Annotated in this window: 629 protein-coding genes, 2 tRNA genes, 1 other RNA gene, 19 pseudogenes, 4 riboswitches and 1 other annotated feature; of the genes and pseudogenes, 490 read left to right on the top strand and 161 right to left on the bottom strand. The window is 39.7% G+C overall.

The window, feature by feature from the left end; translation table 11 throughout:
* The 13 genes and pseudogenes from QS39_RS10500 to QS39_RS10450 all read left to right on the top strand — a co-directional run.
* Nucleotides 1-449 (top strand): LPXTG cell wall anchor domain-containing protein (locus tag QS39_RS10500; protein ID WP_142761271.1); only part of this gene is annotated, 449 nt, incomplete at its 5' end.
* Between the two features lie 155 nt (nucleotides 450-604).
* Nucleotides 605-2,689 carry a glycosyltransferase gene (locus QS39_RS10495; protein ID WP_077805492.1) on the top strand — a complete coding sequence of 695 codons (2,085 nt, stop codon included), beginning with the start codon at nucleotides 605-607 and terminating at the stop codon, nucleotides 2,687-2,689.
* Entirely contained in the window at nucleotides 2,686-3,564 is an 879-nt protein-coding gene (locus QS39_RS10490) for an acyltransferase (RefSeq protein WP_077805491.1), read from the top strand. Before QS39_RS10495 ends, QS39_RS10490 begins: the two co-directional genes overlap by 4 nt.
* Before the next feature lie 9 nt (nucleotides 3,565-3,573).
* The gene (locus QS39_RS10485) at nucleotides 3,574-4,497 is read left to right on the top strand and encodes a glycosyltransferase family 8 protein (RefSeq protein ID WP_257617748.1); all 924 of its coding nucleotides are present in this window, start codon (nucleotides 3,574-3,576) and stop codon (nucleotides 4,495-4,497) included.
* A complete protein-coding gene (locus QS39_RS11470) occupies nucleotides 4,433-4,783 on the top strand; it encodes a glycosyltransferase family protein (RefSeq protein WP_257617757.1) in 351 nt (116 codons plus the stop codon). The genes QS39_RS10485 and QS39_RS11470 overlap by 65 nt, the downstream gene beginning before the upstream one ends.
* A gap of 11 nt (nucleotides 4,784-4,794) precedes the next feature.
* Nucleotides 4,795-5,016 (top strand): annotated as a pseudogene (locus tag QS39_RS10480) (glycosyltransferase family 2 protein); the annotation flags it as partial.
* A gap of 172 nt (nucleotides 5,017-5,188) precedes the next feature.
* Nucleotides 5,189-6,184: pseudogene (locus QS39_RS11465) on the top strand (sugar transferase); the annotation flags it as partial.
* 132 nt (nucleotides 6,185-6,316) lie between these two features.
* Nucleotides 6,317-7,426 (top strand): SP_1767 family glycosyltransferase, encoded by a 1,110-nt coding sequence (locus tag QS39_RS11460; RefSeq protein WP_307877696.1) that lies wholly within the window; start codon nucleotides 6,317-6,319, stop codon nucleotides 7,424-7,426.
* A gap of 27 nt (nucleotides 7,427-7,453) precedes the next feature.
* Nucleotides 7,454-9,511: an SP_1767 family glycosyltransferase gene (locus QS39_RS10470; RefSeq protein WP_077805488.1), complete on the top strand. Its 2,058-nt coding sequence runs from the start codon at nucleotides 7,454-7,456 to the stop codon at nucleotides 9,509-9,511.
* 14 nt (nucleotides 9,512-9,525) lie between these two features.
* Nucleotides 9,526-10,434: a glycosyltransferase family 2 protein gene (locus QS39_RS10465; RefSeq protein WP_180375038.1), complete on the top strand. Its 909-nt coding sequence runs from the start codon at nucleotides 9,526-9,528 to the stop codon at nucleotides 10,432-10,434.
* Nucleotides 10,435-10,437: 3 nt separating this feature from the next.
* Entirely contained in the window at nucleotides 10,438-11,319 is an 882-nt protein-coding gene (locus QS39_RS10460; protein ID WP_077805486.1) for a glycosyltransferase family 2 protein, read from the top strand.
* 18 nt (nucleotides 11,320-11,337) lie between these two features.
* Nucleotides 11,338-13,131 (top strand): glycosyltransferase family 2 protein, encoded by a 1,794-nt coding sequence (locus QS39_RS10455; RefSeq protein ID WP_077805485.1) that lies wholly within the window; start codon nucleotides 11,338-11,340, stop codon nucleotides 13,129-13,131.
* A 46-nt stretch (nucleotides 13,132-13,177) separates the two neighbouring features.
* The gene (locus tag QS39_RS10450; protein WP_077805565.1) at nucleotides 13,178-14,068 is read left to right on the top strand and encodes a glycosyltransferase family 2 protein; all 891 of its coding nucleotides are present in this window, start codon (nucleotides 13,178-13,180) and stop codon (nucleotides 14,066-14,068) included.
* A gap of 1,187 nt (nucleotides 14,069-15,255) precedes the next feature.
* On the opposite strand, the pseudogene QS39_RS10445 reads toward QS39_RS10450, so the two are convergent.
* Nucleotides 15,256-15,831: pseudogene (locus QS39_RS10445) on the bottom strand (winged helix-turn-helix domain-containing protein); the annotation flags it as partial.
* A 265-nt stretch (nucleotides 15,832-16,096) separates the two neighbouring features.
* On the opposite strand from QS39_RS10445, the gene secY2 reads away from it, so the two are divergent.
* The 9 genes from secY2 to asp5 are packed head-to-tail and all read left to right on the top strand — an operon-like array spanning nucleotide 16,097 to nucleotide 26,489.
* Nucleotides 16,097-17,314: an accessory Sec system protein translocase subunit SecY2 gene (gene secY2 / locus QS39_RS10440; protein ID WP_077805484.1), complete on the top strand. Its 1,218-nt coding sequence runs from the start codon at nucleotides 16,097-16,099 to the stop codon at nucleotides 17,312-17,314.
* 9 nt (nucleotides 17,315-17,323) lie between these two features.
* Entirely contained in the window at nucleotides 17,324-18,904 is a 1,581-nt protein-coding gene (asp1, locus tag QS39_RS10435) for an accessory Sec system protein Asp1 (RefSeq protein ID WP_077805483.1), read from the top strand.
* The gene (asp2, locus tag QS39_RS10430; protein WP_077805482.1) at nucleotides 18,888-20,423 is read left to right on the top strand and encodes an accessory Sec system protein Asp2; all 1,536 of its coding nucleotides are present in this window, start codon (nucleotides 18,888-18,890) and stop codon (nucleotides 20,421-20,423) included. Before asp1 ends, asp2 begins: the two co-directional genes overlap by 17 nt.
* Nucleotides 20,420-20,860 carry an accessory Sec system protein Asp3 gene (asp3, locus tag QS39_RS10425; RefSeq protein ID WP_077805481.1) on the top strand — a complete coding sequence of 147 codons (441 nt, stop codon included), beginning with the start codon at nucleotides 20,420-20,422 and terminating at the stop codon, nucleotides 20,858-20,860. Before asp2 ends, asp3 begins: the two co-directional genes overlap by 4 nt.
* Nucleotides 20,853-23,225 carry an accessory Sec system translocase SecA2 gene (gene secA2 / locus QS39_RS10420; protein ID WP_077805480.1) on the top strand — a complete coding sequence of 791 codons (2,373 nt, stop codon included), beginning with the start codon at nucleotides 20,853-20,855 and terminating at the stop codon, nucleotides 23,223-23,225. Before asp3 ends, secA2 begins: the two co-directional genes overlap by 8 nt.
* A gap of 12 nt (nucleotides 23,226-23,237) precedes the next feature.
* Complete coding sequence (gene gtfA, locus QS39_RS10415; protein ID WP_077805479.1) at nucleotides 23,238-24,749, top strand: accessory Sec system glycosyltransferase GtfA; 1,512 nt, start codon at nucleotides 23,238-23,240, stop codon at nucleotides 24,747-24,749.
* On the top strand, nucleotides 24,742-26,079 hold the full coding sequence (gene gtfB, locus QS39_RS10410) for an accessory Sec system glycosylation chaperone GtfB (RefSeq protein ID WP_077805478.1): 1,338 nt from the start codon (nucleotides 24,742-24,744) through the stop codon (nucleotides 26,077-26,079). Before gtfA ends, gtfB begins: the two co-directional genes overlap by 8 nt.
* 1 nt (nucleotide 26,080) lies before the next feature.
* Complete coding sequence (asp4, locus tag QS39_RS10405; protein ID WP_001287962.1) at nucleotides 26,081-26,260, top strand: accessory Sec system protein Asp4; 180 nt, start codon at nucleotides 26,081-26,083, stop codon at nucleotides 26,258-26,260.
* A 4-nt stretch (nucleotides 26,261-26,264) separates the two neighbouring features.
* Nucleotides 26,265-26,489 carry an accessory Sec system protein Asp5 gene (gene asp5, locus QS39_RS10400; protein WP_077805477.1) on the top strand — a complete coding sequence of 75 codons (225 nt, stop codon included), beginning with the start codon at nucleotides 26,265-26,267 and terminating at the stop codon, nucleotides 26,487-26,489.
* Nucleotides 26,490-26,738: 249 nt separating this feature from the next.
* Here the strand turns inward: asp5 and QS39_RS10390 are convergent, their stop codons facing one another.
* Both QS39_RS10390 and sstT read right to left on the bottom strand, forming a co-directional pair.
* The gene (locus QS39_RS10390; protein WP_077805476.1) at nucleotides 26,739-27,689 is read right to left on the bottom strand and encodes an aromatic acid exporter family protein; all 951 of its coding nucleotides are present in this window, start codon (nucleotides 27,687-27,689) and stop codon (nucleotides 26,739-26,741) included.
* Between the two features lie 67 nt (nucleotides 27,690-27,756).
* Nucleotides 27,757-28,962, bottom strand: coding sequence for a serine/threonine transporter SstT (gene sstT / locus QS39_RS10385; RefSeq protein WP_033678026.1), 1,206 nt, complete (start codon nucleotides 28,960-28,962; stop codon nucleotides 27,757-27,759).
* Between the two features lie 151 nt (nucleotides 28,963-29,113).
* Here sstT and QS39_RS10380 point away from each other — a divergent pair, with 151 nt between their 5' ends.
* The 25 genes from QS39_RS10380 to QS39_RS10260 all read left to right on the top strand — a co-directional run bounded on the left by QS39_RS10380 (nucleotide 29,114) and on the right by QS39_RS10260 (nucleotide 54,506).
* Complete coding sequence (locus tag QS39_RS10380; RefSeq protein WP_077805475.1) at nucleotides 29,114-29,680, top strand: mechanosensitive ion channel family protein; 567 nt, start codon at nucleotides 29,114-29,116, stop codon at nucleotides 29,678-29,680.
* Between the two features lie 51 nt (nucleotides 29,681-29,731).
* Complete coding sequence (locus tag QS39_RS10375) at nucleotides 29,732-30,640, top strand: magnesium transporter CorA family protein (protein ID WP_033678022.1); 909 nt, start codon at nucleotides 29,732-29,734, stop codon at nucleotides 30,638-30,640.
* 14 nt (nucleotides 30,641-30,654) lie between these two features.
* Nucleotides 30,655-31,182: a YqeG family HAD IIIA-type phosphatase gene (locus tag QS39_RS10370; protein WP_077805474.1), complete on the top strand. Its 528-nt coding sequence runs from the start codon at nucleotides 30,655-30,657 to the stop codon at nucleotides 31,180-31,182.
* Between the two features lie 2 nt (nucleotides 31,183-31,184).
* Nucleotides 31,185-32,291, top strand: a complete 1,107-nt coding sequence (yqeH, locus tag QS39_RS10365; protein ID WP_077805473.1) for a ribosome biogenesis GTPase YqeH — start codon at nucleotides 31,185-31,187, stop codon at nucleotides 32,289-32,291.
* 211 nt (nucleotides 32,292-32,502) lie between these two features.
* Nucleotides 32,503-32,814: a ribosome assembly RNA-binding protein YhbY gene (yhbY, locus tag QS39_RS10360; protein ID WP_000060169.1), complete on the top strand. Its 312-nt coding sequence runs from the start codon at nucleotides 32,503-32,505 to the stop codon at nucleotides 32,812-32,814.
* Nucleotides 32,815-32,865: 51 nt separating this feature from the next.
* Nucleotides 32,866-33,495 (top strand): nicotinate-nucleotide adenylyltransferase, encoded by a 630-nt coding sequence (locus QS39_RS10355; RefSeq protein WP_077805472.1) that lies wholly within the window; start codon nucleotides 32,866-32,868, stop codon nucleotides 33,493-33,495.
* Complete coding sequence (gene yqeK, locus QS39_RS10350) at nucleotides 33,495-34,088, top strand: bis(5'-nucleosyl)-tetraphosphatase (symmetrical) YqeK (protein ID WP_077805471.1); 594 nt, start codon at nucleotides 33,495-33,497, stop codon at nucleotides 34,086-34,088. The genes QS39_RS10355 and yqeK overlap by 1 nt, the downstream gene beginning before the upstream one ends.
* Entirely contained in the window at nucleotides 34,089-34,439 is a 351-nt protein-coding gene (gene rsfS / locus QS39_RS10345; protein WP_077805470.1) for a ribosome silencing factor, read from the top strand.
* A gap of 216 nt (nucleotides 34,440-34,655) precedes the next feature.
* Nucleotides 34,656-35,396 carry a class I SAM-dependent DNA methyltransferase gene (locus tag QS39_RS10340; RefSeq protein ID WP_077805469.1) on the top strand — a complete coding sequence of 247 codons (741 nt, stop codon included), beginning with the start codon at nucleotides 34,656-34,658 and terminating at the stop codon, nucleotides 35,394-35,396.
* 9 nt (nucleotides 35,397-35,405) lie between these two features.
* Nucleotides 35,406-36,503 carry a nucleotidyltransferase gene (locus QS39_RS10335; RefSeq protein WP_077805468.1) on the top strand — a complete coding sequence of 366 codons (1,098 nt, stop codon included), beginning with the start codon at nucleotides 35,406-35,408 and terminating at the stop codon, nucleotides 36,501-36,503.
* Between the two features lie 131 nt (nucleotides 36,504-36,634).
* Nucleotides 36,635-36,889: a type II toxin-antitoxin system Phd/YefM family antitoxin gene (locus QS39_RS10330; protein ID WP_180375037.1), complete on the top strand. Its 255-nt coding sequence runs from the start codon at nucleotides 36,635-36,637 to the stop codon at nucleotides 36,887-36,889.
* 3 nt (nucleotides 36,890-36,892) lie between these two features.
* On the top strand, nucleotides 36,893-37,147 hold the full coding sequence (locus QS39_RS10325; protein WP_077805466.1) for a Txe/YoeB family addiction module toxin: 255 nt from the start codon (nucleotides 36,893-36,895) through the stop codon (nucleotides 37,145-37,147).
* 342 nt (nucleotides 37,148-37,489) lie between these two features.
* Nucleotides 37,490-40,237 (top strand): SIR2 family protein, encoded by a 2,748-nt coding sequence (locus QS39_RS10320; protein WP_033678006.1) that lies wholly within the window; start codon nucleotides 37,490-37,492, stop codon nucleotides 40,235-40,237.
* A gap of 333 nt (nucleotides 40,238-40,570) precedes the next feature.
* The gene (locus tag QS39_RS10315; RefSeq protein ID WP_033678004.1) at nucleotides 40,571-42,184 is read left to right on the top strand and encodes a ribonuclease Y; all 1,614 of its coding nucleotides are present in this window, start codon (nucleotides 40,571-40,573) and stop codon (nucleotides 42,182-42,184) included.
* A 129-nt stretch (nucleotides 42,185-42,313) separates the two neighbouring features.
* Entirely contained in the window at nucleotides 42,314-42,940 is a 627-nt protein-coding gene (gene gmk, locus QS39_RS10310) for a guanylate kinase (protein WP_077805465.1), read from the top strand.
* A gap of 24 nt (nucleotides 42,941-42,964) precedes the next feature.
* Nucleotides 42,965-43,279, top strand: coding sequence for a DNA-directed RNA polymerase subunit omega (gene rpoZ / locus QS39_RS10305; protein ID WP_000979235.1), 315 nt, complete (start codon nucleotides 42,965-42,967; stop codon nucleotides 43,277-43,279).
* Nucleotides 43,280-43,344: 65 nt separating this feature from the next.
* A complete protein-coding gene (locus tag QS39_RS10300; RefSeq protein ID WP_077805464.1) occupies nucleotides 43,345-45,741 on the top strand; it encodes a primosomal protein N' in 2,397 nt (798 codons plus the stop codon).
* A gap of 12 nt (nucleotides 45,742-45,753) precedes the next feature.
* On the top strand, nucleotides 45,754-46,689 hold the full coding sequence (gene fmt, locus QS39_RS10295; RefSeq protein ID WP_077805463.1) for a methionyl-tRNA formyltransferase: 936 nt from the start codon (nucleotides 45,754-45,756) through the stop codon (nucleotides 46,687-46,689).
* Nucleotides 46,682-47,995 (top strand): 16S rRNA (cytosine(967)-C(5))-methyltransferase RsmB, encoded by a 1,314-nt coding sequence (rsmB, locus tag QS39_RS10290; protein WP_180375036.1) that lies wholly within the window; start codon nucleotides 46,682-46,684, stop codon nucleotides 47,993-47,995. Before fmt ends, rsmB begins: the two co-directional genes overlap by 8 nt.
* 14 nt (nucleotides 47,996-48,009) lie before the next feature.
* Nucleotides 48,010-48,750 (top strand): Stp1/IreP family PP2C-type Ser/Thr phosphatase, encoded by a 741-nt coding sequence (locus tag QS39_RS10285; protein WP_000406242.1) that lies wholly within the window; start codon nucleotides 48,010-48,012, stop codon nucleotides 48,748-48,750.
* Nucleotides 48,747-50,648, top strand: a complete 1,902-nt coding sequence (gene pknB / locus QS39_RS10280; protein WP_077805461.1) for a Stk1 family PASTA domain-containing Ser/Thr kinase — start codon at nucleotides 48,747-48,749, stop codon at nucleotides 50,646-50,648. Before QS39_RS10285 ends, pknB begins: the two co-directional genes overlap by 4 nt.
* An 88-nt stretch (nucleotides 50,649-50,736) precedes the next feature.
* The gene (locus QS39_RS10275) at nucleotides 50,737-51,495 is read left to right on the top strand and encodes a threonine/serine exporter family protein (protein WP_077805460.1); all 759 of its coding nucleotides are present in this window, start codon (nucleotides 50,737-50,739) and stop codon (nucleotides 51,493-51,495) included.
* 1 nt (nucleotide 51,496) lies between these two features.
* On the top strand, nucleotides 51,497-51,946 hold the full coding sequence (locus tag QS39_RS10270; protein ID WP_033686494.1) for a threonine/serine exporter family protein: 450 nt from the start codon (nucleotides 51,497-51,499) through the stop codon (nucleotides 51,944-51,946).
* A 113-nt stretch (nucleotides 51,947-52,059) separates the two neighbouring features.
* Nucleotides 52,060-53,232, top strand: a complete 1,173-nt coding sequence (locus QS39_RS10265) for a hydroxymethylglutaryl-CoA synthase (protein WP_180375054.1) — start codon at nucleotides 52,060-52,062, stop codon at nucleotides 53,230-53,232.
* The gene (locus tag QS39_RS10260) at nucleotides 53,232-54,506 is read left to right on the top strand and encodes a hydroxymethylglutaryl-CoA reductase, degradative (RefSeq protein ID WP_077805458.1); all 1,275 of its coding nucleotides are present in this window, start codon (nucleotides 53,232-53,234) and stop codon (nucleotides 54,504-54,506) included. Before QS39_RS10265 ends, QS39_RS10260 begins: the two co-directional genes overlap by 1 nt.
* A gap of 36 nt (nucleotides 54,507-54,542) precedes the next feature.
* Here QS39_RS10260 and QS39_RS10255 read toward each other — a convergent pair whose 3' ends face one another.
* Nucleotides 54,543-55,508, bottom strand: coding sequence for a LacI family DNA-binding transcriptional regulator (locus QS39_RS10255; RefSeq protein ID WP_000226009.1), 966 nt, complete (start codon nucleotides 55,506-55,508; stop codon nucleotides 54,543-54,545).
* Nucleotides 55,489-56,943 (bottom strand): sucrose-6-phosphate hydrolase, encoded by a 1,455-nt coding sequence (locus tag QS39_RS10250; protein ID WP_077805457.1) that lies wholly within the window; start codon nucleotides 56,941-56,943, stop codon nucleotides 55,489-55,491. The genes QS39_RS10255 and QS39_RS10250 overlap by 20 nt, the downstream gene beginning before the upstream one ends.
* 375 nt (nucleotides 56,944-57,318) lie before the next feature.
* Between QS39_RS10250 and QS39_RS10240 the strand changes: the two genes are divergently transcribed.
* Both QS39_RS10240 and scrK read left to right on the top strand, forming a co-directional pair.
* Nucleotides 57,319-59,205 carry a sucrose-specific PTS transporter subunit IIBC gene (locus QS39_RS10240; protein ID WP_077805456.1) on the top strand — a complete coding sequence of 629 codons (1,887 nt, stop codon included), beginning with the start codon at nucleotides 57,319-57,321 and terminating at the stop codon, nucleotides 59,203-59,205.
* Between the two features lie 149 nt (nucleotides 59,206-59,354).
* Complete coding sequence (gene scrK / locus QS39_RS10235; protein ID WP_000164310.1) at nucleotides 59,355-60,242, top strand: fructokinase ScrK; 888 nt, start codon at nucleotides 59,355-59,357, stop codon at nucleotides 60,240-60,242.
* A 42-nt stretch (nucleotides 60,243-60,284) separates the two neighbouring features.
* On the opposite strand, the gene QS39_RS10230 is transcribed toward scrK, so the two are convergent.
* Nucleotides 60,285-60,902, bottom strand: a complete 618-nt coding sequence (locus QS39_RS10230) for a TVP38/TMEM64 family protein (protein ID WP_000076168.1) — start codon at nucleotides 60,900-60,902, stop codon at nucleotides 60,285-60,287.
* 148 nt (nucleotides 60,903-61,050) lie between these two features.
* Here QS39_RS10230 and QS39_RS10225 point away from each other — a divergent pair, with 148 nt between their 5' ends.
* From QS39_RS10225 to QS39_RS10125, 19 genes are all read left to right on the top strand, one after another.
* Nucleotides 61,051-64,041 carry a type I restriction endonuclease subunit R gene (locus tag QS39_RS10225; RefSeq protein WP_077805455.1) on the top strand — a complete coding sequence of 997 codons (2,991 nt, stop codon included), beginning with the start codon at nucleotides 61,051-61,053 and terminating at the stop codon, nucleotides 64,039-64,041.
* 385 nt (nucleotides 64,042-64,426) lie between these two features.
* Nucleotides 64,427-64,642, top strand: a complete 216-nt coding sequence (locus tag QS39_RS10220) for a hypothetical protein (protein ID WP_077805454.1) — start codon at nucleotides 64,427-64,429, stop codon at nucleotides 64,640-64,642.
* Nucleotides 64,643-64,667: 25 nt separating this feature from the next.
* Nucleotides 64,668-65,429, top strand: coding sequence for a DUF6261 family protein (locus tag QS39_RS11105; RefSeq protein WP_180375035.1), 762 nt, complete (start codon nucleotides 64,668-64,670; stop codon nucleotides 65,427-65,429).
* 762 nt (nucleotides 65,430-66,191) lie between these two features.
* On the top strand, nucleotides 66,192-67,139 hold the full coding sequence (locus QS39_RS10205; RefSeq protein WP_077805453.1) for a reverse transcriptase family protein: 948 nt from the start codon (nucleotides 66,192-66,194) through the stop codon (nucleotides 67,137-67,139).
* Entirely contained in the window at nucleotides 67,120-68,268 is a 1,149-nt protein-coding gene (locus QS39_RS10200; RefSeq protein ID WP_077805452.1) for a restriction endonuclease subunit S, read from the top strand. The genes QS39_RS10205 and QS39_RS10200 overlap by 20 nt, the downstream gene beginning before the upstream one ends.
* Nucleotides 68,269-68,278: 10 nt before the next feature.
* Nucleotides 68,279-68,857 (top strand): hypothetical protein, encoded by a 579-nt coding sequence (locus QS39_RS10195; RefSeq protein WP_077805451.1) that lies wholly within the window; start codon nucleotides 68,279-68,281, stop codon nucleotides 68,855-68,857.
* Between the two features lie 47 nt (nucleotides 68,858-68,904).
* Nucleotides 68,905-70,506 carry a type I restriction-modification system subunit M gene (locus tag QS39_RS10190; RefSeq protein WP_077805450.1) on the top strand — a complete coding sequence of 534 codons (1,602 nt, stop codon included), beginning with the start codon at nucleotides 68,905-68,907 and terminating at the stop codon, nucleotides 70,504-70,506.
* A 130-nt stretch (nucleotides 70,507-70,636) separates the two neighbouring features.
* Nucleotides 70,637-70,975, top strand: coding sequence for a type II toxin-antitoxin system RelE/ParE family toxin (locus QS39_RS10185; RefSeq protein ID WP_077805449.1), 339 nt, complete (start codon nucleotides 70,637-70,639; stop codon nucleotides 70,973-70,975).
* A complete protein-coding gene (locus QS39_RS10180; RefSeq protein ID WP_077805448.1) occupies nucleotides 70,968-72,053 on the top strand; it encodes a HigA family addiction module antitoxin in 1,086 nt (361 codons plus the stop codon). The genes QS39_RS10185 and QS39_RS10180 overlap by 8 nt, the downstream gene beginning before the upstream one ends.
* 125 nt (nucleotides 72,054-72,178) lie before the next feature.
* Entirely contained in the window at nucleotides 72,179-72,472 is a 294-nt protein-coding gene (locus QS39_RS10175; RefSeq protein ID WP_142761258.1) for a helix-turn-helix domain-containing protein, read from the top strand.
* A gap of 260 nt (nucleotides 72,473-72,732) precedes the next feature.
* Nucleotides 72,733-74,982 (top strand): 5-methyltetrahydropteroyltriglutamate--homocysteine S-methyltransferase, encoded by a 2,250-nt coding sequence (gene metE / locus QS39_RS10170; protein ID WP_077805447.1) that lies wholly within the window; start codon nucleotides 72,733-72,735, stop codon nucleotides 74,980-74,982.
* Between the two features lie 100 nt (nucleotides 74,983-75,082).
* Entirely contained in the window at nucleotides 75,083-75,949 is an 867-nt protein-coding gene (gene metF / locus QS39_RS10165) for a methylenetetrahydrofolate reductase [NAD(P)H] (RefSeq protein ID WP_000089967.1), read from the top strand.
* A 449-nt stretch (nucleotides 75,950-76,398) separates the two neighbouring features.
* Nucleotides 76,399-78,612, top strand: coding sequence for a polyribonucleotide nucleotidyltransferase (pnp, locus tag QS39_RS10160; RefSeq protein ID WP_077805446.1), 2,214 nt, complete (start codon nucleotides 76,399-76,401; stop codon nucleotides 78,610-78,612).
* Between the two features lie 15 nt (nucleotides 78,613-78,627).
* Nucleotides 78,628-79,245, top strand: coding sequence for a serine O-acetyltransferase (cysE, locus tag QS39_RS10155; protein ID WP_000539979.1), 618 nt, complete (start codon nucleotides 78,628-78,630; stop codon nucleotides 79,243-79,245).
* Nucleotides 79,246-79,256: 11 nt separating this feature from the next.
* Nucleotides 79,257-80,141 (top strand): GNAT family N-acetyltransferase, encoded by an 885-nt coding sequence (locus tag QS39_RS10150; protein ID WP_077805445.1) that lies wholly within the window; start codon nucleotides 79,257-79,259, stop codon nucleotides 80,139-80,141.
* A gap of 82 nt (nucleotides 80,142-80,223) precedes the next feature.
* Nucleotides 80,224-81,567 carry a cysteine--tRNA ligase gene (gene cysS, locus QS39_RS10140; protein ID WP_077805444.1) on the top strand — a complete coding sequence of 448 codons (1,344 nt, stop codon included), beginning with the start codon at nucleotides 80,224-80,226 and terminating at the stop codon, nucleotides 81,565-81,567.
* Nucleotides 81,560-81,946, top strand: a complete 387-nt coding sequence (locus QS39_RS10135; protein ID WP_077805443.1) for a Mini-ribonuclease 3 — start codon at nucleotides 81,560-81,562, stop codon at nucleotides 81,944-81,946. Before cysS ends, QS39_RS10135 begins: the two co-directional genes overlap by 8 nt.
* Before the next feature lie 3 nt (nucleotides 81,947-81,949).
* The gene (locus tag QS39_RS10130; protein WP_077805442.1) at nucleotides 81,950-82,819 is read left to right on the top strand and encodes a helix-turn-helix domain-containing protein; all 870 of its coding nucleotides are present in this window, start codon (nucleotides 81,950-81,952) and stop codon (nucleotides 82,817-82,819) included.
* 112 nt (nucleotides 82,820-82,931) lie between these two features.
* Complete coding sequence (locus QS39_RS10125; RefSeq protein ID WP_000229949.1) at nucleotides 82,932-84,062, top strand: ABC transporter ATP-binding protein; 1,131 nt, start codon at nucleotides 82,932-82,934, stop codon at nucleotides 84,060-84,062.
* A 95-nt stretch (nucleotides 84,063-84,157) separates the two neighbouring features.
* Here QS39_RS10125 and QS39_RS10120 read toward each other — a convergent pair whose 3' ends face one another.
* The 4 genes from QS39_RS10120 to QS39_RS10105 are packed head-to-tail and all read right to left on the bottom strand — an operon-like array spanning nucleotide 84,158 to nucleotide 87,080.
* Complete coding sequence (locus QS39_RS10120; protein ID WP_033689194.1) at nucleotides 84,158-84,817, bottom strand: amino acid ABC transporter permease; 660 nt, start codon at nucleotides 84,815-84,817, stop codon at nucleotides 84,158-84,160.
* A gap of 9 nt (nucleotides 84,818-84,826) precedes the next feature.
* Complete coding sequence (locus QS39_RS10115) at nucleotides 84,827-85,504, bottom strand: amino acid ABC transporter permease (RefSeq protein ID WP_057518587.1); 678 nt, start codon at nucleotides 85,502-85,504, stop codon at nucleotides 84,827-84,829.
* 12 nt (nucleotides 85,505-85,516) lie between these two features.
* Complete coding sequence (locus QS39_RS10110) at nucleotides 85,517-86,311, bottom strand: transporter substrate-binding domain-containing protein (RefSeq protein ID WP_077805441.1); 795 nt, start codon at nucleotides 86,309-86,311, stop codon at nucleotides 85,517-85,519.
* Between the two features lie 10 nt (nucleotides 86,312-86,321).
* Nucleotides 86,322-87,080 carry an amino acid ABC transporter ATP-binding protein gene (locus tag QS39_RS10105; RefSeq protein ID WP_077805440.1) on the bottom strand — a complete coding sequence of 253 codons (759 nt, stop codon included), beginning with the start codon at nucleotides 87,078-87,080 and terminating at the stop codon, nucleotides 86,322-86,324.
* A gap of 176 nt (nucleotides 87,081-87,256) precedes the next feature.
* On the opposite strand from QS39_RS10105, the gene recJ reads away from it, so the two are divergent.
* The 8 genes from recJ to QS39_RS10065 all read left to right on the top strand — a co-directional run bounded on the left by recJ (nucleotide 87,257) and on the right by QS39_RS10065 (nucleotide 98,235).
* Nucleotides 87,257-89,479, top strand: a complete 2,223-nt coding sequence (gene recJ, locus QS39_RS10100) for a single-stranded-DNA-specific exonuclease RecJ (RefSeq protein WP_180375034.1) — start codon at nucleotides 87,257-87,259, stop codon at nucleotides 89,477-89,479.
* Nucleotides 89,480-89,649: 170 nt separating this feature from the next.
* A complete protein-coding gene (locus tag QS39_RS10095) occupies nucleotides 89,650-91,311 on the top strand; it encodes a ribonuclease J (RefSeq protein WP_077805438.1) in 1,662 nt (553 codons plus the stop codon).
* A 67-nt stretch (nucleotides 91,312-91,378) separates the two neighbouring features.
* Nucleotides 91,379-92,158, top strand: a complete 780-nt coding sequence (locus tag QS39_RS10090) for an alpha/beta hydrolase (protein ID WP_077805437.1) — start codon at nucleotides 91,379-91,381, stop codon at nucleotides 92,156-92,158.
* A gap of 130 nt (nucleotides 92,159-92,288) precedes the next feature.
* Complete coding sequence (locus QS39_RS10085; RefSeq protein WP_077805436.1) at nucleotides 92,289-93,509, top strand: peptidoglycan bridge formation alanyltransferase MurM; 1,221 nt, start codon at nucleotides 92,289-92,291, stop codon at nucleotides 93,507-93,509.
* 4 nt (nucleotides 93,510-93,513) lie between these two features.
* On the top strand, nucleotides 93,514-94,746 hold the full coding sequence (gene murN / locus QS39_RS10080) for a peptidoglycan bridge formation alanyltransferase MurN (protein WP_077805435.1): 1,233 nt from the start codon (nucleotides 93,514-93,516) through the stop codon (nucleotides 94,744-94,746).
* A 78-nt stretch (nucleotides 94,747-94,824) separates the two neighbouring features.
* Nucleotides 94,825-95,526 (top strand): M57 family metalloprotease, encoded by a 702-nt coding sequence (locus tag QS39_RS10075; protein ID WP_077805434.1) that lies wholly within the window; start codon nucleotides 94,825-94,827, stop codon nucleotides 95,524-95,526.
* Between the two features lie 38 nt (nucleotides 95,527-95,564).
* Complete coding sequence (gene uvrC, locus QS39_RS10070; RefSeq protein WP_077805433.1) at nucleotides 95,565-97,412, top strand: excinuclease ABC subunit UvrC; 1,848 nt, start codon at nucleotides 95,565-95,567, stop codon at nucleotides 97,410-97,412.
* Entirely contained in the window at nucleotides 97,402-98,235 is an 834-nt protein-coding gene (locus QS39_RS10065) for a metallophosphoesterase family protein (protein ID WP_001015745.1), read from the top strand. The genes uvrC and QS39_RS10065 overlap by 11 nt, the downstream gene beginning before the upstream one ends.
* Before the next feature lie 179 nt (nucleotides 98,236-98,414).
* On the opposite strand, the gene QS39_RS10060 is transcribed toward QS39_RS10065, so the two are convergent.
* Nucleotides 98,415-99,215, bottom strand: a complete 801-nt coding sequence (locus tag QS39_RS10060) for an amino acid ABC transporter substrate-binding protein (protein WP_077805432.1) — start codon at nucleotides 99,213-99,215, stop codon at nucleotides 98,415-98,417.
* A gap of 52 nt (nucleotides 99,216-99,267) precedes the next feature.
* Between QS39_RS10060 and QS39_RS11450 the strand changes: the two genes are divergently transcribed.
* The 26 genes from QS39_RS11450 to whiA all read left to right on the top strand — a co-directional run bounded on the left by QS39_RS11450 (nucleotide 99,268) and on the right by whiA (nucleotide 120,405).
* On the top strand, nucleotides 99,268-99,399 hold the full coding sequence (locus tag QS39_RS11450) for a hypothetical protein (protein WP_007284986.1): 132 nt from the start codon (nucleotides 99,268-99,270) through the stop codon (nucleotides 99,397-99,399).
* Entirely contained in the window at nucleotides 99,386-99,991 is a 606-nt protein-coding gene (locus tag QS39_RS10050; RefSeq protein WP_000670164.1) for a nitroreductase family protein, read from the top strand. Before QS39_RS11450 ends, QS39_RS10050 begins: the two co-directional genes overlap by 14 nt.
* Nucleotides 99,992-100,004: 13 nt before the next feature.
* Nucleotides 100,005-101,405 (top strand): dipeptidase PepV, encoded by a 1,401-nt coding sequence (gene pepV, locus QS39_RS10045; RefSeq protein WP_077805430.1) that lies wholly within the window; start codon nucleotides 100,005-100,007, stop codon nucleotides 101,403-101,405.
* 53 nt (nucleotides 101,406-101,458) lie between these two features.
* Nucleotides 101,459-102,049 carry a uracil-DNA glycosylase family protein gene (locus tag QS39_RS10040; RefSeq protein WP_077805429.1) on the top strand — a complete coding sequence of 197 codons (591 nt, stop codon included), beginning with the start codon at nucleotides 101,459-101,461 and terminating at the stop codon, nucleotides 102,047-102,049.
* A complete protein-coding gene (locus tag QS39_RS10035; RefSeq protein ID WP_077805428.1) occupies nucleotides 102,046-102,333 on the top strand; it encodes a rhodanese-like domain-containing protein in 288 nt (95 codons plus the stop codon). Before QS39_RS10040 ends, QS39_RS10035 begins: the two co-directional genes overlap by 4 nt.
* A 170-nt stretch (nucleotides 102,334-102,503) precedes the next feature.
* Nucleotides 102,504-103,829 carry a branched-chain amino acid transport system II carrier protein gene (gene brnQ, locus QS39_RS10030; RefSeq protein WP_180375033.1) on the top strand — a complete coding sequence of 442 codons (1,326 nt, stop codon included), beginning with the start codon at nucleotides 102,504-102,506 and terminating at the stop codon, nucleotides 103,827-103,829.
* Nucleotides 103,830-103,926: 97 nt separating this feature from the next.
* Complete coding sequence (locus QS39_RS10025; protein ID WP_077805426.1) at nucleotides 103,927-104,964, top strand: M42 family metallopeptidase; 1,038 nt, start codon at nucleotides 103,927-103,929, stop codon at nucleotides 104,962-104,964.
* A gap of 1 nt (nucleotide 104,965) precedes the next feature.
* Nucleotides 104,966-105,436 carry an HIT family protein gene (locus QS39_RS10020; protein ID WP_077805425.1) on the top strand — a complete coding sequence of 157 codons (471 nt, stop codon included), beginning with the start codon at nucleotides 104,966-104,968 and terminating at the stop codon, nucleotides 105,434-105,436.
* A 2-nt stretch (nucleotides 105,437-105,438) separates the two neighbouring features.
* Nucleotides 105,439-106,155 (top strand): LD-carboxypeptidase LdcB/DacB, encoded by a 717-nt coding sequence (gene ldcB / locus QS39_RS10015; protein ID WP_077805424.1) that lies wholly within the window; start codon nucleotides 105,439-105,441, stop codon nucleotides 106,153-106,155.
* A 122-nt stretch (nucleotides 106,156-106,277) separates the two neighbouring features.
* The gene (gene rplK / locus QS39_RS10010; protein ID WP_001085807.1) at nucleotides 106,278-106,703 is read left to right on the top strand and encodes a 50S ribosomal protein L11; all 426 of its coding nucleotides are present in this window, start codon (nucleotides 106,278-106,280) and stop codon (nucleotides 106,701-106,703) included.
* 207 nt (nucleotides 106,704-106,910) lie between these two features.
* Entirely contained in the window at nucleotides 106,911-107,600 is a 690-nt protein-coding gene (gene rplA / locus QS39_RS10005) for a 50S ribosomal protein L1 (protein ID WP_001085675.1), read from the top strand.
* Between the two features lie 483 nt (nucleotides 107,601-108,083).
* The gene (locus QS39_RS10000) at nucleotides 108,084-108,842 is read left to right on the top strand and encodes a class I SAM-dependent methyltransferase (RefSeq protein ID WP_077805423.1); all 759 of its coding nucleotides are present in this window, start codon (nucleotides 108,084-108,086) and stop codon (nucleotides 108,840-108,842) included.
* Between the two features lie 86 nt (nucleotides 108,843-108,928).
* A complete protein-coding gene (locus tag QS39_RS09995; RefSeq protein WP_001049318.1) occupies nucleotides 108,929-109,441 on the top strand; it encodes an adenine phosphoribosyltransferase in 513 nt (170 codons plus the stop codon).
* A gap of 181 nt (nucleotides 109,442-109,622) precedes the next feature.
* The gene (gene metA / locus QS39_RS09990; protein ID WP_023943671.1) at nucleotides 109,623-110,567 is read left to right on the top strand and encodes a homoserine O-acetyltransferase MetA; all 945 of its coding nucleotides are present in this window, start codon (nucleotides 109,623-109,625) and stop codon (nucleotides 110,565-110,567) included.
* Between the two features lie 8 nt (nucleotides 110,568-110,575).
* Nucleotides 110,576-111,253 (top strand): DnaD domain-containing protein, encoded by a 678-nt coding sequence (locus QS39_RS09985; protein ID WP_077805422.1) that lies wholly within the window; start codon nucleotides 110,576-110,578, stop codon nucleotides 111,251-111,253.
* Nucleotides 111,254-111,350: 97 nt separating this feature from the next.
* Nucleotides 111,351-112,109, top strand: coding sequence for a triose-phosphate isomerase (gene tpiA / locus QS39_RS09980; protein ID WP_077805421.1), 759 nt, complete (start codon nucleotides 111,351-111,353; stop codon nucleotides 112,107-112,109).
* 33 nt (nucleotides 112,110-112,142) lie between these two features.
* On the top strand, nucleotides 112,143-113,657 hold the full coding sequence (lytC, locus tag QS39_RS09975) for a choline binding-anchored murein hydrolase LytC (protein ID WP_077805420.1): 1,515 nt from the start codon (nucleotides 112,143-112,145) through the stop codon (nucleotides 113,655-113,657).
* Between the two features lie 343 nt (nucleotides 113,658-114,000).
* A complete protein-coding gene (locus QS39_RS09965) occupies nucleotides 114,001-114,519 on the top strand; it encodes a Dps family protein (RefSeq protein ID WP_000229861.1) in 519 nt (172 codons plus the stop codon).
* A gap of 129 nt (nucleotides 114,520-114,648) precedes the next feature.
* Entirely contained in the window at nucleotides 114,649-115,155 is a 507-nt protein-coding gene (locus tag QS39_RS09960) for a dihydrofolate reductase (protein WP_077805418.1), read from the top strand.
* Entirely contained in the window at nucleotides 115,155-115,325 is a 171-nt protein-coding gene (locus QS39_RS09955) for a hypothetical protein (protein WP_000442260.1), read from the top strand. The genes QS39_RS09960 and QS39_RS09955 overlap by 1 nt, the downstream gene beginning before the upstream one ends.
* Nucleotides 115,326-115,361: 36 nt before the next feature.
* Nucleotides 115,362-116,594, top strand: coding sequence for an ATP-dependent Clp protease ATP-binding subunit ClpX (gene clpX, locus QS39_RS09950; RefSeq protein WP_012972566.1), 1,233 nt, complete (start codon nucleotides 115,362-115,364; stop codon nucleotides 116,592-116,594).
* A gap of 8 nt (nucleotides 116,595-116,602) precedes the next feature.
* A complete protein-coding gene (yihA, locus tag QS39_RS09945) occupies nucleotides 116,603-117,190 on the top strand; it encodes a ribosome biogenesis GTP-binding protein YihA/YsxC (RefSeq protein ID WP_000422605.1) in 588 nt (195 codons plus the stop codon).
* A 10-nt stretch (nucleotides 117,191-117,200) separates the two neighbouring features.
* Complete coding sequence (locus tag QS39_RS09940) at nucleotides 117,201-117,581, top strand: RidA family protein (RefSeq protein ID WP_001140420.1); 381 nt, start codon at nucleotides 117,201-117,203, stop codon at nucleotides 117,579-117,581.
* A gap of 51 nt (nucleotides 117,582-117,632) precedes the next feature.
* Nucleotides 117,633-118,523: an RNase adapter RapZ gene (gene rapZ, locus QS39_RS09935; RefSeq protein ID WP_077805417.1), complete on the top strand. Its 891-nt coding sequence runs from the start codon at nucleotides 117,633-117,635 to the stop codon at nucleotides 118,521-118,523.
* Nucleotides 118,520-119,497, top strand: a complete 978-nt coding sequence (locus tag QS39_RS09930) for a YvcK family protein (RefSeq protein ID WP_077805416.1) — start codon at nucleotides 118,520-118,522, stop codon at nucleotides 119,495-119,497. The genes rapZ and QS39_RS09930 overlap by 4 nt, the downstream gene beginning before the upstream one ends.
* On the top strand, nucleotides 119,494-120,405 hold the full coding sequence (gene whiA, locus QS39_RS09925) for a DNA-binding protein WhiA (RefSeq protein ID WP_000011280.1): 912 nt from the start codon (nucleotides 119,494-119,496) through the stop codon (nucleotides 120,403-120,405). The genes QS39_RS09930 and whiA overlap by 4 nt, the downstream gene beginning before the upstream one ends.
* Before the next feature lie 513 nt (nucleotides 120,406-120,918).
* Here whiA and QS39_RS09920 read toward each other — a convergent pair.
* A complete protein-coding gene (locus QS39_RS09920; RefSeq protein ID WP_000593540.1) occupies nucleotides 120,919-121,494 on the bottom strand; it encodes a hypothetical protein in 576 nt (191 codons plus the stop codon).
* Nucleotides 121,495-122,041: 547 nt separating this feature from the next.
* The gene (locus tag QS39_RS09910; protein ID WP_077805415.1) at nucleotides 122,042-123,010 is read right to left on the bottom strand and encodes an NAD(P)/FAD-dependent oxidoreductase; all 969 of its coding nucleotides are present in this window, start codon (nucleotides 123,008-123,010) and stop codon (nucleotides 122,042-122,044) included.
* Nucleotides 123,011-123,253: 243 nt separating this feature from the next.
* Here QS39_RS09910 and cdaA point away from each other — a divergent pair, with 243 nt between their 5' ends.
* From cdaA to QS39_RS09870, 8 genes are all read left to right on the top strand, one after another.
* Complete coding sequence (cdaA, locus tag QS39_RS09905; RefSeq protein WP_077805414.1) at nucleotides 123,254-124,111, top strand: diadenylate cyclase CdaA; 858 nt, start codon at nucleotides 123,254-123,256, stop codon at nucleotides 124,109-124,111.
* Nucleotides 124,098-124,862 (top strand): CdaR family protein, encoded by a 765-nt coding sequence (locus QS39_RS09900; protein ID WP_077805413.1) that lies wholly within the window; start codon nucleotides 124,098-124,100, stop codon nucleotides 124,860-124,862. Before cdaA ends, QS39_RS09900 begins: the two co-directional genes overlap by 14 nt.
* Before the next feature lie 24 nt (nucleotides 124,863-124,886).
* Complete coding sequence (gene glmM, locus QS39_RS09895) at nucleotides 124,887-126,239, top strand: phosphoglucosamine mutase (RefSeq protein WP_077805412.1); 1,353 nt, start codon at nucleotides 124,887-124,889, stop codon at nucleotides 126,237-126,239.
* A gap of 73 nt (nucleotides 126,240-126,312) precedes the next feature.
* Nucleotides 126,313-126,687: a DUF1149 family protein gene (locus QS39_RS09890; protein ID WP_001050087.1), complete on the top strand. Its 375-nt coding sequence runs from the start codon at nucleotides 126,313-126,315 to the stop codon at nucleotides 126,685-126,687.
* 1 nt (nucleotide 126,688) lies between these two features.
* On the top strand, nucleotides 126,689-127,537 hold the full coding sequence (locus QS39_RS09885) for a DegV family protein (RefSeq protein WP_077805411.1): 849 nt from the start codon (nucleotides 126,689-126,691) through the stop codon (nucleotides 127,535-127,537).
* Nucleotides 127,538-127,804: 267 nt separating this feature from the next.
* Nucleotides 127,805-128,572, top strand: coding sequence for a 4-hydroxy-tetrahydrodipicolinate reductase (gene dapB / locus QS39_RS09880; protein ID WP_077805410.1), 768 nt, complete (start codon nucleotides 127,805-127,807; stop codon nucleotides 128,570-128,572).
* On the top strand, nucleotides 128,569-129,768 hold the full coding sequence (locus tag QS39_RS09875) for a CCA tRNA nucleotidyltransferase (protein ID WP_077805409.1): 1,200 nt from the start codon (nucleotides 128,569-128,571) through the stop codon (nucleotides 129,766-129,768). The genes dapB and QS39_RS09875 overlap by 4 nt, the downstream gene beginning before the upstream one ends.
* Nucleotides 129,765-131,636, top strand: coding sequence for an ABC-F family ATP-binding cassette domain-containing protein (locus QS39_RS09870; protein ID WP_077805408.1), 1,872 nt, complete (start codon nucleotides 129,765-129,767; stop codon nucleotides 131,634-131,636). Before QS39_RS09875 ends, QS39_RS09870 begins: the two co-directional genes overlap by 4 nt.
* A gap of 36 nt (nucleotides 131,637-131,672) precedes the next feature.
* Here QS39_RS09870 and mntE read toward each other — a convergent pair whose 3' ends face one another.
* The gene (gene mntE, locus QS39_RS09865) at nucleotides 131,673-132,857 is read right to left on the bottom strand and encodes a CDF family manganese efflux transporter MntE (RefSeq protein WP_077805407.1); all 1,185 of its coding nucleotides are present in this window, start codon (nucleotides 132,855-132,857) and stop codon (nucleotides 131,673-131,675) included.
* 307 nt (nucleotides 132,858-133,164) lie between these two features.
* On the opposite strand from mntE, the gene QS39_RS09860 reads away from it, so the two are divergent.
* The 5 genes from QS39_RS09860 to yaaA all read left to right on the top strand — a co-directional run bounded on the left by QS39_RS09860 (nucleotide 133,165) and on the right by yaaA (nucleotide 139,029).
* A complete protein-coding gene (locus tag QS39_RS09860; protein WP_077805406.1) occupies nucleotides 133,165-135,861 on the top strand; it encodes a cation-translocating P-type ATPase in 2,697 nt (898 codons plus the stop codon).
* Nucleotides 135,862-135,975: 114 nt separating this feature from the next.
* Nucleotides 135,976-136,386 (top strand): peptide deformylase, encoded by a 411-nt coding sequence (locus QS39_RS09855; protein WP_077805405.1) that lies wholly within the window; start codon nucleotides 135,976-135,978, stop codon nucleotides 136,384-136,386.
* A gap of 11 nt (nucleotides 136,387-136,397) precedes the next feature.
* A complete protein-coding gene (locus QS39_RS09850) occupies nucleotides 136,398-137,993 on the top strand; it encodes a hypothetical protein (RefSeq protein ID WP_077805404.1) in 1,596 nt (531 codons plus the stop codon).
* A gap of 64 nt (nucleotides 137,994-138,057) precedes the next feature.
* Complete coding sequence (locus QS39_RS09845) at nucleotides 138,058-138,222, top strand: YczI family protein (protein ID WP_000508327.1); 165 nt, start codon at nucleotides 138,058-138,060, stop codon at nucleotides 138,220-138,222.
* 78 nt (nucleotides 138,223-138,300) lie between these two features.
* Nucleotides 138,301-139,029, top strand: coding sequence for a peroxide stress protein YaaA (gene yaaA / locus QS39_RS09840; RefSeq protein WP_077805402.1), 729 nt, complete (start codon nucleotides 138,301-138,303; stop codon nucleotides 139,027-139,029).
* Between the two features lie 50 nt (nucleotides 139,030-139,079).
* Here the strand turns inward: yaaA and pclR are convergent, their stop codons facing one another.
* Nucleotides 139,080-140,564 carry a virulence transcriptional activator PclR gene (gene pclR, locus QS39_RS09835; protein ID WP_077805401.1) on the bottom strand — a complete coding sequence of 495 codons (1,485 nt, stop codon included), beginning with the start codon at nucleotides 140,562-140,564 and terminating at the stop codon, nucleotides 139,080-139,082.
* Between the two features lie 303 nt (nucleotides 140,565-140,867).
* On the opposite strand from pclR, the gene QS39_RS09830 reads away from it, so the two are divergent.
* Nucleotides 140,868-147,434, top strand: a complete 6,567-nt coding sequence (locus tag QS39_RS09830) for a collagen-flanked surface repeat-containing protein (protein WP_077805400.1) — start codon at nucleotides 140,868-140,870, stop codon at nucleotides 147,432-147,434.
* A 235-nt stretch (nucleotides 147,435-147,669) separates the two neighbouring features.
* Here the strand turns inward: QS39_RS09830 and QS39_RS09820 are convergent, their stop codons facing one another.
* Complete coding sequence (locus QS39_RS09820) at nucleotides 147,670-148,218, bottom strand: NADPH-dependent FMN reductase (protein WP_070481740.1); 549 nt, start codon at nucleotides 148,216-148,218, stop codon at nucleotides 147,670-147,672.
* Nucleotides 148,219-148,636: 418 nt separating this feature from the next.
* On the opposite strand from QS39_RS09820, the gene QS39_RS09815 reads away from it, so the two are divergent.
* The 18 genes from QS39_RS09815 to QS39_RS09730 all read left to right on the top strand — a co-directional run bounded on the left by QS39_RS09815 (nucleotide 148,637) and on the right by QS39_RS09730 (nucleotide 170,593).
* Nucleotides 148,637-149,833 carry an MFS transporter gene (locus QS39_RS09815; RefSeq protein WP_077805398.1) on the top strand — a complete coding sequence of 399 codons (1,197 nt, stop codon included), beginning with the start codon at nucleotides 148,637-148,639 and terminating at the stop codon, nucleotides 149,831-149,833.
* Between the two features lie 291 nt (nucleotides 149,834-150,124).
* The gene (locus tag QS39_RS09810) at nucleotides 150,125-150,613 is read left to right on the top strand and encodes a cell wall elongation regulator TseB-like domain-containing protein (protein WP_180375031.1); all 489 of its coding nucleotides are present in this window, start codon (nucleotides 150,125-150,127) and stop codon (nucleotides 150,611-150,613) included.
* Entirely contained in the window at nucleotides 150,610-151,797 is a 1,188-nt protein-coding gene (locus QS39_RS09805) for a pyridoxal phosphate-dependent aminotransferase (protein ID WP_077805397.1), read from the top strand. Before QS39_RS09810 ends, QS39_RS09805 begins: the two co-directional genes overlap by 4 nt.
* A complete protein-coding gene (locus QS39_RS09800; protein ID WP_077805396.1) occupies nucleotides 151,790-152,155 on the top strand; it encodes a VOC family protein in 366 nt (121 codons plus the stop codon). Before QS39_RS09805 ends, QS39_RS09800 begins: the two co-directional genes overlap by 8 nt.
* Before the next feature lie 19 nt (nucleotides 152,156-152,174).
* Nucleotides 152,175-153,518 (top strand): asparagine--tRNA ligase, encoded by a 1,344-nt coding sequence (asnS, locus tag QS39_RS09795; protein ID WP_000167160.1) that lies wholly within the window; start codon nucleotides 152,175-152,177, stop codon nucleotides 153,516-153,518.
* 565 nt (nucleotides 153,519-154,083) lie between these two features.
* Nucleotides 154,084-163,293, top strand: coding sequence for a mucin-binding protein (locus QS39_RS11445; protein ID WP_077805395.1), 9,210 nt, complete (start codon nucleotides 154,084-154,086; stop codon nucleotides 163,291-163,293).
* A 163-nt stretch (nucleotides 163,294-163,456) separates the two neighbouring features.
* Nucleotides 163,457-163,747: a 30S ribosomal protein S6 gene (rpsF, locus tag QS39_RS09785; protein WP_001151778.1), complete on the top strand. Its 291-nt coding sequence runs from the start codon at nucleotides 163,457-163,459 to the stop codon at nucleotides 163,745-163,747.
* Nucleotides 163,748-163,758: 11 nt separating this feature from the next.
* The gene (ssbA, locus tag QS39_RS09780) at nucleotides 163,759-164,229 is read left to right on the top strand and encodes a single-stranded DNA-binding protein SsbA (RefSeq protein ID WP_000609606.1); all 471 of its coding nucleotides are present in this window, start codon (nucleotides 163,759-163,761) and stop codon (nucleotides 164,227-164,229) included.
* 31 nt (nucleotides 164,230-164,260) lie between these two features.
* Entirely contained in the window at nucleotides 164,261-164,500 is a 240-nt protein-coding gene (gene rpsR / locus QS39_RS09775) for a 30S ribosomal protein S18 (protein ID WP_000068664.1), read from the top strand.
* 122 nt (nucleotides 164,501-164,622) lie between these two features.
* A complete protein-coding gene (locus QS39_RS09770) occupies nucleotides 164,623-165,126 on the top strand; it encodes a GNAT family N-acetyltransferase (protein WP_077805394.1) in 504 nt (167 codons plus the stop codon).
* An 82-nt stretch (nucleotides 165,127-165,208) separates the two neighbouring features.
* A complete protein-coding gene (locus QS39_RS09765) occupies nucleotides 165,209-166,609 on the top strand; it encodes a bifunctional Cof-type HAD-IIB family hydrolase/peptidylprolyl isomerase (RefSeq protein ID WP_077805393.1) in 1,401 nt (466 codons plus the stop codon).
* Nucleotide 166,610: 1 nt separating this feature from the next.
* On the top strand, nucleotides 166,611-166,970 hold the full coding sequence (locus QS39_RS09760) for a S1 RNA-binding domain-containing protein (RefSeq protein WP_000689593.1): 360 nt from the start codon (nucleotides 166,611-166,613) through the stop codon (nucleotides 166,968-166,970).
* A gap of 53 nt (nucleotides 166,971-167,023) precedes the next feature.
* Nucleotides 167,024-167,773 carry a tRNA1(Val) (adenine(37)-N6)-methyltransferase gene (locus QS39_RS09755; RefSeq protein WP_077805392.1) on the top strand — a complete coding sequence of 250 codons (750 nt, stop codon included), beginning with the start codon at nucleotides 167,024-167,026 and terminating at the stop codon, nucleotides 167,771-167,773.
* Nucleotides 167,763-168,047 carry a GIY-YIG nuclease family protein gene (locus tag QS39_RS09750; RefSeq protein WP_077805391.1) on the top strand — a complete coding sequence of 95 codons (285 nt, stop codon included), beginning with the start codon at nucleotides 167,763-167,765 and terminating at the stop codon, nucleotides 168,045-168,047. Before QS39_RS09755 ends, QS39_RS09750 begins: the two co-directional genes overlap by 11 nt.
* An 85-nt stretch (nucleotides 168,048-168,132) precedes the next feature.
* Nucleotides 168,133-169,068, top strand: coding sequence for a manganese-dependent inorganic pyrophosphatase (locus QS39_RS09745; protein ID WP_077805390.1), 936 nt, complete (start codon nucleotides 168,133-168,135; stop codon nucleotides 169,066-169,068).
* An 86-nt stretch (nucleotides 169,069-169,154) separates the two neighbouring features.
* Nucleotides 169,155-169,667, top strand: a complete 513-nt coding sequence (locus QS39_RS09740) for a YiiX/YebB-like N1pC/P60 family cysteine hydrolase (RefSeq protein WP_077805389.1) — start codon at nucleotides 169,155-169,157, stop codon at nucleotides 169,665-169,667.
* Nucleotides 169,651-170,301: a DUF1803 domain-containing protein gene (locus QS39_RS09735; RefSeq protein ID WP_077805388.1), complete on the top strand. Its 651-nt coding sequence runs from the start codon at nucleotides 169,651-169,653 to the stop codon at nucleotides 170,299-170,301. The genes QS39_RS09740 and QS39_RS09735 overlap by 17 nt, the downstream gene beginning before the upstream one ends.
* Before the next feature lie 100 nt (nucleotides 170,302-170,401).
* A complete protein-coding gene (locus tag QS39_RS09730) occupies nucleotides 170,402-170,593 on the top strand; it encodes a CsbD family protein (protein ID WP_050242040.1) in 192 nt (63 codons plus the stop codon).
* Nucleotides 170,594-170,640: 47 nt separating this feature from the next.
* Here the strand turns inward: QS39_RS09730 and QS39_RS09725 are convergent, their stop codons facing one another.
* On the bottom strand, nucleotides 170,641-172,086 hold the full coding sequence (locus QS39_RS09725; RefSeq protein ID WP_077805387.1) for a UDP-N-acetylmuramoyl-L-alanyl-D-glutamate--L-lysine ligase: 1,446 nt from the start codon (nucleotides 172,084-172,086) through the stop codon (nucleotides 170,641-170,643).
* Nucleotides 172,087-172,191: 105 nt separating this feature from the next.
* On the opposite strand from QS39_RS09725, the gene QS39_RS09720 reads away from it, so the two are divergent.
* The 31 genes and pseudogenes from QS39_RS09720 to QS39_RS09565 all read left to right on the top strand — a co-directional run bounded on the left by QS39_RS09720 (nucleotide 172,192) and on the right by QS39_RS09565 (nucleotide 211,246).
* Nucleotides 172,192-173,817 (top strand): putative polysaccharide biosynthesis protein, encoded by a 1,626-nt coding sequence (locus QS39_RS09720; RefSeq protein ID WP_077805386.1) that lies wholly within the window; start codon nucleotides 172,192-172,194, stop codon nucleotides 173,815-173,817.
* 191 nt (nucleotides 173,818-174,008) lie between these two features.
* On the top strand, nucleotides 174,009-175,967 hold the full coding sequence (locus QS39_RS09715; protein ID WP_077805385.1) for a peptide ABC transporter substrate-binding protein: 1,959 nt from the start codon (nucleotides 174,009-174,011) through the stop codon (nucleotides 175,965-175,967).
* A 313-nt stretch (nucleotides 175,968-176,280) separates the two neighbouring features.
* Nucleotides 176,281-176,736: a hypothetical protein gene (locus QS39_RS09710; RefSeq protein ID WP_077805384.1), complete on the top strand. Its 456-nt coding sequence runs from the start codon at nucleotides 176,281-176,283 to the stop codon at nucleotides 176,734-176,736.
* 164 nt (nucleotides 176,737-176,900) lie between these two features.
* Complete coding sequence (locus tag QS39_RS09705) at nucleotides 176,901-177,995, top strand: cystathionine gamma-synthase (protein ID WP_016399612.1); 1,095 nt, start codon at nucleotides 176,901-176,903, stop codon at nucleotides 177,993-177,995.
* A gap of 7 nt (nucleotides 177,996-178,002) precedes the next feature.
* Entirely contained in the window at nucleotides 178,003-179,169 is a 1,167-nt protein-coding gene (locus tag QS39_RS09700) for a MalY/PatB family protein (RefSeq protein ID WP_077805383.1), read from the top strand.
* 92 nt (nucleotides 179,170-179,261) lie between these two features.
* Nucleotides 179,262-182,360 (top strand): pilus expression-regulating Snf2 family helicase, encoded by a 3,099-nt coding sequence (locus QS39_RS09695; protein ID WP_077805382.1) that lies wholly within the window; start codon nucleotides 179,262-179,264, stop codon nucleotides 182,358-182,360.
* A gap of 47 nt (nucleotides 182,361-182,407) precedes the next feature.
* A complete protein-coding gene (locus tag QS39_RS09690) occupies nucleotides 182,408-183,025 on the top strand; it encodes a divisome accessory protein ZapJ (protein ID WP_023938462.1) in 618 nt (205 codons plus the stop codon).
* 10 nt (nucleotides 183,026-183,035) lie between these two features.
* Nucleotides 183,036-184,370, top strand: a complete 1,335-nt coding sequence (murC, locus tag QS39_RS09685; protein WP_033677684.1) for a UDP-N-acetylmuramate--L-alanine ligase — start codon at nucleotides 183,036-183,038, stop codon at nucleotides 184,368-184,370.
* A 9-nt stretch (nucleotides 184,371-184,379) separates the two neighbouring features.
* Nucleotides 184,380-184,862, top strand: a complete 483-nt coding sequence (locus tag QS39_RS09680; protein ID WP_077805381.1) for a GNAT family N-acetyltransferase — start codon at nucleotides 184,380-184,382, stop codon at nucleotides 184,860-184,862.
* Nucleotides 184,838-185,332: a GNAT family N-acetyltransferase gene (locus QS39_RS09675; protein ID WP_077805380.1), complete on the top strand. Its 495-nt coding sequence runs from the start codon at nucleotides 184,838-184,840 to the stop codon at nucleotides 185,330-185,332. The genes QS39_RS09680 and QS39_RS09675 overlap by 25 nt, the downstream gene beginning before the upstream one ends.
* A gap of 80 nt (nucleotides 185,333-185,412) precedes the next feature.
* Complete coding sequence (mltG, locus tag QS39_RS09670) at nucleotides 185,413-187,155, top strand: endolytic transglycosylase MltG (protein WP_077805379.1); 1,743 nt, start codon at nucleotides 185,413-185,415, stop codon at nucleotides 187,153-187,155.
* Nucleotides 187,156-187,216: 61 nt separating this feature from the next.
* Nucleotides 187,217-187,699, top strand: coding sequence for a transcription elongation factor GreA (gene greA, locus QS39_RS09665; protein ID WP_000818750.1), 483 nt, complete (start codon nucleotides 187,217-187,219; stop codon nucleotides 187,697-187,699).
* A gap of 186 nt (nucleotides 187,700-187,885) precedes the next feature.
* Complete coding sequence (locus QS39_RS09660; protein WP_070479450.1) at nucleotides 187,886-189,250, top strand: amino acid permease; 1,365 nt, start codon at nucleotides 187,886-187,888, stop codon at nucleotides 189,248-189,250.
* A 100-nt stretch (nucleotides 189,251-189,350) separates the two neighbouring features.
* Nucleotides 189,351-189,761, top strand: coding sequence for a GNAT family N-acetyltransferase (locus QS39_RS09655; RefSeq protein ID WP_077805378.1), 411 nt, complete (start codon nucleotides 189,351-189,353; stop codon nucleotides 189,759-189,761).
* Nucleotides 189,762-190,129: 368 nt separating this feature from the next.
* The gene (locus QS39_RS09645; protein ID WP_077805377.1) at nucleotides 190,130-190,339 is read left to right on the top strand and encodes a helix-turn-helix transcriptional regulator; all 210 of its coding nucleotides are present in this window, start codon (nucleotides 190,130-190,132) and stop codon (nucleotides 190,337-190,339) included.
* Entirely contained in the window at nucleotides 190,329-190,802 is a 474-nt protein-coding gene (locus QS39_RS09640) for a DUF6773 family protein (protein ID WP_049521462.1), read from the top strand. Before QS39_RS09645 ends, QS39_RS09640 begins: the two co-directional genes overlap by 11 nt.
* Nucleotides 190,792-191,280, top strand: a complete 489-nt coding sequence (locus QS39_RS09635) for a DUF6773 family protein (protein ID WP_077805376.1) — start codon at nucleotides 190,792-190,794, stop codon at nucleotides 191,278-191,280. Before QS39_RS09640 ends, QS39_RS09635 begins: the two co-directional genes overlap by 11 nt.
* A gap of 115 nt (nucleotides 191,281-191,395) precedes the next feature.
* Nucleotides 191,396-192,856, top strand: a complete 1,461-nt coding sequence (locus tag QS39_RS09630) for a nicotinate phosphoribosyltransferase (RefSeq protein ID WP_077805375.1) — start codon at nucleotides 191,396-191,398, stop codon at nucleotides 192,854-192,856.
* Nucleotides 192,853-193,677 (top strand): ammonia-dependent NAD(+) synthetase, encoded by an 825-nt coding sequence (gene nadE / locus QS39_RS09625; protein ID WP_077805374.1) that lies wholly within the window; start codon nucleotides 192,853-192,855, stop codon nucleotides 193,675-193,677. Before QS39_RS09630 ends, nadE begins: the two co-directional genes overlap by 4 nt.
* Before the next feature lie 157 nt (nucleotides 193,678-193,834).
* Nucleotides 193,835-194,383 (top strand): annotated as a pseudogene (locus QS39_RS09620) (GNAT family N-acetyltransferase).
* A gap of 165 nt (nucleotides 194,384-194,548) precedes the next feature.
* Entirely contained in the window at nucleotides 194,549-195,259 is a 711-nt protein-coding gene (gene ccdA2, locus QS39_RS09615; RefSeq protein ID WP_077805373.1) for a thiol-disulfide oxidoreductase-associated membrane protein CcdA2, read from the top strand.
* A gap of 13 nt (nucleotides 195,260-195,272) precedes the next feature.
* Nucleotides 195,273-195,836: a redoxin family protein gene (locus QS39_RS09610; RefSeq protein ID WP_077805372.1), complete on the top strand. Its 564-nt coding sequence runs from the start codon at nucleotides 195,273-195,275 to the stop codon at nucleotides 195,834-195,836.
* A gap of 9 nt (nucleotides 195,837-195,845) precedes the next feature.
* Entirely contained in the window at nucleotides 195,846-196,958 is a 1,113-nt protein-coding gene (msrB, locus tag QS39_RS09605; RefSeq protein WP_077805371.1) for a peptide-methionine (R)-S-oxide reductase MsrB, read from the top strand.
* Between the two features lie 70 nt (nucleotides 196,959-197,028).
* Nucleotides 197,029-197,766: a response regulator transcription factor gene (locus tag QS39_RS09600; protein WP_077805370.1), complete on the top strand. Its 738-nt coding sequence runs from the start codon at nucleotides 197,029-197,031 to the stop codon at nucleotides 197,764-197,766.
* Nucleotides 197,763-199,454 carry a cache domain-containing sensor histidine kinase gene (locus QS39_RS09595; RefSeq protein WP_077805369.1) on the top strand — a complete coding sequence of 564 codons (1,692 nt, stop codon included), beginning with the start codon at nucleotides 197,763-197,765 and terminating at the stop codon, nucleotides 199,452-199,454. The genes QS39_RS09600 and QS39_RS09595 overlap by 4 nt, the downstream gene beginning before the upstream one ends.
* Nucleotides 199,455-199,568: 114 nt before the next feature.
* Nucleotides 199,569-200,132: a TIGR01440 family protein gene (locus tag QS39_RS09590; protein ID WP_180375030.1), complete on the top strand. Its 564-nt coding sequence runs from the start codon at nucleotides 199,569-199,571 to the stop codon at nucleotides 200,130-200,132.
* Between the two features lie 2 nt (nucleotides 200,133-200,134).
* Nucleotides 200,135-206,191 (top strand): ZmpA/ZmpB/ZmpC family metallo-endopeptidase, encoded by a 6,057-nt coding sequence (locus QS39_RS09585; RefSeq protein WP_077805367.1) that lies wholly within the window; start codon nucleotides 200,135-200,137, stop codon nucleotides 206,189-206,191.
* A gap of 60 nt (nucleotides 206,192-206,251) precedes the next feature.
* Nucleotides 206,252-207,970, top strand: a complete 1,719-nt coding sequence (gene pabB, locus QS39_RS09580; protein WP_077805366.1) for an aminodeoxychorismate synthase component I — start codon at nucleotides 206,252-206,254, stop codon at nucleotides 207,968-207,970.
* Between the two features lie 108 nt (nucleotides 207,971-208,078).
* On the top strand, nucleotides 208,079-209,224 hold the full coding sequence (locus QS39_RS09575; RefSeq protein WP_077805365.1) for an Ltp family lipoprotein: 1,146 nt from the start codon (nucleotides 208,079-208,081) through the stop codon (nucleotides 209,222-209,224).
* Nucleotides 209,225-209,349: 125 nt separating this feature from the next.
* Nucleotides 209,350-210,309: an ROK family glucokinase gene (locus QS39_RS09570; protein WP_077805364.1), complete on the top strand. Its 960-nt coding sequence runs from the start codon at nucleotides 209,350-209,352 to the stop codon at nucleotides 210,307-210,309.
* A 97-nt stretch (nucleotides 210,310-210,406) separates the two neighbouring features.
* Complete coding sequence (locus QS39_RS09565; RefSeq protein ID WP_077805363.1) at nucleotides 210,407-211,246, top strand: thymidylate synthase; 840 nt, start codon at nucleotides 210,407-210,409, stop codon at nucleotides 211,244-211,246.
* A 213-nt stretch (nucleotides 211,247-211,459) separates the two neighbouring features.
* On the opposite strand, the gene QS39_RS09555 is transcribed toward QS39_RS09565, so the two are convergent.
* Complete coding sequence (locus QS39_RS09555; RefSeq protein ID WP_001051777.1) at nucleotides 211,460-211,630, bottom strand: DUF3042 family protein; 171 nt, start codon at nucleotides 211,628-211,630, stop codon at nucleotides 211,460-211,462.
* 120 nt (nucleotides 211,631-211,750) lie between these two features.
* Between QS39_RS09555 and miaA the strand changes: the two genes are divergently transcribed.
* Genes miaA through QS39_RS09530 form a run of 5 tightly spaced genes read left to right on the top strand, consistent with a single transcriptional unit; the run spans nucleotide 211,751 to nucleotide 216,202 of the window.
* Nucleotides 211,751-212,635: a tRNA (adenosine(37)-N6)-dimethylallyltransferase MiaA gene (gene miaA / locus QS39_RS09550; protein WP_031227725.1), complete on the top strand. Its 885-nt coding sequence runs from the start codon at nucleotides 211,751-211,753 to the stop codon at nucleotides 212,633-212,635.
* Nucleotides 212,628-213,866, top strand: a complete 1,239-nt coding sequence (hflX, locus tag QS39_RS09545; RefSeq protein WP_024057897.1) for a GTPase HflX — start codon at nucleotides 212,628-212,630, stop codon at nucleotides 213,864-213,866. Before miaA ends, hflX begins: the two co-directional genes overlap by 8 nt.
* The gene (locus tag QS39_RS09540) at nucleotides 213,859-214,482 is read left to right on the top strand and encodes a cystathionine beta-lyase (RefSeq protein WP_077805362.1); all 624 of its coding nucleotides are present in this window, start codon (nucleotides 213,859-213,861) and stop codon (nucleotides 214,480-214,482) included. Before hflX ends, QS39_RS09540 begins: the two co-directional genes overlap by 8 nt.
* 14 nt (nucleotides 214,483-214,496) lie before the next feature.
* Complete coding sequence (rnz, locus tag QS39_RS09535; protein WP_000354331.1) at nucleotides 214,497-215,426, top strand: ribonuclease Z; 930 nt, start codon at nucleotides 214,497-214,499, stop codon at nucleotides 215,424-215,426.
* A 20-nt stretch (nucleotides 215,427-215,446) separates the two neighbouring features.
* Nucleotides 215,447-216,202 (top strand): SDR family NAD(P)-dependent oxidoreductase, encoded by a 756-nt coding sequence (locus QS39_RS09530; protein WP_077805361.1) that lies wholly within the window; start codon nucleotides 215,447-215,449, stop codon nucleotides 216,200-216,202.
* Between the two features lie 37 nt (nucleotides 216,203-216,239).
* Here QS39_RS09530 and QS39_RS09525 read toward each other — a convergent pair whose 3' ends face one another.
* Nucleotides 216,240-217,145, bottom strand: a complete 906-nt coding sequence (locus QS39_RS09525) for a helix-turn-helix domain-containing protein (protein WP_077805360.1) — start codon at nucleotides 217,143-217,145, stop codon at nucleotides 216,240-216,242.
* A 273-nt stretch (nucleotides 217,146-217,418) separates the two neighbouring features.
* On the opposite strand from QS39_RS09525, the gene QS39_RS11600 reads away from it, so the two are divergent.
* The 7 genes from QS39_RS11600 (at nucleotide 217,419) to QS39_RS09490 (ending at nucleotide 227,399) form a co-directional block, all read left to right on the top strand.
* Nucleotides 217,419-220,403, top strand: a complete 2,985-nt coding sequence (locus QS39_RS11600; protein ID WP_219335919.1) for an SEC10/PgrA surface exclusion domain-containing protein — start codon at nucleotides 217,419-217,421, stop codon at nucleotides 220,401-220,403.
* A 24-nt stretch (nucleotides 220,404-220,427) separates the two neighbouring features.
* Nucleotides 220,428-221,402: a PspC-like choline-binding domain-containing protein gene (locus QS39_RS09515; RefSeq protein ID WP_000791275.1), complete on the top strand. Its 975-nt coding sequence runs from the start codon at nucleotides 220,428-220,430 to the stop codon at nucleotides 221,400-221,402.
* A gap of 16 nt (nucleotides 221,403-221,418) precedes the next feature.
* Nucleotides 221,419-221,793, top strand: coding sequence for a hypothetical protein (locus QS39_RS09510; protein WP_077805359.1), 375 nt, complete (start codon nucleotides 221,419-221,421; stop codon nucleotides 221,791-221,793).
* 73 nt (nucleotides 221,794-221,866) lie between these two features.
* Nucleotides 221,867-222,283, top strand: a complete 417-nt coding sequence (locus tag QS39_RS09505) for a hypothetical protein (protein ID WP_077805358.1) — start codon at nucleotides 221,867-221,869, stop codon at nucleotides 222,281-222,283.
* Nucleotides 222,284-222,367: 84 nt separating this feature from the next.
* Nucleotides 222,368-223,294, top strand: a complete 927-nt coding sequence (locus tag QS39_RS09500; protein WP_180375029.1) for a hypothetical protein — start codon at nucleotides 222,368-222,370, stop codon at nucleotides 223,292-223,294.
* 129 nt (nucleotides 223,295-223,423) lie between these two features.
* A complete protein-coding gene (locus QS39_RS09495) occupies nucleotides 223,424-226,186 on the top strand; it encodes an AAA family ATPase (protein ID WP_077805357.1) in 2,763 nt (920 codons plus the stop codon).
* Complete coding sequence (locus QS39_RS09490) at nucleotides 226,173-227,399, top strand: hypothetical protein (RefSeq protein WP_077805356.1); 1,227 nt, start codon at nucleotides 226,173-226,175, stop codon at nucleotides 227,397-227,399. Before QS39_RS09495 ends, QS39_RS09490 begins: the two co-directional genes overlap by 14 nt.
* Nucleotides 227,400-227,503: 104 nt before the next feature.
* On the opposite strand, the gene QS39_RS09485 is transcribed toward QS39_RS09490, so the two are convergent.
* Nucleotides 227,504-228,412 carry a LysR family transcriptional regulator gene (locus tag QS39_RS09485; protein WP_001222592.1) on the bottom strand — a complete coding sequence of 303 codons (909 nt, stop codon included), beginning with the start codon at nucleotides 228,410-228,412 and terminating at the stop codon, nucleotides 227,504-227,506.
* Nucleotides 228,413-228,475: 63 nt separating this feature from the next.
* Between QS39_RS09485 and QS39_RS09480 the strand changes: the two genes are divergently transcribed.
* The 3 genes from QS39_RS09480 to QS39_RS09470 all read left to right on the top strand — a co-directional run bounded on the left by QS39_RS09480 (nucleotide 228,476) and on the right by QS39_RS09470 (nucleotide 229,445).
* Nucleotides 228,476-228,745, top strand: a complete 270-nt coding sequence (locus tag QS39_RS09480; RefSeq protein WP_180375028.1) for a YqgQ family protein — start codon at nucleotides 228,476-228,478, stop codon at nucleotides 228,743-228,745.
* Nucleotides 228,745-229,125, top strand: coding sequence for a rhodanese-like domain-containing protein (locus QS39_RS09475; protein WP_077805355.1), 381 nt, complete (start codon nucleotides 228,745-228,747; stop codon nucleotides 229,123-229,125). Before QS39_RS09480 ends, QS39_RS09475 begins: the two co-directional genes overlap by 1 nt.
* A gap of 86 nt (nucleotides 229,126-229,211) precedes the next feature.
* A complete protein-coding gene (locus QS39_RS09470) occupies nucleotides 229,212-229,445 on the top strand; it encodes a hypothetical protein (RefSeq protein ID WP_077805354.1) in 234 nt (77 codons plus the stop codon).
* 39 nt (nucleotides 229,446-229,484) lie between these two features.
* On the opposite strand, the gene QS39_RS09465 is transcribed toward QS39_RS09470, so the two are convergent.
* Complete coding sequence (locus QS39_RS09465) at nucleotides 229,485-230,210, bottom strand: 16S rRNA pseudouridine(516) synthase (protein ID WP_077805353.1); 726 nt, start codon at nucleotides 230,208-230,210, stop codon at nucleotides 229,485-229,487.
* A gap of 161 nt (nucleotides 230,211-230,371) precedes the next feature.
* On the opposite strand from QS39_RS09465, the gene typA reads away from it, so the two are divergent.
* From typA to pyrE, 7 genes are all read left to right on the top strand, one after another.
* A complete protein-coding gene (gene typA, locus QS39_RS09460) occupies nucleotides 230,372-232,213 on the top strand; it encodes a translational GTPase TypA (RefSeq protein WP_000164111.1) in 1,842 nt (613 codons plus the stop codon).
* A 19-nt stretch (nucleotides 232,214-232,232) separates the two neighbouring features.
* A complete protein-coding gene (locus QS39_RS09455; RefSeq protein ID WP_000262671.1) occupies nucleotides 232,233-232,487 on the top strand; it encodes a DUF3165 family protein in 255 nt (84 codons plus the stop codon).
* A gap of 115 nt (nucleotides 232,488-232,602) precedes the next feature.
* Nucleotides 232,603-233,955, top strand: a complete 1,353-nt coding sequence (gene murD / locus QS39_RS09450) for a UDP-N-acetylmuramoyl-L-alanine--D-glutamate ligase (protein ID WP_077805352.1) — start codon at nucleotides 232,603-232,605, stop codon at nucleotides 233,953-233,955.
* Nucleotide 233,956: 1 nt separating this feature from the next.
* Nucleotides 233,957-235,015, top strand: coding sequence for a UDP-N-acetylglucosamine--N-acetylmuramyl-(pentapeptide) pyrophosphoryl-undecaprenol N-acetylglucosamine transferase (locus QS39_RS09445; RefSeq protein ID WP_077805351.1), 1,059 nt, complete (start codon nucleotides 233,957-233,959; stop codon nucleotides 235,013-235,015).
* 9 nt (nucleotides 235,016-235,024) lie between these two features.
* Nucleotides 235,025-236,224: a cell division protein FtsQ/DivIB gene (locus QS39_RS09440; RefSeq protein WP_077805350.1), complete on the top strand. Its 1,200-nt coding sequence runs from the start codon at nucleotides 235,025-235,027 to the stop codon at nucleotides 236,222-236,224.
* Between the two features lie 232 nt (nucleotides 236,225-236,456).
* Complete coding sequence (pyrF, locus tag QS39_RS09435; RefSeq protein WP_077805349.1) at nucleotides 236,457-237,158, top strand: orotidine-5'-phosphate decarboxylase; 702 nt, start codon at nucleotides 236,457-236,459, stop codon at nucleotides 237,156-237,158.
* Between the two features lie 33 nt (nucleotides 237,159-237,191).
* A complete protein-coding gene (gene pyrE, locus QS39_RS09430; protein WP_004261667.1) occupies nucleotides 237,192-237,824 on the top strand; it encodes an orotate phosphoribosyltransferase in 633 nt (210 codons plus the stop codon).
* A 63-nt stretch (nucleotides 237,825-237,887) separates the two neighbouring features.
* Here pyrE and QS39_RS09425 read toward each other — a convergent pair whose 3' ends face one another.
* From QS39_RS09425 to QS39_RS09410, 4 genes are read right to left on the bottom strand one after another with little or no spacing between them, the layout of a single operon-like run.
* Nucleotides 237,888-238,754, bottom strand: a complete 867-nt coding sequence (locus QS39_RS09425) for a cysteine ABC transporter substrate-binding protein (RefSeq protein ID WP_077805348.1) — start codon at nucleotides 238,752-238,754, stop codon at nucleotides 237,888-237,890.
* An 11-nt stretch (nucleotides 238,755-238,765) separates the two neighbouring features.
* Nucleotides 238,766-239,524, bottom strand: a complete 759-nt coding sequence (locus QS39_RS09420; protein ID WP_077805347.1) for an amino acid ABC transporter ATP-binding protein — start codon at nucleotides 239,522-239,524, stop codon at nucleotides 238,766-238,768.
* Entirely contained in the window at nucleotides 239,525-240,202 is a 678-nt protein-coding gene (locus QS39_RS09415) for an amino acid ABC transporter permease (protein ID WP_033684005.1), read from the bottom strand.
* The gene (locus QS39_RS09410; RefSeq protein ID WP_077805346.1) at nucleotides 240,162-240,842 is read right to left on the bottom strand and encodes an amino acid ABC transporter permease; all 681 of its coding nucleotides are present in this window, start codon (nucleotides 240,840-240,842) and stop codon (nucleotides 240,162-240,164) included. The genes QS39_RS09415 and QS39_RS09410 overlap by 41 nt, the downstream gene beginning before the upstream one ends.
* Before the next feature lie 219 nt (nucleotides 240,843-241,061).
* On the opposite strand from QS39_RS09410, the gene QS39_RS11430 reads away from it, so the two are divergent.
* The 13 genes from QS39_RS11430 to thiE all read left to right on the top strand — a co-directional run bounded on the left by QS39_RS11430 (nucleotide 241,062) and on the right by thiE (nucleotide 252,111).
* Nucleotides 241,062-241,187, top strand: coding sequence for a hypothetical protein (locus tag QS39_RS11430; RefSeq protein WP_257617741.1), 126 nt, complete (start codon nucleotides 241,062-241,064; stop codon nucleotides 241,185-241,187).
* A 20-nt stretch (nucleotides 241,188-241,207) separates the two neighbouring features.
* On the top strand, nucleotides 241,208-241,330 hold the full coding sequence (locus QS39_RS11425) for a hypothetical protein (protein WP_257617740.1): 123 nt from the start codon (nucleotides 241,208-241,210) through the stop codon (nucleotides 241,328-241,330).
* Nucleotides 241,331-241,776: 446 nt separating this feature from the next.
* Entirely contained in the window at nucleotides 241,777-242,571 is a 795-nt protein-coding gene (locus QS39_RS09400; RefSeq protein ID WP_180375027.1) for a zinc metalloprotease, read from the top strand.
* Nucleotides 242,555-243,928 (top strand): HesA/MoeB/ThiF family protein, encoded by a 1,374-nt coding sequence (locus QS39_RS09395; RefSeq protein WP_077805343.1) that lies wholly within the window; start codon nucleotides 242,555-242,557, stop codon nucleotides 243,926-243,928. Before QS39_RS09400 ends, QS39_RS09395 begins: the two co-directional genes overlap by 17 nt.
* A gap of 307 nt (nucleotides 243,929-244,235) precedes the next feature.
* Complete coding sequence (lctO, locus tag QS39_RS09390; RefSeq protein ID WP_000120723.1) at nucleotides 244,236-245,372, top strand: L-lactate oxidase; 1,137 nt, start codon at nucleotides 244,236-244,238, stop codon at nucleotides 245,370-245,372.
* Nucleotides 245,373-245,520: 148 nt separating this feature from the next.
* Nucleotides 245,521-245,609, top strand: a riboswitch (TPP riboswitch).
* A gap of 214 nt (nucleotides 245,610-245,823) precedes the next feature.
* Nucleotides 245,824-246,492, top strand: a complete 669-nt coding sequence (locus tag QS39_RS09385; RefSeq protein WP_077805342.1) for a TenA family protein — start codon at nucleotides 245,824-245,826, stop codon at nucleotides 246,490-246,492.
* 123 nt (nucleotides 246,493-246,615) lie between these two features.
* Nucleotides 246,616-246,704: riboswitch (TPP riboswitch) on the top strand.
* A gap of 148 nt (nucleotides 246,705-246,852) precedes the next feature.
* Nucleotides 246,853-247,413 (top strand): ECF transporter S component, encoded by a 561-nt coding sequence (locus tag QS39_RS09380; RefSeq protein WP_049497440.1) that lies wholly within the window; start codon nucleotides 246,853-246,855, stop codon nucleotides 247,411-247,413.
* Nucleotides 247,414-248,799, top strand: coding sequence for an ATP-binding cassette domain-containing protein (locus QS39_RS09375; protein ID WP_077805340.1), 1,386 nt, complete (start codon nucleotides 247,414-247,416; stop codon nucleotides 248,797-248,799). It abuts the gene before it with no gap.
* Nucleotide 248,800: 1 nt separating this feature from the next.
* Nucleotides 248,801-249,451: an energy-coupling factor transporter transmembrane component T gene (locus QS39_RS09370; RefSeq protein ID WP_077805339.1), complete on the top strand. Its 651-nt coding sequence runs from the start codon at nucleotides 248,801-248,803 to the stop codon at nucleotides 249,449-249,451.
* Nucleotides 249,452-249,461: 10 nt separating this feature from the next.
* The gene (gene tenA, locus QS39_RS09365) at nucleotides 249,462-250,154 is read left to right on the top strand and encodes a thiaminase II (protein WP_077805338.1); all 693 of its coding nucleotides are present in this window, start codon (nucleotides 249,462-249,464) and stop codon (nucleotides 250,152-250,154) included.
* A 4-nt stretch (nucleotides 250,155-250,158) separates the two neighbouring features.
* Entirely contained in the window at nucleotides 250,159-250,683 is a 525-nt protein-coding gene (gene thiW / locus QS39_RS09360; RefSeq protein WP_033685230.1) for an energy coupling factor transporter S component ThiW, read from the top strand.
* A complete protein-coding gene (gene thiM, locus QS39_RS09355) occupies nucleotides 250,683-251,486 on the top strand; it encodes a hydroxyethylthiazole kinase (protein ID WP_077805337.1) in 804 nt (267 codons plus the stop codon). The genes thiW and thiM overlap by 1 nt, the downstream gene beginning before the upstream one ends.
* Nucleotides 251,479-252,111, top strand: a complete 633-nt coding sequence (thiE, locus tag QS39_RS09350; RefSeq protein WP_001078240.1) for a thiamine phosphate synthase — start codon at nucleotides 251,479-251,481, stop codon at nucleotides 252,109-252,111. The genes thiM and thiE overlap by 8 nt, the downstream gene beginning before the upstream one ends.
* A gap of 148 nt (nucleotides 252,112-252,259) precedes the next feature.
* On the opposite strand, the gene thiD is transcribed toward thiE, so the two are convergent.
* Nucleotides 252,260-253,051, bottom strand: coding sequence for a bifunctional hydroxymethylpyrimidine kinase/phosphomethylpyrimidine kinase (thiD, locus tag QS39_RS09340; protein ID WP_077805335.1), 792 nt, complete (start codon nucleotides 253,049-253,051; stop codon nucleotides 252,260-252,262).
* Nucleotides 253,052-253,134: 83 nt separating this feature from the next.
* Nucleotides 253,135-253,232, bottom strand: a riboswitch (TPP riboswitch).
* A 183-nt stretch (nucleotides 253,233-253,415) separates the two neighbouring features.
* Here thiD and QS39_RS09335 point away from each other — a divergent pair.
* The 12 genes and pseudogenes from QS39_RS09335 to manA all read left to right on the top strand — a co-directional run bounded on the left by QS39_RS09335 (nucleotide 253,416) and on the right by manA (nucleotide 267,359).
* On the top strand, nucleotides 253,416-253,811 hold the full coding sequence (locus tag QS39_RS09335) for a CopY/TcrY family copper transport repressor (RefSeq protein WP_001167198.1): 396 nt from the start codon (nucleotides 253,416-253,418) through the stop codon (nucleotides 253,809-253,811).
* Nucleotides 253,812-253,821: 10 nt separating this feature from the next.
* Complete coding sequence (locus QS39_RS09330) at nucleotides 253,822-254,193, top strand: cupredoxin domain-containing protein (protein ID WP_000935061.1); 372 nt, start codon at nucleotides 253,822-253,824, stop codon at nucleotides 254,191-254,193.
* Nucleotides 254,194-254,202: 9 nt separating this feature from the next.
* Nucleotides 254,203-256,446, top strand: a complete 2,244-nt coding sequence (locus QS39_RS09325) for a heavy metal translocating P-type ATPase (protein ID WP_077805334.1) — start codon at nucleotides 254,203-254,205, stop codon at nucleotides 256,444-256,446.
* A 211-nt stretch (nucleotides 256,447-256,657) separates the two neighbouring features.
* Nucleotides 256,658-258,433, top strand: a complete 1,776-nt coding sequence (gene spxB / locus QS39_RS09320) for a pyruvate oxidase (protein ID WP_033681403.1) — start codon at nucleotides 256,658-256,660, stop codon at nucleotides 258,431-258,433.
* Between the two features lie 254 nt (nucleotides 258,434-258,687).
* Nucleotides 258,688-259,035, top strand: coding sequence for a VOC family protein (locus QS39_RS09315; RefSeq protein ID WP_077805333.1), 348 nt, complete (start codon nucleotides 258,688-258,690; stop codon nucleotides 259,033-259,035).
* Nucleotides 259,036-259,358: 323 nt separating this feature from the next.
* The gene (locus QS39_RS09310; RefSeq protein ID WP_077805332.1) at nucleotides 259,359-261,356 is read left to right on the top strand and encodes a DUF1430 domain-containing protein; all 1,998 of its coding nucleotides are present in this window, start codon (nucleotides 259,359-259,361) and stop codon (nucleotides 261,354-261,356) included.
* A 1-nt stretch (nucleotide 261,357) separates the two neighbouring features.
* Nucleotides 261,358-261,993 (top strand): putative bacteriocin export ABC transporter, encoded by a 636-nt coding sequence (locus QS39_RS09305; RefSeq protein WP_077805331.1) that lies wholly within the window; start codon nucleotides 261,358-261,360, stop codon nucleotides 261,991-261,993.
* The gene (locus QS39_RS09300) at nucleotides 261,990-262,181 is read left to right on the top strand and encodes a hypothetical protein (protein ID WP_000850052.1); all 192 of its coding nucleotides are present in this window, start codon (nucleotides 261,990-261,992) and stop codon (nucleotides 262,179-262,181) included. Before QS39_RS09305 ends, QS39_RS09300 begins: the two co-directional genes overlap by 4 nt.
* A gap of 463 nt (nucleotides 262,182-262,644) precedes the next feature.
* Entirely contained in the window at nucleotides 262,645-264,219 is a 1,575-nt protein-coding gene (locus tag QS39_RS09295; RefSeq protein ID WP_077805330.1) for an ATP-binding cassette domain-containing protein, read from the top strand.
* A 251-nt stretch (nucleotides 264,220-264,470) separates the two neighbouring features.
* Nucleotides 264,471-264,731: pseudogene (locus QS39_RS09290) on the top strand (SemiSWEET family transporter).
* A 129-nt stretch (nucleotides 264,732-264,860) separates the two neighbouring features.
* Complete coding sequence (locus QS39_RS09285; RefSeq protein ID WP_077805329.1) at nucleotides 264,861-266,294, top strand: 6-phospho-beta-glucosidase; 1,434 nt, start codon at nucleotides 264,861-264,863, stop codon at nucleotides 266,292-266,294.
* 120 nt (nucleotides 266,295-266,414) lie between these two features.
* Nucleotides 266,415-267,359: a mannose-6-phosphate isomerase, class I gene (manA, locus tag QS39_RS09280; RefSeq protein ID WP_077805328.1), complete on the top strand. Its 945-nt coding sequence runs from the start codon at nucleotides 266,415-266,417 to the stop codon at nucleotides 267,357-267,359.
* A 41-nt stretch (nucleotides 267,360-267,400) separates the two neighbouring features.
* Here the strand turns inward: manA and QS39_RS09275 are convergent, their stop codons facing one another.
* Entirely contained in the window at nucleotides 267,401-268,741 is a 1,341-nt protein-coding gene (locus QS39_RS09275; RefSeq protein WP_077805327.1) for a sodium-dependent transporter, read from the bottom strand.
* Between the two features lie 348 nt (nucleotides 268,742-269,089).
* Here QS39_RS09275 and QS39_RS09265 point away from each other — a divergent pair, with 348 nt between their 5' ends.
* On the top strand, nucleotides 269,090-269,830 hold the full coding sequence (locus QS39_RS09265; protein WP_077805326.1) for a MerR family transcriptional regulator: 741 nt from the start codon (nucleotides 269,090-269,092) through the stop codon (nucleotides 269,828-269,830).
* A gap of 41 nt (nucleotides 269,831-269,871) precedes the next feature.
* Here QS39_RS09265 and QS39_RS09260 read toward each other — a convergent pair whose 3' ends face one another.
* Genes QS39_RS09260 through QS39_RS09250 form a run of 3 tightly spaced genes read right to left on the bottom strand, consistent with a single transcriptional unit; the run spans nucleotide 269,872 to nucleotide 272,517 of the window.
* Nucleotides 269,872-270,393: a DUF1697 domain-containing protein gene (locus tag QS39_RS09260; protein ID WP_077805325.1), complete on the bottom strand. Its 522-nt coding sequence runs from the start codon at nucleotides 270,391-270,393 to the stop codon at nucleotides 269,872-269,874.
* 48 nt (nucleotides 270,394-270,441) lie between these two features.
* A complete protein-coding gene (gene aao / locus QS39_RS09255) occupies nucleotides 270,442-271,614 on the bottom strand; it encodes an aminoacetone oxidase (protein ID WP_077805324.1) in 1,173 nt (390 codons plus the stop codon).
* A gap of 57 nt (nucleotides 271,615-271,671) precedes the next feature.
* Nucleotides 271,672-272,517, bottom strand: a complete 846-nt coding sequence (locus tag QS39_RS09250) for a DegV family protein (RefSeq protein WP_077805323.1) — start codon at nucleotides 272,515-272,517, stop codon at nucleotides 271,672-271,674.
* 124 nt (nucleotides 272,518-272,641) lie between these two features.
* On the opposite strand from QS39_RS09250, the gene QS39_RS09245 reads away from it, so the two are divergent.
* From QS39_RS09245 to QS39_RS10895, 18 genes and pseudogenes are all read left to right on the top strand, one after another.
* The gene (locus QS39_RS09245; RefSeq protein WP_000004136.1) at nucleotides 272,642-273,199 is read left to right on the top strand and encodes a TetR/AcrR family transcriptional regulator; all 558 of its coding nucleotides are present in this window, start codon (nucleotides 272,642-272,644) and stop codon (nucleotides 273,197-273,199) included.
* Between the two features lie 18 nt (nucleotides 273,200-273,217).
* Complete coding sequence (locus tag QS39_RS09240) at nucleotides 273,218-273,685, top strand: deoxycytidylate deaminase (protein WP_000136973.1); 468 nt, start codon at nucleotides 273,218-273,220, stop codon at nucleotides 273,683-273,685.
* Between the two features lie 88 nt (nucleotides 273,686-273,773).
* Nucleotides 273,774-274,403, top strand: a complete 630-nt coding sequence (upp, locus tag QS39_RS09235) for a uracil phosphoribosyltransferase (protein ID WP_000515974.1) — start codon at nucleotides 273,774-273,776, stop codon at nucleotides 274,401-274,403.
* A gap of 172 nt (nucleotides 274,404-274,575) precedes the next feature.
* Nucleotides 274,576-275,166 (top strand): ATP-dependent Clp protease proteolytic subunit ClpP, encoded by a 591-nt coding sequence (gene clpP / locus QS39_RS09230; protein ID WP_000613475.1) that lies wholly within the window; start codon nucleotides 274,576-274,578, stop codon nucleotides 275,164-275,166.
* A 78-nt stretch (nucleotides 275,167-275,244) separates the two neighbouring features.
* On the top strand, nucleotides 275,245-275,532 hold the full coding sequence (locus QS39_RS09220) for a YlbG family protein (RefSeq protein ID WP_000462125.1): 288 nt from the start codon (nucleotides 275,245-275,247) through the stop codon (nucleotides 275,530-275,532).
* 67 nt (nucleotides 275,533-275,599) lie between these two features.
* Nucleotides 275,600-276,760 carry an ABC transporter substrate-binding protein gene (locus QS39_RS09215; protein ID WP_000726119.1) on the top strand — a complete coding sequence of 387 codons (1,161 nt, stop codon included), beginning with the start codon at nucleotides 275,600-275,602 and terminating at the stop codon, nucleotides 276,758-276,760.
* A 221-nt stretch (nucleotides 276,761-276,981) separates the two neighbouring features.
* Complete coding sequence (locus QS39_RS09210) at nucleotides 276,982-277,851, top strand: branched-chain amino acid ABC transporter permease (RefSeq protein ID WP_000941421.1); 870 nt, start codon at nucleotides 276,982-276,984, stop codon at nucleotides 277,849-277,851.
* A 3-nt stretch (nucleotides 277,852-277,854) separates the two neighbouring features.
* On the top strand, nucleotides 277,855-278,811 hold the full coding sequence (locus tag QS39_RS09205; protein WP_000662290.1) for a branched-chain amino acid ABC transporter permease: 957 nt from the start codon (nucleotides 277,855-277,857) through the stop codon (nucleotides 278,809-278,811).
* Nucleotides 278,811-279,575: an ABC transporter ATP-binding protein gene (locus tag QS39_RS09200; protein WP_077805322.1), complete on the top strand. Its 765-nt coding sequence runs from the start codon at nucleotides 278,811-278,813 to the stop codon at nucleotides 279,573-279,575. The genes QS39_RS09205 and QS39_RS09200 overlap by 1 nt, the downstream gene beginning before the upstream one ends.
* On the top strand, nucleotides 279,575-280,285 hold the full coding sequence (locus tag QS39_RS09195) for an ABC transporter ATP-binding protein (RefSeq protein ID WP_000062200.1): 711 nt from the start codon (nucleotides 279,575-279,577) through the stop codon (nucleotides 280,283-280,285). The genes QS39_RS09200 and QS39_RS09195 overlap by 1 nt, the downstream gene beginning before the upstream one ends.
* Before the next feature lie 361 nt (nucleotides 280,286-280,646).
* Nucleotides 280,647-281,303 (top strand): CBS domain-containing protein, encoded by a 657-nt coding sequence (locus QS39_RS09190; protein WP_061423988.1) that lies wholly within the window; start codon nucleotides 280,647-280,649, stop codon nucleotides 281,301-281,303.
* A 131-nt stretch (nucleotides 281,304-281,434) separates the two neighbouring features.
* Nucleotides 281,435-282,530, top strand: a protein-coding gene (prfB, locus tag QS39_RS09180) for a peptide chain release factor 2 (RefSeq protein ID WP_100069222.1) whose coding sequence is annotated in 2 segments (ribosomal slippage) — nucleotides 281,435-281,506 and nucleotides 281,508-282,530 — 1,095 coding nt in all. Because the reading frame shifts where the segments join, the coding sequence is not laid out codon by codon here.
* 17 nt (nucleotides 282,531-282,547) lie between these two features.
* Nucleotides 282,548-283,240, top strand: a complete 693-nt coding sequence (gene ftsE, locus QS39_RS09175) for a cell division ATP-binding protein FtsE (RefSeq protein ID WP_000022265.1) — start codon at nucleotides 282,548-282,550, stop codon at nucleotides 283,238-283,240.
* Nucleotides 283,233-284,159, top strand: coding sequence for a permease-like cell division protein FtsX (gene ftsX, locus QS39_RS09170; protein ID WP_077805321.1), 927 nt, complete (start codon nucleotides 283,233-283,235; stop codon nucleotides 284,157-284,159). The genes ftsE and ftsX overlap by 8 nt, the downstream gene beginning before the upstream one ends.
* Before the next feature lie 183 nt (nucleotides 284,160-284,342).
* The gene (locus QS39_RS09165) at nucleotides 284,343-286,523 is read left to right on the top strand and encodes a PTS transporter subunit IIBC (protein WP_077805320.1); all 2,181 of its coding nucleotides are present in this window, start codon (nucleotides 284,343-284,345) and stop codon (nucleotides 286,521-286,523) included.
* A gap of 51 nt (nucleotides 286,524-286,574) precedes the next feature.
* Complete coding sequence (locus tag QS39_RS09160; RefSeq protein ID WP_077805319.1) at nucleotides 286,575-287,390, top strand: endonuclease/exonuclease/phosphatase family protein; 816 nt, start codon at nucleotides 286,575-286,577, stop codon at nucleotides 287,388-287,390.
* Between the two features lie 352 nt (nucleotides 287,391-287,742).
* Nucleotides 287,743-289,086 (top strand): DEAD/DEAH box helicase, encoded by a 1,344-nt coding sequence (locus tag QS39_RS09155; RefSeq protein WP_077805318.1) that lies wholly within the window; start codon nucleotides 287,743-287,745, stop codon nucleotides 289,084-289,086.
* Between the two features lie 186 nt (nucleotides 289,087-289,272).
* Nucleotides 289,273-289,362, top strand: a pseudogene (locus tag QS39_RS10895) (IS200/IS605 family transposase); the annotation flags it as partial.
* 612 nt (nucleotides 289,363-289,974) lie between these two features.
* Here the strand turns inward: QS39_RS10895 and QS39_RS09140 are convergent.
* The gene (locus QS39_RS09140) at nucleotides 289,975-292,125 is read right to left on the bottom strand and encodes an LTA synthase family protein (protein ID WP_077805316.1); all 2,151 of its coding nucleotides are present in this window, start codon (nucleotides 292,123-292,125) and stop codon (nucleotides 289,975-289,977) included.
* A gap of 116 nt (nucleotides 292,126-292,241) precedes the next feature.
* On the opposite strand from QS39_RS09140, the gene QS39_RS09135 reads away from it, so the two are divergent.
* The 17 genes from QS39_RS09135 to QS39_RS09060 all read left to right on the top strand — a co-directional run bounded on the left by QS39_RS09135 (nucleotide 292,242) and on the right by QS39_RS09060 (nucleotide 308,250).
* Nucleotides 292,242-293,405 carry a class I SAM-dependent rRNA methyltransferase gene (locus QS39_RS09135; RefSeq protein WP_176139564.1) on the top strand — a complete coding sequence of 388 codons (1,164 nt, stop codon included), beginning with the start codon at nucleotides 292,242-292,244 and terminating at the stop codon, nucleotides 293,403-293,405.
* Entirely contained in the window at nucleotides 293,402-294,079 is a 678-nt protein-coding gene (gene aroD / locus QS39_RS09130; RefSeq protein WP_077805314.1) for a type I 3-dehydroquinate dehydratase, read from the top strand. The genes QS39_RS09135 and aroD overlap by 4 nt, the downstream gene beginning before the upstream one ends.
* Nucleotides 294,069-294,923 carry a shikimate dehydrogenase gene (locus QS39_RS09125; RefSeq protein WP_077805313.1) on the top strand — a complete coding sequence of 285 codons (855 nt, stop codon included), beginning with the start codon at nucleotides 294,069-294,071 and terminating at the stop codon, nucleotides 294,921-294,923. Before aroD ends, QS39_RS09125 begins: the two co-directional genes overlap by 11 nt.
* 18 nt (nucleotides 294,924-294,941) lie before the next feature.
* Entirely contained in the window at nucleotides 294,942-296,009 is a 1,068-nt protein-coding gene (gene aroB, locus QS39_RS09120; protein ID WP_077805312.1) for a 3-dehydroquinate synthase, read from the top strand.
* A gap of 9 nt (nucleotides 296,010-296,018) precedes the next feature.
* Entirely contained in the window at nucleotides 296,019-297,185 is a 1,167-nt protein-coding gene (gene aroC / locus QS39_RS09115; protein WP_077805311.1) for a chorismate synthase, read from the top strand.
* A 9-nt stretch (nucleotides 297,186-297,194) separates the two neighbouring features.
* Entirely contained in the window at nucleotides 297,195-298,298 is a 1,104-nt protein-coding gene (locus QS39_RS09110) for a prephenate dehydrogenase (RefSeq protein WP_077805310.1), read from the top strand.
* Between the two features lie 10 nt (nucleotides 298,299-298,308).
* Nucleotides 298,309-298,458, top strand: a complete 150-nt coding sequence (locus tag QS39_RS11075; RefSeq protein ID WP_180375026.1) for a hypothetical protein — start codon at nucleotides 298,309-298,311, stop codon at nucleotides 298,456-298,458.
* 143 nt (nucleotides 298,459-298,601) lie between these two features.
* Entirely contained in the window at nucleotides 298,602-298,889 is a 288-nt protein-coding gene (locus tag QS39_RS09105; protein WP_077805309.1) for a hypothetical protein, read from the top strand.
* A gap of 53 nt (nucleotides 298,890-298,942) precedes the next feature.
* The gene (locus tag QS39_RS09100; RefSeq protein WP_077805308.1) at nucleotides 298,943-299,281 is read left to right on the top strand and encodes a YlbF/YmcA family competence regulator; all 339 of its coding nucleotides are present in this window, start codon (nucleotides 298,943-298,945) and stop codon (nucleotides 299,279-299,281) included.
* Nucleotides 299,282-299,372: 91 nt separating this feature from the next.
* Complete coding sequence (aroA, locus tag QS39_RS09095) at nucleotides 299,373-300,656, top strand: 3-phosphoshikimate 1-carboxyvinyltransferase (protein ID WP_077805307.1); 1,284 nt, start codon at nucleotides 299,373-299,375, stop codon at nucleotides 300,654-300,656.
* On the top strand, nucleotides 300,649-301,125 hold the full coding sequence (locus QS39_RS09090) for a shikimate kinase (RefSeq protein WP_077805306.1): 477 nt from the start codon (nucleotides 300,649-300,651) through the stop codon (nucleotides 301,123-301,125). Before aroA ends, QS39_RS09090 begins: the two co-directional genes overlap by 8 nt.
* Nucleotides 301,122-301,970 (top strand): prephenate dehydratase, encoded by an 849-nt coding sequence (pheA, locus tag QS39_RS09085; RefSeq protein WP_077805305.1) that lies wholly within the window; start codon nucleotides 301,122-301,124, stop codon nucleotides 301,968-301,970. The genes QS39_RS09090 and pheA overlap by 4 nt, the downstream gene beginning before the upstream one ends.
* Nucleotides 301,967-303,262, top strand: coding sequence for an LCP family protein (locus QS39_RS09080; RefSeq protein ID WP_077805304.1), 1,296 nt, complete (start codon nucleotides 301,967-301,969; stop codon nucleotides 303,260-303,262). The genes pheA and QS39_RS09080 overlap by 4 nt, the downstream gene beginning before the upstream one ends.
* A gap of 125 nt (nucleotides 303,263-303,387) precedes the next feature.
* A complete protein-coding gene (locus QS39_RS09075; protein WP_077805303.1) occupies nucleotides 303,388-304,233 on the top strand; it encodes a LicD family protein in 846 nt (281 codons plus the stop codon).
* Nucleotides 304,230-305,198, top strand: coding sequence for a glycosyltransferase family 2 protein (locus QS39_RS09070; protein WP_077805302.1), 969 nt, complete (start codon nucleotides 304,230-304,232; stop codon nucleotides 305,196-305,198). The genes QS39_RS09075 and QS39_RS09070 overlap by 4 nt, the downstream gene beginning before the upstream one ends.
* Before the next feature lie 21 nt (nucleotides 305,199-305,219).
* Complete coding sequence (locus QS39_RS09065; protein WP_077805301.1) at nucleotides 305,220-307,379, top strand: LicD family protein; 2,160 nt, start codon at nucleotides 305,220-305,222, stop codon at nucleotides 307,377-307,379.
* Between the two features lie 58 nt (nucleotides 307,380-307,437).
* A complete protein-coding gene (locus tag QS39_RS09060; RefSeq protein ID WP_077805300.1) occupies nucleotides 307,438-308,250 on the top strand; it encodes a LicD family protein in 813 nt (270 codons plus the stop codon).
* A gap of 100 nt (nucleotides 308,251-308,350) precedes the next feature.
* Here QS39_RS09060 and QS39_RS09055 read toward each other — a convergent pair whose 3' ends face one another.
* Nucleotides 308,351-309,829, bottom strand: a complete 1,479-nt coding sequence (locus QS39_RS09055; RefSeq protein ID WP_077805299.1) for an oligosaccharide flippase family protein — start codon at nucleotides 309,827-309,829, stop codon at nucleotides 308,351-308,353.
* A gap of 124 nt (nucleotides 309,830-309,953) precedes the next feature.
* Here QS39_RS09055 and mecA point away from each other — a divergent pair, with 124 nt between their 5' ends.
* The 11 genes from mecA (at nucleotide 309,954) to QS39_RS08990 (ending at nucleotide 322,189) form a co-directional block, all read left to right on the top strand.
* Nucleotides 309,954-310,691 carry an adaptor protein MecA gene (mecA, locus tag QS39_RS09050; RefSeq protein ID WP_077805298.1) on the top strand — a complete coding sequence of 246 codons (738 nt, stop codon included), beginning with the start codon at nucleotides 309,954-309,956 and terminating at the stop codon, nucleotides 310,689-310,691.
* Between the two features lie 150 nt (nucleotides 310,692-310,841).
* Entirely contained in the window at nucleotides 310,842-312,128 is a 1,287-nt protein-coding gene (locus QS39_RS09045) for a homoserine dehydrogenase (protein ID WP_077805297.1), read from the top strand.
* Nucleotide 312,129: 1 nt separating this feature from the next.
* Nucleotides 312,130-312,999, top strand: coding sequence for a homoserine kinase (gene thrB / locus QS39_RS09040; protein WP_077805296.1), 870 nt, complete (start codon nucleotides 312,130-312,132; stop codon nucleotides 312,997-312,999).
* Between the two features lie 217 nt (nucleotides 313,000-313,216).
* Nucleotides 313,217-314,155 (top strand): peptide-methionine (R)-S-oxide reductase MsrB, encoded by a 939-nt coding sequence (msrB, locus tag QS39_RS09030; RefSeq protein WP_077805295.1) that lies wholly within the window; start codon nucleotides 313,217-313,219, stop codon nucleotides 314,153-314,155.
* Nucleotides 314,156-314,215: 60 nt separating this feature from the next.
* Nucleotides 314,216-315,940, top strand: coding sequence for an ABC transporter ATP-binding protein (locus tag QS39_RS09025; protein WP_077805294.1), 1,725 nt, complete (start codon nucleotides 314,216-314,218; stop codon nucleotides 315,938-315,940).
* Nucleotide 315,941: 1 nt separating this feature from the next.
* Complete coding sequence (locus QS39_RS09020; RefSeq protein WP_077805293.1) at nucleotides 315,942-317,690, top strand: ABC transporter ATP-binding protein; 1,749 nt, start codon at nucleotides 315,942-315,944, stop codon at nucleotides 317,688-317,690.
* A gap of 101 nt (nucleotides 317,691-317,791) precedes the next feature.
* Nucleotides 317,792-319,051: a TRZ/ATZ family protein gene (locus QS39_RS09015; protein ID WP_077805292.1), complete on the top strand. Its 1,260-nt coding sequence runs from the start codon at nucleotides 317,792-317,794 to the stop codon at nucleotides 319,049-319,051.
* Between the two features lie 77 nt (nucleotides 319,052-319,128).
* Nucleotides 319,129-319,264 (top strand) — a sequence feature (ribosomal protein L10 leader region).
* Between the two features lie 38 nt (nucleotides 319,265-319,302).
* Complete coding sequence (gene rplJ / locus QS39_RS09005; RefSeq protein ID WP_001287273.1) at nucleotides 319,303-319,803, top strand: 50S ribosomal protein L10; 501 nt, start codon at nucleotides 319,303-319,305, stop codon at nucleotides 319,801-319,803.
* Between the two features lie 72 nt (nucleotides 319,804-319,875).
* A complete protein-coding gene (gene rplL, locus QS39_RS09000; protein WP_001196965.1) occupies nucleotides 319,876-320,244 on the top strand; it encodes a 50S ribosomal protein L7/L12 in 369 nt (122 codons plus the stop codon).
* Nucleotides 320,245-320,523: 279 nt separating this feature from the next.
* Complete coding sequence (locus QS39_RS08995) at nucleotides 320,524-321,528, top strand: NADP-dependent oxidoreductase (RefSeq protein ID WP_077805291.1); 1,005 nt, start codon at nucleotides 320,524-320,526, stop codon at nucleotides 321,526-321,528.
* 16 nt (nucleotides 321,529-321,544) lie between these two features.
* Nucleotides 321,545-322,189 (top strand): TetR/AcrR family transcriptional regulator, encoded by a 645-nt coding sequence (locus QS39_RS08990; protein ID WP_077805290.1) that lies wholly within the window; start codon nucleotides 321,545-321,547, stop codon nucleotides 322,187-322,189.
* A 94-nt stretch (nucleotides 322,190-322,283) separates the two neighbouring features.
* On the opposite strand, the gene gdhA is transcribed toward QS39_RS08990, so the two are convergent.
* Complete coding sequence (gene gdhA / locus QS39_RS08985) at nucleotides 322,284-323,630, bottom strand: NADP-specific glutamate dehydrogenase (protein ID WP_070842577.1); 1,347 nt, start codon at nucleotides 323,628-323,630, stop codon at nucleotides 322,284-322,286.
* 229 nt (nucleotides 323,631-323,859) lie between these two features.
* On the opposite strand from gdhA, the gene QS39_RS08980 reads away from it, so the two are divergent.
* From QS39_RS08980 to QS39_RS08950, 7 genes are all read left to right on the top strand, one after another.
* The gene (locus QS39_RS08980; protein ID WP_077805289.1) at nucleotides 323,860-324,795 is read left to right on the top strand and encodes a dihydroorotate oxidase; all 936 of its coding nucleotides are present in this window, start codon (nucleotides 323,860-323,862) and stop codon (nucleotides 324,793-324,795) included.
* 33 nt (nucleotides 324,796-324,828) lie between these two features.
* Nucleotides 324,829-325,866 (top strand): DNA polymerase III subunit delta, encoded by a 1,038-nt coding sequence (gene holA, locus QS39_RS08975; protein ID WP_077805288.1) that lies wholly within the window; start codon nucleotides 324,829-324,831, stop codon nucleotides 325,864-325,866.
* 324 nt (nucleotides 325,867-326,190) lie between these two features.
* Nucleotides 326,191-326,796: a superoxide dismutase SodA gene (sodA, locus tag QS39_RS08970; RefSeq protein ID WP_077805287.1), complete on the top strand. Its 606-nt coding sequence runs from the start codon at nucleotides 326,191-326,193 to the stop codon at nucleotides 326,794-326,796.
* A 156-nt stretch (nucleotides 326,797-326,952) separates the two neighbouring features.
* On the top strand, nucleotides 326,953-327,483 hold the full coding sequence (locus tag QS39_RS08965) for a YutD family protein (protein ID WP_077805286.1): 531 nt from the start codon (nucleotides 326,953-326,955) through the stop codon (nucleotides 327,481-327,483).
* Between the two features lie 19 nt (nucleotides 327,484-327,502).
* Nucleotides 327,503-328,588, top strand: a complete 1,086-nt coding sequence (gene rlmN / locus QS39_RS08960) for a dual-specificity RNA methyltransferase RlmN (RefSeq protein ID WP_077805285.1) — start codon at nucleotides 327,503-327,505, stop codon at nucleotides 328,586-328,588.
* On the top strand, nucleotides 328,588-329,070 hold the full coding sequence (locus QS39_RS08955) for a VanZ family protein (RefSeq protein ID WP_077805284.1): 483 nt from the start codon (nucleotides 328,588-328,590) through the stop codon (nucleotides 329,068-329,070). Before rlmN ends, QS39_RS08955 begins: the two co-directional genes overlap by 1 nt.
* A gap of 1 nt (nucleotide 329,071) precedes the next feature.
* A complete protein-coding gene (locus tag QS39_RS08950; RefSeq protein ID WP_077805283.1) occupies nucleotides 329,072-330,613 on the top strand; it encodes an ABC-F family ATP-binding cassette domain-containing protein in 1,542 nt (513 codons plus the stop codon).
* A gap of 139 nt (nucleotides 330,614-330,752) precedes the next feature.
* On the opposite strand, the gene QS39_RS08945 is transcribed toward QS39_RS08950, so the two are convergent.
* Nucleotides 330,753-331,577, bottom strand: coding sequence for a peptidylprolyl isomerase (locus tag QS39_RS08945; RefSeq protein ID WP_077805282.1), 825 nt, complete (start codon nucleotides 331,575-331,577; stop codon nucleotides 330,753-330,755).
* 77 nt (nucleotides 331,578-331,654) lie between these two features.
* Nucleotides 331,655-331,894 carry a hypothetical protein gene (locus QS39_RS08940; protein ID WP_180374974.1) on the bottom strand — a complete coding sequence of 80 codons (240 nt, stop codon included), beginning with the start codon at nucleotides 331,892-331,894 and terminating at the stop codon, nucleotides 331,655-331,657.
* A 603-nt stretch (nucleotides 331,895-332,497) separates the two neighbouring features.
* On the opposite strand from QS39_RS08940, the gene rpsP reads away from it, so the two are divergent.
* The 6 genes and pseudogenes from rpsP (at nucleotide 332,498) to QS39_RS08905 (ending at nucleotide 335,166) form a co-directional block, all read left to right on the top strand.
* On the top strand, nucleotides 332,498-332,770 hold the full coding sequence (rpsP, locus tag QS39_RS08930) for a 30S ribosomal protein S16 (protein ID WP_000268760.1): 273 nt from the start codon (nucleotides 332,498-332,500) through the stop codon (nucleotides 332,768-332,770).
* Between the two features lie 19 nt (nucleotides 332,771-332,789).
* Nucleotides 332,790-333,029, top strand: coding sequence for an RNA-binding protein KphA (gene kphA, locus QS39_RS08925; protein ID WP_000379617.1), 240 nt, complete (start codon nucleotides 332,790-332,792; stop codon nucleotides 333,027-333,029).
* A gap of 182 nt (nucleotides 333,030-333,211) precedes the next feature.
* A pseudogene (locus QS39_RS08920) lies at nucleotides 333,212-333,505 on the top strand (MazG nucleotide pyrophosphohydrolase domain-containing protein); the annotation flags it as partial.
* An 83-nt stretch (nucleotides 333,506-333,588) separates the two neighbouring features.
* On the top strand, nucleotides 333,589-334,107 hold the full coding sequence (gene rimM, locus QS39_RS08915; protein ID WP_077805280.1) for a ribosome maturation factor RimM: 519 nt from the start codon (nucleotides 333,589-333,591) through the stop codon (nucleotides 334,105-334,107).
* Nucleotides 334,097-334,816 (top strand): tRNA (guanosine(37)-N1)-methyltransferase TrmD, encoded by a 720-nt coding sequence (trmD, locus tag QS39_RS08910; protein ID WP_077805279.1) that lies wholly within the window; start codon nucleotides 334,097-334,099, stop codon nucleotides 334,814-334,816. The genes rimM and trmD overlap by 11 nt, the downstream gene beginning before the upstream one ends.
* Before the next feature lie 11 nt (nucleotides 334,817-334,827).
* Complete coding sequence (locus QS39_RS08905) at nucleotides 334,828-335,166, top strand: ATP cone domain-containing protein (RefSeq protein ID WP_001196041.1); 339 nt, start codon at nucleotides 334,828-334,830, stop codon at nucleotides 335,164-335,166.
* A 30-nt stretch (nucleotides 335,167-335,196) separates the two neighbouring features.
* On the opposite strand, the gene QS39_RS08900 is transcribed toward QS39_RS08905, so the two are convergent.
* A complete protein-coding gene (locus tag QS39_RS08900; protein WP_001216096.1) occupies nucleotides 335,197-335,517 on the bottom strand; it encodes a hypothetical protein in 321 nt (106 codons plus the stop codon).
* A gap of 98 nt (nucleotides 335,518-335,615) precedes the next feature.
* On the opposite strand from QS39_RS08900, the gene QS39_RS08895 reads away from it, so the two are divergent.
* On the top strand, nucleotides 335,616-335,831 hold the full coding sequence (locus QS39_RS08895) for a YdbC family protein (RefSeq protein ID WP_049551872.1): 216 nt from the start codon (nucleotides 335,616-335,618) through the stop codon (nucleotides 335,829-335,831).
* A 53-nt stretch (nucleotides 335,832-335,884) separates the two neighbouring features.
* On the opposite strand, the gene QS39_RS08890 is transcribed toward QS39_RS08895, so the two are convergent.
* On the bottom strand, nucleotides 335,885-336,421 hold the full coding sequence (locus QS39_RS08890) for a biotin transporter BioY (RefSeq protein ID WP_077805278.1): 537 nt from the start codon (nucleotides 336,419-336,421) through the stop codon (nucleotides 335,885-335,887).
* A 424-nt stretch (nucleotides 336,422-336,845) separates the two neighbouring features.
* Here QS39_RS08890 and QS39_RS11525 point away from each other — a divergent pair, with 424 nt between their 5' ends.
* The 4 genes from QS39_RS11525 (at nucleotide 336,846) to QS39_RS08870 (ending at nucleotide 340,337) form a co-directional block, all read left to right on the top strand.
* On the top strand, nucleotides 336,846-337,172 hold the full coding sequence (locus tag QS39_RS11525) for a hypothetical protein (RefSeq protein ID WP_077805553.1): 327 nt from the start codon (nucleotides 336,846-336,848) through the stop codon (nucleotides 337,170-337,172).
* A gap of 65 nt (nucleotides 337,173-337,237) precedes the next feature.
* Nucleotides 337,238-339,220 carry an ABC transporter permease gene (locus tag QS39_RS08880; protein WP_077805277.1) on the top strand — a complete coding sequence of 661 codons (1,983 nt, stop codon included), beginning with the start codon at nucleotides 337,238-337,240 and terminating at the stop codon, nucleotides 339,218-339,220.
* On the top strand, nucleotides 339,217-339,840 hold the full coding sequence (locus QS39_RS08875) for an ATP-binding cassette domain-containing protein (protein WP_077805276.1): 624 nt from the start codon (nucleotides 339,217-339,219) through the stop codon (nucleotides 339,838-339,840). Before QS39_RS08880 ends, QS39_RS08875 begins: the two co-directional genes overlap by 4 nt.
* Nucleotides 339,837-340,337: a hypothetical protein gene (locus QS39_RS08870; protein WP_000721122.1), complete on the top strand. Its 501-nt coding sequence runs from the start codon at nucleotides 339,837-339,839 to the stop codon at nucleotides 340,335-340,337. Before QS39_RS08875 ends, QS39_RS08870 begins: the two co-directional genes overlap by 4 nt.
* Before the next feature lie 165 nt (nucleotides 340,338-340,502).
* Here the strand turns inward: QS39_RS08870 and gor are convergent, their stop codons facing one another.
* Nucleotides 340,503-341,849, bottom strand: a complete 1,347-nt coding sequence (gor, locus tag QS39_RS08865; RefSeq protein ID WP_077805275.1) for a glutathione-disulfide reductase — start codon at nucleotides 341,847-341,849, stop codon at nucleotides 340,503-340,505.
* Nucleotides 341,850-342,138: 289 nt separating this feature from the next.
* Here gor and QS39_RS08860 point away from each other — a divergent pair, with 289 nt between their 5' ends.
* The 8 genes from QS39_RS08860 to QS39_RS08825 all read left to right on the top strand — a co-directional run bounded on the left by QS39_RS08860 (nucleotide 342,139) and on the right by QS39_RS08825 (nucleotide 349,924).
* Nucleotides 342,139-343,341 carry an efflux RND transporter periplasmic adaptor subunit gene (locus tag QS39_RS08860; protein WP_180375051.1) on the top strand — a complete coding sequence of 401 codons (1,203 nt, stop codon included), beginning with the start codon at nucleotides 342,139-342,141 and terminating at the stop codon, nucleotides 343,339-343,341.
* Complete coding sequence (locus QS39_RS08855) at nucleotides 343,325-344,026, top strand: ABC transporter ATP-binding protein (protein WP_000811469.1); 702 nt, start codon at nucleotides 343,325-343,327, stop codon at nucleotides 344,024-344,026. The genes QS39_RS08860 and QS39_RS08855 overlap by 17 nt, the downstream gene beginning before the upstream one ends.
* Before the next feature lies 1 nt (nucleotide 344,027).
* A complete protein-coding gene (locus QS39_RS08850; protein ID WP_077805273.1) occupies nucleotides 344,028-345,287 on the top strand; it encodes an ABC transporter permease in 1,260 nt (419 codons plus the stop codon).
* Between the two features lie 123 nt (nucleotides 345,288-345,410).
* Nucleotides 345,411-347,408: a methionine--tRNA ligase gene (gene metG / locus QS39_RS08845; RefSeq protein WP_077805272.1), complete on the top strand. Its 1,998-nt coding sequence runs from the start codon at nucleotides 345,411-345,413 to the stop codon at nucleotides 347,406-347,408.
* Between the two features lie 19 nt (nucleotides 347,409-347,427).
* Nucleotides 347,428-347,652, top strand: a complete 225-nt coding sequence (locus QS39_RS11420) for a hypothetical protein (RefSeq protein ID WP_257617739.1) — start codon at nucleotides 347,428-347,430, stop codon at nucleotides 347,650-347,652.
* Nucleotides 347,653-347,784: 132 nt separating this feature from the next.
* Complete coding sequence (locus QS39_RS08835; protein ID WP_000665423.1) at nucleotides 347,785-348,111, top strand: PadR family transcriptional regulator; 327 nt, start codon at nucleotides 347,785-347,787, stop codon at nucleotides 348,109-348,111.
* Nucleotides 348,108-348,923, top strand: coding sequence for a hypothetical protein (locus QS39_RS08830; protein ID WP_077805271.1), 816 nt, complete (start codon nucleotides 348,108-348,110; stop codon nucleotides 348,921-348,923). The genes QS39_RS08835 and QS39_RS08830 overlap by 4 nt, the downstream gene beginning before the upstream one ends.
* 74 nt (nucleotides 348,924-348,997) lie before the next feature.
* A complete protein-coding gene (locus QS39_RS08825; protein WP_077805270.1) occupies nucleotides 348,998-349,924 on the top strand; it encodes an aldo/keto reductase in 927 nt (308 codons plus the stop codon).
* Nucleotides 349,925-350,350: 426 nt separating this feature from the next.
* Here the strand turns inward: QS39_RS08825 and trhA are convergent, their stop codons facing one another.
* On the bottom strand, nucleotides 350,351-350,998 hold the full coding sequence (gene trhA / locus QS39_RS08815; protein ID WP_077805269.1) for a PAQR family membrane homeostasis protein TrhA: 648 nt from the start codon (nucleotides 350,996-350,998) through the stop codon (nucleotides 350,351-350,353).
* Entirely contained in the window at nucleotides 350,995-351,441 is a 447-nt protein-coding gene (locus QS39_RS08810; protein ID WP_077805268.1) for a DUF1836 domain-containing protein, read from the bottom strand. The genes trhA and QS39_RS08810 overlap by 4 nt, the downstream gene beginning before the upstream one ends.
* A 134-nt stretch (nucleotides 351,442-351,575) precedes the next feature.
* Here QS39_RS08810 and QS39_RS08805 point away from each other — a divergent pair, with 134 nt between their 5' ends.
* The 7 genes from QS39_RS08805 (at nucleotide 351,576) to trxB (ending at nucleotide 355,930) form a co-directional block, all read left to right on the top strand.
* Nucleotides 351,576-352,070: a GNAT family N-acetyltransferase gene (locus tag QS39_RS08805; protein WP_077805267.1), complete on the top strand. Its 495-nt coding sequence runs from the start codon at nucleotides 351,576-351,578 to the stop codon at nucleotides 352,068-352,070.
* A complete protein-coding gene (locus QS39_RS08800; RefSeq protein ID WP_077805266.1) occupies nucleotides 352,070-352,588 on the top strand; it encodes a methylated-DNA--[protein]-cysteine S-methyltransferase in 519 nt (172 codons plus the stop codon). Before QS39_RS08805 ends, QS39_RS08800 begins: the two co-directional genes overlap by 1 nt.
* Nucleotides 352,589-352,593: 5 nt before the next feature.
* Entirely contained in the window at nucleotides 352,594-352,950 is a 357-nt protein-coding gene (locus tag QS39_RS08795; protein WP_077805265.1) for an arsenate reductase family protein, read from the top strand.
* A gap of 157 nt (nucleotides 352,951-353,107) precedes the next feature.
* On the top strand, nucleotides 353,108-353,908 hold the full coding sequence (locus QS39_RS08790) for an amino acid ABC transporter permease (protein WP_001103449.1): 801 nt from the start codon (nucleotides 353,108-353,110) through the stop codon (nucleotides 353,906-353,908).
* Nucleotides 353,908-354,651 (top strand): amino acid ABC transporter ATP-binding protein, encoded by a 744-nt coding sequence (locus tag QS39_RS08785; protein ID WP_077805264.1) that lies wholly within the window; start codon nucleotides 353,908-353,910, stop codon nucleotides 354,649-354,651. The genes QS39_RS08790 and QS39_RS08785 overlap by 1 nt, the downstream gene beginning before the upstream one ends.
* 77 nt (nucleotides 354,652-354,728) lie before the next feature.
* Nucleotides 354,729-354,953, top strand: coding sequence for a DUF4059 family protein (locus QS39_RS08780; protein WP_000926599.1), 225 nt, complete (start codon nucleotides 354,729-354,731; stop codon nucleotides 354,951-354,953).
* 65 nt (nucleotides 354,954-355,018) lie between these two features.
* Nucleotides 355,019-355,930 (top strand): thioredoxin-disulfide reductase, encoded by a 912-nt coding sequence (gene trxB, locus QS39_RS08775; protein WP_077805263.1) that lies wholly within the window; start codon nucleotides 355,019-355,021, stop codon nucleotides 355,928-355,930.
* 112 nt (nucleotides 355,931-356,042) lie between these two features.
* On the opposite strand, the gene QS39_RS08770 is transcribed toward trxB, so the two are convergent.
* Nucleotides 356,043-356,228 (bottom strand): hypothetical protein, encoded by a 186-nt coding sequence (locus QS39_RS08770; RefSeq protein WP_001068559.1) that lies wholly within the window; start codon nucleotides 356,226-356,228, stop codon nucleotides 356,043-356,045.
* Between the two features lie 225 nt (nucleotides 356,229-356,453).
* Between QS39_RS08770 and rpiA the strand changes: the two genes are divergently transcribed.
* From rpiA to deoD, 8 genes and pseudogenes are all read left to right on the top strand, one after another.
* Nucleotides 356,454-357,137 (top strand): ribose-5-phosphate isomerase RpiA, encoded by a 684-nt coding sequence (rpiA, locus tag QS39_RS08765; RefSeq protein ID WP_077805262.1) that lies wholly within the window; start codon nucleotides 356,454-356,456, stop codon nucleotides 357,135-357,137.
* Between the two features lie 23 nt (nucleotides 357,138-357,160).
* Entirely contained in the window at nucleotides 357,161-358,372 is a 1,212-nt protein-coding gene (locus tag QS39_RS08760; protein ID WP_077805261.1) for a phosphopentomutase, read from the top strand.
* A gap of 1 nt (nucleotide 358,373) precedes the next feature.
* Nucleotides 358,374-358,934 carry a DUF1697 domain-containing protein gene (locus tag QS39_RS08755; RefSeq protein WP_077805260.1) on the top strand — a complete coding sequence of 187 codons (561 nt, stop codon included), beginning with the start codon at nucleotides 358,374-358,376 and terminating at the stop codon, nucleotides 358,932-358,934.
* Complete coding sequence (locus tag QS39_RS08750; protein ID WP_077805259.1) at nucleotides 358,931-359,740, top strand: purine-nucleoside phosphorylase; 810 nt, start codon at nucleotides 358,931-358,933, stop codon at nucleotides 359,738-359,740. Before QS39_RS08755 ends, QS39_RS08750 begins: the two co-directional genes overlap by 4 nt.
* A 193-nt stretch (nucleotides 359,741-359,933) precedes the next feature.
* Nucleotides 359,934-362,666, top strand: coding sequence for a galactose-binding domain-containing protein (locus QS39_RS11520; protein ID WP_077805258.1), 2,733 nt, complete (start codon nucleotides 359,934-359,936; stop codon nucleotides 362,664-362,666).
* 289 nt (nucleotides 362,667-362,955) lie between these two features.
* A pseudogene (locus QS39_RS08735) lies at nucleotides 362,956-363,189 on the top strand (phosphorylase family protein); the annotation flags it as partial.
* On the top strand, nucleotides 363,183-364,466 hold the full coding sequence (locus tag QS39_RS08730; protein ID WP_077805256.1) for a chloride channel protein: 1,284 nt from the start codon (nucleotides 363,183-363,185) through the stop codon (nucleotides 364,464-364,466). The pseudogene QS39_RS08735 and the gene QS39_RS08730, both read left to right, overlap by 7 nt.
* Before the next feature lie 549 nt (nucleotides 364,467-365,015).
* Nucleotides 365,016-365,726 (top strand): purine-nucleoside phosphorylase, encoded by a 711-nt coding sequence (gene deoD, locus QS39_RS08720; RefSeq protein ID WP_000022091.1) that lies wholly within the window; start codon nucleotides 365,016-365,018, stop codon nucleotides 365,724-365,726.
* A gap of 26 nt (nucleotides 365,727-365,752) precedes the next feature.
* On the opposite strand, the gene QS39_RS08715 is transcribed toward deoD, so the two are convergent.
* From QS39_RS08715 to coaA, 3 genes are all read right to left on the bottom strand, one after another.
* Entirely contained in the window at nucleotides 365,753-366,277 is a 525-nt protein-coding gene (locus QS39_RS08715) for a DNA topology modulation protein (protein WP_077805255.1), read from the bottom strand.
* Between the two features lie 52 nt (nucleotides 366,278-366,329).
* Nucleotides 366,330-366,566, bottom strand: coding sequence for a 30S ribosomal protein S20 (gene rpsT / locus QS39_RS08710; RefSeq protein WP_001274000.1), 237 nt, complete (start codon nucleotides 366,564-366,566; stop codon nucleotides 366,330-366,332).
* A 67-nt stretch (nucleotides 366,567-366,633) separates the two neighbouring features.
* On the bottom strand, nucleotides 366,634-367,554 hold the full coding sequence (gene coaA / locus QS39_RS08705) for a type I pantothenate kinase (RefSeq protein ID WP_004258795.1): 921 nt from the start codon (nucleotides 367,552-367,554) through the stop codon (nucleotides 366,634-366,636).
* 200 nt (nucleotides 367,555-367,754) lie between these two features.
* Here coaA and QS39_RS08700 point away from each other — a divergent pair, with 200 nt between their 5' ends.
* The 9 genes from QS39_RS08700 to QS39_RS08660 all read left to right on the top strand — a co-directional run bounded on the left by QS39_RS08700 (nucleotide 367,755) and on the right by QS39_RS08660 (nucleotide 376,122).
* Nucleotides 367,755-368,159, top strand: a complete 405-nt coding sequence (locus QS39_RS08700; protein ID WP_077805254.1) for a hypothetical protein — start codon at nucleotides 367,755-367,757, stop codon at nucleotides 368,157-368,159.
* Nucleotides 368,160-368,369: 210 nt separating this feature from the next.
* On the top strand, nucleotides 368,370-368,960 hold the full coding sequence (locus tag QS39_RS08695) for a class I SAM-dependent methyltransferase (protein ID WP_077805253.1): 591 nt from the start codon (nucleotides 368,370-368,372) through the stop codon (nucleotides 368,958-368,960).
* Nucleotides 368,957-370,234, top strand: a complete 1,278-nt coding sequence (locus tag QS39_RS08690; RefSeq protein WP_077805252.1) for a pyrimidine-nucleoside phosphorylase — start codon at nucleotides 368,957-368,959, stop codon at nucleotides 370,232-370,234. Before QS39_RS08695 ends, QS39_RS08690 begins: the two co-directional genes overlap by 4 nt.
* 19 nt (nucleotides 370,235-370,253) lie before the next feature.
* On the top strand, nucleotides 370,254-370,916 hold the full coding sequence (gene deoC / locus QS39_RS08685; RefSeq protein WP_077805251.1) for a deoxyribose-phosphate aldolase: 663 nt from the start codon (nucleotides 370,254-370,256) through the stop codon (nucleotides 370,914-370,916).
* Nucleotides 370,903-371,292 (top strand): cytidine deaminase, encoded by a 390-nt coding sequence (locus tag QS39_RS08680; protein WP_000246089.1) that lies wholly within the window; start codon nucleotides 370,903-370,905, stop codon nucleotides 371,290-371,292. The genes deoC and QS39_RS08680 overlap by 14 nt, the downstream gene beginning before the upstream one ends.
* An 89-nt stretch (nucleotides 371,293-371,381) precedes the next feature.
* Nucleotides 371,382-372,434, top strand: a complete 1,053-nt coding sequence (locus tag QS39_RS08675) for a BMP family lipoprotein (protein WP_077805250.1) — start codon at nucleotides 371,382-371,384, stop codon at nucleotides 372,432-372,434.
* Between the two features lie 142 nt (nucleotides 372,435-372,576).
* Nucleotides 372,577-374,112, top strand: coding sequence for an ABC transporter ATP-binding protein (locus tag QS39_RS08670; protein WP_033688653.1), 1,536 nt, complete (start codon nucleotides 372,577-372,579; stop codon nucleotides 374,110-374,112).
* On the top strand, nucleotides 374,105-375,163 hold the full coding sequence (locus QS39_RS08665; RefSeq protein ID WP_060806311.1) for an ABC transporter permease: 1,059 nt from the start codon (nucleotides 374,105-374,107) through the stop codon (nucleotides 375,161-375,163). The genes QS39_RS08670 and QS39_RS08665 overlap by 8 nt, the downstream gene beginning before the upstream one ends.
* Nucleotides 375,164-375,165: 2 nt before the next feature.
* Nucleotides 375,166-376,122 carry an ABC transporter permease gene (locus QS39_RS08660; protein WP_000029124.1) on the top strand — a complete coding sequence of 319 codons (957 nt, stop codon included), beginning with the start codon at nucleotides 375,166-375,168 and terminating at the stop codon, nucleotides 376,120-376,122.
* A gap of 35 nt (nucleotides 376,123-376,157) precedes the next feature.
* Here QS39_RS08660 and plsY read toward each other — a convergent pair whose 3' ends face one another.
* Entirely contained in the window at nucleotides 376,158-376,799 is a 642-nt protein-coding gene (gene plsY, locus QS39_RS08655; protein WP_077805249.1) for a glycerol-3-phosphate 1-O-acyltransferase PlsY, read from the bottom strand.
* A 135-nt stretch (nucleotides 376,800-376,934) separates the two neighbouring features.
* Between plsY and parE the strand changes: the two genes are divergently transcribed.
* From parE to QS39_RS08620, 7 genes are all read left to right on the top strand, one after another.
* Nucleotides 376,935-378,878, top strand: coding sequence for a DNA topoisomerase IV subunit B (parE, locus tag QS39_RS08650; protein WP_077805248.1), 1,944 nt, complete (start codon nucleotides 376,935-376,937; stop codon nucleotides 378,876-378,878).
* A 26-nt stretch (nucleotides 378,879-378,904) separates the two neighbouring features.
* Nucleotides 378,905-379,723, top strand: a complete 819-nt coding sequence (locus QS39_RS08645) for an aminoglycoside 6-adenylyltransferase (RefSeq protein WP_077805552.1) — start codon at nucleotides 378,905-378,907, stop codon at nucleotides 379,721-379,723.
* Between the two features lie 342 nt (nucleotides 379,724-380,065).
* Nucleotides 380,066-382,546, top strand: coding sequence for a DNA topoisomerase IV subunit A (gene parC / locus QS39_RS08640; RefSeq protein ID WP_077805247.1), 2,481 nt, complete (start codon nucleotides 380,066-380,068; stop codon nucleotides 382,544-382,546).
* Nucleotides 382,547-382,872: 326 nt separating this feature from the next.
* Complete coding sequence (locus QS39_RS08635; RefSeq protein WP_077805246.1) at nucleotides 382,873-384,924, top strand: thiol-activated cytolysin family protein; 2,052 nt, start codon at nucleotides 382,873-382,875, stop codon at nucleotides 384,922-384,924.
* 287 nt (nucleotides 384,925-385,211) lie between these two features.
* The gene (locus QS39_RS08630) at nucleotides 385,212-385,937 is read left to right on the top strand and encodes a CppA N-terminal domain-containing protein (protein WP_077805245.1); all 726 of its coding nucleotides are present in this window, start codon (nucleotides 385,212-385,214) and stop codon (nucleotides 385,935-385,937) included.
* Nucleotides 385,934-386,869 carry a serine hydrolase domain-containing protein gene (locus QS39_RS08625; protein ID WP_077805244.1) on the top strand — a complete coding sequence of 312 codons (936 nt, stop codon included), beginning with the start codon at nucleotides 385,934-385,936 and terminating at the stop codon, nucleotides 386,867-386,869. The genes QS39_RS08630 and QS39_RS08625 overlap by 4 nt, the downstream gene beginning before the upstream one ends.
* Before the next feature lie 8 nt (nucleotides 386,870-386,877).
* Nucleotides 386,878-387,774: a DMT family transporter gene (locus QS39_RS08620; RefSeq protein ID WP_077805243.1), complete on the top strand. Its 897-nt coding sequence runs from the start codon at nucleotides 386,878-386,880 to the stop codon at nucleotides 387,772-387,774.
* Nucleotides 387,775-387,921: 147 nt separating this feature from the next.
* Here the strand turns inward: QS39_RS08620 and QS39_RS08610 are convergent, their stop codons facing one another.
* On the bottom strand, nucleotides 387,922-388,620 hold the full coding sequence (locus QS39_RS08610) for a GntR family transcriptional regulator (RefSeq protein WP_000936191.1): 699 nt from the start codon (nucleotides 388,618-388,620) through the stop codon (nucleotides 387,922-387,924).
* Nucleotides 388,621-388,761: 141 nt separating this feature from the next.
* Between QS39_RS08610 and guaA the strand changes: the two genes are divergently transcribed.
* From guaA to QS39_RS08560, 10 genes are all read left to right on the top strand, one after another.
* Nucleotides 388,762-390,324, top strand: coding sequence for a glutamine-hydrolyzing GMP synthase (guaA, locus tag QS39_RS08605; protein WP_077805241.1), 1,563 nt, complete (start codon nucleotides 388,762-388,764; stop codon nucleotides 390,322-390,324).
* A gap of 205 nt (nucleotides 390,325-390,529) precedes the next feature.
* On the top strand, nucleotides 390,530-391,816 hold the full coding sequence (locus QS39_RS08600; RefSeq protein WP_000169065.1) for a peptidase U32 family protein: 1,287 nt from the start codon (nucleotides 390,530-390,532) through the stop codon (nucleotides 391,814-391,816).
* Nucleotides 391,817-392,130: 314 nt separating this feature from the next.
* Nucleotides 392,131-392,331, top strand: coding sequence for a F0F1 ATP synthase subunit C (locus tag QS39_RS08595; RefSeq protein ID WP_001054559.1), 201 nt, complete (start codon nucleotides 392,131-392,133; stop codon nucleotides 392,329-392,331).
* Between the two features lie 32 nt (nucleotides 392,332-392,363).
* Nucleotides 392,364-393,077, top strand: a complete 714-nt coding sequence (gene atpB / locus QS39_RS08590; RefSeq protein ID WP_000392863.1) for a F0F1 ATP synthase subunit A — start codon at nucleotides 392,364-392,366, stop codon at nucleotides 393,075-393,077.
* A gap of 13 nt (nucleotides 393,078-393,090) precedes the next feature.
* A complete protein-coding gene (atpF, locus tag QS39_RS08585) occupies nucleotides 393,091-393,585 on the top strand; it encodes a F0F1 ATP synthase subunit B (protein ID WP_000558549.1) in 495 nt (164 codons plus the stop codon).
* Nucleotides 393,585-394,121 carry a F0F1 ATP synthase subunit delta gene (locus QS39_RS08580; RefSeq protein WP_077805240.1) on the top strand — a complete coding sequence of 179 codons (537 nt, stop codon included), beginning with the start codon at nucleotides 393,585-393,587 and terminating at the stop codon, nucleotides 394,119-394,121. Before atpF ends, QS39_RS08580 begins: the two co-directional genes overlap by 1 nt.
* 14 nt (nucleotides 394,122-394,135) lie before the next feature.
* Nucleotides 394,136-395,641: a F0F1 ATP synthase subunit alpha gene (gene atpA, locus QS39_RS08575; RefSeq protein WP_077805239.1), complete on the top strand. Its 1,506-nt coding sequence runs from the start codon at nucleotides 394,136-394,138 to the stop codon at nucleotides 395,639-395,641.
* Between the two features lie 15 nt (nucleotides 395,642-395,656).
* The gene (locus tag QS39_RS08570; protein WP_033677394.1) at nucleotides 395,657-396,535 is read left to right on the top strand and encodes a F0F1 ATP synthase subunit gamma; all 879 of its coding nucleotides are present in this window, start codon (nucleotides 395,657-395,659) and stop codon (nucleotides 396,533-396,535) included.
* A gap of 85 nt (nucleotides 396,536-396,620) precedes the next feature.
* Nucleotides 396,621-398,027 (top strand): F0F1 ATP synthase subunit beta, encoded by a 1,407-nt coding sequence (atpD, locus tag QS39_RS08565; RefSeq protein ID WP_000094357.1) that lies wholly within the window; start codon nucleotides 396,621-396,623, stop codon nucleotides 398,025-398,027.
* A gap of 10 nt (nucleotides 398,028-398,037) precedes the next feature.
* The gene (locus tag QS39_RS08560; protein ID WP_000068043.1) at nucleotides 398,038-398,457 is read left to right on the top strand and encodes a F0F1 ATP synthase subunit epsilon; all 420 of its coding nucleotides are present in this window, start codon (nucleotides 398,038-398,040) and stop codon (nucleotides 398,455-398,457) included.
* 43 nt (nucleotides 398,458-398,500) lie between these two features.
* Here QS39_RS08560 and QS39_RS08555 read toward each other — a convergent pair whose 3' ends face one another.
* Nucleotides 398,501-399,514: a lactonase family protein gene (locus tag QS39_RS08555; protein WP_077805238.1), complete on the bottom strand. Its 1,014-nt coding sequence runs from the start codon at nucleotides 399,512-399,514 to the stop codon at nucleotides 398,501-398,503.
* A 196-nt stretch (nucleotides 399,515-399,710) separates the two neighbouring features.
* Here QS39_RS08555 and QS39_RS08550 point away from each other — a divergent pair, with 196 nt between their 5' ends.
* The 5 genes and pseudogenes from QS39_RS08550 to gla all read left to right on the top strand — a co-directional run bounded on the left by QS39_RS08550 (nucleotide 399,711) and on the right by gla (nucleotide 406,270).
* A complete protein-coding gene (locus QS39_RS08550) occupies nucleotides 399,711-401,693 on the top strand; it encodes a peptide ABC transporter substrate-binding protein (RefSeq protein ID WP_077805237.1) in 1,983 nt (660 codons plus the stop codon).
* A 117-nt stretch (nucleotides 401,694-401,810) separates the two neighbouring features.
* Nucleotides 401,811-402,977, top strand: coding sequence for an AI-2E family transporter (locus tag QS39_RS08545; protein WP_077805236.1), 1,167 nt, complete (start codon nucleotides 401,811-401,813; stop codon nucleotides 402,975-402,977).
* Complete coding sequence (locus QS39_RS08540; RefSeq protein ID WP_180375024.1) at nucleotides 402,967-404,196, top strand: tetratricopeptide repeat protein; 1,230 nt, start codon at nucleotides 402,967-402,969, stop codon at nucleotides 404,194-404,196. Before QS39_RS08545 ends, QS39_RS08540 begins: the two co-directional genes overlap by 11 nt.
* A 417-nt stretch (nucleotides 404,197-404,613) precedes the next feature.
* Nucleotides 404,614-405,137, top strand: a pseudogene (locus tag QS39_RS08535) (MgtC/SapB family protein).
* Between the two features lie 263 nt (nucleotides 405,138-405,400).
* Nucleotides 405,401-406,270, top strand: coding sequence for an aquaglyceroporin Gla (gla, locus tag QS39_RS08530; protein WP_077805234.1), 870 nt, complete (start codon nucleotides 405,401-405,403; stop codon nucleotides 406,268-406,270).
* 88 nt (nucleotides 406,271-406,358) lie between these two features.
* Here the strand turns inward: gla and QS39_RS10870 are convergent.
* Nucleotides 406,359-407,530, bottom strand: a pseudogene (locus tag QS39_RS10870) (IS3 family transposase).
* Nucleotides 407,531-407,585: 55 nt separating this feature from the next.
* A pseudogene (locus QS39_RS08510) lies at nucleotides 407,586-407,825 on the bottom strand (lipopolysaccharide biosynthesis protein); the annotation flags it as partial.
* A 440-nt stretch (nucleotides 407,826-408,265) separates the two neighbouring features.
* Here QS39_RS08510 and QS39_RS08500 point away from each other — a divergent pair.
* From QS39_RS08500 to ftsY, 23 genes are all read left to right on the top strand, one after another.
* Complete coding sequence (locus tag QS39_RS08500; protein WP_077805231.1) at nucleotides 408,266-408,973, top strand: IspD/TarI family cytidylyltransferase; 708 nt, start codon at nucleotides 408,266-408,268, stop codon at nucleotides 408,971-408,973.
* Nucleotides 408,974-408,977: 4 nt separating this feature from the next.
* Nucleotides 408,978-410,000: a ribitol-5-phosphate dehydrogenase gene (locus tag QS39_RS08495; RefSeq protein WP_000609896.1), complete on the top strand. Its 1,023-nt coding sequence runs from the start codon at nucleotides 408,978-408,980 to the stop codon at nucleotides 409,998-410,000.
* Between the two features lie 16 nt (nucleotides 410,001-410,016).
* On the top strand, nucleotides 410,017-410,886 hold the full coding sequence (locus tag QS39_RS08490) for a phosphotransferase family protein (protein WP_077805230.1): 870 nt from the start codon (nucleotides 410,017-410,019) through the stop codon (nucleotides 410,884-410,886).
* The gene (locus QS39_RS08485) at nucleotides 410,876-411,754 is read left to right on the top strand and encodes a DMT family transporter (RefSeq protein WP_004269680.1); all 879 of its coding nucleotides are present in this window, start codon (nucleotides 410,876-410,878) and stop codon (nucleotides 411,752-411,754) included. Before QS39_RS08490 ends, QS39_RS08485 begins: the two co-directional genes overlap by 11 nt.
* Before the next feature lie 11 nt (nucleotides 411,755-411,765).
* Nucleotides 411,766-412,455 carry a sugar phosphate nucleotidyltransferase gene (locus QS39_RS08480; RefSeq protein WP_000643974.1) on the top strand — a complete coding sequence of 230 codons (690 nt, stop codon included), beginning with the start codon at nucleotides 411,766-411,768 and terminating at the stop codon, nucleotides 412,453-412,455.
* Between the two features lie 88 nt (nucleotides 412,456-412,543).
* Nucleotides 412,544-413,392, top strand: a complete 849-nt coding sequence (gene dprA, locus QS39_RS08475; protein WP_077805229.1) for a DNA-processing protein DprA — start codon at nucleotides 412,544-412,546, stop codon at nucleotides 413,390-413,392.
* A gap of 117 nt (nucleotides 413,393-413,509) precedes the next feature.
* Nucleotides 413,510-415,597: a type I DNA topoisomerase gene (gene topA, locus QS39_RS08470; protein ID WP_077805228.1), complete on the top strand. Its 2,088-nt coding sequence runs from the start codon at nucleotides 413,510-413,512 to the stop codon at nucleotides 415,595-415,597.
* Nucleotides 415,598-415,702: 105 nt separating this feature from the next.
* Nucleotides 415,703-416,062 carry a YbaN family protein gene (locus tag QS39_RS08465; protein ID WP_001220353.1) on the top strand — a complete coding sequence of 120 codons (360 nt, stop codon included), beginning with the start codon at nucleotides 415,703-415,705 and terminating at the stop codon, nucleotides 416,060-416,062.
* 93 nt (nucleotides 416,063-416,155) lie between these two features.
* Nucleotides 416,156-416,788 (top strand): copper homeostasis protein CutC, encoded by a 633-nt coding sequence (locus tag QS39_RS08460; protein ID WP_077805227.1) that lies wholly within the window; start codon nucleotides 416,156-416,158, stop codon nucleotides 416,786-416,788.
* A 43-nt stretch (nucleotides 416,789-416,831) separates the two neighbouring features.
* Nucleotides 416,832-417,488 carry an MmcQ/YjbR family DNA-binding protein gene (locus QS39_RS08455; RefSeq protein WP_077805226.1) on the top strand — a complete coding sequence of 219 codons (657 nt, stop codon included), beginning with the start codon at nucleotides 416,832-416,834 and terminating at the stop codon, nucleotides 417,486-417,488.
* A 304-nt stretch (nucleotides 417,489-417,792) separates the two neighbouring features.
* A complete protein-coding gene (locus QS39_RS08450) occupies nucleotides 417,793-419,355 on the top strand; it encodes a 2-isopropylmalate synthase (RefSeq protein WP_077805225.1) in 1,563 nt (520 codons plus the stop codon).
* Between the two features lie 11 nt (nucleotides 419,356-419,366).
* On the top strand, nucleotides 419,367-420,404 hold the full coding sequence (leuB, locus tag QS39_RS08445) for a 3-isopropylmalate dehydrogenase (protein ID WP_077805224.1): 1,038 nt from the start codon (nucleotides 419,367-419,369) through the stop codon (nucleotides 420,402-420,404).
* Entirely contained in the window at nucleotides 420,401-420,670 is a 270-nt protein-coding gene (locus tag QS39_RS08440) for a DUF1294 domain-containing protein (RefSeq protein WP_077805223.1), read from the top strand. Before leuB ends, QS39_RS08440 begins: the two co-directional genes overlap by 4 nt.
* A 3-nt stretch (nucleotides 420,671-420,673) precedes the next feature.
* Nucleotides 420,674-422,056 (top strand): 3-isopropylmalate dehydratase large subunit, encoded by a 1,383-nt coding sequence (leuC, locus tag QS39_RS08435; protein ID WP_077805222.1) that lies wholly within the window; start codon nucleotides 420,674-420,676, stop codon nucleotides 422,054-422,056.
* A gap of 9 nt (nucleotides 422,057-422,065) precedes the next feature.
* Nucleotides 422,066-422,659 carry a 3-isopropylmalate dehydratase small subunit gene (leuD, locus tag QS39_RS08430; RefSeq protein WP_077805221.1) on the top strand — a complete coding sequence of 198 codons (594 nt, stop codon included), beginning with the start codon at nucleotides 422,066-422,068 and terminating at the stop codon, nucleotides 422,657-422,659.
* Between the two features lie 27 nt (nucleotides 422,660-422,686).
* Nucleotides 422,687-423,466 (top strand): L-threonylcarbamoyladenylate synthase, encoded by a 780-nt coding sequence (locus QS39_RS08425; protein WP_077805220.1) that lies wholly within the window; start codon nucleotides 422,687-422,689, stop codon nucleotides 423,464-423,466.
* Between the two features lie 201 nt (nucleotides 423,467-423,667).
* Nucleotides 423,668-424,654 (top strand): GMP reductase, encoded by a 987-nt coding sequence (locus QS39_RS08420; protein ID WP_077805219.1) that lies wholly within the window; start codon nucleotides 423,668-423,670, stop codon nucleotides 424,652-424,654.
* A 66-nt stretch (nucleotides 424,655-424,720) separates the two neighbouring features.
* A tRNA-Arg gene (locus QS39_RS08415) sits at nucleotides 424,721-424,792 on the top strand.
* A 182-nt stretch (nucleotides 424,793-424,974) separates the two neighbouring features.
* A complete protein-coding gene (gene rnc, locus QS39_RS08410) occupies nucleotides 424,975-425,673 on the top strand; it encodes a ribonuclease III (protein WP_049522435.1) in 699 nt (232 codons plus the stop codon).
* Nucleotides 425,664-429,203 carry a chromosome segregation protein SMC gene (gene smc / locus QS39_RS08405; RefSeq protein WP_077805218.1) on the top strand — a complete coding sequence of 1,180 codons (3,540 nt, stop codon included), beginning with the start codon at nucleotides 425,664-425,666 and terminating at the stop codon, nucleotides 429,201-429,203. The genes rnc and smc overlap by 10 nt, the downstream gene beginning before the upstream one ends.
* A complete protein-coding gene (locus tag QS39_RS08400; protein ID WP_077805217.1) occupies nucleotides 429,200-429,994 on the top strand; it encodes a Cof-type HAD-IIB family hydrolase in 795 nt (264 codons plus the stop codon). Before smc ends, QS39_RS08400 begins: the two co-directional genes overlap by 4 nt.
* A complete protein-coding gene (locus QS39_RS08395; RefSeq protein ID WP_077805216.1) occupies nucleotides 429,994-430,812 on the top strand; it encodes a Cof-type HAD-IIB family hydrolase in 819 nt (272 codons plus the stop codon). The genes QS39_RS08400 and QS39_RS08395 overlap by 1 nt, the downstream gene beginning before the upstream one ends.
* Before the next feature lie 3 nt (nucleotides 430,813-430,815).
* A complete protein-coding gene (ftsY, locus tag QS39_RS08390) occupies nucleotides 430,816-432,105 on the top strand; it encodes a signal recognition particle-docking protein FtsY (protein WP_077805215.1) in 1,290 nt (429 codons plus the stop codon).
* A gap of 43 nt (nucleotides 432,106-432,148) precedes the next feature.
* Here ftsY and zwf read toward each other — a convergent pair whose 3' ends face one another.
* From zwf to QS39_RS08375, 3 genes are all read right to left on the bottom strand, one after another.
* Nucleotides 432,149-433,636 carry a glucose-6-phosphate dehydrogenase gene (gene zwf, locus QS39_RS08385; protein WP_077805214.1) on the bottom strand — a complete coding sequence of 496 codons (1,488 nt, stop codon included), beginning with the start codon at nucleotides 433,634-433,636 and terminating at the stop codon, nucleotides 432,149-432,151.
* A 150-nt stretch (nucleotides 433,637-433,786) separates the two neighbouring features.
* Entirely contained in the window at nucleotides 433,787-434,527 is a 741-nt protein-coding gene (locus QS39_RS08380; protein WP_023944190.1) for an amino acid ABC transporter ATP-binding protein, read from the bottom strand.
* Nucleotides 434,527-436,692: an ABC transporter substrate-binding protein/permease gene (locus tag QS39_RS08375; RefSeq protein WP_023944192.1), complete on the bottom strand. Its 2,166-nt coding sequence runs from the start codon at nucleotides 436,690-436,692 to the stop codon at nucleotides 434,527-434,529. Before QS39_RS08375 ends, QS39_RS08380 begins: the two co-directional genes overlap by 1 nt.
* Nucleotides 436,693-436,864: 172 nt before the next feature.
* On the opposite strand from QS39_RS08375, the gene QS39_RS08370 reads away from it, so the two are divergent.
* The 6 genes and pseudogenes from QS39_RS08370 to QS39_RS08345 all read left to right on the top strand — a co-directional run.
* The gene (locus tag QS39_RS08370; RefSeq protein ID WP_077805213.1) at nucleotides 436,865-437,818 is read left to right on the top strand and encodes a CPBP family intramembrane glutamic endopeptidase; all 954 of its coding nucleotides are present in this window, start codon (nucleotides 436,865-436,867) and stop codon (nucleotides 437,816-437,818) included.
* A 76-nt stretch (nucleotides 437,819-437,894) separates the two neighbouring features.
* The gene (gene uvrB, locus QS39_RS08365; protein ID WP_023944196.1) at nucleotides 437,895-439,883 is read left to right on the top strand and encodes an excinuclease ABC subunit UvrB; all 1,989 of its coding nucleotides are present in this window, start codon (nucleotides 437,895-437,897) and stop codon (nucleotides 439,881-439,883) included.
* An 18-nt stretch (nucleotides 439,884-439,901) separates the two neighbouring features.
* Nucleotides 439,902-441,743 (top strand): DUF2971 domain-containing protein, encoded by a 1,842-nt coding sequence (locus QS39_RS08360; protein WP_000413448.1) that lies wholly within the window; start codon nucleotides 439,902-439,904, stop codon nucleotides 441,741-441,743.
* Between the two features lie 137 nt (nucleotides 441,744-441,880).
* The gene (locus tag QS39_RS08355) at nucleotides 441,881-442,348 is read left to right on the top strand and encodes an 8-oxo-dGTP diphosphatase (protein WP_000091549.1); all 468 of its coding nucleotides are present in this window, start codon (nucleotides 441,881-441,883) and stop codon (nucleotides 442,346-442,348) included.
* A gap of 206 nt (nucleotides 442,349-442,554) precedes the next feature.
* On the top strand, nucleotides 442,555-443,322 hold the full coding sequence (locus QS39_RS08350; protein WP_000342213.1) for a class I SAM-dependent methyltransferase: 768 nt from the start codon (nucleotides 442,555-442,557) through the stop codon (nucleotides 443,320-443,322).
* 97 nt (nucleotides 443,323-443,419) lie between these two features.
* Nucleotides 443,420-443,569 (top strand): annotated as a pseudogene (locus QS39_RS08345) (8-oxo-dGTP diphosphatase); the annotation flags it as partial.
* On the opposite strand, the pseudogene QS39_RS10860 reads toward QS39_RS08345, so the two are convergent.
* Nucleotides 443,566-443,643, bottom strand: a pseudogene (locus QS39_RS10860) (DNA-binding transcriptional regulator); the annotation flags it as partial. The pseudogenes QS39_RS08345 and QS39_RS10860 sit on opposite strands and share 4 nt — an antisense overlap.
* A gap of 136 nt (nucleotides 443,644-443,779) precedes the next feature.
* On the opposite strand from QS39_RS10860, the gene QS39_RS08340 reads away from it, so the two are divergent.
* The 7 genes and pseudogenes from QS39_RS08340 to QS39_RS08310 all read left to right on the top strand — a co-directional run.
* Nucleotides 443,780-444,754 (top strand): LacI family DNA-binding transcriptional regulator, encoded by a 975-nt coding sequence (locus QS39_RS08340; RefSeq protein WP_000207597.1) that lies wholly within the window; start codon nucleotides 443,780-443,782, stop codon nucleotides 444,752-444,754.
* Entirely contained in the window at nucleotides 444,754-445,665 is a 912-nt protein-coding gene (gene rbsK / locus QS39_RS08335) for a ribokinase (RefSeq protein ID WP_000036805.1), read from the top strand. The genes QS39_RS08340 and rbsK overlap by 1 nt, the downstream gene beginning before the upstream one ends.
* Nucleotides 445,640-446,038: a D-ribose pyranase gene (rbsD, locus tag QS39_RS08330; RefSeq protein ID WP_000759837.1), complete on the top strand. Its 399-nt coding sequence runs from the start codon at nucleotides 445,640-445,642 to the stop codon at nucleotides 446,036-446,038. The genes rbsK and rbsD overlap by 26 nt, the downstream gene beginning before the upstream one ends.
* A gap of 13 nt (nucleotides 446,039-446,051) precedes the next feature.
* Nucleotides 446,052-447,530, top strand: coding sequence for a sugar ABC transporter ATP-binding protein (locus QS39_RS08325; RefSeq protein ID WP_000687780.1), 1,479 nt, complete (start codon nucleotides 446,052-446,054; stop codon nucleotides 447,528-447,530).
* 1 nt (nucleotide 447,531) lies between these two features.
* The gene (locus tag QS39_RS08320) at nucleotides 447,532-448,476 is read left to right on the top strand and encodes an ABC transporter permease subunit (protein ID WP_004248623.1); all 945 of its coding nucleotides are present in this window, start codon (nucleotides 447,532-447,534) and stop codon (nucleotides 448,474-448,476) included.
* A gap of 103 nt (nucleotides 448,477-448,579) precedes the next feature.
* The gene (locus tag QS39_RS08315) at nucleotides 448,580-449,545 is read left to right on the top strand and encodes a substrate-binding domain-containing protein (RefSeq protein ID WP_000789622.1); all 966 of its coding nucleotides are present in this window, start codon (nucleotides 448,580-448,582) and stop codon (nucleotides 449,543-449,545) included.
* A 77-nt stretch (nucleotides 449,546-449,622) separates the two neighbouring features.
* Nucleotides 449,623-449,763 (top strand): annotated as a pseudogene (locus QS39_RS08310) (DNA mismatch repair protein MutT); the annotation flags it as partial.
* Here QS39_RS08310 and QS39_RS08305 read toward each other — a convergent pair.
* The 5 genes from QS39_RS08305 to coaB all read right to left on the bottom strand — a co-directional run bounded on the left by QS39_RS08305 (nucleotide 449,760) and on the right by coaB (nucleotide 452,793).
* Nucleotides 449,760-450,275, bottom strand: a complete 516-nt coding sequence (locus tag QS39_RS08305; RefSeq protein ID WP_000159183.1) for a transcription repressor NadR — start codon at nucleotides 450,273-450,275, stop codon at nucleotides 449,760-449,762. The pseudogene QS39_RS08310 and the gene QS39_RS08305 overlap by 4 nt on opposite strands.
* 11 nt (nucleotides 450,276-450,286) lie before the next feature.
* The gene (locus tag QS39_RS08300) at nucleotides 450,287-450,814 is read right to left on the bottom strand and encodes an ECF transporter S component (protein ID WP_077805212.1); all 528 of its coding nucleotides are present in this window, start codon (nucleotides 450,812-450,814) and stop codon (nucleotides 450,287-450,289) included.
* Between the two features lie 179 nt (nucleotides 450,815-450,993).
* Nucleotides 450,994-451,557 (bottom strand): ECF transporter S component, encoded by a 564-nt coding sequence (locus QS39_RS08295; RefSeq protein WP_077805211.1) that lies wholly within the window; start codon nucleotides 451,555-451,557, stop codon nucleotides 450,994-450,996.
* Entirely contained in the window at nucleotides 451,541-452,092 is a 552-nt protein-coding gene (gene coaC, locus QS39_RS08290) for a phosphopantothenoylcysteine decarboxylase (protein WP_023944210.1), read from the bottom strand. Before coaC ends, QS39_RS08295 begins: the two co-directional genes overlap by 17 nt.
* Before the next feature lie 11 nt (nucleotides 452,093-452,103).
* A complete protein-coding gene (gene coaB / locus QS39_RS08285) occupies nucleotides 452,104-452,793 on the bottom strand; it encodes a phosphopantothenate--cysteine ligase (RefSeq protein ID WP_023944212.1) in 690 nt (229 codons plus the stop codon).
* A gap of 225 nt (nucleotides 452,794-453,018) precedes the next feature.
* On the opposite strand from coaB, the gene QS39_RS08280 reads away from it, so the two are divergent.
* A complete protein-coding gene (locus tag QS39_RS08280) occupies nucleotides 453,019-454,689 on the top strand; it encodes a formate--tetrahydrofolate ligase (RefSeq protein ID WP_023944215.1) in 1,671 nt (556 codons plus the stop codon).
* Nucleotides 454,690-455,057: 368 nt separating this feature from the next.
* Here QS39_RS08280 and QS39_RS08275 read toward each other — a convergent pair whose 3' ends face one another.
* Nucleotides 455,058-456,224 carry an IS30-like element ISSmi1 family transposase gene (locus QS39_RS08275; RefSeq protein WP_077804689.1) on the bottom strand — a complete coding sequence of 389 codons (1,167 nt, stop codon included), beginning with the start codon at nucleotides 456,222-456,224 and terminating at the stop codon, nucleotides 455,058-455,060.
* Nucleotides 456,225-456,429: 205 nt separating this feature from the next.
* Here QS39_RS08275 and pcrA point away from each other — a divergent pair, with 205 nt between their 5' ends.
* Nucleotides 456,430-458,721 (top strand): DNA helicase PcrA, encoded by a 2,292-nt coding sequence (pcrA, locus tag QS39_RS08270; RefSeq protein ID WP_077805210.1) that lies wholly within the window; start codon nucleotides 456,430-456,432, stop codon nucleotides 458,719-458,721.
* A 42-nt stretch (nucleotides 458,722-458,763) separates the two neighbouring features.
* Nucleotides 458,764-459,444, top strand: a complete 681-nt coding sequence (gene radC / locus QS39_RS08265; protein WP_077805209.1) for a RadC family protein — start codon at nucleotides 458,764-458,766, stop codon at nucleotides 459,442-459,444.
* Here the strand turns inward: radC and QS39_RS08260 are convergent.
* From QS39_RS08260 to QS39_RS08215, 10 genes are all read right to left on the bottom strand, one after another.
* The gene (locus tag QS39_RS08260) at nucleotides 459,441-460,130 is read right to left on the bottom strand and encodes a gamma-glutamyl-gamma-aminobutyrate hydrolase family protein (RefSeq protein ID WP_049487231.1); all 690 of its coding nucleotides are present in this window, start codon (nucleotides 460,128-460,130) and stop codon (nucleotides 459,441-459,443) included. The genes radC and QS39_RS08260 overlap by 4 nt on opposite strands.
* Before the next feature lie 17 nt (nucleotides 460,131-460,147).
* Nucleotides 460,148-460,789, bottom strand: a complete 642-nt coding sequence (locus tag QS39_RS08255; RefSeq protein ID WP_000653417.1) for a redox-sensing transcriptional repressor Rex — start codon at nucleotides 460,787-460,789, stop codon at nucleotides 460,148-460,150.
* Nucleotides 460,790-460,877: 88 nt separating this feature from the next.
* The gene (locus QS39_RS08250; protein ID WP_004254203.1) at nucleotides 460,878-461,087 is read right to left on the bottom strand and encodes a DUF4649 family protein; all 210 of its coding nucleotides are present in this window, start codon (nucleotides 461,085-461,087) and stop codon (nucleotides 460,878-460,880) included.
* Between the two features lie 7 nt (nucleotides 461,088-461,094).
* On the bottom strand, nucleotides 461,095-461,442 hold the full coding sequence (locus QS39_RS08245) for a DUF1831 domain-containing protein (protein WP_000863540.1): 348 nt from the start codon (nucleotides 461,440-461,442) through the stop codon (nucleotides 461,095-461,097).
* Between the two features lie 4 nt (nucleotides 461,443-461,446).
* Nucleotides 461,447-462,562: a cysteine desulfurase family protein gene (locus QS39_RS08240; RefSeq protein ID WP_000639650.1), complete on the bottom strand. Its 1,116-nt coding sequence runs from the start codon at nucleotides 462,560-462,562 to the stop codon at nucleotides 461,447-461,449.
* Nucleotides 462,563-462,571: 9 nt separating this feature from the next.
* On the bottom strand, nucleotides 462,572-463,531 hold the full coding sequence (locus tag QS39_RS08235; RefSeq protein WP_001283823.1) for a ribose-phosphate diphosphokinase: 960 nt from the start codon (nucleotides 463,529-463,531) through the stop codon (nucleotides 462,572-462,574).
* A 111-nt stretch (nucleotides 463,532-463,642) separates the two neighbouring features.
* A complete protein-coding gene (locus QS39_RS08230; protein ID WP_077805207.1) occupies nucleotides 463,643-464,212 on the bottom strand; it encodes a CYTH domain-containing protein in 570 nt (189 codons plus the stop codon).
* A gap of 126 nt (nucleotides 464,213-464,338) precedes the next feature.
* Entirely contained in the window at nucleotides 464,339-465,490 is a 1,152-nt protein-coding gene (locus QS39_RS08225; protein WP_077805206.1) for a site-specific integrase, read from the bottom strand.
* A gap of 162 nt (nucleotides 465,491-465,652) precedes the next feature.
* On the bottom strand, nucleotides 465,653-466,159 hold the full coding sequence (locus QS39_RS08220) for a hypothetical protein (protein WP_077805205.1): 507 nt from the start codon (nucleotides 466,157-466,159) through the stop codon (nucleotides 465,653-465,655).
* A 13-nt stretch (nucleotides 466,160-466,172) separates the two neighbouring features.
* The gene (locus tag QS39_RS08215; protein WP_077805204.1) at nucleotides 466,173-466,907 is read right to left on the bottom strand and encodes an XRE family transcriptional regulator; all 735 of its coding nucleotides are present in this window, start codon (nucleotides 466,905-466,907) and stop codon (nucleotides 466,173-466,175) included.
* A gap of 165 nt (nucleotides 466,908-467,072) precedes the next feature.
* Between QS39_RS08215 and QS39_RS08210 the strand changes: the two genes are divergently transcribed.
* Both QS39_RS08210 and QS39_RS11065 read left to right on the top strand, forming a co-directional pair.
* Nucleotides 467,073-467,288, top strand: a complete 216-nt coding sequence (locus QS39_RS08210) for a helix-turn-helix domain-containing protein (protein WP_000248658.1) — start codon at nucleotides 467,073-467,075, stop codon at nucleotides 467,286-467,288.
* Nucleotides 467,289-467,315: 27 nt separating this feature from the next.
* Nucleotides 467,316-467,468 carry a hypothetical protein gene (locus QS39_RS11065; RefSeq protein WP_180375023.1) on the top strand — a complete coding sequence of 51 codons (153 nt, stop codon included), beginning with the start codon at nucleotides 467,316-467,318 and terminating at the stop codon, nucleotides 467,466-467,468.
* 7 nt (nucleotides 467,469-467,475) lie between these two features.
* On the opposite strand, the gene QS39_RS08205 is transcribed toward QS39_RS11065, so the two are convergent.
* A complete protein-coding gene (locus QS39_RS08205) occupies nucleotides 467,476-468,072 on the bottom strand; it encodes a hypothetical protein (protein WP_077805203.1) in 597 nt (198 codons plus the stop codon).
* A 53-nt stretch (nucleotides 468,073-468,125) separates the two neighbouring features.
* On the opposite strand from QS39_RS08205, the gene QS39_RS08200 reads away from it, so the two are divergent.
* The 50 genes from QS39_RS08200 (at nucleotide 468,126) to pta (ending at nucleotide 501,091) form a co-directional block, all read left to right on the top strand.
* Nucleotides 468,126-468,839, top strand: coding sequence for an ORF6C domain-containing protein (locus QS39_RS08200; protein WP_077805202.1), 714 nt, complete (start codon nucleotides 468,126-468,128; stop codon nucleotides 468,837-468,839).
* 236 nt (nucleotides 468,840-469,075) lie between these two features.
* Complete coding sequence (locus QS39_RS08195) at nucleotides 469,076-469,366, top strand: hypothetical protein (protein WP_049515393.1); 291 nt, start codon at nucleotides 469,076-469,078, stop codon at nucleotides 469,364-469,366.
* Between the two features lie 10 nt (nucleotides 469,367-469,376).
* A complete protein-coding gene (locus QS39_RS08190; RefSeq protein ID WP_077805201.1) occupies nucleotides 469,377-469,691 on the top strand; it encodes a hypothetical protein in 315 nt (104 codons plus the stop codon).
* A 12-nt stretch (nucleotides 469,692-469,703) separates the two neighbouring features.
* Nucleotides 469,704-469,997 (top strand): hypothetical protein, encoded by a 294-nt coding sequence (locus tag QS39_RS08185; protein WP_077805200.1) that lies wholly within the window; start codon nucleotides 469,704-469,706, stop codon nucleotides 469,995-469,997.
* Nucleotides 469,998-470,015: 18 nt separating this feature from the next.
* The gene (locus tag QS39_RS08180) at nucleotides 470,016-470,840 is read left to right on the top strand and encodes a phage replisome organizer N-terminal domain-containing protein (RefSeq protein WP_061641143.1); all 825 of its coding nucleotides are present in this window, start codon (nucleotides 470,016-470,018) and stop codon (nucleotides 470,838-470,840) included.
* Entirely contained in the window at nucleotides 470,828-470,986 is a 159-nt protein-coding gene (locus QS39_RS11185; protein WP_219335918.1) for a hypothetical protein, read from the top strand. The genes QS39_RS08180 and QS39_RS11185 overlap by 13 nt, the downstream gene beginning before the upstream one ends.
* Complete coding sequence (locus tag QS39_RS08175; RefSeq protein WP_077805199.1) at nucleotides 470,980-471,750, top strand: ATP-binding protein; 771 nt, start codon at nucleotides 470,980-470,982, stop codon at nucleotides 471,748-471,750. Before QS39_RS11185 ends, QS39_RS08175 begins: the two co-directional genes overlap by 7 nt.
* Before the next feature lie 14 nt (nucleotides 471,751-471,764).
* Nucleotides 471,765-471,959 carry a hypothetical protein gene (locus QS39_RS08170; RefSeq protein ID WP_077805198.1) on the top strand — a complete coding sequence of 65 codons (195 nt, stop codon included), beginning with the start codon at nucleotides 471,765-471,767 and terminating at the stop codon, nucleotides 471,957-471,959.
* On the top strand, nucleotides 471,959-472,186 hold the full coding sequence (locus QS39_RS08165; protein WP_077805197.1) for a hypothetical protein: 228 nt from the start codon (nucleotides 471,959-471,961) through the stop codon (nucleotides 472,184-472,186). The genes QS39_RS08170 and QS39_RS08165 overlap by 1 nt, the downstream gene beginning before the upstream one ends.
* A gap of 86 nt (nucleotides 472,187-472,272) precedes the next feature.
* Entirely contained in the window at nucleotides 472,273-472,668 is a 396-nt protein-coding gene (gene ssb / locus QS39_RS08160) for a single-stranded DNA-binding protein (protein ID WP_077805196.1), read from the top strand.
* Between the two features lie 14 nt (nucleotides 472,669-472,682).
* Nucleotides 472,683-472,883 (top strand): hypothetical protein, encoded by a 201-nt coding sequence (locus tag QS39_RS08155; protein WP_077805195.1) that lies wholly within the window; start codon nucleotides 472,683-472,685, stop codon nucleotides 472,881-472,883.
* Nucleotides 472,855-473,181 carry a hypothetical protein gene (locus QS39_RS08150; RefSeq protein ID WP_180375022.1) on the top strand — a complete coding sequence of 109 codons (327 nt, stop codon included), beginning with the start codon at nucleotides 472,855-472,857 and terminating at the stop codon, nucleotides 473,179-473,181. Before QS39_RS08155 ends, QS39_RS08150 begins: the two co-directional genes overlap by 29 nt.
* Nucleotides 473,174-473,653: a DUF1642 domain-containing protein gene (locus tag QS39_RS08145; RefSeq protein WP_077805194.1), complete on the top strand. Its 480-nt coding sequence runs from the start codon at nucleotides 473,174-473,176 to the stop codon at nucleotides 473,651-473,653. The genes QS39_RS08150 and QS39_RS08145 overlap by 8 nt, the downstream gene beginning before the upstream one ends.
* Nucleotides 473,654-473,969: 316 nt before the next feature.
* Nucleotides 473,970-474,167, top strand: coding sequence for a hypothetical protein (locus tag QS39_RS08135; protein ID WP_077805192.1), 198 nt, complete (start codon nucleotides 473,970-473,972; stop codon nucleotides 474,165-474,167).
* Nucleotides 474,164-474,502: a hypothetical protein gene (locus tag QS39_RS08130; protein WP_077805191.1), complete on the top strand. Its 339-nt coding sequence runs from the start codon at nucleotides 474,164-474,166 to the stop codon at nucleotides 474,500-474,502. The genes QS39_RS08135 and QS39_RS08130 overlap by 4 nt, the downstream gene beginning before the upstream one ends.
* 130 nt (nucleotides 474,503-474,632) lie before the next feature.
* Nucleotides 474,633-474,893, top strand: coding sequence for a DUF1372 family protein (locus tag QS39_RS08125; RefSeq protein WP_077805189.1), 261 nt, complete (start codon nucleotides 474,633-474,635; stop codon nucleotides 474,891-474,893).
* The gene (locus QS39_RS08120) at nucleotides 474,890-475,078 is read left to right on the top strand and encodes a hypothetical protein (RefSeq protein WP_077805188.1); all 189 of its coding nucleotides are present in this window, start codon (nucleotides 474,890-474,892) and stop codon (nucleotides 475,076-475,078) included. Before QS39_RS08125 ends, QS39_RS08120 begins: the two co-directional genes overlap by 4 nt.
* A gap of 5 nt (nucleotides 475,079-475,083) precedes the next feature.
* Nucleotides 475,084-475,575 carry a MazG-like family protein gene (locus QS39_RS08115; RefSeq protein WP_077805549.1) on the top strand — a complete coding sequence of 164 codons (492 nt, stop codon included), beginning with the start codon at nucleotides 475,084-475,086 and terminating at the stop codon, nucleotides 475,573-475,575.
* Nucleotides 475,572-475,985 (top strand): YopX family protein, encoded by a 414-nt coding sequence (locus QS39_RS08110; RefSeq protein WP_077805187.1) that lies wholly within the window; start codon nucleotides 475,572-475,574, stop codon nucleotides 475,983-475,985. Before QS39_RS08115 ends, QS39_RS08110 begins: the two co-directional genes overlap by 4 nt.
* Nucleotides 475,982-476,233 (top strand): DUF3310 domain-containing protein, encoded by a 252-nt coding sequence (locus QS39_RS08105; RefSeq protein ID WP_077805186.1) that lies wholly within the window; start codon nucleotides 475,982-475,984, stop codon nucleotides 476,231-476,233. The genes QS39_RS08110 and QS39_RS08105 overlap by 4 nt, the downstream gene beginning before the upstream one ends.
* 176 nt (nucleotides 476,234-476,409) lie before the next feature.
* Entirely contained in the window at nucleotides 476,410-476,736 is a 327-nt protein-coding gene (locus QS39_RS08100; protein WP_257617752.1) for a helix-turn-helix domain-containing protein, read from the top strand.
* A complete protein-coding gene (locus QS39_RS08095) occupies nucleotides 476,733-477,134 on the top strand; it encodes a hypothetical protein (protein ID WP_015997053.1) in 402 nt (133 codons plus the stop codon). The genes QS39_RS08100 and QS39_RS08095 overlap by 4 nt, the downstream gene beginning before the upstream one ends.
* A 191-nt stretch (nucleotides 477,135-477,325) precedes the next feature.
* Nucleotides 477,326-477,868: a site-specific integrase gene (locus QS39_RS08090; RefSeq protein ID WP_077805183.1), complete on the top strand. Its 543-nt coding sequence runs from the start codon at nucleotides 477,326-477,328 to the stop codon at nucleotides 477,866-477,868.
* Between the two features lie 163 nt (nucleotides 477,869-478,031).
* Nucleotides 478,032-478,178 (top strand): hypothetical protein, encoded by a 147-nt coding sequence (locus QS39_RS11060; RefSeq protein WP_180375021.1) that lies wholly within the window; start codon nucleotides 478,032-478,034, stop codon nucleotides 478,176-478,178.
* Between the two features lie 116 nt (nucleotides 478,179-478,294).
* Entirely contained in the window at nucleotides 478,295-478,621 is a 327-nt protein-coding gene (locus QS39_RS08085) for an endonuclease (RefSeq protein WP_077805182.1), read from the top strand.
* A 140-nt stretch (nucleotides 478,622-478,761) separates the two neighbouring features.
* The gene (locus tag QS39_RS08080; protein WP_077805181.1) at nucleotides 478,762-479,154 is read left to right on the top strand and encodes a P27 family phage terminase small subunit; all 393 of its coding nucleotides are present in this window, start codon (nucleotides 478,762-478,764) and stop codon (nucleotides 479,152-479,154) included.
* Nucleotides 479,147-480,877 carry a terminase large subunit gene (locus tag QS39_RS08075; RefSeq protein WP_077805180.1) on the top strand — a complete coding sequence of 577 codons (1,731 nt, stop codon included), beginning with the start codon at nucleotides 479,147-479,149 and terminating at the stop codon, nucleotides 480,875-480,877. The genes QS39_RS08080 and QS39_RS08075 overlap by 8 nt, the downstream gene beginning before the upstream one ends.
* A 21-nt stretch (nucleotides 480,878-480,898) precedes the next feature.
* Nucleotides 480,899-482,101, top strand: coding sequence for a phage portal protein (locus tag QS39_RS08070; protein WP_077805179.1), 1,203 nt, complete (start codon nucleotides 480,899-480,901; stop codon nucleotides 482,099-482,101).
* Nucleotides 482,085-482,660: an HK97 family phage prohead protease gene (locus QS39_RS08065; RefSeq protein WP_077805178.1), complete on the top strand. Its 576-nt coding sequence runs from the start codon at nucleotides 482,085-482,087 to the stop codon at nucleotides 482,658-482,660. The genes QS39_RS08070 and QS39_RS08065 overlap by 17 nt, the downstream gene beginning before the upstream one ends.
* On the top strand, nucleotides 482,657-483,829 hold the full coding sequence (locus QS39_RS08060) for a phage major capsid protein (protein ID WP_077805177.1): 1,173 nt from the start codon (nucleotides 482,657-482,659) through the stop codon (nucleotides 483,827-483,829). Before QS39_RS08065 ends, QS39_RS08060 begins: the two co-directional genes overlap by 4 nt.
* 11 nt (nucleotides 483,830-483,840) lie before the next feature.
* A complete protein-coding gene (locus QS39_RS08055; RefSeq protein ID WP_077805175.1) occupies nucleotides 483,841-484,074 on the top strand; it encodes a hypothetical protein in 234 nt (77 codons plus the stop codon).
* Between the two features lie 2 nt (nucleotides 484,075-484,076).
* Nucleotides 484,077-484,328, top strand: coding sequence for a phage head-tail connector protein (locus tag QS39_RS08050; RefSeq protein WP_077805174.1), 252 nt, complete (start codon nucleotides 484,077-484,079; stop codon nucleotides 484,326-484,328).
* 4 nt (nucleotides 484,329-484,332) lie between these two features.
* Complete coding sequence (locus tag QS39_RS08045; protein WP_033686235.1) at nucleotides 484,333-484,635, top strand: phage head closure protein; 303 nt, start codon at nucleotides 484,333-484,335, stop codon at nucleotides 484,633-484,635.
* Complete coding sequence (locus QS39_RS08040; RefSeq protein ID WP_077805173.1) at nucleotides 484,632-484,991, top strand: HK97 gp10 family phage protein; 360 nt, start codon at nucleotides 484,632-484,634, stop codon at nucleotides 484,989-484,991. Before QS39_RS08045 ends, QS39_RS08040 begins: the two co-directional genes overlap by 4 nt.
* Nucleotides 484,988-485,311, top strand: a complete 324-nt coding sequence (locus QS39_RS08035; RefSeq protein WP_077805172.1) for a hypothetical protein — start codon at nucleotides 484,988-484,990, stop codon at nucleotides 485,309-485,311. The genes QS39_RS08040 and QS39_RS08035 overlap by 4 nt, the downstream gene beginning before the upstream one ends.
* Before the next feature lie 11 nt (nucleotides 485,312-485,322).
* A complete protein-coding gene (locus QS39_RS08030) occupies nucleotides 485,323-485,904 on the top strand; it encodes a major tail protein (RefSeq protein WP_077805171.1) in 582 nt (193 codons plus the stop codon).
* Between the two features lie 10 nt (nucleotides 485,905-485,914).
* The gene (locus QS39_RS08025; protein ID WP_049543879.1) at nucleotides 485,915-486,334 is read left to right on the top strand and encodes a hypothetical protein; all 420 of its coding nucleotides are present in this window, start codon (nucleotides 485,915-485,917) and stop codon (nucleotides 486,332-486,334) included.
* 274 nt (nucleotides 486,335-486,608) lie between these two features.
* Nucleotides 486,609-490,031 carry a phage tail tape measure protein gene (locus QS39_RS08020; RefSeq protein ID WP_077805170.1) on the top strand — a complete coding sequence of 1,141 codons (3,423 nt, stop codon included), beginning with the start codon at nucleotides 486,609-486,611 and terminating at the stop codon, nucleotides 490,029-490,031.
* Nucleotides 490,028-490,750 (top strand): phage tail protein, encoded by a 723-nt coding sequence (locus QS39_RS08015; RefSeq protein ID WP_077805169.1) that lies wholly within the window; start codon nucleotides 490,028-490,030, stop codon nucleotides 490,748-490,750. Before QS39_RS08020 ends, QS39_RS08015 begins: the two co-directional genes overlap by 4 nt.
* Nucleotides 490,750-494,931, top strand: coding sequence for a phage tail spike protein (locus tag QS39_RS08010; RefSeq protein ID WP_077805168.1), 4,182 nt, complete (start codon nucleotides 490,750-490,752; stop codon nucleotides 494,929-494,931). The genes QS39_RS08015 and QS39_RS08010 overlap by 1 nt, the downstream gene beginning before the upstream one ends.
* Nucleotides 494,928-495,140 carry a hypothetical protein gene (locus QS39_RS08005; RefSeq protein ID WP_077805167.1) on the top strand — a complete coding sequence of 71 codons (213 nt, stop codon included), beginning with the start codon at nucleotides 494,928-494,930 and terminating at the stop codon, nucleotides 495,138-495,140. The genes QS39_RS08010 and QS39_RS08005 overlap by 4 nt, the downstream gene beginning before the upstream one ends.
* Entirely contained in the window at nucleotides 495,140-495,481 is a 342-nt protein-coding gene (locus QS39_RS11405; RefSeq protein ID WP_257617722.1) for a hypothetical protein, read from the top strand. Before QS39_RS08005 ends, QS39_RS11405 begins: the two co-directional genes overlap by 1 nt.
* 89 nt (nucleotides 495,482-495,570) lie before the next feature.
* Complete coding sequence (locus QS39_RS11400; protein ID WP_257617721.1) at nucleotides 495,571-495,759, top strand: hypothetical protein; 189 nt, start codon at nucleotides 495,571-495,573, stop codon at nucleotides 495,757-495,759.
* Nucleotides 495,760-495,768: 9 nt separating this feature from the next.
* A complete protein-coding gene (locus QS39_RS07995; RefSeq protein ID WP_077805166.1) occupies nucleotides 495,769-496,185 on the top strand; it encodes a phage holin family protein in 417 nt (138 codons plus the stop codon).
* 2 nt (nucleotides 496,186-496,187) lie between these two features.
* Nucleotides 496,188-496,445: a phage holin gene (locus QS39_RS07990; RefSeq protein WP_077805165.1), complete on the top strand. Its 258-nt coding sequence runs from the start codon at nucleotides 496,188-496,190 to the stop codon at nucleotides 496,443-496,445.
* A 2-nt stretch (nucleotides 496,446-496,447) separates the two neighbouring features.
* Nucleotides 496,448-497,314, top strand: a complete 867-nt coding sequence (locus tag QS39_RS11515) for a CHAP domain-containing protein (protein ID WP_077805164.1) — start codon at nucleotides 496,448-496,450, stop codon at nucleotides 497,312-497,314.
* Nucleotides 497,315-497,706: 392 nt separating this feature from the next.
* Nucleotides 497,707-498,378, top strand: a complete 672-nt coding sequence (gene yjbM / locus QS39_RS07980) for a GTP diphosphokinase (protein ID WP_000171680.1) — start codon at nucleotides 497,707-497,709, stop codon at nucleotides 498,376-498,378.
* Nucleotides 498,362-499,180, top strand: a complete 819-nt coding sequence (locus QS39_RS07975; RefSeq protein WP_000799049.1) for an NAD kinase — start codon at nucleotides 498,362-498,364, stop codon at nucleotides 499,178-499,180. Before yjbM ends, QS39_RS07975 begins: the two co-directional genes overlap by 17 nt.
* Nucleotides 499,177-500,073 (top strand): RluA family pseudouridine synthase, encoded by an 897-nt coding sequence (locus QS39_RS07970; RefSeq protein WP_077805163.1) that lies wholly within the window; start codon nucleotides 499,177-499,179, stop codon nucleotides 500,071-500,073. The genes QS39_RS07975 and QS39_RS07970 overlap by 4 nt, the downstream gene beginning before the upstream one ends.
* Before the next feature lie 43 nt (nucleotides 500,074-500,116).
* Nucleotides 500,117-501,091 carry a phosphate acetyltransferase gene (gene pta, locus QS39_RS07965; RefSeq protein ID WP_077805162.1) on the top strand — a complete coding sequence of 325 codons (975 nt, stop codon included), beginning with the start codon at nucleotides 500,117-500,119 and terminating at the stop codon, nucleotides 501,089-501,091.
* Between the two features lie 140 nt (nucleotides 501,092-501,231).
* On the opposite strand, the gene pepT is transcribed toward pta, so the two are convergent.
* Complete coding sequence (pepT, locus tag QS39_RS07960) at nucleotides 501,232-502,455, bottom strand: peptidase T (RefSeq protein ID WP_077805161.1); 1,224 nt, start codon at nucleotides 502,453-502,455, stop codon at nucleotides 501,232-501,234.
* A 153-nt stretch (nucleotides 502,456-502,608) separates the two neighbouring features.
* Between pepT and hemH the strand changes: the two genes are divergently transcribed.
* The gene (gene hemH, locus QS39_RS07955) at nucleotides 502,609-503,703 is read left to right on the top strand and encodes a ferrochelatase (protein ID WP_077805160.1); all 1,095 of its coding nucleotides are present in this window, start codon (nucleotides 502,609-502,611) and stop codon (nucleotides 503,701-503,703) included.
* A gap of 41 nt (nucleotides 503,704-503,744) precedes the next feature.
* Here hemH and mscL read toward each other — a convergent pair whose 3' ends face one another.
* Together mscL and QS39_RS07945 are read right to left on the bottom strand one after the other, a co-directional pair.
* Nucleotides 503,745-504,122, bottom strand: a complete 378-nt coding sequence (gene mscL, locus QS39_RS07950) for a large conductance mechanosensitive channel protein MscL (protein ID WP_077805159.1) — start codon at nucleotides 504,120-504,122, stop codon at nucleotides 503,745-503,747.
* A gap of 81 nt (nucleotides 504,123-504,203) precedes the next feature.
* A complete protein-coding gene (locus QS39_RS07945) occupies nucleotides 504,204-504,635 on the bottom strand; it encodes a GtrA family protein (RefSeq protein WP_077805158.1) in 432 nt (143 codons plus the stop codon).
* Between the two features lie 28 nt (nucleotides 504,636-504,663).
* A riboswitch (PreQ1 riboswitch) is annotated at nucleotides 504,664-504,760 on the top strand.
* Here QS39_RS07945 and QS39_RS07940 point away from each other — a divergent pair.
* The 4 genes from QS39_RS07940 (at nucleotide 504,758) to dapA (ending at nucleotide 508,079) form a co-directional block, all read left to right on the top strand.
* On the top strand, nucleotides 504,758-505,267 hold the full coding sequence (locus QS39_RS07940; RefSeq protein WP_000737071.1) for a QueT transporter family protein: 510 nt from the start codon (nucleotides 504,758-504,760) through the stop codon (nucleotides 505,265-505,267). Its footprint overlaps the riboswitch before it by 3 nt.
* Nucleotides 505,268-505,366: 99 nt before the next feature.
* A tRNA-Thr gene (locus QS39_RS07935) sits at nucleotides 505,367-505,439 on the top strand.
* Nucleotides 505,440-506,011: 572 nt separating this feature from the next.
* Nucleotides 506,012-507,088, top strand: a complete 1,077-nt coding sequence (locus QS39_RS07925; protein WP_077805157.1) for an aspartate-semialdehyde dehydrogenase — start codon at nucleotides 506,012-506,014, stop codon at nucleotides 507,086-507,088.
* A 55-nt stretch (nucleotides 507,089-507,143) separates the two neighbouring features.
* Nucleotides 507,144-508,079: a 4-hydroxy-tetrahydrodipicolinate synthase gene (gene dapA / locus QS39_RS07920; protein WP_000121621.1), complete on the top strand. Its 936-nt coding sequence runs from the start codon at nucleotides 507,144-507,146 to the stop codon at nucleotides 508,077-508,079.
* A 149-nt stretch (nucleotides 508,080-508,228) separates the two neighbouring features.
* On the opposite strand, the gene tnpA (QS39_RS07915) is transcribed toward dapA, so the two are convergent.
* The 3 genes from tnpA (QS39_RS07915) to QS39_RS07905 all read right to left on the bottom strand — a co-directional run bounded on the left by tnpA (QS39_RS07915) (nucleotide 508,229) and on the right by QS39_RS07905 (nucleotide 510,574).
* The gene (gene tnpA / locus QS39_RS07915) at nucleotides 508,229-508,639 is read right to left on the bottom strand and encodes an IS200/IS605 family transposase (protein ID WP_257617751.1); all 411 of its coding nucleotides are present in this window, start codon (nucleotides 508,637-508,639) and stop codon (nucleotides 508,229-508,231) included.
* A 241-nt stretch (nucleotides 508,640-508,880) separates the two neighbouring features.
* The gene (gene mnmE / locus QS39_RS07910; RefSeq protein ID WP_077805156.1) at nucleotides 508,881-510,254 is read right to left on the bottom strand and encodes a tRNA uridine-5-carboxymethylaminomethyl(34) synthesis GTPase MnmE; all 1,374 of its coding nucleotides are present in this window, start codon (nucleotides 510,252-510,254) and stop codon (nucleotides 508,881-508,883) included.
* Between the two features lie 137 nt (nucleotides 510,255-510,391).
* Entirely contained in the window at nucleotides 510,392-510,574 is a 183-nt protein-coding gene (locus tag QS39_RS07905) for a 4-oxalocrotonate tautomerase (protein WP_033677268.1), read from the bottom strand.
* Nucleotides 510,575-510,697: 123 nt separating this feature from the next.
* Here QS39_RS07905 and QS39_RS07900 point away from each other — a divergent pair, with 123 nt between their 5' ends.
* The 11 genes from QS39_RS07900 (at nucleotide 510,698) to QS39_RS07850 (ending at nucleotide 520,177) form a co-directional block, all read left to right on the top strand.
* A complete protein-coding gene (locus QS39_RS07900; RefSeq protein ID WP_061646072.1) occupies nucleotides 510,698-511,282 on the top strand; it encodes a thymidine kinase in 585 nt (194 codons plus the stop codon).
* A gap of 4 nt (nucleotides 511,283-511,286) precedes the next feature.
* The gene (locus QS39_RS07895; protein WP_033677263.1) at nucleotides 511,287-511,766 is read left to right on the top strand and encodes a GNAT family N-acetyltransferase; all 480 of its coding nucleotides are present in this window, start codon (nucleotides 511,287-511,289) and stop codon (nucleotides 511,764-511,766) included.
* Nucleotides 511,767-511,775: 9 nt separating this feature from the next.
* On the top strand, nucleotides 511,776-512,855 hold the full coding sequence (gene prfA / locus QS39_RS07890; protein ID WP_077805155.1) for a peptide chain release factor 1: 1,080 nt from the start codon (nucleotides 511,776-511,778) through the stop codon (nucleotides 512,853-512,855).
* Nucleotides 512,856-512,858: 3 nt separating this feature from the next.
* The gene (prmC, locus tag QS39_RS07885) at nucleotides 512,859-513,695 is read left to right on the top strand and encodes a peptide chain release factor N(5)-glutamine methyltransferase (protein WP_033677259.1); all 837 of its coding nucleotides are present in this window, start codon (nucleotides 512,859-512,861) and stop codon (nucleotides 513,693-513,695) included.
* Nucleotides 513,679-514,281, top strand: a complete 603-nt coding sequence (locus QS39_RS07880) for an L-threonylcarbamoyladenylate synthase (RefSeq protein ID WP_033677257.1) — start codon at nucleotides 513,679-513,681, stop codon at nucleotides 514,279-514,281. Before prmC ends, QS39_RS07880 begins: the two co-directional genes overlap by 17 nt.
* 1 nt (nucleotide 514,282) lies before the next feature.
* Nucleotides 514,283-514,714, top strand: coding sequence for a GNAT family N-acetyltransferase (locus tag QS39_RS07875; RefSeq protein WP_077805153.1), 432 nt, complete (start codon nucleotides 514,283-514,285; stop codon nucleotides 514,712-514,714).
* 61 nt (nucleotides 514,715-514,775) lie between these two features.
* Complete coding sequence (gene glyA / locus QS39_RS07870; protein ID WP_077805152.1) at nucleotides 514,776-516,032, top strand: serine hydroxymethyltransferase; 1,257 nt, start codon at nucleotides 514,776-514,778, stop codon at nucleotides 516,030-516,032.
* Between the two features lie 7 nt (nucleotides 516,033-516,039).
* Entirely contained in the window at nucleotides 516,040-517,014 is a 975-nt protein-coding gene (locus QS39_RS07865) for a nucleoid-associated protein (protein ID WP_031227911.1), read from the top strand.
* Nucleotides 517,014-517,628 carry a cell wall hydrolase Pmp23 gene (gene pmp23, locus QS39_RS07860; RefSeq protein ID WP_077805151.1) on the top strand — a complete coding sequence of 205 codons (615 nt, stop codon included), beginning with the start codon at nucleotides 517,014-517,016 and terminating at the stop codon, nucleotides 517,626-517,628. Before QS39_RS07865 ends, pmp23 begins: the two co-directional genes overlap by 1 nt.
* 73 nt (nucleotides 517,629-517,701) lie before the next feature.
* Nucleotides 517,702-518,676: a DUF1002 domain-containing protein gene (locus tag QS39_RS07855; protein ID WP_077805150.1), complete on the top strand. Its 975-nt coding sequence runs from the start codon at nucleotides 517,702-517,704 to the stop codon at nucleotides 518,674-518,676.
* 109 nt (nucleotides 518,677-518,785) lie between these two features.
* The gene (locus tag QS39_RS07850; RefSeq protein WP_077805149.1) at nucleotides 518,786-520,177 is read left to right on the top strand and encodes an APC family permease; all 1,392 of its coding nucleotides are present in this window, start codon (nucleotides 518,786-518,788) and stop codon (nucleotides 520,175-520,177) included.
* On the opposite strand, the gene QS39_RS07845 is transcribed toward QS39_RS07850, so the two are convergent.
* A complete protein-coding gene (locus QS39_RS07845; RefSeq protein ID WP_077805148.1) occupies nucleotides 520,150-520,365 on the bottom strand; it encodes a hypothetical protein in 216 nt (71 codons plus the stop codon). The two genes, QS39_RS07850 and QS39_RS07845, sit on opposite strands and share 28 nt — an antisense overlap.
* 153 nt (nucleotides 520,366-520,518) lie before the next feature.
* Here QS39_RS07845 and adcAII point away from each other — a divergent pair, with 153 nt between their 5' ends.
* From adcAII to QS39_RS07795, 9 genes are all read left to right on the top strand, one after another.
* The gene (adcAII, locus tag QS39_RS07840) at nucleotides 520,519-521,436 is read left to right on the top strand and encodes a zinc-binding lipoprotein AdcAII (protein ID WP_000744916.1); all 918 of its coding nucleotides are present in this window, start codon (nucleotides 520,519-520,521) and stop codon (nucleotides 521,434-521,436) included.
* A gap of 7 nt (nucleotides 521,437-521,443) precedes the next feature.
* Nucleotides 521,444-524,455 carry a pneumococcal-type histidine triad protein gene (locus tag QS39_RS07835; protein WP_077805147.1) on the top strand — a complete coding sequence of 1,004 codons (3,012 nt, stop codon included), beginning with the start codon at nucleotides 521,444-521,446 and terminating at the stop codon, nucleotides 524,453-524,455.
* A 162-nt stretch (nucleotides 524,456-524,617) separates the two neighbouring features.
* Nucleotides 524,618-527,773 carry a pneumococcal-type histidine triad protein gene (locus tag QS39_RS07830; RefSeq protein ID WP_077805146.1) on the top strand — a complete coding sequence of 1,052 codons (3,156 nt, stop codon included), beginning with the start codon at nucleotides 524,618-524,620 and terminating at the stop codon, nucleotides 527,771-527,773.
* A gap of 342 nt (nucleotides 527,774-528,115) precedes the next feature.
* Entirely contained in the window at nucleotides 528,116-528,787 is a 672-nt protein-coding gene (locus QS39_RS07825) for a CPBP family intramembrane glutamic endopeptidase (RefSeq protein WP_077805145.1), read from the top strand.
* Nucleotides 528,788-528,916: 129 nt separating this feature from the next.
* Nucleotides 528,917-532,192 carry an ATP-dependent nuclease subunit B gene (rexB, locus tag QS39_RS07820; protein ID WP_077805144.1) on the top strand — a complete coding sequence of 1,092 codons (3,276 nt, stop codon included), beginning with the start codon at nucleotides 528,917-528,919 and terminating at the stop codon, nucleotides 532,190-532,192.
* Complete coding sequence (addA, locus tag QS39_RS07815) at nucleotides 532,189-535,839, top strand: helicase-exonuclease AddAB subunit AddA (protein WP_077805143.1); 3,651 nt, start codon at nucleotides 532,189-532,191, stop codon at nucleotides 535,837-535,839. The genes rexB and addA overlap by 4 nt, the downstream gene beginning before the upstream one ends.
* A gap of 17 nt (nucleotides 535,840-535,856) precedes the next feature.
* Entirely contained in the window at nucleotides 535,857-537,035 is a 1,179-nt protein-coding gene (locus QS39_RS07810) for a hypothetical protein (protein ID WP_077805142.1), read from the top strand.
* Between the two features lie 444 nt (nucleotides 537,036-537,479).
* Nucleotides 537,480-543,584 (top strand): ZmpA/ZmpB/ZmpC family metallo-endopeptidase, encoded by a 6,105-nt coding sequence (locus QS39_RS07800; RefSeq protein ID WP_077805141.1) that lies wholly within the window; start codon nucleotides 537,480-537,482, stop codon nucleotides 543,582-543,584.
* A 41-nt stretch (nucleotides 543,585-543,625) separates the two neighbouring features.
* Nucleotides 543,626-549,457, top strand: coding sequence for an SIALI-17 repeat-containing surface protein (locus QS39_RS07795; RefSeq protein ID WP_077805140.1), 5,832 nt, complete (start codon nucleotides 543,626-543,628; stop codon nucleotides 549,455-549,457).
* A 298-nt stretch (nucleotides 549,458-549,755) separates the two neighbouring features.
* Here QS39_RS07795 and QS39_RS07790 read toward each other — a convergent pair whose 3' ends face one another.
* Nucleotides 549,756-551,039 carry a uracil-xanthine permease family protein gene (locus tag QS39_RS07790; protein WP_004236272.1) on the bottom strand — a complete coding sequence of 428 codons (1,284 nt, stop codon included), beginning with the start codon at nucleotides 551,037-551,039 and terminating at the stop codon, nucleotides 549,756-549,758.
* Between the two features lie 203 nt (nucleotides 551,040-551,242).
* Nucleotides 551,243-551,956: a 16S rRNA (guanine(527)-N(7))-methyltransferase RsmG gene (gene rsmG / locus QS39_RS07785; protein WP_077805139.1), complete on the bottom strand. Its 714-nt coding sequence runs from the start codon at nucleotides 551,954-551,956 to the stop codon at nucleotides 551,243-551,245.
* A 93-nt stretch (nucleotides 551,957-552,049) separates the two neighbouring features.
* On the opposite strand from rsmG, the gene QS39_RS07780 reads away from it, so the two are divergent.
* From QS39_RS07780 to tnpA (QS39_RS07770), 3 genes are all read left to right on the top strand, one after another.
* Complete coding sequence (locus QS39_RS07780; RefSeq protein ID WP_077805138.1) at nucleotides 552,050-552,610, top strand: LemA family protein; 561 nt, start codon at nucleotides 552,050-552,052, stop codon at nucleotides 552,608-552,610.
* Between the two features lies 1 nt (nucleotide 552,611).
* Nucleotides 552,612-553,511 (top strand): zinc metalloprotease HtpX, encoded by a 900-nt coding sequence (gene htpX, locus QS39_RS07775; protein ID WP_077805137.1) that lies wholly within the window; start codon nucleotides 552,612-552,614, stop codon nucleotides 553,509-553,511.
* A gap of 209 nt (nucleotides 553,512-553,720) precedes the next feature.
* Nucleotides 553,721-554,185: an IS200/IS605 family transposase gene (gene tnpA, locus QS39_RS07770; protein ID WP_000057429.1), complete on the top strand. Its 465-nt coding sequence runs from the start codon at nucleotides 553,721-553,723 to the stop codon at nucleotides 554,183-554,185.
* Between the two features lie 475 nt (nucleotides 554,186-554,660).
* Here tnpA (QS39_RS07770) and rlmB read toward each other — a convergent pair whose 3' ends face one another.
* Together rlmB and def are read right to left on the bottom strand one after the other, a co-directional pair.
* Complete coding sequence (rlmB, locus tag QS39_RS07765; RefSeq protein WP_000855742.1) at nucleotides 554,661-555,389, bottom strand: 23S rRNA (guanosine(2251)-2'-O)-methyltransferase RlmB; 729 nt, start codon at nucleotides 555,387-555,389, stop codon at nucleotides 554,661-554,663.
* A 44-nt stretch (nucleotides 555,390-555,433) separates the two neighbouring features.
* Complete coding sequence (gene def / locus QS39_RS07760) at nucleotides 555,434-556,045, bottom strand: peptide deformylase (RefSeq protein WP_001272936.1); 612 nt, start codon at nucleotides 556,043-556,045, stop codon at nucleotides 555,434-555,436.
* Nucleotides 556,046-556,219: 174 nt separating this feature from the next.
* On the opposite strand from def, the gene QS39_RS07755 reads away from it, so the two are divergent.
* The 4 genes from QS39_RS07755 (at nucleotide 556,220) to ssrA (ending at nucleotide 559,434) form a co-directional block, all read left to right on the top strand.
* On the top strand, nucleotides 556,220-557,539 hold the full coding sequence (locus tag QS39_RS07755; RefSeq protein ID WP_077805136.1) for a CapA family protein: 1,320 nt from the start codon (nucleotides 556,220-556,222) through the stop codon (nucleotides 557,537-557,539).
* A 21-nt stretch (nucleotides 557,540-557,560) separates the two neighbouring features.
* Nucleotides 557,561-558,388, top strand: coding sequence for an HAD family hydrolase (locus QS39_RS07750; protein ID WP_077805135.1), 828 nt, complete (start codon nucleotides 557,561-557,563; stop codon nucleotides 558,386-558,388).
* A 1-nt stretch (nucleotide 558,389) separates the two neighbouring features.
* The gene (locus tag QS39_RS07745; protein WP_077805134.1) at nucleotides 558,390-559,025 is read left to right on the top strand and encodes an SGNH/GDSL hydrolase family protein; all 636 of its coding nucleotides are present in this window, start codon (nucleotides 558,390-558,392) and stop codon (nucleotides 559,023-559,025) included.
* A 61-nt stretch (nucleotides 559,026-559,086) separates the two neighbouring features.
* Nucleotides 559,087-559,434: a transfer-messenger RNA gene (ssrA, locus tag QS39_RS07740) on the top strand.
* Between the two features lie 212 nt (nucleotides 559,435-559,646).
* On the opposite strand, the gene QS39_RS07735 is transcribed toward ssrA, so the two are convergent.
* Complete coding sequence (locus tag QS39_RS07735; RefSeq protein WP_077805133.1) at nucleotides 559,647-559,994, bottom strand: DUF6568 family protein; 348 nt, start codon at nucleotides 559,992-559,994, stop codon at nucleotides 559,647-559,649.
* Nucleotides 559,995-560,105: 111 nt separating this feature from the next.
* A complete protein-coding gene (locus tag QS39_RS07730) occupies nucleotides 560,106-561,824 on the bottom strand; it encodes a phospho-sugar mutase (protein ID WP_077805132.1) in 1,719 nt (572 codons plus the stop codon).
* Between the two features lie 153 nt (nucleotides 561,825-561,977).
* Here QS39_RS07730 and QS39_RS07725 point away from each other — a divergent pair, with 153 nt between their 5' ends.
* The 12 genes from QS39_RS07725 to QS39_RS07670 all read left to right on the top strand — a co-directional run bounded on the left by QS39_RS07725 (nucleotide 561,978) and on the right by QS39_RS07670 (nucleotide 579,856).
* On the top strand, nucleotides 561,978-563,879 hold the full coding sequence (locus QS39_RS07725; protein ID WP_077805131.1) for an ABC-F family ATP-binding cassette domain-containing protein: 1,902 nt from the start codon (nucleotides 561,978-561,980) through the stop codon (nucleotides 563,877-563,879).
* Between the two features lie 2 nt (nucleotides 563,880-563,881).
* Nucleotides 563,882-564,745: an Rgg family transcriptional regulator gene (locus QS39_RS07720; RefSeq protein ID WP_077805547.1), complete on the top strand. Its 864-nt coding sequence runs from the start codon at nucleotides 563,882-563,884 to the stop codon at nucleotides 564,743-564,745.
* A gap of 79 nt (nucleotides 564,746-564,824) precedes the next feature.
* Nucleotides 564,825-566,003, top strand: a complete 1,179-nt coding sequence (locus tag QS39_RS07715; RefSeq protein ID WP_077805130.1) for an MFS transporter — start codon at nucleotides 564,825-564,827, stop codon at nucleotides 566,001-566,003.
* A 92-nt stretch (nucleotides 566,004-566,095) separates the two neighbouring features.
* A complete protein-coding gene (gene ligA / locus QS39_RS07710; protein ID WP_077805129.1) occupies nucleotides 566,096-568,054 on the top strand; it encodes an NAD-dependent DNA ligase LigA in 1,959 nt (652 codons plus the stop codon).
* 111 nt (nucleotides 568,055-568,165) lie between these two features.
* On the top strand, nucleotides 568,166-570,445 hold the full coding sequence (gene pulA / locus QS39_RS07705) for a type I pullulanase (RefSeq protein ID WP_077805128.1): 2,280 nt from the start codon (nucleotides 568,166-568,168) through the stop codon (nucleotides 570,443-570,445).
* 265 nt (nucleotides 570,446-570,710) lie between these two features.
* Nucleotides 570,711-572,135, top strand: coding sequence for an NADP-dependent glyceraldehyde-3-phosphate dehydrogenase (locus QS39_RS07700; RefSeq protein WP_077805127.1), 1,425 nt, complete (start codon nucleotides 570,711-570,713; stop codon nucleotides 572,133-572,135).
* Between the two features lie 274 nt (nucleotides 572,136-572,409).
* The gene (gene glgB, locus QS39_RS07695) at nucleotides 572,410-574,338 is read left to right on the top strand and encodes a 1,4-alpha-glucan branching protein GlgB (RefSeq protein WP_077805126.1); all 1,929 of its coding nucleotides are present in this window, start codon (nucleotides 572,410-572,412) and stop codon (nucleotides 574,336-574,338) included.
* Nucleotides 574,328-575,470, top strand: coding sequence for a glucose-1-phosphate adenylyltransferase (locus QS39_RS07690; protein WP_077805125.1), 1,143 nt, complete (start codon nucleotides 574,328-574,330; stop codon nucleotides 575,468-575,470). Before glgB ends, QS39_RS07690 begins: the two co-directional genes overlap by 11 nt.
* Entirely contained in the window at nucleotides 575,460-576,599 is a 1,140-nt protein-coding gene (gene glgD, locus QS39_RS07685) for a glucose-1-phosphate adenylyltransferase subunit GlgD (RefSeq protein WP_077805124.1), read from the top strand. The genes QS39_RS07690 and glgD overlap by 11 nt, the downstream gene beginning before the upstream one ends.
* Nucleotides 576,596-578,029, top strand: coding sequence for a glycogen synthase GlgA (glgA, locus tag QS39_RS07680; protein WP_033677205.1), 1,434 nt, complete (start codon nucleotides 576,596-576,598; stop codon nucleotides 578,027-578,029). Before glgD ends, glgA begins: the two co-directional genes overlap by 4 nt.
* 58 nt (nucleotides 578,030-578,087) lie before the next feature.
* The gene (gene serB, locus QS39_RS07675) at nucleotides 578,088-578,732 is read left to right on the top strand and encodes a phosphoserine phosphatase SerB (protein WP_077805123.1); all 645 of its coding nucleotides are present in this window, start codon (nucleotides 578,088-578,090) and stop codon (nucleotides 578,730-578,732) included.
* Nucleotides 578,733-578,740: 8 nt separating this feature from the next.
* On the top strand, nucleotides 578,741-579,856 hold the full coding sequence (locus tag QS39_RS07670; RefSeq protein ID WP_077805122.1) for a glycerate kinase: 1,116 nt from the start codon (nucleotides 578,741-578,743) through the stop codon (nucleotides 579,854-579,856).
* Here QS39_RS07670 and QS39_RS07665 read toward each other — a convergent pair.
* Nucleotides 579,853-580,299: a DUF1694 domain-containing protein gene (locus QS39_RS07665; protein ID WP_077805121.1), complete on the bottom strand. Its 447-nt coding sequence runs from the start codon at nucleotides 580,297-580,299 to the stop codon at nucleotides 579,853-579,855. The genes QS39_RS07670 and QS39_RS07665 overlap by 4 nt on opposite strands.
* A 163-nt stretch (nucleotides 580,300-580,462) precedes the next feature.
* Between QS39_RS07665 and eno the strand changes: the two genes are divergently transcribed.
* Nucleotides 580,463-581,767 carry a surface-displayed alpha-enolase gene (eno, locus tag QS39_RS07660; RefSeq protein WP_000022821.1) on the top strand — a complete coding sequence of 435 codons (1,305 nt, stop codon included), beginning with the start codon at nucleotides 580,463-580,465 and terminating at the stop codon, nucleotides 581,765-581,767.
* Between the two features lie 137 nt (nucleotides 581,768-581,904).
* On the opposite strand, the pseudogene QS39_RS07655 reads toward eno, so the two are convergent.
* From QS39_RS07655 to metK, 3 genes and pseudogenes are all read right to left on the bottom strand, one after another.
* Nucleotides 581,905-582,063, bottom strand: a pseudogene (locus tag QS39_RS07655) (integrase); the annotation flags it as partial.
* A 262-nt stretch (nucleotides 582,064-582,325) separates the two neighbouring features.
* Nucleotides 582,326-583,396, bottom strand: coding sequence for a tyrosine recombinase XerS (xerS, locus tag QS39_RS07650; RefSeq protein WP_077805120.1), 1,071 nt, complete (start codon nucleotides 583,394-583,396; stop codon nucleotides 582,326-582,328).
* A 466-nt stretch (nucleotides 583,397-583,862) separates the two neighbouring features.
* Nucleotides 583,863-585,053, bottom strand: a complete 1,191-nt coding sequence (gene metK / locus QS39_RS07645) for a methionine adenosyltransferase (protein WP_077805119.1) — start codon at nucleotides 585,051-585,053, stop codon at nucleotides 583,863-583,865.
* A 612-nt stretch (nucleotides 585,054-585,665) separates the two neighbouring features.
* Here metK and QS39_RS07635 point away from each other — a divergent pair.
* The 4 genes from QS39_RS07635 (at nucleotide 585,666) to QS39_RS07620 (ending at nucleotide 588,845) form a co-directional block, all read left to right on the top strand.
* Nucleotides 585,666-585,953 carry a DUF3270 domain-containing protein gene (locus QS39_RS07635; RefSeq protein WP_077805118.1) on the top strand — a complete coding sequence of 96 codons (288 nt, stop codon included), beginning with the start codon at nucleotides 585,666-585,668 and terminating at the stop codon, nucleotides 585,951-585,953.
* 269 nt (nucleotides 585,954-586,222) lie between these two features.
* Nucleotides 586,223-587,032, top strand: a complete 810-nt coding sequence (locus tag QS39_RS07630) for a Cof-type HAD-IIB family hydrolase (RefSeq protein ID WP_077805117.1) — start codon at nucleotides 586,223-586,225, stop codon at nucleotides 587,030-587,032.
* A 141-nt stretch (nucleotides 587,033-587,173) separates the two neighbouring features.
* Nucleotides 587,174-588,082: an ABC transporter ATP-binding protein gene (locus QS39_RS07625; protein WP_077805116.1), complete on the top strand. Its 909-nt coding sequence runs from the start codon at nucleotides 587,174-587,176 to the stop codon at nucleotides 588,080-588,082.
* A gap of 10 nt (nucleotides 588,083-588,092) precedes the next feature.
* Nucleotides 588,093-588,845, top strand: coding sequence for an ABC transporter permease (locus QS39_RS07620; RefSeq protein ID WP_077805115.1), 753 nt, complete (start codon nucleotides 588,093-588,095; stop codon nucleotides 588,843-588,845).
* 39 nt (nucleotides 588,846-588,884) lie between these two features.
* On the opposite strand, the gene QS39_RS07615 is transcribed toward QS39_RS07620, so the two are convergent.
* The 8 genes from QS39_RS07615 to QS39_RS07580 all read right to left on the bottom strand — a co-directional run bounded on the left by QS39_RS07615 (nucleotide 588,885) and on the right by QS39_RS07580 (nucleotide 597,323).
* Nucleotides 588,885-589,763, bottom strand: a complete 879-nt coding sequence (locus tag QS39_RS07615) for a sensor histidine kinase (protein ID WP_077805114.1) — start codon at nucleotides 589,761-589,763, stop codon at nucleotides 588,885-588,887.
* Complete coding sequence (locus tag QS39_RS07610) at nucleotides 589,760-590,461, bottom strand: response regulator transcription factor (RefSeq protein WP_077805113.1); 702 nt, start codon at nucleotides 590,459-590,461, stop codon at nucleotides 589,760-589,762. Before QS39_RS07610 ends, QS39_RS07615 begins: the two co-directional genes overlap by 4 nt.
* Nucleotides 590,462-590,651: 190 nt before the next feature.
* Complete coding sequence (aguB, locus tag QS39_RS07605) at nucleotides 590,652-591,527, bottom strand: N-carbamoylputrescine amidase (RefSeq protein WP_077805112.1); 876 nt, start codon at nucleotides 591,525-591,527, stop codon at nucleotides 590,652-590,654.
* A gap of 9 nt (nucleotides 591,528-591,536) precedes the next feature.
* Complete coding sequence (aguA, locus tag QS39_RS07600) at nucleotides 591,537-592,622, bottom strand: agmatine deiminase (RefSeq protein WP_077805111.1); 1,086 nt, start codon at nucleotides 592,620-592,622, stop codon at nucleotides 591,537-591,539.
* The gene (gene nspC, locus QS39_RS07595) at nucleotides 592,619-593,746 is read right to left on the bottom strand and encodes a carboxynorspermidine decarboxylase (protein ID WP_077805110.1); all 1,128 of its coding nucleotides are present in this window, start codon (nucleotides 593,744-593,746) and stop codon (nucleotides 592,619-592,621) included. Before nspC ends, aguA begins: the two co-directional genes overlap by 4 nt.
* Nucleotides 593,746-595,005 carry a saccharopine dehydrogenase family protein gene (locus QS39_RS07590; RefSeq protein ID WP_000088773.1) on the bottom strand — a complete coding sequence of 420 codons (1,260 nt, stop codon included), beginning with the start codon at nucleotides 595,003-595,005 and terminating at the stop codon, nucleotides 593,746-593,748. The genes nspC and QS39_RS07590 overlap by 1 nt, the downstream gene beginning before the upstream one ends.
* Nucleotides 595,002-595,862: a polyamine aminopropyltransferase gene (gene speE, locus QS39_RS07585; RefSeq protein WP_000366713.1), complete on the bottom strand. Its 861-nt coding sequence runs from the start codon at nucleotides 595,860-595,862 to the stop codon at nucleotides 595,002-595,004. The genes QS39_RS07590 and speE overlap by 4 nt, the downstream gene beginning before the upstream one ends.
* Nucleotides 595,863-597,323, bottom strand: a complete 1,461-nt coding sequence (locus QS39_RS07580; RefSeq protein WP_077805109.1) for an aminotransferase class I/II-fold pyridoxal phosphate-dependent enzyme — start codon at nucleotides 597,321-597,323, stop codon at nucleotides 595,863-595,865.
* A gap of 709 nt (nucleotides 597,324-598,032) precedes the next feature.
* On the opposite strand from QS39_RS07580, the gene QS39_RS07570 reads away from it, so the two are divergent.
* The gene (locus QS39_RS07570) at nucleotides 598,033-598,728 is read left to right on the top strand and encodes a VIT1/CCC1 transporter family protein (RefSeq protein ID WP_077805107.1); all 696 of its coding nucleotides are present in this window, start codon (nucleotides 598,033-598,035) and stop codon (nucleotides 598,726-598,728) included.
* A 42-nt stretch (nucleotides 598,729-598,770) separates the two neighbouring features.
* On the opposite strand, the gene QS39_RS07565 is transcribed toward QS39_RS07570, so the two are convergent.
* Together QS39_RS07565 and QS39_RS07560 are read right to left on the bottom strand one after the other, a co-directional pair.
* Nucleotides 598,771-600,759 (bottom strand): ABC transporter permease, encoded by a 1,989-nt coding sequence (locus QS39_RS07565; RefSeq protein ID WP_077805106.1) that lies wholly within the window; start codon nucleotides 600,757-600,759, stop codon nucleotides 598,771-598,773.
* Nucleotide 600,760: 1 nt separating this feature from the next.
* Nucleotides 600,761-601,519, bottom strand: a complete 759-nt coding sequence (locus QS39_RS07560; protein ID WP_000173372.1) for an ABC transporter ATP-binding protein — start codon at nucleotides 601,517-601,519, stop codon at nucleotides 600,761-600,763.
* Nucleotides 601,520-601,946: 427 nt separating this feature from the next.
* Between QS39_RS07560 and QS39_RS07555 the strand changes: the two genes are divergently transcribed.
* Complete coding sequence (locus tag QS39_RS07555; protein WP_077805105.1) at nucleotides 601,947-602,144, top strand: hypothetical protein; 198 nt, start codon at nucleotides 601,947-601,949, stop codon at nucleotides 602,142-602,144.
* Nucleotides 602,145-602,281: 137 nt separating this feature from the next.
* Here the strand turns inward: QS39_RS07555 and QS39_RS07550 are convergent, their stop codons facing one another.
* From QS39_RS07550 to QS39_RS07535, 4 genes are all read right to left on the bottom strand, one after another.
* On the bottom strand, nucleotides 602,282-602,554 hold the full coding sequence (locus QS39_RS07550) for a PspC domain-containing protein (protein WP_004269704.1): 273 nt from the start codon (nucleotides 602,552-602,554) through the stop codon (nucleotides 602,282-602,284).
* Between the two features lie 58 nt (nucleotides 602,555-602,612).
* Complete coding sequence (locus QS39_RS07545) at nucleotides 602,613-603,062, bottom strand: SprT family protein (RefSeq protein ID WP_077805104.1); 450 nt, start codon at nucleotides 603,060-603,062, stop codon at nucleotides 602,613-602,615.
* On the bottom strand, nucleotides 603,049-605,178 hold the full coding sequence (locus QS39_RS07540) for a Tex family protein (protein ID WP_077805103.1): 2,130 nt from the start codon (nucleotides 605,176-605,178) through the stop codon (nucleotides 603,049-603,051). Before QS39_RS07540 ends, QS39_RS07545 begins: the two co-directional genes overlap by 14 nt.
* Nucleotides 605,179-605,281: 103 nt before the next feature.
* Complete coding sequence (locus QS39_RS07535; RefSeq protein ID WP_257617750.1) at nucleotides 605,282-606,598, bottom strand: DUF1919 domain-containing protein; 1,317 nt, start codon at nucleotides 606,596-606,598, stop codon at nucleotides 605,282-605,284.
* A gap of 302 nt (nucleotides 606,599-606,900) precedes the next feature.
* On the opposite strand from QS39_RS07535, the gene QS39_RS10850 reads away from it, so the two are divergent.
* From QS39_RS10850 to QS39_RS11180, 6 genes and pseudogenes are all read left to right on the top strand, one after another.
* Nucleotides 606,901-607,113 (top strand): hypothetical protein, encoded by a 213-nt coding sequence (locus tag QS39_RS10850; protein ID WP_142761254.1) that lies wholly within the window; start codon nucleotides 606,901-606,903, stop codon nucleotides 607,111-607,113.
* 164 nt (nucleotides 607,114-607,277) lie between these two features.
* Entirely contained in the window at nucleotides 607,278-607,409 is a 132-nt protein-coding gene (locus QS39_RS11385; protein ID WP_000268685.1) for an SPJ_0845 family protein, read from the top strand.
* Complete coding sequence (locus tag QS39_RS07525) at nucleotides 607,410-608,315, top strand: permease (RefSeq protein WP_077805102.1); 906 nt, start codon at nucleotides 607,410-607,412, stop codon at nucleotides 608,313-608,315.
* Nucleotides 608,312-609,127 carry a TIGR03943 family putative permease subunit gene (locus tag QS39_RS07520; protein WP_077805101.1) on the top strand — a complete coding sequence of 272 codons (816 nt, stop codon included), beginning with the start codon at nucleotides 608,312-608,314 and terminating at the stop codon, nucleotides 609,125-609,127. Before QS39_RS07525 ends, QS39_RS07520 begins: the two co-directional genes overlap by 4 nt.
* Nucleotides 609,128-609,375: 248 nt before the next feature.
* The gene (locus QS39_RS11055; protein WP_180375019.1) at nucleotides 609,376-609,525 is read left to right on the top strand and encodes a hypothetical protein; all 150 of its coding nucleotides are present in this window, start codon (nucleotides 609,376-609,378) and stop codon (nucleotides 609,523-609,525) included.
* A 40-nt stretch (nucleotides 609,526-609,565) separates the two neighbouring features.
* Nucleotides 609,566-610,382 (top strand): annotated as a pseudogene (locus tag QS39_RS11180) (IS630 family transposase).
* Nucleotides 610,383-610,683: 301 nt separating this feature from the next.
* Here QS39_RS11180 and QS39_RS07505 read toward each other — a convergent pair.
* The 22 genes and pseudogenes from QS39_RS07505 to QS39_RS07400 form a co-directional block, all read right to left on the bottom strand.
* Nucleotides 610,684-610,941 (bottom strand): DUF896 family protein, encoded by a 258-nt coding sequence (locus QS39_RS07505; protein WP_077805100.1) that lies wholly within the window; start codon nucleotides 610,939-610,941, stop codon nucleotides 610,684-610,686.
* A gap of 42 nt (nucleotides 610,942-610,983) precedes the next feature.
* Nucleotides 610,984-613,020 carry a glycine--tRNA ligase subunit beta gene (glyS, locus tag QS39_RS07500; RefSeq protein WP_077805099.1) on the bottom strand — a complete coding sequence of 679 codons (2,037 nt, stop codon included), beginning with the start codon at nucleotides 613,018-613,020 and terminating at the stop codon, nucleotides 610,984-610,986.
* Nucleotides 613,021-613,279: 259 nt separating this feature from the next.
* Nucleotides 613,280-614,197: a glycine--tRNA ligase subunit alpha gene (glyQ, locus tag QS39_RS07495; RefSeq protein WP_023941248.1), complete on the bottom strand. Its 918-nt coding sequence runs from the start codon at nucleotides 614,195-614,197 to the stop codon at nucleotides 613,280-613,282.
* Between the two features lie 35 nt (nucleotides 614,198-614,232).
* Nucleotides 614,233-614,604, bottom strand: a complete 372-nt coding sequence (locus QS39_RS07490) for a GFA family protein (RefSeq protein WP_023942504.1) — start codon at nucleotides 614,602-614,604, stop codon at nucleotides 614,233-614,235.
* Nucleotides 614,605-614,872: 268 nt separating this feature from the next.
* The gene (locus QS39_RS07485) at nucleotides 614,873-615,715 is read right to left on the bottom strand and encodes an aldo/keto reductase (protein WP_077805098.1); all 843 of its coding nucleotides are present in this window, start codon (nucleotides 615,713-615,715) and stop codon (nucleotides 614,873-614,875) included.
* 76 nt (nucleotides 615,716-615,791) lie between these two features.
* Nucleotides 615,792-617,183 carry a peptidoglycan-N-acetylglucosamine deacetylase PgdA gene (gene pgdA, locus QS39_RS07480; RefSeq protein WP_077805097.1) on the bottom strand — a complete coding sequence of 464 codons (1,392 nt, stop codon included), beginning with the start codon at nucleotides 617,181-617,183 and terminating at the stop codon, nucleotides 615,792-615,794.
* A gap of 302 nt (nucleotides 617,184-617,485) precedes the next feature.
* A complete protein-coding gene (locus QS39_RS07475) occupies nucleotides 617,486-619,036 on the bottom strand; it encodes a ClC family H(+)/Cl(-) exchange transporter (RefSeq protein ID WP_077805096.1) in 1,551 nt (516 codons plus the stop codon).
* Between the two features lie 16 nt (nucleotides 619,037-619,052).
* On the bottom strand, nucleotides 619,053-619,832 hold the full coding sequence (locus tag QS39_RS07470; RefSeq protein WP_077805095.1) for a ribonuclease HII: 780 nt from the start codon (nucleotides 619,830-619,832) through the stop codon (nucleotides 619,053-619,055).
* On the bottom strand, nucleotides 619,819-620,670 hold the full coding sequence (gene ylqF / locus QS39_RS07465; RefSeq protein WP_000201307.1) for a ribosome biogenesis GTPase YlqF: 852 nt from the start codon (nucleotides 620,668-620,670) through the stop codon (nucleotides 619,819-619,821). Before ylqF ends, QS39_RS07470 begins: the two co-directional genes overlap by 14 nt.
* 258 nt (nucleotides 620,671-620,928) lie before the next feature.
* Nucleotides 620,929-631,530, bottom strand: a complete 10,602-nt coding sequence (locus QS39_RS11050; RefSeq protein ID WP_077805094.1) for a mucin-binding protein — start codon at nucleotides 631,528-631,530, stop codon at nucleotides 620,929-620,931.
* Between the two features lie 634 nt (nucleotides 631,531-632,164).
* Nucleotides 632,165-632,752: a CPBP family intramembrane glutamic endopeptidase gene (locus tag QS39_RS07455; RefSeq protein WP_077805093.1), complete on the bottom strand. Its 588-nt coding sequence runs from the start codon at nucleotides 632,750-632,752 to the stop codon at nucleotides 632,165-632,167.
* Nucleotides 632,753-633,035: 283 nt separating this feature from the next.
* Nucleotides 633,036-633,344 (bottom strand): annotated as a pseudogene (locus tag QS39_RS07450) (replication initiator protein A); the annotation flags it as partial.
* Nucleotides 633,341-633,514 carry a hypothetical protein gene (locus tag QS39_RS07445; RefSeq protein WP_000159607.1) on the bottom strand — a complete coding sequence of 58 codons (174 nt, stop codon included), beginning with the start codon at nucleotides 633,512-633,514 and terminating at the stop codon, nucleotides 633,341-633,343. The gene QS39_RS07445 and the pseudogene QS39_RS07450, both read right to left, overlap by 4 nt.
* 747 nt (nucleotides 633,515-634,261) lie before the next feature.
* On the bottom strand, nucleotides 634,262-634,978 hold the full coding sequence (locus QS39_RS07440) for an alpha/beta hydrolase (protein ID WP_077805092.1): 717 nt from the start codon (nucleotides 634,976-634,978) through the stop codon (nucleotides 634,262-634,264).
* 3 nt (nucleotides 634,979-634,981) lie between these two features.
* Nucleotides 634,982-635,293, bottom strand: coding sequence for a hypothetical protein (locus tag QS39_RS07435; protein ID WP_000420558.1), 312 nt, complete (start codon nucleotides 635,291-635,293; stop codon nucleotides 634,982-634,984).
* Nucleotides 635,294-635,412: 119 nt separating this feature from the next.
* Entirely contained in the window at nucleotides 635,413-637,155 is a 1,743-nt protein-coding gene (locus QS39_RS07430; RefSeq protein ID WP_077805091.1) for a glycoside hydrolase family 13 protein, read from the bottom strand.
* Nucleotides 637,156-637,328: 173 nt separating this feature from the next.
* Entirely contained in the window at nucleotides 637,329-637,820 is a 492-nt protein-coding gene (locus QS39_RS07425; protein ID WP_000377650.1) for a hypothetical protein, read from the bottom strand.
* A gap of 63 nt (nucleotides 637,821-637,883) precedes the next feature.
* A complete protein-coding gene (locus QS39_RS07420; protein ID WP_077805090.1) occupies nucleotides 637,884-638,765 on the bottom strand; it encodes a diacylglycerol/lipid kinase family protein in 882 nt (293 codons plus the stop codon).
* Nucleotides 638,766-638,999: 234 nt separating this feature from the next.
* On the bottom strand, nucleotides 639,000-639,929 hold the full coding sequence (locus QS39_RS11375) for a hypothetical protein (RefSeq protein ID WP_239667296.1): 930 nt from the start codon (nucleotides 639,927-639,929) through the stop codon (nucleotides 639,000-639,002).
* A 280-nt stretch (nucleotides 639,930-640,209) separates the two neighbouring features.
* On the bottom strand, nucleotides 640,210-640,836 hold the full coding sequence (locus tag QS39_RS07410; RefSeq protein WP_049511200.1) for an SAP domain-containing protein: 627 nt from the start codon (nucleotides 640,834-640,836) through the stop codon (nucleotides 640,210-640,212).
* Between the two features lie 104 nt (nucleotides 640,837-640,940).
* Nucleotides 640,941-641,069: an ADP-ribosylglycohydrolase gene (locus tag QS39_RS07405; RefSeq protein ID WP_077805089.1), complete on the bottom strand. Its 129-nt coding sequence runs from the start codon at nucleotides 641,067-641,069 to the stop codon at nucleotides 640,941-640,943.
* A 47-nt stretch (nucleotides 641,070-641,116) separates the two neighbouring features.
* Nucleotides 641,117-641,887, bottom strand: coding sequence for an alpha/beta hydrolase (locus tag QS39_RS07400; RefSeq protein WP_077805088.1), 771 nt, complete (start codon nucleotides 641,885-641,887; stop codon nucleotides 641,117-641,119).
* 323 nt (nucleotides 641,888-642,210) lie between these two features.
* On the opposite strand from QS39_RS07400, the gene QS39_RS07390 reads away from it, so the two are divergent.
* The 4 genes from QS39_RS07390 to QS39_RS07375 are packed head-to-tail and all read left to right on the top strand — an operon-like array spanning nucleotide 642,211 to nucleotide 643,455.
* A complete protein-coding gene (locus QS39_RS07390) occupies nucleotides 642,211-642,456 on the top strand; it encodes a hypothetical protein (RefSeq protein WP_001813542.1) in 246 nt (81 codons plus the stop codon).
* The gene (locus QS39_RS07385; protein ID WP_000806926.1) at nucleotides 642,453-642,788 is read left to right on the top strand and encodes a DinB/UmuC family translesion DNA polymerase; all 336 of its coding nucleotides are present in this window, start codon (nucleotides 642,453-642,455) and stop codon (nucleotides 642,786-642,788) included. Before QS39_RS07390 ends, QS39_RS07385 begins: the two co-directional genes overlap by 4 nt.
* A gap of 12 nt (nucleotides 642,789-642,800) precedes the next feature.
* Nucleotides 642,801-643,169, top strand: coding sequence for a hypothetical protein (locus tag QS39_RS07380; protein ID WP_000567222.1), 369 nt, complete (start codon nucleotides 642,801-642,803; stop codon nucleotides 643,167-643,169).
* The gene (locus tag QS39_RS07375) at nucleotides 643,156-643,455 is read left to right on the top strand and encodes a DUF5960 family protein (RefSeq protein ID WP_001072467.1); all 300 of its coding nucleotides are present in this window, start codon (nucleotides 643,156-643,158) and stop codon (nucleotides 643,453-643,455) included. The genes QS39_RS07380 and QS39_RS07375 overlap by 14 nt, the downstream gene beginning before the upstream one ends.
* Nucleotides 643,456-643,572: 117 nt before the next feature.
* On the opposite strand, the gene msr(D) is transcribed toward QS39_RS07375, so the two are convergent.
* From msr(D) to QS39_RS07335, 8 genes and pseudogenes are all read right to left on the bottom strand, one after another.
* The gene (msr(D), locus tag QS39_RS07370; protein ID WP_000420313.1) at nucleotides 643,573-645,036 is read right to left on the bottom strand and encodes an ABC-F type ribosomal protection protein Msr(D); all 1,464 of its coding nucleotides are present in this window, start codon (nucleotides 645,034-645,036) and stop codon (nucleotides 643,573-643,575) included.
* Between the two features lie 119 nt (nucleotides 645,037-645,155).
* The gene (mef(A), locus tag QS39_RS07365; protein ID WP_000417519.1) at nucleotides 645,156-646,373 is read right to left on the bottom strand and encodes a macrolide efflux MFS transporter Mef(A); all 1,218 of its coding nucleotides are present in this window, start codon (nucleotides 646,371-646,373) and stop codon (nucleotides 645,156-645,158) included.
* A 385-nt stretch (nucleotides 646,374-646,758) separates the two neighbouring features.
* Nucleotides 646,759-646,929, bottom strand: a complete 171-nt coding sequence (locus QS39_RS07360) for a hypothetical protein (RefSeq protein ID WP_000873143.1) — start codon at nucleotides 646,927-646,929, stop codon at nucleotides 646,759-646,761.
* 1,027 nt (nucleotides 646,930-647,956) lie between these two features.
* A complete protein-coding gene (locus QS39_RS07355) occupies nucleotides 647,957-650,044 on the bottom strand; it encodes a heavy metal translocating P-type ATPase (protein ID WP_000712649.1) in 2,088 nt (695 codons plus the stop codon).
* Nucleotides 650,013-650,390: an ArsR/SmtB family transcription factor gene (locus QS39_RS07350; protein WP_000076060.1), complete on the bottom strand. Its 378-nt coding sequence runs from the start codon at nucleotides 650,388-650,390 to the stop codon at nucleotides 650,013-650,015. The genes QS39_RS07355 and QS39_RS07350 overlap by 32 nt, the downstream gene beginning before the upstream one ends.
* Nucleotides 650,391-650,404: 14 nt before the next feature.
* Nucleotides 650,405-651,220 (bottom strand): annotated as a pseudogene (locus QS39_RS11370) (ZIP family metal transporter).
* A gap of 588 nt (nucleotides 651,221-651,808) precedes the next feature.
* On the bottom strand, nucleotides 651,809-652,408 hold the full coding sequence (locus QS39_RS07340; protein ID WP_000933555.1) for a hypothetical protein: 600 nt from the start codon (nucleotides 652,406-652,408) through the stop codon (nucleotides 651,809-651,811).
* Between the two features lie 96 nt (nucleotides 652,409-652,504).
* On the bottom strand, nucleotides 652,505-652,699 hold the full coding sequence (locus tag QS39_RS07335) for a hypothetical protein (RefSeq protein WP_004261333.1): 195 nt from the start codon (nucleotides 652,697-652,699) through the stop codon (nucleotides 652,505-652,507).
* A 195-nt stretch (nucleotides 652,700-652,894) separates the two neighbouring features.
* Between QS39_RS07335 and QS39_RS07330 the strand changes: the two genes are divergently transcribed.
* The gene (locus QS39_RS07330) at nucleotides 652,895-654,151 is read left to right on the top strand and encodes an ISL3 family transposase (protein WP_077805087.1); all 1,257 of its coding nucleotides are present in this window, start codon (nucleotides 652,895-652,897) and stop codon (nucleotides 654,149-654,151) included.
* Nucleotides 654,152-654,841: 690 nt separating this feature from the next.
* Here the strand turns inward: QS39_RS07330 and QS39_RS07325 are convergent.
* From QS39_RS07325 to QS39_RS07275, 11 genes are all read right to left on the bottom strand, one after another.
* Nucleotides 654,842-656,044: an Abi family protein gene (locus tag QS39_RS07325; protein WP_004261337.1), complete on the bottom strand. Its 1,203-nt coding sequence runs from the start codon at nucleotides 656,042-656,044 to the stop codon at nucleotides 654,842-654,844.
* A 722-nt stretch (nucleotides 656,045-656,766) separates the two neighbouring features.
* Nucleotides 656,767-658,125 (bottom strand): 23S rRNA (uracil(1939)-C(5))-methyltransferase RlmD, encoded by a 1,359-nt coding sequence (gene rlmD, locus QS39_RS07320; RefSeq protein WP_077805086.1) that lies wholly within the window; start codon nucleotides 658,123-658,125, stop codon nucleotides 656,767-656,769.
* A gap of 96 nt (nucleotides 658,126-658,221) precedes the next feature.
* The gene (gene sdbB / locus QS39_RS07315; RefSeq protein WP_077805085.1) at nucleotides 658,222-658,779 is read right to left on the bottom strand and encodes a thiol-disulfide oxidoreductase-associated lipoprotein SdbB; all 558 of its coding nucleotides are present in this window, start codon (nucleotides 658,777-658,779) and stop codon (nucleotides 658,222-658,224) included.
* A 10-nt stretch (nucleotides 658,780-658,789) separates the two neighbouring features.
* Entirely contained in the window at nucleotides 658,790-659,497 is a 708-nt protein-coding gene (ccdA2, locus tag QS39_RS07310) for a thiol-disulfide oxidoreductase-associated membrane protein CcdA2 (protein WP_077805084.1), read from the bottom strand.
* A 267-nt stretch (nucleotides 659,498-659,764) separates the two neighbouring features.
* Nucleotides 659,765-660,625, bottom strand: a complete 861-nt coding sequence (locus QS39_RS07305; RefSeq protein WP_000631543.1) for a methionyl aminopeptidase — start codon at nucleotides 660,623-660,625, stop codon at nucleotides 659,765-659,767.
* A gap of 15 nt (nucleotides 660,626-660,640) precedes the next feature.
* Nucleotides 660,641-661,918, bottom strand: coding sequence for a CBS-HotDog domain-containing transcription factor SpxR (gene spxR / locus QS39_RS07300; protein ID WP_077805083.1), 1,278 nt, complete (start codon nucleotides 661,916-661,918; stop codon nucleotides 660,641-660,643).
* Nucleotides 661,911-662,462 (bottom strand): GNAT family N-acetyltransferase, encoded by a 552-nt coding sequence (locus QS39_RS07295; RefSeq protein ID WP_077805082.1) that lies wholly within the window; start codon nucleotides 662,460-662,462, stop codon nucleotides 661,911-661,913. Before QS39_RS07295 ends, spxR begins: the two co-directional genes overlap by 8 nt.
* Before the next feature lie 15 nt (nucleotides 662,463-662,477).
* Nucleotides 662,478-663,737 (bottom strand): UDP-N-acetylglucosamine 1-carboxyvinyltransferase, encoded by a 1,260-nt coding sequence (locus QS39_RS07290; RefSeq protein WP_001227092.1) that lies wholly within the window; start codon nucleotides 663,735-663,737, stop codon nucleotides 662,478-662,480.
* A gap of 520 nt (nucleotides 663,738-664,257) precedes the next feature.
* Nucleotides 664,258-665,247 carry a lipoate--protein ligase gene (locus QS39_RS07285; protein ID WP_077805081.1) on the bottom strand — a complete coding sequence of 330 codons (990 nt, stop codon included), beginning with the start codon at nucleotides 665,245-665,247 and terminating at the stop codon, nucleotides 664,258-664,260.
* Between the two features lie 60 nt (nucleotides 665,248-665,307).
* Nucleotides 665,308-667,011, bottom strand: a complete 1,704-nt coding sequence (lpdA, locus tag QS39_RS07280) for a dihydrolipoyl dehydrogenase (RefSeq protein ID WP_033677130.1) — start codon at nucleotides 667,009-667,011, stop codon at nucleotides 665,308-665,310.
* A 45-nt stretch (nucleotides 667,012-667,056) separates the two neighbouring features.
* Entirely contained in the window at nucleotides 667,057-668,100 is a 1,044-nt protein-coding gene (locus QS39_RS07275) for a dihydrolipoamide acetyltransferase (RefSeq protein ID WP_077805080.1), read from the bottom strand.
* A 68-nt stretch (nucleotides 668,101-668,168) separates the two neighbouring features.
* On the opposite strand from QS39_RS07275, the gene QS39_RS11365 reads away from it, so the two are divergent.
* The gene (locus tag QS39_RS11365; protein ID WP_257617715.1) at nucleotides 668,169-668,297 is read left to right on the top strand and encodes a hypothetical protein; all 129 of its coding nucleotides are present in this window, start codon (nucleotides 668,169-668,171) and stop codon (nucleotides 668,295-668,297) included.
* A 16-nt stretch (nucleotides 668,298-668,313) separates the two neighbouring features.
* On the opposite strand, the gene QS39_RS07270 is transcribed toward QS39_RS11365, so the two are convergent.
* The 13 genes from QS39_RS07270 to dhaK form a co-directional block, all read right to left on the bottom strand.
* A complete protein-coding gene (locus QS39_RS07270) occupies nucleotides 668,314-669,306 on the bottom strand; it encodes an alpha-ketoacid dehydrogenase subunit beta (protein WP_000448714.1) in 993 nt (330 codons plus the stop codon).
* A gap of 15 nt (nucleotides 669,307-669,321) precedes the next feature.
* Nucleotides 669,322-670,290 carry a thiamine pyrophosphate-dependent dehydrogenase E1 component subunit alpha gene (locus QS39_RS07265; protein WP_077805079.1) on the bottom strand — a complete coding sequence of 323 codons (969 nt, stop codon included), beginning with the start codon at nucleotides 670,288-670,290 and terminating at the stop codon, nucleotides 669,322-669,324.
* A gap of 152 nt (nucleotides 670,291-670,442) precedes the next feature.
* Nucleotides 670,443-671,804, bottom strand: a complete 1,362-nt coding sequence (locus tag QS39_RS07260; RefSeq protein WP_077805078.1) for an MATE family efflux transporter — start codon at nucleotides 671,802-671,804, stop codon at nucleotides 670,443-670,445.
* 41 nt (nucleotides 671,805-671,845) lie between these two features.
* Complete coding sequence (locus QS39_RS07255) at nucleotides 671,846-673,114, bottom strand: dihydroorotase (RefSeq protein WP_077805077.1); 1,269 nt, start codon at nucleotides 673,112-673,114, stop codon at nucleotides 671,846-671,848.
* A gap of 12 nt (nucleotides 673,115-673,126) precedes the next feature.
* On the bottom strand, nucleotides 673,127-673,591 hold the full coding sequence (locus QS39_RS07250; RefSeq protein WP_001135768.1) for an NUDIX hydrolase: 465 nt from the start codon (nucleotides 673,589-673,591) through the stop codon (nucleotides 673,127-673,129).
* 9 nt (nucleotides 673,592-673,600) lie between these two features.
* Nucleotides 673,601-674,254: a uracil-DNA glycosylase gene (locus tag QS39_RS07245; RefSeq protein ID WP_077805544.1), complete on the bottom strand. Its 654-nt coding sequence runs from the start codon at nucleotides 674,252-674,254 to the stop codon at nucleotides 673,601-673,603.
* A 61-nt stretch (nucleotides 674,255-674,315) separates the two neighbouring features.
* The gene (gene pynA / locus QS39_RS07240) at nucleotides 674,316-675,008 is read right to left on the bottom strand and encodes a pyrimidine 5'-nucleotidase PynA (RefSeq protein WP_077805076.1); all 693 of its coding nucleotides are present in this window, start codon (nucleotides 675,006-675,008) and stop codon (nucleotides 674,316-674,318) included.
* Between the two features lie 119 nt (nucleotides 675,009-675,127).
* Entirely contained in the window at nucleotides 675,128-675,340 is a 213-nt protein-coding gene (locus tag QS39_RS11360; RefSeq protein WP_077805542.1) for a hypothetical protein, read from the bottom strand.
* 48 nt (nucleotides 675,341-675,388) lie between these two features.
* Nucleotides 675,389-675,601, bottom strand: coding sequence for a hypothetical protein (locus QS39_RS11355; RefSeq protein ID WP_077805075.1), 213 nt, complete (start codon nucleotides 675,599-675,601; stop codon nucleotides 675,389-675,391).
* A gap of 571 nt (nucleotides 675,602-676,172) precedes the next feature.
* Nucleotides 676,173-676,904: a hypothetical protein gene (locus QS39_RS07220; protein ID WP_077805074.1), complete on the bottom strand. Its 732-nt coding sequence runs from the start codon at nucleotides 676,902-676,904 to the stop codon at nucleotides 676,173-676,175.
* 645 nt (nucleotides 676,905-677,549) lie between these two features.
* Entirely contained in the window at nucleotides 677,550-677,924 is a 375-nt protein-coding gene (gene dhaM / locus QS39_RS07215) for a dihydroxyacetone kinase phosphoryl donor subunit DhaM (RefSeq protein WP_077805073.1), read from the bottom strand.
* Complete coding sequence (dhaL, locus tag QS39_RS07210) at nucleotides 677,924-678,499, bottom strand: dihydroxyacetone kinase subunit DhaL (protein WP_077805072.1); 576 nt, start codon at nucleotides 678,497-678,499, stop codon at nucleotides 677,924-677,926. The genes dhaM and dhaL overlap by 1 nt, the downstream gene beginning before the upstream one ends.
* A gap of 21 nt (nucleotides 678,500-678,520) precedes the next feature.
* The gene (gene dhaK / locus QS39_RS07205) at nucleotides 678,521-679,510 is read right to left on the bottom strand and encodes a dihydroxyacetone kinase subunit DhaK (protein WP_077805071.1); all 990 of its coding nucleotides are present in this window, start codon (nucleotides 679,508-679,510) and stop codon (nucleotides 678,521-678,523) included.
* Nucleotides 679,511-679,663: 153 nt separating this feature from the next.
* On the opposite strand from dhaK, the gene dhaS reads away from it, so the two are divergent.
* Both dhaS and dhaQ read left to right on the top strand, forming a co-directional pair.
* A complete protein-coding gene (gene dhaS / locus QS39_RS07200) occupies nucleotides 679,664-680,194 on the top strand; it encodes a dihydroxyacetone kinase transcriptional activator DhaS (RefSeq protein WP_070527476.1) in 531 nt (176 codons plus the stop codon).
* Entirely contained in the window at nucleotides 680,191-681,180 is a 990-nt protein-coding gene (gene dhaQ, locus QS39_RS07195; protein WP_077805070.1) for a DhaKLM operon coactivator DhaQ, read from the top strand. The genes dhaS and dhaQ overlap by 4 nt, the downstream gene beginning before the upstream one ends.
* Nucleotides 681,181-681,278: 98 nt before the next feature.
* On the opposite strand, the gene QS39_RS07190 is transcribed toward dhaQ, so the two are convergent.
* The 6 genes and pseudogenes from QS39_RS07190 to QS39_RS07165 form a co-directional block, all read right to left on the bottom strand.
* Entirely contained in the window at nucleotides 681,279-681,818 is a 540-nt protein-coding gene (locus tag QS39_RS07190) for a ClbS/DfsB family four-helix bundle protein (RefSeq protein WP_077805069.1), read from the bottom strand.
* A 57-nt stretch (nucleotides 681,819-681,875) separates the two neighbouring features.
* Nucleotides 681,876-682,370 (bottom strand): YkgJ family cysteine cluster protein, encoded by a 495-nt coding sequence (locus QS39_RS07185; RefSeq protein WP_077805068.1) that lies wholly within the window; start codon nucleotides 682,368-682,370, stop codon nucleotides 681,876-681,878.
* Nucleotides 682,371-682,620: 250 nt separating this feature from the next.
* A pseudogene (locus tag QS39_RS11175) lies at nucleotides 682,621-682,963 on the bottom strand (transposase domain-containing protein); the annotation flags it as partial.
* A 115-nt stretch (nucleotides 682,964-683,078) separates the two neighbouring features.
* Nucleotides 683,079-695,198 (bottom strand): Rib/alpha-like domain-containing protein, encoded by a 12,120-nt coding sequence (locus QS39_RS07175; RefSeq protein ID WP_077805067.1) that lies wholly within the window; start codon nucleotides 695,196-695,198, stop codon nucleotides 683,079-683,081.
* Nucleotides 695,199-695,953: 755 nt separating this feature from the next.
* Complete coding sequence (gene ptsP / locus QS39_RS07170) at nucleotides 695,954-697,687, bottom strand: phosphoenolpyruvate--protein phosphotransferase (protein ID WP_020902391.1); 1,734 nt, start codon at nucleotides 697,685-697,687, stop codon at nucleotides 695,954-695,956.
* A gap of 5 nt (nucleotides 697,688-697,692) precedes the next feature.
* Complete coding sequence (locus tag QS39_RS07165; RefSeq protein ID WP_000146947.1) at nucleotides 697,693-697,956, bottom strand: phosphocarrier protein HPr; 264 nt, start codon at nucleotides 697,954-697,956, stop codon at nucleotides 697,693-697,695.
* A gap of 350 nt (nucleotides 697,957-698,306) precedes the next feature.
* Here QS39_RS07165 and nrdH point away from each other — a divergent pair, with 350 nt between their 5' ends.
* The 3 genes from nrdH (at nucleotide 698,307) to nrdF (ending at nucleotide 701,922) form a co-directional block, all read left to right on the top strand.
* The gene (gene nrdH / locus QS39_RS07160) at nucleotides 698,307-698,525 is read left to right on the top strand and encodes a glutaredoxin-like protein NrdH (RefSeq protein ID WP_000259240.1); all 219 of its coding nucleotides are present in this window, start codon (nucleotides 698,307-698,309) and stop codon (nucleotides 698,523-698,525) included.
* 80 nt (nucleotides 698,526-698,605) lie between these two features.
* Nucleotides 698,606-700,765, top strand: coding sequence for a class 1b ribonucleoside-diphosphate reductase subunit alpha (nrdE, locus tag QS39_RS07155; RefSeq protein ID WP_077805066.1), 2,160 nt, complete (start codon nucleotides 698,606-698,608; stop codon nucleotides 700,763-700,765).
* Nucleotides 700,766-700,959: 194 nt separating this feature from the next.
* Nucleotides 700,960-701,922: a class 1b ribonucleoside-diphosphate reductase subunit beta gene (gene nrdF / locus QS39_RS07150; protein WP_077805065.1), complete on the top strand. Its 963-nt coding sequence runs from the start codon at nucleotides 700,960-700,962 to the stop codon at nucleotides 701,920-701,922.
* The last annotated feature ends 43 nt before the right edge of the window (nucleotides 701,923-701,965 follow it).

Below are 701,965 nucleotides of genomic sequence, written 5' to 3'. Positions count from 1 at the left end.
CGTCAGCAAGCACAAGCGCCGTAGCCTCTACCTCAGCATCAACAAGTGCAAGCATGTCAGTAAGCCAATCGACTTCAACAAGTATGTCAGTTCCGGATAGTACTGATAAACCAGACTTTAGTTTGAGTGATAGTGCTTCGCAGTCAGCAAGTCTAAGCACGTCAGTCTCAACATCGGTATCTATGTCTATTTCAACAAGTACATCAGTCTCAGAATCAGTTTCAACAAGTGCAAGCACACCAGCCTCTGAGTCTGAGTCAACAAGTGCATCTGCATCAATAGACACAGTATCTTCTGAAACACCATCAGAATCAACAGGTAAGTCAAGACAGCAATTGCCAAATACAGGTACAGAAGCTTCCAAATCATCTGTACTCCTTGGAGCTTTGGCAGCCGTGACTGGTCTAGGTTTGTTTGCGAAACGCCGTAAACGTGATGATGAAGAATAATCGGATTAAAAATACATAGAAAGTATTATTATTTCGATTTATGAAGAATCCCTTGGATGAAAACTCATCCAGGGGATTTTTTGCGTTTTAAAAGTTAAGGGAGACAGAAAAATAGCATAAAAAATGTTATAATAGTAGGAAAGGAGAACGACTACATGACTGAAAAAATTACGGTAATAGTACCAGTTTATAATGTTGAAAATTACCTAGAAAAATGTTTGGATAGTTTAATTAATCAAACTTATAAAAATCTTGAGATAATTGTAATCAATGATGGTTCTACAGATAATTCGGGTGAAATTTGTCAAGAGTATGCACAAAAAGATAATCGAATTATCTATATTGAAAAAGAGAATGGTGGTTTATCAGAAGCGAGAAATGTAGGTCTGGACAAGATGACTGGTTCCTATGTAACTTTCATTGATTCTGATGATTGGGTTGAATTGGATTATGTAGAAATCCTTTACAAAAAAATAATTGAGTATCAGGCAGATATTTCTGTTGGAAATTATTATTCTTACAATGAAGATGAGAAAACATATTATTTCCATATATATGGGGATTCCTACTATGAGAAAGTATATGACAATATTTCTATTTTTGAAAACTTATATGAATCTCAAGAAATGAAGAGTTTTGCGTTGATATCTGCTTGTGGCAAACTCTATAAAGCGAAATTGTTTGATTATCTCCGGTTTGATAAAGGTAAACTCGGCGAAGATGGTTATTTAAATCAAAAAATGTACTTATATGTAAATAAAGTAGTTTATTTAAACCAAGGTTTGTACGCATATCGTCAGAGAAGTGGAAGTATTACAAAAACTTGGACAGAAAAGTGGATGCATGCCTTGGTTGATGCTATGTCTGAGCGTATTACGCTACTAGCTAATATGGGTTATCCTCTTGAAAAACACTTGGCAGTTTATCGTCAGATGTTGGAAGTCAGTCTCGCGAATGGTCAAGCTAGTGGTTTATCCGATACAGCAACGTATAAAGAGTTTGAAATGAAAAGAACTCTTTTAAATCAGTTATCAATACAGGAACAGAAGGAAAAGAAAGCCATTGTTCTTGCAGCAAATTATGCCTATGTCGAGCAGGTCTTGACGACTATTAAGTCTATTTGTTATCATAATCGCTCTATTCGGTTTTATCTGATTAATAGTGATTTTCCTAATGAATGGTTGAAACAATTAAATAAACGATTAGAAAAGTTTGATTCAGAAATTATTAATTGCCGGGTCACGTCTGAACAAATTTCGCGTTATAAAACGGATATTAGTTACACTGTTTTTCTGCGCTATTTTGTGGCTGATTTTGTGAAAGAAGATAAGGCTCTTTACTTAGACTGCGATTTAGTGGTAACGAAAAATCTAGATGACTTGTTTGCTACAGATTTACAGAACTATCCTTTGGCTGCTATTCGAGATTTTGGAGGAAGAGCCTATTTCGGCCGAGAAATCTTTAATGCAGGTGTTCTATTAATCAATAATGCTTTTTGGAAGCAAGAGCATATAACTCAAAAGTTGATTGATTTAACCAATGAATGGCATGATAAGGTGGATCAGGCTGATCAAAGTATTTTAAATATGCTTTTTGAAAATAAATGGCTAGAACTAGATTTTGATAATAATCATATTGTCATTCATGAACGTTTCGCAAACTATAGTTTTCCAGATGGGCAAGAATATCCAGGGATCATCCATTATTTATCAGAGAGAAAGCCTTGGCAGGTACATGCTGGACAAACCTATCGTGATGTTTGGTGGTATTATCATGATATGGAATGGACCGAGTTGGGGAAAAATCATCATTTACATTCTCTTAAAAAATTGCATCTCTATCCTCTAAAAGTTCCATTTTCTTGTTTGATTTATACAGCTTTAGATCAAATTGAGCAACTGGAAACACTAATAGTGGCTTTACCAGAAGTGCAATTTAAGATTGCAGCAAGAGTAATCGTTAGTGAGAATCTTTCTAGACTTGTTGTGTATCCAAACGTTACTGTCTATTCTGGAACAGTGTCTTTAGAGGAATTGGATAGAGAATTGGTGGAAAGTTGTCAGCTTCTTTTAGATATCAACTATGGTGAGAAGGAAGTAGAGATATTAGAGCAATTTATTTCCCAAAATAAACCAATTTTAGCCTTTGAAAATACTAAATCATATGAAGCGAACCAAGAAATATATCAGATTGATCAAGTTTCAGAAATGATAGAGAGAATAAGAGAGTTAAATAGATGAGAAAAAATACTGTGCGAGGTGATGCACTAATCTTAACTGTAAGTGATCAGATTGAACAATTAGAATACATTTTGGAAAACTTACCAGATATTTGTTTTCATATTGCAGCTCCTGTACAGTTTTCTGAAAAGATAAAAGTACTGGAGTCTAGGTATAATGTTCGTCTCGTGACAGTTACAACTGTTCAGCAAATTGACTTTCTAGTGAATATGTGTGATTTCCTACTAGATATCAATCATTTTCAAGAAGTTAATTCTATTGTTTCCAAATTTGTGCAGGCTGGTAAAATGGTCTTGGCTTTTGACAATACAGCCCATGGAAATCAAGGACAGGAAGTCTTTGAAGCAAATAGACCTGATGAATTGGTTAGTAGGATTCGTGATAGTATTAATTCAGCCCAAGTGGGGGTTAATAATCAAGAAAATATCATCCAAGATGGTAATTGGAATGTTTTCCAAGTTGATGATAAAGCTAGTTTTATTATAGGTACAAATGTCATTTGCAGAAATTTTGGAAATTTCCATATTTCTGGAGGGAAATTGATTTTGCATGATGGTGTCTTTATCAATAACTCTTGTAGTTTTAACTGTATGGAAAGAATTGAAATTGAGGCAGGTACCATGATGGGAGAAGGTGTCCGTTTTTATGACCATGATCATATCTACACAGCTGAAAAAATTGAAAAATGGCAGTGGACTTCAGCACCAATTATAGTTGGAAGAGATTGCTGGATAGGAAGTAATGTCACGATTTTAAAAGGAGTGACGATTGGGGATAATACCATTATCGGAGCCGGTTGTCTCATACGCAATGATGTTCCGGCAAACAGTGTGGTTTATAATGATGGGAATCTTGTTGTAAAAGAAAGAAGATAATTTGGAGTTATGGATACAAAAAAAGCAATCGTTTTAGGGGCAGATAATAATTATCGTGACAAATTGGAAACAACTATTAAATCTATTTGTTACCATAATAGAGATTTGAAATTCTATATTTTTAATGAAGATATCCCCAAAGAGTGGTTTTATCTGATGGAGAAGAGATTAGAAAAACTTAACTGTGAAATTTTGAATATAGAAATTGATGCAGAAAAAGTAAAACATTTTTCTACTCCTGATGAACATATCAAGTACATGACTTATTTTCGCTATTTTATTGCAGAATTTGTAAAAGAAGATAGAGCCTTGTATTTAGACTGTGATATGATTGTTCATAGGAACATAGATTCGTTATTTCAGAAAGATTTTGAAGAAAATTATATAATTGCTGTTCCAGATGGGTGGTATAAAAATATTTTTAATGCAGGAATGATGATGGTAAATGTTCATAAGTGGAAAACTGATAATATTTGTCAAAATCTGTTAGAGTTAACTGCAGAAAAACATCAAGAAGTCTATGGTGACCAGGGAGTCTTAAATCTATTATTTGAACATAAGTGGAAAAACGTATCTCCTCATTATAATTTTATGGTTGGACTTGATACATTGGGTTACTGGGCTCAAAAGCCAGAGTGGTTTTTAAATAGTTGGGATGAAAACTATAAACCTGCTATTATTCATTTTGAAGGTAAAGATAAACCGTGGAATGATTCGTTAAAAACAAGATATAGAGAATTGTGGTGGTTTTACAATGGTTTGGATTGGCAAACTATTTTGTTAGAAAAGGATACAAAACCGACATCGTTTAGTGACATTGCAACAGTTAGTTTATTTCATACAGCGATCTTTACAGATACGCAAGAGTTTGGAACATATAGAATATCTAGTAGAAAAACTTCCGAATGTCCATTTTCATATTTTTGCCCATAGTTATTTTGGACCGAGAGTACAAGTGTTGAACCGTTTTTTAAATGTATCTCTTTATCCCAATTATACACCGTATCAATCTCAAGAAATGCTAAGTAAGTTAGATTTTTATCTAGATATCAATCATAATCAAGAAATAGATAATATTATTTCAAAAGTTCACAGCCTATCGAAACCGATATTTGCTTTTGAGAATACGAGTCATGATACAAATAATCGAAGTCAGATATTGCCTTCAACAGAGCCAGAGGAAATGGTAAAAGTCATTAAACAGTTTTTAGGAGAATAATTGCATAGCTTATGGATGAATTAATTAGTATTATAGTTCCAATATATAATGTTGAAGAGTACTTGCGAGAGTGCTTGGATAGTATTCAAAAACAAACTTATCCGAATTTTGAATGTATCATGGTTAATGATGGTTCTACTGATAATTCGAAACAAATAGCAGAAGAGTATCTAGTGGATAGTCGCTTTAAGTTAATTAATCAAAGTAATCAGGGATTAAGTTCAGCTAGAAATACAGAAAATCATGAGGAAGAAATTTTAAAAAATACTAGTTTAATTATTTTTTATTCTATTATAAATTTTTATAACTACAGTCGTGATTTGTTATCCTTTATTAAGCAATGACACCTAGAAATTTAAATTTGTTGTTGCATCTTAAACACAACGAAAGGAATCAATTAGAAATATGAAAATCCATATTACCAATCTATATGGAATGGCTAGAGAAAGTACAGCAACCATTGCTCAAAATGCTGTTCAAAAAATTGCTGCTCAACTAGGATTTAGAGAGTTAGGAATTTACTTTTACCATGCATCAGCTGAAACTGTAGAAGAGAGAAGTAGAAGATTAGATGGGATTCTAGCAAGTGTTTCGATAGGAGACATTGTTATTTTTCAAACACCTACTTGGAATGGTCTAGAGTTTGAAAGAGAATTTTTAACTAAGTTGAAAATTCTCAATGTAAAAATCATAATATTTATTCATGATATGATTCCTCTGATGTTTAAAGCAAATGAATTTCTGATGCAGGATTATATCAATCTGTACAACATGGCAGATAGTATCATCTTACCATCAGAAGCTATGAAAGAGAAACTGCTTCAAAATGGCCTGAATGTTAAAAAAATTATTTTTCAAAGAATGTGGGATCATCCTCATGATTTGGACCTACATGAACCTATATTTAAAAAAGAAATCTATTTTGCAGGAAATTTAAGCCGTTTCCCAGAATTAAAAAACTGGGAGGGGACAGTTCCGCTAACTGTATTTTCAAATGAAGAACAGTTTTCTTTATCAAATCAAGTTCATATTGCGGGATGGAAGACTGATGAAGAAATGCTCTTAGAGTTATCAAAAGGTGGATTTGGACTGGTTTGGACTACGCATCAAAATGAGGAACAAAATATCGATTATTACAGTATGAATGTTTCTTATAAGTTGAGTACTTATTTAGCGGCAGGTATCCCTGTCATTATTCCTGCTACCTTGTCTAACTCGGACTTTATAGTAGAGCAAGGATTGGGATTTGTAGTCGATAACTTAGAGGAAGCTAACCTTTTGGTGGAACAATTATCAGAGGAAGCCTATCTTCAAATGTTTAGTAGAGTGCGTTATTTTTCCTTTTTACTAAGTCAAGGTTTTTATGCAAAACAGTTCTTGTTGCAAGCAGTTTTTGAATTAGGAATTAGTAACAATCAAACATCACGAGGTATTCGACTATTGACAGTTACAAATAGTCAGGATTTAGAACAAATTGAATACCTAGTAGAACAACTTCCTGAGTGTGATTTTAGCATTGCTGCTAGAACTCTTATGGGACCACGTTTGACAAACTTGGCCGAGAAAGAAAATGTCTATCTATATCCGGCCTCAGATTCAGAAAAGATTGACAAACTATTAGACAAGACGGATCTATATTTGGATATTAATTATGGTGGGGAAGTAGATGGCGTATTTAATGGTTTATTAGAAAAAAATATTCCTAGCTTTGCCTTTTATAAAACACAAAATGGAGAAAAAGGACAGTATCTTTTTTCTATCAAAAACGTTGATACTATGGTAGCTGCAATAAGGAATTATGCTGAAACAAAACAATTGCCCAATAAACCATTTGATTTTGAAGTGCAAACTATAGATGAAACACTTGATTATATTCTGGAGCATCAATCTTCAATAGCTCGCTTTGGTGATGGCGAGGCTGCAATCATGCTAGGCCAATCTATTAATTACCAGAAATATGACCCTAATCTTGCCGAAGAATTGAAATTTATTTTTAATCAAGAGAGCAATCCTACATTAGTTATTGGTTTACAAGAAGGTTTAAAAAACCGTTTCTCTTTTGTTCCAGATGCTCTAGCTTTTTGGAGACAATATTTAGAGGATTATGAGGAATTTTATCTAGATTATTGTAAAAATTCTTGGTACGGCTCAACTTTTATTTCCAGACCTTATATTGACTTTTTAGATAAATCAAAAGCAAAATCTCAGTTTGAAAAGTTGAAAAAACTATGGGAAGGAAGAGATATCCTTATCGTAGAAGGCTATGCTTCTAGATCTGGGGTAGGAAATGATTTATTTGATGGAGCTAAGAGCATTAAGAGAATTATTTGCCCGTCTCGACATGCCTATGATAAGAAAAATGAGATAATGGAAGCAATAATGAACCATGCTGATGGACGTTTGGTTTTGTTAATGCTAGGTCCTACAGCTAAGGTTTTAGCCTATCAACTTGCAAATAAGGGTATGCAGGCAATTGATATCGGACATGTCGATTCTGAGTATGAGTGGATGCAGATGGGGGCTGAAAATAAGGTTTTATTACACAACAAGCATACTGCAGAGTTTAATCTAGATACAGAAATAGAATTAGCAGATGATGAAGCATATTTGAGTCAGGTTGTTGTAGACTTGAGTGCAGAATAGTATTAATCATGGGATTTCGGAGGAGAAATGACATCAGATAGAATTGCAATCGTTTTGATTGCTGATCAAGCTTATACAGAACAATTAACTGTGACCATGAAATCTATCATGTATCACAATAAATCAGTTGACTTCTATATCATCAATCAAGGTATTATACCAGACTGGTTTAGAAAAATGAGACGTATAGTGAGAAATTTGGGAGGGGAACTTTACAATATTCCCTTTGATATGGGATTGATTTCAGATGAGTGGAGAACGCAAAATCATATTAGTCCGATTGCCTATGCTAAGTATTTTATTCCTCGCCTTATTGATAGGGAGAGAGTACTTTATTTAGATACAGATATTGTTGTTAATGGTAGATTAACCTCTTTTTTCTTAACAGATTTAAAAGGCTTTCCAGTAGCTGCTGTACGTGATGTGGATGGTAGTTTTAATACTGGTGTTATGCTCATTGATAATCTACAATGGAAGGAATTGTCAGTTTCAGATAAATGCTTAGAATTATCTGAAGGTGAGAAAAGTAAACATTGGGAATTAGAACATTTTAATGGAGATCAGACGATATTGAACTCTGTTTTTCAGGATAATTGGTTGGAGTTGGATAAGCGATTCAATGTTCAGGTTGGTCATGATATCGTAGCATTTTATAGTAACTGGCAAGAGCATTTTTGTATGAAGGATAGTCCTCTTATTATTCATTATACAACCTATAGAAAACCATGGAATAGTTCAACATCATACAGATATAGAGAAAAATGGTGGGATTTTTATAATTTAGAACTTTCTCAAGTTTTAGCTCATCATATGGGGGAATTTTCTTTACAAAAAGAAAAGCAGGGATTGGATTTCTTTACATTAACAGGAACAGAACAATTTGAAGGAATTGAACATTTAGTAAGTACTTTTCCAGAACATCGTTTTCATATAGCTGCCTATACGGTGTTCGGACCATGGCTAAGTGCTCTCGGCAAAAGAGATAATATTTATCTACATTCTGAGTGTGTCCCAGCTACTTTTGATCAACTACTAGAAAATATGGATGCTTATCTTAATATCAATCACGGGGATATAAATGAGACAATTTTAGAGAGAATGAGTGAGATGAATAAGCCTATTTTTTCATTTTATGCTACTCATAAAGGGAATGTACCTCAATATCTTTTTCTAAGACAGGAGTTAGAAAAAATGGAGGATGCGATTCGTTTATTCTCTGAAATTGGAGCCGATAAATTTCGTCAAACATTTAAACAAGAAGATTTATTTGATATTTCAGTTATGTCCATAGATGAAACCTTGGATGAACTTTTGAAAACGGAGAAATCGCTCATTCGTTTTGGTGACGGAGAGTTTAATATTATGAATGGCTACAGCATCGCTTTTCAAGAATATAACGAAGAGTTAGCGAGAGGTATGAAAGAAATCTTACTGACAGCAAATCAAGAAGAAATGTTACTTTGTATGCCAGAAGTATTTAAAGCTTTCAAGGGAGAATTTCCTCTAGATTATAATTCGGAAACTTTTTGGAAAAAAGAATTAGATCGCTACGCAGACTTTTTTAAAGAGTATTGTCAATCTAAAATATATGGTTCAGCCTTTATTTCTAGACCGTATATCTATAGTAAAGATCGGACTCGTGCTTTTGATCAATTTGAAAAAATGAAACAATTGTTCGAAGGGAAAGACTTACTAATTGTAGAAGGAACGACTTCACGGTCAGGTGTTGGGAATGATTTGTTTGATAAAGCAAATTCAATTAAGCGTATTATTTGTCCCTCTCATAATGCTTTTTCTAAAATCAAGGAAATTAGAGAAAAGATTTTAGAACATTCAGAAGGACGATTGATTTTATTGATGTTGGGGCCAACTGCTAAGGTACTAGCTTACCAATTAACTCAACAAGGATATCGTACTTTAGATCTTGGTCATATTGATTCAGAGTATGAATGGATGCAAATGAAGGCTGAAACAAAGGTTCAATTAAAACATAAACATACTGCTGAATTTAATTTCGATCAAGATATTGAATTTATTGACGATGAAGGTTATAACAGACAAATTGTCGCAGATTTATCCAAATAATGAGGAGGATGTACATGAATTTGCCATTAATATCAATTGTTATCCCTGTCTATAATGTTGAAGCATATATAGAACATTGTATTCATAATATTTTATCACAGACCTATAGGAATTTAGAAGTTATTATTGTGAATGATGGTAGTCCAGATGACAGTATAAAGATTGCAAAAGAGTTAACAAAAGATGATCCGCGTTTTATCTATATTGATAAGGAAAATGGTGGACAGTCGGATGCTCGAAATGCAGGATTGGATATTGCGACGGGTGATTATATCTTTTTCTGTGATCCAGATGACTTTATGTTTGAGAAGAGTATTGAAAATCTATATTATGCAAGTCAACTAACTGAAGCAGATATTGTCGTGGGCTCATTTTGTCGTTTTGAAGAAGGTATGTTTTATTTTTATCCAAAACCAAAATATGACGAACTACTGTCTCCGCTCAGCGCTAGAGATGCTATACAAGGCATGGATAGCATGGAGGATTATACCCTGCTTCGCTATTCTGCAGTTTGGGGAAAACTATTCAAAAAGCATTTATTTGATGAAATTCGCTTTCCTAAGGGGAAATATGCAGAAGACCAGTTCATTATGTGGAAACTTTATCTAGCAAGTGAAAAGATGACTCGGTATGATTCAGATATTTATGCCTACAGAATCAATTTTAAAGGATTAACTCAGAACTATAACTTATCTCATTTAGATTTTATTGAGGCGATTGAGGAGCGTATTCATACCTTAATGGGGATGCCAGAATTAGATTATCCTATGGAATTGGCACTTAATCAGTATAAATTTGCTTTGAAGAGAAATCTTTCTATGTTGGAAGGGAAAGGTTTTATTAAAGAAGAAGCGGAATTACGAGAAAAAGTGGAATATGCTGATAAAGGGGAGTACCTATTTTTAAAAAATATTAGAGAGTAAGATATGGAAAATCAATTAATTAGTGTTATTGTACCAATATATAATGTTGAAAACTATCTTCGGCAATGTTTAGACAGTATTCTAGAGCAGACATTTCATAATTTAGATATTCTTCTTGTGAATGACGGTTCTACTGATGGTTCAGGCCAGATTTGTCAAGAGTATTTAGAAAAAGATTCTCGTATTCGATACTTTGAAAAGGAGAACGGGGGACAAGCTGATTCTCGTAATTACGGTATAGAGAGAGCTCAGGGAGAATATATAACCTTTATTGATTCGGATGACTGGGTAACTAAAACTTATATTGAAGAACTATATAGTAAACTTCAACACTATAATGCAGATATTTCTATAGGTAATTACTTTTGTTTGCAGGAAAGTAATGCAACATTTTATAAACATGTTTTTGAACCTTGGGAAAAGGAATATGATAGTAAGTACTTATTAGAACATTATTTTGATATTCAAGGTGGAGACTTTTTCTTATCTACAGTGTGGGGGAAATTGTATAAAAAATCTTTATTTGAGTACTTACGTTTCGCGAAAGGGATGATGTCAGAGGATGCAGCCTTAACTTATAAAATTTATGATCTTGCAGATAAGATTGTATATTTTCATAAAGATAGTTACTGTTATAGACAACGTAAAGGGAGTGTTTCAAATTGCCCAACAACTAATAGTATTGAGGATTCGATTAGACTGAGTTTAGAAAGAATTACTTTGTTATCGTTAAAAGGATATGATACTTCTAGCTATTTAAAACATTTTCAAGAATTATTGGAATTAAATGAGTATAATATGCGAGCTGTTTGGGGGATGTCGGATACAGAAACGTATAGACGAATTAAAGAAAACCTGACAATGATTTATTCAAAGAAAAAATAGAAAACGAAAGGATATAGGATGAGTGCAATTCCAATAAGTATTATAGTACCAGTGTACAATGTAGAACCATATCTTCGACAATGTTTGGACAGTATTTTGGGACAGACATTTACAAATTTTGAAGTGGTTTTGGTAAATGATGGGTCAACGGATAATTCAGGATTTATTTGTCAAGAATATGCAAGATTAGATAGCCGTTTCAAATATTTTGAAAAAGAAAATGGTGGTGTATCTGATGCGAGAAACTCTGGATTAGATTTAGCTCAAGGAGACTATGTTACATTTCTCGATGCGGATGATTTTCTCTTTGAAGACCATCTTGAAAAACTTTATAGAGCTACTACCTTAAGTGATTCAGATATTATGATAGGAGGCTATAGTCGTTTTGATGGTTCTGATTTTTATTTCTATAAAGATCACTTTAAAAGAGATTCCTTGATATCATTTACAAGTACTCAAGCTATTCAATTTTTAGATTCTATGCTTGATATTCAGTTTTTTAATTTTTCAACAGCTTGTGGTAAATTATTTAAGCGAACACTATTTAAGGAGTTACGCTTTCCTTTGGGGCGATATGCAGAAAATCAGTTTATCATGTGGAAATTATATTTGAATGCGGAAAGCATATATGCCTTTAACGGAGATTTATATGTTTACCGTTCTAATAATGAAGGTTTGTCAAGTGTATTTTCTGTAAAGCATCTTGATTATATTGAGGCTTTGGAAGAGCGAATAAAATCAACTAAAGATTTAGAAGGGATTGATATCAATCTTTCCTTTAATATGTATCGCTATGTATTAAAGAGAATACTGGAGCAATTGGAAGAACATGGCTATATTGATGAGGCAAAGGAAGTACGTGAAAAATTAGAATTGGCTGAACAAGGACAATATCCATTTTTGACAGATGAAGTAAAAGAGATTGAAGTAGAAAATGGTGGAGAACTAATTAGCATTATAGTTCCAATTTATAATGTCGAAAAGTATCTTCGAATGTGTTTGGATAGTATTGAACATCAAACCTATTCAAATATAGAAGTTTTGCTGATAAATGATGGCTCACCAGATTCATCTGGAGAGATTTGTCAAGAGTATGTTGCTAGAGATAGTAGATTCCGATATTTTGAAAAGGAAAATGGAGGACTATCTGATGCACGAAATTATGGTATTGAAAGATCAAATGGTATGTATCTAACCTTTGTTGATTCGGATGATTGGTTGAGTTTAACTTATGTGGAAGATTTATATCAAGCAGCTATTCGAAATGATGCAGATACTGTTGTTTCACACTACACACTCTATAACGAGAATGATAAAAACTACTATGTCCATATATGGGATGATTACTTTGAGAAGACGTATACATCAGAAGAAATAATAGCAGCTCTTCCATCGTTAGAACTAAATGGTTTAATTTTTGTAACGAGTTGGGGAAATTTATTTAAGAAGAAATTATTTAATAATATTAGATTTCCGAAAGGAAAGGAGATTGAAGATTCTCGTACAAATTATAAATTATTTTTTACTTCAGAGCGTGTTACTTATATCCACAAAGAAATTTATTATCATAGAGAGGGAATAGAAAGTATCACTAGTAATATTAATGAGAAGCTTTTAACAGACGTTTTAGAATGCTTGTTAGAAAGATTAGCTATTTATACTATAAAGGGCTGGAATTATTCTGATGAAAAGAACAATGTCTTGGGTTGTTTGAGATTACGATATCAACAAGCAAAGGAAAATGGATTGCAAGATACTGAAATTTTTAGGAGATATACTGAGTTACTTTCTTTAATTGATGAAAGTATTTAGATGGACAGAATGTTTATATATAATTAGAAAATGGAGATATGAAAAATTGACAGAATTAATTAGTGTTATAGTTCCTGTATATAATACAGAACAATATCTAGTGGAATGTCTAGAAAGTATTCTTAAACAAACTTATTCAAATATAGAAGTTATTTTGGTAGATGATGGTTCGATAGACCGATCTGGAAATATTTGTGATCAATTTGCTAGAAATGATTCTCGCATTCGTGTATTTCACAAGCAGAACGAAGGAGTAGCTATAGCTAAAAACTTTGGAATCAAGCAAGCTAGAGGTGAGTATATTGTCATTGTTGACTCAGATGATATGATAGAAGAACGTATGATTCAAGTACTGTATGATCAGGCAAGAACTCATCAAGCAGATATTGTCATAGGCAATTATTGCATCTACGATGAAAATGATAAAAATTACTATTTTTATGTATGGGATAAGGATTATGTTGTAGAAGAATTAACATCTCAAGAGTTAATCGATAGACAGGCAGGTGCTTGGAAATGGAATAGTTCAGCTTTTATAGTAACTGTATGTAAATTATGTAAAAAAGAATTGTTCGATGAGATTTCTTTTACTCATGGTCGACGATTTGATGATGAGGCTTCTACCCATAGGCTATATTTAAGGAGTAAACGAACAATTTTTGTAAATGATAATCTATATATATATAGAACGCGTTCAGGTAGTATAATGCAAACTAAATTTGATATTTCATGGGCTAAAGATTTAGTTGAAGTATTCTCCAAGAAAATATCAGATCTTGTTTTAGCTGGTTTAGACGTCTCAGTTATGCGCATTCGATTTGTCAACCTTTTAAAGGATTACAAACAAACTTTAGAATACCATCAATTAACAGATACTGAGGAATATAAAGATATTTGTTTTAGGCTGAACATTTTCTTGGAATCAGAGAAGGAATAAGAACTATGCTTATACTTATTTAAAATCAAAGTGCACCTTTTTGTTAACAGCCTACTTAAGAGATATCGTAGTTTAAGTATATACTTTGAAATTCAACAGCTTTAACAGCTCTTATAAGTATTACTATACTTTATGCGAAACAGAAGTGATAAAATGGAGATATGAATTATGACTCTAGCCGAGCACTCTCCAAAAGCTGTTTTAAACTTCTAGTGTGAATTAAACGAAGCATTTTTGAGGAAATTGTAAAAATGCTGAGATAGGCCTACCAAACGAAACATTCTAAAAAGGGGGGCGAAAATAAAATACGATATTCTTGCTTATCTTGATGAGGACTCTTCAAGATAGCTGAGAATATCATATTTATGAACATATATCGGTTGATTCTTGTATAGAAGACAGTAATTTTCTCCGTCGCAGTTGTAGGGGTGAAAAGCTTTTGGTCTAGCATAGATTTGGTATTGGAAACATAAACGAAACGGATACTGTAATTATTAATGCAATAGAAGTCAAAATTCAAGGATTCAAAAAAATAGCAAGTAAGTTATTCTGGAAAAAGAAAATATTATGTCAGTAATATTTAATATATTTTATATAATCGTGGAAAAATTCTTTTTTTTATAGATAATTAGTTATATTATTCCTAAGATTAGCGAGAGTCGTTGAGACTTGTCAAAATGAAAAGAAATTCGAGACGATAGTGCTTATCAAGGATTTATGAAGATATATCTTCAGGTCAGAACATCCATCAAATCAAGTAAGCTTTCGTCTTTAACAGAGAATGATAGGGCATATAATCGATTCTTATTATCGCGTCGCATGGAGATTGAAAACATATTTACTTAAGTAAAAGTCTTTAAGATTTTTTAAGCTACCTATAGAAATCAAAGAAAAAGGTTTGGGTTAAGAATGAATCTAGTTGCAGGAATTATTAATTTTGAAAATTGATGATGTTTCGCAGGAGGTTTATTGTATTCTAGGGAGGTAATAATAGAGTTATTAAAGAAATAAACTATACAAGAAAAAGTTTATGATATTTTTGATTTTATACTTAATTATTTTCAAAAAGCAACCTTGTCTATTGTCTGCTGACAGTAGACTTTAAAATACTTTTTTCCAGTCCTTGAATAACTTATTGAAGCTTATCAATAACAGCTTCCAATGTTTGGAAAGCCTTATTTTTAAAACCTCCTGATTCTTCCGAAACCAGCTTCATCTTGGTACATCAAACGTACTTTGTTATAAGTACCCTCCTCTTTAAAGCGCTTACTTAAGGTCTCGGATGTAGATTTTATTTTTAGACGTCTCAATTGTCTGAGCGTCTGCCTTCTTGGGATGTTCAGGTCGAGGAGTGGCCGTTCGCCAACCATGGCGTTTCAGGAGATAATAGAAACCATCACGTGTGGAAGTGCGACCAATCTCTTTTTGACAGGCTTCAAATAATTGATTGACAGTTACAAATTCCCCAGCCTGAGCAGCTTCTATATGACGTTTTAGAAATGCTTGTTCTTCTTCATAAGTCATATATTCTCTATGACGTCCACCACGTGTCTCTTGAAGAAGAGCTTCTAAACCAAACTCCTTATATTTTTTCAAATTCCTCCAAACAGTTGTTTTATTGCAATCTAGCAGACCCATGATTTTCTTATAACTCTTTTCTTTTGAGCGAAAATAAATAATCTGTAGACTTTGTGATATTTGGCGTATGATGAATCTCTTAGGAGTTTTTCATTTTTTTGTATTTCTTCGTTTGTAAGTTTCATAACTACTATTATAAGATGTTTTTTGATTTTAGTATAGTATTAATGAGTATTAAGGAACAAATTCTCTAGTTATACATATAATTTAAAGATTAAGAGGTATTTAAATACTTCTCTACAGGGAGTTAGAAGCAGAGTTTTTCTGCTTTTTTTGTTATAATAGTAACGTAAAAATTAACAAAAAATCATAGAATACCTAATGGTATATTGATTATAAATTACTCAGTAGAAATAGACTAGAGACGAGTTTTAGAGAGTAGGGTTAAACATGAAAAATATTTTTTCATCTATCACAGTTAAAAAAGGGCTAGCCACATTATTTTTTATATTCATATTTATAGCAGGAAGTAGATTGCCCCTCCCTTTTGTAGATATGAATAATAGGGAATTTTTAGGAGGGACTGCTGCCTACTTAGCTTTTTCCACAGCAATGACAGGTGGAAATTTGAGAAGTTTATCCTTGTTTTCAGTAGGATTATCTCCCTGGATGTCTTCGATGCTTTTATGGCAGATGCTTTCTTTTTCAAAAAAATTAAATCTGACATCTGGAGCTGTTGAAATACAAAATAGAAGGCAGATGTACTTAACCTTGTTTATTGCTTTGATCCAGGCATTAGCTATTTCATTAAATCTCCCAATCCAGTCCAATGTGCCTAAAATGTTGGTTATCGTCCTAAATACCTGTCTGTTGGTAGCGGGTGCTTTTTTCTTGGTGTGGTTATCAGACATCAATGCAACGGTAGGTATTGGGGGCTCTATGATTATTTTATTGATTGGAATGGTTTTAAACATTCCTCAAGATTTGATTGAAACGTTTCGGACTGTTCCCATACCTCTTTTTGTTTTAATCGGTTTGATTATTATGGGGATTGTTTTCACTTATCTGGTAGCTCTGCTTTATCGTGCTCGTTATCGTATAGCAGTTCATAAGATTGGTCTACATAATCGTTTTAAGAGATATTCCTATTTTGAGATTATGCTTAATCCTGCCGGAGGGATGCCTTTTATGTATGTAATGACTTTTTTGAGTTTACCGACTTATCTGTTGTTATTGTTACAGACGATTTTTCCGGAAAATCTACTTTTTACTGAAATTTCATCTCAGTATACAATGGGTAAACCATTGTGGATTTATATGTATATGATTATTCTTTTTATTTTTAGTATAGCCTTTGCTTTTGTAAATATGAGTGGGGAACAAATTTCAGATCGAATGAAGAAATCAGGAGAATATATTTATGGAGTCTATCCGGGTGAAGAAACGAGCCGTTTTATTAATCGATTGGTTTTTAGGTTTTCTCTTATTGGTGCTGTATTTAATGTAGTAATGGCTGGAGGGCCTATGCTATTTGTATTAGTTGATGAGAAACTACTTAGAGTGGCAATGATTCCTGGTTTGTTTATGATGTTCGGAGGTATGATTTTTACAGTCAGAGATGAAGTGAAAGCTCTGAGATTGAACGAAACTTATAAACCATTGATTTAGGAGGGTGTCATGTATTATTTTATTCCAGCTTGGTATGGTTCAGAACGTCAGTGGCATGCGGATATAATTCCTTGGTACCATTCACAATTTCGCTTCGAATTTGATGATACCTTTAATCAAATCCGTCTCTTTCAAAGGCAAGGCATATCATCTCGCTTATTAGTGTTATCTTATCAACCACATTTGCGTTATTTTTTACATAGACATGGGGTTTTAGAGACAGATGTCTACTCTGTTTTTGATGATATGCAAGATTTCTATGGACTGCATACTCAGGTTCTTCACATTAGAGATATAGAGTGGGATAGTGATTGTCAATTTCTGTATAGTCCTTTTGCAATTATCGTGCAAAAAAACGGTAAAAAATATGCTCAGGTAGAGCATGGTGTAGAGGGTTTTATTAGTGAGATTCGGTATTTTGATCCAAATAGTCAGATTAGCAAGCGCTATATTATGGACGATAGAGGATTTGTATCTAGTGTAATCTATTTTGAAGATGGACAAGCTATGTATCAGGACTATCTGGATCCTAAAGGAATTTGGAGATTTAGGGAATATATTCAAGAGGAAGGTAGAATTGAGATCAATCCGATTTTTGCCTATCGATTTAAATTGCTTAACTATCGAAATATGGAGCATTTGGTAGCAGAATTTTTTGATAAATATTTGAAAAAAAATCAGAAAAAGCAGGATATTTTTATCATTCCGTCGCATCCTTATCATGATCAGTTTATTTTTGATCATATTCCAAGAGCTAATCCTAAAATTTTGAGTCTCTTTATCAATCGTAATTCACAGAATACCTTTAGAGAGTTATCAGTATCGGTTGATCGAGCTAGTTTAGTCTTAGTGGATAGAGAGGATAGTTTACAACTTTTACAAGAACTATATCCTGAACTTTCTAATAAATTTTACCATCTTTCTCCTTTTGATACGCGTTTACGACTAGGTCGAAGTCAAACTCGAAAGGAATCAATCATTTACTATCAACTTGATTTCAACGAAGAAATTGATAGGGAAGCATTGACTCAAGTTTTGTTATTTATTTCAGAAACTAAAAATACAGAAATCATTTTCGGTGCTTTCTCTGCTAGTCAGGAACAAATGGGAGAGGTGGAGGCTCTTGTTAATGAAATTATTCAAGAGAAAATTCATACTGATAGTTTAGAAAAAGGAATAGACTATGGAGATGCGGAAAATCCTTTAGAAGAAAATCAAGAGCAGGAACTACGTTTTCAATTTGTCAATATGAATGATGAGTTGGATTTGATTAAGACATTAGAGTTTGTTCGTTTGATTGTGGATGTGAATAAACAACCCCACCTCTATACCCAAATAGCAGGTATTAGTGCGGGGATTCCTCAGATTAATAGGGTTGAAACAGTCTATGTGGAACATTTGAAAAATGGTTATTTGATTTCAGATGTGAAGGAATTTTCAACGGCGGCACATTACTATACAGATAAACTGAAAGAATGGAACCAGGCTTTGATTTACTCTATTGATAAAATCAAGGAACATACTGGTCAACGTTTCTTAGATAAATTGCATCACTGGATTGAGGAGGTTACTGATGTCAAAGGGCTATAAAATCCTACAGATAGGGATTGATAATTGGGCTCATCATTACGATATTCCTGAAAATATGGATTGGTACTATTTCTGTCCCAACTCACCTTTAGCCCTTCGTAAAATGATGGAAATGGAGGGAATAAGAAAATTTCATATTATTTTGATAGAAGATGGTCAGTATATCAGAGATTTATTACCCTTTATCCATCATATTGAACCTTATACTCTTTTTTATAATCAAGAGTTTAAAATGGTGAATTCATCTGTTCTTGATTTATTAAAGAAACGGTGTGCTCAAGCTATAGACTTCTCAGATCCTCAGCAATTAGTGAATGATTTGTCAACCTCTCTCTTTGGTGGGGGGTACGGTGATAAACTATTTCCATCGACGATACAAATCCGTTCAAGTTTTCGAGGGGCTATCTCTTATCAGGGACTCGATTATGTCAGTTTGGAAGGGAATTTTGGAGATGATTTCCAACAAATAGCTTACTGGCCAGATAATTTTATAGTTTATAAAAATTTACCTATCGAATTGTGGTTGGAATTTGAAAAGCAAGGAAACTGTGAATTTCGTCTTGTTATTCGTAAGATATGGGCTGGCGGTGTTGATAATTTCTTCGAGGAAGAAGTTTATAGTAAAGCTGATCTTCAGAAAGCTATTGTTGTAGACAGTAAAGAGGAAGATTTTTTTATAACGGTATCTGTAGAGGCTCGTGGTCGTGGAAGCTTGAAGTTAGGCAATCTGCATCAACGTTGGAGTCGTAAACAGTTTGGTAAATTTTTCCTTGGTGGAAATATTTTACATGATAGCAAGCGTGATGAAATTAACTATTTCTTTCATCCAGGAGATTTCAAACCACCTTTGGCGGTCTACTTTGCTGGGTATCGACCTGCCGAGGGCTTTGAAGGATATCGTATGATGAAAAATTTAGGCTGTCCTTTCCTTTTGTTTTCGGATCCTCGTTTGGAGGGTGGAGCCTTTTACCTTGGTAGCGAGGAGCTAGAAGAGAAGATAAAAGATACTATTCGTTATTATCTACAGTATTTAGGCCTTACTCATAAAGATTTGATTTTATCTGGTCTTTCCATGGGAACTTTCCCAGCTCTTTATTATGGTGCTTTCTTTGAACCTAGGGCTGTTATTGTGGGAAAACCTCTGGCTAATCTTGGAACAATTGCTCGTAGAGGTCGCTTAGATGCACCAGCTGTCTCCAATTTGGCATTTGATGTGTTAATCCATCATACAAATGGAGTGACATCTAACCATATGATGGAATTAGATCAACGTTTTTGGAAAGTCTTTAAACAAGCTGATTTTTCAAAAACAACTTTTGGTCTATCTTATATGAAAGATGAGGAAATGGATAACCATGCTTATGAACAATTAGTAACGTATCTATGCAACACTGGTGCAAAAATTCTTTCCAAGGGAACATCTGGACGACACAATGATGATACTGCTACAAATGTGGCTTGGTTTTTGCATTTTTATAGTATGGTATTGGACTCAGAGTTTGGAAGAGGTGACAAATGATTATCAATCAAAGAGAAAATATCACTTGGGGAGAGGTAAAGGGAACATTTATGTATGGTAGTAAGGTGACCTATCACGAAGATAAACATATTAGTCTATATAATCCCTTGGTGCCATCAGGAGAAATCTTAAAAATATGGTTTTCTAGTGTGAACTATCAATCCTTTAGAACTCAGCCCAGTCTTCCCTTACTTAAAAGAAAACAGGATTATCAATTATGTATGGATTTTGAATGCCATCCTACAAATGGAGTCTATATAAAGATTATCTTTTTTGATAGATATGGAGATGTGATTGAAGAGAAAATTGAAAAAATGAAAGTCTTTGATTTTACCTATCCTGATGATACCTATACCTACCAAGTCTCCCTTCTAAGTGCTGGTTTTGAGTTCTTAGACTTTTATTCTTTTTCTATTAAGGAGATGAATCGTGTTTAAAGGTTTTTATCAAGATTTCCAACTTCGGAAAGTCAAAAGGATTTTAAAAAAGATTAATGCTCTTAAAGAAAAGATGGACTCTCTCTCAGACCAAGAACTCGTGGCAAAAACGGTGGAGTTTCGCCAACGTCTTGCTGATGGAGCTACTCTCGATGACCTATTGGTAGAAGCTTTTGCAGTTGTTCGTGAAGCGGATAAACGCGTATTGGGAATGTTCCCTTATGATGTCCAAGTCATGGGAGGAATCGTTATTCATCAGGGAAATGTCGCTGAGATGAATACTGGTGAGGGGAAAACCTTGACAGCCACTATGCCTGTTTATCTCAATGCCCTGACAGGTAAAGGAACCATGCTGATTACTACCAATGACTATTTAGCTAAACGTGATGCTGAAGAAATGGGACAAGTGTATCGTTTCTTAGGATTGACAATTGGTGTGCCTTTTACGGATGATCCTCAAAAAGAATTTACCCCAAAAGAGAAAAAAATCATTTACGCATCGGATATTATTTATACAACTAATAGTCATTTGGGTTTTGATTATTTGAATGATAATCTTGCCTCAAATGAGGCAGGGAAATTTTTACGCCCTTTTGACTATGTCATTATTGACGAGATTGATGATATCTTATTGGATAGCGCTCAGACCCCCCTTATTATTGCTGGGGCACCTCGTGTTCAGTCTAACCACTACGGTATTATTGACACGCTTGTAACGACCTTGGTTGAAGGTGAGGATTACATTTTTAAAGAGGAGAAAGATGAAGTTTGGTTGACCACTAAAGGTGCTAAGGCTGCTGAAAGTTTTTTAGGGATTGACCATTTTTATAATGAGGAGAATGCAACCTTTGCTCGTCATTTAGTTTATGCGATCCGAGCTCACAAGCTCTATACAAAAGACAAGGACTATGTTATTCGTGGGAATGAGATGGTACTAGTAGATAAGGGGACTGGTCGTCTAATGGAAATGACCAAACTACAGGGAGGTCTCCATCAGGCGATTGAAGCGAAGGAACATGTCAAATTATCTCCAGAAACACGGGCCATGGCTTCTATCACCTATCAGAGCCTTTTTAAGATGTTTAATAAGGTGTCTGGAATGACGGGAACAGGTAAAGTCGCAGAAAAAGAGCTTCTTGAAACTTACAATATGTCTGTAGTGCGCATTCCAACCAATCGTCCTAGACAACGGATTGACTATTCAGATAATCTATATGTCACTTTACCTGAAAAAGTGTATGCTTCTTTGGGGTATATCAAAGAATACCATGCTAAGGGGAATCCCTTACTCGTTTTTGTAGGTTCAGTTGAAATGTCTCAACTTTATTCGTCACTCCTGCTCAGAGAGGGAATTGCCCATAATGTCTTAAATGCTAATAATGCGGCGCGTGAGGCTCAAATTATCTCCGAGTCAGGTCAGATGGGGGCTGTGACAGTGGCTACCTCTATGGCAGGACGTGGTACGGATATCAAGCTTGGTAAAGGAGTCGCAGAGCTCGGAGGCTTGATTGTCATTGGAACGGAACGGATGGAAAGTCAACGGATCGATCTGCAAATTCGTGGCCGTTCTGGCCGTCAGGGAGATCCTGGGATGAGTAAGTTCTTTGTATCTTTAGAGGACGATGTCATCAAGAAATTTGGTCCATCTTGGGTGCATAAAAAGTACAAAGACTATCAGGTTCAAGATATGACTCAACCGGAAGTATTGAAAGGTCGTAAATACCGGAAACTAGTCGAAAAGGCTCAACATGCCAGTGATAGTGCTGGACGTTCGGCGCGTCGTCAGACACTAGAATATGCTGAGAGTATGAATATCCAGCGGGATATGGTCTATAAAGAAAGAAATCGTCTAATAGATGGTTCTCGTGACTTAGAGGATGTTGTTGAGGGAATTATCGCTAGTTACATTGATCAAGTGACCGCTTCAAATTATGAAAGTCGAGAGTTGCTTTTTCACTTTATTGTGACCAATATTAGTTTTCACATTAAAGAGATTCCGGCTCATATAGATGTGACTGACAAAACTGCAGTTCGTAATTTTATGAAACAAGTGATTGATAGAGAACTTTCTGAAAAGAAAGAATTACTTGAGCAACATGGTTTGTATGAACAGTTTTTACGCCTTTCTATGCTCAAGGCTATTGATGACAACTGGGTAGAGCAGGTAGACTATCTACAACAGTTATCTATGGCTATCGGTGGTCAATCTAATAGTCAGAAAAATCCAATCGTAGAATACTATCAAGAAGCCTATGCAGGCTTTGAAACCATGAAAGAACAAATTCATGCGGATATGGTTCGTAATCTCCTGATGGGCTTGGTTGAAGTCACTCCTAAGGGTGAGATTATGACTCATTTCCCATAAAAAGAGGAAAATATGACAATTTACAATATAAATTTAGGACTTGGCTGGGCTAGTAGCGGTGTTGAATACGCACAAGCCTATCGTGCTGGTGTTTTTCGGAAATTAAATCTGTCCTCTAAGTTTATCTTTACAGATATGATTTTAGCCGATAATATTCAGCACTTAACCGCCAATATTGGTTTTGATGATGATCAAGTGATCTGGCTTTATAATCATTTTACAGATATCAAAATTGCACCGACAAGTGTGACAGTGGATGATGTCTTGACTTATTTTGGTGGTGTCGAAAGTCGTAGAGAAAAGAATGGGAAGGTCTTGCGTGTCTTCTTTTCTGACCAAGATAAGTTTGTAACCTGTTATTTGGTGGATGAGAACAAGGACTTGGTTCAACATGCCGAGTATGTCTTTAAAGGAAAACTGATTCGTAAGGATTACTTTTCTTATACGCGTTATTGTAGCGAATACTTTGCTCCCAAGGACAATGTTGCAGTATTATATCAGCGAACCTTTTACAATGAAGACGGGACTCCAGTCTATGATATCTTGATGAATCAAGGGAAGGAAGAAGTTTACCGTTTCAAGGATAAGATTTTCTATGGGAAGCCAGCTTTCATGCGTGCTTTTATGAAATCCTTGAATTTGAACAAGTCTGATTTGGTCATTCTGGATAGGGAGACAGGCATTGGTCAGGTTGTGTTTGAGGAAGCACAAGTTGCACATCTAGCGGTAGTTGTTCATGCGGAGCATTATAGTGAAAATGCTACAAACGAGGACTATATCCTTTGGAACAACTATTATGACTATCAGTTTACCAATGCAGATAAGGTTGACTTCTTTATCGTATCAACTGACAGACAAAATGAAGTGTTGCAAGAGCAATTTGCCAAATATACTCAGCATCAACCAAAGATTGTTACCATTCCTGTAGGTAGTATTGATTCCTTGACTGAGTCAAGTCAGGGGCGTAAACCTTTTTCATTGATTACCGCTTCACGTCTTGCCAAAGAAAAACACATTGACTGGTTGGTCAAGGCGGTCATTGAAGCTCGTAAGGAAATTCCTGAATTAACCTTTGATATCTATGGTAGTGGTGGAGAAGATTCTCTGCTTAGAGAAATTATTGCAACTCATCAGGCTGAGAATTATATCCAGCTCAAGGGACATGCGGAACTTTCGCAGATTTATAGCCAGTATGAAGTCTATTTGACTGCTTCTACCAGCGAAGGCTTTGGTTTGACCTTGATGGAAGCTATTGGTTCAGGTCTACCTCTAATCGGTTTTGATGTGCCTTATGGTAATCAGACCTTTATAGAAGATGGGAAAAATGGTTATTTAATTCCAAGTTCATCTGACCATGTAGAAGATCAAATCAAGCAAGCTTTTTCAACTAAGATTTGTCAATTGTATCAAGAAAATCGTTTGGAAGCTATGCGTGCCCATTCTTACCAAATTGCAGAAGGCTTCTTAACCGAAGAAATTTTAGAAAAGTGGAAGAAAACAGTAGAGGAGGTGCTCCATGATTGAACTTTATGATCGATATAGTCAGGAAAGTCGAGATTTACATGAAAGTCTAGTAGCTACTGGTCTTTCCCAACTTGGAGTGGTCATCGATGCAGATGGTTTTCTGCCTGATGGTCTGGTTTCTCCTTTTACCTATTATCTAGCTTACGAGGATGGAAAACCTCTCTATTTTAACCAAGTTCCCGTTCCAGATTTTTGGGAAATTATGGGGAATAATAGTTCAGCAACTATTAATGATTTATTACAGGAGAGGGCTGTCATTCATTATGCAGAGGGTCTGCAGGCTCGCTTGGTTAAACAGGTAGATTGGAAAGACTTAGACGGTCGAGTACGCCAGGTTGACCATTACAATCGCTTCGGAGCTTGCTTTGCTACAACGACCTATAGCGCAGATAGTGAGCCGATTATGACAGTTTACCAAGATGTCAATGGTCAGGAAGTCTTGCTGGAAAACCATGTAACGGGAGATATCTTATTGACTTTGCCTGGTCAGTCCATGCGTTACTTTGCAAATAAGGTTGAATTTATCACCTTCTTTTTGCAAGATTTGGAAATAGATACAAGCCAGCTTATCTTTAATACTCTAGCGACTCCTTTCTTGGTTTCCTTCCATCATCCAGATAAATCTGGCTCAGATATCCTAGTTTGGCAGGAACCTCTTTATGATGCCATTCCAGGCAATATGCAGTTGATTTTGGAAAGTGATGATGTGCGTACTAAGAAAATTATCATTCCAAATAAGGCGACTTATGAGCGCGCTTTAGAGTTGACTGACGAGAAATACCATGCTCAGTTTGTGCACTTGGGTTACCATTACCAGTTTAAACGCGATAATTTCCTAAGACGAGATGCCTTAATCTTGACTAATTCCGATCAGATTGAGCAAGTAGAAGCAATCGTAGAAGCCTTGCCTGATGTCACTTTCCGTATCGCAGCGGTGACAGAGATGTCTTCTAAGCTCTTAGACATGCTTCGCTATCCTAATGTGGTCCTTTATCAGAACGCTAGTCCACAGAAGATTCATGAGCTCTATCAATTGTCGGATATTTACTTGGATATAAATCATAGCAATGAGTTGTTGCAGGCGGTGCGTCAGGCCTTTGAGCACAATCTCTTGATTCTTGGATTTAACCAAACGGTACACAATAGACTCTATATCGCTCCTGATCATCTATTTGAAAGTAGTGAAGTTTCTGCTTTGGTTGAGACCATTAAACTGGCCCTTTCAGATGTTGATCAAATGCGTCAGGCACTTGGAAAGCAAGGCCAACATGCAAATTATGTTGACTTGGTACGATATCAGGAAACCATGCAAACTGTTTTAGGAGGCTAACATGTCAGAGGAAGATTTATTTTACAAAGACGTTGAAGGTCGCATGGAAGAGTTGAAACAAAAACCTATCAAGAAGGAAAAAGAAACCCGAGGGGAAAAGATTAGTAAGACTTTTTCACTCTTACTGGGTTTGATGATTCTGATTGGTTTGCTCTTTACTTTGCTGGGAATTTTGAGGTAGGTCTATGATTGAAATACTAATTGTTTTAGCTATTATCCTATCTCTTGCTTTGATTGTATTGGTAACTATACAACCCCGTCAAAATCAATTATTCTCTATGGATGCCACTAGTAATATTGGTAAACCAAGCTACTGGCAGAGCAATACCTTGGTAAAGGTGCTCACTTTATTGGTGAGTTTGTCCTTATTCGTTTTACTATTAACCTTTATGGTGATAACTTACAAATAAAATAAAACTTCAGATAATCACCTTTTGTGATTGGTCTGAAGTTTTATTTTTTATACTCAATGAAAATCAAAGAGCAAACTAGGAAGCTAGCCGCATGCTGTTCAAAACACTGTTTTGAGGTTGTGGATAGAACTGACGAAGTCAGCTCAAAACACTGTTTTGAGGTTGTGGATAGAACTGACGAAGTCAGTAACATATATACGACAAGGTGAAGCTGACGTGGTTTGAGGAGATTTTCGAAGAGTATTACTATCCATATTTTTGATAAAAGTCAACTTTCACTTGGATGAAGGTTTTGGCTTCACGTAGGAGTTGAAGAAGGGTGGCGCGGGTTTCAAATTCGTCTCTTGTTTTGGGCAGACTGCGGTTGCGAAAGACTTCCAGATAGCGTTCAATTTCATCTAGTAAATCAGAAGCAGGATTGGTCTGGCTCAGTTGACTAGCAATTTTTGAAAAGAGCTGCGCTAAAATCAGGCTTTCACTGGCAGCTAGGTGACAGGTGTTGATTTGCTGGCACATATTTCGTAGGATACGACTTTGTCGCTGTCTCATCTCAAAGTAGTGGATATGGTAGTCGGTCTGGTGAAAGAGGTGGTCAGAGTGATCCAAATAGACCAGTCTGAGGGCTTCTTCCAACAGCGTGTCTAATTCTTCAACCAGCTGTGCTCGGTTGCGTCCATCCCCTCTGGATAAATAATATTTGAAGCGTAGGAGGATATCTTTTAACTTTTCTTCTACCAATGTGTGGTAGTGCTGGATTTCCTCTTCTCGTGAAGGCATGTAGAGATTAACAAGCAAGGCAAATCCAGTACCGATTGCAAAGAGAAGGAGTTCATTGACTAGAAGATCTGGTGAGGTTGATTCTTGCACCAAGAGATGGCTAACCAAAACGGTGCTTGGTGTGATGCCAATTTCCCAGCTCATCTTGTAGGCTAGGGGCACATAAAGGGCTAGGTAGAGGCCAAGGCTCCAGATATGAAATCCGCTCAAGTGAAAAGCCAGAACCCCGATAACCAGAGCCAGAAGCATGGAAAAGAGCCGATTGCGGGCCAGTTTTAAAGTACTTCTACGTGTATCAGATAGGCTCAAGAGGGCGATGATTCCAGCCGAGACAGCTGACGAAAGATTGAGAAAATAAGCAAGAAGGCAGGCAAGACAGGTAGCTAAGATGAGCTTGGCAGTACGTTGGCTAATAGACATAAGAATTTCCTAATAAGTTAGAATAAAAGCGTAAAAGACAAGACCTGAGCAGGCTTGTCTTTATGAGTTATTTTTTACGGGCTGCTGCGTATTCGGCAACGGCGGTAAAGAGGACATCTGTAGAAGAGTTAAGGGCTGTTTCACATGAGTCTTGGATGACACCAATCACAAATCCAACCCCAACAACTTGCATGGCAATATCGTTAGAAATGCCAAAAAGGCTACAAGCAACTGGGATAAGAAGGAGGGAACCACCAGCGATACCAGAAGCACCACAGGCTGAAATAGCTGCTACCACACTGAGGACAAAGGCTGTGGCAAAGTCAACAGGGATTCCCAAAGTATTTACTGCAGCAAGGGTCAAAACGTTAATAGTAATCGCTGCCCCGGCCATGTTGATAGTAGAACCAAGTGGGATAGAAACAGAATAGGTATCTGGATCCAGTCCAAGGTCGTGGCAAAGTTTCATGTTGACAGGGATGTTGGCAGCAGAACTACGAGTAAAGAAGGCTGTCACACCGCTGACACGCAAACATTTCCAAACGAGGGGATAAGGGTTTCTCTTCATAAAGAGGAAAGCAATCAATGGATTGACTACTAAGGCCACAAAGAACATGGTTGTCACCAAGAGGGCAAGTAAGATTCCGTAGTTGGCTAGGCTTCCGATTCCCTTATCAGAGATGGTTTTGAAGACAAGACCAAGGATACCAAATGGAGCTAGGTTAATGATCCATTCGACAATCTTAGAAGTCACATCAGCCATGGTTTTCAGCAATTCTTTACTATTTTTGCTGGCTTCTCTCATGGCAATCCCGAAAACAACTGCCCATGATAGGATACCAATGTAGTTGGCTGTGACAAGGGCATTAACTGGATTGTCAACCAGTTTGAGCAAGAGGTTGCTGAGGACCTGTCCAATCCCATCTGGTGGAGCAATATCGGTATTAGCGCTATTTAAGGTAATTTCAACAGGGACGATGAAACTTGCTAGTACAGCGATGAGGGCAGCGGCGAAGGTTCCCACCAAGTAAAGGAAGATAACGGTTTTCATATTGCTATCTTGTCCCTTTTGATGTTGGGAAAGGGCATTGGCAACGAGGGCAAAGACCAGAATCGGTGCGATGGCTTTGAGGCCACCAACAAAGAGATCTCCCAGCAGGCCAATTCCTGAAATGTTAGGAAGTGTCAGTCCTAGGGTTCCTCCAATAAGCATACCAATCAAAATTCGTTTGATTAGGCTTGCCTTATTCCAAGCATGAATGAATTTTTTCATAACAATCTCCTTTGTTGTGTAATGTTTATGATTATAGTATAAATATGAACTAAAATCAAGAATTTTCTGTCTATTTTTGAAATTATTTTTGAAGATTTATGGGGAATGACACTTTATGAAAGTATGGTATAATAAATGAAAGGAGTTTTCTATGCAAGAATTTATTCAAACCTATCTCAATAAGCTTGATATAACAACGATTATCGAGAATATCTTAACCAAGCTACTTTCTCTTTTATTCTTATTTTCACTCTTTTATATAGCTAAAAAGCTACTTCATACCATGGTGCAGAGAATTGTTAAACCTTCTCTAAAAATGTCTCGTCATGATGTCGGGCGTCAGAAAACCATCTCACGTCTGTTAGAAAATGTGTTTAATTATACCCTTTATTTCTTTTTACTCTACTGCATTTTGTCGATTTTAGGTTTGCCTGTTTCGAGTTTGCTGGCAGGGGCTGGGATTGCTGGGGTGGCCATTGGTATGGGAGCCCAAGGCTTTCTGTCTGATGTCATCAATGGCTTTTTTATCCTCTTTGAACGCCAACTGGATGTGGGAGATGAGGTTGTTCTGACAAATGGTCCCATTACTGTATCGGGCAAGGTGGTTAGTGTTGGCATTCGAACAACTCAACTCAGAGGAGAAGATCAGGTTCTACACTTCGTTCCCAATCGGAATATCACCGTCGTCAGCAATTTCTCTCGGACAGACCAGGCCTGAAATTTTAGCAGATTTATGGTACAATAGAAAGAGTTTGGTAAAGGAGAGAAGATGTTTTTAGAAAAACAGTTGGGCAATGGTTGTACCTGGATTAACCTAGATTTGGACAAGTTGAAAAAACTAGAGGACCTTTCTGAAATCTACGGTTTGGACAAGGAAACCATTGAATACGCGCTGGATAGAAATGAGCGTGCCCACATGGATTATCACCGCGAAAATGGGACTGTGACCTTTATCTACAATGTCTTGAACTTGAAAAAGGATAAGGCCTACTACGAAGCCTTTCCCATGACCTTTATCGTGGAACATCGTCGCCTGATTACCATTAGTAATACCAAGAATGCCTATGTCATTGAACAGATGACCCGTTATCTGGAGAGTCATGACACGCTTTCGATTTACAAGTTTCTCTTTGCCAGTCTGGAAATCATCAGCAATGCCTACTACCCTGTCATCGAGCAGATGGATAAGAGTAAGGATGAGGTCAATGGCCTCTTGCGCCAGCGGACGACTAAGAAAAACCTCTTTGCCCTTTCCGACTTGGAAACTGGTATGGTTTATCTTACTGCGGCTGCCAAGCAAAATCGCATGTTGCTGGAACATATCCAAGGTCATGCCCTCTATCGCAGTTTTAACGAGATTGAGAGAGAGCAGTTTGATGATGCCATGATTGAGGCTCATCAGCTGGTATCCATGACAGACTTGATTTCTCAAGTCCTCCAACAACTATCAGCATCTTACAACAACATCCTAAACAATAATCTGAATGATAATTTGACAACCTTGACCATCATTTCAGTCTTGCTAGCTGTTTTGGCAGTTGTGACAGGCTTTTTTGGAATGAATGTTCCCCTACCTTTAACAGATGAGCCCCATGCTTGGCTCTACATCAGTTTGGCTAGTGCTGGGTTGTGGATTGTCCTGTCATTGTTGCTAAGGAAAATTGCGAAAAAAAGTTAAGAAAAGGAGCCAGAATGGCGATTGAAAACTACATGCCAGACTTTGCTGTAGAAGCAGTTTATGATTTGACAGTCCAAAGCCTGCAGGCGCAGGGAATCAAGGCTGTTTTGGTCGATTTGGACAATACCCTCATTGCTTGGAACAACCCTGACGGGACGCCAGAGATGAAGCAATGGCTACATGATCTTCAGGATGCGGGCATTGCTATTATCGTAGTCTCAAATAATACCAAAAAACGAGTTCAACGCGCAGTTGAGAAATTTGGGATTGATTACGTTTATTGGGCCTTGAAGCCCTTCACATTTGGGATTGACCGTGCCATGAAGGAATTCCACTATGAGAAAAGTGAAGTGGTCATGGTAGGCGACCAGCTCATGACAGATATTCGAGCAGCCCACCGTGCTGGCATTCGCTCGATTTTAGTCAAACCCTTGGTCCAACATGACTCGATCAAAACGCAGATTAACCGAGCTCGTGAGCGCCGTGTGATGCGAAAAATCACTGAACAGTACGGACCGATTACATATAAAAAAGGAATTTAACTATGGAAGAAATTCTCTGTATTGGTTGTGGAGCAACCATTCAGACGACAGACAAGGCTGGTCTTGGTTTTACCCCCCAGTCAGCACTTGAAAAAGGTTTGGAGAATGGCGAAGTCTATTGCCAACGCTGTTTTCGTCTCCGCCACTACAATGAAATCACGGATGTCCAGTTGACGGACGATGATTTCCTCAAGCTCTTGCACGAGGTGGGAGACAGTGATGCCTTAGTAGTCAATGTCATTGATATCTTTGACTTTAATGGCTCTGTCATCCCAGGCTTGCCACGTTTTGTATCAGGCAATGATGTCCTCTTGGTCGGAAATAAAAAAGATATCCTGCCCAAGTCAGTAAAACCAGGAAAGATTAGCCAGTGGCTGATGGAGCGTGCCCATGAAGAAGGGCTTCGTCCAGTCGATGTCGTCCTAACTTCAGCCCAAAACAAGCATGCCATTAAGGAAGTTATTGACAAAATCGAGCATTATCGTAAGGGTCGTGATGTCTATGTGGTCGGTGTAACCAACGTTGGAAAATCAACTCTAATCAATGCCATTATCCAAGAAATAACGGGTGACCAAAATGTCATTACGACTTCGCGCTTCCCAGGGACAACATTGGACAAGATTGAGATTCCGCTTGACGACGGATCTTATATTTATGATACGCCGGGAATCATCCACCGTCACCAGATGGCCCACTACTTGACGGCTAAAAACCTCAAGTATGTCAGCCCCAAAAAGGAAATCAAGCCTAAAACCTATCAGCTTAATCCTGAACAAACCCTGTTTTTAGGAGGTCTCGGACGCTTTGACTTCATTGCAGGTGAAAAGCAAGGATTCACAGCCTTCTTTGACAATGAACTCAAACTCCACCGTACCAAGCTTGAAGGCGCTGGTGCTTTCTACGACAAGCACCTCGGAACACTTTTGACACCACCAAATAGCAAGGAAAAAGAAGATTTTCCAAAACTAGTTCAGCATGTATTTAACATTAAGGAAAAGACAGACCTAGTCATCTCAGGCCTAGGCTGGATCCGTGTAACAGGCACAGCCAAAGTCGCCGTCTGGGCACCAGAAGGCGTTGCCGTCGTCACACGAAAAGCAATTATTTAAAATAAAATCACTGAGCGAACAAAGTGAGCTCATACAAAGATAGTTATTGCCGTGGTGTCTTGCCAATCGATAGATTGGCAAGGGGCACAATTGAGACCAAGGCTCAATTGTGAGGTCAGGAAATCCATTTTTCAAAGATGAGATCTTTGGAAAATTAGTTCCGACCGTCCCTCACCACCTAAAATAACTATCAAAAAACAAGGAAGAAATTATGTCATTAACATCAAAACAACGTGCCTTCCTCAACAGCCAGGCACACACTCTCAAACCCATCATCCAAATCGGAAAAAATGGACTGAACGACCAAATCAAAACCAGCGTCCGTCAGGCACTTGACGCCCGTGAATTGATCAAGGTTACTCTTTTGCAAAACACAGATGAAAATATCCACGAAGTAGCTGAAATCTTGGAAGAAGAAATTGGTGTGGATACAGTCCAAAAAATCGGACGAATCTTGATTTTGTTTAAACAATCTAGCAAGAAAGAGAATCGCAAGATTTCTAAAAAAGTCAAAGAAATCTAAAAAAACTACTCCAAACAACTGTTTTTACAGAGAAATAAAGGAGACTAGCCTATGGCAATCGAATTATTGACTCCCTTTACCAAGGTAGAGTTGGAGCCAGAAATCAAGGAGAAAAAACGCAAACAAGTCGGGATTCTAGGGGGGAATTTTAACCCTGTTCACAATGCCCATCTGATCGTTGCGGACCAAGTACGGCAACAGTTGGGACTGGAACAGATTCTGCTCATGCCTGAATACCAACCTCCTCACGTAGATAAAAAAGAAACCATCCCTGAACACCATCGTCTCAAGATGCTTGAATTGGCGATTAAGGGGATTGAAGGGATAGTCATTGAAACAATCGAGTTAGAGCGCAAGGGCATTTCCTATACCTACGACACCATGAAGCTTCTAACTGAGAAGAATCCAGACACAGATTATTACTTTATCATCGGTGCCGACATGGTGGACTATCTGCCTAAGTGGTACCGAATTGATGAACTGGTCGACATGGTTCAGTTTGTGGGGGTTCAGCGTCCACGCTACAAGGCTGGAACTTCCTATCCAGTTATCTGGGTGGATGTGCCTCTCATGGATATCTCATCCAGCATGGTGCGTGACTTCATTGCTCAAGGTCGGAAACCCAACTTTCTCCTGCCTCAGCCGGTGCTAGACTATATCGAGAAGGAGGGGCTCTACTGATGGCCTATCAAGACTATATCAACTGCTCTCGTGAGGCTTTGTTGGAAAAAATGGCAGAGCTTCTACCTGAAAAACGTTTAACCCATTGTCTAGGTGTGGAGCGTGCAGCCATAGAACTGGCCCAACGATTTGGAGTCGATGCCGAGAAAGCAGGTCTTGCAGGCCTTCTTCATGACTATGCTAAAAAGCTGTCAGATCAGGAATTTTTAGACTTAATTGGCCGTTATCAGCTAGACTCTAACCTCAAAAACTGGGGCAATAATGTCTGGCATGGTATGGTCGGAATTTACAAGATTCAGGAAGACTTGGATTTGGATGATTCTGAAATCCTGCGAGCCATTGAAATCCATACAGTCGGGGCGGCTCAGATGACAGACTTAGATAAGGTTATCTATGTAGCAGACTATATCGAGCATAATCGAGCCTTTCCTGGAGTAGATGTGGCGCGTGAGATTGCAAGTCTATCGCTCAATAAGGCGGTGGCCTACGAAACAGCTCGAACCGTGGAGCATCTAGCTCATCAGGGATTCCCCATCTATCCCCAAACCCTTGAAACCTATAACGCCTTTGTGCACTATTTGAAAGAGGACTAAATGAACGAAAAAGAATTATTAGAACTAGTCGTGAAAGCGGCTGATGAGAAACGTGCGGAGGATATCCTTGCACTTGATGTACAAGATTTGACTAGCGTGACGGATTACTTTGTTATTACTAGTTCAATGAATAGCCGCCAGTTGGATGCTATCTCTGATAATATCCGTGAAAAAGTAGCCCAAGCAGGTTTTAAAGGTAGCCATGTCGAAGGCGATGCAGCTGGAGGCTGGGTCTTACTGGATCTAGGTGCTATCGTAGTGCATGTCTTTTCAGAAGAAATGCGTGCCCACTATAACCTAGAAAAACTATGGCATGAGGCGGATTCTGTAGATTTATCTGAAACTTTATAGTCTTTTCCTTTATCTTTTATTACGGCGTTAACTCGTTTTGCCTAACTCCAGTTATGCCTGCAACTCGTTGCCTAGTACTAAAAGCAAACGAAAAGACTATAGTGTACAATTGAACTCAGTTGTAGTCAACTGGGTTTCTTTGCTTATTTTAGAAAAAAAGATAGAAAGGTATAGGGCGAGTGGTGTTTGCCATGGAGGCTCTTGGTATCATGTTTTATGGCAACTTATGAAACCTTTGCGGCGGTCTATGATGCGGTCATGGACGATAGTTTATACGATAAATGGACGGACTTTTCTCTTCGTCATTTGCCTAAGACCAAGGAGAGAAAGAAACTCTTGGACTTGGCTTGTGGGACAGGAATTCAATCGGTGCGCTTCTCTCAGGCTGGTTTTGATGTGACTGGTCTGGACTTGAGTGCTGATATGTTGAAGATTGCTAAGAAGAGAGCGGCTTCAGCCAAGCAAAAGATTGAATTTATTGAAGGCAATATGCTGGATTTGTCCAAGGCAGGTCAATATGATTTTGTCACTTGTTATTCGGACTCAATCTGCTACATGCAGGATGAGGTGGAAGTAGGGGACGTCTTTAAGGAGGTGTATAATGCTCTCAACGAAGATGGAGTTTTCATCTTTGATGTGCATTCGACTTACCAGACGGATGAGGTTTTTCCAGGCTATTCCTACCATGAAAATGCGGAAGATTTCGCCATGCTTTGGGATACCTATGAGGATGCAGCACCTCACTCCATCGTCCATGAGCTGACTTTCTTTGTCAAGGAGGCGGACGGTTCCTTTAGTCGTCACGATGAAGTACATGAAGAGCGGACCTATGAAGTCTTGACCTATGATATTTTGCTGGAACAGGCTGGATTCAAGTCCTTCAAACTCTATGCGGATTTTGAGGACAAGGAGCCAACAGAAACTAGCACCCGTTGGTTTTTTGTCGCGCAGAAGTAGGAGATTACCATGACCATCACAGGTATTATCGCGGAGTTCAATCCTTTTCATAATGGGCATAAATACCTGCTGGAGCAGGCTGAGGGACTGAAAATCGTTGCCATGTCTGGGAATTTCATGCAGCGTGGGGAGCCTGCTATTGTGGATAAGTGGACTCGGGCCCAGATGGCGTTGGAAAACGGAGCGGATCTGGTAGTAGAATTGCCCTTTTTAGTCAGTGTTCAGGCGGCGGATTTTTTCGCCCAAGGGGCTGTGGATATCTTGGCGCGTTTGGGTATTGATACTCTAGCTTTTGGTACAGAGGAAGTTCTGGACTACCAGAAAATTGCTGACTTATACACAGAGCAAGGTGTTGAGATGGAGAAATTTGTGGAAAATCTGCCTGATTCCCTTTCCTATCCCCAGAAAACCCAAGCTATGTGGAAGGAATTTGCTGGTCTTGATTTTTCAGGCAATACGCCCAACCATGTTCTTGCTCTTGCATATGTCAAAGCAGTTGCTGGACGAAACATCAAGTTGCATCCGATTCAGCGTCAGGGAGCTGGCTATCATTCTGTGGATAAGGATGTGGACTTTGCCTCGGCGACAGCCCTGCGTCAGCACCAGAAGGACCAAGATTTCTTAGAACACTTTATGCCTTCTGTTGCCCTCTTTGAGCAGGCCAGTAAGGTGAGCTGGGAAGACTATTTTCCCTTGCTCCGCTATCAAATCTTGTCCAATCCCGACCTAACTACCATCTATCAGGTCAATCAAGAAATGGCAGTACGCATCAAGGATGCCATCAAGACAGCCCAGTCTGTGGAAGACTTGGTTGAGGCGGTTGCGACCAAACGTTACACCAAGGCGCGTGTCAGACGTCTTTTGACCTATATTTTGGTGCAAGCTAGAGAAAGTGATTTGCCAGAAGCCATTCATGTCCTTGGATTTACTGAAAAAGGCAGGCAACACCTTAAGTCTCTGAAAGGGCAGGTCAATCTAGTCAGCCGAATTGGCAAAGAACCTTGGGATGTCATGACTCAAAAGGCAGACCAGATTTATCAACTAGGAAATCCAAGTATAGCAGAGCAGAATTTTGGAAGAGTGCCGATAAGAATAGAAACAAACTAAGTCTACTGAAAGGTGGACTTTTTGAGATTTTTTACGAATAAATAGATAGAAAAGAAAATCTTGTACAAGTTCCTGACAATTTCTTTCTTTTCGTGTATAATAGTGGAAAAGAGGTAAAACGAGGTATGGTTATGGAAGCAGTTCTTTACTCAACATTCCGAAATCATTTAAAAGACTACATGAAAAAGGTAAATGATGAATTTGAGCCTTTGACGGTGGTCAATAAAAATCCAAACGAGGACATTGTAGTTCTTTCAAAGAGCGAGTGGGATAGTATTCAAGAAACTCTGAGAATCGCTCAAAATAAGGAGTTATCAGACAAGGTTTTGCGAGGAATGGCTCAAGTCCGTGCTGGAAGCACTCAAGTCCATGTTATTGAGGAGTGAGGAATGCTGCTCAAGTTTACAGAAGATGCCTGGGCAGATTATTGCTACTGGCAAACTCAGGACAAGAAAACGTTGAAAATAATCAATAAACTAATCAAGGATATTCAACGTGATCCCTTTACAGGAATAGGTAAGCCAGAACCACTCAAGTATGACTACCAAGGAGCCTGGTCACGTCGTATCGACGCAGAAAATCGCTTGATTTATATGATGGATGGAGATAGCGTGGCTTTCTTGTCTTTCAAAGATCATTACTAGGTCTACTGAAAGGTAGGCTTTTTATTTTTTAAATTTTAGCTAATAAATTAAAGATAAAGTTGATTGGAAAATGACAGATTTCATAAGTTAAAAAGCCAGTGAAAAATTTTAGTATAATAACTAGGTTCTTGTCCCTTGAATCCGCTTTATAGCTCTTATCTTGTGGTATAATGAAGAGAATTGTTAATATTAAAAATCATAATTGAATATAAAAGACAAACAAATTTTTATATTTATAAACAATGATAAACTCTTATTTATGATTATATAACAGAAAAGAAGAAAATTTCGAAGGATAATTTGTATTTATGTCATACAAACTAATGATAGGATGGTTCAAATATGGAAGAAAATTATAATTTATCTATAACTCAAATAAAGAATTCTATTAAAGAAAATTCCTTAGTTTTGTTTGTTGGTGCAGGAATATCAGCTAATTCTAATCTACCAACTTGGGGAGAATTGATTCAATCATTAAAAAAAGAATTGGACATACCAGAAGAAAGAACAGATAGTCCACTGAGAATTGCTCAGTATTATTATGATACTTTTGGGAAAAATCAGTACACAAAGAAGATAGAAGAAATTTTCTTTAAGAAGGGATTGAGTAAACCAAATGAGTTACATAAATTAATAGAAAAAATTGCACCAAAACATATTATTACGACAAACTATGATTCACTTCTGGAGAGTCAATTTGAAAGTGGCTTGTTAAAGTACAATGTAGTAGCTGAAGATAAAGACATCCCCTATACGAGTTCGGAAAGATACTTGATTAAAATGCATGGTGACTTCAGTAAGAAAAATATTGTTTTGAAAGAAGATGATTATTCAGACTATCATTTGAACTTCCCAATGATTTCTACTTTAATCCAGTCATTGATAATGAATCATACTCTATTGTTTGTGGGGTATTCTCTAAGTGATTCGACTTTTAATTCAATTTTTAGAATGATTCAAAATACATTTAAATTGGATGCTAAAAATGCTTATTTTTATACTCCCGAGGAACCGTCTATGATCATTCGAGAGTATTATAAGAAGCAAGGAATTTTCATTATCTCTAATGAAGAGAATCTAGGTCAGGAGACATCAGAAAAACAGAACAAATTGTATTGCAGGACAAAATATTTTTTAGAGGTTCTATCAGAAAACCGAAGTCAAGATGTAAATAATGCTGATGATTTATGGAATCAACTGGCTTTTTTAGATAGACTTAGTTTTATTGATGCGAAAGATTTTTCTAGATATTCTGATTTAAAGAAAAGGGCTTTAAACTGGGATGATGAGTATTGCTGGTTTGGAAATGATCAATCAAGATTTGAAATTGATGGTCATGAAGAATTACGAATTATGGTATCTAAAAAATCTTTATTAAACCGCTTTCTAGATATGGAGATTGGTGAGCCTAGAGATTTAAAGGGTAATCGATTCTTAAGTAAGGCTTTTAAGTTGTATGAAGAAAAACAATATTCCTTAGCAAAAGCAAAATTTAGAGAACTAGCTAATATAGCATTTCGTCAGAAAGACTATTTTAATTTTTTAGTTTGTGAATTTAATTTTCAGCAAATTCAAATAATTGATAGATACGAAAAAACACCTAGTTATGCAGAGCCACTTTATGATGGAGAATTAAACGAATTAACAGAACAAATTATTAACTCGGTTACTGGAGATGAGAAAAAGATTATAGAATTTTTTAGAGATTCAATCCTTAGTCTCAATTTTTTATATAAAAAATTAGAAACTATTAATGAATTATTTGATGAAATTCGTGAAGAGCATGAAAACTATAGAAGAGGAGGGTGGTCTGAAAATAATCATCTCTTTAATGCGGAGTTTACAGTAAAAAATCTTTATAACTTTTTAAAATTAAATTGTTTATGTGTTGAACATTATAAGATTTATAAATCAATCATTAATAGATATTTAGAAATATTATTACTCAGTTATGATAATTCATATATCAAACCTGAGGCAAGTGTTTTTGATAGAACAGCCTCTTGGCTTAAAAATCTTGATTTGGATGATGTCCAATTAATTCTGCCGAGTATAGATTTTAAGGTTGTAAATTTATATTTTAGAAACTATTCATTTGGCAAAATAAAAGTTACTGAGGAAGCAAAAGAATATTTGTTGAATCGAATTACTCATCTGCAAGAAAGTCTTAAAATTACTGAGGATGAAAAACTTCGAGAACTTAAAAATATACTAACTTTTCTTCCTCTTGTTGATGATATTGACATAGAAAGAGTAATAGATATTTTAAATACTCAGACACTGTATTATAATTGGAGCGAGGAAGTTAAGGGACTTATTAAAAATGTCCTCGCTAATATGGATGCTATTGATAAAGATTCATTGAAATCTAAGATAATTGGGACTGTAAATAAACATTTAAATGAAATATTGGAGAAAAATTTTTCTTTATATAATTCAGTGTACCCACTCTATTCACGGTTACTAGAATATTGCTCAACTGAACAGGAAACTGCAATAATAGTACTCGAAAAATTTAATACAGATATTTTAAGAATAAAATATAAAAATGATGATGTAAAAAGAATTGTAGAATATTCTGATTTGATATGCCACTTTTTTAAGTATTTTGAAGAGGATGTTAAAGATGATATTCTGGATATTCTAAAAGTCTATGAACAATCAGAGAACATTATTTACCACAAAGTAATTGATCTGATGAGTTCGAATGTCTATGATTTTCCTCAGATACAAAATAAAATCTACCATCATTTGATTAAAAGAATTAATGATAAAAGAGATGAGGGGGTTAAAACTTTCCCAGACCCAAGAGAAAAATCTGTATCAGATTTATATAACTTAAGTAGAAAAGGATATTTTTCTGATTTTAAGATTTTAAAAGATATTGAAGAAGATATTCTAGGTCTTTATCCTGAAGTAGATTGGACCTGGTTCCATGATAGAAGTGATGATGTTATCCATCGTCTATTAGAACATAGAACTCCCAATAATATTAAAACTTATTTTTCAAAAAATGAAGAAGATAATAAATTGATTAATGAGTATATTTTAAAAGCTCTAGAAGAGGACAAACTAATATTTAAGAAATAAATTGATACAACTAAGTAAAAATTGTTAAGTTGTGACAAATTTGACCTTGAAGATACGCTGTGATTTCTCAAAGTGAGTTTTCAAAGATTTGAAAGTAAAAATGTTTAAATCTAGCGGAACACTATTCGGCACGGCACCAGATAATCCATAGCTGTAGAGATTCTGCGGAACTTTTTGATAGTGACAATGAATTATCTCCTCAAAAATTCAAGAAACTGTAGTCCTAAAATTCCCCAAAACATATTCTATTTTAGGTTTGTGAAAATCACTTTTTTATGGTAGAATGTAAAAGAATGTATGTCATTCGGAATAACAATAAAATGAGGTAAAAACATGGAAATCATGTCGATTGCGATTGCTGTTTTTGCCGTCATCATTGGTTTAGTCATTGGATATGTCAGCATCTCAGCCAAGATGAAATCATCTCAGGAAGCTGCGGAGTTGATGCTTTTAAATGCTGAACAAGAAGCAACTAATTTACGTGGACAAGCTGAGCGTGAAGCAGATTTACTTGTTAATGAAGCCAAGCGTGAAAGCAAGTCTCTTAAAAAAGAAGCACTATTGGAGGCCAAAGAAGAAGCCAGAAAATACCGTGAAGAAGTGGACGCTGAATTCAAATCAGAACGTCAAGAACTCAAACAAATCGAAAGTCGTTTGACAGAGAGAGCTACTAGCCTCGACCGTAAGGACGACAATTTGACGAGTAAAGAACAAACACTTGAACAAAAAGAACAAAGTATTTCTGATAGAGCGAAAAACCTTGATGCGCGTGAAGAGCAATTAGAGGAAGTCGAAAGACAAAAAGAAGCAGAGTTAGAGCGTATTGGTGCCCTGTCTCAGGCAGAAGCACGAGATATTATCTTGGCTCAGACAGAGGAAAACTTGACCAAGGAGATTGCTAGCCGTATTCGCGAAGCTGAGCAAGAGGTCAAGGAACGTTCTGACAAAATGGCCAAGGATATCCTGGTTCAAGCTATGCAACGTATCGCTGGTGAATATGTAGCGGAGTCAACAAACTCAACGGTTCATCTGCCAGACGATACTATGAAGGGACGCATTATTGGTCGTGAAGGTCGTAACATTCGTACCTTTGAAAGTTTGACAGGGGTCGATGTGATTATCGACGATACACCAGAAGTGGTGACCTTGTCAGGATTTGATCCGATTCGTCGTGAGATTGCCCGTATGACCATGGAAATGTTGCTTAAGGATGGTCGTATCCATCCAGCTCGTATCGAAGAGTTGGTTGAGAAAAACCGTCAAGAGATTGACAATAAGATCCGTGAATACGGTGAGGCCGCTGCCTATGAGATTGGTGCGCCAAACCTTCATCCAGACTTGATGAAGATTATGGGACGTTTGCAGTTCCGTACTTCTTATGGACAAAATGTCTTGCGTCATTCGATTGAGGTTGCTAAGTTGGCTGGTATCATGGCGAGCGAACTGGGTGAAAATGCGGCTCTTGCCCGTCGTGCTGGATTCCTTCACGATATCGGGAAAGCCATTGACCGCGAGGTTGAAGGAAGCCACGTTGAAATCGGTATGGAATTGGCTCGTAAGTATAAGGAACACCCAGTTGTGGTCAATACGATTGCTAGTCACCACGGTGATGTAGAAGCCGAAAGTGTCATTGCAGTGATCGTTGCTGCAGCAGATGCCTTGAGCGCAGCCCGTCCAGGTGCTCGTAGTGAGTCTCTTGAAAGCTACATCAAGCGTCTCCATGATTTGGAAGAAATTGCGAATGGCTTTGAAGGAGTACAAACTAGCTTTGCCCTTCAAGCAGGACGTGAAATCCGTATCATGGTCAATCCAGGACAAATCAAGGACGACAAAGTCACAATTTTGGCTCATAAAGTTCGTGAGAAAATTGAAAACAATCTCGATTACCCAGGAAATATCAAGGTAACCGTGATTCGCGAGCTTCGTGCAGTAGATTATGCTAAATAAATAAGAAAGAGCAGTTGAAAAATTACTGCTTTTTTGTTACACTAGATAGAAAGACTGTAAAAGATAATCTGGCTTTTTGCCATTATTCTAGAGAAATGTTATTTCACAGACTGACTAAAAGGAGACACAATGGCAGACCGAGGCTTACTAATCGTTTTTTCTGGTCCTTCAGGGGTTGGGAAAGGAACGGTTAGAAGAGAGATTTTTGAGAGTTCTGAAAACCAATTTCAATACTCTGTATCGATGACGACACGTGTACAACGTCCTGGAGAAGTGGACGGTGTTGACTATTTCTTCCGTACTCGCGAAGAGTTTGAAGAGCTGATTCGTCAAGGACAGATGTTGGAATATGCAGAATATGTCGGCAACTACTATGGCACTCCTCTGACCTATGTCAATGAAACCTTGGACAAGGGGATCGATGTTTTCCTTGAAATTGAGGTTCAAGGTGCTCTTCAGGTCAAGAAAAAGGTTCCAGATGCTGTCTTTATCTTCCTGACACCACCAGATTTGGATGAATTGCAAGATCGTTTGGTAGGACGTGGAACAGACAGTGCAGAAGTGATTGCCCAACGAATCGAAAAGGCCAAGGAAGAAATTGCTCTCATGCGTGAGTATGATTATGCGATTGTCAACGATCAGGTGCCCCTAGCTGCTGAGCGTGTCAAACGTGTTATCGAAGCAGAGCACTTCCGTGTGGATCGTGTCATTGGTCACTATCAGGAGATGTTACCAAAATCTCCAACTACTCGATAAAATTTAGAAAATAGGTACAAGTAAATGATGTTAAAACCCTCTATTGATACCTTGCTAGACAAGGTTCCTTCAAAATATTCACTCGTAATCTTGGAAGCAAAACGTGCCCACGAATTGGAAGCAGGTGCGCCAGCAACTCAAGGTTTCAAGTCTGAAAAATCAACTCTTCGCGCTTTAGAAGAAATCGAATCAGGAAATGTAACAATTCACCCAGATCCAGAAGGAAAACGTGAAGCAGTGCGTCGCCGTATCGAAGAAGAAAAACGCCGCAAAGAAGAAGAAGAAAAGAAAATCAAAGAGCAAATCGCTAAAGAAAAAGAAGATGGTGAAAAAATTTAAGGTTGGGGGGACTCAATCTTATTTTTTCTATTGCAAGAATGTACTGACAAGGAGGAGGTGAGAAGATGGCTATAGCCAAGATTATCGTAGATGTGCCCTTGATGCAGACGGACCAGCCCTATAGTTACAAGATTCCTGAGGAATTTGAGGGAATGCTGGAAGTTGGGATGCGGGTTCATGTGCCCTTTGGTAAGGGCAATCGCCTGATTCAAGGGATTGTTCTTGGTTTGGAGTCCCAACCAGATGAAGAAGAGCCTAATCAAGATTTAAAAGATATTGCTGAGGTGCTGGATTTTTCTCCTGTTCTCACGCAAGAACAACTCTGGCTGGCTGAGGAGTTACGCAAATCTGTCTTCTCCTACAAAATCTCTATCCTCAAGGCTATGTTACCAGGGTTTCTGAACTCCAGCTATGACAAGATTCTCTATCCTCTGGAAGGTCTGAGTCAGGAAGACCGAGAGCGCTTGTTTGGTTCAGAAGATTCGCTAGCCTTTTCTTCTCTAGATTTAGGTAAGCAAGCTGAAATGATGCGTTTGACTAGAAAAGGCCTGCTTGGTCTGGAATATCAGGCAGTCGATCAAAAGAAGATCAAGACCCAGTCTTGGTATGAGGTTGACCTTGCTCAATTAGAAGGAGTAGAGATTTCTACACGCGCCAAGAAAAAGTTAGAACTGAGAGACTATTTGCTGTCTCATCCTGAGAGTGCTTCCTTGGCTAGTTTGCTAGAGTCCTACTCGCGAGAGCAAGTCAACTTTTTTGTGGAACAAGGTGCTGTGTCCATAGTCCAAAAGGAAGTGCAACGCTCGGCTGCTTATTTTGAAGGCATTGAGGCAAGTCAGCCTTTGGAATTGAATCCAGAGCAAAGACAGGCGCGTGATGCGGTTGTGAGTGCTATTGGTAGTCATCAGCCTCCCTTCCTCCTTCAAGGGATTACAGGAAGTGGGAAGACCGAGGTTTATTTGCAGATTATCCAAGGGGCCTTGGACAAGGGCAAGACAGCTATTTTGCTGGTACCTGAGATTTCCCTGACTCCTCAGATGACGGAGCGTTTTATTGCACGTTTTGGGGACAAGGTGGCCATTCTTCACTCAGGCCTGTCCAATGGTGAAAAGTATGACGAATGGCGCAAGGTCGAGCGTGGAGACGCTCAAGTTGTTGTGGGCGCCAGATCGGCCATCTTTGCTCCGCTGAAAAATCTAGGTGTTATGATTATCGATGAGGAACATGAAGCGACTTATAAGCAGGACAGTAATCCCCGTTACCATGCTAGAGAAGTGGCCATTTTACGGGCCCAGTACAATCAAGCAGCTCTGGTACTTGGTTCAGCAACTCCTAGTCTGGAAAGCCGTGCTCGGGCTGGCAAAGGCGTCTATCAACACTTATGTCTAACCCAACGGGCCAATCCTTTGGCAACGATTCCTGAGGTTCAAGTGGTTGACTTTCGTGACTATATTGGACAAAACGAGACATCAAACTTTACGCCTCCTTTGCTAGAAGCCATCCAAGACCGTCTGTCTAAAAAAGAGCAGGTGGTTCTCATGCTCAATCGCCGTGGCTATTCTAGCTTTGTCATGTGTCGGGAGTGTGGGACCGTTGATACTTGTCCCAACTGTGACATTTCTCTCACCCTGCACATGGATACTAAGACTATGAACTGCCATTATTGTGGTTTTTCTAAGGACATTCCTCAGGTCTGTCCTAACTGTAAGAGCCGAAGTATTCGTTACTATGGGACAGGGACACAGAAGGCTTATGATGAGCTGGCAGAACTCTTTCCGCAGGCCCGCATTTTGCGGATGGATGTGGACACGACTCGTAAGAAAGGTAGTCATCAAGCTCTGCTTGACCAGTTTGGACAAGGGGAAGCGGATATTTTACTAGGTACTCAGATGATTGCCAAAGGTTTGGATTTTCCCAATGTGACACTAGTAGGAGTTCTCAATGCGGATACGGCCTTAAATCTGCCTGATTTCCGTTCTTCTGAGAGAACCTTCCAGCTCTTGACTCAGGTGGCAGGTCGGGCAGGTCGGGCTGAAAAAGCTGGTCAGGTCTTGATCCAGTCCTACAATCCGCAACACTATGCTATTCGATTTGCCAAGGATCAGGATTACGAAGGTTTTTATGCCTATGAAATGGGAATTAGACGACAACTTGGCTATCCACCTTACTATTTCACCATTGGCATTACCCTTTCTCATAAGAAAGAAGAAGAGGTTGTCAAACGTGCTTATGAAGTCATGAACATTTTACGATCAGGTTTGTCCGAAACAAGTAAGATTCTCGGGCCAACGCCCAAACCCATCGCCCGTACCCACAACCTATATCATTACCAGATTTTAATTAAATACCGTTTAGAAGATGAGCTGGGGACGACCCTCAATCAGGTCTTGGCCTTGACTCAAGAACGGGAAAATAGTGAGCTCCGTCTCAGCATTGACCATGAGCCACAGCAATTTTTATAAGAAGGAGAAGATATGACAAAACTAATCTTTATGGGAACTCCCGACTTTTCAGCAACAGTCTTAAAAGGTCTTTTGACAGATGACCGTTACGAAATTCTAGCCGTTGTGACCCAGCCAGACCGTGCTGTTGGTCGTAAAAAAGTTATTCAAGAAACCCCAGTCAAACAGGCTGCCAAGGAAGCAGATCTTCCAATTTACCAACCTGAAAAATTATCTGGAAGCCCAGAGATGGAAGCTATTATGAATTTAGGAGCAGATGGAATTGTGACTGCTGCTTTTGGGCAGTTTCTTCCAAGTAAACTCCTTGATAGCATGGACTTTGCTGTCAATGTTCACGCTTCCCTTCTTCCAAAACACCGTGGTGGTGCGCCTATCCATTATGCCTTGATTCAAGGTGATGAGGAAGCTGGTGTGACCATTATGGAAATGGTTAAGGAAATGGATGCAGGAGATATGATTTCTCGTCGTAGTATTCCGATCACAGATGAGGACAATGTCGGGACCTTGTTTGAAAAATTGGCGCTAGTTGGTCGCGATTTGCTTTTGGACACTTTGCCTGCCTATATTGCTGGTGATATCAAACCTGAACCACAAGAACCAAGCCAGGTCACTTTCTCGCCAAATATCAAGCCAGAGGAAGAAAAACTGGACTGGAACAAAAGCAATCGTCAACTCTTTAACCAAATCCGTGGAATGAACCCGTGGCCTGTTACCCATACTTTCCTTAAGGGCGACCGCTTTAAGATTTATGAAGCCCTACCAGTAGATGGTCAGGGAAATCCAGGAGAGATTCTCTCTATCGGCAAGAAAGAATTGATTGTCGCAACAGCTGAAGGAGCTTTGTCTCTCAAACAAGTTCAGCCTGCTGGTAAACCTAAGATGGACATTGCTTCCTTCCTCAATGGAGTTGGACGTACATTGACTGTAGGAGAACGATTTGGTGACTAAAGTAGAAACGGCTAGAAGTTTAGCTCTAGCAGTATTAGAGGATGTTTTTATCAATCAAGCATACTCAAATATCGCCTTAAATAAGCATCTCAAGGGAAGTCAACTTTCGGCAGCAGACAAGGGCTTGGTGACCGAGCTGATCTATGGAACGGTAGCCCGTAAACTGACTCTGGAATGGTACCTATCACACTTTATTGAAGACAGAGACCAGTTAGATAGTTGGCTTTATGTCCTTCTTCTCATGAGTGCTTACCAGCTCCGCTATTTGGATAAGATTCCAGACCATGCTGTGGTCAATGAAGCAGTAGAATTAGCCAAAGTCCGTAAAAAAGGCAGTGAAAAATTGGTCAACGCTGTCCTTCGCCGTATCTTGCGTGAAGGCTGGCCAGATATTGCCAGCATCAAACGAAAAAACAAGCGTGACTCCATAGCCTATTCCCTTCCGGTTTGGCTAGTTGCCAAGCTCAAGGAAGAATACGGAGAGGAGCGAGCGCAAGCTATTTTTGAAAGTCTCTTGGTGCGTAACAAGGCCAGTATTCGTGTGACTGATTTAAGCCGAAAAGAGGAAATCAAAGCCTTGTTGGAGGCCAGTGATTCATCCTTGTCTCCTTCTGGTCTGGTTAAGGAGCAGGGGCATTTTGCAGGCCATGATTTGTTTGCAGAGGGAGCCATTACCATCCAAGACGAGTCCAGTCAGCTGGTTGCGCCAACTTTGAATTTGCAGGGAGATGAGCGAGTGCTTGATGCTTGTGCGGCTCCGGGTGGGAAAACAGCCCATATAGCCTCTTATCTCAAGACAGGTCAGGTTACTGCTCTGGACTTGTACGACCATAAGTTGGACTTAATCCAAGAAAATGCCCAACGTTTAGGAGTTGCAGATCAGGTTCAAAGGCAAAAACTAGATGCCAGAAAGGTGCATGAGCTTTTTGGGCAGAATTCCTTTGACAAGATTCTAGTGGATGCTCCCTGTTCAGGAATCGGTCTTTTGCGACGGAAACCAGACATCAAATACAATAAAGAAACGGCAGATTTCGCGTCCTTGCAGGAAATTCAGCTAGAAATATTAGGTAGTGTTTGTCAAACACTAGGCAAAGGTGGTATAATAACTTATAGTACCTGTACTATTGTCTCAGAGGAGAATTTTCAAGTCGTTGAGGCGTTTTTAGAAAATCATCCTGAGTTCGAGCAGGTAAAACTAGAACATGAATGTAAGGATATCGTGAAAGACGGCTGTATCCTCATTACACCTGAATTGTATGGAAGTGATGGATTCTTCATCAGTCAATTTCGCAAGATATCGGATTAGGAAGGAACTGACACATGGAAATTTCATTATTAACAGATGTTGGTCAGAAACGAACAAATAACCAAGACTATGTCAACCACTATGTCAATAGAGCTGGACGTACTATGATTATTTTAGCTGATGGGATGGGAGGTCATCGCGCAGGGAATATCGCTAGTGAAATGGCGGTAACAGACCTAGGTATAGCTTGGGTTGACACCCAGATCGATACAGTCAATGAAGTACGTGAATGGTTCGCCAATTACCTAGAAATTGAAAATCAAAAGATTCATCAACTTGGACAAGATGATGCCTATAAAGGAATGGGAACAACTCTTGAGGCTGTTGCTATTATTGGCAATCAAGCTATCTATGCCCATATTGGAGATTCTCGTATCGGTTTGATTCGTGGAGAAGAATACCACCAGTTGACGAGCGACCATTCTTTAGTTAATGAATTACTCAAGGCAGGTCAATTGACACCAGAAGAAGCAGCTAGCCATCCACAGAAAAATATTATTACCCAGTCAATCGGTCAAAAAGATGAAGTTCAACCTGATTTTGGAATGATTACCCTTGAGCCAGGAGACTATCTCTTGCTCAATAGTGATGGTTTGACTAACATGATTTCAGGCAGTGAGATTTGTGATATTGTAACCAGTGATATTCCTTTGGCAGATAAAACAGCGACGCTTGTGCGTTTTGCTAACAATGCAGGAGGTTTAGACAACATTACGGTTGCCCTTGTTTCTATGAACGAGGAGGATGCAGAATGATCCAAATCGGCAAGATTTTTGCCGGACGCTATCGGATTGTGAAACAGATTGGCCGAGGAGGCATGGCAGATGTCTATTTGGCCAAGGATTTAATTCTAGACGGAGAAGAAGTGGCAGTGAAGGTCCTGAGGACCAACTACCAGACGGACCCGATAGCTGTAGCTCGTTTTCAGCGTGAAGCGAGAGCTATGGCAGATCTAGACCATCCTCATATCGTTCGGATAACAGATATTGGTGAGGAAGACGGTCAACAGTATCTTGCAATGGAGTATGTTGCTGGACTAGACCTTAAACGCTATATCAAGGAACACTACCCTCTTTCTAATGAAGAAGCAGTCCGTATTATGGGACAAATTCTCTTGGCTATGCGTTTGGCCCATACTCGAGGAATTGTTCACAGGGACTTGAAACCTCAAAATATCCTCTTGACACCAGATGGGACTGCCAAGGTCACAGACTTTGGGATTGCGGTAGCCTTTGCTGAGACAAGTCTGACTCAGACTAACTCTATGCTGGGCTCAGTTCATTACTTGTCACCAGAGCAGGCGCGTGGTTCGAAGGCGACTGTGCAGAGTGATATCTATGCCATGGGGATTATTTTCTATGAGATGTTGACAGGCCATATCCCTTATGACGGGGATAGTGCGGTGACCATCGCCCTTCAGCATTTCCAGAAACCACTGCCGTCAGTTATTGATGAAAATCCATCTGTGCCTCAGGCTTTGGAGAATGTTGTTATCAAGGCAACTGCCAAGAAATTGACAGATCGTTATCAGTCAGTTGCAGAGATGTACGTGGACTTGTCTAGTAGCTTGTCTTACAATCGTCGCAATGAGCCTAAACTGGTATTTAATGATACTACTAAGGCGGACACCAAGACACTACCAAAGGTATCCCAGAGTACCTTGACTTCGATTCCTAAGGTGCAAACACAAAGTTCGAAGCCACAGACTGCGAAACCGAGTCAGCAGGTTTCAGAAGATAATTACGCAAGCAAGCCTGTTAAGAAACGGAAATTTAGAGTTCGTTATATGATTTTGTTGGCCAGCATTGTATTGGTGGCAGCTTCTCTGATTTGGATCTTATCCAGAACTCCTGCAACCATTGCCATCCCAGATGTGGCAGGTCAGACAGTTGCGGAGGCCAAGGAAACGCTCAAGAAAGCCAATTTTGAGATTGGCGAGGAGAAATCAGAGGCTAGTGAAAAGGTGGAAGAAGGGCGGATTATCCGTACAGATCCTGAAGCTGGAAAGACTCGAAAAGAAGGTTCGAAAATCAATTTGGTTGTCTCATCAGGCAAGCAATCTTTCCAATTGAGTAACTATATCGGCCGTAAATCGACAGATGTTATAGCAGAACTCAAGCAGAAGAAGGTTCCTGAAAATCTCATCAAAATTGAGGAAGAAGAATCAAGTGAGAGCGAAGCAGGAACTGTTCTCAGACAGAGTCCAGCTGCCGGAACAACCTATGATTTGAGCAAGGCCTCAACGATTACCTTAACCGTTGCTAAGAAAGTAACCAGCGTTGCTATGCCAAGTTATATAGGATCTAGTCTTGAATTTACTAAAAATAATCTCGTTCAAATTGTCGGTATTAAAGAAGCCAATATTGAAGTTGTAGAAGTGTCGACAGCTCCTGATGGAACTGCTGAGGGGACTGTTGTAGAGCAAAGTCCAAAAGCAGGCGAAAAGGTTGATTTGACTAAGACTCGTGTCAAGATTTCAATCTACAAACCAAAAACACCACCGTCAACGTCATCATCAGCACCAGCCCAACGTGGAAACCAAGGTTCTACTACGACACCAAGTCAGGGGAACCAACAAGGAAATCAACGAGGGAATGCACCTGCTACTACTCAATCAAGTAGTGAAGGGAACCACGAAAATTCTCGTGATTAAACGAATCTTTGTCATGATTTCATGGCAAAGATTTTTTTTGACTCCAGATTTGTGATAGAATAGAAGGAGTTGATAAAAGGAGGAAAGTATGGAAGAATCAAGAGAATTAAATGCCGTTATTGATGTGATTATGTTAGCTGGAACCATTCTCCTCAAAAGTGGTTCAGAGATTCATCGCGTAGAAGATACCATGATTCGGATTGCGCATTCGCAGGGGATTGTGGATTGTAATGTTCTTGCCATGCCTGCTGCCATCTTTTTCTCCATTGAAAATACCAATATTTCGCGTATGAAGCGCGTGACCTCATCTTCTTATAACATCGAAAAAGTCTGCGATGTGAACCAGATTTCTCGTCAGCTGGTTGGGGGGCGGATTGATTTAGAGACAGCCTTCAAGCAATTGACGACTTTACAAACTCAACCCCTTCCCTATACTAAGTTGCAGGTAACTTTGGCTGCGACCTTTAGTGCCCCTTTCTTTTCAGTTATGTTTAGTGGAAACATCTACGACGCACTTGGGGCAGGAGTGGCGACCTTATTTGGTTTTGCCTTTTCCCTCTATGTGGAAAAGTTTATCCGAATTCCTTTTGTAACAGCATTTGCTGGAGCCTTTGTCTTTGGGATGATAGCTCAGTTTTGGGCGCGCTACACAGGCTTTCCCTCAACGGCAGATTTGATTATAGCTGGTGCGGTCATGCCTTTTGTACCAGGAATTGCCTTGACCAATGCGGTTCGTGATATTATGACTAACCACATAAACTCTGGTATGAGCAAGATGTTTGAATCCCTGCTCATTACCCTTGCTTTAGGGGCAGGAACTTCTGTCGCCTTGGTATTGATGAACTAATATGACACTAACAACCTTTTTATTACAAGCAGTAGCAAGTCTTCTTGCCATTATTACCTTTCTAATCGTACTCAATGTTCAGCGGTCCATGCTCTTACCTGGAGGGATTTTGGGCATGGCTGTCTGGCTAATCTATCTTTTGCTCAAAGAACCGACCAATGTTATTGTGGCTACTTTTATTGCAGCCATTATCGGTTCTTGTGTCAGCCAGATTTTAAGTATTCTTTATAAGACACCTGCTGTGGTCTTTATCTTGGCCATCTTGGCACCTCTGGTTCCGGGTTATCTCTCCTATCGGACAACTGCCTTTTTTGTGACGGGAGATTACAGTCATGCCATTGCTAGTGCAACCTTGGTTGTTATGTTGGCTTTGGTGATTTCCATTGGAATGGCTAGCGGAACAGTGATTCTTAGACTGTATTCCTATTTAAGAAAGCAGCATAATGGTTAGAATAATAAGCGACTTGATTTGGTGAATCAAGTCTTTTTTCTCTCTTTTACTGCCATTTGTGATAAAATAGTATAGAACGATTTTTTACAATGAATGATAAAACAGAGGTAAATATGACAATCGGTATTGATAAGATTGGTTTTGCGACCAGTCAATATGTCTTGAAATTACAAGACTTAGCAGAAGCGAGGGGAATTGACCCTGAAAAATTAAGTAAAGGACTCTTACTCGAGGAATTGAGTATTGCGCCCCTAACTGAGGATATCGTGACCTTGGCGACCAGTGCTAGTGACTCTATTTTAACTGAGCAAGAAAGAGCAGAAATTGACATGGTCATTGTAGCTACTGAGTCAGGAATTGACCAAAGCAAAGCTGCGGCCGTCTTTGTGCATGGTTTGCTGGGCATCCAGCCTTTTGCTCGTAGTTTCGAGATTAAAGAAGCCTGCTATGGGGCGACAGCTGCCCTCCATTATGCCAAATTGCATGTGGAAAATTCTCCAGAGTCCAAGGTCTTGGTCATTGCCAGTGATATTGCCAAATACGGTATTGAAACTCCAGGAGAACCCACTCAGGGTGCTGGAAGTGTGGCCATGTTGATTACACAAAATCCACGCATTATGGCCTTTAATAATGATAATGTGGCTCAGACCCGTGATATCATGGATTTCTGGCGTCCAAATTACTCTACAACGCCTTATGTAAATGGTGTCTATTCTACCCAACAATACTTGGATAGTTTGAAAACGACTTGGCTTGAATATCAAAAACGCTACCAGCTTACTTTGGATGATTTTGCAGCTGTTTGCTTCCACTTGCCTTATCCTAAATTAGCGCTAAAAGGCTTGAAAAAAATCATGGATAAGAGCCTGCCTCAAGAGAAAAAAGACCTCTTGCAAAAGCATTTTGACCAGTCTATTCTCTACAGTCAAAAAGTGGGGAATATCTATACAGGTTCTCTCTTCCTTGGACTCCTATCTCTCTTGGAAAATACAGATAGCTTGAAGGCTGGGGATAAAATCGCCCTTTATAGTTACGGAAGCGGGGCTGTGGCTGAGTTCTTCAGTGGTGAATTGGTTGAAGGATATGAAGCATATCTAGATAAAGACCGCTTGAACAAACTCAACCAACGAACTGCCCTATCCGTTGCAGACTATGAAAAAGTCTTCTTTGAGGAAGTAGACTTAGATGAAACAAACTCTGCCCAGTTTGCTGGCTATGAAAATCAAGATTTTGCCTTGGTTGAAATTGTGGACCACCAACGCCGTTATAGCAAGGTTGAAAAATAATGAAGATAAGTTGGAATGGATTTTCTAAAAAATCATACCAAGAGCGCCTCGAGCTGTTAAAAGCTCAGGCGCTCCTTAGTCCTGAGAGACAAGAGAGTTTGGAGCAGGATGAACAGATGAGTGTGACTGTGGCAGACCAGCTGAGTGAGAATGTAGTGGGAACTTTTTCTCTGCCTTATTCGCTGGTCCCAGAGGTTCTCGTTAACGGTCAGGAATACACAGTTCCCTATGTGACAGAAGAACCCTCAGTGGTTGCTGCGGCCAGCTATGCCAGTAAAATCATCAAGCGAGCAGGTGGCTTTACTGCACAAGTCCATCAACGCCAGATGATTGGTCAGGTAGCCCTTTATCAAGTTGTTAATCCTGAACAAGCGCAAGAGAAGATTGCCAGCAAGAAAGCAGAACTCTTGGAGCTTGCCAATCAAGCTTATCCTTCCATCGTTAAACGCGGGGGCGGGGCGCGTGATTTGCATGTAGAGCAGATCAAAGGTGAAACAGACTTTCTCGTTGTTTATCTCCATGTCGATACCCAAGAAGCTATGGGTGCTAATATGCTCAACACCATGCTGGAAGCCTTGAAACCAGTCTTAGAAGAACTCAGTCAGGGACAGAGTCTCATGGGGATCCTATCAAACTACGCGACCGATTCTCTGGTGACTGCAAGTTGTCGTATCGCCTTTCGCTACTTGAGCCGCCAAAAGGATCAAGGACGAGAGATTGCGGAGAAAATAGCTTTGGCTAGCCAATTTGCGCAGGCTGATCCTTATCGAGCCACTACCCACAATAAAGGAATTTTTAACGGTATTGATGCCATTTTGATTGCCACTGGTAATGACTGGCGTGCCATCGAAGCAGGGGCTCATGCCTTTGCCAGTCGAGATGGACGCTATCAAGGTCTTAGCCGATGGACGCTGGACCTTGAAAGAGAAGAATTGGTCGGTGAGATGACTCTGCCCATGCCTGTGGCAACCAAGGGTGGCTCTATCGGTCTCAACCCTCGTGTAGCTCTTAGTCATGAACTATTGGGAAATCCTTCTGCCAAAGAATTATCCCAGATTATCGTGTCTATTGGTCTTGCCCAAAACTTTGCGGCCCTCAAAGCATTGGTCAGCACAGGCATTCAGCAAGGCCACATGAAATTGCAGGCCAAATCCTTGGCACTTCTCGCAGGTGCTAGTGAATCCGAGGTAGCTCCCCTAGTCGAGCAGCTTATCGCAGATAAAACCTTTAACCTAGAGACAGCCCAGCGCTACCTAGAAAATTTAAGATCATAAAAAACTCAGACGAAGCCAGTCTGAGTTTTCTTGTGCTTAAATACTTTTTCCTGGTAATAGTGTAACTGGTAAAAAGTAACCAGTTGTCGCAACTTCCTTGCCTTCAATCTTTTGCAAGAGAAGATCAACAGTGAGGCAGGCAATTTCTTCCAAGGGTTGCTTGATAGTAGCCAGTTGAGGGTAGTAATTCTCGATAAAGTAGGTACCATCGTAACCGATGACTTTGAGCTCTTCAGGGACAGAAATGCCCAGTTCCTGGGCGATTTTAATGACCAGAATAGCGGTTAAGTCATCTGAAGCAAAGATGGCGTCTGGTTTTTGTCGAGTTAAGATATTCTTGATTTCCATTTCTTTTCTGACAGGAGAAAAGTCACTGGAAACATTGATAATAGGTGCTTTCGGGAGAACAGAGGCAAAGCCAGCGTGGCGTAGCCCAGTTGGCGAATTGGAATTGTCATTCCCTGTAATCATGATGATAGACTGGGCACCTGTCTTAACCAAAGTCTGGGCAGCAAGAACCCCACCAGCATAGTTGTCAGAGGAAACGACTGGAATGTCTGGCGATAGGTTGCGGTCAAAGGAAATAATTGGTGCCGTCACGCGATTGTAGTCTTCGATTCCCAAGTTGTGACTACCCGAAATGATGCCGTCCACCTGATTGGCTTCCAACATTTCGATGTATTCGCGTTCCTTTTCAGAATCGTGCTCACTGTTGCAGATGATGGTCTTATAACCATTTTTGAAGAGTTGGTGTTCCAGCTTATCAATCAATTCTGCATAGAAAACGTTAGAAATATTGGGGAAAATCAAGCCGATTAACTTAGCTGATTTTCCTTGCAGACTACGAGCTAGGTTGTTGGGTTTATATCCCAATTCTCGCATGGCTTCATTTACCTTTTGAATGGTTTTTTCAGAGAGATACCCTTTTTTATTGATAACCCGAGAAACGGTAGTAGGACTGACGCCTGCAAGTTTGGCGACATCAGTTAGTTTTGCGACCATAATCTAATTCATAGTAAGTTCCAGTTGGGTTTCCAGATTTAATTAGGATTCCATTTTGGTCCTCATGTGGGAAGACACGACCAGAAAATACTTTTTCTCCTTTATTGATGAAAATTTCAAAGACAGAGTTATCGATGAAGATTGTAGCAGTAGTAGCCTGGTTATCGATTGGGCAAGAACGTGTAGTTCCAAATTCTTGGGCATACTGTTCACCAGCCTGGCTACGATCTACTGTCACTTGACCATTTACAAGGTCAAAGTTGATGGAAAGTCCCTTGCCTTCTTGATTAGCAAGTAAGACAATCTCGCTCTGGCTATTAGCTTCCAAGTTGAGTTCAAGTTCGTAAGTGTTCTTGGTTTGGGCACGGTTTGAGAAAGGTTCTTCAGAAGCACGAAGGTCCTTGATAGCTGCGACTGGGTATTGGTAGAGTTTGCCGTCTTTGATAGTGAGTTCCTTGACTAAAGAGAAGGTTCCTTGGTGGTCAAAACGGTCAGATGGATATGAAACATCAGGCAAGCCAAGCCAGCTAACAGCTAGAGCACGTCCATCAGGAGCGTTGAAGGCTTGAGTTGCATAGGCTTCGAAACCATAGTCCATGTTTTGAAGTTGAGATACATTTACCATTTTGGCATTTTCAGGGTCAAAGGAAGCCCCAATCTTATACATATTTGGAAAGATATTATCGTAGTCTAGAACGTTTTTATCCAATCCTTGTGGGCAGTAGAGAAGGACAGGTTGTTCCCCTACAAAAACCAGATTTGGACATTCCATCATGTAGGCAGTACGGTCGTTAGCAAAGTCAAGGTCGCCAACAGCTTGCCAGTTTGTGTAGTCGTTGTCAATAGCTTTGTAGAGACGGACGAAGCCTTTTTTCTCCAAGTCCTGTCCACCGACGATGGCATAATATTGACCCTTGAAGTTAAAAATTTGTGGGTCACGGAAGTGGTCAGTTGAGTCAGCAGGCTGGTCAATCAAGATCTTGTCAATCTTCGTAATCTTACCATCCTTGTCCATCAAAGCTCCAATCTGGTAAGGGTGACGGATCCAGTTTTCATCACGGACATTTCCTGTATAAAATAAGAACAAGTTATCACCAAACTGCATGGCAGAACCAGAGTAGGCACCGTGGCTATCTAATGGAGTGTCAGGCAAAACTTTGACTCCAGTTTCTCTAAAGTGAACCAAGTCATCACTTTCCAATTGTACCCAAGATTTTAAACCGTGGGCTGCACCGAAAGGAAAGTTCTGATAAAAAACAATCCACTTGCCATCAAAGTAAGAAAAGCCATTTGGGTCGTTTAGAAGTCCTGTTTTTGGCTCAACATGGTAATGAGTATGCCATGGAGATTGAGCCATATTTTCCTTTATATGTTGAATTTCTTCTTGCGTCCAATCTTGATAAAGTCTGTAACGACGTTCAGTTGTCCATTCCATTCATTCATTCCTCCAATAATCTTATCACTTTTAATAGTAACCGTTTTCGGTAAAAAATGCAAGCCATTTATGTTAAAAAAGAGAAAAACCTATCAAACGTTTATCATAAAAAGAAACCAGAAAATCAATCATCTATCTACATAAAATTGAAAGAAAGTGAAACAAAACCCTTTTTAACTCACATTTTAAACTATTTTTTTAAAGAATCTCTTAAGAAACCCTCAAAATCTATCAAAAAAAGACCTTACTCTAAGAAACAAATATTTTTTCTGCAAAACGCTTGACATATTTTTGAAAGATGATAAAATAATACTCGTAGGGCGAGTAAAATCGCTTTCATACAAGAATAAATTTTTTATAAGGAGATTTTTGCAAATGAACAATCAGGAAATTGCAAAAAAAGTCATCGATGCCTTGGGCGGACGTGAGAATGTTAACAGTGTAGCTCACTGTGCAACTCGTCTTCGTGTCATGGTCAAAGATGAAGGAAAAATCAATAAAGAAGTGATTGAGAACTTGGAAAAAGTTCAAGGTGCTTTCTTTAACTCAGGTCAATACCAAATCATCTTTGGTACAGGTACAGTTAACAAAATGTACGATGAAGTTGTTGCGCTTGGTTTGCCAACATCATCTAAAGATGACATGAAAGCAGAAGCTGCTAAACAAGGAAATTGGTTCCAACGTGCGATCCGTACTTTCGGTGACGTTTTCGTTCCAATCATCCCTGTTATCGTAGCGACAGGTCTCTTCATGGGTGTGCGTGGTCTTTTCAACGCTCTTGAAATGCCGCTTCCAGGTGACTTTGCAACTTACACACAAATCTTGACAGATACAGCCTTTATCATCTTGCCAGGTTTGGTTGTGTGGTCAACTTTCCGTGTATTCGGTGGAAATCCAGCTGTTGGTATCGTTCTTGGTATGATGCTGGTTTCCGGTTCACTTCCAAATGCTTGGGCCGTTGCTTCTGGTGGTGAAGTGACTGCTATGAACTTCTTCGGATTTATCCCAGTTGTTGGTTTGCAAGGATCTGTTCTTCCAGCCTTCATCATCGGGGTTGTCGGAGCTAAATTTGAAAAAGCTGTCCGCAAGGTTGTTCCAGATGTGATTGACCTCTTGGTAACACCATTCGTGACACTTTTGGTCATGTCTATCCTTGGACTATTTGTCATCGGACCAGTCTTCCATGTTGTTGAAAACTACATCCTTCTTGGAACAAAAGCTATTCTTAACTTGCCATTTGGTCTTGGTGGTTTCTTGATTGGTGGAGTTCACCAAGTTATCGTCGTATCAGGTGTTCACCACATCTTCAACTTGCTTGAAGTTCAATTGCTTGCTGCTGACCATGTTAACCCATTCAACGCTATTATCACTGCGGCTATGACAGCCCAAGGTGCTGCGACTGTTGCGGTTGGTGTTAAAACTAAAAATCCAAAACTGAAAACACTTGCTTTCCCAGCTGCTCTTTCTGCCTTCCTCGGTATTACAGAGCCTGCTATCTTCGGGGTGAACTTGCGCTTCCGTAAACCATTCTTCCTTTCATTGATTGCTGGTGCAATCGGTGGTGGATTGGCTTCAATCCTTGGACTTGCTGGTACTGGTAGTGGTATCACTATCATCCCTGGTACAATGCTTTATGCAGGTAATGGACAACTTCCACTATACCTTCTTATGGTAGCTGTATCATTTGCACTTGGTTTTGCTCTTACTTACATGTTTGGTTATGAGGATGAAAAAGAAGTTGCTACTGAAGTAGAGACAGAACGTTTGGTCCAAGAAGAAACAACTGGTAACATTCCAGCAGCTCTTCAAAATGAAACACTTGTAACTCCTATCGTTGGTGATGTTGTTGCTCTTGCTGATGTTAATGACCCAGTCTTCTCAAGCGGAGCTATGGGACAAGGTATCGCTGTGAAACCAAGTCAAGGTGTGGTTTATGCACCAGCTGATGCTGAAGTTTCAATTGCCTTTCCAACAGGACACGCTTTTGGTTTGAAAACAACTGATGGTGCTGAAGTTTTGATTCACGTTGGTATTGACACTGTATCTATGAATGGTGAAGGTTTTGAAGCAAAAGTTGCTCAAGGTGATAAGGTTAAAGCTGGCGATGTTCTTGGAACATTTGACTCAAACAAAATTGCTGCAGCTGGACTTGATGATACAACAATGGTTATCGTTACAAACACAGCTGACTACGCTTCAGTAGCTCCAGTCGCAACAGGTTCAGTTGCGAAGGGGGATGCTGTGATCGAAGTGAAAATCTAATCAATCCTCTCTAATGTGAAAACGAACAAATGACATGTTTGTTCGTTTTTGCTTGAATGGTAAGATTTACAGAGGAAAATCTAAAAAATAGAGAAATTTAGACTTTCGAAATATGCTATAATAAAGAAAATAAAAACAAGAGGTTTATCATGACAAAATTATATGGAAGCTTGGAAGCGGGCGGTACAAAGTTTGTTTGTGCTGTCGGTGATGAAAACTTTAACGTTGTAGAAAAAACACAATTTCCAACAACAACTCCAATCGAAACAATCGATAAAACCATTGAGTTCTTCTCAAAATTCGACAACCTTGCTGGTCTTGCAGTTGGTTCATTTGGTCCGATTGATATTGATAAAAACTCAAAAACTTATGGCTTTATCACGACGACTCCAAAACCAAACTGGGCAAATGTGGACTTGCTTGGTGCCCTTCGTCGCGCCCTAAACGTGCCTATGTACTTCACTACAGACGTAAACAGCTCTGCTTATGGTGAAGTGGTTGCTCGTAATAATGCTGGTGGTCGTATCGAAAACTTGGTTTACTACACAATCGGTACAGGTATCGGTGCAGGTGTTATCCAACGTGGAGAGTTTATCGGTGGTGTGGGTCACCCTGAGATGGGTCATTATTATGTTGCTAGACACCCAATGGATATTGAAAAAGAGTTTAAGGGGGTTTGTCCTTTCCATAAGGGATGTCTGGAAGGCTATGCAGCTGGTCCAAGTTTGGAAGCTCGTACAGGTGTTCGTGGGGAAAACATTGAACTCAACAACCCTGTTTGGGATGTTCAAGCCTACTATATAGCTCAAGCTGCGGTTAATGCGACAGTGACTTTCCGACCAGACGTGATTGTCTTTGGTGGAGGGGTCATGGCTCAACAACACATGCTGGACCGTGTCCGTGAGAAATTTACATCTCTTCTCAATGGTTACCTACCAGTACCAGATGTGCGTGATTACATTGTAACGCCAGCAGTCGCAGGAAATGGTTCTGCTACTCTTGGGAACTTTGTCCTTGCAAAAGAAGTTTCAAAATAAAGCACAAAATCCGCTTGGGAAACCAAACGGATTTTTTACGTGTCAAAGCATTTGCCAGAAAAAGTCGATAATATAGGTCAGACCGTAGGTATAAACCACGAGGGTAAAGGGCTTGGTCAGAATGATGATGGTCATATAGCGCTTGAAGCTCATCTTGGTCAGGGCGGCCAGCATACAGAGAAAGTCAGCTGGACTAATGGGCCAAATCATCATAAAGATAAAGAAACGGTCAAAACGATTGCCCTTATCCAACCAACCGATATACTTGTCATAGGTGCGCTTGCTGACGACGGACTGGACAAAGGCAGCCCCATAGAGGCGAACCAGATAAAAGATAATGGCACAGCCAATCACGATGCCGATATAGTTGTAGATAGTCCCGATGATGTGGCCGTAGATAAAGACACCAGCCACCGAGGTCAAGGCCCCAGGAATGATAGGGACGACCGTTTGTAAAATCTGTAAAAAGATAAAGAGAGGTGGACCCCAGATACCTGCCTGCTGGATAAAGGCAGAGAGGGTTTCCTTAGACTGTAAAATCCCAGCCTGATAAGCCCAAATACAGAAAATCAAACTCCCAACCCCGCCGACAATCGATGAGATGTTGATAACTTGCTGCAGAAGGGGAGAAACAGCTTTCATTTGTTTATCCTGTGACATGTAAACTCCTCATAGATAGTATAACTCTACTATACCATATTTTGGAGGAGAAAGGGGGAATGAGTCTTTTTTGTGATGGGAAGAGTGGTGGATTTTGAGCCTAAACATGCTATAATAAAGGGAGCAGACAAGTAGCAAAGGAGAGAGTATGATACAGGTAAAACCAGAACTGGAGATAGAAAAACAATTGATCAGCCAACTGGTAACTGGGGAAAGTCAATGGACTTACAGAGATGACCTTAAAACAGAAGAGCAATTATGGGAAAACTTCTTTGAAAAGCTAGCCCAGAACAATGTGGCTCTATTGGCAGATCATCCCCTGACAGAACAGGAAAAACGCCAGATAAAGAATCAACTGAACTTTGTTAGCTACTATGATGCGGCCAAGTGGTTGGTCGGCGAAAATGGCATTGCCAAGGTTGAGGTTCAGAGAGAAGATGCTAGTTTGGGGACTATCCGTTTATCTGTCATTTGGCGAGACAATATCGCAGCTGGTAAGTCTAGTTATGAGGTTGTCAACCAAGTTGAGAGAGATAAGATAAATCCTCAGGATCAAGACCGCAGGCTAGATGTGACCCTCTTGATCAATGGCCTTCCCATGATTCAGATCGAGCTTAAGAGTCCCAGAGTTGCTTTTCTAGATGCCTTTCATCAAATTAAGAAGTATGATAAGGAAGGCAAGTTCCGTGGTATTTACTCTAGCTTACAGATGTTTGTTGTGACCAATAAAGTAGACACACGCTATATCGCTGCAGCTAGGGAAAATAAACTCAACAAGCAATTTCTAACCAAGTGGGTGGATAAGGACAACCAACCTATAACGAGCTTGACCAGTTTTGCCCACGAAGTCCTTTCCATCCCTCGTGCCCACCAGATGGTCATGCAGTATTCTGTCCTTGATGATAGTAAGAAGGCTCTCATCCTCCTGCGTCCCTACCAGATCCATGCCATCGAAGCAGTGCAAGAAGCCTCTCGCCAGCAAGCATCAGGATATGTCTGGCACACGACAGGTTCAGGTAAGACCCTGACTTCTTATAAGGTAGCTCGGAATCTCCTCCAAATTCCATCCATCCAAAAGACGATTTTTGTCGTTGACCGCAGGGACTTGGATCAACAGACCACTTCATCTTTTCTCTCCTATGCGACCAATGATGTCATTGATATTGATGAGACGGATAATACCCATGATTTGGTCAAGCGACTAGGAAGCAATGATAAGCGTGTGGTGGTAACGACCATCCAGAAAATCACCACCATGATGCGTAAGTTTGAACAAGGACTTTACCAGCGTGATGCTGACAAAATCAAGGGCCTTCGAGTGGCCTTTGTCGTGGATGAATGCCACCGTACCGTAACACCTCAAACACAAAAAGACATTAAAGCCTTTTTCCCACAGTCGCTTTGGTATGGTTTTACAGGCACACCTATCTTTAAGGAAAATAAACGCCAGCAAGTTGGTGATCTAGCCCAAACCACCCAGCAACAGTACGGTGACCGTCTCCATGAGTATACGGTCAAGGAAGCTATCCATGATGGAGCAGTTTTAGGTTTTAAGGTCGATTATCGCAATACCCTCATAACGGATAAATCCGAAAAAGACATACCAGATACTGTCTATGAGGATGAGGAGCATATGTTGGAAGTCTTGGATGCCATTATCAATAAATCCCGTCAACAGCTAGGCTTCCAAAAGGGAGTTGGTAAGACCTATAATGCTATCCTGACCGTCAAGTCAATCCCTCAAGCCCAAGCCTACTATGACCTCCTCAAACGGGTCAAGGCTGGGGAGACGAGAGTCAAGGTATCGGAGAGGGTCAAGCAGGTCCTTCCTGACTTTCCAAAGGCGACTATCACCTACTCGGTCACAGAAAACGAAGAAGACTCAAGAGCCAATCAAGACCACATGAAGCAAGTCTTAGAGGAGTACAACCAAGAGTTTGATACCCACTTTACCATGGCGGATCTTCGTGGCTTTAATACGGATGTCAATAACCGTCTTGCTCGAAAACAGGACAAATACCTCTATCGCAATGAACAGTTGGACTTAGTCATCGTGGTCAATCGTCTCTTAACAGGATTTGATGCGCCTTGTTTATCGACCCTCTTTATCGATCGCAAGCCCATGCAACCGCAGGACTTGATTCAGGCTTTTAGCCGAACCAACCGTATTTTTGATAGCAGTAAGACCTATGGGCATATTATCACTTTCCAAAAGCCTCTAGCCTTTAAGGAAGCAGTAGATAGTGCCCTCAAACTCTACTCAAATGGTGGAGAAAACGAGGTCCTAGCTCCAAGCTGGGAAGAGGAAAAGAGAAACTTTTTGAGGAGTTGTAGTGATTTCCAAAATCTCATCACAGATGATCCTGAGGAAGGACTCCAAATCGAGCAAATCTCTACACCTGAGTTGAGGAAACTAGCTAAAACCTATCAAGCCTTTGATAAATACCTAGCCTCTATCCGAGTGTACAAAGAGTATGATGAGGAAGAACTTTACAGTCAGACAGGACTTGATGGAGAAAAGTTGGAAAGGTATCTGGGCCTTTATCGCAATGTCCTTGCAGAATTAAAAAGCCGATTAGAGGATGATGACGATGGAGAGCCACTTGATATCCACTATGAACTGGAGTCTATCCAAGTGGACGAAATCAACTATGCCTATATCCTAACCTTAATCCAAAGCCTGATTGAACAAGGTCAAAGTCAAGAAAAGAACTTAAGCGTCCAAGATAAGGAAGCCGTGGATAATTATATTCAGAGTCTTGAGAAGACAAATCCAAATCTTGCTCAGATTATCACGGAACTGTGGAGAGAAGTCCAAGAACATCCAGAAAGCTATCGGGGTCAGTCTATCGCAAATATCTTGGATCAGATGATCGAGGCTGTCATCCAACAACATATCCAAGTCTTTAGCAAGCGCTGGTATGTCGGCGAAGATGAACTCCGTTACTATGTCGAACACTACCGTAAGGGTGCTAAAAAACAACTAGGAGAAAGCCAGCTAACCAAGAGCCAGCGCTATCAGGACTATAAACTAGAGGTGGCGGATGCCCTCAATCCTCTCCTCTATAAAAAACAAATCAAGGAAGCCTATACCCAGCTAGTAGAGGAAGTCATTGAGCCATTGAGGGTTGGGAGGTAGGCCTTCGAGACTGAGAATAGGCTTATTACCTAAAGTTTACATGTATTCTAAGTCTCGAATGATCGTGATTCCATAAATTTACAAGTATTCTACGTTTCGAATAGCTTATCTGAGAAAGTTTTGAGATCTTCGAGCTTTCGAATAGTCATCTGTCCTAAAGTTTAGATGTATTCTAAAGCTCGAAAAGGTAAAATCTAAAAATAGTAAGAGTCTCTATCTGATGGACGGAGTTTATTTCCAGTCAGATAGGGATTTTTATTTTGGAAATATCTGATTTGTCCTAAAAAGTACATTTTAGATGGAAATAATGACAGTTGAGAAGATGAGGGTCAAAATGTTTTGGAAACTGTTAGAATGAATGTATCAACTCAAAGGAGAAAACTTGATGAAGAAAGTTAAAGATGATGAGGAGAGTATGCTATCGACACTTCCTTTATGGGGGCTTCTATTTTTGGTCTGTGCATTGCTTCAAGTCTTTGTATTTAAGGATAGACCTTTGATTCGAACTCATAGGCAAGGAAGCATTGTAAAAACAGATCAAAAACAGGTCTATCTTCCAGAACTAATCCAGTCTTGGTTTGATAGAGAAGATAATAAATGATTCGTTAAATAGAAAGGATATCATCATGACAAAAACATACGCTATTCGCCCGCTTAGTTACAGCAACTTTACCAACCGTGAGTTTGAAAGCCTGATGATGGATACTCATCAAAGCTTGGCGACTTTTTCTAAGGCAAACAAGGATGAGGGCATGTATGCCAAACATTTGGAACCCTTCAAGACCAAGCTGGATGATTTTCAAGCTCAGCTTGCGGCGGTGGAGACGAAAGAGTCTAGTAATCTGACAGAAGTCGATCGTAATCGTGATAGTGCCTTGGTCGGGCTCTTTACTCTTCATAGAGGATTTGCTAAGATTAAGGATGCCAAGCTCAAAGAAGCTCATGAGACCTTGAAACCAGTCTTTACCAAGTATAAGGACATCACTAAGCACAGCAACGATGTGGAAACGGCAGAAATCAAGAGCCTTCTCAAAACGCTTAGTGAAACACCCTATCATGAGGCAGTGACCAGTCTAGGACTAACCCCTATGCTGACAGCGGTGAACAATGCTCAAGAGGAATATGACCAAGTGGAAAGTAAGGCGCGTGCTCACAAGTCTGCCAAGGAAGTTGGCAAGACCAGACAACTCCGTACCGAACTATCAACTAGTTACGACCTCTTTATGCGCTATACCGCAGCCAGTGCAGAAGCCTATCCTGAAAAGGAACACTTGACTCAACTCCTCAAGGAACTCAATAGCATACGAGATAGCAAGCGTCGTCTCATCACTAGTAGCAAGAAAGATAAAAAAAACAAATCAGCAGAACCAGCCCAAGCAGCAGGATAAAGATAAGAGTCTGGGACAAAAGTCTAACCTTAAATATAAAAAGCGAACAAAACGAGTTATCTGACACTCAGAATTCTGTCTTATTCGCTTTTTTGTCTAATCTATCGATTTTTAAAATTTATAATCAAGAATTCCTAAAATCAAAATCTTTTTGTCCCAGATTCATTTTTGTAGTTTCGTGGTATAATTGACAATTGCTGTAAAATATGATATTATGTATGTACGATAAAGTTAAGCAGATTTATCTCGCAAGAAATTGCCCTATGTGGCGGTAAAACTTTGCGTCTCTACATGCATTATTGAAATCAATTCATTCGTCGCACATGTTCTACGACACAACTTCGATTTCAATCGAGCATACTGAGCGAGAGTTTACTGACTTAACAGTCAGATTTAACAAGAGAGAAACGATAATAGACTTAAAAAGACTGCATCTGTACTAAAGCGAGAGGCGGGAAACCGTACTAAACACAGAAAGGAATCAATGTATGATTCAAATCTTTATCGACTTTTTTAAGAGGTTATCTAATAACCCAATTTTTTGTATCTTAGCAGTAATTGAAGGATTTAGAACTTTGATGTGGCTATTGACACAATTATTACGAATTAATATCTGGTTAGTTGATGTTATATCTGATAACAAAGATATACTTATTACCTTCTTCACTTCGGTGAAAGATCTAGTTTCTTCTCTTATTTATATTAATAAAAAATATCCTCTTATACATGGTTATAAGAGTTTTTTTATAATGTGAGGTAATTATGGATTTCAGTAAAAGTATTTTATATGAAATTTCTAATAAGAAATGGTTAGCAGAGTTATTAAAAATTGAAAAAAATATGTTATCAAATGTTGGTGATAATTTTGTTGGAGAGTCATTTATGAAGGATGTAAATGGAAAAACTAGGGAGTTATATAATGCAGGAACAATATATAAACGCTCTCTAAAATTGATTGTTAAATACTTACAGAAGATTAATTTCCCGACTTATCTACATGGTGGAATACCTGGTAGAAGTTACGTAACTAATGTTGAATCTCATAGCAAAAATAAATTTGCTGTTATAGTGGATATTTCAAATTTTTTCCCCAGTACAAATGCACAAAAGGTTTTCAATTTTTTTCGATATGATATGAATCAGGCACCCGACATTGCTAAGATACTAACTGACTTAACTACGGTATCAAAAGATGAACATTCCTTTTTACCTCAAGGATATCCAACGAGTCCTATTTTAAGTTTTTTAGCATATTACCATATGTACGAAAATCTAATGAAATATGCTCAGAATAATGAATTGACTTTTTCTGCATATTATGATGATTTGACATTTTCTTCTAAAAAGCCAATACCAAAGATATGTTTGAAGGAAATTGTTAATATAATTGAATCGTTTAATTTAAAGGTGAATAAAGAGAAATCAAAAGTTAGTAAGCTAGATTATACGAAAATTACAGGGTGTGTTATTGTTAAGGGAGAATTAAAAGCTCCTAGAAAATTACAAAAAGAGACGTACGATTTATATAGATATCTTAAAAATAGTAATTTATCTGATGAAGAACTGTTACCATTGTTAAAAAAATTTGCTGGAAAAATTTCAGCTATTCAATCAATTGAAAAAGAAAGACAATTTCCAAATTATATGAAATTAATTAGTGATAAGAAAGCTGAATTAGAGGAAATAAGGTTTGAAAAAACAAAGTCCTAAAATAATTAATACGAAGTTAGCCAGTATTTGGAGAAAAGAAAAATTAAGAAATATTGCGCCCCTGCGTGGAGGCTTTGCTTTTAAAAGTGAAAAATTTCAAAATACTGGCATTCCAATTGTTAGAATATCAAATATCAAATTTGACGGAACTGTTGGAGGAGAGTTTGAATGTTACTCTAAGATAATTTCAGATGAAAAATTTGTTCTTAGAGGGCGTTCAATTCTATTGGCTATGTCAGGAGCAACTACTGGGAAAATAGCGATGCTAGATTCTGAGGAAGAATACTATCAAAATCAACGAGTAGGTTATTTCCAAAATACTGGAGAAGTAGACTATGATTTTCTCTCTTCTGTTTTGCAGACGAAAGCATTTACTAACCAACTAAATGGTGTATTAGTGGCAGGTGCACAACCAAATATATCGTCCAAAGAAATTGATTCCTTTGAATTTTGTATTCCAGATTCAATAGACGAACAATCTGCCATTGGCTCCCTCTTCCGTACCCTCGATGATCTTTTGGCAAGCTATAAAGATAACCTAATCAACTACCAATCTCTCAAGGCGACCATGCTCTCCAAGATGTTTCCCAAAGCTGGACAAACAGTTCCTGAGATTCGTTTAGATGGATTTGAAGAGGACTGGGAAAGGAAGAGTTTATCAGAGGTTTGTACTATTAATTCTGGTAGAGACTATAAACATTTAAAGAATGGAGACATTCCTGTATATGGCACTGGTGGTTACATGCTTTCTGTAAATGAAAAATTATCTGATGAGGATGCTATAGGTATTGGAAGAAAAGGAACTATAGATAAACCATATTTATTATCATCACCTTTTTGGACAGTAGATACTTTATTTTATGTTATATGTAAGGTAGGATATGACTTGAATTATCTTTTCTTAATTTTTCAAAAAATTCGTTGGAAGAAATTTGATGAATCTACAGGTGTTCCAAGTTTGTCTAAAAAAACTATTGAAAAAGTGGTTTCAAAATTTCCATCTTATGAGGAACAACAAGCCATCGGCTCCTATTTCTCTAACCTCGATAACCTCATTAACTCTCATCAAGAAAAAATTTCTCAGCTAGAAACACTTAAAAAGAAACTCTTGCAGGATATGTTTATATAGGAGATTAATTTTGGGTAATGAAGAATTATTAAATACAGTAAATTCACTAACTAATACTTATTATGCTGCTCTAGGTTTTGTTGCGACTGTAATATTAGGAATTCTGGCATTTGTATTTTGGGATAGAGTAAATTTTAAAAAATCATTTGAAAAAGAATTTAAAATTATTTTAAAAGAAGAACTTAAGAATCAGAAACTTGAAATAGATTATTACTATTTGAACCATCTACCATTCATTAGAAAATTAGAAACACACTATAAGGGAATGGGAATTGAAAAAGAAGGAATGTTACGATTTATTCTAAAATACTGTGATAAACCATTGAATGAAATGATAGCCTTGTATAATCATTGTGTAAATACGTCTTTTCAACCATTTTTCGAAAGTTATTCAAGAGATTATTACGATATCTGTTACAAGATAATAGAAGACGCAAGAGAATTTGCAACTTATAGATTAGATACGTTGACAGAAATGGAGCTAAATGCTTTAGTAAAAGTGAATACGTATATACCACAATTGAATTATATATTTACAAAATACGATTATTTAGAGCTTAAAGCAATTGTATTGGATAAAACTAATTAAACTATTTTTATGTATTGTTGAAACGATTAAGGATAGAAAGAAACATTATGGAAACAACACAAACTTCCCAGTCGCTCTACCAAGCCCTGTGGAACTCAGCGGATGTTCTCCGCTCTAAGATGGATGCTAATGACTATAAGTCCTATCTTTTGGGTATGGTCTTTTATAAGTATCTGTCAGACAAGATGCTCTTTTTCGTGGCGGAGACTATGGAGGAGGGGAGTGAGAGTCTAGAGGCTGCCCTTGATGTCTATCGTAACTACTATGAGGATGCGGACACCCACGAGGATCTTCTTGCAGTTATGAAGGACGAACTCAACTATAGTATCAAGCCTGAGTTGACCTTTACGGCTCTTGTAGCACGTGTCAATGAGGGGGCTTTCCAGTTGGAAGATTTGGCTCAAGGTTTTCGTGATATTGAGCAGAGTGATGAACTCTATGAAAACCTCTTTGAAGATATTGACCTCTATTCTAAAAAGCTAGGGGCGACTCCGCAAAAGCAAAACCAAACGGTGGCGGCGGTCATGAAAGAGTTGGCTGTGCTAGATGTGGCTGGTCATGCTGGCGATATGCTGGGAGATGCCTATGAGTATCTGATTGGTCAGTTTGCGACTGACTCGGGTAAGAAGGCTGGTGAGTTCTATACACCTCAGCCTGTTGCCAAACTCATGACTCAGATTGCCTTTTTGGGGCGTGAGGATCAGCTAGGCTTTACTATCTATGATGCGACTATGGGGTCTGGCTCTCTCTTGCTCAATGCCAAGAAATACTCTCATAAACCGCAGACAGTGGTCTACTTTGGTCAGGAACTCAATACCTCAACCTATAACTTGGCTCGGATGAACATGATTCTACACGGTGTTCCTGTTGAAAATCAATTTCTCCACAATGCCGATACACTAGATGAAGACTGGCCAACTCAAGAACCGACCAACTTTGACGGTGTTCTCATGAACCCTCCCTACTCTGCTAAGTGGTCAGCAAGCTCTGGCTTTATGGCTGATCCTCGTTTTTCTCCTTTTGGGAAACTGGCACCCCAGTCTAAGGCTGATTTTGCCTTTCTTTTGCATGGTTACTACCATCTCAAGCAGGATAATGGAGTCATGGCTATCGTTCTTCCCCACGGTGTTCTTTTCCGTGGAAATGCGGAAGGGACTATTCGTAAGGCCTTGTTAGAAGAAGGAGCCATTGATACGGTAATTGGTCTTCCAGCCAATATCTTCTTTAATACCAGCATTCCGACCACGGTTATCATTCTCAAAAAGAACCGCACCAATCGTGATGTCTACTTTATCGATGCTTCTAAGGAGTTTTATAAGGGGAAAAACCAGAATATCATGACGGATGCGCATATCGAGAAGATTCTGGAAGCCTACAAGTCACGTGAGGAGATTGACAAGTTTGCCCATCTGGCAAGTTATGAAGAAATCGTTGAAAATGACTACAACCTCAATATCCCTCGCTATGTAGATACCTTTGAGGAAGAAGAAGTCGAGCCACTGACAGACATCGTTAGCAAGATTAACAAGACAAATCAAGCAATCCAAAACCAAACCGCTTCCCTACTCGAAATGCTCGGTCAACTACACGGAACCACACCAGAAGCCGATGCTGAGCTCAAAAAGTTTTTGAAAGAGTTTGAAGGGTGATGGAGAAATAGTTAGATACATCTATCAGATTTGAAAAACCAGCAAAATTAACTTTTGGCTGGTTTTTGTTTTCTAAATATGATATAATTAAATTACCTAAAAGGTAATTTGATTTAACTGAAAGGGACATATGAAGCTTATCTATACAAACAAAACTGTTGAAAAGCAGTGCACAGAGCTGAGGCGAGCGAAAAAGGATTTTTCGGATAAGGTTGCTGTAAAGTTGCATCTCTTGATTAACTTTTTGGAAGCGGCGGATTCTTTGGCTAGTGTGACAGCTTTTCCTAAATATCACTTTCATCAACTAAAGGGAAAGAGACAGGGGCAGTTTGCTTTGGATATAGATGGTCGAAGGAGTTCCTATCGGTTGATTGTAGAATTTCGTGACGAGGATTTAGAAAAAGTGTTTCCAAATCCTGTTGAGATCGAAATCTTAAAAATAGAGGAGGTCAGCAATCACTATGAGTAATAAAATTGTTGAATACAAAGACCTGATTGCTTTTCATCCAGGTCAGTATGTCAGTGAGTTAATCGAAGATTATAATGTAACGCAGAAGGAATTTGCGGAGCGTTTGGGAGTTTCGGCAAAGACTGTCAGCAAGCTCGTTAATGCTGAGGAGTCCATTAGTAAAGAAACGGCTCATAAGTTGGCTAAGCTAAGCGGAGTTTCCATGCAAACATGGCTCAATCTTCAGAATGCTTATGATGTAAAAGTGACTGAGATTGCAGAGGAAAGAGAGCTTGAAGAAGGTAGCGAGAAAGAAATCTGTGAGCTGATTGATTTCAAGTATTTTAAGGAAAAAGGCTACGTTCCAGACAAACGCTATAGTTTGAAGGAAAAGATTGTCGAGCTTCGCAAGATTCTAGGTGTGGCAAGTTTAGAAAACCTTACATCTTTTAACCATCTAGTCAGCTATCGGAATACGCGTGAGTTTACGACTAAAAGTATCGTGAACTCCAATATCATGCTGGAGTTGGCGTCTAAAAAAGCACGTGATATAACAACTATCAAGCTCAATCGCAGAAAGCTTGAGAGAAGCTTACCTGTTTTGAGAAAGTTGACCAGACAAGATCCTGAAGTCTTTCCTCAATGTTTGTATGATATCTTGTTAGATTGTGGTGTTGTTCTAGTCGGTCTACCTGCCTTACCAAACGCTAATCTGAATGGAGCGACTAAAAAATTCAGTAATGGGAGTGCCTTGCTTTTACTCACAGATCGAAACAAAGCATCCGATATTTTCTGGTTTTCACTTTTCCATGAGATTGGGCATATTCTGGGAAATGATTTTTCATCTGATGAAGGAAACAGTGAAACCTATCTTCGTTCTGAGGAACAGGCAGATCAGTTTGCAAAAGATTTCTTGATTAGACCGGAAGACTATCAAGATTTTGTTGAAAAAGGAAACTTTGATAAGACGGATATCATACATTTTGCTGAGGAGATAGATATTCATCCTAGCGTCGTTTTAGGCAGATTACAAAATGAGGGTATTCTCGGTTTTGACCGTTTCCGAGAACTAAAAGAAAATTATTACTTTGTTTCTTGAAACTATGGAAATTTGTAGAAGATGAAAAAAGCTCCATACGGTTAGTAATTATTATTTCTTTATTCGCTCATATTTCGCTCATTTTTTCAAAAAATACATAGACTTAATAGAAAGAGGGCTAAGTGATGAAGAATAGTGCTATTGGGAGTAACTGGAAGGATGTCCGATCAGAACTCTTTACCAAGGAGGAAATACTTGAAAGTGATATGCGAGTAGCTATCATGAGCGAGTTGATTGAAGCCAGACATGAGCAAGGAATCAGCCAGAAAAAGCTAGAAGAACTCAGTGGAGTAAGCCAGCCTGTAATAGCTAGGATGGAAATAGGCAAGACAAGTCCTCAGTTGGATACAGTCTTGAAAGTTTTAGCCAGTTTAGGAAAGACACTAGCAGTCATCCCCCTCGAACAGGAAAAGAGCTGAATAAACTGACTTATAGTCTTTTCTAATAACAAGCCATAGTCACTTATAAGAATTACTAATAACGCGTTTGAGTATTCTAACTGAAATTGAGCTATAAAACAAGCTACACAAAGGATTTGAGGCATTTGTCTCAGGTCTTTTTCTTTTGTTGAAAACCGAGATATAGTTTCAAACTATATCAAAGCCTAATTTTTTACAATTATACAGATGATTCCTTTTCTGTTAAGATAGTTTCAACAACAAATTTTGGAGGACACATCATGTCAACTACAATCATCGGTTTCCCTCGTTTGGGCGAATTCCGCGAATTAAAATTTACAACTGAAAAATACTTTAGAAAAGAAATCTCAGAAGAAGAACTTCTTGCAGCCGCAAAAGAATTGCGTGCTAAACACTGGAACATTGTCAAAGAAAAAGGCATCACTGAAATTCCATCAAATGACTTTTCTCACTATGACAACTTCCTAGATGCAGCTTTCCTTTTCAACGTGGTACCTGCTTCAGTTCAAAACTTGGACTTGTCTGACCTTGAGCGCTACTTCGCTTTGGGTCGTGGTTACCAAGGAGAAAAAGGGGACGTTCGCGCCCTTCCAATGAAAAAATGGTTCAACACCAACTACCACTACATCGTTCCTAAATTTGAAAAAGATACTCAAGTTAAACTTGCAGGTCACAAAATCTTTGATGAGTTCCAAGAAGCTAAAGAACTTGGTCTCAACACTCGTCCTGTCCTTGTAGGTCCATTCACTTTCCTTCAATTGTCAGACTTTGAAGAAGGCGTGAAAGCAGAAGACTTCGTAGACAGCTTAGTGGCTGCTTACCAAGAAGTTTTTGCTAAATTGGCTGAACTTGGTGCGACTCGTATCCAATTGGATGAAGCGGCTCTTGTGAAAGATTTGACTGCCGAAGAAAAAGCACTCTTCTTGAATCTCTACAACAAACTCTTGGCTGACAAAAAAGGTCTTGAAGTCTTGCTTCAAACATACTTCGGTGATGTTCGTGACGTCTACGCTGACCTTGTGAAATTGCCAGTAGATGCTATCGGTCTTGATTTCGTTGAAGGTAAGAAAACTCTTGAATTGGTTAAAGGTGGCTTCCCAGCTGACAAGACTCTTTATGCAGGTATTGTCAATGGTAAAAACATCTGGCGTAACAACTACGAAAAGAGCTTGGCTGTTCTTGAACAAATCCCGGCTGAAAACATTGTCTTGACAAGCTCATGCTCACTTCTTCATGTGCCATTTACAACTGCTAATGAGGAATTTGAACCAGCTATCTTGAACCACTTTGCCTTTGCAGTTGAAAAATTGGATGAGATTCGTGATTTGGATGCTATTCGCAATGGTCAAGGTGAACAAGCTCTTGCTGCTAACAAAGAACTCTTTGCGACTGAACGTGTGGGTGAAAATGCAGAACTTCGTGCGCGTATCGCTGGCTTGACAGACGCAGACTACACTCGTTTGCCAGCCTTTGCAGAACGTGAAGCTATCCAAGAAGAAGCTTTCAAACTTCCAGCTCTTCCAACAACAACTATCGGTTCATTCCCTCAAACTAAAGAAGTTCGTGCGAAACGTTTGGCTTACCGTAAAGGTGAATTGTCTCAAGAAGAGTACGATGCTTTCCTTGCTGAAACAATTGATGAATGGATCAAATGGCAAGAAGATATCGACTTTGATGTCCTTGTTCACGGTGAGTTTGAGCGTAATGACATGGTTGAGTACTTCGGTCAAAACTTGTCAGGTTACCTCTTCTCTAAAAATGGTTGGGTACAATCATACGGTATGCGTGGGGTGAAACCACCGATCATTTGGGGTGATGTCACTCGTCTTAACCCTATCACTGTTAAATGGTCTAGCTATGCACAAAGCCGTACAAACAAACCTGTTAAAGGTATGTTGACTGGACCTGTTACCATCCTCAACTGGTCATTCCCACGTGAAGACATCTCTATCAAGGATTCTACTCTTCAAATCGCCCTTGCCATCAAGGATGAAGTGCTTGACCTTGAAGCTGCAGGCGTGAAAATCATCCAAATCGACGAGGCTGCTCTTCGTGAGAAATTGCCACTCCGTCGTAGCGACTGGTACGAAGACTACCTTGACTGGGCAATTCCTGCCTTCCGCTTGGTACACTCAACAGTAGCGCCAGATACTCAAATCCACACTCACATGTGTTACTCAGAATTTACAGATATCATCCCAGCTATCGACAACTTGGATGCGGACGTTATCTCATTTGAGGCTAGCCGTTCAAACCTTGAAATCTTGGACGAACTCAAAGCGAAAAACTTCCAAACAGAAGTGGGACCTGGGGTTTACGATATCCACTCACCTCGTGTGCCAAATGAAGGCGAAATCGACAATACAATCGAAGCCATCCTTGCTAAAGTGCCAAGCAAGAAAGTTTGGATCAACCCTGACTGTGGTTTGAAAACACGTGGTATTCCAGAAACAAAAGAAAGCTTGATCCGCCTTGTTGAAGCAGCTAAAGCTGCGCGTGAGAAATTGTAAGATAGGATTTCTCAAGAAGCGCTGTTTGGCCAATCTACCTGTTTCACTTGGATTCTAGGAATCCAGCTAACGAAAAAACAATTAGAAAAGGATAATGACTATGTCACGCCAAACACCGTCACTCTCATTTGAAGTGTTCCCTCCCAACCCAGCCGTGGGTAATGATAACATTATTTCTGCTCTTCAAGATATGCAGGAGTTGGCTCCCCACTTTATCAGTGTAACTGCCAGCAATAATAAATTTAATATCAAGGAAACGACGGTCCGTTTGGCTGACTTTATCCAAAATGATTTGGCGATTCCGACTATTGCTCACTTGCCAGCCATTTATTTGACCAAGGACAAGGTTGCTGAAACGATTGCAGACTTGGACAAGGTTGGGGTGCAGAAAATCTTGGCTCTTCGTGGGGATATTATTCCAGATGTGGAACCACAAAAGGATTTCCGCTACGCAACTGACTTGATTGAGTTCATCAAGGAGCAAGCCCCTCACTTTGATATTGTCGGTGCTTGTTATCCAGAAGGTCATCCAGATTCACCAAATCAGATTTCAGATATTCAAAATCTTAAGAAGAAAGTGGATGCAGGTTGTTCGAGCCTTGTAACTCAGCTTTTCTTTGACAATGAGCGCTTCTATGATTTCCAAGACAAGTGCATCTTGGCTGGGATTGATGTTCCCATTCATGCAGGGATTATGCCAATTCTGAATCGAAATCAGGCTCTCCGCCTCTTGAAGACTTGTGAGAATATCCATCTTCCACGCAAATTTAAAGCCATCTTAGACAAGTATGAGCATGACCCTGAGTCGCTCAGAGCAGCAGGACTTGCCTATGCAGTGGACCAAATCGTGGACTTGGTAACTCAGGATGTGGCTGGTGTGCATCTCTATACGATGAACAATGCAGAAACAGCAAAATACATCCACCAAGCAACACATGCCTTGTTTAATCACCAGTCTCTAGGATAATAAAAAGCAAACCATTCTTCTCAGGTGAGGGGAATGGTTCCTTTTTAATGGTAAAGACCGCACTTTTTAAGAAAAATATGATAAAATAGACTCTGTACGTACTTGATACAAAGATGAGGGTATTAAATAATACAATGCATTCAAACTGCAAGATTTAGCGACACGAGCGAGTCAAATCGATATTATTTGACGAGGGAGTTAGTAAAGCATTTAGCTAATCGTCCGATAGCGATTAGCGTGAAAGGTTTAGATACTTTAGTATCAAACCTTTCTAATGATTTGTATCTTGTGTAATTGAACCCGGCCGAAAAGCTGTGTAAAAAAGATAAACTGTCTTGTCTTCATCGAAGACTTCGTCAGTTTCCTATTTTTACTTTGCTTTTGACGTCCTTGGTATCTTGATCTTTGTAGGCAAGGCGTATAATTTCATCAATCCAAAGGGGATTAAAATGACAAAACAAGTGTTTCAAACGACTTTTGCGGGTCGTGAGTTAATTGTAGAGACTGGTCAGGTTGCTAAGCAGGCAAATGGCTCTGTTGTTGTACGTTATGGTGAGTCAACTGTCTTGACTGCGGCCGTTATGTCTAAGAAAATGGCAACTGGGGATTTCTTCCCACTCCAAGTCAACTACGAAGAAAAAATGTATGCGGCTGGGAAATTTCCTGGTGGCTTTATGAAGCGTGAAGGACGTCCTTCAACGGATGCGACTTTGACAGCGCGTTTGATTGACCGTCCAATCCGTCCAATGTTTGCGGAAGGTTTCCGTAACGAAGTCCAAGTCATCAACACCGTTCTTTCTTATGATGAAAATGCTTCTGCACCAATGGCTGCTATGTTTGGTTCATCCTTGGCACTTTCCATTTCAGATATTCCATTTGACGGTCCAATTGCTGGGGTGCAAGTGGGCTATGTGGATGGTCAAATCATCATAAACCCTAGCCAAGAACAAGCAGAGCAATCTCTCCTTGAATTGACAGTAGCTGGTACCAAACACGCCATCAACATGGTAGAGTCTGGTGCTAAAGAATTGTCAGAAGAAATCATGCTGGAAGCTCTCCTTAAAGGGCACGAAGCAGTCAAAGAATTGATTGCTTTCCAAGAAGAAATCGTTGCGGCAGTCGGTAAAGAAAAAGCAGAAGTGGAATTACTTCATGTAGATGCTGATTTGCAGGCTGAAATCATCGCAGTCTACAACAGCGACCTCCAAAAAGCGGTTCAAGTAGAAGAAAAATTGGCCCGTGAAGCTGCAACTCAAGCAGTGAAAGATCAAGTCACAGCCGTTTACGAAGAAAAATATGCGGATCACGAAGAATTTGACCGTATCATGCGTGATGTGGCTGAAATCTTGGAACAAATGGAACACGCTGAAGTGCGCCGTTTGATCACAGAAGATAAGGTACGTCCTGATGGTCGTAAGGTCGATGAAATCCGTCCTTTGGATGCGGTTGTTGACTTCCTTCCTCGTGTGCACGGTTCTGGTCTCTTCACTCGTGGACAAACTCAAGCCCTTTCAGTCTTGACCTTGGCTCCGATGGGTGAAACTCAAATCATTGATGGTTTGGATCCAGAGTATAAGAAACGCTTTATGCACCACTATAACTTCCCACAATACTCTGTAGGGGAAACTGGACGCTACGGTGCGCCAGGTCGTCGTGAAATCGGTCACGGTGCTCTTGGTGAGCGTGCCCTTGCTCAAGTCTTGCCAAGTTTGGAAGAATTCCCATACGCTATCCGTCTGGTAGCAGAAGTCTTGGAGTCAAATGGTTCTTCATCTCAAGCTTCTATCTGTGCGGGAACTCTTGCTCTTATGGCTGGTGGTGTGCCAATCAAGGCGCCAGTAGCAGGGATTGCCATGGGTCTCATCTCAGATGGAAACAACTATACAGTCTTGACAGATATCCAAGGTTTGGAAGACCACTTTGGAGACATGGACTTCAAGGTTGCAGGTACTCGTGACGGGATTACAGCCCTTCAAATGGATATCAAGATCCAAGGGATCACTGCAGAAATCTTGACTGAAGCCCTTGCCCAAGCCAAGAAAGCTCGTTTTGAAATCCTTGATGTGATTGAAGCAACCATTCCAGAAGTTCGTCCAGAATTGGCTCCAACTGCTCCAAAAATTGATACCATCAAGATTGATGTGGACAAGATTAAGATTGTCATCGGTAAGGGTGGAGAAACCATTGACAAGATTATCGCTGAAACAGGCGTTAAGATTGATATCGACGAAGAAGGAAATGTGTCTATCTACTCTAGCGACCAAGATGCTATTAACCGTGCTAAAGAAATTATTGCTGGTTTGGTCCGTGAAGCCAAAGTGGATGAAGTTTACCGTGCTAAAGTCGTTCGTATCGAGAAATTTGGTGCTTTTGTTAACCTCTTTGACAAGACAGATGCCCTCGTTCACATTTCTGAAATGGCATGGACGCGTACCAATAATGTCGAAGACTTGGTAGCAATCGGGGATGAAGTTGATGTTAAGGTTATCAAGATTGATGAAAAAGGACGTGTGGATGCTTCTATGAAAGCCCTTCTTCCTCGTCCTCCAAAACCTGAACGTGATGAAAAAGGCGAAAAGTCTGAGAGACCTCACCGCCCACGTCATCACAGGGATCACAAACCTAAGAAAGAATTTACAGAAACACCAAAAGATTCAGAATAAGAAAAGGAGAAATGTATGGGATGGTGGCGCGAAACCATTGATATCGTAAAAGAAAATGATCCAGCGGCCCGCACCACTTTGGAGGTTTTGCTGACTTATCCAGGTGTCAAGGCCTTGGCGGCCCACCGTCTCTCGCATTTTCTCTGGAAGCATGGCTTTAAACTCTTGGCGCGTATGCACAGCCAGTTTTGGCGCTTTTGGACTCAAATTGAGATTCATCCAGGTGCTCAGATTGATTCAGGTGTCTTTATCGACCACGGATCTGGTCTGGTGATTGGGGAGACAGCGATTGTTGAAAAAGGTGTTCTCCTTTATCACGGAGTGACTCTTGGGGGGACTGGTAAGGATGTTGGTAAACGCCATCCAACCGTGCGAAAAGGAGCTTTAATATCAGCCCATGCCCAAGTTATCGGGCCGGTGGAAATCGGTGAAAATGCCAAGGTCGGTGCAGCAGCAGTAGTTGTTGCAGACGTACCTAGTGATGTGACAGTTGTCGGTATTCCTGCTAAGATTGTCCGTGTACATGGTAAAAAAGACGAGCCGGTCATTCACGAAGTCGAAGAAAAACGAGAGTACTATGTCAATAAACTCGAGCAGGCTAAAGAAGCCAGTCACAGATCGTCTGGTTTGTAAAGGTTACCTATATGATTCAAGCAAGAAACAAGTTAAGTCAAAAGGAGTTATCTGAGGCGAAAAAACTAATTAACTGTTGCCAAGCCTATGATGGTACTTATCGTGATCCTTATCTCTCTAACATGCTTAATTTTGACCCAAACATGCCCGCCTTTTTCCTTTATTATGAAAAAGGCGAACTTGTTGGTTTATTAACTATCTATGCAGATGACCAAGATGTAGAAGTGACGATACTGGTTCATCCAAATCATCGCCGTCAGGGAATTGCACGTGCATTGTTTACTAGTTTTGAGAGGGAAACAACTTCTTTTCCTATTCGTTCAGTTACTTTTCAGACAGAACGTATTTTTCTAGACCGCCATCCTGATTTTATTAGCAACTGGGGATTGGTCGAGGATGAAGAGACAGAAACCTGGTTAGGTAAGGATAGAAGACCTTATCCGTTAGCAAAGGTTTCTAATCTTGAAGTTTTGTTAGCAGATAGTTCGTATCAGGATCAAATTAGTCAGTTGAAATTTCAGGCATTTTCAGAGGAACATGAATCTAGAGAAGTTGTGGATAGATATGTCGCTGAAGCTCTGAAGGATCCAGAAAGTCGCTTATATATTTTGTTAAAAGACAGTCAGGTTATTGGAACTTGCACGGTAGATTTATCGACTAATACGAATTACTTCTACGGTTTAGCAATATCGGAACCTGAACGTGGAAAAGGCTATGGAAGCTACTTAGCAAAATCTCTAGTCAACCAATTGATTGAGCAAAATGATAAGGAGTTCCAAATTGCAGTAGAGGACAGCAATGTAAGTGCCAAACGCTTATATGAAAGGATTGGCTTTGTCAAACAGACTCAGGTGGTTTATCTTAATGAGAAAGGAGCAAGGGATTCCGAAGTGTAGAGACATTCGGACTGAAATTCAATTGAACTCTTAGTGATGAAACTAACTGTTCTCGGATTTTAGTTTTCCTGACTATTATTTTATGATTAAAATTTACGACACCATGTCTCGTGATTTGCGAGAATTTGTCCCAATCGAGGACGGCAAAGTCAAGATGTATGTTTGTGGGCCAACCGTGTACAACTATATCCACGTGGGGAATGCCCGCTCAACAGTGGCTTTTGATACGGTTCGTCGCTATTTTGAGTATCGTGGGTACGAGGTTGCCTATATTTCCAATTTTACGGATGTGGATGATAAGATTATCAACCGTGCCAAGAAAGAGGGCATCACGCCTCAGGAGGTTGCGGACAAGTACATCGCTGCCTTTCGTGAGGATGTGACGGCCTTGGGCGTCAAACCTGCGACTCGCCATCCTCGTGTGGTGGAGTTTATGGCTGACATTATCCGTTTTGTGGAAGACTTGATTGAAAAAGGTTTTGCCTATGAGAGCCAGGGGGATGTTTACTTCCGTGTGGAAAAATCTCACAACTATGCCAAATTGGCTAATAAAACCTTGGAAGATTTGGAGCTAGGTGCTTCAGGCCGTACCGATGAAGAAACAGCACGTAAGGAAAATCCTGTAGACTTTGCCCTCTGGAAAGCTGCCAAGCCAGGCGAGATTTCTTGGGGTAGCCCTTGGGGACCTGGTCGTCCGGGCTGGCATATCGAGTGTTCGGTTATGTCAACAGAGATTTTGGGAGATACCATTGATATTCACGGTGGTGGAGCCGACCTAGAGTTTCCACATCACACCAATGAAATTGCCCAGTCTGAAGCTAAAACAGGCAAGACTTTTGCTAACTACTGGATGCACAATGGCTTTGTCAATATCGATAATGTCAAGATGTCCAAGTCCTTGGGCAACTTTATCACAGTCCATGATACCCTTAAAACTCTTGATGGGCAAGTACTTCGTTTCTTCTTTGCGACTCAGCATTACCGCAAGCCCATCAACTTTACGGAAAAAGCAGTTCGCGATGCCGAGACTAATCTCAAGTATTTGAAGAACACTTATGAGCAACCATTTACAGGAAAAGTGGATGTCAAAGAGTTACAAACCTTTAAAGATAAGTTTGTAGCAGCTATGGATGAGGATTTCAACTCTGCCAACGGTATCACAGTTGTCTTTGAAATGGCCAAATGGATCAACTCAGGCAACTATGATACAAGTGTTAAGCAAGCTCTTGCAGATATGTTGGAAGTCTTTGGAATTGTCTTTGTTGAGGAAGTTTTGGATGCAGAGATTGAAGACTTGATTCAAAAACGCCAAGAAGCGCGTACCAATCGTGACTTTGCGACAGCGGACCAGATCCGTGACCAATTGGCTGCTCAAGGGATTAAGCTCCTTGACACCAAGGATGGAGTGAGGTGGACACGTGATTGATGTCAACCTCATTAACGGGATTGCGTTAGCTTTTGAGGGGGACGCGGTGTATTCTATGTATATTCGCCGTCACCTCATCCTCAAAGGTATGACCAAACCCAATAAACTCCATCAAGAAGCGACCAAGTATGTGTCAGCCAAAGCTCAGGCTCGCCTGATTTCCCTTATGTTAGAGGAGCAAGTCCTGACGGAAAAAGAAGAAGAAATCTACAAACGTGGCCGCAATACCAATAGCCATACCAAAGCTAAAAATGCTGATGTGGTGACTTACCGTATGTCCACAGGTTTTGAAGCCGTGATAGGCTATCTTCATATGACTGAAAATATGGAACGCCTCGAAACCTTAATTTCTTGGTGCATCCAAAAAGTGGAGGGCTAGGACATGATGGCAAAAGAACTACAAGACTGGTTTCCTGAGGCTCGGATTTCAGACCAACCAGTAGAGAAAGAGGGCTATCTCACGCTCCCTTTGGCTTCTCAGCAGTGGCTTTTGCTGGAGAAATCTGGCCTCAGTGAGCGTGAAAAGCAGTTGGTTGCCCTTTTGACTCAGCAGGAGCAGGCTCGTTCGCTCAATCCTTGGTATTCTTTTTTGATTGAGGGGAAGGGACAGACACCACAAGCTTTTAAAAAGATTCAGCTGGTTTATTGCCATCTTTCCTATTTCCAACAGGAAAATCTAGCCTCTTGGCTAGACATGATGCGGACTCTTTTTCCTAACTGTCAGACGGTGCTTCAGGTCGGAGCTCAGGATTATGTTTTCGTACTTCAACAAGATAAATACACTTCTGTACGAGCTATTTTAAGTGATACGATTGAAGCGGTTGAGTATGACTTTGGACTGCGTCTCTCTATCATGTTAGGTCAGGTTTGGTCTCAGATAGGACATCAAGCCCTATCAGACTTAATCAAAGCAGAGCGCGATTTGTTTAAGACTTGGTGGCGTCAGGGTCACCAAGGTGTTCATACTTTTTCTCAGCTCTATCTTTGGAGTATGGGAGAAAGACTCGTGGACCTGAGAGTCATTAAAGAATGCCTGCACCAGATGATTTTGGATCAGGACCAGATTCAGGAAATCATTCTCTCCCTTTGGGAAAATAGTGCCGTTCTCACTAAAACAGCCCAGCAGCTCTATCTGCACCGTAATTCTCTCCAATACAAAATTGATAAATGGGAAGAATTGACAGGGCTTCAGTTGAAGGAATTGACCGACCTGACCTTGTGTTATCAATTGATTTTACCAGATATTCTCTAAAGTTTTGTGCAAGTTGCACAGAACTTTTTTATTTTTTTGGTCATCTTGCCATAGAAATGTAAAGCGTTTTCATATATAATAAAACTATCAAAAAACAAAAGGAGTTCACCTCATGGTAGAATTGAATCTTAAAAATATTTACAAAAAATATCCAAACAGCGAACACTACTCAGTTGAAGACTTCAACTTGGACATCAAAGACAAAGAATTTATCGTTTTCGTAGGTCCTTCAGGATGTGGTAAATCAACAACTCTTCGTATGATTGCTGGTCTTGAAGACATCACAGAAGGTACTGCATCTATCGATGGCGTGGTTGTCAACGACGTAGCTCCAAAAGACCGTGACATCGCCATGGTATTCCAAAACTACGCTCTTTACCCACACATGACTGTTTATGACAACATGGCTTTTGGTTTGAAATTGCGTAAATACAGCAAAGAAGACATCGACAAACGTGTACAAGAAGCAGCTGAAATCCTTGGATTGAAAGAATTCTTGGAACGTAAACCAGCTGACCTTTCAGGTGGTCAACGTCAACGTGTTGCCATGGGTCGTGCCATCGTCCGTGATGCAAAAGTATTCTTGATGGACGAACCTTTGTCAAACTTGGATGCCAAACTTCGTGTATCAATGCGTGCTGAGATTGCGAAAATCCACCGTCGTATCGGAGCTACAACTATCTACGTAACTCACGACCAAACAGAAGCGATGACACTTGCAGACCGTATCGTTATCATGTCAGCAACTAAGAACCCTGCTGGTACAGGTACTATCGGACGTGTTGAACAAATCGGTACTCCTCAAGAAGTTTACAAAAACCCAGTTAACAAATTCGTAGCAGGATTCATCGGAAGCCCAGCTATGAACTTCATCAACGTGAAATTGGTTGGAAGCGAAATTATTTCAGACGGTTTCCGTTTGAAAGTTCCAGAAGGAGCATTGAAAGTTCTTCGTGAAAAAGGCTACGAAGGTAAAGAATTGATCTTCGGTATTCGTCCAGAAGACGTGAATGCAGAACCTGCTTTCCTTGAAACATTCCCAGAATCAGTTGTCAAAGCTACTATCTCAGTATCAGAATTGCTTGGTTCAGAATCTCACCTTTACTGCCAAGTTGGTAAAGATGAATTTGTTGCCAAAGTTGATGCTCGTGACTACTTGCAAACAGGTGCAACAGTTGAACTTGGATTTGACTTGAACAAAGCACACTTCTTTGATGTAGAAACTGAAAAAACAGTCTACTAAGATAAATGAAACTCAAAACACTGCTAGAAATCTTGCAGTGTTTTTTTGAGATTGCGTAGAAAAAAACTCTCCAATTGAACTGGAGAGCTAATTTATTATTCTGCGGCTTGTTGCCAGCGTTTGGCTAGCATATGAGACAGGCTAGAGATTGCTAGGTTGAAGCTGAAGTAGATGAGGGCAATCAGGATATACAGACTGAAGACCTGCTCTGGTTCGAAATAACGGCCCATGAGAATTTGGCTAGCTCCAAAGAGTTCTTGTAGGGCGATAACAGAGTAGAGAAGACTGGTATCCTTAATCACGGTTACAAACTGAGAAATGATGGCTGGCAACATTTTGCGAATAGCTTGTGGGAGAATGATGTGGTAGAGGATTTGGGCTGAAGTGAAGCCTTGTGACATTCCTGCTTCGTATTGTCCCTTGTCTACGGCATTGAGACCTCCTCGGATAATCTCAGCTAGGGCCGCTGATGTAAAGAGAGTAAAGGCTGTAATACCTGCTGGAGTGGATTTCATCTTGAAAACTAAAAAGATAGTGAAAATCCAGAGGAGGTTAGGAACGTTACGCACAAACTCGATATAAATGCTGGAGATAATGCGTAAGACAGGATTTTTCCCATTCCTCATGACGGCTAGCACCGTTCCGATAAGGGTAGAGAGGACGATGGCAATCAGAGAAATGTAGAGGGTCAAGCCAAATCCTTTAAAGATAAAGATTAGGTTATCTGGGGTTAAAACTTCTAAAATGGATTCCATAGTAACCTCCTAAAGTGAATAGGCTTTTTTGTTGGCTTGCTCCATCTTGCGACCAAACTGGGCAACAGGGAAGCAAAGAGAGAAGTAGAGCAGGGCAGCGCCTAAAAAGGCTGGAATGTAGTTTCCGTTAAGAGCCGACCAAGACTTGGTCACAAACATCAAGTCCACTCCAGAGATGATAGCGACTGTCGAGGTGTTCTTGATGAGGTTGACGATTTGGTTAGTCAAAGGTGGGAGAATGATACGGAAAGCCTGAGGCAAGATAATCAAACGCATAGCACTGATATAGGTAAAACCTTGCGACAAGGCAGCCTCCATCTGACCGCTAGGAATAGACTGAATACCTGAGCGAATCACCTCAGCGATATAGGCGCCGTGATAAAGTCCGACGCAGAGAACAGCTGTCCAATAAATCGGAATCATGATGATATGGTCACTGATAAGAGGTAGGCCATAAAAAACGATAACAAACTGCACCAAGAGGGGAGTATTTTGGTAAAATTCAACAAAGATGCGAGCTAAAATGCGCAAAATCGGACGTTTACTGGTTGACATGGCTCCGAAGAAGATGCCTAAAATCATGGCTAGGATAAAGGATCCGATAGCTAGGGCAAGAGTGAAGAGGAATCCATTGAAAAATTGTCCAAAATCCTGAAAATAGGCTGTCCAAGATGATAAATCTGTCATGGGGTGTCCTCCTTATTCTGCGGAATGGCTAGATGGTTTGAGCTTGTAACGGTCATAGAGTTTTTGTAAACGGCCATCCTTGCTCCATTTAGTAACCAAGTTATCAAGATAGTCGTTGAGCTCGGTATTTGATTTCTTGGTGACGATACCGTAGTCAGATGGCTTGAAACTATCATCTAGTAGTACTGTGCGTTTGCTGATGTAGCCAGACAGAATCGAGCGGTCAACGGAAAAAGCATCAATACGGTGAGCGTGTAGGGAAGTAATCAATTCTGGGTAGGAACCAAGTTCGACGAATTTAAACTTCAGACCTTTCTTTTTACCCAGTTCAGTAATCAGGCGTTGGGTGATGGAACCTTGGGCAACTCCGATGGTTTTGCCGTTTAGGTCCTCAATGCTTTTGATTTTGGCAGATTTATTGACCAAAAATCCAGATGCGTCCGTGTAGTAGGGACTGGTAAAGTTGTAGAGTTTTTTACGTTCGTCTGTAATGGTAAAGGTTGCGATATCCATATCGACCTGTTCATTGTCTAGGAGCGGTCCACGAGTTTGCGCTGTAACAGGTACATAGCGAACCTTGACCTTGAGCTCATCAGCTACCATCCTGGCCAAGTCCGTTTCGATACCAGAATAGGTTCCTGTCTTAGGATCCTTGTAGCCGAAGTTGGGAACGTCTTGTTTGACACCAACAACCAGCTCGCCTCTCTTTTGAATGTCTGCGACGCTGGTATCAGCCTGAACTGGTTTTGCAGCAGCAAGACCGAAAAGGCCAATCAATAATGCGGATAAAAAGAATTTCTTTTTCATAGGCGCCTCCTTATTTGACTTTGTCACTTTCGTGGTTGATGATTTTGCTGAGAAATTGTTGAGCACGAGGTTCGCTTGGATTATCGAAAAAGTCATCAACATCTGTCGTATCCACCAAAACCTCTCCATCAGCCATAAAGATGATGCGGTCAGCAACTTCACGGGCAAAGCCCATTTCATGGGTAACGACAATCATATTCATACCATCGTGGGCCAATTTTTGCATAACTGCTAGAACATCGCCGATGGTTTCAGGGTCAAGAGCAGATGTTGGCTCATCAAAGAGAAGGAGCTCTGGATGCATAGCAAGACCACGAGCGATGGCAATCCGTTGTTTTTGTCCACCAGACAGCATAGCTGGATAAGAATCTTTCTTGTCCCACATATTTACAAATTCCAGATATTTTTTGGCTGTTTTTTCAGCTTCTTTTTTATCAATTCCTAGAACTTTTATGGGTGCTAGTGTTACGTTTTCTAACACTGTTTTATGCGGATAGAGGTTAAAATGCTGGAAAACCATGCCGACTTCCTTGCGGAGAGGAACCAAATCTTTCTGACTGGCACCAGCAACTTGGTGACCATTTACTAGAAGACTTCCCTTGTCGACAGCCTCCAAACCATTGATGGTGCGGATAAGAGTGGATTTTCCAGAACCAGATGGTCCGAGTAGGACAACGACTTGCCCTTTTTCAAAACGGAGATTGATGTCGCGGAGTGCGTGGTAGTCTCCGTAATATTTTTCGACGTGTTCAAATTCTACTAAAGCCATAAGGAATCTCCTTTGTGTTAGATTTTATAACACGATTCTACACCAAAAGAATTGCCTTGTCAAATCATATCTGAAAAAATTCACTAAAATTTTATAAAAAAGCAATCTGGATAGAGAAAAAGCCTAAATCATGTTATAATGAAGCAATAGAATTCTTAGAAAGAGTGGATGTCTTTTTGATAACACCTACTTATGAATGGCAGTTTGCCCCGCAGGTAGAAGATGCGGATTTTACAAAGATAGCCAAGAAGGCTGGACTGGGTTCTGAGGTGGCTCGGTTATTGTTTGAGAGAGGGATTCAGGATCAAGAAAGTCTGAAGAAGTTTTTAGAGCCTTCCTTAGAGGACTTGCATGATCCTTATCTACTCCATGATATGGATAAGGCAGTAGAACGGATTCGTCAGGCCATTGAAGAAGGGGAAAATATCCTCATCTATGGAGACTACGATGCGGATGGTATGACTTCGGCTTCTATTGTTAAGGAAAGTTTGGAACAGCTTGGCGCTGAGTGCCGGGTTTATCTGCCCAATCGTTTTACTGATGGCTATGGTCCAAATGCTAGTGTTTATAAATATTTTATCGAGCAAGAAGGGATTTCCTTGATTGTGACGGTGGATAATGGGGTTGCTGGTCATGAGGCTATTGAATTGGCCCAGTCGATGGGAGTGGATGTCATTGTGACTGACCACCATTCCATGCCTGAAAACCTGCCTGATGCCTATGCCATCGTTCACCCTGAACATCCAGATGCGGACTATCCTTTTAAATATTTGGCTGGTTGTGGAGTGGCCTTCAAGCTGGCTTGTGCCCTTTTAGAAGAAGTGCAAGTGGAACTACTGGATTTGGTTGCTATTGGTACCATTGCTGATATGGTTAGTTTGACAGATGAGAACCGTATCTTGGTTCAGTATGGGTTGGAAATGTTGGGACACACTCAGCGCATTGGTTTACAAGAAATGTTGGATATGGCTGGGATTGCTGCTAACGAAGTGACAGAAGAGACAGTTGGTTTCCAGATTGCCCCTCGTTTGAATGCCTTGGGGCGCTTGGATGATCCTAATCCAGCCATCGATTTGCTGACTGGGTTTGATGATGAGGAAGCGCATGAGATTGCTCTCATGATTCATCAGAAAAACGAAGAGCGCAAGGAAATCGTCCAGTCTATCTATGAAGAAGCTAAGACCATGGTGGACCCTGAGAAGAAGGTTCAAGTCTTGGCCAAGGAAGGTTGGAATCCTGGGGTTCTAGGAATCGTGGCTGGTCGTTTGCTGGAAGAACTAGGGCGGACAGTCATCGTTCTTGATATAGAAGACGGTCGTGCCAAGGGCAGTGCTCGTAGTGTGGAAGCGGTCGATATTTTTGAGGCTCTGGATCCTCATCGAGACCTCTTCATCGCATTTGGCGGTCATGCTGGTGCGGCTGGCATGACGCTGGAAGTTGAGAAACTATCAGATTTATCTCAGGTTTTGGAAGATTATGTCCGTGAAAAAGGCGCAGATGCTGCTGGCAAGAACAAGTTAAACTTAGATGAAGAGCTAGACTTGGAGACACTTAGCTTGGAAACGGTCAAAAGTTTTGAACGTTTAGCTCCCTTTGGAATGAACAATCAGAAACCTGTCTTTTATATCAAGGATTTTCAGGTCGAAAGTGCCCGTACTATGGGGGCAGGCAATGCCCATCTCAAGCTGAAAATTTCCAAGGGTGAGGCGAGTTTTGAAGTGGTAGCCTTCGGTCAAGGCAGATTGGCAACAGAATTTGCCCAAACCAAGAATCTAGAGTTGGCAGTTAAATTGTCTGTCAACCAATGGAATGGTCAAACTGCCCTCCAGTTGATGATGGTGGATGCGCGTGTAGAGGGTGTTCAACTCTTTAACATCCGTGGGAAGAATGCAGTCTTGCCAGAAAGAGTTCCGGTCTTGGATTTTGCTGGAGAATTGCCGAATCTGGCGGATAGTGAAGCTGTTATCGTAAAAACCGTTCCTGAGGATATTACTCAGCTGAAGACCATTTTTCAGGAACAGAATTTCTCTGCTGTCTATTTCAAAAATGATATTGACAAGGCCTACTATCTGACAGGCTATGGGACTAGAGAGCAGTTTGCCAAATTGTACAAGACCATCTACAAGTTCCCAGAGTTTGATATTCGCTACAAACTGAAGGATTTAGCTGCCTATCTCAATATCCAACAAATTTTGCTGGTCAAGATGATTCAAGTGTTTGAAGAGCTATGCTTTGTGACCATCAAAGATGGTGTCATGACAGTGAATAAAGAGGCACCAAAGCGGGAGATAGGAGAAAGTCAAATTTACCAAAATCTCAAACAAACCGTTAAAGACCAAGAAATGATGGCGCTGGGTACTGTGCAAGAAATTTATGACTTTTTAATGGAAAAAGAGTAGATCATAGGAAAGAGTTGGGAAACCAGCTCTTTTTTGAAAATAAATCTTCATTTTGAAAATCATCAAAAAAATGGTATAATGGTAGGAAAAGATTCGGCTAAAAGTAGTGCTTTTAGAATAAGAGGGCAAGTAACCCTATAATCAAGATAAATTAAGCTTTCGGAGGAAAAATGAGTAATATCAGTTTAACAACACTTGGTGGTGTACGTGAAAATGGGAAAAATATGTATATCGCTGAAATCGATGGATCTATTTTCGTTTTGGATGCAGGTCTGAAATACCCTGAAAATGAACAACTAGGGGTGGATGTGGTCATTCCAAATATGGACTACCTTTTTGAAAACAGTGACCGTATCGCTGGGGTCTTCTTGACTCACGGTCATGCGGATGCCATTGGTGCTCTACCTTATCTCTTGGCTGAAGCCAAGGTGCCTGTATTTGGGTCTGAGCTGACCATTGAGTTGGCCAAACTCTTTGTCAAAGGAAATGACACAGTTAAGAAATTCAATGATTTTCATGTCATTGATGAGGATTCGGAGATTGATTTTGGAGGAACTGTGGTGTCCTTCTTCCGTACGACCCACTCTATCCCAGAAAGTTTGGGTGTTGTCTTGAAGACAGCTGAGGGTAGCATCGTTTACACAGGTGACTTCAAATTTGACCAGACAGCTAGTGAATCCTATGCGACAGACTTCGCTCGTTTGGCAGAAATCGGTCGTGACGGAGTTCTAGCTCTTCTTAGCGATTCAGCCAATGCGGACAGCAATATCCAAGTGGCTAGCGAAAGTGAAGTTGGGGACGAAATCACTCAAACCATTTCTGATTGGGATGGTCGTATCATTGTTGCAGCAGTAGCCAGCAACCTCTCTCGTATCCAGCAGGTGTTTGACGCTGCGGATGCAACAGGCCGTCGTGTGGTCTTGACAGGATTCGATATTGAAAATATCGTCCGTACTGCTATTCGCCTTAAGAAATTGTCTCTAGCTAATGAGAGTCTTTTGATTAAGCCAAAAGATATGTCTCGTTTTGAAGACCATGAGTTGATTATCCTTGAGACAGGTCGTATGGGTGAGCCTATCAACGGTCTTCGCAAGATGTCGATTGGTCGTCACCGTTATGTGGAAATCAAGGACGGTGACTTGGTCTATATCGTAACCACTCCGTCTATCGCCAAAGAAGCAGTCATGGCGCGTGTGGAAAACATGATTTACCAAGCTGGCGGGGTTGTCAAACTGATCACTCAAAGCTTGCGTGTGTCAGGTCATGGAAATGCGCGTGATTTGCAGTTGATGATTAATCTCTTGCAACCCAAGTATCTCTTCCCAATTCAAGGGGAATACCGTGAGTTGGATGCCCATGCTAAGGCTGCTATGGCAGTTGGGATGTTGCCAGAACGCATTTTTATCCCTAAAAAGGGAACCAGCATGGCTTATGAGAATGGGGACTTTGTTCCAGCTGGAGCGGTTTCGGCAGGCGATGTCTTGATTGATGGAAATGCCATCGGTGATGTTGGAAATGTGGTTCTTCGTGACCGTAAGGTCTTGTCAGAGGATGGAATTTTCATCGTCGCAATCACCGTTAACCGTCGTGAGAAGAAAATCGTGGCCAAGGCTCGTGTTCACACGCGTGGATTCGTTTATCTCAAGAAGAGTCGCGATATTCTCCGTGAAAGTTCAGAATTGATTAACCAAACGGTAGAAGACTATCTTCAAGGAGATGACTTTGACTGGGCAGATCTCAAAGGGAAGGTTCGTGATAATCTGACCAAGTATCTCTTTGATCAAACTAAGCGTCGTCCAGCTATTTTACCAGTAGTCATGGAAGCGAAATAATCGTTGAAATAAACAGAGAGAAAGTCGAATTTCGGCTTTTTCTTATAGAAAAATAGAGGAAAAAATTATGGCAGTAATGAAAATCGAGTATTACTCACAAGTTTTGGATATGGAGTGGGGAGTGAATGTCCTCTATCCTGATGCCAATCGAGTGGAAGAACCAGATTGTACAGATATCCCCGTCTTGTACCTCTTGCACGGGATGTCTGGTAATCATAATAGTTGGCTCAAGCGGACCAATGTAGAACGCTTGCTTCGAGGAACCAATCTTATCGTCGTCATGCCTAATACCAGCAACGGATGGTATACCGATACTCAGTATGGTTTTGACTATTACACAGCTCTAGCAGAGGAATTGCCACAGGTTCTGAAACGCTTCTTCCCTAACATGACCAGCAAGCGTGAAAAGACCTTTATCGCTGGCCTCTCTATGGGAGGTTACGGCTGTTTCAAACTGGCTCTTGCAACAAATCGTTTTTCTCACGCAGCTAGTTTTTCAGGTGCCCTTAGCTTTCAAGAGTTTTCTCCTGAGAGTCAAAATCTGGGAACACCTGCTTATTGGAGAGGTGTGTTTGGGGAGATTAAAGATTGGACAGCTAGTCCTTATTCTCTAGAAAGTCTGGCTAAAAAATCGGATAAAAAGACCAAGCTTTGGGCTTGGTGTGGCGAGCAGGATTTCTTGTATGATGCCAATAATCTCGCAGTGAAAAATCTCAAAAAACTGGGATTTGATGTGATCTATAGCCATAGCGCTGGAACTCACGAGTGGTATTATTGGGAAAAACAATTGGAACGGTTTCTAGCAACTCTGCCAATTGATTTCAAATTAGAAGAGAGATTGAGTTAGTTTTTTATAAATGAACCACTATTTATAGTTATTCTTGGCTTTAAAACAATGCTGGAAGTCTGTTTTCACTAGACTTTTCAAACAAAAGTAGTAGAATAGTAATAAAATACTGGAGGAAAGAGAGTAGGAAATGTACCGTTATCAAATTGGCATTCCCACATTAGAATATGATCAGTTTGTCAAAGAACATGAATTAGCTAATATATTACAAAGTAGTGCTTGGGAAAAAGTGAAATCTGATTGGAATCATGAGAGGATTGGTGTCTATGAAGGCGAGAACTTACTGGCTGTGGCTAGTATTCTCATAAAATCTCTGCCTTTAGGCTATAAAATGTTTTATATTCCAAGAGGTCCTATATTGGATTACAGGGATATAGAACTTTTAAAGTTTGTCCTGCAGTCTATTAAGTCTTATGCTCGCAGTAAGAGAGCGGTTTTTGTGACTTTCGATCCAAGTATTTGTCTATCCCAACATTTGGTCAATCAAGATAAAAGAGAATATCCTGAAAATCTTGCTATTGTTGAGATTTTAGGACAATTAGGAGTGAAATGGTCTGGGCGGACAACCGAGATGGATGACACCATTCAGCCTCGTATTCAGGCGAAAATATATAAGGAAAATTTTGAAGAAGATAAACTTTCTAAATCAACGAGGCAAGCTATCCGAACAGCACGAAACAAAGGGCTTGAAATTCAATATGGTGGACTGGAACTATTAGATTCATTTTCGGAGTTGATGAAAAAAACTGAGAAGCGAAAAGAGATTCATTTAAGAAACGAAGCTTATTATAAAAAATTATTAGATAACTTCAAAGAAGATTCCTATATCACGCTAACGAGTTTGGATGTTTCTAAGCGTTTAAGAGAATTAGAAGAACAGTTAGAAAAAAATAGAGTAGTTGCAGAAAAATTTAATGATGCAACCAAACCTTCAAAAATTCAGGAAAATATAAAAGAAAAAGAACGTTTAGAAGAGGAAATAGATTTCTTGCAGGGATATATGAATATGGGAAAATCAAACATTCCGTTAGCGGCTACTTTGAGTTTGGAATTTGGTACTACCTCTGTCAATCTATATGCTGGTATGGATGATGATTTTAAACGTTACAATGCACCAATTTTAACTTGGTATGAAACGGCTCGCTATGCCTTTGAGCGAGGTATGTTGTGGCAAAATTTAGGTGGTGTTGAAAACTCTCTAAATGGTGGACTTTATCATTTTAAGGAAAAATTTAATCCAACGATTGAAGAATATTTGGGAGAATTTACAATGCCTACCCATCCTCTTTATCCTCTGTTAAGACTTGCTCTTGATTTCCGTAAAACATTAAGAAAAAAACATAGAAAGTAAGTATATGGCACTAATTACACTCACGAAAGAAGAGTTTCAGGCTTATTCTGGTCAGGTTTCTTCTCGTTCCTTTATGCAATCGGTCCAGATGGGGGACTTGTTAGAAAAAAGAGGGGCTCGAATTGTTTATCTTGCTTTGAAACAAGAAGGAGAAATTCAAGTTGCAGCTCTGGTTTATAGCTTGCCCATGCTGGGTGGTCTGCATATGGAGCTCAATTCGGGGCCGATTTATACCCAACAAGATGCTCTTCCAGTTTTTTATGCGGAGTTAAAAGAATATGCCAAGCAAAATGGTGTATTAGAGTTGCTTGTAAAACCTTATGAAACTTATCAAACTTTTGATAGTGAAGGTAATCCAATAGATACTGAGAAAAAAAGTATTATTCAAGATTTGACTAATTTAGGTTATCAATTTGATGGATTGACAACAGGTTATCCAGGTGGAGAACCAGATTGGTTATACTATAAAGATTTGACTGAATTAACTGAAAAGAATTTGCTTAAAAGTTTTAGCAAAAAGGGTAAACCCTTGGTGAAAAAGGCTGAAACGTTTGGTATTCGGTTGAAAAAGTTAAAACGTGAAGAACTATCGATTTTTAAGAATATAACTAAAGAAACCTCTGAACGTAGAGAATACAGTGATAAAAGTTTAGAATATTATGAGCACTTTTATGATTCATTTGGAGAACAAGCGGAGTTTCTCATAGCAACCTTGAATTTTTCGGACTATATGAGCAAATTGCAAGGTGAACAAAGTAAACTAGAAGAAATCTTGGACAAGTTGCGACTTGATTTGAGTAAAAATCCTCATTCTGAGAAAAAACAAAATCAACTGAGAGAATATTCTAGTCAATTTGAAACGTTTGAAGTTCGAAAAGCAGAAGCGCGAGACTTGATTGAAAAATATGGAGAAGAAGATATTGTTTTAGCCGGGAGTTTATTTGTTTATATGCCTCAGGAAACGACTTATCTCTTTAGTGGTTCTTACACTGAGTTTAATAAGTTTTATGCCCCTGCACTGCTTCAAAAATATGTTATGTTGGAAAGCATAAAACGTGGAATACCTAAATACAACTTCCTAGGCATTCAGGGGATTTTTGATGGTAGTGATGGTGTTTTGCGTTTTAAACAAAATTTTAATGGCTATATTGTACGTAAAGCAGGTACTTTCCGTTATCATCCATCGCCTTTAAAATACAAAGCTATTCAGTTATTCAAAAAAATATTAGGACGTTAAGATGAAAAAGCCAGTATTTAGCTTTCTTTCAGCTTGTTTTAGTAAAATAGACTTTATTTGCTAGAAAGGTGGAGAGATATGCGTTGGCTTTTTCGTTTGATAGGGGCTTTCTTTTATTTTATTTGGCGTTTGTTTTGGCGTCTGGTTTGGATTGTTTTGCTTTTATGTACTCTTGCTTTTGGATTTCTCTGGTATCTGAACGGGGATTTTCAAGGGGCGCTGAAGCAAGCAGAACGGTCAGTAAAAATTGGTCAACAAAGTATCGACCAATGGGAAAGAACAGGGCAACTGCCTAAGTTGAACCAGACAGATAGCCACCAGCATTCTGAAGGAAGATGGCCACAGGCTTCTGCTCGTATTTACTTGGATCCGCAGATGGATTCACGCTTTCAAGAGGCATATTTAGAAGCAATTCAGAACTGGAATCAAACTGGTGCCTTTCATTTTGAACTTGTGACTGAGTCCAGCAAGGCAGATATCTTGGCTACGGAGATGAATGACGGAGGTACTCCTGTGGCAGGAGAGGCGGAAAGTCAGACCAATCTCTTAACGGGTCAATTCTTGTCTGTAACGGTGCGGTTGAATCACTATTATCTGTCCAATCCAGACTATGGCTATTCCTATGAGCGCATTGTCCATACGGCAGAACATGAGTTGGGGCATGCGATTGGCTTGGACCATACAGATGAAAAGTCTGTCATGCAACCTGCGGGTTCCTTTTATGGTATTCAGGAAGAGGATGTTGAAAGACTTCGAAAATTATATGAGACCAATGAGTAGGGGACTATCTTTCCCTACTTTTTTGCTATAATGGAATTATGAACAACTTGATTAAATCAAAACTAGAGCTCTTGCCGACCAGCCCTGGTTGTTACATTCACAAGGATAAAAACGGCACCATTATCTATGTAGGAAAGGCTAAAAACCTGCGTAACCGCGTGCGGTCTTATTTCCGTGGAAGTCATGATACCAAAACAGAGGCCTTGGTGTCTGAAATTGTAGATTTTGAATTTATCGTTACGGAGTCCAATATTGAGGCACTTCTCCTAGAAATCAACCTGATTAAGGAAAACAAGCCCAAGTACAATATCATGCTCAAGGATGATAAGTCCTATCCCTTCATCAAAATCACTAATGAACGCTATCCTCGTTTGATTATCACCCGACAGGTCAAAAAGGATGGAGGTCTTTATTTTGGACCTTACCCCGATGTGGGGGCAGCCAATGAAATCAAGCGATTACTGGATCGAATTTTCCCTTTTAGAAAGTGTACTAATCCACCGTCTAAGGTTTGTTTTTACTACCATATCGGTCAATGTATGGCCCACACTATCTGTAAGAAGGATGAGGCCTACTTCAAGTCTATGGCTCAGGAGGTTTCTGACTTCTTAAAAGGACAGGATGACAAAATCATCGATGACCTCAAGGGCAAGATGGCATCCGCAGCACAAAGTATGGAGTTTGAACGTGCAGCGGAATACCGTGACCTGATTCAGGCCATTGGAACGCTTCGAACCAAGCAACGGGTCATGGCTAAGGATCTCCAAAACCGTGATGTCTTTGGATACTATGTGGACAAGGGCTGGATGTGTGTGCAGGTTTTCTTTGTCCGCCAAGGCAAGCTTATTGAGCGCGATGTCAATCTTTTCCCCTATTACAATGATCCAGACGAAGATTTCTTGACCTATGTGGGACAGTTCTATCAAGAAAAATCTCACCTGGTTCCCAATGAGGTACTGATTCCGCAGGATATTGACGAAGAAGCCGTTAAAGCCTTGGTGGATTCCAAGATTCTCAAACCCCAGCGTGGAGAGAAAAAGCAACTGGTCAATTTGGCTATAAAGAATGCTCGAGTCAGCCTAGAGCAGAAATTCAACCTGCTAGAGAAATCTGTCGAAAAGACCCAAGGGGCTATTGAAAATCTAGGACGCTTACTCCAAATCCCAACCCCAGTTCGTATCGAGTCCTTCGATAACTCTAACATCATGGGAACTAGTCCTGTTTCAGCAATGGTGGTCTTTGTCAATGGCAAACCGAGTAAGAAAGATTATCGTAAGTACAAGATAAAAACGGTTGTCGGTCCAGATGACTATGCTAGTATGCGTGAGGTTATCCGCAGACGTTATGGCCGAGTACAACGTGAGGCTTTGACTCCGCCAGATTTGATTGTGATTGATGGGGGGCAAGGTCAGGTCAATATTGCTAAGCAGGTCATTCAAGAGGAGCTGGGCTTGGATATTCCAATTGCAGGTTTGCAAAAGAATGATAAGCACCAAACCCATGAATTGCTCTTCGGTGATCCACTTGAGGTGGTAGAGTTGTCTCGCAATTCTCAGGAATTTTTCCTCCTTCAGCGCATCCAAGATGAGGTACACCGCTTTGCTATCACTTTCCATCGCCAACTGCGCTCCAAAAATTCCTTTTCATCACAACTGGATGGAATTGAAGGTCTGGGACCTAAACGCAAGCAGAATCTCATGAAGCATTTTAAGTCTTTGACCAAAATCAAGGAAGCCAGTGTGGATGAGATTGTCGAAGTTGGAGTACCTAGAGCGGTCGCAGAAGCAGTGCAGAGGAAGTTGAACCCGCAGGAAACAGAAACCTTGCCTCAAGTGGCGGAAGAAAAAGTAGATTACCAAACGGAAGGAAACCACAATGAACCATAAAATCGCAATTTTATCAGATATTCATGGCAATGCGACAGCGCTAGAAGCAGTGATTGCAGATGCTAAAAATCAAGGAGTCAGTGAATACTGGCTTCTGGGAGATATTTTTCTTCCTGGTCCAGGCGCAAATGACTTGGTCGCCCTGCTAAAGGCCCTTCCTATCACAGCTAGTGTTCGAGGCAATTGGGATGATTGTGTCCTTGAGGCTTTAGATGGGCAATATGGCTTAGAAGACCCACAGGAAGTCCAGCTCATGCGAATGACCCAGTTTTTGATGGAGCGAATGAATCCTGCAACGATTGTCTGGCTACGAAGCTTGCCTTTGCTGGAAAAGAAAGAAGTTGAAGGATTGCGCTTTTCTATCTCTCATAATTTGCCAAATAAGAACTATGGTGGTGACTTGCTAGTTGAGAATGATACAGAGAAATTTGACCAACTCCTAGATGATGAAGTTGACGTGGCAGTCTATGGTCATGTCCACAAGCAGTTGCTTCGTTATGGCAGTCAAGGGCAACAAATCATCAATCCAGGGTCGATTGGCATGCCCTATTTTAACTGGGAGGCGTTAAAAAATCACCGTGCCCAGTATGTCGTGATAGAGGTTGAAGATGGGGAATTGGTAAATATCCTATTTCGTAAAGTCGCTTATGATTACGAGGCTGAGTTAGAATTGGCCAAGTCCAAGGGCCTGCCTTTTATTGAAATGTATGAAGAGCTACGTCGTGAAGATAACTATCAGGGGCACAATCTGGAACTCTTAGCAAGCTTAATAGAAAAGCATGGGTATGTAGAAGATGTGAAGAATTTTTTTGATTTTTTGTAAAAGTTTCCTAAAATAACCAATGCAAACTAAAAACGATTGGCTCGTCCAATCGCTTTTAGTATATCTTATACTCAATGAAAATTAAAGAGCAAACTAGGAAGCTAGACGTAGGTTGCTCAAAGCACAGCTTTGAGGTTGCAGATAAAGCTGACGTGGTTTGAAGAGATTTTCGAAGAGTATTATTGTAACTGAGATTGATCTGGAAGGTAAGAGCCACCTAGATAGGTATTGCTGAGTTTTTCAAGTGTTCCATCTTGGTAGAGTTCTTTGAGCGCTTTATCAAATTTATCTTTAAACTCTTTTTGGTCGCTTGAGAAAACGATATAGTTGTTGGGGCTATCGGCAGAAGGTAAATCAACGACTGAGAGATCTAAGCCGCGGTCCTTGATAATCTTTTGAACGGATACCTTGTCAAAGACTAGGAAATCAAATTCACCGTTAGAGAGGTCTAGGATTCGTTTACCGATATCCTCACCAGAAAAATCAATTGTAGCGGGATTATCAGTGTGTTTCTGATTCCAGTTATTGATGAATTGAGCGTTTGAAGTTCCAGTATCCTCCTGTGTTGTTTTGCCAGCGATTTGGTCAAGAGAAGTCAAAGGATTTTTCTTGTTACTGACGAGGACGAGGGGGTTGTTCGAAATTGGAAGTGAGTAGAGGTATTTTTCAGCACGCTCTTTTGTGTAACTCAAGTTATTGGCAGCTGCTTGATAGTGACCAGAATCAAGTCCAGGGAAGATACTTTCCCAGGCAGTTCTTTGGAATTGAATCTCGTAGTCGCTGAGTTTTTCATCCACTGCCTTTAGAACTTCAATATCGAAGCCTGTCAGATTGCCTTTATCTTCGTAGTCAAATGGTGGCACATCACCAGCTGTAGCAACGACGATTGTCTTTTGAGAGCTGGTTTCTTTCGGTGTAGCTTGATTCCCACAGGCAACTAAAAATGGGAAGATGAGTAGTAAAAGGCTAAATTTTTTCATAATATCTCCATTCAAATGTAAAGTACTTGCTAGTTTATCAGAAACTTTCTTGATGAACCAATATATATTTTTTATGGCTGTAATAAAAAAACTTAATCATGAAAAATCCCTGCAAGCTCTTTCAAATTATGGTAGAATGGAAGCAGTAGAATTAGAAAAGGAAATCGATTATGAAATTTCTTGAATTAAATAAAAAACGTCATGCGACCAAGCATTTCACTGATAAGCCAGTGGATCCAAAAGATGTGCGTACGGCTATCGAAATTGCAACCTTGGCACCAAGTGCCCACAACAGCCAGCCTTGGAAATTTGTGGTAGTACGTGAGAAAAATGCTGAACTAGCAAAATTGGCTTACGGTTCAAACTTTGAGCAGGTATCATCAGCTCCTGTAACTATTGCCTTATTTACAGACACAGATTTGGCTAAACGTGCTCGTAAGATTGCCCGAGTTGGTGGTGCTAACAATTTCTCAGAAGAACAACTTCAATACTTTATGAAAAATTTGCCAGCTGAATTTGCCCGTTACAATGAACAACAGGTCAGTGACTACTTAGCCCTCAATGCAGGTTTGGTTGCTATGAACTTGGTTCTTGCATTGACAGACCAAGGAATCGGATCAAATCTGATCCTTGGATTTGACAAATCAAAAGTCAATGAGGTTTTGGACATCGAAGACCGTTTCCGCCCAGAACTTTTGATTACAGTAGGTTACACAGACGAAAAATTGGAACCAAGCTACCGCTTGCCAGTAGATGAAATCATCGAGAAAAGATAGAAAGAAGAAAAAAATGACAGCAATTGACTTTACAGCAGAAGTAGAAAAACGCAAAGAAGACCTCTTGGCTGACTTGTTTAGCCTTTTGGAAATCAACTCAGAACGTGATGACAGCAAGGCTGATGCTGAGCATCCATTTGGACCTGGGCCGGTAAAAGCTTTGGAAAAATTCCTTGAAATCGCAGACCGTGATGGCTACCCAACTAAAAATGTTGACAACTATGCAGGACATTTTGAGTTTGGTGATGGAGAAGAAGTTCTCGGAATCTTTGCCCACATGGACGTGGTACCAGCTGGTAGCGGTTGGGACACAGACCCTTACACACCGACTATCAAAGACGGTCGCCTTTATGCGCGTGGGGCGTCGGACGATAAGGGTCCTACAACAGCTTGTTACTATGGTTTGAAAATCATCAAAGAATTGGGTCTTCCAACTTCTAAGAAAGTCCGCTTCATCGTCGGAACAGACGAAGAATCAGGCTGGGCAGATATGGACTACTACTTCGAGCACGTAGGACTTGCGAAACCAGACTTCGGTTTCTCTCCAGACGCTGAATTCCCTATCATCAACGGTGAAAAAGGTAACATCACAGAATACCTTCACTTTGCAGGAGAAAATGCAGGTGTTGCCCGTCTTCACAGCTTCACAGGCGGTTTGCGTGAAAACATGGTACCAGAATCAGCAACAGCAGTTGTTTCAGGTGACTTGGCTGACTTGCAAGCTAAACTAGATGCCTTTGTTGCAGAACACAAACTTAGAGGAGAACTCCAAGAAGAAAACGGTCAGTACAAGGTGACGATCATTGGTAAATCAGCCCACGGTGCTATGCCTGCTTCAGGTGTCAATGGTGCGACTTACCTAGCCCTCTTCCTTAGCCAGTTTGACTTTGCAGGTCCAGCCAAAGATTACCTTGACATCGCTGGTAAAATTTTCTTGAACGACCATGAGGGTGAAAATCTCAAGATTGATCATGTGGATGAAAAGATGGGTGCCCTTTCTATGAATGCTGGTGTTTTCCGCTTTGACGAAACAAGCGCTGATAATACCATTGCCCTTAACATCCGCTATCCAAAAGGAACAAGTCCAGAGCAAATCAAGTCAATCCTTGAAAACTTGCCAGTTGCTTCTGTTAGCCTTTCTGAGCACGGTCATACCCCTCACTATGTGCCAATGGAAGATCCACTTGTGCAAACCTTGTTGAATGTTTATGAAAAACAAACTGGTCTTAAAGGTCACGAGCAAGTCATCGGTGGTGGAACCTTTGGTCGCTTACTCGAACGCGGTGTTGCCTATGGTGCCATGTTCCCAGACTCAATTGACACCATGCACCAAGCTAATGAATTTATCGCCTTGGACGATCTCTTCCGAGCTGCAGCAATCTATGCCGAAGCTATTTACGAATTGATCAAATAAAACGATAGAAGTCTGAGATTGTATGCTTAGACTTCTTTTTGGAGGGAAAGTAGATGTCTCAAATTGAAAGAATCAAGCAGGCTATTATGGCAGATCCGCAGAATGTCAGCTATACAGAGCGTGGTATCGAGCCTCTCTTTGCAGCGCCAAAAACTGCTCGCATCAATATCATCGGTCAGGCACCTGGTCTTAAAACCCAAGAAGCAGGCCTTTATTGGAAAGATAAGAGTGGTGACCGCCTGAGAGACTGGCTAGGTGTGGATGAAGATACCTTTTACAATTCAGGATATTTTGCTGTTTTGCCTATGGATTTCTACTTTCCAGGGCATGGCAAGTCAGGTGATCTGCCACCGAGAACTGGATTTGCAGAAAAATGGCATCCACAGCTCTTGCAAGAATTACCCGATATTCAATTGACCCTATTGATTGGGCAATATGCGCAGGCCTACTATTTACAGGAGAAAATCAGTGGCAAGGTGACAGAACGGGTAAAACACTACCAGAACTACTTGCCAACCTATTTTCCACTGGTACACCCATCACCACGCAATCAAATCTGGATGGCCAAAAATCCTTGGTTTGAGTCAGAAGTGGTGCCGGATTTGAAAAAAAGAATTAAAACTATTTTAGGAGAAAAAGAATGAAAGAAATAGCCTTTGACGCATTTTACCAGCTTTACCAAAATAACCAACTTTCTCTAGTGGACGTGAGAGAAGTGGATGAGTTTGAAGCACTTCATTTAGAAGGTGCTCAGAATCTTCCTCTGAGTCAATTAGCTGATACTTATGATCAATTGGACAAGGATCAGTTACATTATGTTATTTGCAAATCTGGAATGAGATCGGCGCGCGCTTGTCAATTCTTATCAGAACAAGGTTATGAGGTTATCAATGTCCAAGGTGGAATGATAGCTTTTGAAGAACTTTAAACATTAGAATTTTCTCCTACTTGGTGTGGACTGGGTAGGGGATTTTATTTTTAGACAATTCTCATTTTTGAGAATCTTGAAAACATTCAATATTTACTTCGTGATACTTTTTTCATACTCTCATTCATGATATACTAGGTCAGTATTTTATAAATATGAAGGAGATTTTCATGGCTAAAAAAGGTGCCCTAACAGGTTTGCTCCTGTTTGGAATATTTTTTGGTGCGGGGAACTTGATTTTTCCGCCTTCTCTAGGTGCTCTATCTGGAGAACATTTTCTTCCTGCCATCGCAGGTTTTGTCTTTTCAGGCGTCGGTATCGCCGTCTTGACTCTGATTATTGGAACGTTAAATCCTAAAGGATATATCTACGAGATTTCAACAAAGATAGCACCTTGGTTTGCGACTCTTTACCTCTCAGTTCTTTACTTGTCAATTGGTCCATTCTTTGCCATCCCACGTACTGCGACAACAGCTTACGAAGTGGGGATTAGCCCGCTTTTGTCGGATGCAAATAAAGGTCTTGGTTTGATTGTCTTTACTATTCTGTATTTTGCAGCAGCTTATCTAATTTCGCTCAATCCATCAAAAATCTTGGATCGTATTGGCCGTATTTTAACGCCAGTCTTTGCGATTTTGATTGTTATCTTGGTTGTTCTGGGAGCTTTCAAATACGGTGGAACAAGTCCTCAAGCCGCTTCAGCTGCTTATCAAGCTTCTGCTTTTGGTACGGGTTTCCTAGAAGGTTATAATACTTTGGACGCCCTTGCTTCAGTTGCCTTTAGCGTAATTGCAGTTCAAACCTTGAAACAACTTGGATTTTCAAGTAAGAAAGAATACATTTCAACTATTTGGGTGGTTGGTATCGTTGTTGCCCTTGCCTTCAGCGCTCTTTACATCGGTTTAGGTTTCCTTGGAAATCATTTCCCGGTACCAGCTGAAGCGATGAAGGGTGGAACACCAGGTGTTTACATCTTGTCACAAGCTACTCAAGAAATCTTTGGCTCAACAGCTCAACTCTTCCTTGCAGCTATGGTTACTGTAACCTGCTTCACAACAACAGTTGGTCTGATTGTGTCAACAGCTGAGTTCTTTAATGAACGCTTCCCAAAAATCAGCTACAAGGTTTATGCGACCGCCTTTACCTTGATTGGATTTGCCCTTGCTAATTTAGGTCTTGATGCGATTATCAAGTACTCAATTCCAGTACTGGTTATCTTGTACCCAATCACCATTGCCATCGTTATGATTGTCATTGTCAACAAATTTGTGGCTCTTTCAAAACCAGGTATGCAGTTGACAATTGCTGTGGTTACAGCTATTGCTATTGCAAGCGTACTAGGAAGCTCATTTAAGGTTGAGTTTCTTGCAAATCTTGTCAACGCTCTTCCTTTTGCCAAGGCATCTCTCCCATGGTTGGTACCAGCCGTTGTCGGAATCTTGCTCTCATTGGTTTTACCAAACAAGCAAGAAAGCGATGTTTTTGAAATGGAATAATCACTAAAATCACTTTTGTAGCAAAGTCTGCAGGAGTGATTTTCTTTTTTTATCCGATGATAAATGTGTTATAATAGGTAGCAAAAGAGGTGAAGAAATGAATCAAACTGTAGAATATGTTAAAGAACTGACAGCCATTGCGTCGCCAACAGGTTTTACTCGTGAAATTTCAGACTATTTCGTCAAGACTTTAGAAGGTTTTGGTTACCAGCCAGTTCGCACAGCCAAGGGCGGTGTCAATGTAACTATCAAAGGTCAAAATGATGAAGAGCATCGCTATGTGACTGCCCATGTAGATACGCTTGGTGCTATTGTCCGTGCTGTCAAACCAGATGGCCGTCTCAAAATGGACCGTATCGGTGGCTTTCCTTGGAACATGATCGAAGGAGAAAACTGTATCGTTCATGTGGCAAGCACAGGTCAAAAGGTATCAGGCACCATCCTCATCCACCAAACTTCTTGTCATGTCTATAAGGATGCAGGAACTGCAGAACGCACTCAGGACAATATGGAAGTGCGTTTGGACGCCAAAGTAACCAGTGAAAAAGAAACTCGTGCTCTTGGCATTGAGGTCGGTGATTTTATCAGTTTTGACCCACGAACCGTCGTGACAGAGACAGGTTTTGTCAAGTCTCGTCATTTGGACGATAAGGTCAGTGCAGCGATTTTGCTCAATCTCCTTCGCATTTATAAGGAAGAGAAGATTGACTTGCCAGTAACAACCCATTTTGCTTTTTCAGTCTTTGAAGAAGTGGGGCATGGGGCTAATTCTAATATTCCTGCTCAGGTAGTAGAATATCTGGCTGTGGATATGGGAGCTATGGGAGATGACCAGCAAACAGACGAATATACAGTGTCTATCTGTGTCAAGGATGCTTCTGGACCTTATCACTATGATTTCCGTCAACATTTGGTGGCTTTGGCGAAAGAGCAAGATATTCCATTTAAGTTGGATATCTATCCATTTTATGGATCGGACGCTTCAGCGGCTATGTCTGCAGGGGCAGAGGTTAAGCATGCCCTTCTCGGTGCTGGTATCGAGTCTAGTCATTCTTATGAGCGTACTCATATTGACTCGGTGGCCGCAACAGAGCGTATGGTTGATGCTTATCTTAAGAGTGGGTTGGTAGACTAATATGTGCCTGATTTGCCAGAGAATTGACCTCATCAAGAAGGAAGAAAATCCTTACTTTGTCAAAGAGTTGGAAACAGGCTATCTTGTGATTGGAGACCACCAGTATTTTGCAGGATATAGTCTTTTTCTAGCTAAGGAACACGTTACCGAATTGCACCATTTGAAAAAGGAAACAAGACTCCGTTTTCTCGAAGAAATGAGTCTAGTCCAAGAGGCAGTTGCCAAGGCATTTGCTGCTGAGAAAATGAATATCGAACTGCTAGGAAATGGCGATGCCCATCTTCATTGGCATCTGTTTCCACGACGGACAGGTGATATGAATGGCCACGGTCTTAAAGGTCGTGGGCCAGTTTGGTGGGTTCCCTTTGAAGAAATGACAGCAGAAACCTGCCAAGCAAAACCGGATGAGATTAAAAGATTAGTCGAATGTTTATCGTCAGAAGTAGATAAACTATTAGAAATAAAGGAGTAGAAATGAAAAAAAGATACCTTGTCTTGACAGCCTTGCTAGCCTTGAGTCTAGCAGCTTGTTCACAAGATAAAGCAAAAAATGAAGATGGAGACACTAAGACAGAACAAACAGCCAAAGCTGATGGCGCAGTCGGCAGTAAATCTCAGGGAGCTGCCCAGAAAAAAGCAGAAGTGGTTAACAAAGGAGACTACTACAGCATCCAAGGGAAATACGATGAAATCATCGTAGCCAACAAACACTATCCATTGTCTAAAGACTATAATCCAGGGGAAAATCCAACAGCCAAGGCAGAGTTGGTCAAACTCATCAAAGCTATGCAAGAGGCAGGTTTCCCCATTAGCGACCATTACAGTGGCTTTAGAAGTTATGAAACTCAGACCAAGCTCTATCAAGATTATGTCAATCAAGATGGGAAAGAAGCTGCCGACCGTTATTCTGCCCGTCCTGGCTATAGCGAGCACCAGACAGGCTTGGCTTTTGATGTGATTGGGACAAATGGTGATTTGGTGACAGAAGAAAAAGCGGCCCAATGGCTCTTGGACCATGCGGCTGATTATGGTTTTGTTGTTCGTTATCTCAAAGGCAAGGAAAAGGAAACAGGCTATATGGCTGAAGAATGGCACCTTCGTTATGTCGGAAAAGAAGCAAAAGAAATAGCTGCAAGTGGTCTCAGTTTGGAAGAGTATTACGGCTTTGAAGGCGGAGATTACGTCGATTAAAAAATAAACTTTTCTCTTGCAATTTCAGATAAATAGTGTATAATAGATGGGTATGTGAAAAGCATACTTGTGGGAGGTAAAAATCTTTAATTACCGCCAAAACCACAAAGGAGGATTTAAAAATGGCTAAAAAAGTCGAAAAACTTGTAAAATTGCAAATCCCTGCTGGTAAAGCTACACCAGCTCCACCGGTTGGACCTGCTCTTGGTCAAGCTGGTATCAACATCATGGGATTCACAAAAGAGTTCAACGCTCGTACAGCTGACCAAGCTGGTATGATCATTCCAGTTGTTATCTCAGTTTACGAAGATAAATCATTTACTTTCATCACTAAAACACCACCAGCTGCTGTTCTTTTGAAAAAAGCTGCAGGTGTTGAAAAAGGATCAGGTACACCTAACAAAACTAAAGTTGCTACAGTTACTCGTGCACAAGTACAAGAAATTGCAGAAACTAAGATGCCAGATTTGAACGCAGCAAACGTAGAGTCTGCAATGCGTATGATCGAAGGTACTGCTCGTTCTATGGGATTCACTGTTGTTGACTAATCAATAACACAGTAGAAAATCTCACAGCAGTCTATTAGTTGCTTTTCATACTAGGCAAGTGACTGAAGCTTGTACTTGGGTACAGCAAGGGAGCTTAACGAAGTAGGAAAAGAAAAATAATAGACTGATAACCCGCAAGACTTCATCATTTCGAGGAGTGACGTGGGAGATGAAAATCGATTGAACCACTTACAAGGAGAATAGAAAATGGCTAAAAAAAGCAAACAACTTCGTGCTGCTCTTGAGAAAATCGACAGCACAAAAGCATACAGCGTAGAAGAAGCTGTAGCACTTGCAAAAGAAACTAACTTTGCAAAATTTGACGCAACTGTAGAAGTTGCTTACAACTTGAACATCGACGTTAAAAAAGCTGACCAACAAATCCGTGGAGCAATGGTATTGCCAAACGGTACTGGTAAAACTTCACGCGTTCTTGTTTTTGCACGTGGTGCAAAAGCTGAAGAAGCAAAAGCTGCTGGTGCAGACTTTGTTGGTGAAGATGACCTTGTTGCTAAAATCAACGACGGTTGGTTGGACTTCGACGTAGTTATCGCTACACCTGACATGATGGCTCTTGTTGGACGTCTTGGACGTGTCCTTGGACCACGTAACTTGATGCCAAACCCTAAAACTGGTACTGTAACAATGGATGTTGCTAAAGCAGTTGAAGAGTCTAAAGGTGGTAAAATCACTTACCGTGCTGACCGTGCAGGTAACGTTCAAGCAATCATCGGTAAAGTATCATTTGAAGCTGAAAAATTGGTTGAAAACTTCAAAGCTTTCAACGAAACAATCCAAAAAGCAAAACCAGCTACAGCTAAAGGAACTTACGTAACAAACTTGACTATCACAACTACTCAAGGTGTTGGTATCAAAGTTGACGTAAACTCACTTTAATCAGTAGTTTATAAAAGAGGACGAGTACGAAAGTGCTCGTTTTTTTGGCGTACGACGGGCATGTCGTACATCTGAGGTGTAAGTCCTCGGTGGGCACCTGCTACCGGTGAACCCAATAGCGATTCCCAAGCCTGGCTATCGTGAGGTAGCGGATTAAAACGGTCTGGGGATAGACTGTTTTAAGTCTGACGTTGGAAATTAGAACCGTCAGAGGAAGGGATAGCGAAATCGTGGCTCTACGAACAGAAAGGTGGAGGTTCGTAGAGCTGATGAAGATGAGAGTAATTCCAAAGTACAAAAATAGTCGTAACCTATATGCGTAAACTACGTGAGGAATTGAATTCGAACTAGAGAGGTAATAATAAATTTATGCTATAGTCATGGTGGTTTGTATGCTTTTGATTATAGTTCATCAAATAATAGATTAGAATTGTTAGATAATATCATTTTATGTTATAATGAAGAAAAAATAGAGGTGTTCAAATGTCAGAAGCAGGTCATAAGTTTTTAGCAAAATTGGGGAAAAAACGCTTACGTCCAGGTGGAAAACTTGCTACAGATTGGTTAATTGCGGAAGGAGGATTTTCAAAAGAAAAGAGAATACTAGAAGTTGCGTGCAATAGGGGAACTACAGCAATTGAGTTGGCACAGCGTTTTGGTTGTAAGATAACTGCTGTTGATATGGATGCTCAAGCTTTAAAAGTGGCTAAAAAATCTGCTGAAACAGCAGGTGTTGCTCACTTAATCAGTTTTGAAAGAGCTAATGCAATGAAACTTCCTTATGAAGATGCTAGTTTTGATATTGTTATAAATGAAGCTATGCTGACTATGCAAGCCGATCAAGCTAAGAAAAAATGTGTAATGGAATATCTAAGGGTTTTAAAACCTGAAGGTCTTCTCCTGACACATGATGTGCTTCTTAAGGAAGCTAAAGAGTCTGTCAGACAGGAATTGTCGCAAGCAATTCATGTAAATGTAGGTCCTTTAACTCAAGATGGTTGGGAACAGGTGATGATAGAATCAGGTTATTGTGATGTGAAAGTATTGACTGGTGAAATGACATTAATGAAATTATCAGGTATGATTTATGACGAAGGTTGGCTAGGAACCTTGAAAATTTGTGTAAATGCTTGTAAAAAGGAGAATAGAAAGCAGTTTTTAACTATGTATAAAATGTTTAATAAGAATAAAAAGAACTTGGGCTTTATTGCTATGGCTAGTCATAAATCGTCAAATCGTTAGATAATCATTGAAGTTAACTTTTCCTTTTTTCTTTCTTAAAAAATATGCTATAATAGAGAGTAAAAAACTTTGAAAGAAAGAAAAAGATGAATTTAAAAGATTACATTGCAACAATTGAAAATTATCCAAAGGAAGGTATTACTTTCCGTGATATTAGTCCTTTGATGGCTGATGGGAATGCTTATAGCTACGCTGTTCGTGAAATCGTTCAGTATGCTACTGACAAGAAAATTGACATGATCGTGGGACCTGAGGCTCGTGGTTTTATCGTGGGCTGTCCAGTTGCCTTTGAGTTGGGAATTGGTTTTGCGCCTGTTCGTAAGCCAGGTAAATTGCCACGCGAAGTTATTTCTGCTGACTATGAAAAAGAGTACGGTGTTGATACCTTGACTATGCATGCTGACGCCATTAAGCCAGGTCAACGTGTTCTTATCGTAGATGACCTCTTAGCAACAGGTGGAACTGTTAAGGCAACCATCGAGATGATTGAAAAACTTGGTGGTGTTGTAGCAGGCTGTGCCTTCCTTGTTGAATTGGATGAATTGAACGGTCGTGAAAAAATCGGTGACTATGATTACAAAGTTCTTATGCATTATTAATGAAAACAGTCCCTAGGGCTGTTTTCTCTACATTAGGATATAAAAACAGACTATAGCTAGTTAGAGAAAAACTATAATTGAAAACTATATCTTCTTGCAGTATAATAAAAGGACTAAGTGTTTGAGATTTGGCTTCAAACATATGCAATTATTCCTGAAAGAGTACAGTTAGGAGAGGGTTATGCCGATTCGAATTGATAAAAAACTACCAGCTGTTGAGATTTTACGGACAGAGAATATCTTTGTCATGGATGATCAACGTGCGGCCCACCAAGATATCCGTCCTTTGAAGATTTTAATCTTAAATCTTATGCCACAAAAAATGGTCACAGAGACTCAATTGTTGCGCCATTTGGCTAATACACCCCTGCAACTGGATATTGATTTTCTCTATATGGAAAGCCATCGTTCTAAGACAACTCGTTCAGAGCACATGGAGACCTTTTATAAAACTTTTCCTGAAGTTAAGGACGAGTATTTTGATGGGATGATTATCACGGGTGCTCCAGTTGAGCATTTACCATTTGAGGAAGTGGACTATTGGGAGGAATTCAGCCAGGTAATCGAGTGGTCCAAGACCCATGTCTATTCGACCCTTCATATCTGCTGGGGGGCTCAGGCTGGTCTTTATCTGCGTTATGGGGTGGAAAAATACCAGATGGACAGTAAATTATCAGGTATCTATCCTCAGGATACTTTAAAAGAAGGGCATCTTCTCTTTAGAGGCTTTGACGATAGCTACGTTTCCCCTCATTCTCGGCACACGGAAATTTCTAAGGAAGAGGTCTTAAACAAAACCAATCTCGAGATTTTATCAGAAGGGCCGCAGGTTGGGGTTTCGATTTTGGCTAGTCGTGATTTACGAGAAATTTATAGTTTTGGGCATTTGGAATATGACCGTGATACCTTGGCAAAAGAGTATTTTAGAGATCGTGACGCAGGTTTAGATCCACATATTCCAGAAAATTACTTTAAGGATGATGATGTTAATCAGACCCCTTGTCTATGTTGGTCTTCATCAGCAGCCCTCTTTTTCAGTAACTGGGTAAACTATGCGGTCTATCAGGAGACGCCTTTTGACTGGAGAAAGATAGAAGATGATGCATCTGCATATGGGTATTTATAAGAGGAATTATGACATATTTAGACGCTTTTAAATCAGGGAACTTGGTTTTGCCGAGTGCCCTGCTCTTGCATTTTAAGGAACTCTTTCCTTCCAGCGATGATTTTCTGGTCTGGCAATTTTTCTATTTGCAAAATACGACAGGCTTAGATGAAATGTCCCCAAGCCAGATTGCTGACAGGATTGGCAAGGAAATTTCGGATGTCAATCAGGCTATTTCCAATCTAACGGAGAGGGGACTACTTCAGTATCGAACGATCGAATTAAATGGCGAAATCGAATTGCTTTTTGATACTAGTTTGGCATTGGAACGTTTGGATAATTTGCTTGGAGCTGCTCATTCAAGTTCAGACCAGTTGACACCTCAAAATCAGCTTAAGAATTTGGTGGAAACTTTCCAGCAGGAGTTGGGACGCTTGTTGACTCCTTTTGAGATTGAGGATTTGACCAAGACCCTAAAAGAAGATGGGACCAGTGCTGACTTGATTAAGGAGGCTCTTCGTGAAGCTGTTTTGAATGGAAAAGCAAACTGGAAGTACATTCAGGCCATTTTGAGAAATTGGCGCCATGAAGGAATCAAGAGTGTGGCTCAAATTGAGGCTAAGCGGGCAGAGAGAGAAGTCAGCAATCCTCAGTTGACACAGGTATCTGCAGATTTCAGAAATGCCATGGATCTCTGGAAGGATTAATCCATGTAAGCAGGATTGAAATCCGAGTAAGATTTGCAAGCTGTGTCTAATTGTGATAAAATAAATAGAAAATAAATTGAAAAAAGAGGTATGTGAAATGTCACGTAAACCATTTATCGCTGGTAACTGGAAAATGAACAAAAATCCAGAAGAAGCTAAAGCATTCGTTGAAGCAGTTGCATCAAAACTTCCTTCATCAGATCTTGTTGAAGCAGGTATCGCTGCTCCAGCTCTTGATTTGACAGCTGTTATTGCTGCTGCTAAAGGTTCAAACCTTAAAGTTGCTGCTCAAAACTGCTACTTTGAAAATGCAGGTGCTTTCACTGGTGAAACTAGCCCACAAGTTTTGAAAGAAATCGGTACTGACTACGTTGTTATCGGTCACTCAGAACGCCGTGACTACTTCCATGAAACTGACGAAGATATCAACAAAAAAGCAAAAGCAATCTTTGCAAACGGCATGCTTCCAATCATCTGTTGTGGTGAATCACTTGAAACTTATGAAGCTGGTAAAGCTGCTGAATTCGTAGGTGCTCAAGTATCTGCTGCATTGGCTGGTTTGACTGCTGAACAAGTTGCTGCATCAGTTATCGCTTACGAGCCAATCTGGGCTATCGGTACTGGTAAATCAGCTTCACAAGACGATGCACAAAAAATGTGTAAAGTTGTTCGTGACGTTGTAGCTGCTGACTTTGGTCAAGAAGTTGCAGACAAAGTTCGTGTTCAATACGGTGGTTCTGTTAAACCTGAAAACGTTGCTTCATACATGGCTTGCCCAGACGTTGACGGTGCCCTTGTAGGTGGTGCGTCACTTGAAGCAGAAAGCTTCTTGGCTTTGCTTGACTTTGTAAAATAATCAGTAGCAAAAGCTAGGTGGAACAGCATTCAGATGTCTGTTCCATTTTTTATAGGAGAGGAAAGATTGAAAACAAAGATTGGAAAAATTGGATTAGCAAGTATCTGCTTACTAGGATTGGCAACTAGCCATGTCGTTGCAAATGAAACTGAGGTAGCAAAAACTTCGCAGGATGCAAGGACAGTTTCAAGTAGTTCAGAGCAAAATCAGTCTTCTAATAAAACTCAAACGAGTGCAGGAGTAAAGACCAATGCTTCTGCCCACTGGGAGGGGGATTATTATGTAAAGGCTGATGGTTCCAAAGCCAAGAGTGAGTGGATTTTTGATAACTACTATAAGGCTTGGTTTTATATTAAGTCAGACGGCCGTTATGCTCAAAATGAGTGGCAGGGTAATTACTACCTAAAATCAGGTGGCTATATGGCTAAGAATGAATGGGTTTATGATAACGCCTATAAGAATTGGTTTTACCTGAAGTCCGATGGTTCTTATGCTAACCAGGAATGGCATTCTGTTGGAGGTAAATGGTACTATTTTAAAAAATGGGGCTATTTAGCTAAAAGTCAATGGCAAGGAAGTTATTTCCTAAATGGTCAAGGTGCCATGATGCAAAATGAATGGCTTTATGATCCAGCCTATTCATCTTACTTCTATCTCAAGTCCGATGGTTCTTATGCAAATCAAGAGTGGCAAAAGGTAGACGGCAAGTGGTACTATTTCAAGAAGTGGGGTTACATGGCCAAAGATGAGTGGCAGGGCAACTACTATTTGACAGAAAGTGGTGCTATGGCGACTGGTGAATTAGTCATGGATGATACTCGCTATATTTTTTCTGACTCAGGTGAGTTAAAAGAAAAGAAAGACTTGAATGTTGGCTGGGTTCACCGAAATGGCAGACGTTATTTCTTTAACCATCGTGAAGAACAAGTTGGGACTGATCAAGTTAAAAAGGTCATCGATGTCAGTGAGCACAATGGTCGTATCAGTGACTGGAAAAAGGTCATCGATGATAATGGCGTTGATGGAGTCATTGTTCGTTTGGGCTATAGTGGAACTGAGGACAAGGAATTGGCTCATAATATTAAGGAGTTAAACCGTCTTGGAATTCCTTACGGTGTTTACCTTTATACTTATGCTGAAAATGAGACCGATGCTGAGAATGATGCTAATCAAACCATTGAACTCTTGAAAAAATACAAGATGAACTTGTCTTACCCTATCTACTACGATGTTGAGAACTGGGAATATGGCAATAAGACTAAGAGAGCTCCAAGTGATACTGGAACCTGGGTCAAGATCATCAATAAGTATATGGCAACAATGAAGCAGGCTGGTTATCAAAATGTGAAAGTTTATAGCTATCGTCAACTCTTGCAAACTCGTTTGAATCATCCAGATATTTTACAACATGTCAACTGGGTTGCAGCCTATACGGATGCACTTGATTGGACAAATCCTCATTATTCAGGTGAAAAAGGATGGCAATATACCTCATCTGAATACTTAAAAGGAATTCGTGGTCGTGTTGACGTTAGCGTTTGGTATTAAGATATAAGTTTGAGAAAGGGGTGTGCAAGAAAATTGCATCCCTTTTTTCTTTATTTTGTCGCAGTTAATACTCTTTGAAAATCAAATTCAAACCACGTCAACGTCACCTTGCCGTACTCAAGTACAGCCTGCGGCTAGTTTCCTAGTTTGCTCTTTGATTTTCATTGAGTATAAGAGAGGTGTAAGGGGACTGGGTTTCATTCTAAAAAATTCTTAAATTATCAGTCTATTGCAACTTTTCTCATGTGGGTCATTTGGCTTGCTATTGTCTTTCCTTAGTAGTATACTAAGATAGTAATCAGTAAGAAGTGGTTACAAATAATAATGAATGAGGTAAAATAAAATGGTAGAATTAAAAAAAGAAGCAGCAAAAGATGTCGCAACATTAACAAAAGCAGCGCCAGTAGCATTGGCAAAAACAAAGGAAGTTTTGAATCAAGCTGTTGCTGATTTGTACGTAGCCCACGTTGCTTTGCACCAAGTACACTGGTATATGCGTGGACGCGGTTTTATGGTATGGCATCCAAAAATGGATGAGTACATGGATGCTCTTGATGGTCATTTAGATGAAATCAGCGAACGATTGATTACACTCGGTGGAAGCCCATTCTCTACATTGACAGAATTCCTTCAAAATAGTGAAATCGAAGAAGAAGCTGGTGAATACCGTAATGTTGAAGAAAGCTTGGAACGTGTTCTAGCTATTTATCGCTACCTCATCACTCTTTTCCAAAAAGCGTTGGATGTGACTGACGAAGAAGGCGATGATGTTACAAACGATATTTTTGTTGGTGCTAAGGCTGAACTTGAGAAAACAGTTTGGATGCTTGCAGCAGAACTTGGACAAGCACCTGGTTTGTAAGAAACAAGGAAACATATATAAATCTGTAGGAAATTTCTTACAGATTTTTTCTATTTTGTAAGCTATTCCAAACCAGTCTTTTTTTGAGTTTTTTGATAAAATAGTACTATCAGTGAAAAGGATGGAAGCATGACTAAGAAAATCGTAGCTATTTGGGCCCAGGATGAAGAGGGTGTGATTGGGAAGGACAATCGTCTGCCTTGGTATTTGCCAGCAGAATTGCAACACTTTAAAGAAACAACTCTGAATCATGCTATCTTGATGGGACGCGTGACCTTTGATGGGATGGGACGTCGACTGCTTCCAAAACGGGAGACCTTGATTTTGACGCGTAATTTGGAAGAAAAGATAGATGGGGTTACTACTTTTCAGGACATCCAGTCTGTTCTAGACTGGTATCAGGGTCAAGACAAGAATCTCTATATTCTCGGTGGAAAGCAAATTTTTCAGGCTTTTGAACCCTATTTGGATGAAGTCATTGTCACTCAAATCCATGCACGGGTGGAGGGAGATACCTATTTTCCTGAAGACTTTGACTTGTCTATTTTTGAGACAGTTTCAAGCAAATCCTATACCAAAGATGAGAAAAATCCTTATGATTTTACCATCCAATACCGCAAGAGAAAGGAAGTCTAATGGAACGTAGTATATTTGGTTTTTTCACAGCCATGCTGTGCTTGGTCTGCTTGCTTGCAGGAGCACAGGCTTTTCGTAAAAAGCGCTATGGACTTTCTGTCCTGCTCTGGTTAAATGCCTTTACCAATTTGGTCAATAGTATCCATGCTTTTTACATGACCTTATTTTAGATAAAATGACAGTATAGAATAGAACGGAAGGAAATCATGCCTACAAATAGGAATAATGATATGATGGTTTATTGCTCATTTTGTGGCAAAAGCCAAGAAGAAGTACAAAAAATAATCGCAGGGAACAATGCCTTTATCTGTAATGAATGTGTGGAGTTGGCCCAGGAAATCATTCGGGAGGAGTTGGCGGAGGAAGTCTTGGCGGACTTGTCTGAAGTACCAAAACCAATCGAACTTCTCCATATCTTGAATCACTATGTAATCGGTCAAGATCGTGCCAAACGTGCTTTGGCAGTAGCTGTTTACAACCATTACAAACGCATCAATTTTCACGATACGCGAGAAGAGTCAGAAGATGTAGATTTGCAGAAGTCAAACATCTTGATGATTGGCCCAACTGGTTCAGGGAAAACATTCCTTGCCCAGACCTTGGCTAAGAGCTTGAATGTGCCTTTTGCGATTGCGGATGCGACAGCTCTTACTGAGGCTGGTTATGTGGGTGAGGACGTGGAAAATATCCTCCTCAAACTCTTGCAGGCTGCTGACTTTAATATCGAACGTGCAGAGCGTGGGATTATCTACGTGGATGAAATTGACAAGATTGCTAAGAAGAGCGAGAACGTATCGATCACACGTGATGTTTCTGGTGAAGGTGTGCAACAAGCCCTTCTCAAGATTATCGAGGGAACCGTTGCTAGTGTTCCGCCTCAAGGTGGACGTAAACATCCACAACAAGAGATGATTCAAGTGGATACTAAAAATATCCTCTTCATCGTGGGTGGTGCTTTTGATGGTATTGAAGAAATCGTCAAACAACGTCTGGGTGAAAAGGTTATCGGCTTTGGTCAAAATAATAAAGCGATTGATGAAAATAGCTCTTACATGCAAGAAATCATCGCAGAGGATATTCAAAAATTTGGTATTATCCCTGAGTTGATTGGACGCTTGCCTGTTTTTGCAGCTCTTGAGCAATTGACTGTTGATGATCTGGTTCGCATCTTGAAAGAGCCAAGAAATGCCTTGGTCAAACAATACCAAACCTTGTTATCTTATGATGATGTCGAGTTGGAATTTGACGACGAAGCCCTTCAAGAGATTGCAAATAAGGCCATCGAACGCAAAACTGGTGCGCGTGGTCTTCGCTCAATTATCGAAGAAACCATGCTAGATGTCATGTTTGAAGTGCCGAGTCAGGAAAATGTGAAATTGGTTCGCATCACAAAAGAAGCTGTCGATGGAACGGATAAACCAATCCTAGAAACAGCCTAGAGGTGACTATGGAACTTAATACACACAATGCTGAAATCTTGCTCAGTGCGGCTAACAAGTCCCACTATCCGCAGGATGAACTGCCAGAGATTGCCCTAGCAGGGCGTTCAAATGTTGGCAAGTCTAGCTTTATCAATACTATGCTGAACCGCAAGAATCTAGCCCGAACATCAGGTAAACCTGGTAAAACCCAGCTCCTCAACTTCTTTAACATTGATGACAAGATGCGCTTTGTGGATGTGCCTGGTTATGGCTATGCCCGTGTTTCTAAAAAGGAACGTGAAAAGTGGGGGCGCATGATTGAGGAGTATCTGACAACTCGAGAAAATCTCCGTGCGGTAGTCAGTTTAGTTGACCTTCGTCATGACCCGTCAGCAGATGATGTACAGATGTACGAATTTCTCAAGTATTATGAGATTCCAGTCATCATTGTGGCGACCAAGGCAGACAAGATTCCACGTGGTAAATGGAACAAGCACGAATCAGCAATCAAAAAGAAATTAAACTTTGACCCAAGTGACGACTTCATCCTCTTTTCATCTGTCAGCAAGGCAGGGATGGATGAGGCTTGGGATGCAATCTTAGAAAAATTGTGAGGAAAAGAAAATGGCAAAAACAATTCATACAGACAAAGCTCCAAAGGCTATCGGACCATATGTTCAAGGAAAAATCGTTGGCAACCTTTTGTTTGCTAGTGGTCAAGTTCCTCTCTCTCCTGAAACTGGGGAAATCGTTGGAGAAACGATCCAAGAACAGACAGAACAAGTCTTGAAAAACATTGGTGCTATTTTGGCTGAAGCAGGAACAGATTTTGACCATGTTGTCAAAACAACTTGCTTCTTGAGCGATATGAACGACTTCGTTCCTTTTAACGAGGTTTACCAAACGGCCTTTAAAGAGGAATTTCCAGCTCGTTCAGCTGTGGAGGTAGCTCGTCTTCCTCGTGATGTAAAAGTCGAAATTGAAGTCATCGCAGAGATTGGATAAGCTAGTTGAAGTTTGGTGTTGCCAAACTTCTTTTGATATAAGGAGAAAAAGATGACAAAGAAACAACTTCACTTGGTGATTGTGACAGGAATGAGTGGTGCAGGGAAAACAGTTGCCATTCAGTCCTTCGAAGATTTGGGTTATTTTACTATTGATAATATGCCTCCAGCTCTCTTGCCTAAATTTTTGCAGTTGGTTGAAACAAAGGAAGACGACCATAAGTTGGCCTTGGTGGTGGATATGCGTAGCCGTTCTTTCTTTTCAGAGATTCAAGCTGTTTTGGATGAGTTGGAAAACAAGGAAGAACTGGACTTTAAAATTCTCTTTTTGGATGCAGCTGATAAGGAATTGGTCGCGCGTTACAAGGAAACTAGACGGAGTCACCCACTAGCTGCAGATGGACGGATTTTGGATGGAATCAAGCTGGAACGTGAGCTCTTGGCGCCTTTGAAAAATATGAGCCAAAATGTGGTGGATACGACAGAACTTACCCCTCGTGAGCTGCGTAAAACCCTTGCAGAGCAGTTTTCAGACCAAGAACGAGCCCAGTCTTTCCGTATCGAAGTCATGTCTTTTGGCTTTAAATATGGAATCCCGATTGATGCAGATTTAGTCTTTGATGTCCGATTCTTGCCAAATCCCTACTACCTACCAGAACTGAGAAACCAAACGGGTGTGGATGAACCAGTTTATGACTATGTCATGAATCATCCTGAGTCAGAAGATTTTTATCAACATTTGTTGGCCTTGATTGAACCGATTTTGCCAAGTTACCAAAAGGAAGGTAAGTCCGTTTTGACCATTGCCATGGGTTGTACGGGTGGGCAACACCGTAGTGTGGCCTTTGCTAAACGCTTGGCGCAGGACTTATCCAAGAATTGGCCTGTCAATGAAGGGCATCGAGACAAAGACCGAAGAAAGGAAACGGTAAACCGTTCATGAGAAAACCAAAGATAACGGTGATTGGTGGAGGGACTGGGATCCCCGTCATTCTTAAAAGTCTGCGGGAAAAAGATGTGGAAATCGCAGCTATCGTAACGGTGGCAGATGATGGTGGTTCATCAGGTGAACTCCGAAAAAATATGCAGCAATTGACACCGCCAGGCGATCTTCGCAATGTCCTTGTGGCCATGTCGGATATGCCTAAGTTCTATGAGAAGGTCTTTCAGTACCGCTTTTCTGAGGATGCGGGAGCCTTTGCTGGCCATCCGTTGGGCAATCTCATTATTGCAGGTCTGTCAGAAATGCAGGGTTCGACATATAATGCCATGCAGTTACTGAGCAAATTTTTCCATACAACGGGGAAAATTTATCCTTCCAGTGACCATCCTTTGACCCTGCACGCAGTCTTTCAGGATGGAACAGAGGTGGCTGGAGAGAGCCATATTGCAGACCATCCAGGCATGATTGACCACGTCTATGTGACCAATACCCTCAACGATGATACGCCTCTGGCTAGCCGTCGAGTAGTGCAGACCATTCTTGAAAGTGACATGATTGTCCTCGGACCTGGTTCCCTCTTTACCTCGATTTTGCCCAATATTGTGATTAAGGAAATCGGGCAGGCGCTTTTGGAAACCAAGGCAGAAATCGCCTATGTCTGCAATATCATGACCCAACGTGGGGAGACGGAACACTTTACAGATAGTGACCACGTGGAGGTTTTGCATCGCCACCTTGGTCGAGCTTTTATCGATACTGTTTTGGTGAATATCGAAAAAGTGCCTCAGGAATACATGAATTCCAACCGGTTTGATGAATACTTGGTGCAGGTGGAACATGATTTTGCTGGTCTTTGTAAGCAAGTTCCGCGTGTGATTTCATCCAACTTCCTTCGTCTGGAAAATGGAGGTGCCTTCCACGATGGGGATTTGATTGTGGATGAGTTGATGCGCATTATACAGGTGAGAAAATGAGTTTCACAGTAGCAGTAAAAGAAGAAATCCTAGGTCAGCACCATCTTAGCCGGCATGAATTATCTGCCATTATCAAGATGTCTGGCAGTATCGGCCTCTCGACTTCGGGCTTGACCTTGTCCGTCGTGACAGAAAATGCCAAGCTGGCTCGTCACCTCTATGAGTCCTTTCTCCATTTCTACGAAATCAAATCAGAAATCCGACACCACCAAAGAAGTAATCTTCGTAAGAATCGGGTCTATACCGTTTTTACAGATGAAAAGGTGCAGGATTTATTGAGTGACTTACACTTAGCCGACTCCTTTTTTGGTCTGGAAACAGGTATTGATGAGGAGATTTTATCAGACGAGGAAGCAGGCCGTGCCTATCTCTGTGGTGCTTTCTTGGCAAATGGAAGCATTCGTGACCCTGAGTCAGGCAAGTATCAGTTGGAAATCAGTTCTGTCTATTTGGATCACGCGCAAGGGATTGCCTCCCTTCTCCAGCAATTTTTACTGGATGCCAAGGTGCTTGAACGTAAGAAGGGAGCTGTGACCTATCTCCAGCGTGCCGAAGACATTATGGACTTCTTGATAGTAATCGGAGCCATGCAGGCGCGTGATGATTTTGAGCGGGTTAAGATTTTGCGAGAAACTCGTAACGACCTCAATCGAGCCAATAATGCGGAGACAGCTAATATCGCTCGGACAGTTTCTGCCAGCATAAAGACTATCAACAATATCAGTAAAATCAAAGATATCATGGGCTTAGAAAATCTGCCAGTGGATTTGCAGGAGGTAGCGCAACTGCGGATTCAGCACCCAGACTACTCTATCCAACAGTTGGCAGATAGCCTCAGTACCCCTCTGACCAAAAGTGGTGTCAACCACAGACTCAGAAAGATAAATAAATTAGCCGATGAGTTATAAAGATATAAAACACCTCTTTCTTGACAATTGAACAGAGCATGTGAGATAATAAAGAGGAATTGAGAAGTTCTAGCATTTTAGTGCTAACAGAAATCCCCTCGGTACTGCAATACCGAGGGGATTTTTTTCTGGGTTAGATAGCACTAACCAGGAAGGTTACTTGTCGAAGTGATCGACTAGCCAACGAGTCACCAGCCATGAGATGATACTCTCGATGACTGCGATAAGTACTATTTTGAGAAGTTCTAGTATCTGTAATACCTCCTTTTCCAAGGCGTATTGTTAGTGCCGTCGTTATTATATCACATGCTCTATCAATTTGATAGGACATTTTTGCTTTTTGAAAAAGAAGGGGAAAGGCAAAAAGCAATGTCATTAAGTTAAGAAATTTAGCTCTTTAAAATCAAAAACGCATAATATCAGATATTGAAAACCGTGATACTATGCGTTTTATTGTGAGAAAATTTATTTCATTTTCTCCTGAAATTGAGTTTTTACCCAGTCTCTAATGAGTTATTTCCAAGTGACCAGTTCGCTCCAAACGCTAACATTCGATATAGTAGAGGTTTCACCAGCTGGAACCCATTTGTTGGTGCCTAAGTATCTAACTTCTAGTTTACGAACGTTTACTGTGTAAGATGCTTTTAGTCTAATATAACCATAAGTGTAGGGTGGTACGTTATGGGAGACTGAGTGATTTAAACTAAGTCCAGCTCCAGACTCCGGAGCAGAAAAGCTAACACCTGCACCTACAGTCAGAGTAGCTCCAGCTTTTCCACCATAGGCAGTTGAACTTACAGGACCTGATGTGGTGCTTTTCTTGTAAGAGTGAGAGTATTTAGTTCTATAGTCTGCAACACCAGTTGCATTAGAACGAGTCTGATACGTAGATTTAGACTCTAAATAGGCGTCTCTAAGTTCAGTTGTATAAAATGACAATAACTCTCCTGTGTTGATATCTTTTACAATACGATTAGATACAATTTCATAATTTGTACCAGGATAGACATCAGCAAAAACCGTAGATGTTGTGACTAAGAATAATAGACTTGATAGTAGAGAGAAAAACAATAGTTTCAGTTTAATCATAACAAATTTTTTCTTCATGAGTAAAAGATTATTTTTTCAATCCTTTGAAAGTTATAATGCAACCCGAAATAATACTGAGAGTTCCTACAGGTCTCCAATATAGTTGCCAAAAGAATAAATTTATTCTTTCTTTCAGTGTCGCATAGGGTTCGGCATAATAGGGGTTGATGTGAAATAATAAAAAACCAAAACATAAAACTATGATTCCAGTTAAGAATAAAATGTCCTTATTTACTTTCCTCATAAAACCTCCTTTTATTTTATTTAAAGCGCTTTCTATTATTAGTATACGTCAAAAAAAGAAAAAAACAAGTCTATTTATTTATTTTTTTATATGGTATAATAGAATAGTTGGAGAGTTTTTATATAGCTTTAAAAGGCTGATATGAATACTTTGTATAATCTAATGATTCTTCAAAAAATTTCTTATTCAAACAAGAGCAAAGAGAAGGTGGGCTGCATATCAGAAGTTAGATGTATTTCTGTCTAACTTTTGAGGTGTAGTTCATTTTAAAACCACGAATCCTATGTGACTCGTGGTTCTTTTTTATAAACTGGTTGAGTGTTTTGGCTGCACTTTTTGCTCAGGGTCAATGTAGTTGATGGCATTGTTGACAGCGGTTGGTGCTTCTCCAAGCCCTGTCGCAATCAGATCAATTTTTCCATCATAGTAGCAGCAGTCACCGATAGCATAGATACCTGCTTGGCTAGATTCTTGCTTGCTGTTGACGATAATCTTGTGACGGTTGAGGTCCAGACCCCAGTTTTTAAGGTTACCGACAGAAGATTTGAAACCATAGTTGACAAAGAGGTGGTCTAGGTCAATCGTTTCGGTTTCATCAGATTTGACTTTTGTGATTTCAAGTTTATCGAGCGTTTTTCCATCTCCAAGGAGTTGGCTAGGGACGAATGGTGTCTTGATGGTCACAGATGATTCCTGTAAGGCTTGAACACTGTGTTCCAAGGCGCGGAAATTATCTCTGCGGTGAACAAGGGTAGTTGGTGCAATTTTTTCAAAAGCTAAAGCCCAATCAACAGCCGAGTCTCCTCCACCAAGAATCGTCACTTTCTTACCAGCATATTGCTGGATGTTGGAAACGTGGTAGTGGATATTTTCATAGCCCTCAACGCCTTCTAGTTCCAAAGGACGTGGTTTGAAGGCACCGCCACCCATAGCAATGATAACAGTTTTAGATAGGTGACTTCCTTTAGAAGTGGTAATGGCAAAGCCTTCTTCTTGTTTTTCAATCTCAAGAACCGTTTCATTGAGATGAATAGGGGTATCGAAGCCGTTTAGTTGTTCAATCAAGCGGTTGGTCAATTCTTCTCCAGTCAGGTTTGGGAAACCTGGAACGTCGAGGATTTCCTTTTCAGGATAGAGAATAGCAGGTTGTCCACCTAGTTGGGGAAGGGAGTCGATGATTTGGACCTTGGCTTGGCGTAGGTGGGCATAGAAGGCTGCAAAAAGCCCGACAGGACCACCACCTACAATAGTGATATCATAGAGTTGAGACATGGTTTCTCCTTTGTTTTTTCTAGTCATACTCTTAGAAAATCTCTTCAAACTACGTCAGCGTCGCCTTACCGTACTCAAGTACAGCCTGCGGCTAGCTTCCTAGTTTGCTCTTTGATTTTCATTGAGTATCAGTTTATTTTATCATATTTTTTCTTTAATTTAAAATGAAGTAGGATAGGGAAAAAAATGCCAGAAAAATGGTATAATAGAGAGGAACGTGTTTGGACAGAGAGGAGACAGCAGATGAACTTTCAACAATTATCCAATCTGCAATATTGGACTAGCTTGTTTTCTAGTCCTTGGAGTATTGCCATCAATCTGTTTGATATTTTGATTGTGACCTATGTTTTGTATCGTTTTACAAAAGCGATAGCTGGTACCAAGATTATGATTTTGGTGCGGGGGGTCTTGATTTTTGTATTAGCCCAGGTCGTGGCCAATATCCTTGGTTTAACAACGATTTCTTGGTTGATTAATCAGATTATTACCTATGGGGTTATTGCTGCGGTTGTTATCTTCTCTCCAGAGATTCGGACTGGTTTGGAACGTTTGGGAAGGGCGACAGATTTCTTTTCTACTACTCAAATTAGTGCAGAAGAGAAAATGATTCGTGCCTTTGTTAAGTCAGTTGAATACATGAGTCCCCGTAAGATTGGTGCTCTGGTTGCCATTCAACGAGTTCGGACCTTACAAGAATACATCGCGACAGGAATTCCCTTGGATGCCAAAATTTCGGCAGAACTCCTTATTAATATCTTTATCCCCAACACTCCTCTACATGATGGTGCTGTGATTATCAGAGAAAATCGGATTGCGGTAACTTCTGCCTATCTGCCCTTGACAGAAAGTACAGGGATTTCCAAGGAATTTGGGACCAGACACCGGGCAGCTATCGGTTTATCAGAAGTGTCCGACGCCTTGACCTTTATCGTCTCAGAGGAAACAGGTGGCATTTCTATTACCTATAACGGTGTTTTCAAGCACGACTTGACGATTGAAGAATTTGAAGCAGAGCTACGAGCAATTCTTTTGCCAGTTGTTGAGGAAAAAGTCAGTTTCAAGGACCGTTTGCTAGGAGGTTGGAAATATGAGAAAAAATAGTCTATATATCATTTCATCTCTCTTTTTTGCTTGTGTCTTATTCATCTATGCAACATCGACTAATTTTCAAAATAACAATACTGTAAGGCAGGTCAAATCAGAAACCTATACCAATACGATAACGAACGTTCCTATCGATATTCACTATGATGATGACCAGTACTTTATTAGCGGATTTGCATCAGAAGTTTCAGTTGTACTGACAGGTGCCAATCGTGTGACCTTGGCCAGTGAAATGCAGGAAAGCACTCGTAAGTTTAAGGTGACAGCGGATTTGACAGATGCTAGTGTTGGAACGATTGAAGTTCCCTTGAACATAGAAAATCTTCCTAGTGGATTGACCGCTGTAGCAACGCCTCAAAAGATCACAGTGAAAGTTGGGAAGAAGGTTAAGCGAGATGGGATGATTGTGGTGCCACAAGTTGACCAAAGCCAGATTGATCCCAAGCTACAACTTGATAGTGTAACCGTGTCCAATGAACGCGTTTCGGTCACAACTGACCAGGAAACATTAGCTAAGATTGACAAAGTTATTGCGCTTTTACCAACCAGCGAACGCATAACAGGTAATTACAGTGGCTCAGTACCTTTGCAGGCAATCGACCGCAACGGGGTAGTCTTACCAGTAGTTATCACTCCGTTTGATACAACAATGAAGGTCACTACAAAACCAGTAGCGCCAAGTTCAAGCACAAGCAGTTCGTCGGAGACATCTTCGTCAACGAAAGCAACTAGTTCAAAAACGAATTAAAAATAGGAAAAGGATTTTATAAAAATGGGTAAATATTTTGGGACTGATGGAGTCCGTGGAGAAGCTAACGTAGAACTAACGCCAGAATTGGCCTTCAAACTAGGTCGTTTTGGAGGCTATGTTCTTAGCCAACATGAAACGGAAGCACCGAAAGTTTTTGTAGGACGTGATACACGTATTTCAGGGGAAATGCTGGAATCGGCTTTGGTGGCAGGTCTCCTCTCTGTAGGGATTCACGTCTACAAACTTGGTGTCCTTGCAACACCAGCAGTAGCTTACTTGGTAAAAACTGAGGGAGCCAGTGCAGGTGTCATGATTTCTGCTAGCCACAACCCAGCCCTTGATAATGGGATTAAGTTCTTTGGTGGTGATGGTTTCAAACTAGATGACGAAAAAGAAGCAGAAATTGAAGCCTTGCTAGATGCTGCAGAAGACACTCTTCCACGTCCAAGTGCAGAAGGCTTGGGAACTTTGGTAGATTACCCAGAAGGCTTGCGTAAGTATGAAGGCTACCTTGTTTCAACTGGAACTCCTCTTGATGGAATGAAGGTTGCCTTGGATACAGCTAATGGAGCAGCTTCTACTAGTGCCCGTCAAATCTTTGCAGACCTTGGTGCCCAATTGACGGTTATCGGGGAAACGCCAGACGGTCTTAACATCAATCTTAATGTTGGTTCTACGCACCCAGAAGCTCTTCAAGAAGTGGTCAAAGAAAGCGGATCAGCTATTGGTTTGGCCTTTGACGGAGACAGTGACCGTTTGATTGCTGTTGATGAGAATGGTGACATCGTTGATGGTGACAAGATTATGTACATCATCGGAAAATACCTTTCTGAAAAAGGACAATTGGCTCAAAATACAATTGTGACAACCGTGATGTCTAACCTTGGTTTCCACAAGGCCCTGGACCGTGAAGGTATTAACAAGGTAGTCACTGCAGTTGGCGACCGTTATGTTGTTGAAGAAATGAGAAAATCAGGCTACAACCTCGGTGGTGAACAGTCTGGTCACGTCATCTTGATGGATTACAATACAACTGGTGATGGTCAATTATCTGCTGTTCAATTGACCAAAATCATGAAGGAAACTGGTAAGAGCTTGTCAGAGTTGGCTGCAGAAGTAACCATCTATCCACAAAAATTAGTCAATATCCGAGTGGAAAATGCCATGAAGGAAAAGGCTATGGAAGTGCCAGCTATCAAGGCTATCATCGAGAAGATGGAAGAAGAAATGGCGGGGAACGGCCGTATCCTTGTTCGCCCAAGTGGAACAGAGCCCCTCTTGCGTGTTATGGCAGAAGCGCCTACAACAGAAGAAGTGGACTACTATGTTGATACTATCGCAGATGTAGTTCGAGCTGAAATCGGGATTGACTAAATCCTAGAAAACTAGATGAAAATAAAAAATTATGGTACAATAGCTTATAATATTGTAGCCAAGGGAGAAAGACATGAATCTTAAACGTGAACAAGAATTTGTTAGTCAGTATCATTTTGATGCGCGTAATTTTGAATGGGAAAATGAAAATGGAGCTCCTGAAACTAAGGTGGATGTGAACTTCCAATTGCTCCAACATGACCAAGAAAATCAAGTGACTTCCTTGATTGTCATCTTGACCTTTATGATTGTATTTGATAAGTTTGTCATCAGTGGAACCATTTCACAGGTAAACCACATCGATGGCCGTATTGTCAATGAACCAAGTGAATTGAGCCAAGAAGAAGTGGAAACTTTGGCTCGTCCATGTTTGAACATGCTCAACCGTTTGACTTACGAAGTAACTGAAATTGCATTAGACTTACCAGGAATCAATTTGGAGTTCTAATATGAAACTAGCTGTTATCACAGATTCTTCTGCCTATCTCAGTGCAGAGACCTTGCAAAGAGAAGATTTATATGTCTTGGATATTCCTGTCAATATTGATGGTGAGGAGTATGTCGAAGGTATCAATCTGACTGCTGAGGAATTTTATCAAAAAATGGCTCAGGCATCTGAATTACCTAAGACCAGTCAACCAAGTATTGCCAAGTTAGATGAAATCTTAACTTCGCTAAAAGAACAAGGCTATACCCATGCCTTGGGGCTTTTCCTATCTTCTGGAATTTCAGGTTTTTACCAAAATATCCAGTATATGATAGATGAATATGAGGGCTTAACCATTGCTTTTCCAGACACCTTAATTACAAGTGCTCCTCTGGGTATCATGGTTGAAAGCGTCTTTAATTGGCGTGACCAGGGCGATGATTTTGCCAGCATTCAGGATAAGCTAGCCATTCAAATCAGCCGTACGTCAGCCTTTATCATGGTAGATGACTTGGATCATTTAGTGAAAGGTGGACGTCTTTCAAATGGGGCAGCCATTTTGGGCAATTTGCTTAGCATTAAGCCAATCCTCTATTTCAATGACCAAGGTGTGATTGAAGTTTACGAAAAAGTTCGTACCGAAAAGAAAGCAACCAAGCGATTAATTGAAATTATCAAGGAAACAACGGCTTCAGGCCAATACCGGGTCATTGTCATTCATGGAAATGCTCCTGAAAAGGCTGAGGAATTGCGTCAACACTTGCTTGAGTCTGGAGTGGGTACGGATATTTCACTTGCTACATTTGGTAGTGTCATTGGGACCCACCTAGGATCAGGAAGCATTGCTCTGGGTTATATTCCAGTGATTTAGTTGGCACTTTTAGACTAGTTAAGAAGTTAGCAGTTGAACACGCCTGGAACCCTCTGTGAAAAAGATAGTTTTTCCAAGGAGTAGACACTTCTTGATCAAAACTCCTATTTTCACTTTGTGTTCCTACAGGCTTTGTATCTTAGCAATTGAACACGGACTACCTGCCTCTTGAAAAAAGATGCCTGTCTGGCCTTTCGTGGAAAGTCAGCGCCATTCCCTATTTTTCATGGGCAGCTAACGTCCTTTGTATCTTAGACAGGAGTAGAGATGAGTATTCGAGTAATTATTGCTGGTTTTAAGGGAAAGATGGGCCAAGCTGCTTGTCAGATGGTCTTGGCTGATCCAGACTTGGACTTGGTAGCAGTTTTGGATCCTTGTGAGTCTGAGTCAGAATGGCAGGGTATTCCTGTTTTCAAGGATAAGGTTGATTTAGCAGACTTTGAAGCGGATGTCTGGGTAGATTTTACTACTCCAGCTGTTGCCTATGAAAATACACGCTTTGCTCTTGAGAATGGCTTTGCTCCAGTAGTTGGAACGACAGGCTTTACTAGTGAAGAAATTGCAGAGCTAAAAGAATTTTCTCGTGCTCAAGATTTGGGTGGCTTGATCGCCCCTAACTTTGCCTTGGGTGCTGTCTTGCTCATGCAATTTGCGACGCAGGCTGCCAAATATTTCCCAAATGTGGAGATTATCGAGCTCCATCATGACAAGAAAAAGGATGCCCCGAGTGGAACAGCTATTAAAACAGCTGAATTGATGGCAGAAGTTCGAGAGTCTATTCAGCAAGGTGCGACTGATGAGGAAGAACTGATTGCTGGTGCTCGTGGTGCTGACTTTGATGGCATGCGTATTCACTCAGTTCGTTTGCCAGGCTTGGTAGCCCATCAGGAAGTCATCTTTGGCAATCAGGGAGAAGGATTGACCCTGCGTCATGACTCCTATGATCGTAGCTCCTTCATGACAGGGGTCAATTTGGGAATTAAAGAAGTTGTCAAGCGTCATGAGCTTGTCTATGGATTAGAACACTTATTATGAGATTAACGCAAATGCCTTCTGAATTTCAGAAGGCTTTACCAGTATTAGAAAAAATTAAAGAAGCAGGTTTTGAAGCTTATTTTGTTGGGGGTTCTGTTCGAGATGCCCTCCTCAATCGTCCTATCCATGATGTGGATATTGCGACGTCTTCTTATCCAGAAGAGACCAAGCAGATTTTTCCGCGAACAGCCGATATCGGAATCGAGCATGGAACCGTCTTGGTACTAGATGGGGATGAGGAGTACGAGGTAACTACCTTTCGGACAGAGGATGTCTATGTGGACTATCGCAGACCCAGTGCGGTTTCCTTTGTGCGCTCGCTAGAAGAAGACCTCAAACGCCGTGATTTCACAGTCAACGCCTTTGCCTTGGATGAGACAGGGGAAATCGTTGACTTGTTCCATGGGCTAGAAGATTTGGAAAAGCAAGTCTTACGAGCAGTTGGAGTGGCTAGTGAGCGTTTCAACGAAGATGCTTTGCGGATTATGCGTGGTTTCCGTTTTCAGGCCAGTCTTGGTTTCGAACTTGAGTCAGAAACCTTTAAAGCTATGAAGACCTTGACACCGCTTTTGGAGAAAATTTCTGTGGAGCGTACCTTCGTTGAGTTTGATAAACTCATGCTGGCTCCATTTTGGAGAAGGGGTTTGGCTTCCATGATTGAGAGTCAAGCTTATGACTATCTCCCTGATATGGCATCTAGCCAAGACAAGCTCAACAGACTGTTTGATTTGGAGGCTAATTTCACCTTTGAATCCTCTGAACAAGCCTGGGCAGCTCTTTTGTGGGCTTTGGAGATTGAAAATGCGCAGCCATTTTTGAAGGCTTGGAAGACCTCACGCCAGTTTGCCAAGCAAGTTCAGGATTTGCTGACTATTTTGGCTCTGCGTGAAAAGGGAGAATTGAGCAAGCGCGATTGTTATCGCTTTGACTTGGATTTACTTTTACAGGCTGAAAATCTTCGTCAGGCCCAAGGGAAACCAGTCAACCCACAAGTCATCACAGAAACCTATCAGAGTTTGACCATTCATGACAAGAAAGAAATCCAAATCAACGGTGGTATTTTGATTAATGAATATGGCTATCAACCAGGCCCAGACTTGGGAGAGATTTTAACAGAGATTGAATATGCCATTGTCGATGGAGAATTGGAAAATGACCGTCAAGCCATCAATACTTACCTGAGGGAGAAAAAATGAGTGATTTTATCGTTGAAAAACTAAGTAAATCCGTCGGTGATAAGAACGTTTTTAAGGATATTTCCTTTATTATCCATGGCCTAGACAGAATTGGTCTAATCGGTGTCAATGGAACGGGGAAGACCACCCTTTTAGATGTTCTTTCTGGTGTTTCTGGCTTTGATGGGGATGTCAGTCCCTTTTCAGCTAAGAATGATTACCAGATTGGTTACTTGACCCAGGATCCTGATTTTGATGATAGTAAGACGGTCTTGGATACGGTTCTATCTAGCGACCTCAAGGAAATTCAGCTCATTCGTGAGTATGAACTCCTCATGCTCAACTATAGTGAGGACAAGCAGGCGCGTTTGGAACGAGTCATGGCTGAAATGGACTCTCTTCAAGCTTGGGAAATTGAGAGTCAGGTCAAGACGGTTCTCAGTAAGTTGGGTATTCAGGACTTATCGACTCCTGTTGGGGAATTGTCAGGTGGTCTGAGAAGACGAGTTCAGTTGGCGCAAGTCTTACTTGGCAACCACGACCTCTTGCTTTTGGATGAGCCGACCAACCATCTGGACATTGCGACCATCGAGTGGCTGACCCTCTTTTTGAAAAATTCCAAGAAGACTGTCCTTTTTATCACCCATGATCGCTATTTCCTAGATGCACTGTCAACACGGATTTTCGAGTTGGATCGAGCTGGATTGACCGAGTATCAAGGCAATTATCAGGACTATGTTCGCCTTAAGGCTGAACAAGATGAGCGCGATGCAGCTCTTCTTCACAAAAAAGAACAACTCTACAAACAAGAATTGGCCTGGATGCGCAGACAACCGCAGGCGCGTGCAACCAAGCAGCAGGCTCGTATCAATCGTTTCCACGACTTGAAGAAAGAAGTTTCAGGTGGCGTTGCTGAAACAGATTTGACCATGAACTTTGAAACCAGTCGGATTGGGAAGAAAGTCATCGAGTTTCAGGATGTTTCTTTTGCCTATGAAAATAAGCCCATTTTGCAAGATTTTAATCTCTTAGTTCAGGCCAAAGACCGTATCGGAATCGTTGGGGATAACGGTGTTGGGAAATCAACTCTCCTTAACTTGATTGCAGGAAGTCTTGAGCCGACAGCAGGTCAAGTTGTGATTGGGGAAACTGTTCGCATTGCCTATTTCTCTCAGCAAATTGAGGGCTTGGATGAAAGCAAGCGAGTTATCAATTACTTGCAAGAAGTGGCAGAAGAGGTCAAGACCAGCAGTGGTTCTAGTACTTCGATTGCAGAGCTGCTGGAGCAGTTCCTTTTCCCACGTTCGACGCATGGAACCTTGATTGAGAAATTGTCTGGGGGAGAGAAAAAACGTCTTTATCTCCTCAAACTTCTCTTGGAAAAACCAAATGTTCTTCTCTTGGACGAACCGACCAATGATTTGGACATTGCAACCTTGACAGTCTTGGAGAATTTCTTGCAAGGCTTTGCTGGTCCAGTTTTGACTGTTAGTCACGACCGCTATTTCTTGGATAAGGTAGCGACCAAGATTCTCGCATTTGAGGATGGTAAAATTCGTCCTTTCTTTGGTCATTATACCGACTATCTTGATGAAAAAGCCTTTGAAACAGAGATGGCCAATCAAGTGCAAAAAGCTGAAAAGGAAAAAGTCGTCAAGGTTCGAGAAGACAAGAAACGCATGACCTACCAAGAAAAGCAGGAGTGGGCAAGCATTGAAGGTGATATTGAAACCTTGGAAAACCGTATCGCTGCTATTGAAGGGGAGATGCAGGCCAACGGCTCTGACTTTGGTAAGCTAGCGACTCTTCAAAAAGAATTGGATGAGAAAAACGAAGCACTCCTTGAAAAATATGAACGCTATGAATACCTAAGTGACTTTGATAGCTAGAAGAATAGAAAAATCCCGTCTCATGACAGGATTTCTCTATTCTTTTTTGGTTTCTTGATGAAAGATTTTTTGCCAAGTTTCGTGGCGGCGCCAGATACTGGTATGGACGATACCATCTAACTCATAGCAGATGAGTTTGGTCTTTTGACTGATGGAAGTGATTTGAATGTCCTTGATAGCAGAATTTAAGTCTTTTTCGGCTTTATAGGCCTCTTTATCCATCTGCTCTCCATCTTGGCGAATATAGACAAAATCATCAGCCAAGAGTTCTTCCAGTTGATTTCCTTGATCAATCAATTGTTCGCGCATAAGCAATTTTTTGTAGACATTGTCTAAAATTTCATCTTCAGGGATAGGTGCTGGCTCGATATGGACATCGGTATCAAAGACGCCAAAACGTTCTTCCAGAATAGACTCGACCTGATCCGCGATTTCATGACTCTCAAAAACCGACAAGTCAGGATTCATTTCTAGCGTAATATCAAGGTAGATATTGCTACCGTAGGTACGACCTCTTTGGGACTTAACCTTGCTGATTTTGGGGATTTCCATGATAGCCTTTTGGTAGTCCTCAAGCAGGCGGTCGTCGAAGCCATCTGAAAGGCTAAAGGAAGACTCGATGAAGATATCATAGGCAGTTTTCAAGATAAAGAAAGTGATGATGATAGCGACCAGTTTATCCACAATGGGATAATTGAAACTGCTAGCTAGGATGGCAATGGTGGTACCAAGTGAGGTAACAGCGTCAGAAAGATTGTCCTTTGCTGCGGCCTTCAGTGCCTTGGAGTTGGATTTCTTACTGAGGCCAGTATTGTAGAGATACACCACAAACATAATCGCTGCAGACATAATTCCTAGAGTTGCACCAAGAGGATCAATGACCGTTTCTTCACGACCGAGAATCTTCTGAATGGTATCCCTTAGAACATCAAAGCCAACATAGAACATGATGATGGAAGTGATTAAGCTAGCCAAATCCTCAATCTTCCAGTGACCAAAACGGTGGTCACGGTCTGCAGGCTGGCGCGCCATCCGAATCCCAATCAAGAGGGCAACATTTCCGATAATATCTGATACGTTGTTGAAACCATCGGCTACCAAACTGGATGAATGAAGAAGATGACCAGTTGCTAATTTTGCTGCAGACAAGACCAAATAGGTCGAAATACTGATAATGGCGCCACGCTCAGCTAACTTGAGATTTGAAATAGATTGCTTCATTCAACTTCCTTTCTAGTCACATAGCATTCTACCATTATACTGGTTTTCAAGGGAAAATTCAAATAAGTCAGTTTTTACTCTTTGAAAACTTTTCAAAATTTGGTATAATAGTACTACTCAAGGGAGTAGCTGGCAGAAACCTGTGATAGTGTCGTCATTCCGAATTTTATACTGAAAAGTATGCTTTCCGGCACTATCTTAAACAGCGAGACTTGTTATGATTAACAGGTCTCTTTTTGTTTGTCGTGAAAAGATGCGATGAGGGAAAAGAGAGTCTGTTTTGCACACAATGTCAAGGAGGAGACACATGTCAAAAGAACAAAAACGCCAAGCGTTTTACACTCAGAGTCCTGAAGAGGTCTTGAAGGCTGTGGATGCGACCGAGCAAGGTTTGTCATCAAGTGAGGCGGAAAAGCGCCTTGCAGAATTTGGCCACAATGAACTCGAAGAAGGCGAGAAACGATCAATTCTGGTCAAGTTTATCGAGCAATTTAAGGATTTGATGATTATTATCCTAGTTGCGGCAGCAATCTTGTCAGTCGTGACTTCTGGTGGGGAAGATATCGCAGATGCCATTATCATCTTAGCCGTGGTAATCATCAACGCTGCCTTTGGTGTTTACCAAGAAGGGAAAGCAGAAGAAGCCATCGAAGCTCTCAAGTCCATGTCTAGTCCAGCTGCCCGCGTTCTTCGTGATGGGCATATGGCGGAGATTGATTCTAAAGAATTAGTACCAGGTGATATCGTCGCCCTTGAAGCTGGTGATGTTGTACCAGCAGACTTACGTTTGCTAGAAGCCAACTCTCTTAAAATCGAAGAAGCTGCCCTGACAGGTGAGTCTGTTCCAGTCGAAAAAGACTTGACAGTCGAGCTTGCGACAGATGCTGGTATTGGTGACCGTGTCAATATGGCCTTCCAAAACTCAAATGTGACTTATGGTCGTGGTCTTGGTGTTGTTGTCAATACAGGGATGTACACTGAAGTTGGTCACATCGCTGGCATGCTTCAAGATGCAGATGAGACAGACACACCACTTAAACAAAACTTGAACAACCTTTCTAAGGTCTTGACCTATGCTATCTTGGTCATTGCTCTTGTTACTTTTGTAGTGGGTGTCTTCATTCAAGGCAAAAATCCACTTGGTGAGTTGATGACCTCTGTTGCCCTTGCCGTTGCAGCTATCCCAGAAGGGCTTCCTGCTATCGTAACTATCGTTCTTGCCCTTGGTACTCAAGTTTTGGCAAAACGTAACTCTATCGTTCGTAAGTTGCCAGCAGTTGAAACACTTGGTTCAACTGAAATCATCGCTTCTGATAAGACTGGTACGCTGACTATGAATAAGATGACAGTCGAAAAAGTCTTCTACGATGCAGTCCTACATGACTCAGCTGATGATATTGAACTAGGTCTTGAAATGCCCCTTCTTCGTTCAGTTGTCTTGGCAAATGATACGAAAATCGATGTGGAAGGCAACCTGATTGGTGACCCAACCGAAACAGCCTTCATCCAGTATGCCTTGGATAAGGGCTATGATGTTAAAGGATTTTTAGAGAAATATCCTCGTGTGGCTGAGTTGCCATTTGATTCTGAACGTAAGCTCATGTCAACGGTTCACCCGTTGCCAGATGGTCGTTTCCTTGTAGCAGTCAAGGGTGCGCCAGACCAACTTTTGAAACGTTGTATTCTTCGTGACAAAGCTGGGGATATTGCACCGATTGACGAAAAGGTTACAAACCTCATCCATACAAACAACTCTGAAATGGCCCACCAAGCCTTGCGTGTCCTAGCAGGTGCCTATAAGATTATTGATAGTATTCCAGAAAACCTCACTTCTGAAGAGCTTGAAAATGATTTAATCTTTACTGGTTTGATTGGGATGATTGACCCTGAACGTCCCGAGGCAGCTGAGGCTGTTCGTGTAGCCAAGGAAGCGGGAATCCGTCCAATCATGATTACGGGTGACCACCAAGACACTGCAGAAGCTATTGCTAAACGTTTGGGAATCATTGACGCAAATGATACAGAAGGCCACGTTTTAACTGGTGCTGAACTCAACGAACTGTCAGATGAAGACTTTGAAAAAGTAGTTGGTCAATACTCTGTTTATGCCCGTGTGTCTCCAGAGCACAAGGTTCGTATCGTGAAGGCTTGGCAAAAACAAGGTAAGGTCGTTGCCATGACAGGTGATGGTGTCAATGATGCGCCAGCTCTGAAAACAGCCGATATCGGTATCGGTATGGGAATCACTGGTACAGAGGTTTCTAAGGGGGCTTCTGACATGATTCTTGCAGATGATAACTTTGCGACCATCATCGTCGCAGTTGAAGAAGGACGTAAGGTCTTCTCAAACATTCAAAAGACTATTCAGTACCTACTTTCTGCCAATACTGCTGAAGTATTAACTATCTTCCTATCAACCTTGTTTGGTTGGGATGTCTTACAGCCAGTTCATCTTTTGTGGATCAACTTGGTAACGGATACCTTCCCAGCAATTGCACTAGGTGTTGAACCTGCTGAGCCTGGTGTCATGAACCATAAACCACGTGGACGCAAGGCAAGCTTCTTCTCAGGTGGTGTTTTGAGTTCTATCATCTATCAAGGTGTACTCCAAGCAGCTATTGTTATGAGTGTTTATGGTCTTGCGATTGCTTACCCAGTACATGTGGGTGACAATCATGCTATTCATGCGGATGCTCTTACTATGGCCTTTGCAACCCTTGGTTTGATTCAGCTCTTCCATGCTTACAATGTCAAGTCTGTTTACCAATCCATCTTGACAGTTGGCCCATTCAAGTCTAAGACCTTCAACTGGTCCATCTTGGTATCCTTCATCCTTCTCATGGCAACAATCGTCGTAGAACCGCTTGAAGGAATCTTCCACGTAACCAAACTAGACTTATCACAATGGGGAATCGTTATGGGCGGAAGCTTCTCAATGATTATCATCGTCGAAATTGTTAAGTTTGTTCAACGTAAACTCGGTTTTGACAAGAATGCGATTTAAAAAAAAGTCATCTTCGGATGGCTTTTTTCTACAGTTGAAGGAAAGGGCTTGCAGTTATCGGCTTTTGTGCTATAATTGCTATAATATAGTAAAAAACAAGAGGAGTGTGAGCAAGTGGAAAAGAAAATTGTGAAGGATATTTTGTTTTTATCTCAGGTATCTCAGCTGGCAAGTCAGGATGATCTGTATCTTGCCAGAGATTTGCAGGATACACTCTTAGCAAATCGTGAGACTTGTGTCGGTCTAGCTGCCAATATGATTGGGGTGCAGAAGCGCGTGATTATTTTTAATCTTTGCTTGGTTCCCGTGGTCATGTTTAACCCAGTGCTCCTGTCATTTGAAGGACCTTATGAGGCAGAAGAAGGCTGTTTGTCCTTGGTAGGTGTGAGATCAACTAAGCGTTATGAAACCATAAGGGTTGCTTATCGTGACAGCAAGTGGCAGGAACAGACCATTACCTTGACAGGCTTCCCAGCTCAGATTTGCCAGCATGAACTGGATCACTTGGAAGGACGAATCATTTAGGAGGACAGCAAATGAAACGGATAATCTTTGAACTTATTTTTATCGCAACGACCTGGTATATCTTTTTACCACCCCTTAACCTGACTAGCTGGGAATTTCTCTTTTTCCTCTGTGGGCATTTGCTGGTTGTGGCAGTCTTATTTGGCTTTGGCAGGGGAATCAATCTGGTCAAAACGGTTCATGTGCGCCACGGCAAGGCAGAAGCTGCCTTAAATCTAGAGGGTTTCAAAATCAATCGGTTAGGGAAAATCCTTTTAGCTTCTATTGGAGGAATTCTTCTCTTGGCAGCCTTGGTTTCCTTGGTAACTTCTAGCATTTTTCAGGCTAAAAATTATGCCAATGTAGTCACGGTGACGGAAAAAGACTTTTCTGAATTTCCTAAGACTGACACCAGTAAGGTTCCTATCTTAGATAGAAGTACTGCTGAAAAAATAGGTGACCGCTACTTGGGTTCCCTAACAGATAAGGTGTCGCAGTACGTAGCGGCAGATACCTATACCCAATTGACAATTGATGGGAAGCCTTATCGGGTTACGCCACTAGAATACGCAGATCCTATCAAGTGGTTTAATAATCAAGCCAAGGGAATCGGCGAGTATATCAAGGTGGACATGGTAACCGGGAATGCGGACTTGGTGGACTTGAAGACACCAATCAAGTATTCGGACTCGGAGTATTTTAACCGCGATGTCAAGCGTCACCTGCGCTTGAAGTACCCAACTAAAATCTTCAGGACTCCATCTTTTGAGGTGGACGATGAGGGCAATCCTTTCTATGTGGCTACAGTTTACCAAAAGCAATTTGGACTTGCGGTTCCTCGTCCTGTTTCAGTCATTATCTTGGATGCCACAAATGGAGAAACCAAGGAATACAGCTTGTCAGATGTTCCAGAATGGGTGGACAGGGTCTATCCAGCTGAGGAAACCATTGAGCAAATCAATTACAACGGCAAGTACAAGGATGGTTTCTGGAATGCCATGATTTCCAAGAAAAACGTGACCCAAACTACCAAGGGATATAATTATTTGTCTATCGGTAATGACATCTACCTCTACACAGGTGTGACATCGGCCAATGCGGATGAAAGTAATCTTGGTTTCATCCTTGAAAATATGCGAACAGGAGAAATCACCAAGTACAGCTTGGCTTCTGCGACCGAAGAATCAGCCCGTGAATCAGCCGAGGGTGCTGTTCAGGAGAAATCCTACAAGGCAACCTTCCCAATCCTCATCAACCTTAATGACAAGCCTCTTTACATCATGGGCTTGAAGGACAATGCTGGTTTGGTCAAAGAGTACGCCCTGGTAGATGCAGTTGAGTACCAAAATGTTATCGTTGCTACGACAGTGGAAGAGCTGCTCAGCAAGTATGCCAATAAAAACGACCTTGAAATTGACAATGCAACAACAGAAAGTATCAAGGGTGTGGTAGCAGACCTCAAATCAGCTGTTATCAAGGGCGATACAGTCTACTTCTTTAAAGTTGATGGTAAGATATATAAGGTTAAGGCCTCAGTATCCGATGACCTTCCTTACCTTGAAAATGGTAAAACCTTCGAAGGTCAAGTAGGAAAAGACAATTATCTCAAGACTTTTAAAGTGCAGTAAAAAAGGTTTATTTAAGAAATATATGTTATAACAAGGTAAATTAAGATTAATGGAGGACAAACAAATGGGTTTTTATGTGATGGTTGCTTCAATGCTACTCGGACTGCTCGCTTTGAAGATAGGTTTTTCTCAGTTCAAGGAGAAAAAAGATAAATTCCTATCTATCTTAACAAGTTTAGCTGGCCTAGCCCTTGTTCTCGTGGCTGTCTGGTTAGGATGGCCAAAATAACCAGAGAAACCTCGGTCAAACCGAGGTTTTTCAGATGAATTTCTTGGTAGTGGCAAAAAAATATGCTACACTATTAATATGAAAATTTTAATCCCAACAGCAAAAGAAATGAACACAGACTTGCCGAGTATCGAAGCAACTTCTTTAAAACCAGAAAGTCAGGCCGTGCTGGATGCCTTGGCTCTCTATTCTGCTAGTCAATTGGAGAGTTTTTACAAGGTATCAGCTGAGAAGGCAGAGGAAGAATTTCAACATATCCAAGCTTTAAAAAAACAAACTGCTCAACACTATCCAGCCTTGAAACTTTTTGATGGGCTCATGTATCGCCATATCAAGCGAGATAAATTGACCGAGGCAGAACAAGTCTATCTTGAAAATCATGTCTTTATTACTTCGGCTTTGTACGGAGTCGTTCCAGCCTTGTCCCCTATGGCCCCTCACCGTTTGGATTTTTTGATGAAGTTAAAAGTCGCTGGTAAAACTTTGAAGAGCCATTGGAAGACAGCCTATGATGAAGCTCTGAAGCAGGAAGAAATGATTTTCTCTCTCTTGTCGTCTGAGTTTGAGACTGTATTTTCTAAGGAAATCAGAGAAAAAATGGTGACCTTCAAATTCATGGAGGATAGAGGCGGTCAGCTGAAGATTCATTCAACCATTTCCAAGAAAGCGCGTGGTGCCTTCCTAACAGCCCTGATAGAAAATCAAGTTCAAACAGTGGAGGAAGCTCGTCGCTTAAGCTTTGCAGGATTTAACTACCGAGAAGATTTGTCACAGCCACAGGAATTGGTTTTTGTTAAGGAAGTATAGAAATCAGATAAGAGAAAAAGTCAGCAGGATTATGCTGACTTTTTTCTAGCTTATAAAGTATTGGACAAATGAATCTCATTTGATAAGGTGTTGAGGTGATTAACTAAATCCATAATTGACAGATGATTTTGACAAATAAACTTCTTGGTAATTCCTGGAATATAGAAATTAGACACGATGATATCATAACCTGTCTGATTTAAAATCTCAGGATTTGTTTCCAATTCATCCCAAGTATCGAAGGTAAAGCGGTTATTACAGTAATAGGAAAGCATATCAACAAAGGTAAGGGATATAGCATGGTCAAAGTTACTGATAATCAAAACCTTGATAGGTGGTCGATTTTCTAACAACTGAGTAGAGAGGTTTTCAGCATGGGTTAAGATAGTGTACATCAAGTGTTCCAACTGTTCAGGATGGTCATGCTGTCCAATTGCTTGACGGTATTGAGCCAGTTCTTGACGCGCACTCCCCATAAAGTCTGGGAAGTAAACTTCGAATTTTTTAATAGTCAATGCTTTTTGTTCAAATAAGATTGGGGTAGAAAAGATTTCCTGTCTTTCAAAGAAAGCAGTGTTATGTAAATGCCAAATAAGTTCATCGTGGTTGGCAAAAGTAATCTTATATTGTTTTGACAGGCGTTCTAATATTTGACTAAGTAATTGGTAAGAGTATCTTGCTTCACTGTTCTCTTCTAAAGAGTTGAAGAATTCTTGAGGATCTAAGAAAATGTTACTTTGAATAAAGGAAATAAAAATTTGTGCGATTATATCAGGTGTCATTTCGAAGCCAAACTGTTTAGAGAAATAAGCAAGTGTCTCCTCAAAATTTGGGAAATTCATCAAAATAGGATAATAGTCTTGGAAAAAATGATTGGGTAGGTCGATGAAATGACCATTCCTGACACGATGGATGCTAATTGCCACCATTAACTTGTACATTCTATAAATAGAGAATCGCATTGGATAATTTGTAATTTTATAGAAGTAGTCGGCGAACTCTGTTAAGACTTCTTCAGAAATATCTGGGAAGGGCCAATCTAAAAAATAGCATCGCTCAGAAAAGTATTGGGCATAAAAATAGCGAATATCAATTTCATTTCCTTTGATAGAGGCTGGTGTAAAAGCTAGTTCAATTTGAAATTGCTTTGATAGGATTTGTGTAATTCGATTTCCTAGTCTATATAGATTGGCATTACTTGTGTGAAGGTTTTCAACTGTTCGATAAATAGGTAATCCTTCATTGTAAAACATATATTCTAGTAATTGGAAGGATTGTGAATGAGTAAGGAAATGATGATAAACATCTTCTACACTGGATTTAAAATCGAGATCAATCATAATACCGTTGACAGAGGATTGGATATCGATATCCGGAAAGGATGAGCGCAACTCATTTAGATCATTTTTTAAGATGCGTTCGGTACAGTCTAAGGTATGGGCTAATTCATGTAGACGAAGCCATTTCCGTTTGTGAATGAGTATTTCCATTAGTCGTAATTGCCGTTGTTCTTTTGTAGATAATAGGGATCTCATACGTTTTTATACCTCCTAAGGATATTATATCACATTAAATAGGGAAAAATGCAAATATTGATATGTATAGTAAGTGGATTTATCTGTGTCCGATTTGTCTAAAAAATACAAACTATTATTTTTTTGTATTCTTCGTACCAAAATTTGAGATTCACTTTATTGTTTGAACCGTTCATATAAAATAGAACAAATTAAGTGAATCTAGAGGGAAAAAACAGGATACAGTGATTGTGGTAACTATATTGAAATATCTAAAAATTAGATGTAAATTATATACTATAAAATGATAAAGAGGTAAGAAATATGAAACAAGCACAAAGAAAATCATTTGACTGGTATAAAATGCAACAACGTTTCTCTATTCGTAAGTATCATTTTGGTGCGGCGAGTGTTTTATTGGGAACAGCTTTGATTTTAGGGATAGCTACTAATGTCCATTCTGTACAAGCAGAAGAAAAAAATTCAGCAGTAGTAAGTAAAGTTTTTATTGATAAGGGAGAAGAAGCTACTAAACCAGCCGAAGTATCTACACCTAAAAAAGAAACAACTTACGCAGCTCCAACTGTTGCTAATCCAGTAGAAGTAACTCCAACTAAATTTGATGATGCTAAAGCACCAGCAGAAAAAGTTGAAGAAGCAAAAGAAGATGCAACAATGGCTGATCGTTCAGCTCTTGATAGTAGCATTTTAGCAACTAATGTACCTGCGAAAGTAGAAGCGACTTCTGCTACAGAAACAACTAATGAAATCTTTAAACCTGAACATAGCCTTTCAGATGATCGTCAAAATTCAGCGATTCGTAAGGAAGATTTGGAAACTGGTTATAGTGGTTTCCGCAGTGCAAGAAGAAGACGAGAGGCAGGAAATAATCCTGATGAAACACCAACTCAACCAGCATCAACTCAACCAGCATCAGGTGAATATGCGGGGACCGAAATAAAAGCATACTATGATAATAATCACAATGGTGTATTTGATGAAGGTGACGAATTAATATCAAGTACTGTAATTCCTCCCGCTCCAAAAGGAGAGAATGGTAATGATGGTAAAGATGCTGCAAGAGGAGCTGAATTATTAAGTGGAATTATTGCTCCAACGCCAGAAGATGGTAAAGATGGTGATACATACATTGATGCCACAACAGGAGATGTGTATAAAAAAAGAGATGGAGCTTGGGGAAAAATCGGTAACCTTAGAGGTCCGCAAGGAGAACAAGGTCAAAAAGGTGAAAATGGTAAGGATGGTAGAGCTCCGAAAATTAAAGTAGAAGATATAGCAAAATCTGCAGGAACAACAAGCGTATCAAGTCGTTCAGGAATTCGAATCACGGTTTATGATGATAAAAACAATAATGATGAATTTGATGAAGGCGATACGGTACTCAATACAAAAGAGGTATATAATGGGACAGATGGAAGAAACGGAGTAGACGGCCAAACACCAAAAGTTAAAGCAGAACGTGATGAGGCCAAGAAACAAACCACTCTAACCTTCTACATTGACAAAGATGGCGATGGTAATTATACAGAAGGAACTGATACTCTCGTTCAAACCTCTATTGTGAAAGATGGACAAGACGGAGCTGCAGGACGTGATGGACAAGCAGGACGTGATGGTAAAGAAGTTCTAAATGGAAAAGTAGATCCACAAGCTACAGACGGTAAAGATGGAGATAGCTTCGTTAATACTGTAACAGGCGATGTCTTCGTTAAGAAAAACAATGCCTGGGAGCAAGCAGGCAACATCAAAGGTCCTAAAGGTGACAAGGGAGAAAATGGTCGTGATGGCTTCACACCAGAAGTAACAGTGACAGACAACCATGATGGCACACACACCATTACTATCACCCAACCAGAAGGACGTCCAGCTCTTACAACAATCGTTAAAAATGGAGAAAATGGCCAAACACCAAAAGTCAAAGCTGTTCGTGATGAAGCTAAAAAACAAACTACTCTAACTTTCTACATTGACAAAGATGGCGATGGTAACTATACAGAAGGAACAGATACTCTCGTTCAAACCTCTATTGTGAAAGATGGACAAGATGGAGCTGTAGGTCAAGCAGGTCGTGATGGTAAAGAAGTTCTAAATGGGAAAGTAGATCCACAGGCTACAGATGGCAAAGATGGAGATAGCTTCGTTAATACTGCAACAGGCGATGTCTTCGTTAAGAAGAACAATGCATGGGAACCAGCAGGCAATATCAAAGGTCCTAAAGGTGACAAGGGAGAGAACGGAAAAGATGGCTTCACACCAGAAGTAACAGTGACAGACAATCATGATGGTAGTCATACGATTACAGTTACACAGCGAGAAGGCCGCCCAGCTCTTACAACAGTTGTTAAAAATGGAGAAAATGGCCAAACACCAAAAGTTAAAGCAGAACGTGATGAAGCTAAGAAACAAACCACTCTAACTTTCTACATTGACAAAGATGGCGATGGTAACTATACAGAAGGAACAGATACTCTCGTTCAAACCTCTATTGTGAAAGATGGACAAGATGGAGCTGTAGGTCAAGCAGGTCGTGATGGTAAAGAAGTTCTAAATGGGAAAGTAGATCCACAGGCTACAGATGGCAAAGATGGAGATAGCTTCGTTAATACTGCAACAGGCGATGTCTTCGTTAAGAAGAACAATGCATGGGAACCAGCAGGGAACATCAAAGGTCCTAAAGGTGACAAGGGTGAGAACGGAAAAGATGGCTTCACACCAGAAGTAACAGTGATAGACAATCATGATGGTAGCCATACGATTACCATTACCCAACCAGAAGGTCGTCCAGCTCTTACAACAGTTGTTAAAAATGGAGAAAATGGCCAAACACCAAAAGTTAAAGCAGAACGTGATGAAGCCAAGAAACAAACCACTCTAACCTTCTACATTGACAAAGATGGCGATGGTAACTATACCGAAGGAACAGATACACTCGTTCAAACCTCTATTGTGAAAGATGGACAAGACGGAGCAACAGGCCAAGCAGGACGTGATGGTAAAGAAGTTCTAAATGGAAAAGTAGATCCACAGGTTACAGATGGCAAAGATGGCGATAGCTTCGTTAATACTGCAACAGGTGATGTCTTCGTTAAGAAGAACAATGAATGGGAACCAGCAGGGAACATCAAAGGTCCTAAAGGTGACAAGGGTGAGAACGGAAAAGATGGCTTCACACCAGAAGTAACAGTGACAGACAATCATGATGGTAGTCATACGATTACAGTTACGCAGCCAGAAGGCCGTCCAGCTCTTACAACTATCGTTAAAAATGGAGAAAATGGCCAAACACCAAAAGTTAAAGCAGAACGTGATGAAGCCAAGAAACAAACCACTCTAACCTTCTATATTGACAAAGATGGCGATGGTAACTATACCGAAGGAACAGATACACTCGTTCAAATCTCTATTGTGAAAGATGGACAAGACGGAGCTGCAGGACGTGATGGACAAGCAGGACGTGATGGTAAAGAAGTTCTAAATGGAAAAGTAGATCCACAAGCTACAGATGGCAAAAATGGGGATAGCTTCGTTAATACTGCAACAGGCGATGTCTTCGTTAAGAAGAACAATGCATGGGAACCAGCAGGGAACATCAAAGGTCCTAAAGGTGACAAGGGTGAGAACGGAAAAGATGGCTTCACACCAGAAGTAACAGTGACAGACAATCATGATGGTAGTCATACGATTACAGTTACGCAGCCAGAAGGTCGCCCAGCCCTTACAACAGTTGTTAAAAATGGTGAAAATGGCCAAACACCGAAAGTTAAAGCAGAACGTGATGAAGCCAAGAAACAAACCACTCTAACCTTCTACATTGACAAAGATGGCGATGGTAACTATACAGAAGGAACTGATACTCTCGTTCAAACATCCATCGTCAAAGACGGACAAGATGGTAAATCATTAATTACTGTAAAAGAAGGTAAAGAAACAAAAGTTTACCAAGAAGATCCAACTCATCCAGGTCAACCATTGAACCCAGAAAAACCTCTTGCAGTCATTAAAGATGGTGTAGATGGAAAATCACCAACGGTAACAGCTATCCGTAAAGATGAGGAAGGGCATAAAGGAGTAGAGATTACTGTCGATAATCACGATGGTTCACAACCAACAAAAGTATTTGTTCAAGATGGAGAAAAAGGTGAAGCAGGAGTAGCAGGTCATGATGGCCAAACTCCTACAGTAATAACTCAGCGTGGTGCAGATGGTCACAGTACTCTTGTAACTCTTACAACACCAGGAAAAGAACCAGTAACATTCACAGTGAGAGATGGTTTAGATGGACATGATGGACGTGCACCAAAAATCGATTTGAAACCATTTAATCACGGAGTAGAATCATTTAGAAGCGCTAGAGTATCTAGAAGTAGTGGAAATAACCCTGAAGAGGAAACTGCTAATGAAATCAACCAACCAATTTCCAACGAACATCCTTCAACAGGGACACACGTTACAGCTTATTATGATAATAATGGCAATGATGTCTACGATCCAGGTGTTGATGAGTTACTAAGTGAACGTGATGTCTTAGATGGAAATGATGGTGTAGACGGCAATCGTGGTAGAGATGGACGTAATGGTAGTGAACTTCTAAGTGGAAATGTTGCTCCAACTCCAAATGATGGTAAAAATGGTGATACTTATATTGATAGCAATACGGGTGATGTATATAAGAAAAACAATGGAACTTGGAATAAGACAGGTAATATAAGAGGGCCACAAGGTGCCAAAGGAGACAGTCCAGAAGTTACAGCTAAACCAGGTGCAGATGGAAATAGTACTGATATTACAATTACAATACCAGGAAAAGATCCGATTACTGTTAATGTTAAAAACGGTAAAGATGGTAAATCATTAGTTGCTAAAAAAGAAGGTAATGAAACTAAGATTTTTGTAGAAGATCCGACAAATCCAGGTCAACCATTAGATGATACAAAACCACTTGCAACAGTTCTTGATGGACTAAAAGGTGAAAAAGGTGAAAAAGGTGATAATGGAGCAGATGGTAAATCAGCAGTTGTCACAATGACAGATAATGGAGATGGAACACACTCTATTACTGTTAGAAACCCTGATGGCTCTGAATCAACTACTAAAGTTAAAGATGGTAAAGATGGGAAAACAGCTACTATCACCACAACTGAAAATCCAGATGGAAGTCACACAATTACTGTAACAAATCCAGATGGAAGCTCAAAAGAAACTGTTGTTAAAAATGGTAAAGACGGTAAGACTCCAAAAGTTGAAGTCACTGATAACAACGATGGAACTCACACTGTTAAAGTGACAGATGGAGAAGGTAATATTACAAATGCTATTATCAAAGATGGTAAAGACGGTAAAGCTGCAACAGCAACAACTACTGAAAACCAAGATGGAAGCCACACAGTAACTATTACAAACCCAGACGGAACTAAGAATGAGTTTGTTGTGAAAAATGGACGTGACGGTGTTGACGGACGTACTCCAACCGCATCTGTTCGTGACAATGGGGACGGAAGTCATACAATCGTTATTACAAATCCAGAAGGTGTGACAACTGAAACCACAGTTCATGATGGTAAATCACCAAAAGTTACGATAACTGATGAACAAAATGGAACTCATAAGATTTCAGTTCTAAATGGGGACGGAACAACTACTGAAACGATCATTAAAGATGGTAAATCACCAGTAGCGACTGTTAAAGACAACCATGATGGTACTTACACTATTCGTGTAGAAAACGGTAATGGTACTGTTTCTGAAACCACAGTTCGTGACGGTAAATCACCAACTGCTAAGGTTGTGGCTAACGGAGATGGAACTCACACTATCACAGTTGTGAACTCAGACGGTACAACTACAACAACTACAGTTCGTGATGGTAAAGAACCAAAACTTGAAGTTATTGATAACAACAATGGTTCACACACTATTAAGGTAATAGGAACTGATGGTAAAGAAACGACAACTACAATCTTTGATGGTAAAACACCAAAAGCGAACATCGTTGATAACGGAGACGGAACTCACACATTAACAATCGTTGATTCTGATGGTCGTGAATACAAATCTATTATCAAAGATGGCAAAGATGGCGTTTCACCAACTGTAACTGTTAAAAATAATAACGATGGCACTCACGTTGTTACAATCATTAATCCTGATGGAAGTAAGACAGAAATGGTGATTAAAGACGGTAAAGATGGTAAATCACCAAAAGTTTCTGTTGAAGATAATGGAGATGGTAGTCATACAATTACAATCATCAATTCTGACGGAACTGTGACAAAAACAGTTGTTAAAGATGGAAAAGATGGTAGAGATGGTCGCGACGGTAAAGACGGTAAAGACGGCAAAGATGGTAAATGTGGATGCCAAGACAAACCAGTAACACCATCAAATGACAAACCAGTTCCTCCAACACCTAATGTACCAGAAAGACCAACGTTTGCAATGCCAGAACCACCAGTTTACGAATTGCCAGAATTTAACGGTGGTGTGCCAGGAATGCCTGAAGTACAAGAGGTACCAGAATTAGATATTCCAACAGTACCAGCACAACCAACACCAGAAGTACCGGTTAAATCTGTGCCAGCGCAACCAAAACCAAATGTACCGACACCAGAAGTGCCAGTACAACCAACTCCAGTTGTTCCAACACCAGAAGTACCGGTTAAACCAGTACCAGCGGTTCCAGAACAACCAGTAGTACCAACACCGGCTCAACCAGCAACTCCAGTAAATGCTAACCCAGTAGTACCAACTACAGTTAAAGAAAACCATGGGGACAAACTACCTGAAACTGGAAGCCAATCTGATTATATCTCTGTTCTTTTAGGTAGCGGTATTCTATTGAGCCTATATGTAGGACGAAGAAAAGAAGATTAATCAGCCAAAAGCAGTCACTAATTTCTCGAAAGAAGATGATAAGTGATAGATATCGAATGAAAGAATATTCTTAGAACGATTTTCCATGATGGAAAAGACTGCTAAAAACCTTGAGTGGTAACGCTCAAGGTTTTTTTGGATGGCTGATGTTTGTCTGAGAATCTTGATAGAGTCTAAAAAAGCCACCCTATGAGGTGGCGATAATTGATTTAGACTTTTAAAAATTCTTTATTTTTTATTGAATTGCTACGACCAAGTCTTGAGCTTGTTTTTCAAGTGAGTTTAGGACTGTTTCTTCAAGAACCAATTTTCCGTCTGCCCAGGCAGAGTCGTTAACACGTGCAGCAGTAAAGTCACCAACGACTTGTGTACGTATGAATGGCAAGAGGTCTTTGTAAATAGCGAAAAGTTGATCGTGACCTGCATTGGCTACAGATGATACGGTGACAAACTTGTCTTGAAGGGCAGAAGCGCCACGAGTATCAGACAAGTCAAGAGCGCGAGATAGCCAGTCAAGCAAGTTTTTCACCGTACCAGGGATAGAGAAGTTATAGACTGGAGAGAAAATCCAGATGGCATCCGCAGCGAGAACTGCTTCACGAGCAGCAGCTACAGCTGGATGTGTTGGAACTTCCAAATCTTGGCTGAAGAGAGGAAGGGTTGAATAATCAAGGTAGCTAACCTCTGCTTTACCAGCAAGTGCTTTCTCAGCTTCGAGAGCCATTTGGTGGTTGAAAGAACCTTGACGTAGTGATCCGACGATAAATAATACTTTTTTAGACATGATGTGTCTCCTTTTTCTTAAATTTCCGAGAAGTCTCTCGTTGTTATAAAATATATTACAACAAAACAAAAGGACTTGCAAGAAATTTGCTCAGAGTTTATTTGAAAATTATAAAATTGCTGAAACTCTAGTCAGTTGCCACTGGAAAAGTAAGAACTGTTTTTTGGATTTTAGTTTTCTTTGATTTTATAGGAGTATTCCAATATTCTCTTGTAATATAATGACATAAGTGCTAAAATAAACAAGAAAACTAGCAATAGAAACCGCAGAACAGCTATTTTCCGGTATCATTTCATAAATCATTAAAGGAACAATAATGGCATTGAAGAATGCTTCTAAAAGGGGTGGAGATCATGTAAGGCAAAGATTAACAAGTGACGGACAAAAGAAATAATAATACACTTGTTAAGGAGAAAAGATGTTAATAAGAAATTATCGGAAAAATATTGGCCTGATGGCCGGAGTTGAGTTTTTTGCTTTTTTAGGGATTACCAGCTTTTGGATTCTCTTTCTCAGTCAAAACGGAATGTCTCTTTGGCAGATTGGACTTCTGGAAAGTATCTTTCATGCGACCAGTCTTCTCTGTGAAATTCCATCTGGAATGTTGGCTGATCGTTATTCCTATAAGACCAACCTTTATTTAAGTCGTATAGCAGGGATTGTGTCTTCTATTCTCATGTTGGCTGGTCAGGGAAATTTTTGGATTTATGCACTAGCAATGGTGGTGAGTGCCTTGTCTTATAATTTTGATTCAGGAACAAGCGCAGCAATGGTCTATGACTCGGCTGTAGAGGCTGGACTCAAGAAGCGTTACTTATCTATTTCAAGTTTCATGTCAGGAGTAGCAGAAGGAACTCGTTCTTTGGGGACAGTGTTGGCGGGATTTTTTGTCCATGGTCAATTGCACCTGACCTACTATATCATGATTGCCACTTCTATCATAGTTCTTGTCTTGATTTGGATGCTGAAAGAGCCCAGTGTCAAGCTAGAAAAAACTGATAGTGTGACCATGAAACAGATTATTTGGACTGTTAAGGAAGAGTTGGAGCGAAATCCCATGCTCTTCAACTGGATGATTTTGTCTCAGATTGTTGGTACACTCATGTGCATGTTTTATTTTTACTATCAAAATCAGTTACCAGATTTAAGTAGTTGGCAAATTTCAGCAGTTATGCTACTTGGTAGTCTTTTGAATATCGTCGCAGTCTATCTAGCAAGTAAAATTGGAAAGAAATATGCCGCCTTGAAGATTTTCCCTGTTCTCGTCCTGCTGACTGGAGTTACCTACCTACTGTCTTACTTTGGAACACCTTTAATCTATATTTTGGTTTATTTGATTAGTAATGCTCTATATGCTCTTTTTCAGCCGATTTTTGACAATGATTTGCAAGAGCGGCTCCCAAGTGAAGTAAGGGCAACCATGCTGAGTGTTTACTCTATGATGTTTAGTCTGAGTATGATTGTCTTCTTCCCACTGACAGGGTGGTTGATTGACCATTTAGGCTTTGTAGTAACATTTCTTTATCTAGGATCCTTTTTAGTCATGATTAGCCTTCTACTGGCTATCTTTTTAGGAAAAATGGCTAAAAGAATGGATGATAAAGTGATTCTATAGATTAAAAAACTTACGAAAACTTGAGTGCCAAGCTCAGGTTTTTTAATAGGTTGATTTTGGAGCTGTCTTTACTTTTCTTGATCGGTTTTAATCAAGAAAAATCGGTTTGCTTTGAAGGGAGAAATAGAATTGGTTGCTTATACTCAATGAAAATTAAAGAGCAAACTAGGAAGCTAGCCGCAGACAGTACTTGGGTACGGCAAGGCGAAGCTGACAAAGTTTGAATTGGATTTTCGAAGAGTATTCTTGCATTCACTTGTAATAAAGCCTAATAGATGGTAAAATAGACGAGTGAAAAAAAGACAAAACAAAGCAAAAAATAATCTACTGTGGCAGTATGGTCTAGGGATGACGATTTTATTTGTGGTTATCAGTGCTTCCTTTCTGTATCTAGTGTTTCTGAGTATGAAACCTTATCAAACAGCTAAAAGTGAAGGAGAAAAATTAGCTCAGCAGTATGCAGGATTAGAGCAGGCTGATCAGGTTGACTTATACAATGGCTTGGAATCCTATTATAGCATTCTTGGTCGTAATAAAAAACAAGAAGCACTTGCTGTCCTGATTGGAAAAGATGACCATAAGATTTACGTTTATCAGCTAAATCAGGGTGTTTCACAAGAAAAAGCAGAAGCTCTTTCGAAGGAAAAAGGAGCTGGCGAGATTGACAAGATTACCTTTGGTCGTTATCAAGACAAGCCAATCTGGGAAGTTAAGTCAGGATCTGATTTTTATCTAGTAGATTTTGAAACAGGAGCATTGGTCAATAAGGAGGGCCTATGAAACTATCCAACCGTGTTTTAGAAATGGAAGAAAGTGTGACCTTGGCTGCTGGAGCCCGTGCCAAAGCGCTGAAGGCTGAGGGAAGAGATATCCTGTCTCTAACCTTAGGTGAGCCAGATTTCACTACTCCAAAAAATATCCAAGATGCCGCCATTGCATCGATTCAAGATGGGCGTGCTTCTTTTTATACAGTAACCTCAGGTCTGCCAGAACTTAAGGCGGCGGTTAATACCTATTTTGAGCGCTTTTATGGCTATTCTGTAGCGCCAAATCAAGTGACAGTCGCTGCTGGAGCCAAATATTCTCTCTATACCTTCTTTATGGCCGTGGTCAATCCAGGTGATGAAGTCATCATCCCAACCCCATACTGGGTCAGTTATGGAGACCAGGTCAAGATGGCAGAGGGGGTGCCAGTCTTTGTTCCTGCTAAGGAAGACAATCACTTTAAGGTGACCGTAGAGCAGTTGGAAGCGGCTCGCACAGACAAGACCAAGGTTTTGGTGCTGAATTCGCCATCCAATCCGACAGGTATGATTTACACCCGTGAGGAACTCTTGGCAATCGGGAACTGGGCTGTAGAAAAGGACATTCTCATCCTAGCAGATGATATCTATGGTCGCTTAGTCTATAATGGCCATGAATTCACACCGATTTCTAGCCTATCCGAAGCGATTCGCAAGCAAACAGTGGTCATCAATGGTGTGTCTAAAACCTATGCTATGACTGGTTGGCGTATTGGCTATGCCGTCGGAGAAGTAGACATTATCTCGGCCATGTCCAAGATTGCAGGTCAAACAACCTCTAATCCGTCAGCAGTAGCCCAGTATGCAGCAGTTGAGGCCCTATCAGGGGAGCAAGATACTGTAGAAAGCATGCGTCAGGCCTTTGAGGAACGACTAAACACCATCTATCCCCTTCTTGCGGAAGTGCCAGGATTTGAAGTGGTCAAACCGCAAGGAGCCTTCTATCTCTTTCCAAATGTCAAAAAGGCCATGGAGATGAAAGGTTATACCGATGTGACAGACTTTACAACCGCTATCCTAGAAGAAGCCGAAGTGGCCTTGGTAACAGGAGCAGGTTTTGGAGCGCCAGAAAATGTACGCCTCAGCTATGCGACAGACCTAGACACGCTTAAAGAAGCAGTTAGTCGCTTGAAAGCATTTATGGGTAGTGAGAATGATTGATCATTTTGAAATTAAGGTAAAAGATTTACAAATTTCAGAAGGATTTTATAAGAGATTTCTCGCTCCTTTAGGATATGAATTGTCTTTTAGGACTAGTTCTCTAATCAGTTTTCTTGCCCCTAACAGCCCTCATCCTGGTGGTGATTTTTGGCTGGCTCAGGGGACACAAGATCCTATTCACTTTGCTTTCTTAGCAGAAAATAAGGAAGAAGTTCAGGCTTGTTATGAGGCTGGTTTAGAGGCAGGTGGGCGAGACAATGGAGCTCCTGGTTATCGCAGTGAGCAACCGATTTACTACGCTGCTTTTATGATTGACCCAGATGGGAACAATATAGAAGTGGTTTGCCATAAAGAATAAAAAAGAAAAAGGAAAAATAATGACAAAACGTGTAACGATTATTGATGTAAAAGACTATGTTGGTCAAGAAGTGACAATTGGCGCTTGGGTTGCCAACAAATCAGGAAAAGGGAAAATCGCCTTCTTGCAATTGCGTGATGGAACAGCCTTCTTCCAAGGTGTAGCCTTTAAACCAAACTTTGTAGAAAAATTTGGTGAAGAAGTGGGACTTGAAAAGTTTGATGTTATCAAACGTTTGAGCCAAGAAACTTCTGTTTATGTGACAGGTATTGTCAAAGAAGACGAACGTTCTAAGTTTGGCTATGAGTTGGACATTACAGACATCGAAGTGATTGGTGAATCTCAAGACTACCCAATCACACCAAAAGAACACGGAACAGACTTCTTGATGGACAACCGTCACTTGTGGCTTCGTTCTCGTAAGCAAGTGGCCGTGATGCAAATCCGTAACGCTATTATTTATGCAACTTATGAGTTCTTTGACAAGAACGGCTTCATGAAGTTTGATAGCCCAATTCTTTCAGGAAATGCGGCAGAAGATTCAACAGAACTCTTTGAAACAGACTACTTCGGAACACCAGCCTACTTGAGCCAATCAGGTCAGCTTTATCTAGAGGCAGGTGCGATGGCTCTTGGTCGTGTCTTTGACTTTGGTCCAGTATTCCGTGCTGAAAAATCAAAAACGCGCCGTCACTTGACTGAGTTCTGGATGATGGACGCAGAGTACTCATACTTGACACACGATGAGTCACTTGACTTGCAAGAAGCTTATGTAAAAGCTCTTCTTCAAGGTGTTCTTGACCGTGCGCCTCAAGCCTTGGAAACCTTGGAACGTGATACAGAACTCTTGAAACGCTACATTGCAGAGCCCTTCAAACGTATCACTTACGATCAAGCCATTGACCTCTTGCAAGAACATGAAAATGATGAAGATGCTGACTACGAACATCTTGAGCATGGTGATGACTTTGGTTCACCACATGAAACTTGGATTTCAAACCACTTTGGTGTGCCAACTTTTGTCATGAATTATCCAGCAGCCATCAAGGCTTTCTACATGAAACCAGTTCCTGGAAATCCAGAGCGCGTGCTTTGTGCAGATTTGCTTGCTCCAGAAGGTTATGGAGAAATCATCGGTGGGTCTATGCGTGAGGAAGACTACGATGCATTAGTTGCTAAGATGGATGAACTTGGTATGGATCGTACAGAGTACGAATTCTACCTTGACCTTCGTAAATACGGCACAGTTCCACATGGAGGATTTGGTATCGGTATCGAGCGTATGGTAACCTTCGCAGCAGGAACAAAACACATCCGTGAAGCTATCCCATTCCCACGTATGTTGCACCGTATTAAACCATAAGAACAGGAAAACGCCCATTGTGGCGTTTTTTTCTATAGAAAGCTCTGGAAACGAAAGGAAATATTATTAGGTATAGTGGATTGAAATAAGATATGAACAGAGAGCTTAGGAAAGTCAAATTAATTTCTAGAAATGTTTTAGAATCCGTAGCGCACTATTTTAGGTTCAATCCACTATATTCAAAATCTTTATAATATGCCGTTTTCGTGAAAATCTTTACTTCGTTTTCCTATAAAATTGAGTTTTTGATAGAAACATATTATTAGTTGTTTAGAATAGAGTTTTGTATCTTAGTACATTGATTTTATTGTTTAAAAACTGATGTATGTACTATTTTATTCAAGGGAGTATCAGATTGAAACCATAAATATATATAAGCATGAAACTTGAATTAATAATAGTGGCATGATACAATATTAAGTGATATTGATAATTATTTGGCAACCCTTTTTAAAATGATAACCTCTTAATATTACTAAAAAATTTAAGGGGGGGGGCTTTTTATTTGTCTGTATATTTCAATTCAATATTAAAAAAATATGTATGAAGGAGGTTGTGACTCTAAATGAAGGGTAAACAACAAGATTTTAGAACGGAAAAGTATATTCGTTACGGTATTCGTAAATACAGTTTTGGAGCAGCATCAGTAGCGATTGCGGCTGGTTTAATGTTCTTAGGAAGTGGAGCAGTTTTAGCTACTGAACAAAATCCAGTTTCAGACTCTAAAGAAAATATTCAAAAAGTAGAAAATTCTTCTCCAGAATTAGGAGAAAGTAATATTCAGTTGGTTGTTAAGACAACTGAAACACCCAAGAAAGAAGAAGTTAAAGTAAATAAGTCACTTCTTGAAACGAGTATTTCAAATTTAGAGGTTGCATTATCAAATGCTAAGTATGCGGATGCCTCAGTTGTAGCCAATGCCCGTGAAGCCTTAGCTACTGCGAAAGCTGTTTTGGCAAATGAAGCTGCCAAGCAAGAAGAGGTAAATGTTCAAAAAGAGATTCTTTCTGCATTGGGAACAGTTGTAACTGAATCAAACAAACTAGGACTAGAGAAAGAACAGGTTGATAAGGATAAGGCGGCTAAAGAAGAAGTTGAAAAGAAAGCTACTCCAGCTGAAAAAGCTCTTTCAGAAGCTAAATCGGAACTCGATAAAGTTACATCAGAAGCAGATGTAACCAATACACTTGCGGTTACAGAACTTCGTAAGAAGGAAGTAGCAGAAGAGAATCGAGTTGCAATTGAAGCAGCGGTAGCCAAGAACCAAGCCGTAATTGACGAATCAAAAATTCTTTTAGCTGATAAGAGTGTCACAAAGGAACAAGTGAATGCTCAACTTTCACGCTTGAATGAGTCTATCCTTGCGGTTTATAGTGAACTGAAAAAATCAGGAATTGGTCGTGATGGGAAATTTGCTGTAGTGTTGGCAGCACAAGATTTTTATGCTGAAAGATCTACAAGTACTACTCATGCTTCAGAAATAAATGCAACAATCCATACAGGATCAGATACATATACAATTCCACACCAAGAAATTACACTTACTAAAGGTGCAGGTACTGATACTTCAGGCCTAGAAGTAGTTGTGTATTCTAACCAACGTGATGGTGATGAAACAAATGCAGGAAATGGGATGCATACTGAACAAGGTGGGACAAGAGGGCATAACAATACAGGTCGTGTTGACTATCCTTTAACACCAGAGGCGGCTAAGAAATTAGCTGAAGAAGCTCCACTTTGGAGAAATAAACTTCGTGCTGATGGTTCAAAGATCTCAAATGCAGCAACTGCAATTTATTCAGCTAACGGTGGTTATGAATATCTAGCTACTGAAATTTACAGATATGGATATGAACAAGGAATTGATCGCGTATATATTAAAGGATTAAAAGATCGTATTGCTGTTACAGAGTCTGCTAAGCAAGCTGGATGGAGTCTTACTTCTGTAACACCAACCAACCTTGTTCCTGGTTTAGCATATGATGAGGCTACAGATACTATTCAAGGGGTGGTCTCTGCCAATATTGAAAACGGGGTATATGATTTACGTTTTGATGTAACTGCAACCCATACTGACGGTCGTTCAGTAACTTTTCGACTTCAGAATTTACGTGCTGGTTGGGTAGGATGGCAAGATACCACGCCTCCTAAAATAAAATCCGATTCTGCAACATACGAACGTACAGTAGGTGATGACGCCAATATCAATATTCGATTTAATGATGCTTCGGGAGCTGGTGTTATACCAGGAAATAACGCTGGAAACTATAGTTATACAACTGCTGAAGAAAAAGTAATTACAGTACGTAAAAATTTTTCACGCAGTGTAACAGGAATTTCAGGATACAATACTACAGGAACTGCATTAGATGACTCAAAAGTATTAATTCCAGGTACTAGCTACACAGTTTCAAATAGTACTTCCGAAGAGCAAGCTGCCAATCAAACAAATATGGGTAAAGGAGTTATTGGTGGCAAGCTTACTGAGGCAGGGATATATACAGTCTCTGTATTTGCTAAAGATTATGATAAACTGGCTAATAATAATGTTTGGAACCAATCAGGTCAAGAGGCACATGCTTCTCTCACAGTTGTGGTGAAACCCAAAGTTGAGGTTCAAAACGTTGAAACTTACTCAACTTCGGTACCAGTTAAAATATCTAAGGGTGCAACAAGTGCAAAAGTAACGATGCCAGATGGAACTGTAACAAATCTAAAAGCAGTTAACGGTAAGTGGCTTGTAGATAGTGGCTCAACCAATACAGCAGTTACTGAAAATCAAGAACTAGGTGCCGTAGATTCTAATACAGTCTTTAACATTCCCGTCACATCAGAAGCGACAGCAAAAGTTGGTGTGGATAACATTACTGTTGAAGCATCGTCTGAAAACGTTAAGGGAACTTTCCTACGTGAACAAGTTGAATTAACTGGAACTGACGGTCAAAAACACATCGCAAAATTAAATAGTACATCTGGTCATTGGGAACTTCCAGCTGATTATGCTGAAGTAAAGACACCAAATGGTGATGGAACTACAACGTGGACAAAACGCGAAGTGTATACTGAAGCGCAACAAGATGGAGCAATGAAATTCTACATCTATGAGTATACTCGTCAGCTAGATATAAATGGTAAAGTAACAAGTGTTGATACACCAACTCGCCCACTCACTGTATATGCTTCTCAGAATACTAGTCAAGCAGGTGATGGAATGTCAGTAACAATCACCTATGACAAACATTCCAATACCTGGTCTTCATCAGATGGTACAGAAGTGACTGCTACCAAATTGGGTGACAATTCTTGGGAAGTGCTTACTAAATCAGGATTTGGTGGTATCATTAGAGGAACAATTGCAACAAACTCAGATGTTGCAACTGTAGTTAATACAAAACCAACAGCAAGTTCACAGGATTATACGTCTACAAAAGGAACTACGGTTGACCTTCGTAATGAAGCAAAAGCTGCAGTGACAATTTCTGATACAGAAGATACTAAGTACGGAAAAACAACTTACATTACTCGTATTACGGTAACATCTCCTTCAGGAGTTCAGAAGGTTTATGATACTAAACAAGATGCAAGTAACTATAATCTTGCTAGTGGTTATAGACTTAATGAAGTGGGAGTTTATACGGTAACAGTTGACGTTATTGATAGTAATGGCAATTACACAACAGATGCTACAGTAGGTGGAACTGAATCTGGTGTGGATCATGGGGCTGGCTCATCAACAGCTACAACTACTTACCATATCACAGTAACAGACACGATTGAAGGTCACGATGCTACATCATCTGATATCCAAGGAGCTACTCAAACGGGAACACCAACCTTTACTTCTGTAGGTGACGGTTCAACTATTTCACCAAGTGCAACATCACCAGCTAAGTTGGTTGCAACTGACGGTAGTCTAGTTGAGACTTTAACAGTTGCAAATGAGGGAACTTATACAATTGACCCAGCAACAGGTGTTGTAACCTTTAAACCACTTCCAACATTCACAGGACCAGCAAGTCCAGTAACTGTTAAACTAACTGCAATTCTAGGTACAGATGCTAACAATGCTAATATTACTGCAACTGCGATAGCTACTTACACACCAACAGTAGTTCCAGTAACACCAACCGCAGTAGCTTCTCAAACAACTGGACCTCAAGGGAAAGCCCAAACTTCTACTATTAAGTTTGACGTAGCAGACACAGATGATACAACTGTAAACTTTGCTAAAGGAACAGTTGCTATTGATGCAAATACAACAAAATCTGTTGATCTTAATACAGCATCAGTAACTCTTCTTAATGCAGACGGTGTTGCTGTAACATCTGTAACAGTTGCAAATGAGGGAACTTATACACTGGATACAGCGACAAATGTTATTACTTTCCAACCAGTCGCAACATTCACAGGAACTGTTACAAAACCAGTTAGTGTACGTATTGAAGATGCGAATGGTACTACTGTAACAACTACTTACACTCCAACTGTCACAGATGTCACTATGACAGCTGAAAATGCAACATCTACAGACGTTCAAGGCAAAACACAAACTGGAACACCAGAGTTTGAAACGTCAGATTCATCAGTAACAATTGCGAAACGTCAGTTGCTTGATCCCACAACTCTACAACCAACTACTAGTGTTACAATCGCAAATGAAGGAACATACACAATTGATCCAACAACAGGTGTTGTAACCTTCGTACCAGTCCCAACATTTACTGGAGAAGGAACAGGAGTAACTGTTCAAGCAACAGACTCAAATGGTGAGACAGCAACAGCTACTTATAAACCAACTGTAACACCAATCACGATTACTGGTGAAAATGTAACATCTAAGAATATCCAAGGTGAATCGCAGTCAGAAAAACCACTATTCTCATCATCAGATAAGAGTGCTCCAGTATCAAATTACAAACTTGTAGATCCAGCTACTGGAAATCCAACGACTGCAACTTCAGTGACTGTTGAAAATGTTGGTACATATACAATTGATTCAACAACAGGCAAAGTAACATTCAAACCAGTTGCAACTTATACAGGAACACCAGCATCAGTAACAGTTCAAGCATCAGCAACTATTACTAATGAAAAAGGTGAATCAACAGAAATCACAGGTACAGCTGCTTATACTCCAACAGTAGTTCCTGTAGTCCCAACAGCTAAAGAATCAGCTACAGCTGGTAAGCAAGGTCAAGCGCAAACATCACAAATTGTTTTTGACACTCCTGATACAGATGCTACAACTTTGAACTTTGCTAAAGGAGAAACATCTGAAGTATTAGGTGAAGATGGTCAACCAAAATCAGTAGCTCTTGATAAGAGTACTTTGACACTTCTTGATGCGAATGGAAATGCTGTAACTACAGTTACGGTTGATGGTGAAGGAACTTACACTCTTGATAAAACAACTAATGTCATTACATTCCAACCAACTGAAGAATTTACAGGCAAAGCTACACCAGTACGTGTACAAATTGCAGATATCAACGGTACTACTGTAACAACTACTTACACTCCAACTGTTGTTGCTGAAGATGGAACAGTCATTGTTGAGTATAAGGATGAAGAGGGTAATATTATCTCTCCTTCAACAACTCCAGTAAATAACGAAAAAGTGACGACTCCGTTCACGACTGAACCAAAAGAAATTTCTGGTTACACTCTTGTTAAAGTGGTAACAACAAATGGTCAGGTTGATGAAGGTACTAAGAAGGTTTCAGGTAAAGTTACAAATGAGCAAACTACTGTGACATATACTTATAGAAAGAATGTTCAAACAGCAACTATTTCTTACTATGATGTGACAACTGGTGCAGAAGTTGCTATAGATTCAGCTAAAGTTCCAGCAGCAGCTGTTGAGACAGTAGAAGGTGCTTATAACGGTGCTATCGACTTTGTTAATCGTGAAAAAGCAATTGCAGCTCTTGAAAAAGCTGGCTATACGTTAGTAGAAGATGGTTTCATTGTAGCAACGACAGCTGATAAGCTTTTTGACAACGACACAGCGGTGAATCAAAACTTCACGGTAACAGTTAAACAACGTGTGGAACCCGTGACTCCAAATGATGAGAAACCTGTTCCAGGACAACCAGTGGATCCAGAAAATCCAAACTCACCTGTATGGCCAAGTACTGCAGAAAATCTTGAGTTAACTAAAACAGTTACTCGTACAATCAAGTACCGCTACAACGATGAGAATGGTAAAGAAGTAACAGCTGATAAAGTTCAAACAGTAACCTTCACACGTAGCGCAAGCGTTAACTTGGTAACAGGAAATGTGGAATATACTGACTGGTCAGCAGCACAAACTCTTGAGGCGGTAGTTTCTCCAGAAGTAGCTAATTATACTTATGATAAGAAAACTGTTACAAGCCTTGAGGTAACAAATGAGTCAACTGATAGTACAGTGTACGTTATCTATACACCAGTAGCACCAACTACAACACCTGCTACATCAACTGATATCCAAGGTAAGACACAGACAGGTACTCCAACATATAAACATGCTGATGGAACTGAGTTGAAACCAACAACAGATAATCCAGCTAAGTTCGTTGGAACTGAGGAAACAACTATCCCAGCTACTAAGGATGGTAAGACAGTTGGTACATATACAATCGATCCAACTGGTACAGTAACCTTCACGCCAAATAAAGACTTCGTTGGCACACCAGATTCAGCTAAAGTAGTTGTAACAGATCCTACAAATGGTACAACTGTTGAGTCAAGTTACACTCCAACTGTAACACCAGTTACACCAACAGGTGTGGATACAAGTTCTACAGGTCCTAAGAACACTCCTCAATCTGGTACACCAACATTTGTACCTGGTCATAAAGATGTACCAATGGACAATACTGTTCCTGCTACATTTGAAGATGATACAACAAGTAAAACAGTTCCAAACGAAGGAACGTATACTGTTGATGCAACAGGTAAGGTAACCTTCACACCAAATAAAGATTTCGTTGGAACTGCAACAGGAGTAACTATTGTACGTAAGGATACTAATGGCACTGTAGCGAAAGCTAAGTATACACCAACTGTTTATGAAGTGAAGTCTGATACACAAGTTGCGACTGTAACTTACAAAGATACTAACGGAACAATTCTTGGTGAAGTGGATATCCTTCAAGGTGATTCTGGTTCTGAAATGAACTACTCAACTGCAGAACGTATCAACGCACTGAAAAAACTTGGCTACGAACTTGTGTCTGATAAGTTTACAAAAGCTGATGGCAGCAAGCAATCATTTGATAATGATACGAATGCTGTTCAAAAATTTGTTGTTACAGTTCAACCACGCCTTGTTCCAGTTATTCCAAGTGATGTGACACCAGTTCCAGGTCAACCAATTGATCCAGAGGATCCAAATTCACCAGTATGGCCTGAAAGCGTTAAGGAATTGACAACTTCAGAAGAAGTAACTCGTACAATTACTTATGTTGATGGAGATGGTAAAGAGGTTACTACTTCTGTGACTTCATCCGTTAAATTTACTCGTGATGCTAAGGTGAACTTGGTGACAGGTGAAGTTACTTATGGCGAATGGAAAGAAGCTACAACTGATGTTCTTTCTGGTAACAAACTTCCACTTGTTAAAGGTTATATTGCAGTAAGTGGAGATATTGAGGCATCTACCAAGGATCAAACTGTTAAGGCTGAAGACAAAGATATCATTCAAAAAGTTGTCTATAAGAAACTTGGAGCCTGGATTCCAAACGTGCCAGAACAAACAAATCCTCCACGTATTGATTATCCAAATGATCCAAACGGTGATCCAACTAAACCGGGTGTACCAACGGAAGATATTGTAATTCCTTATGTTCCAGGTTACATTCCAAGAGATAAAGATGGAAATCCGTTGAAACCAGTTGATCCAGAAGATCCAACAAAAGGTTATGTGCCACCAACATTACCAACTGATCCGAGTCAAGATACACCAATCAACTATACGAAGATTACAACGTCTTATGTGACAGTTGATCCAAATGGTAAAAAAGTATCTATTCCAGATTATCCAAGAGAAGACGGCGAACAACCTAAGAAAGATATCCCAGGTTACCGCTTCGTAGAAACGAAGAAACTGCCAAATGGAGATACAGAACATGTCTATGAAAAAGTGAATACATTCTTCAAAGATAAAGAAGGTAATGAGATTCCGAACTATCCAAGTGAGCCGGGCACAGTAGATAAGAAAGACATCCCAGAATACAGATTCGTAGAAACGAAGAAACTTCCAAATGGAGATGTAGAACATGTCTATGAAAAAGTGAATACATTCTTCAAAGATAAAGAAGGCAATGAGATTCCGAACTATCCAAGTGAGCCAGGCACAGTAGATAAGAAAGATATCCCAGGTTACCGCTTCGTAGAAACGAAGAAACTGCCAAATGGAGATGTAGAACATGTTTACGCAAAAGTAAATACCTTCTTCAAAGATAAAGAAGGTAATGAGATTCCGAACTATCCAAGTGAGCCAGGCACAGTAGATAAGAAAGACATTCCAGAGTACAGATTCGTAGAAACGAAGAAACTACCAAATGGAGATACAGAACATGTCTACGAAAAAGTGAATACATTCTTCAAAGATAAAGAAGGCAATGAGATTCCGAACTATCCAAGTGAGCCGGGCACAGTAGATAAGAAAGACATCCCAGAATACAGATTCGTAGAGACTAAGAAACTACCAAATGGAGATGTAGAACATGTCTATGAAAAAGTAACAACATTCTTTAAAGACAAAGATGGAAATGAAATCAAAGAAAAAGAAAGTGGTTCAGTAGATAAGAAAGACATCCCAGAATACAGATTTGTAGAAACGAAGAAACTTCCAAATGGAGATGTAGAGCATGTCTATGAAAAAGTAACAACATTCTTTAAAGACAAAGATGGAAATGAAATCAAAGAAAAAGAAAGTGGTTCAGTAGATAAGAAAGATATTCCAGAGTACAGATTCGTAGAAACGAAGAAGCTGCCAAACGGAGATACAGAACACATCTACGAAAAAGTAAATACATTCTTCAAAGATAAAGAAGGCAATGAGATTCCGAACTATCCAAGTGAGCCAGGCACAGTAGATAAGAAAGACATCCCAGAGTACAGATTCGTAGAAACGAAGAAACTTCCAAATGGAGATGTAGAACATGTCTATGAAAAAGTGAATACATTCTTCAAAGATAAAGAAGGTAATGAGATTCCGAACTATCCAAGTGAGCCGGGCACAGTAGATAAGAAAGACATCCCAGAGTACAGATTCGTAGAAACGAAGAAACTGCCAAATGGAGATACAGAACATGTTTACGAAAAAGTAACACCACCAGCTCCAACACCTTCACCTGTTCCTCAACCAAATCCAGGTAAGCAAAATACAACTACTTGGACTGATGAGAATGGAAATCCATTGAAACCAACTGAGCCAGGTTCTAAAGAACCGGGAACAATTCCAGGTTACGAATATGTGAAGACTGTGACAGGTTCAAATGGAAATATCAGACATATCTTCCGCAAAGTTGAGATGCCAACTCCAACACCGGTTGAACCAGTACAACCAGTTTCTCCACAAGAGCCAGAGACCCCAGAGCAACCAGTGACTCCAGAAATGCCAACAGTACCTGAGCAACCAAAACAACCAACAACACCTAAATATGTTGATGGTCAAAAAGAATTGCCAAATACTGGTACAGAAGCTAACGCTAGTCTTGCAGCGCTTGGACTTCTTGGAGCCCTAGGTGGATTTGGACTTCTTGCTCGCAAGAAAAAAGAAGACTAAAAACTCATAGTTTTTGAGAAGATGATTTGTCATCTTCTTTTTTTATTTCGGTGTTTTTACTTGCGTAAAAAATTTTTTTCTAGTATAATAGTTTATTGTGAGCGAACCTCACTTACCCCTTGCAAAGTCTTGGGGTCATTAGACCAAAAGGAGGAACATATCAATGGCTAAATACGAAATTCTTTATATCATTCGTCCAAACATTGAAGAAGAAGCTAAAAACGCTTTGGTAGCACGTTTTGACTCTATTTTGACTGACAACGGTGCAACTGTTGTTGAATCAAAATCTTGGGAAAAACGCCGTCTTGCATACGAAATCAAAGATTTCCGTGAAGGACTTTACCACATCGTTAACGTTGAAGCAAACGACGACGCAGCACTTAAAGAGTTTGACCGTCTTTCAAAAATCAACGCTGACATTCTTCGTCACATGATCGTCAAAACTGACGCGTAAGAAGGTAAACTATGATTAACAATGTTGTACTTGTAGGGCGTATGACACGTGACGCTGAGTTGCGTTATACCCCATCAAATGTAGCAGTTGCGACTTTTACTCTTGCAGTAAACCGTACATTTAAGAGTCAAAATGGCGAACGTGAGGCTGATTTTATCAATGTCGTTATGTGGCGCCAACAGGCTGAAAACCTTGCTAACTGGGCTAAAAAAGGCTCACTTATCGGGGTGACAGGTCGTATACAGACTCGTAGTTACGATAACCAGCAAGGACAACGTGTCTACGTGACAGAGGTCGTGGCTGAGAATTTCCAAATGTTGGAAAGCCGTAGCGTGCGTGAAGGTCATACAGGTGGAGCTTACTCTGCACCAACTGCAAACTATTCAGCACCTACAAATTCAGTACCAGACTTTTCACGTGATGAAAATCCATTTGGAGCAACAAATCCATTGGATATTTCAGATGATGATTTACCATTCTAATGGACAAGTAAAATTATAAAGGAGAAAAAACATGGCTCAACAACGTCGTGGCGGATTCAAACGCCGTAAAAAAGTTGATTACATCGCAGCAAACAAAATTGAATATGTTGATTACAAAGATACTGAGCTTCTTAGCCGTTTCGTTTCAGAACGTGGGAAAATCCTTCCTCGTCGTGTAACAGGAACTTCAGCTAAAAACCAACGTAAAGTAACAACAGCTATCAAACGCGCTCGCGTAATGGCTTTGATGCCTTTCGTAAACGAAGATTAAAAAAGAGGTCCGGGTGGACCTCTTTTTCAGACCCGGTTGGGTCTTTTTTTCACGAGATAGTTTTTTTCTGACCTTGGCGTGCTATAATGGTAATAAAAAGAGTAAAGGTGGGTAAGTCAAAGATGAATTGTACGATTAGAAATATGATTAAGTCTGATATTGAATCCTTATCTCATGGATTTATGAATCAAGGTTGGCCTGGTAGAGAGGAAATTTTGGCTAGATATTTTCTGGAACAGGAAAGTGGGGATAGAGAAGTCTTAGTTGCAGAGTTTGATGGTGCTGTAGCGGGCTACGTTACCATTTTGCCCTCTGCTAAACATGGTCCTTTTGCAGAAGTCTATCCAGAATTATCAGATTTTAATGTGTTTGAGCCTTTTCGAAATCAAGGGATTGGGAGTCAACTGCTAGAAGAAGCAGAAAAACGAGTCAAGTTTGTTTCGAGTAAGGTCACTCTTGGTGTAGGTTTACACTTAGGCTATGGCCCTGCCCAGAGATTGTATATCAAACGAGGCTATATTCCAGATGGGACAGGTGTCTGGTATAGAAATAAACCCTTGGAAATGAATGCTACTATTCAAAATAATGATGATTTAGTTCTGTACTTATCCAAGAAGTTCGAATAAGAGATAGCGAATTTCTTTGAAAATAGGGGATTTAGCTACTTTATGGTATAATGGAAAGAGTTAGATTGAAAGAGGTAGTGAGATGGATGCCAAATTAAGATACAAGGCAAAGAAAATCAAGATTGTCTTTTTTGATATTGATGATACATTGAGGAATTCCAAGACAGGTTTTATTCCAGCTTCAATCCCAACTGTTTTTAAGCAATTACGTGAGAAAGGAATTTTGACAGGTATTGCTTCTGGACGAGGGATTTTTGGTGTTGTGCCAGAAATTCGTGAACTCAAGCCTGACTTTTTTGTAACTTTGAATGGGGCTTATATCGAAGATAAAAAAGGTCAGGTCATTTATCAGCATCAGATTGAGAAGTCAGATGTTGAGGATTATATTTCTTGGGCTAAGCAAGAAGGAATTGAGTATGGCTTGGTTGGGAGTCATGATGCCAAGTTGTCGACTCGCACCGATATGATTAGTGAGGCTATCAATCCAATTTACCCCGATTTAGATGTAGATCCTGATTTTCATGAAAAAGAAGATATCTATCAGATGTGGACTTTTGAAGATAAGGGAGATGACTTGCACTTGCCTGATAGTCTCTCAGACAAACTTCGCATGGTTCGTTGGCATGAGCATTCGTCTGATATTGTGCCGATTTCAGGCTCCAAAGCGACGGGTGTGGAAAAGGTTGTGGAACACCTAGGCTTGAAACCAGAGAACGTCATGGTTTTTGGAGATGGCCTCAACGACTTGGAACTCTTTGATTATGCTGGAATCAGCGTTGCAATGGGAATTTCTCATGATAAGATCAAAGAAAAAGCAGATTATATTACAAAAACATTAGAAGAAGATGGCATTTTTGATGCCTTAGAAGGATTTGGTATGGTAGAAAAAGAATTGCATTTCCCACAAGTAGACATTGAAACAGTAGAAGGTCCTATCGCGACTATTAAGACCAATCATGGAGACTTGCGTATCAAGCTTTTCCCTGAACATGCTCCTAAAACAGTGGCTAACTTTGTTGCTCTTTCAAAAGATGGCTACTATGATGGTGTTATTTTCCACCGTATTATCAAGGACTTTATGATCCAAGGTGGAGATCCAACTGGAACTGGTATGGGTGGCGAGTCAATCTACGGTGAATCATTTGAGGATGAATTCTCAGAAGAACTTTACAATATCCGTGGTGCCCTTTCCATGGCTAATGCTGGTCCAAATACTAACGGTAGCCAGTTCTTTATCGTGCAAAACCAACATTTGCCTTATTCTAAGAAAGAAATTGCTCGTGGTGGTTGGCCAGAACCGATTGCGGAAATCTATGCCAACCAAGGAGGAACTCCTCATTTAGACCGCCGTCACACTGTATTTGGTCAGCTAGCTGATGAAGCTTCTTATGCTGTCTTGGATGCCATTGCTGCTGTTGAGACGGGGGCGATGGACAAGCCAGTTGAAGATGTTGTGATTGAAACAATTGAAATCGAGGACTAAGATGAAAATCGGTGATAAGCTAAAGGGTCGTATTACAGGGATTCAGCCCTACGGTGCCTTTGTTGAGCTAGAGACAGGTGATACGGGGCTGATTCACATTTCAGAGATTCGGACAGGTTTTATTGAAAATATTCATGAAGCCTTGAAAGTCGATGAAGAGGTTCAGGTTCAGGTAGTGGATTTAGATGAATTTACAGGGAAAGCAAGTCTTTCTATCCGCACTTTGGAGGAAGAAAAGCACCAGTTTCCGAGACGGAGACGCTTTTCAAGCGACCGTTTTAACTACGGCTTTGCGCCTCTTAAACGAATGATGCCAATTTGGACTAGAGAAGCCTTGCACTATTTAAAAAAGAAGAAGTAGTTTAGAATTTTATATTTTTTGTAATGTTAATATAAATCTGCTATAATAGAACCATGGAAGAAGAACAATTATTAAAATCAGGAGAGCGCATTAACCAGCTCTTTTCGACAGATATCAAAATTATTCAAAATAGAGAGGTTTTTAGCTATTCGGTGGATAGTGTTCTCTTGTCACGCTTTCCACGTTTTCCTAAAAAGGGCTTGATAGTGGATTTCTGCGCTGGAAATGGAGCAGTGGGGCTATTTGCTAGCACTCGTACTCAGGCACAGATTTTGGCTGTTGAGATTCAGGAGCGTTTGGCGGATATGGCTGAGCGCTCTGTCCGTTTGAATGGATTAGAGGAGCAGATGCAGGTCATCTGTGATGATTTGAAAAATATGTCTGCTTACATCCAGGGGAGTAAGGTGGATATGATTTTGTGTAATCCGCCCTATTTCAAGGTGGATCCTCATTCCAACTTGAACGAGAGCGAGCATTATCTCTTGGCGCGCCATGAAATCACGACCAACTTGCAGGAAATTTGTCGCAGTGCCCAGAGTATTCTTAAATCGAATGGACGCTTGGCCATGGTTCATCGTCCTGACCGACTCTTGGACATTCTGGATATGTTGCAACGGCATAATCTAGCCCCTAAGCGCCTGCAGTTTGTTTATCCAAAAAGAGAAAAGGAAGCCAATATGCTTTTGATTGAGGCTATCAAGGATGGCTCGACAAGTGGCTTTAAGGTCTTGCCACCTCTCATTGTCCACAATGATGATGGCTCTTATACGCCCGAACTTGAAGAGATTTATTATGGATCATAAGGCTTATATGTATGTGCTGGAGTGTCGTGATGGTTCTTATTATACAGGGTATACGACTGATGTGAGAAGACGCCTCGCTGTCCACAATAGTGGGAAGGGAGCCAAATATACAAGAGCACGCTTGCCAGTCAAACTTATCTATGCTCAAGGTTTTGCCAGTAAGGAAGAAGCCATGTCGGCAGAAGCCCTGCTCAAGCGTAAGAATAGACCGCAGAAGGAAAGATTTTTATCTGAAAATCAAGATAGAAATTTACTCAGTTATTTTGAAGAGTAGTGAGGAGTCCTTTGACTCCTCTTACTTTTGTCAAAAAGCGAAAAAAATGCTACAATAAAGAGAATAAACAAAATGAGGTATTATCATGTCTAAGATTCTAGTATTTGGTCACCAAAATCCAGACTCAGATGCCATCGGGTCATCTGTAGCTTTTGCCTACCTTGCAAAAGAAGCTTACGGTTTGGATACGGAAGCTGTTGCCCTTGGAACTCCAAATGAAGAAACAGCCTTTGTCTTGAACTATTTTGGTGTGGAAGCACCGCGTGTCATCACTTCTGCCAAAGCAGAAGGTGCAGAGCAAGTTATCTTGACTGACCACAATGAATTCCAACAATCTGTATCAGATATCGCTGAAGTAGAAGTTTATGGTGTTGTAGACCACCACCGTGTGGCTAACTTTGAAACTGCAAGCCCACTTTACATGCGTTTGGAGCCAGTTGGTTCAGCGTCTTCAATCGTTTACCGTATGTTCAAAGAACATGGTGTGGCTGTGCCTAAAGAGATTGCTGGTTTGATGCTTTCAGGTTTGATTTCAGATACCCTTCTTTTGAAATCACCAACAACACACTCAACAGATACAGTCATTGCTCCTGAATTGGCTGAATTAGCTGGTGTCAACTTGGAAGAATATGGTTTGGCTATGTTGAAAGCTGGTACAAACTTAGCTAGCAAATCTGCTGAAGAATTGATTGACATCGATGCTAAAACTTTTGAACTCAACGGAAATAATGTCCGTGTTGCTCAAGTAAACACAGTTGACATCGCTGAAGTATTGGAACGCCAAGCAGAAATTGAAGCTGCAATGCAAGCCGCTAACTCAGCAAATGGTTATTCTGACTTTGTCTTGATGATTACAGATATCGTCAACTCAAACTCAGAAATCTTGGCTCTTGGTGCTAACATGGACAAGGTCGAAGCGGCTTTCAACTTCAAACTTGAAGACAACCACGCCTTCCTTGCTGGTGCCGTTTCACGTAAGAAACAAGTGGTACCTCAATTGACTGAAAGTTTTAATGCTTAAGATTTTGGGTTTCAGTTCAAAATCGGAAAGTCTAGTTTGACTTATATCGAAAGGAGTTTCGGCTCCTTTTTTTCTAGGAGTGAAGCATGTTAGAAAATGGCGATTTGATTTTTGTGAGAGATGAGTCAGATATGGGACAGGCCATCCAGACTTCCACAGGCAACTATAACCATGTTGCCATTTATTTGGATGGGATGATTTACCACGCTAGTGGACAGGCTGGTGTTGTCTGTCAAGAACCTGCAGACTTCTTTGAGCCCAATCACTTGTACGACCTCTATGTCTACCCAGAAATGGATATCCAGTCTGTGAAGGAAAAAGCATGTAAACATCTTGGAGCTCCTTATAATGCTTCTTTCTATCCAGATGGAGCTGGTTTTTACTGTTCCCAGTACATGGCAGAAATCCTACCGATTTTTGAGACCATACCTATGAAATTTGGGGATGGGGAGCAGGAGATTAGTGATTTTTGGAGAGAGTATTATAGAGAACTAGGTTTGCCTGTTCCTCTGAACCAAGCTGGGACCAATCCCAGTCAATTGGCAACATCGCCTCTGTTAGAATGTAAAGAAAGGAATCTTCATGATTCAGATTTTTAATCCATCTCGTTTGACGAGACAGCCATTTTTTGGAGAATTGATTCGCTATCTGGATCAGCATGATGATGTGATTCTACGGGAAATTAAGGCCAAGTTTCCAGATGTAGCAGTTGACAAACTCATGGAAGAGTATATAAAGTCAGGCTTGATTCTACGAGAAAATAAGCGCTATTACCTCAATTTTCCTATGCTTGAATCACTCGATAGTCTTGAACTGGATCAAGAGATTTTTGTCAGCGAAGATAGTCCGGCCTATCAAGCTTTGTTGCAGAAGAGTTTTGAGACGGAATTACGAAATCAAACCAATGCAGCTATTTTAGTTGAAAAGACGGACTTTGCGAGATCAAAAATGACCCTGTCCAATTATTTCTACAAGGTCAAACATCAGTATCCTTTGACAGAAAAACAGCAGGAACTTTACGACATTTTGGGAGATGTTAATCCTGAATATGCTCTCAAATATATGACAACTTTTTTGCTAAAATTTCTTAAAAAAGACCAGCTTATGCAGAAACGCCGAGACATCTTTGTGGACAGTTTAGTTGTCCTGGGTTATATAGTCCAAAATGAAGATGGAAAGTATGAGTTGGCTATCGATTTTGATAAGGACAGATTAACTTTCTACTTGGCGTGATTTCTTGTTTCTGAGCACATTGTTTGACTTTCCTTAGTATTCGGTATAAACTATATGTAACCGGTAACACATATCGGAATAAACTAAAGGAGACAATCATATGTCACTTGAAAATAAATTGGAACAAGCAACAGGCGCTATCAAAGAAGGATTTGGTAAAGTTACTGGGGATAGCAAGACTGAACTTGAAGGAGCTGTTGAAAAAACAGTTGCTAAGGCAAAAGAAGTAGTTGAAGATGCTAAAGGTGCTGTAGAAGGTGCCGTTGAAGGTTTGAAAAACGCTTTTAAATAAAGATAGAAAAAATCAAGGGTTTCGTTTCCCTTGATTTTTTACGATCCTTATAAATAATTTTCTGCGACGGCTGCATCTCCTGGATAGGCTTCTTTCTTGCCTTGGACGATTTGGTAGCAATCTGCTCCCTTACCAGCAATAATAACTGCATCGAGTTCTTGTTCAGTGATAGCCATAGCTGCCTTGATGGCTTCTTGGCGATCCGCAATTTTTTCAACAGGATGATTGATGTAGCTACTAATTTCATCTGCAATGGCCATTGGGTCTTCATAGTTGGGGTCATCAGCAGTCAGAAAGACTTGAATCTCAGGGTGTTTATTGAGGAGAAGTCCAAAGTCCTTACGACGGCTTTCTCCTTTATTGCCTGTCGAACCGAGAACCAGAGCAATCTTTCCAGTTTGATGAGTTTCAACCACATTGATTAGTTTTTTGAGGCTATCACCATTGTGGGCATAGTCGATAAAAACCTTGGCTCCATTTTTCTGGGTGAGGACTTCCATACGACCAGGAACTCGGGTTGCAGCAATTCCTTTTTTGATGTCCTCAAGACTAGCTCCGAGACGGAGACAAGCAAGTCCAGCAGCGACTGCATTTTCTTGGTTGAAGTGTCCAATGAGTTGGATATCATAATCTCCAGCGAGTTTACCCGTAGCTGAGAAGCTAAAGGCTTTGGGATTTTCGATTTGGTTGCTCGACTGACTACCGTAGAAATCATGCTCTTGATCTTCAACTTGTTCTTTCAAGACTGAGAAGTGGTCCATGTCACTGTTAATGATGACTGATCGGCTATTTTCCATCAAGAGACGCTTGTGGTAGAAGTAGTCTTCAAAGCTAGGGTGTTCAATAGGACCGATATGGTCGGGGCTGATATTGAGGAAAACTCCCACATCAAAGGTTAGACCATAGACACGTTTGACAAGATAGGCTTGACTGGAGACTTCCATGATGAGGTGGGTACGGTCATTTTGCACAGCTTGATGCATCATGTCAAAGAGGTCAATGCTCTCAGGAGTTGTCAATGCAGACTTAAAGAAAGTCTTGCCATCTAAAGTTGTATTCATGGTCGAGAGCATAGCAGGGCGATGCCCTTGAGATAAGATGTTATAAGCGAAATAGGCTGCTGTTGTTTTTCCCTTAGTACCAGTAAAGGCAAGGAGTTTGAGTTTTTCCTGTGGATTACCATAGAACTCCATAGCAATCAGACTCATAGCTTTCTTAATGTCGTTCACGATAATGGCAGGAATACCAACCTCATAGTCTTTTTCAGCAACATACCAAGTTAAGCCTTGTGTTATAGCAGAAAGAAGGTATTCTTTTTTAAAGGCAGCGCCTTTTGCAAAAAAAAGAGTGTCTTCTTTTACTTTTCGGCTGTCGTAGCTGATGCTATCAAAAACAACTTCGCTGTAGTTGTAGTGATAGTGTCCTTGGTCGATAATCTCGCGGAAGAGACCATCTTTCTTTAAAATATCTAATACGGTTTCAATCTTTATCATACTTTCTATTGTAAACCGAAAGTCGTAAATTTACAAGTAACAAGGAAAAGTTTATAATGGAAGATAAGGAGTTTTTCCTAGTTATCAAAATTGAATGAGGAATCTATGTCGCACGAAAACAATCACCAGCAGGCCCAGATGTTACGGGGGACTGCTTGGTTAACGGCTAGTAACTTTATCAGTCGCCTGCTTGGGGCCATCTATATTATCCCTTGGTACATCTGGATGGGATCTTATGCGGCTACGGCCAATGGTCTCTTCACTATGGGCTACAATATCTATGCCTGGTTCTTGCTGGTTTCAACAGCAGGGATTCCAGTTGCGGTGGCCAAGCAAGTTGCCAAGTACAATACCATGCGAGAAGAAGAGCATAGCTTTGCCCTGATTCGGAGCTTTTTAGGCTTTATGACAGGACTAGGCCTGGTTTTTGCTTTAGTCTTGTATGTCTTTGCTCCTTGGCTAGCAGACTTGTCTGGCGTGGGTAAAGACTTGATACCGATCATGCAAAGCTTGGCTTGGGGAGTCTTGATTTTCCCGTCTATGAGTGTTATCCGAGGATTTTTCCAAGGGATGAATAACCTCAAACCTTATGCTATGAGCCAAATCGCTGAGCAGGTCATTCGTGTTATCTGGATGCTCCTAGCAACCTTTATCATTATGAAGCTCGGTTCAGGAGATTACCTAACAGCCGTTACCCAATCGACCTTTGCTGCCTTTGTCGGTATGGTAGCCAGTTTTGCAGTTTTGATCTATTTCCTTGCCAAAGAAGGGTTACTCAAAAAAGTCCTTGAAACAGGGGATAAGATTAACAGCAAGCATCTTTTGATCGATACCATTAAGGAAGCCATTCCTTTTATCTTGACAGGGTCTGCCATCCAGCTTTTCCAGATTCTGGATCAGCTGACCTTTATCAATAGTATGAGTTGGTTTACCAATTATAGTAATGAAGACTTGGTTGTCATGTTTTCTTATTTCTCTGCCAATCCTAATAAAATCACTATGATTTTGATTTCTGTTGGGGTTTCTATTGGGAGTGTAGGCTTGCCACTTTTGACGGAAAACTATGTCAAGGGGGACTTGAAGGCAGCTTCTCGTCTCGTTCAGGACAGTCTCACCCTACTCTTTATGTTTCTGCTACCAGCAACGGTTGGAGTGGTCATGGTCGGAGAACCTCTTTATACGGTTTTCTATGGTAAGCCAGATAGTTTGGCTCTGGGCTTGTTTGTCTTTGCAGTTTTGCAGTCTACTATTTTAGGTTTGTACATGGTTTTGTCTCCAATGCTTCAGGCCATGTTCCGTAACCGCAAGGCCGTTCTCTATTTTATCTATGGTTCCATTGCCAAGCTAGTCTTGCAAATACCTACCATCGCCCTCTTCCACAGTTACGGACCCTTGATTTCTACAACTATCGGTCTCATCATTCCTAACGTCTTGATGTATCGGGATATTTGTAAGGTAACTGGTGTTAAGCGCAAGGTGATTTTGAAACGAACCATTTTAATCAGTTTGTTGACCCTTGTTATGTTCATCGGTGTCGGTGCCATCCAGTGGATTTTAGGATTTGTATTCCAACCAAGTGGACGTTTGTGGAGCTTCCTTTATGTAGCTCTTGTCGGTGCCATGGGTGGAGGAGTATACGGAGTCATGAGTCTCCGTACTCGTTTATTGGATAAGGTGATTGGAAAAGCCCAAGCAGATCGCCTGCGAGTAAAATTTAGAATTTCTCAATAATTTTTTATAAATAAAAGGGATAATTTGAACATTTCTATCATGAAATGCTTGAATTATTCTCTTTTTTATTATTTTGTAGAATAATTTCTATAGTTTGTAGATGTAATGATTAATTTTTTTAAAAAACCCATTGACTAAATAAAATACGAGTTGTATAATAAAACAAATATTTAAATCAGGAGGTTCTGGAGATGAAAAAGTCTAAGGCCAAGTATGCAGCACTTGCAGGTGTCGTGTTAAGTGCAGGTATTTTGTTAAGTGCCTGTGGAAATTCTAGCACAGCGTCAAAAACATATAACTATGTTTACGTAAGTGACCCATCTAGTTTGAACTATCTAGCAGAAAACCGTGCAACAACCAATGATATCGTGGTTAATTTGGTAGATGGGCTCATGGAAAATGACCAGTATGGGAACTATATCCCATCCTTGGCAGAGGATTGGAGTGTTTCTCAAGATGGTTTGACCTATACCTACAAACTTCGTAAGGATGCTAAATGGTATACTGCAGATGGAGATGAATATGCTCCTGTAACTGCCAAAGATTTTGTCACTGGTTTGAAATATGCGGCTGATAAAAAATCAGAAGCCTTGTACTTAGTGCAAGAATCCGTTGCTGGTTTAGATGATTATATCACTGGTAAAACAAGCGACTTTTCAACTGTCGGAGTTAAGGCTCTTGATGACCAAACCGTTCAATATACCTTGGCACGACCAGAACCTTACTGGAACTCAAAAACAACCTCAACGATTCTTTTTCCAGTCAATGCGGATTTCTTGAAATCAAAAGGGGATGATTTTGGGAAGGTAGATCCATCTAGCATTTTGTACAATGGACCTTTCTTGATGAAATCCTTTGTTTCAAAATCAGTCATCGAATACAAGAAAAATCCTAACTACTGGGATGCTAAAAATGTCTTTGTAGATGATGTCAAATTGACTTATTTTGATGGTAGTGACCAAGATGCGTTGGCACGTAATTTTACCGAAGGTGTTTATAGCTATGCTCGTCTCTATCCGAACAGTTCAAGTTTTGAAGGGATTAAAGAAAAGAATAAGGACAATATCATCTATAGCATGCAAGATGCTACATCTTACTTCTTAAACTTCAACTTGGATAGAAAATCTTATAAATTTACTTCTAAGACGACCGATATTGAAAAGAAATCGACTCAAGAAGCGGTTCTTAACAAGAACTTCCGTCAAGCCATTAATTTTGCCTATGACCGTACAGCTTACGGGGCCCAATCTCAAGGAGAAGAGGGGGCAACTAAGATTTTGCGTAACCTCGTCGTTCCTCCAAACTTCGTAAGTATCAAGGGAAAAGACTTTGGTGAAGTAGTAGCCTCTAAGATGGTCAACTATGGCAAGGAATGGCAAGGAATCAACTTTGCAGATGCCCAGGATCCATACTACAATCCAGAAAAAGCTAAAGCTAAATTTGCTGAAGCTAAGAAAGAACTCCAAGCCAAAGGAGTCCAATTCCCTATACACTTAGATAAAACTATAGATTTGGCTAATAAGGCTGAAATTCAAGGAATCAATTCCATGAAGCAATCAATTGAGTCTGTCTTAGGTGCAGATAATGTTGTGATTGATGTTCATCAACTTTCTACAGAGGACTATGATAGTTCAGGTTATCTAGCTCAAACTGCAGCTCAGAAAGATTATGATCTTTACAACGGTGGTTGGAGTGCAGACTATCAAGACCCTTCAACCTATCTTGATGTGTTTAATGTTAATTCTGGTGGTTTGATGCAAAATCTAGGTATAGAGCCAGGTGAAGCCAATGACAAGGCCAAGGCTGTTGGATTGGATGTCTACACTCAAATGTTGGAAGAAGCTAATAAGGAGCAAGATCCAGCTAAACGTTATGAAAAATATGCAGATGCCCAAGCTTGGTTAGTAGATAGCTCTCTAGCAATTCCAAATGTTTCACTAGGCGGAACACCAACATTGAGAAAAATTGTTCCTTTCTCAACACCATATTCATTGGCTGGTAATAAAGGGGTTGAATCATATAAATACCTCAAATTACAAGATAAGACAGTTACAAAAGACGAATATGAAAAAGCTAAAGAAAAATGGTTGAAAGAAAAAGAAGAATCTAATAGAAAAGCCCAAGAAGAATTGGCAAAACACGTCAAATAAGGATTTTTCACGAAAAACGATGGTTTCGAAGGAAGCTGTCGTTTTTTAATAGAATGATGGCAAATTTGGAAGAAAATGCTTACATTTTTTAATTGGTTTATTAAATTTATGTTATAATGAATATAACAAAAACGTGAGAAACTATTTTCGAAAATCTACCCAGTGTTAACTGAAGTATGCACATGCTAGAACGATTTTATAGGAGGGATGTTATTTACTGAAAAAGTAAGATAAAATGCAACAAATGATAAGTTCTTCTTTTATGTGAAGAGTTCTTATCTGCCTATTTACTAATCGTTATGGAGGTATCATCATGGGCGCTATTATGGAGTTTGCAACAGAAAAACAGATTGCATCATTTCTTTCAACTTGTCGCATTGAAGGGCAAAAGAATTTTCTGATGGCTTTTAAGAAAAAGACATTGCTGAAATCCTTTATTGATTTTTTCATTATAGGTGGTTCCTACTATGTTCAGTCGAGTGTGAAGCCTAAGATTCTGGCATTCACACCTAAGGGAATCTACTTGATGGACATCAGTGATATAACTGAAAATCGCTCTAATCACGTCGTAGAGATGCCTTGGAATCAAGTTCAAGATTTTACTTATAAGCCAGTCTTGAATACAGTTAGGCTGAACTGGAACTATCAAAATGAAGACTATATTTTTTCCGTGGATGTCGGTCAGATTAGTCAGCATGTAGGTCAGTATCAATTTAACAAAGACCATTATGACTATTTAGCCCAACAGGATTTCTTTCAGTATAAGTAAGCCCTAGCAATCATTTTCACAAAAGAATCTGGAAGCTTTTCTGGATTCTTTTTAGCTTTACTCGATAAGTCTATAGTTTGAAACTATAACTAGCTCTTGAAAAGAAGAAAATGAGTTGATGAAAATAAGTGGTACAATAGTTACTATAGATTTGGAGGAATTGTATGAGCAAGGAATTACACATTAACACAATTTTGGCCCAGGCGGGCATTAAATCAGATGAAGCGACAGGAGCTTTGGTGACACCGCTTCATTTTTCAACGACCTATCAGCATCCAGAGTTTGGTCAGTCTACTGGTTTTGACTATACGCGTACTAAAAACCCAACTCGCAGTAAGGCTGAAGAAGTCTTGGCGGCTATTGAGTCAGCAGACTATGCGCTAGCGACTAGCTCAGGGATGTCAGCTATTGTACTGGCCTTTAGTGTCTTCCCAGTAGGAAGTAAGGTTTTGGCTGTCCGTGACCTTTACGGTGGTTCTTTCCGCTGGTTCAATCAAGTGGAGCAGGAAGGCCGTTTCCATTTTACCTATGCCAATACAGAAGAAGAGTTGATTGCCGAGTTAGAAAAGGACGTGGATGTTCTCTATATCGAAACACCAACCAATCCCTTGATGTTGGAATTTGATATCGAAAAACTAGCCAAATTGGCTCATGCTAAGGGTGCTAAAGTGGTGGTGGACAATACCTTCTACAGCCCTATCTACCAACGTCCGATTGAAGATGGAGCAGATATCGTTCTCCATTCGGCAACCAAGTATCTAGCAGGGCACAATGATGTCTTGGCTGGAGTGGTTGTGACCAATAGTTTAGAACTATACGAGAAGCTTTTCTACAATCTCAATACGACAGGGGCAGTCTTGTCTCCATTTGACAGTTATCAATTGATTCGTGGTCTCAAGACCTTGTCTCTTCGTATGGAGCGCTCAACAGCTAACGCCCAAGAAGTGGTTGCCTTTTTGAAGGATTCTCCAGCAGTTAAGGAAGTTCTCTACACTGGTCGTGGAGGCATGATTTCCTTTAAAGTAGCGGATGAAACACGCATTCCTCACATTTTAAACAGCCTCAAGGTCTTCTCTTTTGCGGAAAGTTTGGGTGGGGTAGAAAGTCTCATTACTTATCCAACGACGCAAACTCATGCTGATATTCCAGCAGAAGTACGCCATTCTTATGGATTGACAGATGACCTCTTGCGTTTGTCTATTGGGATTGAGGATGCTAGAGATTTGATTGCAGATTTGCGCCAAGCCTTGGAAGGATAAGACAAAGATGGGAAAATATGATTTTACAAGCCTGCCCAATCGTTTAGGGCACCATACCTATAAATGGAAAGAAGCAGAAACGGATAGTGAAGTCCTACCAGCTTGGATAGCGGATATGGACTTTGTAGTCTTGCCTGAAATCCGCCAAGCCGTGCAGACTTACGCTGATCAACTGGTTTATGGCTATACCTATGCCAGTGAAGAGTTAATTAAGGAAGTTCAAAAGTGGGAAGCCACACAACACGGCTACCACTTTGACAAAGAGGCTCTTGTTTTTATCGAGGGTGTGGTACCAGCTATCTCAACAGCTATTCAAGCCTTTACAAAAGAAGGCGAGGCGGTTCTGATTAACACGCCTGTCTACCCACCTTTTGCTCGCAGTATCAAGTTGAACAACCGTAGATTGATTACCAATTCTTTGGTGGAAAAGGATGGTCTGTTTGAGATTGACTTTGACCGACTTGAAAAGGATTTGGTAGAAGAGGATGTCAAACTTTATATTCTCTGCAACCCTCACAATCCTGGTGGGCGTGTTTGGGAAAAAGAAGTGTTGGAGAAGATTGGCCAACTCTGCCAAAAACACGGTGTTTTCTTGGTTTCAGATGAGATTCACCAAGATTTGGCCCTCTTTGGTCACAAGCATCATTCCTTCAATACCATCAATCCTGACTTTAAAGAATTTGCTATCGTCTTGACCAGTGCCACTAAAACCTTTAATATCGCTGGGACAAAAAATTCCTATGCAGTCATTGAAAATCCTAAGTTGAGACTGGCTTACCAGAAACGTCAGTTGGCTAATAATCAGCATGAAATTTCAGGTCTGGGTTATCTGGCGACAGAAGCTGCCTATCGCTATGGGAAGGATTGGCTAGAGGAACTCAAGCAAGTCTTTGAAGACCATATTAATTATGTGGTAGATTTATTTGGAAAAGAGACTAAAATCAAGGTCATGAAACCGCAAGGAACCTACTTGATTTGGCTTGATTTTTCAGCCTATGACCTGACTGATGAAAAATTGCAAGAGCTGTTGAGAAATGAAGCCAAGGTTATCCTCAACCGTGGTTTGGATTTTGGAGAGGAAGGGAGTCTCCATGCCCGTCTCAATGTAGCCATGCCTAAATCCCTGCTGCAAGAAGTTTGTCAGCGAATTGTGACGACTTTTGCCAAACGTTAAAAATCCAGCCTTCTAGGAGAAAAGTATCCTTAGAAGGCTATTTTCATAGGGGAAAATATGGTATAATAAAAAGATAAGGTAAAGGTGAAAATATGGCTAAATTGATTCCGGGGAAAGTCCGTATCGAAGGCGTTGCCCTTTATGAAACTGGTAAGGTTGACATTATCAAGGAAAAGAACAATCGGCTCTACGCTCGCGTTGCAGAAGAAGAACTACGCTATAGTTTAGAGGATGATTTGGTTTTTTGTGCTTGCGATTTTTTCCAAAAGAGGGGCTACTGTGTGCATTTGGCAGCTCTGGAGCATTTTCTAAAAAATGATGAGCGTGGTCAGGAAATCTTGCAGAGTCTGGAAGAAGGTCATGAAGAAAAAGAGGCCGTTGAAACCAAGGTGACCTTGGGTGGCAAATTTTTGGACCGAATCTTGTCTCCAAAATCAGAACGTGCCTATGAATTATCGGCTGTGGGGCAAGTGGAAGCAGGAACCAATCATATCTTGTGGACTCTGAGAATCGGGCAAATCAATAGCCAAAAATACTACGTCATTCGGGATATTCCACTCTTTTTAAGGATTGTCGAGCAGAGAAAGTCTTATATGATTGGCAAGATTTATGAGGAGTCTCTTTCTTGGGAAGCCTTTGATGATGCTAGCCAAGAACTTCTGATTTTCTTGCGTGGACTGATGGAGGAAGGACAGGCTCCAGACCTCTTTTTCCAAAACCAGGGTCGGCACCTCTTTTTCCCTCTGACTTTTTTTGAGCAGGGTGTGAATTTATTGATGACCTTGCCCCATTTTCAATTTGACCATCAAGTGGATAGCTACCAGACTCTGCTTTTTCAGGATATGCATGCTGATGCCAATCTATTTGCCTTTACAGTAACAGAATACTCGGATTATTTTGAAATGGAAATCAGTGAGAGCCCAAGGGTCAATGTCTTTTATCAGGGAGCTGTGCTTTTCCATAAAGGTCAGGTTTGTTTTCTAACAGACCAGCAGATGCGTCTTCTCAAGGAAATCAAAGCGCTGCCTTTAGATCAACATGGAAAGAAATACCTACAATTTGATAGTAGTGACCGAGATAAGTTGGCTTCTTGTCTAACGCTCTTTGGCCAGATAGGGATCGTTTCAGCTCCAGAACGTCTACAAATCAAATCCTTTGCGCCCTCTTTTTACTTTGATAGGGAAGAGGATAATCGAATTCGTCTAGAAATCCAGTTTGATTATGGGGATAGGCAGGTATCTAGCCGACAAGAGCTAGAAGAATTACCATTTTCGAGTGACGCGGACTTAGAAGAAAGAATTTTCCAAGTCTGTTTGGCTGCGGGCTTTGAAGCCGATTTTCAATCTTGGCGTCAGGCTTTAAAAGCAGAGTCTGTCTATCATTTCTTCCACGAAATCATTCCAGTCTTTGAAAAACTCGGGAATGTTGACCTATCAGATAAACTAGAAGAGCTTTATAGCCTAGCGAGTCCTCAAGTGCAGATTGCTTCCAAGGGAGGTCTCTTGGAAATCCAGTTTGATTTTCAAGATATTGCCCAAGAGGAAATCGACCAAGCCATGCAGGCCTTGGTTGCCAATCGAGATTTTTATATTGATTCGTCTAATCAAGTCTACTTTTTTGATGAAGAAACCAAGAAAATTCGCCAAAATCTACAGGAGCTGGGGCAGTTTGAACTAAAAGATGGCTCCTTACAGACTCGGAAATCTTTGGCCTATAGTTTAGCTCATCTTTTTGAGGGGCGTGACCGTGTTTCTTTTTCACAAGAATTCCAGAATCTGGCTCATGATTTGACGCATCCAGAGGACTTCCCTAGACAAACAACTCAAGTTCAGGCTGACTTGCGAGATTATCAGGAAAAGGGAATCGGCTGGCTGCAAATGCTCCATCATTATGGTTTTGGTGGGATTTTGGCTGACGATATGGGACTTGGTAAAACCCTGCAGACCATTGCTTTTTTAACCAGTCAAGTGACAAAAGAAAGTCGGGTTTTGATTTTAGCTCCGTCAGGTTTAATCTATAACTGGGCAGATGAGTTTCAAAAATTTGCCCCACAGTTGGATGTGGCTGTTGTTCATGGTTTGAAAGCTAGTCGTGAAGAGATTCTTGCTGAGAGCCATCAAATCTATGTGACGAGCTATGCTACCTTCCGTCAGGACAGTGAGCTTTATCAGGGGATGGACTTTGACTTCCTTTTCTTAGATGAAGCTCAGGTCATGAAAAACGCCCAGACCAAGATTGCCCAGACCTTGAGACAATTTGTGGTGCCGTCGGTCTTTGCCTTGTCAGGAACTCCTATTGAAAACCATCTGGGTGAGCTGTGGTCTATTTTCCAAATCGTCATGCCAGGACTTCTGCCAAGCAAGAAAGAATTTATGAAATTGCCAGCTGAACGCGTGGCTCAGTTTATCAAGCCTTTCGTTATGAGGCGCAAGAAAGAAGAAGTTCTGACTGAATTGCCAGACTTAATCGAAGTAGTTTATAAGAATGAACTGGAAGACCAGCAAAAGGCTATCTATCTAGCCCAGTTGCAACAGATGAGAGATAGATTGGCTCAAGTTTCAGACCAGGAATTCCAGCGAAGTCGTGTGGAAATCTTGTCTGGTCTGATGCGCTTGCGCCAAATCTGTGACACTCCTGCCCTCTTTATGGAAGATTATCAGGGAGCCAGTGGCAAGCTGGATAGTCTCCGAGACCTGCTGGTACAGGTGGCAGACGGCGGACACCGTGTCTTGATTTTCTCGCAGTTCAAGGGAATGTTGGAGGAAATTGAACAAGAATTGCCAGACTTGGGCTTGACTTCCTTTAAAATTACGGGTTCAACCCCAGCCAAGGAAAGACAAGACATGACCAAGGCCTTTAATCAAGGGGAAAGAGATGCCTTTCTGATTTCCCTCAAGGCTGGTGGTGTCGGACTGAACCTGACAGGTGCTGATACAGTTATCTTGGTTGACCTTTGGTGGAATCCTGCAGTAGAGGCGCAAGCCATTGGCCGTGCCCATCGGATGGGACAGGAAGAAACGGTTGAGGTCTATCGCTTGGTGACCAAGGGAACCATTGAAGAAAAAATTCAGGAACTCCAAGAACAGAAGAAACATCTGGTGTCACAAGTATTGGATGGAACAGAGTCACGTGGCAGTCTCACCCTAGCAGAAATTAGAGAAATTTTGGGAATTTCTGAAGCCAGCACTTGAAAAATCAAGACAATACGCTATAATGAAGTGTTGAAAGGAAATAGAAAATGAAACAAGAACGATTTCCATTGGTGTCAGATGACGAGGTCATGCTGACTGAAATGCCAGTCATGAACTTGTACGATGAGTCTGATCTGATCAGTAATATCAAGGGTGAGTATCGAGATAAAAATTATTTAGAATGGGCTCCTATTACTGAAGAGGCGCCAGTCAAACCGATTGAAAAGCAAGTCGAGAAACCTAAAAAAGCTCCTTTAGGGGTTAAAAAAGAAGGAAAGAGCTATGCGGAGGTGGCGCGTGAAGAAGCGCGTGCAGACTTGAAAAAGAAACGCTCTGCTAACTATCTAACTCAGGATTTCAGCCGTGCGAGACGTCATTCTAAATCAGGCCTTGTTAGACAGGGTAACCAACCGACAGCTCCTTTCCAAAAGGAAAATCCTGGTGAATTTGTCAAATATAGCCAAAAATTGACCCAGTCTCATTATATCTTGGCGGAAGAAGTTCATTCTATCCCTACCAAGAATGAAGAAGTGTCAGCACCTGCTCCAAAGAAAAACAACTATGATTTTCTAAAGAAGAGCCAAATCTACAATAAAAAAAGTAAACAAACAGAACAAGAACGTCGGGTTGCCCAAGAGTTAAATCTGACCAGAATTACAGAATAGGGGAGAAAACATGCCAAAGACATATCATTTTATCGGAATTAAGGGATCAGGGATGAGTGCCTTGGCCTTGATGTTGCACCAAATGGGGCACAAGGTTCAAGGATCAGATGTTGAAAAATACTACTTTACTCAACGTGGTCTTGAGCAGGCAGGAATTACTATTCTTCCTTTTGATGAAAAGAATCTAGACGGTGATATGGAAATTATCGCTGGAAATGCCTTTCGTCCAGATAACAACGTCGAAATTGCCTATGCAGACCAAAATGGTATCAGCTACAAACGTTATCATGAGTTCCTTGGTAGCTTTATGCGTGACTTTGTTAGCATGGGAGTAGCAGGAGCGCATGGAAAAACTTCAACGACAGGTATGTTGTCTCATGTCTTGTCTCACATCACAGACACTAGCTTCTTGATTGGGGATGGGACAGGTCGTGGTTCGGCCAATGCCAAATATTTTGTCTTTGAATCTGACGAATATGAACGCCACTTTATGCCTTATCACCCAGAATACTCTATTATCACCAACATTGACTTTGATCATCCAGACTATTTCACAAGTCTAGAGGATGTTTTCAATGCCTTTAATGACTATGCCAAACAAATTACCAAGGGTCTTTTTGTCTATGGTGAAGATGCAGAATTGCGTAAAATTACGTCTGATGCACCAATTTATTATTATGGTTTTGAAGCAGAAGGTAATGATTTTGTAGCTAGTGAGCTTCTTCGTTCGACAACTGGTTCAACCTTCACAGTTCACTTCCGTGGACAAGAATTGGGTCAATTCCACATCCCAACCTTCGGTCGTCACAATATCATGAATGCGACAGCCGTTATTGGTCTTCTTTACACAGCAGGATTTGATTTGAACTTGGTGCGTGAGCACTTGAAAACATTTGCTGGTGTTAAGCGTCGTTTCACTGAGAAAATTGTCAATGATACAGTGATTATCGATGACTTTGCCCACCATCCAACAGAAATTATTGCGACCTTGGATGCGGCTCGTCAGAAATATCCAAGCAAGGAAATTGTAGCAGTCTTCCAACCGCATACCTTTACAAGAACCATTGCCTTGTTGGACGAATTTGCTCACGCTTTGAACCAAGCGGATGCTGTTTACCTAGCACAAATCTATGGTTCTGCTCGTGAGGTGGACCATGGAGATGTTAAGGTTGAAGACCTAGCCCAAAAAATCAACAAAAAACACCAAGTCATTACTGTTGAAAATGTTTCTCCACTCCTAGACCATGACAATGCTGTCTATGTCTTTATGGGAGCAGGAGACATCCAAACCTATGAATACTCATTTGAACGTCTCTTGTCTAACTTGACAAGCAATGTTCAATAGGATGTTCTCATGGAAATTCCAATTAAGATTATTCAGGTAAGTAAGTCTGATTTGGCTGAGATAGAGGCACTTCAAACTTCGTCTTATCCAGCTGAAAAGCAGCAACCTTCCCATATTTTAGAAGAAAGTATCCGTAAGTGTGCGGATACCTTTCTTCTAGCTAGGGATGAAAATCAACTGTTAGGCTATATTCTATCAAGTCCCCAGTTAGACAATCCGCAATGTCTAAAAGTACATTCTTTAGTCATTGAGTCTGACCATCAGAGACAGGGCTTGGGAACACTTCTTCTTGCAGCCTTGAAAGAGGTGGCAGTTGAGCTGGAGTACAAGGGGATTCGTTTGGAGAGTCCTGATGAGCTGCTTTCCTATTTTGAAATGAACGGTTTTATTGATGAAGAAACTTCCCTTTATGCAACAAGCCAGGGTTATAGTATGATTTGGTTTAATCCCTTTTATCTGGAGGCACAATGGAAATCAGACAAGCAAAATTAGAAGATTTGGATCGTATCGTTGAGATTGAACTAGAAAATTTCTCGATTGAAGAAGCCATTCCTCACTCTGTTTTTGAGGCGCATTTGCGAGAAATTCAGACCTCGTTTCTGGTTACGGAAAAAGAAGGTAAGATTATTGGTTATATCGAAGGGCCAGTTGCCCCTCACCGCTATCTACAAGACCAGTCTTTTACAGAAGACATAAAAGACTATAGTCATGAGCCTGGTGGCTATATCTCTGTGACCTGTCTCTCTATTGCCAAGGAGGCACAGGGAATAGGACTAGGTCAGAAATTGCTAACAGCCTTGAAAGAAGTTGCTCTTGAAGATGAGAGAGAAGGCATTAACCTAACCTGTCATGACTATCTCATCGCCTACTATGAAAAACACGGATTTGTCAACGAAGGCTTGTCCCAGTCAACCTTTGCAGGGGAAACTTGGTATGATATGGTCTGGGAAGCTAAAAAATAGGCAAGACAAGGCATCATAGGTTGCTTTTCCTAGACTTTTAAGATATAATATTATGGATTGTCAACGAGGAGGAAAAACTTTTGAGTGAAAAGTCAAGAGAAGAAGAAAAATTAAGCTTTAAAGAGCAGATTTTACGAGATTTAGAACGAGTTAAAAAACATGAAGAAGATCAGGAGGAAGTTGATTTAGCTTCAATAAAACCCCAATTTTCTTCTAAAAATGACCAGTCGATAGAAGAGCTAATGGAAGATTCTCTGTCAGCTGTAGAGGAGATTATGAGAAAAGCTCCTACCGTGCCTACTCACCCAAGTCAAGATGTACCAGCTTCTCCAGCAGATGAGATTCAAAGAGAAACTCCTGGTGTTCCAAGTCATCCAAGTCAAGATGTGCCTTCTTCTCCCGCAGAAGAGGCTGTAAGACAAGCTCCACTTGCTCCTAGTCACCCGAGTCAAGAAGGACCTTCTACTCCATCAGCGGAGGGAGTATCAAGACCAACTCCAGGACCTGTTAGTCCTAGAAAAGTAGAAAAGGAATTTAATGAAATCCCAACGAGGGTAGCTGTTTCTTATAAGACAGAAGCTCAGAGAGAGGTAAAAAGAGAAGTTCCTACTTCAAAACCAGTAGAGGGAAAGAAAGTTGTAGAAGAAATGCCTGCAACTCCACGTCGTAGCCGTCGTGAGACGGTTAAGTCAACCAAGAAGAAAAAATCAGGATTTAAGACCTTCTTCATTTCTCTACTTATTTTCCTAGGTTTGATTTCAGCAGGTGCTTACTTCGGTTATCAGTATGTTCAGTCATCTTTACAGCCTGTGGATGCTTCATCTAAACAATATGTGACAGTGCAAATCCCAGAAGGAGCTAATGTTCAAACAATTGGTTCAACTCTTGAAAAGTCTGGTTTGATTAAACACGGAGTGATTTTTGCTTTTTATGCGAAATATAAAAATTATTCAGATTTGAAGTCTGGCTATTACAATTTGCAAAAGAGTATGAGTACAGAAGATATCATCCATGAATTGCAAAAAGGTGGAACAGCTGAAGCTCAAGAACCTGCGCTTGCGAATTTAACAATTCCAGAAGGTTATACGATTGATCAAATGGCACAAGCGGTAGGTCAATTGCAAGGTGAATTCAAAGAGCCTTTGACAGCGGATGCTTTCTTGGCTAAAGTGCAAGATGACAACTTTATCAGCCAAGAAGTTGCCAAATATCCTAGTCTACTTGAAAGCTTGCCTACAAAGGAAAGTGGCGTTCGTTACCGTTTGGAAGGATTCCTCTTCCCAGCTACATACTCTATCAAGGAAAGTACAACTATTGAAAGCTTGATTGATGAGATGTTGGCAGCTATGGACAAGACTTTGGCACCTCATTACAGTACGATTAAGTCTAAGAATTTGACGGTCAATGAATTGCTGACCATTGCTTCTCTTGTCGAAAAAGAAGGAGCTAAGACGGAAGACCGTAAGTTGATTGCAGGTGTATTCTACAATCGCTTGAATCTTGGTATGCCACTTCAAAGCAATATTGCCATCTTGTATGCCCAAGGAAAACTTGGTCAGAAGATTAGTCTTGCTGATGATGTTGGAATTGATACGACAATTAATTCACCGTATAATGTTTATACGAAAGCTGGTTTGATGCCAGGTCCAGTAGATAGTCCAAGCTTGGATGCCATCGAGGCAAGTATTAATCAGACTAAGAGTGATAACTTATACTTTGTAGCTAATGTTACAGATGGTAAGGTCTATTATGCTACTACTCAGGAGGAGCATGATCGTAATGTCGCTGAACATGTCAACAGCAAATTAAACCAAACAAACTAAAATTATGTGATGCTTCACATAATTTTAGTTAGAAAATATCATCAGAAGAAAGTTGAGAAAAATGGCAGAAAAAACATATCCTATGACCCTTGCGGAAAAGGAAAAACTTGAAAAAGAATTAGAAGAATTGAAATTGGTCCGCCGACCAGAAGTGGTAGAACGCATTAAGATTGCCCGTTCATACGGTGACCTTTCTGAAAACAGTGAATACGAAGCGGCTAAGGATGAACAAGCCTTTGTTGAAGGACAAATCTCTAGCTTGGAAACAAAAATCCGTTATGCTGAAATCGTCAATAGTGACTCAGTTGCCCAAGACGAAGTAGCGATTGGTAAAACAGTTACTATCCAAGAAATTGGTGAGGATGAAGAAGAAGTTTATATTATCGTTGGTTCAGCTGGTGCGGATGCCTTTGCAGGTAAAGTGTCGAATGAGAGTCCAATTGGACAAGCCTTGATTGGCAAGAAGACAGGTGACACAGCAACCATTGAAACACCTGTTGGTAGCTATGATGTAAAAATCTTAAAGGTTGAAAAAACAGCCTAAAAATAGAAAAAAGGAGTGGGGAGGCGATGCGCTTCACTCACTCCTTTTTCCATTTTGCTACTCTTCGAAAATCAAATTCAAACCACGTCAGCGTCGCCTTGCCGTACTCAAGTACAGCCTGCGGCTAGCTTCCTAGTTTGCTCTTTGATTTTCATTGAGTATAAATTAAATTGAATTGGAGACGATATGAGTTCAAAGAAGAAAAAAAATAAGATGGAGCGTGGTCTAACCAATCGTCACGTGCAGGTTATGGCCATTGCTGGAACAATTGGAACAGGACTCTTTTTGGGAGCAGGTCGCTCTATCAGCTTAACAGGTCCTTCCATTGTGCTGATTTATATGATTACTGGAGCCTTTATGTTCCTCATGATGCGTGCGGTTGGGGAAATGCTCTACCAAGACCCTGAGCAACATACCTTTATCAACTTTATCACGCGTCATTTGGGTAAGGGCTGGGGTTATTTCTCGGTTTGGTCTTACTGGCTATCTGTTGTCTTTATCGGTATGGCGGAAATCACTGCTATCTCTCATTATGTTCAGTTTTGGTTCCCTAGCTGGCCAAGTTGGATGATTGAGATTGGATTTTTAACCATTCTAGCCTTGGTCAATCTGATCGCGGTGAAGCTCTTTGGGGAAGTTGAGTTTTGGTTTGCTATGGTCAAGATTGTGGCTATTTTAGCCATGATTGCAACAGGAGTCTTTATGGTCTTGACAGGCTTTAAGACACCACATGGAGTAGCAAGTTTGGCTAATATTGCTGACAATTTCTCCCTCTTCCCAAATGGTGGAGTGAATTTTGTCATGGCCTTTCAGATGGTTTTCTTTGCTTATCTCATGATTGAGTTTATCGGGGTCACAACTTCTGAAACCAAGAATCCACGTCAGGTCTTGCCAAAAGCCGTTAAGGAAATTCCTTTGCGTATCGCCTTTTTCTACGGTGGTGCCCTCTTAGCCATCATGGCTATCATTCCGTGGCGTGAACTTGCTTCAGCTGATTCTCCCTTTGTTACGGTATTTGAATTGGCAGGTATCAAGTGGGCAGCGGCCTTGATTAACTTTGTCGTCTTGACGTCAGCAGCATCTGCTCTTAACTCAACCCTTTATTCAACAGGTCGTCATTTGTATCAGATTGCCCATGATTCGCCCAATCCATTCCTAAAAGCGATCAAGGCAGATACCCTTTCTCGCCATAATGTGCCACAAAATGCCATCATCGCTTCAGCAATCTTGATTGCCCTAGCAGCCTTTATTAATGTCTTGCCAGGAGTTTCGGATGCCTTTGCCTTGATTACGGCATCATCATCAGGTGTCTATATCGCCATTTATATCTTGATTATGGTGGCTCACCTTAAATACCGCAAGTCACCAGACTTTATGGCAGATGGCTATCTTATGCCCCATTATCGTTTCCTAAATCCCTTAACCATGCTCTTCTTTGCCTTTGTCTTTGTAACCCTCTTTTTACAAGAGTCTACATTTGTAGGAGCAATCGGATCAGCTATCTGGATTATCGGTTTCGGGATTTATAGCCAGTGGAAATTTAGAAAATAGATTTGAAACTCATCAACTCAGGTTGGTGAGTTTTTGCTAGTTTGACAGTCTATTGAAATAAGACTATAATCAAGCTGTAATAGTGTTTGAGGAGGTTTAGATGTACTTTAGATTGGAAAATAAGGAATCCCATAAATCACAAGAAATAGGAAATCTGATTCGTGCTTATAACCGTTCAAAAAGAGAAGAAGCTGAAAGTGAGCCACTTAATCTTTATGTCGAAGATGAAAAGGGCAATATCCTGGCAGGTTTGATAGCAGAGACTTTTGGAAATTGGCTAGAAATCGAGTATTTATTTGTAAAAGAGGAACTGCGAGGGCAAGGAATCGGTTCAAAACTATTGCAGCAAGCAGAAACTGAAGCTAAGAATCGAAACTGTTGTTTTGCTTTTGTCAATACCTACCAGTTTCAAGCTCCAGATTTTTATAAAAGGCATGGCTACAAGGAAGTCTTTACCTTACAAGACTATCCTTACATTGGGAAAAGATATTATTACCAAAAGGATTTGTAAGGAGAATAAAGCAAAGAGGGGCTTTATATAAGTATGGAGGTATGATGGTGGCTATGGGTAACGTTTAAGTAGATTCTCGATCAGTAGCAGTTAGAACCTAGAAATTGTGTCTTTTTAGGTGATAGTGAGGACAATACAACCGCAGCTGAGAAATTGGGAATCAAGGTCTATAAGGTTAAGAAAAGAAGCGATGCCGTCGATTTTTTGAAAAAAAATGAATAAGCAGAAAACTCTCTATCATTTAGGTGGTAGAGTTTTTTGTTAATAAAATATTACAAAATGACATTTATATATTGCATTAAGTTAGATATATGGTATAATGTTTTTAAAAGAAGCGCAACTTTTTAAGAATGTGAAGGAGGACGCTAGTGGCTAAAAATTTAAAATTAAAATTAGCTCGGGTGGAGCGTGATTTAACACAAGGGGATTTGGCAGAAGCTGTGGGCGTTACTAGGCAGACTATAGGCTTGATTGAAGCTGGGAAATACAATCCTAGTCTTTCCCTCTGCCAGTCCATTTGCAGATGCTTAGGAAAAACATTAGACCAACTATTTTGGGAGAAAGAAGATGAAAAATAGAAAAAAACTTGTGATCAAAGATGAACGTACAGAAAAATTGGATGGAAAGATTTCAGGAGAAATTCTTTTGGGAATGTGCCTATTTTTGGCACTGGAAATTTTTGCCAAAGTTTATATTTTTAATTTAACGCTTCTATCCTATTCACCAGAATTACTTTTATTGATTGGAGTAGGTTTGTATGCCATTATTCGCCGCATGTATGTAGGAATTGATATTCGAGATATTGTTGAGAATACTGGAAAAGAAAGAATTTTATCTGCTTTGGGATTTTCTATAGTGATTTTATTGATTGATATCATAGGCAATCGCGAGGAACTGGTCAGTCTATTGACTTGGAAGTACTCCCTAAAAGTGGTTCTAGCAGTTATCATCTATCTCGTTGGGAGTTATTCTATGGATAGAGTTATCCTATACTTAAATCGCAGAAATCAGCAAGTTTGGGAGGAAGAAGATGAAAAATAGATTTTTTTATTATCAATTACTAGACGAAAGAGAAGAACAACTGATCAATAAAGCGGGGGCTGAAAGTTTCTATATCTCTATAGCTTTCTTGCTTTTATCTTATATGATTGCAGTATTAGCACCAAGTCTTTTTAATCCGAGAATGATTCTCATCGTTATCATTATTGGAACTTTTTACTTTTTCGGCCGTGCTCGAGATTTGGGTGTGAACTACTATAGTCGTTTTCATTTTACAATTTTAGGGTGTTTGCTGGTAACTCTCGCTATTACGACTCTTTTGATGTTGCAGAATTATCAATTTAACATAGAAATTTATCAGCACAATCCTTTGAACGTTAAATACTTATCTGCTTGGGTCATTACTTATCTGATTTACCTTCCCTGGGTCTTTATTGGCAATCTTGGTCTGAAGAGCTATGGAGGATGGGCTCAGAAAAAATTTGAGCAAGACATGGATGAACTGGAGACTGGTGAATAGCTTGTTACTCTTTTCTCAATCCAGCTAAAATGTGATATAATAGTACTAATTTATTGGAATACATGAAAGTTCTTGAAAATTTTCATGGGTTTCTAGTTAAGGAAGTAGGAAAAGTATGTATCCAGATGATAGTTTGACATTGCACACGGACTTGTACCAAATCAACATGATGCAGGTTTACTTTGACCAAGGGATTCACAATAAAAAGGCGGTCTTTGAGGTTTATTTCCGCCAGCAGCCTTTTAAGAATGGCTATGCGGTTTTTGCAGGTTTGGAAAGAATTGTGAGTTATCTTGAAAACCTGCGTTTTTCAGATAGTGATATTGCCTATTTGGAGTCGCTAGGCTATCATGGGGCATTCTTGGATTACCTTCGAAATTTCAAGTTGGAGTTGACCGTTCGTTCTGCTCAAGAAGGGGACTTGGTCTTTGCCAATGAACCGATTGTACAGGTGGAAGGCCCTCTAGCCCAATGTCAATTGGTCGAAACGGCTCTTTTGAATATTGTCAACTACCAGACCTTGGTGGCGACTAAGGCAGCTCGTATTCGCTCGGTTATTGAAGACGAACCCTTGATGGAGTTTGGGACACGTCGGGCTCAAGAAATGGATGCGGCTATCTGGGGAACACGCGCAGCGGTGATTGGTGGTGCTAATGGAACTAGCAACGTGCGTGCGGGTAAACTCTTTGACATTCCTGTCTTGGGGACCCATGCCCACGCCTTGGTACAGGTTTATGGCAATGACTATGAAGCTTTCAAGGCTTATGCTGCGACCCACAAAAATTGCGTTTTTCTTGTGGACACTTATGACACTCTTCGCATCGGTGTGCCAGCTGCCATTCAGGTGGCGCGTGAGCTGGGTGACCAGATTAACTTTATGGGTGTGCGGATTGACTCTGGGGATATTGCCTACATTTCCAAGAAAGTTCGTCAGCAACTGGACGAGGCTGGCTTTACAGAGGCTAAGATTTATGCTTCTAATGATTTGGACGAAAATACTATCCTAAATCTCAAGATGCAAAAGGCCAAGATTGATGTCTGGGGTGTGGGAACTAAGCTGATTACAGCCTATGACCAACCAGCTCTTGGGGCAGTTTACAAGATTGTTGCAATCGAAGATGAAAATGGGAACATGCGCAATACGATTAAGCTGTCTAATAATGCGGAAAAAGTGTCTACGCCAGGTAAGAAGCAGGTGTGGCGCATTACCAGTCGTGAAAAAGGCAAGTCAGAAGGCGATTATATCACTTATGATGGCGTAGATGTTGCCAGCATGACAGAAATCAAGATGTTCCATCCGACCTATACCTACATCAAGAAGACCGTTCGTAATTTTGATGCTGTTCCTCTCTTGGTGGATATTTTCAAGGATGGAAAATTGATTTACAACCTGCCTAGTTTGACTGAGATTCAGGACTATGCTCGTAAGGAGTTTGACAAGCTTTGGGATGAGTATAAGCGTGTGCTCAATCCGCAGCACTATCCAGTGGATTTGGCGCGTGATGTATGGCAAGATAAGATGGACTTGATTGACAAAATGCGCAAGGAAGCTCTTGGTGAAGGAGAAGAAGAATGAGTTTGCAAGAAACGATTATCCAAGAACTGGGCGTGAAACCAGTGATTGATGCCCAGGAAGAAATCCGTCGTTCCATTGATTTTTTAAAAAGATACCTGAAAAAACATCCCTTTCTTAAAACCTTTGTACTTGGGATTTCTGGGGGACAAGACTCAACCTTAGCAGGTCGCTTGGCTCAATTAGCTATGGAAGAACTGCGAGCAGAAACGGGCGATGACAGCTACAAATTTATTGCTGTCCGCTTGCCATATGGAGTGCAAGCTGATGAAGCAGACGCTCAAAAAGCCCTAGCATTCATCAAGCCAGATGTCAGTTTAGTAGTGAATATCAAGGAATCTGCAGATGCTATGACAGTAGCAGTTGAAGCGACAGGAAGCCCTGTTTCAGACTTCAACAAGGGCAATATCAAGGCTCGTAGTCGTATGATTGCCCAATATGCCCTTGCGGGTGCCCATAGTGGAGCGGTCATTGGAACAGACCATGCTGCAGAAAATATCACAGGTTTCTTTACCAAGTTTGGTGACGGTGGTGCGGATATTCTCCCTCTTTATCGCCTCAATAAGCGTCAAGGAAAACAACTCTTGAAGGAACTTGGTGCAGAACCAGCCCTTTATGAAAAAATCCCAACAGCAGACCTAGAAGAAGATAAACCAGGTCTAGCTGATGAAGTAGCCCTCGGAGTCACTTATGAAGAGATTGATGACTATCTAGAAGGCAAAAAAATCAGCCCAGAAGCCCAAGCAAGAATCGAAAACTGGTGGCACAAAGGTCAACACAAACGCCACCTACCCATCACCGTATTCGATAACTTTTGGGAGTGAAAACCTTCAGTGGAGGTTTTCAGCCTCTCACCTTGAAATAAGAAAGTGAGAGAAGGTCCGGTGGACCTTTTTAGCTTATTATCTTGAAATTCAAAAGCAAAACAAGTTTCAATGGAGATTGGGCAGAGAATCATCTATCAGAAAGCGAGGTAGCGTCATGACAGCAATCGGTACGCAAATATTACAGACAGATCGTTTAATCTTGCGAAGATTTGTGGAAAGTGATGCAGAAGTCATGTTTCAGAATTGAGCTTCATCCGCTGAGAATCTGACCTATGTTACCTGGGATCCCCATTCTAATGTCGAAATCACTCGAAACTCGATTCGAAATTGGGTTGCCTCCTATACCAATCCCAACTATTACAAATGGGCCATTTGTCTCAAAGAAAAGCCAGAGCAGGTGATAGGAGATATCAGTATCGTTGCAATAGATGAGAACGATTCTTCTTGTGAAATTGGCTATGTGTTAGGCAAAGCTTACTGGGGACATGGGATTATGACAGAGGCCTTGAAATCTGTCTTGGACTTCTCCTTTACTCAAGCAGGATTTCAAGAAGTCAAGGCACGTTATGCCAGTCTCAATCCAGCTTCAGGTCGTGTCATGGAGAAGGCTGGAATGTCCTATCTCAAGACTATTACCAATGGTGTAGAGAGAAAAGGCTATCTTGCGGACCTTATTTATTATCAGATAAGTAGGGAAGACTAGTGAATTTTCTTTTCAGTTTCCATCAAAGTCAGACCTTGTCTGGCTTTTTTTGTAAGATTTCTAAATAACCTGATTAAATTCCTATTTTTCCCTATCATTGTCCCTGTTTTTTCTGGAGTTTTGGGGCTATAATAGTCCTATCAAATCAAAGAATGGAGGAAGGCAATGGATAATATAATCTTTTTTATCAGTGTTTTTCTTGCTGGAATTCTCTCCTTCTTTTCTCCTTGTATTTTACCCTTGTTACCGGTCTATGCAGGAGTCTTACTGGATGACAAAGATAGTTCTCAGGCTTCGAGTGGCAAATTTTTAATCTCAGTTGTCAGTTTATTGCGAACTCTGGCCTTTATAGCGGGGATTTCCTTTATTTTTATCTTGCTGGGTTATGGAGCTGGTTTTTTAGGCAATTTGCTTTATGCTTCTTGGTTTCAGTATGTGACGGGTGCGGTCATCATTCTCTTGGGCTTGCACCAGATGGAAGTCTTACATTTTCAGGGACTTTACAAGGAAAGAAGGCTACAATTACAGAGGCAGGGGCAAAAGGGTAAGGGCTATAGTCAGGCATTTTTACTGGGCTTGACCTTTAGTTTTGCTTGGACGCCATGTGTGGGGCCGGTTCTGGGCTCTGTTTTAGCCTTGGTGGCTTCAGGTGGTTCAGGTGCTTGGCAGGGAGCTGGGCTCATGTTGATCTATACGCTGGGTTTGGCGCTACCATTTTTGGTTCTAGCTCTAGCCTCCAGCTATGTTTTGAAACATTTTCGAAAACTCCATCCCTACCTCGGAACCCTCAAAAAAGTAGGTGGTTTCTTCATTATCGTGATGGGAATATTGGTGCTTTTGGGAAATGCTTCCATTTTGACTACATTATTTGAATAGAGAGGAAAAAGAAATGAAAAAATGGCAAACATGTCTCCTTGGAGTAGGATCAATCTGTTGCTTGGCAGCCTGTTCGGCTAAAAACATGTCAGACGAATCTACTATGAAGGAGCAAACAAAAACTGAACAAGTTAGTTCGCAAACTGCGACTAAAGGTCAGGCGGTTGCTGATTTTGAACTAACGGGAGTAGATGGCAAGACCTACCGTTTATCTGATTATAAGGGTAAGAAAGTCTATCTCAAATTCTGGGCTTCTTGGTGTTCCATCTGTCTAGCCAGTCTTCCAGATACGGATGAAATTGCTAAGGATGCTGGTGATGACTATGTAGTTTTGACAGTGGTGTCTCCTGGACATAAGGGGGAACAAGCAGAATCAGACTTTAAGAACTGGTACAAGGGCTTGGATTATAAAAATTTCCCAGTTCTAATTGACCCATCAGGTAAACTTTTAGAAAGTTATGGTGTTCGTTCTTATCCAACTCAAGCCTTTATAGACAAGGAAGGCAAGCTGGTCAAAACGCAACCAGGTTTTATGGATAAGGATATGATTTTAAAAACATTGAAAGAAATGGGGTAGAGAAAGGCCATGAATGATAAAGTAAAATTGTTTGTTTTGGCAGGAATCTTTTTCCTAGCCATAAGCGGTTTCTATTTTCTATTGATGCGAAATGCAGGGCGGACAGATAGCTCGCAAATTGAGAAAGCATCAGTTAGCCAAGGAGGAAAAACAGTGAAAAAAACAGAAGTGAGTAAAGATGCAGACTTGCACGAAATTTATCTAGCTGGGGGATGTTTCTGGGGAGTGGAAGAATACTTCTCACGCGTTCCCGGGGTGACAGATGCCGTATCAGGCTATGCAAATGGTAGAGGGGAAACAACCAAGTACGAGTTGATTAACCAAACAGGGCATGCAGAAACTGTTCATGTTACCTATGATGCCAATCAAATTTCTCTCAAGGAAATCCTGCTTCATTATTTCCGCATTATCAATCCAACCAGCAAAAATAAACAAGGAAATGATGTGGGAACCCAGTACCGTACTGGTGTTTATTACACAGATGACAAGGATTTAGAGGTGATTAACCAAGTCTTTGATGAGGTGGCTAAGAAATACGATCAACCTCTAGCAGTTGAAAAGGAGACCTTGAAGAATTTTGTAGTGGCTGAGGATTACCACCAAGACTATCTCAAGAAAAATCCAAATGGCTACTGCCATATTAATGTCAATCAGGCAGCCTACCCCGTCATTGATGCCAGCAAATATCCCAAACCAAGTGATGAGAAATTGAAAAAGACCCTGTCACCTGAGGAGTATGCAGTTACCCAGAAAAATCAAACGGAACGGGCTTTCTCAAACCGTTACTGGGATAAATTTGAATCTGGTATCTATGTGGATGTGGCAACTGGCGAACCTCTCTTTTCATCAAAGGATAAGTTTGAGTCTGGTTGCGGATGGCCTAGTTTCACCCAACCCATCAGCCCAGATGTTGCTACTTACAAAGAAGATAAGTCCTACAATATGACACGTATGGAAGTGAGAAGCCGAGTTGGAGATTCCCACCTTGGCCATGTCTTTACGGACGGCCCACAGGACAAGGGTGGCTTGCGCTACTGTATCAATAGCCTTTCTATCCGCTTTATTCCCAAAGACCAAATGGAAGAAAAAGGCTACGCTTATTTACTAGATTATGTCGATTAAGAGGGCTTTCCTAAGCAGTTAGAGGAGAATTTTGCTATACTGATACTAGTAAGTGGCAAAGGAGAGAAGCATGACCTATACAATCTTAATCGTAGAAGATGAATATCTGGTAAGACAAGGCTTGACCAAACTGGTTAATGTAGCAGCTTACGATATGGAAATCATCGGTCAGGCTGAAAATGGAAGGCAGGCTTGGGAATTGATTCAACAACAAGTTCCAGATATCATTCTAACCGATATCAATATGCCTCAGTTAAATGGCATCCAGTTGGCTAGTCTGGTTCGAGAAACCTATCCTCAGATTCATCTAGTTTTTTTGACAGGCTACGATGATTTTGATTATGCCTTGTCTGCTGTCAAGCTAGGTGTAGATGACTATCTGCTCAAACCCTTTTCTCGTCAGGATATTGAGGAAATGTTGGGGAAAATCAAGCAAAAATTGGATAAGGAAGAGAAAGAAGAACAGTTACAAGATTTACTGACCGATAAGTTTGAAGGAAACCTGGCTCAGAAAATCCAGTCCCATCTGGGTGACAGTCAGTTTAGTTTGAAGTCTTTGGCCAGTGACTTGGGCTTTAGTCCGACTTATCTGAGCTCCTTGATTAAGAAAGAGTTGGGTCTGCCTTTTCAGGATTACCTGGTGCGAGAACGTGTCAAACAAGCCAAGCTCTTGCTTTTAACTACAGATCTGAAGATTTACGAGATAGCTGAAAAGGTTGGTTTTGAAGATATAAATTACTTTACCCAACGTTTTAAACAGATTGCAGGTGTGACTCCGCGTCAGTTTAAGAAGGGAGAAGATCGATGAGGCGTTCTTCTCTCCTAGTCAGAATGGTTATTTCCATCTTTCTGGTCTTTCTCATTCTACTAGCTCTGGTTGGGACTTTCTACTATCAATCGAGTTCTTCAGCCATTGAGACCACAATTGAAGGCAATAGCCAAACGACTATCAGTCAGACTAGCCATTTTATCCAGTCTTATATCAAAAAATTAGAAACCACCTCGACCAGTTTGACCCAGCAGGAGGATGTCCTAGCCTATGCTGAGAATCCCACTAAAGACAAGGTAAAGGGAATCCGAAATCTGTTTTTGACCATCTTAAAGGCAGATCAGGACTTGAAAACTGTTGTCCTGGTGACCAAATCCGGTCAGGTCATTTCTACAGATGACAGTGTGCAAATGAAAACTTCCTCTGATATGATGGCTGAGGATTGGTACCAAAAGGCCATTCATCAGGGAGCCATGCCTGTTTTGACTCCAGCTCGTCAATCAGATAGTCAGTGGGTTATTTCTGTAACTCAAGAACTTGTTGATGCAAAGGGAGCCAATCTGGGTGTGCTTCGTTTGGATATTTCCTACGAAACTCTAGAAGCCTATCTCAACCAGCTTCAGTTGGGTCAGCAGGGTTTTGCCTTCATCATCAATGAAAACCATGAATTTGTCTACCATCCTCAACATACAGTTTATAGTTCGTCTAGCGAAATGGAGGCCATGAAACCCTATATTGAGACAGGGCAGGGCTATACTCCAGATCACAAATCCTACGTCAGTCAGGAAAAGATTGTAGGAACAGATTGGACGGTGCTTGGTGTGTCTTCGTTGGAGAAGTTAGACCAGCTTCGGAATCAACTCTTGTGGACCTTGCTTGGAGCTAGTGTCACCTCTCTTCTTGCCTGTCTCTGTTTGGTGTGGTTCAGTCTTAAACGCTGGATTGCTCCTTTGAAGGATTTGAGAGAAACCATGCTGGAAATTGCTTCAGGTACTCAGAATCTTCGTGCCAAGGAAACTGGTGCCTATGAACTGAGAGAAGTGACTCGCCAATTTAATGCCATGTTGGATCAGATTGATCAGCTGATGGCGGATGTTCGCAGGCAGGAAGAAACGACCCGTCAGTACCAACTTCAAGCCCTATCGAGCCAGATTAATCCGCATTTCCTCTATAACACCTTGGATACCATCATCTGGATGGCTGAATTTCAGGATAGTCAGCGCGTGGTTCAGGTGACCAAGTCCTTGGCAACCTATTTCCGCTTGGCGCTCAATCAAGGCAAGGATTTGATTTGCCTGTCTGACGAAATCAACCATGTCCGCCAGTATCTCTTTATCCAGAAACAACGCTATGGAGATAAGCTGGAATACGAAATTGCTGAAAATCCTGCCTTTGATCATCTAGTCTTGCCCAAGTTAGTGTTACAACCCTTGGTAGAAAATGCCCTTTACCATGGCATTAAGGAAAAAGAAGGTCAGGGACATATTAGAGTTTCTGTTCAGAAACAGGATTCAGGACTGGTCATCCGTATTGAGGATGATGGAGTTGGTTTCCAAGATGCTAGCGATAGTAGTCAAAGTCAGCTAAAACGTGGGGGAGTTGGTCTTCAAAATATTGACCAACGGCTCAAACTTCATTTTGGAGCCAATTACCAGATGAAGATCGATTCTATTCCCTCAAAAGGGACGACGGTTGAAATATACATAAATAGAATAGAAACTAACTAACTCCCAGTCAATTCTGGGAGTTTTATGCGTAATTGGGCAAGCTTTCTAGGTTGTCTATCTTGCTAAAACGTAGAAAAAACGATATGATAGATAGTGACAAAAGAGGTATCAAGTATGAAGGAAAAAGACATTCAAAGAGAAACAAGCCAGATTGTAAAAGATGTATTAGAAAAGGCCAATTTGAAGCAAGGATCTATCTTTGTTTTGGGCCTTTCTTCTAGTGAAGTGATAGGTGGTCAGATTGGCAAGGAATCCAGCCAAGAAATTGGCGAAATCATTGTGAAGACCATCCTAGATATCTTAGAGGAAAAAGGAATTCATCTAGCTGTTCAAGGCTGTGAACATGTCAATCGGGCCCTCGTTGTTGAACGTCAGTTGGCAGAGCAGTTGGGTCTGGAAATCGTCAGTGTCCTTCCTACCCTTCATGCAGGAGGTTCAGGTCAGTTGGCAGCCTTCAAGTTTATGAAGGATCCAGTTGAGGTTGAATTTATCAAGGCTCATGCTGGATTGGATATCGGAGACACTGCAATTGGCATGCATGTTAAGCATGTTCAGGTTCCGATTCGTCCTCTTTTGAGAGAGATTGGTCATGCCCACGTAACGGCATTGGCTAGTCGTCCAAAATTAATTGGAGGTGCGCGTGCGCATTATCCACAAGATTCTATTAGAAAGTCGTGAAAATGAGAAAAACAAAACAGCAACTAGAAAAAATCACAAAATATTCAATTCGTAAGCTAACTGTTGGGGTAGGTCCTGTAGCCATCGGAGCCTTCCTTTTTGGAGCCAGTGCCCTTTCGGTAGATAAGGTTCAAGCCAATGAAGTTGGCGGTGCTCATAGCGTTCATTACCGTTATTTGGCGGAGCAGGAATTGACCGAGTCTGAAAAAGCCCTGATTCACCATGAGGTTCCTACAGAATTTCAAGATGATGATATTCTCTATGTAGTTTATCGTAAGAAGGCAACTAACAGTCAACAACTTCCCTATACCGGAAGTAAGGAGCTAGCCCTAGCAGGTCTTGGCTTGGCAACGGCTTCTCTAGCAGTCTTTTTGGTGTCTAAAAAAGGTCGTAGAGAAGTTCTAGGTGTTCTCTTGATTGGTTCTTTAGGAGCTAGTACCTTTGTACCTTATGGGACATTTGCATTTGAAAATAAAGAATTGCTTTCTTATAACCAAACTATTTCAGCCTCTACCCATGAAGGCTTGGCTGAAGGGATTATCCACATTGATGGCTATGAGTATATTGGATACTTTAAGGAAGCGGAACTCCATCCATCAAGACCAGCTTCAGTTGACCATCCTCAGTTGCCAGTAGAAAAGCAAAGTTCAAAAGAAAATGAGAAAATAGAAGTAGTTCAAGAAAGACCTGCTGTCACTCCAGAAACTGTCATCGAAAAACCTGTAGTAGAGACTCCAGTTGCTCCTGCTATTGAAGAAAAACCAGTTTCTGAGAAGCCTCAGACAAGACAGGAAGAGAGCTTGGTTGAGATTCCTTTTGAAACGGTCACAAGCCCAGATGCGAATCTAGCAGAAGGACAGACTCGTATCGTCACAGCAGGAGTAAAGGGTCAGCGTCGTCTTGTAACTAAAGTATCGATGGTCAATGGTCAAGAAGTTAGAGAAGTCATTGAAGACCAAGTGGTTCAAAATCCTGTGTCGCAAGTCATTGCAGTCGGAACTAAGAAAGAGGTGCAACCTGCCCCAACTCCAGTACCACAAACTGAACCAAGCCACCAAGTAGCTAAAGGGACGCAAGAGGCAGGAAAAGAAGGTCAAGCACTAACACAGCCAGAATTGCCAGAAGCTACCGTAGAGTCTAAAGTAACCCAAGAGGCAGGCAAAGAAGGTCAAGCTTTAACTCAACCGGAATTACCAGAGGCTAAAGTAGAGTCTAAAGGAACTCAAGAGGCAGGTAAGGAAGGTCAATCTTTAACGCAACCGGAACTACCAGAAGCTATAGTAGAGTCTAAAGGAACTCAAGAGGTAGGTAAGGAAGGACAAGCCTTAACGCAACCGGAACTACCAGAAGCTATAGTAGAGTCTAAAGGAACTCAAGAGGCAGGTAAGGAAGGACAAGCTCTAACACAACCGGAACTACCAGAAGCTATAGTAGAGTCTAAAGGAACTCAAGAGGCAGGTAAAGAAGGTCAAGCACTTGTTCAAGATCAATTACCTGAGTATAAGGTGACTGAGGGAACCCTTGTTGAAGAATCAACTACAGAAATTGACTACAAAACTGAAACGACTGAGGATCCAACTAAGTATACAGACGAAGAAACTATCCTACGAAATGGTGAAAAAGGAAGTCAAGTTACAAAAACAACCTATAAAACGGTAGAAGGTGTCAAAACTGACCAAGTTCTTTCAACCAGTACGGAAGTGACCAAGGAGCCTGTAAACCAACAGGTAAGCCGTGGTACAAAACCAATTGAAGGAACTCTTGTAGAGGAAAGCCTTGAAAAGATTCCATTCAAAGAAAAGATTGAAGAAGATGCTCAACTGAAAAACGGTTTAGAAGTTGTAGCTCAAGAAGGTAAAGAAGGTCAGAAAAAAATCACCAAGACTTTTAATACCATTAAGGGAGTTAAAACAGAGGACGCTCCAAAAGTTACAGAGGAAATCCTTGAGGCCCCTCAAGACAAAATTTTGAAACGTGGTACCAAGAGCTTTGAAAAACCAGTATTGACCATCACAGCAGTTGAGCCTAAGGATTTGAAACGGATTTCAGATGTTAAATACAGTCTAGAAAATCCAAGCAAGGCAGCCATTAAATCTATCACCTTAACTCTGAAAAAAGGTGATGAGATTGTGAAAACATTGAATGTTTCACCTGACAACTTAACAGCTAACCTGACAGATTTGCAATACTACAAAGATTATAAGATTGAAACTAAGATGGTTTATGACCGTGGTGAAGGCGATGAGGAAGTAGTTCTGAATGAAGAACCTCTAAGACTTGACCTCAAAAAAGTTGAAATCAAAAACATTAAAGAAACAAGCTTGATGAGTGTGGACGCTGACGGTAATGAAACAGATACTAGTTTGCTGACAGAAAAACCAGCTGATGTTGCCCCACTTTATCTACGAGTGACCACTCACGACAACAAGGTTACACGACTTGCTGTTGACAAGATTGAAGAAGTAGAAAAAGACGGAAAAACTTTATATAAAGTCACTGCCAAAGCACCAGACTTAGTTCAACGTAATGCAGATAACACACTTAGCGAAGAGTATGTTCATTACTTTGAAAAACAAAAAGCACACGAAGGTGATGTATATTATAGCTTTGACGACCTTGTAAAAGCTATGCAAAAAGACCCGACTGGCACATTTAAGCTTGGTAGCAATATCAATGCTGCTAACGTTAAACCAGCAGGAAAATCTTATGTTACTAATACTTTTAAAGGAACATTAACAAGCACTGACGGTAATAAATTTACCATTAGCAATATGAACAGACCTTTGTTCGGTGATATTGTCGGTGGTACTGTTAAAGATTTACTACTTGAAAATGTAAATATCGACATGCCAGGGACTGATAGGATTGCACCACTAGCGAATGTTATCAAAAATAATGCTACTGTAGAAAACATTAAAGTAACAGGTAACGTTGTTGGTAATAATGATGTATCTGGTGTTATCAATAAAATTGATGGTAGTGGAAAATTAAGTAACGTTGCATTTATCGGTAAAGTACACGCTGCTGGAAATCGAGGTGGTTACTTAACAGGTATTGTCGGTGAGAACTGGAAAGGTATTGTAGAAAAAGCTTATGTTGATGCTGAAATTACAGGTAACAAAGCTAAAGCTGCAGGAATCGTATATTCATCTCAAAATGGTGGCAACAACAGCACTTTAGGTAAAGAAGGTACTCTTCGAAACTCTGTAGCAAAAGGATCTATCGAACTGAAAGAAGCCGTTATGTCTGGTGGACTGTTAGGGACTAACTGGGCACTAGGGGCTATAGAAGACAACATCACTATGATGAAAGTTAAGACTGGTGAAATGGTCTTTGGTCACTCTGATATTGATGCTGATGATTACTTTACATACTCTAGAACGAAGCGCAACTACAGTGTTGAGGGTGTAAGTGAAGGTAAAACAACTTATAAAAATTCTAAAAAAATTCCTAGCATAACTAAAGAAAAAGCTGATGAATTAATTGCTAAAATGGGAATCACTGCTGATAAATTCGAAAGCACACTTCCTATTGAAGACAAACTGAACAATATTGTAAGTAAAGCTGATCAATACAAAAACATTGATGACTATGATGCATCTCGTGAACTTGCTTATCGTAATGTTGAAAAACTTCAACCGTTCTACAACAAAGAATGGATTGTAAATCAAGGAAATAAATTAGCCGCTGATAGTCCATTAATGACCAAAGAAGTATTGTCTGTAACTGCAATGAAAGGCAATGACTTTGTCACAGACCTTACAGATGCCGACCATATTATGGTTCACTACGCGGATAAGACAAAAGATATCTTTACGATTTCTCCTAAGGACTCTCAAGTTAAGCAAGTAAAAGAGTATAGTGTTGCTGAGCTTGGTGAAGTTGTTTACACACCAAACATGGTTGTTAAAGATCGTGCTGACTTAATCAGTGCTATCGAAAGTAAATTGAGTCCAGTTGAACTGCAATCTGACGATGTTTACAAACTGTTTGGAAGAAATGGTGATGGAAAAGTTAACGCAGTTAAGAATCTTTATCTAGAAGAAAGCTTCAAGTATGTGAAAGATAATCTTACTCAATTTGTTACGAAGTTAGTGGAAAATGAAGATCACCAACTGAACACAGATGAAGCCGCTAAACGTGCCTTGATTAAGAAAATCGATGACAACAAAGCAGCAGTTCTTCTTGGTTTGTCTTACCTCAACCGTTACTACGGAGTTAAATTCGATGACTTTAACATTAAAGAGTTAATGTTATTCAAACCTGACTTCTACGGTAAGAACGTTAGTGTATTAGATAGAATTATTAATATTGGTTCTAAAGAAAACAACGTGAAAGGTAATCGTACTCACGATGCATACCGCGAAATTATTGCTGGTGCTACTGGTAAAGGTAATTTACATGAGTTCCTGAAATACAATATGGAACTCTTCACAAGTGATACAGACTTAAACGATTGGTTCATAAAAGCAACTAAAGATAATGTATATGTCGTTGAACCGAAGACAACAACTCCTGAATTTGCTGATAAGAAACACAGAGCATACGAAGGATTGAATAATGATGTTCACGGTAAAATGATTCTTCCACTATTAAACTTAAAAGATGCTCACATGTTCTTAATCTCAACATATAACACTATGGCATACAGTTCATTTGAGAAATATGGTAAGAATACAGAAGCAGAACGTGAGGCATTCAAGAAAGAAATCGATAAAGTTGCTAAAGGCCAACAAAATTACCTAGACTTCTGGTCTCGATTATCATTAGATAAAGTTCGTAATCAACTACTTAAGAGCAACAACATGGTTCCAACACCAGTACTAGATAACCAAAACTATAAAGGTATTAGCACAGATCGTTATGGTCATACTGCTAGTGGTAAAGATGTCGCTCCTGTTCGTGAATTATATGGACCAACAGATCGTTATCACGCAACTGACTGGCGTATGGGAGCTGTAGCTCGTATTTACGGAAACCCTTATAAAGATGATTCTGTATTCTTCATGGTTACTGATATGATCAGTGACTTCGGTATCTCAGCCTTCACTCACGAAACGACTCACGTAAACGACCGTATGGTTTACTTAGGTGGTTCTAGACACCGTGAAGGTACTGACCTAGAAGCATTCGCACAAGGTATGTTACAATCACCTGCTGAAACAAGTCCAAATGGAGATTTTAAAGCACTAGGATTGAACATGGCCTACGAACGTCCAAATAATGGAAATCAATGGTATAACACGAATCCAAATGACCTTACTTCTCGCGATGAAATTGATCATTACATGAAAGGTTTCAATGATACCCTCATGCTTCTTGATTACCTTGAAGGAGAAGCTGTTATTGATAAACAGGATAAAGCTTTAAATAGTGCTTGGTTCAAGAAAGTGGATAAAAAACTACGTGGAGCTAATACGAAGAACCAATACGACAACGTTAGAGATTTAAATGCAGAAGAAAAAGAATATCATTTAACATCTGTTAACGACCTAGTAGATAAGAACTTCATGACCAAACACGGTCCTGGTAATGGTACTTATGACCCAACTGGATTTGGCTCTGCCTATGTAACGGTGCCTATCACTGCTGGTATCTATGGTGGTAATACAAGTGAAGGAGCTCCAGGCTCTATGTCATTCAAACATAACACCTTCCGTATGTGGGGTTACTTTGGATATGAAAAAGGCTTCCTAAATTATGCTTCTAACATGCTGAAAAATGAGTCTAAACAAGCTGGTCATGCTACTCTAGGTGATGACTTTATCATTAAGAAAGTTTCTGATGGTAAATTTAATACTCTAGAAGATTGGAAGAAAGAATACTTCAAAGAAGTTGTTGATAAAGCGAAAGCAGGATTTAACCCTGTTACAATCGACGGTACTACATACAGTAGTTACGATGACTTGAAGAATGCATTCTCTGCTGCCGTTGATAAAGATAAAGCAACTCTTAATAATGGCTCAGTTAAATTTGATAATACCGTATCACTTAAAGAGAAAATCTTCAAGAAACTTCTTCAACAAACAAACAGCTTTAAAACTTCAATCTTTAAATAATTGAAATCTCTCATCTGCTTTGCGGATGAGGGTTTTCTTATTTTGTGCTATACTTAAGGTATGCATAGAAAAACAGTGATTGATTTTAGGGCTTTGGGGGAGAGATACACCTTTACCCAGCCTATCAAAGAGTTAAAAACGAGAAATGTAGCAGAAGTGGCAGATTTGCTGGCACAAGTGGAAAGCTACCAAGAGCAGGGCTACTATGTGGTGGGCTATATCAGCTACGAGGCTGCACCTGCTTTTGAGGAAAAATTAGCAGTTCACAAGGCCCCTTTATTGGACGAGTATTTGCTTTATTTTACTGTTCATGATAGGGTAGAAACATCCCCTATTCCTTTTACTTATGAGGAAATAGATCTGCCTTCAAACTGGCAGGAAGTAACGTCTGCAGCAAACTATGAAAAGGCTATTGTACAGATACATCATCATTTGCGGCAGGGGGATACCTACCAGGTCAACTATACCGTCCAACTCAAGCAAGATTTAAGTGCTAATCCGTTTGCCATCTACAATCGCATGGTGGTAGAGCAGGAGGCGGGCTACAATGCCTATGTTGAACATGACGAGATGGCAGTGATTTCCATGAGCCCGGAGCTCTTTTTTGAGCAAAATGACCGTGAATTGACGACGCGACCAATGAAGGGAACGACTCAGCGTGGCATGACTGACCAAGAAGACTTGGAGCAGGCCAGTTGGTTGGAACAGGACCCCAAAAATCGCTCTGAAAATATGATGATTGTGGACCTCTTGCGCAATGATATGAACCGTATTTCTGAGGTGGGGAGTGAGCACGTGGAGCGTCTTTGCCAAGTAGAACAGTATTCAACGGTTTGGCAGATGACTTCGACTATCAAGAGTCGGTTGCGAGAGGATGTGGACCTTGTTGAAATCTTCCGTTCTCTCTTTCCTTGCGGTTCCATAACGGGAGCACCCAAAATTGCGACAATGGAGATTATCAAGGACTTGGAGCCACAACCGCGCGGAGTCTACTGTGGAACGATTGGTCTCTTGCTTCCAAATGGGCGACGGATTTTCAATGTAGCCATTCGGACCATTCAATTGCATCAAGAAAAAGCCATATATGGAGTGGGTGGTGGCATTACTTGGGATAGCACTTGGGAATCTGAATACCGAGAGGTTCATCAAAAGGCAGCTGTTCTCTATCGTAAGCAAGCTCGTTTCCAAATAATTACAACTGGAAAAATCAGCCAAAAACAATTGCTGTTTGAAGAACAACATTTGGAAAGACTGAGAAAAGCTAGTCGATATTTTGCTTACCCTTTTGACCCAGAAATTTTGAGACAAAAGATAGAAGAAGAGTGTCAGGATTGTGAAGTTAATCAAGATTACCGCTTGCGAATTTCTCTCAGCAAATCTGGAAAGATAGAACTCAGTCGTCAAATCCTAAACCCCCTTAGTTCGCATTTCTGCCAGGCCAAACTTTGTCTGCAGGAATCCAATTTGCAACAAGCCTTTACCTACTTCAAAACGACTCACCGACCGCATTTGAATCTAGGGGAGCAAGAGATTATTTACCACAATAAGTCTGGAGAACTTCTTGAAACCTCTATAGGAAATTTGGTTCTGAAAATCGCTGGAAAACTCTACACACCGCCTATTCGACTTGGAATCTTGCCGGGAATTTACCGTCAGCATTTGCTGGAAAGAGGACAGGTAGAAGAGAAAGTCTTGACCTTGGCAGACTTAGTCCAAGCAGAAGCTATTTACGGCTGTAATGCAGTGAGAGGCTTGTATGAGTTATTTATTCAAAAATAAAAATTGTAATGAAAAGTTATAAGAACTAGGATTGATTTTTCCTTGAATTGAAGAAATAAATCTGATAAAATAAACATGAAATCGATATCATAATTATGGGAGAAAAAGATGAACAAACGTCTATTTTTAAAAATAAGTCTGGCGACATTGCCAGTTTTGGCTTTGTTTTCACAACCAGTTTTAGCAGAAGAAAACATCCATTTTTCTAGCTGTATGGAAGCTTGGGCTAATGGCTATTCGGATCTTCATGAGGGGGATCCTGGTTATTCTGCCAAGTTAGACCGCGATCATGATGGTGTGGCTTGCGAATTGAAAAATGCTCCTAAGGGTGCCTTTAAAGCAAAACAAGCAACTGCGGCTCAAACCAACACAACTTCATCTACAACAAGTGGTTGGGTTAAGCAGGACGGTGCTTGGTACTACTTTGATGGAAATGGAAACCCAGTGAAAAATACTTGGCAAGGAAGTTATTACCTGAAAGCAGACGGTAAAATGGCCCAGAGCGAATGGATTTATGATGATTCTTATCAAGCTTGGTATTACTTGAAATCCGATGGATCTTATGCTTACAGTACATGGCAAGGAGCTTACTACCTTAAATCAAACGGTAAAATGGCTAAAGGTGAATGGGTTTATGACTCTTCTTACCAAGCCTGGTATTACTTGAAATCCGATGGTTCTTATGCTCGCAATGCTTGGCAAGGGAACTACTATTTGAAATCAGATGGTAAAATGGCTATCAATGAATGGGTTTATGATGCTACCTATCAAGCTTGGTATTACTTGAAATCCGATGGATCTTATGCTTATAGTACATGGCAAGGAAATTACTATTTAAAATCGAATGGTAAAATGGCTGTCAATGAATGGGTTGATGGTGGACGTTATTATGTTGGAGCTGACGGAGTTTGGAAGGAAGGTCAAGCAAGCATAGCTTCTTCTAGTAATGATAGCAATAGTGAATATTCTGCTGCTTTAGGAAAGGCAAAAAGTTATAATTCGTTATTCCACATGTCAAAAAAACGTATGTATAGACAATTAACTTCTGATTTTGATAAATTTTCAAATGATGCAGCTCAATATGCGGTTGATCATTTAGAAGCCGATTATAAATATAATGCCTTATTTAATGCTAAGAACTATAGAAAATTATTTAATATGTCTAAGTCTCGTCTCATCAATCAATTGACCTCTTCTATAGATGGCTTTACAGAGGAAGAAGCTAACTATGCAATTAATCATTTAGATGACTAACAGATACTGGTAGGCGAAAAATTCCTTATAATTCATTCACGCAAACCTTTGCATAAATGAGTGAATTTTGTTATACTAGTACTGTAAGCATTTTCAATTAATTCATAATGAAAAAGGAGAATATGATGAGTCAAAAGATTATTGGGATTGACCTTGGTGGAACTTCTATCAAATTTGCAATCTTAACAACAGCAGGAGAAATCCAAGAAAAATGGTCTATCAAGACTAATATTTTGGATGACGGAAGTCATATCGTTGATGATATGATTGAGTCTATTCAACACCGTTTGGACTTGCTTGGATTGGTAGCAGCGGACTTCCAAGGTATTGGAATGGGATCACCAGGTGTGGTTGACCGTGAAAAAGGAACTGTTATTGGTGCCTACAACTTGAACTGGAAAACCCTTCAACCAATCAAAGAGAAGATTGAAAAAGCCTTGGGTATTCCATTTTTCATCGATAATGATGCTAACGTAGCAGCTCTTGGTGAACGTTGGATGGGTGCTGGAGATAACCAACCAGATGTTGTCTTTATGACACTCGGTACAGGTGTTGGTGGCGGTATCGTCGCAGAAGGCAAATTGCTTCATGGTGTTGCTGGTGCAGCAGGTGAGCTTGGCCACATCACTGTTGACTTTGACCAACCAATCGCATGTACCTGTGGTAAAAAAGGCTGTCTTGAGACAGTTGCTTCAGCAACAGGAATTGTCAACTTGACTCGTCGCTATGCCGATGAATACGAAGGCGATGCAGCCTTGAAACGCTTGATTGATAACGGAGAAGAAGTAACTGCTAAGACTGTCTTTGATCTCGCAAAAGAAGGAGACGACCTTGCTTTGATCGTTTACCGTAACTTCTCACGCTACTTGGGAATCGCTTGTGCCAACATCGGTTCAATCCTCAACCCATCAACAATCGTTATCGGTGGTGGTGTATCAGCTGCGGGAGAATTCCTTCTACAAGGTGTTCAAAAAGTCTACGACGAAAATAGCTTCCCACAAGTACGCACATCCACTAAATTGGCTCTTGCAACTCTAGGAAATGACGCTGGAGTTATCGGAGCAGCATCACTTGTATTGCAGTAAAATAAAAAAGGAGAAAATTGCTTTCCAGAAGCGAGTGATTTTCCTCCTTTCTTTTTTTATGCTATACTAGTTAGGACAATAAATGAGGTGAGAGAGAATGACAAAAGCAGATACGATTTTTAAAGAAAATATTGAACGAATCCTCAAAGATGGTGTTTTTTCTGAGCAGGCCCGTCCCAAGTACAAGGATGGAACTGTTGCCAATTCCAAGTATGTAACGGGTGCCTTTTCCGAGTACGACTTATCTAAAGGAGAATTCCCCATCACAACCTTGCGTCCTATTGCCATCAAATCAGCTATCAAAGAAGTGCTCTGGATTTACCAAGACCAGTCCAATAGCCTAGAAGTGCTCAATGACAAGTACAATGTTCACTACTGGAATGACTGGGAAGTGGGTGATACTGGAACCATTGGTGAGCGCTATGGTGCCGTTGTTAAGAAACACGATATCATCAATAAGCTTCTCAAGCAGTTGGAAGCCAACCCTTGGAACCGTCGCAATATCATATCACTCTGGGATTACCAAGCTTTCGAAGAAACCGATGGACTGCTCCCATGTGCCTTTCAGACCATGTTTGATGTCCGCCGTATAGATGGGGAAATTTATCTGGATGCGACCTTGACCCAGCGTTCTAATGATATGCTAGTGGCCCACCACATCAATGCTATGCAGTATGTGGCTCTTCAAATGATGATTGCCAAGCATTTTGGCTGGAAGGTTGGGAAGTTCTTCTACTTTATCAACAACCTTCATATCTATGACAATCAATTTGAACAAGCAGAGGAATTGCTTCGTCGGGAGCCGTCAAACTGCCAACCACGTTTGGTATTGAATGTGCCAGATAAGACCAATTTCTTTGATATTAAAGCAGAAGATTTTGAGTTGGTGGATTATGACCCTGTCAAGCCACAGTTGAAGTTTGACCTAGCAATTTAATACTTTTCGAAAATCTCTTCAAACCACGTCAGCGTCGCTTCATCTACAACCTCAAAACCATGTATTGAGCTGACTTCGTCAGTTCTATCCACAATCTCAAAACAGTGCTTTGAGCAATCTGTGGCTAGCTTCCTAGTTTGCTCTTTGATTTTCATTGAGTATAAAAGAATAGAAAAAAGAAGTTGAGAAATAAATCCCAACTTCTTTTGTTTCTTAACGTGATACGCGACGACGAGCTGCTTTTTTACGGTTTTCTTCGATGAAAGCTGCTTTTTGCTCTTCTGGTTCGATTACTTTCTTTTTAAATGCGTATACCGCGCCTGCAAGTGCAGCGACAGTTCCTGCGACACCTGTTACAAGACCTTTAGCGAATCCTTTAGCCATGAGTCTTCCTCCTTTATATTCTCAATCAGCCAGCCTCTTCAAGAGGTCACATTTTTCTGACTGACCTTTTTGTGTTATAATAATAGTAACGAAAAAATGGGAATTTTTCAAGGAAAAAAGATGAAAACAAAAATAATTGTGATTGTTGGACCGACTGCTGTTGGAAAAACAGCCCTTGCCATTGAAGTGGCCAAGCGTTTTAATGGCGAAGTGGTTAGTGGAGATAGCCAGCAAGTCTATCGAGGACTTGATATTGGGACGGCCAAGGCTAGTCCAGAAGAGCAGGCAGCTGTTCCCCATCATTTAATCGATGTTAGAGAGGTAACCGAGTCTTACTCGGCTTTTGATTTTGTTTCAGAAGCTAAGATGGCTATTGAGGATATTCACAGCCGTGGCAAGCTAGCCATTATAGCCGGTGGGACTGGGCTTTATATCCAGAGCTTGCTTGAAGGCTACCACCTAGGTGGGGAGACTCCCCATGAGGAAATTTTGGCCTATCGGGCTAGCTTGGAGCCTTATACAGATGAGGAATTAGCTCATCTTGTGGAGCAAGCTGGCCTTGAGATTCCCCAGTTTAATCGTCGTCGTGCTATGCGTGCCTTGGAAATCGCCCATTTTGGTCAGGATTTGGAAAATCAAGAGACCTTGTATGAACCATTGATTATCTGCTTGGATGATGAACGCAGTCAATTATATGAACGTATCAATCACCGAGTGGACCTGATGTTTGAAGCTGGACTTCTAGACGAAGCCAAGTGGTTGTTTGACCATTATCCAGATGTGCAGGCTGCTAAAGGAATTGGCTATAAGGAACTCTTTCCTTATTTCTGTGGAGAGCAGACCTTGGAGGAAGCTAGTGAGAGTCTCAAACAGGCGACCCGCCGTTTTGCCAAGCGTCAGTTAACCTGGTTCCGTAATCGCATGCAGGTCACCTTTTATCAGATTGGAGAAGCTGGTGTGCAAGACCGCATTTTAAGCCAGATAGAGGAGTTTTTAGATGATTGAAACGGAGAAAAAAGAGGAACGCGTCTTGTTGATTGGTGTGGAATTGCAGGGCATGGACAATTTTGATCTTTCCATGGAAGAATTGGCTAGTTTAGCGAAAACGGCAGGGGCAGTTGTTGTAGATAGCTACAGACAAAAACGTGAAAAGTATGACTCCAAGACCTTCGTCGGCTCTGGTAAGTTGGAAGAGATTGCCCTTATGGTGGATGCAGAAGAAATTACTACTGTCATTGTCAACAACCGTTTGACTCCACGGCAAAATGTCAATCTAGAAGAAGTTCTGGGTGTTAAGGTGATTGACCGTATGCAGTTGATTTTGGATATCTTTGCCATGCGGGCTCGAAGCCATGAAGGGAAGCTACAAGTCCACCTAGCCCAGCTCAAATATCTCTTGCCTCGCTTGGTTGGTCAGGGAATTATGCTCAGTCGTCAGGCAGGGGGAATTGGTTCCCGTGGACCTGGTGAAAGCCAGCTGGAGCTGAACCGTCGTAGCGTTCGCAACCAAATCACGGATATCGAGCGCCAGCTCAAGGTGGTTGAGAAAAATCGGGCGACAGTTCGAGAAAAACGTCTGGAGTCAAGCACCTTTAAGATTGGTTTGATTGGTTATACCAATGCTGGGAAGTCAACCATCATGAACACCTTGACCAGCAAGACCCAGTATGAAGCAGATGAATTATTTGCGACTCTGGACGCGACGACTAAGAGTATCCATCTGGGAGGCAATCTTCAAGTAACTTTGACAGATACAGTTGGCTTTATCCAAGATTTGCCGACAGAGTTGGTATCCAGTTTCAAGTCGACCTTGGAAGAAAGCAAGCATGTAGACCTTCTGGTTCATGTTATCGATGCCAGCAATCCTTACCACGAAGAGCATGAAAAAACAGTTCTGTCCATCATGAAAGATCTGGACATGGAAGATATTCCTCGTCTGACCCTTTATAATAAAGCGGATTTGGTGGAGGATTTCACGCCTACCCAAACGCCTTATGCCCTCATTTCTGCCAAGTCTGAGGATAGTCGTGAGAATTTGCAGGCTTTGTTTTTAGAGAAAATCAAGGATATTTTTGAATCTTTTACCCTGCGCGTGCCTTTTTCAAAGTCCTATAAGATTCATGATTTAGAAAGTGTTGCGATTCTTGAAGAACGCGATTATCAGGAGGACGGCGAAGTAATTACAGGCTACATTTCCGAGAAAAATAAATGGAGGTTAGAGGAATTTTATGACTGATATTAAAACGTTGGCTCTAAAATATGGGGGCTATACAAGTCTGGATAAGGTCTATCTGGATCAACTTCTAGCTGGTAGAACAGAGCAAGAGCAGTTGGCACTGATCACTCCTCCACCTAGCGTGGTCAATGCTTACTTTGCAGAACTCTACCAGAAAAAAAGTCCTGAGGCTGCGACGGATTATTTTGCAGAAGTCAGTCAGGAACTGAATCTCTACAATGCTGATCCAAGTTTCACCTTAGAAAACAAGCCCTTTATTCGCCTAAATCTGTCTGGTAAATCCTTTGGTTTTTGTTATGAGAGTGAGGGACTGGGTAGAATTTTCTCTGAAAATGAGGAGAAGATTTCAGATGACTTGCTCTTTGAGATTGCGCAAATTTTCCCCCATCAACTAGTCTTTGAAGAATCTGGCAAGATTTACATGAAGGCTGTTGGAGATGAGGAAGTTGTTAGCATGGATAGTCTCACAGCTTTGACTGATTTGGAAAGCTTGTCTGATGGTCGCAAGCGTCTTAAAGGTTACAGCCAAGAGGAGTTATTACAAGAAGCCACAGCTTTTTCTGGCAAGCGCTATTTCCGATCGGAAAATCGCATAGCTATGTTATATATTGATTAATTAGAAAGTATCGAATGGATATTCAATTTTTAGGAACGGGGGCTGGTCAGCCCTCTAAAGCCCGCAATGTCTCCAGTCTCGCCCTGAAACTCTTGGACGAGATTAACGAAGTCTGGCTCTTTGACTGTGGAGAAGGTACGCAAAATCGCATTCTGGAAACCACAATTCGACCACGTAAGGTCAGCAAAATCTTTATCACCCACCTGCATGGAGACCACATTTTTGGCTTGCCAGGTTTCCTTTCTAGTCGTGCCTTTCAGGCCAATGAAGAGCAGACAGATTTGGAGATCTATGGACCGCAAGGGATCAAGTCATTTGTCTTAACCAGTCTTCGTGTGTCAGGTTCGCGCCTGCCTTACCGTATTCATTTTCATGAGTTTGACCAAGATTCTTTAGGAAAAATCCTTGAGACCGATAAATTCACTGTGTATGCAGAGGAGCTGGATCATACTATTTTCTGTGTTGGCTATCGTGTCATTCAAAAGGACTTGGAAGGAACGCTGGATGCTGAAAAACTCAAGGCGGCAGGTGTCCCATTTGGCCCACTTTTTGGGAAAATCAAAAACGGTCAGGACGTTGTTTTAGAAGATGGGACTGAAATCAAGGCAGCAGACTATATCTCAGCCCCACGTCCAGGTAAAATTATCACTATTTTAGGAGACACTCGAAAAACGGATGCCAGTGTGCGTCTGGCTGTCAATGCCGATGTCCTTGTCCATGAATCGACTTATGGCAAGGGTGATGAAAAAATTGCTCGTAACCATGGCCACTCTACTAATATGCAAGCTGCACAAGTAGCAGTAGAAGCAGGTGCCAAACGCCTCTTGCTCAACCACATCAGTGCTCGTTTTCTCTCAAAAGATATCAGCAAGCTCAAAAAAGACGCTGCTAGTGTTTTTGAAAATGTCCATGTGGTCAAAGACTTGGAAGAAGTGGAAATCTAAAAGATTGGGGAAGGATAAGTATGCCTACTATTTTCATTACCGGAGCTAGCGGTGGCCTAGCCCAAGAAATGGTCAAACTCTTGCAAAATGACCAACTCATCTTGCTTGGTAGAAATAAGGAAAAATTAGCCCAACTCTACGGAGACCATCCCCATGCAGAATTGATTGAAATCGATATTACCGATGATTCAGCCTTAGAAACTCTGGTAGCAGACCTCTATCACCGCTATGGCAAGATTGATGTTTTGATAAACAACGCTGGTTACGGGATCTTTGAGGAATTTGACCAGATTTCCGACCAAGATATTCATCAGATGTTTGAGGTCAATACCTTTGCCCTGATGAATCTATCTCGTCGTCTTGCGGCTCGAATGAAGGAAAGTCGAAAAGGCCATATCATCAATATTGTTAGTATGGCAGGTTTGATTGCTACTGGCAAGTCCAGTCTTTACTCAGCGACTAAGTTTGCGGCTATTGGTTTTTCAAATGCTTTGCGCCTCGAACTTATGCCCTATGGAGTCTATGTGACAACAGTCAATCCAGGTCCAATCCGCACTGGATTTTTTGACCAGGCCGATCCAGATGGAACCTATCTCAAGTCGGTTGACCGCTTCCTGCTAGAACCAGATGCAGTGGCTAAAAAGATTGTCAAGATTATAGGAAAAAACAAACGAGAACTCAATCTTCCTGTCTTGTTGAACCTAGCCCATAAGTTTTATACTCTCTTTCCCAAGCTAGCTGATAAGCTGGCAGGGGAAACTTTTAATTATAAATAAAAAAGTTGTTCCTAAAATGGAGCAACTTTTTTGATGATTAGAATAAATCAATTCCAGTCTTATTTAATGCATGGCAATGATAAGTGAAGGCGTTGATAAAATTAGAGTAGTATTGCTGATCAATAAATTTTGCGCTTTGAAGATAATTAAATAAATTTTTTGCTAAGGGAATAGCCTCAGGTTTATTCCATCTAAATTGATTGTAAACATGTTCAACTTCTAGGAACATGAGGGGAATAGCCAGGTAGCCTCGTTCGAAGGTCTGAAGTGATTTAATTTTTTTAATAATCTCATCAGCCTTTTGATAGTACCCCAGTTCAGAGAAGTATTTTGCGGAGAAAGTGAGAGCATTTAAAATACGGATGTAGGTGTCAGTATTAGCACTTTCTTTGTACATAAGTAGTAATTGTTTGCTCATATGGTCAATAAGTTCCATAGGAGAATGATTGACGATGACGCGATAAATTTCAAGTTCGATGCTATTAAAGACATCCGATTTCATTAAATGATTGATAATGTTTTGAATTCTGGCAACAGTTTCTGGACTCTTTGCTATGGTTGGATAGTGTCTTAATTTAATAGATTTGAAAATCATTTCTGCTTGAAGTGGATTGTCTTTTAGATAGACATCAAATAATTTTTCGTATTCTTCAACATAAGTGAGGATATCTTCTTCATGGACCACATGTTTGCCAAATTCAATAGCAGGTAATTCTAAACAATCTCCACCTTTATTTGCATAGGCGAGAACAAAATCATTCCATTCAACTCCGATAACAATTAACAGTTTGGCAAAGTTTTCAAGTGAAATTCCCTTGTCTCCTTTTTCAAATTGACTTAGGAACTGTGGTGATACGATATCTGAGGCGGCTTCCTTTAGGCTGAGGCCTCGTGCTTCGCGCAGGTACTTAAATGTAGTTCCAAATGGATATAGGTTTTCCATAAATAGTCTCCTTATATACTTCTAAAACTATTATACAAAAATTTAGAGAAAAAATAGAGAAAAGAAAACTATAGTTACAAAATATTAGAATTCTATGCTATTTTTGTATTTTTTAAATAACATTGAAACTATAGTTTAAATGCCGAAAAATTTAAATATCTATTGTGGTATGATAAGGGAAAGAATGGAAAATAAAGTAAGCTTGTTATACTAGTATAACAAGGATTGACTTACCACTCAATCCTATTCTATCAGTCATTAAAGGAGAAAATGATGAAGAAACTGAAAACCCTCACAACTTCAACAGCTATTGCGCTTGCGTCTGTTGGTGTGCCTGCATTTGCTCAAGAAGCAACTACTACAACAGCAGTTGACACTACTGCTGTCAATGAACCAGCTCTTGTTTCAAAACCTGTAGCTGATGCAAAACCAGAAGTGAAGAAATCTTCTGATGTCAAGCCTGCTCTTGATGCTCAAACATCTACTATTAAGCAAGTTGAAGCTGAAAGCGAAACAGCAAAAGCTGAAGCTACTTCTGCTAACCAAGCTGTTACAACTACCGAAACTGCTTTGACAAGCGCTAAAGAGGACTTGAAGTCTGCGGAAGCAGTTAAAGCCAATGCTACAGAAGAAAATATCACTGCTACAAAAGCAAAACAAGACACCAATGTAAAAGCTCAAGAAGCCAATCAAAAAGCAACTGAAGCGTCTACTGAAGCAATTAAAGCACAAACTGAGACTGTAGCGACTGAAACAGCTAACGTTGCCAGCGCAACAAGTAAGAAAGTTGAAGCTGATAAAACAGTAACCGCTAAAGAAGCTAATGTAAAATCAGCTGAAGACGCGCTAAATGGTTCAGGACTTGGTGAAGCTAAAGCCTCTCTTGCCCAAGCTGAAAAAGATATTGAACAAGCAAATTCAAATATCTCAAGCGCAACAACAGCTGTCGAAACTGCTAAGAAAGCAGATAGCAACCGAGCAGATGCCATCAAACAAGCTGAGAACAATGTAAATGTCAAAAATGACGCCTTGAAATTAGCTAAAGAAATGATGGACGCCGACCAAAATAAAGTTGAATCCATCCAAGAAAAAGCAGATGCTACAGCCTCTAAAGAAAAAGAAGCTCAAACTGCCTTCGATGCACAGAAAGCTCGCTCTGGTGAAGCTGTTATTCATATGGGAAATCCAGTTCATCATTTGACAGATGAAGAAAAAGCTTATTATGGTCTTGATAAGAACGATATCACATTTAAAGATGCACTTAGCTATTATGCAAAAAACAGTTGGAAAGAAGATGGTAAAGCTAATCGTCTAATGATGCTTACATCTACTAAAATGTATAAAGCTCTTACAGTTGATTTCAACAAAAACGATGCCAATCGTAAAGTAGATATTGACCATTTAACAGATGCTGAAATTGCGGAAGTTAGTGATTTTTATGCTAAATTAGTAAATGTCTTGCAAGAAAATATGGGATATCCTACAACATATAGAGCTTATGCTGCTCAAGATACACTTGAACATAGTAAGAAAATGGCAAAAGCCTATGAAGCTCGTGGAACTGACCCTGCTGTGGCTGGTCATATTCGCGAAAACAATGGTGTAGAAAACTTAGCTTCAATTTATGCTAGTGATGATATTTCAACAATGCAAGATTTGAAAAACTCTGCATTACGTGCTTTCAAAAATTATTCATTCCTTGATAAACATGCTAATTGGGGACATTTGAATAACAACCTAAACGGTGGTGGTGTTGCCATGACTGTTGCTAACATCAATGGTAAACGTTGGTTTGTCAACTCATTTGGTAGCGATGGTAAACACAAAATCAACCTAAACCAAGACCTTACCAAACTTGAAGCAAAACTAGCTGAAGCACAAAAACAAAACAGTCAAGCTCAAACTGCCCTTACAAATGCTAAAGCAGAATTGGCAGAAGCTTCACATAAATATGCTTCTGCACTTGACGCTAAAACAGAAGCTGAAAAAGAATTGGCAAGCAAAACAGCTAGTCCACTTCAAACAGAAGTTGCTGAAAAGAACTTGCAATTGGCAAACCTTGCTTTGAAAAATGCACAAGAACGTAAAGCAAACGCTGAAAAAGCTGTTGAAAACTTCTCAAGAAGCCAAGCAGAAAAAGAAACTGCTCTCGAAACAGCTAAAGATGAACTAGCTACAGCTAAAACTACTCAAAAAGATGCTGAAACTGCTCTTACAAATGCGCAAGCAAAATTGCAAGCTGAAGAAAACAAGTTGACAGCTCTTCAAACTGAACAAGCGAAGCTCCATGCAGAAAAAGACAAATTGGTGTCAGATGCCAAAGCGATTGCAACAGAATTGAGTGCTTATCTAAATGCAGATAAAAATCTTGCAGATGCGCAAGCAAAAGTAGCTGATTTGGAAACAAAATTGACTCAAGCAAAATCTACTGCAAAATTGGCACAAGATAAATTGGATGCAGTTACAGCTAAATTGCAAGCTGAACAAGCTAAATTAGCTGAAATCCAAGAAGAGTTTGATAAGTTAGTCAAGGCTGAAAGAAAGGACGACTACAATCTATCAGGTTGGTATTTGGAGTATCTTGCAGGGAAACAAGCGGATAAGAAAACAGATACAGAACTCAAGAAAGTAGAAGATGAAAAACCTTCACAAGATGGCAACTGGATTCAGTCAGCTGGTCGTTGGTGGTACAAACACGCTGACGGTTCATATACAACCAACGGTTGGGAACAAATCAAGGATAAATGGTACTACTTTGACCAAGTAGGTTGGATGCAAACTGGATGGGTCAAAACTGGTGACACATGGTATTACTTGAACAAGTCAGGCTCAATGGCTACAGATTGGGTAAAAGACAACGGTACATGGTATTACCTTAACAAGTCAGGTTCAATGGCTACAGGATGGGTAAAAGATAATGGTACATGGTATTACTTGAACAAGTCAGGCTCAATGGCTACAGGTTGGATAAAAGATAACGGTACATGGTATTACTTGAATAACTCAGGCTCAATGGCTACAGGATGGGTAAAAGATAATGGTTCATGGTACTATCTTGACAAGTCAGGTGCTATGGCTACAGGATGGGTAAAAGATAATGGTTCATGGTACTATCTTGACAAGTCAGGTGCTATGACAACAGGATGGTTTAAAGTTTCTGGTAAATGGTACTACGCCTATAGTTCAGGAGCTTTAGCAGTAAACACCACTACACCAGATGGCTATACAGTCAATACCAACGGTGAGTGGGTAGGATAAGGATGAGAAAAGGAATTTGAAATCATGAAAAATAAAAAAATATTAGTTAGTTCTTTATTAGCAGGTTCGTTGTTATCAGTGGGTCTTATGACTTCTAAACCAATGGAGGTTCATGCTTTAACAGATATGAGTGTCAAGGATACTCAAAATCCCTTGAAAATCACCTTAATACCGACAGCGGGAGGTTCTACATCGGCTACTCTTTTAGTTGACCTACAAAGAAGTTCCAACGTTAATGATAGTACTTCTCTCTATTTTGATATAGTTAATGAGAGTACTGGAACTTTGACTGAATCGCATTATTTTGGTAAATTTGATGGCAAGAATAGATTACAGTCGGGTATTAATTTACTTCTAGTAGAGGATGGCAATTATTATTTAGATATATATAGTGTAGATGATTTTGGAAAACGTTATTTTGGACGTTCAGAAATTTTTAGAATATCAGATAAGGAATACTATCCTATTAAGAAAGTAGAAGCACCCAAAGCTACTGAAGCTCCAAAACAAACCACTAGCTCTAACTCAGGTCAGACTGGTTGGTCAGGTTCTTCTTACTATAAAGCTGGTGTTAAAGTAGTCAATCAATGGATTTTTGATGTTCAGTACAATTCTTACTTCTACCTAAATGCTTCAGGTAACTTTGTTCAAAATGCTTGGTCAGGAAGTTATTACCTCAAATCAGGTGGTTACATGGCTAAGAGCGAGTGGATTTATGACAATAACTATAAATCATACTATTACTTGACAGCAGAGGGTAGCTATGCACGTAATACCTGGGCTGGAAGTTACTACCTTAAATCAGATGGTAAAATGGCCAAGAGTGAGTGGATTTATGATAGTAGCTACCAATCTTACTATTACCTAACGTCAGAAGGAAGCTATGCTCGTAACCAATGGGTAGGTGACTACTACCTCAAATCGAATGGTAAGATGGCAGTCAACGAACGTACCCCAGATGGCTACAAAGTAGATGGCTCAGGTAAGTGGGTAAAATAAGGAATTAGAGTTCAATATGGAAAATGTAATTGGTAAATTAAAAAGCTTATTTGAAACCAAACGTAAGGAGAGCATTGCAGGTTTAGTTGTAATTGCACTAGTGTTAATTTTTGGAATAAAGAAATTAACGACTGATCCCTTAGATGGAACTTATGAAATTTTAACAAAACGTGATCATTTAGTCATGGTGATTAAAGGAAATGCTGGGAACGTCACCTCTGAGGATTCAGACGGAGACAAAGAACAAAGACTAGTGAAAATTGATAAACAAAAGAAAGAATTGACAATCACAGACACTAAAGGAAGAAATTTAGGAAAAACAAAATATATGTTAAAAGATAAGGAACTTTATCTTCAAGAGCCAGATCAAACCTTTAACCGAGTAAAATAGACTACACATTAAAAGCTTACCTCAGTACCCTAAAAGTTACTGGGGTAAGAAATTGTATATAGGGAGAATATGAATGAAATTTAAAAAATTAATAACTCTAGCTAGTTTAGTAGGATTGATTACTTTCTTATTGCCAGTTGTTTCATCGGGTAATCAATCAGTAGCCCCAGTAAGTGAGCATGTAGTTGATTATCTAAATGCGCCTTCTTTACTGATGCTATTTATTGTTTGGTACGGTGCATTTGTAATCATTTTATTATTATCTTTATTTATAGTAAATAGAAGAGTAATAGCAATTATTCAGTCACTTGTCATTATTTTATTAAGTGCATTTAGCTTGTTTATTCATTTTACATTCTTAAAAGAATTAGTTGGTAGATCTCAATTAGGTTATGGAGCTATTCTATATTTTATCTGTGCTTTGATAAATATTTTTGCGGCGATTGTGATTATAAAAGGTGATAAGACTACTAGTAAACAGATTCATTAAATAACTTTCTTTCAGTAGTAGTTGGGATGAATGTGATAGTAGACATTCTGTGTTATATAGTGATAAGAGAGGTTTTAGGTTAAAATGAAAAAAATTTTATTTCGCTTTCCATTTTGGTATTATTTAAATCCAATTAATTTTTTAGGTGTAGGTGTATTAGGTTTTATCACCTATTACAATACTGTAAGAATATTTTCAGAAATTGCTGAGTTTGAGAAATTTAATGTTGCTCATTCACATAATCAGTTTTTTGTAATATTAGGTATTGTGTTCCATATTATTTGGGCAATTTTAAATGTTTTATTATATCCGTATGTATTTTCTTACATTTTTAAAGTAGTCTCAAATATTATCCCAAAAGGATTTTTCTTCAGTTTAATATTTAAGCAAATAGGTGCGGCCTATAGAGAAGAAATGGATAAAGGGGATATTTATTTAAAACATAGAATCTATTATGATTATCGTGGATATCCTACATCCATTGAACCAGTATATGATAGAGCAATTGATCGTGCACTTGACGCAGTTAGTGGAATGTTTGCGATTCAGTTTGGAATTAGGGTTGTGTGTATTAGTCTTGGGATAGTAGCTTTATTTGCATCATGGTATTTTACCATCTTTTATGGTTGGTTCTTTGCCATTAAATATAATCGTGAACATCCTATCAAAAAAAAGAGTCAAAATGAAGCAGTAAAAATGCCTTCAATGCAAAAAGTGAATCAAACTCCTGAAGTACAGGGGAGTGAATTAGATTATGAAAGTCCAATATCTAGTAATCATAGAAGTCAAGAAATGTCTTCGCAAAAAAGAAAAGTGTCTGATTTATTAACTCAAGAAAGGGTAGAAAAGGCTGGGAATATTTTGGAAAAACTGCTCTCAATCTTAATTAGAATTAGTATTGGATTTTTCAAAGTTTTAGGAAAAGTTGTATTGTTTACTTTTAAAGTTACGGGGGGAATTGCTAGAGGTATTGAGCATTCTGTGGAAGATTCAATCAGAAGAATGTTTTAGTCAGTTAAATATAAACTTAAATATTACATAAAACTGATAGATAGATTAATAAATGATAAAATCTAAATGAAATGATATCTATAAGTCATTTTATTTAGATTTTTCATGGTTTAGAAAGATATTAGAAAAATGACAACATATAAAGTAGGAACAAGTTTTACTGCATGGTCTTTTTGGGAAGCTTATTCGAAGGCTAACGATGGGGATATTCTTGCATTTGAAGAAGGTTATATGCTTGAACTACCCGCAGGAAGACACTATAAGATAGAAAAAAGCATAAAAATAGTTGGGAAAATTTCTGGGACCGAAGGTGGAGGAACGCTTTATCACAATACTATAGCAGCGACTCTGCAAATTATGAACGGCGTTACAGTTCAGTTTGAAAATATTTGGTTTCAAGTAGATGACCACCGTTGTGCTTTAGTAATAAAGGGTAATTCAAATGTAGTTCTAAATACTGTATACTTTAATGAACAATTAGAAAATAAAAAAGTTTTCATATTGGTTGAAGGTAAGTCAAAATTGTTAATCGAAAATGCAGGCAATCAATTATATAATGGTTCTCACAGCACAACATCAATTAAAGTTAGTAATTCTACTCTAGAACTAAAGCATGCTGAGTTAAATATAAAATTGAATGCAGATAAGGGCTCTTCTATTCAAATGGAAAATACAGCGATTGAGAGATGGGGTTCTAATATATTAAATATAAAAGATTCATCAGTAACTTCCATAAATACCGTCTTAAAAGGGGGGGACGCTGAACAAGAATACCCTGCTGTTTTTTTAAGTCGTTCGACTGCAAAATTACAAAATACAGAAGTCATTCAACCGTTGTATCAAGCAGCTGTTTGTTTAAAAAATAGTTCTAGTCTTGAATCAACTGGAGATTCTTTGACATCAATAAGGGCAATTAGTAGTCGAGTCTGTATAGAGCAAACGGTCATTAGGGAATCTCTTATGTTAGAATCAAATTCATTTTGTAGAGTTAGTGACTATGTTGACATCAAAGGGGAGAACGAGGAAAAAGTTGATATTTATTGTTGGGCTTCTGTCTTAATAGCAAATACAATAAAATTAAATCGTATTGTTAAACCCAATATTCGGCTTTCAAAGAATTCATACTTAATTGCGGATACTATTCTTGAAGAATTTGAAAATACGGATGGTATAATATGGGATATTTCAGATGATAGCTGTAAAATTTTGAATGAAGAGAGTACAAATTCAGAACTACAAGAGGAAATCAGTGAGACTATCGAACACAATTATGAGGAAGAACTGTATAGCTTGATTGGTTTAAATAATGTAAAAAAAGAAGTTCAAAAATTATTAAGAACAGTAGAATTCAATCAAAAAAGATTATCAGAAGGTCTTCCAATTCAAGAACAATCTCTACATTCGGTTTTTACAGGAAATCCTGGTACAGGGAAGACAACAGTAGCAAGATTGTTAGGTAGAGTTCTCTTTGACAGAGGTGTTCTCCCTGGAGATGAATTTAAATTTATTGAGGTTTCTGAGTCGGATCTTATTGCAACTCATATTGGTGAGACAGCAGTACAAACGCAAGCAATATTGGAAAAGGCTAAAGGTGGTATTCTTTTTATTGATGAAGCATATACTTTAAATAAAGGAAAATCATCTCAACATAATTTTGGACTAGAGGCTATAAATACGATACTCAAGTATATGGAAGATCACCGCAATGAGATTATGATTATATTTGCGGGGTACACTAAAGAAATGGAACAGTTTTTTGAAACAAATCCTGGATTAAAGTCACGTGTACCAAATACATTCTTCTTTGAGGACTATTCTGGTGATGAAATTGTCGAAATGGGATTGAAAAATCTTCAGAAATCTTCGTATCAACTTGAAGACGAAGCTTATTATGCTATGAGAGTCAAGCAGGCCTATAGTCGCTCGTTAGATCATAGTAATGGACGATGGATTCGAAATTTTAATGAACACTTAATGAGAGCTTTAGCTAATCGTGTTGTTGAGACGCAGGTTGATGACTATGTGACAATTATCAATGATGATATAGATGATATTCTTCTTCAAGGCACTCAAAAACCAGAAGAAAATCAAAAAGATGCTTTGGAACAACTACAAAACTTGATAGGAATAGAGAAAGTTAAAAAACAGGTTGAACAATTTATTTCATTAGCAGAGTTGAATAAGAAGAGGGAAGAACAAGGCGCTGCTGTAAGCGAGTTCTCACTTCATTCCTTATTCTTGGGAAATCCAGGGACTGGAAAAACTACCGTAGCTCGTATCGTAGGAAAAATTCTGTATCAAAAGGGAATTATTCCTCAAAATAAATTCATAGAGGTATCTCGTAGCGATTTAGTAGCTGGGTATGTAGGGCAAACGGCTATCAAGACGCAGGAAGTATTGAAATCTGCTTTAGGAGGAGTTTTGTTCATTGATGAAGCATACACGCTATCAAATTCTAATGAAGATCGATTTGGTAAAGAAGCAATTGATGAGATTCTTAAATTCATGGAAGATCATAGAAGAGATATTGTCATTATCTTTGCTGGATATACAAAGGAAATGGAAGAATTTCTCTCAGTAAATTCAGGACTACCAAGCCGAATTCCAAATACTTTTGATTTTGAAGATTATACAGCAGATGAAATTATTCAAATTGGTTTATTAGGATTAAACAATCAAGGATACTTTATCGATGTGGACTATTATACTCAAACTATTAAATCTTTGTATAACAAAATCAATGATTGTAGTAATGGTCGCTGGATTAGAAATATTAATGAAAAAATCATTAAGAATTTATCGATTAGAGTATCACGTGAGAACGTGACTGATTTGTCGACAATAGATAAAATCGATATTGAGAGAATGATGCTAGAATATGAGAGATTATAAAAATATGGAAAATCGTTTGAAATTACTAAACAAACTACTGGTGGTTATTTGTTCTATATTAGGTTTGTTTTCACTAGTGAATTCAGCCCAAGCTGACAGTACTGACTACAACCAACTATTGCCACAAATCACTGAGAAGTGGGAGAGTAAACATCTATTTGAAAATAATATTAATAGACTTGGTTACGCTTTGAAGGATATTGACAAAAATGGGACGGATGAATTATTAATCGGTTTGACCAATGGTGAAAAATGGGAACTGTTTGAAGTATATTATATGAATGGTAATACTCCCACTCCATTATTTGATAGATTTTGGGATACAAGTCTTAGAATGGGGACAGTTATTGATACCTACACAGATGGTAGTATTATGGTGTTCGAAAGTGCTCCAGGGATTATGTCATATAGATTGTTCCAACTTTCTAAAGAAAATAAGGAGGCAAGTTTAATTAAAAAAGGTGAATTTAGAGCAGGAGAAGGTGATCTAGGCGAGTTAAATCTTGATTCTAAAACAAAAATAGATACCTCAACTATTGAATATACTTCTCTAAATCTCCCGATTGTTGGAGATAATATGGATCCTAATCCCCCTATGCCCAAGCCCCTTGTTGATGCTAAAATTGGTGATGAAATTCCTCTCCCATCCGAATTAGTGGGTACTTGGATTAATAAAGAACCTAATAATGGTACTAAACCTGGTAGAGCTTCATCACTCATTTTAGGAGAAGATGGAAACTACACTGGAACCTTTAAAGATGGAGATATTAAAGGAAAATTATCTCGACTAAAAAAAGTGAGTGAGAACGGATTTATTGTCTTAAAAGAGAAAAATGACGGAGAAGCTTTCTTTTTTAGTGTAGGTTTAGGAGCAGTTTTGCTTCCTGGTGAGCGAATTGATTTTGGGCTGGTATTGGAAGGACGGAATTTATATAATGCGTCATGGTTAGTCAAAGAAGGAGAGGAAGACTATTCTAAGCCCACCATGCTCGCAACTTTTGTAAATCCAAATTATGGTCCTAAGAAAATAGAGAAAAAATCAGAGCAAGAAGTAGCGAAACAAGGAGATACAGTGCCAGAATCAACTCAAGACAGTAGTGAGGAGATAAAGCCAGAACAAAAACTATTCGGAAACATTCCAGTGTTTGCCATTGTTGCAGGAGCTGGACTCGTTCTTGTTTTAATCCTTGCTATATTTTTGTTTAAAAAATAAGATTTTATAAAATCCTTATGATTTACTATTAGATAAAAAACCTCAAGAACTAGGGTTGAAAGCTAGTTCTTGAGGTTTTTAGGTTATTCGATTTAGAGTGACTCTCAACTATCAAACTGGACTTCTTCTAGGAGATAGTCGATAAAGCGTTCACCCATCTTGGATAGGCTGGTTTTTTCATGCTGGATATAGACCAGCTCAATTGGGTCATCAATGTCCAGTGGGATAGAAACGATATTGTCTCCGTTGAGGTTGCTGTTCAAAATCCCTGTTGCAATGGTATATCCATCCAAACCAATCAAGAGATTAAAGAGGGTGGCACGGTCACTAACCACAATGGATTTCTTGTGGTGCTCTTGAGAAAGAATCTCTTCTGAAAAGTAGAAGGAGTTGTGCGTCCCCTGGTCATAGCTGAGGTAAGGGAAGTTTTCCAAATCCGATAGTTTGACCTTGTCTTTTTTTGCCAGAGGGTTGGTCTTGCTGACAAAGATATGCGGTTGAGCGGTAAAAAGATGGTGAGCCAGCAGGTGGTTGTCATCCAGCATTTTCGTTAAAACATCACGGTTGTAGCTGTTCAAAAAGAGGACACCGACCTCACTACGGAAGTTCTTGACGTCGTCGATAATTTCCCAAGTCCGAGTTTCACGAAGGAAGAGCTCGTATTTCTCCATATCACTTTTCTTGAGCAGAGAGACAAATGCATTGACCACAAAGGCATAGTGTTGAGACGAAACGCTAAAGAGTTCGCGGTGGGCGACAGGATTTTTATAACGTTCCTCTAGAAGCTGAGTTTGCTCGACAACCTGACGGGCATAAGATAGAAACTCCATCCCATCACGGGTCAAGGTGATACCCTTGGGATTTCGGATAAAAATCTCAATCCCCATTTCATTTTCCAAATCTCTCACTGCATTGGAAAGACTTGGCTGAGTGATAAAGAGTTGCTTGGCTGCCTCATTCATAGAGCCAGTTTCGACGATTTTGATAATATAGTGTAATTGTTGAATTCTCATGTTTTTATTGTACCACACTTGCGTCAGAATCGCCAAAGAAGATAGGAAAATCAGGGGGAGTGTGTGGGTCTCTTCTTGAAAAAAAGACAAAATTTTGCTAGAATGAGTTTTATGAAAACATTCTATGATGTGCAGCAATTCCTCAAACGATTTGGTATTATTGTTTACATGGGAAAACGCTTATATGATATTGAACTGATGAAGTTGGAACTCTCTCGGATTTACGATGCAGGGTTGATGGACAAATTAGACTATCTGGAAGCGGAAGCGGTTCTTCGCAGAGAGCACAAGATAGAATTGGATTATATTGAGAAAAATGGAGAAAAGAACTAATGGTTACTTGGATTTTGTGGGCACTTATACTAGCAATGTTGGCATGGATGGGCTTTAATTATCTTCGTATTCGCCGTGCGGCTAAAATTGTAGACAATGAGGAGTTTGAAGCCTTGATTCGTACGGGTCAATTGATTGATTTGCGCGATCCAGCAGAATTCCACAGAAAACATATCCTTGGGGCCCGCAATATTCCTTCAAGTCAGTTGAAGACTAGTCTTGCAGCCCTTCGTAAGGATAAACCTATCCTTCTCTACGAAAACCAACGTGCGCAACGTGTGACAAATGCAGCCCTTTACTTGAAAAAACGAGGTTTTTCTGAGATTTATATCCTTTCTTATGGACTGGATTCTTGGAAAGGGAAAGTGAAGACTAGCTAACTTTATTTCCAAATTAGTCGAATGATAGATAAAGCTAGCATTTTATGGTATCATCATTTATATTAATTTTAAGGAGATTTTATAATATGAATTCACAAGAAAAGAAAAAAACTTCACTTATTTTAGGTATCTTATCTATCGTCCTTGGTTTGTTATTTCCAATTGTAGGCCTGATTTTGGGGATCATAGGATTGGTCTTGGCTTTTTCATACCAAAAAGAATCTGGACTAGACTATAAAACAGAAAAAATTCTCAACATCGTAGGACTTGTGGTTTCTGTACTTAACTGGATTGTAGCCGTCGCAGTATTTTTTAGATAAGCAATAAACAAAAAGCTTTAAACATAAAGCTTTTTTCTTTTATCCACTTTTCTCTAAGTGATTTTTAATGATTTCCAATTCCTCTGGATTCAAAGGACGGTAATGGCCTTCTGTTAGTTCTGTGTCTAATGTAAAATCACCGAATTGAACTCGTTTGAGGGAGGTCACCTTGACACCAACCGATAGGAACATTTTCTTGATTTGGTGAAATTTTCCTTCTGAAATGGTAATAGAGGCTTGACTGAGGGAAGGACTTGCAGATAGAATCTCTAGTCTTGCAGGTTTACAGACAGTACCATCTAAAAAGACAATTCCCTTTTGAAAGGCTTGGATATGGTCAGGTGTTAGAAGTCCATTGACCTCAACTCGATAAGTCTTATCGACATGATATTGGGGATGGAGGAGTTGAAAGCCCAAGGGGCCGTTATCGGTCAAGAGGAGGAGACCTGTCGTATCTCGGTCCAGTCGACCGACGGCATAGAGCTTGTCAGACTGGATGTCAGGCGGAAGCAAGTCCATGACGGTTGGAAGTTCCTTGTCTTTGTTGGCTGTAACGACACCAGCTGGCTTATGAAGCATAAGATAGGTGTGTTCATAGCCGTGAATGATTTGGTCCTGAAAAAGGAGTTCTTGTAGTCCTGTATCGATATTTTGGGCTAGGGAGCGAGCTGGGCAACTATCGACGAGAATGTCCCCTTTGAGTAAGGCTTGTTTCATGGTCTTTCGGCTGATTTTTTCTTGGGCTAATAAATTATCTAAACGCATACTGTGCCTATCTTATCATAAGTTGTTTGCTTTGAAAAGGCTTGATGTGAAAAGAAAAGCGGAGTGAAAACATTTACACTTGCTTGAGTTATGTTATTTACTTGAAAATATGGTATAATCGTTCAGTTAGAAAATAAATTTTGAATATTATAGAGGAAATCATGACAAAATTAAGAGAAGATATCCGTAACATTGCGATTATCGCCCACGTTGACCACGGTAAAACAACCCTCGTTGACGAATTATTGAAACAATCAGAAACGCTTGATGCACGTACTGAATTGGCAGAGCGTGCTATGGACTCAAACGATATCGAAAAAGAGCGTGGAATTACCATCCTTGCTAAAAATACAGCCGTTGCCTACAACGGAACTCGTATCAACATCATGGATACACCAGGACACGCGGACTTTGGTGGAGAAGTTGAGCGTATCATGAAAATGGTTGACGGTGTTGTCTTGGTCGTAGATGCTTACGAAGGAACCATGCCACAGACTCGTTTCGTATTGAAAAAAGCTTTGGAACAAGACCTTGTCCCAATCGTGGTTGTTAACAAAATCGATAAGCCATCAGCTCGTCCAGCAGAAGTAGTGGACGAAGTCTTAGAACTCTTCATCGAACTTGGGGCTGATGACGACCAGCTTGATTTCCCAGTGGTTTATGCTTCAGCAATCAACGGAACTTCTTCATTATCAGATGATCCAGCTGACCAAGAAGCTACTATGGCACCAATCTTTGACACGATTATCGACCATATTCCAGCTCCAGTAGATAACTCAGATGAGCCTTTGCAGTTCCAAGTATCACTTTTGGACTACAACGACTTCGTTGGCCGTATCGGTATCGGTCGTGTCTTCCGTGGTACTGTTAAGGTTGGGGACCAAGTTACCCTTTCTAAACTTGACGGCACAACTAAAAACTTCCGTGTTACAAAACTCTTCGGTTTCTTTGGTTTGGAACGTCGTGAAATCCAAGAAGCTAAAGCGGGTGATTTGATTGCCGTTTCAGGTATGGAAGATATCTTTGTCGGTGAAACCATTACTCCGACAGATGCAGTAGAAGCTCTTCCAATCCTACACATCGATGAGCCAACTCTTCAAATGACTTTCTTGGTCAACAACTCACCATTTGCTGGTAAAGAAGGTAAATGGGTAACTTCTCGTAAGGTGGAAGAACGTTTACAGGCAGAATTGCAAACAGACGTTTCCCTTCGTGTCGACCCAACTGACTCTCCAGATAAATGGACTGTTTCAGGACGTGGAGAATTGCACTTGTCAATCCTTATCGAAACAATGCGTCGTGAGGGCTATGAACTTCAAGTATCTCGTCCAGAAGTTATCGTAAAAGAAATCGACGGTGTTAAATGTGAGCCATTTGAGCGTGTACAAATCGATACTCCAGAAGAATATCAAGGATCTGTTATCCAAAGCCTTTCTGAACGTAAGGGTGAAATGTTGGATATGATTTCAACTGGTAATGGTCAAACTCGTTTGGTCTTTCTTGTTCCAGCGCGTGGGTTGATCGGTTACTCAACTGAGTTCTTGTCAATGACTCGTGGTTACGGTATCATGAACCATACCTTCGACCAATACTTGCCATTGATTCCAGGTGAAATTGGTGGACGTCACCGTGGTGCCCTTGTTTCTATCGATGCTGGTAAAGCTACAACTTACTCCATCATGTCTATCGAAGAACGCGGTACTATCTTTGTCAACCCAGGTACTGAAGTTTACGAAGGAATGATCATCGGTGAAAACTCTCGTGAAAACGACTTGACAGTTAACATCACTAAGGCTAAACAAATGACCAACGTTCGTTCAGCTACTAAGGACCAAACAGCTGTTATCAAGACACCTCGTATCTTGACACTTGAAGAGTCTCTTGAGTTCTTGAATGACGATGAGTACATGGAAGTAACGCCTGAGTCTATCCGTTTGCGTAAACAAATCCTTAACAAGGCAGAGCGTGAGAAAGCTAACAAGAAGAAAAAATCAGCTGAATAAGAGCTAGAAAGAGATAAAGATGGTTTATTTAATCATAGGACTCCTCTTATTACTACTCTATGTATTTGCGACACCAGAAAGCATTAAAGGGACAGTCAATATCGTCCTTGTCGTCTTTGCTTTCGTAGCACTCTTGATTTTACTCATGTTGTCTGTTCTGCAAATCTTTCAGCTACCGACAGAATTCTTTATCGCAATCGCCATGCTCTTCCTAGCATACTTTAGCTTGCGAGATATTACCCTCATGTCGGTCCATAAAAGTAAAAGAAGATAAAAAGAGAGTTTTGGCTCTCTTTTTTGCTTGTTAGAATGCTGAATCTGAGCATTTTCGTTTAGAATTATTTCCATAAAAATGGTAAAATAGTAAGAGTAGAAATGGAGTTTGAGACATGAAAGTAATAGATCAATTTAAAAATAAGAAAGTCCTTGTTTTAGGTTTGGCCAAGTCTGGTGAATCTGCAGCTCGTTTGTTGGATAAGCTAGGTGCCATTGTGACAGTAAATGACGGGAAACCTTTCGAGGACAATCCAGCTGCCCAAAGTTTGCTGGAAGAAGGAATCAAGGTTATCACAGGTAGCCATCCTTTGGAACTTTTGGATGAAGAGTTTGCCCTTATGGTGAAAAATCCAGGTATCCCCTACAGCAATCCCATGATTGAAAAGGCTTTGGCCAAAGGTATCCCTGTTTTGACTGAGGTGGAATTGGCTTACTTGATTTCAGAAGCACCGATTGTTGGTATTACTGGTTCAAATGGTAAAACAACCACAACGACTATGATTGGGGACGTTTTGACTGCTGCTGGGCAACATGGTCTCTTATCAGGGAATATCGGCTATCCAGCTAGTCAAGTGGCTCAAACTGCGACAAATAAGGACACGCTTGTCATGGAACTTTCTTCTTTCCAACTCATGGGTGTTCAAGAATTCCATCCTGAGATTGCGGTTATTACTAACCTCATGCCAACTCATATCGATTACCATGGATCATTTGAGGAATATGTAGCAGCCAAGTGGAATATCCAGAACAAGATGACAGCAGCTGATTTCCTTGTCTTGAACTTTAACCAAGACTTGGCAAAAGAATTGGCTACTAAAACACAAGCTACCGTTGTACCATTCTCAACACTTGAAAAGGTTGATGGAGCTTATTTGGAAGATGGTCAGCTCTACTTCCGTGGAGAAGTGGTCATGGCAGCTAGCGAAATCGGAGTTCCAGGTAGCCACAATGTGGAAAATGCTCTTGCGACTATTGCTGTAGCCAAGCTTCGTGGTGTAGACAATCAAACTATTAAAGAAACTCTTTCAGCCTTTGGTGGTGTCAAACACCGTCTCCAGTTTGTGGATGAAATCAAGGGTGTCAAATTCTATAATGATAGCAAATCAACCAATATCTTGGCTACTCAAAAAGCCTTGTCAGGATTTGACAACAGCAAGGTCATCTTGATTGCAGGTGGTTTGGACCGTGGTAATGAGTTTGACGAATTGGTGCCAGATATTACTGGACTCAAGAAGATGGTCATTCTCGGTCAGTCTGCAGAACGTGTCAAACGGGCAGCAGATAAGGCTGGTGTGGCATATGTGGATGCTACTGACATTGCAGATGCGACCCGCAAGGCCTACGAACTTGCGACTCAAGGAGATGTAGTCCTTCTCAGTCCAGCCAATGCTAGCTGGGATATGTATGCTAACTTTGAAGTACGTGGCGACCTCTTTATCGACACAGTAGCGGAGTTAAAGGAATAATATGAAAAAAATTGTCTTTACAGGTGGGGGGACGGTTGGACACGTTACCCTCAATCTTTTGTTAATGCCCAAGTTCATCGAAGATGGCTGGGAAGTCCACTATATCGGGGACAAGCGTGGCATCGAACACCAAGAAATCCTCAAGTCAGGTTTGGATGTCACCTTCCACTCCATTGCGACTGGCAAATTACGTCGTTATTTCTCTTGGCAAAATATGCTGGATGTATTTAAAGTTGGCTGGGGAATTGTCCAATCGCTCTTTATCATGTTGCGACTTCGTCCACAAGCACTTTTTTCAAAGGGAGGCTTTGTCTCTGTGCCACCTGTTATCGCAGCACGTGTTTCAGGAGTGCCAGTCTTTATTCACGAATCTGACCTGTCTATGGGCTTGGCCAATAAAATAGCTTATAAATTTGCGACGAAGATGTATTCAACCTTTGAGCAAGCTTCAAGTTTGTCTAAGGTTGAGCATGTGGGAGCAGTGACCAAGGTTTCAGATCAAAAAAATCCAGAACCAGATGAATTGGTAGATATTCAAACCCACTTTAATCCTAAATTGCCAACTGTATTGTTTGTCGGTGGTTCTGCAGGTGCTCGTGTCTTTAACCAATTGGTGACAGACCATAAGAAAGAGCTGACAGAACGCTACAATATTATCAATTTAACTGGAGATTCTAGCCTGAATGAGTTGAGCCAAAATCTTTTTCGTGTTGACTATGTGACCAATCTCTATCAGCCCTTGATGGAATTGGCTGATATTGTTGTGACACGAGGTGGTGCCAATACGATTTTTGAGCTCTTGGCCATGGCAAAATTACATGTCATTGTGCCACTTGGTCGTGAAGCTAGTCGTGGAGACCAGATTGAAAATGCGGCTTACTTTGTAAAAAAAGGCTATGCAGAAGAGCTTCAAGAAAGCGATTTGACCTTGGATAGTTTGGAAGAGAAGCTTTCTCACTTACTAAGCCACAAGGAAGAATATAAAACTAATATGAAGGCTTCTAAGGAATTGAAATCTCTAGCAGATTTTTATCAATTGTTGAAAAAAGATTTATCATAAGGAAAGTAAATGTCAAAAGATAAGAAAAATGAGGGCAAAGAAATCCTCGAAGAATTGAAAGAGTTATCAGAATGGCAGAAACGAAACCAAGAATATCTAAAAAAGAAGGCTGAAGAAGAGGCGGCCCTAGCTGAGGAGAAGGAAAAGGAAAGACAAGCTCGAATGGGAGAAGAATCTGAGAAGTCAGAGGATCAGGAGAGTGAAACAGACCAGGAAGATGAAGAATCAGCTAAGGAAGAGTCTGAAGAAAAAGTAGAATCCTCAGAGGGTGACAAAGAGGAAGAAGAGATAGAAGAATCAGGGTCTAAAGAGGGCGAGGAACAGGATAAAAAGGCTACAAAAGAAAAAACAGCCAAAGCAAAGATTCCTGGCCTCCATATCTTACGAGCCTTAACGATTTTATTTCCAAGTCTGCTTTTATTGATTGTCTCTGCCTACTTACTCAGTCCTTATGCGACCATGAAGGATATCCGTGTTGAGGGAACGGTGCAAACTACGGCTGATGATATCCAACAGGCTTCAGGCATTCAGGATACGGATTATACGATTAACCTTCTGCTAGACAAGGCAAAATATGAAGAGCGGATTAAGTCTAATTATTGGGTTGAATCAGCTCATCTTGTTTATCAATTTCCAACTAAGTTCACTATCAAGGTCAAGGAATATGATATTGTTGCCTACTATGTTTCTGGTGAAAATCATTATCCTATTCTTTCCAGTGGTCAGCTTGAGACCAGTGCTGTGAGCTTGGTCAGTCTGCCAGAAACTTATTTGTCTGTTCTCTTTAATGACAGTGAACAAATCAAGGCTTTTGTCTCAGAACTTTCTCAAATTAGCCCGGAACTCAAGGCTGCTATCCAAAAGGTGGAATTAGCCCCAAGCAAGGTGACTTCAGATTTAATTCGATTAACCATGAATGATTCGGACGAAATCTTGGTTCCCCTGTCTGAAATGAGCAAGAAATTGCCTTATTATAGTAAGATTAAGCCTCAATTGTCAGAACCAAGTGTGGTCGATATGGAAGCTGGAATCTACAGCTACACTGTAGCGGATAAATTAATTATGGAGGCAGAAGAAAAAGCCAAAAAAGAGGCCGAAGAAGCTGAGAAAAAGCAGGAAGAAGAACGTAAACGTTTAGAAGAAGAAAAGAAAAAACAAGAGGAAGAGAGCAATCGAAACCAAACAAGTCAGCGTTCATCGCGTCGCTAGGTTTACCTTTTCTCCTAGAGCTCTTTAGGTGCCATGTTTTTACTTGACAAGTGCTAGTAGAAATAATATAATAGTAAAAAACCTTTAAAGCAGTCCAGAGAGGCAGCTAAGGTTAGACGGTGAAAGGGTGGAGACTACCCATTTTTCGTGGAACCTTGCTGTTGGCAGGTTCCTTTTTTCGTGGCTTCTGTTGCCCAGACTCTCTCACTAGCAAAGGTAGAAGGAGAAACCTATGCGAGAACATCGTCCAGTCATTGCTCTTGATTTTCCTAGTTTTGAGGCAGTCAAGGGATTCTTAGCTCTTTTTCCAGCAGAAGAAAGCCTTTATCTCAAGGTAGGGATGGAGCTTTATTACGCAGCGGGGCCTGAGATTGTGTCCTACTTGAAAGGCTTGGGTCATAGTGTCTTTTTGGATCTCAAGCTTCATGACATTCCCAATACAGTCAAATCAGCTATGAAGGTTCTATCTCAGCTTGGTGTTGATATGACTAATGTTCATGCTGCTGGCGGTGTAGAGATGATGAAGGCTGCGCGTGAAGGCCTTGGAAGTCAAGCCAAATTGATTGCTGTTACTCAGCTCACATCAACGTCAGAATCTCAGATGAAGGAGTTTCAAAATATCCAAACCAGCCTGCAAGAGTCTGTGATTCATTATGCTAAGAAGACAGCTGAAGCTGGCTTGGATGGTGTCGTTTGCTCGGCTCAGGAAGTACAAGTCATCAAGCAGGCTACCAATCCAGAGTTTATCTGTCTGACACCGGGCATTCGTCCGGCCGGTGCTGCAGTAGGAGATCAAAAACGCGTCATGACACCTGCTGATGCCTATCAAATCGGTAGTGACTATATCGTGGTGGGACGTCCCATTACTCAAGCTGAAAATCCTGTTGCAGCTTATCATACCATCAAGGATGAATGGACACAGGACTGGAATTAAAGAAAAAGATTAGAAAAATAAAAGGAGAAGACCATGACACTTGCTAAAGATATCGCTAGCCACCTCTTGAAAATTCAAGCCGTTTACCTCAAACCAGAGGAGCCTTTCACTTGGGCATCTGGCATCAAGTCACCGATTTACACTGATAACCGTGTGACACTAGCCTATCCAGAAACTCGTACACTAATTGAAAATGGTTTTGTGGATGCTATTAAAGAAGCCTTTCCAGAGGTTGAAGTGATTGCAGGAACTGCAACAGCAGGAATTCCACATGGAGCTATTATTGCTGATAAGATGAACTTGCCATTTGCCTATATCCGTAGCAAACCAAAAGACCACGGAGCTGGTAATCAAATCGAAGGTCGCGTGGCTCAAGGTCAAAAAATGGTAGTGGTTGAAGACCTTATTTCAACTGGTGGTTCTGTTCTCGAGGCCGTAGCCGCAGCTAAACGCGAAGGAGCAGATGTGCTTGGAGTAGTAGCGATTTTCAGCTACCAATTGCCAAAAGCAGATAAGAACTTCTCAGATGCAGGTGTCAAACTTGTGACACTTTCAAACTACAGCGAACTCATCCACCTAGCCCAAGAAGAAGGTTACATCACGCCAGAAGGACTCGACCTTCTAAAACGCTTTAAAGAAGACCAAGAAAATTGGCAAAATGCCTAAGACATAGAAAATCAGGTAGTCACTAGGATTACCTGATTTCTTTTTTTTGATTTTCAAAGAGTATTAGTTGACTTTTCCACCTTCAACAACCAGGTCATCTGCTTTAGCAGCGTCACCGTAGGTTGGGTGAAGTGTTTTTTCATAGGCCTTGTGGAAGAAGTTTTCCTTACCTAATTTTTCAATATCTTTATTAATGAAGTCTAGCAATTCTTGGTTGCCTTTTTGAACGGCTGCCGCAATGGTATCTGGATTACCGAGGGAAGTAATGCCTACTTCAAATCCTTTATTTTCAAGCGCCCAAGCTAGAACTTCCGTATTGTCAGTTGAAAAGGCATCTCCACGTCCGTCAAGAAGGGCTTGGTAGGCATCGCTATATTGGTCGTATTTTTGGAGTTTTACTTCTGGGTGATTTTTTTCAAAATAAGTTTCAGCAGTCGTTCCTTTTGTGACAATCAAGGTTTTACCTTCAAGTTGTTTGACGTCTGTAATGAGACCAGTTTTAGGTGATACGACACCAAGAGAAACTTTCATATATGGAAGGGCAAAATCAACTTGTTTCTTACGTTCGTCAGTTACTGTAAAGTTGGCAAGGGTAATATCCACCTTGTTTGAAATCAAGTATTCAGCACGGTTGGCAGCGTCGACTGAAACGTATTTAACCTTCACCCCAAGGTCTTGTGCTAATTGGTTCCCAAGTTCAATATCGTAACCTTGGTAAGAACCGTCATTGTCAACGTAGCCAAAGGGTTTTTTATCTCCAAACACGGCGATTCGTAGTTCACCGCTTTTTTTGATTTCATCGATTGTGCGAGCCTTGGCAGAAGTTTTTCCAGATGAGGAACCAGCATTTCCACCTGAACTACAAGCTGTGACAAAGATAAGGGCAAAGGCAAGTGCCAAAACAGTTAAGAGTGGTTTGAATAGTTTCATAAGAATCTCCTTTATAGATATGAGCCAAATTGGCTAAAGTCAAAGACGTTTAAAAATTCCTGGGCTCGTTTGGTTTGAGGATTGGTAAAGAAGGCTTGAGCTGTTCCTTCTTCAGCAATTTTCCCTTGGTCTAGAAAGATAATGCGGTCTGCAATAGCTTGGGCAAACTGCATTTCGTGGGTTACTAAAATCATGGTACGGCCTTCTTGGGCCAAATCATTGATAAGTTCCAGCACCTCACGTACCATTTCTGGGTCCAGAGAAGCAGTCACTTCGTCAAAGAGGATAATTTCTGGATGCATGAGCAGGGCACGGACAATCGCAACCCGTTGCTTCTGTCCACCAGATAATTGACGAGCAAAGCTATGTTGTTTATCCAACAAACCGACACGCTCTAGTAGTTGCAAAGCTTCTTCCGTTACTTCCTTCTTGTCTCTTCCCTGAGCCTTGATAGGCCCTAGGATGAGGTTTTGTAGGACATCTAGATGGGGAAAGAGTTCATAACTTTGAAAGACCATGCCAATCTTTTGGCGAACGAGGTGAAAATCTTTTTTATTTTCAACGATAGACTGACCATCCAGTAGGATATCTCCACCTTGAATACTTTCTAAGCCATTGAGGCAACGAAGGAGGGTACTTTTTCCACAACCAGATGGCCCCAGAATAACCACAACTTCCCCTTTTTTGATATCTAGAGAAAGTCCTTGGAGGATGGGATTGTCTCCGAAGGATTTTTTTAGTTCCTTGATTTTTAGGATAGTTTCAGACATTTAGTTCCTCCAATGTTTTTCTAAGTGAGTGGATAGTTTGGAAATGGGAAAGCAGACTGCGAAATACAAGACCAGAATGGTTCCATAAATCCAAAAGGAAGCGGTTGGGATGGTCAAGCGATTGCTATCGATGATTTGTTGTCCAACTTTGGTAACCTCTACAACTCCAATCAATACGACTAAGGAAGTGGTTTTGATCATCCGAGTGACAAGGTTAATGGCCTGCGGTAGCAGTCTTCTCAAAACCTGTGGGATGATGATGTGGTAGTAAAGTTGAACATTGGTTAAACCTAGCGCCTGTCCACTTTCAAACTGATGCTTAGGGAGGGAAGTGATGGCTCCACGTACCAAGTCTCCCATTTCAGCTGTTCCCCAGAGGGTAAAAACGATAATAGCAGAAGTCTCACCTGAGATATTGATATTAAAGTTTCGAGCTAAGCCAAAGTAAACGATGAAGAGTAGCACCAGCTGGGGCATGATACGGATGAATTCTAAATACAATCGTGTCAAAAATCGTACGATTCTAGAATGGGAGGTCATGATGATTCCCATGACTGTCCCGAATATCATGGATAAGAGGACAGACAGGATGGATATGCCAATCGTAACGCCCAATCCCTGTAAGATTCTCAGGAGATTATTTCCCTGAAAGAGTACTTGGATTCCCGAATCCTGCATGGCGGAGCCTCCTTTCTATCCAACTAAAGACCAGTGAGATGGGTAGAAGCATCATCAGATAAGCAACTACCAACATAGCTAGCGCAATGTCTGTCTCATAATAGAGCCCAATCAAGTCCTTGGCAACGTACATGAGGTCGGCCAAAGCTACTGCTGAGAAAACAGAGGTTTCCTTGATGAGGAAAATGACATTGGCACTAAAAGACGGTAGGGCCACCGCTGTTGCTTGCGGAAGAACTACATAGCGAAAGACCTGTAGAGGTGTCAGACCGATTGCTAATCCAATCTCCTGCTGGGTTTGACTGACGGCTTCCAGCCCACTTCGGAAAGATTCTGCCATATAGGAGCCTCCTAAAAAGACCAGTCCTAAAGTGGCACAGACTTCTGAAGATAGGACAATCCCTACTCTAGGAAGTCCGAAGTAGAGAAAGAAGAGTTGAATCAAAAGGGGCGTATTACGTGACAATTCAATATAGGCTGTCGCTACTTGCGCCAAAACAGGGATTCGATAATGCCGGATGATACTAACGATTAAACCGAGCAGAAAAGATCCCAAAATTCCCCAAACTGCAATATGCAAGGTCAGAAGAAATGCCTTTTGATATAGTGGTAGATATTGTTCAACAATGGACCAATCCAAAAATAGAACCTCCCATCTAGAAATAATACAGTTATTGTAGCACTTAAAAGCTCCTTTGGATAATATCTATTTTTTATTGCCGTGATAAGGATTTTTTATCATAGACCTAGAATTTTAAAAATGAAGTCCTCAATGTTTAACTTGACATCTGTCCTTCTTTCTGCTAAAACAAAAAATGTAATCGGTTACAAAGTAATTTTTATAAAGAAGGTGACACATATGTCAGATGAAGTATTCTTATTTGAAGAAATTGAAGAAATCGTAGCTCCTACCGATAGTGAATTTTGGGGAGGAGTTTTACTTGGAACAGAGATAGTTCTCTTAATCGGAGTAGTTAGTTGTTAAATAAATAAGGAGTGATAATCATGCAAGATAACTTTTTATTTGAGGAAATTGAAGAAATCTCAGTACCAGTTAGTGATTTTTCAGCTGGACTTGCAACAGGTATTGGTTTTGGTTTAGCAATTCTTGGTCTTGTTGGCTGTTGAGGTTTGTTAAATTAAAAAATGAGAAAAGTAAATGTATTTGCGGAATAGTTCTCTGTTTTCAAATAATTTACTAACAACGAGTTTATTTCAATTTCATTTTATATAGTCATTTGAATTTTCTGTATTAGTCTTGCAGCAAGAAATCAATAGAATAGTCATTGTTTTATTGATTGCAGACTGAGGGGCTAGAGTATATTTTACTCAGTCCCTCTTTTATTTATTAAAGGTAGGTTTGTTATGAGAATAGTTGATAAGATTAAGATATTATCTACTCCTTATGAGGGACGCTATCATCTATATATACCATCTAGTAAGAAACATATATTAATTGGGGAACAAGAAAAAAATGGTTAGAGCAATTAATAGGTCAAGAATTTACTATATCGGATTTATTGGTGTTAATAGGAGAGAAATATTATTTAAGATTTTATGCTGCTCTCAGTAAAATGGGACTTATAGATTCTATGAAGTCAAGAAAGATAAATATTTTTAAAATATCTTGGGATTTTAATATAACATTATCTGAAACATTAAACTGTAAAAGATTTAATAAAAATTTTGAAAAAATCTTATTTGGCATTTTCCCATTGGCACTTATTTTGCAATGTTTTATTATGTATGTTCATAGGGCGGATATTTTTACTAATTTACAAAACTTCCCAATAATGCTAAAGACTCTCTTATTTTGGTGGATTGTTGTTATTATATCTGCAACGATACATGAATTTAGTCATGCAATAGTTGCGAAGAATTATCAAATTGAAATTCCGAATTGTGGAATAATGCTACTTTTGTTTAATTTGGCTTTTTTTGTAGATTTAAGTGGGGTGCAATTCCTAAAAAATAAAAAACAATTTTTGAAAATTATGTTAGCAGGAATTGCTTCAAATTCTATTTTATCACTTATAGGTTTACTTATTTCAGTGTTTACATCGTATAAATTGCTTGGACTCTTATTTTTTATCATTAACTTGGGCATGATTTTTATTAATTCGATTCCTTTTTTTCAGTATGATAGTGGTATCATTTTAAGATACTTGAAATCCAACAATAATAACTTGAATTTTCAATATATAGTTCAGCTTTTAATAGCATTTATTATTATTTATTTCCCTTTGAGTCAATTATTACACTTTTTAACATCTAACGTTATTGTTCGTAGTATAGGAGGAATGGTTATTTCTATACTACTTTCTATATTATATATGAGAGAAAGGACGAAATATGTTCTACGTAAATAGTTATGTTTTTGCTTATAAAAAAGAAGGTATAATGTATTTGCGTGGTCGGAGTATGCGGGAAATAGCTATAGAACCTCAAATTTCACAAGAATTTATCAACGATTTATTTAATAGTTGTAAGGAACTATTGGAGATAGAAGAAGTATTAGGCAGTAAACTAACATTTGAACTATTAAATGAACAAATTTTAATTTCGGATGAGATAGATATTGATAGTAGGTATTCTAGAACCAAAGGTTACTATTCGTTATTTTATAATGAAGATTATACGAAGATACATGATAAAACAGTATTAGTGTTAGGAGGAGGAGCTTTAGGATGTTATATATCTCTAAGTCTAAGTATGTATGGAGTGAAAAAACTTATCATCGTTGATTACGATATAATAGAATCATCAAATTTAAATAGGCAAATTCTTTATACCGAGTCGGATGTTGGTGAGGAAAAGATTAATGTTCTTTCTGAAAAAATACACAAGTATAATTCAGATGTACAGGTAGTAACTGTTTCTGTTAAAATTGCTTCAATAGAAGACTTAGAAAAGATTGTTGCGGAATATGGGAGTATAGATTTTATCGTTAAAGCAATTGATACACCCGTTGATATTATAAAAATTGTTAATCAATTTGCTGTATCGTATAAGTTACCCTACGTATCAGGAGGGTTTAATGGATACTATCTTATTATTGATAATATATATATCCCTACCATCAGTTGTTGCTTTGGTTGTCGGAATATAAACAAAGACATAAATAAATACACTTTATCTGACAAGACAAAGTGGCCGACTACACCAGAGATGCCTGCTATTTTGGGGGGGATAATGACTAATTTAATAGTTAAAATATTCCTCGAATGTTATGATGAGATTATAATAGATAATGCTTATATTTATAACATGAGAACTCATGCTCTAATTCAAGAAAAATATGTTCTGGAAGATGGAGAATGTCCAGTTTGTAAAAAAAATAACAAAGTGAAAGATAATAATACTAGATTGAAAAAATTTATTCGTTCAGTTTGTTTTTGCTTATTATCAGGAGGAGTAGCTTTTTTATCTACTATTGGACAGTTCGCTGTTATAGAAACACAATTGTTAGTGTTGTTTTTGGGTCTTCTTTTTGCTATGTATTATGCTTACTACAATAAAAATATTCAAACATCTTTGGAAAATATAGTATGGCTTTTTTCATCGTTTGAGATTTTATTTTTGCTTGTTAATATTAGAACATTTATTCAGTTACCAGTGGATGTTTTTATTAGTGTCATAATATTCTTAATGTTGTGGATATTTATTATGTTAGGAATAGTGTGTCTTAGTTATTATTTGACTTTATTATTTAGTAAGGAGGCTTAGTATGTTTAAAAAATTAGGCACAGTTAGCATTTGTATATATATAATTATTTTATACTTCTTGAGAACATATCATATTATCAATAATAATGAAACAATCTTGCTATCGGTTATCTGCTTAATGTTATTGTTTTTTTTAAGATATTTATTTGATAAAGGTTAGTAAATAGAAGTTAAGTAAAAATGTAGAATTTTTCAGTCCAAAAATTTCTGAAATTTCCAAACAAAATATTTGAAAAGTTTTGAAAAAAGAGTTAAGATATTTTTGTAATATACAAAGTAAACGCTTACTTATTAAGGAGGGCATTTTATGTCATACAAAACAAGCAATGCAGAAGGTCATGTAGATTTCATTAATACCTATGATTTGGAACCAATGGCGCAACAAGTGATTCCTAAAGCAGCATTTGGCTATATCGCTAGTGGAGCGGAAGATACTTTCACTTTACGTGAGAATATTCGCGCCTTTAACCACAAACTCATCGTTCCGCATACGCTTTGCAATGTAGAAAATCCAAGTACAGAGATTGAATTTGCAGGCGAAAAATTGTCTTCACCAATCATTATGGCGCCTGTTGCGGCTCATAAATTGGCAAATGAACAGGGTGAAGTGGCGACTGCGCGTGGTGTGCATGAGTTTGGTTCCCTCTATACAACCAGTTCTTACTCTACTGTCGACCTTCCAGAAATTACAGAAGCCCTTCAAGGGACACCTCATTGGTTCCAATTTTACTTTAGTAAAGATGACGGAATCAATCGCCACATCATGGACCGTGTGAAAGCTGAAGGTTATAAAGCCATTGTCTTGACGGCAGATGCGACTGTAGGGGGTAATCGTGAGGTGGACAAGCGTAATGGTTTTGTCTTCCCAGTTGGCATGCCGATTGTTGAAGAATACCTGCCAGAAGGTGCTGGTAAATCAATGGATTTTGTTTACAAATCAGCTAAACAACGCTTGTCTCCACGTGATGTAGAATTTATCGCTGAATACTCTGGACTTCCTGTTTATGTCAAAGGACCACAATGCCGTGAGGACGTTGAACGTTCGCTTGCTGCGGGAGCTTCTGGTATCTGGGTAACCAACCATGGTGGCCGCCAAATCGACGGTGGACCAGCTGCCTTTGATTCACTTCAAGAAGTAGCAGAAGCAGTTGACAAACGTGTGCCAATCGTCTTTGACTCTGGTATTCGTCGTGGCCAACACGTCTTTAAAGCCTTGGCTTCAGGAGCAGACTTGGTAGCTATTGGTCGCCCTGTTATCTATGGCTTGGCCCTTGGTGGTAGTGTCGGTGTGCGTCAAGTCTTTGAGCACTTGAATGCGGAATTGAAGACAGTCATGCAGTTGTCTGGAACTCAGACCATTGAAGATGTTAAACACTTTAAACTCCGTCACAACCCATACAACCCAACCTTCCCAGTTGACCCTCGTGACTTAAAATTGTATTGATAAAACAGCTTGCCTCCACTTGATGTGGAGGTTTTTCTTCGTCTATAGGAGGAAGAAATCACCATTAAAAACAATATAAATATATTTTCTAATCAAATATCTTGCTAGGGCTTTCATTTTTTGCTATACTGATGCAGTAATTAAATAATAAAGACATTTGGGGTGCTTTAGGCTGAGATGATACCCATTGAACCTGATACAGTTAAGACTGGCGAAGGGAAATGTGAAACGGTTTTTCGTATGGCGAAATGAACGATCTAATCTTGTAAGTCAACTCTAATTCTTGATTGTAATTGGAGTTTTTTTGTTTATATAAGCTGGATGAAGGTGATACAAAGCATTTAGGTAGCTCTTCTTGAACGCCCTTGATTTTCTTTAAAAAGGTCAAGTAAAACTAGGATTTTCTTGGTGTTTTATTGATTACTAAGGAGTAAAGAGAGGAAAGATAAATATGGAAACACAAGAATATGCATTTCAGCCAGGTTTGACTGTTGGAGAATTATTAAAAAGCAGTCAGAAGGATTGGCAGGCTGCAATCAATCATCGTTTTGTTAAGGAACTTTTTGCGGGGACAATTGAGAATAAGGTCTTAAAAGAATACCTGATTCAAGATTATCACTTCTTTGATGCCTTCTTATCCATGCTGGGTGCTTGCGTAGCCCACGCAGACCAGCTTGAATCCAAGATTCGTTTTGCCAAGCAACTAGGATTTCTTGAAGCAGATGAAGACGGTTATTTCCAGAAGGCTTTCAAAGAGTTAAAAGTATCTGAGAATGACTATCTGGAAGTGACCTTGCATCCTGTAACAAAAGCCTTTCAGGAGCTTATGTATTCTGCTGTGTCATCATCAGACTATGCCCATCTTTTGGTCATGCTGGTCATTGCAGAAGGTCTCTATTTAGACTGGGGTTCTAAAGATTTGGCTCTACCTGAAGCCTATACTCATTCGGAATGGATCAATCTCCACAGAGGTCCTTTCTTTGCAGAGTGGGTTCAATTTCTGGTTGACGAACTCAATCGTATCGGGAAAAATCTAGAAGATTTGACAGAACTTCAGCAACGCTGGAACCAAGCAGTCACTTTAGAATTAGCCTTTTTTGATATTGGTTATGAATTATAGGATAAATTTAATCTTTTTATGTAGATTAAAAGAATTAACAAACAAACTATATAAATATATTTTCCAGTCAAATATCTTGCTAAGGCTTTCAATTTCTGTTATACTAGCACAGTAATTAAATAATAAAGACATTTGGGGTGCTTTAGGCTGAGATGATACCCATTGAACCTGATACAGTTAAGACTGGCGAAGGGAAATGTGAAAAGGTTTTTTTCGTATGTCGAAAAGAACTGTCTAATCTTGTAAGCTGAACTCTAATTCCTATCTGTAATTAGAGTTTTTTCTTTTACGAAACTGGATACAAAGCATTTAGGTATGTCTCCTTGAATGCCCCACTTGTCTTTAAAAAAGGAGTTTTTTATGTTGAAAAAATGGCAGTTAAAAGATGTTATTTTACTTGCTTTCTTGTCTATCTTTTTTGGTGGCGTTTTTGTAGGATCCGGCTATCTGTTTGATATCCTCACTCTGATTTTAGCCCCTCTTGGTTTGCAGGCCTTTGCCAATGAAATCCTCTTTGGTCTCTGGTGTATGGCTGCGCCCATTGCTGCCATCTTTGTTCCAAGAGTGGGAAGCGCAACGATTGGAGAAGTGCTAGCTGCGCTTGCTGAAGTCCTTTATGGTAGCCAATTCGGTCTAGGTGCCCTTTTGTCTGGCTTGGTTCAAGGTTTGGGAAGTGAACTTGGTTTTATCGTAACCAAGAATCGCTATGAAAGTTGGCTCTCTCTAACTGCCAATAGTATTGGGATTACGCTTGTTAGCTTTGTCTATGAGTACATTAAGTTAGGTTACTACGCCTTCTCCCTTCCTTTTGTCCTTTCCTTGCTTGTAGTGCGCTTTATTTCCGTCTTTTTCTTCTGTACTATCTTGGTTCGTGCCATTGTCAAACTTTATCATCAGTTTGCAACTGGGGGCAAGGCATAGATGGGGCTGGAACTACGAGCGATTCAGTCCCCAATCTTCTCTGAGCCGATTGATTTTACTTTTCATGCGCAAGCATTTACCTTGTTAGTTGGAAGCAGCGGTTCAGGAAAATCTAGTCTCTTTCAAATGATTGCCCAAGTCAGTTCTCTTCCCTATAGCGGTCAAGTCCTGATAAATGGGAGCGAGGTCAGTCAGCTTTCTATCATCGAACGTGTCCAGACGGTTGGTATTCTCTTTCAAAATCCCAATCATCAATTTACCATGGAGAACTTGTTTGAGGAGCTGATTTTTACCCTGGAGAATATCGGCCATCCCGTTCAGGAAATTGATTCTAAAATAGCAGAGGTGGTCCAGCAATGTCGCTGCGAGAAAATCTTGCACCGTCCAATTCATCACTTATCAGGTGGGGAAAAGCAAAAGGCTGCTTTGGCTGTTCTCTTTGCTATGAATCCTAGGGTCTATCTCTTGGATGAACCTTTTGCTTCCATTGACCGCAAGAGTAGGATCGAGATATTGGAGATTCTAAAAGAGTTAGCCTCTAATGGGAAGACAGTTATTTTGTGCGACCATGATTTATCTGATTATGAAGCCTATATCGACCATATGGTGGAGCTAAGAGACGGACAACTAAGGAAAATAAATCAAATCCCTACCTCTGAGATGACACAGGTTTCTTCAAAGAATGTTGCTTCTAGCCCGGAACTGTTCCATATGGATCGAACGACTTGTGAGCTGGATAAGCGTCCCCTCTTTTCGATTGTGAATTTTACATTTCACCAAGGAATTTCCTGTATCTTGGGTGACAATGGTGTCGGGAAATCCACCCTCTTTCGGTCTATTCTTCAATTTCAAAAGTATAAAGGGTGCATTAGTTGGAAGGGTTCGGTTCTCAAAAAGAAAAAGAGTTTGTATCGTGACCTGACGGGTGTTGTTCAAGAAGCTGAGAAGCAGTTTATCCGAGTCAGTCTGAGGGAAGAGCTTCAATTAGATGGACCTGATTCTGAAAGAAATAAACGAATTCTTCAAGTTTTACGATATTTTGATCTGGAGCAGGCACTCGATAAGAGTCCTTATCAATTAAGTGGTGGTCAGCAAAAGATTCTTCAGCTATTGACCATTTTGACCAGCAAAGCTTCTGTGATCTTGCTAGACGAACCTTTTGCTGGTTTGGATGATAGAGCCTGCCATTATTTTTGTCAGTGGATTCTGGAGGAGAGAAATCAAGGAAGAAGTTTTCTGATCATTAGCCATCGTTTAGATCCCTTGATCTCTGTAGTTGATTATTGGATTGAGATGACTAGTCAGGGGCTCAGTCATGTGAAAGAAGTGACAATTACCAAACCAATCACATCTCAGAGTAGCAATACCCAAGGGGAGGTGAGATAGTATGGTCAAAGTAGCAACCCAGACACCGATTATCGGTCTCTTCTTGCTGATTTTATCCTTGGAAACATCTTTCATTCCTTCGATTGCTCTGAATCTTTCGGTAGTCGCATTTTGTATTCTCTTTATGCTCTATTACCGGCGATTTAAAGTATTGGCTTGGATGATTATGCTCGCTATTTTGCCATCTTTGGCCAACTACTGGGCAGTTCAGTTACATGGAGATGCTTCGCAGGCAGTTATGCTTGGAACGAGGGCCTTTGTGACAGTTTGTATAGGCCTTGTCTTTGTTTCCTCTATTTCCCTAAAAGAGCTTCTCTTGTACTTGACTCAAAAGGGGCTATCACGTTCTTGGGCCTATGCCTTGATTGTGGTATTCAATTCCTTCCCCCTCATTCAGCAAGAAATTAAGTCTCTCAAAGAAGCTTGCCTATTACGTGGTCAAGAACTGCATTTTTGGTCGCCCTTGATTTACAGCAAGGTTTTGATGACGGTCTTTAGATGGCGCCATCTTTACCTGAGAGCTCTATCTGCGCACGGATATGACGAACATGCACAGTTGAAGAATAGCTATAGGACTTTTAATATTCCTAAAAAAACAAAATTAATCTACCTGCTTTTCTTTTTATTGCTTCAAACCAGTCTATTTTTATAAAGGAGTTATTATGGAATTTACAGATATTGCGATGGAATTATCCAAGGAAGCTTGGCAGGCTTCTTTTCATCATCCCTTTATTTTACAATTACAAGAGGGAAATTTAGACCCGTCCATCTTTCGCTATTACTTGATTCAGGATGCCTACTATTTGAAGGCCTTCTCAGAAGCCTATCACCTCTTGGCTGATAAGACTTCAAACCAAGAGATGAAAAGACTCTTGAAACAAAATGCTCAGAGTCTAGTGGAAGGTGAGTTATTTATCCGCCAACAATTTTTCAAGGAATTGGAAATCAGCAATCAGGAAATGGAGCAACATCCAATCGCTCCAAACTGCTATCATTATATCTCGCACATTTATCGGCAATTTGCAGAGCCCAACTTAGCCATTGCTTTTGCGAGCTTACTGCCTTGTCCTTGGTTATACCATGATATAGGCAAATCACTTAATCTTAAACCATCACCAAATCCTCTCTACCAACAATGGATTGAAACTTATATTACAGATGAGTTGGAGCTGCAGTTCAGAGAGGAGGGAGCGCTGGTCAATCAACTCTATCGAGAAAGTGACGAGACAGACAAGAAAAAAATGCTAGATGCCTTCCACATCAGTGTTCATATGGAAGCTAAGTTTTGGGAAATGGCCTACCAACACCAGACATGGAAGAGCGATTTACAGTCTTTAGAAACAGGAGAAGAATAGAAACATGAGAAAGCACCAATTACAAGTTCACAAATTAACCATTTTATCTATGATGATTGCCCTTGATGTAGTCCTTACGCCTATCTTTCGGATTGAGGGAATGGCACCGATGTCCAGTGTAGTCAATATTTTAGCAGGAATCATGATGGGACCTGTTTATGCTTTGGCTATGGCTACAGTGACAGCCTTTATCCGTATGACGACTCAAGGGATTCCGCCTTTAGCTCTCACAGGAGCGACTTTTGGAGCCCTTCTAGCAGGTCTCTTTTATAAGTATGGTCGAAAATTTTACTTTTCTGCTTTGGGAGAAATTTTGGGAACAGGTATTATTGGTTCTATTGTTTCCTATCCTGTTATGGTACTCTTTACAGGATCGGCCGCTAAGCTTAGTTGGTTTATCTACACTCCTCGATTTTTCGGAGCAACCTTGATTGGTACAGCGATTTCCTTTATTGCCTTTCGATTTTTAATCAAGCAGGAATTCTTTAAAAAAGTACAGGGATATTTCTTTGGTGAAAGGATAGACTGATGCAGGCATTTACAAATCCTTTTCCTCTGGAAACGAGTTCCTTGATTCACTGTATCACTAATGAGATTTCTTGTGAGATGCTGGCCAATGGGATTTTAGCTCTGGGATGTAAACCAGTTATGGCAGATGATCCTCGTGAGGTTCTTGATTTTACTAAGCAAAGCCAGGCACTCTTCATCAATTTGGGGCATTTGTCAGCTGAGAAGGAAAAAGCAATCCGTATAGCAGCTTCTGATGCAGCTCAAGCTGGTCTCCCAATGGTAGTAGATGCGGTTGGTGTATCAGCGTCGCCCATTCGTAAGGAACTAGTCAGAGACCTTTTAGACTATAGCCCTACGGTCCTTAAAGGAAACATGTCGGAAATCCGAAGTCTTGTTGGCTTAAAACATCACGGCGTTGGGGTCGATGCGAGTGCTAAAGACCAGGAAACTGAGGATTTACTTCAAGTCTTGAAAGACTGGTGTCAGACCTATCCAGGTATGTCATTCTTAGTCACAGGCCCCAAGGACCTCATCGTGTCGAAGAATCAGGTCGCTGTATTGGAGAATGGCTGTGCAGAATTAGACTGGATAACAGGGACAGGAGACTTGGTTGGAGCCTTGACAGCCGTTTTTCTCAGCCAAGGAATGACTGCATTTGAAGCTTCGTGTCTAGCGGTTTCTTATCTCAATATCTCCGCTGAGAGAATAGTTGTTCAAGGAATGGGATTGGAAGATTTTCGCTACCAAGTACTCAATCAGCTTTCGCTCCTCAAAAGAGATGAGAATTGGCTAGATGGCTTCAAAGGAGATATTTATGAATAGAGAAGCACTTAGACTATATCTGGTCACCAATCGCTACCAAGATTCCGTGGAAAGCTTTCTTGAAAAGGTTGAGATGGCTTGCCGTTCAGGGGTTACCATAGTCCAATTACGAGAAAAAAATCTTACAACCAATCAATATTATCAACTGGCAAAAAAAGTCAAGGAAATAACAGATGCCTATCAGGTACCCTTGATAATCGATGATCGGTTGGATATCTGTCTTGCAGTCGATGCTGCTGGTCTGCATATCGGAGACGATGAGTTACCAGTTTCGGTTGCCAGACAAGTCTTGGGCCCTGAAAAAATTCTCGGTGTCACTGCTAAAACTGTAAAAAGAGCCCTCGAGGCAGAAGAAGGAGGGGCGAATTACTTGGGGACAGGAGCCATTTTCCCGACTACGACCAAGGAAAATGCGCCTATCACCCTGATTTCAACCTTGAAAACAATTTGCCAAAGGGTCGCTATTCCAGTAGTTGCCATTGGCGGCTTGACATCAGAGAATATTGACCAACTTATCGGCACGGGTATAGCTGGTGTAGCTGTAGTGCGTGATTTGATGCAGTCAGAAGATATAGAGGCAAAAACACAAGCTTTTTTAACAAAGTTGGATGACATTATTTTCTAATTAATACTCAATGAAAATCAAAGAGCAAACTAGGAAGCTAGCTGCAGGTTGCTCAAAACACAACTTTGAGATTGCAGATAAAACTGACGTAGTTTGAAGAAGTATAAAAACTCTCTAATTCCCTTAAAGTGGGAACTAGAGAGTTTTTTTAATCTTTAAAGCTTGTATGGTTGACTGGGCCAGAACCATGACCGAGTTGAGGGGCGTCTTGGATGGCTTTAGTGATAAAGGCCTTGGCTTTATCGACTGCTTGATAGAGGGTTTTCCCCTTGGCTAGTTCAGCAGTAATCACTGCAGCAAAGGTACATCCAGTACCATGGGTGTGACAGGTTTGAATTCGTGGACTTTCCCAGACAAATTGGTCATCCTTGGTAAAGAGGAAATCCTTAGCACCGCCTTCAAGATGACCACCTTTTATTACCACAGACTGAGGACCAAATTCTTTTAAAATCAGGCGTCCGGCACGCTGCATGTCTTCAGGATCATGGATTGAAAAACCAACAATCTCTTCCGCCTCAGGAAGATTGGGTGTGATGATGGTTGCAAGGGGAAGCAGGTTTGTTTTTAGGTAGCTTCTGGCACTGGTATCAATCAGGGTGTCTCCGCTCGTAGCGACCATAACAGGGTCAAGGACGTATGGACAATCAAGGTTTTTAAGATAGGGCTGGATGATTTCCATAATTTCAGTAGTAGCCAACATCCCTGTTTTTACAGCCTGAGGCTTGATATCTGAAAAGACACTATCCAATTGGGCTTTTAACATTTGAGGAGAAACGTGCTCGATTAATTGAACACCTCTGGTATTTTGAGCGACAAGACTGGTTACAACGGCCATTCCGTAGACATCTCTAGCTTGGAACGACTTTAAATCTGCCATAATGCCAGCACCACCACTAGGGTCAGTCCCTGCAATGGTCAAAGCAACGGGTAAATAAGTCATCTAAAACCTCCCAACCAACTGAAGTTTGTATTCTTAAGAACAAGCTGGTCTGTTTTAGAAAGGTAATAGAAGACTGCAAGTCCCCATTATCATTTCCACTTCCATCAGCTAGCATTACCTAGATTGAGTCAAAGGGTCTAACAGTCGTTAATCTCAGCTTTACGCACCCCTAGTGGTTGTTTTCTTTTTTCTTTAGTATAGCATATTTTTATAGTTTATATAGTGAAAATTGACTGCAAATAGTTTTTCAAATGATTAAAATTCAATTTTTCAAAGAAAAGATTAATTTCATAGTTGACAAATGTAGATTTTAAGAGTATACTGATAATTGTAATTGACAAATGTAGATTTTGGAGGTGTGATTATGCAGATTTCAGATGCAGAATGGCAGGTCATGAAGATTATTTGGATGCAAGGAGAGCAGACCAGTACGGATTTGATCAGGGTTCTGGCGGAGCGGTTCGATTGGTCCAAGTCAACCATTCAAACTCTTTTGGCTCGTTTGGTTGAGAAAGAGTGTCTGACAAGGAAAAAAGAAGGCAAGTTCTTTGTCTATTCAGCCCTTTTAACTTTGGACCAAAGTCGGGATTTACTTGTTCAAGATATCAAGGACAAGGTTTGTTCTCGTAGGATTAAGAACTTGTTGGCTGATTTGATTGCTGAATGTGATTTTACTCAGGCTGACTTGGAAGACTTGGAAGCTGTGATTTCTGAGAAGAAATCAAGCGCTGTAACAAAAGTAAAATGTAATTGTATGTAAAGGAGACGTCATGTTAAATAGTATTGTAACAATTATTTGTATTGCCCTTATCGCGTTTATCTTGTTTTGGTTTTTCAAAAAGCCTGAAAAATCTGGACAAAAGGCCCAGCAAAAAAACGGCTACCAAGAGATTCGAGTGGAGGTCATGGGGGGCTATACGCCTGAGTTGATTATCCTCAAGAAATCAGTGCCAGCACGCATTGTCTTTGACCGCAAGGACCCTTCACCCTGTCTGGACCAAATTGTTTTTCCAGATTTTGGTGTACATGCGGACCTGCCTATGGGCGAAGAGTATGTAGTGGAAATCACGCCTGAGCAGGCTGGAGAGTATGGTTTCTCTTGTGGCATGAATATGATGCACGGCAAGATGATTGTAGAATAGGAGAATGATATGACTGAAATTGTAAAAGCAAGTCTTGAAAATGGTGTTCAAAAAATTCGTATCACGGCAGACAAAGGCTATCATCCAGCCCATATCCAGCTTCAAAAGGGAATTCCAGCTGAGATTACCTTTCATCGTGCTACGCCTTCAAACTGTTATAAGGAAATTCTGTTTGAAGAAGAAGGCATCTTGGAACCAATCGGCGTAGATGAGGAGAAAGTCATTCGTTTTACACCTCAAGAATTAGGTCAACATGAATTTTCTTGTGGTATGAAGATGCAAAAGGGAAGTTATACAGTTGTTGAGAAGACTCGAAAATCTCTATCACTTTTACAGCGTTTTTGGATTACGAGTATCTTTACTGTGCCTCTTGTGATCCTCATGATTGGGATGTCGACAGGAGGAATTAGTCACCAAGTCATGCGTTGGGGCACCTTTTTAGCCACAACACCGATTATGCTAGTAGCAGGTGGTCCTTATATCCAAAGTGCTTGGGCTAGTTTTAAAAAGCACAATGCCAATATGGATACCTTGGTTGCTCTGGGAACCCTAGTGGCCTATTTCTACAGCTTAGTTGCCCTCTTCGCTGGCCTCCCCGTTTACTTTGAAAGTGCTGCATTTATCTTCTTCTTCGTTCTTATGGGAGCCGTTTTTGAGGAGAAAATGCGGAAAAATACTTCCCAAGCTGTGGAGAAATTACTTGACTTGCAGGCTAAAACTGCAGAAGTCTTGCGTGAGGATAACTATGTTCAAGTCCCTTTGGAGCAAGTCAAGGTAGGTGACCTGATTCGAGTGCGTCCCGGTGAAAAGATTGCGGTTGATGGTGTCGTAGTAGAAGGTATCTCTAGTATTGATGAGTCTATGGTGACAGGTGAGAGTCTGCCTGTGGACAAGACAGTTGGAGATACCGTCATTGGTTCAACCATCAATAATAGTGGAACACTTGTTTTTAGAGCAGAAAAAGTTGGTTCAGAGACTGTTTTGGCTCAGATTGTGGATTTTGTGAAGAAAGCTCAGACAAGTCGTGCGCCGATTCAGGACTTGACGGATAAGATTTCAGGGATTTTTGTCCCAGCAGTTGTCATTTTAGGGATTGTGACCTTTTGGGTTTGGTTCGTCTTGCTCAGGGATAGTGTAGTCGTGCTTGGAGCTAGCTTTGTGTCTTCGCTTCTCTATGGAGTAGCAGTTCTGATTATTGCCTGCCCTTGTGCATTGGGACTTGCAACACCGACAGCCCTTATGGTGGGGACAGGTCGCAGTGCCAAGATGGGAGTTCTCCTCAAAAATGGAACGGTTCTACAGGAAATCCAGAAAGTCCAAACCATTGTCTTTGATAAAACAGGGACTTTGACTGAAGGGAAACCTGTGGTCACAGATATCATCGGCGACGAAGTAGAAGTGCTTGGATTGGCAGCTTCCTTGGAAGAAGCTTCTCAACACCCACTGGCTGAAGCCGTTGTGAAACGAGCGAGTGAAGCTGGACTTGAGTTTCAAACTGTTGAAAATTTCCAAGCCTTGCACGGAAAAGGTGTCTCAGGGCAAATCAATGGAAAACAAGTTTTGCTTGGAAATGCTAAAATGCTGGATGGCATGGATATTTCTAGCATTTATCAAGAAAAACTAGAAGAACTAGAAAAAGAAGCTAAGACAGTTGTTTTCTTGGCTGTGGACAATGAAATCAAAGGCTTGCTTGCTCTGCAAGATATTCCTAAGGAAAATGCCAGGTTAGCCATCAGTCAGTTGAAAAAACGAGGTCTTAAAACAGTCATGCTGACAGGAGACAATGCAGGTGTGGCGCGTGCTATTGCCGATCAGATCGGAATCGAAGAGGTCATTGCAGGTGTCTTGCCAGAAGAAAAAGCCCATGAAATCCATAAACTACAAGCGACTGGAAAAGTAGCCTTTGTTGGTGATGGTATCAATGACGCTCCTGCCCTCAGTGTAGCAGATGTGGGGATTGCTATGGGAGATGGAACAGATATTGCCATCGAGTCAGCAGATTTGGTGTTGACAACTAATAACCTCCTAGGAGTGGTTCGTGCTTTTGACATGAGTAAGAAAACCTTTCATCGTATTCTGCTCAATCTTTTCTGGGCCTTTATCTACAATGTTGCCGGAATTCCGATTGCAGCAGGAGTCTTTTCTGGTGTTGGACTGGCCCTCAATCCAGAACTGGCAGGTCTAGCGATGGCCTTTAGTTCTGTATCCGTTCTGACCAGTTCCCTTCTCTTAAACTTTAGTAAAATAGATTAAAAGCGGGCTTGCTCGCTTTTTATTATAAAACAGAGTCTAAAAACGTTTTCAAACTGTACTGTAATAGAGAATAAAAACTTCTGAGCAGATTCTTAGTAAAGTCAAAATAAATGTGATAAATTAGTAGTGTAAAAATTTACTGAAACGTTTTCAAAAACTATATGAAACCTTTTTTAGTAGATTTAAAAATATTTGAAGGAGAGTTATCATTATGACTCAAGGGAAAATTACTGCATCTGCAGCAATGCTTAATGTATTGAAAACATGGGGCGTAGACACAATCTACGGTATCCCATCAGGAACACTCAGCTCATTGATGGACGCTTTGGCTGAAGATAAAGATATCCGCTTCTTGCAAGTTCGCCACGAAGAAACAGGTGCTCTTGCAGCGGTTATGCAAGCTAAATTCGGCGGCTCAATCGGGGTTGCAGTTGGTTCAGGTGGTCCAGGTGCGACTCACTTGATTAACGGTGTTTACGATGCAGCTATGGATAACACTCCATTCCTAGCAATCCTTGGATCACGTCCAGTTAACGAACTCAACATGGATGCTTTCCAAGAATTGAACCAAAACCCAATGTACAACGGTATCGCTGTATATAACAAACGTGTAGCTTACGCTGAGCAATTGCCGAAAGTTATTGACGAAGCTTGCCGTGCTGCAGTTTCTAAAAAAGGTCCAGCTGTTGTTGAAATCCCAGTAAACTTCGGTTTCCAAGAAATCGACGAAAACTCATACTATGGATCAGGTTCATACGAGCGTTCATTCATCGCTCCTGCTTTGAACGAAGTTGAAATCGATAAAGCTGTTGAAATCTTGAACAATGCTGAACGTCCAGTTATCTATGCTGGTTACGGTGGTGTTAAAGCTGGTGAAGTGATTACTGAATTGTCACGTAAAATCAAAGCACCAATCATCACAACTGGTAAAAACTTTGAAGCTTTCGAATGGAACTATGAAGGTTTGACAGGTTCTGCTTACCGTGTTGGTTGGAAACCAGCCAACGAAGTGGTCTTTGAAGCAGACACAGTTCTTTTCCTTGGTTCAAACTTCCCATTTGCTGAAGTTTACGAAGCCTTCAAGAACACTGAAAAATTCATCCAAGTCGATATCGATCCTTACAAACTTGGTAAACGTCATGCCCTTGACGCTTCAATCCTTGGTGATGCAGGTCAAGCAGCTAAAGCTATCCTTGACAAAGTGAACCCAGTTGAATCTACTCCATGGTGGCGTGCAAACGTTAAGAACAACCAAAACTGGCGTGATTACATGAACAAAATCGAAGGTAAAACTGAGGGTGAATTGCAATTGTATCAAGTTTACAATGCAATCAACAAACATGCTGATCAAGACGCTATCTATTCAATCGACGTAGGTGACACTACTCAAACATCTACTCGTCACCTTCACATGACACCTAAGAACATGTGGCGTACATCTCCACTCTTTGCGACAATGGGTATTGCCCTTCCTGGTGGTATCGCTGCTAAGAAAGACAATCCAGATCGCCAAGTATGGAACATCATGGGTGACGGTGCATTCAACATGTGCTACCCAGACGTTATCACAAACGTTCAATACGACCTTCCAGTTATCAACGTTGTCTTCTCAAATGGTAAATATGCCTTCATCAAGGACAAATACGAAGACACAAACAAACACTTGTTTGGTTGTGACTTCCCTAATGCTGACTATGCGAAAATCGCTGAAGCGCAAGGTGCTGTAGGATTTACAGTTGACCGTATCGAAGACATCGATGCAGTTGTTGCAGAAGCTGTTAAATTGAACAAAGAAGGTAAAACTGTTGTGATCGATGCTCGCATCACTCCACACCGTCCACTTCCAGTAGAAGTACTTGAATTGGATCCAAAACTTCACTCAGAAGAAGCAATTAAAGCTTTCAAAGAAAAATACGAAGCAGAAGAACTCGTACCATTCCGTCTCTTCTTGGAAGAAGAAGGGTTGCAATCACGCGCAATTAAATAATTTCTCTCGTCGAAAATCAAAGATAAATTTATAGACTTCTTTATTAGATTACTGCCGACGATTCCATCATTGAAACCATAAATTTCAATGATGGAATCTAGTGTGGAGCCTAGAAAAAGTCCCAAAGGATTTTTCGTAGTTTGATGAGCAAAGATTTGCCATCAAACTTGGTTTCACCTTGTTTATTCTTTGATTTTCTTAGAGCGAAACTTGAAAAGATCGGAGCAATCCGGTCTTTTTATGGAGAATAGTAAATGAATTTAAATCAATTAGATATTATCGTTTCAGATGTTCCTCAAGTTTGTGCTGACTTGGAGCGTATTTTGGATAAAAAGTCCGATTATGTTGATGACAGTTTTGCTCAGTTTACGATTGGCAGTCACTGTCTGATGTTGTCCCAAAATCATTTGATTCCTTTGGAAAATTTTCAGTCAGGAATCATTCTTCATATCGAGGTTGAGGATCTAAATCAGAATTACCAACGTTTAAAAGAGATCAGTGTCGAGATTTTACACGGTATTTGTGAAACGGATTGGGGAACAGAGTCCTTATTAGTTAAAGGCCCTGCTGGTCTAGTGATTGATTTTTATCGTATGAAATAAGGGGCTTAGTTATTTGAAGATAACCTTAATTATTCTTAAAACAGAATGTGAGAATATGAACTATTGAAAGATCGGAGCAATCCGGTCTTTTTATATAAAGAAATTGCATATATAAAAAAATTGCATATAAATAGTTGACAACGTTTTCTTAAAATCTTATAATAAAAATATAACAGCAGAAAATAAGACTGATATGGAAAGGAGAAATATGATTAAACAGCTGTAGTAAGTGAATTTTCTTATTTCACTGGAACTTGGGATTGAAATATCTCCATGAATAGATAGAGAGCAACCTTTTTAAACAATGTAGAAAGGAGTAGTCTATGTATAACATACTAAAACGAAGCCTTGCAACTTTTTCCTTTGTTTTAATTGCTTTTGTTAGCCTTTTCTTTATTAGCCAATATAAAAGTGAAATGTTGGGTGGATATAGTAAGATGATTTCTGTAGAGAAATCTACTACTACCATTAAGAAGGATTTAGAAGAGATTGCAAAAGATAAACAGAGTGTTTTAGCTCGTAGGATTGTTTCTGTAAAGGATAATGTTAGGGGAAAGACAGAAAATACCTACATACCAATTGGAGGTGGACTACCTGTAGATTTACCATTACAACAAGATCAAAACCTAATCCAAAATGCATCTGATGATACTTTATATTTGATTGTAAGAGGAAACTTAAGTGCACAGGAGCTAGCACAAGCTTTAAACCAAAAAGGACATCAAGCTATTGTTGAACAATCAAGTTCTGGTTTGACCTTGTTAAAGGTATTTTTGACTTATCCTCAATCGATTACTTTTACATTAGTTTTGATAATTGCTTTTGGGATTCTGACACTAGCTGACTACATAGCCAAACTGCGTTCTGTAAGTATAGAACGATTGTCAGGTAGAGGGAAATATCAAATTGCTTTGAGAAATATTAGCAAAGATAGTATTTTCTTAATATTGATAGCAAGTATAGTTTATTTAGCGACAGTTTTATTCTTATTTTCTACTAGAACTGTAAACATTTTGTCGTTAAGTCTAGTATTTTATCCTTTGCTTTCTTGGTTATTTCTTTTACTTTTTTTAAATTTCTTTTTATCAAATATTTTTTACCATATTTTACAAAAGCAAGCTCTTAATCTATCCATAAAAGGTAGGGCACCTTTGCATCTTGTGTTCATTTTGGTTATTTTGACGCAGTTACTATCTCTTTTAATCGTGATGTATAGCGTTTATGGTGTTGTTAACTTAAATCAACAATTGTCAACATTACAAGTAGGACGAGACGAATGGAGTAAGCATTCTAATTATTTTGCTACTAATGAATTATATACTGGGGAGTCAAATAAAGATAGAGAAGCAGAAGTAGCTTTTTATTCAGAACTTAGTCAAAAAACAAATCTCCTTTATATAGATACAAATCTAGATAAAATTGCTTTTCAAAAGAGTTCTTCAGCTAATTCTTATTATCCTACCCCAGATATGGTATCAAATGAAATTCGTGTGAATCGACGTTTTGTTGAAAAAAGTGGAATTCAGTTGAGTATGGAAGCTCAAGCATTCTTTGAACAGATGGGAGATTTTGATCGTCTCGTGTTAATACCAAAGAATCAAGAATCAAACTTTTCAGAATTACATAAGGCTTGGTTGCGATATGAACAAAAAGGCTTTGCTCCAGACGATGCTCCTGTAAAAAAGAAAGATCCTAATGAGAAAATTGAGATAGCCACTTATCAAGGCGGTGAAAATCTATTTGTTTACCCTATCTTCACTTCGGTTAATTACTTAGTGAATCAAAATGCTTTTGTTCATGAACCAATTATTACTGTGTTTGGTTCTGCTTATGAAAATAGAACAATTCGCCAATTCTCTTTGGCACATTATATTTTTGATAAACCCGAGGTAGTGAAAGAATTGATTTCTAAATATAAGTTAACAGCTAGTATTGGTAGTTTTTCAAATGGCATGTATTCATTTGAAAATAGAATTCAAAAAGTAGAGACAGATAGATTTATATTATTTTTTGCGATGATTATTAGTTTTGTGAGTTCCATTCTATTAATGGTATTACTGAACACTCTTTACCTCTATCAAGGGCGCAAAACTTATTTCATTGAGAGATTAGCAGGTAAGTCACTTTTTGAAATTCATCATGTTTATTTTTCAATTTTATCTAGTAGCTATATTTTTTGTACTTTATTGTCAGTAATATTAGGCTTCAATTTGTTTGTAATTTCTATTCCTTTGCTCTCATTGCTATTATTTACAGGAATTTTTCTTCTTCAACTGAGACAAGATAAAAAGGCTAATATTTTATATCTAAAAGGAGGTTAGTATGATTGAATTGAAAGATATTTGTAAACAATTTGATGATTATGTTATTTTTAAAGACTTTAATTATCAATTTCATGAAGGTCAGACCTATGCTTTGATAGGTGAGTCTGGAGCAGGCAAAACAACTCTTTTAAATATTATAGGTAAATTAGAAACTGTCCAAAGTGGCTCAGTAGAAGTTGATGGTAAGGATTTAAAACAAATTAAGGAAAAAATCTATTTTAAGGATTATGTAAGCTACTTATTTCAAAATTATGGTTTAATTGAGAACAAGAGTATTAAAGATAATTTAGAACTTGCATTTATTGGGAGAAAAGAAAGTAAAAAAGAACAAGAAACTCTTATGAAAGAAGCCTTGGAGCATGTTCATTTACAATTAGATTTAAAACGTAAGATTTTTACTCTTTCAGGTGGTGAAGCGCAGCGTGTCGCAATTGCTAAAATAATGTTGAAAGATTCCCCAATAATCTTAGCAGATGAACCAACAGCATCTTTAGATAGTAGGAATAGTCGTGAAATTATTGACCTTATTCTTGGATTACGGAATGAAAAACGTACGATTATTATTGCAACTCATGATAGTAGTGTATATGAACGAATGGATCAGGTTGTAGAAATTAGAAAGGAAAAGATATGAAAACAAAATTTAGTTTGACAACAATTTTTTTCCAAGTAATGATTTTTGGTTCTTCTCTCTTTGTAATACTGACTCAGTTTGGCTTACTGCGTCAACCTACAAAGCTAATTATACAGATGATTTGCTTACTAAGTTTGTTATCTTTAGCTATAGCGATTTGGAATTATGTACGCGAAGAAAAAGACTGAACAGATCGGAGCAATCCGGTCTTTTTAATATAAAGCAATTGCATATAAACAATTGACAGAGTTTTTCTAAAATCTTATAATAAAAATATAACAGTATAAAATAAGATTCATATGAAAGGATGGTTTCTGTCTGTTAGAGAAGACTGTAAAACATGTCCCTTTGTTTTAGTTTGTAAATCAGGATTTTGTCCAATGAACAAGCATATTACAAAATTAAGCTCTTCTGTGATTTGTAAGAATATGCAAGAGAAAATTCGTAAAAATCTAGCACTTTATGCTATTTCTGTATCCTATGAAGATATTTTAGATGTGGACTAGAGAGGGGTAAGCAAAAAATGTCTGTTAAGAAAAACAAAAAGGTTGTAAAAAACTGAAGCTGTAAGCAATAATTGTAATATTTGTAAAATTTATATAATAAAAATGGAGAGAAGTGCTAGCATCTCTCTTTTTCTAGGAGGGCATTATGAATAAAATATTTCACTATCTGGATAAGAAAACGAAGTTTTATACTATCATCGGTGCACTGGCAAATGGAGGTTTGGCTCTTGCTCAACCCTTAGTCGTATCACAAGCCTTATCCTTAAATCAAGGAGAACTGACTTATTCTAAAATCATACAGTTTGCTGTTTTTGGTTTTACAGTATACTTCGTCTTGTATAGCTTAATGCTCTTTTGTAATCATACACATAATGTTTTTAGACGTGAAATTCAAATGAATATGAGGGCAGATTTATTTGATAAGCTGATGACAAAAAAAGATTTTAGCGGAGATGAAAAAATCACCATGCTCACACAAGATATGGAGTATTTGGGGGATAATTACTTAGAAAAATACGTCAATATCATTTGCTGGAGCTTTGTAGCATTACTAACAGCGATTTATATTATTTCGCAAAATTTGTTACTAGGTAGTATTTTTGTCTTTTTCACTATTTTACGTCCTATTCCTCAGTTCTTGATGAATAAAAGACTCAAACATACTGGTGATGAGATGGCACAAGGCAGAGTAGAAGTGCATAATCAAGTATCTGATAGTATCAGAGGAGCACATACTCTACTCATGAACCAAGCAATTTCTGAAAATCAGAACAGATTTTGGAAGATTAATCGAAATTATCAACTAGCCATTCAAAAATTTTGCTTTACCCATAATATAATTTTCTTTTGCAACGGTTTCATGGTCTTTTTAAGCCAAGTTTTACCACTTGTTTTAGGTTTTTACTTTGCTATGGCTGGGCAGAAAGTGTCAGTGGCAAGTCTTGTTGCTATGTATATCGCAGCAGGTCAGCTAGTGAGCCCTATTCAGACTATTATGTATGATGCTGTAGATATACAAGGGGCAAAAACGACAGCAGATAAGATTTTTGGAGTATTAGAAATTGGAGATGTAAAACAGATAGATAAAAAAGATGCACAAGAATTGCATGCTCTGCACATTAAAAATTTAAGTAAATCCTATGGTGACAGACAACTTTTTACTCATCTAAATTTGGATGTTCAAGCAGGTCAGAAAGTTTTAATCAAAGGACCGAGTGGTTGTGGTAAGTCAACCTTGTTTCGACTCATTACTGGAGAAGAAGTAGCAGATGAGGGAGAAATTATCGGCGTGACAACTGTTAATGAATGTACATCAAGTTTTGTATCCAGTATAGGAATTATTAGCCAACATCCATTTCTCTTTAACGATACAGTGCGTTATAATTTGACCTTAGGACAAGAATTTTCTGATGAAGAGGTGATTGCTGTTTTGAAACAAGTCAAACTAGATTTTGAATTGACGGGTGGGATGGATTTTATTATCAAAAATAACGGGGAGAATATTTCTGGGGGACAAAGAGTAAGGATTGAATTGGCACGTTTTCTTCTTCGTAGAAAAAATCTGTTATTGGCTGATGAAGTGACCGCAACCCTAGATAAAGAAAATGCCTTCATGGTACATGAACTACTATTTTCTCTTCCTGTTATGATGTTAGAAATTGCCCATCATATTGATGATGAAAGTAGATATCAACAAGTTGTAGATTTAGGAAAATATTGATTATGGTTTAAAAGTCAGTTTTATCAGAAAATAAAGTAAATATTTCAGCAATAAAACACCCAGTATCAAGATTTTTCAATACATAATAATATGCGTTTTTCTAATTATATATACTTTTTCTAACTGCACTCTTCTTTCTTATCACAAGACTGTGATAGTTTACATTTTTATAACAAAATTTCCAAATTCTTGTTTGTTTTTGCATCATATTATAAAATAAAAAGCATAAAAGAATAAAAGAGGTTTTGAAAATGTCCGAAAAACAAATGAAAGTTTTGGGTTGGGTAGCGACCTTCATGTCCGTTATGATGTATGTGTCTTACTTCCCATAAATCATGAATAATCTGGCTGGTCAAAAAGGAAACTTCATCCAACCCTTGGTTGCAGCCATCAACTGTAGTCTCTGGGTTTATTACGGTCTTTTCAAGAAGGAAAGAGATATTCCACTTGCAGCTGCTAATGCACCAGGTATCGTTTTTGGCCTAGTGACAGCTATTACAGCTTTGATTTAAAAAGAAGACTGGTTTCAGTCTTTTTTTCGTACATGTGAGCAAGCTCAGGCCCATCATTACCCAGATAGTTCCAAACTTTTTGTCCTCTTTTTAGTATAATAGGACTATCAAGTCAAGTGAGGTAAAGTGATGACAGAAATACTACAATTTCCTGATGGTTTCCTCTGGGGTGGTGCTACGGCAGCTAATCAATGTGAAGGTGCTTATAATTTAGACGGTCGTGGGTTGGCCAACGTGGATGTCGTCCCCATCGGTCCAGACCGTGAAGCCATTATCACAGGTCAGAAAAAGATGTTTTCGTTTGAGGAGGGCTATTTTTACCCAGCAAAAGAAGCCATTGATATGTACCATCATTACAAGGAAGATATTGCTCTTTTTGCAGAGATGGGTTTTAAGACTTATCGGCTTTCCATTGCTTGGACTCGGATTTTTCCTAAGGGTGACGAAACCGAGCCAAATGAAGCTGGTCTAGCCTTTTATGAGGATTTGTTTAAGGAATGTCACAAGTATGGAATCCAACCTCTGGTGACTATCACGCATTTTGACTGTCCTATGCACTTGATTGAAAAATACGGTGGTTGGCGCAATCGTCAGATGTTAGACTTCCATGAAAAACTTTGTCGCACGCTTTTTACCCGCTATAAGGGTTTGGTCAAATATTGGCTTACCTTTAACGAAATCAACATGATTCTCCATGCCCCCTTTATGGGAGCTGGGATCTGTTTTGAAGAAGGAGAAAATCAAGAACAGGTTAAATACCAAGCGGCCCACCATGAGTTGGTGGCTTCAGCCCTTGCGACGAAAATTGCCCACGAAATTGATCCAGAAAACAAGGTCGGATGTATGTTGGCAGCAGGGCAATACTATCCTAACACAGCGAGAGACTACTGGGCAGCCATGGAGGAAGATCGTAAGAGTTACTTCTTCATTGATGTTCAAGTGCGTGGGGAATACCCAAACTACGCTAAGAAGCAGTGGGAGCGTGAGGGGATTGAGATTCAAATGACAGCAGAGGATCTGGACTTGTTGAAGAACAATACTGTTGACTTTGTTTCCTTCTCTTACTATGCAAGTCGAGTAGCCTCAGGTGATCCAGAAGTTAAAGAATTAACAGCTGGAAATGTTTTTGCCTCTATCAAAAATCCTTATCTTGAATCCTCAGAATGGGGATGGCAGATTGACCCACTTGGTCTTCGTATTACCCTCAATGCCATCTGGGATCGTTACCAAAAGCCCATGTTCATCGTAGAAAATGGACTAGGTGCTATGGATACACCGGATGAGAATGGTTATGTAGCAGATGACTATCGGATTGCTTACTTAGAGGCTCATATCAAGGCTATGCGAGATGCCATTTACCAAGATGGAGTTGACTTGCTTGGTTATACGACTTGGGGATGTATCGATCTGGTTTCAGCTGGAACAGGCGAAATGAATAAGCGCTATGGCTTTATCTATGTGGATCGAGATAATGCAGGAAATGGGACTCTCAAACGTAGCAAGAAGAAGTCCTTCTACTGGTACAAGGATGTCATTACCGGCAATGGTGCAAGCATTGAGTAGAGCACATTTCTTTACTATTTTTATAAAATCTTCTCCCTACTTTATAAGATGTGAAAAAGAGTTCAACTGGAACTCTTTTTTTGCTATAATGAGGGGAGAAAAATCAGACAGGAGAATATGATGTCAGAACCATTATTTTTACAATCAGTTATGCAAGAAAAAATTTGGGGTGGTACCAAGCTACGTGATGAGTTTGGATACGACATCCCAAGTGAAAAAATCGGAGAATATTGGGTCATCTCAGCCCATCCAAATGGAGTCTCTAAAATTGCCAATGGTCGTTTTGAGGGAACAGACCTAGCTACTTTGTATGCAGAACACCGTGAATTGTTTGGCAATCGTCCAGAACCTGTATTTCCGCTTTTGACCAAAATCCTCGATGCCAACGACTGGCTCAGTGTTCAAGTTCATCCAGACGATGCTTACGGACTCGAGCATGAAGGCGAACTTGGAAAAACAGAATGCTGGTACATCATCGCTGCGGATGAAGGTTCAGAGATTATCTACGGTCACAATGCCAAGTCAAAAGAAGAACTCCGTCAGCAAATAGAGGATAAGAACTGGGATGATTTGTTGACCAAAGTCCCTGTTAAGGCTGGAGATTTCTTCTATGTACCAAGTGGCACTATGCATGCTATTGGTGCGGGCATCTTAATTCTTGAAACCCAACAGTCTAGCGACACCACCTACCGTGTCTATGACTTTGACCGCAAGGACGACAAGGGCAACTTGCGTGAACTTCACCTTGAAAAATCTATTGATGTCTTGAACATTGGTGAGCCTGCAAATAGCCGTCCTGTAACTGTCAAAGCTGATGATTTATGCTCAACTCTCCTTGTATCCAATGATTTCTTTGCAGTTTACAAGTGGGAAATTGATGGAAAAGTTGATTTTGAGAAGACAGCTGATTACAGCTTGTTTAGTGTCTTAGCTGGTCAAGGTCAACTGACTGTCGATGGGAACAACTATCCAATTCAAAAAGGTAGCCACTTTATCCTACCAAGTGATGTTGAAGCTTGGACTCTGGAAGGGCAAGGTTTGGAATTGATTGTTAGCCATCCATAAAAAAAGAAAGGGCCTGAGTTCACTACTCAAGTCCTTTTTATTTACATAAATTGGGCGATAAAGACCACGATGATGATGATTGGAATGACGAAACGAAGAAGGAAGAGCCAGACTTGGAACAGTCCCTGTTTCCATGCTCTTTCATCAAGATGCAGTTCCTCCATAGCAAGTGCCTTCTTAAAGATGTAGCCAGTAAAGAGTGAAAGGCAGAGGGCTCCAAATGGCATGAGGAGATTGGAAACCAAGAAGTCCATAGCGTCAAAGAAGGTCTTCCCAAAAATGTGAACATCTGCCATAACACCGTAAGAAAGGGCTGAAGGAATTCCAAAGACAAAGGTCAAAATTCCTAAAATAACGCTCCACTTAGCACGCTTACTGTTGTCCTGATTGGTGATATTGCCTACATTGATTTCCAGCATCACGACAGAAGAAGTGACTGTCGCAAAGAGGAAGAGCAAGAGGAAGAGGATGTAGAAAATGGTTCCAAAAGGCATCTTGTCAAAGAGTTGAGGCAAGACGATAAAGAGTAGGCTCGGTCCCCCTTCAGATTGGATATTGAAGGCTGACATGGCTGGGAAAATAGCTAGACCCGCCATTATGGATACCGAGATGTTCATGGCTACAATAGAAATTCCTGACTGGACCAGATTGGTTTTCTTATCCAAATAAGAAGCATAGGTCAGCATGGCTGTAACCCCTAGTGAGAGGGCAAAGAAAGATTGTCCCAGAGCATAGAGGAGACCAGCACTGGTCAGTTTTGAAAAGTCTGGTTTGAGGAAGTAGAGAACGCCTTCCATGGCATTTGGCAAACTGAGAGAGCGCCCAATGATGACAACAAAGATGATAAAGAGCAAGGGCATCATGACCTTAGAAGCTCTTTCAATCCCTTTTTGAACCCCACGTGATACAATAAAGATATTCAATAGGATAAAGGCTGCTTGAGCTCCTAGGGCAATGACTGGATTTGAAATGATTGAAGTAAATAACTGAGCATAATCACCCGTTCCACCAAGCTGGAACAATTTCCCAAACTCAATACCTAGATAGACTAAAATCCATCCTCCAATAACACTGTAGAAAGATAAGAGGATAAAGAGGGCAAAGGCACCAATCCAACCGATAAAGTTGTACTTGCTATTCTTGCCCAGTTTTCCAAAGGTTTTGATTGCTGAGACACCAGCGCTTCGGCCGAGGGCGAATTCAGCAAGCAAGAGGGGGAAACCGATTAAAATAGTGGAAACGAGAAAGACCAGTAAAAAGCCTCCTCCACCGTTAGCAGCAGTCATGTAGGGGAATTTCCAAACGGCACCAAGTCCGATGGCTGAACCAGCAGATGCTAGGATAAAGCCCAGTTTAGAACCCCATTGCGATTTTTCAGACATAGTTAAACTCCTAAAATTAGTATTACAAAAGAAAAAGCTACTGCCCTTGGCAAATAGCCTCATCAGTACTCAAGATGAGCGTTTCTTTTGATTGATAGACTTGACTATCCTATCATGTTTTCTAAGGTCTGTCAAGAAAACCATTTTCATGTTATGATAAAGTAAAAAATTTCGCAAAAACGCTTGACTCTGACCTAAGGGGAGGGGTTATACTATCAATGTAATACTCTTCGAAAATCTCTTCAAACCACGTCAGTTTTATCTGCAACCTCAAAGCTGTGCTTTGAGCAACCTGCGGCTAGCTTCCTAGTTTGCTCTTTGATTTTCATTGAGTATAAGGAGGAAATCATGTACCATATAAAAGAAGCTGCGCAGCTTTCAGGTGTCTCTGTCAAGACCCTGCACCACTACGACAAGATAGGACTTTTGGTTCCTTTAAAGTCGGAAAACGGCTATCGAACCTACAGTCAGGAGGATTTAGATCGACTTCAGGTTATTCTTTATTACAAATATCTAGGTTTTTCTTTAGAAAAAATAGCAGAGCTGTTAAGGGAAGAAAGGACAGATTTATTGCCTCATTTGACCAGACAGTTGGACTATTTGACTCGAGAAAGGGAACATCTGGATACCTTGATTTCAACTTTGCAAAAAACCATTCAAGAACAAAAAGGAGAAAGAGAAATGAGCATTCAAGAGAAATTTGCTGGATTTAACTACCAAGACCATCAAAAATACCACCACGAGGCGGTAGAGAAATATGGACAAGAAGTCATGGATCAAGCGCTGGAGCGCCAGAAAGGTCACGAAGATGAGGCTACGGCTGCCTTCAACCAAGTTTTTCAAGCTTTGGCACAAAATCTTCAAGCTGGTATACCTGTAACAGCAACAGAAAACCAAGAAGAAGCTGCTAAACTCTTGCAAGCCATCCGTACTTATGGATTCGACTGCTCTATTGAGGTATTCGGTCATATCGGTAAAGGCTACGTCTACAATCCAGAATTTAAGGAAAACATTGACAAATTTGGAACTGGAACAGCCCAGTATACATCAGATGTCATTGCCCACTATGTCCAAACTCAGACAAAATAAAATCGGAGGAGTGATCTTCCGATTTTTACTAAATTCAAGCACTACTTGCTTAATAATTTTTCTACTACATTTAGTTTTCGCATTGTCAAATCTACATTAAAAAGCTTTTCAAGATAGTTGGTATGGAGTTTCTTTTGTTTAGCAGTTCTAGGGAGATAGAGGTAAAGGCAGTGGTTACCGATACAAATTTCTTCTTCACCGTAATCAATTTTCAATTTTTCTAAAGGGAGACTTTGAATAGATTCTTGATAAAAAATCACGTGTATACGGTCATAAAGATAGTGTTCTCCAAACGGGTTTTCTTGGACAATGTTTTCAAAATCATCCTTATTCTTAATGATTATTTTGAGATCGGCTCCAATCTTTTCCTTTATTAGAGTATGAACCTGTTCTCGTATTTCTTCGAGAGCTAAGTTACTTTCAAGAATAATATTTCCACTTTGAATATAGGTTCGAACTTGTTGAAAACCAGCTTCTGTCAAGATATCTACTAGATAAGACATTTTAGGGATAGCATTTTTTCCATTAGGAGTAACTCCCCTTAACAAGATAATATGTTCCAAAGGACTTCCTTTCTTTTGGGGCTGATTTAGCCATTGAATAATTTAGATTTAGATTGGATTTGATCCCGCCACCCAGCCGGTGCAGAGGGCAGAAGTGATGTTAAAGCCACCTGTGTGGGCGTTAATATCCATGACCTCGCCAGCAAAGTGGAGCCCAGGAACCAGTTTGCTTTCCAGGGTTTTAGGATTGATTTCCTTGAGACTGACTCCACCCTTGGTAACAAAGGACTTGGCAAGGGACATTTTTCCAGTTACAGGAATTTTAAGTCCTTTAATGGACTGGACAAGTTGTTCTCGTTCTTTTTCAGTCAACTGTTTGACTTTTTCTGGATAGCCTTGTACAAAAAATTCTGCCAAGCGTTCTGGAAGCAAAGTTTTTAAGGCATTTTTTAGAGATTTTTCCCGATTTTCTTCTAGAAATGTAGCTAAGTCCTTCTCAGAAAGTTGAGGCAAAACATCCAGTGAGAGAACCTCCCCCCCTTTGACAAAACTTGACATACGCAGAGCAGCAGGGCCTGACAAACCAAAGTGGGTAAAGAGTAAATCATGAGTGATGACATGCTTACCATAACTTAGGGTCACATCGTCCAGCGAAATACCCTGCAAGACCTTGTGTGGGAAATCTGTCAATAAAGGACTTTCAGCAGCCTCAAGCTCGGTAATGGTATGTTTGAAATGACGGGCAATCTCGTGGCCAAAACCAGTAGAACCAGTAGAAGGATAGGATTTCCCACCAGTTGTGACAATAAGTTTCTCACAAGTGAATCTTTGGCCTGCGGACTTAAGGACAAACTGATTTTCTACCTTTTTAACCGAAACAATTTCGGTTTGAGTAGCAACTTGGCCACCTAGCTCAGTGATTTTCTTTTCCAAGGCCTCGATAATGGTACGAGACTTGTCACTAGCAGGAAAGACGCGGCCGTGGTCTTCGACCTTAAGTTTAACCCCATTTTCTGTAAAAAAGTTAATGATATCATGGTTATCAAATTGGGAGAAGACACTGTAGAGAAAGCGCCCATTTCCAGGGATGCCAGCTAGCAGGTCGTCCAAACTACCATTGTTGGTTACATTGCAACGTCCTCCACCAGTCCCACCTAATTTTTTTCCAAGTTTCCGATTTTTTTCGATGAGGAGGGTTTTCTGTCCATAAAAGCTACTGGAAATCGTAGCCATCATGCCAGCAGGACCTCCACCGATGACAATAGTATCAAAATGTTTCATAGCTCTATTGTACCACAAAAAAACAAGAGATGAAGTCACCTCTTGTCAAGAATGCAATTAATCAATTTCATATCCCATCAGCAAACCACCATCTTCTGCATAGAAACTGCAGAGACCAGATGTTGGGAGAATTTTAATATCCGCCTGTGGGAAATTTTCACGGATTCGGTCTGAAAGCTGTTGGCAACATTTCTCGTTATTGCGTTGGGCCATGACAATACGACCACCAGCATATCCAGCTTTTATCAACTCTTCATAGGCTGCCTGAATCGATTTCTTTGTTCCTCTTGCTTTTTGTAGCAATTCGAGGGTTCCAGTTTCACTAGCTTCCCCAACCATACGGATATTGAGAAGGCCAACGACCGTACCGATAAGCTTGCTCAAACGGCCGTTTTTCACCAAGTTATCGACTTTAGCTAGGACAAAAAGTAACTTGGTTTTTTCTTGATAAGCTGTGATAGCTTCAACCACTTCTTCAAAAGATAAGCCCTGGTCAATCAAGTCATTCAATTTTTCTACGAGCAAGTCAACTTCTCCACCAGCAGACAAACTATCAATTACATGAATCTTAGTGTCAGGATGTTCTTCCAGATAAATATTCTTTGCTAGTTGAGCACTATTGTGACTGCCAGAGAGAGTACCTGTGATGGTTACTAGGAAAATGTTTTTGGCTCCTTCAAATGCTCGCAAATAGTCATCTGGACTTGGACAAGCTGATTTTGAAGCTTCTGCGGTTGCATACATGGTTTCCATCATTTTATCAATGTTAAGACTAGCATCATCAACAAAGACCTGATCAGCTACTTGGATGGTTAAGGGAACACTCACAAAGGTCGTATCAATAGCTGGTGTTGCTAGCTGACGATAATCACAACCAGAGTCAGCAATAATCTTCCAAGTCATAGAAATTCTCCATCTTTGCCAGTTATACATTGACAAAGGTTCTGTCTTTTTTTACAATTATATCATGAAAGCCCTTGAAACAAAAGCCTCATCAGTCTGTTGTGACAAGTAGAAAGAAAATGTTATGTCTGAACGTAGAATCTCTGAAAAGTCTCTTGAAAATCTCAGAAAATCAAACCAAGAATCCAATTTATTAACCAGAGAAGCCATCGAAACAGCTCTCTTGCAACTCTTGGAAAAAAAGGACTTGACCAAGATTAGTATTTCTGAATTGGTCAAACGTGCAGGCGTTTCTCGTGCGGCCTTTTATCGCAATTATGATTCCAAAGAGGAGATTTTAGAAAGTGTCTTTAAACGAACTGTCCACAATATTATGGAACAGTTGCATCATTATGATTTAAAGACAGACCTTTATCTGGTCTGGGTTCACCTTTTCCGAGAAGCAAGAAAGGAAGCCAGAGTGATTCAACTGGCCTTAGATTACCATCTGGAAAAAATCTTTGTCCAAGCCATGCAGGAATTTTTAGAAAAATACCATGGAAAATCAAAAGGTGTCAGCTCTTATCTTCATTCCTTCTGGAGTTCAGCCATCGTCTCAGTCCTTCTAAAATGGATCAAGGATGGCATGAAGGTACCAGCTGAAAAGATTGCGGATTTACGGTTACCATTTTTTAAAAAATAGAGAAAAAGGAGAAGACATATGACTGAAAAAAGACTAGCATGGGATGAGTATTTTGCAGCCCAAGCTCTACTAATTGCCAATCGTTCCACTTGTAAACGTGCCAAAGTGGGTGCTATTCTGGTTAAGGATAATAAGGTAATTTCAACTGGTTACAATGGTTCAGTGTCAGGAACCGAGCATTGTATTGACCACGAATGTCTAGTCATTGAAGGACACTGTGTTCGCACCCTTCACGCTGAGGTCAATGCTATCCTTCAAGGTGCAGAACGTGGTGTTCCTAAAGGCTTTACAGCCTATGTGACCCACTTTCCTTGTCTGAACTGTACCAAACAATTGCTTCAGGTCGGTTGTAAGCGTGTGGTTTATATCAACCAGTACCGAATGGATGACTACGCCCAATACCTTTATCAAGAAAAGGGAACAGAATTAACCCATTTACCACTTGAGACAGTACAGGCAGCTCTTAAAGAGGCGGATTTAATGTAAAAATTATCAAAAATAAATGGTTTAGAAAGATTTTTAAACCGTTTTTTGGTATAATAAGAAGAATAAATTGAAAGAAGGAATTCCAAAAATGGGAAAAATTGAAGTTATTAATCATCCACTGATTCAACACAAATTGTCAATCTTGCGTCGTACAGATACTTCTACAAAAGCTTTTCGTGAGCTAGTAGATGAGATTGCAATGTTGATGGGGTATGAAGTACTTCGTGATCTTCCACTAGAAGATGTGGAAATCGAAACACCAATCACAAAAACAGTTCAAAAACAATTGGCAGGTAAGAAATTGGCCATCGTTCCAATCTTGCGTGCAGGTATCGGAATGGTTGATGGACTCTTGAGCTTGGTTCCAGCTGCTAAGGTTGGTCACATCGGTATGTACCGTGATGAAGAAACGCTTCAACCAGTTGAGTACTTGGTGAAATTGCCTGAAGATATTGACCAACGTCAAATTTTTGTAGTAGACCCAATGTTGGCAACAGGTGGCTCAGCAATCTTGGCTGTTGATTCTCTTAAAAAACGTGGCGCATCAAATATCAAATTTGTCTGCCTTGTATCTGCTCCAGAAGGTGTAAAAGCCCTTCAAGAAGCTCATCCAGATGTAGAAATCTTTACAGCAGCCTTGGATGAACGTTTGAACGAACACGGTTATATCGTTCCAGGTCTTGGAGATGCTGGAGACCGCTTGTTCGGTACAAAATAAAATTAAAAAGAGATTGACTTGGAAAAGGATTTCCAGTCACGAAAGGAGGTTGAATTTTTGTTTCTGTCTAATGAAAACAGAGCAAAAATTTGACCTTTTTTGACCTAGATATTATAATAGTCTTATCTTCAGTCATTTGACCAACAAAAATAAAACTCAAAAGGAGAAATAAATGATTCCTGTAGTTATTGAACAAACAAGCCGTGGAGAACGTTCCTACGATATTTACTCACGTCTTCTCAAAGACCGCATCATTATGCTGACTGGTCCAGTTGAAGACAACATGGCCAACTCTGTTATTGCCCAATTGCTTTTCTTGGATGCCCAAGATAGTACAAAAGATATTTACCTTTATGTCAATACACCTGGTGGTTCCGTTTCAGCTGGTTTGGCAATCGTTGATACCATGAACTTTATTAAGGCAGATGTCCAAACCATTGTTATGGGAATGGCTGCATCTATGGGGACGGTCATCGCATCAAGTGGAGCAAAAGGCAAACGTTTCATGCTTCCAAATGCTGAATACATGATCCACCAACCGATGGGTGGTACAGGTGGTGGTACCCAACAAACTGATATGGCGATCGCTGCAGAACACTTACTTAAAACTCGTAATACCTTGGAAAAAATCTTGGCTGAAAATTCAGGTCAGTCAATCGAAAAAGTCCATGCAGATGCAGAACGCGATAACTGGATGAGTGCTCAAGAAACACTTGAATATGGCTTTATTGATGAAATCATGGCCAACAATTCATTGAACTAATAATCAAAGGAGGCAAACTCGACTGGGTTTGCTTTTTTTGGTATAATAGGGAGAGATTTCTTAGAAAGAGGATTTATCATGTTTGAAAAAGTCAATCGATCTGGCTTGATTATCTATCTTTACTATAATCGTGATGCCAAAAAACTGCAGGATTATGGAGATATTACCTATCATTCCAAGAAACATCGTTACTTACAGCTTTATGTTCCAACTCAAGAAGTGGAGCAATTGGTCGGGCGCTTGAGCAAGGAAAAGTTTATCAAAAAAGTCAGAGTTTGTCATATCCAAGAGCTGGAAACACCCTTTGTGGGCAATCTTCATCGAGAGGAAAACGTTATCATCGAAAAAGTTCAAGAAAAGTGTTGACAATTTTCTGATAATTCGGTATATTCTTAACATGCTATTTATTTAAGAAATAAGGAGACAAAAAAAGATGAAGAAAAAATTTGCCCTATCGTTTGTGGCGCTTGCAAGTGTAGCACTTCTTGCAGCCTGTGGAGAAGTGAAGTCTGGAGCGTCAAACGCTGCTGGTAACTCAGTAGAGGAAAAGACAATCAAAATCGGATTTAACTTCGAGGAAACTGGTGCTGTAGCAGCCTACGGTACATCTGAACAAAAAGGTGCCCAACTTGCCGTTGATGAAATCAATGCAGCAGGTGGTATCGATGGAAAACAAATCGAAGTAGTTGATAAAGATAACAAGTCTGAAACAGCTGAGGCGGCTTCAGTAACAACTAACCTTGTAACCCAATCTAAAGTATCAGCAATCGTAGGACCTGCGACATCTGGTGCAACTGCAGCTGCGGTAGCAAACGCTACAAAAGCAGGTGTTCCATTGATCTCACCAAGTGCGACGCAAGATGGATTGACTAAAGGTCAAGATTACCTCTTTATCGGAACTTTCCAAGATAGCTTCCAAGGAAAAATTATCTCAAACTATGTTTCTGAAAAATTGCAAGCTAAGAAAGTTGTTCTTTACACTGACAATGCCAGCGACTATGCTAAAGGTATTGCCAAAGCCTTCCGTGAAGCTTACAAAGGTGAAATCGTTGCAGATGAAACTTTCGTAGCAGGTGACACAGACTTCCAAGCAGCCCTTACAAAAATGAAAGGGAAAGACTTTGATGCTATCATCGTCCCAGGTTACTACACTGAAGCTGGTAAAATTGTAAACCAAGCGCGTGGTATGGGAATTGACAAACCAATCGTTGGTGGTGATGGATTCAACGGTGAAGAGTTTGTACAACAAGCAACTGCTGAAAAAGCATCAAACATTTACTTTATCTCAGGCTTCTCAACTACTGTAGAAGTTTCGGCTAAAGCAAAAGCCTTCCTTGACGCATACCGTGCTAAGTACAATGAAGAGCCTTCAACATTTGCAGCCTTGGCTTATGACTCAGTTCACCTTGTAGCAAACGCAGCAAAAGGTGCTAAAAACTCTGGTGAAATCAAGGATAACCTTGCTAAAACAAAAGACTTTGAAGGTGTAACTGGTCAAACAAGCTTCGATGCAGACCACAACACAGTCAAAACTGCTTACATGATGACCATGAACAATGGTAAGGTTGAAGCAGCAGAAGTTGTAAAACCATAATAGAAAAATGTTGAAATAGGGAATGAGCCTCTGACTCACTCCCTGTTTCGATGTTTAATACTCTTTGAAAATCTCTTCAAACTGCGTCAACGTCGCCTTGTCGTACTCAAGTACAGCCTGCGGCTAGTTTCCTAGTTTGCTCTTTGATTTTCATTGAGTATAAGAACCTATCAAAAATTGAGGAAAAATCCTCGAAATTATAAATAGAAAGAGTGAATCTTATGCTCCAACAACTAGTAAATGGTTTGATTCTAGGTAGTGTTTATGCGCTGTTAGCCCTAGGATATACCATGGTTTACGGAATTATCAAGCTCATCAACTTCGCCCACGGTGATATTTATATGATGGGAGCCTTTATCGGTTATTTCTTGATCAATTCTTTCCAAATGAATTTCTTTGTAGCGCTTATTGTAGCCATGCTAGCGACAGCCATTCTTGGTGTCGTGATTGAGTTCCTTGCTTACCGACCTTTGCGCCACTCTACTCGTATTGCTGTTTTGATTACGGCTATTGGGGTTTCTTTCTTATTGGAGTATGGCATGGTCTATCTGGTTGGTGCCAATACTCGTGCCTTCCCTCAAGCAATTCAAACAGTTCGCTATGATTTGGGACCAATTAGCTTAACAAATGTGCAGTTAATGATTTTGGCCATTTCCTTGATTTTGATGATTTTGTTACAAGTCATTGTCCAAAAGACTAAGATGGGGAAAGCCATGCGTGCGGTATCCGTAGATAGCGATGCGGCACAATTGATGGGGATCAATGTAAACCGTACTATCAGCTTTACCTTCGCTTTGGGTTCTGCTCTTGCGGGTGCGGCTGGTGTTCTGATTGCCCTCTATTATAACTCTCTTGAGCCTTTGATGGGGGTTACTCCAGGTCTTAAGTCTTTCGTTGCCGCAGTACTTGGTGGTATCGGAATTATTCCTGGTGCGGCTCTTGGTGGTTTTGTGATTGGTCTATTGGAAACCTTTGCGACAGCCTTTGGGATGTCAGACTTCCGTGATGCCATTGTTTATGGAATCTTGTTGTTGATCTTGATTGTCCGCCCAGCTGGTATCCTTGGTAAAAATGTGAAAGAGAAGGTGTAAGCGATGAAAGAAAATTTAAAAGTTAATATTCTATGGTTACTCCTTTTGTTAGCTGGCTATGGCTTGATTAGTGTACTGGTTTCAGTCGGAGTACTCAATCTATTCTATGTACAGATTTTACAACAAATCGGAATTAATATTATTCTGGCTGTTGGTCTTAACTTAATCGTTGGTTTTTCAGGACAATTTTCACTTGGTCATGCTGGTTTCATGGCGATTGGTGCCTATGCAGCAGCTATTATTGGTTCTAAATCACCAACCTACGGTGCCTTCTTTGGAGCTATGCTGGTAGGAGCTTTGCTTTCAGGAGCGGTTGCCTTGCTTGTCGGCATTCCAACCTTGCGTTTGAAGGGGGACTATCTTGCGGTAGCGACTCTAGGTGTTTCTGAAATTATCCGTATCTTTATCATCAATGGTGGAAGCCTTACAAATGGTGCAGCAGGTATCTTAGGAATTCCTAACTTTACAACTTGGCAAATGGTTTACTTCTTTGTCGTGATTACAACCATTGCAACCTTGAACTTCTTGCGTAGTCCAATTGGTCGTTCAACCCTATCCGTTCGTGAGGATGAAATCGCTGCTGAGTCAGTTGGGGTTAATACGACTAAAATTAAAATCATCGCCTTTGTCTTTGGTGCTATTACTGCAAGTATTGCAGGGTCACTTCAGGCTGGATTTATCGGGTCTGTTGTACCGAAAGATTACACTTTCATCAACTCAATCAACGTTTTGATTATTGTTGTATTTGGTGGACTTGGTTCCATTACAGGTGCCATTGTTTCAGCTATTGTTTTGGGAATTTTGAATATGCTTCTCCAAGATGTTGCTAGTGTGCGTATGATTATTTACGCTTTGGCCTTGGTATTGGTAATGATTTTCAGACCAGGTGGACTCCTTGGAACATGGGAATTGAGCCTATCACGTTTCTTTAAAAAATCTAAGAAGGAGGAACAAAACTAATGGCATTACTTGAAGTAAAACAGCTAACCAAACATTTTGGCGGTCTAACAGCTGTTGGAGATGTGACTCTTGAATTGAACGAAGGGGAATTGGTTGGACTAATTGGTCCAAACGGAGCTGGGAAAACCACTCTTTTCAACCTTTTGACCGGTGTTTATGAACCAAGCGAGGGAACAGTAACCCTAGATGGTCACCTTTTGAATGGGAAGTCACCTTATAAGATTGCCTCTTTGGGACTTGGACGTACATTCCAAAATATCCGTCTCTTTAAAGATTTAACAGTTTTGGATAATGTTTTGATTGCTTTTGGCAACCATCACAAACAACATGTTTTTGCTAGTTTTTTGCGCTTACCAGCTTTTTACAGGAGTGAAAAAGAATTAAAGGCTAAGGCTTTGGAATTGCTTAAAATCTTTGATTTAGATGGTGATGCAGAAACGCTTGCTAAAAATCTTGCCTACGGACAACAACGTCGTTTGGAAATTGTTCGTGCCCTCGCTACGGAACCTAAAATTCTCTTTTTAGATGAACCAGCAGCAGGTATGAACCCACAGGAAACAGCCGAATTGACTGAGTTAATTCGTCGTATCAAAGATGAATTTAAGATTACGATCATGCTGATTGAACACGATATGAATCTGGTCATGGAAGTAACAGAACGTATCTACGTACTTGAATACGGTCGTTTGATTGCTCAGGGAACTCCAGACGAAATTAAGACCAATAAACGCGTTATCGAAGCTTATCTAGGAGGTGAAGCCTAATGTCTATGTTAAAAGTTGATAATCTTTCTGTGCATTACGGTATGATCCAAGCAGTCCGTGATGTAAGCTTTGAAGTTAATGAAGGAGAAGTAGTTTCCCTTATCGGTGCCAATGGTGCAGGTAAGACAACCATTCTCCGTACCTTGTCTGGTTTGGTTAGACCGAGTTCAGGAAAGATTGAATTTTTAGGTCAAGAAATCCAAAAAATGCCGGCTCAGAAAATCGTGGCAGGTGGTCTTTCGCAAGTTCCAGAAGGACGCCACGTCTTCCCTGGATTGACTGTTATGGAAAATCTTGAAATGGGAGCTTTCTTAAAGAAAAATCGTGAAGAAAATCAAGCTAATTTGAAGAAGGTCTTTTCACGCTTCCCACGTCTTGAAGAACGGAAGAACCAAGATGCAGCTACTCTTTCAGGGGGGGAACAACAAATGCTTGCCATGGGACGTGCTCTTATGTCAACACCAAAACTTCTTCTTTTAGATGAACCATCAATGGGACTTGCACCAATCTTTATCCAAGAGATTTTTGATATCATTCAAGATATCCAGAAGCAAGGAACAACTGTCCTCTTGATTGAACAAAATGCCAATAAAGCACTCGCAATCTCTGACCGAGGTTATGTATTGGAAACAGGGAAAATCGTCCTATCAGGAACAGGAAAAGAACTCGCCTCATCAGAAGAAGTCAGAAAAGCATATCTAGGTGGCTAAAAAGGTCCGGGGGACCTTTTTAGTCGGCGGATGAAGATTGCGAAGCAATCATCGCATAGTCTGGGAGACTAGTTTAGGTTGCAGATAAAGATTACGCAGTAATCATCATTATAGTCCGGGGGACCTTTTTAGTCGGCAGATGAAGATTGCGAAGCAATTCTCATCTACACTGAAAGATGAATTTCTAATAATTGAAAAAATCGAATGAAACGTTTCTTACCTTCATTCACAGAGCTCGATTTTAGAGCTCTTTTTGCTAGCTTATTCATACTTTTCTGAATTTTGAAAAAGAAATGTAAGCGTTTGATAGATTTACAAAAAGATTGTATAATAGGGATAAGAATAGAAAAGGAGAAGTCTCATGGCAGTTAAAGATTTTATGACCCGCAAGGTAGTTTATATTAGTCCAGATACAACAGTATCTCATGCAGCAGATTTGATGAGAGAGCAAGGGTTGCACCGCTTGCCTGTTATCGAAAATGATCAATTGGTTGGTTTGGTAACTGAGGGAACCATTGCCCAAGCTAGTCCATCAAAAGCAACCAGTCTTTCTATCTATGAGATGAATTATCTTTTAAATAAGACAAAAGTGAAAGATGTCATGATTCGCGATGTTGTGACTGTTTCAGGCTATGCGAGTCTAGAAGATGCAACTTATCTGATGTTGAAAAATAAGATTGGTATTCTTCCTGTAGTAGATAACCATCAAGTCTATGGGGTTATTACGGATCGTGACGTTTTCCAAGCCTTTCTTGAAATTGCTGGTTATGGTGAAGAAGGAATTCGTGTGCGCTTTGTTACAGAAGATGAAGTCGGTGTCCTCGGAAAGATTGTTTCTTTGATTGCAGAAGAAAATTTGAATATCTCTCATACAGTAAATATTCCGCGTAAGGATGGTAAGGTGATTATCGAAGTTCAAATCGAAGGATCAATTGATTTACCAGCTTTGAAAGAAAAATTTGAATCAGAGAATATTCAAGTAGAAGAAATTACTCGTACTTCAGCAAAAGTCTTGTAAGAAGGGAAGCCGAAAGGCTTCTTTTTACGTTCTTTTTTACGGTTCTTTTTTCATGAAAAGGGTATTAGAGCAAAAGATGGAAAGAAATGATAAAATATGCTATAATGAAATGATGTAAAAAAGGAGTATTTATGGACATTTCAGTAATTCGTCAGAAAATTGACGCAAATCGTGAAAAATTAGCTTCTTTCAGGGGGTCTCTTTGACCTAGAAGGTCTAGAGGAAGAGATTGCCATCTTGGAAAATAAGATGACAGAACCTGATTTTTGGAACGATAATATCGCGGCCCAAAAAACGTCGCAAGAATTAAATGAATTAAAAAACACCTACAACACCTTCCACAAAATGGAAGAGTTACAGGATGAAGTCGAAATTTTATTAGACTTTTTAGCTGAAGATGAGTCGGTGCATGAAGAATTGGTTGAGCAGTTATCAGAACTTGATAAGATGATGACCAGTTACGAGATGACCTTGCTCTTGTCAGAACCTTATGACCATAATAATGCGATTTTGGAAATCCATCCAGGATCCGGTGGTACTGAGGCACAGGACTGGGGTGATATGCTGCTTCGTATGTATACTCGTTATGGTAATGCTAAAGGCTTTAAAGTAGAAGTATTGGATTACCAAGCAGGAGATGAAGCTGGTATCAAGTCAGTAACCTTATCATTTGAAGGACCTAATGCCTATGGTCTTCTCAAGTCAGAAATGGGTGTGCACCGTTTGGTGCGAATTTCACCATTCGACTCTGCCAAACGTCGCCATACCTCTTTCACATCTGTAGAAGTGATGCCTGAGTTGGACGATACCATTGAAGTGGAAATCCGGGAAGATGACATCAAGATGGATACCTTCCGTTCAGGTGGTGCCGGTGGACAAAACGTCAACAAGGTTTCAACAGGTGTACGTTTAACCCACATTCCAACTGGAATTGTTGTCCAATCAACAGTGGATCGTACCCAGTATGGAAATAGAGATCGAGCTATGAAGATGTTGCAGGCTAAGCTCTATCAAATGGAGCAAGAAAAGAAAGCTGCGGAGGTAGATTCCCTCAAGGGTGAGAAAAAAGAAATCACATGGGGAAGCCAAATCCGTTCTTATGTCTTCACGCCTTATACTATGGTAAAAGATCATCGAACTAGCTTTGAAGTTGCGCAGGTAGATAAGGTTATGGATGGAGACCTAGATGGTTTTATCGATGCTTATCTCAAGTGGCGAATCAGCTAAGATAGAAAGGAACTCACATGTCAATCATTGAAATGAGAGATGTCGTCAAAAAATACGACAACGGAACGACTGCCCTACGCGGTGTTTCGGTCAGCGTTCAACCGGGAGAATTTGCTTACATTGTAGGACCTTCAGGAGCAGGGAAGTCAACCTTCATTCGTTCTCTATATCGTGAAGTAAAAATCGATAAAGGAAGCCTATCAGTTGCTGGTTTTAATCTGGTTAAGATCAAAAAGAAAGACGTCCCGCTTCTACGTCGTAGTGTTGGGGTTGTCTTCCAGGATTATAAACTCTTGCCAAAGAAAACGGTCTATGAAAATATTGCTTACGCTATGGAAGTAATCGGGGAAAATCGCCGTAATATCAAAAAACGTGTGATGGAAGTTTTAGACTTGGTTGGATTGAAGCACAAGGTTCGTTCTTTCCCAAATGAGCTCTCAGGTGGAGAGCAACAGCGGATTGCGATTGCACGTGCCATTGTAAATAATCCCAAAGTATTGATAGCCGATGAACCAACAGGAAACCTGGACCCGGATAATTCATGGGAAATTATGAATCTCTTGGAACGGATTAACCTACAAGGGACAACTATTTTAATGGCGACTCATAATAGCCAGATTGTAAATACCTTGCGCCACCGTGTCATTGCCATTGAAAATGGCCGTGTCGTTCGTGACGAATCAAAAGGAGAGTATGGATACGATGATTAGTAGATTTTTTCGCCATTTATTTGAATCACTAAAAAGTTTGAAACGAAATGGTTGGATGACAGTGGCTGCTGTCAGCTCAGTCATGATTACTTTGACCTTAGTTGCCATATTTGCTTCTGTTATTTTCAATACAGCGAAACTAGCTACAGATATTGAAAATAATGTTCGAGTGATGGTTTATATTCGCAAGGATGTAGCTGATAATAGCGAGACTATTGAAAAAGAAGGTCAAACTGTTACAAATAATGACTACCACAAGGTATACAATGCTTTGAAGGGGATGTCTACTGTTAAGAGTGTTACTTTTTCAAGTAAAGAAGAACAATATGACAAATTAACCGAGACAATGGGTGATAACTGGAAAATTTTTGAAGGAGATGCCAACCCCCTCTATGATGCTTATATAGTAGATACCAATACGCCAAGTGATGTAAAAACTGTAGCTGAAGATGCTAAAAAAATTGAAGGTGTGTCTGAGGTTCAGGATGGTGGTGCCAATACAGAACGCCTATTCCAACTAGCATCATTTATTCGTGTTTGGGGATTAGTTATTGCAGGACTTTTGATTTTCATTGCAGTTTTCTTGATTTCAAATACCATTCGTATTACCATTATTTCTCGCAGTCGCGAAATTCAAATCATGCGCTTGGTTGGTGCTAAGAACAGTTATATCCGTGGACCTTTCTTACTTGAAGGTGCCTTCATTGGTTTGCTTGGAGCAACTGCACCATCAGTATTGGTCTTTATTGTTTATCGAATGGTTTACCAATCTGTCAATAAGTCGTTGGTAGGTCAAAATCTTTCTATGATTGCGCCAGAGGTATTTACTCCTCTGATGATTGCCCTATTATTTGTGATTGGAATTTTCATTGGTTCACTGGGATCAGGAATTTCTATGCGCAGATTCTTGAAGATTTAGGTAAACTAGCTACTTTTATGAGGAGATTAAATGATCTCCTTTTTTGCTACAAAAATTTTAGAAAAAAGTGTAATTTTTTTTGTAAAAGCCTTTACAAAAAAAATTAAAGTGGTATAATTAAATCATAAAAGGTGCAAACGTTTTCGTAAAACGTTTGCCTAAATAAAAATAAAGGAGATTTGAATGATGAAAGATACATTCAAAAATGTCTTGTCTTTCGAATTTTGGCAAAAATTCGGTAAGGCTTTGATGGTGGTTATCGCGGTTATGCCGGCTGCTGGTTTGATGATTTCAATCGGTAAGTCTATCGTGATGATTAACCCAACCTTTGCACCACTCGTTATTACTGGTGGTGTACTAGAGCAAATCGGTTGGGGAGTTATCGTTAACCTTCATATCTTGTTCGCCCTCGCTATTGGAGGAAGCTGGGCTAAAGAACGTGCTGGTGGTGCTTTCGCCGCTGGTCTTGCCTTCATCTTGATTAACCGTATCACTGGTACAATCTTTGGTGTATCAGGCGATATGTTGAAAAATCCAGATGCTATGGTTTCAACACTATTGGGTGGGCAAATCAAAGTTGCTGATTACTTCATTAGTGTTATGGAAGCCCCAGCACTTAACATGGGTGTGTTCGTAGGGATTATTTCTGGTTTTATTGGAGCAACTGCTTACAATAAATACTATAACTTCCGTAAGCTTCCTGATGCACTTTCATTCTTTAACGGAAAACGTTTTGTACCGTTTGTAGTTATTCTTCGTTCAATAATTGCTGCAATTGTACTTGCTGCTTTCTGGCCAGTAGTTCAAACAGGTATCAATAGCTTTGGTATCTGGATTGCCAACTCACAAGAAACTGCTCCAATCCTTGCACCATTCTTGTATGGTACATTGGAACGTTTGCTCTTGCCATTTGGTCTTCACCACATGTTGACTATCCCAATGAACTACACAGCTCTTGGTGGTACTTATGATGTCTTAACTGGTGCAGCTAAAGGTAGTCAAGTATTTGGTCAAGATCCACTTTGGCTTGCGTGGGTAACAGACCTTGTAAACCTTAAAGGTACTGATGCTAGTCAATACCAACACTTGTTAGATACAGTACATCCAGCTCGTTTCAAAGTTGGACAAATGATCGGTTCATTCGGTATCTTGATGGGTGTAGTTGTGGCTATCTACCGTAATGTTGATGCTGACAAGAAACATAAATACAAAGGTATGATGATTGCAACAGCTCTTGCAACATTCTTGACAGGGGTTACTGAACCAATCGAATACATGTTCATGTTCGTCGCAACACCTATGTATCTTGTTTACTCACTTGTTCAAGGTGCGGCCTTCGCTATGGCTGACGTTGTAAACCTACGTATGCACTCATTCGGTTCAATCGAGTTCTTGACTCGTACACCTATTGCAATCAGTGCTGGTATCGGTATGGATATCATTAACTTCATTTGGGTAACTGTTCTCTTTGCTGTAATCATGTACTTTATCGCAAACTTCATGATTCAAAAATTCAACTACGCAACTCCAGGGCGTAACGGAAACTACGAAACTGCTGAAGGTTCAGAAGAATCTAGCAGCGAAGTGAAAGTTGCAGCAGGTTCTCAAGCTGTAAACATTATTAACCTTCTTGGTGGACGTGCAAACATCGTTGATGTTGACGCATGTATGACTCGCCTTCGTGTTACTGTTAAAGATGCAGATAAAGTAGGAAATGCAGAGCAATGGAAAGCAGAAGGAGCTATGGGTCTTGTCATGAAAGGACAAGGGGTTCAAGCTATCTACGGACCAAAAGCTGACGTATTGAAATCTGATATCCAAGATATCCTTGATTCAGGTGAAATCATTCCTGAAACTCTTCCAAGCCAAATGACTGAAGCACAACAAAACACTGTTCACTTCAAAGGTCTTACTGAGGAAGTTTACTCAGTAGCAGACGGTCAAGTTGTTGCTTTGGAACAAGTAAAAGATCCAGTATTTGCTCAAAAAATGATGGGTGATGGATTTGCAGTAGAACCTGCAAATGGAAACATTGTATCTCCAGTTTCAGGTACTGTATCAAGCATCTTCCCAACAAAACATGCTCTTGGTATTGTGACTGAACCAGGTCTTGAAGTATTGGTTCACATTGGTTTGGACACAGTAAGTCTTGAAGGTAAACCATTTACAGTTCATGTTGCTGAAGGACAAAAAGTTGCAGCAGGAGATCTTCTTGTCACAGCTGACTTGGATGCTATCCGTGCAGCAGGACGTGAAACTTCAACAGTAGTTGTCTTCACAAATGGTGATGCAATTAAATCAGTTAAATTAGAAAAAACAGGTTCTCTTGCAGCTAAAACAGCAGTTGCTAAAGTAGAATTGTAATATACTTGAGGTTGGAAGCTGTATTCCAACCTCTTATTTTGGGAGAAAAGAATGAAATTTTTAACACTCAATACTCATAGTTGGATGGAGAAAGAAGCAGAGGAAAAATTCCAGATTTTGCTTGAGGATATTCTTGAAAAAGACTATGATTTGATTTGTTTCCAAGAAATCAATCAGGAGATCACTTCGCCAGAGGTGGAGGTTAATGACTTTTATCAAGCTTTGCCAGCAGCTGAGCCTATTCATCAAGACCACTATGTTAGACTCTTGGTTGAAAAGTTGTCTGAGCAAGGGAAAAATTACTACTGGACTTGGGCCTATAACCATATCGGTTATGATCGCTACCACGAAGGTGTGACTATCTTGTCTAAAACACCTATTGAAGCCAGAGAAATTTTGGTTTCAGATGTGGATGATCCAACAGACTATCATACTCGTCGTGTTGCCGTGGCTGAAACTGTAGTTGATGGTAAGGAGCTTGCAGTTGCAAGTGTCCACCTTTCTTGGTGGGATAAAGGTTTCCAAGAAGAATGGGCACGATTTGAGGCTGTCTTGAAAGAATTGAACAAGCCGCTTTTGCTAGCTGGAGATTTCAACAATCCGGCTGGACAGGAAGGCTACCAAGCTATTTTAGCTAGTCCATTAGGCTTACAAGACGCTTTTGAAGTTTCTCAAGAGAAAAGCGGTAGCTATACCGTTCCACCAGAAATTGATGGCTGGAAAGGGAACACTGAACCCCTTCGAATCGATTATGTCTTTACTACCAAAGAGTTAGCGGTGGAAAATTTACATGTCGTGTTTGATGGTAACAAGAGTCCACAAGTGAGTGATCACTATGGCTTGAGTGCTATTTTAAACTGGAAATAATAACTAATACTCTTCGAAAATCAAATTCAAACCACGTCAACGTCGCCTTGCCGTACTCAAGTACAGCCTGCGGCTAGTTTCCTAGTTTGCTCTTTGATTTTCATTGAGTATGAAAAGAGGTTGGAATTATAAAATTCTAGCCTTTTTCTTATTAGAGAAGCTACTGGAAATAGCCTAATACTCTTCGAAAATCAAATTCAAACCACGTCAGGTTCACCTTGCCGTACTCAAGTACAGCCTGCGGCTAGCTTCCTAGTTTGCTCTTTGATTTTCATTGAGTATAAATAAGTGAGGCTACTGAAATGGAATAAAATGTGGTATAATTGATAAGATAGATAGAATCGAGGGTATTATGTCATTTACGAAATTTCAATTTAAAAACTATATTAGAGAAGCCTTGCAGGAGTTGAAATTTACAACTCCAACAGAGGTGCAAGATAAGTTGATTCCTATTGTTTTGGCAGGTCGTGACCTAGTCGGTGAATCAAAAACAGGTTCGGGTAAGACTCATACTTTCTTGTTACCGATTTTCCAGCAATTAGATGAAGCTAGCGATAGTGTACAAGCCGTGATTACTGCACCGAGTCGTGAGTTGGCTACTCAAATTTACCAAGCAGCTCGTCAGATTGCAGCCCACTCAGAAGTAGAAGTTCGTGTGGTTAATTATGTGGGAGGGACAGATAAGGCTCGTCAGATTGAGAAATTGGCAAGCAACCAGCCTCATATTGTTATCGGAACGCCTGGCCGTATTTATGACTTAGTTAAGTCTGGTGACCTAGCTATTCACAAGGCTAAGACCTTTGTGGTTGATGAGGCAGACATGACCTTGGATATGGGATTCTTAGAAACTGTTGATAAGATTGCTGGAAGCCTTCCAAAAGATCTGCAATTCATGGTCTTCTCAGCGACTATTCCACAAAAACTGCAACCATTCTTGAAAAAATACTTATCAAATCCTGTTATGGAGAAAATCAAGACCAAAACGGTCATTTCTGATACTATTGATAATTGGTTGATTTCGACCAAGGGCCGAGATAAGAATGCTCAAATTTACCAGTTAACTCAGTTGATGCAACCGTATTTGGCAATGATTTTTGTTAACACTAAAACGCGTGCTGATGAATTGCATTCATATCTGACTGCTCAGGGCTTGAAGGTGGCAAAAATCCATGGGGATATTGCCCCTCGTGAGCGCAAGCGTATCATGAATCAGGTGAAAAATCTGGATTTTGAGTACATTGTCGCAACAGACTTGGCGGCGCGTGGGATTGACATTGAAGGTGTCAGCCATGTCATCAATGATGCCATTCCGCAAGACTTATCTTTCTTTGTCCACCGTGTTGGTCGTACCGGACGCAATGGCCTACCAGGTACAGCCATTACCCTTTACCAACCAAGCGATGATTCGGATATCCGTGAATTGGAGAAATTGGGAATCAAGTTTACTCCTAAGATGGTCAAAGACGGGGAATTTCAAGATACTTATGACCGTGATCGTCGTGCTAACCGTGAGAAAAAACAAGATAAACTTGATATCGAAATGATTGGCTTGGTCAAAAAGAAAAAGAAAAAAGTCAAACCGGGTTATAAGAAGAAAATTCAATGGGCGGTTGATGAAAAGCGCCGCAAAACCAAGCGTGCCGAAAATCGCGCTCGTGGTCGTGCAGAGCGTAAAGCAAAACGCCAAACATTTTAATAGTAATTGTTGGAGTGCTGAGCTCCAACTTTTTTAATTATGTGACTTTCGGTCCGTCTCGCTCCGTTAGGTACGAGACAAAAAACCACCCGCTATGCGGGTGTGCGTCGAAGGTTATACCAAAAAAACTCCAAACGCGATACAATAAAGGTGTTCAAGCCAATTGTAAAGCGAAAGGAGAAAAATATGGCACAAAAGTCTCATAGTTTATCGCACACAAAGTAGAACTGTAAGTATCGCATTGTGTTCACCCCTAAGTATAGACGAAAAGTCATCTGAAATCAATATCGAAGTAGTTTATCACATTAGAATCACAAAAAATTTTTAAAAATGGCAATATTTGTTAACAAGAATTTTGTCGTTTGTTATAATGTAGTTGTAAATTATTAAGATTGGTAATCAAAAAATAAAGAGGGGAATGTCATGAATAACAAATATAACAAGTTTCTATTTTTGTTGTTTATAGTTTATTTATTTGGATATTTTTCAATTTCAAAAACGTTAATTCCTATAATGTGTGTGATCCAAGTATTTTTGATAGAACATATATTTAGAGTTCAAAATAGAATGATGCAGATAGGTGAAATTATAATTATTGTTGCTTCTATAATATTATTTATTGATAGTATATTGAGTTTGTAACAAAAGGCTTCTCTATAAAATCAAATTTTCCAGATACCTGCTTAAGGTGATTTATCTTCTCTCTATGCCTTCTCATCTTTATTCTACTATCTACACCACTAAACTTGACAGTCATATATTGCAGGTACAACCTCTCTACCTATAATCTCACAGTTAATCTGAGGGTAGTTTCCTAGTTTGCTCTTTGATTTTTGTTTAATTTTATTTTATAAAAAGAAATGCTCCTCCAAGACGGAAGAGCATCTTTTATTGTGATTTTGATTCGGTTTCTGCTGACTCTGGATGGAGTTCTTGGTAACTTGGTGCCTTGAAAAGGTCAGCACTGGTTTTACCTTGTCGTTGGCTAAAGAGACTGGTTGATTGACTACCTTTTTCCTGCTCAATCTTTTGCAGAATTGGCAAAGAATTGAGGTAAGAAATACTTTCTGTATCAACTTTTCCAAGATGATCTGCTTGGTAGAAACGTATTAAATCACCAGTTTGAATCTGGTCGCTGATTTTCAGCTGTTGGCTGGCTGCCTGCCGAACGATTTCTAGTTCAGTCTGAGCTTGTTCATCAAGATTACTGATTTCAAGACCACTTTCAGTATAGTAGGTTCGTCCGTCATAACTGGTGTATTTTGGTGTGACGAAGGAATTGGCAGTCCGAAAGGCAACGATTTCTTGATGATCTGGAGACAGAAGGTCTTGCCCAACTTGAAGGAAGGAATTGGACTCAATATCAAGGAGGTGTTCGAGAGTCGGTAAGATATCGATTTGTCCACCGTAGGTATTGATGATTTGCCCCTTTTCATAACCAGGCATGACCACCATAAAAGGCACTCGTTGCAACATGGCATTGTCGTAATTCGACCAGTTCTCAGAAGTCTTTCCAATCAAGGGTGCCAGCTCAGGATTGCGGGAGTTGGAAATGCCATAATGGTCTCCATAGATGACGATGATGGATTTTTCATAGAGGCCACTTTCTTTGAGATAGTCAAAGAAGGCCTTGATAGCACTATCCAGATAGTTGGCGGTTTGGAAGTAGCCATTGATCGTTTCATCTTTGGTTTTAGCCAGTGGGAAACCAAGCTCATCGCCTGTCAGATTGCTAGCATAGGGATAGTGATTGGACACCGTGATATACTTAGTATAAAAAGGCTGCTGTAAATGCTCCAGATACTGGATAGAATCTTTCATCATGATTTTATCATTTAAACCATATTGGAAAGAATTGCTACTGTCTTGCTTAGTAAAATAGGATGCGTCAAAGAAGTATTGGTAGCCCCATTGTTTGTAGGTCGTATTCCGGTTCCAGAAGGTCCCAATATTACCATGAAAGACGGCACTTGATTGGTAGCCATTTTTTGATAGGATAAAAGGCGCAGCCCGCTGGGTATTGGTACCTCCATAGTTGACCATGAAGGAACCTTGGTCAAGTCCAAACAAACCGGTCTCTAGCATGGTTTCCGCATCTGAGGTCTTACCAGCCTTGACTTGGTTAAAGATATTCGAAAAGGCTAGGGTTGATTGCGAATGGTAGAGTGAATTTAGGAAGGGAGTGACTTCATGCTCAGTTCCATCTATGTTGAGTTTATAGTCAAGTAGGAACTGTTGGAAACTCTCTAAGTGGAGATAAATCACATTTTTTCCTTTGGCCAAGCCAAAATAGTCTGGATTGGGCTTAGCAGAATGTTCTTGAATATAATCTGTAATAGGTTGAAGATCAGTCTCAGAGGCCTTGGCACGTTCCTTGTTGGCGCTGTAGGATTGGTTGGCACTATAACCTAGAAAAGCTGGTAAACTGAGGGCGCGGACAACATAATAATTCGAAAATCCTCGCGACAGGAGATCGGGACGCTCAATTTCAGCCAAGAAAAGATTAGCAGAAAAGAGCAGGGCTGAGAGAGCAGTGATAGCAACACTGGAGCGGAATTTGAAGGGTCTCCTATCCAGCTGGATGAATTTTTTATAGAAAAGGAAAGCCAGCAATGGGAAATCCATAAAATAGATGAAATCCCAAGGACGCAGTAACTCTAGTTCTGCAGTGCCGACAGACACCTTGCTGACCACCTTCATGGTATTAGCCGTGATAAAGTCGCTAAATTCTCGATAGTAAAAGACGTTAGAATAAAGCCAAATGAATAAAAGGCTATAAATAGCTATACTCAGGCCATAAAAAATCTTGGTTGACCGAGCATAGAGGGCTAGAGCCAGCAGGAGTAGTCCCAAGGGAAGGGGATTGAAAAAGGCGATAAAGGCAAGGTAATTTCCCTGCAACTTGCCCACTTGAATATCTAAATTAAAGTCAACGGCATAGGCTAATAAGGTTTTGAGCCAATATAGGATTAAAAGGGTTAGGACAAAACCCAGTCTGGTACCGACGGCTTTTTGGATTTTGTTAAAATTGCTTTTCACACATTTACTTCCTAATTTTTTATTAGTATTAGTATACCATTTTTTAAAAGAAGAGTAAAAAAGCAAGGGTAGTTTCTTTTTTGAGAATTGGCTAAAAGTTTGATATAATGGTAGTTATGAATAGAATAAGAGTCAGCAAAAGGGTTGAAAAGAAGCTCGCTAAGGGGCTAGTTTTACTAGAAGCCAGTGATCTTGAGAATGTTCATCTCAAGGATCGGGAAGTAGAAGTGCAGAGTCAGGAAGGAACCTTTCTTGGGACTGCCTACCTTTCTCAGCAAAACAAGGGCTTGGGCTGGTTTGTGAGCACAGACAAGGTGACCTTCAATCAAGCTTTCTTTGAAACGCTGTTTAGACAAGCTAAAGAAAAGAGAAGAACCTACTATCAAGATGATTTGACAACTGCCTTTCGTCTCTTCAACCAAGAGGGAGATGGCTTTGGGGGTCTGACAGTGGATCTTTATGGCGACTATGCTGTCTTTTCTTGGTATAACTCTTATGTTTATCAGATTCGCAAGGTTATCTCAGAAGCTTTTAGACAGGTTTTTCCTGAGGTTTTAGGAGTATATGAGAAGATCCGTTTTAAGGCTTTGGACTATGAATCTGCCCATGTTTATGGTCAAGAAGCACCTGACTTTTTCACTGTTTTGGAAAATGGTGTCTTGTATCAAGTCTTTATGAATGATGGCTTGATGACAGGGATTTTCCTAGACCAGCATGAGGTTCGCGGTAGTTTAGTGGATGGATTGGCTATGGGCAAATCCTTGCTCAATATGTTTTCTTATACAGCAGCCTTCTCAGTAGCTGCAGCTATGGGGGGAGCAAGCCAGACTACTTCGGTTGACCTAGCTAAACGTTCACGAGAATTGTCACAAGCGCATTTTCAGGCCAATGGAATCAGCACAGACGAGCATCGTTTTATAGTTATGGATGTCTTTGAATATTTCAAATACGCTAAGAGAAAAGGCTTGACCTACGATGTGATTGTCCTAGATCCGCCTAGCTTTGCTCGGAATAAAAAACAAACTTTCTCTGTGGCTAAGGATTATCACAAGTTGATATCTCAGAGTCTTGAGATTTTAAATCCGGGAGGGATTATCATTGCCAGTACCAATGCTGCCAATGTTTCCCGCCAGAAATTTACAGAACAAATTGATAAAGGCTTTGCAGGAAGAAGTTACCAGATTTTAAATAAATACGGTCTTCCAGCAGATTTTGCCTATAATAAAAAAGATGAAAGTAGTAATTACCTCAAGGTGATTAGTATGAAGGTTAGTAAATGAAATTAATCGTTTCAGTAATGCCAAGAAGTTTAGAGGAGGCTCAGGCTCTGGATGCCATGAGGTATCTGGATGCCGACATCATTGAATGGCGTGCCGACTATCTGCCTAAGGAAGCGATTTTGCAGGTGGCTCCAGCTATTTTTGAAAAATTCGCAGGCCGTGAGTTGGTTTTCACCTTGCGAACTCGCTCTGAAGGGGGACAAATCGAACTTTCTCCAGAAGAATATATCCATCTAATCAAGGAAGTGGCGCAACTCTATCAACCAGACTATATTGATTTTGAGTACTATACCTACAAGGATGTTTTTGAAGAAATGCTGGACTTCCCAAATCTCGTTTTGAGTTACCACAATTTCCAAGAAACACCTGAGAACATGATGGAAATCTTGTCAGAGTTGACGAGCCTAAATCCAAAACTTGTTAAGGTTGCGGTGATGGCTCACACGGAGCAAGATGTGCTAGACTTAATGAACTATACACGAGGCTTTAAAACCCTCAATCCTGAGCAGGAATATGTGACCATTTCTATGGGCAAGGTGGGCAAGGTCTCTCGTATCACTGCGGATGTGACTGGTTCTAGCTGGTCCTTTGCTAGTCTAGATGAGGCAAGTGCCCCAGGTCAGATTTCCTTAGCTAACATGAAAAAAATTCGGGAGATTTTGGATGAAGCTTGATGGCTATACACGTTTAGCTGCCGTTGTTGCCAATCCTATTAAGCATTCTATTTCCCCCTTTATTCACAACAGCGCCTTTGAGGCGACAGCTACCAACGGTGCTTATGTGGCTTGGGAGATTGAAGCGAGTGACTTAGCAGAAACGGTGGCTAATATTCGTCGCTACCAGATGTTTGGTATCAACCTATCTATGCCTTATAAGGAGCAGGTGATTCCTTATTTGGATGAGCTGAGCGATGAAGCGCGCTTAATCGGTGCAGTTAATACGGTTGTCAATGAGAATGGCAATTTAATTGGATATAATACAGATGGCAAGGGATTTTTTAAGAGCTTGCCTTCTTTTACAATTACAGGTAAGAAGATGACCCTGCTGGGTGCAGGTGGTGCGGCCAAGTCCATTTTGGCACAGGCTATTTTGGATGGTGTCAGTCAGATTTCTGTCTTTGTTCGTTCAGTTTCTATTGAAAAAACAAGACCTTACCTGAACAAGTTACAGGAGCAGACAGGCTTTAAAGTGGACTTGTATGCTTTAGAAGATGTTTCTGAACTGCAAGCAAGGATTGCTGAGTCGGATTTACTTGTCAATGCGACCAGTGTGGGCATGGATGGTCAATCATCTCCAGTTGCTGAAAGCATTGTCCTATCAGAAACTCTTTTAGTAGCAGATATCATTTACCAACCCTTTGAAACACCATTTTTGAAATGGGCTAGGAGGCAGGGCAATCCAGCGGTCAATGGTCTGGGAATGTTGCTCTATCAAGCTGCAGAAGCTTTTAAACTGTGGACGGGCAAGGAAATGCCGACAGAAGAAATTTGGCAGTCCTTAACAGAAAAATACCAATAAAGAAAGGGAGATTTTCCTATGAAAATCAGAATCGATATTCCTCATCATCCTTATGATATTCAGATTGAAAAAGGTTGTCTAGCTCAGGCTGGTCAATGGTTGCGAGAACTCTGGCAACCTCAAAAAGTGGTCATTGTAACAGACAATCATGTAGCTTCTCTTTATGCAGAGAAGGTCAAGCTCAGCCTAGAAGATGCTGGTTTTCAGGTAGCTGTTTTTGACTTTTTAGAAGGTGAAGAAAGAAAGAATTTGACTACTGTTCAGAAAGTCTATGAATTCCTAGTTAAGCAGGGGTTGACTCGTAGCGATGGAATCGTGGCTCTTGGTGGTGGTGTCGTTGGGGACCTGGCTGGTTTTGTAGCCTCTACCTATATGCGGGGTATTCACTTTGTTCAGATTCCGACCAGCTTGACAGCTCAGGTGGATTCTTCTATCGGCGGAAAGACGGGTGTCAACACTCCATTTGCTAAAAATATGGTGGGGACCTTTGCCCAGCCAGACGGGGTTCTGATTGATCCGCTTGTCCTTGAAACGCTCGGAAAGAGAGAGTTGATTGAAGGAATGGGTGAGGTCATCAAGTATGGCTTGATTGAGGATCCAGCACTTTGGGCTCTCTTGACGGAGCTGGATGGTTCTGTAGAGAGCATTCTGGAACATGCAGAGACCTTGATTGAACATTCTTGTCAGGTCAAGCGCAAGATGGTTGTTGAGGATGAGTTGGACAACGGTGTTCGCCTTTACCTCAATTTTGGTCACACTATTGGCCATGCTATTGAAGCGACTGCCGGGTATGGAAAAGTCATGCATGGTGAAGCTGTGGCTATGGGAATGGTACAGATTTCCAAGGTTGCTGAGGAAAAAGGCCTCATGCCAGCTGGCATTACCCAATCTATCACAGAGATGTGTCAGAAATTCGACTTGCCTGTTGACTATGAAAATTGGGAAGTTGACAAGCTTTATCAGGCTCTTACTCATGACAAAAAAGCGCGTGGAAACACCTTGAAATTGGTCTTGGTACCAGAGCTCGGCTCAGCGACCATTCACCCAGTTTCTCTGGAAGAGATGAAAGACTACTTGGTAAAATAAGGAGAGTGTATGAGATATTTAACAGCAGGAGAATCACACGGCCCTCGTCTGACAGCTATTATTGAGGGAATTCCAGCTGGACTTCCTTTGACAGCTGAGGATATCAATGAGGACCTTAAGCGCCGTCAGGGTGGCTACGGTCGTGGCGGTCGTATGAAGATTGAGAGCGACCAAGTTGTCTTTACTTCAGGTGTTCGCCATGGGAAGACGACAGGGGCTCCTATTACCATGGATGTCGTCAATAAGGACCACCAGAAATGGCTGGACATCATGTCTGCAGAGGACATTGAAGACCGCCTTAAAAGCAAGCGGAAAATTACCCATCCTCGTCCAGGTCATGCCGACTTGGTTGGGGGTATCAAGTACCGTTTTGATGATTTAAGAAATTCTTTGGAGCGCTCATCTGCCCGTGAAACCACCATGCGGGTGGCAGTCGGGGCTGTAGCCAAACGCCTCTTGGCTGAACTGGATATGGAGATTGCCAACCATGTCGTGGTCTTTGGTGGTAAGGAAATCGATGTTCCTGAGAATCTCACAGTTGCTGAGATTAAGCAAAGAGCCGCCCAGTCCGAAGTTTCTATTGTCAACCAAGAAAGAGAACAGGAAATCAAGGACTATATTGACCAAATCAAGCGTGATGGAGATACCATCGGTGGAGTTGTGGAAACAGTCGTTGGAGGTGTTCCGGTTGGTCTTGGTTCCTATGTCCAATGGGACAGAAAATTAGATGCGCGATTGGCCCAGGCAGTTGTCTCTATCAATGCTTTTAAAGGGGTGGAATTTGGTCTTGGCTTTGAAGCTGGTTATCGTAAAGGCAGCCAAGTCATGGATGAAATTCTCTGGTCTAAAGAAGACGGTTATACCCGCCGTACCAACAATCTGGGAGGCTTTGAAGGTGGTATGACTAATGGGCAACCGATCGTTGTTCGTGGCGTCATGAAACCCATTCCTACTCTCTACAAACCACTTATGAGTGTGGATATCGAAACCCATGAACCTTACAAGGCAACAGTCGAAAGAAGTGATCCGACCGCTCTTCCAGCTGCAGGAGTAGTCATGGAAGCTGTTGTGGCTACGGTTCTGGCACAAGAAATCCTCGAAAAATTCTCATCAGATAATCTTGAGGAACTAAAAGAAGCGGTAGCCAAACACCGAGACTATACAAAGAACTATTAAGGAGTTCCTATGGCAAAAACAATCTATATCGCAGGTCTTGGTTTGATTGGTGCCTCTATGGCACTTGGTATCAAACGCGATCATCCAGATTATGAAATTTTAGGCTATAATCGCAGTCAAGCTTCGAGAGATATTGCCTTGAAAGAAGGCATGATTGACCGTGCAACGGATGATTTTGCCAGTTTTGCTCCTCTTGCGGATATCATCATTCTCAGCTTGCCAATCAAACAAACTATTGCTTTCATTAAGGAGTTGGCCAACTTGGACTTGAAAGAAGGCGTCATTATTTCAGATGCTGGTTCAACCAAGTCAGCTATTGTAGATGCAGCGGAGCAGTATTTGGCTGGCAAATCTGTTCGCTTTGTCGGGGCCCATCCCATGGCTGGTAGTCACAAGACAGGGGCTGCTTCTGCGGATGTCAATCTTTTTGAAAATGCCTATTATATCTTTACACCTTCGAGTCTGACAAGTCAGGACACGCTTGAGGAAATGAAGGACCTGCTTTCAGGTCTTCATGCTCGTTTTATCGAGATTGATGCCAAGGAGCATGATCGTGTCACTTCTCAGATTAGCCATTTTCCTCATATTCTGGCTTCTAGTCTCATGGAACAGACCGCGGTTTATGCTCAAGAACATGAGATGGCAAGGCGCTTTGCGGCAGGTGGTTTTCGAGATATGACTCGGATTGCGGAAAGCGAGCCGGGAATGTGGACCTCCATTCTCTTGTCCAATCGTGAGACAATCCTAGAGAGAATTGAGGATTTTAAGGAACGTTTGGATGAGGTTGGTCAGGCTATCAGCAAGGGAGATGAAGAGCAGATCTGGAACTTTTTCAACCAAGCGCGTGAGCAACGTCAGGCCATGGAAATCCATAAACGTGGCGGTGTGGATAGCTCTTACGACCTCTATGTCGATGTTCCCGATGAAGAAGATGTCATCTTGAGGATTTTGGAATTGCTACGTGGAACTTCCTTGGTTAATATTCACATCAATGAGGAAAACCGTGAAGATATTCACGGGATCCTACAAATTTCATTTAAAAACGCTCAAGACTTGGAAAGAGCCGAACATCTCATAACAGAAAATACAGACTATACAGTCGTCATCAAATAAGGAGAAAAATATGCCTAAAATAGAGCCTAGATTCATATTTGGTATTATCTTTATTTCTTTTATCTTACTTAGAGCTTACGCTGTTAAAAAAGATGTGAAAACTAATTCAGAAGCAAGTGTCGAGACAAAAAATGAACCATCCAACAAGGAAATAAGTTAAGAGAAAAACAATTCAAGTATGTAGACGATAGAATTATTAATGAGTTTATCAATGGCTATAATCAAAATTCTAATAGCCCATTAGAAAATATCAAAAAAGGAAATATAAAAATAAAATATTTCGCATCAAGCTACGGATACTACTTGGAACTTTTACATGCAAATGATACTTATAAAATCAATGTAACAATAAATCAGACAAATGAAAATAGTGAATCTGGTGTTGCAGGAATGAAAGAAGTATTTCATGATATTGTTAAATCGATTGAATCATCCTTATCTGATGATGAGATAAATAACTATTTTGATAATCTTATGTCAAATGAAATAAAAACAGGTTCTAATTTAGGAACTTTGAAGATAGAGTATATACCAGATAAGGAATTAAGCAATGGATATTCAAGAGGTCATATAAAAGTGATTGCACAATAATAAAGACCACAGAGTGACTAGTAATTTTAAAAGAAATAAATAAGGAGAAAATCATGTCAAATATTTACGATAGTGCAAACGAACTCAGTCGCGGTCTACGCGAATTGCCAGAATACAAGGCTGTCAAAGCAGCTAAAGATGCGATTTCAGTAGATGCTGAGGCAAGTAAAATCTTTACAGAGTACGTTGCCTTCCAAGAGGAAATTCAAAGACTAGCGCAGACAGGTCAAATGCCAGACGCTTCCTTTCAAGCGAAAATGGAAGGCTTTGGTAAACAGATTCAGGGGAATAGCCTCTTGTCAGAATTCTTTACCAAGCAACAACAATTGGCAATTTATCTTTCTGACATTGAAAAAATTGTTTTTGAACCAGTTTCAGAATTACTAAAATAAGAAAATAACTATCATAAAGTCAGGAATTTTTAAGGAATTTCTGGCTTTTTATGATAAAATAGGTAAAAGTATTGCAAGTATGAGGTCCAATATGAAACTAAAAACAAACATTAGCCACTTACATGGCAGTATCCGCGTTCCAGGTGACAAGTCTATCAGCCACCGTTCCATTATCTTTGGAAGTTTGGCTGAGGGTGAGACCAAGGTTTATGATATTTTGCGTGGCGAGGACGTGCTCTCAACTATTAAAGTTTTTCGTGACCTTGGTGTTGAGATTGAGGATAAAGATGGGGTTATTACCATTCAAGGTGTCGGTATGGACGGCCTAAAAGCTCCGCAAAATGCCCTTGATATGGGAAATTCTGGCACCTCTATTCGCCTGATTTCAGGTGTCCTTGCTGGTGCAGACTTTGAAGTAGAAATGTTTGGAGATGATAGTCTTTCCAAACGTCCTATGGATCGTGTGACTATTCCACTGAAAAAAATGGGCGTCAGCATTTCAGGGCAAACTGAGCGAGATTTGCCTCCTTTGCGTTTGAAAGGAACGAAAACCCTAACACCTATTCATTATGAGTTGCCAATTGCATCTGCCCAGGTTAAGTCAGCCTTGATTTTTGCGGCCTTGCAGGCTCAAGGTGAGTCAGTGATTATCGAAAAAGAATGCACCCGTAATCATACTGAAGATATGCTGCAACAATTTGGTGGTCATTTAAGTGTAGACGGCAAGAAAATTACAGTCCAAGGGCCGCAAAAATTGACAGGACAAAAGGTGGTTGTTCCAGGAGATATTTCCAGTGCAGCCTTTTGGTTGGTCGCAGGTTTGATTGTTCCAAACTCTCGTGTGGTGCTTAAGAATGTGGGTATCAACGAAACGCGCACCGGTATTATCGATGTCATTCGTGCCATGGGTGGAAAATTGGAAATGACTGAAATTGACCCAGTCGCTAAATCTGCTACCTTGATTGTTGAATCTTCTGACTTGAAAGGAATAGAAATTGGTGGCGCTTTGATTCCACGCTTGATTGATGAATTGCCCATTATTGCTCTTCTGGCTACCCAAGCACATGGTGTAACAGTTATCAAAGATGCTGAGGAGCTCAAGGTTAAGGAAACAGACCGTATTCAGGTTGTGGCAGACGCCTTAAATAGCATGGGAGCAGATATTACTCCTACGGCAGATGGGATGATTATCAAAGGAAAATCAACTCTTCACGGTGCTAGAGTCAATACTTTTGGAGACCATCGTATCGGCATGATGACGGCTATCGCGGCCCTCTTGGTTGCAGATGGAGAAGTGGCGCTTGACCGTGCTGAGGCTATCAATACCAGCTATCCTAGCTTCTTTGATGATTTGGAGAACTTGATTCATGGCTAAGGTATTACTAGGATTTATGGGGGCTGGCAAATCGACTATTGCAAGAGGCTTGGACCCAGATTATCTCGATATGGATGCTCTGATAGAGAAGCGCTTAGGTATGTCTATTGCGGAATTTTTCGCTGAAAAGGGCGAAGAGGTCTTTCGACAGGTAGAGTCAGAAGTATTAGCTGAGTTACTACAAAGAGACCAAGTTGTGTCAACTGGTGGAGGAGTGGTCATTTCTCAGCGAAATCGTGATTTACTCAAAACCAATTCTGATAATATCTATCTGAAAGCTGATTTTGAAACCCTCTACCAACGTATCGCAGCTGATAAGGACAATCAGCGTCCGCTTTTTCTAAATAATAGCAAGGAAGAACTTGCAGCTGTTTTTCAAGAAAGACAGGCTTGGTATGAGGAAGTAGCTAGTCGGGTTTTGGATGTGACCGAGTTAAGCCCAGAGGAAATTATAGAGGAACTGAGATGAAAATTGCTTATCTAGGTCCCAAGGGATCATTTTCACACCACGTTGTGCAGACAGCTTTTCCTCAGGAGGAATTGCAGGCCTTTGCCAACATTACAGATGTCATCAAGGCCTATGAGCAAGGCTTGGTGGACTATTCTGTGGTGCCAGTTGAAAATTCTATCGAGGGTAGTGTTCATGAAACCTTGGACTACCTTTTTCATCAGGCTCGCATCCAAGCAGTGGCAGAAATCGTTCAGCCTATTCATCAGCAGTTGATGGTGGTTCCAGGTCATACTAAGATTGAAAAGATTTTTTCACATCCACAGGCCTTGGCTCAAGGAAAGAAATTCATCGATGAACAGTATCCAGAGGCTCAAATTGAGGTGACAGCCAGTACAGCCTATGCGGCCCGCTTTATTTCCGAACATCCAGACCAGCCTTTTGCGGCTATTGCGCCTAGAAGTTCTGCTGAAGAATATGGCTTGGAACTGATTGCTGAGGATATTCAGGAAATGGAAGCAAATTTCACACGTTTCTGGGTTTTGGGAGCTGAAGATGTAGCCATTCCCTTGCAAGCACAAACTGAAAAAATGAGTTTAGCTTTGACCTTACCTGACAATCTTCCAGGTGCACTCTACAAGGCTCTTTCGACCTTTGCTTGGCGAGGAATTGACCTGACAAAAATTGAAAGTCGTCCACTCAAGACAGCGTTGGGTGAATACTTTTTCATTATCGATGTGGACTATACTGATAAGGACTTGGTTCACTTTGCCCAAAAAGAATTAGAAGCTATTGGAATCCAGTATAAAATTCTGGGTGCCTATCCTATTTATCCAATATCAGACCATGGAAAGGAGAGAAGATGAGTAAAGAAAATCCCTTAAGCCATCATGAGCAGTTGCGTTATGACTATCTACTTAAGAATATTCACTACCTCAATGAGCGAGAGAAAAAGGAATTTGCTTATTTGCAAGACAAATTAAATAGGGCAAGTAGTGACGCTCCCTCAGAAAGTCAGGAATTGACAGAGGATTATAGAAAGACAAGTGCTAACACTTCGATTCCTTCTTATAATAGCCGTAGTCGTTCTGAGAGATACCAGAAAATCAATTCTCTTCCAAAGAAAAAAACTAAAAAGCGGAAGCTACGTTGGGGGCGCATTTTCGCAGGTTTACTGGCTATCTTAGCTTGTCTAGCCTTAGGTATGATTTTTATGTTTTTAAAAGGTTACACCAATGCTAATCCAGATAAAAATGTCAATGCCAGGGCAGCTCAAGTAGAAGTTTTTAATGGTCAAGATACCAGAGATGGAGTTAATATTTTGATCATGGGTACAGATGGGCGAATCGGTCAAAATAGTGCTGAGACGCGGACGGACTCTATTATGGTATTAAATGTTGGCGGCTCAGATAAGAAAATTAAGCTGGTCAGCTTCATGCGTGACAATTTGGTTTATATAGACGGTTACAGTCAAGTGATTAACGGTAGAAAACAGACAGATAACAAGTTAAACGTAGCCTATGAGTTAGGAGAACAAGAGGGGCAAAAAGGGGCAGAAATGGTTCGTCAAGTCTTGAAAGATAATTTTGACTTGGACATTAAATACTATGCCTTGGTCGATTTTCAGGCCTTTGCTACAGCGATTGACACACTTTTCCCTGATGGGGTGACAATTGATGCTCAATTTTCAACATTGAATGGGCGTCCACTAACAGAAGCTACAGTCGGCGATGATTTACACGCTACTGAGACTGAGTCTCCAACCCAAACCATCAAAGTCGGAAAACAGCAGATGAATGGCTCGACCTTGCTCAATTATGCTCGTTTCCGTGATGATGATGAGGCGGATTACGGCCGTACCAAAAGACAGCAACAAGTACTGACAGCAGTTCTTCAGCAAATCAAAGATCCAACCAAGCTTTTTACAGGCTCAGAGGCACTTGGCAAGGTATTCGCAATGACCTCAACGAATGTTCCTTATACCTTCCTGTTAACAAATGGCTTGTCTTTCCTAGACGGAGTTCAAAATGGTATTGAAAAATTGACGATTCCAGAACTGGGTGACTGGGTAGATGCCTATGATGTTTATGGAGGCTTGGGCTTGCTTGTCGATCAAAACAAATATCAGAATAAATTGTCTCAGATGGGCTTGAGATAAGATAAGACAGAAGAATCAAAGTTTGATAGCTATTTGGATAGCAGTCAGGCTTTGATTTTTTACAGTCTGCAATAGATTTTCACCCCCTATTTGTGGTATAATGGAACGATACGATAGAAAGAATAATGAATAATATGACTGATTTAAAAGCAATTCAGGCTCGTAGCCTGGAGATGGCTGAATATTTTGTTGCCTTTTGCAAGGAACATGATTTACTCTGTTATCTCTGTGGAGGAGGTGCTATTGGTGCCCTTCGAAACAAGGGATTTATTCCTTGGGACGACGACCTAGACTTTTTTATGCCTCGTAAAGATTATGAGAAATTAGCAGAATTATGGCCTCGTTATGCAGATGAACGTTATTTCTTGTCGAAGAGTAACAAGGATTTTGTCGACCGCAATCTTTTTATTACCATTCGTGACAAGGAAACGACCTGTATCAAACCTTATCAGCAGGATTTAGAATTGCCACATGGTCTGGCCTTGGATGTTTTGCCTTTGGATTATTATCCTAAAAATCCAGCTGAGCGGAAGAAACAGGTTCGCTGGGCCTTGTTTTATTCACTCTTTTGTGCCCAAACTATTCCAGAAAAGCATGGTGCACTTATGAAATGGGGAAGCCGTATTTTACTGGGTGTGACTCCAAAATCTCTCCGTTATCGCATTTGGAAAAAAGCTGAGAAAGAAATGACCAAGTATAGTCTGGATGAGAGCGATGGCATCACAGAATTATGCTCAGGTCCTGGCTACATGAGAAACAAGTACCCAATCGCATCTTTTGAGGATAATCTTTTCTTGCCATTTGAAGGGACAGAGATGCCTATTCCAGTTGGCTACGATGCCTATCTCAGCACTGCTTTTGGGGATTATATGACACCTCCACCAGCAGATAAGCAGCTACCACATCATGATGCTGTCATCGCTGATATGGATAAGTCTTATACAGAATACAAGGGAGAATATGGAGCATGATGGGTGAAAAAATTAGCGTTATCGTTCCAGTCTACAATGTAGAAGCCTACCTGGAGCGATGTGTGGAGTCAATTCTTCATCAGACTTATACTAATTTTGAACTAATCCTAATAAATGATGGATCTACTGATTCCAGTGGACAAATCTGTGATCATTTAGCATATCAGTATGAAAATATCAAGGTTTACCATATCGAAAATGCTGGTGTTTCTAATGCCAGAAATATTGGAATTCAGCTAGCGACGGGTGTTTGGATAACTTTTGTTGATAGTGATGATTTCGTCACCAAGGGTTACCTAGCTACTTTAGCTAGTGCAGTTGAGGGAAGAAATGTAGGTTTTGTGATTGCTCCTCTACATCATATCAAAAATGGAATAGTGACAGATTTACCCCCGTATTCTGGTAGAAAAGAACTTTGGTCAACAGAAGAAACCATGAAAGAATTACTGATGACCACTAAGACATCATTTTTTCCAGTCGCAAAACTATTTAAGAGAGACCTGCTGGTAGATGAGAAATTTAATACAGACTACCATCTAGCTGAAGATGCCTTGTTTTTAACTGAATTGCTACTAAAGACAAGATGCAGTAGCGTATTTATTGACAAACCAATTTATTATTATGATCATCGTGAGGGAAGTGCGACAACATCTGTTAATCGGTATGTATTTGATACGATAGAAGTTTATAAGAACATTATTGCTCAAGTATCACAAGTATTTCCTAATTTAAAATATGAATTAAAAAATAGAGAATGTTGGTCATATATCACAGTTTACGATAAAATCATATTTACTTCATCTGAGCAGTATCAAAAGGAGAAAGTTGAACTAAGAACTTGGATTATTCAGCATCGACACGAAATATGGAAGGATACTTATTTCACCACATTTCGTAAGATAGCTGTCCTGTCACTTGTCTTTTCTCCATGGATATATAAAAAAATTGTTGGATTAAGAAACTAATATTATGAGAAGGAGTTGAAAATGAATTTTCCAATAATGAATGAATACTTTGAAAAATCAAAACTATGGGTTTCATATCTGTTTGTTTTTATTTCGATTTTAAGTATGAGTTCACTAGTTTATAAGATAGCCAATCCTCTTTATAAGGGATTATCAGCAATTGTATTGTTTTATATTTGCTATACATTATTGTTTAAGTGGAAAAAAATCATAGTGGATCGTAAATTTCTGTCCTTATTTGGTCTATTGGCTGGAAGTCATCTGTTATCAGCTATTTTCAATCGCTCTGGACATTTGATTGGAAATGTGATCGAGATCCTCTTTATGGTAACCTATATTTTATTATTTACCATGTTAGAATCATGTCAATTAAAGAAATTATTTGATTGGATTTCTTACACTATTCAAATTATTTCTTTTTCTTCTGCTATATTTGCATTTACATTATTAGTAAGTAAAGTACTTATCCTATTTAAAATTGGACAGCAATCTTATTACTATGGTGTTATGAATGGGCGTTTGTGGGGAATTGTTAATCCCAATGCTAGTGCAATTTTTTCATATATTAGCATTGTTTTGGCTATGTATTTGATTCATAAAGGAAACAAATACTCTGTTTATCTAAAACTGAATAATGTGATTCAATTAGTTTACTTTGCAACCATGCAAAGTAGGGGTGCTTTATTATCTTTAGTGTTAATGATTGGGTTTTATAGTTTCTTTATTAACAGGGGCAAGTTAGCTAAGCGATTTCTAATCTTTATTGTTTCTGCTTTACTTGTTTCTGCTACTAACATCGGATTGAGTTATGTAACTTCTATTTACATATCTTCGGGGAAAGCGACTGTATTAGACTTAAATAAAGGACAATCTTATGCAGAAACAGATTCTTCAGTTATAAAAAAAACAGGCGAACTTCATCTAATAGAAACAACACCTAGTGGTAGAACTTATATTTGGAAAAATGCTATAAAAATGGGAAGTGCAAAACCAATTTTTGGTTATGGTGTACGGAATGTTCCAGATTATTACACAAAATATTTCAGTAAATTCGAAATTCAAAATTCTCTTATTGGTGGAAATTTCCATAACATTTTGGTAACGATATTTGTTAGTTCTGGAATTTTAGGTTTAGTATCCTTTCTCCTTATACTAGGATATATAATGAAACGTTTTTTGACTTATTTGATTGTTTCCAAAAAGAACTCTGAAAAGTTGATTATGATTCTTTTCTTTGGCATCTTGTTCGGTCAATTATTTGAAAGTCAGATTATGTATTCAACTAACTTTATCAATATTATCTTTTGGTTGATCATTGGTTATGGATTAGTTATTTGTAAACGTGATGAAGGTATTCGTTATCAGGAAGTAACTGATATTAGAGAGATTCAACAGATGGAACTAGGAATCATGGAATACATTCATGAAACTTGTCAGAAAATTGGTGTCAAATATTTCCTAGCTTATGGCAGTCTTATCGGTGCGGTTCGTCACAAAGGTTTTATTCCTTGGGATGATGACATGGATATCTGTATGTTACGAGAAGATTATGAAAAGTTGCAAGACTATCTTATCGCTAACCCTGATGAACGTTACGAAGTGATGTCTTATAAAAATAATCTCAACTATGTTTATCCCTTTATGAAAGTTCAGGATAATCAAACTTATTTACTAGAAGAAGATGTTCGAATTGATTCCAATATGGGGATTTATGTGGATATTTTCCCTGTAGATGGTTACGAGGATGACTCGGTTTTTAAAGATAAAATGACGAGACTTATAAAAAAACGTCAATTGAGCTGTTATACATTTAAAGGTATTACCAATACTAAAAGTATATTAAATTCTTTAATTCGCTATATATCAGTCATTATCTTCTATTTCACAAATACGAACAAGTATATTAGAGGTATTGATGAGCTTGCTCAATCTAGAAAAGTAGATGATTACGAGTTGGTTGACTATCTTATTTATAAAGATATGAATAAACCAGTCTGGAAGCGGGAGTGGTTGAATCAAACTATTATGGGTGTATTCGAAGGTAAGGAATTTATGATTCCAAAAAACTATCATGAAATTCTGACCTCGGACTACGGAGATTACACGCAACTGCCACCAGTTGAGCTAAGGTTCTCTCATCATGATTTTCAATTGTGGAAGATTATTAAGGTATCCCAATGATGTCATTGAAATGAAGAAGCCATTAACTCGATGTAAAAAGATTAGGAGTGAATAATAGATGTCAGAGAAAATTTTGACTCTTGAAGAAATTAAACAAATTGAATTAGATATTTTAAACTATTTGCATGAATTGTGTGAGGAGCATGAAATCAAGTATTTTATTGATTTTGGAACCTTGCTAGGAGCTGTACGCCATAAAGGTTTTATTCCTTGGGATGATGATACCGACATTTCTTTGGCTCGAGATGAATTTGAAAAGCTCTATGAGATATTAAAAAATGAAAAACATCCCTACTACAGATTAATTTCATATAGAGAAACAAAAGGCTACCCTTATACATATATGAGAGTTTATGATGTGAGGACAAGAAGAGATGCTAATCTTTTAGATAAGTCGGTTGTTCTAGGTACTTGTGTTGATATTTTCCCATACGATGGGGTTGTTACAGATGAACGTGATAGAAAAAAGATGAGGCTTTATAAACAATTTATTCGACTTTCGTCTCTGAATTTTAAAGGAGTCAAAATAGATAATGGAGGTGTCAAAAATTTACCACGTTATTTTGCATCTACAATTTTTAGACTGACTTCTCCACAGAAATGGAATGAAAAATTAGAGAAGTTAGCTTTGCAATATGATGTTGAGCAGGCTACAGATCTTGCATGTACTACCTATGACTCTTACTATCCAAGTGGAATTAAGAAAGAGTGGTTATATGATACAATTGAAATGCCATATGAGAATATTCTTGTGAAGGTTCCTAGAAAATTCCATGAGATTTTAGTTTACGAGTTTGGTGAAGACTATATGACTCCTCCACCTATTGAAAATCAAAATCCAGGAACTGATAAAAATTACTGGATTGATTAATTTATGAGCAAGTTGCTTTGATTTGATAATTCGATAAAATAAATAACCTACCTATCTAAAACAAGGAATATTCCTTGTTTTAGATAGGTAGGTGATTTTTTTAATTTCTTTTAATCTTAGCAATAGCAAGATTGAGTGCATAATGGAATGTTTTATCTTTTGTGATAAAAAGTATCAAGAGATAGTAGATTCCACAGGTTGCAACAGTCGAGAGAACCATGAGTATCATATTGAGGTTGACTATATAAGAGTTGATTTGGAAAAGGAATTTAAACGCAAAATAGATCGGAATGAATCCGAGCGATACAATAGTATAGCGTGTTAAAGTAGTAAAGATTTCTTTTAAGTCAAGCAGATGATGTTTCTTGATAAAGTAAATTTCCAGTAGAACAACTACAGTTTCTGCAATAATAGTAGTAGCAATGTAATACTCTGGTGCAAAAATATTATTGAAATATAAGAGACTGTTGAGTAGGATATTGGCACCGCCACCAATAAAGTAAAAGGCTGTTAAACGATTTTCGTGGTCGTTGATGAAGATAATTTGTTTACCAAGGATTAACTCAATGGCCCAAATGATAGTCCGAAAAGCGAAGACACTAGTCACAATACCAGCTTCAAGGTATTTTTCAGAAGAATAGATGACTGCAGCGTAGTTCCCTAATACCATAATCCCAATACTGGTTGGAATGATAAGGAAATAAAAGAGGGCGGCTCCTTGGTTTAGAAGATTTTTATAAGATTCGTAGTCTTTCTTACCGAGATAGTAGCCGAGACGTGGAATACTAACGTTGATAGCTCCACTCAAGACACTGGCAATCAACATGACGATGCTGGAAGCAATGGTATAATAAGAAATATAGTTTTCATCAGGCCCTTTGGTGATAAACATTCTATCAAGTAAGGTATAGAGCATATTGGCATTAGCTAGAAGCAACATGGTCAAGAGTGGTTTAGATGCTTTGACTAATTCGACAAGACCAATCTTAACAAAGGAAACTTCTCTCTTGATCCAAAGAAAACTGAGTAGATAGTTAAGAATTGTCGTTGCACTCATGATGATTGCATAAGGTACGATATCATTTGGAGTTTTTACAAAGGTGAAGATAGCGACCAACATGGCAATACGAATAACCAATGTTTTATATAAGATGAATGCATAATTTTCATAAGCTTCATTCATCCACTCGATATAAAGGAATTGGAAGAGAGCTTGGACACCAAGTATATAGTAGAGTTCTTTCAAATTTTCAATACTATTATCCAGATAAATAAATAGGAAATAGATACTTGTTGTTAGAACAGATGTAATAATGGAGATATAGAATAACTTAGAGAAAACATAGTTGATTTTATTTTTATCATCCTTGACCTTACTGATAGCTCGAATTCCGTAGTTATAGATTCCAAATGCTGCTAAAGGAATGACAAAGCTAGCCCAGGTATTTGCGGTATTGAAATAACCGTAATTGGATTTACTGAGAATCCGAGTCAGATAAGGATTGGTTATCAGCGGAAAAACGATATTGAGAACATTGACTAGTAAGCTAGCCAGTGCATTAACTTTTATATTTTTCATTGTACTTTCTTTCTTGTATTGTAAAATGGTCTCTAGTATTATATCACATTCTCGCTCCATTCTTTTGATAAAATCGTAAAAATCTAGTATAATAGATAGAACTGAAAGTATGAGGTTACTAGCAATGAAAATGAAACAAATTAGTGATACAACTTTGAAAATCACGATGTCTTTAGAGGATTTGATGGATCGTGGCATGGAGATTGCTGACTTTCTTGTTCCTCAAGAAAAAACAGAAGAGTTCTTTTATGCTATCTTGGATGAGTTAGAGATGCCTGATAGCTTTCTGGATACAGGCATGTTGAGCTTCCGTGTGACTCCAAAACCTGATAAGGTCGATGTTTTTGTAACCAAATCAAAGATTGACCAAAATCTAGATTTTGAAGATTTATCGGATTTACCAGATATGGAAGAATTGGCTCAAATGTCGCCAGATGAGTTTATTAAAACCTTAGAAAAAAGCATCGCAGACAAAACCAAGGATGATATCGAAGCCATTCAATCTCTAGAGCAAGTCGAAGCCAAGGAAGAAGAGCAGGAGCAGGAACAACAAGAAGTTGAAAGCAAGAAAGAGCCTTACATCTACTACATTCTTTCTTTTGTAAAACTAGCTGACTTGGTGGCTTTTGCCAAGACAGTGACTTTTGAGATGGAAACTTCTGAACTCTACAAGATGAATGAGCGCTATTATTTGACCATTTTGGTGGATATTGAAAATCATCCAAGTCCATATCCAGCTTGGCTGTTGGCCCGTATGCGCGAGTTTGCGGACGATAGCGACATCAGTCGCTCAGTCTTGCAAGAGTATGGCCAAGTCTTGATGAATCACGATGCAGTGCTTAATCTGCAAAAAATCGGATAATCATTTCTGGAAAGCTTTTTCTAGATTTTGAGAAGAGCGAATCGTCTGATTCGTTTTTTCTTTTTATACTGAAATAGTGATTTACTATAATAGGAATTTTCACAAAATTCTGTTATAATGGCTATATTAGAAAATTTCGAGGAGACAAACATGACAGTTAAAATTGCTTTACTAGGATTTGGTACCGTTGCAAGTGGTGTGCCTTTCCTCCTAAAGGAAAACGGAGAAAAAATCACTCAATCAGCACATTCAGATATTGAAGTTGCCAAGGTATTGGTCAAGGATGAAGATGAAAAGAATCGCTTGCTTGCAGCAGGGAATGACTTTAACTTTGTAACCAATGTGGATGATATTTTGTCAGACCAAGATATTACTATCGTAGTGGAATTGATGGGGCGTATCGAACCTGCTAAGACTTTTATCACTCGTGCCTTGGAAGCTGGGAAACACGTTGTTACTGCTAACAAGGACCTTTTGGCTGTCCATGGTGCAGAATTGTTAGAAATCGCTAAAGCTAACAAGGTAGCACTTTACTACGAGGCAGCAGTAGCTGGTGGGATTCCAATTCTTCGTACTTTAGCAAATTCCTTAGCTTCTGATAAAATCACTCGTGTCCTTGGCGTGGTTAATGGAACTTCCAACTTCATGATGACCAAGATGGTGGAAGAAGGATGGTCTTACGACGATGCTCTTGCGGAAGCGCAAAGACTTGGTTTTGCAGAAAGCGATCCGACAAATGACGTAGATGGGATTGATGCAGCCTACAAGATGGTTATTTTGAGCCAATTTGCCTTTGGCATGAAGGTTGCCTTTGATGATGTAGCCCACAAGGGAATCCGCAATATTACACCAGAAGACGTAGCTGTAGCCCAAGACTTGGGTTATGTAGTGAAATTGGTTGGTTCAATCGAAGAAACTCCTTCAGGTATTGCTGCAGAAGTAACTCCAACCTTCCTACCTAAAGCGCACCCACTTGCTAGTGTGAATGGCGTAATGAACGCTGTCTTTGTAGAATCTATTGGTATCGGTGAGTCTATGTACTACGGACCAGGTGCTGGTCAAAAACCAACAGCAACAAGTGTGGTGGCGGATATTGTCCGTATCGTTCGTCGCCTGAATGATGGAACCATCGGTAAAGACTTCAACGAATACAGCCGTGACTTGGTCTTGGCAAATCCAGAAGATGTCAAAGCAAATTACTACTTCTCAATCTTGGCTCCAGACTCAAAAGGTCAGGTCTTGAAATTGGCTGAAATCTTCAACGCTCAAGATATTTCCTTCAAGCAAATCCTCCAAGATGGAAAAGATGGTGACAAGGCGCGTGTTGTCATCATTACACACAAGATTAATAAAGCCCAGCTTGAAAATGTCTCAGCTGAATTGAAGAAGGTTTCAGAATTCGACCTCTTGAATACCTTCAAGGTGCTAGGAGAATAAAATGAAGATTATTGTACCTGCAACCAGTGCCAATATCGGGCCAGGATTTGACTCGGTCGGTGTAGCTGTAACCAAGTATCTTCAAATTGAGGTCTGTGAAGAACGAGATGAGTGGCTGATTGAACACCAGATTGGCAAATGGATTCCACATGACGAGCGTAATCTCTTGCTCAAAATTGCTTTGCAAATTGTGCCAGATTTACCACCAAGACGCTTGAAAATGACAAGTGATGTTCCCTTAGCGCGTGGTTTGGGTTCTTCCAGTTCTGTTATTGTTGCTGGGATTGAACTAGCTAACCAACTGGGAAATCTCAACTTATCTGACCATGAAAAATTACAGTTGGCAACTAAGATTGAAGGACACCCTGACAATGTAGCTCCGGCCATTTATGGTAATCTCGTTATTGCAAGTTCCGTTGATGGACAAGTTTCTGCTATCGTAGCAGACTTCCCAGAATGTGATTTCCTAGCCTACATTCCAAACTATGAATTGCGTACTCGAGACAGCCGTGGCGTCTTGCCTAAGAAATTGTCTTACAAGGAAGCTGTTGCAGCTAGTTCTATCGCCAATGTGGCGGTTGCGGCCTTGTTGGCAGGAGACATGGTGACAGCTGGTCAAGCAATCGAGGGAGATCTCTTCCACGAGCGCTATCGTCAGGACTTGGTGAGAGAATTTGCGACGATTAAGCAAGTGGCCAAAGAAAATGGTGCCTATGCAACCTACCTCTCTGGTGCTGGGCCGACAGTTATGGTATTGGCTTCTCATGACAAGATGCCAACGATTAAGGAAGAATTGGAAAAGCAACCCTTCAAAGGAAAACTGCATGACTTGAAAGTTGATACCCAAGGTGTTCGTGTAGAAGCAAAATAAAGAAAAGAATAGAAGATAGGATGGGGAAACTCTTGACCAGAGGGCTTCCTATCCTTTTTTTGAAAAGAAGTTTATACTCAATGAAAATCAAAGAGCAAACTAGGAAGCTAGCCGCAGGTTGCTCAAAGCACTGCTTTGAGGTTGCAGATAGAGCTGACGTGGTTTGAAGAGATTTTCGAAGAGTATTAGTTAAAAACTTGATAAAGGAGAAATAAAGATGGCAGAAATTTATCTAGCAGGTGGTTGTTTTTGGGGCCTAGAGGAATATTTTTCACGCATTTCTGGAGTGCTAGCAACCAGTGTCGGCTACGCTAATGGACAAGTCGAAACGACCAATTATCAGCTGCTCAAGGAAACAGACCATGCAGAAACGGTGCAAGTGATTTATGATGAGAAGGCAGTGTCACTCAGAGAGATTTTACTTTATTATTTTCGAGTTATCGACCCTTTATCCATCAATCAACAAGGGAATGACCGTGGTCGTCAATATCGTACTGGGATTTATTACCAAGATGAAGCAGACTTGCCAACTGTCTACACTGTGGTGCAGGAGCAGGAGCGCATGCTTGGCCGAAAGATTGCAGTAGAGGTGGAGAAACTTCGCCACTACATTCTGGCTGAAGACTACCATCAAGACTATCTTAAGAAGAATCCTTCGGGTTACTGTCATATCGATGTGACCGATGCTGAGAAGCCATTGATTGATGCAGCCAACTATGAAAAGCCTAGTCAAGAGGTGTTAAAGGAAAGCCTAACTGAAGAATCCTACTGTGTCACCCAAGAAGCTGCTACAGAGGCTCCGTTTAGTAATGCTTATGACCAAACTTTTGAAGAGGGCATTTATGTAGACATCACGACGGGTGAGCCACTCTTTTTTGCCAAGGATAAGTTTGCCTCAGGTTGTGGTTGGCCAAGTTTTAGCCGTCCGATTTCCAAGGAATTGATTCACTACTACAAGGATCTCAGCCATGGAATGGAGCGAATCGAAGTTCGTTCTCGGTCAGGCAATGCCCACTTGGGTCATGTTTTCACAGATGGACCCCAGGAATTAGGTGGCCTTCGTTACTGTATCAATTCGGCTTCCTTGCGCTTTGTGGCCAAGGATGAGATGGAAAAAGCAGGATATGGCTATCTATTACCTTACTTAAACAAATAAAACTGAGAGGGTGGGTGCTTCCCACTTTCTTCATTTCTAGAAAACGAATAGAAGGGATTTATGAAACACCTATTATCTTACTTCAAACCCTACATCAAGGAATCAATTTTAGCCCCCTTGTTCAAGCTGTTAGAAGCTATTTTTGAGCTCTTGGTTCCCATGGTGATTGCTGGGATTGTTGACCAATCCTTGCCTCAGAGAAATCAAGGACATCTTTGGATGCAGATTGGTCTGCTCCTTATATTTGCAGTGATTGGCGTTGTGGTGGCCTTGGTAGCTCAGTTTTACTCAGCCAAGGCAGCGGTAGGATTTGCCAATGAATTGACAAACGACCTCTATCGTCATATTCTTTCCTTGCCCAAGGATAGCAGAGACCGTTTGACAACTTCTAGCTTGGTCACTCGCTTGACTTCGGATACCTACCAGATTCAGACTGGGATCAATCAATTCCTGCGTCTCTTTTTACGAGCACCTATTATTGTTTTTGGTGCCATTTTTATGGCTTATCGAATCTCAGCTGAGCTGACTTTCTGGTTCTTGGTCATGGTTGTGATTTTGACTATCGTCATTGTAGGGCTATCTCGACTGGTCAATCCTCTCTACAGTAGTCTCAGAAAGAAAACGGACCAACTGGTTCAGGAAACGCGCCAGCAATTACAAGGGATGCGGGTTATTCGTGCTTTTGGTCAAGAAAAACGAGAGTTACAATTTTTTCAAACCCTTAACCAAGTCTATGCTAGATTACAAGAAAAGACAGGTTTCTGGTCTAGTTTATTAACACCTCTGACCTATCTGATTGTCAATGGAACTCTCCTCGTTATTATCTGGCAGGGTTATATTTCAATTCAAGGAGGTTTACTCAGTCAAGGTGCCCTGATTGCCCTTATCAACTACCTCTTGCAGATTTTGGTGGAATTGGTCAAGCTCGCCATGCTGATCAATTCTCTCAATCAGTCCTATATCTCAGCCAAGCGAATCGAGGAAGTTTTTGCTGAGGCTCCAGAAGATATTCATTCAAAATTAGAACAAAAGAAAGCAACCAGCGAGCAGATTTTACAAGTTCAAGAATTAACCTTTACCTATCCTGATGCGGCCCAGCCTTCTCTGAGAGACATTTCTTTTGATATGACTCAAGGACAAATCCTTGGTATTATTGGGGGAACGGGTTCTGGTAAATCAAGTTTGGTGCAACTCATTCTAGGACTTTATCCAGCAGACAAGGGGAGCATTGACCTTTATCGAGATGGATCTAGTCCTCGTAATCTTGAGCAGTGGCGGTCTTGGATTGCCTATGTGCCCCAAAAAGTCGAACTCTTTAAAGGAACCATTCGTTCCAACTTGACTCTAGGTTTAGATCAAGAAGTAACTGGCCAAGAACTCTGGCAGGCCTTGGAAATTGCGCAAGCAAAGGATTTTGTCAGTGAAAAGGAAGGAATCTTGGATGCTCTAGTTGAGGCAGGAGGTCGAAATTTCTCGGGCGGTCAAAAACAAAGGCTGTCTATCGCACGATCAGTCTTGCGCCAGGCTCCGTTTCTCATCCTAGATGATGCGACTTCGGCCCTCGACACTATTACCGAGTCTAGGCTCTTGAAAGCTATTCGAGAAAATTTGCCAAATACGAGCTTAATTTTGATTTCTCAAAGAACATCGACTTTACAGATGGCTGACCAGATTCTTCTCTTGGAAAAAGGTGAGTTACTAGCTATCGGAAAGCACGAGGACTTGATGAAATCCAGTCAAGTTTATCGCGAAATCAATGCATCCCAACATGGTAAGGAGGACTAGCATGAGACGACAAACTGCAAATCAAACACTCAAACGTTTGGCTAAAGACCTTGCAAGTCATCCCTTCCTTCTTTTCCTAGCCTTTCTAGGAACTATTGTTCAGGTTGCCCTATCAATCTACCTACCTATCTTGATTGGGCAGGTCATCGACCAAGTCCTAGTGACTGGCTCTGCACCAGTTTTTTGGCAGATTTTTCTCCAAATGATTTTGGTGGTCATAGGAAATACCCTTGTGCAGTGGGTCAATCCTCTTCTTTATAATCGCCTAATTTTTTCTTATACCAGAGACTTGCGAGAGCGAATCATCCATAAGCTCCATCGCTTACCGATTGCTTTTGTGGATCGGCAGGGCAGTGGAGAGATGGTTAGTCGTGTAACCACGGATATAGAACAGTTATCAGCTGGTTTGACCATGATTTTTAACCAATTTTTCATTGGTGTTTTGATGATTTTGGTTAGTATTCTAGCCATGCTTCAAATTCATCTCCTCATGACTCTTTTGGTCTTGCTGTTGACGCCACTGTCTATGGTAATCTCACGCTTTATTGCCAAACGCTCCTATCATCTCTTCCAAAAGCAAACGGAGACGAGGGGAATTCAGACTCAGTTGATTGAAGAATCGCTTAGCCAGCAAACCATTATCCAGTCCTTCAATGCTCAGGAAGAGTTTATCCAAAGGCTGTGTGAGGCTAATGACAACTACGCAGGCTATTCTCAGTCAGCCATCTTTTATTCATCAACGGTCAATCCTTCGACTCGCTTTGTCAATGCACTCATTTATGCTCTTTTAGCTGGAGTGGGTGCTTATCGTATCATGATGGGCTCTACCTTGACCATTGGACGCTTAGTGACTTTTTTGAACTATGTTCAGCAATACACCAAGCCTTTTAACGATATTTCTTCAGTTCTAGCCGAGTTGCAAAGTGCTCTCGCTTGCGCAGAGCGCGTCTATGCTGTCTTAGAAAGTCCAGAGGTTGCTGAAACAGGTAAGGAAGTCTTGACCAGTGACCAAGTTAAGGGAGCCATTTCCTTTAAACAGGTCTCTTTTGGCTACAATCCTGAAAAGATTTTGATTAAGGACTTATCTATCGATATTCCAGCTGGTAGCAAGGTGGCTATCGTTGGTCCGACAGGTGCTGGAAAATCAACCCTTATCAATCTTCTCATGCGTTTTTATCCCATTAACTCTGGAGATATCTTGCTGGATGAGAAATCCATTTATGACTATAGTCGTGCCTCTTTACGCCAGCAGTTTGGAATGGTGCTCCAAGAAACCTGGCTCAAGCAAGGGACCATTCATGACAATATTTCCTTTGGAAATCCTGATGCTAGTCGGGAGCAAGTGATTGCTGCTGCCAAAGCAGCCAATGCAGACTTTTTCATCCAACAGTTGCCGCAGGGTTACGATACCAAGTTGGAAAATGCAGGAGAATCTCTCTCTGTCGGTCAAGCCCAGCTCTTGACCATTGCCCGAGTCTTTCTGGCTATTCCAAAGATTCTCATCTTAGACGAGGCGACTTCCTCCATCGATACACGGACAGAAGTGCTAGTTCAGGATGCATTTGCTAAACTCATGAAGGGGCGCACAAGCTTTATCATTGCTCACCGCTTGTCAACCATTCAGGATGCGGATTTGATTCTTGTCTTGGTGGATGGCGACATTGTTGAGTATGGGAGCCATCAGGAACTCATGGCTCGAAAGGGTAAGTATTATCAAATGCAGCAAGCAGCAGATTTTAGCTTTGAATAAGCCATTCTCTTTTGAAAGTTTATGGACGAAAAAAGTTGCCTTCGGGTGACTTTTTTGTTACAATAGCTAGAAAAAATCAAGGCCTTAGAAGGAGAAAAACAATGAAAGTCTATCAGCATGTAAATATCGTGACTTGTGACCAAGATTTCCATGTCTATCTAGATGGAATCTTAGCCGTTAAGGATTCTCAAATCGTCTATGTCGGTCAAGATAAGTCAGAGATTTTAGAGCAAGCTGAGCAGATTATAGACTATCAGGGGGCCTGGATCATGCCTGGTTTGGTCAATTGTCATACCCATTCTGCTATGACAGGTTTGAGAGGGATTCGAGATGATAGTAATCTCCATGAATGGCTCAATGACTATATCTGGCCTGCAGAAGCTGAGTTTACTCCAGACATGACTACCAAGGCGGTCAAAGAAGCGCTGACAGAAATGCTCCAGTCAGGAACAACAACCTTCAACGATATGTATAATCCCAATGGTGTGGATATTGAACGGATTTATCAAGAAGTGAAAGTTTCCAAGATGCGTTGTTATTTCTCACCGACCCTCTTTTCTTCAGAGGCAGAGACAACTGCTGAAACTATAAGCAGAACTCGAGCAATCATTGAAGAAATTATTGGATATAAAAATCCAAATTTCAAGGTGATGGTAGCCCCACATTCTCCCTACAGCTGTAGTAGAGACTTGCTGGCAGAAAGCTTAGATATGGCAAAAGACCTTGCTATTCCAATCCATATGCATGTGGCGGAGACCAAGGAGGAATCAGGCATTATCCTGAAACGCTACGGCAAACCCCCCCTTGCTTTCTTAGAAGAACTGGGATATTTAGATTATCCGTCTGTCTTTGCTCACGGGGTCGAACTAAACGAGAGAGAAATTGAACGCTTGGCAACTTCTCAAGTGGCTATTGCCCACAATCCTATCAGTAACCTCAAACTGGCTTCAGGGATTGCTCCAATCATCCAGCTCCAAAAAGCAGGAGTAGCAGTGGGAATTGCGACGGACTCGGTTGCTTCCAATAACAATCTAGATATGTTTGAGGAAGGAAGGACTGCAGCCCTCCTTCAGAAAATGAATAGCGGAGATGCCAGCCAATTCCCAATCGAAACAGCCCTCAAGGCTCTGACAATCGAAGGGGCTAAGGTTCTTGGAATGGAAGAACAGATAGGAAGTCTGGAAGTTGGCAAGCAAGCAGATTTTCTGGTCATCCAACCACAAGGGGAAATCCATCTTCAACCCCAAGAAAATATGCTCTCTCACCTGGTTTATGCTGTCAAATCCAGTGATGTTGATGATGTCTATATTGCAGGAGAACAGGTTGTCAAGCAAGGTAAAGTTTTGACGGTAGAACTTTAAAAGAAAAATCACGAAAAAATTTTAAAAAAAAGTTTGCAAAAATCTTGCATTCTTTTTTTGACTATGCTATACTTATATACGGTTTGAAAAAACTGCCTAAGACAGTAGGGGAGCTCGACTCATAAGTATCCTACCGAGGACAAAACGTATCATGTAAAAAGAAGCGTATTGTACTTTCGTGTCTAGGTTTGGGCGCGTTTTTCTTTTGGAAAAATTCCCCAAGCAAAATAATAACGGAGGTGAACACACTAATGAGTGAAGCAATTATTGCTAAAAAAGCGGAACTAGTTGACGTAGTAGCTGAAAAAATGAAAGCTGCTGCATCTATCGTCGTTGTAGACGCTCGTGGTTTGACAGTTGAGCAAGATACAGTTCTTCGTCGTGAGCTTCGTGGAAGCGAAGTTGAGTATAAAGTGATTAAAAACTCAATCTTGCGTCGTGCAGCTGAAAAAGCTGGTCTTGAAGATCTTGCATCTGTATTTGTTGGACCATCTGCAGTAGCATTTTCTAACGAAGATGTTATCGCACCAGCGAAAATCTTGAACGATTTTGCTAAAAACGCTGAAGCACTTGAAATCAAAGGTGGTGCAATCGAAGGCGCTGTCGCATCTAAAGAAGAGATTCTTGCACTTGCAACTCTTCCAAACCGCGAAGGACTTCTTTCTATGCTCCTTTCTGTACTTCAAGCGCCAGTGCGCAACGTTGCTCTTGCAGTCAAAGCGGTTGCAGACAACAAAGAAGACGCAGCTTAATCTTAAGCTACGCAGCGTAGCCTAGCTACAAAAATCTATTATAAATTTAAAACATATTTGGAGGAAATAACAATGGCATTGAACATTGAAAACATTATTGCTGAAATTAAAGAAGCTTCAATCCTTGAATTGAACGACCTTGTAAAAGCTATCGAAGAAGAATTTGGTGTAACTGCAGCTGCTCCTGTAGCTGTTGCTGCAGCTGGTGCTGCTGACGCTGGTGCTGCTAAAGATTCATTCGACGTTGAATTGACATCTGCAGGCGACAAAAAAGTTGGCGTTATCAAGGTTGTACGTGAAATCACAGGTCTTGGACTTAAAGAAGCTAAAGAACTTGTTGACGGTGCACCAGCACTTGTTAAAGAAGGCGTTGCAACTGCAGAAGCTGAAGAAATCAAAGCTAAATTGGAAGAAGCTGGAGCTTCAGTTACTCTTAAATAATAGAGCGACTACATTAGTAGCTTAAAAACATGATTAAACCGCTATTCTTAGGACTAGCGGTTTTTTATTTTATGTGCCAGGGGGCAAAAAAGGGAAAGGAATTTTTAAAAGTGAGGAGAGTTAGATTGAAAGAATCATATTGGTAAATCGAAATGATAGATATTTGTATCATGCCATAAATCGTTATCAAACGATAATATTGATTTTCTTACAAATTAAGAGTATAATTTATAAAAATGAGTGTTCACTCAATTTTTGTGAAATTAAGGAGTAAAGAAAATGGTTGTTGAAGCAATAGAGTACAGTCGTTTCGGTAACGAAGAGGTCTTGGATTTGCTGAAGATTGACTCTGCACCCTTGGATGTAAATCAGGTGAGAGTAGAAGTTCATGCTGTTGGTTTAAATCCTATTGATTATAAAACTTTTGAGGGAGCGAAACCCCTTCGATTTCTATCTTTTATAACGAAATTAAGGAAACCAAGTCGTTGGTTTGAATCTAAATCATCTTTATTTCCAAGAGGTGTGGGAAGAGATTTTTCTGGAGTTATTACAGAAGTTGGAAATGAAGTAACTAGGTTTTCAGTAGGAGATAAGGTGTTTGGAACAATGATTAGTGATCCTGGTTTGGGAACTAAGAGGGGAGCTTTAGCAACAGAGATTTGTGTCAATGAATCGGAAATTGTATTGAAACCAGAGATGATTGACATGACTCACGCAGCTACTATGGGAGTAGCTGCTCTAACTGTAGGTGGGGCTTTTAGAAAAATAGGTTTAAATTCAAGAGATACTGTTGTTATTTCAGCTGCAGCAGGAGGTATTGGAAGTATTGCAGTACAGTATGCAGTTGCTAAGGGGGCGACAGTGATTGGAATTGCAAGTAAGAAAAATGCAGAGTATCTGAAGTCTTTAGGTGCCATACCAGTAAGTTACGAAGAGAATATCAAGAAGGCTCTTATATCAGCTAGTCCAACGCCTATTACAAAATTTTTGGATTGTTATGGATCTGATTATGTTAGATTGGCTTTTAGTTTAGGCTTGAAGGGGACAGCTATTGGGACATTAGTACCTTCGCCCTATGTTATGATAAAAGGTGCTCAGTTTACTGGTCCGAGACATTCCACATATGATGATTTTAGCACTTTAGCTGAAATGGTCTCAGACGGGAAGGTTCAGCTGACAATTGATCAAGTGTACGACTTTTCTCTAAAGTCAGTTAGAGAAGCCTATCGTAGTCTGAAAATGGGACACAGTCGAGGCAAAAAAGTCGTAAAAGTAAGAGAGTAGAAGAGAGGTGCTAGCGATGGAAAGTTTAGAACAAAAGTATGCTCAGACGTTAGAAGTTAGCAACTTGAGCTTGAAACAACGTCGAGTATTATTATCAAGCTTAAAATTATTCTCAGAAATTGGATTTGAAAATACAACGTCCAGCCTTATTGCCGAACGCGCTGGAGTGTCAGAAGGAACGGTTTTTAGTTACTTTAAAACAAAGGAAGGTATTTTAGAAGCCATTTTATCTACTTTTCTAGAACAGGTTATTCCAGAAGTGATTGCGGATTTCTCAGAAAAGAAATTCACAGTAGATCAGGAAACTTTTCCCTTCTTTTTAAAAAGTATTGTTCGAGATAGGCTCTTTTTCATTCAGGAGAACCAAATGCATGTTAAAATTCTCTTGGGGCGTTCTTTTATTGATAAAAATCTTTCTATCCAGTTAGGAAATATTATTGTTCAATCTATAATAGAACCAATTAGCCCTGTTTTAAATCAATTTAAAGAAAAAGGACTTATTCTAAATTGGTCAAATGAAAGAATTGTTCGATACATTTTAGCATTGAGTTTTTCTTATCTTATTCCAATGATGTTGAATGATGAAGGAACTATAAACATAGATAAAGCAGTTGATGAGATTGTTGAATGTTTGTCATCTGCCCTAATGAAAGTAAAATAAATTCTGATGTTAAAACTCACTGTTAATGGTGAGTTTTTTTGAAGCCAACATAAAAATCCCCAATCGGAGCGATTGAGGATTAAGCGAATGATTCTTAAACAATACCTTGTGCAATCATAGCATTTGCTACATTTTCAAAGGCAGCAATGTTAGCTCCTGCAAGGTAGTCTTTATCAAGACCGTATGTTTCTGAAGTTGTTTTAGCAGTGTTGAAGATGTTTGTCATGATATCTTTGAGACGTCCATCAACTTCTTCACGAGTCCATGAGAGGCGAAGACTATTTTGGCTCATTTCAAGGGCTGAAACTGCTACACCACCAGCGTTGGCAGCTTTTGCAGGTCCGTAGAAGATACCATTTTCTTTGTAAACTTTGATGGCATCAAGGTCGCTTGGCATGTTGGCACCTTCAGATACACAGATAACGCCTTGAGCAACCAAGCGTTTAGCTGCTTCACCGTTGATTTCGTTTTGAGTCGCACATGGAAGAGCGATATCATAGTTTCCAGCGTAAGTCCATACAGAACCTTCGTGGTATGTTGCAGTTGCTTTTTCGGCAGCATACTCAGTCAAACGAGCGCGACGTTTTTCTTTAACATCAACCAAAAGATCGAAGTCAATACCGTTTTCATCGATGACATAACCATTTGAGTCAGATACAGAGATAACAGTTGCGCCAAGTTCAGTCGCTTTTTGAAGCGCGTACTGAGCAACGTTACCAGAACCTGAAATGACAACTTTCTTACCAGCAAAGCTATTACCGTTAGCTTTGAGCATTTCTTCAGTGTAGTAAACCAAACCGTAACCAGTTGCTTCTGGACGAATCAAGCTACCACCAAATCCAAGAGGTTTACCAGTCAAGACACCAGCATCAAATTGGTTAAGACGCTTGTATTGACCGTAAAGGTAACCAATCTCACGTCCACCAACACCGATATCACCAGCAGGTACGTCAAGTGATGGTCCGATGTGTTTTTGCAATTCAGTCATGAAGCTTTGGCAGAAGCGCATTACTTCAGCATCTGTTTTACCTTTAGGATCGAAGTCTGATCCACCTTTACCTCCACCGATAGGAAGACCAGTCAAGACGTTTTTAAAGATTTGTTCAAATCCGAGGAATTTCAAAATCCCTTGGTTTACAGTTGGGTGGAAACGAAGTCCGCCTTTGTATGGCCCAACAGCAGAGTTGAATTGAACACGGTAACCACGGTTTACTTGAATGTTTCCATCACGGTCAACCCAAGGAACACGGAAAGAAATCACGCGTTCTGGCTCAGTAATACGTGCCAAGATATTTTCTTCGATATACTCAGGGTGTTTTTCAAATACAGGTTCTAAAGTGTTGAAAAATTCTTCAACAGCTTGGAGGAATTCAGCCTCGTGCCCGTTACGAGCTTTTACAGTTTCAAACACGCTTTGGATATATTCTTTAGCAGATGTCATATCGTTCTCCTTAAATTCTAATTTAATTATGTGTGTCATTATAGCAGAATTTTTTTTAACTGTAAAGAGAAAAAACAAAAATTTTCTAAAAATTCTTTCAATTTAGTTTTTGGGATTTTTTGAAAGTAGATAAAAAACGAACGTTTTTCTTATAAATGCCTTTCTCAAAGAGAAAATCTGAAAATGTGGTATAATATTAGCAATAAAAGGAATCTGGAGGATCAGAATCATGGTATCAACGAAAACGCAAATTGCTGGTTTTGAGTTTGACAATTGTTTGATGAATGCAGCAGGTGTGGCTTGTATGACGATAGAGGAGCTGGAAGGGGTTAAAAACTCAGTGGCAGGAACTTTTGTGACCAAGACAGCGACCTTGGACTTTCGTCAGGGAAATCCTGAGCCACGCTATCAAGATGTTCCCCTTGGTTCTATCAACTCTATGGGCTTGCCAAATAAGGGCTTAGACTATTATTTGGACTATCTTTTGGACTTGCAGGAAAAGGAGCCAAACCGAACGTTCTTCCTATCTCTAGTCGGCATGTCTCCAGAGGAAACCCATACTATCTTGAAAAAAGTCCAAGAGAGTGATTTTTGTGGTCTGACTGAGCTAAACCTCTCCTGTCCAAATGTTCCAGGAAAACCTCAGATTGCCTATGATTTTGAGACAACAGACCGGATTTTGGCAGAAGTATTTTCCTACTTCACCAAACCTCTTGGAATTAAATTGCCACCATATTTTGATATTGTTCACTTTGACCAAGCGGCAGCTATTTTTAACAAGTACCCACTCAAGTTTGTCAACTGTGTTAACTCTATCGGAAACGGCCTTTATATAGAAGATGAGTCTGTCGTTATTCGTCCTAAAAATGGTTTCGGTGGCATCGGTGGAGAGTATATCAAACCGACTGCTCTTGCTAATGTTCACGCATTTTATCAACGCTTAAACCCTCAAATCCAAATCATCGGAACAGGTGGCGTGTTGACTGGTCGTGATGCCTTTGAACATATCCTCTGTGGAGCAAGTATGGTGCAGGTGGGAACCACTCTTCACAAAGAAGGAGTCAGTGCTTTTGACCGCATTACCAATGAACTGAAAGTAATCATGGCGGAAAAAGGGTACGAAAGCCTAGAAGATTTCCGTGGGAAATTGCGCTATATTGACTAAATTAAATCGAAAAATCAGAAGAAAGGAGAGAAGATGCTAGCCATTGAAGAAAGTCAAAAACTGACTCTAGCAAATCTACCGAACCTGAGCCTTTTTACAGGGACAGACCAGGGTCAGTTTGAAGTGATGAAGAGTCAAGTGTTGAAACAGATTGGCTATGATTCTGCAGACCTCAACTTTGCCTACTTTGATATGAAAGAAGTGATCTACAAGGATGTGGAACTGGAGTTGGTCAGCCTTCCTTTCTTTGCTGATGAGAAAATCGTGATATTGGATCATTTTGTCGATATCACAACAGCCAAGAAACGCTTTTTAACAGATGATGAACTCAAGTCGTTTGAGGAATACCTTGACAATCCTTCGCCAACAACCAAGTTGTTGATATTTGCGGAAGGAAAACTGGATAGCAAAAGGCGGTTGGTTAAATTACTGAAGCGTGATGCCAAGGTCTTTGATGCAGTAGAAGCCAAAGAACAAGAATTGCGCCAGTATTTCCAAAAGTGGAGCCAGAAACAAGGTCTGCAGTTTGCCAATCATTCTTTTGAAAATCTTCTCGTCAAGTCAGGTTTTCAATTTAGCGAAATTCAGAAAAATCTCCTCTTTTTACAGTCCTATAAGGAAGACTCTGTTATCGAGGAAGAGGATATTGTCAATGCTATTCCCAAGACCTTGCAGGACAATATTTTTGATTTAACTCAGTTTATTCTGACTAAAAAGATGGACCAGGCTCGCGACTTGGTTAGAGACTTGATCTTGCAAGGAGAAGACGAAGTTAAGCTCATAGCTGTCATGCTAGGACAATTTCGGACTTTTACTCAGGTGAAAATTTTGTCGGAGTCTGGGCAAACAGAATCTCAGATTGCAAGTAGTCTGGGAAGTTTTCTCGGACGCAATCCAAATCCCTATCAGATTAAGTTTGCGCTGAGGGATTCGCGAGGACTTTCCTTAAGCTTTTTGAAGCAAGCTATTTCCTATTTGATTGAGACAGACTATCAGATTAAAACAGGTCTTTATGAAAAAGGTTTCCTTTTTGAAAAGGCACTCTTACAGATTGCTAGTCAGGTCAATTGACATTTGTTGAAACTATAATCCGCGTCAAGATTATCTTGTCGTGGGTTTCTTAGTGATTTACTTATTTTATACTCAATGAAAATCAAAGAGCAAACTAGGAAGCTAGCCGCAGGTTGCTCAAAATAGTGTTTTGAGGTTGTGGATAGAACTGACGAAGTCAGTAACTACACCTACGGCAAGGCGACGTTGACGCGGTTTGAAGAGATTTTCGAAGAGTATTATTAGAAAGTATTTCAGTGATTTTTTCATCTATAAGCAAAAAACTTGAAAAAAGTGAATGTTTGCGTTATCATTTTCATATAGAAAGAAAAAGAGGTATTACAGATGGCTATTATCTTACCAGATCTTCCATATGCATACGACGCTTTGGAACCATACATCGATGCGGAAACAATGCACTTGCACCATGACAAACACCATCAAACTTATGTCAACAATGCCAATGCAGCTCTAGAAAAACACCCTGAAATCGGTGAAGATCTTGAAGCCTTGCTTGCTGATGTAGAATCTATCCCAGCTGATATCCGTCAAGCGCTTATCAACAATGGTGGTGGACACTTGAACCACGCTCTTTTCTGGGAATTGATGACTCCTGAAAAAACAGCTCCATCAGCAGAACTTGGAGCAGCAATCGATGCAACATTTGGTTCATTCGAAGAATTCCAAGCAGCCTTCACTGCAGCAGCAACAACTCGTTTCGGTTCTGGATGGGCATGGTTGGTTGTCAACAAAGAAGGGAAGCTTGAAGTGACTTCAACAGCAAACCAAGACACACCAATCTCAGAAGGTAAAAAACCAATCTTGGGCTTGGACGTTTGGGAACATGCTTACTACGTGAAATACCGCAACGTGCGTCCTGACTACATCAAAGCTTTCTTCTCAGTGATCAACTGGAACAAAGTAGATGAATTGTACGTAGCAGCTAAATAATGATAGTTGGAGGGAAGAATTGTTCTTCTCTTTTTAAGGTTATATTATTTTTGTCTGACAAAATCGTCAGACTTTTTTCATTTTTATGAGAAACGTGCTAAGTGCTAGAAATTATGGTAGAATAAAGTATTAAGTAATCGTGGAAAAAGGATATCTATGCGAAAAGAAATTGCACCTGAATTATACAACTATAACAAGTTTCCTGGTCCTGAGTTTCATTTACACGGGGACAAGGTCGAAACGGAAGGACTCGCTTTTTCCTTGGTGGAAAATATCAAGGATGCCTTTGATGTGACGGCTTTTAATCAGCGTTTTTCAGAAGTCTTAACCAAGTTTGATTATATCGTGGGAGACTGGAGCAACGAACAGCTTCGCCTACGAGGTTTTTACAAGGATGACCGAACAGAAGAAAAACTTGAAAAAATCAGTCGTTTACAAGACTACCTTTTAGAGTATTGTAGTTATGGTTGTGCCTATTTTGTCTTAGAAAATGAAGCCCCTAAGCGAGCATCATTTGACAAGAAAATGCGTAAGAAGGAAGAAGAAACACCTTCTAGAAAAGGAAAGAAATCGGCTCAAACAAAACGAAAACCGAATGCAGATAAGAAAAATAGACGTCGTCAGAAAGACCAGCATTCTCAGAAAGAGGACAAGGGGCAACGTCATTTTGTCATTCGTCAGAAGTGAGTAGGAATAAGGAGAAGAAATGAAACCGTCAATTTATAGTTTAACACGTCAAACCATGCAGGAATGGGTTTTGGAGCAGGGAGAAAAGAAATTCCGTGCAGATCAAATCTGGGAATGGCTTTACCGTAAACGTATCCAGTCATTTGAAGAGATGACCAACCTTTCCAAGGATTTGATTGCTAAGCTTAATGACCAGTTTGTGGTCAATCCCTTGAAACAACGTATCGTTCAAGAGTCTGCTGATGGGACAGTTAAATATCTTTTTGAATTGCCAGATGGAATGCTGATTGAGACAGTACTCATGCGTCAACACTATGGTTTGTCTGTCTGTGTGACCACTCAGGTCGGATGTAATATCGGTTGTACCTTCTGTGCCTCTGGTTTGATTAAGAAACAACGTGACCTCAATAACGGTGAAATCGTAGCGCAAATCATGCTGGTTCAGAAATACTTTGATGAGCGTGGTCAGGACGAGCGCGTCAGCCATATCGTTGTCATGGGTATCGGTGAACCATTTGATAACTACAATAATGTCTTGAATTTCGTCCGTACTATCAATGATGATAAAGGAATGGCCATCGGTGCTCGTCACATCACGGTTTCAACCTCAGGTTTGGCTCATAAAATTCGTGACTTTGCTAATGAAGGAGTTCAGGTCAATCTTGCCGTTTCTCTTCACGCGCCTAACAATGAATTGCGTTCAAGCATCATGAAGATTAACCGTGCCTTTCCGATTGAAAAACTCTTTGCTGCTATTGAGTACTACATCGAAACAACCAATCGCCGTGTGACCTTTGAGTATATCATGCTCAATGAAGTAAATGACGGTGTAGAACAAGCCTTGGAATTGGCTGAATTGCTCAAGAACATCAAGAAATTGTCTTATGTCAACTTGATTCCTTATAACCCAGTTAGTGAGCATGACCAATATAGCCGTAGTCCCAAAGAGCGCGTCCTGGCCTTCTATGATACGCTTAAGAAAAAAGGGGTCAACTGTGTTGTTCGTCAAGAGCATGGTACTGATATTGATGCAGCTTGTGGACAGTTGCGTTCTAATACAATGAAACGTGACCGCCAGAAAGCAGTCGCAGCAGTCAATCCTTAATGATGAAGAAAACTTATAATCATGTTTTGATCTGGGGAGTCATTTTCTATAGCATTTGTATCATTTACTTTTGCTTTACTCCTCAAGAACATTCTCCTGTGGGGGTGGAAACTCCAGGTATTCAGCATCTTGGACGCCTGGTTTTTCTTTTGACTCCTTTCAATTCTTTCTGGAAACTGGGTGAAGTGAGTGACATAGGACAATTATCTTGGATTTTTCTACAAAATATCCTTAATGTCTTCTTGCTTTTTCCTCTGATGTTCCAACTCCTTTATCTCCTTCCAAACTTGCGTAAGACAAGAAAAGTGCTTCTTTTTAGTTTTCTAGTGAGTCTTGGAATCGAGTGTACGCAGTTGGTCTTAGATTTTTTCTTTGATTTTAATCGCGTCTTTGAGATTGATGATTTGTGGACCAATACCTTGGGTGGCTATCTGGCTTGGCTACTTTATAAACGATTACATAAAAACAAGATAAGGAATTAAAATGAGTATTTTAGAAGTTAAAAATCTGAGTCATGGTTTTGGTGACCGTGCAATTTTTGAAGATGTATCTTTCCGTCTCCTCAAGGGAGAACATATCGGTCTGGTCGGTGCCAATGGTGAAGGGAAATCGACCTTTATGAGTATCGTGACTGGTAAGATGTTGCCAGATGAAGGGAAGGTTGAGTGGTCTAAATATGTGACGGCAGGTTACTTGGATCAGCACTCTGTCCTTGCTGAGGGGCAGTCGGTGCGCGATGTTCTCCGCACTGCTTTTGATGAGCTTTTCAAAGCAGAAGTCCGTATCAATGACCTTTATATGGAAATGGCTGAAGACGGAGCAGATGTTGATGCTCTCATGGAAGAAGTGGGAGAACTCCAAGACCGTCTGGAGAGTCGTGATTTCTATACCTTGGATGCTAAAATTGACGAAGTAGCGCGTGCCCTTGGTGTTATGGACTTTGGCATGGATACAGATGTAACCTCTTTGTCAGGTGGGCAAAGAACCAAGGTGCTTTTGGCTAAACTCCTCCTTGAAAAGCCCGATATCTTGCTGTTGGACGAGCCGACCAACTACTTGGATGCTGAGCATATTGACTGGCTCAAGCGTTATCTCCAAAACTATGAGAATGCTTTTGTCCTTATTTCACACGATATTCCATTCCTAAATGACGTTATCAATATTGTCTATCATGTGGAAAATCAACAGCTGACGCGTTACTCTGGTGACTACTACCAGTTCCAAGAAGTCTATGCTATGAAGAAATCACAGCTGGAGGCTGCCTACGAACGTCAGCAGAAAGAAATTGCGGACCTCAAGGACTTCGTGGCTCGAAACAAAGCGCGTGTTGCAACACGAAACATGGCCATGTCTCGTCAAAAGAAATTGGATAAGATGGACATCATTGAACTCCAAAGTGAGAAACCAAAGCCTTCCTTTGATTTTAAACCAGCTCGTACACCAGGGCGATTTATCTTTCAAGCCAAGGATTTGCAGATTGGATATGAACGTCCTCTGACTAAGCCACTAAATCTTACTTTTGAACGTAATCAGAAAGTTGCTATTATCGGGGCAAATGGTATCGGGAAAACAACTCTCTTGAAGAGTCTCTTGGGCATTATTCCACCAATCGCTGGGGAAGTGGAACGCGGTGACTACCTAGAACTTGGATACTTTGAGCAGGAAGTAGAAGGTGGCAATCGTCAAACACCACTAGAGGCTGTCTGGGATGCCTTCCCAGCTCTCAACCAAGCAGAAGTTCGTGCAGCCCTTGCCCGTTGTGGTTTGACAACCAAGCATATCGAAAGCCAAATTCAGGTCTTGTCAGGTGGGGAACAAGCCAAGGTTCGTTTCTGTCTCTTGATGAATCGTGAAAACAACGTTTTAGTGCTGGACGAGCCGACCAACCATTTGGATGTGGATGCCAAGGATGAACTCAAACGTGCTCTTAAAGAATACAAGGGATCTATTCTTATGGTCTGTCACGAACCAGACTTCTATGAAGGCTGGATGGACCAAATCTGGGATTTTAATAATCTAACTTAAAAATGAGGATAAAAGAAATACAGTACCGAATGTGGGTACTGTATTTTTTGGTTTTTAAGATTTAATACTCTTCGAAAATCAAATTCAAACCTCGTCAACGTCGCCTTGCCGTACTCAAGTACAGCCTGCGGCTAGTTTCCTAGTTTGCTCTTTGATTTTCATTGAGTTTAAAATCGTAGTCTTTCACCACTTCGATGCTGTCGATTGTGATAGCAGTAGTTGGCTTGTCTTTCTCATCTTTTTCGGCTTTAGCAATCTTATCTACAACATCCATTCCGTCAATCACTTGACCAAAGACTGGGTGTTTGCCATCTAGACTAGGATTTCCACCTTCTTTGTAGGCTTCGATGATTTTCTTTGGATACTTACTTGTAGGGAGTTTAGCAGAGGTATCTGTAGAGTTTTGATTGATGAAGAACTGGCTACCATTGGTGTTTGGTTGACCAGTATTAGCCATCGCAAGTGCACCACGGATGTTATAGAGATAAGGAGTGATTTCGTTTTTGAAACCAGTTCCCTTGTCTTTTGTCTTATCCTTGTCATGCCAGATAGACTGACCACCTGTACCGTCTCCCTTTGGATCTCCAGTTTGGACCATAAAGCCATCGATGACACGGTGGAAGGTAATGCCGTTATAGTAGCCTTCTTTGGCATGAGTGAGGAAGTTCTCGACTGCTAGAGGAGCCAGTTTAGGGAAGAGTTTAATGCGGATATCTCCTTGACTTGTGTGGAGAATGACTTCGGCTTCATTTTCAGCAACTTCCTTAGAAAGTTGAGGGAAATTGGCATTCTCGTTTGTTAAAGCATCGTTTAAGTCCTTGGCAGATTGGGCTGCTGCTTTGGAGCTCTCTTCAGCGGCCAAGCTAGAATCCACATAATCATCACCACGCAGACTGCGTTGGATGCTGCTACATCCAGCTAGAGCTACAGTGGATAGTAAAAGAAGGGTTGCTAGTTTTTTCATTCTGTTCCTCTCAAAAATTTATTTCTACCATTGTACCCTAAAAGGAAGTGGATTTCAAATATTAGTGACAAGGTAGTTTAAGAGGAAGGCAACCAGAAAGTCGCTTGCTTAGAGATTTTTCTTTGGATGACGGTCGATAATTCCCTTGTATTGTTCCAGTATCTGCTCCCCTTTGGAGTCAATTTGTAGCCACGAATCGAAAAGTGACTTGCTAATTCTTCTTCTGAAAAGTTGTCATGAAGGGCTTGGTCCAGATCGGCAGCCTTCATCTTAGATAGTCCTGCAATTCCCTTGCTTTTCAGAATATTCTTTTTCATTGTAGCATTCAGATGGTCAAGTGAGTCAAATGCAGTTTCAATGACAGTATAACCTTTTTCTACCAGAGTTTTAGATGCTTAGGGGTATCAATACCATAAGTGTACTCGAAGTATTTAGGAAACCAGGTTTCGGTGGTAAAAGTGCCAAACTGGATTCTCCAGAGTAGAATGATATCTCCTGCTAGTAAATCATCTGTTAATAATTCCATGTTTCTTTTGGGAACAGGCTTGGGATTTAGAAGCCAAGCATCCAAATCACGTTCAGGCGATATGGGTTTGAGTTGATGGTCTTTATAAAATGTTTCTAATACTCTTCGAAAATCAAATTCAAACTACGTCAGCTTTGCCTTGCCGTACTCAAGTACAGCCTGCGGCTAGCTTCCTAGTTTGCTCTTTGATTTTCATTGAGTATAAAATAGTATTCACTGATAGCCTCTTTCAAACATTTGTTTCCTACTTCTAACAAATTTCTAAATGGTTTAAAAATTTTATAGTCTGTCAAGTTTTTTTCTTGACACCTGTCAGAAATCTGCTATAATAGAACATGTGCTAAATAGCTCAGCTATTTCACCGAAATAAAAAATAAGAAAAGAGACTTTAAAAATGGCAGTTAAAATCCGTTTGACTCGTATGGGTTCTAAGAAAAAACCTTTCTACCGTATTAACGTAGCAGATTCACGTTCACCACGTGACGGACGTTTCATCGAAACAGTTGGAACTTACAACCCACTTGTTGCTGAAAACCAAGTAACTTTGAAAGAAGACCGCGTTCTTGCATGGTTGGCTGATGGAGCTCAACCTTCAGATACAGTTCGCAACATCCTTTCAAAAGAAGGTGTATTGAAGAAATTCCACGATTCTAAATTCTCAAAATAAGTTTAAAGTAGGTTGACAGATGGATACGATTGAAAATCTCATTATTGCGATTGTGAAACCCTTGATTTCACAACCAGATGCCTTAACTATCAAGATTGAAGATACACCAGAGTTTTTGGAATATCATTTGGATCTTGATCAAAGCGATGTGGGTCGTGTAATTGGTCGTAAGGGTCGCACTATTTCTGCGATAAGAACGATTGTCTACTCTGTCCCAACTGAAGATAAAAAAGTAAGAATCGTTATTGACGAAAAATAAGAAGGGCGGGACGGATGTCTCGCTTTTTTTGCAAGGAGTAGGATATGAAGGATTTAACGTTTAGACAATTACAAGACTACTTATACTTAATGAAAATTAAAAAGCAAACTAGGAAGCTAGCCACAAGCTGTACTTGAGTATGGTAAGGCGATGCTGACGTGGTTTGAAGAGATTTTCGAAGAGTATTACTCGAACATTATCAGCAGTCTCGAACTGAGGAATGTCTCTTTATCAAGCTAGTGGAGGAAGTCGGAGAAGTAGCCGAAGTTTTGAATGGTCGCTCTGGTAGAAAAGAGGGAGTTCAAGATTCGAACGAGGAACTAGCAAAAGAACTGGCTGATATTATTCACTACACTGTCGCAATTGCGGCCATCAACGACATAGATCTAACCAAGACCATTTTTGAAAAAGACAAAAAGGCAGCTATCAAATATCAGCATGAACGTGATTTGGAAGGATTTTTGAAGGGAAAGTAGAGATGTTGCCCCCCTTCCTCCAACTTGAGAAAATTCTTGGAACGTGATAAAATAAAGGGTAGAAATAGACTACGGGAGACAAGATGAACTACTTTAATGTTGGGAAAATCGTCAATACGCAGGGGTTGCAGGGTGAGATGCGAGTTTTGTCTGTGACAGATTTTGCAGAAGAACGGTTTAAAAAAGGGGCTGAGCTGGCCTTGTTTGATGAAAAAAATCAGTTTGTTCAAACAGTGACCATCGCTAGCCACCGTAAACAGAAGAACTTTGACATTATTAAATTCAAAGATATGTACCATATCAATGCTATCGAAAAGTATAAGGGATACAGTCTCAAGGTCGCTGAGGAAGATTTGAATGACCTAGATGATGGTGAATTTTATTATCACGAGATTATCGGTTTGGAAGTCTATGAGGGTGATAACTTGATTGGAACCATCAAGGAAATCCTGCAACCAGGTGCCAACGATGTATGGGTGGTCAAACGAAAAGGCAAGCGTGATTTGTTATTGCCTTATATCCCACCAGTGATTCTCGATGTTGATATTCCAAATAAACGGGTCGATGTGGAAATTTTAGAAGGGTTAGACGATGAAGATTGATATTTTAACCCTCTTTCCAGAGATGTTTTCTCCACTGGAGCACTCAATTGTTGGAAAGGCACGTGAAAAAGGGCTCTTGGATATCCAGTATCATAATTTTCGAGAAAATGCTGAAAAGGCCCGTCATGTCGACGATGAGCCCTACGGAGGCGGTCAGGGGATGTTGCTCCGAGCGCAACCTATTTTCGATGCCTTTGATGCTATTGAAAAGAAAAATCCGCGCGTCATTCTCCTAGACCCAGCTGGCAAGCAGTTTGATCAGGCTTATGCTGAGGATTTGGCCAAAGAAGAGGAACTGATCTTTATCTGCGGTCACTACGAAGGGTATGATGAGCGAATTAAGACCTTGGTGACAGATGAGATCTCTCTGGGCGACTATGTCCTGACTGGTGGAGAGTTGGCGGCCATGACCATGATTGATGCGACGGTTCGCCTGATTCCAGAAGTGATTGGCAAGGAGTCTAGCCATCAAGATGATAGTTTTTCTTCTGGCCTTCTTGAATATCCTCAGTACACACGTCCCTATGATTATCGAGGTATGGTTGTACCAGATGTATTGATGAGTGGTCACCATGAAAAGATTCGTCAGTGGCGCCTGTATGAGAGTTTAAAGAAAACCTATGAACGCAGACCGGATTTGCTTGAACATTATCAACTGACAACAGAAGAAGAAAAAATGCTGGCAGAAATTAAAGAAAACAAAGAATAAAGGAGATACCTATGCAAGTAATCAAACGTGATGGAGAAATTGCTGAATTTAATCCAGATAAGATTTACCAAGCTATCTTAAAAGCAGCCCAGACTGTCTATGTATTGACAGATGATTTGCGTCAAAACCTTGCACAAGTCACTAAGAAAGTGGTTTTGGATTTGGAAGAAGCCAAGGTGGAACGTGCTACCATCAGCATGATTCAGTCTATGGTTGAACATCGTTTGCTGGGTGCAGGTTACATTACCATTGCAGAACACTACATTTCCTATCGTCTACAACGTGACTTGGAAAGAAGTGGTTATGGAGATCATATCGCGGTTCATTTACATTTTGAACAAGTTCGCTAAGAAAAAAGAGTGGGATGAAGCAACAACATCTCACTCTTTCTTAAATCTATTTTTTTGGGCTGTTTGGACAGTTGAAGGGACAAATCGCAGGCGTTGAATATCGCTTATACGGATAATACGGGTCACATTTTTGGCAAAATTTTTCACGATAATTTGCTGGCGTTGTTGATCGTATTTGATGATATCACCTGTAAAGCTTGTCTCAGACAAGATAAGGTGAACAGCGGTTTGTTTCTGGATAGCCTCTTCAATAGTAGCTGTAAGGGAGTTGCTTTCAGTCTGGTCAGGTTGGTCATGTCCATTTAAAAAGTCATGTATTTTATCTAGAACTTGCTGGAATTTATGTCTCATATTGACCTCCCTTCTTTTATATCAATATTATATAAAATTTTCCTAAAATCTACAAGATTTTACGAATAATCAAATGAAAGCTAAAAAAGGAGAAGAAAATGGCAGAATTTACATTTGAAATTGAAGAGCACTTGTTGACTCTTTCTGAAAACGAAAAAGGTTGGACCAAGGAAATCAACCGTGTGAGCTTTAATGGTGCCCCTGCAAAGTTTGATATTCGTGCTTGGAGCCCAGATCATACTAAAATGGGTAAGGGAATTACTCTCTCAAATGAAGAATTTCAAACAATGGTGGATGCCTTTAAAATCAACTAAGTTTTCAAAATGAAAGAAAAGGATATTGAGTCATGACAACTCGATATCCTTTTTTAGTTAGCAAAGTAAGCTTGATTTTTAAGGCGTTGAAGTAGCGGACGGCTAATAAAACTAATAGCCAGAAGTTTAGCAAGGTCTGGAATGATAAAGGGAAGAACCCCCACAACAAGAGTTTTTTCAAATGCCATTCCGGCTAGGAAATGCAAGCTGAGAATCCCTCCGACAAAGACAAGGGCATCACCCAAGAGGTTTGCAAGAAAAATCTTGACAACACCACTCTTGCTGTTAGTTAGGGAAGAAGTAAGTCCAGAGTAGACAAGATAAAACCAAAGATAGCCTGCAGTAGGACCAACCAACGCCTGCAATCCAGCTCCACCTCCTGCAAAGACAGGAAGACCGATAGCACCTAGAAGAAGATAGAGTCCGACAGAAAGTACAGCCTCTCTCGGTCTAAAGACAGTAGCAATCAAGCCGATTGCAAAGTTTTGCAGAGTGAAGGGAACAGGTCCAATTGGAAGACTGATTTGTGCCAAAACAGCAATGAGAGCAGCCCCAATAGCAGGAATGGCATAAACGTGAGCTTTTTTCAAAATAGTTAACCTCTTTTCCGATGTATAGTAACTATTATACTCATAGAAGAATCATTGTCAACCGATTTTTAAAAATAAGGTAACAAAAACTGTAACGGCCGATTTTGATGACTGGGTAAGTTGGATAATTATTTTGTTGATTCGAAAATCGCCTTTATAGATAATCCCATTTTATCAAAAAAAATATACTATAAATACTTGACAAACTAAAAAATAAGTACTACAATTGCAAATGTAAACGAATACATCTAGATATGTTCAATTTTAAAAAGAGGGTTAGTTATGAGATATTTTAACGACTCTAGATACCGTAACGGTGATTAAAAACCTAAATATAATCAATTCATATTAAAGTAATATGGAGGGACTATTATTTAATCTTCATCAAATATTTAACTTCAAGGAGAAGTAAAATGAAAAAAGAATTAATAAGAAAGCATCTGTTTTTCTAGTTGCAAGTGTTTTAAGTTTTGGCTTTGCTACTGCAGCTAGTGTTGTTAGTGCAACTACAGCACACCCTGCTCCATATCCCATTATTGATGTATGGCAGTATGGTGTAGATAATAGCTATGGTTATTCAAATTACTTTGTTAGTTCTCCAAATAATATTGGTTCAAAATCTTCAGTAACGAATTATTGGGGAACCGTTAAAGCTTATGATAAAAAAGATTATGGATGGGCATATTCAAGTGCTACAAAATCTTGGAGCGATATTCGATTAAATGCATATTGGGATTATTATAGATTTTAAAAATAATCTATGAAAACAAGAGACCCGATTATAAGATAGGGTCTTTTGTAATATGGTAAGTGCTTATGAAATTAAAATTATGTATCATTGGATTTTTCTTTTGTTTGATCGCTGCAATTGGTCTGGTCACTATCAGCGATACTGAAACCCCCGTACCTTTACCAATTGATGGTGCTTTTTCTATTCAAGGAAAAAGTAATCTTTCTAATAACGAAATATACGAAATGGTTCGTGACTTATCAAAAACGGAAAAGGTTACCATTTACAAGCCAATCGTTCAGAGTTCTGGTCAGTTGAAGTATGTAAATTTCGATGATGAAAACAATGAGCAATTAAAGTCAGCACCAATAATAGGGATGTATTACACCCTTGGGAAAATAAATATAGACAGTTTGAAACCACTTACGATGACTGGACTACAAACAGTATATATGGCTTATCCTTGGTATATAGGAGGAATATTACAATTCACAGGAACTTTAAGAATACTGTTAATGGGTTCAATTTACTTAACTTTATTAGTTGTTTTATTTGTTGTTAGGACGAGGCAGATCAAAGAAGGAGTGATACGACGTTCTTTGGGCCTGCCTGTATACGATCTAAGAAGAGATTATGGTATTTCTCTTATTTTTGAACTGATTATGATGGCTTTATTGATGATTTCTTACAGTTCTTTTTTGGGAAATGGTTTCTTCACCTATAGTTCTAAGTTATTTTTCTCTCTGATTTTAACGAATTTTATACTATTTCAAATCATTGATCTCATCACCTTTGTTTTATTTTGGTTGACGATTCAGGTTGAAAAGCCTATTGAAATTATTAAAAACAAGGCAAAAAATAAACTTATTTTTGTCGTATGGCTTGCCATTATTTCGATTATTATCCTTATCTCAGGAGTTTTTTTACAAGAAACAAAGAGTAGTCAATCCAGTATTAACATTCAGATACAGAATTTAGTACCATGGGACACAGTAAAAGACTGGAGAAGGATTGAGTTCCTTGGAATTGAAAGTAACTCTACTAAAAATGGAGAAGTTAATGATTCGGATGGTCAGTATCTACAGATAGCTGCTTCCTTAAAAAACTTAGATTATTTATATATAGATCGATCCTCAGCATATGTTCCAGATTTCATGAAAACTTCACATGTTATGGAAAATTTTTCTAAACAATTAGAAAATGACGGAATAACGAATCCAGAAATAAATAAAGAGTTGATTTATATCAATCAAACAGGTGCTAACCTACAAAATAAAGTGAATGGAACAAACTATCATCTTTTAGATAATAAGATAGCAACCATCTATATTCCTGAGAAATGGAAAGAAAATCAGAAATCTATTGAAAATACAGTTGTAGCAGAACAATTTATTGGAACAAACTATACAAAAGAAGAAATTGCAGTACAAATAATTCCTGATGGGAAAAAAATTTTTTATTTTAATGAAGATGCTGATGATAATCATAAAATGAAAGAGTTTTTACCAATCGCAAGTGTAGCAGATAGTAAAGATAACATTGTTGTTGTGTTAGATACGGACAAAATGATTGAAAACAACAAGTTTTCTTTGGCTAGTAATATAACATATAAGTCTCTTTTTAGTCCTGAGGCGGTAAATAAAATAAATGAAATGGCTAGCCAGTTGAATTTTTCAATGAATCCAGTAGATGTTTACCAAATTGTGAAATTAAAGATCCAGTCCTTAGAGCACCAAATTCTACTTTCACAAATTTTGCAGAAGATAATTTACAGTATTGTCTTTATACTCATTTATCAATATGTCCAACTTTATATTGCCCTAAAACAGAATGAATATGTGAAAAAAATTATTTTGGGTCTGTCAAAAACATATATAGCAATTTCAAGTCTCAAGTATTTTATGATGACTATTACAATAGTTATCCTATTTACATTTCTTATGACAGGTCAAATAGAGTTGCTATATATTGGTCTCGCTTCTCTGCTCGTTTTGATGTTGTCAATAATCATGAGTTTTAGAAAATTATCTGAAAGCTATACTAAAATTTTAAAAGGAGATGAAACATGACAATTGACCTTTTGAACGTTTCAAAAAGTTTCGGCTCAAAAAAGATCTTTACAGACTTAAATTTAATATTTGAATCTGGAAAAAGTTATGCATTGATTGGAGGTTCTGGCTCTGGTAAAAGCACCCTTCTTAACATTATAGGAAGATTAGAAAAAATTGACAGTGGGAATGTTTTAGTTGATAAACAAGATATTTGGAAGATAAAAGAAAGAACTTTTTTTAAAAATACTGTTGGATATGTATTTCAGAATTATTCTTTAATAGATAACAAAACAGTATATGATAATTTGAAACTTATCACTAAAGACAAAAAAACAATAACTGATGTACTTGAAAAAGTAGGACTGTCAAATGACTATTTACATCAAAAAATATATGAATTGTCTGGTGGGCAGGCTCAACGTGTAGCTATTGCCAGAATGTTAATGAAACCACGTAAAATTATCTTAGCAGATGAGCCTACAGGAGCTTTAGATGGTGAGATTGGAAAAGAAATTATTCGTTTATTATTGAATGAAAGAGATGAAGATAAATATGTCATTATAGCGACGCATGATCCAGCTGTCTATAACGAAGTTGATGTGATCATTGATATGAAAGATATAGGGGATAATGTATGAAAAAGATAATTTATATTGCTTTGATCTTTGTAGCTGGAATGCTTGCCATTTTCTTCTTTGGAAAACAAATGATCACAAAAGAAAATACCAATAAACCAACACTGGAGTTAATAGTCTATACGCTTTCTTCTAGTGATACAGAAAAATGGAATAAAGTGAAACAAGTAGAAACGGAAGAAGCTACATATATCATAACTGTGAAAGAAGTAGCGTCTTCAGAAGAAGTATTTTCAAACATCATTGCAAATGGAGCTGCTGCGGGGTTCGGAGTTCGTGAAGAAGAAGTGAAGCAATTTAATAATAATTTAGGAGACACTATTGAGGACTCTAAGCATAATAAACTCATTGGAATAGAATTTTTTACTTTTTCTAATGCTGACGAGGGATTTGTAGTAGCAAATTTTGACTACGGTAGTGAAGAGTTGAATTCTCAGAAAAAAGATATGAAAGAGTTATATAAAAAAATATATGAATCTTTTAAAGAAAAGAATAAATGATTGTGTTATAATCCTTATATTTTGTTATGGTTTGTTAATTGATTTTTGCATATCTTATTTCAACATACTATAAAATAAAACATAAGAAAACGAGTATCTCCAACTACGGAAATACTCGCTTTTTGATATTTAGAAGTGTTTTTTGCTCTGCTTCTTTTGTTTCGATTAACGCATGGTTACAAATTCTTCAGATGCAGTTGGGTGAATCGCCACAGTTGCATCAAAGTCTGCCTTGGTTGCTCCCATTTTGATAGCAACAGCAAATCCTTGAATCATTTCATCAACACCGTATCCAATTCCATGAAGTCCGACAACTTTTTCTTCTGAACCAGCTGTGATCAATTTGAAACGAGTTTCTTGACGGTTGCAAGTGCAAGCAGAGTACATAGAAGTAAAGCTTGATTTATAAACCTTGATTTGGTCTTGACCGTATTCTTTAATAGCTTGCTCTTCTGTCAAGCCAACAGTTCCGATAGCAGGGTGTGAAAAGACGACAGTTGGAATAGTTGTGTAGTCCATTTTTGCAGTTGTTTTGCCGTTAAAGAGACGTTCAGATAAAGTACGTCCAGCCTTGATAGCAACTGGAGTTAGTTCTTTTTCGCCTGTTACATCACCTAGAGCATAGATTCCCTCAACAACAGTATTTTGGTATTCATCTACTTGGATAAAGCCACGTTCATTCAGAGTCACTCCAGCTTTTTCAAGTTGCAAGTCCTTAACGTTTGGACGGCGACCAGTAGCCCAGATAACTTGGCTAGCTGTGTGACTAGTACCATCTTCGAAATGAATGGTAATGCCTTCAGCAGTTTTTTCTAACTTGGCAGGGACTTTGTGAGTATGAAGTGGCAAGTTTGTTCTTTCCATTTCCTTGACCAGACCTTCAACGATATAAGAATCAAAACCACGTAAAGGACGATCGCGGCGAACAAAGAGGTCTGTCTTGACACCAAAAGTGTGGAGCACGCCAGCCAATTCAACGGCAATATAACCCGCGCCTAAAATAGCAACTGACTCTGGCAATTCTTCCCAGGCAAATACATCATCAGAAGAGCCACCTAGCTCAGCACCAGGAATATTTGGAATACTTGGATGGGCACCAGTAGCAATCACGATATGTTTAGCTCGAATCAGTTCACCATTTACGCTGACAGTATGAGAATCTACAAATTCAGCATGACCTTCAATCAAGTCTACTCCGTTGCGTTTAAAACTGCCATCATAAGAAGAACGAGCGCGATCGATGTAGGCTTCACGATTGCGACGTAGGGTTGCAAAGTCAAAGTTAAGATCAGTAGTTTTAAAACCATAGTCTTCTCCAAATTGATGGAAAGTCTCAGCGATTTGCGCCCCGTACCACATGATTTTTTTAGGAACACAACCGACATTGACACATGTTCCGCCTAGTTTCTTTTCCTCAATAACGGCCGCTTTGGCTCCGTGTTCACCAGCACGGTTCATGGTAGCAATTCCTCCGCTACCTCCACCGATAGCAATGATATCATATTCTCTCATTGAAAACTCCTTTATACTCTTTTAAATAGTAGAGTGTCATTTTTTGATAGTCATATTCTATCTTTTTTTTGATGTGATTGCAAAAATCTGCTACGTTCAAAAAAATTAAAGAAAAGGCTTGCAAAAAAGAAAAATAAAGTGTATTATATAACTAGTACAACGATTGTAAAATAAATTCCGAACAATAATTAAATCCTGAAATGTCATTATTTCGTTCTGAAATGTTATTGTTTCAAATTGATAATTTTTGTATAATATTGTTAAGAACTTTAAATCAAAAAGGAGTTTCATTATGAAAAAGAATGGTAAAGCTAAAAAGTGGCAATTGTATGCAGCAATCGGTGCTGCAAGTGTGGTTGTATTGGGTGCTGGGGGAATTTTGCTCTTTAGACAACCTTCTCAGACTGCTGTAAAAGATGAGGCTACTCATCTTGTTGTTGCCAAGGAAGGAAGCGTGGCATCCTCTGTTTTATTATCAGGGACAGTAACAGCAAAAAATGAACAATATGTTTATTTTGATGCTAGTAAGGGTGATTTAGATGAAATCCTTGTTTCTGTGGGTGATAAAGTCAGTGAAGGGCAGGCTTTAGTCAAGTACAGTAGTTCAGAAGCCCAGGCGGCCTATGATTCAGCGAGTCGAGCAGTTGCGAAGGCAGATCGTCATATCAATGAACTCAATCAAGCACGAAATGAAGCTGCTTCAGCTCCCCAGTTACCAGTACCAGCAGGAGGCGAAGGTGTAGCAGCCCAAACTCCAACTCCAGTCTCAGGAAATTCAGTGTCATCTATTGATGCACAATTAGGTGATGCTCGTGATGCTCGTGCAGATGCAGCAGCGCAATTAAGCAAGGCTCAAAGTCAGTTGGATGCAATGACGGTTCTCAGTACCCTAGAGGGAACTGTGGTCGAAGTCAACCGTAATGTTTCTAAATCTCCAACTGGAGCTAGCCAGGTGGTAGTTCATGTCGTTAGCAATGAAAACTTGCAAGTTAAGGGGGAACTATCTGAATATAACCTTGCCAACCTCTCTGTAGGACAAGAAGTAACCTTTACTTCTAAAGTTTACCAAGATAAGAGCTGGACCGGTAAGATTAGCTACATTTCTGACTACCCTAAAAACAATGGTGAAGCAGCAAGTGCAGCTACTGCTGCAGCAGGTGGTAATTCTGGTTCTAAATATCCATATACCATCGATGTTACAAGTGAAATCGGTGATTTGAAACAAGGATTCTCAGTAAGTGTTGAGGTCAAGAATAAGACTAAAGCTATTTTGGTTCCTCTAACAAGTATTGTGACTGAAAATGATAAGAACTATGTCTGGGTGCTTGACGAGCAGAAAAAGGCCAAGAAAGTGGAAGTTGGTTTGGGCAATGCTGATGCAGACAACCAAGAAATCACTTCAGGTCTGACAAATGGAGTCAAGGTCATCAGTAACCCAACGTCTTCTCTAGAGGAAGGAAAAGAGGTGAAGGCTGATGAAGCAACTAATTAGTCTAAAAAATATCTGCAGGAGTTACCGTAATGGTGACCAAGAACTGCAGGTTCTCAAAAATATCAACCTAGAAGTGAATGAGGGTGAATTTGTTGCCATCATGGGACCATCTGGTTCTGGTAAGTCCACTCTCATGAATACCATTGGCATGTTGGATACACCAAGTAGTGGAGAGTATTATCTTGAAGGTCAAGAAGTGGCTGGACTTGGTGAAAAACAACTAGCCAAGGTCCGTAACCAACAAATCGGATTTGTTTTTCAGCAGTTCTTTCTTCTATCCAAACTTAATGCTCTGCAAAATGTAGAATTGCCCTTGATTTACGCAGGAGTTTCGGCTTCAAAACGGCGCAAGTTAGCTGAGGAATATCTAGATAAGGTTGAATTGACAGAACGTAGTCATCATTTGCCTTCAGAATTATCTGGTGGTCAAAAGCAACGTGTGGCTATTGCGCGTGCCTTGGTAAACAATCCTTCTATTATCCTAGCGGACGAACCGACAGGAGCCTTGGATACCAAAACAGGGAATCAAATTATGCAACTATTGGTTGACTTGAACAAAGAAGGAAAAACCATTATCATGGTAACGCATGAGCCTGAAATAGCTGCTTATGCCAAACGCCAGATTGTCATTCGTGATGGAGTTATTTCATCTGATAGTGCTCAGTTAGAAAAGGAGGAAAACTAAGATGCAGAATCTGAAATTTGCCTTTTCATCTATTATGGCTCACAAGATGCGTTCTTTGCTTACCATGATTGGGATTATTATCGGTGTTTCATCAGTTGTTGTGATTATGGCTCTGGGTGATTCCATGTCTCGACAGCTTAATAAAAACATGACCAGATCTCAGAAAAATATCAGTGTCTTTTTCTCTTCTAAAAAAAGTAAAGATGGATCTTTTACTCAGAAACAATCAGCTTTTACGGTTTCTGGAAAAGAAGAGGAAGTTCATGTTGAACCACCAAAACCGCAAGAATCTTGGGTCAAGGAGGCAGCCAAATTGAAGGGAGTGGATAATTACTATGTAACCAATTCAACGAACGCCATCTTGACTTATAAAGATAAAAAGGTTGAAAATGCCAATTTGACAGGTGGAAACAGAACTTATATGGAGGCTGTTAACAATGAAATTCTTGCAGGTCGTAGTCTGAGAGAACAAGATTTCAAAGAATTTGCAAGTGTCATTTTGCTTGATGAAGAATTATCCATTAGTCTATTTGGATCTCCTCAAGAGGCTATTAACAAGGTTGTAGAAGTCAATGGTTTTAGTTATCGAGTCATTGGTGTTTATACTAGCCCAGAATCTAAAAATTCAAAAATGTATGGTCTTGGCGGCTTGCCTATTACCACAAATATCTCCCTTGCTGCGAATTTTAATGTAGATGAAATTGCTAGTATTGTCTTTCGAGTAAATGACACAAGCTTGACTCAAACTCTGGGTCCAGAATTAGCACGAAAAATGACAGAGCTTGCTGGCTTGCAACAGGGAGAATATCAAGTAGCAGATGAGTCAGCTGCATTCGCAGAAATTCAACAATCGTTTAGTTTTATGACGACGATTATTAGTGCCATTGCAGGTATTTCCCTCTTTGTTGGAGGAACTGGTGTTATGAACATCATGCTGGTTTCGGTGACAGAGCGTACCCGTGAGATTGGTCTCCGTAAGGCTTTGGGTGCAACTCGTGCCAATATTTTAATCCAGTTTTTGATTGAATCCATGATTTTGACTTTGTTAGGTGGATTAATTGGATTGACAATTGCAAGTGGTTTAACTGCCTTAGCAGGTTTGTTACTGCAAGGTTTGATTGCGGGTATAGAAGTTGGAGTATCAATTCCAGTTGCCCTATTTAGTCTTGCAGTTTCGGCTAGTGTGGGTATCGTTTTTGGAGTCTTGCCAGCCAACAAGGCATCGAAACTTGATCCAATCGAAGCGCTTCGTTATGAATAAGATCAACAAGATGGACACTTGTCTATCTTGTTTTTGTATGGATTTCCCTATAGAAAATCCTTAAAAATGTGATATAATGAAGTGTTAGAAAAACAGGTTTCATTTGCCTGGAAAGGAAAAATTATGTCTGAAAAGAATTTTTATATTACAACGCCGATTTACTATCCATCTGGTAAACTTCATATCGGATCTGCCTACACAACCATCGCTTGTGATGTCCTAGCTCGCTACAAACGCCTGATGGGCTACGATGTCTTTTATTTGACAGGTCTTGATGAGCATGGTCAGAAAATCCAGCAGAAAGCAGAAGAAGCTGGCATCACACCTCAAGCTTATGTTGATGGAATGGCAGTTGGAGTCAAAGAACTCTGGCAATTACTCGATATCTCATACGATAAATTTATCCGTACGACTGATGACTACCATGAAAAAGTTGTCGCACAGGTCTTTGAACGCTTGCTTGCTCAAGATGATATTTACTTGGGTGAATACTCTGGTTGGTATTCAGTTTCAGATGAGGAATTCTTTACAGAAAGCCAGCTTGCAGAAGTATTCCGTGATGAAGCTGGAAATGTAACTGGTGGTATCGCTCCATCAGGTCACGAGGTGGAATGGGTCTCTGAAGAATCATACTTCCTTCGCCTCAGCAAATACCAAGATCGTTTGGTAGACTTTTTCAAAGCTCATCCTGACTTTATCACTCCAGATGGTCGTCTGAATGAAATGCTTCGCAACTTCATCGAGCCAGGTTTGGAAGACTTGGCGGTATCTCGTACAACCTTTACATGGGGTGTTCCAGTACCATCGAATCCAAAACACGTTGTCTACGTTTGGATTGATGCCCTTCTTAACTATGCGACAGCTCTTGGATACGGTCAAGATGAGAACGGTAACTTTGATAAGTTCTGGAATGGAACTGTCTTCCACATGGTAGGAAAAGATATCCTTCGCTTCCACTCGATTTACTGGCCAATCCTTCTTATGATGTTGGATATCAAATTGCCAGATCGTTTGATTGCCCACGGTTGGTTTGTCATGAAAGACGGTAAGATGTCTAAGTCTAAAGGGAATGTTGTTTACCCTGAAATGTTGGTAGAGCGTTATGGACTAGATCCACTTCGTTACTACCTCATGCGTAGCCTTCCAGTTGGTTCAGATGGAACCTTCACTCCTGAAGACTATGTAGGCCGTATCAACTACGAATTGGCCAATGACCTTGGAAACCTCCTCAACCGTACGGTTTCTATGATTAACAAGTACTTTGATGGACAAATTCCTGCCTATGTAGAAGGTGTAACAGAGTTTGACCATGTTCTTGCTCAAGTAGCTGCTGAATCAATCGCTGATTACCATACACACATGGAAGCAGTTGACTACCCACGTGCACTTGAAGCGGTATGGACTCTTATCTCTCGTACTAACAAATACATCGATGAGACTGCTCCATGGGTCTTGGCCAAGGATGAAGCTCTTCGTGACCAATTGGCAAGTGTCATGAGTCACTTGGCAGCTAGCCTTCGTGTCGTTGCTCACTTGATTGAGCCATTTATGATGGAGACCAGTCGCGCAGTCTTGACTCAACTTGGCTTGGAAGAAGTAGCAAGCCTTGAAAACTTGAGCTTGGCTGATTTCCCTGCAGGTGTAACGGTAGTTGCCAAAGGAACACCAATCTTCCCACGTCTGGATATGGAAGAAGAAATCGCCTATATCAAGGAACAAATGGAAGGCAACAAACCAGCAGTCGAAAAAGAGTGGAACCCAGACGAAGTTGAACTCAAACTAAACAAGGAAGAAATCAAGTTTGAAGACTTTGACAAGGTCGAAATCCGTGTCGCAGAAGTCAAAGAAGTGTCTAAAGTAGAAGGTTCAGATAAGTTGCTTCAATTCCGCTTGGATGCTGGTGATGGTGAAGATCGTCAAATCCTCTCAGGAATTGCAAAATACTATCCAAACGAACAAGAATTGGTCGGCAAGAAAGTTCAAATCGTTGCTAACCTCAAACCTCGTAAAATGATGAAAAAATATGTCAGCCAAGGGATGATCCTCTCAGCTGAACATGATGGAAAATTAACCCTTCTTACAGTTGATCCAGCTGTACCAAACGGAAGTGTGATTGGATAAAAAGAGACAGAACTAGTTCATGCTAGTTCTGTTTTTTTATTTACACTCAATAAAAATCAAAGAGCAAACTAGGAAACTAGCCGCAGGTTGCTCAAAGCACTGCTTTGAGGTTGTAGATGAAACTGACGAAGTCAGCTCAAAACACTGTTTTGAGGTTGTGGATGAAACTGACGAAGTCAGCTCAAAACACCGTTTTGAGGTAGTAGATAAGACTGACGAAGTCAGTTACATATATATACGGTAAGGTGACGCTGACGTGGTTTGAAGAGATTTTCGAAGAGCATTAACTATTATGCTTTACAAACTAGTGTGAAAGTGGTATATTATAGATGAAGCTACTAGTAGGTATTACAAAATAGATTAGAAGGGAGAAGGGATGAAAGAAACTCAACTATTAAAAGGTGTTCTTGAAGGTTGTGTCTTGGATATGATTGGTCAAAAAGAGCGGTATGGTTATGAGTTGGTTCAGACTTTGCGAGAGGCTGGATTTGACACTATCGTTCCAGGAACTATTTATCCTTTGTTGCAAAAGTTAGAAAAAAATCAATGGATAAGAGGTGATATGCGTCCGTCACCAGATGGTCCAGATCGGAAGTATTTTTCGTTAACTAAAGAAGGAGAAGAGCGTGTCTCAGTCTTTTGGCAACAATGGGACGATTTGAGTCAAAAAGTAGAAGGGATAAAGAATGGGGGTAAACCATGAAGAAAATGAAGTATTACGAAGAAACAAGCGCTTTGCTGCATGAGTTTTCTGAGGAGAATCAGCAGTATTTTGAGGAGCTGTGGGATAGTTTTAATCTTGCTGGATTTCTCTATGATGAGGACTATCTCAGAGAGCAGATTTATTTGATTATGTTAGATTTCTCAGAAGCAGAACGAGATGGCATGAGTGCAGAGGATTATCTAGGTAAGAATCCTAAAAAAATAATGAAAGAGATTCTCAAGGAAGCACCACGCAGTTCTATCAAGGAGTCCCTTTTGACGCCAATTTTTGTCCTAGCGATATTACGTTACTATCATCTACTGGGTGATTTTTCTAAAGGTCCTCTCTTAACAGTCAATTTGCTTACTTTTTTAGGGCAACTTCTTCTTTTTCTGATTGGATTTGGGTTTGTGGCTACAATTTTACGAAAAAGTTTAGTCCAAGATTCTCCTAAAATGAAAATTAGCACCTATATTATCGTTGGGATTCTTGTTCTGCTAGTTGTTCTGGGATATGTAGGAATAGGAAGTTTTGTACAAGAAGGAGCCTTTTATCTTCCTGCTCCCTGGGATAGTTTCCTTGTCTTTACGCTTTCTCTAGTCATCAGTATTTGGAATTGGAAAGAAGCGGTCTTTCGTCCCTTTGTCAGTATGATTATTGCCCACCTTATTGTAGGTTCTCTGCTCCGTTATTATGCGTGGATGGGCATTTCAAATGTTTTCCTTACAAAATTCATTCCTTTAGCTGTTCTTTTTATTGGCATTTTTCTCTTGTTCCGTGGGTTTAAGAAGATAAAATGGAGTGAAATATAGCCAAAAAGCCGTTGCAAAGCGGTTTTTTGTTATAATGAAGGGAAGAATGTTAGAAATTAAAGGAGAAAAATTTGATGAGATACATAACTCTTGGTCAAGATGACAAAGAATTATCAGAAATTGTTCTCGGAATGATGAGAATAAAAGATAAGTCTGTAAAAGAAGTTGAAGAGCTTGTAGAAACAGCACTTTCTGTTGGAATCAATGCTTTTGACTTGGCTGATATATATGGTCGTGGTCGTTGTGAAGAACTGTTAGGTCTTGTCCTAAAAAATCGTCCAGATTTAAGAGAAAAGATGTGGATTCAGTCCAAATGTGGCATTCGCATAGAAGAATTTACCTATTTTGATTTTTCAAAAGAGTATATATTACAATCAGTTGATGGGATTTTAGAAAGATTGCAGGTTGATTATTTAGATAGTTTGCTTCTTCATCGACCAGATGCTTTGATGGAATCTGACCAAGTAGCAGAAGCCTTTGATTTCCTTTATAAACAAGGTAAGGTTCGAAATTTTGGAGTTTCTAATCAAAATCCCATGATGATGGAGTTGCTTAAAAAAGATGTCAAGCAGCCGTTAGCTGTTAATCAGCTACAATTGAGTGCGGCTTTTACTCCAGGATTCGAATCAGGTTTTCATGTTAATATGGAAGATAGTCAAGCAGCTATGCGAGATGGCAGCATTTTTGAATATTGCAAATTACACGATGTGGTCATTCAAGCATGGTCTGTCTTACAATTCGGGTATTTTAGAGGGAATTTTGTTGGCAATGAGAAATTTCAAGCTTTAAATCAAGTACTTGAGCGTTTAGCTATTAAATATGGAGTAACTTCTTCAACTATTGCCATTTCTTGGATATTGCGTTATCCAGCAAAAATGCAGGCAGTCGTAGGTACAACAAATCCTAAGCATTTGAGAGAAGTTAGCCAAGCGGCAAACTTTAGCTTAACAAGAAAAGAATGGTATGAAATTTATCTTGCAGCAGGGAATAATTTACCTTAGGAAAAAATACATTTAAAGAAATCACAGTCAAAAAAACGTTGAAAAACGTTTTTTTGTTATGTGACCATTTGTCTGTCTTGATTCGTTAGGTACGGTTCATTAACGAATGATTATGATTTATACTCAATGAAAATCGAAAAGCAAACTAGGAAGCTAGCCGCAAGCTGCTCAAAACACTGTTTTGAGGCTGTAGATAAGACTGACGAAGTCAGTCACATATATACGGTAATGCGACGCTGACGTGGTTTGAAGAGATTTTCGAAGAGTATAACTATTCTGATTTACATACTATCAGGGAAGCAGTATCCCATAATTGAGGCGGCACGCTAGTAGGTACTATAAAATGGACTAGAGTACTTTTTTGATTGGGTATAAAACATCATAGAGAATAAAAAATAGGTTAGGATTTTTTGTCCTAACCTATTTTTACATGAAATAAACAATGGCGATGTATTGGAGTGCGGACGCAGCCAGGATAAAGAGATGCCAAATCATGTGGAAATAAGGTTTTTTCTTTGCATAAAACCCAGCTCCAACTGTATAACAAAGTCCGCCAGTTACCATGAGACTCCAGAAAATTGGTGTCGTTTGACTGATAATGGCAGGAATGATAGCTAGAACCACCCAGCCCATAATCAGGTAAAGAGCAAGGCTAAATTTCTCATTGACCTTTTTAGCAAAGATTTTATAGAGAATACCAAAGATGGTCGTTCCCCATTGGATGGCAATAATCAGATAGCCAAACCAGTTATTCATTAAGGTTAAGACGACTGGTGTATAAGAGCCTGCGATAGCCACATAAATCATCGAATGGTCGATGATTCTCAAGACATATTTATGGGTCGAACCATAGGCCATAGAGTGATAAATGGTGGATGATAGGAACATGAGAAAGAGACTAATAACGAAAATGGAAACTCCGATAGATGATAAAAATCCGTGTGTCTCATAACTATAGGTGGAGGAGATAGGCAGTAAGATGAGCATGATGATTGCACCTACGGCATGGGTCACGCTATTAGCAATCTCCTCTCCAAAACTGAGTTGTTTGCTGAGTTTAAGACTGGTGTTCATTGGATTACCTCCTCTTGAGTATGATCGATTAAGGCTAGAGTTTGATGATAGAGTTTAACGGTTTGGCAGCTGGTTTGGATGATAGGGTTAGCTGGATCAATTCCTTGGTTCATGTAGTTTACAAAAGCATCGTAGAGTTGGTCTGAACTTGCTTGAGTTTGGAGAGTATTCAGTGTCTGGGCTATTTCTTGAATAGAAAAGACAGACTTGAGGGTTGTAATAGCAATCAAACGGGCAATCTGTTGGCGTTGGTATTTTTTCTTGTCAGGCTTTGTCAGGTAACCATGTTTGACATAATTATTGACCATAGATGCTGTCAGGCCCTTATCTTTATCAGGAGAGATAGGGGCGCAGACCTGATTGACATAGAGCAAAACTTGGTCCAGATAGAGGTCAATATTTGGGATTTCTGCCCATTTTGGGTAGGAAAAGGTGGTTTTCATTTTCAACTCCTTTTTATCTAGTTTTAATAACTAGAGTATAAAGTAACAAAAATAAAAAGTCAAGTTTTAACTGCTTGTGAAAAGGCTTAAATTATGCTATGATGGGAGAAACTAGTCAGAAATGAGGAGAAAAGATGGAGATTCGTTTAGCTTTTCCAAATGAAGTAGATACCATCATGCAAGTGATGAAGGATGCTAAAAAATGTTTAGCAGATGCTGGTAGTGACCAGTGGCAAAATGGCTATCCAAATGCTGATATTATTATTGAGGATATTATCTCAGGTCAAGCCTATGTAGCCTTGGAAGAGGGAGAATTACTAGCTTATGCAGCTGTGACCAAGAGTCCAGAGGCAGCCTATGAAGCCATTTATGAAGGAAGCTGGCAATCTGTAGAGTCAGAGTACCTAGTCTTTCACCGTATTGCTGTGGCAGCAGATGTCCAGGGACAGGGAGTTGCTCAAACTTTCTTAGAGGGATTGATTGAAGGTTTTGATTATCTTGATTTTCGCTCGGATACACATGCTGAAAACAAAGCTATGCAACATATTTTTGAAAAACTTGGTTTTAAACAGGTTGGTAAGGTTCCAGTTGATGGCGAACGCTTGGCCTATCAAAAATTGAAGAAATAATGCAAAAGAAGTACGCAAAAATGCTCTACTATTCGCCAATTGGTATTCTATCTCTCGTAGCTGATGACCATTATTTATATGGAATTTGGGTGCAGGGGCAGAAGCATTTTGAGAGAGGACTAGGAGATGAAACGATAGAAGAAGTTGTTAGTCACCCCATTTTAACCCCAGTTATTGCTTGCTTAGATGATTACTTTAAAGGCAAGTTTCAGGATTTATCCAACTTGCCCTTGGCTCCACTCGGAACAAATTTTGAAAAGCGAGTTTGGGACTATTTACAGGGAATTCCTTATGGTCAGACAGTGACCTATGGACAAATAGCGAAAGACCTACAAGTGGCTTCTGCCCAAGCAATTGGTGGAGCAGTGGGACGTAATCCTTGGTCTATCCTAGTACCTTGTCATCGTGTGTTGGGAGCAGACAAGCGTCTGACAGGTTATGCTGCAGGAGTAGAAAAGAAAGCTTGGCTCTTGGAGCATGAAGGCGCAGATTTTAAAGATATAAACAATAGAAAGTGAAACACATGTTAGAATTTATTGAATACCCAAAATGTTCAACTTGTAAAAAAGCAAAACAAGAATTAAACCAACTCGGTGTGGACTACAAAGACGTCCATATCGTCGAAGAAACACCTAGTCAAGAAGTCATTTTAAACTGGCTAGAGACCTCAGGTTTTGAGTTAAAGCAATTTTTTAACACCAGTGGGATCAAATACCGTGAATTGGGGCTGAAAGATAAGGTAGGAAATCTGTCAAACCAAGAAGCAGCTGAGTTGCTAGCAAGCGACGGAATGTTGTTAAAACGACCGATTTTAGTGGAGAATGGAACTGTTAAGCAAATCGGTTATCGAAAAGCTTACGAAGAATTGGGATTGAAATAGTTTTTATCTATCTCTTTGATAGATAAAATATATAGCCTCCCTGTTTCAAAGTATGATAAACTAGTAGGTAGACAAAGTCTGTATCTGACCGTAGCAAATAATTTCATTGACGGCAGAAGTATGGTAGAATGAATCATTATCAGGAGAGGATGTTTTTATGAATGTTACAACGATTTTAGCATCAGATTGGTACCAAAACTTGATGCAATTGATTCCGGATGGTAAGCTTTTTAGCCTGCGTTCGGTCTTTGATGGAATTCCGAGAATTGTCCAACAACTTCCAACAACGATTATGTTGACCATTGGTGGTGCTCTTTTTGGCTTGGTTTTGGCACTTCTTTTTGCCATTGTGAAAATCAATCGTGTTAAAATTTTATATCCCTTGCAGGCCTTCTTTGTTAGTTTCTTAAAAGGGACACCGATTTTGGTGCAACTCATGTTGACCTACTACGGAATTCCCTTGGCTTTGAAAGCCCTCAATCAGCAATGGGGAACTGGTCTCAATATCAATGCGATTCCAGCCGCTGCTTTTGCGATTGTCGCCTTTGCTTTCAATGAAGCAGCTTATGCGAGTGAAACAATTCGTGCAGCCATTCTCTCAGTCAATCCTGGTGAGATTGAGGCGGCACGCAGTCTGGGTATGACCCGAGCACAAGTTTATCGTCGCGTAATTATTCCAAATGCAGCAGTTGTGGCAACTCCAACCTTAATCAATTCCCTAATTGGCTTGACCAAGGGAACTTCCCTAGCCTTTAGTGCGGGTGTTGTGGAAGTCTTTGCCCAAGCTCAGATTTTAGGTGGAGCTGATTACCGCTATTTTGAACGCTTTATCTCCGTTGCCCTTGTTTATTGGGTAGTCAATATTGGAATTGAAAGCCTCGGTCGTTTCATTGAGAGAAAGATGGCTATTTCTGCACCTGATACAGTGCAAACAGATGTGAAAGGAGACCTTCGTTAATGATTAAGATTTCGAATTTAAGCAAATCCTTTTCAGGACAGACTGTCTTGGATCATCTGAACTTGGATATTCAAAAAGGGGAAGTTGTAGCCTTGATTGGTTCTTCAGGAGCTGGAAAATCAACCTTCCTTCGTAGTCTCAATTATCTTGAAACACCTGATAGTGGCTCTATTCAGATTGATGATTTCTCAGTTGATTTTTCTAAAATCACTCAAGAAGAAATTCTTACCCTACGCCGTAAGCTGTCTATGGTTTTCCAACAGTTTAATTTGTTTGAACGCCGCACAGCACTTGATAATGTAAAAGAAGGCTTGGTTGTTGTCAAGAAATTATCTGATCAAGAAGCGACTAAGATTGCCAAGGAAGAGTTGGCTAAGGTTGGACTTTCTGATCGTGAAAACCATTATCCTCGCCATTTATCAGGTGGTCAAAAGCAACGGGTTGCTCTAGCGCGTGCGCTTGCTATGAAACCAGATGTTTTGCTCTTGGACGAACCAACTTCAGCCCTTGACCCAGAATTGGTCGGTGAAGTAGAGAAGTCTATTGCAGATGCTGCTAAGTCAGGTCAGACCATGATTTTAGTCAGTCATGACATGTCCTTTGTAGCCCAAGTGGCTGATAAAATTCTCTTCTTAGATAAGGGGAAAATCATTGAGTCTGGAACACCGGATGAGATTATCCACCATCCAAAAGAAGAGCGGACAAAAGAATTCTTCGCTAGTTACAAACGGACGTATATTTGATATAATAGATAAAGGAAAACTCAGTTAGCTGGACTAGCTGAGTTTACTCTTTAAAAAAGATAGAAATGAGAGAAATCATGCTACTGCAACTATTTTCTTTATATTTCGAGAGTTTGATCTTGACCACCATCCTCGTCCTGATTTTTTTAGGGATTTGGATTGGACTGAGAGCCATGTCGGGAGTTGATAAGACAGCTAAGGCTCGCCAAGCCCATCTCTATGATATGATTATGATTGGGGTCTTGGTTGTTCCAGTATTATCCTTTGCGGTTATGAGTTTAATTCTTGTTTTCAAAGCATAATCCTTGCTTGATTGACAAGAAAGAGTTAGAATAAAGAAAGTTACAACAAGAAAGAAGGAATCTATATGTACGATACTATTATTATCGGTGCTGGACCTGCAGGGATGACTGCAGCCTTGTATGCTGCTCGAAGCAATCTGAAAGTAGCCTTGATTGAAGGTGGTCTGCCAGGTGGTCAGATGAATAATACATCTGATATTGAAAATTACCCAGGATACGCTAATATTAGTGGGCCAGAATTGGCAGAAAAGATGTTTGAACCGCTTGAAAATCTTGGTGTTGAGCACATTTATGGCTATGTTGAAAATGTCCAAGACCATGGTGATTTTAAGAAAGTGATTACTGATGACCAAACATATGAAACTCGTACCGTTATCGTAGCAACTGGTTCTAAACACCGTCCTTTGGGAGTGCCTGGAGAAGAAGAACTGAACAGTCGAGGTGTTTCTTACTGTGCCGTGTGTGATGGTGCTTTCTTCCGTGACCAAGATTTGCTGGTAGTTGGTGGTGGAGATTCGGCTGTTGAAGAAGCCCTCTTCTTGACTCGTTTTGCTAAGACTGTTACCATTGTTCACCGTCGTGACCAACTTCGTGCTCAAAAGGTTTTACAAGATCGTGCCTTTGCGAATGAGAAAGTCAACTTTATCTGGGATTCTGTAGTGAAGGAAATCAAGGGTGAAAACAGAGTAGAATCTGTCGTATTTGAAAATGTGAAAACAGGTCAAGTGACAGAGCAAGCCTTTGGTGGTGTCTTTATCTATGTTGGATTGGACCCTCTTAGCGATTTTGTTAAAGAATTGAATATCCAAGATCAGGAAGGTTGGGTTGTGACAGATAACCACATGAAAACTGCAGTTGACGGTATCTTTGCAGTTGGAGATGTTCGCTTGAAAGACCTTCGCCAAGTAACAACAGCAGTTGGAGATGGAGCTATCGCTGGTCAAGAAGCTTACAAGTTTATCACCGAACATAGTTAATTATGAAAACGCATAGTATCAGATTTACAAAAAATTTGACACTATGCGTTTTATTGTGGGAAAATTAATTTCATTTTCTACTGAAATTGAGTTTTGCCAGCCTCTTATATTTTTAGAAAAATCCTTTAATCTTGCTAACGAGTCCATCTAGACCTTCTGAACCGGAAATCAACTGCTGAGCTTGAGAGAAGTATTCTCCAAGTTGTTCTTGATTTTCTGCAACGAATGTTTTAGCAGCTTCGAAATCTTTTGTTTCGATTAACTCTTTTACTTGATTAAACAAATCTAATGGGTTCATCTTATTTCTCCTTTTCTGTACTTAATTATTTAACCATCTTTATGATAAAAAATCAACTGTTGCTGCTTTTGGCTAGGACTTGTTTTTATCTACAAGTTCTCATAACTAAGATTCTAACTACCAAAACAAGGTGGACATAAAAATGTTCGGGTTTTTCTAGTGTATCCATGAAATAAAAACGGATACATGATATAATAGAGATAGCTCTTTAATGGAGGTGTTTGAGTGGAAAATCTGAAGAAAATGGCAGGTATCAAGGCTGCTGAATTTGTCAAGGATGGGATGGTTGTCGGACTGGGAACGGGGTCTACTGCCTATTATTTCGTAGAAGAAATCGGTCGTCGTATCAAGGAAGAAGGATTGCAGATTACAGCTGTAACGACTTCTAGTGTGACTAGTAAACAGGCTGAAGGGCTTAATATCCCACTCAAGTCTATTGACCAAGTAGACTTTGTCGATGTGACAGTCGATGGGGCGGATGAAGTGGATAGTCAGTTTAATGGAATCAAAGGCGGTGGTGGTGCCCTCTTGATGGAGAAGGTTGTTGCAACGCCCTCAAAAGACTACATTTGGGTAGTGGATGAAAGCAAGCTGGTCGACAAACTAGGTGCTTTTAAATTGCCAGTAGAAGTGGTTCAGTATGGCGCAGAACAAGTCTTTCGTCGTTTTGAGCGAGCTGGCTACAAACCAAGTTTCCGTGAAAAAGATGGCCAACGTTTTGTGACCGATATGCAGAACTTTATCATTGACCTTGCCTTGGATGTCATTGAAGATCCAATTACTTTCGGACAAGAATTGGACCATGTCGTTGGCGTCGTGGAGCACGGCTTATTCAACCAAATGGTGGATAAGGTCATCGTTGCTGGACGAGACGGGGTTCAGATTTTAACTTCAACAAAAGCAAGATAACTAAAATAATAAGGAGATACACTATGTCAAAATTTAATCGTATTCACTTGGTGGTACTAGATTCTGTAGGAATCGGTGCTGCACCAGATGCTAATAACTTTGTCAATGCAGGGGTTCCAGATGGAGCTTCTGACACACTGGGACACATTTCTAAAACCGTTGGTTTGAATGTGCCAAACATGGCTAAAATCGGTCTTGGAAATATTCCTCGCGAAACTCCTCTTAAGACTGTACCAGCTGAAAGCAATCCAACAGGTTATGCAACAAAATTGGAAGAAGTATCTCTTGGTAAGGATACTATGACTGGGCACTGGGAAATCATGGGCCTCAACATTACTGAGCCTTTCGATACTTTCTGGAACGGATTCCCAGAAGAAATCTTGACAAAAATCGAAGAATTTTCAGGACGTAAGGTCATTCGTGAAGCCAACAAACCTTACTCAGGTACAGCTGTTATCGATGATTTTGGACCACGTCAAATGGAAACTGGAGAGTTGATTATCTATACTTCAGCTGATCCTGTTTTGCAAATTGCTGCCCACGAAGACATTATTCCTTTGGACGAATTGTATCGTATCTGTGAATACGCTCGTTCGATCACCCTTGAGCGCCCTGCCCTTCTAGGTCGTATCATTGCTCGCCCTTATGTAGGTGAACCAGGTAACTTCACTCGTACAGCCAACCGTCGTGACTTAGCCGTTTCTCCATTTGCACCAACTGTTTTGGATAAATTGAATGAAGCAGGTATCGATACTTACGCTGTTGGTAAAATCAACGATATCTTTAACGGTGCTGGTATCAACCATGACATGGGCCACAACAAGTCAAACAGCCATGGAATTGATACACTATTGAAGACCATGGGCCTTGCTGAGTTTGAAAAAGGATTCTCCTTCACAAACTTAGTTGACTTTGATGCTCTTTACGGCCACCGTCGTAATGCTCACGGTTATCGTGATTGCTTGCACGAGTTTGATGAACGCTTGCCTGAAATTATCGCAGCCATGAGGGAGAACGACCTTCTCTTGATTACTGCTGACCATGGAAATGACCCAACTTATGCAGGAACAGACCATACTCGTGAATATATTCCACTTTTAGCTTACAGCCCTAGCTTTAAGGGAAATGGTGTCATTCCAGTTGGACATTTTGCAGATATCTCAGCGACTATTGCCGATAACTTTGGTGTTGAAACTGCCATGATTGGGGAAAGTTTCTTAGATAAATTGGTGTAAGATGACGCGCTATGCTTTACTGGTTAGGGGCATTAATGTCGGTGGGAAGAATAAGGTTGTCATGGCGCAACTTCGTCAAGAACTGACAGAGTTGGGACTGGGAAAGGTTGAAACCTACATCAACAGTGGCAATATTTTCTTTACTTCGACAGATCCCAAAGCCCAATTGGTTGAAAAGTTAGAGTCTTTCTTTGAAATCCATTATCCATTTATTCAGAGCTTTTCCTTGCTGAGTCATGAAGACTATGAAGCGGAACTTGAAAATCTACCTAAATGGTGGACTAAAGATTTGGCACGAAAGGATGTCCTCTTTTACACGGAGGGCTTGGATGTGGCTCAAGTCATCAAGAAAGTGAACGGTTTGGAACTGGAAGATGAAGTCGTTCATTTTGGAAGACTTGGGATTTTCTGGGGGAAATTCTCTGAGGAATCCTATTATGCAACTGCCTATCACAAGTACTTGCTCAAGATGCCTTTTTATCGCAACATCACCATTCGCAATGCAAAAACCTTTGACAAAATCGGTCAAATGCTAAAAACTAATAAAGGAGACACACAATGACATTTTTAAACAAAATCCATGAAACTGCTACTTTCCTGAAAGAAAAGGGAATTTCAGCCCCTGAGTTCGGTCTAATCCTTGGGTCAGGACTTGGAGAATTGGCAGAAGAAATCGAAAATCCAGTTGTAGTAGACTATGCTGAGATTCCAAACTGGGGCCGTTCAACAGTAGTTGGTCACGCTGGTAAATTAGTATATGGTGACCTTGCAGGTCGCAAGGTTTTGGCTCTTCAAGGTCGTTTCCATTTCTACGAGGGAAATCCTCTTGAAGTCGTGACTTTCCCAGTACGTGTGATGAAAGTTCTCGGATGCGAAGGTGTCATTGTAACCAATGCAGCTGGAGGTATTGGATTTGGTCCTGGTACCTTGATGGCTATCTCAGACCATATCAATATGACGGGGCAAAACCCATTGATGGGTGAAAACTTGGATGATTTTGGTCCACGTTTCCCAGATATGTCTAAAGCCTACACACCAGAATACCGTGCTACTGCCCATGAAGTGGCTAAAAAACTTGGTATCAAGCTTGATGAAGGTGTCTATATCGGTGTTACTGGTCCAACTTATGAAACACCAGCAGAAATTCGTGCCTATAAGACACTGGGAGCGGATGCAGTTGGTATGTCTACTGTTCCTGAAGTTATTGTGGCAGCCCACTCAGGCTTGAAAGTTCTAGGAATTTCATGTATTACTAACTTTGCGGCTGGTTTCCAAGAAGAACTCAACCACGAAGAAGTTGTGGAAGTAACAGAACGTGTTAAAGGTGACTTCAAAGGCTTGCTGAAAGCAATTCTTGCTGAATTGTAAAAAAATTGGTGATGGCATTAGACTAGAGATGAAGGTTTTAGTTCTCATCGTCTTCAGTAGAGAAGATTGGGTTTGTTGTGATTAAAAGATGAACAAAAATCCAATCAACTACTATATCTTTAGTAAAAATTTATCACATGCTTATTTATCAATTATTGGTAAATAGGGGAAAATAAAAGAAAGTTAGAAAAGAATGAAAATCGGTCAACGAATTATGCGCTTTGGCATAAAAAAATTAAGTATCGGGGTTGTATCTGTTGCAGTTGGTTTTGCTTTTTTAGCACCGACAGGAATTTTTGCCAATGAAGGAAGTCCAGTTGTGAAAAACGAAACTCCTCTAGTAGTAAATGCAACGGATAGTCCGACAAAACTAGAAAATACTGATAAAAAACAGGAAACGCCTCTTATAGAGGAAAGAGTGGCAGTTATCCAACCAGCTCCGGAAACAAAAGAAGTCCTTAAAAATCAGAAGGAAGAAGAAAAGCTGGAATCCCATAAAACAGAGCCTGCTCTAGTTCCTGAAGAAGTGAATAAAGAGGAAAATGTAAAGGATGAGTCTACAACTTCTCGTCCTGTGACAGCAGAAGATCTTTTGAAAATCTCAAAAGGAGAACTGCACTCAGAAAATGATTTGCTTGACAATTCTCTTTATGGTGAAAAAGTCCTTGATTTAGAAGGTGATGATGATCAGGATGGTATCAAAAATAAGGATGAGCTTTATGTTTATCGTAAAGATGGTAAGGACTATTTAGGATATAACAGTCATCCATTACTGGCGGACAGTGATGGAGACGGATTAGCAGATGGGGAAGATGATAATAAGAAACAATGGTATGTTACAGATCGAGACGCTCTTCTCTTTATGGAATTATCCTATCGTGATGATGACTATATCGAAAAAATTCTAGATCATAAAAATCCATTTCCGAGTCTCTACTTGAATCGTCAAGAATATAAGATGATGCACAATGAGTTAGCTCCGTTTTGGAAGATGAAAAAAGCTTACCATACAGCTAGTGGTTTGGATGCTTATCTATTTGAAACTAAGAGTGATCTTCCTTATTTAAAAGACAATACTGTTCAAATGTTGGCTATACGTGGGACAAGACTGAATGATGCCAAAGATTTGAGAACGGACTTGACCTTGCTAGGAGGAAATAAACCTGCACAAGCGGATGATATCCGCAATGTGGTAAAAGAATTGGCGCAGGATTCCACTATAACCAATCTCTATATGACAGGCCATTCTTTAGGAGGCTATCTAGCTCAAATAGCAGCAGTTGAAGCTTATCAGAAATATCCTACTTTTTATAATAATGTTTTGAAAAAAGTGACAACATTTAATGCACCTAAGGTCATTACTTCAAGAACAATCTGGAATGCCAAAAATGGTTTCTGGGATGTAGGACTAGAAAGTCGGAAGCTCGCTGTAAATGGAAAAATTAAACATTATGTAGTGGATAACGACAATGTGGTTACATCTGTGCTACAAAATGATAGTGATGTGGTGACATCTACAGGAAGTGCCAATGTTAAACACCGTTCGCGTGGCTATTTTGAAAGCCGTATGAATGATATTCCAAACTTTAATATTGGAAAACGAACAACATTGGATAAGCAGGGTTACCGTGATCCAAAACTGGAAAAAATTTCTTTCTTTAAGAAACAACAAGTCCCTCTGTCATCTAGTCAACCAAGCGCTGAACCTCTTGAAAATATAGCTCTAGGGAAACGGGTTACCCAAAGTTCGACAGCTTTTGGAGGTGACGCTAGAAGGGCTGTAGATGGAAAAGTTGATGGGAATTATGCTCATCATTCTGTAACGCATACAGAGTTTCAATCTAAGCCTTGGTGGCAAGTTGATTTAGACAAGGAAGAAACGATTCGTCAAATCAATATCTATAATCGAACAGATACTGCTCAGGATAGGCTTACCAATTTTAATGTGATTCTTTTAGATAGTTCTGGGAAAGAAATTGACAGAAAGCGCATTGCATCTCTGAAAGATATCTCTGCACAAATTGCAATTGACTATAAAAAAGCTCGTTTTGTCCGTATTGAGTTAGATGGTTATAATGCTCTCAGTCTCGCAGAAGTTCAAGTTTTGCGTGCTGAGAATATCGCATGGAAAAAGCAAGCACGCCAAAGTTCTACCGAGTTTGGAGGAGATGCTAGTCGTGCTCTAGATGGAAATACTAATAGTAACTACAGCCAGCAATCAATTACTCATACAAAATTTGAAAACCAGCCTTGGTGGGAAGTTGATTTAGGTCGTACAGAACAGGTAGGACTTGTCCGTCTTTATAATCGTGGAGATGGCGAACTTTCCAAACGTTTGGCAGATTTTGATGTGATTTTATATGATGAAAAAGGGAAAGAAGTTACTAGAAAATATGTTTCTCGTTTAGAAAGGAATCGTCTAGATCTTCAGTTGGATGGCAAGTTGGGTCGCCGTGTCCGCATTCAACTACGTCAAAAAAATCAAGCTCTCAGTCTTGCTGAAGTAGAAGTATTTCGATTTATAGCTAAGAATGCTGTGACACCACCAACTTCTAAGCCAGTACAAGTGTTAAATTACACTCCTGTAAAAGATAAAACCCTAACTATTCAGCATAGTGGAGCTTACATTGCACGCTATTCTATAACTTGGGAAGAAGTTGCAGTAGATAAAAATGGTCATTCAGTTGTTCGCAGTCATTCTTGGGAAGGAAATGGACGTAACCAGATTGCAGGTTTTGTACTCAACCTTCCAATTAAAGAAAATATGAGAAATCTTCGAATTAAGATCGAAAAGAGAACAGGTCTTATCTGGAATAGATGGCAAACAATCTATGACAACAGACCTCTTCTCGCCCAACCACATAGAAAAATCACTCATTGGGGTACGACATTGAATTCCAAGGTGAGTGACGATGATGTCTTGTAATCTGATGATACAATGACAGTTAGTTAATTTAGTTTATAAGAAAGTACTACCTGAGCTTGAATAGAACTCAGGTAGCTCTCTGTGAAAGAACAAAATGAATACTCAATGAAAATCAAAGAGCAAACTAGGAAACTAGCTGCAGGCTGCTCAAAGCACTGCTTTGAGGTTGTAGATATAACTGACGAAGTCAGCTCAAAACACTGTTTTGAGGTTGCAGATAGAGTTGACGTGGTTTGAAGAGATTTTCGAAGAGTATAAACAGAAAGGTAGAGCGCGTGTTCTAATGTGAACACGAGTAGAAATTCGTACCTATAAGATGCTTGGAAAAAATATGGTCGAAATATCAACTGCTCCTGAAGTTATTGTTGTAGCCTACTCAGGTTTGAAACTTCTAGGAATTTTATGTATTACTAACTATACTACTGGTTTCAAAGAAGAGCTTAACCACGAAGAGGTTATAGACGTGACTGAGTGTGTTAAAGGCTTACTTAAAGCCGTTTTTGCTGAATTATTATTATGTTAAAAGAATTGAGGAGTATTTTTCAGAAAATCCCTTATAATCTTAAATTATTCCTAGCAGTCATTTTGCAAGGAATAGTTTCAGGTTTATCTGGTATTTTTCTACATTATCTTTTAGAGATGGTGGAGGAGCTGGCTTTTGGTCAGTTAGAGCATCATAGTGGATTTTTGACAGATGGAGTTTCCTCCTCAAGAATAGGACTAAGTTTAATAATCGTGGGTCTTGGCTCATCCTTGGTCTGGTATTTCTTGCAAAAAGGGTCGAAGATTTATTCCATCAAAGCTCAGATGAAGGATGAGACTTCACGATACAAGCTTCATTTTTTAAGACAGCTATTTCATTCAATTTGGCAAATTATTGCAGTTGGCGGGGGAGCGCCTATTGGCAAAGAAGCTGCGCCACGAGAGATTGGAACTCTATTTGCAGGGCCAATTGGAAAAATATGTTTTCTCTCTAAGAAGGATCAAATCTTTCTCCTTGCTTGTGGTGCTGGCGCTGGTTTAGCAGCTGTCTATCAGGTTCCATTAACAAGTGTCTTCTTTGTTTTTGAAACTCTAGGAATTGCTCTATCTATTAAACGATTTGTCTTAGTCGGTTTGACTACCTATGTGTCAACCTATACAGCAGGCTTGGTTATTTCAGATCAGGCTCTCTACCATATTCCAGCGATTACATGGTCATTAAAGGAAACGTGGATTATTCCCTTATTACTTCTTTTCTTAACCCCACTAGCTTGGCTTTTTGGTCACTTAAGTAAGGCAGCGTCTTCAAACAGAATAAAAGATAAACGAATACTTCTCACATTGCCTACAGCTTTTCTTTTTCTTGCTGGGTTGGCAAGTTATTTTCCACATCTACTTGGAAATGGACGTATGATGGCTCAGGAAGTATTGAATGGTAGCAATGGCAAAACAGTATTCCTCTTGTTTATCCTAAAAGCACTGGTCGTTCTTATTACTCTGTGGGCAGGGGCCTATGGTGGTACACTTACGCCATCTTTTGCCTTGGGGATGGCTGGAGCTGCTCTCTTTGGAATGATTCTAGGTGGGGATAGCCAGCCAAGCATTTTGCTTTTGGGATCGGTTTGCTTTTTGTCTGTGACCTTGAGGGCTCCCTGGTCTGCAACTGGATTAGTAATAGGTTTCACTGGGCTAGGTATAGATTCTCTTCCGTATCTCTTAGCAATAGCTGTTTTAGCCTATGAATTTGCAAAAATGTTAGACCGTTTTTCTTGGGCTAACATACTGTGTCAGAAGTCAAATAATAAAGTAATTAGGTAGGAAATGCCCATTTCTTCTAGTTAAGGATTTAACTTAAAAGATTAAAAACTATTGTCAGTTTATCAATAACTGTTTTAAATAAAAATGAAGTAGGCCTATTGGAATCTTGATTGAATCCGATTTTTCCTAGCTATGAAATATAAAAATAAAAAAAGAAAGGTGGAGTGAGGTGTTCTAATTTGAACACGAGCGGAAAACTTTTCTAAAAACTCAGAAGAGAAGGGGAGTTCGGATTTGAATAGAAGCCGCTCTAATCTTCTCAATATCATCAAAATTAAGAAAGAAAGGAATTGAACCCACCCTAAAAGCAGTGGGAAAAAGATAGTTGGTCTAGCGAGCATCGCTCACTGCACCCAACTCCTATTTTCCCTTTGCTTTTTGACGGGTTTGGTATCTTTCTCAATATAAAATAAAGAAAGGTAGAGCGTGTGTTCTGATTTGAACACGAGCGGAAAACTTGGAAAATAGATAATCTGACTGAGAAATCAGGATTTCTCGTCAGATTCCTAATTTTCAGTCGTTTTCTTGTCGCTCTTTGTATCATAAATTATGTCTATCCATATTGCTGCTCAGCAGGGTGAAATTGCTGATAAAATTCTTCTTCCTGGGGATCCTCTTCGTGCTAAGTTTATTGCGGAGAATTTCCTTGAAGATGCTGTTTGTTTTAACGAAGTGCGTAATATGTTTGGTTACACTGGTACTTACAAGGGTCACCGTGTATCTGTTATGGGAACTGGGATGGGAATGCCATCCATTTCGATTTATGCGCGTGAGTTGATTGTTGACTATGGTGTAAAAAAATTGATCCGTGTGGGAACTGCAGGTTCTTTGAATGAAGATGTTCACGTCCGTGAATTAGTTTTGGCGCAGGCAGCTGCAACCAACTCTAACATCATCCGCAATGACTGGCCACAGTACGATTTCCCACAAATCGCTAGCTTTGATTTGCTGGACAAGGCCTACCATATCGCCAAAGAACTTGGTATGACCACCCACGTTGGGAACGTTTTGTCTTCTGATGTCTTTTATTCAAACTACTTTGAAAAGAACATCGAACTTGGTAAATGGGGAGTCAAGGCTGTGGAAATGGAAGCAGCAGCACTCTACTATCTGGCAGCCCAACATCATGTTGATGCGCTAGCTATTATGACTATCTCTGATAGCTTGGTCAATCCAGATGAAGATACAACTGCAGAAGAACGCCAAAATACCTTCACCGATATGATGAAGGTTGGATTGGAAACCTTGATTGCAGAATAATTATAGCCAAAAAAGGAAGCCCTTCTTTATGAATTGGGGGACTTCCTTTTCTTATTTAGAAATTGGTCTATCTCTTTTTGTGATCTGAGGATGACCAATTTATATGGATAGTTTTTTTGAATCCACTTGTAGCGTTCCTTAGCGGATTTGCTCCGTCCATCCCAGAGAATCCATCTGATAAACTCCCAATTAAATTGTTCTTGACAACCAGCTGCCATACTTTCTCTGACTTTTCCCCTGTATTTAAGATAGCGTTTAAAGGCTCGAAAGAGACAAGTCAATGGCGAAAAATTAAGAAAGATGATTTGGTCAGCATCCTGCATTCTTTCCTCATAGAAACACCAAGAATAATTACCATCAATAACCCAAGCTTCATGCTTGGTGAGAAATTTTTTCATCTCATCCAACATCCAATCACGGTCACTGTCTTGCCAACCGGGTTGAAATTGGAGTGTGTCCATGTGAAGTTTTGGGATGGAGTAGTAGTGAGACAACTTTTCTGCGAGAGTTGACTTACCTGCACCAGAATATCCGATAATTGCAATTTTCATTTTCTACCTTTTCCTATTTGGAGACAAAAAAACAGCCTCTATGGACTGTTTCTTATTTAGCAAGTTTAGCTGAAAGACGAGCTTTATCGCGGCTTGCTTTGTTTTTGTGAATCAAACCTTTAGTTTCTGCTTTATCGATAGCTGAGCTAGCAGCACGGAAAAGTTCTTCAGATGGGTTTGCTTCGAAAGCTTTGATAGCAGTACGCATAGCTGATTTTTGAGCTGAGTTCTTTTCGTTTTGTTTAACGTTCAATTCAGCACGTTTGATAGCTGATTTAATGTTTGCCAATGTTCTTACCTCCATATTTACTAACTATACCATTATATCTGAAAACTTACGTTTTGACAAGGGAAAATTACTTTTTTAAGTAAATTTCATCGATTTCATGGTTCTTTGTTTTATGAAGAATCACTTCCGCTCGATTTCTGGTTGGTTCAATATAATTTTGTAGATTTGTGAGATTGATACTGGTCCAGACTTGATGGGCAAAGGATTCCACTTCCCCAATCGGCATTTGAGTAAAACGATAATAGTAGCTATCAGGGTCGTTTTGGGCTAGGCTCAGCATCTTCAAGAAACGGTCCAGATACCAACTCTCGATGTCATCGACTGCAGCATCAACATAGATGGAAAAGTCAAAGAAGTCAGTAATGTAGAGACGCTCGTTTTGTGGATTTTGAAAGACATTGATTCCTTCAACAATGACAAAATCAGCAGCTTTGACGCTTTGCTTTTCCTCAGGTACGATGTCGTAGACTTCATGAGAATAGACAGGAATATCCACATCTTGTCCATTTTTGATGTGATCCAGGAAGTTGAGAAGAGCTTCCATATCATAGCTTTCAGGAAATCCCTTACGATTTAAAATCCCTTGTTCAATCAAGGTCTGGTTGGGATAGAGAAAGCCGTCAGTTGTTACCAACTCAACCGTAGCATCTGTAAGTGTACGGGACAGTAAGATTTGCAGTAGTCGACTAGTTGTAGATTTTCCAACGGCAACACTCCCAGAAACCCCAATGATAAAAGGTTGAGATTTGCTTTCACGTTGGAGGAAAATCCCTTTTGAAAAGGCCAAATCATCCTTGGTACGCTTGTAAATCTGGATGAGATGGGCTAGGGGAAGATAGACATCGGTAACATCTTGCAGACTAATCTGGTCATTAAAGCTCTTGATGGATTCTAATTCCTCTTCTGTCAAAGGAGGTGTTGTCTTTCGATGTAAAGATTGCCAAGTCTGGCGGCTGATTTTTTCAAAATGTAAAAATTCGTTGGTCATTTGTTTTCCCCTAGATATTTTGTTTATCATACCATAAAAAGCTAAAAAAATAAAGCGGTTTCTTGAATGTGGTCAGTCAATATTATATAATAGATGTAGATAGAGGATGAACAATTTAGTGATGAAGTAGGAGCTACTTTCTCCTGACTTATAAGCTAATAAAGGGGGCTTTGGGAATCACAACTTATAGGAGGTGTGTCATGAAAATCTTAAAAAGTTATATATTGGAACTCTGTTTTATTTTAAGTTTTGCACTACCTTTTTTAAAAGGAGCGAATGCGGATAATGGTAGACGTTTTGTGGAAACCTATTACGGTTTTACTTTTTTGATGGAACATGCCATTGTAACAGCGGTCTTTATCTGTTCGCTCTTGATTGCTTTCTTCCTAAAAAAACGGTGGACGAAATGGCTTGCTGCTGGTAGTTATGTCTTTTTAGTTCTATGGATTGCTACAGAGGGTTATTTCTTCCGCATGTCACTAGAAGATTTGATACGACTTTGGACAAGTTTGGAATTCCTGACAAAAACGTATCAGTTGGGCTTTTATCTAAACATCCTGTTGGGAATTTTGTTGATAATAAAGTATTTGAAGGTTAAGCAATAGTCATAATAAATACGCCCGATTATAGATGATAAACTTTTTGTTATATCCTGACTATGATATTTCTAGTTCTAAATGGCTTATCATTCATCTATAAGTGTTGAAAGAGATTGAAGAAAATGTTTTACTTACTAGCTTTCTTCAGTCTTTTTCGTTTTATTATCAATTTGTAAACGATTTACAATTTAAGTCAAATTATGGTAAAATAGTTTCATGAGTAAAATGTATTATGCAGAAAATCCTGACGCTGCTCACGACATTCATGAGTTAAGAGTGGACTTGTTGGGAGAAAAAATGACCTTTTTGACAGATGCAGGTGTTTTTAGCAAGAAAATGGTTGACTTTGGCAGTCAACTTTTGCTCAAGTGTCTTGAGGTCAACCAAGGAGAGAATGTCCTTGATGTAGGCTGTGGTTATGGGCCTCTGGGCTTGTCCTTGGCTAAGGCTTATGGAGTTCAGTCGACCATGGTCGATATCAATAATCGTGCCTTGGATTTGGCACGACAAAATGCTGAACGAAATAAAGTAGAAGCGACGATTTTCCAGTCCAACATCTATGAACAAGTTGAAGGGAAATTTGACCATGTCATTTCCAATCCTCCTATCCGTGCGGGCAAGCAAGTAGTTCATGAAATCATTGAGAAAAGTAAAGATTTCTTGGAAACTGGTGGGGATTTAACAATTGTTATCCAGAAAAAACAAGGGGCTCCAAGCGCCAAGTCAAAGATGGAGGAAGTGTTTGGCAATTGTGAAATCGTCAAAAAAGATAAGGGATACTATATCCTTAGAAGTGTGAAAGAATGAGAGCAGTTGATTTAATCCAAAAGAAACGAGACGGTCAAGAACTGACTTCGAGTGAAATCGAATGGCTAGTTGAAAGCTATGTGTTAGGAACTGTTCCTGACTATCAGATGTCTGCTTTTGCTATGGCTGTCTATTTCAAAGGAATGACGACTCGAGAAATCTCTGACCTAACTATGAAGATGGTTCAGACAGGGCAAGAGTTTGATTTATCTGTTATTGATGGGGTTAAGGTTGACAAGCATTCTACTGGTGGTGTTGGTGATAAGGTGACCTTGATTTTGGCTCCTCTTGTTGCAAGCTTTGGTGTTCCTGTGGCCAAAATGAGTGGTCGTGGTCTCGGCCATACTGGTGGAACAATTGATAAATTGGAGTCTATCAAGGGCTATCAAGTGGAACGCAGTCAAGAGGATTTTATTCGTCAGGTACAGGACATTGGTGTATCGGTCATTGGGCAATCAGACCAACTGGTTAAAGCTGACAAGCTTCTCTACGCCCTACGTGATGTGACAGCAACTGTCGACACGATTCCTTTGATTGCGAGTTCGGTGATGAGCAAGAAAATTGCTGCAGGGGCGGATGCTATTTTGCTAGACGTGACTGTCGGTGAAGGTGCCTTCATGAAGACGGTTGATGAGGCGCGTGAATTGGCTCAAACCATGGTGGAACTTGGTAAGGCAGTTGGTAGAAAAACGGTAGCAGTCATTACGGATATGAGTCAGCCCTTGGGACGAGCGATTGGAAATCGTCTAGAAATCCTTGAAGCATTGGAGATTTTACAAGGTCAAGGACGTCAGGATATTACCCACTTCATCTGTGAACTGGCTCAAATTATGCTTGGTTTGGCAAATGTAAATAAAACAGTTGAAGAAGTTCGCCAACATCTTGAAAATGGTCAAGCACTGGCTAAGTTTGAGGAGATGGTCCAAGCCCAAGGTGGAGACTTGGAAGACCTCTATCGTCCTGTAAATGTTACCCATGTGGTGGAAATCCCTGCTCAGGAAACGGGTGTCATTTCAGCTCTTCCAGCTATGGAATTTGGGCTTTATGCTATGAGACTGGGGGCAGGCCGTGCAGTCAAGTCTGATGCCTTGGACTATGAAACAGGAATTGTTTTTGAAAAGAAAGTTGGAGATTCCGTTCAAAAGGGAGAAATTGTTGCAAAAGTATACACAAATGGAAAAATTTCTCCTCAGCTAGTTACAGATTTTCAAAAATATGTTAAAATAAATGATAGGGTGCAAAGTTTACGAGAAATTATAGAAATTATCTCATAAACCGCAGGAGAATCCGAATATGAAATTAAATAAATATATCGATCATACGCTTTTAAAACAAGATGCAACAGAAAATCAAATTGATTGTTTGTTGTCTGAGGCTATAGAGTATGATTTTGCCAGTGTTTGCGTTAATCCGACCTGGGTTGAACATGCCCAAAAAGGGCTTGAAGGCACAGATGTCAAGGTCTGCACAGTAGTAGGTTTCCCCTTGGGAGCAACAACTTCAACTGTGAAAGCTTTTGAGACAAAAGAAGCTATCCAAAATGGTGCAGATGAGATTGACATGGTAATCAATGTTGGGGCTCTCAAATCAGGCAATTTAGCCTTGGTTGAGTCAGATATTCGTGCAGTAGTGGAAGCAAGTGGTGACAAGTTAGTGAAAGTCATTATTGAAGCTTGCCTTCTGACAGACCAAGAAAAAGTTGTAGCTTGCCAATTAGCCCAAAAAACGGGGGCTGATTTCGTTAAAACATCTACTGGTTTTTCAACTGGTGGTGCTACGGTAGCAGATGTTAGATTAATGCGTGAAACAGTTGGACCAGAAATGGGTGTCAAGGCTGCCGGTGGAGCTCGTTCTTATGAGGATGCTCTTGCCTTTGTGGAAGCAGGGGCGACCCGTATTGGAACGTCAGCTGGGGTAGCCATTTTAAAAGGAGAATTGGCTGATGGCGACTACTGAGTTGATTGAACTGGCAATTGAAACCAGCAAACATGCCTACGTCCCCTATTCTCACTTTCCTATCGGAGCAGTTTTAGTAGCCAAAGACGGAAGTGTTTACACGGGAGTGAATATCGAAAATGCTAGCTATCCTTTGACCAATTGCGGTGAGAGAACAGCCATTTTTAAGGCTGTATCTGAAGGGCAAAGAGAATTTTCAGAGCTGATTGTTTATGGTCAAACTGAAAAACCGATTTCACCATGTGGTGCTTGTCGCCAAGTAATGGTCGAATTTTTTGAACAAGATCTAAAAGTGACCTTAGTCGCAAAAGATAAATCGACGGTCGAGATGACGGTCGGGGAATTACTTCCATATTCTTTTACAGACTTAAACTAGTCTGAGTCGCTCTTTGAGTGGCACGGTCCTTGTGACCAATCAATCCATACTTGCAACATCGTTGCACATCTTATTTAGGAGGTTCAGTAATGAACAAGAAACAATGGCTAGGCCTTGGTCTAGTTGCAGTGGCAGCAGTTGGACTTGCTGCATGTGGTAACCGCTCTTCTCGTAACGCAGCTTCATCTTCTGATGTGAAGACAAAAGCAGCAATCGTCACTGATACTGGTGGTGTTGATGATAAATCATTCAACCAATCAGCTTGGGAAGGTTTGCAAGACTGGGGTAAAGAACATAATCTTTCAAAAGATAAAGGTTTCACTTACTTCCAATCAACAAGTGAAGCTGACTACGCTAACAACTTGCAACAAGCGGCTGGAAGTTACAACCTAATCTTCGGTGTTGGTTTTGCCCTTCACAATGCAGTTAAAGATGCAGCAGAAGAGCACACTGATTTGAACTATGTCTTGATTGATGATGTGATTAAAGATAAAAAGAATGTTGCTAGTGTAACATTTGCTGATAATGAGTCAGGTTACCTTGCTGGTGTGGCCGCAGCCAAAACAACTAAAACAAAACAAGTTGGTTTTGTAGGTGGTATGGAGTCAGAAGTTATCTCTCGTTTTGAAGCAGGATTCAAGGCTGGTGTTGCCTCAGTAGACCCATCTATCAAAGTACAAGTTGACTATGCTGGTTCATTTGGTGATGCTGCTAAAGGTAAAACAATTGCAGCCGCACAATACGCAGCTGGTGCAGATATTGTTTACCAAGTAGCTGGTGGTACAGGTGCAGGTGTCTTTGCAGAAGCAAAATCACTCAACGAAAGCCGTCCTGAAAATGAAAAAGTTTGGGTTATCGGTGTTGACCGTGACCAAGAAGCAGAAGGTAAATACACTTCTAAAGATGGTAAAGAATCAAACTTTGTTCTTGTATCTACTTTGAAACAAGTTGGTACAACTGTAAAAGATATTTCTAACAAGGCAGAAAAAGGTGAATTCCCTGGCGGTCAAGTGATCGTTTACTCATTGAAAGATAAAGGGGTTGACTTGGCAGTGACAAACCTTTCAGAAGAAGGTAAAAAAGCTGTCGAAGATGCTAAAGCTAAAATCCTTGATGGAAGCGTAAAAGTTCCTGAAAAATAATGGATGGAAGTTATTTCTTAGGAAGCGGCCATCGGCCGCTTTTTAAGAGTTGAGACAAAGTCATTTTGTCTCAGTAAAGCTTGCTACTATACAAACTAGCAAGTTTTATTGAAATAAAATAAGACTCTGAAAGGAAGAGCACATGGCACACGAAAATGTCATTGAGATGCGTGATATTACCAAGGTGTTTGGTGAATTTGTTGCCAACGACAAAATCAACTTGCACCTAAGAAAAGGTGAAATTCATGCACTTTTAGGAGAAAATGGGGCTGGTAAGTCCACGCTCATGAACATGTTAGCAGGTCTTCTTGAACCAACCAGTGGTGAAATTGCGGTCAACGGACAAGTTGTTAACCTAGACTCACCATCTAAAGCAGCTAGTTTGGGAATTGGAATGGTTCACCAGCACTTTATGTTGGTAGAAGCCTTCACAGTGGCTGAAAACATCATTTTAGGTAGTGAATTGACTAAAAATGGTGTGCTAGATATCGCTGGAGCTAGCAAAGAAATCAAGGCTCTTTCTGAACGTTATGGCTTAGCTGTTGACCCTTCTGCCAAGGTAGCAGACATCTCAGTCGGAGCCCAACAACGTGTAGAAATTTTAAAAACCCTTTATCGGGGAGCTGATATCCTTATCTTTGACGAACCGACGGCTGTCTTGACTCCATCAGAAATTGATGAGTTGATGGCTATTTTGAAAAATCTTGTCAAAGAAGGAAAATCAATTATCTTGATTACCCACAAGTTGGATGAAATTCGAGCAGTTTCTGACCGTGTTACAGTTATCCGTCGTGGGAAATCAATTGAAACTGTCGAAATCGCAGGGGCTACCAATGCTGATTTGGCAGAAATGATGGTAGGACGTTCTGTTTCCTTTAAAACAGAGAAACAAGCCTCTCAACCAAAAGAAGTGGTTTTGTCTATCAAAGACTTGGTGGTCAATGAAAACCGCGGTGTTCCAGCTGTTAAAAATCTGTCCTTGGATGTTCGTGCTGGAGAGATTGTTGGTATTGCGGGGATTGATGGAAATGGTCAGTCTGAACTGATTCAAGCCATTACAGGCCTTCGCAAGGTTGAATCTGGAAGCATTGAGCTAAAAGGAGATTCAATTGTAGGCTTGCACCCACGTCAGATTACAGAGTTGAGTGTTGGGCACGTTCCAGAAGACCGTCACCGTGATGGTTTGATTTTGGAAATGATGATTTCCGAAAATATTGCCCTTCAAACCTACTATAAAGAACCACATAGTAAAAATGGAATTTTGAACTATTCAAATATTACTTCTTATGCTAAAAAGCTAATGGAAGAATTTGATGTTCGTGCTGCCAGTGAATTTGTTCCTGCAGCTGCACTCTCAGGAGGAAATCAACAAAAAGCAATTATTGCTCGTGAAATTGATCGTGATCCTGATCTCCTTATCGTCAGCCAGCCAACTCGTGGTTTGGATGTCGGTGCCATTGAATATATCCACAAACGCTTGATTGAAGAGCGTGATAATGGCAAGGCTGTCCTTGTTGTCAGCTTTGAATTGGATGAGATTTTAAACGTCTCAGACCGGATTGCCGTTATCCATGATGGTAAGATTCAAGGTATTGTATCACCAGAAACAACCAATAAACAAGAACTTGGTGTCTTGATGGCTGGTGGAAACTTGGGAAAGGAGAAGAGTGATGTCTAAAAAATTACAACAAATTTCGGTTCCCTTGATTTCTGTCTTCCTAGGAATTTTACTTGGAGCCATTGTCATGTGGATCTTCGGTTATGATGCTATTTGGGGCTACGAAGAATTGTTCTATACAGCCTTCGGTAGTCTGCGTGGGATTGGAGAAATCTTCCGTGCTATGGGACCTTTGGTCTTGATTGGTCTTGGTTTTGCTGTTGCCAGTCGTGCAGGTTTCTTTAACGTCGGGCTTCCTGGTCAGGCTTTGGCTGGTTGGATTCTCAGTGGTTGGTTTGCCTTGTCGCATCCAGATATGCCACGTCCCTTGATGATTCTAGCAACTATCGTGATTGCCTTGATTGCTGGTGGGATTGTCGGAGCGATTCCGGGTATTCTGAGAGCCTATCTAGGGACGTCAGAGGTTATCGTAACCATTATGATGAACTACATTGTTTTGTATGTAGGGAATGCCTTTATCCATGCCTTCCCTAAAGACTTTATGCAAAGTACAGATTCGACCATTCGTGTTGGTGCTAATGCAACCTACCAGACACCTTGGTTGGCTGAGTTGACTGGTAACTCACGGATGAATATCGGTATTTTCTTTGCTCTCATTGCCGTTGCAGTCATTTGGTTCATGCTCAAGAAAACAACCCTTGGTTTTGAAATTCGTGCAGTTGGTCTTAATCCACATGCTTCAGAATACGCTGGTATTTCTGCAAAACGAACGATTATCCTCTCAATGATTATCTCAGGTGCCTTGGCTGGTCTTGGTGGAGCTGTTGAAGGTCTGGGAACCTTCCAGAACGTTTATGTTCAGGGGTCGTCATTAGCTGTCGGATTTAACGGTATGGCGGTTAGTCTGCTTGCGGCCAACTCACCAATTGGTATTCTCTTTGCAGCCTTCCTATTTGGTGTTCTCCAAGTTGGAGCCCCTGGTATGAATGCGGCGCAGGTACCGTCTGAGCTTGTCAGCATTGTAACAGCGTCTATTATCTTCTTTGTCAGTGTTCATTACCTTATCGAACGCTTTGTCAAACCGAAAAAACAAGTTAAAGGAGGTAAGTAAAGATGTCTATTACAACCTTGCTCACCCTCTTGGTGTCTTCTATGCTGATTTACTCAGCACCCCTCATCTTTACAAGTATCGGTGGTGTTTTCTCTGAACGTGGTGGTGTCGTAAACGTCGGCCTGGAAGGAATTATGGTTATGGGTGCCTTTTCTGGAGTTGTCTTTAACCTTGAATTTGCAGAACAATTTGGAGCAGCAACTCCATGGCTATCCTTGCTTGTGGCAGGATTAGTTGGTGGTCTCTTCTCTATCATCCACGCAGCAGCGACGGTTCATTTCCGTGCAGACCATGTTGTCAGCGGTACGGTATTGAACTTGATGGCGCCTGCCTTGGCTGTTTTCTTGGTGAAAGTGCTTTATAATAAAGGACAAACCGACAACCTAAGTCAGACTTTTGGACGCTTTGATTTCCCAGTCTTGGCAAATATCCCAGTTATCGGTGATATTTTCTTCAAGTCAACTAGTCTACTTGGTTATCTAGCGATTGCCTTCTCGTTCCTTGCTTGGTTTATCCTCTTCAAGACCCGATTTGGTCTTCGTCTCCGCTCTGTAGGTGAACATCCTCAAGCAGCGGATACTTTGGGAATCAATGTCTACAAGATGAGATATTTAGGGGTTATTATTTCAGGTTTTCTAGGTGGAATTGGTGGAGCGATTTATGCTCAATCCATCTCAGTTAACTTCTCAGTGACAACTATTGTTGGACCTGGATTTATCGCACTTGCTGCGATGATTTTTGGAAAATGGAATCCAATCGGAGCCATGCTATCTAGTCTCTTCTTTGGGCTTTCACAAAGCTTGGCTGTTATCGGCTCTCAATTGCCATTCCTACAAGGAGTTCCTGCGGTTTATCTTCAAATCGCACCTTATGTCTTGACAATTCTTGTCTTGGCAGCCTTCTTTGGAAAAGCAGTCGCACCAAAAGCAGATGGTATCAACTATATCAAATCAAAATAAGCATACAAAAAACGTCAGTACATTCAAACTGGCGTTTATTTTTTAGAATTTTGATGGGTTAAATTTAATCCCCAAGGAACAAGATTTTCAGTCTTATTCTGGATACGTGTGATATTATCCTTATGCCGAATGATAATCAAACTAGCCAGTGCTAGGATAATAGCGATGAATAGAGGATCATAATTGCTCAGGATAAAACCAAAAAGTGGAAAGAGTAGAACTCCGATAACAGCTGCGATAGATGCTGTGACACTGGAAAGTGAAATCATACTACCAAGATAGAGGGTTCCAAAGAAAACAACTGCTAGGTAGAGACAGAAGACAGGCGCAAATCCGAAAATCACTCCCGCACTGGTTGCGACAGCCTTGCCTCCCTTAAATCCTGCAAAGATAGGGAAGGTATGGCCAATAACAGCCAAAAGTCCAAAGATGAGAGGCGAAACGCCTTGCAGATGAAACATAATCGGAAGCAGTGTTGCTAGGATTCCTTTGAAAAAGTCAATCACAAAGGTTGCCATTCCCGCTTTCTTGCCTAAAATGCGGAAGGTATTAGTTGTTCCTGTGTTACCAGAACCATGTTCGCGCAGATTGATTTGAAAGAATACTTGTCCAATCCAGAGACCAGACGGAATCGAACCCAGCAGATAGGCTAGGATTAATAAAACTATTGTAATCATACTCCTATTATATCATGAAATGGAGAAGAAAGGCATAGAATCTCTTCTGAAATTGTCACACCGGAGAAAGAAAAATTTTGCAAAATCCTTGGAAAACTTGTAGAATAGTAAAGATGAACGAATAGGAGGTTCCTTGTGTCAAAAAAGGAAATCAATATTAACAATTATAATGATGATGCCATTCAGGTGCTAGAAGGGTTGGATGCGGTCCGTAAACGTCCAGGGATGTATATCGGATCGACTGATGGGGCAGGTCTCCACCACCTCGTCTGGGAAATCGTCGACAATGCAGTCGATGAGGCCTTGTCTGGATTTGGTGACCGTATTGATGTGACCATTAATAAAGACGGAAGTTTAACGGTTCAAGACCACGGACGTGGAATGCCAACTGGTATGCACGCGATGGGAATTCCAACTGTTGAGGTTATCTTTACCATTCTTCATGCTGGAGGGAAATTCGGTCAGGGGGGCTACAAGACATCTGGCGGTCTCCACGGGGTTGGTTCTTCCGTTGTAAATGCTCTATCTAGTTGGCTGGAGGTAGAAATCACTCGTGATGGTGCAGTTTACCAGCAACGTTTTGAAAATGGTGGCAAACCTGTCACGACTCTGAAGAAAATCGGTACAGCGCCCAAGTCTAAGACAGGTACCAAGGTTACTTTTATGCCTGATGCGACCATCTTCTCTACTACAGACTTCAAGTACAATACCATCTCAGAGCGCCTTAATGAATCAGCCTTTCTCTTGAAAAATGTGACCTTGTCTCTGACAGATAAGCGAACAGATGAAGCGATTGAGTTCCACTATGAGAATGGGGTACAAGATTTTGTTTCTTATCTGAACGAAGACAAGGAGACCTTGACACCAGTTCTCTACTTTGAGGGGGAAGATAATGGTTTCCAAGTAGAAGTTGCCCTCCAGTACAATGATGGATTTTCAGATAATATTTTGTCCTTTGTCAATAACGTTCGTACCAAGGACGGCGGAACGCATGAGACAGGACTCAAGTCTGCTATCACTAAGGTCATGAATGACTATGCGCGTAAGACGGGGCTTCTCAAGGAAAAAGATAAAAACCTTGAAGGTTCAGACTATCGTGAGGGACTAGCGGCCGTTCTTTCTATCTTGGTTCCTGAAGAACACCTCCAGTTTGAAGGACAGACCAAGGACAAACTAGGAAGTCCACTAGCTCGCCCAGTTGTGGATGGCATTGTGGCGGATAAGTTGACCTTCTTCCTTATGGAAAATGGGGAATTGGCTTCTAACCTCATCCGCAAGGCTATCAAGGCCCGTGACGCTCGTGAAGCGGCACGTAAGGCGCGTGATGAGAGCCGAAATGGGAAGAAAAATAAAAAAGACAAGGGCTTGTTGTCTGGGAAATTAACCCCAGCCCAGTCTAAGAATCCAGCTAAGAATGAACTCTATCTAGTCGAGGGAGATTCTGCCGGTGGTTCTGCCAAACAAGGCCGTGACCGCAAGTTCCAGGCTATTCTACCTCTTCGTGGTAAGGTTATCAATACAGCCAAGGCCAAGATGGCGGATATCCTCAAAAATGAAGAAATTAACACCATGATTTATACCATCGGTGCGGGTGTCGGAGCAGACTTCTCCCTTGAAGATGCCAACTATGACAAGATCATTATCATGACCGATGCGGATACAGACGGTGCCCACATTCAGACTTTACTCTTGACATTTTTCTACCGCTACATGCGTCCGCTAGTTGAGGCAGGTCATGTCTATATCGCCCTTCCGCCTCTTTACAAGATGTCCAAAGGTAAGGGTAAGAAAGAAGAAGTAGCCTATGCTTGGACGGACGGAGAACTAGAAGAACTCCGCAAACAGTTTGGTAAAGGTGCTACACTCCAACGTTATAAAGGTCTTGGTGAGATGAATGCGGACCAGCTCTGGGAAACAACTATGAACCCAGAAACGCGTACCCTTATCCGTGTCACTATCGAAGACCTAGCACGCGCAGAACGCCGCGTCAATGTCCTCATGGGTGACAAGGTCGAACCACGCCGTAAGTGGATTGAGGATAATGTCAGGTTTACGCTGGAAGAAGCGACAGTGTTTTAAGTCCTTTTTAATGAATGGGTATCAACATGAGAGCCGAAACAGAAATGCTAGATCTGATTTTACAGACTGCCAAAACTTTACAAGTCAAAGCTGTCGCTATGTCTGGTTCACGGACAAACCAAAATGCTCCAAAAGATGAATTTCAAGACTACGATGTGGTCTATGTCGTGGATGATTTTGATAATCTGATGAGTGACCTTTCTTGGTTGGACTATTTCGGAAAACGAATTATAGAGCAAGAGGTTGTTCTTGATCATCGTCGTCTTTATCTCATGCTCTTTGAAGATGGCAACCGTATCGATTTGACTCTTTGCCCAAAAGAGCACATCAAAGAGTGGGTGGATAGTGAAGCGGAATTCATATTTTTAGAAGATAAGAAGGGCTTATTTGAGTGCTATTCTCCCAGTCCTCAGCGTTTCTGGATGAGTCCAGCTAGTGAGACAGATTTTGAAAAATCCTGCAATGAATTTTGGTGGGTGTCAGCCTACGTGGTCAAAGGAATCTGTCGTAAGCAAGTCATCTACGCGACTGACCATCTCTATGGCATTTGTCAACAAGAATTCTTGAAAATTTTGGCTTGGCAGGTTGCAAGTAATAGGGGAGTAGTCGACATAGGCAAGAATTATAAGTATCTTTTTAACTATTTACCCACTGAGAAAGAAAAGGAATTCTCAGATTTGCTTGATTTTTCAAGTATAGATAAAATCACTCAGTCTTTATTGGCTACGATGCAACTTTTCCATAGAGAAGCTCAAAGACTTGCTCAAAAGCTGGGCTTTGATTACGATAAAGAAGTGGCTGAGAAGATGATTGAGTATGCTGAGGAGAGACTTCTTAATCGCTAACTAACTAAAGACCTTAATTTAAAAGATTAAACTACAGAAAGGGTCGTTTGGTTATTTGTAGTATCTGAACACGGGACTAATTTTTTCGGAAAAAAGTCAAATCGTCTTGACTTCATCGAGCCCTACATCGATTTTCTATTTTTCTACAGACATTTTTGGCAAGCCAAATCGTCCCTTTATATCTTAACTGAACACCTTTTCTGTAAAAACCTACTCTATATTCTTTGAAAGGAGTTGAACACGCCCTCAATGCTGGGTGAAAAAGATAAATTCTCTTGCGAACATCGCTCGCTTTAAGAATTTTCTATTTTCACTTGATATTTTACGGGCTCTGTATCCTATATGAGTAACATTCAAAATATGTCCTTGGAGGACATTATGGGAGAGCGCTTTGGTCGCTACTCCAAGTACATCATTCAAGACCGGGCTTTGCCAGACATTCGGGATGGATTGAAGCCGGTTCAGCGCCGCATTCTTTATTCGATGAATAAGGATGGCAATACCTTTGATAAGAGTTACCGCAAGTCGGCCAAGTCTGTCGGGAACATCATGGGTAATTTCCACCCACACGGTGACAGTTCTATCTATGATGCCATGGTTCGTATGTCACAGGACTGGAAAAATCGTGAGATTCTAGTTGAAATGCACGGTAATAACGGTTCTATGGACGGAGATCCGCCTGCGGCTATGCGTTATACCGAGGCGCGTTTGTCAGAGATTGCTGGTTACCTTCTTCAAGATATTGAGAAAAAGACCGTTCCTTTTGCTTGGAACTTTGATGATACCGAGAAGGAACCAACTGTCTTACCAGCAGCCTTTCCAAACCTCTTAGTTAATGGTTCAACTGGGATTTCAGCTGGGTATGCCACAGATATTCCACCGCATAATTTGGCTGAAGTTATTGATGCGACAGTCTACATGATTGACCACCCAACTGCCAAGGTGGATAAACTCATGGAATTCTTGCCGGGACCAGACTTCCCGACAGGAGCCATCATCCAAGGCCGTGATGAAATCAAGAAAGCTTATGAAACAGGAAAAGGGCGCGTGGTTGTTCGTTCCAAGACTGAGATTGAAAAGCTAAAAGGTGGTAAGGAACAAATCGTTATCACTGAGATTCCTTATGAAATCAACAAGGCTAATCTAGTCAAGAAAATCGATGATGTTCGTGTCAATAACAAGGTGGCAGGTATTGCTGAGGTTCGTGATGAGTCTGACCGTGACGGCCTTCGTATCGCTATTGAGCTCAAGAAAGATGCTAATACAGAGCTTGTTCTTAATTATCTTTTCAAATACACTGATCTGCAAATCAACTATAACTTTAACATGGTGGCGATTGACAATTTCACACCTCGTCAGGTTGGGATTGTTCCAATCCTGTCTAGCTATATCGCCCACCGTCGTGAAGTGATTTTGGCGCGTTCCCGCTTTGACAAGGAAAAGGCTGAGAAGCGTCTCCATATCGTCGAAGGTTTGATTCGCGTGATTTCGATTTTGGACGAAGTCATTGCCCTTATCCGTGCTTCTGAAAACAAGGCTGACGCCAAAGAAAATCTCAAGGTCAGCTATGATTTTACAGAAGAGCAGGCTGAGGCCATCGTTACCTTGCAACTGTATCGTTTGACCAATACCGATGTGGTTGTCTTGCAGGAAGAAGAAGCAGAACTTCGTGAAAAGATTGCCATGCTTGCGGCTATCATCGGTGATGAACGGACTATGTACAATCTTATGAAGAAAGAGCTTCGTGAGGTCAAGAAGAAATTTGCAACTCCGCGTTTGAGTTCTTTAGAAGACACTGCGAAAGCAATCGAGATTGATACAGCTAGTCTTATCGCCGAGGAAGATACCTATGTCAGCGTGACCAAGGCAGGTTACATCAAGCGTACCAGTCCACGTTCCTTCGCAGCTTCAACGCTGGAAGAAATTGGCAAACGTGATGACGACCGTTTGATTTTTGTTCAATCTGCCAAGACAACCCAGCACCTCTTGATGTTCACAAGTCTTGGAAATGTCATCTACAGACCAATCCATGAATTAGCAGATATTCGTTGGAAGGATATCGGAGAGCATCTGAGCCAAACCATTACCAACTTTGAAACTAACGAAGAAATCCTTTATGTGGAAGTAGTAGATCAGTTTGATGATGCGACAACTTACTTTGCTGCAACTCGTCTTGGTCAAATCAAGCGTGTAGAACGTAAAGAATTCACTCCATGGCGGACCTATAAATCTAAATCAGTCAAGTATGCTAAACTAAAAGATGAGACAGACCAGATTGTAGCAGTGACTCCGATTAAACTAGATGATGTTCTCTTGGTTAGTCAAAATGGTTATGCCCTGCGTTTCAATATCGAAGAGGTTCCGGTTGTAGGTGCTAAGGCTGCAGGTGTCAAGGCTATGAATTTGAAAGAAGATGATGTCCTCCAATCGGCCTTTATCTGTAATACCTCCTCCTTCTATCTCTTAACTCAGCGTGGAAGCTTGAAACGTGTTTCTATTGAGGAAATTCCAGCAACAAGCCGTGCCAAACGAGGACTTCAAGTCTTGCGTGAGTTGAAAAACAAACCGCATCGTGTCTTCTTAGCAGGAGCAGTCGCAGAACAAGGCTTCGTTGGTGACCTCTTTAGTACAGAAGTGGACGGGAATGACCAAACTCTGCTTGTTCAATCTAACAAAGGAACAATCTATGAAAGTCGACTACAAGACTTGAACCTGTCAGAACGAACAAGTAACGGTAGCTTCATCTCTGACACGATTTCAGATGAAGAAGTTTTTGATGCCTATCTTCAGGAAGCTTATAAAGAATTTGAATCTAAGAGATGATAAAAAAAATGAAAAGCTTTGCATTGAGAAATTTGTTAACCTATAGATTTAAGAGTTGAATTTGACTATATATACAAAAACGGACAGTGCTGATTCCCAACTGATAGGGATTTAAGCCTGGTCGTTTTCTTGCTTTTAGTGGTATAGACCACTTGATGTTTAAATGTGAAATTAGTAACATATGGGCAACTATACAAGTTTAGCTAATAAAAAATAATAATTTTTTTAAGAAAACGATTGCATCTATAATATTTTTATGTTATACTCTTATTGTTTCAAGAAAGCGCGTTCGAGAAATAATTCGTTCAAATATATAGGAGTTTTGTATGTCTCAAAACAAACAAGATAAAGGATTTCGTTTTTCTATTCGTAAACGTAGCGTTGGAGTATGTGGTGTTGCCATTGCAACATTTTTGCTAGGTTCTGGCCTTGTATTTCAAACAAATGTAGTAAAAGCAACAGAACCAAGCGTTGCTGCAGTTGCTGGTGAAAATATTGCTGCTCATAAGTCTGCAAGTCAGAGTTCGACTTATTATGATGCAGATGCTTCTAGAGCGGTTGACGGTAATCGAGATAATAACTACAGACATCACTCAGTTACTCATACAAATTTTCAAGATCATTCTTGGTGGAAAGTTGATCTAGCAAAAGAAGAAGGTGTGGGAACTGTTCGTATTTACAATCGTGGAGATGGGGATGTAGCAAATCGTTTATCTAATTTTGATGTTATTTTGTTAGATAAAGATGGTAAGGAAGTAACTCGTCAACATGTCGATAGCTTAAACAATCAACCAACAATTGATGTTCAATTCTCAGGAGTTAATGCACGATATGTAAAAATTGAATTAAATAAATCTAAAACTCCTCTTAGTTTGGCAGAAGTTGAAGTATATCGTGCTGTAAAAGAAGAAAAAGTAGTAGCAGATAAGAAAACAGAAAACCAAGTTAAAACAGAAAGTAAAGCTAAAAAAGATTATACTGCAGAGCTAAATAACTATTTATTTGGTTTAAATTACGATAAACTAAATATTTTGACTAGAAAAGGCGAAGCATTAGAAAATTACACTAATACAAGCACAAAGCAACAAGGAAATGAATTTGTGGTTGTGGAAAAAGTGAAGAAAAACCTTTCTAATGGTTCTGCAGATGTTGCTATTAATGGTAACGGAGATATCTTCTTAGGTGCTTTATTTAAAGCAAATCAAGACCTTCTAGAAAACAAACCACAACAAATTAGTTTAGATCGTAGCAAAGGTAGAATCAGTGTTGATTTACCTGGAATGGTAGGCGGAGATAGCTATGTAGATGCTAATCCAACTGCAAGTGGTATGCAGGAAGGTGTGAATACCTTGTTAAATCGTTGGCATGAAAAATATGCTGCGAAAAATCCTGCTCCAGCACGTATGCAGTACGAATCAACTTCTGCTTACAGCATGAATCAATTGAAAGCAAAATTCGGAAGTGATTTTGAAAAAGTCGGTGTTAATTTGAAAATTGACTTTGAGGCTGTGAACAAGGGTGAAAAACAAGTTGAAGTTGTTGATTTTAAACAAATTTACTATACTGCTAACTTTGATGCTCCAAAAAATCCATCAGATGTATTTGCTCCAGGAGTAACGGTTGATCAATTGAAAGCACGTGGAATTGATGACAAAACACCTCCTGTATACGTGTCAAGCGTTTCATACGGACGTCAAATGTATGTCAAATTTGAAACAACAAGCAAGAGTACAGAGTTGAAAGCAGCAATTAATGCTGTCATCAAAGGGGTGCCTATTAAACCAGAATCTGAATGGGCACGTGTTTTGAAGAATACAACTGTAACAGTTTCAATCGTAGGTGGAAATGCTGATGGTGCTGCACGTGTTGTGACAGGTACAGTAGAAGATTTGAAGAAATTGATTCAAGAAGGAGCTACTTTCAGTACACAAAACCCTGCTGTTCCAATTTCTTATAAGACTGCATTCTTGAAAGATAATCAAGTAGCCACAATTCAAAGCAATACAGACTACATTGAAACTAAAGTGACTTCATATAAAAATGGTTACCTCAAATTACACCATAAGGGAGCTTATATCGCTCGTTACTATGTTTACTGGGATGAAGTAACTTATGATAAGGATGGAGTTGAAAGCATTCGCTCACGTCAATGGGAAGATAATGGTAAAAACAGAACAGCTGGTTTCCAAACTGAACTTCAATTTAGAGGAAATGTGCGCAATATTCGCGTGAAGATTCAAGAAAAAACAGGTCTTGTTTGGGAACCATGGCGTACAGTTTATAATCGCACAGACCTTCCTCTTGTTCAAAAACGTACCATTGTTAACTCAGGTACAACACTAAGACCAAAATACGATGAAAAAGTTGAAAATAACTAATTTTTCACTTGTAAAAGGAATCAGTTCTAAGAGCTGGTTCTTTTTCTTTCTAATACTCCTCCGTAATCAAAAATCAACAAAGACAGTCAATTATTTCTTATCAATCCATTGATTAGCATTCCAGTTTATCCTATCTACTTTTTGACTTTTGTATGTTTCCCTAAAAATGGAGTTTTAGGTCAGCCTTTTGAAGAAAAATTATTAATGGGGTGAAAATTGGTAAATCTGAGCATAATTTCTTGTAAAAAATTCTAAAATCCTTTAAAATAAAAGAGTTGGAGGAATTTATGAATGTAAATCAGATTGTACGGATTATTCCTACTTTAAAAGTTAATAATAGAAAATTAAATGAAACATTTTATATAGGAACCCTTGGCATGAAGGCCTTATTAGAAGAGTCAGCCTTTCTGTCACTAGGTGATCAAACAGGTTTAGAAAAGCTGGTTTTAGAAGAAGCTCCAAGTATGCGCACTCGTAAGGTAGAGGGAAGAAAAAAACTGGCTAGATTGATTGTCAAGGTGGAAAATCCCTTAGAAATCGAGGCCTTATTAGCTAAAACAGATTCGATTCATCAATTATATAAAGGTCAAAATGGCTACGCTTTTGAGATTTTTTCACCCGAAAATGATTTGATTTTGATTCATGCAGAAGATGACAGAGCAAGTCTAGTAGAAGTAGAAGAAAAGCCTAGATTTCAAACAGATCTGGAGTCAATTTCTTTAAGTAAATTTGAGATTTCTATGGAATTACATTTCCCAACCGATATCGAAAGTTTCTTGGAAGTATCTGAAATTGGAGCGTCACTTGATTTTATCCCAGCTCAGGGTCAAGATTTGACTGTGGACAATACGGCTACTTGGGATTTATCTATGATCAAGTTCTTGGTCAATGAACTAGATATAGCAAGTCTTCGCCAGAAGTTTGAGTCTACCGAATATTTTATTCCTAAGTCTGAAAAATTCTTCCTTGGTAAAGATAGAAATAATGTTGAATTGTGGTTTGAAGAAGTATGAAGTGGACCAAGATTATTAAAAAAATAGAAGAACAAATCGAGGCAGGGATTTATCCTGGAGCCTCTTTTGCGTATTTTAAGGACCATCAATGGACGGAGTTTTATTTAGGCCAGAGTGACCCAGAGCATGGCTTGCAGACTGAGGCAGGACTCGTTTATGACCTAGCTAGTGTCAGCAAGGTTGTTGGAGTTGGCACCGTTTTTACTTTTTTGTGGGAAAAAGGTCAATTAGATATTGACAGACCGGTAACAGATTTTTTAGCTGAGAGTGATTATCCAGACATCACTATTCGCCAGCTCTTGACTCACGCAACATATCTTGATCCTTTTATTCCCAATCGTGATCTTTTAACAGCACCTGAATTAAAGGAAGCGATGTTTCATCTTAAGAGACGAAGTCAACCAGCCTTTCTTTATTCGGATGTCCATTTTTTACTTTTGGGTTTTGTTTTGGAAAGAATCTTTAATCAAGACTTGGATGTGATTTTACAAGAACAAGTTTTGAAACCTTGGGGAATGACGGAAACCAAGTTTGGCCCTGTTGAGCTTGCTGTTCCAACCGTCAGAGGTGTCGAGGCAGGTCTGGTACATGATCCCAAGGCTCGCCTCCTGGGCAGACATGCAGGGAGTGCTGGTTTGTTTTCGACTGTAAAGGATTTACAAATCTTTTTAGAACACTATTTAGCAGATGATTTTGCAAGAGACTTGAGTCAAAATTTTTCTCCTTTGGATGACAAGGAACGTTCTTTGGCATGGAATTTGGAAGGAGATTGGCTAGACCATACGGGCTATACAGGTACCTTTATCATGTGGAATCGCCAGAAGCAAGAAGCGGCTATTTTTCTATCGAATCGTACCTATGAAAAGGATGAGAGGGCTCAATGGATTTTAGACCGCAATCAAGTGATGGACTTGATTCGCAAAGAAGAGTAAGGAGAGACATGTCAAATAGTTTAAAAGGGACTTTATTAACAGTTGTGGCTGGGATTGCTTGGGGTTTGTCAGGAACGAGTGGCCAATACCTGATGGCGCACGGAATTTCGGCTCTGGTTTTGACCAACTTACGTCTTTTAATAGCTGGTGGAATTCTCATGCTCTTGGCTTATGCTACTGCAAAGGATAGAATGCTGGCCTTTTTAAAGGATAGAAAAAGTTTGTTGTCTCTTCTCATTTTTGCTCTAATTGGCCTCTTCCTCAATCAATTTGCTTATCTAACTGCTATTCAGGAGACCAATGCAGGTACCGCGACAGTGCTTCAGTATGTTTGTCCTGTTGGAATTTTGATTTATAGCTGTATCAAGGATAAGGTGGCGCCTACACTGGGAGAGATTGTTTCTATCATATTAGCCATCGGAGGAACCTTCCTGATCGCCACTCATGGGCAGTTGAACCAGTTATCCATGACACCTGCAGGTCTGTTCTGGGGTCTCTTTTCTGCTCTGACTTACGCCCTGTATATCATTTTGCCCATAGCCTTGATTAAGAAGTGGGGGAGCAGTTTGGTCATTGGTGTGGGAATGGTCATAGCAGGTTTGGTCGCCCTTCCTTTTACAGGGGTTCTACAGACTGCTATCCCAACTAGTCTTGATTTTCTCCTTGCTTTTGCAGGCATTATCCTTATCGGGACTGTCTTTGCCTATACAGCCTTTCTAAAAGGAGCCAGTTTGATAGGACCGGTCAAGTCAAGCTTGTTGGCTTCAATTGAGCCAATTTCAGCGGTTTTCTTTGCTTTCCTAATTATGAATGAACAATTTTATCCTATTGATTTTCTTGGCATGGCAATGATATTGTTTGCTGTAACCCTGATTTCGTTGAAAGATTTACTCTTAGAAAAATAAAAAGACTCTTTGTCCGTGACAGAGAGTTTTTGCATAGTATTTTATACTCAATGAAAATCAAAGAGCAAACTAGGAAACTAGCCGCAGGCTGTACTTGAGTACGGCAAGGCGACGTTGAAGCGGTTTGAATTTGATTTTCGAAGAGTATTAATTGTTTTCAAGATAAAATTCAAAGCGTTCGCCTACATACTGACTTTTTACGTATTCAAAAGCTGTCCCGTCTTCTAGGTAGGAAACCTGAGTCAGCCCAAGAATAGCATGTCCTTTTTCAACTTCCAAATAGTGAGCGATTTTTTCCTTAGCAAGGCGAGCATAGATGGTCTGTTGTGATTTGCCGATACGATAGCCATGTTTTTGTAGAGTCTGGAAGAAATGACTAGTAATTTCTTCTTTTTTAAAGTCCTTAATGAATTTTTCAGGAATAGAAGCAACTTCATAAACCAGAGGGACTTGGTCGGCATAGCGGACCCGTTCCATTCGGATAATATTCTCCGTTGGAGAAATTCCTAGCTTGGCAACTTCCTGCTCATTGGGAATAGTTTTTCTGTAGGAAATGAGTTGGCTAGAGGGAACTTTACCTTGGGACTTAACAATTTCAGTAAAACTGGTTGTCCCTCTCATCTTTTCTTGTACTCGAGTACTGGAAACAAAGGTGCCGCTTCCTACACGACGCTCTAAAACGCCTTCTTCGACTAATAGAGATACGGCTTGGCGGAGGGTCATGCGACTGACTGCAAACTGCTCTGCTAAATCTCGTTCACTGGGAAGTCTCTCACCAATGGCCCAACGATGTTCGTCAATATCCTTTTTAATCTGATCATGGATTTTCATATAAGCAGGTAGCATATTTTTCACTTCATTTCTATCTTTTCTCTATTGTACCTCAATAAACTAGAAAAAGTCAATCTTCGCCTTGTTTAGTTGGTAATTCGCCCTTATTTGTGATAGAATATTGAAAAAAGATATTTCTTTTGAGAAAGGAAAAAGATGAGCAACATTTCAACTGATTTGCAAGATGTAGAAAAAATCATCGTATTGGACTATGGTAGCCAGTACAACCAGCTGATTTCACGCCGTATCCGTGAGATTGGTGTTTTTTCAGAACTAAAAAGCCATAAAATTTCAGCTGCTGAAGTTCGTGAAATCAATCCTGTGGGAATCATCCTTTCAGGTGGTCCAAACTCTGTATATGAAGATGGTTCATTCGATATTGACCCAGAAATCTTCGAACTCGGAATTCCTATTTTGGGAATTTGTTACGGTATGCAGTTATTGACCCATAAACTTGGAGGAAAAGTTGTCCCTGCAGGTGATGCTGGAAATCGTGAATACGGTCAATCAACCCTAACTCACACACCATCAGCTCTTTTTGAATCAACACCTGATGAACAAACTGTATTGATGAGCCATGGTGATGCAGTTACTGAAATTCCTTCTGACTTTGTTCGTACAGGTACATCAGCTGACTGCCCATATGCAGCCATTGAAAACCCAGATAAGCACATTTACGGTATCCAATTCCACCCAGAAGTTCGTCATTCTGTATACGGAAATGATATCCTTCGTAACTTTGCCCTTAACATCTGTAAGGCTAAAGGCGACTGGTCAATGGATAACTTCATTGATATGCAGATCCAAAAAATTCGTGAAACTGTTGGTGATAAACGTGTCCTTCTTGGCCTTTCAGGTGGGGTTGACTCATCTGTCGTTGGGGTTCTTCTCCAAAAAGCGATTGGCGATCAATTGATCTGTATTTTCGTAGACCACGGTCTTCTTCGTAAAGGAGAAGCTGACCAAGTTATGGATATGCTTGGTGGGAAGTTTGGTTTGAATATCGTCAAAGCAGACGCTGCTAAACGTTTCCTTGATAAACTTGCTGGCGTTTCTGACCCAGAACAAAAACGTAAAATCATCGGTAACGAGTTTGTCTATGTCTTCGATGACGAAGCAAGCAAGCTCAAAAATGTGAAATTCCTTGCTCAAGGTACCTTATACACAGACGTTATCGAGTCTGGTACAGATACAGCTCAAACTATCAAGTCACACCACAACGTGGGTGGTCTTCCAGAAGACATGCAGTTTGAATTGATAGAACCACTCAACACTCTTTACAAGGACGAAGTTCGTGCCCTTGGTACAGAGCTTGGTATGCCAGACCATATCGTATGGCGCCAACCATTCCCAGGCCCAGGTCTTGCTATCCGTGTCATGGGAGAAATCACTGAAGAGAAACTAGAAACCGTTCGTGAATCAGACGCTATCCTTCGTGAGGAAATTGCTAAAGCAGGTCTTGACCGCGATATCTGGCAATACTTCACAGTGAACACAGGCGTTCGTTCAGTCGGTGTTATGGGTGACGGTCGTACATATGACTACACGATTGCAATCCGTGCCATCACCTCTATCGATGGTATGACAGCTGATTTCGCTAAAATTCCTTGGGATGTCCTTCAAAAAATCTCAGTACGTATCGTAAATGAAGTGGAACATGTTAACCGTATCGTCTACGACATTACAAGTAAACCACCTGCAACAGTTGAGTGGGAATAGTCATTTAAGGACTATCTTATATAGTTTAATTAGCCAGTATTTTTGGATACTGGTTTTTGCTTTATCTGTTTTTTTTGATTACTTGTTTCAACTACTAAAAGATTAGAATTGTCAAAACAATCTGTCTAGGCTTGATTTTATCCCTTATTTACTATAAAATGAGAAGGAAAAACGTCAAACTTTTATATTGCAAATAGGAGAAAACATGACAAAAACATTAAAACGTCCTGAGGTTTTATCACCTGCAGGGACTTTAGAGAAGTTAAAAGTAGCTGTTCAGTATGGGGCAGATGCTGTCTTTATCGGTGGTCAGGCCTATGGTCTTCGTAGCCGTGCCGGAAACTTTACTTTCGAACAGATGGAAGAAGGTGTCCAGTTTGCGGCCAAGTATGGTGCTAAGGTTTATGTGGCTGCCAACATGGTTATGCACGAAGGAAATGAGGCTGGTGCTGGTGAGTGGTTCCGTAAATTACGTGATATCGGAATCGCGGCAGTTATCGTGTCTGACCCAGCCTTGATTATGATTGCAGCGACTGAAGCGCCTGGTCTTGAAATCCACCTCTCTACCCAAGCAAGTGCGACTAACTATGAAACTCTTGAGTTCTGGAAAGAACTGGGCTTAACACGTGTCGTTTTGGCGCGTGAGGTTTCAATGGAAGAATTAGCTGAAATCCGCAAACGTACAGACGTTGAGATTGAAGCTTTCGTCCACGGAGCCATGTGTATTTCTTACTCTGGTCGTTGTACTCTTTCTAACCACATGAGTATGCGTGATGCCAACCGTGGTGGATGTTCTCAGTCTTGCCGTTGGAAGTACGACCTTTACGATATGCCTTTTGGGAAAGAACGTAAGAGCCTTAAGGGAGAGATTCCTGAAGAATTTTCAATGTCAGCCGTAGATATGTCTATGATTGACCATATTCCAGATATGATTGAAAATGGTGTGGACAGTCTAAAAATTGAAGGACGTATGAAGTCTATTCACTACGTATCAACAGTAACCAACTGCTACAAGGCAGCTGTTGATGCTTATCTAGAAAGTCCAGAGAAGTTTGAAGCTATCAAGCAAGACTTGATTGATGAGATGTGGAAGGTTGCCCAACGTGAATTGGCAACAGGTTTCTACTACGGTACACCATCTGAAAATGAACAGTTATTTGGTGCTCGTCGTAAAATTCCTGAGTACAAGTTTGTCGCTGAAGTGGTTTCTTATGATGATGCGACACAAACAGCAACCATTCGTCAACGGAATGTCATTAACGAAGGAGACCAAGTAGAGTTTTATGGTCCAGGTTTCCGTCACTTTGAAACTTATATCGAAGATTTGCATGATGCCAAAGGCAATAAAATCGACCGCGCTCCAAATCCGATGGAACTCTTGACAATCAAAGTCCCACAACCTGTTCAAGCTGGAGACATGGTTCGAGCTCTAAAAGAAGGCCTTATCAATCTTTATAAGGAAGATGGAACCAGCGTCACAGTTCGTGCTTAATAAACATGTAGGAGACGAAAGTTTTCTAGCTACTTTCCCTTTAATCCTACTTACTAAAGAACATTAGGTTAAAGAAAATATATTAATTTCCATCCGAGATTTCATCTCGGATTTTTTCAATATTTTTCAGAAATGTCTAGATAATGGTCGGATTTATTACAAGTTTTTTACAAAGTTTTCTATATAATAGGCTTAAAAATAGTAAAATTGTAAATAATTTTCATTAAACGCTTTCAATGTTAGTAAAAAGTTGACAAATCCAATTTTTAGGACTAAACTAAGTAAGTAAATTTTAATTAAAAGGAGAATTCGTCATGAATTTAACATTTTTCGGTCTATGTCTTGCCTGTATGGGTGTGTCTCTTGGTGAGGGTATGTTGATGAATGGTTTGTTGAAATCAGTAGCTCGCCAACCAGATATTATCGCTGAGTTTCGTAGCTTGATGTTTTTAGGGGTTGCCTTTATTGAAGGAACTTTCTTCGTAACTCTTGTCTTCTCATTTATTATTAAATAACGAAATATAAATTGGAGAAGGGAGAATGTTAGATGGAAGAAAGTATCAATCCAACCATCAATATTGGTCCTGTTACCTTTGATTTAACTTTGACAGCCTTGACTTTGCTGTCTGTGTTTCTGATTTTTGCATTTATCTATTGGGCAAGTCGTAATATGACCTTGAAACCCAAAGGTAAACAAAATGTACTAGAGTATCTCTATGATTTTGTAATTGGATTTACAGAACCTAACCTTGGTTCCCACTACATGAAAGATTACTCACTCTTTTACTTATGTTTATTTCTTTTTATGGTCATCGCCAATAATCTTGGTTTGATGGCTAAACTTCAAACAACAGATGGGACAAACCTTTGGACATCGCCAACTGCAAATCTTTCATTTGACCTTGTCTTGTCTTTCTGTATTATTGTGATGGCGCACATTGAGGGGATTCGTCGTCGTGGGATTAAACAATACCTAAAAGGTTTTGTAACTCCTGCATTTATGACACCGATGAATCTACTTGAAGAAGTCACGAATTTCCTTTCTCTTGCTTTGCGGATTTTTGGGAATATCTTTGCAGGTGAAGTAATGACAAGCTTGCTTCTCTTACTTTCACATCAGGCTATTTTTTGGTATCCAATCGCATTTGGGACAAACTTAGTTTGGACTGCATTTTCCGTGTTCATTTCTTGTGTACAGGCCTATGTCTTTACACTATTATCCTCTATGTACCTAGGAAATAAAATTAATGATGAAGAGTAGAAAGGAGTAACTGATGCACGTAACAGTAGGTGAATTAATTGGTAATTTTATTTTAATCGCTGGCTCTTTTATCCTTTTGCTAGTCTTGATTAAAAAATTTGCATGGTCTAATATTACAGGCATTTTCGAAGAAAGAGCTGAAAAAATTGCTTCAGATATTGACAGAGCTGAAGAAGCACGTCAAAAAGCAGAAGTATTGGCTCAAAAACGCGAAGATGAATTGGCTGGTAGCCGTAAAGAAGCTAAGACAATCATTGAGAATGCGAAAGAAACAGCTGAGAAAAGTAAGGCTAGTATTTTAGCAGATGCTAAACTAGAAGCAGGACGCTTAAAAGAAAAAGCAAACCAAGAAATTGCTCAAAACAAAGCTGAAGCTTTACAAAGCGTTAAGGGTGAGGTAGCAGATTTGACAATCAGCTTGGCTGGTAAAATCATCTCACAAAACCTTGACGGTCATGCCCATAAAGAACTCATTGATCAGTATATCGATCAGTTAGGAGAAGCTTAATGGACAAGAAAACAGTAAAGGTAATTGAAAAATACAGCATGCCTTTTGTCCAATTGGTTTTAGAAAAAGGAGAAGAAGACCGTATCTTTTCAGACTTAGCTCAAATCAAGCAAGTTGCTGAAGAAACAGGTTTACCTTCTTTTTTAAAAAAAGTGGCAGTAGACGAGTCTGACAAGGAAAAAACGATTGCGTTCTTCCAAGATTCAGTGTCGACTTTATTGCAAAACTTTATCCAGGTTCTTATCTACAATCACAGAGCAAATCTTTTTTATGATATTCTTGTAGATTGCTTGAACCGACTTGAAAAAGAAACAAATCGATTTGAAGTGACGATTACGTCAGCTCATCCTTTAACTGATGAACAGAAGAATCGCTTGCTCCCTTTGATTGAGAAAAAAATGTCTCTCAAAGTAAGGAGTGTAAAAGAACAAATCGATGAAAGTCTTATTGGTGGTTTTGTCATTTTTGCCAATCACAAGACAATTGATGTGAGTATTAAACAACAACTTAAAGTTGTTAAAGAAAATTTGAAATAGAAAGTGGTGTTCTTTTGGCAATTAACGCACAAGAAATCAGCGCTTTAATTAAGCAACAAATTGAAAATTTCAAACCCAATTTTGATGTGACTGAAACAGGTGTTGTAACCTATATCGGGGACGGTATCGCGCGTGCTCACGGCCTTGAAAATGCCATGAGTGGAGAGTTGTTGATTTTTGAAAACGGCTCTTATGGTATGGCTCAAAACTTGGAGTCAACAGATGTTGGTATTATCATCCTGGGTGACTTTACTGATATCCGTGAAGGCGATACAATCCGCCGTACAGGTAAAATCATGGAAGTCCCAGTAGGTGAAAGTCTGATTGGTCGTGTTGTGGACCCACTTGGTCGTCCAGTTGACGGTCTTGGAGAAATCCACACTAATAAAACTCGTCCAGTAGAAGCGCCAGCTCCTGGTGTTATGCAACGTAAGTCTGTATCAGAACCATTGCAAACTGGTTTGAAAGCTATTGACGCCCTTGTACCGATTGGTCGTGGTCAACGTGAGTTGATTATCGGTGACCGTCAGACAGGGAAAACAACCATTGCGATTGATACAATCTTGAACCAAAAAGGTCAAGATATGATCTGTATCTATGTTGCGATTGGACAAAAAGAATCAACAGTTCGTACGCAAGTAGAAACACTACGTCAGTACGGTGCCTTGGACTACACAATCGTTGTGACAGCCTCTGCTTCACAACCATCTCCATTGCTTTTCCTAGCTCCTTATGCTGGGGTTGCCATGGCAGAAGAATTTATGTACCAAGGTAAGCATGTTTTGATCGTTTATGATGATCTTTCAAAACAAGCGGTAGCTTATCGTGAACTGTCTCTCTTGCTTCGTCGTCCTCCAGGTCGTGAAGCTTTCCCAGGGGATGTTTTCTACCTTCACAGCCGTCTGCTTGAGCGCTCAGCTAAAGTTTCTGATGAACTTGGTGGTGGATCGATTACAGCCCTACCGTTTATCGAGACACAAGCAGGAGATATCTCTGCCTATATCGCAACCAACGTGATTTCAATCACTGATGGACAAATCTTCCTTGGTGATGGTCTCTTCAATGCGGGTATTCGTCCAGCCATTGATGCGGGTTCATCTGTATCACGTGTAGGTGGTTCTGCACAAATTAAAGCCATGAAAAAGGTTGCTGGTACACTTCGTATCGACCTTGCTTCATACCGTGAGTTGGAAGCCTTCACTAAGTTTGGTTCTGACTTGGATGCGGCAACACAGGCTAAGTTGAACCGTGGACGTCGTACAGTTGAAGTCTTGAAACAACCTGTTCACAAACCATTACCTGTTGAGAAACAAGTAACCATTCTCTATGCTTTGACACATGGTTTCTTGGATACTGTTCCAGTAGATGATATTGTTCGTTTCGAGGAAGAGTTCCATGCCTTCTTTGATGCTCAACATCCAGAGATTTTGGAAACCATTCGTGATACAAAAGACTTGCCAGAAGAAGCAGTCTTGGATGCTGCGATTACAGAGTTTCTCAATCAAACCAGCTTCCAATAAGAATAGAGGTGTCAGATGGCAGTATCTCTAAATGATATTAAAACAAAAATCGCCTCAACAAAAAATACTAGTCAAATCACTAATGCCATGCAGATGGTATCAGCTGCTAAGCTAGGTCGTTCTGAAGAAGCTGCTCGCAATTTCCAAGTTTATGCTCAGAAAGTTCGTAAACTGTTGACGGATATTCTTCATGGGAATGGAGCTGGTAGTTCAACTAATCCGATGTTGATTAGCCGTCCAGTTAAGAAGACAGGCTATATCGTCATTACTTCAGACCGCGGTTTGGTTGGAGGTTATAATTCTTCTATTCTGAAAGCCGTTATGGAGCTGAAAGAAGAATACCATCCAGACGGTAAAGGTTTTGAAATGATCTGTATTGGTGGAATGGGAGCTGATTTCTTTAAGGCTCGTGGTATTCAACCACTTTATGAACTACGTGGCTTGGCAGATCAACCAAGCTTTGATGAAGTCCGTAAGATTATTTCAAAAACTGTTGAAATGTACCAAAATGAACTTTTTGATGAACTCTATGTCTGCTACAACCACCATGTCAACACACTAACCAGTCAAATGCGTGTGGAACAAATGCTTCCGATTGTTGACTTGGATCCCAATGAAGCGGATGAAGACTACAGCTTGACTTTTGAATTGGAGACAGGCCGAGAAGAAATTTTGGAGCAGTTATTGCCTCAGTTTGCAGAAAGTATGATTTACGGGGCTATTATCGATGCCAAGACAGCTGAAAATGCTGCTGGTATGACAGCCATGCAAACAGCGACAGATAATGCTAAGAAAGTCATTAATGATTTGACAATTCAGTATAACCGTGCCAGACAGGCGGCGATTACACAAGAAATTACAGAAATTGTAGCAGGAGCTAGTGCCTTAGAATAGGCACTAGTCCAGCTCGTATGAAAATGAACTTAGGACCTAGTTTAGCTAGGAACCGACAGTATCTTATATAGAATAGGAGAAGGAGATGAGTTCAGGTAAAATTGCTCAGGTTATCGGTCCCGTTGTAGACGTCTTGTTTGCAGCAGGGGAAAAACTTCCTGAGATTAACAATGCACTTGTCGTCTACAAAAATGACGAAAGAAAAACAAAAATCGTCCTTGAAGTAGCCTTGGAGTTGGGAGATGGTATGGTCCGTACTATCGCCATGGAATCAACAGATGGGTTGACTCGTGGAATGGAAGTATTGGACACAGGTCGTCCAATCTCTGTACCAGTAGGTAAAGAAACTTTGGGACGTGTCTTCAACGTTTTGGGAGATACCATTGACTTGGAAGCTCCTTTTACAGAAGATGCAGAGCGTCAGCCAATTCATAAAAAAGCTCCAACTTTTGATGAATTGTCTACCTCTTCTGAAATCCTTGAAACAGGGATTAAGGTTATCGACCTTCTTGCCCCTTATCTAAAAGGTGGTAAAGTTGGACTTTTCGGTGGTGCCGGAGTTGGTAAAACTGTCTTGATTCAAGAATTGATTCACAACATTGCCCAAGAACACGGTGGTATTTCAGTATTTACTGGTGTTGGGGAACGTACTCGTGAGGGGAACGATCTTTACTGGGAAATGAAAGAATCAGGTGTTATCGAGAAAACAGCCATGGTATTTGGTCAGATGAATGAGCCACCAGGAGCACGTATGCGTGTTGCCCTTACTGGTTTGACAATCGCTGAATACTTCCGTGATGTAGAAGGCCAAGACGTGCTTCTCTTTATCGATAATATCTTCCGTTTCACTCAGGCTGGTTCAGAAGTATCTGCCCTTTTGGGTCGTATGCCATCAGCCGTTGGTTACCAACCAACACTTGCTACGGAAATGGGTCAATTGCAAGAGCGTATTACATCAACTAAGAAGGGTTCTGTAACCTCTATCCAAGCTATCTATGTGCCAGCGGATGACTATACTGACCCTGCGCCAGCAACAGCCTTCGCTCACTTGGATTCTACTACAAACTTGGAACGTAAGTTGGTACAATTGGGTATTTATCCAGCCGTTGACCCACTTGCTTCAAGCTCACGTGCCTTGGCACCTGAAATCGTTGGAGAAGAGCACTATGCAGTTGCTGCAGAAGTAAAACGTGTCCTTCAACGTTACCATGAGTTGCAAGATATCATTGCTATCCTTGGTATGGATGAGCTTTCTGATGAAGAAAAGACCTTGGTGGCTCGTGCCCGTCGTATCCAGTTCTTCTTGTCACAAAACTTCAACGTTGCGGAACAATTTACTGGTCAGCCAGGTTCTTATGTTCCAGTTGCTGAAACTGTTCGTGGCTTTAAGGAAATCCTTGATGGTAAACATGACCACTTGCCAGAAGATGCCTTCCGTGGTGTAGGTTCTATCGAAGATGTGATTGCAAAAGCTGAAAAAATGGGATTTTAAGAGGTGATCTATGGCTCAGTTAACTGTCCAGATCGTGACACCAGATGGTCTCGTCTATGATCACCATGCCAGCTATGTATCGGTTCGAACTCTGGATGGTGAGATGGGGATCTTGCCACGACATGAAAATATGATTGCGGTTTTAGCAGTTGATGAAGTAAAGGTAAAACGTATTGATGATGAAGATCACGTGAACTGGATTGCAGTAAACGGAGGCGTTATTGAAATTGCCAATAATACCATCACAATCGTTGCGGATTCTGCAGAACGTGCTCGTGATATCGATATCAGTCGTGCTGAACGTGCCAAACTTCGAGCGGAGCGTGAAATTGAAGAAGCACAAGATAAAAACTTGATTGACCAAGAACGTCGTGCGAAGATTGCACTACAACGTGCTATTAACCGTATTAATGTCGGAAAAAGACTATAAGAAAAAATGAACTTGAGTTACCAAGTTCATTTTTTATGTTTTCTTAAGGGGCAAAAGTGATGCAGACTGCTTCTGGTACATGGAAGTTGTTAGAAAGTTCTGCTAGACGACCAGTTTCAGGGTTGCGTTTAAAGACAGTTGCATTGTCAGAGTCTTGATGGACAGCAATGACAAATTCTTGGTCTGGTGTCAAATCAAAATCACGTGGAGTCTGACCATGTGTCGGAACGATTTCTAACAACTCTAAACTACCGTCCGCAATGATTGTATATACTGCGATAGAATCATGGCCACGGTTAGAAGCGTAGAGGTATTTACCGTCTTTAGAGAGACGAATAGCAGCAGTACCATTAAAACCTTCGTAACCTTCTGGTAGAGTTGAAATAACTTGCATGCGTTCAAATTCGCCAACACCATCGTAGATTAGAACTTCAATAGTGCTATTGAGTTCACAAATGAGATAAGCGATTTTATAGTGGTTATGGAAAACGATATGGCGTGAGCCTGATCCTGGCTGGCTGTGATAGGTATAGAGTTTAGATAATTTCCCTTTTCGATCAAGGTCATAAGTGATGACTTGGTCAGTACCCAAATCACAGGTCACTAGATAGTGGTCAGGTGTTAAATCTGTATAGTGAACGTGGGGAGAAGCTTGATTTTCATGTGGACCTTGGCCACTGTGTTGATCCACATCACTAAGTAGAAGACTACCGTCTTTCTGACGTTTATAAACAAGGACCTGTCCTTTATGGTAGTTGGCTGCATAGACCAAATCACGCTTTTCATCAACAGCAACATAACAGTGGGGAGCTCCTTCTTCAACGACATGATTTAATAAAGTCCCGTCAGTTTGATAGGCTGCAATTCCTCCCTTATCGTCTTGACTACCAACAGTGTATAAATGTTGGTGCTGGTCAAAGGCAAGGTAGGTTGGGCTTGGTTCAGCTGCAAAAAGTTCTAGATTTGAAAGCTGACCAGTTTCTGTATCAAAGTCTGCCTTGTAAATCCCTTGAGAAGTACGACGTGTATAAGTTCCAAAATAAACAGTTTCTTTCATAACTTTACCTCTATATAAAGATAAGACTATTATATCACAAAAACAAGTCAATTAAAGACATCCAATTAGATGTAAGCACTTTAAAAAAATAATTGATTGGTTTTTTGAAAAATATAATAATATTGAGATTGTTTTCCTTACTTTTCTTCTTAAAAGTGCTATAATGAATCTATCAAATTATCAAAGGAGTTTGACTATGAAAAAACGAGTTTTTTTAGCGACTGGAATTGCCGTTTTGTCTACTGCCGTTCTAGCAGCGTGTTCATCTGGTAATGGTAATAAGGATGCTACTAAGCCAGTGACTTATGCTTATGTGTTTACATCAGATCCTGTTACTTTGGATTATACAGTTTCTGGAAATGTCAGCACTAAACAGGTCACAGGTAACGTTATTGACGGTTTGCTTGAAAATGACCAATATGGGAATCTTGTTCCATCAGTTGCAGAAGATTGGACTGTTTCCAAAGATGGTTTGACCTATACCTATAAAATCCGTCAGGGTATCAAATGGTATACCAATGAGGGGGAAGAGTATGGTGAAGTCAAGGCTCAAGACTTTGTGACTGGTCTGAAACACGCAGCAGATAAGAAATCACAGGCTCTTTATCTCGTACAGGATTCTATCAAAGGATTGGATGACTATGTAAATGGGAAAACAACAGATTTTTCTAGTGTTGGGGTAAAAGCAACTGACGATTATACTGTAGTCTATACTTTGAATCATCCAGAATCTTTCTGGAATTCAAAAACAACAATGGGAGTCCTTGCACCAGTTAATGAAGACTTTTTAGCTTCTAAAGGAGATGACTTTGGTAAACCAACGGATGTAACGAGCATTCTATACAATGGGGCTTTCCTTCTTAAGGGACTTACCTCTAAATCTTCTATCGAAATGACTAAAAACCAAAACTACTGGGATAAGCAGAATGTCTTTATTGATGATATCAAGTTATCCTTCTTTGATGGTCAAGATGCAGACTCCCTAGGACGAGGTTTTGATGAGGGACATTATCCAGCTGCTCCACTCTTTAAGAACTCCGCCAACTATGAACGTCTAAAAGAAAAATACAAGGATAATATTGTGTACGGCCAACAAAGAGGTAGTGTCTTCTATATGTCTACTAATATTGATCGTGTGTCATACAATCATACTGCTAAAACAAGTGATGCAGAAAAATCATCTACAAAAAAAGCTTTGTTAAATAAAGAATTCCGTCAAGCTTTGGCATTTGCTGCAGATCGTAAAGCAGCTGTTTCTCAGGTGTTTGGAGATGAAGTAGCGCCTCGTAAACTACGTACAAGTTTCACTCCTCCAACATTTGTACAACTAGGAGATCAAACATTTGGTCAAGTTACTAAGACAGAATTGGATAAATTGGATAATGTCTGGAAAGATGTCAGTCTTGATGATGCCCAAGATTCACTTCATAATGTAGACAAGGCTAAAACTAAGTTTGAAGCTGCTAAGAAAACTCTTCAAGCCGATGGAGCCCAGTTCCCAATTCATTTAGATCTTCCAGTTTCATCTACTCAGACAGATTTTATTCATCAAGCTCAGTCTTATAAGCAATCCATTGAAGAAGCGCTGGGTTCTGAAAATGTAGTTGTTGACATTCAGCAGGTTTCTGATGATGAATTGGGAAGCATGACTGTTCTAGCGACATCAAATAATAATGTTGATTGGGACATTAATGTTAATAGTGGTTGGAGTCCAGATTATGCAGATCCATCAACCTATCTAGATATATTTGATCCAACTTCAGGTCCAAGTCTCCTAAGCTCTCTTGGTGTAGCACCAGGAACAGACAATTCAGTCATTAAAACAGTTGGATTGGATAAATACAAAGAATTGATTGATGATGCAAATAGTGAAAAAATAGATCTGCAAAAACGTTATTCTAAATATGCTAAGGCGCAAGCTTGGTTAACAGATAGTGCTCTAGTTATTCCTGTACACTCAGACGGTGCCCAAATGTTAGTAACGAAGAAAGTATTAGGTAGTGGTGCTGATGGTTGGGTTGGTGACAAAACAGGGGAAAACAGTTATAAATATCTTAAACTCCAAGATAAGATTGTCACTACTAAAGAAATGGATGAGTTCCGCAAGAAATTTGCTGATGAAAAAGCCAAATCCAATGCTGATTATCAGAAGAACTTAGACCGTCATATTCAAGACTAATCAAATCTCCTCTTTTGAGGGGATTTTTTATGTCGCTGTCTCTATGTAAGCACTTTAAAAAAGAGTTATTTTGGTCTAAAAATGGTATAATGAAAGGACGATAGAAAGGAATTATTTATGGAACAAAAAGAGAAACATTTTAGCCTGTCTTGGTTTTTCAAGTGGTTTTTGGATAACAAGGCAATTACGGTATTTTTGGTAACCTTATTGTTGGGACTGAATCTTTTTATTTTAAGTAAGATTAGTTTTCTATTTTCACCTGTTTTGGACTTTTTGGCAGTTGTGATGTTACCAGTCATTCTATCTGGTTTGCTATATTATTTACTGAATCCCATTGTTGATTGGATGGAGAAACACAAAATTAATCGTGTTATAGCTATCACTATTGTCTTTGTCATCATCGCTCTCTTTATCATTTGGGGCTTGGCAGTAGCGATTCCAAATCTGCAACGTCAGGTCTTAACATTTGCAAGAAATGTACCAATCTACCTTGAAGATGCTGATCGGGTTATTGATGATTTGGTCACCAAGCGTTTGCCAGATGATTTCAGGCCTCAGTTAGAGCAAGTTTTGACAAACTTCTCTAGTCAGGCTACAGTTTGGGCAAGTAAGGTTTCTTCTCAGGCGGTCAACTGGGTAAGCGCCTTTATTAGCGGTGCATCTCAAGTGATTGTTGCCTTGATTATCGTTCCTTTCATGCTCTTTTATCTCTTACGTGATGGGAAAGGCCTGCGTCACTATTTGACCCAATTCATGCCAACGAAATTGAAAGAACCTGTTGGACAAGTTTTATCAGATGTGAATCAGCAGTTGTCCAACTATGTTCGAGGGCAAGTGACAGTGGCTATTATTGTAGCAGTAATGTTTATCATCTTCTTCAAGATCATTGGTCTACGCTATGCGGTTACGCTGGGTGTTACTGCTGGTATCTTAAATCTGGTTCCTTATCTTGGTAGTTTCCTAGCCATGCTTCCTGCCCTAGTATTGGGCTTGATTGCTGGTCCAGTCATGCTTTTGAAAGTAGTGATTGTCTTTATCGTAGAACAAACTATTGAAGGCCGTTTTGTCTCTCCATTGATTTTGGGAAGTCAATTAAACATCCATCCCATTAATGTTCTCTTTGTCTTGTTGACTTCAGGATCCATGTTTGGCATCTGGGGAGTCTTGCTCGGTATTCCGGTTTATGCCTCTGCAAAGGTTGTCATTTCAGCGATTTTTGAATGGTATAAGGTAGTTAGTGGCCTATATGAACTAGAAGGAGAGGAAGCTAAGAGTGAACAATAGTCAACAGATGTTACAGGCTTTGGAGGAGCAAGATTTAGTTAAGGCAGAGCACTATTTCGTTAAAGCTTTAGAAAATGATCCAAGTGACCTTCTGTATGAATTAGCGACTTATCTAGAAGGAATTGGTTTCTATCCTCAGGCCAAGGAAATTTACCTGAAAATCATAGAGGATTTTCCAGAGGTTAATCTTAATCTAGCAGCTATTGCTAGCGAGGATGGTCAAATCGAAGAAGCCTTTGCTTATCTTGAGGAAATCCAAGCTGACAGTGACTGGTATATTTCGGCTTTGGCTCTGAAGGCAGACCTTTACCAGTTGGAAGGTTTGACAGATGTAGCGCGTGAGAAATTGCTGGAAGCCTTGAGCTACTCAGAGGATCCTCTCTTGATATTGGGCTTAGCAGAGTTGGATAGTGAGTTGGAAAATTACCAAGAAGCTATTCAAGGCTATGCCCAGTTAGATAATCGCTCGATTTATGAACAAACGGGTATTTCTACCTATCAACGAATTGGCTTTGCCTATGCCCAGTTAGGGAAATTTGAAACGGCTACAGAGTTTTTAGAAAAAGCCCTGGAGTTAGAATATGATGATTTAACAGCTTTTGAGTTAGCCAGTCTTTACTTTGATCAAGAAGAATATCAAAAAGCTGTTCTCTACTTTAAGCAACTTGATACCATTTCACCTGATTTTGAAGGCTATGAGTATGGTTACAGTCAGGCCTTACATAAGGAACATCAAGTTCAAGAAGCTCTGCGTATTGCTAAGCAAGGCTTGGAGAAAAATCCCTTTGAAACTCGCCTCTTACTGGCTGCTTCACAATTCTCTTATGAATTGCATGATGCTAGTGGAGCAGAGAACTACCTCCTTACTGCTAAAGAAGATGCTGAGGATACGGAAGAAATCTTACTCCGTCTTGCAACTATTTTTCTAGAGCAGGAGCGTTATGAGGATATTCTAGACTTGCAAAGTGAGGAGCCAGAAAATCTCTTGACCAAGTGGATGATTGCTCGTTCCTATCAAGAAATGGACGATTTGGATACTGCCTATGAGCTTTACCAAGAGTTGGCAGGAGATTTAAAGGACAATCCAGAGTTTCTGGAACACTATATCTATCTCTTGCGTGAATTGGGCTACTTTGAGGAAGCCAAAGTCAATGCACAAGCTTACTTAAAACTGGTTCCAGATGATGTGCAAATGCAAGAATTGTTTGAGACATTGTAAGAATCCATTAGTTACAGAAAACTGCAAGTTATGACTCTAGAGGATAATTGCGGTTTTTTGTTTTAAAAAGTACCATTTTTAACTAATACTCAATGAAAATCAAAGGGCAAACTAGGAAACTAGCCGCAGGCTGTACTTGAGTACGGCAAGGCGACGTTGACGTGGTTTGAATTTGATTTTCGAAGAGTATAATATATTCTCTTGAAAAAAGTTATAACTAGGACTATAATATAAAATTATGAGTGATAGAGGAGGGAAATAATGCTTGATACGATAGCTCTACTGATTGAAGTCCGACACATTATTCTCATTTTATTGTCTTGTTTTTCTGGTTTTATTATTGGCTATGAAAGAAAATCTAAGCACAAGTAGGCTGGGAGAAAGACTCATATTTTGGTTGCCTTAACTGCAACTTTAATGATGATTTTATCAAAAGAAGCTTTCTTGGATACGCCTAATTATGATACTTCTAGGGTTGCGGCCCAAATTGTCAGTGGAATTAGTTTCATTGGTGGCGGTATTATTTTCATGAGGGATAAAAAATTAGCGGTATCACCACAGCAGCCGGTATTTGGGCAACTGCAGGGATTGGAATGGCGATTGGAGCAGGTTTTGCTTTTCTAGGCTTATTTTGTAGTCTAATTGTTGTCTCTGTTCAGAAAAGTAGCTCCAAATTTTTGAAAAGCGATACCCATTATCATATCAGAATGACTGGATTTGTAACCAATAAACCTTCAATAGATACCTTGAATATTCTCATTGAACAGAAGGGATTTTACAATCTAAATATTGACATGGATAGGAATAAAAGTGGTTATAATCTTACGATTAGAGCAAATCACGATAAATCCATTTCTTACAAAAATATGGCTGAGGTTTTATGGCAATGTGACGACAATTTTTATATAAATCAGGTTAAGATTGTTTCATTAGAAAGATAGAGTTTTGTTTTCATAGCAAAACTCTTATGGGTGAATGGGGAAAGATACTTCTTATTCCCTATACTATGTATCAGTAGGAATTGACATAAAAGCATCAGATTAGCTCAGATAACATAATGAGCTGGGAATATCTTGAAAACAAAGATTAGTTTATATGTTTTGGAATCGTTTTCTGTCACAATCTTTCGGGAAAGTAGTTGCTAAAAGATGTAAAAATTGATAGAATAAGGATTATCTAAAAAATTTTAAGGAGAATCTATCAAATGGATTTCACATGGGCAATTAAATATGCCACTGAATTTTTGGGAACTGCTATTTTGATCATTCTTGGAAATGGTGCAGTTGCCAACGTTGAACTTAAAGGTACGAAAGGTCACCAAAGTGGCTGGATCGTTATCGCTGTTGGTTATGGTATGGGGGTTATGATCCCAGCATTAATGTTTGGTAACGTATCTGGAAATCACATCAACCCAGCCTTCACTCTTGGACTTGCAATCAGCGGTCTTTTCCCTTGGGTACAAGTTGCGCCTTATATCATTGCACAAGTTTTGGGTGCTATCTTTGGTCAAGCCTTGGTTGTGGCAACACACCGCCCATACTACTTGAAAACTGAAAATCCAAACAACATTTTGGGTACTTTCTCAACAATTTCAAGTTTGGATAATGGTACAAAAGAATCACATTTTGCAGCAACTGTTAATGGTTTTGTAAATGAGTTTGTTGGATCATTTGTTCTTTTCTTTGCAGCCCTTGGAATGACTAAAAACTTCTTTGGTTCTGAAGTGCTTCAATACATGAAACAAATGGCTAGTCAAGCAGGTCAAAATGTTGACTTTTCTGATTTAGCAATCAAGGCCCAAGTAGCACCACATACTGCTTCAGGACTTTCAGTAGCTCACTTGGCACTTGGATTCCTTGTTATGGCCTTGGTAACATCACTTGGTGGACCTACAGGACCTGCTTTGAACCCAGCCCGTGACTTGGGACCACGTCTCCTTCATGCTTTCCTTCCAAAATCAGTTCTTGGTGAGCACAAAGGCGATTCAAAATGGTGGTATTCTTGGGTACCAGTAGTAGCACCTATCGCAGCAGCAATTGCGGCAGTAGCTATTTTCAAATTCCTTTATCTATAAGAAATTGAGTTCTCTATCTATTTTAATGGATTGAAGAAAAATTAAAAACGCATAATATTGTACTGACCCCAAAAAGTTAGACAATTATTTAAGCAAAGGATTTAGTTCTGTATTGTACGGGGCTAAGTCCTTTTAGTTTTACCTTAATTCGTTTGTTGTTGTAGTAATCAATTGTAGTAATCAATATAGTCTACAATAGCTTGTTCCAAGTGTTCAAGTGACTGAAACGTATTCTCATAACCATAAAACATTTCAGACTTAAGAATGCCAAAGAAAGATTCCATCATACCGTTATCTGGGCTATTTCCCTTACGTGACATAGATGGCTGGATTCCCTTATTCTTTAAAAAATGATGATAGAAATCGTGTTGGTATTGCCCTCCTCGGTCACTATGGAGAATTGTATTTTCGTAATGGTTCTCTGTAAAGGCTTGTTCTAGCATAGCTTTCATTTGTACTAAGTTCGGCGAAGTAGAAAGATTGTAGGAGATAATTTCGCTGTTAAAGCCATCTAAAACTGGTGATAAATAAAGCTTTAGTCTACTTGCTGGAATGGCAAATTTTGTCACATCTGTGTAGCATTTTTGCATTAGTTTGGTTGCTTCAAATTGACGTTGAATAAGATTATCTGCTTTCTTGCCAACATCTCCTTGGTATGAAGAATACTTCCGTTTACGGCGAATTCGAGCCGTTAAACCAAGTACTTTCATCAGACGCTGCGCCTTCTTATGGTTCACTACGAAGCCACGATTTCGTAATTCTAGAGTCATGCGACGATAGCCGTAATTTCCTTTATGCTCAGTATAAATTGACTGAATTTCAGCTTTAATATCATAATCTTTATCGCTTTGATCCAGCTGTTTTAAGTGGCAATAATAGGTTGAACGGGCAAGCTTAATAATCTTTAGAAGAATATCTAAAGAAAACTCTGTTACCAGTCCTTGAACAATTTCCGTTTTTCTTATATTGTGCCAGCCAATTAGAAAGTAATCCACTACTTGGAAGAGCATAATCCAGAGACGCCCTAATTTGTGAATGCCCCTCAAGAAGAACTTTATCAATAATCTCTTGTTTTAGTTCAGGAGAATAGTAACAATTCTTTCCTTTTTTGACGAACTCTATTCCATAACGATCAATCAATTTAATCATGTACCTAATATTAGAATTGTTTATCCCAAATTTATTTGAAAGCTTCTCTAAGCTATATCCTTGTTTTCTAAGTTCATAGATCTGAACTTTATCATCATAAGTTAATTTCATAATAAAAGCACCTCAAAAGTTAGATTTTTATGTCTAACTTTTGGGGTGCAGTTCAGGTTCTATTCAGATCTTTTTTGTTATCCTTGACATTACTGATGGCCCGTAAACCGTAGTTATAGACCCCATAAGTCGCAAAGGGCAAGAAAAATGACAAAATTGTGTCGACTGAGTTGAAGTAACCATAGTCAGTTCGGTCCAAGACATGCGCAACGTAGGTACCAGTTAAGATGGGAAAAATAATATTCAAGACACGAATTCCCATGTAGGATAGAGCATTTAATTTTATACTTTTCATTCAATTTACCTCGTTTTTCATTATATCATAAAGTCAGCTAATAAGAAATGAAGGGCAGTAATACTCTTCGAAAATCAAATTCAAACCACGTCAGCGTCGCCTTACCGTACTCAAGTACAGCTTACGGCTAGCTTCCTAGTTTGCTTTTTGATTTTCATTGAGTATAAGTCAAGTGATCACTTTGAAGTTTCAAAGCTTAATTTTAAGTTTTCTTTAAGGAAAGTATATTATTCTGAAGAACTCTAAAATTTCACAGCCATTTATTAGTAATGACTACAGAATTCCTGGTTATTACTAGAAATGGGCTAGTTTCTTTGAATAATAGAACTGCTTAACCCTCCTATTCTAGAACGGGAGGGTCGGTATTTCTTTCATGATAGGACTAGATTGTGGTATAATAGAGAGAATAAGTTTTTTTAGTAAGAAAAAGGAGAAAATAGATGATTTATGCAGGAATTCTTGCTGGTGGAACTGGCACACGCATGGGAATCAGTAACTTGCCAAAACAATTTTTAGAGCTAGGTGATCGACCTATCTTGATTCATACAATTGAAAAATTTGTCTTGGAACCAAGTATTGAAAAAATTATAGTTGGGGTTCATGGAGACTGGGTTTCTCATGCAGAAGATCTTGTAGATAAATATCTTCCTCTTCATAAGGAACGTATCATCATTACAAAGGGTGGTGCTGACCGTAATACGAGTATTGAGAAAATCATTGAAGCTATCGATGCTTATCGTCCGCTTACTCCAGAGGATATCGTTGTTACCCACGATTCTGTTCGTCCATTTATTACACTTCGCATGATTCAAGACAATATCAAACTTGCCCAAAATCATGACGCAGTGGACACAGTGGTAGAAGCGGTTGATACTATCGTTGAAAGCACTAACGGTCAATTTATTACAGATATTCCAAATCGTGCTCACCTTTATCAAGGACAAACACCTCAAACATTCCGTTGCAAGGACTTCATGGACCTTTACGGTTCTCTCTCTGCTGAAGAGAAGGAAATCCTGACAGATGCATGTAAAATCTTTGTCATTAAAGGAAAAGATGTAGCCTTGGCCAAAGGTGAATATTCAAATCTAAAAATTACAACCGTAACAGATTTGAAGATTGCAAAAAGTATGATTGAGAAAGACTAGTAAAATGATTAATCAAATTTATCAACTAACTAAGCCTAAGTTTATCAATGTCAAATATCAGGAAGAGGCTATTGACCAAGAAAATCATATCCTTATCCGTCCCAACTACATGGCTGTCTGTCATGCGGATCAGCGTTACTACCAGGGAAAACGTGATCCCAAGGTTTTGAATAAAAAGCTTCCAATGGCAATGATTCACGAGTCATGTGGAACCGTTATTTCTGACCCTACAGGAACCTACGAAGTTGGTCAAAAAGTTGTCATGATTCCTAATCAGCCTCCTATGCAGAGTGATGAAGAATTCTATGAGAACTACATGACAGGGACCCATTTCTTGTCTAGTGGATTTGATGGCTTTATGAGAGAGTTTGTTTCTCTCCCTAAAGACCGTGTGGTGGCTTATGATGCTATTGAAGATACGGTTGCAGCGATTACAGAGTTTGTCAGTGTCGGCATGCACGCTATGAATCGTCTATTGACCCTTGCTCATAGCAAGCGGGACCGAATTGCTGTTATCGGAGATGGAAGTTTAGCTTTTGTGGTTGCCAATATTATCAACTATACTTTGCCAGAAGCAGAGATTGTGGTTATTGGTCGTCATTGGGAAAAGTTGGAACTTTTCTCATTTGCCAAAGAATGCTATATTACTGATAATATTCCTGAAGATTTGGCCTTTGACCATGCTTTTGAGTGTTGTGGTGGTGATGGTACTGGACCAGCCATTAATGACTTAATTCGCTATATTCGTCCTCAGGGAACGATTCTCATGATGGGTGTTAGCGAGTATAAAGTCAATCTCAATACACGCGATGCCTTAGAAAAAGGCTTGCTCTTGGTTGGTTCCTCTCGTTCTGGTCGCATTGATTTTGAAAATGCCATCCAAATGATGGAAGTCAAGAAATTCGCCAATCGTCTTAAAAATATCCTTTATCTAGAAGAACCTGTAAGAGAAATTAAAGATATTCACCGTGTCTTTGCAACCGATTTAAACACAGCCTTTAAAACCGTGTTTAAGTGGGAAGTATAAGTGCTGGAGGTTAATTGTGGAGAAAATCATTAAAGAAAAAATTTCTTCCCTACTTAGTCAAGAAGAGGAAGTCCTCAGTGTTGAACAACTGGGGGGAATGACCAATCAAAACTATTTGGTCAAAACAACAAATAAGCAATACATCGTTAAGTTCTTTGGTAAAGGGACAGAAAAGCTGATCAATCGTCAAGATGAAAAGTACAATCTTGAACTACTTAAAGATTTAGACCTAGATGTAAAAAATTATCTTTTTGATATTGATGCTGGTATCAAAGTAAATGAGTATATCGAATCTGCGATTACGCTTGATTCAACGTCAATCAAGACCAAATTTGACAAAATTGCTCCAATATTACAAACTATTCATGCATCTGGTAAGGAGTTAAGAGGAGAATTTGCTCCTTTTGAAGAAATCAAAAAATACGAATCCTTGATTGAAGCGAAAATCCCTTATGTCAACTATGAAGCTGTTCGAGAAGAAGTCTTCTCCTTAGAGAAAAGACTGGCTGACTTAGGTGTTGACAGAAAATCTTGTCATATCGATTTGGTGCCTGAAAACTTTATCGAGTCACCACAAGGACGACTTTATCTGATTGACTGGGAATATTCATCAATGAACGATCCAATGTGGGATTTGGCTGCCCTCTTTTTAGAGTCTGAATTCACTCGTCAAGAGGAAGAAGACTTCTTGTCTCACTATGAGAGTGAGCAAACACCTGTCTCTCGTGAAAAGATTGCAATCTATAAAATTTTGCAAGATGCTATTTGGAGTCTATGGACAGTCTACAAAGAAGAGCAAGGTGCAGATTTTGGTGACTATGGTGTGAGTCGTTACCAAAGAGCTGTTAAAGGTTTGTCATATTATGGAGGTTCTGATGAAAAATAAAAATGGAGTTTCTTTTGGTCTACTCTCAGGTATTTTCTGGGGTTTAGGTCTAACGATTAGTGCTTATATCTTTTCGATTTTTACAGATTTGTCGCCCTTTGTGGTGGCCGCTGCTCACGATTTCTTGAGTATCTTTATCTTACTAGCTTTTCTCTTGGTGAAAGAAGGAAAAGTTCGTCTCTCAATTTTCTTAAATATTCGCAATGTTAGTGTTATCATCGGAGCCTTGCTAGCAGGTCCTATCGGAATGCAGGCCAATCTTTATGCGGTTAAGTATATCGGAAGTTCCTTAGCCTCATCTGTATCGGCTATTTACCCTGCGATTTCAGTTTTATTGGCTTTCTTCTTTTTGAAACACAAGATTTCAAAAAATACTGTGTTTGGGATTGTCTTGATTATTGGAGGGATTATTGCTCAGACCTATAAGGTTGAACAGGTCAATTCCTTCTACATTGGCATTCTCTGTGCTTTGGTTTGTGCCATTGCATGGGGGAGTGAGAGTGTCCTTAGCTCCTTTGCCATGGAAAGTGAATTGAGTGAAATCGAAGCCCTCTTAATCCGTCAAGTAACTTCATTCTTGTCCTATCTTGTGATTGTGCTCTTCTCTCATCAGTCATTTGCAGAAGTGGCCAATGGACAATTGCTAGGTCTTATGATTGTCTTTGCAGCATTTGATATGATTTCCTACTTGGCTTATTATATCGCTATCAATCGCTTGCAACCTGCTAAAGCTACAGGATTGAACGTGAGCTATGTAGTTTGGACTGTCTTGTTTGCAGTTGTTTTCTTGGGTGCACCGCTAGATATGCTGACAATTATTACGTCACTTGTCGTTATTGCTGGAGTTTATATTATTATTAAAGAATAAAGGAGATTCGTATGAAAGCCATTATCTTAGCAGCGGGATTAGGAACTCGCTTGCGTCCTATGACTGAAAATACCCCTAAAGCCTTGGTTCAGGTTAATCAAAAACCCTTGATTGAATACCAAATTGAGTTTCTCAAAGAAAAAGGAATCAATGACATCATCATCATCGTTGGTTACCTTAAAGAACAATTCGATTACTTGAAAGAGAAATATGGAGTTCGCCTCGTTTTCAATGATAAATACGCTGACTACAATAACTTTTACTCTCTCTATCTTGTAAAAGAAGAATTGGCCAACAGTTATGTTATTGATGCGGATAACTATCTCTTCAAAAATATGTTCCGCAATGATTTGACTCGTTCGACTTATTTTAGTGTTTATCGTGAAGATTGTACCAACGAATGGTTCTTGGTCTATGGAGATGACTACAAGGTTCAAGATATTACTGTTGATAGTAAGGCAGGTCGCATCCTTAGTGGTGTATCCTTCTGGGATGCTCCAACTGCAGAAAAGATTGTCAGCTTTATCGATAAGGCTTATGCAAGTGGCGAATTTGTTGATCTCTACTGGGACAATATGGTTAAGGATAACATCAAAGAGCTAGATGTCTATGTTGAAGAATTAGAAGGCAATAGCATCTATGAAATCGATAGTGTCCAAGATTATCATAAATTAGAAGAAATTCTTAAAAACGAAAATTAAAGATTCCAACATCTGGCTAAAATAGTCGGATGTTTTTTTGATTTTTTACGAATAGAATAGATGAGTAGAAAAAGAAATGGAGTTATTTATGAAAATCACAAACTATGAAATCTATAAGTTAAAAAAATCAGGTTTGACCAATCAACAGATTTTGAATGTCCTAGAATACGGTGAAAATGTCGATCAAGAACTTTTGTTGGGTGATATTGCAGAAATATCAGGTTGCCGAAATCCAGCTGTTTTTATGGAACGTTATTTTCAGATAGACGATGCGCATTTGGAGAAAGAATTTCAAAAATTTCCATCTTTCTCCATTTTAGATGACTGTTATCCTTGGGATTTGAGTGAAATATATGATGCGCCTGTACTTTTATTTTACAAGGGAAATCTTGACCTCTTGAAATTTCCTAAGGTAGCGGTAGTAGGAAGTCGTGCTTGTAGCAAACAGGGAGTTAAGTCAGTTGAAAAAGTCATTCAGGGATTGGAAAATGAACTGGTTATCGTCAGTGGATTAGCTAGGGGCATTGACACAGCAGCTCATATGGCAGCTCTTCAGAATGGCGGAAAAACCATTGCAGTGATTGGAACAGGACTGGATGTGTTTTATCCTAAAGCCAATAAACGCTTGCAAGACTACATCGGCAATGACCATCTGGTTCTCAGTGAGTATGGACCAGACGAACAACCTCTGAAATTTCATTTTCCTGCCCGTAATCGCATCATTGCTGGACTTTGTCGTGGTGTGATCGTAGCAGAGGCTAAGATGCGCTCAGGTAGTCTCATTACCTGTGAGCGAGCAATGGAGGAAGGGCGCGATGTTTTTGCTATTCCTGGTAGCATTTTAGATGGACTATCAGACGGTTGCCATCATTTGATTCAAGAAGGGGCAAAATTGGTCACCAGTGGGCAGGATGTTCTTGCAGAATTTGAATTTTAAGACAAAATTTCTCTTTCTAAACCAACTTTTCTTCTATATATAGGAGCTAAGTCTTGACAGTTATGGCAAAATGGTTTACACTTTATAAAGTTTATTACTTTGAAAAGGTGTGATACTGTGGCTACGGCAACAAAAAAGAAAAAATCAACAGTTAAAAAAAATCTAGTAATCGTGGAGTCGCCTGCTAAGGCCAAGACGATTGAAAAATATCTAGGCAGAAACTACAAGGTTTTAGCCAGTGTCGGGCATATCCGTGATTTGAAGAAATCCAGTATGTCCGTCGATATTGAAAATAATTATGAACCGCAATATATCAATATCCGAGGAAAAGGTCCTCTTATCAATGACTTGAAAAAAGAAGCTAAAAAAGCTAATAAAGTCTTTCTGGCGAGTGACCCGGACCGTGAAGGAGAAGCGATTTCTTGGCATTTGGCCCATATTCTCAACTTGGATGAAAATGATGCCAACCGTGTGGTCTTCAATGAAATCACCAAGGATGCGGTCAAAAATGCTTTCAAAGAGCCACGCAAGATTGATATGGACTTGGTCGATGCCCAACAGGCACGCCGTGTCTTGGACCGCTTGGTAGGGTATTCGATTTCGCCTATTTTGTGGAAAAAGGTCAAGAAGGGCTTGTCAGCAGGTCGCGTTCAGTCTATTGCGCTTAAGTTAATCATTGACCGTGAGAATGAAATTAATGCCTTCCAGCCAGAAGAATACTGGACAATTGATGCTGTCTTTAAAAAGGGAACCAAGCAATTTCAGGCTTCCTTCTATGGAGTGGATGGTAAAAAGCTGAAACTGACTAGTAATGATGAGGTCAAGGAAGTCTTGTCTCGTCTGACTAGCAAAGACTTTTCAGTGGATCAGGTAGATAAGAAAGAGCGCAAACGCAATGCTCCTTTACCCTATACCACTTCATCCATGCAGATGGACGCTGCCAATAAAATCAATTTCCGTACTCGAAAAACCATGATGGTTGCCCAACAGCTCTATGAAGGAATTAATATCGGTTCTGGTGTTCAAGGTTTGATTACCTATATGCGTACCGATTCGACTCGTATCAGTCCAGTAGCGCAGAACGAAGCAGCAAACTTCATTACGGACCGTTTCGGTAGCAAGTATTCTAAGCATGGTAGCAAGGTCAAAAATGCTTCAGGAGCTCAGGATGCCCATGAGGCTATTCGCCCGTCTAGTGTTTTTAATACACCTGAAAGTATTGCTAAGTATCTGGACAAGGATCAGCTCAAGCTTTATACTCTTATCTGGAATCGTTTTGTAGCGAGTCAGATGACAGCTGCTGTCTTTGATACCATGGCTGTTAAATTGTCTCAAAATGGGGTTCAATTTGCTGCTAATGGTAGTCAGGTTAAGTTTGATGGTTATCTTGCCATTTACAATGATTCTGACAAGAATAAGATGTTACCAGATATGGCTGTTGGAGATGTGGTCAAGCAGATTAATAGCAAACCAGAGCAACATTTCACTCAACCGCCTGCTCGCTATTCTGAAGCGACCCTTATCAAGGCCTTGGAAGAAAATGGGGTTGGACGTCCGTCAACCTACGCACCGACCATTGAAACTATTCAGAAACGTTACTATGTTCGCCTTGCGGCCAAACGTTTTGAACCAACAGAGTTGGGAGAAATTGTTAACAAGCTCATCGTTGAATATTTCTCAGATATCGTAAACGTGACCTTCACAGCTGAAATGGAAGGAAAACTGGATGATGTCGAAGTCGGAAAAGAGCAGTGGCAACGTGTTATAGATGCCTTTTACAAACCATTCTCTAAAGAAGTCGCCAAGGCTGAAGAAGAAATGGAAAAAATCCAAATCAAGGATGAACCAGCTGGATTTGACTGTGAAGTGTGTGGCAGTCCAATGGTCATTAAACTTGGTCGTTTTGGTAAGTTCTACGCTTGTAGCAATTTCCCAGATTGCCGTCATACCCAAGCAATCGTGAAAGAGATTGGTGTTGAGTGTCCAAGTTGTCATCAGGGACAAATCATTGAACGCAAAACCAAACGTAATCGCCTCTTCTATGGTTGCAATCGCTATCCAGAATGTGAATTTACCTCTTGGGACAAGCCTGTTGGTCGTGACTGTCCAAAATGTGGCAACTTCCTCATGGAGAAAAAAGTCCGTGGTGGTGGCAAGCAGGTTGTTTGTAGCAAGGGTGACTACGAAGAAGAAAAGATTAAATAAGAGGAGAGTCCTGAAAGTGCATTTCAGGCTCTTTTTGGTTGGAACTTGACAAAATTCATCATTTTATGCGAAACTAGAAGAAGATTATTTTAACTAGGAGTAGTTATGCGTATTATTTATCTAATTATTGGTTTTTTATCACTGGCCTTGGCTATTGTTGGGGTAGTTTTACCCTTGTTACCCACAACGCCTTTTCTTTTGTTGTCTATTGCTTGTTTTTCTAGAAGTTCCAAGCGCTTCGAAGATTGGCTTTATCATACCAAGCTCTATCAAGCATATGTAGCTGATTTTCGCGAGACTAGGTCTATTGCGCGTGAACGTAAGAAAAAAATCATCGTATCTATCTATATATTGATGGGAATTTCCATTTATTTTGCCCCTCTCTTACCAGTCAAAATCGGTCTGGGAGCCTTGACCATCTTTATCACTTATTATCTCTTCAAGGTCATTCCAGACAAAGAATAAGTAAAATTTGTAACTATTTCCCTTGATAAAAATGAAAGCATATTCACCACAATATGATATAATAAATTCAAAGTAATCTTCAAGGAGAATCAAATGATTTACGAATTTTGTGCTGAAAATGTGACCTTGCTTGAAAAAGCGATGGAGGCTGGAGCTCGTCGAATCGAACTCTGTGATAATCTAGCAGTGGGAGGAACAACACCAAGCTATGGAGTAACCAAGGCAGCGGTTGAATTGGCAGCTAACTACGATACAACCATTATGACCATGATTCGTCCACGTGGTGGCGACTTTGTCTATAATGATATGGAAATTGCAATCATGCTAGAAGACATTCGATTGACTGCTCAGGCTGGAAGTCAAGGAGTTGTATTTGGAGCCTTAACTGCTGAGAAGAAGTTGGATAAACCTAATCTTGAAAAGTTAATTGCTGCATCAAAAGGAATGGAAATTGTCTTCCACATGGCCTTTGATGAATTGAGCGATGAAGATCAACTAGAAGCTATTGACTGGCTCAGCCAAGCTGGAGTCACTCGTATCTTAACTCGTGCGGGTGTATCTGGCGATTCACTAGACAAACGTTTTGCTCACTATCACAGAATTTTGGAGCACGCTAAAGGTAAAATTGAAATTCTACCAGGTGGGGGGATTGACCTTGACAACCGTCAAACCTTTATTGACCGGCTGGGCGTGACACAATTGCATGGAACCAAGGTTGTCTTTTAAAAAATAGAAAGGAACTGCTAGCTTTGGGTAGCAGTTTTAACTTATGTTTGAAATTTTTAAATCCTATCAATTGAATCAAGAAAAGGCTCATGCTTATGGTTTTGTAGAAAATGGTGGAGTCTGGACCTATAGTTGCCAGATTTTGCAGGGTGACTTTGTCATGACTGTGTCCATCACTGCTGATAATGTGAATTTTCAGGTCTTTGATCAGGAAATGGGCGACCTCTATCCTCAAGTTCATATGGAAAGTATGACAGGAAGTTTTGTTGCAAGTGTCCGTGAGGCTTGTCTGGAGATTCTCTACCAGATTCGGAAGGCTTGTTTTGAGGTACAGGATTTTATCTGTCCTCAGACTAAGCGTATCATGGCTCAGATTCAGGAAAAGTATGGTAATCAGTTGGAGTATCTGTGGGAAAAATCACCTGATACGGCAGTGTTAAGACATGAAGGCAATAAAAAATGGTATGCTGTTTTGATGAAAATCTCTTGGGATAAGCTGGAAAAGGGTAGAGAAGGTTTAGTCGAAGCAGTCAACCTCAAACATGATCAAGTAGTGGATCTGCTTTCACAAAAGGGCATTTATCCAGCTTTTCATATGAATAAACGTTACTGGATTAGTGTGGCGCTTGATGATACTTTATCAGATGAAGAAGTACTAGAATTGATAGAAAAAAGTTGGAACTTAACTTCTAAAAAATGAAACATTTCAATAATTTTCAATTAGCTAAATATTCTATACTGAAGAAATTTTCAGAAAATATTTGATTTTTTCTTGACAAGTGCTTTTGCCTATGCTAAAATACTAAACAAGATATCAAACGAAGGAGAAAGTCAAACATGAAAACAGCTAAGTTTAATCAATTTGCTTTGTTGTTGAGGTACTCGGGCTAGTGCAAAAAGCATTAGTCCTGTTTGGCTTACCAAGCGGGAGTGAATCAACATCTCGCTTGGACTTCTAAGCGAGATGTTTTTTTAAAAACCACATTTGGAAAAGGGGAAATCTTATGAGAACAGTTGAATTTCTAGATACCAGCCTTCGGGATGGAGAACAGACACCTGGTGTTAATTTTTCAATCAAGGAAAAAATTGCCATTGCAAGACAGCTGGAGAAATGGGGCATTTCAGCCATAGAAGCTGGTTTTCCAGCGGCGAGTCCTGATTCATTCACAGCAGTGCAGGAGATTGCTAAGGTCTTGAAGAAAACAGCGGTGACTGGTTTGGCACGTTCGGTCAAGTCTGATATTGATGCTTGTTACGAGGCCCTCAAGGATGCCAAGTATCCACAGGTTCACGTCTTTATCGCTACCAGTCCGATTCATCGTAAGTATAAGCTCAATAAGAGCAAGGAAGAGATTTTGGAAGCTATTAAGGAGCATGTTTCTTATGCCCGTTCTAAGTTTGAAGTGGTCGAATTCTCTCCTGAAGATGCGACCAGAACAGAGTTGGATTTCCTCTTGCAAGTTGTTCAAACAGCGGTTGATGCAGGGGCGTCTTATATCAATATTCCTGATACGGTAGGATTTACCACACCAGAGGAATATGGAGCCATCTTCAAATACCTGATTGAGAATGTCAAGACGGATCGCCAGATCATCTATTCACCTCACTGTCATGATGATCTTGGAATGGCAGTAGCTAATAGCCTTTCTGCCGTCAAGAATGGGGCAGGACGTGTTGAAGGAACTATCAACGGTATTGGTGAGAGAGCTGGAAATGCTGCTTTGGAAGAAATAGCAGTTGCTCTCAATATTCGCCAAGATTACTACCAAGCAGAAACCAGTATTGTCCTAAATGAGACCATCAATACGTCAGAAATGGTTTCTCGCTTCTCAGGTATTCCAGTTCCTAAAAACAAGGCCGTCGTTGGGGGTAATGCCTTCTCTCACGAATCTGGTATTCACCAAGATGGAGTTCTTAAAAATCCTCTCACTTATGAGATTATCACCCCTGAATTGGTCGGTGTCAAGAGTAACAGCCTCCCACTTGGAAAATTGTCTGGGCGCCATGCCTTTGTCGAGAAACTAAGAGAACTGGCCTTAGACTTTACAGAAGAGGACATCAAACCACTCTTTGCTAAGTTCAAGGCACTGGCCGATAAGAAACAAGAAATCACAGATGCAGATATTCGTGCTCTGGTAGCTGGAACCATGGTTGAAAATCCAGAAGGCTTCCACTTTGATGATTTACAACTGCAAACCCATGCAGATAATGACATTGAAGCGCTTGTTAGCCTAGCCAATATGGATGGTGAAAAGGTCGAATTTAATGCGACAGGGCAAGGTTCTGTTGAAGCAATCTTTAACGCTATCGACAAGTTCTTCAACCAATCCGTTCGCTTGGTGTCCTATACCATTGATGCTGTGACAGATGGAATTGATGCACAGGCTCGGGTCTTGGTCACTGTTGAAAACAGAGATACAGAAACCATCTTTAATGCAGCAGGTCTTGATTTCGATGTGTTGAAGGCTTCGGCTATTGCCTACATCAATGCTAATACCTTTGTTCAAAAAGAGAATGCTGGTGAGATGGGACGTAGCGTTTCCTATCGCGACATGCCTAGTGTGTAAAGGAGAAGGCTATGACAAAGAAAATAGTAGCTCTAGCAGGGGATGGAATCGGCCCAGAAATCATGGAGGCTGGTTTAGAAGTTCTGGAGGCTCTAGCTGAAAAAACAGGCTTTGACTATGAAATAGACAAACGACCTTTTGGAGGTGCAGGTATCGATGCAGCAGGGCATCCCTTACCTGATGAAACCCTCAAGGTATGTCGTGAAGCAGATGCTATTCTTTTAGCGGCTATCGGTAGTCCTCAGTATGATGGAGCAGCGATTCGGCCTGAACAAGGTTTGCTGGCTCTCCGTAAGGAACTCAATCTCTATGCCAATATTCGCCCTGTAAAAATCTTTGACAGTCTCAAGCATTTGTCACCACTAAAATCAGAACGAATTGCTGGGGTGGACTTTGTCGTAGTGCGTGAGTTGACAGGCGGGATTTACTTTGGAGATCATATCCTTGAAGAGCGCAAAGCGCGTGATATCAACGACTATAGCCATGAGGAAGTGGAGCGGATTGTTCGCAAAGCCTTTGAAATTGCAAGAAATCGCAGAAAAATCGTTACTAGTATCGATAAGCAAAATGTTCTAGCGACCTCAAAACTCTGGCGGAAAGTAGCTGAGGAGGTCGCGCAGGTCTTCCCAGATGTAACCTTGGAACACCAGTTAGTGGACTCAGCTGCCATGCTTATGATTACCAATCCTGCTAAGTTTGATGTCATCGTGACGGAGAATCTTTTTGGAGATATTCTCTCTGATGAATCAAGCGTTTTATCTGGCACCCTTGGAGTTATGCCATCAGCCAGTCATTCTGAAAAGGGTCCAAGTCTCTATGAGCCCATTCACGGTTCAGCTCCTGATATTGCAGGTCAAGGAATTGCCAATCCTATTTCTATGATTTTATCAGTTGCCATGATGTTGAGAGACAGTTTTGGACGTTATGAGGATGCGGAACGTATCGAGCGTGCTGTTGAGGCAAGTTTGGCAGCTGGTGTTTTAACAAGAGATATTGGTGGACAGGCTTCGACCAAGGAAATGACGGAAGCTATCATTGCAAGGTTATGAAGTTAGACGAAAAAATTACTCTAGTCCTTTTGATTTGGAATGTCATGGTTTTCTTGATTTATGGTATTGACAAATCTAAGGCAAGGAGAAGAGCTTGGCGCATCCCAGAGAAAATCTTACTCATTTTAGCCTTTACTTGTGGTGGTTTTGGCGCCTGGTTAGCAGGAATCACCTTTCATCACAAGACTCGAAAATGGTACTTTAAAACGGTTTGGTTTCTCGGGATGGTGACCACACTAGGAGCCTTATATTTTATTTGGAGGTAATGGATGGCAGGAAAATCGATTTTTGATAAATTATGGGACCGTCATGTCATCACAGGAGAAGAGGGGCAACCCCAACTCATGTATGTGGACCAGCACTATATTCATGAAGTGACCAGTCCTCAAGCTTTTCAAGGATTACGAGATGCAGGACGCAGATTGAGACGACCAGACTTGACATTTGGAACTTTTGACCACAATGTCCCGACAGTCAATATCTACGATATTCGAGATGTGATTTCTAAGGCTCAAATTGATAAGCTGGCTGAAAATGTTGAGGAGTTTGGGATTGAACATGCGGCCCACGGTTCTGAAAAGCAGGGGATTGTTCATATGGTTGGTCCAGAAACAGGAAGAACCCAACCAGGAAAATTCATCGTCTGTGGAGACAGTCATACGGCTACTCACGGAGCTTTTGGAGCCATCGCCTTTGGGATTGGGACTAGTGAGGTTGAGCATGTCTTCGCTACCCAGACACTCTGGCAGGTCAAACCCAAGAAAATGCTGGTAGAATTCACTGGTGTTCCTCAAAAAGGAGTTTATTCTAAGGATTTCATTCTAGCCTTGATTGCTAAGTACGGCGTTGCCTGTGGTGTTGGCTATGTGGTGGAATATCGGGGACAAGCGATTGATGCACTGAGCATGGAAGAGCGAATGACCATCTGCAATATGTCCATCGAGTTTGGATCTAAGATGGGAATCATGAATCCGGATCAGACGACTTATGACTATCTCAAGGGACGAGAATGTGTCCCAGAGGACTTTGAAGAGGCTGTGGCGGATTGGAAAACAATTGTCAGTGATGAGGATGCTGTTTATGATAAGGTTATCCAGATGGATGTCTCAGACTTGGCTCCCATGGTGACCTGGGGAACCAACCCTGCTATGGGGGTTGACTTTGACAGTAGCTTCCCAGAAATTAAGGATATGAATGATGAGCGAGCCTACAATTACATGGACTTGGAGCCTGGTCAAAAGCCAGCTGATATTGAACTAGGTTATATCTTTATCGGTTCTTGTACCAATGCTCGTCTCAGCGACTTGCAACTGGCTGCGCGATTTGTCAAAGGAAAGAAAATAGCACCCAACTTAACGGCTATCGTCGTTCCAGGCTCTCGTCCTGTCAAACGAGCTGCTGAGAAATTAGGCTTGGATAAAGTTTTCTTAGATGCTGGCTTTGAATGGAGAGACCCAGGTTGCTCTATGTGCCTAGGAATGAATCCTGACAAGGTTCCAGATGGCGTTCACTGTGCCTCAACCAGCAACCGTAACTTTGAAGACAGACAAGGCTTTGGTGCTAAGACCCATCTCTGCAGTCCAGCCATGGCAGCAGCAGCAGCTATTGCAGGGCGCTTTGTAGATGTTCGACAAATGCCAGAAGCACAGTAAGGAGAGGATATGGAGAAATTTACAGTTTATACGGGAACGACCGTTCCTCTCATGAATGATAACATCGACACTGACCAAATCCTACCCAAGCAGTTTCTCAAGTTAATTGATAAAAAAGGCTTTGGTAAGTACCTCATGTATGCTTGGCGTTATTTGGATGACAAGTATACTGAGGATCCAGACTTTGTCTTTAACCTACCTGAATATCGCAAAGCCAGTATTCTCATTTCAGGGGATAACTTTGGGGCAGGATCGTCCAGAGAACACGCAGCTTGGGCTCTAGCAGACTATGGTTTTAAGGTTGTGATTGCAGGATCTTTTGGTGATATTCATTACAATAATGAACTTAATAATGGTATGTTGCCCATTGTTCAGCCCAGAGAGGTTAGAGAGAAACTAGCCCACTTGAAACCAACTGACCAGATAACTGTGGACTTGGAACAACAAAAAATCATCTCACCAGTTGGAGAATTCACTTTCGAAATAGATAGTGAATGGAAACACAAGCTCTTAAATGGTTTGGATGATATCGGTATTACTTTGCAGTATGAAGACTTGATTGCTGCCTATGAAAAACAACGACCAGCCTACTGGCAGGATTAGAAGAAAATTAGAAAAGGAAATAGAATTATGACAAAACACATTCAATGGAACGGAACACTTTCACAAGAAGGCTATGATATTTTAAAAGGTGAGGGCGGATGTATCGTTTGCCCTACTAAAGTTGGTTACATTATCATGACTAGCGACAAGGCAGGACTTGAACGCAAGTTCGCAGCCAAAGAGCGTAACCGTAACAAACCAGGCGTTGTTCTCTGTGGTAGCATGGATGAGCTTCGCGCTTTAGCACAACTCAACCCAGAAATTGAAGCCTTCTACCAAAAACATTGGGACGAAGATATTCTTCTTGGTTGTATCCTTCCTTGGAAACCAGAAGCCTTTGAAAAACTCAAATCATACGGTGATGGCCGTGAAGAACTGATGACTGACGTGCGTGGTACTAGCTGTTTTGTTATCAAATTTGGGAAAGCTGGTGAACAATTAGCTGCCAAACTTTGGGAAGAAGGCAAGATGGTCTATGCCTCATCTGCAAACCCATCTGGAAAAGGAAATCGTGGTAAGGTAGAAGGTATCGGAGAACGCATCGAAGGGGCAGTTGACCTTGTTATCGAGGCAGACGACTACGTGGCATCAATCCAGCCTGACAAAACGATTGAAACTCGCTACGAGCAAGGTGTGATGGTCTCTATGGTCGATAAAGACGGCAAACTCATCCCAGAACAAGGAGGAGCACGTTCAACTTCACCAGCCCCAGTTGTGATCCGTAAAGGGCTTGATATTGATAAAATCATGATGCACCTGTCAGACACCTTTAACTCATGGGACTACCGTCAGGGTGAGTATTATTAGAATGTAGAAGAAGTGGGGAGAAGATAATCTCTCCTCTTTCTTTTGTTATTTATACAAGTAAAATCCGAACAATATATTTTAATTTATAAAATTATTTGACAAAAACTGTACTTTGGTTTATAATAAATTAAGGAAACGTCGGAAAAGGCGTAGTGATGCGAGAGCATAGGTAGGTCATTACAAAAGAAACGAGACATCGATATGTTAAATGAATTTCCAATTTTTGATTACGAAGATATTCAATTGATCCCAAATAAATGTGTCATTAAAAGCCGTGCAGAAGCAGATACAAGTGTCACTCTAGGAAAGCACACCTTTAAACTACCTGTTGTGCCAGCTAATATGCAGACGATTTTGGATGAAAATGTAGCAGAGCAACTGGCTAAAGGAGGCTACTTCTACATTATGCACCGTTTTGATGAGGCAGAACGCATTCCTTTTATTAAACGCATGCATGAGCAAGGGCTCATTGCTTCTATCTCTGTCGGTGTTAAGGATTATGAGTATGATTTTGTCAGCCAGCTCAAGGCTGATGCTCCTGAGTACATCACGATTGATATTGCCCATGGTCATGCGGATAGCGTGATTTCTATGATTCAACACATCAAGAAAGAATTGCCAGATACTTTTGTCATTGCTGGAAATGTGGGAACACCAGAAGCTGTGCGTGAATTGGAAAATGCTGGTGCAGATGCTACTAAGGTCGGAATTGGTCCTGGTAAGGTTTGTATCACCAAGGTTAAGACTGGTTTTGGTACAGGTGGTTGGCAGTTGGCTGCTCTACGCTGGTGTGCCAAGGCTGCCCGAAAACCGATTATCGCTGATGGAGGAATTCGTACTCACGGTGATATTGCCAAGTCTATCCGCTTCGGTGCTAACATGGTCATGATTGGTTCCCTCTTTGCAGGACACATCGAAAGTCCAGGGAAAACGATTGAAGTCGATGGTGAACAATTCAAAGAATACTACGGTTCAGCTTCACAATATCAAAAAGGTGCTTACAAAAATGTGGAAGGCAAACGCATCTTGCTTCCAGCTAAAGGTCATCTGCAAGACACTTTAACTGAGATGGAACAAGACCTTCAAAGTGCCATTTCATACGCAGGTGGACGTCAGGTTGCTGACCTTAAACACGTTGATTATGTTATCGTGAAAAACTCCATCTGGAATGGGGATGCTTCCCACTAAGACGGGCTATCTCACTAGAAAAAAACTTGTTATTAGAGCAAATTTCTGTTATAATAAAACAAGTTTCCACCCTTAGTGTAATGGATATCACGTAAGATTCCGGTTCTTGAGATGGGGGTTCGATTCCCTCAGGGTGGATGTAAACATCCTAAAAAAGCCTTTAATAGGGCTTTTTCTTTACACAACCTTAAATTGGTCCTTGAAACTGAAAATCTCTTTTTAAAGAATTCCTAAATGCTCTCCAGTCCCGTTTTAAAGTGACTCAGGGGGCTTTTTTTGATATAATAAAAAGGACTGTTATCAGTTAGAAAGAGGTTGGTATGAAAGAATTACAAACTGTACTAAAGAACCATTTTGCAATCGAATTTGCAGACAAAAATTTACTGGAAACTGCCTTTACTCATACGAGTTATGCCAATGAGCACCGCCTCTTAAAAATTTCACACAATGAGCGCTTGGAATTTTTAGGAGACGCTGTTCTACAGTTATTGATTTCAGAATATCTGTATAAAAAATATCCTAAAAAGCCTGAGGGTGACTTGTCTAAACTCCGTGCCATGATTGTCCGCGAGGAAAGTTTGGCTGGTTTTGCGCGTGATTGCCAGTTTGATCAATTTATCAAGTTGGGTAAAGGGGAAGAAAAATCTGGTGGTCGCAATCGTGATACCATTCTTGGTGATGCCTTTGAAGCCTTTCTTGGTGCTCTTCTTTTGGACAAGGATGTGGCCAAGGTCAAGGAATTTATCTATCAAGTCATGATTCCTAAGGTTGAAGCAGGCGAATTTGAGATGATTACAGACTACAAAACCCATCTCCAAGAGTTACTTCAGGTCAATGGGGATGTGGCTATTCGTTATCAGGTAATTTCTGAAACAGGTCCTGCCCACGATAAGGTTTTTGAAGTAGAAGTTCTTGTTGAGGGTACGAGTATCGGTCAAGGTCAAGGTCGTTCTAAGAAATTAGCAGAGCAGGAAGCTGCTAAAAATGCCGTTGAGAAAGGGCTGGATTCATGTATTTAAAGGAAATCGAAATTCAGGGATTCAAGTCTTTTGCTGACAAGACTAAGGTCGTCTTTGACCAAGGTGTGACGGCAGTCGTTGGACCCAATGGCTCTGGGAAGTCTAATATTACAGAAAGTCTGCGTTGGGCCTTGGGGGAGTCAAGTGTTAAGAGTCTCCGTGGTGGCAAGATGCCGGATGTCATCTTTGCTGGGACCGAAAGTCGCAAACCGCTCAATTATGCTTCTGTAGTTGTGACTCTGGATAATCATGACGGATTTATCAAGGATGCAGGGCAAGAAATTAGGGTAGAACGCCATATCTATCGTAGTGGAGATAGCGAATATAAGATTGACGGCAAGAAAGTCCGTCTGCGTGATATTCATGACCTTTTCTTGGATACTGGATTGGGACGAGATTCCTTCTCCATTATTTCCCAAGGGAAGGTTGAGGAAATTTTTAACTCCAAGCCTGAAGAACGCCGAGCCATTTTTGAAGAAGCTGCAGGAGTTTTGAAATACAAGACTCGTAGAAAAGAGACAGAGAGTAAACTACAACAAACTCAGGATAATTTAGACCGCCTTGAAGACATTATCTACGAATTGGATAATCAAATCAAACCTCTTGAGAAGCAAGCTGAGAATGCCCGTAAATTTCTAGACTTGGAAGGCCAACGTAAAGCTATTTACTTGGATGTTCTGGTTGCTCAAATCAAGGAAAATAAGGCTGAACTAGAGTCGACAGAAGAAGAGTTGGCTCAGGTTCAGGAACTCTTGACGAGCTACTACCAAAAGCGGGAAAAATTAGAAGAAGAAAATCAAACTCTTAAAAAGCAACGCCAAGATTTACAGGCTGAAATGGCCAAAGACCAGGGCAGTTTGATGGATTTGACCAGTCTAATTAGTGACTTAGAGAGAAAATTAGCCCTATCTAAACTAGAGTCCGAGCAAGTAGCCCTGAATCAACAGGAAGCACAAGCCCGTTTGGCTGCTTTGGAGGATAAGAGAAATTCACTCAGCAAAGAAAAATCTGATAAAGAAAGCTCTTTAACTCTGTTAGAGGAAAATCTAGTCCAAAATAATCAAAAACTTAATCGTTTAGAAGCTGAATTACTGGCTTTTTCAGATGATCCTGATCAGATGATTGAGCTCTTACGTGAACGCTTTGTAGCCCTTTTACAAGAAGAAGCGGATGTCTCAAACCAGTTGACCCGTATCGAAAACGAGTTGGAAAATAGTCGTCAGCTTTCTCAAAAACAAGCAGATCAATTAGAAAAGCTGAAAGAACAGTTAGCTACAGCTAAAGAGAAGGCTGGTCATCAAAAAGACGAGCTTGAAACTGCCAAGGAGCAGGTTCAGAAATTATTGGCTGACTACCAAGCTATTGCCAAGGAGCAAGAGGATCAGAAAACTTCCTATCAAGCTCAACAAAGTCAACTCTTTGACCGTCTGGATAGTCTCAAAAACAAGCAGGCTAGAGCCCAAAGTTTGGAAAATATCCTGAGAAATCATAGTAACTTTTATGCAGGTGTTAAGAGTGTTCTCCAAGAAAAAGATCGACTTGGTGGGATTATTGGGGCAGTCAGTGAGCATCTGACCTTTGATGTGCATTATCAAACTGCCCTAGAGATTGCGCTTGGAGCAAGCAGTCAGCACATCATTGTAGAAGATGAGAACGCGGCGACTAAGGCCATTGATTTCCTTAAACGAAACAGAGCTGGTCGTGCAACCTTCCTTCCTTTAACGACTATCAAGGCACGTACGATTTCTAGTCAGAACCAAGATACTATTGCTACAAGCCCAGGATTTCTGGGTATGGCTGATGAGCTGGTGACATTTGACAATAGATTGGAAGCTATTTTCAAGAACTTGCTAGCTACGACAGCTATTTTTGATACTGTAGAGCATGCGCGTGCAGCAGCTCGTCAGGTTCGTTATCAGGTTCGCATGGTGACATTGGATGGGACAGAGCTTCGTACAGGTGGTTCCTATGCAGGTGGAGCCAATCGCCAGAATAACAGTATTTTTATCAAGCCAGAGCTGGAGCAATTGCAAAAAGAAATTGCTGAAGAAGAAGCAAGCTTGCGTTCAGAAGAGGCGACTTTGAAGACCTTGCAAGATGAGATGGCTAGATTGACAGAAAGATTAGAAATTATCAAATCTCAAGGAGAGAAGGCACGTATTCAGGAGCAAGGCTTGTCTATTGCTTATCAGCAAACTAGTCAGCAAGTCGAAGAATTAGAAACTCTTTGGAAACTTCAAGAAGAGGAATTAGATCGTCTTACTGAGGGAGATTGGCAAGCAGATAAGGAAAAATGCCAAGAGCGCCTTGCTGCAATCGCCAGTGACAAGAAAAATCTGGAAGCTGAGATTGAAGAGATTAAGTCCAACAAAAATGCCATCCAAGAACGCTATCAAAACTTGCAGGAAGAGCTAGCGCAAGCTCGCTTGCTTAAGACAGAACTACAAGGGCAAAAACGTTATGAAGTAGCTGATATTGAGCGTTTAGGCAAGGAATTAGACAATTTAGATATCGAACAAGAAGAAATCCAGCGCCTTCTTCAAGAAAAGGTTGACAATCTTGAGAAAGTTGATACAGAATTGCTCAGTCAACAGGCCGAAGAAGCTAAAATTCAGAAAACAAATCTCCAACAAGGTTTGATTCGCAAGCAGTTTGAATTGGATGATATAGAAGGTCAACTTGATGATATTACCAGTCATTTGGATCAGGCTCGCCAGCAGAATGAGGAGTGGATTCGCAAGCAAACGCGTGCTGAAGCCAAGAAAGAAAAGGTCAGCGAGCGCTTACGCCATTTACAAAGCCAATTAACAGACCAGTATCAGATTAGCTATACTGAGGCTCTAGAAAAGGCACATGAACTTGAAAATCTCAATCTGGCAGAGCAAGAGGTGCAGGAATTAGAGAAGGCTATTCGCTCACTGGGTCCTGTCAATTTGGATGCTATTGACCAGTACGAAGAAGTTCACAGCCGTCTGGATTTCCTCAATAGCCAGCGAGATGACATTTTGTCAGCGAAAAACCTGCTCCTTGAGACCATTACAGAGATGAATGATGAGGTCAAGGAACGCTTTAAATCAACTTTTGAAGCTATTCGTGAGTCCTTTAAAGTGACCTTCAAACAGATGTTTGGCGGAGGTCAGGCAGACTTGATATTGACTGAGGGTGACCTTTTAACAGCTGGTGTGGAGATTTCTGTTCAACCTCCAGGTAAGAAAATCCAGTCGCTTAACCTCATGAGTGGTGGTGAAAAAGCTCTGTCGGCTCTAGCTTTGCTTTTCTCTATCATTCGAGTGAAGACTATCCCATTTGTCATCTTGGATGAGGTGGAAGCTGCGCTGGATGAAGCAAATGTTAAGCGTTTTGGGGATTACCTCAACCGCTTTGACAAGGACAGCCAGTTTATCGTCGTAACCCACCGTAAGGGAACCATGGCAGCGGCTGATTCTATCTATGGAGTGACCATGCAAGAGTCAGGTGTCTCAAAAATTGTTTCGGTTAAGTTAAAAGATTTAGAAAGTATTGAAGGATGACAATTAAACTAGTAGCAACAGATATGGACGGAACCTTCCTAGATGGGAATGGATGCTTTGATATGGACCGCCTCAAGTCTCTCTTGGTTTCCTACAAGGAAAAAGGGATTTACTTTGCAGTGGCTTCGGGGCGCGGATTCCTATCTCTAGAAAAATTATTTGCTGATGTTCGTGATGACATTATTTTTATCGCGGAAAATGGCAGTTTGGTAGAGTATCGAGGTCAAGACTTGTATGAAGCGACCATGTCTCGTGAGTTTTATCTGGCAACTTTTGAAAAGCTGAAAACGTCACCTTATGTAGATATCAATAAACTGCTCTTGACGGGCAAAAAGGGAGCTTATGTTCTAGATACGGTTGATGAGACCTATTTGAAAGTGAGCCAGCACTATAATGAAAATATCCAAAAAGTAGCAAGTTTGGAAGATATCACAGATGACATTTTCAAATTTACGACCAACTTCACAGAAGAAACGCTGGAAGCTGGGGAAGCTTGGGTTAATGAACATGTTCCTGGTGTTAAGGCCATGACAACTGGCTTTGAATCCATTGATATTGTTCTGGACTATGTCGATAAGGGTGTGGCTATTGTTGAATTAGCTAAAAAACTTGGTATCACAATGGATCAGGTTATGGCTTTTGGAGACAATCTAAATGACTTGCATATGATGCAGGTTGTGGGACATCCTGTAGCTCCTGAAAATGCACGACCAGAAATTTTAGAATTAGCAGAGACTGTGATTGGTCACCATAAAGACCAGTCGGTTATAGCTTATATGGAGGGCTTATAATGGCAGATATAAAATTGATTGCATTGGACTTGGACGGGACCTTGCTGACTACTGATAAAAGGCTGACGGATCGTACCAAGGCAACCTTGAAAGCTGCGCGTGATCGTGGTATCAAGGTCGTATTGACAACTGGTCGTCCCCTAAAAGCTATGGATTTCTTTCTCCATGAGCTAGGGACTGACGGTCAGGAAGATGAGTATACGATTACTTTTAATGGTGGTTTGGTTCAGAAAAATACAGGTGAAATCCTTGATAAAACAGTCTTTTCATATGATGATGTAGCACGCTTGTATGAAGAAACAGAGAAATTATCACTGCCTCTTGATGCCATCTCAGAAGGAACTGTTTATCAAATCCAATCGTACCAAGAAAGTCTTTATGCCAAATTTAATCCAGCTTTGACCTTTGTTCCAGTTGACTTTGAAGACTTGTCTAGCCAAATGACTTACAATAAATGCGTGACTGCCTTTGCTCAAGAACTCTTAGATGCAGCCATTCAGAAGATTTCTCCAGAATTGTTTGACCAATATGAAATCTTTAAATCACGTGAAATGTTGCTAGAGTGGTCACCAAAGAATGTTCATAAAGCAACAGGTTTGGCAAAACTAATCAGCCATCTTGGAATCGACCAAAGCCAAGTCATGGCCTGTGGTGATGAAGCCAATGACCTTTCTATGATTGAATGGGCAGGGCTCGGTGTTGCCATGCAAAACGCTGTTCCTGAAGTCAAGGCAGTCGCAAATGTAGTGACGCCAATGACCAATGATGAAGAGGCTGTCGCCTGGGCTATCGAAGAATATGTGCTAAAGGAGAACTAAGATATGGGATTGTTTGACCGTCTATTCGGAAAAAAAGAAGAACCTAAAATCGAAGAAGTTGTAAAAGAAGCTCTGGAAAATCTTGATTTGTCTGAAGATATTGAGCCTGCTGTTACAGAGGCCGAGGAAGTTCCTCAGGAAGAAGCAGAAGTTGAAAGTTTTGAAGAGCCTATGCTTGAGGAAGAGGAAATCCAAGACACAGTTGAAGAAAATCATGATTCAGAGCCAGATGTAGAGGTTCATCAAGAAAAAGTCGAAGAATTGCCAAACTCAGAAGAAGTCACAGAGGAAGAGAATTTTGAGTATGAAGGAACTGTCGAAGAAAATAGTTGTGAAGTTCTTGAAGCAGAAAGGCCTCAAGTAGAAGAAACTGTTCAGGAAAAATATGACCGCAGTCTTAAGAAAACTCGTACAGGCTTCGGAGCTCGCTTGAACGCTTTCTTTGCCAATTTTCGCTCTGTTGATGAAGAATTTTTCGAGGAACTGGAAGAACTGCTGATTATGAGTGACGTTGGTGTTCAAGTCGCTTCTAACTTAACAGAGGAGCTACGTTACGAAGCCAAGCTTGAAAACGCAAAGAAACCTGACGCACTTCGTCGTGTCATCATTGAGAAATTGGTTGAGCTTTATGAAAAGGATGGTAGCTACGATGAAAGTATCCACTTCCAAGATGGCTTGACAGTCATGCTCTTTGTTGGTGTTAATGGTGTTGGGAAAACAACTTCTATCGGGAAGCTAGCTCACCGCTACAAACAAGCAGGTAAGAAGGTCATGTTGGTTGCGGCAGATACCTTCCGCGCAGGGGCAGTAGCCCAGCTAGCTGAATGGGGTCGTCGTGTGGACGTTCCAGTTGTGACTGGACCTGAAAAAGCTGATCCAGCCAGCGTGGTCTTTGATGGCATGGAACGTGCCGTGTCTGAAGGTATCGATATTCTTATGATTGATACTGCTGGTCGTCTGCAAAACAAGGACAACCTCATGGCTGAGTTGGAAAAGATTGGTCGTATCATCAAACGTGTCGTGCCAGAAGCGCCTCATGAAACCTTCTTAGCACTTGATGCATCAACAGGTCAAAATGCCTTGGTACAGGCTAAAGAATTTTCAAAAATCACCCCTTTGACAGGAATCGTCTTGACTAAGATTGATGGAACTGCTCGAGGTGGTATGGTTCTAGCCATTCGTGAAGAACTCAATATTCCTGTAAAATTGATTGGTTTTGGTGAAAAAATCGATGATATTGGAGAGTTTAACTCAGAAAACTTTATGAAGGGTCTCTTGGAAGGCTTAATCTAATCAGAAGCAAAAATCCTGCAAGGTACAAACTTGCAGGATTTTTTTATTCTAAACGACCATCTTGACGATAGGCGATATCTGGTTGCCAAGTCCATTTGGCATCGAATTTTTCAAGTAAGTCAAAGCTGGCTTGAGGTCCCATGCTTCCAGCTTTATAATCATGAAGTGGGGCACCATTTTCAGCCCAGAGCTCTTCGATACGGTCAATCAATTTCCATGACGCACCAACTTCATCCCAGTGGCTAAAGTTAGTTGAGTTATTATTTAGGACATCATAAATCAATTTCTCGTATGGTTCTGGAGAAGCACCAGTTGCGGTCGCGTCTGTACGGTAATCAAGTGAGTTCGGAGCTAAGCTGAATTCTTCTCCTACTTGCTTCCCATTTAGGCTAAGAGAGAAGCCTTCTGTTGGTTGGATATAGATGGTCAAAATGTTTGGAGCAAGTGGTTCTCCAAAGATAGAATCCATTTGTTTAAAGACGATGTTGACATGAGTTCCTTTTTCAGTCAGACGTTTACCAGTACGGAAGAAGAAAGGAACACCACGGAAGCGATCGCTATCTACAAAGAAAGCACCAGATGCAAAGGTTTCAGTTGTTGATTCTGGATTTACATTTGGCTCGCTACGGTAAGAGATGTATTTCATGCCATCAATCTTACCTGAACGGTATTGACCACGGATAAAGTGTTCTTTAAGCTCTTCATCTGTTGGATGATAGAGGTTTTTAAAGACCTTAATCTTTTCAGCACGAATCTCGTCTTTTGTGAAGCTTGCTGGCTTGTCCATGGCAAGGAGAGAAAGAAGTTGTAGTGTATGGTTTTGTACCATGTCACGGAGGGCACCAGATTGGTCATAGTAGCCACCACGTTCTTCTACACCCAAGCGCTCCGCAAAGGTAATTTGAACATTGTCGATAAAGTCTTTGTTCCAAACGTTTTCAAAAATCAAGTTTGCAAAGCGAACTGCAAAGATACTTTGGATCATTTCCTTACCAAGATAATGGTCAATACGGAAAATTTGTTCTTCGTCAAATGTTGCTAGGAGCTCGTCATTTAACTTGCTTGCAGTTGCGTAATCTGTACCAAATGGTTTTTCAACGATTAAGCGCTCAAAACCTTTACCGTCCACAATGCTTTCAGACTTGAGGTGTTTGGCGATAGTTCCAAAGAACTGAGGTGCCATAGATAAGAAGAAGAGCTTGTTGTGTTCAGCTTGGTACTTGTCATTTAGTTCAGCCTGCAATTGACGCAAAGCAATGTAGTGTTCTGTATCATTGACATCATGACTTTGATAGTAGAAGTGACTAGCAAACTCTTGAGCTTGTTCAGTACTATCTGCCAAATCAAGGATTGATTCGACTACAACAGATTCAAAATATTCCTTGCTCCAAGGACGACGAGCAGTTCCAATAACGGCAAAGTGCTTGGAAAGATTGCCGGATTTATATAGTCTAAAAAGGGAAGGGTAGAGCTTGCGTTTAGCCAGGTCTCCACTCGCACCAAAAATTGTAACAATAACCTTAGATGACATCTAGCTACCTAATTTCTATTTTTATTCCTAGTCTTGCTAGGTATGAGGAAACCTCATTTCATAAACTTAATTCTAACATAATTTTCCTAAAAATCAAAAAATCCAATACGAGATAGAAAAAAACTGCAAGGAAATCCTTACAGTTTGAGTTTAGACGTTTAAGACCTTGTCCAAGAACTCTTTCAGACGTGGGTGCTGTGGGTTATCAAAGATTTGATCAGGTGTTCCGTCTTCAAGGAATTCACCATCTGCAGTAAAGATAACGCGGTTGGCAACCTGACGAGCAAATCCCATCTCATGGGTTACGATAATCATGGTCATACCTTGCTCAGCCAATTCCTTCATAACGTTTAGTACGTCTCCGACCATCTCAGGGTCAAGGGCTGAAGTTGGTTCATCAAAGAGCATGATGTCTGGATTCATTGCTAGTCCACGAGCGATAGCCACACGTTGTTTTTGACCACCTGATAGGCTATCTGGGTTAGCATTAGCTTTATCTGCTAGTCCAACCTTCTCAAGCAACTCCATTCCCAATTCCTCAGCTTCTTCCTTAGTCATCAACTTGTGCTCAATTGGAGCAAAAGTAATGTTGTCCAATACAGACATATGTGGGAAAAGATTGAAGTGTTGGAACACCATTCCGATATTTTCACGGACGTGGTCAACATTGGTTGTTTTTTCAGTTAAGTCATAGCCGTTCACAGTGATATGGCCGCTAGTGACTTCTTCAAGAAGATTAAGGCTACGAAGGAAGGTTGACTTACCAGAACCTGAAGGACCGATGATACAAACAACATCTCCTTCATAGAACTTAGTCGTAATTCCTTTTAGGACTTCATTTTTTCCGTAGTTTTTGTGTAAATCATTTACATCAATTTTTAATTTTGCCATTAACGAATCCTCTTTTCTAAGCGTTTCGCTAGTCTAGTCAAAAGTGTGATAATTACAAGATAGAAGATAGCAAGGATTGCATACATCTTGAAACTTTGGTAGTTACGGGCGATGATAATCTTACCAGTTTGGAAGAGTTCAACCAAACCGATAGCAGATACGATGGTTGTATCTTTAAGAGCGATAACGAATTGGTTAACAAAGTTTGGCAACATCAATTTAGTTGCTTGTGGCAAGATAATCTTACGCATGGTTTTTCCATAAGAGATACCCAAGCTTCGGCTGGCTTCCATTTGGCCAACTGGAACGGCCTGAATACCACCACGAACGATTTCAGCGATATAAGCAGCCGCATTGAGTGAGAGGGCAATGGTACCGGCTACGAAGTCGTTAATTGGACTTTGTTGGCCTGTAATAGACTCGATGAAGTTTGGAATTCCCCAGAAGATGAAGGCTGCAAGAATCATCAAAGGAATACCACGGATAACGTCAACGAAAATCTCAGAAATCACACGAAGAGATTTGTAGGGGCTGACACTAAACATACCGAAGATAATCCCGATAACAATAGCAATAGCAAATGAGATAAGAGCTAGAGCAAGAGTGATACCAAGCCCGCTAAGGAGTTGTTTGTAGTTGTTTTGAAGCAAGCCCCAGATAGTTGTTTCATCAACAGTGCTTGTTGAAGCAGTTGAAGACTCACTAGCTAGGTATTTATCAAGAATCTTTTGGAATTCACCGTTTGCTTTAAGGTTAGCAAGTCCGTTGTTGAACATTTCAATCAATTCTGGATTTGCTCCTTTTTTAACAGCAAAGGCTGTTTCACCGATTGGAGTTCCAGCGATTGGTGTTTTCAATTTTTGCCCTTGGCTGATAGAATATTTGAGAACAGGCTCATCATCCATAACGGCATCAATGGCCCCAGTGTTTAAACTATCATACATTGACGAACCATCAGCAAAGGTTTTGATTTTGTAGCCGTATTTGCTTTGATTTTCAGTTAGGAAGGTTTGAGAAGCAGTTCCGTTTTTAACACCGACTGTCTTCCCTTTCAAATCTTCATAAGAAGCAATGGTGCTTGATTCTTTGACACCTAGGATAGTATTTGCAGTGTAGTATGATTCTGAGAAGTCAAAAGTTGCCTTACGAGCATCTGTGACAGACATACCAGCAATGATACCATCTGCTTGACCAGCTTGGACAGCACTGATCGCAGCATCGAAACCAGGGTTGATGATTTCAATTTCAAAACCTTGGTCTTTAGCGATGGCCTTAATCAATTCCATATCAATACCAGTAAATTGGTTGCTTGAATTTTGGAAAACAAAAGGTGCAAAAGAAGAATCGCTGGCAATGATGTATTTAGCTTTAACAGGAATAGCTTTTAAGCCTGCAAGAGTAGTTGTAGTTGGCACTGCTGAAGATGATGAAGCAGTCCATTTCTTGATGATTTTATCAAGACTACCATCTTTTTTCATTTCAGCCAAGGCTTGGTTAAATTCAGTAACTAGGTGCTCGTATTTGCTACCTTTTTTAACACCGAAAGCAAAGCTACCTACAGCTTCCCCATCCATTTCAATATGGAGGTCTTGACCTTGGTTGATGGCATACTCGATAACAGGTTTGTCATCCATCATGGCATCGATGGCACCAGCACTCAAGCTGTTGTTCATCAAATCACTAGTGTCAAATGTTTTAATAGTGAAGCCGTATTTATCTTTGATTGTTTCAAGGAAACGTTGAGCGGCTGTTCCGTTTTTAACACCAACGGTTTTGCCGGTTAATTGGTCATATTTACTAATCTTGTGTGCCTTTGTAGTAGCAATGACAACTTTTGTATCATAGTAAGTATCAGACATGGTGAAGACTTTTTCACGTTCTTTCGTCTTTGTCATCCCCGCCATGATAGCGTCGGCTTGCCCAGCTTGAACTGCATTTACTGCTGCATCAAATCCAGGATAGGACATCTGAATGTTCCATCCTTTAATCTCAGCGACTTTGTTGATAATGTCAACATCAATTCCTTTATAAGTTTGATCTGAATCTTTAAACTCAAAAGGTGCATAGGCGGTATCAGAAACAATCTTAATTGTCTCTGCTTTCGCAATACCTAATGAGAAAATTGGGAATAAAATTAGCAAAAATGCTAGAAATTTTTTCTTCATTTTTAGTCTCCTTTTCCGAATATTTTCCCATTATATCAGAAAAAGTAAAAAAAGGCAAATTTTTATATTTCTGTGTCAGAAAATATAACATTGTTTTTTTCCTTTTCTTTCTTGAATTGCTACTATAAAGTGCTATAATAATAGTATATATAGAAGAAAAGAGGACAGGGATATGAAGAACAAAAGAATATTTAAAGACTTCCAAGCTTCAAAAATGAGTTTAAACATTTACACAAGCCCCTTGTTAGCCTTTGCTTTTGTCTTCATAGGAGAGTTTGTGGCTTATACTCTGTATGGTATTAGTTTGTTAGCTCTCATCGGACTTGCTAGAAATTTTGGAGAGGCTGGTCAAAATCTTGCAACCTACTTGCAGACATTGCAACAGAGCTTGACGGATAAAACAAGTGACTTTCATTTAATTTTAGAATTGCTGGCCTTTGGGTTTATTCTCAACACTGTGTTCAGATGGACTAGAAAAGTTGAGAAAAGACCTATTCGAACCTTGGGATTTTATAGAGAAAATTTCCTCAGCAGTCTTCTGAAAGGATTTGGCTTAGGCCTGGCACTTTTTCTTCTGACCTTGTTAGGATTAGTAGCCTTGGGGCAATATCGTTTGGAGTCCATTCACTTGAATCCTTATTCGCTTGCCTTTGTTATTTTTACCATTCCGTTTTGGATTTTACAGGGGACAGCAGAAGAAGTGGTGTCCCGTGCTTGGCTCCTTCCTCAATTGGCCTCAAGAACCAATCTAAAACTTGCTGTTCTTATATCTAGCATGTTCTTTACCCTGCTTCATATGGGCAATTCTGGTCTAACACCACTATCTCTAGTGAATCTCTTCTTATTCGGAGTTGCCATGTCACTTTACCTCCTCAAAACAGATACAGTTTGGGGTGTAGCAGGTATTCATGGGGCTTGGAATTTTGCTCAGGGCAATCTCTTTGGGATTTTAGTTAGTGGTCAACCATCAGGAACGTCATTGATGACCTTTTTACCACAAGGCGATCAGAGCTGGCTATCAGGAGGATCTTTTGGGATTGAAGGTTCTATCATGACAAGTTTAGTCTTGCTACTGCTGATTGTCTATCTTGGCTATAAATTAAAGAAAGAAAATGAAAGGATGTGACTTCGGTCCGTCCTTTTCTTCGTGAAAATGCTACAAGTATGCTAAAATAGGAATAGCACATGGAGAGAGGATTCTTATGATTAACCGCATTACAGATAATCAATTTAAACTAGTATCAAAATATCAACCATCAGGAGATCAACCTCAAGCTATTGAGCAGTTGGTTGATAATATCGAGGGGGGAGAAAAAGCTCAGATTCTGATGGGGGCGACTGGAACAGGGAAGACCTATACTATGAGTCAGGTCATTTCCAAAGTTAATAAACCAACTCTGGTCATCGCCCACAATAAGACTCTGGCAGGACAGCTCTATGGAGAATTTAAGGAATTTTTCCCTGAAAATGCTGTTGAGTACTTCGTATCTTACTATGATTATTACCAACCTGAGGCCTATGTCCCTTCCAGTGACACCTATATTGAAAAGGACAGCTCTGTCAATGACGAGATTGATAAGCTCCGCCACTCAGCGACTTCGGCCCTACTGGAGCGTAATGATGTTATTGTCGTGGCTTCAGTCTCTTGTATCTATGGTTTGGGTTCGCCCAAGGAATACGCTGATAGTGTCGTGAGTCTCCGTCCTGGTCTAGAGATTTCTCGTGATAAACTCTTGAATGACTTGGTCGATATTCAGTTTGAGCGCAATGATATTGATTTCCAACGGGGAAGATTTCGTGTGCGTGGGGATGTGGTGGAGATTTTCCCAGCATCTCGTGATGAACACGCCTTTCGAGTAGAATTTTTTGGAGACGAAATTGACCGTATCCGTGAGGTTGAGGCTCTGACAGGTCAGGTCTTGGGAGAAGTGGATCATTTGGCGATTTTCCCTGCGACTCACTTTGTGACCAATGACGACCATATGGAGGATGCTATTGCCAAGATTCAAGCAGAACTAGAAGAGCAACTAGCTATCTTTGAGAAGGAAGGCAAACTGCTTGAAGCCCAGCGTTTGAAACAGCGGACAGAGTATGATATCGAAATGCTGCGTGAGATGGGCTATACCAATGGGGTTGAGAACTATTCACGTCACATGGATGGACGGAGTGAGGGCGAGCCTCCTTATACCCTTCTCGACTTCTTCCCAGATGATTTCTTAATTATGATTGATGAGAGCCACATGACCATGGGGCAAATCAAGGGCATGTACAATGGAGACCGTTCGCGTAAAGAAATGCTGGTTAATTATGGTTTCCGTTTGCAATCAGCCTTGGACAATCGTCCTCTCCGTCGTGAAGAATTTGAAAGCCATGTGCACCAGATTGTTTACGTTTCAGCGACACCTGGTGACTATGAAAATGAACAGACCGAGACTGTGATTGAGCAAATCATTCGTCCGACAGGTCTTTTGGATCCTGAGGTAGAAGTCCGTCCGACTATGGGACAGATTGATGATCTCTTAGGTGAAATCAATGCCCGTGTTGAAAAGAACGAACGAACCTTTATCACCACCTTGACCAAGAAAATGGCAGAGGACTTAACCGACTACTTCAAGGAAATGGGTATCAAGGTCAAGTACATGCACTCGGATATCAAGACTTTAGAGCGGACAGAGATTATCCGTGACCTGCGTTTGGGTGTCTTTGATGTCTTGGTCGGAATCAACCTGCTCCGTGAAGGAATTGACGTTCCTGAAGTGAGCCTCGTAGCGATTCTCGATGCTGACAAAGAAGGTTTCCTTCGTAACGAGCGTGGACTCATCCAGACCATTGGACGCGCTGCCCGTAACAGCGAAGGCCATGTCATCATGTATGCGGACACGGTTACCCAGTCTATGCAACGTGCCATTGATGAAACGGCTCGTCGTCGGAAAATCCAGATGGCTTATAATGAAGAGCATGGTATTGTACCTCAGACAATCAAGAAGGAAATCCGTGACCTGATTGCTGTAACTAAGGCAGTTGCTAAGGAAGAAGACAAGGAAATCGATATCAATAGCCTAAACAAACAAGAACGCAAAGAACTAGTCAAGAAACTAGAGAAACAAATGCAAGAAGCCGTCGAAGTGCTTGATTTTGAACTAGCAGCTCAGATTCGTGATATGATGTTGGAAGTCAAGGCGTTGGGGTAGGTTTTGGAAGGAGACAAAATGGAAAAGTTAAATTATTTTACAGGTAAATTTAGTAAATCTGAATTAGAAGATCATTTTGATTCCTTGAATGAAGAAAAACTGAAATCCGAACTTGAAAATTTTATAAATCAATATTTAAAATTATCTGAAGAAGAACAATTGAAATGTGTTGAACTTGTTCTTTATATTTTTAGTGATTTTGAAGAGAAGATTGATAAAATTATCCAAAAAAAGATTTTAGAGTCCATAAATAAAATACTATCAAATAATTCACAAGTATATAGTTGGAGTGTATGCTTTAGGTATTTAGATTCTCTTTATTATTATTTATTTGAACCAAAAGAATATGAAGAATATTCTATATTGTTTGAAAATGAGAGTTATTTCTTTAAAATTATTGATTTAGTATTAAAAGATAATCTAGAGAATAGTAAAATGATTTATTCGGATTTGCTTTCAGTTTTTGTTCCACTATTTAGACAGAAAAGTTTACCAGAAGAAAGAAGGAACTATTTTAAAAGTGAATTAGAACCGTTCATCAACTTTATATTTGAAAATATTGATTTTGAAAATATTGATTTTGAAAATATTGATTTTAATTATACTAGATATTGGTATTTTAGATTAGATGAGCTTGTTTCAATTTTTCAATTTGAGCACTTAAAGATAATAAATAAATATTTTATTGATAATCCACAAGCTGAAGATATTGATGACTATCTAGATTTTGTGTCAAGACACTTTGATGTTGTAATTAATGATTCGATTGATGTTGTTCGAAAGATAGCAGAAGAAAATAATTCTGATATAATTCGAGATCAAGCAATTAAGTTAATTGAGAAGTATGATAATGCTTACTCGAATGAGAAAAGTTATTCAGAATCAATCTCCTCGTTAGATGCTAAGCAACTTTTAAAACAAGCAGATAATGTTATCTCCTATATACGTTCTAAATTAACTGTTGACGCTGAAGAGTTGAAAAAAATAGGTTCTTTTGGACATTATACTAAGATTGATACTTTAACAAATTTTCTTATAAAAGCAGACTGGAAAAATGAAAACAATTCTGAAACTCAACCTCCATTTTTACGACTGACTAATCTAAAACAGTTAAATGACCCGATGGAAGGAAGAGTAATATATGATTATTTGGGTATAGATAATACGTTTTTCAAACAATATCAAACTTCCAATGTTTTTATATCTTCTCTAACCACGGTATCTGATAGTTTACCTATGTGGAAGGAATATGCTGATTCATCTCAGGGAGCATTTCTTGAATATGATCTGTCTTATCTTGAAGATATAGTTGCTCATAAATCGATAGAGTTTGTTAAAGTTCATTATTTAGATTTAATGTCCGAGAATAAAGAAGAAACAGATGTTGGTAAATCTCTTGATAATTTAAAACAGCTATTTGAAAAATTGCAAGAGCTGGAAGCTGAAAAAGAATTGATAAGTTTTGCTGAGAAATTGAAGAAGATTTCTTACCTTTTCAAAGTTAAAGACTATGAGTATGAAATAGAGTATCGCATTTTAATTAATTTAGATGATACAGCTATACAAAATATTATTAAAAGAGATGCTAATGATTCATCAAATGAGAAGTACTTTAAGAAAGAAGAAATTGGGTTAGAAGTTTTTGATAAAGTTAACTATAAAGATTTTAGAAAGTATATTGTATTAAGTTCGAAAGACAATGGCAGATATGATTTATTTGTATACATCAATTTACTTCCTTTGAAATACTCAAAAGTTATTCTAGGACCAAAGGTTACGGATGCAGATTATATTGCTCCTTATCTCAAACTTGCTAATCCTGATATAGAGATAGAAAGTTCGAAAATTCCTTATCGTTGAGTTGATGATAACTTAAAGCAGAAGGTGTTTTAGAGAATTTAGTGAGATTAAAATGAATTGCTCAATCCCTTTATCATGAAGTCCGAAGTAAAATATAACGAAGATATGTTTTAATAACTTAGAAAGCGAGTAAATTTATGTCCCGTTCCCAATTAACGATTTTAACAAACATTTGTCTGATTGAAGATCTTGAAACCCAGCGCGTGGTTATGCAGTATCGCTCTCCTGAAACTAATCGCTGGTCTGGTTATGCCTTTCCTGGAGGTCATGTTGAAAATGGTGAGGCTTTTGCGGAGTCTGTCATTCGTGAAATCTATGAAGAAACAGGGTTGACTATCCAAAATCCTCAACTTGTCGGCATTAAAAATTGGCCTCTGGATACAGGTGGGCGCTATATTGTCATTTGTTACAAGGCGACTGAGTTCTCTGGTAGCCTTCGCTCTTCAGATGAAGGAGAAGTTTCTTGGGTGAAAAAAGACCAGATTCCAAACTTGGATCTGGCCTATGATATGTTACCCTTGATGGAGATGATGGAAGCTCCTGACAAATCTGAATTTTTCTACCGCCACCGTACAGATGATGGCTGGGAGAAAGAAACTTTTTAGTTCTATGATTAGTCGATAGGTGTTATCTTTTAAAGTAAGGTACTGAAATATAGGCTAAGTATGGTGGTGTAAGTCAACTGAATATCTCTAAATTTCTTATTATTCTTTTCGATCTATATTTTGAACAATCTCCACCTTCAATGTTGAAATCGGAGAGTGTTTTGTTTTATGGTATAATCTTAAAATATGAAAGGAAGTATCAGAAAATGGATGATAAAGTAATTGAACAATATAAAAGTCATGATAATCTTGATATTCGAGTAGAATTGCATAAGAACTATTCAAAAAATAAATTAGGATTTAACAATTGGATATTTTCCAACTACCAAATCACTAATGAAGTAAAGGTTCTAGAATTGGGATGTGGTACAGGAGAACTGTGGAAAAGTAATAGTGATTCTATAGATAAAATGAAGCAGTTGGTTATTACAGATTTTTCTAAAGATATGGTGAGAACAACGAGGTCAGTGATTGGAAATAGAGACAATGTTAACTATGAAATAATGGATATTCAAAAGATTTCTTTTGAGGATGAAACGTTTGATATTGTTATTGCTAATATGCTTCTACATCATGTCAATGATATTCCTAAAGCTCTTTCTGAGGTGAATAGAGTCTTAAAAACAGGAGGAATTTTTTACTGTGCTACATTTGGTGAAAATGGAGTTGTAGATTATTTGTCAAGTTTATTTAAAGATGATGTTAATCAAGATTTGGAAAATAAAACGTTTACTTTACAAAATGGCAAAAGGTACCTGAGTAGGTATTTTAACTCTGTCGATACATTACTCTATGATGATGAGTTACAGGTAACTAGCATAGATGATCTAGTTAAATACATCCAATCCTTTAAAGGAATTTCAGAAATAGGTTCGCTAGAAGAAAAAGTCATTCGTAAAAGATTAGAAGTACATTTTTATAAAGGTGAGTTAATTATTCCTAAAGAATATGGTATGTTTATTGCTCGAAAGTAAAATTAAGGAGAAGCTTTTCAATATACAATCAAGCGGATAGTCTTTAGAGCATACTCCAGCTGGTTCTATATAAAAGTCTCAACTTTTTGGATTTGAAGAAGTTTCTTGGGTGCAAAAAGACCAGCTTCCAAACTTAGATCTGGCGTATGATATGTTACCTTTGATGGAAATGATGGAAGCTCCTGACAAATCAGAGTTTTTCTATCACCACCGTACAGAAGATGGCTGGGAGAAGGAAATCTTTTAGTCTTTTACTAAATAACCAAGTTGGTCCAAGGCCTCTTCGATATAGTGGAGGTCTTGTTGTGTTTCCTGCCTAATAGTAATAGAAGATTAGGGAAAAAAGTAAATACTCTAAAATAAATTTAAAATATTTCTAAAAAAGTATTGACAAAAACAAAGAAAACGCTTACTATATAAATAAGGGAACGGTTCCATAATATAAAAAGGAGGAGTGATGACTACAATAAAACAGGTTGCTGAAGAAGCTGGAGTATCAAAATCAACAGTTTCAAGATATATTTCGAAAAAAGGCTATGTCGGAGATGATGCTAGGGAAAAGATAAAAAATGCTATCAAGAAATTAAATTACACGCCGAATGTATTAGCACAATCTTTGAAAACTAAAAAAAATCAAATGGTAGGACTCTTATTGCCAGATATTTCTAATCCCTTCTTCCCAAGATTGGTTCGAGGGGCTGAATCATATTTGAAAGATAAAGGTTATAGGATTATGGTTGGTACTATTTCAGATCATGATTCGTTAGAAGAATATATAAACCTTTTGTTAAAAACAAATGCAGCTGGCATTATAACGACACTTGACTTTACAAAGGAATTTCCAAATCTGACGTTACCTGTTGTTGTGGTTGACCGGATTAGTAAAGATACAGGTTACGGTGTCTTTTCTGATAATCAGTTGGGTGGACGTTTGGCTGCTAAAGCAATTTGGAAAGCTGGCGCTAAGCAAGTTATGATTATTAAAGTTTTAGATGATAAAGCTGAGAACATTGCGGAACGATTTGAAGCAAGTTTAAACTATTTGAGGGATAAATCTTTAGAGATTCGTATTGAAGAAAGTGAAACGTTTGAGTTTGAAAAAATTCAAAAAGAAGCTAAAGAGAATCTAAAAAGAAATCCAAATATTGATAGTATTATAGCACCTTCTGATATTCATGCGATAGCTTATATTCATGAAATTTTAGCAATTGGTAAAAAAATTCCAGATGATATTCAAATTATTGGTTACGATGATATTGTACTTAGTCAATTTATTTACCCTTCTTTATCAACTATTCACCAATCATCATATAAAATGGGAGAACAGGCTGCAAAGCTAATCTATAATATGGCAAATAAGTTCTCTATAGATGAAGTTAAAATTAAACTACCTGTTAGATACGTAGAAAGAAATACATTAAGGAGAAAGTAATGAGTAAAATTGTTGTTGTTGGAAGTATTTCAATGGACTTAGTTATGAGAACAAAAAGAATTCCAGAAGGAGGTGAAACGATTTTTGGGGATTCATTTAATATAGTTCCAGGGGGAAAAGGTGCAAATCAGGCTGTAGCTATTGGTAGATTATCCAGTGTAGAAGATAATATTTACATATTTGGGAACGTTGGGGAAGATATTTTTTCAGCAGATTTACTAGGTAATCTGCAAAATAATAATGTTTCTATAGAACATGTGGGAACGGTACCACAATCTACAGGAGTTGCACAAATTACTTTATATGGAGGTGATAATAGGATTATTTATTATCCCGGAGCGAATAATTTAGTTAAAACAAATGATTGGAAAAATGAGTGGAAATTGATTAGTGATGCAAGTATTGTTGTATTACAAAATGAAATACCACATGAAGCCAACTTATGTATAGCTAAATTTTGTCAAGAAAATAAAGTTAAGGTGCTTTACAATCCTGCACCAGCTAGAGAAACAGACATAGAGATGATTCCTTTTTGTGATTTTATTACTCCTAATGAGCATGAATGTTCAGAGCTTTTTCCAGATAAGAAATTAGAAGAAATTATTAAAATTTATCCTAATAAAATGATTGTGACATTAGGAGTTGAAGGTTCTATTTATTATGATGGGACAGTAGTTCAGAAGATTCCTGCCATAAAAGCAGAAGTAGTTGATACTACAGGAGCAGGAGATACGTTTAATGGTGCTTTTGCTTATGCTATCTCAAAAGGAAAAGAGATGAATGTTGCATTGTCCTTTGCAACGATTGCTTCACATCTTTCTGTTCAAAGATTTGGAGCGCAAGGAGGCATGCCGAGTTTGAAAGAAATAAAGGAGCATTCAGGATATGAAGAAATATGGGATTTTAAATAGTAATTTAGCAAAACTAGCTGATGATTTAGGTCATATGGATTTGGTTTGTATCGGAGATTTAGGATTGCCAGTTCCAAAAGGTGTTGATAAAATTGATTTAGCATTAAGAAAAGGTAGCCCAAGTTTTTTAGAAGTTTTAAAAGAATATTCAGATAATGTACTTATTGAAAAAATTTTTTTAGCAGAAGAAATTAAAGAAAAAAACAAAGAACAGTGGCAAGCAGTTCTAGATCTTTTAGAATCGAATATAATTATTGAATATATTAGTCATGAAGAATTGAAAGCTATGAATACTAAAGTTAAGGCAGTTATTCGCACTGGGGAAGATACACCATATTCGAATATAATCTTGCAATCAGGAGTTATTATTTAGAAGGGAGTTGCCTATGAAAATTGAAATGAAGAACATTTCAAAATCTTTTGGGAATAATCGTGTTTTAGAAAGTATTGATTTGGTTCTTAATTCAGGAGAAGTTCATGCTTTAATGGGAGAGAATGGTGCAGGCAAATCAACCTTAATGAATATTTTAACTGGACTTTTTCCAGCTACTTCAGGAACTATTTTTATTGATGGTAAAGAAAAAACATTTTCTAATCCTCAAGAGGCAGAACGGTTTGGACTGAGTTTTATTCATCAAGAAATGAATACTTGGCCAGATATGACTGTACTTGATAATCTTTTTTTAGGAAGAGAAATTAAAAATTCGATTGGGTTTCTAGATAAAGCTAGTATGGAAATGAAAGCTAAAGAAGCATTTAAACGTCTTAATATCTCTATTCCTCTCGATGCATTCATTGGTCAATTATCAGTCGGACAACAACAAATGATAGAAATAGCAAAATGTTTATTATCAGAGGTTTCCTTGTTAATTATGGATGAACCCACAGCAGCTTTAACTGATCGTGAAACTGAAACACTTTTTAAAGTGATAGAAGGATTAAAATCTGATGGTGTAGGTATTGTGTATATTTCACATCGGATGGAAGAAATCTTTAAGATTACAGATCTTATAACTGTTATGAGGGATGGGTTTGTAATTGATACCAAGAAAACGAAGTTTACTAATGCAGATGAATTAGTTCAGAAGATGGTAGGCCGTGAATTAGAAGATTATTATCCAGAAAAAAAGGCTGAGATTGGGAATATTGTTTTTCAAGCTAAGAATCTTTCTGGTGATGCTTTTACGGATATTTCTTTCTATGTACGTCAAGGGGAAATTCTTGGTTTTTCTGGTTTGATGGGTGCTGGTCGTACTGAAATAATGCGAGCAATTTTTGGAATTGATTCTTTAAAATCTGGTCAAATTATAATAAACGGAGAACAACTGATAATTAAAAATCCTTTTGAAGCAATTAAGCATGGAATTGGTTTCTTAACAGAAGATCGTAAAGATGAGGGATTGATTTTAGATTTTTCTATTAAAGATAATATGACTTTACCTAGTACTCGTGATTTTGTTAAAAATGGCATTTTCGATAATAAAACAAGTGGTATATTTGTACAACGCTTAATTGATAGGTTACAAATTAAATCAGGTTATCCAGATAAGGAAGTTGGGACACTTTCTGGTGGTAATCAACAGAAAGTAGTTTTAGCAAAATGGATAGGTATTGCACCAAAAGTACTGATTTTAGATGAGCCAACTCGTGGGGTAGATGTTGGAGCTAAGCGTGAAATTTACCAATTAATGAATGAATTAGCTGAACGAGGTGTACCGATTATTATGGTCTCTTCAGATTTACCAGAAGTGATTGGAGTCAGTGATCGCATTATGGTCATGCATGAAGGTAGAATTAGTGGGGAATTAACACGTCGAGAAGCTACACAAGAAAAAGTTATGCAACTAGCTACAGGAGGACAATAGTGTGAAAAATACTATGAAGTACATGTCAGAATTGACAACGGTAATAGCATTGATAATTTTAATGGCTGTCATCACTATTATCAATTCAAATTTTTTAACAGCAAATAATCTGTTAAATTTACTATTGCAAGTAACATCAAATGCACTGATTGCTTTTGGAATGACTTTTGTTATTCTAACAGGTGGAATCGATTTATCAGTAGGATCAATTTTAGCCTTATCCAGCGCGCTAACAGCAGGTTTATTAGGATCTGGAATGCCTGTTACGTTAGCAATTCTCATCTCTTTAATTTTGGGTTGCATTCTAGGTATGATGAATGGGTTATTGATTTCCTACGGGAAATTAGCTCCATTTATCGTCACTTTAGCGACTATGACTATTTTTAGGGGAGCAACACTTGTTTATACAAATGGGAATCCTATTACAAAAGGATTAAGTGATACATTCTTATTTCAATTTTTGGGGCAAGGTTACATAGTAGGAATTCCATTTCCTGTAATTATTATGTTTATTGTATTTATTGTTTTATATGTTTTACTTCATAAAACAGCATTTGGTAAATCTGTATATGCTATAGGGGGGAATGAAAAAGCAGCATATATATCAGGTGTGAAATTAAATAAAGTGAAAATTATCATTTATTCAATATCAGGTATTATGGCTTCAATTTCTGGATTAATTATAACATCACGCTTAAGTTCTGCTCAACCAACAGCAGGTGCTAGTTATGAAATGGATGCTATTGCAGCTGTTGTTCTTGGAGGAACCTCTTTATCTGGAGGTAAAGGTCGTATACTTGGGACTCTAATAGGTGCTTTAATTATTGGAGTTTTGAATAATGGACTTAATATTATTGGTGTTTCAGCATTTTGGCAACAAGTAGTAAAAGGAGTTGTAATCTTAATTGCTGTTCTGATTGATCGTTTTAAAGTTGTAAAACAGTAGAATAATTTTCAATTTTTTTGGAAATAGTAACAATTTATTAGATGACGTACAATAATCGGGATTGAAACTATCCCTATAGATATATATTACGAGGAGTAATAACATGAAAAATATTAAAAAAATTAGCATTTTTGCTTTGTTTGTAACATTTATTTTTGCTTTAGTAGCTTGTGGAAAAACTGGTTTAGGAAATTCATCAAATGATAATAAATCTACGACTCAAAAGTCGGCAAAAGAATTAAAATTAGGAGTTTCTATTTCTACTACTAACAATCCTTATTTTGTGGCTATGAAAGATGGCCTTGAAAAAGCTGCAGGGGAAAAAGAAGTAACTTTGAAGATAGCAGATGCACAAGATGATGCTGCTAGACAAGCAGATGATATTCAAAATTTTATTAGTCAAAATGTAGATGCTTTACTAATTAATCCAGTTGATTCTGATGCAATTGTTACATCTATTAAAGCTGCTAATAATGCAAACATTCCGGTAATCTTAATTGACCGCGGTAGTAATGGTGGTGAAGTCTTGACAACTGTTGCTTCTGATAACGTAGAAGCAGGTAAAATGGCTGCAGAATTTATTACCAAGCAATTGGGAGAAAAAGCAAAAACTTTTGAATTATCAGGAGTCCCTGGCGCTTCTGCAACTGTAGATAGAGGTAAAGGATTTGAACAAATTTCAAAGACAAATTTAGATGTTCTTTCTAGTCAATCCGCTAATTTTGATCGCGCAAAAGCTTTGAATACAGCGCAAAATATGATTCAAGGAAACAAAGAAGTACAAGCAATCTTTGCACAGAATGATGAGATGGCGTTAGGAGCTGCACAAGCAGTAAAAGCAGCTGGTCTTAGCAATGTATTAATTGTTGGTATTGATGGTCAACCAGATGCACATGATGCTATTGCAAAAGGTGATATTACTGCCACTATTGCTCAGCAACCAGCTAAGATGGGTGAAATTGCTATTCAATCAGCAATAGATCATTATCAAGGGAAAAAACTGGAAAAAGAAACAGTTTCTCCAATTTATCTTGTGACTAAGGATAATGTTGATCAACATAACTGGTGATATATTTTTAGTAAGCAAGTAGTTGTTAATTTTCATTCAATGTGCTTTTTAAATATCATTGTTACTATTTGAGCTATTGGATTCAAAAAGACCAGATTCCAAACTTGGATCTGGCCTATGATATGCTACCTTTGATGGAGATGATGGAAGCTCCTGACAAATCTGAATTTTTCTACCGCCACCGTACAGAAGATGGCTGGGCGAAGAAAATCTTCTAGTCTTTTACTAAATAACCTAGCTGATCTAAGGCCTCCTCGATATAGTGGAGGTCTTGTTGTGTTTCGGCTTCAACTAGGTGGTAATGGATGCCATCTGTCAATTCAGACAGAGGTCTAAAGTCAGAATGCTCGACTTGTTCAAGAAAATGTTGCACGTCTCGGCGACAAGACAGTTTCAGCAAGGTTTCGATTTCTCCATAAACGGGATGGTCAATCAAAGTGTTTTGAACACGTCCACCATTATCTACGATAGCAAGGAGTTCTTGACCGATTTCTTCAACTTCATGTTTCACTTTGAAAAGTTTGTGAACATAAGGATTGGTTTCAATTTGCTTATAGATGTAGCCACGATTGGTGGATAGGATAGGAGCGCCATCGGCTCTCAAAATTGCAATGTCCTGCACAATGACCTGACGTGTGACATGAAAATGTTCAGCTAAACTTTGGCCGTTGAGGGCTTTAGGAGCTTCTTTCAAGAGTTGGAGCAGGGCTTGTTTGCGATCTTTTGTCATAGTTCTTCCTTTTAACGGCGTTTTCGAAGCACTTTATAGACAGCTAGTGCTAATGTATAGTCTACCATACTATGGATAATTGTGCCAAATCCAACTAGCACAAATAGAACATAGAACATGTTTTCTACATTGGTACCAGAAGTTGCGTAAAAAACGACACAGGCCAATACTTCAGCAAGGGCATGTATAAGCGCTAAAACAAAGTTAAAAATCCAGGAAGATTTTGGTTTATCAAGGGTTTCGGGGAATTTTTGTAGGTAAAGAGCCCCCAAAGTCCCAAAAAAGATATGGGAAAAAGCTCGAAAAACGATAACCATGGGATAGCCAGCCATCAAAAATCCAAAACTAGAGGCTAGGATGACAAAAACAGCCATCAAGGGCGATAAGAACATGGCAATAAAAATAGCGATATGGCTCCCCAAAGTGTAAGAAGCAGGTGGAATGACGATCTTGAAAGGCATAACAATTGGAATCAAAATTGCAATAGCCGTTAAGAGGGCAGTCATTGTCATAAATTGTGTCTTTTTCCGTGTGTTCATAAGAATCTCCTTTTTAACTGTATATACACTAGTATAGTACTATAAACAAGACAATAAAGCAAGGATTTACTTGGGTTTATAGGTCGTTTTTTTAATTAAAGACTCGTAAACATTTCACTAAAAACACAAACTACATCAAACGAAATCTCCACCTTCAGGTTTGAAAGCGGAGATTGTTTTTATTTCTTCAAGGTTTGTAGTCTTGGAACAATAGCTAGGGTTAGAACTGCAGAAATGACTAATTCGGCAATGGAATTTGTTGAGATAACAGTTGCTAGGAGTTTTTGGATATTACCATCAAAGACATTTCCAAAAAGGTAGAAAATTCCACCAAGTACAAAGACTGTGTTGGTAAGTGAACCAAGGGCACCAGCTAAAATCAGACCAGTTTTATTTTTCATCAGTTTATAGACTAGATACGGAGTTAAACCAATCAAAATACGTGGGACAATGGCAATGATAGCTGAGTAGATGTTTCCGTTTGGTACAAATGGGGAGAAGAGGTAGCTTGTCGGTAGAATCGTAATCGTGTTAACTGTCAAGCTAAGAAGTCCCATCAAAAACCCAAGTGTAACCCCAACTCGTGGACCGTAGATAATGCTAGCAATAATCACAGGAATATGAACGATGGTCGGTCTGATTGGGAATGGAAAAAGATTAAAGATAAGTGAGCTTAGAAAATGAATCACAAGCATGGTTGCAAAAAAGATAGCAATAGGTGCAATATTAGAGCGTTTTTTCATCGAGAGTTTCCTTTATTCTTTCTAAAATAATTGTGAGGTCGGCTAAGGCTCCTCGTCCGTGATCTCCACAAGCTAGTAGGGATTCTTTTGGAGCAATCAGCTGATAGCCGTAGCTTTCTAATGTTTTCAGATTAGCCTGAGTTGCTGGATGGTCATACATTTTTGTATTCATAGCTGGTGCGATGAGTTTGGGAATATGACTTGGCAGGGCTAGCGCCGTACTGGTCACCATGTTGTCCGCAAAGCCGTGGGCTAGTTTTGCAATAGTGTTAGCAGTTGCAGGGGACACGATAAATAAATCTGCTTTTTTTCCAAGTTCGATATGATTGACTTGATCTGGATAGGGTTCTTTCATGACATCCAAGTAAACAGGATTCTGTGATAAGACCTGTAGTGTCAAAGGTTGGATAAACTCTGTAGCAGCCTGAGTCATTAAGACTGTGATCTGATTACCTTGTTTTTTAAGCGAACTAACTAAATCTGCCGACTTGTAGGAGGCGATAGACCCCGTTACAGCCAAGAGAATATGTGCCATAGCTTTCCTTTCTATGAATGATAGGCTTGAATTTTTTCAAGGAGGAGTTCTGCAATTTCTTCTTTAGTTTGGACTGTTTGAAGCTCATTTTTCTCAACAAAGATAGCACGATGCTGGTTCGCTGAGATTTGAGTCAGGTCATTTGCAATGATTAAGTCTGCTTGGTTCTTGATAAGACTTTTTCTGGCAATCTCGATGAGATAATCCTCAGAGACATCAACCAGCAGTTTGAAACCAATCAGATGAATAGCAGGATTCCATTCCTTGATTAGAGAGATGATTTTTGGTGTTTTTTTCAGGAATAAAACCTGAATCTCATCAGTCGAAGAAATCTTAGCTTGATGATTTTGCTTGCTTAAAAATTCTTCCAAATTGGAGCTAGCCTGAACTTCCTCAAGCCCTGTCATATAAACAGGAGTGTAGTCAGAAACAGCCATTGAGTGAATCAAGACCTGATAATCCTTAACACGTTCTTGCATTTCAAGAAGAAGGTCGTTTGTATTGTTAATTTCTTGAATGCTTAGGTTGGGATGGGCTTCTGGCTTTAGAGCTCGTTTTGTTGTTATCAAACAAACTTCATGCCCTGCAGCAAGCAAGGTTTCTGTTATGATTTTCCCCAAGCGTCCTGTAGAATGGTTAGTGATAGAGCGGACGCTATCGATAGCTTCACTGGTACCGCCCGATGTAACTAAAATTTTCATAGCACTATTGTACACAAAAATAAACGGTAAGTAAAATGAAAGTGATAAAATTTTGGTAAAAGGAAAGAATATAGTTTCAAACTATAAAGGCATATAAAATTTAAGAAAGGGCTCTAAAAACTTTAAAAATAGGGATATTTACGAACGTTTAGAGAGTTTTTGGATGTTAAAAATCTTGTTTTGTGTTATAATGAATTATCATATAAGAGGTTAGAGGAGTTTTGAATGAAAACAGATATTGAAATCGCACAGAGTATTGAGTTGAAGCCAATCGTTGATGTTGTAGAGAAACTTGGTATTTCTTACGACGATTTGGAGTTGTACGGAAAGTACAAGGCTAAGCTCAGCTTTGATAAAATTCGTGCAGTTGAGAGCAATCCAGTTGGGAAATTGATTCTGGTTACTGCCATCAACCCAACACCTGCAGGTGAAGGAAAATCAACTATTACCATTGGTCTTGCGGATGCCTTGAACAAGATTGGCAAGAAAACCATGATTGCTATCCGCGAACCATCTCTTGGTCCAGTTATGGGTATCAAGGGTGGTGCTGCTGGTGGTGGTTATGCCCAAGTTCTGCCAATGGAGGACATTAACCTTCACTTTACTGGGGACATGCATGCCATTACGACTGCCAATAATGCTCTTTCTGCCTTGATTGACAACCACTTGCACCAAGGGAATGAGCTGGGAATTGACCAACGTCGTATCCTCTGGAAACGCGTTGTGGACTTGAACGACCGTGTTCTTCGTCATGTGACCGTTGGACTTGGTGGCCCTCTAAATGGTATTCCACGTGAGGATGGTTTTGACATTACCGTTGCTTCCGAAATCATGGCCATTCTTTGCTTGGCAACAGACATCGAGGACTTGAAACGCCGTTTGGCTAATATTGTTATCGGTTATCGCTATGATCGTACACCTGTTTCTGTAGGTGATTTGCAGGTTGAAGGTGCCTTAGCTTTGATTTTGAAGGATGCGATTAAGCCAAACTTGGTTCAGACAATTTACGGAACACCTGCCTTTGTGCACGGTGGTCCATTTGCCAATATTGCTCACGGATGTAACTCTGTCTTGGCAACAAGCACAGCCCTTCACTTGGCTGATTACACAGTTACTGAAGCTGGTTTTGGTGCAGACCTTGGTGCCGAGAAATTCCTTGATATTAAGACACCAAACTTGCCAACATCTCCAGATGCAGTAGTTATTGTTGCAACCCTTCGCGCCCTTAAGATGAATGGTGGCGTGGCTAAAGACGCTCTGACTGAAGAAAACGTAGAAGCTGTTCGTGTCGGTTTTGCCAACTTGAAACGTCATGTTGAAAATATCCGTAAATTTGGTGTACCTGCAGTTGTAGCAATCAATGAATTTGTCTCTGATACTGAAGCAGAAATTGCAGCCTTGAGAGAACTCTGTGCCTCAATCGATGTACCAGTTGAACTAGCAAGTGTCTGGGCTGATGGCGCAGAAGGTGGAGTAGCACTTGCCGAAACAGTTGTCAAGACTATCGCTGAAAACCTATCTAACTATAAACGTTTGTATGACAATGACCTTTCTGTCCAAGAAAAGATTGAAAAGATTGTTACTGAAATCTACCGTGGTAGCAAAGTAAACTTTGAGAAGAAAGCTCAAACACAAATCGCTCAAATCGTTCAAAACGGTTGGGACAAATTGCCAATCTGTATGGCTAAAACTCAGTATAGTTTTTCAGATAATCCAAATGCTCTTGGAGCACCAGAAAACTTTGAAATTACCATTCGTGAATTGGTACCAAAATTAGGTGCAGGCTTTATCGTTGCCTTAACTGGTGATGTCATGACCATGCCAGGACTTCCAAAACGACCAGCAGCCCTCAACATGGATGTTGAAAGTGACGGAACAGTTCTAGGCTTGTTCTAATATATTACAATTGACTTTAAATGAGTTTGGAAACACTATCCAAGCTCATTTTCTTATCTAGTTCTAAGGAGTTGTTTTCAGCTAATGAAAGAGTTGCCTGGTAACTTCTAAAACTAACTTCCAGTTTCCCCCAACCTAGCTTTTAGTATGAGAAAAACGCGTGAAATCAGTGGAAATCCGTATTAGACTAACTTCCGCTGGTTTTCTTTTTCTTGATATATAAGGGTTCAAAAGCGAAAAGACACAGAAAAAAGTGCACGACAAATAGCCCTAAAACAGAGTCGTCTTAGAGTAACTTCCAGTTGCTAGCGTTTAGTTTGAGACTTTTCGATGGTGATAAGATGTGTAGTTAGAGTGGAAAATTCCCTTTATTTCAATAAATCAGGTGATAAGTGTGTGTCTTCTGGTTTGACAAATTGGCAACCCAGAAGAGCGGCGATGTCCTCGCCAAAGGTGAAGGTGAAGACGTCGTAAGCAGATTTTCCTTGAAACTCTTCTCGTTTCAAGGAATTGACATGGGAAATGACTAGATTGACGTCTTTCTGAGTCAGCTGGTCAAAGGAAGTGCCCTTGGGCAGAATGGCTCGCAAAACCGTATGGTTCTTCTCAATCCGCCCCTTCTGGTCAGGACGGCTAGGGTCGCAGAAGTAGAGGTGAGACTTCCCATCAATGTCTCTCTCAAGCTCCTCCACATAGGAGAACTCAGAGCCGTTGTCCGTTAGAATGACAGGGAACAGCTGATGGAACGCAACCCCTCCGTCCATGACTCTTTCTTTCAAAGCTGCGAATTTAGTGGCGACCTCCAGAGCAGTCTTGTTGTCCAAAAGCAAGGCGAAGAGGAAATTGCAGAAGGAAACGTTGAAGGTGAGCAGTAGCTTTCCACCAGGTCTGCCGATGACCGTGTCCATTTCCAACCATTTGAAGAAATCATCTGTTTCTCGTAACTCTTGGAAATCTTGGTAGGTTCGCCCAATTTTTAGCTCTTTGGGAATAGCTACTTTTCTGGATTTTCTGCGTTCCTTGAACGTGACCATCCGAGGAAAATCAATGGGCTTGGCTGTCAGATATCCCAGCTTGGCATGCCGATACACCGTAGCTTTCGACACAGGTAGGTTATGTGTCTGAATGATATGGTAGATGCTTTGTTTCTTCTGGATGCCTAGGGTTAAGACCTTGTCCATCTGATAAAAACTTTCCTTGTTTAGGGGAATGCCCTCTCTGGACTCCCTCAACATAGTCTCGTACTGTTCCTGTGCCTTTTTCGCGTAGTAAAGATAGCGGTTAAACCCACAATCCGTCCTCTTTTTTGGACAGTTGTTACAGACATAAGGAGCTTTTTTGAGAAGAGGGCAATCCGTGCAATCAGATTTGACGGATGTTGGATGAATGATGCGATTGCGCTTGATTTCCTTTGAAATCGTTGACGGGTCTTTTCCCATCTTCTCAGCGATGGAACGGAAAGTCTCCTGTTGGCTGATTCCAGTTTGGATGTCAATACGGTCTTCTAGAGTGAGATGTTTTTGTTTTTTCGTCATGAGGTGCCTCCTCACGAAAAGTCTCAGGCTTAATTCTAGCATAATTCGTCGTCTGAGACTAACTTCCAGTTTTGGGAGAGAGCTGGAAGTTACTTTGAGAAGTTACGGAAAGAGTTGCCTTCTACACACAATTAATCTAGGTAAAGATATTTTCCCTGATTTCTGATATAATAGAAATATTGACTTCAAGAGTAAGGAAGAGAAGATGAACGCATTATTAAATGGAATGAATGACCGTCAGGCTGAGGCGGTGCAAACGACAGAAGGTCCCTTGTTGATTATGGCGGGGGCTGGTTCTGGAAAGACCCGAGTTTTGACCCACCGCATTGCTTATCTGATTGATGAAAAGCTGGTCAATCCGTGGAATATCTTGGCCATTACCTTTACTAATAAGGCTGCGCGTGAGATGAAGGAGCGTGCTTATAGCCTCAATCCAGCCACTCAGGACTGTCTGATTGCGACCTTCCACTCCATGTGTGTTCGTATTCTGCGTCGCGATGCGGATCATATTGGCTACAACCGAAATTTTACTATTGTTGATCCAGGTGAACAGCGAACACTTATGAAACGTATTCTCAAACAGTTGAACCTGGATCCTAAAAAATGGAATGAACGGAGCATTTTAGGGACTATTTCTAATGCTAAGAATGACCTAATTGATGATGCGGCTTATGCTGCCCAAGCTGGAGATATGTATACACAAATCGTGGCTCAGTGTTATACAGCCTATCAGAAGGAGCTTCGTCAGTCTGAATCCGTTGACTTTGATGATTTGATTATGCTGACCTTACGTCTCTTTGATCAAAATCCTGATGTTTTGACTTATTACCAGCAAAAATTTCAATACATCCACGTTGATGAGTACCAAGATACCAACCATGCCCAGTACCAACTGGTCAAACTCTTAGCTTCACGCTTTAAAAATATCTGTGTGGTTGGGGATGCGGATCAGTCTATCTACGGTTGGCGTGGGGCTGATATGCAGAATATCTTGGACTTCGAAAAGGATTATCCTCAAGCCAAGGTTGTCTTGTTGGAGGAAAATTACCGCTCAACCAAAACCATTCTCCAAGCGGCTAACGAGGTTATTAAAAACAATAAAAATCGTCGTCCTAAAAATCTCTGGACTCAAAATGCTGATGGGGAGCAAATCGTTTACTATCGTGCAAATGATGAGCTGGATGAGGCTGTATTTGTAGCTAGAACCATCGATGAACTTAGTCGCAGTCAAAACTTCCTTCACAAGGATTTTGCAGTTCTCTATCGTACTAATGCGCAGTCTCGTACTATTGAGGAAGCCCTGCTCAAGTCCAATATTCCTTATACAATGGTCGGCGGGACCAAGTTCTACAGCCGTAAGGAAATCCGTGATATTATTGCTTATCTCAACCTCATTGCTAATTTGAGTGACAATATCAGTTTTGAGCGTATTATCAACGAGCCTAAACGTGGAATTGGCCCAGGTACTGTTGAGAAAATCCGTGATTTTGCCAATATGCAAAACATGTCCATGCTAGATGCTTCAGCTAATATCATGTTATCTGGTATCAAGGGTAAAGCAGCCCAGTCAATTTGGGATTTTGCCAATATGGTTCTGGATTTGCGGGAGCAACTGGACCAATTAAGTATCACTGAGTTGGTTGAGGCGGTTCTAGAAAAAACAGGTTATGTCGATATTCTTAATGTCCAAGCGACTCTAGAAAGCAAGGCTCGGGTTGAAAATATCGAAGAGTTCCTCTCTGTGACGAAAAACTTTGATGACACCTCTGATGTGCCCGAAGATGAAACTGGTTTGGACAAACTGAGTCGTTTCTTAAATGACTTGGCCTTGATTGCGGATACAGATTCAGGTAGTCAGGAGACATCAGAAGTGACCTTGATGACCCTGCATGCTGCTAAGGGTCTTGAGTTTCCAGTTGTATTTTTGATTGGTATGGAAGAAAATGTCTTTCCGCTTAGCCGTGCGGCTGAAGATCAAGATGAATTAGAAGAAGAGCGTCGTCTTGCCTATGTAGGTATTACGCGTGCAGAGAAAATTCTCTATCTGACCAATGCCAACTCGCGCCTGCTTTTTGGTCGTACCAACTACAACCGTCCGACCCGATTTATTAACGAAATCAGTTCAGACTTGCTTGAGTATCAAGGTCTGGCTCGTCCTTCAAATTCAAGCTTTAAGGCATCTTATAGCAGTGGTGGGGTTGCCTTCGGTCAAGGTATGAGTTTGGCGCAGGCACTCCAAGACCGTAAACGCAGTGCAGCTCCAAAAACTATCCAGTCAAGCGGTCTCCCATTTGGTCAATTTACAGCTGGTGCAAAATCATCTTCTAATGAGGCAAGTTGGTCCATTGGTGACATTGCCCTCCACAAGAAGTGGGGAGAGGGAACTGTTCTGGAAGTTTCAGGTAACGGAGCTACTCAGGAATTAAAAATCAATTTCCCAGAAGTAGGTTTGAAAAAACTTTTAGCCAGTGTGGCTCCAATTGAGAAAAAAATCTAATTTTCCATCCTTCTCACGAATAATAAAGTGAGGAGGATTTTTATGTACAGTATTTCATTCCAAGAAGATTCACTGCTGCCAAGAGAAAGACTGGCCAAAGAAGGAGTTGAAGCACTCAGTAACCAAGAGTTGCTAGCTATTTTACTCAGGACAGGAACACGTCAAGCTAGCGTTTTTGAAATTGCCCAGAAAGTCTTGAACAATCTTTCAAACCTAACGGATTTGAAAAAAATGACCCTGCAGGAATTGCAGAGTCTATCAGGTATCGGCCGTGTTAAGGCCATAGAGTTACAAGCTATGATTGAACTGGGGCATCGTATTCACAAGAATGAGACCTTTGAGATGGAAAGTATTCTCAGTAGCCAAAAGTTGGCCAAGAAGATGCAGCAGGAATTGGGGGACAAAAAACAAGAGCACCTGGTGGCGCTCTATCTCAATACTCAAAATCAAATCATCCATCAACAGACCATTTTTATCGGTTCTGCAACTCGTAGTATCGCAGAACCACGAGAGATTCTTCACTATGCTATCAAGCATATGGCGACTTCACTCATATTGGTTCACAATCATCCTTCAGGAGCAGTATCGCCTAGCCGAAATGATGATCATGTCACTAAACTTGTCAAAGAAGCCTGTGACCTGATGGGGATTGTCCTCTTGGACCATTTGATTGTCTCACATTCTAGTTACTTTAGTTACCGTGAAAAGACAGATTTAATTTAAAGTTCATTTACGACATAGTCAAAGAGGTTTTTATCTTTGGGACGATTTTCAAATAGAAATTCTGGGTGCCATTGGACACCGAGAAAGGCAACATCATCCGTACTCATGACAGCTTCAATGATACCATCTTTAGGATCATGAGCCGCAATCTTTAAATTTGGTGCTAAATCCTTGATGCTCTGGTGGTGAAAGGAGTTGATATGGGAAATTTCTCCATAGATTTCTCGAAGAACTGTATCAGGTTCTGTCACCAAGCGTTGAGTTGTGTACTCAGCAGAACAATCTTGCCAGTGGTCTTCTATATCTTGATACAGAGTTCCACCCATGGCAACGTTAAAGAGTTGAGTCCCACGACAGACGGAGAAAATAGGCTTTTTCTGGTTAATAGCTTCCTTGATAAGAGCCAGTTCGAAGATATCTCTTTGAAGGTGGTAGTCATCGCTATCAATGGTTTTCGGTTCACCATAGAATTTTGGATCGACATTTTGCCCACCTGTCAAGATGAGCTTGTCAATCAAACTGATATAGTGGCTAGCCATTTCTTGATCACCAATCGGTAGGATGATGGGAATTCCTCCAGCATCTTTAACTCCTTCAACAAAGCCTTTTGCTGCGTAGCTCATCATGATGTCATCATCTGGATGAGTTTTTTCGTTTCCTGTAATCCCTATAACTGGTTTTTTCATAAAATGATTTTCGCTTTCTAATCCTCTTTTCGCATGAAATAGAGGAGGGTTTGGAGTTCACTTGTCAAATCGACATACTGAACGACCACATCTTTTGGTAAATGCAGATGGACTGGTGAAAAACTGAGAATTCCTTTCACGCCAGCATCAACCAAGAGATTGGCAACCTCTTGTGATTTAACGCTAGGAACGGTCAGGATAGCAGTCTTCACATCAGCATCCTTGATTTTATCCTTGATTTGAGAAATCCCGTAAATAGGAATTCCATCAGGAGTTTGGGTTCCGACTTCGGGATGGTCATCTAGGTCAAAGGCCATGATAATCTTCATCTTGTTACGCTCGTGGAAGCGGTAGTGGAGAAGGGCATGGCCCATATTTCCAATACCAACCAGCATGACATTGGTAATAGAGTTATCATTGAGCAAATCGGCAAAAAATGTCATCAGTTTTTTGACATCATATCCAAATCCACGCCGACCTAGTTCACCAAAATAGGAAAAATCACGACGTACGGTCGCTGAATCAATCCCAATGGCCTCTGCAATTTGCTTAGAGTTGGCACGTTCAATCTTTTCTGCATGAAATCTCTTAAAAATTCGATAGTAGAGAGAGAGTCTTTTTGCTGTAGCTTTTGGAATAGCAGACTGTTTATCTTTCACAAAATCACAACCTTTCTATTCTTCTATTTTATAGAAACATTGTGAAAAAATCAACAAAAACAAGAAAAAACTAAGAAAAATCTTAGTTTTAATGTAAAAAATCTGCATGTGATAGAAAACGGTAGAGGTCTCCGACCAGACCTTGGTAAACTTCCTGGCCCTTAAAAGTCAAAGAAGTCACATAAAGTGTATCTGGTAGGGTCACACATCCTGACAGAGCCAGCATGAGAGCCTCATAATCTTCATACTTGAGAGTCCGCTCTACATGATAGTTATCCTTATAGGTCAGTTCAAACATTTTGGCTCTATCTTTCTGATTTTGTAAAGACACCACGTTCTACCAAGCTATCCATGAGGAAGTAGAATTTTTCCTGATGAATGTGGTGGTCTTCTGATTTGAAAATATCAACTAGACGAAGGCCAAACTTGTCAGTGATATTGATTTTAGCCCCTGTAAGTTCCTTGTTAATAATGATTTTGAGTTGGAAGCCTTCACCGCTGTTTGGCACTTTTTCCAAAAGGCGAGTCAATTCATAGTTACCAACCTTTGTCTCAAAAAAAGTGTTGTCTTTGAGGGTGAATTTTTTAACAGAAGGGCTAAGAGTGTAGTCGTAACGACAATTTTTTAACTGAATGGTTTTTTCAAATGCCATATGGCTAACCTCCGATAATTTCTTTTAAGGTTTTTGCGAGGGTTTGTAGGTCTTCAACAGTATTTTCTGGCGACAAACTGATACGAACGGATTCCTTCAAGCGTTCTGAATTTGCCCCATACATAGCTTCAAGAACATGGCTGGATTGAACAATGCCTGCCGTACAGGCTGAGCCAGTAGAGATTGAAATTCCAGCCAAATCTAGACGAAGGAGTAAGAGATCATTTTTCTGGCCAGGAAATCCAATATTGAGAACATAAGGGAGATGATGTTCTCCTCTATTCAAGTAATATTGAATGTCCTCTAGCTCTGCCAGAAAGGCAGTTTCTAAATTTTGTACATGTTGAAAATGTTCTTCTTGTTTTTCTAGGTCTTCTTTTAGGGCTGCAACCATAGCCACTATGGCAGCTAGATTTTCAGTCCCTGCACGTTTTTTCTGTTCTTGGTCTCCGCCATGGAGATAGGAATCAAAGTCCATGCCAGATGCGTAGAGAAAGCCGATTCCCTTAGGACCATGGAATTTATGGGCAGAAGCGGTGAGAAAATCAATGCCCAATTCTTCTGGGTGTATAGGGATTTTTCCGATTGCCTGAACTGCATCGACATGATAGGCAGCAGGGTGTTGCTTGAGTATTTGGCCAATTTCAGCAATGGGCAGTAGGTTTCCTGTCTCATTATTGGCAAACATGGTTGAAACCAAAATCGTATCGCCACGTAAAGCTTTTTGAATTTGTTGGGCTGTGATTTCTTGATTTTCTGGCTGGATAATGGTTGCTTCAAAACCGAAGTGTTGAACTAAGTAATCAATGGTTTCAAGGACGGCATGGTGCTCAATGGCAGTTGTGATGATATGTTTTCCTTGCTCTTGGTGACGAAGGCAGTACCCAATGATAGCAGTATTGTTGCCTTCAGTCCCACCAGAAGTGAAAAAGATATGTTGAGGTTTTGTCCCTAGTAACTGAGCTAGTTCCTGACGGGCTTCTCGCAAGAGTTTGCCAGCTTGACGACCATGACCATGAATACTAGAAGGGTTTCCATGGGTTTCTTGCATCACCTTGGTCATAGCTGAAATAGCAACTGCTGACATAGGAGTCGTTGCAGCATTGTCCAAATAAATCAAAGAATCACCTTATTTCTTTTTGTTGTAGGCAAAGAGTGGGCTGACTGGTTTTCTTTCGTGGATACGGACGATAGCATCACCAATTAACTCACTAGCAGTGATGTAGCATACGTTTTTAGGAGTTTTTTCTTTTGTTGCTACTGAATCAGTCACAAGAATTTCCTTAATATTAGTATTGTCAAGAAGTTCAGCAGCTCCTTCGACGAAGAGGCCATGGCTAGAAACAGCATAAATTTCTGTAGCCCCTTCACGTTCAACGATTTTAGCAGCTTCAGAGAAGGTACGTCCAGTATTTAAAATATCGTCAATCAAGATAGCTTTTTTACCTTCAACATCACCGATGATATAACCTTCGTTGCGAGTTGCATCGTCTTGAGGGTAGTCGATAATGGCGATAGGAGCATCAAGATACTCAGCCAAGCTACGAGCACGTTTCACACCTGAATTTTTAGGGCTAACGACAACAACATCTGAGCCAAGGAGCCCCTTATCGCAGTAATGTTTTGCAAATAGAGGAACTGTATAGAGGTTGTCAACAGGAATATCAAAGAAGCCTTGCACCTGAACAGCATGCAAATCAAGCGTAAGAACACGGTCAACACCAGCTTTAACCAGCATATTAGCAACTAGTTTAGCTGTAAGTGGCTCACGTGGTGAAGCGATACGGTCTTGACGTGCATAGCCAAAATATGGAAGGACAACGTTGATACTGTGGGCACTTGCGCGCACACAGGCGTCGACCATTATTAACAATTCCATTAAGTGGTTGTTAACAGGGAAACTTGTTGATTGGATGATGTAAACATCATAACCACGGACACTTTCTTCGATATTCACTTGGATTTCTCCGTCTGAAAATTGACGTGATGATAGTTTTCCAAGTGGGACACCAACAGCTTGTGCAATTTTCTGTGCAATCTCTTGGTTAGAGTTGAGTGCGAAAAGTTTCATGTTTTTTCTATCTGACATTATAGACCGTCCTCTGTAAACTTTTTAAATCCTAGCCATATCTGCCTAGCCTATATGAACTGGGATTTTTGTATTTTATCTTTTCTATTTTACCAAAAAATGGAGATTATTTCAGCTATTTTTCATGCTTTTGACAAATCGTACCAATTTTGAAGGGGCTTTTTGGTAGGAAATATGATTTTTCTCTAAAAATTGTTGGAAATCCTGTTTGCCGTGCTCATGATTTTCAACTTCAAGCTCTAATTCGTAATCTGTAATATCAAAGTACTGACTCTCATCCAGTGCCATGAGACCAATAGCTGTTTGCATTTCATAGCGAAGCGTTGTTAGACAACCGAGCACCTGCCATTCACTAGTTTTAATACCATGTTTCGCCAATTCATCCAGTACTAGCCCTTGAGGAAGTTCTTTCTTGCTCAGATAGTTTTCAGCATCTTTTAGTTGCAATTTTTGGTTGTATTCCATGTTTCCAACACTTTGCGGGACTTTGAGTGTCAATTCTGCCCAGTCTTCAAAGGTTCGAATGCGCATAGCAACTTTCTCTTCTCGCAGTTCAAAATCAAGCGTGTCCATGTAGTAATTTTTTTGAAGAACAGGAGTGACACCTGTGAACTGTTCTTTTAGATGATTATATTCATCTTTTTTCAAGAGTGTTTTCAATTCAATTTCTAAATGTTTCATTTTTCTTACCTTTTCTTTATCGTTGAAAGCGGATTTATGGTATAAACTGCTCACGGTTTCCTATATCCTTGAAATCATTGGTTTTATAGTATATATCTAAAAGTGAATACGAGATTGAATACGACTTTACTTTTGGCTTGAACGGATAAAAGTCATGAGCTGATCCACGATTTCAACACGTTGATTGTCATTGATGTGGGTATACATATCAAGAGTGGTTTGAACATTATTGTGACCTAATCTATCTGAAATGATTTTTGCTGTAACACCAGCTTCAAAGAGAAGAGAAGCATGTGTGTGTCTGAACCCGTGAGGAGTAATTTTCTTGATATCATTGTGTTCACAAAAGAACCTTCTAAGTCTCTCTTTCACAGCTGAAGGAGAAATCCAAGCTCCAAAACTATTCGTAAAAATATAATTCGAATCATTTTTGTAAGGCACACCAGACTTAAAATATTCTTTTATCTGCTGACGTTTCCAGATTTTTAATACATTCAGAGTTTCATCATCTAAAGTGATAACTCTCTTACTCATTTTGGTTTTAGGGTCCTGAACAGTTTGTTTTTTATTCACAACGACAGCTGTCCGAGAAATGCTTAACCGTTTATTTTCAAAGTCAACATCTGACCACATGAGCCCAAGTGCCTCACCACATCTCAAACCAGTAAAAGCTAGTAAGTGATAAAAGGTATACTCTACAGGCTTACAATCCACTTTGCAAATTTTAAGAAACTCTGTTAGTTCCTTTTTTGTATAGTAGTTTTCTTTGCCCTTTAATGGCCTATTTTTAGGCTTGATAATCTTATCTAAGGGATTTGACTTAATGATGTCAATAGAAGTGGCATACTTGAAAATACGGCTGATGACAGAGTAGTAATTGGCATAGAGGATATAGCGATTGCTTAACTGGATAGCAACCTTCTGACAATAAGCTACACTGATCTGCTGGATTTTCATATCTGTAAAATACAAGTCAATCATAACATCAAGTTTTTTCTTAACGTTCTGATAGGTTGTTGGTTTTACAGTGCTCTTATAGCTATCAAGCCATAATTCAGCGACTTCAGCGAAAGTAGGATTCTGGAAATCTTCATTGTTTGGAAAACCATTCTCTTCAACATCTAAGAGAAGGTCACGTTCGGCAGCTTTTGCCTCTTTAATGGTTTTAAAACCACGTCTTGTGGTGCGTTTTTCTTTTCCAGTAGCAGGGTCTATGCCCAGATATGTTTGAAAGAGATATCTAGTTTCTCCTTTTTTTGTAATATATTTTTTTATCATAAAAAAGTCCTTTCTTTTCGATTGCTTGCCCGCATAGTTGAAAAGGTGTAGAACTTATGATAAACTATAGTTGTATTTTTTTATCATCCTTTCCATTGCTTGCTTGATGGAAAGTTAAATCCTCACACTCAAAGTTTGGCGATGGCGAGTGTGGGGATTTTTTTATTTCAGTATTTTCATCTCTCCTTTATACTCTTGAGATATTTGAGTTTTATCAGAGTCCGAGGCATAAACAAGTAGTTGAGGTGTATCTTTTTTTACGTCAACATTGTAACCTTTTTCTTGAGCCCACTTTTCAAAGATAGTATTTTTAGCTTTCAAAAATTCATTTGAAATATAAATTTTACGGCTAGGGCTTTCATTTTTCCAGCTTTCTCCAATTCGCACTGAAATGTATTTATCGTCGCCCCCAGGAACAAAATTAACCTTTTCCCCTTTGTCAATAATTTCAGCGTTGTCTTTAAAGTATAAAGCGAAATCTTCGCCTAAATCTTTAGTCATTTTAAATTTCTGTTCAACCGTTGTTGAGGATGTTTTTTCAGCTTTGGTTTCAGTATTTTTAGATGGGTTCTTTGAAATACTATTTATAACACCGATAGCTAAGAAAGCTATTAGCACCCAGAACCATACTCTTTTATAAATTGGCTTAGAATTTTTTCTTTTGTTCATGTTTTTTCTCCTTTTAATTTTCTATTGGCATGAAGTTTCCGACTATTTTTCCAATGATTCTTGGATCTTCTTCAAATGGTGCGAATTTATCTTTATATTTGTTATTGATAGAGACGAGTCTAAGACCGTCTTTTTCTCTATAAACTTTTTTAATGTAAGTTTGGCCATCCCACTCAACTGCATAAACAGCACCATCATAGTCAAATCCTGTTTCTTTGATAAGAACGACCTCTCCATTCATATACTTAGGCTCCATGGAATCTCCGAAAACCCAAGAAGCAAAATCGTGGTCTAGGTCTTTGCCGTAAAAAACAGTGTCATAGTTCCCATCGTTGAAGTATGAGAATCCAGTACCAGCTGAAAGTTTTTCAAAAACACGGTATTCAAAAAGCTTTTCCTCAATTGTGATTACTTTATTATTTTGCTCTTTCAATTGTTCGTTAGCGTAGTTAAGAACCTTTTGTTTTCTCGGAGTTGATAGCTTGACAACCTTTTCAGTAATTTTGTGAACTAACGGGGAGGTTGGGATTTTCAATTCTTGTTGATTGTCTTCCCATCCCATCAAGTCTCCAGGTGATACATTTAATTTGTCAGCGATTTTTTTTAATACTTCAGGTCCAACCTTTTCAATATCTCCTTTTTCGTACCTAAAAATAGTAGAACGAGAGACACCTACACTTTCTGCAAGCTCGTCCGCAGACATTTTCAACGCTTTTCGACGTTGTTTTATTCTTTCTCCGACATTCATTTTTTTACCCCTTATTATATATTACACAATAATTTTACAACATTAGTCGCAAAAATGCAATATAAAAAGTTTCAAAAATGCGATTTTCTTGTTGACATTTCCTTTTTTATCAGTTATACTTAAAACAATAAGTCGCGCAAATGCGACAAACAGAAAGGAGAAGATATGGTAAATGTATCGAAATTAAAAGGAAAAATTATCGAACGCAATACTACTCAAGAGGCTTTAGCAAAAGATATTGGGATTGATAAGAGTACGTTCTATAGAAAAATGAAACAAAATGGTAGTTTCTCTATACAAGAAGTAAACTTGATTGTTTCTTCCCTCGGTCTTTCAAAAGACGAAGCTTTATCTATTTTTTTTAGTGAAACAGTCGCATAAGTGCGACAAATTGAAGAAAGGAACACTATGAACGAACTAGAAAGAACAGCCCTCAATGAAGTGTTGAGGACCGTTAGACTTATAAATGAAAAACTCGCTGAGATTGGGGAACTTCAAATTCAACAAGAGCTAGCTATTTCTTATCTTCGGGGAATAATGGACGGTTCTGTATCCGATTGATTATCTCTTAAGTAAATGACTGATTGTCGATTTGCAATGGTTTAAAATCAAAATCATGCGTGTGTACGAGAGGAGAATAAGACTGTTGCTTTTCTAACAGATTTAGTATCTTGTTTAGCTTTTTGGTCAAATTGTCATTGAGATCGTCAAGTGTAAGATTTCTTTCAGCACGATTCTCAGGCATTTCAAAGTTTTTAAAACTTTGTATTTTAGCTTTTAAATTCTCTTTAGATTCTTCGATTTTTGCTACATCCGTATCATAGAAAACGGTACGAGTCGTAATAACATCGAAAGGAAGTCTTTCTCCCACTTTTATAATTGGCACAAGAGGAAGTTCAAGAGCTTGTCTGAAACCTAATTCGTAAAATGCGTTGGGATTATGCTCTGTCATATCTGCTACAACCATAGGGGCAGTTTTGAGATAGTTTATAACAGTTTCGTTGATGTTATCAACTGCGTTGACATGGTCAACACGAACAGGTTTATAACCAAGTTCTTCACAAACAGGAGCAATAAGATATCTATATACGTTGTCAGCTCGTTCTCTGGTAGGTGTTCCAGATTCACCGATAGCAGTTACAATAAAACAAATTTTTTCAGTCATATTTTCTCTCCAATCGTTTTTATTTCATTATACCAAATTTAGAAAGGAACTTTATGAACGAAATTTTTAATTTTCACGGGCAGGAAGTCCGTACTTTGACAATTAATGACGAGCCTTGGTTTGTCGGGAAGGATGTAGCGGATATCTTAGGATATGCTAAACCTCTGGACGCAATTTCTAGGCACGTTGATGAAGATGACTCCGTGAAATACGGACTCACAGACAATCTGGGACGAACACAAAATACTATTATCATCAACGAATCTGGTCTCTACTCTCTCATCTTATCCAGCAAGTTGCCTCAAGCTAAAGAGTTCAAGCGCTGGGTGACATCAGAGGTCTTGCCAGCTATTCGTAAACAGGGCGGATTTATCCGTGAGGACTTGGACGAAGATGCTTTTATTGCTCTATTCACTGGACAAAAGAAATTGCGTGAGCAACAGGCGACCATGTTGGAAGACATTGACTATCTGAAGAGTGAGCAACCGATTCATCCAAGCTATGCTCAATCGCTACTGAAGAAGCGCAAGGCTCGAGTAGTTGCTTGCCTTGGTGGTATCGATAGTCCAGCTTATGCGGATAAGAATTTTGCTCAGTCAGTCTTTAGACAAGCTGAGATTGATTTCAAGGATCATTTTAATATCAGTCGCTATGACTTGTTACCGAAGAAGTTTGCAGAAGCTGCTCTTGCTTACTGGATGACGTGGGAGCCAAGCACCAATACCAAGATGAAGATTATGGAACTGAACGCATTTAGTCAAGCGTAGGGGTAGGCATGGAAGATAAAATCATCGAACTTGCTGATTACTTCATCAGCGAATCCACAACGTACAGAGAAGCTATTTAGACAAGTAAGCCATGAGATTGAACTCAGGGCTATGGAAAGTAAAACAGTTTGACAACAACGCAAAAAAAGCACCTAACGAAGTCAGGCGCATACTTAAATAATTAAAACCATTATATCACAAAAATGCTTGCCCGCATAGTTGAGAGGATGTAGAAAATGGAAGGTATAACGTTACAATTACGATTGGACGGCGAAAGTGCTGAATTGTTCACGAATCAATTATTGGCTTTTGCTGAAAAGCAGGTCAAGGCGCAGTTAGAGAATGATCGCATGCCAATCAATCAACAAGCTTTGATGAAGAAGTTTGGCTTCACTCATGGCTATATTAAGAAGCTAGAACGTAAAGGCTTAAGGTTTCGTAAGCAAGGGAAAGATATTATGTACGATGTCAATGATGTTTATGAGATTTTGGAATTAGAAAAAGAAGTACGAAAATTAAGAGCATAAGGAGATAAAAATGTTTGAACCACCGATTTTAAATCAATTAATGGGAGTAGGAGGCTTGCTGATTGGATTTGCAGCGGCTTGCCGTCATATCAAATTGCGAGAACAACGCGAGGAAGAAGAGAGACGAGAAGAGCAAGAATTTGCGTCTATGATTATCCAAGGCTATAACCATGCATACGAACGTGGTAGAGAGGACAAATGGCAAGAAATTCGCAAGAATATTCGGCGAGAGTTTAAAGGCTTCACCTACGACAACGAACCGCCTGTAGGTTTACGCCCTGAACCTCTGGCATTGCCAGAGCCTAAAAGGCACACCTTGAAGTGAGGAGGGCAGGAAATGGAAGAATTGATTGAATGGCTGTTGTGGCATGAAAGAGTGAATAAAGAAATGTTATCGTCTGATGAAGAAAAGTCTGACTTTGAAATATATTTAGAGGACGAGAACAGGAAAATTTCACTTATCAAAGAATACCTAACCGACTATGAAAAACTAGCCAAGGACTACCGTGATGTGGTCTCTGAAAATAAGCTGTTAAAGGTTGAGAAAATGGCGCTAGAAGGCAGACACATCTATGAGGATATGCGAATGAAGTACCGTGCGAATCGTAGGAAATGGGGGGCAAAGACTTAGTGTGGATTGGAGGAGTATATGTCTGATAATAAAAAATATTATTACTTAAAATTGCGAGACAATTTTTTTGATAATGACGATATAGCAATCCTTGAAAGCATGCCAGACGGGATACTTTATTCTAACATTCTACTAAAACTTTATCTTAGAAGCCTTAAAAACAATGGTAAATTAATGTTTAATGACCGCATACCTTATAATGCACAGATGCTATCAACGATTACTAGGCAACCAGTTGCAGTTGTAGAAAAGTCAGTCGGAATATTTAAAGAGATGGGATTGATTGAGGTTTTGGATAACGGGGCCATCTACATGCTTGATATCCAAAATTTTATTGGTTCATCAAATACTGAAGCTGATAGAAAGCGTGAATATAGACGAAAAATCGCTTTAGAAAAAGGTCAAAAACTTTTGGGACATTCGTCCGGACATTTGTCGGACGAACAGGCACCAGAGATAGAGATAGAGAATAGAGATATAAAAGAGAATAGAGATATAAAAGAGATAGATTCTGCAAAGGACAATTCTCCTGCTGCTATTGCTGAATATTATCAATCTCGTGTCGGAGTGCTTGATGGGAAACAATTTGAACAACTACTTGACTACATTAGATTTGACCATATGGAGTATGAATTGGTAAAACTTGCGATTGACAAGGCTGCTGATAATTCAAAACGAAGTTTTGGATATGTAAATAGTATTTTGAAGAATTGGGCGCAAAATGGTATCAAAACTACTGTACAACAAGAAGAAGAGCAATCAAACTTTAACAAGTCAAGAGGATTTACTACTTCTCGTGGAAATCAATCAGAACAGGGGGCAAAGGAAGAATGGGGGTTTTAGAACTTATCAAGCAATTTGAAGAGGAATTTTATCCGTTAAGCTACGAAAAGAAAACTCTTTTAGCGAACCAGCCAATTCATCAAGTGGTTGCTTGCTTGTCTGAAATGGCTAGCTGGCAGGAATGCGGAGGTCGGCTAGTATGGTAGAGAATGTGTTTGAGGAAATCGCCTTATCTTATCGTAGGAATACAGAACAACAGGAAGAGCTTTGCGAAAAACATAACATTCCTTTGATAAAGATATTGAGGACTGAGAGTGTTGTGTGCCGTATGTGTGAATCTGAGCGGATCCATGAGGAGAATCAAGTAAGAGTGAATGAACTGGCCGACGCTGAGAATGAACGAGAGAGGAAATACTATCTTGAGAAGTTTTCTCTTTATGATGAGGTTTTGAAAAATGCTACTTTGGACAATTTTGAGACACCCACTGAAAAAGAAGCGGAAAAGCTAGCTTTTGCAAAGAGGATTTGTCGTGAGTGGTCTGATGGTGCTAGGAACAACATCGTGTTGCAAGGAGAAGCTGGAACGGGTAAGAGTCATTTGGCCTTTGCGATGATTAAAGCTTTATCTGAGTACACGAAAGAGATTGCTATTTTCATCAACGTGACGGACTTGCTGATGAAGATTAAAGCTGATTTTAGTCAGGAAGAGTTTCTGGTCAATAAAATTGCGAGTGCTAAGTTCTTGGTTTTGGATGATTTGGGCATGGAAAAGGATAGCGAATGGTCGTTTACTATTCTCTACAATATCCTGAATAAGCGTGCAAATACAATCATTACCACGAATTTGACTTCTGCTGATATTCAGAAAAGATATGGCAGACCTTTCATGTCCAGACTAATGAAGGGTGTGGATAAAGACCATTTGATGGTTTTCAACGACTTGACAAACAAGCGAAAGCAATATTTTTAAAACGGAGGTGGCTGATGTTTATTTTAAAGCATGGTACAAGAGAGGATAAGCCGTTTCTAAGGTCCGCTGTTATCGGTGTGACTGGCTTGGATATTTCATGTTCAGAGGAGAAGAAAGCCTTGCGGTTTGTTTCTCGTGGGGCAGCCGTACAGGTTGGTAAGGCATTGAGGGGTTCCTTTGGGAACTTTTACCCTGTTGAGGTGGAGTGATGTTAGAGCTTTACTTCGTCTATAACGGGTACTGTCAATTCTTCCTTGGTGCGTTTAATAACGTCGATGATCTCATTGAGCGTATGGAAGACCATCAAAGGGCATTCTCGGCTATCACTCACCCAAGGTTTCAGAAGCACATCGGTCAGCGGACAACACGATTTGACTATGGTGCTAAGGATTGTTACTATTTAGCGACTTTTTCAGGAGGAGAAGAAAATGATTGAACTTTTTAAAGAATTTGGAATGGCTATTCTGTGGTTATTTCTCGGCTATTTAGTTGGAGAACGTGCAGCAAGAAAGGAAAAGAAAGATGATCAATAATGTTACGTTGGTGGGGCGCTTGACAAAAGACCCTGAATTAAAATATACGCCATCGAATGTGGCGGTTGCGACCTTTACTTTGGCGGTCAATCGGAATTTCAAAGGAGCCAACGGCGAGCGAGAGGCGGACTTTATCAACTGCATGATGTGGCGCAAGCAGGTGGAGCTCTTTGCAGAATGGTGCAAGAAGGGCAATCTGGTCGGTGTGACTGGTCGCATCCAGACAAGGAACTATGAGAATCAAGAGGGTCGCAGAGTCTATCTGACTGAGGTGGTCGCAGATGGTTTTGAGCGACTTGAAAAGCGTGATGATACAGCTAACCGTTCGAATATTGAGGAACAAATGCCAGGATACTCCCTTGAAGAAGATGATTTTCCGTTTTAGTGTGAGAGATATTGATGAAGTACGACAAACAAGCTGTGATAGATGGTAAGAAGCACGCTATCGAGGTGCTAGAAAAACGGATAGTGGAACTATCTAAACCTTGTCTGCCAAAATACAGGCATTTGCGAGCAGCAGAACGTGACCTGTTGAGGAAGAAAGTAAAACAGTTGAAAAAGGAGTTGGAAGATGATGGAAGAGTTAAAGCAAAAAGTTAATGCAGTATACAACTGGACGGTAGAAGACGGGAAACCCAAACCTCCCAAACAAGATTTACCACAAGCGGTGAAAGACCGGGCGGACTATTTTTGGGAAATGACAGAAGATGGTATGACGTTTATAGGAGCGATGGAATGCATCTTCGCTGATGAAAAGCCTACAGACTATGATTTGGGAGCTACTAAGGGTTGGTTGCCAAAATCTAAGGAGTTTGATGATTGGGTTGGCTATTCGCCAAGCATGGCTCAGGTAGTTATTGCAGTTTATTTGATTTATGGAGGAAGCGAAGATGAATAAGCAGGAATTGATTGAGGGAATCGAAGCCGTACCAGCACATAATACAAGAACAAGACCTTGGATTGACAAGAGAGTTGTCCTTGGTTTAATCAAACAACTAGACGAACCAGAAAAAGTCAAAGTTCCGCAGTTTGTGGCGGAATATATAGAATTTAAAAAGAAAAACAACTTTCATGTTTACGGCGCAATGAGAGTAATTGAAGATCACTATGATAAGAAAGTTCCTGATTGGTTCTACGAGGGCAATATCGAAAAATTCTGTCTTGCATGGCTTCTAGGCTACGAGGTTGAGGAAGAGAAAAGGTGTAGAGTAAAGATAAAAGGCACTAGTCAATACTTACGCAAAGACGAGACCAGCATTTTTTTTAGTTCGTTTTTTATATCTGATTTCACAAGAAACGATATCGAAGACTTAGGCTTCGGCTGGGTGTTTGATTGTCCGGGTATTGAGATTGAGGAGGTTGAAGGATGACAGTAGAACAATTCCTTCAATCGTTATCCTACCTTATGTGGACTTCATATTGGTCAGTAATTTTTTATAAGTTCTTTAAAAATAATAAAAATAATAAAGATTGAGGAGGTTGAGTGATGAGATATGAGTGTTCAAACTGTTGCAAAGAAATCGAAGACGAGTTTCTGGTAGTGCAAGAGAATCATGTTATTCTAGCATTATTTAACGATGTTGAAAATTGTTTCTGTAGTCAGCAATGCGTCAATGATTTCTTGATGATTGAATCTAAGTGCTTATCAAATGGAGACATACCGTACAATGAAGAGGAGCTGGAGTGATGGCTAGAAAGGTACAAGCAACGTTTACCAAAGATATGTATGACCATGTCGAAGCCTTAAAAGAATATGGTGGTTATAGAAGCATATCAGAAGTGGTCAATAAAGCACTTGAAAAGTTAGTAAATGAACATAGCGGCAATGAAATATATAAATATTATTTGCAAAAAGTGAGAGATGAAAGAGAGGTCACAGATTGAAAGATTTGATGTTTTGGGGGATGATTTTAATTTCTTCGTTAGTAATCGGTATGTCAATTTATATCTTGATTGTACAAGCTTATCTTAATAAGGCTATGATAGATAAATTTAATGAGCAAAAAAGAGAATTAAGAAGAGCTTTTGGATGGGAAGAATATAACTGGGCTGAAAATTTCGGAGAATACGCACGAAAAGTCGATAAGCTTATTGAGTTTAAAAAAGAAATCGAACGGCTTGAAGTTATTAAAAAAGCAATTGAAGTGCAGAAGTTATCAGACCTGAATCGCAGAAAAGAACAGGTTGAATGGGAAATTAAGAAGTTGGAGGAAAAATAATGAAACGACCAAACAGATACCCGTATACACGAAGTCAGTGGGGAGAAGAGATTACAATACTTCGCACAAGCAACAACGACTGCTTTAAGTTAAGAGTCGAGCGTAATCAAGTTACGGGAGAGAGTAAGTGATGAAACGATTCATAGCTATCTGGATTTTATTATCTGCTGGACTAAACATCTGGCAGATGGACAGGATTCGAGATTTGGAAGAGAAGAAGCCCATGGTTATCTATAAGGCAGATAACGCAGGCGCTGAGATTTTTGGTAAAGTCCTTGAGAAAGGACGCCATGGGAAGCTGTACACGCTTACGATTCGTGACTACGGTGTGTTCGTGGTTACGAAGGAAGTGTATGAGAAAGTGAAAGTTGGGGATGAGGTGATGTTGTGAAAGTTCGATTTAATGGGAAGTATAACTTCTTCTTAACCCAATTTGTCCATTTTATTGTATTGGACTATCTCTGGAAGATACTTGAAATTATCATCTTAGGTGGAGTGATAGGGAATTTGGCGGATTCCATTATGCTTGCTCTGATTTGTGTCTATATTGCATGGATTTTAGATAAGGAGGAATGAAACAGATGAACACACTAGACAAAGTTAAACAATGGTTTATAGACCGAGATTTAGAGAACGGCGGACGACTGGACAAGCAATCATTAAAACTCAGCGAAGAGTTCGGCGAGTTATGCGCAGGCTATCTCAAAAAGAATGAGAAGCTGACCAAGGACAGCATCGGAGATTGCGCAGTTGTGATTGTTGGTTTGGGCTTGCTGATAAAAGTGGATGTGGATAAGATTTTTGAGGAATCGTGCTTTGTAAAAACCGGAGATGTGATGGAATGTTTCAAATGGCTGAATACTAACATTAGTAATTTTCAATCGTATCAGAATTCAAGATACGAGAAAATGTGTCAATATAGTTTAATGTGTTCAATAGGCTACCTGAAATCAATCAGCTATGCACTTGGTTATAGCTTCGAGGGATGCTTTAAAATGGCCTACAACGAAATCAAAGACCGCAAGGGTCGTTGGATTGACGGAACTTTCGTAAAAGAGGAGGATTTGGCATGATACCAAAATTTAGAGCGTGGGATAGAACGCGAAACGAAATGAACTACAAAGTCATGGTAGGCAATTGTGATCTAAGTGATGAAAACTGGACTTGTCCTATTATTTGGATTGAAGAAAGAAAAAAATGGTTACATTTTGATGATGATTATGAATGTATCATGCAATCAACAGGACTCAGAGATAAGAAAGGTAAGGAAATCTTTGAGGGGGATATTTTAGCATGTGAAACTGATGATGAAGTGATAAACCTGAATGTATTTTGGGATGAAGAGCACGCTTTGTTTATGTTCGAGTCGAAAAAATATAACGAACAGGAACTCTTAGCGGAATTGGTTGAAAATAACACATATCCATTTGAAATCATCGGCAACATCTACGAAAACCCAGAGCTTTTGGAGGATAAGGAATGAACCCAGAAATAATTGACAACATAAACAAACCAAGCCACTACCAAGGCGCAAACGGTCTGGAGGCTATCGAGGTCGTGCATAACTTCGTTGGGAATCTTTCTGGAGCGTCTGCTTTCTTTTGGGGAAATGCAATCAAGTATATGTTACGGTTCCAAAAGAAAAACGGTCTTGAAGACCTGAAGAAAGCTAGAAAAAATTTAGACTGGCTGATTGAGGAGATGGAGCATGAGAATAAAAACATCAAATGATTCTATCATCAACGTTGATAGCGTGAAGAATAGCCTCACAATTGAAGGAGTTGAATTTGGATCAGATTGTCGTGCGCTGACCTCTAAACACACAGACGGGACAGGGACAATAACTCTGATATTTGAAGGGAAAATTATTTGAAATACGCAAGGAGATTTGCAAGATGTAGCTAAGACTGAAAGAACTTAGAGAGGACTTGTGTCTTTCCGTCAAAGATATGGCCAGAGATACAGGTGTTTCCCAAAATACAATTCATTTGTATGAACGTGGTGGATATCCGTCCATTAAGCAAATAGAAATGATTGCCAAAACCTATGATGTAAATCCTGCTTGGTTAGTCGGATGGATAGATGATGAAATGATGCCTGGAATCCAGGTAGTCGAAAAAGTGGTCTACAAAGAAAGTCCAACAGCAAGATTGCCAGATTATTTTAACAACAATAACGATGGTAAGATTATCAAGTGGAAACAATCACGAAGATATCGAGGGGGTAGGAATTGAAGAAATTAAGCGACGAAGACCTCAAAACATTAGACAGAGAACTTTTCAAATTTCAAAACATTCAACGGACAATAGATTTGAGAAGGCTAGAACTAGAAACTCGAAATCCAGATTCTCAAAGTGGGCCCAGCGTAGGAATAAGCAAACCTACCGAAACCATTGCAATCAGAATAGCGGATGATCCAACCTTAAAATTTCTCGAAGGGTTCAAAGCTATTATTAACAAACTCCTAATCAATCTAGTTGATGAGGATAAGGAAATCTTTAATCTGCGCTGGAGATATCCTCAACTGAGATGGGAAGAAATAGCAGAACAGAAATTCATGAGCAAAGCTACAATCTATCGACGTAGAAGGATTATCCTAGAGCAGTACGCTATTTTGAAAGGTGAGCTATAAATAAACATGAGACAAAAGACATCTTGAAGTCTCACAAAAAAAGGGTTATTATGATAGCATGAACTTCTGAAACAAAAACACACATCACACTTTAGGAGTCATCCTTAATTCTAGTCAGAAAAGTTGTCCAACAGAAGTATCGTCAAGAGTCAGCAAATGCTGGCTTTTTGTTTTGGGAAAGGAGGTAGAATATGGAATTTGTATCACCAATAAAAGAGAACGATGATATACAAGCTATGAAAGATTATCTCAGAGAATGGAATGAGATGTATTACATGCTATTCATCACAGGTCTGAATACTGGGTTACGAGTTGGAGATATACTTACCTTGAAAGTTAAAGATGTTCAAGGTTGGCACATCAAGCTGAGAGAACGGAAGACTGGCAAGCAGATAACAAGACGGATGACAAAAGAACTTAAGAAAGAAATGAGAAGATATGTTGAAGGGAAACCATTTCATCATTTCTTATTTAAGAGTAGGCAAGGTCAGAATAAAGCGATCACTCGTGAGCGAGCCTATCAAATCATTCATGAAGCTGCTGAAGAACTTGGTATTGATAATGTCGGTACACATACAATGCGCAAGACATTCGGCTATAAATATTACAACAAGACAAAGGACGTAGGAACATTACAGAAAATGTTCAATCATTCATCACCTGCAATCACATTGAGATACATAGGAATAGAACAAGCAGAGCTTGATGACGCACTACGGAACTTTGTCATTTAATTTTTTAGATATTACTTTCACATAATGAGTTAAGCATAAACTGAAAAAACGAAACGCTTTAAAAACCATAATTAGTAAGGGTTTGAGATCTAGAGTGAGTTTAACAAAATATAAGATATGTGAAAGTGAGGGATAAAATTGGTATAGTTACAGGAGGTGAAAAATGGACAATCAATATAATTTATACAGAAAGGTTGATGACCATGATGGAGTCATGTGGAAACATCAAGATTACCACAAACAGAAAGAATTAGAATTAAGGAATCCAATTTTTAGTTACTCAAAAAGAAAATCAAGAAAAGTAAAATGAGACAAAAGACATCTTGAAGTCTCACAAAAAAAGGTTTATTATGGTAGCATAGATTTCTTGTATGAGATGGGATAGGTCAAGAGCCTGTCCTTTTATTTTGCAGAGGAGTATATATCATGTACAACAAACCAGTCAGACAGAGCTTGAAGACAAGGAAGTGGTACAAGTTCCGTGACAAGGTCATGAGACAATACGATTACCTTTGCCAAGAAAGTCTAAGATATGGTCAGTCAGTTCCAGCTGAAATGGTTCATCATATTTACCCAGTATCTGAGTATCCAGAGCTGGAGTATGTATCTTGGAATTGTTTGCCACTGACTAACCGTAAACACAATACGTTTCATGACCGCAACAACGATAAGATAATTGGAAATGGAATTTATTGGCAGAAGAAAAGAAAAAAAGAATTTTTAACTTTTTTCAAAAATAAAAATGAAAAATGAAAAATTTTTTTCTATCCCCCCACTTCAAAAAATTTTTTTCGAAGTCTCTGGGAACCGGTGAAGGGAACTTTTTCCAAGTCGGGGGCCTTCAAACAAAAAGGGGGTAAAAACTAAGCGATTTTGACGAAAGGAGGTAGTTGTTGGCTAAACCAATTACAGAAAAGTCGATTAAGTCAAAAGTAGTCAAGCAGATGAAAGACTTGGGCACTTATCGTAAAGAGTTCGAAATGATCATTGGTATTTTTGCAGGAATGCTATATCAGTATCAGAAACTTGCTCAAGATTATGCTGATATGGGATATCCAGTGACAGATACCTACGTCAATAAGGCTGGTGCCGAGAATGAGCGCAAAGTTCCAATCTTGACAGCTATGGAAATTTTGAGGAAAGACATTCTCAGCTACTCTAATCAGTTGATGATGAATCCGAAATCTCTCGGTGAGGTGGTTGAACAAGAAGGAGAGTCACCTCTAGCAGAAGTCTTGAAGTTCAAGAATGAAATCAAGAAGAAGAGAGTGAGTGGAAATGGGTAATCTTGATAAAGCAAAAGAATACGCTCAACACGTCTTAACTCACCAAGAGGAACATTGCGAGGAGAACATTCTTGCTGCTGAACGTTTTTTCCGTGATTTAGAAAATCCAGCGTTTGAGATGGATGAGGATATGGTGGATTTTGTTATTCACTTTATCGAGAATGTGATAGTTCATCAGCAGGGCGATGATATGTTTGCGGTGTCTATCCGTAACAAGCCGTTGCTTTTGCAACCTTGGCAACATTTCGTTGTTGTTAACCTGTTTGGTTTTTACTATAAGGGGACGAATGAGCGTAGGTTCAAAGAAGCGCTCATCATGCTTGCTCGGAAGAATGGAAAAACCTCGTTTACTGCTGCAATCGCACTTGCTTATCAGATTTTGGACACGGATAGCGGTTCAAAATGCTATATCGTTGCTAACTCAGTCAAGCAAGCGATGGAAGCTTTTGGATTTTTAAGATTCAACGTCGAGCGTTGGAATGATAAGAACATTCGTATCAAGGATAATAACCAAGAGCATTCTATCACTGCTAATTTTGGTGATGAAGGTTCTTTCTTTATCCAAGCACTTGCCAATGATGAGAGTCGTCTGGACTCTCTGAATGGCAACGTTATTATCCTAGATGAAGCTCATACGATGCGAAACAGTAAGAAGCATGGTCTTATGAAAAAAACAATGTCAGCATACCGTAACAGTATGCTTTTTGTTATCTCTACCGCTGGGGATATTCCTACGGGGTTCCTTGCTAACCGTCTGAAATACTGTCAAAAGGTGCTTAAGCAATTAGTCACTGATGATTCATTTTTTATCTTCATCTGCAAGGCTAATCAATCTGCTGATGGAGACGTGGTGGACTATCTGGATGAGAATATTCTCAAGATGGCTAATCCGTCATGGGGGGTCACGGTTTCGCTCAAGGCTCTCAAGGAAGAAGCAGAGCAGGCCATGAATGATCCTCAGACTCGAAACGAGTTTTTCAATAAGACATTGAATATCTTCACTAACTCTATGAACGCTTATTTCAATCCCGATGAGTTTATAGCGTCGGACAGTTGCTATGACTGGAGTTTAGAAGAGCTGGCACGCTTGCCGATTCGTTGGTATGGTGGTGCGGACTTGTCAAGATTGCATGACTTAACAGCGGCTGCTCTCTACGGTGTTTATCACGATGGAGAAAAAGATGTTGATATCTGTATCACACATGCTTTCTTTCCTCGTATCAATGCTCAGAAGAAGGCTAATGATGATGGGATTCCACTTTTTGGCTGGCAGTCTGATGGCTGGCTGACGATGAGCAATACTCCTACCGTTCTCTATGACGATATCGTCAAATGGTTCATCAGTATGCGTGAGCGTGGATTTAAAATCCAAGCTGTGGGAATGGATAGGAAGTTTGGTCGTGAGTTTTTGACTAAGATGAAAAAGGCTAAGTTCAAGATGATTGACCAGCCTCAGTTATTCTATCTGAAATCTGAGGGGTTCAGACGGATTGAGTTCAAAGTCAAGAACAAGGAATTTTACTATCTTCATTCTGACGCTTATGAATACTGTGTGAGCAATGTTAGAGCAATTGAAAAGGTGGATGACGCTGTGCAATATGAAAAATTAGATGGAGACGGTGGTACTGCAAGGATTGACTTGTTTGATGCCAGCGTCTTTGCTTGTATACAGGCTCTTGCTAATCTTGGCAAGGGTGGCGATGTGATGAGATTCTTTGATTAGAGAGAAAGGAGGTGAGGAAACATGGGTATTTTTGAAAAAATTTGGAAACGAAACAAGCCAAGTAAACCAATCAACATGCTGAGTCATTCAGATTTAGGATTGTCAAACCTGATGGATTCGTATGTACCTTTGGCCAGAAATCCAGATGTGGTGACAGCGGTTAATAAGATTGCTGATTTGGTCTCTAATATGACCATCCACCTGATGGAGAATACAGATAAAGGTGATATCAGAATCCGTGATGGGCTTGCTAGAAAGATTGACATTAATCCGTGTGAACACATGACAAGGAAGTCATGGATTTTCAAGATTGTGCGCGATTTGCTTCTATACGGCGATGGAAATTCTGTCTTACATGTGGAATATGAACCTGTTACGGATTATATTTCCAATTTAAGACCATTTCCGATGAGAGAAGTTTCTTTCCAAACAGATAAGAATTCCTATGTAATCTCATTTAGGGGTGAAAAGTATTCCCCTAACGAAGTAGTCCACTTCGTCATCAATCCAGATCCGGATATTCCATACATTGGTACTGGTTTTAGGGTGACGTTGACAGATGTGGTTCAAAGTTTGAACATGGCTACTAAGACTAAAAAAAGCTTCATGAACGGTAAGAACATTCCTAGTCTTATCGTTAAAGTAGACTCGTCTAGTGCTGAACTAGACTCGGAGCAAGGGCGTGAGCGTATCGCTGAGAAGTATTTAAGTACTAGCAGGGTTGGCGCTCCATGGATTGTTCCAGAGGCATTGCTGGACATCCAACAGGTAAAGCCACTTAGTCTAACGGATATCGCTCTAAATGAGTCTGTCGAATTAGATAAAAGAACAGTTGCAGGTTTATTAGGAGTACCTGCTTTTATTTTGGGCGTGGGAGAGTTCAACAAGACAGAGTATAACAACTTTGTAAATACGACTGTCATGAGTATCGCTACCACTATTACTCAAACACTAACCAGAGACTTACTTTTGTCTAGTAATCGTTACTTCAAGCTAAATCCTCGCTCACTCTTCTCTTACAACATTACAGAGTTGTCTGAGGTTGCACGTCAAATGACAAACAGTACTGCAATGCGTCGTAATGAGTGGAGAGATTGGCTTGGTATGGCTCCTGATCCTGAGATGGAAGAGTTGATTGTCCTTGAGAACTTTATCCCTCAAGAGAAGATAGGAGACCAAAATAAATTGAAAGGAGGTGAGGAAGAGAATGCAGAAACGGAATAGTTATCGTGCCACTCAATTTCAAACGCGAGAAGAAGACTCTGGTGATTTGATTTTGAGTGGCTACTTTATCAAGTTTGACGAGGAGACGGAATTGTGGCCAGGCTACTGTGAAGTTATTAAGCGTGTCGGGGTTGAGAAAGCTATCAAAGACGCTGATATCAGAGCTTTATTTAACCACGATGATAGTCTTGTTCTCGGTCGAACAGGCAACGGAACTCTGACTCTGGGTGTTGATGATGTTGGTCTTTTTGGGGACATCATCATTAACAAGGATGATCCTCAAGCGGTTGGAGCCTATGCCCGTGTTAAGCGTGGAGATGTTATCGGATGTAGCTTTGGTTTTATCCCGATAAAAATCGAAACAGAGGAACGTGAAGATGGTTCGTATCTGGACACTGTCTTAGAGCTAGAAATCTTTGAAGTGAGTCCATGTACTTTCCCAGCCTATCCGCAAACGGAAATTGCTGCACGACAAAAAGACTTCGAAAGTCAGAGCCGTGCGAATCGTGAAGCGCTAGATAAGCGCAAGAAAGAAATTAAGGAGAAATTTAAGCTATGAATAAGGCATTAATCTTTGGTGCTCGTATGCGAGCAAAAGCAACTAAAGTAGTTGAGTTGGAAGAAACTATCGAAGAATTAAACAAACGTTCGGTTGTTGAATTAGAGAAGTTAGATCGTGCTGAAACTGATGAAGAAGTTTCAGCAGTTGAAAAGACTGTAGATGATCTTCAAAAGGAAATTGAAGAAAAAGAAGCTGAAAAAGCGCAGCTGGAAAAAGAAATTGACGAGTTGGAAAAACAAATCGAGGAGCAAAATCGAAAAGCACCAACTTACCCAAGTCAAGAAAAACGTGGAGGACAGAAATTGGAACAACGTGACGCAATTGCTAAATACATTCGTACTGGTCAAACTCGTGACATCGTAGGTTTGAAAACTACTGATTCAGGAAGCGCAGCTCTGATTCCTACTGAAGTTTTGAAACCTCATTTTGTCAATAAAACACGTAATCCACTTTTGGATCTTGTGGAACGTGTGAAAGTTAACAGTGGATCTGGTAAATATCCACTTATCAAGAAAACGGATGGTGTAATGGTTTCAACAGAGGAATTGAAATCAAATCCAGAACTTGGAAAACCAGCAATCAGCGAGATTGATTATTCAATCAAGACTTACCGTGGATATGTCCCTGTGTCACAAGAAATGATTGACGACGCAGACTATGACATCATGTCCATTGTTGAAGACGAAGTGTTTAATCAAGGTGAAAATACTGAGTTGTCATTAGTTGCAGCTGTCCTCAAAAAAGCTACCCAAGCAGATGCAGCTGGATTTGATGGTATTAAAGACATCTACAATAAGAAGCTTAAATCAATTTACAAAGCAAGCATCGTTGTAACTAAGTCAATGTTTGCCGCACTTGACAAGGTAAAGGACAAAGATGGGCGCTACATGCTTCAAACCGATGTAGCTTCACCTACTGGCTATTCATTTGGTGGGAAAACAATCTACAAAGTAGATGACACAGTGTTTGGAGATGAAGGAGATATGAAATTCTTCATCGGTGATGTCACTGAGTTCGTCAAAGAGTTTGATCGTTCTCAAGTATCTGTTAAATGGGTGAACAATGACATCTACGGACAATTGCTTGGGCTTTTCATCCGTTTGGATATTAAGAAAGTAGATGAAGAAGCTGGGTTCTTCGGAACATACACTGACGCTGCAGGGTAAGGAGGCAGTTGATGGCTTATCAAGTAATCCGTCCTTTTAAGGATTTGAGAGACCCTCAACAATATGAATACCAAATCGGGGACATTTATCCCCGAACAGGATATAGAAGTAGCAAGGCCTTCATTCAAGAGTTGTTAGACGGGTCAAATAGTGCAGGATCTATTTTCTTGACTAAAATCGATGATGACGATATTTCCGAAGGAGAAGCAGAAACTCAAGAACCCGAAGAGGAAGATGAGGAGTAGTTATGGACAATGCTCAATTATTAGAATTACTAAAACTAAAATTGGGTATAGCAACAAATCTACGTGATAAGCCTTTGGAGAAAATCATCGAAGCTGTCATGACTGAACTGGAAGATAATTTGGGAGTTTCGCTTGAATCAGAAAATGCTGAACACCAAATGTTTGTAGTTGATTATGCAGCCTTTCGCTATGAGGGTGGGGTGGACATGCCACGCCACCTTTTATGGCGGTTGCATAATTTGAAATTGAGGTAAGAAGATGGCGTGGAACAATGAGATTACATTAATCTCAAGGGTAAAAACAGGACTAGATAAATTGCACCAGCCTCTATTTGAGGAGAAACGATTGACTATTTTGTGTCGCAAGCGTTCCATTACTCGTTCTGAATTTTATCAGGCTAGCCAGGTCGGACTTAGACCAAGCCTTATCCTTGATATTCATAGCTTTGAGTATAACAACGAGGAAGAAGCGGAATTTAATGGGAAACGGTATCGTATTCTCAAGACATTTCCGATTGGTCTAGAAATTCTGGAGCTGACCTTGATGGAGGAATTGCCATGAGTTTAACAGGTGACCTTTCAGCAGAAATCGCTAAAGCACTGAGCGAATATTCTAGTGAGTTAGAAGATGAGATTGACGCTATCGCACAAGAGTTAGGTGATGAAGCTGTTGCGACTTTGAAAGCGACAAGCCCAAAGAATAAAGGAAAGTATGGAAGAGGATGGCGTCTCAAGAAAAATGCAAAAGGCTCATACGTGATCCATAATGCTACAGGCTATCAATTGACACACCTACTTGAAAATGGCCATGTTTTAAGGAATGGTGGTCGAAGTCGTGCTATCCCTCATATCCAACCTGTAGAAGAAAAGCTAATCAATTCCTTTGAACGTAAAGTTAAGGAGGCTATTCAAAAATGAAATTATCTGACCTTGTCGATATTCTAAGTCAAGCAAATCTACCTATAGCCTATCGTGCGTTTGAAACTGGACACGTTCCTCAAACACCTTACCTTATCTACTTTGAATCACATCCAGATATCAAGAGAGCAGATGACGAACAGGAATACCAGATTAAATCTGTGACTGTAGAGCTTATCTTTGAGCGTAAAGACGAAGATTTGGAAGAGGCCTTGGAAGACTTGTTGTCTAAACATCAACTTGTTTTTGAGGTGTCAGAAGAAAGCTATATCCCGACAGAAAGGCTATCTGTCAAGCCTTATACTGTTTATTTGTACTAAAGGAGAAGAAGATGACAAAAACAGAAAACAAAGTAACCTTTGGATTGAAAAATGTGCATATCGCACCAATCGAAACGATCAATGGGGAAACAAATGTCATTAGCTACGGGAAGATTTTTCGTTTCCCTGGAGCTATGAACTTGGAGCTAGAACCAAAAGGAGAATCGAAAGCAATCCCAGCCGACGATGTGGACTACCACTTCATGAACTCAAACGAAGGGTATGAAGGGAAATTGAAAGTACCACATATCACAGAAGAATTTGCGACGAAAATTCTGGGAGAACTCAAGGATGACCAAACAGGAGTGTTGACTGAAAAAGGCGATGCTTCAACTAAACCGTTTGCGATTATGTTTGAATTTTCAGGAGATCAAAATAAGACTCGCTACGTTCTCTACTACTGCTCTGCTAGTCGTCCATCGAACGGCTCTGCTACTAAGAGCGGAACAACTGTCAACGAGCGTGAACTTAGCTTCAAAGCTTCACCACGTCCGCTTGATAGCGTAGTGAAACGTTCGATTACGTCTGCAGACAAGAAAGAAGTGTATGACGCTTGGTTTACTAGCGTTTATGAGCCAACATCTCTAGGATAAGGAGTAAAGAATGCGTCGAAGTATTAAAATCAGCAATAAGCGCTATGAGCTTGCAACAAATGCCTATACTCCAATCGCTTACAAAAACGAGTTTGGGCAGGATTTTTTCAAGGACCTTTTGGGACTTTTGAAAAATAAACAATTGGTAGCTCAATTGAATCAATTGGAAAAAGGTAATGATTTGGTTGCGGAAAGCGTCGATTTATCTCTTTTAGAAGATTTCGATATTACCTTTTTCTATCGTCTATTTTGGGTATTTGCTAAATCTGGCAATCCTAAAATTAAACCGTTTGATGATTTCTTCATGGAGATGGAAGAATTTCCTCTTGACGAAGTTTGTCCACTAATGATGGAAATGTTGAATACGGTGCTGCAAACAAAAAAGAAACAGACACATCAGAAACAGCAAGCGAAGAAGCCTTCACGGTAGAATCTTATCTATCTTGTTGCAAGGAAACTGGCTTATCTATCGATGATCTCAAGCATATTTCCATTGGGATGGCGTTAGATTATCAGACAGATTATGTCAATTTGCGTAGCGAAAATAAAACGGGTAGTCGGAAGGCCACCCAAGCTGATTTTGATGCATTTTAGAGAAAAAAGTGAGTGCTGAGAGAGTTGTGAGGACAAGTTCCTTTAGTTGGCTAGTGTTCTGGTCATAGAAATCCTCTCAGCGCTCCTTATTTTTAAGGAAAGGAGGAAATATGGCAGGAAATATCAAAGGGATAAAAATTGAAATTGATGGCGATACCCAGCCCTTACAAACAGCGTTAAAGGGTATAAACAAAGAGTCTGTAAATGCTACAAATGAACTAAAACAAATCGATAAGGCTTTAAAGTTTGATACTGGTAACGTTACTTTACTAACCCAAAAACAAGAAGTCTTAGAGAAACAGGTAGGTATAACCAGAGACAAACTAGAGGCTTTAAGACAAGCACAATCCAAAGTAGACGAGGAATTTAAAAAGGGGAATATTGGTCCCGAACAGTATCGTGCTTTCCAGCGTGAAGTAGAAGTGACTCAAAATGTCCTAAAAGGATATGAGGGAAAGCTAGCTAGTGTCACTAAAACTCTTGAAGGGAATGGCGATGCAACAAAAAACAACCAAACCCAACTGAAAGAATTGCAGAATGAGCAAAAACTACTTGCCAGCGAATCTGAAAAAGTCGTTAGTTCGTTTAAGCTACAAGAAAGCCAGATGGGTGCCAACTCTAGCGAAGCAGACAAGTTAGCATTAGCCGAAAAGAAGATTGGTGAACAGTCTGAAATTGTAGCTCGCCAAATCGAAAACCTTGAGAAGCAGTTAGAAATCACTAAAAAAGAATATGGTGAAAACTCAGCCGAAGCTAACAAGATGGAAGCGGAGCTGAATCAAGCTAAGACCGCTTACGCTAATCTTAATCAGGAACTAGGAAAACTTGGTAGTACAGCTAATAGCAATCAAACCCAACTGAAAGAATTGCAGAATGAGCAAAAACTACTTGCCAGCGAATCTGAAAAAGTCGTTAGTTCGTTTAAGCTACAAGAAAGCCAGATGGGTGCCAACTCTAGCGAAGCAGACAAGTTAGCATTAGCCGAAAAGAAGATTGGTGCACAATCTGAAATCGTCGCTCGCCAAATCGAAAACCTTGAGAAGCAATTAGAAATCACTAAAAAAGAATATGGTGAAAATTCAGCCGAAGCTAACAAGATGGAAGCGGAGCTGAATCAAGCTAAGACTGCTTACGCTAATCTTGGTCAGGAAATGGAAAAATTAGCCAGCAGTGGGAAACAAGCTGGAGATAGCCTCAGCGAGACTAACAGCCTCTTAAAGGCTGAGTTACTAAACCAATTTTCTGAGAAGCTATCTGATATTAGTCAAAAACTAGTTGACTTTGGGAAAAGTGCTCTGGAAGCCTTTCGTCAAGTAGACGAAGGGATGGACATCATTGTTACTAAAACAGGCGCTGGAGGAGAAGCTCTGCAAGGTATGCAGGATGTTGCAAACGAAATCGCTACATCGTTACCAACAGATTTCTCAACAGTAGGGAATGCGGTTGGAGAAGTTAACACTCAATTTCAACTTACAGGCGAAGCACTCAAGGGTGCCTCAGAGGATATTATCAAATTCTCGGAAATTAACGGTTCTGATGTCACAAATTCGACTATTCAGTCGAAACAGGCATTAGAAGCGTACGGAATGACTGTTGATGATTTATCAAAAGTTTTAGATTCAACTACGTTCGTTGCTCAGGCTACAGGTGTTTCAGTCGATGACTTGATGAAGAAAGCAACAGATGGTGCTCCTCAAATCAAATTGTTGGGACTTAGTTTTGAAGAAGCTGTTACACTTGTTGGTCAGTTAGAGCAACATGGTGTCGATTCGTCTGCTGCTTTATCAGGCTTGACGAAAGCAGCAGGAGTGTATGCCAAACAAGGCAAGAGCATGAACGAGGGTCTCAAAGAAACAATAGACTCCATCAAAAATAGCCAGAGCGAGACAGAAGCGTTAAGTATTGCTATGGAGATTTTTGGAGCTAAAAAAGCGCCACAAATGGTTGATGCTATCAAACGTGGAGCGTTAAGTTTTGAAGATTTAGGGAAAACAGCTCAAGAATCTGCTGGTTTAGTTTCAAACACCTATGAAGCTACCTTGGACCCAATCGATAAATTCCAGACGGCTCAAAATTCAGTTACTTTGGCTATGTCTGAACTCGGTGCTTCAATTGCTGAAGTATTGGCACCAGTATTTGAAATGCTGGGAAATATTGTCAAACAAGTGGCTGAATTGTTCAGTGGGTTACCTGGTCCGATTAAAGAATTTGTTGTCATTCTAGGGACAGTTGTTACCGCTGTAGGGGTTTTAGCACCGATATTCTTATCCCTGCAAGCCCTTGCGGAGCTTTTAAAAATATCTATTGGAGAAATGATAATTACCGCATTACCAATCATTGGGACAGCAGCCGCAATAGCGGCAGCAGTGGCAGCGGTCGTTGTCATTTTAAAATACTTATGGGAAACGAATGAAGGATTCCGCAACGCTGTCACAGCTGTGTGGGAGGCTATTTCATCTGTCATCAATACTGTTGTAGGTGAAATTTCAAACTTCATCATGAGTATTTTTGGCACCGCTGTAACATGGTGGACTGAAAACCAAGAGCTAATCCGTTCTATTACGGACGCAGTCTGGACTGGCATTTCCGCTATCATTAGCGCTGCTATGACTGTTCTAGGTCCACTTATAGAAGGAGGATGGAACACCATTCAGATTATTACGTCTACAGTTTGGGAAGTGATTAAAACGGTAGTTGAAACAGCTATCAACGTTGTTTTGGGTATTATCAAGGCAGTGATGCAGATCCTTACTGGTGACTGGTCAGGCGCTTGGGAAACCATCAAGAGTGTTGGAGAAACAATCTGGAATGGGATTGCAAGTGTTATCGGGACTATCTTTAATGGCATAGCGCAGGTATTGTCTAACATCTGGAACACTATCTCAACGGTTGCTTCAACTGTTTGGAACGGCATCAAGTCCACTCTTTCAGGAATATTTGATGGTATTTCAAGCTCAGTCTCAAGTGTCTTTAACGGTATCAGAGATACGATTAGCAACATCTGGAATGGTATCAAGTCAACCGCAAGTAGTGTCTGGAATGGCATTAAAGATACAATCGGCAATGCTATTAACGGGGCTAAGGATTTAGTTGGTAGTGCAATTGAAGCTATTAAGGGATTCTTTAACTTTGAATTTAGATGGCCTCATATCCCTCTACCACACTTTAGTATTAGCGGTTCTCTTAATCCAGTTGACTGGTTGAGTAACGGGTTGCCAAGCATTGGCGTAGAATGGTATGCCAAGGGCGGTATCTTGACCAAGCCGACTGTTTTCGGTTCAAACGGAAATAGCCTGATGGTTGGTGGAGAGGCTGGAAACGAAGCTGTCTTACCACTGAACGAAAGAACCTTGGGAGCTATCGGTCGTGGAATCGCTCAAACAATGGGAGGTCTGTCTCCTGTTATCAATGTCAGTATTAGCGGAAACAACATCAGTGAAGAGATGGATATCAATCGCATTGCTGACGTTGTCGCTCAAAAGATTGCGGACGAACTGCAACGGAAAACACAACTTAGAGGAGGAATCGCATGATTAAACATAATGAATTGGTGATTGATGGTGTAGCAACCTCCTCTTTTCCTTTTGATGTCATTGTAGAGGAAGCGCCATCCATCGTAATTGCTAATAGTAAGACAAAACTATGGGAGCATGACGGGATTAGTGGAGCCATCCTACAAACCAATCATCATAGAGGGATGGTTGAGAAATCCTACACGCTTCACTTAGTCAAGCCAAAAGAGGAGGACTTGAACCGTTTTCTGGCTCTTTTTGCTAGGGAAAACTTTTGGCTTGAAAGCGAACGTGTCAAGACCACTAAGATGTGGTGTTACAAGGTAAAGATTTCCGAGACTACTAGAAATCGTACAGGGTACTATGCGCTCAAAGTCACATTTGAGTGTCACCCTACAAAATTTTTCAAAGTCACGGACAATCAGACCTTTTCAAGAAGTGGCACTTTAAGAACCAAAGGCTCTGCTTTGGCTTTTCCGACAATTACCTTAACTGGTCAAAGTACGACTGAGGTTAGTTTCACAGTGGACAGACAGGTTATCCGCTTAGAAAGACTGTCTGGAAGAGCTATCATGGTAAATAACCCTAACAACCCTAGTTTCTTGGACGGAACAGGTTCTAGAATTAAGTGGACAGGGGATTTTATCACGATTGACCCAATCAAAAAACAAGATGTTGGGATTGTCTTAGGTGCTGGTATCAGTTCCATGACGATTGAGACAGTTTGGGGGTGGGCATAATGCTATATTTGCTTGAAAGTGATACTCGTAACGTTAAATGGAACGGTATTCCACTGCATGAAGCGACCTCAGCTATCATCAAAGAGCAAATGAACGGGGATTTTACCCTCACTCTTCGCTACCCTATTACTGACTCTGAGATTTATCAACTTTTCCGTGAAGATATGTTGATAAAGGCTCCAGCTCCTGTGATTGGCCCTCAGTTGTTCCGTATCAAGAAACCAGTAGAGAATGATGATCATTTAGAAATCACTGCTTACCACATCACTGATGACGTCATGCAGCGGTCTATCAACCCTCTATCTGTCAACAAGCAGAGTTGTTGGCAGGCTCTTTCTCAATTGGTACAGGTTGCTAAGTCTCCTATCAATGATTTTTCATTTACCAGTGATATCACAGACAGGAGAACCATCAACACAAAAGAAGTAGAAACACTCTACAGCGTGTTGATGGATGGCGCTCACTCAATCGTGGGAACGTGGGAAGGAGAGTTGGTTCGGGATAATTTCGCTATTTCAATCAAGCGAAATCGAGGAGAGGACAGAGGTGTTATCATCTCTACTCACAAAAACCTTAAATCCTATCAACGAACCAAAAACTCACAAAATGTTGTTACTCGGATCCATGCTAAGTCTACATTTAAGGCAGAGGGAGCTAAGGAAGACACAACAATTGCCATAACGGTTGATAGCCCATTGATTGGCACTTACCCTTACATCAACGAAAGAAGTTATACAAATAACAACATTCAAACCGTTGAGGAGTTGACAAAGTGGGCTAGTGCTAAATTCACTAACGAACACATAGATAAGGCTACAGATGCCATCAAGATTGAAGCCTATGAACTTGATGGGCAAACTGTTCACATGGGAGATACAGTCAACCTGAAAAGTTATAAGCACAATGTGGACATTTATAAGAAAGCAATTGCCTATGAATATGACTGTTTAGCAAACAATGGACAGGGAGCCTATCTAACCATTACCTTTGATGACAAAGTGAAATCAGGAGGGAATGGTGGCGGAGTATCAGCAGTAGCAAACGCAATCTTGGACAAGCAAGAAACACAATTTGATATTATGCTGGAGCGTGCGATTGCCAACGCTGACCGTGCGTTTGATGCCGAGTTTGAAAAACGTAAAAAAGCGATTGACGATGCTATCGAAATTGCCAAGGCCAAGGCTGAGGAAGTGAAGCAAGAACTGTCTGACACTATCGATCAGCGTTTTGACAGTTTTGACAATGCTTCGATTCAAGAAGCTAGGCGCAAAGCCGAGGAAGCATTGAAAAAAGCTGGGGCAAGTAGTTCTCTAGCTCAGGAAGCCAAGCAGATTGGTCTAGATTCGATTGCTAGACTTGAAGCGTTCAAGTCGCAGGCTACGAGCGCTCAGACGGCTCTATCGGGTGATTTGGATGCTCTGAAACAGACGGTCACAAGTGAAGTCAATCAAGCTTCAGAATATCGCAGAACGACCACAGAGGCCCTTAGTCGAATGACTGGCCAGATGAAGGGATTTGCGACGAAATCAGAGGTCGCTCAGGGTATCGATGGGTTGACTCAAACCTTCGCTAAGATGAAGGTCGGTAGTCGCAACTATGCTGAAGACTACGACTTTTCAAGAGGTCTTTGGAATTATAGTCAAGGGGATAACAGTCCACAAGATTGGACTATCTCAAACGGCGAATATAATGTAAAAGGAACTACGAAGACTTGGAAGCAGATGCAAATCTATTCAAAAGAAGGAAGTATAGCTTCAGGTAAAAGTTCGACAGCTCTTCTTGAGTTGGAACTCGGCGAGACTTACACACTTTCGTTTCAAGCTATGTGTCACTCTGGAAATCCAAGCGTTTGGGTCTCTTTAAGAGCTAATCGAACAGCACCTAGCAATCCTGAAATCATGTATGGCAATTTCAACCTCACGTCTAGCTGGCAGACTTATCAAGTCACTATACCAGCATTGACCAAGCCTGATAATTTTGACTTCTGGCGAATTATTCTTGGTTATAACGAGATTGGCCATGTAGCATTTCGTAAAGTCGAATTGACTAGAAGCTCTACTCGTATAGATGCAGGGCCTGCTCCAGAGGATGGTAAGACGGACCTTATAGCTGCTAAGTCTACTTTTGAGAAGACGGCTGAAGGTCTATCTTCTAAATTGGCGACGGTTGAAACCTATGTCAGCCAAGACGGCCAGCGACAGGAAGCTTTACAGCGTTATACTCGTGAGGAGAGCGCGAGACAAGCGACGGCTGTACGTGAGCTAGTTGCGAAGGACTATGTAGGTAAAGCGACTTATCAGGAAACTGTAAGAGCTATTGAGAACAAATTCGAAGCTATCACGAATCCACAAAATGGTTCGATTGCCACTCAGATTGCTAACTATAAAACGGCAGTAGATGGCAGATTTGCAGATATTACTTCATTGATTGCTGGTAAGGCTAGCCAAACTGATTTCCAAAAAGTCAAGGAAACTAGTCAGCTATACGAACGTATTATCGGTAGTACCGAGAATGACATTTCGAATAAGGTTGCTCGCATGGCTATGACAAGCCAGCTGTTTCAGGTTGAGGTGGCTAAAAATGTCGGAGATAGCCGAAATTATGTGAAGAATGCCGATTTTAGGGGTGGTTCTAAAAATTGGAGAGAAACGAACGTTTCAGGCTTGAATTTCAACTATGAACATTCATCACAAAATCGAAATAAATCGGGCGTGCATATTTATGGAACATCTATAAATGCTCGTTATTTTGGATTGCAACAGACATTCAAAATTGAACTAAAAAAATCCGATAAAATCACTCTTTCTTTTTTGGTTTCAAAAGATGGACTTAGCACTTTCTCTGGCCTTGACATCGGGTTACATTATAGGAAAGATGGTGCAATAAAATCGCAGGCATGGAGGGAGATTCCAAATAGTGAAATAACTGCATCCGCTTATAAAAAACTTAATTTTAATTATGAGTTACCAGTTGACATCGATGAAATCAATTTAATGTTTTATGGAAATCCTGGGAAATCAATAAACCTTTACATTTCAGAGATAAAACTTGAAACTGGAAGCAATGCGACACCATTCACTCTAGCCCCTGAAGACACTGACGAAGCTGTTCGTACAGTTCAAAATCAACTAGCTGGTTCGTGGGCGGTTCAGAACATCAACAGTGCAGGTGATTTAATTTCTGGGTTAAACCTGGGCGTTAATGGTCATAATCGACTTGACGGTAAATTGACCCACATAACTGGCGAGACCTTGATTGATAAAGCAGTTATCAAGTCAGCCATGGTGGATAAGCTGAAAACGGCCAATTTTGAAGCAGGTTCGGTCACGACTACGATATTAGACGCTGAAGCGGTCACGGCTGAGAAGTTGAAAGTTGATAATGCGCTTATTAGAAAAATCACTGCAAATGAAGCATTTATTGACCAACTTACATCTAAACGCATCTTTGCGACAAAAATCGAATCAGTCATTTCTAGCTCAACTGTTTTAGAAGGTTATAAAGGTTGGATTGGTGGATTCCAGCTCGGGACGCATGATTCAGGTTATGGGCGTTGGATAACTGGTCGCAATCATTTCTCGGTTGGAATGGGTGATGGTACAGGTGGAGATGGACGCACTGCGCTATGGGTCAATTGGGGAAACAATTGGAACGAACCTGGATACTATGCATGGTTCGTAAAAAATAATGGCAAGATGTATTGTTATAACACTGCTGAATTTTGGAAAACACCAATTATTCACGGCGACTTAAAAGTTACAGGAAGAATTCATTATGATGGTGGTGTTTGGATTTATTCTGGTGAATACGAGAAGATTGGACGAAGCAGTAAAGATTATTTTTATCTGGAAAAAGCCAGTGGTGCCAGAGATTGGTTCCCAGCTTGGAACGATACTTCTGACCGCAGACTGAAATCAAACATTCAAGAGAGTAATGTTTCAGGGATTGATATTATTAATCGTTTGAAAACGTATAGTTACCGAAAAGAATTTAATAATGAGGTAGAGGATATCTCATGCGGTATCATGGCTCAAGATGTGCAGAAGTACGCTCCAGACGCTTTTCGTGAGGGTCCAGATGGGATTTACACATATAACACATTTGCACTGGTACCTTACTTAATCAAGGCCATTCAAGAATTAAATCAAAAAATAGAAAAAATGGAGAAAACAATAGCATGAATAACAACATGGACGCAGTAGTAAATCAGTTAACACTTGATTCGCTGACTAAAAAGCTAGCAGTCAGCGAGCAAGAATCAGCTAAGAATGAAGCTCTTTATTTGTATGCAGCAAGCGAATTGCACACGATGAAAGAGGTTCTAGAACATGACCCAGCTCTAAAAGAGTTGTTTGAAGAAACACAAGCAAAAATGAAAGGAAATAACTAATGAATTACGAAGTAGCAATTAAACCTTATTTGAAAGGTGCAGAAAACACAACAGTAGTCGCAATCAAGATGGAAAACAACGGACGCTATTCTTACGAGCAAGTAGAACTTCACGGCGACCATACACAGGACAATGAAGCGACTTTGATTCAAGCGGTGCTGGACCATATCCGCACAGAGCTTGATCCAACGAGCGCAATCGTACAAGCGCAGGCTAAACTTCAAGAAGCAGAGCAGAAATTGGCTCAGACCGAAGCGAAACAGACGGCCACAGATGAAGAAGTTAAGCATAATAAAGCTGAAACCGACCGTTATGGGAAAATCTCCATGCGGTCGTTTTAAATGCCGTAGCAGGCAAGACAATCGCCTATGGGACCAACTACAAGGAATTAGTTGAGTTAATTCCACTTGCAGAAGTTGGTAAACGCTACATGGCACATGACTTGATTACCATTGAAGACCCCACGCATGTTGAGATGGACGGTGAAGGCAAGCGTATCTTGATTCAGTTGAACAAGGAATTTACTTATAACGGTGAACCAGTCAGCGACTTTGCCCGAAACGGTCGTCTTGAAATGGACGGAACAGGCGCAGCATGGAAGTACGAACCTAAAGAATAGGAGGTGTGTATGCAAATTGAATTTTTCAATTTTTTCCGAAGCGTCGTCCAGACTGAAGATGGTCTGGTCTTGTACGCTCTGGCATTGATTGTCTCAATGGAAATCATTGATTTTGTAACAGGGACAATTGCTGCTATCGCAAATCCTGACATCGAGTATAAGAGCAAAATCGGTATTAATGGACTCCTTCGCAAAATTCTAGGGGTCCTTTTACTGATGATCCTCATCCCGATGTCTGTACTCTTGCCTGAGAAGACAGGCTTCGCATTCTTGTACTCGATCTATCTCGGGTACATCGCATTTACTTTTCAATCACTCATTGAGAATTATCGCAAATTAAAAGGAAATGTCACTCTTTTTCAGCCAATCTTGAAAGCATTCCAACGATTGCTTGAGAAAGACGAAGATAAAAACAAAGGAGAATGAACATGATTAATTGGAAACTACGACTAAAAAATAAAACCTTTTACCTGTCTGCTATCCCAGCCTTCTTACTTCTCTTGCAAGCTGGTGCAGCAGTCTTTGGATATCATCTGGATTTGGGTGATATCGGCAATAAGCTGATTCTGCTTGTCAATGCGATATTCGTGTTCTTAACTGCAATCGGTCTGGTCAACGACCCAACCACAAGCGGAATCACAGACAGCACACGAGCGCTAGAATACAAGAAACCAAGTGAGGAGTAAGTATGTCTAAAAAACAAGAAATGATTCAATTCTTCATCGACAAGGCCAATTCTGGCGATGGAGTGGACAACGACGGAGCTTATGGCTTCCAGTGTGCCGACGTGCCTTGTTACGGGCTTCGTCATTGGTATGGTGTGACCCTCTGGGGCAATGCTTACGACTTGCTTGAGTCAGCGCGTTCACAAGGCTTGAAAGTCGTGTATGACGCTGACTATCCAAAGGCTGGTTGGTTCTTCGTGAAAAGCTATGTAGCTGGCGACGGTGTCAACTATGGACATACAGGGCTTGTCTATGAGGACTCAGACGGAGATACTATCAAGACGATTGAGCAGAATATTGATGGCAACTGGGACTACTTAGAAGTAGGTGGGCCTTGTCGCTACAACGAGCGCTCTGTAAGTGAAATCGTTGGGTATATCGTACCGCCTGAAGAGGTTGAAACTGGCTGGCAACAGAACCAATATGGCTGGTGGTGGGTTCGTGAAGACGGTTCATACCCAACTAACAAATGGGAGAAAATCAACGATGTTTGGTACTATTTCGATGAAAAAGGCTTCATGAAGTGTAGTACCTGGTTGAACTACAAGGACGCTTGGTACTGGTTCACGGATTCAGGCTCTATGGCCACCGGCTGGGCTCGTATCAATAACGCTTGGTATTACTTTGATGAAGACGGTAAGATGGTAACTGGTTGGATTAAGCATAAGCTGACTTGGTACTACCTAGACCGTAAGAACGGGAACATGGTATCAAATGCCTTTATCCAGTCAGCAGACGGAACAGGCTGGTACTACATCAAACCAGACGGAACGATGGCAGATAAGCCAGAGTTCACAGTAGAGCCGGAAGGCTTGATTACGACTAAATAATTTAAAAAAATAAATAGAAAGGAAACTTTCTAAATTGTTCTTTCACCGCAGGCTTAAGCTTGCGGTTTTTTGTTTGACAAAAATAAAAACAGTGAAATTACTCACTGATCCTTTTGTAAACTATTAGAAATAAATTGCAACCTTCTCAACTATACGGGCAAAGATGATTATGAAAATGAATACGAAGATGAATACGATTTAAAAAAACGATGGCAATCAATGGAAATGATTTAAAAGAAAAATAAGCCAAAAACTCAACTATTGACAAGTAACGATAAGTATTTGTAAACGTTTTTCACTTATGATATAATAGCATTGTATTTATTGTATATGAATCTGGAGAAAAAATCAAAGATATTTTTGAAGGATAGTATGAGAACAAGGGAGAATATATGACCTTAGAATGGGAAGAATTTCTAGATCCTTACATTCAAGCTGTTGGTGAGTTAAAGATTAAACTACGTGGTATTCGGAAGCAATATCGTAAGCAAAATAAGCATTCTCCGATTGAGTTTGTGACGGGTAGAGTCAAGCCGATTGAAAGTATCAAGGAAAAAATGGCTCGTCGTGGCATTACTTATGCAACCTTGGAACACGATTTGCAGGATATTGCTGGTTTGCGTGTGATGGTTCAGTTTGTAGATGACGTCAAGGAAGTAGTGGAAATTTTACACAAGCGTCAGGACATGCGGATCATACAGGAACGAGATTACATTACTCATCGAAAAGCCTCAGGCTACCGTTCCTATCATGTGGTAGTAGAATATATGGTTGACACCATCAATGGAGCCAAGACTATTTTGGCAGAAATTCAGATTCGTACTTTGGCCATGAATTTCTGGGCAACAATAGAACATTCTCTCAACTACAAGTACCAAGGGGATTTCCCAGAGGAGATTAAGAAGCGACTGGAAATTACAGCCAAGATTGCCCATCAGTTGGATGAAGAAATGGGTAAAATTCGAGATGATATCCAAGAAGCCCAGGCCCTTTTTGATCCCTTGAGTAGAAAATTAAATGACGGTGTAGGAAACAGTGACGATACAGATGAAGAATACAGGTAAACGAATTGACCTGATAGCCAATAGAAAACCGCAGAGCCAAAGGGTTTTATATGAATTGCGAGATCGTTTGAAGAGAAATCAGTTTATACTCAATGATAGCAGTCCGGACATTGTCATTTCCATTGGTGGAGATGGCATGCTCTTGTCGGCCTTTCATAAGTACGAAGACCAACTTGATAAGGTACGCTTTATCGGTCTTCATACAGGACATCTGGGCTTTTATACCGATTATCGTGATTTTGAGTTGGATAAGTTAATGACCAATTTGCAGCTGGATACCGGAGCAAGGGTTTCTTACCCTGTTCTAAATGTGAAGGTTTTTCTTGGAAATGGAGAGGTCAAGATTTTTCGTGCCCTCAACGAAGCCAGCATTCGCAGATCCGATCGAACCATGGTGGCAGATATTGTCATCAATGGTGTTCCCTTTGAGCGTTTTCGTGGAGACGGGCTAACAGTTTCGACACCGACTGGTAGTACTGCCTATAACAAGTCTCTTGGCGGTGCTGTTTTACACCCTACCATTGAAGCTTTGCAATTAACGGAGATTGCCAGCCTTAATAATCGTGTCTATCGAACGCTGGGCTCTTCTATTATTGTGCCTAAGAAGGATAAGATTGAACTCATTCCAACAAGAAATGATTACCACACCATTTCGGTTGACAATAGTGTCTATTCTTTTCGTAGTATCGAGCGAATCGAGTATCAAATTGATCATCATAAGATTCACTTTGTCGCGACTCCTAGCCATACCAGTTTCTGGAACCGCGTTAAGGATGCCTTTATCGGCGAGGTGGATGAATGAGGTTTGAATTTATCGCAGATGAACATGTCAAGGTTAAGACCTTCTTAAAAAAGCACGAGGTTTCTAAGGGACTTCTAGCCAAGATTAAGTTTCGAGGTGGGGCTATTCTGGTCAATGACCAACCGCAAAATGCAACCTATCTATTGGATATTGGGGACCGCGTTACCATTGATATTCCCGCTGAGGAAGGCTTTGAAACTCTAGAAGCTATCGAGAGACCATTAGACATTCTCTATGAGGATGATCATTTTCTAGTTTTAAACAAACCCTATGGAGTGGCTTCTATTCCTAGTGTCAATCACTCTAATACCATTGCCAATTTTATCAAGGGTTACTACGTCAAGCAAAATTACGAAAATCAGCAGGTTCACATTGTAACCAGGCTTGATAGAGATACTTCTGGCTTGATGCTTTTTGCCAAGCATGGCTATGCCCATGCACGATTAGACAAGCAGTTGCAGAAGAAGTCCATTGAAAAACGCTACTTTGCTTTGGTTAAAGGTGATGGTCACTTGGAGTCAGAGGGGGAAATTATTGCTCCGATTGCGCGTGACGAAGACTCTATTATCACCAGACGGGTGGCTAAAGGTGGAAAGTATGCCCATACTTCTTACAAGATTGTCGCTTCTTATGGAAATATTCACTTGGTCGACATTCGATTGCATACTGGTCGAACCCACCAAATCCGAGTCCATTTTTCTCATATTGGTTTTCCTTTGTTGGGAGATGATTTGTACGGAGGTAGTCTGGACGACGGCATTCAACGTCAGGCCCTGCATTGCCATTACCTATCCTTTTATCATCCATTTTTAGAGCAAGACTTGCAGTTAGAAAGTCCCTTTCCGGATGATTTTAGCAACCTTATTACCCAGTTATCAACTAATACTCTATAAAAACTGTTTCAGAGTATAATTATTATCTAAAAGGAGAAAACTCATGGAAGTTTTTGAAAGTCTAAAAGCCAACCTTGTTGGTAAAAATGCTCGTATCGTTCTCCCTGAAGGGGAAGAGCCACGTATTCTTCAAGCGACTAAACGCTTGGTAAAAGAAACAGAAGTGATTCCTGTTTTGCTTGGAAATCCTGAAAAAATTAAAATTTATCTTGAAATTGAAGGGATCATGGATGGTTATGAAGTCATTGACCCTCAACATTATCCTCAATTTGAAGAAATGGTTACTGCCTTGGTAGAGCGTCGCAAGGGCAAAATGTCTGAAGAAGATGCACGCAAGGTTTTGGTTGAAGATGTCAACTATTTTGGTGTTATGTTGGTTTACTTGGGCTTGGTTGATGGAATGGTATCTGGAGCTATTCACTCAACAGCTTCAACAGTTCGTCCAGCTCTTCAAATCATCAAAACTCGTCCAAATGTAACTCGTACTTCAGGTGCCTTCCTCATGGTTCGTGGTACGGAACGTTACCTATTTGGAGACTGTGCTATCAATATCAATCCTGATGCAGAAGCCTTGGCTGAAATTGCCATCAACTCAGCAATCACAGCTAAGATGTTTGGCATCGAGCCTAAAATTGCCATGCTGAGCTATTCTACTAAAGGTTCAGGATTTGGTGAGAGCGTCGATAAGGTTGTAGAAGCCACTAAAATTGCTCACGACTTGCGTCCTGACCTTGAAATCGATGGTGAGCTGCAATTTGATGCAGCCTTTGTTCCTGAAACTGCAGCTCTGAAAGCTCCTGGAAGTACGGTAGCTGGTCAAGCAAATGTCTTCATCTTCCCAGGTATCGAGGCAGGAAATATCGGATACAAGATGGCTGAACGTCTTGGTGGCTTTGCAGCTGTAGGACCTGTTTTGCAAGGTTTGAACAAACCAGTTAACGACCTTTCTCGTGGATGTAATGCAGATGATGTGTACAAGTTGACTCTTATCACAGCAGCTCAAGCAGTTCATCAATAAAGAGAAGTGCTACTAAATAATTCGCATTTATAATCAAAAAACGCACAGTATCAGTACAGAAATGTACTGATACTATGCGTTTTATTGTGGGAAGATTTACTTCATTTTCTCTTAAAATTGAGTTTTTGCCCAGTCTATTTTTAGTATTTATAGGCTACGATACCAATGATTGTATCAACTGCACGTTCCATAGTCTGAAGGCTAACGTATTCAAAACGACCGTGCATATTCTCGCCACCAGCAAAGATATTAGGGGTTGGGATTCCCATAAAGGAAATCTTAGAGCCGTCTGTCCCTCCACGGATTGGTTCGATAATAGGAGTGATCCCCAAATCTTCCATAACTGCTTTAGCAATGGTAATTGGAGTCATATCTTTTTCAATGACTTCTTTCATATTGTAGTACTGATCTGTCAAGTTTAGGGTGACACGGTCGCTACCAAGTTCTTGATTCATCTTATCAGCGATAGACTGCATAGCTGCTTTACGTGCTTCAAAGGCCTCTTTTTCAAAATCACGAATGATGTAGCTTGCACGCGCTTCCTCGATACTACCTGTCACATCCATAAGATGATAGAAACCTTGGTAGCCATCCGTTAACTCAGGTCTGTCATTCTCTGGAAGTTGATTGTGAAAATCAATTGCTAGCTGAAGGGCGTTGACCATCTGACCTTTGGCAGTACCAGGATGGACATTGCGTCCTTGGAAATGCAATTCAGCACCAGCTGCTGAGAAGGTCTCGTACTGAAGTTCACCTAGTGGGCCACCATCAACTGTGTAGGCAAAATCAACATCAAAATCTTCTGCATCAAATTTATTAGCACCAACACCGATTTCTTCATCTGGACCAAAACCAACACGAATCTCACAGTGTTTGATTTCAGGGTGAGCAGTTAGATATTCAATAGCAGTCATAATTTCAGCAATCCCTGACTTGTCATCAGCACCTAGCAAGGTTGTTCCATCGGTTGTGATGAGCGTTTGTCCTGGATATTTTTCAAGACTCTTAAAGTCAGCTGGATCGAGTTTGAAACCAGAATTTCCAAGTTCAATCACACCACCATCATAGTTCTCAATCACCTGAGGATTGACTCCTTCGGCATTAAAATCAGCGGTATCCATGTGGGAGATGAAGCCAATTTTACGTGTTAAAGATGGATCATTGGCTGGCAAGGTACCAATCGCAAAACCATTTGGAAGGTAGTAGACGTTTTGTAGTCCAACACGTTTCATTTCAGGGATAAGAACATTGGTTGCGAAGTCAACCTGACTCTGCGTACTTGGAGTAGTCTTAGAGTGTTCGTCAGAGCGCGTGTTGACCTTAACGTAGGTTAAGAAGCGGTCCAAGAGATTTGGATAAGTCATAAAAAACTCCTTTTGAATTCATTTTTTCCATTGTATCATAGAAAGAAGAGAAAAACAAAAGACAGAAGTTCGGGAAATTCGCTATGTTGGCGTTTACTTATTAATGGATAAATGATAAAATAAACTTGATAAAAACATCACAAGGAAGCAGTTATGAAAAAAGCAATTTTAATGATGACATTCGGTTCGCCAGAAGAGATTACCTTTGAAGGTGTAGCTGATTTTTTCACAAATATTCGTCGTGGAGTGAGACCTCAAGACCATGAGATTCAAACTCTCTATGATAATTATGTACGAATTGGAGGCACGCCTCTGCAAAGAATTACTCGTGAAGAAGTTGCCTTGGTAGAAGCTAGGCTAGGAAATGAATATAGTGTCTATTTTGCTAATAAGTTTTCTAGACCTTTTATCCCAGATGTGATTGGTCAGATGGAAGCAGACGGAATCGAGCAATGTATTTGTTTGATTTTGGAGCCTCATTATTCTTTTTACTCTGTCATGGGCTATGAAAAATTTTTAGAAAGCAAGCAAATTCAATTTTTAGTTATTAAGGACTGGTATCAAGAAGAAGCTCTCTTAAACTATTGGGCAGATGAAATTGGTAAAATTTTAAAAGAAGAAGTAAAGCAGGATAGCTTTAAAGTCATCTTTTCAGCTCACAGTGTGCCCATTTTTGCCTTGGATTTTGGTGACCCATATATTGACCAAATTTTCGAAAATAGCAAGTTAGTTGCTGAAAAACTAGGCTTGAGTTCAGAGCAATATACTAACACTTGGCAAAGTGAGAGTGATATCGGGATTCCATGGATTAAACCAGATGTTTTGGAGTATCTCAGAGAACAGACAGAACATCCAGACCATTATATTTTTGTTCCTATCAGCTTCATTAGTGAGCATATTGAAGTCTTGTTTGACAACGATGTGGAATGTTATGACTTGTGTCAAGAATTGGGTGTGAACTACCATCGACCACCAATGCCAAATACGGATTCTCGTTTGATTGATGCCTTGATTAGTACAGTCAGAGCCAATGAAGATCAAGAGTTTAAGGAATTTCTCCCAGAAGAAGAAACCTTTGATGAGTTAGTTCCTTCAGATGAGACGAAAAACATTTTGGCCGAATCTCAAGATTTACAAATGCCTGAATTTGTGAAAAAACTGATTGAGAAAAAAGGTCGGGAGAATGTCAAGATGCCTTATCTTATCAAGAAGATGCTAGAAAAAGCAGGCAAGTTACCCAAAGAGTAAAGAAAAAAGGATTTAGCTTTGTGCTAGATCCTTTTAAACGATTATTTTTTCTCAAGAAGAGCTTTGATTTCTTGAAGGACTTCCAATTCGGTTGGTTTTTTTTCGGCAGTTTTTTCTTCCTTTATACCAGTCAGTTTCTGTGCTTTTTCAATACCCTTGATAATAAAGAAGAGGGCGGTACCCACAAAGATAAAATTGATAATAGCACTTAAAAAGTTACCATAGCCGACTCCATGCCAAGAAAGTTGAGCGATACGTTCGACTTTAGCAGCTTTCAAAGCGGGATTTAAAATAAGAGGAGTGATAATGTCGTTTACAAGTGAAGTAACGATAGCACCAAAAGCAGAGGCAATGACAACACCGACAGCAAGGTCAACAACATTACCACGAAGCAAAAATGCTTTAAGATCTTTTAACATTTTCATAATATCCTTTCAAAAATTTTTACTATTTATTATATATTAATTGAGAAGAGCTTGCAAGATAGATGCTCAGAAGTTTTATTTGTTAAAAACATAGACCTTGCTTAAAATGTAATTAAGAATAATTATCAATATTTGAGCAAGTATTGTTTCGATTGCATTGATTTTGTCAAGATTACCGTTTACGAACTGACCAATAATATTAGGAAACTGGGTTACAAACAGAAAAGTAAGGAGCAAGTCTAATAGAAAGGTAGAAAGGCGGGCAAGAGAAAATTTCACTAAACGTCTTGGCCAATTCTGCCTAGCTTGCTTAAATACAATCCTATCATTTGTGATAAAGGCAAAGAGGATACCAATAATATTTGCCAAGGTCGTAGCAAGAAGTTCCTGATGACTTAGTTGATAAATGACTAGTCGTGTGAGAATCGAAACTAGAGTTGTTGCAAGGCCAAAAAAGAGATAGGCTAAGATTTCATTGTTAAGAAATTTTTGAATACAAATTTTCATGTTTTAAGTATAGCATAAAGCAAGCTATTGTGCTATACTAGTAAGGTTGAATAAAGCAACCCTTGGTGCTTAGCTTCTTTCACCAAGCATATTACACGCGGATAACCGCCAAAGGAGAAAAGATGAAAAAATTAACTATTCGTGATGTTGCAGATATTGCAATCGTCGCTGCTATCTATGTCGTTTTGACTGTCACACCGCCCCTAAATGCCATCAGCTATGGTGCTTATCAGTTTCGTATTTCAGAAATGATGAACTTTATGGCTTTTTACAATCCTAAGTACATCATCGGAGTTACCATCGGTTGTATGATTGCTAATTTCTTTAGCTTCGGACTACTAGATGTCTTTGTTGGTGGCGGATCAACCTTAGTATTCCTCAGTCTAGGTGTTTGGCTTTTTGCAAAATATAGCAAGGATTACCTCTTTAACGGATTGATTCGAAAAGATCATTTCTTCTTTTCAATCCTCTTTTCAATTTCCATGTTTACTATTGCTGCAGAGTTAAATATTGTAGCAGAATTACCATTCTTCCTTACTTGGTTTACAACAGGAATTGGTGAATTTGCCTCATTGATTATTGGAGCGATTATTATTGGTAAAATTGGTCGTCGAATTGATTTAAGCAAATAGAAGAAGATAAGCTAGGTAGCTCTTACCTGGCTTTTTCTTTAGGAAAATTTCTTAGGAAACTTGACAAGATTTTCTAACTGTAGTATACTTTTTAAGTAAGCTGATTTAGCTCAGTTGGCAGAGCGCATCCATGGTAAGGATGAGGTCGCCGGTTCAATCCCGGCAATTAGCATTAAATAGACAGAAAAAACCTTTATTTACAAGGTTTTTTGTTATGTCTGCCTCAAATTTTTCAAAGATATTTCTTATGTATCTGTGTAAATAAAACTAATACTCAATGAAAATCAAAGAGCAAACTAGGAAGCTAGCCGCAGGTTGATCAAAACACTGTTTTGAGGTTGTAGATAAAACTGACGAAGTCAGCTCAAAACATGTTTTTGAGGTTGTAGAGTCAGTAACCATACATACGGTAAAGCGACTCTGACGAAGTTTGAAGAGATTTTCGAAGAGTATAAAGAGTTTCGTCTGTTGACAAAAGTGATTCTCTTTAGTAGAATAGTAGATGCGATGAGTCGATAGGTTGTCTTCGGACTACTATTGAGCATAAGGAGGTCATAACGCAGGAGCGGACCTTGATGAGTTGTGTGAACCTGCTCATCACATGAAGATGCCTCTTAGTCCCTGGTCTAGCGACTGGGGATTTTTATTTTCCAAAAAATGATGAAAAAGCTTTGCAATTCATGGAAAAAGTAGTATAATACATCTATTATAGAAATTTTTAGAAAATTCCGAAAGAGGTTATGTATGGGATATACAGTTGCTGTAGTCGGCGCGACAGGTGCTGTCGGTGCTCAGATGATAAAAATGTTGGAAGAATCAACACTTCCAATCGATAAAATTCGTTTACTTGCTTCTGCACGTTCAGCAGGCAAGACTTTGAAATTTAAAGACCAAGATATTACGATTGAAGAAACGACTGAAACAGCTTTTGAAGGAGTTGATATTGCTCTCTTTTCAGCAGGTGGTTCTACATCAGCTAAGTATGCACCATACGCAGTTAAAGCTGGAGCGGTAGTAGTAGATAATACATCTTACTTCCGTCAAAATCCAGATGTTCCTTTGGTTGTTCCAGAGGTCAATGCTCATGCACTTGATGCCCACAACGGAATCATTGCCTGCCCTAACTGTTCAACAATTCAAATGATGGTAGCCCTTGAACCCGTTCGTCAAAAATGGGGCTTGGATCGTATCATTGTTTCAACTTACCAAGCCGTCTCAGGTGCTGGTATGGGAGCGATTCTTGAAACACAACGTGAACTTCGTGAAGTGTTGAATGATGGTGTAACTCCACGTGATTTGCATGCGGAAATCTTGCCTTCAGGCGGTGACAAGAAACATTATCCTATCGCCTTCAATGCTCTTCCACAAATTGATGTCTTCACTGACAATGATTATACTTACGAAGAGATGAAGATGACTAAGGAAACTAAGAAAATTATGGAAGATGATAGCATTGCAGTATCTGCAACATGTGTGCGCATTCCAGTCTTGTCAGCTCACTCTGAGTCTGTTTATATCGAAACAAAAGAAGTGGCTCCAATCGAAGAAGTCAAAGCAGCTATCGCAGCCTTCCCAGGTGCTGTTCTCGAAGATGATGTAGCTCATCAAATTTATCCTCAAGCTATCAATGCAGTGGGTTCACGTGATACCTTTGTTGGTCGTATCCGTAAAGACTTGGATGCTGAAAAAGGAATCCACATGTGGGTTGTTTCAGACAACCTGCTCAAAGGTGCTGCTTGGAACTCAGTTCAGATTGCAGAAACTCTTCACGAACGTGGATTGGTTCGTCCAACAGTTGAATTGAAATTTGAATTAAAATAGTCATATCGTTTAGGAGTTCAGATGAACTCCTTCTTTGAAATAGAGAGGTGTTTTCATGTCTTATCAAGATTTAAAAGAGTGTAAAATTATCACGGCCTTCATAACCCCTTTCCATGAGGATGGTTCCATTAACTTTGATGCCATTCCAGCCTTGATTGAGCATTTGTTGGCTCATCATACAGATGGTATTCTTCTCGCAGGAACGACTGCTGAGAGTCCAACCTTGACTCACGATGAAGAGTTGGAGCTATTTGCGGCTGTACAAAAGGTTGTCAATGGACGCGTTCCTTTGATTGCGGGTGTAGGTACTAATGATACGCGTGACTCGATCGAGTTTGTCAAAGAAGTAGCAGAATTTGGTGGTTTCGCAGCTGGGCTTGCTATTGTTCCTTACTACAACAAACCTTCTCAAGAAGGGATGTATCAGCACTTTAAAGCCATTGCAGATGCTTCGGATCTACCAATTATCATCTATAACATTCCAGGTCGTGTGGTTGTCGAATTAACTCCAGAAACCATGCTTCGCTTGGCTGATCATCCAAATATTATCGGTGTCAAAGAATGTACTAGCTTGGCCAATATGGCTTACTTGATTGAGCACAAGCCTGAAGAATTCTTGATTTATACAGGTGAGGATGGAGATGCTTTCCATGCCATGAACCTTGGTGCTGACGGGGTTATTTCTGTTGCCTCTCATACAAATGGAGATGAGATGCACGAGATGTTTACTGCCATTGCAGAAAGTGATATGAAGAAAGCTGCAGCTATTCAGCGTAAATTCATTCCTAAAGTCAATGCCCTCTTCTCTTATCCAAGTCCTGCTCCAGTTAAGGCAGTTTTGAACTATATGGGATTTGAAGCTGGCCCAACTCGATTACCTCTAGTTCCAGCACCAGAAGAAGATGCTAAACGCATTATCAAGGTTGTCGTAGATGGCGACTACGAAGCGACCAAGGCAACTGTAACAGGTGTCTTAAGACCAGATTACTAATAAGACAATCATGACCACCCGTCAAACGGGTGGTTTGTACCAGGGCTATAAGCCCAAATTACCAGCCAGCGCCTAAAGACGCTGGCTTTCACTTTGTTCAAGCCTTATTGCTCTTGACTCGTCACTTGCCTCTCAAAGAGGCTTTAGTATTACTTACCACTATCCCTAAAGGGATCCTCATATTCTTTTACACTTAATTTATCTAGTGCTATATCATGCTTTTCCTGTTCTTGAATATATTTCTTAATTGTGGCTTCATTAAGTCCTACTGTACTCACATAATAACCTTCCGCCCAGAAATGCCGATTCCCAAACTTATACTTGAGATTGGCGTGTTTGTCAAACATCATGAGTGCACTTTTTCCTTTTAAATAACCCATGAAACTCGAAACACTTATCCTCGGTGGAATACTTACTAACATGTGTACATGGTCTGGCATTAAGTGACCCTCGATAATTTCAACTCCTTTATAACTACACAAGCGATGAAATATTTCGCCTAAACTACTTCGATATTGATTATAGATAACTTTTCGTCTATACTTAGGGGTGAACACAATGTGATACTTACAGTGCCACTTTGTGTGCGATAAACTATGAGCCTTTTATGCCATATTTTTCTCCTTTCGCTTTACAATTGGCTTGAACACCTTTATTGTATCGCGTTCGGAGTTTTTTTGGTATAACCTTCGACGCGCACCCACATAGCGGGTGGTTTTTTTGTCTCGCACCTAACGGAGCGAGACGGACTAATAGTCACATAATAAAATCCATGACCGAATGAAGGATCATGGATTTTTCTTATTTTCCTAAACAGAATTGGCTAAAGAGTTGGGTAATGAGTTCATCTGGAGCAGCATCTCCAGTGATTTCTCCGAGGATTTCCCAAGTACGAGTCAAGTCAACTTGAAGCAAGTCAACTGGCATACCTAGTTCAAGACCTTGGTTAACAGCTTGTAGGCTTTCAACTGCTTTTTCAATCAGGGAAATGTGACGAGCATTTGACAGGTAGGTTGCGTCTTGCTCAACCAAACCAGCATTTTCAAAGAAGAGGTTGTTGATTCTCTCTTCTATCTTATCGATGTTTTGGTTTTTAAGGACTGAAATGCGAATGACATCTTCTGGAAGTTCAGAGGTTTCAATAACTTCTGGCAGGTCAGTTTTGTTAAGAAGAATAATGCGATTAGTCTCCTGACTGATTTCTAGGAGTTGGCGGTCTTGGGCGGTTAGTGGTTCACTGGCATTTAGCACCAGTAGAACCAAGTCAGCTTCCTTGAGGGCTTTTTTCGAACGCTCAACACCTATTTGTTCCACGATGTCATCCGTTTCACGGATACCGGCTGTATCAATCAATTTGAGAGGGACACCGTTGATGTTGACGTATTCTTCAATGACATCTCGAGTAGTACCAGCAATATCTGTAACGATAGCCTTGTCCTCACGCAAGAGGTTGTTGAGGAGGCTTGATTTCCCAACATTGGGACGTCCGATGATGGCAGTGGAAATTCCTTCACGAAGGATTTTACCGCGACGGGCTGTCCTAAGGAGATTAGTTAGCAATTGCTCAAACTCCATAGTCTTCTCACGGACCACAGCAGTAGTCGCTTCTTCAACATCGTCATACTCAGGATAGTCGATATTAACCTCGACTTGGGCAAGTGTGTTAAGGATTTCTTGACGGGTATTGTTAATGAGGTCAGAAAGGGAACCGTCTAATTGCTTAACTGCAATGTTCATGGCCTTGTCAGTCTTTGCACGGATGATGTCCATCACTGCCTCAGCCTGTGTCAAATCTACGCGACCGTTTAAAAAGGCACGTTTGGTAAATTCACCAGGTTCTGCCAACCGAGCTCCTTCACGGATCGCTAGTTGGAGAATTTCATTGGTTACCGCAATCCCACCGTGGGTGTTAATCTCGATAATATCCTCACGAGTGAAGGTTTTTGGAGATTTCATGGCTCCCACCATGACCTCGTCCATGACTTTACCAGTTAGAGGGTCAACGATGTGACCGTAGTTGAGAGTGTGGCTAACAACCTGTCTCAAGTCTTTTCCTTTAAAAATCTTTTGCGCAATAGCAAAACTTTCTGTTCCGCTCAGGCGGACAATACCAATAGCCCCTTCACCTAGTGGAGTAGAGATGGCAGCGATGGTATCAAATTCACGTGTAATCATAATGTTTCCTTTAATAAATAGCTCTTTTCTTGGAAATTTTTCCAAGTCTCTTTTCAAATTGTAACAAATTTGAACTATTTCTTCAATGGATGCTACTTGGAGATTGAAAAAGCCTAAGCAATTCTGCTTAAGCTAGCTTATTTGGTGCGCATTTCCCCTTGTGGGAAGTAAGTTCCTTCTGGCATGTCGTTGATGATGACATGGACAGCAGATTGAGGTGCTCCAGTGTTGCGAACAACCGCTTCCGTTACTTCCTTAGCAAGAGATTTCTTTTGCTCGAGCGTGCGTCCTTCAAATAAATCGATGCGTACAAATGGCATAATAGCTTCCTCCACTAGTTTTTGATTTCTTCTATTCTACCACATTTTGCCGTTTAAAGCTTAAGAAAATTATGATATACTAGAATGTAGCAAAAATTTAGAAATGGACGTGAAGCAAGAAACATGGCACAGTTGTATTATCGTTATGGGACAATGAACTCAGGTAAGACGATTGAGATTCTCAAGGTGGCCTATAACTATGAGGAGCAAGGAAAAGGTGTTGTGATTATGACCTCGGCTCTGGATACGCGTGACGGTGTTGGCTATGTGTCGAGTCGAATCGGTATGAAACGCCCTGCTCTTGCGATTGAGGAGACGACGGATATCTTTGGCTATATCCGAGACCTACCAGAAAAGCCTTACTGTGTGTTGGTCGATGAAGCCCAGTTTCTTAAGCGCCATCATGTTTATGATCTAGCTCGTGTTGTTGATGAGTTAGACATACCTGTCATGGCTTTTGGCTTGAAAAATGACTTTCGCAATGAACTGTTCGAAGGTTCCAAGTATCTCTTGCTTTTAGCAGATAAAATCGATGAGATTAAAACCATCTGTCAGTATTGTAAGAAAAAGGCGACTATGGTTTTGCGAACACAGGATGGACTGCCCGTTTACGATGGTGAGCAGATTCAGATTGGTGGCAATGAAACCTATATCTCGGTTTGCCGTAAACATTATTTTGCGCCAATGATAACCTCTAACAAGGAGTAAAACTATGACAATTGAACTAAGAGATGTTACAATGGAAAATTATTTTGATGTTTTGAATTTGGATGTCAAGGAATATCAAAAACAATACATTGCAACCAACGCAATTAGTTTAGCTGAAGCATACGTCTACACTAAAAATGGAGATTTTGTAGCTCCATTGGCAGTTTATGATAATGATGCAATTATAGGTTTTGTGATGATAGCTTATGATAAAAAGATCGGAATTAGTAGTGGAAATTATTTACTATTTCGTTTTATGATTGATAAGAATTTTCAAAATCAAGGATATTTTAAACCAATTATGGATAAAGTACTAGACTATGTTCGGACAGCGCCAGCAGGTTTAAGCAATAAACTTTGGTTGTCTTATGAACCAGAAAACGAACATGCAAGATATTGTTACCTCAGTTATGGATTTAAAGAAACTGGGGAAATATCCGAGAACGAAGTAGTAGCAATCTATGATTTAACAATTGAGAAATAAGGAGAAAAAATGAATATCTATGATCAACTACAAGCTGTAGAAGACCGTTATGAAGAATTAGGAGAGTTGCTCAGTGACCCAGATATCGTCTCGGACACCAAGCGTTTCATGGAACTTTCGAAAGAAGAGGCTTCTACTCGCGATACGGTAACAGCCTACCGTGAGTACAAACAAGTCCTTCAAAACATCGTTGACGCTGAAGAGATGATTAAGGAATCAGGCGGAGACGCTGACTTGGAAGAAATGGCTAAGCAAGAACTCAAAGATGCCAAGGCTGAAAAAGAAGAATACGAAGAAAAACTGAAGATCTTGCTCCTTCCTAAAGATCCAAACGATGACAAGAATATTATCTTAGAAATTCGTGGAGCAGCTGGTGGAGACGAAGCAGCACTTTTCGCTGGAGATCTTTTAACCATGTACCAAAAGTATGCGGAAGCCCAAGGCTGGCGTTTTGAAGTCATGGAAGCTTCTATGAACGGTGTCGGTGGTTTTAAAGAAGTTGTTGCCATGGTTTCAGGTCAGTCCGTATACTCAAAACTCAAGTACGAATCAGGTGCCCACCGTGTTCAACGTGTCCCTGTGACAGAAAGTCAAGGCCGTGTCCATACATCAACTGCCACAGTTCTTGTCATGCCTGAAGTGGAAGAAGTTGAATATGATATTGATCCAAAAGACCTTCGTGTTGATATCTACCACGCATCAGGTGCTGGTGGACAGAACGTCAATAAGGTTGCGACTGCCGTTCGTATCGTTCACTTGCCAACCAATATCAAGGTTGAGATGCAGGAAGAACGTACCCAGCAGAAGAACCGTGAGAAGGCTATGAAAATCATCCGTGCGCGTGTTGCTGACCACTTTGCACAAATTGCTCAGGATGAACAAGACGCTGAGCGTAAGTCAACAATCGGTACTGGTGACCGTTCAGAACGGATTCGTACTTATAACTTCCCACAAAACCGTGTCACAGACCACCGTATCGGTTTAACCCTCCAAAAACTAGATACCATCTTGTCTGGTAAATTGGACGAAGTTGTGGATGCCTTGGTGCTTTATGACCAAACACAAAAATTAGAAGAATTAAACAAATAAATAATGAAATTAGCTCAATTATTTTCAGATTTTGAAGAAGAATTGATAAGACAAGGAGAGGAAGCTGAAAGCCTCTCTTTTGTCTATCGTAGCCTGAAAAATCTATCTTTTACGGACTTTGTTTTTGCCCTCCAGCAGGAAGTGACGGAAGAGGAAGAAGTATTTGTAAAAGGAATTTTCCAACAGTTAGCAACTCATAAACCGGCACAGTACATCATTGGACAGGCAGATTTTTATGGAATGCAGTTAAAAGTTGATGAGCGGGTTTTGATTCCCCGTCCAGAAACAGAGGAGTTGGTGGAGCTTATCCTGGCTGAAAATCCTGAGACGAATCTTTCAGTTCTGGATATTGGAACAGGTAGTGGAGCTATTGCTCTCGCCTTAGCAAAAAACAGACCAGATTGGTCAGTGACAGCAGCAGATATTTCCCAAGATGCTTTAGATATAGCCAGTGAAAATGCTAAAAATCAAAATCTTCAAATATTTTTAAAAAAATCTGACTGTTTTACAGAAATTTCTGAAAAATATGATATAATTGTTTCCAATCCACCCTATATCTCTCGTGAAGATGAGTCAGAGGTCGGCTTGAATGTCTTGCATTCGGAGCCTCATCTAGCTCTCTTTGCAGACGAGGATGGCCTAGCTATTTATCGTAGAATTGCGGAAGATGCAAAAGACTATCTCAAAGATGGTGGTAAGATTTACCTTGAAATTGGATACAAGCAAGGTCAAAGTGTTCCTGAACTTTTTAGGAAGCATCTTCCTGAAAAACGTGTAAGAACACTTAAGGACCAATTTGGTCAAGATAGGATGGTCGTGGTTGATGATGGACAGGATTAGACAAGAGTTGGAAAATGGTGGAGCTGTCGTTCTACCTACAGAGACAGTTTACGGTCTGTTTGCCAAGGCTCTAGACGAAAAAGCAGTTAATCATGTATACCAGATTAAACGTCGTCCCAGAGACAAGGCACTCAATCTCAATATTGCCTCTTTAGAGGATATCTTGCACTTTTCAAAGAATCAGCCAACTTATCTACAAAAGTTTGTCGAGACCTTTTTACCGGGTCCCTTGACCATTATTCTAGAAGCCAATGACCGAGTTCCCTATTGGGTCAATTCTGGTCTTGAAACTGTGGGATTTCGGATGCCCAGTCATCCTATCACGCTGGATTTGATTCGAGAGACAGGGCCCTTGATTGGACCGTCTGCCAATATTTCAGGTCAGGCAAGTGGAGTAACCTTTGAACAAATTCTGAAGGATTTTGACCAAGAGGTTCTGGGTCTAGAAGACGATGCTTTTCTAACCGGACAGGATTCGACTATTTTGGACTTGTCTGGAGATAAGGTGAAAATCTTACGCCAAGGGGCCATTAAGCGAGAAGATATTCTTGCTCAGTTACCGGAGATTTCTTTTGAGGAGGAATGAGATGCTAAGAGATATGCAAGAAACAGATGCGAAAGCTATTTGTGACATCAACCAAGAGGCTTTGGGCTATTCTTTTAGTCTAGAGGAAACGGATAGTCAATTTGCTAGACTATCTCAGGATTCCCATCATTTCTTTCTTGGCTATGAGGATGTAGCTAGTCATGTCTTACTTGGTTATGTCCATGCTGAGGTTTACGAATCCCTTTACTCCAAAGCAGGATTTAATATTTTAGCTTTAGCAGTTTCACCTCAAGCGCAAGGTCAAGGTATTGGTAAAAGCTTATTACAAGGGTTGGAGCAAGAAGCAAAAAGACGTGGTTATGGGTTTATCCGCTTAAACTCTGCCGATCATCGTCTGGGTGCTCATGCATTTTATGAAAAAGTTGGTTATACTTGTGATAAAGTGCAGAAACGGTTTATTCGCATCTTTTAGTTTGATTTTCTAATAAGAAAATTAAACTAATGGACTAGTCACACTATAAAGGAGAAGACCTATGATTTTTGATAAAGATGATTTTAAAGCATATGATGCCGATCTCTGGAATGCTATTGCCAAAGAAGAAGAACGACAACAAAACAACATTGAGTTGATTGCTTCGGAAAACGTAGTTTCCAAGGCTGTTATGGCAGCTCAAGGGTCTATCTTGACGAATAAATACGCCGAAGGCTACCCAGGACGCCGTTACTATGGTGGAACTGATGTGGTAGATGTGGTAGAAAGTCTAGCCATTGAACGTGCAAAAGAAATTTTCGGTGCTAAATTCGCCAACGTCCAACCTCACTCAGGAAGTCAAGCCAACTGTGCGGCTTACATGGCCTTGATTGAGCCAGGTGATACGGTTATGGGGATGGACTTGGCGGCAGGTGGGCACTTGACCCACGGGGCTCCTGTCAGCTTCTCAGGTCAAACCTACAACTTTGTTTCTTATAGTGTGAATCCTGAAACAGAACTCTTGGATTTTGGTGCTATCTTAAAACAAGCCCAAGAAGTAAAACCAAAATTGATCGTAGCAGGTGCTTCAGCCTATTCTCAAATTATCGACTTTTCAAAATTCCGTGAAATAGCTGATGCTGTTGGGGCTAAACTTATGGTAGATATGGCTCATATCGCTGGTTTGGTTGCTGCTGGTCTACATCCAAGCCCAGTACCATACGCTCATATCACGACAACCACAACCCACAAAACCCTTCGTGGCCCTCGTGGTGGTTTGATTTTGACCAATGATGAAGACTTAGCTAAGAAAATCAATTCAGCTATTTTCCCTGGTATTCAGGGCGGTCCTTTGGAGCATGTTGTGGCAGCTAAAGCTGTTTCTTTCAAAGAAGTCTTAGATCCAGCTTTCAAGGAATATGCTGCCAATGTCATCAAGAACAGCAAGGCTATGGCAGATGTCTTCTTGCAAGACCCTGATTTCCGTATTATTTCTGGCGGGACTGAAAACCATCTCTTCTTAGTGGATGTGACTAAGGTTGTAGAAAACGGAAAAGTTGCTCAAAACTTGCTGGATGAAGTCAATATTACCCTAAATAAAAACTCAATTCCTTACGAAACCTTGTCACCATTCAAGACAAGTGGGATTCGTATCGGATCTGCAGCCATTACTGCACGTGGATTTGGTGAAGAAGAAAGTCGCAAAGTGGCTGAACTCATAATTAAAACCCTTAAGAATGCAGAAAATGAGGCTGTATTAGAAGAAGTGAGAAGTGCAGTCAAAGAATTGACAGATGCCTTCCCATTATACGAGGACTAAAACTTTTATGGACATTTATATTAAGAAAGCCATTATTCACCAGTTCAGTCCGGATGATACCGAGCTGTTCCTAGCGGATAAGCTTCTCAATATTACTCCAAAAATCGAAGAATACCTGCGTAGAAAAATTGAACGTGTGTATTCAGATGAAGCCAAGACTGGGATTTTCGAGGAAGAAAATCCCTTCTTCAATCATATCACAGACGATTTGTTGGAGACATCAGTAACACTGGCTAATCTCTGGAAAGAAGAGTTCAGTATTTCTGAAAATCTCAAGACCAATGACTTGATTTTTGTACAATTTTCTAAAGAAGGTGTAGAACATTTCGCTTTCTTGCGAATTGCCCTGCGTGAGACCTTGACTCACCTCGGAGGAGAAGTTGATAATCCAATTAAGCTGACTCAGAATAACCTGCCTGGATTTGGAACAGGGGCTGATGAGGCCTTGGTGGTCAATCTTCAGAGTCGTAAGTACCATCTGATTGAAAAACGAATCAAGTACAACGGGACTTTTTTGAACTATTTTTCAGATAATCTTCTTGCTGTCGCTCCTAAGATTTCTCCTAAGAAGTCTATCAAAGAACTGGAAAAAACAGCCCAGAGAATTGCTGAGACTTTTAACACAGATGATTTTCAATTTCAATCCAAGGTTAAATCAGCTATTTTCAATAATCTAGAAGAAAGTAATGAATTGTCACCTGAAAAATTGGCCAACGACCTTTTTGACAACAATCTGACAGCTCGTTTGAGCTTTATTGACCAAGTCAAAGAAGCCGTACCAGAACCAGTTCAATTTGATGAAATTGATGCCAGTCGTCAGCTTAAAAAATTTGAAAATCAAAAACTCTCCTTGTCAAATGGAATTGAGCTCATCGTTCCCAATAACGTCTATCAAGACGCCGAGTCTGTTGAGTTTATCCAAAATGACAATGGAACTTACTCTATCTTAATCAAAAATATCGAGGATATCCAAAGTAAATAATGTTTAAACGAATTCGAAGAGTGCTTGTACTAGCAGTCTTCCTTTTTGCTGGCTATAAAGCTTACCGCGTTCACCAAGATGTCAAGCAAGTCATGACCTATCAACCCATGGTGCGAGAAATCTTGAGTGAAAAAGACACACCAGCAAACGAAGAGCTTGTGCTCGCTATGATTTATACCGAAACAAAAGGAAAAGAAGGCGATGTTATGCAATCTAGTGAGTCTGCAAGTGGTTCAACCAATACCATCAATGATAACGCCTCTAGCATTCGGCAAGGCGTTCAAACTCTGACAGACAATCTCTATCTGGCCCAGAAGAAGGGGGTAGATGTCTGGACGGCTGTTCAAGCCTATAATTTTGGACCTGCCTATATCGATTTTATCGCCCAAAATGGCAAGGAAAATACCTTGGCTCTGGCCAAACAGTACTCTCGTGAGACTGTTGCTCCCTTGCTTGGTAATACCACTGGAAAGACTTATAGTTATATTCACCCCATTTCCGTTTTTCACGGTGCAGAACTCTATGTAAATGGAGGAAACTATTATTATTCTAGACAAGTGCAACTCAACCTTTACATCATCAAATGTTTCACTCTCTTTTCGACATCTGGCTAGTCCAGATGTTTTTGTTATAAGTTTTCTTTAAGATAGATATATTACTCTAGAAAGGTAAAGGAGGAAATTCCCTATGAGAAAGAAACTCTTTCTGACCAGTGCATCGGTCTTGTGGGCAGTAACAGCTATGAATAGCGCCCATGCAGCAACAGATGTTCAAAAAGTCATTGATGAAACCTATGTCCAACCTGAATATGTCCTAGGTTCATCATTGTCTGAAGACCAAAAAAATCAAACCCTTAAAAAACTAGGCTACAATGCCTCAACAGACACCAAAGAACTAAAGACCATGACACCTGATGTCTATTCTAAGATTATGAATGTTGCCAATGACTCTAGCTTACAATTGTATTCATCAGCCAAGATTCAAAAGCTAGGTGACAAATCGCCCCTTGAGGTCAAGATTGAAACACCAGAAAATATCACTAAGGTGACGCAGGATATGTACCGAAATGCAGCCGTAACTTTGGGTGTGGAACACGCCAAAATCACTGTAGCAGCACCCATTCCAGTTACAGGTGAGAGTGCGTTAGCCGGGATTTACTATTCGCTGGAAGCTAATGGAGCCAAGGTGCCACAAGCCAACAAAGATTTGGCTCAAGAAGAGCTGAAGGCTTTGTCCGATATCAATGCTGAAAACAAGGACAAAACAGGCTATGATGCTAATAAATTAAACGTTGCCCTAGCCGATATCAAGTCAGGACTTGCCAAAGCTAAAGAAAGCAAGGGAAATCTGACAGAGGAAGATGTCCGTAAAATTGTTGAAGATACCTTGAAAAATTACAAACTTGATCAGGTCATAACAGGAAACCAGATCAATATCATCATCAATTTTGCTTTGAATCTCTCAAAGAGTGATATCCTCAGCAATACAGACTTCACTAAAACCTTGAATGACCTGAAACAAAGTATTGTTTCACAAGCTGGCGACAGTTTTAAAAATATTAACCTTAACTTTGATGCTGATAAGGCGCTAGAGGACGGTGGTAACTTCTTAAGCTCCCTCTGGCAAGCCATTGTCAACTTCTTCAAGAGTTTTGGTTCTTAAGCCGTTACAAAAAGGTAGTCAGATTTTTTCAGAAAAATGTTTTATAAATATTCACAAATCTCCTATATTTATGGTAAAATAGAATCATCATTTTATTTTGGAGTCAAAGATGAATATATTTAGAACAAAAAATGTTAGTTTAGATAAAACGGAGATGCACAGGCATTTGAAGTTATGGGATTTGATTTTGCTGGGTATTGGAGCCATGGTAGGGACAGGTGTCTTTACAATCACAGGTACTGCAGCCGCAACTCTAGCTGGTCCAGCCCTAGTGATTTCAATCGTCATTTCTGCCTTGTGTGTGGGATTATCAGCCCTCTTTTTTGCAGAATTTGCTTCACGAGTACCTGCTACAGGTGGTGCCTACAGTTATCTCTATGCTATTTTAGGAGAATTCCCAGCCTGGTTGGCTGGTTGGCTAACCATGATGGAGTTCATGACAGCCATATCTGGTGTGGCTTCGGGTTGGGCAGCTTATTTTAAAGGATTGCTTTCTCAATACGGGATAGCCCTTCCTCAGGCTTTAAATGGCACCTTCAATCCTCAAGCTGGCACATTTGTTGATTTATTGCCTATTCTTGTCTTGGTCTTGGTGACCTCACTTGTTTTACTCAATGCTAGAGCAGCCTTACGCTTTAATTCTATTCTAGTTATTTTGAAATTTTCCGCTTTAGCTCTCTTTGTTTTAGTAGGAATTTGGCATATTAAATTTGACAACTGGAGTAATTTTGCTCCTTATGGTTTTGGACAAATCTATGGTGCTAGTACTGGTATTATGGCTGGTGCGTCCTTGATGTTCTTCGGTTTTTTGGGATTTGAATCCATTTCTATGGCCGTAGATGAAGTTAAGACTCCTCAAAAAAATATTCCTAGAGGGATTGTCTTATCGCTTTCTATCGTAACCATTCTTTATGCCTTGGTGACGCTTGTCTTGACTGGTGTGGTTCATTATAGCCATCTAAATGTCGACGATGCCGTTGCCTTTGCTCTTCGTAGCGTTGGGATCAGTTGGGCAGCCAACTATGTGTCATTAGTTGCTATCTTGACCTTGATTACGGTTTGTATCTCGATGACTTATGCCCTATCACGTATGATTTACAGTTTAGCGCGTGACGGATTGATGCCTGCTGCCTTCAAAGAACTGACGAAGACTAGCAAGGTACCAAAGAATGCTACTATCTTGACAGGTCTAGCTTCAGCAGTAGCAGCAGGAATGTTCCCTCTTGCTAGTATCGCAGCCTTCTTAAATATTTGTACCTTGTCTTACCTGATCATGTTGGCTTATGGTTTGATTCGCTTACGGAGAGAAAAGGGGATGCCCAAAGCTGGAGAATTTAAAACACCACTGGTACCATTATTACCAATTTTATCAATCATCATTTGTTTGTCCTTCATGTTGCAGTATAATGTGGAAACTTGGATTGCTTTCCTAGTTGCGTTGTTAGTAGGAAGTATTATTTACTTCACTTATGGTTATAAGCATTCTACCATAGAAGAATAATACTTTTCGAAAATCTCTTCAAACCATACTAGTGTTGCCTTACCGTATGTATGGTTACTGACTTCGTCAGTTTCATCTACAACGTCAAAAACATGTTTTGAGCTGATTTCGTCAGTTCTACCTGCAACCTCAAAGTCGTGCTTTGAGCAGCCTGCGGCTAGCTTCCTAATTTGCTCTTTGATTTTCATTGAGTATATAAAGTGAGAATCTGTTGAGTTGTTGAAACTCAGCAGATTTTTATATGTGAAAGAAATTTCAATTTTTTTCTTAAAATAGCTTGACAGATTAAATTTTTAGGAGTAGAATGTTTACCAGTTAATTAAATAGTTAAGGGGTTATCCATGAAAAAACAAAGTTTATTTTTAGTATTGTTAAGTGTCTTTCTTTTGTGTTTAGGAGCTTGTGGTCAAAAGGAAAGCCAGACAGGGAAAGGGATGAAAATTGTGACCAGTTTCTATCCTATCTACGCTATGGTCAAGGAAGTATCTGGTGACTTGAATGATGTTCGGATGATTCAGTCAAGTAGCGGAATTCACTCCTTTGAACCTTCAGCAAATGATATTGCAGCCATTTATGATGCAGATGTCTTTGTTTACCATTCTCATACGCTCGAATCTTGGGCAGGAAGTCTGGATCCAAATCTAAAAAAATCTAAAGTGAAGGTTTTAGAGGCTTCAGAGGGAATGACTTTAGACCGTGTTCCAGGGCTAGAAGATGTGGAAGCAGGGGATGGAGTTGATGAAAAAACGCTCTATGACCCTCACACTTGGCTAGATCCTGAAAAAGCTGGCGAAGAAGCTCAGATTATCGCTGATAAACTTTCAGAGGTGGATAGTGAGCATAAAGAAACTTACCAGAAAAATGCGCAAGCCTTTATCAAAAAAGCTCAAGAATTAACTAAGAAATTCCAGCCTAAATTTGAAAAAGCGACTCAGAAAACATTTGTAACACAACATACAGCCTTTTCTTATCTAGCGAAGAGATTTGGACTTAATCAACTTGGTATTGCAGGTATCTCTCCTGAACAAGAACCAAGTCCACGACAACTTACAGAAATTCAGGAATTTGTAAAAACCTATAAGGTTAAAACGATTTTTACAGAAAGTAACGCTTCTTCCAAAGTAGCTGAAACTCTTGTCAAATCAACAGGTGTGGGTCTTAAAACTCTGAATCCTTTAGAGGCAGACCCACAAAATGATAAGACTTATTTAGAAAATCTGGAAGAAAATATGAGTGTTCTAGCAGAAGAATTAAAGTGAGGAAAGAATGAAAATCAATAAAAAATATGTAGCAGGTTCGGTGGCAGTTCTTGCCCTAAGTGTTTGTTCCTATGAGCTTGGACGGTATCAAGCTGGACAAGTTAAGAAAGATTCGAATCGAGTTGCTTATATAGACGGTGATCAGGCTGGTCAAAAGGCAGAGAACTTGACACCAGACGAAGTCAGTAAGAGAGAGGGAATCAACGCAGAACAGATCGTCATCAAGATTACGGATCAAGGTTATGTGACCTCTCATGGAGACCATTATCATTACTATAATGGCAAGGTTCCTTATGATGCCATCATCAGTGAAGAACTGCTGATGAAAGATCCGAATTATCAGTTGAAGGATTCAGACATTGTCAATGAAATCAAGGGTGGCTATGTGATTAAGGTAGACGGGAAATACTATGTTTACCTTAAAGATGCGGCTCATGCGGACAATATTCGTACAAAAGAAGAGATTAAACGTCAGAAGCAGGAACATAGTCATAATCATAATGCAAGCACAGATAATGCTGTTGCTGCAGCCAGAGCCCAAGGCCGTTATACAACGGATGATGGTTATATCTTCAATGCATCTGATATCATCGAAGATACGGGTGATGCTTATATCGTTCCTCATGGCAATCACTTCCACTATATTCCTAAGAGTGACTTGTCTGCTAGTGAATTAGCTGCTGCCCAAGCCTTCTTATCTGGAAAAGGTGGTCAATTAAGTACGGTTGCATATCGTTCCAGCAGAGCTGAAACAAGATCTAGTGTGAGAACGAGTCCATCTGAGACACCTCAAGATTCTGCAACAGCTCCTGAAAGTCAAAGTGAGGATTTAGCTAGTCTCCTTCAAGAATTGTACGCTTTGCCACTTAGCCAACGTCATGTGGAGTCTGATGGCTTAGTATTTGACCCAGCACAGATTACAAAACGTACAGCAAATGGTGTGGCAGTGCCTCACGGGGATCATTTCCATTTCATTCCTTATTCGCAAATGTCTGCTTTGGAAGAAAAATTGGCTCGAAATCTACCAATTGGAGGTCAGCCAGTTCAAAGCCATTCTGACAATCCGAAACCAAGCAGTACAGATAAACCAAGTTCAACACCAAGTTCACCGATTAAACCAAACTTTAATCTCAATACTCCGGCATCGAATCGAGGAACTGGAGGCGCCTATACAACGGATGATGGGTATATCTTTAGTCCGACAGATGTGATTGAAGATACAGGTGACGCTTTTGTTGTACCGCATGGCAATCATTTCCACTATATACCTAAGAGTGATTTGTCAGCAGGAGAATTGGCTGCAGCCCAAGCTTATTGGAATGGTAAACAGGGTTCTCATTCTGCTACAAGTTCAAGTAAACCAAGTAGTGATAATGCTAAACCAGCCCAACCAAGTTTGACAGAGACTCCAAACCTGACTGTCAACCCAACATATCATCAAAATCAAGGGGAAGATATCCCAACACTTTTAAGTGAATTGTATGCCAAATCTTTGTCAGAACGACATGTAGAATCGGATGGATTAGTCTTTGATCCGGCACAAATCATCAAACGTACAGCTAACGGTGTAGCAGTGCCTCACGGAGACCATTATCACTTTATTCCTTATTCACAAATGTCACCGCTGGAAGAAAAATTGGCTCGTATGATAACCGTCAAGGGACAAAATGGCAGTGTCTTGCCAAGTGTTACTCCTCTGAAGCCAGCCCCTACTACCAAACCTCTAACACCAGTGGAAAATAAATCGACAGAATTTGATGTCAACCAGGTTGTTAGAAAAGTTGGTGATGGATATATTATCGAAGATAAGGGCACTAGTCGTTATGTTCTAGCTAAAGACCTGGCTAAGGATAAGATTGATGCTATTGAAAATCTCTTGTCTAAGAAAACTCAAAAGACACACGCCCTAGTTGCGAAGAAAGAAAATGTCGCTCCTCGTGACCAAGAATTTTATGATAAAGCATATAATTTATTGGCCGAGGCTCATAAAGCCTTGTCTGAAAATAAGGGTCGTACTTCTGATTTCCAAGCCTTAGACAAATTAGCAGAACGCTTGAATGATGAATCTTCTAATAAAGGAAAATTAGTAGATGATTTATTAGCATTCCTAGCACCAATTACTCATCCAGAACGTCTTGGTAAACCAAATTCTCAAATTGAATATACCGAAAACGAAGTCCGTATTGCACAATTAGCTGATAAGTATACAACCTCAGATGGCTACATTTTTGACGAACATGATATTATCAGTGATGAAGGAGATGCCTATGTAACGCCTCATATGGGTCATAGTCACTGGATTGGAAAAGATAGCCTTTCTGATAAGGAAAAAGCAGCTGCTCAATCTTATACTAAAGAAAAAGGTATCCTACCTCCATCTCCAGATGCAGACGCTCAAGCAAATCCAACTGGAGATAGTGCAGCGGCTATTTACAATCGTGTGAAAGGTGAGAAACGAATTCCACTCGTTCGACTTCCATACATGGTTGAGCACACAGTTGAGATTAAAAATGGTAATTTAATCATTCCTCATAAGGATCATTACCATAACATTAAATTTGCTTGGTTTGATGATCACTCATACAAGGCTCCAAACGGTTATACCTTGGAAGATTTATTTGCGACGATTAAGTATTATGTTGAACATCCTGACGAACGTCCACATTCTAATGATGGATGGGGCAATGCCAGCGAGCATGTCTTAGGTAAGAAAGACCACAGTGAAGATCCAAATAAGAACTTCAAAGCAGATGAAGAGCCAGTAGAGGAAACACCTGCTGAACCAGAAGTCCCTCAAGTAGAGACTGAAAAAGTAGAAGCCAAGCTCAAAGAAGCAGAAGCTTTACTTGCTAAAGTAACAGATGCTAGTTTGAAAGCCAATGCAACGGAAACCCTAGCTGGTTTACGAAATAACTTAAGTCTCCAAACCTTGGATAATAATGGTATCATGACAGAAGCAGAGAAACTACTTGCTTTGTTAAAAGGTAGTAATCCTACATCTGTAAGCAAAGAAAAATAAACTAATGAAAAATGAAAGTCTCGATAAAGAGGCTTTCATTTTTATTATGTATATACGAAAAATTCTTGACAAGTAATACTAAAAAGAGTAAACTATTAACTAGTTAATTAACCGGTTCATCGTTTTGTGGTGAATCAAATAGGCTTAAGAAAAGAGAAAAGAATGAAAATCAATAAAAAATATGTGGTGGGTTCGGTGGCAGTTCTTGCCCTGAGTGTTTGTTCCTATGAACTTGGACGGTACCAAGCTGGTCAAGTTAAGAAAGATTCTAATCGAGTTGCTTATATAGACGGTGACCAGGCTGGGCAAAAGGCAGAAAATTTGACACCAGATGAAGTCAGTAAGAGAGAGGGAATCAACGCCGAACAAATTGTTATCAAGATTACGGATCAAGGTTATGTGACCTCTCATGGAGACCATTATCATTACTATAATGGCAAGGTTCCTTATGATGCCATCATCAGTGAAGAACTCCTCATGAAAGATCCGAATTATCAGTTGAAGGATTCGGACATTGTCAATGAAATCAAGGGTGGCTATGTGATTAAGGTAGACGGGAAATACTATGTTTACCTTAAAGATGCGGTTCATGCGGACAATATTCGGACAAAAGAAGAGATTAAACGTCAGAAGCAGGAACATAGTCATAATCATAATACAAGCACAGATAATGCTGTTGCTGCAGCCAGAGCCCAAGGACGCTATACAACGGATGATGGTTATATCTTCAATGCCTCTGATATCATTGAGGATACGGGTGATGCTTATATCGTTCCTCATGGCAATCACTTCCACTATATTCCTAAGAGTGACTTGTCAGCAGGAGAATTAGCTGCTGCCCAAGCCTTCTTATCTGGGAAAGGTGGTCAATTAAGTACGGTTGCATATCGTTCCAGCAGAGCTGAAACAAGATCTAGTGTGAGAACGAGTCCATCTGAGGCTCCTCAAGATTCTTCCAAAGCTCCTGAAAGTCAAAGTGAGGATTTAGCTAGTCTCCTTCAAGAATTGTACGCTTTGCCACTTAGCCAACGTCATGTGGAGTCTGATGGCTTGGTGTTTGACCCAGCGCAGATTACAAAACGTACTACCAATGGTGTTGCAGTTCCTCACGGGGATCATTTCCATTTCATTCCTTATTCGCAAATGTCTGCTTTGGAAGAAAAATTGGCTCGAAATCTACCAATTGGAGGTCAGCCAGTTCAAAGCCATTCTGACAATCCGAAACCAAGCAGTACAGATAAACCAAGTTCAACACCAAGTTCACCGATTAAACCAAACTTTAATCTCAATACTCCGGCATCGAATCGAGGAACTGGAGGCGCTTATACAACGGATGATGGGTATGTATTTAGTCCGACAGATGTGATTGAAGATACAGGTGACGCTTTTGTTGTCCCGCACGGCAATCATTTCCACTATATACCTAAGAGTGATTTGTCAGCAGGAGAATTAGCTGCCGCCCAAGCCTATTGGAATGGTAAACAGGGTTCTCATTCTTCTACAAACTCAAGTAAACCAAGTAGTGATAATGCTAAACCAGCCCAACCAAGTTTGACAGAGACTCCAAACCTGACTGTCACCCCAACTTATCATCAAAATCAAGGGGAAGACATTTCAACACTTTTAAGTGAATTGTATGCCAAACCTTTATCAGAACGACATGTAGAATCGGATGGCTTAGTCTTTGATCCGGCCCAAATCATCAAACGTACTGCAAATGGTGTCGCAGTGCCTCACGGAGACCATTATCACTTTATTCCTTATTCACAAATGTCTGATCTAGAGCAGAAAATTGCAAGAATGATTCCACTTCATTATAGTTCAAGTCATTGGTTACCATCAAGACCCAATCTAATCCCTGCTCCAGAGACTACCCCAGTACCAAGTCCACAACCTGTACCCAATCCTCAACCATCTCCAAGCAAACCAATTGATGGAAAATTGGTTAAACAGGCTGTTCGAAAGGTAGCTGATGGTTATGTCTTTGAAGAGAATGGAACCTCGCGTTATATCTCTACTAAGGAGCTTTCAGCAGAAACTGTTATAGCCATTGATAATAAACTTGCTAAACAAGAAAGTTTGTCTCATGTGTTAGGAGCTAAGAAAAGTACCATCCCTTCTAGTGAGCAAGAATTTTACAACAAGGTTTATGATTTACTAGCAAGAGTTCATAAAGATTTGATTTCTAATAAAGGTCGTCAAGCTGATTTTGAAACTTTGGATACACTTTTGGAACGTCTTAATGATGTTTCAAGTGATAAAGTCAAGTTAGTTGATGATATTCTTACCTTCCTAGCACCAATTACCCATCCAGAGCGACTTGGCAAACCAAATGCTCAAATTGCTTATACGGACGATGAAATTAAATTAGCGAAATTAGCAGGTAAGTATACAACAGAAGATGGCTATATCTTTGATCCTCGTGACATAACTAGCGATGAAGGCGATGCCTATGTAACTCCACATATGACTCATAGTCATTGGATTAAGAAAGAAAGTTTGTCTGAAGCTGAAAGTGCAGCAGCTCAGACTTATGCTAAAGAGAAAGGTTTGACGCATCCTTCAACAGATAATCAGGGGTCAGGAAATACTGAGGTTAAAGGAGTAGAAGCAATCTATAATAAAGTGAAGGCAGCTAAGAAAGTTCCACTTGATCACATGCCTTACAATCTACAACATACTGTTGAAGTTAAAAATGGTAGCTTAATTATACCTCATTACGACCATTACCATAACATTAAATTTGGCTGGTTTGACGAAGGACTCTATGAAGCACCTAAGGGTTATAGCCTTGAGGATCTCTTTGCGACTGTAAAATATTATGTTGAACATCCTGAAGAACGTCCTCACTCAGATAATGGTTGGGGGAATGCCAGCGACCATGTTCGTAAAAATAAGGCAGACAAAGACAGTAAATCTGATGAAGATAAGGAAAATCATCATGAATCAGACGAGTCAACCCGTCCTGAATCCAATGAAAAAGAAAATCATACAGGTTCAACCCCTTCAGTAGATAATCTTTATAAACCGAGCACTGATGAAGACGAGACAGAAGAAGTATCTAAAGATACAACAGACGAAGCTGAAGTCCCTCAAGTAGAAACCGAAAAAGTAGAAGCCAAACTCAAAGAAGTAGAAGCTCTACTTGCTAAAGTAACAGATGCTAGTTTGAAAGACAATGTGACAGAGAGCCTAGCTGGTTTACGAAATAATCTGAGTCTCCAAACCATGGATAATAATAGCATCATGGCAGAAGCAGAAAAATTGCTTGCTTTGCTAAAAGGAAGTGAGTCAGTTATGACGAAACCAGAAGCATAAATTTATCCTGTTAAATCAAAATGATGTAAGAGTCAGTAGCAATACTGGCTTTTATTTGTCTTGCTCCGTAAGGTTCAGGCTAAATAAACCACCTGATTTTTTTGGGGCTTTGGCTTCATTTAGGAGAAATCAATCTATATCAAAGGTTAGCAACTTAATCATAGGTCTTCCTTTGTTAGAGAAGATAATGGTAAAAGGGTAGGGGTTAATTGATTTTACAGTTTAAGATGTTTTGATAACAATTCATGATTTGAAGAGGATACTTTGCGAAGATATGCTATACTAAACTTGTGATTCAACTAAGTGTTTTGTAAGCTAGTTAAGAAAAACAGAGGATTTAATATGAAAAAACGGATTATTCAGATTTTACTAGCATTGTCCTTAATTTTTTACAAATCAACTTGGTTTTGGAGACTTTTCACTCACCTCGCGAAGCCCTATCTACCAGCAAGTCGTGAATTTTTTCAGATTCTACTTTTGCTGGAAAGTGGTGTTCTTTTGTCAGCAGTCATCTATCTACTAGTTTTTGAAGGAAAGCAAACTTTTCATTTCAAGTGGCAGCTGAGGTACTTTATTTACCTTTTACTGGGCTACATCATTTTGTATATGTCTGACTTCCTCTTGTCTTATTTCATATCCCCGTCTTCAAATCAAATTTCTTTGAATGAAACGGTAGAAATGATGGGACGACAGGAGATCCCTTATTTCTTGCTCATAGTTTGCTTCATCGCCCCTATTGCTGAGGAATTGATTTATCGCGGTGTGCTTATGACAACTTTTTTCAAAAACTCGCCTTGGTACGGAGATGTCTTGCTTTCTGCTATTATTTTCGGTTGTATTCATATCAATTTCGTTTTAACACCTCTTGCCTTTTTCATTTATGCTAGTGGAGGTCTTATTTTGGCTCTATTGTATCGCATGACAAAAAATCTCTATTATCCAATACTAGTTCACATTCTCATCAATATCACTGCCTTCTGGAATGTGTGGTTACTCCTATTTTCAGGAAGTTAGCTTACTAAAACAATGTCGGAACTTTCCGGCATTTTCTTTTCAACGAATGAACAAGAACTGATTATTTTCAGACTTGGCTGGCTAATCATGGTATAATAAAAGGTAACGAAAAATTCCAACGAGGCTGAGATGAAATTACTTTATACTGATATTCGGACTTCTTTGACTGAAATTTTAACGAGAGAGGCGGAGGAGCTAGTTGCTGCAGGCAAGCGGGTCTTCTACATTGCCCCCAACTCTCTTTCTTTTGAAAAGGAACGCGCCGTGCTGGAATGCTTGTCCCAGCAGGCTTCTTTTGCAATTACCGTCACGCGCTTTGCTCAGATGGCTCGTTATCTGGTCTTGAATGACTTGCCTGCTAAGACCAGTCTTGATGATATCGGTCTTGGGATGGCTTTTTATAAGTTCCTTGCGGAACTAGACCCCAAGGGTTTGCGTGTTTATGGAGCCATCAAGCAGGACCCTCAATTTATCCAGCAGTTGATTGAACTTTACCACGAGATGACCAAAGCTCAGATGAGTTTTTTGGACTTGGAGAGTTTGACGGATGAGGACAAGCGAGCGGATTTACTCTTGATTTTTGAGAAGGTAACGGCCTACCTCAATCAAGGTCAGTTGGCTCAGGGAAGTCAGTTGTCCCACTTGATTGAGGCTATTGAGAATAACAAAGTTAGTAGTGATTTTACTCAAATCGCCTTGGTTATTGATGGATTTACCCGTTTTTCTGCCGAAGAAGAGCGGATTGTGGACTTACTTCATGGCAAGGGTGTTGAGATTGTCATTGGAGCCTATGCTAGTAAGAAAGCCTATACTAGCCCTTTTAGCGAGGGCAATCTCTACCAAGCCAGTGTGGAGTTTCTCCATCATCTAGCCTCCAAATACCAAACGCCTGCTCAGGACTGTTCTCAAGCTCATGAGCAGATGGATAGTTTTGATAAGGCCTCTCGTTTGCTGGAGTCTTCTTATGACTTTTCAGAACTTTCCTTGGAAATTGATGATAAGGACCGTGAAAACTTACAAATCTGGTCTTGTTTGACACAAAAGGAGGAGTTGGAGCTAGTAGCCCGTAGCATTCGTCAGAAATTACATGAGAACTCAGACCTGAGCTACAAGCATTTTCGTATTCTCTTGGGGGATGTAGCTTCTTATCAGTTATCTCTCAAAACCATTTTTGACCAGTATCAGATTCCTTTCTATCTTGGTAGAAGCGAATCCATGGCTCATCATCCCTTGACACAGTTTGTCGAGTCTATTTTAGCTTTAAAACGCTATCGTTTCCGTCAGGAGGATTTGATTAACCTTCTTAGAACAGGTTTGTATACCGACCTTAGTCAAGCTGATATCGATGCTTTTGAGCAATATATCCGCTATCTTGGTATCAATGGCTTGCCAGCCTTTCAGCAAACCTTTACCAAATCCCACCATGGAAAATTTGATTTAGAACGTTTAAATGCTCTTCGTCTGCGTATTTTAACCCCTCTTGAAACTCTCTTTGCCAGTCGAAAACAAAAGGCTGAAAATCTCTTGCAAAAGTGGAATGTCTTTCTAAAAGAAGGAGAGGTGACTAAGCAGTTGCAAGATTTGACAGCCACTATGGAAGCTGTAGAACAGGAAAGACAGACTGAAGTTTGGAAGGCTTTCTGTCATGTTTTAGAACAATTTGCGACTGTTTTTGCTGGTTCACAGGTTAGTCTAGAGGACTTTCTAGCCTTGCTCCATTCTGGAATGAGCCTATCTCAATACCGTACCATTCCAGCGACAGTGGACACCGTTCTGGTGCAGAGTTACGATTTGATTGCACCACTGACTGCTGACTTTGTCTACGCCATTGGGTTGACTCAGGACAATTTACCAAAAATCGCGCAAAATACCAGTCTTTTGACAGACGAAGAAAGACAGAGCTTAAACCAAGCGACAGAAGATGGGGCGCAATTGCTGATTGCCAGCAGTGAAAACCTCAAGAAAAATCGCTACACTATGCTTTCCTTGGTTAATTCTGCTCGTAAGCAGTTGGTCTTGTCGGCTCCAAGCCTTTTTAATGAAAGTGAAAGCAAGGAGTCAGCCTATCTTCAAGAGCTAGTCCATTTTGGATTTAGCAGGAATGAGAAGAAAATGAATCACAAAGGGCTGTCTAAGGAAGATATGGGTTCATATCACAGTCTTTTGTCCAGTCTGGTTGCCTATCACCAGCAGGGCGAGACGAGTGAGACTGAGCAAGATTTGACCTTTGTCAAGGTTCTGGCGCGTGTGATGGGTAAAAAACTAGACCAGCAAGGTCTGGAAAATCCAGCCCTGCCAACCAGTCCAAGCAGTAAGCAGTTGACCAAGGATACCTTGCAGGCTCTCTATCCAGCCGACAAGGAATTTTACCTGTCTACGTCTGGTTTGACGGAGTTTTACCGCAATGAATACAGTTATTTCCTCCGTTACGTGTTAGGCTTGCAGGAGGAATTGCGCCTGCGTCCAGATGCTCGTAGTCATGGGAATTTCTTACACCGTATTTTTGAACGTGCCTTGCAGTTGCCTGACGAAGATTCCTTTGACAAACGTCTAGAACAAGCTATCCACGAAACCAGTCAAGAACGCGAATTTGAAGCAATTTATCAGGAAAGTTTGGAAGCCCAGTTTACCAAGGAAGTTTTGCTTGATGTTGCACGGACAACTGGTCACATTCTCCGCCATAATCCAGCTATCGAAACCATTAAAGAAGAGGCAAATTTCGGTGGGAAAGAGCAGGCTTTTATTCAATTGTACAATGGTCGCAGTGTCTTTGTACGAGGCAAGGTTGACCGCATTGACCGATTGAAAGCTGATGGGGCGATTGGAGTGGTAGACTACAAATCCAGTCTGACTCAGTTCCAGTTTCCTCATTTCTTTAATGGACTTAATTCTCAGTTGCCAACCTATTTAGCTGCCTTAAAAAGAGAAGGGGAGCAGAACTTTTTTGGTGCCATGTACTTGGAAATGGCTGAGCCTGTCCAATCTCTGATGGCCGTTAAAAGTCTGGCAGGTGCAGTAGTAGAAGCTAGCAAGTCAATGAAATACCAAGGCATCTTTTTAGAAAAAGAAAGCGGTCATTTGGGTGAATTTTACAATAAAAACAAGGCCAATCAGCTGACGGATGAGGAATTCCAGCTCCTTCTGGACTACAATGCCCATCTTTACAAGAAAGCAGCTGAGAAAATTTTAGAAGGGCAGTTTGCCATTAACCCTTATACTGAAAATGACAGAAGTATTGCACCGTATGTTCAGCAACATCAAGCCATCACAGGATTTGAAGCTAATTACCACTTGGGCCAAGCCCGTTTCCTAGAAAAGTTAGATTTAGCTGACGGCAAGCGTCTGGTCGGAGAAAAACTCAAGCAAGCTTGGTTTGAAAAAATAAGAGAGGAGTTGAATCGATGAAGCCTATTCCCTTTTTAACTGAGAAGGAAATTCAAAAATTGCAAGAAGTAGAAGCAAATTCGAGCAAGGAACAAAAGAAAACTTCCGAACAAATCGAAGCCATCTACACTTCTGGTCAGAATATCCTGGTTTCAGCGTCGGCTGGTTCTGGGAAGACCTTTGTCATGGCCGAGCGTATTCTGGACCAATTGGCGCGTGGTATCGAAATTTCTCAACTCTTTATCTCAACCTTTACTGTCAAGGCTGCGACCGAACTCAAAGAACGTTTAGAGAAAAAAATCAGCCAACAAATCCAAGAAAGTAGAGATGTTGACCTCAAACAACACTTGGGTCGTCAGTTGGCAGACCTACCCAACGCTGCCATCGGTACCATGGACTCCTTCACACAAAAATTCCTTGGCAAACATGGCTATCTGCTTGACATTGCGCCTAATTTCCGTATTTTACAAAACCAGAGCGAGCAACTCCTTCTAAAAAACGAAGTCTTTCATGAGGTCTTTGAAGCCCATTACCAAGGTAAACAGAAAGAGAAGTTTAGTCATTTGCTGAAAAACTTTGCTGGACGTGGAAAAGATGAACGGGGGCTGCGTCAGCAAGTCTATAAAATTTATGACTTCCTCCAATCCACCAGCAACCCTCAAAAGTGGCTGAGTGAATATTTCTTAAAAGGCTTTGAAAAAGCTGATTTTACCAGTGAAAAAGAAAAACTAACTGAGAAAATCCAGCAAGCCCTTTGGGATTTGGAAAGCTTTTTCCGTTACCATCTGGATAATGATGCCAAGGAGTTTACAAAGGCTGCTTATTTAGAAAATGTTCAGTTAGTTCTGGATGAAATTGGCTCCTTGAATCAGGAGTCCGATAGTCAGGCTTATCAGGCAGTGCTTGCGCGTGTTGTCGAAATTTCGAAAGAGAAAAACGGCCGAGCTCTGACTAATGCCAGCCGTAAGGCTGATTTGAAGCCACTGGCCGATGCCTACAACGAAGAGAGAAAGACCCAGTTTGCTAAACTAGGACAACTGTCAGACCAGATAACCATTCTCGACTATCAAGAACGTTATCATCAAGACACATGGGAACTAGCTAAAACCTTCCAAGCCTTCATGGGTGATTTTGTGGAAGCGTATCGTCAGCGTAAACGTCAGGAAAATGCCTTTGAATTCGCTGATATCAGCCATTACACCATTGAGATTTTAGAGAATTTCCCACAAGTTCGTGAGGCTTATCAGGAGCGTTTCCACGAAGTCATGGTCGATGAGTATCAGGATACCAACCATATTCAAGAACGGATGCTGGAATTGCTGTCTAATGGCCACAATCGCTTTATGGTGGGGGATATCAAGCAGTCCATCTACCGATTCCGTCAAGCAGACCCGCAGATTTTCAATGAGAAATTCCAACGCTATGTGCAAAATCCAAAAGAGGGCAAGCTCATTCTCCTGAAGGAAAATTTCCGTAGCAGTTCAGAAGTGCTGTCAGCAACCAATGATGTTTTTGAGCGTCTTATGGACCAAGAAGTCGGTGAAATCAACTATGATAACATGCACCAGCTTGTTTTTGCCAATACCAAACTGACTCCCAATCCAGACAACAAGGCGGAATTTCTCCTCTACGATAAGGATGACACAAATGAGGAAGAAGAGAGCCAAGTTGACACTAAACTGACTGGTGAAATGCGCTTAGTTATCAAGGAGATTTTGAAACTTCATCAGGAGAAAGGTGTTGCCTTTAAGGAAATTGCCCTTCTGACCTCCAGTCGCAGTCGTAATGACCAGATTCTCCTCGCCTTGTCTGAGTACGGGATTCCTGTTAAAACTGACGGAGAGCAAAACAATTATCTCCAATCCCTAGAAGTGCAAGTCATGTTGGATACACTTCGTGTCATTCACAATCCCCTGCAAGACTATGCCTTGGTTGCTCTTATGAAGTCTCCAATGTTTGGCTTTGATGAGGACGAGTTAGCACGTTTATCTCTTCAGAAAGATGAGGACAAAGTTCAAGAGAATCTCTATGAGAAACTGGTCAATGCTCAAAAACTGGCAAGCAGCCATAGAAACTTGATTCACTCAGCTCTAGCTGAAAAACTAAATCAATTCATGAATATCTTGGTTTCTTGGCGCTTGTATGCCAAAACGCACTCTCTCTATGACTTGATTTGGAAGATTTACAACGACCGTTTTTACTACGATTATGTTGGGGCTTTGCCAAATGGGCCTGCTAGACAGGCCAATCTCTATGCCCTAGCACTGCGTGCTGATCAATTTGAAAAGAGTAATTTCAAAGGCTTATCACGTTTTATTCGTATGATTGACCAAGTCTTGGAAGCCCAGCACGATTTGGCAAGCGTGGCAGTCGCACCGCCAAAAGATGCAGTAGAGCTCATGACCATTCACAAGAGTAAAGGGCTGGAGTTTCCTTACGTCTTTATCCTCAATATGGATCAAGACTTTAACAAGCAAGACAGCATGTCAGAAGTCATTCTCAGTCGTAAAAATGGACTAGGTGTCAAATACATTGCCAAAATGGAGACAGGAGCAGTGGAAGCCTACTACCCTAAAACTATCAAACTCTCCATTCCTAGTCTGACCTATAGGCAGAACGAAGAAGAATTACAGCTGGCAAGCTATTCAGAGCAAATGCGTCTGTTGTATGTTGCCATGACGAGGGCTGAGAAAAAGCTCTATCTTGTCGGTAAGGGTTCTCGTGAAAAGCTGGAAGCCAAGGAATACCCAGCAGCCAAAAATGGGAAACTAAATAGCAATACTAGACTGCAAGCACGGAATTTCCAAGATTGGATTTGGGCTATCAGTAAAGTGTTTACCAAGGATCATCTCAACTTTAGTTATCGTTTTATTGGAGAAGATCAGCTGACTAGAGAAGCTATCGGAGAATTGGAAAACAAAAGTCCTCTCCAAGATAGCTCACAAGTAGACAATCGTCAGTCAGAAACCATTAAGGAAGCCCTTGAAATGCTGAAAGAGGTGGAAGTTTATAATACTATTCATCGCGCAGCCATTGAACTTCCTAGTGTTCAAACCCCAAGTCAAATCAAGAAATTCTACGAACCAGTTATGGATATGGAGGGTGTTGAGATTGCTGGTCAAGGACAGACAGTAGACAAGAAAATTAGCTTTGATTTACCAGATTTTTCAAGCAAAGAAAAGGTAACAGGAGCTGAGATTGGTAGTGCTACCCACGAACTCATGCAGAGAATTGCCCTCAGCCAGAGACCAACCCTTGCTAGCCTGACAGAAACTCTCAAACAAGTTCAAACCAGCCCAGCTGTCAGAGACAAGATAAATCTTGCTAAAATTCTTGCATTCTTTGACACAGCACTCGGTCAGGAAATTCTTACCAATACCGACCATCTTTATCGCGAGCAACCTTTCTCCATGCTCAAACGTGACCAAAAGAGTCAGGAAGACTTTGTTGTCCGTGGTATCCTTGATGGCTATCTACTTTACGAAGACAAAATTATTCTGTTTGACTATAAGACAGACCGTTATGATGAGCCAAGTCAACTCATAGACCGTTATCGTGGTCAGTTAGCCCTATACGGAGAGGCTTTATCTCGAGCCTATTCGATTGAAAATATTGAAAAATACTTGATTTTACTCGGTAAAGATGAGGTTCAAGTTGTAAAAGTATAATCTAGAAAGGAGACCTCATGACACTTCCAGTTAGAAAATCCCTGCACGATGCGGTGTTACAGGCTTCAAAAGCTGATAATTGGGAACAAGCTATCAAGGAATGGAATGAAGTTTCCTTGATTTTTAACGGTATCGGCCGTAGCAATTGTGTTTGTGGAAATGCCATCAAGTACTCCTACGAACTCTTTAATGGTGTCACAGGCCAACGCCTCTTTCCAATCGGCAGCGACTGTGTTCGTCATTTTCATCGATTGACCCTTGACCAGCAACTGGAAGAGGAAGAAAAACTGCTCAAAAGGGTTGAAAATCTGACCAAAAAAGCCCAGAAAAAGGAAAAAATCAAGGTCAATAAAAGTGACTTTGACGAGCGCCTTCTAAAATGGCTCTGGGAAAAAGGTGTTTTCAAGCCTAATCGCGGCAATCAATTTACACCTGAGAGAGACTACCAGCTCTTCCTAGAAGTCTTTCAAGGAGGAAGTTGGACCAAGGCAGAACCCAAGAAGAAAGCTCGGATGGAAGAAGTCCTTGAAAAATGTATCAAACCCTTTTTACTTGGGAAATCGGATGACCAACTCTACCTTGTCAAGCTAGGCAAGGAGAAAATTGACTACGAACAAGAACTCCGTATTCAGGCAGAGAAAGAACGCAAGAAGAGAGATAAAATCGCCAAGCAATATGCAGACAATCTAGTCCTAGCTATGGGCCCAGCAGAGCGTGCCTACCAGGATTACTTTGGCTTTACAGAGACACTGACTCAAGAAGAACGCAAGTTGGAGAAAATTCTTTTTGGTAACAATCGGACAGAACGGGCTATCAAGGCCAAACAATACCAAAAAGAGCTGGAAAAAGACCAACGAATTGCTAGTCAGGATCCAATTGAAAGAAAGCAGAAGCAGACCTGGCTCCTCAATTCCTATTTCCGTGAGCTTCCTGAAGAAAAAGCCAGATTTGCTCGGATCTTATTAGAATATCGAAAAAGTGGTGAAGTGCCATTTTCAACCGAGTATCTGTCAGATCATCTGCTCGACTTTTTCTATAAAATGAAAGCTTTTGAGTTTGAAATTGCACCAGAACAAGTCCGAGACTTTTTAAAAGAAAGCCTTCAGGCAGAGCATCTATCCTCAGCACAAGAAAGCTGGATAGATGGAATTCTTCTCAACTGCATCAAACCATTTTTAGAACGATTATTGATATGAGTAACACCTACCGTGGAAATGCCATGGTGGGTTACATTTTATCCCCAAAAAATAATAGGGAGTTTCAAAACTACTGCTTGGTATTTTATACACTTCGAAAATCTCTTCAAACCGCGTCAGCTTCGGTTTGCCGTATATATGTTACTGACTTCGTCAGTTCTATCTACAACCTCAAAGCAGTGCTTTGAGCAACCTGCGGCTAGTTTCCTAGTTTGCTCTTTGATTTTCATTGAGTATTAACTTTGTGCATATATATAATAGGAGAATACAAATATTACGACTTCGTATTTTATATATAAAACAAAGTATGAAAGCGCAACGCAATTTTAAGACTTTTTTGTAAATTAAGAGTATAATTAAAGTGTGTTACCTTTTTATAAGATAACAAGCTAATATAATAAAGTTTACCTTACATATTTAAAAATTTTATTTCAAGGAGGAATAATGGAAAAGTATTATGGTGAAAAACAAGAGCGTTTTTCATTTAGAAAATTATCAGTAGGACTTGTATCTGCAACGATTTCAAGTTTATTTTTTATGTCTGTATTAGCTAATTCATCTGTGGATGCTCAAGAAACTACAGGGGTTCACTATAAATATGTGACAGAGTCAGAGCTATCATCAGAAGAAAAGAATCAGCTCGTTTATGATATTCCGACATACGTGGAGAATGATGATGAAACTTATTATCTTGTTTATAAGTTAAATTCCCAAAATCAACTGGCGGAATTGCCAAATACTGGAAGCAAGAATGAGATGCAAGCCTTAGTTGCTGGTACTAGCTTAGCTGCTTTGGGGATTTTAATTTTTGCCGTTTCTAAGAACAAAGTTAAGAATAAAACAGTATTACATTTAGTATTGGTTGCAGGAATAGGAAATGGTGTCCTTGTGTCGGCTCATGCTTTAGAAAATAATCTCTTACTGAATTACAATACGGACTATGAATTGACCTCTGGAGAAAAATTACCTCTTCCTAAAGACATTTCAGGTTACACATATATTGGATATATCAAAGAGGGGAAAACGACTTCTGATTCTGAAGTAAGTAATCAAAAGAGTTCAGTTGCCACTCCTACAAAACAACAAAAGGTGGATTATAATGTTACACCGAATTTTGTAGAGAATCCATCAACAGTACAAGCTATTCAGGAACAAACACCTGTTTCTTCAACTAAGTCGACAGAAGTTCAAGTAGTTGAAAAACCTCTTTCTACAGAATTAATCAATCCAAGAAAAGAAGAGAAACAATCTTCAGATTCTCAAGAACAATTAGCCGAACATAAGAGTCTAGAAACGAAGAAAGACGAGAAGGTTTCTCCAAAAGAAAAGACTGGGGTAAATACACTAAATCCACAGGATGAAGTTCTATCAGGTCAATTGAACAAACCTGAACTCTTATATCGTGACGAAACTATAGAAACAAAAATAGATTTTCAAGAAGAAATTCAAGAAAATCCTGATTTAGCTGAAGGAACTGTAAGAGTAAAACAAGAAGGTAAATTAGGTAAGAAAGTTGAAATCGTCAGAATATTCTCTGTAAACAAGGAAGAGGTTTCACGAGAAATTGTTTCAACTTCAACGACTGCGCCTGTTCCAAGAATAGTCGAAAAAGGTACTAAAAAAGTTCAAGTTATAAAGGAACAACCTGAGACTGGTGTAGAACATAAGGAAGTACAGTCTGGAGCTATTGTTGAACCCGCAATTCAGCCTGAACTACCAGCAGCTGTAGTAACCGACAAAGGTGAGCCAGCAGTCCAACCAGAGTTGTCAGAAGCAGTTGTAACAGATAAAGGCGTACCGGAAGTTCAACCAGAGTTGCCAGAAGCAGTTGTAACCGACAAAGGTGAACCTGAAGTTCAACCAGCGTTGCCGGAAGCTGTAGTAAGTGATAAAGGTGTACCGGAAGCTCAACCAGAGTTGCCAGAAGCTGTAGTAAGTGATAAAGGTGTACCAGAAGTCCAACCATCGTTACCAGAAGCAGTTGTAACAGATAAAGGCGAACCAGAACAGGTAGCACCACTACCAGAATATACAGGTGTACAAGCCGGAGCAATAGTAGAACCAGAACAAGTAGAACCGGAATATGCTGGAGTGCAAGCTGGAGCAATAGTAGAACCAGAACAAGTAGAACCATCAAAAGAATATACAGGTGTACAAGCTGGAGCTATTGGTGAACCAGAACAAGTAGCACCACTACCAGAATACACAGGCCCACAAGCTGGAGCTATTGTCGAACCAGAGCAAGTAGAACCATCAAAAGAATATACAGGTGTACAAGCTGGCGCTATTGTTGAACCAGAGCAGGTAGCACCACTACCAGAATACACAGGCGTACAAGCTGGAGCTGTAGTTGAACCAGAGAAGGTAGAAGCACCGAAGGAATACACAGGAGTGCAAGCCGGAGCAATAGTAGAACCAGAAAAAGTAGAACCATCAAAAGAATATACAGGAGTACAAGCTGGAGCTGTAGTTGAACCAGAACAAGTGGCTCCCCTACCAGAATACACAGGCGTACAAGCTGGAGCTGTAGTTGAACCAGAGCAAGTAGCACCCCTACCAGAATACACAGGTCCACAGGCCGGAGCAATAGTAGAACCAGAACAGGTAGATCCACTTCCTGAATACAAGGGGAATATCGAGCAACTTAAACCTGAAACTCCTGTTGAGAAGCCGAAAGAAACAGATCCAGAGAAAACAATAGAACTAAGAAGTGTTACTGATGTGGAGCTCTATAGTTATGAAGACAATCAATCAAGACAGCATACAAGCTTGGATAAAGTACCAGCTAATAAATCTGCTTATTTCATTAAGGTGAAGTCAGCTAAATTTAAAGATGTACTGCTTCCAGTTTCAAACATTGAGGACACTACAAAAGATGGCAAACCAGTCTATAAAATCACGGCTAGATTGGAACACTTGAAGCAATCTGTAGACAATCAATACCAAGACAATTTTACATATTATCTTCCAAAACTTGTTCAAAATGATGGCCCTATCTACACATCATTTAAAAAACTAGTAACTGATATGAATAGTAAACCTAATGGAACTTTCACTCTGGGAGCGACAATGAATGCTCGCGAGTTTGAGTTAAATGAAAATCAAGAAAGTTACGTTACAAGTAAATTCACAGGAACACTAATTGGTAGTCATCAAGGTAAAAATTATGCTATCTATAATTTAAAAAAGCCGTTATTCAATAGATTAGAACACGCTACTGTTAAGGATCTCACCTTAAAAGATGTCAATATTTCTGGTAAGAATCATGTCGCATCAGTTGCTAAGGAAGCCACAAATTCTTCAACTTTAGATAACGTTCACGCAAATGGAATCATTGCTGGTGAGCTAGGTATCGGAGGACTTGTCCAAAAAGTTGATAATTCTACAGTAAGAAATAGTAGCTTCACCGGAAGAATAACAAATACTTTTGTTACAACCTCTCAGTATGCAATTGGTGGTCTAGTCGGTCAATTAACTGGTACGAATGCTAGGATAGATCATTCTATTGCAACAGTAACTATTTCAAGTAATGCAGAACGTTCTAACCAAACCATTGGCGGAATTGCAGGTATCGTAGAAAATAATGCAACTGTAGTAAATAGTTATGCTGAAGGTGAAATAAATAATGCTAAACCATTCGCTAGAGTTGGTGGAGTTGCAGGTTCCCTATGGACGCAAGACGGCGGAGCAGATGATAATACCGGCCACTTGAATAACGTTCTCAGCGATATGAATATTACAAATGGGAATGCGATTTCTGGATACCATTTTGATGGTATGAAGCAGACAAAGGTATACAGTAATAAAGACAATAAGGTAGTTAATGTTCAAGCAGTTGGAGATGAGGTAATGTCAGTTGATTCCACTGTAGAACGTGGTACGGAGATTGAAAAAACAGCAGTTCAAGCCAAGAAAGACCAGATTACTACAAAGAAAACTATAACCGTGGAAGATTTCACAAATTCTGCTAAACAGGATGTAGATTATACCAAGGCAGCTCATTATCAGGAGACAAGAAAAGTTGCATATAAAAATATAGAGAAATTATTGCCTTTCTATAATAGAGACACCATTGTGAAGTATGGAAATCAATTATCAGCTGATCATAACCTGTTTAAGAAAGAATTGTTATCTGTTGTCGCTATGAAAAATGAGGAAGTGGTTTCAGATATTACTCCAGATAAGCACTCTATCAATCACTTACTACTACATTACAAAGATGGAACATCTGAGAAAGTAAGCTTAACCTACCATCGTGATTTTGCAAATCTGGCTGAGTATACTATTGGAACTACAGGTCTAGTATACACACCAAATGCTTTCCTAAAAAATTATACATCTATAATAGACAGAGTTAAAAATGATTTAACTGCAGTTCAGTATGATCCAACTACTCTTAAGAATTTGTTAGGAATCTCTGATAATGTTAAATTAACAGAACTCTATCTAGATGAGCAATTCACTAAGACCAAAGAACACCTAACTGAGACTCTTAAAAAATTACTCTCAGCTGATGCTGCTGTTTCTGGAAATAATAGTGCTATTGACAATTACATCGTTGATAAAATCAAGCGAAACAAAGAAGCCTTGATGCTAGGATTAACCTATCTAGAACGCTGGTATGATTTCAAATTTGATAAGGCTAGCGCAAAAGATTTGCTTATGTTCCATATGGATTTCTTTGGTAAGGGAAATACCTCTCCTCTTGATACGATTATTGAACTAGGCAAATCTGGCTACAACAATCTCTTGGCTAAAAATAATGTGGTTACTTACAATGCCTTGTTGACGAATAACTACGGTACAAAAGATCTGTTTAGTGCTTTAGAAGGCTACCGTAAAGCATTCGTACCACATCAAACTAACAATGAATGGTTTAAATCACAGACAAAAGCTTTAATCGTTGAAGAAAAATCTAACATTTCAGAAGTGAGGGCTAATCAGGAACAAGCAGGTAGCAAGTATTCTATTGGTGTTTATGATCGAATCACTAGCGACAGCTGGAAATACCGTAATATGGTACTACCTCTACTTACCTTGCCAGAAAGATCCGTATTTGTCATTTCAACTATCTCTAGCCTAGGCTTTGGTGCTTATGATCGTTACCGTAATAAAGAGCATCAAGCAAATGGTGATCTAAATAACTTTGTTGAAAAGAGCGCTCACGAAACTGCCGAACGTCAACGAGATCACTACGATTATTGGTATCGTATTCTAGATGAAAAAGGGCGTGAGAAACTTTATCGAAATATCTTGCTTTATGATGCCTATAAATTCGGAGATGATAATACTGATGGAAAAGCCCAAACAGTATCAGATTTTGATAGTCCAAATCCTGCAATGAAACATTTCTTTGGACCTGTTGGAAATAAAGTTGGCCATAATGGACACGGTGCTTACGCTACAGGGGATGCAGTATATTATATGGGTTATCGTATGTTGGATAAGGATGGAGCTATCACTTATACGCATGAAATGACGCATGACTCAGATCAGGACATCTATCTTGGTGGCTATGGTCGAAGAAGTGGCTTGGGACCAGAGTTCTTTGCAAAAGGCTTATTACAAGCACCAGACCATCCAAATGACGCAACCATCACCATCAACTCGATCTTGAAACATTTAAAATCGGATAGTAAAGAAGGAGAACGATTACAAATACTCGATCCAACTACGAGATTTAAAAACTCTGATGATTTGAAGCAATATGTCCACAATATGTTTGATGTTGTTTATATGTTGGAATATCTTGAAGGGCAGTCTGTTGTGAATAAATTGAGTGTTTACGAAAAAATGAATACTCTAAGAAAAATCGAGAATAAATTTGTTAAGGATCCAGATGGAAATAATGTCTACGCAACAAATGTTGTCAGAGATTTAACCGCAGAAGAAGCTGAAAAATTACATTCATTTAATGATTTGATTGAGAATAATATTATTTCGTCTAGGGAATATGCCTTAGGTGAATACGAAAGAAATGGCTACTTCACTATTAAATTATTTGCGCCGATTTATGCAGCATTAAGTAATGATGACGGAACGCCAGGTGACCTGATGGGACGTCGTATGGCCTATGAACTATTAGCTGCTAAAGGATTTAAAGATGGTATGGTGCCATATATTTCAAATCAATTTGAACCCGATGCTAGGGCAAATAATAAAACGATTACCTCATATGGTAAGACTAAAGGATTGGTAACAGATAAATTAGTACTTCAAAAATTATTTAATGGTAAATACGACACTTGGAGTGATTTTAAAAAGGCCATGTATAAAGAGCGACAAGAAAAATTCAGCAAATTGAATAAAGTTACCTTTAATGATACAAGTAAATCATGGACAAGCTTTGCAACCAAAACTACAAGCAATATAGATGAGTTGCAACAACTAATGAATGAAGCTGTCCGCAAGGATACAGAAACTCCTCATTGGAATAACTATAATCCAGAAACAGACAGTGCAGTTCATAAGTTGAAGAGAGCAATCTTTAAAGCTTATCTTGACCAAACTGATGATTTTAGAAGTTCAATTTTTGAAAATAAAAAATAGTGTTTACTGTTAGGAAATAAAATTAAAGAAGGTGATTACGCTTGTCATTATTTAAAAAAGAACGATTTTCGATCCGAAAAATCTGTGGGATTGTTGGTTCGGTGTTACTCGGAAGTGTCTTGGTTGCACCGTCAGTAATTCATGCTTCTACCTATCATTATGTTGAAAAAAGCGCTCTTACAAAGGAAGAACAAAGCAAGATTCAGGAAGGAATTCCTACTGATAATGAAGCAAGTTATGCTCTTATTTATCAGCAGGAAGCTCTTCCTGCAACAGGTTCATCGACTTCTGTGTTTACAGCTTTAGGTCTATTAGCTGTTGGTAGTTTAGTCCTTTTGGTTCATAAAAAGAAAAAAGTTAGTAGTTTGTTCTTAGTTACTACTATCGGACTAATTAGTCTTTCTAGTATGCAAGCTCTCGATATAGGCAATCCTTTGAAAGCTCCAAGTAATGAAGGAGTAGTTCAAATTACTGGATATCGTTATATTGGATACTTATCCCTTGATGATAATGCAATTTCAGAAATTCAACATAAGGATGAAGGGACAAAAAATGTTCCAGTATCTGAAACTCAGGAAAGTATCCCTAATGAAGCGCCTAAAGCTGAGAAACCTAAATACACTGAGCCTGTAAGTACAGTCCCAGACAAGGCTCCTAAAGTAGAAAAGCCTGACTATACGCAACCAATAGGAGCAAACCTTGTAGAGCCAGAAGTTCATGAAAAACCAGCATACACTGAACTTGTAGGTACTGTTCCAGACGAGGCTCCTAAAGTAGAAAAACCTGACTATACGCAACCAATAGGTACAAACCTTGTAGAGTCAGCAGTTCATGAGAAACCCGAATATACAGGTCCAATTGGCGGTAATTTAGTTGAACCAGCAGTTCATGAAAAACCAGCATACACTGAACCTGTAGGTACTGTTCCAGACGAGGCTCCTAAAGCAGAGAAGCCTGACTATACGCAACCAATAGGTACAAAACTTGTAGAACCAGAAGTACAACCAGCGTTGCCGGAAGCTGTTGTGACTGACAAAGGGGAACCAGAAGTACAACCAGCGTTACCAGAAGCTGTTGTGACTGAAAAAGGGGAACCAGAAGTACAACCAGCGTTGCCGGAAGCTGTTGTAACTGACAAAGGAAAACCAGAAGTTCAACCAGCGTTACCAGAAGCTGTTGTAACTGATAAAGGGGAACCAGAAGTTCAGCCAGTGTTACCAGAAGCTGTTGTAACTGACAAAGGGGAACCAGAAGTTCAGCCAGCGTTACCAGAAGCTGTTGTGACTGACAAAGGGGAACCAGAAGTTCAGCCAGTGTTACCAGAAGCTGTTGTAACTGATAAAGGGGAACCAGAAGTTCAGCCAGCGTTACCCGAAGCAGTAGTCACAGAAAAGGGAGAACCCGCAGTTCAACCATCCTTACCCGAAGCAGTAGTCACAGAAAAGGGAGAACCCGCAGTTCAACCAGCGTTACCAGAAGCTGTTGTGACTGAGAAAGGGGAACCAGAAGTTCAACCAGCGTTACCAGAAGCTGTTGTGACTGATAAAGGGGAACCAGAAGTTCAACCAGCGTTACCGGAAGCTGTTGTGACTGAGAAAGGGGAACCAGAAGTTCAACCAGCGTTACCGGAAGCTGTTGTGACTGAGAAAGGGGAACCAGAAGTTCAACCAGCGTTACCAGAAGCTGTTGTGACTGAGAAAGGGGAACCAGAAGTTCAACCAGTGTTACCCGAAGCAGTAGTCACAGAAAAGGGAGAACCTGAAGTTCAAGCTGAGTTGCCAGAATATACGTCAAAAGTTGCTCCAACTTTGACTTTAGATAAGGTTACAGAAGATGCGATGGATCGTTCAGCTAAATTGGATTACACTCTTGAAAATACAGGTAATGCTGAAATTAAGAGCATTATAGCTGAGATTAAAGATGGGGACACTGTTGTTAAGCGAGTTGATTTATCTAAAGAAAAATTGACAGACACTATTCAAGATTTGGATTTATTCAAAGATTATAAAATTGCAACAACAATGACTTACAACCGTGGTGAAGGTGATGAAACATCTAAATTAGATGAAAAACCTTTGCGTTTGGAGTTGAAAAAGGTCGAAATTAAAAATATTTCATCTACTAATTTAGTGAAGGTGAATGATGATGGTACTGAAACACCAAGTGATTTCATGAGCGAAAAACCTTCTGATGAAGATGTGAAGAAAATGTACTTAAAAATCACTAGTCGTGATAATAAAGTAACACGTTTAGCAGTTGATAAAATTGAAGAAGTGACTGAAGAAGGTAAGAAACTTTATAAAATCACTGCTGAAGCTCAAGATTTGATTCAACACATTGATCCATCTAAGGCGCGCAATAAGTATGTTTATTATATAGAAAACCCCCAACCTAAAGAAGATAATGTCTACTATAACTTTAAAGATTTAGTAGACGCTATGAATGTTAATAAAAATGGTACATTTAAAATCGGAGCAGATTTGAATGCAACGAATGTACCAACACCTAACAAACAATATGTTCCAGGTACGTTTAAGGGACATCTATCAAGTGTTGATGGTAAACAATATACAATTCATAATATTGCCCGTCCCTTATTTGATCGTGTTGAAAATGGTTCTGTGAAAAATATTAATTTAGGTAATGTGGATATCAATATGCCTTGGGCTGACGGAATAGCACCTGTTGCCAACATGGTGAAAAATGCAACTGTTGAAGATGTTAAGGTGACTGGTAATGTAGTTGCTAATAACAATATTGCAGGTATCGTCAATAAAATCGATAGTGGTGGTCAGTTGACAAATGTAGCCTTCATCGGTAAACTCACGGGTGTTGGTGATAAAGGTCAATATATGGCTGGCATTGCCGGTGAGATTTGGAGAGGTAATGTTGCAAAAGCATATGTCGAGGCTGATATTGTTGCTAACAGAGCCCGTATAGGTGGTTTAGTTGCTAAAACAGATAATGGTAACGACTCTATGGGAATTGGTAAATATGGTTCAATTCGTAAATCGGTCACCAAAGGAACCATTAAGACTAAAGTTTTGTTTGAAACAGGTGGATTTATCAATAGCAATCTTCCTTTTGGTAAACTGGAAGATAATATTTCAATGATGAGAGTTGAAAATGGTGAAGAGTTCTTTGGTTCTTCAGATTTGGACTACGATGGTGGTTATTTCACAAATGGATGGTTAGAGCGTAACTTTGTTGTCAAAGGTGTCAGTTCAGGTAAACATTCATACAAACGTTCTCGTGACAAAATTAAAGAAATTAGTCAAGATGAAGCTAACAAGAGAATTGCAGCCTTTAATATTACTGCTGACAAATACGAAATCAACGAACCTGTGGTCAATCGCTTAAATCGTTTAACCAGAAGAGAAGATGAATATAAGTCAACCCAAGACTATAAAGTAGATCGAGATCTGGCTTATCGTAATATTGAGAAACTTCAACCATTTTATAATAAAGAATGGATTGTCAACCAAGGTAACAAACTTGCAGAAGATTCAAACTTAGCTAAGAAAGAAGTCCTTTCTGTTACGGGAATGAAGGATGGTCAATTCGTGACCGATTTATCGGATATCGATAAAATAATGATTCACTATGCAGATGGTACAAAAGAAGAAATGGGGGTCACACTCAAGGATTCTAAAGTCCAACAAGTGCGTGAATATAGCGTATCTGGTCTTGGTGATGTTGTCTATACACCAAATATGGTTGTTAAAAATCGAGACAAACTGATTGCAGATGTGAAAGAGAAGTTATCTTCAGTCACATACGATTCGCAAGATGTTCGTAAAATTATTGGAAATCCAGCTGATTTGTATCTAGAAGAAAGCTTTACTGACGTCAAAGACAATCTTGATAAATTTGTGAAAGCTTTAGTCGAAAATGAAGATCATCAATTGAATAGTGACGAAGCTGCGATGAAAGCACTTGTGAAGAAAATTGACGATAATAAAGCGAAAATTATGATGGCTCTATCTTACTTGAACCGTTACTATAACATTAAGTATACTGACAACAGTATGAGTATCAAAGACATTATGATATTTAAACCTGACTTCTACGGTAAAACACCAAGTGTGTTAGATCGCTTGATTAACATCGGGTCTAGTGAGAAGAACTTAAAGGGTGACCGAACTCAGGATGCTTATCGTGAAATCATTGCAAGTAATACTGGTAAAGGTAGTCTTCGTAACTTCCTAGAATACAACATGCGTTTGTTTACAGAGGATAAAGACATCAATGATTGGTTTATCCACTCAGCTAAGAATGTTTATGTTTCAGAACCTAAAACTACAAATCCTGACTTTATCAATAAACGTCATAGAGTCTTTGATGGTTTAGATAACGGTGTTCATGGCCGTATGATTTTACCACTTCTAACGCTTAAAGATGCACATATGTTCTTAATTTCAACATATAACACGATGGCGTACAGTTCATTTGAGAAATATGGAAAACATACAGAAGAAGCTCGAAACGAATTTAAGAAAGAAATTGATAAAGTTGCTAAGGGACAACAAACTTATCTTGATTTCTGGTCCAGATTAGCTCTGCCTAATGTTCGTGATAGACTTCTTAAGAGTCAAAATATGGTACCGACACCAGTTTGGGATAACCAGACCTACAATGGTTCTCCTGTAGGTCGTCGAGGATTTGACGGTAAAGGTAACCCTGTAGCCCCAATTCGTGAATTATATGGTCCAACATGGCGACACCATGATAGAGACTGGCGTATGGGCGCTATGGCATCAATATTCCCTAATCCAAATAATGATGACAAGGTCTTGTTTATGGTGACGGATATGATTAGCCCATTTGGTATTTCAGCCTTTACTCACGAAACAACACACGTAAACGATAGAATGCTTTACTTCGGTGGTCATAAGCATCGTCAAGGTACAGACGTTGAAGCCTATGCACAAGGTATGCTGCAAACACCTGATAGTTCAACGACTAATGGTGAATATGGCGCACTTGGAATTAATATGGCTTACCATCGTCCAAATGATGGTAACCAATGGTACAACCCAGATCCTGACAAATTAAAGACACGTGATGACATTGACCGCTACATGAGAAACTATAATGAAGCTATGATGTTGCTTGATCATGTAGAAGCTGATGCTGTACTTCCTAAAATTAAAGGAGACAATAGTAAGTGGTTCAAGAAGATTGACAAAGAAATGCGCTCTAAGATTCAGTACAATGATCTTTTAGGTCCAAACCAATGGGATAGTGTCCGTGATTTGAAAGGTGAAGAAAAGGTAATGACTTTATCTAGCGTCAATGATTTAGTGGATAATAACTTCATGACAAAACATGGAAATCCAGGTAATGGACGTTATAGACCAGAAGATTTTACACCAAACTCAGCTTACGTAAATGTCAATATGATGGCTGGTATTTATGGTGGTAATACAAGCAAAGGTGCTCCTGGTTCATTATCATTTAAACACAATGCTTTTCGTATGTGGGGTTACTTTGGATATGCAAATGGATTCATTGGATATGTCTCTAGCAAATATCAAGATGAAGCTAATAGACAAAATAATAGCTTATTAGGAGATGATTTTATCATCAAGAAAGTATCTGGAGACAAGTTCAAGTCACTTGAAGAGTGGAAGAGACATTGGTACGAGGAGGTTCTTGCTAAAGCTAAGAAAGGCTTTGAAGGTATCGATATTGATGGCGTCCATATCAGTAACTATGATGAGTTAAGGCCTTTATTTGATAAAGCAGTCGAAGAAGATTTGAAAAAAACAGATGACTTCTCTCATACTGTAGCTCTTAAATCTAAGGTATTCAAAGCCCTTCTTAAAAACACAGACGGTTTCTTTAATAAACTGTTTAAAGAAGACATTTAAACGTTTAAAATAAAGAGGACAGTTTTTTGCTCCCTCTGAAAGTCATCATTTGATGGCTTTCAAAAAGCACCTCAAAAAAGGTATTGCCAAGTTGCAATACCTTTTTTTGAGGCTCTTTTATCTTGTCCTTGTTTCAATTGACGATACCACATTATGTACTGTTTTGCTTCATTTTACTATAAAAGGACTTAGTCCTGTGCAGTACAGAACTAAATCCTTTCGATAATTATTTGTGCAACTTTTTGGGGTTAGTAAAGAGAAACTCGTTTTTGTTCATTCTCTTTCTGTGTCAAGTCTCTTAATCTTTATTTTCGTATGGTAAGATCAAGTTCAAGATGATTCCTGTCATGGCTGATAGGGCAGTACCTGAAAGTGTAACTGGACCAAGTTTAAGGATAGCTCCTCCAAGTCCAAGGACCAACATAGCACTTGCGATGATGAGGTTACGCATTTGAGCGAAATCAACACGTTCTTTAATCAAGACTTTCAAACCGTTGCTGGCGATAACCCCATAGAGAAGGATTGACATACCACCAAGTACAGAGTTTGGAATAGTTGAAATCAAAGCAGTGAATTTACCAAGGAAGCTTAGGGCAATCGCGATGAAGGCAGCGTTACGGATAACTGAGACAGAAGCGATACGAGTCATACCGATAACCCCTGTGTTTTCTCCATAAGTTGTATTGGCTGGTCCACCAAGGAAGGCAGATACTGAAGTTGCGATACCGTCACCAAGAAGAGTACGGTGAAGACCTGGTTCTTTCAAGAATTGACGGCCACAGATTTGACCCAAAACAGTATGGTCTCCGATATGTTCAGAAATTGTTACGATAGCGATTGGCAAGATGGCGATGGTTTCTGGACCAAAGTAAAGATTGTATTCTTTAAAGGCACCACCAGTGCTAAATGGCAAGTAGAAACCAGGAATTTCAAACCAGTTAGCTTTAAGAACTGGTGTAAAGTCAACCAAGCCAAGAGTTAGTGCGAAGAGGTAACCACCGATAATGGCAAAGAGGAATGGAATGATTCGTAGGAATCCTTTTCCTTTTGTATTGATAAAGGCAGCAATCAAGAAAGTAACAACTGCTACAAGAGCATTTTTCCAGTTTCCATCAGCTACAAGACCAGCGTTGGTAACAGCTGAACCTGCAAGTCCAAGACCGATAACGATAATCATAGGTCCGATGATGATTGGTGGCAAGAGTTTATCAATCCATTTTGTACCTGCAAAACGAACACCAGCAGCCACAAGGACATAGACCAAACCAGTCAAGATAACCCCTGTTTGAGCAGCAGATACATCACCACCCATTTCTTTCATAGCAAGTGACATTGCTGTGATAAAGGCAAATGAAGAACCTAGATAAACGGGAACTTTAAAACCAGTTGAAATCATGTAGATGAGTGTCCCGACACCCGAAGCAAAAAGGGCAACAGATACAGGCATTCCCAAAATCAATGGTACCAAGATGGTCGCACCGAACATGGCGAAAACGTGTTGGAAACTAAGGAGAATTCCTTTTCCAGCTGAAGGACGTTGGTCAACGTCTAGTAACAAATCAACAGTTGATTCTTGTTTCATATAAACCTCACTTTTGGGCATCAAAAAGAGCCCATTATTTTACAGCAATAGGCCCTCAGAGTAAGACTTCTTTAAAATCTAGACTTTAAAGAGTTTCAAATATTTCTGCGTCTTCGTCACCTCACGGGATGACATTAAAAACCTTTGCTTGTGATAGTATAGCAAAAATTACAAACTTTGTAAATATTTTTTTACTAAAAAGATTAAAGCGGGCGCTTATTTGGCATGCCAGCCTTACGTGGATATTTATTTGGCGTTTCTTTTTTCTTTTCTACCACTGTGATGTAGCGCGGATCTCCATTTGGTAGGGCGTAGCTGAGATTGTCTTCGACCTTACTAAAAAGGAGGTTGAGGGCATTCTTAGCTTCAATTAACTCCTCAGGCGCATTGCTGGCCTTGAGTGCCAATAGTTTGCCACCAACTTTAAGGTAAGGAATAGTCAATTCAGACAAGATCTGCATGCGGGCAACCGCACGAGCTGTTACAAAATCATATTGAGTACGGAAGTTCTTGTCTTGGGCAAAATCTTCGGCACGTCCATGGTAGAAATGAACATCGTCTAAATCCAGTTCTTGAGCCAAAAGTTGGAGGAAGTTTATGCGCTTGTTGAGAGAATCAATGATGGTCACATCTAGCTGAGGATAGAGGATTTTCATCGGCAGACTAGGAAATCCTGCCCCAGCACCGATGTCAAGAAGTTTGATAGTTTCATTGGGAATCAAGCCTTGCAGAATAGGTGCAATCGAATCGTAAAAATGTTTGAGATAAACTTCTTCCTTGTCCGTAATAGCTGTTAAATTAATCTTTTCATTCCACTCGACCAAGAGTTCAAAATAACGTTCAAATTGTTTTTTTTGCTGGTCCGAAAGTGGAAGATTTTGCTCGGCAAGCAAGTTGTAAAATGTTTCTGGTTTCATAGTTATTTCCTTCTTTAGTATGATCTTATTTTACCACAATCATTAAAAATTTGATATACTGGTACTAATCTAAAAGTAGAAAGGACTTATATAATGACTTGGATTATTCTTGGAGTTTTGGCTCTTGTTGTTATTTTTGTGATTGTTAGCTATAACGGTTTGGTTAAAAATCGTATGCAAACAAAGGAGGCTTGGAGTCAGATTGATGTTCAGTTGAAACGTCGAAATGATCTCTTGCCAAACTTGATTGAAACTGTAAAAGGTTATGCTAAATATGAAGGTTCTACCCTTGAAAAGGTGGCAGAACTTCGCAATCAAGTTGCTGCAGCGACTTCACCAGCAGAAGCTATGAAAGCTAGTGATGACCTCACTCGTCAGGTTTCAGGTATTTTTGCAGTTGCAGAAAGCTATCCAGATTTGAAAGCTAGTGCCAACTTTGTTAAATTGCAAGAGGAGTTGACAAACACAGAAAATAAAATTTCTTACTCTCGTCAACTTTACAACAGTGTTGTCAGCAACTACAATGTAAAATTAGAAACTTTCCCAAGCAATATTATCGCTGGAATGTTTGGATTTAAAGCAGCAGATTTCCTTCAAACACCAGAAGAGGAAAAGGTAGTTCCTAAAGTTGATTTTAGCGGTTTAGGTGACTAAGATGTTGTTTGATCAAATTGCAAGCAATAAACGAAAAACGTGGATTTTGTTGCTGGTATTTTTCCTACTCTTAGCTCTTGTTGGCTATGCGGTTGGTTACCTCTTTATGCGATCTGGGCTTGGTGGTTTGGTTATCGCACTGATTATTGGCTTTATCTATGCCTTGTCTATGATTTTTCAATCGACAGAGATTGTCATGTCAATGAATGGAGCGCGTGAGGTTGATGAGCAAACGGCACCAGACCTCTACCATGTAGTAGAAGATATGGCTATGGTTGCTCAGATTCCTATGCCTCGTGTTTTCATCATTGATGATCCAGCCTTAAATGCCTTTGCGACAGGTTCTAACCCTCAAAATGCGGCGGTTGCTGCAACTACAGGTCTCCTAGCTATCATGAATCGTGAGGAGTTAGAAGCTGTTATGGGACATGAAGTCAGTCATATTCGTAATTACGATATCCGTATTTCGACTATTGCTGTTGCTCTTGCTAGTGCTATCACCATGCTTTCTAGTATGGCAGGTCGCATGATGTGGTGGGGTGGTGCAGGTCGTAGACGAAGTGACGACGATCGAGATGGAAATGGCTTAGAAATCATTATGCTAGTGGTTTCCCTCCTAGCTATTGTGCTGGCACCTCTCGCTGCAACCTTGGTACAACTAGCTATTTCTCGCCAGAGGGAATTTCTAGCTGATGCTTCTAGTGTCGAGCTGACGCGCAATCCTCAAGGGATGATTAATGCTCTACGTAAGTTGGATAATAGTAAACCGATGAGTCGTCCTGTCGATGATGCCAGCAGTGCACTTTATATCAATGATCCTAAGAAAGGTGGAGGGTTCCAAAAACTTTTTTATACCCACCCACCTATCTCAGAACGGATTGAACGTTTAAAACATATGTAAAAATTTGCCTATACAATCCTAAAAAATGAGCATTCTCGTAGTTGGAGATGCTCATTTTATTATGTGACTATTAGTCCGTCTCGCTCCGTTAGGTGCGAGACAAAAAAACCACCCGCTATGCGGGTGCGCGTCGAAGGTTATACCAAAAAAACTCCGAACGCGATACAATAAAGGTGTTCAAGCCAATTGTAAAGCGAAAGGAGAAAAATATGGCACAAAAGGCTCATAGTTTATCGCACACAAAGTGGCACTGTAAGTATCACATTGTGTTCACCCCTAAGTATAGACGAAAAGTCATCTATAATCAATATCGAAGTAGTTTAGGCGAAATATTTCATCGCTTGTGTAGTTATAAAGGAGTTGAAATTATCGAGGGTCACTTAATGCCAGACCATGTACACATGTTAGTAAGTATTCCACCGAGGATAAGTGTTTCGAGTTTCATGGGTTATTTAAAAGGAAAAAGTGCACTCATGATGTTTGACAAACACGCCAATCTCAAGTATAAGTTTGGGAATCGGCATTTCTGGGCGGAAGGTTATTATGTGAGTACAGTAGGACTTAATGAAGCCACAATTAAGAAATATATTCAAGAACAGGAAAAGCATGATATAGCACTAGATAAATTAAGTGTAAAAGAATATGAGGATCCCTTTAGGGATAGTGGTAAGTAATACTAAAGCCTCTTTGAGAGGCAAGTGACGAGTCAAGAGCAATAAGGCTTGAACAAAGTGAAAGCCAGCGTCTTTAGGCGCTGGCTGGTAATTTGGGCTTATAGCCCTGGAACAAACCACCCGTTTGACGGGTGGTCATGATTATACAGAAACCAATTTGTTACGATACAACTTAGAATTTCTTTAGGAAACTTCGTTCAGAACACATGATATATCGAAGAAGAATCTAGCATCTATGTCAAATGGAGGAGGGCAACTGATCTCGTTTTTCGAAAATTAGAGAATATTTTTGGTGAGCTCAGAGTGTGTGTTAGAGACAACTAGACCAGCATAGTAGAGCTTGAATTCATTTTCACGAGCATGGATTTTACAAATCAGCTATTCAAAAACCACACAGTTGTTTTCAGCTTGATTGTGAGTAAAACTGAAATCACTGAGCGGTTTTATTTAGAATCTGGTTTTTGTCCAGCCTCTTTTATAGGCGATTTCGGAAAACTTCGTACATGAGAATGGCTGCAGCAACACTGGCATTAAGGCTTTGAACATGTCCATTCATCGGAATGGTAATCATTTCATCGACCTGTTTTTTGATGTTACTAGAGATACCTTTTCCTTCATTTCCGATGATGAGGGCGATTTTCCCTTTTGTATTCCACTTGTGGCAAGGAGTACCGTTCATATCCGTTCCAAAGGTCCAGAAGCCTTCATCCTTGAGTTTGTCCAGAGTTTGGCTTAGATTGGTCACTCGAGCAATTGGAACGTGCTCAATAGCACCTGTGGCTGTTTTGGCAACGACAGGTGTTACTCCGACAGCACGGTGTTTGGGAATGATGACACCTGAAACGTTGGTTGCATCGGCTGTTCGCAAGATAGAACCCAGATTATGGGGGTCGGTTAACCCGTCCAGAATTAATAGCAAAGGATTTTCTTCTTGGCGTGTTTTGGCAAGGATGTGATCCAGCTCGCTATAGGCAAATTCAGACACTCGTAGAACAAAACCTTGGTGGACAGCACCTTCAGTCATCTCAGAGAGGGATTTTTTTGAAGTCCAAGAAATGGATACCTTTTTTTCTGTAGCCAGTTCTTTGACTTTCTCAACATTCTTACCTCGGAGATCTTCTTGGAGGTAAAGTTTGTTTCCTGTGTTTGCAAGGAGGGCTTCGGTAACGGCGTGGACGCCATAGACAATATCATTTGTTTTCATGCCTCTATTATAACACAAAACCCCGTCTTGCAACGGGATTTTCTTTATTCCAGAATCAGTAAACCATCTTTAACTGCAAATGGGTCTTTTTCATTGATACGATCGTAAAACATGATACCGTTGATGTGGTCAATTTCATGCTGAACAACGATGGAGTTGTAGCCTTTGAGTTTGATACGGTGTTTTTCTCCATCTTTATCAAAGTAGTCAACAGTGACGCGAGCATGGCGGACTACATAGCCAGGCACGTTGCGGTCAACAGACAGGCAACCTTCTCCTTCTCCAAGAGCAGCGTCTTGAACAGAGTGAGAGACGATTTTTGGATTGTACATAATGGCTTGCAAATCGTAGGCTTCCTCTGGAGTTTCGCCTTCTTCAACAATATTAGGCACCAAAACAGCGATAATGCGTTTTGAGATATCTAATTGAGGAGCAGCAAGTCCAACTCCACCGCGGAGTCCCATTTTTTCAGCCATGACAGGATCTTGGGAATGTTTAAGGAATTGCATCATCTTTTCGCCAAGGATGATTTCTTGGTCAGACAAGGGAAAAGTGACTTCCTCAGCAACTGCACGAAGAGTCGGATTCCCCTCGCGGATAATATCTTTCATATCAATTAAGTGAGCAGCTTTTGTAATACGTTCTATAGCAGACATTTTCTCTCCTTTCATTACTTCTACATGATATCACAAAATGACAAGGATTGAAAGCATTACGGCATCGAGCTTTTATAGAAAATGCCTACTAGGTTCAATTCAATTGTGAAAGAATTACTTATCTGTGATATAATAAAAAGAAAAGGCTTGCATTAGAAAGTAGGGAGAATGAAGATGCAAAGAAGACAAGATAGATATAAACGTGGACCAGTTTTTCGTTTTGTGAAAGGTTTAGTCAACTTTTTTAGACGTTATCGTAAGTGGAGCAACAAGGGATTTGTGGTGATACTCTTGCTAGCTGTTGCTTTATCAATGGGTTTGGTCTTGTTGTTTGAAAGATTCCAAGGCATGTCTATGACCAGTCAAAAACGAGATACTATTTCTCAAGAAGGAACTAAGAAAAAGTCTCAGGAGCAGGAAGACGAAAAAACTGCTAGAATTATGGCTCATGGTGATTTGCTTTATCATGATATTCTTTACTTTTCAGCAAAAAAAGATGATGGAACGTATGATTTTCATGAGAATTTTGAGTATGTTACTCCTTGGCTTAAGCAAGCAGACTTAGCTATTGGTGACTTTGAAGGAACCATTAATAAGGATCATTATTTAGCGGGTTATCCTCTCTTTAATGCTCCTGTTGAAGTTATGGATGCCATTAAGGATGCAGGTTATCATGTTCTAGATTTGGCTCATAATCATATTTTGGATTCGCAAATTGAGGGGGTTATTTCAACGGCCGATATTATTGAGAAGGCTGGAATCACTCCAATCGGAGTTTATACGCACGAGCCACGTGATCAGGCTCCGCTGGTCATTAAGGAAGTGAATGGTATCAAGGTTGCACTTTTGGCTTATTCTTATGGATTTAATGGAATTGAGCAAAATATTTCTCAAGAGGATTATAATCACTATCTTTCAGATTTAGATGAGAATAAAATGAAGTCTGAAATTGAACGGGCGGAAAAGGAAGCAGATATCACTATTATCATGCCACAAATGGGTGTTGAGTATCGCATAGAACCGACTGAAGAGCAAAAAGCTCTTTATCACAAGATGATTGATTGGGGAGCAGATATTATCTTTGGAGGGCATCCACACGTAGTTGAACCGTCTGAAATTGTTGAAAAAGATGGGGACAAGAAACTCATTATCTATTCAATGGGGAACTTCATTTCCAATCAACGGATTGAGACCATGCAAGGGGTAGAAAATGCTAAGTGGACTGAACGGGGCGTTCTCATGGATGTGACCATTAAGAAGAAGGATGGAAAAACAACTATCGGAACAGCTAAAGCTCATCCTACTTGGGTCAATCGAACACCAAAGGGAACCTTTTCACCAGAAGGCTATCCTTTATATCATTATCAAACCTATATCTTGGAAGATTTCATAGAGGGTGGCAGTCATCGTGATCAATTAGATGAAGCGACTAAGGAACGAATTGATACAGCCTATAAAGAAATGAACGAACATGTGGGATTGAAGTGGGATTAGTTTGAATCCAGAGGAAAGTAAATGACGATTAAGGTAATTGCGACAGATATGGATGGGACCTTGCTGGATGCTAGAGGCCAGCTTGATCTTCCACGCTTGGAAAAGATTTTAGATCAGTTGGATCAAAGGGGGATTCGTTTTGTCATCGCGACGGGCAATGAAATTCACCGCATGAGGCAATTGCTGGGGCACTTGGTGGATCGAGTGGTTCTGGTGGTTGCAAACGGTGCTCGTATTTTTGAAAACAATGAACTGATTCAGGCTCAGACTTGGGATGATGCCATTGTCGATAAGGCTTTGGCTCATTTCAAGGGTCGAGCGTGTCAGGATCAGTTTGTTGTGACGGCTATGAAGGGTGGTTTCGTCAAGGAAGGTACGATTTTCACAGACCTTGAAAGTTTTATGACTCCAGAAATGATTGAAAAATTCTACCAACGGATGCAGTTTGTGGATGAGTTAACATCTGACCTTTTTGGAGGTGTGCTCAAGATGAGTATGGTTGTTGGTGAAGAGCGTTTGAGTTCGGTTTTGGAAGAAATCAATGACCTCTTTGATGGTCGTGTTCGGGCTGTATCCAGTGGCTATGGTTGCATTGATATCCTTCAAGCTGGGATTCATAAAGCATGGGGCTTGGAAGAATTACTCAAGCGTTGGGACTTGAAGCCCCAACAAATTATGGCTTTTGGTGACAGTGAAAATGATGTTGAAATGCTTGAAATGGCTGGAATTGCCTATGCGATGGAAAATGCTGATGAGAAAGCCAAAGCTGTGGCGACTGCTCTAGCGCCAGCCAACAGCCAAAGCGGAGTTTATCAAGTCTTGGAAAACTGGTTAGAAAAAGGAGAATGAAGTGGCAGTACAGTTATTAGAAAATTGGTTACTAAAGGAACAAGAAAAAATCCAAACCAAGTATCGTCACTTAAATCAGGTTTCTGTTGTAGAGCCAGACATTCTTTTTATTGGGGATTCCATTGTCGAATATTATCCTCTGCAGGAACTATTTGGGACTTCGAAAACGATTGTCAATCGAGGCATTCGAGGTTATCAGACAGGGCTGTTATTAGAAAATCTAGATGCGCATCTGTACGGTGGAGCAGTAGATAAAATTGTCCTTTTAATTGGGACAAATGATATCGGAAAAGATGTGCCTGTGAATGAGACTCTCAATAATCTCGAAGCTATCATACAATCCATTACTCACGATTATCCATTGACTGAGATTAAATTGCTTTCTATTTTGCCAGTCAATGAGGGAGAGGAGTACAAGCAGACAGTCTATATCCGCACAAATGAAAAAATTCAGAAATGGAATCAAGCCTATCAAGAGCTTGCTTCTGCCTATATGCAGGTGGAATTTGTGCCAGTTTTTGATAGTTTGACAGGCCAAGCAGGCCAACTCAAAAAAGACTACACAACTGATGGGCTGCACCTCAGTGTTTCCGGTTATCAAGTTTTGTCAGAAACCTTGAAAGACTATCTTTTTTAGTTAGTTGATTTCCTTTTTGCATTTTTGACTTAGATAAGGTATAATGGTTTTATTGTCTTTTGGGGTCGTTACGGATTCGACAGGCATTATGAGGCATATTTTGCGACTCGTGTGGCGACGTAAACGCTCAGTTAAATATAACTGCAAAAAATAACACTTCTTACGCTCTAGCTGCCTAAACACCAGCAGGCGTGACCCGATTTGAATTGCTCGTGTTCAATGACAGGTCTTATTATTAGCGAGATACGATCAAGTCTTGTCTAGCGGCTTGATAAGAGATTGATAGACTCGCAGTTTCTAGGCTTGAGTTATGTGTCGAGGGACTGTTAAAATAATACATAACCTATGGTTGTAGACAAATATGTTGGCAGGTGTTTGGACGTGGGTTCGACTCCCACCGGCTCCATTATTCCTTTGCATTCTTTTGCATTCCTTGGTAAAACGTTGTTAAATCAACGTTTTTTATTTTTGTCTTTAGTATTCCTTGGTATTCTTTTGCAAAAAAAGGATACAACAAAGGATACAACATTTTTGTCGTATCCTAGAAATCTATATACTTCGCAAAGCGTTCTTCGGCTCCATTATGCGTTTTTGTGATTTTAAAACTTGTTAGCTGATTTTTTACAATCCAGCGAAATCTTTGATTTCTTGTGCTGACATTGAAGAGTCGCAACGGACATTGATTTGTCCATCTGCAATGTGAACGAAGCCTGGTACAGTTGGAATTCCATAGCGTGAGCGGAATTCTTGCAACTCATTGAGTTGGCTTACTTCTTCACTATTGATGAAGTAGATGTGAGCTTTGGTTTCAGCTACGACACCTGCCAATGTACCTGCAAATTTACGGCAGTAAGGGCAAGTTTTGCGACCGATAAAGAAGGTTGCAGTTTCTTTTTTATCAAGAGCTTCTTGCGCACGCGCAACTGTAGTGACTTCAAGGTCTTTGATATTATCTAAAAATTGTTCCATGAGATTACCTCGCTTTCATTGATAAGTCTAGTATGCCATAAAGTTTCTAAAATTGCTTAGATTTGATACGAAAAAAAGATGAGATTGGTTGGTCTCATCTTTTATAGGACTTTATTTTACAAAAGCATTGATTTCTGCTTCGATATTAGCAATCTTAGCTTGTGATTCTTCGTTGGTTTCACCTACAACTGCAATGTAGAATTTGATTTTTGGTTCTGTACCTGAAGGGCGAACAGCAATCCATGAACCGTCAGCAAGTGTGTATTTCAAAACATCACTTGGAGGAGTTGTCAAGTTTGTAACAGTTCCGTCAGCAGCAGTGGCAGTTTGAGCCTTGAAGTCTTCTACGACAGTGATAGCTGTTGCGTTCCATTCTTTTGGAGCATTGTTACGGAATTTAGCCATAATTGCTTTGATTTGTTCAGCACCATCGACACCTGAAAGAGTAACAGAGATAGTTTTTTCAGCGTAGTAGCCGTATTCTTTGTAGATTTCTTCGATACCGTCAGCAAGGGTCAAACCACGTGAACGGTAGTAGGCAGCAAGTTCAGCAACGACAAGAACAGCTTGGATAGCATCTTTATCACGTACGAATGGTTTAATCAAGTAACCGAAGCTTTCTTCAAATCCCATCATGTAAGTGTGGTTGTGTTTTTCTTCGAATTCTTGAATTTTTTCAGCGATGAATTTGAAACCAGTCAAGACGTTGAACATAGTTGCGCCGTAGCTTTCAGCAATCTTCGTTACCAAGTCAGTTGATACGATAGATTTACATAGGGCTGCATTTTTAGGAAGAGTTCCAGCGTTTTTGTGGGCTTCCAAGATGTATTTAGCCATGATTGCACCGATTTGGTTACCTGAAAGGTTGAGGTAGCTACCATCTTTTTGAAGAACTTCAACACCAACACGGTCAGCATCAGGGTCAGTTGCCACAAGAACATCTGCACCAACTTGACGACCAAGTTCTTCAGCAAGAGCAAAAGCTGCTTGGCTTTCTGGGTTTGGAGATTTTACAGTTGAGAAGTCTGGGTCAGCAGTTGCTTGCGCTTCAACGACTTGAACTGAGTCAAATCCTGCTTGGGCAAGAGCACGACGAGCCAACATCTCACCAGTACCATGAAGTGGTGTGTAGACAATCTTCATGTCTTTACCGAATTCTTCAATCAAGGCTGGGTTGATGTTCACATCTTTGACTTCTTTGAGGTATTCTACATCGACAGCTTCGCCGATAACTTCAATCAAGCCAGAAGCTTTTTCAGCTTCCACATCAGCAACTTCAACTGCAAATGGGTTTTCGATTGCACGGATATAAGTAGTCAAAGCATCTGCGTCGTGTGGAGGCATTTGTCCACCGTCTTCACCGTAAACCTTGTACCCGTTAAATGGTGCAGGGTTGTGGCTGGCTGTGACCATGATACCCGCGAAACAGTTGAGGTGACGAACTGCAAATGATAGTTCTGGAGTTGGACGAAGGCTTTCAAATACGTAAGATTTGATGCCGTGTTTAGCAAGAACTGCCGCAGATTCAAAGGCAAACTCAGGTGAGAAGTGACGGCTATCGTAGGCGATTGCGACACCTCGTTCTTTTTCGTTTCCACCTTTTGACTCAATCAAACGAGCCAAACCTTCAGTAGCTTGGCGAACAACGTAGATGTTGATGCGGTTTGTACCAGCACCAATCAAGCCACGCATACCTGCAGTACCAAATTCAAGATTTGTATAGAAGGCATCTTCCTTTGTTTTTTCGTCCATATTTTCCAAATCTTGACGAAGATAGTCAGGAAGCTCCGCAAAATCAACCCATTTCTGGTAATTTTCTTGGTAAGACATTAAAATTCTCCTTTTTATAAATTGTTTTAACCGTTCACATTATAGCACTTTTTAGCGTTTTAGTAAAACGGTAGCATAATTTTCAGAAAAGTAGTGACATATGCCTGTTTATCAAGTCTTGAATGCCTTTGGGAAACATGCTATACTACTTGTATGATTATTTTACAAGCTAATAAAATTGAACGTTCTTTTGCAGGAGAGGTTCTTTTTGATAATATCAACCTGCAGGTTGATGAACGAGACAGGATTGCCCTTGTTGGGAAAAATGGAGCAGGTAAGTCTACTCTTTTGAAGATTTTGGTTGGAGAAGAGGAGCCAACTAGCGGAGAAATCAATAAGAAAAAAGATATTTCTCTATCTTACCTAGCCCAAGATAGCCGTTTTGAGTCTGAAAATACCATCTACGATGAAATGCTTCATGTCTTTGATGACTTACGTCGGACGGAGAAACAACTTCGTCAGATGGAGCTGGAGATGGGGGAAAAGTCTGGTGAGGACTTGAATAAGCTGATGTCAGATTACGACCGCTTATCTGAGAATTTTCGCCAAGCAGGTGGTTTTACCTATGAAGCTGATATTCGAGCGATTTTGAATGGATTCAAGTTTGACGAGTCTATGTGGCAGATGAAAATTGCTGAGCTTTCTGGTGGTCAAAATACCCGTCTGGCGCTGGCCAAAATGCTCCTTGAAAAGCCTAATCTCTTGGTCTTGGACGAGCCAACCAACCACTTGGATATCGAAACCATTGCCTGGCTAGAGAATTACTTGGTAAATTATAGCGGTGCCCTCATTATCGTCAGCCACGACCGTTATTTCTTGGACAAGGTTGCGATAATTACGCTGGATTTGACCAAGCATTCTTTGGATCGTTATGTGGGTAATTACTCTCGTTTTGTCGAATTAAAGGAGCAGAAGCTAGCTACTGAAGCAAAAAACTATGAAAAGCAACAAAAGGAAATCGCTGCTCTGGAAGACTTTGTCAATCGCAATCTAGTCCGTGCTTCGACGACCAAACGTGCCCAATCCCGTCGTAAACAACTAGAAAAAATGGACCGCTTAGACAAGCCTGAAGCTGGTAAAAAATCTGCTAACATGACCTTCCAGTCTGAGAAAATGTCGGGTAATGTTGTATTGACTGTTGAAAATGCAGCTGTTGGCTATGACGGGGAAGTCTTGTCACAACCGATTAACCTAGACCTTCGTAAAATGAATGCTGTCGCTATCGTTGGTCCAAATGGTATCGGCAAGTCAACCTTTATCAAATCAATCGTGGAGCAGATTCCGTTTATCAAGGGTGAAAAGCGCTTTGGCGCTAATGTTGAGGTTGGATACTATGATCAAACTCAAAGCAAGCTAACACCAAGTAATACGGTCCTAGATGAACTCTGGAATGATTTTAAACTGACGCCAGAAGTTGAAATCCGCAACCGTCTTGGGGCCTTCCTTTTCTCAGGAGATGATGTTAAAAAATCAGTTGGTATGTTGTCAGGTGGAGAGAAAGCTCGTTTGCTTTTGGCTAAATTGTCTATGGAGAACAACAACTTCTTGATTCTGGATGAGCCAACCAACCACTTGGATATTGATAGCAAGGAAGTGTTGGAAAATGCCTTGATTGACTTCGATGGTACTCTTCTATTCGTTAGCCATGACCGTTACTTTATCAATCGTGTGGCAACTCATGTACTGGAATTGTCTGAGAAGGGTTCGACTCTTTATCTGGGAGATTACGACTACTATGTTGAGAAGAAAGTAGAAGTAGAAATGAGTCAGACTGAGGAAGCTTCAACTAACAATCAAGCAAAAGAATCAAGTCCAGTTAATGACTATCAAGCTCAGAAAGAAAGTCAAAAAGAAGTTCGCAAACTCATGCGACAAATTGAAAATCTAGAAGCTGAAATAGAAGAGTTAGAAAGTCAAAGCCAAGCTATTTCTGAACAAATGTTGGAAACAAACGATGCCGACAAACTGATGGAATTGCAGGCTGAGCTGGACAAAATTAGCCACCGTCAGGAAGAAGCTATGCTTGAATGGGAAGAATTATCAGAGCAGGTGTAAAGATGGAACATCTTGGAAAAGTATTTCGTGAATTTCGAACAAGTGGAAATTATTCTTTAAAGGAGGCGGCAGGGGAATCCTGTTCAACCTCTCAGTTATCTCGCTTTGAGCTTGGGGAGTCTGACCTAGCAGTCTCACGTTTCTTTGAGCTTTTGGATAACATTCATGTCACAATTGAAAATTTCATGGATAAGGCAAGGGATTTTCACAATCATGAACATGTTGCCATGATGGGACAAATTATTCCGCTTTACTACTCAAATGATATTGCAGGTTTTCAAAAGCTTCAAGAAGAACAACTTGAAAAGGCTAAGAGTTCGACAAATCCCCTCTATTTTGAGCTGAACTGGATTTTGCTACAAGGTCTGATTTGTCAAAGAGATGCGACTTATGAGATGAAGCAGGATGATTTGGATAAGGTAGCAGATTATCTCTTCAAAACAGAAGAATGGACCATGTATGAATTGATTCTGTTTGGTAACCTCTATAGTTTCTACGATGTGGACTATGTCACTCGGATTGGTAGAGAAGTTATGGAGAGGGAAGAATTTTACCAAGAGATTGGTCGCCATAAGAGATTAGTGTTGATTTTGGCCCTCAATTGTTACCAGCATTGTTTAGAGCATCTTTCTTTTGACAATGCAAGCTATTTTGAGACTTATACAGAGAAGATTATTGGTAAAAACATTAGTCTGTATGAACGGAATATTTTACATTACTTAAAAGGTTTTGCCTTGTACCAAAAGGGACAGTGTAAAGAAGGCTGTAAGCAGATGCAAGAGGCCATGCATATTTTTGATGTGTTAGGTCTTCCAGAGCAAGTAGCCTACTATCAGGAACACTACGAAAAATTTGTCAAAGATTAATTTTCCCAAATAAGGGAAGAAATAAAAAGCTCCTTTCGGTTTTGATACAATAGTTTCAAAATTTGAGAGGAGTTTTTATATGAATCGCTACGCAGTACAGTTGATTAGTCGTGGAGCTGTTAACAAGATAGGGAATATGCTCTATGATTATGGAAATAGTGTCTGGTTGGCTTCCATGGGGACTATCGGGCAGACTGTTTTAGGAATGTATCAGATTTCTGAACTCGTCACATCTATTCTCGTAAATCCCTTTGGCGGAGTCATTTCAGACCGATTTTCTCGTCGTAAGATTTTAATGGCGACAGACCTTGTTTGTGGGATTCTTTGTCTGGCTATTTCTTTCATAAGGAATGATAGCTGGATGATTGGGGCTTTGATTGTTGCTAACATTGTGCAGGCTATTGCTTTTGCCTTTTCTAGACCGGCAAATAAGGCCATTATCACAGAATTGGTAGAGAAGGATGAACTGGTCCTCTACAATTCTCGTTTGGAATTAGTGATGCAGGTTGTCAGTGTGAGTTCCCCTGTACTATCTTTTCTGGTCTTACAATTTGCAAGTCTTCGCATTACCTTGGTATTAGATGCCCTTAGTTTTTTTCTCGCTTTTGGCTTAGTAGCCTTGCTTCCAAAGAAAGAAGAGAAGACTATGGGTGAGAAGAAACTAACATTCAAAGTTATTTTTTCTGATATCAAGGAGGGGGTTCACTATATTGTGAAGCAAAAGGAAATCTTCTTTTTGTTAGTCATGGCTTCAAGTGTCAATTTTTTCTTCGCAGCCTTTAATTACCTCCTCCCCTTTTCAAATCAGCTCTATGGAGTTCAAGGTGCTTATGCCACTATTTTAACAATGGGTGCTATTGGGTCTATTGTTGGGGCGCTGCTAGCTAGTAAGATTAAAGCTAGTATGGAAATGCTTCTGTTTTTATTGGCTCTGACTGGACTTGGGGTGATGATAATGGGATTCACTCTCCCATCCTATCTGACTTTTTCAGGGAATTTCATTTGTGAATTATTTATGACGATATTCAATATTCACTTTTTTACTCAAGTACAAACCAAGGTTGAAGGTGAATATCTTGGTAGAGTTCTCAGTTCGATTTATACCTTAGCTATACTATTTATGCCTATTGCAACAGGTTTAATGATCTGGCTTCCAAGTGTCCATCTTTATTCTTTCTTGATTATTGGACTTGGAGTTGTCGCCTTATCTTTCTTAGCTCTCGGATATGTTCGAACTCATTTCAAAAAAGAGACATAAGTCTGTTTGAGTTTTAAAAATAATTCCAATCTAAGTGTTTTTTCCGCCCTTCTCGTTTGTGAGGAGGGCTTGTTTTATGGTAAAATGGTTTTATGAATAAAAGAATGAATGAGTTAGTCGCCTTGCTCAATCGCTATGCGGCTGAGTACTATACCAGCGATAATCCCTCGGTTTCAGATAGTGAGTATGACCGCCTTTACCGTGAGTTGGTTGAGTTGGAGGCTACCTATCCAGATCAAGTATTAGCAGACAGTCCGACCCATCGTGTTGGTGGCAAAGTTTTAGATGGTTTTGAAAAATACAGTCATCAGTATCCTCTTTATAGTTTGCAGGATGCTTTTTCACGTGAGGAGCTTGAAGCTTTTGATGCGCGTGTTCGTAAGGAAGTGGCTCATCCAACCTATATTTGTGAGCTGAAAATCGATGGTTTGTCAATCTCGCTTACTTATGAAAAGGGGATTTTAGTTGCTGGGGCAACGCGTGGAGATGGTTCTATTGGTGAAAATATAACAGAAAATCTCAAACGTGTTAAGGACATTCCTTTGACCTTGCCAGAAGAACTAGATATCACAGTTCGTGGGGAATGTTACATGCCACGCGCTTCTTTTGACCAAGTTAACCAAGCTCGCCAAGAAAATGGAGAGCCTGAATTTGCCAATCCTCGTAATGCGGCGGCAGGAACCCTGCGACAGTTGGATACAGCAGTAGTTGCCAAGCGCAATCTTGCAACGTTTCTCTATCAAGAAGCTAGCCCTTCAACTCGTGACAGTCAAGAAAAGGTTTTGAAGCACCTAGAACAACTTGGTTTTGTGGTCAATCCTAAGCGAATCTTGGCTGAAAATATAGATGAAATCTGGAATTTTATCCAAGAAGTAGGAGAGGAACGGGACAATCTGCCTTATAATATCGATGGGGTGGTGATCAAGGTCAATGACCTAGCAGGTCAAGAAGAACTTGGTTTTACCGTTAAGGCTCCAAAGTGGGCAGTAGCCTACAAGTTTCCTGCTGAGGAAAAAGAAGCTAAACTCTTATCAGTTGATTGGACAGTTGGTCGTACCGGCGTTGTGACTCCAACTGCCAATCTGACTCCCGTTCAGCTTGCTGGGACAACTGTTAGCCGTGCGACTCTACACAATGTGGATTATATTGCTGAAAAAGATATCCGCAAAGAGGACACGGTTATCGTCTATAAGGCTGGGGACATCATCCCTGCCGTTTTACGTGTGGTAGAGTCCAAACGGGTTTCTGAAGAAAAACTAGATATCCCTACAAACTGTCCAAGTTGTGACTCTGATTTGTTGCACTTTGAAGATGAAGTTGCCCTGCGTTGTATCAATCCGCGTTGTCCTGCTCAAATCATGGAAGGCTTGATTCACTTTGCTTCTCGTGATGCTATGAATATTACAGGCCTTGGTCCATCTATCGTTGAGAAACTATTTGCTGCCAATCTAGTCAAGGATGTGGCAGATATTTACCGATTACAAGAAGAAGATTTCCTCCTTTTAGAAGGTGTTAAGGAAAAGTCCGCTGCTAAACTGTATCAAGCCATTCAAGCATCTAAGGAAAACTCTGCTGAAAAACTCTTGTTTGGTTTGGGAATTCGTCATGTCGGAAGCAAGGCCAGTCAGCTTTTACTTCAACATTTTCACTCGATTGAAAATCTGGCCCAGGCAGATCCAGAGGAAGTTGCTAGTATTGAGAGTCTGGGTGGTGTGATTGCCAAGAGTCTCCAGACTTATTTTGCGACAGAAGGCTCTGAAATTCTCCTCAGAGAATTAACAGAAGCTGGAGTCAATCTGGACTATAAAGGTCAGACAGTAGTAGCAGATGCAGCCTTGTCAGGTTTGACCGTGGTATTGACTGGAAAATTGGAACGACTCAAGCGCTCAGAAGCTAAAAATAAACTCGAAAGTCTAGGTGCTAAGGTAACAGGCAGCGTTTCTAAAAAGACCGACCTCGTCGTTGCAGGAGCAGATGCTGGAAGTAAACTGCAAAAAGCACAAGAACTTGGTATAGAGGTTCAAGATGAAGCTTGGCTAGAAAGTCTGTAATGATAGTTTAAACCCAGAGTTTAGACAGTATAACTAGTTTGTTAATCGGGACAAAATTAGTCAAAAATTTATTAGTAAAACAGAAACAAATAAAAAAAGGAAAAATAAAAAATGTATAACTACCCTATGCGCATTCATTACCACCGCAAGAATGGAGAATATGACACTTGCTCTTTTGTAAAAAGTCAGGACCAGCGAATTGATTTGCTAACCTACAAAGAAGATTATTTTGGTGCTTTATTTAGTTTCGAACACCCAAGTGCTTATCCCTTAGAAAGCTTGAATTTTGTGGTTCATACTGGCCAAACCAGTAAAGAGTATGCTATCCGTTTTAATCACTATCCTCTCTTAACAGAGGTCTGGATTTTGGAAGGGGATGATAGAATTTATTATTCTGAAAATCCTGCTATTGCCAGTCCTTTCTATAAAAATCAAAATCCTTTTGCCTTTGACAAGGCTATCAATAGTGCTAGTTTCGACCACCATTGGGGCTACCAAGGGGAATTGGGGTGCCGTGTAGAGGATAATCAGGCACATTTCGTCCTCTGGGCTCCGACAGCGACAGAAGTGCAGGTAGTTGTTTATGAATCAGCTGCTAATGATGCACCAGTTTGGAAAACTTTTGATATGGAGAGAGGAAATAGCTACTCTTATAATCATAAGGACAATACAATCGGTGTCTGGAGTTTGGATGTTGAGGAAGATTTGACTGGTAAGGCTTATCAGTATCAAGTCCAATTCCCTCATCACCAAACAGTGACACGCGACCCCTACACCATCGCGACTAGTCCTGATGGCAAACGTTCAGCTATCCTGAGCCATGAAGAAAAGCAAGTTGCAAACTTCGAGGTCAAGCACGGTTCAGAGGCTACTTGGCGCTTGGCAAATCCATGTAAGGCAGTTATTTGTGAAATGCACATTCGTGATTTGACCAAATCACCGACCTCAGGTGTGGATGAACATCTTAGAGGAACTTTCTTGGGTGCGGCTCAGACAGGGACGGTTAACCAGTACGGCCAAGCAACTGCTTTTGATTACATTAAGAAGATAGGCTACAATTATGTTCAGTTGCAACCAATTGCAGACCGTCATAAAGAATATGATGAGGATGGAAATGTAACCTACAACTGGGGTTATGACCCACAAAACTATAACGCGCCAGAAACTAGTTTTTCAACTAATCCAGATGACCCAGCTCAGGTCATTCGTGATTTGAAAACCATGGTTCAAGCTTACCACGATGCGGGAATTGGTGTTATTATGGATGTGGTCTATAACCATACCTTCTCAGTTGTTGATGCACCTTTCCAAACAACTGTCCCTGATTACTATTATCGTATGAATCCAGACGGTACCTTCCAGAATGGAACAGGCGTTGGAAATGAAACAGCCAGTGAACACGAAATGTTCCGCAAGTATATGATTGATTCTCTTCTATACTGGGTGCAGGAATACAATATTGACGGCTTCCGTTTTGATTTGATGGGGATTCATGATGTCAAGACTATGCAGATGATTCGTCAAAGCTTGGATGAAATTGACCCTAACATTATCCTTTATGGAGAAGGTTGGGACATGGGAACAGGTCTTGCGCCTTATGATAAGGCTAAGAAAGACAACGCCTACGAAATGCCAAATATTGGTTTCTTTAATGACAATCAGCGTGATGCTGTCAAAGGTGGAGAAGTTTACGGTGCTATCAAGTCAGGTTTTGTCAGTGGTGCTGCGACAGAGCCAATTCTAGCTAAAGCAATCCTAGGAAGTCGTGAATTAGGAACCTATACACATCCAAATCAAGTACTTAACTATGTGGAAGCCCATGACAATTACAATCTTCACGATTTATTGGCAACTCTTCATCCAGACCAAAGTTCAGAACAAATCATGCGCAAGGTTGAGACAGCCACAGCTATGAACCTACTCATGCAAGGGATGGCCTTTATGGAAATCGGTCAAGAATTTGGTCGTACCAAACTAGTTGCGACTGGTGAAAATGGTGAGTTGACCCATGATGATAGAGAGCGTGCTATGAATAGCTATAATGCTCCAGACAGTGTGAACCAAGTGAACTGGGATTTGATTAATGAGCGTCAAGATAGTATTGAGTTTATCCGTCAGATGATTCGATTGAAGACAGGAACCGGTGCCTTTTCTTACCCTACTTATGATGAAATTTACCATCATGTTTTTGTTCATTCAGCAAATGAACATAGTGGTTTGATTGTCTATGAGATTCAAGGGGAAGACCATTTACTGGTTGTATTTAATGCTAAAGGGCAAGACTTCCAGTTTGAAAATGCTGGAAATTTAGAACTATTGGTGACCAATAGCCATTTAAGTGATAAAGACATGGTTGGTGGCGTCAGTGCCAGCGTCTTTAAAGTCTTGTAGAAAAAATCAAAAGTTATCAAGTATGTCGTATAATTTCTAGGATATTTTGATACTAGAAATTATAAAATTCAATGAAAAATAGTATAGCAAGAAAAAGGTTTAGTTCATCTAAGCCTTTTCTTCTTGTACTGACTGCTTAACAAAAGAGTTCAAATAGTTTGAAAAGTCAAGCTTGTGAAAATAATCTCAAAAATATTGTAAAAAGGGTTGTAATTTTCTGAAAATTTGGTAAAATATATCTAATCATTTTCAGGAGGACGAGAATTTGACAAGATATAAGAATTTAGTAAATGGAGAATGGAAATCATCTGAAAAAGAAATTACGATTTATTCACCAATCAATCAAGAAGAATTAGGGAAAGTACCCGCTATGAGCCAAGCAGAAGTAGATGAGGCTATGCAAGCTGCGCGTGCAGCATTGCCAGCATGGCGAGCTTTATCAGCAGTTGAACGTGCGGCTTATTTGCATAAAACAGCAGCTATTTTAGAACGTGATAAGGAAGAAATTGGTACTATCCTTGCCAAAGAAGTAGCAAAAGGAATTAAAGCAGCCATTGGAGAAGTAGTGCGTACCGCAGACTTGATCCGCTATGCTGCTGAGGAAGGTCTCCGTATCACTGGACAAGCAATGGAAGGTGGTGGTTTTGAGGCAGCAAGTAAAAACAAACTGGCTGTTGTCCGTCGTGAGCCAGTTGGTGTTGTGCTAGCTATTGCTCCCTTTAACTATCCAGTCAACCTTTCTGGATCTAAGATTGCTCCGGCCTTGATTGCAGGGAATGTGGTTATGTTTAAGCCACCAACACAAGGTTCCATTTCTGGTCTCTTGTTGGCTAAAGCCTTTGAAGAAGCAGGGATTCCAGCAGGCGTTTTCAATACCATTACGGGTCGTGGTTCAGAAATTGGGGATTATATCATTGAGCACAAAGAAGTCAACTTCATCAACTTTACAGGTTCAACTCCTATTGGAGAACGTATTGGTCGTTTAGCTGGTATGCGTCCTATCATGCTGGAGCTTGGTGGGAAAGATGCAGCTCTTGTACTAGAAGATGCAGATTTGGAACATGCTGCCAAGCAAATTGTTGCGGGAGCCTTTAGCTACTCAGGCCAACGTTGCACGGCCATTAAACGTGTCATTGTTCTTGACAGTGTAGCAGATACATTAGTTACTTTGCTTCAAGCAGAGGTTGCTAAATTAACAGTTGGTGATCCATTTGACAATGCTGATATTACACCTGTTATTGACAATGCTTCAGCCGACTTCATCTGGGGCTTGATTGAGGATGCACAAGAAAAAGGGGCTCAGGCTCTTACACCAATCAAACGTGAAGGCAATCTTCTCTGGCCAGTGCTTTTTGACCAAGTGACAAAAGATATGAAAGTAGCATGGGAAGAGCCATTTGGCCCTGTTTTACCAATTATTCGTGTGGCTAATGTAGAAGAAGCAATTGCCTTTGCCAACGAATCTGAATTCGGCCTTCAATCCTCAGTCTTTACAAATGATTTCAAAAAGGCCTTTGAAATTGCTGAAAAACTTGAAGTGGGTACAGTTCATATTAATAATAAAACCCAACGTGGTCCAGATAATTTTCCCTTCCTTGGTGTCAAAGGTTCTGGCGCTGGAGTGCAAGGAATTAAATATAGCATTGAAGCGATGACAAATGTCAAATCCATTGTTTTTGATGTGAAATAAAAGATAAAATCAGGAAATTCGTTTCCTGATTTGTTTTTTTACTTTAAAACAACAATTTTATTGGCAAAATAACGAACTTTATGATAGTATTGTAAAAAAACAATTCGTTTTCATAATCTGTTTGAAAATTTCTTGATTTACAAGTGAACACATCAGTGAATTTGTTGAAGACTTTCAAAAGATTTTTTTGCAAATTCCGTAATTTACTTGAATCTTCCCTAAAAAGGTAGTATAATAAATCTATAGAAAACGCTTACAGAAAAGAGGGGGTATTATGGATAAAAGAGAAGCTTTGCGCACCTTTATGACAGGAGAAAATTTTCACCTTCAGCATTATCTAGGAGCACATAGGGAAGAAGTAAATGGAGAGTACGGTTATACATTTCGTGTGTGGGCTCCCAATGCTCAGGCTGTCCACTTGGTGGGGGATTTCACCAATTGGGTAGAAAATCAAATTCCGATGGAACGAAATGAATTTGGGGTTTGGGAAGTCTTTACTACTCTTGCTCAAGAAGGTCAAATTTATAAGTATCATATCACGCGTGCAAATGGTCATCAGCTGATGAAGATTGACCCTTTGGCTGTACGGTATGAGGCACGTCCGGGTACTGGAGCTATTTTAACAGAGATTCCAGAAAAGAAATGGAAGGATGGTCTTTGGTTAGCTCGCAGAAAACGTTGGACTTTCTTTGAACGTCCTGTCAATATCTACGAAGTTCATGCTGGATCGTGGAAGAGAAATCCAGATGGAAGTCCTTATAGTTTTGCTCAATTGAAAGATGAACTCATTCCTTACCTAGTTGAGATGAACTATACTCACATTGAGTTTATGCCTTTGATGTCTCACCCTCTCGGTTTGAGTTGGGGTTACCAGCTTATGGGTTACTTCGCTTTAGAGCATGCCTATGGTCGCCCTGAAGAGTTTCAAGATTTTGTTGAGGAATGTCACTTAAACAATATTGGGGTTATTGTAGACTGGGTACCTGGTCATTTCACCATTAATGATGATGCCTTAGCTTATTATGACGGGACACCGACTTTTGAGTACCAAGACCATAATAAGGCTCATAATTACGGTTGGGGTGCACTCAATTTTGACCTTGGAAAAAATGAAGTCCAGTCCTTCTTGATTTCTAGCATTAAGTTTTGGATTGACTTTTACCATTTAGATGGTATTCGCGTGGATGCCGTTAGCAATATGCTCTATCTTGACTACGATGATGCTCCATGGACGCCTAATAAAGATGGTGGCAATCTCAACTATGAAGGATATTATTTCCTTCAACGTTTGAATGATGTCATTAAACTAGCACATCCAGATGTGATGATGATCGCAGAAGAAAGTTCGTCAGCAACCAAGATTACGGGAATGAAAGAGCTTGGTGGTCTAGGATTTGACTACAAATGGAATATGGGCTGGATGAATGATATTCTCCGATTCTATGAAGAAGATCCGATTTATCGTAAATATGACTTTAATTTGGTGACTTTCAGCTTTATGTATGTTTTCAAGGAAAACTATCTCCTGCCATTCTCACATGACGAAGTGGTTCACGGTAAGAAGAGTATGATGCACAAGATGTGGGGAGATCGTTATAATCAATTCGCAGGCTTGCGCAATCTCTACACTTACCAAATTTGTCACCCAGGTAAAAAATTGCTCTTCATGGGCAGCGAATACGGCCAATTCCTAGAATGGAAATCTGAAGAGCAGTTGGAATGGTCTAATCTAGAAGATCCAATGAATGCTAAAATGAAGTATTTCACTTCTCAGCTAAACCAGTTTTACAAAGATCATCGCTGTCTGTGGGAAATCGATACCAGCTATGATGGTATTGAAATCATTGATGCGGATAATCGAGACCAGAGTGTTCTTTCCTTCATCCGTAAGGGTAAGAAGGGCGACATGCTAGTCTGCGTCTTTAATATGGCACCTGTTGAACGAAGAGATTTTACAATCGGACTACCCGTTGCAGGAATTTACGAAGAAGTATGGAATACTGAGTTAGAAGAGTGGGGAGGCGTTTGGAAAGAACATAATCAAACTGTTCAAACGCAAGAAGGACTATGGAAAGATTATGAGCAGACCTTAACCTTTACCCTACCGGCTATGGGAGCAAGTGTTTGGAAAATCAAACGTCGCTTGAAACCTACTAAAACCGTCACAAATAAAAACCAAAAAGGAGTAGAAAATGAAGAATGAAATGTTAGCTTTGATTCTTGCCGGTGGGCAAGGAACTCGTCTCGGAAAACTCACTCAAAACCTTGCGAAACCAGCTGTACAATTTGGCGGACGCTACCGTATCATTGACTTTGCTCTTTCAAACTGTGCCAACTCAGGCATCAACAATGTTGGAGTCATTACACAGTATCAACCACTTGCTCTTAACAATCATATTGGAAACGGTTCAAGTTGGGGGTTAGACGGTATTAATTCTGGTGTCTCTATTCTTCAACCTTATTCTGCAAGTGAAGGAAATCGTTGGTTTGAGGGGACTAGCCACGCTATTTACCAAAATATTGATTATATCGACAGTGTCAACCCTGAGTATGTCTTAATTCTCTCTGGGGACCACATCTATAAAATGGACTATGATGATATGCTCCAGTCTCACAAGGATAATAATGCCAGTTTGACAGTAGCAGTTCTTGATGTTCCTTTGAAAGAAGCTAGTCGTTTTGGTATCATGAATACAGATGCAAACAATCGTATTGTGGAATTTGAAGAAAAACCAGCCCAACCTAAATCTACCAAAGCTTCTATGGGAATTTACATTTTTGATTGGCAACGTCTTCGCAATATGCTTGTTGCTGCTGAAAAGAGCAATGTAGATATGTCAGACTTTGGTAAAAATGTCATTCCAAATTACCTTGAGTCAGGTGAAAGTGTCTATGCCTATGAATTTAAAGGTTACTGGAAAGATGTTGGTACTATTGAGTCACTTTGGGAAGCGAATATGGAGTACATTTCTCCAGAGAATGCCTTGGACAGCCGTAACCGTCAATGGAAGATTTACTCAAGAAACTTAATTTCACCACCAAACTTCCTTGGGGCAAATGCTCATGTGGAAGATTCCTTGGTTGTTGATGGCTGTTTTGTAGATGGAACTGTTAAACATTCTATCCTTTCAACAGGTGCGCAAGTTCGCGAAGGGGCAGAAGTAGTGGATTCAGTTATCATGAGTGGTGCAATTGTTGGTCAGGGAGCTAAAATCAAACGTGCCATTATTGGTGAAGGTGCAGTTATTTCTGACGGTGTCGAAATTGATGGAACAGAAGAAGTACAAGTTGTAGGATATAATGAAGTAGTGGGGGTAGCAACAGATGAAGATTGATAAATATTCTGCCATTTTAGGAAATACAGTTGGTTTTCATGATATGTCAACACTGACAGACCACCGTCCAGTAGCTAGTTTGCCATTTGGTGGTAAATATCGTTTGATTGACTTCCCACTTTCCAGTCTTGCTAATGCTGGTGTCCGTAGTATCTTTGGTATTTTCCAACAAGATAATATCAGTTCTGTCTTTGACCATATCCGTTCAGGACGTGAGTGGGGCTTATCAACTCTTCTCAGTCACTATTATCTAGGTATTTACAATACACGTGTGGAAAGTAGTACAGTTGGAAAAGAATACTACCAGCAACTTCTTACTTATTTGAAACGTTCTGGCTCAAACCAAACAGTTTCTCTCAACAGTGATGTTCTAATTAACATTGATTTGAACCAAGTATTCCATCTACACAGTACCACAAAAGGGCCTATCACTGTAGTTTATAAAAAACTAGCTAAGAAAGACATTTCAGAAGTAAACGCAATCTTGGAAGTGGATGAAACAGACCATGTTCGTTCTCATAAACTCTTTGATAGCAAGTTACCAGATCAAATCTATAACATGTCTACAGATATCTTTGTCGTTGATACACCTTGGTTGATTGAACGCTTAGAAGAAGAAGCTAAGAAAGAACATCCAGAGAAGTTGCGCTATGTTTTACGGGATTTGGCTGCAAAAGAAGGGGCTTTTGCCTACGAGTACACAGGTTATCTGGCAAATATCCACTCTGTAGAGTCTTATTATCAAGCTAACAAAGATATGCTTGAATCACAAAAATTCTACTCTCTCTTCTCACCAAATCAAAAGATTTATACAAAGGTCAAAAACGAAGAGCCAACTTACTATGCCAATACATCTAAGGTAAGTACTTCTCAGTTTGCTTCTGGTAGTATCATTGAAGGTCAAGTGGCTAATTCTGTTCTATCACGTAATATTCATGTCCATAAGGATAGCCTAGTTAAAGATAGTCTGCTCTTCCCTCGTGTTGTCATTGGAGAAGGGGCTCAGGTAGAATATGCTATCTTAGACAAGGGTGTTGAAGTTGAGCCAGGTGTTGTGATTCGAGGAACTGCAGAACATCCAGTTGTCGTTAAGAAAGGTAGCAAAGTAACAGAGGATATTCATTCATGAAAATTTTATTTGTAGCAGCAGAAGGTGCACCCTTTTCAAAAACAGGTGGTTTGGGAGACGTCATTGGCGCTCTTCCCAAATCACTGGTAAAAGCTGGGCACGAAGTTGCAGTAATTTTACCCTACTATGACATGGTAGAGGCTAAATTTGGAAATCAGATTGAAGATGTTCTTCATTTTGAGGTGAGTGTTGGTTGGCGCAGACAGTATTGTGGAATTAAGAAAACAGTTTTAAACGGTGTGACCTTCTACTTTATTGACAATCAATATTATTTTTTCCGTGGTCATGTTTACGGTGATTTTGATGACGGAGAACGCTTTGCCTTTTTCCAACTTGCTGCCATTGAGGCTATGGAAAGGATTGACTTTATTCCTGACCTTCTCCATGTTCATGACTACCATACAGCTATGATTCCTTTCTTGTTAAAGGAAAAATACCGTTGGATTCAAGCCTATCAAGGAATAAAAACTGTTTTAACCATTCATAATTTGGAATTCCAAGGACAATTTTCAGAAGGAATGTTATGGGATTTGTTTGGAGTCGGCTTTGAACGTTATGCTGATGGTACCCTTCGCTGGAACAATTGTCTGAACTGGATGAAGGCTGGTATTCTTTATGCTGACCGTGTTTCAACTGTTTCGCCTAGCTATGCTCATGAAATTATGACCAGTCAGTTCGGATGTAACTTGGATCAAATTCTTCGAATGGAGTCTGGTAAAGTATCTGGTATCGTGAACGGGATTGATGCTGATCTTTATAATCCTCAGACGGATGCCCTATTAGATTATCATTTTAATCAGGAAGATTTGTCTGGGAAGGCCCAAAACAAGGCAAAATTGCAAGAAAGAGTTGGCTTGCCAGTTAGAGCCGACGTTCCACTGGTGGGAATTGTTTCTCGTTTGACACGTCAAAAAGGTTTTGATGTGGTGGTTGAAAGTCTTCACCATATCTTGCAAAATGATGTTCAGATTGTTCTTTTGGGAACTGGCGATCCAGCCTTTGAAGGAGCTTTCTCATGGTTTGCTCAGATTTACCCAGACAAGCTATCAGCAAATATCACTTTTGATGTCAAACTAGCTCAAGAAATCTACGCTGCTTGTGACCTCTTCCTCATGCCGAGTCGTTTTGAACCGTGTGGCTTGTCTCAAATGATGGCTATGCGTTACGGAACCTTGCCATTGGTCCATGAAGTTGGAGGCTTGCGAGATACCGTTCGCGCTTTCAATCCAATTGAAGGAAGCGGTACTGGCTTTAGCTTTGACAATCTATCTCCTTATTGGTTAAATTGGACTTTCCAAACAGCATTGGACTTGTATAGAAACCATCCTGATGTTTGGAGAAATCTACAAAAACAAGCTATGGAGTGTGATTTCTCATGGGATACAGCTTGCAAGTCATACCTTGACTTGTACCATAGTTTAGTTAATTAATAGATAAAATCGTATGATGACTTCATACGATTTTTGGGCTGTTTAGAGAGGAGAACTGATGTCTCAAGTAAAAGGTTTGTGTGTTATGGATGTTGATGGAACCTTAATCCTAGAAGAAGTGATTGATTTGTTGGGAAGAGAGGTAGGTCGTGAGGAGGAAATTTCGCAGATTACAAGTCGGGCAATGCGAGGAGAGCTAGATTTTGAAACGAGTTTACGAGACAGAGTGTCCTTCTTGGAAGGCCTTCCTATTTCGGTCTTTGATAAAGTTTTCAACACTATTCATCTAACGCCAAATGCCCAAGAATTCATTTCCATTCTCCAAAAGAACGGCATCCTAGTTGGTCTGGTGTCCGGTGGATTTACACCAATAGTTGACAGATTAGCAAAATCACTTGGCATTGCCCATTTCTCTGCCAACCAACTTGAAGTTAAAGACGGTCATCTAACAGGAAAATTAGTTGGACAAATTATTAGTCCCGAGGTTAAAAAAGAGATTCTGGAACAATGGAGAGAGGAACTAAAACTTTCTAAAGAAAGAACAGTCGCAATCGGTGATGGAGCTAATGACTTATTAATGTTGAAGTCAGCAGGACTGGGAATCGCCTTTTGTGCCAAAGAAGTGCTCAAAAAAGAAATACCGAATCATATTGATAAGAGAGATTTTTTAGAAGTTCTTCCTTTGATTGACTTTTTAGAATGAGGGAAAATATGAAGATTGTAATTGCGCCAGATTCGTTTAAAGAAAGCTTAAGCGCACAGAAAGTTGCTGAAGCTATTAAAAGAGGGTTCCAAGAATCGCTAGCAGATGTAGACTGTCTCCTCTGCCCTGTTGGTGATGGGGGAGAAGGTACTGTAGATGCTATTCGACATTCTCTTGAACTAGAAGAAAAATGGATTCAAGTGACAGGACCTTTTGGCCAAAAAGAAGCCATGCGCTATTTTCAAAAAGAACAACTAGCCCTCTTTGAAGTTGCTGATTTAGTTGGCCTTGGGAAAATTCCGCTAGAGAAACGAAATCCACTTCAAATCCAAACTCGTGGTATCGGAGAGTTGATTCGCCATCTCATTGCTCAAGGGATTAAAGATATCTATATCGGCGTTGGTGGCACGTCCAGTAATGATGGAGGTATTGGGATTGCTGCTGGTTTAGGCTATCAATTTTATGATAGGTATGGAAATGTTTTGCTCGCTTGCGGTCAATCCTTATTAAATTTAGCTTCTGTTTCAATAGAAAAACGCTATGAAATTCCTGAAGGTGTTCAAATTCATATTTTAGCAGATGTCGTGAGTCCCTTATGTGGTCCTCAAGGTGCGACTTACACTTTTGGCAAGCAAAAAGGCCTACAACCTACTATGTTTGCAGTCGTAGATCAGGCAATCCAAGATTTTTATGAAAAAGCCTCACCTGTAACATTGGAAATTAAAGGAGCAGGAGCTGGTGGAGGCATTGCTGCTAGTTTGTGTGCTTTTGCTCAAGCAAGAATCGTATCTGGGATTGATACCTGTTTAGATTTAATTGATTTTGATAAGAAAGTTTTAGATGCTGACTTGGTTATCGTTGGCGAAGGTAGACTGGACAGTCAAAGCTTTGCTGGGAAAGCGCCGATAGGCGTAGCAAAAAGAACCCCTGTCGGAGTTCCTGTCATTGCTATTTGTGGTAGTCTAGCTGAAGATTTACCTTCCCTACCATTTGAAAATATCCAAGCTGCCTTTTCTATTTTGGAGAAAAGTGAACCTTTAGAAGATAGTTTGAAAAATGCCAGCCTCTATCTGGAGCGCACGGCTGCCAATATTGGGCGTTTATTAAGTATGCGCAATATTTAGCCAAACCATTTTTTCCATAAGGATGTTTTGGATGGTTCTTTCTTTTTAACTTCCCAAAGTTTTGCAAAAGCAAGTCGAAGGTCCTTTTCTTCTACTTGGACTGGTGCATTGCTATGGATAATCAAGCCAAAAGGAGAAGAAGTATGCTCTTCAGATACAATGGTAGCTTGACTATCAGTTTCTTTTGCTTCTTTTAAGTAGAAAACTTGTTTGTCAAATTCGATAGTTGGTGAAATCTTCACAAATAGTGGCTCTGCTTTTTCCTGAAGATTTTCTAAAATAGATAAAAAACCTTTTTCTAACTGAGGGCTATTTGCTGTGTCAATATCTGCATATCCAAGAACTCTTTCCTCAAAGGTACCAAGATAGCGTCTTTGCTCATCCGGATTTAATTTTGGCCCACCATGAGCTTTTTCAAGTAATTGTTTTGATAAATCTGTCATGAAAACAGTATATCATAAAAGCTAGAATAAAACAGACAAAAGAAAGCGATTACTTTATAAAGTTAAGGAAAATTTGCACAAAGATAACGTTTTTTCTTGAAAAAGGAGGGGTTTTAGGGTATTATAGAGGTGTAAAAAATTTAACTCATAAGGAGAGTAAAAAATGTCAATTATTACTGATGTTTACGCTCGCGAAGTCCTAGACTCACGCGGTAACCCAACACTTGAAGTAGAAGTTTACACTGAATCAGGTGCTTTCGGACGTGGTATGGTTCCATCAGGAGCTTCTACTGGTGAACACGAAGCAGTTGAACTTCGCGACGGTGACAAATCTCGTTACGGTGGTCTTGGTACACAAAAAGCTGTTGACAACGTAAACAACATCATTGCTGAAGCAATCATCGGCTACGATGTACGTGACCAACAAGCTATCGACCGTGCTATGATCGCTCTTGACGGTACTCCTAACAAAGGTAAATTGGGTGCAAACGCAATCCTTGGTGTGTCTATCGCTGTAGCTCGTGCTGCTGCTGACTACCTTGAAATCCCACTTTACAGCTACCTTGGTGGATTCAACACTAAAGTTCTTCCAACTCCAATGATGAACATCATCAACGGTGGTTCTCACTCTGACGCTCCAATCGCTTTCCAAGAATTCATGATCGTACCTGCTGGTGCGCCATCATTCAAAGAAGCTCTTCGTTGGGGTGCTGAAATCTTCCATGCTCTTAAGAAAATCCTTAAATCTCGTGGTTTGGAAACAGCCGTAGGTGACGAAGGTGGATTTGCTCCTCGTTTTGAAGGAACTGAAGACGGAGTTGAAACTATCCTTGCTGCTATCGAAGCTGCTGGATATGTTCCTGGTAAAGACGTATTTATCGGATTTGACTGTGCTTCATCAGAATTCTACGATAAAGAACGTAAAGTTTACGACTACACTAAATTCGAAGGTGAAGGAGCAGCTGTACGTACTGCTGCAGAACAAATCGACTACCTTGAAGAATTGGTAAACAAATACCCAATCATCACTATCGAAGATGGTATGGATGAAAATGACTGGGACGGTTGGAAAGCTCTTACTGAACGTCTTGGTGGTAAAGTTCAATTGGTTGGTGACGACTTCTTCGTAACAAACACTTCTTACCTTGAAAAAGGTATTGCAGAAGGTGCTGCTAACTCAATCCTTATCAAAGTTAACCAAATCGGTACTCTTACTGAAACATTCGACGCTATCGAAATGGCGAAAGAAGCTGGTTACACTGCCGTTGTATCACACCGTTCAGGTGAAACTGAAGATTCAACAATCGCTGACATCGCAGTTGCAACTAACGCAGGACAAATCAAGACTGGTTCACTTTCACGTACAGACCGTATCGCTAAATACAACCAATTGCTTCGTATCGAAGACCAACTTGGTGAAGTAGCTGAATACCGTGGATTGAAATCATTCTACAACCTTAAAAAATAAAATAGTTCAGTGAACTATTTTATCCCGAACCTTGAAATTCAAAAGTTCGGCCGTTGATTTAACAACGTTTCTAGCCCCTCGGATTTTATCCGAAGGGCTATTTTTGTATTTAGGAGGCAAAAAAGGGGCAAAACTTTTTAAAAAATCTTTTTCATAACTTTATCCAGTACATTGATTGCTTCATCTTTCATGTTCTTTGTGACGTGGGTATAGATGGAATTAGTAACATCAGAATCAGAATGTCCAACCCTGTCCGTGATTGTTTTTAAAGGAATTTTATTTTCTGATAAAATATTGGCCATCACAGGGAGCATGCTTTTATAGGTGTTCAATTTGATTTATTTTTGTGGAATCCTCTTATTTTGAGATGAATACCAATTATAAGTGATTTGCATATCCAGGATATTACAAAGAAAGGCAAGCTAGTGCCCACATAAATTTTATTTCATATTTTTTAAAGCTGTTTACTCTGTTAGCAATTGTATTTGATATGATCAAATAAGATTAATAGTTTATTGAATCCCTTTCTTGTAAATTACATAATTTATTTTATGTAATTTACAAGCTATCCAGAGCATTCTTTTGTTCATCATTTACGATATGGGTATAGAGGTCAGTGACTTGTGTACTGGCATGTCCTAGCTGATGGCTGACCAAAACTTGCGATTTAGTAGCATCATAGAGCCTAGTTGCTAGGGTATGGCGCAGTTTGTGGGGGGTTACACGAACTTTGAAGTCTTCAGAGTATTTAGCAACCATTTTTTCAACGCTGGATGCGTCAATACGATTGGGAACACCTCTATAGAGAGTTAGAAAGAGTGCAATATCCGTCTTTTCAGTCTTATAGCGTTGATTTCGAATGGCTAGATAATTCTCTAGATAAGGCTTAGCAAAGGCAGCGACATTGACCGAGTCACGTTTGCCACCTTTTCGAGTGACATCAATAACCATCATCTTGAGATTGAGATCTCTTAGATCCAGATTAACAGCTTCAGATAAACGGACACCAGATGCCAAGAGAAGGGCGATAATAGCCAAATCACGTTCCTTATTTTTATTAAACGATGATAGAGCTCGATTTGAGAGCTGTTGTGGGTAATCTTGGTCTATATAAGTCAGAAACCCTTCTGTTTCATCACCTAGAAAGAGCTTTTGTTTGATATTTTCAGCTCTGGCAGCAAGTGTCTCTTTCTTTTTCTTGGTTGAAACTTTCTTCATTACATTTCGATAGAAATAAGGTTCTCCCTGATCGTTTTCAACTTCCTCGGTCAGATACTTGTAAAGACTAGAAAGTGCTGACAAGGTCCGATTGATAGTTGTCTGTGAAACACCTTGCTTGGTTGTATTAGCATTCAGTAAAGGACGTTCACGTAGGTAAAGGATAAAGGATTCCATGTCTTTCTTAGACATATTTTCCAAGACCGATAAAGGGATATCAGATATTTTATCGGCGTTTGAAATTCCAGACTCTAAAACCCAGCTGAAAAATCGATCGTATTCTTTGAGGTATTCGTATAAGGTTGTAAAACTGTAAGGAACAGCAAGCTTAGATTGGTAGTATTCCAAAACATACCAGGGCATGATTTGTTTTAGTTTGTCGATTCGTTCCAGTAAAATCTCACGTTTCATGTATTTTCTCCATAAATAAGTCTACAAGTAGTATAGCATAGACTTATATATTTTTCAAGAAAATTATAGTTTTTCGGAAAGATGATATAGCAGTTTTTTTAAAGTGATAAAAAGACTTAGACCTGCAAACAAAACAGATCTAAGTCTTTGGAGTTATTATTGTGAATCATTATCTAGTGCTTTTTCTAGTTTCCAAATACTAAACCAGAATGAAAAAGAACTCACCCACTAAACTTCTGTTAATACTACACAACTGAAGAGCTATATAAGAAGCTATGAGATACAAAATACATTGTATAATTGCTATTGTTTTCTTTTTCATGATTTTAATCTTACCGTACAGATTTTATGCAGTAAACTTCTTTCTAGCTTTATCATTTCTAACTTAATTATAGTCTTATAGTCTTATATTTGTATGTGAAATGTTTTATCAGTAAAAAAGAGGGGAAGTCCCCCTCTCAAGATTTTATTTGACTGCTTCTTTCAAAGCATCTACCTTGTCCAAGCGTTCCCATGGAAGGTCAATATCTGTACGTCCCATGTGTCCATAAGCCGCTGTTTGACGGTAGATTGGACGTTTAAGATCCAACATTTGAATAATTCCTGCAGGACGAAGGTCAAAGATTTGACGAGCCGCTTTTTCAAGCTTGCTTTCAGCTACACTTCCTGTACCAAAGGTATCGATACGAACAGAAACAGGTTGAGCAACACCGATAGCATAAGCCAATTGCACTTCTGCCTTCTTAGCCAGACCCGCTGCAACAATATTCTTTGCAATATAGCGAGCCGCATATGACGCAGAACGATCCACCTTAGTCGCATCTTTACCAGAGAAGGCACCGCCACCATGACGAGAGTAGCCACCATAGGTATCCACGATAATCTTACGACCAGTCAAGCCTGAGTCTCCTTGAGGTCCACCGATTACAAAGCGACCAGTTGGATTGATAAAGAATTTTGTTTGCTCATCCAAGTAAGAGGCTGGAATAATCTCTTTGATAACCTTATTAATGACATCATTGTGAATTTGCTCGTTGCTGACTTCTGGATCGTGCTGAGTTGAAATAACGACTGTGTCCACACGTACCGGACGGTCATTTTCATCGTACTCAACCGTAACCTGTGATTTGGCATCTGGGCGAAGATAACTGATTTCACCAGACTTACGAAGTTCTGCCAGACGACGAACCAATTTATGACTGAGTGAAATTGGCAATGGCATGAGCTCTTCTGTTTCATCCACTGCAAATCCAAACATGAGACCTTGGTCTCCAGCACCAATCAAGTCAAGTGGATCTTGGTCTGCATTCCCACGAACCTCCAAAGCTTCGTTAACACCTTGGGCAATATCGGGTGACTGCTCAACAAGTGACGGATGGACTCCCACTGTCTCTGCAGAAAATCCATACTCGGTATTGGTATAGCCAATCTCTGCAATGGTATCACGAACTACACGGTTAATATCCACATAGGCATTTGTAGAAATTTCACCAAAAACATGGACAGAACCAGTATATACAGCTGTCTCAGCAGCAACATGCGCCTCTGGATCCTTTGCTAAAATAGCATCCAAGATAGCATCTGAAATTTGGTCTGCAATCTTATCTGGATGCCCCTCAGATACAGACTCAGACGTGAATAATTTACGTTCTGACATAAAAATGTCCCCCCTTAAAAATAGTGTTATAGAGTTACAAAGTACTGATAGGTATTTTCATTTTCTAAGAGTTACTAGCTTCAGAAATAAAAACGACACTTTTTTATTTCTGAAGCTAGTAAGGCGCATAGGGTGACCGCGTTATAGCGGCAACCGTAGAATGACGAGCGACTACTTTGGAGCCGTCAGTCTTTGCAAATTACAAAGTACTGATAGGAAAACTCTTAGTGATAAATACCTACCATCTTATCGGGACTATATAACTTTACCATTATACCATTTTTAAGCGCAATTTGCAGTCTATATACTCAATAAAAATCAAAGAACAGCTTTTTGATTATAGATAAAACTGGCTAAATCAGTAACATATACCTAATACAAGATGACGCTAACTTGTTTTGAAGAATATTAATGTACTGTTTCAATTTCTACTAATCTATTTTTAATAGGTGTTTAACAACCTTAATATTATGCGTACTATTATTTTCAAACTATCGTGTCCTGAACAATAGTTTGAAAATGAAAAGGGACTTTATTCTTTTTGTAACCTTACTGTAATAATTATTCGATTAAAAAATGATAAAATAGGTATGTACAGTTAAGGAGAGAATAATGCCTGTAAGAAAATTACAATCCTATGAGGTAGACTATCAAGAAGAATTAAATCATCAGATTCCTCGCTATCAAGATTATACACCTGAAGCACAATCTAATGCCAATCTCAAGGAAATCCTATTTTTTGTTAATATTGCTGTTTTTTGTATCTGTATTGCTATCTTTAGTTTTATCTTTTTAGCATTAAAATTATCAACTGCTCTTGCATTTGTCGCAGCAATCGGATTTAGCTTACTTGTTTTAAAAGTCCAACGCTCTATTATCAAACGAAAATTTAGAAGATAAATCATACCCCACGTCTAATCAAGTTGATTTGTAAAAAATTAAGGAAAACAGAGGATTTAAGATGAATAACACATTTTTCATCTTAAATCCTCTGTTTTTTTGACCAGCTTGCCAAATATAATTATCTACTTAATTGAATAACGTGTAACCTTTTCTAATAAACATTCTCCCAACATCCTAAACTGTAAAATCAATTAGTCTCGTTCCTTTTACCATTTTATTCTCCAAAATATGCTATAATAATATCAAAAGATAAAGAAGGAAGTCTTATGATTAAACTACTAGCCTTGGATATGGACGGAACCCTCCTCAATGAAGCCAAGGAAATCCCACAAGCTCACATTACTGCTATTCACCAAGCTATTGAAAAAGGTGTCAAACTGGTTCTCTGTACGGGTCGCCCGCTTTTCGGTGTCCTCCCCTACTATCAAAAACTGGGACTTGACCTCCAGAATGAGTATGTGATTGTTAACAACGGTTGCTCAACTCACCAGACAAGTGATTGGAGTCTGGTTGATTGGCAAGAACTTAGTCCAGCAGACATCGAATACCTCTATGACCTAGCTGAAAAAAGTGATGTTCAGTTGACTCTTTTTGATGAGGAACATTATTTTGTCCTCGGTGGCAAGCCCAATCAAGTCATCCAAAATGATGCCGACCTAGTTTTTTCAGACCTGACTGAAATTTCCCTTGAGGAAGCGACTAGTGGCAAGTATCGCATGTTCCAAGGGATGTTTTTGGGGACAGAGAGCCAAACAGACGATTTTGAGAAGCGTTTTGCTGAGGAACTCTGCCAACGATTCAGTGGAGTTCGTTCGCAGCCTGTCATTTATGAAGCTATGCCACTTGGAACGACAAAGGCCACTGCTCTTTCTCGACTAGCAGAGATTTTGAAGATTGAGCCATCAGAAATTATGGCCATGGGCGATGCCAATAACGATATCGAAATGCTCCAGTTTGCAGGACTTGGCATTGCAATGGGAAATGCCAGCGATTATGTCAAATCTCTTGCGGATGCCGTTACAGCAAGCAACGAAGAAGACGGCGTTGCGAGTGCCATTGAGAAATATATTTTATAATTAAGAAACCCAGTTCGTGTCAACTGGGTTTTGATATTTAAGAATTCCTAAAACTTTAGAAACTCTTTAGAAATTCTTGAGCTTTCTTTGATTTCTATGCTTTATACTAAAATTATCAAAATAAATCAAAAGGAGAGAATCATGAAAACAGTACTCGACATTCATGGATTGTCCAAAAACTTTGACAAACAAGCTATTCTTCAGGATCTTCATCTAACGATAAGAGAGGGAGATATTTATGGACTTATCGGGAAGAACGGAGCTGGGAAAACCACCTTGATAAAAATCATTACGCAACTACTCTTTGCGGATAAAGGAACAGTTTCCCTCTTCTCTAGCCATTCGGAAAATGAATGGAGCAAGTCTCTATCTCGAGTAGGTTCAGTTATCGAATCACCTGTAGCTCATAATCACTTAACAGCCTATCAAAACCTGAAATATTACTGTATGATTCGCCATATTCCAAATGCTGATCAAGTCATTCGAGAAACCCTGGACTATGTAGGTTTGGCAGATACAGGTAAGAAAATCTTTCGTGATTTCTCGCTAGGAATGAAACAAAGACTTGGTATTGCCATTGCCCTCCTATCCAAACCAGATTTCCTAATCTTAGATGAACCTATCAACGGTCTCGACCCAATAGGTATCAAAGAGTTTCGACTCATGATTCAACGGCTCAATCAAGAAAAAGGGATAACCATTCTCATCTCTAGCCATATCTTGTCAGAACTCTATCTCCTAGCTAATCGCTTTGGTATTTTAGATCAAGGAAAGATTATCCGTGAAATCAGCAAAGCTGAATTTGAAACACTAAGTGAGGATTACATTGTTCTTAAGACAGCTGATCAAGAGAAAGCTTGTCAAGTATTGAAAGAACAAATCCAGCTCCAGTTCAAGGTTGTTAATCCAGAAAATGAAATCCATATCTTTGGTCAGGAACAAGATGTCAAACAGATTCTCAAAGAATTAACCTTGGCAGATGTTGACATTGACGAGATTTACTATGCCCGTCAAAACCTAGAAGAATACTTCACTCAATTGGTCCAATAGGAGAAAAATCATGATACATACCATTCAAGCAGACTTTTACCGTCTTTTCCGTTCCAAAGGTTTTTGGATTACAGAATTCATTCTCTTTATACTCATGTTAATGGGGGCTATTTTTGGGGCTACTGGCCATCTGATGGCAATCCAGACACAAGAGCCAGAAATTCCAACCCATGGCTGGGACGGTGTACAAGCCCTGATTAACGCATCTAGTCAAGGTTCAAACCTCGTTTTTCTCTGCATAGTTCTAGCCTGCCTCGTTCTTGGAGTTGATTTAATCGGCAAACTCTATAAAAATAATTTAACAGTGGGTGTTTCTCGTACCGAGTTTTTCCTTGCAAAAGCCTTTGTATTGACTTGTATTGCACTCTTGCAAGTTATCATCAGCCTTGTGATTGCCTTTATTCCAGCAACTATCTTAAATGGATTTGGCACTATGCCTGATGGCTTTATTGGCAATCTACTGATAACCATTTCCCTTCAATTCCTTTGCCTCCTTGCTTGGCTTTCCATTGTTTCCTTCATCCTCTATGTTAGTCATTCTTATCTTGCAGTATTTATTGGCTATTTGGTCAGCTCTATCTTACTTTCTATGCCAATGCTCATCTTCCCAAGTATCAAAATTTTGCCATATTTATCATTGCAGTTTTTCTATGCTATGACTGCTAATAGTGAATCCATTTTCTATACACTTATAGTTACCTTAGCTGTTATTGTAATCTTTAATCTAAGTGGACTGGCAGTTTTCAAAAAGAAAAGTTTATAAAAAATAACCTCCTCTAGCCTACAGAGGAGGTTTATTTCGTTAAAAGTAAATGAAAACCGACAACCACTGTCCATCTGTGCTTAGTTTCATCTCTGTACCGAGAAGATGGCATAATTCCTCAGTGATATAAAGGCCTAAACCAGAGGATTCTTCGGTGTCTGATAGATTTTCAGAATAAAAACGGTTGCTGAGATTTTCTATTCTTTTGATGGGCTGTTTGACAAGGTTTGCAATCTCTAAAACAAGCTGTTCCTTTTCCTTTCTCAAAGATAGACGCGCTTCTTCCTTGCCATGCTTGAGGACATTTCCAAGCAGATTTTGTAAAATTCGATCCAGCAAGTCTTCATCAGTCCTCATTTTTAAACCATCTTCAACCTTAAAATCAAGCGTGATATTTGCCGCCTGAAAAACATCATAGTAAGCAAGAGTCTTCTTGGTGATAAAAGCTGAAAGGTCCACTTCTTCCAGTTTCGGTTTGACAGCTCCTTCCATCAAACGACGGTATTCTAGGAGAGCCTCCAAACGTTTGGAAACTAAATCAAGATGCTGGGCTATTTTTTGTAAGGTTTCTGCTTTGTCTTCAGGAGACTTTATCAATTGTTGGGTGTAGCCTGAAGCGATAGTCAGAGGTGTCCGAATATCATGGGCAATATTGCTGATGGCCATATCCAGAGTCTGCTTTTCCCTCTTCATAACCAATCGAGATTGCTCTACTTCCTGAAATAGATTCTCAATCTGCTGGTAGAGATGTAAAAAATGTTTGGAAAAAATGCTGATTCCGACTCTTTTCATACTACCCGTAAGAATCTTGTCTTCAATCTGTTGACTCAAGTTTTTAAGTGCTAGATGGTAGCGAATCAATGCAATCGATAAAATAATTAAGAGTACCAGTAGGATAAAGATTATCATGTAGGTCATTGCTTGTCTCCTTTTAATCTTACCCCAACTCCCCAGATGGTTTCAATATATTCTTGATTTGGGTCAAGCTGGTTTAATTTTTTACGAAGATTACTCAAATGCGTATTGAGGGTATTATCTCCAGGTAGATAGCTCTCCTCCCAGACAAATTCATAAAGTTCTTCCTTGGTGAAAATTTTCTTAGGATGTTTAAGGAGAGTTTGGAGAATCAAGCATTCTTTTTTGGCAAGGCGAATCGCTTCCTGACTATTTTTGATTTCAAAACTTTCTGCATCAAACTGGATATTTTTCAAGTTTTGTGGCAGATTTTCAGTTTTTCCTATTTCCATAGGCTGTTTTTCTGCACTTTGTCGTAATTGAACAGTAACTCTAGCAAAGACTTCGTCCAAATCAAAAGGTTTGACTATGTAATCATTGGCACCGTCTAAAAGGTATTGACTGATTAGCTTCTTATCGCTCAAAGCCGTTAGCATAATGACTGGAATTTGACTTTGTTCCCTGATGGCTATTAAAACCTGATCCCCATTTTTCCCAGGAAGCATGATATCGAGCAAAACGAGGTCAATCCCACCTTGGTCAAAAAGCATGATTCCTTCTGTACCAGAAAAGGCTTGAATCACCTCATGTTCCTCAGTAAGAAGTGTTCGCAAAATCTCTTGAATGTCACTATTGTCTTCAATAACCAATATTCTAGCCATAAATACCAACCTTTCTGCAACTATTATAGCATGTTTTATTGATAAAGCTTAAACAGAAAAGCTTCTCGCATCAAAGCGCGAGAAAGCCTTAGAGGGTTAAAATGTAAAATCCACTTGCTAGATGACCTAGTATCCTTATAGTTGCTAGTGAAAACGAGTCTAGCAGAATGAATCTCTCATTTCTCCCCTACTAGTCCGTAATTCGTTGATACATTTCGGGTCTTCTATCTCGAAACAAGCCCCAGTTTAGGCGTTCACTTGCTCCCTTGTCTAGGTCATAAGTAGCTAACAGAACAGCTTCACCTTGTCTTTCAGCTCGCTCTAGAATAGCTCCTGTTTCATCCGTTATAAAGGATGAACCGTAGAAGTCAAGACTGGAACTCTGTCCACCATTTTCCTCACTTGGAGTGACTTCCTCTAAACCATAGCGATTGGCTGCGATAACTGGAACAATATTTGCTGCTGCGTGCCCTTGCATGGTACGTTGCCAATGACCACAACTATCTGTATCCAAAATCGGCTCTGAACCGATGGCTGTTGGATAAAAGAGCAATTCAGCACCATTCAATGCAAGACAGCGCGCTGTTTCAGGGAACCATTGATCCCAACAGATACCGATCCCAATCTTGGCATAGCGAGTATCCCAGACCTTGAAACCAGTGTTGCCAGGCGTGAAATAGAACTTTTCTTGATAATAATGGTCATCTGGTATGTGGGTCTTTCGATAAACACCCAGCACTTCCCCATCTGCATCAATGACAGCAATAGAGTTATACAAGACATTGCCATCTTTTTCATAGAAACTGATTGGTAAAACGACCTTTAGTTCTTTAGCAAGGACTTTAAAATGCTGAATAGCTGTATTGTCTGTCATCGACTGGGCATGCTGGTAGTAGTCATACTGACGTTCCTGACAGAAATAGGGACGTTCAAACAACTCAGGCAAGAGAATAATTTGTGCGCCTTGTTCTGCAGCCTGACGTACTAAACGCTCTGCGGTTTGGATATTTGTTGCCACATCCTTAGCGCATTGCATCTGAATGGCTGCAACTCTTACATTTCTCATCTTTTTCTCCTATTCTGGGATTTGTTGGGTGATACAGTGAATATTTCCACCACCTAAGAGAATATCTCTGGCTGGTATTCCGACAACTTTACGGTCCGGGAAACACTTACTGAGGATATCTAAGGCTACTTGGTCGTTTACATCCTCAAACTGGGGAACAAGGACAGCCTTGTTGGCGATATAAAAGTTTACGTAGGAAGCTGCTAGTCGTTCACCAGCGTATCGCTCTTCTTCTCCTTCTTCATAGATGTAGCCTGGCAAATCTTCTTCTGTCACAACTTGTCGAACTGCAGGGATAGGCAATTTATGAATAATGAAGGGACGACCTTTTGCATCTGTCTCTTGCTCTAAGAGTTCGAGATCTGCTTTTGACATGGCATATTGAGGATCACTTTCGTCGTCCGTCCAAGCCAAGACAAGCTCAGCAGGAGCAACAAAGGCAGCAACATTGTCAACGTGTTCATTGGTTTCATCCTGATAAATACCATAAGGAAGCCAGATAACTTTTTCAGCTCCAAGGCACTCTAATAAGGTATTTTCGATTTCCTCTTTACTTAGATGAGGATTGCGACCAGGACTAAGCAAGCAACTTTCAGTTACGAGAATGGTTCCTTGACCATCGCTATGGATTGCTCCGCCTTCTAGTACAAAGGGTTTGGCATCATAAACAGGCATTTCCAAGGCCTCAGCAAAACGACTAGCTACTTGGTTATCGGCTTCGTAGTCTTGGTAGAGACCATCAACAGCACCACCCCAAGCATTGAAAGACCAATCAACTGCCAACTTTTCTCTTTTATCATTGACAAGAATAGTCGGACCTGTATCACGCGCCCATGCATCATTGGTGGGAATGTCTAAATAAATAACGCTGTCTCCAAGATAAGACCGGGCTTCAGCTAAGTAGTCTTGGCCCACCAAAAGATAAACTCTTTCCCCTTCTGCTATGATTTTTATAATCTGGCTGAAAGCTCTTTTGGCAGCCTTTCCTTGAAAGGGCCATGAACCTGGTCGAGTCGGCCATATCATGAGGGTACCATGGTGGGTTTCATACTCTGCTGGCATACGATAGCCTAATTTTTTGGGACTGTCCATCATGATAATCTCCCTTTAAAATCTTGATAGCCAAAGGCTTTGACTAAGCTGCAGTCTCCCTGTTCGTCCATGAGATAGAGACTTGGCAATCCAATACCATTAAAAGTATTATTTTTGACAAAAGAATAAATGGCCATGTCTTCGAAATAAAGTCTATCACCGATTTGGACTGGATTTTCAAAACTATAATCACCAATTACATCGCCCGTCAGACAGGTATTAGAAGAAAGTCTGTAGGTATGAGCTTTTTCCTGTGCCTCAAAGCCATTTCTCAAAGGTGGTCGATAGGGCATCTCAAGTACATCAGGCATATGGCAGGTCGCAGAGGCATCTAAAACCAAGATTTCCATGCCGTTTTCTACAATATCCAATACTTCAGTTGCTAGATAACCCGCATTGAGCGCAATGGCTTCACCCGGTTCGATATAGACTTCAAGATTGTAAGCTTCTTGGATACGCTTGATTTCTGAAATCAGCAAATCCACATCGTAACCTTCTCTTGTGATGTGGTGTCCGCCTCCCATATTGAGCCATTTGACCTCATGTAAGTAGGGACCAAACTGCGCTTCAACTGCTTTCAAAGTTGTCTCTAAATCATCCGAACCTTGCTCGCAAAGGGTGTGAAAATGAAGCCCATCCACCAAATCTAATAAATCACTCGGAATCTTGTCTAGAGTGACTCCAAAACGAGAACCTGGTGCACAAGGGTCATAGAGCGCGTGATCTCCTTGAGTTGAACACTGAGGGTTGATGCGCAAACCAACACTGACACCAGCCTCCCGACAACGGGCCCCATGTTTACGCAACTGTCTCTCAGAATTAAAGACAATGTGGTCAGTGATTTCAAGTAATTCTTCCATGTCTGAATCTTTGAAAGCAGGTGCAAAAACATGGACTTCACCAGGAAATTCTTCCCTTGCTAATTTAGCCTCATAGAGACCACTTGCAGTTGTGCCAGATAGATACTGGCTAATCAAGGGATAGGTTTTGTAAAGAGAATATGCCTTCTGGGCAAGCAAAACCTTGCAACCAGCTTCTTCTTGAACATAATGTAGGATGCGGCAATTGGCTTCTAACTTGGCTAAGTCAATGATGTAAGCTGGTGTGGGTACTTGTTCTAGCTTCATTAGTCCACCATTTGTGGATTTTCAACCACAACCCAAGGTAAACCATACTCATTCAAAGCTTCCATGAATGGATCTGGATCCAATTCTTCAAGGTTATACACTCCAGCTTGTTTCCAAGTACCGTTCATAACCAATTTTGTCCCAATCATGGCTGGAACACCTGTTGTGTAAGAAATGGCTTGTGAACCAACTTCTGCGTAACATTCCTGATGGTCGCAGACATTGTAGATGTAGATGGTCTTTTCAACGCCGTCTTTGACACCTGTAAAGATACAACCGATATTGGTTTTACCAACCGTGCGTGGACCAAGGCTGGCAGGATCTGGAAGCAAGGCTTTTAAGAATTGAATCGGCACGATTTCTTGGCCGTTAAAGTTAATGGTATCTGTACGAAGGAGTCCAACGTTTTCCAAGCATTTCATGTGTGTTAGATAAGATTGACCAAAAGTCATAAAGAAACGAATGCGTTTGACACCTGGAATGTTCTTGGCCAATGATTCAATTTCTTCATGGTGAAGGAGATACATGTCTTTTTGTCCGACCTGAGGGAAGTCATACTCACGCTTGATAGACATAGCTTCGACTTCGACCCATTTTCCATCTTCCCAGTAAGAACCTGGCGCAGAAACCTCGCGGAGATTGATTTCTGGGTTAAAGTTTGTTGCAAATGGATAACCGTGGTCACCACCATTACAGTCTAAAATGTCGATATAGTGGATTTCATCAAAATAATGTTTAAGGGCGTAAGCTGAAAAAACGCTGGTTACACCTGGGTCAAAGCCAGATCCAAGTAGAGCAGTCAGGCCTGCCTCTTTGAATTTCTCCTGATAAGCCCATTGCCATGAGTAGTCAAAGTAGGCTGTAAAACCAAGTTCCTTACAACGTTTCTCATAGATGGCACGCCACTCAGGATCTTCTGTATCCTCTGCCTCGTAGTTGGCTGTGTCGATATAGTGGACACCTGTAGCCAAACAAGCATCCATAATGGTTAGATCTTGATAAGGCAGAGCTACGTTCAAAACAGCTTCTGGTTTGTAGCTTTCAATCAGGGCAATCACTTCTTCTACCTTGTCAGCATCAAGAGCCGCTGTCTCAATCTTTGTACTTGTTTTACCTTCTAGCTTCGCTTTCAAGTCATCACATTTTGACTTGGTACGGCTAGCAATCATAATCTCTGTAAAGGTTTCGCTATCTTGACAAATCTTTGAAATAGCAACTTGGGCAACGCCCCCACATCCAATAACTAGTAAACGACTCATTTTTTTCCTTCCTCTTCTTCTAAAATGTCCTCAACATACTTAGGCAACATAAAGGCTCCCACGTGTAAGTTTGCAGTGTAGTATTCTGTGAAAAGCTGGCGTTTTTTCCAGCCTTCCTTGTCAAAATCTTTGACAGGGTGGTATTTTTTCGATGCAAATCCAAACAACCAATAGCCAGCTGGGCTAGTTGGAATATGGGCCTGATAGACCCGACTGATTGGAAAGGCTTGATTAACCTTACGGTGCATGCTTCGGCAAGCTGACTCATCCTCGTCAAAGAAGGGACTCCCATGCTGGTATATCATGATGCCGTCTTCCTTCAGAGCTCGATAACTGTTACCGTAAAATTCCTTGGTAAAGAGCCCTTCCGTATGTCCAAATGGATCAGTGGCATCGTTGATGATAATATCGTAGTCATCTTCACAGTTTCGCAAAAAGCGTAGCCCATTTTGATAGTAAATGGTGACACGAGGATCATCTAGCCCCGCAGCAAAGTCTGGGAAATACTCACGACAGACTTCAACCAACATCTCATCTGGTTCCACAATATCGATTTGTTCAAGCTCAGGATAGAGAGTTAATACTTGGGCAACACCGCCGTCGCCACCCCCAATAACCAAGACTTTCTTTGGATTGGGATGCACAGCCATGGGAACGTGGACGGTCATTTCATTATAGACAAAATCATCCGCATCTGAAAACAAGACGTGCCCATTTAAAATCAGTATTTTCCCAAAAGCTGGGGTATCCAAGACTTCGATATCCTGCCATTCACTTTTACCAGCGTAGAGTTGCTTGGCTGTTCGCAGGGACAATTTGACATCTGGAGTATGAACTTCAGAAAACCATAAATCCATCTAGTTCTCCTTTCTTTTAATAACGTTGATGTGATTGACATCTGGGTCTTCCGTCCCTTGGAGGGAGCAACCACGTTCCTTGGCAAATTGGATATAGTCGACAATTTCTCGTGTAATGCGTTCTCCAGGAGCCAAGATAGGAATTCCTGGAGGATAGCACATGACAAATTCTCCACAGACTTGTCCAACAGATTCGTCTAAAGACAAACTTCTTCTTTCTGAATAGAAGGCTTCCTGAGGAGATAACACCAATTCGGGCTGAATATATTCTCCTGCTATCAAGTCCTTCCCATCTCTTGAATAGAGTCTCTTGATATCAGCCAAAGCACCGACTAAGCGCTCGATGTCTTGGATACGGTCACCAATCGAAATATAGGCCAAGATATTGCCAATATCACCAAACTCGATCTGAATGTCGTATTCGTCTCGTAGGAGGTCATAAACCTCGATACCTGTTAAGCCAATACCCTGAGTGTAAACTGACAGCTTGGTCACGTCAAAATCGCAAACGGAAACACTATCTATTAACTCTTTTGAGTAGGCATAGTAGCCACCGATAGCATTGATTTCACGACGAGCATACTCAGACAGTTCAATGACCTTTTCAAACGACTCTTTACCACGAAGGGCCAAGTTGCGACGCGAAATATCCAGACTAGCCATCAACAGGTAAGAAGCAGATGTTGACTGGGTCAGGTTGATTATCTGACGAACGTACTCAGGATTCATCTGCTCCCCGATTAAAAGAAGCGAACTTTGGGTCAAACTCCCACCAGACTTATGCATGGAAACTGCTGCTATATCAGCCCCTGCATCCATAGCAGAAATTGGAAGTTTATCAGTAAAATGTAAGTGCGCTCCGTGGGCCTCATCTACCAAAACTATCATGCCAGCTTCATGAGCCATTTCTGTCAACCCTTTTAGGTCTGAACAGATGCCGTAGTAAGTAGGATTGTTAATCAAAATGGCCTTGGCATCTGGATGGTCCTTTATGGCCTGTGCTACTCGGTCATTTTCAAGACCTAAAGCGATACCAATCTTAGGATCTACACTCATCTCGATATAGATGGGAATGGCACCACATAGAACCAGCGCATTGATGGCAGATTTGTGGACATTTCGTGGCAGAATAATCTTATCTCCTGCCTTGCAGGTTGCCAGAATCATAGTCTGCACCGATGAAGTTGTTCCACCAATCATGAGAAAAGCATGGCTAGCTCCAAAAGCATCTGCAGCCAGCTCCTCTGCATCCCGAATAATCGAAATGGGGTGACCAAGATTATCCAAGGGTTTCATCGAATTAACATCAATGCCAACACATTTTTCACCTAACAGTTCGACAAGTTCTGGATTTCCTCGTCCACGCTTGTGACCTGGAACATCAAAGGGAACAATCCTTTTCTTGCGTAACTTCACCAAGGCCTCATAAATTGGGGCTTGGTTTTGATCTAACTTCTTCAAGACTTACTCCTTTACCGTATTTTTAGTGCCTCAAGAAGATAAAGGCGACTAAAGGTTGACTCATGAAAAAAGAGCAGGTTTTCACCTGCTCTGCAATCTTCTGACGTTTTTATGTTTGTTTCTGTTGAGTATGTCTGTTCCCGATGTTTCCTAACTCTCTAGTAGCAAATATTACGTACTTTATTGATCGTTTCACAAGATGACGTGTGCTTTCACCACACTAAAAATTCATGAATTAGGACAAGTGTCCTAACATCAACTTATAAAAGTAGGCTTTTAACCCTATCAATAATGTGGTTTTTCAACCACGCTTCGGCATTCAACCCTGCCTGTCCGTAGGCATTTTTTACTCGGGTTTATATTTGCTAGAAAACATCATCTCATTTTCTAAGCTTTATTACTATATCATGTTTCCAAGAACTTGTAAAGCGTTTTACGAAAAAAATATAAAAAAGTTCGCAAAATATTTGGATTTTATTTGATTTAATACTAATTATTCTCTTGTAAACGATTATAAAGTGAACAAAATGTTTATCGTATTTAATTTAACATTTTTTATGCAATTCTATACTCATTACCCTCGGTGTTTGATTTATCAGAAAAATGTTGAAATTTCTACATCATTAGAATCGTGCAACTTTTTTCAGATACTTTTAAAAGATTGATTTCCTTATATTTTTCCTTTATACTGGATAAAAAGGAGAATAATATGTCAGAAACAAATCACGAAATTGATTCAAACTTTGCAGGTCGTTTAAATATTCTGCGTGCGGGTGTTCTTGGTGCCAATGATGGAATTATTTCCATTGCTGGTGTGGTTATCGGGGTTGCCAGTGCTACCAGCAATATCTGGATTATCTTTTTATCAGGGTTTGCGGCTATCCTAGCTGGTGCCTTTTCAATGGCTGGTGGAGAATATGTATCTGTTTCAACTCAAAAAGATACCGAGGAAGCGGCCGTTGCGCGTGAGCAACTCTTGCTAGACCAAGATATGGAACTAGCCAAAAAATCCCTCTATGCTGCCTATATCCAAAATGGAGAATGTGAAACCTCTGCCCAGCTCTTGACCAATAAGGCCTTTCTGAAAAATCCACTCAAGGCTTTGGTTGAGGAAAAATATGGGATAGAGTATGAAGAGTTTACCAATCCTTGGCACGCTGCTATCTCTAGCTTTATTTCTTTTTTCCTTGGTAGCTTACCACCAATGCTTTCAATTACCATTTTCCCAAGTGAATACCGCATCCCTGTTACTGTCCTTATCGTCGGTGTGGCTCTTCTTCTCACTGGTTATACTAGTGCCAGACTTGGAAAAGCTCCAACCAAAACAGCTATGATTCGGAACCTTGCTATTGGTCTCTTGACTATGGGAGTAACCTTTCTGCTAGGACAACTTTTCAGCATTTAGAACATAAGAAATACCTCGATTTTGAAGTCGAGGTATCTTTTTTTACATTTGCACAATCTTGCGATAGCTTCTTGAAGTAACCATGAAAATCAGCACATAGGCGATGAGGAAGATAGCGCAGATAGACAAGGTCACAATCAACATCATATTCGTATCTATTACACCAATCACTTTTAAAATCAGGCTAAGCATATGGTAGGCAAAGGCTAGATGTATGAAGGCAAAAAGCAAAGGAAGGAAGAAAACAGTTAAAACCTGTTTGTTGATGGTTTGCTTGATTTGCTTTTGATCTAAACCAACTTTCTGCAAGATAATAAAGCGTTCACGATCTTCATAGCCTTCAGAAATTTGTTTGTAGTAGATTACCAGAACGGTTCCGACCATAAAGATAATGGATAGGAAAATACCGATAAAGAAGACACCACCAAAGAGGGCACTCATCTGAGCACTAGCATCTGCTAGATTACTACCGTAAACATAGCTACCTTCCGTGTTTAATTGAGCATTAAACTGATTGAGGTATTTATCATATTCTTCAGCGACCTTGAGTTGTTCTTCTTCGTTGGCATTTACATTCATACCACCGTAAAACTGATTATAGATAGCCGAATCTGGAAATTGGTCAAAAAAGGCTTGTAAATTAGGTACAACAAGGTAATTGTAATCAGCAGTCAAAATATTAAACTGATTTGGAACATGGTTTACAATGAAATCTTTAGTAAATTCTTCTTTGACAGAAAATTGATGATCATTTAGAGTTAGAGCTTTCTGTTCTTTAACTCCCTCATTCTTTGCAAAGAGTCCGACCTCATTTCCTGATAGAGACAGTTTTTGGCCAGTCATATTTTCATAATCTTTTTGGTCAAATACCATGAAAACTGTTGTGGGTTGGACACGATTTTGTCCTTTTTCAAAAAGGGTTAACTTGCTACCTTCTTGGTTTGCAACACCAAAGTAAGCGTAACGAAGAACTTCTTTCTCTTTAATCTTATAACCTTTGTCACTTGCAAACTGGCTCAAGAGTTTGTCCAAATCTTCTTTTTCAACATTTTGCCCTGAAACCCCAAAATCATGAGGATTCAGAACTTTTTTAAAGCTTTCTGAAGCATTGAAAATGCTTGTCGCTGCAGACATGGTCACCAAAACCATTGTTGACAAGATAGCGATAGTTGCTAGTCCAACTGCATTTTTCTTCATACGGAAAATCAAGTTAGACACTGAGATAAGGTTATTTGGTTGGTAATAATATTTCTTGTTTTTCTTTAAGATTTGTAGGAAAACGGTAATACCTGCATTGAACAAGAGATAGGTCCCAAAGATAACCAGTAAAACAGCTAGGAAGAAAGTTGTTAGGGCTGTAAGAGGATCTTTCACCGTAAGGGCAAGATAATAACCAATCCCTAAACTAATGGAACCGAGAATAGTTTGGAGAGGAAGGAAACGACCTCTTTTCTCTCCGCTTGCTTTCTCACGCGAGAGCTGGAGGGCATTCATACGGGCGATTCGAAGGGCATTCAGGAACATGAGGCCTAGGAAAATCAATCCAAAGACAACAAGTACTGCAATAACAACATTCATTTGGAAGGTAGCGACCAGCTCAACCTTCAATTTCATCAGTTTGAGCAAGAAAGCGAAAATCAACTTGTCAAACAAGGCTCCAATACCGATACCTGCACCAACAGTTAGAATTCCAAATAGCACCAACTCCTTAAAGCTCATACTAATCAGATGGCGCTTTTCCAAGCCCAACATGCCATAAATCCCTAGTTCCTTGGAACGGTTTTTCATGACAAAACTATTGGCATAGAGGACGATAATGGCTGACGCAAGGGTGACGACAAACATACCAAATCCAAGAGTAGCTTGAATGGTTGTCCCTCCACGGATTTCCGCAATCTTTGGATTGAAAGTTAGGGAGTAAAAGAGATAGGTGACAGTGACTGCCAAGAGAACAGCCAACGCAAAAGGATAGTAGAGTTTGCGGTTTTTAATCAAGTTCGATACCGCTAACTTATTGGTTAATCGAAACATACTAATTCACCTCGCTTGCCATGACAGTCAAGGTATCAGAGATTTCTTGGAACATCTGACGCTCTGTCTTCTCTCCACGGTAGATTTGGTTGTAAAGAATGCCGTCCTTGATAAAAAGCACACGCTTGGCCCTGCTAGCTGCTGCTGTGGAGTGGGTTACCATGAGAATGGTTTGGCCGCGCTCATTGATTTCATCAAAGACATCAAGTAAGGCTGCAGACGACTTGGAATCAAGGGCTCCTGTTGGCTCGTCTGCAAGGAGAATTTCAGGTTCTGTGATAATGGCGCGGGCTACTGCTACACGCTGTTTCTGACCACCAGAAATCTCATAAGGGTACTTCTCTTGCAATTGGTTGATACCTAGATTCTCAGCTGTCACCACCAATTTCTTCATCATCTCCGTAATAGGTCTTCTTGACAAGACAAGTGGAAGCAAGATATTATCCTTAACAGACAGGGTATCTAGCAAGTTAAAGTCTTGGAAGACAAAGCCCAACTTTTCACGACGGAAGCTTGAAGCCTGTGAGTTTTTAATGGTTGCAGTGTCTGTTCCATTCAGGTAAACCTGACCACGAGTTGGTTTATCCAGCATAGCTAGAATATTGAGAAGAGTTGATTTACCAGAACCAGACTCACCCATGATGGCAACGTAGTCACCCTTTTCCACGGTAAAGTGAATATCCTTGAGGGCCTCAACTTGGTTGCCCTGAAAACGTGTTTTATAAATTTTTTGAACGTGTTTTACATCTAAAAGTGTCATGAGAATCTCCTTTCTTAATATCCCATCAAATGAAATGTTGCTTGCATCATAGCGCATCCCAGTTGAACACGCTCGATTTCTTTGTGACTTGGTTTTCTTGTTTTCTTCTGTAAGATTTGTTTCATGATGTTACTCCTTTGTTCTTTATGAGTCTAGTTTACATCAAAAAAAGACCGCTTGCCATAACCTAACCTTACAAAAGAGACTTTAATCTTACATTTTTGTAAGATTGGGGGAAATGTAGACAAAATTACTTATAAAATGATTTGATTTTCTATTTTTAAAATTGTAAAATATAAGTGTGAAAAGGCTTACTTTGGAAAGGAGGAAGCGGGAACTAACATTTGAGTAAGCTTACCTAGATAACACACCATTAAATTTAACACTTGCAAGTCGTTCAACCTATAAGGAAAGAAGGTGCGCTTTAATGAAACACAAAGAACATATACTCATCGGACTTCTCTATCTCCTCTCTCCATTCATCGGTCAGCTCTTAGTTGAAAAGACACACTTTATCGGTACACAATTTACAGCTACTGCTTATGCTATTTGCTGGCTATCAGTTGTTATCAGTATCCATCATTTATCAAAAAATGTATTGACTCAGCATGAAAAATCAGATTAGAAATCTAAGTTCAAAATATTATTTTTAATTTGTATATGAGGCTGAGAAAATCTTATTAAAAGTAAAAAAGCTTTAAATCAAGCAGTTTAGACTATTGATTTAAAGCTTTTTTCTTATTTCAAATCTTTTGAAGAACCTCACCAAAACCATCCATCATTTTCTTCAATAGCTTGAGCTTCTTTGCGTTTGCGTGGGCCTGTTCCGTACATTTCTGCTTCGATTTCTTCCTTGGTTGGCATGACAGAAGCTAGGATGATATAGATAATCACGCCAAGTCCAAAGTTTGCGACTGTAAAAATGGCAAACAAGAAACGAACAAGGGTAACATCAAAGTTCCACTTGTCTGACAGACCTGCCAAAACTCCTGAAATCATGCGATTTCGTCTCATTTTATAAAATTTACTATTCATGATATTTCCTCTTTCTGCTAGGTTAGACATAGTATATCACGGGTAGGCTCGGCTTTCATCAGTCCTCAGGCTGATTTATTAGTAGCAATTTACCTCGACAAAGTCCACAGCGATAGCGTTTGGTATCAATCCTACGCTTGCGCTGATACCTTTGCTGGCAGGATTGACAACGATAAAGTTTGAGTGGTTTAGAGTGGCTATTTGTCAAGGAGGGCACAAAGCGTAATCCATCCACTGCTTTCAACAGTTCCTTAAAATCCCTATCCTTGTGTTGATAGCCCTTCCCTTGAAAATAGAGGTGATAGTGACAGAGTTCATGGCGAACAATTTTCCTAAAAACATCCAGACCCAGTTCCTGATAAACCTTGGGATTAAAATCCAAATGCCCATCTTTTGGGAAAAATCGTCCACCTGTCGAACGTAGACGAGAATTCCACTGGACATGATGGATAAAAGGTCTGCCAAAGTCTTCTAGTGAAACCTGCTTAACATAATCAGTCAGTTTCATTTGGAGCTAGAAGCGACAGATTAACTTTTTCACGTTCAGTATCAATTTTCTTAACCCAAACGGTAACCAAATCTCCGACGGATACCACTTGACTAGGATGTTTGATAAATTTTCGACTCATATGAGAAATATGAATCAAGCCATCCTCATGAATTCCGATATCAACAAAAGCACCGAAGTCAACGACATTACGCACCACACCCTCTAGCTTCTGACCAACCACTAAATCCTTGATATCTAGGACATCTTGGCGAAGCACAGGTGCATCAAAGGAATCACGGAAATCTCGACCTGGTTTGAGAAGATCTGCAATGATATCTTTAAGAGTTTCTGGACCAAGGTCTAGCTCTTGTGCCATTTCCTTGATTGATAGCGACTTGAGTTTGCCTTGTGCCTCTTCATTCAAGTTCTTGATATCCAAGCGTTTGAAGAGTTCCTTAACGGCAACGTAATTTTCTGGGTGAACTCCTGTATTATCAAGGATATTGCTACTTTCAGGTATACGAAGGAAACCAGCTGCCTGTTCAAAAGCCTTGGCCCCCAGACGAGGAACCTTCTTGATTTGAGCGCGTGAAGTGATTTTTCCTTCTTCCTCACGGTATTTGACGATATTTTCAGAGATAGTTTTATTAAGTCCAGCTACATGGGAAAGAAGAGCTGGGCTGGCCGTATTGATATTGACACCGACTTGGTTCACCACGGTATCCACGACAAAATCCAGACTTTCAGACAATTTCTTCTGGCTGACATCGTGCTGGTACTGGCCAACACCGATTGACTTAGGATCGATTTTGACCAATTCCGCAAGGGGATCTTGCAAACGACGAGCGATAGAAATTGCCGAACGCTTTTCAACGGTCAAGTCTGGAAACTCCTGACGAGCAAGTTCGCTGGCAGAATAGACAGAAGCACCACTTTCATTTACGATGACATAACTAACCTCAGGAAAATCTTTAAGAACTTCCGCCACAAAGGCTTCACTTTCACGACTAGCCGTTCCATTTCCGATGGCAATAATCTCTACACCGTATTGACCAATCAAGTCTGCCAAATCTTTCTTGGACTCTTCGATTTGACGAGCTGATGCTGGTTTAACAGGATAAATAACCTGAGTTGTCAGCATTTTTCCTGTTGCATCAACGACAGCTAACTTGGCACCTGTACGAAAGGCAGGGTCAAAACCAAGAACCACGCGCCCTTTCAGAGGAGCAACCAAGAGCAGATTGCGCAGATTGTCAGAAAAGAGTTGAATAGCTCCCTCTTCTGCCTTTTCAGTTAATTCTGTACGAATACGGCGCTCGATAGCAGGCAAAACTTTTTTCTTAACTGACTGCTGAACAACTTCATCAATATAGGTATTTTTTACCTTGAAACGAGCAGCAAAGAAGGCAAGAATACGGTCTGTTGCATGTTCAAAACCGACCTTCAAGACACCTAGCTTCTCCCCACGATTAAGGGCCAAGGTACGATAACCCTGCATATTTCCAACTGTCTCTGAAAATTCATAGTAAATCTGAAAAACCTGCTTTTCATCAAGACTTTCATCCTTGACTTGAGAAGTGAGTTTAGAGTGTCTCAGCACCTCCTGATAAGTCATGGAACGCAAGGTCACATCTTCCGATAAGGCTTCAACCAAGATATCAACTGCACCAGCCAAGGACTCCTTACCAGTCGCAAATCCTTCACAGACAAACTTTTCAGCCTCTTTTTCTAAATCAGCTACATTCTGCAAAATCAAGCGAGCAAGTGGGAATAGTCCGGCTTCACGGGCAATAGTTGCCTTGGTTCGACGCTTTTCCTTGTATGGAAGATAGAGCTCTTCAACATCTGCTAGTTTTTCGGCTGCTAAGATTGCTTCTTCCAACTCCTTTGTCAACTTGCCTTGTTCTTGAATTTTAGCCAAGACAGCTTCCTTACGGTCGTTGAGGTTAGTCAAACTTTTATCCAAGTCAATAATGGCCTTAATCGCCACCTCATCCAGACTACCAGTCATGTCCTTACGATAACGTGCGATAAAGGGAATAGTAGCCCCTTCAGCTGTCAAACTTAGAACGGTATCAATTTGCTTTAACGTCACTCCCAAATCATGGGAGATTTTTTCATATTTTTTATCCATGAATCTATTATACCACAAGCTAAACGTTTCAAATTAGCTCTTACAGTATTTAAAAACAATATGTGGGGAATAGTTTTATATTCTATAGTGCAATAACTTGTACTTAGAGAGTATTGCCACCTTTTTTTAACCAATCCATGACATCAAAAGTATTTAATGGATCAGACATAATAGCCAGTTCTGGAAGATGTTCCTGACCTGGAATAACACATTGACTTTTCAAATTTTTATATGGACGATTGACTAAAATTAATTTATTAGAATAAGGAAGATTATCCATCTTACTTAAAATTTCTTCACTAGCTGAATCTCTATTATCAAATTTAAAATATAGATTATCCCAATTTATGCGTTTTTTTCTTTTTTCCCACTTAGTCCGTGCTTCTTCAATACTAGAATAATGTAGAAAATGAATATCTATATCTCCTAAGTGCCCCAAAGGATAAACTTCATGGGTCCAGCTCGGTGAAACAAGTTCCTCTTCGAAAACAAGTTCTTGTTCCATATAGTACCGAAAATCCTTTGTAAGTTTATAATAATCATCAGGGAGAATAAATAAACCAACAAAAGGTGTTCTATATTGAAAACCAAGTTGTTTATAAATTAATCCTCCAACACAATTATTACTTATAATCGTAAAATCTAATCTATCAAGGTCAAGAAAAGGGAAAATTCCTTTCTCTGCAGCTATCAACTTATGATAAACAATTTCAGAATCTAAATGTTCACCTTCATTTTTTAACCAAGCACTAAAATTTGCCAATTCTTGAATATATTGTTTTTTCGCTCTTTCTATATCATAGTTTTCTAAGACGGCGCAATCTTTGATTCTATTTTCATAATTTTCTAATATGATTTTGTAGGAATCTTTGAGAGGTTTAACATCTACAACAGGTTTATAGATATATGTTGGGAAATTAATATAGGTTGCAGTTTTAGAGTGAATATAAAGTCTCCAAATAAGGTTGTTTATATCAAATTGATTTATTTTTCGTAAAAGCTTACTATTGAATAATTTTCCAAATAATGAGCAATATTGTTTTCTAATTCGATGATCTGTATCATCCATCTTTTGCAAAACTTGAACATTCGTTAAATTTTCTGTCAACCAATTATCCCCCCAAGGATAAAAGTAAAATACTCCATCATTCAAATCAGCAAAATTACCAAGAACCACATCAGAATCGGATAATCTTATCGCATGATACATCTTTTCAAATGTCCAATCAAATAATGAATCATTTGAAGATAGAAACGTAATATAATCTCCTGTAATCATATCAGACAACTCAGCAAAAGAATTCTCATCTATAATCCTAATATTAAATGATAGATCCATCTGTTGGCTAATGGAAACTATTTCCTCTGTAGATTGATTTACAATAATAACCTCTATATCTTTTAATGTTTGTCTTTCCACTATTGACAAAGACTCTAATAAACTATTTCTGTCTCCTTGATGTAACAAAACAACACTAATTGAGTAAGTCAATTTGACTACCTCCCATAATTTTCTGCTAATGATTTTCTTTTTATTTTAATTATAGCACAAAAAATTTGGTGTTTACAAATGCTTGCCGTTGCTTGTTGATAGTTTATTTTCATAATTATCTTTGCCCGTATCATTGAGAAGGTTGCAATTTAATTCTAATAGTTTACAAAAGGATCAGTGATTAATTGTACTGTTTTTATTTTTTACAAAACGCTTTATAAAGCTATTTGTTGAAGTTAACGAATCAATTTTCAGAGCAAATAAAAAATCGCAAGCCTGAGCCTGCGGTGAGTGTAATCTATTTTGAAATTTTAAATAAAAAAGAGCATTTAAGCCCCTCCTTTGAAATAACGGACACTTGGCTGGTCGGTGTACCCAGCATCTCAGATACCTTTTTTCAAGGTGAGGCAGGAACCTTTCTGCCCTCAAATATCTTTCGTTAATGTTATTCTAGCACCATCTACTTTTTTTGTCAAACTTTCTCAATCTACCAGACTTAATCAGGCTTTATCAAGCTCTATTATTCGTTAGATACTCAATTTTAACTTTTCCCTTTTCCTCAAAATAATAGTATAATAGAGGTAGAATTTAGAATCGAGGTACACCTATGGCTGTAAAATTTACAAAACGAGATGACTTGGACAAGATGTTTGAAGAGTTTGCGAAACTCCCTGATTTGAAGCAGGTCACTTTCCCTGATGACAAAGAGAAAAAAGCCAAAGCAGAAAAGAAAAACTAGATGACTGCTTTCCAACAACTCCCATCTAGTGTGCTTCAGACTGGGGCTATTTTTCTCTCTATAATCATTGAAGCCCTACCCTTCGTTCTGATAGGAAGTATTGTCTCAGGGCTGATTGAGGTCTATATCACACCTGACAAGGTTTATCATTTTCTCCCTCGAAATCGTTGGGGGAGAATCTTTTTTGGCACCTTCGTTGGTATACTTTTCCCTTCTTGCGAATGTGGGATTGTCCCCATTATCAATCGTTTTCTGGAAAAGAAGGTCCCCAGTTACACGGCTGTTCCCTTTCTTGTAACAGCGCCTGTCATCAATCCTATTGTTCTCTTTGCGACTTATTCTGCCTTTGGCAACTCCTTCCACATCGCTCTGTTACGAGCTCTAGGGTCCATTCTTGTAGCTGTGATACTTGGGATTTTTCTAGGATTTTTCTGGCAAGAACCGATTCAAAAAGAAAATCGGTTGGCCTGTCATGAGCATGATTTTTCTCACTTGAGCTCTGCAAAAAAAGTTTTTCAGGTCTTTGTGCAGGCCATTGATGAATTTTTTGATACGGGACGCTATTTGGTATTTGGCTGTCTTTTTGCCTCTATGATACAGGTCTATGTTCCGACTCGTATTCTGACTTCTATCAGCGCAACCCCTCTTTTTGCCATCCTGCTCTTGATGCTGTTGGCCTTTCTTCTTTCGCTCTGTAGTGAGGCGGATGCCTTTATCGGTGCTTCTCTTCTCTCGAGTTTCGGCTTAGCACCAGTTCTGGCCTTTCTCGTCATTGGCCCAATGCTGGATATCAAAAATATTCTCATGATGAAAAATTACTTGAAAGCACGATTTATCAGTCACTTCATTATGATTGTGACTCTTGTCGTCTTAGTGTATTCTCTCTTGATTGGAGTCATCCTATGATTCGGTTTTTAGTTTTATCTGGCTATTTTGAATTGACCATTTATCTCCATCTGTCCGGAAAATTAAACCAGTACATAAACATGCACTATTCCTATCTGGCCTATATTTCCATGGTACTTTCCTTTATCTTGGCTATTGTTCAATTGTATATCTGGATGAAGCAAGTCAAAACCCACAGTCATCTGAACAGCCGATTAGCGAAGGTTACTAGTGTTGCTCTTCTGGCTATTCCTATTGTCGTCGGTTTAACTTTTCCAACTGTTAGCTTGGATTCTCAGACCGTTTCAGCCAAAGGATATCATTTCCCTTTATCAGAAGGAACGGATCAAGCCATTCAGACAAGTGAAGGGACGACGAGCCAATACTTGAAACCAGATACCAGTTCTTATTTTTCAAAATCAGCCTATGAAAAGGAAATGCGAACGGCGGCGGATAAATACTTGTCCCAAGATAGTATTCAGATCACCAACGAAAACTATATGGAAGTCATGGAAGCTATCTACGACTATCCAGATGAGTTTGAGGGTAAGACAGTCCAGTTCACAGGCTTTGTCTATAACGACCCCAGTCATGCCAATAGCCAATTTCTGTTCCGCTTCGGCATTATTCACTGTATCGCAGATTCAGGTGTCTATGGATTGCTGACCAAGGGAAATACCCGTCAGTATGAAAATAACACTTGGATAACGGCCAAAGGAAAACTGGTCAATCACTATCATAAAGAACTCAAACAAAATCTCCCAACCTTGGAAATCGATAGCTTTACCAAAGTCGATAAACCAGAGAATCCCTATGTGTATCGCGTGTTTTAAAAAGCAAACCAAGTTCATAAAAAACTCTAAGCAGGCAGAGCCTGCTAACTCATGACAGAAAAAGAAGTTTATCTTATAATGAAGATGAACAATACAAATCCATGATGTTTAATAGGGCTTTTCCTAGCCTGTATGTTAAACTGCATGAACAAGAGTCGTGAAATAACTCTAATATGCCTTGAGCATGAAAATATCTTACTAGTAGCCTCTTGTTCTATTGTTCAAATAGTTAACAGGAGGTTTTTATAATGGAAGTTATGATTGAAACTTGTTGTGGAATTGATGTCCACCAAAAGTCTATCGTTTGTTGTATTCTAGATGGTCCACTAGATAGCAATAAACCAAAGAAAATTCAGAAGAAATTCGGGACAACTACTGTAGCTCTTCACAATGCCTAAGATTGGATAGTATAGTTGCTTAGTTTAAAATAAGCAACTTATAATAAAGCTATGGCATTTAGATTACATCAAAGAAGGACACAGCCATATCGAGGCGGCCAAAGTTTTTGATGTAGGCGTCAGAACTCTCTTCATGTGGGAAAAGAAAGACGTGAGCAAGGACACTTAGAGCGGAAAAAGTGAGTCGTCAAAAAGCGGAAGATCTCTTTAGAAGAATTAAAAGCCTTTGTAGAGGCTCATCCAGACGCTTTTTTACGGGAAATTGCGGCACATTTTGATTGTGCTGTTCCTTCAGTATGGACAGCTTTAAAGCAAATTCATGTCACTTTAAAAAAAGACAACTAGCTTTAAGGAACAAGATCCAGAGAAAGTCACTGAGTTTCTTGATATTTTGAATAATCTAAAGATTTACCAGTCGTATATATTGACGAAACGGGAATAGACAGCTACTTCTATCGTCCTTATGCACGGACTCCTAGAGGGGAGAAAGTCTATGAAAAGATTAGCGGACGGCGTTTTGAGCGAACTTCAATTGTTGCAGGACAAGTAGACGGAGAGTTTATAGCTCCCATGATTTACAAGGAAAGTATGATGAGTGATTTCTTTGTGGAGTGGTTCAAAATGCAGCTCTTGCCTGCTTTGAATACACCTCATGTCATGCTAGTTTTCATCCCAAGCATATCTTGGATGAACTGTGCATCCAAGATAGACACTTTTTCTTACCTCTACAGCCTTATTCCCCAAATTTGAATCCTATTGAGCAAGCTTGGGCTATCTTGAAAAAGAAAGTGACGGATTTATTAAGGGAAGTTCCCAATATTTTCAAATATTTAGAGAGCTTTTTTAAAACTAAATGACTATAATACGAGGGATTTGATGATTTTTCTTGACGATAGAAGACTCAACGGCCATCATTTTAAAGCATATATTTATAATAGATTGAATCTAGAATAGTACACAACTAATTCTAAAACCTGTATAGAAATTAATTTGAATTCACTAATCTTTTTGTTCGTATCTTATTTCAATTCACTATATAACTCAGTTCCATAATAAAACACCTCAAAAGTTAGATTTTCTAGCTCTAACTTTTGAGGTGCAGCTCATTTATGTATGATAGTCTTTTGATTATTATTTCATTAAAAGAAAGAATACTTATTATGAATTTGGATCATCGAGACTACGGCCATGTAAACCTTTTTCACGTTGGACTTGACGTAGTTTCTCTGGTGTAACATCGTTTCCTTCTTCGTCCACAATTTTGATCCCTTCGATGTGGTGACGAACAGTGCGACGATAACCTTCGATGTACTCCTCACGTAGTTTGGCTTGTTCTACTTTTTCTTCTGGGGTCAAGCCTTCTGTTTTTTTCTTTTTGGCAAGCTCGTTAATACGATCAATTTTTTTAGGTTCCATGTTTCTCTCCTTTATGATAAGATTTAATCCGTTTAACAGATTTTATTTGGTATTGATTTGGTTAAAACGTGCAAGTTTAGCTGCTTTCTTGGTTAATTGCGACAAGATTGCCAAACGATTTTGACGGACTGCTTCATTTTCAGCCATAACCATAGTATTCTCAAAGAATGCATCAATAACTGGACTAAGCGCAAAAAGCTGTTTCAATTGCTGACTGGCAGTCCCTGACAAAACGAGTGATTCTACTGCTTCTGCCAAGGCTTTCTCTTCTTCATTCTCAAAGAGAGCTGTATCAACTGTAGCAACTCCTTCTGCCTTCTCAGCCAAGTTAAAGGCACGAGAAAGTGATTCAACAGATGGTTTGAAATCTTCTTCCTTACTTGCTTCTACGAGAGCACTTGCTGCTTCCAACATATCCGCCACAACAAAGTTTGACCCCGCAAGAACGGCTTCCTTAATATCTTTTGGAGTAGAGCCCATCATCTTATCAACACGAGCCTTGATAAAGTTCATAACTTCTGCTTTATTTTCATAAGTCAAGCTGTCAAATTTCAAAGCATAAAGGCTATCAATCAACTCATCCATAGCAATGTGCCAACCAAAGGCATCCAAGATACGAACCACACCTTGCGTCGCACGACGAAGGGCATAAGGGTCATTAGAACCTGATGGAATCAAGCCTACTGAGAAGAAACTCAAAATCGTATCCAATTTGTCTGCAATAGCTAGAATGGCTCCAACCTTGCTCTCTGGAAGTTCTCCTTCGGCTGATGTAGGCATGTAGTGTTCACGAATAGCAGCTGCTACCGCTGGAGTTTCCCCAGCAAGAAGGGCATATTTTTCACCCATAATTCCTTGGAGCTCGTCAAATTCGCCAACCATACCTGTCAACAAGTCAAACTTGTAAATGGCTGCTGCACGGGCTAGGTCAATCGTTTCATCCGCTGACAAGCCTGCTTTTTCTGCCAAGAGAATAGCAATCTGACCCGTACGAATCATGTGTTCACGAAGGGAACCAATTTTCTCATGGAAGGTTACATTGTTTAATTTTTCAACAAGATCTGAAATGACCAATTTTTGATCTTCACGCCAGAAGAATTCACCATCTTCCAAACGGGCTACCAAGACTTTTTCATTTCCTTTGATAACATTTTCCAAATACTCTGCATTTCCATTACGAACAGAAATGAAGTTTGGCAAGAGCTTGCCATCTTGATCACGAACAACAAAGTAACGTTGGTGTTCTTTCATCGAAGTTACCAAGACTTCTTCTGGAACCTCAAGGTATTTAGCATCAAAACTTCCCATAAAAGCAGTTGGGTATTCAACCAAGTTCAAGACTTCATTAAGCAAATCAGCATCAATTTCGATACGTACACCATGTTCAGCTTCGATTGCTTTAATTTGGTCAATAATCATTTGCTCACGTTCACGTGGATCTGCGATTACATACTGCTTACGAAGGTCTTCTTCATAGCTCAATGCTGACTGAATCTTGGTTTCTTGTCCCAAGAAACGATGACCACGGCTCACACGACCTCCCTTGATATCAAGGAAATCTAAATCAAACTCTTCTTCATCTAAAAGAACAGTTAAAGTGTGAACAGGACGGATGTATTCAAAGGTGTTGTTAGCCCAGTGCATGCTGACAGGGAAAGTCAAGGACTTCAAGACATCTACAACACCAGGAACAATGGCTTCAACTGCTTGACCAATTTCTTCCTTGGTAACATAGACATATTCTTCACCCTTGATTTCACGGAATTCGATATCTTCAACCGTCAAGCCTTTTCCACGGACGAAGCCTTGAGCTGCTTTAGTGAAGTTTCCATCGCTATCCAAGGCAATTTTCTTTGCTGGCCCCTTAAAATCTTCAGTCAAATCAGACTGTTTATCTGATAAACCAGTCACACGCACAGCCAAGCGACGTGGTGTTGAGAAGGTTTGAACAGCTTCAAAAGACAGGCGGTTTTCCTTGAGGAAGGCTGCCATTTTTTCGCCTAGTTGTTTTTCACTTGGTGTAACAACATAGGCTGGTAATTCTTCAAGACCGAGTTCTACTAATAAGTTTTTTGTCATGTTTTTTCCTTTACATTTTCTTCAATCTTTTTTGATATGCACCTTAAGTACTGGGGACGTAGCTAACTAACTTTGTGAGTCTGTATGGAAATCTAATGCAAAATTGATCAAGATTTCCAACAGTCTCATCAAAGTGGATTTAGCTGACTGATTTTTGAACCCAAGGTTTCAAAAATCCCCACATAACAGTACGGCGGTGCATATCCCTCTAGCAAGTCTTTGACTTGCCTTTAACGATTTTAGAGCACAATATTACTCACTATTCTGCGTCTTCTGCTAAGAGTTTAGCTCGTGTTGCTTCATCCAAAAGTGGGTAGCCTAGACGTTTGCGTTCTGCGACAAAGGTTTTGGCTACGATACGGGCCAAGTTACGGATACGAGCGATATAGCCTGCGCGCTCTGTTACAGATACGGCACCACGCGCATCAAGCAGGTTAAAGGTGTGTGAACATTTGAGAACATAGTCATAGGCGGGGTGAACCAAACCTTCTTCCAAAGCACGACCAGCCTCTTTTTCAAACTTATCAAAGTTTTCAAGCAACATTTCTTGGTCAGAAATTTCAAATGAATATTTTGAGTGCTCGTACTCAGGCTGAATAAAGATTTCTCCGTATTTTACACCATCGGCCCACTCAATATCATAGACAGAATCTACTTCTTGGATGTAAGAAGCCAAGCGTTCCAAACCATAGGTAACTTCCGCAGTCACAGGGCCAGTTGCCAATCCACCGACTTGTTGGAAATAAGTGAACTGAGTGATTTCCATACCATCAAGCCAAACTTCCCAACCAAGACCAGCTGAACCAGTTGATGGGTTTTCCCAGTTGTCCTCAACAAAACGGATATCGTGCTCCAAAGGATTGATTCCCAATTTTTCCAAAGACTCAAGGTACAGTTCTTGAATATTTGATGGAGAAGGCTTCATAACCACTTGGAATTGGTGGTGTTGGTAGAGACGGTTAGGGTTTTCCCCGTAACGACCGTCAGCAGGACGACGTGATGGCTCTACATACGCTGCATTCCATGGCTCAGGTCCGATAGCACGAAGGAAAGTGTAAGGGCTCATGGTTCCCGCACCTTTTTCATTATCATAAGCCTGCATAAGCATACAACCTTGGTCATTCCAAAATTGTTGCAAAGTAAGGATGATTTCCTGGAAAGTCAATTTTTTAGACATTGTTTACTCCTTTAATTTATATTATCTTTTTAGATTTATTTATCAAGCAACCAAGAAAAGGCTGGGTCCTGAAAAATATGACGTTTGGGAACAGTTTGTAAATTCTGATCGCATTCATCTATTGTACCTAATTTCAAAGCACAGACTTCTGGTATATTTTCTTGAACAGTGAAAATTTGACTATGACAGTTCTGGCAGTAATAACGCTGTTTTCCTGGAGAAGAACTATAGGAAACAAGCTTTTCTTTTCCATCCAATACTAGCTTTTCACTGCTAACTTTAGCATTAACTGTATAGGCAGACGCAGTTGCTTTCCGACAAAATGAGCAATGACAAAAAACTAATTCCGATAATTCCTCATCTAGAGTGTAGGTCACTGCTTTACATAAACAAGATCCTTTAAGCATGATGCTCCTTTCTACTTAGGCATTAGACGAATTCAAAAAGAACCGAATTTCAACACCCAAGCCTTGCGACTAGGGGCGTCAGAAACGCGGTTCCACCCTAATTTATTACTTCATTGTTTTTGAAAATACTACAGAAAGCGCCAGTTCTTTATTTTGCCCTACTTGGCTCCCACTATCCCAAGCTCGCTTGAAGAACGCCATAAGACTTTCTTTCCTGTTGACTATTATATCAAAAATTAGAACAATGTACAATTCTTTTTATGATTTTCTAGAAATCCATATCATCAACTCGTGGAGCACCAGACTGAACAGCTATCGTTTTTAATGTTTCTCGCTCCTCGTGACTCAGCTCAATTCCGAAACAATCAAGATTAGCCTGAATACGAGAGGCTGTAACAGATTTCGGAAGTGGTAAAAATCCTTCTACCAAGCTCCATGCCAAGGCTATCTGAGCAACAGACTTTCCATGATTTGCTGCGATTTCTTGGACTTCCTTACTATCAAATAATTCTCCCTGACCAAAAGGTCCCCAAGCTTCCAATAAAATTCCTTTTTCTCTACAGTAAGCTACGACTTCCTCTTGATACACACCTGGCGCCAAGCGGATTTGATTGACCGCTGGAAGAATTTTTGCTGTTTCAAGCAAGGCATCCAAATGATGGGGAAGGAAATTACTAACTCCAATAGCACGGATTTTGCCTTCTTGATAGAGGTCTTCCATCGCCCTCCAAACTTCCGTATTTCGGATTTTCCATTGGTCATTTTCTCTGAGTGGTTTTGGATTTGGCCAATGAATCAAATACAGATCCAAATAATCCAAGCCCAGCTTCTCTAAAGACTCTTCAAAAGCCTGACGAGCTTGCTCATAGCTATGATTTGTATTCCAGAGTTTGCTGGTTACAAAAATTTCCTCACGCGGAACGCCACTATCTTGAATGGCAAAACCAACGCTTTCTTCATTTTTATAAATAGCTGCCGTATCGATATGGCGATAGCCTGCCTTTAAAGCCTCTAGGACAGCTTGGTAGGCAATCTCCCCATTTTCAGCTTTCCAGGTTCCAAATCCTAGAACTGGAATTGGAACGCCATTATTTAAAGTATAAGATTTCATTATTTTTCCTTTCTATGAGAAGAAAATCCAAAGAGCCAAATTTTCAAGGAAAACTTTTCTCTTTAGATTTTGTGTATTATTGATTGCGGTCGTAATAGAGTTGGTGAGGTTTAAGACGAGTATCTAACAAATCTGGAATTGTCACAAAGTCATAACCTTGCCCTTTCAAATAGTCAATAACCTTTGGTAAAGCATTCACTGTTTCAGCATGGATATCATGCATGAGAATAATAGAACCATTCTTGACTTCACGCTGAATTTCTGTCAAAATAGCTGCTTCATTTTTACTTTTCCAGTCCAGACTATCTACATCCCACATAATAAAGCTCAAATCTAAGCTTTTGCGAATGTCGTCTGTAATGGCTCCATAAGGCGGACGCATAAGTTTAGAGCTAGAACCCAGCACCTTAGTTAGCGCATCCTCAGTATCAGTAATTTGTTTTTTAGCTTCATCAAGCGAAAGTTTTGAAAGAACTGGATGGCTCCAACTATGGTTCCCAATGACATGCCCATCTGCTTTCATTCGTTTCAAAATCTCTTCATTGCCAGAAACATTCTTACCTAAAACAAAGAAAGTTGCCTTGATACCATACTTAGAAAGTGTATCTAATGCTTGATTTGTCGTTGCAGGATTTGGTCCATCATCAAAAGTCAAGGCTACTACTTTACGATTTTTCTTTTCATAATAAGCCTTATATAGCTCTGCATCCTTATCTAATAAATAAGAGGACTGAATGACCTCAAAGAAACTTGATACTGGCAAGGCAATCTCATCCAGATTTTCAATAGGCTGACTCGGATAAATAAGAATCTGACTATCCTTGTAATCAAAATTCCATGCAGACAAGTCTTGGTCAGACAAACCTTTAACAATCTGATCGACCTTTTCTTGCTCCAATTTCTTATCCTGTAAAAAAGAAGTCAGTTCTTTTATCAGTTGCTCTTTAGCCTTACTAGCATCTGAAAATAGTTGATCAAGGGTAAAAGGTTTACCGTCTTCTGTCAAATGCACTTTCGCTAGACTAGTTTTTTCAGTCTCTTCAACTTTTGACGAAGTTAAATCATAGACTTGTTTCATCACACTTCGGTTGACAATCCCTTTTAAAGTCGAATCCTGTTTCTCCGTATAATAAAAAACCAGATTTTCCTTATCCTCTAGATTGTCTTTAATATCCTGTGTCATAATTCCCTTTATAGACGAAATCACTTGCTCCCCTTGGAGAGGATAATAGGCAATTACTTCTGCTTGTCCCTTACGAAAATGATCCTTCTGATTTCCCTCACTCAATTGATCATCTTTCTCTTTTTTGAGCGATTCAATCTTTTGTTCAAAACTTTGTTTTGTGTATATTTTATATCCAATCATTGAACCAAGGACACAAATACTTACTGAGAAGATAGCTACTAGGGCTATTAGACTCATTCTTATCTTATCGTGATTCTCACGCTTTGCTCTACTTTTATCCATAAGACCATCATATCAAATTCAAGCTATAATTTCAATGATTTTGGAGGAAATAGTATATTAAAAAAGAGGAGTCTGGGACAAAAAGATTTTGATTTTAGGAATTCTTTATTATAAATTTTAAAAATCGATAGATTAGATAAAAAAGCGAACAAGACAGAATTCTGAGTGTCAGATAACTCGTTTTGTTCGCTTTTTATATTTAAGGCTAGACTTTTGTCCCAGACTCGATCTCATTGCTGAGAATCGGTTTTCTAAATAAATCAAGTCAACTTTTTACGTAATATAAATTATGTAAAAAACTCCTACAACAATAAATCTTTTACTTTCCCAATTTCACTTTTGGGAATCACTAAGTGAATCATATCTCCGAGATACATTCTGGTTGAGCCGTTAACTGTTTGGCTCTTGCCATTATGAACTTGGGTGGTGATGAGTACGTTATGTGGCAAGTTGAGTTCGTGTACTTGTTTTCCTGCTATTTTATCTGAAACAGGGATTTCAATGAGAGTGACTTCTCCTTCATCTGTCGCTTCTTCTGGCAGCATTTTTTCCAACATAGCCTCATAGACTGGTGCACCCTTGAGCAGATCCATGATGATGTAGGCAACTAAGGTCACTAAACCAAGTGGCATGAGATTGCGAATATCTCCTACCATTTCGGTTACCAGAATCATGGCGGTTAAGGGAGCTTTAGAAATCGCTCCAAAATAGCCACTCATTCCCAGAATGACAAATATAGGAAACTGCTCTTGACTGACAAGTCCAAGATTGACACAAATAACACCAACTAGAGCTCCAAGCAATGAACCAAGCGCCAAAATGGGTAGGAAAATACCTCCTGGAAGGCCACTTCCATAGCTAATCATGCTCCAGATAAAGCGAATCAAAAAGTAAACTAATAGAACTTGGAAACTAAAATCTTGCTCAGTTAGGGAAAGAACCAGCTGATTTCCACCACCAAGGATTTGGGGTAAGAAGATTCCGACTGGTATGATGAGAATGAAGGCCAGAATTGGGTAATAAGCTCTATCCAAATGGATTTTTTGACCAAGCCAATCATAGACTCGACCAACATTGAGCACAGCTTTCTCATAGAGAAAACCAGAAAGTCCAAGAAAAACTCCCATAAGGAGGTAAATCCAATACTGGTCTAGGGTCATGAGTGGGATGTTGTCTGGCATATCCAGTACGGGTGTTAGGCCAAATATGAGCAGAGAAACAAAGTTTGCTACGAGACTGGCCGCTAGAGTTGAGACCCAGAAAAAGCGCGAAAAATGGTGATAGACTTCTTCTACCACAAAGAGAAGTCCTGCAATGGGAGCATTAAAGGCAGCTGCTAGTCCTGCTGCAGCCCCACTTGCAATAAGGGAACGCTCCTCTACTGGACTGGATTTGAGCCACTTGGCAATTCCTTTACCACCAACCGCTCCGAGTTGAATGCTTGGTCCCTCACGCCCCAGCATAAGGCCACTTGCAATAGCAAGAATTCCTAGAATATATTTTTTCCAAAGAATTCCCCACCAGTTGAGAGTCATCAATCCCTTTAATTCGGCTTCGACTTGAGGAATTCCTGAGCCTTTGATATCTTTTTCTGATCGAGTTAATTTCGCACTGAGCCAACAAACTATTAAATAAAATAGACCAATGATAAAAAGGTTGCGCACTAGGTGCGCTTGATCTTGATAAAGTCCTTGTATCAGGTGGAATCCTTTTTCAATTAAGAAACGAAAGGATCCAACGATAATTCCAACAACGAGACCGACGATGACTCCTCGTCCAACTTGGGATAATATAGTACTTGAGGCAAAGGCAAATTCTTTCTTGGAACTGAGTGTTTCTGACTGTTCCTTCATAATCATTCCTTCTAACTTAACTTTCTTTTTCTCCTGAAACCAGTGATTTAACGGGTTCAAAGCTGGTTCGGTGAATTGGGGTAACTCCTAGTTTTGTGAGGCCTTCCAGGTGTTTAGCTGTTCCATATCCTGCATTAGAAGCAAAATCATAGCCAGGGAACTGCTGATCGTAGTCATTCATCAATTCATCACGTGTCACCTTGGCTACTATGGAAGCTGCTGCAATTGAAAGGGAATTAGCATCACCTTTGATGATGGAGGTTTGTGAAATTGGTAAATCCAGTTTCATAGCATCTATTAAGAGATGTTCAGGTTGAGGACTGAGCTGGGAGATAGCTTCCTTCATGGCCAGTTTGGTTGCTTCATAGATATTAACTTGGTCGATGACCTGATTATCCATGATACCAATGCCGATTGACAAGGCTTGGTCCTGAACGGCTTGGAAAATCTCCAGATGTTTCTTTTTAGGAATTTTCTTGCTGTCGTTGAGGCCTCTAATCTTACAATTTTTAGGCAAAATAACGGCTGCAGCAACTACAGGTCCAGCCAGAGGACCACGGCCGACCTCATCAACACCAGCAATTAAGGTCAATCCTTGCCTATAAAGTTCCTTTTCGTAGGAAAGCATGGATTCCAAACGAAAATCCTCATCCAATTCTGCCTGAATGGCTTTTTTACGCTTGCTGATTTCCTTTTGAACTCCTGAGCGATTATCCTTTTCAAGATCTAGAAAAATAGGGCTATCAAGGTCCTTGACCGTTTCAAGGAGTTCTTTGATTTCTTTAATCGTCGCCATCGAGGTCTTCCAATGTATCTAAGGTATAGTTACCGAGTTTGCCGTCGCGGACTTCCTTCACGAAGAGACTGTAAAAACGGTCATAGTCATCACGGAAACCGAGGGCACGGGTCATGTCCATAATAATAACCGGCGCTTCTTCTTCAATCTTCATTTGTTTGAAGCGTTCAGCCAGCTTTTCTGGATAATGTTCTTTGAAATAATTGAGACCAAAAATAGTTACCTCATCCATAGGAAGCAACTGGTCTTTAATAGCTCCAGTTAAGGCCAACTTAAGCGCAACAGTTTCATCCTCAAACTTAGGCCAGAGAATCCCTGGTGTGTCCAAGATTTCCAGGTCTTTATTTGTTTTGAGCCATTGTTGCCCCTTGGTAACCCCTGGTTTATTGCCGACAACGGCAATTTTCTTACCAGCCAAACGGTTCATGAGAGTGGATTTACCAGCGTTTGGAATCCCGATAATCATGGTACGCAAGGTTTCAATCTTGATACCACGTTCTTTTTGGCGAGCAATCTTATCCGCCATGAGCTTTTTGGCCGCATCTGTTACAACTTTTACAGTCACTTGCTCTTTGGAGTTAATAGCCAGCGTCTGGATTCCCTGTGATTCAAAATACTGACGCCATTCCTTGGTCATTGCTGGATCGGCCAAGTCCGCCTTGTTTAAAATCAAGAGTTTTGGTTTGTCACCAACAATCTTAGTCAACATAGGATTTTGACTAGACAGAGGTAAGCGTGCATCCACCAAAATCGTCACAAAATCAACAAATTTTAAATTCTCCTGCACCTGCCGACGCGCTTTAGACATGTGACCAGGAAACCATTGAATAGTAGCCATAATATATCTCCTTCGGATTGAAAAATTTTAAAACGTTTTCTTTCTTATCCTCTATTCTATCATAAATTAGCCTTTTTTGCATGGTCTTTTGGCTATGAGAAATTCATTAAACATAATTTTATTTATGTCTTTTACAATACAGTAAACTTATATAAAGGATATTAGACTTCAAAAAGAGGATTTTCATCGCACTAAATATCAAAAAAGAAAAGACGAAAAAAGAAGATGACGAATCATCTTCTTAAAAACTATGAGTTTTTAGTCTTCTTTTTTCTTGCGAGCAAGAAGTCCAAATCCACTTAGGGCTCCAAGAAGTCCAAGTGCTGCAAGGTTAGCATTAGCTTCTGTACCTGTGTTTGGTAATTCCTCTCTTCTACTTGTCTCAGAAGTCGGAGTATTTGCTTCTGGAATGTTTGGAGTTGGAATTTGACTTTCTGGTGTTGGAATAGTCGGATCTTGTGGAGTTGGAATCGGTGTGGTCGGTTTCTGTGGAACAGGATTATTAGGCTCTACTGGTGTTATCTTTTCAAATTTATGAATAGTTACACCATCTTTCGTTGTAGTCGTAATAAATCGATATCCAGGAATATTTCCTGGTTCATGAGTTCCAGGTTTTTCTGGTTTCAATGGCTTACCATTTTCATCCACCCAGATTGTAATATGATTACTTTCTGGAGTTGGTTTTACCGGTTCTTCCGGACTAGGTGTATTTGGAACTTTTACATACTCAATCGGTGTATCGTTTCCAGGTTCTGTTGGTACTGGTGGAATGTATCCTTGTGTTGGATCATTTGGCACTTTTGGTTGTAACGGTGTTTCACCAATCTTCGGTGTATATCCTGGTACGTATGGAATCACTGGTACATTTGGTGTATTAGGATCCGTTGGATCACCAGGCTTAGTTGGGTCTGTCGGATCGTTTGGATATGGTAGTGGCGTTGGTGTTTCTACACCTGGCACTTTTGGTACCCATGAACCAAGTTTCTTGTAAACCACTTCAATCGTTTGATTTGCAACAGTTGGTGTTATTCCTTTTCTTTCAGCTACTTCTTTTTGAGCTGGGTCTTTAAGGATGTAACCTTTAACTACTGGCGATGATACTTTATCAAATGTACTATCTCCACCAACTGCTTTCCAGTCTCCATAAGTAATCTCACCTGTTACTACGTTAATCTTAGCTTCACGTGTAAATGTAACTTTGTCTGTTGATGGTTTAGAAACTTTGTTTCCTTCTTCGTCAACATAGTTAATTGTACGTATTACTTCTTTCTTAACGTCCAGTTTCTTAATTAATTCGTCTGTCCATCTTGGAATTGTTGGATCATTTGGATTATTTGGATCTACTGGTGTATCTGGATCGATTGGTTGTCCTGGTACTGGTTTATTTGGATCTTTCGGATTTGTTGGATCAAATGGTTTCACTGGTTTAACACGTGGTGTTAATGTCACCTTGAAGTATTGATCAACCTTAGGATCGTTGTCGAACGTTCCTGTTGGTGGATACGTGTTAGTTTCAACATCATATCCTTTTAGTTTTAATTTCGCAATTGTTGCTTTGATTTCACCGTCTTTTGTTAATGGTGTATTTGAATCTCCTGTTTCTGTGATTGGTGTTTCTAATACATTTCCTTTTGGATCCACGAAGCTTGTGGTTGCTTTTTGTTGTCCGTCTTTTTCATACGTAATCGGTGTATCTTGACCTGGTGTTTTTGGCACTGGTGGTACGTTATATCCTTTTTCTGGATGGTTTGGATCCACCGGTGTTAACGGTACTAGTGGGTTTTCTGGACTCACTGGTTTTGTTGGGTCTTTTGGTACTACCGGAGTATGTCCTGGTACTTGTGGAATCACTGGTACTTTCGGACTGTTTGGATCGTTTGGATCTTGTGGTTTTTCCGGATTTGGTGTCACCACTTTACTTGGATCCTGTGGATCGTTGTCATACGGTGTTGGACTTGGTGGAGTTACTCCTTCTGGTACTTTTGGTACATATGAACCTACTTTAGTGTAAACCACAGTAATTGTTTCATCTTTTGCGTCTGACTTAACTGTTTCTTTCTCAACTACTTTTTGAGCTGAATCTTTTAAGATGTAACCTTTAACTACTGGTGATTTCACCGCATCAAATGTACTATCTCCATCAACTGCATTCCAATCACTACCATTGCGCGTGAATGTAACTTTATCCGTAGATGGTTTAGCTAATTCATTACCTTTTTCATCCACGTATTTGATTGTACGTGTCACTTCTTTTGTACCAGTTATTTCTGGTTTTGGTTTATCTGGCACTTTTTCATACGTAATCGGTGTATCGTTTCCAGGTTCTGTTGGCACTGGTGGTACCTTGTATCCATTTTCTGGATGTTCTGGATCAACTGGTACTAATGGATTTCCATCTGGTGTCTTAGGTGTATGACCTGGCACATATGGAATCACTGGTGTTCCTGGCTGTGGATATTCTGGTTCTCCAGGTTTAGTTGGATCAGTCGGATGGTTTGGATATGGTAGTGGCGTTGGTGTTTCTACACCTGGCACTTTTGGTACCCATGATCCTAACTTAGTATATACCACTTTTAGATTTTGATTTTCAGAGGTTGCTTTTAAGTTTTCACTTGCTACTACTCTTGTTCCATCTGTTGATACTAACCCATTTTGCGCATCTTGATTAGCTTTTAAGATGTATCCCTTAACCACAGGTGATGTTACTTCGTCGAATGTTGTATCATTTGATGTCCATGCTACATTAGGATCAACAACGTCACCCGTTACGACATTAACTTTCAAACTACGAGTAAATGTTACTTTGTCTGTTGCTTTGTTAGCTACTTCTTTGTCTGTACCATCTTCTACATAAGTTATTGTACGTGTAACATGTTTAGTCGTTGCCAGTTTATCAATTAATGCTTTCGTCCATTTTGGTCCGTTTGGATTTTCTGGATCAATTGGTTTTCCTGGTTCCGGTTTTGGATTGTCGTCACCTTTTGGATTTGTTGGTTCAAATGGTGGGACATCTACCACTTTTGGTTTCACTGTTACTTCGAAAGTTTGATCAACTGTTTTATCTTTATCGAAGTTCTTATCCGTCGCTGTTGTGAATCCGTCAGTTACTAATTCATATCCTAGAACTTTCAATTCTGCAAGCTTATTCGCTGTTGTATAGTTAATTGTAGTTCCCGAATCACCTGTTAGTTCTTCTGTATGAAGAACTTTAGTTGTTCCTTCAACAACATATTTTACTATAGCTTTTTGAGGATCTTTTTCATACGTAATTGGTGTATCGTTTCCAGGTTCTGTTGGCACTGGTGGTACCTTGTATCCATTTTCTGGATGTTCTGGATCAACTGGTACTAATGGATTTCCATTTGGTGTCTTAGGTGTATAACCTGGCACATATGGAATCACTGGTGGTTTCGGTGTGTTTGGTTCAACTGGTGTTCCTGGCTGTGGATATTCTGGTTCTCCAGGTTTAGTTGGATCAGTCGGATGGTTTGGATATGGCAGTGGCGTTGGTGTTTCTACACCTGGCACTTTTGGTACCCATGATCCTAACTTCGTATATACCACTTTTAGATTTTGATTTTCAGATGCTTCTGTTAAGTTTGTACTTGCTACTACTCTTGTTCCATCTGTTGATACTAACCCATTTTGCGCATCTTGATTAGCTTTTAAGATGTATCCCTTAACCACAGGTGATGTTACTTCGTCGAATGTTGTATCATTTGATGTCCATGCTACATTAGGATCAACAACGTCACCCGTTACGACATTAACTTTCAAACTACGAGTAAATGTTACTTTGTCTGTTGCTTTGTTAGCTACTTCTTTGTCTGTACCATCTTCTACATAAGTTATTGTACGTGTAACATGTTTAGTCGTTGCCAGTTTATCAATTAATTCTTTCGTCCATTTTGGTCCGTTTGGATTTTCTGGATCAATTGGTTTTCCTGGTTCCGGTTTTGGATTGTCGTCACCTTTTGGATTTGTTGGTTCAAATGGTGGGACATCTACCACTTTTGGTTTCACTGTTACTTCGAAAGTTTGATCAACTGTTTTATCTTTATCGAAGTTCTTATCCGTCGCTGTTGTGAATCCGTCAGTTACTAATTCATATCCAAGAACTTTCAATTCTGCAAGCTTATTCGCTGTTGTATAGTTAATTGTAGTTCCCGAATCACCTGTTAGTTCTTCTTTATGAAGAACTTTAGTTGTTCCTTCAACAACATATTTTACTATAGCTTTTTGAGGATCTTTTTCATACGTAATCGGTGTATCGTTTCCAGGTTCTGTTGGTACTGGTGGTACCTTGTATCCATTTTCTGGATGGTTTGGATCAACTGGTACTAATGGATTTCCATCTGGTGTCTTAGGTGTATAACCTGGCACATATGGAATCACTGGTGGTTTCGGTGTGTTTGGTTCAACTGGTGTTCCTGGCTGTGGATATTCTGGTTCTCCAGGTTTAGTTGGATCAGTCGGATGGTTTGGATATGGTTTTGGATCGAAATTCGTTCCTGTTGGAGGTGTTACTCCTGCCGGTGGTGTTGGCACCCATGATCCTAACTTAGTATAAAGCACTTTAACATTTTGATTTTCAGATGCTTCTGTTAAGTTTGCACTTGCTACTACTCTTGTTCCATCTGTTGATACTAACCCATTTTGCGCATCTTGATTAGCTTTTAAGATGTATCCCTTAACCACAGGTGATGTTACTTCGTCGAATGTTGTATCATTTGATGTCCATGCTACATTAGGATCAACAACGTCACCCGTTACGACATTAACTTTCAAACTACGAGTAAATGTTACTTTGTCTGTTGCTTTGTTAGCTACTTCTTTGTCTGTACCATCTTCTACATAAGTGATTGTACGTGTAACATGTTTAGTCGTTTCCAGTTTATCAATTAATGCTTGCGTCCATTTTGGTCCGTTTGGATTTTCTGGATCAATTGGTTTTCCTGGTTCCGGTTTTGGATTGTCGTCACCTTTTGGATTTGTTGGTTCAAATGGTGGGACATCCACCACTTTTGGTTTCACTGTTACTTCGAAAGTTTGATCAACTGTTTTATCTTTATCGAAGTTTCTACCTGTCTCTGTTGTGAATCCGTCAGTTACTAATTCATATCCAAGAACTTTCAATTCTGCAAGCTTATTCGCTGTTGTATAGTTAATTGTAGTTCCCGAATCACCTGTTAGTTCTTCTTTATGAAGAACTTTAGTTGTTCCTTCAACAACATATTTTACTATAGCTTTTTGAGGATCTGCTTCATACGTAATTGGTGTATCGTTTCCAGGTTCTGTTGGTACTGGTGGTACCTTGTATCCATTTTCTGGATGTTCTGGATCAACTGGTACTAATGGATTTCCATTTGGTGTCTTAGGTGTATAACCTGGCACATATGGAATCACTGGTGGTTTCGGTGTGTTTGGTTCAACTGGTGTTCCTGGCTGTGGATATTCTGGTTCTCCAGGTTTAGTTGGATCAGTCGGATGGTTTGGATATGGCAGTGGCGTTGGTGTTTCTACACCTGGCACTTTTGGTACCCATGATCCTAACTTAGTATAAACTACTTTGCGATCTATATTAGTTGAATTTACATTAGTTTCTACTTCTTCTACTGAAGGTACGTTTGCTACATATCCATCTAATTTTTCTGTCGGTACAGCTTCTAGAGTTTTATCCGTACTTGTCCAGTCTCCTGGCGTTACTACTTTTGTTACTAAGTTGTATGTTGCACTACGTTTGAAGTGGGCTGTTTGTTTCTTAGTTGGTTTCGCATCCGCTATTTCTGGTCCATCCGCAGTTTCTTTCTTAACGTAAGTAATTGTTCTTGTTACTTCTTTTTCTAAGTCAGATTTTGCTAAGCCTTCTGTTGGCCATTTTGGTCCTTCTGGTTTATCTGGATCTACTGGATCATTTGGATTTTTCGGCTCTGTTACTGTTACTGTACGTTCCTTAACAAGTAATTCGAATACTTGTGTTGGATCTCCTGTTTCTGGATCTTTCTTATTATCAAATTTTTGATTTTCTAATAATGTTTTATTTTCAACTACATATCCACGTTTTTCTAAGTCTGCAATCTTAGTGTTTAGGTCTGTTGTTGGGATTGTTTCATCTGTCGAACCATTATTAATAAACACTGTATCATTTTCTAATGGTGTCTTAACTTGTTTTTCTCCTTCACCTTCAACCTTAACTACTTTCACCACAGCTTTTTGAGGATCTTTTTCATACTCAATCGGCGTATCGTTTTCTGGTGTTTCTGGAATCGGTGGTACCCTGTATCCAGTTTCTGGATTATTTGGATCAACTGGTTCCAACGGTTTGTCTCCGATTTTTGGTGTGTATCCAGGTACATATGGAATTACCGGTGGAGTTTTTGGTTTTTCAGGAGTTCCTGGAGTTTCACCGTCTGGGGTACCAGGTTGAGGGTTTGGTGTTTCTCCTGGATTTCCTGGTTTTGTCGGATAATCAGGATATTTAGGTTTTGTTGGATCGTTTGGATCGTTTGGATATGGAATTGGTGTTGGGTTTTCTACACCTGGCACTTTTGGTACCCAGTTTCCAATTTTCTTGTATACAACTTCCTCTTCAAACGATTCAGTATCAGCTGTCACTTCACTAGAAGGAACCTTCACTTTATCAGCTATATATCCAGTTAATACTGGAGTTTTCACTTCATCTAGTGTTTGTTTATCACTCCATGCACCGATTGTTGTTAGACCTGTCGCTAAGTTAGTAGTTACTTCGCGGGTAAATTCAGCTGTCTTAGTATTCGTTAATTTACCATTATCAACTTCAACTTTTGATCCATTTGTTTCATCAATTTTATAGTATTTAATCGTACGTGTTACAGATTTTGTTTCTGTTTCAACTGATGTACGCTCTCTAAGAATGAGTTCATAAACTTGCGATGGGTCTCCAGTTTCTGAATCTTTTACTTTATCAAACGTTTCACCTTTTAATGGTGTTTTATTATCTACAATATATCCACGTTTTTCTAAGTCTTTGATTTTTTCATCAAGCTTTGTTGAAGGAATTGCAGCGTCTGGTATACCACTATCGATACTTACTTTTTCATTCGGCAATTCTATTTTTACGCCATCTCTGATCGTATAGACTTTCACTACAGCTTTTTGTGGGTCTGGTGTATAGTTTATTTCTATATTTGTTTTTGGATCTGTTGGAGTTGGTGGTGTATATCCTTCCGTTAAATCTGTTGGATTTTTCGGTACTAAAGGAGTTCCGCCAACATTTGGTGTGTATCCTGGTACATATGGAATAAGTCCTGGTGTTGGATCTCCTGGTTTTGTTGGGTCGGTTGGATGGTTCGGATATGGTTTTGGTGTCATATCTGTTCCTTCAGGTGGTGTTACACCTTTCGGTAAGTTTGGTACCCAACTTCCTAATTTCGTGTAAACAACTTTTTCAGTAATATTTCCTGAAGTATCTGGCACAGTTACTGCTTCTACAGAAGCTCTATCTGCAATATACCCTTCTAATTTCTCTGTTGGTACAGCCGTTAAGGTATTATCCGTACTTCCCCAATCTCCTGGCGTTACTACTTTTGTTACTAAGTTGTATGTTGCACTACGTTTGAAGTGCGCTGTTTGTTTCTTAGTTGGTTTCGCATCCGCTATTTCTGGTCCATCCGCAGTGTCTTTCTTAACATAAGTAATCGTACGTGTAACTTCTTTTTCTAAGTCAGATTTTGCTAGTCCTGTTTCTGGCCATTTTGGTCCTTCTGGAACACTAGGATCAACCGGTGTATTTGGAGTTGGTGGAGTTGTTACTGTTACTACTTTTTCTCTTACAGTTACATTATACACCTGACTTGGCTCTTGTCCGTCTTCATCTGTCGTTGAGTCAATTGTTTTACTATTTGTATCAAACTCATTTGTTACAATTTCATACCCAGCATTTTTCAGCGCTGTTATTCTAGTATCCACATCTGTTGGAGAGAATGTCTCTCCAACATTACCTTCTAGCGTAATATCACCATATCCAGTTAACGGTTCTGTTACTGTTTCAGATACTTGTTTCTTGAAGTGAACGACACCTTTACCTGTAGGCGGTACAGTTCTTTCTTCATATACAAATGTGATTACTGTATTTTTCTTTGTGATACTTCCATTTGGGGCATCTGATGAAGTTTCTAGTCCTCCACCAACTGATCTTAAAGCATAATATTTTCCATTAGTCGCTTTAAAAGACGAAACTTTTTTTGAATTCACATCATAGTCTGTACCAATCAGTACATCTTTTCTTACTAAATAGCCATTATCCGTTTTTTCTCCAGCTTTTTTAGCATCTGCATCAGTAATTGGTAAATTATTTCCAGCAGTATCAACATAACGAACAGTAACATCTCCTGACATAGCTGATCTTAGTTCAGATGTCTTTTTACTCTTGTCGATTTCTTCTTTTATTTTCTTCTCTTGGTCTTCAGTAATTTTACCTTTCTCTTTTAACTTAGTAATAATTCTTCTTGCTACTTCTTTAGATGGTTCTACCGTATCTTGGATTACTGAGAAATCGGCTAGAATCGGCATATTATACTGAATACGAGAACTTTGAGGGTTTACCCCAACTCTTTCATTATCAGATGGAATTACTTGTACAGTATACGATACAATATCCGTTCCTAAAGGAATGTCCGCAGTAGAGAAGTAGCCTGCTTTTCCTAGTTTGCTATATCCAGGACCCACTGCTTCCTTAATCTTAGCCGACAGTTCTTCATCAGAAATCACATTCGTACGCTCAATCCCTTTATCTACTCCTAAAAATTTTGAGAAATGTTTGAATTCTTCAGAACTAGATGTAGCCCAACCATGATTAAGATTATTCGCTTTTGTATTTGTATTCTCTCTATCAAAGGTTTGGGGATTAGCACCATATGCATCAGCACTTAGAGTTGCTGCTATATCTGACCCTTGAATACCAACTTCCTTACTACCGTTTCTAGCGGCAGTATATGTGTATTTATCTGTTTCAACTTCCAGCTGATCATCGTTAACATGATAGGTAATTTTCTTAGCACCTGGTATAAGAGTAGTGAGTAATCTATATGCTCTGTCATCAGCTTTAGCTTGAGAACTACCTGAACTTAGCCAAGTTGGGGTATTAGGAGTATCTTTATCAGCATTTTTCAATAAATTATTCAAGTCATTCGATAGCTTTATAGGTGACTGTGATGTACTTGTGAAAGTTTTCTTCCACTCTGAATCTCTTTCCTTTGATTTTCTTATACTTAAGAAGTCTTCAGTAACATTCATCACAATATCGCCTTGTTTTTTAGCTTCTTCCGTAGCTTCTTCTACAATTTGATCGTATACTTTTTGTTGCTCTGGTGTATAATCTTTTTCTCTTGTTCTTCCTAATAATGGAGTAGCTTTTACTTTCTCATTTTTAATTTTATTAAAACGGTAATTAAACTCATCTTTTAAAAATTTCAAAATGTTTTCATGTGCCGCTTCAACATTCAAACCTTTCTTATACAACTCTTCATTCTGAACGATTTCAGCTACACGAGAAATAGTTTCATCATAAACTTTTGTTTCTTCGCCCTTACTATTTTGAGCTTTAATTACTACTCGATAACTTCCTTTAGAACCGTTAATATCTGTGATGTACCCTGTCACAAAATCAACGCGAACACGACTTCCGTATTTAGTAGAAAAGGCTGTGAATTTCTTCTCTATCCCATTGTAGCCAACGACACCTGGAGAATATTTATTAAATTTATCCTTTTCTAAAAACGGAAGCTTATTATAATTAGCGCCAGCCGCCTCTGCACGTTCATTCTGAGCCCGTGGATCATACGTCGAATTATCCGCTACAGTTTCATTACGATTGGCACGTGTACGCCCTTTAACAAGCATCAGCATATAATCAAAACGACGATCTAAGGCTTGCTCATGCACATAGATGTTATCTAAGGCATCTGCCCCAAGCATACCACCTTGTTCAATTATCGGAATCCCATTCTCAGTTTGTCCAACTTTATGCCAACCTGTGAAGTAACCTTGTGCGTTCTTTCTACCGATAACGAACTTACCTTTGTTTCCATTTTCATCAATGGCATGCCAACCACCAAAGTCATGAAGTTCTCTAATTTCACCCGGTTGGAGAGGTACACCCTCTGGATTCTCAGCAGTCTTATCAAATCGAAGTTCTCTTCCTAGAGTATCCATATTTCTCAAGTATGAACGCTCGTTATTTTGGAAGTCATCCGGCATATGTTGGATAATTTTCCACATTTCTTCAACTGTAGCATTATGACCAGGATCATCGAAACTTATGTGAGCACTCGGATCATGTGCTCCATGCTCACCTTCTTTTGGTGTATTTATCCCTGGTTGATTTGGTTGTACTGTAGCCCCCTTACGTTCGGTTAGAGCAGAATTTAATGTTTCGTTATTCTCAGTTGAAGCCCCGGCAGGTGTCTCAGTTCCAGTAGGAGTATTAGAAGTTCCGCCAGCAGGAGCATCTCCTACCTCTCTTCTTACACGGCGACCTCTAGTATTAGCAGACGTAGACGCTTCTGTCGGCTGCGTTGCATTAAGGGTTTCATTATTTTCTTTCTCTTTAGGTGTTGTTGACTCTGTTGGTTTTCCAGAGACACCTGGATTTTGAGCAGGCTCCGCCCCATAGCTAGAGGAAGTCAGACTGTTAGGTCGGCTTGTCTCCGGTTCTGGAGACGGACGAGAGTGACTTGCACCTCCATCAGTAGTAGTAGTATTCGTTTCAGCGTGTACCACACCTGCCCCCATGGCAAGGTAAAAAGCACCAATGACGACACTAGCTGCACCGACACTTACTTTTCGAATACTATATTTTAGTTGTTTTTCAAATTTACCCATTTCAGACTCCAATCATTCAGATACGTATACATACATACATGCATGCATATATATATATATATATATACGCTTAAGATAATATTCTTCTTTCCTCTATTATACTCAAAATGCTTGTTTATATCAAATGAGAGCGTTTAAATTTTTATACAAATATAAACTATGAAAGTGCTTTTGCATTTTAATATATGATATTGCAGAGTAATAAATGAGTACAAGTTTTCAATTTTTAAGTTAAATTGCTATTTCAAAAATTTTTAAATACTGATTTCTATTATTTTATTTTTGATTATCTTAAAATATTTATAGATAACCTTAAAACAATTAAGTAGATTGATAGTTTTATCTTTTATTAGTAATTGATAATTCGTTACATACTTTAAAAATTTTCTATAAAAAGTGTCTTGACAAAAAAATTTTATATTAGAGAAACATATAATGTCAGTTATGCAAAATAATTTATATTTTTTTATTTTTCTCAATAGATAATCTAAATTGTGAGTGGAGCCAAGTTATATTCATAATAACTAGCTCAAAATTAATTATTTGAATTCATTAGCTTCACAAAACTCCATGAGTCCATATTTGACAACAATTACATTCATTATCAGTAACTAAATAAATAAAGGCACCTATTTTAAAAAAGGAGCAAACTATAAACTAGTAGGTTCCAAACCAAATGTAGACCCATACTGCCCCATAAGTCAGATTTGTAGCGTACCATCCCTAAAAACATTCCCAATGAAACATATAGACACCAAGCTAGAATAGTTCCTGGATGATGAACTAAGGCGAACAAAACACTTGTCAACGCAATTCTGATATCTAATTTTCTGACCAAGTTCCATAAAATTTCTCGATACAAAAATTCTTCAACCATACTCGCATTGATTAAGAACAATAAAAATGAAAACCAAGGAACCTGATATTGAAGGATAATTAAGTTTGCTTGATTCGTAGTTCCTTGAGCATGGATTAGGCTAAAACATAGACTGATAATCAGTAGACTGGCTAATCCAATACCAAGCCATTTTATTCTTGAGTTCATATTGATCTTATGCGCTTGTTTACGTTGACCATACATCCATAAAAAAGAAATGAGCGACGCTCCATAGAGAACCTGTAGTATAGTTAACTCACCGATACAAAGAAATTTCAGTAAGTATAGAGATACCAATAGGACATTTACTTGTTGGAATATATAAACTGGAATTATTCTTTTCATAGTTACCTCAGAAATAAATCTTCATAATCTAAATCTAATACCGGCACAATCCTTTCTACCCATGACTTTGAGGCATTCGTTATTCCATCTTGTAGTGCCTAATCTTTTGATACAAACGATTCAATTCACTTGGATAGTGAAACTCTCCCGCAAACATTTTTCTGGTTAACTCAATCCAGCTGATATTTCTTTCAGCCAAAATAACGGACAAGTTCTGCCATATTGCTTCTCCTTTAGTTAGATAAATAATGTGTTTGTTCCATGTAAATCATTTGCTTCGTATCTCACTTGAAGACTGTTGGACTTCATCAATTAAGTCATATTCTTTAAGAATATATTTGACGGTCAGTAATTTCGACTTCGAACAACCTAACAGCCCAATCAGTTTAGAATTAGAAAATACTAAGTAGACCGCTCCTTCTTCATCTATCCAACCACGATTGAGAGATAATTCTAAACGATCTTTTAAAATAGAATAAGCCACCTTTACTTCTAGTTTCATATCCATATATTTCTCATCCTCAAAAAGAATTTTAGGTAATTTGTAATACCGTTCTGAAGTTTGGTATTGATTTGCCGTGATTCGTTTCATAGCGCTCCTCCAAGTTCTTTGAGTATTAAATCTCCACTTGATTCCAATCGAACCAAGCCACTTTTTTCTAATTCAGCCATAAGAGAGATGGCTTCAACAATGTCAATTCCCATTTCACGTACTAAAAATGAAATGACAATATAGCGTGATGATTGTAATTCTTTTGTCATTTTCCCTCCAGAAAATAAAAAAACGGAAAGATTGTGAAATTCCTTTCCGTAACATAATAAATATCTGAACACCAAACTCAACACCAAAAAAATGTTTTTATTGATAATTATTGCTCAATCAAGCACTTATAACAATGTGAAAAATAAAAATCTGTACTCGCAAAAACCCTTGAACTTCAAGGGTTTTAAGCATTTATTCTACTTCACAATGTTTTATTATTTTAAATCTTCTAGACCAAGCATTGAATAGTAGCCATTGAGTTTTTTTCCTTTCGTAGCAAGGGTTTAGAGCCCCTATTTCATTTTACTATTGTTTGAACATAGAGAGTTTTCAAATGAATGGTGTTCAAACAGTTCTTATTTAATTACATAGAAATCTACTTTATATTATATCATGCCTTCTCTATTTTGTCCGATGATAGCCCTTCAAGCTCTCTGAATAGAAAAAGCGACTCTATAATATTTGTAGTAGGTAAATCCCCTATAGATATTATGGAGCCTATTTTGTTGTAGAAAAAGTTCCATAGAAAAAATCATATGGAATCATTACTTTTTATCACAAAACCACTCGATATCAAAGACTCAAATATCAAAAAAGAAAGGACGAAATTTATCCTTTCTAGATCTTAGCTGACTTCAACCTACTACAGTTGACAAAGAGCCCAAATTAATTTGATATTCCTAATCAATTTGTTCATATCTAATCCCAATCAACTATATGTTAATTATGATAATTTGTTCAATATCCTAGTGGGTATAAGAGAGCCACTCATTAATCATACTAGCGATTTCTTTGGGAGTTTCAGTAGAAAGCTCATGACTAACGTTTTCTAGAAGAATAGTATCAAAATAATCTGGCAATTCGTTTAAGGCTCCCTCTCTCCATGTAGCTTCATTAGGATAGCAAGGACTGATAAACAAAGTATCTCCCACTTCTCTCTTAAAAGCTTGGATTTTCCTCCGTAGGCTGAGTATCGCTTCTATATTTTCATAATTTATAGCTAACTCATATCTATTATACTCAGAGTTCCAGTGATAGGACTGTCTTACGGCTCTCTCCATATTTTCTGACCAATGCTTTGCTTCAGATTTTTCTTTAGAAATAAGAACATCTAAGTCCGAAATGATTTGAGATTTGATATAGTTTTTTGTCTCCTCTAACTCTGTATCTAAAGGTAAAATCTTATCTAAATCTAGATAGCCACCATCCAAAAGAATCAGTTTTGTCACTCCATAAAATTCCGATGCAAGATAACGCGCCAAATCTCCTCCAAGAGAATGACCTATCAGACAGATAGATTCTTCCTTTACAATCTCATTTTTAAACCATGATTTCAATTCTGTTTCATCTCGAAGATGCTTTTCATATGGATTTAGAAAATAGACTTGTGAATCTAGTTCTTGAAGAAAACCCTTGCTATGATAGACATTGCTTCCCAAACCGCCAATAAAATATTTTTTCATTCTCTACTTAATACTATGCTTATTCATCTTTTGTTCAAAGATAGTCGTGATAATCTGACGTAATTCTTCGCGTTCTTTTTCTGGGATCTCACCACTTGTTTGAGCTACAGCGTAGAGTTCAGGGTGTTCAATTGAAATGCGTTTAATAGTACGTGTCGTAGCATGTTTTCTGACGAAAAATGGGATTCGCTTAATCAAGTCTTGTGGTACTAGCGCAAGAATCTTCTCAGCAGTTTCCTTGTCACTAATCTTAGACGTCGTAAGCCCCTTCTTAATCATTTCCTGTTCTTTTTCTGTAAAATCTTTTAATTCCATTCGATTAGTCCTCCTATTTTCTTTAAGTTAAATTATATACCAATTGTAGCAAGACGACAAATAGTCTGTTTGTAAAAAGCTCTCTATACTACAATTTTCCTGTCACTCTTAATTGCTCTTTAATGAAAAATCACAAATCCTTTTGGAGAGATGACAAGCTGATTCTCTAATTCTTGGCAATTGCTTGCTAGTGCTACTGCTTCTTTCTCGACAATATAATCTTCTTTTGATTGGTTAAAGATAGCTTTAAGAATTTGTCCTTCATATTTCCACTCCAAGGCAACTACATCTTGTTTGATTTCTTGGAGACTATACTTGCCATGCGAAATGATTTCTGACGCGTGTTTGCGAATCTTTATCAGCCTCTTCATAAAGTTCAGCATGTCATTATCACTTGATACACGTTCCCAAGGCATACAACGACGACAATCTGGATCTGGACCGCCTGTCAAGGCTAACTCTGTTCCGTAATAGATGCAGGGTGTTCCCTTTTGTAAAAAGAGAAAGGCTAGGGCTGATTTAACCAGTTGAACGTCTTCATTTGCCGTCCACAAGATTCTCTCTGTATCATGAGAATCCAAGAGGTTAAACATAACCTCTGAAATCTGCTGTTTGTAATACATAGATTGGCCATTGATTTCATCGATGAATTGGTCTGTCTTTTTAATTCCTCGTAAGAAATACTCTTTGATGCTATCAGATAAAGGATAATTCATGACCGCATGGAACTCATCTCCATTTAGCCAAGGCTGAGACCTATGCCAGACTTCTCCTAAAATATAAAGATCAGGCTTTTTAGCTAAAACTGCCTTGCGAAAATCCCTCCAAAACTGATGGTCAATCTCATTAGCCACATCCAAACGCCAAGCATCGATATCAAACTCTTCAATCCAATAAGTCGCAACCTTTAAAAGATAATTCTTGACCTCTGGATTGGCTGTATTTAACTTAGGCATATAGTCCTCAAAACCAAAAGCATGATAAGGCAACTCTCTCTTGTTGGCTAGCTTTTCAGTCGTCACTGGGAATTGTTGGATATGGAACCAATCTTTATAAGCAGACTGCTCACCATTTTTAACAACATCTTGCCATTGAGGAGATTGCGAACCAATATGGTTAAATACCGCATCCAGCATGACTTTCATGCCACGCTGATGCGCTTGCTCCACCAGTTCCCGAAAGGTCTCCTTATTTCCAAAATGACGGTCAATTTCAAAGTAATCTGTCGTATTGTACTTATGATTGCTCGTAGATTCAAAGATAGGACAAAGATAAAGTCCAGTAATGCCCAAGTCTTGCAAATAATCCAGATGGTCTATAATCCCCTGTAAATCACCACCAAAGAAATCATCACTCTTAGGTGTGACAGATGAATCCCAGTCTAAAGTTCCTTCTGGGTTTAATCGAGCATTTCCATTGGAAAACCTCTCAGGAAATATCTGATACCATACCGTGTCTGAAACCCAGTCGGGAACCTGACAGGCATCAATCTCATGAAGATAAGGCAACTTAAAGCCATTTCCAATGGCATGAAGATTTTCTAGAGAATTGTCCACACAACCTTTATCGCCGTACAAAATGCTCTGGCCTTCTGTATCCGTGACTTCAAAGAGATACTGGATACGTGCAAAGTCAACGGACACTTCAACCTGCCAATAATCAAATAAGGCATCAGAAGTTATTTTGGACATTTCTTTTGTATCCTGATAAAACTCCTCCATAAAGATAAAAGGGTCACCATAATGCAAGTTGATGCTTTCAATGTCCCCTTTCTTAGTTCGAATCCGAATATGAAGTTTCTTATCCTTATAAAGATAGGCAAACTCCGACTCAGTCCTATGGTAAATAGCACTTAATTCCATCAATTTGTCTCCTTAAGTTCTAATTCAAATTTTACGCAAACGTTTTCATAATTGTGATTCTAGTATACTACTTTCGTATTTTATTTTCAAGGCTTGTCCGTAGATTCTAGTGGTTTGGTTCTATAAATAAAAAAGCAGCTAGTCTTACAACTTGCTACTTTTCAAATGATGATTTACAAATGTCTTTCCAGCCACTCAATTTTTTTAAAATCCTTATTGTTATTGTGCTCATTTCGATAAGAATCTTGGGAAGAAGCCTTGTAAATGCTTAAAAACTGTTCCAAACTTGGAACGCGAAAAGTGATGTTTTCGAGATGAATCAACTCTATATCCGATTCCGAAACTCCTGCAAAATCAGATAAAGAATCGATACTTCCGAATTCAACACTCAGACCATCTTTTTGGAATTCATGCTCATGAATATCTATTAAGGCGTAACCTAAGTGATTCATCACTTTCATTATCTTGTCCCAGTCATAGATTCTGAGATGGTCAGGAGCTTCCCAACCTCTAGAGTCACCAGGCACATGAATGTCAATGTCAGACGGCCCCCATTCTTCATTTGAACGGTATTCAAAACCCAAAGACCCCATGAGCGTCGGTGTGATTCCAACTTTGTTTAAATGAGAACAGATTGTTCGAAATTCATCAAATAGAGAATCCATTCCTCCTCCAATCGTTGATATAGAACTTAATTTCGTTGTGAATAATAAACTAATTTTTATTTTCTACTCTTTCGGTTTTGAAAATACTTCAATATGTTGGCCCAGTACCCTGATTTCTACAGGAAGGTTATCCGACTTATCGCCATCAACATCTGACTCTAATTCACTATCTGAAGAGATCTTAATATTACGTGCTCTGATATATTCGATATTATCATTTGCGACAACATCGCCTTTTAGTAAATCAGGAATGACGGATAATTTGGAGAATAGAGATGCGTCTTTTAAAATCAAAATGTTAGCATAGCCGTCCTTGTTTTCTTCAAAGATTTTTTTGTCAGCGAAGTAATTTGTCAAGAGAACCAAAACATGGCTTGCTTCACCAACATAATTTCCATTTTCTGTCTCAACCTTAATGTTAAAGACCTGATCCGTCATGACAGACTTCATAGTATTAACAGCATAGGCTAAAATACCGAATTTTGTCTTGTCCTCGATTTCAACATTGTGAATCGCCTCTGGAAGAGAACCGATACTAAAGATGTAACCAAAATAGTTATCATTTGCTTTACCAATATCAATCTTATTGGTTAAGTTAAAATCGAGTTCATCAATTGCGCCATCGATGTCTTGATTGATTTCCAACAGTTTAGTAATGAGATTACCCGTACCGCCTGGGATAATCCCTAACTTAGGAATGTAGTCTCTCTCAGCAATACCCGAAATAACTTCATTGACAGTCCCGTCTCCACCAAACACAACCACTGCATCGTACTGCTCACGAGAAGCTTCCTCAGCAAAATGTGTTGCATCCAGCGCCTTTTCGGTAATTTTGGTTTCCACGTGCTCAAAGTATTCTTTTGCTTTATTTTCCAGCTTATCTTTGTAATCCAAAGCCTTCTCGCCACCAGAAGTAGGGTTGATAATTAACATTGCTTTTTTCATTGATAATACTCCTTAATTTTTAAATAGAAATGTTAGCGTAGCTACATCCATCATTACATGTAATGCTATTATATAATGAAAATGCTGAAAAGAAAAATACGACGTACTGGAGATTGATTTATAAAAACATTGAAAAATTATTTAATAAGAATTTTTAGAATACAAAATATCGGTTGAGTAAAGATTAGAAGATTATATCAGACGACTAGCTTCTAAATATTGTCAATTAACTATCTAAAATAAAGAAACCATTTTATTAATCTGTTTGCCATTAAACCCAGCTTGCGCGAATATTTCTTTAAAAATTCCTTTTACCTCGTCCTCTTCCTTTTTCTTCCAATCCCCATGAAATTCATTCTCGATTCGGTAGCTTCTTTGAATAATCACTTTTACATGATTGATTAAAAATTCTTTAGCTAATTTATGTTCATTTTCTTGAAGAATATCTAAATTACTTTTTTTTAATGAATAAATGTTACCCCCATTAGGATATGAAATAATATTTTTTATGATTAAACTATTCTTGTCAAAACAATCTTCAAAATAGAAATCAGTGATGAATTTGTTTAAATCTTCACCCCAGTTTTCTTTAATCCAATTCCTCCAGTTTTGATGAGTACCAGGTGTATGACATTCAATTATCGTCTTCATTTTCCAAAGCCAGTTATCTGCTCCATCACTTCCAGGGGGGAAACTTTCCACCACTGGCATCATATTTCCACACCAATAGTAAACAATAGCAAAAGCTTTAAAATAAGGTTTCAAATCATGTGGTATCTCTAAATTACCTTTTAATATCCCGTCTTTTATCTCTTTACCACCTTTTAAACTAGTTTCGACACTTGCAATTCTTTCACAAGGTAGCTTAATTGAAGTAAGGATGTCAGCCGTAAGTGCAATACCTTTCGATTTATTGACAAGCAAATGAGCTCCCTTATATCCTGATTTTGATTTTTCTTTGTATTCTTCAATCTCTTTATTATTCTTTAATTTATTATATTCATTAACTGAGTTTTGAAACTGAATAATCTCCCAATCATCTTCCTCATAAAAAGGATACCTCTTATAAAAATCCATTGCCTTTTTACGTACTTCAAATTCACAAGTAACATTATCACTATCTGTAATATCTACTTTATTAATAAATTCATTTACTTGTATCATAAAATATCCTCCAAATTTTTAATTATATAAATCCGTTTAAAAAGACAAATAGATGTGTGTAAATCTACACTAGCTCACTATTTACTCCGTCTTCATAAAAAATATCCTTGACTTGCTCAAAATTGCTTAAAATGATTGTCGCTTACTTTAAACTTAGATACTGTTGTAATTCAGCTAAGCGAACAGCAATCAAATCAAAAGGTTTTAAATCCTCTAAATTATAAAACAAGACATGTATAATAGCTAGTTAAAAATTCAGATTTTCAAAACAAAGGCACTTCTATTGAACTACCTTCCCATACTCTTTTATTTTATCAGCATATTCAGTCAAAAGATTTTTTGAATAAATTTTTTCATTACTTGAATTTCTAACTTCTTTCCAAAGAATAGATGCAACTTTTAACTTGTTTGAGTAGTTACGACTATTTTCGTCTGCACAGAAGTCCTTTAAAAATTGGTTCCATTGACAAACCAAATGATCATACTTGGCATAATCTGAATTTCCATAATAAACTTTTAGCATATCTTGGATTGTAAAACTCAAATCATTTTCTCTTTTTACTTTTCTCCAAGCAGTCGCCATATCGGCAGTAAACTTAAAGGGCGAAACATCTGTTAAAGTTGAGAAATATTCTCTAAAGTCTGCATTAAAGGAGAATCCACATTCAAGTAAGGGCGTATCTAAGGCAACGACTTCTACTTGTTTCTTTTTCCTTTTTATTGATGATTTTTTAATCAAATTCCCCTTAAAGTACTGCTCAATAATATGATTGAGTTCTTGTTTAGTACCCCTATATTCAAGCCCTAATGACTTGCATATCTGTGAAAGTTCATCACGGTACCAATAGTATTTATTGAACTCATCAAAGGATGCGATTTTATCAAACTCAGGTCTGCTTTCTATCAATATAACACCTCCTTAAAACCAATTTAGGTTGTCATATCAAAATAATGGAGTTTTAGTTTCATTGTTTTGACGTTTAACTTCGTTTCACTAACAAACTTACACATTCAACGGTTCGGACTTACCGTATCATCCGTGAAAAAACAATCCTCACAAAATAAAGAAAAAACCTTCGTTTTGATATTGTTCCATTCGTAAACAGAACCGACAATATCTCCAATAATTGCTCCGAGCATAAGATACCTCCTTGTGACATATCAGATTTATTACACATTCCCAATGGTTAACTCTTTAAAAATGGTGCCACCAAATCAATCCACTCTTGAGGCAGGTAAGCTGACAAATAGCCGTGATTATAGCCCTTTGCTTCATACAAAATTGTATTTGCATGTAGCTGATGAAATAATTTCGCTGATTTTTTCACACAGTTCAATTCTTTTTCACCATAGATATACAGAACTTGAGCTTTGCTAGCAGAAATCATATCTTTCAGCTTGTAATGCCCCATATAGGTTTTGTAAATGGTCACCAATGTTTTAACAGGTGTCCTTGGCAGATCCTCCAAATAATAAGCTTTTATTTCCTCTGGATAAGCCAGTTTAGGATAGAGTTTGTTCATCATGCTTAACTGAAGTTTGCAAGAGAATTTATTGAACATCAGTTTACCAAATAGAGACACTAGAAAGATGCTGATTTTAGCTAACCTTGGTTGAGGAATACAGAGGCTTCCATCTATGATGGCCTTCTCAGCAATTTCACTGTCTAAAGACAAAAGCTCCATGGCAATTTGACCACCAAGTGAAACACCACCGATTGCAAACAATTTCCCACCATAGTTTGCTTTGATATAGTCTAGAATCTCCAAAGCAGAATCTTCAGTAGAAACATAATCAAGTTGATATTCCTCGCCGTGGCCATTCAAAGTGGGTAGAATAATACGATATTCTTCTGACAAGATTCGTGCTTGACGAAGATAATTCCACCAAGAACTTCCACCACCATGTATCAGTAAAATAGGAGGCAAATTCTTATCACCAAATTCATGGAATTTCATGTTTAAACTCCTTACTGTAGAACTTTCACTAGCTACACCCATGTTTAATCAGCTCGTACAAGCAGTGATACCGCCTCAACATGTGCTGAGAGCTTTCTTCTATACTAATAGACGAAAGGGTGTGAAAATGATTTTTAAATGATACTGTGGAACGGAACAGTAGCCCTAGTATTGACTACTGTCGTTTCTATTCATATTGGCTATTCTAGGACTGAGATGAAAAAATCTATAAATGCTCAGAATAAAATTGAACCCGCAAATCTCCCCAAAACAATGGTGAGTCATGTACTTGTATTATTCCGAAAAAATACACCTCTGGTGCAGTGAGACAAATTGGTGTATCTTATAGTGGCTTCGTAGATGAAAGCTATACTCTACTATCACTCTTTGATGATGTAGAACAAATTGAAAAAGATAATAGACTTCAGACAGCTATTGATGTTGTCAGAGAACAGTTTGGTTTTTTAGCCATACAAAAAGGAACCGTCCTAACTGAAGGTTCCAGAAATATTGAACGCAGTAAACTTATCGGTGGTCATTCCGCGGGTGGATTGGAGGGATTAAAATGAAACAAGAAAAAAATACAGTACAATTTTCAGAAATCCGTAGCAAAGGATGTAATGATATTGAAATGCTTGAAAGATTTTTACATGGAATCGTTGAAACAGCAACTTCAAAACTTCGTCAGAGAAAACTCAAAACAACTGAAATATCGATACGACTAGTACATGCTAAATCTGAAAACCGATTACCATTGGAATTTACATTTAGCATTAAGCCAACAAGCTCATCTGTGATAATCTATACTGAGGTAATCAATCGCTTTAAAGAATGTTACACAGGTGGGGGAATTCAAGGTTTTACGATTCAATTTGATAAAAATACCCTTGCCTCTGCATAGAAAGGATTTGATATGATTGACCGTTCATATTTACCATTTCAATCAGCAAGAGAGTACCAGGATACAAAGATGCAAAAATGGATGGGCTTTTTCCTATCTGAACATGCATCAGCACTCTCTGATGATACAAACAAAGTAACGTACATGTCTGACTTATCACTAGAGAAGAAATTATTACTCCTCAGTCAAGTATACGCCGGGCAGCTACGCACACGCATTCAAGTGATTGAAAAAAACAAGCGTGTTTCCTACACTGGAACAATACCAAGTCTGACCAAAGATTTCATTTTGATAAAAACTACAACAGGTCACATCAATTTGAAATTAAAAGACATTATTAGTATTGAACTTGTCGAGGAGGTGCTCTATGAATCAGCTTGAGTTTCAGCGTAATCACCTACAAATGGACTATTATAGCGAGAGCTACCAAGATTTTGAACGTGACTTCTACCGCTACTCTAACATGAATATTCCATTGACCTTCCTAACTGATGATATCCTAAAAACAATGGCGACTTCACGTAAGAATTACTTTGTCCTCAATAAGGAAAAGTCCAGAGATAACCGCGATCACTTCTTCATATTTGAAGTAAGTACCGTAGATGAGAATCCGCTAATCTATCATTATACATATAAGAAAACTACAATATATTTAGCAGAAAAATAGGAGCAGTTCAATTGACTGTTCCTATTTTTAATATTCATAAAATCTAAAGTCTTTATACTCTTTAACAATGGAGTCGCCAACCAGAACAGACTATACTGACCAGCGACTACCTTAAATTTAATGTTTCAGATTTATTTTCTTATCTCTAATTTCATAAACTACATCTGCTACATTTTCGAGTAATCGTTTATCGTGGGTGATAAACACGATAGTTCCGGTGTACTCCTTCATTAGTATTTCCAAAGCCTCTAAACTTGGTATGTCAAGGAAGTTACTGGGTTCATCCATTATTAGGATGTTATATCTACCCATGAGCATTTTAGCAAGCAACAATTTTATAATTTCTCCACCGCTTAAAACAGATAAACTTTTTCCAATATCGTTCTGTTTGAACCCCATAGATGCTAGCACTGAACGAATTTCTGATATATTGTAGTCACAATCCTTCTGCATAAACTCCATAACATTCTGATTACTGTTGTACTTGTAACCATTCTGTGCAAAGTAACCTATTTTTGCCTTAGGCGAAATAGAAATTCCTTCTTCATGGTTTAAGATCATTTGGATTAAAGTTGTTTTTCCGATTCCATTACCACCAGTTAACGCCACTTTTGCTCCTAACGGAATTTGAAAAGATGCATTTTCAAACAGAGCCTTATCCCCAAATACTTTATTAATTTCTGCACCGACTATAGGGTATGGATTATGGAGCTCCAATGCTTTACTTTGCCTGAAACGAATTCTGCGAATGCCTTCCGGAGCTTCTACTTTTCCTAAGGCCGCAATCCTGTGCTCTAGGGTTTTAGCAGCATTATACATCTTTTTTTCCTTACTTCCTATTGATTTTTGATGAGCTAAACGCCCTCCGTCTTCAGTACTTTTTTTCTTTGAAGAACCTTTTGCCTTCTGTTCTATTTTACGAGCCTGTTTTCGCTTTTCCTCCGCAGCCCTTTCCAATCGGGCACGTTCCGCAATAAATTGTTCGTATTCTGCAGCTTGGCTCTTACGTTCTTCCTCTTTCTGACGAAGATAATCAGAATAGTTTCCCCAATACTCAGTGATTTTGCCATCTTTCAGTTCCCATATTTTATCTACTATTTCATCAAGAAAATAGCGGTCATGGCTAATAACTAACAGTGCACCTGTAAAATATTTTAGCTGTCCTATTAGAAAATCAATTCCTTCACGGTCTAAATGGCTCGTAGGTTCATCCGCTAAAATACCATGAACCTGTGCCGATAAGGCCTGTGCTATTTTAAGCCTTGTTTCTTCACCACCGCTCATAGTCTGTATATTTAATTGCTCAACACCTAGCTTGCCTACAAGTGCAAAATCTTTTTCCTCCTGCAGAGTTACTTCGTCCAACTGGGGAATATAGGCAAGTTCACCCAGACGATTCATTTTACATCCTGGGGGAGTTAATTCTCCTAAAAGTACCCTGAGTAAAGTGCTTTTTCCAGCACCATTTGCTCCTACTAAACCAATACGGTCATAATCATATACTTCTAATTCATTTATATCTAAAACATCGCGTCCTTTGAATTCCACACGAATGTCTTTTGCTTTTAATATTAATTCCATAACATTTCCTCCTGTCTATAATCGCATGCTTTCATTTGCTTGTATGCAGGGAAAACCCTGCGATTTTAGCAGGAAGAGTTACATGAAAATAAGATACATAAATATTCCTCCAATATTGTTTATTTTAAATCTAATTTTCTAACCTCAGTTATCATTTGGCAAACTATAGCAATGCCAATAATTAAAATACCTGATAGTAAAAACCAATGATTTACACCGATTTTATCAGCAAAGAATCCAGAAAGAATTAACCCAATTGGCATAGCAAGTGACATGATACTTCCGATCAAAGAAAATACACGTCCTAAATATTCAGGCTTAATTTTCTCCTGAAAAAGAGCTGTTTGCACACCGCTATAAAATGGCACCGAAAGCCCCATTATTGCACAGCAAACTACGAATATTACAAATCCATTTGGAGGAAGTATTCCCGAAACGGCTAAACTGGTCCCCATTATAAAAAATGAACTTGTTATTAGTAATACATGCTTTTCGAAGCCCCCTAATCTTCCTAATAATAAGCCTCCTGCTAGCATCCCAAATGCAAAGGAAATTTCCGTAATAGAAATATGCACAGGCGTTCCATTAAAGTGTTCCATGCTTATTAAAGGAAATAGTGCATTGATTGGCATATAAACAAAAGTATATAGTGTTCCTAAGAGTAATAAGGCAAACAATCCTTTGTTTTGTCTCAGAACCACAACTCCTTCTTTCATCTCCCTTATGAAATTTGGTTCTAAACTTTGCACTTGATTACCCAGCTTAGGTATACGTACAATTGCTACCGTAATAGATGCAATCACAGCACCCAATACGTCGATGGCAATAATAGCATTTAAATCCCAAACGGAGTATAAGAGTGCTGCAACTGCCGGACTAACAATATAGCTTATAGACTGCAAAGACTGACTATAGCCTGCGCATTTCGTTAGCTGTTCTTCTGGTACTAAAAGTGGTGTAACCGCATTGAGTGCTGGGGTATGAAAAGCTGTTCCAATGCTACGGATAAACAATACTATCATAATCATCCAGACAGGTAGCTCCATACAGAATGCAACAATAGCAAGCACTGCACCAGCTGCTGCGATAATTAAATCGGCACCAATCATTATCTTCTTCCTATCATGACGATCCACTAGCACACCAATGGCAGGTCCCAAAATCGCATAGGGTAAAAAACCTACTAATGAAGCCATAGACAAGACCATCGCAGATCCTGTTTTTTCTGTAAGGTAAAAAATAATCGCCATTTGCAGGATGGCACTAGTGATTAATGATACTGCTTGCCCTGCCCATATTGCATAAAATTTTCGTTTCCAATTGTTGTATTTTTCCATTTATATTATCTCCTGCATATTATTTTGCTTGAATTTCTATTTTGAATAGCATTCTAGGCAATAAAAAATGCAGGCCAAACCCCACAATGTGGCTTTTGGTCTGCATACATACAATTTGGAAACATTCATATTAAAGACATAGTTAAATAAAGGTATAGTTAAATAACCAATATCCTCACCGTAACTAATGAATGCTCAATATCGTATAAATAAGCACAACAAAAAAGCCTATCATCGGGTATAGATTCTGCTTTTTTTATTGCCAGCTTATCTTAAACGCATTGAGGCTGTCATAGTTTCGGTTCCTCCTACATCTTTGTTTATATCAATTTATAGTATAACACAACAAGATGATATGTTCAATATAAAAGTTATGGAATGAGACTCATACTTCCAATTCGATGCCAGATTTAAAGGATATGACGAAGTTTTCTTCATAGACTGTAACGCTCTGGATTATCTTCCTTAGTAGCAAGCGATTAGCTTTCACAAAATCTTCTGTTTGTAGTTTTAAAAATTCATCAGGATTTTCTAACTCAACCTCAAAATATTTCATTTTACATTCCCTCATTTCATTTATTGATAAATTGAGTTTGCAAAAAAGAGTGGACAATTTTTGTCTACTCTTAACCTTTAAAATAGTTTTTTTTAATCGATTTGAAGTTGCCTAAATTATTACTTATTCGGTAAAATGAAGTATTGCTTTCAACAGATTTCCTTCAACTACACTTCACTTGATTCAAACAAGGTGGGTACATTTCTATTCCCACAAACTCCTTGTCAATGGAAACAAACACGTACCCACAGGGTAAATGGAAATAGAAACTGATAATTTCTAGCTATCACTTCTACTCATTCCAAAAATTTTCTCACTCTGATACTTACCCACCATAAAGCAAAAAGCCTTGCAATCAAGGCTTTCATTATCCCTTTCGTTCAAAGGTTTCTAAGCTTTTACGAGCAGAGCGACACACTCAGCGGTTCGCTATCTCCGTTCTGTCTGCGTGCTAGCACTTGTCAATCACGGACAGCTATCGCATGGGCGGAAGTAAATGCTAATCTTCGTCGTTTTACTCCTTGACTAGCAAACTTACCGCCTCAACATGGTGCGTCTGTGGACCTCAAAAGGTTCAGGGAACCTTTTGAGGTTTAACTGCGTTTCACTAACAAACTCACACACTCCACGTGTGGAGTTAGTCAACATCTATATTATATAACGAAAGTGATAGAGTTGTTGTTTAAAATTAAACTTTAGAATGAAAATATTTAAAAAAAGTAGATCACTTTTAGAAGTGTCCTACTTGTATTATTTTTATTTAAAAAGGGATAAATCCTTAACAAAAGGGGTGTACTCCCGCGCCTTCGGGAAGGAAAAAAAGAAATGGCGCAAAATCAAGGTTTTATTTTTGAAATTTACCAGAAAATACCCTTAATGAAAGTAACGTAGTTCTTGTTGATGGTCATAGTGTGTTCTATTGATGCACGTTCAACGGTTACTAGATTTAGGTTAAAATCGTTAAAGCCCATATCATAGTTTAAAAAAGCGATTATACAAAAACTTGTATATCGCTCTGTTTGTTCACTTACTTTGACAAAGTGGAGGTATCTATCCTCAAGGTCCTCAATGCATTCCATACTGCCAGTAGCGTTACACCAACATCTGCAAAGATTGCCTCCCACATATTAGAAATTCCCAATCCACTTAGAACCAAGAAAATTAGTTTAACTACAATAGCCAAGGTCATGTTTTGCCGAGCTATTCTGACTGTCTTTTTAGCCAGTCGAATGACTTGAGGAAGTTTTCCAAGGTCATCATCCATCAGTACAACATCTGCTGATTCAATGGCTGCGTCCGAACCTAGCCCTCCCATAGCAATACCAACATCTGCCCTAGCAAGAACCGGTGCATCATTCACTCCATCTCCAACAAAGGCAACAGCCTGCTGAGACTGAGTCAGAATTTCCTCAAATGTACTCACCTTATCCTGAGGCAAGCAATCTCCAAATGCATCATTGAAGGCAAATTGCTGTGCAAATTCATCAACCACTGCCTGACGATCACCTGAAAGGAGAACCGTTTTTTTAATTCCGACCGCCTGTAAATCCTTCAAGGCCTCGATGCTCGTCTCCTTCACTTGGTCTGTGATAAGGAAATAGCCTAAAAAGTGACTGTCCTCTGCCAAATAGAGAACTGTTCCTGTGCTGTCAATAGCTGGATAAGCAATCCCTTGAACTTCCATTAATCTAGCATTCCCAAGATAGAGCTGTCTGCCATCTATCCTACCGGACATGCCCTGCCCTGGTAGCTCGGTAATCTGACTCACCCTATTCTCGTCCACTTCCTGTCCATAGGCTGTTCGAATCGAGTTTGCGATTGGATGATTGGAATAGCTTTCCAAATGGGCAGCGAGGTACAGAATATTATCCTCGATACCTTCTGCGTTGACAACGGTATCTACCGCAAAGATACCTTTTGTAATTGTCCCCGTCTTATCAAATACGACCGTATCCAACTTGGCAAGAGCCTCTAAATAATTTCCACCTTTCACTAAGACACCTAATTTAGATGCTCCCCCTAGCCCGCCAAAGAAACTCATTGGTACCGAAACCGCAAGAGCACAAGGGCAAGAAATGACTAAAAAGGTAAGTGCCCGATAAAGCCAAGTCGACCACTCCCCTAAACCAAGCAAGGGAGGCAGGCTTGCAAGCAGAAAAGCGATTCCGACAACCACTGGTGTATACACACGCGAAAAACGTGTGATCATCCGTTCCGTCTCCGCTTTTTTATTGCTTGCATTTTCAACTAATTCCAAAATTTTGTTGACCGTTGATTGCGAAAAAGTCTTTCTCACTTCAATTACCAATGGACTAGTCAAATTGATCACACCACTTGTAATGTCCTCACCAACGCCAATTTCCCTAGGCAGTGATTCTCCTGTCAAGGCTGACGTATCCAGAATAGAACGACCTTTTCTGACCAGACCATCTAGGGGCACCTTCTCCCCAGGCTTAACTAAAATATGGTCCGCAACCCTTACTGTTTCAGGGTCTACTTGAACGGCTTCTCCCCCCTCTAGTCTCCAAGCCTTAACCGACCGAATATCCATCAATTGTGCAATGGACTGACGAGATTGAGAGGTGGCCTTGTCTTGGAAATACTCCCCAATCTGATAAAAAAGCATGACGGCTACTGCCTCTGGAAATTCTCCCAAGAGAAAGGCTCCTAAGGTCGCGATACTCATCAAAAAGTTTTCATCAAAAATATTGCCACGTTGAATATTTTGAACCATCTTGATAAGAACCTTATGACCGATAATGATATATAGGGTCAGATAATAGACCAGACGAATCCAGAAATACTCCTCTGGCAGGAAAAAGCCGAAGGCAAATAGAATCGTAACAGCAAGTAGCAGCTCTTTCGCCCAATCTCGTTTTTCTGGAAGTGCCTCTTCCTTTTTCTCACTGATCACTTCGATTCCAGGTTCAATAGCATCTACTAAGTCAATAATTTCCTTATCTATCCCATCTTCGCTTTTTGTTTCCAAAGTCAGCTTTTGAGCTATCAGATTGACAGTGGCAGATTCTACCTGCTCCAATTGATTGACAGCACGTTCAATCTTAGCAGCACAATTGCCACAGTCAATTCCCCGAAGTACATACTCTTTCTTCATGTTTTTCCTCCTTCAAATGCTTCAGTGTCAAAGACAAGACTGATGCGACATGATTATCCGCAAGTTCATAATAGGTCATCTTTCCTTTTTTCTCCCCCTTGACCAATTGGCAGTCCCGCAGATAGCGTAGTTGGTGAGAAATAGCAGATTTGGTCATCTGTAACGCAATCGCTAAGTCTCCGACACAAATTGTTTTTTGCCGTACTGCTTGTAAAATCCGCAAACGAGTTGGATCAGAAATCGCCTTAAAAAAATTGGACATATTTAGCAATGTAACGGTATCAAACTCCGTCTCATGGACCCCTTGAATTAAATCTGGATTACAAGCTGTTAAACACTGTGACATATTTTGTATTCCTCCTATCCTAAAGTTGTATCAAGTAACATCATAATTAGAAATCCGTCCATAAACTCACCTGTTGCAATATCGGTATTCTTGTGTTCTTGAGCACCTGGCACAAGTTTTTCCACTACAACATAAATCATGGCTCCTGCCGCAAATGAGAGAGCATAAGATAGTAGCTGGGGCATAGACATAACAGCATAGGCCCCTAAAACAACTGCAATCGGCTCAACAATCGCTGACATGGCGCCATAGTAGAAAGCTGATTTCCTACTTCGCCCTTCTGCCCGTAGCGGCAAGGACAAGGCAGAGCCTTCTGGAATATTTTGGATACCAATTCACAAGGCTAATCCAAGGGCACTCATCCACGTAAAGGAAAGTCCAGTTGTGGCATTTGCCACACCAACTGCTAAGCCCTCTGGTATATTATGAATCACTACCGCCAGATAAAGCAGCATGGTCTTTGATAAGGGTCTTTGGGGATTCAAAATCCCTTCCTTATCACTCATCTGTTGATTCAAATGCAGGTGGGGAACCAAATAATCAATAAAGCGGATAATTAAGCCCCCGACAATAAAAACCAACAGCCGTCGGCAACCAGTAAAATCTGTTTGCAGCCATTGACTGGCTATAGCCAAATGAAAGGACAAGCAAAGACCAGACTGCAGCTGCCGTCATAATACCCGCTGCCAAGCCCATCATCATATCCATGAATTTTTGATGAATGGTTTTGACAAAAAAGACCAAACTAGCACCGATAATGGTACAAAACAGGTGAATAAGCCAGCTAATAAAGCTTGCATTACTGGTGATAGAGATGAAAAAAATGACATCTTATACCTCAATAATCGATAATAGTTGAGCAACTGTTCAACTATTACCATTATAGTTGAACAGTTGCTCAATTGTCAAGGAAGAAAGTAAAAAAGCTATGAGAAATCCCCATAGCTAGGTGGGTATGTTTATTCCCATTACCTCCTAGTCTATGGAAACAAACACATACCTATAGGGTATTCTACTCACTCTGATACCTATCCTACCATATAAGAAAAATAGTTCCACAAACCATCATAGTGATATCTGAAAATAAAAAAGGGGGGCCAAAACTATTCCCACAGACACCTCACATGCAGGAACATTTTGAACCTCCACTGAGTATGTGGAAATAAATTTCAGACATTACTGCTATCAATAATACTATCTCAACTCAGACTGTTAGATTTATACTTCACTCAAAATTCAAAAAAGGCTTAATATCAAGCCTTTTGTAAACCCTGAAACGGTAGACTATATCTTTTTCTCCAGTAGTCCCAAAACCTCGATATGTGCTTACATCTTGCTTTTCCTTCTACAAATTGACTAAAGTTAAATTTGGAGTATTAGAGGAACTGAAATATCCTATTTCTAACCTATAGTTATGCCTATTCGGTTCGAGTTTCAACTAAGTATATTCCCCATTCAGCTAATTCTACAGGCAAATCATAAACAGTTTTTCCATTACTTTCATAGATTTCAGAGATTCCTGGTGAAGTCTTAGAAAAAGTTCCCCAAGCTGTCACTAGTTCTTCTACAAATTGAATATTATGAGGTTCAAAAAAGTCATTAAATTTCGATAGTTCTTTACTATAAATTGTCACAACATTATAGCTATCAAGCATGATCTCATCATGACTTTTATGCCCACCAAATCCAAACTTACTTAGTCCATCATTAACAAGTAAATCACCGTATCTAATCAACAGTGCTAGGCATTCCTCTCTTGAACAACCATCAATATAATAAACATCCTTATGAGATTCCTTGATAATATTCTTTTCTATCACTTTTTCTCTATCAATACTGACAGGCAATTCCAAAATAAAAAACAAGGGCTCATCATGAATCGCAATAAAGTGTTGAAAAACCTCTAATATTTTTTCTGCGTGTACATTCGCCATCAAATGATGTTCAGTTAACTTTGTAAATGATTCAAACAGGTTTTCTACCAAGCTAACTTGGTGACCTTTTACTAAATTCAACATTATGCGTCCTCCAGAGAATTTAAACAATATCCACATTTATAATCTCATTATACCATTAACCCACTAAAAAGACTGTAACTTCCCAGTAACAGTCTCTTATAAATCTACCTCAGTTCCTTCAAGGAAAGTTACTACAATTTGTCCAGCTTCTGAAATACTGATGTGGTCGAGAACTCGATTCATGATAACTCCATCAAATTTATCTAAATCTAGTATCTGATACATCTGCTTTGCATAGTGCTTATGGAGAAGATTTGCTCCCTGCTCTAGCTTTTGCCACTTAGCTACCACATCAGATCTATGTTCTTGAGCAGTCTAATAAATCTTCTAAAAATTAAAACTCAAACTATGTTAAGAAATTCGGCTCTATAATATTTGTAGTGGGTAAATCCCCTATAGATATTATGGAGCCTATTTTAGGGTAGAAAAAAAGTCCCATATGACCTATAATGAAAAGCGATCAAACAACTCATTAGAAAGAATCATATGGAACAATTACATTTTATCACAAAACTACTAGACATTAAAGACCCTAATATTCAAATTATAGATATCATCAATAGGGATACACACAAAGAAATCATCGCCAAACTGGACTACGATGCTCCATCTTGTCCTTATTGTGGAAGTCAAATGAAAAAATATGACTTTCAAAAACCTTCTAAGATTCCTTACCTCAAAACGACTGGTATGCCTACTAGAATTCTATTTAGAAAGCGTCGTTTCAAGTGCTATCATTGCTCGAAAATGATGGTCGCCGAGACCTCACTCGTCAAGAAGAATCATCAAATTCCTCGTATTATCAACCAAAAGATTGCGCAAAAGTTAATTGAAAAGACTTCTATGACCGATATTGCCCATCAGCTTTCCATTTCAACTTCAACTGTCATTCGAAAGCTCAATGATTTCCACTTTAAGCATGATTTTTCTCGTCTTCCTGAGATTATGTCCTGGGACGAGTATGCCTTTACTAAGGGAAAGATGAGTTTCATTGCACAAGATTTTGATAATCTCAACATCATCACTGTTCTTAAGGGTAGAACACAAGCTGTCATTCGTGATCACTTTCTTAAATATGATAGAGCCGTCCGATGTCGCACCAAAATCATTACTATGGATATGTTTAGTCCTTACTATGACTTGGCTAAACATCTTTTTCCGTATGCCAAAATCGTTCTAGATCGCTTCCACATTGTACAACATCTTAGCCGTGCTATGAGTCGTGTGCGTGTTCAAATCATGAATCAGTTTGAGCGAAAATCTCATGAATACAAGGCTATCAAGCGCTACTGGAAACTCATTCAACAGGATAGCCGTAAACTCAGTGATAAGCGATTTTATCGCCCTACTTTTCGTATGCACTTAACCAATAAAGAGATTCTAGACAAGCATTTGAACTATTCAGAAGACTTGAAACATCACTATCATCTCTATCAGCTCTTGCTTTTTCACTTTCAGAATAAGGATCCGGAGAAATTTTTCGGGCTCATTGAGGACAATCTAAATCAGGCTCATCCTCTCTTTCAGACTGTATTTAAAACCTTCCTCAAGGATAAAGAAAAGATTGTCAATGCCCTTCAATTACCCTATTCTAATGCCAAATTGGAGGCCACCAATAATCTCATTAAACTTATCAAACGCAATGCATTTGGTTTTCGAAACTTTGAAAATTTCAAAAAACGGATTTTTATAGCTCTGAACATTAAAAAAGAAAGGACGAAATTTGTCCTTTCTCGAGCTTAGCTTTTCTTCAACCCACTACAGTTGACAAAGAGCCAGAAATTCATCAACAACATCTGAAAATTTCCACAAGACTAAATCTTGCCTAAGTTTCATATATAAGAGGGGACACATTCATTCCCATAAAGCCATGCTCATTGGTAATGAATGTATCCCCTATGGGTAATTGGAAATAAAAACTCACTAACACCACCTATCGGACCAAGACACTCAACTGCTGCTCTAAGTCTGATACTTCCTCATATATCACAAAAAGCCTTACAATAAAATTGATTCATACCAAGCTTTCTAGGCTTTTACGAGCAAAGCTACACACTCGACGTGTAGTGATAGCTTTCTTCTATACTAATAGACGAAAGAGAAAAAAAGTGATTTTAGAATTATACTGTAGAAATAAATATTAACTTTAGTAATGACTAACTTTCTAAAATATCTTCAATAAGCGGTTCTATCCTCTGGATAATAAATCAGAAATTCTGAACTGCATGTAAACTCTATACAATTCAAGGTACTTCAGGAATCAAACATCTTCAACACTATTTTCAACTTACCTAGATATATAAAATAAGGAGGAAAGTTTATTAACCTTCCCCCTTATGACCTTTTGAAAACCTCTTTCAAGGATTTCACGCCGTCGTGGCACTAAAATATAACGTAGATTATTTTATCATAACCAGCAACTTTTTGCAACACTTACTTGCCAATTCTGTTAAAAAAATTTTTATTAACATCAAACTTCAATAGTAACATATTTTTTAAATAATAAGATTGAATAGCTCGATCAATCCTTTTAAGGGAGAATCTATTAAAAGAATTTAAAATTTTTAAACCTTGATAAAACTTTAAAACTCTATTATTCCTTTTAGGAGTAAGTAACAAATCAGAGATAAAAAGTCTATTGATTAGAATACTATTTCCCGTCCTATATCTGGTTATGAGACCAAAGTGTGCCAATTGGTTTCTCAACTCACGTAGTATTTCACAAGCGTTAATAAATTTCTCCCGACTCCCACTAATAGAGGAATCAAATCCCATCTCACTCATAATTTTATTTTGTATAGCAATGTCTAATCCTTGAAATAAAACCAGCAAGTCATTTAACATTAGTGTATCAATAATAACCCAAAGCGGAGGATTTTTATAGCTAGAAATATATGGATATTTTATTTTACAGAAGTCAGAATAAGATAATTCAAAAAATCTTCCCTCTATGTTATTAATTTGAATTGTCACATTCGTAGAACCACTTAATGAAGAAATATTACTAGGAGTATTAGAAGCTTTTACTGAAAATTTCCCTCGGTATTGATTTTTTTTAAGATCATCAACTATTCCATCAAAATCACCTTCTAGGTTGTAATATACATCTCGGTTACGAGTATGAAAGGTACTAATATTACCTGTAAATGTTACATCTTTAATCTTAGCTGAAATAGTATGCACTCTAAAAAAAGAATGCGTTTTTTTATTATCCCCATGAGTATAAAAATATTCTGTAAAAGAGTTTCGATTGTGCGCTGTCGGTAGCACATAACAATTGATATCTAAATACTTCAAGTTAGAAGCAATACCACCATTGCAATGTGCTTTTGAAAATTCGTATGCAATTCTCGACTTTAGTTCAACCTCAATTTTTTCGATTTCTTGAAACAAGTACTTAGCTATATTTCTATCCAATGTGTATATTCTCTCAAAATCTTTGAAAGAGACTCTTTTCATATATTTTTTAGGATTAGAGGTCTCCAAAAAAATAGTTTCAAAACCATTTATAGAATTAAAATAATTTTTCTGCTGAATAAAACTAACCATCCCTGGCTCATCAGTAATCTTCAAATTCCTGTCACGTTGAATCAAAATCTGCTCTTCAATAGTCTTAAACTCTTTTTCTCTAGTCATATTTTATTATCCATCTGCAATATCTTTGATTATATCATATTTTTGAAAATATAACTATCAAATATAAAAGCCTTAATAGTTATTTTTCTTGTTTACTTTCAAAGTCATTCAACAATTTCAGTATACCACAAAAACGCAAAATAGGCTGTAACGAAAATGATTTCCCGCTGTTATTACAGCCTTTCTTTTTCTGTAACTGTACCTCAGTTCCCTCTGTGAAGGGTACTCTAATTTTCCCATCCTCTTAAATGCTGATGTGGTCTAGAAGTTGATTCATCATAACTCCTTCAAATTTATCTAAATCTATTATCTGATATATCTGCTTAGTATAGTCCTTATGAAGAAGATTTGTTGCTTGCTCTAGCAAAATAAAAATTACTTGATACCTCTCATCATAGATTTTATAAATTCCAAATAATCGTAATCCACCTGCTTGTCGTCACGATGCAAACCGATATATATTATCAGCTACTGTTCCTTTTTTAAACGTTGGATAGAATTTGTTTATGTAGTAGGTGAAAGTTTTGACATCAATGCTACAGCCCCGTTATAATGCATCTTTGGGACTCAAAAGGTTTGGGAAGTTCAAAGCTCCAGTGGAGCTTTGAAGCCTTCGCTTTGAAATGAAAAAGCGAGAGATTTAGCTACGTTTCACTAACAAACTCACACACTCGACGTGGTGCGTTTGTGGGACTCAAAAGGTTTGGGGAACCTTTTGAGGATTAACTACGTTTCTCTAACAAGCTTACACACTCCACATGGTGCGTTTGAGGAAAAAGATCAACCGGCTGGACTTTCTTCAACTCGTATCCCAATTCTTGGTAGAGTTTGATATCACGCGCCATGGTGGCGACATTACATGAGATATAGGCGATGCGGTCTGCTCCTGTTTGGCTACTTGCCTTGATAAAGCTTTCGGTTAAGCCCTTGCGTGGAGGATCAACCAAGATAACGGTTGGTTGAATTCCTTCCTTGAGCCAGTTCTTCATGGCATTTTCAGCTGTATCACAGACATAGTTGGCATTTGAAATATTGTTCAGTTGAGCATTCTTCTTGCTATTCTCAACCGCTTCTGGAATCACTTCAACACCATAAACTTCTTTGACATGTTTCGCAACAGAGAGGCCAATCGTCCCGATACCAGAATAGGCATCAATGACCACATCATCTGATTTTAATGCTGCAAAGTCAATAGATGTTTGATAAAGTTTTTCAGCCATTTCAGTATTGACTTGGTAAAAAGCGGGTCCAGCGATTTGGTAGTCATTTCCCAACATCTGGTCAGTGATAAAGTCTTGTCCATAAAGTGTGCGCCATTCCTTACCAAAAATCGCATTAGTGTTCTGGTCGTTAATGTTTTGCATGACAGACACAATCTCCGGGAACTGCTTGATTAGTTGTTCAATCAATTGCTCAACACGAAAAATTTTGGGACGAGTTGTTACCAAAATAACCATAATTTGACCTGAATAGTGTCCGCGACGCACCACAAGATTCCGAATCAAGCCAGCTTGTTCCTTTTCATCATAAGGTTTCAAATCATAACGACGGAGCAAGTCGCGTAGGCCTACTACTACCTCGTCAATTACGGAATCTTGGATAAAGAAATCTTCTAGAGGCATGAGGTCGTGGGAATTCTTACGGAAAAATCCAGTTTCCAAGACACCATTCACTCGACGAACAGGGACCTGTGCCTTGTTGCGATACTTGACTGGGTTTTCCATACCCAAAGTTTCAGCAACCTCTACATCAGCAATTCCAGCAATCTTGTAAAGACTGTCCTTGACTTGCTTGGTTTTAAACTTGAGCTGTTCTGGATAGGCAAAATGACCTAAATCAGCGATTCCTGAACGCAGGTAAGCCAAATCTAGATCTTGATTACGGTGTGGCGACTGGACTAGATATTCTTCAACTTTCCCAAAACCAACCTTTTTATTGATCTTGAGGACACGCATGAGGATTTTTTCACTTGGTAAAGCATTCTCTACAAAAAAGACCAAACCATCCACCTTGGCAACTCCTGCGCCTTCATGGGTCAAGTCAACAATTTCAACTTCTACAATATCATTTTTCTTTAACATTCTCTTCTCTTTCTATTGGCCGACAAAAAAGACGGCAACGTTACGGTTACCATCTATTATACCATGAAATTTGTAATCAGATTCTCTTTATCTATGCTAGTTCATTTCTTTAAAGGCTGCTTCTGCATCCGCGTTGCTGATAACACCAAATTGTATCTTTCCAATCTTTCCTTGACTGTCAATCAGGTATTCTGTAGGAATGCTTCGGATTTGATAAGCTTGGAAGGTGGTTGCTTTTGTGTCATAAAGAACTGGGATATCCTTATAACCTTGATCTTGGAACCATTGTGGGAATTGCTCAACAGTTTTTTCACCTTGAATTCCTGGCGCAATGACACTAAGAATTTCAAAATCGCGATCTGGTTTCGCCGCTAGTTCCATCAACTCAGGCATACTTTTCTTACATGGACCACACCAGGAAGCCCAAAACTTCAAATAGACTTTTTTACCCTTATAATCCGATAACTTAACTTCTTTACCATCCATGGATTGCAAGGTGAAGTCTGGAGCATCTTTTCCAACAGCAATTTGTTGTACAGTCGTTTGTTGTTTTGGCTGTTGTGCTGCTTGAGTCTTTTTAGTTTCTTCCTCACCACAGGCCATCAATACAACTAATGACAAGAGGCTTAAGCCAGTAAATATTACTTTTTTCATTTGTTCTCCTTTATTCAAAAATTCCAGCTAGAACATTTACTTGTCCTAATAGTAACAAAATTCCCATTAAAATAATGAGGAAACCACCAATTTTCTTCAGTAGCATCATATGACGTTTAATTTTACTAAAATAAGGCATTACTACACCTGAAGCTAGAGCCAAGACCAAGAAAGGAATGGCCATCCCTAAAGTGTAAATCAAGGTATAGATAGCACCTTGCCAAGCGCCATTGCCCCCAGAAGCCGCAAGCGCTAAAACAGAACTCAAAACTGGACCAATACAAGGCGTCCAACCAAAGCTAAAGGTAATACCGAGTAAAAAGGCCGACCAATAACGATTGGCTTCTGATTTCTTAAAAGTAAAGCTTTTTTGAACCTCTAATTTCTTAAAATGAAAAATTTCCATCTGGTGAAGGCCCAAAATAATGATAATCGTACCCATGGTATAGCGAAACCAATTGGCATAGAGAATATTACCAAAGTAACCAGCACCAAATCCTAGAATAAAGAAAATGAGTGAAATACCTGCGATAAAGCAAAGCGTTCGAATCAAACCTGACCAAGCAACTTTTCTCCCAAACAAGGAAAAACTTTTTGCACTTTCCTGATCATCCAGCAAAATTCCAGCATAAACTGGCAGAAGAGGAAAAATACAGGGAGAAAAGAAGGACAGGACACCTGCTAAAAAAACGGAGATTGAAAATATTAGCGTTTCCAATAAAGAACCAACTTTCTTAAGAATTTAAAACTATTGTACTATAAATATTAAAATTTGTATCAAGTTTGCTACGGTTAACTGTTTTTGTCATTATATTATATGAAACAAACCCTGTAATAGTAACACTATGTTTTCTAAAACATTGTTAGAAATTGATTTGAATTTCTCAATCAAGTTGTTCGGTTTTTTCATTTCACTATAGATAAAAGAAAAAGATTGAAGAAATTTGTCCAAGCCGACTTTTTCTTCAATCTACTTTTACTTATTTTAATAAGTTCCTTCTTCACCTTGACTAGTCAAGATAACAGGACCATCTTTCGTAATCACGAATTGGTGTTCATACTGACATGACAATCCACCGTCAATGGTCTTATGGGCCCAACCAGTTTTCATATCTGTATCGATTTCCCAGTCACCTGTATTGATCATTGGTTCAATGGTTAAGACCATTCCTTCACGAAGACGAAGTCCACGACCAGCAATACCATAGTTAGGAACCATTGGTTCTTCGTGCATGGTTGGGCCAACACCATGACCAACCAAATCACGCACTACACCGTAACCACGGCTTTCAGCGTATTCTTGAATAGCCGCACCGATATCACCGATACGATTTCCAACAACAGCTTGTTCAATCCCCTTGTACATAGCTTCTTTAGTTACATCCATCAGATTTTTCACTTCTTCGGACGGTGTACCTACAGCATAAGCCCAACATGAATCTGCAAGACCACCAGAATAGCTCTGAGTGTATTTCTTCATTTGCTCCACATTGTTGAAGTTTAATTTTGAGACATTCAGATCAGATTTAGCAATAGGACCTCCCAAAACCATATCAACTTTGAGCAAATCACCATCTTTCAAAATATAGTGACGAGGGAAGGCATGAGCCACTTCATCATTAAGAGAGCAGCAGGTAGCATAAGGATAGTCCATCATTGCACCGTCAACCCCAATCTGAAGCGGAAGGAAATTTTCTTCCTTACAACGACGGCGGACGTATTCTTCAACTTCCCACATATCTACGCCTGGCTTAATCAAATCACGTAAGCCGATATGAATACTTGCTAAAAAATCACCGGCCTTATCCATAGCTTCAATTTCACGAGCTGATTTTAATGTTATCATTTTTTCTCCTAGTTTCTAATTAATTTTAACAGTCACATTTGCTTTTGAAACAATCTGATGACCATGATAAATATCGTAATCAATAATAGCTGATCGTCTAGTATGATGGATGATGCGTGCTTGAATGCGCAGTATATCATCTATCTGAACAGCCTGCAAAAAGTAGATCAGCATTTGTTCGATGATGAGATTGCGACCACTATTCACAACTAAATCTTGGGTCATATGAGTCAGTATCTCTGCCAATACACCATTAGCCAAAACTCCGTTTTTCTCAAGCATAAAGGGTTCCACTGTAATGACGACTTCATCATGGTGATAAGAAAGTTTTTGACCAATCTGCTCAGAAAAAGTAGGTAGAGCCGAAACTTGGGAACGGCTCATTTTCTCCATGACATCTCGTCGTGTCACAACTCCAAGCAAGGTTTGATTATTCCGAACAACCGGTACCATTTCAAAGTCTTCAGCAATCATCCGTTGACTCACATTGGCAATATTTGTCGATAATCCAACTAAAAATAGACTACGAGACATGACCTTATCAATTGTGGTACTTGGTGACTTATCACCCGCATCTCTCATAGTAACAACCCCAACAACGACCTGATGTTGATTGATAACAGGGAAACGACTGCTACGATTCTTACGTACCAAGTCCAAATAATCTTTAACAGTGTCGGTCTCTCTCAGAAAACCATATTCATGACTTGGACGATAAAGCTTCTCAACTGTCAAAATATCAGTCTTGATTTGGACATTTGACAAGGCTTTATTGATCATGGTCGCGACGGTGAATGTGTCATGTTTGCTTCTCAGAACCGGAATCCCTTTTTGATTGGCCAGTTTAAGTACATCATCATGAACCTGAAATCCCCCTGTAACCAGAACTGCATTTTCATTTTCCAAGGCTAGCAACTGAATACGGGTTCGGTCTCCGACAATCAAGAGCCCCCCATCGTGAAGGTAAGACAAGATATTTTGTTCAGTCATGGCACCAATTGAAAACTTACTAAATTCTCTCTCTAAACCTTCTTTCCCAGCCAAAACCTCAGAAGAAGTCACTTCTGCAATTTCAGCAAAAGTTAATCTTTCAATAGCAACTTTCTGGGATTTGACGCGGATTGTTCCACTTCTAGGACGGGTCTCCACAATTCCACGGTTTTCAGCTTCCTTGATAGCGCGATAGGCCGTTCCATCACTGACTCCCAGATGGTTGGAAATACTACGAACACTGACCCTTTTACCTACTGGTAATTCCTCCAAATAGCTTAGAATTTCCTGATGCTTACTCATTGAATTCTCCTTTTACATACCGAAATTCAAGATAATCCCGCATTTTTCTTGTGTAGCGATCACTTCCCTTAAACTGACGGAACAAACTAAATCCAGACTTAAGAGCAACTCTTTGGCTAGCTTCATTTTCAAGGTGGGTAATGATAGATAATTGTTTTAAGCCAAATTCCTCAAAAGAAAGCTGACAAATTTTTCTAACAACCTCTGTCATAAATCCTTGCGACCAAGCATCTTTTCTCAAAAAATAGCCAAGCTCAGCTTCTTTTTTGATTTCATCTAACTTCTCAAATTTAATAGAACCAATCATTTGTTGATTTTTCTGGTCACAAATAGCCCACACTCCCAAAGGGGACTTCATAAAGTAATTGGCCAGTGCATATTGACTTTCTTCTAGACTTGCCTGAGTTGGGAAAATAAATTGTAAATTTTCAGGATTTGAGGATATCTCATGGAAGTCTTGACTATCACTAAAAAAGAAAGGACGCAAATACAAGCGATCCGTTTCAAAAAAAGAAAACATTGCTAATTTGGTCCAAATATTCATAAACACCTCTACGGTTTAATCCTCAACAAGTGTAATATCCGCTCCTAGATTACGTAATTTTTCAATAATATCAGAATAACCACGTAAGATAAACTCGATATTGGTAATTTCAGTTTTACCTTCAGCCATAAGCCCAGCAATGACTAGTGCAGCCCCAGCTCGTAGGTCAGTCGCTTTAACACTGGCCCCACGCAAATCACGTCCACCTGTGTACAAAATATGACCATTTGTTGTCGAAATGTCCGCATCCATCTTTGCTAGTTCAAAAACATGATTTACACGTTTTTCGTAAATCGTATCGACAATTGTACCACGACCATTCGTTCTTAATAAAAGAGGGGTAATCGGTTGTTGCAAATCAGTTGCAAAGCCTGGGTAAGGAGCTGTCTTAATATTGATTGCTTTCAAATTAGACTGCTCTTCGACAAAAATGCTGTCTTCAGATACAGTCATTCTCACTCCCATTTCTTCCAGCTTAGCAATAAATCCTTCTAGGTGTTCGTAAAGAACATTATTTATACGAATCCCCTTGCCAACTGCAGCAGCTAAAGAAATATATGTTCCAGCTTCGATACGGTCTGGAATCACCTGATGACGGGTTCCATGCAATCTTTCAACACCATCAATAATGATGATATTAGTTCCTGCACCGCGGATATGGGCTCCCATATTATTCAAGAGGGTAGCTACATCAATAATTTCAGGTTCACGGGCTGCATTTTCAATAATGGTACGACCATTCGCTTTAACCGCAGCAATCATCGTATTGATCGTTGCCCCTACACTAACCGTGTCCATGTAAATACTTGCACCATGAAGTCCTGTATCTTTAGCAGATAACTTCATGTTATCTCCCTCGTAGCTAACAGTGGCACCCATAGCTTCAAAAGCCTTAAGGTGTAGGTCAATCGGACGAGGACCAAGATCACATCCTCCCGGTAAACCAACTGTCGCTTCACCAAAACGGCCTAAGAGGCTCCCATAAAAATAGTAAGATGCACGAAGACTGTTAATTTTACCATAAGGCATTGGAATATTTTGAACACCTCTTGGATCAATCTCCAAGACATCGTCATAACGCTTAACAGTAGCTCCCATCAATTCCATGATTTCGACAAGACTGGCTACATCCGAAATATCTGGAACACAATCCAAAGTCACCACATCATCAGCCAATATGATAGCTGGAATTAAGGCCACAACGCTATTTTTAGCACCACTAATAGTGATTTCACCTTGTAGTGGTAATCCACCATTGATAACAATTTTTCTCATTCTAAGTTTTTAATACTCTTTCAAGATTTCTAATAAGGTCTTTAAAATAAATTATATCATAAATGCAACCTTTTTTCCATCCTTTTCACTTTTATTGGAGATAGTAAGTAATAAATAGGATTAAGTTGAAAGGGTGAGTCCATATTTTATGAAACATCTTTTGATACTAAAAAATCCTAAATTAAGAATTATAAAATACCCCAAAAATTAGATTTTCTCTATCTAACTTTTGGGGTATCGTTCAACTATAGAAATAATAGTCTTTTTGGGGGTTAATACTATGCAGAAATCAAAAACAACTCATGTCTGTGTCACCTTACAGATAATTTACTACTGACCTTCTCATCTCTATATTCAATTGCAAATAGTCGTATTTAGTTGACTCAGAACAAACTTCCGAGTTTTTTTATTAAGCATTGGAAGTGAGTTCTTTTTGATTCTCGTTCAGCAGGTTTTAAGACTTGTCCTATCCAGATAATATCTTGTCTGCAACCCACAATGACTAACAAATAGCTTTTCTTTACTCTACTACCGCTTCAGCAATTTCTTCACAGCTAATGCCAGCAAAGTAGCGTGTAATATCAATGGTTTCTAGCGCTTTGAGGACATCTTTGCGTTCGTATTTCACCCCACGAAGGATATCTTCTACAGCCGCAACGTCTTCGATACCAAAGAAATCCCCATAAATTTTGATGTCTTGGATTTTTGATTCGACGACATTAGCAAAGACTTCCACCTTACCACTAGTGAATTTTGTTCCACGACGGACGTTAAATTCAGGTGATTTACCATAGTTCCAGTCCCAAGTTCCAAACTTGGTATCCTTGATACGATTGATTTCAGCCAATTCTTCTTCAGAAAAAACGTATTCTGTCATCTCTGGATACTCTTTTTTCATGTATTCCAAGAGTAAATCACGGAATTCTTCAACCGTGATTTTTTCTGGCAATTCATTGACAATATTGGTGACACGAGCACGGACGGATTTGACACCTTTTGACTCAAATTTATCCTTTGAAACCTTGAGGGCATTAGCAAGGACTGATAAATCAACGTCAAAGAGCAAGCAACCGTGGTGCATGATACGACCGTTGATATAGGCTTGAGCATTGCCACAGAATTTCTTTCCATCAATCTCAAGGTCATTACGGCCTGTGAACTCAGCTTTAACCCCAAGTTGAGCCAGGGTATTGATAACTGGAGTTGAGAAGCTCTTGAAGTCAAAAGCCTTGTTTTCATCTTCTTTTGAAATGATCGTGTAGTTGAGGTTATTTAAATCGTGGTAAACAGCTCCACCACCACTGATACGGCGGACCACCTCAATACCATTTTCTCGAACATAATCACGGTTGATTTCTTCGATGGTATTCTGGTGACGACCAACAATGATAGAAGGCTTGTTAATCCAAAGTAGGAAGATTTGATCCTCATCCAAAAGGTGTTTAAAGGCATATTCTTCCAAGGCGATATTAAAAGCGGTGTCGTTTGAATGATTGATAATGTATTTCATGAGATACCTTCTTATACGATAGAGACTGGAAATAACCTTCCAGTCTAATCTATCTTTCTTTTATTTTTTCTTAGGTGAATGGATAGCCATTCCTAGAACATCCGCAAATGCTTCGTACATCACTTCAGAGTAGGTTGGGTGTCCGTGGATAGTCTTCAGCATTTCTTCAACAGTGATTTCCATTTCGATAATGCTTGACGCTTCGTTGATCAATTCTGCAGCTGCAGGACCGATGATATGGACACCAAGGATTTCTCCGTATTTCTTATCTGCAATGACTTTTACGAAACCTTGAGCAGCATCCGATGCAATAGCACGACCGTTAGCAGCAAAGTTGAACTTACCAATGGCAACATCGTATTTCTCACGGGCTTGTTCTTCTGTCAAACCTACTGCTGCTACTTCAGGAAGAGTGTAGATAGCTGCTGGAGTCAAATTCAATTTGGCAACAGCATGATTTCCTTTAAGAGCATTTTCTGCGGCAACTTCACCCATACGGAAAGCTGCGTGAGCCAACATCTTCGTACCGTTGATGTCACCTGGTGCGTAAATACCTGGAACAGAAGTTTCCATGTATTCGTTGACCTTGATGCGTCCACGATCCAATTCAAACTCAACTTCGCCAATACCTTCAAGGTCTGGCACACGACCGATTGAAAGAAGAGCTTTGCTTGCGATGATATCGTCTTTTCCTTCAACCTTGATACGAAGTTGACCATTTTCCTCGATGATTTCTTGAAGTTTAGTACCAGTCAAGATGGTCATACCTTTACGCTCAAGAATCAAGCGAAGGTTCTTAGAAACTTCAGCGTCCATAGCTGGGACGATACGGTCCATCATTTCGATAACAGTTACTTTTGAGCCAAATGTCATGAAGGCCTGACCGAGTTCTATACCGACAACTCCACCACCGATGATAACAAGGCTTTCTGGCACTTCATTCATTTCAAGAATATCGTCACTGGTCATCACAAGTGGAGATTCCATACCAGGGACGTTGATCTTGCTGACTTTTGAACCACCGGCAAGGATGATTTTCTTGGTTTCAAGCAATTCAGAACCATTTACCAAGACATTCTTGTCTTTAGTAATGGTACCAATACCCTTATGTACTGCTACACCATAACTACGAAGAAGACCTGCAACACCACCGACAAGGGTATTGACAACCTTAGACTTAGTTTCAAGGAGTTTGTCCATATCTACAGTGAAGTTTGGATTTTCGATTACGATACCACGGTTTGCAGCATGACCGATGTTTTCGATGATTTCAGCGTTGTGAAGATAGGTCTTGGTTGGAATACAACCACGGTTCAAGCAGGTTCCACCAAGTTCAGATTTCTCAACAAGGGCAACCTTACCACCGAGTTGGGCAGCTTTAATGGCTGCAACATAACCAGCAGGACCTCCACCAATCACAACGATATCAAAAGCATCATCGCTCTTACCATCATCGTTTGAGGCACTTGCTGCAGGTGCAGGGCTAGCTTCTGGCGCTGCTGCTCCAGCTGTTGGGATATTTTCCCCTTCTTCACCAAGGTAACCGATAACTTCCGTTACAGGGACAGTTTCACCATCTCCTTTGAGGATAGCGATCAAGTAACCGTCTTCTTCTGCTTCCAATTCCATGCTGACTTTATCAGTCATGATTTCCAAAAGGATTTCTCCTTCTTTTACAAATTCTCCGACTTTTTTATTCCATTGGACGATTTGTCCTTCTGTCATATCCACGCCGGCTTTTGGCATAATTACTTCTAAGGCCATGTCTTCCTTCCTTTATCTATATCTTAAAAATGAATACTCTTGTTCTTAAATCAACATTGAGATTGGATTTTCAATCAATTCTTTCAAGTCTTTCATGAACTTAGCACCAGCCATACCATCTACGACACGGTGGTCAATTGTTAAACCAAGACTCATGATTGGGCGAATCACAATTTCACCATTGACGACAACTGGCTTCTCGATTGTCGAACTGACACCAAGGATAGCTGAGTTTGGTTGGTTGATGATCGGACCAAAGGACTGAACACCAAACATTCCCAAGTTACTGATAGTAAATGTTGAATTTTGCAGTTCGCTTGGAGCTAATTTACCATCCAAGGTACGACCAATCACATCTTTAAAGGCTACAACCAACTCTGAAAGAGTCATCTTCTCAGCATTGTAAACAACAGGCGTCATCAATCCATTATCCATCCCAACTGCCATCGCAAGATTGACGTAGTTGTGTGTGATAATGGTCTTGCCATCTTCTGTTAATGAAGCGTTAATATAAGGATGCTTCATCAAGGTTTTCACAACAGCAAGTGAAAGAAGGTCTGTTACAGTAGTCTTCTTCCCAGTTACTTCCATGATTGGCTCAAGAACCTTCTTACGAAGAGCCAACATTTCAGTCATATCAACTTCATAGTTGAGAGTAAAGGTTGGCGCAGTCAAGTAAGATTCAACCATGCGTTGGGCAATAACCTTACGCATTGGTGTCATTGGAATACGCTCGATTTCACCGTATGGTGTTACGTTATTAGGGACTTCTTCCACTTTTTCAATCTGAGCAGGAGACTTGATAGTGTCGTTTTCAATATTTTCAGGAAGCAAGGCCAAAACATCCTTCTTCATGATTTTACCACGATGACCAGTTCCTTGGATTTCCTGCCAAGCAATGTTATGTTCGAGGGCAATTCGTTTTGCAAGTGGCGAAATGCGAACCACGTTTGTGTCTTTATAAGTTTCCACGTCTTCTTTGTGGACACGACCGTTTGCACCTGAGCCAGAAACGTCGTAGAGGTTGATCCCTAAATCATCCGCTAACTTTCTAGCCGCAGGAGTCGCTCTTAGCTTGTCATCAGCCATGACCTCTCCAATTCTATACTAAGATATTAAGGACGCAGAGGACAATGAAAAAATAGGAGATTGACGATGTGTTCGATGAACACAAGAAAATCTATCTTTTTTTCGCAGACCTCCGTCCGAATTCAACTCTACAAGCAACTTGGATACAACACGTATCTCAAGTTGCTAAAGTTAAAAACAACCGTTATTTTACATAATTTATCTTATGTAGTCCTATTCTTTGTTATAAGTTTTTCGGATTGCATCTTTGATGCTTTCAACGGTTGGAATCATTGCATTTTCTAGGTTTTGTGCATAAGGCATCGGCACATCTTCTCCTGCGCAACGACGAATTGGTGCATCTAGATAGTCAAATGCTTCTGATTCTGAAATAATAGCTGAAATCTCTCCGATATAGCCGCTTGTTTTGTGGGCATCGTTGACCAGAACAACCTTACCAGTCTTCTTAACTGAGTTAATGATGATATCCTTATCAAGCGGAACAAGGGTACGTGGGTCAACAATTTCAACTGAAATTCCTTCTTCTGCTAATTCTTCAGCAGCTTGAACCACACGGCGAAGCATTTTTCCATAAGTAACAACTGTTACATCCGTACCTTCACGTTTGATTTCCCCAACTCCAAGTGGAATCGTGTAGTCTGGATCAACTGGCACTTCCCCTTTTTGGTTAAATTCTGACTTATACTCAAGAATGATAACAGGGTTGTTATCACGGATAGAAGACTTAAGCAATCCTTTCATATCCGCAGGTGTACCTGGTGCCACAACCTTAAGACCAGGAATGTGAGTAAACCAAGACTCTAGTGATTGCGAGTGCTGGGCGGCAGAACCAACTCCGTTACCAGCTGCACAACGGACAGTCATTGGAACCTGACCTTTACCACCAAACATGTAACGTGTTTTCGCAGCTTGGTTGACGATATTGTCCATGGCAATAACCGAGAAGTCCATGAAGGTCATATCAACGATTGGACGAAGTCCTGTCATGGCTGCTCCTGCTGCTGCTCCCGAGATGGCAGCTTCAGAAATTGGACAGTCACGAACACGTTCTGGACCAAATTCTTCAAGCATTCCAACAGAAGTTCCGAAGTCTCCTCCGAAGACACCAACGTCTTCTCCCATCAAGAACACATTTTCATCGCGACGCATTTCCTCAGACATAGCAAGGATAATGGTGTCACGGAAGGACATTGTTTTTGTTTCCATTTTATCTCTTTCTCCTTAGTCTGCGTAAATATCTTCAAATGCTGATTCAAGTGGTGGGAATGGACTTTCCTCTGCAAATTTAACAGAAGCTTCTACTGCTTCCTTTACTTGCGCTTGGATTTCTTCCAATTCTTCGGCACTTGCAATGTTATTTTCAACGAGATAGTTACGAAGGTTTTCGATTGGGTCTTTTTGTTTCCACAATTCAACTTCTTCACGTGTACGATATTTACCAGGGTCAGATGATGAGTGACCAAGCCAGCGGTAAGTTACACTTTCAATCAAGACTGGACCATTACCACTGCGAACATGATCTACAGCTTTCTTAAATCCTTCATAGACGTCGATGACATTGTTACCGTCTTCGATGAACATTCCAGGAATTCCATAAGCGGCGCTACGTTGATGGATATGTTCTACATTAGTCATTTTCTTGATATCCGCAGAGATACCGTAACCGTTGTTAATGCAATAGAAAATGACTGGCAGGTTCCAGATAGAAGCCATGTTCACTGCTTCGTGGAAAACACCTTCATTGGTCGCACCATCTCCAAAGAAGCAGACAACGATTTTACCGGTATTTTGCATTTGCTGACTGAGGGCTGCACCAACAGCGATTCCCATACCACCACCTACGATACCATTGGCACCAAGGTTACCAGCATCAAGGTCAGCAATATGCATAGAACCACCTTTTCCTTTACAGGTTCCAGTGTATTTACCAAGGATTTCAGCCATCATTCCGTTGAGGTCAATCCCTTTGGCAATAGCTTGCCCGTGACCACGGTGGTTGGATGTGATCAGATCATCTGGATTGAGAGCCAACATAGCACCCACGTTAGCGGCTTCTTCTCCAACAGAAAAGTGCGTCATTCCTGGCACTTTCCCTTTCTTTACTAATTGCGCAATTTTTAAGTCCATGCGACGGATTTCTTCCATCTTACGGAACATTTCTAGCAAAAGATTTTTATCTAAAGTTGACATCTTCTTGCCTTTCTAACTTTCTTCTTACCTTACTATTTTACCGTTTTTGGAAAATACTGTCAAAGTTTTTTCGAGAAAATTTCACAAAATAAAAAAGAAAACCCCATGAGAACAAGGGATTTTCTCGCTAATAATATTTTTTCACAAACTTTTTATCGTTTAAATTTTGCTAAAGATTCAAATCTCTTCATAATCACAGTTAAACGCCAACGATAGAGCGCCCCACTCACAATCAGACTAATAATCAAACCAATCCAATATGAATAAGCGCCAAAATCTGTTAGGGAATCAAATACCATAGCTACTGGGAGTGTCACCCCCCAGTAACCAACCAAACCAAGGTAAAAAGGAATAACGGTATCCTTATACCCCCGTAAAATTCCCTGAAGCGGTGCCGCAAAGGTATCTGCTAACTGGAAGAAGAGGCTGTAAGTCAAAAAACGTGCTGTCAAATCGATAAATTCTGGGTCGTTCCCATAAAGACTAGCCACATTTCCCCTAAAAATGTAAAGGAAAGATAAGGTGAAGGCCGCAAAAATAAGGGCTGTCCATCTTCCTAGACCAATATAGGTTTTCGCATCATCAAATCGCTTGGCTCCCACTTCATAAGACACGACTATCGCCATAGCCGATGAGATACTCATAGGAAAGGCGTACATGAGACTTGAAAAGTTCATGGCTGACTGGTGGCTAGCGATAATCAAGGACGAGAACTTAGCCATAATCAAGCCAACCACGGAAAAGATAGCTACTTCCGCAAAGACAGTTCCCCCAATAGGCAGACCTAAACGAACTCCTTCCTTGATTTTATCTATATTAAGTGGAATGCGTTTCTCAAGATGTAGGGCTTTGAGCTTCTCCTGCTTAAATAGAACTAGAATAGAAATTCCCAGCAAGACCCAGTAGGCCAAGGATGTTCCTAAACCAGCACCAGCACCTCCCAGTTCTGGAACACCAAAGGCCCCGTAAATCAAGAGATAGTTAAATCCACTATTGAGAGGAAGTAACAAAAGCATGAGGTACATGGACAGTTTGGTCAATCCCAGTGCATCCAGCAAGGAACGAATGACACTAAAGAGCAACAAGGGGATAATCCCGATAGATAAAAACCAGAGATAGCGAACCGCTATTGCTGCCACTGGTGATTCTAGTCCGATATGGTTCAAGACAGGAGGTGCCAGGAAAAGTACTAGTCCCAGCAAGACCACAGATAGACCCAAGGCCAGATAGATGAACTGGTAAAAATCAGACGCAACCTCTTCCTTTTTACCTCGACCAAGATGGTGACCAATGATAGGCACCAAGGCTGACACAATCCCTGTTAGGAATGTAAAGAAGGGGTTCCAGATACTGGTTGCCATAGACACACCAGCCAAGTCCATGGTGTTGTATTGACCAGTCATAGTCGTATCAACAAAGGAGGCAGAATAATTGGCAAATTGATAAATCAGAATAGGGAAAAATATCTTTAAAAATAAGATAAACTTGTCTTTAAAATGATGGGTTTGGTACATATAGACGCTCTATTCTTTTGGTTTACAGAGCAGACTCCCACCTAGTTTTGATAGACAATTTGTCCCTTACAGATGGTATATTTAACCTGCCCTTTTAAGGTTTCACCAATGAATGGTGAATTGGTTGCTTTCGAAGCAAAATGGGAGTCCACAAGTCGGTCAGCCTTAGCATCAAAAATAGTGATGTCCGCTGGACCATTCTCAGCTAAATAACCTGCTTCAAAGTTGTAAAGCTTGGCTGGGTTGTATGTCATCTTTTCAAGTAATTCCATCAAGCTTAACTCACCAGCTTCCACCAAATAAGTCAATCCAAGGGAAAGAGATGTTTCTAAGCCAGTCATGCCAGATGGTGCTTTGGTAATATCTTCGACATTTTTCTCATCCGCATGGTGAGGTGCGTGGTCAGTCGCGATAACTGTGATGATGCCTGATTTAAGGCCTTCGATAACGGCACGACGGTCTGATTCCAAACGAAGCGGCGGATTCATCTTAGCATTGCTACCTTGAGTCAAAAGGAGCGCTTCTGTCTTAGAAAAATGCTGTGGCGCTACTTCTGCTGTGACTTGCGCACCCAAACCTTGAGCAAACTCCACTACTTTAACACTTTCTTCCTTAGACAAATGCTGAATATGAACATGGGCTTTGGTTGCATAGGCAATCATGACATCACGCGCCATCATAGCATACTCAGCTACCCCAGTCGCACCACAGATATGGAAATGTTTTTTAGCAATATTTTCGTTAAATCCAAGAATCCCATTCAAACCTGGATCTTCCTCATGGAGACTAATAAAGGTATTAAGCTTTTTAGCTTCCTCCATGGCTTCCTTGACAACTTTACTGCTTTCAAGTGGAATGCCATCATCTGAAAAACCAACCGCTCCAGCTTCTAAGAGTGATTTAAAGTCAGTCAAATCTTGCCCATTAAAGTTTTTAGTAATGGTCGCAACCGTCTTAACATTAATCTTCTCTTTGGCAGCTGACTGGAGAACTTCTTGCAAAGTCTCTACGTCCGAAATGGTTGGACTAGTGTTAGCCATCATGACGACAGTTGTAAAACCACCTGCAGCGGCAGCTAGGGCACCAGTATGGATATCCTCCTTGTGGGTTTGACCAGGTTCACGGAAATGGACATGGATATCGACCAAACCAGGAGCAACTACAAGACCAGTAGCATCAAGTACCTCTGCTCCTTCTTCCTTGATCTCAGGCGCAATTTTGACAATTTTCCCATCTTGAACTAAGACATCACACACTTGATCCAAACCAGATCTGGGATCCATTACACGACCATTTTTGATTAGTAGCATCTGCTTTCTCCTTTATTCATAGAAATCAACTTGGGTATCCAACAATTTATCCCCATCATAAACAAACTTAGCTGAAAAGAAGGGTTTATCCTCTAAAAGCCACTCAACAAAGGTATGGTCACCTTCCCAAGTCGGCTTGCTCAAAACTTCGTCATAGGGAACCCATTCCAGCGTTCCCTCGTTGCAGTCAATCAAGTCGCCCTCAAACTCCGTCACCTTAAAAACATAGGTGTACCAGTCTAAATCTGGTGTAAATTCAGGAAAAGTGATGACACCTTTTAAAACTGGCTTGGCTTTGAGCCCTGTTTCCTCGAGGATTTCACGCGCCGCGCATTCCTGAGGTGTCTCTCCTCGCTCTAGCTTACCACCCACACCAATCCATTTCCCTTCATGAACATCATTAGGTTTCTTATTACGGTGGAGCATGAGCAGTTCCTTCCCGTTATCAATGTAGCAAATTGTCGCTAACTGAGGCATATTTTCTCCTTATCTAAGCCAATCGATTGGCTCTTGTCCTGTCTCTTTTAAGAATGCATTGGCCTTGGAAAAAGGCTTGGAACCCCAAAATCCTCTATAAACCGACAAAGGACTGGGATGGGCTGATTCGATAACCAAGTGATGAGGATTGGTAACTAAGGCCTTCTTCTTGCGTGCGTAGGCTCCCCAGAGTACAAAAACGACTGGTCTATCTAGATGATTGACCACCTGAATCACAGCATCAGTAAAAGGCTCCCATATCTGACCGGCATGACCATTGGCCTGTCCAGCAGGAACCGTCAAACAAGCATTAAGAAGCAAGACTCCTTGTTCAGCCCAAGCTGTCAAATCATGAGATTTCTTAACCCCGATATCATCTGACAATTCTTTCAATATATTTTGCAAGGATGGTGGAGCTGGGATAGAGTCCGGTACAGAAAAACTCAAGCCCTGCGCTTGACTTGGCCCGTGATAGGGGTCTTGCCCTAGAATAACCACCTTAACTTCTTCAAGCGGTGTTGTCAAGAGAGCCTGAAAAACCTTTTCCTTAGGTGGATAAATAGTCCCCTGAGCATAGACCTGCTCCATAAACTGATTGATTTTCCCAAAATAACCCTCAGGTAATTGCTCCTTAATCAAAGCATGCCAAGACGAGTGTTCCATAGCCAACTCCTTCATTTTTACTGCCTCTATTATAGCAAAAAGTGGCTATGGAAACCACTTTTTACAGTTTATCTAAGCAATCCAGCAAGTCTTGATAAGAATGGACTTCATAAGTCGGCTGGGCTTGTGTGTGATTTTTGAGGTGATGAGGATTGTACCAGATCGTGTCAATTCCAGCATTTTTGCCACCTTGAATGTCGGCTGTTAGGGAATCTCCAATCATCAGAGTATTTTCTTTACTAAATCCAGCAATCTGTTGACCGATTTTTTCATAAAAGAGGGCATCAGGCTTTTGTGTTTGTAGCTGTTCTGAGATAAAGACTTGATTGAAATAAGGTGCTAGACCCGATTGAGCCAAACGCCCCGTCTGAATGGCAGTAATGCCATTTGTCGCAGCATACAGCTCATAATCTCGCTCGATAAGGCTATCCAAAAGTTCATGAGCACCTGAAAAAGTTTGCCCCTGTTGGGCAAGGTAAAATTGGTAACGCTGGGCTAGAAAACTACCGTCTTTTTCCTGTCCAAAATGAGCAAATAAACGAGAAAAGCGCGTGTTAACCAGCTCTTGTTTACTGATTTTCTTTTGCTCCAAGTCCTTCCAGAGAGCCTTGTTCATAGGAACGTAATAGTCTTTATAAGCCTGAATATCTGTAACCCCTTCTTCTTTTAGAAGTTGCGTCAAAGCCACATCCTCAGCAGCATCAAAATCAAGCAAAGTGTGGTCAAGGTCGAAAAGTAGAAATTTGTAGGGCAATTTGAGGTTTTCCTTTCTAGGATAAACAACTTTCACTTCAGTCAGCTGTTTAATGTAAAAACTTAAAAGTGGTATAGTATCACAAAGAATAATCGTTCCAATTGATTAACTAATCCATACTATTCTAGTGAATTATAGAAAAATCTCCTATAAATTCGAGTAATAGTTAAAATACATACAAATATGACCCCCAAAATAGATAATACTATTTTCACAAAACTCATTTCAGAGCCTATTATATAGATATGAAAAAGAGGGGCTAGTCCTACACATAGAGACAATAGATAATGACTAAATCTTATCTCACCAATTCCTGCAAAAAAATGTTTCATTTTAAATATCTCAATTTTACCTTTCATCTTTATAATCCACTAACAAATCTATTGACTTCTCATTTTTTTGAATAATCTTGACAACAAATTTACTCCACTTAATGCTACTAAGACTTCAATAGGTAAAAAATAGTAATCCCATATCAAATGAGAAATCAGCAATGTTAGAAATAGTATACAGTCAATATAACTATTCTGAAAATACTCTGTAATTACATAATACAGAAACACCACAGCCATCAAAATTAAAATAACCATCATAATACTATCATCCTACTCTTAATTTATTGTCACTTTTTCTATCCCATTCATCAATAGCATTAAAAAATCCAATCAATAAATGATTACCTACTCACTAATACTATTCTAAAATTTAATTTTTGGGGGAATTTAGTAACTCAATTCCAATTAGCAATACACCTAATATAAATAAAAGTATTTCCCAAAATTTATTCTCAGTTTTAATAAAAGGTATAAGATACATACTAACCAATATGGAACTTACTCCTAAAAAAGCAAAAACCACTTTGACTTTATCACTTAGTTTAAACATATTTAATTCCCCATAAAATAAGCAGTGGCTACGTTTACTGTAACATTCCCCCTTCTTTATGTAGAGATAATCCCCCATCAAGACACCTCATCTCTTCTTACTCAATAGCAGCATAATTATTTGGTGATACGAATTTCATAAGATTTCTCCTCTTTAACGTGGCATGGATAGGATAGTGTCCTAACGATAGACAACTTCGTTTTTTTCTCTTCGTCAGCTAGATAAGATATTCTTTCACTATTTGATTTTAAAGAGAAGTAAGATTTAACCATATTTATCTCATTTCTTATTTTTAAATAACTCATACTCTTTTTCTCTAATAAAGGGAAGTGAAAAATTAGAAAAAATTAGTAGAATTGAAAACAGATATTCGTCTTTTTGTATCACTAAAACATAACCTAAAAATATATAGACAATCAAATCTAGTACAAAAAGAGAAAATATCCTCCTTTTCATTACCTTACTTGTCTTAAAAATTCTGTTTAATAGAACCTTTATCGTCGTATCTACACAAATTTTTATCAAAAAGATAAGAGTCAATACACGATTATCAACTGTACCATGAAGAATAAATGGAAATATAGTTAATATAAAACTAGAAATCTCTAAATATTTTATCCAAGGAGATTGAGACATCTTACTTTTAAACTGACTGATTTTCCTATACTCGCTAGCTAATCTAGTATCAAAATCTCTACCAATTTTATTAAAGATTAAGAACTCCAGGATAAAAATACTTATTAATACGATATAAGTAGAAACGTTTCCTGGGAAATATTTATTGATTAAAATTGGAAAACTAATTAACAGAATCGAGTTTATAGCCAAACAAATGGATACTATTTTATTCTTCACAGAGTATATAGGTAGCGATACTATTGAATAGAGAAACGCTAAAAAAATAAGCAAGAAATACTCAGTGCTGCTAATTAGCGGCGCCCTTAATGATAAAAATAGATAGGCACCCCACACGATGATATGCGCTTTACGAATTGATTCTATATTACTCATCTAGTTACTCCTAATATGTAAAGGGAATCCATTTTTAGTTTACATTCTCTTTCAAACAAGTCATAAGCATTTCATGATATTTCCTTCTTCTACATTAGATAAAGTTGAAATACATTTTTTGCAAGTGAAAATATAATTGTTATTTAAAATCCCAAAAAGATCTATCCTTCTTCTAGACCTAAACCAAGTCAGATTAAAGATACAAATATAATGGTAGGGCTTTCTTTTAATTTAGACTACCATAAAACAAGAAATCTTTCAACAAAATTCATTGGTAAAACACGATCCTATACAATTGACAGCTCAAATCTTTCAGAATAGAACAATCCTAACTATCTAATACCCTAATTTCATAAATATATATGTAATTTTAGACCTAGAATTCCTATAAACTAAATGTTTTCGCACTATTCTAAGCTATTGATTGCCTTAAATTTTAATTTTTGAAGGATTCTAAAGCTAGAATAGTTCCATCACAATCTGTTTTGAATGATTCACAATTTAGAAACGCTATGATTCCACTCCTTTTACATTAAAAAGGAACTGCCCAAAGCAATCCCTTTCTGATTTTGAAATTATTTACTTAAAATTTGATAGTTGAGATAATCAATAGCCCGCCTATAAAAAGAGTTATAGTAAAATTCCTTATTTATTGATTTCAAGCTCCGACAACTGTGTTTGAATAACTGACAGTTCTGCACCAGCTTGAAGAAGAGCAGCTGCAGTATAGGCACCTTCTACAATTGGAACCCTATTGATCCTGATACTCTTATCACTGAAATCAGCCACCATTTCTAAGTTCATTTTAGCAGAACCTAGGTCAAAAAAAGCTAATAAAGTATCTGCTGGATTTTCGGAAACAACCCTATCTACTTGATCAAAACTTGTTCCAATTCCTCCATCTTCAGTTCCTCCTACATAAGTAATCGGGACATCTTTAGCTACTTCACTAATCAGTTCAACAACACCTTCTGCAATGTGTTTGGAATGTGAAACGATAACAAGACCAATACTTCCCATTAAACCACCCCAGTTTCTAAAAGAGCAGTAAAGAGTAATCCTGATGAGAATGATCCAGGATCAATATGTCCAAGAGAACGTTCTCCTACATAAGATGCCCTTCCTTTAGTTGCAAGTAAATCTTTGGTAGCATTCACTAGCTTATCAATGACCTCTTGAGTCAATTGACCAGCAGACAAAGCAGCAATAACAGGAGTCCAAACGTCAACCATTGTCTTTTCTCCAACTTCTGCTTTACCACGTTTGACAATCATATCCAGACCACTTTGTAAGATTTCTTCTAATTTTGAATGAGAATCAGCCTTGGCCATGCCCATAAAAGCAGAGCCGTACAGAGGACCAGAAGCACCGCCTACCTTACTCAGTAGTTGCATTGAGACAAGTTTAAAAACATCACTGCTGGTCTCAAATTGCTTTCCTTCTACGTTTTCCATAACTGCAGCCATGCCACGCGCCATATTTCCACCGTGGTCTCCATCTCCTATAGGAGTGTCTAACTCACTAAGGTAATCTTTCTGTTCTTGAATCTTTTCATTAAAAAGCTTCATCCATTCAAGAGCTTGTTCAGCATTCATGCAACATTTCCTCCTTGAGTCTTACCAAGCTGGGGTAGTAACGGGTGCATTTAGAGCATCCAACCACTCATCATCTGCCAATCGAATCAATGTTAATGACAAACCAGCCATATCGATTGAGGTCATATAGTTTCCAATTTTCTTAAATGCCAAGTCAACACCTTTTTCATGGAGTAATTTAGCCACATCATTTGCAAATACGTATTGTTCCATAAGAGGAGTGCTTCCTAAACCATTGATGAGAAGGCCATAGCGTTCACCAGCCTTAAGTTGGAAACCTTCAGATAATTTTTCAACCAATTCTGAGGCCAATTGTGCTGAAGCTTGCATTTTCTCTTTTTTATATCCTGGCTCACCGTGAATACCAACTCCATATTCAAATTCATCATCTTCTAGAACAAAACCTGGTTTCCCAACTTCAGGAACGGTTGCTCCAGACAAGGCCAGCCCAATTGTTTTTATTTCTAAGACAAGTTTATCAGCTAAGTCCTTCATTTCAGGTAATGATTTACCAGAACGAGCCGCATCACCCAAAATTTTATGGACTAATATAGTACCTGCAACACCACGACGCCCTTGGGTATAGAGACTATTTTCAACAGCAATATCATCATCGACTACAACACTTGCTACATCAATACCTTCCATTTCAGCAAGTTCTTGTGCAATTTCAAAGTTCATGATGTCCCCAGAATAGTTCTTGATGACCATAAAGACCCCAGCACCTTCATCAGCCGACTTAATGGCTTCTAAAATTTGGTCCGGAGTAGGTGAAGTGAAGACTGCTCCACAAATGGCAGCAGACAACATTCCATCTCCTACAAATCCAGCATGACTTGGTTCATGTCCTGAACCTCCACCTGAAATGAGTCCAACTTTTCCTGTCTTTTCTGCCTTTCTAACGATGACATCAAAACCATCTAAGCGTTGAACCAAGTCATCATGCATGAATGACAATCCCTGCAACATTTCATCAACAACTTGTGTCGGTTCATTTATAATTTTTTTCATGAGAAACTCCTTTCGGCATCTACCTTTGTTTTCGCTTTCATTATATATTTTTTATTGCTGGCTGATAAGGGACAGATTCTATTATTTGTCCCCTTTTAAACCCGTTTCAAACATTTTTTTGGTAAAATGAAGGAAGTAAAAGAAAGGTTTCCTATGGCATCATCACTTATTACAAAAAAACGGATTGCCAAAGCATTTAGAGACCTATTAGCTACTAGAGAATTTGATAAAATCTCTATTGTAGATATCATGGAATCAGCTGGCATTCGTAGACAGACCTTTTATAATCACTTTCTTGACAAATATGAACTGCTCGACTGGATATTTGAAAATGACCTAACCGAGTATATCACCAATAACTTGGACTTCATTTCAGGCCAAAAATTATTACAAGAATTATTTTTTTATTTCGAACAAGAGCGTGACTTTTATATTCAACTTTTTGATATTCAAGGACAAAATAACTTCTATGACCAATTTATCAGCTACTGTCGCTTGCTTGTATCAAAAATTTTAAGAGAATACGGTCAGATTGATATCGATTCATCTGCTTATACTTGTTTTTTGTTAGACTATCATTCACATGCTCTAGCAGAAATCGTGAAGGCTTACGTCAATAAAAAAAGTCCAGTTCCACAACCAGACTTTCTAATCATGACAATTATTGGAAAGAGACCACAATGACATTTATTTCAAATCATAAACAGAAAATTATTTCAAGTTACATTTCGGCAACTGTCAGCAGTCATCCTGAATTAGAAAAACATCCTACCTTACCTTTAGTCTATCAAAAAAATCGCAATCCTCATCAGGTTCCAATATTGGCGGGTGGAGGTTCCGGTCACGAACCTGCGCATATTGGATATGTGGGAGAAGGAATGCTTACCGCTGCTATCTATGGCCAATTATTTACTCCTCCTACAAGAACTGAAATCTTAGAGTCCATTCGTTTTTTAAACAATGGTCACGGTGTCTTCATCATTGTAAAAAATTTCGAAGCAGACATCAAAGAATTTAGCTGGGCAATTAATACTGCTAGACAAGAAGGAATTAAAGTCGGCTATAGTCTAGCACACGACGATATTTCTATTGAACCTCGCAATAGATTTCAAATTAGAGGAAGAGGGCTTGCAGGGACTATTTTACTTCATAAAATTCTAGGATATGCAGCTCAAAATGGTGCCGACATCGAGCAACTAACTGATTTAGGTCATCAACTTGCTCCCGAAATCGCAACAATTGGCTTTGCAACGAAATCGGCTAGTCTCCCTCAAGCCACCCTTCCACTATTTAACTTGGAAGAAGGAAATATTTCTTATGGTATTGGTATACATGGCGAAGAAGGCTATCGTATCGTCCCATTCCAATCATCGGAAATCCTGGCAAATGAAATTATAAGTAAGTTAAGATTGCACTATCATTGGAAAAAAGGTGATCAATTTATATTGCTTGTAAATAATCTAGGCACTACCAGCAACCTAGAAATGGGTATATTTATCAATGATCTCCTTCAACTCTTAGAAATTGAAGGAGTCACTATTACCTTTATAAAATCAGGAACATTTATGACCAGTCTAGATATGGCAGGTATATCCGTAACTCTTTGCCCTGCGAAAAATAAACAATGGTTAGAAGCGCTCAATGCTCCAACGACAGCTTTTGCATGGTAATTTGCTTGTATAACTCAAAAGGGCTACCTCACTTGATAGCCCTTTTAATCTTATCTTATATATAAAAAAAATTATTCTTTCGATTTCAAACAGTCCATCTATACCTTAAAATTCTTCTGGTGAGCTTTGAGTTTTTTACTAGCCCAATCATAGTGACTGGAGGTGCTGCTGACAAAGTAGGAACCTAGACTTGTCTCACCTGTCCACTTATAGACACCTTTGTTAAAGAGTTCGTCATTGCTAAAAACTTCTATCAACTCTAAAACCTCTCTATGTGATTGTTCTAGGAGTCTAGTCGCTTCTTCTAAGGACGTTTTCTGGTGCTTCTTCCAAAAAGCGACATTCATTTCTCCATAAGTTTTCCAATTATAAGGTTCAGGGAGAAAAGGTCTTTCGTGACCTTTTTGATTAGAATGTACCCAAGTCAAAAGTAACTGATGCCATTCATAAAGATGGATCAAGACATCCCGCAGATTTTTATCCCTTTTCCAGTGAGCTTCTTTTTTCTTTAGGTCTCTTGAAAAATCAAATGGAGTCTGTAGCTCATCTTCACTTAGTTGGGAGATGAAACGATTGAGCTTTTCATAGTTTTCCTTAGAGGCCAGCATTAGCTCCTCTTTTGTTTTCGGTCTAGGCATAGGAGTACTCCCTTCATATCTCTAGTTATTATTAGAGATTTTTTATCCTTTAAATCTCTATAACTTATCCTTTAATTTCTCAACAAAGAGATAGGCTGCTGGACAGGTCAAGGTATTCTTAATCGTCAAATGGTTGATTTGATGGATCTTTTTACGATCGGTATGAGGGAACTCTCGGCAGGCCTTGGGACGAACATCATAGATGGAACAGAGGTTATCTCCTCCTAAAAATGGGCAAGGCATGGATTTGAAAACCTTGTCCCCATCTTCATCCACCTGTAAAAACTCTGCTTCAAAGGCCGGCAATTTCATCTTAAAATACTTAGCAATACGAGTGATGTCTGCTTCCTTGAAGTCAGGTCCCAATGTCTTGCAACAGTTGGCACAGGCCGTACAATCAATCTCCGCAAAGACTTCTTGGTGAATCTGCTGGGTTATCTTATCTAGATTTTTTGGTGGTTTTTTCTTTAAATTGGCTAACACTTTACGATGCTCCTTCTGCTTTTGTAAGGCTAGCTGGTGGTAGTACTCAATATCAATTTCTTTAGACATGGTTTCTCTCTTATTCTAATTACTTTCCCCTATTATACCATGCCTCTGGAGCATTGAAAAGTGGACTTTATTAGACCATACTTTTCCAAAATACGTCAAAAAATCAAGCATTATTATAGCAGGTTAAAATAAGATGCTAACCAATCAAATTAATTTCTAGAAATGTTGTAACGTAACCGCCCAATAACTAAGTATATTGAAAAATCTCCAGACTAGAGAACTCACGGATAGTTCCTAATCTGGAGATTTCTTATTTGCACTTTTCTTGTACAACTTTATTCCATGGTAAATAAGTCTCTAAAACCTCTTTGTTAACGAGAGTCTCCTCGTTTGGAAGATATTCTAGAAGATAGGATAGATATTTCTCGCTATTTAATTGATGACGTTTAGCTGTTTCCAACAAACTCATAATAATAACCGTTGCTTTAGCTCCTTCAAAACTTTGAGAAAACAACCACCCTCGCTTTTTAAAACTGAGCTCAGGCTAAAAGAGTCCACTGGACTCCTTTACTCCGTCCCATAACCAATGATTTAATGGCGCGTTCAGCTAGATTATTGGAAAGAACGAGATGCCCGTCTTTTATAAGTAATCGTTTACATTGTAATTTAAAGAAAGCCGGATAGAACGTAGCTTTTCAACTTCATTCTATCCGTTACTTCCTTCAAGAATTGACACTAACTATTTTCAGTTCAATTTAATGACTCATCTTAATTGTTTCGTGTTTCTTCTTCATCATCTTTCTTCTTTTTAGCAAATAGTAAGCCAAATGCTCCAAGAAGAGAGAGACCTCCTAATGCACCTGTAGCACGATCTGCTTTCGTACCAGTATTTGGCAATACTGCTTGATTTTGAGAAGGCGCCACCTGACCATCAACTGTTTGACTTGGTTGTTCAGTAGGTTTGGTGTCTGGAACAGTAGGTTTTTCTGCTTCAGGTTTACGTTCTGTGTTATCAGTTGGTACTTCAGGTGTTGGTTGTGGTTTGTTATCTCCACCTTGTTGTTCTCCATTACCTTCTAGTTTAGTTGGAGTAACTTTTCTGAAGATATGAGTTACAACATCACCTTTAGTTTCTGTTCTTACAAATACATAACCTTCAATTTCACCGGCTTCGAATGCTTCATTCGCTTCACCTAATACGGCTGGAGCTTTTGCATCTGCTGGTTTTAATTCATTACCTTGTTCATCAACCCATTTAGTAATGATTAACTGAACTTTAGGTAATTGTAATGGATCTGGAAGTTCTCCATTTACTCCGCCGTTGAATTCTGGGATTTCTACTACTGGAGATGCAATTGGGTTACCATTTTCATCTACATCAGATGTTGCAATTGGTCCTGTATATTTTGGAATTTCAACTACTGGAGGTGTAATTGTTGTCACTAATTCTTCTGAAATTTCATGACTTACATTTGTCTTAGGATCTGTGATTATTACTTTTCCTGATGCTTCAACAACTACTGTCTTACCAGGATTAGCTTTTTCCACTGACTCTTTAACTTTATCTTGCTCCTCTTTAGTTAAGTTACCAAATGATTCTACAGGTACTTTTACTTTTGGTAATCCTACAACTGTAATTGGTACGTTGACTGTCTCTTTGCTTCCGTCTCCGTAGGTTACTTCAACTTCTACATTGGTTGGTCCGCCAACTTCTGTTGGAACTGTACCTTTAACTTCTTTATTCGTAATCGTCTTACCTGCTGGTGCCTCAATCGCATTTGTTACGTCAGCGGCTGTTGGTTTGTGTTGATCATCTTTACTTACAGGCGTGATGACTGGATCTACAGCTGTCGCGTCACTTGTTGTAATTGTGACTGGTACGTTGACTGTCTCTTTGCTTCCGTCTCCGTAGGTTACTTCAACTTCTACATTGGTTGGTCCGCCAACTTCTGTTGGAACTGTACCTTTAACTTCTTTATTCGTAATCGTCTTACCTGCTGGTGCCTCAATCGCATTTGTTACGTCAGCGGCTGTTGGTTTGTGTTGATCATCTTTACTTACAGGCGTGATGACTGGATCTACAGCTGTCGCGTCACTTGTTGTAATTGTGACTGGTACGTTGACTGTCTCTTTGCTTCCGTCTCCGTAGGTTACTTCAACTTCTACATTGGTTGGTCCGCCAACTTCTGTTGGAACTGTACCTTTAACTTCTTTATTCGTAATCGTCTTACCTGCTGGTGCCTCAATCGCATTTGTTACGTCAGCGGCTGTTGGTTTGTGTTGATCATCTTTACTTACAGGCGTGATGACTGGATCTACAGCTGTCGCGTCACTTGTTGTAATTGTGACTGGTACGTTGACTGTCTCTTTGCTTCCGTCTCCGTAGGTTACTTCAACTTCTACATTGGTTGGTCCGCCAACTTCTGTTGGAACTGTACCTTTAACTTCTTTATTCGTAATCGTCTTACCTGCTGGTGCCTCAATCGCATTTGTTACGTCAGCGGCTGTTGGTTTGTGTTGATCATCTTTACTTACAGGCGTGATGACTGGATCTACAGCTGTCGCGTCACTTGTTGTAATTGTGACTGGTACGTTGACTGTCTCTTTGCTTCCGTCTCCGTAGGTTACTTCAACTTCTACATTGGTTGGTCCGCCAACTTCTGTTGGAACTGTACCTTTAACTTCTTTATTCGTAATCGTCTTACCTGCTGGTGCCTCAATCGCATTTGTTACGTCAGCGGCTGTTGGTTTGTGTTGATCATCTTTACTTACAGGCGTGATGACTGGATCTACAGCTGTCGCGTCACTTGTTGTAATTGTGACTGGTACGTTGACTGTCTCTTTGCTTCCGTCTCCGTAGGTTACTTCAACTTCTACATTGGTTGGTCCGCCAACTTCTGTTGGAACTGTACCTTTAACTTCTTTATTCGTAATCGTCTTACCTGCTGGTGCCTCAATCGCATTTGTTACGTCAGCGGCTGTTGGTTTGTGTTGATCATCTTTACTTACAGGCGTGATGACTGGATCTACAGCTGTCGCGTCACTTGTTGTAATTGTGACTGGTACGTTGACTGTCTCTTTGCTTCCGTCTCCGTAGGTTACTTCAACTTCTACATTGGTTGGTCCGCCAACTTCTGTTGGAACTGTACCTTTAACTTCTTTATTCGTAATCGTCTTACCTGCTGGTGCCTCAATCGCATTTGTTACGTCAGCGGCTGTTGGTTTGTGTTGATCATCTTTACTTACAGGCGTGATGACTGGATCTACAGCTGTCGCGTCACTTGTTGTAATTGTGACTGGTACGTTGACTGTCTCTTTGCTTCCGTCTCCGTAGGTTACTTCAACTTCTACATTGGTTGGTCCGCCAACTTCTGTTGGAACTGTACCTTTAACTTCTTTATTCGTAATCGTCTTACCTGCTGGTGCCTCAATCGCATTTGTTACGTCAGCGGCTGTTGGTTTGTGTTGATCATCTTTACTTACAGGCGTGATGACTGGATCTACTAATGTCGCATCTGTTGCTGTTACATTAATCGGTACATTTACATTTTCTGTACTTCCATCGTTATATGTTACTTTAACTATTGCAACTCCTGCCCCATTTGGAATTGTTCCTACAATTTCTTTTGATGCAATATTCGTTCCAGCTACCGCATCTTTAACTTGTGTTTCTGTATGTTTCGCCTGTTGGTCATTACGTGTTAATGTCGTTGCAGTCGGCTCATATTTAGCTGCTTGTGTTTTAACTTTGAAAATTACACGGTAAGGATTTGTAGTGACATTATCTCTACTTCCATTTTTATCCTTAATATTATTTTCGGCAGCATCCATTGCTGAAACGTATCGACTTACAATTACGTCACCATTATCCCATAATGTATTAGCAGATTTTTCTCTACTTAGTGTACCTGTAACAGTTAGTGTATAAGGTGCAGGCGTAATAGTATCTCCATTTCGTACAAGTTTATTATAAGTAAGTCCATAATTTCCTAGTGTTATATCTTTCGTACTTTGATCGAAAATTACTGCTTCTAATAATTTATTAGAATTATCTGTTATTGTTGCAATATCAAGATTTGTTTCTTCAGTTGGTGTGATATATACTACACGGTCTCCTTGTGCATCTATTTCTACATTTTTGAAAGTAACTGTTGGTAAAATTGCATCTCCATTACCTGCAATTGCTGTTGCAGGGGTACTCTCAACACCACCTGTAGCATCTGTCGTAAGTGCTTTAGCTGTAACAGTTGTGCCGTCTTTAACCTTACGGTCTTTTAGTTTAAATACACCTGTTGTTGGATCAACTGTCAGTGGCGCACCTGAACCAAATTCCCATACTCCGCTACTATTTTTCTTAGCCGTGTATGTTACTTCTGACGGATTTGTTCCTTCTTGTGGCGTAAATGTTACACTAACTTTATCTACATTTGTTTGATTTGTTGGTGTAATTTCTACATCACCATTATCTTTTGGAGTCACTACTGGAGCTGTTGGTTTAACAAGGAATATAACATCTTTTTCAATCGTAGCAGGCGTAAATGTTTTAACACCATTCACAGTATAGAATCCTGCACCATCTTTGAATCTAACAACTGCTTTATAACCAGTTATTCTACCAGGTTCACTTAATTTTGTTTCATTTGAAACAACCTGATCATTCTTTTTCCATTCGAAGATCATTCCACCTGGATATAGAGAATCTGGATTGCTAACTGTAAGATCCGCTTTATCTACTGCCACGAATGCGTGAGAATCACCTAATTTAGTATCTAAAGAAACTTCTTTTGGACTATTAACTAGATTTACATCCACTACAGTGTACTTAAATTTATAAGTTTTAGCATTTCCAGCAGCATCCGTTACAGCTACGCTTGCTTCACGTGTTCCTGTAGTAGCTGCACTTGTAGCTGCATCATCACCTTCTAGGCTAACATTCGTTCCATTAGGCATTGCTTCTGTTTTATTTACACTTCGACCATTTGGAAGGTTAGTGATATTAATAGAAGCTGTTTTTCCAGAATTATCATCCACGATGAATGTTGGATTAAACGTTGCACCTTTAAAGATAACAAAACGGTTATCTTCAGCAGTTTCTGTTAAATCTACTGGAGTGTTGTTTCCTAATTTAATTTTTACCGTTGGTTTAACTGTTTCGTTTACCTTAACTTTTACTGGAACAATCTTAAATGGTTGTTCTTGTGACGCAGCTGGCACGTTAGGTCCTGCCTCTTGTGTTTTCGGTAATGTTACTTTTACATAACGAGTTACATAACCGTCAGCATCTCCGTATTCTGATACAGTCTTATTCGCTAGAGCTGAACCATTTTGTTCAACCCATTCATAAGTTGTACCATCTGGTAAATCTTTCGAACCATTAATCGTTGTTACTGCAGCTTTTGCTTGGTCAGTTGTTAATGCACTTCCGTAATTTGTTTCAACTTTAGTGGCATTTTCACCTACATCGAATACAGTATGAACAATCTCTCCTTCACGTAATAGTTTCGTTAACTCTGGAACTGTAACACCATTACCTGAATTTAGATAACGTCCATCCGGATAACGTGCTGATAGACGATATTTGTATTCGCCAGGAGCGTAATTACTTGTTGATGCACTCGTTTGACGTTTATGGATATCATTATTAATAGCTACGTTAATTGCATCTGACTGTCTTTCCCATGATTTAACGTGGTTTTCATTTTCTGTTTCTTTTTCTAAAGTCCAGTTCATTCCCCATGGTAAATTAGTAGATTCAATATATCTTGTTAAGCTATCCCCAGAAGTACGTGATACACCTGAAAAGTCATAAACTTTGCTTACCATTGGGAAAGTTTTACTTACATTATAGACAATCGGAATTTCTTTAGTTGCACCGTTAGGTAGTGTAACTCTTGCTGTTGCTGTTTTTGGCGTGTTAGTTGAACCAGTTTTTGTTGGAACACTTGTATCAAATGTAACATCCAATGTTGCACCCGCTGGTAATTCTTCTGTTTGTCCACCTTCACTTACTTGTACTAAAGTTCGTTTATCATCATCTGATAATTGCTCATCTTGTAAGAAGTTGATTAATGGACGTGCCACTAAGTTGTAACCAACTTTGAAGAATCCTAGGCTTTCCTCTTCACTTCTATTCCCTGAAGTATCAGACGCTTGAGCTACTAACTCATAAGTTGCTGGATCAACTGTCTTAATTAGGCTGCCTAGTACTGTTTCTCCATTAGCAGTTGTTTTTTCTACTCCATTTTCAACTACTTGAGTTTTAACTCCATCTTTTTTCACCCAAACATTTAGACGTTTACGAACTTCGTTTGCTAATGTTGTTCCTGTTGTTGGAGTCGTTGTGTTTCCAGTTGTTGCGGTAGTTGCCCCTGTTCCTAAATCATCACGGTCATAATTATCTGTTACTTTTACAAGTGAAGATGCTGTGATAGAAGTATCTGTTAATCTTGGAGCATCGTCTGCTGATGTTCCTAAGCTGTTAGAATCTGAACGTTCTACTACAGGTTTCACTGGATCAATCGGTACGAAGTATAAGTTTACAACGTTTGTAGTTGTATCTTTTGTTTCACCATTACGTTCTGCTAATGTTCCTGATGTCACCCATTTTGGACGTAAGTAAACTTGAGCTTTATGAATAGCTCGTTCACCATTTACTACGTTATTTAATGTAAATCCTGGTAATCCATTTGCTGCCGCAATTGTTACATTTTGAAGATTTGTATCAGTTCCGCCGCCTTTACCTTGTTGAACTAGTTTGTTTGCAGAGTTACTTACATTTAAGCCTCCACCTAAACTTGCTTTTTCTACTAAATCAATAACATTAATGTAATTTCCATCTTTAAGGAAAGCTGTTGATGGTTTTTCTTGGCTAAAGCCATCTCTACCTTGTTCTCCTTTTACTTTATTCACACCTTGAGTTGCAATAAATGATGGATTTTCAGTATGGTTAACCGTCCAACCTTCTTTAAGATTTAATAAATTCAATACTTCGTTAAAGTTAAACGACTGACCTTTTGTTGCATCATAATAATAAATTAAACTACGGTCCCCGTTCACACGATTATCTGATGTACTATTTGACCATGCGAATCCTTTATCTGTATCACGTCCTGGAACTTTTAATCCTTCGATATTTTCAAATTTGTAGTCTTTTCTAATATTCGCAAAACGAGTTACATATCCTGCACCGTTATCCTTATTCGGCGCTGTTTGAAGCCAAGCACGTTTTTTATCTTTGGTAATTACAATTTCTCCACTATCAGAGATTTCAATATCTTCATCATTTAGATTTAGACGTTGATTAGCATTTCGCAATGCAATACGGATACCAGTTTTCTCAGCATCGTTTAATTTTTGATCATTGGCTTGAATAATACGATTTGATGAATTTTCAACTACAGGTAGTTTTGCTGTAACTTCTTTTTCATTACTATTTCCAGATAAGGTAGATACACCACGGTGTGTAACTTTTACTCTAGAGTAAATTGTTTCATCTGCTAAAAGACCATTAGGTCGAGACGTAGCATAATCGCTTCCACGGAAAGTATATTCTGTTTCTCTACTTCCTTGTGCAAATGCATGTTCAGCGATTGGAGTGTTTGGATCACGATCACTATAAAGTTGAATAGTACGGATTGCATATTTATTTACAGTTCCAACTTCTGCATCACTTTCACCGATATTAACAATTTCCTTAACTTTAATATCAGGTCTTTCTCCTGCTTTACCATAAAGAAGGTCTTCGCCACCGTCAATTTTTGGTGCAGATGGATCTACGGCAACTAATAGTCTTCGACCGATAGTTCTTGGAGTGAAGACTGTTCTTGAAGTACTATCATCATTTGCAATATCTCCAACTTTATTGCCCTCTCCAGCACTAGTGAAATCTACAGAAACACTTCGTCCATAGTGCCCCATCGCAACAGAAGCCCCTTTAGACTTGTCTGCTGGATTAGATGAAATAGGTCCACCACTGATACTATAACTCACACCTTCAGGAAGATAAGCATATCCTCTGTCAGTTTTATTAACATCATCAATAACTTTCCAGTAATCTTTAGGATTGATATTATTGTCACCGTTAGCTAGATTTACTGATTGACCATTTTTAAGTCCGATAACATAACTCTTACCTGTTGCTTGTCCAGCATCAGCTGTCTCATATCCATTTTTAAACTCTAAGTCTGCAACACGGTATTTGAATTTCAATACACTCGTATCTTTTGGTCCATCACCTTGAACTGTCAATGTTGCTTCATATTCACCTAAAGGCTGATCAGCAGGAACTACCCCATTAGATAACCTTGCAGTATATTTACTATTTTCGCTTCCTCTTTGTTCACCACCTGGGAAAGCTGTAGCTGTTACATTCGTTGGTAATCCTGAAATTATTACATTAGTGATTTTTCCTGAGTTATCCCATGCTTCTAATTGCGGGTTGAAGTTAGCACCTCTAAACACTGTAAAGATTGGATCTCCAGATGTTTGTCCAATTGAAATGCCATTTAACGTTGCCTGAGGTTTTTGATTGTCTGCTAAGTTAAATGTAACATTCTTTTTAATTTGTTTTGGTGCATAGATTGTAATACCATTCGCTGATGTTCTACCATTTAATGCTGTATCCGGGAATTCTACAACAGCTTCCTTCGTTACTGTTTGAGCTGAATTTGGTAATGTCGTGTTCTCAGTTTCATTATTTGCCCATAAGAACTTCATATTCCCTGGGAAATATACATCACCATTCGATGCAGTTCCATTAAGCGTTGATGAAACGAACTGGTGTGCATCTCCAAGCTTGCTTCCTGTCGCCACTGATTTAGGTGAGTTTTGTAACATTACATCAGCAATAATATATTGGAATTTATATTCAGCTGCGTTTCCGTTTTTATCTCGAACAGATACGATTGCTTCACGAGTTCCTAGTGGTGTGTTAGGATCCACTACTTGGTCAGAGAAAGTAATTTCCCTACCATTAGCAATCAATGTATGAGCAACATCTCTATTTCCTTGTTTATTAAACCAAACACCATTTGGAACGTTTTTAATCATAAAGTTATCAGTCGTTCCTGAGTTATCATTAACGATGAATGTTGGGTTAAATGTAGCACCACGATAAACTAAGAATTTATTATCTGCGGCATTCGCTGTTAATTTACGTACTGTTCCATCACCTGTTTTTATCGATACAGTCGGCGCTTCTCTATCAGGGTTTTTCGCTGTATCTCGAGCAGTGTCACTTGTATCACTGTTTAAGAATGTAGCTGTCGCAGTTACCTCCGATTGGTCTTTAACAGTTGGTTCTGTAATCGTAATTTTACCACTTCTACTGTCTACTGTAATTCCGTTTGGACGAGTTCCTTGGATTGCCCATGAGTTTCCGTCTTTTTTAGCGATAACTTGTTGCGCAGCTGTTTGCCCTGTCGGAACATATGAGAATGTTACTTTATCTGTATCTCCTTGTGGAGTAATGCTAACTGTACCATCTTGAGGTCCAACTACTGAAGGTGCTGTAGGTTTTCTCCCTTTCATAGGTGTTAATAGACGAGTTTGTCCATCTGGATAAGTTACTTTGATTTTATCCGTATTTCCTGCTGTTGTATCGTACTCAAACTTCACTCCAGCGGCTACTAAGTCTGGGTTGGCATTTTTAACATTTTGTAATACTTGATTTTTTACTTCTGGTTTTATTGCACCGTTTTGAACGTCAGCACCTGTAATCTCACGTACTGCAGGTTCATTTGGAACTGCTGATAGAAGTTTTACTGTTAGTGTTTTAGATGGTGTTGCTGTGTTTGTCCAGTTATCAGCTTTATCTTTTGCATTTAATGTGACTGTTAATCCACCATTAGGAATTGTAGTTCCGTTTAATTTTACTTTTAATCGAGCATTTACAGTATCTTGTTTACCACCTGTACCTGTTACTCCACCATTAGCCGTAAATGTTGTAGCTCCAGAATTATGAGCTCCTGTAATACTATATTTTGCATTTCCATTAGTTGCTGAAGAAAATGCAGCCATTCCATCCCCTAAATCATCATCTTTGATTTGAACATCTAGAGAAACTTCACCTTTATTATTTGGTGTTACGAATAATGTTACTTGATTATTAGTTGGAGTTGTTGCTAAAGCTTTTCCTGTTTCTCCAACTTTAATAGTCGGAGCCATACCGTCGCCACCTACAGTTACAAGAGCTGATTTATCTGATCTTACATCTGTATGTTTATTATTGTTATAATCTAAGTACGCTGAAGTTGGAATAATAGACTGTGCGTAATATTTACCACTTTTAATTAAAACATCATTAAAGACTGCATTTCCGTTTCGACCTGCGTTAGCTGTTTGTACTCGTTCTGTTTTTGTAACTCCATTTTCTTGATATTCACGGAATAAAGTAATTGGATAACCATCAGTACCATTTGAAACAGTTAATGTTTTAACCTGACCACGAGCTTTCGATAAGTTTTCAGTAAATGTAGGAGTTTTCGGTTGAATCGCAAACTTAATATTCAAGAAGTCTGAAGATTTATCGGCAAATGTACGTTTTACTTTATATTCTACTAAACCTGGTTTATCCGCCCCGTGCATCCCGATTTGAGAAGCAGATAATTTATTCCCTTCTTTATCGTAGAATTCGAATTGTTGCCCAGCAGTTGTCGCCTTAGTATTTGATGAAGGTGTATTACTTCCTACTGGAGCAGTATATTGGTGCATGTCAAAGTTACTGTTATAAGCACCCGAAGCATCATAACCTAAGATACCGTCAGCTGCAAATGGGCGATAGTCAAAATCACGTCCACCAAATCCATATGCTCCTTGAGGATATGATGTATTATAGTGTTTTCCTTGTTTAATCTGGAATGTACCATTTCCTACTACGTGTAGTGGGAATCTGTCTGTATCATCTTTATCATAGGCATGACGTCCGTGCCATTGTTGTGCTAAGATACGACGTCCCCATTGTTGAACACGGTACCCAGATGCATAGTACAATTTATCCATTCTCGTATTGTTCGTGTTAGTCGTTTTGAACGAGATAGAATACGAATCACGCCCGTGAAGTTGGAAACGATAAACAGATTGAGTATTATCAGCAATCCTATTAAACATATCATCAGATTTATTTGTTTCGCCATTAGCACTCTCTAAACGACGAGTATAATACCCTGCATAAGCTGAACTTCTAGCTAATCCTTCTAAGCTTTCTTCCTGAGGTCCACCGTTATTTCTAATTCCAATTTCTTTTCCTGTAAGGCTAGAGTTTGGATTAATACTCTTAAGTCTATTTAGCAAATCTCCAGATCCGCTTAGTTCATCTTCGTTACCATTTGGAGCTGTTTTAATAATACTAATACTGTTGTTTTCTACTCTTTGTCCTTTTGGAATTGAGAAGAAAGCATACCCGTCTTGTTGTTGTTCATGTCCAGCATTGAAGGTAATCGTCCATAAATACCCACCATTAACTTCGTTTACCTCTTCGTATACTAAACGTTTAACATCTCTTACAGGAGAGTGGTTTGCGTTATTAGCTACTAAGCTTTCTGTAAATGTGTGGAATAAATACGTGTATTTATCGTATGGAGAAGAACCTTTTGTACCATCTTCATAGTAGTACTCTTTAGCAATGTTATAATGATTTGTACCATCACGATCTTGCCCAATCGCACGTGAACGACGTATAGCCCCATCCCCTACCGAACGTTCAGTTCCTGGAACTGTAGGTTGTTCATTCGAAGGTTGTCCATTCTCATCTTGTTTACGCAAGAACGCTTCAGTAAAGTCACGAGCTGCTTTTAAGTTTGCTGTAGCAGCCGCAAAGTCTGCTTCAGATAGAACCGCGTTTTCATCTGCAAGTCCTAGTTTCTCGTTTAAACTGTCATAGTTAGCTTTGATAGCAGCTACTTTCTCAGCGTCTGCTCCATTGTCTTTTAAGTACTTAACAATTTTACGCATTTCATCTGCTAATGCGTAAGTACCTGTATCTCCCGCACCGTTTGTGTAGGTTGGTAATGCTTTGGGTGCAACTTCTGCTTCTGGATTTGAACCACCAGCAGATTCTGGTTGAACTTCTGTAGTTCCCCCTCTTCTTCTTTTAGCTGGAGTTACTGGTTCTAGAGTTGCTGGCGCTGGATTGGCAACTTCCAATTTCGCTGTTTCTTCTTTTCCATCAGCGATAGGATTTGCTACTGGCGCTGATTTTTTACCACGTTTTTTAGGAAGAGAAGCTTCCTCTCCGCTATTGCCTTCAGCCGGTTGTTCAGGCTGTGCTGGTTGCGGTGCTACTTCTGGTCGTTTAGCAGCTTCCAGGCTAGACACTGCTTGTTGAAGAGAACTAAGCGCTTGTTCTACATCTGCCTTGCTGGCATCAGGATTAGCCAAAACTTGCTTAGCATTTGCTACAGCAGTCTCTACTTGCGCGAGAGCTGTTTTGACATTTTCTGCAAGAGTAGATGACTGAAGTGAGCTGATAGTAGCTGAAACTTGATTCACCACTGATGACAGTTCTGATTTATCAACTTGAGGCTTGGCAATTTCTGTTGGCAATGATTTTTTATCAAGTTGAGGTTTAGTTGTCCCCTCATCATTGGTTTTTGTCGCCCCACCTACAGGTGTAGTAGTTGAGCCAATTGTGGCGTTAGTTCCTGTTTCTGGTGCTTGATATACAGAGGCCTCTGGCTTTGCAAGAGTGGCTTTATCAGGGTCACCTTCCCCTGAATTATGGTTGCTTGATGCTGCCACTCCAGCTTGGCGTGCAGCTAAAGCTTCCTCTGCTTTAACGCTATTAGCACCAAAAAACAGCAAGGATGCTACCGCAACACTAGCTGCGCCAAAATGGTACTTTCTAATGGAAAAGCGTGTTAATTTCTCTCCGGGATGTTTTCCGAATTTCATGAGATGTTCTCCTTTTTTATTATGATGATGGATCCTAAAAACATCAAATTCTTAAGAATCCATCTCGATGTCTTTACAGATACATTTTTTCACATTTAGATAGAGGACTATATACCTCATCTAAACGACTACACACTTTATGCAGTCTACTATAAGTATACCATACCCCCCCCCGATTTTACTATTAAAACATTAAAAATCTTTATATTTTATATATTCACAACAGTTGATTTGTTTCATCTATTTTTATAAAAATTAGCGACATATGTACATCTCTTTCACCCCATTCATGATCGACTTGCAACAGTCCGCAAATAAGTACTTTTAGATATCTGTAACTAGTTACAAATTTTCTATTTGATTATCATTAACTAGAAGCACGTTGCTTTTTAAAGCATAGCTATACGGCATCAAAGATTATCTACAACTTACAAAAACATCCACTTTCATAAAATTAAACCGATTAAAAATCAAAAAACAAACTAGACTAGCATCTCCAGATATATGAAAACAGCGAATAATTAGGCTGTTTCACAACAAAGCGTTCGCTATATATTTGTTTTCTAAAAGTAATTATTTCTAGAAAATCATCTCAATGATAATTAACAAAAAACTGTAAAAACAAGTTAGGTAAAAACTTAATTTCAGGAGAAAATGAAGCAAATATCCCCACAACAAAACGCATAATTTCTTCAATCCACTACAGTTGACAAAGAGCCAAAAAACCTTGCAACTAGGTTGCAAGGTTAATGACATTAATCGAAGTTAACGTATTCTTTTTGAAGTTCAAGAACTTCTTCCATTGTTGAACACTCTGTAAGGGCACGGTTAGCGTACTCTTCCATCTTAGCAGTATCCAATTTCTTCATCAAGCTACGTGTACGGAGTACAGATGTTGCTGACATAGAGAACTCATCCAAGCCCATTCCGACAAGAAGTGGAACAGCTTTTTGGTCACCAGCCATCTCACCACACATACCAGCCCATTTACCTTCAGCGTGAGCTGCCTTGATAACGTTGTTAATCAAGCGAAGGATTGATGGGTTATATGGTTGGTAAAGGTATGAAACTTGTTCGTTCATACGGTCTGCCGCCATTGAGTATTGGATCAAGTCGTTTGTACCAATTGACATGAAATCTACTTCTTTTGCAAATTGGTCTGCAAGCATAGCTGCTGCAGGGATTTCAATCATGATACCAACTTGGATATCATCCGCAACTGCAACACCTTCAGCAAGAAGGTTTGCTTTTTCTTCTTCATAAACTGCTTTAGCTGCACGGAATTCTTTCAAAAGAGCAACCATTGGGAACATGATACGCAATTGACCATGAACAGAAGCACGAAGAAGAGCGCGAATTTGTGTACGGAACATTGCATCTCCAGTTTCAGAAATAGAGATACGAAGAGCACGGAATCCAAGGAATGGGTTCATTTCATGTGGCATATCGAAGTAAGGAAGTTCCTTATCTCCACCAATATCCATTGTACGAACAACTACTGGTTTACCATTCATTCCCTCAAGAACAGCCTTATATGCTTCATACTGTTCATCTTCAGTTGGGAAGTCTTGAGAATCCATGTACAAGAACTCTGTACGGTAAAGTCCAACAGCTTCTGCACCGTTGTTGTTAACACCTTCAACGTCTTTTGGAGTACCGATGTTAGCAGCCAACTCGAAGTGTTTACCGTCAGCAGTCACTGTTTGAGCATCTTTCAAAAGTGCCCATTCAGCTTTTTGTTTAGCATAAGCTTCACCAGCTGCTTTAAATTCTGCCGCTTGTTCATCTGTTGGGTTGATAATCACTTCACCAGTAATTCCGTTAACGGCAAGGATATCACCGTCTTTCACTACTTCAGTGATGTTATTTGTTCCCAATACAGCTGCAATTTCAAGTGTACGTGCCATGATAGCTGAGTGGCTTGTACGTCCACCGATGTTGGTTACAAAAGCTTTTACAAAGTTTTTGTCCAATTGAGCTGTATCAGATGGTGTCAAGTCATGTGCAATCACGATTACTTCTTCATTGATAGAAGCTGGGTTTGGCAATTTCTTACCAAGAAGGTTTGCCAATACACGTTTTGTAACGTCGCGGATATCCGCTGCACGTTCTTGCATGTATGGGTTATCTTCCATGCCTTCAAAGATAGTGATGAACATGTCAGTCACTTCTTTAAGACCTGCTTCTGCATTGACTTTCTTAGCACGAATTGTTTCTTTAATCTGACCAATCAATTCTGGGTCAGAAAGAACCATCAAATGAGCATCAAAAACTTGAGCCGCTTCTTCACCTAGCGTACCTACAGCTTTCTCGCGGATAAGAGAAAGCTCGTTTTGAGAAGCTTCAAGAGCTACATCCAAACGAGCCTCTTCTGCGTTTGTATCTTCGACTGAAACAGTCTCGAATGACAAATCCGGTTGAACGAGTAGATATGCTTTTGCAACTGCAACACCGTCAGATGCCGCGATTCCTTTAAGCATTTCTGTCATTTTCCTTATGCCAATCCTTCTTTTTCCATTGTTTCTGAGATTGCAGCGATAGCGTCATCTGCATCTGCACCTTCAGCTGAGATAGTTACGTCAGCACCTTGGCCAACACCAAGACTCATAACACCCATGATTGATTTAAGGTTAACTGATTTACCTTTGTACTCAAGAGTGATATCTGAAGCAAATTTGCTAGCAGTTTGTACCAACAATGTTGCTGGACGTGCGTGAATACCTGTTTCTGCCACTACGTGGAAATCTTTAGAAGCCATAGTTTGACTCTCCTTTTGTTCTTTCTTTTTTGAGTTATATGTGATAACCCTTACAATTTGGTATTATATCATCTTCTAGGATTTTTTTCAAGCATTTTATGGGATTTATTCAATTTCCTTTCAGATAACTTGCTGAAAATCTTCTATCCTAGATGACAAAACACAGGATATAGTTTTCCAAAAAACTACTTATAGGATAATTATCACTATTCCATAAAACAAACACTACATATTGTGTTTTGTGACCTTTAGTAGAAAAATAGACCACTATATTTAGTTTTAAATCATTGACAAAAATTTATTTTCTGATATACTAAGAAAGTAATCTATTTTGAAAGAGGAGTTACACAATGGTAACCGTTTATTCTAAAAACAACTGTGTCCAATGTAAGATGACCAAACGTTTCTTGGACAGTAATAATGTCGCTTATCGTGAAATCAATCTTGATGAGCAACCTGAGTACATCGATCAAGTTAAAGAGCTCGGTTTCAGCGCAGCTCCTGTTATCCAAACACCAACTGAAGTCTTTTCAGGTTTCCAACCAGGAAAACTGAAACAATTAGCATAATCTTAGTACATCATCCAGAAGATACTGCTTCTAGGGCTAACTTAGAAGCCTTTCTTTTGTAATTAGATAAGGGAAATTTTATGGGATTAAAACATCTTGAGGACGTGACTTACTTCCGTCTCAATAACGAAATCAACCGTCCTGTTAATGGACAAATCATGCTTCATAAAGATAAAGAAGCCTTGGATGCCTTCTTTAAAGAAAATGTAGTTCCAAACACTATGGTTTTTGATTCAATCAAAGATAAAATCAACTACCTCATTGAACACAACTACATCGAAACAGCCTTTATCAAGAAATACCGTCCAGAATTTTTGGAAGAATTGTCGCAATTTATCAAAGACCAAAACTTCCAATTCAAGTCTTTCATGGCTGCTTATAAATTTTACAATCAATATGCTTTGAAAACCAACGACGGTGAATATTATCTTGAAAGTATGGAAGACCGTGTCTTCTTCAACGCCCTTTATTTTGCTGACGGTGATGAAGCAATCGCAATTGATATTGCCAATGAAATCATCCACCAACGCTACCAACCTGCTACTCCTTCCTTCTTGAATGCTGGACGTGCTCGCCGTGGGGAGTTAGTATCTTGTTTCTTGATCCAAGTAACTGATGACATGAACTCTATCGGACGTTCTATCAACTCTGCTCTCCAACTTTCACGTATCGGTGGTGGCGTGGGAATTTCCCTCAGCAACCTTCGTGAAGCTGGTGCACCTATCAAAGGCTACGAAGGAGCCGCTTCTGGAGTCGTACCTGTTATGAAACTCTTCGAAGACAGCTTCTCTTATTCAAACCAATTGGGGCAACGTCAAGGTGCGGGTGTTGTCTACCTCAATGTCTTTCACCCAGATATTATCGCCTTCCTTTCAACTAAGAAAGAAAACGCCGATGAAAAAGTTCGTGTTAAGACCCTTTCACTTGGTGTTGTAGTACCAGATAAATTCTACGAATTAGCTCGTAAAAATGAAGAAATGTACCTCTTCAGCCCTTACTCAGTAGAGCTTGAATACGGTGTGCCATTCAACTATATCGACATCACTGAAAAATACGATGAATTGGTCGCAAATCCAAACATCCGCAAGACAAAAATCAAGGCGCGTGATTTGGAAACTGAAATCTCTAAATTGCAACAAGAGTCTGGCTACCCTTATGTAGTCAACATCGACACGGCTAACCGTGCAAATCCTGTTGATGGTAAGATTATCATGAGTAACTTGTGTTCTGAGATTCTTCAAGTTCAAGAACCAAGCTTGATCAACGATGCTCAAGAATTTCTTCAAATGGGAACAGACGTTTCATGTAACCTTGGTTCAACCAACGTGGTCAACATGATGACTTCACCTGACTTTGGTCGTTCTATCCGTGCCATGGTTCGTGCCCTTACTTTCGTTACAGATAGTTCACACATCGTAGCTGTACCTACTATTGACCATGGAAATAGCCAAGCTCATACCTTTGGTCTTGGTGCCATGGGACTTCACAGCTACCTTGCCCAACAATTGATTGAATATGGATCACCTGAGTCTGTTGAGTTTACAAGCATCTACTTTATGCTTATGAACTACTGGACTTTGGTTGAGTCAAACAATATCGCGCGTGAACGTGGTATCACCTTCCACAACTTTGAAAAATCAGACTATGCTAACGGAAGCTACTTCAACAAGTATGTAACTGGCGAATTTGTTCCAAAATCAGACCGTGTTAAAGAACTCTTCAAAGATGTCTTTATCCCAAGTGCTGCTGACTGGGCTGAACTTCGCGACAAGGTTCAAGCAGATGGACTTTACCACCAAAACCGCCTTGCTGTAGCACCAAATGGTTCGATCAGTTACATCAATGACGTTTCTGCTTCTATCCACCCGATTACACAACGTATCGAAGAACGTCAAGAAAAGAAAATCGGGAAAATCTACTACCCTGCTGCTGGCTTGTCAACAGAAACCATTCCTTACTACACTTCTGCTTACGACATGGATATGCGTAAAGTGATTGATGTCTATGCTGCTGCGACAGAGCACGTGGATCAAGGACTTTCACTCACCCTCTTCATGCGTAGTGACATTCCAAAAGGTCTTTACGAATGGAAGAAAGAAAACAAACAAACGACACGTGACTTGTCTATCCTTCGTAACTATGCCTTTAACAAGGGTATCAAGTCTATCTACTACGTCCGTACCTTTACAGATGATGGTGGAGAAGTCGGTGCTAACCAATGTGAAAGCTGTGTGATTTAATCTTTGCTTGAGGAAACTACATTTTCTCAGATAAGTGATTCATTCACCCTGCTAAACTAAACAGGAATAAGCAGCTATACTATGGAAAAACAAGAAAGTCGGGCTTCCGACTTTTTGTGCGATACTCCTCTAGAATTATGATAAAATAGAAGTAATTGTGAGTTCGCAATACTAAACACAGAAAGAGATTTCAAATGGAAACTTACTACAAAGCCATTAACTGGAATGCCATCGAAGATGTCATCGACAAATCAACTTGGGAAAAACTGACGGAGCAATTCTGGCTTGATACACGTATTCCTTTGTCAAATGACTTGGATGACTGGAGAAAGCTATCAAATATAGAAAAAGACTTGGTAGGAAAAGTCTTTGGTGGTTTGACACTTTTGGATACCATGCAATCTGAAACTGGGGTTCAAGCCCTTCGCGCAGACATCCGTACACCGCACGAGGAAGCTGTTTTCAATAACATCCAATTTATGGAATCTGTCCACGCAAAATCTTACTCTTCTATCTTCTCTACCCTGAACACCAAGGCTGAGATTGAAGAAATTTTCGAATGGACCAATACCAATCCTTACCTACAAAAGAAGGCGGAAATCGTCAACGAAATTTACCTAAACGGTAGCCCACTTGAAAAGAAAGTTGCCAGTGTCTTCCTCGAAACCTTCCTTTTCTACTCTGGTTTCTTCACTCCCCTCTACTATCTTGGTAACAACAAACTAGCCAACGTTGCGGAAATTATCAAATTGATCATTCGTGATGAGTCTGTTCACGGAACCTACATTGGTTACAAATTCCAACTTGGTTTTAATGAATTACCTGAAGAAGAGCAAGAAAAACTCAAAGAATGGATGTACGACCTGCTCTATACACTTTACGAGAATGAGGAAGGCTACACAGAAAGCCTCTATGACGGTGTTGGTTGGACGGAAGAAGTTAAAACCTTCCTTCGCTACAATGCCAACAAGGCACTCATGAACCTGGGACAAGATCCACTCTTCCCAGACTCAGCAGATGATGTCAACCCAATCGTCATGAACGGTATTTCAACAGGAACTTCCAACCACGACTTCTTCTCTCAAGTCGGAAACGGTTACCTTCTTGGTGAAGTTGAAGCTATGCAAGACGATGACTACAACTACGGTTTAGACTAAGTCAACAATTTCAGAAGTGATATCAATATCATGGTTTGTTTAA

The sequence above is a fragment of the Streptococcus mitis genome (assembly GCF_002005545.1).
Classification (GTDB): domain Bacteria; phylum Bacillota; class Bacilli; order Lactobacillales; family Streptococcaceae; genus Streptococcus; species Streptococcus mitis_I.
The sequence above is the reverse complement of the archived record's forward strand: the minus strand, read 5'-3'. Positions and strand labels throughout refer to the sequence as shown.

Excerpts from the sequence above, each read along its gene's own strand:
- QS39_RS10495 (WP_077805492.1), top strand. The coding sequence starts at position 605 with ATGACTGAAAAAATTACGGTAATAGTACCAGTTTATAATGTTGAAAAT.
- QS39_RS10490 (WP_077805491.1), top strand. The coding sequence starts at position 2,686 with ATGAGAAAAAATACTGTGCGAGGTGATGCACTAATCTTAACTGTAAGT.
- QS39_RS10485 (WP_257617748.1), top strand. The coding sequence starts at position 3,574 with ATGGATACAAAAAAAGCAATCGTTTTAGGGGCAGATAATAATTATCGT.
- QS39_RS11460 (WP_307877696.1), top strand. The coding sequence starts at position 6,317 with ATGGGACCACGTTTGACAAACTTGGCCGAGAAAGAAAATGTCTATCTA.
- QS39_RS10470 (WP_077805488.1), top strand. The coding sequence starts at position 7,454 with ATGACATCAGATAGAATTGCAATCGTTTTGATTGCTGATCAAGCTTAT.
- QS39_RS10465 (WP_180375038.1), top strand. The coding sequence starts at position 9,526 with ATGAATTTGCCATTAATATCAATTGTTATCCCTGTCTATAATGTTGAA.
- QS39_RS10460 (WP_077805486.1), top strand. The coding sequence starts at position 10,438 with ATGGAAAATCAATTAATTAGTGTTATTGTACCAATATATAATGTTGAA.
- QS39_RS10455 (WP_077805485.1), top strand. The coding sequence starts at position 11,338 with ATGAGTGCAATTCCAATAAGTATTATAGTACCAGTGTACAATGTAGAA.
- secY2 (WP_077805484.1), top strand. The coding sequence starts at position 16,097 with ATGAAAAATATTTTTTCATCTATCACAGTTAAAAAAGGGCTAGCCACA.
- asp1 (WP_077805483.1), top strand. The coding sequence starts at position 17,324 with ATGTATTATTTTATTCCAGCTTGGTATGGTTCAGAACGTCAGTGGCAT.
- asp2 (WP_077805482.1), top strand. The coding sequence starts at position 18,888 with ATGTCAAAGGGCTATAAAATCCTACAGATAGGGATTGATAATTGGGCT.
- asp3 (WP_077805481.1), top strand. The coding sequence starts at position 20,420 with ATGATTATCAATCAAAGAGAAAATATCACTTGGGGAGAGGTAAAGGGA.
- gtfA (WP_077805479.1), top strand. The coding sequence starts at position 23,238 with ATGACAATTTACAATATAAATTTAGGACTTGGCTGGGCTAGTAGCGGT.
- gtfB (WP_077805478.1), top strand. The coding sequence starts at position 24,742 with ATGATTGAACTTTATGATCGATATAGTCAGGAAAGTCGAGATTTACAT.
- asp4 (WP_001287962.1), top strand. The coding sequence starts at position 26,081 with ATGTCAGAGGAAGATTTATTTTACAAAGACGTTGAAGGTCGCATGGAA.
- asp5 (WP_077805477.1), top strand. The coding sequence starts at position 26,265 with ATGATTGAAATACTAATTGTTTTAGCTATTATCCTATCTCTTGCTTTG.
- QS39_RS10390 (WP_077805476.1), bottom strand. The coding sequence starts at position 27,689 with ATGTCTATTAGCCAACGTACTGCCAAGCTCATCTTAGCTACCTGTCTT.
- sstT (WP_033678026.1), bottom strand. The coding sequence starts at position 28,962 with ATGAAAAAATTCATTCATGCTTGGAATAAGGCAAGCCTAATCAAACGA.
- QS39_RS10380 (WP_077805475.1), top strand. The coding sequence starts at position 29,114 with ATGCAAGAATTTATTCAAACCTATCTCAATAAGCTTGATATAACAACG.
- QS39_RS10375 (WP_033678022.1), top strand. The coding sequence starts at position 29,732 with ATGTTTTTAGAAAAACAGTTGGGCAATGGTTGTACCTGGATTAACCTA.
- QS39_RS10370 (WP_077805474.1), top strand. The coding sequence starts at position 30,655 with ATGGCGATTGAAAACTACATGCCAGACTTTGCTGTAGAAGCAGTTTAT.
- yqeH (WP_077805473.1), top strand. The coding sequence starts at position 31,185 with ATGGAAGAAATTCTCTGTATTGGTTGTGGAGCAACCATTCAGACGACA.
- yhbY (WP_000060169.1), top strand. The coding sequence starts at position 32,503 with ATGTCATTAACATCAAAACAACGTGCCTTCCTCAACAGCCAGGCACAC.
- QS39_RS10355 (WP_077805472.1), top strand. The coding sequence starts at position 32,866 with ATGGCAATCGAATTATTGACTCCCTTTACCAAGGTAGAGTTGGAGCCA.
- yqeK (WP_077805471.1), top strand. The coding sequence starts at position 33,495 with ATGGCCTATCAAGACTATATCAACTGCTCTCGTGAGGCTTTGTTGGAA.
- rsfS (WP_077805470.1), top strand. The coding sequence starts at position 34,089 with ATGAACGAAAAAGAATTATTAGAACTAGTCGTGAAAGCGGCTGATGAG.
- QS39_RS10340 (WP_077805469.1), top strand. The coding sequence starts at position 34,656 with ATGGCAACTTATGAAACCTTTGCGGCGGTCTATGATGCGGTCATGGAC.
- QS39_RS10335 (WP_077805468.1), top strand. The coding sequence starts at position 35,406 with ATGACCATCACAGGTATTATCGCGGAGTTCAATCCTTTTCATAATGGG.
- QS39_RS10330 (WP_180375037.1), top strand. The coding sequence starts at position 36,635 with ATGGAAGCAGTTCTTTACTCAACATTCCGAAATCATTTAAAAGACTAC.
- QS39_RS10325 (WP_077805466.1), top strand. The coding sequence starts at position 36,893 with ATGCTGCTCAAGTTTACAGAAGATGCCTGGGCAGATTATTGCTACTGG.
- QS39_RS10320 (WP_033678006.1), top strand. The coding sequence starts at position 37,490 with ATGGAAGAAAATTATAATTTATCTATAACTCAAATAAAGAATTCTATT.
- QS39_RS10315 (WP_033678004.1), top strand. The coding sequence starts at position 40,571 with ATGGAAATCATGTCGATTGCGATTGCTGTTTTTGCCGTCATCATTGGT.
- gmk (WP_077805465.1), top strand. The coding sequence starts at position 42,314 with ATGGCAGACCGAGGCTTACTAATCGTTTTTTCTGGTCCTTCAGGGGTT.
- rpoZ (WP_000979235.1), top strand. The coding sequence starts at position 42,965 with ATGATGTTAAAACCCTCTATTGATACCTTGCTAGACAAGGTTCCTTCA.
- QS39_RS10300 (WP_077805464.1), top strand. The coding sequence starts at position 43,345 with ATGGCTATAGCCAAGATTATCGTAGATGTGCCCTTGATGCAGACGGAC.
- fmt (WP_077805463.1), top strand. The coding sequence starts at position 45,754 with ATGACAAAACTAATCTTTATGGGAACTCCCGACTTTTCAGCAACAGTC.
- QS39_RS10285 (WP_000406242.1), top strand. The coding sequence starts at position 48,010 with ATGGAAATTTCATTATTAACAGATGTTGGTCAGAAACGAACAAATAAC.
- pknB (WP_077805461.1), top strand. The coding sequence starts at position 48,747 with ATGATCCAAATCGGCAAGATTTTTGCCGGACGCTATCGGATTGTGAAA.
- QS39_RS10275 (WP_077805460.1), top strand. The coding sequence starts at position 50,737 with ATGGAAGAATCAAGAGAATTAAATGCCGTTATTGATGTGATTATGTTA.
- QS39_RS10270 (WP_033686494.1), top strand. The coding sequence starts at position 51,497 with ATGACACTAACAACCTTTTTATTACAAGCAGTAGCAAGTCTTCTTGCC.
- QS39_RS10265 (WP_180375054.1), top strand. The coding sequence starts at position 52,060 with ATGACAATCGGTATTGATAAGATTGGTTTTGCGACCAGTCAATATGTC.
- QS39_RS10260 (WP_077805458.1), top strand. The coding sequence starts at position 53,232 with ATGAAGATAAGTTGGAATGGATTTTCTAAAAAATCATACCAAGAGCGC.
- QS39_RS10255 (WP_000226009.1), bottom strand. The coding sequence starts at position 55,508 with ATGGTCGCAAAACTAACTGATGTCGCCAAACTTGCAGGCGTCAGTCCT.
- QS39_RS10250 (WP_077805457.1), bottom strand. The coding sequence starts at position 56,943 with ATGGAATGGACAACTGAACGTCGTTACAGACTTTATCAAGATTGGACG.
- QS39_RS10240 (WP_077805456.1), top strand. The coding sequence starts at position 57,319 with ATGAACAATCAGGAAATTGCAAAAAAAGTCATCGATGCCTTGGGCGGA.
- scrK (WP_000164310.1), top strand. The coding sequence starts at position 59,355 with ATGACAAAATTATATGGAAGCTTGGAAGCGGGCGGTACAAAGTTTGTT.
- QS39_RS10230 (WP_000076168.1), bottom strand. The coding sequence starts at position 60,902 with ATGTCACAGGATAAACAAATGAAAGCTGTTTCTCCCCTTCTGCAGCAA.
- QS39_RS10225 (WP_077805455.1), top strand. The coding sequence starts at position 61,051 with ATGATACAGGTAAAACCAGAACTGGAGATAGAAAAACAATTGATCAGC.
- QS39_RS10220 (WP_077805454.1), top strand. The coding sequence starts at position 64,427 with ATGAAGAAAGTTAAAGATGATGAGGAGAGTATGCTATCGACACTTCCT.
- QS39_RS11105 (WP_180375035.1), top strand. The coding sequence starts at position 64,668 with ATGACAAAAACATACGCTATTCGCCCGCTTAGTTACAGCAACTTTACC.
- QS39_RS10205 (WP_077805453.1), top strand. The coding sequence starts at position 66,192 with ATGGATTTCAGTAAAAGTATTTTATATGAAATTTCTAATAAGAAATGG.
- QS39_RS10190 (WP_077805450.1), top strand. The coding sequence starts at position 68,905 with ATGGAAACAACACAAACTTCCCAGTCGCTCTACCAAGCCCTGTGGAAC.
- QS39_RS10185 (WP_077805449.1), top strand. The coding sequence starts at position 70,637 with ATGAAGCTTATCTATACAAACAAAACTGTTGAAAAGCAGTGCACAGAG.
- QS39_RS10180 (WP_077805448.1), top strand. The coding sequence starts at position 70,968 with ATGAGTAATAAAATTGTTGAATACAAAGACCTGATTGCTTTTCATCCA.
- QS39_RS10175 (WP_142761258.1), top strand. The coding sequence starts at position 72,179 with ATGAAGAATAGTGCTATTGGGAGTAACTGGAAGGATGTCCGATCAGAA.
- metE (WP_077805447.1), top strand. The coding sequence starts at position 72,733 with ATGTCAACTACAATCATCGGTTTCCCTCGTTTGGGCGAATTCCGCGAA.
- metF (WP_000089967.1), top strand. The coding sequence starts at position 75,083 with ATGTCACGCCAAACACCGTCACTCTCATTTGAAGTGTTCCCTCCCAAC.
- pnp (WP_077805446.1), top strand. The coding sequence starts at position 76,399 with ATGACAAAACAAGTGTTTCAAACGACTTTTGCGGGTCGTGAGTTAATT.
- cysE (WP_000539979.1), top strand. The coding sequence starts at position 78,628 with ATGGGATGGTGGCGCGAAACCATTGATATCGTAAAAGAAAATGATCCA.
- QS39_RS10150 (WP_077805445.1), top strand. The coding sequence starts at position 79,257 with ATGATTCAAGCAAGAAACAAGTTAAGTCAAAAGGAGTTATCTGAGGCG.
- cysS (WP_077805444.1), top strand. The coding sequence starts at position 80,224 with ATGATTAAAATTTACGACACCATGTCTCGTGATTTGCGAGAATTTGTC.
- QS39_RS10130 (WP_077805442.1), top strand. The coding sequence starts at position 81,950 with ATGATGGCAAAAGAACTACAAGACTGGTTTCCTGAGGCTCGGATTTCA.
- QS39_RS10125 (WP_000229949.1), top strand. The coding sequence starts at position 82,932 with ATGGTAGAATTGAATCTTAAAAATATTTACAAAAAATATCCAAACAGC.
- QS39_RS10120 (WP_033689194.1), bottom strand. The coding sequence starts at position 84,817 with ATGGAATCCATTTTAGAAGTTTTAACCCCAGATAACCTAATCTTTATC.
- QS39_RS10115 (WP_057518587.1), bottom strand. The coding sequence starts at position 85,504 with ATGACAGATTTATCATCTTGGACAGCCTATTTTCAGGATTTTGGACAA.
- QS39_RS10110 (WP_077805441.1), bottom strand. The coding sequence starts at position 86,311 with ATGAAAAAGAAATTCTTTTTATCCGCATTATTGATTGGCCTTTTCGGT.
- QS39_RS10105 (WP_077805440.1), bottom strand. The coding sequence starts at position 87,080 with ATGGCTTTAGTAGAATTTGAACACGTCGAAAAATATTACGGAGACTAC.
- QS39_RS10095 (WP_077805438.1), top strand. The coding sequence starts at position 89,650 with ATGAGTAATATCAGTTTAACAACACTTGGTGGTGTACGTGAAAATGGG.
- QS39_RS10090 (WP_077805437.1), top strand. The coding sequence starts at position 91,379 with ATGGCAGTAATGAAAATCGAGTATTACTCACAAGTTTTGGATATGGAG.
- QS39_RS10085 (WP_077805436.1), top strand. The coding sequence starts at position 92,289 with ATGTACCGTTATCAAATTGGCATTCCCACATTAGAATATGATCAGTTT.
- murN (WP_077805435.1), top strand. The coding sequence starts at position 93,514 with ATGGCACTAATTACACTCACGAAAGAAGAGTTTCAGGCTTATTCTGGT.
- QS39_RS10075 (WP_077805434.1), top strand. The coding sequence starts at position 94,825 with ATGCGTTGGCTTTTTCGTTTGATAGGGGCTTTCTTTTATTTTATTTGG.
- uvrC (WP_077805433.1), top strand. The coding sequence starts at position 95,565 with ATGAACAACTTGATTAAATCAAAACTAGAGCTCTTGCCGACCAGCCCT.
- QS39_RS10065 (WP_001015745.1), top strand. The coding sequence starts at position 97,402 with ATGAACCATAAAATCGCAATTTTATCAGATATTCATGGCAATGCGACA.
- QS39_RS10060 (WP_077805432.1), bottom strand. The coding sequence starts at position 99,215 with ATGAAAAAATTTAGCCTTTTACTACTCATCTTCCCATTTTTAGTTGCC.
- QS39_RS11450 (WP_007284986.1), top strand. The coding sequence starts at position 99,268 with ATGAACCAATATATATTTTTTATGGCTGTAATAAAAAAACTTAATCAT.
- QS39_RS10050 (WP_000670164.1), top strand. The coding sequence starts at position 99,386 with ATGAAATTTCTTGAATTAAATAAAAAACGTCATGCGACCAAGCATTTC.
- pepV (WP_077805430.1), top strand. The coding sequence starts at position 100,005 with ATGACAGCAATTGACTTTACAGCAGAAGTAGAAAAACGCAAAGAAGAC.
- QS39_RS10040 (WP_077805429.1), top strand. The coding sequence starts at position 101,459 with ATGTCTCAAATTGAAAGAATCAAGCAGGCTATTATGGCAGATCCGCAG.
- QS39_RS10035 (WP_077805428.1), top strand. The coding sequence starts at position 102,046 with ATGAAAGAAATAGCCTTTGACGCATTTTACCAGCTTTACCAAAATAAC.
- brnQ (WP_180375033.1), top strand. The coding sequence starts at position 102,504 with ATGGCTAAAAAAGGTGCCCTAACAGGTTTGCTCCTGTTTGGAATATTT.
- QS39_RS10025 (WP_077805426.1), top strand. The coding sequence starts at position 103,927 with ATGAATCAAACTGTAGAATATGTTAAAGAACTGACAGCCATTGCGTCG.
- QS39_RS10020 (WP_077805425.1), top strand. The coding sequence starts at position 104,966 with ATGTGCCTGATTTGCCAGAGAATTGACCTCATCAAGAAGGAAGAAAAT.
- ldcB (WP_077805424.1), top strand. The coding sequence starts at position 105,439 with ATGAAAAAAAGATACCTTGTCTTGACAGCCTTGCTAGCCTTGAGTCTA.
- rplK (WP_001085807.1), top strand. The coding sequence starts at position 106,278 with ATGGCTAAAAAAGTCGAAAAACTTGTAAAATTGCAAATCCCTGCTGGT.
- rplA (WP_001085675.1), top strand. The coding sequence starts at position 106,911 with ATGGCTAAAAAAAGCAAACAACTTCGTGCTGCTCTTGAGAAAATCGAC.
- QS39_RS10000 (WP_077805423.1), top strand. The coding sequence starts at position 108,084 with ATGTCAGAAGCAGGTCATAAGTTTTTAGCAAAATTGGGGAAAAAACGC.
- QS39_RS09995 (WP_001049318.1), top strand. The coding sequence starts at position 108,929 with ATGAATTTAAAAGATTACATTGCAACAATTGAAAATTATCCAAAGGAA.
- metA (WP_023943671.1), top strand. The coding sequence starts at position 109,623 with ATGCCGATTCGAATTGATAAAAAACTACCAGCTGTTGAGATTTTACGG.
- QS39_RS09985 (WP_077805422.1), top strand. The coding sequence starts at position 110,576 with ATGACATATTTAGACGCTTTTAAATCAGGGAACTTGGTTTTGCCGAGT.
- tpiA (WP_077805421.1), top strand. The coding sequence starts at position 111,351 with ATGTCACGTAAACCATTTATCGCTGGTAACTGGAAAATGAACAAAAAT.
- lytC (WP_077805420.1), top strand. The coding sequence starts at position 112,143 with ATGTCTGTTCCATTTTTTATAGGAGAGGAAAGATTGAAAACAAAGATT.
- QS39_RS09965 (WP_000229861.1), top strand. The coding sequence starts at position 114,001 with ATGGTAGAATTAAAAAAAGAAGCAGCAAAAGATGTCGCAACATTAACA.
- QS39_RS09960 (WP_077805418.1), top strand. The coding sequence starts at position 114,649 with ATGACTAAGAAAATCGTAGCTATTTGGGCCCAGGATGAAGAGGGTGTG.
- QS39_RS09955 (WP_000442260.1), top strand. The coding sequence starts at position 115,155 with ATGGAACGTAGTATATTTGGTTTTTTCACAGCCATGCTGTGCTTGGTC.
- clpX (WP_012972566.1), top strand. The coding sequence starts at position 115,362 with ATGCCTACAAATAGGAATAATGATATGATGGTTTATTGCTCATTTTGT.
- yihA (WP_000422605.1), top strand. The coding sequence starts at position 116,603 with ATGGAACTTAATACACACAATGCTGAAATCTTGCTCAGTGCGGCTAAC.
- QS39_RS09940 (WP_001140420.1), top strand. The coding sequence starts at position 117,201 with ATGGCAAAAACAATTCATACAGACAAAGCTCCAAAGGCTATCGGACCA.
- rapZ (WP_077805417.1), top strand. The coding sequence starts at position 117,633 with ATGACAAAGAAACAACTTCACTTGGTGATTGTGACAGGAATGAGTGGT.
- QS39_RS09930 (WP_077805416.1), top strand. The coding sequence starts at position 118,520 with ATGAGAAAACCAAAGATAACGGTGATTGGTGGAGGGACTGGGATCCCC.
- whiA (WP_000011280.1), top strand. The coding sequence starts at position 119,494 with ATGAGTTTCACAGTAGCAGTAAAAGAAGAAATCCTAGGTCAGCACCAT.
- QS39_RS09920 (WP_000593540.1), bottom strand. The coding sequence starts at position 121,494 with ATGATTAAACTGAAACTATTGTTTTTCTCTCTACTATCAAGTCTATTA.
- QS39_RS09910 (WP_077805415.1), bottom strand. The coding sequence starts at position 123,010 with ATGTCTCAACTCTATGATATCACTATTGTAGGTGGTGGTCCTGTCGGG.
- cdaA (WP_077805414.1), top strand. The coding sequence starts at position 123,254 with ATGAACTTTCAACAATTATCCAATCTGCAATATTGGACTAGCTTGTTT.
- QS39_RS09900 (WP_077805413.1), top strand. The coding sequence starts at position 124,098 with ATGAGAAAAAATAGTCTATATATCATTTCATCTCTCTTTTTTGCTTGT.
- glmM (WP_077805412.1), top strand. The coding sequence starts at position 124,887 with ATGGGTAAATATTTTGGGACTGATGGAGTCCGTGGAGAAGCTAACGTA.
- QS39_RS09890 (WP_001050087.1), top strand. The coding sequence starts at position 126,313 with ATGAATCTTAAACGTGAACAAGAATTTGTTAGTCAGTATCATTTTGAT.
- QS39_RS09885 (WP_077805411.1), top strand. The coding sequence starts at position 126,689 with ATGAAACTAGCTGTTATCACAGATTCTTCTGCCTATCTCAGTGCAGAG.
- dapB (WP_077805410.1), top strand. The coding sequence starts at position 127,805 with ATGAGTATTCGAGTAATTATTGCTGGTTTTAAGGGAAAGATGGGCCAA.
- QS39_RS09875 (WP_077805409.1), top strand. The coding sequence starts at position 128,569 with ATGAGATTAACGCAAATGCCTTCTGAATTTCAGAAGGCTTTACCAGTA.
- QS39_RS09870 (WP_077805408.1), top strand. The coding sequence starts at position 129,765 with ATGAGTGATTTTATCGTTGAAAAACTAAGTAAATCCGTCGGTGATAAG.
- mntE (WP_077805407.1), bottom strand. The coding sequence starts at position 132,857 with ATGAAGCAATCTATTTCAAATCTCAAGTTAGCTGAGCGTGGCGCCATT.
- QS39_RS09860 (WP_077805406.1), top strand. The coding sequence starts at position 133,165 with ATGTCAAAAGAACAAAAACGCCAAGCGTTTTACACTCAGAGTCCTGAA.
- QS39_RS09850 (WP_077805404.1), top strand. The coding sequence starts at position 136,398 with ATGAAACGGATAATCTTTGAACTTATTTTTATCGCAACGACCTGGTAT.
- QS39_RS09845 (WP_000508327.1), top strand. The coding sequence starts at position 138,058 with ATGGGTTTTTATGTGATGGTTGCTTCAATGCTACTCGGACTGCTCGCT.
- yaaA (WP_077805402.1), top strand. The coding sequence starts at position 138,301 with ATGAAAATTTTAATCCCAACAGCAAAAGAAATGAACACAGACTTGCCG.
- pclR (WP_077805401.1), bottom strand. The coding sequence starts at position 140,564 with ATGAGATCCCTATTATCTACAAAAGAACAACGGCAATTACGACTAATG.
- QS39_RS09830 (WP_077805400.1), top strand. The coding sequence starts at position 140,868 with ATGAAACAAGCACAAAGAAAATCATTTGACTGGTATAAAATGCAACAA.
- QS39_RS09820 (WP_070481740.1), bottom strand. The coding sequence starts at position 148,218 with ATGTCTAAAAAAGTATTATTTATCGTCGGATCACTACGTCAAGGTTCT.
- QS39_RS09815 (WP_077805398.1), top strand. The coding sequence starts at position 148,637 with ATGTTAATAAGAAATTATCGGAAAAATATTGGCCTGATGGCCGGAGTT.
- QS39_RS09805 (WP_077805397.1), top strand. The coding sequence starts at position 150,610 with ATGAAACTATCCAACCGTGTTTTAGAAATGGAAGAAAGTGTGACCTTG.
- QS39_RS09800 (WP_077805396.1), top strand. The coding sequence starts at position 151,790 with ATGATTGATCATTTTGAAATTAAGGTAAAAGATTTACAAATTTCAGAA.
- asnS (WP_000167160.1), top strand. The coding sequence starts at position 152,175 with ATGACAAAACGTGTAACGATTATTGATGTAAAAGACTATGTTGGTCAA.
- QS39_RS11445 (WP_077805395.1), top strand. The coding sequence starts at position 154,084 with ATGAAGGGTAAACAACAAGATTTTAGAACGGAAAAGTATATTCGTTAC.
- rpsF (WP_001151778.1), top strand. The coding sequence starts at position 163,457 with ATGGCTAAATACGAAATTCTTTATATCATTCGTCCAAACATTGAAGAA.
- ssbA (WP_000609606.1), top strand. The coding sequence starts at position 163,759 with ATGATTAACAATGTTGTACTTGTAGGGCGTATGACACGTGACGCTGAG.
- rpsR (WP_000068664.1), top strand. The coding sequence starts at position 164,261 with ATGGCTCAACAACGTCGTGGCGGATTCAAACGCCGTAAAAAAGTTGAT.
- QS39_RS09770 (WP_077805394.1), top strand. The coding sequence starts at position 164,623 with ATGAATTGTACGATTAGAAATATGATTAAGTCTGATATTGAATCCTTA.
- QS39_RS09765 (WP_077805393.1), top strand. The coding sequence starts at position 165,209 with ATGGATGCCAAATTAAGATACAAGGCAAAGAAAATCAAGATTGTCTTT.
- QS39_RS09760 (WP_000689593.1), top strand. The coding sequence starts at position 166,611 with ATGAAAATCGGTGATAAGCTAAAGGGTCGTATTACAGGGATTCAGCCC.
- QS39_RS09755 (WP_077805392.1), top strand. The coding sequence starts at position 167,024 with ATGGAAGAAGAACAATTATTAAAATCAGGAGAGCGCATTAACCAGCTC.
- QS39_RS09750 (WP_077805391.1), top strand. The coding sequence starts at position 167,763 with ATGGATCATAAGGCTTATATGTATGTGCTGGAGTGTCGTGATGGTTCT.
- QS39_RS09745 (WP_077805390.1), top strand. The coding sequence starts at position 168,133 with ATGTCTAAGATTCTAGTATTTGGTCACCAAAATCCAGACTCAGATGCC.
- QS39_RS09740 (WP_077805389.1), top strand. The coding sequence starts at position 169,155 with ATGTTAGAAAATGGCGATTTGATTTTTGTGAGAGATGAGTCAGATATG.
- QS39_RS09735 (WP_077805388.1), top strand. The coding sequence starts at position 169,651 with ATGATTCAGATTTTTAATCCATCTCGTTTGACGAGACAGCCATTTTTT.
- QS39_RS09730 (WP_050242040.1), top strand. The coding sequence starts at position 170,402 with ATGTCACTTGAAAATAAATTGGAACAAGCAACAGGCGCTATCAAAGAA.
- QS39_RS09725 (WP_077805387.1), bottom strand. The coding sequence starts at position 172,086 with ATGATAAAGATTGAAACCGTATTAGATATTTTAAAGAAAGATGGTCTC.
- QS39_RS09720 (WP_077805386.1), top strand. The coding sequence starts at position 172,192 with ATGTCGCACGAAAACAATCACCAGCAGGCCCAGATGTTACGGGGGACT.
- QS39_RS09715 (WP_077805385.1), top strand. The coding sequence starts at position 174,009 with ATGAAAAAGTCTAAGGCCAAGTATGCAGCACTTGCAGGTGTCGTGTTA.
- QS39_RS09710 (WP_077805384.1), top strand. The coding sequence starts at position 176,281 with ATGGGCGCTATTATGGAGTTTGCAACAGAAAAACAGATTGCATCATTT.
- QS39_RS09705 (WP_016399612.1), top strand. The coding sequence starts at position 176,901 with ATGAGCAAGGAATTACACATTAACACAATTTTGGCCCAGGCGGGCATT.
- QS39_RS09700 (WP_077805383.1), top strand. The coding sequence starts at position 178,003 with ATGGGAAAATATGATTTTACAAGCCTGCCCAATCGTTTAGGGCACCAT.
- QS39_RS09695 (WP_077805382.1), top strand. The coding sequence starts at position 179,262 with ATGGCTAAATTGATTCCGGGGAAAGTCCGTATCGAAGGCGTTGCCCTT.
- QS39_RS09690 (WP_023938462.1), top strand. The coding sequence starts at position 182,408 with ATGAAACAAGAACGATTTCCATTGGTGTCAGATGACGAGGTCATGCTG.
- murC (WP_033677684.1), top strand. The coding sequence starts at position 183,036 with ATGCCAAAGACATATCATTTTATCGGAATTAAGGGATCAGGGATGAGT.
- QS39_RS09680 (WP_077805381.1), top strand. The coding sequence starts at position 184,380 with ATGGAAATTCCAATTAAGATTATTCAGGTAAGTAAGTCTGATTTGGCT.
- QS39_RS09675 (WP_077805380.1), top strand. The coding sequence starts at position 184,838 with ATGGAAATCAGACAAGCAAAATTAGAAGATTTGGATCGTATCGTTGAG.
- greA (WP_000818750.1), top strand. The coding sequence starts at position 187,217 with ATGGCAGAAAAAACATATCCTATGACCCTTGCGGAAAAGGAAAAACTT.
- QS39_RS09660 (WP_070479450.1), top strand. The coding sequence starts at position 187,886 with ATGAGTTCAAAGAAGAAAAAAAATAAGATGGAGCGTGGTCTAACCAAT.
- QS39_RS09655 (WP_077805378.1), top strand. The coding sequence starts at position 189,351 with ATGTACTTTAGATTGGAAAATAAGGAATCCCATAAATCACAAGAAATA.
- QS39_RS09640 (WP_049521462.1), top strand. The coding sequence starts at position 190,329 with ATGAAAAATAGAAAAAAACTTGTGATCAAAGATGAACGTACAGAAAAA.
- QS39_RS09635 (WP_077805376.1), top strand. The coding sequence starts at position 190,792 with ATGAAAAATAGATTTTTTTATTATCAATTACTAGACGAAAGAGAAGAA.
- QS39_RS09630 (WP_077805375.1), top strand. The coding sequence starts at position 191,396 with ATGTATCCAGATGATAGTTTGACATTGCACACGGACTTGTACCAAATC.
- nadE (WP_077805374.1), top strand. The coding sequence starts at position 192,853 with ATGAGTTTGCAAGAAACGATTATCCAAGAACTGGGCGTGAAACCAGTG.
- ccdA2 (WP_077805373.1), top strand. The coding sequence starts at position 194,549 with ATGGATAATATAATCTTTTTTATCAGTGTTTTTCTTGCTGGAATTCTC.
- QS39_RS09610 (WP_077805372.1), top strand. The coding sequence starts at position 195,273 with ATGAAAAAATGGCAAACATGTCTCCTTGGAGTAGGATCAATCTGTTGC.
- msrB (WP_077805371.1), top strand. The coding sequence starts at position 195,846 with ATGAATGATAAAGTAAAATTGTTTGTTTTGGCAGGAATCTTTTTCCTA.
- QS39_RS09600 (WP_077805370.1), top strand. The coding sequence starts at position 197,029 with ATGACCTATACAATCTTAATCGTAGAAGATGAATATCTGGTAAGACAA.
- QS39_RS09595 (WP_077805369.1), top strand. The coding sequence starts at position 197,763 with ATGAGGCGTTCTTCTCTCCTAGTCAGAATGGTTATTTCCATCTTTCTG.
- QS39_RS09590 (WP_180375030.1), top strand. The coding sequence starts at position 199,569 with ATGAAGGAAAAAGACATTCAAAGAGAAACAAGCCAGATTGTAAAAGAT.
- QS39_RS09585 (WP_077805367.1), top strand. The coding sequence starts at position 200,135 with ATGAGAAAAACAAAACAGCAACTAGAAAAAATCACAAAATATTCAATT.
- pabB (WP_077805366.1), top strand. The coding sequence starts at position 206,252 with ATGCATAGAAAAACAGTGATTGATTTTAGGGCTTTGGGGGAGAGATAC.
- QS39_RS09575 (WP_077805365.1), top strand. The coding sequence starts at position 208,079 with ATGAACAAACGTCTATTTTTAAAAATAAGTCTGGCGACATTGCCAGTT.
- QS39_RS09570 (WP_077805364.1), top strand. The coding sequence starts at position 209,350 with ATGAGTCAAAAGATTATTGGGATTGACCTTGGTGGAACTTCTATCAAA.
- QS39_RS09565 (WP_077805363.1), top strand. The coding sequence starts at position 210,407 with ATGACAAAAGCAGATACGATTTTTAAAGAAAATATTGAACGAATCCTC.
- QS39_RS09555 (WP_001051777.1), bottom strand. The coding sequence starts at position 211,630 with ATGGCTAAAGGATTCGCTAAAGGTCTTGTAACAGGTGTCGCAGGAACT.
- miaA (WP_031227725.1), top strand. The coding sequence starts at position 211,751 with ATGAAAACAAAAATAATTGTGATTGTTGGACCGACTGCTGTTGGAAAA.
- hflX (WP_024057897.1), top strand. The coding sequence starts at position 212,628 with ATGATTGAAACGGAGAAAAAAGAGGAACGCGTCTTGTTGATTGGTGTG.
- QS39_RS09540 (WP_077805362.1), top strand. The coding sequence starts at position 213,859 with ATGACTGATATTAAAACGTTGGCTCTAAAATATGGGGGCTATACAAGT.
- rnz (WP_000354331.1), top strand. The coding sequence starts at position 214,497 with ATGGATATTCAATTTTTAGGAACGGGGGCTGGTCAGCCCTCTAAAGCC.
- QS39_RS09530 (WP_077805361.1), top strand. The coding sequence starts at position 215,447 with ATGCCTACTATTTTCATTACCGGAGCTAGCGGTGGCCTAGCCCAAGAA.
- QS39_RS09525 (WP_077805360.1), bottom strand. The coding sequence starts at position 217,145 with ATGGAAAACCTATATCCATTTGGAACTACATTTAAGTACCTGCGCGAA.
- QS39_RS11600 (WP_219335919.1), top strand. The coding sequence starts at position 217,419 with ATGAAGAAACTGAAAACCCTCACAACTTCAACAGCTATTGCGCTTGCG.
- QS39_RS09515 (WP_000791275.1), top strand. The coding sequence starts at position 220,428 with ATGAAAAATAAAAAAATATTAGTTAGTTCTTTATTAGCAGGTTCGTTG.
- QS39_RS09510 (WP_077805359.1), top strand. The coding sequence starts at position 221,419 with ATGGAAAATGTAATTGGTAAATTAAAAAGCTTATTTGAAACCAAACGT.
- QS39_RS09505 (WP_077805358.1), top strand. The coding sequence starts at position 221,867 with ATGAAATTTAAAAAATTAATAACTCTAGCTAGTTTAGTAGGATTGATT.
- QS39_RS09500 (WP_180375029.1), top strand. The coding sequence starts at position 222,368 with ATGAAAAAAATTTTATTTCGCTTTCCATTTTGGTATTATTTAAATCCA.
- QS39_RS09495 (WP_077805357.1), top strand. The coding sequence starts at position 223,424 with ATGACAACATATAAAGTAGGAACAAGTTTTACTGCATGGTCTTTTTGG.
- QS39_RS09490 (WP_077805356.1), top strand. The coding sequence starts at position 226,173 with ATGAGAGATTATAAAAATATGGAAAATCGTTTGAAATTACTAAACAAA.
- QS39_RS09485 (WP_001222592.1), bottom strand. The coding sequence starts at position 228,412 with ATGAGAATTCAACAATTACACTATATTATCAAAATCGTCGAAACTGGC.
- QS39_RS09475 (WP_077805355.1), top strand. The coding sequence starts at position 228,745 with ATGGTTACTTGGATTTTGTGGGCACTTATACTAGCAATGTTGGCATGG.
- QS39_RS09470 (WP_077805354.1), top strand. The coding sequence starts at position 229,212 with ATGAATTCACAAGAAAAGAAAAAAACTTCACTTATTTTAGGTATCTTA.
- QS39_RS09465 (WP_077805353.1), bottom strand. The coding sequence starts at position 230,210 with ATGCGTTTAGATAATTTATTAGCCCAAGAAAAAATCAGCCGAAAGACC.
- typA (WP_000164111.1), top strand. The coding sequence starts at position 230,372 with ATGACAAAATTAAGAGAAGATATCCGTAACATTGCGATTATCGCCCAC.
- QS39_RS09455 (WP_000262671.1), top strand. The coding sequence starts at position 232,233 with ATGGTTTATTTAATCATAGGACTCCTCTTATTACTACTCTATGTATTT.
- murD (WP_077805352.1), top strand. The coding sequence starts at position 232,603 with ATGAAAGTAATAGATCAATTTAAAAATAAGAAAGTCCTTGTTTTAGGT.
- QS39_RS09445 (WP_077805351.1), top strand. The coding sequence starts at position 233,957 with ATGAAAAAAATTGTCTTTACAGGTGGGGGGACGGTTGGACACGTTACC.
- QS39_RS09440 (WP_077805350.1), top strand. The coding sequence starts at position 235,025 with ATGTCAAAAGATAAGAAAAATGAGGGCAAAGAAATCCTCGAAGAATTG.
- pyrF (WP_077805349.1), top strand. The coding sequence starts at position 236,457 with ATGCGAGAACATCGTCCAGTCATTGCTCTTGATTTTCCTAGTTTTGAG.
- pyrE (WP_004261667.1), top strand. The coding sequence starts at position 237,192 with ATGACACTTGCTAAAGATATCGCTAGCCACCTCTTGAAAATTCAAGCC.
- QS39_RS09425 (WP_077805348.1), bottom strand. The coding sequence starts at position 238,754 with ATGAAACTATTCAAACCACTCTTAACTGTTTTGGCACTTGCCTTTGCC.
- QS39_RS09420 (WP_077805347.1), bottom strand. The coding sequence starts at position 239,524 with ATGTCTGAAACTATCCTAAAAATCAAGGAACTAAAAAAATCCTTCGGA.
- QS39_RS09415 (WP_033684005.1), bottom strand. The coding sequence starts at position 240,202 with ATGCAGGATTCGGGAATCCAAGTACTCTTTCAGGGAAATAATCTCCTG.
- QS39_RS11430 (WP_257617741.1), top strand. The coding sequence starts at position 241,062 with ATGTCAGATGAAGTATTCTTATTTGAAGAAATTGAAGAAATCGTAGCT.
- QS39_RS11425 (WP_257617740.1), top strand. The coding sequence starts at position 241,208 with ATGCAAGATAACTTTTTATTTGAGGAAATTGAAGAAATCTCAGTACCA.
- QS39_RS09400 (WP_180375027.1), top strand. The coding sequence starts at position 241,777 with ATGGGACTTATAGATTCTATGAAGTCAAGAAAGATAAATATTTTTAAA.
- QS39_RS09395 (WP_077805343.1), top strand. The coding sequence starts at position 242,555 with ATGTTCTACGTAAATAGTTATGTTTTTGCTTATAAAAAAGAAGGTATA.
- lctO (WP_000120723.1), top strand. The coding sequence starts at position 244,236 with ATGTCATACAAAACAAGCAATGCAGAAGGTCATGTAGATTTCATTAAT.
- QS39_RS09385 (WP_077805342.1), top strand. The coding sequence starts at position 245,824 with ATGGAAACACAAGAATATGCATTTCAGCCAGGTTTGACTGTTGGAGAA.
- QS39_RS09380 (WP_049497440.1), top strand. The coding sequence starts at position 246,853 with ATGTTGAAAAAATGGCAGTTAAAAGATGTTATTTTACTTGCTTTCTTG.
- QS39_RS09375 (WP_077805340.1), top strand. The coding sequence starts at position 247,414 with ATGGGGCTGGAACTACGAGCGATTCAGTCCCCAATCTTCTCTGAGCCG.
- QS39_RS09370 (WP_077805339.1), top strand. The coding sequence starts at position 248,801 with ATGGTCAAAGTAGCAACCCAGACACCGATTATCGGTCTCTTCTTGCTG.
- tenA (WP_077805338.1), top strand. The coding sequence starts at position 249,462 with ATGGAATTTACAGATATTGCGATGGAATTATCCAAGGAAGCTTGGCAG.
- thiW (WP_033685230.1), top strand. The coding sequence starts at position 250,159 with ATGAGAAAGCACCAATTACAAGTTCACAAATTAACCATTTTATCTATG.
- thiM (WP_077805337.1), top strand. The coding sequence starts at position 250,683 with ATGCAGGCATTTACAAATCCTTTTCCTCTGGAAACGAGTTCCTTGATT.
- thiE (WP_001078240.1), top strand. The coding sequence starts at position 251,479 with ATGAATAGAGAAGCACTTAGACTATATCTGGTCACCAATCGCTACCAA.
- thiD (WP_077805335.1), bottom strand. The coding sequence starts at position 253,051 with ATGACTTATTTACCCGTTGCTTTGACCATTGCAGGGACTGACCCTAGT.
- QS39_RS09335 (WP_001167198.1), top strand. The coding sequence starts at position 253,416 with ATGCAGATTTCAGATGCAGAATGGCAGGTCATGAAGATTATTTGGATG.
- QS39_RS09330 (WP_000935061.1), top strand. The coding sequence starts at position 253,822 with ATGTTAAATAGTATTGTAACAATTATTTGTATTGCCCTTATCGCGTTT.
- QS39_RS09325 (WP_077805334.1), top strand. The coding sequence starts at position 254,203 with ATGACTGAAATTGTAAAAGCAAGTCTTGAAAATGGTGTTCAAAAAATT.
- spxB (WP_033681403.1), top strand. The coding sequence starts at position 256,658 with ATGACTCAAGGGAAAATTACTGCATCTGCAGCAATGCTTAATGTATTG.
- QS39_RS09315 (WP_077805333.1), top strand. The coding sequence starts at position 258,688 with ATGAATTTAAATCAATTAGATATTATCGTTTCAGATGTTCCTCAAGTT.
- QS39_RS09310 (WP_077805332.1), top strand. The coding sequence starts at position 259,359 with ATGTATAACATACTAAAACGAAGCCTTGCAACTTTTTCCTTTGTTTTA.
- QS39_RS09305 (WP_077805331.1), top strand. The coding sequence starts at position 261,358 with ATGATTGAATTGAAAGATATTTGTAAACAATTTGATGATTATGTTATT.
- QS39_RS09300 (WP_000850052.1), top strand. The coding sequence starts at position 261,990 with ATGAAAACAAAATTTAGTTTGACAACAATTTTTTTCCAAGTAATGATT.
- QS39_RS09295 (WP_077805330.1), top strand. The coding sequence starts at position 262,645 with ATGAATAAAATATTTCACTATCTGGATAAGAAAACGAAGTTTTATACT.
- QS39_RS09285 (WP_077805329.1), top strand. The coding sequence starts at position 264,861 with ATGACAGAAATACTACAATTTCCTGATGGTTTCCTCTGGGGTGGTGCT.
- manA (WP_077805328.1), top strand. The coding sequence starts at position 266,415 with ATGTCAGAACCATTATTTTTACAATCAGTTATGCAAGAAAAAATTTGG.
- QS39_RS09275 (WP_077805327.1), bottom strand. The coding sequence starts at position 268,741 with ATGTCTGAAAAATCGCAATGGGGTTCTAAACTGGGCTTTATCCTAGCA.
- QS39_RS09265 (WP_077805326.1), top strand. The coding sequence starts at position 269,090 with ATGTACCATATAAAAGAAGCTGCGCAGCTTTCAGGTGTCTCTGTCAAG.
- aao (WP_077805324.1), bottom strand. The coding sequence starts at position 271,614 with ATGAAACATTTTGATACTATTGTCATCGGTGGAGGTCCTGCTGGCATG.
- QS39_RS09250 (WP_077805323.1), bottom strand. The coding sequence starts at position 272,517 with ATGACTTGGAAGATTATTGCTGACTCTGGTTGTGATTATCGTCAGCTA.
- QS39_RS09245 (WP_000004136.1), top strand. The coding sequence starts at position 272,642 with ATGTCTGAACGTAGAATCTCTGAAAAGTCTCTTGAAAATCTCAGAAAA.
- QS39_RS09240 (WP_000136973.1), top strand. The coding sequence starts at position 273,218 with ATGACTGAAAAAAGACTAGCATGGGATGAGTATTTTGCAGCCCAAGCT.
- upp (WP_000515974.1), top strand. The coding sequence starts at position 273,774 with ATGGGAAAAATTGAAGTTATTAATCATCCACTGATTCAACACAAATTG.
- clpP (WP_000613475.1), top strand. The coding sequence starts at position 274,576 with ATGATTCCTGTAGTTATTGAACAAACAAGCCGTGGAGAACGTTCCTAC.
- QS39_RS09220 (WP_000462125.1), top strand. The coding sequence starts at position 275,245 with ATGTTTGAAAAAGTCAATCGATCTGGCTTGATTATCTATCTTTACTAT.
- QS39_RS09215 (WP_000726119.1), top strand. The coding sequence starts at position 275,600 with ATGAAGAAAAAATTTGCCCTATCGTTTGTGGCGCTTGCAAGTGTAGCA.
- QS39_RS09210 (WP_000941421.1), top strand. The coding sequence starts at position 276,982 with ATGCTCCAACAACTAGTAAATGGTTTGATTCTAGGTAGTGTTTATGCG.
- QS39_RS09205 (WP_000662290.1), top strand. The coding sequence starts at position 277,855 with ATGAAAGAAAATTTAAAAGTTAATATTCTATGGTTACTCCTTTTGTTA.
- QS39_RS09200 (WP_077805322.1), top strand. The coding sequence starts at position 278,811 with ATGGCATTACTTGAAGTAAAACAGCTAACCAAACATTTTGGCGGTCTA.
- QS39_RS09195 (WP_000062200.1), top strand. The coding sequence starts at position 279,575 with ATGTCTATGTTAAAAGTTGATAATCTTTCTGTGCATTACGGTATGATC.
- QS39_RS09190 (WP_061423988.1), top strand. The coding sequence starts at position 280,647 with ATGGCAGTTAAAGATTTTATGACCCGCAAGGTAGTTTATATTAGTCCA.
- ftsE (WP_000022265.1), top strand. The coding sequence starts at position 282,548 with ATGTCAATCATTGAAATGAGAGATGTCGTCAAAAAATACGACAACGGA.
- ftsX (WP_077805321.1), top strand. The coding sequence starts at position 283,233 with ATGATTAGTAGATTTTTTCGCCATTTATTTGAATCACTAAAAAGTTTG.
- QS39_RS09165 (WP_077805320.1), top strand. The coding sequence starts at position 284,343 with ATGATGAAAGATACATTCAAAAATGTCTTGTCTTTCGAATTTTGGCAA.
- QS39_RS09160 (WP_077805319.1), top strand. The coding sequence starts at position 286,575 with ATGAAATTTTTAACACTCAATACTCATAGTTGGATGGAGAAAGAAGCA.
- QS39_RS09155 (WP_077805318.1), top strand. The coding sequence starts at position 287,743 with ATGTCATTTACGAAATTTCAATTTAAAAACTATATTAGAGAAGCCTTG.
- QS39_RS09135 (WP_176139564.1), top strand. The coding sequence starts at position 292,242 with ATGAATAGAATAAGAGTCAGCAAAAGGGTTGAAAAGAAGCTCGCTAAG.
- aroD (WP_077805314.1), top strand. The coding sequence starts at position 293,402 with ATGAAATTAATCGTTTCAGTAATGCCAAGAAGTTTAGAGGAGGCTCAG.
- QS39_RS09125 (WP_077805313.1), top strand. The coding sequence starts at position 294,069 with ATGAAGCTTGATGGCTATACACGTTTAGCTGCCGTTGTTGCCAATCCT.
- aroB (WP_077805312.1), top strand. The coding sequence starts at position 294,942 with ATGAAAATCAGAATCGATATTCCTCATCATCCTTATGATATTCAGATT.
- aroC (WP_077805311.1), top strand. The coding sequence starts at position 296,019 with ATGAGATATTTAACAGCAGGAGAATCACACGGCCCTCGTCTGACAGCT.
- QS39_RS09110 (WP_077805310.1), top strand. The coding sequence starts at position 297,195 with ATGGCAAAAACAATCTATATCGCAGGTCTTGGTTTGATTGGTGCCTCT.
- QS39_RS11075 (WP_180375026.1), top strand. The coding sequence starts at position 298,309 with ATGCCTAAAATAGAGCCTAGATTCATATTTGGTATTATCTTTATTTCT.
- QS39_RS09100 (WP_077805308.1), top strand. The coding sequence starts at position 298,943 with ATGTCAAATATTTACGATAGTGCAAACGAACTCAGTCGCGGTCTACGC.
- aroA (WP_077805307.1), top strand. The coding sequence starts at position 299,373 with ATGAAACTAAAAACAAACATTAGCCACTTACATGGCAGTATCCGCGTT.
- QS39_RS09090 (WP_077805306.1), top strand. The coding sequence starts at position 300,649 with ATGGCTAAGGTATTACTAGGATTTATGGGGGCTGGCAAATCGACTATT.
- pheA (WP_077805305.1), top strand. The coding sequence starts at position 301,122 with ATGAAAATTGCTTATCTAGGTCCCAAGGGATCATTTTCACACCACGTT.
- QS39_RS09080 (WP_077805304.1), top strand. The coding sequence starts at position 301,967 with ATGAGTAAAGAAAATCCCTTAAGCCATCATGAGCAGTTGCGTTATGAC.
- QS39_RS09075 (WP_077805303.1), top strand. The coding sequence starts at position 303,388 with ATGAATAATATGACTGATTTAAAAGCAATTCAGGCTCGTAGCCTGGAG.
- QS39_RS09070 (WP_077805302.1), top strand. The coding sequence starts at position 304,230 with ATGATGGGTGAAAAAATTAGCGTTATCGTTCCAGTCTACAATGTAGAA.
- QS39_RS09065 (WP_077805301.1), top strand. The coding sequence starts at position 305,220 with ATGAATTTTCCAATAATGAATGAATACTTTGAAAAATCAAAACTATGG.
- QS39_RS09060 (WP_077805300.1), top strand. The coding sequence starts at position 307,438 with ATGTCAGAGAAAATTTTGACTCTTGAAGAAATTAAACAAATTGAATTA.
- QS39_RS09055 (WP_077805299.1), bottom strand. The coding sequence starts at position 309,829 with ATGAAAAATATAAAAGTTAATGCACTGGCTAGCTTACTAGTCAATGTT.
- mecA (WP_077805298.1), top strand. The coding sequence starts at position 309,954 with ATGAAAATGAAACAAATTAGTGATACAACTTTGAAAATCACGATGTCT.
- QS39_RS09045 (WP_077805297.1), top strand. The coding sequence starts at position 310,842 with ATGACAGTTAAAATTGCTTTACTAGGATTTGGTACCGTTGCAAGTGGT.
- thrB (WP_077805296.1), top strand. The coding sequence starts at position 312,130 with ATGAAGATTATTGTACCTGCAACCAGTGCCAATATCGGGCCAGGATTT.
- msrB (WP_077805295.1), top strand. The coding sequence starts at position 313,217 with ATGGCAGAAATTTATCTAGCAGGTGGTTGTTTTTGGGGCCTAGAGGAA.
- QS39_RS09025 (WP_077805294.1), top strand. The coding sequence starts at position 314,216 with ATGAAACACCTATTATCTTACTTCAAACCCTACATCAAGGAATCAATT.
- QS39_RS09020 (WP_077805293.1), top strand. The coding sequence starts at position 315,942 with ATGAGACGACAAACTGCAAATCAAACACTCAAACGTTTGGCTAAAGAC.
- QS39_RS09015 (WP_077805292.1), top strand. The coding sequence starts at position 317,792 with ATGAAAGTCTATCAGCATGTAAATATCGTGACTTGTGACCAAGATTTC.
- rplJ (WP_001287273.1), top strand. The coding sequence starts at position 319,303 with ATGAGTGAAGCAATTATTGCTAAAAAAGCGGAACTAGTTGACGTAGTA.
- rplL (WP_001196965.1), top strand. The coding sequence starts at position 319,876 with ATGGCATTGAACATTGAAAACATTATTGCTGAAATTAAAGAAGCTTCA.
- QS39_RS08995 (WP_077805291.1), top strand. The coding sequence starts at position 320,524 with ATGGTTGTTGAAGCAATAGAGTACAGTCGTTTCGGTAACGAAGAGGTC.
- QS39_RS08990 (WP_077805290.1), top strand. The coding sequence starts at position 321,545 with ATGGAAAGTTTAGAACAAAAGTATGCTCAGACGTTAGAAGTTAGCAAC.
- gdhA (WP_070842577.1), bottom strand. The coding sequence starts at position 323,630 with ATGACATCTGCTAAAGAATATATCCAAAGCGTGTTTGAAACTGTAAAA.
- QS39_RS08980 (WP_077805289.1), top strand. The coding sequence starts at position 323,860 with ATGGTATCAACGAAAACGCAAATTGCTGGTTTTGAGTTTGACAATTGT.
- holA (WP_077805288.1), top strand. The coding sequence starts at position 324,829 with ATGCTAGCCATTGAAGAAAGTCAAAAACTGACTCTAGCAAATCTACCG.
- sodA (WP_077805287.1), top strand. The coding sequence starts at position 326,191 with ATGGCTATTATCTTACCAGATCTTCCATATGCATACGACGCTTTGGAA.
- QS39_RS08965 (WP_077805286.1), top strand. The coding sequence starts at position 326,953 with ATGCGAAAAGAAATTGCACCTGAATTATACAACTATAACAAGTTTCCT.
- rlmN (WP_077805285.1), top strand. The coding sequence starts at position 327,503 with ATGAAACCGTCAATTTATAGTTTAACACGTCAAACCATGCAGGAATGG.
- QS39_RS08955 (WP_077805284.1), top strand. The coding sequence starts at position 328,588 with ATGATGAAGAAAACTTATAATCATGTTTTGATCTGGGGAGTCATTTTC.
- QS39_RS08950 (WP_077805283.1), top strand. The coding sequence starts at position 329,072 with ATGAGTATTTTAGAAGTTAAAAATCTGAGTCATGGTTTTGGTGACCGT.
- QS39_RS08945 (WP_077805282.1), bottom strand. The coding sequence starts at position 331,577 with ATGAAAAAACTAGCAACCCTTCTTTTACTATCCACTGTAGCTCTAGCT.
- QS39_RS08940 (WP_180374974.1), bottom strand. The coding sequence starts at position 331,894 with ATGAAAAAGAATATTCTGAAAAGCAAGGGAATTGCAGGACTATCTAAG.
- rpsP (WP_000268760.1), top strand. The coding sequence starts at position 332,498 with ATGGCAGTTAAAATCCGTTTGACTCGTATGGGTTCTAAGAAAAAACCT.
- kphA (WP_000379617.1), top strand. The coding sequence starts at position 332,790 with ATGGATACGATTGAAAATCTCATTATTGCGATTGTGAAACCCTTGATT.
- rimM (WP_077805280.1), top strand. The coding sequence starts at position 333,589 with ATGAACTACTTTAATGTTGGGAAAATCGTCAATACGCAGGGGTTGCAG.
- trmD (WP_077805279.1), top strand. The coding sequence starts at position 334,097 with ATGAAGATTGATATTTTAACCCTCTTTCCAGAGATGTTTTCTCCACTG.
- QS39_RS08905 (WP_001196041.1), top strand. The coding sequence starts at position 334,828 with ATGCAAGTAATCAAACGTGATGGAGAAATTGCTGAATTTAATCCAGAT.
- QS39_RS08900 (WP_001216096.1), bottom strand. The coding sequence starts at position 335,517 with ATGAGACATAAATTCCAGCAAGTTCTAGATAAAATACATGACTTTTTA.
- QS39_RS08895 (WP_049551872.1), top strand. The coding sequence starts at position 335,616 with ATGGCAGAATTTACATTTGAAATTGAAGAGCACTTGTTGACTCTTTCT.
- QS39_RS08880 (WP_077805277.1), top strand. The coding sequence starts at position 337,238 with ATGAAATTAAAATTATGTATCATTGGATTTTTCTTTTGTTTGATCGCT.
- QS39_RS08875 (WP_077805276.1), top strand. The coding sequence starts at position 339,217 with ATGACAATTGACCTTTTGAACGTTTCAAAAAGTTTCGGCTCAAAAAAG.
- QS39_RS08870 (WP_000721122.1), top strand. The coding sequence starts at position 339,837 with ATGAAAAAGATAATTTATATTGCTTTGATCTTTGTAGCTGGAATGCTT.
- gor (WP_077805275.1), bottom strand. The coding sequence starts at position 341,849 with ATGAGAGAATATGATATCATTGCTATCGGTGGAGGTAGCGGAGGAATT.
- QS39_RS08855 (WP_000811469.1), top strand. The coding sequence starts at position 343,325 with ATGAAGCAACTAATTAGTCTAAAAAATATCTGCAGGAGTTACCGTAAT.
- QS39_RS08850 (WP_077805273.1), top strand. The coding sequence starts at position 344,028 with ATGCAGAATCTGAAATTTGCCTTTTCATCTATTATGGCTCACAAGATG.
- metG (WP_077805272.1), top strand. The coding sequence starts at position 345,411 with ATGTCTGAAAAGAATTTTTATATTACAACGCCGATTTACTATCCATCT.
- QS39_RS11420 (WP_257617739.1), top strand. The coding sequence starts at position 347,428 with ATGCTAGTTCTGTTTTTTTATTTACACTCAATAAAAATCAAAGAGCAA.
- QS39_RS08835 (WP_000665423.1), top strand. The coding sequence starts at position 347,785 with ATGAAAGAAACTCAACTATTAAAAGGTGTTCTTGAAGGTTGTGTCTTG.
- QS39_RS08830 (WP_077805271.1), top strand. The coding sequence starts at position 348,108 with ATGAAGAAAATGAAGTATTACGAAGAAACAAGCGCTTTGCTGCATGAG.
- QS39_RS08825 (WP_077805270.1), top strand. The coding sequence starts at position 348,998 with ATGAGATACATAACTCTTGGTCAAGATGACAAAGAATTATCAGAAATT.
- trhA (WP_077805269.1), bottom strand. The coding sequence starts at position 350,998 with ATGAACACCAGTCTTAAACTCAGCAAACAACTCAGTTTTGGAGAGGAG.
- QS39_RS08810 (WP_077805268.1), bottom strand. The coding sequence starts at position 351,441 with ATGAAAACCACCTTTTCCTACCCAAAATGGGCAGAAATCCCAAATATT.
- QS39_RS08805 (WP_077805267.1), top strand. The coding sequence starts at position 351,576 with ATGGAGATTCGTTTAGCTTTTCCAAATGAAGTAGATACCATCATGCAA.
- QS39_RS08800 (WP_077805266.1), top strand. The coding sequence starts at position 352,070 with ATGCAAAAGAAGTACGCAAAAATGCTCTACTATTCGCCAATTGGTATT.
- QS39_RS08795 (WP_077805265.1), top strand. The coding sequence starts at position 352,594 with ATGTTAGAATTTATTGAATACCCAAAATGTTCAACTTGTAAAAAAGCA.
- QS39_RS08790 (WP_001103449.1), top strand. The coding sequence starts at position 353,108 with ATGAATGTTACAACGATTTTAGCATCAGATTGGTACCAAAACTTGATG.
- QS39_RS08785 (WP_077805264.1), top strand. The coding sequence starts at position 353,908 with ATGATTAAGATTTCGAATTTAAGCAAATCCTTTTCAGGACAGACTGTC.
- QS39_RS08780 (WP_000926599.1), top strand. The coding sequence starts at position 354,729 with ATGCTACTGCAACTATTTTCTTTATATTTCGAGAGTTTGATCTTGACC.
- trxB (WP_077805263.1), top strand. The coding sequence starts at position 355,019 with ATGTACGATACTATTATTATCGGTGCTGGACCTGCAGGGATGACTGCA.
- QS39_RS08770 (WP_001068559.1), bottom strand. The coding sequence starts at position 356,228 with ATGAACCCATTAGATTTGTTTAATCAAGTAAAAGAGTTAATCGAAACA.
- QS39_RS08760 (WP_077805261.1), top strand. The coding sequence starts at position 357,161 with ATGTCAAAATTTAATCGTATTCACTTGGTGGTACTAGATTCTGTAGGA.
- QS39_RS08755 (WP_077805260.1), top strand. The coding sequence starts at position 358,374 with ATGACGCGCTATGCTTTACTGGTTAGGGGCATTAATGTCGGTGGGAAG.
- QS39_RS08750 (WP_077805259.1), top strand. The coding sequence starts at position 358,931 with ATGACATTTTTAAACAAAATCCATGAAACTGCTACTTTCCTGAAAGAA.
- QS39_RS11520 (WP_077805258.1), top strand. The coding sequence starts at position 359,934 with ATGAAAATCGGTCAACGAATTATGCGCTTTGGCATAAAAAAATTAAGT.
- QS39_RS08730 (WP_077805256.1), top strand. The coding sequence starts at position 363,183 with ATGTTAAAAGAATTGAGGAGTATTTTTCAGAAAATCCCTTATAATCTT.
- deoD (WP_000022091.1), top strand. The coding sequence starts at position 365,016 with ATGTCTATCCATATTGCTGCTCAGCAGGGTGAAATTGCTGATAAAATT.
- QS39_RS08715 (WP_077805255.1), bottom strand. The coding sequence starts at position 366,277 with ATGAAAATTGCAATTATCGGATATTCTGGTGCAGGTAAGTCAACTCTC.
- coaA (WP_004258795.1), bottom strand. The coding sequence starts at position 367,554 with ATGACCAACGAATTTTTACATTTTGAAAAAATCAGCCGCCAGACTTGG.
- QS39_RS08700 (WP_077805254.1), top strand. The coding sequence starts at position 367,755 with ATGAAAATCTTAAAAAGTTATATATTGGAACTCTGTTTTATTTTAAGT.
- QS39_RS08695 (WP_077805253.1), top strand. The coding sequence starts at position 368,370 with ATGAGTAAAATGTATTATGCAGAAAATCCTGACGCTGCTCACGACATT.
- QS39_RS08690 (WP_077805252.1), top strand. The coding sequence starts at position 368,957 with ATGAGAGCAGTTGATTTAATCCAAAAGAAACGAGACGGTCAAGAACTG.
- deoC (WP_077805251.1), top strand. The coding sequence starts at position 370,254 with ATGAAATTAAATAAATATATCGATCATACGCTTTTAAAACAAGATGCA.
- QS39_RS08680 (WP_000246089.1), top strand. The coding sequence starts at position 370,903 with ATGGCGACTACTGAGTTGATTGAACTGGCAATTGAAACCAGCAAACAT.
- QS39_RS08675 (WP_077805250.1), top strand. The coding sequence starts at position 371,382 with ATGAACAAGAAACAATGGCTAGGCCTTGGTCTAGTTGCAGTGGCAGCA.
- QS39_RS08670 (WP_033688653.1), top strand. The coding sequence starts at position 372,577 with ATGGCACACGAAAATGTCATTGAGATGCGTGATATTACCAAGGTGTTT.
- QS39_RS08665 (WP_060806311.1), top strand. The coding sequence starts at position 374,105 with ATGTCTAAAAAATTACAACAAATTTCGGTTCCCTTGATTTCTGTCTTC.
- QS39_RS08660 (WP_000029124.1), top strand. The coding sequence starts at position 375,166 with ATGTCTATTACAACCTTGCTCACCCTCTTGGTGTCTTCTATGCTGATT.
- plsY (WP_077805249.1), bottom strand. The coding sequence starts at position 376,799 with ATGATTACAATAGTTTTATTAATCCTAGCCTATCTGCTGGGTTCGATT.
- QS39_RS08645 (WP_077805552.1), top strand. The coding sequence starts at position 378,905 with ATGAGAGCCGAAACAGAAATGCTAGATCTGATTTTACAGACTGCCAAA.
- parC (WP_077805247.1), top strand. The coding sequence starts at position 380,066 with ATGAGTAACATTCAAAATATGTCCTTGGAGGACATTATGGGAGAGCGC.
- QS39_RS08635 (WP_077805246.1), top strand. The coding sequence starts at position 382,873 with ATGTCTCAAAACAAACAAGATAAAGGATTTCGTTTTTCTATTCGTAAA.
- QS39_RS08630 (WP_077805245.1), top strand. The coding sequence starts at position 385,212 with ATGAATGTAAATCAGATTGTACGGATTATTCCTACTTTAAAAGTTAAT.
- QS39_RS08625 (WP_077805244.1), top strand. The coding sequence starts at position 385,934 with ATGAAGTGGACCAAGATTATTAAAAAAATAGAAGAACAAATCGAGGCA.
- QS39_RS08620 (WP_077805243.1), top strand. The coding sequence starts at position 386,878 with ATGTCAAATAGTTTAAAAGGGACTTTATTAACAGTTGTGGCTGGGATT.
- QS39_RS08610 (WP_000936191.1), bottom strand. The coding sequence starts at position 388,620 with ATGCTACCTGCTTATATGAAAATCCATGATCAGATTAAAAAGGATATT.
- guaA (WP_077805241.1), top strand. The coding sequence starts at position 388,762 with ATGAGCAACATTTCAACTGATTTGCAAGATGTAGAAAAAATCATCGTA.
- QS39_RS08600 (WP_000169065.1), top strand. The coding sequence starts at position 390,530 with ATGACAAAAACATTAAAACGTCCTGAGGTTTTATCACCTGCAGGGACT.
- QS39_RS08595 (WP_001054559.1), top strand. The coding sequence starts at position 392,131 with ATGAATTTAACATTTTTCGGTCTATGTCTTGCCTGTATGGGTGTGTCT.
- atpB (WP_000392863.1), top strand. The coding sequence starts at position 392,364 with ATGGAAGAAAGTATCAATCCAACCATCAATATTGGTCCTGTTACCTTT.
- atpF (WP_000558549.1), top strand. The coding sequence starts at position 393,091 with ATGCACGTAACAGTAGGTGAATTAATTGGTAATTTTATTTTAATCGCT.
- QS39_RS08580 (WP_077805240.1), top strand. The coding sequence starts at position 393,585 with ATGGACAAGAAAACAGTAAAGGTAATTGAAAAATACAGCATGCCTTTT.
- QS39_RS08570 (WP_033677394.1), top strand. The coding sequence starts at position 395,657 with ATGGCAGTATCTCTAAATGATATTAAAACAAAAATCGCCTCAACAAAA.
- atpD (WP_000094357.1), top strand. The coding sequence starts at position 396,621 with ATGAGTTCAGGTAAAATTGCTCAGGTTATCGGTCCCGTTGTAGACGTC.
- QS39_RS08560 (WP_000068043.1), top strand. The coding sequence starts at position 398,038 with ATGGCTCAGTTAACTGTCCAGATCGTGACACCAGATGGTCTCGTCTAT.
- QS39_RS08555 (WP_077805238.1), bottom strand. The coding sequence starts at position 399,514 with ATGAAAGAAACTGTTTATTTTGGAACTTATACACGTCGTACTTCTCAA.
- QS39_RS08550 (WP_077805237.1), top strand. The coding sequence starts at position 399,711 with ATGAAAAAACGAGTTTTTTTAGCGACTGGAATTGCCGTTTTGTCTACT.
- QS39_RS08545 (WP_077805236.1), top strand. The coding sequence starts at position 401,811 with ATGGAACAAAAAGAGAAACATTTTAGCCTGTCTTGGTTTTTCAAGTGG.
- gla (WP_077805234.1), top strand. The coding sequence starts at position 405,401 with ATGGATTTCACATGGGCAATTAAATATGCCACTGAATTTTTGGGAACT.
- QS39_RS08500 (WP_077805231.1), top strand. The coding sequence starts at position 408,266 with ATGATTTATGCAGGAATTCTTGCTGGTGGAACTGGCACACGCATGGGA.
- QS39_RS08495 (WP_000609896.1), top strand. The coding sequence starts at position 408,978 with ATGATTAATCAAATTTATCAACTAACTAAGCCTAAGTTTATCAATGTC.
- QS39_RS08485 (WP_004269680.1), top strand. The coding sequence starts at position 410,876 with ATGAAAAATAAAAATGGAGTTTCTTTTGGTCTACTCTCAGGTATTTTC.
- QS39_RS08480 (WP_000643974.1), top strand. The coding sequence starts at position 411,766 with ATGAAAGCCATTATCTTAGCAGCGGGATTAGGAACTCGCTTGCGTCCT.
- dprA (WP_077805229.1), top strand. The coding sequence starts at position 412,544 with ATGAAAATCACAAACTATGAAATCTATAAGTTAAAAAAATCAGGTTTG.
- QS39_RS08465 (WP_001220353.1), top strand. The coding sequence starts at position 415,703 with ATGCGTATTATTTATCTAATTATTGGTTTTTTATCACTGGCCTTGGCT.
- QS39_RS08460 (WP_077805227.1), top strand. The coding sequence starts at position 416,156 with ATGATTTACGAATTTTGTGCTGAAAATGTGACCTTGCTTGAAAAAGCG.
- QS39_RS08455 (WP_077805226.1), top strand. The coding sequence starts at position 416,832 with ATGTTTGAAATTTTTAAATCCTATCAATTGAATCAAGAAAAGGCTCAT.
- QS39_RS08450 (WP_077805225.1), top strand. The coding sequence starts at position 417,793 with ATGAGAACAGTTGAATTTCTAGATACCAGCCTTCGGGATGGAGAACAG.
- leuB (WP_077805224.1), top strand. The coding sequence starts at position 419,367 with ATGACAAAGAAAATAGTAGCTCTAGCAGGGGATGGAATCGGCCCAGAA.
- QS39_RS08440 (WP_077805223.1), top strand. The coding sequence starts at position 420,401 with ATGAAGTTAGACGAAAAAATTACTCTAGTCCTTTTGATTTGGAATGTC.
- leuC (WP_077805222.1), top strand. The coding sequence starts at position 420,674 with ATGGCAGGAAAATCGATTTTTGATAAATTATGGGACCGTCATGTCATC.
- leuD (WP_077805221.1), top strand. The coding sequence starts at position 422,066 with ATGGAGAAATTTACAGTTTATACGGGAACGACCGTTCCTCTCATGAAT.
- QS39_RS08425 (WP_077805220.1), top strand. The coding sequence starts at position 422,687 with ATGACAAAACACATTCAATGGAACGGAACACTTTCACAAGAAGGCTAT.
- QS39_RS08420 (WP_077805219.1), top strand. The coding sequence starts at position 423,668 with ATGTTAAATGAATTTCCAATTTTTGATTACGAAGATATTCAATTGATC.
- rnc (WP_049522435.1), top strand. The coding sequence starts at position 424,975 with ATGAAAGAATTACAAACTGTACTAAAGAACCATTTTGCAATCGAATTT.
- smc (WP_077805218.1), top strand. The coding sequence starts at position 425,664 with ATGTATTTAAAGGAAATCGAAATTCAGGGATTCAAGTCTTTTGCTGAC.
- QS39_RS08400 (WP_077805217.1), top strand. The coding sequence starts at position 429,200 with ATGACAATTAAACTAGTAGCAACAGATATGGACGGAACCTTCCTAGAT.
- QS39_RS08395 (WP_077805216.1), top strand. The coding sequence starts at position 429,994 with ATGGCAGATATAAAATTGATTGCATTGGACTTGGACGGGACCTTGCTG.
- ftsY (WP_077805215.1), top strand. The coding sequence starts at position 430,816 with ATGGGATTGTTTGACCGTCTATTCGGAAAAAAAGAAGAACCTAAAATC.
- zwf (WP_077805214.1), bottom strand. The coding sequence starts at position 433,636 with ATGTCATCTAAGGTTATTGTTACAATTTTTGGTGCGAGTGGAGACCTG.
- QS39_RS08380 (WP_023944190.1), bottom strand. The coding sequence starts at position 434,527 with ATGGCAAAATTAAAAATTGATGTAAATGATTTACACAAAAACTACGGA.
- QS39_RS08375 (WP_023944192.1), bottom strand. The coding sequence starts at position 436,692 with ATGAAGAAAAAATTTCTAGCATTTTTGCTAATTTTATTCCCAATTTTC.
- QS39_RS08370 (WP_077805213.1), top strand. The coding sequence starts at position 436,865 with ATGAAGAACAAAAGAATATTTAAAGACTTCCAAGCTTCAAAAATGAGT.
- uvrB (WP_023944196.1), top strand. The coding sequence starts at position 437,895 with ATGATTAACCGCATTACAGATAATCAATTTAAACTAGTATCAAAATAT.
- QS39_RS08360 (WP_000413448.1), top strand. The coding sequence starts at position 439,902 with ATGGAAAAGTTAAATTATTTTACAGGTAAATTTAGTAAATCTGAATTA.
- QS39_RS08355 (WP_000091549.1), top strand. The coding sequence starts at position 441,881 with ATGTCCCGTTCCCAATTAACGATTTTAACAAACATTTGTCTGATTGAA.
- QS39_RS08350 (WP_000342213.1), top strand. The coding sequence starts at position 442,555 with ATGGATGATAAAGTAATTGAACAATATAAAAGTCATGATAATCTTGAT.
- QS39_RS08340 (WP_000207597.1), top strand. The coding sequence starts at position 443,780 with ATGACTACAATAAAACAGGTTGCTGAAGAAGCTGGAGTATCAAAATCA.
- rbsK (WP_000036805.1), top strand. The coding sequence starts at position 444,754 with ATGAGTAAAATTGTTGTTGTTGGAAGTATTTCAATGGACTTAGTTATG.
- rbsD (WP_000759837.1), top strand. The coding sequence starts at position 445,640 with ATGAAGAAATATGGGATTTTAAATAGTAATTTAGCAAAACTAGCTGAT.
- QS39_RS08325 (WP_000687780.1), top strand. The coding sequence starts at position 446,052 with ATGAAAATTGAAATGAAGAACATTTCAAAATCTTTTGGGAATAATCGT.
- QS39_RS08315 (WP_000789622.1), top strand. The coding sequence starts at position 448,580 with ATGAAAAATATTAAAAAAATTAGCATTTTTGCTTTGTTTGTAACATTT.
- QS39_RS08305 (WP_000159183.1), bottom strand. The coding sequence starts at position 450,275 with ATGACAAAAGATCGCAAACAAGCCCTGCTCCAACTCTTGAAAGAAGCT.
- QS39_RS08300 (WP_077805212.1), bottom strand. The coding sequence starts at position 450,814 with ATGAACACACGGAAAAAGACACAATTTATGACAATGACTGCCCTCTTA.
- QS39_RS08295 (WP_077805211.1), bottom strand. The coding sequence starts at position 451,557 with ATGAAAAAACGCTCTAATATTGCACCTATTGCTATCTTTTTTGCAACC.
- coaC (WP_023944210.1), bottom strand. The coding sequence starts at position 452,092 with ATGGCACATATTCTCTTGGCTGTAACGGGGTCTATCGCCTCCTACAAG.
- coaB (WP_023944212.1), bottom strand. The coding sequence starts at position 452,793 with ATGAAAATTTTAGTTACATCGGGCGGTACCAGTGAAGCTATCGATAGC.
- QS39_RS08280 (WP_023944215.1), top strand. The coding sequence starts at position 453,019 with ATGAAAACAGATATTGAAATCGCACAGAGTATTGAGTTGAAGCCAATC.
- QS39_RS08275 (WP_077804689.1), bottom strand. The coding sequence starts at position 456,224 with ATGACGAAAAAACAAAAACATCTCACTCTAGAAGACCGTATTGACATC.
- pcrA (WP_077805210.1), top strand. The coding sequence starts at position 456,430 with ATGAACGCATTATTAAATGGAATGAATGACCGTCAGGCTGAGGCGGTG.
- radC (WP_077805209.1), top strand. The coding sequence starts at position 458,764 with ATGTACAGTATTTCATTCCAAGAAGATTCACTGCTGCCAAGAGAAAGA.
- QS39_RS08260 (WP_049487231.1), bottom strand. The coding sequence starts at position 460,130 with ATGAAAAAACCAGTTATAGGGATTACAGGAAACGAAAAAACTCATCCA.
- QS39_RS08250 (WP_004254203.1), bottom strand. The coding sequence starts at position 461,087 with ATGTTTGAACTGACCTATAAGGATAACTATCATGTAGAGCGGACTCTC.
- QS39_RS08245 (WP_000863540.1), bottom strand. The coding sequence starts at position 461,442 with ATGGCATTTGAAAAAACCATTCAGTTAAAAAATTGTCGTTACGACTAC.
- QS39_RS08235 (WP_001283823.1), bottom strand. The coding sequence starts at position 463,531 with ATGTCAGATAGAAAAAACATGAAACTTTTCGCACTCAACTCTAACCAA.
- QS39_RS08230 (WP_077805207.1), bottom strand. The coding sequence starts at position 464,212 with ATGAAACATTTAGAAATTGAATTGAAAACACTCTTGAAAAAAGATGAA.
- QS39_RS08225 (WP_077805206.1), bottom strand. The coding sequence starts at position 465,490 with ATGATAAAAAAATATATTACAAAAAAAGGAGAAACTAGATATCTCTTT.
- QS39_RS08220 (WP_077805205.1), bottom strand. The coding sequence starts at position 466,159 with ATGAACAAAAGAAAAAATTCTAAGCCAATTTATAAAAGAGTATGGTTC.
- QS39_RS08215 (WP_077805204.1), bottom strand. The coding sequence starts at position 466,907 with ATGAATGTCGGAGAAAGAATAAAACAACGTCGAAAAGCGTTGAAAATG.
- QS39_RS08210 (WP_000248658.1), top strand. The coding sequence starts at position 467,073 with ATGGTAAATGTATCGAAATTAAAAGGAAAAATTATCGAACGCAATACT.
- QS39_RS11065 (WP_180375023.1), top strand. The coding sequence starts at position 467,316 with ATGAACGAACTAGAAAGAACAGCCCTCAATGAAGTGTTGAGGACCGTT.
- QS39_RS08205 (WP_077805203.1), bottom strand. The coding sequence starts at position 468,072 with ATGACTGAAAAAATTTGTTTTATTGTAACTGCTATCGGTGAATCTGGA.
- QS39_RS08200 (WP_077805202.1), top strand. The coding sequence starts at position 468,126 with ATGAACGAAATTTTTAATTTTCACGGGCAGGAAGTCCGTACTTTGACA.
- QS39_RS08195 (WP_049515393.1), top strand. The coding sequence starts at position 469,076 with ATGGAAGGTATAACGTTACAATTACGATTGGACGGCGAAAGTGCTGAA.
- QS39_RS08190 (WP_077805201.1), top strand. The coding sequence starts at position 469,377 with ATGTTTGAACCACCGATTTTAAATCAATTAATGGGAGTAGGAGGCTTG.
- QS39_RS08185 (WP_077805200.1), top strand. The coding sequence starts at position 469,704 with ATGGAAGAATTGATTGAATGGCTGTTGTGGCATGAAAGAGTGAATAAA.
- QS39_RS08180 (WP_061641143.1), top strand. The coding sequence starts at position 470,016 with ATGTCTGATAATAAAAAATATTATTACTTAAAATTGCGAGACAATTTT.
- QS39_RS11185 (WP_219335918.1), top strand. The coding sequence starts at position 470,828 with ATGGGGGTTTTAGAACTTATCAAGCAATTTGAAGAGGAATTTTATCCG.
- QS39_RS08175 (WP_077805199.1), top strand. The coding sequence starts at position 470,980 with ATGGTAGAGAATGTGTTTGAGGAAATCGCCTTATCTTATCGTAGGAAT.
- QS39_RS08170 (WP_077805198.1), top strand. The coding sequence starts at position 471,765 with ATGTTTATTTTAAAGCATGGTACAAGAGAGGATAAGCCGTTTCTAAGG.
- QS39_RS08165 (WP_077805197.1), top strand. The coding sequence starts at position 471,959 with ATGTTAGAGCTTTACTTCGTCTATAACGGGTACTGTCAATTCTTCCTT.
- ssb (WP_077805196.1), top strand. The coding sequence starts at position 472,273 with ATGATCAATAATGTTACGTTGGTGGGGCGCTTGACAAAAGACCCTGAA.
- QS39_RS08155 (WP_077805195.1), top strand. The coding sequence starts at position 472,683 with ATGAAGTACGACAAACAAGCTGTGATAGATGGTAAGAAGCACGCTATC.
- QS39_RS08150 (WP_180375022.1), top strand. The coding sequence starts at position 472,855 with ATGATGGAAGAGTTAAAGCAAAAAGTTAATGCAGTATACAACTGGACG.
- QS39_RS08145 (WP_077805194.1), top strand. The coding sequence starts at position 473,174 with ATGAATAAGCAGGAATTGATTGAGGGAATCGAAGCCGTACCAGCACAT.
- QS39_RS08135 (WP_077805192.1), top strand. The coding sequence starts at position 473,970 with ATGGCTAGAAAGGTACAAGCAACGTTTACCAAAGATATGTATGACCAT.
- QS39_RS08125 (WP_077805189.1), top strand. The coding sequence starts at position 474,633 with ATGAAACGATTCATAGCTATCTGGATTTTATTATCTGCTGGACTAAAC.
- QS39_RS08115 (WP_077805549.1), top strand. The coding sequence starts at position 475,084 with ATGAACACACTAGACAAAGTTAAACAATGGTTTATAGACCGAGATTTA.
- QS39_RS08110 (WP_077805187.1), top strand. The coding sequence starts at position 475,572 with ATGATACCAAAATTTAGAGCGTGGGATAGAACGCGAAACGAAATGAAC.
- QS39_RS08105 (WP_077805186.1), top strand. The coding sequence starts at position 475,982 with ATGAACCCAGAAATAATTGACAACATAAACAAACCAAGCCACTACCAA.
- QS39_RS08090 (WP_077805183.1), top strand. The coding sequence starts at position 477,326 with ATGGAATTTGTATCACCAATAAAAGAGAACGATGATATACAAGCTATG.
- QS39_RS11060 (WP_180375021.1), top strand. The coding sequence starts at position 478,032 with ATGGACAATCAATATAATTTATACAGAAAGGTTGATGACCATGATGGA.
- QS39_RS08085 (WP_077805182.1), top strand. The coding sequence starts at position 478,295 with ATGTACAACAAACCAGTCAGACAGAGCTTGAAGACAAGGAAGTGGTAC.
- QS39_RS08075 (WP_077805180.1), top strand. The coding sequence starts at position 479,147 with ATGGGTAATCTTGATAAAGCAAAAGAATACGCTCAACACGTCTTAACT.
- QS39_RS08070 (WP_077805179.1), top strand. The coding sequence starts at position 480,899 with ATGGGTATTTTTGAAAAAATTTGGAAACGAAACAAGCCAAGTAAACCA.
- QS39_RS08065 (WP_077805178.1), top strand. The coding sequence starts at position 482,085 with ATGCAGAAACGGAATAGTTATCGTGCCACTCAATTTCAAACGCGAGAA.
- QS39_RS08060 (WP_077805177.1), top strand. The coding sequence starts at position 482,657 with ATGAATAAGGCATTAATCTTTGGTGCTCGTATGCGAGCAAAAGCAACT.
- QS39_RS08055 (WP_077805175.1), top strand. The coding sequence starts at position 483,841 with ATGGCTTATCAAGTAATCCGTCCTTTTAAGGATTTGAGAGACCCTCAA.
- QS39_RS08050 (WP_077805174.1), top strand. The coding sequence starts at position 484,077 with ATGGACAATGCTCAATTATTAGAATTACTAAAACTAAAATTGGGTATA.
- QS39_RS08045 (WP_033686235.1), top strand. The coding sequence starts at position 484,333 with ATGGCGTGGAACAATGAGATTACATTAATCTCAAGGGTAAAAACAGGA.
- QS39_RS08040 (WP_077805173.1), top strand. The coding sequence starts at position 484,632 with ATGAGTTTAACAGGTGACCTTTCAGCAGAAATCGCTAAAGCACTGAGC.
- QS39_RS08035 (WP_077805172.1), top strand. The coding sequence starts at position 484,988 with ATGAAATTATCTGACCTTGTCGATATTCTAAGTCAAGCAAATCTACCT.
- QS39_RS08030 (WP_077805171.1), top strand. The coding sequence starts at position 485,323 with ATGACAAAAACAGAAAACAAAGTAACCTTTGGATTGAAAAATGTGCAT.
- QS39_RS08025 (WP_049543879.1), top strand. The coding sequence starts at position 485,915 with ATGCGTCGAAGTATTAAAATCAGCAATAAGCGCTATGAGCTTGCAACA.
- QS39_RS08020 (WP_077805170.1), top strand. The coding sequence starts at position 486,609 with ATGGCAGGAAATATCAAAGGGATAAAAATTGAAATTGATGGCGATACC.
- QS39_RS08015 (WP_077805169.1), top strand. The coding sequence starts at position 490,028 with ATGATTAAACATAATGAATTGGTGATTGATGGTGTAGCAACCTCCTCT.
- QS39_RS08010 (WP_077805168.1), top strand. The coding sequence starts at position 490,750 with ATGCTATATTTGCTTGAAAGTGATACTCGTAACGTTAAATGGAACGGT.
- QS39_RS08005 (WP_077805167.1), top strand. The coding sequence starts at position 494,928 with ATGAATAACAACATGGACGCAGTAGTAAATCAGTTAACACTTGATTCG.
- QS39_RS11405 (WP_257617722.1), top strand. The coding sequence starts at position 495,140 with ATGAATTACGAAGTAGCAATTAAACCTTATTTGAAAGGTGCAGAAAAC.
- QS39_RS11400 (WP_257617721.1), top strand. The coding sequence starts at position 495,571 with ATGGCACATGACTTGATTACCATTGAAGACCCCACGCATGTTGAGATG.
- QS39_RS07995 (WP_077805166.1), top strand. The coding sequence starts at position 495,769 with ATGCAAATTGAATTTTTCAATTTTTTCCGAAGCGTCGTCCAGACTGAA.
- QS39_RS07990 (WP_077805165.1), top strand. The coding sequence starts at position 496,188 with ATGATTAATTGGAAACTACGACTAAAAAATAAAACCTTTTACCTGTCT.
- QS39_RS11515 (WP_077805164.1), top strand. The coding sequence starts at position 496,448 with ATGTCTAAAAAACAAGAAATGATTCAATTCTTCATCGACAAGGCCAAT.
- yjbM (WP_000171680.1), top strand. The coding sequence starts at position 497,707 with ATGACCTTAGAATGGGAAGAATTTCTAGATCCTTACATTCAAGCTGTT.
- QS39_RS07975 (WP_000799049.1), top strand. The coding sequence starts at position 498,362 with ATGAAGAATACAGGTAAACGAATTGACCTGATAGCCAATAGAAAACCG.
- QS39_RS07970 (WP_077805163.1), top strand. The coding sequence starts at position 499,177 with ATGAGGTTTGAATTTATCGCAGATGAACATGTCAAGGTTAAGACCTTC.
- pta (WP_077805162.1), top strand. The coding sequence starts at position 500,117 with ATGGAAGTTTTTGAAAGTCTAAAAGCCAACCTTGTTGGTAAAAATGCT.
- pepT (WP_077805161.1), bottom strand. The coding sequence starts at position 502,455 with ATGACTTATCCAAATCTCTTGGACCGCTTCTTAACCTACGTTAAGGTC.
- hemH (WP_077805160.1), top strand. The coding sequence starts at position 502,609 with ATGAAAAAAGCAATTTTAATGATGACATTCGGTTCGCCAGAAGAGATT.
- mscL (WP_077805159.1), bottom strand. The coding sequence starts at position 504,122 with ATGTTAAAAGATCTTAAAGCATTTTTGCTTCGTGGTAATGTTGTTGAC.
- QS39_RS07945 (WP_077805158.1), bottom strand. The coding sequence starts at position 504,635 with ATGAAAATTTGTATTCAAAAATTTCTTAACAATGAAATCTTAGCCTAT.
- QS39_RS07940 (WP_000737071.1), top strand. The coding sequence starts at position 504,758 with ATGAAAAAATTAACTATTCGTGATGTTGCAGATATTGCAATCGTCGCT.
- QS39_RS07925 (WP_077805157.1), top strand. The coding sequence starts at position 506,012 with ATGGGATATACAGTTGCTGTAGTCGGCGCGACAGGTGCTGTCGGTGCT.
- dapA (WP_000121621.1), top strand. The coding sequence starts at position 507,144 with ATGTCTTATCAAGATTTAAAAGAGTGTAAAATTATCACGGCCTTCATA.
- mnmE (WP_077805156.1), bottom strand. The coding sequence starts at position 510,254 with ATGATTACACGTGAATTTGATACCATCGCTGCCATCTCTACTCCACTA.
- QS39_RS07905 (WP_033677268.1), bottom strand. The coding sequence starts at position 510,574 with ATGCCATTTGTACGCATCGATTTATTTGAAGGACGCACGCTCGAGCAA.
- QS39_RS07900 (WP_061646072.1), top strand. The coding sequence starts at position 510,698 with ATGGCACAGTTGTATTATCGTTATGGGACAATGAACTCAGGTAAGACG.
- QS39_RS07895 (WP_033677263.1), top strand. The coding sequence starts at position 511,287 with ATGACAATTGAACTAAGAGATGTTACAATGGAAAATTATTTTGATGTT.
- prfA (WP_077805155.1), top strand. The coding sequence starts at position 511,776 with ATGAATATCTATGATCAACTACAAGCTGTAGAAGACCGTTATGAAGAA.
- prmC (WP_033677259.1), top strand. The coding sequence starts at position 512,859 with ATGAAATTAGCTCAATTATTTTCAGATTTTGAAGAAGAATTGATAAGA.
- QS39_RS07880 (WP_033677257.1), top strand. The coding sequence starts at position 513,679 with ATGATGGACAGGATTAGACAAGAGTTGGAAAATGGTGGAGCTGTCGTT.
- QS39_RS07875 (WP_077805153.1), top strand. The coding sequence starts at position 514,283 with ATGCTAAGAGATATGCAAGAAACAGATGCGAAAGCTATTTGTGACATC.
- glyA (WP_077805152.1), top strand. The coding sequence starts at position 514,776 with ATGATTTTTGATAAAGATGATTTTAAAGCATATGATGCCGATCTCTGG.
- QS39_RS07865 (WP_031227911.1), top strand. The coding sequence starts at position 516,040 with ATGGACATTTATATTAAGAAAGCCATTATTCACCAGTTCAGTCCGGAT.
- pmp23 (WP_077805151.1), top strand. The coding sequence starts at position 517,014 with ATGTTTAAACGAATTCGAAGAGTGCTTGTACTAGCAGTCTTCCTTTTT.
- QS39_RS07855 (WP_077805150.1), top strand. The coding sequence starts at position 517,702 with ATGAGAAAGAAACTCTTTCTGACCAGTGCATCGGTCTTGTGGGCAGTA.
- QS39_RS07850 (WP_077805149.1), top strand. The coding sequence starts at position 518,786 with ATGAATATATTTAGAACAAAAAATGTTAGTTTAGATAAAACGGAGATG.
- QS39_RS07845 (WP_077805148.1), bottom strand. The coding sequence starts at position 520,365 with ATGAAAATCAAAGAGCAAATTAGGAAGCTAGCCGCAGGCTGCTCAAAG.
- adcAII (WP_000744916.1), top strand. The coding sequence starts at position 520,519 with ATGAAAAAACAAAGTTTATTTTTAGTATTGTTAAGTGTCTTTCTTTTG.
- QS39_RS07835 (WP_077805147.1), top strand. The coding sequence starts at position 521,444 with ATGAAAATCAATAAAAAATATGTAGCAGGTTCGGTGGCAGTTCTTGCC.
- QS39_RS07830 (WP_077805146.1), top strand. The coding sequence starts at position 524,618 with ATGAAAATCAATAAAAAATATGTGGTGGGTTCGGTGGCAGTTCTTGCC.
- QS39_RS07825 (WP_077805145.1), top strand. The coding sequence starts at position 528,116 with ATGAAAAAACGGATTATTCAGATTTTACTAGCATTGTCCTTAATTTTT.
- rexB (WP_077805144.1), top strand. The coding sequence starts at position 528,917 with ATGAAATTACTTTATACTGATATTCGGACTTCTTTGACTGAAATTTTA.
- addA (WP_077805143.1), top strand. The coding sequence starts at position 532,189 with ATGAAGCCTATTCCCTTTTTAACTGAGAAGGAAATTCAAAAATTGCAA.
- QS39_RS07810 (WP_077805142.1), top strand. The coding sequence starts at position 535,857 with ATGACACTTCCAGTTAGAAAATCCCTGCACGATGCGGTGTTACAGGCT.
- QS39_RS07800 (WP_077805141.1), top strand. The coding sequence starts at position 537,480 with ATGGAAAAGTATTATGGTGAAAAACAAGAGCGTTTTTCATTTAGAAAA.
- QS39_RS07790 (WP_004236272.1), bottom strand. The coding sequence starts at position 551,039 with ATGAAACAAGAATCAACTGTTGATTTGTTACTAGACGTTGACCAACGT.
- rsmG (WP_077805139.1), bottom strand. The coding sequence starts at position 551,956 with ATGAAACCAGAAACATTTTACAACTTGCTTGCCGAGCAAAATCTTCCA.
- QS39_RS07780 (WP_077805138.1), top strand. The coding sequence starts at position 552,050 with ATGACTTGGATTATTCTTGGAGTTTTGGCTCTTGTTGTTATTTTTGTG.
- htpX (WP_077805137.1), top strand. The coding sequence starts at position 552,612 with ATGTTGTTTGATCAAATTGCAAGCAATAAACGAAAAACGTGGATTTTG.
- tnpA (WP_000057429.1), top strand. The coding sequence starts at position 553,721 with ATGGCACAAAAGGCTCATAGTTTATCGCACACAAAGTGGCACTGTAAG.
- rlmB (WP_000855742.1), bottom strand. The coding sequence starts at position 555,389 with ATGAAAACAAATGATATTGTCTATGGCGTCCACGCCGTTACCGAAGCC.
- def (WP_001272936.1), bottom strand. The coding sequence starts at position 556,045 with ATGTCTGCTATAGAACGTATTACAAAAGCTGCTCACTTAATTGATATG.
- QS39_RS07755 (WP_077805136.1), top strand. The coding sequence starts at position 556,220 with ATGCAAAGAAGACAAGATAGATATAAACGTGGACCAGTTTTTCGTTTT.
- QS39_RS07750 (WP_077805135.1), top strand. The coding sequence starts at position 557,561 with ATGACGATTAAGGTAATTGCGACAGATATGGATGGGACCTTGCTGGAT.
- QS39_RS07735 (WP_077805133.1), bottom strand. The coding sequence starts at position 559,994 with ATGGAACAATTTTTAGATAATATCAAAGACCTTGAAGTCACTACAGTT.
- QS39_RS07730 (WP_077805132.1), bottom strand. The coding sequence starts at position 561,824 with ATGTCTTACCAAGAAAATTACCAGAAATGGGTTGATTTTGCGGAGCTT.
- QS39_RS07725 (WP_077805131.1), top strand. The coding sequence starts at position 561,978 with ATGATTATTTTACAAGCTAATAAAATTGAACGTTCTTTTGCAGGAGAG.
- QS39_RS07720 (WP_077805547.1), top strand. The coding sequence starts at position 563,882 with ATGGAACATCTTGGAAAAGTATTTCGTGAATTTCGAACAAGTGGAAAT.
- QS39_RS07715 (WP_077805130.1), top strand. The coding sequence starts at position 564,825 with ATGAATCGCTACGCAGTACAGTTGATTAGTCGTGGAGCTGTTAACAAG.
- ligA (WP_077805129.1), top strand. The coding sequence starts at position 566,096 with ATGAATAAAAGAATGAATGAGTTAGTCGCCTTGCTCAATCGCTATGCG.
- pulA (WP_077805128.1), top strand. The coding sequence starts at position 568,166 with ATGTATAACTACCCTATGCGCATTCATTACCACCGCAAGAATGGAGAA.
- glgB (WP_077805126.1), top strand. The coding sequence starts at position 572,410 with ATGGATAAAAGAGAAGCTTTGCGCACCTTTATGACAGGAGAAAATTTT.
- QS39_RS07690 (WP_077805125.1), top strand. The coding sequence starts at position 574,328 with ATGAAGAATGAAATGTTAGCTTTGATTCTTGCCGGTGGGCAAGGAACT.
- glgD (WP_077805124.1), top strand. The coding sequence starts at position 575,460 with ATGAAGATTGATAAATATTCTGCCATTTTAGGAAATACAGTTGGTTTT.
- glgA (WP_033677205.1), top strand. The coding sequence starts at position 576,596 with ATGAAAATTTTATTTGTAGCAGCAGAAGGTGCACCCTTTTCAAAAACA.
- serB (WP_077805123.1), top strand. The coding sequence starts at position 578,088 with ATGTCTCAAGTAAAAGGTTTGTGTGTTATGGATGTTGATGGAACCTTA.
- QS39_RS07670 (WP_077805122.1), top strand. The coding sequence starts at position 578,741 with ATGAAGATTGTAATTGCGCCAGATTCGTTTAAAGAAAGCTTAAGCGCA.
- QS39_RS07665 (WP_077805121.1), bottom strand. The coding sequence starts at position 580,299 with ATGACAGATTTATCAAAACAATTACTTGAAAAAGCTCATGGTGGGCCA.
- eno (WP_000022821.1), top strand. The coding sequence starts at position 580,463 with ATGTCAATTATTACTGATGTTTACGCTCGCGAAGTCCTAGACTCACGC.
- xerS (WP_077805120.1), bottom strand. The coding sequence starts at position 583,396 with ATGAAACGTGAGATTTTACTGGAACGAATCGACAAACTAAAACAAATC.
- metK (WP_077805119.1), bottom strand. The coding sequence starts at position 585,053 with ATGTCAGAACGTAAATTATTCACGTCTGAGTCTGTATCTGAGGGGCAT.
- QS39_RS07635 (WP_077805118.1), top strand. The coding sequence starts at position 585,666 with ATGCCTGTAAGAAAATTACAATCCTATGAGGTAGACTATCAAGAAGAA.
- QS39_RS07630 (WP_077805117.1), top strand. The coding sequence starts at position 586,223 with ATGATTAAACTACTAGCCTTGGATATGGACGGAACCCTCCTCAATGAA.
- QS39_RS07625 (WP_077805116.1), top strand. The coding sequence starts at position 587,174 with ATGAAAACAGTACTCGACATTCATGGATTGTCCAAAAACTTTGACAAA.
- QS39_RS07620 (WP_077805115.1), top strand. The coding sequence starts at position 588,093 with ATGATACATACCATTCAAGCAGACTTTTACCGTCTTTTCCGTTCCAAA.
- QS39_RS07615 (WP_077805114.1), bottom strand. The coding sequence starts at position 589,763 with ATGACCTACATGATAATCTTTATCCTACTGGTACTCTTAATTATTTTA.
- QS39_RS07610 (WP_077805113.1), bottom strand. The coding sequence starts at position 590,461 with ATGGCTAGAATATTGGTTATTGAAGACAATAGTGACATTCAAGAGATT.
- aguB (WP_077805112.1), bottom strand. The coding sequence starts at position 591,527 with ATGAGAAATGTAAGAGTTGCAGCCATTCAGATGCAATGCGCTAAGGAT.
- aguA (WP_077805111.1), bottom strand. The coding sequence starts at position 592,622 with ATGATGGACAGTCCCAAAAAATTAGGCTATCGTATGCCAGCAGAGTAT.
- nspC (WP_077805110.1), bottom strand. The coding sequence starts at position 593,746 with ATGAAGCTAGAACAAGTACCCACACCAGCTTACATCATTGACTTAGCC.
- QS39_RS07590 (WP_000088773.1), bottom strand. The coding sequence starts at position 595,005 with ATGAGTCGTTTACTAGTTATTGGATGTGGGGGCGTTGCCCAAGTTGCT.
- speE (WP_000366713.1), bottom strand. The coding sequence starts at position 595,862 with ATGGATTTATGGTTTTCTGAAGTTCATACTCCAGATGTCAAATTGTCC.
- QS39_RS07570 (WP_077805107.1), top strand. The coding sequence starts at position 598,033 with ATGTCAGAAACAAATCACGAAATTGATTCAAACTTTGCAGGTCGTTTA.
- QS39_RS07565 (WP_077805106.1), bottom strand. The coding sequence starts at position 600,759 with ATGTTTCGATTAACCAATAAGTTAGCGGTATCGAACTTGATTAAAAAC.
- QS39_RS07560 (WP_000173372.1), bottom strand. The coding sequence starts at position 601,519 with ATGACACTTTTAGATGTAAAACACGTTCAAAAAATTTATAAAACACGT.
- QS39_RS07555 (WP_077805105.1), top strand. The coding sequence starts at position 601,947 with ATGAAACACAAAGAACATATACTCATCGGACTTCTCTATCTCCTCTCT.
- QS39_RS07550 (WP_004269704.1), bottom strand. The coding sequence starts at position 602,554 with ATGAATAGTAAATTTTATAAAATGAGACGAAATCGCATGATTTCAGGA.
- QS39_RS07545 (WP_077805104.1), bottom strand. The coding sequence starts at position 603,062 with ATGAAACTGACTGATTATGTTAAGCAGGTTTCACTAGAAGACTTTGGC.
- QS39_RS07540 (WP_077805103.1), bottom strand. The coding sequence starts at position 605,178 with ATGGATAAAAAATATGAAAAAATCTCCCATGATTTGGGAGTGACGTTA.
- QS39_RS11385 (WP_000268685.1), top strand. The coding sequence starts at position 607,278 with ATGGCTGTAAAATTTACAAAACGAGATGACTTGGACAAGATGTTTGAA.
- QS39_RS07525 (WP_077805102.1), top strand. The coding sequence starts at position 607,410 with ATGACTGCTTTCCAACAACTCCCATCTAGTGTGCTTCAGACTGGGGCT.
- QS39_RS07520 (WP_077805101.1), top strand. The coding sequence starts at position 608,312 with ATGATTCGGTTTTTAGTTTTATCTGGCTATTTTGAATTGACCATTTAT.
- QS39_RS11055 (WP_180375019.1), top strand. The coding sequence starts at position 609,376 with ATGGAAGTTATGATTGAAACTTGTTGTGGAATTGATGTCCACCAAAAG.
- QS39_RS07505 (WP_077805100.1), bottom strand. The coding sequence starts at position 610,941 with ATGGAACCTAAAAAAATTGATCGTATTAACGAGCTTGCCAAAAAGAAA.
- glyS (WP_077805099.1), bottom strand. The coding sequence starts at position 613,020 with ATGACAAAAAACTTATTAGTAGAACTCGGTCTTGAAGAATTACCAGCC.
- glyQ (WP_023941248.1), bottom strand. The coding sequence starts at position 614,197 with ATGTCTAAAAAATTGACTTTCCAGGAAATCATCCTTACTTTGCAACAA.
- QS39_RS07490 (WP_023942504.1), bottom strand. The coding sequence starts at position 614,604 with ATGCTTAAAGGATCTTGTTTATGTAAAGCAGTGACCTACACTCTAGAT.
- QS39_RS07485 (WP_077805098.1), bottom strand. The coding sequence starts at position 615,715 with ATGAAATCTTATACTTTAAATAATGGCGTTCCAATTCCAGTTCTAGGA.
- pgdA (WP_077805097.1), bottom strand. The coding sequence starts at position 617,183 with ATGGATAAAAGTAGAGCAAAGCGTGAGAATCACGATAAGATAAGAATG.
- QS39_RS07475 (WP_077805096.1), bottom strand. The coding sequence starts at position 619,036 with ATGAAGGAACAGTCAGAAACACTCAGTTCCAAGAAAGAATTTGCCTTT.
- QS39_RS07470 (WP_077805095.1), bottom strand. The coding sequence starts at position 619,832 with ATGGCGACGATTAAAGAAATCAAAGAACTCCTTGAAACGGTCAAGGAC.
- ylqF (WP_000201307.1), bottom strand. The coding sequence starts at position 620,670 with ATGGCTACTATTCAATGGTTTCCTGGTCACATGTCTAAAGCGCGTCGG.
- QS39_RS11050 (WP_077805094.1), bottom strand. The coding sequence starts at position 631,530 with ATGGGTAAATTTGAAAAACAACTAAAATATAGTATTCGAAAAGTAAGT.
- QS39_RS07455 (WP_077805093.1), bottom strand. The coding sequence starts at position 632,752 with ATGAAAAGAATAATTCCAGTTTATATATTCCAACAAGTAAATGTCCTA.
- QS39_RS07445 (WP_000159607.1), bottom strand. The coding sequence starts at position 633,514 with ATGACAAAAGAATTACAATCATCACGCTATATTGTCATTTCATTTTTA.
- QS39_RS07440 (WP_077805092.1), bottom strand. The coding sequence starts at position 634,978 with ATGAAAAAATATTTTATTGGCGGTTTGGGAAGCAATGTCTATCATAGC.
- QS39_RS07435 (WP_000420558.1), bottom strand. The coding sequence starts at position 635,293 with ATGGAATTAAAAGATTTTACAGAAAAAGAACAGGAAATGATTAAGAAG.
- QS39_RS07430 (WP_077805091.1), bottom strand. The coding sequence starts at position 637,155 with ATGGAATTAAGTGCTATTTACCATAGGACTGAGTCGGAGTTTGCCTAT.
- QS39_RS07425 (WP_000377650.1), bottom strand. The coding sequence starts at position 637,820 with ATGGATTCTCTATTTGATGAATTTCGAACAATCTGTTCTCATTTAAAC.
- QS39_RS07420 (WP_077805090.1), bottom strand. The coding sequence starts at position 638,765 with ATGAAAAAAGCAATGTTAATTATCAACCCTACTTCTGGTGGCGAGAAG.
- QS39_RS11375 (WP_239667296.1), bottom strand. The coding sequence starts at position 639,929 with ATGATACAAGTAAATGAATTTATTAATAAAGTAGATATTACAGATAGT.
- QS39_RS07405 (WP_077805089.1), bottom strand. The coding sequence starts at position 641,069 with ATGCTCGGAGCAATTATTGGAGATATTGTCGGTTCTGTTTACGAATGG.
- QS39_RS07400 (WP_077805088.1), bottom strand. The coding sequence starts at position 641,887 with ATGAAATTCCATGAATTTGGTGATAAGAATTTGCCTCCTATTTTACTG.
- QS39_RS07385 (WP_000806926.1), top strand. The coding sequence starts at position 642,453 with ATGAAACAAGAAAAAAATACAGTACAATTTTCAGAAATCCGTAGCAAA.
- QS39_RS07380 (WP_000567222.1), top strand. The coding sequence starts at position 642,801 with ATGATTGACCGTTCATATTTACCATTTCAATCAGCAAGAGAGTACCAG.
- QS39_RS07375 (WP_001072467.1), top strand. The coding sequence starts at position 643,156 with ATGAATCAGCTTGAGTTTCAGCGTAATCACCTACAAATGGACTATTAT.
- QS39_RS07360 (WP_000873143.1), bottom strand. The coding sequence starts at position 646,929 with ATGAAATATTTTGAGGTTGAGTTAGAAAATCCTGATGAATTTTTAAAA.
- QS39_RS07355 (WP_000712649.1), bottom strand. The coding sequence starts at position 650,044 with ATGAAGAAAGAGTATGTACTTCGGGGAATTGACTGTGGCAATTGTGCT.
- QS39_RS07350 (WP_000076060.1), bottom strand. The coding sequence starts at position 650,390 with ATGTCACAGTGTTTAACAGCTTGTAATCCAGATTTAATTCAAGGGGTC.
- QS39_RS07340 (WP_000933555.1), bottom strand. The coding sequence starts at position 652,408 with ATGTTGAATTTAGTAAAAGGTCACCAAGTTAGCTTGGTAGAAAACCTG.
- QS39_RS07330 (WP_077805087.1), top strand. The coding sequence starts at position 652,895 with ATGGAACAATTACATTTTATCACAAAACTACTAGACATTAAAGACCCT.
- QS39_RS07325 (WP_004261337.1), bottom strand. The coding sequence starts at position 656,044 with ATGACTAGAGAAAAAGAGTTTAAGACTATTGAAGAGCAGATTTTGATT.
- rlmD (WP_077805086.1), bottom strand. The coding sequence starts at position 658,125 with ATGTTAAAGAAAAATGATATTGTAGAAGTTGAAATTGTTGACTTGACC.
- sdbB (WP_077805085.1), bottom strand. The coding sequence starts at position 658,779 with ATGAAAAAAGTAATATTTACTGGCTTAAGCCTCTTGTCATTAGTTGTA.
- QS39_RS07305 (WP_000631543.1), bottom strand. The coding sequence starts at position 660,625 with ATGATAACATTAAAATCAGCTCGTGAAATTGAAGCTATGGATAAGGCC.
- spxR (WP_077805083.1), bottom strand. The coding sequence starts at position 661,918 with ATGAGTAAGCATCAGGAAATTCTAAGCTATTTGGAGGAATTACCAGTA.
- QS39_RS07295 (WP_077805082.1), bottom strand. The coding sequence starts at position 662,462 with ATGAATATTTGGACCAAATTAGCAATGTTTTCTTTTTTTGAAACGGAT.
- QS39_RS07290 (WP_001227092.1), bottom strand. The coding sequence starts at position 663,737 with ATGAGAAAAATTGTTATCAATGGTGGATTACCACTACAAGGTGAAATC.
- QS39_RS07285 (WP_077805081.1), bottom strand. The coding sequence starts at position 665,247 with ATGAAATACATTATCAATCATTCAAACGACACCGCTTTTAATATCGCC.
- lpdA (WP_033677130.1), bottom strand. The coding sequence starts at position 667,011 with ATGGCCTTAGAAGTAATTATGCCAAAAGCCGGCGTGGATATGACAGAA.
- QS39_RS07275 (WP_077805080.1), bottom strand. The coding sequence starts at position 668,100 with ATGGCTGATGACAAGCTAAGAGCGACTCCTGCGGCTAGAAAGTTAGCG.
- QS39_RS07270 (WP_000448714.1), bottom strand. The coding sequence starts at position 669,306 with ATGGAAACAAAAACAATGTCCTTCCGTGACACCATTATCCTTGCTATG.
- QS39_RS07265 (WP_077805079.1), bottom strand. The coding sequence starts at position 670,290 with ATGTCAACTTTAGATAAAAATCTTTTGCTAGAAATGTTCCGTAAGATG.
- QS39_RS07260 (WP_077805078.1), bottom strand. The coding sequence starts at position 671,804 with ATGTACCAAACCCATCATTTTAAAGACAAGTTTATCTTATTTTTAAAG.
- QS39_RS07255 (WP_077805077.1), bottom strand. The coding sequence starts at position 673,114 with ATGCTACTAATCAAAAATGGTCGTGTAATGGATCCCAGATCTGGTTTG.
- QS39_RS07250 (WP_001135768.1), bottom strand. The coding sequence starts at position 673,591 with ATGCCTCAGTTAGCGACAATTTGCTACATTGATAACGGGAAGGAACTG.
- QS39_RS07245 (WP_077805544.1), bottom strand. The coding sequence starts at position 674,254 with ATGGAACACTCGTCTTGGCATGCTTTGATTAAGGAGCAATTACCTGAG.
- QS39_RS11360 (WP_077805542.1), bottom strand. The coding sequence starts at position 675,340 with ATGAAACATTTTTTTGCAGGAATTGGTGAGATAAGATTTAGTCATTAT.
- QS39_RS11355 (WP_077805075.1), bottom strand. The coding sequence starts at position 675,601 with ATGATGGTTATTTTAATTTTGATGGCTGTGGTGTTTCTGTATTATGTA.
- QS39_RS07220 (WP_077805074.1), bottom strand. The coding sequence starts at position 676,904 with ATGAGTAATATAGAATCAATTCGTAAAGCGCATATCATCGTGTGGGGT.
- dhaM (WP_077805073.1), bottom strand. The coding sequence starts at position 677,924 with ATGGGAAGTATTGGTCTTGTTATCGTTTCACATTCCAAACACATTGCA.
- dhaL (WP_077805072.1), bottom strand. The coding sequence starts at position 678,499 with ATGAATGCTGAACAAGCTCTTGAATGGATGAAGCTTTTTAATGAAAAG.
- dhaK (WP_077805071.1), bottom strand. The coding sequence starts at position 679,510 with ATGAAAAAAATTATAAATGAACCGACACAAGTTGTTGATGAAATGTTG.
- dhaS (WP_070527476.1), top strand. The coding sequence starts at position 679,664 with ATGGCATCATCACTTATTACAAAAAAACGGATTGCCAAAGCATTTAGA.
- dhaQ (WP_077805070.1), top strand. The coding sequence starts at position 680,191 with ATGACATTTATTTCAAATCATAAACAGAAAATTATTTCAAGTTACATT.
- QS39_RS07190 (WP_077805069.1), bottom strand. The coding sequence starts at position 681,818 with ATGCCTAGACCGAAAACAAAAGAGGAGCTAATGCTGGCCTCTAAGGAA.
- QS39_RS07185 (WP_077805068.1), bottom strand. The coding sequence starts at position 682,370 with ATGTCTAAAGAAATTGATATTGAGTACTACCACCAGCTAGCCTTACAA.
- QS39_RS07175 (WP_077805067.1), bottom strand. The coding sequence starts at position 695,198 with ATGAAATTCGGAAAACATCCCGGAGAGAAATTAACACGCTTTTCCATT.
- ptsP (WP_020902391.1), bottom strand. The coding sequence starts at position 697,687 with ATGACAGAAATGCTTAAAGGAATCGCGGCATCTGACGGTGTTGCAGTT.
- QS39_RS07165 (WP_000146947.1), bottom strand. The coding sequence starts at position 697,956 with ATGGCTTCTAAAGATTTCCACGTAGTGGCAGAAACAGGTATTCACGCA.
- nrdH (WP_000259240.1), top strand. The coding sequence starts at position 698,307 with ATGGTAACCGTTTATTCTAAAAACAACTGTGTCCAATGTAAGATGACC.
- nrdE (WP_077805066.1), top strand. The coding sequence starts at position 698,606 with ATGGGATTAAAACATCTTGAGGACGTGACTTACTTCCGTCTCAATAAC.
- nrdF (WP_077805065.1), top strand. The coding sequence starts at position 700,960 with ATGGAAACTTACTACAAAGCCATTAACTGGAATGCCATCGAAGATGTC.